Raw genomic sequence first — 922746 nt, forward strand, 5'->3', positions numbered from 1 at the left:
CCAATTAACTGCAGGCAGGAAAGTAACCGCCGAAATCCTGCTCACTTCGTCCACGAAAGATCTCAGCGATGAAATCTTGGAGGTTCCTAATACGGATCCCGGCTGTAATCTTTCACTTCGTTTTTATATGGAAGTCGAAGATATTCCTAGCGAATGTCAGGCGATAGACAGTATTCTAAAAGCGATCTGGGGACCTGATTTCCAGCCTGTGCAATCTTTAAGCTTTATATATGGCCAGGAAAGTGAAACTTACAATAACTGCATCGAGCTGCAATTCAAAAGACAACTCACAGAAGAGCAAATGGAGGACATTCCAAACCTGCTAAGCCACCTGCTGCAAAGTGCGGAAGAACTAGAATCCTTCACGGTATAATCCCTACTTTTTAACGTTCGTACTATGGGAAAAGAGGTGTGCATGAAATGAAATTCCTGCCTGCTGCCAAAAGTAAAAGTTGGTTTCTCTGGATGACCGTTTATGCCATTCTTCTATGGCTTCTCTTCCCTCTACACCGATTCGTGATGCTGGCCCAGGAAATGGATGCCACACTCTTACTGCGCTTTGCTCTTTTTTCCGTAGTAGTGGCAGGCATCGTCAACACTTTAGGCTGGCTCGGAGCACGTCTGCTCTGGGTATTTAGTACGGCGGGAATAATCATAGGCGCGGCATTTATGCTGGGCTACACCTACAAAGAGATGTCCGGTTGGGAGGATCTCGCAGGCTTCCTCGCATTTTCCTTATTTTCATGTGCCGGATTTGCACTGGGTTTATTAGCGGAAGGTATTCGTCTGCTGTATACGCGAGCATCGAAGTCTTGAATGGAAGAGGTGAAACGCTGTTGTCCAATTCTTTTCTAACCAAAAATGCATTGTCCCATTCTTTAAAAGAACTAATGGAGCATACACCGCTCAATAAAATTACTGTTAAACAACTAGTGGACCATTGCGGACTAAACAGACAAACCTTCTATTATCATTTTCAGGATATATTTGATTTGCTAGGTTGGATCTATAAGACTGAGGCTGTCGAAAGCCTCGCCCAGTATCGCAGCTACAGCACTTGGACGGACGGTTTTTATAGAATTTTCTGCTACATTGAGCGGAATAAATCCTTTTGCTGTAACACGCTAAATTCACTAGGCAGAAATCACCTGGATGCATATCTGTACGAAGTGACAAACGATCTCATCATGGGGGTTATAAACGAGTTGTCCTCCGGGATGGAGGTTTGCGAAGAAGACAAGCACTTTATAGCCAATTTCTACACGCTAGCCTTCACAGGCCTAATCATTCAGTGGATGAGAGAAGGCATGAGGGAACAACCGCACCATATGATTGAGAAGCTAAGTGATCTAATTGAAGGGAATTTTCTGAAAGCTTTACACAAATATGAGAACCATCCGTTGTAACCCTTTGGTTGCAGCGGTTTTTTTGTCTAAAAACTAGACAGATCACCCATAATGACAAAAATCCAGACACTCTAAAGAGTTTGATTATACCTTCAAAATAGGAGTTGGTTTACATTAAGAGTGTGATTATTTAAACAACTACTTGGAGGCGACCATTGTGAAAAAAGAGTACGGTAATAGACAGGTTTATTTTGTCGGTGGCGGAATTGCATCCCTAGCGGGCGCTGCTTACCTGGTCAGAGACTGTGATTTTCCGGGACAAAACATTCACATTATTGAAGAGATGAAGATTCTTGGTGGTAGCAATGACGGCGCAGGTGACGCTGAACATGGTTACGTTGTCCGCGGCGGCCGTATGCTCAACGATGAAGCTTATGAGAATCTCTGGGAACTATTAACAACGATTCCTTCTGTCGACCGTCCGGGGTTGTCTGTGCGGGATGAAATTATTGCTTTTGATACCGCTAATCCAACACACTCAAACGCCAGACTTGTAAATAAAGACGGCAAAGTAGAAGATGTATTGTCCATGGGTTTTGATATGGCTGATCGTCTCGCTATGGGCAAGCTGATTATTACACCAGAAGATAAAATGGGTAAAGCGCGTATCAACGACTGGTTCGCCCCTCACTTTTTCACAACAAACTTCTGGTATATGTGGGCTACTACTTTTGCATTCCAACCTTGGCACAGCGCTGTAGAGTTTAAAAGATATATGCTGCGTTTCTTCCATGAATTCCCAAGAATTCAAACACTGGAAGGTGTAACTCGCACTCCTTATAACCAATATGATTCCATCATTCTGCCTTTGCACAAATATCTTGAACCATTCGGTGTCGATTTCACACTGAAATGTACAGTTACTGATCTGCAGTTCAAAAAAGGTGACGGAATTACCGTAACCCAAATGAATGTAGTGCGCGAAGGTGTCAAAGATGTGATTGATGTAAAAGAAGATGATCTCGTAATTATCACAAACGGTTCTATGACCGAAGGCTCCAGCCTTGGCTCTATGACTTCTGCTCCACGCCTTAACGGCAAGGGAAGCTCGTGGAAATTATGGGAAAACATCGCTTCCAAGAAACCAAGTCTTGGCAATCCTTCTTCGTTCGATGATCATGTAGACGGTTCGAAATGGGAGTCCTTTACTGTAACTTTCCATGACTCCAAATTCTTCGATCTGATGGAAAAATTCACACGTAACCGTGCCGGCACAGGCGCTTTGGTCACATTTAAGGATTCGAGCTGGTTTATGTCCGTTGTACTGGCTTACCAACCGCATTTCCGCAATCAGCCTGAGCATGTTAAAGTGTTCTGGGGTTACGGACTGTATCCAGACAAAGTTGGGGATTTTGTGAAAAAGAGAATGTGTGATTGTACCGGCGAAGAAATCATGCAAGAATTGATCGGTCATCTTCACTTTGAAGAACATAAGGACGAGATCATGGCTACCGCCAACTGTATTCCTTGCATGATGCCTTATATCACTTCTCAGTTCATGCCTAGACTCAATAGTGACCGACCAAAAGTTGTCCCTGAGGGTTCCACAAACCTGGCCTTTATTGGACAATTCTGTGAAATTCCAGATGACGTTGTATTCACTGAAGAATACTCCGTAAGAGCAGCGAGAATTGCGGTATATACTCTACTTGGTATCGAACGGCCTATCGAGCCAATCAACCAATATCAATACGATGTACGTACACTATTCTCAAGCTTTGTTACATCTTTCAGATAAAACCACAATCAGCGGCGAGCGCTTCCGGATATCGGGAGCGCTTGTTTTTGAGTGTGGGAAGCAACAAAAGAACAGGTTTATCAAAACAAAAAGAGCTGAGGGCTCCCTCAGCTCTTTTGTTTTACTCGAATCCAAACTTTAAATATTGCAAGATCCATCTGCGCAGCCATCATCGGTAGATACTTCAGAATTCCCCTTACCAACCACTTGCAACGTTGGTCCTGCTTGTTCCTCCGCCCACACAGTATCCAGTACCTCTGTAAATACAGGACCTGGTTGTGCACCAGATAAAGCATATTTATTGTTGAATACAAAGAAAGGTACACCGGTAATATTAAGACGGCTTCCTTCTTCAATATCGCCATTAACCTCATTCGCAAAAGCATCCGTTTCCAGCATTGCCGCAGCTTCTGCTTGATCCAGACCTACTTCAGCAGCGAGTGAAGCCAGTACACTGCGATCTCCAAGATTTAATGAATCCGTAAAGTAGGCGCGCAGCAGACGTTCGGACATTTCTGCACCTTTTCCCTTTGTGCTTGCAAAATGACTCAGTCGGTGACTGTCGAAAGTGTTGGTATGCTTCACTGTATCAAAATTAAATTCCAAGCCCACATCTTTAGCTTGCTCCGCTAGTTGTGCGTTCATTGCTTTTGCTTTTTCTACGGTCATCCCGTATTTGGCAGCCAGCAGCTCATGAATACTCTTGTCTGTACTTACCTCTGCATGTGGATCCAGTTGAAAGCTACGGAATACTACCTCTACTTGATCACGGTTCGGGAATTGGCTTAGCGCATTCTCCAAACGTCTTTTGCCAATATAACAAAAAGGACATGCATAATCGGACCAGATATCTATTCTCACGAAAAAACCTCCTAATATTATTGATAATTTGTAGCTGTTATATAAGAGTAATAACTAAATATATGTCGCTTACTATTATATAGTTAAAAACTCAAAATTACAAACTTAACTTTTATTAAAATAACATTTATAGATGTGAATGCTAAAGCAAAAAGTAAACGAAAGTGGTATATACGCTCCCCTTCAGGGCAGATAAAATGAAGTTACACCAGAAATTCCGAAGGGAGATCCCCATATGCATGATGTATCTATAGTGATACCTACCCGTAACCGTATAAACGACCTTACAGTGTGCATAGAGTCTATAAGCAAGCAGACACAGCTAAACAATGTCTCCATCGAGCTCTGGATTGTAGATGACGGTGAGATTCCTGTAGAAAGATTAACCTATTATCGTAACATAATGAACAAATTGCCACAGGCTGAGTTTCGATATCATCGTAAGACTAATCCGGGACTCTGGCTTTCCCGTTATGAGTCACTTGGACTAGTAAATGCTGAAATTGTGCTTCATTTAGACGATGATGCAGAATTAGATGATTCCTTATATATTCGACGATTGCTTGATACTTATGCAGCGGACGATTCAATTGTCGGTGTAGGCGGTGTGGCAAAAGGAATGCGCAGCAGCAAACCGGGCCGGCTGTTTGGCATGCTGACCGGACAAATGTCTGGATCCCCGGGCAGATTATCCCCAAGCATGTTTGCAGGCTCCCTATTCCTCTGGGGAGAGAAGGAGCAGGTTTTTGAGACGGATTTTTTTCACGGCTGTAATATGTCATTCCGGCGCTCAGCATTACAAGATATGAAACCCTATCCCTGGATGACAAGTTACTCCATTGCCGAGGATATTTACTTGTCTCATTTGGCTAGCCGTTATGGCAAGCTTGTCATTAACCCGGCTATGAAAATCATTCATCATGAGTCGCCGGGATCTCGGGATAAGGCGGGCGTTGTTGCAAGAGCTACTGCCATCAATCATTATTATCTGCTCAACTTACGTAAAGCACCCCCTATGAATTATGCCGCATTGATCTGGACGTTAACCTGTCTTACAGGTAAAGAAACTCTCAAACGAAATTTTAAAGCCGTTAGCGGTTATGCCAAAGGAATCCTTTTCGTAATGAATCCTCGTAAAAACAAATACCGTGAATACATGCTAGATTAGCTTAATAGCTACCTCTATATCCACAGCGTTGCTCCGAATCAGATTGCGGGGCTTTTTTTTCGTGCAGACGGAGTTGTACGTAAATACGCCATGAAATTAATTTCCATCAACTTCTGATCTAGGGTATGATAGTAATAATGTGTTTTAGAAACTAACTTTATGGATGGTGGAATATGTTCAAGAACAAAAAAACGACGTTGATCCTCGTTGTTATCGTCATCGTCGTCATAGCTGTCGGCGCTTGGCTAATTACTAAAAATAAGGATGACAAAGCGACGGAAACACCGGGTGGCGCAACAGCTTCAGGAAAAGGCGAAGCCAAGTCACTCTCACAGACCTTTTATATCTATGACACGGTCGTGAATATCAAAGTGTTCGGAGAAAATGTAGCCCAAAAAAATATGGATGATATCCAGCAAATGCTGGAGCGCATGGATATGGAGCTTAGCCGTACAAAAGAAGGCGGCGAGGTTTACGCAGTCAATCAAGCAGCAGGAAAAGAAGCGGTTGTCGTTTCGGACGAGACCTTAGATGTTGTAAAACAATCCGTGCAATATGCAAAAGAAATGGACGGGCTATTCGATCCCACGATTGGTCCGCTGATCGACCTCTGGAACATCGGTAGTGGCGGAGATAAAGTCCCTGATCCAGCAGCTATCGATGCAGCCAAGAGCCTAACCAATTACAGGGACGTTGAAATTGACGAGGCTGCTAAGACCGTGAAGCTACTGAAGGAAAATATGGTACTGGATCTTGGAGGTATCGGCAAAGGGTATGCTGCTGACCGTATCGCTGATTATTTAAAAGAGCAAGGCCTTAACAGTGCAATGATCAACCTCGGCGGCAGCAGTATTATTGCGTTAGGTACGAAACCAAACGGAACGGATTGGAATATTGGTCTGCAAGACCCTGACCAAAGCCGCGGCACACAACTAGGAACGATTAAAATCGCGGATGAGGTCATCGATGCTTCTGGTGTTTACGAACGTTATTTTATGCAAGACAATGTTCGTTATCACCATATTCTTGATCCACGCACAGGTTACCCTTCTCAGAACGGTCTCAAAAGCTTGACCATTATGAGCCCTAATGCAACAGATGCGGATGCTTTGTCCACTGGGGTGTTCTTGATGGGGATCGAAGAAGGTATGAAATATCTGGAGTCGTTACCTGAAGATGTAGAAGCTTTCTTTATTACCGATGACAACAAAATCTACGCCACACCAGGCATTAAAGAAAGAATGAATCTGACTGACCCTACGTACAGCTTCGCTGATTAAATTTAGTTGAAAAGAGCTTGCCCCCATAAAGCCGTTGTTGGCTTTGGGAGGCAAGCTCTTTTATTGTGGATAAAGGGGCTTTGGCGTGGCTGAGGGATATTCATTGCCCATTCATCGCCCAGCAGCCTGATAATTAGGGAATTCCTCCCTAAAATCAATAGATTTTTTCAATGTAAACCTTCGATTAGGGAAAACCTCCCTAAAAATCACCCGAATATGGCTATAACCATGTTTATTTAGGTTTTATTAGGGAGGAATTCCCCAATAACCTCAATTTCACGCTCTAACCGGTTCAATTCAGGGAGTTTTTCCCTAATTAATTCCCGATCAAGATTTTTGCAGCACCAAAGGCAACTCGCTAAATTCCTTATAATTCGTGAAAATATAACTAGGCTTATGATCCGTAGCCGGCTGTCTGCCTCTCGGATTATACCAGCAGACCTTCCAGCCAGCCGCAAGCGCTCCTACTACATCATTAGCCCAGGTATCGCCTATATAAAGTGAATGGTCTGGTGAAGTGCCAGACTGCTGATTTACATGCAAAAAGAGTTGCGGATCTGGTTTGGCCAGACCTACAGCGTCAGAAATAAAAATCATCTCCTCGGGGATCATCTGATCCAGACCTAATCCGCGAATCTTTTTCATTTGATGATCTTTGGGTCCATTCGTAATGATGCCTACTTTATGACCAGCAGCAATGAACCTTTCCAATTGCTCCCGGACTCCATCTATCATTTGAATGGTGTACTGACGGCCAATGTATGCCGCTTGTACCGCCGTGGCTTGGTCACGATCAAGCTGTAGACCATACTCTGCAAAAGCAAGCTCCAATCGGCGTACCCTAGTTTCCTCCAGCGGAATTTCTCCACGTAAATACATAGGCCATAATACATCACTATGATGTCTTACTTTATAAAATAATTCCGCAAAGTCCAGACTGCTCTCATCCGGTTTAAGTACTTGACGCACCGCTTCTTTAAATGGAACCAAATGATCATATAAAGTATCATCAAGGTCAAAAAAGATTGCCAGCTTATTACTTGTATCCACTTTAACGCCCCTTACTCGTCTTTCTCTCTAGCTTTAGAAAAAAAGGTTATAGGTATAAAAATCATCATCCCGAATGTAGCCATGCGCTTCATATAAGCGCTGTGCCCCCACATTCGCCGTCATTGTTGTCAGGGACAAGCCCTTCGTATTCGTAGCGAGCGCATGAGCTCTGGCACTTTCCAGCAGCTTGGAGCCGAGCCCATGGCCTCGCAGTTCCGCAGTTACATATAGATCATTCAATATCCAGAGACGCTCCATAGAAACCGATGAAAAAGAGGGATAGAGCTGAGTGAAGCCCCACGCTCTTTTCTCCTCGCCTTCTCCCCCCACCGCAATAAAGATTACCGGTTCGTTCAGCTTCAATCGATCTGATAAAAAAGCACGTGCACCATCCAGATCAGAGACTGCCCCATAAAATACCCGATACTCATCAAACAATGGGATAAGCCGTTCCAAATCATCATAGATCGCACGTTCAATACGATAGTTGTTCATCCTCAGCGCTCACTTTCCGGCTTGGGCCGTTTTAACGTTATTGTATATTTCAGCCGTACCGTGCACCATGGAGCGAACGCCAGATCATTTGGACAATTATTCTTATTCTTTGGAATCGTAGAACACATGCCGGGCACTGACTTTACCCTCTTCGATATCCAAGATTCCGAAGGAATACAGTTTCTCACGTCGTTTATCTGTTGGCGATCCTGGATTAAAGAGCAGAATCCCATTCTCTTCCCGCAATAAAGGCTGATGCGAATGACCAAAAAGAATACAATCCACCTTATCGTTCGCAAAAGCAAGCAGCGCATTCCCGTCCGTTCCTTTGCGGGAGTGTGGCGTATGCCCATGGACCATTCCGATCCGGACTCCCTCAAGCGTTAGCAGCTTACGCTCCCCGAAACGCTCAATGATCTCTATTCCATCGTTATTTCCAGCAATCCCTTCCACTGGAGCTAATTCAGCCAACAAATCGTAGATTCCCATACTCACCCAATCTCCAAGATGCAGAATCAAGTCTACATTCCGGAATTCAGCAACAAGCGCTTTGGGCAGAGACTTAGCCATTCTTGTCATATGTGTATCTGATACCACGCCTACTTTCATATAACTCAGCTCCTAATCTATCATACTCATCTCATAATCAAATAATTGTACGATTTGCTTAAACGAGAAGCAAGTTCTGTGACTTCTCCCACACAGAAAAGCCGGGTACACCCCACTAACACAGGGCATATCCGACTGCCATTAAGTAATTACGAAGAAATCATTTACGCTTACTACCTTCTACAGTATTTAGCATCCCAACTCAGTTCTCTCTATCCTGCCAATTCCATAATCTTACTTCTTCAACATGAATATTACTGACCCATTTTTCTTCCTTTAACTTGAGCAACTCTTTAACCGGACCGGTTACGACAGCTCCATACAGCCTAACTCCGTTCTTCTCCAGATAGCTAATGGAGTCATCCAGATCAATAAACGGAATTACCTTGTTGGCGATCGATTTATGCTCCTGCATTAAGTGCAGTGTCTTAAGGAAGTTCGCATTACGCAGTTCACCATCCCCATATGAGTCAACAGATGGAGAAACACTCGTGCGGCTAGTCACCCCTCCAAACCAACCCCACTTTTTCTTTGATTCTTGTGTCACCTTCATATCATCAGCATGCCAGATAGGCATACTTGGAAATCCTAAGGGATCATTTATTACTGGCTCTTGTGTCCTTGGACCTGTATCTGCTGCGAACCATAAAAGTTCAAGATTTTTATGCTGAAACTTCTTCAATAGCTCATCTGTCGTAAAAAATTGTTCAAAAGACAAATAGGCTTCTCCTACCGTACCTTCAGGGAGCTTCTCTAGTTTTTCCCACTCACTGCTGTCATCCATCCTATTTTCTGCAGACTGGTTCTCAATGGGATAGATAAAGTAATTACCTGTCCCACTGCGTTCATATGTCCATGAATAACTATAGATTCTAGGCCAGCCTAATAGAAACTTCATCGAATAATCTCCAACATTAATCCGCGCATCACCAATTTGTTTTATTATTTCACCCTGCAGATTCATACTAAAAAACGGTCCGGAATCGCTACTCAAATGGACGATCGTATTCGGCTGTGAAACAGCAATTGCGGAAGAAACGACATCACGGTAAGTCTCTCCTCTTTCTCCAGTGCTATAAAATACCGCTGTGATGATACTGCTGACAATCAAAAAAATCAAAAACGCAGAAATCACCGTTAAAGTATTCGATATACGTGCTTTCCACTTGCCACGGCGGATGATCTTTTTTTCTTTGCCGGGTCTGTTTCTTTTACCCTTTCCGAATTTTATGCTCTTCTCCTCATCTGGAGCCGGCTTTTCTTCGCCCATGAGTTCATCCAGATAAGCCTGGTAAGCTTCCATCTTCTCTAACTCACGCTCAACCTCATCCCTATCCTCATCAGCAAGAGTGCCTTCGCCATACCTTCTTAACTTCTCCTTAAACTCTTCACTCATGTTCATTTCTCCTCCGCTCTGCCTCACGCAGCTTCTGTCTGGCCCGAAAGATCAATATCTTATATTGGGACAAGCCCACATCCATAATGTCCGATGCTTCCCGATAACTCAGCCCATGAAAATCATGCAGCAGCAGTGCATTTCTCTGATTGTCCGGTAGCTCACTTACCGCTATCCTCATCTCTTCCCAACGTTCCTGATGAAGCAGTGTGCTTTCTGTGGTATCTGGATGAGCAAGCTTTTTGAAATAATCCTCACTCTGAACTGTACTGCGACCTTCCTTTCGCTTGTAATCTACGAAGGCGTTATAAGCGACACGGAACAGCCATGGTTTAATCTTCTCTTCTTTACAATTCTCCAAATGTAGATAAGCGCGATAAAAGGTTTCTTGCATCAAATCTTCAGCCGCATAATGATCACCACAAAGGGAGCGCAAATAGCGGTAAATATCCATCACATACATCTGATATATTTCATCCAATGAATTTCGCTTCATGCACTCCCCCCTTAACCTAACCACGTATCCCAGCCTGAAAAGTTACAGATAAATTTAGCAACTAGTATGAATATACCAGTAAATCTATGGAAAAAAGCGAAAAAAGCCTGCTGGCAAGGAGTATTACTCCCGCCAACAGGCTTTTTAATTCACCAAGTTACTCTGCTTACAGAACAACTTCAACTTCTTTGAGCATTTCGCTAACGGATATTAAACCGCCACCGGACAAATACCAGTAGTTAGGATCCAAGTAGATGATCTTACCGTTTTTAAAGGCATTTGTATTCTTCACTAGATCGTTTTCAACTGCTTTTTTAGCTGAACCGGATTCACCGCCATCACTCTTCACAACCGCATCTCTGTCTACTACAAACAGATAATCCGGGTTCTTATCCGCTACATATTCGTAAGATACGCTTTGTCCGTGAGTGGATACTTCAATTTTATCATCTGCCTGTGCAAATCCGAACATGTCATGGATAATCCCAAAACGGGAACCTGCACCGTAAGCACTGATTTTTCCTTCATTCGCGAGAATAACAAGTGCTTTTTTGCCATCAGCTGTTGCCTTCGTATTCAAAGCTTTGATGGAATCATTGATAGTCGCAAGCTCAGTTTCTACTTCTGCTTCTTTTCCAAAAATTTGACCCAGCATTTTCACGTTATTCGTAAAAGATTCCATATAGTTTGCATTATCTACAGCCACATACAGAGTAGGTGCAATTTTGCTGAATTCTTCATAAGAATCCTGTTGTCTGCCGGAAATGATGATCAGGTCCGGAGAAAGACTGTTTATTTTTTCGAAGTCAGGCTCTTTCAAACCACCAACATTCTCATATTTAGCATCGTTATATTTAGAGAGATAAGCCGGTACATTACTTTGAGGCACTCCAGTCACCTCTACGCCCAGTTTATCCAGCGTATCCAGTGTACCGAAGTCAAAAACAACCACTTTTTGCGGATTGCTTTTGATAGTTGTTTCGCCAAGCGCATGCTTGAAAGTAAGCTCTGTCGGTGCTGTAGTTGCTTCCGTTGTTGGTGCAGTAGTAGCCTCCGAATTGCCTGCCGCTGCTGTATTGTTATTTGAAGTTGCTGCATTATTGGAGCCGCAAGCCGCCAAGATTACCGCAAGAAATACTGTCATCATCAGTAAAGATAAGTTCTTCTTCAATGTATTCACCCCTAATTTTTATAGTGAAGCTATTTGAATTATTCGCGTATGCGTTAAGAAGCTGGCGCCTTTCACTTCTTACGTTACGTCATAATAATATCCGCATAGTAATAGTTACCTTTTTAGAAATAGACACCGATTTTTCGGCCTCCTATAGTTTCAATAGGAATGTCCATGTCATATACCTCTTTAAGAACTGCAGAATCTATAATTTCATCCGCTGTACCCGAGGAAGCTACTCTTCCATTTTTAAGCGCAACAATGTAGTCAGAGTAACAAGAAGCAAAGTTAATATCGTGGATAACGAGCACAATCGTCTTCCCCTTCTCGTCCACCAAGCGGCGAAGCACCTTCATAATTTGGACGGAATGCTTCATATCAAGGTTGTTGAGCGGTTCGTCGAGCAGAATGTACTCTGTATCCTGAGCCATGACCATGGCAATATATGCCCGCTGGCGTTGCCCTCCACTGAGCTGATCAATATATTTATCCTGCATTTCTTGGAGATCCATGTAAGCAATCGCTTCGTCAACGAACGCCCGATCCTCCGGACTCAGCTTCCCCTGTGAATACGGGAATCTCCCAAAAGAAACGAGCTCCTTCACAGTGAGGCGTACGCTAATATGATTGGACTGCTTTAACACCGATATTTTACGAGCAAGCTCATTACTTTTGCAGGTACCGATTTCCTTACCTTCGATCAGCACCTCTCCCGCGTCTTTGGAGATAAGTCTGCTGATCATGGAGAGCAGTGTACTTTTACCCGCACCATTTGGTCCGATAAACGAGGTGATTGCGCCCTTTTTAATGGACAAGGACACATCATCAACGACGGTTACTCCGCCATAACATTTGGTTAAATTTTTAACTTCTACCACGACTTATTCTCCTTTAACAGCAGATAGACGAAGTAGACGCCGCCTGCAAAATTGATAATCACACTAACCGTAGTATTAAATCCAAAAACACGTTCGACCAGGAACTGCCCACCGACAAGCGCAACAATACTCAGCAGAATCGTTCCAGGAATCAGATAGGCATGCTTATAGGTACGGAACAGCTGGTGTCCCACATTAGCTACCAACAAACCTAAGAAAGTGATTGGCCCCACTAGAGCCGTCGAGATCGAAACGTAGATAGATACAATAACTAGCAGCCTTTTGACCACATAGTCATAATTGATCCCCAGATTAATGGCTTCATCTTTCCCAAGCGAAATAACATCCAAATACTTAACAAATCGCAAGAAATACAACGTAGTTAGCGTCAGAACAATGGTAGAAAGAATCAATAGGTCACTGCTGACATTGTTGAAGCTGGCGAACATTTTCCCCTGTAGAATCAGGAATTCGTTCGGATCAATAAGCACTTCCATAAAAGAAGACGCGCTCTGGAACATCGTCCCCATGATCAGCCCTACCAGCAGCAGGAAATAAATATTTTGTCCTTCCCTACGGAACATTAGCTTATACAATACGCCTGAAAACAGGACCATGAGGCACGCAGAGAACAAGAAGTTGATGTTTTTATTCATAAAGGTCATATTCGATGAACCTAAGGCATAAACACCGAACGTCTGGATTAACATGTACAGGGAATCGAGCCCGAGAATACTTGGTGTCAAAATACGATTGTTCGTGATGCTCTGAAAAACTACGGTAGAGACAGCTATCACAGCTCCGGTAATCAGAATGGCCGCCAGCTTTCTTCCCCGGCTGGGCAGAACGTAGTCCCAATTTCCCAAAGCATGATACGTCATAAACAAGACGATGAGGGCGACAGCACTTATTGATAATATAGTTAGTTTTGTCTTCATCTCTAGTTCGCCTTTCTTCTCATCAGCAAGTAGATAAATAGACCACTACCGATGACGCCTACCGTGAGACTGATTGATATTTCATATGGATAGATAATGAGCCTGCCCAGAATATCGCAGAACAGGAGGAACACCGCTCCGAGAATGGCTGTATGCGCCAGACTTTTTTTGAGGTTATCCCCTATGTACAACGTTACAATGTTAGGTACTACTAGACCCAGAAATGGAATCGTACCTACGGTTAAAATGACAACAGAAGAGATTAACGCTACAATTACCAATCCCACGTTGACCACCGCTTTGTAGTTCATGCCAAGATTGACGGAAAAATCCTCGCCCATACCGGCTACCGTAAATTTATTAGCGAAGAGATACGCCAGAATGACAAGTGGAATGCTGATATAAATTAATTCGTATTGGCCTTTGATAATCGTCGAGAAATCCCCAAGCATCCAAGATGAGATATTCTGAATCAAATCATTTTTATACGCAAAAAATGTTGTAATCGAACCTACAATGTTTCCGAACATGAGTCCGACCAGCGGGATAAAAATACTATCCTTGAACTTGATCCGATCCAGGATTCTCATAAAAATAAAGGTGCCCAATAGTGCAAAAACAAAAGCAACAAGCAATTTCTGCATTGGCGTTGCGCCTGTGAATAACATGAGGGATACGAGAATACCAAATTTCGCGGAATCCATCGTCCCTGCCGTAGTCGGTGAGACGAATTTATTGCGTGACAGCTGTTGCATAATTAATCCGGCAATACTCATGCTGACTCCAGCGATAATCAATGCGGCTAACCGGGGAATCCGGCTTACCAGCAAGGTCTGTGCTTGAGATTCTGTAAGATGAAAGAGATCTAATGGGGATATATTTTTAACGCCTATAAACAAAGAAATAAATGAAAATACTATTAGAAGTAGGGACAAATATTTTAGTTTCATGAGTTGTTCCTTATCTGTTTAATAGTTTACAAATACGATTTTATGATAATGATTTTCATTCGCAATGTTTTAAATTATACCTAAGCCCACTTTGAGGGTCAACCCTTTCATATACTTAAATTTAAAATAATTAAGACTTAGGCTTATCTGCTTAAGTTACATAAAAAAAGACACCCTAACGGGTGCCTCTTTAATCTCTGCCATATTTTTAGCGCGAAGCCATAGGATTTATTTAAATTTCTTCCAATCCTGATTACTGTTCTCCAGCAAATGTGCAAAATCATTATCCAACCGCTTCTGCTCAGCCTTGCGCTGATCTTCCACTGCCTTACGGGCAGCTTCTTTACGGTCATTTTCCTCCGCTTTCAACGCATCAGATTGCGCCTTCAGCTTTCCTAGAACATCACTGCTTAGCAGGTCTTTTAACGTAGCAGGGCCATCATTCGTAGCGGCTCTTGGTGTGGTAGGCATTTTCTTTTTTTTAGCCACTGTCCATCATCCTTTCTAGTACTGAATTAAATTGGAATTTGTTTAAGTTATTGGTCTTTTCGTTTATAATGTTTACTAAGAGGTGAGCCCTATGAAGTCCAATGATTTATGTCCCCGGCTACAAAAAAGTATGGATATTATCGGCAGGCGTTGGACTGGTTTAATTATCTACCAGCTCCTTCAAGGACCCCAACGTTTCAATGTAATTGAAGCGGCATTGCCCATCAGTGGAAGACTGCTCTCCGAACGGCTCAAAGAGCTGGAACAGGAAGGGATCGTTCTTCGAGAAGTGTTCCCAGAGACCCCCGTGCGAATCCAATATTCTTTGACGGATAAAGGTCTTGCCCTGGAATCAGTCATCCGAGACTTACAGAGTTGGTCCAAAGAATGGGTCGATTGCGACACCGATAATCTAAATCCAACTCTCAAAATGTAAGCGTTTTATCTGGTATTTTAGACTTTAAGGCCTACAATGACTAAATCGCGCTCTATACCGTCAAGTTCAGCCACACCAGGCAGCATTCCCCACTCTTTAAAACCAAATTTTTTCAGCAAACCAAGGCTTGGATCATTATGTCCAAACACAAAGCCGACTAGATTCTTAATTCCGAGACTAGGGGCTTTCTCAATGGCCTCTGTCAGAAGAATTCTGCCAGCACCACCACCACGGAACTTTTCATTCACGTATACGCTGATTTCTGCTGTTGCATTATACGCTGGACGACCATAGAAGGATTGAAAACTGAACCATGCTGCAATTTCATCTCCTTGCTTCAGTACCCATAAGGGACGGTGATGGCTGTTATGCTCAAGAAACCATTTCTCCCGGTCTGCAACAGTAATGGGTTCCAGATCTGCAGTTACCATCCTCCCAGCAATCGTTGAGTTATAAATATCTACAATAGCTGCTAAGTCTGCAGATGTCGCATCTTCAATTCTGCTGTTCTCCCAATTCATCCCTTAATTCCTCCAAATGTGTTAATTAACTCAGGCCGACCTGCTCCTGGCTCCATTGCCACAGCCGTTCGGCCTCTATTGTATTCTGCGCTCTGGGAGACAGTTGTTTAATCTTTCTTCGATAATAATATTGACCGGTTACCTCTTCAAGATCAGGATCTGTAGCCAAATAAATCGCTGTATCGGCGCCTTGTTCAGGTGTTAAGAAAAAGTATGAGAGTAACTTAAGTACCGACTTGCCGAAGCCTGTCTGCCGGTTTACACCTATATTCGTCCCCACTGCACCTGGATGCAAGCAATTCACCGTCACCCTTGTTCCGTGAAGACGCGAAGCCAGCTCCCGCGTGAACAGAATATTGGCTAGCTTGGATCGGGCATAGGCTTTTGCAGGATTAAAACGGCGAGCCAGGGTTGGATCTTCATAATGGAGCGCACCTATTTTGTAAGCACCGGAGGCAACCACAATGATACGGCCTTGCTCTGCTGCCTGCAACGACTTAAGTAACAGATTTGTAAGTAGAAAATGCCCCAAATGATTTACGCCAAGATCCATCTCAAAGCCGTCCTTCGTAAGCTGACGCTTAATCGTGACTACCCCGGCGTTATTGATAAGTATGTCTAGCATCGGATATTTCATAGTAAATTCCTCAGCAAAGCTGCGAATGCTCTCAAGTGAAGCCAGATCACACAACATGAGCTCGATATCCTCGGAGTGGCTCTTTTGTTTGGCGGCAGCAAGTGCTTCTTCTCCCCGCTGGCGATTACGGCAAACCATAATGACTTTGGCTCCCTTGCGAGCCAGTTCAACTGTTGTAGCCAGCCCCATACCGGAATTCGCTCCGGTAACAAGTGCGATTGTTCCTCTCATTCCAAGAATCACTCCTCTCTCAACAACCGTACCCGAATAAGCTTTAGCCTAACCTTAGGAGAAGTATATTTAAAGATATGTTACACCAACTAGTAGGGTTAAGAAAAGCTTCATGTCATGATTAGCCAACGATAGTTATAGTTCGTCAGGTGCGTCTGGTCTATTTTTGATCTATAATAGGAATATTGCAGTTCTAATCGTGAAGTTGAAAGGGGAACACCAACTATGAATAATGCTCTGACAAGCCTAGAGCAGCAAATGGCGGGCGAAGGTCTGGATGCCCTGCTCGTAACAGATCCCAAGCATGTCTACTACTTAACCGGCTTCGCCAGCGATCCGCATGAACGTTTTCTGGGTCTGCTGCTGATACGCGGAGAAGAGCCTATGCTCATTCTGCCTGCATTGGATGCAGAAGCGGCTCAAGCGGCTTCTTCGGTCACCAAAATCCTAACTCACAGTGACACTGATAATCCCTATAACCTGCTAAAAGATTGTTTCGGCAGCAGCAAGCTTGGAACTCTTGGCATAGAGAAGGAACATTTCTCAGTAGCCCGTTTTGAACACCTAACCGCTGCTGTTCCAGCTGAACGGTTTAGTGATATTGGTCCATTGCTGCGCAGCATGCGCTCCAAAAAGACCCCGGATGAAGTTAAGCGCATGAAACATGCCGCTGAGCTAGTTGAGGAAGCCTTGCGCCGCGTTCTTACCCACGTAAAAACAGGCGTTACAGAAAACGATCTAGTAGCGGAGCTAGAATATCTAATGAAAAAGGTTGGCGCTTCCGGTCCTTCCTTCGACACTATGGTGCTTTCTGGTCCGAAAACTGCCCTACCTCACGGTGTTCCTGGCAACCGGGTCATTCAGCCAGGCGATTTCCTGATGTTTGATATCGGGGTGTATGCCGATGGTTATGCTTCTGATATTACACGTACCTTTGCAATTGAATCCGTGGACGACAAGCTAATCACTATTTATAACACTGTGCTGGCTGCCAACGAAGCTGGGATCGCTGCCTCCAATCCTGGAGCACCTTTCGGCTCAGTCGACAAAGCTGCACGTGATGTAATTGAGGAAGCTGGATTCGGGGAATATTTCTTGCACCGTGTCGGACACGGACTGGGCATGGATGTTCATGAATATCCATCACTTCACGGACAGAACGATGACATTATCGAGATCGGCAATGTGTTCACCGTTGAGCCAGGAATTTATGTGCCTGGACTAGCGGGTGTGCGTATCGAAGATGATCTGATTATTACAGCTGAAGGCGCAGAGACCTTAACAAGCTTCCCTAAGGAACTGACTATTCTTCATTTGTAGAAAAGAATTACAAGCCACGGTCAAAAACACAGAGCAGCGATTCCTCCAATAATGAGAGAATCACCGCTCTGTGTTTGTTTTTATTTAAACCTGTGTTCCCCACATCCCGCGAATCGACCCAGCCTCTTTAACCATCCTGCCGACCAGCTCCGCGACTGTAGGTATATCTTGGATCATTCCTGTTACTTGACCTGCCCAGCCGATGCCCTCTTCTTTGATACCATCATAAATCCAGCGCTTGTTGGCTGTACCACTGATATATTCTTTTAATGCTTCATAGGTCGGTGTCACGCGCTCGATTTCAAGAATTTGATCAATGTAGTCACTACGCAACACTCGTGCGGGTGCTCCAATAGAACGTTTGATTACAACCGTATCCGACTCTGAGCTTTCTACTAAAGCTTTTTTATAAGAAGCAGCCGCGTGCACACATTCCACTGTAGCAACGAAACGAGTGCCCATTTCGATTCCCTCAGCCCCAAGCGCATGAGCAGCCATCCATCCACGGCCATCTCCGATCCCTCCTGAAGCAATCACAGGGATATTAACCGCATCGACCACTTGAGGAACGAGCACCATGGTTCCAACATCGTCACGCCCTAAGTGACCCCCGCCCTCTTGCCCAACAACAATAACCGCAGAAGCGCCTAATTGTTCGGCCTTTTGGGCTTGTCTGCGTGAGGAGACGAGCACGAGCGTTTTAATATCGGTGGGCAGTAACATTTCCAGTATAGGGGCAGGATTCCCTCCAGTGAGGCTCACCACGGGAACCTGCTCGTCGATGGCGACCTGCACCCGGTCTTCATAACCAATCCCATGCATGCCGATAGCAAAATTAACACCAAATGGCTTGTCTGTTAGTGTTCGTACCCGCCGTATTTCTGCACGTAAGGCCTCAGCATCCGGAAGACTCATTGCTGTGACCTGACCCAGTCCACCGCTATTTGAAACCGCAGCCGCGAGGTCTGCATAACCTAAATAAGCAAGTCCTCCTTGAATAATAGGATATTCTATGTGCAATAACTCCGTAATACGGGTGTTCCATTTCATCTTCATCTACACCTTTCCTATCTTTAAGCAAAGCAGAATCACGGCAAATAAAAGGGCAACTCCCCCTGCCAGATAATCTATCTGCTGAAATTGCAGTCTTTTAAAAGAAGTCCTTCCTTTACCATTACCATAAGCACGCGCATCAATTGCATAGCTCAGCTGTTCGGCACGTTGAATCGTTGTGAAGAGCAGAGGAATAATGATCGGAATGTACGCGTATATCCGTTTAGGCAGTGACAATACTGTAAGATCATAACCTCTAGCCTTTTGTGCGAGAAAGATACGATCAAGCTCCTCCTTGAGGGTAGGGATAAAACGGATCGCAATCACTATCATTAAAGAGAACTGTTCTACGGGTACCCCCAATTTGGATAGAGGGGCAAGCAGCTTTTCCAGACCATAAGCTAAGTCCAGCGGCTTAGTAGTTAAGGTTAGAACTGAGGCTAACAAGATGAGCAATATAATACGCCATACAAAACGTAATCCTGTTCGCAGTCCCTCTTCAGTCACCTCGATAAAAACCCATGACCAGAGAACCGTCCCTTTGGTGAACAGGGCATTGTAAACTAAAGTAAACAATAAAATAAATAATACCGGCCGCAGCCCTCGCCAAAAAAATTGCACAGGAACTTTAGACAGTAATAACATTCCCAATACAAAAAAGGTTGCAATAACATAACTAAGCCCCGTACCAAGCATCATAAAGCTAAGCATGAGCATCACGATACTTACAAGCTTTGTACGTGGGTCTAAACGATGAAAAATCGAATGTGTCTCCACATATTGACCGACTAATACGGAATCAGCCATGCCCTTGCCCCCTCGAATGCCAAATCGGCAAAATCGCTTCGAGGATATCCTGCTCTTTACAGCTGGCAACTTCAATCTTCTGGTCAGATAATTCCTCCATTAGCTTCAAGAGCTGTACGGGTTCAGGCAAGGATAGTCCAAGTTCCAGCAGTAATTCTTCCTTTTCCAGAAACAATGTTCTGATATCATGATGCCCTTTTAACTGACCTTCATAAAAAACAATGACCTCATCCGAGTATTCGGCAACATCATCCATCTGATGCGAAACGAAGAGGATCGTGTGATTGTCTTGTTGCTGCCATTCCTTTAGTAGCTTCAGCAAAGACACTTGGCTAGCAGGATCGAGACCCGCTGTCGGTTCATCCAAAATCAGCAGCTTCGGATTTGTCATCAGTACAGAGGCAATAGCTACACGGCGCTTTTCACCACCGCTTAGCTGGAATGGATTTAAGGGGAGAAATCCCTCTGACAAACCCACTTGCGGCAAAATCGTTTCAATCGCCTCTGTAATTTGCTGACGTGAAGCGCCCTGTTGATTCAGAGCAAAAGCAAGCTCCTTATACACCGTTGTTTCGAATAGCTGATGCTCAGGATATTGAAAAACGAAACCCAACTCAGGGACAACCTTTAAGCGCCCTTTGGCATCTCTGCTGGCAGGCTGCTGATTAATCCAATAGTCTCCTTTTACGGTGGGAATCAAGCCCTTCAGCACTTTGACAAAGGTAGACTTTCCTGCGCCTGTTGGACCGATAATAGAAATCCATTTGCCCTCAGGAATAGTGCAGTTTATATTGTGCAAAGCCACATGATCGGCATAGTTCACACTTAGATTTTTTAATTGGTAGACCATTGTGATCGAATTATCCCCTTCCAATCGGCTGTTAGCGGTGCTGCTGAATGGAGCAATGTATGTACACGCACTGCGAAGGGCAGATGTAATTGATAGTCCGCAACAGGCATGGTTTCAAAAAAAGTCAGTGGATCGCCGTCAAACTCAAGTCGTCCTTGGTGCAGGAGCAATACGCGTTCTGCTGCAAGCACTTCCTCCATATGGTGGGTGATATGAATAAGGGTCAGGCCTTGACGATGCAGCTCTTGCATGATGGAAAGAACCTGCTGTCTTCCCTGAGGATCAAGCATTGAGGTAGCCTCGTCAAAAATAATGACTTGCGGGCGCATCGCCAATATAGCTGCGATAGCGACACGTTGCTTTTGACCTCCAGATAGCTGATGTGGCATAGCCTCCAGATAATCCTCCATATGAACGGCCTGTAAGGCATGATCCAATCGGCTGCGCATTTCCTCCCTCGGCACACGGATATTCTCCAAACCAAAAAGCACCTCATCCATAACGGTTGTGGTAATAAATTGATCCTCTGGATTCTGAAAAACAAAACCGATTTGCTGATGAATCTCCGCAAGATCCGTTGGTTTTGCCGTATCCAAGCTCTTAAATTGTACAGCCCCTTTTCGTGGCAGCAGCAGTCCGTCCATGAGCTTTGCAATAGTGGATTTGCCAGAACCATTCGCGCCAACTATCGCCACAAACTCCCCTGCTTCTATCGTAAAGCTAATATCCTCCAGGAGAGGTTGTCCCTTTTTATAATAAAAACAAACTTGATCGAAGGTAAGCATTTATTCACTCCCCTTTTGAAGGTGCCAAGCAGCAAAAAATGCCTCAATGCTGTTCTCGGAAAATGCAGGTGCAGGCTTCTCCCATTTTGTCACTTTTGATCCATTCACAGCAAAGATTTCACCGGTTAAATCCGCGTCGGACTCCCTCAATAATGCAGTCACGAAGGAAGCAATATCCTCCGGGTCACCTATTCTCCAAAAGTCAGGCAAAGGTTCATTCCGACTGGCATGTTTTTCCCTCAGATGGTCAATTATAGGTCTGGTCATATCCGTTAACGCCGCTGGAGAAATCGCATTGACCCTAATCTGGTCACGTTTCAGCTCTGCTGCGAGCGTCCACATCATGCCGAGTATTCCAGCCTTGGCTGCACTATAATTCACCTGACCCACGGAACCTGCTAGTCCAGCAGCAGAGGTCATCAACAGGATATCCCCACCTGTTTCACGCATATGTGGTAATACTCGTTGAATGCAGTAATAAGTGCCATTTAAATGCACATCCAGAACAGTCTTCCACTGTTCATCCGTCATACGTTGACATTTCTGATCCTGCACAATTCCCGCGTTAGCTATCAATACCTCGATACGACCGTATCGGGCAATGACCTCACCTACCATAGCAGTGACTGCGACTGGATCGGCTACATTAGCAGCGTACCCTAGTGCCTCTCCGCCTGCCTGGCGGATCTCGCGCACAACCTCATCGATTAAGACTTGTTTCGTACCATTTACAACCACTATATAACCTGACTTACCAAGCTGCATGGCGATACTACGTCCGATCCCTCTTGTTGCTCCAGTAATTAAGGCTACTCTATTCATCACTACACCTCTTTCACTGCAAAAGCTCCCGCAGCAATAACATCGCCAGCTTCTGTTGTAAGGATCACTTTCACAAAGCAGTCGTCAGCTGCAAAATCAAAAATCACGACACTATCGACCTCTATAGGCTTATGAAATTTCATATCATATTGAGTGATCCACTGTGTAGGGTGCTCAGCAATGTACAAGGATTGGGCTAATCCCATAAGATACATCCCATGTGCGATGGGTCGCTTCAAGCCAGCCTTGGCAGCGGCATCTACATCTAAATGTATAGGCGCCGAATCTTGGGAAGCAGCTGCATATTGCCGGATAGCTTCAGCTGTTACGCACTTTTTTATCATGATCATCACCTACCCGAATTAACACCGTTTCTGCGGTGACTATAAGCTCACCCTCACACCTACAAACCAGCGTATGTGTGTAAAAAGTCAGTTTACCCTGTCTGCCTTCTTTTTGCACCTCGCCCGTTAACGCTAATTCACAATCCAAAATCATCCCCGCCGTAATCGGAGCCTGATATGAAAATTTCTGAGTGCCGTGAAGCAAGGGTTCACCGATGATTAACCAAGGAATATCGAAGTTTTGCCAGAAAATAATAGGCATCGTCGCAGGAGCAATCAGCTTTCCATTTATCGTCTGCATGGGTGCTTCGATACTCTGTGCGTAGTCCGAAATCCAATCAGCAGTCATATGGATCTGATGTCGGACACTGTTCATTCTATAACCTCCACGAGTGTTGCCAGACCTATCCCTCCGCCGATTCCCAGAGTAGCAAGCCCTCGTTGGTAAGGGGCATGTTGCATTTCAGCACATAAGCGAGTCATTAAAACAGCCCCGGAAGCTCCGTATGGATGGCCTATTGCTAATGCCCCCCCGCCGAGATTGACCTTTTCCTGTGGAATTTGAAGCTCGTTCAGTGATGCCAATACTTGTGAAGCAAAAGCCTCGTTAAACTCTACGATATCTAAATCGGCAACGGTAAGCTTTTGGCGTTTTAACACCTTTTGCACAGCTGGTACAGGCCCCATCCCTAAATAGTTCGGATCTACACCCGCAGCTTGCGCATCCACGACCCGTAAAATAGGCTTCAGCTTAAGCTGCTGGCATTTCTCCCGAGACATCATTAATAGAAGCGCTGCGCCATCATTAATAGGACAGGCATTTCCAGCAGTGACGGTACCCCTTTCTTCAAAAATTGGCGGCAGCTTTTGCAGCTTGTCCAGACTCGTATTAGCCCGAGGACATTCGTCGGTGTTCACCCACTGCCCCTCTACCTGAAGAGGTACTATCTCCTGCTGAAACCGGTCACTTTGCTGAGCATGAACCGCCTTTTGATGGCTTTTCAAGGCATATTGATCCTGCTCTTCTCGAGAAATCCCGTATTTCCGAGCTACATTCTCTGCAGCAATTCCCATATCCGGATCACCGTAAGAGCTAGGCGTAAAATGTGCACGGGTATATAGCTGCGGAACCCCCATTAAGGTCTGTGGTTTAGCCATTTTCCATGGAGCACGGCTCGTACTTTCGACACCACCCGCTAAATAAATCTCACCAGCGCCGCTTTGAATCAGTCTTGCTGCTATATTAATTGCCTCTAGCCCAGATCCGCACTGACGATCCACGGTGACGCCCGGAACCGAAACAGGCAGCCCCGCTTCAAGCGCAGCTACCCGGGCAATATTACCTCCTGGGCCCACAACATTCCCAATAATGACATCATCGATCAGTTCTTTAGGCAAGTTCGTTTCGGCTACAATATGCTGAATAAGCGGCGCCAGTAATGCTTCCGGCTCAAGTGTACTTAATAAGCCACCCATTCTGCCAATCGGTGTACGTTTTGCCATGACAATTACTGCTTCTATCATACCATCGCTCTTTTCACATAGTCTTTCATCGCTTGCCGGGCAATTTTGCCGCTGCTTGTATAGATAAATTCATCCAGGGTTAACAGCTGCTTCGGCGCTTTGTAGCTTGCTAAATACTGGCGGCAATAATTCTTAATTTCGTCGACAGATAAGTGCTGTTCTCCGCTCCACTTCACGAGGGCTATCAGCTGTTCTCCCCAGTAATCGTCAGGCACGCCAAGCACCATCACTTCATCTATTTCCGGAAGAAACTCCAGCACCCTCTCTATTTCTTCTGGATAAACGTTCAGGCCTCCGGATATGATTTTATTCTTCAAACGTCCCGCCATATATAAATAACCAGCTTCATCCTGATAAACATAGTCTTCTAAAATAAGCCATCCCTCTTTAAAAGCTGCTGCTGTCTCATTCGGCAATTGATGGTAGCCTAAAAATATCATATCACTACGCACATATAGCTGCCCAATCTCCCCAGTAGGGACTTCCCGGAACTGTTCATCACGAATGGAAATTTGCACCCCGGGATAAGGTTTTCCTATAGAGGTCGGATTATGCTCGGTCAGAACATTCAAATAACTAATATAACTCGCTTCTGAAGAACCGTAGGATTCATAAAGGCGCGCTCCACCAAACACTTCCATGCCCCTTTTCTTGGACAACTCCGACCACTTTGCACCTGAGCTAATAATCGCATCCATCTGTATCTGCCCAGGTACAGCCTGCAACATCATGGATTCGATCATTGTTGGTACGACGAACAGCACCACGCCCGGAATTTGCTGGCACAGCTCTAACACCTTCGTGGCACTAAATTTTTGTGTGATATGAAAGGTTGCTCCACAATATAGACTCTGCATTACGGCGAATAAGGATAGGGAATGCACAAATGGACCTGGTGCCAAAACATCCTTCATAGCGTCCAATTCAAAAGCAATATTCGAGACCTCAAAGCTTTTTAACCATGATAAATGGGTACGCATATAACCTTTGGGCAACCCGGTTGTGCCTGAAGTAAAGCCAATAAATAATAATTCATTCGTCTCATCCAACTCAGCCTCCGGCTTCAGGGCAGCCAGCCACTGATCATAGGAACCTGTTCGTTCATTTGAGAAGGTCAATGTTGGGATCGCTTGATCCTTGAAAACCAGATTCTTTGCGGCTTCCGGCTCGGCAAAAATCATTGTCGGCTGGCACTGCTCTATAATAACCTGCAGTTCATTAGCACTCCATTTGGGATCTAAGGGAATGGGAACACAGCCCGCATAAATCGCCCCCAAGAAAACCTCAACAAATTCAATACGATTCGTAGACAAAATCGCGATTTTGTCATGCCTCAGACCCTTTTGCTGTAAGCCATTCGCGATTCTCCGCATCGTTTCTACTAATGTTGTATAGGTATGACTTGCTTGGTCATGGGTTAAGGCAATGCTGTCGGGCTGCTGTGCTGCATGACGCAGTATAGGAACTACTAGATTCATCCTTGATCACACCTGTTCGTAATTTCTGTGACTACCAATTATATACATTTTCTTCAATCGGACTGCCCCGCAAGTCCAGCCCAGACTAAAGTATATGTGTTAAGCGCCATCGCAGGCGCTCCTGTTAGACTAACCCGCTAGAATTGCTATGATAGCTTATTTTAGCTTTATATTATTTTTATGTACACATTTTCATGTAACTATTAAGTCCATCTTACAACTAAAAAAATAGCCAGCACGCATCGATTATGATCGGTACGCGCTGGCTGTATTGTTGTTTAGTCCTTCTTTTGAACGGTCGATGGTGTACCCTCTTCAGCAAAAGTAAAGGTTCGGGCGATATATAAGATAGGTGTGCTTACTGCGGTTAGTAAGAACTTCGCTAGATAAGTTGTAAGCAAAATTTCAAGCCATACATTCCAGTCATACAAGCCCGCAAACGCAATGGTGCAGAAGATAAGTGTATCCACAAAGGAGCTAATCATCGTACTGCCGTTGGAACGAATCCACAGCTGACTTGAGGTGCTGTAATATTTACGAATCCAAGAGTACAACCGAACATCTAGGAACTGACTAATGAAGTAAGCAGTAAGACTACCCACAGCTAGTCGAGGCATCAGCCCAAAAATCGTCTCCAAAGAAGACTGAGCGATATCGGTCTCCTGTGGCTTAAATACTAGTACCATCTGCATAATGACTGTAGTCATAAGCAAGGTGAAGAAACCAAACCAGACCGCTTTACGTGCTTCCGCTCTTCCGTACTTCTCATTAAGCAAATCGCTGGTCATATACAAAGTGACATACATCGTATTTCCGAGTGTCATCACAATATCAAATGGCATAGCAATCGTCTTAGCTACCTGAATGTTAGCAATTACAGTAGCAATACCTACCCAGGCATACATTCCACTTTTCCCGAACAGGCGGTAACAGAGTAGAAAAAAGGCAAAATTGACAATAACAAATAAAACTCCCCACAACAAATTAAACATATTACTGAAACTCCTCCTAGTTTTGTTTACGCGGGATGGTTACGAACCGCGGCTTACATTATTAAATTTTTGGAACAAAACATTAATACTCTATCACAATAGCGCTAAACAATCCATAAAAATAATATTTTTATATGAAATTGGTAGTTCCAGTTCTTTTTTTTCGACAATTATCTAAAATAGTCAGCAATAATTCATTTTTTTCAGAAAAAAATGCTCTATAGGACAAAACTTTCACTATTCATCCAGAGGTTAATTCTATAGAATAGTATCAAACACCTTATTCCCGATCCATTTAGTAGAAATATGACATAACTATGGAATATATCTCGGGTCGCCAATTTCCAGCAGTTGGCATGGAGTATCTAGTGAAGACCAAAAAAAGAAATGACCTCACCGTCCATAAAAAAAGGAGAGAACGATATGTTTCGTATCAAGCATTCGATCAGTCGCAAATTCACGCGTTTATTATTTGTTGTTCTGTTGCTCACGTCTCTTTTGTTAAGCACCAGCTTCTACTTTATCTCCATCAATATCTTCAACAGCTATGTTATGCCACAGATTAACAAAATCCTTACTGCCGCTGCTCAGGACGTATATAAGAATCTCAACGTAATGCACGCCCAGCAAACCCTAAATAAGAACGATCAGTCTGCCACCAATCTCGAGTTCTATTTTCAGGAAAAGAGGAAACAACATGGAGTGGAAACCATTTTTCTGGTCAATCTGAAAGGGAAAGAAGCTGAGATTCTATCCGCAGATCACGATGCAAAATTGCAACGGGCAGAAAGTGTCACCGTATCCTCTGCAATGCAACAAGCCTCTAAAGGAAAAACTGGACTAAGCGATACATATAGCGACGCACATGGTATACATAAAACAGCTTATATCGGTATTCCCGGAAGTACGATGGTTATCGGTGTAAGCAGTGACGTAAGCTTCATTCAAGAAAAAACAGACAGTATTCTATGGACAAGTGCCGGAATCACACTTCTGACGTTGATCATCGGTCTAACTGGTGCATGGTTTATGAGTGTGCGTATAACACGTCCAATCTCAAAACTGGCAGCTTATAGTGCCCGGCTCGCAGAGGGAGATTTCACCGAAGAATTATCAGTTAAAGGAAATGACGAAGTTGCACAGTTGTCCGTAAGCTTCCAAGCGATGACCCAACGCCTGAAAGAAATGATCGGACATGTACTGGTAACCTCTAATACTGTCGTTGCGGATTCCAACTCTTTAAAAGAACGTGTTGAGGTTCTCAACGATATGGCGGATCACTCCAGCTCATCGGTAGTAGAAATCGGCAAAGGTAGTACGACTATCGCTAGCAGTGCATCAGATAACTCGAGAGCAATGGAAGAAATCAATTTAGGCATTCAAAGTATTGCCTCAGCAGCGAATGAAGTCACGGAGCAAATCAGTGAGGCTTCCGCTGAAGCAAGTGGCGGTAATGAAATTGCTCAAAGTGCCGTGCTGCAAATGCGCCAGGTTGAACGTGCTTCCCTACAGTCGCTGGATCAATTACAAATCATGAATGATCGTTCAGTAATGATCGGAGAAGTCGTTCACAGCATTACTGAAATTACGAAACAGATCCAAATGCTGTCGCTGAATGCTTCAATCGAAGCTGCACGCGCAGGAGAGCATGGACGCGGCTTTGCTGTTGTTGCCGGAGAAGTACGCAAGCTGTCTGAACAATCCCGTAACGCAAACGAACAGATCCGTGACTTCCTACTTGGCCTTCAGGAAGATATGAGCCGCTCCGTTACTGAGATGAACCACGTGAATTCTGAGGTTGCCTCTGGAGTCGGCAAGGTAGCAGAAGCAGGTGATGCCTTTAATCACCTCTTGATCCTTATCCAAAGCATCAATCACAGCATCCAATCCGTATCTGCGGCTACACAGCAAATCTCGGCAAGTACAGAAGAAGTCAGTGCTTCCGTCGAAGAAACTGCACAAATTACATCAAGATCGCAAGAAAGTGCGGATACACTCGCTGCTAACTCAGAGCGGCAGCGCGTCGAACTGGAAGGCCATGCAGAAACCGTTAAACATCTGTATGAGCAAGCCAAGAAACTCCAAGAAGCTGTGCAGCAATTTAAGATTTAACGCTTGTAAACTAAAAACCCCCGTTCACACGAAAGTGTTGAAGGGGGGTTTTTAGTTTACAATGGCTCGCTAGCGCTTGCTGAGGTCTCGTTTAGACTCGGCTGCATGCGCTAGGCTTGCGCGGAGCTCTCGCTTAGACTCAGGGTGCATACGCTAGGCTTGCGCGGAGCTCTCGCTTAGACTCGGCTACATGTACTAGTTTGCGCGAAGCTCTCGCTTAGACCTCAGCACGCTATTTGCTGCTGGCTTGCGGACTCAGATGCCGCTATTACTCGAAAAACTGCCATTTGGAGGCTTTTTCGGACTCGAGAGACGCTATGGCCTCATAATCAACCCAGACTCAGCCTATTTTGTTCAAATAGCGCCTCTGGTGTCCAAAAACGCTCCAAAATAACCCTTTTTTCGCAAATAAGGTCTCCTGAGTCCGGAGCCAAGTTACTCACAGCAAATTACTTAAAGTTCATCCGTGGTGCTACCTACTGCAAATTACTCTAAGTTCCTCCGTGGATGCTACCTACTGCAAATTACTCTAAGTTCCTCCGTGGATGCTACCTACTGCAATAGAATCAGCTACATGCACTAGCTTGCGCGAAGCTCTCGCTTAGACTCATCACGCCATTTGCCGCTGGCTTGCGGACTCAGATGCCGCTATTACTCGAAAAACTGCCATTTGGTTACTTTTTCGGACTCGAGAGACGCTATGGCCTCATAATCAACCCAGACTCAGCCTATTTTGTTCAAATAGCGCCTCTGGTGTCCGAAAACGCTCCAAAATAACCCTTTTTTCGCAAATAAGGTCCCCTGAGTCCGGAGCCAAGTTACTCACTCAGTAAAAACTAGGTTACTCAGCTTTCATTCAGCTTTTATGGCTAAGCAAACATCACTCAACTTAGTGTCGCGGTGCCCAGAGGATGACCGATACACCGATCACACAAATACCTGCTCCGACCCAGTCATATACGTCTGGTGTCTTCTTGTCTACAAGACATCCCCATAAGACCGCGAGCACGATAAACACCCCGCCGTAAGCCGCATACACTCTGCCGAAGGAAGGGAATTTCTGCAACGTAGGGATAATCCCATACGCTATCAGAATCAAGGACCCCACTAAGCCGTACCAAAGTGGCCTTGATTCTCTCAACCATAACCACACTAAATATCCGCCACCGATCTCAGCAAGGCCAGCAATTATAAATAGCAGAATGGCAAATAACATGTCATCCCTCTTCCCTGTCAATCTCCTTAAAACGCAAAGGTTACTCATAACAAATTGTACTCAAGGTTCACCCGTAGAGCTACCTACAGCAAATTACTCAAGGTTCATCCGAAGTGCTACCCACAGCAAACTATTCAAGGTTCACCCATGGAGCTACTTACACCAAATTACTCAAGGTTCATCCGTAGTACCACCTACACCAAATTACTCAAGATTCACCCGTGGAGCTCACATTAAATTGTGCTGGAGCAGCAATAAAACTAGCAGCAGCGCAACCTCCAGCAGCTCGTTCAGCGCGCCGTACACGTCGCCGGTGAGCCCGCCGAGCCGGCTGCTGATCCGCCGCGCAGCTGCGGTGCCGCAGGCCAAGGCCGCGACCGGCAGCAGCAGAGCTGCCGCCAGATGCAGCGGCCACGCGGCTAAGCCAGCGCCGAGCGCCAGAGGCGCAGCGGCGGCGGCCAGCGAGAGCAGCGCGGCGACTGCCAGCGCGCGCCGCTCATGCGAGGAAGCTAGGCCGGCGAAGTTCGCGGCCAGCCCCTCGTCTCCACGGGCAATGGGATAACGCACCATTGCCCGCACCATATACCAGCGGCTCCAGACCGCTGGTACCAAGAGCAGCGGCAGCTCGTAGTAGGCGTAGCCTTCGATTAGAGCTGCCAGCAAAGAAACTTTAAACAGCAGGAGCAGCACGCAGGCGAGTACGCCCATCGCACCCACACGGCTGTCCTTCATAATCTCCAAGGCACGCTCCCGTGGCCGATAGCTGAGCAGACCATCTGCGCTGTCCATCCAGCCATCAAGATGCAACCCGCCAGTGAGGCCTACCCACAGAATCAGAGTGAGCACAGCAGCTGGCCAAGCAGGTAAAAGCAATCCCGTCAGGGCTGCTCCAGCAGCTACACACAGCCCAATTGCTGCGCCTACCATGGGATAGAAGATTACACTGCGGCGCAGCAGTTCAGGAGAGAATCCCGGATCACCTTTTACAGGAAATCGGGATAAGAACTGAAAGGCAGCTACGGCCGCATCCCTGCGCTCCCTCATAAACGATACTCCCTGCTCTTAAGCTCAATCGGAATTCCAACAGTTACTAGAAAGACCTGTTCGCATTGCCGAGCGATCAGGGCGTTCATTCGTCCCGCCAGATCACGATACAATCGGCCAAGCGCATACTCCGGAACAATCCCGTCGCCAACCTCATTAGTGACCAGAATAAGCGTCCCTTGAAAAGAACGCACACTGTCTTCAAGTCTTGCTATCTCACTCTCAACAAGCTCTTGCCTATTTTCAAAACCTTCCACGGCCAATAATGCATTGGATAACCATAAGGTTAAACAATCTACGAGCACCGCTTTTTCACCCGATAATCGCTTTAGCAGATCTGGTAAATCATACGGTTCCTCAAGCGTCTCCCAAGCGTAACCACTTTCCATTCGTTGATGCTGATGCAGAGCAATCCGTTCCTTCATTTCGTCGTCAAAAGCCTGTCCGGTTGCTACATAGAAGGCCTGATCTGCCAGTGAATGCATCAATTTTTCTGCAAAACCACTTTTACCGCTACGTGCGCCTCCCGTTACAAGAATGCTCATCGTTGACCAGCTCCAGAGATGCCTGCACTTTCAAAGGTTGCCATTTCGCTCAAAATGCGGCAGATCGCCTCGATTAAATGAAGGCATAATACTCCCCCTGTTCCCTCACCCAATCGCAGACCGAGATTAAGCAGCGGTTCAAGTCCAAGCTGCTCCAGCATTAGCTTATGACCCCGTTCTCCTGATACATGAGAGGCTATCATATAAGCGATGGATTCAGGTGCAAGGGCTTTTGCCACAAGCGCTGCCGCCCCCGAAATAAAACCATCCAAAATGATAGGTGTCCGATTAGCAGCCGCACCAAGAATCAGTCCCGCCAAGCCAGCGATTTCCAGTCCGCCAACTTTAGATAATACATCCAACGGATCTGCTGAATTCGGTTGATTTACCTTTAAGGCGCGTTCCACCACTGCAATTTTATGTAGTAAACGTTCATCATCAATTCCCGTTCCTCGTCCCACAGCTACTTCAGGGGCTATTCCTTTGAGAGCACATAGAATGGCAGCACTAGCCGTAGTATTCCCAATGCCCATTTCGCCTGTTATAAAAATCTCCGTTCCGTTCTTAACCGCTTCCTGCGCAACTCTTATCCCAACAAGAAGAGCATTCATGGCATCCTCACGACTCATCGCAGGTCCCACAGCCATGTTATCCGTTCCCCGGCGCACTTTACGATCAATCAGATCGACATGACTAAGATCGCCGTTTATGCCAACATCAACAAACTGTACCTCTGCCCCAGCTTGACGTGCCAATACATTTACAGCCGCTCCACCGCTGAGAAAGTTATGGGCCATCTGCAGCGTGACTTCCTGTGGAAATGCGCTCACCCCTTCGCAGCACACCCCATGATCAGCAGCCATCACAACAACTGTTCGTTTGGTGAAACTAGGCTGCTCCGTACCCGAAATTCCAGCGAGCTTAACAGCTAGAGGTTCCAATTGTCCCAAACTGCCCGGAGGTTTGGTCAGAATGTTCAGCCGATGCTCCGCCTTGAGGATGGACTGATCATCAGCCGGAATGATTTGTTTAATTACGTCTTGAATATCTGAAAGCATATAATTACGACCTCCTATTAAATGTATCCGTATAACCTATTCTATCTCATATTCGCAGAAAAGCCCCCATCTATGATAGAGGGGGACTTCTAGAATTACAACTTCACTTTCATAAAATCTTCGATTCTCTCCAGCGCCTCCGTCAATTTTTGTAAGGAAGCGGCATAGGAGCAGCGGATATACCCCTCTCCGCCTGCTCCAAACACATGACCCGGAACCGCAGCGACACCGACCTCCCTGAGCAGCTGCAAAGCGAAGTCTTCTGATTTCATTCCGGTATGAGCGATGGAAGGAAAGGCATAAAAAGCGCCCGCCGGTTCGTGGCAAGGTAGTCCGATGGATCGAAATCCACTAACCAGCAGCTTTCTCCGCTCATCGAAGCATTGCTTCATGTGTTCCTTATGCTGCATTCCGTTGCGCAATGATTCAATCGCAGCAATTTGACCGAGCACCGGGGCACACATCGCAGTGTATTGATGGATTTTTAGCATCGCAGCAATTAATTCTCGATCGCCACAAGCATAACCAACTCTCCAGCCAGTCATTGCAAAAGCTTTGGAGAAGCCGCTAATCACAATCGTCCTTTCCAGCATCCCGGGAAGAGAGGCGATGCTGACATGCTGACTGTCATACGTAAGCTCGGCATAAATTTCATCTGAAATGACCAGTAGGTTATTCTCTTTTACAATCTGTGCAATAGGCAGCCAGTCTTCATAAGTCATTACTGCACCTGTAGGATTAGTCGGAAAATTCACCATAAGAAGCTTGGAACGCGGGGTAATCACCTTCCGTAACGCTTCAGCAGTAAGCTTAAACCCCTGCTCGGCCGAAGATTCTACCTCCACCGTAACCCCCCCGTTCAAATGGGTAATCGGCGAATATGCGATATAGCTCGGAGAAGGGACGATAATCTCATCCCCAGGTGTAATGAAAGCTCGTAATGCCAAGTCCACAGCCTCGCTGCTTCCCACCGTAACCATAATCTCATCGTTTGGCTCATAGCGAAGCTTGAAACTTGTGTGCAGATAAGAAGCGATCTCCTCTCTAAGCTCCAGTAAACCGGAATTTGGCGTATACATCGTTTCCCCATTGTTCAAGGCACGAATACAGGCAGCTCTTACATGCTCCGGTGTAACGAAATCTGGTTCCCCTACACCCAGCGATATAATATCCTGATTCCCCGTACTTAGGTCAAAAAAAGCCCGAATCCCCGATGGCGCAATCTCCCGCACTCGTGGAGCAATCCATTCATTATGCATGGCTGTACACCTCTTCTTTTGCACTCTTTTCCGTTAGGGAAAGGGAGATGATTTCGTCCAGTAGTCCGCTGAAGGTGTAGCCTGCCGCTTGCGCGCTTTTGGGTAAAAGACTGGCCTTCGTCATGCCTGGTAACGTATTCACCTCCAGCACATAAGGAATACCCTCTTTAAGCAGCATATCAACCCGTGCATACACGCTACATTTTAGTGCTTTATAACAGCTCAAGGCAGCCTCGCGTACCCGCTCATGCACTTCAGTAGGCAATTCAATGACCCGTTCATCTGCTCCGCCTTCTTCGTACTTAGCACTGTAATCGAACCACTCGGCATTTGCTGAGGTAATTCCCAGAATAGGCAGCAGCTCTCCGTTTAGAATAGAACAGGTGATTTCTTGGCCTTGAATGTAGCTTTCAATCAAAATCGCCTGATCACAGGCAAAAGCCTTCTGCACTGCGCACAACAGCTCCTCGCTGCTGCTCACTTTTTCCATTCCGATACTCGAGCCGCCTGAACATGGCTTCACCATAACCGGATATCCGAGCCGTTCCACCGCTTCAGCCGAATAATCCTTCATGCTGTCCCAGCATAGCCAATCTGCTGTGTTGACGCCTGCGCAGCGCATAAGCTTTTTGGAGAGATCTTTATCCATGCAAATGCTGCTAGACAAAACCCCGCTGCCCGTATACGGAATCCCCATCGTCTCCAGCGTTCCCTGAACCGTACCATCCTCGCCGTAAGCTCCATGAAGTGCAAGCAGTGCGATATCGATCCCTTTTGCCTGCTCAATAAGCTCCTCACGCTTGGTGATCACAATTGGAATAATTTCATATTTATTGGGGTCTAGATTCTTCAATATTTCTCTACCGCTATTCATGGATACCTCATACTCTGAGGATACCCCGCCCATAATTACGCCTACTTTCATCTCAAGCACCTCTTTATCCCATTAGTTGTCGAGCTGTTCTGCCAATAACCTCGATCCCCTTGCGGATATCCTCATCCGTCACTCTGGAGAAACCGATCCGTATCGTATTTTGCCCTTTACCGTCTGTGAAGAATATATCTCCTGCTGTAAAAATAACCCCTTGCTCATGACAGGCCGCCAACAGCGTCCTTGTATTAAAGCCCTCCGCGAAGGTTACAAAAAGATGCAGGCCACCGTCCCCTGACAGCGCCGTATAAGGAATAAAATCCTTGCAGCATTGCAGGGTTAATTCATACTTTCGTTTGTATTCCGCTCTGGCTTTTTTCAAATATTTCTCTAAATGGCCACCCAATAAATACTGATATAAAATGGATTGATCCAGCGTCGAGGTGTGAATGGTACGGGCGCGCTTGACGCTTTCGAGGGAATTAATCAACTCCTGATCCGCCAGCACCCAACCTACACGTAGTCCCGGAAATAATACCTTGGAGAAGCTGCCGAGATAAATCACGCTGTTGCCGCTGCCTGCTGCTGCGATAAGTGGAGCCACATGTGAGCCCGAATATCGTAATTCCTCGTTAAAACCATCCTCAATCACCGGGACTTGGTAGCGATTCATCAGCTTCATTAGCCGCTGTCTTTTCTCTGGAGACATTACAATTCCGGTCGGATTATGGTAAGAAGGGACGAAGTATGCACAGTCAAAAGCTTGCTGTTGCAATGCTTTCTCCAGCTCCGCCAAATCAATCCCATCACGCTCCATCGAAATCCCGGTGATCTCAAAACCGTTCAGCTTCAAATTTTTGATCGCTGTATGATGCGTCGGATTCTCACAAATGACCGAACCATTTTTTTTACTCAGAGCAGACAATACAATATCGAACCCCTCTGTAAAACCATTGGTGATCAATATATCCTTGCCCCTCATTTCAACGCCCTTGTGCTCCATATACTGCTTCAAATAGTCTATTAAAGGCTTATACCCTTTGGCATAGCCGTAATTTAGCAGAACGTTGCCTTCTACCGACATCCGATCCATAAAGGACCGCTTCACATTATCCAGATCAAAAAGACTCTCATCAGGCGCTATGCTGGTGAAGGAGATCGTCCCCTTCTCCGCTCGAATCCCGCGCTTCATGATATCCAGTTCCTCCGCCAGCACCGCGCGATCATTGAGACGTGACTTCCAGTCCATCGTCCAGGAAGAGATCGTTTCACTGCCGGGCGGCGTAGCTGCAACATAACTTCCTTGCCCTTGCACGGCATAAGCAAAGCCATCATCCTCAAGCCCTGCATAAGCAGAGATTACGGAGTTGCGGCTAACCTTAAGCAATGTGCTGAGCTCTCGTGTGGAGGGCAGCTTTTGATTGCCTTGCAGACCGCCTTTTATGATTAAGTGCTTCATATAGTCTTTAATTTGTATATACACCGGCCGTCCGGCTATGAGCTTAAAATCCTTAAACATCTCTCAATCGCCCCCATGACTATCATGGCACAATCACTCGCTTAAAAAAAGAACCACAGCCATGGGATTTTAATCCGGCTGTGGTTCTATGAGGGGACAAATGCCCAAAAATCAAGTTACAGATCTATGCTTCGATCACAAGCTCCCCTTCTCCAGCAGGGATCTCAAAACCATTTAAAAACCGGGTTAATATGTCCTCAGTAATCGGAAATGCGGCATTGGCGTCAAAACGTTCACTCCGGATAAGCAGTCTCTGACGTAATTCATCCGGCTGAACCTTTAAGTGAATCAGTTCCCACACGCCAGCATAATCCTCAATAAGTTGCTTGTAATCGTTCCGTCTCTGACGTTGCCAGAAGCTGAAATCGATGACAACATGATGTTTTGCCTGAAGCAGATTCACCAGCTCCCCCCGCAGTTTTATCTCCGACTCTTCTTTATAGAACTCATAATTCTGCTCTGGATAATCCACCCCGAAACGGCCGTGCGTGGCCCAAATATCTTCATCTATCGAAAGTCTGGCGAATCCCTCTTTCTCCAGCTTTTTAGCAAAAGTTGTTTTACCCGACCCCGCTACACCGCACATCATCACTACGATGGAAGCAACACTCGTACGCTTTTGCTGAAGCAATTTTTCAATAACTAACTTTTCGCTCAGCATTATAAATGCATCTCCCTTCCAATTGATGGTATACTCATCGTTACAAAATACTTTCTCAAGGGATAGTGATAAGGATATGGTGAAATCAGTCCAGCAGACCTCCTAAAATGAAAAACGAAATAATTTTAGGAGGTCATAATAAATGATTTTTAACCCGATTGTCATTGATAACTGGAGTAGAAAACCCTATTTTGAACATTATTTAAACAATGTCAGATGCACCTATAGCATGACCGTAAATATTGATATCACCCTTCTACTGTCAGAGCTTAAGCATAAGGGAATTAAGCTGTACCCAGCACTAATCCACATGATAACTACGGTGGTGAACCGTCATAGTGAATTCCGCACATGTTTTGATTCTGAAGGTAGATTAGGTTATTGGGATAGCTTGTCACCTAGTTTTACAATTTTCCATGATGATGATAAAACTTTCTCAAGCATCTGGACTTCGTACGGTGAACAGTTTAATGATTTCTATAACCGTTATCTCGATGATATGAAAATGTACGGAAGTGTGAAACAATTTATCGCTAAAGCAAACGAACCATCGAACACCTTCCCTATTTCCAGCATTCCGTGGGTCAGCTTCACGAGCTTTAACCTGAACGTGTATAACGAGGGAACCTACCTACTTCCCATCTTTACGATAGGGAAATATTTTCAGCAAGACAAAAAAATACTATTACCCATCTCGGGGCAATTCCACCATGCTGTGTGCGACGGTTACCATGCCAGCATGCTGTATAATGAATTACAATCACGTGCAGATACCTATACGGAATGGTTACCTAACCTCTAATTAACCACGTTATTCTGCTGACAGCAAACGATAGTTCAAACATAAAGGGTTCCACCTATTAGGTTTTCCTAATGATGTGGAACCCTTTTTTCATGTAATCATCCTTTTTCCACAATATCAGCTTTATCAGCTGACCATTGTCCATGCTGCCAGAGTATTTTTAGTACCATTACATTCCCTGGAGAAGGAGCCACTGCACTGTAGAATGTGAGGTCAGGAACTAACTGTGCAAGTAAATTCCTGATTACCCCCCCATGCGTCACTACCATTACTCTATTCGATGTAACCTCACTTTTTTTCTCCTTGATAGCACAGCATCCAAATGCAGCCATAGCAGCTTGACCTAGATCTAACAGGAAACTACGCAACCGTGCATCGAATTCTGTCCACGATTCTCCTTCTGGCGGTGTAACCTTTGAAGGATCATCAATCCAATGTCTATATAGAGAGTTATCTTTCAACTGCTCATAGGTGCAGCCTTCCCAAGCTCCGAAGTTCATTTCACGAAGCCGCTGATCGTAAATAGCGTCCTGCTCTAGTGAAGGTGCTACGAAAGCCAAGGTCTCCTGACATCTTAGCAAATCGCTACAGAACACACGCCAAAAACCACCTGATAACTCAGCCTGCATGCAGCTCTGCTGCTGAAGTTGGGATAGCCGCTCACTTGCGTCAGGAAGCAATGGAAGATCCGTATGTCCCAGGTAACGATGCTCAACATTCCATTTCGTCTGCCCGTGTCGGATAAGCACTAGCTCAAGCTCTATAGAGGGAATTGCCATACCGACGCTCAGCCTCCAATCCATATCCATGCCGCAACCGCGCATAGACCTACAAATATTGAAGAGCAGAGCATCATCATCCGCGAGGTCTGGATAATATCATTTGGTTCCATCGTACGTACCGGATCACCCATATAAGCCCGAAAAGAAGCGACGCCATGATACACATTTTCGCCTCCGAGTCGGATGCCAAGTGCGCCAGCCACAGCTGATTCTGGATAACCGCTGTTAGGGCTTGGATGTAGATGTGCATCCCGCTTCACCATTTGCAGGCAACTACGCCAATCCAGACGAAGCATCCCTGCACATAGAGCCAAAAGTAATGCCGTAATCCGTGCCGGGATGAAGTTAGCAACATCATCGAGCCGGGCAGATGCCCAGCCGAGATCACGGTATTTATCGTTCTTATAACCAACCATTGAATCGAGTGTATTGACCGCCCGATAAGCCATAGCAAGCGGCGCACCGCCAATCAGCGCGTAGAAAAGCGGAGAAATAATCGCATCGACAATATTCTCTGCGACGGTCTCCACCGTTCCACGGACAATTTCAGGGGCGTCTAGCGAAGTCGTATCACGTCCCACGATCATCCCCAAAGCCTTGCGGGCAGCAGGGAGATCGCCCTTCTGCAATTCCACGTACACCGCCATTCCTGCATCTTTTAGTCCCTTGGAGGCAATCGTGGTTGAAATCAACCAAACCTCGGCTATCCAGACGAGCCAAGGTGAGATATATGACAGCAGCCATAGCAGGATGGCTGTCAGTGCCCAAGCACCGCCCGCCACACATAGCGGAAGTAACACCCCAGCTCTGCGCAGGCTTTGCGGGCGGGACCATAAACGACGGATCGCCCGCTCCAGAGCCGTAATTGCTTTGCCCATACCAATTACGGGATGAGGCAGGTAACGCGGATCACCTACGATCCGGTCAATCACATAAGCCGCAAGCAACACCAAAGCGATTGTCACAGGCAATCACCTCTGAACAATCTTCTACTTCTCCAGCTATCCATTGTCATTAGCTGTCCTTCCTTGCCTGCACCGACAGCAGGCTGCCCGTCACAGCGCTATATACAAGCCGGCCGATAGCGCCTCCGAGATCGGTTGCTGTTCCGGCGTAGACATGCTCGGCGCTGTATCTCCCGCTTTGGCTCACAGCGAGTACAATAGCATCCGTAGTCGTGCCGGTTGCGATCAGGCCATTCTCGGGATCGGTAATCCCGAGGTCTGCCAGTGCAGCAGCTTTGGCTTCGACAGCTGTCTGCACAGCATTGACCATGGCCGCCGGTGTCAGGCGGCCATCAATGCAGAGCATGATGTTAATCGTACCCGGCCGATACACAGCCAATACATTGCGTTCCACGCCTGAGCGCGCAGCATTTCCTGCGGCGGCTGTAACGCAAACAAAAATCCCCGCTGAACCCGTGTCCTCTTCAGCTACCGCTGCATGCTCTAGCGGTACAGCCGTCATCAGACCGGCACAGCCGGATAAAGGATAACCCCAATCGCGCAGCTTATTCTCCATATCCTGGACAGGATCACTACATTCGTAATTGCGATCTACATATAAATTAACCGCCCGCTGCAGCCGGTTCATTCCTCCGCCGTAGAACGCGCTCGATAAACCATCCGCTGCTGCTGGCAGCTCCAGCAGCAGATGCTTATCCTTCCACTGCAGAGCAAGCCCTGGCCAGACGGCCGGATGATACTCCCTGATTCCCCCTGCAAGATTAAATGGAATCTTCACTTCCACCATAGCCGATCCCGCTCCTTTCACCGCTCATTTCTTTCATTGAATACTTACAACCATCCTCGAAAGGATGCCCCGCCAATAGCGCTGTCAGCTCCCTCCGCACATCATTAAGGAATACGTGCACCTGTCACTTAGTCGCTAGAATCTCCGCCATCTGCAGCAAAAGGCGGGCATTATCCTCATGTCCCTTAACAGCAACTCGAATATGCCCTGAACCTAACCCTGCATACATAGCGCAGCTGCGCACAAGTATACCTACGCGGCCAAGCCTAGTCTGCAGCTCAGCCGCACTCCACGGTGACGGCAAGCCACAGAGCAGAAAATTGGCTTCTCCCGGTGGGACATCGCAACCCAGCTGCACTAGACCCTGCCGCAGTTTTTCGCGTTCTGCTGCAATAAGCTCACGCGTGCGCTGTTCATAGTCACGTCCGCTTGTAAGGCAGGCTTCCCCTGCCAGCAGCGCCAAGCCGTTCACACTCCAGGTGACCTGCTTTCCGCTCATCGCCTTCGCCAGCTTCGGATGCGAAATCGCAAACCCGAGACGCAGTCCGGGAATCGCATAAAACTTCGTCATCGACCGCACCAGAACCGTATGCGGAAACTGCTCCAGCTCCGGCAGGAGTGTATTTCGCTCTGACTCCGGGATAAAGTCAATAAAAGCTTCATCCACAGCCAAATAAGTCCCGCAGCTTTCAGCCTTCTGCGCTAACAAGCGCAGTTCATCCACAGCATACTGAACTCCATTGGGATTATTCGGCTGTCCGAGAAATAACAGCTCCACCTGTTCCAGCAGCCCGGCAATCTCCTCCACTCCAGCGCGAAAATGCTGTTCCCTAGTCCCCTGGACCGACAATACTTCAGCACCAAATTGCCCGGAAAGCTGCCTATACTCAGAGAAACAAGGTTCCACGATGCCAACCTTTTGCGGAGCTATCGCCAACAGCAGCAAAGCCATAGATTCCGCTGCTCCGTTACCCACGGTTAACCAGCCACTATCTACGCCAAGATTTTCCGCCAGTAGTTGTTTAAAGCGTCGGTGTCCAGGGTCCGGATATGTAACCACCGTTGACAGTGCTGTTCTAAGCAGCTCCAAAACTTCCGGTGGAGGACCGAGTGGATTGATGTTGGCACTATAGTCGAGAAATGTGCCCCCAGCTTCTCCATAGAGCTCCGCTGCCGTCAGCAAATCACCGCCATGTCCATATTTTTCAAGCATAATTACACTCCCTCTATCTACTTTCTCTAGCACGATATGTATGTCATTGCCACCATTATTGACTCTTGCCGGAAGAACGTCAATGCTTTCGCAGAAGGAACCAGCTAAATCCCCTGCTTCCCCCAAACCGACATGAATCTCAAAGATGTGATCTCTTTTGTTAAAAAACCGCTTTTGGTTTAAAATGAAGGTTGTAATCAATTTTGCTGCGACGGAGGAATTCACTATGCTTTTTATTGATAACACAGGGATTACTGACGCATCCATCAATTTGGCGATTGAGGAATATGCGCTGAAGCACTTGCCGATGGACGAGAGTTACCTGCTTTTTTATATCAACAGCCCATCCATCATCATCGGGAAACATCAGAATACTATCGAAGAAATTAACCAAGAGTATGTAAAAGATAATAATATTCAGGTCGTACGTCGTCTATCCGGCGGTGGAGCTGTTTATCACGATCTTGGAAATTTGAACTTCAGCTTTATTACCAAGGATGACGGCCAATCCTTTCATAACTTTTTGAAATTCACCCAACCGGTCATCGATTACCTGCAAAGCATGGGCGTTAACGCCGAGCTAAGCGGAAGGAATGATCTGCAAGTTGGTGAGCAAAAGATTTCCGGTAACGCTCAGTTCTCCACACGCGGACGTATGTTCAGCCATGGTACCTTGATGTTCAATCTTAATTTAGATGATGTACAAGCCTCTCTAAAAGTGAATCCAGAGAAGTTTAAATCAAAGAGCACCAAATCCGTACGCAGTCGTGTAGCGAATATCAAAGAGCTGCTGGGTACAGATATGACGATCGAGGAGTTCCGCACCGGCCTGCTGCGTTCGATCTTTGGCATGGATTCTTCTGAGGTTCCTCAGTACAAGCTGCAACAAGCCGACTGGGACAAAATTAACGAGATCTCCAAGGAGCACTACCAGAACTGGGACTGGAACTACGGTCTGTCACCAAAAAGCAACGTTAAGCACACGCGCAAATTCCCTGCCGGAATTATTGATATTCGGATGGATATTGAAGATTCCCTCATTAAAGACATCAAAATCTATGGTGACTTCTTCGGAGTCGGTGACGTAGTAGATGTTGAAAATGCACTTCGTGGCAAACGTTATGACGAGGCTGAGGTTAGAGAAGCATTAGCTGATCTCGATTTGAAGCATTATTTCGGTCGTATTGAGCCGGAGGATTTTATCGGATTGGTCTTCCTAGAGGAATAGGATGAATTCACTGGTCATGATTTGAATCAAAAAGAGGACTCCTGCGCATTCGCCAGAAGTCCTCTTTTGCATGAATTAATACTCTTCGCTTTATCCTTTTACAGCAGATCCAACTGTCATTGCCCGTTCCACCTGCTCACTAAAGAACAAATAGACAATAACCATTGGCAGACTCGCCATCGTCATAACCGCCCCCATGCCACCCCAGTCTGTGCTGTATTGGCCTTGGAAGAACAATAGACCCAGCGGCAGTGTTTTCATCCCCTCATCAGAGATCAGAATATAAGCCAGCAAAAATTCATTCCAGTTGTTCAGAAATTGAAAAATGGCTACTGTTGCGACAGCTGGCGTTACAACCGGCACAATAATCTGCAGAAACATCCGGTATACATTCGCGCCGTCCATACAAGCGGATTCCTCCAGCTCCCCAGGGATACCCTTCATAAAGCCGTAGAATACCAGACAAGAGAACGGCAATCCAATGGCGACATAAGGAACAATCAGCCCACCGTAGGTATTAGTCAGATGTAAATCCCGTACGAGTATGGCAAGTGGAATCATAATTACCTGCAGCGGCATGAACATTCCGATCGTCATATACAATCTGACCCCTTCACGGAATCTCCACCGCAGCCGGGAAATTGCGAATGAGAACATCAGCGATAATATGATAATAAGTAGCGTTGAAATCGTAGAGACTACCAAGCTATTCGTAAAATATCGCGGTATATTGAACTGTGACCAAGCGGCCACATAGTTTTCAATCCGGAAATTAGTCGGAAATCCGAAAGGGTTGGTGACAAAAATCTCATCGTTATTTTTCAGAGAATAAGAAATCATCCATAATAGCGGATAGATGGAAATGATAAAATAAATCCATAGGGGAAGCTGTATGAGCAATGCTCTCACTTTTTTCATAACGTTCCTTTTCCTTTCCGGCGTACTGCCTTATGCTTCATTTCGGTCAAATGTCTTGTTGATAATAATGGTGGCCAGAAGCGACAGAAGGACAAGCACAACCGATACCGCACAGGCATAGCCGTAGTTGCTTTCCAAGAATGCATAACGATAAATCATAAAGGTAAGCGTATAGTTACTCGTTCCCGGTCCGCCGTTAGTCATAATCAACATTTGTACAAAAGCACCGATTCCTGAAGTAATGGCAATGATCAGACAGAATTTGAACGTCTCCTTCATCATTGGAATTGTCACCTTACGATGCGCCATCCATTTGGAGCAACCGTCAATCGTGGCAGCTTCCATGTACTGCTCAGGGACAGATTTAACCCCCGCATATAAAAGACTGAACTGGTAACCCATGAACTGCCAGGCATTAACAAAGGCAATCGCAATTATGGATGTGGTTGGAGAAGTAAGCCAGTTTTGTTGATAAGGAATATGCAAAATTTCAAAAAGCCTATTGATCAATCCGTTATTCGGATCGTAGATGGCAATCCATAGCTGACAAACAACCGTAACCGACAGAACTACGGGAATAAAATAAGCTGTTTTCAACAATTTACGCCCTTTGATTCGCGGATCGGCACAGGCAAGCGCAAGAATGGTTCCCAATCCGATCTGAAATACAGCGAGTACCAGTGCAAAAATAAGGCCGTTACGAAGGGAAGTCAAAAGCAATGGATCATCAAACATCTCTACATAGTTGGACAATCCGTTAAAAGTAGCCGTACTGAGCCCGTCCCACTCGAAAAAGCTACGATAAAAGGATTGAAGCACCGGATAGATAATCACTACGCTATAAATCAACAGAGCGGGAAGCAGAAACAGCATTATGGCTTTCTTATTACCTAAGTATTTATGCATGCGGTAAGATTCCACTCCTTCCTTGCCAAGCCGCTCACCCGATATAAGGGCTCGATCCGGGTGAGCTGCAGGGCATGGACCAATTTTTATTTATTTTTTTCTCTAATTATTTATTTTCTTTGTTCAGCACTCGGTTCATGTTATCCGTGAACTGCTTAGCCGAGAATCCTTCGATCAACATATTTTGTGTATTGTCGTCCAGTGCATTTTTAATTTGAACACTGCTTACCGCATTGGCGTACCCCTTCACGTTTGGCAGCACTTCTTCAGCGATTCTTTTCATCATGGCAGGCACTTCACCGGTCATTTCTTTATCCACTTTAGTCGCTACGATCGGGCTACCCAGCTGTGTATATTTGTATTCGCTATATTTTTGTGCGATGAAACTAGCTACTTTCACTGCAGTCTCTACATTCTTGCTGCTTGGAGAAACGGCAAAGCCACCAGGACCTCCTGCACCGTTAATGTACATTTTGTTGTTCTCATAAGTCGCTTCGTCCTTAGCTGGCCAGTACATCCAATCCACTTTATCCCCAAGCTTCTCAGCACTGCTGTAGATTTCCCACTGACCGTTGACGAACATGCCAGCTTTTCCTTGGTAGAACAAAGATGAAGCTTGATCATAATTGGTATTCGTAGCATTGACGTCGAACAAGCCTGCTTCTTCCAGCTTCTTCATTTGTTCTGCTGCTGTTACATAAGGCGAAGGCAATGTTGTCGTTCCCTTCGTTTCGAGTGGGCCAAACCCTTTCGTCTCCTCACGAGTCACAAGTCCGCTATAAAAAGAAGTAGTGATCCATTTCTCCTTCGCGAAAATTGAGAGCGGTGTATACCCTGCTGTAGTAAGCTTCTTAGTTGCTTCAGCCAGCTGATCGATCGTCTTGATCGGCATCTCAATGCCTACCTCTTTAAAGATATCCTTGTTGTAAAACAACATTTGGAATTCAATTCCAGTAAATGGAAATGCGTATACATGACCATCTGGGGCAATTAGACGGGACTCATTCCCTGTGTTTAGATTCGCTTTGAAATCTTTGGTGGCTTGGTATTCATCAAGCAGCTCGACATTTTTAGATTTGGCGAAGGTTTGCAGCGTAGGCCAGTCTGTTTCATAAATATCCGGCATGTTCCCAGTCGCGGCATATGTTTTCAGCTTCTGGTAGCCGTCTTGAACAGCCTCATCCAGTACAATCTCCACCTCCGGCATTTCCTTTTTTAATTCCTCTACGGCATAATCAAATGGCTTTGAAGTATCTTCGTCAAAATGCTGTGCATAAATTTTTATTTGAATTTTCTTATCGGTATTCCCAGCGGTCGTATTGGAACCTTCAGAGGTTGAACCACCGTTTCCGGCATTGTTACCACCACAGGCTGTAAGTGAGAAAGCTAAGGATAAAACGGTTGCAACCCCCAGTGTTCTGAATAGCTTGTTGCTCATAATGAATCCCCTTTCTGATGCTCTATTTAGTGGAGCTAGTTGAATCCGCTATTTGTTAGCGTTTTCATCGTCCTGTTTCTATTATATTTGAGCCTTGAAGACCCAAAAAGAGCCATATCGGGCACAATCGGTAATAAACAGGACAAAATGAAAGCGGCCTCACCAGAGAGCCGCCACCAAATATGTTTATTAAATTTCATTATTAACGCCAATATGGCGGGAACGGGCAGCCAGCTGCTCAAATTCAGACGGCGGCATGCCATAGTGTTTTTTAAAGCATTTACTGAAATAATTCGGGTCATTATAGCCCACTTTACCGGCGATTTCAGACAGTCTCACATTTCCTCCAGCAAGCAGTTCCTTGGCCTGCTTCATACGAGTATAGGTAATGAAATCAAGTACAGAGATTCCACCTTCTTTTCGAAAAACCTTCCGTAAATAGCTGGTATCTACATAAACGCCATTCGCCACCTGGTCAACTGTCAGCTCACAATCGGAATAATGCTCCCGGATGTACTCTTTGGCGGCAATGAATAAATTGTACGACTTAGAGGGGCGGTGCTCACGACCTTGATCAATGACTTTACTGTACAAGCCTTTTATCCAGCTTTCAGTCTCATCCCAGTTATCCATCTCCCGTAGCCGCTGCTCCGGTGAACCTGCTGGTTTCCAGAGACTTTCCGGATTGATCCCTCTTTCTCCAGCATAGGCAAGGCAAAGGGATACTATACTCATTAATAGAGTAAAGGAATAGCTGCCTCCCCCTCTCTGGCGTCGTAGAATCTCAATTAATTTGCTTATGTCCTTCGCCGCTGCATCGCCATCCCCCATCTTTAACGCCATCAGCATGGCATCCTGAATTCCAAGATGAGTGATTTCTTTGGATGGAAAGGAGAACTCCTCTATCCCTTCAGAGGAATTCTGCTCGTCCATTTGGAGTGGAAAGAGCTTATTGGAAGCCGTTCCTTCTGCAATTATTTCCGGCTTCCCAGCTTTGCGTGCACCTATTTTATGTGACTGAAGGCGCTGCTTCACCTTGATCATCATCTCGTTAAACTCTTGCTGGTTAAACGGTTTCAATAAATAATCTTGTACACCTAAGCGAATCGCTTTTTGTGCATAATCAAATTCATTGTGCCCTGTTACAAAAACAATAAGCATATCAGGAGCATTGGCCTGTAACCGGGTAACCAGCTCCATACCGTCCATATAGGGCATACTAATGTCCACTAAAGCCAAATCTGGTTTCGTCCGTTCCGCTTCTTCCAGCGCTTCTCTGCCATTTGACGCTTCACCACAGACACTGAAATCATATTTACTCCAATCCAGCTTGGTCCGCATATAATAACGAAACAGCGGCTCGTCATCTACAACCATCACTTTATACATCTACGCTGCCCCCCTGCGCTTCCGTACCGGGAATCGTCATTTTCATAACAGTACCTTTTCCCAGTTTACTTTCTACCGATAGGCCATATGGTTCTCCAAAATACAGCTTAATCCGTTCATGAACGCTGTAAATGCCAATGGATGCCGGTTTTCCTTCTCGTGAGCGGTATTCTACAATCCGCGACACCTGCTCCCCGGACATGCCAACACCGTTATCCTCCACAGTAATGATAACTTCTCTTCCGTGTGTATAAGCCTCTATTGAGATTAGCCCCTGACTGCCCTTTGTTTTTAATCCATGGTAGATTGCATTCTCGATGAGCGGCTGCAGGGACAATTTGGGTACCTTGACTCCTTCGAGAAATTTCGGGATATTAATCTCGTAACGTAATACGTCGGGGTTGCGAACCTGCATAATAGCCAAATAATCAGCTGCATTTGATACTTCCTCGGACAGTGGAATAACCTCGTTCCCTTTGCTAAGAACAACCCGATAGAAATCTGCCAGTGCCTTGGTCGTATCCCGAGCTGCTTCATTAAGCTCCAAATCGTTGAGTACATAAATCGTATCCAGTGTGTTGTACAGAAAATGGGGTTTAATCTGGGCATGGATCAGAGCTAGTTCATATTCACGTTTCCGGACTTGTTCGTTCGTAATCGTCCGCATCAGCTCCTGAATACGACCAACCATGGAATTGAATACGGTGGAGATTAGCCCAGTCTCATCCTCTGTAGTCACTGGTGAGGTGACATTCAGATCGCCTTCCCTTACTTTACGCATCGCCTTCGTCACTTGAAGAAGCGGATTTACGATAATCTGTGACAGCTTTCCTGCAAGCAGCAGAGACAGTAACAGGCATCCTATTCCCACGAATATAGTTAACGTTATATTACGGTGAATATCCGCAGTTAACTTCTGCAGCGAAATCGTATTCACAAGCTTCCAATTCAGCTTATCATAATACGTCACAGTGACCAGCTCTCGCCCGCTCCCCTTGCCGATAATTTCCGAGACAGAGCTTCCCGTCTTCCTAAGACTGCCGTTCAGTCTGTCCTCAGGCTTCAGTAGAAGCTTTGATTTATCAGGGGTAGACACGGTCCTTTGCGTTCCGTCTACTATAAAATATTTCTTGTCCGAAGAGGTTTCTCTAGCGGTTTCCAGAAAAGCAGAGAGAGCATCTTCTTTTACGTTCACAAATAATGTACCTATTAGGTTGCCCGTTTTAAGATTGTACACGACTTTACTCAGTGTGAGCACCGGAACTGCCGGATCACTAACCAGATAATCTCTCTGCTCCATGGGAAGCCAACGGTTAACTCCGTAGCTGCCTTTTTCTTTAGCCTTCTCCAGCATATCGCTGGTGAATACCTTCTGCTCGTTAGGATTACCGTAGGCGTAAGAGGAATATATCTGCCCTTCCGTATCCACAAATACAGCAGAGTCGACATCCGGAAAAATAATCAGATCGATAGAAAGCTGGCTCTGCATTAAATTGCGAAACCGCGTCTGCTCCACTGTCGAGGATAACAACGGACGTTCAGCATACATCCGATGGATGTCGGTAGTTATAATGTTGGCACTACTCTCCGCATTTTTTACAATCGTATCTATTTGCTGCATGATGAGCTTGGATTCATCTTTAAAATTGTACTTAGCCTTTTCGATCATCGAACGGCTGAACATCTGCCCTGAGAGCAAGCCTAAAGCAAGCAATGGAAAAATGATCAACGGTATAAAAATAAGGATTATTTTATTACGAATCTGCAATCTTCCAAACCACTTCACTAAGGAATCCCCCCGCATAACAGCCGCCTCCTGTGTGTTCTAGCGGTAATTCATTATGTGCTTCATATCCGTAAATCTCAAGGAGAAAGTATAAATACATATACAACTAGGGCGAGTGTGAGCAGGATAAAAACATTCTCTACAGCTCCACCTTTTTTCGTGCCTGTACTCATTAGCTTTAGACGCAGCTTAAATGGAATGGGCGGCAGGGGCGTAATTCCCCTTTGGGTGAGAGAGTCGGCCAATAGATGAAGCGCATAAGACATGCCGCCTGCTATCCATAGACTACCACCATCCTGTATACCCGATGAAGCAAAATACAATAAAGTGCTCCAGCCTGCAACCGCATATAAGGTATGAGTCAATCCACGATGCGGGACAAGTGATGTAACTACGAGTATACAAGCTACTATGTAGTTCCAAGGATCATACGCCCCTCCGTATGCAAATACCGCAGTAGCGATTAGTACCATCACCAGATGCCGCAGCTTTCTTCCCGGCAGGAAAGTTACACTCCCCACAAGTAGGGCCAGTACAATATTCCAAGGGCTTTCAACGATTCCTGCAAAATAAAGATAAATCGCTGCTCCTATCAAAGCAACCTGTAGTATCCTGAGCAGAAAGTCAGGAATCGCCTTGCGTACCAGTAACGAATTCGGTTCATCAATGTCTGGCAGGAGCGAACTTAATGCCGCGACGGCAATAACCGGGATTGTAATCTCATGGGCCATCAAACTCATAACAGATAGGGTAACCCCGGTGCTGATAATTAAATGGGATCTGCCCATCATAGTGAAACCGCTCCTTTCTAAGATGCAAAAACAAGAACAAATGTGCGGTTATCGAAGTATATCAAGACCCGGATTTTTTGTCTACATAAAACGCTGAAATCGCTTAGTATATAAGCCTTTACGCGATTTCTATCTTGTCCTCTCCATGAATATACGATACAATTTGGACAACTTGACCTTGTCGTCTACATAGAGGCGACAGCTGCTGAAGAAAGGATGACCTAAGTAGTGAAGCGTTCCCGTATAGCCGATTTTAGCCTGCTATTGGTGGCGATGATGTGGGGATGTACCTTTCTGATTGTACAAAATGCTGTCAAGGTGCTGCCACCACTCGCGTTTAATAGCATCCGCTTTATGGGCGCTGCCCTGTTGCTGGCTCTAATCACAGTTATTTTTTACCGCAAGGATTGGAAACAGCTAAGTTTCCGCATGGTACGCGATTCTCTGCTGCTTGGCCTTTTTTTGTTTTTGGGCTATGGCTTTCAGACTATAGGACTTCTATATACAACAACCTCTAATACCGGCTTTATTACCGGGCTATCAGTTGTCCTAGTTCCCTTTCTGTCTCTAGCCCTATTGAAGCATGCGATTTCACGATACACTTGGTTCAGTGCAGCACTCGCCGCAATCGGGCCTTATCTGTTGACGTTCACGGGCTCTGCATTATCCTTGAATAAAGGCGATGCCTTGATTCTTCTATGTGCCATAGCTTTTGCGTTACAGGTAGCCTATACTGGCGTTTATGCACCTCATTATCCGGCGTTGCCGCTAGCCACTCTGCAGCTTGCTTTCGTTGGGCTGTTCAGTATTGCTGCCTCGCTTATATTTGAAGGGGCAATACCGCTCGCCCACAGCGGGGAGCTGGTAAAGGACCCCGCTGTGCTTTGGGCTCTGCTGATCTCCATTGGGCCAACCAGCGCTTTTGCCTTCTGGATTCAAACCGCCTGTCAGAAATATACTACCCCATCACGGGTAGCCATTATTTATGCCACAGAACCGGTATTTGCCGTTCTGACGGGTTTAGCCTTTGGCGGGGAAACACTTGGGTTGTCCGCTCTGCTCGGTTGTGGTTGTATTCTGGGGGCTATGCTTATGGCAGAGCTGAGCCCGGAACCGGGTCAGAATCAACATAAGAAGAGTTATTTTTCCAAATTACATCTATTTAGAAAGAGATAAGGAGAGAGACAAATGTACAAATTGATCGCGATTGATATTGATGACACTCTGATTAATGATGACAAGGAAGTAACACCCGCTACCCAAACTGCGCTTGAAGAGGCAGTTGCCGCAGGTGTTGTCGTAACCCTTGCTACAGGCCGTGCTTACGCTTCCGCTCAAGCCATTGCCCGTCAAACTGGACTAAACGTACCTATCATTACTTACCAGGGTGCACTCGTTAAGAACTTGCTCGATGAAAAAGTACTGTATGAGCGTTACGTCCCGCAAGATGCAGTCCGCAAGCTGTTCACTTACTGCGTGGAGCATAATCTGCATCTGCAAACTTACATTGACGACAAGCTATATGCCCGTGAAGACAACCATAAGATCAAAGACTATACGGACTTGAATAAAACGCAATATTTTATTGAGCCTGACTGGGAAAAGCTTGTCCCGCAAAAAACACCAAAAATGCTAATTATCGATGATCCTGATTTCTTGGATGAACTGGCTCCAATCCTGCATGAATTGCTTGGTGATTCCGTGCATATTACCAAATCCAAACCACACTTCCTGGAAATCATGCATCATGAAGGAACCAAGGGCATTGCACTTGAATTCCTAGCCAAACATTACGGCTGTGATCTTTCCGAGACCATCGCTGTAGGTGATTCTTGGAACGACCATGAGATGCTGGAAGCTGCCGGACTTGGCGTCGCTATGGAGAATGCTATTCCTGCTCTGAAAGAAATTGCTGATTTTGTGACCTTAAGCAACAATGACGATGGCGTGAAATATGCGATTGATAAATTCATTCTTAATAAAGTGAACTAAACTTCCTTAAGCTAAAGGGGTGCTGTAACGCCATGTTAAATGACGATGCAGCACCCCTGTTTATTTCCAAAAACTCACACTCCTGTAGATACTAATTTTACTTCCCCGGGTCCCATTCCACTCTCTTCTTCCTGCTCTAGCTGAGAATAGTACAAATCATTATATCTTCCTTCAGCAGCAAGCAATACATCATGCGTTCCACTCTCCACAATTACACCATTCTCCATCACGAGAATGATATCAGCGTTCTGAATCGTAGATAAACGGTGCGCGATAACGAGTGTAGTTTTATCTCCCATTAGTTTACGAATAGCCTGCTGCACCAGTTTTTCTGATTCATTGTCAAGTGCAGCAGTAGCTTCATCCAACAGCAGAATAGGAGCGTTTCTCAGAATTGCTCTTGCAATGGATAGCCGCTGACGTTGTCCCCCGGACAGTCGTGAGCCTTCCTCACCAATATCAGTATCCAGTCCCTCAGGCAATTCCATTACAAAATCATAGGCATTCGCTTTTCGCAAAGCTTCCAGAATTTCTTGCTCATCCGCCTCTGGATTTCCATTCCGGATATTATCACGAATGCTTCCCGTATAAAGACCTGCCTCTTGCGGCACATAGGAAAAATAACTTCTAAGCTTAGCCAGACTCATCTCGTTGATCCGCTGCCCATTGATTATTACTTCGCCTTCATCGGGTTCATACAATCCCAGCAATAGTTTAAAAAGCGTAGATTTACCTCCACCACTCGGTCCCACAACCGCCATCTGTGTTCCCTTTTGAAGCTCTAAGCTAATCTTGTTTATACTTTGTCTCTCTGCTCCCGGATACGAGAAAGAGATCGACGACATAACCATACTCTCAAATTCTGGTTGCTTAGTCTCCACTTCTGGAAGGGTCTCAACCTCCACCGGGCTATCCAACACCTCAAAGATCCGTCCCGCCGCCCCAAGTGATTGCTGCATCGAATTGATCAGTCCCGGCAATGACGAGAACGGCATCACTAAATAATTCATGAGCTGGATGAAAGCAATCATCGCACCGACCTCAAGTGATCCTTTTGCCACAAAATAACCTGCCACGACCAGCGCCAGAAGAAACGTAAAGTTTCCCAAAAAAGAGGAGAATGAGCCAGTAGCTCCCTCAATTCTTCCCCGCTTCAATTCTTCAGAAGTAATATTCTCACTATGCTCCTGATACTGCTTCATTAGTCTGCGTTCAATGCTAAAGGATTTAAACACCATACTACTGCCTAGAATGTCATGTAAAAAGGAAGTAATCTTGCTCATATTAGTCTGAATCTTCACACTGTTCTCACGCATCGCTGAACCGAAGATTTTTCCCGTAAGGAACATCAAAGGCCCCATTGCAAAACAGATCAACGCCAGTAACCAGTTAATATAGAGCAAATAACCAAAAGCCGCGAGGGCTAGTAAAGGGTTACGGATTAGATCAATCATTACCTCGCCTGCAGCATTACCAACAGATTGATTATCATTAGTAAAGCGGGACAATAAATCCCCGGAATGATTACGGTCAAAATAAGACTGAGGAAGAGCTAAGGCATGCCGCATCATATCCAACCGCAGCTCATTTCTGATCTTAGCTGCGATTTTATTTTTGAGATATCGATCGATGAAACCGTTAATTGCACTCACTAATAAGTAGATTAATCCAAAAATAACCAGACCTTTAAAAGCTTTCACATCGAGTCTAACCGCAGCATCCGTAATTACTGAGAGCAGCCAAGCAATCGTTAAATCCAGAACAATTCCAAATAAAGTCGTAAATAATAAAATCGTATATAAAAGCTTGTGCCTTAACATATATGTACTTAATCTTGAAAATACGCCTTTCTGCTTCAAAGAACCAGCCCTCTCACTTAAAATTCTAAACCTCTAACCTTAGCGAACACCTTACTGTCATGCCGTTCCCCGTCATACCCAAGACTCGCACTGCGCAGGATCCCTTCCAGTGTAAAACCCGCACGTTCGGCTACCGCGGCACTTTTGGTATTTCGTGCACTACAAAAGATTTCGAGACGATTCGCCCCTAGTTCCCGTATGGCAAAATTGGTGATTCCATTTACGGCTTCTGTCATATATCCTTTGCCTGCACAGGCGCTCCGGATCCAATAACCAATCTCAAAATTGCGGAGTTCCCAGTTTAGATGATGCAGGCTAATGCAGCCGATAAAACCCTCCGTATCCCTTCTAAAAATACGCATATGTAGCTTATCCCTTTTTAGAAACTCCAGTCTGCCTTCTCTAGTAACTTTCTCTGATTCTTCTAATGTGGGTATTACTTGAGCAAAAGCCATCCAAGGTCTCAATTCATCTATACTTTCACGGATAGCCTCATTCATGCTAACTCCATCTCCCCATAAAGGGGCACGAATGAGCAGCCTCTCTGTTTCAAAACTCTCGGGAAAATCAAGCAGGATTGGATCCTTGGAGTCAGCCACTTCATACTCCTCCTTTGGCGATGATAATTATTCTAAATATGTAAAAATAATACGATATGCTTTTTGATTATATAGTATAAATGGGGATCTGAATACTGAATGCAATAGAAATCACAAAAGGAACATCAACAGGCTGAAGTTGCCCGAATGATGTCCCTTTTTGATTTAGTGAATATTTCAACTAAAGCAGAGCACTCCGTTTATTGGCTTGAAGAGTTAATTAAACGGATTCAACAAGGCGGAATATAACAGGTTTAAATAAGATCAAGAAAACTCCCTTCCAGCAAATGAAGGGAGTTTTCTTTTTACCTAAATTTCATCTGAAGATCCTAAGGGTATTCTCATCCCCGTTTCGGCCAGCGTAACATTTTCCGGTAAAATATATGATTTTCTCATATCCACATCATGCGACATATGGGTATAGATTGCCTTTTGAGGCTTCACAGTTTGCAGCAGCTCCGCTGCTTCCGTCATATCGTATACAGAACGAGTCGATAACTCCGCTGCTTCGTAATAGAAGCTTGTACCTAAGACCAGCAAGTCAGCTCCATGCATCAGGCGTGTCTCTCCATCTCCTAGAGAAATGGAATCTGGACAATACACCCATACATAGCCCTCCTTCTCCAGACGAAAAGCATACGAGTATCCATTCTTGCCATGGTTCACTTTCCAGGTATCTATTGTCCAGCCGTCTAGCTCTATGCCTTCATCACAAGGAATCATCTCGATCTGATTGCGCAGCCATGGATATTGCCGCTCTATTATCGGGATCACTTCTGCTGGAGCATAGAGCTGGCCCTTATATCCCATCCAGCGGCAAGAATCCGCCCATTCCGGCAGCCCACCAATATGATCAAAATGAGCGTGTGTCACCAGCAGTCTGCGCATATTCCGTACTCCCTGCGCCTCCATCTGACGCCGCCAGTCAGGTCCACAATCGATCACTAAAAAGTCACTGCCATTATCTATAAGTACAGAAGAGCGCAGGCGAATATTTTCCCCCTGTTCCCTTGCCTCTGTACAGGTCTCACAGCTGCAATATACCCGAGGAACCCCCATGGCATCCCCTGTACCCAAAAACACCAACGTATCCATCCGCTATCTCTCCTTCAGGTTCTCTTCAACGAAGTCTTAAATCTAAATTACCCTTTCTCTATCTTAAAGAGACCCACCAAAAAAAGCCATCCCCACCACAGAAGAACTGCTGGGATGACTCTTTTGTTATACCTCTACCTTATATTCCGGCAAGTACCTGATACCAAATTCCACGCTTGGAATAAAGTGAGCTTCGCACCTCATCCCAGCCTCCTAAATAGTTAATATCAAAGAGGCCCGCCGGATCAGGGTAATCGCTTTTGTGCTCAGCATAGACTTGTTTATCCACGGGACGAAAGCCATATTTTGCAAAGATCTCTTGTGCCTGTGGGGTTATCAAAAAATCAACCAGTGCTTCTGATGCTATGCGTGTCCCATGCCCATCCGCATATTTCTCTACAACAGCCGCCGGATTCTCAATCAGAATTGTATTTTTAGGAATAATAACTTCGTATTTGACTCCCTGGGCAATCCGCGCCAGCAGTTCGTTTTCATAGGTGACAATTACATCCCCCACTCCATACTCGAAGGCTGCCATAGAAGCGCGGCCACTTTTATCCAGAGACTCTACATTGGCATGGATACTTTCCAAAAAAGCTTTGGCTGCTGCTGGATCCTTTGCGCCCTCCTGCTCCTCTGACAGCTTAAGACCAGCCCCATAGATCGCGTTGATATCCCATTGCGCACCACCAGAGGTCTTAGGGTTGGGATATAACACTTTAATCCCCGGCTTGGCTAAGTCTACAAAATCGCGAATGCCTTTGGGATTTCCCTCGCGGGTACCAAGAGCAACTACTGAACGTGTCACCATGCCTTTTTCACCCTGCTCTTTCCATGTCGGCGCTACGAGTCCAGCCTTAACTAGCTTCTCGACATCACCTTCCATGGCTAGCAGCGTCACATCCGCTTCAAATCCACCTACAATCGCTCGCGCCTGTGTCCCTGAAGCCTCATAAGACTCCTGAAAAATAATATCCTGACCCGTATCCGCTTTCCACTTCGCAGCAAATAACGGCAAAATATCCTGCATTGCATCCTTAGCCACACTGTATGCGCCAATTACCAGCGTAACATCCCCTTGCTTCGAAGGCTCTGCCATCGTCGTAACTGCCTTCACATTCCCGCAACCGACTGCTGTCAGCGTGAGTATGGCCAGCATTAGGGCAGCAAAACATCCGTGCAGTTGTCTGCTCCTTTTGACATTCATTGCGGCCCACATCCTTCGAGGTAATGATTTTTAATATTTCCTTGAAAGTAGCTCTATGGCTGAAACTTAAAATTCAAGTAACCAACGTTTGGTCTTTGCCGTAATTACGTGGAATGTTTGGACTTTCGGCCGCTGTTGTTCCCAGATTTATTGATTTTATATTCTCAGCGGATTAAATCCGGAAACAAAGGCGGTCACTCCGCTCCTACAGTTCCAAACTTCCACTTCATTACTCTTACCTTCACATCAGTTCCTCTAATCCTAGCTCATCACATTCGCTATTATCAAAAAAATTGAAAATCATTTTATTTATTTTTAAATAAAAATCGGCATTGGATCTTCTTTCAGGTTGTTCTCCTGGATCCAGCTGCGCTCATCATTAAATAAATAAGCCCGATGTACCAGTACTGAAATTTCCTGACCCGGCTGCAAGGTTTCTTTCTCCAACGAACGGTAGGTGACCAGCTTGTGGCCATTTACTTCAACCTCAACGAGCCATTCGCTTCCGCGGAAATGCAGATGTTTCACAACACCTTTTTCCGTGGCAGAAGCCATCTTGAACTCATGCAGGTTACCCACTTCAATATATTCAGGACGAATCAGTGCTTTGGTAGGCTTGCCGTCCCCCGCACCTGTAAAGCCTTTAACCTCAGAAGCGTTCTCAATCAGCGTAGATTCACCGATAAATGTTGCCACGAACGGTGTTTTAGGCTCCTTGTAAATATCCCACGGGGTACCCTTTTGTTCCAAGCGTCCTTGATTAATAATCATGATTTCATCCGCTACTTCAATCGCTTCATCTTGGTCATGGGTTACGAAAATAGAGGTGATACCTACACGTTCAATCAGTTCACGCAGCCAAGCGCGCAGCTCCTGGCGGATCTTCGCATCAATAGCGGCAAAAGGTTCATCTAAAAGCAGCAGCTGTGGTTCAGGCGCAAGCGCACGTGCAAAAGCCACACGCTGACGTTGTCCCCCTGATAGCTGATGCGGATAACGTTTCTCGAACCCTTTTAACCCTGTAAGCTCCACAAGTTCCATAACACGATCGCGGATGGCTGTTTTGTTAGCCTTTTTAACCTTTAGACCAAAAGCGATATTATCAAATACAGTCATATGTTTGAAGAGTGCATAGTTCTGGAAGACGAAGCCGATCCCACGTTCTTGAGGAGGAAGATTGTTCACCGTTTGACCATGAAAAATAATCTCTCCGGTATCCGGTGACTCCAGTCCCGCCAGCATACGTAGAATTGAGGTTTTCCCGCCTCCACTTGGGCCGAGCAATCCAATCAGGTGACCTTTTGTAATGGTGAAATTGACGTCCTTGACCGCATGAAAATCTCCAAAATGCTTGTTTAACCCCCGCACTTCTACATGCATATTACTGCACTTCCTTTCTTCTCTTGGTCCATTCCATCAACAGCAGCAGACCTGCGGAAAATGCAGCCAGAACTAGCGCTATTCCTCCAGCAGCCGTTACATTAAAATTCTCAACATCCTGATAGACTAAAGTTGTCGCCGTCTGGGTTTTATTCATAATGTTCCCCGAGACCACGAGCACCGCACCGAACTCTCCAAGTGAACGTGCCACCGTAAGAATGACACCATACACAACCGCCCAACGAATCGAAGGCCAAGTTACCTTCCAAAAAATAGTCCAGCTACGAGCGCCCAATGTCGAAGCCGCTTCCTCCTGCTGTGAACCAATCTCCTGAAGCACCGGCATCACCTCGCGCACCATTAAAGGAAAGGTAACAAATAAAGTGGCAATGATCATTCCGGGAATCGCATAAACGATCTTTAGTCCAATCCCCTCAAAAATCGCCCCCAAGGTACTATCGGGACCCAGCAACAGGACAATCATCAATCCTCCAATTACAGGGGATACTGCGTAAGGCAAATCTACAATACTGTTCAATAATCCTTTTAGACGCTTGCCGATCCAGTTCGCCCGAACAAGATACAGTGCCATCATAATACCGAACAATGTATTTAATAACGTAACTACTATCACAACAAGCCCAGTCATCATAAGCGCATGCAGCGCTTCGGGCCTAGTCAGTGCATTCCAGAATCCACCAAATCCTTCACTAAAAGCACCCATAGCCATTTTTCCTAATGGAGCAGCAATCAGCAAAAAAAACACTAAATAAGTAAGAGCAATCCATAGTTTTCTCATGAGCGTCTCCCCCGCATCTGCAGCATATTAATCAGCCAAAGAATGAGAAAGGATAAGGTCAAGAGAATAACAGAAACCGCAGCGGCGGAGACCGGATTATCACTTTCAACTTCACCAAAAATAAAAACAGAAGATACAAGCGTACGGCCCGGAATATTCCCTGCGACGAGTACCACTGCACCAAATTCCGCAAGCGCTCTTGAAAATGCGAGCATCCCACCACTGATCATCCCAGGCGCCATAGATGGAAGAATAACTTGCCAGAATACCCTTGCCCCCTTGGCACCCATTGTATATGCTGCTTCCTCTTCGGATGGATCCAACTCCTCCAGCAAGGGCTGAACCGCTCGAATCACGAATGGAAACGTCACGAACACCATAGCAACTACGATAGCCGGTTGATGAAAAACAATTTCAAATCCAAGTGCCTCAACTGCTTTGCCGATAAGACTACCTGGTCCAAGCAGCAGTAGAATCATCAAACCTCCGACAGCTGTTGGAAGTGCAAAAGGTAAATCGACCAGACTGTTTAGCAGCGCTTTACCAGCAAATTGATAACGAATAAGGACCCAAGCAATCATAGTTCCTAACAAGACATTAATTAAAGTAGCGATAATCGCCAGCTTTAAGGTTAACAGCACCGACTTCCAAGCAATTGGATCGCTGACGCTTTCCACAAAATTGCCAAAACCAAGAGAAAAAGAGTTGTAATAGACCCCGAGTATGGGCAACACGATCAATACTACAAAATAGAGCAAAATTGTAGTTCGGAAACCCCAAGTCCAGCCTTTGTGTCTAAGCAGCGAATTCAATGATTTTTGCCCTCCCACCTCCGGATAACCGGTCGGTATACTAACCAAAATCCTCATTAATTATTCCTATTTATATACTTGGTTTTATATTATTACTACTTTACCAAATCCTTCTCACCGCCGTCAATTACTTTCAAGTGAATTTGGGTTAAAATATATGTATCAAAGGTATACTAAAAAATGGCACCTCACAGGAAGGGGAATGATTATGTTGCATACTCTGGAGATCACTACTACAAAGCGGGATGAATTACGTGATATTACTCGGGAAGTCATTTCTTATGTAAAAAAAAGTGGAATTCAAGACGGATTAATTGTAGTTTATTGTCCTCACACCACTGCTGGTATTGCTATTAATGAAAATGCGGATCCTGATGTGAAGCATGATGTTCTGATGCGTCTGGATGAGGTCTACCCTTGGGAGCATCCGAAGTATCGGCATGCGGAAGGCAATACTGCCTCTCATCTTAAATCTATTACTACCGGGCCTTCCCAGACCCTGATCATTCACGAAGGTGAATTAATTCTCGGTCGTTGGCAAGGTATTTATTTCTGTGAGTTCGATGGACCTAGACGCCGGCAATGTTTCTTAAAAATAGTAGAGGGATAATAAACATACAAATGGCCGCTTCCGTTATCGCTACGGAGCGGCCATTTAGACTATAACCAGAGTCTAGTAATACTTTCATCAAGCAGAGAAGCAGTGTTATACCAATGCACAGCTTTAAAGTGAAGATCTATAAAAAAAACAGCATGTTAAAGGCTGCGACATAAAACCTTTATATGAGCTAACGCTGCCTCTTTCACATCGTCAAACGATACTTTATCCTGGATATAATAAGAAATAAATCCGTGTGCAGACAAGAACATTGTTAACGGCACATTCTGCCAGTCCTCAGACACATATCCCTCTTCCTTCATATGACGGCGTACAATACTTGAGAATAAATCAAAACATCGTCCCTGTTCTGCTCTACAATAAGCTAGCAATTCCTCATCGCGAATCATGAACATAATTTCATATTGATAGGGATGATCTATTCCAAATCTAATAAATTCCATAATCAGCTGTTCTACCCTTGTCATGCCTTCTTCAGGCGGTTTATTCATTACTTGGCTGAGTAAAGCAGCCACATGATTAAAATCCTCTACAACAATAGCGTAGAACAACTCCGCCTTTTCCTTGAAATGATAATAGAGAGAGCCGTGGCTATATCCCAAATGCTGACCAATACTTCGCATTGAAATTGCCCGATACCCTTTGGTTATAAATAGATGCCTAGCGGCCTCTAGAATCCTTTCCCTCGACAACTCCTGCTCCACTGCTCTCCTTGCCATATACTAATCCCCTTCGCTGTAGTAAATCCGCCGCCCTTCTGTTATCAGGGCTTGCCCTTGGGTTAGATCTGTCATCCATGCCATAAAAGTCTCACCCTCATCATTTCGCGGCAAACATAACAACGTTACTTTGTCGGTGAACAAAGTCTCGCCAGTCTGAATCCCTCTTCCTCGAAGTTCGTTCTCAACCTTGCCCAGCCAAGTGTACTCGACCTCTACGAATACCTCCCGTCTCAGTACACGGGTGATTACTTCTCCTGCTTCAAGCGCAAGCACTGCTCCATCCGTATAAGCTCTAATCAGCCCACCGGCACCCAGCATAATGCCTCCGAAATAACGGGTAACTACGATTGCGACATTTTTAACTCCCTGATTGCGGATTACTTCCAAAATCGGTTTGCCGGCTGTACCACTCGGCTCCCCGTCGTCCGATTGCCTCTGGATTTCGTCTCTCTCCCCAATCACATAAGCAGAACAGTTATGCGTTGCGTTCCAATGTTTCTTCTTGATGTCCTCGATAAACAACAAAGCTTCTTCTTCATTCTCCACTGGCATAACATGACCAATGAAGCGAGATTTGCGGATCACAACTTCCTTTGAGCCGGAAGAGCGGACCGTTCGATAGTGTTCTAACATAATTATTCCAGTCCTTATTTACATATGATGTCTTCATATAATGTCAGGAGCAGTCCCGGTATTGGATTACCTATGGACTGCTCCTGGTGACTTACATTAGTATGAATGTTCTGTGATAACTAGCTATTGTAAAACCTACTGCAATACTATTCAGTAAGTCTTGCTTCTAGCTCTGCTTTTTCTTTTTCGTAACCTGGTTTGCCAAGCAATGCGAACATGTTTTTCTTGTATGCTTCTACGCCTGGTTGGTCAAATGGGTTAACACCGAGCAAGTATCCGCTGATACCGCAGGCTTTTTCAAAGAAGTACACCAAATATCCAAAGGTGTATGGTGTTTGATCAGGAATAGTAACGATAAGGTTAGGTACTTGACCATCTGTATGTGCAAGCATTGTACCTTGGAAAGCTTTCTTATTCACAAAATCCATAGTCTTTCCTGTTAAGAAGTTCAAGCCGTCCAGATCATCCGGATCATTCTCAATCGTAACATGATGAGCTACTTGATCTACTTGGATAACCGTTTCAAAAATGTTGCGGTTACCTTCTTGGATAAATTGACCCATGGAGTGTAGATCTGTGGAGAAATCAACGGAAGAAGGATAAATTCCTTTGAAGTCCTTACCTTCACTTTCGCCAAACAATTGTTTCCACCACTCAGATACAAAGTGTAAGGAAGGCTCATAGTTGACGAGGATTTCAGTTGTTTTACCTTTACGGTATAGAGCGTTACGAACTGCAGCATATTGATAAGCTTGGTTAGTAGCTACATCTGGATTGTTGAACTCATCCGCAGCGGCAGCAGCACCTTGCATCATTTCTTCAATGTTAATGCCAGCTACAGCAATCGGCAGCAAGCCTACAGGTGTCAATACGGAGTAACGTCCGCCTACATCGTCTGGAATGATGAAGGATTCATAACCTTCTTCAGTTGCCAATTTCTTAAGGGCACCTTTTTCCTTGTCTGTAGTAGCGTAAATGCGTTTACGAGCTTCTTCCTTGCCGTATTTCTTCTCCAGCGCAGCGCGGAAAATGCGGAAAGCAATTGCTGGCTCAGTAGTAGTTCCTGATTTGGAGATTACGTTCACGGAGAAGTCTTTGCCTTCTACTAGATCAAGCAGATGCGTGATGTATGTAGAGCTAATGTTATTACCAGCGAAATAAACTTCTGGAGTTTTGCGTTTATCTTTAGAAAGGTTATTGTAGAAAGAATGCGATAGCGCCTCAATAGCTGCGCGTGCTCCCAGATAAGAACCTCCGATACCAATTACAATCAGCACCTCGGAATCGCTTTGGATCTTCTTAGCAGCTTGTTGAATGCGAGCAAATTCTTCCTTATCGTAAGCTGTCGGCAGATCGATCCATCCAAGGTAGTCAGAACCTACACCAGTTTTGTTATGCAACTGTTCGTGTGCTAGCTTAACTGGGGCGGCAAGGTTGTCGATTTCTTGTTGGTTAAAAAACGAAAGAGCTTTTGTGTAGTCAAAATTAATCTTCTTAGACATCGGTAATGGTAACCTCCTGTTTATCTCTTTAAATTTAAAACCGTTTGTTACAACTTTATAATTAGGATACTTTAATTTGCCTTGACTGGCAAGGTCTTAGGGCACATAGAGGGCATTAGAACCAAGTTTTCCAAAGTTCCTTGGAAGCGTTTCCTGTATCAAAAGACATGGGTGCGCTGTGGTGCTGGACAAAGTGCCGTGATAGAATAAAGAAAACGGAAGGTGGCTATATAAATGAAACAAATCGGTTTTATCGGACTCGGAACAATGGGTGCGCCTATGGCCTCCAATTTACTACGTGGCGGCTTTCAGGTTACGGTATACAACCGTACGGCAGCCAAATGTAAACCTCTTGAAGCAGAAGGTGCCCAGACTGCTCTCACGCCCCGCGAAGCGGCTGAGGGTAAGGATGTTATTATTACCATGATCAGCAATGATGATTCGGTTCGTGAAGTGTTTTATGGTCAAGATGGTATTCTTGATGCTGTGAAGCCCGGTGGACTAATTATTGATTCCAGCACAATTTCACCGGGACTGGTTCGCGAAATTGCCGCCGCTGTAGAAGCTCGTGGTGGACATTTCCTAGACGCTCCAGTAACTGGAAGCAAACCAGCAGCGATTGAAGGAACCTTAGTGTTCATGGTCGGCGGTAGTGCTGAGGTCATAGAACAACATCGTGATATCTTTGATACTTTGGGTAAGAAGCTGCTACATATGGGTGAAAACGGCAGCGGTGCTGTAGCCAAGCTGGCTCACAATGCTATGGTCGGCATTCATAATGTTGCCCTAGCCGAAGGGTTCGCCATTGCCGTTAAATCAGGTGTACCAGCAGACAAGTTCTTGGAACTGGTACAACTTGGTTCAGCGGGCAGCAAACAAGCTGAGCTTAAAGGCCGTAAAATCATAGAAGATGATTTCAGCAATCAATTCTCCCTCGCTCTAATGCTTAAGGATTTGAAGCTTGCCTCTGCCCATAGCGATTCAACAGGCGTTCCTTCTCCTATGCTGGGCTTGGCTAAAAGCATGTTCCAAGCTGGATTCACCCAAGGTTATGGTGAAGAAGATCTCTCTGCCGTAGTGAAATGTTACGAAGAGTGGATCGGCCAAAAGATGGGTGCAAATGTATCCGATAAATAAATTCAAGAACTCAATACCTACTTCATAAGAACATTTACGACCGCCCCGCACATGATATTGCGATGCGGTCTTTTCTTTATAGACAATCCCATTGTCAAACCAAATATAAGAACGTTTGTTTGTATATTTATAATACCAAATTAACTGTTTTAGTGCAAGAAAATATTGGTTGCTGTGGAGTTACTCATAACGTTGTGGCGGTGTTGGTGGGATAGTTACTAAGAAGGTCGCGAAGTACTGGTTAGTCGCAAAAAGTTACTGAATTAGTGGTGAAATGCTGGTTAGTTACTGGTGGAGTTACTGATGAGTTGCTAAATAGTCACAAAAAAGTTACTGAGGGAGTGCTGAAATGTTGGGTAGATACTGGAGAAGTTACTGGATAGTTGTTAGATAATTTCAGAAGAGTTACTGAAGGAGCGCTGAATTGTTTGATAGATACTGGAGAAGTTGTTGGATAGTCACTGGATGAGCTGCTGGTTAGTTGCTGCTTAGTTACTGGAGGAGTCACTGGGTGAGCTGCTGGTTAGTTGCTGCTTAGTTACTGGAGGAGTCACTGGGTGAGCTGCTGGTTAGTTGCAAATTGTTTACCAAGATGATCGCTTGATGACTACGGTATATCCCGTATTTTCTGGAACCTCTCCCTCGCTCCAAACCTCAAGCTCCTTTAACTAAGTAACCTCTGCGGTACACAGCTATCTCTATCGGACTCAGCTGACCTTATTCGCAGTATAATCTCACATTTGGCATGCTATCGGACTCCCTAGTCACTATTGGCATAAAAAGCGCCAATTATGAGACTATTTCCATGGAATAGTTGCACTGGTGTCCGAAAACTTGCTCAAAAGACTATAAATTTGCTAATAGCGTCATCTGGGTCCTTAAGCGGTAGGATTGGGGTTGACCCGGTTCTAAATTGGTGATGATCCAGCGTTAACGTCATCTGGGTCCGTACGCAGTGGGTTGGTGCGGACCCGGCGCCTAAAGTTGGTGATGACACTGCGCCATCGGACTCAGCTGACCTTATTCGCAGTGTAATCTCACATTTGGTATGCTATCGGACTCCATAGTCGCTATTGGCATAAAAAGCGCCAATTATGGGCCTATTTCCATGGAATAGTTGCACTGGTGTCCGAAAACTTGCTCAAAAGACTATAAATTTGCTAATAGCGTCATCTGGGTCCTTAGCGGTAGGATTGGTGTCGACCCGGTGCTACATTGGTGTTGATCTAGTGTTAACGTCATCTGGGTCCGTACGCGGTGGGTTGGCGCTAACCGGGTGCCTAAAGTTGGTGATGACACAGCGCTATCGGACTCAGCTGACCTTATTCGCAGTATAATCTCACATTTGGCATGCTATCGGACTCCATGAAGCTAGAATAAAAAGTGGACAGTAGTTAACAGACTGGCGATAATGAGTCCACGGAGGTGTGTTCACATGGGAGAACATCGACAACGGTATAACGAAGAATTTAAAAAACAGACAGTGCAGTTCATTCAAGAGCAAACAAAGACAGTGGGCGACTTGGCGGAAGAGCTCAACATCCCAAAAAGTACCCTGCATCAATGGATGAGCCAGTATCGAGAACTAAAGAATGAACCGGCAGCTAGCGTGGATCGAGTACGGGAACTCGAGGCACAGTTGAAAGAAATGAGCCGTCAACTTCAAGAAAAAGATAACAAGATTGCTGATGTGGAAGAGGAATTAGCGATCGTAAAAAAAGCAGTGCACATCTTCAGCAAACCAAGGAACTGAGATTCCAGTTTATTGAAAAACATCGCTCCGAGTTTCTCTTGGAGAAGATGTGCATGACCCTACATGTGTCACGGAGCGGGTACTACAAGTGGCGGACAGAAAAAAACAGTACGCATATGCTTCGTAAGGCTGCGATAATGAAGCGAATTCAGTATCATTTTGCAGACCATCAAAAGCGGTATGGGAGTCCGAAGATCACCCGCCTGTTACATCAAGAAGGTTATACCGTTACCGAACGCACGGTGAGTGTGTACATGCGACATATGAAGCTTCGCTCCATTGTCTCCAAAACGTATCGCGTACAGACCACTGACTCCAATCATGACCATCCGATTGCCCCGAATACGCTGAACCAGCAATTTAAAATACTCAAACCCAATTCAGTATGGGTTACCGACATTACGTACATTCCTTGCCGGGGAGGGCGCTTGTACCTGGCTAGTGTAATGGACCTTTGCACGCGCGAAATCGTGGGGTGGCGCTTGGAGAACCATATGGAAACTAGCTTAATTTCGGGCGCCTTACAAGATGCTTACGAAGCTAAACAACCGGAAAAGGATCTATTACATCACTCCGATAGAGGTTCTCAATATACTTCTCATGAATACACGAAGCAGTTGAAAGCGTATGGCATGGAGTCCAGCATGAGCCGCAGAGGTAACTGTTATGATAACGCCTGTATCGAGTCGTGGCACAGCATTTTGAAAAAGGAGCTCATTTATTGTAATCCACGATTCAAAACTAAGGAGCAAGCCTACCAGACACTTTTTCAATATATTGAGTTTTATTATAACCGCAAGCGAATGCATTGCGCGCTGGGGTATCTTTCTCCAGTTCGTTTTGCTGAGCAATTGACTAGAATGTCTGTTGCGTGACTGTCCACTTTCTTGACAGAGGTCCACCATAGTCGTTATTGGCATAAAAAATGCCAATTATGAGGCTGTTTCTATGGAATAGCTGCACTGGAGTCCGAAACCCTATTCAAAAGGCTATAAATTTGCTAATAGCGTCATCTGGGTCCTTAAGTGGTAGGAATGGTGCTGACCCAGTGTTAAATTAGTGTTGCTCCAGCGCTAACGTCGTCTGGGTCCGTACGCGGTGGGGATGGTTATGACTCAGTGCTAATTTAGTGATTATCCGACCCAGCCCTAATGTCATCTACTTCCTTAAGCTGCAAAAGGAGCATAATGAATACATAATTGAACATCAAGCAATCACCAGCTACAACAAAAAGCAGCGATCCTCCAATAACGGGAGAACCGCTGCTTTGCTGACTTCTACGATTTTTAAAGTGTATCCGGGTCGTCTCACTCAATGAAAAAAGCTACTTATAGGACAACCCTTAGAAAAGTCTGTTTTCTATAGAACCGGGTAAGAACAGCAATAATCAGTTACTTCAAATACTTCCAACGCAAATTTAGAGTTGCCAGGAACATTGAACGTTGACGCTCCCTTAATCTCCTGCCATACCTCAGTGCCAGGAAGCAGCACTTTAAGATCGCCGGACAGAATCTCCATAATTTCAGGACCATCTGTACCAAATTCATACACACCCGGCAACATGATGCCCAGTGTCACCTTAGATCCATCTTGCAAAATTACCGTACGGCTGGTTACTTGTCCGCCATAATATACATTGGCTGCTTTTTCGATCGTTGCGTTGTTAAACTGACTCATTACTTGTTCTCCCCCTAATGATTATTCAGTTAATTACAGAAGTGCTTTCACACGGCTAACTACGTTCTCTACAGTAAAGCCGTATTCTTTCATAACTCTATCGCCAGGGGCGGAAGCTCCGAAAGTAGTGATGCCTAGGATATCGCCTTGGTCACCAGTGTAACGTTCCCAGCCGAAGGTTTGTGCCATTTCGATAGCAAGACGAGCTTTGACTCCTGGAAGAATTACGGAATCGCGATATTCTTTGTCTTGTTTTTCGAACAGATCCCAGCTTGGCAAGCTGATTACACGAACATCGATGCCTTCTTCTGCCAAAGCAGCTTGCGCTTTAACTGCCAACTGTACTTCAGAACCAGTTGCGATAAGTTGTGCTTGTGGAGTGCCATTTTTGGAATCAGAGACAACATAACCACCACGTTTGATATTTTCACGAACGCCATCTACGGTTCCAGCAAGAATTGGCAAGTTTTGACGGGTCAGAACCAAAGCAACCGGATTCTCTTTGTTTTCCATAGCATAAGCCCATGCTGCAGAAGTTTCGTTAGCATCAGCCGGACGAATAACAGTTAGACCTGGGATGATACGCAAGGAAGCCAATTGTTCGATTGGTTCATGCGTAGGACCATCTTCACCAACTGCAATACTGTCATGTGTCAGTACATAGGTTACTGGCAATTTCATGATCGAAGCCAAACGAATTGCTGGACGCAGGTAGTCAGTGAATACGAAGAATGTTCCTCCGAATACTTTAAGACCAGTGTGCAGAGCAATACCGTTCATTGCAGCAGCCATACCAAACTCACGTACGCCGAAATAAATGTTGCGGCCATCATAAGATTCTGGTGTGAAAGATGTCAAACCATTCAAATGCGTCATAGTGGAGCTTTCCAAGTCAGCGGAACCACCCACTAGCTGAGGAACGCCAGCAGTCAGACCGTTAAGCGCACTACCGGAAGCGACACGAGTCGATACTGCTTTATCTTCAGTAGTGTAAGTTGGAAGGTTAGCATCCCAGCCTTCTGGAAGATCGCCATTGATTACTGTTTCGAATTGTGCAGCCAGCTCTGGATATGCTTTTTTGTAAGCTGCAAATTTATCGTCCCAAGCTTTGTTAGCTGCGATTCCGTTTTTCTTCACTTCTGCAAAATGTGCACGAACTTCGTCAGGCACATAGAAATCTTCTTCGTATACCCATTTGTAGAAATCTTTGGTCAGCTTAGCTTCTTCTGCTCCAAGTGGAGAACCGTGAGTACCGCCATGGCCGCCTTTACCTTGTTTGTTAGGGCTACCATAACCAATAACCGTTTTCACTTCGATCAAAGTCGGTTTGCTAGTCTCAGCTTGCGCCTCAGCAATAGCTTTTTCAATAGCCGGAAGGTCATTTCCGTCTTCTACACGCAGAACTTGCCAACCATAAGCATCAAAACGTTGAGCTACATTTTCGGAGAAAGAAAGATTCAATTTACCATCAAGGGAAATATCATTTGAATCATACAATACAACCAATTTTCCGAGTTTCAAATGACCCGCAAGAGAAGCGGACTCAGAAGAGATCCCTTCCATAAGGTCACCATCACCACAAATAGCATAAGTATAGTGGTCAACTACGTTATGTCCTTCTTTGTTGTAGGTTGCGCCCAATTGAGCTTCGGCCATAGCCATACCAACGGCCATACCAATACCTTGTCCAAGCGGACCTGTAGTTGCATCAACACCAGCTGTGTGACCAACTTCCGGGTGACCAGGAGTCAAGCTACCCCATTGACGGAATTGTTTCAATTCTTCCATAGGAAGATCATAGCCGCTAAGGTGCAGCAAGCTGTACAGAAGCATGGAACCATGTCCAGCGGACAATACAAAACGATCGCGGTTTACCCATGTTGGATGATCAGGGTTATGATTCATTGTTTTTGCAAACAGTTGGTAGCCCATTGGTGCAGAACCCATTGGCATACCTGGATGGCCGGAATTCGCTTTTTCGATAGCATCAATAGCCAACGTACGAATTGTTGTGATAGACAGGTTATCTACTGTTGAGTTTTCTTCCTTCTGGATCGCTTGTTCTTGTTCACTCATTTAATAGTTCCTCCTCTGAAATCTCAAGAATGTCATTTTGACTCTTATTGTATCACTAGTGTGGAAGCAATTCCAATTGTTTTTAAAAACTCTTTGTTTGACAGCTTATGTTTTGCAATATCTACGCATTTATATACGCAAAAGTAACTATGTCATGAGACGGGTTTTTACTTAGCCTATGGTCTAGTTTTCTATTGCGACTAAAGTTTGTTTTACAATGCTCGAATATAAAGTAAGATGGAGTTACTCAAGTAAAATTTTCATTCATTATCCAATATCTCCAAGTGGAAAGGAATTCTGAACATGACTTCGAAAAAGGATGTTTATATTGTGCTTACCGGTACAGGTACAGCCTTCAGTGGTTTCATTAAGTGGTTTACAAAAGCTGATCTGAACCATGCTTCGATCGCCTTTGATAGTGAACTACGTGAGGTGTACAGCTTCGGAAGAAAAAAAATGCACAATCCATTCGTCGCGGGTCTGATTCAAGAAAATTTCATTCACCCTTTTTATAGCAGCGCAAATTGCTCTATTTATCAGTTACGTGTTAGTGCCACGGAATACGATGCCATGTACAATCATGTCCAAGGGATGATGAAAAATCAGGAACGTTATAAATACCATCTTTTAGGCCTGATCGGCGTACTTCTAAATGTTAAAATAGATCGAGAGAACGCTTATTTCTGCTCTCATTTTGTTGCTTCCTTATTTGAAAATACCGCAGTTCAGCCTGTGAATAAGCCTTCCTGCTTTGTTACCCCGGAGGATTTCGCTCTTTCACTCTGTTCCCATAAAATATTCAGCGGCAAGTTATCCTATTATGTGCGTAGAGCTCAAAGAGCCTCTGCGCGTTCGACGAATATACCTTTACATACACCTTCCGTTGCGACAAGAATGATGAGAATGAATGAAGAACGGACTGAAGGAGTTATATAAGTTGTTGCTCGTAAAAAAAGGGCTATGCGATCGTATTTCCGCGTAGCCCTTTTTAGATGAAAAAAGGATAACGTCGTAGATATATCATTACTTCACACGATGGTTCCGAAAATATTCGGACCAATCGCCAGCGATCACAACAGTAACTGTATCTATTTTGGTATTGTACTCATTCTTAGCTGTGAAGGTAAATTTCACTGGACCATCGGGAAGTTTCACAAATGCTGGATCATATAATTCGCCTGTCCACAAGGTTTTGTCACTGTTCGTTGGATTTAGTTGCGTAGAATAACCTCCCGTCATCGTTACCTCAACAGTATCAGGTAGACCGGTTGCTATCCCTTGCAATATAAATCGCTCACCTGCCCAAAACACATTGTAGCCTCTTGGACTCTCCTCATTACCGCTCTTGTTCAAATTGTAGCCTTTACGGTTGTTATTCCATTCCTCTGTGTGCTGGACCCCACCTTTAATACTCAGCAGATTAACCATGAAATATTTACGCGCTGAGATATTACTCCAGTTATAACCATCAAAAGCTTCCACTTCCACGGCATATTTTTCGTTCTCAACCAATATTCCCGCGGGCACTTGCCACTGTTTGGCACTTGAATTTTGTTCGCCAGATTGAACCTTAACCATCCCTGTCGCCAAGTTGATAATTTGTACCTTATACCGCTGTTGTTCATCTCGATCCTCATCTTGATAATCCCACTTGATGATTGGTGTAAGCGTACTTGCGATCATAGGCTTACTTGAGTCAGTACTTGTTGGGTACGTTATCGTTACGGTCGGTTTACGGTTGGCTACGGTGATAATCAGAGATAGCTCTCGATACAGTCCTAGAGAATCCGTAACGGTTTGTTTCAAGGTGAAGACGCCATTTGAGGTGAATTTCTTCGTAAATTCAGCTTGAGTACTAGCCAATCCGTACGTCCCGTTGGATGATTTCAAATCATACTTATAGCTGATCGTATCTCCTTTTGGAAGGTCTGGATCCGTCGCTTTGCTCTTGATATTAAGAAGATCCGTCCGATAAATCGGCTCTTTGGCAGCATCTCTACCTGTATCCGTGATTAATGTGAATCCAGGCTGCGGCGGATTGTCGATGATAAACGTTTTTTCGTTAGATATGTCTGACCAGGATAACTTGGAATAAGCCCGCCCATATACAGTGAAGTATTCAAATCGATTGAATGTATGGTTAGGGAGTTGATATTGCCGCAGCTGACCTGTGGTGTCAAGGTTTTCAACTGTCTTAACTAAGAGTCCGTCTTTTGAAAAAAATTCTAAACGGTACTTCTCCTGCCGATCACTCTCTGGATCTGTATAATTCCATTTAATTAATGGATCTCCTTGTATTTCGGCATCTATTACGGATGGATTGGTTACGGTTCCCGACGGGGTTATCAAGGTCATCGAGGGCGCTAGATTCTTAGTAACATTCACCTTCAACGTAGCTATATTAGACTTATCACCGATCTGATCGATAACCCAGTGTTCCAATGTATAGATACCGGACTCAGGAAAATTAACATCAATATTAGGAGTTCGAAACCATTGCGTAATGCCATCACTATCTGTTACTTTCCAGAAGTATTGCAGACTAGCGAGATCTGAGAGATCTCCATCCTCATCAAAAGATGTATATTGTCGGGTATCATATTGGAATACTGCCGATGGACCATTAATAGCAGCTGTTGGAACATGATTTTTAACAGTAAATACACGTGTTGCATTGGAACTTAAAGCTCCAATACTTGAGGGATTAGGTACGTCTGTTGCTTTAAGGCGCATTTCCCATCCTTCTGATATAGCCTGTTGCGGTGAAATTCCGTTTCCAGCAATAAGATCTCGTATCGTCAAAGATTGGTTCCGGTTACTGCCAGCATAATAATAAGGACTATTGTTGAGTTTGATGTACCATAAATAAGCAAGCGAATCTCCATCTTCATCAGGATCTGGTGTTAGATTATCCATTGTAATTACAGTATCTCGATATACTTCAGCTGGCATGTTAAATGCTGCTGCGGGTGGGTGATTAATCACCTGGACATTTTGGCGATACCAATCTGACCATAAACCTCGGTTGTCATGCACTTGTAAACTAATTTGATAATTACCGATTCCAAAAGCTGCGATATTAGGTGGCGTTGTAGCTCCACCCCAATGCTCCCAAACTTTGTTCCAACCATCTTTGATAACCGTCCAGTAATACATATCTAATGGATCATTATCCGGATCAAACGATTTGTCTGTTATGGTAGTAGCTTTGCGATAGGAAACAATATTAGGATCAACAGTAAATAGCGCTACGGGAGGTAGATTACCTGCAGCCCCCACCGTCCTTACACACCAGTCGCTCCAGACCCCTAACCCATTTTCGCCATCGACATCACGTACTCTAAGGCGTATGTCATATTGTCCAGAACTCGGTAATTGAGCTGGCGGTTGACCGTCTGTCCATATTTCAGAATCAGTTTTTTTATACTGCCATTGCCAAGCTATAAGTCCCTTATTAACAGCCATGATGTGGTCCAAATCGTAGGAACTATCTGTTAGCTGAAGAGATCCCCACGCCAGTTTGGCAGCAAACAATGCAATGGGCTTCCGATGAACATGATAGGTCATTGAGGATAAATTATCTCGACTCCATAAACGATAGTCATCGAATCGGTCATCGTTTTTAGGATTATCTCGTGCTTGAAAGGTTGCGTTATAGAGTCCGCTATATGGAAAGGAGGTATACCTTTCTGAACGCCATAACCCACTATCCGAAATGATACCCATCGAATTATCGAAGAAATACGGGTTATGATCGTATCTATAGCGTTCTTGATATTTAAAATCTCCTTCATAGTCCTTGTATGTGGTTGATATGTCTATAGGAGTGTTAATCAATATAAAGGATTTATTCCTAAGCCTATAGGATACATTAACGACCAACGATTTCTCATCCTTATAATTATAAGGATCCACAACCTTGATAATGATATTGTGCCGTCCAGGAGGAATTCCGTCTGCCAAAACATCTATTGGGATGGAAAACCATTTATTATTTAATGCCTGTTGGATATTGACTTGTTTATAGAACACATTAGGGATTTCAGCACTAACGACTAGATCATTATTGTCCACATCTCGAACATATCCCTCGATGTTCATACCACTGAATCCTGGCTCATTCAGTAGCTGCTGCTCGCTTGGTGTAGTCACTGTGAGCGTAGGTGCTGAATTTATTATTAGAGGTATGTTATCCCAATCATAATATACGTTGTTATGCCAACCATTCATCCATTCGTTAGGTTGGTGTTGCGCATCACTTGCTCTTAGTGCGACTTTAAGAGCTTTTGGAATTCCATACTTCGTTGGATAAGCATAACTTTCATAAAAAGCGGTCGTATTTCTGTCAAGGTTAAACTGAAGACTATCCGAACTTTTCACAGGTGGCATTTCTTCAATTCTCCATGAGGCATCAGTAGCATAATCAGTATTACCACTTCCATCTGTCCTGTACATATAACTGTAAATATTAAGAAATCTAGTACGCTGCGTATCATAGTACCAATTAATATCCCCTGATGTTAAAATTACAGGCGCATCAGGTACATAATCGTAGCGCAGTATTCTTGTTGTTAGATTAAAAGTAATATTGGTTAGGGTCATAGCAGGCATATTCAAATTCAAAGATCCTATATTCCCCATAGCAGGCTCCCAAGGAGTTGTTTTATTAAATCCTTCAAGACGAATATCCATAAAATTGACGATATTTGGGTCACCTGCCGCCTCTACCTTAACACTCCCCGAATAAAATTCAGGGAATGAAAGAAGTAGTAATACAAGGGCCATAAACGTTGAAATTGTTTTTTTTAATTTCCGCATCTCTAATCCTCTCTACCATGACCAATCGACATCAGGTGCTTGATTTTTAACCGTAAAGATTCGTTCGATTACATTTTGTGTAGCTTCCGAATCTATGGATTGCCGATCAGCCTGCGTCACAAACTCAGCAATAGTCGGCTGACCAAACTCTTCAAATACAGTTAGTCTTACTTCGTATTTTCCGACTTCCTTTACCTTGAGATTCAAACGATCTAAATTCTCATTGCTAAAAATAGCCCATGGCTCACCTGTAAAACTACCGTTGTTATCTGAATCGTAGCGGTATTCCCAAAGCCTACTAACCACAATATCTTGATCTGGAGAGTAAGACATATCATCTATTGATAGGGTCGCTTGATTACCATCTGAAGGATTACGATACGCAGTTCCAGCCATCGTAAAGTACGCAAAAGGTTTCTGGTCTGGTGCTATATCAAAAGTTGTTTCGTTTCTCGCAGTTAGCCCTAATGTATTCTCCACAAAAATGGTTGCTTTATATTTCCCTGGCTTCTTGAATAGCACATCTTTGCTATATACTCCGTTCAGGGATCCGCTATATTTAATATCAGAATTCGTTCCACCTGATACGGCTGTGATGGTGATTTTAGTCTTAGCATCTACTAACGGATAGTGAGTCGGGCTACTAACGTAACTTTGTATGATAACCTTTCGATTTTGCTTTAATGTACCATCTACCCTGATAGATGCATCTGGTTTTGGCTCGATGACATTGATCTCAGTGCTAGTACTTCCAGTCATTTTGTCATCGTCTATTACAGTCAAAGCAAGTGTTTGTTCCCCCAAATGGTCTTTATCATACCAAAGCGTTCCCCTTGGCAAAGTGCTCAATTCTCCCTTAGCATTAGGCGTATCCCAAAAGTAATCCGTAATATAACCATCAGGGTCATACGACCCTGCTGCACTGGCTACAAACTCTTGTCCTGCTTTTACAGTTTTGGGTGCATTTATAAGAGCTACTGGAGGTTTTAACTCTCTCGGTAGTTCTGGCGGTGATGTAGGACCTGGAAACCCTCCTCCCGGAGGATCTGAGGTTGTATACACTCCTGCTTTGACTGTAAAAGATTCTTTTAACGAGTCGAACTTACTTCTTTTGGTCACGACTTCATTCTTAAATCTCACTACTATACTTAGTTCGTACTCTTGACTGTAGTTACTTTTACCTGCCACTTTCTCCTTTGGAATTACAAATTTGAAAGTTTCGTTTGCCGTTAGGGTTTTGGTATACACCTTTTTTGTCTGGAGTGAACTGTCATTCCCTTTTTCTTTGGCATAAAAAATCCATTCTGAAATGTTCGAAGTATCTTTATAGGATACGAGTTCGCCCTTCAAAGCGATTTTAACTGGCACGTTCTTATTATCAAACTTAATTGGGTTTGGATTAGGTTGTTCTATAATTGCGGAACCTGTGAGTGTAGCTTCATCTGGGAGACCGTATTCAAAGCTGACTGTTCCCCCGTAGCTGTAGGTGGTTACTTTGGCGTCAGCCTTATAATAATAATGTGTGTAAGCATAATATTTCCGACCTTCTGCTTTTCCAGTTAAACCCGTATTATCTTCAGGGTCCCAAGGTACCCCTGCAGGAATCATATAGTTCAAAATAATTCTTCCATTTTTAAACTTTGGATCTTGAGCATAAGAAGATTTCTTAACAACATAAGATTTTATAGTAGATTGAATAATATCTTGAGAATCAATAACTTCCGTCTTCGATCCGTTATACCACTTTAGGTATTCATTTTTTTGAAAAGGTCCTGCAGTTACTACCGTTGTTGGTGGATTCTTAGAGGGATAACCATCTGCAGCAGCTACGTCTTTTGTCTTCATTTGATCTTTGTATTCATCGTACTCGTTGATTTGCCATCTTCTACCGTCTGAGTATAACCATATTGAATTGTATATTTCAGACTCATAAAGCGACTCAAAAGAAGCTCTATAACCCTGAACCTCTTTTATATACTTTTGATTAGATACTCCCTTTAATGTAACCTTAATTTTCCCATTCTCAAGAGAAAGGTTGGTTTTTTCGTTAGATCCACTATATTTAAAAGTACCTGTCTTAACTGATGAACTAGATACTCCACTAGGAAGTTCCAGATAAAAGTCCTTAGCAGCATTGCTTGATCCTTGCAATCCTGTAGTAATAGGAACAGCAACCGAGATCAATTTCATCTCAGCTGCTTCTACTGAAATGGTTGTCATTAGGGAAGTGAGTAGCATAATGCATAGACATGAGATGATTATTTTTTTCATTCCTACTCTACTCCTGTGAGTTGACTACAAATTTCTCGTCAAATTCACCGCCATAGAACAAACGAATAACAAAGTATCTAAAGTCTTCCTCATACAAATAAGCTTGGTAAGTACTTAATTGCTCACCTGGCTTAATGGTGTAGTAATAAAAGGCTTCCTTACTATTTAATTTTTTCACATTAGCTTTGGGCCAAATTGTATCTAATTGAGATTTACCCTGTAAACTTAACGTCCATAATTTCTCACGATCATTCAATGATCTTTTCACAGTGTTTTTGCTGTTATTCTTAATAGTAATTTTAGTCCAAATAAAATACTTTGGGTTACTAACAAGCCCTCCAAAAGAATCATAATCATATTTCTTCACTAGATTTTGTGCATCTTTTGACTTGAAATCATAAATCATAAACTTCTCAAGCGTATAGCTAAGCCCACCTGCCGTAACCGTAACCGGCAACTCCAAATCCTTTTTCAAACCATATTTACTTAAGTTATCCCTCATAATAGGTACTGGTGTAGCAGTAGGTTTTGCTGTAGCTGTTGGTGTAGCCGTGGCTACTGGTGTAACCGCTGCTGCGTTAGTAATCACGTTCTGCCCCAATACCATGCTAAATAACATTGTCGTAGTCAAAGCTGCCCTTACAATGGTCTTCTTCATCACTGAATCTCTCCCTTTTCTTTAATTGGCTTTTTATTACTTATTGAACTTATACTCCTGAACTGCTGGTACCCTGATGGGCTGTTGTGTTTTGGATCTGGAGATCAGAACCGGGTGCTCCGTCTCAATGACGGCAATAACCGAAGGACCTGCGATGTATTTGGTTATGCCATATTCGCTATCCTCGTATAAAAGTGGAAAAGTCACGCCATCGGAATCGTCAATAATATCGAATTTCACAATTTTCACTTGTGTCTTAAAACGACTGCCCCCTTGGGGGGAAAGGCCGCTATCAAGGCCTAGATTGTTCTGTAGGGTTTGCTGAAAAGTATCGTACGCATCTTCGGGATCTATAATCAGACGACCACGAGTCAATTCGGTCTCATCTAATTCCTGTGCGGCATCGTGAACAGCGATATTATTTGCGTCTTTTAACATGCTGCGCAGCTGGTCCCACTCCTGATTCTGGATCTGAAAGAACCAGGAGTAGATAAAGATCAGTAGGACAAATGCCAGCTTAATAATGTAATCCATAAATTACGCTCATCCCTTAGTCAATCGAGATACTCACTCATAATTGATCCATGCCCATAATATCGAGTCGGCTGCGAAACCGTAGAAAAATTATAAGGAAACAGATTTATCCGCGGCGCGGTTACATACACATCAATTCGTTGCTTTCGCTCTTGAACGGTGTCTGTACTGCTAGTAATTTCTATCGAAGCTTCAGCAAATCCAATCGCCTTCAGATTTGAAATTACTTCATTCCGCATAGAAGCTGTAACCATCCCCTCTGTTGCTGCTTTTTGTGTGATATAGGACGTATTAGCTTTGACCTGTAAATCTAGCAGATAATCTATGTAGGAGAAGATAGGCTGCAGGATAATAAACAGGACTAGCCACATGAACAATGCCCGGAGGACGGTCTCCTTCATTAGACACGCCTCCTTCTAATACTGTTCCACTTGCTTAGTATGTGAGATGATATCGTCCTGACTGCTGCCGATCATATGCGTAGCTACCGTGACAAACATCCCCGCAATTACAAAGCCAATGGTCAAAAACATAGCGACGGAAATAGAGTCTTTTTTCATCTGACTTATACCGAAACGTGAGTCATGGACATAGTTAGTGCAGTCTGGCTGGAATCCAGCGGTTGAGTTAGAGATACCCCCGGGATCGTCGGTCTATTATCATCGGCAGCATTAATCACGTCACGCACCAGAGGAATCAAAATGGCAATTACGATGGCCACACACAAAAAACCGATAGCGATAAACAAACCTGTAGAAATAGCATCTTTTTTCATTGTTAATTTCTCCCTTTTTATTTTAGGTTTTAAAAATAAGGTTGAATATACAATTTTTCACTGGAACATGCCGACTCCATTAAAATTTCCTTTGATTAGCAAAATGTACTGCATCGCCATCGCAACGATCATCAAAAAAGTAGCAATCGATGGAATAACATTAATAATCGTCGATAGATCACCGATGAAAGACCATTTTTTTAAATACTGATCGCTGGAGATTTTGGAGATAATCTTGCCTTGTTCACGCAAATAGTTTGCAGCTTCCGTGTCATCATCCATACCTTCTGTAGCCAGTAAAATGGACCGGATGTCATTAATAAAGTGATGGTTATCCGGAAATTTGGCACAAAACCATTCAATCGCCCCCTCCACACCCTCATCTACTGCCCGTTCTGACAGCTCATACAAGTCCTGACGTATATATTGAAAATGTCCCGCTGTACTCCCACAAAAAGCACCAAACTGCACATATCCGCGCTTACGTAGGCGATTATTCTCATAGAGACGAATGAAGGAGATCAACTCGCCATCTTTTTGAATATTCGTCTTTTGGTGAAGCCACGCCAACACCCAACCAAGCGGAAGATAACGCATCGGACTGCTGATTACGAGAATAAGTAGAGCAATTAGAGGGTCATAGAATGAAAAAGGAACAGATCGGATGAAATCGCTGACGACTTGGCTAAATAAATAGATGATTGCCGCTGAATAACGAAATAGCGTAACTTTTCGAGCCGAAATTGATAAACCGCATTCATTCAACAATTGCTGAAATCTATCACTCTGCACGTGTTCACCCAGCGAATTCCACCGGATGCCCAGTCGGACAAGATATCGTTCCTGCTTACTGCTGCTGCTCACAAACACAAGTAATGCGACATACACGATTCCGATCACTGTAATTAGTAGTAATAATCTATCCATAGTTCATCACCTTAGTGGTAGTCCAGTTTGGGCCTGGCAAGAATAGTACTGATCACAAAAGAGATAAAAAGACCGGAGACGATCACCATCAAAAAGGAAAGGCCTACCGTAGTTTCGAACTGTAGTTGGAAATAGACATCGGGCTTCAGCATATACATAAAGGTTCCAACCGTAGATACCAGCACCAGAAGATTCCCATATAAGCCAAGGCTGATCGCATCTCTGCTTCCTGCTTTTACAGTTAAAATCGTCTCTCTCTGCTGCTCCATAGAACGATTCAACAGCATTAGCGAGCTTTTTAAATAACGGGTTCCCTCCTTCTCGGCATAGAGCAAATCTGATATAAACTCTAAAGCGAAGGTGGTGCCAATCGCACTGGAGAATCTCCCTGCCTCCTCAACAAGCTCCTTCTCATTACTGTAATTAGAAAATGCGGCACCAAGCAGCTTCAGAGGACTCTTTAGTACATTTTTATCTGTTAGAAAATCCGCTGTACGATCAAGAATCGAATCTACCGACAAATGAGTGAATTTGGTGGAGATTTTGACTACATCGAGGAGATCGTAGCTTCCATGTACCTTCCGCTGTGCATAGATGTATCTCATACGAAAATAAGGAATCGTCGCAGATATTACAGCTATAAAAAGCGGAAATCTCCACGCCCCCTGAATCGGCTGTCCTTCATTAAAAGTAATCCCCTCCAAAAAGGGATTGTTAAAACTCAACCTTCCAGGGAGCTCACTAAGTGTCAGTAGTCCTGATAAGAAAACCGCAATAAATAAAATAGCTGTACGCATAACAAAACGCATTACGCTAATGCCCGGCTCATACTTTCGGTGTACGAAATAGAGAAGCTTGTCCAGATGGCGGTAGAGCCACAGCCTTTTTTTAACCGAACTAACTCTTTTGCCAAAAATACTCATCTTATGTTTAATTCGAAAATCGACTTTCTGGAATACCTGCCGTAAATGCCTTTCGATGAGCAGTTTGGTGAGTAACCACAGTCCCCACGCAATCCATAAATGAAGGACAAAACGAAAAATATACAATAGTAAATCCATAGCAGCACCTCCTCACTCATTAAGTACTATCTTAGATTTCAAGCTTTCTTTAAGCGGCTGATCCATCGGCTTTGTTGAAGCAAGTCGTCCCAGCTCTTTTTGGACAATCTGCGTAGCCTGCGCATTTTTCTTAGTCATTTTCAGCATCAGATTTTTCGTCAGCTTGTCATTGTAAGACCAACACATTTCCTGCGGCTCCCAGCGCATAAGATCATTAGCAAACACTGAATTTCTATCCTCTTCGTAAAAGATTTCTGATATTCGCGCCAGCCGCTTCTTCCCGTTCGGAACACTCTCCAAAATAAACACCAGCTCGCATGATTTCAGCGCAGAGATTAAATGCCCCTTTAGACTGCCGCCAATTCTTGTGGATACAGCAAATGCACCTTGATAAGGAATGTCCTCCGAATCCACAGTGTGGAAGGTTCCGGTAATCCCGTCGTATCCTTTTTCCCCACTCCACAAATAAAATTCCCACTCGTTATAACGCATCTCTGTCATATACAAAATATTCGGGTCATGCCGCAGCGATTCTACTCCCACCTCCATCAGTTCCTCATTCGCAGCTTGAATTGGAATAATCCGATGGCCTTTAATTTGATACGGTAAAATGGATTCCGGATGTTTCTCAATCATCACTACTCCCATACAGAAGGAAGAGCCAAGCAGTTGCTCACCAACGATCGTATTGGCAAAGGTTGTTTTTCCTGACCCTACAGCACCCGCAATAATGGTATTGCGAAACGTGGACGATAACGCCCGAATAAACTCAACCGCCTCGGCAGGAATACATTCCGTACCCGCTTGATCTTCCAAATCCAGAAATTCCACAACCTGTCGCCGCAGTGATATCGTAGTAAAACCCTCCCAGACCCTAGGTGATACCCAAATCGCAAGCCGAATAAATCTACCTGGCCAAAGCGGATCATCCATTTTGAACTCCACCGAAGGATTATCCTTGTTCAGCTTTTTATTGGGATCACTTTTTAGCAAGGAACGCTTCAGCTGCTCCACCCGATCCAGTGAAGGCATCTCATACGGGTAAGCTATAAACTCACCTTTATGGTTATAAAAAATTTGCTTCCCAATCATTTGTAATCCGGTTGACTCGCTGTATGCACGATCAGTAAACCAACGATACGCTGGTCCAAAACCCTTCCACTCGTGATACAGGGCCTCTGCCGCCGTTCGGTACGCTTCTGGAACCTTTCCAGTAAAAGGTGTTTTTCGTAAGTACTTCTCAATCTCATTCATAAAAAAGCTAACTGCCTGCGGATCGCCAATTAATGCCTTTGCATTTAGCTCGAAGTAAGCGTCATCCTCACGTTCTAACCCTTCGTTCATCTCGGTTTTCATTTTTTGTAAAAAAGCATAAAAATCTTCCTTGCCCGGTTTGCTAGTGCGCAGCACGCTTTGTTTTAGAGAAAAGAGTGGACGACTCGCGAGAGTTTCAATCATAGAAATATCCCTTTCTTTTTGGCCTCTGGCGCTAATCCCATCGACACCAATAGAGAATGTACCTTATCATCCACATGCTGTAGCTCTTTTTTGCCTAGAGGCAAGCTTTCCTGCAAGGGTTGGTAATACGGTAGCTCCAGCAAGATTTCAGTGCCAAATCTAAGGGCCATATTTTTGGACGAAGATATTTCCTCCACATTACTGCGGTTAATGATCAGCTGGAAATCCTGCGGACGCAGATCTATATGCCCCGCAAGCTCGAATAGAGGTTCTAATCTGTATTCATGTTTAGGATGAGTGACAATCATACGTAACGACGACTTTTGCATACCGACATACCACGCAGCACTCTCGGGAATTGAACCGAAATCAGCAATAACCACATCCGCATTTGCTCCAGCTCTAGCCAAGAAATATTCGATCTCCTCCTCCAGATAATCCTGGACACTTAAGTAGTCGTAATTCCCCGGTAGATACAAATAGCCATCCTGCCTAATCAATTGCTCGAAATCTTCATCATGAATCATCTTCCCTGTAAGCTTGGGGCGCAGTTTGTCTAGACTTATCGTCGCTTTGCGGTCATACCCGGGGTCATATAAATCCAAACCAAGTACAAGAACACGTAGACCTGCCGCAGCAATTCGTCTTGCGAACAGCTTCGCCACACTCGTGCAGCCAATGCCTGGACCTGAGCCAAAAAAGCCAACCAAATTGCTCCGTTCCTCGACATCCTCTTCCAGGATAAAACGAATCTTCTCTATCACTGCTGACGAGGTAGAACGAGGAGGAATAAAATATAAACCTAAGCTTTCACATAACATATGCACAGCTTGATAGCCGCGAATTCCCTTTTGCAGATATAAATACAGGATCATAGAGCTTGGATATTTGTGTCGCAGCTCGCTAAGCGCTTGAACAGGTACCTGGTCACTAGTAACCATTAACATATGACCTTCGGTATGCGCCGGATCGGGATACACGTTTTGTGTAACTACATTAAATCCCGCGTTTTTGATATCATTAATCGTTAACTGATCTATGCCCAGACTAAATATTTTCAAAGCAATCTCCCCCTACTCTACCCGTACGATCCACAGCTTTTTGCCCTGCTCCAAAAATTGCCCTAGCCGTTGACCCTCACTTTTCTTCAGCTTCAATTCTGGTGTCGCTACCTTGCCAGTAGAAGTGAATCGGTTATTGTTGTTGCCTTTCTCAGAATCCTGCACATCATTATTGTCTTCTGTTCGCACATAGTTCACGGTAACTCCAGATAAAAAGATCTCTTTAGCAGGATCGCTAAGCAAGCTTTGTTCTTTCACCTGTTCCTCGTTTTCTTTTTTAACTGTATTTGAACCAAGCGCCTCTCGCTGCTTCTCTCGCTCACCTTCTACAAGATAAATGTCTACCTTATCCCGGCTTCGCAACGAACCATTGATGGCATAAATAGCCTCCTTCGGAATAGGAAATATACCTTCATCCTGCAAAGGCTCTAAATCATTAACATCCACCAGTGATGCTGTCAAAATACTACCGTTAGTCAGATTCACATTCGTAATTTTGTACTCCACTTGTGCGATTTCCGTAATTACACCAGAGGGTATGTCCTTGGTCTGAACAGAATCCAGATATAAATCACTTGCTTTCAGCTCATAATTTTTAGGTAGAGACTCCCCAGCTCGCACCTTAACTTTGACCACGGTTTGGGAAAGCACGTAGGGCTTGAAATAGAGATCATAACCTAGCAATCCCCCGAATCCAGTAATCAAAATGAGACTTGCGAAAAAATAATTACGTTTTAACAAACGTCCCCGCTGTAACGCCAAACCTTCCACCTCCTTAACTACATGATTTTTGAGAACGACAAAAAGCACCTTGGCATAAATAGCCAAGCTGCTGGTAAAATGCTTTTTTACCTGATAGAGATTTAGTGAACTATTAAATTAAAGGATTCCGGTGAAAGCCCTCGGGCATAACCGTTGCTTTCACCGGAGAATACCTTTATTTAAATACTACAGTTTTATTCTGATGGACGAGAATCCGGTCCTCGATATGCCATTTCACCGCACGAGCCAGAACAACACGTTCAATGGTACGTCCAATCCGTTTCAGCTCAATAACATCATCACTGTGGCTTACCCGCTGCACATCCTGTTCAATAATCGGTCCACCATCTAGTTCTTCAGTAACATAGTGAGCGGTTGCCCCGATTATTTTCACCCCACGTTGATACGCTTGGGCGTATGGATTGCCGCCAATAAAGGCAGGCAGGAAAGAGTGGTGAATATTAATAATCTGATGGCGATAATGCTCAATAAAGGACGGCGAGATAATCTGCATATACCGTGCCAATATAATCACATCGATATCGTCTCCGATGACCTCTAACTGGCGTTTTTCTGCTTCAGCCTTAGTATCCGCTGTGACTGGAATATGATGAAATGGAATGCCAAACGACTCGACATAAGATTTCATATCCAAATGGTTACTAACGACGAGGGCAATATCGGCATCGAGATCGCCCGCTTGCCACTGCCAGAGCAGTTCAACAAGACAATGGTCTTCTTTAGAGACGAATATGGCAAGTTTCTTCTTATGACGAACATTAAAGATCTTCCAGTCCATCTTAAAACGCTCCGCCACTCCGCCAAATTGAGAGCGAATCTCTTCCAGACGATCGCCTAATTCAGGTAGGTCAAACTCGACTCTCATAAAGAACATTCCACCATCTGGATCCATCGTATACTGATCCGACTGCACAATATTTGCGCCATGCTGATACAGAAAGTGTGATACAGCCGCCACAATTCCCGGTCCGTCAGGGCAGGAAATAAGCATACGTGCCCGGTTGGAATAATGCTCGACACCCGACGAATTGTTTCTTTTTACGTGTAATTCCATGACCCTCTTCCCATCCTCTCATCTACATACGCAATCTGAAGTATAGCTTAAGCGTTCACGAGCTTAATTGCCTGCTAACCAAGCAATTAAACGATGATTAATAGCTTCCTCGCTTAGTTGCGGGAACAGCTGGGCAGCGACAACTTCATCGTATAAACGCTCCAGTGGTTCACGTGGATCAGCTTTTTTAGCTTTGGCATCGTTCTTCAGCAGCTCCCAGACATTAAGTACATATTGACGGGAATCAATCTCCTGCTTGGCAAAAAATTCACGTAATGTTTCAACATCCTGCACGAATTCCGGTCCAAAGCGTTCAGCTACGTTACCACGCAGCAAAGCGATCTCCACCTCATACATCGGACGTTGTGTCTTAGCATCTTTACCAATCCACGGGGTCTCCAGAATGAAAGGCAGACCTTCCAGCTTTTCATGATGTACGATTTTGTTAATCGTATCAAAGCCAATCCAACCCGAGCCAATTGGAGTGTGACGGTCTTTGCGAGCACCACATGGATTTTTACTGTCATTAATGTGGATTACACCAAGACGGTTCAATCCGATAGTCTCATCAAATTTGTTGAGAACACCGTCCAAATCATTAACGATATCATAGCCAGCATCATGAATGTGGCAAGTATCAAGACAGACCGATAGACGTTCATTATGTTCGACCTTTGCAATAATAGAAGCGATTTCTTCAAAACTGCGGCCGATCTCTGTTCCCTTACCAGCCATAGTTTCTAAAGCGATATGCACTTCCGTTTCGTTCGTGCCTCCAAGCACCTCATTCAGGCCATCTGCAATCCGCTGAATACCATATTCAGCATCTTTATCAGTGAACGCACCTGGATGTAATACAATATGCTTGACCTCAAGTGCATGGGTACGGCGAATTTCCTCTTGCAGGAAATCAACAGCCAGTTGATACGTATTCTCTTTATAGGAAGCGAGATTAATAATGTAAGGTGCATGGACAACAATCTCCTCTACACCATTCTCTTTCATAACCTGCTTCCCTTCGTTGGGATACATGGCATCAATCGGCTTGCGGCGCGTATTCTGCGGCGCTCCTGTATATATCATAAACGAGCTGGAACCATACTCATTTGCTTCATTTGCTGCGGTCAAAAGACCCTTGTCCGAGCAAGACACATGTGAACCTATTTTCAGCATACTTCTTCCCTCTTTCCTTCACGAATTAACCCCTATTCTACCGTGATCGGAAAAATAAATCTAGACGAGGCCAATATGCCGGGTTCTGCTTCGCAAAACTTTGGAAATAAGCTATACTTTAATATGAGAATAATTCGTGTGAGAATCCTCATTGCCAAAAGGTGGTGTATGCATGTTTATCCAATCAGGACTTGGTTTATTATCCACACCGAGCAATTGGTTTATGAACTCTATCGCTTTCTGGACATTTATGCTGCTTGGTTCCATGTGTATCGGCGGTTTTTTTATGTTCCGCAAATTCCTAAAGGTCCTGCCCAAAGCTGATGGAAAGTCAAAGCTAGACTGGCAAAATTACTGGGTGGAACGTAGCCGCCCGCTCTGGAGTGACGAAACAAAGGCCTTTTTGGACCAGCTTGTTCAACCTGTACCTGGGCCATTTCGTGATATTGCGAAGCATTCTATTGCTGCCGAGATCGGAAAAATCGCAGTCGAGAGCAATGCAAAAGAAGTTACTCGCGATCACTGTATTAAAGGTTACATAGTTGCCACACCGCGGCGCGATAACCGTTTTCTTGTCAATTTTCTCGAGAAGAATAAAATCGATTACTCTGCTTACCAGCATTTGTTTAAGTAATTTTTAATGAATTGTACGATTTAGAACGGAGGCCCTCCTTTGAAATATGTGATATGTGGCGGCACCGGTTTTATAGGTAGCGAACTAGCAAAATACTGGCTGCAAGCAGGTAATGAAGTTGCTATTGTAGGTCGGAATTTACCAAAAGACGCAACAACAATTCATCCTAAGCTGAGTTACCACACCTGGGACAGTCTAAGTTCTAATCCCGCTCCAGTGGAAAATGCAGCTGCCCTAATTAATCTCGCCGGAGCTTCCCTTAGCCAGCGCTGGAGTCCAAGTCGCAAAAAAGCGATTATGCAGTCCCGACTTGCAACCGTTTCCGCAGCAGCTAAGTTAGTAGATCAAATGAAGCAAAAGCCTTCCGTAATCATTCAGGCTTCCGCCGTGGCGATTTACGGTACCTCTTTAGAGGATACTTTTAATGAGTCCTCACCAGCCCAGGTCATGGATTTCCCTTCAGAAGTAGTTAAGACATGGGAAGAGGCTTCAGATGAAACCTACCATGATATCCGCGTGGTCAAGCTGCGTACCGGAGTTGTGCTCGGCAATGAGAGCGGAGCATTCCCCAAAATGAAGCTGCCTTATTTATTAGGTTTTGGCGGAAACATTGGCTCTGGAAAGCAGTGGCTCTCTTGGATCCATCTGACGGATATCATCCGTCTAATTGATTTCTGTACGCATAATCCAACGATTAACGGACCTGTTAATGCGACTGCTCCACATCCGGTAACGAACGAAGAGTTCGGCAGAACGATCGGCACAGTCTACAAACGGCCACATTGGTTCCCTTTACCAGCCTTCCTGTTAAAAACAGCAGCCGGAGAATTATCCGAAATCTTACTTAAAGGTCAGCGCGTCCTGCCCGCAGCGGCATTAAATCATGGCTTTGACTTTACCTTCCCTACACTTCAAGTCGCTTTAGAAGATTTGAAAAAACAAAAATTGTAGAGCCACATTCATCGTTAGAACTCACCTTCATACTGTATGAAATGTGTAGCTTCCTTTTATAATTTTAAATGTGGTCCCCTCTGTTAGTGGATACTCTTTATACGGGACCATGGCTTCACCTTGAAAAAGCGTTCCATTTCTGGAGTCAAGATCCTTCAGAATATATCCGCTGGTGCTTCTAGATATCTCAGCGTGTACTCTAGAGGCGCCTTCTGATCTTTCCACATATTGAGCCACCTCTGCCGATCGGCCGATAATGAAGCTAGTTCGATTTAACTCGATCATCTCTGCCTCTTCGCCCTCCTCACCGCTTCTTTGGAGATAAGGAATACTCCGATCCAGCTTTTCGATTTGTCGTCCTTGCTCAGGCGGTTTCTCCTGTGATAATAAGGTTGTTGGAGCTATTGCTTCTGGTGCTTTAACAGAACTTTGTTCCTCTGCTAGTGATTCATAACGTGTCGCCGGAACGCTAGCTGCTGAATCAGAGGATTGCGGAGTTATCTTTGGAATTGTTGCTGGAGAACGCGTAGAAGTCACAGGGTTCCTGCCAAAATTCCACTCCAATTCTTTTCGACTCGGATTACAGTTAGTATCTTCAGAATCCTCACCCAGGCCATCAACATCTTCTTTACCAACCTTTAGCCTTCCGCTCCAAACCATCCAGCTTAAAACAGCCAATACAATCGTCACAACTCCACAGACGGCAAGCCATAACGGCTTGGGACTATCCAAATATAGAAACTTCCACAGTAGTGCATCGCCTAATAGAAACCCTAGCACTATATAGGTTCTTGAGCTTGAGGCTTGTGGATTCGTTACCTGCTCATCCTCCAAGCTTAGAGACAGGCTCTCCTCCTCTTTTATCTTAAGATTAGGATAGCTGCTGATCCAAGGAGTAGCAGTCGGCTGCAGCTCCAATTCCTTATCTTCGCGATGCTCATATATTTTTCTTAATGGTGGAGCTGCTGCCTCTTTCACTAGATATTCTTTTACGCCTTCATGAAGCTGTCTTTCAGGTGTAACGGGCTCTCTTTCTGTCAGCAACTCTGATAAAAGAATCTTTAAGCCAGCTGGAGTAAATCCCTCTTCACTGCAATATTGCAATAGTCTTTGCACACCACTGCCAGTTAGCTCTGTGATAGATGCCATTAACACCATGATTAGTGACTTGAGTGACTCTCCAAGCTTTGAACCAGACTTATTCTCCTGAATGGGTATGTAGGTCAGGTATACTTTACCGCTCTGTAACGACCCTTCAATAAAAATGTAATCTGCATGCAAAGCATACTGTTCCGCCCGCAGCATATATAACCTGCCATCTTCCATGCCTTGGGCAATTTGCAGCAATAACCCGAAAAATGAGCTCATACTTAGCTTTTCTCCTTTGAGTAGATGACTAAGCATTTTTTTGCGTAAAACAGCGTATTCCATAGTAACCTTCATATCTATTTCTCTAAGTAACAGCCTCAAATGATGAGGAATGTCGGTGTTCATCAGCATGCGTGCCTGAATCAAATTAAGCTTCTCCGCAGGTATTCCTTCGGGTTCACCAAGGATCATATATATACCATCCTGTTGTATAAAATCACGGGTTAATCCGAACAACAAACATCAGCTCCCGAACTAAAAGTATAGATAAGCGCATATGGAACCAGGGATAACAGCCAGCATGAAAGGGAATTTCAACAGTTCACTATCGTTATTTTTTAATAGAAACGGGCTCTTCCATAAAATAAATCCAGAAATTCTGCTGATGATCTTACGCGAACGACTGACCGCCTCCCGTCTCTTTAAAACAATTAACCAGCCTATTAAAGCACCAAATAGTACGGAGTACATGACGACTTGCAGCGTAAACAACATCCCTGTCCACGCGCCGATTCCAGCAAAAAGCTTAACATCCCCCGCGCCAACCGCCCCTATTAAATGCATGATCAGAAGGACTGTAAATCCTACAGCAGCTCCCCCGAAAGCCCACAGCAGTCCATGCCAGCTATTGATCACCCCTTGTGCAAGCAGACCGGTGAGCAAGCCTGACAAGGTGATCCAGTTTGGTATTCTCATCGACTTCAAATCTGTAATCAGTGCCGCTGCTAAAAACGGTAGACATCCCCAAAATGTCCACTCTGCCATTTATTACACTCCTTTTTCCACCCTTTCACTTCACTACTGTGAACATAACCTCAACAGATCTACCATCATCCAGTTGTATAACAAACGGCCACGAGCCCGGTGTGGTATTTACACCAATTTTCCATTCCCACTCGATATATCCATCTTCATCCGCTTGTTTCCAGCCTAAATATTTGGCAGTACTGCCCCCGCTCTTATAAAAGACTGACAAGCTGGCAGAAGCATTCGGCGGTATTCTGGCACGAACCTTGCCTTGCTTATTCGCTACAGCCGGGTTCGGCTTTTCTAAGATTTCAATGAATTCATCTGGTTGGCCAGTACCGTTCCCCTCCTTGGCTGTGCCTTCTCCCGTGTCCCCGATCCAGAGACGTTCAACAGCACTTGCTTCTAAAACAATACTTTGGTTTAGAAAGGGGACCTTCATCGGCAGCTTATAACTAACCACTAGCCCAAGGTAGGGACGAGTACCCTCTTTTAGCTCCGGCACCATAACATTAGATACATGAATTCGCTCATAATCCAGTAAATCTGATGTCAGGTATGGTTTCAATAAAGGTTTGATCGCAAGATCAAGTACACTTTCACTAGTCTCTGCCTGAAGCTTCTGCAACGGTCCCTCACCACTTTCTAAAGCCGACATAACCCACTCATTTAACGGCTTGGGTAAAGACTCAGCATAACTATCGCCCCAATCAGTAAGTGACAAGCGAGGAATAGTCCAATTCAGGCCAGCAGAATGATCACTGTCATCCCCTCCTGAATCATCACTTACTTCGCTGAATATTCCCCATTTCTGCACCGCCAAAGCCGTAGGATACATATGAGTTGAAATAGACTTTACAGTGTCTGATGCTGTACTTTGCAAAGCTGTCGAATACAAGGTCATCTGTACGATAGAAATCAGGAACAGGACGAATAGCAGGAAGAACGGAAGAATCATCGCCGCTTCTACTACCATGCTACCTTCTTCCTTGTCCTCCCCTCTGATTCCATACCCATCCCCCATCTCCTTACCAACCTCCCGCTAATAAGAATAATCAGCTTTTACTGCCCTCAGATACTTATTCCCTTGTACATCTCCCGGAAAACCAGCAGTATAATTCAACATTTTAACTACACCTGGCAGAAACCATAACTGCATTTGGAGCTTAATGTCCGATGATAGATAGGTGTTTCTTTCCTCTGGATTTATTCCTGTGTTCAGTTGAATCAGAGCCAGCATCCGCGATAGCTGCACTTCCCCGCCTCCATGCATTATCATGAACAGTCGCAGATGATCACGGTAAGTCAGCTGCGCCGGCATATATTTAGATAAAGGAATCGCATCCTTCTCACAAAGCTGCAACATATCCTGAATGGCATGCTGGATTCCATACAACAGTGCCGCCGCTAGAACAGCCAGTGGATTTCCCAAGGTTGCCTTCTCTATAAAACCTTCCATCGTGCGAATGGACAACCTCATCGCGAATATTTCGGCATAGGCTGCGGCCACATTCCCCGCGGGATTATGAAATCCGTATAAAATGTATTCCAGCTCCTGAGCGCGAGGATCAAGCTGATCTGTGAGCTCACTAGTGTCTTCCAGAGAATTCAGTGCCAGACTAGCTAACTTTGAAACATCAAAATGCTGAAAATAAAGCGCGGAATACTCCGTTTGAAAAAGCCTGTCTCTAGCGCCCCCCATAATGCCACTCATTGCTGCATAAATCCCGTCAATATCCTTCATCGCCGAACTTCCAGCAGCATAGGGATCTGAGGATACTTCAGATTTATCAGAGGATTGAGACTCCAATCCGTTGTTAAATGAAACATTGTCCTCATAAAATTGATGAAGGATTTGATAACGTTCCATCGAAGCTGCCGCTCCGCTACCTAGCATTCTAATCTTGTTCAGTAGTGCTCTAACCTCGCCCAGCTTGGATTTGGCTTCCCACTCTACTTGCTTACGTGCTTTATCCGAGCTGCGATGCTGTTCAAGAAAAGCCAAATCACTAGCGATAACACTTCCCTTCTTACCGTATTTTTTATAATAGTTGTCCACTACATGCGAAGCCCCTAGAACAGAGGAAATCATTTGGTAGGAATCGCCGTTGACTCCCAAAGCTTCATGCAGCTCTGCTGACAATCCTGTTACCGTCGGTTCAATGGATTCGTACACACTTTGTTGCATAAATAAACTATTCTCCATACTACTAATGTCAGCCGAAGAGAGGATCAAGGCATCTTCCTGTTCATGCAGATTTTTAAGTGGCTCAGCACTTATTTCCCCTGAACTTCCCGGAATATCCCAGTCTTTAGCAGGATCGTCCGCCAGATTTACGCCACTTATTCGGGAAGCTGCCAAAACATCTCTCATCTCGTCATTCAATTGCTGCGCCTTGTTTAACGCATCCTTCGCTTCCTCCATTGATTGTCCATGTTCTTCACGAAAGGTTGTTAATAAGGCTGGGAGCCGCGATAACATCTCTGAAGTTCGGCTCTGATAAAGTGCCAACTGATAAGTGTACTTTGCAGGCTTTTCACTATCACGATACAGATCGTCGTAATATTTCCCGAGATAGTCACTATACTGTGCTGGTATATCCGCGGCTGCTTGCATGCTTCCGAGCGAATGGGCCGAGATAGAATCCCCGGGCGGATTCATAATCCATAGCAGTATTCTTCTTCCACTCTCCGCCGCTTGGCTTCTCCGCTCTAACATTAGATCCAAATTCTCTTCACGTTCATCATATAAAGGTTGCAGCTTACTAAGTAATTCGGTAGCTCTTGAGGTCTCTGCCATTACGCCTGACAGCGGTTTGAATTTACCTGCCAGCTCCAAGGCGAAATCTACCGGAGCCTTATACTTCATCTCTTCCAGTATTTGATGACGAAAAACATCATAACTTCCCAGCGGCCGGCTCCATTCCAAGGAGGAGGATTCCAGTGCAAAGGGTAAGAGATTGAACGTATCCCCCCGCCCACTTTTATGCAAATTTTCGTTGAGCACTTTGGACAGCAGCATATCTCCATTGCTATCACCAAATGCAAACAAACCGTACTTCTCTCGTAATTCAACATGATATGAAGACATAACAGAGCGGACACTGGCTCTCGCTAATCGTTCCTCCTGAACGTTGAACGCAGCAATTCGCGCATAATCAATCAGCACAGCAGTAAAAAGAAAGACGAAAGCCAGCACCATGATTAGAAAAATTGTAACTGAGCCTTCTGTTTTGCCCTTAGCAGGACAACCGGTAAATTTACTTTTCATTAAAACCCCCTCCCTTGAGCAGAGATTTTACTTATCCTGAAGCTTGGTCAGCATAGCAGAAGCATCCTTCTTATCCATGTAAACTGCTGATCCACTGCCCTCAGGGCCCCCTTTAAATTTAGCTCCGAAATAACGCATCAGATCGACCGTACGAATAAACTCAACAGGCTCAACAATGATAGACTGGGCTTCAACAGTTGGTTTAGCCTCATCCGATAGAACCTTATCAAGCACAGGTAAGCTCAGCAGACGGTTTAACTCAGCACTTACTCTCCGTCCTGTAAGGCTGTGAGCATAACGCATAGTTCCTGGCATATTGTCCGGAATCATGGTAGACGAATGGCCCAGTTTAAGCACTGGCAAATCACCCTTATCTGATACTTCACCGGGCAACTCTATTGTCACGCCAGCACTGCCAGCTTCTCCACCGAATAATGAGGTTAGCAAGGCATCATCCCCAATTCTCCAATAAAGGGAGTCATACTCACCAGCCATGTAAGAACCAGAGACCTCTTTGTGACTGTTGTCCCAGTTGTAAGCCGCCCGTTCAGTAGCTCCTGAAGCCACCTGCAACAGCATGGACTTCTGATAGCTATACAAGCAAAAAAACAAAAGAAGCATCGTAATAAACATGACGATCGGCAACAGAAGTGACGCTTCAATAGTAAAGCTGCCTTGATCACCCTTAAGCTTGTTCAATCGAATACTTCCTGGCTCTTTTCACCCGCCGTTTTAATTAAGGCTTCTACTACCTCTTGAATTTTGTCCTTAAACAAAAGAACAACCGCAATCAACACAGCAATAATCAAAATCATCTCCAAAGTTCCTAACCCTTCCTCGTCTTCCCAAAAGTTCTTCATACTGTCCAACATTGTTGATACCATCAGCTTCAGCCTCCTACATTTTTAACATCAAAAATGCTGGCGTTCCCACCAGTACAATTACTATTAAAAAGATAACTACCATCGGAAAAACTAATTTGGAGGATGCCTGCTCTCCGCGCGTCCGGCTAAGTGCCTTTCGTTTATCCCACAGCATCCGCGACAGATCACGTAGCGATAGCACAAAATCCGCTCCACCTCTGCGATAATTCAGCAAAACTGTCGTTGTGAATACCGATACCTCCTGCACAGCGCATCTCTTGCTGAAATTTTCAAACGCCTGCTGGAAGGAATATCCGCCCTCCCATTCACTAGTCATAGTCATTAGCTCCTTATACAGAGGATGATTCGTATCCCCCCGGTGGCTTTCCACACAGCGAATAATAGCTCGTTGCACGGTCTCTCCTGCGCCAACCAACAACACAATACTGTTCAGCAGCTCTGGCAATTCGAGCATAATATTCTGCTCCCTAACTCTCACCTTTTTGTGCAGATCACTGACCATAGCGGTTGGTAGAGCAATTGCCAAAAATACACCCAATGTCATACCTGCCTGTTCGCCACTAAATGCTGTAATCAAACTTCCACCTACAAGCAACAGCCAGCTGTAACTTATCATCTCACCCATGAACAGCAGGGTCCGCTCTGCGCTATAACGCATCCCATAACTGCGCTGTAGAGAACGCTGAATTCTGAACAGCAGTGAGGGAAACCGACTGGCGATACCACTCTTCTCAATAAGCAGTAATAACGGTTCGCCTAACTTCCGAAGCCGTAATCCTTCCATAGGAAGACTGCGTAACGCGACATATCTGTTGCCGCATTGAATTCGCAGTAGAACCCAGACTATTAGCAAAATAACAGTAACCACCGCACATAGCCAGCGCATGTTTTCACCCCCTTCACAGTGGAATGTCCATTATTTTAGTAGTCCAGAGATAACATAGGAATAAAGCAACAAGCGCTATTGTCGATATGGCTATACCCGCTCCTGTATACATAGGTTGCATATATTCTCCAGCCGTCAAACTCATAAACATCACCATGATCAGCGGAGATATCAGCAGTGCCTTAGCCTCAAATTTCTTCTGAGCAATACTTACAGCAATATCCTGCTGAATATCCAGCTTCTCACCGATAATCGTTGATGTACGGCGCACCACTTCTACAAGATCACCACCAGTACGTTTACAGACCGAGAACACATCCGCGAATCGCTCGATGTCCTCCATTCCCGCTCTTTCACTAAAGTTCCGCAGCGCTTCTTCCACAGGCTGTCCATATTCCATGCGTGCACAGATAATGTTTAACTCGGAGATCATATCACTGCTTCCCTCCGGGTCGAGCATACGTAAATCCTGAACCGCCTCTCGGAATGCATTCTCCACCGAACGCCCAGCTGAAAGGGAGGAAGACAGCGAAAATAACGTCTGCTTAAATTGTAAATTCAGTGCATTTCGACGTCTTTTCAGTAGATAGTTACGCAGTATATGCGGGGCATAAGCTCCGCCCGGCATAAGCAGCAACGACAGCAGCCAATGATGATAAAAAAGATATCCAATTCCATGCATCAGCAGTCCACCTGCAATAAGGGTCAGAATCCTCTGCTGCAAGGTCAATTCGTATACCTTATAATCTGGTAATAACGAAGGACCGTCAGGATCCGCTTCTACAGGCTTTGCAGCAACAAATTTAAACTTAAGCATGACCTCCCCCCTTCTGGAATTTTGAATCTCTATTGAGCCAATGGATAGGAGGTTACGCCAGCCATCCTAAGCTTCGTTGTATGCAACAATGGGTTACCACAGGGAAGCAGCCCCCCTTGCACCCTTCCCTCTCGTTCACCAGCTTCTTGAAATTCATATAAAGGATTCAAGATTACTTCCCCGTCTTTCAGCCCCGCAACCTCACTGATCTCCATCACCCGCCTGGAACGATCACGGAGACGTGATAAGTGTACGAAGATATCAATTGCCGATGAAATTTGCTGGCGAACAACAGCTACCGGAAGCTCCGCAGCACTCAGCACCATCGTCTCCAGTCGACTGACCATATCGTGTGCGCTGTTACTATGGCCCGAAGACAAGCTTCCATCGTGTCCGGTGTTCATCGCCTGCAGCATATCGAGACATTCCGCTCCCCGTACCTCCCCCACAACAATCCGGTTGGGCCGCATTCGCAGGGAAGAACGAATCAAATCCCGGATGGAAATCTCCCCTCTACCTTCCGTGTTGGCATTCCTGGTCTCCAGTGAAACAAGGTTCGGCACAGTTACAATCTGCAGTTCAGCGGAATCCTCTATCGTAATGACCCTCTCCTGTGGGGGGATATACTGAGATAACGCATTAAGAAATGTGGTCTTCCCAGAGCCGGTCCCGCCACTAATAAAAATATTGTATTTAGCAGCCACTAAGATCTGCAGCAGCTCTGCGGCTTCCAAGCTTAAGGCTTCACGACGGACTAAATCCTGCATCGTCATCGGTGTTTCAGGGAATTTACGAATGGTCATCGCCGGGCCCTTCAGAGCTACTGGCGGAAGCACGATATTTACACGCGATCCGTCTTTTAGCCGAGCGTCAACGATAGGAGAAGAGTCATTTACAACCCGGTTCACACCGGATACAACCGTCTGGATAATATCCTCCAACCTGCTGCTGGACTCAAATTCCAAATGAAGACGACGAATCTGCCCCTCCTCTTCTACAAAAATCTCACTATGGCTGTTAATCATAATCTCAGTGATCGCCGGATTATCCACTAATGGCTGGAGCACATCCAATCCTCGAAAAGAATCGAACAATCTCTTCACGAGCTCATGTTTCTCCTGTGCTGTTAAATAACGCAGATTTTCGCTGTCCAAAATTGTCCTTTCAATATATTGGGTGAGTTCACGATTCCCAACTGCAGAAGTAACATCTAATCCTGCCCGGATATCACTGCGAAGTGCCTTAAACATTTCCTCATTCATGTAAACCTTTACCAGTGAATACTTGCGGAAGCGACGGTTCTATAATTTGCTTGCACAGCTGTAAGATCTCCTTTTGGAATTGTGGTGAGTTCAGAAAAAGCTCCTCACGGTGCTGCAGCGTCCAAGATGGGATATACGGAAGTACACCTTCAACGGTAATTCCTTCCGGAGGTGCCCACACCTCTAAACCATCTGCGGCAAAATTCACGGCAAATCTACTTTTGTCCATCACTTGGCTGGGCATACCAGAATTAGGAGCATTGCAATGGGATAGCCATCTCATGGTCTTATGAATGCTTACCTCGTCATTTCTAACTACCCACAATAGAATTCCGCATTTATGTAACACAGCTTTGGCACGTTCTTCTTCAATACTGCCGGTATCTATTATAATTACGTCAAAATTTCTTTCCGCAACCAACAGCGCCAACAAATCTAGCGTATCCTGCGTAGTCATCTGCAGCATTTCTTTTACATTAATAATTGGCCTAAAAGCAGCACTTCGAAGGTGATCATACCTAATCACGTATTGTCCCAAATCAATCGTATCGGCTCCGCCCTTATCCCGGCTGGCTTTGATTTCATAAAGGAGCCGCTCTAGTCCAGGCGTATTTCCTGCAGGGGGCCGTAAAAATAATCCACTGCTGTCCACACTTTCAAGATTCAAATAAAAGACCGAAAGCCCCAATTCACCTAGCTGCTTAGCCATATTCATAGCTACTGTAGTTTTGCCCGTATTCCCGCTTGAGGAGACGATACCGAGCAGCAGCGTTTCATCTAATACAGAGGAACCTCTAGCTCGTTTCACTTCACATAGCTGAATAAATGCTCCCAGCAGAGAAGGCAGTGCCTGATATTTCGCAATCATGATGCCTCCAGCCAAGCTTTTAGAACTCCTGCTAAGATAAGCTCCCTCCTCACTTAAAACTGCCCAAGGCACCTTATTTCTTCCCTCCACAAGCCAAGCCTCGATAAAAGTAACGTCACCTACAACAGCATCGGGCATATCCTCTCCCCTCATAAATTCGATAAAAGCATCCAGCCGACTAAAAGCCGTGATTCGCAGCATTTCTCCATACTCACTATGATGAAGATAGTGTAGCAATGGTTCGATATATTGACTTTCACGCACTGCGAGTACAATCCTTGCCGCCATAAAACCTCTCTCCTTTCGCAAGAAATTTATAAATATTATCAAAAAAAAGACAGCAAAAAAGCACCGACAATAACCGTGGATACGGTACATTGAACGGTGCTTCCGTTACTATCCCTTTAATTTACAGCTATAGTAGCATATATATAAGAAGGCAGCAATAAGTTTTTTCGCACATCAAGTGGTTTTTAGACTCTCATCGTATCTTCGCGCCAATTCTTGATGGCAGACCGGATATCGGCAGGACTAAGCTTTTCCTTCACCGCCCGCTGACATAGTGCCGGAAACTCTTCATCTCCTGCATACCGAAGCGCAATAATCTGAGCTAATTCAAGCTCTGGATTTAATGCTTCACCTGTCAATCGGAAATACCGGAACTGCTCCTCCACCCTCACTACTCGATCCTGATTTTTTGTCGCATAAATTCGAATTCGAGTAATCGCAAATAACAGGCATAGAGATAAACCAAATAATAGCAAGGGCACTGTTAAAGCACCATCATCACGTAACACCTGAACGACATAAATTCCCGACCATACAAATATAATCAGCGCAAGCGGCATAGTTACAAAATGATAAGGCCAATCAAAACGCATAAAACCTTTAGGTTTCCCCTTATTCATAATTCATCTCCATATTTATTTGACTTATATATTACTGAAGCTTGGTCTCTCCAGGTATAGCCACAACAAATGGTTTTCTAGTATCGTCCCAAGTCAGAGACTGTCCTGAAACTTTAGTAGTTCCATCCGCATGAACCATTCCATAAATAATCTGACTTCCCCAAACACTCGTATAAAAAGAGGCATAAGATGGAGCTAGAACAGGTGCTTTACCATATTCCTTCGCAACTGGGTAACCGAATATCGCGGTAAAATCTTTATTTGTAGCCTCTTTGGACATATCTAGATCAGCTTCCCAAACTACTTTTACAATATTATCCTTGATCTCATAATACTTTACGAAATGTCCATACATTATAAAATAACCATCAGATCTGCCTTCAGGAAAATAATACGTCATGGACAATGCTTCATTATCACCCGTCAATTTGGAGGGTTCTCTTTCTTCAACCGGGAATTGCAAAGCAGCTATGCGGGAAACAACTAAGTCATTACTATTATAATTCTGCACAAGTTTAGCATTGGCCCGTTCCTGAACCCAGACTGTATTCGTAGCAGCATCTACTGTTACTCTCGCTCCAAGAGCCTCCGCAATAAATCGCATGGGTACCGCTACTCTTCCATCCACTATTTTGGCCGTTACATCCAATTGTACAGCTTCCGAGTTCTTCCAAGCCGTCCGTGAACCAACCGTAAGTTTAATCTTCATAGAATCTCTAGCAATCGTAGCTTGCTTGGTATTGGCATCCCATTGAATAGAAGTATTCTTGAATCTTTCAAAAGCTTTCAGCGGAACCAGCGTCTTCCCCGACACGATTTGCACACCAACATCCACACTTGAATTGTTCACCATAATACGAAGCTTGGGGGCAGCTGAGGCCGTACCGATCATACTTAAAGATAACAACATGACTATAAAAAGCAGAAGCCCTTTCCGTTTCACTATTCGTTCACCCCTAGTGATAATATGAAAAAACTATACCAATTTATAGTTTCATTATAACATTCTCCCAGATTATGGTTTACAAAAATCTCCGTTTGATCTCTGGGGTAGGGAGCATACACTGCTCATCACGTCCGAACCAACGATAGCGGTTCTTAGCTACATACCGATAAAGGGCATTGCGCAATGGGCGTGGTACTAAGATGAACACGTATGCGGCAGGCCAAGGAAATCTCAATTTACGGGCAATTCTTAGCACAGCGGCCGACTCTGTATAATACACTCCGTTCTCCAGTAAAATCACCGTGTTTAATTGTCCAGGCTGAAGTCCGGACTCTTTCATTAGATTTGCCGCAATTTCATTCTGTAAAGGTGCGAATAGAAATTTAGCCTCGGGGTCACGCGGGATAATGAAACGAACTACCCCCTGGCAAAGATGACACACTCCGTCTATCAACACAATGGACTTATCTTTCATAAGGTTCAGTTCTTCGTTCATGGCTCCCCCTCCGTCTTAAAGGCGTAAATTTCTGCTTTTTTGGGTAAACAAAAACGCGGGATATCCTCCCGCGCCATCAAGTGCCGTTCTTTAATTATTCTGCGATTGCTTTCTCAATCCATTGATCCCCGATCATTTGCCCTTCGAAATCAGCAGTGAATGCCTCCATGCATTTGCAGATGAAATCTTTGCGGCAAATTGGACATGGAGTTTTAAGCAGGCGGCTGATGTTCGTCATTTTCCATTCCGGAAACCGATGATAAAACGCGCGGCACTCCGTTCCATCAGCAAGCTTGATAATGAACTCGTACAATCCTTCCTTATCGTTGCTGCTGGCTTTGGTCACATTCGTAATATTCGGTCTGTAAGACATCTTCATCACCCATTATTTAAATTTTTGGTTGTAAATTGCACACGCAGGCACATTCTCAGATACTTAGACATATTAAAGAATTTTAAGGGTGATGTCAACCAAAGACGCCTAACACGGCAGCTATTTATTACTCTTTTATGATTTACGTCTCTATTTAGCCATTATTTCCATAAAATATATACAGATACATTTAATCAACAATCTTTAATTCAACCTCGATATTACCTCTGGTTGCTTTGGAGTAAGGACAGAATTCGTGAGCCTTCTTCGCCAGTTCCTCTGCTTTGTCATGCTCAATCCCTGGCAGCTTCACATCCATTCTCACAGCTAGTCTAAAGCCTCCATCACTGTCATCCTTCCCAATGGACACATTACAAGTTACCTCCACGTCATGGAGTTTCACGCCCTCTTTACGCGCGATATTCGCTAGTGCACTCTCGTAACACGCTCCATAACCAGCCGAGAATAATTGCTCTGGATTGGTACCAGAACCTCCCGGTCCTCCAAGCTCTTTAGGCATGCTTAGATTATGCTTTAACACGCCATCCGAGGATTCAATGGAGCCTTCACGACCGCCATGGACTGTTGTAGTTGCTGTGTATAATGCTTTCATGAGTCATCTTCTCCTTCATCAAGCTGTATTGGTCATGCTCATACTTTATACTTTAAACAACAGGTATGATTTGAAACGATGATGAGGAATGATTCATAATACTTTCTTATTTGGCTCCAGACCATAAATAGTGTACAATTAAATTGTTAAAAACTTAAATTAGCTATGGAGGTGTCATCCATGAGTATTTATGATTTTGAGGTCAACACTCTTAAGGGTGAAGAGGAATCATTGTCAAAGTACAAGGGTAAAGTACTCCTGGTTGTGAATACTGCCAGCAAATGTGGATTTACTCCCCAGTATAAAGGTCTTCAGGAAGTGTACGAGAAATTCAAGGACCGCGGGTTCGAAGTTTTAGGATTTCCAAGCAATCAATTTGCTGGACAAGAGCCTGGCGAAAGTGATGAAATTGCGGAATACTGCGAGATTAATTATGGGGTAACCTTCCCTATGTTCGAGAAGATTGACGTAAAAGGCGATGAAGCACATCCATTATTCAAATACTTATCCAAAGAAGCTCCTGGTGTCTTAGGCTCAAAAAGTGTGAAATGGAACTTTACGAAGTTTCTGGTTGACCAAGATGGCCGTGTTCTAAAACGGTTTGCTCCTAAGACCACTCCACAGCAGATCGAATCCGATATTTCCAAGCTTTTAAAATAATTCATTAGAAAAAGGATACTCACCACATCACACAGCCCCCTGTTGTTATGCGGTAAAGTATCCTTTTTAACTAGAAAGAACGTCATAATATCGCTATATATCAGCACCCTTTAATCTCTTGGAATATTTTATAATATTGTTGAAATATTTTTGCTGGGAGGGACAATCGGTGACTGTTCAACTGCTTGATATACCCGAACTAAATGTTATTGGCTGGACAAATGTAAACTCATCCGGGGAGCCATACGCGAATCTTTGGGAATATGTTTTTGGCGAGCTGGATATTGATGCAAAATTTGATACTATACCCACAAAAGTTCAAAGCAGCGGTTGTTATCTCGGTCTATTTCAGAACCGTACATCCGTGCCTAAACTGTGGGAGCATACCACATGGGATATTGATTTTTTCCTTTGCGTTGAAGTCGAGCAGTTAGATTGTATCCCTGAAGGCCTTGTTCATAAGAAACTTCCTGCGTCTGCCTATGCTATATTTACTGCAAAAGGATTCCCTCAGTTGGCTTTTCAACATACCTGGAATTATATACATAATGAATGGCTGCCGGATTCCGGTTATAAGTTCAACCCTGATGGAGTCTTTTACATCCAATACACGGAAAAGTCCGGTCCGGATGATGAAGGATTCGAAGCCAATCTATGCGTGCCGCTTGTAAAGAAGTAGGTTGTGGATTGAGGAATGTACAAAAAAAGAAGCCTTGCATCGCAAGGCCTCTTTCTTCATTCTGTATGCGGTAGAGAGGACTCGAACCTCCACGGGTATACACCCACTACCCCCTCAAGATAGCGTGTCTGCCATTCCACCACTACCGCGCGGTGTGTTAAACATAGAACATAAATTGTTTGAGGTCAACATTCATTATTATAAATGTACTTTTCTCAAAAGTAAAGATGCAGATTTTAAGATTCTTCGTCGACCATTTTCTGTTTACGATATTCAGCAAAAGCTATATATTCCTTGATAAAATTCTTTTCTGCTGGAAGTAATTCATCTACTCGGCTTTCCGATAGCTGAACATCACTCAAATCATAGTCTACGCCGCTCTCTCGTACAGTATCCGGTGTATCTTTGCCGAGAATAAGCCAGTCCAGACTAACATGAAAAAAATCACCGATCTCAATCAGCTTATGTGTTCCTGGAGTAGTCTTCCCCCGCTTCCAATCTCCCATATTACCTGTGCTGATATTTAACTGCTCACAGAATGATTTTTTGGTCAAACCTTTCTGCTTAATCAGGTATTCTATACGTTCGTATATGGTCTGCATCGGTGAATCGCCCTCCATCTAAAAATAAATTACTTATTTACGTAATTACCTATTGCAAAATAACGTAAAAAAGTATATAATTAGTATTGTTATGTATTATCCGATTATATCATATGGCTGGAGTGACGATAAGAGGCGACTCAGGTGACAAGTATCTGTTAGAATACCGTCTGGCCCCCTTTGTTAACTTATCATCCTGAATGATCTCTAGGAGGGAGCGGTGACTTTTGTCAAAATGCTTATCATCTTCCATTATCCATTCACTTGAAGCTTTACCGCACAATGCGGTGGTAATCAACAGTCATGGGATTATCCAGTTCACCAACAGTAGGTGGAAGGCCTTTAGTCATGAATATGGTCTTTCTACTAATAAGAAATGGATTGGTGCGTATTACTCAGAGCTCATGCAAGATGTGATTATCGATCCCGATCAATGGGCCAAGCTTTATGAATCAGTGAAATATATACTCCGCAGAGAGCATCAGGTTTATACTTCCGAATTCTCCATACAAACCGCTAATAAAGGGAAACGAATCTTCCGTTTGGAGATCTATCCATTTCTCTCAGATCCGCACCCAGAAGCCACTTTTATAATTTCACTATATGATGTGGGCCCCTATAAAGAAGAACCTCTTCATCCGGAGATCATAAACCTCCGTTCAACCTTACCATCATCTTTTGAGCTAATCCCAATCTGTGCTTCCTGTAAATGTATTCGTAATCCCAAGGATGAATGGATCACCATTGAACATTTCTTAAAGCATCAACTTTCTTTGCAATTCACCCATGATATCTGCCCAGACTGCATAAGACAGCTCTATCCCCAGTATGCTGGGGCTTTTAAGAGATGACCTGAGGCCACTGAATTTCACTTCTAATCTTATAAAAAAAAAGTAAGAAATCCTCTGCGAACAAAGGGTTTCTTACTTTTTATTTGTATGCGGTAGAGAGGACTCGAACCTCCACGGGTATACACCCACTACCCCCTCAAGATAGCGTGTCTGCCATTCCACCACTACCGCATAATATGACCCGTATGGGATTCGAACCCATGTTACCTCCGTGAAAGGGAGGTGTCTTAACCCCTTGACCAACGGGCCATGCTTTACAAGTTATTTTCTTGTCACAACAAAAATGAGTATATCAAACCATAAGAATTTTGACAAGCCTTTTTTTAAAAAAAGTTTAAACTAAAAGAAACGCGCACCAATAAAGGTACGCGCCTCTAATCACAACGCTTATGGATTTACTTTTGCCTCAAAGGTTTGTACCCCATCTACAAATTTTAGCACCACAGCTGCTTTTACCGGGTCATGCGTTTCATTCATTGTGATTTTACCCGTGGCCAGTTGTAAATCCTTCGTCCCCGCCAGTGCATCCTTCAGCTTCTCAGGTTCTGTGGAATCCGCACGTGTAATGGCGTCTGCCACTAGTTTCACGGCGTCATATCCAAGCGCAGCCATCCCATCTGGAACAAGATCACCGTTAGCAGCTTTGAAGGCATCTACGAACGATTTCACTTCTGGCGAGCTATCTTCAGGTGAATAGTGATTGGACATAAACGTATTGTTTAGGGCATCCGCTCCGGCAATCTCAGCCAGTTGAGGTGAATCCCAGCCATCCCCGCCCATAAACGGAACGGTGATCCCCATTTCGCGAGCTTGCTTTACGATTTTGCCGACCTCCTCATAGTAGCCTGGAAGATAAATAACATCGGGATTAGCTTCTTTAATACGTGTTAATACAGCTTTAAAATCAGAATCTTTTTGTTGATAGGATTCTTCGCTTAAGATAGAGCCACCGTTCTTAGTAAACGTTGCTTTAAAGAAAGTCTGCAGCCCTTTGGAATAATCGCTTGAAGCATCCGTATAAATAACTGCCGTCTTCGCTTTAAGTGTATCCTTAGCAAAGTTAGCCATTACTTCGCCTTGGAAAGGATCAATAAATGAGGCCCGGAATACCCATTCATTCAAATCTCCAGTACGTTCATCAACTGTTACTTTGGGATTGGTGGCTGAGGAGCTAACCAGCGGGATGCCTTTTTCTTGAGCAACGGGAACAATCCCGAGGGTATTCGTAGATGTAGTTGCACCGATAATAGCTACAACTTTATGGGTAGTAATCAGCTTTTGCGCTGCGCGTGTCGCCTCTTCCGACTTGGAAGCATTATCCGCTTCAATCAGTTCAAGTTTTTTGCCGAGTATTCCACCTGCGTCATTAATTTCTTTTACCGCCAGCTTTGCCCCTTTGAGTGCAGAATCACCGAAGGAAGCCTGGCCGCCTGTAAGCTCAAGGTCTGCTCCAATCTTGATGGTCCCTCCACCAGCATTCCCACCTTCAGCAGTAGTGTTGTCTGTCTTGTTCCCACAGCCTGCCAGCAATCCACCAGCCAGTAACGCAGTCAGCAATATGGCCCCGATTTTCTTCATCCTCTTCCAGCCTCCCAAAATAAATAATTTATAGGTTCTTTCTGTGATGCTGTTGTGAACTAGCCGATGAATTAATGTCCCAGATAAGCCATTCTGATCTCTTCCGAATCTGCCAATTCCTTGGCATCTCCCTCAAGCACCACTCTGCCCGTCTCAAGAACGTAAGCCCGATGAGCAATTTTAAGCGCCTGATGGGCATTTTGTTCTACAAGAAGCACTGTTGTTCCAGAGGCATTTACTTCCTGGATGATCCGAAAAATATCCTGAACGAGTAATGGAGCAAGCCCCATCGAGGGTTCATCTAATAATAAAAGCTTGGGATGCCCCATCATCGCACGCCCCATAGCAAGCATCTGCTGCTCCCCGCCGGATAATGTGCCGGCAAGCTGTTTTTTTCTTTCTAAAAGACGCGGGAAGGTGGAGTAGACCTTGGCAAAATCAGCAGCTAAGCTGCCAAAATCTTGTAAAAAAGCTCCTAGCTCCAGATTTTCTTCCACAGACATATTAGCAAATACACGCCTGCCTTCCGGACAATGAATAAGCCCCTGTTTTACGATGGACTGAACACTCTGATTCGTAATAGATTTATCCATGAAATCTATACTGCCTGTTTTGGGTTTCAGCAGTCCCGAAAGCGTCTTAAGCAACGTGGACTTGCCTGCTCCATTTGCGCCGATTAGAGTCACAATCTCGCCTTCTTTTACATTCATACTTAAATCCTTCAAGGCATGAATCGCCCCATAATATACATTGATCCCCTGTACGCTAAGCATGGTCCACTACGCCTCCTGTCCCAAATAGGCTTCTATGACTTTGGGATGATTCCGTATTTCAACGGGCGTACCTTCAGCAATCAACATTCCGCGATCCAGCACATAAATCCGGTCACACACCCCCATAACAAGGGACATATCGTGCTCGATAAGCAGGATCGTCAGCTCAAACTCTTCACGGATCCAGGCAATAAGATTCATTAGATCCCGAGTTTCATTCGGGTTCATCCCTGCGGCTGGTTCATCCAATAGCAAAAGCTTAGGTCCTGCTGCAAGCGCGCGTGCAATTTCCAAACGCCTTTGATTTCCGTAGCTAAGATTCCCGGCACATTCATCACATTGATCGGCAAGATTAAATATTTTGAGAATATCCATAGCCTTTTGCGTAATTCCGTTTTCTTCTGCAAAATGCTTAGGCAGGCGGAGCATGGAAGTGAACATCGAGTGTCTGGCATGCTGATGAAATGCGATCTTAACGTTATCCAGCACCGTCATAGAGGTAAACAGACGAATATTCTGAAATGTCCTCGCTGCCCCTTTTCGGTTAATCCGATAAGGCTTCATCCCGCCTACTGCCTGATTGCCGAGGATAATATCGCCACTGGAAGGCGGGTATACACCTGTCAGCAAATTAAAAAGGGTTGTTTTTCCCGCGCCATTAGGTCCGATGAGCCCAATCAACTCACCTTTATTAATATGGAGGGATACCTCGTTAAGCGCCTTAAGCCCGCCAAATGCACGACTCGCTTGTTGAACATCAAGAAGCACTTCCACTGTTGATGCTGTCACTTGGTTTGACCTCCTTTTTAGACCATTTCAAGAAAGAAAAACCCGTGCTGCCAAGCAGCCCCTTAGGCCGAAAAATCATCATCAGAATTAGAATCGCCGAGTAAATAATCATCCGCAGCTCCGGATATTCCTGAAGCACCGTGAAGAGCACCGTCAGTACAATCGCACCCACGATGGCCCCGCTTGTACTTCCTAGTCCACCTAACACAACCATGACTAGAATTTCGAATGATTTTAGAAAATTAAAGCTTCCAGGATTGATGACGTAGAACTTATGAGCAGAGAGACCACCAGCTATCCCCGCAAATAATGCTCCAAGTGAAAAAGCAATGACTTTGTACAAAGTTGTATTAATCCCCATCGCTTCAGCAGCAATTTCATTCTCACGAATCGCTATACAAGCCCGGCCGTGAGTGGAACGTATAAAGTTATTGATCACAACAATCGTGACCAATGTGAACAGAAACATAATCGTCCAAGTCGTTTGATTAGGGATGCCGCTTAGGCCTGAAGCTCCGCCCACATATTCTGTATTGAGCAGGACAATCCGGATAATCTCACCAAATCCCAGCGTAGCAATCGCCAGATAGTCTCCATTCAGCCGCAAGGTCGGAATCCCGATAAGCACACCGAAAAATGCAGCAACCAGTCCAGAGATCACTAGCGCCAGCACGAATGGCATATCAAAGTTCAAAGTTAAAATGGAAGAAACATAAGCACCAATGGACATAAATCCAGCATGCCCGATTGAGAATTGTCCCGTTATCCCATTAATCAGATTCAAAGACACCGCCAGCATGACATTTATACAAATTAGAATTAGCGTAGACTCCATGACATCATCAAATATTCCCGTTGTTAGAAGAACTTGAATGACGATATATAGCATGATAGAAAAGACAATGCCTATCCAAAATGACTTATTTATCTTCTTCATACGGCATCTCCCTACACTTTCTCGCGGACATTTTTACCAAATAGCCCGGATGGTTTAAAGATAAGGATTAGGATGAGTACAGCAAATGCCACACCATCACGCCACGAAGAATATCCCAGAGAAGAAACCTCTGTCTCGACTGTGCCCAGCAGAAGTCCCCCTACCAGAGCACCAGGAATACTGCCAATGCCACCTAAAACCGCAGCCACAAAAGCTTTAAGCCCCGGAAGTACCCCCATCATCGGATCCACTGAATTGTAAGTCATTCCGAAAATAACGCCTGCTGCTGCCGCAAGTGCAGATCCTATAGCGAAGGTGGCTGAAATGGTCCGATCTACATTAATCCCCATCAACCGTGCTGCTTCCATATCAAAAGACACGGCCCGCATCGCTTTACCAATCTTTGTTCGGTGCACAATATACTGAAGGATAATCATCAAAATAACCGTCGTCCCCAAGATCATGATTTGATTGGAGTCCACCTGAATCGAGGAACCAAACAAGTTGTATTGCTGCTTATTAAGAATCTCCGGAAATCCTTTAGCCTGAGGACCAAGCACAAACACACCGCTGTATTCCAGCAAAAAAGAAACGCCAATTGCAGTAATCAACACAGCGATTCGCGAAGCTTTTCGTAGAGGTTTGTATGCTAGCCGTTCGATTGACATCCCCAGCAACGCACTGATTGTCATAGAGATCACCAATGAGATAAGTAAGACCAGTATCGGAGAAAGCCCTGCTGAAGCCAAGTACCTGGCACTGAACAATCCAATAAACGACCCAACCATAAACACATCCCCATGGGCGAAATTGATCAATTTAATAATCCCGTAAACCATGGTGTACCCAAGTGCGATCAGAGCATAGATGCTCCCTACAGAAATCCCGTTAATTAACTGTTGAATGAAATACTCCATCGCCGTCCCCCAATCCCCATATTTATTTTTAAAAACACCTTTCTTTAGCTTACATTCATTTTCATCGTTTTATGTCACTTATATTAACACAGTACTATACATGCGTCAGTAAAATTTGTGCTTTTTACTATAATATTCAATATTTTATGTTATATTACATAACATATCGAGTTAATTCTTTGGGATGTATAAAGATAGAAATTGGGTAAAGAGAAGAAAACAGAAGAATTACGGAGATTTTTAAAGTTTGATTTTCAGGGGGGAGTCTTTGATTTTACCTACAGATTGCATTTAAAGATAAATAATATAACATTTGTCTCTTTCGACGTGTGTTTTTCGAGTTTATTATGAGTTACCGGTCAAGTTGTTTCTCTATTTTTGCACAAAAAAAAGCTCTGTCCCACACAATAATGGAGTGAGAGAAAGCTAATTATGGTGGTCAGCTCCATTATTTGCACTTCCGTCCCGAGTCAATTACTCATCATTATCTTTTTTAATTCTTTAATCTGCATCATATGATGTAGGTCATGCGATATAAAATCCTTTAAATAGGACTCAAAGGAAAACCTTCCGTCCACATATTTGTCTGAGTATTTCCCCTCTTTAAGACTACTTATACAATCTAATATTAAGTTACGATACTTCACAGTCAATTCTATTAATTCGTCTTTGGTTTTTGTCTTACCATATGTAACAGCATCATTATTGAATTGATCGAAATCAATAAGTTGAAGTGTTATTGCTTTATCGCATGCTATCGGTTCGATCGTCGATTCATAGAAGTATTTATCCCATAACAAAATATGACTAACAACATCATGAATGGTCCATTTTCCTTCAGCGATGGGTGTTTTCCAATCTAAATCAATAATTTCTAAAACAAATCCATTCCATTCCTTAAACTGATTTAGCAAATCTGATCTGTTATTCATTGGCACATCTCCTTTTTTGGTAATCATCAAAATTCTAACAAAATCTCTTTAATTCATTCCTATATAGTTCATAGTTCGCTTCATCGAAACATATAAAAACAATCTTATTTATTTCCGACTTATTATGAATCATTGAGTTATTTATAATTACATCCATCTGAAATCCCCCCCGAAGTATATTAGTTGCGAACAAGTATCAAGTGCTGATTGACATTCAAGCGGCTTAAATCACCCTAGGAAACAGTCGTTAGCATTAGACTCGTGGGGTTGTCCACCTGGCTAACTCTTCTTCAAACCTTTACCTTCTATCGAACCAACACCTCGTGGTCCACAGCGTGAACGTATTGTTCGCAGATATCTAGCTTTTTCGGAGCTACTAATATGTTCTTCAGCATCCAGCTATTTTTTATATATGTAATCGATAAATCCTTGTCGTATCCATTCACCTTCAAACTTTCTTTCCAGTACTCGATCTTCTTTGTATATTAACTGCAAATCATCAAACATAGAATCTGCTTCATGATAATCATAATAAGAGTGTATTACGAATTCATCATCTTCCATCTGTTCAAACTGATTATCCCCCAAATCAACTCCATCGCCGACTCGAAAATCCTTTAGGGTTAAAAAATTTACAAATAATAATCCATTAGGTTTTAGAACTCGTTTCATTTCATTTATCGCTTTTTTTACATCTTGTTTTCTCATATGAAAAATAGAGTTATACGAATACACAAAACTCATTGACTCATCACTTAGCGCCAACTGTCTCATGTCGCCTTGTTGTATATTTAGAATCTGTCCCCTTTCAGTTGCGAACTGATTAGCTCTTTTAATTTGTTCGTCATTCATCTCAATTCCGTTTGTACTGTATCCATAGTTCGCAAACAAACTTAGTGGAGGTGAATCCCCTCCCGCTCCGCAGTCTAATATGTTTTTTTCCATACCACTTTCATTGCATAATGCCAAAAATCTGTACAAGGGGATTTGCTTAAACAGTTCCATGTTGATTCCACTCCTTTGACCATGTAGTTATTGGATTTACTCATAGATCTTTCCCATATAAATTATTTGAGCACATCTCTTCCATGGGTTTTCAGGTTGCTTAATATGATTTGCAGGAAATATAATATTGCTCCAAAATACTTTATTGAATCCCCGCAGTTCCAAATGTCTCTCTAATAACTTTTTCGTATTCATCCCATTTAAAGCAAAAAGGGCCTATATCAATAGCCTTATTACCGGATTCTAATTTGAAATCTCTCCATATAATAAGATCCCCTTCTCTCTCAATAAACACTGATATAAAGCCACATTCTTCATCGCCACACCAGGGACAGACTAATATTGGGTACCTGCAGTACAAATATTCATGCATTTCGTTTAACAAAAAATAGTTAATCATTTTCCTTTGATGCTCTTCACTACCCCACCCGAGGGAAGGAACCCTATCATATTTTTTTAACATTTGGTAAAGAGATCTACCATCAATTATTACGTCGGCAAAAATAGTATTTTTATTTCCCTCTTGATCCGGATCAAAACTATCATATCGGCTTGACGGTTTTGTTTGTATTTGATTTATAGTTTTCATGCTCCTCCTTTAAACTCTTCACACTTATCAAATAAACATTCGATCCCTCCACTCCATTCCCCTTCCAAAATATTGAATTCACCGTTTCTCAGAATCGCATATAGCAACCGAAAAATAAATTCACACAATCGAGTAGGAGGGGGCGGCTAGCCCCCGACCTCTCACACCACCGTACGTACCGTTCGATATACGGCGGTTCATGAAATATTCCGTAAGGAGTTGTATCTGTCCAATACACTCTTTAATCCATTGGCTTCCCAATATTGGTTATTCAATGCATGTTGTAGAATTGGACTCCCTGCAATTCGCCAATACCCTTTTCGGGTATTTCCCCACTCATAGGCTTTATCCTTAGGTACCCCTAAGGATATAAGTCTTTTGACTTTGGTTCTAGGGGTCTTCCACTGCTTCCAGAGGCACATTCGTAGCCTTCTTCGTATCCATTTATCCATATCTCGAAAGGTACTTGGGGTATCCGCCAGCGAGAAATAACCGCACCATCCCATGAGGTAGTGGTTTAGTTCCTTGATTCGCTCTTCCATCTTCATCGATCTCTTTCGAGAGGATATCTCCTGTATTCGAACCTTGACTCTCTGTAAGGACTGCTTCGCAATTCTCACCTTTGGTTCTTTGTCCACACTAAAACTAAATCCTAGAAACTTTCGTTTCCAGGGACGGTCTACCGCGCTCTTTACTTGGTTCACCTTCAGCTTTAGCCTCGTCTCGATGAATCGGGTGACCGTTGTCTTGACTCTCTCTCCTGCTCTTAGCGTTTTCACGTAAATATTGCAATCATCCGCATAACGAACGAAGCGGTGCCCACGTTTCTCGAGTTCTTTGTCGAGCTCATCTAGGACAATGTTAGATAATAACGGACTCAGTGGACCGCCTTGCGGGGCACCTTCCGTTGTCGGGGTTACTAACCCGTTCTCCATCACACCTGACTGAAGATATTTGCGGATAAGCAGGAGAACTTTCTTGTCCTCCACTTTCTCCGAAATCTTCATCATCAGTCGGTCATGGTTGACGCGATCAAAGAATTTCTCCAAGTCTAGGTCGACTACGAATCGATATCCTTCTTTCATAAAGGTTCGAGCTTTCCTCACCGCATCATGCCCTCGTCTTTTCGGACGGAATCCATAGCTATGGTCGGAAAACTCTGGATCAAACAATGGAGTTAACACCTGCGCGATTGCTTGTTGAATCATTCGATCTGTCACGGTAGGTATTCCTAGTAACCTAACACCTCCGCCACCGGGTTTCGGGATTTCGACTCGGCGCACGGGGCTCGGTTCATAGGTTCCTTCTTCTATGGCATGCCGCAAGGTCTGCCAGTTTTGTACGATGTGTTCTCGTAAGGATTTTACGGACATCCCATCTACGCCATGACTTCCTTTATTCGCTTCAACACGCTTTAAGGCTTGCAGAAGATTTTCCCGTGATAGCAGTTGCTCCAACATTTTTTTTTTAACCTCTCTTTACGTGATTTATACCTTCCATTTGTGCCAAAGATGAACTCCGCCCTGCTGAAGTCCCCCACGGGATTCACCGTTTCCTTCTTCAGTCAGGTCCTTTCGGATTTTTTTTCTGCATTCATCGCTCATCTTGAACGCCTGGATGTATAAATCCTATTCCATGTTCAGCCCTTCCGCAGCTGTTGCAACAGCTTGCGTACTATGGCGTCTGCTGACTTCTGTGCACTCAGCCTACTCTCACAAGTAGGGTTACGAAGTATACTCGCCTATCACACAGATCTCCCCAGGTAAGAACGCTATCTTCCTCTCCATCTATCTGCTTCATTTACTCTCGTACGCCTTTGGCAGTATGGACTTTGGTTTGTTGTGCAACCTCATCCAGCCTACGTTAGCCTTGTATGAAGTTCGTATTCCTCAGACCGGAGATTTGCCGCTGGCTTCCTTCAGATTCCACCTCGCGGTGGACACCCTTGCCTTAAGCTAATGGCTACTACTGCCTTCGCCATTCGGGACTTCAACCCTATAGATAGCGCCCATGCTGGGCGCACACAAAAAAGAGCTCCCAGAATGGAAGCTCTTCTTATGTAATTCAGAACGGAGAGAGTGGGATTCGAACCCACGCACCGCTTACGCAGTCTAACCCCTTAGCAGAGGGTCCCCTTATAGCCACTTGGGTATCTCTCCATGAAAATGGCTCCCCGAACAGGACTCGAACCTGTGACAACTCGATTAACAGTCGAGTGCTCTACCAACTGAGCTATCAGGGAACATTACAAGTGAACATGAATTAATTTATCATGATTTCAAGGTCTAGTCAAGCGGGCAAAATAATTTTTGTGATCGTTTTCAAATTTATGCTATGATTCGGCCGCTTGCTAGATTTTTTAAAGAGATTTCCATCCCTCTCCGACTATAGATTACACCATTCTCCATCCTGCGGAAGCTGTACCCGATCCCCCAACGATTCCTTCTCTAAATGAGCTTTTAGCTTATCTCGGGTAACCAAACAATGGTTAATGGCGTCCATGTGCACAGCAATCACTTTAGTAGAAGGAGCATATTCACATAGGTCTACGACATCGTGCTCATTCATTGTAATATGGCATCCGCTTAAAAACTGCGCACCACCAGCATTCACAACTGTCACCTCAGGTTTAAAAACGTCCAATGCCATTTTCACCTTATCACACCAAATCGTATCCCCAGCCACATATAGAACAGGTTCGCCTTCCGCCTGAAACACAAACCCGGATACCTTACCCATAAGTTTACCAGTCACTCCAGTGCCATGCCGTCCATCCGTACGTGTTATAGTTATTCCATTAAACGTCAGTGAATCGCTAATTTCCGTGGTATGCTCAAACCCCTGCTTCGCTAATTTATCTCCATCTCCTTCCTGACATAATAGTGGTAGATCATGCGGCAACAAAGAAATGGCAGCAGCATCCCAATGATCCTGATGAAGATGTGTGACAAGAATTGCATTAGGACTCAGCCATTGTTCTACGGCTCCCGGCAAAGAAACGAGCGGATTGCGGCGATCATTTTCAGTATTAAAAATAGGTGGATTAGCACCCTGTTCACTCAACATAGGATCAATTAAAAATGTACTGCCACCATACTCTAGCCATAGGGTCGCGTTGCGGATATGCTGTATTTTCATCGGAAGCCCTTCTTTCTTTCAGATATCTTCTGCTACAATTAATTATAGTTGGACCTTGAAACAGAATACATTGAGATTGGAAAGAGATTGGTCCTTTCTACTTTCACGCAGAAAGGATTTTAGATAATAATGAGCTCCTATTTTATAGATGATGTGGATTTTCGCATCCTGCAGCTTCTAATTGAAAATTCCACGATCAGTCACAGAGATATTGGGCAGCAAGTGCATATGACCGGTCAGGCTGTGGGCGCACGTATTCGCAAAATGCAGGACACCGGAGTGATTGAAGGCTACACGGTCCGCTGGAATCCGGATAAGGTTGGGGAGACTATTCATGCCTTTATTACTGTTTTTTTGGGTTCGAATACGGTTCACCCAGCCTTTCAGACATTCGCAAAGCAGCATGATAGTGTAAAAGAAATACATAGGGTCAGCGGAGAAGGCTGCTACTGGATACGTGTTCGTACCGGAAACCAAGAGGAGTTGAATAGCTTTCTCGACGAACTGCTGAAGTTCGGAAATTACAGAGTCAATCTATCGATGGGAAAACTGAAGTAAGGCTGCATCGGAATCGGATATGAAGCTACTATCGGACCCAGTTGACCTTATACTCAGCATAATCGCATATTTGGCATACTATCGGACCCCATTGCCTCTATTGGCACGAAAAACACCAAATATGAGCCTCTTTCGAACTAATAGCGTCACTTGAGTCCGAAACCCTGCCCAAAAGGCTAAAAACTTGCCAATAGCGTCATTGGGGTCCGTAAGCCTCAGCCAATGATAGCTCGGCGATGTTGGTGTTGGTGCAAGTGAATGGGTTACTCAAAGTCAATGAGCTTTTGCTTGCCCATAAGCTTTTATAGCAGGCCAGCCAACGTTAAAAACGCAGAGCAGCGATTCTCCAATAACCGGAGGAGATCGCTGCTCTGCTGTCTTTTTACTTATGCCATATTGTAGCTTCTACCACGGTAGCTAATTCAATAATTTAGCTGCTCTAAGCAGCCGGACAAGAATTACAGCGGCTTCTGTACGGCTAGTATCACTGCTAGGTGCAAAGCTGCCTGATGATTGACCTTTCATAATACCTTTTGCAGCCAGGTCAGACACTGCTTCTTTAGCCCATGAGGAAATAGTTGAAGCGTCTGTGAAAACATCTGCAGCAACGTTTGCTCCATATCCTTCAGCTTCTAGGTTCAGCAGCTTCATTGCTCTGGCTGCCATAACAGCCATTTGCTCCCGTGTAATAGGGGCGTTCGGACGGAAGGTTCCATCCTCATAGCCTTGAACCAGTCCTAAGGCTGCAGCAGCTCTGGCATCCGCTGCATACCAAGATAAATCGGACACATCATTGAAGGTCTTCGTCGTGTTCGCAGCTACAAGACCTAACGATCGAATCAACATAGCTGCGAACTCGGCACGACTGACAGATTTCTGAGGTGCAAAGGTATCTGTGGATTGTCCGGTCAAGATCAGTCGGCTAGCAAGTCCCTCAATCTCATTTTTCGCCCAATGTGTAGCAATATCCCCAAAAGTCACAGGGTGCAGCGCAGCGAAAAATACACCGCTCGCAATACTGCTCTTAACCGTAACCTTGGTCATCCCATTAACTAGCTCAAACAATGCAGGTACATAACGGAAGGAACCCGTCTGTTCATCGTAAATAAAGACTACACCTGTCTTCGCATCCAGCGCCTCCTTAAGCATAAATGTACGATCTACATAAGTGGTGCCGAACCCACTTGCTGCTACAGAGGTTTTGCCATCCGTTACCTTTAGAGTGACAATAGCCGGTGTTCCTTGCACAGTAAAGCCTTGCTGCTTAGCCTTGGCAAGCAGTTGTTCTAATCCTTTTCCGCTTAGCGAATTTAAATTAAACTCCAGTGTGCCTGCCGGCATTTGTGCGGATTTGAGCACACTCTCCACAAGCTCTAACGGGAAGCGGTAGCTCATACCTCCACTTTCAATAACAAGCACAGCTTTGGGGCTAAGTGCCGCCGCCTTACGTAAAGCATCTGCACTAAACCGGGCTGTGCCGTCTCCATTAGCTGAAATCTCGATAACAGCCTGCCCTGCAGTCGCCTTAGCTTTTAGCTGCGCATCATGATTAGCTGCTGGTGTAGGTGCTGGTGTAGCGGTCGGTGTGCCGGTTTGAACAGGGTTCACTGACCCTGTAGGGTCTGTTGGACCAGGAGTACTTGTTGGTTCTGGAGTATTCGTTGGACTAGGAGTACTCGTCGGACTAGGAGTACTTGTTGGATCCACAGGATCGATCGGGTCTACAGGATCTGTCCCACCAGGTGATAGCACCTCAATTGTATATACCCTCTTATCGTTGCCCACAGTTACCGTGAAATCTGTGATTCCCGCTTTAATTCCATTAAGACTGTCGTTGGTAAATGTAGCAATCTCACTGCTCATAATATTTAGAGTAGCTTGTGCGGTAATATCTCTGCCTTCTTTATCTAGCACCTTAAGCGTAGCTGACTTACCCTGCTCTAATACCACAGGACCGCTCTGTCCATCTGCTAGTTTGATAGAGAACGGTTTAATGGCTGTGGCTATTCCTTGATTTTGTTCTTTAATGCTTAGGTCAGGAGAGGCATTGGTCAGAAGATTCATCCGTTCGCCACGAATAATCATGTTGTCGACCAGCAGACTCCCTTTCAGATTTTTCGTAACTTCTATACCGCTTGTACCTGCGCCATCTAATACATTATTCGTCAGCACTACTCCATCAATGGAAGTGAGAGTATCTCCTTCTAGATCACCTTGAGCAATCAACCCCGAATAAGTGCTGTCCAGTGCCGTATTGTTGCGAATGAGTACTCTTCCTTTCAGATCACTCTCACCAGCATAAAGCCATAACGCACCCAGATTCACGCCGTAACCGGAATCATAACTGCCAGTTCTAAGCAAGGTATTTCGCTCCACAATCGTTGTTCCTTGGAAGGGCTCGGCGGTGAAACGGGTGGACACTGCAATCCCGGCTCCATTAGTCACAGTGTCTTTTACCACGTTGTCCTGGACTTTGTTATCTTTCCCCCCAAAGACTACAATGTTATCCGCTAACCAAGGCAAGGATACCGTATTAAAACGTGCCGTGTTATTATAGCTCGGTGTACGTTCCGTACCATTCATATCCGTCAACTTGCCGTCTGTAAACGACCACATTGCAATTCCATCATCCCCTGGATAGCGGATGTCACTTTGTTCCATCATGCTGTTGCCAGTCCCTACGGCAAAGTTAATCCCGTCTGCCATAAGATTGCGGATCCGCAGACCTGCCATGTACAGACCATTCGTACGCGCCTTTTCACCCATCGGCTGAGTTAACCACAAGCCTGCTTTGGTATGTTCTATCCAAACGTTCTGTATAATCGAACCTTGGCCAAAAGCACCATGGAAAGCGTTGGTGATCGCTTCATCATCCCGTTCGTTAATGCCGCCTTCAATCATCAGATCGTAAACACCAACCTTACCGCCGTGACCATAAAACTTAGCTCCATTCAGAACCGTATACCACATGCCGGCACCACGTATTTCAGCGGTATCCAGATCCAGCAGACCCTCACCGACATTAAAGGTACCCGCCGGGAACCACACTCCTTTACCTGTCGCATTCGCTTCGGCAAGAGCTGCCTTGAAGGCTGCGGTATCATCTCCCTCATCATTTGCTGCCGCTCCAAAATCCGTTACGGAAATAAATTCGTCCGGGCGAGCCAACTCAGGGGCAACCTGCTCCATATCCACCAGGTCAATGACGTAAGAAGCTGCCTTATCTCCTGTTCCCTTCTCTAAGCGAATAGTTGCTCCGGCAGGAGTATCGCCGATCAGAGCATGGATTTCGTCAAAGAAGCGGTGTCCACTGCCTTGGCGAGGATCATTTGACCATGGGTAGCTGCCATATTCCCAAGCATATTTGGATGTCAGCTTAAGCTGCTTCTTAACTCCATCCACATATAGAGTCAGGGTTTCTTCCGCACCAGCCCCATCTGGACTATCAGGAATGGAATATCGAAGAACAATGGAGTTAGCCGACTTCGCAAGCTTGAACTCTAGATAATCTCCCGTATTCTTCAAGGCCACCGCTTGTCGTCCAGAAGCCTCGGAAGCCATGCTGAGATATTTCCGCGACGAGCCAATCAGCGTTCCGTTTGTTGCCGCATCCTCAGCTTCATAGCTGATATATGGAACCGTTGCTCCACGGTATGTTTTGTTAACGCTGTTTTTTACGGTCAGGCTATCAAGGGTTACTTTACTCCAATCCACGTTGTCACTACTTAGAGAAACCGTGTTGATGCCTGCACGAAGCTGCAGTATTACCTGTGCATTCTTCCAAGAGGCAGACTTGCCAAGACTAACCTTGCCCCCTTCGTTTAAACCATTCACCTCTAGCGCCAGATCCGTTGCAGCAGCAGCGGTATTTTTGTATCGAATAACAGCGTCATATTCCCCGGCCTGCTGGGCGTTGACTGCAAACCGTATAACACGATCCCCTTTGAATGCTTCTCCTCCTGCATAAATTACATCAGTAGGGATAGGTAAGAAGCTCCAGAGCTCACTATCAGTTCCATTTGCAGCAGAACCAAGCTGAACAGCCGATGCGCTGTGAGAAAGAAGACCTGTTCCATTCGCATTTAGCAGAAGAGTATAACCTAACTTCTCTTCCAGCTTCCATTGGGATCTTTCTGTATCTCCAGCAGCTAACAAGACCACTTGGCCCGATTCATTGAGCGAAAGATAATGTTGTGTCTGAACATTCATAATCCGTTTGCGTCCGTTTATCTCCTGAACCAGCCATTGGGATTGAGCCGCCATATCGGAAGCATCTGCATATAGGACAGCCCCCTCTTTTTCGGCCAATACTTTACCAGCCATGCCTTTCGGTACAATGGTTATGATGTTGGTATCATTTTGAACTGGAGTTGTTGTATTGTTATTGCGCAGTTCTCCAGATGGAGTAGTAAACTCCTGTGGAGCCGCGTCAAGTGTCCATAGTGCCGTACCCTCACTCTCTAGCAAAAGCGCACGTTCAGCATATCCTGTCTTATTGGCAATGTTTATTAATTCATCGTCGTATTCTCCAAAGAGACTACGAATGGTGTAATGTGTATAATCGGAAGCCAAGCTTACTTCCCAGGCAGAGGCTCCGTCTACAGCAGGTTCTGTACTACTGCTCTCCAAATATGAATAATCACCATTCAGCGTTAAAAAATGACCTGTTGCCCGGTTGGTGATCGTCTGTTTACCCTCCTGCACAGTTACATTCCAGTGCGAAAATCCATTGTCTGCTGACGGCTGTCCGTACAGAACAACCCCATGCTCATTTTCGTATAAATACTCCCCACTGCTTGCATTCTTGAATCTTACAGGGTAATCAGGCAGTGGCGGAGCAATCGCTTCAACCGCTTCAGCAGTAAAATGCGCACTGCTTTTTTCCGCTGTATCTGCAGCTTTACTGATTCGGAGAGTTGGGTTGCCGTTATCATCCGACGCACCATAGATATAGTGACCAGCCCATGAGCTCATAATGGTAGTCACACCGGACGCCTGCATATCAACCTTCCACTTAATGCTGGCCCATACATCGTACACTGTTTGCAAAGTTTGAACGCTAACATTAGGATCAATCTCATCTACAGCCCCACCTATATGCTCAAGGGAGAGATAACGTCCAGTGCCTTTATTTTTTATCTTCACCGATCCATTGCTGCCGGCTATTTCTTGCAACTGCCAGACAAAGGAATCGTCATTCAAATCAAGTGGACCATAAGTAGCCTGGCCTACTGTTACATCCTCGTTGGCAGCTGCTAGAGGTGCAAGATTTTGGTTAGAGTGAGCAGAGTCCTGGTCAGCATAGACAGCTTCAGTAACCGTCTTGGATTCTGGCAATTCCTCTAGTGCAGCTGGAGAAGTCAGCAAAGGACCGTCCTTAAGATATTGATCCTCTCCATTTACAGCATCTAGCTGAAAACGGAACAAGTCTTGTTTTTTCTCGGTAACCGGTACAAATCTCCACTGCGGACTGCCCCAACCTGGATTGATCACTCCGTACTCAGCATATTTAGTGAGGTTCTGAAGTGAAATATACTTCTCTGGGATTTTATTAGGTTCCTTGTCTAGAACGCTACTGATTACGTAGGTGTTGTTCCCAACATTTTTGCCTGTCCAGATGTATTCTCGTTCCACATGATTTCTGTCTGGAAGCTCTGTGACCTGAAGGTGGCCATTTGGCATGTTCATCGTGTTCATGTAATGGCCCGTTTTCTTGTTTTTGAACAGCTTGCGGCCGTTATATTTCTCCACGAGCCACTGATCGGAGCCGTCCTTTTGCATATTTCCATATTTTAAAAGACCATCAACACTCTCATACCAATAAAATGACTTCCAGCCATTCTGAATCCGGTAATATGGCATTGTGCCGTCAGTCGGTGTGTTAGGATCTAAAAGCTGCCACTGAGCGCTCAAAGAAGTCGCATCCCCAATCGCACCAGCCTGTTCTCCACCCAATGTAGACAAATAAATGCCTGTGCTTTCGAGATTCTGAAGCGTCTGGTAATCATCATAATCATCGGAATCATTAAAAATCCATTGATCCGACGGCTGACTTCCGCTAATCTGCAAGGCCTTGGCGGTACCTTCACTATAAGAAACATAATGATCGGTTGCCGCATTACGGATACGCTTATTGCCGTCATAATCCTCTATATACCATAGATAGTCAGAGGTGTTGGCGGCATCTGGCGCAATAATTCCATGCTTAAGCTCGCCGTTTACGGATTCATATAAAAAATCTGTAGCCACTTGTGCATCCGTATAAGTTGCCAGTCGTACAGGCTGTAATTCGGAAATAGGCACGATTCTCCACTGTGCACTTGGATTAGAGGCTGAACCCGGCCAGCTGTTAGATCGCACATTATTGTCATCGCTGAATTGCGGATTTAGCCATAATGGACTCCCCTCTTCAGTTAAACCACTGTTACGAAGGGTAATGAAGCCCGTTCCATCAGGGCCTGGTGCATTCTCTTGGGTCCACTCACTTAGCTTCACGTGATCCATATCGACTTCCTGCGAAAAAACCCCAGCCCAGGTCACTTCATTTTGCTTAATATAATGGCCTGTCGCACGGTTGCGAATCATTACTGTTCCGTCATCCGTCCCTGATTCAAGATACCACTGTGCTGCTTCATTGCTGACAGGCTGTTTACCGTAAAGAACGTTCCCTTCACTTTCATACATTACCTGACCGGGGCGGAGACGGCTCTCTAGCCGTACAGGTGCTGCATTTGGATCTATAAAAGCCCACTGCGGACTCTCAAACGTAACATTGATATCCGAGCTTACTTGCGCATAACCAAGCTGATTCTCCTCGTGGATAACCAACTTCCCCTCTGGCACAGTCGCACTTCGGATGATCATGTATCCATTGCGATTGGAAGTATCGATCAGCCACTGATCCGCAACACTTCCTGAACCTTGGCGTTCTGCCGCCTTAAGTGAATCCTCTTTGCCGTTGTTACCATCCATTGTAATGTAATGGCCTGTCTTCACATTCTTGATTCGTGACAGCCCATTCACCGTCTCAACCGTCCAATGCGCTGAAGTATCGGCTGGATTGGTCATGCCATAACGCACGATTCCTGCGGATGTCTCATATAAAAAGTTGTTTTTCCACTTATTCTTGATGAGTACCGTACCTGATGGAATTTGCTCAGCGCCTGTTCCTCCAACCCCTTCTGCTCCTACGGAACCTTTACCGGTTCCCATTACAGGCAAGCTTGAAAAAATCAGCAGCAGCGCGAGCAGACCCGCCATTGCGGACCTGATTCGTTTCATACATGTGCCCCCTCTAATTAATATGGACTTCCTTTTCATATTAGTTTGGTAACGCTTACAAAACGATGTGCGATTTTATCCAGAAAAAGGTGTATTTGTACGGATATCCAATGCCCCGCAACATTCATGATGATTGACAAATCGGTTTAACGCGATGATAGTTAGTTTTAGCTACCCGCAAAGAGTAAACAAACGGAGGTACATATGAATTTCAAAATTGATTCGCCAAAAATAGCAGATCCAGACTCTCTTCTTCCTGAGCAAATATATTCGCTGCAAACCAAGGACGAATTCAGCTGTTGCAGCATCAGCGATACGGTTATTGATAATCAAGAGGCTAATAAGGTCAGCTTTGATCGCGTGATTTTTAAAAATGTAACGATTACGGAGTGCTCCCTAACTGGGATCGAGCTTATGGACGTGATTTTTGATCGCTGTGATCTATCTAATGTGGATTTTACGAATGGCATTATTCATCGAACTGAATTTAGAAACTGCAAGCTTATTGGCACAGACTTTACAAGAGGCAGATTCCAAAATGTTCGTGTAGTAGATTGTATCGGGGATTTTGCTACGTTTCGATTCGCTAATCTGAAGCAGGTTGCTTTTGAGAGCAGTTCATTAATGAGTTCCGACTACTATCAGTCAAATTTCCAAAAAATCAGCTTCAGCGAGTGTAATATGGATCAAGCCACATTGTCAGGATCAAAGCTTAATGGGATCGACCTTAGTGACTGCGAGTTCAGTGGCTTGATCGTGGATATCAAAGATTTAGAAGGATGCATCATTTCGCCTCAGCAAGCTGTTTCTTTTGTCGGATTATTAGGTTTGGTTATAAAATAAATAACTTCAACTTGCCCGAACATTTACCGCAGCGATAACGCTTAGGGTCTACTTTTCGCTTACGCGGATACTCCATGGCACAGGCACTGCATACAAGCTTATATCGATAGGGCAGCGGCTTCCGAGCTTTTGCACCCGGTAGTGTCTGACAGTAGCGGCTTCCGCCGACTTGCGCCAGCAGGCTTTTGAAATCAGCGTCACGATGCATATACCCTCGCTTAGCCAAATGCAAATGATAATGGCAGAGCTCATGCTTGATAATCCGCTCCGTCTCTTCTCTGCCAAACATGGCAAGCTGATGGGGATTAATCTCTATATTATGGCTTTTGGTAAAATATCGGCCACCCGTTGAGGACAACCGGCTGTTAAAGCTGGCCTTATGCCTAAACGGCACGCCAAAGCTGTCCCGTGATACCTGCTCAATCCACAGCTGCAGCTCTTCGTTGCTCATAGTTTCCATAGCGTTCTATCACAAGTCCTTTCCACGGGAAATAAGATCTCTACTTGAATTGTAACTTGTGCATAGGCTAAACTGTCAAGAAGGAAGACAAGTACGGAGGGAGAATGAACAATGCCGAAAATGCGGTATGTAATTTTGCAGCAAAATCAAGAATTACAATTCGTGGAAATGCCTGAGGAATATGCGTACCAACTAAGTGCGCTCAATTTACGCCTGAACAAAGAAATCGACAAGCTGACAGCCGATAATGTTCCGGATCTGCCCTTAGCCATCGCCGAGTGCGATTCGCTGGATCTGTTACGTGAGGATTACTCCCTGGAGTCCGGTCTGGATTATATCAATAGATTGGAACAAGCCTTCGCCTCTGTTCAAGAGCAGAAGAACTACCCACTGATCTCCCTGCTTACTGAGATACGAGCACTACAGGCTCAATTGGAGCAGTGGTACGAAGAGGAAGCAGAAAGCCTACTGTAATCCGCACCTTTAGGCTTATTTCTCCATATTCTAACTTACGTAAGTTGTTAGAGGAGGGATTCGCTTGCCACAGTGGCTCTGCCATCAGCTAATGAAAGCTTATTACAAAAAAGACCGCCGTCAGATCAAGCTGCTGAATGAGTGCTGGTTCTTTTATCGTAATTCTGCGGAATCGAGTAATGAGATGAAGTTATAGCCTCGGATGATTAAGATCCAGGTCATATTTAAAGCAGCGGCTACCGTCTTTTAAAAAGACGGTAGCCGTTTTTGTTAAGAAAGGGGACTTATAATTATGATCAGTAGAACAAGACATATACAGCTGTCTCCGGAAAGTGGGACTGAGGAAGAGGACAATTATAATCTCTATGTCATAGTCACATTCCCTGACCGCTCCCGCTGGGCATCGGATTTCTACACCTTCAAGAACATCGAAGCGATCCGACAAGACTACATCCAAAGTGGTGCTTGTCTAAATGGGGCCTACTGGAGTGCACCTAATTATCTAACTGTCGTGGATCATATTGATCGCAAGCGAATTGAAGAAATCGTCGATTTATATATTTCGGAAGGTACATTCGAATACGCCTTTGAATACATAGGACAGGTCACGGAGCGGGATCTGGAGATTATCGATTATCCGGAAGGCTTTTTCAACCCTTTAGAAAAGCTTGAGCACAGGTACGTTATGCGGCAGTTCGCTGCAATTGAGTTTATGCTGGAGAATGCTGCACCAGAAACTATAGCAGTAATAAAAAAGATCATCGCAGAGAAACAATAAGACTCCGCCTTAAGAATCAATCCTTATTAAAACTTAGGAAATACATATTTAACCAAAAAGAACAGAAAACCAAAAAATATAATAATGTAAGCAGCATATTTAATAAAGGTAGATGCGACAACGCTGGAATCCGATTTCCGTTGTACCTCCCTATGCTCCACTTCAACACTTCTATCCTTATAGCCCGGTTCCATCAGCAATCTCTCCTTTCGAATGTTCATCTTTGATAGCCTCCATTAACCCGAGGCTTTCAAGATTGAATCAAAATTCTAGATTGGATTAAAAAAAGACCGGAATTCTCTTCAGCTTTTCGAGCTGAGAAATTCAGGTCTTCTTTCTACTTACCCTTTAACCGAACCCGCCGCAATTCCCTCAACGATACGGTTACTGAGGAACAGGAATGTAATCAGAATAGGCAAAATACTGATCATAAGCGTTGCCCCGATCGCACCCCAATCCGTCGTATATTGACCAATGAAGTTTTGCACCCCCACGGTCAGCGTCTTGTAAGAATCAGAACTAATAAATGTGTTTACAAAAATAAATTCGTTCCAGTTATAGATCATATTAATAATGGCTGTAGTCGCGATCACCGAGCTTGTCATAGGAAGTATAATTCTAAAAAACATTCTGTTCACGGAACAACCATCAATTACTGCAGCCTCTTCCACTTCGCGTGGCAGTGCGTAATAGAAACCCAGCAAAATCATAATCGTTATCGGCATGTTAAAAGCGACATAAGACAAAATAAGTGACAAAGGGTGATCCGTTAAGCCAATCTTATTGAATATACTAAATAACGGAATAAGCGTGGAGTGAACAGGAATCATCATCGCTACCATAAACAATCCCAGTACGAACGAGCTTCCCTTCCATTTCATCCTGGTAACTGCATACGTAACCAAGCTCCCGAAGATAACCGTTAACACCGTAGCCACGATGGTAATCCATACGCTATTGAAGAAATACACGTTGATGTTCCCTACATTCCAGACCTTCGCGTAATTCTCCCAATGAGGATTCATCGGCAACGATAGAGCAGGAAGGTTGAACACTTCCTGATTATTTTTTAATGAGAAAAACAGCAGCCATACAAGCGGAAACAATTGCAGAGCAGCAACGGCAATCAACACGATATATAGCAATGAGTAGCCTAATTTACGTGTGATCTCCGTGCCAGCGCCGCCTGTCTTTGGCCCGATTTCTAGCCTTCCTGCAGTTCCAGACATCATGAAGCGCCCCTCCTTATGAGTATTGGATCGAATCTTTCGTAGCAGTTAATTTGCGAATGACCCAAGTAATGACGAGACAGATGACGAGCAGGAAGAAACCAATTGCGCTCCCGTAGCCAAAATCATAAGCCCGAAAAGCCTGATGATACATATAAGACGCCATCACTTCACTAGAGCCATTAGGACCTCCATCCGTCATAACAAAGATTAAGTCAAAATACTTCAGAGAACCTACAACGGCCAGAACAATCGTAACTTTAATGACTTCCATTGCGAGTGGAAGCTTAATTTTCCAAGCGATTTGTAAGGCAGAGGCTCCGTCAATCTTTGCTGCCTCTTCCAGAGAGGTCGGGATATTCTTGAGTGCTGCGTAATAGATCAGAATATAGAAACCAGCATATTGCCACAGAATGGGAATAAATAAAGCAAACAAAACTAATGTAGGCTCTGCAAGCCATGCAGGAGGATTAGCAAAACCAATGGATACTAATAAGCTGTTCACAATTCCGTTCGTCGGATGATAAATTCTTAGCCAAAGCTGCGCAATCGCAACGGACGATAGCAGCATCGGAATCAGATATATTTTGCGAAACAAGTTAGCTCCCTTGATCCGGGCGGCTAATACCATAGCAATTGCCAAATAAATAATGAGACTTAGGGTAGAAAACAACGCTAACTGCAGAGAATGCCAAGCACTATTCCAGAAGGTTTGGTCTGTTAGCAAAGCTTTATAGTTATCAAATCCGATAAAAGTCAGAGCACCTATGCCATTCCATTTATTCAGTCCATAATAACCCGTTAGAACAATCGGAATATATACAATAGCCAGAATGAGAAGCAAGGCGGGAAATACATATAACGCGATTATTTTTTTGTTAGACATCACTTTATCCAAAGTGTCCGACTCCTTTCCTTCATAAACCGTTTGAGGAAAGGCTTATCCGGCATCACGCTGCCGGATAAGCTAATTGTCCCCTTCGCCTAGTTGTCGAAGCTTTAGTTGCCTTTGGAGATGGCCGCGTCATGCTCCTCGGAATACTTCTCTGGCGTCACCGCTTTGCCAAAAAGAGCCTGGATCATATTCAGATGCGTTTCTGCTGCATTGGCACGCATTTGAACATCTGCGAATAAAGTGATGCTGCTAGCTTTGTTCATTTCGTTAAACAAATCGATGTAGAGCTGTGGTAGATCCAGTGTGGCGGTGTCCACCTTCGTAGCTGGAATAACGCCTGCTCCAGTTACGGATTGCTCTCCCCATTTGGATACGAAATACTCGACGAATAATTTTGCTTCTTCTTTTACCTCAGAGTTCTCAGCGACAAATAATCCTACACCTGGTCCACCTACCCAGCTGTTAATGTCTCCCTTCCCGCCTTCAACTGTCGGGAATTTGAAGAAACCAACACTATTACGGAATTCCAGTGGAATTTCTTCATTCGTTGTGAAGTTTGGCAGATCCCATGATCCCATCATGTACATTGCCGCCTTGCCATTTACGAACTCTGATTTTGCCTCTTCATTTGATAAACCGTTGAATCCCTTAACAAATGCATTGCTGTCTACAAGTGATTGGACCTCTGATGCCGCCTTTACTAATCCTTCATCCATAAATGAGCCTGATCCACTGATCGCACCTGCAAGTGCCTGTTGGCCTGCGATCCGATCAGCCAGATACATATACCAAAGCGATCCTGTCCAGCGATCCTTATTGCCGAGAGCAATCGGTGCAATGCCCCCATCAGATAGTGTTTTTACAACTTGCTTAAACTGATCGTAGGTTTGTGGAACCTCAAGATTATACTTTTCAAAAATAGCTTTATTGTAGTAGATAGGTGCGATGTTAAACTCAAGTGGAAGCGCATACGTTTTATCGTTAATAGCATAAGCTTCTGTAGTTCCTGCGACGAACTTGTCTTTCAATTCACCATTCAACAAGTCATCTACAGGTGCGAACAGATTTCCTTCAACGTAAGGCTGCAAAAAGCCAGCGGCCCAAGTTACCCCAACGTCTGGCAATTCGTTAGAAGCAGACAATACCTTCAGCTTATTTTTGTATTGCTCGTTGTCCAGAACCTCTTGCTTGATTACAACATTGGGATGCTCTGTTTGATATTCTTTAATGATTTGATTAACAATTTTATTTTGTCCGGCAGAAACACCTTCTGGCCATAAATGCATGAAGTTAACGGTGACTTTGTCGCTTCCCCCATTTGCACTACCTTTAGATTCACCTGCATTGTTATCTTTTTGACCACAACCAGCTGTGACAAGAACGAGGCACATCGTTAAGAACAATATTGTCCATTTTTTATTGCGCACGCTTACAACCCCTTTTCTATTGTTGTCTAGCGGCCTTGTAACCGCTTAACTAAATTGTAGCTTGGATCCCATGATGTCGTAAGGTCATAAGGATTGGGACTAATACCACTATTATTGGATTCTTTCCTCCGTGGTCATGACGTTCTGCCGGTATTGCCCTGGACTAACATTTTCGAGTGCACGAAATACCTTCACAAAATATTTGGCCGTCTGATAGCCTACTTGTTCCGCGATTTCAGCAATGGACAGCCGGGTGCTCACCAGTAGTTCTTTGGCTCGTTGTACTCTCCTTCTCGTTACATATTCACTGTAAGTCAGTCCCGTCTGCTCTTTGAAAAGGACGCTGAAATAGCTGGCATTCATGTGTAATTGATCCGCTATATCACGCATGGATATCGATTCGTGAAGATGTTCGTCTAAGTATTGGAGTGCCTCACGCACTTGAGTGCTATACACTTTCTCCTGCTGTACCGTTTCCATAAGCTTGGGATCGATCAGCTTCTCCATTCGTTCGATTCGATAAATATCATCCTTGCGTTTCAATGCTAATTCCACTGCTCGGACCAGCTTCGTTTTGTCGAGTGGCTTCAGTAAATATTCAACTACACCAAACTGCAAGGCTTTCTGTGCATAGTCAAATTCAGGATGGCCGGAGATCACAATAACCACTGGAGGATGAGGCATTTCGTTCAGCTTTTCAACTAATTCTAGCCCTCCAATCTCAGGCATGCGCACATCGGTAATAAGTAGATTAACTTCGTTATTTTGCAGCCATGCCAGTGCTTCAACACCGCTTGCTGCGGTTTCGATGCGATATTGACCGGATGACCAGGCTTCTAATGTTTTACGAACCCCTTCTCTTGTTCTCGGTTCATCATCTACGATGAGTATAGTCTTCACGTGTTTTTCCCCTCTCCAGGTTCATTCGGTATTGTAAAAGAAATGCTAGTTCCGTAACCTTCTTCACTTCGTATTCCAAGTCCGTCCGTATTGTCTACGTAACTGAGTTTCAGTCTCCGCTCTATATTAGCAATACCAATCCCGGTCCCTTTGGAAGACCTCATGCTCCCCTTCTCCATGGTGTGATAGATAGACGATATCTTTGCTGCATCCATCCCTGGACCATCGTCAGTTACCGTAACCAATGTATATCCCGGACGACTTGAGGGCCTTACAATTAGCATAACTGTCCCCGGTCCAACCCTTTGCTCTACGCCATGAAGAATCGCATTTTCGACAAGAGGCTGGATTAACAGCTTCGGTAGCGGGACACTTCGGCAAGCTTCATCTGACTCAATCCGCCAGGATAACCTATCGAGCATACGCATCTCCATAATCTTCAAATATCTTTCGGCATGGTCGAGCTCATCGCCGATAGTCACCCATTCATCATCATCAGTTCGATTGATGACATAACGAAAAAGCCCCGACATATCAACCACAATTTGAGCTAATTCCTCCTCACCCTTTTCATCGAGGGCCCAATAGAATGCTTCTAATGTGTTAAATAAGAAATGCGGATTGATTTGAGCCTGAAGTGCCTTTAATTCTGTGCGACTCTGGACGATCTCCTTCTGATAGACGACTTCAATTAGTTCATTCAGAGAGTGAACCATCTGGTTGTAAGTATTATTGAGCTCATTGATCTCCATAGTTGTAGAAGTGACTGAAATCGGTTTCAAGGTTCCAAATCGTGAACCGCGCATCACTTTTATCAAATTCAGTATAGGACGTGTAATCATCGTGGATAAAATAAAAGTAAAAATGAGAAACAATAAACTGCCAACAACACCGGATACGATGATCGCTGTACGAAGGACAGATATCCCCTCTGTCGTATAGTCAACTGGAGTGAGGATTACTAGCCTCCAACCTGTTGCCTTGGACTGCTTCTGAATCACAATGTAGTCTTCACCGCCAACCTCAGCCTTTTCTCCTCCATGATCCAGTATCTTATTCGCATTGACATTTACGGAAAAATCGGAAGAAATTTGCCGTCCCGCTTCATCAAATAATCTCATTAATTCACGCGTTTCCGCCTGTGAGCTGTCCACCTCATCCGTAAGCTGGAAGTAACTTTTCTCAATTTGAACCATAATATAGCCAGCTTTCGTGAATGAATGATCAATCAGTCTAATATTACGAATCGCGATGACGATATCCGAATTCCGCGGGTCAAGTCCAAACCATACGAGACGTCCTTTGCCCTCGTCCACCCGGCTGATCCATTCTTCTGATACTCGATTGTTCAGGCTGGCGTCATCAACAGAAAGTAATTTCTGATAATCACCTGCATACAGCTCAATGGAACGAATCCCTGTCGCATACGCCTCATATTTACGTACTTCCTGCTGGATGGTTTGACGTTCGGCGAAGCTGATCGGCTTTCCTTCGGCCTCTTGAGCGAGTAATCGCTGAATGGAGGCGTTGGTTGCCACTTGCGCCGTCAACGTGTTAATCTGCCGGATCAGTACATCCAATTTGCCCGTTGCCTGAACTGCAGTCTGTTCAATATGCTTCTCCGCACTATTGCGTAATAGAACCGAAACTTGACCGTACATAAAAAAACCAACCGTGGCGAGTACGATCACCATGACAAACATAAAACCCAGGAAAATTTGATTACGCAATGTGTTTAACTGTCCAAACCTCGTCAATCTTTACACTCCCCTCCGCCAGATAGACTTGATTCCTCATCAAAAAAGATGACCCTTGAATCTTCAGGAATCATCTACAGCTCTAGTTATTTGTTAATTCAGCCTTTGGATTATATGATATCAGTGATTAGTTTCTGAGCCCATATCCATATCGCGTTTTAATTTATCCAAATCAACCAAAAAAAGCAATATAGAATATATACTCATGCCTACCAGAGTTGCACAAAAAAACCGTACCTCCGCTGACCCGGGTATACCGGAATAGCAGTGTACGGCTTGTATTTTTAAATGTGGAGGTTCTAATTAAAACTACGGTTGGACACCCAAGAACCCTGCAATTTACGCAGCATAATAATTTGTCCAGTATGGTAAGAATCGTGTAGGATAAGGCTCATTACCTCTTCCCCTGGCGCATGACCCGAACCGCCCCAATCATACGCGCCTTCTTCCAGCGCTTCAATGATTTCTCTAAGAGCAGCATGCACGTCCTTCAGGTCTGCAACGGCTTTCGCCCATGCTTCTTCTCCTTCAGCTGTTACAGTAAAGGTATCATCGTTGCTTTCAGCATCGGGTTGTTTGGGCAACCCTTTTAGCTTTCGCAGCAAACGCACCTTATAATAAGTTAGATGGTTAACCGTTTCCCAGATAGAATTGGCCGCCCCACCCTCTGGCTTCCAGAGAGCCTGTTTGCTATCCACACCTTCCAGCGCATCGCTAAGCGGCGGAGCCCAATCCTCGATATCCATGCAATAATCCCAATTTTGGAGCAAGACCTCACTGATTTTATTTTGCATGTTCAACCTCCTAAAAATTTGTGTAAACATAAACTTCATGGTGTAGCTTCAAAAAGAACTACTTCAAAGCCAACTAGTATGTAACGACTTAAACCATAATATAGTGGTTACAAAAGAAATGTAGCATATTTCCAAATTGCATTCAAGTAACTAGCTAAACTTATTTTTAACTGTTACAATGATTTGTAATGAGCGTTGAATCGGAAAGGATGAACAGACCGTGTTGTGGGAGGATTTCATTAACAGCTACTGGCGGGATTGGCGAACAGGAGATAAGAATAAAGATCGGGACAGGCTCGATGAAGAAGAATGGGTTTTTAAATGGCTGAAGGAGTATTCTCTTTTAGAAACACAGATGCCGAACACGATAGAAATGGCGCAGCTTAAAGAGCTTCGCTCTCTACTATGGAACTGGGTACAGGCTATTGTGCAAGGAAATGCGGTGTATGGAGTAATGCTGGAACAGCTCAATGTCTATATGGACAAGGGTCCTGTTACACGGCGAATTGTATGGAAAAGCGACGAGCAAGCGGAAATAAAGCTGTTGCCACTCCATAGCGGTTGGGAGCAGGTGATGGCGGAGATTGCGGCGTCTTTTGCCGAGGCATTGCTTGAAAAAGAACCCAACAGATTCCGCATCTGCGAGAATTCCGATTGCCTCTGGGTCTATTACGATGATACACGCAACCGCTCCAAGCGGTACTGCGATGACAAAGCTTGTGGCAACCTTATGAAGGTGCGGCGCTTCCGGGCGCGGAAGAAGGCTGAGTCTGAGGGGGAATAGAGTCTATAGGCTAATAGTTCATATTAAAACTCTTATACTTAATGTAAGCTTGTTCCGTGTAGGAAGAATAAACTTGAGGTTATTAGCGCAGTGTGAATTACGTACATTTTTCACTCTCTATGCATCCATTAGAGCCTATAGTTAAGCTGGTAGTGAGGGAGGCGTGATCCAACCCACTGTCAGATCCCCCTCGTGATAGCTTTCAATGATAATTCCTTTATCCATATTTATAATCCATGTATCAAATCCAACAGCAATAACATCATTGAAGTTATTTATAATATTATTTAAATTAGTTTCCACTACCGGAAGATTGATCTCATTCCACACAATAAAATAGTTATCACGCAATAAAATAGATTCTATGTCTTTCAATTCTTCCGGCGTCTTAAAGGATTTCTTTTGATCAATAGATTCCCAGTCAATCCGCGCCCACTGTGTGAAATTAACTATACTCTCCATCATAGATACAATCTCGGACGACTTTTCTAAACTATATATTCTTGTGTTGGGACCTAAAGCTTCGATACACTCACTGTAAAGAGAACCTAGTGGGTTTTCTATTTTCACTCTTTTTTTCAGTTGCTCCATACGAAATAGCCGTGCTTGTTTATCACTCACTTTCTCACAACCTTTAACTCATCATATTTTTTAGCGAAAAAAACCTGGCCTTCTCTAGATAGTTTTGTGCACTGAGCTTTATGAACTCGTAAAATAACTGCATTTCATACACTTATTCCGCATCCAAGGGGGATCATCAGGACTTTAATTGTATTCTGTACACTTAAAAACTAGAAAATGTGCCCATAGAGTAATAAATCACAAAAATAGGTGTACGAAATACAGTTATATCCTTTGGCGGGTTATTTGTGGGATTATAGTTGTACAAAATACAGTTAAAAGCTTCTGCACATCGCTCTCCTTGGCTCTTAATCCCCAACAACCCCAATATCCCTCCACCCGATCATGATCTCTTCAACAATCTCATTCCCAAGCTTCACTTCTTTTGTCGCAACAGATTGCCCACCCACTTTGTGGTAGAAATGAATCGCGGGATTTCCTGTTACCACCCAAGTCATGAACGAGCTATAATTTTTCTCCAATAAATTCTGTGCTACGCTTCTTATGAGTTGCCTTCCAAGACCCTTTCCTTGCTGTTCCTTAAGCAAATAGAGTGCATATAGCTCCGCATCATAGAGATCAGAGAGATCTGACCCTCTTCGCGCTCCTCCATTTGCAAAACCAATAATCGTCCCAGCCTCATCTTCAGCCACATACATAACCTCGTCTTTATTGGGTGTTTCAAAATTCCGAATCCAGAGCTTCCTTCTAGCTTCCACTGTAATTTTATCGAGAAACTCATCTGATATTAGCCCTCTGTATGTGGTTTTCCAACTCGCAGCGTGGACAAAAGCGATCCCGTCTATATCACTAGCTGTTGCTTCTCTAATCATCAATTTAATTCCCCCTTAGATTTCCGATAAAAGCTTCAGCTAGTCCAACATTGACTAGTGTTCAACCACTTATTCCTCTCAAACAAACTATTGAAATCACTTTGGGCTACTGAATTGATATGTTTTTCTGAGCTGTATAATATTCACATGCCAACTAAAAAACGAGGAGATCTCTTCTACTTCTACTTCTACTTCTACTGGAGCTACTTTCATATCTTCTAATAGTTTTCTGAGTATATCTTAGTACCAACATCCTCGCACACTCTCTAGTTTTTTATTCCCCGTCAGCCTATTTAACACTCAAGCTCAATTTAACCTTGCAGTGCCTTTCGCACACTTAATATATATTTCGCCTGATCAAGTGGGTTCACGCCCCGGCGGGTGCGCTCAGCAGATACGTCTGGTGGACATTCTTCATAGCCGGCAAAAAAAGAAGTAAACGTGCTGCGCCCCTTCGTGTAGGAGCTTAAGCTGACGGGATAATCGAGCGATGTTGCCAGCGGCAGACGTCCTTCGATGATCATCCGCTCGCCTTGCAGCACGGGAGGCTCGAACGTGCCGCGCATCTGAACGAGGTCGTTCATCACCCGTCCGCCATTCTCCTCAGGAACCACGATGCGAACCTGCAGAATCGGCTCTAGGAGTTTAGTGCCTACCCGAGCGAGTCCGTCCATAATTCCCATCGGAGTCGCCACCGCAAAATCCAGCGGATGGGTATGCCACACATGATGTTGTCCCTCGATCAAGGTCACTTTAAGATCGGTAACCTCCCAGCCATACAAACCCTGTTGTAAGGCTTCTGGTACTCGGCGTGCGGTTTCGCTCTGGTATTGCGGCAGCAGGTCGGAACTCCGCACTACCGAATCGTAGACTAAACCACTGCCCGGAGATCCCGGCTCAATCTGAAAGCGTAGAATCGCCCAGCACGGTTTCGGCATCGTGTAAGCGATAAAACCTTCCCCGGCACGGGCTGGCGTTTCTTTATATATGACAGAAGGCTGACCGAAAGTAACCTTCAGCGCATATCGCTCCTCCAGAACACTGTTCAGAATCTCCAGCTGAATCGGTCCCATTACTTTGATATGCAGCTCCCGCTCATCCTGCAGCCACTGCGCATCCAAAAGCGGATCTTCATCCGCCAGTTCCTGCAGCGCTCCGATAACCTTATGGTCATCCACATCTGGTTCCCAGAATACACGCACCGTTAGCAGCGGCACAGCCAGCTTCGCCTCCTCCGGAATGGCCCCCGGATGGCCGAGCACATCTCCGATGCGCACCCCTGAAAGGCCATAGATAACAGCAATATCTCCGGCTTCAAGCGCTCCGACATCCTCGGTCCGACCACCTTCGACCTTGCGGATCTGGGTCACTTTCCCCTGAATATCCTGCGTATAATTCATCAGCGTATCGCGGTTACGGATCGTCCCTTCATAAAGGCGGACAAACGCCATCCGTCCCATACTTTTATCACGCTGAATATTGTATACGATGCCTGACACCGCCCCCTCCACATTCCCACCAGCGCGCGGAAAATACTCAACCATCGCATCCAGCAAGGCAGTAATCCCAAGCCCCTTGGCGGCGACGCCATAAACCATCGGAAAAAAGCGGCCTGATGAGGAGGCTGTTTTCATATATTTTTTCCATTCAGCCAAATCAATAGTGCTACCTGACATATACTTCTCCAACAGCTCTTCGTCCCGTTCCGCTAACGCCTCTAATAATTCTGTTCGTGCGCTAGCATCAGCTTCGTTCTCCCATAAATCTCTTGCTCCTATGTACCCCTTCTCTTTGCCGATGGGTTGCTGAACTGGAATGATATCACTAGACAAATAATTTCGCGCTTCTGCCAGCACAGCTTCAGGGTTAGCGCCTACGCGATCCATTTTGTTCACAAAAATAAGCGTGGGGATTCCCAGCTTCCGCAGCGCGTTCCAGATCATCTCACTTTGGGCCTGCACACCCTCCACGGCTGAAAGAATAAGCACCGCACAATCCATCACCCGCAAAGACCGCTCAACTTCGGACAGAAAATCGACGTGCCCCGGGGTATCGACCAGATTAATCTGCACACCTTTCCAAGCAAAAGAAGCCAATGCCGCCCGTACGGATATCCCCCGCTGCCGCTCCACATCCATTGAATCCGTCAATGCCGTCCCAGTGTCTACGCTGCCAAGCGCGCGAATGCGACCGCTTTCATACAAAATATGCTCCGTTGTTGTCGTCTTCCCGGCGTCCACATGGGCAAATATCCCCACATTAATCCGTTCTGCTCCCTGCTGCTGAATCATCTATAGTTCCCCTATCATGAGCTAGATTTATCTGAATTTATATTATTTACATCCTTATATTCCATAGTAATATATCCACCCACGTTGTTCCACCCTCCAGTTCAATTGGTTAGATTCAGCTATGCCGGGTATGTAATTACTAATAAGAAATCTAACGCCGAGGAGGAAATTCATCATGACAGATAAACGTTTGCAGGATAAAGTTGCAGTGGTTACAGGTGCTGGTTCCGGTATTGGAAAAGCTACAGCCATAAGGTTTGCCCAACACGGAGCTAAGGTATATATGCTTGACCGCACTCCCGAGGATTCCTATGAAACTAAACGTGAGATTGAATCTATTGGCGGTACAGCAACAGTAATTGAATGCGATGTCTCCAATCCAGGTCTGGTCGAAGAAAGTATTCGTAAGGTTGGGGAGGCGGCCGAGAAGATTGATATTGTTTTTGCCAATGCTGGCATTAATGGTACATGGTCTCCAATCGAAACACTAGAAATCGAAGATTGGGACCAGACACTGGATACCAACCTACGCAGCACCTTTGCCACAGTAAAATATGCCATCCCCCATATGAAAGAAAATGGCGGCAGCATCATTATCACCAGCTCCATTAACGGCAACCGAGTATTCTCGAACATTGGCGCTTCCGCTTACTCATCTTCCAAGGCAGGACAAGTTGCTTTTATGAAAATGGCTGCACTAGAGCTGGCGCAATACGGCATCCGTGTAAATGCAATCTGTCCTGGATCAATCGATACACAAATTGGAGATAATACGTATAAAAGCGATGATCTTCAAGAAGTGAAGATTCCTGTGGAATTTCCGGAAGGTAATCATCCGCTGGAAAATGCACCGGGTAAGCCTGAGCAGGTTGCCAATCTGGTATTATTTCTCGCATCGGATGAATCTTTTCATGTTACGGGAACTGAGATTTATGTAGATGGTGCCGAGTCACTCCTGCGCGGATAAGTTTTTACTCGAATCGTTATAATATTTTAAAATCTATGCAACATTTTGGTCTAATCTACCATCTAAGAGTATGGAGGTGACGCAAATGAAAAAACCATTATTCATAAATAACGCTAAAAAAATGACTATAGCCTGCGGCATTTTGGCAGCGAGTGTGTCTTTTGGGGCATCCGCTTTTGCTTTTTCAGATTTGAAAGGTGATCCTGCGGAAGCAAAAATCAACTCTTTGCATAAAGAGGGGATTATAAACGGAGTAGACAAAGATAAGTTTGCCCCTAAATCTAAGGTAAGCTTTGCGCAAGGGATACAATTCATCGTTGGGGGTCTGAATCTGACTCCGCAACCAGCGGTAGGTAGTAACTCTTCCAAAGCCAGTGATTATTTCGATAAAGTAAACGACAAAGCCTGGTATGCTTCGGCTTTCCTGACTGCCAAGCAAAATGGTCTTTCACTCGACCGGACAGTGGATCCTAACGGAACCATCACCCGTGCTCAGTTCGCTCACTTATTGACGCAAGCGCTGCAAAGTAAAGGTAACTTCCCTGTTACGCTGATGCATGTAGACATTAAGGATGGCGATAAACTCTCTACGGAGGTTATAAATAGTCTCCAGATCCTGCTGAATACACATATTGCCACACTCGATAAGAACGGTAATTTCCGGCCAAATGATGCTATTACCCGCTCTGAAGCAGCCGCTCTCATCTATGATGCAGCCGCTTTTGCTAAACGTGTAATTGTATCTAATGGCAGTCCCACTACTCCCACCTACGAAACAGAGGTTACGTTGACCAAAGCGGGTGAAGGCGTAAATAAAGCCACACTTACCGTTAATAATCTGCCTAACCCCGGGTATGGGCTGGTGATTGAGCGAATCGAATTTGGTAAAGACAATACGGCTGTGATTTACTTTAACGTGACTGCTCCTGAACCAGGGAAAATGTACGCGCAGGTGATCACAAAGGCATCTGTTGCCACTTATCTGCCAGATGGATACAAAGCTGTCGCTCAACCTGTAACTGGCTCTGCTTCTTATTCGTCTTCTAGCGCGGCACAATAATATAAATTCAACTTGAAGGTTTTAGAGTTAAGAGTCCAACGCAACTGCGGTGTATATTTGGACTTCCAGCTGCCGTTTATGACGGCTGAGATACGGAGAAGGGATGCCTCAAAAGCCATCATATGGCTGCTGAAGCATCCCTTGTTTGCTGTTTGTTGTTCCTTCCCCCTTTATCCCAACTCCGAACTCTAATTGATTAAGTAACGCCGCTATCGGACTCAGATGACCTTAAACACAGCTGTTTCTTGTCTAGTTCTCTCTGAGTTCTCTCTGAGTTCTTTCAAACTTACAAAATTGACTGCGTTTTGGGTGAACTCGGCATCCCCTTGTTGTGCTTGAGAAAAACAGAAAAACCGCAAAAATCCTTGATTATACAAGGATTTTACAACCCGCTAGTGACCGAATTGCATGCCCGATTCAGGTTCGTGTGGCAGCAATATCGTGGAGGTTCGAGTCCTCTCGACCGCATCATTTACAATCATAGATCTATCAACTGCTTCAAGCGCACTTAACGGATCTTTTTGTTTTATATGTACAAGCACAGGAGTAAGTGAAAATCGGTTTGACAAAATACTGATTTAGATATATTGTGGATACACTAAGTCTATTATTTATCCTAATTATAGATATAATGGATCTGTAATATATTTTATTAATCTTGAAAGGATGATTCATAATGGCAGTTCTCCATGCGGAAGATGCTACTTTTGCACAACTCATTCAATCGAAAGGAATAACTGTAGTCAACTTCTGGGCGCCCTGGTGCGGACCGTGCCGGATGTTTGCACCTGTGCTGGAAGAGTTTGAGCGGGAGTCGGATGCTACAATAACTGTAGTGAAGGTCAATGTGGATGACAACCCGGAGACGACTGGAAAATACCACGTGATGAGTATACCGGCCACACTCATATTCAAGGATGGACAACTACGGCAACAAGAGGTGGGGATGTTATCCATACATGCCTTGCAGCAGCTCGTTGCATCCCAATAATACCTCTGAAAGCGGTGAAGACAGCTTGACTAATAAACCCAGCATTATTGTAGCCTCTCTGGTGGTTGCCAATTTTCTAGCCCAATTAATGCAAACGATGTTAAATACGGCGTTGCCGCGTGTCATGCAGGATCTTGCCATTCATGAGAATCAAGCGCAGTGGCTGATTACGGTGTACTACCTGATGATAGGTATAACTGTTCCTGTTGCTGGATTTTTGATCGGAAAGTTTACTACGAGGGCCTTGTTCATGGCCTCTGTCGGAGCGTTCACAGCAGGAACACTGATTGCCGGGATCGCCTGGAGTTTCCCCCTAGTCCTGACGGGGCGTTTGGTTCAAGGCATCGGTGCGGGTCTGCTGTTCCCTCTGTTTCAGACGACGATACTCAGAGTCTTCCCGAAGGAGAAAATCGGTGCAGCGATGGGAGTAGTCGGTTTGGTTCTGGGGTTGGCTCCTGCACTTGGGCCTACTCTGTCTGGGTTCGTGGTTCAGAATCATTCATGGAGACTGTTGTTTTATGCTGTGGCTCCGCTCGCAGCCGCCAATTTATTCTTAGCGCATTTCACGCTGCGGAACGTGGGAGAGACTCATCAGACCAAGCTCGACACCAGGTCCATTATCTACTCTTCACTCGGATTCGCTGGTATATTATATGGTTTTAGCATTGTCGGGGAAGAAAAGGGAAATCCTGTTGTCGCAGGGATCATCCTTCTGGCCGGATTCCTGATCGTGGCGCTGTTTATTAAAAGACAGCTCAAGCTCACGGCACCTTTGCTCGATTTCAAGCTGTTTCGGCACCGCTCCTTTACCCGTTCTTCTATTGTGGGGGTGATCTTATTTGCGGTGATGGTGGGAGTTGAACTCCTTCTTCCTCTGTATGCACAGACGATAAGAGGCTTAACACCAAGGGAGTCCGGGCTTATGTTGTTGCCAGGTGCACTGCTGATTGGTGTCTCCGGTCTGATCTCAGGCAGACTATATGACCGGTTTGGGGTTAGCCGCGTAACCCAGGGAGGATTTCTGCTCATTCTGATCATGGCAGTGGCTCTTGCCCTCACGTTATCAACAGAGACGTCCTTTAATCTACTGGTTATAATGTATGCCCTGCTTATGTTTGGAGTAGGGGCAGTTATGGCTCCAATTACGGCCTATGCCATGGCAAGTATCCCCAACACCATGGTTGCACATGCTTCTCCAATGACAATCACGCTGCGCTCGCTCAGCGGTTCAATAGGAGGCGCCTTGCTTGTAACGATAATGACTTCTACTGCGAGTGCCAGTTCCTTATCCTTTCCATTGGATATGCTCAAAGGGGTCCACATTGCATTCTGGACGTTGACGGCTCTTGCCGGATTAGGATTATACTTGTCTTTTCATCTGCAAGAAGCGAGAAAGCTTAAACCTGCTAATATTTAATTTCTTAATCTATCCTGTATTACCCGGCAGAATCCTCTGCCGGTTTTTTTGGTGTGGCTTCCGGTGCAGGGGGAAATTCCTGAAGCGCACTTGAGACTCCATGCTTAAAGCATATTTCCCGAAAAAAAAGCTGTACTGATTATAATTTTTGCCCCCACTTTTACAGAGGAGGCCCCACCAGGGTCTGACACATATTTAAGCAGGGGTGGGACGTCTTTGGTAATTCCCCATAGATCGTCTCATAATCCAACTTGTTGTTAGCTATCGGACTCCATCGTCGCTATTGTCTCAAAAAGCACCCAATATGAACCTATTTCTAACGAATAGCTGCACTTGGGTCCGAACTGTGCTCCAATCGCTAAAAACATACGAATAGCGACATCTGGGTCCTCAAGCTAACTCAGGCTCAGAAATGCTGATTACTTGGCAGTGAGGATTATCAAACTACGAGCGATTAGATCATATTTGTGTGCATGAAGCTATTTGACGGTAATGAACATCAAACTTCGAGCGATTAGATCATATTTGTATGCATGAAGCTACTTGACGATGATGAACATCAAACTTCGAGCGATTAGATCATATTTGTGTGCATGAAGCTATTTGGCGATGATGAACATCAAACTTCGAGCGATTAGATCATATTTACACGGACGCAGCAGCTATCGGACTCAGATGACCTTATACGCAAAAATATGCCACTTTTACGATGCTATCGGACTCCATCGTCGCTATTGGCTCAAAAAGCACCATAGATGTGCCTTTTTCTAATGAATAGCTGCACTGGAGTCCGAAACTGTGCTCTAATCGCTAAAAAAACGCGAATAGCGTCATCTGGGTCCGTAAGGATCAGCGTGTATCAACGGATATGAAAATCCGCTGAAGCAGGTAGCCAAAAACAATATACAAATCAGCGATGCTCCAATGTTTGCGTTATGCGAACGCAGCAGATGGGTGTGCAGAAGATAGGTGTGTAGTAGATAGGTGCACAGCAGTTAGGTGCACAGCAGTTAGGTGCACAGCAGTTAGGTGCACAGCAGTTAGGTGCACAGCAGTTAGGTGCACAGCAGTTAGGTGCACAGCAGTTAGGTGCACAGCAGTTAGGTGCACAGCAGTTAGGTGCACAGCAGTTAGGTGTGCAGCAGTTAGGTGTGCAACAGATGGGTCTACAGCGGATAGGAATGCAGCTACTATCGGACCCAGTTGACCTTATTCGTTGCATAATCGCACATTTGGACTACTAAAGGACTCCATCGTCGCTATTGGCTCAAAAAGCACCATAGATATGCCTTTTTCTGATGAATAGCTGCACTGGAGTCCGAAACTGTGCTCTAATCGCTAAAAAAACGCGAATAGCGTCATCTAGGTCCGTAAGGATCAGCGTATGCCAACGGATGTGAATAATCAGTTGAAGCAGGCAAACAGCGTCCATAATAGCGCCATCTGAGTCCGTAAGCTAAGGCGTCCATAATAGCGTCATCTGAGTCCGTAAGCTAAGGCGTCCATTGATCATGAATAATGCCGACTAATGCATGGTCTTCTCCGATCTTCTCAAAAACTAGACGCAGGCTGCGCCAATCCATTCCCTCGACAGAAGGATCGATACCAGCAATATGATATTCAACGAAATCATATTGCTCCTTTGGATACACTTCGTTTAAGTTGTTGATCGTCGTCCCTTGTCCAAGCCCCTTGTTCACAGCAATTTCGGCCTTCTGAATGAAGTCCGCATCGTAGACAAACCGCTTGTAGTAATCTGCGAATGTAAGCTCGATTAAATCACCGGAGCCAGCAAATGTTCGCCAGACTCTTTTGGTAGAGTCATTCATTAATCCTTCTACTTCCTCCTGGGTGAATACAAGATCATTTTTTGTATCCACGTATGCATATGGAGAGAAGCGTAGCCCTTTATCCCGATGTACCCACGCCGCTAATTGCTTCATATCCTTATTCTTAATGGAGTTCATTACCGTAGACGCCGCTTCCTCAACTAATGGCGGCAATCCCTCTAGATCCTGCGGCTGCCCCGTACTTGATGTCTTCGTCTCCTGTGGTAGTTCCGTCTCCTGTGGTGGTTGTGTAGTAGCCGCTGGCTGTGCAGTTTGTGTGTGCTCTGGTGTCTGCTTTGGCGTCTGCACTGGTGCCTGCTCTTGTGACTGCTCAGGCGTCTGCTTCGGCTCCGTTCCCGCTTCTGGCGTTCCACTGCAGGCTGTAAGCCATAACATAGCTGCTATAAGCGCCAGCCCACCGATTTTTTTTGCGAAGTACATAAGATCCCTCCTTAGCTTTGATTCTTCACTCTTTAGACTGATTTGAACAAATGAAGGTTGCAAGCTTATACTAAAACTATCAATCATACAACTCTTATGAGAGGGCGGGGTTACTATTCATTTAACAGAAAAACTTAAAAGCCTTCCCCTAACTCCCGGCGTTTATCTCATGAAGGATAATCTCGGTCATATTATATATGTTGGCAAGGCAAAACAGTTAAAACGGAGAGTCCAATCCTATTTTCAAAACTCAAAATCTCATTCCCCAAAGGTTAAACAGCTTGTAAGAAATATTAAAGATCTGGAAATCATCCTTACGGATACCGAATTTGAAGCCTTTATGCTGGAATGCAAATTAATTAAAGAGATCAAACCCATGTACAATAAAAAAATGAAAAATCCGCAGGCTTATACCTATATCGTAATAGGAGCGGATGAAAAAATACGTTCGTTAGAGATTACCTATGATCCTGCGGTCAAAGAAGGCACTCAGGTTTTTGGTCCCTATACAAGCAGAAGCACCGTGGAACGGGCCGTGCAAGGCATTAAAGAAAGTTCAAGAATCCTTTGCAGTAACCCTAGCTTTAAAAATTCCCTATGCCTAAACCATTCGCTTGGCCTATGCATAGGGATGTGTGCAGGCGGAGATGCCGCTGTTCAATATAATAAAATTATTGATCGAGTCATTGGCTTACTAAACGGCTCAGATTCCAGTATCCTTGAGGAAATGGAGCAACGGATGGCAGTGGCCGCGGAGCACTATGACTTCGAAACCGCCGCCAAATACAGGGACTATATTGGAGCTGTCAGCTTCCTGATTCACAAAGAGAAGGTCATCGAATTCGCACAGGAGAATCAGAATATCGCAGTTCTTGAGGCCATGAATGAACAGACGCTTAAACTTATTCTGCTCAAGGGCAACCGTATCCTGTCCCATACCAAGCTACAATATGATCAACCGGATATCACCCACCTGCAAGCGGCAATAAAGTCAGCGATTATGAACACCTTTCAGAGTGAAACCAATCAGACCTCGGCAGCGATCGGGCGCCATGAGATTGACGAAGCACAAATAATATACAGCTATTTAAAAAGCAGCTCCTGCAGCTACATCATCATTCAAGAGGATTGGCTTGCAGCTGAGCAACGTTCCAATATGGATGCTTCGGTAAATGAGCTGTTGCAGATTTTTTTAAATGCGCTTCCCTCTCATTCCTATAATTAAAAGGTACGGGTTGTAACTGCGGTGAATGTTTGGACTTCCGGCGGATTATAGTAAACGGCGGCCTGCCTTTGCAGGCTGCATTTTTCGGTTTCGCTTCAACAATTTTTTATAGCGTTTCTGAGTGTATAACACCTCGCCCGCCTCCATTACCGTTTCCTTCGCCTCATTAACAACCAGCTTAGTTTCCTCCACACATTCCTTCATACGATTGATCTCCGATTTAAATCCCTCAGATCTGTCCTTCGCTTGCTCCAACGTGACCTGAATATTTCCCTTCATCTCATCTATAGGTTCTTTCAATCCCTCTACCGATTGCTTAACTCCATCAAGGGATTGCTTTAGGCCATTCACACTATTTTTTAATTCTTTCAATGGATTTCCCACATCTATCTCCTCCTAGTAATAAGCCATTAGTTCAACTGTTACTCTAAACTTACCCAAAGAGTGCACGTCCTTCACTCCTATAATGACAAAAAGGGTTGCAGCTGAAAATAATCAACAAGAAGCCAGTCCCCAATAATAGGAGACTGGCTTCTTGTTGTCGTTCTTTGAGGATCAATGCGATCTGTCTACTTCACGCTTCCCGCCTCAACACGCGGCGGACGCATGGTCAGGCTGACCCGGCCCTTCTTCAGGTCAACACCCATCACCCAGACGGTGACATTGTCTCCTACGGAGACGACGTCCATCGGGTGCTTCACAAAGCTGCCGCTGAGCTGGGAAATATGCACCAGCCCATCATTTTTGATGCCGATATCGACGAATGCGCCGAAATCGATAACGTTGCGGACGGTTCCCTGCATTTCCATGCCAGGAACCAGATCCTCGATCTTAAGCACATCGGTGCGGAAGATCGGCAGCGGCAGCTCCTCGCGCGGATCGCGGCCCGGACGCTGCAAGCTCTCCAGGATGTCGCGCAGCGTAGGCACGCCGACATCCAGCTTCACAGCCAGCTCCTCGGCATTTTGCACCTCAAGCTGTGAGGCTACTTCTTTGCTGCCAAGCTTATTCACATCGAGGCTTAGCTCACGGAACAAACGATCCACCACCGGATAGGACTCGGGGTGAATAGGCGTGCGGTCCAAGGTGTTGTCTCCACCCGGAATCCGCAAGAAGCCGATACATTGCTCATAGGACTTGGCACCTAGACGAGGAACCTTTTGCAGCTGCTTCCGGGTCGTGAACTTGCCGTTCTCTTCGCGGAATTTAACGATATTCTTAGCAATCGTTCCATTAACCCCTGCTACATAAGAGAGCAAGGCAGGAGATGCCGTATTGACATCTACGCCAACATGGTTAACCGCCGATTCCACGACGGCTTTAAGACTCTCCTCCAGATGCTTTTGGGAGACGTCATGCTGGTACTGTCCCACACCTATAGCTTTCGGATCGATCTTCACCAGCTCCGCCAGCGGGTCTTGCACACGGCGGGCGATAGAAGCCGCGCTGCGCTCCGCTACATCCAGATCCGGGAATTCCTCCTGCGCCAGCTTGGAAGCAGAATAGACACTCGCTCCCGCTTCATTAACGATCAGGTACGCCAGCTCTGGATTGCCAATCTCGGCAATCACTTCTGCCGTAAACTGCTCCGTTTCACGCGAGCCTGTGCCATTGCCGATTACGATGAGCTGAATGCCGTACTTAGCAATCAACTCTTTGAACTTAGCAGCAGCTTCGCGCTTCTTGTTATTCGGCGGCGTCGGATAGGTCACGGCTACCTCTAGCAGCTTACCAGTATCGTCTACAACGGCTAGCTTACATCCAGTACGGTATGCAGGGTCAACCCCCAGAACACAACGCCCCTTGACTGGCGGTTGCAGCAGCAGGCTACGTAGATTGCCAGAGAAGATCGAAATCGCCTGGTTCTCCCCACGTTCGGTCATCTCTCCACGAACTTCGCGCTCTACTGAAGGAGCAATCAAACGTTTGTAGGCATCCTCAGTCACTGCTTCCAGCAGTTCCTTCACCGGGGATGGCCCTTTAATAATTTTCCGTGCAATATAGGCATGAATTTTATCAGTGACGACCTCAATGCCTACCTTTAATATATTTTCACGCTCACCACGGTTAATTGCTAGGATGCGGTGAGGTGGCATTTTGTGTACAGGTTCACGGTAACTATAATAATTTTCGTATACGGATTCTTGTTCTGCATCCTTTGCTTCAGACACAAGAATACCTTGACTTGCTGTATACTGGCGAACCCAAGAGCGGATCGCAGGATCATCTGCTATGTTCTCGGCAATGATGTCCAGTGCGCCTTGCAGCGCTTGGTCTGCGCTCTCTACTCCCTTTTCCACATCAATATATTTCGATGCTTCAGTCTGCGGGTCCCCTTGTCTTTGCTGCTCCAAGATCCAGTTAGCCAGCGGCTCAAGTCCTTTTTCCTTCGCAACACTAGCCCGCGTCTTACGCTTTTGCTTGAAGGGACGATACAAGTCCTCTACTTCCTGAAGTTTGACCGCATTGATAATTTGCTCATGAAGCTCCTTGGTCAGCTTGCCCTGCTCTTCAATATTGCGTATAACGTCTTTTTTACGTTCGCCTAGATTGCGAAGATAACCCAGCCGTTCTTCAATATCACGAAGCGCATTCTCGTCCAGCTCACCCGTCATTTCCTTCCGATATCTGGCGATGAACGGAATGGTATTTCCCTCATCCAGCAGTCCTACCGTAGTGCGTACCTGTTTCAGACTAATGTTCAATTCCTTGGCAATCGCTACGGTTATCAATTCCTGCTCCCGCTGTGCGTTTGCCTCATCCGTAATGACTTCCGTATTGCTGTTATCTACCGCCATTAGTATCCCTCTTCCCGTACACAATCTGCTTATACATATCTTGATCTCATAATTAAAATAGTATCACAGATTCGGCTCTGCACCAAAGACCAGCCCGAATAGCGCGCGTTGTACTGAACCGCTGTGCGCATATAGCGAGGCATCGTGGACGGGTCAGAGCCCGGATTTAGCGATTACGCCCGCTGCCCCATTCCCCGTTTGCCGGAACTCAGTGACAATACAAAACACAAAGCCAGAACGAGCGCGGCTGCCCCATATGGGAAGTTAATACTAAGATCAAACAAATACCCTGCGACGATAGGCCCAGCAATATTTCCGAGACTTGTATAAGCTGAGTTCATTCCCGCTACGAAACCTTGCTGCGATTCTCCGGCCATTTTGGAAAGCTGTGTACCTACTGCTGGACGCAGAATATCCATTGCAAAGAACACAATAAAGGTAACCGTAATAATCGCCCAAAAGCCGCTTACAAACAAGGTCAGCAGAATAAACAATGATGAGACTATAAGACAAGTGGAGATCACCTTGTTCTCCCCGAATTTATTCAAGATCCAGCCAAACGCGGACACCTGCACCACCGCACCTGCAATAGAACCAAAGGTAATTACAAAAGCGATATCCTTAGGCGTAAAGCCAAATTTATGGTCCACAAACAATCCGAACACCGTTTCATAATTAGCCAGCCCAAAAGCCATGACAAATACAATAATTAAGCCGAAAAAATACGGTTCGCGATAAGAACGCATCAGCTGCGTCAAGAAGCTTTCCTGATTATTTTTTGATAACGTCGCTTCCTTACGTTTCTCTTCAGACAGAGACTCAGGCAAAATTAAAACTGTAATTAGAGCTGCAACTCCAGCTGCACCCGCTGCACAGAAAAAGGGTACCCGCATTCCAAGCTCAGCAAGATAACCGCCAATCCCAGGACCAATAATAAAGCCGGTGGTAATGGCTGCATTAATTAGCCCCATTCCTTTAGCTCTCTCTTCAAAAGAAGTCGTGTCCGCTACATAAGCCATAACTGCCGGCATAATTAAAGCAGCTCCTGCACCACCAAGCAATCTCGAAACGAACAAGAGCCAGGGTACATTGGCCAGACCAAAAATCAGCTCCGATATCGCAAACACGATCAAACCTGCTACAATCACCTTTTTTCTACCGATTCTGTCGGATAATCTGCCGGCAAATGGCGATATTAATAATTGGGCAAGCGAGAAGGAGGCGACCAAGAGACCGACAGTACTTCCGCTGATCCCAAGCTCATTCATGTAGGTTGGCATTATTGGGACTACTAGCCCAATTCCAGTAAAAGCCAGAAAAATATTAAGCATAACAAGCAGCATAGCGCCTCTGTTTCTAAGTAACAATGACATTGTATTAACCCTCCGTGTGTTTAAAGCCAAAACTTCGAATATTATGCATGTTAAGACCGACCATCCGGTCTAAATAATAGTAAAAAAATAACCCTTCCTATTCCGGTGCCTTTGAGAAGCTTCAGCCTTCATGTTCCTGAATGTAAAGCTTCTTTTCATGCCCCTCGTTATCTTACCCCGTACGGATCCCTTGTAATAATAAATTTACTGCTTCCCGGTAATATTTTTTTATATCCTCCTGGGTCTTCTCATGAATCGAGAATTCAGAAACTCTTCCAATCCCTTCAAGCATGCCACTCACGATGATTACATAGTTCTCTAAGTCGCCTTTTACCAAATATCCCGTTTCAATACCTTCCTTCAAAAGATCACGACAAGCATGTGAGGCTGCTTCATAAAGAAGTGAAAGCCGCTTGCTAATCTCTTCCGGGTGGCATCTGCTTCTGGAGAATTCCTCGAGCGCATGAATCAATGGATTCTGAAAATCATTTGCGTAGTGTTCGGCTAACGCATAAAATCGTTCTTCGATCCCTACAATTTCCTGTTTCTTATCATCCCACGCTTGCAGCCACTCTAACGTATCCACTTCCACTACAAATAGAAAAAGCTCATCCTTGCTCGGAAAATGGTGATACAGACTGCCTTTACTGACATTCGAGGCTACACAAACTTCATTCATAGTTACGGCAGCATAACCCTTCTGTACAAACAGCTGCGTGGCCTTGCGCACAATTCTTTTTTTAGTTTCTTCTCCGTCTGAGCGTCCTTTGATTCTAAGCACCTCCTAAACCGACCGTACGGTCTAATAATATCAGATCATTTTCAAAAAGTGAAGACCTAACGATTCTTTATTTACTATACGCAAAAACGCACATTAAAAGACGCCCGGATTCGTACCCGAGCGCCAATCTCATGAGTTATCTATAACCTAGGGTGATTAAAAATCAATCAGACCAAGGCTGATTTGCAGCGATTCATCCACCTTTTTCATCGTTTCATCATCAAGGTGGGTGATCTTGTCAGTTAAGCGTTGTTTGTCAATCGTCCTAACCTGTTCCAGCAAAATAACAGAATCTCTGTCAAAGCCATGAGCAGCTGCGTCAATTTCCACATGTGTAGGTAACTTAGCCTTCTGGATTTGGGCTGTGATTGCAGCCACAATTACCGTCGGGCTAAAGCGATTGCCAATATCGTTCTGGATGACCAGAACTGGCCTTACTCCGCCTTGTTCAGAACCTACAACCGGCGAAAGATCAGCAAAAAAAACATCGCCACGTTTAACGATCAATGTCTACACCCCGCTTACTAAGCGGCCAAGAGTGCTGTCTGCATCTTCCTCCGCGAGGAAAGCCTCGCATGCCATGGTCAAGTTGATCTTAGCCATTTCCATGTAGCCGCGCTGCATGGACTCCCGGATGGAACGTTTCCTCCGTTCGCTCAAGTACAGCTTCATGGCCTGCCTAATCAATTCACTCCGGTTGGAATTCTCCAATTGAACAATTCCGTCCACTTCCTGCAAGAGATGATCGGGCAAGCTGATCATGATTCTTTTGGTGTTCTGCAAATTAGCCACCTTCTCTTCCACCCCCACAAACCTTCTGCCCTTGTGTTCCAGTGTTACAATATACAAGGAATTTTATACAAGGAATATATGCCGCCAGTATATCAAGTATGCTGCATCCCATTATAAACTAGAAATGGTGGTTCGTATAGGCTTTTAGTCACATCTCCTAATACGATACAATTCCTTCTATTTTCTCCCTTGTATAACATCACTGTCAAGAACTTTCAGTTTGTGAGCAGAGCATTTACTAATTTAGGAAGTGTGCCTTCACTTATATAAACGCGGGGCACCCGATGAGCCAACATGCAGATAACCTCGTAGTGAATTGTTCCAAGCTGGAGAGCCAACTCGTCTGCCGTGATCATCACGTCAGCTTGACGGCCGATGAGAACAACTTCTTCGCCTGCTTTAATTTGTTCCGCTTCTGCAGCGAAAGATTTGAGTGATACCATACACTGATCCATGCAGATTGTTCCGACGACAGGAACGCGGCGTCCACGTATTAGCACCTCCGCTTTGCCAGTTAGCATGCGGGAATATCCATCTGCGTACCCCACAGGTAGCGTTGCAATAATCTCCTCGCTCTCTGTGATGTACCTAGTGCCGTAACTGACGCCCCAACCGGCAGGCAGGCTTTTGACATATACAACCTGCGTCTTCAGCGTCAATACCGGACGTAGTTCTACCAGTTGACGGTTCACCTCTGTGGAGGGATAAAATCCGTACAAGCTGATGCCTACACGCACCATGTTGCTGGATAAATAAGGTGAATCAATGGCCGTAGCGCTATTGCCCGTATGTATGATCGGGATCTGAATGTTCTGCTCCCGCAGCGTTTCCGCCACGCTCATGAACCGTCGATGCTGTTCCAGTGTATAGCTTTTGTCTTGTTCGTCTGCCTTGGCAAAATGGGTAAACATACCCTCCAGCTCCGCCTGCGCAACAGACTGCACTTCAGAGATAAACGCAGGTGCGTCAGCTGGTAAAAGACCCAGTCGTCCCATCCCGCTATCAATCTTGATATGCACCTTCAGCCGATGTTCCGGATCTATAGGAAGCTGTCTTATAGCCTCCAGTACCTCCGGTGTGAACAGTGTTACAGTTACATGGTTCTCCCAGGCAACGGCTATTCCTTCTGGGGAAGTGTAGCCAAGCACCAGTATAGGAATCAGTATTCCCGCCTGACGCAGCTCCAATGCTTCATCCAAAAAAGCCACACTAACATAATCTGCTCCGAGTCTTTCCAGCTCCCGTGTCACTTCCACTGCTCCATGGCCGTACGCATTTCCTTTGACGCATCCCATAAACTTTGTCTCTGCCGGCAAGTAGCGGCGAAAGGCTTCGTAATTGGCACGCAAATCATCCAGATTAATTTCGGCTACTGTCGGTCGATAGCTTGCTTGCACTTCAAGTCACCTTCTTACGTTGTAGTAAAACGTCATTGCTGCATTGCATTAATCATTGTCTTAGTACCAATGGTAATGCTACAGAAGGTGGCTGTCAATGTGTGCTGGAGCCCCGGCAAATAAAGAAAAGCGGATACTACGTTGTAGAGGAAAGAATCCCACAAAACGCAGTATCCGCCTACTTTTTATTATTTACCCGATTGTGCCTCCATAGAAGCGGCAATTTGCATCATTTCATTAGCAGGAAGATTGGCACTTGTAATTCGGTACTCTACTCCCTCAGACATCCAAGTCAATGTCTGCTGCTCATCCCCACTCAGAACTCCCCATGTAAAACCAAGGTCTTTCAGGGTTCCAGGCGCCAGTGCTACCGCACGGTCCAGTGGACGGGATTCCATAATAGTGTACTGATAAATCCCATCATATCGGATGAGAACAGCATGGTCTTTGTTCCCCTCCAATTTATGCGAGTCCTTAAACTCTACACCAGCTGGAATATAATCAGGTTCAATGATCCCAAAGTCTCCAAGCTCTGCTGCCACTGGTTGTTCAGCCTGTTCTTGGCCCTCAGGAGCTGTAACCGGATTACCATTCTCATCAACCTCAGCTACTGTGCTCTCTGCGGACTTACCCGAGGCCATGTTCTTTTCCATATCAAAGGAATCCTTGGTGAAATCCGTATCGAATTTGAAGGTGTCAAACTTCACGTTTACAACTACCTTCGCCTCAGAATCAGAGACTTGAACCTGTTTAGGCTCATAAGTCTTTTTATCAAGCCAAATCTTTTGCCGCACAAGGGCATTGCTTTGATAATTCGCGGCTACCTCGAACACATAGTTATCTCCATCTTCCACAAATTGGCGGTTATTATCCGAAACTATGCCACGAACCAACGTCTGATACAGATAGACCTGACCTTGATCATCCGGCCAATCGCTTTGGAAACGGAAGCTCTTATTCATACTTGGTGTGAGTACGAACACTCCCTCATCATTACGAAGTACGATCTGCGTAATATCCTTCTGAACATTTGCCAAGCTGATCCGGTAGTAGGAAGGATTCTTGTACCATACTTCTACCTTATACTCCTGCGGCTGTTCCCCGGTATACAGGGTCATTGTGCCAGAACCTTGGTACGTTCCCTGCTTACTTTCCAACTTGTCAGCCACATTGTTCAAATCCTTGACTACGGAAGCGGCATCCTTCTTCCCGCACCCCGTCATCACCAGGGCCACGCTCATAATGATCGCGAGTACCCATGTTATCCGGCGCATGACATCATCCCCTTAACCTGTTTTGAATGCATTGATTAGTACATGTCTATGAGGGACTTGGCCGCAATATGCAGACGGGCATGACAAGCGTGCAGCATAGATTTATTTTATGAGATCCAACAAGCCAAAAAGCCCGCGCACAGCGCTGGCTCTATACTTCATCAGAAGTTGCAATATCATTATGTAGGGTGTTTAACCATTCTCTTCAATCCTCATTATCGCTATGTACTGCTTTATTGTACTGATTAATTAATTCATCTAATCTCATGGACTGTCTGATCACATTCGGATGCAAAAGCCCTCCGTGTTGCCTCTCCATTAAATAAAGTTTTTTTCTAGCACCCTCTATTCTCTTTTGGATAATTTCCTGATCATTCATTAACACTACCTCCCTAATTTAATATATTAGAGGTATATGTCAAATTCTATATTTTACATTAAAGTGCATTACTACAATTCAATAGATAGCGATCTCAGATTTAATCTGAAAACTCTTTTTTGTTTCTTCTATAAAACTATCAATACTAGGCACTTCCAATAACAAAACCATTTTTCTTTTCATTGATTCTAATCAGATTTTGGTATTGCTTCTGCGTTTCTAAAGATGCAGTATGCCGAAGCTGCTCAAACATTCTGACACACTTTATTATACAGGATTCGTTATTAATCCTTACAGAAGTCTCCAAACTATCCATTATATACTTTATACTAAGCTCATATTTTCCTCTTCTTATATAATACAATGCTATTTCAGCCATAAAAAAAGTGTATCTGTCTTCGATAATTTGTCGATTATAACATTTAAGATTTCTCTGCTGATCTCTATAATCTGATATTTCTTGCTCAAACCGCTGAAGAATATCATCCACATTAAAATCATAGTGATTGGCTGCCTGAAGGATTTTGAACAGACCTGGAAGAATGTCTTCCTCTCTTTTTTCAATATAGGTCACATATTCCGGAAGCGCTGTCACATCACCTTTTAAAATTCTCAGTAAATATATATTGCCCTGTGCCCAACCCATACATCGATTCATAAGTTGCAAAGCTTCCTCCGTATCCTCACGGATCCAGCTCATATCCATGTAAAGGTTAACATACTGCAATGCTCTATCATAATCTCCCAGCTCTCTGTAAACTACTGAACGTAACACATAAGAAAATAGAATATATGAAAATAAGGGCATTGCAGGTTCCTTCTGTAACCCGTTTTTTCTGGCTCGCTCATTATTATACTTATATTGAATGGATGCTTTTTTTTCAATTTCAATAGCTATGAGCATTACCTTATCCCAATACCTCAATGCGCTATATGTATTCGCCAGAGCCTTCAGCGCGTCAAGTTGATCGACTTCATCAAGCCGATTTACAAAACCCTCAAACTGCACAGCTGCTCGCAAATTCAGATCCTGATCACCCCCTAGAGCAATCGTGAACAGTCTGTATTGGCAAAAAGCCAGCCGCTCTGAATGCTGATACTTCTCACTCTCCGCGACACTCCGGTATAACAACGCTGCAGCATCATATTTTCCTTGTACAAAAAAATCTTCTGCTGTATCAAACAACGAGGGTGTATAAGATAGGCTGTCCATCATGATTCCAATCACCCGACTTATACATTCCAGCTTATCTAGTTCAGCACAGCGATATAGAAAAGGTCGAAGTCGTCTCCAATTGGGATTGGAATGTATGAAACACTCCTCCACATACATATCATAAAAGCCGCCTTCTTCTAATCCCATACCTTTTGTAATACGGTCTAATTGCTGCATGGCTATAGGCCGATTCCCATTGATAATGTTGCTAATTGTGCCCGAATTCACTTTAGATACCTCTGCGAATTGATTAATTGTTATTCCATTCTTCTTGAGGTAGTCCGCCAGTTCTGCACGAATGGTCATCTGCTTCATGATCAAAGCCACCTTTCGCCATCATGATTCATATATAGATAAATAGTATTTAAATAATAATATGTCTAATTATTCCAGTGGTCAAATACTTTTTTTTGGCTTAATTGATTATACATTTATTCAATTAGTGATGTATAAAATACAAATTAGCCGAATGTAAAAAACCACCAGAACACAAGGTGTATTAGACCTTTTCTGGTGGCTTTTCTAATGCTACTTCTATCCATAGTTATTCAATACATGCATTTAAATTCAACTAAGAACTAGGTTTAATCATCATGTCCAGCTTATTTATATAAGGACCGAGCGCTTCAATTAACTTCTCTTGGTTTTGTATCTCCTCTTTCGAAAGCCGATCCATATGAACACTTCCATCTGCATCAAATACCTTGGCATCATAGCGTTGCAACTCATTTATTAATTGTTCGATCTCCTCAAACTCTTCTTTAGTAAACCTCTGTTCAGCTTTTTCCAGCACGCCATTCCAGAAAGTATCACGATCAACGACAGCCGCCTTTGCCTGAGGGATTTCATTTTCATTCATTTTCTCGAAATAAGGTTTAAGCTCAACCTGTAAATCATTATATGCCTTTTGATCTTTCGCACTTAACTGTTCTAGGTGAAAGACTCCGTCAGCATCGGCCATTTGCAGATTGTAAGCTCCCAATTCCTCTAGTAAAGACATCAATCTTGTAAATTCCTCTTCGTTAAAGCTTTGTTTCGCGTTCTGCAGCTTGGCTTCAAGCCTGTCATATTGTTGCTGGGTTACTCCAATCGTAGCAGCAGTTGCTTGTGAGCCATACAGGGTATCCGCCAAATAATTATATCCGGCATAAGCTCCAGTAGGAATTAATAATGCAGCCGCCAAAATGCTTGCTACAAGCCATTTTTTCATTCGTCTTCCCCCTGATCTCGTCTCGGTCTGATTTAGTATTTGCTTCTTCAGTTCCGGTGGGGCACTTAGATTTCTCGCCTCTTCCTGCAGAACTGTCCGTAACTCTTCATTGAAATTCATGCAGGTCCTCCACCTTTCCCTTAAAAAGAGTATGATTCTCCGGCTTCTGACGAAGCTTGTGCAGTGCAGCATGAATACGGGATTTCACCGTACCCAGAGGGATACCCAGTATCGCGGCACTTTCTTCCTGTGAATATTCATTTAAATAGTGCAGAATAATCACCTGCTTCAGCTTAAATGGAAGACGATCTACACTTGCTAGTAGACGGCGGTTAGCTAACCTGTCCACAACATCACTAGTGAAATCAGGTTCCATCCTTAAATCAGTCTGCTCTACTTTTTTAACCATTCGGAGATGCGTCCATCTCTTTCTTCGATAGGCATGAATTTGCCGCATAACCAGCCCCATAAGCCAAGGCCTAAAAGGACGATTGACGTCAAATTGCTCAAGCGACCGGTGCACCTGAATATAAATCTCCTGAACAACATCATCCACATCGGAGGTTTCGCGAACGAGAAAATGAACGGTCTGATACACATCCCGAATCGTTGCTTCATATAGTTCACTGTACGCTTCACGGCTGCCGGCTAGCGTAAGCGCAATGAGCTGAGAATATTCATTTGGATGTTTCATCCCTCTCAATCCCTCCCTCGGTCTTACACTATGTATTGGTACATAGAGAATAAATCGTTCGATTTATTTTTTACTCTGCAGCGGCTTAATGGAGTAGATGAAGTAAGCCGAGGCTGACCGCCAGCTGAACAGATTATGGACAGGTGGAAGCTGATGTTCGGCTTTGCTTGAGCAGATTATAGACAGGTGGAAGCTAGTCTTCAGCTTGGCTTGAGCAAATTATGGGCGGTGGAAGCTAGTCTTCAGCTTGGCTTGAGCAGATTATGGGCGGTGGAAGCTAGTCTTCAGCTTTGCTTGAGCAGATTATGGGCGGTGGAAGCTAGTCTTCAGCTTTGCTTGAACAGATTAAGGGCAGGTGGAAGCTGATGTTCGGCTTTGCTTGAACAGATTATGGGCGGTGGAAGCTAGTCTTCAGCTTTGCTTGAACAGATTATGGGCAGGTGGAAGCTGATGTTCGGCTTTACACGCCAGCTTTGGCCGGATCCCGCAGAAATCTATGAGATAACTGCATTCTGTACACTTATTCCATATGCAAAAAGGTTTACTCTGATTTTAAGTGTATTCTATACAATTAAAAAGCGGAGAAACTTCCTATAGTGGGATAAATCGTGAAAATAAGTGTACGAAATACAATTATATCCATCCAAGCGTTATTTCGCAGAAATATAGTTGTACGAAGTACAGCTATATTCTCCCAAACGTTGTTTGCATGTGCCCTCAATAAAGCGAAAAAGGGGAGATCCATATGGATCATCCCCTTGCCTATATATACTCGAACAGTAACCGCCTATCTCTCTAAAAAATCAGTCAGCGGATAGACTCAGCAACTTTGATCAAATCATTCTTGTCCAAGCTAGCTGATGTTACACCGTATAAGACTCCATTGGCTTCCCAGTCCAACCCTTTTCCATTAACCAATACAGCATCAGCTCCGTTAATCTTCACTTTTTCGATTGTGCCATCCGTCGACATCTCATAAGCCGTTTCGGAATCAGCGTGCCGCTGCTGCATCGAGATGATCTCATCGGTAGCTTCATTAACAAAATATAAATTAATATATTTGCTGTTGATTACTTCACCATTGCTATCCTTATAAAACTCTGCACGATCAAAGGTATAACCGTCTGGCAAATACTCCGGCAATCCCACATTAAAAATCGTATATTCATTTAGCTTGCTAGAATCCCTCTCGATCAGCAATTCCGCTTTCTCTTGATCCCTCTCAGATTGCGTAACCAGTCTGCCGTCTTCAACTCCGACGATTTTTTCCCCATCAGCATTGTAGATATCACCTGCCTTTTGAGCAGCGTCGAGGGTCACAAGCGCATTTCCTTTGCTATCAAAAATCTTCCCCTTAAAGTCATCCGGAATCACGTTGGAATCCGCAGAAAATTCTACTTCATGGGCTACAATATGGCCTAAGTTTATCGTTTGCAATACTTTCATTAACAGCTCCTGTGCAAATGACGGCTGCACAAAAGTTACACTTAATACGCTAACCACTAGCAAAGTTGCCAGCATAACAGCAGGACGTCTTAATCTATGTTTTGTACGCAATCCTTTCTCCTCCTTTTGGCCGGCATACTTTCTCCGAGCCTTATTCAGAATGGCTGTTTTGTCAGAGCCCTCGCTGAAATCTTTATGGGCCAGAACCCTGCCTAGCTCCAGCAGCTCCTTGTACTCCCCAGCACCCTTTAAATCATTTGCCGCTCCATATATACTTTCATCTAAATCTGCTGAGAACTTCTGCTGTATGTCTTTACTGTTCATAGCTGCTCCACGCTCCCTATTTCAGTCTTCAGCTTTTTCATAGTCCGGTAGAGTATCACACCGATATTGCTCTCCGAAATTCCCGTAACCTGGGCAATCTCTCTATTTCTCAGATTAGCACCAAATTTAAGAGCCACAATATTCCGCTCCTTTGAGCTCAATGTATTCAAGGCTTCGTTAAGCCTTCCACTACGTTCTCCCTGGAGGATCAAGCTTTCCGGATCTTTTCTGCTAGAAACCAGTTCCTTGACGGCATCCAGCGAAAAGAAACTTTTCCTTTTAAAACTCCGGTAATGATCATTGACCACATTTCTGGCAATGGCGAATAACCATACCTCTAAAGGAGCTTTTTCCTGAGAATAGGTCGATAGTTTCGCCAACATTTTCTCAAAAACAAGGCTTGTCAGATCCTCAGCCGTATGGAGAGAACTAACCCGGTAAGCGATGTAGTTGAATATTCTTTTATAGTAGGTTTCAAAAATCGTTGTGAACAAAACATCTATGTCAGTATTTTCCTGTATATTCTCTTTTACAAAAGGATGAAGCAATGCGCGCTCATGCATCAATCTAACTCTCCTTTCCCACCAAATTTTCACTTAGCTAAGTAAATTCATCAGTTAATACGATATATTTCCAATTTCATTACAAGATATAAAAAAAAGAAGGGTTCCAGCGCTAAATTCAGTCTTTCTAACCAAGCTACAGTAACCCGTCAACTTGACAAGCTTAATATAGCTTCTATATATTTTAGTAACTAAAGTAAATTGGAGCGAGGCAATGTTATGAGCACAAAGGAAGAGAAACAAAATGCTATCCATAAGGTCATGGAATCTATGGCAAATGTGCAGCAGAAATCCCAGTTTTTCATTGATATGATCACTAAAAAGGAAACCCTGACTCACAATCAGATCATGCTGCTGTTTCAACTCCGGCTTACCGGAAGCTTGAACATTACTGACATCTCTGAACGCTTCGTGGTCACACCCGGAGCCGCTTCCTCCATGTGCGATAAACTTGAGGAAGCCGGACTTATTGAACGGGTGCGGACTAAAGAAGACCGCAGAGTTGTCAATATTGTCCTTACAGAACAAGGCGATCAGCGTATCCATACAATATTTGAAGCATTTCCTACCTCAGATCTGAATAAAATCTCCGGAACTTTAGAACAAATAAATAAATTGATGGAACAAATGATGCACTAACAGCCTTCATTTTGCTCCTTATCAGCTATACTCTTTTCTATAAACACTGTCTGTCAGGAAACTGACGGCAGTGTTTTTTATGTTAAACTCCCAATTTATTATATTGACTATATATTATAATGAATATATATTTTAATTATTAAAATATATTTTGAAGGACGGTACTGTAAATGTCCAATAATAACAATACTTATGAACGTACTGACATGATCGATCCACCGTTGAAGGTAAGAGGTTCGCTGTTTGTCCGAGAGAATATTCGTGCGGTTACTGTTGATGTGTTTGGCCACTTAAGTACTAAAAGTAGTGTCTCGACATCAAAACTCAAAGTATCTGGCGACTGTACAATTGGGGGGAATTGTAAGGCCAATCAGGTAAACAATCTAGGGAGTCTGCGCGTTCAAAATATCCAAGCAGATAATCTCCGATCTTCTGGATACATGTCCGTAGCAGAAAATGCTGCAGCCGGGACTTTTTATGCTGAAGGTGCTGTGAACATAAAGAGACTAAATGCAGATTCATCGATTGAGATCCGTTTAGGCAATAGAAGCACAGTCGAGGTTATGAGAGCTGGCGGTGACATTATCGTTAAACCCTCTTCCAAGTTGATTAATGCGCTGATGCACCCTTTTCGAAAACTCACCTGCACAACGATTGAAGGAACTAGCATAACGTTATACCGGACGACAGCTGACCTTGTGTGCGGTGAAGAAATCATCGTCGGACCGGGTTGTACCATTGGGGAAATCCGCTATAGCAAAAGTCTAACGGTGGATCTTAAGTCGCAAGTTGACCGAACTGTATTTTTAAACCAATAAAGGAGAGTCTACATGGAAAAAATCACTCATTTGTCAGGAGCCACTATACTCAAAAATATCGCCAAAGGTGCCACCATCTTGTTCTGTGTACCGATCCTTAGTGTCTGGGCCGTGGGGAGTGTTGTCTGTGCAATCATTGCACCTATCGGTGGTGTGCTAGGTATTGTTGGCATCAAAGGGATAGGACTAAATGCCTTCCCAGATTATGATTTCCCGAACATTCTCAGCCTTCCAATTGGTCTGTGCCTCTCCTTACTTTTGTTCATTTCTTTCTATTACACTCGTCGTTTATTGCGTGGATGCCTGCATTTTATAAAAAACTAGCGAACTGTAACAAGCTTGTATTCTCTTTGTTAATAGAAAGTGACCTACAACGCGCTGTTTTATTCTATACTTAAGGGGACTGGACTTTATCCTGGAGGTAATTATGAATAAAATCATCGCTATAGGAGCTATCACGCTCTTTTTGGCCGGATGCGGAGCATCGGCAACCATAGATATGGATACAACAATGGCTATTAATCAAACACAAGCTACTTCAGCACCACTGAAACTAATCGTGGACGGCGAAGCCGTTCTTCCTACTCTCTCCCCTTTTTTCCTAGATGATAAGGTCTATGTACCTGCAAAAGTACTAATGGAATACTACACCTCAGAACAAAAATGGGATAATAACTTAAAGACCTTGACCATCTCTGATGGAAGCAGTAGTTATGTTCTGACGCCGGACAATGAGTATATGCAAGCTGATGGATATCAAACCTCGCTTGAAGGACCAGCTATTCTACGAAATGGTATTTTATATATTCCTGCCGATTCCTTAAACTCTCTGTCTGGTGCCACTGCGCAGCTGAATGCAGCTGGAACTGAAGTATTAATAACATCAGGGGATGTTAGTACTACCGTCAGAACACCCAGCGAACCTCTCGCTATTGCTACAGAAAATAACCAAGTGAAGCTGTATACTGCCCTTAAAGATGGCGGTACCTACGAAGGATTTGTTGTAGAGGTGAACGGTAACAAGCATACATTTGATTGGGAAACACCCAGACTCCTAAGTTACCCTCCTGAGATTCATTATGCCGACATCGATCAGGATGGACAGGAAGAAGTCGTTGTCATTCTGTGGCTCGGAACAGGTACGGGCATGTCCATGCAGGAACTTCACGTGATTAAGCCTAACCCGTGGGAAGAAGTCACTGTCCCTTCTGCAGATAAAGCCGCCTCCGCATTGGTTACGTCAAAAATTTCTAATGAAAAAGGGGACGCCCTGATTCAAATTCAAGTTAAAGGCTCAACTCCATCCATGGTGACTTTGCGATATCCAGATCGTGCTGAGGATGGCAATCTAGGCGAACAAGCCGGCATTGGTGCTGTTACTCACTACATAGTGGAAGAGGGCAAGCTAAAGGCGGAAACAAATGTTTATATTGGATTTCTGGAGAGTATTGGCACACTAACCTTTGCCTACAAACCGGGAAAAGATGGAATGGAACCCGACTCTATTCGCTTTGAGGTTCATGAGGAATTAGCTTCTTACGTGGAGGGTAAACAGTTATGATTGATGCCCATATACATTTAGAGCAATATGAACCTGAAGTTGCCGAACAGATACTGAGTGAACTACCTGACATGGGAATTAAAGCCCTTATCGCTGTCTCTATGAATTTGGACTCTTGTATACGCACCCAAAGACTTGCAGCCATAAATCCCGGCGTGGTCCGTCCAGCTTATGGCTTTCATCCAGAGCAACCCCTGCCGCAGGATGCTGAGCTGGCTGCTCTGCTGAAATGGATCGAGAGTCAATCTAGTGAGGATTATATTGCTGTGGGGGAAATCGGGCTGCCTTACTATACGCGTGCTGAAGCTTTAGAACGTGGCGAAACCTTTGATATGGAGCCCTATATTGAGCTGCTGGATCAGTTGCTTGGGTTAGCTGCCCGTCTCGATAAACCTGTGGTGCTGCATGCTGTCTATGAAGATGCGCTTATTGCTTGTGATCTCCTGGAAAAACATAACATACAGCATGCCCACTTTCACTGGTTCAAAGGTCCAGAAGAAGCCATTGCCCGTATGATTAAGAACGGCTACTATATCTCCTTCACCCCGGATATCCTGTATGAGCCGGAGATACAGGCGCTTGCCCGCCGTTATCCCCCAGAGCTAGTCATGGCTGAAACCGATGGGCCTTGGCCGTTCGAAGGACCTTTTGCGGGGAAAATCACCCATCCGTCTATGATTCGGGAAGTCGCCGCTGCTTGGGGAGCGCTCCATGGTTACACCCCCGGCGAAGCGGAAGAGTTAGTGACTGCGAATACTAAGCGATTTTATAGCTTGTAGATAGTTTTATAGCTTGTAGATAGCTCTATAGACTATAGATAGATCTATTGCTTGTAGATAGTTCTATTGTTAGAGTAGAAGAAAGTCAGTGCCTTAGCTAGAATAGCCTAAAGTCAGACTAACGTTATGATTAAACACAGCTTGGCTTGTGAAGCCGTATTTTTCATAGTGGAAGTACTGTTCACAAGCCAACCTTACTTAATCCAAATCCCCTTACCCATTTTCATTTGATTCGGTAATATTTTCGCGTACATATTTTTGCGTATGTATTTACGTGGACGTATTTATGCGTACGTATTTACTCGTACGTATTTATGCGTACGTATTTACTCGTACGTATTTATGCGTACGTAATTTACGCGTAGATATTTACGTGGACGTAGTTTACGCGTACTTATACCTGTACGCATTTATGCGTACGTGTTTATGTGTACTTATTTATGCGTATGTATTTTACGCGTACCCATTTACGTGTATCTAATTACGTGTACGTATTACCTGTACGTAATTACGCGTACGTATTTACTCGTGCGTATTTACTCGTACGTATTTACGTGTGTGAAGCCGCTATCGGACACAGCTGACCTTATATGCAGCAATTCCCCACTTTTGGGATGAAAAAGGACCCCAGAGTTGCTATTGGCATAAAAAACACCCAATAAGGTGCTCTTTTTAAGGAATAACGACGCTGGAGTCCGAAACCATGCTCCAAAGGCTAATAATCTGCGAATAATGTCATCTGGGTCCGTAAGCCTCAGGTTGATGATGACTCGGGACGCTTGTAAGCAGTCCCCAATAATCATAACCTCTCCACATCCACTAACGTTCCGCCTGCGAACTTCATTTTATAAATATCCGGCTTTGTGGTTTGAAGAAGAAAGCTCAGATCATATTTGGCATCAAAATAGTTCATCATAAGCGTCATGACTGCCCCGTGAGTTCCAATAGCAACCTTTTGACCGCTGTGATTGCTCAGTATTTCTGCCAGCACACTAACTGAACGCTTCTGACACGCATGAATGGATTCCCCACCAACTGGGACAAAATCCGGATCTTCAAACATTTTTGTCAGTAATGGATACAGCTCCTGATCAGTCGTAATCTTATTTCCGTCCGAGAAATGGATTTCCCGGAGGTCTTCAACACTCTGAATCTCTGCTCCTAACTCCTGCGCCAATCCAGAAATCGTATGTATAGCCCGAAGGTATGGACTTGAATAGAAGACTTGAATTCCTTCCAGACGTAGTTTTTCCGTTATCTTGCGGGCATCCGTCTCCCCCTTCGCGGTTAGTACGCGAGTCCTTTCAGTTTCTCCGGGCAGTTTGGGCGACTCACCGTGCCTCACCATGTAAATAAAAGTAGCCATCCTTTCCCTCCTTTACCTCTACAAATTCTAATGTTCTAGCCAATCTCCTCTACACACTAAAAAAGCCCTTACGGACGAGAAACTGTCCTATCGGGCTAGGTAATATTGTAACTTATAACGTTTCGTGCAGCAGTTGCTTTAGATCACAAAGTAATAACTTATTGAGAGGTCACTTATTAAGGAGATACTTATTGAGAAGTCACTTACTGAGAAGTCACATATTAAGGCGACTATGACTAAAGAGACTCTTAATTGCACTATATACAACTATTAAGCGTAAAAAGAGACATCCTGAGCAAATAAGTGTACTTTGTGCAACTAAAAATCATCATTCCTAGACTAAAAGGGAGAATATCAAATAATAACTGCACAAAGTACAACTAAATCCCAGTTTGATCGATGGAGGGGAATTTAACTGCACATTCTGCAACTAAATGCTAGGAAGTCACGCTAGATTATCTTTGCCACTCAACCTGTCTAGTCTAGCTAAGTATCTGCTAGGTTGTCAGGCTAGGTTCTCTTTGGCACTCAAGTTTTCTAGTCACGCTAGAAAACGGCTAGTTTGTCACGCTAGATTTTCTTTGCCACTCAACCCTTCCAGTCTAGCTAAGTATTAACTAGTTTGCCACGCTAGGTTCTCTCTGCCACTCAACCTTCCCAGTCTAGCTAATCTAGTCCAGCTAGGAAGTCCCGCTAGCTAGACTAGCGTGCTACCTGCTAGCTACCCTCCATAACCTCAACTGTCCTAGATTGCTCCACAGAGCTATCGTTCATCTCTTTCTGCGCAGGCCACAGCACACGCCCAAATGCGATGCCCAGCACACCAATCAGAGCGATTACGATGCCGAAATTCAAAAAGATACGGCTAGGCCCAGCAATCTGAACCATCATTCCGCCGAGAAGTGGCGCGCCAATCATAACTCCGCTAAGAATGGTACTCTGAATACCGAACACACGCCCTGTCATGTGCGGGGGTGTTTCTTTTTGCAGACAATAATTGAACGTGATGATAAAAATTCCATTCCCAATACCTAGTAAGAACCCTAATAGCAATACAGAAATACTGGAAGCTCCTGGCTGAAGCAGTCCAAGTCCCCCAACCGATAAACCCATCAGCACATAACCCGTTCCAAGCTTCCAGCCATAACCTGTTCCGCGATTCATTTTGTTCATGACCATAATGATGAATACAGCACCGCCTCCGGATGCCGCCACGAGCCAGCCCAATAAAGATTCATTAGAGGGTGCAAGTACCCTAAATAGACTGGTGAATTGAAAATCAATCATCTGAATAGCCATTGAACAGACTATGCCAAACAGCATGGTATTTAGCAGCAACCTACTATGCAGCATAAAATTCCAGCCTTCTTTCCACATCGTGCGGAGAGCAACACGTTCCTCTTGATCGCCCTTGCCTTCTGTGCCAACTTGTTCTACTTCACTTTTCTTAACTGTAAGTAGGAGCAAATAGGAACAGCCTCTAAGGCAAGCATTGATCAATATACACCACTGTGGCGTAAGAACAGACAACGCGAAGCCGCCCAGTAAAGGTCCCGCGATTTTCGAGCCTTGATTTACAAGCCCATTAAGCGAGGTAGCTTGAAGCAGTTGGTCTTCTCTAACCATACTACGGGTCATCGACTGCTGAGCAGGCACGTTTAACGTAGAAATGGCAGCACGCAACATCAATAACGGGAGCAACCACACCATACTGGGAGCAAATAATACGAATACGGTTAACAATGCCGTAAGCAGATCACACATCCGCATTAGCTTCAGCTTGTTCAGTCGGTCAGCCACTACCCCTGCGAACGAGCCCAGCAAAATCCCCGGCAAAGCTATGGAGACCGGAATCAAAGCCAGCATTAGCGGGCTGGCCTGCCAGCGGTACCCTACGAGTACCTGAATTGCTAAGGCATCGAACCAATCCCCAAAGGTAGCCGTCGCATATGCGCTGTACACACGCATATACACCTTGTTCTTAAGCAGGCTCGTGCCTGCTTGTGTTGAAGCATTCATTAAACATTCCTCCAAATTACAATTAAGAACTTATTAGCATGACCTTAATGTAATGGAGAATTGTCAGAGAATTATCAGGGGGCAGTCACAAGGTTCGTAAGCACGGTATCCAAGGATTGTTCTAACCGATGGAATCCCCGCTCTTCCTTCTCCCGTTCAAATATATCCACATATTTGCGATACAAAGCTGGCTTAGGTGGAAACTGTTTACAAAAATGAACTATTCGGTACAATGCATATATCCGTATCGGCACGAACCCTGACATCTCAAGCACCTGAAGTGCCTCATCCAACAGTTGCTCGGCTTCACGCCAAGACTTGCGCCGTAGAAACCACAAGCCCCTTGTAACTTTATAACTACCAATCTCACGCAAATAAGGTTTCTCCAGCAAAAGTGCTTCAATGTCTGTTGCCATCCGTTCTATTACGTGATCTTCTGTTCCCATCCACAAGTGTGTAAGCATTTCTGAGGTCGCCGTTATAGGAATGAAACTCTCATACCCCGGCTCTTTAATCACTTCATATGTTAGCTTTAGTCGTTCCAGTGCTTTTTCCGGTTGCCCTGCCAGCGTGTACAAATCCAGAATATTTAGAATCTCCACTTCGCGATGCTGAGGCGGCAAAAGAATTTTTTTCTCAAGGACCAACTCACAGAACTCTAATTTTTTCTTAGGATCACCCAATAGAACATAACAGATTAATAAGGAATAAAACCGTTCCTCTATCCCCACCTCGGTTGTGTTCAGCAGCCAATCCAAATCTCCCTGTACAAAATGAATATAGATCGAATAAAACGGATCCATCGCATACCCCAAAACATCCTGTTGGCGTGCGAGGATTAACATCGAGCGACCTTGGCCATATAGGTGATATTTCTTGAATACCTCCCGCATCGTCTTTTGCATCTCTAAGTCATATGTAGTCGGATTGGCCATAGCAGCTGAGGGCTCCTGCATAGTCAGACTATAACCAAATCCCCGAACAGTCTTAATATCTAAGTCTTGAAACTTGCCTAGCTTTTTACGAAGCCGATAAATATGATCATCTACTGTTCGCTCTACCGGATATTCAAGCGGCCACACCTTATCCAACAGCTGTTCTCGACTGAATGTACGCCCTCTATTTTTATACAAGAACTGAAAAAGCGTAAATTCTTTTGGGAATAATTCTATCGTTATCCCTTCTGCGGTCACTTTATATTCACTTTCATTTAATTCCAGCTGCATGATAGAACCTCACTTTCCCCGAACCCGCTCATTGGTTACATTATAACAGTCCGTCCAAGGCCTACTCCACCTCAAAAAAGAACATACAAAAAGAGCAACCCACAGATTCCTCTGCAAAATTGCTCTCTCCTCTTCTAACCCATGCCACTTACCCAGCCATATTGTTAAAAGAGTCCTGTTCACTAAACACGGAAATATGATCTACTGTACCGGTCGAGCTTGGAATAATAAATTTCAGCTGGTATTGGTCATTGGCTTGATAGGTGTAAATCTTATCGTCTCCGTTCACTTTGGTATCGTCAGGCTTGCCGAATGTTGCCTCAATTTGCTTCAGCGTCAGCTTTTGCAGCGCGGAATCACTTGAACGAACATCGAAGATTAAACTTCCTTTATTAAATCCAAACACGACATGTTTGTCAGTGTAGGTAGCATAAATTCCTTTTCCCGCTGACTCTTGTTGATCAGGCTTGCCCCAATCCGCTTCGACCTCATCAATGAGTCCGGTATGAGCGGCATATTTTACGCCAGGCACCTTCCCCTTTTTGGCAAGCTCGAGTAACTCTTTAAGCTGTTTGTCGCTATTTTGTGAATTTGAGTTGGTTGAATCTTTATCAGTCTCCGTAGGGGAGGAAGTCGCTGCTGGCGCAGTTTCTGCTGGGATGCTTGATGGACTAACTTCCGGCTCAGAGGTTGCTGTGACAGCCGTTTCTGTTGGCGCCGTTGCCTGGGATTCTGAATTCCCCGCCTCATTGTTCGAGCTGCATCCAGCAAGCCCAATCATTCCTGCGAGTAGGATAGAGCCTGCTATTAATTTTATCTGTACTGACATGATGTCATCTCCTTAGTAGATTACCTAAAAGTCATCTTGCAAAAGTCATCTTGCAAAAATGAAACTGAACATACAGACGAGGTGAAAATCAAATAGTTGCAGGATAGCGGCAATTTTTCTGGCTAACCCTCTTTTACCCATATCTACAAATATAAATTCATACACACTCTATTTTTCTACATAAAACCCTTTTTTTCGACACCTAACTCAAGTAAGTTTCTCTTTTAAAATCTCCACATAACTCCATCTAACTATAAACTCGTAAACTCGTAAACCTATGAACTATATGACCTTACCCGTCATTCCCAGCCTCGAAGGGTTTCATTGCAGAACGTACAATAGAAAGGAGCTAATCCTGCTTGAAAAAGCGACCCATTGCAATCTGTACAATAGATTCCAACAGTAACCTCTTATCCGGCGAACTGCAATCGCGACATTTGTTGAATAATTTTCCATCCAAACGCAACCTTAATCCTCCAATCCGCATCTTATTAGTAAAGGGAGGGGAGCTACATCTGAATATTATAGAGAGAATTGTGGCAAAAGATGAGTCAGCTCTCCGCCTGTTAATGGACGAATATGGAGATATGCTGCTGCGAACCGCTTCTTTACTGCTCAAAGATAGACAAAGTGCCGAAGAAGCGGTACAAGATACTTTTATTCAAGCTTATGCCAAAATGAGTCAGTTACAGGAACCGGATCGGCTGAAGGCATGGCTGATACGGATAGTGGTCAATCGCTGCCGCATGAGGCAACGGACTTGGAGCTGGCGTAATATTTTCCCGGCGGGAGGGTCAGAGCTGCAAACCAACGAGGATGCTGACTTCACAGCCGGAGCGGAAGAGCTTTTTATGGTGGAATGGCATAACGTGAGGCTCGCCGAGTCCATGAGAAATCTCGATTATCTATACCGTGAATGTCTGACGTTATATTACTTTCATGAGATGAGTATCCGGGAAATTTCCGAGCAATTAAATACATCTGAAAATACGATCAAATCCAGACTCGCCAGAGGCCGGACGCTCTTAAAAAAGATTTTGGTGAAGGAGGGACATTTCTTATGAATACAGAACGCGATGCGATCAAAAAGCAGCTGGATGAAGAATTAAAGAACCTCCAGTTCACTGGACACGACCGGGTCATTAAGCAGACTCATCCTCCAACCTTTGGAGCCCGTTTATTGGCGCTGTGGAATAAAGAAATTGAGATCCCTGTCAAACCTATAGGTGCGATCGGTGCTATTATTTTAGTAGTTTCGCTTACCCTACATCAACCAGAGGTTAAACAACAGCCACAACAAAATACCCCGCAGCGTGCGAACCGAGAACTAATCGAAGCTGGAGGCAATACGTATTGGAAGGATATCTACGAGCAGGCGGTGAAAAAACATGAGAATTAAGATAAAAATCAAACATCTGGTGTTATTCGTGTTACTCCCTGCCTCCCTGCTTATTCTTCTGTTTAACTTCTTACCTTCACAAAGGCAGATAGATCAGAGCACAGCTATTCAATCTAACATAGCTAGAACTGATCTTCTGCAAAAGCTGGCTTCCACAACCGGGAGTAAACGTATCGAGCTAATCCGTACAAACATCCTTGATAAGGATCACAGCTATGATCCCTACAGATATGACGTTAATGTCAGCCCTTCGATGAGCCAGTGGAGTAATGATGAAACCCAGCGTTCCGGTCTGTTACCGGAGGACATAGTACCTTTGCTTGAGGAATATATCCTTGAGGGGCCTTCGGATAATACACGTATATTTGCGGCTAAGCAGTTAGCTTATGAATATGATGCTCTTGGCCAAAAGGAAGATGGAGATCAAGCGCTAATCACCGCAACGAAACAGTCAAACAGCAACTCCGATATAGCTAAACAACTGGAGCTCCTTCGAGCGGAGCGAGCTCTAAATAGTGGCGATATAACAACCGCTGAAACAATTCTTGAACAAACCCCCTTTCCATCCGAGTATCAGGAAGAGCTAAACGCACAAAAAGCATGGCTTACCGGGCGTTTACTCTTTACAAAAGGCGAAGCGCAGGAAGCACTTGCCGTAGTAAAAGATGGCTTGGAGAGCTACAAAAAATTCTGGCAGGATATTCATAAACAAATGAACGCTGCCACCAGCAGTTCGAACGAAGGCTCCACAGACAATACAGGATCAGCAGCAGCAGCACCAGAAGCTGGGACTTCAGATACTGAAAGACAGCTGGAATCGCTTCGAACCGCAATTCAGTCTACTATAGATATGGGAAATACTTCAACTGCTGTCGTCTCCGGTACCCTTACACGAAGCGATGGCACCCCAGTTCCGCGGGCAGGTATTTTTCTCCGTGCTGAAAGCGAAGTTAACCATAGCATCACTTCTGCTGAACCCTACCGAATCGTCACAGATACTGAAGGACGTTTCGAATTTCACGGTGTGATTCCGGGCTTTTATCAGTTACAGCTTGGACTTGGCTATGATCAGATCGACGGCTGGACCTGGCCTGTACAATATGACGATTGGATTGAAGTTAAACCGGATGGCAGGTTGAATGAGAGCATAGTTCTACAACCTCTGCTTGAGCTGCAGTCTCCCATTAATCAGGAAACCCTAACGGGCAAGACCATAGATTTCCGCTGGAAAGCTGTTGAAGGTGCAGCTTACTATCGTTTAAGCGGTGGCGGGGAGGGGGCCGTGTTGGGTGTACAAATTCGGGATCGTATTGTAGATAATCATATCTCCATTCCAGTAGAAGAACTTTACGATGGCGGCGGTTTTTCCTATGGCAGCAGTGGAGATGGCTGGGAATCTATTGACCCCCTCTCCCTTCTCGGATTTATGAATCCCGAAGTGCGCTTTTCTTGGAATATTGAAGCCTTAGATGCAGATGGACGCCTGATTACCCGCAGTAATGGCTACAGGCTGAACGAAGACACTGTCGGCAATCTGCCGTTCTTTTATCTCAAGGAAAGAGAGCTTACTGCGGCTGACCAACTACTACTGGATAAGAAAACGGATCAGGCACTAGAAATGTACCAACAAAATATTGCCGATGACCCACAGGATGTTCATGCCCTGCACATGCTAGTAAAGATGATGCTGGCAAAATCGTCCCTCACAAAGGATACAACATTAGAAGATAAGGCGATTCCTTTACTCGAAAAGCTAATACAACTACAGCCTTCTACTAATTACGCCTTCACATTATCGCAGTACTATTTTGACCATGCCGACTGGAAGTCGTATAACGAATATTATTCCTACTACAACGAACTAAACCGACCCAATACTAACGGTTATGTACTTTCTATTAACGCCACAGCCCTCATGCAACAAGGGAAGCTTGAAGAAGCTCGTAAACAATTCGCGATCGCCCTAAAGTATGATGATAGCCATCGTTTTATTGGCAGCTTTTTGGCGGCAGAATTATACGCTGGTGAATCACTCTCTTCGGTAATGACACTTGCTGAGCGTTATCCTGAACTCAGCTTTGGTCATAGTGGGTATCGCTGGCCACAAATGATTAAACAACTGTTAGCGGAACGAAAAAATCAACCTAAAGTCTTTGACCAAGAGTTAAAAGAGAAGCTTGGATGGTATATGAATGGTCAAACTGATGAGTTAAAGCAATGGATCGCAAGTGCCAAACCCTCCGCTCTGAAGACCTTTATGCAGGAGGTTTTAGAGGTACGCTAATTCATTAAAATAAACCAAAATCCGGTCCCGCTCGATAAATTCGAGCATGGACCGGATTTTTAATTACACATAATCTTTTATTTAGATTTAGCTTCCATCATGTAATTCTGGAAATCAGTGATACTTGGGTTAGACATATAATGACCACCCTCTACTTCAATCGTTTGGCCTGTGATGAATTTGGATTCATCCGATGCCAGGAACAAAACCGTATTGCCGATATCATCGGCTTCTCCGTGATAAGGTAGGGCGTTGAATTTTTGAAATATATCCAATACAGCTGGCGGCATATTTCTTGCTGCCGCAGGTGTCAGGATCAGCCCTGGTGCCACGCCGTTACAACGGATTTTGTCTTTACCATATTGTGTAGCGATGTAACGAGTAAGGTTCACAACCGCTGCCTTAGAGGAGCCATAAGCAGTACGCAATGAATCCCCAGCGAATGCTGACATCGAAGCCGTGTTAATGATCGAGCCTCCGCCCGCTTTAATCATATGAGGAATAGCAAAACGGCTGCCTAACAGAACACTTTTAGTATTCACGTTCATCAGGCGATCCCATTCTTCCAAATCTATATTGACCACATCAAGGTCTTTTTGCAGATTAGTTAGACCTACATTATTGAATAATACTGTGATGGTGCCATACTGAGCAACAGTGAAATCAACAGCTTCCTTGATCGAATCCGCTTGGGAGGCATCTAAGAAAAAACCTTCAGCTTCTCCGCCTTCATTTTTAATCTTAGATGCTGCTTCTTTGGCTGCTTCCACATTAAAATCGGCAATGACAACCTTTGCTCCTTCTCTAGCTAATAGAGTGGCAGCTGATAAGCCAATACCTGAAGCGCCTCCAGTTACTAATGCAACTTTACCTTGAACTCTTCCCATGTTCATACCCCTTTATAATGTTATTGTGCTTCTAAGATGACTTGGTTTATGTTTCAGAGCTATCAAAGCTCGTTAACAACTTCTCATAGATTTTCAAGAATTGCTGCAGTTCCTCCTCATTGAGCTTTTGGAACATTTCAGCTCTTAGCTCCTGTCCCTTAAGCTGTGCTTCCTTCAGAACGTCTTTTCCTTTGTCCGTGATAGATAGAAGTACATTCCGTCGATCATCTTCGTTATATTTTCGCTCGGCCATCCCCTGCTTAATTAGTCGATTAGCAATGTTTGTCATTGCTCCTGGCGTATATCCTAGTCTCTTAGCCAAAATAGTCTGCTTCAAGGGGCCTTTTTTATTCAATTCACCCAAGACTAGAACTGGAGATATCCCAATATTGTGATCAAATGCGTTCATCCATCGAACAATAACTTCATTCGTAAATAATTCAACTGCATGTATTAGCTTAAAAATATCTGGATTTTCCAAGAGGTTCTCCTTTGACATTCATGATGATCGGCTGCTTATAAAAGTATTTTAACACTAAAATATTTAATAGTAAAATACCTAATATTTAAAAAAAAGAATGCTTGGTGAAAAGCATTCTTCAAATTGCGGATTTATCAACAACATAAGTGCCAGCCAGCAAATCGTGAATCGCACGTTTACGGGGATGGAATCCAACCAACAGGTAATCCACCAGCATGATTGGACCCAGGATTTGAGTGAGGTCAAAAGCCAAATCCGACCATAAGGATAATTTGGCGGAAATAACGGTAAAGTCATAGCTGCTGACCGCAATTACCATTGAAAGAATCATACTAATCATTCGGAAAACATTTCGAATCAGAGCTTCCTTCACTGTAGGGTAATTCCCTCGCTCATTGACAATTTTTAATTTTAAAATCAGCTTCCCTGGAGTTCCGCCAAATCTAACGATCATAAAGATATCAAATGCGATAAACAAAATGTACTCCAGGATAATAGGTATCTCCGAGTGTAATGAAACAGCTAATGAATTGAGTATCCAGTATACGATAACTCCAGGTATTCCAATGACCAAGAAATCAAGAATGGAAGCCAGCACTCTTTTCCAAAACCCTATGAAATTCTCCTGATCCAAATGCTCGGGTAGAATGTTATCCATGCAAGCACTCCTCTCTCTATCGTTTACTTTGTCGCTCAATCCCTATTTAACAATCCCTTCCTCAGATGCTCTTGGATAATGGGCTCCAGCTCTTTGTTATTTTTAACAATTACCCGTTTATCAGACAGAGTATCCGTTAACTCTATAATCCTATGTGCGGCCTCCTGATCATATCCACGGTTCCATTCAAAAATCATCACATACAGATTCTTAAATGACTGCTTGTAATTCGCTTGCTCTAAACCCAGTCTTGTTTTTATAAACCTTGTAAACACTCTCAAATCCCTGATCACTTTATTAGGGTTCAAAATAACGATTAAGTCAGCAGCTTTAAAACTCTCTTGTCCCCATTTGTAATGTGCACCTTCCAGAATCCATGAGGGTTTATCAAGGATTTCTTCCAACTGAGCATCCCTTGCTTCAACTGAAAAACGCAAATTCTCGGCACTTCTGTCCCATACCAAGTTGTCTGTCTCGTAATACTCTACACCATATTTTCTAGATAACTCCCGGGCGATATAGGATTTGCCGCTGCCGCAAGCTCCAATGATTCTAATCTTCATAAGATCAGCCCAGCCCTAGCGGCAGGATTATTAGTCCTATGGAAATTACGGTGATTACTCTTGTGGTGAGGAGCGTTAGCTTTTGGTTCTTCTCTGATTTATACCAGCCTTTAAACTGAAAATGATTCCGGTACAGCATAAAAAATAACAATAAATTCCCGAATCCCATACTCCAGCTATACACGGGCTGACCAAATATCAATTGATAGATCAATCTTTCTGCCCAACCCAAAACTAATAAAGTCAGCACAAGCAATATACATAATCGAAGTAATTCCAATATAAAAGAGCCCAATTTCAGCAATTCTGCAACCATCCTCTCAAGGTTTCTTTATCGCCAAAAAATCCACATTCCTCCAAATTATACACCTTACACCTTACGTCTCCTATCTAAAAACACAACCTGTTCAAGATAAATACATCCTGAGCAAGGTTGTGTTTTTTATCCGCTTAGGAGGATGCGGGTTTCCCCTCGCCCCTTAGTTCCTGTATTTGTCGCTGCAAATTAACGATTTCTGCCACTAGCGCTGCATTTTCCGCCTCAGATTCCACACTGCTACTCTGAATCAACTGATTCAGACGCAGCTGTAGAAGGGCAAGGTCATCCTCCCGAGCCTGTTCTATACCAGTAAGCAGACGGGTTCTGTCTTTTGCAAAATATTCAGCATACGTTCCTTGAAAAAACTTTGGTGCCTGAGACGGCTCTAATATCACCAAGCGATTAGCCACTTTAGAGTGAAGATAACGGTCATGCGAGACCATCACTAGTCCACCGGGATACACCATCAGTGCCTCTTCTACACGTTCCCTAGTGTCAATGTCCAGATAATTAGTGGGTTCATCTAAGACCAATAGATTTGCTTTTCCAAAATACAACTTGAGGAAAGCCACACGGCATTTCTCCCCCAGACTCAAATCCCCAATCCGTTTAAATACATCGTCCCGCGTAAATAAAAAGCAACCCAAAATTGTCCGCGCCTCCGTCTGGGTCATTCCCGGCAGTTCAAGCAAGCTATCCAGAATCGTAGAGTTCATCTCTAAGTTATCTAGCTCTTGTGCAAAATAACCGATTGTCGTCCGTGGATGCAGCCGCACTTCACCTTTTGTAGGCTTATTGATCCCTGCAATTAATTTCAACAGCGTAGACTTTCCAACACCATTAGGACCCAGAATAGACAATCGGTCTCCCCGATTTAGCGACAAGCTGAAATTCCTAAGAAAAGGCGCACTCCCATCATACGCAAACTCTATCTCACGGAGTGTCAGTAAAGAATCTGCCAGAAACTCTTCGCTTTCCAGCTTCATCTTCAGCTTGCCAGTCTCGCGGGGCAATTCTACACGGTTCTTATTTAACCGTTCCAGCGCAGCTTCCTTGGCATGGAAACGAGACACATTTTTCTTGGATTTCGAACGCAGAAAATCATTTTGTCCGGCAGCACGATGCGCTTGCTGGAACCATTCTGCATACCGCCTAATGCTCTCCAACAGCTTCTCCTTTTCTTGCTCCTGCTTTTTATATTGTCCCTCCAATGTTCTCAGCTCTATAGTCTTCTGCTCCCGGTACTGTGTATATCCACCCGAATAACGCCGGCATCCCTCCGGACTAAGCTCCAGCACAGACGTCGCAGTTCGATCAATAAATGTACGATCATGTGATACATAAAACACCGTTCCAGGGTAGTTGCACACCCAATGCTCCAACCACTCCATCGTTTCTCCATCTATGTGATTGGTCGGTTCATCCAGAATCAATAGCTTGGGCTGCCGGGCTAATAATGCTGCTAATTGCACCCGTGTCTTTTGCCCTCCACTAAGTGAGGCGTATGGCAAATCCCAGACTGCATGTTCAAGCTTGAGCTGCTTTAGACTTTTTTCCGCTTTGACCTCCCAGCCATATCCATCAAGCTGCAAGTAACCATCGTACACCTCTGCATATTCAGCCAACTCAGCTTCGTTATCAGCTTTCTGCTCCTGCAATCTCTGACTGAGGGCTTCCAGCTGGCGTTTTAATTCAGGCAGCTGCGCTGACCCTGAAAGAACGTATTCCAATGCGGTTACTTCCCCTGGTACCTCAAGCTGTTGATCGAGCACACCCCATTCTTCAGATGACAGGCCATGATAGATACTTCCCTCTTCAAAAGTAAGCCGACCGATCAGCCCCTTAAGCAGTGTGGTTTTGCCAATCCCATTTCGTCCAAATAAAAGCACGCGCTCTCCTTCTGCTATCTCAAAGGATACCTCCTTAAATAAAGGGATCCCGTTCCATTCCTTACGTAAATTCTTCGCTTTAATTACAGTCATCTTTCATTCCTCCGATTTCATTGCAAATAAAAAACCGCAGCCAGCGGTCTGCGGTCGAATAGCGTATGAAGGGGGAATGTGCCCAGACATGGATAGACTACGGCCGTGATCACCTGCTGGATGCAGAGTAAACCAACACAATAGATAGAACTATCCATATAAAAGCATCGTAAGGCCCCCGACCGACACACGTATCCCTGACCGTTATCACCCTGCGCGGGTGCTCCGTGACTTGTGCATATGCACTTCACAAACTTTATGGTCTGTTTCAGGAAACGTGTTAGTTATTCATCAGTCGGTGGCCCTCCGTAATTGTCCGTATTTTTAGAATAAGTACAGTATATAACAATTTAAATCAGAAATAAAAGGTCAAGAACAATTATAACTTAATCTTTACCACCTGAGTCTGCGCATTCCACTGCACCTGAACAGCAAATAAATCAGGCAAGATACTCAGCGGAATTAGTAATCGGTTATTTTCATTGCGTGACGGTAAAATCGTAATGGATTTTCCATTCACAATAGCCTTATTGGATAATGGCTTGTGTGTCACCGTACGATTGCCGATCGTAATTAGCAGTGCACCTGTCCCCGCTTCACTCTGCAAAGTTCCACCCAGTAAGGCCACGGATTCTCTCAGCGGAACAAACACACGGGAATTTTCCAATATAAAAGGATCCTTCAGCTTTGTTGTCGTCCCATTGATCTCAAAAGTCCCCGCAAACTTATTGCTTCCTACAGAGTACCCGTTTTTAGTTGCAATATTCTCCATAGCCAGTGTGCTCGTTGTAATGATAACTCGAGTATTCTTGGCTACTTTTGGATACAGCCAATGAATATCATCATTATGCATTCGAATACAACCAGCGCTAACATACTTCCCTATCGATGACTCATTATTATTGCCGTGAATCGCATACGTCGTGCCATAGGTCCCGTTCACTTCCAGCCCCAGCCAGCGGTCGCCAAGCGGATTGGCCGGATCCCCACCGGGAATTTTCTCTTTGTAGTAGGGTCTGTTTTTTACTTTAACCACCATTTTGAAGCTACCTTCTGGCGTCAGTTCCTTCGACTTCCCTGTGGCAACCGGAAAAGTCTTCACCAGCTTGCCGTCACTGAAATACGCGAGTTTGTTTGTTTTTTTGTTCACGATGATCAGATCTGAGCCAGCAGCTTCCACCCTTCCAACTCCTGTAAAGCAAGCAGCGAACAAAAGCCCAAATACAAGCATCAGTTTAATGTTCCGCTGTAAAAAAGTTTGAAACCGGCCTCCCGAAAAGCATAAATTCATCTTGCTCCACCTCCGTTATATAAAGACGAAATCATTTCAAATATGTTGCGTACCAGCCTGTACCTATTCTTTTCAACTCGTCCCCTCCCGCTTGACGCAGAGATTGCAATACTGTAACCAGTGAATGCACGACAAAAAGCCGACCTTTGGATACGCAAAGATCAGCTAACGCATAAACACATAAGTTGCGGACCCTAGAGCCCCTATTTGCAACTTTTTCGCTGTTTTGGGATGCTATCGGACTCCAGAGACCCTATTTGCATCTATTTCGCTGTTTTGAGATGCTATCGGACTCCAGCGCAGTTATTTGCTCAAATACCCTCGAATTCCTTGCTCTTCACGACCAATAAGGTCTCTCGGGTCCGAAACTCGCTCAAAAAGACCTAAAACACGCGAATAGCTGCATCTGAGTCCTTTAGCACAGTTCTACCTTGTTCTTTCCTATGTCTCTATCATTTCTGCCCTATGTCTCATACATTACTGCCCTACGTCTCATACATTACTGCCCTACATCTCATACACTTCTGCCCTATGTCTCATACATTTCCGCCCTACGTCTCATACATTTCCGCCCTACGTCTCATACATTACTGCGTCCGCTCATTTGCCCGTTACCGTTAGCACAGTTACCTACCACATCTGCACCAAAACTCCACCATTTTTCCACCACTTCTCCACCACTTCTCCACCACATCTCTACCACATCTCCACCACATCTCCACCACATCTCCACCACATCTCCACCACATCTCCACCACGCTCCGCTCCAGTCCCAGACTAACTGCGCTGCACATTTACCCGTATCCCATTCTACCGAAGCTCAACGCACCAGCCCCCAAACTAACTACGGTTTTACCATCGAAGATCAGCTAGCGTATAAGCACATTAGTTGCGGACTCCAGAGACCCTATTTGCAACAAATCCGCTGTTTTGAGATGCTATCGGACTCCAGCGCAGTTATTTGCTCTAAACACCTCGAATTACTTGCTTTTCAGGACCAATAAGGTCTCTCGGGTCCAAAACTCGCTCCAAAAACCCTAAAACTCGCGAATAGCTGCAACTGAGTCCGTTAGCAAACTAGTTCATTTTTGATTGGTAGTTAGTTAGTTAGTTCGTTCGTTTTTAGTTCGTTTTTAGTTGGTTTTTCGTTCGTTTCTTGTTTCATTTCTGGTTTAGTTACTAGTTCGTTCCCAGTACATTTCTGGTTAGTTTCTAGTTCGTTTCTTATTAGCTCCTACTCGTCTCTACCTCCTCCCTATCTCTTTGCCAGCTCATTTCTACTCCCTTCCGCTCTTCCGTTCTTTCATTCCGATCTTCCGTTTTCCCCTCCCATTCTGCCGTTCTCCCCTTCCGCTCTTCCGTTTTCCCCTCCACCCCCACTACACACAGAAAAAGCCTTGATTCTCTTAATAGAGAATCAAGGCTTTCTAAATTGACCTTACACCCACCACATACCCTGAGGTTGGTCATGAATAAGAATGGATTGCAAATTGGTTACTGCACGTTGGAAGCCTTCGTCAACCGTCATAAGAGGGTCTTCATGCTCGATGCTCACCACGTAATCATAACCGTAAGTGCGCAGCGCGCTCATGATATCTGACCACTCAGATATGCTGTGCCCGCAACCAACGGAGCGGAAGGTCCATGCGCGGGTCTGCACATCGCCATAAGGTTGCATATCGGTCAAACCATACATATTGATGTTGTCCTGATCCAAGTAAGTGTCCTTGGCATGGAAATGGTGAATCGCGCCAGCTTTACCGAGAATCTTAATAGCACCTACAGGATCAATACCTTGCCACCACAGATGGCTCGGATCCAGATTGGCTCCAATAGCATCGCAGGTTGCTTCTCTAAGCTTCAAAATCGTATAAGGGGTATGGCACAGGAAGCCGCCATGCAGCTCGATGCCGATCTTAACGCCATGCTCCTCGGCCAGCTTGCCGATTTCCTTCCAGTAAGGGATCAGCTTATGTTCCCACTGCCAGGTTTTGATGTCGCTGTACACGGTAGGCCAAGGCGTGACTGGCCAGTTCGGTGCTTTTGCCTCATCGCTGTCCCCAGCCGTTCCCGAAAAGGTGTTCACGACCTTAACACCCATGAGTGAAGCCAGCTTGATCGATTTACGGAGAATTTCATCTCCAGCGCGGGCTTCTTCTTTATCTGGTGAAATCGGGTTATTATGGCAACTGAAGGCACTGATCATAATGCCACGTTTCGTGAACTTTTCCAAATATTCTTGACGTGCTGACTCGCTGGCAAGCAGCTCATCTGTCGGACAGTGAGCATTACCGGGATTACCACCCGAGCCGATTTCTACCGCATTCAAACCTGCGGCGGCGATTTTATCTAACATCTCGTCAAGACTCAAGCTTCCAAATACAGGATCAAATACGCCTAATTTCATTTATACGACCACCTTTTCTTTGATAGGCTCTAAGGCTTCAGAATGTCCGTAAACCGGATAGTCACGTTTCGTTGGGGCACACCAGTTCACGCCATTGATGATAACTTTTTGAATATCCTTGTTGTAATAGGTTGGGTAAGATTCATGACCAGGCTGGAAATAAAAGATCTTACCGCTGCCTCTACGGTAGGTCGATCCGCTTGGGAAGACGTTGCCGCCTTCGAACCAGCCGACAAATACAAGACTCTCTGGTGCTGGCACATCAAAATGCGCACCGTACATTTCCTCTTGCTCCAAGTCGATGTATTCACCAATGCCCTCAGCAATCGGGTGACTTGGGTCCATGACCCACAGGCGCTCCTTCTCCTCAGCTTCACGCCATTTCAGATCGCAGCTGGTGCCCATTAATTTCATAAAGATTTTGGACATATGGCCCGAATGAAGCACTACAAGTCCCATACCTTGCAGCACTCGCGCATGTACACGGTTTACAATCTCATCACTTACTTCATGATGGGCGATATGTCCCCACCAGATCAGTACATCCGTGTTATCCAATACCTCTTGCGTCAGTCCATGCTCTGGTTCATCCAGCGTAGCTGTCTTAGTGTCCAGTCCTGCTTCTTGAAGGAAGCTGGCCAGTTGTCCATGAATACCTTGCGGATAGACCTTAAGAATTCTTTCTTCCTGCCGTTCATGACGGAATTCATTCCATACGGTTACTCTTGTCACTTGGGACACACTCCTAGTTCATATTTATCTATGACCATCGAATTTGCTTAATTATTCAAAAACACAGGCATTCCAGTTTCAGAGGATTTATAAATAGCCTCCAAGATGCGAGTCACAACCAACGCCTGCTCCGGCTTCACCACAGGCTCGGTGTCATTTACAATGCTGTCAATCCACTGAGCTGCCTCTATCATCGCAGGATCATCTCCCGCACCATCATAAAAGTCGACGCCACCGGCATCCAGACCGATATGCTTTTCAAAGGTTTTACCGTAGGCTTCTCCGTTAATGCGCAGACCGTTCTCCATATCTGCTCCGCCTTCAGTCCCACAAAGTACCGTTTTGGCCTCACCGACATCGAGTGTATTCAGTGCCCAGCTTGCTTCTAAGACGATGGTAGCCCCATTCTCCATAGTGATGAATCCAATGGCGGAATCCTCAACTGTAAACTTCTCAGGATCCCACGGGCCCCAAGCATTTGCAGCATTTTTACGACCGGACAGCTTATGATAAGCGTTGCCCACGACATATTTAGGTTTGTAATTATCCATCATCCACAGGGTCAAATCGAGCGCATGGGTCCCGATATCAATCAACGGACCGCCGCCTTGCGCTTCTTCATCCAAAAACACACCCCAAGTTGGGACAGCGCGACGACGGATAGCCTTAGCTCTGGCGTAATAGATCTCACCAAGCTCATTATTCTCACATACCGCATGCAGATAAGCTGAATCTGGTCTGAAACGGTTCTGATAACCGATGGTCAGCTTTTTCCCAGTTCGCTCTGAGGCCTCGATCATCGCTTGTGCTTCTGCCGTGGTTTTAGCCATCGGCTTCTCACACATTACGTGTTTGCCTGCTTCCATAGCCGCAATGGAAATCTCCGCATGGGAAATGTTCGGCGTACATACATGAATCACATCTATACTTGCATCGTTAAGAAGCTCTTTATAATCTGTGTAAACTACGGACTGCTCATCTCCAAACTCCGCTTTTGCCTTCTCGGCACGTTCAGCGACGATATCACAAAAAGCAACCATTCGCGCACCTTCTACTTTTTTTAACGCGGGCATGTGCTTGCCGTTCGCAATACCTCCGCAGCCGATAATTCCTACTGTTAAAGTCATTCTGGTCTAACCTCCACTTATTCCTGTTTTGATATCTCTATCATACAAAGCTGAGGAAGGGCTTTCTTCCTGCAATCTTGCTGTATTATTCCCGAATATTGTCTTGTGGTATTTCAGCGGGGATATCCCCGTTGCTTCCTTGAAAAAATGATGGAAGGTCTTCACGCTGCCAAACCCGGCTGCTTCCGCCACGGCAGACATCGGCAGATCTTCATTAATCAAGATCCATTTGGCTTTGTTAAGCCGGTATTCATTTAAGAACGCGATAAAGGTCATGCCCGTGTTTTTCTTGAACAATTTGGTAAAATAATAAGGACTAAAACCCATATAATTAGCTACCTCATTCAGTGAAATAGCCTCCTGATAATGCTGCTCCACATAAATAAAAATCCGCTCTAGTCTTTCCAGTGTTTCTCTGGATTGATTCAGTGTATCTTCCGAGAACTTAGGCTGTTTCTTGATCGGACTCTTTGGCACCTCCCGTAAAATAACGGTCAGCAGTTCAAACAATCTAGCCTTGATTAGAAAAACATACCCTTCTCTTCGCTGTACATCTTCCTCGTAAATACTCTCAATCAGCCCTTTGACCTTCGCGGCAGTTGCCACGGGCCATCTTGAACTGGAATACTCCATAAGCGTAAAGACCTCACGAAGTGAGTAGTCATTACCGTTCAAAGCGGCTACTTCTTGGAACAAATTCAGGTCAAATTGAATCACTACCCGTTCACTCTCAGGTGAAGAGAGAAAATAATGCACATCCCCACCATTGATAAACTGAACCTCGCCCTGCTCCATGTGAATAGGGGTATCGTTAATTCCCAGATTCAGGCTTCCTTTGGTAACATAGATAATTTCAATTTCTTTATGCCAATGCGGATAACACAACGTATCACCATTGCAGAGTAAACTGCGGTAAGGAAAGTGCTTATCTACATCCGGAATCTCGAGATAAATATTCATAAATGCAACTCCTTATCCGAGTAAATCATTAAAACCAGGGCTTGCATGCCATATTTTAAAATTTTACGTAAGCGTTTACTCTCTAAATGTTAGACCTCCAATATTCTTTTGTCAATTCCGATATTTCTAAGTAAATTTTTGGTATATACATCGGTATCATTCCTATTAAAAGATTACTGCTCTTGCGTAGTTTTGATCATTTTTTTATTTTTTAAGTACAGTTGACAAAAGCGCCTACCAGCATTTATATTCGGGGTAAGCGTTTACGTTCTCTTCCTTCATAACTTACTCTCATCAGCGTAAGCGTTTAATTCAAGGATAACCGTAGTTTAAGGAGCTCATAGGAATGAACCCAACGATTAAAGATGTTGCACAGAAAGCGAACGTTTCCATTGCCACAGTCTCTCGCGTGCTAAACAATTTAAGTGGGTATTCGGACAAAACGAAACAAAAGGTAAATGAGGCGATCAAAGAAATTGGTTATCAACCCAATGCGATTGCCCGGGGTCTAATCAATAAGCGTACACAGACCATTGGTGTTATGTTCCCTAGTGTTTCTGGTGCCTTCTCTTCCGATCTGCTCAAAGGTATTGAAGAATTGGCCAATGACCGGAACTACAGTGTGATGGTATGCAATACCGATCAGGACGGTAAAAGAACGTTGAAGTATTTGCAGCTCCTGAGAGAGAAACAGGTTGATGGCATTATTTTTTCGAGTGAAGTCCTTAAGAAAGAATATTACGATGTGCTAGAAACCATGAGGATCCCCGTTGTACTGGTCTCTTCCCAAACAGAATTCGCCAAGGTCCCTTATGTGAAAGTAGATGATTATCGAGCTGCTTTTGACGCTATCCTCTACTTAATTTCAAAAGGTCACCGCAAAATAGCCATGATTAGTGGGAACCCTAGCGATCTTATCGCTGGTGCGCCAAGAGCAGAAGGTTACAAGCATGCGCTTGAAGCAAATGGCATTCCTTTTGACAGCCGCTATCTTGCTTACGGAGATTTTTTGTATGAGAGCGGAAGTATAGCTATGGAGACTCTTTTGGAGCAAGCGCCTGATGTGACTGCCGTTTTTGCTGCTAGTGATGAAATGGCGATTGGTGCCCTCTCCACCGTTATCAAAAATGGTCTAAGCGTGCCCGAGGATATCTCCATTATGGGATATGACGATCTTGGATTAGCCAAAATGGTTATTCCGCCTTTAACAACAGTACGCCAACCGCTGTACGATATTGGAAAGATCGCCGTGGAGAAGCTCATTCAGATGATTGAAACAGGCGAGTCTGTGAACAGCCAGATTGTCGATCACACAATTGTGGAAAGACAAACGGTAAGATCGCTTACCTAAGTCTTTTTATCAATATTACGTAAACGTTTACTGTCTCTTTTATGGCATACCCGTCGCTTAGAAGAACATGCATATCATTTAAATTTGCAATCAACGTAAACGTTTACTCTTACCAAATTCACCATAATACCAACACATTATTAGGAGGATTTATCATGAAAAAAACAATTAAACCCGTAATGGTTAGTCTACTGGCTATGTCCGTGCTTAGCGCCTGCGGTAGCAATAGTGGTAACAATGCGGCTGACAACACATCTAGCGGCGGGAACTCCTCCGGTGACAAGGTGAAAATCGAGTTTTTCCAAAATAAGACCGAAGCCAAAGCCACCTTCGACAAGCTGGTTGCGAAATTTAATGAAGCCAATCCAAATATTGTTGTCACACAGGTTAACCCGCCAGATGCTGAAACGGTATTGAAAACTCGTGCAGCGAAAAAAGATATTCCTGACGTGGTAGGGATCGGAGCAACTGACACCTACAAGACGTTATCTGGCAGCGGTCTTTTTGAAGATTTCACAGGCGATCCACTTGCTGAGAATATCCAGCCAGCATATCTCCAAATGCTGAAAGACCTGACAGGTTCGGAAGAACTGAATGGTCTTCCATTCTCTTCAAACGCAAGTGGTGTCATTTACAATAAAGCGATGTTCGCTGAAGCCGGTGTGACTGTTCCAACTACTTGGGATGAGTCCATGGCTGTCGCTCAAAAGTTCAAGGACAGCGGTAAAAATGCTTTTTACCTGACACTGAAGGATTCATGGACAACACTTACGCCGTTCAACTCCCTTTCCACGATCATTAAAGGGAATGATTTCTTCAAGGAGCGTGCGGCAGGTACTGTAACCTTCTCAGACAGCTTTAACGAGGTTGCTGAAAAGCTGCTTAAGCTGACGGAATACGGACAAAAAGATATTTTTGGTAAAGGCTACAATGACGGCAACACAGCATTCGCTAAAGGTGAATCCGCAATGTACCTGCAAGGCGTATGGGCGATCCCAGAAATCGTGAAAGCCAATCCATCCATTGAACTTGGCGTATTCCCATTCCCAGCGACAAATAATGCTGCCGATAACAAGGTCATTTCTGGCGTAGATACATTACTGACGATTTCCAAGAACACTAAACATAAAGAAGAAGCAAAGAAATTCGTAGACTTCCTGCTTCAACCTGAGAATGTTAGCCTATACATCAATGAGCAAAAAGCATTCCCAGCTGTACAAGGTGTAACACAAGATGATCCAACAATGGATGGCTTTAAAGAAGCGTTTACCGCTGGCAACTTGGCTGACTTTGCTGACCACTACATCCCAAGTGCAATGAAAGTGGATACCATCAACCAATCCTTCTTGCAAAAGAAAGACATTAAAGCTTACCTAGAACAGCTTGATAAGGAATGGGATAAAGTAGCTAACCGGAAATAAACTGATCAGACAAACATGAACCGCGAAAGAGAATGGGGCTTCCCCTCTTCTCTTTCGCTTTTACAATGAGGAGGATTACATGATGGCCAAACGCCGAGTCGCCTTTTATCTGATGACTATACCGGCATTACTTCTTTTCTTTGCCTTCCATACCTTTCCTGCAATCCAGGGTATATATTATTCGTTCACGAACTGGGACGGCTTTAGTGACAGCTTTGATTACGTAGGATTTAAGAACTTCATTAACATTTTTCAAGATGAAAATGTGTTGAATTCATATGTGTTCACTTTTAAATATGCCATTCTAACCACTATTCTTATCAACATTATCAGCTTGTTGATTGCGCTTGGACTTAACGCCAAAATTAAAGCTAAAAACTTTTTCCGTGGCGTGTATTTCTTACCGAATATCCTCAGCGTATTGATTGTTGGTTTTATTTTTAACTACTTGTTCGCTAATGTATTCCCTATTTGGGGTGCGAAGCTCGGCAGCGAATTCCTATCACAGAACATTCTCGGTAACTCGGACTGGGCTTGGATCGGTATCGTCATTGTAGCCGTTTGGCAGGGGATTGCTTATAACACGATTCTCTATCTCGCGGGCCTTCAAACCATTCCTCATGATCTTTACGAAGCTTCCAATCTGGACGGCGCTAGCCGCTGGAGAGAATTCTGGAGCATTACGTTCCCAATGCTTGCTTCCTTCTTCACCATCAATATGGTGCTCGCGATGAAGGGCGGTCTAATGGTATTCGACCAAATCGTTGCCTTGACAGGCGGGGGTCCAGGTCGTTCAACGCAATCCATTGCCCACTTAATCTACACAGGCGGCTTCCAAGGCGGAGAATTTGCCTATCAATCGGCGAACGCCGTGATTTATTTTATCGTGATTGTCGTTATCTCCGCCCTTCAGCTTAAATTTCTGCAGAAACGGGAGATGGACTTATGATCAAAAAATCAACCAACTGGCCTGTAACGATTCTTATCGCCCTAGGCTCACTACTGATCCTGTTTCCGCTGTACATGACCATTGCCATCGCACTCAAGAATCCCGAGGAAATGGCTCAATCTATCTTCTCGCTGCCAACTGGCCTGCATTTTGAGAACTTCTCCAATGCGATTAAAGCAACGAATTTCTTCAATGCATTAGGAAATAGTACCGTGATTACCGTTACAACAGTCGTGTTCATATTGCTTACCAACTCCATGGTAGCCTATGCTATTGCACGTAATATGAAGCGAAGATTTTTCAAAGTGCTGTACTTCTATTTTATCAGCGCAATGTTTATCCCTTTCCAGATTATCATGCTGCCTGTGGTCAAAGTGACTACGGATCTACACATGAACAACATTGTAGGGATTATTATTCTATACGTCGTTTATGGTCTGGCCTTTAACGTGTTTGTTTACACCGGTTATATCCGTTCCATTCCGTATGAACTGGAAGAAGCGGCTACAGTAGACGGCGCATCGACCTTTGGAACGTTCTGGAAGATTATTTTTCCACTTCTTGCTCCTGTTAGTGCAACGATCGGTATCCTGTCTTGTCTATCCACTTGGAATGACTTTATGCTACCGCTGGTTCTGCTCGGCGATCAGGATTCCTACACACTTCCGCTGGTACAATATGTATTCCAGGGGCAGTTCAGTACAGATTTCAACTTAGCTTTCGCTTCATATTTGCTCGCATTAACCCCGATGCTCATCGTCTATTTGTTCGCACAAAAATGGATTATCAGCGGACTTACATCAGGGTCCATTAAATAAAATAGCTAGATCTATATAGAGATAGGAGATTACAACCTTGGATAAAAAATGGTGGAAAGAAAGCGTAGTGTATCAAATTTACCCTCGCAGCTTTAAAGACAGTAACGGGGATGGCATTGGTGATCTGCAAGGGATTATCTCGAAACTCGATTATTTAAATCATCTTGGTGTCGACGTGGTGTGGCTGTGCCCAGTGTACCAGTCGCCTAATGACGATAACGGTTATGATATCAGTAATTATCAAAGTATTATGGATGATTTCGGAACGCTCTCCGATTGGGAGGAACTGCTTGCTGGTCTTCACAGCCGTGGCATGAAGCTGATTATGGACCTTGTGGTCAACCATTCCTCAGATGAGCATGCTTGGTTCGTAGAGTCCCGCAAATCGCAGGATAATCCTTATCGTGATTATTATATCTGGCGTCCGGGTAAAGACGGACAGCCGCCGAACGACTGGGGCTCCTTCTTCAGTGGATCAGCTTGGGAATACGATGAGAAATCGGAGGAATATTACCTCCATCTCTTCTCCCGTAAACAACCTGATCTAAATTGGGACAATCCAAAGCTCCGCAAGGAAATCTACGATATGATGACCTGGTGGCTGGATAAAGGAATTGACGGCTTCCGCATGGACGTAATCAACCTGATCTCCAAAGTACCGGAATTACCTAGCGTTTCTGGGGAAAGTAACGGAGAACAGCCTACGTACCACTTCGGTGGAGACTATTTCGTTAACGGTCCACGCGTACATGAGTATATGCAGGAAATGAACCGTGAGGTGCTATCCAAGTACGATATCATGACCGTGGGTGAAGCCGTTAATGTCACTCCAGAAGAAGCTTCACTGTATGTTTCCGAGGATCGTAACGAGCTGAACATGGTATTCCATTTCGAGCTCATGGACGTCGATTCCGGTCCTGGAGGTAAATGGAATGTACAGCCTTGGAAGCTGGCGGACATTAAGTCCATTATTTCCAAGTGGCAAGTCGCACTCGACGGTAAGGGTTGGAACAGCTTGTATATGAACAACCATGATCAGCCACGTATGCTATCCCGCTTTGGTGATGATAAGCTGTTCCCGAAAGAGTCTGGCAAAATGCTAGCAACACTGCTTCACACGCTCCAAGGTACACCTTACATCTATCAAGGTGAAGAAATCGGCATGACAAATGTTCAATTTGCTTCCATCGATGACTACAAGGATATTGAAATTGTAAATATGTATAAGGAATACTTGGCTGCCGGACACTCGGAAGAAAAAATCATGAATTCCATTTACATCAAAGGTCGGGACAATGGCCGTACGCCGATGCAATGGAACTCGGAACCGCAGGCAGGCTTCACTACCGGCAATCCGTGGTTGGCTGTGAACCCTAACTACAAAGATATCAACGTAGAGAAGGCACTGGCTGATCCCGATTCTATTTTCCACTACTATAAGAAGCTAATTGAACTGCGTAAGCAGCATGAGATTATCGTATACGGAAACTATACAATCTTGGCCGAGGAGAATGAGCAGGTATACGCTTATCTACGTACTCTTGGAGAAGAACAGCTACTGGTTGTATTGAATTTCTTCGGAGAGCCTACGACTTTCGAACTTCCTTCTACTGTGAAATTCCAAGCGAAGGAATTGCTTATTGCCAACTACGAAATAAATCCAGAAGAAGAACTAAACACAATTCAGCTTCGTCCTTATGAAGCTCGTGTATATAAGCTTAAATAATTTAAATAAGGAAGAAGTCCTCGCGACTTCTTCCTTTTTTTGATACTACTCTGTCTGAAGTTGATTCACTGACATTAATTCCAAATCATCAGCATCAATTTGGCCGTCCCCGTTCAAATCTAATATATATGGAAATTGTTCTGGATCGTCTCCTAATGAACGGTCTAGTTGTCCCCTAAGCAAAGACAAACCTGATCCATGAACGAGATGACCATCAATTAAAGCTGCTTTCCCCGCTTTATCAATAAACAGGGAGTGCCCGTCATACAACACCAGTTGCATCCCTTCATCTTCAATCATCAATACACGAAGTACGTCCGTTCGTCCTGTATACTTCGCAACTGATTTGACTGTAAAGCCGGACGCCTCTGCATTAGGCTCGATTTTACTAACGAAGTAGACCCAGTCTCCTTCTTTATAGGATACAGGAAGTGTACTGTCCGTTACTTGAACAGTAATCTTATCGCTGTTGGCGAACTGAACGATATTTCCGTTGTTCGCGGAAGAACGAACATTCGTTGGATCCCATAACGCTTTTGAATACAAATCGTCCATAATTTTTCCGGGTGTAGTAACAAATCCTGTGCTTAGCGCCCCCTCATCTGCAGTGGATAACCATGTCGGCTTGGCTGCTCCTCCAGCGGGTGCATTCTCCGCCTTCAACATCGGGAATCCGGTAATTCTGGCCGTCCCCGCCACAAAAGCAGGTGCTGATACAGAACCGCTATCCTGAGCTAAATCGAGCAGTGGCGTACCGTCCGTGCCGTAAAGACCATTAATACGAATCCGATCAAGCTCATTCTCCCCCGGAATATACACCCGATTTGGTACAGACATATATGGCAAGCCGATCAGTTCACCAAGTGATAAATAGCTTTGAGCAGATCCGAACCGGACCGCTAAAAGATTATATAACGATTTGCCGTCGGTGATGTAATATTGCTTCGTCAAATTAACTCCATTCGCTGTCGTACCTTCATCTTGGTGTACATAATAAGAAGGAAGCTCGTGACTCACTGTAAGCTGTTTGATATCATCGTATTTCCAGTTTCCGTCAGCCCCTTTTGCATACCAACCGTTCACCCGATCGATTTTTGGGAAGCCTGGTTTATCGGGATCATCCTTTCCGGTATCGTGCAGGCTCTCCATGAAATCGGTGCCGGATACAGAAATATTAAGCGGCTGCTTGGAATCGGCTTTAAAATAAATCGATACCTCTCCTTTGCGCATGCTGCTATCTTCCAGCTTCTGCTGCTGAGTACGATCCCACGGATATCGCTTGATTGTTTCGTACATTTGCAGCGGACCATGTACCGCTAGATGTCCCAAATTGGCTGTATCCCCGTATGACATTACAGGAGAGCCGAACGATTTGATCAAAAAACGACCGAGATCCGCTTGCAGTGCATGACCCCAGTACGAAAGCCCTGAAAAGTTCCCCATATTATAAGCTGAGCTGCCGCCCTCGTTATGCCGTGATCCCGCAAAAATCCACCCATCCGCAGACATGCGAATGTTGAAATAGTTCGCCATTTCCAAGCCATCCTGATATAGCAGTTCCTTCACATCACCATAACCAGCATCCTGATCGGGAAGAGCCTGCATAATACCGGCTAAGTCGCTTAACGAAACGCCCGCATAACTCACGTCAAATCCATTAACTTCGTAAAAAATATCATAACCATCGATATTTTGCCGCGCGGCCTTGCGCATGCCACCAGACACTATCGGGAGATTTGTGCCGTCGATGCCTGCCGCATAATAATCGCGAATTTCTCTTTTCAACGCATCATCTTGAACCAGGTTCGCCATCTGAATCCCACCTAACAAAGCGACAAGTGATTGGTTCATAGACTGCTGTGTATTGAATTGGCTTACCCGAGTGAGCCAATTCCACATTGACAAAGCTTTCTCCTTGGCGTCCTCCATTTGCTGTGGCGTAAACAAGTCGTCTCCATACTCGATAGCCGTAGCCAAGTTATGCAGACCAAAGGCTGTCGTTGGATAATCTGCACCTGTAGTAGCACCACTTACGCTGTATGGAACATAAGCTGCCCCACTGTTAGCCTGACCGGGCATTAACTTACTTGCATTAGCAATATTATCGATTGCAGTGACTCTACTATTTAAATAAAAATCAAGTCCGTCTCTAGCACGTTTGGCAAGCATCTCGTCTGTTTTGCCGCCGCGGACCCAGTTGAAAGCGAGCAGCCCTATCGTGCCGAAGCCCGCCTCCGTACTGCTGGCCTGTTGATCTACACCAATGTATGAGACATTATCAAAAACTACCGTGCCTTGGGCATGATTGCTCCGCAGTTCGATCCGCACATAATAAACGGGATATGGAGTATCAAAGACGCCATTGATCTCCATCCACTCTCCCCCTGTCGAATCTCCATAAAAGCTCTGGCTGCCGATTTGCTCCTTCCTTTGATTAAGATAGATAAGACGAGCTTCTACGCCATGTTCTTCGGTAGAGGTAAAACCCGGTTCTGTTTTGTACTTCACGTTGAAAATGCGATAATCCCCACCAAACTGCCGCGTCCCGTTACCAGATGCGGACAGCGTATTGCTCAGTAGAGCGACAGCCGAGGTGGATGAGGACACAATCCAGCCACCCTTTCCACTATAACCTCCAGCGACCGACGGTGTTATGGAATCCACCGATCCGCTTTCTGTCACCGGCATCCATGAAGCAGACGATTCAAATCCGGCGTTCGGAACTGCTGCTGTTCCTTTCGTTGCATATGGAATCTGATCGCTTCCAACCGATGTGTTCACACGCATCAGACGGACACCATCCCACATTACGGTTCCTTTACTCTCATCCAAGCCTACTTGCACAATAATGCCAGCAGGCTGCTGTGGAGGAACCGTCACAAGCCCGCGAATCTCTTGCCAGTCTACCGCATTGGATGCAGCATTGGATGCAGCATTGAACACATAAGGGTCTCCAATCGGGGTACCACCCTGATCCACAAATGTCACTTTGCCATAAATTCCCCGACCTTGTGGTGTTGTCATAACCTGATCCGCTTTATAAAAAGCGCTGAAAATCATCAGGCTGCCAGGCTTTAGCGTTACATCAGCGGGATTTGTGTAGTCCACCAAAACATGTAGCGGATTACTTATATGCTGTACGAGCGCAGCACTGCCAAATGAATGCGCTGTCATTTCAAAGTAACTCTTACCCTCCAGAGCCGCAGAAACATCCTGTTGCCAAGCGACACTTACCTGTTCTGGTGCTCCTTCGGCTTCGTCAATAATACTCCAGCCTTCCGCTATGCCAGATGCGCCAGACTCAAAACCGTAATTATCTGTAACGTTTCCTGCGGTTAAGGTATCTCCTGTGACATATACTTTTTGCGGATAATTGTCAAAACGTCCATCAGGCTGCTGATTGGCAATTAGGTTCTGTTCAAAAAAGTCCAGCATTACTTCACTTCTGGCCAAATCAGGATAGACATTGTCTACCCTATCGTAATAGATCGGTGTGTCCTGTGTCATGGTCGTTAGCCCGACAGCTTCCACTGCCGGACTAACGGCAGTGATTGTAAGCAGTATGGTGAGTACCAGCGAGTACCACCGTTTGCTTGGGTTTCGTTTCAATCTATCCTTCATAGTTGACCTCCCACACCTTAATATTTACTTACATGTTTTTGTTGGAGCGAGCGTGAAGCTGCTCCTCCTTTTACACCGACCATATCGGCGCTCCCGCTTCGAGCTTAATTTCTATCCTTCCAGCAGCCTGCTCCATCGTTTGACGGAATGGCAATACCCCAGTTGGCACCTGTAATTCCAACTTTTTGCACGGATCCTCATAAGCAAGCTGTAACTGCCCCTCTTTGTTTACCGTACTTATACCAGCAAGCTTAGCAAGTATTTCTTCCTCTGAACCATTCGCATTTTCAACCACTAATCCGAACGCAAGATGTGCTTCCTTTAGTTCAGTTAACTTCAACTCCTTAATTGCTCCTTCATATAGGATGATTTCCAGAGAGGTTGTTGTTTCTTCTTCGATCACGCGAAGCTGCGGTATATAAGCTCCAAAACGGTAATCTTCAAACACAAGCCCTATCGTTACATATGGAGAACGGATTAACAGCGGTTTGCCCGCTTCTATCTGCTCCGGCATCACCAGCTGACTTCGTTCTCCACCGAATTCAAATCGAAAGAGTAAGGAAGTAGCTTTAACCACTCCATGAATAGGGTCCAAGACAAAATGTTTGTCACCATGATCCGCACAGAAATGAGCGATGCCAAGCAGCATACCACGATGCTGAACCGTGTGTAGCAATCCAGAACTAAAATCATATTGGTCATGAAGACAGCGGAAACGCAGGCTGGAAGCATGCCCTCTCTCTCCCCAGTACGCGGTCAGTGGTCTGCGCTGATTCCACAGATCACAATGGTTGAAAGAACCAAGCGCTAATTCAGGCGTCAGGTAAGAAGATGCAACTACCGGAATAGCTCCTTTAACTATCACCTTTTCCGAGTATGAAGCAGCGCGTGATTCCTTAAAATAAGACACATACTGTTCCGGCATATTTAACCCGACACGCACCCAAAGCGCGCTGATCTCCAGCTCATCCTCATCCAAGAAATGGAGACGTCCCTGCCCTGCAAGCTGTAAGAATGACAATAATCCCTTTCCTTGCAGCGTTTCGTATGATCGGCTATGGGGTCCTGCCCATTGTCCAGTAGTGCTATGATAATGTTCAGCGATGGAAGCCCACGCCATGTCATGCAGCTCACGGATCATCTCTAAACTGGCTGTGTCCCGTATATGTCTGAGCATAAGTGACAAATCTTCAATCGCTACAATGGTATAAGTCGGACTATTGTACTCCGTAAATGCACCATGCAGTGTGCAATATTCATGCAGAAGCTTCAATTTACTCCGTCCGTAAGTGAACAAGTCCTTGTTGTCGAGCAATTCCCCTGCAAGCAGTGCTACGTAAGTCCCCATGATACAAATATTCGTATACGAAGGTAATACATTGCGCTCTTTAATTAATTCAGCAGCTGCCTCCAGTGAATTCTTAATTCGACCCTGTAGCTCAGCCGGCAACTTATCGCCATGATCCACATAGGCCTGAATGAGCGCTTTCCCACAGAAGTCAGCCCAATTGCGATCAGGAGAGGCCATATCGGCGACTGATTCTTCCATATAATAAGGCCAAATTCCGTAATAAGGGTGTTCTCTATCTAGTTCCTGGAAGTCGAGCAGACAGCCGATCATTTGCGCCGCAAGTTCGGCATCGCCCTCATCTTGGCGGTCTAGTAAAGATAAGGAAAAATAAAACGATTCACGAATCAAATGAACCTCTGCGTCGCGCACATTAGTATGATAATTGTAGGCTGGGCCTCTCCTAGTCTTAAGTGCAAGCCACTGCTTGTCGAAATCCTTCCACTGCTTCTCTATAACATCTTTATAGACTTGTTGGATTGATGAATTCATCATATGTCTTGCCCTTCCTTTACAGAGGATAATTTGAAAATATCCCCCGGAAACCGGGGGAGAAGCTTTATTTTTTAGCGTTTTTCAGTGCTTCATTAAATTCTTGCGTCACTTTTGTACCATCTTTGTCCATGAACGATTTAAGCGCGTTGTCCCATTCCTCAGAGCTCAATTGACTCATGACGTATTTCACTTTGGCTTTTACAAGATCCATGTACATATCCGGAGTGTTTTGTTCTGTAGGGGAATGAAGTCCGGCGATGGGGCTTACTTTCAGATGCTTTAGCAAAATATCGTTAGCAGCGATTTCCAGTGCCAATGTTTCAGGATCATCCGAATCTTTTGTATAGTTCGTGTTCTCCGGATTCGGAAGTGCTTGAGTTGGCAAAATGTATCCGCCTCCAAGTTTTTTCAGCTTATCCTTATCGGTCACTTCAACACTGCCGTCACTGTTCGTTTTGAAGGTAACGCCATCAAGCCCATAGTTTTGCAATTTGTTGTATTTCTGTACACCGTCTACAACATAACCATTTTCCATGGACGGACCGTAGTCAAGCCATTGCAGAATCGTCTTCACTTTATTCTTATCTTTCGCGGCCTCAGCACTGATAAAGATGACACCTACATTACCCGGACCAGATACGACTCCGCTTTCGCCATTAGGTCCAACCGGAGGTTCAAATGCAGTTAGCTTAGCCCCAGGTGTAGTCACTGGAACGGTCGAAGTAAAATTACGGATCATCGAAACAAAGTCGAAGGCAATTCCGCCTTTTCCGTTTTTGAAAAATTTATCCTGTGCCTCATTCGCTTGGTTCAAGACGAAATCAGGATCAACCAAGCCTTCGCTGACAGCTTTTTTCAGCCAATCCAGATAAACTTTATATTCAGGCATCGCTTCGTTCATAACAAGCTGACCATCCTTCAGCACCCAGCCCGAGCCATCAAGACCGAAACTGTATAACAGGTCGCCTGTTCCCCAAAATTCCCGTCCATTGAAATCGCCTGCTCGACCAGTAATTTCACCAAGCTGCAGCCCATACGTATCCTTCTTCCCGTTGCCGTCCGGGTCATTATTTGTCATCGCCTGCATGGTAGCGTACAGCTCATCCAATGTCTTCGGAACAGGCAAGTTCAATTTATCCAGCCAATCTTGGCGGATCAGCGGCGCGTTTGGAGCAGCAAGCAATGAGCGTGCAATAGGAATACCATAAACCTTCCCATCATAGCTGACATTATCATAATGAAGCTGGGTATATTTCAAATTCGGATACTCCGAAATGTACTCGTCGAGCGGAGCGACGGCTCCTTGCTTGATGAGCTTGATCGCGGTTGCATCGAAATTAAAGGTAAATACATCAGGCATCGAGCCAGAAGCGACCATCGCATTGAATTTTTCCTTAAAATTAGAGTTTGGAATCGGTGTGAATTTTAGATCCATATTGAACTTTTCATTCAACCATTTGATCCCTTCATTGTTATTAACATCTGGAACCGTGTTCACGTTCATCGAGAATTCAATCGGTACTGGCTTGGATGGAGCATTGGCAGTTCCCTCAGAACTACCTCCCTTCGAATTGCCACAGCCAGACAAGATGAGCGTTCCCCCAATCAGGGCAGTGAAGCAGGTATAAGCATTTTTTCTAGACAGCATTTTCATTTGATATTCCTCCTTGGAATAAATCGCTTACTTTAATTATCGAGGGGAAATCTACCCTTTGATTGAACCGATCATGACACCCTTCACGAAATACTTTTGTAAAAAAGGATAAACAATAACAATCGGTGCTGTAGCCACAATGATCATCGCCATCTTGATAGGTTCAGCCAGCTGCATCATTTGATCCTGATCAATCATAGAAGCGTTAAGCTCCGATGAACTCAATACCAGAAGCACTTGGCGCAAGAACACTTGCATAGGCCATTTGAGTGGGTTGTTGATATACAATATCGCTTGAAAAAATTCATTCCAATGTCCGACGGCGTAAAACAGGATCATGGTCGCAATGATTGGCATAGACACCGGAATCACAATGCGGAAAAAGGTACCGAATTCCGTACATCCGTCAATCGTCGCTGACTCTTCGAGCCCATCTGGAATCGTCTGCATGAACGATTTTACGATAATGATGTTAAATGCACTTGCCGCTCCGGGAATGATAAGCGACCAAAGACTGTCCAGCATCCCCAGATCTTTAACTAGAATAAATGTTGGAATCATCCCGCCACTAAATAGTGTAGTAAAGAATACCATCATAAGCATCGGATTACGGAACGGCAAATGCGATTTCGATAGTGCATACGCGAGGGTAAATGTAACGATTAGATTTAGTGCTGTTCCTACTACGGTGATAAAGATGGTAACGCCCAAAGCCCGAATTAAATCCCCTTGTTTGAAAATATAGCTGTATGCCTCCAGTGACCAGCCACGCGGCCAGAGAACAAGACCCCCTCTGCTCAGCCCAACCCCGGTAGAGAGCGACGAAGCAAGCACATTGACAAAGGGTAGCAGCATGGCAGCCGACACAAGGGCAAGTAGTACATAGTTCAAGCGGTCAAACAATCTTTCGCCAAGGGTTCTTTTGAATCTCATAATTTCACCTCTTTAGAATATTCCTTCTTCACCCAGTTTTTTGGTCAGCTTGTTTGCACTCAGAATTAAGATGAGTCCTACCAGAGAGTTGAACAAACCCGCCGCTGAGGCAAAGCTGAAGTCCCCTTGAAGAATACCCTCACGGTACACAAAAGTAGGAAATACATCACCAACATCCATAACGAGCGGATTCAGCATCAAGAAGATTTGCTCGAAGCCGACATTAAGGATATGGCCGAGCTGCAGTAACAGCATCATGATGATGGTTGGGCGGATCGAAGGAAGCGTGATGTTCCACAACTGGCGCCAGCGGCTTGCCCCATCCATTACCGCTGCTTCATAGAGTTCAGGTGATACGCTGCTTAGTGCAGCGAGAAAGATGATCGTTCCCCACCCTGTTTCCTTCCAGATATTTTGGAGTACGATGCTTATTTTAAATAGCTCAGGCATCATCATCCAATTCTTGACCGTTCCTCCGAGCATGACTACAAGTTCATTGACGAAGCCCGTTGAAGAAAACATCAGTGAATAGATCCCTATGACGATGACCCACGATAAGAAGTGAGGTAAATAGACGATCGTTTGTACCCATCGCTTGTAAAGTGCATTCCGAACCTCATTCAGTAAAAGCGCCAGTACAATCGGTGCAGGAAAGAAAAAGATAAGCTTCAGCACACTGATCACGAGTGTATTACTTAGCAACCTGATAAAATTGTCCCCTTGAAAGAAGTCAATAAAATGTTTAAACCCGACCCAATCACTTCCAAAAAAACCCTGAAACGGACTGTAATCTTGAAACGCGATCAACACGCCCCACATTGGCACATAATGAAAAATAATAAAATATATGATGCCGGGAAGCGCGAGCACATACAACCTGCGATAGCGATACATGCTGCGCAATATCGATCCCTTTCGGGGGCTGGTCAGAGGTGACGCTGACTTTTGTAAGTTCATACCTAACCCTCCAGAACAAAAAATAGCTTTCGTTTACTCATTTCCGAAGCACTCCGAAAACAGCATCAACACAAGCCCTTGACCATACAAGGTCGGTATACGCTCAATCGTTTGATACGCCTCGATGGTCGGCATGATCGGTGTCCCTCCGGAAACACTGCTCACTTCTCCGGCAGTATTAATACATCTCAAAACACCCTTTAAAGCTTTTAACACGTGTACTCCATAGGTTTCTTCCAACAGACCTGTACGGATAGCCAGCAGTATTCCGCAGGCAATACCCGCGCTTCCCGACGTTTCCTGGTAAAAGTCTGTCCGGTCCATTACCGTGTGCCATAGACCGTTGCTGCTTTGGTATTCGATCAAGCCATCCATCATGCGCTTGTAGCTAGACCTTATATCAGACGGGATCGTGACTAGTCCTACGATGTCCTGCAAGATTTCAGGTACGGCTATACAAACCCATGCATTCGCCCGCGTCCATCTGGCAGCGGATAAATGATTTCTCTCGGCACTGTTCCAGCCGTGAAATAGAACCCCGGTCACTTCGTCCTGCAGCAACCGCATATGCAAGCTGACCTGCTCCAAAGCCTGTTTTGCAAGATCCGAATCTTGCGTTAATTTCGCTGTGCGGGCAAGCAGTAGTACAGCCATAAACATTGTATCTGCCCATACCTGCTCTGGGAAGCTACCTTTCTCCGTGACGGTATGCTCAAATGCACCTTCTCGCGTTCGCGGAGCCTCTCGTACCATCCACTGAGAGATTTGTTTCGCTTGGTCCAAATAATACGTTTCTTTGGTTAATTCATACAGCCTGGGAAAAATGGCGAACGGCGCCATCGAATTAATAACTTTCGTACGTCCTGCTTTTTCTTGATTTCTTTCGACCCATCTAATTAAATAATCAAGAACTTCCTGGTTTCCCGTCTTCTCGTAATAATGCAGCAATGCCATCGTACCTACACCAGGGACCCAGTCCCATTCATTGATGTTCATTCCCCAATCGGTCGATCTGCTTTCCGTCATATATCGATACACACGATCAGCGGCATGTCTTATTTGTTCATTCATTTCAATAATCATTTCCTTAATTCCACTCCTCTGGTTGAATACCGCCATACAATATATCGCCACCTCCCAACGGCGCTATTAGCGGCCTGAATCCAAGTATATTATGAAAACGGATGCAATTCTCTCGATGAATTGCGTAAAACCATACCGATATTGCTTTATTGATTACGAGCCTATATGATGTATGAAAGCGCATTCTAATACAGGAGGAGTGGAGTATGGAAGACCGAGCTTACCAATCGACTGACGTTTTCGTGAACAATAAATTGCAAGAACTACCCATTCATATGAAGTATAGAGAAACTGAACAAACCTTTTACATGAACTTCCATTCCCATGCCGGATTTGAGATCTATATGTTTCACGAAGGCAGTGGTTATTTTTTAATAGAAGAAAATATCTATCCGCTTGAAGGCAACGACTTGATTCTGATAAGCTCCCTAGAATCTCATAAAAGTTCGCCTAAGCTGCAAGTACCCAGCACACGTACCGCCATCCACTTTCTCCCTGAACTCCTGGATTCTGAAATTCAGCAACGATTTCTTCGTATGTTTGACCGCAGTAACCAGCATAGGCATATACGAATGAGCGGTGAACGTCTGCGTCATTTCGAATATCTCCTAGATCGACTGCAAGAAGAATATGTAAAGCTGAATACTGGTGACTTTTTGGCTATGCGAATTTACCTCAATGAGATGCTACTTGAAATACACCGCCTTGTGTTTAACGGAGAAGAGCATGGTCTTGAGCCCATTGAGAGAAATACAATCAATGTCAAAATCGAAGAAGCGGTAAAATATTTATCCAAAAACTTCACCACGGATATTTCGCTCGAAAAGCTTGCACAGGATTTATATATCAATCCGTATTATCTGTGTCATTTGTTCAAAAAAACGATTGGTCTGACTATAACCGATTTTCTAATCCAAACACGGATTCATCACGCCAAGCGGCTGCTCACAAATACTAGCATGCCGATCACAGAAATCTCGGAAGCCGTGGGTTTTAACAGTTTCTCCTATTTTGGTCGTGCTTTTAAAAAGATCGTCGGTACAACGCCGCGCACCTATCGCAATAAATCCAAATAACAATTTGTATAGCCCTTATTGCACAGCAAAAAGGAGCCACTCGGCTCCTTTTTGTTTTATTTGCTTGTAAAAACTTTAAAAATCCATCTTATGTAGCCTAACCTTCAGTATTTATAATCCCATAATGAATTAGGTCATCATATTTATTTTCTTTATAGATATGCTGCAATAAAATGCCTTCCTCCACCATTCCACATTTTTGCATCACTCGCCCAGAGCCGGGATTTGAAGCAAAGTGTCTTGCAAATACTTTATGATAATGCTTTTCTGAAAAAGCAAACGCAATGATCGCTTTTGCTGCTTCAGTCGCGTATCCTTTCCCCCAATATTCCTCACCGATCCAATATCCTACTTCACCATTTCTGTATGCTTGCTTATTTGTCAGTCCTATAGCTCCATAAAGCTCGTTTGTACTCTTATCAGTAATGGCAAACTCATAATACATATTATTGATAAAATTCTCTTCATGAGCTTCAATCCAGGATATTGCACATTCGATAGTGTAAGGATAAGGTAGAGTCAACGTACTTTTGTAGATATTATAATTATTGCAGAGGTCAGAGACACGTTTTGCATCAGATAATTCAAAGGGTCTCAGTATCAATCTTTCGGTCGTAATTGTTCTTTTCTCTTGATTAAACATTGTTTTACCTCCGCTCAAGAATCTCCTGCACAATTGGCATCGCCAAACTCATATTCTCTGCTTCGATTACTATCGCTGTTAGTCCTGTCTCTGTGCGTGTCTCATGCCACTCGCCCTTGTCCCAATACACAGCTGAGCCAGCGCTAACTGAAAGCTCTGTTTCTTCCCCTGCTCTGACCCAGCCTTCTCCGCTAACGACAAGAAATAGCTGTGGAACCGGAGCCTGATGCCAGCCAACAAGTCCATTCACACCCAAGTGCATACAACCCACATGCGGAGAAACCGCCTCTGTCAGTATTCTCGACATATAAAGCTGCTGGCTTCCGAACGCATCAATAGATTTACCAGCTTCTTTGGCAAAGCTATATACTATCATCTTACACTGTTCCTCCTACCGACACCGGATTTACCTGTACCTGATCTGCATGCAATTTTTCAATAATCGCCAACAGGAAGGTTTCGGCTAGACTATTCTTTTTAATGGCTCTGGCGGCCTCTTCCAAGGTAAACCATTCTGCATGATCAACCTCAGCACTCATCTGACTTAAGTCCTCCGAATCTGCAACACCTATAAAATTCAGCATTAGCGTATTAGAAGGTGCGAAATATAAGCTGCGCATATATTCATAGGCTACAATATCAATTCCTACCTCTTCTTTTACTTCACGAATAAGTGTGGTTTCCGCATCTTCACCTTTATTCACGTACCCTGCAAGCAATATATAATCTGGTCGGTTATACTGCTGGATCAATAGAATCTTATTCATATCCTGATTTAATACTGCTGTACTGATCGCCGTGCTAAAAATAGGGAATCTGAACATTTCGCATGCATTACAATAAGGTACCTGTCCTTCCCCATCGCTTTCTTTCATTACTAACGCTGTTCCACATTCTAGGCAATATTTCAAGCTGATCTCTTCCTTCTATAATAAAGTAGTCAATACCTATTCCAATTGCGGTGGAACACGATGCTGCGTAGCTTGTTCAAACCCGTAGGCTATGGATAGGAGCGTAGGCTCACTATAGGCTTTTCCGGAAAAAACTACCCCAAAGGGCCCCCGAGTTGGGTCACCGTCGGAATCAATAATGCCCTGAGCTACAAATCCTGCCGGAACGGTAATTAACGGATACCCCAAGCGTGCTGCAATATACATACCATCTACATCTCCAGGCAGTAATAATGCATCCAAGCTATATTGCTCCAACACATAATCTATGCCTTGCTCAAGTGCTAGCCCTCTGTATTCTTGTTTCTTTTGCTGATATTCTTCTTCGGTTAAAGTTATACCCTCTGACCTAGTTAATGTATCTTGCCCAAATTGTAATGCGATTTCAGCATGTCTTTCATTATACGCTATCAATTGCTGCAAAGAGTGAATCGGAACGGAATCATCTACCCCAGATAAATACGCGTTGAGCCCCTTTTTAAATTCATAACAGATTACATCATTATTCCAGTTTTGTTGTTCAACGTAAAGCGTAACCGGATCTATTATCGTAGCCCCTTCGTTCTTCAAAGTCTGGATAGCTGTTTCCATAATTGAAAGTCGCTCTGCATCTAAATGGTTATAATAGTGCCGTGGAACGCCTATTCTTGCTTGCCGTATAAAGCTTTTATCTAGAAATGGAGTATAGTCCGTAAAAGCATGCTTCTCGCTCGATAATGTTGCTTCATCCCTGTCATCCACTCCCGTTAATGCCCCCAAAATAATCGCCGCATCCGTAACCGTTTTAGCAATAGGTCCAGGAGTGTCTTGGCTAACTGAAATAGGAATCACTCCAGTACGACTGACTAATCCGACCGTTGGTTTGATCCCGATGAGAGCATGCTGACAGGCTGGCCCAACAATTGATCCCGCGGTTTCCGTTCCGATCGAGGCTGCTGCCAAATTCGCCGCAATAGCTGCTGCAGGTCCAGAACTTGAACCACTGACAAATACATTCCCTGGCCCATATGGATTAAGTACTAGACCACCTCGTGAGCTATACCCAGCCGGCATTGAACTAGACATAAAGTTAGACCACTCCGACATATTCGCCTTTCCAAGCAAAACAGCTCCTGCTGACCGGAGCTTCGCAGCTACGAAGGAATCTTTTGCCGCAAATGATCCTGCTAAAGCTACTGACCCAGCACTCGTATGCATTTTATCCGCGGTATCTATATTATCCTTCAACAATATAGGAATGCCGTGTAGACTTCCCCGACTTCCTTGTTCCTTACGTTCAATATCCAGTGTTCTCGCGATGTCTTTAGCCTCTGGATTGATTTCTAAGATTGCGTTTATGTCTATATCGTACTTATGAATCCGTTCCAAATAGGCTACTACCAAATCTTCTGAACTGACTACGCCTGCTTCCATAGCCGCTTGCAGCTTTGCAATATCCGCTTCTATTATCCATTCCTGAAGTTTGATCTTCATCAGAGCAGCTCCTTCAATAATGTAATTCTCCCTAGCATAAACCTACCATAAATGATTAGCTCAATGACATGACGAATTTGACTATAATCATTTAAACCTGTGATTTGACTCCCTCGGCTACAGATGATAGGGTATTTTCGAAGTTAAATTTTTCCGGGAGGGAATGCCCATGACGGAAGTAAAGCTTAGTATCGGATACGACGAATTCGAGGAAGGCCAAAGAATTGGCACGGAAATTGAGAAGCTTAGCAGCACCCCTGAAAGTTCTTCGCTGACAAGTCTAATTATCGGTGATTGGGGGCAAGCCTACGAAAATAGTTCAGAAGAAGTTGTAGAGGCACTGGTTACGCATAGTGCTAGCTTCCCTGCTTTACGCAAGCTTTTCATAGGCGAGATGGGCTATGAGGAATGCGAGATTTCTTGGATTACCCAAAGCGATCTATCGCCGCTGCTCCCTGCTTTTCCAGAGCTACAGTCACTCACGATTCAAGGTGGGAATGAGCTGAGCCTCGCAGAACTAAAACACGATAAGCTAGAAGAATTGATTATTATAAGCGGAGGCTTAGGTAAAGCCGTTCTAGATCATATTGCAACTAGCCAATTGCCGAATTTGCGCAAGCTGGAGCTATATCTAGGTGTAGAAGACTACGGATTTGACGGCAGCCTCGCAGATCTTCTCCCTCTTATAGAAGTAGGAAAGTTTCCTAAGCTTACTTATCTCGGTTTAAAAAATAGCCAGATCCAAGATGAGATCGCAGGTGCACTAGCAAATGCTCCTATTCTGGATCAGCTAGATACGCTCGATCTATCACTCGGTACCCTAAGCGATGAGGGGGCGGAATTGCTTCTAGCCAGCGACAGAATCAAAAAATTAAAAGCATTAAACCTAAGCCATCATTATATGTCTGACGAGATGATTAGCCGCTGGAAGCAAAGTGGATTGCCTGTTGATGTTAGCGACAAGCAGGAAAGCGATGATGAGGAAGACTGGCGTTATCCTTCCATCACAGAGTGAGCCTCTCATGAGGCCGATGATCGTTATCGGTATTCCCGGTGATAAACGGGCTAGCGGCATCCAGCAAGCGCGTTCCGATCTAGGAATGCCCCCTGCCATTATTTTATCGTACGCTGAGTTTCTGCAAGGTAGATCATTAGGTGATCTTATGGAAGAGCAGAAGAAGCAATTATCCCATCAGTCCTCCGTTTACAACGGAGTAGATCTCAGTGCAGCTCCACCGCTGCTGAGACTAGAGTCACCTGGCAGCAGCTTCGAGGTAGAACGTGCCTTAATCGCTCTAGGCGCACCGGACTCGGATGATATGGACGATTCGCTTCATCCCTACGCCGATAGACCTGATCCGCGACCACTCCGCGTGCAGGTAGTCCGTCAATTGAAGGAAATGCAAGGTGTCCTGCATCATCCATCTCAATGGTTCCGTGGCTACTGCCGGATGCTGGCAAGACTACAGCGCGAGGCCAAAACCGCATGTCCAGGTTCACTATGGTTAAATGACCCTACTGACATTGCGGCTATGACCGATAAACGCCAGACGCAACAGATTCTGAGCGAGGCAGGGATTCCAATTCCTCGCCCAGTAGGTGAAGATCAGCAGCCTACGGATTATGCCTCTCTCCGGGAGATGATGTTATCCCGGCGAATGCACCGGGTATTCATTAAGCTGGCCTTCGGCTCTGCGGCTTCTGGGGTGGTCGCCTATCAGATCCATCCCGTGACGGGTGCCGAAATTGCCTTAACAACAGTGGGGGTCGAGAATTACATCACTCGACCACCCATTTACTATAATTCCGGTAAACTGCGACGGTACACGAATACCGCCACGATCTCGGGAATTGTGAACTGGATCTACCAGCACGGGGCTTATGCTGAGCAATGGATCCCTAAAGCCGGGCTTAAGGGAAAAGCATTCGATATTCGCCAGCTAGTCGTTCTCCGCGAGGCCTGCCACGCGGTTGCTCGGGTCAGCCCTACACCAATTACGAATCTGCATTTACGCAACCAGCGGATGTCTCTTTCGGAAGCCGGTCTGTCTGAACCCGTACAGGAGCAGGTGCGGAATACCGCTGTGCAAGCACTGGCTGCTTTTCCCCGTTCCGGGGTAGCCGGAATCGATGTACTGGTATCCGGGGGTTCACAGCAATGTTTTGTCGCAGATGTCAATCCATTTGGCGACTTGCTGTACGATGTGAAATACCGTGGCTCCAGCACCTACGAATGGGAAATGAAGGTATTGTCGGCTAGAGACTATATCACGCCTCCCTCCACACCGCTTATAAAGGAAGGATTATCTTAAATGGATATGAACACCATCGTCGGCAGGCATGACATTCTTATGATCACACTCGATACGCTTCGTTATGATGCTGCTGTTATGGAAGAAGCAAACTGCCCCAACTTATGCGGAACCGGATCATGGGAGAAAAGACATACCCCTGGCAGCTTCACCTATGCGGCCCATCATGCCTTCTTCGGCGGTTTCTTGCCTACTCCAGCTACAACGGATAAAACGGAGCATATCCGCATGTTCCATTCCCGAAACACCGGAATGAAGACGCATCCCCATACCTGGCTGTTCGATACACCCGATATCGTATCTGGGCTTGCTGCCGAGGGCTACCGGACGATTTGTATAGGGGGCGTTATTTTTTTCACCAAAAAAAATCCACTCGCTCGTGTGTTACCAAGCTATTTCCAGCACAGCTACTGGAGGATGACGTTCGGGGTCACCAACCCGCGTTCCACAGAGCATCAGGTGAATCATGCCTTGAAGCTGCTGAAGGATACTCCTCTTGAACAAAGATTGTTCATGTTCCTCAATGTCTCTGCCATCCACGGACCAAACCATTATTTTATACCCGGTGCTAAAAAGGATTCCGTAGACAGCCAGCGCGCTGCACTCCGATATGTGGATGGTGAACTGGGCCGATTATTCGATGCCTTCCGGGAACGCGGTAATCCTACCTTCTGTCTGGCGTTTTCTGATCATGGAACCGCTTTTGGCGAAGATGGCTATCAGGGGCATCGCCTAGCCCACGAGACGGTATGGAACGTCCCTTATCGGGAGTTTATTTTATAATATTTATACCAAGGAAAGGATGGAGAACTGATATGACGTTATCGTCCTTCTCTTTAGAAGAGCTTCATAAGTGGAAAAACAGCATTACTGCCCACCCTTACCGTTCTTATCTGTATTCCTATCCACACAAAACGGCTTACAGGGATTTGCAGCCTCCGATGCCGCTAGAAACACTCTGGCGTGATGAGCCTGCGGAATCTTTCTTTCTATATATGCATATTCCGTTTTGTGGCGCACGCTGCGGATTCTGCAACCTATTTACCCTGCCTGATAAACGCGCAAATGTTCATGCCACATACGTGGATGCACTGGAACGCCAAGCAAAGCAATGGGCGGAATTCACCAGACATAAACCTTATGCGCGCTTTGCGATCGGCGGCGGAACTCCCACCCTGCTGGCAGCAGATCAGCTCCGCCGCTTGTTCCACATTGCCGTTGATACGATGGGACTGGATACAAATACAGCCTCCATCTCAGTGGAAACTTCACCGGAGACGATTACCGAAGAGAAGTTGAATATTCTAAAAGAATATACGGTGGATCGGGTCAGCATGGGCATCCAAAGTTTTGTCGCTGCTGAATCGGCGGCCATCTATCGCCCACAAAATCCGGATGAGGTGTATCGGGCACTAGAGCTGCTGGGGAAATATGATTTTCCCATATTAAATTTAGATCTGATCTACGGGCTTCCGGGGCAGACGGTCGACTCTTGGCTATATTCGCTCAATCAAGCGATCAGCTTTGAGCCAGAGGAAATTTTCATCTATCCGCTCTACACCCGAGAGCATACGATTGTGAAGCCTGGTGATATCCAGCGTCAGGACGATATTCGCCTAGATTGCTACAAAGCCGCTGGGCAGCTGCTTAGAGCGAGAGGATATCGCCAATACTCCATGCGTCGTTTCGCCAAGGAAGACGCAGGAACAGCTAAACGCATTCTTGACTACAGCTGTCAGGAAGAAGGAATGGTCGGGCTAGGCTGCGGGGCTAGGTCCTATACTCGCAACGTGCATTACGCTTCCCGTTATGGGGTGAGCCGTAAAGCAACCGAGAGCATTATTGCCGATTATATCAGTGCAGATCGTTACGATACGGCAGATTACGGAATTGTGCTAAATCTGGAAGAACAGAAGCGCCGCTTTATTCTAAAGGCGCTTTTACATAGTGAAGGGCTGAAGCTTGAAGATTATAGTCTACGCTTCGGAAATTCACTCTGGAGTGATTATCCTGAACTGTCTAACCTGCTTCATACCGGCTTAGGGAAAGAAGCAGATGGCGTATTACGCCTTACTACTGAAGGCATGGGCTACTCCGATTCCATCGGTGATTGGTTTATTTCTGGGGAGATCCGAGAGCAGATGGAAAGGTTCGTATTGCCATGAATGCGGTCCTCTACTACCGCGGCTCCCTCACGTCCTGCAACTATGATTGCCCCTATTGTCCTTTTGGCAAAACAAGAGACAGCGCAGCTACGCTCGCCAAGGACCGCCAGGGGCTGGAGGCCTTTGTAGCATGGGCGTCTGAGCAAGGTGCGGCAGGTCATCGGCTTTCTATATTTTTTAATCCCTATGGCGAAGGGCTGATTCATCGCTGGTACAAAGAAGCAATGATTGCGCTCTCCAATATGGACCATGTAGAGAAGGTAGCGATTCAGACCAACCTTTCTGCCAACCTGGATTTCATCTCCCAGCTGAATCGTAAAAAAGTGGCCTTTTGGGCCACCTACCACCCCGGACAAGTGCGGGAGGATAAATTTCTGGCGCAATGTATGACTTTATACGAGAACGACGTTCCGTTTAGTGTGGGAAGCGTTGGAATACGCAGCGCTTTTTCAGCTATAGCTTCACTTCGCTCTGCATTACCGGAAAACGTGTACCTATGGATCAATGCTTACAAAGATAAACCGGATTATTATACAGCTGAGGATTTTGCCTTCCTTAGCGAGATTGATCCACACTTTTCTGTAAATGCTATGGATTATGAAAGCCTTGGCCAAGCCTGCAATGCAGGAAAAGATGTTTTTTATGTACAGGGCGCTGGGCTTGTGAAACGCTGCTATAAGGACAGAGGTGTCATAGGCAATCTTTACCGTGATGGGCTCGAAGGTCTCTCTGCGGTTAGAAGCTGCCGCATGAAGGTATGCGATTGCTATATCGGTTATATTCATATGCCCGAGCTGAAGCTGCGGAGCATCTATGAAGCTGGACTTTTGGAACGAATCCCTTATGGCGCTATGAACAACTGAATTAAAATTCCAGACAGGGTTTCTTTACTCTCTGTGGAATATGACAAGTAGCCCCCATCTATAGGGGCATAGCAAACACTAAAGTTGGAGGGACAATAACTTATGAACAACATCATTAATTTTGCGCATCGTGGAGCGTCGGCAGTCTGTCCAGAAAATACTATGGCAGCATTTCGCAAAGGTCTTGAGCTGGGTGCAACCGGAATAGAAACTGATGTACAAATGACCAAGGATGGCGGCCTAGTCCTCATTCATGATGAAACTCTAAACCGCACGACAAGCGGAACCGGCTATATGAAGGATCATACACTCGCAGAACTGCTGGAAGTGGACGCAGGCTCATGGTTCGGACCTGAATTCAAAGATGAGCGCCTTCCATTGCTGGAAGATTTATTAGATCTGTTGCAAGGTAGAGATACCATACTAAATATCGAGCTTAAAAATGGCACTTTTTTATATCCGGGCATGGAGGAAAAAGTGATCGCGGCCGTACGGGATTTCAAGATGAGCGATCGCGTCATTTTTTCGAGCTTCAACCATTATTCACTAGCTTACTGTCAGTCGCTGGCACCGGAGATCAGAACAGGAATTCTGTACGGGGAAGGCTTGTATCGTCCTTGGGATTATGCAGCTACACTTGGAGCGACTGCGTTGCATGCGTATCATTTTGCGGTACTGCCTGAATTCGTCGAAGAAGCTGCAAAGCATGGCGTCGCCTACCATCCTTGGACCGTTAACGATCCCGAGCGGATGAAATATTTAATTGAAGCGGGTGTATCAGGCATTATTACCGATCATCCAGACCTGTTGGCTGGACTTCTGGCTGACAAGGGAGTGTGATGGTGTGAAAAAAGTCTGGCTGCTCGGATTCGGCTTTTTCAGCATCAGCATTACATGGAGTCTGTATAACGCATTTGTACCTTTTTTCCTCGAAAAATATGTACATAGTGTAGCCCTAATCAGCTTCATGATGACGATTGATAATTACTTCGCCTTATTCTTGCAGCCTTGGATCGGCAATCGGAGTGACCGCACGACCTCGCGTTTTGGACGCAGAATGCCTTATCTTATGATTGGTATGCCCTTCGCTGCCGTGCTGACTATGCTGATTCCGTTTCATACCGGACTATTTACACTGCTTTTATTTATGATGCTGATGAATTTAGCCATGAGTTTATACCGTTCCCCTACCGTCGCTCTCATGCCCGACATAACACCTGAAGAGCAGCGTACAAAGGCTAACGGATTAATTAATTTCATGGGTGGATTCGGATCAATTCTGGCTTTCGGCGTGGGTTCGATCCTCTATAAATCAAATCCTGCGCTGCCGTTTCTCGTTGCTGGACTGATTACCCTGTTATGTCTGTTTATCGTATCGCGCTTCATCAAAGAAAAACGGGATGGTGTGAATAAAAGCCCTACGCATCTATCCGATACAGCGGGGAGCCCTTCTGCGACAATAGTTAGGCCTTCCAGAATCTCCTTTCGCGGCCAGCTTGATCGTACTACAGTCTTTCTACTGGCAGCGATCTTCTTCTGGTTTGTAGCTTATCAAGGGGTCGAAACCTTATTCACGTTGTATGGCAAAAACCATCTGGGCCTCAGTGAACAAGCGGCCTCCTTCTCCCTTACCTTCTTCTCCCTTGCCTTTGTGCTGTTCGCTATTCCGAGCGGTTGGCTGGGTGGGCGATTCGGGAAAAAGAAGATCATTATCGTCGGCGTATGTGGCCTGATGACGGTCTTTGCGCTTGTTGGGTTTGCACAGGACCTGCTGGTGCTTCGAGCGTTGCTCCTGACAGGAGGAATCTTCTGGGCTTGTATCAACATCAACTCTTATCCTTATGTTGTTGCTACGGGGACTGAGGAAAGTATTGGTACTCGAACAGGGATGTATTATTTGGTCTCTTCACTGGCAGCGATCAGCTCGCCTCCTTTGCTGGGGCTAATGATTGATATTTTTGATTACTCCATCCTGTTCTATGTAGCAGCGATTAGTATGGCAGTTGCCCTGCTCTGCCTTTTCTTGATGAAGGGACGCAAGCAAGTGCCCCACAAGTTTCACACACCGGGAGCCTAAAAAAGCGTCAGCCTTAGACATCTATTTATGTCCAAGGCTGACGCTTATATTTTACATTTAACAAACTAATTTTTAAAAACTGAATAACGACCTGTCCCGAGCTGTTTGGCGGTGTACATCGCTGTATCTGCCTCATGCAGCAGCCTGAAATGATCCACCTTGCCATGACTAATGCTGATGCCTATGCTCGCAGATACAAAGAGGTTGTGCTCTCCCAGCTGATAATGTCTGGTCGTCTTCTCCAGAATCTGCACCGCTAACTGCTCCGCTTCCTTCTGATTGCAGCCTTTAGCCACAATCACAAATTCATCACCGCCTATGCGGAAAATATGGCGTTTTCTTTTGCTGGAGAATTGACTTAACCTTCCTCCCACCTCTTGCAGCAGTAAATCGCCCACATGATGTCCTAAGCTGTCATTGATGGATTTGAAACGGTTCAAATCCATAAACAATACGGCTAGTTGCTCATTTACTTTGCAGCGATCCCAAAAGTGATCCATTCCATTCTTGTTTAACAGCCCCGTTAAGCCATCCTTATAGGCAAGTTCCTTAAGCTGCTCTCTTTCCGCCAAAACAAGGTTCAGCCGTGTAAGCAAAAACATTAAAACAGCTATCGTAAGCGCGTATATCAATAACGGAGTGAAAATCCCCCCATTGACCTCTATAGTTTCTTCTAAGGATTTTTTGCCTAGCTGATGCATTGCCCACAATCCAACGACGATAGTTATAATGGAAAGGCCCGTATAAACCGCTCTTTGTTTTGGTTCCTTACTAGCAACATCCCGGTAAAATCTCAATACTAAATAACCTACAACCCCTGCGATGATAATGGACATTAACGTTTGTAAATAAATCTGAACCTCTACCACCTTTAATTCGCACATCCTTCTGAACTACAAATAATTAGCTTACTGTACTGCGATACCAATATATAAAAAAGCTCTGAACATTATCTGAACACTTACTCTTTCTCCAAATGCCGCGCACAATTATATAACTCGCAGTTCCAGGAGCCATCCGATTCGGATTTTGTTATTCGCGTAATTGACGTATTGTTCAATAATACTGTGCCGTCCAGTTCTGGAAGTAGTCTTCTAAGGCTACTGCGTAAAATTGCACCATGGCTAACGATCAGAATATGGCTGCCTGGATGTCTCGCCGCAATTTCTTCAATGACTTCGCTGCCTCTGAGCTCGCTGGCTTCTGGAGTTTCCAAACCCAAATCTAACGTCTTCCAATCGGTTCCCCATCGTTCAATCCGCTCTTGCTGCGTAGTTCCTTCAATAAGTCCCGCATACATCTCTCGAATGCCCGGCGCTAAACCCGTGATCTCAAGGCCTAATCTTTCTGCAATAACCTCTGCCGTTTGCCGCGCTCTGAGTAAATCACTTGAATATATGTAATCCCATTGTTCTGTGCTAAGTCGTTCAGCCAGTAGTTGTGCCTGTTGCAGGCCTTCAGCATCCAATGAATTATCCGTATGCCCTTGCACTCTGCCTTCTTTATTCCACGCGGTACTTCCATGGCGAATTAAACCTATTGTAGTCATAAAAATCTCCTTTTAGCTAATGAGTCTAGTGGCAGTTGTGATACTGGTTATAGTGCTAGTTATAATGCTAATTTCAGTGCTACTTCAGTGCTAATATAAATAATATAATCTATATTCTATCAGATTCACCCTATGAACATTTAAAAATAAAGGTTATCCAAGTTTTTGAACATGAGGTATAATAAACCTTGTCGTTTTTTACAACAGCTACAAGATAAGGAGTAATTGTTTATGATGAAAAAGCTAGGGTCCACTTTGTTTCTTACCTTCTTACTGCTCATTCCACTTGTCGCCACTTGCCCTTCCACTGTTGGTGCAACACCGCTTCCTAAAAACACCGTCTATGTGGACAAGAATAACCATTCATACATACCACTGCGTCTATTAAATAGCTTCACTGGTATACAATCTGTATGGAATCCTAACGAAAAACGTATAAGCATTACGAATGCAGACACAACCATAACGCTTACATTAGGTCAAACCGCTGCGCTCGTCAATGAAAAGTCGGTTACACTAACTGATCTTGCTTTCAGTGATAACGGCACGGTATATATTCCGTTGTCTTTTATCAGCACAACACTTGGCATTCAATTAACTTGGGATAAGGAAGCCTCTTCATTAACCCTTAAGAGTAATGATATTGCAACCACTGTTCCTGTACAGTCCGGCGCACTAATCAAAGCGGATTCTTCACCAGTTGTCAGCGCTAGTAAAACCTTCAAGGTTGGCGGCAGATCCTTCAAAGCCCAGACGGTTACAGTGTCCCTGCTGCATCCTAAGGTGAAACTTGATGTCGTACTGGCTGGAAATACGGTCGGAAAAGTGGAGGATTTAAGCAGTCTGGCTAAACGTAATAATGCCGTAGTTGCGATTAACGGAACGTTTTTTGATGCCTATACAAAAGGGGCATACAAAGCTCCATACGGTTACATTGTCAGCGGTGGAAAAATGCTTAAAAATAGCTCCGGGGATCGCCGGACGATTTTTACCTATGACAGCAACCATCTAGCGTCACTGATTCCTGGGTTGGATTTCACAAGCCGCTTCGCTTCCGGCTCCATGGAAGGAGCTCTTCAAGCCGGCCCGCGTCTTCTTGTGAACGGTAAGGTATCCCTTAATGTCGCGGCAGAAGGCTTCAAAGATCCGAAAATCTTAACCGGCGGCGGAGCACGCAGCGCGCTCGGATTAACACGCGACCATAAGCTCATTCTGCTGACCACTGGTGGAGCCACCATCCCACAGCTGGCAGAAATGATGAAGCAAGCTGGAGCGTATCAAGCCATGAATCTGGATGGTGGTGCATCCAGCGGGCTCTACTACAACGGCAAATATCTAACGTCCCCTGGGCGTCAGATCAGCAATGCGATTGTAGTCAAATATCAATAAAATCTCTTGGCCAGACGGCTACTAAGAATATATGATTCTATTGTACAAAGTGCAATCAGAGGCAGTTTGCAGCGCATAATTGCTATGGCGGTATGATTGCTGTACGACGTATGAAACTACTGTGCAGCATATGATTGCCGAGCTCAAACCCAAAAATCCCCTTGATGACTTACCCATCAAGGGGATTTTTCATAGTACGTTGCCAGTTTAGGTACTGCTGACAGATCCAGTGTTGGGGGCAGCCGGTGCAACTTAATCTGTGTGACCTGAATATTCCCACACCTGCAACCAAACTTCAGTAGTAAAGCCCAATTTCTCGTAGAAAGGCTGCATCGAACCTACGTAAACTTTACTAGCTCCGAGTTGTTTTAAACGGTTAAATCCTTCGTGTAGGACCGCCCGTCCCAGTCCCAGCTTTCGATAATTAATGGATGTGCCTACAGGCTCCAGAACGCCAATTCTATTGCTGCTGTCCCAAAAAATATTACAAAAGGAAACCACTTCGCCCGCGTCATTCACAACGCTAAGATCGAGCTGCGGATTATAGCTTGGAGCGTTACTCATATTCCCATAATGCAGCAGCGTGAGTTCTGCCTCCACCGTTTCTGCATAGTCGAAGGCCATAATATGTCCGAGCGCTTTTGCAGTAACCTCGATCTCATCTCCGCTGCAAATTCTGAATCCAGAGGGGAGCTCCACAGGAAATTCCTTATCCAATCGCAAGGAGTTTACGCTTTCCTTACCACCCGTTTGATGATACCCCCTCTTACGAGCAACCTCCGCCGCAGAAGTCATATTCTCCGGTATTGGCACATACAGCTCTACGTAACCACCGTTCTCTTCCTCAGCTTTTTGTTCAGCAAAAGCGAACATTTCTTCAAGTAATTTTTCCGGAGGATTCATCTCAGCACACTGAAAATAGAACCCATCGTCCCTGCACACTACAGCTGCAAGCTCTCCATTCTCATACTCCCATAAGCCTACTTTTTGTTCCCATTGCTCCAGCGTTCCACTTCTCGTCTCCTGAAAAAAAACAACGAATTCCCAGCGGTCTATAAGCCAGGTATTTGGAGTCTTTAGCTTACTATAACTTTGTATAAGAAAATGACGTACCTTTAGCAGATCTTCTGAACGGTAGCTTCTAAAATTAATGTTCATTTTCCGCGCCCCTCTCTTTAATTTCATATTAAGGGGGATGCAAAATGAAGCATATATCATAATTAGTTATTATTATTTTATACTACCGAATATGATCCGTACGTTCACAAAACAAACATTTCTTGAGTTGAAATTATGAGCTCCACACATCCGTTAACTGCATTTAGTGCAACTATTTCCTCAGAATGCTCCTTTAAAAGATAGTTAGTTGTATTTCGTGCAGTTAAATTTCTGGTTTTCCTTTAAATGTACCGAATTCACCCTTTTTAGTTGCACGAAGTGCAATTAAATGGCTTCTAGGGACTATTTACGGAGAAATAAGTGTACAAAGTGCAATTAGAGAAAGTTTTGGAGTTCGCGATCTTCTTCCGGAGGAAATAGTCACTGATCAAGCTTTTTCAAGCGATAATTATGAGCTCCACACATACGTTAACTGCATTTAGTGCACCTATTCCTCAGAATGCTCATTCAAAAGTTAGTTTAGTTGTATTTCGTGCAGTTAAATTTCTGGTTTTCCTTTAATTGCACCGAATTCACCCTTTTTAGTTGCACGAAGTGCAATTAAATGGCTTCTAATGACCAACTACGCAGAAATAAGTGTACAAAGTACAATTAAAGAAAGTTTTGGAGTGGGCGATCTTCTTCCGGAGGAAATAGTCACTGATCAAGCTTTTTCAAGCGATAATTATGAGCTCCACACATACGTTAACTGCATTTAGTGCAACTATTCCTCAGAATGCTCCTTCAAAAGTTAGTTTAGTTGTATTTCGTGCAGTTAAATTTCCGGTTTTCCTTTAATTGCACCGAATTCACCCTTTTTAGTTGCACGAAGTGCAATTAAATGGCTTCTATGGACTATCTACGCAGAAATAAGTGTACAAAGTGCAATTAAGTCTGGATAAGCCGCTTGAGCTAAATTTGGATTGCATAGATCTAGCTGAGTTAGATTTTAGATCAGTTAGTTTTGGATCGATTAGCGGTAGATCGGTTAAAGTTGGATCAGCTAGAGCTATTCAGCTAGAGCTAGGTCAGCTAAAGCTAGGTCAGCTAGAGCTAGGCCAGCTACAGCTAGGTCAGCTAGGCTAGGTCAGCTACAGCTAGGTCAGCTAGGCTAGGTAAGCTAGGCTAGGTCAGCTAGAACTAGGCCAGCTAGAGCTAAGTCAGCTAGAGCTAGGTCAGCTAGAGCTAAGTCAGCTAGAGCTAGGCCAGCTAAGTCAGCTAGAGCTAGGTCAGCTAGAGCTAAGTCAGCTAGGCTGGATCAGCTAGAGCTAGATCAGCTAAATTCCCCTTCGGTAAATCTAGCTAGATTCTTACGTTGACCACGAATAAGAGTACTCTTTTTGCATAATTTTCCTTGTCCATGTTACTGTATTACTGAACAAAGGAGTGAAAATATGGAGACGATTCTAATCATAGAGGACGATGCCAAGCTGGCAAGCTTGCTGAGCACGTACCTATCGAAATATGGGTTCCGTACAATTATTGTAGAGGATTTCAACAGGGTGCTGGAGACTTTTAATGAAAGCTCGGCTGACCTTATCTTACTGGACGTTAATCTGCCTAAATATGATGGGTTCTACTGGTGCCGCCAGATCCGTTCCCTCTCACTCTGCCCGATTCTGTTCATTTCTGCACGGGATAGTGGAATGGATCAGGTGATGGCGCTTGAGAATGGCGGGGACGATTATATCACTAAGCCTTTTCACTATGAGGTTGTGCTTGCCAAAATCCGCAGCCACATACGTAGAGCATACGGTTCATACTCACAGACTCAAGAAGAGCATAAACTCCAGTCTGGAGGTTTAATCCTCTATCCTGAACGATATGTGATCCAATACGACGGGCACACGAGTGAGCTAACCCAGAAGGAAGCGGTTCTACTGGAAGCTTTACTGCTTAAGGAAGGACGAGTGGTTAACCGGGAGCGTCTGCTCGATCTCATGTGGAAGGATCAGCATTTCATAGATGACAATACATTAAATGTCTACATAACCCGTGTCCGCAAAAAGCTCAAGGATCTCGGTCTTGGCGACATTGTGGAAACCGTAAGAGGCGCTGGCTATCGGCTTAATGTCTCTAAGGATACGCCATGAGGCTTTTTTGGAGAGACCAGATCTCACTGATCCTATTCTATCTGCTTCAGATGCTGTTTATCCCTTTGCTGTATTGGCTGTCTGGTGAGAACAGACCTATCTCTATCATGCTTTATGGAATCGCCTTGAGTACCGTAGTTCTACTGCTATATCTAGGCTACCGATACGTTCAGCACCGGAGATTGTATGCAGCATTAAGCGAACCTATGGACATGCTCCAAAAACATCTTGTTTCCTTAGGAGACACTCCTCTTTCAGAAGCTATCCATGAGTTATTGCAGCTGATTGACCGCCAATATCAAGAGCAAGTGAATGCGCATGCGCGCCAGATGGATCAGCATATCGTATTCATGAATCGCTGGGTTCATCAAATGAAGACCCCGCTCTCTGTAATTCAGCTTACGCTAAAGGATCTTGAAGAGGAGGCTGCCGCAAGTATTCAGGAGGAACTGGAACGTCTGCGCGGAGGGCTGGAGATGGTCATCTACACTTCAAGACTTGACCGATTTGAAAATGATTTTCAAGTTGAACCGTTACTTCTGCGCAAAACCGTTAGTGAGGCGGTAGCCGAAAATCGCAGACTATTCATACGCCGGGGCATAAAAGTAGATATACAGGTGGATGCCAATCTAGCGGTATATAGCGATGCCAAATGGTTAATGTTTATGCTGGTCCAAATCTTAACTAATGCCGTAAACTATACCTCCGGTTCTGGCAAAACCGTTACCCTCTCAGCTCAGCGTGTGGGCACCGACACTATTCTGGATATTACCGATCAAGGGATCGGCATTTCTCCTGAGGATCTGAAGCGGGTCTTTAATCCCTACTTTACGGGTGACCGCGGACGACATTATCATGAATCGACAGGGATGGGGCTGTATCTCGTACGGGAGATTTGCAACAGGCTCGAACACAAGGTGGATATTCAGTCCCGGCTCGGGGAAGGAACCCGCGTGCGGCTTATTTTTAGCAACAGTGATCATCTACAGAAATAATATTGAGGGGACTTCGTCGTCATTATTCATGGCTTTGAAGCCTCCTTCTTCTTTATAGGTTACTTATCTCTCAACCCATTCTTCACAAGGAGAAAGGCGAACATAACCTTAACTTCTCTGTAAGGAAACCTTAAGGTAAATCCATAGCAGCTAATCTCTCGATCTTATAAATTATATACATAACCCGTTCCCCGGATAAGGCGGATGAAATCATTTTTGTATTGGAAGGAATGAATGATATGAACGTATTGGAAGTCAAAGGACTTCATAAGGTATACCCCGGCAAAATAGTGACCCAAGCCCTCACCGATATTCATCTTAATATTGAAAAAGGTGAATTTGTCGGAATTATGGGACCGTCTGGTAGCGGTAAAACAACACTGCTCAATATGGTATCCACAATCGACCAGCCGTCCTCTGGCGAAGTGAATATCAACGGCAGCAACCCTTATCTTTTGAATAAAAAAGAGCTCGCCCACTTTCGCCGAAAACAACTAGGCTTTGTGTTTCAGGACTTCAACCTGCTTGAGACATTAACCGTCGCCGAGAATATTGTGCTGCCCCTGACTTTGGATAACCGTAAGCTCTCCCAGATGGAGATCTTGCTTCAAAGAGTCGCAGAACGCTTAAACATTACCGATATTCTGAGCAAACGCACCTATGAAATTTCAGGGGGACAACGTCAGCGGACCGCAATTGCCCGGGCGATCATCACCTCTCCTTCGATTATTTTGGCCGATGAACCTACGGGTGCGCTTGACTCCAATTCTTCGCGGATGGTGATGGAATCGCTGGAGGATATTAACCACAAAGAAGGCACCACGCTAATGCTCGTAACACATGATCCACTGGCAGCGAGCTACTGCAACCGAATTGTTTTTATAAAAGACGGCAAACTAGCAGCCGAAATTCACCGGGGAGATAACCGTCAGGCCTTCTTCCAAAAGATTATCGACACACTTTCGTTCTGGGGAGGGAATAGTCATGAACTTTCCTCAATTCGCGTTTAATAATGTACGCCGTAATTCACGCGCTTATTTTGCTTTTTTCTTAAGCAGTGCTTTTATGGTCATGATCTTTTTCTCTTATTCAGTCTTTATTTACCACCCTAGTATTACCAACATCGAGCTGGGTGCGAATTCAGCCTCCGGCATGCAAATTGCTTCTTACATCGTGTTTATCTTTGCGTTCTTTTTCGTTCTATATTCGATTAGCGCATTTCTGAAAATGCGTAATCTGGAGTTCGGCATACTGATGATTTTAGGCGCACGCCCTGGCCAGATCAACAAGCTGATTCTTATAGAAAATATGCTGATCGGACTGCTCTCTATTGTAACAGGTGTGTCTTTCGGCATGCTTTTATCCAAGTTATTTTTGCTGCTAAGCACGACAATTATGGGCATGGAGCCACTGCCCTTTTATTGGCCAATGAAGGCGTTAATGATTACCTCTATCTCTTTCATTTCATTATTTCTGGTCATTTCGATCTTCACATTATTGTTCATTCGTAAGCATCAAGTTCTTGAACTGCTTAAGGGAAATGTTAAACCTAAAAAAGAACCCCGTGTCTCCTTATTGTTCTCATTCTTTGGGCTTCTACTGTTGACCGTCGGCGCTCTCGCGATTCGGAAGCAATTGTCCCCGACCTCACTGTTAGTCGCCGCTGTCACAGGTATCGCTGGAACCTACTTTTTCTACTCTCAGTTATCTGTATTGGGCATTCGCTTACTAAAACTAAGACGCAAGCGGCTGTGGCGCGGAACCAATCTGCTGTGGATTTCCGAGATGAGTTATAAGATTAAAGACAATGCAAGAATGCTGTTCCTTGTAACTGTGGTTACCTCGCTTGCCTGCATGGCTTCGGGAATTCTTTTATCGATTAATCAAGCGAACTCAGACCTCTATAAAAAATCCCCATTCGCTGTGAGTTATACGATTTATGATCCGAAGGATGAAGCACCAGATTTAGAGCCCATTCACACTAAATTAAAGAATGCTAAAGTCGAGTATACAGAGAATAAAGTAGATCTGATCTCTGCTTCCATTCAAGGAATCGATAAGGAAAAAATACTTGGAATTGACCTGATCTCCCGCTCACAGTTCAATCAACTGGGCTTACAGATGGATGTATCCGAGGTTGGACCCTTGTCTGAAAAAGAAGCTGTATTACTGCTGAACCCACATATGGATTCACAGAATTATGCTGCTAATCGAGCGATTCATTTGAAGGTTCAGAAAGATGAGGAACTGATGTTAAAAGAAATACGAACACCAAAGGTGCATCCAGTAGATCCAATGGCCACCTCACTTCTAATCGTAGATGACAACTTATATCATAAGATTTCTAATTCAACAGAGAAGTACACGAGACCTTATGTGAAATATCTATACAAAATCCCTGCATGGGACGGTCCTACACCTAATGACAGCTCAGCTGAAGCTGTTGTCACCAGAGACCTCATCCAATGGAATAAAGCTGCTAACAAGGCTAACCATCAATACAGCTCTATACTGGGATCGCGAGCAGACAGCTATCTATCGACCAAGCAGGGAGCCGCCATGCTTAGCTTTATAGGGATTTTTATCGCTCTGATCTTCTCACTTTCATCGGCCAGCTTTCTCTTTTTTAAGCTTCATACTGAACTCAATACAGATAAGCAAATGTATAATGCTTTGTCCAAAATCGGTTTAAGTACTAAAGAAATGTCAGCTTCTGCTACCAAACAGATTTCAGTACTTTTCTATATTCCGATTATTATTGCCACCATTCAGACCCTTGTCGTGATACGCCCGCTACTGAAACAGATTAATATCACAAATGTAACTGTGCCCGTGCTTACTACATCAGCTGTATTTCTGGTTGTGCAAACTATCTATTTCCTTATTGCGAGATCACGTTACATTCATAGTCTCAAGAAAATAATGGTGTAACGACATGTCGAAAAGAATCATAACCCTGGATGTACTTCGCGGCTTGGAACTTATGTCAGCACCAAAAGGTTCTCTAGCTGATCATTAGACAATTTGCTATAGTTAGTGAGCTATTAATTAATGAAGCAAGGAGGTTCTTGATTTATGTCCAAGGCTGATCACATGTTATCCATTCTCTGGATGCTCAAGCAACGGGGAAGAACCGCCGGGGAACTAGCAGAAGCGCTAGAGATCAGTGTCCGCTCTGTCTATCGTTACATCGACGCGTTATGCATCAGTGGCGTACCCATTATCGCGGATAGTGGACCTGGTGGTGGCTATAGCCTTCCGGAACATTTTTCCGAGGCCCCGTTATTCTTTGACTCCGACGAACAGCGTTCCCTCCTGCAAGCCGCCTCCTTTGCGCGGGGAACTGGATATCCTTATGTAGAAGCTCTAGATCAAGCAATCGCCAAACTGAAACGATACAGCAATGCGCAGCAATTAGAACAGATGGAGCGTCATGAGGGCGGGATAGAAACCATCCACTCCCCTGCTGTGCCGCTTCCCCACCTGCTGCAAGAGCTTGAATTAGCGACGGCGAACGGACATACCCTCCAGATGGAATATCGGAAGGGAAACGGGGAGACAATTTCTTCCCGCGCTATTGATCCTTATGGACTTGTACTGTGGAAAGGGCAGTGGTACACCGTTGCTTATTGCCATCAGAGGCAAGGAATTCGGTCTTTCCGAGTCGATAGAATGACTGAACTGAAACGTACAGAAGCTGTGTTTGCCCGTCCTGCTGACTTCTCTGCACGTGATTTTTTGTTAAAAAGCTTGCTGCCAACACCAAATACTCCAGAGAAACTCATAGCAGTAGTCATCGCCGCTGATGAAGGAATCCTGAACGATCTATGCAGTCATTGGCTGTTTGGACATACTCTGGTGCAGCGTATTGACGGACAAGCCCGCTTTCAAGTCGATGAGACCTCCTTACTGACTTATGCGCCTTACTTCTTGTTGCCTTATGGATCAACACTACGAATCCTAGAGCCTTTAGCTCTGAAGCAAAAGCTGTCCGCAATAGCTACCGATCTGGCAGCTTATTATAAAACTTAAAATGATTATTTTAGGATCACTGACCGTAATTGTCAGTGATCCTTTTGTATAGTGTAAATAAGTCTAAGGGAATTAATGATTGTACAAACCAAGGAGGAATAACAAATGAAAGAACTTCACTATGAATTTTATATTGGCGGAACACCTGAGCAGGTATGGGAGACTTTGATCTCTCCGGAAGGTACTAAACAGATTTACTACGGTAGCGTAATCCAATCCACCTTTAAAGAAGGCGAATTGCTGGAATATGTTGGTCCCGGTGAAGATGGCGATGAAACGATACATGTATATGGGACTCTGCTGGAGTTCACTCCACAAAAAGCGTTTCGTTTCACGCATAAGGTCGGCCCCTCCTATCATAAGGGTACAGAAAGATATGAATCGCGTATATCTTGGCTGCTTGAACCGGTGGGTGGAACTACTAAGCTTACGCTTATCCACGATGAATGGCATCCTGATGATCCTTCATATGCTGGCAGTATCAACGCCTGGTGGCAGGTTCTGAGTAATATTAAAACCTTGGTCGAGACCGGACGTACACTTGATTTTGGCAGCTGGTCGTAATTTTACTGCTAATTAGGAATTAAGCTCAACCCTGCGGAAAAGAGCGTACAAGCCCTTTTTCGTCAGGGGCTTTTTTTGCTTAATTTTATTTTGCCTAAGGGAAACATTCTTGTTGCAGGGACAAAGTTGTTGCCATATACTAATGTTGTGCCAGACTACAAGAAATGTTCTAATACACAAAATAAAAACCATAGGCGGTAAAAATATAAATGAAAGAAGGGATCTCATGACTGGAACAACTATTCCTTTATCAGAAGCTGCAAAGGGTAGCACGCTGCGCATCAGCGACATTGAAGTCCAAGGTGTGCTTAGAAGAAGATTACTGGACCTCGGGTTCGTAGTCGGGAATATCGTAGAGGTGTTGCGGCGTAGTCCATTAGGAGATCCTATAGCTTTTCGGGTAAGCAATACGACCATTGCATTGCGTAGAGAAGAAAGTTCTTTAATATTCGGAGAATTAATTGGAGGTGTAGAAGCATGAGTCAGTTCACCGTCGCTTTTGCAGGCAATCCTAACACTGGAAAAAGCACACTATTCAACCTGCTAACCGGCATGCGACAGCATACTGGAAACTGGGCAGGTAAAACCGTCATTACTGCCGAAGGGGAATTCAAACACAATAACCATTCATACCTCGCGGTAGATTTACCAGGAACGTACTCCCTATACTCAAATTCCGCGGATGAAGAAGCGGCTAGAGATTATATTATTTTTGAACAGCCAGATGTGACACTTGTAGTGCTTGACGCTACTTCGCTGGAACGTAATCTCAATCTTGCCTTGCAAGTGCTGGAGATTACCGGACGGGCGGTTGTCTGCATCAACCTCATTGATGAAGCACGTAAGCTGGGCATCGACATCAACCTGAAGAGTATCTCCAAACGTCTCGGCGTACCCGTCGTTGCGATATCGGCACGCAATAAAATCGGGATCGATGCCTTATTGGATCAAGTGGAGCGAGTGGCTACAGGCGCATTCACAGCGCAGCCGTTGCGCATTAGTTACAACGAAGAGATCGAACGGGGAATTGCCGAGCTTACACCATTGGTAGAGCAAACCATCGGCACCAAATATCCCGCTCGCTGGATTGCACTGCGCTTATTGGACGGTGATGACAGCCTGCTTACTTCACTCAAAGAACATATGAAAAGCAAGGATTTACCCGAAGCAAAGGAGGTCATCGGCCATGGAGTCACTGCCTATCACTAAGGGTTCTGACGCTCTAGATTCCCTATTGTCTACCGCAAAAAAGCTCGCTGACGGCGGAGCCATTCGGGATGAGATTGTCAGTGGTATATATGGCGTATCCGCAGGCATCTGCGGGGATGCAGTTACTTATCGGGATAAGAAGAAACTGAACAGCACTTATAAGCTGGATAATATCGTGACCTCCAAAATTTGGGGTTTTCCCATCATGCTCGCCATTCTCGGTGTCGTATTCTGGATTACGATTGCCGGGGCTAACTACCCTTCTAGCTGGCTCGCTACCTTCTTTGGCTTCATCGAAGGATATCTGACAGCGGGATTTGAGGCTCTCCATGCCCCAGCTTGGCTGCACGGCGTGCTTGTGCTTGGCTTGTATCGAGGCACCTCATGGGTAATCAGTGTCATGCTGCCACCAATGATGATCTTTTTCCCCGTATTCGCTCTGCTTGAGAATTTCGGGTATCTGCCACGCGTTGCTTTTAACATGGACCGACTATTCAAAAAATCAGGTGGTCATGGCAAGCAAGCTTTAACCATGTCCATGGGCTTCGGCTGTAACGCGGCCGCTATCCTCTCCACACGAATCATCGAATCGCCGCGTGAACGAATGCTGGCTATACTGACCAACAATTTTGTCCCTTGCAACGGCCGCTGGCCCACGCTGATTTTATTGTCTTCCTTATTTATGGCAGGAGCCGCTACGACAGGTGCGCTTCGTACATTCACCACTGCCTCCGTCCTAATGGGGATGGTTCTAATCGGCATCATTGTTACCTTGACTGTTTCCTTGGTCATGTCCAAAACTGCGCTGCGTGGGGTTCCCACACATTACACATTGGAGCTTCCTCCCTACCGCCGTCCACAAATCTGGAAGACCATACTTATTTCCTCCAAAGATAAGTCCCTTAACGTACTTACTCGGGCTATCGTCGTTGCTGCCCCTGCCGGAATTATCACTTGGATTCTAGGCAATCTGTTTATTGGCGGCGATTCTGTACTGAATCATATGGCTGCATTCTTTGATCCGTTTGCACATATGCTCGGCATGGACGGCTTTATCATCATGGCCTTTATTCTTGGACTTCCTGCGAATGAAATCGTATTGCCTATCTTGCTTATGGGCTATATGTCCTCAGGCGCTATGGTTGATATCGACAGTTTAGGCAGTATCAAAGATGTCTTTCTCTCACATGGCTGGACCTGGCTGACCGCACTCAACATGATGCTGTTCTCCCTGCTTCACTATCCTTGTGGTACGACACTCGTGAACATTTACAAGGAAACAAAAAGCATGAAGTGGGCCGTTCTCTCAGCAGTCATTCCGCTGGGTATCGCCATCGGAGTAACCTTTGCTGTCGCTCAGCTTACCCGGTTATTTGGGTGGGTGTGACGAGGGCGAGGTAGGCTTGCGATCTAAACCCAACTGACATCGTCTAACTTTAACTAACTTTATCTGACTTCAACTAGCTTCAAGTAACTTCACAACTAACTTCAACTGATTTCAACTTACATCGCAAAAATTCATCATTAGCTCATTAAATTCACCTTAATCACATCACCCAAATTAACCTTGCTACACTTTGTAACACCCTACAATATCTAGAGTTCATCTTGCTTCACAGAATTCTGCCCTCCTTGAACTCATATTTAGGGAATTTCTCTCTAAAAATCGAACTTCATAAGCGCACGTTGAACTTTTTGCGGAATTTCTCCCTAATAATCGAACTTTATAAGCACACATTGAACTTTTTGCGGAATTTCTCCCTAATAATTAGCCGATTTTAGGAAAAAAGGGCAATTTCCGCAGAATTTTAGGGAGGAATTCCCCAATTATCGCTAATATTGAGTAAAACACGATAAAATCAGGGAGGATTTCCCTAATTATTGATTCTAGATGGTTCCGAGCTACAATTGAGCACTACCACCAGCACCAGCAGCCACCAACAAGCCCACCAGTTACTCAAGGTCATCTCAAACAAATAAGCGGTCGCTCGGATGTTATCCCGAGCGACCGCTTATTTCAGCACAACACCTTATATACTCTTACTGCCTACTTTGATCTCACCATTACATGACGTGACTCTACAGTTAGAGTCATTTTTTGCGCGTTCCATCATTTCTACGACGGTATAGAACAGCCCCAGCTATAGCTACTAGAACGATAATTATTCCACTAATCCCCACATTAACAAGAGAAAAGGAATCACTGTCCCCAGCAGAATTACCCGTTTGATCAGGCTCATTACTCCCAGCTCCTGACTCCGGTGAATTATTCGGGGTTACCTCCGGAGAAGCGGTAGGCGTCGTTGCCGAAATACCCGGCCCCAGCTCTTTTAGATCCACTGAGTCAGCGGTTAGCCGCTTAGTTCGACTGCATAAACTAGCCTCCAGATTACCAGAGTCTCCACCGTCTCTAGCATAAGCATAGACAATGTAACTTTCCCCTTCCACAAACTCAAAGCCGCAGCTTGCAGAAGATAAAGCCGTAGTCAATGTAACTTGGTTTCCCTCGACCCCTTTCCAGCTGGAATCCACCTCAAAGATTACCTTTACTGGATCAGCAGAAGAAATTATGTTCCCCTGAGACGGCTCCTTCATGTCCACTACTTTCCCGACAAAGACAGCTGTACTTTTCTCAAGAGCTTCCAGTGGCTCCGCAGGCATAACACAGGAACAAGCGTAAGTGACTGAGGGCCGCACCGTCAGCAAAGCCGTAAATATTAATAGGACACCTAGAAATATCATCATTGGACTTCGGAAATTGAAATTTCGGAAATTGATCTTTCGAAAATTGATCTTTCGCACTTTGATAACCCCCTTCTTTACCTTACAGACGGAGCAAACGTGGAAAGTGTTACAGGAATTCCCAAACAAGTGATACAAGTTTATCCGGGAGCAATTCCCCTAATCCTCTTTTTAATTCCTCTAATCCTCTTCTTTAATTCCCCTAATCTTCTTAAACTCCTCATATCCTCTTCATTAATCCCCCATACCTGCTGTACCCACTCACAAACTGTGCGCGATCCCAATCAAACGCTGTATTCCTTCGCGTAGCACCCCTTCGCTTGCAAAGGAATAACTTAGGCGAAGCCTTGACTTCATTTCCCCCAGTGGATCAAATAACTCCCCAGGAACAAAAGCGATCGACTGCGCCATACTTGAAGCAAACAGTCGATCCATCGTAAGATGCTCCGGTAGTTTCACCCATAGATTTAATCCGCCTTGCGGAGTCGTCCATTCCCAGCCAGTCCCCGCCAGCTCCTCTTCCACGATTTCCTTATGCACTTGAAGCGCAATGCGCAGCTTACCGAGATGCTGTTGCAAGCGTGGGGAGGTGTAGTAATGTAAAAATATTTTTTGATTCAGCAGCGGAGTGCCATTGTCCGCGAGTGATTTGGCCGTGATTAGACGCTCCATAAATGGATATCGGCAAGCCACCGCACAGATTCGTAAGCCAGGGGCTACATATTTACTGAAGCTGCTGATATAGATCACCCACCCCTCCGTATCATAAGCAAAAAAGGGCGGCGGCGGCTCCTCATCAAAATACATATCGCGGAACGGGTCATCCTCCACCAGTAAACAGCGATAACGTTCGGCCAGTTCTACCAACAGCTTGCGCTGTTGCACAGGCACCGTGTATCCAGTTGGATTGTGATGCGTTGGATTAATGTAGAACATACGCGGCTTATGCTTTTTCATCAAAGCTTCTACTTTCTCCAGATCATATCCCTCCGGAGTGATCTCTACCGGAACCAACCGTGCCCCCTCCCGGCGAAAAATATCCATAGCAACACTATAAGTAGGCCGCTCCACAAGCACCGTATCCAGAGGACCAAGTACAATCCGGGCAATCAGATTGATCGCTTGCTGCGCACCCGAGGTAATAAGCAGCTCTTCCGAAGTTAACTGCAGCCGATGTTGCTTCCGAAAATGGTGGCTTAACGTCTCACGCAGCTCGTTATCCCCCTGGACCGAGGCATATGTTCCCATTACCTTGGGATATAGATCGAACACTTTTTTAACATAGTCAGATAGAAAAAGATTCGGCAGCAGCCCCGGATCAATCAGCGCCTGCGAGAACTGATACTTAACTGGCACTCTCTGAATATCAGACAGCGGGTTAGTGAGCGCATAAGCCGATACTGCGGCTCCTACTTCAATAGCAGGAAGCGAGATTATGGGTGCCACGTAATATCCAGATTTATCTTTTACATAAACCTTTCCATCCTCCGTCAACCGTCTGTACGCTTTGAATACGGTCAGTCGATGTACCTTAAGCTCCTCCGCTAGCAGCCGTATAGAAGGAAGCTTATCATGTGCGACCCACTCCCCTCGCTCCATGCGATTTAATAGAAATTCATAGACCTGCCGAAACAAAGGATGATTATGCTCCGCTCCCACAACCTTTTTCATCTGGCTACAACTCCTCTCCGAACAACCTTGTAATCATATTGTACACGATTTCTGAATTAATCTGTTCTACTCAAGGCAATCTGTTCTGTCCCCTCCCCTATATGATTAACAAAATGCCAGCTTATAAATTCTTATATTTTATAAAGCACACAAAAGGGGACTTTCAAAATGATCTTATTTGCTTATGCACTTGTATGTCTGATCTTCGGCACGACCTTTCTAGCTATCAAAATCGGCGTAGATGCCGGTGCGCCTCCTTTTTTTTCAGCGGGCTTAAGATTTTTTGTCGCGGGCGCTGTTCTATTCCTATGGATGGTCTGGAAACGTAAAGCCAGCTTCTCCTTGCTGTTGCGCAAAGAAATGTTGTTCACCGGGTCTGCACTAACCTTCGGCACCTTCGCGGGTCTCTACTGGGCTGAACAATATGTTTCTTCAGGGCTTGCAGCTGTACTCTCTGCCACTGGACCGATCATGATCCTGCTGCTCCAAACCTCTATTCTTCGGCAAAAAGCACCCGCCATCTCCCTATATGGCTGCATCATCGGCTTCACTGGCGTACTGCTGCTGGTTCTCCCCAATCTCGCCGTTGATATTTCACCACTGTGGCTCATCGGTTGCGCCGTAGTCCTAATTGGAGAGTGTTGCTATGCTGTAGGTGCGATTTACTCCAAAAAAGTAATTAACAGTATGCCCGAGGTCTCACCGATTGCGCTAAATGCGGCTCAAATGATGTATGGCGGTGCGCTGTTATTCATTCTTTCTTTTGCCACGGAAAAAGTACATCCTGCATTTCTCTTCTCATTCGAGACAGCAGGTTCACTGCTCTATCTCACAGTTATCGGCTCCATGGTCGGCCATACCTTATTCTACTGGCTCGTAGCTAAGACCAACCCAGTGTTTCCTTCTACCTGGCTTTATATTTCTCCACCGATTGCGGTGGGTGTAGGCTTTTTCTTTTACAAGGAGTCCGTATCTTGGATTACAATTCTCGGAGTGTTCACCATCATTGCCGGAACAATCCTAGTGAATGCTGATGCTTTAAAGCAATTACTGCAAAAAAAGAAGATAAACACTGTTGCGTTAAAAAAATCAAATATATGACGTACTATATATTGCATTTATGACCACTATTGCGTATTATATAAACAAGTTAAATTAAACACAGCTAAATATGACTCATATATGAAAGGAGGATTCGCTTAACGGCGCTTCTTTTCTAAAGAGGAATGCCTTTTTATCGGAAGTGGAGGGAATTGTGATCGAACTGACATCACGTCAAATAGAGATTATCGATATCGTTAACAAAAGAGCTCCGATTACCGGCGAACAGATTGCCGAAAGTTTGAATCTTACCCGGCCTACAATTCGCTCGGATCTGTCTGTTTTGGTTATGCTCAAATATATCGACGCCAAGCCGAAGGTCGGGTACTTCCCAGGATTGAAATCATCCAGTCGTCAGGGAAGCGGTTATCTGCTGCAGGAAACGATGGTCAAAGAAATTCAAAGTGTACCTATAGTTATCCGTGAGACCACAACTATTCAAGATGCCGTAGTTACGCTTTTTCTACAAGATGTAGGCACTCTTATTATCTGTGACGAAGAGGGTAAACTCACGGGCGTTGCTTCACGTAAGGATTTCCTAAAGGTAACCTTGGGCAACCCCGGTGCAGTCTCCATGCCCGTAAGCATGGTTATGACGCGCCAGCCCAAAGTGGTCACAACTTCACCGGATGAGCCGGTGCTTGAAGCTGCACATAAGATGATTTTTCACGAGGTAGACAGTTTGCCGGTGGTTGTTCCCAGCGCTGCTGAAGACGGCGGTACAAAACTGGATGTGGTAGGACGTTTAACAAAAACCTCCATCATCAAACTTCTCCTCGAACTTGAAGCCAAAGGATAACAGGAGGAACCCATGAGCATCGAGCAATCTTCCAACTTAATAACGATATGCTCGGATTCTATAGGAGATACGGCAGAGGCTGTCGTGCAGGCCGTTATTCACCAATTTCAGAATCAGCAGGTCACCATTAAAAGATACGGCAATATTAGGCATGAAGACGAGCTACGCAAGCTTATGGAAGAAGCAGCTCAGCATCAAGGTTTTGTCGCCTATACATTAGTGCAGCCAGAATTAAGAGAAATGATCCGCGAGGAAGCGGTACGTCTTGATTTGCGGATCGTTGATATCATGGGCCCTATGATGCAGGCCTTCATTGATACCTTCGACGATGCTCCTCAGCAGCGGCCAGGTCTTCTCCACCAGCTCGACGAGAATTATTTCCGCCGCATAGAAGCTATAGAATTCACCGTCGCCTGTGATGACGGCCGTGATCTGGGTGCCATGCTCAAAGCCGATATCGTTCTGCTGGGCATGTCCCGTACTTCAAAGACACCGCTTAGCATCTTTTTGGCCCATAGAGGAAAAAAAGTCGTTAACTATCCGATTATCCCGGAGATTGGTCCTCCACAAGAACTATTAAGCTTGCCGCCGAACCGGCTTATCGGATTAACCATGAAACCCGAGTACATGCTGAAGGTCCGCTCTGAGCGACTCAAGGTTCTGGGATTACCGACAGGCTCCCAATATGCAAGTCTGGAACGGATCACCGAAGAGATGGAATACGCCGCTTCATTGTTCAACAAGCTGGGCTGTCCTGTAATTGATATTACTGACAAGGCTATAGAAGAAACCGCTGGGATTATTATGGGTTATATCTAAATTTCAGTTTACAAAATATATAGAATGCACTGGAGGGAATTAGAATGGAGCGCGAACTGGCCCTTGAGATTGTACGGGTAACTGAACTAGGTGCTTTATCCTCGGCTCGCTGGATTGGGCGGGGCGATAAAAATGCGGCAGATGATGCAGCCACGACTGCGATCCGTTCCATGTTCGATTCTGTGTCCATCGACGGAACTGTTGTGATTGGTGAAGGAGAGATGGATGATGCTCCAATGCTCTATATTGGTGAGAAAGTCGGGAACCAAAAAGGTCCCTCTGTCGATGTAGCCGTCGATCCACTCGAAGGAACTGAGGTTGTTGCCTGCGGCCTGCATAATGCGCAATCTGTTATTGCTATAGCAGATAAAGGCAGCCTGCTGCATGCCCCGGACATTTATATGGAGAAGCTAGCCTGCGGGCCCGAACTTGCCGGGAAGCTTAGACTCGAGGACCCTGTAGAGATCACTCTGCAAAAAGCCTGCCATTTCACTGGCAAATCCCTCTCCGAGTTAACCGTAATGGTGCTGGATCGCAAACGGCATGAGCAGCTGATTAATAGCCTGCGTGAAGCCGGGGTACGAATTAAGCTGCTTGGTCACGGAGATGTTGCTGGCGCTATTGCGGCTGCACTGCCAGACAGCGATGTCGATTTGTATATGGGTTCCGGTGGAGCACCCGAAGGTGTTCTTGCTGCCGCTGCACTGAAATGCCTTGGTGGTGAAATGCAGGGCAGATTGCTCCCGGATGGACCCATAGAGCTGCAGCGCTGTGTACGCATGGGAATTGCCAATCCTACGCGAGTGCTATACATGGAAGATATGGTTGGCACGGGCGACGTCCTCTTTGCCGCCACGGGTGTAACGTCAGGTGAATTCCTGAACGGTGTCCGTTTCATCGGCAAAGAACGCGCGGAGACACATTCGGTAATCATGCGCGCACAGAGCCGCACGATCCGCTATATCCGCAGCATTCATTTCCTACCAGGAAAAGAAATACCAGAAGCGCTGACCGTTAGACAAAATGCTGTCTCTCTATAAAACCACAAAAAACAGGCTATCTCACTAACAGTATCCATTGCTAGTGAGATAGCCTGTTTTTTTTTTACACTGAATGCTAATTGCTTCTTATTTATTTCCAATACGCTCACTCGCTAATGGATCTATATTAGCAACTTTCTCAAAGCGTTCTGCGTTCAGGCTGTTATACTTTGTGAAGATTTGTTTCACTTCTTGCTCCTTCTGCTCGCCTTCCACATCCACCATTACTAGAATATGACCTTCATCCACGTAGTTATCGTAGCTTTCTGCTTCCTCTTCAGGGATACCAAGGCCAATAAGTCCGCCGACTAAACCGCCACTGCCTGCGCCTATCGCCGCTCCGGCTAGTGTTGCCGCAAGAGGTCCGGCTGCAATAATAGGTCCAATACCAGGAATAGCCAAAGCGCCAATTCCCATCAGCAGCCCCGTTACTCCACCCAGCAGACCACCAGTAGCTGCACCTGTAGCCATACCTTCCGGGGCCACGGTTCCCGACTCGTCTCTAAGCGTTTCCTCATCCGCTTTATTTCTCGCGATAATCGAAATATCCTCTGTCCTACAGCCCTGACGCTTCAACTCCTCAATAGCTCGCGAAGCTTCGTATTCGGCAGCAAAGACACCCACTATTCTCTTATTCATCTCCATTACCTCCTATTGATGTAGTTAGCTCATACGTTCAGCTTCATAGCTTACTTAACCAAACTGGACAAGGATAAACTACGATATTTAAATTCGCAACAATTCCGAGTTCATATTCCTTCTAAAATATGCTGTATAATAAAAGTAAGCGGGTACAACTACCCTAGATCAACTCTATAAAAGAAAGAGAAGGAATCATCCATGGCGATATTTAACTATAATTCTGAGCGTCCCTTCCGAGGCAATCCCGACTTGCATCTCCATTACTGGGGGCGGGAGCAGTGTCTTCCCGGGCATTTTTTTGGGCCTGGGGTTCGTGACGTATATAAGATACATTTTATCCATGCAGGAACAGGTGAAGTTACTGTGGGTGAACAGACCCATTATCTTAAACCAGGACAAGCTTTTCTCACCTATCCGCATATCGTAACTGCCTACACAGCAGACATAGCAAATCCATGGACCTATTCTTGGGTAGCTTTTACCGGGGAGCAGGTTGATTATATTTTAGCCAAAACTGCCTTGTCACCTGAGCATCCGATCTTTCCAATGGATGAGCAGCTTATGCCTAATTTGTACGAGCTCCTGACACAAGCAGCTGAAGCTTCGGACAGCCTGGATCTACCTCTAAAAGCAATTATGTATGAGTTCTTCTCTCTGTTACTTCGAGCGGTGCCAGCAGTTCCAGATGTACTTCCTCTACCACGTCAAAAGAGTATTTACGTCGAGCAATGCCTGCACTTTTTGCATACACATTATTGTGAAAATATTTCGGTTGAGATGATGTCCTCTTCGCTCAAGCTGGATCGCAAATATTTATCCTCCTTATTCAAACGGACAATAGGTATGCCACCACAGCAGTATCTATTAAATTTCCGCATCGCTAAGGCGTGCGAGCTGCTGACAGAGACCCTATGCACGATTGGTGAAATCTCACGTTCTGTGGGCTATCAGGACCCCTTACTCTTTTCGCGGATGTTCAAGAAGGTGAAAGGTTGTTCGCCAAAAGAATACCGTAGCCGTCATCTCGAAAATGACATTGTACTATAAACTTCTTCCTTGCTGACATACGTTTGTCCGCGATCTTTCGCTACAATAAGGACGTAACATACTAAGTAATAAGTGTTTATAGGAGGAATAAATCATGTATAACGCAAGCGCTACCAGATATGACAATATGAAATATAATCGCACCGGAAAGAGCGGTCTACTCCTGCCAGCGATCTCGCTTGGTCTATGGCATAACTTTGGCGGCAATGACTTATTTGAGAATGGCCGCGCCATGGTAAGAAGAGCTTTTGATCTTGGAATCACTCATTTTGACCTTGCCAATAATTACGGTCCACCCGCAGGCTCCGCCGAAGAAAGCTTTGGCCAAATTCTTAAAAAGGATCTGACCCCTTATCGTGATGAGATGGTTATCTCGACTAAAGCTGGTTATTATATGTGGGCTGGTCCTTATGGTGAATGGGGCTCCAAAAAATATCTCGTCTCCAGCCTAGATCAAAGCTTAAAACGTATGGGACTGGATTATGTTGATATTTTTTATCACCACCGCCCAGATCCAAATACACCGCTGGAAGAAACCATGGCTGCGCTGGACCTCGTGGTACGCCAAGGTAAAGCGCTTTATGTCGGGATTTCGAATTACGGACCTGAACAAACACGCGAAGCGGCACAAATTCTGCGTCGACTTGGCACGCCATGCCTGATTCATCAGCCAAACTATTCCATAATGTCCCGCTGGATTGAAGATGGCTTGCAGGATGTATTGTCTGAAGAAGGCATCGGCTCCATTGTGTTTTCCCCGTTACAAGGTGGCATACTGACCGATCGCTATCTAAACGGAATCGCTCCTGATTCCCGTGCCGCTGGTCCAAGTGTATTCCTGTCTGAGAATGCCATTACCGAAGAGGCGATCGGCAAGGTTCGCAAACTGAACGAGATTGCTGCTGCACGTGGACAAAAAATGTCTCAATTAGCGTTATCTTGGGTACTCCGTGGAAGCAAAGTAACTTCTGCATTGATCGGCGCAAGTAAGGTAAGCCAGATTGAAGATGCCGTCGCTTCCTTAAATGCCCCAGAGCTTAGCGCTGAAGAGCTAGAGCAAATTGAGGCAATTCTGCGGGGATAAAGCTTAGTTATAACAAGACAAAGACCAATGAGGTCAGGCAGCTTAAAGCTGCTCTGGCATTTCATTGGTCTTCTTTTTTATAGATTAGAGTTCTATTTGCTCACCCAAATATCTGCGTGATGTACACCATGATCAATAATCCAAAAATAAACGAATACGTCGAAGGACGCTCATAACCATGGCCATGACTCTCCGGAATCAGCTCCTTGTAGACGATAAAGAGCATAGCTCCGGCTGCAAAAGCGAGACCATAACCCACAACATTATGCAGGTAACTGGCAGTAAAATACCCGATCACCGCAGATACCATCTCCATCAAACCGGTAAGCGTAACGATTCCTAAGGCTTTTAGCTTGCTTGTTCGCGAATTCATTAGAAAGACTGCAAGAATCAAACCTTCCGGCATATTCTGTGCGCCAATGGCAATCGCCACGGTAGGACCTAAACTGGCCTGTTCGCTGGCATAACTGAAACCTGTACTGAGGCCTTCTGGTATGTTGTGGATGAACAGCGCAATCATAACAAGCAGCGCTTTTGAATCCATATTGGTATAACCGGGCTTATTCTCCACATCGATATGTGGGATGTTATTTTCAATTAAATCAAGCAGCAGCACTCCGGTAATCAAGCCCAAGGTTAAAGCGATAATCCCCGATTCTTTGATCGATTGCGGCATGAGTCCAAACGTGGAGGCGGACACCATAATCCCCGCAGTGAAGGCTACGAGGATATCTTTCCACTTCTCGGATAACCTCTTCACGAACAGGATCGGAAATGCTCCAAGAACGGTAGCCATTGCCGATACAAAGCTGCCAATAAGCGCAGATTCCAAACCTTCAACTCCTTTGGTACAAGTCGGATAGACCAACATATGTTTCAGAAAAAATAATTATTACTTTTTCATACATTTTCGAATGGTCCAATATAGTATGGATCATATCATAAAAGACCTCCCCTAGGTTCGGTTCATACCCTAAGGAGGTCTTTGTCTCACATATCATTATCCAACTCGGTTACACCAGCTTCTTCCGGATCTTGCCGGAAATCAAATCAATAATTGTGATCATCGCAATGATACCTAGCAGTATAATCCCCACGCGGTCCCAATTCCGTGAACTGAGCGCGAAGATTAACGGTGTGCCGATCCCCCCTGCTCCAATCACACCTAAAATCGTAGCCGAACGAACGTTAATTTCGAATCTATATAAGGTATAGGATAAGAATCCCGGCAGCACCTGCGGTAACACCGCAAACCACAATACCTGCATGCGGCTGGCACCAGAAGAAATTAAAGCTTCGAGTGGACCGTTGTCGATATTCTCAATCTCATCCGCGAACAATTTGCCGAGCATGCCCACCGAATGTAGTCCCAGAGCTAGCACACCTGCAAAAGAACCCGGTCCAACAGCCTTGATGAATAACAAAGCCATAATAATCTCAGGGAAGGTTCGTATAAAGCTCAACATCAGCTTGCCGGAACCTGAAATTACCTTTCCCTTGCTCATGTTAACTGCAGCCCAAAATGCAAAAGGAATACATAAAAAGGTCGAGATAAAAGTGCCTAGGATTGAAATAGCTAACGTCTCGAGCAATCCCCGCAGGAGATCCTCCCCATCTGGTAAATAAACGAAGGCCCAGTCAGGTGAGAATATCCCGGCAAAAATTGCTTTAGTAATGATCCCGGCGGTTTCTTTGAATCCATTAAACGGCACTCCCGAAAAAGCCCAAATATATAACGCGGCTAGGGCTACATAAATCAGCCAACGAAAACGATTTTTACGGGGTTTAGGGACAAGGGTATTCCATGATTTACTCATATTAATTTCTCCCGCAGCTTAGTGCTCACATAATCAATAATCAGTACTACTGCTAATGTGAACAAGATGATGGTGCAAGTCTTATCGTATTCCAAAAAGCCTAGGGTGACTTCATAATAGTGGCCGATCCCACCCGCTCCTACCAGACCTAAAACCGCCGCAGCACGAACATTAATCTCGAAGGCATATAGGACATAAGACATAAAATGAGCCTGTACCTGTGGAATGACTCCGAACATAATGCGTTGAATCTTATTAGCCCCCACTGAAGTCATTGCTTCCAAAGGTCCTTGATCAATCGTCTCCATCGTTTCATAGGTAAGCTTGGCGATCAGCCCCAACGAAAATATCGTCAAAGCAAATATCCCAGGAAGCGCACCGAGGCCGAAAATAGCCACAAAGATAGAAGCCAACAGCAGATCGGGAATCGTGCGGATCAGGTTCAGCAGCATACGGACCGGATAATGAAGCCAACGGCTTTGCGTAATATTGCTTGCACACAACAGCGCAACCGGAACCGCAAGAATGGCACCAAACGTTGTGCCAACCAGCGCCATCCGGATCGTCTCCAGCATCGCATCTATAATGTTGTCAAAATACCCCCAGTTCGGGGGAAACATTTCCTTAAGCAAATCAAGCATATTCGGCAGACCGGAAATCAGCTCTCCGAAGGATGAATCGGTTAAGACAGCACTTCTCCACAGTAATACTACTAATATAATGGCTGTAAAATAATGTTTTATCTTTCTTGGCGGTTTGGGATGTAGCTTCTCTGCATTCACACTCATCTCACACGCCTCCGAGTACAGGCTCACCCAACAACTCATCCTGATGAATCGGTCTGCCGTAAATCTCCGCAAACCTCTCATCGGTTGCCTCTGATACAGGACCATCGAAGACAACCTCTCCTGCCCGGAGCCCAATAATCCGGGTAGCGTATTCTCTAGCCAGATCAATAAAATGCAAATTCACAATGGTCGTAATCCCGAGTTCCATATTAATCTTCTTTAGATCATCCATAACCTGCTTGGTTGTGAGCGGATCTAGTGAAGCTACAGGTTCATCTGCGAGGATAATCTGTGCCTCCTGCGCAAGAACACGGGCAATAGCTACACGTTGCTGCTGACCTCCAGATAGCTGATCTGCACGTGTATAGGCCTTCTCCGCGATATTTACCCGATCAAGGGATTCGAAGGCTAAACCGATATCCTTTTGTGGGAATCTGCCAAGTATCGTCCGCAGTGTGGAATGATAGCCCACCCGTCCTGCCAAAACATTACGAAGCACCGTCGTACGTTTCACTAAGTTGAAGCTTTGGAAGATCATTCCGATATTCCTACGGATCATTCGTAGCCGGCTTCCTTTTGCATTCGTAATGGACTGTCCGTTAATAAGAATATTACCTTCGGAAATATCATGAAGCCGGTTAATGGAACGCAGCAAGGTCGACTTCCCTGCTCCCGAAAGACCAACAATAGCTACAAATTCTCCGGCTGGAATGGTCAGGTTAATGTTGTTTAATCCTTTGGTTCCGTTTAGATACGTTTTGGATACATTACGAAGCTCTATCATGAAATCATCCCTTTATGTGTTTTCGTATATTCGTATAAAAGAGATAGCCAGATCCGGGGGGGAATCCGGAGCTGGCTATCCTTAATGCCTGTTATACACCAACATCGTTGTATCCTTGAACGGCCTGTTCTACTCTGTTTTTACTTTACTGTTGTATTCGCGAACAATGTCAAAGTTGCTGTCTTGTGATTTCACATAACCTTCATGAGAGTAAATGTCTTTGATAATCTCATGGCCTTCTGTGTCAGCTGCGATATCAATGAATGCCTGCTGGATTTTTTCAATCCATTCTTTATTCATATCTGAACGGACCGAAATCGTATCGTTAGGAATTTTATCAGTAAAGGCGAGAACTTGAGTATCTTCAAATACTTTTGGATAATCCTTAACGACCGTGTTCCGGGCATCTTGGAAAATAGCTGCTGCATCTACGTCACCATTCAGCACAGCAAGCACGCCTTGATCATGACCTTTAACCGTAATGGCTTGTACATCCTTCAGCGGATCAAGTCCCGCATCCATAAGCGTTGCAGCCGGCCATACAAATCCTGCAGAGGATGTAACGTTTTGATAGGCAATTTTTTTACCTTTCAAATCGGCAACCGATTTGATCGCAGAATCTTTCTTGACGATAATCATAGATTTATAGAAATCCGCTAATTCATCTGTTGGACCACCGGTTTCATCATTTACACCAAAACGTTGAGCCTGAAGAATAACCTCAGCTGCTCCTTTTTCTTTAGCTAACACGTAAGCAGTTGGAGGAAGGAAACCTACATCCACTTTTTTAGAGGCCATAGCTTCGATAACGGTGTTGTAATCAGTAGAGACACTTACTTCTACAGGAATACCGAGCTTGTCACCCAGTAATTTTTCAAGAGGTTTCGCTTTAGCTTCGAGCGTATCTGCATTTTGAGAAGGAACAAATTGTACAGTAAGCTTCTCTGGAACATAACCCTCTGCTACAGGAGCTGCCGTTTCCTTCGGTGCATTTGCCCCGTCCGTCGATCCTTGGTTTGCATTATTTGTAGTGTTGTTAGCGCCACAACCACTAAGCAATGTAATAGACATCATTAGCGGCAATACGAATTTACTGATTTTTCTCAAACGAAAGACCTCCACTGTTTTCTATTTTTATTTTTGAGTACTTCTAAACTATAGATGTGTTTTATTAAATCAATAGCAACCAAGCATCAAATATATGTAAAATTTATTCCAATCTCTTAAAGTTAGCAATTTATCTGCTAGAATGAGGTCTGAACTTATTATCAGGAGGGGCTACCTATGAATAAAGAGAATTCAATAACCTGTGAAATCCTCGTAACAAGTGATCTACATGGACATTTTGGGCCCGTCGATTACCGCACGGGGGAGAAACGACCAGCAGGCTTAGCAACAATTGCTACCCTCATTAAACAAGAAAGATCCCATACTCCTGAGCTGATCCTTATAGATAACGGCGATCTTATTCAAGGCACACCGTTAACTTATTATGCAGCTACACATTATAGTAATGAGCTGAATCCGGGCATAGCTGCACTAAATGAATTGAAATATGACGCTGCAATTATTGGCAACCATGAATTCAATTTTGGCAAAACTCTGCTGAATAAAGCCGTTCAGGATTCCCGCTTTCCTTGGTTATCAGCTGGAATTATAGATAACACGACAAATCAACCCGCCTTTGGTAAACCCTATATCATCAAATGGGTAGATAAAATCAAAGTAGCCGTTCTAGGGGTTACGACGCATTACATCCCCCACTGGGAGAACCCTAGCCATATTGAAGGGCTTCAATTTGAGGATTCGCTAGAGACTGTAAAGCATTGGTGTGCCATTATACGGGCAGAAGAGCAGCCTGATCTGCTCGTTGTAGCTTACCACGGCGGATTCGAACGCGATCTAAGCAGTGGAGAACCTGTAGAGAGACTAACGGGGGAGAATCAAGCCTACGCCATGTGTACAGAGGTAGAGGGCATAGATGTGTTAATTACCGGACATCAGCACCGCTCCATAGCTGGGGAGTTGAACGGTGTTACAATCATACAACCTGGTTGTAATGGACTTTCCCTCGGTAAAATTTCAGTTATCTTCCAAAAAGAAAATACACACTGGAAGATTCAGCGTAAACATGCCGAGCTCCTTACCGTTAATGAGACAACAGCTGCAGATGAAATAATCCTAGAGCTGAGCAGTACTCTTGAATCAGAAACACAAACCTGGCTGGATGAGAGAATAGGAACGGTTATCGGGGACCTGTCTATTTCCAGTGCTGATGAATGCCGCTTGGCTGACCATCCTTTTATAGAATTTATGAATAAGGTACAAATGGAGGCTGCTGGCGTAGACATTTCTACAGCAGCCTTACTCAGTAACGATTGCAAGGGTTTCAGCGAAACCATCACACGCAGAGACATTTTATCGAACTTCATTTATCCCAACACCTTAACCGTCCTAAGACTGACAGGACAAGATATTAGAGAGGCCTTAGAACAAACCGCTAACTATTTCCAACAAGACGAGAACGGAATAATAGCCGTTAACCCCGCCTACATCGAGCCTAAACCACAGCATTACAATTATGATATGTGGGAAGGAATACAATACGAGCTTGATACCGTTAGACCTGCAGGCGAAAGAGTCCTCCATCTGCTGTACCAAGGTCAGCCTATAGAGGACTCTAAAGAATATGAGGTTGTTATGAACAATTATAGAGCCAGCGGTGGCGGAGATTATGAGATGTATAAGGGTAAGCCGATTGTTCAAGAAATTATGATCGACATATCTGAAATTGTCACCGACTACATTGAAAAGCATGGCCAAATTGAAGCTACCTGTGACCATAATTGGAGAGTTGTTTAGGCTTTAGCGATGAACACCCCAATGTCGCTCTCTATCAGCTTCAACGCACTTCTCCAGAAGTCGACGGAGTGAACATCTAGATCCATTGTTGTTGCTACATCAACAATATTATGTTTGCTGGTATCCCTAAGGAACTGGCGATACTTAGGGGCGAACTCTTCGCCCCTCTTTAAATATTCCGCGTACAGTCCTTTAGAGAATAACAAACCAAAGGAATACGGGAAATTCAAAAATTCATTACTAGCCATAAAATATCCAGCTTTGTTCATCCACATGTACGGATGGATTGTACCCGGGTCAATGCCCTCACCATAGGCTTCCACCATACAGGCAATCATCAATTCATTTAGCGCTTGAACAGACAGCGGGCCTAATGCTCTTCTCTCATATAATTTGATCTCAAATAAATAACGGGCATAAAAGTCTACAAGATAATAACCGGCATCAGAAATACTTCTCTCCAGAATAAGCAGAGCTTCCTTCTCCGTTGAATTTGTAATTATGGCATGGTTCACTATCGTCTCACAAAAAATCGAAGCCGTTTCAGCAATCGGAATCGGGTAATCCGTATTCAGCATCGTTTCATTAGCCAGACAGGAGCTATGATAGGCATGGCCGAGCTCATGGGCAAGGATACTAATATCTATGGCATTTCCGGTGAACTGGGTCATAATTCTGCTCTCGCCAATCGGGAAAATATCGATGCAAAATCCATAACCCCCTTTGCCTGATCTAGGTTCTGCATCAACCCATTGCTGATCAAAAGCCTTCTGAGCAAAACAAGCCAGTTCCTCACTAAAGGTTGCGAAGCTCGAGATGATTGTATCTTTGGCGTTAGCGTATGTAATTTTCCCGTTTTCTACACCGACTGGTGCAAAAATATCGTAAAAAGGCAGCTTTGCCGGATGTCCCAGCAGCTCGGCTTTCTTTTGATAATAGGTATGAAAGGCTGGCAGGCTCTCCCCAAGAGCAGTGAGCATAGCTGCTAAAGTCTCGCTGTCCATTCTCGAAGCGATTAACACTTTTTCCAGCGAAGATTGATAACCCCGCATGCCATAAATCGTCAGCGCCTCACCACTAATGCCATTTAAGCTGGCTGCGCAGACCTCAGCAATAAGACTACAGGCTTCTGCCTCTGCTTCATAAGCAGATTTTCTTAAGCTGGCATTATTCTCATAAGCCATACTTCTTAGCTCCGCAAGTGTCACTTGTCTAGTTTCCCCATCTACCACTAAATCTGCAAGTGTACTTGAAGTCCTCTCCATATACAGTCTGCTCCATGCTTTGGATCCTGTACTCTGCATTTTGGCTATGGCCATTTCAAGTTCTTCGCTTAACTCATAGCGGGATTGTAACAGGAGTTCTCGCAAATAAAATTGATGCTCCATTAGATAAGGTGAGCTAACTATAAGCTCATCCATATGATCACAAGTGCTAAACCAGCGCTTAAAAGCCACAACTACCCCGATGATTTCTGAATTGGCCTCCTCAATATCATCAGCAAGGTTCATAGCTTCCTCGCAGCCACTATCTGCGCTGAGTGTTAACTCTGCATAAGCTAACAAGCATACATATACGCTTTTATAATCATTATAAATTCTTAAAAAGCCCTCCACAGGCATGGCTGTAACGTCTTTTACATTCAAATGGTGCTTAGCCCACCGCTTTAAATCTTGTACATGCTGGCCCAGTAGCTTGCGATCCCTTTTTAACTGCTCCGATTCAAAGGAAGGATATAAACTATCTAAGTTCCATGTCATATTCATCCGCAAATCTCTCCCCCTTCGATTCCTATTCTTCTAAGCATAATCCATCCTGCCAGAAAAGTGCATCGACATAATGTACTTCTTCTCTTCATACACAAAAAAAGGACCCTGCCAACGTCCGGCAGGGTCAAAGTCTATATTATAAGGGGGTTATGTGATTACTATAACCCTCTTAGCTTAAAATAATATGAATAGTAGATAAAGATTGGCTTAATCTCCGAACCCTATTGACTTAAGGTTGAAGGATTCACTCTAGCCTTGTTAATCTGAATTCCCACATACACGATAAGGAACAACACCATAAACCCAGCCGAATAACGATACATTATCCCATAATCAGTTGCTGCCGAGATTGCCCCCAGAATAATGGCTCCGCTGGCTACACCCAAATCCGTTGAGTTATAGAACATACTGTTGGCCATACCATATTGTGCAGGTGTTGAGGTGCGAAGCATCCAAGCCTGGATCGTTGGCTGAATAGCGCCGAAACCAAGTCCATATAGCAAAGCGGAAACGATGAGCATTGGCATAGAGGTCGTATAAGAAAGCACAGTTAAGCTTGCAACGACGCAAACCGCCGCCGGGATTAGGACAGAAGCTGGTCCTCTTTTATCAAATAATCTGCCGGAGATAGGTCTTATAATGATGATCGTAACCGCATTAAATAAAAAGAACAGACCCACTTGCTCCAGATGAACTGATTCGCCGAATAAAGCGATAAAGCTTAGCAATCCCCCGTAGGTAATTGCCAACATGACATTTAGAATGGCAGGCAATACTAACTTTGTATTAAACGGAACCTTGAGAGGTTTGGTGGATTCGCTTTGAGTTGGGGTTGGCTGTTTTTTCGGTTGTGCAGGAAGTGAACGAGAAAATAAAAGTACTGGAAAGGCAAGAAGTAAGGTTACCATACCAATCATAGCCAGTGTTCCAAAACCCGATTGTTTCATCACATTTATGCCAATCATCGGACCGATCGACATCGCCAGGCTGGTAGATAAACCGAAATAACCTATCCCTTCACCCATTCTTTTGCTCGGAATAATCTGCGAAACAATCGTTGGAATAATCGTGCTGGCAATCCCGAATCCAATCCCATAGCCCACACGCATCAGCAGCAGCGAGCCAATGGAATCTGCTACAACATAAAGGCCGGTTATAGCGGCGGCAATTGCTAAGCCAATATATAATAATACATTGCGGCTAACCTTCTGCATCAGAAAAGCGGTCATAAAACGTGAAGCGATCGCAGTTAATGCAAAGACGCTGGTAACGAGGCTGACCATAATATCTCCGACCTGAAATTCGCTTTTTACGTAAGACGGAAATGAAGATAACAACATCTGTAAATTCATAAATAAAAATAAAGCACTAATCGTTAAAGCAATAAAAGATTTGGTCCATAATTTCGTACGTAGTTCTTGTTGTTCTAACATAACTTGCCTTCCTACTCTCCATCTGTTATTTGATCTACATGATTGTTTATTCTTAGCAGCAATTCCATGAGCAACTCATATTCCTTACTAGAAATACAGTTCATAATCTCTTCTGTTACTTTATCTTCAATAGGAACGGTTTCCTTCACCAGAGACCTTCCTTTTTCCGTAATATAGACTTTAAAAGAACGCCGATCGTTCTCGCCGGTTCTTTTGTAGATCAGTCCCTTTCCTTCCAAATGATCCAGAATTCGCGTTGTAGTTGGCTTATCCTTACCAGAGCGCTTAGCGATATCCTTCTGAATCAGACCTTCCGTTCTGTCAATATGAAAAAGGACTGACCATTGCTCCGGTGTTATATCATGTTCTTTCAGCCCACTTTGAAATAACATGCTTAATTTACGATAAGTCGTGCCCATCATAAATCCTAAAGTAAGCTCGGATTGGTTATGCTTTGTCGTCATGATCGTATCCCTTCCCAATTAACACTGTTTTAATAGTTGCTTAAACAATTATATTCCTAACAACTAATTTTGTAAAGGTGAAGCAAAGCTATAAACTAACTATTATAAAGTTGCTTGACAAAGCACACTATGTGCGGTATCATTATCTCATCTTAAAGATACTTAACTTAAAGACAACCAGAGTTTACTACTCTTGAGATAAATAATTTTTAAAGGTTGTGTACTTCATGGGATTTCTAGACAAACTATTTGGTAGAACAAAAATTGAGGAGGAACAAACAATGTCAAAATTAAACATCGGTATTATTCTCGGAAGTACTCGTCAAGGTCGTTTAAGCCCGCAAGTAGGAGAATGGGTTAAAAAGATTGCGGATGCACGCGGGGATGCTAATTATGAGATCATAGATATTGCAGACTTCAAGCTTCCACTATTGGGTGAGGCTGATGCAACTGAACAAGCAACAGCTTGGAACACTAAACTTGCTACGCTAGACGGTTTCGTATTTATCGTACAAGAATATAACCACAGTATTTCTGCATCACTGAAAAATGCGCTCGATTATGCCCGTGAAGCTTGGAATAATAAAGCAGCAGGTATCGTAAGTTATGGTTCCGTAGGCGGCGCTCGTGCAGCTGAACATCTACGTGGAATTTTGGGAGAACTATCTGTAGCAGACGTTCGTGTACACCCTGCGTTGTCACTGTTCACTGATTTCGAGAACGGAACTGTGTTTAAACCAGCGGATCTGCATCTTACCAATCTTAATGGGATGCTAGATCAAGTCTTGGCTTGGAGTGGCGCATTGAAAACTCTACGTTAAGATAGAACGCCTTACCCCTCTGTTATGTTATGAAGTACACCCTTTAGAATAGACATTCGATAAACCTATGGTTTGTCCGGTCGATTCTAGAGGGTGTATTTTTTATGTGTGACGAAATGAGCACCCTGTGTAGAATCTAATCTGGTATAATCGGCGGGGATTTCAATCTACAGCAAGGAGCTATGATTATGTGGTTTATGTTTGCATTATTAACAGCCTTCGCTTGGGGAGGGGCTGACTTATTTTATAAAAAGGGGACCGATAGTCAGGATCGGTATAGCCATATTAAGATTGTCATTATTGTTGGGATAGTCATGGGTATTCACGCAACAGCTTATATGCTCATTCAAGGATTAACCTTTGATCCTATAGACTTAATCCGATATTTCCCTGTGTCTGCACTCTATATCCTGTCGATGGCAGTTGGTTATATTGGACTTAGATATATTGAGTTATCCATTGCCTCCCCCGTACAAAATTCATCAAGCGCTGTAACGACGATATTATTATTTATCTTTTTCACCCATGAGCTAGGAGCGCTTGAAATCGTTGGTGTTTCCGTTATCACCTTAGGGATTATCGGGATCGCCATCTTGGAAAAGAAAGCAGAACACCAAGCGCTTCAAAAAAGTGCCGCACAGATTGATAAAAAATATCAGTTTGGTGTGATCGCCATCATTTTTCCAATCCTATACTGCCTAATCGATGGACTTGGCACCTTTGCCGATGCTATTTATTTGGATGAACTCAGCCTGATTAGTGAAAAAGCAGCTCTGCTCGCGTATGAATACACCTTCTTTATATGTGCCATCTTGTCTTTTACATACCTGAAATTTTTAAAAAAGGTAAAGTTCAACCTATTTAAAGAACGGGATAAGGGCTTCGCAGCCATTCTGGAAACGACCGGACAATTCTTCTACGTATTTGCTATGTCCAGCAACGCCATTATCGCGGCACCACTTATTGCTTCATACAGCATTTTTTCCGTAATATTATCGCGCATCTTCCTCAAAGAAAAACTAAGCAAGGCACAATATGCCGTTATTATCGTTGTGATTCTAGGGATTGCTTTGTTGGGGATTGCGGACGAGCTGTAGCTGCGGTACACAAAAAGACCTGCTAAGTAGGCTTCATTGCTTACTAGCAGGTCTATTCTAAAGTTGCCTATTCCGGCCTATCTATGGTAAAAATCTCTCCAAGGGTTGCGTAATTATTTCCCGCCAAGCGGCTCACAGCGTTTAGAACTCTCGGGTCAATGCGCCCCTCCTGATAGATCGATTCATCGATATGGAATTGAACAATTTCGCCAATAAACAAATCACTCCCGGGTTCTTCGCCCCCTAGCGGAATTGCTTGAACAAGCTTGCACTCCATCCGCACCTTCGCCTCCAAAACGCCAGGCACAGCTACACTTGTACTTTGAATCGGTGTAAGATTCGCCAATTCAATTTCACTTTCAGAAGCAGGTAATGTGGCTGCAGTCTGATTGATCTTCGCTACATTCTCCTCATCTACAATATGCACAACAAACTGTTGATTATCGTAAATATTACGGGCCGTATCTTTTAAACGCCCTGCTGGTCTTTGAATAGCCAATGAAACCATCGGAGGATTAGACGAAACGATATTAAAATAGCTAAACGGTGCACCATTTAAGAGACCCTCTTCTGATTGTGTTGTGACAAAGGCTATAGGTCTAGGAATAATAGTGCCAATCAATAATTTATAATTTTCCCGCTCACTGTTGTGCTTTGGATCAATTGAAATCAATCTCCTCAGCTCCTTCTTCACTCTTTCACGAAGTCGATCGTACTTCTAACGGTATCAATAGGACGGACTAACTTCTCAATTTGCTCACGTTTAGGTTCCAAGAAAGGTGGCAAAGAAAGCTTCTCGCCAACGGTTTCATATTCCTCATCTCCCATAAATCCAGGCCCATCAGTCGCAAGCTCAAACAATATTTGTGGTGCAACACGTGTATACAACGACTCGAAGAAGTGACGATCTACATATCCTGAAGTTTGGAATCCAAAGCCTTCAAAACGCTCTGTCCACTCGTCCAGCATCGCACGATCCTCTACACGGAATGCAGCATGGTGAACAGTCCCAAAACCTTGGCGTGAATTCGGTAAGAACTCATTATGCTCTACAATAATTTGTGCACCGTTTCCGCCTTCGCCAACTTCAAATAAATGATATGTCTCTTCCTGAGCGATTTCTTTAAACAACATCACTCTTTCCAATACTTCTTTGAAGTAGTTGAAATCAGCAATTCGTACAAAGATCGGTCCCAAGCCAGTTATTGCATACTCCAAAGGGATAGGTCCTTTTTGCCACGGTGTACCTGATATGACACCTTTATTCAATTCATCTGAAATAAGTTGATACTGCTGATCATCAAAATCTACGAAGGATAATGTCTTTTTGCCGAATTGCTCTTTAATGCCGGTATGCTTCACTTCAAGCCGATCAAAACGCTTAACCCAGTAGTCTAATGCAGCATCTGTTGGTACCCTGAAGGATGTCTTCGCAATCTCGTTAGTTCCATGAACACCCTTAGGGATGTTAGGAAAATCAAAGAAGGTCATATCTGTTCCGGCGCTGCCCTTATCATCTGCAAAAAACAAATGATACGTCTGAATATCATCTTGATTAACTGTTTTCTTCACTAGACGCATACCTAATACGTAAGTAAAAAACTCGTAATTTTTCTCTGCGCTGCTTGTGATGGCTGTAACGTGGTGAATCCCTTTTAAGTTTCTCATTGTTATACACTCCTAATGTTTAGTTGATGTTGACTCGTAATATAATTCCCAAGAATAAGAAGGTTTAGTTTAATTATCTTAACGTTAAGATATCACTTAAAAAAAGATCTTTTCTACTGGGCAAGCTCCTTAGCGGATACCACCGAGACTTTTTATCTTTACTTTAATTATCTTTAACTTAAGATAATTTTAGCACTAAATCTGTAGGAAGTCAACGCTTTGAAGCTTTCCATATAAAAAAAGCTCCACACAAGTTCAATAAACTCGTATGAAGCCGGGATATTTTATATCATCTCATTAGGTTAAGTTATGATGCTGAGTAATGACCGCTGCTTGGCTTTGATGATCCATCTTATAACATATCAAGGTAATCACACATGCCAATATTGCCAGAATGGCAGCAGCTACAGGAAGAGAGATTAATCCTCCATGCCCGGCAACCACTCCACCGATCGCAGACCCGCCTGCAATTCCCAGGTTTGAGGCTACTGGATTCAAGGAAGCAGCAAGATCCTTCGTTTTTGGTGAGAACTGCTTAGCTAAGTCAATCAAATAGAGCTGCGCAGGTGCGCTCACAATACTCGACATCATGGCCAGAGCCATTAGCACAATCATTCCTAGAATGGAAACAGATGCGGTCATACTAAAGATAACATAGACCACAGCTTGGATAAGGAATACGAATCTCAGCTTACTAACCGCATTCCCGGTCGCAACTTTGCCACCAATCCAGTTGCTGACAATCGTGGCAATCCCGTAGGCAAACAGCACGCCGCTAACCGAGCTTTTAGGAACATTCATGACTTGCTCCAGTATAGGTGTAATGTAAGTGTACATCACAAATACGGCTCCCACTGCGGTAACCGGAATGAGAAATGCAAGAATAATGCGGCCGTTTGTGAGCAATCCGATCTGATCTTTGAGTGAGCTAGGCACAGGTTTCGGTAATTGGCGTGGAATATAAATATAATTTAGAACTATGGCAACTCCAGCTAATATCCCATTCAGAACAAACGCTGCTGGCCAATTAAAAAACTGCCCTACAAAAGTACCGATCGGCACACCAAAAACATTCGCAATAGCAAAACCACTCAAAATTGTAGCAATCGCTTTGCCTCTCTTCTCCTGATCAACCGCTTCATTCGCTACCGTAATGGCTACAGAAAGAACAAAGCCACATAGTATGGCAGTAACTATTCTAGTCACCAGCAGCATACTGTAAGTTCCAGTTACAGCACTCCACAAATTCAGCAGCAGAATCAATACAAGTGATACAAGAATCGTAATCCGTTTCGGAACACGGCTGCACAAGGACATCATAATTGGTGTGCCAATGGCATAAGAAATCGCGAAGCCAGATACCAAGCCCCCGGCTGTCGCAAGCGTAACTCCGAGGCTTGAGGATATTTCAGAGAGTAAACCAACAATAATATACTCCGTCGTACCCAGAATAAAAGCCATAAAAGTAAACGAGAAAATCAATGCGTTCTGACGTGTTGTTTTCATGGTGCTCTCCATCCTGTTTATCTCTATTTTTATATGAACATACCTTACTCATAATAATCATTTAGACTATATTGAGCAATCCTATTTTTCATAAAAAAAGAAGCTTCCCACAAGTTCAAAGAACTCATGAGAAACTTCTAGTTTAAGCCGGTGGCAAAATAATTAAGGTAATGACTTGTTCCTCGGAATAAGATCTGGCTGTTCCAGGTCCATCCGCATCGGCTTTGAACTTAATGAGATAGGTCCCGGGTGCCGGCATCACTTTATTGTGAAGTTCAAAAGCAATATCCGAAACACCTATGTTACTTCCTGTGAAAGTTAACGTATGCCCATTATTGCTAATTTGATCACTCGTCGGATGTGTCCATCCACTAATGGTATAATAGTCGTTTGTGGTAAAGGTAATGCCTTCCATCGTTACCTGAATTTCAGCATTCGTAAAGCTTTCTCCGGAGAAAAAGTCGAAGCGAATGCGCGATTGTGTAGAACCCGTTATCAGTTGTTTTGTTTTTGAACCGCCGCCTCCGTCAAAGCCATATATAGAGCTAGTAACCGTAGGTGTGGTCAGAACGCCATTAACAAGCTCAATCGTAACCACATGTGCAGCGTCCTTCGCTGATTCATTATTGGATGAATCCTTAGCGGTAATCACGAAAGTATACGTTCCTGCGGTTAGATCCCCAATATTGGCCGCACTCACAGATCCATCTGCTGCACTAGTGCCTAATGCGATGGCTGTTCCTAATTCGTCGGCATCTACTTCACCGTTCTCATTCGCATCCGTCCACAGGTAGGCTTGTACCGCTGCTCCTTGCTCCCCGATGGCTCCCGCTAACCCGCGAAGCTGATCTTGTGTCCCGTTGTAGTTGTCGATCGCCTCGAACTTGGCTGCGTCCACTACCGGTGCAGTCGTATCCGGAACTTCGTTTTTGCTTAAGGTCACCGTAACCGCATGTGCAGCGTTCTTCGCTGATTCATTATTGGATGAATCCTTAGCGGTAATCACGAAACGATACGTTCCTGCGGCCAGATCCCCCATATTGGCCGCACTCACAGATCCATCTGCTGCACTAGTGCCTAATGCGATGGCTGTTCCTAATTCGTCGGCATCTACTTCACCGTTCTCATTCGCATCCGTCCACAGGTAGGCTTGTACCGCTGCTCCTTGCTCCCCGATGGCTCCCGCTAACCCGCGAAGCTGATCTTGTGTCCCGTTGTAGTTGTCGATCGCCTCGAACTTGGCTGCGTCCACTACCGGTGCAGTCGTATCCGGAACTTCGTTTTTGCTTAAGGTCACCGTAACCGCATGTGCAGCGTTCTTCGCTGATTCATTATTGGATGAATCCTTAGCGGTAATCACGAAACGATACGTTCCTGCGGCCAGATCCCCCATATTGGCCGCACTCACAGATCCATCTGCTGCACTAGTGCCTAATGCGATGGCTGTTCCTAATTCGTCGGCATCTACTTCACCGTTCTCATTCGCATCCGTCCACAGGTAGGCTTGTACCGCTGCTCCTTGCTCCCCGATGGCTCCCGCTAACCCGCGAAGCTGATCTTGTGTCCCGTTGTAGTTGTCGATCGCCTCGAACTTGGCTGCGTCCACTACTGGTGCACTCGTATCCGGAACTTCGTTTTTGCTTAAGATCACCGTAACCGCATGTGCAGCGTCCTTCGCCGATTCATTATTGGATGGATCCTTGGCCGTAACCACGAAACGATACGTTCCTGCGTTCAGCTCCCCAATATTGGCCGCACTCACAGATCCGTCTGCTCCACTAGTGCCTAATGCAATGGCTGTTCCTAATTCTTCGGCATCTACTTCACCGTTCTCATTCGCATCCGTCCACAGGTAGGCTTGTACTGCTGCTCCTTGCTCGCCAATGGCTCCCGCTAACCCGCGAAGCTGATCTTGTGTCCCGTTGTAGTTGTCGATCGCCTCGAACTTGGTACTTTCAACCACAGGTGCATTTGTATCTGAATTACTGCTATGCTCACTTTGCGAAGACGAAGACCCTCCAACAACAGGAGTAGGCACTGTTACCGGCTCTTTACTCGGTTGAGCAGTTGGGGTGGAAGCGGGCTGCTCAGTGTTTCCGTTCTCCTTAAACTTCAGAAACTTAGAAGCTACTAGAGCTACGGCCTGACGATCTACTTTGGCATCAGGATTAAAAAAATTATTATATCCGGTAATCAATCCATATTCCACAGCGGCAGCTATAAAATCCTTAGAATAATCAGCAATTTGGCTACTATCAGCAAATTGCAAAGTTCCAGCTTTACCCGTAGGATTGACTCCCAATGCTCTCACGAACATGACGACCATATCCTGACGTGATAAATTTTGCCCCGTACCGAAAAGATTACTGCCTGTACCCTTAATCAATCCGGCTTTGACAGCTGCCTCCACATAGCTGTATGCGTAGTTACTTGTGGGAACGTCCAGAAAGGTTGGCAGTGCAGGAGGGTTCGAAACATCCAGCTTTAATGTCTTTGCTAAAATAATTGCAAAATCCTGCCTTGTAATATTTGACGTAGGATAGAACTTACTCTCTCCAACACCGGTCACTATCCCCTGATCGAATAGCTCAACAATCGCTTTCTTTGCATATGAGCCATCAATATCAATAAAGGAAGCAGCTGCCGATCCTTTGGTCGGCATAATGATAGGGCTTGATAATACAGCAGCAGCCAATATAGAGCTTATCCATTGCTTTTTGTTCACTTGCTTATCCCCCTGTTCTTTGGATGCGTTATGTCGTTTGTCTATAATCGATTCGTTAACACGATTCGACTTTATATTACAAACTTTTCATCTACAGGATTATAACAAGTATCAATAAACAGATTATAAACAAATAGCCATGGACGAACATTCTCACATCATTGATTCTGTGCATCAAACGAAAAAAAATGATACTATGTATGATGGGTATAGGACTTTGCTATCCTTATATCGTTTTTATATATTACAACAAGAGGAGATATTATGAGTAACGAACAAAACTTTTGGCTGGATTTACCGAAGCCGTTTTTTATATTAGCACCCATGGAAGATGTCACAGATGTTGTATTTCGTCACGTCGTTAGTGAAGCTGCGAAACCCGACGTATTTTTCACAGAATTCACAAATACAGAAAGCTATTGTCACCCTGTAGGAAAAGACAGCGTACGTGGTCGATTAACGTTCACAGAAGATGAGCAACCGATTGTCGCTCATATTTGGGGTGATAAACCCGTATTTTTTGAACAGATGAGCATTGATATGAAAAAACTTGGTTTTCGTGGTATCGATTTAAACATGGGATGCCCGGCACAAAACGTCGCTTCGAATGGAAAAGGTGCTGGATTAATAAAACATCCTGAAGTAGCAGCAGAAATTATTCAAGCAGCAAAAGCAGGTGGATTGCCGGTTAGTGTTAAAACAAGATTAGGTTACTCTGATGTTGACGAGTGGCGCGATTGGCTAGGACATATATTGAAACAAGATATTGCGAACCTTTCCATTCACCTTCGTACAAAAAAAGAGATGAGTAAAGTAGAGGCACACTGGGAACTAATCCCTGAAATAAAAAAATTACGCGATGAAATTGCTCCAAATACGTTGTTAACTATTAATGGAGATATTCCTGACCGCGCAACAGGATTAAAATTAGTAGAACAATACGGCGTTGATGGAGTCATGATTGGCCGCGGCATTTTCACCAATCCATTTGCCTTTGAAAAAGAACCTAAAGAACACAGCGCGAAGGATTTTCTCAATTTACTTCTTTTACAGTTGGATCTTCACGATAAATATTCAAATGAACTTGAGCCACGTTTATTTAAACCACTTCTTCGCTTTTTCAAAATCTATGTTCGTGGATTTAGAGGTGCAGGTGAACTAAGAAACCAATTAATGGATACAAGATCAACTGATGAAGTACGTCGGTTAGTAAAAACTGTTTTAGAGCAAGAATTAGATTAAATTATACCCACAAAAAAATGAGAGACCTCTCAAAAGTTCAATGAACTTATGAAAGGTCTCTCATTTTTATACTATGTGGTCAAATGGTGTTTCCTCTCAAGGAAACTCATCATCGAATTGCTTCGATAATGATTTCCTTACATCATGCCGCCCATTCCACCCATGCCGCCCATATCTGGCATGCCGCCGCCTTTTTCAGGCTCAGGCTTGTCAGCGATAACAGCTTCAGTAGTCAAGAACATAGCAGCTACGGATGCAGCATTTTGCAGCGCGGAACGAGTTACTTTAGCAGGGTCAACGATACCCGCTTCGAACATGTTCACCCATTCACCAGTAGCAGCGTTGTAGCCGATACCTACTGCTTCTTTTTTCAAGCGGTCCACGATTACGGAACCTTCTTGACCAGCGTTAGCTGCGATGGTGCGAATTGGCTCTTCCAACGCGCGAAGCACGATGTTAACACCAGTTTTCTCGTCGCCAGTTACGTCTACAGCAGCAACAGCGTTATATACGTTCACAAGAGCTGTACCCCCACCGGATACGATACCTTCTTCAACCGCTGCGCGAGTTGCGTTCAGGGCATCTTCGATGCGAAGTTTGCGCTCTTTAAGTTCAGTTTCAGTTGCAGCGCCAACTTTGACAACGGCTACGCCGCCAGCCAATTTAGCCAGACGCTCTTGCAATTTCTCTTTGTCGAACTCGGAAGTTGTTTCTTCCAGTTGAGCACGGATTTGGCTTACGCGTGCATTGATGTCCGCTTTGTCGCCGCTTCCGTCTACGATTGTTGTGTTTTCTTTAGTTACGCGTACTTGACGTGCGTTACCCAGTTGTTCAATGGAAGTGCTCTTCAGATCAAGACCGAGCTTCTCAGTGATCACTTGGCCACCAGTCAGGGCAGCGATATCTTGCAGCATAGCTTCGCGGCGGTCGCCAAAGCCAGGAGCTTTAACAGCAACAGCGTTGAATGTTCCACGCAGTTTGTTCACGATCAGCATAGCTTGTGCTTCGCCTTCGATATCTTCAGCGATAATAACAAGCGGTCTAGCTTGTTGAACGATTTTTTCAAGCAATGGAAGAATTTCTTGAGTGCTGCTGATTTTTTTATCAGTGATCAAGATGTATGGATTCTCCAAAACAGCTTCCATTTTGTCTGTATCAGTAATCATGTATGGGGAAATGTAACCACGGTCGAATTGCATACCTTCTACTACTTCAAGCTCAGTAGCGAATCCACGGGATTCTTCAACAGTGATAACACCGTCTTTACCTACTTTTTCCATAGCTTCAGCGATCAATTGACCTACTTCATCGTCAGCAGCAGAGATAGCAGCTACTTGAGCGATAGCTTGAGAATCTTCGATAGGCTTAGCGATTTTTTGCAATTCTTCAACAGCTGCACGAACCGCTTTGTCGATACCTTTGCGGATAACCATTGGGTTAGCACCAGCAGTTACGTTCTTCAGACCTTCGCGGATCATAGCTTGAGCCAGAACCGTTGCAGTTGTAGTACCGTCACCGGCTACATCATTAGTCTTAGTAGCAACTTCTTTAACCAGTTGAGCACCCATGTTCTCGAATGCATCTTCAAGTTCGATTTCTTTAGCGATCGTTACACCATCGTTAGTGATGAGTGGGCTACCAAATTTCTTCTCAAGCACCACGTTGCGGCCTTTTGGTCCAAGTGTAACTTTTACCGCGTTTGCCAGAGCATCTACACCACGAAGCATAGAGCGGCGAGCTTCTTCACTGAATTTAATTTCTTTAGCCATTGTGTAATTACCTCCTAGAATTTTTTGTATATCCTATTACTTTAAGTAGTTTAGATTTCGCTTATGATCGACTCTTGCTTAGTCAAGAATCGCGTGAATGTCGCTTTCTTTCATAATCAAATATTCTTTACCTTCATATTTGATTTCTGTACCTGCATATTTTGAGAAAAGAACACGGTCGCCTTCTTTAACTTCAAGCGCTACACGTACTCCATCTTTCAAAGCTCCGCTACCTACTGCAATAATAGTTCCTTCTTGTGGCTTTTCTTTCGAGGAGTCCGGAAGCACAATCCCGAATGAAGTTGTTTCCTCCTGCTCGCTCGGTAGCACCAATACGCGTTCACCTAATGGTTTGATCATGAAAAAATAGCCTCCTTTAAAATTATGTTATTTTGCTTCAAAACATAGTTTAGAACTTACCGGTCAAACTTAGAATTCTGTGATGTTCTTGAAAAATATCAATGGAACCCTGCTAATCTCCAGCCCATCTCCTATTTTTCAAGAGCGTTAGCACTCAACAGCGTGCAGTGCTAACAACAATTTTTATGATACTCAACTTGAGCCCGGATTTCAAGTCTTTTTACACAAATTCGTATTAGTTTTCGCAAAAAAATACGTTTCACTGCTTGTCCAAGCACACACTCTATTACATTGTATCCACGGGTTTTGAAAATATGCGTAGGATTCCAGCGCCTTCCTCTCACCCCATATAGATATGAACGTTGCTAGAATGGTTAAACCATTGCATCTAATGATCCTGATCGATCGATAACAATTACTTATTAAGTGTATTCAATCCAACTAATGAAATCAACTTATAGCAAAAAGCTGCCACATTCGTAGAAAATCTACTAAGCGGCAGCCTCTCTCCTCACTCCTGCTTCTGAACATAGCGTTCATCCCGTGCCGCGTCCGCAGCAAGTTGCTTGCGATAGACAAATGCAGATAAAAATACACTGAACTCATACAAAATGAGCAGTGGAATCGTCACTAGAAAGTCTGAGATAAAATCCGGGGGCGTGATAACTACAGCAATAAAAACAAGCGTGAAATAGGCGTACCGACGCATTTTACGCAAGCGTAGCGGGTTGAGAACTCTTAGTTTGGTCAGAAACATCACCAGCAATGGAAGTTCAAACAGCAAGGCCAGCGGCAATACCAGGCTGAACATGAAGTTAAAATACTGTGCAATCCCGTAGGTCTCTTCCAGTCCCATGCTTCTGGTAATTGAGATCGTGAACGAAAGTGCCATTGGAAAAACAATATAATAAGCAAAAGAAAGACCGATAAGGAAAAGAATAAACACATAGGGAACATAACGAAGTGTCGCACTTCGCTCCTCCGGCCGCAGGCCCGGACTGATAAATGCCCACAGCTGGTAGGCAATAAACGGGACAGAAATCACTAGCGAAACGGCCATCGCGATCTTCATGTACATCCCAATGCCATCCCAGAATGAGAATGCATGCAGAACAAAACCTTGCGCCAGGTCCGTGCTAATCAAATAATCGTAAATGGGCTTTGCACAAAATAATCCGCCTATTAATCCAAGGACAAATACGATTAACACATAAATAATCCGTTTGCGCAGCTCGGTGAGATGATCCACCACCGACATTTCTTCCGATTTCAGAGACATCCAGACACCATCCCATGACAAGAGTAAAAAAGATAACACTAACTTTCTTCAAAGCAGTGTCCGTTGCTGCGGAAAGCAAAGAAAAAGGGGCGTCTCCTCAAGTCTAGTAGACTCCTGAGATTGCCCCATTGAAAGATCTTCTATTATTCCGGCAGGCGTTTGTCCTGAGGAATATCTGCAGCGACCGTTTGCGGGGCCGTCGGCACAGGAGCTTCGCTCTTCTTCACCGGTTCATTATCCCCGATGATTTCACGCGCGCCTTCCTTAAATTCACGGAAGGTTCGTCCAACTGCACGGCCTAGCTCTGGCAGTTTATTTGGGCCAAAGAGCAGAAGTGCCAGTATGACCAACAAAATAATACCAGGAGTACCAATTCCACTAAACATTATTATTCCTCCTTGTCCACCTGTCCGTTCATGGTATCGTTTACTTTAATTTAATAATACCATAACTTATGTCACAGTTACATCCACTTTCTTCTATAAATAGATTATCATTGTGACGTGACAAGAAGATGACAAAGGGTTATTGGCGGTATTGGCCAGTTACCATGAGTAGTGCTTCCGGTAATTGATCCATAATAGCTGCCAGATTCTCATGAACACCCTTCGGCGTTCCAGGTAAATTGACAATCAACGTGCGACCGCGAATGCCGCATATCCCACGAAAAAGCATAGCTGCACGGTTTTTTTGCATCACTGTACTGCGCATAGCTTCTGAGAGCCCAGGCACTTCCCGTTCTACCACTCGCCGAGTAGCGTCCGGGGTCACATCACGAATTGCCAGATCTGTGCCTCCGGTGGTCAGTACCAAATCTGCCTGAAAATAGTCCGTCAGTTCAATCAAGGCTGCGATAATCTCATCTTGTTCATCGGGAACGATTCGATATTCAATGATCTCGCCACCTAGTTCCTCTTCCACCAGCTCCCGAATAACCTGGGCGCTCGTGTCTTCCCGTTCACCCCTGGCCCCTTTATCACTGGCCGTTAGGATTGCTGTCTTCCACGCCATAGGTTTGTCCTTCCTCTCTATATGTATAGTTGGCTGTACAGTTCAGCCTGCTCGCATCAGCGCTTCAATTAAAAGCAGCTGATAATTATTTGAGCGCATAATCTCCGTTCTTGCCCCCGCTCTTAGATACCAGAAGCGTCGGTCCGATAATCATATCCTTCTGAATAGCCTTACACATGTCGTACACCGTTAGTGCTGAGGCAGAAACAGCGGTTAAAGCCTCCATCTCTACTCCGGTTTTTCCTGTAGTATGGACTGTTGCTTCTATATAAAGTTCATCTTCGCTGTTATCGGAGAAGCTGATATCAATACCGGTAAGTGGCAGCGGGTGGCACATCGGAATCCAGTCTGACGTCTTCTTAGCCGCCATAATCCCGGCGATCTGCGCAACAGCAAGGACATCACCTTTGCTGATCTTGCCACTCTTAATGGCGCTCAGCGTTCCAGCAGCCATCTTGATCATACTCCGCGCGACAGCTGTCCGCTTCGTGATCTCCTTCTCACTCACATCCACCATACGAGCTCTTCCCTGCTCGTTGAAATGGGTCAATTCCATGGCTCACTCTCCTTTTCGGCAGTGCACTATACCATTTTCAGTAATCAGCATGTCCATTAAAGCGTCATGCTCATCCATCGGCACCCTTGGAACCAACTGCATGCCGTAAGCTAACCCGATCCATATCGGGGGCTGTGCGCTAACGTACCCGGCTTTCTCCCAAGACGCACGTAGCCGGTCATAGTATCCTCGACCGTAGCCAAGCCTGCCGCCCTGAAGATCAAATGCTAGCCCTGGTACGAACACAACAGCAGGTAGCTTAATCTCTTCAATCTCTAATAAATCTCTGCTGGAGACAACAGGTTCATGGATACCATAAGCCCCCGGCTCTAAATCGCTCCATGCATTCACCGCGTGGACACTCATTTCACCGCTTGCTGGAATTACACGCGGCAACAGCACCTTACGCTGATCTTTCCACGCCTGTGTGATAAGTGGGCGGGTATCAAGCTCTGAACGAAAAGACACATAGGCCATTAGTGAAGTTATACCCTTCGTCTCCAGCCACTCCAATGCATAGTGGCAGACTTCAGATGATAGTTTACTTCTCTGGTCCGAAGACAGCTCGTTTCGGGCGATGGTCTTCTCCGCTCGTAATTGTTGCTTTACTTTGGAGATCTCCGACTCCTCGCTGGACATTGTCGGCCTCCCCCTCTTATTCATCCCTAGCTTATCCTTGTTTGTAAATCCAGTTTACCACTCTTCTCCCCGGTTCGCCAAGGTGGATAGAACTGTGTTATCGGACTAGGTCGTTATTCCCTCCTTACATTAGATCGAACCCTCGCTTGGGAAACGCTTTTCATGTAAACTATAGAATAAGTTGTTCATACGGCTGAGGGATAAATACCAAGGCGAAATATGCAAGGGTGGAGGTTTCATCGTTATGCTTCTTCAAGCGACAGGAATTACTAAATCATATGGTATACAGAACGTACTGGATGGCATAAGCCTACAGGTAAATGAAAAGGAACGTGTCGGGCTAGTGGGTGTGAATGGTGCCGGCAAATCAACTTTTCTACAAATTCTGGCCGGTGAGATGTCTTATGACAGCGGTCAAATTCATAAATCAAAAGAAACAACAATCGGATATTTAGCTCAGAATAGCGGACTTCAATCTGACAAAACCATTCATGAAGAAATGATGGCGGTCTTCGCTCCGCTGATCGAAGCCGAAACTGAGCTGAGAGAGTTAGAAGTGAGTATTGCTGATCCCAAGCTCGCGGAAGACCCCAAGCGGTACGAAGAACTGCTTGAACGGTATGCGCGGCGCTCGGATTGGTTCAAGGACCACGGCGGCTACGAAATGAATACACGGATTCGCAGTGTCCTACACGGCATGGGCTTCAGTGATTTCCCACCAGATACACCCATTTCTACCCTTAGTGGAGGCCAAAAGACCCGGCTCGCGCTGGCCCGTATTTTGCTTCAGGCTCCAGATCTTCTGATGCTGGATGAGCCTACTAACCATCTGGATATCGAAACGTTAACGTGGCTGGAGGATTACCTCCGCAGCTATGCTGGCGGGATTCTGGTTGTATCCCATGACCGTTATTTCCTAGACCGGCTCGTGACCACTATTGTAGAGATCGAGCGGCACCAGTCCCGGCGTTATACAGGTAACTACAGTCGGTATGTAGATTTGAAGGCTGCCGAATATGAAGCACGGATGAAGCAATATGAGAAGCAACAGGATGAAATTTCGCGGATGGAGGATTTCGTTCAGAAAAATATTGTCCGGGCATCCACCACAAAACGTGCACAGAGCAGACGCAAAGCGCTTGAAAAGATGGATCGTCTAGATCGCCCAATGGGCGATCTGAAGAAAGCTAGCTTCTCCTTTGAGCCAGACTTCATGTCTGGAAAAGAGGTGCTTCAAGTGCGCAATGTTGCGGTTGCCTTTAATGAAGGTTCACCTTTATTCAAGGACGCCTCTTTTGAGCTTCGTCGCGGGGAGACTGCTGCCCTGATTGGTCCCAATGGTATCGGTAAATCCACGCTGCTGCAGTGTATGACCGGAACCCGTGAGCCTTCTGCCGGAACGGTGAATTGGGGTACTAAAGTAAAAATTGCTTATTATGATCAGGAACAAACCCGACTTAATCCACAAAATACGGTTATGGAAGAACTGTGGAGTGAATATCCAATGATCGAGGAAGCCAGAATTCGTACGATCCTTGGCAATTTTCTTTTTAGCGGAGAGGATGTTCTTAAGAAAATTTCCGCACTCAGCGGCGGCGAAAAAGCTCGGGTTTCGTTATCTAAACTAATGCTCCGCGGTGCAAATATGCTAATTCTCGATGAACCTACCAACCATTTGGATCTGGTCAGCCGTGAGGTTCTGGAATCTGCTTTAATTGATTTCGAAGGCACCCTGCTGTTCATCTCCCATGACCGTTATTTTTTGAACAAAATGGCTGAACGCGTACTGGAGCTGCATCCCGAAGGGATCGACCAATACCTCGGCAACTACGATGACTATGTCGAGAAGAAACGAGAATTAGAAGAGATTGCAAAAGATGCCGCTGAACTTGCTACTAAAAACGTCAATAAGGACACTGCTGTACCTGAAAAAAGCGCTGTAACCTCTTTTGAAGCAGACAAGCAGGCTAAGCGTGAAGATCGTAACCGCAAACGGCGTATCGCAGAGCTTGAGGAGAACATCGCCACACTCGAAGAATCGATCGTATTTATAGAGCATGAAATGACTAAACCTGAAGTTTATCAGGATTATTTAGCACTTCAAGGTTATGAAGAGGACCTAAAGAACAAAAAATCTCAGCTGGCAGATTTCTTTAGCGAATGGGAAATCCTTGCTGACGAATAATGTAAATCCTCCTTATAAATATTTTTTCATAGTTCTAGATTTGTTCATAAATAGTTATCCACAGCTCTATACACAGGTTTCGTGTATAACTCCCTACTTTAAAAGACCCTTCGGGGTCTTTTTTATGCGTTAAATCGGTATTTTCAAGGAAAAGGAATTATTATCCACGGATCTATCCACATTATCCACAATTCTCACAGTGTTTCATTGCCAACAAAATTGTTTATTAGAGCATTTTGAAAAAAGCCGTTATTGCTGATTTTACGCACTTTTTACACAACTCAGGCAGAATATGTGGATAACGTTGTCCACAACTTGACAAAAGACGTAACCCCATTTTACAAGACCGAATTTATGCTAAAAAAGAACCCGCTATCTCCTAAACTGACAGCGGGCACGTCGTATTTTAGACAATCTGTGTAGAGAGCAGGGCAGCATTACAGGCTGCGATATAAGCGATGCCAGCCGCCATAATTATATCTTGGTGAGTGGCCGTGCCTCTGAATTTTAGACCCTCCCACTCCACCATCACCGCTGCTTCTGCTTGAGCATTCTCTCCGCTTCCAAGCGAATGAAGCTCGAGTCCTGCAAAGTCTATCTCCTCAGCAATCCCTTGCCCAATAGCGGCGATAATCGCTTCAAGCGGGCCTTCGCCAGTGCTGGTATGTGACGTTTCCCGGTCAGTCTGCAGATGGCGTACCGTAACTGCAGCTACACGGCGCTGGGCACTGCCCGCCAATACCTGAACCTCACCCAGCTCATAGACCTGAGCTTGTTGTCCAGTTGTACTGCTTACCATTTGCAGCAGTTGGTCATCACTGACCACCTTTTGACGGTCAGCGGTCTCTTTAAAGGACTCATAAAGTGCATCCAGCTCCGCAGGCTCCAGCGTTATTCCATACTTCGCAGCCCGATCCTTCAGCGCATGTCTGCCAGAATGTTTGCCCAGAATGATCATGCTGCGGGGGATGCCCAGCCGTTCGGGATCCATAATCTCATAGGTACTACGATCCTTGAGCAGGCCATCCTGATGAATCCCGGATTCATGCTGGAAGGCATTTCTTCCGACGACCGGCTTGTTATAAGCGATTGGAAAATGCATCGCTCCACTAATCAGCCGTGAAGTATCATACAGTTTATCGAGCACGATGCCTGTTTCTGCACCGATTGCATCGCCGCGGGTTTCGAGCGCCATAACAAGCTCTTCCAGTGCGCAGTTCCCTGTGCGCTCGCCTACACCATTCACGGTGACTTCTATCTGAGTCGCCCCTCCATCAATCGCTGCCAGACTGTTAGCTACAGCCAGCCCCAAGTCATTATGACAGTGGGCACTATAGCTGACCTTGCCGCCACCTCTTGCTCCCTGCCGCACTCTCCGGAACATCTCGCCATATTCATGTGGCAATGCGTATCCTACTGTATCCGGCAGGTTAATAATGGAGGCCCCTTCCTCTATAACTGCCTCAACCATTTCAATCAGATCATCAATCCCTGTCCGTGCAGCGTCCATGGCCGTGAATTCAACTACATCACAGAATTGTCGCGCATAAGCCGTCATCTCGCGCGCTTTAGCTACGACTTCAGCTCTGCTCATACGTAGTTGATGCTGCAAATGAATATCAGAAGAAGAAATAAACAAGTGAATCCGCCGACGTTCAGCGTCTTGAGTGGCCCGGACTGCAGCATCGATGTCTCCTTTTACAGCCCGCGCGAAACCACAAATCTCCACGTTGCGCACCTTGCGCGAAATCGTCTGCACCGCTGCAAAATCTCCAGGACTCGATACCGGGAACCCCGGCTCCATTACATCAACACCCAGATCAGCAAGCTTATAGGCCAGCAATATTTTTTGCTCAGGAGTCAGACTCGCCCCAGGGGCTTGCTCACCATCGCGCAGAGTCGTATCGAAAATTTGTATACATTTCTTAACTGGAATAATCATCTGAATTCCTCCTAGTTTTGTTTTCATGTAATTGGATGCTTTATCTCTATCCTATGCTTCAGCGCAGAACCACACGTCGACTTGCGGTTCTGCTCATTTCCCACCCACTGCTGCCGGCAGCTGATACAAATGAATCTCTGCACAATGTGCAGAGCGTTCAATTTTGGCGTCTTATGTAGCGATGAGTCCATAACTCGGACTTCTTCTACAAGAACGCAAAAACCCGCCGTCTCTAATAAAGAGACGGCGGGTTACCCCTCCGCGGTACCACTCTTTTTGACGCATCGGCTGTCTTAATAACAAGCCTTAAAGCTGCGTCCAGCTCTTCTTCCCGGTTTAAGCTGGAGTGCCAGCTTAAACCGGGAAGGTCCGATAACGAGGACAGCCGTAGGCAGCGTACTCTTGTTCCGCCGCTCCGCTCCCGGGCGAGCTTCAAGAAATCCGGTGACTGCGTCGCACCAACCCGCAGCTCTCTGTTCACCGTCAAACTCTACTACTCCCGTTCTTAGCGTGTATTATATAAATTATTCACCACTCTAAATCCATACAAAAAAGCCTGCCATCTCATTCAAGAGACGACAGGCTGTTAACCTTCGCGGTACCACTCTTGTTGATGCTCTGTATCGGCTAAGTTCCTGCCGATTCCAATTGAACATCCACTCTACGGTCCAGTATGTTAGGTACTAGACCACCCTATCACGGAGGTTACCCGTAAACGGTGTACAAACGTTCCGGCGACAATTGCCAGTAATGCTTCCACCGCTCCGCTCCCAGACGAGTTCAGGACTCCTTCGACTGCGTTGCACCCACCCGCAGTTCTCTTATCCCAGAGTATCCTTACTACTTCCGCTCATCGCGTTTGCTTGTTTAATTGAACTGATTATACCCGTTAGCTCCAAATGATGTCAATAGGCAGATACAGACCATTGTTCCAGTGAGAATCCAGGGTCAGCAACCATATCCAGCGGTATTCCTCCATCATGCTGCCACTTCACGTATGCAGCCGCTCCAATCATCGCCGCATTATCCGTGCAATACACCGGTGGAGGAATAATAAGTTCAATGCCCTCCGTTTCACAGCGCGAGATTAATGCCGAGCGGAGTCCACCATTAGCAGCGACACCCCCACAGAGCAATAACTGTTTGGAGTTAGTGGCTTTAACGGCGCGTACCGCCTTTTCCACCAGCACTTCTACTACGGATTCTTGGAACCCCCGGGCGATGCCTGCGACATTGGGTTCAAGACCTTTCATTTTGCTCTGATTCACCACATTCAGCACCGCCGATTTTAGACCGCTGAAGCTGAAATCATAAGAGTTCGGCTCCAGCCATACCCGCGGCAATGCAACAACTTCCGTCGCTTCGCGTGCCAGGCGGTCTACATGGGGGCCACCGGGATAAGGAAACCCAAGCGCCCGAGCCACTTTATCATATGCTTCACCTACAGCATCATCACGCGTGCGGCCGATAATTCGAAATTCACCCTCACGCTCCATATGAACCAGTTCAGTATGTCCACCTGACACTACTAGTGTCATGCAAGGATACTGCAACTCTGCAACCAGGCGGTTAGCATAGATGTGGCCTGCAATATGATGCGTGCCAATTAACGGCTTGCCCCATGCAAGGGCAAGGCTTTTAGCTGCTACTACACCGACCAGTAAAGCGCCCACCAACCCCGGGCCTTGAGTCACCGCTACCGCAGTCAATTGTTCGGGTGTAACGCCTGCCTTGGCGAGCGCTTCCTCGATTACGAGCGTAATTACCTCCACATGTTTACGGGAAGCCACTTCTGGCACCACGCCCCCAAAAGCGCGATGTGTCTCTATTTGACTCGAGATAATGTTGGATAACACTTCTGATCCGTTTTTGACCACGGCCACCGAGGTTTCATCACAACTCGTCTCTATAGCAAGTATTAGTACAGGTTGAGCTGTGCCTGTTTCTGTCTTCATTTCAAGTCCACGCTTCCTTCCAAATAGCCGTGCTCCTTATACTCCGGTAGATCCGCCCACATAATGAGTGCATCCTCGCGATTATCGGAATAATATCCTTTGCGCGTGCCGGCAGAACGAAAGCCTTTTTTACGATATAAATTCTGAGCTACCTCGTTGGATACCCGCACCTCAAGTGTAATGGACTTCATGCCTACGTAAGAGGCAGTATTCATTAACTCTTCCAACAGGCGCTCACCCCATTTACGTCCACGATAAGCTTCGAGTAAGGCAATATTCGTCACATGCGCCTCATCCACGATAGCCCACATTCCAGCATAGCCAATTATATGACCCGCCAGCTCCATGACCATGTATTTAGCAAAATGATTATGCGTCAGCTCATTCCGGAAAGCTTCCTCTGTCCACGGCATGGTAAAGGCTTCACGCTCAATAATAAGGATGTCCGGTATATCCTCCAGCTTCATCAGGCGAAAAACAAGATCAGCCTCTTGTGCTCTCAATGATTCCACTTCCGTCATCGTTTTAAGCCTCCTTTACTACTTAACCGCAGATTGGCCTCCGCTTCCGAAATCTGAGTATAGTTAGGGATTAAGCTATGAATATCATCATTCTCTACTTGCAGCCGGGCTTCACCAAGGAAGCCTGTCCAACGCCCCTCCAGCTCATAAGGAACAGCTACAGAAGTGCCGAGTTCCGCCAGCGGATGTAGTGATTCTTCGCTGCCATGTACAGCGGTTTCTCCAACAAACCATAGAATAGCTGGTTTAGTTCCTTCGGCTGAAGCCTGTTGTAAACGTTCTGCCAAGTACTCCACCCAGTCGGCCATCAACCGGATGGCATCTGGTTCAAGGCGGCTGAGAACACTATTCCCATCCGCTGCGAATAACCCTGTGTAGACCTGTCCTCGGCGCGCATCCATCAGTGGAATGATCCAGTCTGGACCGTAGCCACTGTTCGCACTGGCTTGTCCTGACTCTGCTGTCGTCTTATTCTTAAGGGCTGTTTCATACCCACCCCATGCCACAGCATGCAGGCTCGAAACACCAACTACTGGGACATTCCATGCCCAAGCCAGCGTTTTGGCAGCCGTAACCGCGATCCGTGTTCCCGTATAAGATCCCGGACCCACACCAACTGCAATCCCGCCCAGATTAGCAACGGTTGTTCCCGAAGCTTGCAGCGCCTGCTCTATAATCGGCAGCAAATGCACCGAATGATTCCGTTCACCGGAAGCATTAATTTCATGCAATAATTCTCCATTTTCGGTCACTGCAACCCCCAATACAGCAGTTGATGTATCCAGCGCTAAAAGCCGCTTGCGCGGCTCTGTATTCTCATTCGTCATATTCATTAACCCCACTTCTGGATCAGCTCCCGGCAAAGCTCACCATAAGGCGCCCCGATTCCGGTCACCGTAATGATTCGTTCCTCCGGTCCAACTGTTTCCATGTATATATGCATATGCCGCGGCGGCATTAACTCCGTAATAATACTGCTCCATTCTACCAAACAAACACCCTGACCATAGAAATACTCATCCAATCCAAGCTCATCTGCTTCCTGAAGTGAAATCCGATATACATCCATGTGATATAACGGCAGACGACCTTCGTACTCTTTAATAATAGTAAAAGTAGGACTGTTTACGATCCCTTTCACTCCAAGATGGCGAGCGTAACCTTGCGAGAAGGCCGTTTTTCCTGCGCCTAGATCACCGTCCAAACCGATAACCATTCCTGCCGTTGAAGCAGCAGCTATTGCACTTGCCAGTTGCTCCGTATCCTGCAGATTGTAAGAACGGTAAGTGAACACCGTTTCGACTGTTTTGTCCAACTACAACTACCACCTTTTAAAATATCCCTGTCGAAAACCATTACATTCAATTATATCGGTATGGTCCATCCACCGCAACAACTGTCCCTGCCCATTGTTTAAGCCGAAGGAGGTACAGCCCTCTTTTTCACTTGCATGGTTAAGCTGGATTTCGATACAGAACGCTGCGAGATTGAGTGGCTTCGACTACCGCTAATCCGCTCATACTGCTCCTTACCATATCCGTAGCTTGAAAAAATAATACTGTCGCAATAACTCCTGAACTCAGCGCAACAATAATGGACTGTCCTGCCTGATCCAATATATTGGTTTAAATCTTACACCGTCAACCTTGATGTCAGTTATGCTCCAAATCAAAAAAGAGACCTTTACGCAAACTTAAGCATAAAAAGTCTCTTTTTTTAAAACTATAATTCAGCTTTAACGTACGCTCTAAGTAGACCTTTGTTAGTGCTCTTGCTCTTCGAGTCGTTCAACACCCACAGTGTGCGTATTGGTTGGTCGAGAGCCAACTTGTACCGTAGCCATACCGTTCTCTTCATCCACATGTTCAATCCAGACAGGCTCCCCATCCAAATGTACACTTACAGTCTCTTTAGAAGCATAAATATCCTGTGCCCGTTTGACGTCCACAACTGTTCTCCTCCTTTATCTTTCCTAAAGTTTACGATTCTAAGGGTGACGTATCTTCGAGGGTTCGTTCCGCATCCAGCTTTTCCGAATCGGATACCTGACTGGCCTCCGTGGGCGCAATAATGCTCTCCCAATCCACAACTGTGGCCGGAATATCCTGCTCGCTCAGCGCATCGCTCCATTCGTTATCTCTTGGTTCCATACCTTAGATTCTCCTCCTCAACTTCACAGGTCCGAGTTTATTTTTTCCCAAGCTTCTCAAAAAATGCACCCGGCTAGAAAAGCCTTTCCTGCCTCATACTAACCCAAAGCAAATCAACTTAGATCAGGAGGTGTTTCTCATGCATACCGTTTGGAAAGGTGCCATCAGCTTCGGGCTTGTGCATGTTCCGGTTAAAATGTTCTCCGCTACGGAAGACAAGGACATTTCTCTGCGTTATATCCATAAGGAATGTGGCAGCCCGCTGTCGTATGTACGCAAATGCCCGGTGTGTGACAAAGAGGTCGCTTGGGAAGAGATCGGTAAAGGATATGAGTATGAAAAAGGGAAGTTTGTTCTCTTCGACAAAGAGGAATTGGATCAACTATCCGACGAGACCAGTAAAAGCATCTCCATTCTCGACTTTGTTGACCTGACGGAAATCGATCCGATTTATTTTCAAAAAACCTATTATTTATCCCCGGATCAGGCAGGCTCAAATGCTTATCGACTTCTTATGGAGGCCATGAAGCAGACAGGTAAAATTGGCATCGCCAAAATTTCAATCCGCTCAAAAAGCAGTCTGGCAGCGATCCGTGTTCTTGAGGATTGCCTTGCGATTGAGACCATTTTTTATCCCGATGAGGTGCGGCCGATCTCACAAGTGCCCGGTCTGCCCGAAGCAGGGACAGTGAACGATAAAGAGCTGGAAATGGCTAAGCTGCTGATCTCACAGCTATCCACTCCTTTTGATCCGGCAAAATATACCGATGATTATCGCCAGCGTATGCTTGATCTGATTTCACATAAAATTGCAGGCGAGGAATTTCATATCGCTCCTGCTAAACAGGAAAGCAATGTGATTGATCTAATGGCTGCCTTGCAGGCCAGTATTCAAGCTGTGCAGCATATTCCTTCAGACCCTGGTCCTTCATTAACAGGCACCACAAAAACCAAAACTAAAGCGGCTCCTGCTGCCAAAAGAAAAACTACCAAGACCAAAACAACCGCCGCGGAACCTGCGGAGCAGCAAAACGAGGTCTCCGGGCCGACTCCTGTTATTACGCCGAAACCGAAACGCCGCAGCACAAAAAGCAAAACAACCGTATCTTAGGAGGCTCTGCGGATGAAGCTTCAGCCCATTATTCCTTTTGAACCTATACTGGCTGGGCAGCTTCCAGCAGGTGACCAGTGGATCGCACAAATTAAATGGGACGGTGTGCGGATGTTGTCCTATTACGATGGAAGCACTACTCAGCTTATTAACAGACGTGGCAATTACCGTACCATGCAATACCCGGAGCTTACTGATGTATCTGCTTACTGCAAGGCTGGCTCCGTTATTCTTGATGGTGAGATCATCGCACTCAAGGACGGCAAACCCTCATTTCACGAGGTGATGCGGAGGGACAGTTTAAAAAATGGTTCCACGATTTCCGTCGTTAGGCATCAGGTTCCTGTCATTTATATGATTTTTGATATTCTGTTTTATAATGGCCAATCGACGATGGATCAACCATTATTCTTGCGGCAGCAGCTGTTAAGTGACATTCTGCTGCCCCATCCCCATGTTCAAGCTGTGCCAAGTTATACCGATCCTACAGAACTGTTCGCCGCAACTCAGAACCAGCGTTTGGAAGGAATCGTCTGCAAGGACATCAACAGTACTTATGCTCCGGGCGGAAAAGATAAACGTTGGCAGAAACGCAAAATCAGTTCTGATATTACAGCTGTAGCGGGGGGTGTGACGTTCCGTGACGGTATCGTTAACGCACTACTTCTTGGTCTTTATGATGATAAAGGAAATTTGCATTATATCGGACATGCCGGTCCGGGCAAATTGACTGTACAGGATAAACGTGACTTAACTGCGGAGGCACACCGCCTTAAGCTGGATCGGATGCCCTTTGCCGATGTTCCACAGCGAGGCAAGGGTGCTTTTTGGATAAAGCCGGAGCTCGTCTTCAAAGTTCATTTTCTGGAATGGAACACCTCTGGCACTCTGCGTCAGCCTGTTACTCAAGCTAAAGTGGATCTTCCCCCGGAGTCATGCACAATGGAGCAAAAAGGATAAATTAATAAGAAACGTCCTCCCAATTTCAAGTGGGAGGACGTTTCTTATTGCACTGTAAGTCTTGTTACAAGGGCCTCCAGCTCTGCCTTTGTCTGCGCAGTATTTTTTGTACTTGTAAACGTATAATCGACACTTCCATCAGCACTGGACCATACCAGCTGGACTTTAAGATCTCCGTGATGAGGCCCAAAAACTGTGTAAACCGCCTCAACTCCGTTGATGTTCAAATTCTCATCTTGGTCGCCAGGCAGCTGGGCCAAAGTCACCCCTTCCGGTAGCGTGTATGCAGGTGCAGATCTTAAATTCACCCTCTCTCCATTTCGTAGATAGGTGATAGAAGTTTCTGTATTGCTCCACTTCAAGCTTTGCGAAATCACCTTTTTGCCAGCAGCTTGGGCTTTAGCTTTCAACTGATCCCTGAGAGTCTTATACTCTGAGCTAAAAAACATTGGAATCACTGGATTTAAAACGACATCCTGCAACTTATAATCCTCTGGTAGAGAAGTGGGTATCAGGAGTGACTTCCCGCTTAAGGACAAAAACTTCTGCGCCGCTTCGTTTACAGAACTGAATCTATATGGCATATAGCTTATACTCAAGGTTTCATATGGATTAGATTTCTTATCATTTACATACAGAACCTTAAGTTCGCCTGCTTGTAAGGGAACCGTATTTTCTTGGGCAATCAAAGCTTCAATCGTTGAAGATACGGGCGTATTCGGCTCAACGGGTGCGGTAGCTTTACTTTTATTATTACTCCCCGCAGGCACTGCGCCTGCTGTTCCACTCACCTCACTCATCAATACTTATAAGCTTAAGGCTGTAATCGCCGCGCTTTTCTTAATCATCATTATGATATCCTCCTTAACCCCTTGGTTATTTGATTATGGTTTTAGCTACCGCTAACATTTCATTTGTCGTCAGCGTACTGGCCCGATTGTCTGAAAGGGTATATTGTATCGTGCCTGAGTTATCCAGCCACACTAGCTTTGTGTTAAAGCTTGCGTCTTTAGCGGAATCAGTTGTAAGTACTACTTTCCTGCCGTTGACCGTTAATTCTTTCTTAGTTTCCGAAGCTCGTACAAAAGGTACCGCTCCTTCTGGAAGTTTGGCGGGCGGCGACCCAGTTACAATGCTAAAATTAGCTTTTCCTTTGACATACAGCTGCATAGACAAATTCGTCTGGTTCCAGCTGATGATTTTACTAAACAACTGTTTATTAGAATTACCAGCAGCTGCTGCTGCTTTCAATTCCTGCTCTAGTTGCAAGTACAGCTCTGAATCATTAGCTACAGCCGGTGGATAGATGATGGCTGTCGCCAGAGTGAAGCCTTTGGGAAGATTTCCGGGCTGCGGAATAGACGGACCCTTTAGCGCTTTAAACTTAGCTGCAAAGGATTTATAGTCTTTAAAAACAAACCCTTTGCCAGAGAAGCTGATCGTATCCTGTGGATTGGAGACTTTATCCCGTACGTAGTAGGCCAAAAGCGTACCTTCCTTCACTCCAGCTACGAGTGCCTGCAATTCCTTTTGGGTCTTCTGATCGGTTTGTGATGCAACCTGTGCTCCTGATGCCGCCGCAATTGTAGAAGACAAGCCGGGTACATCCACACCCCCGGCCACTCCTGTTCCCAGCAAGATTGCTGCAGAGAACGTGATAACTGTTTTTTTGAAATCAGAATGGAGCTTCAATTTCTAACATCCTCTCCTTCAATAAGGTAAATGTATTTTCACCCCTGTTTTTAACTACACTTCTATAACAATCCAACATTAGAAAAAGGGACATTTCTCACAAAAAAGAGGCTGTCCCAAGCAACTAGTTCACGACTTTGGGGACAGCCTCTTTTTTGTTCTTAACATTACAAGTGACGCACCAAGTGATGCAATAAGTAAAGCTCTTATAGAATAATTGGGGAATTTCTCCCTAAAATTCAGAGATTTCTGTTCATCGGACTTATAATTAGGGAAAACTTCCCTGAAATTCAGCCAATTCGGCAACGAATAAAGAAATTCCCATGATTATTAGGGAGGAATTCCCTGATTTCGTTCATTTAGGGCAAATAGCGGCTATTTTCAGGGAGTTTTTCCCTAATTAGTTTAAAGCACTCTATACATTGCACAAACACAGAACGTAACGCCCATAGTCCACCGTCACATATACCAACTAATTCCACAAAATCATCTACTGCAAGCCGCAGGAAAATCACACATAGCACATCGCCCACCGCCCCAACCATTAGCATAGAACACTACGCGTGGCATATCGTCACATGGCACAGTAAAATCCATCATTCCCCTATTCCATAAAAAAAGCTGCCTCCCAAGTAGAATTCACTACTTTTGAGACAGCTTCTCATAATGTACTGTTAGAACAGTAGCTAGTGAATAAAACTGGTGGCAATCTTTTGCCATTGCTCACGAGTCAGTTTATTCTCCTGCTTGTCGCTTAGAGAAAAAACCATCTGGGTGACTTCATCATACCAATACAATCGATTCTGAGAAAACCAAGCATTCTTCCCTTTTCCAGTACCCGCCGCGATAAATATTGCCTCTTTACCTGTACCTGTCACAGACCATTTTTCAGCAGTCTGGCCTTCCAAGATAGACACTTGCATGGTATAACCCTTAAAAACACTCTGCCTTAAGGATAGTGTAATTCTTTGATCTCCCTTGTCGTAGGTAACCTCAGCATTATCTATGGAATTTGCAGCTATCTTCTCCATAAATAAGTTCTGCCCAGTTTTATCGGTTGTAGCCTTTTTTTGAAATTGTTCAAGGATTTCTTCATATTCTGGGTCTAGCGACCTGTATAGGGGAGCTGCATTAAAGGTTCCTTGCTCGAATTCATAACCATCAGCTAACGAGGAAGGCAACCCTGGCCAGAAATCGCCAACAGTTTTTAATTCTTTTACGAAGTCTTGATATTTCGAATACACCGGCGAAATAAAAGCAAACTGCAATTGATTTCCATAGCCTAACCCTAACTCCAGCTTATTTAATTCAGCATCCTTCACATAATAAGCAGCCATTTCCCCAGTGTTTAAACGAGCAAGCACTTGCTCTTTATAAGTCATAGATAAGCTCTGATACTTCTCTATCGCAGGCGAGGTTGTCGGATCAGGCGTATTATTATGCACCGTCTTCACAACAGCCTTCCCTCCGCTGTTCACTAGTGTAATAATACCACCTTGGGGTTTTGTGATATCAATTGTAAACTGGCTACCTTGTTCCGATAACTTTCCATGTTCAGACAGCTGCAGAGCACCCAACCCGATAATCCCCAGCAATACAGCCGCGGAGACTCCAGTGAGCACTCTTTTTCTAAACCTAGACGGGTGTTGGGGCATCTCCTTTTGCTTCTGCATAATAGGATCTTCCGGTTCTGGGAACGGCTTCAGCTCGCTAACTACGCTCGTCATTTCTCCGCCAATCGTATTCTGTTGTGCATGAATTGCTCTTACCTGTTTCATAACAGCTGCTTTTACATCCAGCTCTTCGCAGCTCCCTACCGCATCCATTTTCTTTATCATTTTCTCTTCAACAAAGCTTCGTTGCCGCACCATTCCGTTCCCCCTTTCTGAGCATTCAGCATTTTGCCAAGCTTCGTAATCGTTCGCCTGTATTTCTTCTTCACAGCATCAGTATTCTTATCCAGAATCTCCGCAATCTCCGGGAAGCTCTGTTCCTCAAAGATTCTAAGTACTAACAGGTTTCGCTCCTCTGTCTTCAGCTTCGCGAGGGCTAAAGTCAGATGTTCGTTAAATATGTAACGGTCCATCAACTGTTCCGGGCTTTCTGCAGGCGGATCTGGTTGATAAAGCGCCATAAACTTTATATGGCTTTGACGTTTGCGGATTAGACTAAGGCAATGATGGTAGGCAATTTTATATAGCCATGAAGAGAAGCTCGCGGTAGGGCGGTATGTGCCTATATGCTGATATGCCTTTACCAGAATATCCTGTACTGCATCCTCAGCTTCAGTACGGCTCCCAAGCAGCCGACAGCAATAGCGGTAAATCGGCTTTTGAAAAGCCTCGACGACCAAGGCATAAGACTCAACCTCGCCTGCCTGTACCCGAACAACGGTGTGCTCGATCCCGTCCAAAATCAGCAAACTCCCCTTTCTAATAATCGTATATCTTTATAAGTCTTATGATCATCCAAAAGGGACACTTTGGGAATATTTTTTTCATGAAAAGGAGCAGACTGACACATAATACCTTCATTCCTATCACAGAAAGGAGTTTCCCGATGCCGGCAGCGATCAAAGGTACAATTACCATAGACGGAGAAGAAATCATCATCACTAATCCAGAGAAGCTGCTGTGGCCTGAATGTGGCATTACAAAACGGATTTATCTGCAAAAGCTCGCTGCACTCTCTCCCTATCTGCTGCGTTATTGCCGAGACCGGCTGCTTACCGTCATTCGTTATCCGCACGGCATCTCTGGAATGTCCTTTTATCAGAAAAATGCGCCTGATCCTCTTCCGGCCTTTGTCCAAACCGCTGTACACGAGAATATTAACTATATCAAGCTGCAAGGCTTACCTGAGCTGATCTGGCTGGGGAATCTGGCTGCTTTGGAATTTCACCCTTCCCTGCATTATGTAGGCAGCGAACTGCCCTGTGAATGGATGATTGATCTTGATCCTTCACTTGAAATCGAACCTCGTATCATGGAAGCAACTGCGATCGTTGGGGCGGTTTTAACCTCCCTTGGCCTCTCCTCTGTACCCAAAACCTCTGGTGCTACCGGGGTGCAGATCATCGTCCCTATCGAGACTGGTGTTACTTTTGATGGATTGCGGAAAATCGGGCATTTTGTGGGTCGTTATGTCACCGAAAAGCATCCCAACCTGTTCACCCTGGAACGTCTAAAAAAGAATCGCGGAGATAAAATCTATTTTGACTACCTCCAGCATTATAGCGGCAAAACATTAGCTGCACCTTACACACCGCGTGCAAGACCGCTTGCTACAGTTTCTACACCCTTGCTCTGGGAGGAGGTTCAGCAAAATGTATCTCCCTCTAATTTTCATCTGCTTAATATCGAGGAACGCCTTCAGCGTATGGGAGATCTTTTAGAGAAAGTGCCACCACAGCCCGTTGAACAGCTCATTGCTAAGCTCCCATAAAGGAGCAATCCCATTGAAAAAAGCCCCAAAAACAGCAATAAGCCCGCAGCATCAACTACATGCTACGAGCTTATTTGGCGTCCCACTCAAGGACAGAAGGTATACTATATAAGAATACGGCATGCCGAGCTTTGTTCACCGTATTTATTGCTTTTTTATCCGTAAAAATACCTTCTTTCAGTTAATGATACTTAAGAGCTACGCTAGTGGATGGATTTCTTCTTGAAGCGGCCACCTTTAACATCATGGATGTTACCTATTGCGATGAATGCATCAGAATCCCAATCTTCAACAATGGTTTTAAGCTTAGCTTCTTCCAGACGGGTGATAACTACAAAGATCACTTTCTTGTTCTCACCGGAAAATCCGCCTTCTCCATCTAAATAAGTAACACCACGTCCAAGACGCTCTGTCAGAGCTTCCCCAATATCGCGGAATTTATCGCTGATAATCCATACTGATTTCGATTGATCCAGACCCTCAAGGGTAATGTCAATAACCTTAAATGCAATATAATAAGCAATCAGGGAGAACATCGCGTTATTCCAACCGAACACAAATCCAGCTCCGGACAAGATGAACAGGTTGAAGAACATAACTACTTCACCTACAGAGAAGGGAAGCTTCTTAGCCACTAAAATCGCAACAATTTCTGTACCGTCTAGAGATCCCCCGAAACGTACAACCAACCCAACACCTACACCTAGTATGATACCGCCAAACACGGCAGCAAGCATCGGTTCAACTGTAAAGGCCTCTACATGATGCAGCATTGAAGTGCCGATAGACATAAGTAAAATCGCATATAAGGTAGATAAGGCAAATGTCTTACCGATTTGCTTATAACCGATTAACAGGAACGGAAGATTGAGCAGTGTCAATAAAATACCCAGAGGAATGTCGAATAAATGTGATAAAATAATGGAGATACCGGTAATCCCGCCATCAATCATTTGATTAGGTACTAGGAATATCTCAAGTGCAACAGCCATCATGGCGGCCCCAATGGATAACATAACCATACGCTGCGCGAACTTAGCCATTTTATGGGCACCGGTCTTCTGCAGTTTGTTCTGCTCCTCTTTGGTAAACATTTGTGGACTCACATTCATAGAACTCCCCCTACAATTTAACAATATAGTTTTGAAACATTCGGAAGTATAATTACAATCTATACTTTCTTACATTTCTTCTTATACAATTATTATATCACAAAATATGCTCTAATAATGAATGGAACACGTACTATCCTTCGAAAAATTCAGATTTAGTCCTCTTTCCGGTCATAACAGAGGTGATAACAACTGACATAGCCCTTCACCGAGTTTGACAATTCTCCCTCTCTCCTTAAATTTTACTGGATCAATGAATTCACTATGCTTTTGATCCTTTTCAAACCCCGCGACTAGCACTGCTATCGTCTCAGGATGCAGCAAAACTGCTGTCATTTCGAAATTAGAATAGAAGCTGCGCATATCCAGATTCGCACTTCCCACCGTACCCAGCAGGTCATCCACAATCATGACTTTGGCATGCATAAATCCTTTGGTGTAGCGATAGAACTTCACGCCTGCATCTTGTAAATTCTCCAGATAAGACAAAGAAGCATGATAAACGAGCTTATTATCAGGCTTCGCCGGAATGATGATTCTAACATCCACTCCACGAAGGACTGCACTCTTCAAAGCACGACAAATCGCAGGGTCCGGAATAAAATACGGTGAAGTAATCCAGATCCGTTCCCTAGCAGAGCAAAAAGCGGCAAAATACATCTCCTGAGAAGCATCGATCGCAGCATCCGGTCCACTTCCTACAATCTGCACGGCTTCTTGCTCCTTACAAGAGTGCTCAGGGAACAAACGAGGATGACTCATACCTTCACCAGAGGCCAGTCTCCAATCCTTCAGGAAGACATACTGAATATAATAAACAGAATCTCCTTCTAGACACAGATGAGTATCGCGCCAGTAACCCATCTTGGCGTCCTTTCCTAAGTAATCATCCCCGATATTCATTCCACCTGTAAAACCAATCAATCCGTCCACCACTAGGATCTTCCGATGATTGCGGAAATTAAACCGACGATCCAGTAAAGAACTAATCGGAGGTAAAAAAAAGTGGAACTCGACCCCGGCATTTCTCAGGGTTCGAATAAACCTACGGCTTAATCGATGACTGCCCAGTCCATCACAAAGCAAACGCACCTTTACTCCCTGCCGCGCCTTTCGAATCATAACGTCCTGAAACTGCTCTCCGATCTCATCATCACGATAAATATAAAATTGCATGTGGATATGTTCTTTTGCCTCTTCCATGGCTTTCAGCATTGCGTCGTACGCTTCTCTCGCAGTTGACAGTACTCTGCTTTTGTTATGGCCTGTAATAGGCCCTTCCGAGAGCTTTGCAAGCAAAACCAATAAACCTTCGTTATTCTCAAACTGAGCGTTTCCAGTATCCGACGCTTGTTTTACTACCTTAATCTTGCCAGTGACATACGAACGAATTTCCCGGAAGAGCGAAGTACATCTTTTGTTCAATTTTCTATTCTGTCTGTAGTCACGACCTAGAAAATAATAGAATGCCAGACCAAGCGGTGGACAACAGAAGGAAATAAACAACCATGCTATAGCCCTTTGCGGGCGGCGGTACTCCAGAAATACAATCAATGCAATCTGTATGATAAAAAGAATTAGAATTATCGCAAAAATCTTCAATTCTCTACCCCCTCAATTAATAAAAACAGATGCAATAGACTCTCTGCGATGACTCTAGTACAGGTTTTGCCGTAACTCTCCTTCTTTATTCAAACAAACCGTTGTCATGTTCCTGAAAGATATGGAATACATAGAGTAGTAGGACAATTCGGATGAGCCTAATGGAAGAAAAGTCGTTAGCCTCAGGTATCGCAAGCGGCTGCCATAAGCCGCAGAAAGGAGAAGCCATGAAGAGTCAGCCAGATCATAAACGGATTACGCTGCTTGTCGTAAGGGATGCCGGACGTCCAGTCAAACAGCTCCACATCTCCAAACCGCTAGCGTTCGCTTTGCCGGCAGCAGCAGCCCTCTCTATCTCCAGTCTGGTCACCTCTATGCATTTCCATGCCTCTCAGTCCATCTCACAGCTAGAAGCCGAGGCAGCCGCACTATCGCTAACCAATCTCCGCATGGAAATGAAGGTCGCCGACAAGGATAAAGATTTAACCCAGCTTCGTAGCCAGGTCAGCGAACTTTCGGAAGAGGCAGATAACATTAAAGACAAGCTGAAGAGTGTAAATGCACTGGAACAGGAGCTGCAAGCATTGATTAACAAAAGCAAAGGTGCTGCTGCCGCTACAGACACGAATGAATCCCAACCGGAGAAATCCGCAACAGAAAAATCAAAAGCTGGATCGGCCACTTCAAATTCAACATTAGGTTTTTCGAGCCGTCTTTCTTCTCCTGTTCCTAAAGAGACCTCCTTTAAGCAGAGTACTGAAGAGAACTCATCTTCCACTTCTCTATCCGCCATAAGTTTCCGCTTTGGAGCCATTACTGCAGCCCTTCCAAAAACACTCACCCCACAGGTTGGTGGAGAATACATCGCGGTGTATCAGAACGACGCTACAAGCTTGGTGGAAGAAACTAAGGATGACTTTGAGGAGATTCACGGAATGCTTGATGAAATGGTGGAAAGTATCACACAGACAATCACACAGGCAGAGCATGAGAATAACGTACAAGCAAATCTGCAAGCTCAAAAGGCCCGTGCAGAAAAGGCTAGACTTAACGCAGTACCGCTTTGGCCTACCGAGTCCAAAGTTATTTCTTCAAGCTTCGGCTACCGCTCAGATCCATTCAAAGGTTTGTCTGCTTTCCATTCCGGTGTCGATATTGCCGGGAACATCGGTGATCCTGTATATGCTGCCTTAGATGGCGAGGTTATTACTGCGGAACAAATGGGCGCACGCGGAAAATACATCGTGCTTAAGCATTCAAACGGGTTGGAAACCTGGTACATGCATTTGAACGGAATGAACGTATCTGCCGGAGACAAGGTTAGCAAGGGGCAAAAAATCGGCTTGCTTGGAAGCACTGGCCGAAGCACAGGTCCTCACCTTCATTTTCAGGTTGTGAAGCAGAATAAAACTGTCAACCCTTTGGCGTATGTCAAACCCTAAGGATTCATTCAATTTATATAATAGGAGGAATTTATAAATGTGGAACAAACGGCAGCAGCGTGTCCCCTTTAAATCTACCGATTCCCTAATAGGGCATGGAGGAACACTGGAGGGCAAGGTGCAATGCGATACAAACCTGCGGATTGAGGGTACCTTTAGCGGTGAGATTATTTGCAGTGGTGTCGTGACTGTAGGAGAAGAAGGAACAGTGCGTTCCAGTATTAAAGCGGAGGAAATCGTGATTGCCGGCAAAGTATACGGGGATGTTACCGCAGACCGCAGACTCATTATGACCGGAACCGGGGAGTTACATGGCAATATTTCAGCAGGAGCACTTAGCATTATGGAAGGCAGCCTCCTGAATGGCTCCATTGCCATGCAAGAACAGCCCACCTCTGAAAAAGCAGGTGAGCCCAAAAGTAATATGAAAAAGGACAAGGCAGCCAAGCGCTCCTCCAAAGCACAAGGAACACTCGAAGCCGGCTAGACTTATTTCTATGAGGCAACGTCCCTTTTACGGAAGACAATCCAGGAAATGGCCAGGAATAGGATATAGTACACCGCTAGTACAGCTATGGAGAAGCCAAGTGTAGAGCCCCCCGGACCCGTATCCGACAATAGGTAGCCTCTTAGATCCATATGTGTGAAGATCAAGTATTGGGCCCATTCAAACCGTTCTGGACTAAAAATAACCGTAAAAATACTCTTGGCAAACATAATAAATAAGGATAATCCAATAGCCAGTCCACTTGCGCGGAATACGCTAGATACCATGAAAGCCAGAGCAGCGGTCAGGAAAAGCTCAATGTAACGACATAGGAGATCTAGGAAGGAATATTCCGCTGGGCTCCAAGCCGTAATGGATGACATCGTATCTCCCGAAGATGAGGAGAAGATTAACGAAGCAGCAAAGCCAAAAGCAATCAATACTGCGGTGCTAAGCAAACTGAATAACACCATGGAAATATATTTCGAGAGCAGGATCTTGGAGCGACTCCACGGGCGAATCAGCAGCAGCTTGATGGTTCCCCAGGTAAATTCGCCCGCTACGGAGTCAGAAGCCACTACAACGGTAAATATTGTATTCAAGAAGAACGCAATACTCACCGTCATCTGAAAGTTGTCCCAAAGCCCCATAAGCGATGAATCGCCTTCGCTTGTGAAATAAATAAGCGCAGGAAGCAGCACGCTCATCACCGCAAGAATAAGCAGCATAATCCATGTGCGGACACGGCTGTATATTTTGATATTCTCATTATGTATGAGAGCTGTAAATTCACCCAATTCCTTCACCTCCTGTAACCTCTAAGAATTGATCCTCCAGCGTACGGGCAAGGGCTCTGATGCTATACACCTTAATCCCACCTGCCACTAGCTTGGCATTTAATTCTGCGATCTCCTCACGCTCTGCCTCAAGCACAAGTCCCCCACTCTTAAATACTCCACGTCCAATGAGGGCTAGAGCAGCTTCAGCATTATCAACCTCGAACAAGGTTTCTCCCAGAGGCATTGCAGTATTGCCTACCCCTTTCAGCTGCTTCACATCCACCAGTCGTCCATTTTGGATAATCGCCACGCTGTCACACATGAGCTCCATCTCGGAAAGTAAATGACTGGAGACGAATACAGTTGTTCCTTCTTCCTGACATAAACGTCGTAAATAGTCTCTAAGCTCGCGTATCCCTTGTGGATCCAGGCCGTTGGTTGGCTCATCTAGAATCAGCAGCTTGGGTCTGTGCAGCAGTGCCTGAGCCACTCCCAGCCTCTGACGCATTCCCAGTGAATAGGTCTTAACTTTGTCATGAATTCTTTGACCTAGTCCAACTAGCTCGACGACCTCGTCTATCCGTTGCTTCGTTACCCCTGGCACCATCCGTGCATATTGGCGCAGATTCTGATAACCGGATAGGAACTTGTACATCTCAGGATTTTCTACAATGGCCCCTATATTTGCGATAGCCTCTTCAAAATGGTTTTTAATACTACGGCCACAGATCAAGATGTCTCCACGACTAATGGAAATCAACCCCACCATCATCCGTATTGTAGTAGTCTTACCTGCTCCGTTGGGCCCCAAAAAACCGAAGATTTGTCCAGGCGGGATGTCCAGCGTTAAATCGCTCACCAGCGTTTTCGAGCCGATTTTTTTGGTGACTCCCTGCAGGCGGGCAACAGGCTCCATCAATATTTCTGTATTCGACATAGTCTCACTTCCTTTCATCTATAACCTAGTTTACCACATATACCCTTTTTCCCGAAAATCACTAGAGGATACGAGTCTGCCATCTAAAAAAAAGGAACCTGACTTCTCCGGCATTAGGAAGAGTCAGGTTCCCTTATTCATTTAATTCCTATTTCATTCAGGTACAGCAGTTTAGCCGCCAACACGGGCAAGCTCGCGCATATTCGCTTCAAATGCAGCCATCAACGCAGCTTCTCCGGTCAATCCGGTTTGTTCTACCTTGCGAATTTGCTCCATCATCCGTTTGTAATCCTTCGGAATGACACGAACGAAGTTCGGCAAGCTATCTGCCCACTGATCCAGTACCCGTGCGCCAGCCGCACTACCTGTAAGCTCGGTATGGCGGATAATCAGCTCACGCAGCTCTTCGATCTCCTCAGACTCTTCCACTCTCTCGAGCAGTACCATTTCGAGATTGCAGCGGCCGATGAAGGTTCTATCCGGGTCGTAGACATAAGCGATACCGCCTGACATCCCTGCCGCAAAGTTACGGCCAGTTTCACCAAGGACAACCACTCGGCCTCCAGTCATGTATTCACAGCCGTGGTCACCCACGCCTTCTACAACAACCTTCGCTCCGGAATTACGGACGGCAAATCGTTCACCAGCGATACCGTTGATATAAGCTTCTCCACCTGTTGCACCGTAGAATGCAGTATTTCCGATAATGATATTGTCCTCAGCAGCAAAGGTAGCTTTCGGAGATGGCTTGATAATAATCTTACCACCTGACAATCCTTTACCTACATAGTCATTGGAATCTCCTTCCACCGTAAGTGTGATCCCCTTAGGCACGAATGCACCCAAGCTTTGACCAGCAGAACCGGTGAAATGAAACCGAATCGTATCATCTGGCAAACCTGCTGCCCCATACTTGCGGGTCAGCTCGCTGCCAAGGATAGTTCCGACGGCACGATTTACGTTCGTGATCGGCAGAGATGCCTCAACAGCCGTACCCGATTCCAATGCAGGTGCTGCCAGGTCGAGCAGCTGCGAGACATCCAGTGTCTCTTCCAGACCATGATTCTGGTATTTACTGCGGAAGCGTGTGCTTCCTTCCGGTAATTCCGGTGTATGCAGCAGGCTGCTCAAATCTATGCCTTTCTTCTTCCAATGCTTCGACGCCTGAGTTGCGTCTAGGCAATCGGTACGGCCTACCATCTCTTCAATTGTACGGAAGCCGAGACTTGCCATAATTTCACGTAGATCCTGTGCCACGAAGGTCATAAAGTTAACTACATGCTGCGGATCCCCAGTAAAGTTCTTACGAAGATCCGGATTCTGGGTAGCTACACCAACCGGACAAGTATCCATTTGGCAGACACGCATCATAATACAGCCAACAGATACTAGCGGAGCAGTAGCAAATCCATACTCTTCAGCCCCAAGCAATACAGCTACAGCCAGATCGCGGCCGCTTAACATTTTACCATCTGTTTCTAGAACAACACGGTCACGCAGATTGTTGAGCATCAATGTCTGATGGGTTTCAGCCAAGCCAAGCTCCCACGGAAGACCCGCATGACGAATGGAGTTCATCGGCGATGCCCCTGTACCTCCATCATAGCCACTAACCAAGATAATATCAGCGCGCCCTTTGGCTACACCAGCAGCAATCGTACCCACTCCAACTTCCGATACGAGCTTAACATTAATGTTTGCACGTGGATTTGCATTCTTCAGATCATAGATCAGCTCTGCCAAATCCTCGATTGAGTAAATATCATGATGCGGTGGAGGTGAGATCAGACCGACACCTGCTGTTGAGCCACGTACTTCAGCGACCCAAGGATAAACTTTACGTCCTGGAAGCTGTCCACCTTCCCCTGGTTTAGCGCCCTGAGCCATTTTAATCTGGATCTCATCAGCGTTAACTAGGTAGTTCGAGGTAACACCAAAACGTCCGGAAGCTACTTGTTTAATCGCACTGCGGCGTGAATCACCATTGCTATCCGGAATATAGCGAGCTGGATCTTCGCCGCCTTCCCCCGTATTACTCTTGCCACCGATACGATTCATCGCAATGGCCAGTGTCTCATGTGCTTCCTTACTAATGGAACCAAAGGACATTGCACCCGTCTTAAACCGTTTCATAATAGACGATGCCGGTTCTACTTCTTCCAGTGGAATCGGTTCATAGGCTGACTTGAATTGCAACAAGGAACGAAGCGTCAATTGCTTCTCGCTTTCTCCTTGAACAAGGGCAGCATATTTCTTGTACATATCATAATTCCCACTACGCACAGAGTGCTGAAGCAGATGAATGGTCTGTGGATTGAAAAGATGCTCTTCCCCATCATTACGCCATTGATAATCGCCACCGGAATCAAGCACCTTATCATTTCCGTCTTTTTCTGTAAAAGCACGGTTATGATGGATAAGTGCCTCAGTTGCCACTTCCTCCAGGCCAATACCGCCAATCCGGGAAGGTGTCCAAGTAAAGTAGCGATCCACGAACTCAGAGTTCAGACCCACAGCTTCAAAAATCTGCGCACCGCGGTAAGATTGAATCGTCGAAATTCCCATTTTGGAAAGAATCTTAACTACGCTCTTAGTCGCAGCTTTAATATAGTTCTTCACTGCTTTTTCATGCGAGATTCCCCGCAATAAGCCTTGGCCGATCATATCATCCAAGCTTTCAAAAGCCAGATAAGGATTTACTGCGCTCACCCCATAACCGAGCAGCAGCGCATAATGATGGACTTCACGTGGTTCACCGGATTCCAGCAAAATACTTACTTTCGTCCGTGTTCCTTGGCGGATCAAATGGTGATGCAGACTCGATACCGCAAGCAGCGCTGGAATCGCAGCATTCTCACTGTCCACACCGCGGTCAGTCAGAATCAGAATGTTATGCCCTTTAGCCATAACACGGTCAGCAGCCTCATTCATGCGCTCAAGCGCGATGCGTAATCCTTCTGCCCCAAGCTCAGCCGGGAAAAGAATTGGAATAGACATCGATTTGAAGCCTGCACGGCGAACATGGCGAATCTTAGCAAAATCTTCGTTCGAAAGAATCGGCGTGTGCAGCGAGATCTGGCGACAGCTTTCCGGTTCCGGTTTAAGCAAATTACGCTCTGGTCCAATCGTAGTCGTTGTGGATGTAACCAGCTCTTCACGAATGGCATCGATGGGTGGATTCGTTACCTGAGCAAACATTTGTTTGAAATAGTTATAGAGACGTTGCGGGCGGTCCGAAAATACAGCGAGTGGAGCATCATAACCCATGGAACCGACAGCTTCAGCACCAGTAGATGCCATTGGCTCAAGCACCTTGCGCAAGTCTTCAAAAGTATAGCCGAAAGCCTGCTGTAGCTGCTGTACATTGTCATGCTTAGGATTTGGTAGTTCAGGCGCATCCGGAAGCTCATCAAGACTGATCAAATGCTCATCCAGCCACTGGCGATAAGGCTTCTCAGAGGCGATAGCCGATTTAACTTCCTCATCCGAGATAATGCGGCCTTCCTTCGTATCCACGAGCAGCATGCGTCCAGGTTTCAGGCGGTCTTTATATAAGATGTCCTCTGCTGGAATGTCCAGTACACCGGCTTCTGAGGATAAAATAATCATATCGTCTTTCGTTACATAATAACGAGCAGGACGCAGACCGTTACGGTCCAGAATAGCGCCGATTTGTATCCCATCGGTAAAGCCCATTGCAGCAGGCCCGTCCCATGGCTCCATTAGAGTACTGTGATATTCATAAAATGCTTTTTTATCAGCATCCATACTATCATGATTGCTCCATGGTTCAGGAACCATCATCATGGCTACCTGTGGCAGGGAGCGTCCGCTCAAATAGAGAAACTCAAAGGTGTTATCGAACATTGCAGTGTCCGATCCATCCGGGTTAATAACAGGCTTGATCTTGTTCAGATCTTCACCAAACACTTCGCTCTTGAACAATGACTGGCGTGCATGCATCCAGTTCACATTACCACGCAAGGTGTTGATCTCACCGTTGTGGATCATAAAACGGTAGGGATGCGCACGTTCCCAGCTTGGGAAGGTGTTCGTGCTGAAACGGGAGTGAACTAACGCGATCGCTGATTCCAGCTCTTCGTTCTGCAAATCCAGGTAGAATTGTCCGACTTGTTCTGTAGTCAGCATGCCCTTGTATACAATCTTACGGCACGACAAGCTTGGTATATAGAAGGATTCAGCCTCTTCTACACCACCGTAACGAATGGCAAGCTCCGCACGTTTGCGGATAACATAAAGCTTACGTTCAAAAGACAATTCATTCGTGACCGAAGCCGAGCGGCCGATAAACACTTGACGCACAAAAGGCTTAGCAGCTTTCGCTGTCTTGCCAAGCATTTCATCATAGGTAGGTACATCACGATAGCCGAGTACTATTTGACCTTCTTCAGCAATAATATTGCTTAAGAGGGCTTCATGCTGCGCCCGAACTTCTTCGTTATGAGATAAAAAGATCATGCCCACGCCATAATGGCCTTGTTCCGGCAAAGTAAAGCCTAGCTTCTGAGCTTCACTTGCAAAGAAACGGTGCGGAATTTGAAGCATGATACCTGCTCCGTCACCAGAGTTGGGTTCGCTACCTTGGCCTCCCCGATGCTCCATATTAAAGAGCATTGTCAAAGCATTACTTACGATATTGTGAGACGGTGTGCCTTTAATATGAGCTACAAATCCCATGCCGCAAGCATCTTTTTCGAACTGGGGATCATACAGGCCCTGTTTTACGGGCAGTTCAGTGTGTTTCATCGAACGCAACCTTTCTATTATAAAGTATGCAATGTCTTAGGAAAATTTTTCACATGAAAATCTTAATAATTATTCAATCCAGATTAGTGCTATTATTTTATCACCGAGGTAACATCAGCGCAATTTAAACTTTTTTATGATGCTGATTAACATTTGTTTTTGCATCACAGCTTTAGCGAGTAAAAGTTTAAAAAAACTTCACGATGCATAATTATACATAAATAACGCATAAGTGCATATGCAATGAAAGCGTTACAAGATTTTTCATCCCTTCTAATATGTTTGCAAGAAAAAGGGTTTTTATGATTTTAAATCAAAAAAAGCGTCTCCCGGAGGAGACGCTTTTTTATACTTTTTTTTCAAAAAATCTATCAGTTTATACAGTCAAAACTTGTTCACTTTTCACTCCAACTTCATTCTCACGGCTACGAGTCATGAAGTAAGCGAAGGTAAGAGCAAGGAATCCAAGACCAAAGATTGCCAGGATACCTACATCTCCCCACATTGCACTGAAGTCACCTGTAGAAATTACTGCTTTAAGACCACTAACTGTGTAAGTCATTGGAAGCAGTGGATTAAAGAATTTCATCCAATCAGGGATCAATTCAAGCGGGAATGTTCCGGCACTAGTTGTTAATTGGAAAATAAGAATAACGATAACAACGAAACGTCCCGGTTGATCCATCCAAGTAACAATCGCTTGAACTACCCATGTGTAAACTAAACTTGTTAAGAATGTAAATACGAAGAATAGCGGTTTACTTTGTACTTCCAATCCAAGTCCATACAATACAACCACAGCAGCCAGCATAGACTGGATAAAGCTCATGATTGTGAAAGTAAGCGTACGGCTAATGAAACGGTTCATACGGCTAGCACCAAGGACAGCCGAATCACGCATTGGAATAACAATTGTTGAAATCAAAGCACCTACAAACAATCCAAGGGATAGGAAGTAAGGAGCAAAACCTGTACCATAGTTCGGAACATGATTCACAACTTGATCCTCAACCACCACTGGTTGTGCGAACATTTCCATCATTGCATCTGTTTTGTTCACACTGCCTGTTTTTTCAGCAGCATCGCCAAGCTTAGTTGCCAGTTCTGTTGATCCAGATTTCAGATCATCCATACCATCTTTCAGCTCGCCTGCGCCATCAGCCAGTTTTTTCGAACCATCTGCTACAGCACTGATACCGGAACCTAGTTCGCCTACACCGCTTAACAGTTTTGTAGTACCATCGCCAAGCGCTTTACCGCCTTCAGCCAGCTTGCTGCCTCCAGCTGCAGCTTCTTTAAGCTTCGCACCAAATTGTTGCATCCCTGCATTCAGCTTATCTCCACCGGTTACAAGTGCAGATGCGCCTTGTGCCAGTTTTTGTTGTCCTGTCAAAAGCTGTGTGCTACCAGCATTTAATTGCTGTGCTCCATCATGCAACTGAGTTACACCAGCAGCTAACTGCTGTGAACCTGAGTGCAATTGAGTTGCACCTTGTGCCAGCTGCTCTTGTCCACTGTGGAGTGCAGTAGCACCCTGTGCCAGCTGCTCTTGACTTTGTTGCAGTTGCTCACTGCCTTGTGCCACAGCTGCACTGGCTGCCAGCAGCTTCTGTACCGCTGGATTTTGTGCCAGCTCAGGACTAGCCTGTGCCAATTGCTCCAATCCTTGAGCTACCGCTTTAGCACCCTCAGTTACCTTCGTGCTGCCTGCGGCGGAAGCTTGCAAACCTGCTTCCAGTTTCGCGCTGCCATCTACGGAAGAAGTTAAGCCTGCTTCCAGCTTCGCGCTGCCATCAACTAAAGATTGTGTTCCTGCTTGTAGTTTAGAAGTACCATCCACAGCAGACTGCGTTCCCGCCTGAAGCTGTGTTGCACCTGTTACAGCTTGTTTCAAGCCGTCACTAAGTTGTTTACTGCCGGCAGCACTCTGTGCAACACCGTCTTGAAGCTGCGTATGTGCAGTAGACAGTTGTTGCAATCCGCTTGCCAACGTGGTTGATCCTGTTTTAAGCGCCGTAGCACCTGCATTCAAATCAGTCACGCCTTGTGTAAGGGGTTCTACACCATTTTGAAGTTTACCTGTACCATCTGTCAGTACAAGTAGATTATCTTTCAGCTTCAAGGCTCCGTCATCTAGCTTACCAGCGCCATCAGCGATCTTGGAGGCTCCATCTCCTGCTTCGCCCAATCCATCAGATACTTCTGTAATCTGATTGAATACAGACTCTACATAAGCTTCAGTTACTTTAGCAGATACTTTATTTTTAATTTCTGCTACAGCAGTACCACCGATTTGACCAGCCAAGAAGTTGTAACCTTCATTTGGCTCATAAATAATTTTTGCAGGCTGTGGTTCATCATCCATAAGAGTAGTAGCTTTAGCAGAAAAGTCTTCCGGAACAATGATCGACATATAATAAGTATTGTCCTTCATTCCTGCTTCCGCTTCTTCAAGGGAAACGAAGTTCCACTGGAAGCCGTCGGTTACCTTCAACTCTTCTATAAGATCATTACCGGCTTGTAGTTGCTTGCCTTCATAATTAGCGCCGACATCCTGGTTGACCACAGCAACCGGAAGCTCATTCATCTTGCCATACGGATCCCAGAATGCCTTCAGGAAGAATCCGCTGTACATCACCGGAATAAATAGGATAGCAATCATTGGAATTAGCACCTTCGGATTTCTAAGGGCTGCGCCAAGATCCTTGGTAAATACGGATAATGATTTCATTCTGGTTCTCTCCTTATGAGCTTATGCTCTCTTTAAAATGCTTTGTTTGCGAAATATTACGTAACACTAAGTGACTGTTTTCCCCATTCGGTCAATTCAGGGTATAAAAAAATGCCTCGCGGCTCTTTTTCAATGCCTAATCCATCTTGAGAATTGTTAAGGGAAAGCGAATCGAGTAAAGCTGAGAACGCCATCCCTGTCCTGAATCAACCCTTACTGTGCCAATCCTTCGGCGAGAAACAAATGAAAATACATCTTGATCTGTTCCTTGTCCAAGGGAGTATGTGTTTTATTCAGTTCAGCAGTCAATACAATATATAATCTGAACATGACTACCGAGACGATTTTGGGATCGCAAGGTTTGATTTCTCCCTGTTGGAGCGCTTGTTGCACCTCCCGTTCTAAATATTCTAAAACTACGTTCTCGATCTTCTCGAGTCCTTCTCCAGCCTGCGGCGTACCGAATTCGCGATTCTCCTGGGAAAGTTTTATGAATAGCTCCTGCTCACTTCGAAACTCAAGCAGAGCATCCAGCACACGATGCAAGTTGTCAAAGAAGGGTCTGTCTCGCCTGATCTCCCGCTCAGCAATCGTCTTCATTTCCATCATCATATCGTGCAGGATCTCGTCAAACAATTGCTCTTTGTTTGTAAAAAAGGTGTAGATGGTCCCCTTACCGACATTTGCAATCTTAGCAACCTGATCCATTGTAGTTGCCTTATAGCCAAATAATGAAAAAGATTTTGCTGCGGCCTGAAGCACCTGCTGTCTTCGATCCACCACTGCCACCTGTGCACACTTCCTTTCTCCAGAAAATATCGTTCCCGCTGACTTCTGACCATTTTACTAATCCGGTCAATTGGTCATTCACTACTTTATCATGTTGTTTTCTAGTTTGCAATACTTTGGGCGAACCTTTTATTTTTTTTATTTATTGCAGGGTTTTAACTTTCTATTTACGTCTTACTTGTATAATGTGAGTATAGTATAGATTTCCTAGTATAATTAGAAGAAGAAACGCATTTCTATAGAAAAGGAAAGTAGCAGGTGAACTTATGCGAAAGAAAAGAGTACTGCTGTTTTCGGAAGGCTTCGGTACGGGCCACACAGGAGCAGCCTATGCTCTGGCCGAAGGAATAAAGCTGCTGAATCCGGATGTCCAATGCCGAGTCATCGAGCTGGGGAAATTTCTTAACCCGACGGTCGCCCCTTGGATTCTTTCCGCTTACCGCAAAACAGTTAGCAGCCAGCCTAAGCTGGTCGGCATGATGTATAAGACACAATATCATAAATCATTGAACCCGTTGACTAAAATGGCGCTTCACCGGATTTTTTATACACATGCTTCACAGGTCATTGAGCAGCTAAAGCCTGATTTAATTATCTGCACTCATCCCATTCCGGCTGCGGTCATTTCCAGACTGAAACGTCGTGGACTACATGTGCCTCTGTATACATTAATTACTGATTATGATGCACATGGGAGTTGGGTAAATTCTGAGGTCAATCGTTATCTCGTATCTACCCCACGCGTCAAGTCCATTCTGACAGGCCGTGGGATCGCTCCAGAGCTAGTAACCGTCACTGGCATCCCAGTGCATCCAAAGTTCTGGGAACGCTCCAACAAGACGCTGCTACGCAAGGAACTGGGATTGGCTGATATTCCAACCGTACTCATTATGGGCGGAGGATGGGGGCTGATGTTCGGCAAAGAGATTATGCATTCCCTCACCGCCAGAATGGATGATATTCAGCTCGTCTTCTGTATGGGCAGCAATGAGAAGCTAATCGCCAAAATGAAGTCCAATCCACTGCTCAATCATCCCAATGTTAAAATTCTGGGATATAGCAGTGAAATCAATAAATTGATGGATGCCTCAGACCTGCTGATTACGAAGCCTGGAGGCATGACCTGTACGGAAGGTCAGGCCAAAGGAATTCCAATGCTTTTCTATAAAGCTATTCCAGGTCAGGAAGAGAAAAACTGCCAATATTTCGTAGAGCTTGGGCTGGCAGAGGTGCTCGACTCGGAAGTAGTGAACAAATGGTTCACTATGATGCTTCGTGAATATTCAGTTCTGGAAGAGCAACGCAGACGACGTCTCGCTCCAGATAAACATCAACCGCAAAGCTGTGCAACTACTGTTCTGAAGATGTTAGGTAATCCCGTAAGCGAGGCAACTGAAGTCAGAGGCACAAGAGCACAAGCACGTAATGAAGAACCTGTATGTATTACACCTTAAAGAATAAGCAGGCAGTCAGGGAATTTCCCCCGGCTACCTGCTTTTTTTATAATATAAATCGGATTGGTTAAATTTCTACGCTCTCACCAGCTTTAAGCGGAAAACCTTCTACTCCCTCTTGATGCAGGCGATCGCAGAAATCAGCACCATCCTGAGCAATATCCGGAAATGTATTGTAATGTAGCGGGATCACTTTATCCGCCCGCAGCCAGCGTGCGGCCAGCAAGGCGTCATCCGGTCCCATGGTTAGCATATCGCCTATAGGAAGAGCTGCCAGGGCAATCGCATTCCTTTCTCCAATGAGGCGCAGATCGCTGAATAGTGCGGTATCCCCCGCATGGAAAATCGTCTTGCCCTCAATCGTCAACAAAATCCCCGCGGGTTGTCCAGCATAAATCCAAGAATCGCCCTCCTGAATGGATGAGGAATGAAACGCCTGCGTAAATTTCACAGTCATCCCTGCATAGGTATGACTACCACCTATATTCATGTGCTTAACCTGTGCACCCTTCATCCGGCAATATTCGGCAAGCTCAAACACCGCAAAGATCGGACAATCATTCTGCTTGGCAATTTCGACAGCATCTCCTAAATGATCAGAGTGGCCGTGAGTAAGCAGAACGGCATCAACGGAAATATCGGCAGGTGAAATACCGGAGTTCGGATTACCTGACAAAAAAGGGTCAATAATAACCTTCACGTTCCCCGTCTCTACCAGCAGAGCTGAATGTCCATAATAAGTGATTTTCATGGTTATCTTCCACCTCCAGATTCATATAGTTTAGTTTACCCTATATAGCGCTGAGGTTCACAGATCCACCAAATTATTTATAAAAAGTATGATTGCCAATAGTTTTAACATAAGTCTGTGAATGATGTACGGTCAGATCCTGTGCAAGTTTTAGCGACAAGAAAAAATAAGTATTATCGGGAACTTCCTTTACTCCGGAGAGTGCAGCATTCACCGCTTTAATACTATCATCGTTAGGCTTCACACGGTTAAGACGCCCGTTAGCTACAGGGCTGAACTGGCTCTTCTGATAAATAACTTTATATATCGTGTCGGGGAAATTGGCTGACCGCAGCCTATTCAGAACAACGTTGGCAACTGCCACCTTGCCCTTGTACGGTTCACCTTCCGCCTCTGCCATTACAATTTTTTGTAGCAGAAGCAGTTCTTCTTCGGATACAGCGTAGCGCCGGGTTGCTTTACTTTGCTGCTCCTGGCTTAATAGCTCTGTCCGAGAGAAGTACAATGTTGTGAGGGGATGTTTCTGAGAAGCCGAGGCTATCTTCGCTGTCGCCTGACTACTCTTTGTTGCTGTTTCCGCCAATTGCGACGCTTTTTGCGCAGCTGGCTTGGATTGTACTACATCAGCCTTCACCCGAATAATGGAAACGTTCGATGTGTTTTTTGTGTTTTTTTGTTTTATTTTTTTTACACTAAGCCATTCCACACCCTTCGCCGGTTTCCAAGCGGAACTTAAAAGACTGAGTGTGTTATTAAGCTTATTGGCTTGTGTAACTTCAGTAATGCCCCTCGTAATGCTACTCGTTATACTAGACTTCGATTCATCTTGCAAAAGAGAAAGTACGGATGCACGGCTGGTGGATTGCAACTTATCCATCTGCACCCTGTCCATCTTCCCTTCCGCAACTTGTTCGGGTTGCAATAAGCTTATGGCAGAGAAACACACTAGTATAACGCCAACGAGCAACGCAATATAGCGGTTTTGTTTAAAAATTAACATGATATTCCTCCTATTTCACGGCACATTCCTATTGTATGTAACCGAAAACGGAAGCTTTGAAAACTTTATTATCGATTTTAAACTGTAAACTTTTCAATAATTTCATACATAGGAATGGCATACATTCTGGTAGCATACAACACAAAACTATCAATCGTCCAGTCTCTCTGATAGTTTTTTAGGTTCCAATCACCATCCAATTTCAGTAAGTTTTCCAGCAATTTATCATCATATGAATTTTTTCCCCGGTACTTTCGAGCCACGGTAAGATGCGGTTTATAGGCCCTGGATTCGCCTGAAAAACCTAATGGAAACGTCGCAGAATGCACTCTCGCAGCTAATTGATTTAATGCCTCTATTTCGCCAGAAACCCCTATCCACAGGACTCTTGGGGAAGCTGGAAGACCAAATGTGTCCCATTTGTCCAAAGAGAGATTGAAGGGGCTGCCTTGACCCGCGATCTGCCTTAATGATTTTACTAAATCTGGAATTACGGTCTTGGGGGTATCTCCTAAAAATTGCAGGGTAATATGATAATCTTGCGGATTTGTCCATTTAGCAAATTCAAAATTTCCAGCTAGCTTTGAACATGCCTGCGCCACTATTTCTTGCAGCTCAGAAGGTAATTTCACAGCTAGAAAAAGCCGTTCTGATTCGTTCTCTGATACTTTAGTATTCATGGTCAATTTCACCTTCTCCAATAGATTTGGTATTCTTAACCTATAACATGATCCATATCCATTAAACCACAAAGTAGGAGGAACACATCATGACTAAGTCTATAGTATGTCTACAACCACTTACATCTCAGCAGCAGGAAAGGATCAAAGCGGCTGCCCCAGGCTATACATTCACACAAGGAGACGCCAAAAATCCAGATTTGCAGCTGCTTGCAGACGCAGAAATCGTAATCGGCTGGGCTAAAGGTATTTCGGATACACTCCTTCGCCCCGAGTCCTCCCTTCGCTGGGTTCAGTCCTGGTCTGCTGGTATTGAGAAACTTCCTCTCGATCGTCTTAAGGAACAAGGAGTCCTGCTCACCAGTGGGAGCGGAGTTCATGCCGAGCCTATTTCTGCGGTAATCTTCGGGTTCATGCTTCTCTTCACACGTAATTTGCATACGGCTGTACGCAATCAGCAGAACCATATTTGGAAATCTGATGGCAGTGAAAGCGAGCTGTCCGGCAAAACAGCCGTTATAGCTGGAACTGGAGCGATCGGCAGTGAAACCGCCAGAATTGCTAAAGCCTTCCGGATGAAGACTATCGGTGTCAGCCGTTCCGGTAAGCCAGTCGCAGACTTTGATCAAATCTATACAACAGATCGTTTATCCGAAGCTGTAAGCCAAGGCGATTTCATCATCAATACCCTTCCTATTACCGATGAGACCAAGCATTTATTTAATGCCACCAGCTTCTCCGCGTTTAAAGAAGGCTCCTATTACATTAACATTGGCCGTGGCGCAACTACCGATACTGAGGCTCTGATCGATGCATTGAATCGCGGACAACTCCGTGGCGCTGGGTTGGATGTTTTTGAGACCGAACCCCTTCCGCAGGATCATCCGCTTTGGTCTATGGAGCAAGTAATCATCACTCCACACTCCGCTGGAATTACAGATCAATACGCTGACCGGATCGTTAATATTTTTACCGAAAATGTGAAGTCTTACTTATCATCAGGCACACCTTCTCTAAATCTTGTTGATTACGACCGGCAATATTAATAATATGCTTTACAAAACAAGAACATCTGTTCTATAATAAGAAAATCCAAAGTTATCCATAAAGAGAGGGTTAGTGAAATGAAGGTCACGGTCACAGAATTTAACGAGCAATGGAGTCTAATGTTCATTGAAGAAGCTCAGAAGATTAAAGACATCTTTGCTGATGCCCTCGTTGATATTCACCATATTGGCAGCACTTCTGTTTCCGGACTAAAAGCTAAACCAATCATAGATATAATGCCTGTAGTACGAAATATCGAAGCTGTAGATGAGTTCAACCAGCAAATGACAGCACTTGGTTATGAATGTATGGGTGAGTTCGGTATCAGTGGCAGAAGATATTTCAGAAAAGGCGGAAATAGCAGAACCCATCATGTTCATGTCTTCCAAATGGATAATAAGATAGATATCGACCGTCATCTGGCTGTAAGAGACTACCTTCGATCACATCCGGAGACGGTTAAACAGTACGGAGATTTGAAGGATACTCTTGCCAAACAATTCCCAGAGGACATTGCAGCTTATATAGACGGGAAAGAAGAATTTGTGGTTAATCTTGAAAGAACTGCATATGAGTGGTATTTAAATCAATAATCCTTATAAAAATAGCCCCTGCTGTTCATTTAGATCATCCTAAATGAACAGCAGGGACTACTTGTCTAAGAGCCTCTAATCCAAATCATAAATCGAGCCGACTTTCAGTCCGTACAGCTCATTATATATTTTCTCTGCAAAAGCATCAGTCATCCCTGCGATATAATCAATCACCATATGCTCCCAAGTCCAAATCGGTTTTGCCTGCTTCTGATCTTTCTCAAATCGCTGCAGCCAATCCGATGGAATAATGGCTTTAGAGGTCTGTGGATCCAAAAATGCTCCCCATAGACGGCGCAAAATCCACTCACTACGTTTCTGCAGCCGCTGCACACGCAAATCACGGATCATAGTAACCCACGCGAAGCTTTTCAGCACACTTACGGTCCGCAGCATATCTTCGTCTTCTTTTCCTTCCTTTATAAAGGTGACCTTCTTCCAGTCTCCATCTTGGATCACTCCCAAGCTGGCGACAAAGGTACTTACCCAATAAGCCTTAACTTCACGTCGAGTGCGGGAATAGTCATTTTCGCAGGTTGGCATTTTTTCCTTCCAAACCCGAAGAAATGAACTGAGCACTTCCTCGACCTTCGCGCGAATGCCTTCCTCTTCCCAGCCCTTCCAGAAGAAATCCTCGAGCGTGGTGATTTTCTCTACGATTAACCGCTGGATATAAGAATCATGCATAAAGTGTTCATGCACTTCAATCTTTCCGGCTTTAATCCCATCCTCCAGATCATGTGCAGAATAAGCGATATCGTCACAAAGGTCCATAAGCTGAGCCTCTAACGTTTTCTTACCTGCCGGTATTCCCCACTCTTTGCGGATCTCCGAAATATATCCCCATTCGTGAAGGTACATCCCCTTCTTCAGCGAGGTGCCGGGAAAAGGATACTTATTTATGCCTAGCAGCACAGCATCTGACAGATTTAGCCCATCAATATTCTCACGCTTCTCCAGAAACATAATCAGCCTATAATTGTGGGCATTGCCTTCGAAATGCTCATAACGTTGCTTCATCTGCTCATGGATCAGCAGGCGATCCACACCCGTTGCGCCTGATTGCAGCGCAGCTTCGTTAGTTTTCTTTTCAATAAGCTGTTCCAAAATATTATCCAGCACTTCTTCCCCTTTATGTCCAAAGGGAGGATGGCCAAAATCATGAGCGATAGCTGCGCATTCCACTACCTCTGGATCTATAACAAGACCCGGATTCTCCGCCTTGGTGGTTTCCACTTCTGGATACGATCGCAGCAGACTTTTCGCCGCCTCACGAGCAATCTGTGCAACTTCAAGTGAATGAGTCAGACGCGTGCGGTAATAATCACCCGTCCCAGCCCCGAATACTTGTGATTTACCTTGCAGCCTCCGAAAAGTAGGCGAATGAATCAGGCGTGAATAATCACGCTCATAAGCAGCTCTCGACGTTTCTAGGCGGGTAATCTCCGGATACTGCCGGTGTTCTCTTTTTTCAATAAGTGTCATGTTCCCACCACCCTAACCAAATGTCTGTATATAGTACTTCATTATAAGGCATTTTCATAACAATTTTCACATCAAAATACAAACGCTAATTTAATTATAGACGGTCACGTGGATAACTATGTAATCGTCAGAAGCCAAAATGAATCTCATAACCTGTACATGAAGATATAGTAGAAAGAAGAATGAGCACGAAAAAAGACTGGTTGCCTATACAAAACTGAAACTATGAATATACCGACCCCCAAAAGGAGCACTCTAAAATAAAAAAACAGGTGAAATGATGAAAACTTGCAGCAAAATTATGTTGATCACCCTTGCATTCTTTTTATGCTTCACGAACTCTGCTCTAGGTAGTCCAAGCAAAAACCGCGACTACTACGAAAAAAGAGGAGACATGATTTGGGAAGTACATACTAACCAAAAAGTGATTGCATTGACGTTCGACGACGGTCCTGACCCTTCTGAAACCGATCAAATCTTAAAGGTATTGAATCAATATCATGCGAAATGCACCTTTTTTGCGATAGGAAAAAGAATTGCAGCCTATCCAGAGGTAGCGAAACGAGTTATTGCTGAGGGGCATGAATTAGCTAACCATACCTACAATCACGTTTATTTTAAAAAACCTATTAATGAAGCACAATTTGAGCAGGAGCTAAGATTGACCGAAGAAGAGATTATAAAAGTCTCCGGTAAACATAGTTCACTGTTCAGACCACCAGGCGGCATGTATGACGAGACCTTAGTTGATCTGTCTAACAATATGGGCTTGAAGCCAATATTATGGTCCTGGCATCAAGATACTCGTGACTGGAATCGCCCAGGCGTATACAGTATTTCGAACAAGGTCATTCGAAATGCACGTAATGGGGACATCGTTCTGTTTCATGATCATGTGCACGGGCAGTCACAAACTAGAGAAGCTCTTAAAATTATTTTGCCGGAATTAGAAAAGAAAGGCTTTCGATTTGTAACTGTCTCTGAGTTGATCAAATTATCCAGTACACAGCAGGCGGGTAAACAACAATAGGCTAATTGCACAGGACTTCAAAATAGGGTAGTCTTGTCCTAATATGAAGTTCTGGAGGCTTTTGTCATGTCCGATAATACATCCTATACGACAGAGGAAATTGCCCGCTTATTAAAAATATCAAAATTAAAAGTATATGATCTAATTAAAAAAGGGGAGCTCCCCTCCTACCGTGTAGGAAAACAAATGCGCGTGGATCAATCCGATTTGGAAACCTACAAACAAAATACACGGAGTGGGGCGTCCACCGCTAATCCTACTACTATAATGGCCCAGACTCCACCAGCAATACCCTTGGCCTTTTCCGGTACAAATCCAGCTCAAATGCCAGCACAATCTCCCCACCTTAAAGCTGTAGGACACAGCTTGGTGATTACAGGTCAGGATATGTCACTGGATATTCTAGCTACCTATTTGGAACGGGCTCTGCCTGAACGCCCTCTTCGTTCTTATGCCGGGAGTCTTGATAGCCTGATAGCCATGTATAAAGGGGAGTCGGACATTGTCAGCACACATCTGCTCGACGGGGATACTGGAGAATACAACCTACCCTATATCCGAAAAATACTCGTAGGATGCTCTTATGTTGTAGTTCGCCTACTTACCCGAAGTGCAGGTTTTTATGTACAAAAAGGGAATCCCAGGGGTATTCATGAATGGTCTCACTTAGAGCAGAACGGACTCACGCTGATCAATAGAGAACGAGGTTCAGGTGCACGCGTATTATTGGATGAACAGCTTCGATTGCATGGCATTCCAGCAGCCAGCCTATCAGGCTATGAGAACGAGGAGAACAGCCATTTGGCAGTTGCCGGTAAAGTGGCCCGGGGAGAAGCAGATGTAGCCATCGGCACCGAGAAAGCCGCTAAGATTGTCGACGGTGTTGATTTCGTTCCTATGATTCAGGAGTGCTACGATCTGGTGATGATTAAAAAACCGGATCATGAGCAATGGATTGCTGCCGTGATTGATATTTTGCGTTCACCAGCCTTCCAGAGTGAGCTTGGGTCCATTCACGGATATGATCTCACGGAAACAGGGACGATAATTTATGAGACTTAATGGGTCACAGCAGAAGACGGGAGCATTATGCAGAAGCGTTTAACTGTATTTCGTACAACTATATTACTTCGAATAACTCGCAAATTAGATATAACTGTATTTGGTACACCTATTTCTCTTGATTTACTACCCCATAGGCGACTTTTCTAGTTTTAGTTGTATAGAATACAATTAAAGTTAGAACGATTCCTTATGCAGACGGAATAACTGTATAGAATGCAGTTAACTCACAGACTCCATCAAAATCCGACGGCGCTAGAAGCTGACATCAAAGTTGCCGGGTTCACTTGCCCAGCATCTGCTCAAACCACCCGCTTCAAACCAAAAACACCAGGCAGCAACTCTCCAATAACCGGAGAATCGCTGTCTGGTGTTTTTTTAAGAACGCCGATTCACAAACATCAGCATAGCGGCTGAAATAACAATAATTGAACATACCCACATCCATGCGAGGGTCATATTGCCTCCATCTACCGCAACATAGATCGCTGTGGGTAAGGTTTGCGTGCGGCCCGGAATATTGCCAGCTACCATGATGGTAGCGCCAAACTCCCCAAGACCGCGGGCAAAACCAAGAACATAACCGGCTGCCAGCGACCGGCCCGCAAGCGGCAGCGTGACATAACGCAGTACCTGCAGTTCACTTGCCCCTTGTGCCCGCGCCGCATCTTCAAGATCTGCTTCTATCCCTTCGAAACCCGCCTTCACTGTGCGATATACGAGTGGAAAAGCTACGACTACAGCGGCGATAACAGCTGCCCCCCATGTGAACAGGATCGTCTGCTCCGTCATCTGTTCATACCATCTGCCGATCCAGCTTCGTCGGCCTAAAATAACTAAAAGCACAAATCCTACGACCGTCGGCGGCAATACGAGCGGAAGCAGCATTATAGTCTCTACCAAGCTGTGACCGGGAAACTTCCGGCCCGCCATAGCCTTCGCAGCAGCTGTTGCCAAAATGAATACAATAATGCTTGTAATCACAGATATTTTTACGGAAAGCCATACCGGGGCGAAGAAATCAGTCCAATTTATTTCCAACCTTATTCCACCCGCTTCTACTCGTAATTTCTATTTAAGGAAGCAGGAAGCCATAACTTACAAAGATATCATTAGCTTCCTTGCTTTGAAGGTAACTATACAACTCCTTAGCTGCCTTTTGATTCTTCGAGCTCTTCACGATGCCTGCCGGATAATTAATAGCTTTGTGTACATGTGGACCGACCGTCAAAGCGATTTTAGTTTTCTTTGAAGTAAGCGCATCTGTCTTATAGACAAAACCGGCATCGGCATTTCCTGTTTCTACATAAGAGAGAACCTGACGCACATCCTTGGCAAATACGAGTTTGCTTTGCAGCGGATCCCAGACCTTTTTCGCTGTCAATGATTGCTGAGCATACTGACCCGCTGGTACAGATTCAGGCTGTCCCACTGCCACCTTCTTAAAAGCTTTATCCGTAAGCTGAGTAATCGTTGTTAATTTAACCTTTGAATCTGAGGGTACGACTACAACCAATTGATTCTTAAGCAGAACCTTATGATCGGAGATAAGTCCACCTTCCACCAGTGCATTCATCTGTTTATCACCTGCAGAGAAGAACAGGTCCGCCGGAGCCCCTTGCTCAATCTGCTTTTGCAGAGTACCGGATGCTGCATAATTAAAAACCAAATCAATATCGGGATGTTTCTTTTCATAAAGGAGGGCAATCTTATCCAGGCTATCCTGCAAACTAGCCGCAGCGGAAACAATAATTTCAGTCTTCTTGGTGGCTGCTTGCACCTCTCTCCCTGGACCTGCAGATAAATTCACAACCAGAACGATTGCCAATATCCCCATCACGGAGAGTGTCCATTTCTTAAACATTTCCATTCCTCCCAATTTCGTATGTATATATTTAGATGCTATTCTAGCATACACTTTTTCGTTTTTCTATAACTACAGATATGTTTAGATATGTTTAGTTATATATTGTTATAATTAGACAATATATAATGATGATTTTGGCTTTTTGCACACAAAAAAGATGCCTCTGACTCCCCTAAATAGGGCTGCAAAGACACCTATTTCACGAATGATATTAATTCTTCATCTGTGGGCCAAGCACATCATGTTGACCGTCACCCACCAGGTTAAAGCCAAGTACATTCAACATAATGGATAATCCACTCCCCCAAGAAGCTCACCCGGATTAATATATTCATTTTTAAGAATCAAATGGATCTAGAGAATAGCCCTCTTCTGTATAAAATTGAACAAAGGTCAAATTCGAGGATAAAAATAAACCTCTAAATTGCAATTATGTTATTAAATGTATGCGGTATTATAAAAAGACTCACCAAACAAGAGAAATATTCTATAATTTTTGATTTGTAACAATATATGTAAACGAATATTTCATTTGAAGGTGAGAATCCATCTTATTTATATTGCGATATCCATTTCTCCAACTGCTGCCTGAGCACTTCACGATAATAAAACGGCTCTATAATTTCCGCATCCTCTTCAAATCGCTTAATCCAGCGGACAAATGCAATATCTTGTTCCAATGCGACTTTAAAATAACAACACCGAGCTTGACGGTCTACTTTATTCGGCTTATAGGGCAAATCCTCTTTCTTTAGCCCTTCCATGATTCGCTCCGAAAATTTCACTTTAAACTCTACCTGCAAACTATCGCGGTCAAGTGACCATTTTTGCTTCATAAAAGCTTGCAAATCAAATGATTCCTTTGAGAAGCAGCGGTTTAATGGCTTTACGTTTGAAAAATCGTTGATATGATATGTACGAATAACACCCTGATGATGGCAAAATCCAATGAGATGAAAACGATTTTCCAGTGGGACTAAACAATAAGGATCGATGGTTATTTCCTTCTCCTCCACCGCATTCTCGCAATAATTCGCTTGAATACTCCTCTGCTTTAATAAAGACTCCAAAATAGGTGTCAAAAAAGATTGATGCTCCATCTGTGCACCGCTTCTTTCCAACCAGCTTGTACCTGCTTCTCTTCTTGCACGTTCTATCGTTTCTTCCCGCTCTGCCTTTCGCTTGTATTCAGCTGCGACTACTTTTTCATAAGCGCCTTCAAAATCGATAGGCAGAACGGGTTTAATATCTTCCATAATATAGCGTAATTGCGAAAACGCAGCCGCCTCTTCTTCCGACCAATCCAAAGGATAAAGTGCAAAATTGCCAATAAAAGCATAGCCTTTTCCATGTCCAAGGTGGGTTATAGGAATATGCATGGCGCTAAGCGCGTCCATATCCCGGTATATCGTTCTCTCGCTGTTGCCGCAGCGTTCCGCCAATTCACGGGCTAATATCCCTGGCTTGGCTTGAACAAGTGTAATAATGCGCATCAGTCGGATTAATCGGTCTGTCATATTCAGTTCCCCTTGATTTATGGTTAAATAGACCCATTATTTTATGAAAAAAAGTAATAGTGTGATAGAACTTTTTTACTATGTTACCACATTTTATATTACAATTCTTCTGATTATTTTCCGCCGAACCCGCTGACAAAACAAATTTATGTATAGGTCTTTTTTCGTCAATATGCATCTTCTAGTTGTATGTCCTATATCAATTTCCAGTAGCAGTTTTACCCCGCTTCTGATACTCGAATCCAATCTGTTTATACAACATTTCGGCCTCTTTAAGTAGTAAAGGATCTCCAGAACGTACGGCTAGTAATAGTAATTTATCTGCGTGACGGCAGAGCATTTCATGAGCTTGACTATGTTGTCCTTCATTTTGCAACGTGGTTGCCTCCTCAATCGTTTCAGCTGTTTTTAACAATTCCAGATGTTTCTCTACATGAAAGCAGCAGGTTTCATTCAGAACCTGAGTATGATGAGTGTATTCTAGCTCAAGAACCTTTACTGGAAGCTCTTGAACACGCTCTACGGTTGGCTTTTTATATTTCCACTGTAAGGAAAGAGCTTCATATCTACCTGCAATAGTAGTAGAGATATTGAATTCCAGTGCAATAAACTTTCGTTGCCCCGTTTTTATTTTGCCAAGCTTAAGAAGTAGCGAACTGCCTTCACCGACTTCAAACTCACACCCATACGAGCGCTTAAAAGTTACATGGGGTTCAAGCCAAACCCGCAGTTCGATTTCACGTGCAACCACTTTATAACTGCTGGGTCGGCTGTGCTCTGAAGGCATATTCCCTTTCCATTCGACAAGCAAGATAACATTACGATTGCCGCCTGCAAAAATACGATTTTGACTCCATGTGAATACGGGATGAATACTTTCTATCATTATTTCCACCTCTTTCTTTTTTTGGGTCTTCTATTAATGTACCAATAATGGCGGACAACTCCATGTCATGGAATGTATGTTCGGTTCTATATTATCGACAAAAAAAGAGTCATTCTACATGCTTAGTAGACTGACTCTTGTAAAAACAACCCCTTTTGTCTTTTTATGACGAAAATTTTATGTTTTTTTTCTCATCGACTCCCTAATTTAGTCTGCACTCGCTCTCGCTTGAAAAATAGTCCCAGTGCCCATTTGGCACACAACAGAGAAAATATAAAAAACAGTGTGGCCCAAAATATAGCCGGTACGGGAGTCATTCTTGCCAGATTGCTGGCATCTCCTGCACGGGACGGTGATACAGCAGCCGCGTATACCAGAAATAAACTTCCCATTACAGACTCCTCCAAGGTTAAAAAGGCCAATAACAAATAATAATATTTGCTGGCCTTCTTCCAAACCACCAGCATTAGAATATTTAACGCAATAAATCCGCCCAACCACATCATGCCAAAGCTTCCTCGTACGTATAGCAGGAGCATAATCAACGCCACACCCGTAGCTAAGATAAGGCCCCAATCATGGCGTCCCTTACTATATAAATAGAAGAGCAGAAGTGCAAATAAGGAGGCTAGCAAATAACCCGAGAGGGAAACTAATATTGCCTTGCCCCCTTCTTGAATGGCTGAATAGGTTACACCGCTATGATCTGCGTATAATTCAATCCTCAGCACACTACCCGACAGTAGTAAGGTCATCAGAGCATGACCAAATTCATGAATCATCGTGTCTAAATTCCGAAACAAAGATGAAAATGGGATCAATCTAGTCAAAAAAGCAGATCCGATCAGAAGCAATATTGTTTTAAGCCATTTGTTCAATCGACAGCAGCCCCTTTCGTCCAAAGTATACGATAAATAGTACCTCTTCTCAATCGAGATAATCACGGACTGATCGTGTTTAATAATGAGTAAACGAAAACCTTAAGGAGGTAAAAATTACTTTCATTATAAGCATTGCCAGTCCCATGGCGTACGCTGTCAGAAGCTGTCAAGCTGTGTTAAAATAAAAGAACTACAAGCCTAAATTGGGTGGTGATTATATAGATGAAGCAACATAAATCCCGAGCATATCTACAGCTGTTATATTCGCTCCTGTTCTTGCTGACGCTTACTGTATGCCTGCCAGCTCCTGTAGCAAAAGCTAATATATTCAGTGATATCTATAATGGAGTTAAAAATTTCTCCGAGCTGCCAAACGAAGTGAATGAATTAAAGGAAGGTTTTCAGCAAACTGCTGAAGAGCTTCAGCAGGCAAAGGATAAGCTCGCGAATACCACGCAGGAGATGGAAGCTTACCGGATACAGAACGAAAGCCTACAAGAGCAGAATCGCCAACTGACGCAGATGGTTGATGAATTAAAAAATGACCGGACGGCACGCGAAGAATATTATCATAAAATCAAAGTGACTATTTTTACAGGGATTGGACTAATCCTAGGTTATTTTATACTGATCCGTTTTATTCGTTTCAGCATGCTTTACCGTTCTCGAAAAGGCGATCGTCTGCGTTAGTCTTACGTATTCATTGAAGATCACAGTCACAGCATGAGGGAGATGAACTATGAACATCGATATCCAAGATGAAAGCGACAGTGGAAGCGGACAAGCCGTAGCCTTCTCCCTTCAGGAGAAGGAAGAGGTTCATGTACTCCATCCACAACAAATTATCGCTTATCAAGGTCCTTCCTCAGGACGAGCGGACAGATTTATGGATGTAAAGGGCATATACCGCAAGCGAAAGTTGATTCGTTCCGATATGGCAGGTCCTTGCCATTTCGTTGCCGCCCTTCCGCCAGGCTATCGCATAAAAATCCTGCAGCTCGATGGTAAAAGCGATCTGCTGTACGACTTTAAGCATCTCTTCTTCTACAGTATAGGTATTTCGCTGGAGACCCGGGTGCTAAGCATGAAAAATGTGCTCGTTACACGGGATATTGTAAAGGTGAAATTCTCGGGCAATGGCATGATTGGCATACTGACGGAGGGTACGGTCTGTGAAGCTGTACTGCATCCGACCAACCCCCTTTATGTCGATGCAGGCAGCATTATTGCCTACCCTGAGAATGCCAAGCTGGAGCTCACCGTTTACGGCAACCATTTGGCTAGCCAGCATATGAGCTATCACTGGAAGATGACAGGTCACGGGCCTGTGCTGTTTCAGGCAGGACGTCAGAACCGCCGATTCGAAAGAGATAATAACGATGATGGAATTGTTAAACGATTTCTACGCGAGGTAGTCCCCTTCGGGGGTGTGTTTATTAAATAGTTGTGTTCAGCAGTAAAACAACAAAACAAAGAGCGCCATGCGTATCCTATACGCAGGCGCTCTTTGTGGTTCTATCCTTTATAAGACTGTTGTCTTAGGCGATAAAAGCATTCAACATCCATGCATGTTTCTCAATGCTGCTTCTAATACCAATCAGCAGATCCGCAGTAGGTTGATCAGCCAGTTCTTCTGCAGTAGCAATCGCAGCTTGCAGTTCTTTAGAGACAGTCGTAAAGTCTCTAACCAGCTCCATTACCATACCCTTGGCATCTTCGCCACCACGAGCTTCCTGTAAATCGGAAAGCTCCAAATATTGTTTCATAGAGGAGGCAGGTTGTCCACCAATAGCAAGCAGGCGCTCAGCCAAATCATCTGCATAACCAGCAGCTTCATTGTAGAGTTCTTCAAACTTCTCATGCAGCGTGAAGAATTGGGATCCGCTAACATACCAGTGATAATGATGAAGCTTTACCCCAAGCAGGAACCAGTTCGCGGTCTGGCGGTTCAAAGCAGCGTGCAGTTCAGTTTGGCTCTTTAGTTGTGTACTCATTAATAAAACCTCCTATGGTTAATTTATTATACTGTATTTAGACTCGTTCTAAATCTATATACAATTTAACACATCCTTTTGCTTTTTGCAACCACTTTGAAGATTTACATGTTGCCGATTCTAGCATAACTTTTGTTATACCGCCTATTATCTCTGTCACACTCTGGATAACAGCCTCTTTCTAAACTTAAATCAAAGATATATTTTCCTCCGCCGTCTTCCCTTTCTGACTCCGGAAAAAAGCCCTCATCTCATCGCGTTTGCTCTTTGGACTTAAGACATATACAGTATCCCCTGGCTCAATGACGGTACTGCCATGGGGGGTGACAATGCTTTTATTCCGGATAATAGCAGTAAATAAGATATCATCTGGCAGTCCAATATCGGAGATTTTCTGCCCGGCAATGGGCATGTAAGGTTCAATTCCTATGTGGTTGAACTCGGAATCTGTCTTGCCAAGGGCGACCAGCTCCATCAGTGATGGCTGTGCTGAATCCTCTTGCCCCACCAGCTTCAACCGGGAAGCCAGCGGTGAAATGCTTGTTCCTTGAATCACTGCTGAGGTCAGCACGACGAAGAACACCACATTGAAGAACAGTCGTCCGTGGGGAAGATTGGCTAGCAGCGGATAGGTTGCCAGTACAATTGGAACGGCTCCGCGCAGGCCTGCCCAGGAAATCAGTGTTTTTTCACGAATAGAGAATTTGGAAAAGAGCAAGCTTATAAACACACCAATGGGCCTTGCCACAACCATCAGAATGACGGACAGCAATATACCTTGCCAAGCCACCTCCGCCAGCTCCTGTGGAAATACCAGTAGACCCAGCAATATAAACATAAATATTTGCATCATCCAAGCGAAGCCATGACTAAAATTCATAATTGTTCGATGATACATTAGCTCAGAATTGCCAAGGGTAAGACCCATTACATAGACAGCCAGCAAGCCGCTGCTATGAACGAGTGCAGATAACCCGTAGGTTAGGACAGCAAATCCAATCGCCAATACCGGGTAAAGCCCCGTGGAATCCAGGTTAATTCGATTGATAAGGTATACTGCGATTTTGCCAAGTACAATCCCTATCACCAAACCAACTGCCATCTCCCATATAAAGGACAGCACAAGTCCCCATATCGCCATATCCGGATGCTGAATCCATTCGATCAGCGATACTGTCAAAAACACCGCCATAGGATCGTTGCTGCCTGATTCCGCTTCGAGTGTCGAGGTCAGTCGTTTGTCAATATTCTTACCGCCTAATACCGAAAAGACCGCAGCCGCATCAGTCGAACCCACAATAGCTCCGAACAGAAAACTTTCCGCCCATGACACCTCAAGAATCAGCTTAGCGAACACCCCAACGATAGCTGTCGTTAACAATACGCCTACCGTAGATAAGGATAATGCCGGCCGAATAATAGGCTTGATATCCTTAATACTGGTCTGCATCCCACCTTCGAACAGGATAACAACCAGCGCAAAAATCCCGGCCATTTGTGTTAAGGAAGCATTGTTAAAAAAGATAAATTGACTCAGTACCATCCCCGCAGCAAGGAAAAGCACTAGCGCTGGCATTCCAAATTTAGTGGAGAATTTGGTGGAAAACACACCTACAAGTAAGAGAGCTGCCAGCAATAATATGATATTATCTGCAAGTTGGGTCACCGTTTATTCACTTCCCTTTCTCTTCTAGCTTAAAATATAAGCTTCCTTATTTATGTACGTTATTACCCTTATCCACATCCTTTTGAGACATTGAATAATATAAGCAGGATTGAAGATTTCATCCGCTGGGGCTTATACTTAAAATAATTCCTTCCTACCCTGCTCGTATTTACATATAAGGAGGCTGACTGTAAATGCAATTGAGATTAATTAAACCTGCGGAGCTGGATCAAGCCGCTCTTCTAGCCCATTCCATCTTTCGCAAAGCCGGCGACACTTCTATGAAAGAGCTGTTTCCGCTGATTTTCAGCCCTGGTTACACTCACTCTTATGCAGCCGTTGCCGAGGACGGTAACATCGCTGCTTTTATGGGATTAGTGCCCTCCACGATCCGCACTGGAGAAGCTCTCCTGAACGTATTCTCCATCGGTGCAGTTTGCACAGACCCTGCTTATCGCGGCCAGGGACTAGCCGGTCAGCTTCTACAGCTATGCCAGACCCATGCTGCGAATGCCGGCGCATCGCTTATCTTTGTCTCGGGTGACCGCTCGCTGTATACCCGAGCGGGATGCGTACCGTTCGGCGGTACGCAATTTGCCGAGCTGAACGCAAGCTCGGCTCACGCACTTGCTGCCGCAGCAGGGGAAGAATGGACGCTGCGGCCAATGCAGCCGGGCGACTTCTTCGCCGTCAACCGGCTGCTGAATGAACGCGAAGCCGGACAGATGTACAGTCCGGGTGAGCTAGCGCTGCTGTTGGGTGCCGAGGCTTACGCGGGTGTGCTGGGCTTGTCCCAGCGCACCCGCGTAGCCGTGCGGGACGGCAGCATCGAGGGGTTCGCCGCGATGGCTGTGCCCGCGGCGGATGTGCCGGCGCCGAGCCCAGCGACGGCGGTGGATTGGGCCGGCCAGCCGCAAGCGGTAGCGGCGTTGCTGGCCAAGGCGGCTCTGTGCAGCGGCGTTGGCACGCTGCAAGTGCCTGTGCCGTGGCAGGAGCGCAGCCTGCTCGCGCTTCTGCGGGACGCCGGCGCCTCCTTAAGCGCCGGCGCGAACAGCGGGACGGTCTGCATAGCAGACCGGGAATCGCTTTTGCGGCAGACGGAAGTATGCCGCAAGCGTAGCCTCGACTTGTCGTCCGTGGACGACAAGGAGCTGATCTCGCTGCTGTTTGATCCAGCGAGCCCGCTTCGCACCTCAGATTCCTCAGGGGAATCTGAGGCAATTCCATTACCTTATATGTCTGGTCTCCATTTTATTTAAAGCACAAAAATAACCTCAGCGGGAGAATGATCCCGCTGAGGTTATTTAGTATGCTCTATTAACAGTTATATAAATTCAAATAATTGCTTATTCTCTGGAGTACACCTGTAGCTCTTGAATAGACCAATAATTCCCGCCCGCTCCGGTCTGTACAATTTTGATATACCGTGTCTTTACCTTAGAAAAGGTTATCTTCGTAAGCTCTTTCGTGCCTTTTCCAGAGGTGAGTTTGTTCCAGTTTTGAGCATCGTCAGAAATATAAACTACATAGTCTCTTGGATAATCAAATGGTGATAACGTGCTGTCCAAATCTATTCTTTCAATTTCATGTGCTTCACCCAGATCAATCTGAAAATACTCTCCAGAAACCTGATGTTTCCCCGTATCCCAGCGCGTGCGCCGATCCCCATCGATGGCCAGACTTGGAGCTGATGCCACCGTATTCACATTTGAGGTTACCTTCCACTTTGTCCGATCCAGAGGAACCAGGCCGGTGGCTGTAATCTGAATTTTGTCGGAAAGTAGATTTGAACCTGATACCCTTACCGCGTAGGTATATAACGTCCCTTCACGTAAATTATGATCCGTGTATTCTGTAAGCTTCACATCGGTGGCTACCACCTTCATTCCCCCCCCGCTACCTTCAGCACGAAGCAGCTCGTAGCTTGCTCCCGGTGCCTCCAACCAATTTAATTTTACAGCTAAACCTTTTGTTGCTGCGGCTTTGAATCCTTTAGGGGCAGACGGCTTTACTTCAGAGGAAGGCTGCAAAATATACTGCACAGCCTCTCCTGGAGCAAGTGTCTCCGTAAAAGTTAACGTGGGAGTAGCCTTTTTACCTGTTACATAACTTCTTGCTTTTTCATACGTATTCCCGTTTCCAAAACGTTCCCCTTCATACACCCCGTTTTTCGGCATAGTCACATTTACACTCACAGTTTGTGGAGTAGACTCAAAGTTAACGAAATTAACCAGCACCTTATTTGAGGTCGCTCCGCTTCCCGCAAGAGGCTTCAATGTAGAAGTATCCACGGCCCGAACATATACCAGCTTGTCGGCTAACACATCTTTGTTGGCAACTTGATAAGTTAATGGAGCTCCATGCGTAGCATAGGCAAGACTGAGCCTTCTCATGATGCTGACACGTGAATCCTCATTTTCTTTTGTATAATAAATCTCTGTGGTCGCCGGATCATGCTCTTCTAAATTAAACCCGTATTTGAATAAACTGAAATCCTTAAAAAAAGCAGCATGCTGCACAAACATATCCGCATAACCAATATGCGCACGCATGATCCGGTCGAATACAGCCGCTGTCCGCTCCGTTGCCCCGTATTGATAGGCATCCACATGACTGTCCGAAGTACCAAATTCAGTGGTCAGCATTTTTTTGCCGAGTCCATTGTCTGCGCCAGTGAAGGTCTTCAAATTCTCAGTAAAGCTTCCTCCATTACTAAAAATATAAGAGTCCCCGTAGGAATGTCCATTGGTCAAATCCGTAACCTTCTCCAGCTCCATACGTTGCTCTGGATCACGTTCCCAGCCATCCGGATCTCCACATTCCTTCCCAGTTCCCTTCTGATTACCGCAGGAATCCTCACTGTAACTCGGCCAATACGCCCAGCCCGGAGCAACAGTTTGTAAATGGGGCGCGATTTGCTTGCCCTTTTTATTTAGCCAGTCCGCAATCGCCAAGTTAACTGCCTTAGAACGATTGAATAATCCTGGCTCATTATCTACCTCATAATATTGAAAATAGGGGCTATATTGCTCAAAATAATCCGTCAGCTTTTTCTCTGCATCAGCGGGCAACGATCCGTCTGCCTTAAGCTTAATATCACCAGTATGCAAATACAGAGCAACCGCCTGCATGTTGTAATCCTGCAACACCTTGTAATATTCCATCATATCCGAGCAGGACCGCCCAACATCGCTGGCACAGCTGGTTCGCATCACATTGCCGCTATAAGCCATACCTAGCCATTTGATAACATAAGGCAAGTGCGTAACTGCACCTTCATCGAAATAAAATTGCTTATTATTCACTACTGTTCCGGTCAATGTGTAGCTGCCATGGATAGGCTCAGAAATTGGAGCGTTAAGAGACTCTAAACGGAGATTATCCCAAGTCCACCAGGAATATTCGTCTTCTTTGTCACTGCAATATAAACAGCGAACCGTTTGCAGCTTCAATTCGTTCGTTCCTATCTTCAATTGCTCCTTGGGAATATATAATTCATAGGTCTTTTGAAAGCTATATTCACTTTCTGTGCCAGCAACGCCCGCAATTTGAATGATCCCCGACAATTGATGATTGGAGAACACACTCATTTGCGGCACGGATTTATACGCATCCAGAATACCTACGCTAAATAAGACCCCATTCTCCGGGATCTTATTTAGCTGATATGTGATCGTTAATTCCGGCTGGGTCTTTCCATTCAAGCCTGCAGGCAAGCTCTGCAGAGCCGATGATTTGAGCACCGAAGAAGGAACATTAAAGTCCTTCTTGCTGCCAGAAGTGCCACTCGCAGCGAATTCAGCTGCTGAGCCATCATGTTGTCCCAGATTCCAGATCACAGTACCATCCGGTATTTCTGCTGCAGCATCAGTTCCTGCAGATAGTCTCGGTATATTGGCACCTACCTTATAATCGTTTGTCCTATTCGTTCCGAAGACAGAGACAGACAACAGAAACAAGACGGTTAATGCGGCGAATTTTAGTAATAACAGTAATGGTTTGTTTGCAGATATCTTATTTTTTCTATTAGATATTCTCCTCGTTATTCCCATCCATAGGTCCTCTCTTTCTTCCGGAATGTCTTACCCTATCATTTCATTAGATTAAGGAAGGAACAATGCCCCTTGTGGAATTACCTGCTGCTTCTGGCTGAAACTCTCCCATAGCAAACGAAGATTGGCATCTCCTTCATTCTCATAATATTCAATTTGGATATCATAAAGCGTTCCAGCTGTGAGCGGGATACTTCCTTTATGAAGGGTTGCACTTTGATTTTTCCAATTGTCGATGATCAGCTTTCCGTCAATCCAGACACGGACTCCATCATCAGAGGATGCTGAAATTGTATATTTCTCACTGAATTTGGGTTTGAGCTTCCCTTTCCAGCGTACAGAAAAGTGATCTTCATTTATCCCTGAGGCAGGTGACGCACCATGCCAATTAAAATCAATCTTACGGTCATCGCGGATAAGTACCGCTTCTCCCTCTAAATCAGTATTGTTATAGTATTCTCCAGTTAAACCCGTTAGGGTTACCGGAGTTACGGGTGCTATCGAAGGACCTCCTGTTGTGAGAACATAGTCCTCTCTCGATACTATAAACGAGTCTTTCATAAAGCTTTTAATTGACTGTAGCGTATTATTTTCTGTCAGTAATTTTCCCCAGGTCATCATATAGACCCATTTATTTTGTTTCTCAGTTAATACATCCGGGTTCGGCAGCTGTCCGCTCTCCCCGATTCCGATAGGTTTACCCTCGGCCAATGCGAGCAGATCCTCATAGTAGGACTGCTTATAATCGTTATTGTAGATATCCGCAGCCAGAACATCGAGTTTATCCCCACCGGGATAATATGCAGCATAAGGATCTGACCATTCATTCGGCGCATTCGGATTCCATACCCACAGTAGATTATTTAGCTTGTGTGTGTTTACAAAACGATCATAGACAATACTCCAAAGCTCTGAAAAATTGTCCTTTTTCCCCCACCAAAACCAACCGCCATTCATTTCATGGTAAGGTCGCCATAAGACTGGAACTCCGGCATCACGCAATTGTCCCAAATATCCAGCAACCTCGTCTAGATCTGAGATTAGCCTCTTATACTGAGCTGTCCCAGGTGTAACATAAGCATTAAATTTCTCTTGACTGAGACTTCTGTTTACATTGGACCATTCTGGAGATGTTCCCGGCAAACTCTGATGGAATGTCATGGCTACAATGCCACCCTCGTGATGCCATTCAATTGCACTGTCTATCACTGCTTGCCGCTGTTCTGCGATCGTCCCTTCGGATTGATTATTAATCGCCCCTAATTCATAACCATGTAGAACGGCATTTTGTCCCGAAGTATTCTTCAGCTTATGAACCAGTTCATCTGGGCTTTCTAGATAATCATGCTGGCCGGACAAAATCCCTTTGCCACGTAGATTCACCAAATTACTCAGCAGTTGCTTAGCCTCTTCAGAAGCCGATGGATTACTGGGTATAACCGGAGGTAAAGAGGAAGAAACACTCATAGCCTTCGGAAGACTCTTAACCTCTCCCCAAGGCAGCAAGGAAAAAATAATAAACACCGGTAACATAGTAAACAACAATCTGTTTTTCTTATAATATTTACGCAAATAAATCCTCCTTTCGGTAGCTGTACTGCCTCTACAGGTGCTAAATAAACATACCTGTTATCGGACAATCGTCTTCTGACCTAATGAGGACTATAGCTTAGTAGCTCTGCAATAACGCAGAGCCACTAAGGATCGACCTTTAATTTTCATCAATCAGGAGACATCCGGAAGAAAAAGTGCACTTGCTGGAACTGTCTCTTTAGCTTGACTAGCACTTTCCCACATCAAGCGGACTCTCGCATCGCCTTCATTCTCGTAATACTCCACCTTGATATCGTATAGCCGGCCAGCCTTCAGCGTTATAGTGCCCTTACGCTCAGTACCACTTTGCTTAGTCCAACTATCAATCACGGATTCCCCATTCACCCAGACACGGATGCCATCATCTGAGGTAGTGTAAAATGTATATTGCTCATCATATAATGGCTTAATTTTACCGCTCCAACGTATGGAGAAACGATCAATCCCGAGGGCGGCATCCGGCGATCCTTGCCGCCAATTGAAATCGATTATTGCATCAGTTCTGTTAAGAGTTGCCGCTCCCGACAACAACATGTTGTTGTAATACTCTCCTGCAAGCCCCTTCGCGAGAGGAATTGCTGCCTCCCCCTCTTCTTCGGAAGGTGCCGGCGCTGGTGCGGCGCTAGGTGTCGGAGCCAGACCAGTATTTAATTTATCTCTGGTCAGGGTGTAGTTGCTATTCATAAATATTTTGATTGTGTCTGCACTGTTATTTTCGTAAAGCATTTTTCCCCAGCTCATCATATACGTCCATTTACTTTGCGATTGCTGAAGCTTCTCCAGATTAGGCATTTCACCATTCTCCCCGATCGCAATCGGTTTGCCTGCGGCTAGACTCAACAAGCTGTCATAGTATTTTTGCTGGTAATCATTTTCGTATATATCTGCTGCCAGAATATCTACTTTATCAGCACCTGGATAAGTTAGCGCATAAGGATCTGACCAAACATTGGGAGCATTCGGACTCCATACCCATAACAGATTATTTAATTTATGAACGTTAACAAAACGGTCATACATTATATTCCATAGTTTAGAAAAGTTATTTTTCTTCCCCCACCAGAACCAGTTCCCGTTCATTTCATGATAGGGTCTCCAAAGCACCGGAACATTGGCATCGCGCAAGCTTTTTAAAGAGACTGCCACCTTATCAAGCTCAGCGATCAGATTATTATATTGCTTAGTACCCGGTGTAACGTAACTATCGAACTCACTCTGGCTAAGTGTTTTTTTCACATTATCCCAGTCATAAGAGGTGCCCGGCAGGTTAGCATGAAAAGTCATAGCTACGATCCCGCCCGCTTTATTCCAGTTGATGGCGCTGTTCACCACATTTTGACGTTGCCAAGCCATCGTTGCTTCGGACTGACCACTGATCGCACCCATTTCATAACCGTGAAGAGCCGCATATTGTCCGCTGGTTCCCTTCAGCATATTGTTAATTTCATCTGGACTTTCTAAATAGTCATGTTGACCAGCAATAATGCCTTTTCCTGAGATCGAGTAAAAATAGTTAAGCAGCTTTACGGCTTCAGGTGAGGCACCTGGGGTAACTGGCGTTCCAGAATTTGAAGCAGCTATGACAATAGACGGCGAAATTCCAACAGCAAGCGGAAGTGCAGTCAGAAACAGGACGAGTGACATAAATGCACCAAACAATCGATACGTACGGTAAGCTTTCAAAATAATCTCCCTTTCGGTAGCCAGGCTGCCACTCTTTCGAAGGCCCTATAGCTTTGCGTCCCTACCTTTCGATAGGTTTGCCTTTTCAATTTAAGAGAAATAATCTCTCTTACCGTAAGTATCGACGACAATTAATGATATATTTAGTGTTTTTATGACTTTTTTTGATAATTGAGTCAATTTACCTGTTTCAAGAAATTTTGAATTGGTTAAATAGATAGGTTAGACCTATGAAATGAATTGTTGTAGTTCTATATCATTCCAGTCTAAAGTAATACGTATGTTATCTTCTTCTACTAATTCAGACCCCGTCTGTACCTCTATAAACTCAACATCCGTCAAAGCAAGGATCGCGTGTTTCGTTCCTTCCGGTATACGTACCACGTCCCCAGCCTTCACATTATGTTTTTTCTCATTCAGCACAATACTTGCTTCGCCGCTGACGATTGTCCAAATTTCACTACGCTTGCGATGTAATTGATAGCTGATATTATTCCCCTCGGATATAAAAATCCGTTTGGTCAGCACTTCATTGCCTTCATCATATTTCACATAATCAATAACTTTGTAATGGCCCCAGCGGCGTTCCTCGTACATCGGTCTTTGTTCAAAGGTCTTCAGCACTTCTTTAATCCGTGGGCTCTCAGCTTTATGGGTAACTAGAATTCCATCCGGGCTAGCCGCAATGATCAGATCCTTCGCACCAATTACCGTAATCGGAATGTCCAGCTCATTAATCAAGCAAGTCCCCTCAGAATCCGCCGTCACAAAACCTTTTCCTACATGCTTGCTGCTCATTTCCTCTGTCAGCGTATTCCACGTTCCAAGATCCTTCCAGAATCCATCATACGGCTGCACCACAATATGTTCTTCTTTCTCCACCACTTCATAATCAAAGCTGATGGAAGACAATAGCTTATACTGCTTCTGCAATTCTTCATATCCTAAAGGCAACCCTTTACGCTGCAAAATATCTAACAAGTACCCTAAACGGAAGGCAAACACTCCGCAATTCCACAATGCATTTTGCTCGATGAGCTGTTCTGCTTGTATGCGGTCTGGTTTCTCTTGAAAGTGACTCACCTTCATAAAACCATTCCCCCCCGCCTCTTCAGCGGTAGGAATAATATATCCGTATTTCTCTGAGGCATGTTCAGGAACAACACCCATTAGTGCCAGATTTGCTCCACTTTCCAGCATGGTCCCCTCAAGCATAGCTATGGTATCGAAAAAGGATGCTTCTACATAAGGGTCAACAGGCAATATTGCTACCGTCTCCGCTGGAGAAACACCTGCCACTGAATAAAGATAGGTAGCTGTTAAGGCGATAGCCGGAAAAGTATCCCGACGCTCCGGTTCAACGATAATCGGCACATGACTTCCCAGTTGGCTTTGTATCATTTCTACTTGGCCGCGGCCGGTGGCCAGATAAGATGATTCTGCCATCCCTGCTTCCTCCAGCTGTCTCCAGACACGTTGTACCATGGATTCTGGTTCACCTTGAGGGCTTTCAAGTACCTTTAGAAATTGCTTTGAACGTGAGTCGTTAGACAACGGCCATAACCGTTTACCTGAACCGCCTGATAGAAGTACCATTTTCATAGAATGAACCTCCTTGAATTATGGAAATCGAGCATAATGGAATTGTTATCAAAACGTATAGCTTCCGCTTAGCCTTAGTTCGAGCGGATGCATTTTTTAAAAAATTTATTAGGTATGAACCACTCCAAGGGATTTTGGACTTCCGATCGCTGTTATCCTCAGATTTCCTGATTGGACCGCTTCTCGCGGTAGAAATCCGAGGATAAAGGCGAACACTCCGTTTCTACAGTTCCAAATTCCCTTTCCGTTCTTAACCTAACCAACTACTTTTTAACAATGATCCATGCGCACCGGGCTGTACCAGCCGGAAGCGAGCACGTTTTTCTAAAGATTTGCTTCTGCTCCGGGGGAGGCAGCTGCAACTGCAAGAACAACTGCAACTACAAGAGCAAGACTAGTTGCCACCACAGAGACAGAGACAATGACAACTACAAATGCTACTGCTACTGCGGTATATAATCAGAGTACCTAACTTTATAAATTGCTTAGAACCTTAAAATAAGGGAACGAAGTGGCGGAAGAGAATTTTGGAACTGGAGGAGCAATAGCATCCGCCTTTGTCTGCGGATTTCTACCGCTATCAGCGGTTAAAATCAGGAAATCTGCAGACAACAGCGGCTGGAAGTCCAAACATTCTCTGGAGTCACGGCTCATCCCTAAATAGAAAAATCACAAGTTCAATCAATATAACTTAGATTAAACCGCTCCAGCCACACTAGCAGAATAACCGCTCAATCCGCCCATCTGCGGGCGGCCGACAGAATGATAAACGAGGCCGGTACCCTCGATTTGCTCCTTGGAATACACGTTGCGTCCATCGATCAATACCCCATTACGCATGCTTTTCGCCAGCTGATGCAGATCAATCTCCTTGAGTAGGCTCCAATCGGTCAAGAGGCATACGGCATCGCTGCCCTCAGCCGCTTCCTCAGGCAGATTGCACCAGCGAAGCTGCGGATGATCATATTGCTGCCTGAAATTTGTAGCTGCGATTGGATCATATAGTTTGACTGTTGCCCCTTCAGCCACCAGTGCCTCAACAATCTCTCTGGCGGGAGCTTCGCGGACATCATCAGTATTAGGCTTAAAGGCAAGCCCCCATATCCCAATCGTCGAACCGCGCAGGCTGCCAAGTGATTCATGCAGCTTGGAGATGATCATAAACCGTTGTCCCTTATTCACTTCGACTACAGATTTCAATAATTTGAATTCGTAATCGACGTTGCCCGCAATTTGAATGAGCGCATTAGTGTCTTTCGGGAAACAGGAGCCTCCATAACCGATGCCAGCCTGCAGGAAGGATGACCCGATTCTTTGGTCCATACCCATTCCTTGTGCTACCTCGGTTACATCAGCTCCCACTTTTTCACAAATATTGGCGATCTCATTAATAAAGGAAATCTTCGTGGCCAAAAATGCATTCGAAGCATATTTGATCATTTCAGCACTGCGTATATCTGTTACAAATACATTTTCTGTGAAACCCTTATGAAGCTCGCGCATAGTTGGTTCCAGCTCTGGATTATCAAGACCAATGACAATTCTGTCGGGATGGAGGGTATCGCGAATCGCTGAGCCTTCACGTAAAAACTCAGGTGCAGACACGATATCAAAAGGATGATGGGTATGGCTAGAGATCATTTTGGAGATTTTCTCATTTGTCCCTACTGGAACTGTAGATTTAGTCATTATAATTTTGTGCCCTTCCATCGCTTTAGCGATTTCAGCGGCTGCACCCTCAATATAGGTTAAGTCTGCTTCACCATTAGGCAGTGATGGCGTACCTACAGCAAGGATGATAATATCTGAACGGCGCACCGACTCTTGAAGATCTGCAGAAAAAGATAACCGTTCCTCACGAAGATTCAGTTCAATCAGTTCCTCGATTCCCGGCTCATAGATGGGCGATTCCATCTGTTTCAGCTTCTTAATCTTTTCCTCGTCCTTATCCACACAGATGACATGATGTCCGCCCAGTGCAAAGCACACGCCAGATACAAGACCCACATACCCAGTACCGATTACTGTCAGCTTCATATAATCATCCTCCTTTTAGAAAATTGACGTACGCCTGCTCAACATACTGCTTGAACTTAACCATAAACGCCTGCTCATCGAATTTACGTGCATGCTCCATAATTTGATCGATATCCCAAGCGTAAGACTCTACCTCATAAATAGCCTTAAGTAGATCCTCCACTTCTTGATGCTGAAAGAACACACCATTTACATAAGGAATAATAGTATCTAGTGCGCCACCTGCTTGATAAGCAATTACCGGTCTTCCTGCAGCGTTCGCTTCCAGCGGTGTAATTCCAAAGTCCTCTTCTCCTGGAAAAATAAATGCTCGACACTGTGCCATCATTCCAGTCACTTGCTCATCTTCTAGCCGGCCCAGAAACGATACATTATCCTTAGCCATGCCTTCGAGGCGCTTGCGATCCGGTCCATCCCCTACGATATAAAGCTTAAGACCGTTACGATTGAAAGCCTCTACCGCCAGATCAATCCGCTTGTAGGAAACAAGCCGGGAGACAATTAAATAATAGTCGCCAATGGTAGAAGAGCTTGTAAACCGGGCTGTATTAATCGGTGGAAATATGACATCTGCATCCCGGTGATAATAATTCTGAATCCTCGTCTTCACTACTGAAGAATTGGCTACGAACTGATTCACATTTTTGGAAGTCCGTTGGTCCCACGTTTTAAGCTGCTGCATGTATACCTTAAGCATTTTCTTGAACAGCCCGGAATTCGACTGACGTTCCATATAGGTGTCATAGTCCCATGCGAAGCGCATAGGCGTATGGCAGTAACAAAGATGAAACGTATGTTTAGGAACCTGAATACTTTTCATAAAAGCACTGCTGGAACTCAGGACGATATCGAAACCGCGAAAGTCCAAATCACGGATGGCCATTGGATAAAGTGGCAGCACCCCTTTAAAATTGGTCTTTACTCCCGGAATCTTTTGCAGCCAGGAGGCACGGATATCCGCATCTTTGAGATTGTCAGTAAGGCGGCTTCCGTTAAAAACCGTTGTGTAGATTGGAGCCTCGGGATACATGTGATGAAAGACTTCCACCACTCTTTCCGCGCCGCCCATTTGGATTAAGTAATCGTGCGCTATCGCAATTTTCATGTGAATCATCCTCAAAGTTTTATGGAGCATCATCTTCAGAATTACCGCGTCATATCATCTGTCAGGTGCCCGCCAACAAACCTTTATAGTAGTCAACGATGTCCTTGACCGTATTCTCGATAACAAAATGCTCTTTCACTCGTTTCATCCCATTGTCCGCCATCCGCCGTCTTTCCTCTGGGTGATCCAGCATCCATTTAATGGAGTCTGCCAGTATCGCCGCGTCACCAGGCTCTATCAGTAATCCTGTCTCACCTTGAACTACAATTTCTACCGGCCCGCCTTCATTGGAGGCGATCACCGGTAATCCCGCTGCCATTCCTTCAACGATAACTTGGCCAAAAGGCTCAGGAGTTACCGAAGTGTGAATCAGTAAATCAGCAGTATTCATAAGGCCTTGAATATCATCCACATGCCCTAGCATGCTTACATTAGTAAGCTCGTCGTTTTTTATCTTTTGCAACAATTCCTGCTTATAAGCCTCTTCTCCAAACAGAGCGTCTCCGGCCAGCCAGAACTTCACACGAGGTTCGTTCTTAAAGCTTTTTGCGGCTTCCAGCACAATATGCTGACCTTTCCAATGCGCCAATCGACCAACTAGCAGTACGTTAAAATTCTTCTGGTCCCGCATGCCGATCCCATTACCAATCGCTTTAGCGAAAGCGGAGTATACGACCAGCGTTTTTTTGGAACGCGGCAGCTCCAAAGCATTCAGCGTAGAATGTGAATTCGCGATGACTCCATTTGGGAGCAGTCGCGACAGCAAACGAATTCCTTTGGCAACGATAGGCTTTAAATAAGGGGCTCCAATATGATCCCGGATATGCCAGATCAATGGAACGCCTGCTATTTTTGCAGCGATGGCTCCGTATAATGCAGATTTCAGGGAATTGGTGTGCACGCAATCTACCTTCTCCGCTTTTAAGAGCGGCGCAAGCTTGCGGCCATAAGCCAACAGCTTGAAGGCTGCAGCAGGTGCTCCCAAGTTGACTGCATTTCTACCACGACTTCTGATGCTCTCATCCAGCGGAATAATACGGACATCCATCCCTTTTTCACGTAGCCGTTCAGCCAGCGCACCATCCTCAGCCAGAATTACCAGTGGATCGATCTGTTCTCCAATATGGGTAAGGATGTTAAACAGGGCAACTTCTCCACCACTCCATTTAGCAGTGTGATCTATATAGGCCACTCTAAGCATTACGTGGTCACCTCCTCTCCTAAGGCTTGTAGGAACACGGATTCTACTTGATCCGTAACATGCTCCCAAGTATATCTCTCTAGTACATGCTCTCTACATTCATCACGGCTCGGAAGCAGCTTTCGATTGCTAAGCATATGGATCATGCCTTCGGCCATGTGGTCGCTACTTGAACTCTTAAATAGCAATTCCGGCCGGAAGCCTTGCAAAATCTCCTTATTGCCGCCAATCGGTGTAGCCATCACTGGCAATCCTGAAGATAAGGCTTCAACGGTAATCAATCCAAAGCCCTCCAATGCCTGTGAGGGAACCACGAACATGTCCGCTGCCTGATAATAAGAGGCTAGTTCATGATCAGGAATGTAGCCTAGCAGCCTTACCTTGTTGCTTAAGCCATAGTCGGCGATCTTTTCTTCCAGTTCCCCCCGCAACGGCCCTTTACCACCAATCAGCAGAATTGCATTTGGGAATCGCTCCGCAACTTGCTTCCAGGCTTCAAGCAGCTGGAGTAGTCCCATCCGATTGACCAAACGCCGGACAGTCAGCACGGTTGTTGCTCCCTCAGGTAAATTCAAGGTCCGGCGAATCGCCAATCGATTCGTAGCGGGGATAAAACGTTCCACATTAGCTGCGCCTGGAATCACAATAATTTTGTGTAGTGGCACTCCGTGCAGCTTATGGAGAATATCGCGGAACGTCTCACTAAGCACGATGAACTTATCCGCAAGCTTATAGGCTCTATGTTCAATGGATTTGGCGATGGTTGTTTTGACCCGGTGCTTAATGCCTTGGCCTTCGATTTTCATTTCTTCATTCCATGGGCCATGAAAAGTCATTACTACAGGAATCCCACGTTTCTTTGCTTCCAAGGCTGGACCAATACCATAAGGAGCAAAGTGAGTGTATAAAATATCTATACGGCCACTGCCCTCTCCCATCAGATCGGCCGCCTTACGCTGGAAAGCATCCTTACGTTTCCAGATCCCATCTTTTGGATCTCCGGCATTGTGAATAATCAATTCCTCAGGGGTAGCAGGCGTCTCTTGACTGCAAATCAGCGCATGCACCCGATTACGTGAGGAGAGTTGCTCGCAAACGGATTTGAAATACGTGTTAAGCCCACCCGGCTGTAGCGACGGCCAGCTAAGGCCTGTCGTCATAATGTTCAATCCGTCACTGTACGGCATAGCTTCTCTCTCCTTTATTCTCCTTCTCGGTCTGACTCGTCTTCGCATTGTGCTGAGTCAGCTTTCCCGATCTAATTAATTCGTAATGCTTGAAGCCGACCATGAATTCATACATGACCCAGAATACGGATACACCGAAGCCTGACATTCCCTTCTTGAACAACCCATGTAAGAAATACTTTTGCAGGAAACGGGCTGGTGGTCTTAACAGCAGATGACTGACCCGAAATCGTTTGCCCTTGGCATACGCACTTTCAGCTTCCAAGTCAGTATACTTATTGAAACGTGCCACATGATCGTTAATACTGCGGTAACCATAATGCCAGAGGGTTCCTGTCAAACGTATGGTTCGCTCTTCTGAGACCTCGGGCATCTCGTGCACCAAGCTATTTCGAATTCCATATGCTTTGCGGTTGTATAGGCGCACTAGATATTCGCCACGATCCAGCCATCTGCCCATAAAATCACCGATCCGGTAGATAGAATAGGCAACCGATTGATCCATAAGCCCCGGTTTCAGTTCAAGAATACTTGCGGCCAACTCGTCGCTGACCACTTCGTCAGTATCAATAAGGAAGACCCAATCATGAACCGCGCGTTCTACTCCGAACTCCCTCTGTTTCGCATATCCGGGCCAAGGGTTGACGTATACTCGACAATTCAAGCTTTCAGAAAGCTGTACTGTCCCGTCTTTGCTGCCTCCGTCAATCACAACCACCTCGTCGGCGAATAACCTGCAGGATTGTATGGCCTTAGATATTCGAACTTCGTCATCCTGAGCGATGATGACAGCCGATATTGGATAATTGCCTTGGCCGCCTACCACGCTTTTTATTGAATCCATGAAGGTTTCCTCCTTTATCTTTCGCATTATCCATTCATATCCATAGGTTTCTTGCGAATGTAAGAATTCATCGTCGTCTTCATCCACTGAATGTCCTCGCGGGTAATAAGCAGCCGCGGAAGTTTAACTTTTAAGGTGTACTTTATATTGAGAACAATGAAGAAAAATCGCAGGATTGCTGATGACAACATCGCTATCCCTGCTCCGAGTAAGCCAAATTTAGGGATGAGCAGGAACAACATTGGGATAACCAAGAGTAAGCCAAAACCTTGAAGCATCGAAACAATTTTCGGCTTGCCTAGCGCCATAAAGGCCTGCGCCAGAATGATCGTCCCCCCGCTAATAGTCACTTCAAGGAGCAACAAACGAAACACGGTTAATGCCGCATTGAAGTCTTTGCCGTACATCAACGGAATTACTAAAGGGGCTAAGAGCATCAGAACTACTCCGCCAAGCATGGTGAAGGTCGTACTTATTCGAAAGGCTTTGAATGTTAACTCAACTGCCTGTTCTTTTGACAGCTCAGAAGCCTTAGGAAACAAGACGATCGTAATCGAACTTGAGAAAAAATTAACCATCCGCGATAGACTCACAGCCACTACATACAGCCCCAAATCAGCAGGTCTTAACAAACCGGCAATTACAATCTGATCGATATAGGTAGAGAAATTGCCAAGCAAGTCATTGCCGTAGGAACCCAGCCCGTAAGTGAACAATCTTTTTAAATTCTGATAGGCCCCTCTCATCTTCACCTTATAGGTGCGAAGCAAGGAAATCGTCATTCCGATAAACAGCGGCGCCCCCGGAAGGAGATAGGCAACTGCAGTTGTAAAAGGATTCATCTGATCCAGCGCGATCAATATCCCGATCATCGTCAGTGTAAGCAATGGCACTAGATAGCGAATCCAATTAAATCTCTTGTATTCTCCTCTGAATTGAAAAGCTGCATTGTTAATTTGAGAGATCGCTATAATCGGACACAGAATCATAGACCACTGAGCAAAGGTCACGACCTCCGGACTGAATGACTTCAGCCAATAAGGCAAGACCACGATACCTATAATCATCGCTATGACCCCAAAAATGGTACCAAGCAGCAACGCCATACGATAAAGCACTCCGGCATCCTCCGGGTTTTTCTTAGCGTTATAGATGAGAGCTGAAGGAATGCCAAAGCTCATGCTAAACGCCAGAAACTGTGACCAGTTAATCATCGCCGTCTGTTCCCCACGACCTGTCGGTCCAAGATAACGGGCGGTCAGTACACCAGTTAACATGTTAATCAATAGGATCATGACACTGACAAACATAGTTTTTACGGCTGCCGAGCTGTTGTCCTTGCTCTTGGCGAACAGTCTAAAAGATGACCAGATTGTTCTAGCGGGGAGAGATTTTGCATTCAACTGCTGCATACGGTGTTCCCTTCCTTCTACTTTGAGTAATCTCCCTTGCGCTGAGGCCAAGACCGATCAGCATCCAGATTAAGTATCCCTTGAGTCCGGGAAACCCATTATCTGAAACTAGACTGACAATCGCACCGGTCCAAGTAGCTAACGCAAGTCGGGCGTAGGGCTGCAATTGGTCCCTGCTGATTACTCTAGCGAATATCTGTTTGACAACTGCGCCTAAAGCTCCGAAGAAGAAAACAGCACCCAGAACACCAAAGGTAAGCAGTAAAGCGATAACTCCGTTATCCATAATTCCGTACTCTCCAAGCTCGCCGTCATTACCAAGCTTAGTCCCTTGGCCTACACTACCAATTCCCTGACCTACTGGATTGGCAGCGACCATCGGCAGCATGTTTTGCCATAAGCTTAGCCGTTCATTATAAGAGTGATCTTCCTGAACAGAAGATAGTGTCTCTACCCGAGCAACCAGTCCTTCGGCGCCAGGCAATTTCGGCACAACCCAGAACAACGCAGCAGCCACAAAAACTAATTGGATCAAGGTTTTCCACTTTCCCTTAGAAGGAGAGGTTCCAATGTACATGAGCAGCATCACCAGAAGTATCAGCCATGCCGCACGTACTAAAGTAGTCAGCAGGCAAATTACAACTAGCAGAACGCCGATCCAGCGCAATGTTCCCCGCCATTTTTTCTCCAGTATCATCGGAACTAAAGCAAACGCTAAGAATGTTGCTGCCGGTCCGGGCGAATTCAGCGTAGAGAACACTCGGATTTCCAATGGATATGGATTTCCGATGGACATCATGTCCGCATGTTTCATCCAGAACACATCCCAAGGTGGCACTGTCAAATACTGAACAATCCCGTAAATGGCAACTAGGACTGCAATATTGGCAAAAGCAGTAAGCAATCGATCGATATCCTTCGGCTTGAACTTCGTGACGGCAAAGTACGGCAATAACAGCAGTGGCACAATATAATTCGCTAAGTCATAAACTGAGCCCATGCCATTCTTAGCCAAACCGATTAAAGCACCATAACCCAGCGCAACTGCGAACATTAACATGATCCGCGTGGAGGCTTTTTGAATATTATGAATCTCCTTCAGCAGCGGAATGATCAAGGTTACACCGGTTAACAAGGGAGCTAAGCTCAGCAAGGATACAGAGTGATAAACTCCTTCTGACCAGTCAGCAATGCGGCGCAGCTCTGGAGCTACGGCCCAGATTAGCAAGGTATAAGCAACCAGCATTTTCGGTCTAAGTATGGCTAACAAGAAAGCCGGGAATAGGATGGCTGAGAGAATGGCTCCCTGCAGACTGTTCGATGAACTCAGCATCGCACTGGAGAAGCCAATGATCAGCGGAAGAGAGACACCTACAGCAGCAGTCCCCCCTATTAATCCAGCTGTCTTGATGAACCTAAGTGATGGGGGCGTAAATACACTCATTCCAAGCCTCCTTCCTTCACCTTATCCCGCTTACGCAGTTCCTTAAGTAATAAAAGTAGAAATTGTGCATCGTCCACAAGATATCTTTTCCAGAGCCGGCCGGGCTCCTGGCTAAGCCGCCAGAACCATTCGAACCCTGTTTTTTGCATGAAGCTAGGTGCTCGTTTCACTGAGCCTGACAGAAAATCAAAGGTCGCTCCCACTCCGATCGATATCGGAGCTTGATAAGAGGTATAGTGGCGATAAATCCACTTTTCCTGCTTAGGCGCTCCTACACCAACAAATACGATATCTGGCTGGCACTCTGTCAGCATTTCTATAATGCGTTCATTCTCCTCCTCATTGTGCTCGAATCCATAGGATGGAGAATAACAGCCAACCACATTTATTCCGGGATGCGCTGTTTTCAAATTCATTGCTGCCCGTTCCGCCACGCCTTCAGCTGAGCCTAAGAAGAACAGCCGGTACTTCCTTTGCTCAAAGGCGTTGCCCAATCGATTAAATAGATCCGCGCCGGATACCTTCTGCTTAAGCGGCTTACCTAGCATTTTGGATGCCCAGATCAGTGGCATTCCGTCAGCAACAACTGCGCCTGCCTTCGAATATACCGTTTGAAATTCTTTATCCTTACGAAGCTTGATCACATGATCTACATTACAAGTGAGAATATAAGACTGATTCCTCTCCTGAATGGTTTTATCAATGTAATCAAGCAAATCCATGAAATCATAGTTATCAAAATTGACATCGAACATATTCACTTGACTCATCGTATCACTTCTTTTTGTGGGGAATCGGTTGGCTGTGAAGATCGATACAGGCAGTTCAGGTACCAACAGAACGGAATAATAAATTGGACCGTCGACAGCGTGTTATCGGAGAATGAGTAGATTAAAAACGCTGCAATAAATAATAGATAATAAGGTTTGATCGGCGGAGCCAATGCTCTGTACACCAGAATAAATACAGCCAATAAAGAGAACATCAACAGAATAGCGCCAATATATCCCCCATCGAAGTAAAAGCGGATATACTCGTTGTGCGGAACTACAAAACCCTTATACAACGTTCCATCATTTGCTACCGTCACTGCTCCAAGCCCTCTACCAGACCAAGGAGAGTCCGCAGCCTTATTTAAGAAATACTCCCATGCCTCCGACCTTCCTGATAAATCAACAGCCGTATCTGTCTGTCTCTCAAAGGAACGTTTCTCAAAATTATCAAGCTGCCAGAAAACAGCGACCATAATCAGGAAAAATGCACCCATCAACGGAATTAGCAGATAGGTTCTGCCCTTCAAATATTGGCGAAGAATATCATAGAAGTAGTAGAGAACGGTAAGTCCAAGTGCCAAGATAGGCCCTCTTGTTCCTGTTCCAATCAAGATAAAGAAATTCAGAACTAACATGATATAGAAAAAGCGTGCTTGCTGCGGATTCCGCTTCACCTCAATAAATGGAATCGCTACTCCCATAAAGGCCAGCATCGCTAGATGCGCAGGAATATTAGCCCCCTGAATCCGTACAGCGCCTGTATACTCGATGTTGAGAAAATTATGAACATGCGCAAGCTGCAGCAACAAACCAACCACTACACTAACAAGAGGAAGCATACAGATAATTTTGATTTGCAGCTCGGCTACATTCTTTTTCCAGTTGATTAATAAAAATACGAATGGAATGGATAGACCGATAAAAGCTTTAACTGCAATGGATGAGGTCATTTCCGGCAGCCAGATCGAAGATCCAAAGGTAATCACCAGCAGCGCCACCATTGCCCACAAGGGGTGACTCAGACGAAACCGCAAGCCATTGACCAGAATACAAGGAACAAGCAGCATCACGATAACCAATTTATAAAGGGACAGTATCTCCATTCCGAACATGCTGCCATCATATAAAAAGTTAATCGATATTGCCGTTGTGATTAGAACGAAATAACTGATCAGTTCAGGCCGTGAAATCGAGATTCCCAGCAAAATAATCAGAAGCACGGCAGCTATCGCAATCATCGGCTGGTAGATGACCGCCGTTCCAAAGAACAGGGCCGACATGAGATAGAGCATCCCGTATGGCAAAACATTTAATTTGGAGCCCCACTCAAAATTTGTCATGTTAATCCCTCACCCCGCTGCGGAATGCCTCTCCCGATTGAGAATCATATGAAGCGTTCCACGAATACTCTCCAGCCTGCATTTGTTCAAAAGCCTTCTTCCTTTGCTTCTTGAGAGGATAGAATCAGCCAGGATATACACGAGCTTAGCGGCTGTCTTTCCCACTAGAAGCAGCTTGCCTTTTAGTCCTTCGCTTTTCATAGCGTTAGAGATACCTTGGCTATAATAGCGCCTCATAATCCAGTCTTCCGTCAAGCGGGCCGCCGGAACGAAATGGTCAACCGCCATTTCCGGATGGTAGAGGATGGAATGCCCTTCTTTTTGAATCTGTCCGAATAACCAGGTCTCTTCACCGGAGAGCAGAGAATCACCCTTTCTTCCGAGATCCAGGGGAAAAAGACTGATGTCGAATACGAGCTTCCGCATCGCCATATTGGCCCCACAAGGATGAAGTTGCTTGGGATATTCCTTAATCCGGCTACCTAAATCAACAATCGTGTACGGAAGCTCAAAGGGTTTAATCAACCAGTCCGGACGTTTACTTTCAAATATCGGAGCGATTTTGCCTCCCATAGCCATGACCTCCGGTTTACTCTCGAAAGTACTGACAATCGTTGTTATCCAACGCTGGCAAGGTATCGCATCATCATCGAGAAAGGCAATCAGCGGCGATTTGGAAGCCAGAATTCCTGTATTTCTAGCCGCTGAAAGCCCCTGCATCGGCTCCATCATGTAGCGGATATCTACATCAGCTCCATGCTTTCCTATAAACTTTTTGACGCAAGCTTCAGTATCATCCTTGGAACAGTTATCCACAACAATGATCTCCGCCTGCTCTAAGTGATCCAGCTTTAAAAGTGACTGAAGCGTCTTGATCAATAAAGGTGCTCTGTTGTAGGTACAGATGATAATGGAAAGCTTAGGAACGTCTCCGTATTCACGCATCGGCATTCACCTAATTTCCACATTATTAATAAGCATCTTTTGAACCGAGTAACATCAGTCCGGTTTTAGCAATGATTTTTAGATCCAGCATGGTGCTCCGAATATGGATGTAGGTTAAGTCCAGCTGTACCATTTCGTCGAAGCCGACACTGTTTCGGGCATTCACTTGCCAATATCCGGTACAGCCTGGTGTAACCGTCAAACGCTGTTTGTCATATTCCGTATACTGAGCCACCTCTTCTGGCAGCGGAGGACGAGGACCAACCAAACTCATTTGACCTATCAGCACATTCCACAGCTGAGGTAGCTCATCGATGCTCGTCTTGCGCAGGAATCTCCCTATCTGTGTGATCCGCGGATCGTTCTTAATCTTGAACATGGCACCGCTCACTTCGTTATAGGCCATCAGGTTTTCTTTTAACTCCTCAGCGTTACTAACCATGGATCTGAACTTATACATCGGGAATTGCTTTTCATTCTTCCCAACCCGGTTTTGCCGAAAGAACACCTTTCCTTTCGGATCCTCCAGCTTGATCAGAATCGCCACGACAACAAATAATGGCATTAACACGAGAAGACCAAGAGCGGAAAAAAAGATATCGATCATCCGTTTCATTATCAAATAGGACTCTGCTTCTTTCCTTCTCTCATCGGTATGCAGCATGTAAATTTTCGGCAGGACCGCCTCGTAGTCTTCCGGCAGTTTTTGCATGCTCATCCTCCTCATCTAAAATTTTGCGAACTCAACTTAACTACTCAAGCTGGTTTGTCCCATTTTATTCAGCCATTCCGACATTGCATCCATCACCGGATAGCGCAAATCTTCGCTTTGCAGTGCAAATTCAAGTGTTGTCAAAATATATCCAAGCCGCTCGCCGACATCATATCTTGTTCCGTCAAAATTATAGGCATATACCCGTTCACTCTGATTCAGCTTCTGAATGGCATCTGTCAACTGGATCTCTCCGCCGGCGCCTTCTTCCATTAAATCGAGATACTTAAAGATCTTCGGAGTAAACACATAACGACCCATGATCGCCAGATTGGAAGGTGCCGTACCTAGTGGCGGCTTCTCTACAAAATTGTTAACCCGATACAATTTACCGTCCTGCAAATCCGGTTCAATAATACCGTAGCGATTCGTGAATTCATCAGGAATTTCTTGAACTCCGATAACCGAGTTTTGTGTTTCTTCATATTGATCAATCAGCTGCTTAAGGCAAGGTACGGCTCCTGTGACGATATCATCGCCTAACATGACACCGAATGGCTCGTCTCCGATAAACCGTCTTGCACACCATACCGCATGCCCCAGACCCTTTGGTTCTTTCTGGCGGATATAGTGAATTTCTACCTTGGCTGAACGCTGAACCTCTTTAAGCAGATCCAGCTTTCCATCTTCCAGAAGCCTAGACTCCAGCTCAAACGCATTGTCAAAATGATCTTCAATGGCTCTTTTACCTTTACCAGTAACAATGATGATATCTTCAATACCGGAAGCAATAGCTTCCTCAACAATGTATTGAATGGTTGGTTTATTGATAATCGGAAGCATTTCTTTAGGCATGGCTTTCGTTGCAGGAAGAAAGCGCGTACCTAGTCCTGCCGCGGGTATGATTACTTTTTTCACCTTTTTCATCGCACTTTACCTCCTAAAAGTTTTGTGAGCATTAGCTTCAAAGATTTCACTTCGTACAAAACTCACTTCGAAAGCATAAACTTAAGTTTTGTGAGCATTAGCTTCAATGATTTCACTTCGAGCAAAAAACACTTCGAAAGCATAAACATTTACTTCGCCTGGTTCATGGCAATTCCGATTAGATTAGAGCCGGTCTGTTCAAGCAGCGTCTTCGCTTTGCGAATCGATTCCCGTTTGGACTTTCCATATCTGGCCACCAGAATCACGCCGTCCGCTTGAGGTGCCAATATACGAGCATCACTGAAATCGACTGCCGAAGGAGAATCCAGCAGGATCAGATCGTAGTTTTCTTTTAGTTCCTCAAGCAAAGCGGTCATTTTGGGGTTGCCTAGCAAATCCGGCGGACTAACATGAGTTTTTCCCGCCGGGATGACTGAAAGATTGGCTAAGTTTCCGAGGACAGCGATGTTATCTGCTTCCTCTTGCCCACTTAAATAAGCCGCAAGCCCGTCACTCCCCTCTACTTCAAACACGGTATGAAGACCGGGATGTCTCAGATTGCAGTCAACCACCGCTACCTTCTTGCCATCCTGGACGAAAGAGACCGCGAGATTCGACAATATTGTCGTCTTGCCTGCTCCAGCTTCTGCTGACGTAAAGAGCAGCACTTTTCCTCCGCCGCCCTGTGCTAGTCCAAGCTGACGTATATATGTGCGCAGTGATCGGAACGATTCGGAGATATGCGAGAATGGATTAACGTCTGTAACCAGACTCTTATTTAGCCGCAACATAAGCACCCTCCTTCACTCTGGTGTTGCCTGCCGCCTTACCTAAATCACGTTTACGAATGGTTGCGATCGAAGCAATTACCGGAAGACCAAGGTCATATTCCGCTTCCTTTTCAGACCTTAATGTGCCGTTAAGTGTTTCCATCAGCAAAATAATTCCTAGGGCAGCCATAAGTGATACAACAAAGCTGATGATGAGATTCATCGCAAACCCGCCGTTCGAGGGCCCTGGAACATCAGTCGGATCGGCCGGTGTCAGCAAGGTAACATTGTCTACCCTCATCAGCGATGGCAATTCACGAATGAATGTCTGCGATACCGCATTTACGATCCCGGCAGCTTTAGTGTAGCTTTCATCCTGAACATTGAGGTTGATCACCTGACTCTTCTCTGAAGTTTTAATCTCAAGCTTCTGGCTTAGTTCATCGGCCGTGAGACCAAACTCCGGGTGATTTTCTATTACGCTTTTCATGATGGTCGGTGATTTCATAATTTCCTTGTAACTCTCAATTAAATTCAGGCTAAAGCTCAAATCGTTAAGATTGTTGCTCTCGGGAGCTTTGGCAATGTTGTTGACAAGCAGCTGTCCGGAAGCGGAATAGACGGGTTCAACGAAGTTTTTGCTAACATAGTAAGTCGTAGCACAGGAGATCAAAACGAACACCATGATGAGCCAAAACCTTTTTTTAATCAGGTTAATGTAATCCAGAATCGTCTTTTCCACAGTAACCCTCCTTCCGCTAAAATTACATTCTGAAAGCATTCATGAAAGTTTCAGTTGTTGCTTTAATTCTATCAATCCACACCATTCGCCACATGGCTCATACCATCACTTTCCTCTTCACTTTGGAGTAAGACGTTATACCTCTTAAGAGGGGGATTAGGTATACTTTAGTGCCATATCGAGGGCAAATTTAGGTTTTAACGCACAAAAAAACACGGACAACCTGTCCGTGTTCATGTACTATGCTTACGAATTATTTCAATTTTCACTCGTAAGACATTTCATATTTGGTTAATCCGACAGCATTTGCATAAAGCGCTGCCTGAGTACGATCAGCCACCTGTAATTTAGCTAAAATCTGACTGACATGCTTCTTCACCGTAAATTCACTAATGAAAAGACGTGAAGCAATTTCTCTGTTGCAGGCGCCCTGTCCCAGCTCGATCAGGACTTCCTTTTCTTTGGGTGTTAATTCATCCGTTGGGCTGTTTCCACTCATGCGCATTTTATCTTCCATCAGACCAGGATCATAATACTTTCTTCCCTTGTGCACCAATTGGATAGCAAACAGTAACTCCTCGGGCAACGCCTCTTTCAGTACATATCCATCTACCAGTACTTCTTCAGCCTTCAGGAAATCCTCTCTGCTTGCAGATGACGTCAACAGAATGAACTTACTAACGATACCACGAGCACGCGCTGTCTTGATGACATCCAATCCCGATTCATCTGCTAGCTTAAGATCAATCAATACGAGATCAGGCTGCGTCTCCTCAATCACAAGAAGCGCTTCTTGGCCATTCGTCGCCTCACCCGCAAACTGCACATTCGGTTGCATCGAAATGACAGATGCCAGTCCTCTTCTAACTAAAGGATGATCATCAACAATGACGATTTTCACAGAAACGACCTCCCGCCTAAAGTTTATGCATTCTTTAATTCAGCTACACCGACAGGAATCGAAATCATAATTCTTGTTCCTGTGCTCTCATTACTGGACAACTGAAAGTCGCCACCGAGCGACTGGGTCAAATATTGCATATTCTTCATGCCAAGTCCGCTTACACTATCTTCAGATTCAATCCATAACAAATCAGTATCAAAACCAACACCATTATCACAAATCAATAATCGAATCCAAGTCGGCTTCAGAGACAGTTCTACATCCACTCGACTGGCAGCACCATGCCTGATGGCATTACCCGTGGCTTCGGAGATAATCCGAAAAAGCGCCTTGTGGTAAGGATAAGGGAGACTGAAATCATCGCCCGTTATTTTTAAATCAATATCAACATCATTTAATCTGGATAAGCTCTTCAAATGTGATCTTACCATGCCCAACCAAGTAGGACCTCCACTCTTCTTGGAGCTAAGACTGTAGATCGTGATCCGCAGTTCTTTGGCAACCTTTGTTGCAGAGTCATGAATAAGCTCAATTTGTTCTTCTAGCTCATGATCAGACATTCTCTTCCACGATTCCTTCAGCGAATGCGTCGCATACACAATACCAAAAAGGCTCTGCGACACACTGTCGTGCATTTCATCCGCAATCCGGTTCTGTTCGTTCGTGATGATCAACCGGTTCTCGATCACACCAAGCTCATGTCTTTCAAGAATATTCGCACTTAGCTCAGATAAGAATATCAATTGTTGAATATACCATCTGCGGCCTTCCAGCCCCTCTGTAGACTCCAGCTTGAGTCCAATCATCCCTACAAAACGGGTGCTCATCCGTACAGGCATCAGCAGGAAATCGCCTAATCCCGGCAGATTTCTAAAAATAGGCTCTCGCTGCAATCTCCATTCATGCTCATGTTTTCCCAGTTCTGAGAATAGGAACTGTTCCTCTTCCTGCTGCCAGCCGGTCTGCCTGCTCTGCGGAGCTGGTTCTCCGCTTTTCTTGGCGAACCAAAACAAAGCCTTATCTAGCTTCGTTAGCTTAACAACATAATCGGTGATCACTTGACCGATATTCATGAAATCATGTTGGCTTGAGGTTTCCACGATATGGTACAGGGATTTGATATGCTCCATCGTCTCTTTCGTGCGAGCATTCGATTCTTCACGTTGCCGCTTCATCCGATTAACGATCTGCATTATTATAACCGTAAGTACCAGTGTTAGAAACAGATTCCCATTTATAAATACAATTTCTAAAAAATTTCTGTTCGCAGAATTGATAAAAAAATAACAGAGCACCGCAAAAATACTGATATAGCTTAAGAGCAACGACCATCCAAAATAAATGGACAATGAGCCTGCAGCAATCAATACAGGATTAAGCACATAGAGCCTAAAAGAGCTTTCGTACCCACCCGTAAACAAGGTCAATGCGATAATTCCCACCATCTCTATACTAACAGCCAGGACGAGAGTCTTTGGTCTGCTGCGTAGCCTTCGATAACAAAATGAGAACGTTTGTGCAAACACAACAAGTATAGCAATAATAAGTGATTTATAAATTATGGAAGGTCCCGTCTTATCTAGAAGATACATGAGTGATGTGAGGGACAATGAAAAATACCTGTAATACGCAATCAGTTTGTCTTCTGCAGTTGGTTTGATTTTCATCCCACCACCCTATTCTCCAGTTTTTTTGGAAAATGCGAGATTGTACTGTGCTCGATAAAAGCATCATACATGAGAAAAATCACAATAACAAGTTGACATTTCCCATGTTTGCGCTTCCATTTGAAAAATAGTTACAAAAAATTTATTATTTTTTTAGTAGGTTTTATCACTAAAATTTGGAATTTTATCCACTATAGTTAATAAGAACTAACACATTTATGTAATATTAATCCATATTTTTCAACATATCTTATAAAACGACAACAATTATACAAATTATAACAATTACTGTTGGGACTCTAGTAGGAGGATGTCGATTTAAATGTTATTCCGGCAAAGCTGGGGTGCGATCCCCATATATTTTTTAAATAAACGAGAAAAATAGAACGGATCATTATAATGAAGCATACTAGAAATTCCCTTAATTTGTAATGAGGTGTTAAAAAGCAACTTTTTGGCTTCCGCCATTTTTAGACGGTGAATATATTCATGAAGCGGGTATCCACTGCTGCGTCGAACAAGACGACGAAGTGTAGACATCGAAACATGATGTTTTGCCGCTATTTGTTCTAGGTCCATTTCACCATAAATGCATAAGTTCAGGTCTTCCCGAATCTGACGCATATAATCAGCCTGAGAATTCCAACTTTTTTCTTCTATTATAAAAGAACACTCCAGCAGCATTCTTTCGAGCAATAATGCTGCCCGATCCGCATCCACAGGTTCTCCGCTCTCCATCCGTTCCAGCACTTCTTCAAATAAGGTAGTAAGACCTACTATAGATTGGGCTTGAAAAACATTTCCCCCGGCTATGAGGCCCGATTCCAGCCATTCGGATACACGCGTGCCATTAAAGTTAATATAATACTCATCCCAGCTGCCTCCCGGTGGTGGACCAAAGTTATAACTGTAACCTGGGCGAAAAAAGTATAAGCTGCCTTCACGCACCTGCTGCTCTTTTCCCCCAATCTCCATGTAGGAGCCACTACCTGACACTATGTAAACAATGGCCCAGTGCTCAAAAACTACACCTGAACGGAATAACGTTCTTCCTGGCAGATGACCTGCCTGTCCCACCCTTATATTCTTGAGCTTCAGCTTGGAGGATTCAACCTTCGGATCAATAATTCTTATTGGATATGGACTGATCATATAATCCATGTGCTTGGACATTATAGGCATTCCTCCCCTTGTTTAGTAGTGATAAGGTTATTGTGAAGATGATCATATTCTACATGAATAAGAGGTGTCCACGCTATGCTTAATCATTCTACACTACTGCTTTTCCCTAATCCGCGTGAAATCACATTGTCACAAGGCTCCTTCCATTTCCCAACAAGCGGAAGCATCGTGCTTCCTAATATGGAAGAACAATCTGCCATGCCAGCTGCACGAAAACTACAGGAAGTGATTGCACAAGCATTGAATCTGCAGCTGACTTTATCCATTGGCTTACGTCCAACCGTTGTATCTGTCTGTAACTTTAACTATGTGCCATTATTGTCTGCACAGGCATATGAGATTGTTGTCGATCAGAAGGGTATCGTTGTCTCCTATAGCTCTCCTGTAGGCGCCTTCTACGCAGCAGCAACCCTGAAACAAATCATAGAACAAAGTGGCAAATCTATACCTCAGCTGCATATTCGCGATGAACCTGATTTTGGAGCCAGAGGCCTGCTCATAGATATCAGCCGCAATAAAATCCCGAAGCAAGAAACCTTGTACCGGATCATTGACCTTATGGCTGATTTGAAGATGAATGAACTTCAGCTATATATAGAAGGTGCTCCGTTCGCTTATGAATCCTTCCCTCAAGTCTGGGAGCTTGAAACCCCAATTACCGGAGAGGAAATCCTGCTTCTGGATGCCTATTGCAAAGCACGTTATATAGAGCTTGTTCCCAATCAGAACAGCTTTGGGCATATGGAGGGCTGGCTCTCTCGTCCAGAATTCAACGCTTTAGCTGAAATTCCCGAAGGCTTTATGCTTCCGAAGAATTTGTATGCGCAGGACGTTTATCCAGAAGGCTTATTTATGCACCCTGGTACTTTTGATACCGAAGATCCTGCTGTACTACCTCTGCTAGACAAAATGTTTGACGATCTGCTACCTTACTTTAGCTCCAATCAGTTTAATGTAGGCTGCGATGAGACCTATGAACTCGGTCTTGGTAAAAATAAAGCTCTGGCAGAAACTCAAGGCAAAGGTCAACTCTATTTATCATTCCTACAAAAGATTTATGAGTTGGTTACAAAACGTGGCAAAACGATGCAATTCTGGGGCGATATCATTATCCAGCATCCCGAACTGATTCCTCAGCTTCCTAAGGATATTATTGCTATGGAATGGGGTTATAGCGCTGAGCATCCCTTCGAGTCCGATACGCTCAAATTCCGTGAAGCAGGTATTCCTTTTTATGTCTGCCCAGGCACCAGCTCATGGAACTCCATTACAGGACGCACAGACAATATGTTAGCCAATCTGCGCAGTGCAGCTATTCATGGCAAAAACAACGGCGCTATTGGTTATCTCATTACGGATTGGGGAGATTTTGGACACTGGCAGCATCTGCCGGTCAGCTATGCCGGCTTCGCCTACGGCGCAGCCCTATCCTGGAGTGTAGATCATAATCTGGAAGCAGATACTGCACAGTATTTAAATAGATTTATTTTTGCAGATCGTTCTGAGGGAATTGGCCAGCTGCTCCTGGATCTCGGCAATTACTATCAGCTTGAATCCAGTATCAACCGTTCAAATGATGCAGAAATGTCCCTGCTGCTGCGTACCCATCTGGACAATTTCCTAATCATAGAGAAGCTTACTGAGGAACACTTCAATCATCTCGAAGAATATCTGCTCTCCATTGAGGCGCGGCTATCGGGGTTAGATCTTCAATGTGAAGATGCTGCTCTTGTGCTGAAAGAACTGAGTAATGGCATCCATTTTGTGAAGCATGCTGTGCAGCTGGGCAGAATCAAGCTACAGTTGACATCAGCACCAGATTCGCTTGATCCTGCGCTGATTACGAAGCAAATCAATGACCTTGATGTACTCCTTCACCAATATCGTCTCTTGTGGACGGAACGCAACCGGCTCGGCGGCTTGGAGCAAAGTATCTCGAAACTTCAACGCCTGCGTAGTCAATATGAAGCATTGAAATCAGAACTCTCCGCATCCGTAAGTTCCTAATCCTTCTTATTAATATTCACTATATAGCTGCTGTTGGGTAATCGAACGTTGAACTAACGCTTTCGGTTCGCCCAACGCAGCTCTTCATATTGATTCTCAAGCATCTCCCGCTCACGTTGCTCGTGTTGTTCCCTGCCAATTCCCTCCTGCTGGCTTTCCTCATCCTCATAGATTCGCCATAGGTCAGAGAACAGATAGTCTTTGATTTCTACCACTTTTCCCTTCAAGATTCCGTTTATCCAAAAAAGTCCCGTGGAAGTACGCATAACCATGCGGCCATCCGGTGTTTCCGCCTTTTGACCCATTCGAATAGCCATAAGCATCTGGCCGAAAGTATACCATTCCATATCTGCTAATACCTCCTAAATTTTAGTTGTAATGGAATAAAGAGAAAGCTATAATCAGGGCAAAAGAACCATTTTCGTAAAAATTTTATAGGAGGGTTGTTATGGATTGGCTAAATGACTACGAAGATGAACTGCGCTTGGTATTCCAAGAAAGCAGACGGATTATTTCTGAATTTCCAGAACCTCTAAATCAACAAGGCATGTCCTATCTTGAGCATTTTAACGTATTTAACGCTGAAAGCCACAAAAACTACATATGTTATCTTTTACCCTTTTGGCTGCAGAAGGGATGCGGAATCTCTGCAGAGGTTACTCGCCAGATGTCGATGGGCAACGTCTTTTTTATGTTGTATTTCTTCATACAGGATGACCTGATGGACAGCCAAGAATCCTCCGCATACGAAAAATTACCCTTGGCGAATTTGCTTTATGTCGAATTTTTAAATATCTACCGGATACTATTTCCGGAGCCATCTGCTTTCTGGATCTTATTTAATCGTTATATCATGGAGTGGGCAGATAGTGTTAGCAACGAAAATACCAGTGACTATTTCCTTAATGATCGGGTCAAAATTTCCTATAAAGCCAGTCCGCTCAAGCTATCCAGCACCGCTGCCCTTCTGATGTCTGGAAAGAGTGATTTAGTGCCGCAAGCTGAAGAACTTATCCATTCGGTTTTGCTTACACTGCAAATGCTGGATGACTATGAGGACTGGAAAGAAGATTTATCCGCGGGCAACTATAATTGTCTTCTCTCCCTAACTCGCAAACATCTGCCAAACAGCAGTGCAGCTAAACTCACTTCACAAGAGGTCGAATTTTATCTATTCACTGCAAATGGTCTACATACCTATACGGAATTAGCACACGACACACATAACAAAGTTACAGCTTCCGACCTTAATGTCCCTCATCTTATCGCGTTCCATTCCATGCTAGTAAGTAACTTACAACAGATCTCTGATTCCATCGAAGCGGACAAGCAGCTCTTGCTAAACGGAGGATTATATCATTGGTTGTCAAAAAATGTCCATTAATTCTATTATTTTGTAATAAAAAGAATAGTATTAGTAGTTTTGCTATGTTATATTATTAAAGGTAAATATATACAATTTGGGAAGGGTGATTATTATGTCAGAAGCAATTCTTAGAAATCAAGTCATTCAAAAGGCATGGGAAGATCCAAGTTTCAAGAAAAGACTACTCTCAGACCCAAAAGCGGCTCTCCAAGAAGCACTAGGCGTAATCATTCCCGACAGCGTTACCTTGAAAGCCGTTGAAGAAGGCTCCAACGAATTCTATCTTGTAATTCCACCAAGTCCTACATCCGATGTATTGAAGGCAACCGCAGCACCACGCGGTTCGTGGTAAGACAACAAGATTAACCCCCTAAGGAGTGAGAATCATCCGGAGCTTCTGCCAATGGCAGTATGGTGATGGATTCGGTTCCCACTCCTTTTTTGCTTGTGAATTTCACTTTACCTTGCATAGCTTCGATGATACGGAAAGTGACCATTAATCCAAGACCTGTGCCTTTATTCTTTTTAGTGAAATAAGGCTCTCCCAATCGGTGCAGGACATCCGCGTCCATCCCTTCCCCGTTGTCTTTGATATGAATAATTACGTTCTCCTCTTCCGCATACACCGACATATAGATAAATCCTTCGTCACGGAAAGATTCAATGCTATTTTTGATAATGTTGATGAAGGCTTGCTTAAACTTCGAGGAATTCCCCTTCACCCATAATTCGCCCGATACATCAAGAATCATTTTTCCTCCATTTAAATGACAAAGCGGCTGCATAATACTCTCAATATGCTTAAATTCATTATACAAATTCAGACTGGAAATCGTCTCAAATTCCGGTTTTGCGAAGGTTAAGAAATCCGTAATGATCCCGGAAGCACGATCCAGCTCACTAAGGGCCATCGACATAAATATTTCCTCTTCACCAACGGATTTCTCGCTAAGCAGCTGAAGGAAACCCCTAGTTACCTGGAGTGGATTCCGCACTTCATGAGCAACAGATGCAGCAAGCTCGCTAATAATTTCCATTTTTTCTGAACGCTGCAATTCGTTGTTAAAACGCTCTAATTCTTTAGAATAGTTAACAACCTGTTGATGGCTATAGGCTAGTCTTCGCTCCAGAATTACGATCAAGGAGATTATGAAGGCAACAATGCCCCACTTCCACAAGAATAAATCATAGTTCCCCTTATGAATGTAATACCACAGTAACTCTGACACTACAGTAAATGCAGCCGTTCCAAAGCCAATGGCAAAAATGATAGCGTCCCTATTCCCTTTAAGCGAAAATATAATCACACATACGATAAGCAAGATGAACTGAAGGATGAGGATGAACCCGATAATAGTGGTGGATACAAAATAATAAAACTCAATATAGCTATTATTCGATAGAAAATTGATCAAAAGACATAGCAAACAAAATGAGGAGTAAATGACTTGAAATTGACGAAAACGACGGACGATCGCATATTTTCCACTGCCAAATATTTTTTCAAATAAAAGAGTAAGCGCCGGTAAAAGTGAGAATAAAGCCAAATCAAGAAACACATTACTAATCGCGCCCAAATTGCTGTAAAAGGTATAAATAAAAGGAGAATAGGTTATCGAGAGAATTCCGGTTGAACCTATTACAACGGCTAGTGAAGCCACACTGGAAAAATAGTCCCTATTAATGTAGAGAGAACTTATAAATAGAACGATAGCCACAAGAAAAAAAGCACAGCCCAAAATCACATCGCTGAGTCCATTTTTAATATAATCATTGATTAACAGGTTGTGTTCACCGATCACTACTTCATTTTTAATTCCGATTCTATCCTGCAGCGTTTCAGTCCAAATGTATAATGTTTTCCCACTATCGCTTTGACTCAAAGGCAACAACAAAGAATAGTTATCCTTAATATAATTACGATCTTCCTCGAAGATTAAACGGTCGTTCACATACACCTTCACATGAAGAGCATATAAAGTATCAATGTAGATTGAAGGGGAGATATAACTAAAGTTAGGTATGGAAATACGAGTCCAAGAAGTGGATACGCCTGATGGCAGATGTGGGATTTCCTTCGTAGCATTCACATTTATCCAATACTGCTGGTCATTATTCTGAGGAACCACTACGCCGCTGTTTTCGCTTCCATCGCCCCATCTCATCTGCCAACTGGTAATTTCTTGGGATGGATATGGGGTCGCTGCTGATACAACAATTGAACTATATCCTATCAGAAGGAGAGTAAGGGCTATTGCTATATGTAGGACTTTAATCATCAAGCGCATATATGCACCTCAGAAGTAAGTATCAGAAACAATATTCTGTCTGTACTACTTCGCTCAGCCCCTCACTCTTTCCTTCTAAAAAACGGAATTATCATAAATTACTTCTAAATTCTTCTAAGTTCTGGTATTTTTACTATAATTTCAGTCCCTTCCCCTTTCTCACTGCGAAACTCAGTGCATCCCTCCATCGCCTCAATAATCCGAAAGGTTACCATCAGTCCAAGCCCCGTTCCTTTGGTCTTATTGGAGTAATAAGGTTCCCCTAACCGAGCCAGCTCATTCCGGTTCATCCCTTCCCCATTATCATGAACACTGATTATTATATGTTTTCCAGACTTCCAGGCTGTGACTTTAATCAGCCCATTGTCCTTTAAAGCTTCAATACTATTTTTGAGAATGTTGATAAACGCTTGCTTGAACTTGGCAGATGATCCAGTAACGTAAAGTCCTGGCTGCAGGTTAAGTTCAATGACGCCCCCTTGCAGATTCGCTAACGGAGAAAGAATACCCGTCACATGCCTCAACTCTTCGGACACATCAAGCTGCTCTACGGTTTCAAGTCCTGGTTTAGCGAAGGTTAGGAAGTCTGTAATAATGAGCGTAGCTCGATCCAGTTCTGTAACCGCCATTTGCAGATATTCCCGCTCCTTTTGATCTGAACGCTCCCCAAGAATCTGCAGAAACCCTCGGGTAACCTGCAATGGATTCCGTACTTCATGCGCAACCGAAGCTGCCAGCTCACTAATAATCTCCATCTTCTCCGAGCGCTGCAAATCATTATTGAACTTCTCAAGCTGATGGGAATATTCAATAAGCTGTTCATGGTTTCTAGTAAACCTTCTTCCCAGAATGACGATTAAGGCAATTACGAAAATCACCACTCCCCATTTCCACCAATATAATTGATAGGATTGGCCCGATACATAGAACATGACCAGTTCGCTAAGAGACATGAAAGCAAATATTGAGAACCCTGTAGTAAAAACAACAGCATCTACATTCCCACGATTCGCATGAATAAACGCTAAGCTGATCAACAATATAAATTGCACAATCATAAGGATACCCAGCACACTCGTAGTCATCAATCTATAAAAGTCATCCAACTGATATGACAAAAGGATATTAACAACCATTAGAGAAAAACAGAATATAGAATAGACAATTTGAAACTTGCGGAATCGGGTAACGATTTTCTTTTTTCCTGGACCAAATATTTTTTCAAAATAAAATGTAAAGGAGGGCAGAAGCGTATATAATGCTACATCAAAGAAAACAAGTACAATCTCTCCATAATCGCCTAGGATTGTCGGCAGGAACGATGAATACGTTACCACTAACACGCCAATGGATAAAATAATCAGCACCAATAGAAATCCGCCGGAAAAATAACCTTTTCTCATGAATAGCGAGCAAATCAGCAGTACAATCGCAATAAAAATAAGCGTCGTTCCAATGATCAGATCCATTAAGCCCTGCTTTACATAAACAGATAACAGCTCATCGTATTGGCCTACTCTTATTTCGCCGTGGATCCCTAAGTCTTTGCTGCCACCATGGGTCCATAAATATAGCTGTTGTCCTCCAACACTTTTGGACAGAGGAATGAAAACCTTACTGCCATTGAAATTAAAATCTTTTCCGGAATCATATATTAATTCGTTATTTAAATAAGCCTTAACATTATTTCCATATACTTTATCTATGAATAACGCAGATTTATCACCAATTTGTGGTAAAGTAAACCGCAGCCAGGCTGAGGTTGCCCCACTTGGAGTCTCTGGGCTTTTCCCATGAGGCATAACACGAGTCCATTCTTCATCAAGAGCTGCCACAGCTTCTTCAATATGATCTACTTCTATACGTTCAAATTTAATCTCCCAATTGGGCAGCGTAGAGTCTGATGATTCAGCACTCACTATCGCCGTACCAAAAGGGACCATAGCGGTCAGCAGTAGAATTAATAAAAAAGCAGCCGCTATATTGGGCTTTGGCAACTTCATCGTAGCACCTCAGTAATTCATTAGTTGTTTAAACGTTCATATATGCTTCTTAATTTCGACAAGCTTCGCACTATCCCTGCCTATTCTTGTAAATTTTCTCGAAAAAGGACGTTTTTCATCGGCTTTTGCTTTCACCCATTTTTTACTAATCCAATATAGACATACCCATTTATTGGATCAGCGATTCGATCATGGTCAAACGGGTAAAGATAAACATAGGAAGTTCAAATTTTATCATAAAAAAGGAGTGAACGGCTATGGATAGTTCACCAAATAAAACTGAAGCTGACTTTGAATATGAACGTTATATACAAGCTGATATGGATGAAGAGGATATTGTTGATGATGACGCAGATCCTGTCTTGGTTGGCGATAAATACTTGGCAGCAGATATTGGTTTAAACTCACCTAAGGATGTGATCGAAAGAGATGAGTTGGTGGAATCCGATGCATATCTAGCCGCTGAAACCGCAGGATTAACCCTAGATGATACGGATTATACTAAGGATGAGGAACTCTTGGAGATGGAAGAAGAAGATCAGCCGCTAGAGGATGTTCCAGATGCAGACGATGTATATCCAAATTCCATTATTGACCCTGCCTCCCCGCCAGTGGATGTTATGCCGGGAACAGACGTTTTGAACGGTTCGCAGGGAGAATAGCAGCTTAATATGAATAAAGCCGCCGGGCTATGAGCCCGGCGGCTTTATGTTGTTTCTAAATAACAACATGCTCATTGAGTTAGCAGTTAGCCCTGCATCGTTGTTGGCTGTTCTGCGGGACGAGCAGCGGCGATTTGCGCTTCCAGCTTGCGGGTCTTAACCAATATCGCTGCTACCAGCAGCATCACTCCATTGATTACAAACACCCAGCGAATTGGAATAACCGCGCCCAATAAGCCGCCGATAATCGGTCCAGCCATCGTCGCAAGCTGAGATGCCGCCTGATTCAGGCCAAAGGCCCGTCCACGGAATCCCGGCTCAATTACTTGTACAATCATGGCATTCACTGACGGCAGCACACCTGCATAGAACAAGCCGTAAGCAAAGCGAAGGATAGCGAACTCTACATAGCCCGAAACAAAAAACTGTAGTATATTACCGATGCCGCCCCCGATCAGTCCAATAAATAAGATCATCCCAAAGCCCTTTCGGCTACCGATTCTGCCCCACTGCGGAGCCATCAGCACCGTAGCAATCCCCACAGCAGAGAACACTATTCCCGAGCTTAGCGAGGCACTATTTTTGGAGATCCCCATGTCCAGTAGATAAATTGGGATTAACGGTTCCAGAATCATAACGGAGAAGGTACTGATTCCCGCCAGCGAGAGCAAAGTAATAAAGGCTCGGTTACTTCTCGCTTCCCTGATATCATCACTTACATGTGACCTTGGAGCCGAACGGTCGAAGTTCTCCTCTTTTGCAAAAAAAGTAGCAATGAGCGCTGAGATAAGTACAATACCCGCCGAGAATAAAAAAGCAATCCGGTTGCTGGTATAATAGCTCACTACACCGCCGATTAATGGCCCAATAATACTACCTGTAGCTCCGGCTGTAGACATAATACTTAAAGCGTACCCCGTCTTATGCTCAGGGGTATTGGTAGCTACCATTGCAATAGCTGCTGGAACAAAACCGGCAAGCAGTCCTTGCAGCACACGCACAATCAAAAAAACATAAGGATCATGTACAAAATAATTAATAAGGTATAAAGCTGCCAGACTAAAACCCGAGCGAATAAGCATCGGTTTCCGACCATACTTGTCGGCTAGCGAACCCCAATAGGGAGAGATTAAAGCGCTGGCAAGAAAGGTTATTCCAAAACTAACCCCTGACCAAATCTCCAAATGATTTGAAACCCCAAGTTCGTCGCTCAAAAAAATGGAAAGGAAGGGAATCGAGATCGAATAAGCTGTACTACAAAAGAAAACCCCTATCCAAAGCACGATCAAATTCCGCTTCCACGAAAAGAGCATCCTATGCACATCCTTTCTCGATGTTCTCTTTGGAAACATCCTACCATTGTAAACTTCTTTTTAAGATGTGCCAATCCCAGAAGTCATAACTGACCTTTGCATGTAATAGGACAAAGGAGGTATTATGGGAAGTACCTACGAGATTATTCAATAAAAAGGAGAGATTATTTAGTGAAGTCTACACGAACAAAATCCGCTATTCTTCTGATCATGTTATGCCTGGTCATGGTTATTGCGGCAGGTTGCGGTAACAAGCCAAACAATAACAATGCAAGCAGTAATAATGGAAGCAGCGGATCAGCACCTGGGGAAGGTGCAGCCCCAACTGAAGGCGTTCCTTCAGCTACGGCAAGTCATCCCTTAGTAACCATTGAAATGGAAGACGGGGATATCATCCAAGCTGAGCTATACCCTGAGGTTGCCCCTAACACCGTAAACAATTTCATCTCACTTATTCAAAAAGGATTTTATGATAACACTATATTCCATAGAGTAATTCCTGACTTCATGATTCAAGGCGGCGACCCTGATGGCACAGGTATGGGAGGCCCGGGTTACAGTATCGCCGGAGAATTCTCTGGCAACGGGTTCACCAATAACCTTCTGCATACAGAAGGTGTTCTATCCATGGCAAGATCACAGGCTCCTGACTCTGCCGGTTCCCAGTTCTTTATTATGGATGCAGCTTACCCTAGTCTAGATGGAAGCTACGCCGCTTTTGGTAAAGTAACCGAAGGTATCGAAGCTGTAAAAAGAATTGTGAGCCTGCCTCGTGACGGTTCTGATCGTCCAGATGAGCCACCAGTAATGAAAAAGGTGACGGTCGACACCTTCGGCGTCACTTACCCAGAACCCCAAAAGGTTCAGTAATTAGGAATAAGCAGAAGCGACGTTACCGTCCTCGAAAGAGGATAAACGTTTCTTGTAGAAATAAAAGAACATAAAAAACTCGGCAGTCCCTCCGAAGTTGTAATCGGATGGAGCTTGCCGAGTTTTTTTACAGCTTATCCCCGCAGCGATCTTCTGGTAAGTGCATGTTGACCATTACGCAGGAAGGTGCTGCGGCTATTTCTTAATAGCGCTATCCGGTCCTCTGCAAGCTGGTTCGCAGCGGCATAAGTAGGTATTCCGTTCAAACGGGAAATTTCCATTACGCGGGTAATATTATCGTAAATCTTCGCCACCTGCTTAAAGGCACGTTCCTTATTATAGCCGTTCAGCTCGTCCGCAATATTAATGACGCCACCTGCATTAATCACGTAATCTGGAGCATATACAATCCCCATCTCATGAAGTGCATCACCATGCGAGGAATCCTTCAGCTGATTATTAGCAGCTCCTGCAATCACTTTCGCCTTGATTACCCGTAAGGATTCGTCGTTAATTGTCGCTCCAAGAGCGCAAGGAGCATAAATATCACAATCTACACTGATGATATCGCCTGGATCTACAGCCTTAGCGCCATAGGCCTCTACTGCACGTTGAACGGCTGGTTTATGGATGTCCGTTACGATAAGCTGTGCTCCTTCTTCATGAAGATGTTTGCACAGTGTAAAGGCCACGTTCCCCACACCTTGAACAGCTACTGTCTTCCCTTCGAGCGAATCACTGCCAAAGGCGGCTTTAGCGGCTGCCTTCATTCCTTGGTAAACACCGTAAGCCGTTGCTGGTGACGGATTGCCCGAAGAACCGTACGTAGGTGAGGTGCCAGTAACATAATCTGTCTCTTGATAAATAATGTTCATGTCCTCTTCCGTAGTCCCTACATCTTCAGCAGTTATGTACCGTCCATTTAAACCTTGTATGTATCTTCCGAAAGCACGGAACATGGCTTCATTTTTATCCTTCTTGGGATCTCCAATGATTACTGTTTTCCCACCACCCAAATTCAGGCCGGATACTGCATTTTTATAGGTCATCCCTTTTGCTAATCGAAGCGCATCAACAATAGCTTCCTCTTCCGTAGCGTAGGTCCACATCCGTGTTCCACCCAGTGCTGGTCCCAGTGTCGTGTCATGAATCGCGATGATCGCCTTTAATCCCGATGCCTTATCCTGACAAAATAATAATTCCTCGTAGTCGTCCCGTTCCAATGCTGCAAACAATTCCATCTCCAATATCCCCTATCCCTTTGTCATATTCCTCATGCTGGTTCAAAGTTCATGCAATTAGAAGAGGATCAGTTGGATCCCCTCCCAAAATATTGTAGCAGAATACGCCGTAAAACAAAAAGAACTCATGTCACCATCTTAACTACTGATGGGGCATGAGCTCTTTTTATCCAATCTACTCTCATAGACAACTGTCAAAATGCTTTACAGTTTAGCAATCGTCTCTGTAAGTACCGGTACGATTTGTGATTTACGGGATACTACACCTTTAAGAAGGGCTTTATTGTCATCAAGCTTCACGTTGTACGCCTGTTCTACTGCACCTGCAACACGGCCCAGAGCCAGACCCACCGAATCGTTGTTGAGGATATCTGTAACTACGAACAGGAACAGATCCAATTCTTTTTCAGCAATAATGGAAGTCAGTGCAGTTTCCAGTTCAGCCTGCTTGGAGAGTACATCATTAACGTCAACCGCGTTCACTTGGGCGATTTCTACTTTGTATTCACCCATTTTGAATTCCTTAGCATCCAAGGAGATCAGTTGAGCGATACTCTTGTCGCTAAGATCAGCACCAGCCTTCAGCATATCAAGGCCGTAGCTTTCTGCATTTACACCAGCAATTTCAGCCAATTCGCGCGCTGCCGCTACATCTTCAGCGGTGCAGGTTGGAGATTTAAACAGCAAGGAATCAGAAATGATTGCAGACAACATCAATCCGGCGATGTCTTTAGGGATAGCTACACCGTTTTCTTTATACATTTTGTTAAGTATAGTAGCAGTACAGCCTACTGGCTCAGCACGATAGTATAACGGATGTGCAGTCTCAAAATTAGCGATCCGGTGATGGTCGATAACTTCAACTACACGCACTCGATCAATGTCATTCGCACTTTGTTGGCGTTCATTATGGTCAACAAGAATAACCTGATTAGCTTCTCCAGCTACGTTCTCTACCAGACGAGGAGCCTCTACTCCGAAATGATCAAGCGCAAATTGCGTTTCACCACTAACGTCTCCCAGACGAACTGGCTCAGCATCCCAGCCTAATTCTTTTTTGAGTGCTGCATAAGCAATTGCCGAACAAATAGTATCCGTATCCGGATTTTTGTGTCCAAAGACCAATGTTTTTTCCATTTCCAATCTCCTTACTATGTTTTAGTGAGATTAATATACCATACATTGATAGCGGCTTCCAGATTGTGCGGGCTGAAAAATTGGTTTAGCCTCTCCCACCTATGGTTGTTCACGTCTGGTCTTTGGAAGCGGATCTGGTTTGGACTCACCATGCAGCGGTTCATTATCGGAGAAAAGATCAGGATTCTCTTTTAGCATCAGGCTTAAAATATCCGTCGTTTCTACTGTTCCACACACTCTAACTAGCGCATCCCCGAAATTCCCCTTACGCATGGCACCGCCTTCCTCAAGCTCGCGTTCCACTTTCCAAAAATGCTCCGACCAAGAGAGACCACAATGTCTGCGAGAAGGCACCATGATTTCATCGCCACCCGGCGTCACAGTATATAATTCCTCATGACTATCCGTCATTCTGCCCGGAATATCCACCCACTCTTCAATACCGTGAATGAACGTATTCCGCCGCAGATCGACGCCCAGCAGTACTATTTCCGCCTTACGATCAAGCAGCTTGCCCCATACTGAACCACGGGCGCATGGCGTATCCCAACGTTCATCCCCTGCAGTAAACGCCTCAGCATCAACACCCAAAGCCGCTACAGAATGAGTCGGATGCCAAGAGCGAACAACGCCCGGACGTTTTCTGAACAGCTCCGGTAATATCCCAACACAAGATGGGGAATCTTGAACAGAGAAGCGTGGATTATCCGCATTAATATAAGCCCATGTATGCGTTGGCAAAACAAGCAGCCCGTCCTTCATATATTCGCTGAGTGCATCCAGCACCGTGTTCGCACCTCCTTCTACTTCGCCAACACTTTTTAACGAGGAATGAACTAGAATGGTCCCCCGTGGATCAATCTCCAACTCCTGTAATTGTTTCATCAAGCTTGTTGTTGTGTGCACTTATACTCTCTCCTTATGTATGAATTAAATTTCATGAAACATTAATATCCACTTGCAAAAGTTTGTTATTACTATTAAAATTATAGTAACTTAATAATATTCACCAATAATTCTATCGATATTAAAAATAATCCACAAACCCTAAGCATTTACACGGAGGTAACTACCATGAGCTTAACGTTAAAAGGACTTCACCATGTCTCAGCTATTACTGGCAAAGCACAGGAGAACTTTAAGTTCTATACAGAGGTACTCGGACTTCGTCTCATTAAAAAAACAGTAAATCAGGATGATATTTCAGTGTACCATTTATTCTATGGAGATGAGAAGGGCAATCCCGGAACCGAATTAACCTTTTTTGAACTTCCGATGGCGGGCCGCAACCGCGAGGGCAATAACAGCATCTCCGCCCTCTCCCTTCGAGTCCCAAGCGATGCCGCACTTACCTATTGGGAGCAACGCTTCACCGAACTTAACGTGGAGCATGGGACGATACAGGTACTTGGTGGACGCCAGACTTTATCCTTCCGCGATCACGAGAGTCAACGTTTCATTCTCGTATCCGACGAAAATGATAACGGTGTTGCCGGCGGTACTCCTTGGGCTAAAAGCCCAGTGCCTGCCCAATATGGCATTGTAGGCTTAGGTCCCGCACATCTCACAGTCGAAAGTGCAGAACATACAGCGGTGGTGCTGGAGCAGTTGCTTGGCTTCCGCCGTATAGGAACCTACCCTTCAACAGTTGCCTGTCAGCCAGATGTGATCGTATTCGAGACCGGTGAAGGCGGGTCAGGCACTGAGGTACATCTGGAGGAACGCAATGATCTGGATCAAGAGCATTTGGGACGTGGCGGGGTACATCACGTCGCCTTCCGCGTCGATAATGAAGACGAATTGAAGCAATGGATCGAACACATCCGCCAGGCACAGCTTCCTAATTCCGGTTTCGTCGACCGCTTCTACTTCCGTTCCCTCTATTTCCGTGAGCCTAACGGCATCCTTTTCGAGCTAGCTACAGACGGACCAGGTTTTGCTACAGATGAGCCTATGGAAAGTTTAGGTGAATCGCTTGCGCTGCCGCCATTTCTGGAATCGAAACGCCAGCAAATCGAGGCGTATCTGAAGCCGCTGGATACTCGGCAATAAACCTCTTTCAGGTTACTAAATAAAAGGTGTGAGACGCTTATGCGCTCACACCTTATTTTTTTATTGAAGGTTAGTAGCTTTCCCTACAATATCTAGTAGCTCCGAGAGGTTTCGAATTTCGTATTTTGGCTGAACGCCGGACTCATTAATCTTACCGAGCGGGTTAAACCAGCAGGTATCAATCCCATAATTAATTCCGCCTTGAATATCAGAGGTTAAGGAGTCACCCACAATCAATACTTTTTCTTTATCCTCAATCCCCAATTTGGCAAAAGCGTAATCAAAAATCCCGGTCTCTGGCTTCTGACATCCTGCCTCCTCTGAGATAATGATCTGCTCAAATGTATCACTCAGCAGCGAGCCTTGGATTCTGGAAGTTTGCACATCCTTGATTCCATTCGTGATAATCGCCAGGCGGCACTCTGCAAGCTCTCCGCATAGCTCGATCGCTCCCTGCATCAGAAAGGTTCCTTCGCCTAAGAAACGTAGATACGCCTCACTAAATGATTCAGGATCAAGCTCAAGCGCATGTGCAGCAAACAACCGATTGAACCGCTCTACCCGCAGCGCCGCAGATGAAATCCTTCCTTGTTCTAAATCCCTCCACAATGCGTGGTTAATCTCTTGATAACTGGCAGCATAATCTGCTGCACCTGTGGGCATCCCAAAGTGTAGAAAGGCATTAGACAACGCGTGACTTTCTGCCATTCCATAATCAAACAACGTATCGTCGGCATCAAATAAAATAACATCGTATTTCATAAATATCCCCCAAAGAGCTTTTCTCAACAAGGTACTACAGCGATGCTGGCAAGTCAACTTCACACCTCTCACGACAAAATTTTACTTTTTTAAGGTAGATTTAATCGATCTGTGGTATTTTAAAAAGAAAACGGTGGTGAGCGTCATTTTATACGTTTTATCATTTCTAATGTCATTTCTTATCGTCTACTTTCTAATTCCGCCGCTCGGCAAGCTTGCTTTTCGGCTTGATTTTGTGGACAAGCCTCGGCAGGACGTTGAGCGTAAAATTCATAGAGAGCCCATTCCGCTAACGGCCAGCTACGCAATATTTCTCGGATTTTTTGTTACTTATCTGGTGTTCGCGCGTGATTTCTCCATGGAGACTGTCGCATTATTTGTTGGTGGAGTACTGTTGCTGACCATAGGCACGGTGGATGATTGGTACAAAACGAAGGGCAAAGATTTCCCAGCCCTGCCCAAGTTAATTGTACAAGTTAGCGCAGCGATCCTGGTTTATGCTTCTGGCAACGCCTTTACCGGATTTTACAATCCATTTTCAGGTGATTATATCATTTTGCCAGTCATTCTATCGTTTCTGCTGACGATTATCTGGATCTTCGGCGTAACCACTGTTATTAATTTCTCGGATGGCATGGACGGTCTAGCTGGTGCCTTGACGGCCATTTCGGCGGTTACGTTATTCGTAGTCGCACTGGCGAAGGGTCAATCCTCATCTGCCATTATGGCAATTTCGCTGATTGGCGTTACGCTTGCTTATCTGCGCTACAATAAGCCGCCCGCCAAAATCTTTATGGGCGACGCCGGGGCAACCTTTCTCGGCTTCATCCTTGCGGTAATTGCACTCGACGGCGCGTTCAAGCAAGCCACCGTCCTGTCGCTGTTCATCCCTATTCTGGCGCTGGGCGTACCGATCTTCGACAACATTTTTGTCGTAGTCAAACGTTTCATCCAAGGCAAGTCCATTTATCAAGCCGATGCCACCCAGGCTCATTACCGCCTGCTTCGGGCGGGCCTGAACCAGAAGCAGGTCGTTGCCGTGCTATGCCTGATTAGTGTTTGTCTATCCTTATCCTCTATCATTCTGCTGCTGATTGAGACCTAATGTATTAGGGACTAAGGGCATGTCTCATATACTGAGACTGCCTTTTGAAGTTATAAAACGAGCAAGATTCCGATATGGAATCTTGCTCGTTTTGTGTTTGAGGGTATTCTAGAGTAGCGAGAGATAGCTAAGATGCGATAGTTTGCCAGAGCTTGCGAGATCTACGGGATCTACGGTGATCTGCGGGATCTACGGAATCTACGTAGATCCATGGCCAACTCCGCAGCTTTTACTCTTACGGACTCAGTCGCCGTTATTCGTGGATTTGCGGCCATTTAGTGGTGATTTCGGACTCCAGAGACGCTATCTACCCAAAATGGACTCATATTCAGTCTATTTCTACCCAATAGCTGCATTGGAGTCCGATAGCACGCAAATTAGAGTGATTTGTTACTTTTAGCGACTCCTGTGTCCTTTAGCACCCTAACTCCAAATACATCAATCACCCATCGTTCTCTTGCGTAAACTCGGCTAATCTGCGATAAATTCCAACGATCTCTTCCATCGGCATTCTAACTAATCCGCTGGAAGAGGGTGCAACAAATTCACGGACACCATCTACCTTCGGAGGCACGTCCCCTTGAAATCCCCAGTTAGCTTTTGTTCTGCGACTAAACTCTGTATACACACCCTTACCTACAAAACAGGCGACTTGAGGCCGATATTTCTCCAGCTTGGAGCGAAGCAATTCCCGACCCTCCTGGTATTCTTCACGAGTAATATCGTCGATTCCCCGTGTGGGACGGGCAACAATATTTGTAAACCCATAGCCCAGCTTTAGCAAGTCCCCATCCTCAGACGCATCATACAACCGGGGAGTAAGTCCAGACTGATGTAATATTCTCCAAAAATTATTCCGCGGATTCGCGTAATGATGTCCTACCTCGCCAGAACGGATACTAGGATTGAACCCAATAAATACAATCTGTAATCCGTGATCTAAGTGATCTGGAATTTCATCCATGTTATTATGCCTCCTAACTAAACGTCGATCTAGTTCAACTTACGGGGTAAACACATTAAGACAGGAAGGCGGTATATGACCTGCCAACCATACCTTATTACCCGCATTATAAAAGGTTACACCCATTTGACCCGCTCTAATCGTATCAACGGTTAACAATATCAATTTCCCTCTGCGACTTCCGGCTAAACTGGCAAAATGAGTCCCTTCAGACAAATGAACATACTGCCGTCCCATCGATTGGAGTCCCTCCTCCAAAATCACAGAAAGCACACCAGAATGAGTTCCGTGAAAAAGTATAGCAGGCGGAGTCCCCGGCTCATAAGTGATTTTTGTATGGCTATGCCCGTACCGGGCTTTGATCCGGTCATCAACGATTTCCAATCGTTGCTTGTCGCAGCCTGCGACCACTTGCCGAATATCTCCCACAGTCACCTCTGACCATCTAGGAGTGCTGACAATAACAGACAGCAAATCATCCAACCTACAGGAACCATCCTCTGGATCCAAAATAAGACCATATTGCTCTGGGGTATGCCGCAGCAGCTTAGTCATAAATTTACTTAACGATACTTCCGCTGTATTGCTTAACATTATATTTCCACCTCAATGTTCCCTATTTATATTATTCTACAGTAAAAGATCTGCCGAAGCAGACTCCAGAGGCATTACAGCAATCGCACATCCATGTATTACCTCTTAATATGCAAAAAAAGACCATGGACTCTTTCGTCCATGGTCGGGCTTCACCTAAATACAGAACTCCTTACCAGTTAATACAGCAATGTTATTTTACCGGAAACGAATATACTGGTTCAGAGGCTGACCTGAAAGGTCCATTTCATCCTTATCCTATCTCCAAAAGCATAATCCAACTATCCAGTTTATGTCAACCAGTAGTCTTTTATCTGTAATCTTTTATCTGTAATCTTTTACTTACTTCTTAGCTTATTTCAGCAATGCTTTCAATTCAGATGTCATATCTGATTCTTTTAACATTACGAAATCGCTATAACCCTCTTTGTACATCAACTTCACAATGTAGTTGCCATTCTCAACACCATAATGGAAATGATGGGCCAAAACATCTGTTAATAGAACCTTATCCTTCGTAACAGCCGTACGATTCTTTTCACGCGCAAGCGCTACTCTTTGTTCAGGACTAGTAGGGTTCTTAGGTGTTTTCTCGTCCATATAATCATCTTTTATAATCTCTGCCGATTGGATATCTTCAGCTGTTATTCGTATTTTATCGGCATAACCTTTTTCGTTCATCCATTTCTCTAACTCATGAAAAGTTGACTTCCACGGATAATAATAACCATAATCTGTAGAAACTTGATTACTGTTCTCTTTTACCTTTACCTCTACTTGGATATTAGCCACATCAGGTTTTCCGTCCTTATCTATCTGTACTTCGTAGGACATATTCGAAATTTCGCGTTTGATAATCTGCTTTAGCTCTGAAATTTCCCCGGGATCCGAGATGGCTACTTTTTTATTCCTGTTAGTAACCCACATAAAATCCAGGTCTTTGTCTAAGAGAGCTAAATTATACTTTTCATACTTGTAAGCTTCGGTATCCTTAACCGCTTTGAGCTCTGATTCGAACCCCTTTTTAGGGATCCAGTATTCCCTCACTAGCTTGTCGCCGTTCTCCAATTGATAAGCCAGAGTAAAATATTCATAAACATATTGTCGTGACGTATGATCTGGACGTACCGTAACTACCGTTTGATGAAGTTTACGGACAGCTTCTATATAATCTTTATCATCGGAAAAAGGATTCTGCCCCATGTAGGGTGTAGTGTACAAATCATCCGTTGGGGTATACAACCGGTAGTTAGCTCCCATATATACTCCGCTAATCTTATCACCGGAAGGCACTCTGGCTTCATACCCCGTAACACTTGATACCGGGATATACAGAAGTAATCCCAACATTACTGCATAAACTGCAAACTCGGCTACCACTTTACGCGTCATAATCTGCCATGTTTTCCGAACAATCATTTCTGCGGCAACATAACCAATAATGGCTCCGATGGCATATCCACTAATCACCCAGCCCATTTGCTGTTGCTTCATTTGCGCAAAATAATTACCGGCAATAAGCATGGCACATAACATTACCCCTGCTTTAAACAGTGGATTGAAATATCCAAAAGCAATAGCCTGACCCGCTTTTTCCGTATTACGCTTACGGTATAACAGGTAGGACAACCCAATAAATAGAAGTGCCAATACCCCATAAATCCATAATTCTGTATTGGTGAAGGGTTTGCCGGTAAAATAATACACGATATGAACAAAAGGAGACCATATCTGCGAATTGGAATCATGCAAGTTAGAATTTGCATTTGCATAACCATAAAGATACATGGCTAAATGGCTGTGGATTAATGAGATCAGTACAGCAGGAAGAATAAGCAAAATATAAATGATAATTCCCTGAAGAATAGATTGGCCCGTACATATTCCCACAAAAACACTAAAGCAGAAGAGGAACAAAGTCAGAATACTAACTGTGATACACCATTGCCAAATATCTGCGCCTTGAAAAATATAAAAATTCCCACTCCATGGCTTAATAACGGCAACCACCCCAGCAGTTAACCAAACAGGCAGCAACAGTAAGGTAAGTCCACTCGTCAGATGAGCTGTAAATAAATGCTCTCTGCGTAAAGGCAGGCTATGCCAATGATCTGCGGGTGATTTTGCCTGAAGGTATCGGAATAAGAATAGTCCTGAGGCAACTGGGATCGTAATGATAAATAAGGCTTGCACACTACCAGCTATGCGAAATAAATGATCAATTTCCTGCGGTTTTGCATCCGGATTGTTGCTCATGAAGAGCTGCAATGGAAGAGCGAATAATAAGCCGAGTGCATATATAATCCCTATCCAGCCATGCTGGCGGAAGTTCTGGCGAAAAATACTGCTATTAAAGTAGTAATGGCTGCGCGTCATATCCGACATCCCCCATTTCATAAATAAAAATCTCTTCTAACGTCAATGGAAGCAAATCGAATACGTATGGCTCGTACACCTGAAAAGCCGCTTTGATCCGTTCACGATCCCCTTTTACAATATATAGGTTCACACTTCCCCGGCGCTCTTGATGCAGAACTTGTAACTTGGCAGCTAACGGAATCTCATGCCGTTCATCCCGAAACGCCACTTGAATCTTATGTGTATCCGCCTTAAGATCATCCAGATCCTTCTCAATCAACATCTTCCCACCATGCATAATCCCGACATGATCGCACAGATCTTCAATCTCACGAAGGTTATGCGAAGATATGATTACCGTCAGCTCGCGTTCAGCAACCTCCTGAAATAGCAGGTTTTTGATCTGACGCCGCATCACCGGATCTAATCCGTCAATCGGTTCATCCATAATCAGCACATCCGGCATACAGCTTAAACACAACCAGAATGACGCTTGCCGCTGCATCCCTTTGGAGAAACGACTGAGTTTGCGCTTTTTATCGAGCTGAAATACGGTTCCCAAATCTTCAAAACGCTTCTGATTCCAGCTCGGATAAATCGAGCGATAGAAGGCCGCCATTTGCAGCATGGTCGATTGTGGGAAAAAATAAGGAGCATCCGGCATAAAAATAACCCGTTGCTTAGTCGTCGGGTGTTCGAATACTGCTTCACCATCCACCCGCACGGTCCCCTTATCTGGAGAGTAGATGCCCGCCAATGTTTTGAGCAGCGTAGTTTTGCCCGCGCCATTAGAGCCGAGCAGCCCATAAATTGTTCCTTTATGTACCGTTAAAGAGATATCGTCGACTGCCTTCTCGCCTTGAAATAACTTGCTGACTCCTCGAATCTCAATCATCACTCTTCCCTCCTTCTCTTTGCTTCTCCACTTGTTGGTACAAAGAACTAATCTCAGCTGCGGTGAACCCAAGGTATACCGCCTCCGCCATCAGCCTCAGCAACTCATTCCGGACTTCCGCTTTTTTGATCGCATTTTGTTCTTTTTTCATCGGGGCTACAAAACTTCCTTTCCCCTGTAATGAATAGATATACCCCTCACGTTCCAATTCACGGTAAGCCTTCTGAATCGTATTGGGATTCACGGTTAGCTGCTGGGATAAAGTCCTTACAGAAGGTAGCTGTTCATCCGTCTGCAAAATACCATGCAGAATCATCTCCTTGACCTTATCGGTCAGCTGCTCATAAATCGGCTTCCGACTACGAACGTCCAGTTCGAACATAACCTTCCTCCTTCCACTATCTTGCATTAAATCCATTTTGATGTGTATTAACTGTACTACTATTATTGATACAGTTTGATTTATATGTCAACAAAAAATCCCCAAGATTATCCTTTGGGGATCTATCTATCCCTTGTTATTAATCAAAATTACGTCCGATTGCGCCGAGCCATCCTCATCCCCGTGGCTTTCGGACACAAATGACGCTGATTCCTGCTTTTAAGTTCACCTGAGGTTGACAGCGCCAAGCCCCCCTATCTCCCGTGGCTTTCGGACCCAGATGACGCTATTCGCACATTTTTCGTCTTTTGAGCAAAGTTTCGGACTCATGTGCAGCTATTGCCTAGAAAAGCGCTCATTTTGCGCGTTTTTCTAGGCAATAGCGACTTTGGGGTCCGTTACAACTCCAAAAGCCGCTGATTCCCACTTTTAAGGTCATCTGAGTCCGATCGCGCCGAGCCTCCTTATCCCCGCTAGCTTTCGGACCCAGATGACCCTATTCGCACATTTTTCGTCTTTTGAGCGAAGTTTCGGACTCCTGTGCAGCTATTGCCTAGAAAGGCGCTCATTTTGCGCGTTTTTCACACCAATAGCGGCTTTGGGGTCTGTTACAACTCCAAAAGCCGCTGATTCCTGCTTTTAAGCTCATCTGAGTCCGATCGCGCCGAGCCACCCTTGTCTCACGGGGCTCTCGGACTCAAAAGCCGCTGATTTCCGCTTTTAAGGTCATCTGAGTCCGATCGCGCCGAGCCATCTTAACCCCCGTGGTTTTCGACCTAGATGACCCTATTCGCACATTTTTCGTCTTTTGAGCGAAGTTTCGGACTCCAGTGCAGCTATTGCCTGGGAAGATGCTCATTTCCGGGCATCCGCTACAACAAACCTCCTAAGTAAACCAAAAAAAAGAGACGTCCCTAAGCCATTTAGGCATAGAAGACGTCCCTTTGAGTATTAGTTACTGTAATTAAGCATACCAGCCCCATACGAAGATGAAGAGCGTACCGAATATCGTAACTAAACCAACGAATAAGGCATAGGCGATATTGATGTAAAGTTCTTTCTTGGTATCTGCTGATTCACCAATATGCATGAACAGGAAGAGCTGCAAGGAAGCCTGAATGAGGGCTGTAACAAGCAGGATTGCCATGTTCGCAGTGTTGGATAGATCAAGGTAGATTACAGCAAGTGCAGCCACAGAAAGGACAAGAGAGGCTAAGAAACCCATCACATGGCGAATTGGAAACAATTGCTTCATCATGCTACATCAGTCCTTTCAGATAGACGAAGCTGAAAATAAAGATCCAGACAACGTCCAAGAAATGCCAGTACAGCGAGAAGATAAAGGATTTATTGGCCGTAGCCGGATTAATACCTTGACGCTTCAACTGGATTAGAATAGCCGCACCCCACAGGAACCCGAACGATACGTGAGCTCCGTGTGTTCCCAGCAGTACAAAGAGACTGGATAGGAAACCACTGGTTTGAAGTGTAGCCCCTTCGTGAACATAAGTGACAAACTCCATGATTTCGATCCCAAGGAAGCCGAGACCCATTAGAAGGGTTAGTCCGAAAAAGACCATCATGGCTTTTTGGTAACCATGCCGCATGGCATGAACCGCAAGACCAATCGTAAACGAACTTGTCAGCAGCAGCAATGTTTCGATCATCACCGGACCAATTTCGAAAAGCTCCGGCCCGCTAGGGCCGCTGGCAAAACGGTCTACCATTACAAAGTAAACAGTGAACAACGTAGCGAACAGTGCAATCTCCGCTCCTAGAAAAACCCAGAAGCCAAAGATTTTATTACTATTCTCTTCTGTTGAGTATTCAAGCGGCTTAGACGCATCTATTTTCATACTGTCTCACCCCGCAATTTCTTTTCAGTAGCAATAACTTCTTCTGCTGGGATGTAGAATCCGTGATCCCGATCAAAGGACATAGCAGCTAGAACAATGAGGATACCTACTCCAGAGAGGATCGCTGGAATCCAAAGACTGAAGACCAGAGAGAACCCTGCGATGAAGAAGATAACACCCAGAATAAATGGTTTTCCTGTGTTGCTAGGCATATGAATCTTAGTAATCTTATCTTCAAAAAGTGGTACTTTATCTTGTTTAGCAGACCAGTATGCATCGCGTGTTTTTACATTTGGAACCACTGCGAAGTTGTAAGCTGGAATCGGGCTTTTCGTTGCCCACTCCAAAGTACGTGCATCCCATGGGTCGCCATCAGTATCTCTTGGTTCGTAACGAGTACTCCAGTAAATGTTATAAACCAGGATTACAAATCCAATCGCGAGACCGATCGCACCTACAAATGAAACCATACTCAGCGGGCCGAATCCAGTGTCCGCAGAATATGTGTATTGTCGACGGGTCATACCCTTAAGTCCGAGAATAAACAGCGGGAAGAACGATACGTTAAAGGAAATAATAATCCACCAGAAGGCATGCTTGCCAAGACGTTCATTCAGACGGAAACCGAATACTTTAGGGAACCAGTAATGGAACCCTGCGATAACGGCGAAGACCGCACCTGGAATAAGAACGTAGTGGAAATGGGCAACCAGGAACATCGTATTATGGTACTGGTAATCGGCACTGGCCATAGCCAGCATGACACCTGTTACCCCACCAATCGTAAAGATCGGAATAAAGGCCAGGGTGTATAGCATAGGTGTCGTAAAGGTTATTCGCCCTTTTCGTAAGGTGAATAGCCAGTTAAATATTTTCACACCTGTTGGTACGGCAATGGCCATGGTTGTAATCGAGAAGAAGCTGTTAACCATAGCACCTTGACCCATTGTATAGAAATGGTGAGCCCATACTAAGAAGGACAAGAGAGAAATGATCAACATACTGAATACCATGGATGTATATCCATACAGGTTCTTTTTAGAGAAGGTGGCGATAATTTCACTATAAATACCGAATGCCGGTAAGACAACGATATATACTTCAGGGTGACCCCATACCCAGAAAAGGTTGGCCCATAACATATCCATACCGCCATTGGCCATCGTAAAGAATTGAGAGCCGAACAGCCGGTCGAACATCATCAACGCAAGTGCTACCGTAAGCACAGGGAATGCGAATACGATAATTACGTTGGTGATCAATACGGACCAAGTAAACATCGGCATTTTCATCAACTTCATGCCTGGTGCACGCATTTTCAGAATCGTTACAATAAAGTTAACGCCTGTGATGAGCGTACCAATACCTGAAATTTGTAGTGCGAGCGAGTAATAGTTATTACCCACCGTTGGACTGAACTCTAGACTTGCTAGCGGGAAATATGCGGACCAACCAGCATCTGGCGATCCCCCGATAACAAACGAAATGTTAAGCAGCATAGCTCCAAAGAAGAAGAGCCAGAAGCTGACAGCGTTCAGACGCGGGAAGGCAACGTCTCTAGCGCCGATTTGCAGCGGAACGATAACATTCATCAGACCGATAATAAACGGCATGGCCATAAAAAGGATCATAATCAAGCCGTGTGTTGTAAATACCTCGTTATAATGCTGTGCGTCAAGAAATTTCATGTCCGGGGCTGCTGTTTGCAGCTTCATCATAATAGCGTCAACGCCGCCGCGGAAAAGCATAAGCAATGCTGCGAGGATATACATAATCCCAATACGTTTGTGGTCAACAGTAGTCAACCATTCGCGCCATAAATATCCCCATTTTTTAAAATAGGTCAGGCCGACAATAATCCCGATCGTAGCCAGAACAATACTTGCCATAGCTCCGTATATCAAGGGTTCGCCGTGGACCTTAAATTTATCCCAATCCATTAGGAATCGCTCCTTTCAAGTTGTTCAATTAACATTGACTAGTGTCCGTCATGTGTTGTGCTCTCTTCTAATGGAGAACTAGGTGTCGGCTCATCCAGTTCTGGATTAGGCTCGGTGTTGAATTCCGTCTCACTGGATGGTGCTGGAGTCGGGTGAATTTCTTTATTATCCTGATGCTCCATACTTCCGTTATCCGTATCCATTTCAGTGCCACCATTACTCATATGGTCACCATGGCTTCCCGGAGGCGGGCTAAAGGATAAGTGAGTATTCGTATACGTTTTACGTCCGACATGTTCCATTTCCAAAAGACCTTTAAATTCATCTTCCGTCAGTGGACCCGCCGTTTCTTTAACGTCTTTCACCCATTCCTGATAATCCTTATCTGTCATCGCAAGTGTTTCAAACTCCATGTGGGCAAAGCCCTTACCATTAAAGTTCGCATTTCTTCCGACATAAGAACCTACAGTATCAGCTGAAAGATGCAGGGTTGTGATCATGTCGCTCATCGCGTATTTTTGTCCTCCCAATTGTGGGATCCAAAGACTTGAGATCGTACCGAAAGAATACAATCTGAACTCTACAGCGCGGTGAACTGGAATGTTAACGTAGTTTACTGTTTCGATCCCTTCTTCTGGATAGCTGAAATGCCATTTCCAGTTAGAGGAGGAAGCATAGATTACAAGCGGTTTCTGATCTTTATAATCCGCTGCAACATTTTCTACATCTACTGTTGTTTTGACGGTGACTACGGAGAGGAATGCCACGATAATAATCGGAATGGTAATCCAGATAGCCTCCAGCCATTTGTTTCCTTCCTCGTGAGGAGGAATATAATCTTCGTTGCTTTTTTTGGCACGGTATTTCAGAAGCACGAAGACATATAAGATGTAGACAACTGCCAGAACACCGAGCATCATAACAATGGAGAGAATGATCGTGTCAGATAAAGTTCTTGCAGCCGGCCCCTTCGGATTCAGAACAGCGATTGAACTGCATCCTGGCAAGAGTAAAATTAGGCTGAGAAATAAAGCGTATAACGGTCCCTTTTTGTTCATGCTTAAGCTCCTTCCTTCAATACTTCTTTTATTAACCCTCAACATTAACCTTTATATATAGTAAGAATTTATGGGGAAGAAAGCAAAAGACTTATTTTTCCATTTAATCTAAAAAAGACCTTAATAATGGCGAACAAGTTAAATATGTGTGATCAATTTGTTACAAGTTTCTAATAGTATGATAAAGATCACTGTAACGGCGCTGTTTATGGGTTGAAAAATTCCGTTCAAACTTTGTTCAATAGTTTACTAAAGTTGCTAATTTGGACACATCTATTTTGCGCAAAACGGGGTTATTTTAACCATTTTTGTTGATGCGTCAGTATTTAGCCGGAGTTACGTGCTTTTTATGATTGTGGTTGAAATCACAGTTAACTACTAAAAGGTAACAAATTATTCTGCTGGGGGTTACAATCTCTCAAATTTCATTCTATCAATGTATGATAAGGTAATAGACAAATATACATAGATAGGAGATTTTTGACGATGTCTTTAAAGAAAGTATGGCTATTATTAATCGTATTATTCATAGGTTCTGGATCAATACGAGCGATAGATTCAGTGAATGCAGCAGGTGCAGGCTCCCTTAGGTTAGGTGTGAACGATAAGTTAACAACTATTGAAGCAGTTTCGGTAAAAGATACCTATTACGTTCCTCTACGTGATCTGTCACAGGAACTTAAGTTAACGCTAACTGGAGTGAGTGATGGGATAAAAGTTACAGGTCAGAACAGATCAATCAAACTGCTGAATGATCATGCAACAGCTACTCTAAGCGATGGAAAGACCATATCCATGAATACATTTTTGAAAAACGGAAAAACCATGGTTCCACTGAAATTGACTTCTTATCTTGGTTTCGGAATTTCCTTTAAAGCAGATCAAAATTTATTGCGTGTAAAAGATGGCTCAGCTACATTAGATGATGCAACATTTGTGAGTAAATTTAAAAAGGAAATGAAGCCAACCGCAACTCCTGGAACTTCTACGCCAACTGTTGGGAAGCAAGGTAAGACCGTATACCTCACCTTTGATGATGGACCAACGGCCACTACTTCTACATTGCTTGATATTTTGGCAAAATATGATGCGAAGGCAACTTTTTTCATGATCGGACCGAATATGAACCAGCATACTGCGCAAGTGAAACGGATTGCGAATGAAGGACATGGTCTCGCATTGCATGGAATGACGCACCGGAAAGAGAAGTTTTATGCTTCACCTGCCGCTGCACTGGGTGAGATGGATAACGATAACGCCATTTTGAAAAAGATTACAGGTCAAAGCACCACACTGATTCGTCCTCCTTATGGAAGCAAACCTTATTTCACAAAGACCTTTAGAGATAAAGTGTTGGCTCAAGGTTATCATCTGTGGGATTGGAACGTGGACTCTGAGGATTGGAAATACAAGGATGCTAGTACGACGATCTATAATTCGGTTATGAATCAGGTTCATAAGCTGCAGAAATCGCAGACCAATCCAGTTATTCTGATGCATGATCAAAAGGCTACACTTAAAGTGCTTCCTCGTATTTTAGAGTCATTGAAAAAAGAAGGATATACATTCCACGTCATTAGCTCAGATCTGAAACCTCTAAATTTCTGGAAGGATACACGCTGAGTTTTTATTAAAAATCAAGAGGGGATCCCAACAGCTGTGAACTAGCTGTTGGGATCCCCTCTTTTTTCAAGTCTTGAACTAAACACTAATTTTTGTTTAATCCAACCACATTCATGCTCCCGAGTTTTTCTATCGGACCCAGATGACCTTAATTGCTGGATTTGCCACTGTTTCGGGTGCTATCGGACCCCATAGCCGCTATTGGTGCGAAAAACACTAGTTTCCAGCGTTTTCCACAACAATAGCTGCGCTGGTGTCCGAAACTTCGCTACAAAGGCGATAAATGGGCAAATAGCGGCGGCTGTGTCCGATACTCCGCTTCCAAGCCGCAAACCAGTGGGGATGAGTATAAGCCCACGTTATCGGACCCAGATGACCTTAATTGCTGGATTTAGCTATATTTCGGACGCTATCGGACCTCATAGCCGCTATTGATGCGAAATAAACCAGTTTCCAGCGTTTTCCACACCAATAGCTGCACTGGAGTCCGAAACTTCGCTCCAATGGTGATAAATGGGCAAATAGCGGCGGCTGTGTCCGATAGCCTGTGGGGGTAAGCATAAGCCCACATTATCGGACCCAGATGACATTAAACTGGGGAATATCAAGTAGATAGTGTGTTTAAAAAACTAGAGAACAGCCGGGGACACTAGGGTTACGGGGTACAGGGTACAGGCTACAGGGTACGGGGTACGGGGTACGGGGTACGGGGTACGGGGTACGGGGTACGGGGTACGGGGTACGGGGTACGGGGTACGGGGTACGGTTTACAGGTTATGGGGTACGAGTATACCGATCATCGCCGAAGTTTTTATTGTTTCCATCCCTCTGTCTTGCCTGCCAATAGTGTCGCTGGAGGTCACATAGCATATGTTTGCCCGCAACCTACTGAAACAAGCTTACATCTATCCGCTCCTGAGCTGCTGAGACCAACTTACATCTCTCCCACCTTGACCAACTGAGATCAGCTGGCTCGCGCTTGCTCCCAATCTGCTAAAACCACAAACAGCAGAGCAGCGATCTCCGTTACTGGAGAACCGCTGCTCTGCTGTTTTTTTAACATTATTATGAAGCTCTATAGTTTGAAGCTGGACAATATTTTTTGCAGATCTTCTGCCAGCACCGCTAAATACTGAGCTGAAGCCGACATTTCCTCCATTGCGGATAGTTGCTCCTGACTCGCTGCACTTGTGTCCTGAACACCCTCCGCCCCTTTACTAGATATAACGTTGACCTGTTCCATAGCTGCTGCCACACCTTGTGATTCCATGGCTACATGAGCAACCGCTTCTCTAATTTCGGCTGTCTGTAAGGTAGCTTCTTTAATGGAAGTCTGAATCTCATGAAAAGCTTGAGATACCAGATGACTTTGAACTACGCCATTGGTGACTAGCTCAGTACCCAAAGCCATGGATTCTACTGCGCTTTCGGTTTGCTTTTGGATATGTGTAATAATATCTGTAACCCGCAAAGAACTATTTCTAGTTGCTTCCGCCAGATTACGAATTTCTCCAGCAACTACAGCAAATCCCCGTCCATGCTCACCGGCCCGTGCTGCTTCTATAGAAGCGTTGAGCGCAAGCAGATTCGTCTGTGTAGCAATACCGTTAATCGTTGTAATAATTGTATTAATCTCTTGTGACAATGTCCCCAGATTAGAAACAATCTCCTGACTCTGAGTTACACTGAGGTCAATTTCCTTCATCTGCACAATGATTTGGTCTACAGCCTCTACTCCACGATCCGATGAACCGGAAACTACGCCCATTAGATCCGACATTTCATAGCTGCTGCCCTCTACGGCTGCAATATCATTGGTCATTGCTTTTATGGAACGTGTTGTATTGTTAATGCTCTCTGTCTGTTCATCAAAACCCGCGGCAATCTCTCCAGAAGATACAGCGATCATTTGTGAAGCCAATGAGGTCTGCTCAGCGCTTGCACTCATCTCTTCCGATGAAGCTGACAGCAGCTCCGCACTCTCTGCAATCCCTTGCATCATCTTCCGCAAGCCCTGCAGCATATTGTTAAATGAACTGTTAATTTGGCCGATCTCATCCTTGGCAGTGTACGTTGCTATTACGGTCAAATCTCCATTTTCTGCCCGCTTCATTATTCCTTGCAGTTCTTTAAGGGGTTTTGTTATCAGTCGAATGATTGCAATACTAATCACGATACAAATCACACAGGCGAACGTAATCATTATGGTATTGTTTACCCGCATGCTTTTAGCGGTTGCCATGGAATCTGAATTGTGTTCATCAGCATCTTTAAGCAACGAATCACTAATTCCTTTAAGTAGGTTGATCATTTTTTCACGGGAATCGTTAAACTCGCCTGAAAATACTCGATAGGCCTCTTGATTATGATTACTATCAGCAATCTTTATAATGTTATCCCGCTGTGCACGATAATCTGGCAAAAAGGACTCATACTCTTTGATTTTACTTACAATAGCAGGATCATTATACTGAATCGCTTTCACCTTGTTCATAAGTTCATTATTATCCTGAACCTTCACTTGAATACTCTCAGAAAGTTCTTTGTTTTTGCTGGCATTTACGCTAATCAAACGCTCCAAAAGATAGGATTCAATAGCCCGATTATTCGTACGCATCTGCCCTACGTAAGAAACAGGCAATAAATTTTCATTATATGTCTCATTTGTTTTTTCGGCCATTCGGGTCATCGTGATGATGCCTATGCCACCTACAACATTCACCATGATTACAGCGAATACCAAAAGCAACCCTATTTTGTATTTCACTTTCAAATTTTTCATCTACACTCCGCCTTCACATTATCTTATGATCTATCTATTTTTATCGGTCGGAAGGGCTAAGAGTTTGATGATTTTTTAAATATTGTGTCGAATAAAAGTATATATTGTCATAAAACGACTTTTCTCCAAATATAAAAAGGGCGGGCACCCGATCCGTTAGTTACTCCGAATCCATGTACCCGCCTAATCAATCCTCTTCCTTATTCTCCAGAGGTATAGTACCAATATAAAGTATCACCGTTCTGCAAAATATAGCTGTCTGCACTTATGCTTGGATCAGCATCCCGGTTCGTTTTATACTTCCATCCGCTGCTTGGGCCTCCGTCAAATTCAGCCAACCCGTCAATAGACTTCACGTAGATGCTTCCAGCGTTGCCGGATGATACTACCTTAGTGCCTAATTGACTGACTAGTAAGCTATAAGCCGTTTCGCCCTCTTTTAGAGCTACTGTTGTACTGGCTAGGATGGTTCCCTTCCGGCTATCTCCAATTACTGAAAGGGTAGCGGTAGCTTTAGCTGGAGCAATAACAGACGATCCAACAGTCAGAGACTGAGTATAACGCGCTACGCTCGGTACGCTGTCTTTAACATAACCGGTAACAGTCATTGTATAGCTATTTGCCGGGAGACCCCCCTCAATAACAGCTACACCTTGTTCATTCGTGATTACCTTCTTATCACCAATCGAAACCTGCACACCTGCAGCTGGTGAGGTAACCGGATCAGAAGTGAAGCTGTCCTGATTCCACACCCACTTTTTCTGGGAAACCTTTACGGTAAAAACTTCATCAGCTTTTGGCTGCGTTGGGGAAAGCGCCACAGAATCTACAACCTGTGTATTTTCTCCTGCATAATAGACAAGCACACGATCGGATTCCTGTAGTTCGAACACATCCATACCCACACTTGGATATATCCACTCTCCGCCGCGTGATACCACGAAGCTCCACCATCCGTCGTAAGTACCTTGCGAAACTCCATGGATACCTGATACAAAGTTGCCATAAGACGATTTGGTGATATCTACTTTAAAATCATCGGTAGACCCTAGTTGTTGCAACGCTTCAAGGGCATTGGAGGCTTTCAAAGTCCCTTCACTAATCAACCCTTCCGGGCCTTCAACGGTTAGCGAAGCTGTTACATTCTTAGAAATCACTTTTAGAGCTTTTGTATATTTAGCAATCGTTGGGGCTTTGCCTTCACGGTAGCCAGTTACAGTCAGTTTATAGTCACCTGCGGGCACATTTCCTGAGAATACGGCCTCACCTTTAGCATTCGTCGTTACCGTGTGAACTCCAATTTGGACCTGAACACCCGCAGCTTTTGCAGTTACAGGAGAGGAAGTGTTCGTAGCAGCGTCCCATTTCCACGTCTTACTAGTTACAGTGACGGTAAAAGAATCGCCCTCTTTAAGATTTGCTTTGGAAAGCGTAACGGAATCCACAAGCTTAGTGTCATCTCCGGCATAATAAACCAGTACCTGATCTGAATCTTTAAGTACAAAATCACTCATACCTACATCGGGATTAATCCATTTTCCGTCACGCGATACAACATACATCCATCCGTCATAACCACCAAAGCTTCCAGCAACAATATTTCCGATGCCAGTCACATAATTGCCCGAAGGATTCGTGATCGGCAAGTTCGTTTGAAGCGCCAGCTTCTCTAACGCTCCAAGTGCGTTGCCAGCATAGGCGTACCCTTGTGCCAACGTGGCCTGTGGCCCCTCAATCGTTACAGGGGCGTAGATTAGTGAGCTCTGAATGGAGGACTTGGAAAAATCGTATAGCTTATTGTTGCTTCCTTTATACAGCAAATTATAGGCAACCAGCGCCTGAAGCCCTTGCTCTGTCGCCAGAACATTACTGCTTCCACCACGGCTATGGGTGAAGCTACCATCAGCTAGACGATAGCTGAGCAGGTTCTCCATTAGATCCACTTTGTTTTTGGTGTATTCTAATCCACTAGGATCAACTCCAAAGGATGTGAGTCCAAGGATTGCTTGTGCACTACTTTCAGCACTGTCACCGTAACCCCCATGGCTATCTTGAGCTGCGGATAACCAGGCTACGGCTTGTAGCCCTGCTAAGTAGGCTTCGGGATTATTTTTATGTGCCGCCAGAGCCGTCAAGGTTATCGCTGTCATATCAGGCTCACTTGTGCCTGAGGTTAGTGCAAAGCCCCCATCTGGATTTTGTTTGGAGAGAATCTCCGTAAGGAGCTTATCCGCCGTCCATTTCGCGTCACTTGGGATATTATATTTACCAGAATCCAGCGCAAGTAAAGCATATACCGGATTATTAAGCGTCTGTTCACTGAGCTTGCTGTTATTATAAATTTTCTCAATCAGATTATAGCCAGGAGTTGATCCATTACCAGCAAAGCTAGTAGGATCTGCACCAATCGCTCTCACTGCGAGCACGATTCGAGCATAATCGGTGACATTGGCAAAATTCCCAGCTGCCTCTTTTACTTTTTTCTCAAGCTCTGAATGGTAACTAGCTGGCAGCTTGTACCCTGCTTGCGCTAAGCCAATGGCTTGCCAATCTGATTGTACGCCACCTTTCAAGAGATATTCTGCAGCCGCATAAGTCGCATCCGCAACATTAATCCACTCCGCAGCAGTTGCCTCCAGACCGGCGCCAGCGCTCGCTTCTGCAAATATTTGTCCTGCCGGAGCAAGAGATGTTCCTAGAATTGAAATGACCATGAATAAGGCCAGCCCAAGTGCTACAAACTTGGAAGACATGATTTTCTTCATTGTTTAACCTCTTTCTGTATAAGAATGGGTACTGCTGGGAATAAGACGCATAACATAAAGACCGCCCCTTTGGAGGGCGGTCAGGGAAGATTACAAATCGAGGCTGCGGCGCTTGCTTCCTGCCGATAGTCCATCTGTATATGTTCCACATTCTTACCCCACGAAGAATAGAAACGCTCACAAAAAAGGCAGGTCTCCTGGCTAATGCTTCATCGCTGTTCTTCACCTTCCCACCCTACCTTCAGGGCAGTGGCTTATAGAAGAAAAACTCCGCACATACAGTGGCGGGACCGCGCCGGACTCATGCACCGGACTTCCCTTTTAAGCAGACGACTAGATTGATAGAGTCTGCACCTTTTCCAGTATGTAGTATCTTATTTTGACATCCATAATCATATCTATTAATACATAGCATGTCTATAGAAAAGCTTAGTATGGGCAGCAAAAAAATGAACAGCAATACACCACCTGCCGGTAGGTGTTGCTGTTCAGAAAGCTTGTTATTCGGCTGTTCCTTCCGGACTTGCAGTTGGGGAAGGTTCAGCACTTGAATCAGAAGCTGGTGGAATATTAGGGTCGGGATCTACGATCAATGTAAATCTTCCGGCTTTAATCATACTTTTCTCTAGAATTGTCGCTCCAGGCTCCAATGTAACCTCAACCTGATAGGAAGGTTGTTCCCCTTCAGTCACAGCTGTTGCGGAAGGCAACCCAGTGCTGTCCTCAGTATCAGAGGAAGGCGTAGGAGACGGAGAAGCATCAGCTACAGCGTTAGTAGCGTCTGCACCTTCTGCTGTTCCTCCAGTAGTGCCAGCGGCATCTGACTCGTCGTCAGCGGCGTTTCCCTCATCCGTCCCATCCGTTGACGGCACTGGACAAGTCCCATTCGTAGCAGCGACCTTAAAGCTTTTATCTATCTCTGTAGACGAAGACATTAAACTAATCTCAGTCGGTTGAAACTGCACACAGTCATCTGCACTTGCGAAGGTGAACACCAATATGCTGCTCCCCTTATCTCCTTCGACGCTCTGATCCTTCAAGTATACTGAAGCCGGAGGCAGCACATTGCCTGCACTCTGAACAGGGGTCGGCTCAGGGCTTGTCCCCGGCAGAGCCGTCTTCGTATCATCCGGACGCAACATACTGAATACGATAATTGCAATAATCACCAGAATACCCGTAATGGAGCCGGAGATTAAGAGTCGAAATCGGCTGCGGCTGATCCAGCGCGCCAGCGGGGAAGCCAGTTGGGAGCGGGCTTCATTGTACACATTTTGCAGAGCAGGCCGAGCTGCCGCGACATAGTTCTTTCGGAATTCCCGATTCTTGAACGCTTCACGATCACTGCTCAGGAAATACTTCAGAATCGCCTTACGGTAACCCGGTTGCAGCTTTTTATTCGAAACCGTAAATAAAGGATTGCCTTGCGACCAAGCAAAAAACCGATAGATGATTTCTTTGTCGGAACCGGCTTTACGCTTTAACAGCTCCAGAAGCGCATCGTAATCCAGCGGACCCCCTTCACGCTGAGTTGTATAGTAGAAGGCTAGCGGAAGCCGTTCAAAGGGTTCCAGAACACGCGCCTCTTTTAGCAAACGACGACCCAGTAGCTGCACATCGTCTAGTTCCTGCGGAGACAATCCTGCAAAAATCTCCTCATTCGGCTTTTCTTCACCAAACCAGCGGTAAGCTGCACGCAGCGCATTCTCTTTCTGCTTGCTAATCCTATCCAGTGGCGGCTGCCAATCGACAACATTACCATAACGTAAAAAAACTACCTCCAGAAGCTCCTCCTGCGTCATATCGGAAAGCGATAAGCGATTCAGTAAGAATCTATCTGCTGAAGCAGCAAGATCCTGCATTAGGGAGAGTGCCTTAGGAGCAACTCCTGTTCCTTTGCGGCGATCTTTTTCTGCCTTATCTACAATTTCATGAATTTCCGCTACAGAAGCCACCGGATCATGTTCCAGCTGGAGCTTTTCAAGCAAATAATCCTTCACAGCATTTTGAGCAAAAGACTGCTCTAACGCCACTGGCAGGAACCGCCCCCAATGGAGTACAAAGCTCAGTATATCCGCAGATCTGGACGCCGCAGCTAGTCTTGATTCCATATAAGGCTCAAGTAGCTGCTTACGGAAATATGTTTCAGACATCACGCGCTGGAAGTAGGCTGCACTTAACTCATCATTACTCTCAATGATCCCGTAAGCGGCACTCAAGATATCCTTGCGGCCCGCTTCCACACTATGAAGCATCCCATTGATGAAATAATCCACGATTCTGACCCTGTAATTGTGATCCTTAAGTACAAAATACTCCTTAAAACATTCCATAATCGCCGGATCTGGCACATTCCTTTGCCGAATCAGATCAAATTCCCGGTCGAACCGTTCTAAGAAAATATCGTTCAAGCGGATTCTAGAATGAATTGCACCGTCTGGTTTAAGGTAAGAGAGCAAACCACTTAGCACCGCACTCTTATTCTCCGTATATAAATGCTCGTTCCCTTGCTCAATCTCATAAAATATAGCCAGCTCATTATAGAAAGCAAGGGATAGCTTATGCTCAGGACTCTCTCCACGCAGAATCTGATCGGCGAAGCTTACAAAGTCGTTAATATCTCCTGGATTCAGCAGTAACAGCTTCCACACCAAATCAGCATAAGGCTGGCGGGACTCACCAAAATCGACATTTCCCATCCGTCTGGAAGCCAAATCGAAGGTATAATCCTTCTCAATACTGCGATCACCGGGACGCAGCGAACCTTTTTCCACAAAGCTAAGATGTATATATTTACGGCTTTTCGGTTCATTCGCATACGTAATCACGCCTAATCTACGGCGGAATTCATACGGCAGCACGCTATACAGAATTTCTGTAAGCTCCACCGCCCGCGCGGACAACTCCGTGATAGGTACGTTTAGAGCCACGTAGATTTTTTTCTTACCTGCTACAGAGAGCATCACAGCTTGCAATAACGCCTTGAATATCCCTTCATCAATCCCTAACAAGCGTAAGCCTGCGATTGGGTCAGGGCTGCGGTCTGTGCGAACAACTGGAATAGAGGGCAGCTCCGGCAAAGTTCCACCAAGCTCTCCAGTATAACTCTCTGCAAAATCAGCATGCAGCCAGTCCCCATAGCTCTGGACAATTTCTTCGGAACGTGAAGCAGGAACTACATAGTTATGTGCAAAAAAGGCGCTTCGTTGGCCTGTGAAATCGGCCGCTTGATAACGACTAAGCCCAATAACTGTATCCCCGTTCTCGGCATGAAATAGGTGCAGCGCACCAGGATATGCAGCCTCATCCTTCTCCCCACGCGCGGTCAACTCCGCAGGAGCATCGTAGAGGCAGAAGGGATGAAGGATTTTTTTCACAAAATTATTGTCTAGACTATCTGATTTCGCTACCGTATCGTAGCCTTCTGTGGAACGAAACACTCCGCGACGTTCGCGGGTATACATCTGTTGGGCGATTGTTGACCCTGAGAAACCATTCACGGGCCGTCGCTCCCCTCAATATACTTCAGCTTATGCAGCAGCCAAATAAAAGGCTCGTCTACACGAATCGGGCTTACTACACCCTCAATCTTTTGATTCACAGGATTGCTGCCCAACGCAGATACTGCAAAATAACCCGTATTCGCGAAATAAACATCCATCGTATCTTTAAAGGGTCTGTCCACCTTACCAATAAATCTGCGAATTTCCCCGTCGATGTTATGGAACTCGTCCATGTTTAATGTTTTGCGATGAACATAGTTATTGAACACATTGCTGTTGGACTTGATATAATCGCCATCCTCATCCTTCAGCGAATGCAGCATATCACTTTTTGCAAGTACAACCGCTGTTGGAATGTCTGTCTTACTCTTTTCCTGATAGGCAATAAAATCACCAAACATCGTCAGCACCACATCGCGCGGCTCGTCATATTGTGAGACCCATTCTCCGGGGCGGTCACCGATGTTAATATGAATTTTTCCACGGATAGAACGGATTTGCAGCGGATCGACCATAAACAGAATACCCGCAGAGTTCTTGATATGCTGACCATGAAGTCCAAGATAATCCTGATCCACCATCCCCTCACCTGCTACATCAAAGAATACAAGTGTCAGTGGCGGTTTATTTTCATCCTTAAAGACAAATTGAAAGATAAAAGGCTCCTGCATTTTTTCCTTCTGTGTAGAAGCCAGCAGATCCCCGCGCTCAAAAAGCGGTTCTTCATACAATGTACGGAACTTACGGCTAATCTCTGCATTAAGCGGCATACAAGCGGCATCAAAATGACCTGCTGTAGTATGCTGCAACGTGTGGATCAACGAGGTCATATACACCGATTTCCCGACTTGGGATGCCCCGATAATCGAGATGATGTTACTTGGCACCTTCCCGGCAGTCACCGGCAGCTCATTATGGCAGGCCGGGCAAAGCCGTCTGCGCGTAAGCACACCGTAACGATCCGTAAGCCCAGTTAACACATGATCCGTGTAATGATGATATTCTTCCGGAATATCCGCCGGGTTGATAATCGCTTCTATGTCATCTACCGTATCGAGCCCGAAGCGCTCACGGTATTTGTTCAAGGCGTCATCCTCACCCAATGCGTAATTTTCATCGTCCTCCCGGCTGTGCATAGCCCGAAAGACGACATCCTCCGGAGAGAATTTGGTGAAGCAATACGGACACACTATATCGTAAAAAAGCGGCCGCGGCTCCGGCTGATTCTTTTTCATAAAACGGCTAAAAAAAGACATCTACTCATCCTCCCAAAAGTTGTATCTACGTACTTGCTATGAACGCACTGCTCATTACCCGCTTGTACACGTAGACCGAGTCTCACTCCGGTACCAATTCGTAATAAAGCCCATATTTCTTGCCATCGGTGAAAAAGATGCGTACAAAATCATCCTTACCGATTTCAATCGGCGGAAGTACATTGCGTCCAGGAGCGAAATCCTGTACGAAGGGAAAGAGAATACCATCCTCTTTCCCTGCCGGATGCCCTCCACGTTTCTTGACATAACAGAGGACATCCCGTGCCACGGGCACTTCTGCCGTAATCGCCATATGTACGGTCTTTTGTTTTCCGAATAAGGCTTTTTTTTGTTGAATGGAATAATAGATTCGGGCTTTGCCTGCACTGACCATCACCCGGTTCACACCATCACTTTGCCTCACCAGTACAGTCTCACCGTTCTCAGCAAGACGAGCAAATATGGTATAGGATATCAGGCCGATATCATCCAATCGATCACGATAACCATTGTTAGATTTGTATTCCTCACGAGTGTAGAGCTTCATCCCTACTGGCGGATCATCTCCGGTTCCCATGTCAGCCGCTTCTGCGGAGGTTTTGTGGATGTACACCGCCTGCACGCCGTCCGGCCAGCGCCATCTCAGCGTACAGAATCGGTCATCCACTTGGGATGTCACATCCGTTATTCCCGGAGCGGAAGCATTAACCTCGGCGTACCTCATTAATGTAAACCCCTTTCCGCTACACTAGAATCCTTTGCTGTTCCGGTTTCTGCGCCGACCCGGAAAGTTATCCGATGCTGGTGCAGGCGCTGCGTTATTGTTTCTTCTATTTCGATAAATACGTCCTTCACCTACCGGAATGACGCCTGTAAATAATGCAATAATAGCAGCTAATATTAGAACAGCCAGAAGACGAATAAGACTATCTGTAAAGGAGTCACCGCTAAGTCCAAATTCCAGAATCAGTCCTGCGAACAAGCCAGATATTACGCCGCCAATCCCAAAGCTTTTAGCCAAATGACGGTTATCAAACATAATTCCCAGACCTAATCCAAGCGCAGCCCCCATCAACATCAATGATAATATACGAACCGCAGCATAATAAGGACTGTCTGCCGTTGAATCACTGCGCTCAGTTAGCAGCGTCCGATCTCCCAGACGGTCATAGATCTGCTGGAACACATCGCCCAGAAGGGCTGAATCCTTGACATCATAATAGTGTCCGCCTGTCACTCCCGCAATATCCTGCAACAGCTGATTGCCTGCTGGATCATTCAAGCCCAGACCAATGGTATTCACGGCAATACCGCGCTCTACATAAGCCTGCAACTCTCTTGTGGTATCGAAATTACTCACTCCGTCAGACAACAAGATGACCATAGCTCCTTGGTCTTTTTTGCCGTCACTATCAATTTCCTTGAGTGCCTCCGAGACCGCACCGCTAATATTCGTGCCGCCTTCGGTTGGCTGCAGATTATCGATTGCAGTCAGCACCTTCTCACGATTCTCCGAATTTGAAAGTGGCGTTAAAGGCTGGACAACTACAGCTTCGTTGTTAAAGGTCACCACGGCCACCTTATTGTCAGTGTCCATTTTTGTAATTAACGCTTTTGCTGCTGAATACCGGCTATTATCGGGATCACTCTGCGTCATACTGCCTGAGTCATCGATAGCCATCACCACATTCTTAACCGGTCTGGCACCGCCAAAATTCAGTTCATAAACGAACTCCGTTAAGGCTCCAACTCCAAGTGCAAGGACAATCATCAGAGGCAGCAGTTTCCACGATAACCCCAGGTAGCGTTGTTTCCATGAAGCTCCGTTCAGTCGTGGCGAGATCATCTCTGCAAGCAGGCAGCCTACACCGACACCCAGCGCCACAATGGCAAAATAAATACCCACAAGCAGGATGGAAGGCAGATCGTTATACCAGCTTAGCAGCCATTCGCCAAAAAGAAAGGCGACCCCGCCGCCGATCAGACTGAAGAAGAGCAGCAGCAGATTGATTTTTCTCTGCATCGTTATACTTCCTTTCCGGGAAAACCTGAATTGTACTATTATCCTTTAAACATTCCGGGGGTTATGCTGCCTGATAAACGGGCTACCCGGATGTGTTATCATCCCCCAGATTGCACTTTGTGCAATAGAATGGAGTAGGAGGAACAACTATTTCTATTCTATTGCACAGTGTGCATTGGAAATAAGGAGAAATGTCCCTATCCCAGAAATCTACTTAAATCTACTGTATCAATATTGCACAAAGGCAATAAAGGGACTCAAAGTGAGGGTACCCATCTATTACGCCATCAGCGCATCTCAGGAAGCTGATCTTCACTCAGCCCATGGAGCTGATAGCCATTCTGAGCATAAGTCTCATAATAGACCTTACCGTTGCGATAATAGAGCAGGTCTTCTAAATGAAAGCCGCCCATCAGGTTGAGCTTCTCCACTCCGCTCCTCCGCTGCTCATGCACGAATCCTAACCGGTAAATCCGAGTTGTCTCATCCACTCCAAATGCGTAGCGTAGGAATTCTGATGAACTGTCTCCGAAGAAATATTTCTCCTCATGACGATGCTCTTGCGTATATTCGAATAGCCGAACATTAATGGCCGCGCCCTCTTCCAAATTATGATACAAGCGCTTGAACAGCTCTTCCCTCGATAGAACCTGACGATTCTCATAGGCAGCCGCAACATTTGCACGCCGCAGAAGCTCTTCCTCAAAAGATAAATTGAAAGGTTCTGCTGTCAGCAGCTCCCGGCGGCAAATATCAATCAAACGCTCAATCACAGCTTCTTTCCCTTGTTCTAAGAGCTTGGAGATACTGCCCATGTACTTCTCACTGAAGAATATTCCAGGTCCACGCCGGGTTTCGATATCCTTCATCACTTCTTCTGTGACTACGCGGTAGTATTCCATTACGTTCTGGCCCGTTGTTTCGTTTGTTCGCCCAATGCTGTCCATAACAGTAATACGCAATTCTTCCTCCAAAGTCTCCATAGCTTTCACACGAGCCATACTTTCCATATGAAGCTGCTCAAGTGCAGATTCCAAACGACTGCATAGGGCAAGCTCACTTTCTAGGCCCAATAGTTCATATTTTTTGCCATATACGGCTGAGAATAAGTAATGAATGAAGTTACGTACTGTTCTTTTGTCAAAAAGCGGCACACGCTGGAACGGCTGGCGCTCCACGCTTTCTGCATAAAGATCCTCAAGCTCCTCCTGCATGGAGAGAATCGCGGAACGCAAGCCTGCCATATGCTGACGTAAAAGATGGAGCACACTTCCGGCTTCATCACGATCTGCCGTCCACTCCGCAAGCTGATAAAAGGTTACCGCAGGCGTAGATGTTTCCTGTGCCGCCAGCATAGTGCGCCATTGGCGTAATGGATTCATTCCCTCTACTCTCCGGTTTGACTCTGCCACAAAGTTATTGCGGAAATAAGCTTCGCCCCCTTCACCGAACAACTGCCGTTCAGCTTCACGAAGTGACAGCTGCTTCAGTTCATTATAGGAAGGGCGTCCGTGACTCATTAAACCCGTCATTTCATTCAGGCCGTCTTTCTCCGGAAGTAGCTGTACCGCGTGTTCCCGCAAGCTGTCAGGGTCCAGCCCTAACAACGCCTGCCGTTCACGTATAGTCCACGAACTGCCCTCACTCATATCGGAGACAAGCCGCCGGAACGCATGATACAGCACTGCCAAAGCAATTTGAACATTAGGTCTTCTTACCCCGGAAAAGCCAGCAGAGGCGTAGCCTTGTCTTCCAGTGCTGCCTCTGATGCCGCTTTTGAAGGTCATATTGTTATATCCGCCATGACCAGTAGCCTGATCAGAAGCCGGGCGGACCCGATTTTTGAGCAGACTAATATGAGAAATAATCTCGTAGTTGTCATCCATACCGTGTGCAGACATCATACCGCGCTCATTTTTATCGGAGAGCAGATACACAAGGTCAAATAATGCGGAAGGACCATGGCCAACTGGAATCGACAGACCGTCTTCCGTCACAAGTAACGGCGCATTAAACTTATAGTCCGTAGCCTGCATTCTGTCCAATTCACGCAGAAAAGCCAGCCCTACTGAGCTGGAATATCCAAAATTATCCCCTTGCTCCCGCTCATTGATCAGAGCGTAGAGATCTGTCTGTACGGACTTGAAGGACTGGCCGAGTACAGCACGAGCCAGCAGTGTAATTTCCGGCAGCAATACATTAAGCGGATCATCAACCCGCGTAATGATAGAGAGATGGATGACGTCAAAAGATGAATATAGACGTCCATAATCCGCTATACTGTTGCTCAGCCGCCGGATAACTTTATTCATTTCAGCAAGATAACGTGTATCCTCATGAAACTTGCGGTAAAGTTCATGACGCACAGTGCGTGGATCTGACCCTGCCGTTTCCGGCAAGGCCATGGCCAGCACCCGGTCTTTCCCTCCCGCAACAGATTCACTTTTGCTTCCGTCTGTTCCCTCTTTTGCTGCACCTGACACAGCATGTAATGCCATAACACCGCCGGCGTTATCCCATTTTCGTTCGCAGCTATCCAGCACCGGACCGATGGCCGGAGCAACCTTGTCGCCTACGAACAGAAACAGGGCAGGGTAATGGATGCTGCTGCGTCCATCCCCTTTGCTGCGCTGTGCCTCTTCCTGTACCGCATATTGTTCACCATAAGATAATGCCTGTGTTTTGATCATAGGCCTATTTCAACTTTCTGCGGATACTGCCGAGCTTGCTAGTCATGCTCTTGTAGAATCCGTACATCTCATCGCCGCTCTCATACTCAACCCGTTCGTACTCCAAGCTGTCGCGTGCTTCCAGGAATGATACATACAGTCCTTCCAGCTTATAGAGCAGCGGGGTAACGTCTTCAGCGGCAGTCATTTCACCTGCACGACGTGCTGCCTTACGCAGCAGTACGCTGCGGCTCTTCTCATCCAGCTCCCGGAAGTGCCGATACACGGCATACTCTACGTAGCTGCGCTCTTTCATCAAATTAGCAAACGGCTCCCAAGCGTCCTCTTCTTCATCACGGTCATAAACGTAGAGTGCGCCTTTTTTGATAATGCTGTCCGTATACAAAGCTTCAATGAACTGATCCATCCACTTATCTTCGTCCAGATATTGATGAAGCACACCTTCAAGCTCAGCGGCTTTGGCAGTCAGTTCAGCATATTTGGACAGCTCGACACGAACACGTGAAATCAGCTGCGGTGAACGAATGAGATTCTCCTGCGCCATGTCCTTGTTGATGCTGCCAAAGATATCTTTAATGCCTTCGCGCTCCAAGCCCTTCTCACGCAGACTCTTCAGCTCATCAACCGCCTTCTTCACTTCACCGAGATTCGGGCGTGTGGATTGCAGTTGCATATCGAAACCACTCAAAATGGTGTCCAGATCAAAAGGTTTGGTGAACACAACAGAATATCTGTTACTTGTGTTCTCATCTACACCTTTTTCAATAATGACTCCACTTGCCAGCGCTTTTGCAAAGTCTGCACGCACTCTAGCGTTATAATCACGTACACGAGAATTGACGTAAGTGTCGCCCCATGATTTTTCCGGAATCGGAGAAGGCAGATACGTCCAGTTGTTCTTATCCGTCATCACGAGATGGCGGCCAATCCCTTCCTTGTCGAGAATGGTCCGCTCATAGTTCTCTTCAAACACCCGCAGTGGCGTGTATACGAAAAGTGGCACACCGTTACGTGTGTTAAGCCAGAAAATACGGTTTTTCACTTGGCTTTCCTTGATCGTAAATTGCGATTTGCCAAGCGCATTATTCTGATAATTACGAATCCCTTTTAGGATACCCGGCGCTTTAACAGGCACGGAAACGAAACCCCATGATGGGAAATGTAAGCTGCCCGAGCTATTGCTAAGGTGGAAGGTAGGCACAGCCTCTTCGTCCAATTTACCGGCAATAATCCGCTCAACGAATTTATCCAGCGGCTCTTCATGGCCGAATTTCATCACAAGGAAATCCTCCATCGAACGGGTAATCAGATCCCCAAACTTATCGCTAAGGAATTCCGAAATCGAGCGGACGATATCAATCTCCTGCTCTTTGACCCAACGTCCGGAATGCTTCAGCATTTCACGGGTGAAGTCGCGAATCAGGTCGTCGCCGTCCTTCTGATCCATGATCTTGGAGATGGTTGCCGAAATATCCGGCACGTTCACAATGTTCCAATAATAAGTTTTGTTTCCTTTATAGTCTGCCTGCTCTTCGCCATTGATAAGGATGTCCCCATTCTTGGCAAAAATCGAGCTAAGCGCACTAAGAATCTCTGTAAACACACCGTAAATCCGGCTGTTCTCATCGTTTAAGAGCTCATATAAGTCCTCGTAAAATTGAATCATTTGCTCAGTGCGTTCTACATCGGCATGCAGCCAATACTCATTGATTTTAGCCTCAATATAGGCATTTTTCTTCTTCTCTTTGGATACAAAAGCACTGCGGGCATCGCTCAGCTTCTCATCCGCACTGTCCTGAGCCGTCTCAATATCACGTGGCAAACGCAACAAGCTTTCACGTAAAGCCTCAATATAAGACTGAATCAGCTTCAAAATACAGAAGCCCTTCTCGGTATACAGCAGGCGGGAAACGTAGAATGGCCCTTGCTCTGGGTGCAGGAAGATGCGCTCCAGCTCTTCACTGAAACGTCCCACAATTTCGCCAGGCAACTGCTTTTTCGATTTGATATATTCTTCACGGGCACGAGCCAGGAAGTTCTGCTCCAGCTCTGTATCCATGCTTACCACTTGATTCTTAACAACATTGGCATGGCTCAAGCGTTCGCTGTTCTCGTAGCCTGGCAACGGCTCAGGCACACGGGATTCAAACGTCTTGATCATACTGTCGAGATCAATCCCCAGCTTACGTGCGAATTTCTCTACATCCTCTTGACCAGGGGCCTGCTGGAACATTTTTTCCATTTTATCAAACAAGCGGAAAGCCAGGTAAGTCGTCATTTCCTCAATCGGAAGCACAGCAGACGAGGCACCGATAATGTTGTATTCATAGTTAGCTGGGTAGGTCTTGTTCATCTGCGCAATGTTGGTGCGGATATTACTGATATAGTCATGGATGGCGAATTCTTCACCAGACTGTTTTTCTTCACTCGCCATAAAGTTCGTGATGTTCTCCGCCGTTACGTTCATACAGTAATCGTACGCATTCTCCAGCAGCTTACCCTCGGTATTCGTTGCAGAGATCAAATGACATAGATTAAATGGAGGCAGCGGTGAATTTACCGTCAAAATATTACCGTATTGCTGCTGGAATCGCTCACCACGACTGTCCACATTCATCCAGTAATCCAGCTCTTTTAGCGCTGCATAACCGTTCTTGCGAATATATTCACGCGTGTGCTCACTTAGACTTTTATTAGACAGGTTCACGTCAGGTGTAAAGAGATAACCCAGTGTGTTCACACGGTCAATACCGGCTGATCCATAGTCACGTTCAATAATACCGCGTACGATATAGGCAATATCCAAGAAAGCCCCACTGCCTGTACCGCCCGACAGACCTGTCAGCAGAAAGACCATCAGCTTTTTGTTAGTGCCTACGGATAACGTCTTGATCTTCTTATCAATCGCACCTACAACCTGATTAATCTTGGTGAACAAAAGCAGACGTCCAGCCTGCCGCACGCCAGCGGCACCATTCATACCATCTGTAATACTTAACTCAGGTGACAGCCAATCTGTAATATAAGAATCGAGAATACTACGGTTCTGTAGCAGTCCGCCGATTTCAGCATTCGCCAACAGTACAAATTCATTTTGCGGGTCCAGCCCAATGCCTTTGTATTTTTTTCCGCGATCCTGTTCATTCGTCTCAAAAGCTAGAAATTCCACATTATCCGGCTTGTCCCGTTTCTTCTTGGATATCGGATCCTCCGGCAGCTTAAAGCGGCGGTTAATCTGATATTTAAGACGCAGCAGGGCATCAATGCCCGTGCCGCCTAGTCCAATGATCAGGATCGGATTATCAATCGTATCCACCCTGATTTTATCGCTGACAATCCCGCCGCCTAGTGATACATCCAACTGCTGTATATGCTCTCTTACTACTGGTTTCATATGCTTATCCTCCTAAAAGTTTTGCGGAAGCTGTACTTCAGATATCTTGCAGCAAAACTATTTCTGCGGCATACATTGCCATTGCCTACTATACTAAATATTCCAGATAAATCGTCTTATCTACCGTCTGTAGAGATACTGAAACGCGGTCCCCACTCTTAAGTTCAAGACCACGCGAAGCATCCGCAGCACGTCCGGATCTCTCCACAGTAACACCTTCTCCGCTGCGTAACAGCAATCGGTCATTCTTAGCCGGTGTGAAAATAACACTTTCGCTCTCCTTCAGTTCAGGCGCCAACTGCAGCAGCTGATGAAGGGTGAACTTGCCTTTGAAGCCTGCAAGCTTCTTATATTGTGGGTAGGTCTTCTCACCCGTATTGCTGTCTTTAACCTCTACTACCAGCTGTCCTACAAAACCACGTGCCGATTTCTTATTCAGCACATACCATGCTGCACCAGCTGCCAGCACTAAAAGAATGCCCCCTATAATGTAATACAGGGTTTTGGATGAAGCTTCCTTCAGGGGTTCTTCATTGCCAGTCCCTGTAGAAGGTGCTGTTGTTGCTGCGCCGCCTGTCTTCGCGCTGATTTGGACAGGTGCACTTTCCCGATAGAAGCTGCTTTCCTCTGCCCGTACCTTCAACTCGTAGTTATGGCTTTCTTTTACCTCAAATGTACCCTTGAAGACAGCTCCGGAGTTATCCAGTTCGATTTCTTGCACATCACCTGTATCGATATCTGTAGCAAGCAGTACCGCCTTCATATCTTGATACAAATTACTGAGTGTTACCTGAGTACCGTTGCTGAACAGATGCGAGGTGATGTCGATTTTATCACCCTTTTTATAGGTTGCTGATGGCAGCGCATCGATCTTAAGCTCCAAGTCATAGTTAAAGACTAGATTAATATCAATCTTATCCTTTGGCACACCTTTAACCTGAAGTTTCCAATCTCCTTCCTGCGGTGACAGTAGCTTAATCAAGCTATAAGTAGAAGACTTGGACAGCAGGACATTGTTTGAGGGGATCGCAACTTCTTTCCCTGACGGGTCCGTTAATTTCGCTGTCACAGGCTGTGAAGACATAATTGAGATATTGGCTTCCAAAACACTGCCGTTAGGCACGTTGACGGTCACATCCTGATAATCGCCATTTGCAGTAATCGACTGCACAGGCACTACCTTCAGCTTCAAATGGCTGGCAAAAATCTCACTCAGGATTTGCGGCAGATCATCTGCTGAGTCCGTCGAAAATGCTTTACCACCTGTCTCATTGGACAGGTCGGCGAGGCTTTGTTTATTCAGCTTGCCATCTGCATTAAGTCCAATGGTATAGATGGGATAGCCATTCTTTTTGGCAACCTCAACGGCCGCCTTCAGCTCTTTATCTGATTCACTTTGCGTCCGGCCTGTCGCTTTGTTGAAATCATTATTGCCATCAGCGAGCATTACAATGATAGGCTCATGGGAAGGGTCACTTCCATTCTGCAGAACCTTCACAGCTTCCTCTACGCCAATAGCGATATCGGTGTAAGCTCCTCGGTCCAAACCATCAATAAAATCCTTCAAATCCTGCTTATCGCTCTCCGAGCTAATTTGCAGCAGAGCCTTTTCCCGTTGCACCTTGTCGGTATAGGCAACAATACCTACTTTATCACCTTGGGTGGATAACATATCTATGAACATTTTCATCGCTTCGTTGGCGATTTTGTTCTTGTCACTAGTCTTCATGGAGTTGCTGACATCAATAAGAAGCACAGCATCAATGTGAGATTGCGCCGACGTTGCTGCATAGGCTTTAACAGCTGCAAAAGGCGAGGCAGCTAGACAAAGAGCCAGGAGCAATACCGGAAAGATACGTAGAAAGAGAGTCTTGGTTGTTCTAATACTTTGATATTTACGAAGCATAAATAGGGCTCCTCTTGTGTTATATTAGGCACATATGACAGGTTCAGCACTATCGCTAAAATCTGTAAATAGCATGCCATTATGATATAATTAAACCTTGTAAACTTCAACTTTAGGACCGCCGGACCCAGTGCATTGATGCATAGAAGATTATCATTCTAAAAGCCATCTGGACTGCAGAGCGTCCATGAGAAAGGATTGTTCCATGATTTCATACGTCATTCTTGGGATTACGTTCCTAATTGCCGTAATTCAGATTTCCATTTATGCCGCACATCAGCGCAAACCACTGACACGTGATGATATTAACGATCGACTGCTAGCCGCTTTGAACGGAGGCGATAAAGGCCGTGAATAAGAAAAGACCCGTTACCTTCCGGCCCTTTAAGGCCCCTCGTTACGCTTATGACAAGCTGCGCATCTGTCGCCACTGCGGACGGTATACCGCTCTTGGCGAAGACCGCTGTAGCAAATGTGGCAGAGCCTCACTTATTGCTGTAGAGCAGCACGCAGCATCACTAGCCAGACGGAAGATGCATACCCGTCTACTATTCATCTTACTGCTCACACTAGCCTCTGTCTATTTTGGAAATAGCATCCAACAAATGATATTGTGTGGTGCCGGGGGTCTTGTGCTTGCTGGACTATTGTACTATACGCAGCGAAAAGTAAGGCAGAACGAGAATCTTCGTTCTCTCAATGAGCTGCTTGGTCGTGGGATCGGCATCATCAAGGAAGGGCTGGAGGTCAACCGTCAGGAAGCTGTCTCCGTACTCCGTGAGGATGATGTTCTTGCCTATGAGAAGCTGCGCGAGCTCTCCATCCTGCTTCGCGGCGACCGGATCGCGCGGCAGCGAGTGGCTTTGCTGCATGGATTTTTACTCCGCAAGGATATGGATCTAGAACTGGAGCAGCTTCTTCTAAAAGACTTCGAACCACTGCTAGCCGAATATATCGGCGAGATCGCTAAAGTCCGTCCCGATCTCATTAAGGATCGCACACTACGCTACGTGAAGAACTATGAAGTGGAGATCCGCCAGATGGCTAACGGCTTAACCATCCTTACGAGCGTTGCGGGAGCGGCGGTAAGAATGAAGCGTTATGCCCTGCTCTACTCCAATATGATTGGCCGATACGTGCAAGATCTGCCCAAAGACCGTTTTATGCGGTTGTCCAAACTCATTGCTGCGAATCCCCATGAACCTTGGAACGGCTTAGACCTCAGGGTAGCTGACATTCGTGAAGCCAAATATCACTGGGACCCGGAGGTCCAATAGACCTGAAAGCTAAGATGAGCCAATATAAAGCAAACATCACCCTTATTGATGATAACCAACCGTTTCTCACAGAAATATAAGGATGATGTATACTGTAAAACTTATACTTTCTTAGGCTTTCTTATATTTTGAAAAAAGAGGCTACTCTATATGACGTTCAAACAATTAATAACCCTGCGAAACTTTATGATCATTTTGTGTATATGCATGCTTGTGCTGCTTGGACAGAAGATTTTTCTCATCGCAGATAAAATACAAATCACCAAAGAAGCCGACCGTCTCTACGCTGCTGGGGATCTGATTAATGCAGAGAATCAGTACCGCCAAGCAGCGGCCAACCATTCTATTCATTACCTGGAAGAAAGAGTCGCAAAGCGTCTGGATGAATTAGCTCCAATCACAGATATCCGCAAAGTTCTGAATGTTTTGGTAGCCTCTACTAAGGAGGAAGCAGCGACTAAGGATTTTGCCGGATTTATGAAGAGCTATCAAGCTCTGCTCAGTTTAAAAGCTACATATATGAAGCCAGACGGCCCCTATGAATCCTATTATCGCCAGTTATCGTCGGCCTCAGGCATTTCAGACCAGTTCACCTCTTATTTCCGTCAGTTTAAGGAGCAGTTCCTTGCCGAGCTTGCCCAGAACCAGAGCGGAGGGGTGAGTAATGAAGAGAACTTCAAATGGAATCTTTTGCAGATTCCTGATGCTTATTATGGAAGTGCAGCTTCCAAAGAGGATTTACTAGCCTCAAAGTTTAAAAGCCATGATACAGCTATATTAAAATCCTTAGCAGGAGCAGGAAACTTTACCGGCATGCTGGAAAGCACCCTGTCCCTGATGAGTGCTTATAGCCAGCATAATTACGAAGCTCCTTGGGTACTTCAACAAGCAGAAAGCAGCGGGAAGATCATCCTGAACAAAGATCTCGAAGGTGACAATATCACAGCTTTTGCTGGGCATGCTGTAGCTTATCGTAATTTTGCAGGATCGGCAGGTGTCACTTCATCCAAGGTGCTGACTTTGATCGATACTAGTAAGACTAAGCTACTAAAAAATGCCAAACGTCTGACTACTAAAGGTCAATATGCTGAGGCGATACAATTATACGGAGAGCTTGCTCCGCTAGAGGATACTTCGACAAACATTGCCGCTGCTAGGCTGGCCTGGAATATCGCTGAGCCTGTTCGCCTCCTTCCTGGCGGTGAAGAGCAAGACAAATACGACAACGTCATCTCCCGCAAAGGACTATCGGGCACAAAAGTGATCGTCGCCGGGACGGATAACAGTGGCGTGCTCTATTATGCTGCGATGAATAACGACGACAATGTGGTCACATTAACCGGAAACAGCTTGCCACGCTTCGAGAGTCTGCGCAGTCTTACTTTTAATGAACAGTTGGCAACCTCTTCAGGTGTACCTGTAGTTTTAGCCCAATCTGAGGTTGAAGGTGGACGCACCCTTTTCACAGCATATGAGATGAAATCAAATGGTATTTCGCAGTTATTTTCAATAGCTGGCGATGGTTATGAACTCCAGTCCGATGACTCTATTCTCGTGCCTAATGCGGATCTTGGAGACGGTGTTGACGGGCAAACGGCACTTTACCGTAAAGTAGACGGCATCTATCAATTCGCGGAGATTGTTCAGGAGTATGCTGTAATCTCAGCTGCGGATCTGACCACTCATCCTTTTGAAAAGGTCTCTTTTCATTGTGAGATCGTCGTAGATAACTTCGGTAATAGTCTTGCTTACTCGGATGGGATTTATATTTTGCTCCACGGAGAAGTGGGTTCCGTTACAGGTAACGCGTTAGTTAGTGGCCAATATCAGAATGGATATGAGCTTGTTGGAACAGACATAGGCGAGCAATATGTTCCTGTGTTTATAGTGGAATCCGTGGGTAGCATGAGCTTTGGGCGGTAGAGATTATGGGATGCAGGAGACGGGATTACGGGATTACGGGATTTCGGGATTTCGGGATTTCGGGATTTCGGGATTACTTATTATGAATATGTGAAGTTAGTAGTGTGGTGGGTGAGATTCAATATAGTGACGGTGGCATAACCTATGTCGACAAGTGAACGACCATGATGAGTAGTGAGATAAGTTTAGCGGGTTGTGTGAATAACTCTGAGTGTAGGGTGTCACCTTCTGACGACTTAGGTGAACGACCCTGGGAGTAGTGAGAACCTTCTAGCGACTTGGATGAAGGACCTTGAGAGTTGCGGGAAACTTTAGCAACTTGGGTGAACGTCCTTGAGAGTCGCGATAAACTTCTAGCGACTTGGATGAACAATCCTATGGGTTGTACGTTCCTTCTATTGGTCATGAGTATGGGAGATCCTGTCTAGTCAGTTTTTGTCCAAGAGGTGTGGGTAGCCCGTCTATACTCTTAGTGTTCTTCTCTCCTCTATATTCTCTCAGACCTGCCTCGCCCTTTTGGATAGACCAACGCTGCAACGTATCTCGCTCACCCGCATAATTCATGAATGGAACCGAAAATCCGCAGGAAGTCTGTACTTTATGAACATCTATCAAAATGATCTGTCTGGCTCCAGGCAGAGATGTAAACATAGGGGACAGTGCTTCCCATTCTGCTGATTCAGGCAAAATCACAGCCCCTGTTCCATACAGTCTTAAAATGTTAGGCGTCCCCTCAAACGCACAAAACATAACCGTCACTCTTCCGTTTTCCAGCAGATGCGCGCTCGTCTCATTACCGCTGCCAGTCATGTCTAGATAGGCCACCTGATTAGGAGACAAAATCCGAAAACAATCATGCCCCTTCGGCGAAAGGTTAACATGCCCATCTTCTGAAAGCGGCGCCGACCCTACGAAAAAAAGGTGCTGCCGAAGAATAAACTCTTCATGTATTGGTAGTATAGCGGTAAATTGTTTTCCCATTTGGCATTCTCCATTTCTGTATATTGGTGTGCTGGCTAATCGGGCATCTCTACTCAACTCCATCAGATCCGCCGACTCAACGAACTACATGCACTACATGCACTACATGAACTACATCAGCTTCACCAATCACTTCAGCTCCATCAACCACATTAGCTTAACTAACTAGCTTTGCCAACTACACCATTTACTTCAGCTCTAACAACTTCGTTAGTTTCTACCACTAGAGTAGCTCTATCAACCACATTAGTTTAACTAACTTCACCAACTCCAGCTGTTACAAAGTTACACAAGCTCTATCAACTCGTTAGTTTCACCAACTAGATCAGTTCCATAAGCGCATTAACTCCATTAACAATACCCCAGTACCACTAGCTCCCCTACCAAACTAACTTTGACTAGGTCCGAGCGGCGTTTGCGGCTAATGTAAGGCACTTTTGCCTCTCTTTCTTGCTACTTTGGCTCGATGCGGCTAATGTAGAGCATTTTTGCTCTTATTTCTAACTAATTCGACGCTATGCAGCTGATGTAGAGCATTTTTACCGTACATCTCTGCTACCTACGCCTAACCCAGTAAATCTACGGGATATTTCCCGTTCATTCCCTCTACTTCTGCCCAATCCAGCAAATCTACGGGATTTATACCGTACATTTCCGCCACTTTGGCTCAACCCAGCAAATCTACGGGATATTTCCCGTTCATTCCCTCCACTTCTGCCCAATCCAGAAAATCTACGGGATTTATACTGTTCATTCCTGCCACTTTATCTCAATCCAGCTATTCTGCGGGATATTTCCCGTTCATTCCCTCCACTTCTGCCCAATCCAAAAAATCTACGGGATTTATACCGTTCATTCCTGCCACTTTGTCTCAATCCAGCTATTCTGCGGGATTTATACCGTACATCCCCGCCACTTCTGCCCAATCCAGCAAATCTACGGGATTTTTACCGTACAATTTTCCGCAGACACATTAGTTAAGTATATATACTCCAGGGCTTCTCTTATGTCTCCCCCCGTCTGACTAAATGCAAGCCTCATCAAGGATTAACAACACATCCCCAGATAAGATGAAAAGTCGTTATCCATTATTTTTACTGATGTATATATTCTTTTCAGGGGTATGTATTCTTTTAATTTGTTTATATTCTCTTCCACCGTCAAGTACCCCTTCATCGCAGTATCCGCTACGCCAACGGAAAAAGGGACTACCTCTCGGCAGCCCCCTTTCTCTCGCAAGTTGCTTGGTACTACTATCAGAAGCAACTCCCTTAAACCCCTTTTTCCCTCTAAAATACTTCCCTTTAAACAATTTCCTATAAAATAAAACTTTTCCCTATAAAACCTCCCGCTTAAGCACTTAACCCACTAAGCACATAAAAACCATCTTTCCCCTAATCTATTCAATCGCAATATAAATCTCAACCTGCGTGTCAGCAGGATCAAAATTTCGCGAATCATAAATCTCAAAATCCCCCGTGTAAGTTCTTGCCTCCCTAGACTCCTTAAAGTACGCCCAAATCTCCCCCCACGCTTGCGCGACCACTTCAAATACCGGACCTTTTTTCGTCGTAAAAACCATGTATTTGCTCTCCGGTACAGCCGCATAGGTGAACTGGGTTTCCTCTAGTTGGCTTTCCTCCAGTCGGTTTTCCTCTAGTTGGTTTTCCACTAGTTCACTTTCCTCTAGCTCGTTTTTCTCTAGCTCGTTTTCCTCTAGTTCGCTTTCCTCTAGCTCGCTTTCCTCTAGCCCGTTTTCCTCTAGCTGGTTTCCCTCTAAATGTCTCTCCTCAGCTACTTCATGCCCGATCACAACGGTATACGCTCCGCTCGCATCACTCTCATAATCCGTATACAACGCATAGATATACTCAGAATTTACCGTAGCTACCTGCCCCGCAATATTACTCTGAAAATAAGTTTCCCACAGCTGCGGCAAACCTCCATCAGGTCCCATTTCCACTTCATTAGTTGTGCGTATGCTAACCCCAGCCAAGGTCATTTTCGCTTTCTCTACAAAATAAGTATTCATCATTCTCCCTCATTTCCTGTGATTGAACTTAGTATACACAGGCAAAGTGGACATCTGTCTGTCCAGTTCGAATAGATTGATTTCAGTCTGGGTTATAAAGACACCATTAGGGTAATTAATAGTATGGAACTACACTCGAAGGGAATGACTACAGCATGTCAAAAATCAAATTAGCTGTCATCTACTACAGTGCCACAGGAACTAACTACCAGCTAGCACAATGGGCCGCGGAAAGCGCAGAAAAAGCAGGAGCTGAGGTAAAACTGCTGAAGGTGCAGGAACTGGTCCCCGAGGATAAAATCGCCGCAAATCCAGCCATGAAGGCCCTAGCTGAAGAAACAAAAGATATCCCAGTCGCCACACCCGACGATATAGTCGAAGCAGATGCGATTATTTTCAGTTCCCCAACCCGTTACGGTAACATTGCTTCCCAGATGAAGCAGTTCATTGATACAACCGGTGGCATTTGGGGCAAAGGACTAACAGTAAACAAAGTCGTCAGCGCCATGAGCTCAGCACAGAACCCGCATGGTGGACAAGAAGCTACGATTTTGGCACTCTACACCTCGATGTATCACTGGGGAGCAATTGTTGCAGCACCCGGTTATACTGATCCAGTCACATTCGGTGCGGGAGGCAACCCTTACGGAACAAGTGTCAGCGTAGATGGAGACGGTAAAATGATCGAAGATCAGGATCGGATCCGTGACGCTGTTTTTCATCAAGCGAAGCGTACCGTTGAAGTGGCCGGCTGGGTTCAGGCAGGCAAAAACGCCAATAATCAGAACTAGCGCAGCTTAGTTAATATAACAACACCCCTCGGAGCTACTTGTGCAGCACTACACCGAGGGGTGTTTAATTTATATTTTAATTACTCTCCAGGGTATTTAAGCCCCCACTGTGTACGCACTTGATCCAGCAGTTTCAGAATCGCTAACGATTCATCCAATGTCATCACCGGACTCTCTGTAAGCCCTGCCTGAAGACACCGTCCTACTTCCTCCGCTTCAAAACAATATCCAATAGAAGCACGGTCATCCACAAAGCTCTCTACCTTCTCATCTCCTATATAAAGCGCAGCCGATTTCGGGTTCACTAATGTACCCTCTACAATAATACGGCCTTCTGTGCCAAACACATGCGCTTCCTCCAACATGTTAAGACGAATACCACCGTTCAACGAAGCGGTTTTCCCGTTACCATATGACAGCAGCATCGAGAAATGCTCGTCCACTCCAGTCTCACCTATGTGCACTGTGCTGGAAATAGACTCAGGATGAGGTCCAAACACCATGGAGGCAAAAGAAACCGGATAAATCCCCACATCCAGCAGCGCACCCCCGCCCAGCTTCGGATTCAGCAATCTGCCTTCCGGGTTCCAGTCGGTACGAAACCCTAGGTCTGCCTTCACCAAACGAACATCACCGATCTTGCCCTCAGCAATCCATTCTCTAACCTTTACAATCGCCGGGATGTAGCGACTCCACATCGCCTCCATCAGGAATAGCTTATGCGCTCTAGCATAGGCCACAACTTCTTCCAATTCACCGCTGTTTACGGTAAAAGGTTTCTCACACAGGACAGCTTTGCCTGCACGCAGCGCCATTAAAGCATTTTCTTTGTGAAAAGGATGCGGCGTTCCAATATATACCGCGTCTACATTCGGGTCATTCAGCAATTCCTCATAGGTTGCATAGGCATGCGGAATCCCATGATTTTTAGCAAATTCATCGGCACTTTCCTGAGATCTTGACCCAACGGCATAAGCCACACCATTACTGGCATGCGCCAAATCAGTAACAAATTGATGAGCAATCCAGCCTGTGCTAATAATTCCCCATCTCACCTTGTAAGCGTTGTCCATTTTCATTTGCATGTTCCTCCTAATCCTTCTGCTAAGTCTCTTTAATTCTATCAGACCATTCTAATGAATGTATAGGAACTGATGCCAGCAAACACCACCGTCACCACCAAAATAGCAATATTCCAGATCTTGCTCAAGGCCGCTGAGTGCTCGTTAGAGCTTTGAATAAACGCTTTTTGCAAAAGGAACTGTAAAAGCTTCATGATTATGAATCCCAAACAACCCAGCCCGCTTTGCAAAATAACCTCCAGACTAGCTTTACTTACAAATCGATCAGCCATGTTCCCATCATAATGAATCGGGACGGTATCCGGCATTTTGGAATAAAGGAATAAATAAATAGCTACAGGAATCAAGGCCACCACACTGCTTAAGATCATCGTCAGTTTGGTTTTGAACAACGTTTTACCCTCCTTGTGCGGAAAAATAATCTCCCCGTTATTCTCCTTCCACTTCAATCAGATATATCCCCTTCTTAAATCCACCGCGACGTTTAGCTTTCTCTGCACGTTGCTTCTCCAGCTCCATGCTATTGCTCCCATGTGTCTCCGCCAGAGCCTGAATCACTTCCAGCATATCGGCAAGCTCCTCCAAAGCTTCTTCATCACTTGCTGCCTGAAAATATTCCTCCGACTCTTCTTGCAATTTTTTACGTAGTTCAGTTATGTATTCTTTGGACTCTAATATCCTTGTGTTAAAATCTTTCCCTTGAGAAGCTATCAAATCGGGGATGCCGTCACGCACTAACTTTTCATATACAGGCATTTAAGCTCTTCCTTTCTTCTATATTATATTCTATCTCCCTTCAATCCGGCTTTGATTCCATCAGTAGACGTTCTACAAAAGGAAGATCTGCCGGAGCAAACATGAACTGACCCAGCTCAGCCGGAAGCACCCACCTATGTTCGTCGTGATCCACCAGATCAATTACACCTCCCTGATACCGCGCTTTCCAAGCAATCAATTGGATCTTTATCTCTCCATAGTTATGCTCGTTTATGCCAAAGCTCTCATAGGGAAGGATTGTGATGCCCATCTCTTCCTGAAGCTCTCTTTGCAGACACTCTGCGATGCTCTCATCCTGCTCTATTTTGCCACCAGGAAATTCCCACAGACCTGCCTGCGATTTACCTTGCCGCCGGGCAATAAGAATCTGCCCTTCTACATTATGTATAATTGCTGCCGCCACCTTGATCATAAAGAACACCTCCACTATTGCTAATTGTTCGACAGATACTACTATTAAAACATACAATTCATTCCAAACCAAAGAGACTCTCCCAAACGCCAACACGGCCTGGGAAAATCTCTTCAGTACAGTCTCTCTATAAAATTCACAGCAGCGTTATCCTTACGGAAGAGCTACTATTTTGTCAGCACAAGCTCCAAGCGAACCTCAAGATTATTTTCTGTATCCAGCACAACGGTGTGGGGATTGCTTAGACCAAAGTCAGAAAAGGCTACTGTTGTCGTTCCCGACAACATCAACTGTCCCCCGCTATACGCCGCTTGCGACTGAAAGGTGACGTCCTTTTCTACTCCTTTTACGGTAAGCGTCCCCTGCATTTCAACAGGCACAGTTGCTCCTTCAGTCCATTCTGCCGGCAGCTCCGAAAATGACTTCACTACAAACGTGGATTGTGGAAATTCCGTAACGGATAGAAAATCCTCTCCTTTTACATGCTCGTCCCGTTGGCTATTGCCAGAATCCAGAGCGCTCATATCCACTGTCCCTTCCCCGGCCATCGAAGTAGAATCCTCTATATTTACCTTCCAGGTGCCCTGAACTTTGTTGTCTACGAAGTTTACTGTTTCTTTAGAGGTCGTCACTGACCAATAGACTTTAGAGGTTTCCGCAAGGGTCCAATCCCCGTTTAATTGTTCGGCTGTGACCGCCACCCCTGCTGATGCTCCAGTGTTATTTGTTGTCTCTCCAGCACCTGCTGTTGTTGCTTGATTTGGAATCACGGACTCGATCTCTACATTATTGCCCAGCGATTTATCCAGTAATGTATAACCTGTGACTACTCCTACGATAATAACTCCTGCAGCGATCAAGGCTATTCTTTTTCTCTTCATCCTGTTCCCTCCAATATTCATAATTTCTGTATGCTTTCAAGCTCGTCCCTCATTCTAACAAAGCAATATGTCGGGAAGAAGTCAGAGCAGAACGGGCTATGATGTGTTAAACTTGTCGTAAATTTTATGGACTGGAGGTACTCCAATTTGACGAAATCCATTCTTGTTGTAGAAGATGAAGAAGCCATCTCTAGGGTCCTCAGTGCTTATCTGAAAAAAGCAGGCTTTCAAGTCACCCGTGTAGCCGATGGACGCGCTGCGCTGGAGTCTTTTGCTATATCCCCTCCTTCATTAGTATTACTAGACATCATGCTGCCAAACATGGACGGATTTGAACTGCTTAAGCTCATCCGTGAAAAAAGCAGCTGCCCTGTGATCATGCTGACGGCAAGAGATGGGATCAATGACCGGCTAGCCGGCCTCGACGGTGGTGCGGATGATTATATGTCTAAACCTTTTATTCCCGAGGAAGTGGTGGCACGTGTGAACGCTGTCTTACGCCGTCCCTCGCAGTGGTCAGATGGCAGCCGTAAACGGCATTATGGCAGTTTGTTTATCGACTTCACAGCACGTGCTGTCTTTTTGAATGGGGCTGAGCTGAGTCTTAGTCCTCGGGATATGTCAGTGCTGTTATTTCTCGCTGAAAGGCCTAATCAGATTTGTACGCGTGAGCAATTAATAGAATTTGTATGGGAAATGGATTATGAAGGAAGCGACCGGGCGGTAGATTTGTCGATCAAAAGACTACGCCAAGCGTTGTCGCACTGGCCTACTAGTGAGGGGGAAATCCGTACCCTAAGGGGGACGGGATATCAATTATGGACAACTTAAAGAGAAACAACGCCAAACGCACCTCTATCCTTTCTTACTGGACGATACGTTATCTGCTCATTATTAGTGTAGGCCTGCTCCTCACAGCTTTAGCTACATTATGGTGGATCCGTCAGGAGGCTATGAGCAATCGTCTGCAGACTGCGGGGCTTTTGGCACAGGAGATTGCAGATCGCAGCTTAAATATGGAAGGCTCCATTGAAATCAGCCAAAATCTCGAAAAGCTGATCGAAGACCGGAAACGGTTTTTCAAGTTAACCATAGAGATGTGCGTGATCATTACCGATCAACAAGGTCAAATGCTATTCTCCCTGCCACCTCTAACTGACAAGGAAATGAGATATAAGCTTAATGATAGCCTGAACGACTCCCGCAGTCCGGAGTTTAAAGCTGCTGTGGCTCCCATAAATTCGAATGACAAAACACTGGGACAGGTTATTGTCCTGCAATCCAAAAAATCACTGCGGCATATTCCACAGGAGGAGATCATATTTTTCTCCATACTGCTGCTGTTTCTAATCATCTTAAGTTGGCTAACCATTTACCTTTTATCTCGTAAACTGGCAAAACCCATTCAGAAGGTAGTCGAGGCAGCGGCTCAAATCAGCCATGGCCGTTATGATATCGTTCTAGATAAGGATGCTAAAGAGCGGGAAATTCATGAGCTGATGATATCTTTTGAAGAGATGGCAGGCAAGTTACAGCAATTTGAGCAGTCTCGAGCCGTAATGCTGGCAGGAGTCTCCCATGAGTTGAAAACACCCGTAACTTCTATTAAAGGCCTGGTGCATGCCGTCCGCGAAGGGGTCGTTGAAGGTGATGAAGCTGTGGAATTTCTGGATATTGCCCTGCTGGAGGCTGGGAGGTTGCAGCGAATGGTAGCCGACCTTCTGGATTACAATGCCCTGACTGCAGGAATAGTTTCCGTTCGTCACGACCGACTGGATGCCGTACCCCTGATATCCGAAATCGTATATCAATGGAAGCTGACACAGGCGGAAGAAGTTGCTGAACCCGTGCTCCATATGCCGATCAATCCCTTGTTTTTGCGTGGGGACTCCCTTCGTATCCAGCAGATTATCGTCAATCTACTTAATAACAGCGTACAAGCCAAAGCTCCTGATCGAAGGGTGCAGCTTACGATAGAACTGCTGGAGCAGCAAGGTCATGGCTTTGCCGAAATCCGTGTTCAAGATAATGGGCTTGGCATCTCATCCAATCATAGTGAGCATGTCTTCGAAGCCTTCTTCCGGGGCAGCGACAAGCAGAGCACACTGCGTGGTCTAGGACTCGGCCTAACCTTCAGCCGTCTGTTGGCCGAATCTATGAACGGAAGCCTCGTGCTTGAGGAGCACTCAGACAAAGGCTGCACCTTCGTGCTGTCTCTGCCGCTTGATGACTAAAAAAATAGTCTACGATCCATCGACATGGTATAATCATGTGCACAATCACACCGAAAACCGGAGGCTGTATATGCTTACTTTTGAACAAAAATTAGCGATTCTCGACTCTTACCCCCAGCTGGAACGCAAAAATGTATCCCTTGGGCGCGTGAACTATCACTACGAGGAAAGCCAGCATGATAAGAAAACCGTGGCTTTTCACCTGCATCCAAATGGTAATGGCTATGTGTTCGCAGGCTTACTGCGGGGCTACGAGACAGACGATAAGGGCTTCGTGAATATTCGCGACTACTCGGAATCCGAGCTGCGGAGTTTGCTGGATGCCTCCATCACCTCACTGTCTATTTACATTCCTGATGCTCCTGTAGCCAGCAAAAGAAAGAAAAAGGCTGCGGCAACTGCCGATACACTCTGGACTAATGATGAGGGCCAAACCCTAACCCTAAAGCTTGAGGATGATTTATGGTATGTCTATGCCGACCTCAATCTGGAGATGGCGTTTGAAACGCTTGAGGAAGCTAAAGAATATTTAGCGGAAGAGGGGTTTACAGCAGCACAGGAGTAATTGTCAGACTTTAATCTACACACTAACAATAAAAGAGGTGTCTGAGCAGCCATTTATTTTGGCCGTTCGGACACCTCTTTTCTAATAAAACGATCCTTAATATACAGGTTCCGTATATATGTAACTATAAATACCCAAATCGAGCTCGGAAACCACTTCATAATCTAGTTGGAATTCTATAGTCTTATTTGATAGACCTCCTACAAAATAACTGCCCTCCACAACCAACCTATCCTTCCCTCCAACTGGGGCGACCAAGATCAGCTGTTCAGCTTTATTGGCTGGGATCACAAAGTTTTGCAGCCCACCCGTCTGATCTTGAATATATTTACGGACAGACACGAGGTTACTGCCTAATTCCGAGAGGCCGGAATTGTTGTTCCGCCATACATCAAGCGCATCTTGTTGGGATTGGTTGGAACTGACACACGCCTGATTAACTGAAAATTCCGGGATTTTATATATATTCCCGCCAATATTATCGATAACTACTTTATGGGTTACTTCCGTACAATTTTCAATTTTCAGAGTCGGCATGGGATCCTTTTCCTTTGAGAACGTCTTTATGATTTTTTGATCACCGGGCTTAAAATTTATTGAGATGTCTTTATTATCCATGTTAGAAAATTCGAGCAAGCTATACAACTGATTATTTTTAATACCGTAGTGCTTTACGTTTATAACAAACCTGTTTCTCTCATCTGATAACGATTTTGATTGCTCTTGACTTCCTACTGAAATTGTTCTGTTAACCGGAGCAATAAGCTTCTCCTCGGCAACTGGTGAGGTTATGTAAATAGATTTTGCACCTTCATCCCAAGTGACACTACTACCCAACACTTCGCTAATAAATCTTAGAGGGACGAGTGTATTATTTTGAAAATTGATACCCTTTAAGACATGCTCATTCTCTTTGGCGTTTACAATTACTCTTCCTTCTTTGACCAGATAAAAAATGTTAATATCCCCTTTAACCGCTGAGACCGACTTCGCATGATTATCCCATTTTATAGTTGCGCCTAAAGCTTCAAATATCGACCGCATGGGTACATATGTAACTCCATCTTTCAGGATAGGACTTACATTAAAATGTAATTGCTTACCGTCCAAATAACATTTGAGATCACTGTCGTCCGCAAAGGCTTGACTTGAAAATAAAACAGCAAAACTTATCATCACCACAAAAAAAGTGATAATTTTTGAAGCAAAGTTGTGGTTTTTCATGTTCTTAATTTAGCTCCTAATCTAGAAAAATAAAAAAATTACAATGCACACCTGAATATATCAAATGGCCAATCAAAATGTAAGTCTAAAAAGAAAACTACCAACAACACCCAAATTATGGTTAGATGAAGGAGAAGCCATATCCTAGAGGGAAAGAAGCGTGAACGCATATGAGTTTTGAAATCGTAGAGGCCACCATACCGGACATCCAAGCTGCATTAGAAGCCGGAGAAATTACGTCAAAACAACTAGTTCTCATGTATTATGAACGTATTGCTGATCACGACAAAAACGGCCTGACGATTAACTCTGTACTGGAGATTAATCCTGATGCGTTGTTTATCGCAGAATCTCTGGATGTGGAACGGGCAATTAAAGGCCCTCGAGGACCCCTGCACGGGATACCTGTGTTATTGAAAGATAACATCAATACTGGGGACAAAATGCATACAAGTGCGGGTTCGCTGGCTTTGGCGAATTCTTTTGCCGGGGAAGATGCGTTTATAGTTACCAAGCTGCGTGAAGCCGGAGCCATTATTATGGGTAAAGCCAATATGACCGAATTCGCCAATTTTATGACGAACGGCATGCCCTCCGGTTACAGCTCCCGCGGCGGGCAAGTCCTTAACCCCTACAATATTTCTACGCCAACCGGCGGCTCTAGTGCTGGTTCAGCAGTAGCTGTCGCTTGTAATTTCTGTACGGTCTCTGTTGGCACAGAAACTTCAGGATCGATTCTTAATCCCGGTAATTTGGGCTCCATCATCGGCATTAAGCCAACCGTGGGGCTGCTCAGCCGTTCAGGAATCCTGCCGCTCTCCAATACACAAGACACCGCAGGGCCTATGGCTAGAACCGTTCAAGATGCCGTGTTGCTACTAAACGCCATGCTGGGCAATGATCAGCACGATGCAGCGATGGGAACAAATACAGGTAAAGTCCACGGGGATTATACTGTATTCCTTGATCCGAATGGTTTGCAGGGAGCTAGAATTGGGATACCACGTGATTATTATTTTGAGGAGCTAACAGATGAGCAGCTTGCCTTGTTCAACGCTTCCGTCAACAGGATGAGAGAGCTTGGAGCAACCATCATTGATCCCGCGGATATTAAAACCGCCCGCGAAATTAGTTACTCTTCGGTGGTATTAAACGAATTCAAAACAGCACTGAATGCTTATTTATCTCATTTGGGCCCCGGAGCACCTATGCGAACCTTGAAGGATATTATTGATTTTAATCATGCACACCCTGTGGAGACTTTGAGATTTGGTCAAGCTACGTTAATAGATGCGGAATATACCTCCTCCGGCACACAAAGCGAAGCTCAATATTTACGCCATCGTGCGACTGACCTGAAGCTGTGCAAGGAAGAAGGCATCGATGCCACTATGAAAGAATACAATCTGGATGCCCTGCTGTTCCCTGCCGATTTTGGCGCCAGAATTACTTCCAGAGCAGGATATCCGTCCCTCGTCGTTCCTTCTGGGTACACGTCGGCCGGTGCTCCCTTTGGTGTAACCTTCTCAGCAAAAGCTTATCAGGAGCCCACGCTTATCAAGCTAGCCTATGCTTATGAGCAGCATTACAAGGTGCGAAAAGCACCTTCGCTAAAAAGCTTCATTTGATTAAACCTATTCCTGGAGTGGAACAATACCTAAATGCCTGTTTCCCTCATGGGACAGACTCCATGTACGCACTTCATAGCTACGAATGCCAGACAGCACGTAAGGATCTTTTTCGGCAAGGAGAACGGCTTCTTCGCGTGAGTTCGCTCTTACAATAACCATACCGCCAGGACAATCACTAAAGGGACCACACAGCACTAATTGTCCTTTACGGTCCAGCTCTTGTAAATGCTTAACATGACCACGAATAATCTCCATGTCTCTACGGTCTTGATTCGTCGGGCTAAGCAAAATAACATAACAAATATCTGCTTGATTGACCTCACTCATCCTATTCTCCACCTCTCGTTCAAATAGAAACTAAAGCCCGTAACGGTGATTTCCCAATGCCGATTCGGGCTTTTTTATTTCGCGATGTCTTCGTTCGTAGCTTTATTCATAATCTCGCTGATTTTCTTCATCGGCAATATTTTGAATCTCATCAGAATGAATAAGAAACAGCTCGTAGTCCCCCTCTGCATGCAGCTTCAGCGCTCGTTCTTTAAAAAACTTCGGGCTGCCTTCCGCCGCATCCTCATCATAAAAGAGCAATATCCCGTCACTTTTGCGGAACAACAAGTCATCTCTGGCCCGGAACTGCCAGCTGCCGTCATAAGGGGCATTACTGACCGCCCTGCAAAAGTCCGCACCCGCAATAATACGTCGGTATTCCTCCTGCTTCTCTTCCTTCCACTTCTCTTCCTGTCCAGTATGCGCCGTAATGATCCCTAATTTCAATTCAGGATATTGAGTCTTGAGTTCACTTACCACCTCACAAGCCCAAAGATCGACACCATACTGGCCAGGGGTAATAATCCATTCGACGCCTTCTTCAATTAGCGGCTTTAATCTGTTAGACAGCGCCTTTTTGATATAAGGAATTCCCGGATGCTTATTGTCAAAAATACCGAGCTCATGCGCACGGTAGCCTGTTACGAGTAAATTCTTCATGTACTGCCTCTTTCCTGAACGTTGGTTATGTCTTACCATGACTTACCTTTGTAGAGTTTTATCCCACTTATATGATTATTATATAGCATTTCCTTGATCTATTTCTTTAGGCAAACTTTCAGCTGATCTTAAGCAACCTTTCAGAACCGTCTGATATATTTCTCCTAATCAATCTAAAACTATTAAGGAGAGAAAATAAATGAAGAAATTAATACCGATTATGATCTCAGGAAGTCTACTCGCTTCTCTACTATTGGCTGGCTGCAGCACGAACTCGGAGGCCGAAGGAACAGCAGTCGCTAATAACCAAGCGAACACGGCACCCGCAGATAACACTGAGGCACAGCAATCTCAAGGAAACGACAATCAACAAAACGGCAGACCTGACATGTCTATGAATTTCGGCAAGATTAAGAGTATCAGCGACAACACGATTACAATCTATACGTCAGAAATGCCCTCACCGCCCGTACAAGGCACTGGAGATACGGCTGGAGCCGATAAGCAAAATGGTCAGGCCGGTACTCCACAGGAAAGACCCGAAGGTGATCAAGGGTCAGAAAACGGTACACCTCCAGAGGGGGGGATGCCGGAAGGCGGAGCCCCTGACGGCGGTGGACAAGGTGGTGGACCACAGGGCGGTGGGATGCAGCAAACCTTCTCCGAGCAAACCACAGATATTACAATTGATGCTGATACCAAAATTGTAACGGTGACCTCCGACAATGGCACGCGTCAGGAGAACACGATCAGCTTAGCTGACCTGAAAGCTGATGACATTATCCAATATACGCTGAAATCCGATTCCACTTTGGCGGAGAGCATTACTTTAAGCAGCGGAAACCCAATGGGTACGGCTGAAGGCACAATGAGCAGCGACTGAAACACCAAAAGATAACAGAAAAAATCCCCACCTACGATCAGCTTCATAAAAGCGTTTTGTAGTGGGGATTTCAAATTTATATAGGTTAGACGAGACTCAACTATTTTTTATCCGACAAAATCAATACTCCGCGACCCGGCACAACAGCTGAACCGCTAATTACATTACCTGTCAGTAGATCAGTACGCTCAGCCGCCTCAGCCGCCCCAATATCGGCGCTTAAATCACCAGCGGTGTGGTTCAGCAAGAACAGATAAGATACGCCATCCTTCACACGTTGAACAGATTCGATACCTTCCGGTGCAGTTACCAGCGGCTGAATGTTCTTTTCGGCACACAGATTCGCTAGGAATCCTTGCAGGAATCCAGCTTCTGGGCTAGTCGCCACATAATAAGCTTTACCTTCGCCAAATTTATTCACAGTCAGTGCAGGCATTCCTTTATAGAAATCAGAACCGTACTCTGCCAAAACTTCTGCCCCTTCGGCATGGATCAGATCGCAGAGCAGATCACATTTATAAGAACCACTCAAGCTACCCCACGTTTTATCCAGCACGAGCTCATTGCTCATACCTGGCAGTAATGCATCGATTTCCTCTGCCCAAATTCCAAGCACCTTACGCAATTCGCCTGGATAACCTCCAACCGTTACAAGGTCGTTCTCATTAACAATACCGCTGAAATAAGTCGTAATGAATGTGCCGCCCGCTTTTACAAAGGCTTCAACCTTCTCTGCAAAACCTGGCTTGACCATGTACATTACAGGTGCGATAACAATTTCATACTTGGACAGGTTCTCTTCAACCCCGATCATGTCGGCTTCGATATTTTGCTGATACAGCGCATCATAATATTTGTGAACTTCATTCACGTAATCCAAGGCAACCGACGGACCGCTTGATAGATCAAGTGCCCAACGATTTTCCCAATCGTAGATGATCCCTACTTTAGCCGCACTGCGCGCATCCAGTAATTGATCTCCAAGCTGCTCCAGCTCTTTGCCCAGCTCAGCACATTCACGGAATACCCGTGTGTGTTCATGACCCACATGCTCAATTACCGCTCCATGATACTTTTCACAAGCCCCTATCGAACGACGCAGCTGGAAGAACAACACAGTATCTGCACCACGCGCTACAGCCTGGTAACTCCATAGGCGCATAACGCCTGGACGTTTCAAAGAGTTGTACGGTTGCCAGTTCTGCTGGCTCGGTGTTTGCTCCATCAGCATGAACGGTTGGCCATTTTTTAATCCACGCATAAGATCATGTGTCATTGCTGTAAAGCTGACCGGTGTGTCCAGTGAAGGATAGTTGTCCCAAGAAATTACATCCATATGCTTGGCCCACTCAAAATAATCCAGCTCCGGATAAAAGCCCATCAGGTTCGTTGTAACAGGTACGTTGGTGCTGTGTTCTTTGATCGCTTCATATTCGATTTTGTAACATTCGAGCAAGCTATAAGACATAAAACGGCGATAGTCCAACGAGATCCCTTGGAAGTTAGTACGGTTACCGTTCCATTCTTCACTCAGCTCATTTGGCACCACAATTTCTTCCCAATCATAAAACGTATGTCCCCAAAAGCGTGTATTCCAAGCCTTGTTCAAAGCATCCAGCGAACCATAACGCTCCTTCAACCAGACACGGAAGGCAGCAGCGGACTGTTCGGAATAATCATAGCCACCATATTCATTAGAAATATGCCAAGCTACCAGTGCCGGATGATCCTTGTAGCGTTCTGCCAGCTTACCAGCCAGCTTCGCTGCATACTTGCGGTAAACTGAACTGTTCGGATTGGAGTTATGACGTCCACCGAACTTACGTTTTCTGCCCTGGACATCGACACGTGTCACTTCAGGATATCGGTGAGCCATCCAAGCTGGATGCGCTCCTGTTCCTGTAGCTAGACATACATAAGTTCCATTTTTATATAGTCTATCCATTAATTCATCCAATGAGGAGAAATCATAAGTATCTTCGGAAGGTTGAATTAAAGCCCAGGAAAACACATTAATTGTGGCAACATCAATTCCCGCCAGCTTGAACATCCGTTCATCCTCAGCCCATACAGGCGCATCCCATTGCTCCGGATTGTAATCTCCACCGTACCAAATTTTAGGTAATTTATCGTTAATCACACTTCGCACACCCTTTATAGTATAATTATATATCTATTGTAAATGGTTAAGGTTGCCCTTTAAATATAAAATAATGTCTCATACATATAAGAATATAGAACTAACAGGAGAGGATAGCATTGTCCGAAATCATGCATCGCAGGATCGTATTCGTCCATGAAGGTGGACAGCACTTGCCAATCACTTTAGACAGTATGGGGCACAATCATGATCAGGAAAAAGTATCCCGCCCCGATGGCTATGACACGTATCATTGGCTTCAAACCTCAGAAGGTGAAGGGATTATCCATTTTGACAATAAAACCTTTTCCTTGCCTGAAGGCAGCGGCGTATTACTACTTCCCTATACACCCCATCGTTATGAGGCCTCCACTAAAAACTGGGGTACCTATTATCTAACGTTCGGTGGCGATTCGGCACAATCAATTTTGGAGACGCTTGGGATGAATAGTAATTCTTTTTACCGTTGGGAAAATGAAGCGCCTCTCCCCAATCTGCTGAAGGAAATGCTGGATCGTCATGATGCCTACCAGGATATGTTTGGTCTCGGCGCCTCCACAGATGCTTATCGTTTTTTGCTTACTTTGAGTAAATATGGCCAGCTTCATAACAATACGGCGATTTCCCGCAATGTAGATAAGCTGCAGCCACTGCTAAAATGGATGGACAGCCATTATGGCGATCCTGATCTCGGACTGAACGATCTAGCCGATGAACTAGGGGTATCTGGGCGCTATCTTAACAACCTATTCGTCCAAACTTTCGGACTCTCGCCTTATGCCTACTTCGTACGTTTACGCATCCGCAAAAGCAAAGAAATGCTCGTAAGCCAACCCGATCTTACGGTAAAAGCTATCTCCCAGCTAGTCGGCTTCCGCGATGTCAGCCATTATGTAGCCACATTTCGCAAGCAATCCGGGACTACGCCGGAGCAATTTAGACGCCTGCATTAAAAATGTCCCGCCCACTGTGGAAAAATTGCTCGCTGGGAATATGCGGCTAGAACGTAGCAAGAGTATGGTATGCGCTACTATTGTGTAGAAACGGGCGGTACGGTGAAGTGCGGTACGGTACGTAACGTTGGCTGGGTTCATTTGGCTGCGAGTGTACGGCACCTCTGAGCTGGATCGTGTAGATCTGTACATGATGGGAGTCTATGTGGAAATCTGATCATGTTGGAGCCCATTGTGCAGGTCTCTTCAGTTCAGTATGAGTGAGTCAGACGAAATAATTGCACTTTGTACACTTAAAATAGCCTGCAAGGCAGAAATTATCCATATAAGTGTATTCTGTGCAACTATATTCTCGGAAAATGGCCTTGCAGCGGGATAAGCCGATTTTCAGCTGCACAAAGTGCAACTAAAACCAATTAAACACTCCAACACTTCAAATAAGTGTACGAAGTGCAACTATTTTCTGTTGTGCTTCTGTTAAAGTTTCTGCATGCCCTATTCCACTCATTTTTTACTCCACACTTCCACTTACTTCACTATTCCTACTCCACACATTCCCCTACACCGCTCTTCCCCTACTCCACACATCCCTCACTCCATCTTCACCAACCTTCACTTCACCCTACTCCACACATCCCTCACTCCACTTTCCTCTCTCCTGCCACACTCCCAAACCCACTTCAATACCTCTTTACTCAAAACCACTCAAATCTCCAGCACCTCTACGCCATACGGCTCGAGCTGGAGCTTTCCCGATCGAATCTTATTATCCAGCAGGCTGCTGTATTCTCGTGGCAACGGAACGATCACCGACTCGCGGCTCAGGTTAAGCAGGAATAAGAAGCTTCCCTGATTTCCAGTCCGCACGGAGGCTTGTACTCCGTTTGGCAATCCTTCAAAGCGTAATAACCCTTTTTCCTTAGTCAGGTTCTCTAATAGAACTGACCAGTACTTCTCTTCCGCATGAGTTCCGAAGTAATAAACCTGACCTTTACCGAAGGAATTAACAGTTACAGCGGGTGTGCCGCGATAGAAATCATCACCATACCAAGCAATCGGCTGGGCCACTACCGGCCGGAGAATGTCGCACCACTGCGTACATTCGTATTGGTTACCCTCCGCGTCCATGATGGCATGTGTTTCAGCGCCAATCGGATCATACTCCAGCACTTCAACGCCGGTACAGTAGCTCAGCTGCCCGGGCAGCGGTTGCATGACTGCGATGTTGTTTATATTTTTGACACCACTACGGTTGGTGATCAGCAAGGTCCCGCCAGCGAGGGCAAAATCCTCCAGATTACGTACGATCTCCTCATCCAGCAAATATAAATTCGGAGCGATCACTACTTTATATCCATCAAGCGGTTGTCTGAGGTCGATAACATCGCAGCCGATGCCAAGCCTGGTTACCGCCCGGTGAATCTGCTTAATGTTCTCATAATAATCAAAGCCCTCTGCCTGCGGCTGAATATCCAGTGCGGCCTTCTCTTCATGGGAATGGAGGATAGCCACTTCGTTTTTCAGCATCGTTCCTTGGAGCTTGTCGCTCAGCCTATTAACCTCATGACATAGCTGCGTGAACTCCGCTAATCTGCGTCCCGGAACATTGCTGTGGTCAATCAGCCCGTGCCAGAATTGTTCTGCTCCTGAAATTGCACTTCTCCAGCGAAAATGAACAACCGTATCCGCACCTCTAGCAATCGCCTGCCATGCATAGGCACGAATCAGTCCTGGATAAGGGGTTCGCCACATCGGCATCCAACAACCCGGCGATCCACTCAGCTGCTCCATAATCCAGAAGTTTTGACGTTTAATGCCACGGGTTACGTCCAATGAAAGCGCTCCGCTATAAGGCGTCGTATCTTGTTTGGTTGGCGAAGTATTCGGATAATAATCAAACGCAGCCACATCCAGATCTGCACCCACTGCGTACATATCGAGACGCTGCGGATAGCTGTGAAAGTTATGGGTTATGAAATGCTCTGGACAAATCATACGCAAAATATTGATCTGCGCCGTCTGAAACGCTACCACCGAATCCCACTGAAACCGCTGAAAATCCAGCAGAAAAGATGGATTCTGATGAGGTGATCCGCCCAGCGGCACGGTAAGCTCATTCCAATCGCTGTACTCCCCGCTCCAAACTACGGTTCCCCATTCTGCATTGACCTCATCCAGTGTTCCGTATTTAGCTTGTACCCATGCTCGAAAAGCAGTATTACAAGCGTCACAATGACAATCCAACATGCCAAATTCATTATCAGTCTGCCAGCCTATGACAGCCGGGTGTTCACTGTAACGCTCGGCAAGACGCAGAATAATACGGCTGCCATACTCACGCAGTGATGTGCTGTTATAGCAGCGGTGTCCACGTACCCCCGGGTGAAAGGTCTCTCCATTAGCAAACACCGGAAGCACATCCGGAAATTTCGTCGTTAACCATCTTGGCGGTGTAGCTGTTGGAGTACCCATCACAACCTGCAGATCATATTGATGAAAAAGGTTCAGCGCGCGGTCCAGCCACTCGAACTGGTAATTCCCCTCAGTTGGCTCCAGTCGACTCCATGCGAACTCAGCAACCCGGACTACTTTAACACCTGTTTCTTTCATCAACTTGATATCTGGTTCCCACATGGATTCATCCCAATGCTCCGGGTAATAGTCCACACCCATCTGAACATGATCATATCGTTTCATTGGCGCTTCTCCCCATCCCTTGATATTCAGCCCTGTTTCCCAAAAAAAGCGCTCCCCGTCTCAAATTGATGAGGTATACGGAGAGCGCTTCTGTTAACCACTAATATCCATTAAATCTTCTCTATAAATGTGCTTTACTTATTTTTTAAGCTTGTCCCATGCAGCTTGCATACCAGTCATCCAGCCGTTAACGTCAACCTTGTCAGCGATGAACTGTTGGATCACGCTGGCAAATTCTTGCGTTACACCATCAGGGAATTTGGAGGATTGCAGGCCATAAACTTTGTTTTCTTTTACATAGTTCCATACGTCTGCTCCAAGCATACCGATGTCTTCAGGTGTTGCTTCGATTGTGGACAAAGCAGGGATGAATTTCCATTTTTTAACGATATACTCTTTACCCATATCGGAAGTTACCAACCAGTTCAAGAAAGTTTTTGCTTCTTCTTTAGAACCGGATTCTTTGTTGACTACAAGGTTCGCAGGGATACCAACAGTCATTTTGTCATTCTTCTCAGCATCTTCATTGATTGGCATAGGGAACATACCAATGTTCATATCAGGTGTGATGTTATCAACAAGAGTTTGTGCCCAGTTACCTTCTTGCATCATTGCAGTTTCACCTTTTGCGAACATTGCCAGGTGAGTGTTAGCATCTGTGGTCAAAGGATTCTTTTGTCCGTATTGTAAAGTCAGTTTGAGATACTTACTCCACTCTTCAAACGTTTTATTGCCTACAATTGTACCAGTTCCTTCATTCAAACCTTTGATGAATTCATCTACATTATCTTGTTGTGCAAAGGCTACGCTGATCCCTTGGTTACCTAGCAGCCACCATTCCTGATATGCATTACCAAAAGGAGTTACGTCGATAGCTTGCAGCTTTTTAGCTGCTTCTTCAAGCTGTGACAATGTTTTTGGAGTTTCAGTGATTCCCGCTTTAGCGAACAAGTCCTTGTTATACACAATACCGATACCCTCAAGGTTCATTGCCATACCGTATACTTTGCCATCTTTAGTCATAGGCTCTGCAGCCATAGGAATCAGATCTTTTACCCAAGGTTGGTCGGACAGATCTTCCATCTTGTCTCCCCAAAGTTCCATTTCTGCATATCCACCATTGGAAAAAATATCAGGCGCATCGCCGGAAGCGAATTTAGTTTTCAATGCTGCTGCGTAGTCCGCACCACCACCAACTGTTTGGATATCCAGCTTGATGTTAGGGTATTCTTTTTCGAATTCAACCTTAAGCTCATTGAGGCCTTCCACGATTTCAGTTTTGAATTGGAAGATCTTTACGGTCTTCACTTCACCTGAATTTGTGCCAGCGCTTCCATTTTGTGAGTTACTAGAAGCGTTATTATTACCACCACATGCTGTTAGAGCTAAACTCATTGCCATTACTGCTGATAGAGCAACTGCGGAGTGTTTCTTCTTCATTATATATTCCCCCTTAAAATAGTGGACTGCTTAAAAAATATTTGGAACGGAGGGCTCGGTGTTAACCTTTCACCGAGCCAGCCGCTATTCCCTCAACAATGTAACGTTGCATAAACAGGTAGAAAATGATAATTGGTGCGACCCCGATTACGAGAGCCGGAAGTGCCATATCCCATTGTTTGGTGTATTGACCAAAGAAGGAGAAAGTCGCCAGTGGAATGGTCCGAAGCTCTGGTGCCTGAAGAATCAAGGATGGCAACAGATAGTCATTCCATATTCCAAGTGCGTTTAGCACGATTGTTGTCATCACCATTGGCTTCAGCAAAGGAAGCACAATACGGAAGAACACGGTAATAGGATTACATCCATCTACTGTAGCCGCCTCTTCAATTTCAAGAGGAACGGACTTGATAAAGCCGTGGAACAGGAAGATCGCCATCGGAACACTGATCCCTAGATTCGTGATAATCAAACCAAGGAAAGAGTTGTTTACTCCAATAACATTTACGACCTTCAGAATTGGAATCATGATCGTTTGAAACGGAACTACCATTGCCGCTACAAATATAAGCAGCAAGAACTGATTGAATTTCGTATTCGCCCGAACCATACGATAGGATGCCATCGCACTGAACAGAGAGATTAGAATAACACTGATCACTGTGATAATAACCGAGTTTCGGAATGCTTCACCGAAACGGGCTAATTTCCAGGCGGTTGAATAGTTCGACCACATAAATACTTTTGGCCAGCTTGCCGCATCACTCAGAATTTCACCGAAGGATTTCACCGAGTTTGCGAGCAAGAAATAGAATGGAGAGAGAAAGAGCAGGGCCAGGAGGATCATTATCACTTCCGTGCCAATATTCCATCTCTTTTTTTCTGTAGGTTTCATTACGCTTCAACCTCCTTGCTCTTCGTGATACGGACCTGAATCAGAGTAATGATGGCTACAATTACAAAGAACAGCAGCGCTTTTGCAGTACCCAGCCCGTAACGATTGTTCAGGAAGGCTTCATTGTAAATATTCATAGCAACGGATTCTGTCGATTTGAACGGTCCGCCCTTCGTCAAGGACAAGTTAAGGTCAAACATTTTGAATGACCAGGAAATGGCCAAGAATAATCCGATAGTTACAGCAGGCATAATTAGTGGAACTACGATATTGCGTAGCACCTGCCAACGGGAAGCCCCATCAATATCAGCCGCTTCTAGGACTTCTTTAGATACGTTACTCAACGAAGCAATGTAGATAACCATTAGATAACCGGAAGACTGCCAAACAAAGACCATTACAATCGCCCAAAATCCTGTTGTGGCATCACCGAGCCAAGGAAGATTAAAGAAGGACCATCCCGTCAGGTCGCCCATAGTGGCGAACCCTTTGATGAAGATAAATTGCCAGATGAAACCAAGCAACAATCCCCCGATCACGTTCGGCATAAAGAAAATGGTCCGAAGCATGTTACGTGTCTTTAAAGGTTTAGTTAACAGATAAGCCAAGAAGAAGCCTACCACGTTAGTCAAAATCACACCTAACACCGTAAATCTTACCGTAAACCAAAAGGAAGACCAGAAGTCAGGGTCATTTGAGAAAATAGTGGAAAAGTTTTGAAATCCGACCCAACTTACATTACCGGATACACCGTTCCAATCTGTGAAAGAGTAATACATCCCCATCAAAAATGGAATAATCGTTATTAAGGTAAAAAACAAAACTGCCGGACCAACGAAAAAAAGCTGTTGACCTAACTGGGACAACTTAGTGCCGCGCATTTATTGCCCCCCCCTTTCTTTTGCTCACTTACTTGTTTATGCTTTATACACATATTATCTGTTTTTTTCAGGGTACCTCACACCTACTAAAGTGATCTTTCAGGTGTAAAATATTGATCGGATGTGACAAATTTCGATGAAATGCAACACGATTCGCACAAAATTGATCGTTTTTATCCTACTGCCAACGTTAATTTGTATTATGGCCACCATGTTTATTAGCTATCACTATAGCACTCAATCCCTAAGAACAAGGGCAGTAGACGAGAATACGAACCTCCTCTTTCAAGGCAATAGAAACATCGAAAGTCTGATTCAGGAGATCAATCGTCTCTCCCTTATCGTTTATTCAGATTCAGATTTCTACAGACTGCTCGAAGCGGGATATGAGGATATGGCAGCAAATACACGAATTTATTCTTCTCTAAATTACATTTCTTCATCCATGCCAGATATATCCCAGGTGTATCTGTACGGTGCCAAGGATAGAAAAGCCACTTTGCTCACCCAGAATACACCCAAACGTTGGCAGGGTATTCCTCCCTATGCCGACTCAGATATCACTAGCAGTTCTCCTGTGGTTATACAAAGTACACATATAAGTCACAGCTACGGCCTAACTTCACCTATCCCGCAACTCATACCGGAGCCTGTGTTCACATTGCATAGACGAATTGAAAGGATTCCAACTACCACTCCAATCGGCTTCCTGTCGATCGATGTTAAGCTAACGGCTCTTACCGACATCGTCAGTCAGTTATATGATCAGAAACAGGAAAACATTTGGCTGCTGGATGGCGATGGCAAGATTGTATACGGAAGCAACAGTGAGGAATACGGCAAGCGTCTACATGCCTCCTGGTACAACAAGCAAATCGCTACCAATCAAAGCTCCCAAGGGTATTTTGAAGAGGAAGATGCTGTGTTTATTTACCAGAGAATCGAAACCCAAGGTTTAAATTGGACCCTCGTGAAGCAGATTCCTACGTCCTATCTCTTCCGGGAAGCCAACGAGGCGGCAGCGATCAATATAATCCTCCTTGTTCTACTATTAATTACAATTGCCACCTTAACGACTCTGATCTCTTTTCGAATCACAGCCCCGATCAAGCAGTTGACTCGTTACATGAATCAGGTGCAGACCGGTAATCTTGATGTTGATATTCAACCTATGGGCAAAGATGAGATTGGCGTGGTTACCGAGCGATTCCGCAGTATGATGGACACGATCAACAACCTGATCCTAAGGGAGTACAAGCTGGAATTGTCCAATAAAACCAATGAACTGCGGGCACTGCAAGCACAAATCAACCCGCATTTTCTGAATAACACGTTGCAAATCATTGGCACGCTGGCCTTAGAGCTTAAAGTGCCCCAAATTTACTCACTTCTTTCAGCTCTAGCCAAAATGATGCGCTACAGCATGTACAATGAGGAGAAGATCGTAACTGTTAAGGATGAGCTGGATCATGTCAAAGCCTACATTGAACTGCAAAAGGAACGTTTTGAAAATAAGTTCAGTTTCCGCTACGATATGGAGGAATCACTTTTAGAGACGTTTATGCCGAAAATGATTTTACAGCCTATTGTTGAAAATTATTTCAAACACGGCTTTAATCTTTCCCGCAGTGACGGATTCATTGAAATCACCGCAGCAAAAGTGGATGACAACCGGATGGAAATTTGTATCCAAAATAACGGAAATGCGATTCCTTCAGCGAAGTTAGATCTTTTAAAGCAGAAGCTACAGCATCCTACTAGAACAGATATAGATTTATTAAGAAACACAGAGCAAACCAAGGAGACTTCAGGATCAGGTATTGGTCTGCCGAACGTTCTGGCTCGACTCAAGTTTGTGTGCGGAGATAGCGCCACTTTAACTGTTGATAACCTTAGAGCAGGCGGAGTAGTAGTGAAATTGGAAATTGAAATTATAGCGGAGCGTGAAAAGATATGAAGGCGTTGATTGTTGATGACGAGGCAAGAGTTAGAAAGGCAGTCAGACTGCTTGTCGACTGGGAAGCCCATCAAATCGATGAAATTCTGGAAGCCGGAAATGGAAATGAAGCCATCGAGATCATCCGGCAGGCTAAACCAGCATTAGTCATTATGGATATGATGATGGAATCAGGTAACGGGATAGAGTTAATGACCTGGGTGAACGAATTCGCCGGCAACACTAAGTTTATTGTAGTCAGCGGACATAATGATTTTGAGTTCGTACGTCAGACTGTGCGGCATGGAGGGATTGATTATATCCTGAAGCCCATCGAAGCCGAGGCAATCAATGTAGCGGTAGCTAAAGCAGTTGCAGCCTGGCGCTCAGAAGAAGATGACCGAAGCGAGCGGCAGAAACAGAGTATTCAGCTTAATGAGTTCAAGCCCATTTATGGGGAAAAGCTATTATCCGCACTAATTGATGATCCGATCAATTCTGATTTATCTTTGCGGAGGTTATGCAGTGATGGTATCATTCCGGAAAACATCCATTCCGCTCGGTTAATATTGGTGCAGACAGATGCGGGTAACAATCCGTTGATTAAACGTTTTGGCGGAGACACCGAGTTAATGAACTACGCTATCGTCAACATTTGTAATGAATTTTTGCACAGTCCGCATAAGGGTGTTGCTTTTCGTTATTGGGGAGGTCCTCCGGAGATTGCAATTATTCTGTGGGATATTCAGACCTCTGTGGTCGAGCTAATAGGCAGAATCAATCATGGCATCTACTCTACCTTGCAGGTCCGAATGCATTTTGGAATCAGCAGCATCGGCAGCTTACCTAAGCAGTTACCTTATCAGCGTGCAGAGGTGGCAGAGGCATTACAGCGCCGAAACTTATTAATTCATGAGGATTACTGCCATTTCTCCTCTTCCTCCGAAGAATTCAGAGATCGTAAAGAGATCGCCAAAGCAGAGGTTCGCGGTAATATATCAGCAACGAACTTTGCTGACGTCAAGGAAGATTGGAAAATGGCAGTCATCAGCGGAAGTCCAGAGATATTATCAACAGCTGCGCAGCACTGGGTGGATGAGCTTAGCCGAGGCGGAGTTGTGACACCAGAAATCCTAAACTCATGGAAAAATGATGCTCTACTATTTCGTTCCCAGCTGGTACGGGAAATGTTAGGCCCTGAAGCTGAAGGTGCACTGGCCGAGCTTGAACAGGCCGACCAGCTTCACCCAGCTCCTTATACGAACGGTTACTCGTTCTCCTTATTCGCTTGGCGTGACTGGTCGTATACCCTAATGCAGGAGCTGGCCGAAGTAATCGCCCTGAAACAAGCTAAAGAACGTAATCCGATGCATGATATCGTCAAATATATCGAGCTTAATTATGCTTCCGACCTGTCCTTACAGGAAGTGGCCGGAAAGTTTTTTGTTAGCCGTGAATATATTTCCCGCCGATTCAAACAGGAATACGGTATTAACTTTTCCGACTTTATTGTTAATATCCGAATAGATAAAGCTAAGCTGCTATTGCAGAATCCTCGTCTGAAGCTGACCCAAATCTCCGAAATGGTCGGTTTTCATGATGTTAAATATTTCAGCAAAGTGTTTAAGAAGCAGGTCGGATCTTCACCTAAGGACTACCGGGACACATTTAAGAGTTGATCAATACCAGTTTAAAAAGGCGTCCGCAACCGTCTTACCGGCTATGCCGTTCGGATGCGGGTCGTCTTGTCCACTCATATATTCCGGTCTGATCCGGTGATCGTCTGGTGCAGGCAACGATAATAGGCTTGCTATATCAAACACACGGTCTACTCCAGCGGGTGGGTTAGTCAGGATTTCATGATTCACTCTACGCCAAGTTTCTTCTCTTGCCTCCTGAAAATTAAACGGCGGCACCGTACTTAGAATAATACTAGCATCAGCATTTGCTGTTTTGATCTTAGCAATAATAGTTGTCAGATCACCAAGTAACTCATCTGCAGAGCGGCAGCCAATATCAATATCATTTACGCCGAGGACAATCATCAGTTCATCACTCTGTTTAGCTTTGTGAAGCCAAGGGCCATCCGCAGCCACATCATACGCTCTAGCCCAGCCTGAGCCGAGATTCCATACGCCAATCTCTGCACCAAGACCATCCGCAATTCTCGCTGCCCAATATTCGTATCCGTCCTTTAATGTCCGCACACCTTGAGTAATCGAATCTCCCAAAAATACTAGCTTCTTATTCACAGCTTTCTTATACCCGATATAGCTTGGCAGTACCAGAAGCTTGTCGGATTCTGTAAATCCATCGGCTGATTCCTGTGCAGCCAGATTTCCGGGCGCATCATAAGCGGTTGCCAGCATGCCTTCTACATTGAAAGGAATGGATTTGCCCGCAGCGGTTGTCTTAATCGTCCATGTAAAAGCTAAGTAATGGCCATCGGGTAGATTAATGCTTGTCTCATCACTCCAGAAGCATTCACCGGCCGCTACTGGTTTGGAGACATTGCCTTCAAAGGTGACAGCATGTTGTGTATGCTCAATAATAGCTCCGTTTGGCTCAGTTCCTCCATCAGCGATAAAAGCCGATTCGATCACCCAACTGCCCCCAGGTTCACTACCCGAAGCTTCAAGCCCTTGGTCCCAAGTGGAATCCACTGCATTGCTATGCCAAAATTTTAGCTGCAACGGGCCGTTTTCCCGTAACCGAATATAAGTCCGGAAGGTATGTGTAAAAGGTTCTTGCCTATTCATAATAAAATTAGCGGCGGTTGAAAGAACCGTAGCAGAGGTATAGTCCGTCTGATTCAAAACTCCACTTCCCTTAATTAAATTAGTATTCATAACGTTTCCCCCGTTATTAGTTAAGATTGTAACACTAAAACCTCTCCTACAGACCAGGGAATAGATCGTTCACCCAGTCTACAAGAGAGGTTATGGCTATATCAATATGCTTTAAGAAATCATCTTATTTCAGTGTAATGGTAAACGATACGGATTTTGCACCTGCGTTTACTTTCACTGTAGTCTCATCTACTTGCTCTGCACCTTCTACGGAAGCGATAGCTCCCAGATCTTTAAGGGAAAGCGAGAATTCTTTACCGCTGCCTTCTGCAGTAACTGTTACGCTGTTGCCTTTGCGGGCAGCCTTCACAGTCAATTCAGGAGCACCTTTAAGATCACGTACGGTTGCAGAAGTAGTAGTACCTTCTTCAAGTGAATACAGGCCAAATTTCACGCCATCCGCAAAGTCATAATCGGGTTTGTTGTCGATGCTGCCGATTGCCAGCAAGGAGTTCTGACGAACGAACAGTGGCAAGCTGAAGAAATCATATTTCTCTTTGCGCCATGATCCGCCTTGTACAGTTTCACCAGATAGCAGGTGTGTCCAGCGACCCGCTGGCAGATAGTATTTCACTTCGCCGTTTTCTTGGAAAATAGGCGCTACGAGCAAGGAATCACCCAGCATGTATTGGCGATCGAGCACTTCGCATGTTGGATCTTCCGGGAATTCCATAACCATCGCCCGCATAGAAGCCCAGCCATGCTCTGCAGCCTGGCCAGCCACATCATACAGGTAAGGCATCAAGCTGCATTTAAGCTTCGTGAAGAAGCGGGTAACATCACAAGCTTCATCATCGTACGCCCAAGGTACACGATACGAAGTGCTGCCGTGCAGACGGCTGTGGCTGGACAACAGTCCAAAAGCTAACCAGCGTTTGAATACATGTGCCGGAGCAGTGTTCTCGAAACCACCGATATCGTGACTCCAGAAACCGAAACCGGACAAACCTAGGGACAAACCGCCACGAAGGCTTTCTGCCATGGATTCATAATCTGCGTAGCAATCTCCGCCCCAGTGAACTGGGAACTGTTGGCCGCCAGCAGTTGCAGAACGTGCGAACAATGCTGCCTCATTCTTGCCAAGCTTCTCTTCCAATACTTCAAATACAACTTTGTTGTACAGTTGAGTGTAGTAATTGTGCATTTTCATCGGATCAGATCCGTCGAAATAAACTACATCTGTAGGAATCCGCTCACCGAAGTCTGTCTTAAAGCTGTCTACGCCCATATCTACCAAATCACGCAGGTAGCCGGCATACCATTCACAAGCCGCAGGGTTAGTGAAATCCACCAGTCCCATACCCGCTTGCCACAGGTCACATTGATAAACGTCGCCGTTAGGCTTTTTGATCAAGTATCCGTTTTTCTTGCCTTCTTCAAACAAGCGTGAACGTTGGCCAATATAGGAGTTGATCCATACGCAGATCTTCAGGCCTTTTTCCTTCAGGCGTTTCAGCATGCCCTCTGGATCTGGGAATACACGTTTATCCCATTCAAAATCAGTCCATTGATACTCACGCATCCAGAAGCAGTCAAAGTGGAATACATGCAGCGGCAGATCACGTTCTGCCATACCTTCTACGAAGGAATTTACAGTTTCTTCATCATAGTTGGTAGTAAACGAAGTTGTCAGCCACAATCCAAAAGTCCATGCTGGTGGAAGCGCTGGTTTACCTGTAAGAGCAGTATAGTTGCTAATAACGTCTTTAATGGTAGGTCCATCGATCACGAAATATTCCAAGCTTTCTCCAGCTACGCTGAATTGGGCCTTTTTCACTTTTTCTGAAGCGATTTCATAGGAAACCAATTCCGGATGATTAACGAATACTCCATAACCTTTGCTTGATACATAGAAAGGAATGTTTTTGTAAGCTTGCTCGGAGCTAGTACCGCCGTCTTTGTTCCAGATATCTACGGTTTGTCCATTTTTCACGAAAGCTGTAAAACGTTCGCCCAGACCATATACGAATTCGCCTACGCCGAGATCTAGCTCATCACGCATGTACGTGTTGCCGTCTTGGTCGGTGATGTAAGCCATGGATTTAAAGCCACTGCCTGTAATACGTTCTTCGCCGCGATAGAAATCCACCGCCCATTGTTCGCCTTTGCGAATCACTACACGAAGTCCGCCGCTGATCAGCACGGTTTCGAGATCCGTTTCTTCAATCTTCACATGATCGCCAGTACCTTTAGTCAGTTCGAAAACCGGACCACGTTCCTGTACACCATCATGATGAATAATTTTAATGCCTACCACGCCTGGAAGCGGGGAATGGAATTTTACAGTAAGCAGGGTTGAATTCAGCGTTGCTGCGCGCCCTGTGATTGGAGTCGTTTGTGTAATTGCTGTTAATCCTTCGGGAGTCTTTTCTACAACATAATTTTGAACTGCGCCGTTAATCGTGATACCATCACGAACCAGCCAGAGACCATCAGTAAATTTCATTGTGTACTTGCCACCTTTCAATTTGGTGTTTATAGTTGCATTATACCGATAAAAAATGAACAAAACTAATACTATATAGCTCATTTATAACACTATTTTGATGTTTTTTAAGAAAAGAGGCGTTTATATGGACCGTACAACTCAGAGTTTGCTAAAAGAAAACAGAGTTCATGGAGATAGTATGTTTCCACTCGCAGCTTATTGGATCGAGCTTCCATCCGGAACGCATGTACTTGATACACATTGGCATGAAGAAGCGGAGTTCTTTATGCTACTAGAAGGAGAAATTCTGTTCCAAGTAGACACAGAATATTTTCCACTCCGAGCTGGAGAAGCGGTATTTATCGAATCTGGCGATATACACGCCGCCTATGTGCTGAACGAAGACACCCCCTGCAAATTCTGTGCGCTTGTATTTCTGCCTGATCTTTTGGCTAGCGCCCAGTACGATACGATCCAGCAAAACGCGATTTTGCCACTGCAAGAGAAACGCCAAAGCTTTCCGAGACATATTACACCCGCTATCCCTTGGCAGCAGGAGCTGCTTCATCATCTGAAGCAAATGATGGAGGCATACGCTAATAAAATGCCCGGATTTGAGACCTTTATGAAAGGAACTTTGCTAATCATGCTTTCCAAGATTACCGCAGAGGGCCGATTTGAGAACCGCAGCCAATCGGATGATGCAGATACTACCAAGATTAACCGCCTTAAAAAGGTGATCCTTTATATCCAAGATAACTATCAGGAACCGATCCGTACCCGTGATCTATCAGAGCTTATTCCCATGAGCGAGGGGCAATTCTGCCGCTTCTTCAAAATGATGACTCGTAAAACGCCAGTCGATTACATCAACTCTTACCGGATTCGCCAGGCTGCCGATCTGCTGCAGCAAAGTGAAAGAAAAATATCCGACATCGCATTCGAGGTCGGATTTGATAATGTAAGCTATTTTATAAAGGTTTTCCGCAAAGCGATGAAATGCTCGCCTTCGGAGTTTAGGAAAGGTGCGGGCTAGTTTCATCTACTTCATGCAAAAACGATGGATTCCAACCTGATTTTTAGGAATTACAACCTTTTGGAGGCTCGCGATGAACTCACCGATTCTTAGCTTTATCACACCGCCTATTCCTTATTTCATAGACTGTGGCCGTGCTCACTACAATGCTGGAGACTATCATATCAGTCGTAATTGCATCGGCGTATTTGATCTAATCATTGTTAAAAAGGGTACGTTGCCTATCGCCGAGAACGAGGTGCACTGGGAGCTAAAGGAAGGAGAATTCCTCATCCTTCGACCAGATGCCCATCACTATGGCTTTGCCCCCTGTCCTATCGAAACAGAAATCATCTGGATTCATTTTCAGACTTTCGGCAGCTGGATCGAGTGTCAGGATATGAACGAATGTCTGGAAAATCAGAGCGAGCTCATCGAGAGCCATAAACAAAAAGCTTATTTAAATCACTGCGATGTATGCTCGATTTTTATTCCGAAGTATATGAAAATTTCAGAGAAGGCAATGGAGGTATTAGAGTTCTTTTTCCATCTGGAACAAGAACCCCAATCGATGCGCAACTGGAAGCGCCAAGCCTCCTTTCAACAGTTTCTGCAATTCTTGGACCGCGATCTCGCCGAGGCATCAGATGCAACCGCCATTCATCTCGCCGAGAAGATTGAATTGTTCATTCGGCAAAATTATACTCGTGATATAACTAACTCCTTACTTCAAAAAGAACTTAACTATCATCCCAACTATCTCGCCAAAAACATGCTGAAAATATATGGTGTGACCCCTATGGCCTATCTCCTGTCCTATCGTCTAGAACAATCCAAACGGCTGTTAATTCAGACTTCCTGGTCCATCGCCCGCATTGCTGAAGAGGTTGGCTTCCATCATATTACTTACTACTCTTCCTGCTTCTCCAAAAAAGAAGGCATCTCTCCCTCTCATTTCCGACAAAAATTCACTGGAAAATAGACATGAAAAAGCCTGGAATCGAAAACAGCTTCCTCTTCCGGGCTTTGTTCAGATAGGCTAATCAAATCTTTAGACACGCTGCAAACGAATAACATTCCAGGATAATTAGGACAAAGAAGCCGTTAAGTATCCATCAACCAGCGCTGCGGCTAACAGCTCACCTTATTAAGTATTACTGCTGATTTGCCGATATATTATAGATAGATCTTATCGTCGTAGGAGGATAAAGAACCATGCACATAACGAATATGACCTCATCTATGGGAACGAGGTTTAATGTATCTGTTAGTCACCAAACTAACGATAAAACCATGAAATCAAACAGCAATACTAATGGTAATGGAGACAAATTATCAATAAGTAAATCTGCAAAGGCCGCTTTTCAAAATCAATCCAAAATGGACGGAATGGTTAACTCCCTGCTTAAACAAAAACAAAGTATCATCGACAGTAAGAACAGTCTGATTGAAAGAACTACCAAAAGTTCGCATAATCTCGAATCTATTCAAGATCAACTTAAGGAGTTCGACAAGCAGCTCCAAACGATTGACCAACAAATTGCAAAATACAGCTTCGAAGAGCAACAAAAGAACTTAGAAAATGCTCAAAAAGAAAATCAATCGGATGAACCTAAAACCGAGCAAGAGATACAAAACGAAAGATTAAATACGCTTGTTTCTGTAAGCCAAGATGTTAGCCAAATGGAGGTAGTTTCTTCTACCCACACTAAGATGCGTGGCGAGGCTAAAGTTCTGACCAAGGAAATAGAGCTGGATGAGGCTCGTTCTACTCATTCTGCAACAGCCAAACGGGAGCAGTTATCCAAAATCGAAACTAAACTATCGGAAATGAACGAAACGTTAGGCGATGCCATGAAAGACACGGGAGATAAAATTAAAGATCAGATCGATAAAGCAGGTTCAACAGAAATTAAACCTTCTGAAGAGAATACCAATGAGCGGACAGAACAATTAGCTACCTATCAAGAAATTCAACGTTTAGCCGAAGAATCTGATAAGTCGCAGCTAGAAATACTAATCTAACAAGGGCAAGATTCTCTATATAAAAAAGCAATCGGATCTCCTTCGCATCAGAGGGTCTGCCGATTGCTTTTTTAGATGCAGCTAATGTTATTCTTCGGCTATTCCTTCCGAATCACAATAAAGCAGGTGCTGTCCGGCAGCGCCACTTCCTGTCCGCTCTCATCCATGAACCTTACTCTATCACGCAAAGCTTCGGTATAACCTTCTTGCAGGTAATGCCGGAAGATCTCAAGCTTCGCCGGCTTTCCTAAAATCTGTTCAATAAATGAGGCAAACTCCGTAGGGGTGAAATAACCAAATTGTTCTTGGACTTCATGAATATAAGCCTCTTCCCCCCAGGTATACGTATATAAAAATTCCATGGCATCATTAACGGGCATGAGCACTTCTTGTTCCCCTAATCTTTGAAACTGAATCTGACGTCCAGCAAAATCCTTCGCATAACGCTCCAGCCACATCAGACCGTCCTCTTCCAAAAAGTGAACTCTCCGCAGCAATGATGCAGGTTCGGTCATGATCCCATCGCGGATAATGATAACCCCGCCAGCTGACAATACATCAAAGGCACTTCGCAGAGCTGCGGAGACGGTGTCGTGATTGAACTTATTACCATTTAGCGGCACATAAGAATATAGCTCATGCAAAATCGAAGAGAAGATTACCGTGTCCACCGTTCCAGCCTCCACGAAATCTTTAAGGTTCAACGCATCTCCCTGCAGCACCTCCCACTGGCGACCTTCCCGCTGCTTGCGTTGCCGCAAGGCTTCCACTACATTGCTTGAGATATCAATGCCGATAGGAGTAACCTCAGGCATACGCTCTTCCAGTAAATCCAGCAACACACCGCCGCCCGGACCGATATCCAGCACTTTTTGTCCAGTGACATGATCCAGAATTACGGCTTTATAATCTGCTGTATTATTCATTTGGCTTAAGTAGGTATCTTCATTATGAAAACGGTCGAAAGCGTCCCTGCGCAGCTCGAATAGGTCGAATAACAGCAATACAGCACGTTCATACAAGGGTGATTTTTCTGCTTCCATACAGAATTCGATCAGCTTCTCAGCCGCTGCCGAGAATTGGAATTGAAAAAATACCGTGTCTGGCAGATGTTCCTTAGAATATTGCCGCAAGAGTAGGTGAGGGTTCTCAGCAGGCAAAGTCCCTTGCTCGATATCCTTCCATGTAAGCTCCGCTAAATATTTTTCGATAATCCGCTTCTTATAAATGTTGGTCTTCTTAACACCCTTGTAATCGTAGTAAATGCTGTTCATGACATGTTCGAAGCTGATATGGCTTAAGGATTCATTCTGCGCCTTCTGGGCAGCAAGCACCATCACCTTCAGAAATTGCTCCAGCGAAAAGGTCTGTAGTGCAGATTCTACATACCAGAAGGTGATCTTACTTAATGACTCCAACCGTTCAGCATGGAAGCCTTCCTGCGTCAGCTTAGCCCATTCCGTAGTGAAATCCTCTCCTCTAGAGATCGGTCCCAGCCGCATTCTGCGCAGTCGTTCCTTCATCGGCATAGGACTAGCAAGATTGCCTGAAGAAATCAGCTCAATAAGCTGCTTCACTTCATGCTGCACATTCTGCCATAACTCGGGAGACACAGCTCCGATGATGCAATGATTGAGCACGGTCAGCAGGCGTTCCAGTTCCTCCGCGGTCAGCAGCTGATCTTCCACTATATCATGGAGTGGCTTATTGACTTCCGGCGGCACTTCTCCGCGAATTTGCTGTCCTATGAGTCCATGAGTTTCAATTAGCCGCTGAATCATCGCACCTTTCTCGGAGACAGCCCTCCCTAAATATCTCTCATATAACTGTGCGGAACCTAAATTATGTACAAAACAATTAATCCCTTCCTCCTGCCAAACCAGCCGCTCCTTTGCTGTACCTCCCTTAGCCGTTTCTGACCAAATTAACGTTTCTTCCACCAGCTCTTTTATCCAAATAGAACGGGGGAGTTGGTCCAGAATCTGCAAGCTACGTTCCACATAATCCAGTACGGGATTCCTGCGATCCAGCTCCTCCAGAGATTCCACACGTTCCAAATTTACTATCTGCTCCTCCGCTTGGACAATAAGCTTCAGCCAAAGGTTATCCTCCAAATGATCTTGCACACCTTCACGGTATAAGGCGATGGCTTCCAGTGATTTCAGCATATGCTCCTCCTTCGCTCCAAAGTGGAGACTATAAAGACCTATTATTATATATATACAATCCCGTTAATTAAAAAACAGAACCAGGATTCATGAAATAGCCATGTCCCGGTTCTGTTTGCATTCCAGTCATTAGGTTCCGAACCGCTGCCGATACCCACATTTGCGGCATAGCTCCTCCACCGCTTCTCTACGTGAGAAGCCATAGAATAAATTGTTCGCCCGCTCCCCCTCCACAATCTCTGAGAACGGAGTCTCATGGATGTTGCCTAGGTTAATTACTCCTTCACCATCCAGACAGCATGGCACAACAGTGCCATCCACAAGAATCGCCGCTTGGCTCCGCAGGGCATGACAGAACCCTTTTCCGTCATCTTCCGGCTCATTTAGCGCTGGCCAACGGAACTCATGATCCTGATTAAGGTAGACGCGCGGGGCAATCTTGACACCACTGCCAGGCACAACCTTTTCTTCGATCTTGAAATCCAAGTTGAAGGCTTCCTCCAGCAGGGCGAGGGTTTCACGGTTACGGTTTCTTTCCAGATTCGTCAGATTATCCTCCGTCAAATTCCACAAGCGGAAAGAAATAATGACCCCTTGCGCAGAGGCTTCCCGTACAAAAGAAATTATCTCTGAAAGATAGCCTTCACGGTTCTCTGACCCTTCATGCCCATCAAAGCTGTGCAGAGAAAAGTTCATCTGACGCAGTGCGGGCTTACCAAGAATTTTAGGTCCGGCTTTATGAATTAACGTGCCATTAGTTGTAATATTAACCTTGAACCCTTTGGCATGAGCAGCATCCAGCAGTTCACCTATCTTGGGATGCAGCAACGGCTCCCCTTTGACGTGAAGATAAATATGATTGCTGTGTGGTTTAATTTCATCCAATATCGTATTAAACGTATCCAACTTCATGAAATTTTTCGTCCGGGCGGTTTGTGGACAAAAGCTGCAGGCGAGGTTGCAGACGCTTGTTATCTCAATATAAACCTTTTTAAAAGTCTTCAAGTCCTGCTCCCCATTCTATTTATTATAAATCTGAGGCATAGCGGAGACCGATCTGTGCTCTGGCTTCCTCCATAATCTCTGCTGCGGCCATGGAGTTCTCATGAGTATTAATTCTGCTCTCCCGTTCACCATTCTTAATTAAGTTGATGAATTCCTCAACCTCATAATACATAGGTTCAAACACTTGAGGCAACGTAAGCTCCTCAACTGTACCATCACGATAGTAAATTTTCACCTGATAAGGCTCATTGATCTTGTCGATCACCATCGTACCGTTCTCTCCATGAATCTCAGCTGGCAGATAGGAGTCGGAAATTTTGGAGTGCATAACTACCGCATCCATATCGTCATATTTCATAATGAGGCTTCCTTCACCATCCACACCTGAGGAGAGCATGACACCCACTGCCTGTACTGATTGTGGCTTGCCAAAGAGCACTACCATTGGATACAAACAGTACACACCAAGATCCATTAACGAGCCATTGGAAAAAGCGGGATTAAACGCATTTAGCACAGTCCCCTGCCGGTAGGCATCATATCTAGAGGAGTACTTACAATAACTTGCAAAATAACGGCGAACTTGGCCGAGTTTATACAAATTATCCCGAATCACTCCAAAGTTCGGCATAAAGGTCGATTTCATCGCCTCTACCAGCAGCACATCATTTGTGCGCGCAGCTTCAATCATAGCTTTAAGCTCTGTACTGTTGGATGCAGCCGGTTTCTCGCAGAGCACATGCTTGCCGTGATTTAAGCACATAATCGCTTGCTCTGCATGCATAGAATTTGGGCTGGCAATATATATAGCATCTACATCTTTGCTTTTCACCATATCTTCCAGATTCGTATAAATTGTAGCTCCCGCATATTTAGCAGCAAAGGCCTGACCTTTCTCCATTGTGCGAGAGTACACGGCTGTCAGGATAAACTCCTCATTCTCCAAGCCGGCTTGCACGAAGCGGTCTGTAATAAAGTTTGTTCCAATGACCCCGAAACGAATTGTCATGATGTTATCCCGTCCTTTTTAGTTATTACTAACTCTACATGCTATTTTCTCACTCATAGGTAGTCATGTCTACTTTTTAAGGCAAATTAACGACAATTTCTGATAAATTCAGCAATTCCCTTGTTACTGGCGGAGCATCTTTCATCGTACAATGCAAAAAAAAGGCGTATCCCAGCCACCCTTTCATGGCTTTTGAGATACCCTTTTTTTGGAGTTACAACTATTGCCTGAACTTACGGACCCAGATGAACTCTATATAATCGTCCAGCCGCCATCTACAAACAAAGTCTGACCTGTAGTGTAGCTGGAAGCATCTGAAGCAAAGTAGAGCACGGCGCCGTTTAATTCTCCCGGATTACCAGGGCGCCCCATCGGACACACTGCGTTGTACATTTTTAGCGCTTTTTCTGCAAATAACGTATTCTCAGTCATTTCAGTTTTGAACAAGCTTGGTCCAATCGCATTAACAGTAATCCCATGCTTAGCATAAGTCGCCGCCACCCCTCTTGTCAGATGGATCACTCCACCTTTAGCAGCATTGTAAGAATGCGTAGGAACCGAAGCAGAAGCTGTAAGGCCTAACATTGAGGCTGTATTGACGATTTTACCGTAATTCCGTTCCTTCATATGCCGGATCACATGTTTCGACATCAGGAAAACGCCCTTTAAATCAGTATCCAGTACCCGATCCCAAGCTTCTTCTTCCAGCGCTTCAATCGGAACCGCATCCACCACACCAGCATTGTTCAGCAGAATATCAATTTTTCCAAAGGCTTCCACAACCTTTTGAACAGCCACAATAATCTGGTCCTCTTTTCTTACATCACACTCAATAGGAATTATTCTGCGTTCAGGGTATTTAGCCCGGATATCCTCGGCAACTGCTACAAGCTTGTCATATCTTCTAGCCAAAATAGCAATGTCTGCTCCTTGCTCAGCAAGCATCTCTGCGAATTGTACCCCGATCCCACTGGATGCTCCTGCGATAATAGCTGTCTTACCCGTCAAATCAAAAAGGTTAGTCATTCTAATTCCTCCTAATGTTTGGTTAGCCGATCCTTCTTCGGTTTCATTTCGTACAAACTCACTTCAAACACATAGGCTTATACTGAGGAAACAGGTTGCAAATTGTTCTCCCACCAGTCCCAGCGGAGATAGCAGTATGGAAGATACTCCATTGGATTCAGAGGCTCCAGAATTTTACCTTTTTCAAGCACATTTGTACTGACGGTGTAAACCGCGCCCAGCATATTCACAACTTCAAGCTCACTCCAAGGATCATGCGGGGAGTCTTGGAAGGTGATAGAGGCTTCTGCCGCTTTATAGACTTTAACCTCACTTACTAAACGCTGTGTGACCAAGGTTGGCATCAGATCGAAGCCGTTTCCGTCAATTGCATTGGCATATTTGATGTTATACAAAGGGATATCTTTGCCGTAATATTCCTCCAGAATCTTCTCGGCTCCATTGTCATTGAAGTGTCCATCCATAGTGGCTTTTACGTTGAAAAAGTCAATGCCATGCCGGCCGATTGCCCCATCAATGCCAGCTTCTGAGGTGTTCATACGCACATCGGCCATTTTCTTAGGCAGCCCACATACTTCCCGGCCCATAGCCATCCCGATATCGCTTGTAATAGGCATCGACAGGCAATAGTTGCCTAATTGTCCGTTATAGTCTGCTAGAACGAACAATCCAGCTTCACGATAAGGTGGACAAAAGTTCGTAGCTGGGTAATTGGCGATAAAGGCATTTACCAGCGGCCGGCTTGTTGGCTTCAGTGGCTTCGGCAACAAACGCTCGATAATCTCTGGTTTGGTCTCCCAATACACCGTCAGCATCTCTGCATCATAAAAGGTGGTTGGCTTGCCTCCGTATTTCTGCATATCTGCGAAACTTTTCACAAAACTCACCATGAATGAACCCTCCTTAGATTAGTAACCCTTTAGTTCAGCACAAATGCCGTTTCGAATCCAGATTGAATGGCCTGTCCGATTCGTCCTGGCTTGCCTGCATCGCCGATTACCTTCACATTGGGCAGTACCTGCTTCAGCTCATCAACGAATGAGCGATCGGGTGTAACACCAATGGATAATACAACAGCATCCGTCTTTTTCAGCGAAGTTTCCCCAGTGGACGTATTCTCAAGCACAATCGCGCCGTCCTGCACTTCTACCAGCTTGGTTGATGCTAAGAGCTCCACGCCGTTCTTTTTCAGCCTAGTCACAATGTCGATCAGATTTGGCAGATAGGCGTCTGGGCCAACCCGCGGCTGCATTTCCACCACCGTGACCTGATTTCCCATATCGGCTAAATATTCAGCCGTTTCCAGCCCTGTCATGCCGGAGCCGATGACCACAGCCTGCTTGTTCTTAATCACAACTGACCCACTAAGTACGTCAACAACCGTGCAGACCGCTGCCTTTTTCACTCCCGGAATAACAGGCACTATAGGCTGTGCCCCAGCGGCAACAAATACCGCATAAGGGTTCAGTTGCTTCAGTTGTTCCAGCGTAGGTTTCGTAGAGAGATGGACATCAACATCCAGGTCCTCTAACTGATGCTGCATATTATCAATAAACCAGTTCAGCTTCTCCTTCAATGGTGGCCGGCTTCCCAGCTCCACACTGCCGCCTAGCACATCTCTGGCTTCGAACAATACAGGTTTAAAATCTCTGAGCGCCAAAATCCGTGCTGCTTCCATACCTGCTGGACCCCCGCCGATCACAGCTACTACTTTGCCATCGCCATCTTTTGCTGGTTCTGCAAATTCAAGCTCCCGGCCCACTCTGGCATTGACAGCACACTTGATTACCTTGCACTCCATCACTTCCTGAATACAGTACAGGCAAGAGATACAGGTTCTGATCTCTGCTTCTTTGCCTGCTGCCGCTTTGTTACCCCACTCCGGATCGGCCAGTTGGGCTCTTCCAAGGGCTACAAAGTCCGTGTTTCCTTCCTGTAGCAGACTCTCAGCAAATTCAGGCTTACGGATCACATCACAAGCAATCACTGGAATTTGCACCGCTTGCTTAATGGCTGCGGAGAGATGTTTTTTCCAGCCTTGCGGGTAGGATATCGGCTCAATGATCGTATTGGATGATTCATAAGTGCCGGAGCTTACATTTATGCAATCCACTCCGATGCTTTCCAGATGTTTCGCAGTCTGGATAGCCTCATCCAGTGTAATCCCACCTGAGACAAATTCATCGCCGTCGATTCGCACCGATACTGGGAATCCTGCGCCACAGATCTTTTTGATGCCAAGCACAATTTCGTTCAGGAATGACATTCTACCTTCCAGTGAACCGCCATATTTATCAGTTCTCAGATTGGTAAGCGGGCTCAGAAACTGTCCTACGAGATAGCCGTGGGCACCATGGATCTCCACGCCATCAATACCTGCTGTTTTAGCTATATAAGCTCCGAACACAAATTTACGAACTAACTCTTCTACCTCTTCAGTAGACAGCTCCCGGGGCATTTCCCCAATCGCTGAAGACATCACTGCGCTAGGAGCAACAATTTGTTTGCCTCCAATAAGCCGTCCGTGATTTTGCCGGCCCGGATGCTGGAGCTGAAGGAATATTTTGCTGTCATGACGGTGCACAGCTCTTGCCAGTTTCTCCAGACGCGGCACAAACAGCAAGTCACTTGCATTCAGCTGGTTCGGTGTACCTACTCCGGTCTCATTATCCACACGCGTAATTTCCGTAATGATTAGACCACAGCCACCCGCGGCACGTTCCTCATAAAAAGCAATCATTTCGTCCGATGCTTCACCACTGGCCGCGGCCAGTGACGTTCCCATAGCCGGCAATACAATTCTATTCTTAAGTTCAAGGCGTCCAATTTTACCTGCTGCAAACAGTTTTTCATATTTCATCTGCTTAGCACCTCCACCTTTAGTTTAAGGCGTCCAATACTTTGTGAATATATTTACAAGCACCAAAAATCACTTCTTTATAGTGCATATTGCACTATTATTGAACTAGGGGGCGATATGAATGGATGTTTCCTTAAATGAGCAAATATCAGGTAAAATCGAAATGGAGCATTATACCGCATCTTTGTTTACTGCATACATTTCAGGTGCAGGCCTTTCAGCTATCGTACAGACAGCTGCCGAGCTACTGCAGAATCCCGTCATTGTATTTGATTGCAGCTTCAAAATTGTAGCTCACTCTGACCTTTCCGATATCGACGATTACATATGGAGTGATAATATCCGCAAAGGTTATTGCTCTTACGACTTCATTGCGGCTGTGAGTAAAATGAACAGTGTCCAGCGTGGGAAACAAAGCGATGAATCTTATGAAGTAACCTGCGAGGAAACGTCAAACTCTAAACTGATCTCCAAAATAAAAGTAGCCGGCAAACAAATCGGTAATGTATTGCTTCTTGGATGCAAAAATCCTTTTCGCGCCAGAGATAACGAGCTGCTGTCCATCACCGCTACCATACTTGCCGAAGAGATGGGCAAAAACAGCTACTATCGCAACGCCAAAAATATAAAAGTTGAAGATTTTATCTGCGCACTGCTAGAGGAACAGCTTCAGGACAACCGGATCATTCAGGACAGAATGCGGAGTGCAGGATTAAAGTTCGGAAATCAGCTGCTTGTGCTGCTGTTCGATCTTACCTGGTATGAGGGTTCAGGCCGTTATGATGATTATTTAAGAGAACGTTTGCAACAGCTTTTTCCGGGCAGTCCTTCCACCTATTATGATGGGCAGATTGTAATGATCCATGACGGAAATCTCTCCAAAGAGCTTGTAAATAAGCAACTGCAGGAATTTCTAACTCAAACCGGCATCTCGCTTGGCATCAGCAATATATTCACTAATCTTACGCAGTGTAGGAGACACTATCTTCACTCCCGAAACGCTATTCGGATCGGTTCCATTCTCAGCCCGCAGCAGCAGCTGACTTACTACTCAGATATCCAGCTCTATGAGATGCTCTCTGCTGATGTTGTGTTTAACGAGGATAATAACTACTACCATCCAGAGCTGCTCAAGCTTCAAGAATACGATGCTGTGCACCAGTCCAATCTGTATCATACCTTTTACGTTTATCTCAAAAATAACCGGAACATGCAGATTACATCAGACGAGCTGTACATTCACCGGAATACACTCAGATATAAGCTCGATCTTATTAGCAGACTGCTGGACACCGACTTTACCGATTCTGAAAAAATGCTGGCGTACTATGTCTCTTACAAGGTCGCTGCTTTTTGTGAAAAAGCTAGGGAGCAGACCCGTACGCCGCAACGTTAATGTTAGAAGCTACTATAAACGCACAAACAGCCCCCGTTCTTATCCCAAGAACGGGGGCTGTGCTGTGAAGTAGAACTGTATATGATATTACAATCCGTAAAAAGCTTGCAGCTGACGCACGATTTCATCCTTGTCATGATCCACTACGGTTTGATGTTGTGGCATCTCGAACAATGCTTTAATCTGTGCCGGGAATTCCTGCTTAATATCGATCAAAGTAATTGCCTCATCGAACTTAGCTGGATGTGCAGTCGCAAAGGTAACGCCAATCTCATCCGGGCCATTAAAGGCTTCGTAAGCCGCGATTCCACATGCTGTATGTGGATCAAGCAGGTAGCCATATTCTTTTTGATACTTAGCGATCGTATTCAAGCATTGATCATTCTTCACACCCAGCGCTGCAAAATCCTTCTGCACCTGCTGAAGCGCCTCGCCTTCAACCGTAATCTTGCCTTCGGTTTGTAGCTTGGACATATACGCGGATAACTTCTCAGAATCCTCGCCTACCAGATAATACAGATACCGTTCGAAATTACTTGCCACTTGGATATCCATCGAAGGGCTGTAAGTGCTTGTGAAATTACCTGGTTTGTATTCGCCAGTATTCACGAAACGCTCCAAAATATTATTTTCATTCGTAGCAATGATTAGCTTGTTAATAGGAAGCCCCATTTGCTTAGCCAAATAGCCCGAGAAAATATTACCGAAGTTACCGGAAGGCACGCTGATATTAATCTTTTTCTCGTTGCTGCCATCAACATGCAGATATGCATAGAAATAATAAACAGTCTGCGCCAGAATCCGTACAAAGTTAATGGAATTGATTGCACGCAGATGATACCGACCTTTAAAGTCCAGATCTGCGAACAGATCCTTAATCACCTTCTGGCAATCATCAAAGTTACCATGAACAGACAGATTCAGTACATTGCTGTCGTCCACCGTAGTCATCTGCAGCTCCTGCACTTTACTTACCTTGCCGTGTGGATGGAGAATACAGATCTTGATGCCTTCTTTGCCGCGTACACCTTGAATAGCCGCCGCTCCAGTGTCCCCAGAGGTTGCACCGAGGATGTGGATGATTTTGTTTTGTTTTTTGGAAATATATGAATACAGCTCACCCATAAACTGCAGCGCTACATCCTTGAAAGCAAAAGTAGGCCCATGGAACAATTCAAGTACATATAAAGAATCATTTACTTGGTGTATAGGCGTTACTTCAGGTGTGCGGAAATTGGCATAACTGGTGTTGACCATTTCCTGCAGATCCTCGTAAGGAATCTCATCATTGGTGTAATAGGCAACAATCTTCAGGAACAACTCCTGATAGCTAAGACTTCTCCACTCTTCCAACGTTGCTGCTGAAACCACTGGAATCTCGGATGGAACCATCAACCCACCGTCGTCCGCAAGTCCCATCAACACCGTATCAATAAAACCTTTAGGTTCCACATTACCTCTTGTGCTTATAAACTTCATGCTCATCCTCCTGAACCCCTCGTTAATATATGACAAGAATATATGATAAGAAGAAACAACGTTGTCGTCCTATAGAGATGACAACTGTTTCTCGCAGAAATATAAGGCTATTATAGTTGCACCACTTATAAGTTCTTATAATTAACTATAAGTTTCACCCTAAACGTTATCCTTAAGCTAGTTAGGGATGATAAAGCTATTTCTGCTTGTTTTCCCTATATACTACCACGTTTACGCGCTAAAGTCCGTTAATTCTTTGTCTTATTTTGCAGCTCTCTCCAGACTGTTTTGTTGCTGTATTGCCGTTCTGTACTAACATCCTTACCGAACCATTCCGGCTCTTTAAAGCTTTCCGCTTCCTCCAGAGATTCAAATTCAACCTCGAGTACGGACAATTTCAGCTGGGAATATACGTCGATCTCAACCGTTGTGCCATTCCACACCGCTGTAATTCGCTCTTTGACCAAAGCTACCGCATTTACCGCTTCGATCATCTGATTATATAAACCCTCTGAGATAAAATATTCGATCTCTTCGCGTTTGATCCCTTTGCCATCCTTAAACGTATGCGTGTAGGTTACCTCACCTGAGTCCAGATCCGTAATTTTACGCACACGAAGCTCTTGACCACCATCTATCGCCAGATATGTCTGATCGATATTATGACGGGTAACAATCTTCAATTCTCCCTTTTGAATCAGCTGCTCCGGAAATTCCGGCAGCAGAAACTTGCGTTCGATCTCCAAAGCCATGATGTTTCGCTCCTCTTCGTGTCATATATTTTATATTAATAATCATCATAGGGGTGTGACAAACCCAAGTCAATGTGGATTATAGGGAAATAGGACATGCTCTAGCTTAAAAAGGCTACCGTGGTGCTCATTGTGGGATTTATGGAGGTTGTGGAAGATGGGGCTCACCATAGATTACTGGAAACTACGGATAATTAGCGAGTCAGCCCTCGATCATTGGGAAGCATCATTTGATTAGTTGGTCAGTGTGCCACTGGTCGGACTCACCTATTCGATTAGTTGGTCAGCGCGCACTGGCGTACTCACCCATTCGATTAGTTGGTCACGCGCTACTGGTCGGACTCACCCATTCGATTAGTTGGTCAGTGTGCACTGGCGGCTCCCCATTCGATTAGTTGGTCAGTGTGCACTGGCGTACTCACCCATTTACTTACGGACCGTATAGCCGCTATTTGCGAAAAAAACGCTTTTTGGGGAAGCTATCGGACTCAGGTGCAGCTATTTACTTCAAAACACCCCATGCGGTTGCGATAATTAGTCAATAGCGTCGCTGGAGTCCGAAAGTAGCCTCAATTACCTCTTTTTCAGCAAATAAGGACTCCTGAGTCCGATCCGAAGCAGGGTACCTAGACCTAGCAGCAGCCAAGAGAACTCTCCATCAAATGGAGTCGGCGCCTTCTCATTCTTATCCCAGACCAGACCAGACCATAATGATTGGAACATCGTTAACTTGTGGCACTCCCCCATACTTTTTCATACTTTCTCATACTCTCTCATACCACCCCTAATCCCTATTTACTTACGGACCGTATAGCCGCTATTTGCGAAAAAAACGCTTTTTGGGGAAGCTATCGGACTCAGGTGCAGCTATTTACTCCAAAACACCCCATGCGGTTGCGATAATTAGCCAATAGCATCGCTGGGGTCCGAAAGTAGCCTCAATTACCTCTTTTCTAGCAAATAAGGACTCCTGAGTCCGATTCGAAGCAGGGTACCTAGGAACCTAGCAGCAACCAAGGAAATTCTCCATTATATGCAGTCAGCACCTTCTCATTCTTATCCCAGACCAAACCCTATTGATGGAGCATCGTTAACTGGTGGCACTCCCCCATATCTTACGGACTAATAAAAAACCGAACGAAAATCAGAGGAAATCCTGAAATCCGCTCGGCTCGACGGCAAACTTATTTTATTTCTTTCATAAATGCCTGAAAGTCTTCTACGATTTCTTTTGCTTTAGTGCGATATAAATAATGTCCCTCTTCAAACTTCACTATTTTTCCATGTACAGAGTCCTTGATTTGCTTTTCATGCTCTGGTATCCATCTATCCGTTGCTGGTTGATTCGCTTGTATAAAGAAAATAAGAGGAAGATTTTTAGGAAATGTTAAACTTTCAGCTGATTTAAAATTAGAATACATCATTCCAGCTTCATTTAATTGGGTGGGATTAAATATGTTTTTGCGATTGATCAATCTCATTTGTTCTTTTGTTTTATCATCAAATGGTAGTTCAGCAATTGGGTCAGCACTGAATTTCATTTGCAATCTGATTAGACCTGATTTTTTGAGCAGATTTATAGTTTTTAATTCCGAAGCTTCGATTTTCCTCTCGCTTATCGATGGAACACTACTATCAAGCCCGACAAATGCACTCACTTCATTTTCATACTTGTTAACATAATCTAGTCCATAAATGCCTGAAATGGAGTGGCCCATTAGAATATAACGGTCAATATTAAGAGCCTGTAAAGCCTCATGAATTTCACTTACAATATTCTCTGTGCTGCGCTCCTTTTTGGTCAGATCACTTAATCCATACCCAAAAGGCTCAATCATGACGACTTTGTAAAACGGTGACAGCTCATCTATTAATGATTTAAAATCAAGAGCTGGCGCTGCTGTGCCATAACCCGGTAGTAGAACGACTGTTTCTTCACCTTTTCCTTGAATATAAACATTCATATTTTTCCCATCAACAGGTACTAACTGACCATAGGGCTCTATTTTACTCTGTTCCGATTTGTTGCTGATCAGATTAACTGTATAAACAATGGCGAGAAAAAGCAGGATTGCGATAATTATTGCTCCTATTACTTTAAGTAGTATGTTTAGTATTTTACTTGTTCTCGTGCCCGCCTTCATTTTCATTACTTCTTTTATTTTCAATCGTATCTTCTCCTGTCATCACCTGTGTATTGGACTGCCATAACTAACTGCTAATCTAAGATTAACCAATAAAGATGTACTCTCTATGACCTTAATATGAACGGAATATGAACAGGTAAAAAAGCTACAGCGTCTTACGCAAGGTAGCTGCACAGGATGTCATAACATAAGGAATATATGTGTATAGGCGGAGACGGTCAAGGCTGCCTTGCCATCCGCAGCTTCAGCTGGTTCAAATTCGTCATTGCCAACAAAAAAAGCAAACCACGAGCTAGGCTCATGGCTTGCTGGTGGCTTGCTCGTGTTTGCTCATGGCTTACTCGTAGCTTGCTCATGGCTTACTCGTAGCTTGCTCATGGCTTGCTCGTAGCTTGCTCATGTCTTACTCGTAGCTTGCTTATGGCTTGCTCGCAGCTTGCTCATGGCTTGCTCGTGTTTGCTCGGGGTTTGCTTTCTGTTTATCTAATGAATTCTAATCCTGCACCTTCAATTTATAACATCCGCTAACAAAATCCTGCTGGATATCCGGCAGAGCCAGTCCAGCCTGCATTAGCCGATCACCACCGTAAACCTCACCACTCACCTCCAGAATGTAATCCAGCTCCGGATTTAAACCATTCAGCTTCAGGCTACGGCGGGGCGGGTGCGGCACAGCCATTACCCGGAAGTAATAAACTAATGCCTCACGCTGATCATCGGACACGAACATCCATGCTGTCTCATTGCCCTCAAACGGGCTTTGCAGCCGGTACAGATTCCCTTGCTGCACAAGACTGCGGATTTGCTTATAGTTCGCAACCTGTTCCTTCACAATTTCCTTCTCTTCGTCTGTAAGCTTCGTAAGATCCAGCTCATAACCGAAATTACCGGACATAGCTACATCTCCACGGAAGGACAGCGGGGTGATCCGTCCTACCTGATGATTCGGCACGGCAGACACATGCGCGCCTATCGAACTAACCGGATACACCAGACTTGTTCCATACTGAATCTTCAGTCGTTCCACAGCATCGGTATCATCACTGGTCCAGGTCTGCGGCATGTAATGCAGCATGCCTGGGTCGAAGCGGCCACCACCACTACAGCAGCTCTCGAACAGGATATGTGGAAATTCTGAAGTTATTTGCTCCAATAGCTCATACAGACCAAGCACATAACGATGTGCGGTTTCCCCTTGGCGTTCAGAAGGTAACTCTGCAGAGCCAATCTCCGTTAAACAACGGTTCATATCCCATTTCACATAACTAATGGGCACGGTCGAGAAAATCCGGGACAGTGACTCATAAATGTACTGGCGCACATCCTCCCGAGTATAGTCCAGCACCAATTGCCAGCGAGCTTCGCTGCGGCGGCGTCCCGGCACATGCAGACACCAGTCGGGATGCTTACGATAGAGCTCGCTGTCCGGCGAGATCATCTCCGGCTCGAACCAAAGGCCGAACTGCAAGCCTAGATTGTTCACGCGCTGCGCCACATCAGACAGTCCGCCCGGAAGCTTGCGCAGATCCTCCACCCAGTCTCCGAGAGAGGAGTTGTCAGCGTCTCTTTTGCCAAACCAGCCATCGTCCAGCACGAATAGCTCTATCCCGAGCTTGGCTCCTTCCGCCGCAATCGACTCCAATTTATCCGCATCGAAGTTGAAATAGGTAGCTTCCCAATTGTTGACCAGAATGGGCCGTTCCTTATCTCTATATAATCCTCTGCATAAACGGGTCCGGTACAAACGATGATAGGTTCTCGACATTTCCCCGATCCCCTCGGAAGAATAAACCATCACTACCTCAGGGGTCTGGAATTGTTCGCCCGGATCCAGCAGCCAGGAGAAATCAAAAGAGTTCAGTCCCATCGTAAACCGGGTCATCCCGAAGGAATCGACCTCTGCCTCAGCTTCAAAGCCTCCACTATATACAAGACTGAAGCCGTAGGCCTCTCCATGATTTTCATCCGTTTCAGGTTTCACCAGCGCAGCAAATGGATTTAACTGGTGGCTGCTCATCCCTCTCCGGCTCCCAATGGTCGTACCACCTTGCACCAGACGTCTACGAGTCAGATTACCTTCCCTTGACCAAGCTCCTGCCAAATAGATCATATCCATATCGCCAGACGAGAAATCGACACTAGCACTCAGTGCACGCTGCAATTGCAGCTGCGTTTTGCCCGCATTGGTGAACTCCACAGAGCGAGTGATTACGTTAGTATGTTCAAAAACTGTATAGCGCAAAATAACATTCAGCTTGGTGTAATCATCTTTAAGTGTAAGCTCCAACGTCTGTGCTTCTTGCGCAGACTCAACATATACGGATGGTAGACCCGGCAGTGAAGGTTTACCCTCAACTACCCGATACCCGCTGTAATTCAGCTCTGTAATACGAGTGCCGTCTTCGAGCCGAACTTGATAAGCAGGTGTTCTGAAATCTCCCGTCCCGTATTGTGGGTATTCCTGCGGGAGCCGGTCGAGACCCGTATTTCCTCCCAGATTCAACAGCCCTTCCAAATTGCTGTCACTACGCAGCTTCTTGCCCCAATACGCATGTGCCGGATAATCATTTACAAGCTGAAGAATGTAACTCATCCCTGCACTCTGTAAATGGAATAATCCCTTATCTTCCTGAACTAAAATCCCCATGTGCCAGTCCTTCTCTCCTTAGGATTTACAGCAAATCTTCGCTCACAAAATCAACCATCGATTGAACCTTTAGCCCCTTAGGTGCGGCTGGAATCCAGTGTCTTCCATCGTTCCCGCGTTGTGAGAACTCTATCGTCTTGGTCTGACCTGGGAGAAGGTCAAAATAATTGTCAGAGAATATTCCTTCGTCTTCTGAAGTCAGGTATACGCCTCTAGCTAATACATCACTGGTCACGGTGAAGCTTAATCCGCCACTCTCTGGAGTTTCCAGCACGGTAATTACTGAGCGCTGTAACGCAATTTCTTTTTCCGGAATAAAATAATGCAGCTTGTGATCTATCACCCGGCCATCCGCCTGCAAGCAAATCCCAAGCAATACGTCACCCACCCGTTGACCTTCTAGCAGGTCTGCCACAGGAGAAGAGAATACGATAGCAGCAGAATCAGCTCCCAGCTCAACCGGATGTGTCCACTCTCGCAGCACCGAACCGTTAAACTGATACAAAGTAAGCACCAGCTCAGCGCTCACTGCTGTTCTTAAATCAGATACGACATGAACGTCTACCTTCTCACGGTCTGTACCGTCGATAGACAACAAAACATCTTGGAAGCTTGAACGCACGGTATATTGCAGAGCTTTCCAGCGCCCGTTATAATCCATCCCCGCCCAAGAAGCCACCGGCCAGCAATCATTCATCTGCCAATATAAAGTGCCCATACAATAAGGTTTATTTCTTCTGTGGCTTTCAATCGCGATTCGGATCGCTTCGGCCTGCAGGATTTGACTCATATATAAAAAGGCTTTGAAGTCCTTCGGCTGCGGCAGATACATATCCATATATTCTTTAATCAGCAGATTACCGCGACCATTCTTCTGATGTGCCAGCATCACCTCTGAGGTAAGCTCCATATCCTGCTCTTCTGCATAGCTCATTACGGTTTTCAGTTCCGGGAACGACTGGAAGCCGTATTCACTCATAAAGCGGCCAACCTTTGTATTATAGTTCTCAAAAGGCTCGATCCCGTGCCACACACCCCAGTAATGCACATCCCCTTCGCCCACAATCCGCGTCGCATGCTGATTTATATCGCCAGTCAGCTCCCGCAGCGGCGAGGACGGCCAATAGTCCACACCTGGATGGAATGCGGCTACAGCCTCCGGCAGAATACGGTGGAAGATTTTAATATAATCGGCCCACATTGTCGCTCTTTGCTCAGCGCCGAGTTTTTCTTTCCAGCCCCAGCCCATATTTTCCTCGAACTGTGACCAGGCCGAATCAATCTCGTTATTGCCACACCATAAGGCGATGCAGGGATGATTGCGCAATCTTTTGACGTTGTATTCGGCTTCTTTTTTCACATTCTCAAGGAACGCCTCGTCCCCGGGATACATACTGCAAGCGAACATAAAGTCCTGCCAGACCAGCAGTCCGTATTCATCACAGAGCTGATAAAAAATATCTTCTTCATATATACCGCCGCCCCAAACGCGCAGCATGTTCATATTCGATTCTACTGCTGTGGCAATTTCATGCCGATACCGCTCCTCGGTTACTTCTGTGGTGAAGCTGTCATTTGGAATATGATTGGCACCTTTGGCGAAGACGGAAACTCCATTCAGCGCAAAAGAAAACGAAGCTCCTTTGGCATCACGCTCCCGAATCAATTCAATACTGCGGAGTCCGGTTTTTACACTTTTGCTAACCTCTACTTCCGTTCCCTGCAGCAATTCCGCTTGGAAGGTATATAAATGAGGCTCTCCAAGGCCCCTGCACCACCAGAGCTTTGGCTCAGGTATAACAATATTCATCTCTAATTGCTGCTTGCCTTCCTCTAAAGTAACCGCTTGCATCCACTCCAAACCATCGGCACTTATTCGCAGCATTCCCCGCCAAGCAGCAGGAGCATCCACTTCTACCATTGCGGTCAGGCGAGCTTCTTCCTTAGCAATCACATTTTGACGGATATAGAGGTCAGTAATTTGAACGGTGTCACGTCCCACCAGAGATGCTGCACGCCAAATTCCACTGGTCAAAAAACGCGGGCCCCAATCCCAGCCGTAATGATAAGGTGCTTTGCGCGCAAAAATACTAATCCGTTGTTCATCTAATCCCCCAAGCTCGGATTGATCATTCGAGGCAGGCAGCGCATAACCCAGCTTCGCTAATTTCGGTAAATCTTCCTTAACCACAGAGCGGAACTTCACCCGTATATTATTTTCTCCAGTCTTCAGCTGACCTTTGACATCCACTTTCCATGCCAGAAACATATTATCAGCAGCGAGCACATGTACATTATTCACGTACACATCTGCATAAGTATCCAGTCCCTCAAAAACTAACTCCGTACAAGCAAGCTCCTGCCACTCTTCCCCCAACTGCAGCGAGGTTTGATATTCCCAGTCCTTCTTATCGATCCACTGTAGATCATGTTCATTTGTTCCATAAAAGGGGTCTGAAATTTTTCCGTTCTTTAGTAAATCCGTATGAACTGTACCTGGCACAGTCGCCGGAAGCCACTCCTCATCACCACAGCCTCTAAATTCCCACTTCGCAAGATTCATATGCAAATGTTTCATAATACCTCCTAAAAGTTTTGTAAGCATAGACTTCTCTGAATGACTTCGCGCAAAACTCGCTTCGGAAGCATATGCCTAAGTTTGGTAAGCATAGACTTCTCAAAAATAGCATAAGACTCAAATTAATTCATTGAACCCTTTTGATATTCTTTGTATTTTGTTATCTTATTGTTAGGTACATGCTAATTATAAACGCAGAAACAAAACAAATAAAGACAATAAATAATAATACAATACATTTATTAACGGCTTCGATAAAGCTATAATGTTCATGTAAACGCTAACAATAAAAACGAAAAGGGGATTAAGCTATGAGAAATAAGTTATTTTCGTTATCCTTTGTTATGATTATGGTCTTATCTTCAACGCTTGCTGGCTGTGGTTCGAATAATGACAACACCACGAATAACGGTGCTGCCGCAACTGATAAGCCCGCAGCAACTAACACAGAGAATACCGGCGGTGACACGAATGCAACTGCAGAACCTGCAGCAGGAGCTGATATCAGCGGCAAAATCACCTTCCTAACTAACAGAACAGACATGATCGGTAAAGAATATGACGAATATGTAAAGCGCTTTAATGAAAAATACCCGAACATTAAAGTCGAGTTCGAAGCTTCCCAAACCGACTATAACCAACAGGCTAAAGTCAGAATGGCCAGCGGCGAGCTTCCAGATGTTATGTTTATTCCTTCCATCCCTAACTCTGACTTGCCGAAATACTTTGCTTCACTGGATGATCTCGGTTTGAATGACCAAATCACCTTTAAAGACTTCAAATCCTTTGATGGTAAGCTGTACGGAATTACTACAGGGAACTCTACTTCCGGAATTGTTTATAACAAAAAAGCATTCACCGATGCCGGCATCACCGAAACGCCTAAGACTTGGGATGAATTCCTGGCTGCCTGCGAGAAGCTGAAAGCAAAAGGTGTCATTCCACTGTCCTCCAACTTCAAAGACAAATGGCCACTTGGTACTTGGGCTTATGATACACCACGCCTAATTGAAGGCAATCCCGACTTTCCTAATGCTAAGCTGAACTCTGAAACACCATTCACTATGGACAACGGTTACGGTAAAGCCTTTAGCCTGCTTAGTGAGCTCAACGAAAAAGGTTATCTGGAAAAAGACATCAACTCCACCAACTGGGAACAATCGAAAAAGGACATCGCTTCCGGCAAGTTCGCCATGTATTATCTTGGCAACTGGGTTATTAACCAAGTCATCGGAGCAGGCGCTGCTTCAGACAATGTCGGCTTCTTCCCATTCCCTTATGACAATTCGGGTAAACCATCTGCTACCCTAAGCCCTGACTTCTTCTATGCCGTTGCCAAAAACAGCAAAAATTTAGAGGCAGCTAAAGCCTTCGTAAAATGGATGATTGAGGATTCGGGCTATGAGGATTTCGCTGGCTTTATCTCTCCATTAAAAGGCAAGGAATCCAATCTGACTCAGCTGAAAGAATTCCAAGCTACCGGAGTAGAACTGGTAGAAGGAACTGTTGACGATGCGAAGGTTACAGAGATCGGTAACAAGGCACAACTGGATCTTCCTGCTGTAGTACAGGAATTCGTGCTTGCCAAGGATCCACAAACTGTATTAGACAAGTGGAATAAAGCTTGGGCTAAAGCCAAGAAGGACCTCGGCTATTAATTTGAGCTTGTGATTAGAAGTACAGAACGGCGCAAAATGGATTATTGCCTTTACGGATAATCCATTTTGCCTTTCCATACCACGCTTTTATGAAAGAAGGGCTAGCGATGTTCGGAACACTTTCCTATAACAAACAGAAGACTATAATCATTGTATCCTTCCTCACGATTCCATTGTTGCTGCTTGCAACATTCACGTATTATCCGGCACTTAAACTGATCTATTACAGCTTTACAAATTGGGATGGCTATAGTCCCGAAAAACCTTGGGTTGGCCTAGATAACTACCGCGAGGTCTTCTCCAATCCTGATATCTTCAAGGTTTTCACACATAACTTTGCTTATTTTGCAATGGGAATTCTCCAGAATATCGTTGCTATTTATTTTGCGGTTGTGCTGAATAGTAGACTAAAAGGGAAAAATGCATTCCGCATCTTACTTTTCCTTCCCTATATCATGAACGGAGTCGCTGTAGCCTTTATGTTCGGTTATGTCTTTGACACTACTAACGGTTCATTGAATATGCTCCTGAATAGCATTGGCCTGACCGGCCTCGGACAGACCAGTTGGCTTGGAACAGAAGGACTAGTCAACTACTCCCTTGCATCCACAGGATTTTGGCGTTTCATGGGCTACAACATGGTCATTTATATCGCATCCTTGCAGGCCATTCCACGTGACATTTATGAAGCTTCTAAGATCGATGGTGCCGGCTCCTTTCAAACGCTGTGGAGAATCACTTTGCCCAATATGAAGGCTGTTATTCAGCTTAATTTATTTCTTACCGTTACAGGGGCACTGGAAGTATTCGATCTCCCCTTCGTGTTGACCAAAGGTGGTCCTGCAGGGGCCAGCCAAACTTATGTACAACGGGTTGTCGATACCGCATTTGCATTTAACAACTACGGCCTTGCATCTGCAATGAGTATAATCCTACTCTTCTTTGTCGTCATCGTACTGCTCATACAACAACTTGTTCTTAGCCGGGGAGGAGATAAGTAGCTATGACACACTCTAAGTTTCGTTTTACAGATATCATTAAATACTTTTCGCTAATTATCGGCGTATTCGTCGTGCTCTTCCCTCCATATGTGGTCATCGTTAACGCCTTCAAATCGACCGAAGAATTCAACAGCAGTAGCTCCACCGCGTTGCCAAAAAGCTTTTTAAACTTCGATAACTTCATTGCCGTGTTCCAGCGTGGAGGTCTACTCAATGGCTTTGGCAACGTATTAATTATTATAGCTATCACTTTAATTCTGAACATTTTGTTCGGGACTATGGTAGCATTTGTATTAGGACGCTTTTCTTTCAAATTGAAACCCATTGTTTTCGGTGCTTATTTAGTAGCCACTATCATTCCTAGTATCACGACACAAGTAGCGACTTTTGGTATCATCAAAAATATGGGTCTTTACAATACGCTTGGCGCCCCGATCGTGCTCTATATTGGAGCAGATGTAATTCAAATCATTTTATACCTGCAATTTATCCGTAATATTCCCGTGGATCTCGATGAAAGTGCGATGGTAGAAGGTGCCTCTCTGTTCAGAATCTATCGGTCGATTATTTTCCCTTTACTTACGCCAGCAACGGCTACTTTGATTATTTTAAAAACCATTAGTATCTATAATGACATGTACATCCCTTATCTCTATATGCCTAAACAAAGCCTTGGTGTAGTTACGACGATCCTGATGCGTTTTCAAGGGGTCAATTCGGGGGAATGGAATTTAATCTGTGCAGCTATTCTGCTTATTCTGCTGCCAACAGTAATTCTATATTTCTTCCTGCAGCGTTACATCTTTGAAGGCGTAACCAGCGGAGCGGTCAAATAAGGTAGCTTATTACAGGAAAGGAACAACGCAAATGCTATCATACATCCGGTTAACTTTACGCAAAATGTGGTTGTTCCTTGCCAATCTACCGATGGAGCGCAAGCTGATCGTTATCTTTGTCTTTCTGATCTCTCTGCCGATCACTTATGTGAGTTATCTATCATCCCGCTCCATGTTCAACTCGGTTCTTGTGAATGCGACTGACGGTGCGGGTCAAATGACATCGAATGCTTCAGATACCATTGACCGGTATATTGCCGACCTCAAGAGATATACAGCCCTGCCGCTGTATAACACCGATGTGCAAGTCTACCTGACACAGCAAAATACCGACTGGGAAAAAAATACGGGCATGGCGATGTTCCTTAGCTATTTGAATCATACTAAGGAAGAGATCATTGCCGTGTATTTGGTAGACCAGTACGGTTCGGTCTTTTATGATAAGGACGCCGGAATTAATGAGCTGTATCCAGAGGAACGATTAGCTAAATGGAGAGCCATGAGTGAAGATGCCGGAGCGGCGCCTGTCATTCAGGGCAGACATACAATCCGTACCAACTCGAATGTCCATAAAGAGGTCTTTAGTGTTCTGCGTACGATTAACTCTGTAAGTACTTTGCAGAATATAGGAATTCTCGTTTTCGATGTAGACATCAATCTGTTTAAGGGTATTATCGATCCCGTAAATGCAGTTACGCAAGGAAATACGTTCATTGTAGATAACAATGGAGAACTGATCTATGCCAGTGAAGATTCAGCGGTTCCGAATCTGGCTGCCGATACACAAACTCTGAATACAAAGCTGTTGCTGCAGCAAGTAAATCAGCAGCAGGATCATTTTCAAATAGACTTGAATGGCCAGTCTTATCTTGCAGTGTATACCGTCTCGAAACAGACCGGTTGGACCACCATGGTTACGATTCCTTTAACACGTATCCTATCCCCTGTACAAAAGAATCGGAATACGCTTATCTTGACCACACTGATCATCATTGCCTTTGCGCTTTTTGTTGCGACTATAATTTCCCATGCCCTGACCAAACCCCTTAAATCCTTGGTCCGCCTAATGAAACGGGTGCAGCATGGTAATCTGGATGTCTGGCAGCATTCCAAATATAATGATGAGATTGGGATGCTGGGCAGTCATTTTAATCGGATGATCGTAAGGGTCAAAGATCTGTTACAAGAAGTATCCATCACGGAGAAACGGAAGCAGAAGGCTGATATGCGGGCACTTCAGAACCAAATCAATCCCCATTTTATTTATAACACGCTGGAATCCATCCGCATGCTTGCAGAAAGCAATGATGATCCACGTGTGGCGAAGCTAACCTATTTACTGGGACTTCAAATGCGTTACAGCATTGTCCGAAACGAAGAGGCTGTTACAATTAGACAAGAGCTGGATCATGTACGGAATTATTATCAGCTGCTGGAAATCCGATTCCCAGACAAATTCAGACTTAACATTGACGTGCCGGACGAACTCCTTCATCTTCCTGTTATTAAGCTTGTCTTTCAACCGATCGTAGAAAATGCAGTCTTTCACGGCTTGGATCAAAAAGTAGGACTGGGCACCTTGAGCATCACCGCATGGAGCGAGCATGGAGATGCCGTTTTCTGTGTAGAAGATGATGGGATCGGTATGGATGAAGCTACTCTTCGTTCCTTAAACAATAGTCTGCAAACTGGAACGGACAATGAAAGGTTCGGGATTGGACTACGTAATGTAAATGAGAGAATCCGCCTGCATTACGGCAGCTCGTTTGGACTGCTTGTAGAGAGTGAGCTTGGAGTCGGCACTCGTGTTACCCTGCGCATTGAGGATATTAACGCTAAATATAGCGAAGATGAATTTATTTAGGAGAGGGGCTGCTCTGATTGCTGCGTATTGCGATTGTTGATGATGAGATCTTAATCCGCGAAGGACTGGCTCGAATGATCAGTAAAGAAAGCGCCGAATTTCTGGTCATCGGCACCTACTCCGACGGAAAACATCTATTAGATGAGTTAACCACACTTCAACTTGATGTCGTGATTACAGATATTCGTATGCCGCAAATCAATGGTTTGGAGCTGATTAAGCAGTTAAAAGCCACCCATCCGCAGATCTATTCTATTCTAATGAGTGGATTTGTTGAATTTAATTATGCCCGAGAAGCCATCCGCAGCTCAGCTGTAGACTATTTATTAAAACCAATCAATAAAGAGCAGCTGTTCGAGCTGCTATATCGGCTAGACAAAGAACGGCAGCTCGCGCGCGACAAGGAAGAACGCCACCGTTCCGGGCTTTTATTGACATTCTTACATATCGAAGAGCCCTCTTCCCCTCTACTATTATCCAGCCTTACCTTGCCCCAGACTTATTTCTCGGTCTTTGTCCTCAAAGGGAGCACCAGAGAAACCGTCTGCTCCTGTGCAGACAGTCTGCGGCAAGAGAAGGCGTTGAGCTTTGACAGCTTAGAGCTTCAAAAGGGACTATACGTCTGGATTGTATATTCTGCTGAGCCGCTGTCAGACAACGATTTAAAAGATATCGGTGACATTATGCGGATATCTGCGCACGGAAAGATCCTACATGTAGGTACCAGCGGTTGTTATAATGAGGTTTCCAAGCTTAGACAGGCATACCTAGATGCTAAACAAGCGTGCAACCTGGGCATATATAATCCGGAGCCTGTGCATTACGCGAATATTCAGGATATTCAACAGCCGGAGATAAACATCCTGGATCACTTTAATACAATTAGAGAACCGCTGATCCATAACCTGCAGATTCTGAATGTGACAGGCATCTTAGAATGGGTTCATGACCTGTTCTCAGTGTTGAAAGCGCAACAAGCCGGCTCTGACCAAATTCTCCGTGTCTGTCGATGGATTGAAGAAACCGCACAAAAGGAACTGCAAGAATTCGAGGCCCGCAATAAAAGTGCTCCCGACCTCAGGTTGGATGACAGAATCGCGTCCAGCTTAAGCTTTAGCGACATTGAGGAGATGTTTACCGCCCACTTTACAAATATTCTGACCGAAATCAGAACCCATCGTCTGGAAATGTCCGGTACAGCCATAGAAACCATCAAACGCTGGATATCCGCTAACTATAATCAGCATGCGGATCTGAACACTTTGGCGAATATGGTTTTTTTGACCCCAAGCTATTTAAGCAAGCTGTTCAAGCAAGAGACTGGACTTACACTGACGGACTACATCACCGAAATTCGGCTGCGCAAAGCCAAACATCTGCTCAAGAATGCTCCGGACCTAAAGGTTCACGAGATTGGGGCAGAGGTTGGATATGGCGACCCTGCCTATTTCAACAAGCTTTTTAAACGTGTTGTCGGGGTTACACCCAATGAATATAAACGAATTTCTATTGTATAAGGAGATTGATCACTTGCATTCAGAGCTTCAAAGAAATAGCGAAAATCATGAAATAACCGTCTACGACACAACAGAACTATATGGTGAAAAAGGCTCCTTCCGCGTTATGCAGTTCTCGAATCATGCCACTCAAGGTGCGATGGATCTTAATGACCCGCAACGAATTCTCTTTGAATATCCGCGGGCCATCATTCACTTCATGGAGTTCAACCTCCCCTCTTTTGAGGATGTTTTTCTTATTGGGCATGGAATTGGAACAATTGCCGGGCATTTTCCGGAGAAAAGATTTAAAGTAGCCGAGCTAGACAACGAAGTAGTCGAATTAAGCCGCCGCTGCTTTGGATACAGTCAAGATAACGTAGTGATCGGTGACGGACGTCAGATCCTTGAAGGTGAAGACCCGCAGGTATATGATTACATCATTTTGGATGCTTTTACTGCCGCTGGTACACCAAGGCATTTGATCTCCCGTGAATTTTTCAGTATTACCCGTTCCAAGCTGAACACAAGCGGATATATTCTCATGAATCTAATGGGAAAAGGTGAACATGACCCGCTTATCAACGCGATTTATACGACGCTTGCCGAAGAGTACGCCTATATCAATGCCTTTTCCCTGCCCTCAGAAGGGGCCGCCGATATCCAAAATATCATTATGATTGGCGGCAGCACCCCTATCCGCTTTCAAGCCCGCCATTTGGCAGGTTTCAAAGAAATACAGCTGGGACAAGGATATCTGATTCAGGATTAACTATAAAAAATGACCTCATCCTCCACTTCATTGTGGATTTCGAGGTCATTTTTGGGTTGTTTTCATATCGCACCATTTAAACCGGATTAGGCACAAAGCTGCCACCACGGCAATATTTCAAGTAATTCAGTGCATGCACCTGGCCGGTCATTTCCAGCTCATCACGATACACTGGATCATGCCAGCCTTCGATATCAATCGTACCTTTATAACCCGCTTGGCGCAGGATGGTGATTACATCTACCCAATTGGTATCCCCGAAGCCAGGGGTCCGGTCCCATACATACGGTTTAGGGCCATGAATACCGTATTCCTTGACGATATCCCAAGCGATGGTCGCATCCTTGCCATGCACATGGAATACTTTATCCATCCATTTGCGCAGCTGCGGAAGCGGATCAATTAATGCGATCATCTGGTGGCAAGGCTCCCATTCCAATCCCAGATTATCTGCCGGAACGGCATTGAACATCTTCTCCCAGGCCGAAGGATTGTGAGCGATGTTCCACTCTCCGCTCTGCCAGTTTCCGCCCATAGCACAATTCTCAAAAGCAATTCGCAGGCCGCGATCTGCCGCTCTCTTCGCCAGTTCTCCGAACACCTCTGTAAACTTCGGGATGGACTCGTCAATGGACAAACCTGGCAATCGGCCGGTGAACCCGCCTATAATATCTGTGCCAAATAAATGTGCATGATCAATCAGCCGCTCCCAGCTGGCCAATGTGTCGGCATTGTCGCCGCTGCCATCCAGCGGATTGCCATAGATGCCCACAGAAGAGATGACAAAATCATGCTCAGCAGCTAACTCCCTCAGTCGTGCAGCCGTTTCGATCAAATCGGTTTCGCCGGTGGTCTGCCAAAAATTCAGATTAAATGATTCAAATCCATGCCCCACAATTTGTGGAATGACCTTAACGGCTTCTCCACCACGAACAATCGTACCTATTCTCAGTGTATCTTGCATTTCGGTTCCACTCCAATAAAGGTTTATAGTGTGATCTTAACGAGGTTTAATCATCTTGCAGGAACCACGCTTGAGCAATACCGCATCATAGACAATATGCTGATGGCTTGACCGTCCGGAAATGAGGTCGAACAGAACACCTACACTGGATAAGGCCATTTCCGTACCCGGCTGGCTGATTGTATCCAGAGAAGGATGATAATATTCAGCCATCTCGATCCCGTCAAAGCCAATGATCGAAATGTCATCAGGGATAGATAACCCCGCGGTAAGCACCGCTTTGGCAGCACCAATGGCAATCGTGTCGGAAGCGGCAAATATAGCTGTAATTCCCTTGTTCTTGTTGAGCTGTCTTCGCGCAGCATTAAATCCCGAGCTGGGACTGTATTCACAATCCTCAACCAACCCTGAATCATAGGGCAGACCCTGCTCTTCGAGTGCTTTTTTGTAGCCTAAATACCGCCGGTTGCCCGTGGTTTCATCCAATAATGGAGACTTGGCTAAAAAGCCGATATTCGTATGACCTAATGAGATCAAATAATTGGTAGCCTTATAGGCTTCCTTCGTTTCATTGATAATAACGCTGGAAAAAATAAGCGGGTTCACCTCCTGCGTTGAGGTGATCGTTGTCAGCACAAACGGAACCGTCAGCTGTTTGAACTTCTCTTCAGAATGATCATAGGTTCCACCCATGAAGATAATCCCGCACAGATTCTTCTCCTTCACCAGTTGAATTGCAGCATTGATTTCATCGGTCCCATCCTCTACTTGCTGGATAAGAAACGGGTAGCCCCGCAGATTGACCTGCCGTTCAATTTCTCTGATCATATTAGAGAAAAAAGGATTGGTAATCCCCTTGACCATAAGTGCAATGTTCTTAGATTGTGTAGTTTTCAAATTCCGCGCGTTGGAATTGGGAATATAATTGTATTCCTTAACCACACTCATCACTTTCTCACGTGTAGACTTGCTCACCGGTCCCTTGTTATTGATTACCCTGGAGACCGTCGAGATGCCCACACCGGAAATCCGCGCGATATCCTTGATATTTACATCCACTTTACTCCCCCATTTATGGGTAAAGGAGCTATATCGAATTATAGCTCCCTTACACCCCTTAACTTTCTTTAGTTGACAGGAACAAACGCAGCCAATTGCTTCTCTACTTCGGCAATGACCTTGTCAACTCCTGCTTTTTTCAGCTGATCGCGGTACTCTGCAACAGCTGCTTTTGGATCTTTGCTTGTTTTACCAAGCATCAATTGAATACCAAGCTGTGAATTTACGTTGGAAATCGAAGCAATTTCAGTTGTAACATTGGTTGGATCAAAGCTGAAGCCATTGTAAGGATCATCGATAGCCACTTTATCCCATTCTGCGAATAAGGAGTTACGGATTGGGTTTTCTGTATCCGTAGGAACTACGAATTTGTCATTACGAAGTGACCAAGCAGCGAAACCTCCGCCGTCCGTTTTATCATTGAAGCCTGCAGGCTGCTTTTTAACACCATTTTCCATCACATATTGTTTGCCTTCAATACCGTTTTGGATGAGGTTGTAGTAGCTTTCATCGGTCATGAACTTCTCGATCACCATCAGAGCGCGCTCTGGATTAGCTGAGTTCGTGCTGATTACAGTCGAGTTATCAACGCCCATTTTACGTTTGATCTTCTTATTAGCTTCCGCAAAAGTAAAGAAGTAAGGATCTGATTCCGGTTGTGCTTTCAAATCCGCACCGTATTGGCCGATCCAGTCCTGAGCATGAGTCAAATAGCCTGCGGAGTTGGCTGCTCTGAAGTTATCCTTGCTGCCAAGGGTTGCAGACAGCACATCTTTACTCCAGTAGCCTTTATCCGCCCATTCACGCATCTTCACAGCCCAATCTTCAAATTCCTGAGTGAAGGCTGGATGGAAGACGGTCTTGTAGTCCTCTGGACTTTTAGTCACAAGATTCAGCTCATTCAAGGATATACCAGGAGCGTTAAGCCACATCCCTGTAGTATCTACGAGCATTCTGAACATATTGGCCGCATCTTCTGCCTTGCCGTTAATTGGCGGGAAGGACTCATTAGCAACCACATTATCCATGTATTTAACCATATCATCAATGGAAGTGATTTTATCCATTCCGTATTTCTTCAGCAAGTCAGAACGGTAGGCATAACCGGCAGGTGTATATTCGCTATAAAGACTTGGTACACCATAAATTTTGCCTTTGTATTTTGTATTTTCCCACACACTTTCCGGAATTTCCGCCTTCAGCTTAGGAGCAACTTTATCCAGCATTTCTGTAAGGTCCACTAGAGCACCTTCACTAGCCAATGTGAAATAAGACACCGGAGCTCCGGGAGATGCATGCGACATATCAAATTCTTCGCCTGAAGCAAATAGCAGCGGGTATTTAGTAGCGATATCCGGCCAGTCAATATACTTCACTTCAATCGTAGCGTTTAGATCAGCTTTGAGCTTCTTGTTAATCTCAGCGAGGATTTCTTTATTTTTAACTCCTTCGCTGCCCCACAGGTAGTACACCAGCTTAGCTTCCTTGGAAGTATCCACTCCGCCTGCATTGGCTGAAGCCTCTGGAGCTTTCGTGGCTGCCGGATCATTACTCGGCTCATTGTTGTTCTTGGATGTGCAGGCTGTCAGTGCTCCAGTAAGCATGAGGACAGCAATTAAAGAAGACGCGATCTTTTTACCTTTCATTTAGGTAAGCCTCCCTTTTCTCTTCTATTTATGAAACTTTCATTTATAATAAACGCTCTTCGAAAAGAAGATTGCGTCCATTAACCCTTTACAGCCCCGATGGTGAGGCCTGTTACGAAATAACGCTGTACAAATGGATACAGGAGAATAATCGGTCCAGTGGCCAGCACAGCTGTAGCCATCTTGATGGATTGCGTCGGAAGATCAGCAGTATTGATAACCGCTCCCGAGTTGATTAGCGCTCCTAAGTTCGTCTGATTGACCATTCGCTGCAAAAAGTATTGGAGCGGATATTTCGCCGGACTGTCAATATACAACATCCCGTTATACCACTCATTCCAGAAGCCTAGTGCTGAGAAAAGCCCGATGGTAGCCAATGATGGAACCGCCAGCGGAATAAATATCCGCCAATAGATGCGAAAGTCGCCAGCACCGTCAATGGTAGCGGATTCATATAAGGAATCCGGAATCGCCTTCATGAAATTACGCATCAGGAAGATGGACCATGCGCCAACTACACCTGGCAGAATCATAGCGAATAAGCTGTCCTTCATATGCAGGTGCTTCACCATCAGGATGTATGTCGGAATCAAGCCGCCACTGAATAGTGTTGTAAAGTAAATCAAGAAGGAAAAGAAGTTGCGATACTTGAAATCCTTACGGTTGAGCACGAATCCGGCCATCGACATCATAAACAGTCCGAGTACCGTACCCACTACGGTAATGAAGATAGTTACCTGATAAGCATTCACCAGCTGAGTAGAGTTGTTGAATAGCATCTCGTAAGCTTTAAAGGAAAATGCCTTCGGCAGCAGCTTATAACCTTCACGAACAATTTCCTGCTCGTTCATGAACGATGAGGAGATCATCAACGCGAAGGGGAATAAACAGAATAGCGCAAAGATTGCGATACAGATATAACTGACTGCTTTTATGAGAATGCTTCCGGAATCCTGTTTGATGGTCGTATTTTCCATATTTATCACCCCTGTTTCGTGTCTAGTCTTAGAACAAAGCGCTGTCCGGTTCTACCTTACGTACAATAAAGTTAACCACAAGCACCAGAATCAGGCCGAATAAGGATTGGTAGAAGCCCACTGCGGCACCCATAGAGAAGTTGAATTGTCCCACCAGTGAACGGAAGACATAGGTATCGATGATATCTGTCTGCGGATACAGTACGGAGTTCGTACCGATCAGATTATAGAAAAGGTCAAAGGATCCCTTGAGAATTCCACCCATACCGAACAGTAGAAGCAGAATAAAGGTTGGCTTCAGAATCGGCAAGGTCATATAACGGATTCGCTGCCAGGTAGTCGCTCCATCCATATAAGCAGCCTCGTACAGATCATGATTAATTCCTGTGATCGTTGCCAGATAAACAATCATTCCATATCCGGTACCCGCCCAGATCTTGAAAGCCACAATAATATATTTCCAGATGCCCGGATCGGAATAGAACTCGTAACGGTCTAGCCCCATTCCAGTTAACATCGTATTGATAAACCCGGAATTGAAATTGAATATATTGTAGGCAAACACACCGACGATAACCATGGAGATGAAATTCGGTAACAGGATAACGGATTGTGATATTTTTTTGAACCACTTGCCTGAGATCTCAGACAACATAATGGCAAATACTATTTGAATGATATTACCTAGAGCTAGAAAGACGATATTATAGAGCAGCGTATTCTTGGTAATATTCCATAGATCCCCATTTTGAACCAGAAACTCAAAGTTCTTAAGGCCGATAAAGTCACTTCCAAAAATCCCCTTATTGAGCTTGTAATCTACAAATGCGACGTAAGCTCCAGGCATTACAGCATAGTGAAAGATAACGAAATATACGATTACAGGCAGCAACATTAGAAAAAGAACTTTGTTCTTAATGACTTCCCGAACAATGTTTCCACCCACAAGCTTCAGTCTCGCCAAAGTGCCCACCTCCAATTTGAAAGATGCATTCAGTCACATGCATAAATTACCTTCCTTTCTTGTCCAGCAGCCAGAATAAAAACAGTTTGCCCAACCTTCATAAAAAAGTGTATCGAGCGTTGTAGAAACGTTTCCAGTGTTTCTGTAAAACTCTCTGTGTGAGAAGCATACTCCCAAAATGTATGCGCTGTCAATTCATTTTATTTTTGAATTACAAGTACTAAAGTTACATTTTTCACGTAAAAAAATATAAATTAGCTGTTTTTCCAAAGGCGATTGACTTTTTTTGGTGTTCAGACTAATATCGAGGTGTATCGTTTGTGGAAACGTTTTTATACTTTTCTTTCATAGACATGTCAGTCTCCATATGTAACATCTTAATGATGCAATCCTCTTCTGATTTAATTCATGCCTCATCCCTGTATCCGAAGAGAAAAATGCTATGATTTTCACAACAATTGAACCTGATTATAGCTCAGGCCCATTCCGCATCTCGGAGCTGCGTGCCAGGAGAGTTAACGGTTCACTCCCATCCTTATCGCCTATATAACGTAAGCTTTGCAAATAAAAATCATGCTTACGCTGCCCGGCGGGGAACTACACATCTATTTAACAAACTAACTTTCGATGCGCTCACGAGGAAGGAGTTAACCATGACTAAAACGTTTATCCAAGATCTTGTGAACGATATGACCCTGGACGAAAAGCTGGCCCAATTAACCCAGCTAGGTCCTCACTATTGGGGTTTGGACGATACCGTGGATTTAACCGGACCATTTAAGGAACTGAACATTAAGCCGCAGGTAATGGAGAGTATCGGAAGTGTTCTTAACGGTATTGGAGCCCGGAATGTAATCGAGCAGCAGACCCGACATTTGCAAACCAGCAGACAAAAGATTCCTCTGCTCTTCATGGCGGATGTCATTCACGGCTACCGGACCATCCTCCCGATTCCGCTGGCCATGGGCAGCAGCTTTGACCTTGAAGCCTGTGAAAGGTTTGCCGAAATCGCCGCCAAGGAAAGTGCGGCTGCCGGTATTCACGTTACCTTCTCGCCCATGACGGATCTCGTACGCGACCCGCGCTGGGGACGCGTCATGGAGACATCTGGTGAGGATCCCTATCTGAATGCCCGTGTCACCGAAAGTATGGTGCGGGGTTATCAGGGCAAAGACCTAAAAGAAAAAGGACGCATCGCTGCCTGTGTGAAGCATTTCGCTGGTTACGGTGCTCCCGAAGGCGGACGGGAATACAACACAGTGGATATGTCTTCCGGCGTATTGCGTGAGTTCTACCTGCCAGCCTATAAGGCTGCCGTAGATGCTGGAGTGGCCATGGTTATGGCCGCATTTAATACCATTGACCGTATCCCGGCAAGTGGTAATTCCGAGCTTCTTCGCGGGATTTTACGGGAAGAATGGGGCTTCAACGGCGTTACCATCGCCGATTTCAATTCCGTTAATGAGCTGATTCCCCATGGCGCCGCGATAGATGGCCGTGAGGCAGCGGAGAAAAGTCTGGCTGCTGGGCTGGATATTGAGATGATGTCCACTCACTATCTAAACTACGGCGCTGCTCTGGTCGAGGAAGGCAAGCTTGACATCGCCTTGATCGATGAAGCCGTCATCCGGGTGCTGGAGCTCAAGGATGCGCTCGGCCTGTTCGATAATCCATTCAAGGATGCAGATCCGCTGGTGGATGAGGCTCCGAAACCTAGCGCGGAGCATCTGCAGGCCGCACGGGAGCTTGGAGCTAGCTCAGTTGTGCTGCTCAAAAACGACAATGAAGCTCTGCCCCTTAAACGTGGCATGAAGATTGGTCTGGCTGGTCCTTTCGCCACCTCCATTCATGTACTGGGCGGTTGGGCTGGGACAGAAAAAGATCCGGCTGTATCACTCTACACCGGCATTTTGCAAAAAACATCTGCCGAAGATATACTTACGGCCATGACTGGTGAGCTGGGAAGCATGCTTGAGGGTGTTTTTGATGTGGAGGATGAAATCGAGGACGCCTACCAGCAGCTGCAGGATTGTGATGTAATTCTCGCCGCTGTCGGTGAGAATCAGCAGGATACCGGGGAAGGCGGAAGTAAAGCCAATCTCCGCCTATCGGCCAATCAGGAGAAGCTGATCTGGCGTCTGAAGGATACCGGCAAAAAGATCGTCACCATTGTATTCAGCGGCAGACCACTGGAGCTGAAACCCGTTCTTGATGCCAGCGACGCTATGCTGCAGGCTTGGTTTCTGGGTACAGAGTCAGGAAATTCGCTGGCCGATGTGCTGTTCGGAGATTATAATCCTTCCGGACGTTTATCGATGAGCTTCCCCTACTCGGTTGGGCAAATTCCTGTTTATTACAATGCTTATCAAACGGGACGTCCTTATGATCCTATGTATCCTAATGTGCGTTACGTGACCCGTTATCTGGACTGCCCGAATGACCCGTTGTTCTGTTTTGGTTATGGCCTGAGCTATTCCAAGTTTGCTTACAACAGCTTCAATGTTGAAGCTGCGGATCGGGTGGTTACCTCCATTGAAGTAGAGAATACTTCGGACATCGCCGGCAAGGAAACCATTCAGCTCTACATCCACGACGTCAGCGCAAGTGTCGTGCGCCCGGTCAAGGAACTGAAAGGCTTCCAGCAGATTACACTCGCACCGCATGAGAAACAGGTGGTTTCCTTCGAAATCACCAGAGAAATGTTAATGTTCTACGGAAAAGACGATCAGTTGGTCTTCGAGCCTGGGGAATATGATATTATGATCGGTAGAAACTCTGGAGATCATTGCACTCAGCGGATCTGGATCGGCTGACCTGCGTATAGCTATGCTTCTAACGACGTCAGCCCTTATTGCCCTCTTGGCGCAATGAGGGGTTGGCGCCTCCACAGCTTGCTATTCAATATTCGATAGTAAGGGAGATTATTCTAATGAGACACAGTTTATCATTTCAGCAAGATGGCACTTTTAAAATCGTACAATTTACAGATCTGCACTGGATGGATGGAAGAGCTGAGGATCAGCTTACCCAGGCACTGATGGAACGCATTCTGGATGCGGAACAACCTGATCTTGTGGTTTTCACGGGAGATCTTATTTACACTGGTCCTGTATCACCGGGAAACAAGGCATGCGAGCACCCCGCACAAGCATTTCGTGAGGCTGTCGCTGCCGTGGAGAGATCCGGCATCCCTTGGACCTTTGTATTTGGCAACCATGACACAGAAACTCTGATTTCAAAGAGTGAACTGATGCAAATTGCCCTGGAACATCCCCACTGCCTGACCGAAGCCGGTCCAGAAGAGCTGGAAGGCTCGGGCAATTACACTCTTGAAATTAAAGATCAGGAAGACCACGCGGCCGCTATTTTGTATTTTCTAGACTCTGGCGGCTATTCCGAGTATGAGGATATCCCGGGCTACAATTGGGTTGGGCGGAATCAGATCAACTGGCTGACGGCTGAATCTGCGCGGGTGAATCCGAAAACTGCTGAGAACAGGCTGCCTGCCTTGGCTTTCTTCCATATCCCAATTCCTGAATATCGGGATGTCTGGTCTACACAGGTCTGTCATGGGCATAAGTTTGAGCGTGTATGCTCACCTGAGGTGAACTCGGGCTTATTCTCGGCTTTGCTGGAAATGGGTGATGTGCTTGGCACCTTCTGCGGACATGACCATATCAACGATTTTAGCGGCAACCTGTATGGCATACGTCTTTCTTATGGCCGTGCTACCGGCTACAATACTTATGGAAAAGAAGGCTTTATGCGGGGAGCACGCGTCATAGAACTGGTCAAAGGCACCCAAGACTTCAATACCTGGCTTCGTCTTGATGACGGATCTGTTATAAATGAACAGCCGATTCATATGCCTGAACCTGCTGCCGATTCAGGACATTAATCTTTTATAGGATTAAATTTAAATACTGATTAAATGAACCAGTGCGCAGATGTTGTGCTGGTTCATTTTTTTGTGCAAATATTAGCTTGTCTCCATATTCCCCATTACATCACTTTTTTTGTTAAAATAGAGAAGTCGACGTATTAAGCACTACAGCGTCAGTCATGGAAACGGAGGCAAGTACCTGTGGATTATATTATTCTGGACATCGAATTCAACGGCCGTAAGTTTGCCAGCGAGCACCCTATGGAGGTCATTGAGATTGGAGCCGTCCGGTTAGACTCTTCACTGCAGTATAAGGATGAATTTTCTTCCTTGATCAAACCTATATATTTCTCCACCCTGAATTCCTTTATTAAGAAAAAAACCGGTATCCCTCAAGAGGAAATCGACATTGCCGCCCGCTTCCCCAAAGTTATCACTGCTTTTAGAGAGTGGCTTGATCTAAGTACAGATGGAGTTCTGCTGCTTACCTGGGGTGGCGAAGATATGAAGCGAATCATTCAGGATGTGCGCATGCACAAGATGGACGAATCCTACTGGATGTCCGCTACGTATTTCGATTTGCTCAAAGGAGTTCTACGTGCGCGTGGTCTTAGCAATGATGTCAGCGTGGAAAGCGCGATGGCATTGTTTGAGCTTGAGCCTACTGGATCTGCACACCGGGCGCTGGATGATGCACGGATGACGTCAGAGATCTTCCGCGCCGTGTTTAAGGATCTGGATTTTGAACGTTCACAGCATTACGTAGATACCTTCTCCAATGCCAAAGAACGCAAAACAGTTAAGGTAGCCATTAAGGCAATGACCTCACAAAAAATTGTACCTACCTGGGACCTTGTCGTTGAACACTACTTCTCTGACAAAGCAACCCTTGCGGACCCTCGCAAGCTGGAGGAATTGCACAATTATTTCACAGCACAAATGGGCCATAAATAAATTCAGGCAGCAGCAAAGCTCAACATTATAGACTTATTCATAGCAGCGGCAGACTTCCCCATGATCATTCAGAGGGTAGCTGCCGCTGTTTTGGATATGCTAAAAAAACCATTTGACCTTCACGTTACGTAAAGGTGTACATTTGAATTGTAGGAGGTGATACTACGGAATACACAGTGCAGAAGCTCGCAGAGTTAGCTGGAATCAGCACACGGACCCTGCGCTACTACGATGAGTTTGGCATTCTTAAGCCGGCGAGAATCAACTCTTCAGGGTATCGTATCTATGGCCGTACCGAAGTAGATCTACTACAGCAAATTTTGTTTTATCGGGAGCTTGGCTTAAGTCTGGAACGTATCAAGGCTATTATGACAGAGCCCTCATTCGACGGAGCCAAAGCGCTGCGGGAGCATCATGACAAGCTACTGGAAAAAAGACAGCAATTAGATCTATTAATCGCTAACGTCGAAAAGACGCTGGCTCAAAAAGAAGGGAGAATTACCATGAGTGATACTGAAAAATTCGAAGGCTTTAAGCAAAAGCTGGTAGATGATAACGAAAAGAAATATGGCCAAGAAATAAGGGAGAAATACGGAGATGACACCATTAATCAATCCAACCAAAAGCTTAAAGGGATGACAGAAGAACAATATGCAGCTATACAACAGCTTGAGGAAGAGATGTTCGAAACGCTCTTGCAAGCGATGGAGCATGGAGATCCTGCCAGTATATTGGCGCAAAAAAGTGCTGACCTACACCGTGAGTGGCTCTCCTTCTACTGGAATTCCTATTCCAAAGAAGCTCATGCTGGTGTTGCACAATTGTATGTTGATGATGAACGTTTTACCGAATACTATGACAAGCGCCACCCTGGACTCGCTGCGTTTCTAAGAGATGCCGTACATGTATATACGGGAAAAAATGCGTAAGCGCACCAACAATACTTTAAAATAGAAAAAGGCATCCGGATATTCCGGACGCCTTTTTTTGCGGCAATATCAACAGCAGAAATCACAGACTGCGGTGCAGCAGTGACAATGTATTCCGAAGCTCAACCACAGCTACCTGTCCAGGTGCAGAAGGTTTATCTGCAGCTCCGAAGGTAAGCGCTGAACCGAAAATTTCACCAGCTAAACGGCTGATCACCCCGGCTCCCGCCATAGACATCGTTATAATTGGGCGGTCTGCATATTTTTCCTTCATGATGTGTGTAGCTTCCAGCAAAGTTAGCACATCGCCTGCATCTCGGGGCATAACGGCAATTTTGGGCAAATCCCCGCCAAGCTCCTGCGCCTTGCATAACCGCGAGATGATCTCCTCTTTAGGAGGTGTTCCCTGAAAATCATGATTTGAAATAATGACAGATACATTATGAGTATGAGCAGCTTCGACCAATAGCTTTACATCCTGCTCATCATTAAATAATTCAACATCTATTATATCTACTAGACCGCTCTCGGCAGCAGCTTTATTCAGTGCTGTGTAATATTCCGTGCTGACTTGCTTCTCTCCGCCTTCTTTTGCACTCCGAAAAGTAAAAATCAGCGGCAGATCTGGAATCACAGAACAGATTTCGCTTAGTGCGTTCTTAACAGAAGCAACGTCTTCCACTTCAGCAAAAAAATCCGTCCGCCACTCCACCAAATCAGGTTGCAGTACTTTCAGCGCTTCAGCTTCCTGCTTCAGCTCAGACAAGGTCGCTCCAATTAGCGGAACACATATCTTAGGGATTCCTTCGCCGATGATCACATTTTTAACGGTTACTGTTCTGCTCATTATTTAAGCTCCTTATCCTATCTCATCTAGTATAGATCTTGAGTATCCTGTACTGTCTATTCTACAGCGATTTACGATTTAGAAACTGCTCGACCTCGGACAACTGCGGCAATGAAGGGATCGCCCCTTCTTTCCCTACAGCCAATGCACCTACAGCATTAGCGAAGCTCACGGCTTCCTCCAAGGTCTTTCCTAAGACTAACTGCTGGGCTAATGCGCCATTAAATGAGTCTCCGGCAGCAACTGTATCTACCGCCTTTACCGGGAAGCCTGGAACAGCCTTGGCTCCTTCAGCATTCACAATCAGAGCGCCTTTTGAGCCCAAGGTTACGATAACGTTCTGTACTCCTTTTTGCAGCAAAATACGGGCTGCCTGCTCAGCAGTCTCTGCGCTATCCACAGTCATTCCGGACAAAATCCCGGCTTCTGTCTCATTAGGTGTCAGGTAAGATACCTGAGCCAGCATCTCATCCTTTAGTACTCTAGCTGGTGCAGGATTAAGGATCACCGGAATCCTCTTACGATGGGCAATCGCAATCGCCTGCTCACTCATCGCCAGATCCATTTCAAGCTGCAGCACAATGATCTTAGCCTGGCTAATCACAGCCTCCAATGCCTGAATATCCTCTACCGTAAGCTCAATATTCGCTCCAGGTACCACGATAATCCGATTTTCTCCATCTTCTTCAATAACGATCGAAGCGACTCCTGTTGCCTGATGTTCACTTACAGAAATATGCTCTATATGAATGCCTTCATTCCTGATAATCTCCAGCATTTCGCTACCAAAGGTATCTTTTCCAACTCTTCCGATCATACTAACCTCTGCACCCAGACGTGCTGCGGCAACGGCCTGATTTGCCCCTTTTCCGCCAGGAGATAAAGCAAAGGCTTGTCCAATCAGGGTTTCTCCTGCATCTGGTGACCGGTTTGTACGTACCACCATATCCATATTCAAGCTTCCAATCACAACTATATCCAACTTAGACACCACCATTAATTATTTCTTCAATCTCTTTATCTTAGGGGCTTCTGTCCACTTTATCAATCAATTCCGCTCAATTGGATTCAAAATGGTGGTTTTCACCAAATTGACGTTATGCTTTTATTCATCGAGTGTGCTAGAATAGTGGTGCAATCGCTTCCACAATGATTGCTGCACTATTTTGAGCAAACGTTTGCACCTGAGATAATGCCCGCAGCTTCACTGCAATTTAATCTAATCCGTGATTAGGAGGCTTATCAAGTGAACGAACAAAAATTACCGTCAGTCGCTTATTTTAGTATGGAGTACGGGCTGCATTCCGATTTCAAAATGTATGCCGGAGGTCTGGGCATTCTTGCCGGAGACTACATTAAGGGTGCAAAAGATATCAACGCCCCTATCATCCCTATTGGGCTGAAGTGGAAACAAGGTTACACGGACCAAAAGATTGATGCAAACGGCAATCCGTACGACTCCTATCACAATTATGTTTATGAGTTTCTTGAAGATACAGGGGTTAAGGTAACTGTTAAAGTCCGAAAAACCGATGTGGTATGCAAAGTATGGAAAACTGATTATTTTGGCAACAGCACATTGTATTTACTGGATACGGATATCCCCGAGAATAATGATGCCTGGATCACAGGCCAATTGTATGGCTGGTTCGGCGAAGAACGGATCGCACAAGAGATCGTGCTTGGGATTGGTGGAGTCAAGGCTATGCGTGCGCTGCAAATCCCTATTGATGTCTATCACTTCAATGAGGGTCATGCGGCTCTAGCGGCTATCGAGCTAATCCGTGAAAAAATGTCCGGAGGCCATACCTTCGAAGAAGCTTGGAAAGCGACTCGCGAAGAAGTAGTATTCACTACCCACACACCAATCAAAGAAGGCAACGAAACCCATCCTCTCGACCGACTTGAGTATATGAGTGCGTTCAACGGCTTAACCCGTGACCAGATGGAGCGGATCGGCGGCGAGCCATTTAATATGACGGTTGCAGGTCTAAGGCTGTCACGTATCTCCAACGCAGTTGCCCAGCTACACGCCGATACGGCTAATAAAATGTGGAAGGAAGTAGCCGGAAGATCAGAAATTATAGGCATTACTAATGCCATCCATACTCCTACCTGGGTAGATGAAAGAATGACGCATGCCTACGAACAAGATGGCGACTTATGGGCAGTGCATAAAGAGATCAAGGGCGAACTGATCCAGTTCATCAAAGAACGTTCCGGCATTAGCCTAAATGCTGACAATCTACTCATTGGCTTCTCACGCAGAGCAGCTCCATATAAACGAAGCGACCTGATCTTCTCGCAGCCAGAAATTATCGAACCTTATCTGGAGTCTGGAAAGATACAAATTGTATTCTCCGGCAAAGCGCACCCACTCGATGATAACGGTAAAAAAATCGTCAGCAACCTAGTAGCGATGATGAAAAAGTATCCAAAGAGTGTGGTGTTCCTCGAGAATTACGATATGACGATTGGCGCCCAGCTGACGCGCGGTGCTGATATTTGGCTCAACAATCCACGCAGACCACTGGAAGCCAGCGGCACCTCCGGGATGAAAGCAGCAATGAACGGTGTATTGAACTGTTCTATTCTGGATGGCTGGTGGCCGGAAGCCTGCATCGATGGTGAGAATGGCTGGCAGATTGGAGACGGCTTCGAAACTACAGACTTTGAGGTGCTGGATAAGCATGATAGTGATGCACTGTACGACACCTTATTGAAACGTGTGCTCCCAACCTTTTACGAGAATCGTAAACAATGGGTACAAATGATGAAAAAGAGTATCGAAACCACCCGTACGGAGTTTGCCACCAAAAGAATGCTAGATGAATATTACAACAGAATGTACATTAAAGCCTAAGTACAAGAACCGAATATCTTCTATATCAAAAAATGCAGCGCACCCCTCCAGTGATGGTAGGGATGCGCTGTTTCTTTTTTAATTCTGCTAAGCAATTAATCACTTTGTCTATCATATATATCTGAATGTGCCAACGATGTAATGACGATTCCCACATATTGTAATGTGTCAATTATTTAAAAAGTGTTGCAATTTCTTTAAAAAACATTAATATAGAACTTATACTAAATCTAAAATCAAATCTCATGAGGTGATTCTATTAATGAGCTCCAATAATAATAATCTTACAACCAGCTGGGGTGCTCCAGTAGGCGACAATCAGAATTCAATGACAGCCGGTGACCGCGGTCCCACTTTGCTGCAAGATGTCCATCTGCTTGAGAAATTAGCCCACTTTAACAGAGAACGTGTTCCCGAACGTGTCGTTCATGCTAAAGGTGCTGGCGCTCACGGGTATTTTGAAGTTACAAAAGATCTGACCCAATACACAAAAGCTAACTTTTTGTCTGAAGTAGGCAAACGTACACCGTTGTTCATTCGTTTTTCTACTGTAGCTGGTGAATTAGGTTCTGCTGATACCGTACGCGACCCTCGTGGTTTTGCCGTGAAGTTCTATACTGAAGAAGGAAACTATGATCTCGTAGGTAACAATACGCCTGTATTCTTCGTTCGTGATGCGATTAAATTCCCGGACTTTATTCATACACAGAAACGTGATCCACAGACACATCTGAAGAACCCGAATGCTGTATGGGACTTCTGGTCTTTATCGCCTGAATCTCTGCATCAGGTAACGATTTTGATGTCGGATCGCGGAATTCCAGCTACGCTGAGACATATGCATGGGTTTGGTAGCCATACCTTCAAGTGGGTAAATGCCGAGGGTAATACAGTCTGGGTGAAATACCATTTCAAAACAGAACAAGGCATTAAGAATCTAGATGCAGACCTTGCTTCCAAAATCGCTGGGGAAAACCCGGATTATCATACAGAAGACTTGTTCAATGCTATTGATAAAGGAGATTTCCCTGCTTGGAAGCTCTACGTGCAAATTATGCCGATCGAGGATGCGAAGACTTACCGTTTTGATCCATTTGATGTAACAAAGGTCTGGTCACAAAAAGATTATCCGTTAATCGAGGTTGGCCGTATGGTATTGGATCGCAATCCGGAGAACTACTTCGCTGAAGTAGAACAAGTCACATTCTCTCCCGGCTCTTTCGTTCCTGGTATTGAAGCTTCGCCGGATAAATTGCTACAAGGCCGTCTGTTCGCGTATGGTGATGCACACCGCCACCGGGTTGGCCCTAACCACAACAGCCTGCCTATCAACCGTCCAAAAGTAGAAGTGAAGAACTATCAACGTGATGGTGGCATGGCCTTGGGCAACAATGGCGGTTCCGGAGCCTATTACGAGCCTAACAGCTTAGGGGGACCAAAAGAATCACCGCAGCATAAAACATCGCCGTTCGAAGTCTCCGGATATGCGGATAGTGTCGCCTACAATAGTGACGATCACTATACACAACCAGGTGACTTGTACCGTCTAATGTCTGAAGAAGAACGTACCCGTCTAGTTCAAAACATCGTTGGCGCTATGACTCCTGTTGAAAGTAACGATATCAAACGTCGCCAGATTGAACATTTCTTTAAGGCTGATCCAGACTTGGGACAGCGTATCGCATCCAGTTTGGGTCTATCCGTACCAGACGGAATGTAAGACTGTAAATGCACTTATAAACTAAAGAGGACCTTTGCCCGTAGATGGGAAAGGTCCTCTTTTTACTAATTAGCTGAAAACATAATAAATGATGACAATCACAACGCACAGCGTAGAGACAATGGATAGACATGAAAAAAACGTGTTCCAGTTATTGCCTTTCATTTGTCTTATACACGACCAGTATAGTGGTTCTTTGGTGCTCTGCCCCATCACGTGATGATTTAACTACCGAACCGTAACAGATATTCACAATCTGTTCCTCCCGTAGTCCTGCCAGGAACTCATTAGCTTTATTCTCTGCATAAGAATTATCAGCATCTACAAACTCTTTAACTTGAATCATCCTGATCTCCTCCTTTAATAAATTAAGTAGTTATTTTATAGTTCTGGAATCTATATGTGAACTCAACGAAATGTACATGGCGTATCACTCCCCAGGTAACAATTAATGTAAAAATATCTTCAAAATACAGTATAGGCATTTCGCAGTTTTCTACGAAATGCCTATGCATCAGCCTATCATAGCACCCAAGTATGTAATAGTCAAAGGTTTTCATTACAATATTTAGAAGGTTTTAATTCCCCTTTTAAAATGGATTGGATTTACAAATAGAAGCTGGTATACTGATCAGAAGGTCTCCATTGGGGGACCTCTATTTGTATAGGAGGGATTTTAAGATGGCAACACACCATAACAAGTTTACAAGGAATGTGCTACTTAGAGGGGGTGAAATCTACTATGAACCATAGTCTTATCTATGAAGGCTCACGGACACAGCTGCTTCAGCAGCTTATCTATTTTGATGAAGAAAAAATCGCATTTCTAAATCAATACTTTCCGGTACGAAGCAAGGATAGAAGCAATGCTGAAACGCTGTTGTCCCGTTATTGCTCCGAGCTGGAACAATTACTAACTGAGTTTAACGGTGAAGATTTAAATTCTCAGGTCTTTATCGGAAGCCAGTTGCAGCTTCATTACTTGGACGATAATACTACAGATATCTATACCATCGTATTTCCTAACCAAGCAGAACCTAACGATAACAAGATTTCTATGTTGTCACCTATAGGCATGCAGTTGCTGCTGGCTGAGCTCGGCAGTACTTGTCAGCTAGCGATTCCTTCAGGTCAACTAGAGGTGAAGATCGAAAGTATTAAGTTCGTGAATAATGGTGAGGTAGGCGTTCTTATATAAGGACGATCCCTTATAAACCCACTACAGCAGCGTCCCTTTCCTATATTAAGGAGGAGGACGCTGTTCTATTATTTAAGCCTCCGTAAGATATGTCCAATCAAAAAAACACCCGCCTAATACCGGCAGGTGTTTCTCATTATAAGCGGGTGATGGGAATCGAACCCACGCTATCAGCTTGGAAGGCTGAAGTTCTACCATTGAACTACACCCGCAAAGGTATAAAATCGGGATGACACGATTTGAACATGCGACCCCCTGGTCCCAAACCAGGTGCTCTACCAAGCTGAGCTACATCCCGTTAACAATACTATAACTGCTTAGTAATAAAAATGGCGCGCCCTGAGAGATTCGAACTCCCGGCCTTTTGATTCGTAGTCAAACGCTCTATCCAGCTGAGCTAAGGGCGCAAAATCTATATGGAGCGGACGACGGGAATCGAACCCGCGACCCTCGCCTTGGCAAGGCGATGCTCTACCGCTGAGCCACGTCCGCAAAAACATGGTGCGCGTGAAGGGACTCGAACCCCCACGTCGTGAAACGCCAGATCCTAAGTCTGGTGCGTCTGCCAATTCCGCCACACGCGCACACTTTAAAGAAAATGGTGAGCCATGAAGGACTCGAACCTTCGACACCCTGATTAAAAGTCAGGTGCTCTACCAACTGAGCTAATGGCTCTCATAAATGGCTGGGGATATAGGATTTGAACCTATGCATGACGGAGTCAAAGTCCGTTGCCTTACCGCTTGGCTAATCCCCAATAATAATTAACTAAATGGCGGAACCGACGGGATTCGAACCCGCGATCTCCTGCGTGACAGGCAGGCATGTTAGGCCAACTACACCACGGTTCCATAGACATAATGCATAAGTGTAAATTGGTTGCGGGGGCAGGATTTGAACCTGCGGCCTTCGGGTTATGAGCCCGACGAGCTACCGGGCTGCTCCACCCCGCGTCATTAATAAGTATATACTATTCATTTTCACCATACCAGCTTATCCCTAAACATAATGTATAAGAGTAAATTGGTTGCGGGGGCAGGACTTGAACCTGCGACCTTCGGGTTATGAGCCCGACGAGCTACCGGGCTGCTCCACCCCGCGTCAGTGAAAATAATATGGTGGAGGCTGAGGGGATCGAACCCCCGACCCTCTGCTTGTAAGGCAGATGCTCTCCCAGCTGAGCTAAGCCTCCATGATATGACCCGTATGGGATTCGAACCCATGTTACCTCCGTGAAAGGGAGGTGTCTTAACCCCTTGACCAACGGGCCATGCTAATAATTTTTATGGCGGAGAGAGAGGGATTCGAACCCTCGAGACGCTTGTGGCGCCTACACGATTTCCAATCGTGCTCCTTCGGCCAAACTCGGACACCTCTCCATAAATGGCTCCCCGAACAGGACTCGAACCTGTGACAACTCGATTAACAGTCGAGTGCTCTACCAACTGAGCTATCAGGGAATATGGTGGGCCTTAGTGGACTCGAACCACCGACCTCACCCTTATCAGGGGTGCGCTCTAACCAGCTGAGCTAAAGGCCCTTCTAAGACATATTAATATTAAGGGCAAAAAAAATACCACGGGTAATGTGGTTGTCCGCTTGGCGGCGTCCTACTCTCCCAGGACCCTTCGGTCCAAGTACCATCGGCGCTGGAGGGCTTAACGGTCGTGTTCGGGATGGGTACGTGTGGAACCCCTCCGCTATCGCCACCAAACGGGCATTTACAGCGTAAATGCTCAGGCTTAATCGCCTGAAAACTGAATCCGAAACGAATCTGCATTCTACGTATAGGATAAGCCCTCGACCGATTAGTATTGGTCAGCTCCATGCATTACTGCACTTCCACCTCCAACCTATCTACCTCGTCGTCTTCAAGGGGTCTTACTAATTGGGAAATCTCATCTTGAGGGGGGCTTCACGCTTAGATGCTTTCAGCGCTTATCCCGTCCGTACGTAGCTACCCAGCCATGCTCCTGGCGGAACAACTGGTGCACCAGCGGTACGTCCATCCCGGTCCTCTCGTACTAAGGACAGCTCCTCTCAAATTTCCTGCGCCCACGACAGATAGGGACCGAACTGTCTCACGACGTTCTGAACCCAGCTCGCGTACCGCTTTAATGGGCGAACAGCCCAACCCTTGGGACCTACTTCAGCCCCAGGATGCGATGAGCCGACATCGAGGTGCCAAACCTCCCCGTCGATGTGGACTCTTGGGGGAGATAAGCCTGTTATCCCCAGGGTAGCTTTTATCCGTTGAGCGATGGCCCTTCCATGCGGTACCACCGGATCACTAAGTCCGACTTTCGTCCCTGCTCGACTTGTAGGTCTCGCAGTCAAGCTCCCTTATGCCTTTGCACTCTGCGAATGATTTCCAACCATTCTGAGGGAACCTTGGAACGCCTCCGTTACTCTTTAGGAGGCGACCGCCCCAGTCAAACTGCCCGCCTGACACGGTCCCCGTACCCGATAAGGGCACTAGGTTAGAACCTAGATACGATCAGGGTGGTATCCCAACGGCGCCTCCACCGAAGCTTGCGCTCCGATTTCTACGGCTCCCACCTATCCTGTACAGATCGTACCCAAATTCAATATCAAGCTGCAGTAAAGCTCCATGGGGTCTTTCCGTCTTGTCGCGGGTAACCTGCATCTTCACAGGTATTAAAATTTCACCGGATCTCTCGTTGAGACAGCGCCCAAGTCGTTACGCCATTCGTGCGGGTCAGAATTTACCTGACAAGGAATTTCGCTACCTTAGGACCGTTATAGTTACGGCCGCCGTTTACTGGGGCTTCGGTTCATAGCTTCGGGTTACCCCTAACCACTCCCCTTAACCTTCCAGCACCGGGCAGGCGTCAGCCCGTATACTTCGCCTTGCGGCTTCGCACAGACCTGTGTTTTTGCTAAACAGTCGCTTGGGCCTTTTCACTGCGGCCCCCTCGTGCTATTCACACTACCGGGGCACCCCTTCTCCCGAAGTTACGGGGTCATTTTGCCGAGTTCCTTAACGAGAGTTCTTCCGCGCGCCTTAGAATTCTCTTCTCGCCTACCTGTGTCGGTTTGCGGTACGGGCACCTTCTCCTGGCTAGAGGCTTTTCTTGGCAGTGTGAGATCATGACCTTCGCTACTATAATTTTCGCTCCCCATCACAGCCCAGCCTTAATGATGTGCGGATTTGCCTACACATCAGCCTCACTGCTTAGACGGACATCCATCAGTCCGCGTCACTACCCTCCTGCGTCACCCCATCGCTCATAGCGGATTACGGTGGTACAGTAATTTCAAACTGTTGTCCTTCGACTACGCCTTTCGGCCTCGCCTTAGGTCCCGACTTACCCTGAGCGGACGAGCCTTCCTCAGGAAACCTTGGGCTTTCGGCGGATCAGATTCTCACTGATCTTTTCGTTACTCATACCGGCATTCTCACTTGTGTAGTGTCCAGCGCTCTTTTCAGTACACCTTCAACCCCTACACAACGCTCCCCTACCCCAGATACATACGTATCTAGCCATAGCTTCGGTGGTGTGTTTAGCCCCGTTACATTTTCGGCGCAGAGTCACTCGACCAGTGAGCTATTACGCACTCTTTCAATGGTGGCTGCTTCTAAGCCAACATCCTGGTTGTCTGTGCAACTCCACATCCTTTCCCACTTAACACACACTTGGGGACCTTAGCTGATGGTCTGGGCTGTTTCCCTTTTGACAATGGATCTTAGCACTCACTGTCTGACTCCCGGCAATAAGTATATGGCATTCGGAGTTTGACTGAGCTTGGTAATCCTTGCGGACCCCGCACCCAATCAGTGCTCTACCTCCACTACTCTTATACCGAGGCTAGCCCTAAAGCTATTTCGGGGAGAACCAGCTATCTCCGAGTTCGATTGGAATTTCTCCGCTACCCCCACCTCATCCCCGCACTTTTCAACGTACGTGGGTTCGGGCCTCCAGTGCGTGTTACCGCACCTTCACCCTGGACAGGGGTAGATCACACGGTTTCGGGTCTACGTCCACATACTCAATCGCCCTATTCAGACTCGCTTTCGCTGCGGCTCCACCTTCTCGGCTTAACCTTGCATGTTAAACGTAACTCGCCGGTTCATTCTACAAAAGGCACGCCATCACCCATTAATAGGGCTCTGACTTTTTGTAAGCACACGGTTTCAGGTTCTATTTCACTCCCCTTCCGGGGTGCTTTTCACCTTTCCCTCACGGTACTGTTTCACTATCGGTCGCCAGGTAGTATTTAGCCTTAGCAGATGGTCCTGCTGGATTCATACGGGGTTTCACGTGCCCCGCACTACTCGGGATCCGTCTCGGAGAGAACACAGTTTAGGTTACAGGGCTTTTACCTCTATCGCGGGCCTTTCCAGACCTCTTCACCTACCATATTCCTTTGTAACTCCATGTGAGACGTCCCACAACCCCAAGAGGCAAGCCCCTTGGTTTAGGCTGTTCCGCGTTCGCTCGCCGCTACTGACGGAATCACTATTGTTTTCTCTTCCTCAGGGTACTTAGATGTTTCAGTTCCCCTGGTCTGCCTCTACATTTCCTATGTATTCAGAAATGAGTAACTGCGAATTACCACAGCTGGGTTTCCCCATTCGGACACCCCCGGATCAAAGCTTGCTTACAGCTCCCCGAGGCAGTTTCGTTGTTCGCCACGTCCTTCGTCGGCTCCTGGCGCCTAGGCATCCTCCGTGTGCTCTTATTAGCTTAACCTTGATTCTTCCGAAGAAAAATCTCACTAATAACATTTACTTGTTTGCACAAGTTGCTAAAAGATGTTCTAAAACGCAAATTCGTTTCGGTATCCAGTTTTCAAGGATCAAGTCTTACTTGAGAGCTTAAACTCTCAAAACTGAGCAACGAGTGAGTAACAGGCCTAAACCTGAGATTGTGGAAGCTAAGCTTCCGATTTGAATGTCTTCATTGCAGAAGACGATTCTCCATAGAAAGGAGGTGATCCAGCCGCACCTTCCGATACGGCTACCTTGTTACGACTTCACCCCAATCATCTACCCCACCTTCGGCGGCTGGCTCCCTTGCGGGTTACCCCACCGACTTCGGGTGTTGTAAACTCTCGTGGTGTGACGGGCGGTGTGTACAAGACCCGGGAACGTATTCACCGCGGCATGCTGATCCGCGATTACTAGCAATTCCGACTTCATGCAGGCGAGTTGCAGCCTGCAATCCGAACTGAGACCGGCTTTGATGGGATTGGCTCCACCTCGCGGCTTCGCTTCCCGTTGTACCGGCCATTGTAGTACGTGTGTAGCCCAGGTCATAAGGGGCATGATGATTTGACGTCATCCCCACCTTCCTCCGGTTTGTCACCGGCAGTCACTCTAGAGTGCCCAGCATTACCTGCTGGCAACTAAAGTTAAGGGTTGCGCTCGTTGCGGGACTTAACCCAACATCTCACGACACGAGCTGACGACAACCATGCACCACCTGTCTCCTCTGTCCCGAAGGCCGCTGCTATCTCTAGCAGATTCAGAGGGATGTCAAGACCTGGTAAGGTTCTTCGCGTTGCTTCGAATTAAACCACATACTCCACTGCTTGTGCGGGTCCCCGTCAATTCCTTTGAGTTTCAGTCTTGCGACCGTACTCCCCAGGCGGAGTGCTTACTGTGTTAACTTCGGCACCAAGGGTATCGAAACCCCTAACACCTAGCACTCATCGTTTACGGCGTGGACTACCAGGGTATCTAATCCTGTTTGCTCCCCACGCTTTCGCGCCTCAGCGTCAGTTACAGCCCAGAAAGTCGCCTTCGCCACTGGTGTTCCTCCACATATCTACGCATTTCACCGCTACACGTGGAATTCCACTTTCCTCTTCTGTACTCAAGCCACCCAGTTTCCAGTGCGACCTCAGGTTGAGCCCAAGGTTTAAACACCAGACTTAAATAGCCGCCTGCGCGCGCTTTACGCCCAATAATTCCGGACAACGCTTGCCCCCTACGTATTACCGCGGCTGCTGGCACGTAGTTAGCCGGGGCTTTCTTCTCAGGTACCGTCACTCCGGTAGCAGTTACTCTACCGGACGTTCTTCCCTGGCAACAGAGCTTTACGATCCGAAAACCTTCATCACTCACGCGGCGTTGCTCCGTCAGGCTTTCGCCCATTGCGGAAGATTCCCTACTGCTGCCTCCCGTAGGAGTCTGGGCCGTGTCTCAGTCCCAGTGTGGCCGTTCACCCTCTCAGGTCGGCTACGCATCGTCGCCTTGGTGGGCCGTTACCCCACCAACTAGCTAATGCGCCGCAGGCCCATCCCTCAGTGACAGATTGCTCCGTCTTTCATTCTTCTCTCAGGAGAAAAAAGAAATTATCCGGTATTAGCTACCGTTTCCGGTAGTTATCCCAGTCTGAAGGGCAGGTTGCCTACGTGTTACTCACCCGTCCGCCGCTAAGTTATTTTGAAAGCAAGCTTTCAAAATAACTCCGCTCGACTTGCATGTATTAGGCACGCCGCCAGCGTTCGTCCTGAGCCAGGATCAAACTCTCCAATTAGTATTGAAAAGAGCGATATGCTCATTTTGAAACATCTGACGAGAAAATTAATTCTCTAATTTTGGATATCACTTGCGTGATTTCCTACTCACTCGTTGTTCAGTTTTCAAAGATCAAGTTCTCGTTGGCGCCGTTTAATGTCTCAGCAGCAACTCTTATACTATATCATGTTCGGCTATTTAATGTCAAGCTCTTTTTTCAATTTCTTTTTCGAGCTCGGCATGTGTATTTCTTGGCCGGACTTAGAATATATCATGTATAGAGATTCATTGCAAGCTTTATTTTAAAAAAACTAAACACATACTTTTCCGCAATTGTATCGCAACCGCATTCCCCTTTTCCGCGTCTATCTATTCAACATCAAAGTCCCCTTCATACATAGGTATCAACTCCATTATTTTTGGCAAAGAGGTGATTCATATAAAGACCTTGCATGATCTCTAGCTTCCCTCTAAAAGGAGGTTGGAGAATCAATGAGCAGAAGTGTGAAAAAGCAACCCGTGTGCAGCGACCAACAGAAACACGGTTCCTCATGGGCTAAAAAGCAAGCCAATAAAGCCGTCCGCCGCTCCCCTGGCGACATCCCTAAAGGGAAATGGTATCAGAAACTGTATAACAGCTGGAACATTTGCGACTACAGCTTTTACCAAACTAAACAGCAGGCGATTCATGAATGGGAAACAAACAACTGGATCCAGATGAGATTTCCCTCCCGCCAAGAGGCCATTCAAGATTGGCACAAGTCTTATAGAAGAAAGTAAATCAAAAGATGCCCCGGCAGGGAAGCGCCGGGGCATCTTTTTACCTAGAAGCTTAATTTCGCACCTACAGTTACAATCTCAGATGGACCTATCTCTAAGTGGTGAACCGAAGACGTTGCTCCTTGTAAAGCAGGGTTAAGCTGCTCTAAGATATTGCTTTTAAATAAATACTCTTGAGGACTGTTCACTTTCAGTTGCAGTTGTGTCTGCTGAGCGGACATATTGTACCAACGCAAAAACAAGTCGCCTGAAGTTCCGTTCATTTTCATGGATGAGAAGGCCATGTTGTCTCCTTCCCAAACCAATGGGGTATATCCAGATTTCAACTTCCCGCTATGCAGGCCGGTCTGACATACCGTCCAAGGGATCTGGAATTGATAGGCCTCTGTAAATGCCCGCTGTTCACTTCCCTCACCAGAATGAGGAATCAGCTCCAGTTGTGCTGTATATTCACCCAGGCACTGAGCTTCCGGAGTTGGGAACCAACCCCAATCCCCCAATTCCCCTACGCTGCGTAGCAGGGTGACGGCAATAGTATTGCGTCCATCCCGCAGAACCTCATATTCGTTCAATCCCTGGTTGGCTACCGTAAGTCCTACATCGCCATTGCTGACATCCACAAAGGATTGCTGATGTTGAGTGTTGCTCGGATTTGCCCATTCTGGTGCCGGATTATTGTCCCTCGTAGCCACTTCGAACATAGAATCTACACGATGCACATCGGTAGACAGATCGGTAGGGAACAGCATTCGCACCCGGTGATCCTTGGCTTGGTTATTAATTGTGGATTCAATATGCACACCTTTGCCTTCCCGCTCCAGCGAAACGACGGTACGAAGCTTCAAAACCACCGTATTTACACTCCGCTGCGCTTTACGCTCAGGATAATACACAAGTGCACGCTGTTCCGCCTCCAAGGTGTCATCCGCCGAAGCCGGAATCTCCCAGTCTATTCGGATCTCAATGGCCGCACGGAAGGGAGAGTCTTCAATCACCTTAATGACTCCAGGCTGGCCTTTGGTCGTCAGCGCTTGTTCACCTTCTGGCTGCTTGTACATGTATTCATTGCCTACGTCTCCGGTATTCTCGTAAATCCCCAACTCACGATAAGTGGTACCGCTATGCTTATCCAATAACGTAAATGAACCATCCTCAGCAACAACTACCTTGAGAGATGCATTCTCCAAGCTGCGCTCTCCTTCTATTAAAGAGCTTCCCTGAGCGGATTCCGTAGTTGATTGTACCCAAGCGTAAGTACAGAGTCCAAGTGCAGGCACATTGCGGGCTTCAAAAGTAAGTCTCACCTTGCGGCACATATACGGCTGGCGGAATTGGTCATCAGGCAGATCATAACCAAAGCTTAAACCTAGATCTTCCACTGTAGACGCTAATTCCTCCCCTGTGTGATCGACGAGAATCCGGCCGGACAAATCAACAGCCAACATTCTGCGGGCGGTCTCATCCAACGGATAACCCTCGCGCAGATATAACCGTTCAGCATCCAGCTCTATAGTCACCGTTCCCGTACGCTTCCACCCCGTGGTATTCATCACTACAAAAGGAACTGCATCTTCCCCGTAGGCGGAAAAGCCCGAAGTCTCCACTTGATCTGCGATAAACTTAGCACTGTCATCTATGATGCTTTCGGCAACATGCCGGCTTTTATCAAAACGCGTTACCATCTCACGATGCACTTCATCCACACTACAACCACAGATACTGTCATGCGGATGGTTCTGCATCAGCGTCTTCCAGGCATAGGTGAATAGATGATGTGGGTAGTCCTGTCCGGACAGGCGGGCGATGGAGGCCAGCGGCTCGGCTACTTTTTCCAATAGAGTCTGGCCCAGCTGGTTCATCTGCTTCAAATAAACCCGGGCTGAGGCTGTGTTCACCAAGGTGCCCCATCCGTCTGTACGCTGGCTGCGCAGTTCCCCGGTAACGGTGGAGAGCTCCCGCTGACCCGAAGATAATTGCTGATCCAAGTCTTGCAGATAGTCCGGGAAATTCGAATGCACGAACTTCACTTCAGGGTATAGCTTTTCGGCGGTGCGGATAGCTTCCGGCAAATCCAATTGCAGAGGCTGGTGGTCGCACCCGTTCATGAACAATAACTCCCCCGTTGAAGCAAACTTCTCTGCATCCGCAAGCTTACGGTCCCAGAATTCCCGGGCCGCACCTTCCTCTACAGGAACTTCATTGCCGTTAGAATACCAGTTGGCAAATAGGATACCGAGAATTTTGGATCCATCCGGTCCTTCCCAGATCAGCTCGGAGAAAGAGGACTCATAACCCGCATCCGATACAGTGTTGTTAAATCCCGTAGGCTTCACCCCGCGTCCAAAAAAAGCATTCGTAATCCCTGACTGCAACATCAGCTGCGGAGTCTGCCCGACCAAGCCAAAGGTATCGGGAAAATAACCGATTTTGGAAGGCTCGCCGTATTTCTCGGCATCCTGATGGCCGATCTGCATATTCCGCACATTTGCCTCACCGCTCGTCAGGAACGCATCCTGCAAAATGTACCAAGGTCCGATCAAGATTCGCCCATCCCGGATATACTGCTCCAGCTTCTCTTTGTTCTCTGGCCGAACCTGAAGATAATCCTCCAGAATAATGGTTTGCCCATCGAGGTAAAAACTGCGGAAGGCGGAATCTCCGTCCAGCTTGGCAAGCAGTGCATCCACCAGCTGAACCAGACGGACGTGGTGTTTCTCATAGGGCAAATACCATTCACGGTCCCAGTGAGTATGGGACACGATATGGGCTGTTTTGGTTGTTGTGTGGGTCATCTGTGTGTACACCTCAGTTCTTCAGCATTTATTAAGCGTAATGTTAACCTCTTCAGGTCTATAGACAGCTACCAGCTTGCCCGCTGAATCAGCTGCAAACAACACCGAACGTTCCTTCTCCAGTAAAAATGAGTAATGAGCTCCAGTTGCAGGATCTTTTACTTCAAGTTCGGCATCCCAGGCGTATTCAGATACGAAGATATACAATGAACCTTCTGCAAAAGCAAGCTTTCGCCCGTACACACCTGGCAGGTCTCCACCGCTGATCCATTCCAGCTCGGTTTCGATACCTGCGGCTTGTGCAGCATATTGGTAGAGCGCGGCGATTGGCTCGTCGCGGTCATTCAGTTCTAAAGGTAGCGGGCACCAGATCAGGCGACCTGTGCCAATCTGGCGTTCGATGAGGTGATCACCTACACCTCCTGAGCTAGACGAATCAACATCTGCATTTGCTGGCGTTTCTTTGACTAGCTCCGCGATTCGCTTCTGTCCGTAGGACACGGCAAACTTGCGTCCGTTCAATAGAAGCTGCTCCTCACGGCGCATGTTGCCAAGTTTACGGACTCCTACTATTGCGTCCATACGATCCGAAGGCTGCCAGTATGCATCTACACCCAATGCTCCAGTAATGAGCAGAACGGCACCTGTACGCTCCACTATGTCCAGCAAGTGCTGAAGGGCGTCATTATCCAGATTGTGCACACTCGGCAGGAGAATCAACTTAGCCGGCTCTGCCTCCAGCGGAGCCAGATCGTATTCCGATACGGCGCGGAAAGGCAAATGAAGCTGATAAGATAAGATCCGTGTCAGGCGGGTAGTCGCATCATAGGTAAGCTTCCGGTTCGAGAAGTCATTAGAGTAAGGGAAAACCACGGAAATCTCTTCCAGCTTCCGCCCGTCAAATAACCCCCCCGCTTCGCCGATGAACCGCCCAAAATCATAAGACACATCCGCTTCCGGCTTCTCAGTCCCATCGGCCCGCAGCGCACCGATCTGCGATTCATTGGCATTATCCATATAAAAGTTCGTGTTCCAGATCCATTGCACAGCCCCGGCACCTCCAGAAGCAAACGCATAGGCATATTTGCGCTCCAGCATGGCCCGCAATTCTTCCTCACTGCGTTTAGCCCGTCCGTCTGGCGTCTCCACATACATGATGCCGGTCTCCTGGATGAGGTTCGGTTTGTGATGGGTTTTGGCAAAAATCCCATCCCAAAGCAGATTGTCATTCAACCACCAGCTGTGAACAGTGGTGTAATCGACATCGCGCTCATAAAAGAACGGCGATGGCCGCTGGGCACCCAAAGCCTCATCCTGCCCTACAGTCACTAAATGATCTGGGCAGAGTTCCTTGATAGTGCCGCTAAGCTCCCTTGCCCATACGTTGTGCATGTCCATGGAGAACAGGCAGTAGTCGAGCCAACGCGTGCCGCGCTTCCCAGAATGAATATCCTGCACACTGAAGTTAATCTCTTCTTGCTCAGGAGGTTGTGCAGCCGCAAAATCCGGCAATTCCAGCGGCGTCATATTCCAGCGCTCTTGCAGCGAAGTTATATCACCATGGCGTTCTTCCAGCCAAGCAGAGAAAGCAGCGCGTTCATATTTATCTCGCGCCGAGCTCGGTCCGTCCGAGAAAATCCGCGGCGGATCAAACATTGACGGTTCATTGATCAAATCCCAATCGACATGGGTTGTCGTGCGATGCCGGGCGACGATGGAGCGGATGAACCGTTTTTGCGCTTCTACACTGCGCGGATCGAGATAAGGATTCGTCCCTTCCCAAGTCTCCGGCGTAAAGGAGAAGAACGTAAAGGTAACCTGCAGCTCATGCCGCTTCGCAGTCAGTAGAAAAGCATCAATCGCCCGCAGCACTTCTTCCGAGGCATGGCCGTCTACCTGCATAATATTGCGGTAGGCTGTCCAGATGCCGGTACGAATCCAGTTGATGCCTGCCTTCCGCATCTGTGCCATATCCCGATCCCAGACATCAGCATTTGGCAGGAATAGAAACTTCCGCGCTACGTCAGAGGTCATATAAGTCATGCCGACAACAGGTAAAGGCTGACCGTCTTTGATAAAATAATCTCTTCCAGCCTTAATCGCTTCCCCCTGCGATAACAAGCCCACGTCATATCCCCAGAAGCCTTGACGCAACATCCGCACTTCGCCTTCTTCAGATACAGCATGGCAAGAAAGATGATACAGGCCAGGTTGAATTTCTACAGCAAGCGGTACACGCAGGAAGTTCAGCTCGCGACTGACCTCAAGCTTGCACTCGTGAGTGAAACATGGGATAGACTCCCCGTCTTTGCTCAGAGTGATGTTCAGGGTCCACTGCGCTGATGTCGGTGACGATTGGCTGCGGCTTAGCCGCTGGCCCTGCATAAACAGCAGCGGCCGCTCGCCTTCTTCATAAGAAGCATAGTTAGGCTTCAGCCACAGCTCTGTTACACCCCGAGCGGCAAAAGTTGCCCAGCGGGTTAATGCTTCCGTGCCGCCTTGATTCCAGAAGTCAGGCGTAAGCGGTTGGCCGATGAAGATCCAGCGGCCACCGGCAAAAGGCCCGCCGATATGCTCCCACAGCACAGCTGGAGCTGAAACTTCCCGCCCGGCGGCGGTAATGCCCTTAAGCAGCGGATAAATCCGCGTGTCCATAGGTCCACTGGAACCCATCTGCTCCGGCAGGTCACTGCTTTTAGTGACATGCGGCACCAGGTTCCAGGTATCCGTCAGAGCCAGCAGCTGCTCATCACCTACGAAGAGCGGAATGTCTCTAAGCGCAACATGCTGCTGTATGCGATCTGCGCTGCTCACACGCAGCGCTTCATGGATATGCAGCTGGCGGTGATAGGCAGTCTGCTCAGCTTCGATCCGCCACTCTTCAGCGACTAGGCGGACTGGATGCTTAAACGGGGCACCCCCAATGCTGATCAAGCTGCCGCCTCTGCTCAAATAAGCGACGATGGAAGGCCAAGCCTCCTTCGGGAAGTATGGAGCATGGAAGCTAACGAAGCAGTCCCCGGCCTTGGCGCTGTCCAGCGTTTCGGCCAGCTGTTCTGCATGAACAGGAGAGTCAGTATGATGTAATCCTATGGACTGTGCCTGTTCTGTGGTCAGTCCGCCCGCTGCGGTATACCCGGGAAAAGACGGGTCCGCGAACAGGATGATACGGCCCCCGCTCACAGAATACCTTCCTTCATCGCCCGATAGACAAGCTGCGAAAATAAGCTGTTAGACCATGCAAACCAGCTGCGGGTAAATACACTAGGATCATTTACATGGAAACCTTCATGCATATATCCGGTTCCGGCATCCGTACTTTCCAGCATCGCAATCAGTTCCAGCTTCTCTTCGGCAGTCTGAGCCGTAATGCCCTGCATGGACAACGCCATGTGCCAGATATAGTTCTCCGGAGTGTGCGGACTGCCGATCCCTTTGGCAGCTGTGCCTTCGTAATAGAACGGATTTTCTTTGCTCAATGCGAAACGTCTGGTGTTCTGGTAGATGGGATCATCCAACGAAGCGTAACCCAGATACGGAATGGAGATCAGTCCGGGCGTTCCCGCATCATCCATCAGGCAGTAATTGCCGAAGCCATCGGTCTCATAAGCATAAATCGGACCAAACTCCGGATGGCGATAAATGCCGTAGAGTTTGATGCCATGATCCACTTCAAATTCCAACTCTTTAAGTTCAGCCAGGAAGTCTAGGTCGCGGAAGACCCACTCCGCGAATTCCTGCATCTGGCGCAGCGCGACAACAGCGAACATATTGCCAGGAATGTTGTAGTGGAAATCACAGGCATCATCGCTGGACCGGAAGCCCGACCAGATCATTCCGGTATAGTTCACCGGCATGCCGAGACCGCTATTGCGCAGAGAATCTTCCGGAATGCCGTTATTGCGGCTGAACCGGTACGGAGACTGCTCGAAATGCCGCTGCTCTCTTTTGAACAAATCGAAGATCTGGCGCATGGCCGACTTGAACCCCGCGTCGAAGAAATCAGTCAGACCCGTCTCTTTCCAGTAGGTATAGGCGAGGCGTACGACAAAACATAACGAATCAATCTCAAATTTACGCTCCCACACCCATGGCGACATCTCGGTCACATCCGTAGTGTTCCAGTGCCAGTCATTGGCCGACTCATTAAATGCATTGGCGTAAGGATCGATATGAATATACTGAATATGGCGTTTGATAAGACCTCCGATAATGCGCTGGAGATCGGGATCGTTTTTGGCCAGAGGCACGTATTGAATTACCTGCTCCACTGAATCACGCAGCCAGGAGGCCGGAATATCGCCGGTAATCACAAAGGTGGTTCCGTCATCCAGCAGTTTAGTCGTCGTCTCCAGCGTATTCGGAAAACAATTCTTGAACAGCTGCAACAGCTTCGGGCGATGTGCCAGCTTCTCCTCTGCTTCGGCAAGCACTTCTTGTACAGCCTGCGGCAGCGGTAGCTGGGGCATTGCTATTTTGGGTAATCGGAATTGTTCCAAGTGAGTTATGCTCCTTTGCATCTGTGATGTGATTATTTAACTTCTGATGTAGATTGTTTTGATCTCGTAAGGGGCAAAGTGAAGTTCCAGTTCACCGCCAGCCGTGTGTTCGATCAGTTCCAGCTGCTCTTCCAGAGCATTGGACAGGTAGACGCTCTGAACCGGATGCTGCCATTTGAGCTGAACCCGCTCGCGGCCTCCCGAGGATTCGTAGAAACGCAGAACAGTCCCCTGCCCATCCTCGGATGGCTTGATCGTATCCAGCACCACATGCTCACCGGAGAATCCGATAAATGAGCCCGTTGGCGGCAACTGCCCCTGTGTTGATGAAGCGGCAAAAGTATACAGCTCATGATTTAGCTCTGCTGCACGGCGAACAGTATGAGCCTCCCGCCAATCCCCACGGTGCGGATATAGCGAATAGGTGAAGTCATGCTCGCCGAGATCCGCAGTAGCATCCGGCCATTTCGGCGCGCGCAGGAGCGACAAACGAATGGTGCTGCCTTGGATGTCATAGCCGTATTTGCAATCATTCAGCAGACTGACACCATATCCACGTTCGGATACATCGGCAAAACGGTGCCCGCAAACCTCATATTGCGCCTGCTCCCAGCTGGTGTTGCGGTGGGTCGGACGTTCCAGCGCACCAAAAGGTATCTCGTAAGTCGCTTTATCCGCCACAACATCAATCGGAAACCCTACCTTAAGCAGCTTATGGGCTTCGTTCCAGCTTACATGCGTCTGGAAATCAATCCGGGGATTATGGTGATGTAGAATCATATCCTGAGTAATCTCGGATTGGCCCAGCTTCCAGCGGAAGCGCAAAATATCCTGCAACGCACCAGTGCGGATCACTGCCTTTTCTATAAGTTCAGCCTCCCCGGCGGGTTGGGCTTCATAACGGTTGTCAATGTCCCAGGCATCCCAAAGCGTAGGACGGTCGTGGAAAAAGTGGAAGCGATTCGCCGGCTCACCGGATTTTACGATCTCCCGGTTTCCTTTTTTATCAAAAAGACTGGTGATTTCTCCCCGCTCGTTAAAGGTACTACGATAATAGTCCGTCTCCCAACGGTCGCCGAAGGGAACAGCTCCTACAGCTGTTTGATTATGTTCAGCAGCGGCAGATTCTGCATGACTTTCATCGGATGTGTTCTGAGACAGATCACGAATCCAGATCGTTTTGTAGCCAAAGGCTGGAATCTCCGGAACGAGAACCGAGACACCAGAAACTGCTGCCTCCTCCGTCAGGACATCTGCTTCCAGCAGTACGTTATCCTCGCCATACACCGCAAAGTTTCCGCAGGCGGCTCCTTCTTCGCTGAGAGCAAGTTCGACCACGGCATCACGCGTCCAACCCAAACTATTAAAAACAATGTAAGGTGTGCCCTCGCCTGATGTGTTAATGTTCCCCGCCAATGCCGCAAGCCCCGGCTGAAGCGCAACACGACCAAGCTCAAACACCTCTGCGTATTCCTTCTCCGAGGTCTCGTAAGCTTCGGTAATCGCCGAGCCCGGAATAATATCATGGAACTGGTTCAACAAAATCAGCTTCCAGCCCTGATGCAGCTGCCCGGCAACTACGGCGCGTTGCTCTGTGTCCAGCTGCGGCGAAGCTAGTGTCTGCCACAGCTCCGCTTCACGGTACAACACTTCCGCCTTGCGGTTGTTCCGCTTGTTGCGGCCGTGCGTAGTGTAGGTGCCGCGGTGCAGCTCCAGATACAGATCGCCCCGCCACTGCGGCAGCTGCGGCTGACTGTGCGTAATGCCCGCGAAAAAATCCGCGGCATTACTGTATTTGCTTTCCGGCTGGCCGACCATTAGCTCGGCACGCTGGATATATTCCAGCATCTCGCGCGTGACCCCGCCGCCGCCGTCACCATGCCCATAGAGCAGCATCTGCTCGTTATGTTTATCTTTTTCGCGGAAGGACTGATAGTGTTCATGCACATCTTTGGGCAGCGTATTCTCATTAACCCCGTGATTCAGATAAGACAACATTGGTGTGCCGTCAATGCCGACCCAATGGAACAGATCGTAAGGGAAGACATTAGTGTCATTCCAGCCCAGCTTGGTGGTCATAAAATATTTGATTCCACCATGCTGCAGAATCTGCGGCAGAGAGGCGCAGTAGCCGAAGGTATCCGGCAGCCACTCAATCTGCGAGGTGCGCCCGAACTCTTCCAGATAAAAGCGTTGGCCATACAGCATTTGCCGCATCAGCGATTCTCCGCTCGGAATGTTCAGATCCGGTTCGATCCACATTCCACCGACCAGTTCCCAGCGTCCTTCACGGATGCGCGTCTTGACCTTCTCATAGAGTACCGGGTCATTGTCTTTCAAATATTCGAACAGCAGCGGCTGGCTCTGCGCATATTGATAGTCAGGATATTCGTCCATCAGGGCATTCACCGTCGAGAACGTCCGGCTAGTCTTGCGCACGGTCTCGCGCGCAGGCCACAGCCAAGCAATATCGATATGGGACTGGCCCACCATGTGGATTGTTCCTTCGGCATGACCGCCGATCTCCCCGACTCTGCCCCGCAGCTTCTGCTCGATTCGCGTAATCTCACCACCATCGCGGATCTCCTGCGTGGTAAGGCCAACGAATTCATCCATCGCCACATACAAAGCTTCCAGCATCCGGTTACGGCGCTGGTCCTGCTCAGGCAGCAGAATTGCCGAATCGCGAATCACTACTGCCGTGTACATTAGACTCTGCACAGGTCTGTTCACCAGCACCAGCTGGCTGTGGATCAGCCGAATCGGCGGCTGGATCACCGCCTGTTGATTTAATGGGTCCACCGGCTCGGGGACCGGATCGAAGAGTTCGATTTCCAGTTCCAACGGACGGCCAGAAGTATCACCTGTCAGGGTCACAAAGGTATGATTGCGGTCGAGTCCTTGCCGCGATTCACCGTTCACCCGCAGCAGCCCTTCCCCACCTGAAGCAAAAATCAGTCCGATGTGGCCCGGCAGCCAGTTAGCCGGAATCTCCAAAGTACGGCGGAAGAAATAGGTCGTTCCTTGCACACTCGGGAAGAGATCATAATTGCTGGCGTCCTTGTAAGGCTGCAGCTTGTCATACTGTCCCGGCAATTGATACACCGAGGACATAATCTCCCAATCGCGCAATTCCTCCACCTCTAACCATTGCTGCTCGGAGAGCTCGCGGATGAAGCGTTTAATGCGTTCCATGTCTTTACCCCCTCACCGTCAAATCGGTGCTCAGTGTATCATTTACATGCTTACCCACCAGCACTTTAAAGGCTCCTGGCTCTACAACAGGTCTTAAATCCGGTCCGATATATTGCAATTGCTCCGGTCCTACCGTGAACAACACGGTTTGCTTCTCACCCGGAGCCAACTTGATTTTGTCAAAAGCCTTCAATTCCCTGGCGGGACGGGTGACCTTACTGGCGACATCGGAAATGTACAGTTGCACCACCTCTGCGCCCTCACGGTCTCCTGTATTCTGAACGTCCACGGAAACTGTAGCCGTCTCCCCAGCCGTAATTACTTCTGGTTCTACCTTTAAGCCGGAGTACGTAAATTCGGTGTAGCTAAGCCCGAAGCCGAACGGATACTGAGGCTGGGAATCGGCCTCCAGATATCTTTTGCCACGGGAACGTTTGCCGTTGTAATAGACCGGGAGCTGGCCCACATGCTTCGGCACAGATACAGTCAGCTTCCCGGAAGGGTTCACATCGCCGAACAGGATATCCGCAACAGCGTGTCCGCCTTCTTGGCCTGGATACCAGGCTTCCAGAATGGCATGTGCATGCTCGTCAATCCAAGGCTCGCTCACCGGACGGCCGTTAATATAAACGACGATCACAGGTTTGCCGAGCTGATGAACCTGCTGGATCAGTTCCAGCTGCACTCCCGACAGGGTCAACGACACCCGGTCAATGCCTTCGCCGCAGTCCATATCATTCCAGGCATTCTCCGTCACCTTGGACGCGCCTGTCTTGAGATCGATACTGCCTTCCCCGAAATCGCGTGCACTGGAGCCGCCGACGACCATAACAACGGTATCGGCCTGCTCTGCACAAGCGAGCGCGGCTTCAAAACCTTCGCGCGAATCGCCTTTGATCCGGCATCCCGGTGCATAGAGCACCCGCTCCGGCTCTGCAGCCAGCTTGCTGCGGATGCCGCTGAGCACGGTCGCTACCTTAGCCGGAGGCTGTGGCGAGGTGTAATCGCCGAGCTGGTTGTACCCGGCATCGGCGTTAGGGCCAATGACGGCGATCGTGCCGGCCGTCTTGGATAATGGCAGCACACCTGCTTCATTTTTCAGCAGGATGATGCTCTCGCCCGCCACTTGCCGGGCCAGCTCTTGATGCGCCTTACTGCCGATGACGCGTTCAGCCGCATCAGGATCAGCATATGGCTGCTCGAACAGGCCCAGCCTGAATTTGAGCGTCAGCACACGGCGGACCGCACGATCCAGCAGTGCCGGGTCCAGCTTGCCATCACGGACGGCAGCCACCAGGTATTTGCCGTACATTTCCCCGGACATCTCCATGTCGATGCCGGCTTCCATTGACTGCACTGCTGCATCCATGCCATCTTCAGCTACATCATGGCCAGAGGCCAGCATCTCTATAGCTCCGCAATCGGTAATGATTAGACCCTCAAACCCCCATGCTTCGCGGAGTATATCCTCTAGTAGTTCTGTATTTGTCGTGCAAGGCACGCCGTCTATTTCGTTATAAGCAGGCATAATGGAGACTGCACCCGCTTCGACCGCTTTTTTGAAGGGCAGCAGATCCACTTCCAGCAGTTCACGCCAGCCCATGTGCACAGGCCCGGCATTCCGGCCGCCTTCTGAGCTGCCGTATCCCACAAAATGCTTCAGCGTAGCCCCCACGCTGCCGCCGCTCTGCAAGGATTCCCCCTGCAGACCTTCAACGGCCGCAACCGCCATCTCGCTGATCAGGTAAGCGTCCTCGCCGAAGCACTCCTCGGTGCGGCCCCAGCGGGGATCACGCACCACATCCAGCACCGGCGAATACGTAACCGCGCCGCCCTGACTGCGTGTCTCCAGCGCTACGGCGCGGCAGACCTCACGATACAGCTCCACATTCCAGGAGCTGCCGAGCGACAGGGGCACCGGGAATACGGTGGCCCCGATCGCCATGTGACCATGCGAGCATTCCTCGCCGATCAATACCGGAATGCCCAGCCGCGAATGCTCCAGCACATACCGCTGGAGCGTATTCACCGCTTCCGCGCCTTCACGCGGAGACAGGCCAGTGGCCAGCGTCACACCGGTCCACGGGTCAGCGCGTAACATCCCGTAAAGCGAGCCCACGCCGCCCCCCGCAACCTTCTCCTTGAAGCTTTCTGTCAAGGTCATCTTACCTTCTCTATGTTCATAGGCCTGCCAGCCAAAAGGCTGAATCAGCTGGCCGGCCTTCTCTTCCAAAGTCATCAGTCCGAGCAGATGCTCCGCCCGTTCTTCAGCAGGTAAATTCGGGTTTGTATAACTCATTCTTTAACAGCCCCTACAGTAAGACCTTGAATGAAATAACGCTGGAAGAACGGATAAGCAAAAATAATCGGCCCTGTCGCCAGCACCACCATCGCCATCCGCGATGTATCCTGCGGCATGGAGCGAAGAGCTTCCAGACTGAGCGAACTGTTCTGGGAGTTCTGCAAAATAAACTGCATACTGGTCTCGATCCGCATCAGCATCGATTGCAGCGGGACTAAATTCGGGTTGTCGATGTACAGCAGCGCATTGAACCAGTCATTCCAATAGCCGAGGGTGCTGAACAAGGCAATCGTAGCCAGACCGGGCAGTGATAAAGGCAACACCAATTTCAGGAAGATACGGAACTCGCCCGCCCCGTCGATTTTGCCGGATTCGATTATGGCATCAGGCACACTCGTGCTGTAGAAGGTGCGCAGAATCATAATGTAAAAAGCATTCACCGCCAGCGGCAAAATCAGCGCCCAGATCGTATCCTTCAGGCTTAGAAACTGCGTAACGATAATATAAGTCGGCACAAGTCCACCGTTGAACAGCATGGTAAAAAACGCGAAGAAAGAGAAGAAATTGCGGTAACGGAAGCTTTTCCGGGAAATGGCATACGCATAAAATGCGATAAACAAAAGGCTGATGATCGTCCCGATCACCGTAACAAAAATCGTCACACCATAGGAACGCAGCAGCATATCTCCGGATTCAAACACATAGCGGTATGCGCCGAGACTCCATTTTGCCGGAATCAGCTTATAGCCATCCCGCGCCAGTGCCACCTCATCGGTAAAGGAGATGATCACGACGAACAGAAACGGAAACACGCACAGAAACGCAAAGATGCCGGCTATCAGATTAAAAGTGATATTCCAGGGCGTTGAGAGATGGTGGAAATCACGTTCTTTTTTAGTCTTAGTAATGGAAGACATATGGCCCACTCCTTTCATGAGGTTCTAGAACAAAGCGCTATCCTTGTTGTATTTGCGGACAATATAGTTGGAGGTCATCACTAGCGTAAAGCCGACAACCGATTGATACAGACCTGCGGCAGTGCTCATACCAATCTCACCTGTTGTTTTGAGCCCTTGATAGACATAGGTATCAATAACATTCGTGACACTGTAGAGCGTACCGGAATTACGAGGCACCTGATAAAAGAGACCGAAGTCGGCGTAGAAGATTTTACCGATGGCCAGCAGGGTCATGATCGTAATAATTGGACTCAGCAACGGCAGTGTAATATTGCGAATCTGTTGGAACTTACTAGCTCCGTCGATCATCGCCGCTTCATACAGCGACTTGTCGATCCCCATAATAGCTGCGAGATAAACTACGCTGTTGTAACCAACCGCTTTCCACAGATAGACTAAGATCAGGATGAACGGCCAATAGGCTTTTTCCGAATACCACTGAATTGACTCTGCGCCAAAAAAGCCCATGATCTGGTTCAGCATCCCACGTTCGGAGCTCAGGAAACTAAATGCAAAATAGCCGACCACGACCCATGACAGGAAGTAGGGCAGGAACATGCCGGTCTGATACACTTTGGCCAGCTTCTTGTTCACAATCTCGGACAGCACAATCGCCATCAGAACCGACAAGATCAAGCCAAGCAGGATAAACGCTCCATTGTAGAGCAAGGTGTTGCGGGTAATGATGTACGCGTCATTGGTGGTAAACAAAAACTTGAAGTTGTCTAACCCCACCCATTTGCTGTTGATAATACTCGCCCAGAAGCCGTCGCGGCTAAAGCGGTATTCCTTGAAAGCAATAATCGTTCCTATCATCGGCAGGTAAGAGAAAAAGAGAAACCAAAGCGCACCTGGTAAAACCATGAGCAGCATAATCTTGTTATTCATAATATTTTTTATAAATCCGCTGATTGTCTTCACACTTAGATCCCTCCTGTATGTCCTTATATTTCAAAAAAAGACCGGGTCAGAGGCCACGCCCCTGCCCCGATCTTCTCTTACGTTGATGTTTTACTTGTTGTTGGACGCTTTCCAGGCATCAATTTGCGATTGCGCTTCAGCGATAATTTTGTCCAATCCAGCTGCCTTGAATTTCTCAATAGCTTTCGGTAGATACTCGTCAGGATCAACGGTTCCAGTCATCAGTGGTGACCAGTATTCTTCTTTTACGTTCTGAACCGCAGCGATTTCAGTGGTCACCTTAGAAGTGTCGAAGTTAAAACCAAGCAGCGGTGCATTTACACCGGATTCATTAAACTTTTTGAACTCTTCCCATTTGTTCTCAGGGTCACCCTCGTTCAAATAGTTGATCATGATATTGCCCAGCGAGAAGGTTGGCATGTCATAGTTCTTGGATTCATCCAGGTTCTTCATGGAATTCTCACCAGTCTTCTCGTAGTGCACGCCTTCGATTCCGGAGTCAATCATGTTGCGCAGCACCGGATCGGTGTTGAGCAGGTTCAGGAACTCCATCGCTTTCTCCGGATATGCGGAGTTAGCCGAGATGGCTTGCATCGAACCCATAACGGACCAGTTGTAGATGTAAGGTTTGCCAGCTGGCGTGGAAACTACAGGATAGCCGTAGCTTGCCGACCACAGATTGTCCGCCATCGGCTGGGTAGCCGCGCGATCCATGAACCAGTTCGAAGATTTATATAGATCATCCACCGAAGTTGTAGTTGCTACTTCCGGCGAGATATAACCTGCCTTGTAATATTTGCGAACGGTTTCAAGAGTGCTTTTGAGTTCTGGGGATTCCAGAATGTTCACGATCTTGTAATCCTTCGTGTCCATATAAACAGCCATTGGCATCTTTTCAATGATGTAGTCGAACGGCAGCACTGGCATGAAATCCTTCACCATAGCGTAAGGCGTGATGCCCGGTTCATTCTCTTTGATCGTCTTCAGCAGTGGTTCAATGCTTTCCATTGTGTTCACCCCGGAAATGTCGAGGTTATATTTGTCGAGCAGCTCTTTATTGAAGCGCCAAACTTCTTGCGCCGGAAGCTCTTTGTTGGCAGGAACGGCATAATTATGTCCATCTACCTTGGAACCTTCCAGGAACGCCGGATCAATCGTGTCTACGATGCCTTTTCCATATTCATTAAGCAGGCTGTCCAATTCCATAAAAGCGCCTTTGCGGGCATTTTGCACATAATCGAACGCCCAAGAGCACGTAAAGAGAATGTCCATGGGTTCACCAGCGGCTACTTTGACCTGCATTTTTTGTGTATAATCACCAAAATCAATCATATTCATCTTCAGGGTGACATTTATCTTCTCTTTAGTGTACTTATTGACTTCTTCCACGACACGGTCCAGATCCTTCTGCGGTCCGCCGATCGTGTACCAGATCAGTTCGACTGGTTTCTCGGATGATGCACCGTCGCCTCCCGCTCCTGAACTGTTAGTTGCCGCGTTGTTTGAATCGCCGCCACATGCGCTGAGCGCAAGCGAGAATGCCATAAGTGATGTCAGTAACAGGGAAAACCTTTTTCTTTTGTTGTTGCCCATTCCTATATAACCTCCCCTTTGTTTACCTCAAGATCGCTGGCCTAATCCGGAATTAAACCAGCAGCTTTCTCCTTCAAGGACTATCTTTACTGTAATTTATGAAAGCATTTTCAAACAGAAGATAAACTAAATAAATCATGTAGAAAATAAAGAAAAGCTTGCAGCGGGGGGCCGCTAGACAAGCCCTTTGTACTCCGTAGGAGATATCCCGACATGCTTCTTAAATTGTTTGTAAAAATATCCAGTCTCCCAATAACCTACTTTGAGAGCGATTTCATGAACTTTAAGTGAGGTATTCCGCAACAGCTCCTTCGCCTTCTCAATCCGGTATTTATTGATATATTCGGTGAATGACTCATTCACCTCTTTATGGAACAGCTGTCCCAAATACACCGGGTGAATATGGTATTGGGCACCGAGGGTCTTCAGTGACACATCTTCATTGTAGGACTCATGGATATAATTCAGCACCTGCTGCACGACTGGACTCTTTACGTCCCGAACTAAGGCGTCTACCGTAATGGTAGCGGCTTCCTGAATAATCTGAGTTAGTTCATTTATGGAAACTGTGGAGCGAATGAGGCCAAAACCGTCTGCGAAAAGCTCCGGTTCTTCCACATGACGGATCTCCTGCAGCTGCATCTTGAAGCGGATCAACCATTCCATGGCAATGCCTTGCAGCAGCACAGGTGTAATCCCCTCCATTTGCCGCAGCTGCTCAAAATGATCCTGGATCCGCACCAGCAGCGCTTCCTTATCCTTCGCCATAATCAGCTTGAGATCATCTTCCCAATTCAGCGGCATACCTTGGACAGCAACCTCATGCCTGTCCTGAACTTCCTCATAATGCAGCAGATTCCGCTCTGGAAACAGCATGAAATATTCCTGAGTCATCTTTGCATGGGCATAACTCTGAGCCGCAGCCTCCTCCATCTCCTCCACCGTTCCTACGGAGAGACGCATTGGCGGACCGCCAGTTAGGGATAACAGCAGCTGCGCATGAAGCCTCTCCACCGCTTCTTTGCCCTGCTGATACTCACTAAGCAGATGCAGCAGCACGGTATCTCCATCCATATCCCGGAATGCAATCAAAGACGGGTTACCGCCTACAACCTCTTCCACCGCTTGGAATAGCTCGGCAGCGTCCTGTTCAGGGCGAAGCAGAGCTACCTGCACCAGCGGCTTATCTAGTCTAAGTCCCAGAAAATCAGTCCGTTCGCTGAATTCCTTCGGCCCAATCTGGCACCGCAACCAACGGTACATCACATTATCGCGCAGAATGGAAATACTATGCGCATTGAATTGACTCTCTTGGCGGGAGACACCCAGCTTCTCGGCGGCAGTTACTAATGTTGCCCGGAACTCTTGCAAATTAATAGGCTTGAGCAGATAATTTTCAATGCCGAGCGCCATTCCCTCCTTAAGATATCCAAATTCATCATAACCACTGAGGATAACAACTTTGATCTCCGGTTGAATCTCCCGCACAGCCCGGATCAGATCCAGTCCGTTCATCAGCGGCATGGAAATATCCGTAATCAGAATATCCGCTGGGACAAACCGCAACGACTCCAGCGCTTCCTGGCCGTTCTCGGCGTGGCCGACAATCTCCATCCCCAGTGCTGCCCAATCCACAATGTCATATAATCCTTCGATAATAAAAGGCTCGTCGTCCACAATGAATATTTTATACATGGTTTGGATCATCCTCTCCCAGATCGGGAAAATACACAGTCACGGTTGTGCCGGTACCCGCTTCGCTTTGTAATTCAATGCCATACTCACTGCCATAAAGCAGCTTCAAACGTTCATGAATACTGCGCAGGCCGAATGATTCCGATTGTTCATCTGGCTGCAAAAGACCTTCTTTGAGCTGGACCAATCTGTCCGGGGCAATCCCCCGCCCATTGTCTGTAACTACCGCACGCAAATATTTGCCATCCTTGGCCACAGCCACACTGATGTGATTATCATTCTTGTCCACGCGCATCCCATGCAGAGTGTAGTTTTCAATGATGGGCTGCAGCGACATTTTGAGTACAACTCTTCCGGTAAGCTCTTTCCCGCATTCCATTGTATAAGAGAATTTATCCTTATAACGGATGCGGAACAGCTCCAGATATAAACGGCAGGCCTCTAGTTCATCCTTCATCGTATGCTTGGGTTTCTTGTGAACATAGCTTTTGAACAACACCGACAAGCTGTAGATCATCTCCCCGACATCTGAAGCTCCTTGAGAGATGGCCCTCATCCGGATCACCTCTAAGGTATTGTAGAGAAAATGTGGGTTTACCCTGGCTTCAAGCGCGGCAATTTCGGTATGTTTTTGCTTGATTTCAGCCTTGAACACACGGTCTATATGAAGATTCAGCTCATCCAGCATGTCGTTGAAGCTCTTGGAGATCTGCCCCAGCTCGTCTTCTCTGACATCGGTAATCCGGGCATCCAGGTCACCGTTTTTCACTTTGCGGGTGAACTTGATAATTTTATGAGTCCGTCTGGCAAAATTATTGATAAATAAAGTGGGCGTAATAATCGCAAACAACAGGCAGATCAAGCAGATAATGAAGATCATGTTCCGCAATCCCCTATAGGTGGCGGCTAATTCCTGCTTAGGCACAGCACTCAACACAGTAAATCCGCCTTGGGTATGAGTCTGCTTAGTAATGATCATCCCGCCAACTTCTTCACCATCTGTATAGGCGGAATTCATCTGCTCGGGATAAGGATAGCGCTTTCCATAATAAGTGCCCGAGGTATCAAATAACACATCCCCATCCGCTGCCAGCACCAGAATCTTTCCCTTGAAGTCATCCTTATAATTGCCCATACTCCCCCAGACCTCGCTGGCATCAAAATAGACTAGAAGCTGACCAATGTTGCGCAGTGATATCTTGTTATTGACCGGGGTACGAACCGTAAACATCGGCCCCTCCGGAGATGAGATTGCCTGACTGACCCAAGTGTTTGGAGCGGTGACACTGCCTTCCTCCTCCAGATACAGCGCATCCGGTACAAAAGAATGGGCTGCATTAGTGGAAATAATCTGAAATTTGCCTTGGTCGTTATAGACATACAACTGCTGCTCAGCTGCACTGTAGAGCATTAAACTGCGGATATCAGGATCATCTTCAACTTGATTGCGAAAAAACTGCACGGTATCCGTCGTAGCATTACTTTCGTTGAAATACCGGTCCAGCCGGTACCTCACGTAATCTTCATACGGGTGCTCCAGCAAATACGACGTATTAGCAGTCAGCTCCGTGTCCCGGTACACGTCCCGCATCATAGACTGTACAGAGTCATATTTCTGCTCAATATAGCTGTTGATGCTCTCCACGGTACGTTTCTGAATCTCCATCTGCCGCTGCACTACGGCCTGAGACATGAGCAAGAACATCAGGTAAGAGAAGGTGATAATGGTGACCACGGCAATGACTGAGAAGAGCAGGATGATTTTCATAAACAGATTATTCTTCAGATACTTTCTGTACAATTTCCCCGGAAACATCAGCAACCTCCTACAGCAGGGGGGAAGCCTAAGCTTCGCTGCTTGTCATTATGAATAAAGTATAGCATGAGGTGCTTCCTGCCTGTGGCTGGTAAAAGCTTGCATTCCTCCGCTAAGCAAAGACAGTCTGCCCATGGAGCAAAGGGCTCCTTGGGCAGACCGGGGTGGGACTATATAATCTACCGGATGTAATTCAAGATGAACTGCGCAGCCTCGGCACGGGTCGCCAAGCCACCGGGTACAAAATTCCCGTCCGTGCGGCCATTCACCAGACCCAGTGATGACGCAGCATTCACGCTGTCTGCCGCCCAGGCTGCTACCTCACCGGAATCGGTGAATGTTGCCGGGGCTGAAGACTGAAGCGCTCCATGCTCCAGTACATAGGCACGCATTAGCATAGTCACAATCTCCTGGCGGCTGATGTTCGCACTCGGATCGAAGTGTTCAGCAGTGCGTCCGCCTACAATACCTGCCCGGACCAGACGCGCCAGGTCCTGCTCATACCAGACACCAGATGGCACATCACTAAATTTCAATTCCGCCTGAGCTTGCAGTCCCAGCACGCCAGCCAGCAGCTTCACAAATTCCGCTCTTGTAATACTGCGGGCGGGCTCAAATCCATTTTCGGAAGTGCCTTGTATCAGATGTTTAGCCGCCAGCTGGCGGATAGTGTCCGCAGCCCAATGGGTAGACGGAACGTCAGCGAAGGATTTATTGTACTCCAGCACAGCCAGCCTGCCTGTTCCGCTAAACTCTCCTAGCAGGAAGCCATTCGCGTATACTCCGCCGAGATAGGTAAGCGAACCCCCTTCAGCAATAGCATATAAACCAAGCAAATTAGTATTATAATCCGTATTTGCTGCACTCCATTGTATGGTTACTGGTTTGCTGAAGCTTGGAAGACGATTAGATGTACCATTCCCCGCGATGATGCTCAGATCAAACGTCATACCCGTACCCCGCAAGACCACCCCACGCACTGCTTTCAGTGTGCTCATGTTCAAAGTCTCCGGGCTGAGCTTCACCTGAATCTTGCTGCCTGAAGCCTGGGCTTCATTAAGCAGAGCCTTCAATTGCACCAGCAATTCCGGCGCAATACCAAGTGTGGTGCCCGAGGCGGCCAATTCAAGTTGACGGATCCCTAGCAATTCACCTGCATTTACAGGCAGCTCGATAGCTGTAACGCCTGCCGGCACATTTACCGTCACTTTTCCGTTCTCAGTAGATGTACTGAGTGCACTTGCTGGAACAGTCAATGTTGCACTAGTCGGACTTGGAAGCGGCGTTGCTGTCGCTGCCGGAGTCGTTCCGCCAGTTCCCGTACCTGTCCCTGGAGCCGATGTCGGCTGCGGTGTAGATACAGGAGTATTGTGGACCTCCAAATCAATAATCCCGCTCTTTTGAACAGCCGTATAAGGGCTGCCATTCAGTATTTTGGTGTTGGTGACTACGGCCGTGTATTCGCCGCTGTCTGTTTCTTTTGCAGAAGCAATCGTATAATCACGCTCCACAGCGCCTTCAACGGCCTGCCCGTTTTTCAACCATTGGTAGCTTAACTCGCCATAAACTGCAGAAGCCACTACGGCAAAAGACACCTTATCACCTGCAACTGCCGGATTCTTATCTACGCTATAAGCGGTGATAATTGGCGCATCCGGTGCCGGATGTACTGTCACCGTAAGTTCATTACCGGTTCTTGTTGACGGTTCCGTTCCCTCTTTTCCAGTCAGAACCACACGGAACTGCGTACCGCTGTCTGCTTCAGAAGCAGTAAATGCGTATACCGCCGAAGTCACGCTCTCCGCCACAGTCCATTCCTCTGCGGTTGCTGCCTTCGTCTCCCAGTGAATCGATTCCACATCCCCGCGGATCTGTACGAACAGCTTCACCTCTTCACCGGTAATGACATCAAGTGCAGATGGAAGATCGGTTATGAAATCAGGCGCTTCCCATGGTGCTTCAGCCGGAGTTACGTTAAGTGTGTACTCTGCTTCACTGCTGTCACCAGATTCATTGGTGACGATGACCTTGTACTTATCGCCATCCATCACTGTAGTCAAAGCAGGGATAGTATAGGAGGCGGACACTCCCAACGCATCTCCATAACCGCTGCCCGTGTCCGCATACCAGGCATAAGTCAGCTGCCCTGCGCCAGTGGCAACTGCCATTAGTGTCGCGGACGTATTTTCACGAAAGGAGCCTTCCCCTACGATCTGCACCTTTGGAGCTTGCAAGGCCCACTTCGCCTGCAAGTTCAGCTCACCGGTTATCAGATCTTCGGCAAAATTCCATCTTCGCGCACCTTCTCCTTCTCCAACATACCAGCCTTCCAGGTCATAACCCTCTCTGTCAATGCCCGTAGGCTCCAAGAGCAAAGTGCCATATACAGCCTCGGCCACAGTATTTGCTGGCTCACCCCCATTAGCATCAAAGAGAACGGGATAGCTTCCTTTCAGATAGACCGGTTTGGAGCGGTTGCCTGCATAATCCTCCATCACCACATGCACTACTTTTGCCGTCGAGGTGAAGCTTAAGCTCGCCTTAGTTGTCCGTCCACGGATAATCATCGGCTTATTGCCAGAGCTATACGTTGTGGCAAAAGATTTCGCATTCCCATCCTCATACACATACATATACCGCCAGTCTCTGGTATTCGGCATCGGCAGATTCAGCTTGCCGTCCGTCCAGGACCATTCTTCCGCGTAAGGTTCCGCGACCGTGTCGATGAACCGGCCGCTGACCGAGACTGGATTGGTGTTGCCTGCGGTAACGGTGACAATGTAATCATCGCCGTTTACCGGCATCCCCGTGAACAGCGCAGTGCTTGCACCTGCCGGGACAACCACTTGCTGTGACACCGGTTCGGATGTCGTAATCCAATTCAAGGACTGCACTCGAACGGTAATGTCACCGGAAGCTTGGGCGGAGTTCGTCCAGTTCACAGTCAACTCCCCGTCCGCGCTTGAATCCACCTTCACTCCGGAAACCGCCGCATCCAGATCAAAAGCCAACGATGCCGCTTCACCCTCCACTCCATCCGCACCCACTGCAACCACTTTAAGGGTTCCAGATTTCACCGGGAGATGCTTCAGATAGAACACCTCATCGTATTTGCCGCCCATAAATACATCATTCACGTACACATTATATTGCTTGATCTTAGTGTAATCGGGATCTAGCTTCCACTTCACAACCATTTCACCTGTATCTGTAAAAGCTTCCGCAACTGTTAATTCCGCAGGAGCTGCGGGCTTTACGGCAGACCCGTCATAAACGCGCAGCTGTCCGACGTTCATCTGGTAGGTGGACGCTGTTCCTTGCCCGGGATCGAAGACCAGTCCAAGGGCTACAATATTATGACCCGCGTATGCACTCAGGTCCAACTCCTTTGTCACCCAACCTTCCGAGTGCTGACCACTGTTTGGAATAGCGACCTCTACTACGGTATTCGGATCATCAGCCAGGATGAGTCCTACCGCCATCGCCGAAGCATCCGTGGCAGATGGCTTATTGAAGCTGATCGACAGCTTGGAGTTGCCATTGACCTCCAGCTCTGTTTTGTACAGACGCAAGAAGTTCTTCGCATTCAGATTGCCGTTCACCACCAGTGAACTGCCACCGTTATACGCACCGATCTGCTCATAGTTGTAACGGTTTGTACCCGCAAGGTTGTACTCCGGTCCATAATCAAAATCTACAGTAAGCTTATTGCCAGCAGTATCTTGCCACCACTGCCAAGTCACTGGGATATCCTGCAGGCTCATATTAGACCACTCATCCGGGTTCGATATTTCACCGTTCACGGAATAGGACAAGCCCTGTCCAGTGTTAAAATTGGTATAAAAGTTCTTGTCCTTAATTACCGAACGCTCCGCAATGACGGAGGAGATTCCCGGCCAGTAACGGTTGTCGGCATAAACATCGGAAACGGTATTGGTTGCAGATTTGACCGTATTCTTAGGGTCCACGTTCGGGCCTGACCACCATAGCTGCTCACGCAGTTTTGTCATCCATTGGTAGTCATTTTCGGATCTGTGCGAGACCGGGTAGGACAAGTTCATATCCTCATCCAGACCGGCATGAACAAAGTCCGCACCGAGTGTAGCCAAGCTGAGCCGTGGCAAGCCATTGCTGTCCAGCTTGTTCATCAACGCTGTTCCGTTAACGGACTTGAACCGGTCGCGGCCTGCTTCCAGCCCTGCAAAACCAACGTCAAACAAGTTGTAGCTTGTTCCCAGACTGGCATTCAGATTGCTTAAGTAATTAGCCGCGTTGGTAATCTGTGTATTGCCAGCCCCGTAGTCGAAGAAAAACGAATTGGAGACGGGTTCCTTGGTGCTTTTATCCACTAAAAAGGAGATATTGGTATCATTAATCGTCCGGGCGAACGTATTAGCACCGGTATTGGTGTTCAGAGAGTCATACCACTGTACATATAGGCCGCCCTCTTGCAGCACCTTCATAAAAGCGATGTAATCGGGGATATCCTGGGTCGCGACATTCGGATTCATCTCTTCCTGATTTACAAAATAACCGTCAAACCCGAAATATCCGGCCATCTCGATCAGTTTATCCGCCACCGGAAAATTACCATTCTCGTCTTTAACTATCATTTGTTTGTACGTCTGCTGTCCACGGTCATTATTGGAAAAAAAGATTCCCGCCAATGACAGCACGCCGTTCTTATGCGCTGCATCGGTGTAGGTAGGGTTCGGGATATTCAGCATGCCGAATTCGAACCATTTTTGCTGCCAGTCCTTCTGGGCCAATTCATCATAATATTCCGGCGGGGTGTACGCAGTTGCTGTACCGTGCCAATAGGAGTAGTAATCAATATATTGCCAAAAGTTAAAATGATACTGCGCAAACTTGTTCGTATACGGCGCGTTCTCAATAAAAGCATTCCCGTAGTCGCCAGCAACGTTGATCATCTGTGTGTCTGCGCTAAGCGCTGGGTTAGCTTGGGTTGCAGCAAATGGGGCATTCCGCTTCTGCAGCGGCACCCGCGATCTCAACAGCTCTGCATCCGGATCAGTTGCCGGACTCCAGTTCGCAATATGGCTGCTCGTATATCCATGTACATTAGGCTGATTGGCACCCGGCGCACTGTCTCCTGTAAAAGGCCACGTATCGCCGGCGTAAGCCGTTAGGGGAAGTCCTGAAACTAGCAAAGCTGCCGCCAGAACAGCTGATGTCAGCTTACGACGCGCCTTTTTACCGGTGTGAAGGTTCATTTTCCACTCTCCTCGTCCTGTAGTTGTTTCGGTTACTCTCATCCATGAAGCGTAATGTGTGCTCAGTATATCGCCGAACAGCAAGTAGATTACTTCTGTTATCCCGTCCCTCTGCCGCTCCTACCCTCTTCTGCCTGCACATTCTGTATCCAACCACATATGTGCAAGCGCATTCATATTTGTCGGCAACCCCCCTGTCTTACTTTGATTAGTCCACCCTAATCTAACCCAGATCTTTCCTTACAAATAGCCGCAAAATTAAAGATATGCTGGATAAATTAAAGATTATCGCGCCAGCAGGGATCGATATCCTGGCAATGAGTGGGTTGTTAAACATATGTTGGTTGAAAATATAAAGAGGATAAAGGAGCGTGGCCTCTTTTGCCTCTTATCTCCGCCACTCCGCCGTATTCGCTCAAATCAGAGGCACTTTTGCTTCTCTTTCACGCCGCACCACCGTATCGCCGCCTCCCTCAGACTACCCAGCTACGAAAAAAAGATTGTCTCTCCGTCATCAACGATGACCTTGAGGCAATCTTTTTTCAAACCATCCGATTTAGTTACTTTCCTTGCTTCTCAAGCAAGTTCAGAATGATTGTTACTGCTTCAGCCCGGGACGCTACCTGGTTAGGTGCGAAACGATTTTGTCCTATGCCATTCACAATGCCCGCGTCTGCTGCTGCCGCAATATATGGTACTGCCCATGCGGGTACATCCTTAGCATCATTGAAGGTTAAGGTCGCTTTTGGATCTACTGTAATGCCCAGAGCCCTAACAACCATAACTGCTAATTCAGTGCGAGTAAGCTCCTGCGTAGGACGGAAGGTACCATCGTCATAGCCGCTGATAATTTGCAAAGCTACTGCCTGAGCTACAAAGGACTTAGCCCATGCCGGAATCTTCGCTGAATCCTTAAAGCTTGAAGTGTTACCACTGTCCGGCAATTGCAGGGCACGAGCCAGCATAGTGATAAATTCAACCCGATTTACTTTCTGATTAGGACGGAAAGTATTATCCGGATAACCGCTAACGAAGCCTCCTGCTACTGCCTTCTCAATAGCCGCTGCTGCCCAATGGCTGCCAGTATCCGTCAATGATGGTTTGACTACTGGCGTTGCAGATGGTGTAGGCACCGTTGTTGGTGCTGGTGTAGCTGTTGGTGCTACTGTTGGCGTTGGTGTTGCTGTCGGTTTTGTTGTTGCCACTGGACCTGTTGATGATCCTGTTGTTGGTGCTGCTGTTGGTGCTGCTGTTGGTGCTGTCGTTGGCGCCGTTGTCGGTTCCGTTGTTGGTGCTGTTGTCGGTTCCGTTGTCGGCGTTGTTGTAGGTTCTGGTGTTGGGTTTACTTCAGGATCTGCTTCCTTAATAATACCGAACTCTTCCAGAACGTATGGTTTAGCATCATTAATATTCTGATCGATCTCATAAGATACAGCTGTTAATTTGCCAGCATCTACAGTAATACCTACAAAGGTCTGAACTTGACCGCGTTTTGGACGCGTAGCATCACTTGGGTCCGGTCCGTATTTAGCTGCTGTATTCTCATTTGCTACTTCGAAGAGATTATAATACGCATCTCCCAATTCTGGTTTCATGTTCTTGTAATAAACCTTCGCTCCCGCTGTAGCTGGGATCAGATAAATCGTTCCATCTGGATTTACTGTGTACTCTACAGTTTGACCATTGAAGCTTTCCTTGATCTTCACTGTGTCTGCCGCAGTTCCATCAGCTTTAATTGGCTTGGTCCGGGCATAAATATGGTCGTGTCCTTGAAGAACCAAGTCAATGCCCAGTTCAGCCATCATTGGAGCAACCTTCGCTCTTTCTCCATTTGTACCCATAATGTCTTTGTCAGTAGCATGGTTAGAGGTTGTGTATGGACCTTTATGCATAGCTACGATAATCCACTTCGCACCAGCAGCCTTCGCTGCTTTTACGTCAGCCTTCATCCAATCCAACTGTGCTTGGCTGAAGTTAGCAAATTCATCTGAATTCTCATTTGTATTTAGGACTACAAAGTGAGCATTGCTGTAGTCATAGGAATAATATGCTCCAGTTTCTGTTGCAGAGCCCGGTGCTTCCTTAATATTGTAGTGCTCATAGAAGGCATTTGCCTTATCCTCATGATTCCCCGCAACAGGCACGATGGTCGTGTTAAGCAGGGTATCCTGCGAATGACCAAGCAACCAATTCCATTGTGATTCATTAGTTCCGGTATCTACGATATCTCCGTTAATCGCCACAAACTCAGCATTCGGGAACGTCGTAAGTGCTTTTGCCATCGTTTCACCGGAAAGAATCGCTTCATCTTCGGTCTTAGCCTGTGTATCAGCCAAATCGATGAAAGTAAATGCTCCTGTCTTAGCGGCAGTTTCAAAAGTTCCCACTGCACTCCACAGGCCTAGTGCTTTATCACCTACACGGAAGTAGTATTTTGTATCAGCTTTCAGGCCAGAAGCTTCCGCTTTATGAACTAATTCATCCTTTGAATTTCTGGAAACCGCCGAACGTCCTGTAAACTCAGCAGCCTTAGCAAAGTCTGGAGTAACGCCCGTATTTTCTACAACCTGCAGATCGTTTCCAGTAGACTTCAACGCTGTGTACCAAGTGAAGCCTTTTGCACTCACTGGGTCGCCATTAAAGGTAACTGTAACCTTTTTAATCGAATCCGTTGAAGCGATAGCAGCTTCTGAATTTGTTCTTTCACTTACAGCTTTGATAACAAATTGATAGGTTTGGTTTGGATTAGTATTTTCTACAGTGTAAGTATAAGAAGTTTTACCTTCTTCATTAGGAACACTGGCCGTCCAATTTGCGGATACCAAATCATTTTGCTCATAAATACGATATCCAGACACTGGTGCACCGGAAGCAGGCGCATCCCAAGTCAACGTTATTTTACCACCATCTGCTGCAGTAGCCTTTGCATTTTGCACAGGTTTAACTGCTACTTCCGATTTATGAATGCTGTAGTTATCATACAAGTCTGTAGAACCACCAGTTGTTGTGGTGTAGGCTTCGTAAGATAGCTCATCATTCGTTACCGTCATCCCCGTGAACATTTCCTTGCCAGGCTGTCCGTATTTAACTGCAAAAGGGAATGTTCCTGAAGCTACGTTGTATTTCTTATTGCCCGCTGCATTTGTAATCAGGTATAAAGTACCCTTAGGATCAGTTACTACTCCGTTTGAGTCCGGAACAATATCCGTCAATGGTTTGTTGTTGTACATCTGATAGCTTCTAGCAAAGGTGTGGTCATGCCCGCCAATTACCATGTCGATACCAAGCTCATCAAACACCTTCGTTAATTGCGCTCTGTAAAAGAGTACATCTGTATCATTGGTGTGATTGGCAACGGAATAAGGAGATTTATGCAGAAGCACAACCTTCCATTTCTGATTGCTTTTTGCCGCTTCGCTCCGAAGCCACTCCACTTGTTTATTGTAAATTTCGTTATTCTCAAGATTCGAGCTTGCACCATAATATTCTGTATTAATTACCATAAAGTGCGCTGAACCGTAGTCAAAAGAATATACAGAACCATCAGGTTTCGCACCTGTATTCGATACATTCGGCAAGTTAAAATGAGAGCTATAATTGCTATAATTTTTGCTTTCATGGTTGCCTACCAAAGGCACCAACGGAATATTCGCTAAAATATCCTTAGGCTTATTGAAAAACCATCCCCATTGCTCCTCAATATCACCGTTATCCACCAAATCACCAGAATTCAGAATAAACTCACTTTCCGGGAATTTAGTCAATCCTTCTTGAAGGGTATGATTCCAGATATCAAAATCTTCTTCAGTTGTCCCTTGGGAATCCGTTGTATATAGGAATTTAAAAGCTTGGTTGCTGGAACGTTCTGTCTTAAAAGTTCCTACGTCGCTCCAATTATCAGCTTGTCCATCTCCAGCACGGTAAGCATATTCCGTGCCCGGCTGCAGATGATCCGCTATTACCTTATGGCTGGTTAGCACAAGTGGTTTTTTAGCTGATTTATCCGCTTTTGTCATATACACACTAGTTGTAACGGATGTTCCTTCATACAATTGAGCTCCTGCCGCTGGAAACTGGCCATTCTCCAATTTAGAAGCTTCTACCACTTCCAGTTTGGTGCCAGTCACACTTTCAGGTGCATACCAGTTAAATCCCATACTAGTCTGCGGGTTGCCATTAAAAGTAATTGCGATAGAATCTGGCTTCCCAACTCCAGGTTCTACTGTCTCCACTACAGGATAAGCAATCAGGCTCATATCCCAATAAAGGTCAGAGCTAGTGTCGCCTGTCTGGTGAACCTCAGCTGAAAGCTCATTACTTCCATCCTTCAGATTGGCTTTTACGATTTCCGTTAGGTCAACCTTTGTATACTCATTTGGATCACTGCCATTAGTTGTACTAAGTGTCTGATAGTCGATTTCACCAGCTGGCATAGCCTCGCGGTAGATTTCTGCACCGTTCAGATACAGCACAACTCCGTCATCAAATGCAAAATTACCCAATACTTTATCCGATTTTGTAATTTCTTCCTTATTCACAGTTACATTTGTCCGGAAATAGGAAGTACGATATTTCTTCTTTTTATCCGAGCCGTAGCTTATATTTGTATTCAGAGCACCAAATTGCTTGCTGCTGACTCCGGCCCCAGAATCTTTATAACCAAGCGGCGCTTGGCCTGATGCCCATGTAGAATCATCGTAAACAGACCGCCATACCGAACCTTGATCCGTTCCGTTATCTAGATATTTCCATGTAGAATTGCCCGCCAGTAGTGTAATTGGCTCTAGCGTTTGTAATTGCAGTAATCCAGCATCCTCATTGCTGTCTTCTGCAAAAGCTGGCATTCCTGTAAATGTAAGTCCCAGTACCATAACGAAGGCTAGTGTCATGGATACTGCTTGTTTAAATAACCTGTTCATAATCAGTCTCCCTTACTGTTATTATGAAATGCTTGCATCCATTCATAGTAACTACTAAATATTTTCACAATGTACGGATTAATCCACTAGTTTGTAAAAACGGCTTGTGTATTTAATCAGGCAAAAGTGGTTACAGTAACGGCAAGGTTATGATCAAGGAGGACAAACATGGATGATACTCAAGCTTTTGTAGACAAAGTACACGACACCCAGAAGAAAGCAGAAAAGAACAAACAGAATCACGGTAAAGGAACACCAAGCCAAAAGCTGCCTAATAAACAGCACAGTAAATAGAACACGCGGACACGAAAACAAAAAAAGCAGCAAGCCCTCCCGGATCGGAGTGACTTGCTGCTTTACTTTTTGTAAATTGAGCTTTGCTTTTAAAGGAGTTATTTACTCCATTTCACCACATTCACTGCTACCTTCTCTAATTGCGCCTTGCTCAAAGCCTTGTCTGGAGAACTAATCGTCACAAAACGATCATCCAGTTTATAGGTCAAAAACAATGAATCGCTGGTAGGGCTGTACCACTTAGCTTCTGTACCATTGGAAAGCTTTATGGTATCGCCTTTGTAATCATAGGAGTAGTCACGTGGAGAAACGTTCACCCTCATATGGTTGAACAAAAAGTACACTCCATCTTCAGAGCTAGCTGCCTTTTGATAAGCGTCTCCACTCACCATTTGTGCTGGTGCATAAACCGTTTTAAACCCATCGAAATTTGCAAAAGCTTTAGAAATTTGTTCTTTTTGAGCGTTGCTGTACTGTACTGGTGTTAATGTATCTTTATCCGGCACCACAGTTCCAGTACCCAGAATGACCTGATTCGCTGCCGCATCAAAAGTCACTGGCACCTTCAACACATCAGCCAAGGCACGTACAGGAAGATAGGTTGTATTGTTATAAGTAATCGGAGCTAATGTGTTACCTTTATTATCAACAGGCGTATAAGCTGCACCATTCACTTTAAATCCAATGCTGTGATTAAGATATGCGGTGATTTTTTGCAGCTTAGTTCCCGCGTACACACCAGCTGAACCTGTGATTGCCATCCCAAATACCATCGTTGCTATAATGAACTTTTTACTTTTCATATGTTATGCCTCCTTAGAAGATCAATCTCGGTTTTTACTTTAGCTCAAGTTTTAAAAGAATATGTCTCTAAGTTGTATTTAACTTGTACCCAATTTGTAAAGAAACTATTCATCTGGAGCTCTGGTTTGTATAAAAAAAACAGCAACCCGCTTATCCCATAAGGATTTAACGGATTGCTGAGAGCTTTAACCTTGATACGGAGTTGTAACCTTATACACTTCTGAATATAAAATTTCTCTATAAAGTTGGAATTCTTCTTCATCAACAGGGTTAGGGTAAGTCATAATTAAGAGTGGTAAGTCTTCATTTCCTTCACGCAAAGGAGGTTGCACATAATCGTAAGGGTTCAAATGAAAGCCCAGCCGCTCATAAAAGCCAATTCTCCGCTGCTCCATTTCACCCAGTGGCCGCTCAACTTCCAAAAGGACAGGCTTGTTAGATAGACTGATGTATTCAGTCATCAGCTTTTTGCCAATTCCTCCGCCTCTAATGCTTGGGTCGACTGCTATATGTTCTACAAAACGAAAGCCGGGAAACTCCCAGCAGGCCATAAAAGCAACAATTTTACCCTCAGAGTTCATCTCGGTAATGAGACGATAATCTGGAACGTCCAATAACTCCTGTTGTCCCTCAAAGGTTCTGATCTCAGAAGTAGGAAATGAGGCTTCCATAATAGCGAATATTTCATCAAAAGTTGTGTGATTCATAACATAAGTTCTCACTTTCTGGATTTGTGGTCTATTATAAGTATACCTTACACATATTATCTTAACCCGAAATTCATTAAGAACTCAAGGTACTAGTACCTGGTACTAGGATAACGTGATATACTAAATAGAACAGTTATACACATCTTGTTTGATATAGGAGAGGTTCATATTGGATAATCAGCAATGGATCGCACCTGAGTTCTACAATCTCACTTCGGAAATGGAAAGCCATGCTCCTGAGAAGATTGCGCTTAAGTGGTTAAATGAGCAAGGAGATTATGAGGAAATTACTTACGGTGAATTACGCAAACAAGCTAACCGGCTGGCCGGAGGACTTGCGAAGCTTGGGCTGCAACAAGGGGATCGTGTTCTTGTTATGGTTCCACGCCGCATCATCGCTTATGTCATCTATTTAGCTTGTCTGAAACAAGGACTTGCCATCATTCCATCCTCAGAAATGCTGCGTGCCAAAGATTTATCCTACCGCCTGCGCCATTCTGAAGCCAGAGCGGTTATTGCTTGGTCCGAAGTAACCGGGGAAGTTAATAAAATCTCAGAGGATCTTCCTGCTCTCGATTACCGTCTTTCCGTATCTGGCAGCTCAGACGAACTCGGTGAAGGCTGGCTGGATCTAGAAAGTCTGATGGTTGGCCAACCAGATACCTTCACAGCAGTCGCAAGCCGCCGGGATGATATGGCTATTCTCGCCTACACCTCAGGTACTACCGGCAACCCTAAAGCGGTCGTTCATAGTCATGGCTGGGGTTATGCTCACTTGCGGATCACCTCACCTCAATGGCTGGATATTCAAGGATCTGACACCGTCTGGGCAACAGCAGCTCCCGGCTGGCAAAAGTGGATCTGGAGTCCCTTCTTAACCGTTCTTGGCAACGGAGCTACAGGTTTTGTATATAGTGGATCCTTTCATCCCAAAAAATATTTGCAGCTATTGCAGGATCACAAAATTCAAGTATTATGCTGCACCCCAACGGAATATCGTCTAATGGCTAAAACAGAAGACTTAGGTCGTTACGACTTGTCTACCCTGCGTTGTGCAGTATCTGCTGGAGAGCCATTAAATCAAGAGGTCATTAACACCTTTCAGCGTGAGTTCGATATCACAATCCGTGATGGGTACGGCCAGACGGAGAGCACCCTAATTATCGGAACACTCAAAGATACTCCAATACGCATTGGTTCTATGGGTAAATCAATCGCACCCGGCTTAGTCGAGGTTGTGGACGAAGACGGTAAGCCACTACCTGCTGGAGTGGTTGGTGATATTGCCGTACATTTGAGTATGCCAGCCCTGTTCCACACTTATTACAAAGATCCCGGTAGAAAAGAAAGCTCCACACACGGCGAATTCTTCATAACCGGCGACCGGGCAAAAAAAGATGAAGATGGTTATTTCTGGTTCGAGGGCCGTGGGGATGACATTATCATTAGCTCAGGTTACACTATCGGTCCTTTCGAGGTAGAAGAAGCATTGATGAAGCATGCCTCCGTTAAGGAATGTGCGGTCGTAGCCAGTCCAGACGAGATCCGTGGGCACATTGTTAAAGCATTTATCGTGCTCAAGGATGAGATTGTTGGTTCACCAGAGCTTGTAAAAGAGCTGCAATCCCATGTTAAAGAGTGGACAGCCCCTTATAAATATCCGCGCAAAATCGAGTTTATTCAGGATCTTCCGAAGACGACCTCCGGTAAAATACGGCGAGTAGAGCTTCGTGAACAGGAGAACCAAGCTGCGCAGGAATAAACATAGCCATAAAATTCACCTTATTAAAAAATAAAGAGCAGCTAGTCCATAAATGGACTGCTGCTCTTATTTATTTGGCATCAGGTCGTTACTCGGACCAATATTTCGCATCCGGGTTCAGCGACGCGCCAACTTCGCCTTCTAATACTAAATCGCAATCGAGGTAGCCCTCTTCATCCAGGAAATAAACCTCCTGCTTGTAGAACTCGCATAAGGTCTCCAAGAATTTATCGGGCGAATCATACATCACAATTAAATCGCCGAAATCATGAAGCAGGTCACATACCTGTTCCACGCCATCGGCAGACTTATAATAACAAATGAAATCACTGCCATAGTTCGTTAAGATAGGCAAGATAACTCCATCAGGATGTTGACCTTTTTCCTCCAATATCCCAGCTAATACCTTCATCTCCTCTTCATATTCATCCATATGAATCAGGCGGTACCCTGGAATAAATTCGATAAGGCTTGGTTCCTCTTCCTCACTGCTTGTCCCTGAGACAGTGCTATAAATAGCTTTCAGCAGTTCAGGAGTCTCCAGCAAAACTGCCGTAATCTTTGCTTCGTTACCGCCCTTGCCCAAGCTGGCAATATAATCAGGGCGTAATTCTGCGGACAGCTTAAGGTATTCTTGAAATTGTTCTGTCAATTTATTGGTGTGCATATTGTCATCCTTTACTTATTCGCAGAAGTCCACATCTTCATCAGCCATGTATCGAAGTCAGCGCCTTTTTCACCTTCATAAGCGTCGTACACGTCAACTCTCATCTTCTTCAGCTTCTCTTTGAAGTCCTCGTAAGAATGATCTCTTGGCAGGCTCTTTTTAATTCTCAGCAGGATCTTGGATACGCCTTTAACTAGTTCAGGCTTGTTCTTCGATGGCACCTTAACGTCTTCACCAAAAGCCTTCAGCTTAAGGTAAGCAGCTTCTTGAACTGTATATACAGGATCGCTCTCCATTAAACGCGTCAGGATATCGATAATTTGTTTGTGGTTGGTCTGTCCCAGCTCTTCAACTGCTTCTAGACGTGCTCTCCAATCCGCAGAGCGGTTGGCAGCTTTCTTTAATTCCTCATAATTCTCCGGTAGTTCATTGTTCAGTTCTTCGATCATTCCGTTCAATCCCCTTCTATTAAAAACTATCTATCTTACAGTAACAGTATAACCAACCATTGCGCAAGCTAAGAGAGGAAGATCTTTGCATGAATTCATGTGAATATCATATTTCCGCAAAAATATGGGTAAAGTATCCGAAGTAAGTATCCAGCGCAACATTCTATCGACTATATACGTTAGTAACTAGAGAAATTCAGACAATACATCAAGGAGAGTGACCTAAGTTGAAAAAGCATACCTTCATGCTAGCGTTAACCATTGTACTAAGTGTGGTGCTTGGCGCCTGTTCCAGCAACAACAGTAACAATGGAGCTGCCATTGAAACGAATCTAACTGCAAAAGAAATGGTCGATCAAATGCTGAGCAAAGTTGAGCAGCCATCATTAATGGAGCTTGATGCGGCTACAGTCGAACAGCTATATCATCTCAACCCAGAATTGCTTGAAGATTATAGCATTAGAATGCCTATGATGAATGTGAAAACTAACGAAATCGCCGTTCTGAAAGTTAAAGATGTAAAAGATATGACCACTGTTGAGGATGCAATTAAAGCGCGTGCAACAGATGTTCAAAAACAATTCGAAACCTATCTGCCTGATCAATACGAAAATGCCAAGAACTATAAACTTATTAAAAAGGGTAACTATTTCCTGTTCGTTATTGCTGATCCTGCGGATCAAGATAAACTCGTAGCAGACTTCGATACTTACTTCACAGAAAAATAAATAACCATGGTATTCAGCAGCCTACTTTTCCTATTCCTATTCCTGCCGGCTGTCCTAGCGCTCTATTATGTTTCGCCCTGGCGAATCAAAAACCTCATATTGTTTTTAAGCAGCCTGGTTTTTTATGCTTGGGGCGAACCTGTCTACATTGTAATCATGTTGCTGTCCACCATTACAGATTACAGCTTTGGTCTACTGCTCAGCAGACCAAAGCTGACTGCGGTGCAGCGCAAGTGGATTGTGGTTAGTTCCGTCATTATTAATCTAGGCTTATTGTCGTATTTTAAATACGCAGATTTTCTCATCCAAAATATAAATGGACTCCTCGGTACACATATTCCTTTAACGGATTTACCTTTACCTATTGGGATTTCATTTTATACTTTTCAATCCATGTCCTATATTATTGACGTCTATAGAGGAACTTCGAAAGCACAACGCAATTGGATTGATTTCGGTACATTCGTAGCGCTGTTTCCACAGTTAGTAGCAGGTCCGATTGTTCAATATAACACCATTGCCGGGCAACTACGTGAACGTTCGGTCGATATCCCCATGTTCGCAGAAGGTGTACGGAGATTCATAATCGGATTAGCCAAAAAAGTACTGCTCGCCAACAACATCGGTCTGCTCTGGCACACCATATCCAGCTCCAACCTAGATTCCCTGCCTGCTTTAACCGCTTGGCTTGGGATTATTGCGTTTGCTTTTCAGATCTATTTTGACTTCAGCGGGTATTCGGATATGGCTATCGGTCTCGGTCTCATGTTCGGCTTCCGCTTTAACGAGAACTTCAACAAACCTTATATCTCTCAGAGTATTACTGACTTCTGGCGGAGATGGCATATTTCCCTTAGCAGTTGGTTTCGTGACTATGTCTACATCCCGCTTGGAGGCAACCGCCGGGGGTTAGGCGTTCAAGTGCGCAACATCCTCATCGTATGGCTGCTCACGGGTATCTGGCACGGGGCAAGCTGGAATTTTCTGCTCTGGGGATTATACTTCGGGGTCATTCTTATCTTTGAAAAATGGTGGGGATTAAAGCTATTAAGCCACCTCCCCCGTTGGACAAGACATTTATATGCTGTAGTACTTATACTCATCGGATGGGTCTTATTCGCTTTTGAAGAACTTCCTCTGGTCATTGGCTACTTACAAGCGATGCTTGGCTTTAATGGACAGCCGTTATGGAATAATACCACTTTATACTTCACTTACACGAACGCGATTCTACTCGTGGTGTTAACCTTTGCCTCTACACCTGTGAAGCTCTCCAAGCGGATGGATTCTAGATCGGTTCCTGCTCTTGTTTGGTATGGCGTGTTATTTTTCCTATCTGTAGCCTACTTAGTAGATGCAACCTTTAATCCATTTTTATATTTCCGATTCTAACCATTAGGGGGTGATTGTTTATGAAGCTGAAGACGGATCGAATCCTGGTTGGGGGATTTACTGCAACGTTATTTCTGGTCGCTATCCTTTTTTTCTTACTGCCTGTTCAGCGTTTCTCTGAGCTTGAGAACCGGTATTTGCAAAAGGCACCCCATCTGACATGGGACAATTTATTATCCCACACCTATGCGGAAGAGGCCGAAAGCTTTGTAACCGATCATTTTCCATTTCGGGCCAAATGGGTATGGGTGAAATCGGCGGTGGAACAGATGAGGCTGCAGCAAGAGAATAACGGAATCTATAAGGGAAAAGACGGCTATCTTTTCGAAAAATTTGCAGCACCTGATTACACTAAAGTTCAGCAATATGCAGCAGCTGTGAAACGCTTTGCCGATAACAATCCTGATGCAAACACCACTTTCTTATTGGCACCTACATCGGTTGGCTTGTACAAGGAACGTCTACCCTGGTTAGCTCCTGTCTACTCGCAAGCTGAGGTGAATCAAACAATAGCTAAGGATGTAGGAGATAGCCTTACTTTTATAAATGGATTTGATGTTCTTAGCCCACATGCCGCAGAACCCATTTACTATCGGACCGACCATCACTGGACAACCTACGGTGCCTACTTAGCTTATGTAGCCTATGCTCAAAGCATGGGCTGGCAGCCTCTGTCCCGGAGCGAATACCAGATTCAGACTGTGAGTAATTCATTTCTCGGAAGCTATCATACCCGGGGGCAATTTATCGGGGTCACACCTGACTCCATTCAAATGTACAAACCTAATCATGAGGTATCCACCCAAATGTACATTCAAGATACCGGTGAGACTTTAACAAGTATGTATGACCCAAGTTATCTGGCGAAAAAAGATAAGTACTCTTATTTCTTAGGGGGCGTACATGCGCTCATGAATATCACCAGCCAGCTTGATCCAACAACAGTCAAACAGGAAAAGCTGCTTGTCATCAAAGACTCCTATGCACATAGCGTTATTCCTTTCCTGACTCAGCATGTGCCTGAAATCCATGTGATCGACATCCGTTATTATAATGGAAACATCAGTGACTATATGGCTCAAAATGACATCAAGGATGTCTTGCTGCTTTTTAATACAGCTACTTTTATTGATAATGCGGCGCTTTTGAAGCTTAATTAATGATATTGCGATGGATGCGGTGAAAAGACCTTTAATATGGTGTTGTGCGTAACTGCGGGAATGTTGGACTTTCGGTCGCTGTTGTCTCCAGATGTTTTTGATTTTACCGCTATCAGCGGATAACATCCGGAGACAGCTTATGCTTCCGATGCGAGCTTTCCTTCGGAAAGCTTTCAGGCGAACGCTAACGCTCCTACAGTTCCAAAATTCCCTCCTTAACTTCAAACCAAATACTAAAACTAATATACGAGTCCTCTAATCTGGACTCGTATTTCAGATCATTTTTGCCAAGAATCTCCGCGACGATGGACAGGCCAAGTCCAGTACCGGAGATTTCTTTATTTCGAGACTCTTCAATTACATAGAATGGGTCCCAGATATACGCTAAATGCTCCGTTTTTAGGCGAGTGGTTTTATTGGAGATCGTAAATTTTAATGTACGCGTAGTGTCACTCCGTAGTTTTATTTCAAAAAAATCCTCTTCACCATACTTAATGGCATTACTAATTAAGTTGTTGAATACTATCTCGATTTGGCTGATATCTTCTTCAACGATAGAGGATTCAAACGAATGAAAGTCGCTCATTAAGGTTATGTTTTTATTTTTTAACGTAATATTATATTGTGAGATCACTTTTAGCAGAAGCTCTTTAAGATCAAAAGGCTCTTTATGCACTTCTGATTTCTGGATCTTGGACAATTTAATTAAATAATCCACCATATCCGACGTATACTTCACTTGCTCCAAAATGATATCCGTATACGTGCCATCATCCAGACCGTCCTGAATGCCAATCGTATATGCTTGGATTAAGGATAATGGTGTTTTCACTTCATGCGAAATGCTTGAGATAAGGGTATTTAAACTTTGATTTTTCTCCTCCAATTTGGCATGGGTGCTCTTTAGACGCTGACTCATCTGGTTAATGCTTTTCGAGAGCTCTTCGATCTCATCCCCCGTTTGAATCGTCACTTGTTTAAAATCGAGATTGGATATATCCTTTGCGACATCCTGCAATTGTTCTAACGGTGTAATGATCTTTTTTGAAAAGTAAGCCACTAACAGCAAACTGATAATAATCCCCAATAGAATGGAGTAAAAGCTGAATTGATTTACGAGGGTCAAGGCATCTGTATTGTGCACAACCACAGCTCCGATGAGGATCAGACTGCTATCCTGCTCGTATATTTTCGTTAACAGACTCGATTTCAATTTACCCTGATTAAATAAAAGATTAACCGTGTTGCCTTGTTTTACTTTTTGTAATACCTCATCTGTGATCCAAAATTTATTAAGTGCCACCTTATCTTTAAACAACGCAAATTGAATATTTTCGTTAATTTCTGCTGTACTTCCACTGTTTTCAACCCTAACAATCGTTACGTTATTATTGTTCTCGATCCTGCTTTCATTTTCCATGAGTTGATCCAAACGGAGATCCTTTACTTCGTCATAAATGGTGTTGATCTTGGTTTTCATTTTGTATAGGTAATAATCTGCTGAGAAATAGTTGTGCAAGAAATAAGACGTACCAAAAACAATCAGCAAAATAATGCTCACCATGATCAATAACTTCGTACTTATTTTATGAATTTTTATCATGGAAGCTGTACCCCATTCCCCTATGCGTGATCACGTGGTCGGCCCCAATCTTATCGCGCAGCCTCTTAATATGCGTATCTACCGTTCTTTCTTCGCCCAGATAATCCATTCCCCAAACCGCAGACAATAAGGCATCTCTGGATAAAATACGCCCTTTATGCTCGTACAGGAAGGTTAGCAATTCAAATTCTTTTTTATATAACGCCAGTTCGGCCCCATTCTTGTACACTTTCTTCCGCTCAAAATCGATTTCTAAATCCCTAATCGCAGCCACTTTTTCAGTGCCTAGCATTTTTTTAATTCTAAGCATCAAAATCCGTGGGTCGAATGGTTTTCTTATATATTCATCTGCCCCTATATCCAAGGCACTGAATTCATCATCATGGGAAGACCTTGCGGTCAGCATTACAACTTTAGCCAAACTAACCTTCTTGATTTCATTACAGACCTCAAGCCCGCTTCGCTTAGGCATCATCCAATCCAGCACCACAAGATCGATCCTATTCGAAAAAAAGAGCTCAAGCGCCTCCTCACCATCCGCAGCTGTCCAAACGTTATAGCCTTCTTTTTCAAAATAAGTCTTCAATATAGTGGTCATATGTTTCTCATCATCCGCAATTAAGATATTCAAAGTTTAGATTCTCCTTGCTGTAGTTATCAGAAGAAAAAGGCGAAATCCTTTACAGGTTTCACCTTTTCATATATTTTCATGCTACGCTATTGCAACTTCTCTAGTCCCTTCGTCAGTACGTTCCATATCGGGTTATCGACTGTCTTTCGATCAGGCTGTTCACCCTTCTCTATCGCTTCCCAATACTCCCAGGTTGGAGGCTCAATGCCAAGTTCATAATCCATGCCATCCCAAGTATCCTCCCGGAACGCATAAAACGCCCAGTGCCAGCCGTAATCATCAAAAATCGAGATTAAATCAGCCAAGTATTGATCTGCACCTTTTACAAGCCGGTTCGTGCCAAATTCTTCAGCGACAATACGATTAGCAGGGATGTTATTCTTTTCTGCCCACTGTGCGATAGGTTCTAGAAAATCCTTTAAAGCTTTCTTATTAAATGCTTTTTCCGTCTTCTCCTCACCTACTTTAACCGTTCCAGGATATTCATAGGTTAAGCCTTTTTTCTTATTTTGGCTGGTGAGTTCGTAGGGCTCATACATATGAAAAGCATATAATACATTCGCATCATCGATGGGTTTCAAATATTTAAAGGCCCATGGTGTAGCATACAGACCAGAATTGACGATAATAGGGGTTTCGGTATCTACGGTTCGAATCGCTGTCACAATAGTCTCATATAAAATATTCAAATCCGCCGGAGTATTCTCCACTGAGCTATACCACTCGTTGTAATCCTCTGTCCAGAAATCATTAAATCCAGTAGCTTGTTCAGGATGTGGCTCATTAATAAGATTATAGCCGACCACTGCAGGATGATCTTTTAATCTTTCCGCAAGATCCTTCCAAAACGTTGCCGCTTGTTCATGATAACTGAAATCCTTCCAGATTCGATCATCATTTGTATAATCATTAAACTGCCGCCACCGATCGCCGGGCAGACTAAGGACTGTCAGCACTACTTTTGAACCCCGCGCCTCGGCTGCATCCAAGTCTGCCTTTAACGCTGTGAAATCGTCCTCAACAAGCCCCTCGTATTTATCTGCATTCCCTATTAAAAAGTCTTTGTCTGGATTGGCATCCGGTTGATCGTTAAACAGGAAATCACTATCTTTTGCCCATTTATCTGGCGCAAGTCGAATGAACTCTATATTATTTTCTTTCGCCGCATCATAATTTTCGGGTATAGATTTGGAATTCATGAAATTTGTTCCTTTACGCTGTTGATCCCAGAAAACGATCTTCTCATTGACCTCTTTCTTTACCTCCTTATCCGGTTCAAGATTTGCTTGTGGTGTTGCCGCACTGCATCCTACAACTGCCAACAAAATCAATACGATAAATCCTTTAAACTTCTTCATTCTCTCACCTCGTAACCTATCGTAGCCAATCTCTGTTACAAGAGTGTCACAAGAGAAAACGAGACAAAAAAAGAGATATTCTAAAAGCCAACAGGCCTTAGAATATCTCTTCTCTTCGACTAACCTCACAAATCATATTCATAGTTATCAAACTTGCCATCTGAGGCGAAGACATATTCGCAGATGTTCTCACCCCATCTAGCTATAACACTAAAGACGCGACCCGAAGTGGGAATATCACTGGTGGATGCTGGAGGGTTCACAAATTCATATTTCCCTTCCACGAGTGTTACAGGAACTTCTACAATTGGAAGCTGCGATTCATCAAAGCTCTCAGTTAGATAGGCCATGTTTATTGTGACTTCACTCGGTGCGTAATCTCCAAAGTCGACCTGCATTTTCTCCCCTGGTTTCAAGCGACGCAGACCCGTTAGAAGCGTAGGTTCACTATGCCAAGCCGTATAGTAAAAGGAAGCCCGATCATAGTCCGCTCCATGCCAGCTCGTCTTTAGAATGACATAGTTCTCTATAGCATCTGTACTATTCTCATGTGTAATAATAAGGGGCGACGGTTCAGCAGGACTTTTGAAAGAGCTCTCGGATTTACTCATTATTCCTCCGCGTTCCCCAAGCACCACCGCACCAATGATAACTACTGCCAACAGCATCAATGAAATCAATAATATCCTTTTAGACTTATTCCTATGTTTGATAATAGCTCCCGCCTTTCCTTAAACTTCTAACCCTTCTTTCATTTAACACTTGATCATCAAGCCATGCAAGTAGGTAACTGATGAATTACATAGCAAATCCAAGAGTTAACTCTCCTTCTATCATATTCTATTTCTAGGAGGTGAATATAATATGACCATTCAGTTTGTAGATTTAAGACTATCCAACCAAGCTGCTTCGGATGCTACACCAGCAGTTATTCCACTAGCAGCGACTCCCCTTGTTTTTGGGGATATTGGTATTCAGACCGCAGGCGTGTCGGCTGAGAATCAAGGCAATGTCCGCGTACTTTTGACCGGATTTCTAAAAGTAGAAAACAATCCTCTTTTCAATACCAATACCGTTAATGTTCGCAGAAACGGAACGATCATTTTCACCACGACATTTGGGGTTGCGATCAGCAGAGAAAATGAAGCTTTCGGTTTTACAGCAGTAGATATTCCACCACCAGCGGCTGTCGCAACAGGTCAAATTCAGTACACAGCAGAGATCTTCACCAATGCAGCTGCAACAGATCCCTTTAATAATGTCCAAGCCAGAAACTTTAGTGGCGTTGCAGCTGCGGGTAACTCCTAACATGAACATGTAGTGGGTGGGAAGCCAATTACCCCTTTAAAAACAGAAGCTCAACCAAAGGTACTGGTTGAGCTTCTGTTTATTCCCCAAATAATAGATCCAGAATCCGTTCATCCGCCTTTCGGTTCTTCCCTTTATAAGGATAACAATGAATATGAATCGCTGGATTAAAGTTAATCTCAATAACGCTATAGTTGGTAGCATTGGATTCTTCCTTGATGTCATCAATCATCATATCCACTCCACAAAAAGTGGCGCCCGCAGCTTTAGCCGCTTGAATCGCCAGAGCCTTATAACTATCTGGGATCTCATCCGTAAAATCCAGGCTGTCACCACCCGTGCTAATATTAGAGTTCTCCCGAAGATAGATGACTTCGTTTAATGGAGGAATATCACTCCAAGCCTGAGCGTGGTTGTTCAAGAACATCGCTTCTGCTTCACCGATCTGAATTTTCTCAAGTGGAGTCTTGTACCCGCGGCCTCTTAACGGATCCTTATTCTTCTCGTGCACCAGTTGTTCAATCGTATGTACCCCATCTCCAATCACATTTGCAGGAACCCGGTGCAATACTCCGACTACTTCATCACCCATGACAAGAAAACGATATTCTTTTCCCGTCATGAACTCCTCTAGTAGCACAGTTCGATCAAATTCGAAGGCGATTTCGAAAGCTTTTTGATAATCTTCTTTAGAGAAGTCGTCTGTAAAAATAGTAATGCCGAGTCCAAAATTGGTTGATTTGGGCTTAATCACAATAGCCTTGTTACGGTAAGTGCTATGCGCATTCATTGCCTCTTCCAGATTTCGAAAAGCTTCTCCTGCGGGAACCCGAATGCCTTGCTGTTTAAGAACTTCTTTCGTAACGATCTTATTCTCCATGATTAATACCGTACTATAAGAATCAAGGGAGGTCTTCGTAGCTTGCTTAATATATTCTTTATGATCACCTTGCGTAAGCACTACAAAGTTCTCTTCCCGATCGATCAATTGAAACTTAATGCCACGTTTAACCGCTGCCTTCAAAAGAAGCTGTGTAGATAGCTCCAGATCCTCATATCCCACAAAACGGTATCCATTCGCAAGACTTTCCTTAGCATATTGTTTAGCTTTATTCAGATGGTATTGTACAAAAGAGGATTGCTGAACTTCCGACTTCACAATAGCTGCAAAACTCCGGTCTGGCTCTACAATTTTATTCTTAGCTCCATGCAATACGTTCAAAAACACTTCATTCTCCGGGTTCAACAGTTGGATCATATCCTGCATCTCATGAATACAAGTTAATGCCTGTTGCTCCATTGTTGTACATGAATCCCCGTAATCATGCAAACATCCCTTTATCCCTTCCATGATTAGTTGATCATGATTAAGATTCGCCATCTTCTGATCCTCTACTCCGAACGGTTCGTCCTCCTTCAGCAGCATATACAAGATAAATAGATGAATGAAAATCATCGTTTCTTTGCCGATTCCTATTTTGTAGAGTGGATTCAGATCAATAAACCGAAGCTCCAAATAAGCTATCCCATCTTGCATCAGTTCCTCTAAAGGATGTTTGCCTCTTGCTGTCTTCACTCTAACCGGACTATAAAACTCTTTTACACTTAATAATTCTTCCGATTCGATCAAAGCTTGTAAATCATGAACATAATCCTTTAACGAAGCAAAAGATACATAAAGAGGTTTTTCATTTCGATACCCACATTCGCTATTCCGAAGTGAATTCATATTCTGATAATAAAAGCTTTTGTCGTCATCTGATTCCCCGCGAGCTACACATTGTTCCATATAAGTCTTATCAAAAACAGGGCTGGCGCCTGTTAAATAGATAAGAAGCCAACGGTACCGCAATAGGTTGCGGGCTATTTTTAAGTAGGTAGCGTCTTTGAATTCTTTAAAGCTCACCTGCGGATCTGCTATGTCATGAAGCTGTCTCAGAAATTGTTCATCAAAAGAGAAATTGTAATGGATTCCGCTCAGCAATTGTCTTTTGCGACCGTATTTGTCTGCTAGCTGATGTCTGTATTCATCCTCAATCGGATTACCCATCTTGGCAATGGGGATGTCCTGATCATTCGGTAGCCTCGGAGGATTACTACTTGGCCACAGATATTCTTCCTTGAGCTCAAGCGACACAATATCCTGCAACGCCTCCAGAAAGTTATAAGTTTCATCAATAGAATCAAAAGAAGGGGTGACCATTTCAATTTGACTCTCTGAGAAGTCGGTTTGAATATACGGGTTCTCCATTTTGTTGCCAAAAGCTTTAGGATGTGGTGTCAGCGCAAGTCTTCCCTCTGGATCCACTCTGACATTTTCTTTTTCCAGTCCAAATTCGCCGTGAAAAAGCTCCTTATTCAAATGGTTATCCCTCAGAAGCTGTATGAGTTTACGATTTAATAAAGCCATTTCAACGATCATCCTTTGCTTAGTAGTTTACCTGCTGTTTGTTCATTTTGAATAAAGATCTTCTAAACCAGAACACAAGAATAACTCCTTTAAACACACTGCTTAGAGCAATCGACATCCACACCCCACTCAAGCCAAAAGGTCCGGATAAGATCAAGGCTAGTGGAATTCGCAGTGCTGTAAATGTAATACTAAAGATCGGCGGGATATGGGTTTGGCCAATACCGTTAAAAGCACCTACTGTCATCAATTCCATACACATGAATAATTGTGAGTAACCAATGATGCGCATATAATTAGTGCCTAATTCCAGGCTTGTCTGATCTGATAAAAATAAGGAAAATAGCTGCTGCGGGAACGCGATAAATATAAGCGATATGATCACGCCAAAGATGGAGGTTAAGATCAAAGCCTTACGATAGCCCTGCCCAATACGGTCCAATCGGCGTGCTCCATAATTTTGACCAAAAAAGGCAGCAATAGCTCCCTGTAGTCCTCCAATTGTCATATAAGAAATAGATTCAATTTGAATCCCTACTTTTTGCACCGCAATCGCATCCGCCCCAAAACGTACAATGATCTTAGCAATGACGATCGATATGAGCGTAAAGGTGACCCGTTGGATTGTGATCGGAAGTCCCATACGGATTACTTCTTTCATTTGACGACTGTCCCATGCTGATGTGTTCGAAATGATTTCTGACTTTCTTGTCTTTATGATAAAAAGAGCCGTAACTAAGATGTTCGCTGTCAATGTTGCCGTGGCTGCCCCCGCTACTCCCCAACCTTCAAAACTGCCCCAGCCAAAAATTAAAAATGGATCAAGGACAATATTAACCATAAGACCAATGGAGAAGATCTGAAACGGTTGTTTACTATTTCCCATCGAGTTTAAGAGTGTGGCAAACAAAGTATTTACGATGGAAAATACCGTCCCGAAGATCGAAATCATTAAAAATTGCCGTGCCATCCGTTCAACTTCATCACTTCCAAGATCAAAAAAACCAATCAACCGATTGTTGGTCAACAGAACTAAACTCATATAGAGAAATCCTAATAAAATAGACATCATAAACCCGTTTTTCATATAAGATTTAGCCTTCTCTATCTGGCCAGATCCCATACAAAACGCAACCTTAATCCCTGTACCGATCGTAATCATAGTCGACAATGCAATCGCTAGATTAATGAAAAAACTCGCCGTGCCAATCGCGGCAACAGGACCACTTCCTAATCTTCCAACCCAAATCATATCGACGAGGCCATAAGTTGTGGAAATGAAATTCGTCGCAATAATGGGAAGCGTTAATTTCATTAAGGTAGGCATAATAGGACCCTGAGTCAAATCATTCATGCCCTTCAATTCCTTCAAATCTAATAACACCTTCTTCATCTGATTTTCAGATTTATTATATAACCAAACACTTATATAATCAATTGATTATATTTCAGCAATCTGTTGGACCAGCCTTTCAAGCATCCGTATCCGATTACGGAGTTCCAATTCTTCTTGTCTCAATCCGTCCAGCTGAAGATTCAGAGAATCACCTACTTCCTTAATCAACTCGGCATGGCCACACCCATAACTCCTTTTCAATTTAAAAATAGACTGGATATCCCTTAGTATAACTCCATAACTTTTCAACTCTTGAATGACAAAATAATCTGCCAGATGCTGCTCTGTATATATCCGTTTACCATCTGGTCCCTTGGACATAATCAAGTCCAGATCCTCATAATGTCTGATGGTGTCTTTCGTAGTTCCTGTTAGGGCTATAAATTCACCGATTCGCAAAAGTACAACCTCCTCCATACAAATATAAATTGACACGGGGTTAACCCCGCAACGTTTAATTTTATTAATGGGGGTGCATCAAATGATAGGTTCAAGCCTTATAATCTTGTATGGAATGGTTAGTGTGCTTGGGGCAGTGGGGATTCTAATTAAGGGCTCCGCTAAATCTGCTGTGGGTTATATTTATTTGTTTTTGCTTTCTCATATTACGTTAGTCGTCATCACCCTTTATGCCTTATGTAAACCGCTTAACTTCATTTGGTTTATTATCGGTTTTCTCACCTGTCTTATCTCCCGCTGGCTCAACGGTAAGTTTGTCTTCGGTTGGAATAACTGGCTTCATTACTTTATTGTTGCGCTGATCTTTACTGTGGGCTACTTCTTAACCTAGTCTCTTCATTATGAGCCTGAAGACAGAAAGTGGAACTCCTAAAAAGTATATAAATTGTGTAGACATCAAAAGACAGTTCCTAGTGCACAAAATGTGCCTACCGGAACTGTCTTTTTTTCGTAATTAAAATTTCTTTTGTTTTTCAGTCGAATGGCTATTGAAAACGAATTTTAGTTCGTTTACAATAAAACCAATAATAAGTTCTATAATTATAGAACAAATAAATGTTTCAGCAACTTACTCAAAGAATGGAGAAGCTCATGGAATATAAAGTAGAAGTCGATTTTGCCCCCATGTATGAATGTGTGAACAGTATGACTGCTTTTCTAAGCAAGCAGAACCATACTGCTATGGATTCCGGTAAGCTCTGGGTACGTGAAGTCCAAGCAAGATTTGCCCCGATGTTGCTTCGTAAAATGCAAGAGGTCGTTAAAAAACTTGATGATTTCAGTTTGGCTCCCTACATTTGGTCTTCACCGGGCGAGCGTTCTGTAGACGGCTTTTTGAATTGGTTCGATGGTTTATCTTCGGGTGAACTGTATGAAATATCTGGACGTTTCGGCCAATCGGTTCCCTCTAATCTTTCTGAGCTAAGGGACACTGCCTCTGACATCCTGCGCGAATGGAACGCGGGTTACTTCAATGGAATCGACCCTAATATCCTCAAGGGGCTTGAACAGGAAGCCGAGTCAAGACGAACGACACTGAATGGGAACAATGATATGGAAGTCTTTGAAGCAGCAACCGACGGAATGCGCCTCTATCCAACCGAACGTCTGAAGCAGGTCATTATCATTCCGCAATATCATGCCCGCCCACTGGTCACCACCTCTATGTTTGATGAATTCGTGTTCACTAGCTACTCTTGTGATGTTCTCCCTCCGGAAGCTGGCCGGCCTGCTCCAGCACTGCTTCGACTTACCCGGGCACTCTCGGATGAGACGCGGCTGTATATCCTTCGTTTGCTTACAGGCAAGCAGTTGAATTTCACGGAAATCGTGCGGGAAGTCGGACTTTCTAAAAGTACAATCCACTACCATCTGATCGCGTTGCGCGCAGCAGGTCTGGTCATTGTCCATACCAACGTTAAAAGCACATCGTACAGCCTGCGATTGGAAGCCTTAAATGGGCTACCGCAGCAGATTGGGTCGTATCTAGAGAGTCAAGCATAAACGCCTTAAGCGTCCATATAAGGACGGTAAGCGTATATGCGAGAAATATAAGAAAGGAGTGAACAGGCTATGATAAAACGCAGCTATTATGGTTTACTCTCAACCATAACTTTAAGTGCTTTTGGGGATGCTTTTGGCTTGTTGGCTATGGAATGGCTCGTCTATGAATTGACGGGTTCCAAGCTAGCGATGGGAGCACTCGCGCTCAGCTCCGGCATACCTGAGCTGCTGCTGCGCTTGCTGGGCTCGCCGCTGTCCGACCGACTCCACCGGGTACGCTTTATGGCCTGCTTGGCAGCCATTCGCCTGCTGGCTATAGCACTGCCGCTAGGCATGGGTCTGGCTGGCCAACTGCAGCTGTGGCATCTGTTTGTCGCCGCTGGTCTCAGCGGGGCCTGTGCCGCTCTGTTCATGCCAACAGCCATGGCTGTTATTCCCGGCGTTGCCGATAGCCGGAAGCTGGTGCGGGCTTTTGCTATCATCGATGGCAGCAAAAGTGCAGCAGTCTTGCTGGGCCCCGCCCTGGCTGGGGCGTTGACCGCTGCCAGTGGAGCGCTGCCAGCCCTTAGCATCAACATGTTATGTTACGTTGCGGCCATCACTACCTTGCTGTGCTTGCAAAGGCTACCCAAGCCCTCTCCAGCTCCAGGCCGTTTCTCCATTACCGTCTATGTTCGCGAAATAGCTGAGGGTTTTACCTTCTATAAACAATTCCCCGCTATGCTTACGATAATGATGATGGCCTCTATTAGTAATCTAAGCTCCATTGCCGTCTGGACCATGATGGTTCCTTTTGTACGCGAAGTGCTCCACCGTGATGCGGCGACGATGGGCACACTTAGTACAGTTTTTGCACTTGGAACCTTAGTCGGACTAAGCATCATTTCCATGATAGGGGAAATTAAAAAGAGGCGGCTTGTCATGCTCGGCAGTCTGGGGACCATCGGTTTAGTAACAACATTATGGGGGTTATTTCCTAGTTTTTCTTTTGCTCTCGCCGCCGTATTCGCCACCGGAACGATAGCTCCCTTCTTCGGCTCCTTAAGCTCTTCACTCCATGGACGTCTGGTTCCGGGTAATCTGCAAGGAAGAGTCAACTCCATCCGTTTTTTAATCGGTGGCGGCTTGCAGCCTTTTGGTGCTTTTGCCGGCGCCGCGATTGCTGAACTCTATGGTGTGCCTGCGCTTTTTGTCATCGCCGGCTTGCTTCCAATGCTCTGCGCCAGCGCAGCCTTGCTGCTCCCCGGACTCAAAACACTGGACGGCGACCTCTCTACACTTGAAGCCACTCATCGGCACCCCGTGGTGGAAGGTTCATCGCAAAGTGTTGTAACTGAGCGATAGATGGTAATAGGCTTAAAAAAACTCATTTTAATTATTTATGATGAAATGAATAAAAAAAGAGATGCTTATAAGCATCTCTTTTTTTGACTAAACAGTTAACCTTTGTCTCGGATAACTCGCCGTCACGCACGATTATTTTATGTATAAATAATAACATATATTCTAAAATTAATAAAGAAAAAATCATTTCATTCCTAGTTTAAACCAATCTGAATGCTTTCCCCGCCCCATTCTTTCGAACATCTTTACCATTAAGCTTTTTTCACGTTTTGAATTACAACGTCTAAAATAAAAATCTTTAAATAGCTTTTCTATATCTTTTAGACTTTCAAACTGGGAAAGTACTAATAAAGTGTCATATAGTCTTATTTCATAATAAGTTGAAACTCCTACAGTATTAATTTTAGTTCTTAAAACTAAATCATTTATCAAACCCGAATCAATCCTTAAACGATTCGATGTCCGAAATCTATTAACTAATTGAAAATGTGCACAAGTATTTCTTAATTCAATAAAAATTCGTACTGAGTTGATAAACTTTTGTTTATCAATGTACTTCATCCCCATATCTTCAATGACCTTTTCAAAAATATCTCTTTCAAATCCTAATAATAAACTAAAGAGAGAACCAAACTCAAGGACTTTAATAGTCACCCAGAACGGTGGGTGATCATAAGTAGATATATAAGGATATTTAGCTCTGCAATGCTCAATGAAATTACTATACGTAGCCCCATTGAAATAAATATTTGTCTGAAATATTTTATGTCCTGTAATATTCTTAGCTAAATCTTTAGGTAAACTCAAATGATTTGAACGTGGATTGGTATACTTATTGATATCAATGTAACATGCAGAATCAGAAGCATTTAAATAATGTTTTTCACAAAACCGATATGCCATGGAAGATTTCAAACGAATTTCAAATTTATCTAAAATTTTCAAAATCTCTAAATTCAATTTTTTATCAAAATCATACAACAATAAAAAGTCTTCAAAAAAAAAGACCATTGTATTCTTTATTAGTAGCTTTTGAATCAGTTAATAACAATGTTTCAAATCCATTTATTAAGTCAAAATAATTCTTTTCTAATAAGTGTCGTTTAGCTTTTTCTTCATCCCTAATAATTAATTTTCTTTCTTTTAATAAGTCAATTTGTTGGTCTAAAGATTTGAATGTTTTGGTAACATGTGTGCTCAAATAAATCTCCCCATTATTTTTAATCTATTTATTTAAAGGTTCTATAATTTTCTAAATGAGCGAGCTGCCTAGTTTACTTCCATTTTTCGTAAGAAAATGTAAAAAACCACTCTGAATTATACATTAAATAAAAAAATAGGGATATGAACTTCTAGGACGTTTGGCATAATGAATGAGATACTCCACACAATCGACAAAAACAGGCGATACCGGTATACCGGAACATCGCCTGTTTTTATAAGTTTTCACCTAGGAGCATCACTACTAGGTATATTCTCTTTTCAGTGGTTTGTCACAGTGGCTTGATTCGTAGCCACTAGTTCCCCTCCCCCTTCCGGTAAAAACCGAAGCGGGAGGCGTTGAGCCTTTAGTTTGTGTTTGTGTTTGTGTGTTGGTGTTTTGGAATTCGCGCTGATAGCAGCGGAGAGAACGGACTGATTGTGGAAAAGCGGAGCGTTCGCCAGCGTAAAAAGCGCACAGCGTCCAAAAGCTAACACCAAGAACCTAAGGCTCAATCAACCCATATTTCGTTTTTATCCGATCCAACTTCTCAATCATAGGATTAGCAATAAAAAACAAAAATACCACCGTCGAGATCGCATGCACCATATCAAACCAAAAACCTGAAATATAAGTGGTCATTAAAGCCGGCCAGGAGAACTCTGAAGTGAACATCATCAACGAGCCTATATTGATAATGCCTCCGTATACGAAAAACGTCGCTAAGCCTCCGAATATACATAGCGACAGCTTATTCTTTTTAAGCAGACCCTTCTTGAAGAAAATGCCCGCCAGGAAGCCAATGATGCCAAAACAAAACATTTGCCAAGGCGTCCAAGGACCCTGCCCAAAGAAGAAATTCGAGACAAAACCTGCAACAGCGCCAACCAGAAACCCTGCCTCCGCACCCAAGCTTACCCCTGCGATGATGACAATAGCAACCACTGGCTTAAACTGCGGCAACATAAAAAAGGCTGCGCGTCCCGCCACGGCAATGGCTGCTAACACTGCTATAACGATCAGCTCCCTCGCCTGCGGCTTCCGGTTCTCGAACACCATCGCAAAAGGAACCATCGTATAGATAACAATTAATAGACTGATAAAATAATACTTCCGATCATTTAGCACAAAGATGCCTAATAAAATCGTAGTTGGAATGACTATGAGGATTAGTAGTGCCGCTAATAAAGTTCGACGACTCAAACGACGATCCGTTATCTGCTTCTTTGACATAAATCAATCACACCCTCTATCGTTACTCCCTCATTCCATACATGACGCGCCATACGGTTGGCGGCCGTTGTATAGAAGCTGTTTCCCGCAAAAAACTTCTGCGCTTCATTCGTAGTTATAATGCTTCCATCAAAAAACATGGCGCAGACCTCAGCGTATTTGGCACAAAATTCAACGTCATGCGAGACCATTACAATAGTAACGCCTTCGGCATTGAGCTTTTGCAGGAATACGGCTAGCTTCTCTTTGAAGGGTCCATCCAGTCCTTTGGTCGGTTCATCCAACAGCAGAATCTTTGGTTCTAACAAAAGGACCTTCGCCAACGCTGCACGCTGTTGTTCTCCCCCGCTGAGATCATACGGATGCATGGAGAGGAGATGTTCCAGTTCTGCGAACTTAACCACAGCTTCAACTCTGGCGTTTTTTTCTTCCTTCGTCAAAGAGAGCTGGGATAACATTTCATATAAATCTAGCTCGACTGTTTTTTTCACAAATAAGGTTTGCGGATTTTGCGGGAGGAAGCCCAGATTGTTAGTAAACAACGCTTTGGCATTCATCTTCGCAGGGTTGCTCCCGCCGATAAGAACTTTCCCTCTATAAGGCTGAAGGATCCCGCTCATCAGCGACAGCGTCGATGTCTTCCCTGTTCCATTCCCGCCAACAATACAATAAAATTGCCCTTGCTTCACTTCAAACGACAAATCTTTAATGACATCCGGCCCATTTTTATCATATTTAAACCATACGTCCTTAAACTTTATGACTACAGGGCCGGCCTCTTTCGTGCTAGGCTGAGTTTCTGCCATCGTTGCAGGAGTCTTACCCTTTAGAAAAGCATCTAACCATTGGCGCCCTTCCTTCACAGTAACAGGCCACGCTAAGTCATGATCTACTCCTGCAACAATCTGCATCGGTGAGGGCATGGACAGAAACATCGGATGGTTCAGCTTACTTAAAGCCTCGCCCACCTTTTGCGGGGTATCATCGGCGATCACAACTCCCTCATTCAGCACAATCAACCGATCTGTAAGCGGAAGAACATCCTCTAGACGATGCTCGGTCATGATCACGGTTGTTCCCAGCTCACGATTTATTTTTTTGACCGTCTCCAGAAAATCGGAAGCCGCAATAGGATCTAGCTGGGAGGTAGGCTCATCGAGGATTAGAACCGAGGGATGCATAGCCATTATGGATGCTAAGTTAAGCAGCTGCTTCTGGCCGCCTGATAGCTCGGTCACACTTTTATGAAACCAGGTCTGGATCCCAAAAAAACTAGCCATTTCCGCCACACGCAGGCGAATCGTAGAATTATCGTACCCTAAGCTCTCAAGCCCAAAAGCAAGCTCATGCCATACTTTATCTGTCACAATTTGATTGTCCGGACTTTGGAGTACATAACCAATTTCCGCTGCCTGTGTGCGTTGATCGATCTCCTCTACAGGTTGACCCTTATAATAAATTGCCCCTTGGCGATTGCCATGTGGGGTTAGGATTGTTTTCAGTTGTCTAAGCAGAGTGCTTTTGCCACAGCCTGACTTTCCACAAATGGTAATGAAGTCTCCACTTTCAATCGTTAGATTAATATTCGAAAGAGCCGCTTGCTCTTGTTCAGGAAAAGTAAAGCTTAGTTCTTCGATTCGATAGATTTCCATTTCATTGCCTCCACCATATTGATGAGCACTGGGATCATACATAACGCAAAATAAGCGATATATATAAGAATACTAAAAGGTGTAATTGTGCTCGCTTTAATCGATGGATAGAATCTCATGGTGTTCTCACCCATCACTGCCCCTACGGCTACCAGCGCAATTAAGCCTGTCATGATCAAGAGAACTACTTTGTCTCGGGCATCTAACCGAAAGATAGAAAAGCTTGTACGCCCCGGCAATCCATACCCTCTCGATCTCATGGAATCCGCTGTCTCAATCGCATTTTCCAAAGCCCAGGTGGTCATAATGGAGAGAATCGTAATCCCATTCCGCGCACGCGCGAGGAGATTTCCCTGTGAGACATCCCGGCCTATACATTTTTGAGCATTAGAAATCACCTTTATTTGCGCTAAATATCTAGGAACAAAACGAAGCACCATCGAAAAAATCAACGACAGTGCCGGCAGTATTTTTCCGAATATATAAATAAACTTATCCGAGGTCATCACGACGTTATAACAGGAGAACCAAATAATTACCGTCACAAACATACACGCCGCTGCCACGCCATAAAGAATCGATTCCTTCGTAATGGGGTTCCCGTTGTTTAAATAGAACAAGATCGTTACCCCTTGATGATTAAAAACAGGATTCATCACTGCCATAAATAGCAGAAAAGGAATCATGTAAAGCAGATTAAATCGGATGCCCTTTTTTCCTTTTAACATAATTGAGTAGGCTACAGCACTACTAAGGGCGATCACCTGAAATATAGGATGCATAAACACCATGCTAAACAGCAATACAACAACAAAATATAGAAAATTCACAAACGGATGAAAGGTAGAAAAGCTATCCTTCATTATTTCTGAGCTCCTCCTGTGGCTACATACCCACCTACATCTCGACCTAGATCACAAGTGTATACCCAATCAATGACATCGCCATCTTTGAGAACATAACGGCTACTGCCGTAGTTAGGGAACCAGCCATTTACTTTGTACATCCATCCACTGAGCTCTCCAGCATCGAATTCATACAGATTATTTATGCCTTCAATATAATTACTGTTATAGATCGGCGTCATGCTAAATTCCATATGGATTTTATTCTTCTTCATTTCTCTTAGTAAAACATCAAACACAGACTCACCTTCATAAAAGGTTACCTTCTGCGCTTTATAAATGATACCATCTGCCGGCAATACTTCAAGCTTATCCTCATTAAAAATATCCATGTTATCTAAAATTGTTGCCGCTGAGACGGACAAGGTAGCCGTTAATTGCTTCTTCTTATCTACTGTTGCATCTTGCCATTCCACTGGTTTAGGTTTCCCGCTCGGCACTGGATCGGTAAGAAATTTATCCCTTTTCGGTTCCTGCTTGGTTTCTGTTGTCGCTACTTTTGAATCAGGTTTTGTTACGGGTTTTGCCGTCGCTTTCGTTTCCGGCACGGGCGTTTTAGCCGCTTTCGGCGTTGTGGTAGGTTGCTTCGTTGCAGCAGGTTTTGTTGTTACGACCGGTGTTACAACTTCTGTTGGTGCTGCAGTTCCTGTTGGTGTTACAGCTTCCGTTGGTGTTGCCGATTCATTTGGTTTTAGGGCTTCAATGGGCTTAGCTGTTTCACTTGGCGTAGCTGACGGTGTTATCTCTGTTGTCTCAGTAGCGATTGCCTCAGTGGGTTCAACATCATCATTTGTTGCGGAAGCAGTGTTCTCAGGCTCTATAACCTGTGTCTCAACGCTACTATTAGCGACCTTGTTTGGGCTCTTCTGGTAATCCCCGCCCCAAAAGAAGGCGATAGCCAATACACCTATGATTAGTATCGCTGTTAACCATTTCTTCTTGTTCATTTCTCTAGTCCCACCTTAAATAATAAGCAAGGGTATACACGCTACCCTTGCTTATCTCTCTAAATAAAATTCTATTTGACGTCTGTCATATCATAAAGACGTGTCTGGCCATTAACGAGCCGATCATAGGAAACCAGTGCATACATCGCCTGATCAGTAGCCATAAGATCTACTTCTCCTGGTTGCGCGCCTCCATTGCCTACTCCACCCTGCTTCACGTGATAAAAGCCACCTTCAGGTGCAGCAAAACTAAGCAATGCGTCTACTGCGGAATGTCCATTTTTAATAAATCTGGAATCCTTATGCGGGTCAATACCAAGGCCAGTTAAAGCTACAATCACCTGAGCGATGCTTTCGGAATTTGTAGATTCCCAGCTTGCAAAACCACCGTCTGCTGTCTGTGTTTTGGATAACCAAGCAATCCCCCGGTCCACAGCAGCTGTTACTTTGGCGTTGGTTTTGTAATAAGGCGTTAAGCCTTGAATGACCATCCCCGTGATATCTGGATCAGCCGCTGTAGCATTACTGCCTAGTGCCCATCCACCGCCGCTGATCTCTCTGCCCAAAATATAATCAATGAGCATCTCTCTAGTCGTCTGCGTCTTTACATCCTTAACCACTGGAATGTCGTAATGATTACTGTCCAGTGCAATGAGAGCAAACACAGGTCCATTAATACCTTGCTTAATTACAGTATCAAAATCCGCGAGCGGTTCCAGTAGGTTATAACCCGCCACTTTATCAATATTTTTGTTGATTGAAGTTAATGCCAAAATAACTCTATCATATTCCGTATATTTTACGCTATGCAGCTTCCCTGATTTTTCTTTAAGAGTCGCTTCTACATTTGCATAGTACTTAGTGTAATAACTATCTGGAACCTTCACACCTGAACGTGCCAGCCCGAAGACTGTCCAGTCCCCGCCAACCGAGGAAATGACCGGGTTTGTTACTGTTTTTTGCAAAAAGGCAGCTGTGTTCTGAATGTAAGAACTAACTGCTGTATTCTGAATAGTTGGACTAACCACTTTGTTCCCACTCTTATAATCATGGGTTCTAGTAGCTACAACAGCCGCCATTTCTCTGGTTACTAGCTCTTTAGGCTTAAATTGATTATCATCACCTAACATCAAACCAGTCGCAACAACGGTCTCTACATCTGCTTTGGCCCATGCCGATACTGTGTTGATATCTTTAATCGCTGTTCCAGGCTTCGTCGCCGGGATGGCCAATGCTCTGACGATAATTGCGGCCATCTGCTCACGAGTAATCTTGTCATTTGGCTTAAATTCATTATTAAAGCCTGTGATTAGACCTGCCTTATGCGCAGCATTCACATATGGATAGAACCAATCGCCTAGAGCGACATCCTTATAGGTAATGCCTTTATCACTCTTAATATCAAGTTCTAATGCAGAAACGAGAATCTTAGTGAACTCCGCTCTTGTGATATAAGCCTTCGGATTCACCTGACCATTGTTACCTTGGATATACCCTTTTACTGTAGCTGTTTCAATCGCTGAATAGGCCCAGGAAGAGATCTTATCAGCATCTGTATACAGTTGTTTAATATCATTCGTATTCTGGGTAGGATCCTTAGGAGTCACTGTTGGAGATGGACTCACATTTGGATCACCACTGCCTTCCGGATTAGCTCCCCCACCAGGAGCCGGAGTAGCACCAGGCTTAGGCGTTGGGGTTGGGCTCATCGTTGGTATCGGTGCATTTAGATCCACACCCAAATTCGTAGTATAACGCCACTGAATTCTGTCCCCGGCACTTAGGTCATATGAAGATGCACCATAATTAGGATATTTCCCATTCACATTATACATCCATCCACTGCCGCTGCCATGGTCAAATTCCCCATCACCAGCTATGGATTCAACATACACACTTCCAAAGTCACTGTTCCAGGAATCTCTATAGTCGATACCGCGGCTATCCAGCACTCTTTTTAGTACAGACCACACTGTGTCACCAGATTGTAGCTCTACCTGTACAGATGGAACAACATATCCCTTATTAATCGTAAGCTTATCCACGGACAGGATTACATATGGTTTCGATGGAGTGGTTCCGCCACCATTGTTGCTGCCATTTCCTTCACCATTTCCACTACCATTACCTTCGCCATTACCGTTACCACCGTCGCCGCCAGGTGTTTGTACTGCACTGGAAGCATAAGCAATGTAGTCAGTGAAGTGATTGGTTTTTACAATTAAATCATTTCCACTATCATAGGCATACTCAGACTTACCGCTTGCAAAACCTAAGTCATCACTTGCAAATTTTTGAATGGCATGAGGAGTGCCATTTTGAATATAAGCTGCATCTTTTCCTGTAAGGTCCTTAAAGGTTAACGTAATAAATTGACTGAATTCTACTCTTGCACTACCACCCATGGAAAATGTTTGAAGAATGTTATCAAGCTTCTTGTCCCCGGGAATAATCTGATTCACACTATCTTTTAGTGCAGATTCTCCACCGGTTAAAGCTGAAATCAGTTCAATTGCAGAGGCATCCCCACTTGTAACTTTTGCACCCTTAGGAATGACTACAGATACGTTACCTTTTATGGCCTCTATCTGAGGAAGGTCGCTGTTACTTGGTAAATTGACACTAACCTTCGATTGATTTCCCTCCGGAATAGCTACTGTGATTTCTTTGTTGCTATCTCCAGTGCTGATCGGAACGATATAATCATTAGCGTCATTTGGGATTTCAACTTTCGGGTTCTCCCCAGAAGGTAACGGAAATTCTTTCGGACCCTCTGGTTGCCCAGGCCCAGGTTCTTCTGGTTGTTCCACTTTCACATCATTCATATCAAAGAGACGGTTGCTATGATTGATCAGACGATCATAAGACACAAGTGCATACGTACCTTGGTCCGTTGCCATATTGTCCACTTTGCCTGTGAGGATATGCTTAAATCCACCCTCAGGTGCAGCAAAGCTAAGCAGTGCATCAATAAGCGAATTTCCACTTTTAACAAATCTAGCGTCCGTGTGCGGATCTACGCCCACACCAGTTAAGGCTACAATTACCTGTGAGATACTTTCGCTGCTAGTGCTTCCCCAGCTTGTAAATCCGCCTTGATTGTTTTGGTTATCGGACAGCCATTGGATGGCCCGATCCACGGCGGCTTTTACATCATCTCGGGTTGCGTAATAAGGTGCAAGAGCTTGCATCGCCATCGCAGTCATATCGACATCTGCTTTGGTTACGCCTAATGCCCAGCCACCAGCTTCTGCTGTACCTTTTTTAACCTCTTTATCTAAAATATACTGAACTAGTTTTTCTCTTGTGGTCTGTTCTGTAACTCCATCAACTACAGGGATCTCATAGTTATGGCTATCTAGCGCAATCAGAGCAAAAATCGGACCATTATTGCCTTGCTTTTGGATATATTGATAATCAGCCAGTGCTTTTCTCAGATCATATCCCGCAACATTTGTGATATCTTTTCCGATAGAGGTAAGTCCTAATATTGCTCTGGAATTCTCTGTGCTTTTATTGGCGTCGAGTTTTCCATCCTCTTTAATGATCGATGCTATTTTCGTTGCTACATTGTTGTAATAAAGATCGTAATAACCGTTAGGTACTGTATAGTTCGCCCGTGCTAAAGATAGAATCGACCATTCTCCACTACCTGTACCAAACGACGGATTCTTTACAGTGTTTAGAATATAGGCAAGGCTTTTATTTAATTGTTGTTTGGCTACAACAGTAGTAGGTTGTTCTAATTGCACATCATTCATATCAAAGAGACGGCTGCTATGATTGATCAGACGATCATAGGACACAAGTGCATACGTACCTTGGTCCGTTGCCATATTGTCTACTTTGCCTGTGAGGATATGCTTAAATCCACCCTCAGGTGCAGCAAAGCTAAGTAATGCATCAATAAGCGAATTTCCACTTTTAACAAATCTAGCGTCCGTGTGCGGATCTACGCCTACACCAGTTAAGGCTACAATTACCTGCGAGATACTTTCGCTGCTAGTGCTTCCCCAGCTTGTAAATCCGCCTTGATTGTTTTGGTTATCGGACAGCCATTGGATGGCCCGATCCACGGCAGCTTTTACATCATCACGGGTTGCATAATAAGGTGCAAGAGCTTGCATCGCCATCGCAGTCATATCGACATCGGCTTTGGTTACGCCTAATGCCCAGCCACCAGCTTCTTCTGTACCTTTTTTAACCTCTTTATCTAAAATGTACTGAACTAGTTTTTCTCTTGTGGTCTGTTCTGTAACTCCATCAACTACTGGGATCTCATAGTTATGGCTATCTAGCGCAATCAGAGCAAAAATCGGACCATTATTGCCTTGCTTTTGGATATATTGATAATCAGCGAGTGCTTTTCTCAGATCATATCCCGCAACATTTGTGATATCTTTTCCGATAGAGGTAAGCCCAAGAATCGCTCTGGAATTCTCTGTGCTTTTATTGGCGTCGAGTTTTCCATCCTCTTTAATGATCGATGCTATTTTCGTTGCTACATTGTTGTAATAAAGATCGTAATAACCGTTAGGTACTGTATAGTTCGCCCGTGCCAGAGAAAGGATCGACCATTCTCCACTACCTGTTCCAAACGACGGATTCTTTACAGTGTTTAGAATATAGGCAAGGCTTTTATCTAACTGTTGTTTGACGGCAACTGTAGTTTCCAGTTTGTAAGTAACTTGATAAGTTACATTTGTTTTGTTTCCAGCTCCGTCAAGAGCCGTTACAGTAATTGCATTACTGCCTGAATTCAGAGAAGCTTTGTACTCCCCATTCGCAGGTGATAAAGTAACACCATTCAGCTTCACTTCTGGAATGATGTCACTATATACATTGTCTGTGACAGCTACTTTGAAGCTTATTTCTTTATTAGATACTTCCTGTTTATCTTGTATGCCACTTACAGTAATAACAGGGGGTTCTATATCTAATGCATGGTTAAGCCCTACAAGCGCATGATCTACACTTATTTGAGAGCTTGCCATATTTTCGAGCACGGAATAGGCTTGATAAACTGCCGATTGTACTACTGGTCTGTCCAAAATAGTTTCTTTATTAGGGTCACTGTTAATCTCGGCGATTTCCGCAGTTAAAGCATCCTTATTGGCAAGTTGAACTGGGATTTCTCCCCAGCCACCAAGATCAGAACCATAGCCATAAGTGGTGAACTGAGTTCGAATGATATCACCGTCTTGAGGCTTATAATCGGTCATCCCAAACGGAGGAAACACATTATTTACTGCATACATCCAACCCGACATGGAAGTATAGTCAAACTGACTTAACCACTCTGGGTCTGCTTTAGTGCCGACTGTATTCCCATCAGCTGAAATCATATCTAAAGTATATTGTGGAATATTGACTTCGCTTCTGCCACTATCTTTAACTTCTGATAAATAAAAACCACTATCTATATTTCCTAAATATCTATAATTCCCATCTCCTAGCGCACGTGTTATTAAAGATGCGCCATTATCGCCTTCATAAATCGGAACTTTAATAGGTTCCTTAACATACCCTTGGCCTAAGGTGAATTTCTCTACGGATACAGATACATACCCTTTAAGGGTAGAGCTTGCTCCATCTGCTTGAGCCGGGATTACACTTGTAGAGAATGTCGTAATAAATACAGCTACAATAAGTAACCACGCTAAAAACTTATTTTTCTTCATTTTTCCATAACCCTTCCCTTCATACCTATGATAAAAAACAGAATAAACTTTTCTTATAACCACAAAAAAACCACTCAACATAAACGTCAAGAGGTTAAGATAGTGAACCACAATAATAGATGGCCAACACTATTCAAGCACCTCTCTATCGATCGTAGAGTTTGATGGTGTAACAGAAAAAGGCAGATATTCTGGCTCAAGTATCATCACCCTTGCTGCCTTCCCAGTTTCCCAGTGGCATTTTGCAAGGACTCCTCTTTCACAGCGGCGGGACCGCGCGGGATTCACACCCGCTTTCCATTTAACCAATCTATGATTGTACTTCCGCAACTATCATAGTTGGCACCTATTTCTAATTTTAAATTTTCATGCTTCATCATATCTAATATATATGCTTTTGTCATGTTATATTTCTTTTTTGTATAACGGGCAGCTAGAGATAATCCTATTGAATAACCAATTTCTACGAGTAGGGATATTTAAATAATTTCTTTATCCAACTGTGGGGAAAATTAATTTAAATCACTAATTCTTATATGAATTTGCCACAAATTAGTAAGGTACTCGCTGAGTGAATTCTATGTTAGGGTATATTCAGAAAGCGTTTACAAAAATAACATTGGAGGTGTTCGTGTTCATCTAACCACCAAGTACAGCGTCAAAGCCAGGTCCAAGCATCCTAAATTTATCTCACAAAGGAGAATTCAATGACTACGCGAATCCAGAAATCCTTCTTATCATTGACACTTGTCACCGCTCTTCTGCTCTCTCTGTTCTCATCCATGGCTGCAGCTGCAACTAAGGATGAGCAACAAGCTAAGGCAGCGCCAAAGAGTAAGATCCAATCCTATGTAGACGAAATGCAGCCCGGATGGAACCTCGGTAATACTTTAGATGCTACAGGTGAGGACGAAACCTCCTGGGGCAATCCTCGTGTGACCCAAGAACTTATTAAAAAGATCGCCGCTCAAGGCTATAAAAGTATTCGGATTCCTGTGACCTGGGATACTCACATGGGTGCGGCACCAGACTATACCCTAGAAAAAGCCTACCTCGACCGTGTGGAAGAAGTTGTCGGCTGGGCACTGGACGCCAAGCTTTATGTCATGATTAATGTCCATCATGATTCCTGGCTATGGGTAAGCCATATGGAAGAAAAACACGATGAAACGCTGGCGCGTTATAATGCAGCCTGGACTCAAATTGCCGATCGCTTTAAGGACAAATCCGATAAGCTGATGTTCGAGAGCATAAATGAACCTCGGTTCACCGATGGTGGAAGCACAGACGAAGCAAAAATGGAGCAAATGCTTACTGAACTCAATAACTCCTTCTATCAGATCGTGCGGAAATCCGGTGGGAAAAACGACCTCCGCCCACTTGTATTGCCTTCATTAGAGTCTTCACCTACACAAACAAGAATGGATCATCTCTATAAGACGATTACGGCTCTAAACGATCCGAATATTATTGCGACCGTTCACTTCTATGGCTTCTGGCCTTTTAGTGTGAACATTGCCGGCTACACCACATTTGAAAAAGATACAAAAAACGATATCACTCAAACTTTTGATAACGTTTACAATACATTTGTAGCTAAAGGCATCCCTGTCATCGTCGGCGAATTTGGTTTATTAGGTTTCGATAAAGACACGGGTGTGATTGAACAGGGCGAGAAGCTTAAATTCTTCGAGTATCTGACTTATTATTTGAAAGAAAAGAAAATGACTTCCATGCTCTGGGATAACGGGCAGCATTTCAACCGTAAAACTTATAAGTGGTCTGATCCTGAACTCCACAATGTATTAATGTCTGGTCTGAAGGAGCGTTCCTCCAGCACCGAAAGCGATTTGGTCTACCTAAAAAAAGGTGCACAAATCAAAGATACCAAGGTTAAGCTAAACCTGAACGGCAATAAGCTAACCACCATTAGTGCCAACGGAAAATATCTGACCAAAGGTAAAGATTACACATTAAATGGTGAGGAGCTCATCCTCAAAGCCAGCCAACTCAAAAAGCTCACAGCTTCCCAAAAATACGGTGAAAATGCCGTGCTGACTCTGAAATTCAACAAGGGTGTTGCGTGGAGGCTTAAGGTGATTGTGTATGACACAGCTAAATTAAGCGATGCAAAAGGCACGACTGAATCCTTTGCCATTCCGACCACCTTTAATGGTAACCAGCTTGCCACAATGGAAGCTGTATATACCGCTGGTGGCAATGCAGGTCCGCAGGACTGGACTCCATTTAAGGAATTCGGCAATACCTTCTCACCTTCTTATAACACTAAAGAAATCAAGCTGCTTCCCGCGTTCTTTAAAGATGTTAAAGACGGCGAGGTTATCCTAAAATTCCACTTCTGGAATGGTGATATCATCACCTACAAGATCACGAAGAGCGGAGCAAACGTTGTAGGAAAGTCCTCTTAAGCATCTGTCCTGTTAACAATACAAATAGGGGTGTCCCTACGCGGGAACACCCCTATTTGTATTGTACCCATCACATATAAACCTCGTCATACGAAATTATCATCAACCGATAAATTAAATAAACGCCAAGATAGGCTCCGGTAATAAGAAACATTGGATTTAAAAATATCGCATGGATCGAGGTCATAAATACAGCATGATCCCTTAATATTTCGTAAATCGCCAAAGCGGAAATATTTCCAAAGATAATCGCACTTAAGACCGAAGCAACATTAAATACCATACGCCACTTTATCGATTTACCTTGTAACATCAGCATGACAATGGGAACAATAATACTACCAAGTACGATTAGAAATTTCATCCAGTCACCTCGGTAAATTTTTAATCGTCCAGTTCCACGCTTTCGATTTGTCCGTCTGCATTTACCGTCCACTCGATTTCAACGCCATTATTTAATCCGAGCTTGTCTTCATCTTCAATGACTATATGATCAGGAATCGTTAAGGTTTGCTCTTTACCGCCCTCCACTTGAACGGTAATCTGTTTATCCTTAACCGCAGTGATCCTTCCGTCATATTCAATCTGCTGCAAAACAATCTTTTGATTCGGATCTGTAATGGTAACCCGCTTGCCACCGTCGCTTAACAGTTCAACCTTTTTATGATAGCTATCTTTTAACGAAACATCCTTGATAACTCTCTGAATGCTCACTCCCTCTGGAAGTTCCCCAGTATTTGAACCGGGTGACGCAGATGTCATGGGTTGTTCTGTTGCGTTATTCGTAGGCGCAGGTGTAGTAGCTTCTGCAGAAGGTGCTGTGGTTTCTACTTGAGCCGTTGGAGTAGCCACTTGAGTCTCATCCGCTGCTTTAGTGCATCCACTTAACAATACCGTACATGCACAAATACAACAAAGAATTGTAGCCCTGGTAAAACGTTGTGTTGTTCCTTTATTCGATCTCATCTTTTACCCCCGCATTTTAATGTATTCTTTTTTATATAGTGGACATAGTTTTACCTCTTATCTTCCTTTTATTCACCAGAATATGGCCATCTGAAAGCAGCAGTTGAGTAACAATTCATGAACATGTCAAAAAACCGCCCTGATTTAGATCAGTGGCGGTCTCCATGAAATGATGAGATAAATAAGATCATATTAATTTACAATATGTGTGCCAGCCTGTTGGCTCATCGCAGCTTTCATATTTTCCGGATTAGTAATGATAACTCTACGTCCCTCCTTTTTCAAAAAGCTAAGACTTGCTTCAATTTTAGGCTGCATACTTCCAGCAGGAAAATGACCCTGCTCCGCATATACCATCATTTCTGCCGCTGTAACTTCTTCAAGAGCCTTCTGCTCAGGCGTACCGAAATTTACACATACCTGAGGAACTCCTGTTGTAATGATCAGCGATTCTGCGTCGATCTGTTCGGCCAGCAGACTTGTAGCAAAGTCTTTGTCAATGACCGCATCGATACCTTCGTAGGTATTATTTTCGGTTTTGATCACAGGAATCCCGCCTCCGCCAACAGCGATCACCACATAACCCGTCTCAATGAGTGATTTAATGACGTTCTTTTCAACGATATCAATCGGCTTAGGCGATGGAACAACACGGCGGTAACCACGACCTGAATCCTCAATGATGACCCAATCTGGCTTGGCACGCTTCATCTCCTCTGCTTGCTCAAGCGTGAAGAAGGAGCCCACTGGTTTCGAGGGAGACTGAAAATTCGGATCATTTTTGCTAACCTCGACCTGAGTAATAACTGTGGCAACCTTCTTGTCTAATCTGCGGTGAATGAATTCATTTGTTAAGGCCTGCTGGATTAAATAACCTATGCCCCCTTGCGTGCCCGCCACGCAATTGACCAGCGGAGTAACATCCATTCCAGTGACTTCCGAAGCCACCTCGCTTCGTCTCAGCTCGAATCCAACCTGTGGACCGTTGCCGTGAGTAACCACCACATCGTTGCCTGCTTGCACCAGATCAGCGATATTGACAGCAATTTCACGTACTGCCTCAGATTGATCCTCTATAGAATCGCGGCCATTGTCTTTCACCAATGAATTACCGCCAATGGCTACAACTATAAATTTACTCATTCCATTCCTCCTGACGGATCAGTTGATCCTCATTGATTAGCTTTTAAGGGCCAGCTGAAATTGTTCCTTCGCGGAGTGAAAATCCGGATTGGCAGGATTATAGCTGATAGCAATATCTATTTCTTGAATGGCCATTTCATGATCACCAAGTAAACCAAGTGACTGAGCCTTATGATGATGATATAAAGGATTGCTCGGATCGTTAGCAATTGCGTTCTCAATCGCCTCAACTGCCTCTTGATGCCGGCCAAGTGATCTCAAGCTGTTCGCCTTATGGAACGAGAAATCATACCGGGCAGGCTGCTGTTCCAGAAGCTGATCCATAACTTTGACCGCTTCCTCATGCCTGCCCAACTCTCTTAAATAATTGGATTTATGATAGCGGAAGAAGCTTTCGCCAGGATCGCGTTCTATCGCTTTGTCATACTCTGCTAATGCTTGCTCGGATCGCTTCATCATTCGGTAGGCATTTGCGGTATAGAAATAGAAATCAAGGTCATCCGGATCAATAGTAAGTGCCTGTTGATAAGCTGCCAGAGCTTCGTCATATCTCCCGAGTTCCCCTAAGAAGTATCCTTTATAGTAATAGAAATCTGAATTATTACTGTCCACTTGCATTGCATGTTCCATAACCAAACTTGCTTTCCGGAAATCCTCTGCCCGAGCTAGCTCTTGAGCGCTTTGAATACTTGGATGAATCGTTAGCTTTTCTTTATTGAGAATACGGATGACCCTCTCCTGACCCAGCTCTTCTGCATGCTGCAACGATGATTTTCCGTCACGATCCGGCAAATGAACATCCGCTCCAGCATCCACCAACAACTGAATAATATCGGAGTATAAACGGCCACCATTCCCGAGAATTACTGCCTCCAGCAAGGCAGACCATCCCAGATTGTTCATATGGTTAACTGCAACACCTGCTTCCAAGCATTTCTGAACAGTTCTTAGATACCCCTTCTCGCTGGAGGGAAGCAGTGTAGTTCCCCCAAAACGATTTACACTGGTTGTATCCGCACCTGCGGCAAGAGTTAAAGACAGAATCTCATGAAATCCATTGGCACCGGCACACAGGTAGGGTGATAACATAGTGATATCTCTTGCATTCACATCACTGCCTGCTTCAATCAGCTTTTGAGCGAGAGGAATATGATTTTTTTGCGTTGCCGCCATCAGCGCAGTACGACCACTGGCATCCTTATGATGAACATCGGCACCACGAGCCAAAAGCTGTTCTACGGCAGCTAAATCCCCGCGATCCGCTGCTTGAATTAAATCTTCTGACAGAGTTTGATTAGTCATGGCTTAGCTCTCCTATTTCTTTTTATCAATTATTTATTCGGATTGCAGCTTGTTCGCTGGGTCACGAAGGTCTGAAAAATGCTTATAAACAAATAATCCTGCCACCATCAAGTAGGCGTATACGAACGGCATAAGTGAAGCTTGAGCAAATCCAACAGTCGGCGCGTGAATGATTCCAAATAAAGATAGGCCAGACGCGATTACAGCAAAGACAGCAGCCCGCAGTGGTTTATTCAGGATAGAGAAAATAGTGATGGAGCCCCAAATCAAGCTGCTAAGCGGTGCACCATTTCCTAAATGCATCAGGCCGTTGTAATAAACCCCTTTGCTTAATAAGAGATCAATCCCCACCTTGGAAGCCGAAGTTTCAGCCGCATTAAAAATGTTGTTCGCAAGCGTTAAAGCCCAGTTGGCGATCCATGGGAACAAGGTGATAAAGATAACGGGCACTTCATTTTTAGGTGTCTCTCGAACCACCTGATTCGCCGTAACGACCCCGACATAGACCAGAATCGGAACAATCGCCACAACAGGTATGATAGACAACAGCAGTGCTCCTATGCCAAAGAGACAAATAATTAACATGGAGAAACCAGAAGCTATGGTATAACCAAGTCCAGCCCCAATAGATTTCCAGCCTGCATGACCAATATACACAGTTACCGGGAACGGATTACCTGTGAAAGCACCAATACTTGAAGCAACCCCATTCGTTAGCATAACGTTACGAGTGTTATAAGGGTCTCCGGCAGCATGTGCGCTCTCAATATTTTCAAGGTCAAAAATATAATTCGCCAGTCCCAATGGAATTGCAGAAGCCAGGTATGGCAAGGCATGCGGAATCCCTTGAATTAAGCTGGTAATATGCACCTCAGGTGGATTAAACCCAAGTGTTGAAAGAGCCGTTGTGATCGCTTCTGGATTCTGCAAGCCGAATATCCAAGCCAGCGCGGTTCCAGCAATCAGCAGCAGAAATCCTGTAGGAATTTTTTTGAATATTGGCGATTTGCCAAACCAGTTAATAAAGATGATCACAAGTACAACAAAAGCAACCACTGGTGTTTCGAAGGATTGTAGCATCGGGTTCATGGCCAGCAATAACAATCCAAGTCCAGATAAACAAGATAAAAGTACGGTTCTTGGAATAACCTTGCGCAGCACATCTCCCAGAAATGAGCCGACAATAAGGATCAAGGCTTCGAACAAACACCATACGAGACCAATTTGCAGCGCAAATGATGCATCATTGGTTTCTCTAAATACGGGAATTAACACTAGAAAAGTTACCGTAAAAATCGATGGAGCACTAGGTCCTGAAGGTAATGCGGTTATATCCGTTCGGCCTGTTTTTTTGGCTAGCTGATATCCAAACCAGCCATAAGCAATACTTGCGATAAAAATCGCGAGTCCAAACGCAGGAACGACTCTGCCGTAAACCATACCTTCCGGAAATCCTACTACAAAAATTAACAATGAAATCATCGTAAGCAGATTGGTTAAATTGTTAGCAAGCAGCCCGAAAAACGCGGCCCAATCTCCCTTTTTCCAGAACATCTTCATAAATACTTGATCCATAATAAATCTCCCCCTAGATCGTTAGCGCTTACATACCAATGGCTTATGAAGCCCTCAGACCCTTGAATAGGCCTGAAGGGCGGGTGGTTCTATGAATGCATGCTCTGACTAAAAGCGAGAATGGCTTGCTCGAAACACTCGATTGGAGGATGAGTGATTCCGGCTCCAATCATTCCGATGCCTGGATCCTTATGGGCAATAGCCGTGTTGATCACTGGCATAATGCTGGTTTGACCCACTTTACGAATATCGATTCCAGTAGGAATTCCGCGGAAGTTCAACAAAGGAATCGTCACATTTGGATTCTCCGTCGTAGTGATTTCCTTCATTTTCACAGAATAGTTCATGGCATCATCTACGGTTCCCCCAACTAATGCTACAATCGCCGGCGCGGTTGCCATGGCGAAGCCACCTATACCATACGTTTCGGTAATCGCACTGTCTCCGATATCGAGTCCCGAGTCTTCCGGCTTATACCCTGCAAACATCGGTCCGACAACCTTTTGCGCAGGACCGGTAAACCAGGTATTGCCTTGCATTCCACTGACACGAATACCAAATTCCACGCCATTGCGGGCCATCGTTGTTACGATGGTGCTATGCTCGATGCCATGGGCAGCATCAAGTGCACATTTACAAAGAGCCATCCAAGTTGGTCCGGAGAAATAATCACTCATTGCCACAAAGTCGAACACTTCGATTTTCTGCTCATTAGTAAAATCTGTTCTCAGGATAAGCGGCGTTAATGCCTGAATCAAAAGAGTTGTTCCAGCGTTGTTGCGGTTATGGCATTCATCTCCCATATGGAGCGCCTGTGATAACATGAGCCGCAGATCAATGCCGTTCTCAGAGAACTTCATCGCCTCACGCAGCATCGGTCCAAGCACATCTCTCATCCAGATCAAACGGGCAACGACCGTTTCATCGTTTGCACCCATCCGCAAGATTTTCGACAGTTGCTCACTAAGGTTCGTATAAGCGATGTTGCCATACGTTTTATTCTCTACAATGTGCATAAACATAGAGGCTGAGGTTACCCCTGCCATGGAACCCACACAATTATGCTCGTGACAAGGGGAGAACGTAATCTCACCTGATGCCGCTAGTTCGGCAGCTTCATCGAGATCCTTCGCCAAGCCCTCAAAGACCAAAGCGCCGGTAACTGCACCTTTCATGGGACCACTCATCTTATCCCAAGTAATCGGAGGCCCTGCATGTAATATCGTAGTCTTAGTCATCCCTGGTACGACGTTGATCGCTTGGTCAAAACCAACCAATACCGGTTGTGAATTCACGATTCGCTCTACAGCCAGCTTGTTGGCAGCCTCAATCTTTGCAGCAATTTCCTCTTGCTCTAACGCATCCAGTGCGGCAATTAATTCGGGCTTACCTCCACCAGGTGGCTTCCATTCCAGATGGGTTACGTTGCCTTTTTGCTTCAGGATATCATCCTTGAACATTTCTAGGCCGACATTGATAACGTGAAGTTCACTCTTAAATAACTCATTGATTCTGCTCATGTTATACTCCCTTCTCTACAAAACCTCTGGCAAGAAGTCCTGCATTCGTATTACTGCTTGCATAGGTAACACCCACGGATACCAGCTTATCAAGCTGTTCTTGGACCGAAGGTGTATCCAGATCGGTTCCAAGGACATAGCCGATAATCTCCAAATGTCTGCCTTCTTGTTCCGCTGCTTGCTTAGCCTCAATAATTGCAGGCACCATAACACCTACTGGATCCTCATGCGATCCATAGCCTAATACAAAATCCATAATGATCACGCCCACCGCCGGGTCCTTCGCTTCCTGCTTGAATCTGGCAATCCGTGAAGAAGGATCAATCATCGGATGTGGTTTGCCGTTAGTGAACCCATCATCCCCAAAGTCAATAAACGTATGTGCTTGGCTGATATGGATATCACCCAGCTGATATTCCGGATCTTTTGGAATGTTGCTATAGACATCGTCGTATTTCTCCATCGCTAGATACATTGCTTCATCACATAAAGTACCGCCGCAGAATAGCCCACGAATATACTTCTGTTCTGGCTTCAGCTTGACCTTAATCTCTTCAATCAGCGGAAGGTTTAGCGGATGCTTATCAATTTGACTCTCATCAATGCCGGATAGAATTACCGCCTTCAGCGCGGCCTCTTTGGTTGTTTTGGCAAAATGTCCACCTGCCTCCAGAACAGCTTCCTCCGTTCCTCCGATAAAGCAGACTACGACAGGCTTATGCATATTTTTGATTTCATTCAGCACTTTTTGTTCCACACTTTTGGCTGGTGGCTTGGAAATCAACACAATGATCTTAGTGGCTTCGTCTTCGTTAAGCGCTTTCATAGCATCAAGCATCATTACTCCGCCGACACGTTCACTTAGGTCTCTGCCGCCTGTGCCAATCAACTGTGAGATGCCTCCGCCAAAATCGTGAATCCGCACGCTGATTTCCTGACTTCCTGTGCCGGATGCACCCACGATGCCGATATTGCCTTTACGAACTTTATTGGCAAAACATAAGGCCATATTTCCAATGATCGCGGTTCCGCAATCCGGCCCCATCATCAGTAATCCACGCTCATGTGCTATTTTTTTTAATTCAATTTCGTCTTCTACGCTTACGTTGTCACTGAACATCATGACATGGAGATTATTCTCCAGCGCTTTTCTTGCTTCTCTGGCTGCAAACGCTCCGTTGACTGAAATCACTGCAAGATTAGCTGCTGTCCTATTCTTCACTGCCGACTCAATTGTTGGATATTTAAGCTCTGTACCGCCAACTGCACTGTCTTTTTTAATAAACAGCTCTTCGATTGCTCCAAAGGCAACTTCAGCCAGCTCAGGGGATGCTGCTTTGATTACGATCATCAGGTCACTATTCTTAGCTTCCTCTAGCTCAGGGGTTATCAGCCCTACATTCGCTAATACCTCTTTATTCATTTGAGTAGCCATTGCGATAAAAGCTTGTTCGACACCCTCTATTTGATTCGCTTTGGTCGACAACGACATGAGCGAGACGGAATCAAAGTATGTGTTTCTTTTAATTACTATTTTAGTCGACATATCTTACCTCCAACGTTGTTCTAGATTAAGATCCAAACCGCTAATGATCCCCAAGGCAATATCTGTTCCGGAAGAAGAACCTATATCCAGCACTGCCGATAAGCCAAGAAGCATATTTTCCTTACTCTCATACATGAGCGAATGCAGCATCTGACCCATTGACTCTCTCACCTGACCCCAAGCCGCTTTTTTCAGAGCCATATAGCTTATTTCATTCGTTAATTCAGCTGCTTCGTTCACGACTTCCCTGCACCACGGCTGATATTTATTAATAGGACTCTGAGGCAGATGGATCACAGCAAACAATCCAACTAAAAAATCATCTCCCGACGGAGTCAGACCTGGGCCTAATCCCATTAGTCGAATTGCATAATGAGCAGCATCTCCCATGCTGTCATTCGCCAAAGCATTTAGAAGACCTGAAGATCGCTCTTCCAGCAGCCGCATCGTTTCTCTCTCAAAGCAGCTAGAACCCGCAAACTGCTTCATACCGCCTGGTTTTCCATAGCTATTGATATAAGCTTTTGCCACAGCCAAATTATCTCTTAGCGTCTTTACTTCTTTTGGAAAAATAGATAGAGAGCTCTGCCAAACTGTCAGTTCCTTGATCGATATTGAAAGCTTAGTGCCAATATATAATTGATCATTCTCCGCAAAAACTTCTTCTCCCACAACCAGTCCAAGAACCGAAAAACTACTAACCTCTGTAATCAAAGTATTAGGCGCATTATCTACCCTACTGCTCGCAATGGTATATAATTCATCAGTTGCCTTGCACCTTACATTTATCGTCCGCTCAAATATGCTGTGTATATTTCCGAAAAATCTTGATTCTCGAATCCGATGAAAGAACGCGCTATCACTGGATATCCCAGCTTTTAAATAAGAGGTACACTTGCTCTGAGAATACTCCGTTTGATCGCCCCCTTGAGAAGGAAGTAGATAATGGTTTGGTCACTTATTGTCAGGTTATCCTATATAGAAAGCGTTCTCATAAAAAACCGTAACGGTTGATGATGAATGATAGAAGATGTTACACTCAGTTCATAAAATTCCAAGAATGATGAAGATTGAGCTGCTTTCTGTGTGAAAAAGGATATTTTTGTGAAATATATCACAGTTTAACGGTTAAACGTTACCTGACACCCTTATTGTAGTCCTCCGTACACTGGGGGTCATCATACAAGAACACTAAAAACAACAAGTAATCACTATGCACATTGCACAATGGGTGATGATGAGAGGTGTGAATTGATGCTAACGATAAAAGATATCTTACAAATCAAATCCATCGAAGGCATAAAGATCGTTGCGGGGCATTCTGGCCTAAACAATCAAATCTCCGTAGTTAATATCATCGAGAATCCGGACGTATTTGACTGGCTGACCTCGAACGAGCTGCTTTTATCCACCGGATATATCTTCAAAGACAGCACGGAGCTACAGAACAAATTCATTCATGAGCTGGTGGAGAATAACTGTGCAGGACTCTGCATCAAAATGAAGCGATATTTCGATGCTATCCCGCAGAACATGATCGAGCTTGCTGATAAGCATGGACTTCCGCTACTGGAGCTCCCTTTTGAATACACCTTGTCCAGAGTCATTGCGATCATTAACGAAAAGACCAACGCGGATTACGATGCAGTGAACCGACGTTCGCTCGACCTTCATAATGCGCTGTTCAAAATCGCGCTCGAAGGCGGCGGTATTGAGCAAATATCGGCGGAATTGTCCGACACGATCCATAACCCTGTTCTTATATTAGATAGAGACTGGAACCTACTCTGCTATACAGATCATAAGGACAACCCATCTCCACTTCAGGAATTCCTGCCACTGGTGAAGAACAGGCCTGTTTTTCCAACAGAGTTCACGGTAGCTTTCCCAAAGTATATTACTGAAATCAAAAAATCCATCAAACGCACCTACTATTCTCAGGGACAGCCGTACAAGTGCTGCATTATGCCGGTTTCTGTATCCAGTAATGCTTACGCGTATATCGTCGTTCTGCAAACGGTACGCAAGCTGGTTGAATTTGACTACACCGCGTTAGAGCATGTATCCACGATGCTTGCACTGGACCGGATCAAAGCCAAGGAAATCGAAGAGGTAAAGCATAAAATTAGGCAGGACTTCTTCGACGACTTATTAGCTGGCAATATTACTTCAACAGAAACACTGCATTCCCTATCTGCTATGCATGGGCTTAAAGTTAACTATGCGTATTACTGTACAGTTATCCATGTTGAAGCTACACAGCTGGAAAACTACACGGACATGGTTTATAGAAAATATGAAATGGAGCATATGGTCAAAAAATGTGTCAATTTGATCTATGGCTTGTCCAGTAATGCAGGTGGAGAGCTAATCTGTTACTATCGCAATCAGCAAATCATCATCTTGATCGGCAAAAATGAAAATAAACCGCCAATTTCCGTAAGCGATACGAAAGCCTTTGCTCAAGAGGTGCTGCAGTTGCTGGCTCAGGAAATGACTAAAAATCATTTTCTCATCGGCATTGGCAGTCAGTATAAGACACTTGCTTCGCTCCATCGAAGCTTCTTCGAGGCCCAGGAAGCTATGCGGCTCATGCAGCGGTTTAATAAAGACAGCCGGAGCATTGCTCACTTCGAGGATTATTCTGTCTATCATTTTCTGGATTCCAACATTAAGCCTACGGAAATGGAGACATTCTTTAACAAAGTTCTGGGAGGCATTCATGAACATGACCAGACGATGAACACGAGATTCATGTCTACCTTGGAGTATTATTTTATGTACAATCAGAATGTAACCGAAGCCGCCAAAGCGATGTTTATTCACCGCAACACCTTTATTTACCGGATTGATAAAATCAAAGATTTGCTAAATATAGATCTGAAAAACTCTGATGAGTTATTCGAGATTCAACTGGCACTTAACCTCTATCGATTGCTGCAAAGGGGTTAAAATAACGAAGGGTATTCCCAGCAACCATTACTCTAGTTGCACTGGAATACCCTTTTTTTCATAACGTCATAGCCCGTCCATATCTTGCTAAATATTCTTCCTTCTCCTTATAATCCGGCATTAGGCTTCCAACCCGTCGCCAAAAGGAGCGATCATGGTTCATATGCAGCAAATGACATAACTCATGGATGATCACATAATCGATAACCTCCACGGGAGCCATGGCCAGACGATAGTTAAAGGTTAGCTTTTTATCGGAGCTGCAGCTTCCCCATTTGGTCCTGGACTCTACAATTTCGATACTCTTAGGTTTTACTCTAAGCTGCGTCTGGTACCTAGTGATCCGCTCTCCTATAAGCTTCTTGCAGCTAGAGAAATAGAACTTTTTCAGCTTTAACTGAAGTTGTTCTTCACTTAGCTCCGCTGTCTCTATAAGCTCATGCAGAGAATAATATTTGCCTAGATACAGGAACTTTCCTTCATCTTCGTACGCTCTGATCATCTTTGGCGTTTCACGAGCCGCTTCGAGACTTTGCAGCTTCTCCACAATCATTTTGCCATTACGCTCAACCACACTTTTAATCGTCTCTTCAGATGTTTTCTTAGGTACCTTGAGTGTTATGCGCCCTGACGAATCTATATGAATGGAGATTTTTTTCCCGTTTCCATATTGAACATTAAACTCGATCACCTGATTGTCGTAATCAATCTTCATACCCACCATCGTTTCTATAAGATTATTCGCAATAAAAAAGAAGAACGCACCTAGGCGTTCTCCTATTTTAACACGATTCCTCAATACACCGGATATCCCGCTACAAACATTGCCAAGTAAAGTATACTACCCACAACAGATATAACAGTAAGTGCAACATCCTTCGGCTTTTCATTAGTAAGCGCAACGGCTGCAAAAGCTAGCGGAAAGGCAACAAGCAAATAACGCGGGGCTGACAGCAGCCAGGTAGCTCCCACGACGAAAGCAAAATACACGATAAAATAAGCAGTATAGGATGGCCGTAGTTTTCTTGCTCCCATAAACATGATAATTAGTGCTGAGAATATAGCGATTAAATTGGGCAGCCACATGCCGAGAAAAGAACGGCTATCTCCACTTTTAAAGGTGCCCACCGCATATTCCATCTGATATCTTACGGTATCGAAAAAGAGATAGAACTTCTGTGACCAATGCTCCCTCTGGTAAATACTGAACTGAAAAGCATTTCCCGTAACATAGTAGTTGATGTAAAGATAAGCCAGCAAACCCATCGAAATGATAGCAAGACAACCAATGGCGGTGGTCAGCTTATGTATAAACGCTTTTTTATCTAGTAATTTATAATTCCCTATAAGTTCCCGTGCAAATTCAATCGCAACCGGTACAATCAACAGCACCCCTGGAGAACGCGTATACGCTGCGAGTGCACCGCATAAACATCCGATGAGCCATTCTTTTTTTCTCACAAAATATAAACACAACAGCGATAAGGCCAGAAATAGAGATTCGGTCATAGGGATGAAGAAAAAGAACGCAGCCGGAAATATAAAAATATACTTCACTACTCGCATAGCACTCTTTCGATGCATGTCTAGTGAGGCAAGCTCATAGGCGACCAAGGCAGCAACAAGCGAGCAAATATTAGAAACGATAAATCCAGCGACGAGATAATTCCCTACGAATACCTGAACTACTTTAATTAGATTTGGAAAAAAAGGAAAAAAAACAATATGGTATTTCGGATCTCCCTCCGTCACATACCAATTCTCCGCGATGCCCAAATAATGTGAAGCGTCGATCCCCGATATATGCCAGGTCTCAGCTATCTTGTTAAACAAACCACCGGAATAGCCATTCTGTATGATCAAAAATATATACCCGATAATCATAAGCAAGACCCTACTAGCCACTACCCAGCCGATAATATATAGCCAAGCCTGCTTTCTGTCCCGTGTTTTATTCTCCAAAGTTACTTCAGGCGCTGGATTTGTCATAACAAAATCTGTCAAAACAGGTATAGTACGGAGTCCCAATAATATAAAAAGTACGAAACAGGCCACGGAAGCAAGGGTACCCATCATAGTCCAACTAGTGGTCGAGTTTACCCAGAAAATAGCCGTCACCATCATAATGAACATGAAGATGAAGGAAATGATTTTGTCGTGCTTTTTCATTTGAACCTCCAGAGATAAATTCTTACAATAATCTAGTTAAAAAAGGAAAATATTACGCATAGAAATATAATAGTCTCTGGAAATTTTTTTGTAAATCATTTCTTAGATCATCATAGATTCTAAAAAAGTCTATGCACTGAAATGCATAGACTGTATGTATAGCCCTATTTTAACAACTCTAACACGCCTTGAGGCTGTTGATTAGCTTGAGCCAACATGGCTTGTGATGCTTGAGATAGGACATTGAATTTGGTAAGCTTCATCATTTCCTTTGCCATATCCACATCTCTTATTCGTGATTCAGCTGCTGTTAAGTTTACTTCGTAATTGGTTAGGTTATTATGGATATGTTCTAATGCATTTTGATACGCGCCGTACATTGAACGCTTAGATGAAACGGTATTTATAGCCTTGTCTATTTTCGAAATCGCTAATTCGGCACCTTGTCTAGTTGAAAGATCTATATCCGCAATTCCCAGAGCAGTAGTTCTAGCATCTGTTAATTTAACAGCGAAGTTATCCCCAGAGTTTGCTCCCACCTGAAGGTTTACTGTTTTGTAATCATATGTGGTACCAGGGTTTGATCCGTAAGATACATTGAAATTGGTTATTCCAGTTGTAGTTGAAAAAGTGTAACTTCCGTCATCATTACTAATAATGTTATTTAATCGATCCGTAGAGCCCCCACCATTTAGATTAACATTAGCCAATTCATTTCCCTGTGAATCAAAAATGGAAAGACGATAATTATTATCTACTATTCCTCCAACGATGTAATTCCCATCTTTCATTTCTGTAATGCTAGTAAGTTGACTGGAGTTGGAAGTTTCATTTGAGATATTCTTCTCCCATAATACGTTTCCACTACTGTCTAGTTTATAGATTAATCCACTAGTTTTAGTAGAGTCGTTATAAGAACCAACAATTATGGCCCCTCCATCACTGGTTGCGATGGCGCGGTAACCTTCATCATCCCCAGCAGCACCGACTCGTGTGTCCCATAACGGATTTAAGTTACTATCATATTTCACAACCCAGCTTGACTTATCGGTATAAGAACTGTTTAGTTTGAGACTTGATGAACCAATAGCCAAATAACCGCCGTCAGCAGTTTCAATAATAGAATTAAATTCTTCGCTTCCATAGCCAACAGGATTGGATTGTGAAGAACCCACTATCGAGGTGGATTGTTGCACACCACTGCTATTAAATTTAGCCATAAGGCCATCCCAATTTTGAATACCGGAACCCGTCCCTGCCACAATAAAGGAACCGTCACTAGTCTCAATTACTTCATTCCCCATAATGGAGTAGACGCCAGATACCCCTGTACTCCACTGCTCATTCAAATTCCCATCCCATTTAATTATATTTATCCTTTGATCGGAAATTGCCCCTGCTGAGAAATCATTTCCTAATAAAATATAACCACCATCACTAGATTCCTTAATACTATACACATCCATATTAGGAATTGCTTGTGACCAAACCAGATTACCCATACTATCTAATTTGAAGGGATTATTACCGGGAATTCTTATTCCGACGTAACCTCCATCTGAAGTCTTAGATAAATCTCTGGCAGGTATGTTAGCTGTCCAGTTCGTACTTATATTGCCCTGTACTGGGGTAATATTCGTGTTTACTTCGAGGTCATTATTCAATAAATGAATTCCATTAAATTGAGTGTTATTAGCAATATCATTTATCCCAAGCTTTATCTGCTCAACTTCTTTTTGAATCAATGTTCGATCAAAATTTGTTAAGGTATCATTTGAAGCCTGTATTGCAAGCTCCCGAAGTCTTAGCAGATTAGGATCTTGTATAGTTCCAAGTCCACCCTCAGCAGTCTGAATTAGTGAAATACCATCCTGTGTATTCCTTGCTGCCTGAGATAATCCACGAATCTGTGCTCTCATTTTCTCAGAAATTGCTAATCCTGCAGCATCATCTGCCGCTATATTTATCCGAAGTCCAGAAGATAACCTCTCTTGTGAACTTGTAATAGATTTATTATTTTTATTTAATCTGTTCAAACTATTTAAAGACGTGATGTTGTGACCGATTCGCATTTAATCACCTTTCAATTGTTAGTATCTTCTATATCGGATAGTCCTTAGTAATTTTTTAGGTCAAATTACCCGTGTCTTAAGGCCTCGCCTTAAATTCCCACCGTCCCCCGCTGAAAAGTTGAATATTCACATACTAAAACGGCGATCTATCACCGGTTAAGCACCGACAACAGATCACCGCTAAAATTCTGACTAGATCATTATCATTCAAACGGATAAATCCAGAAATGCTCTGTTCCAAACCGAGCTTGGATCTCTTTATCATTTAAAGGTTTGCTGCCCAACAGCTCAGCAGCTTGGAATTGGGAACGATGCGCCTGAATGGACGCCATCTTGTGCTTGAGGAAATCTCTCACATCATTGATAACCTTTGGCTCCCCAATCTCTACAATATTATTAGCAAAAGCTATACAGTGAACAGGAGGTCTTTCTTCCTTCGGCAATCTTGCAACGGTTCGGATCACTGCAGCTCCAGTAGCATCGTGATCAGGATGAACGCTGTACCCTGGATAGAAAGTGATGATCAGCGAAGGTTTAAGCTCTTTCAAGAGCGCATCAATCTGCCCATCGAGCAAGACTTGATCTTCGAATTCTATCGTCTTGTCGTGAAAACCAAGCATTCTTAAATCCTGTATGCCAATAGCCTCGCAGGATTCCTCCAGCTCCTTCTTACGTATTTCCGGGAGGGTTACCCGATTCGCAAAGGGCGGGATGCCCATATTTCGGCCCATTTCTCCAAGCGTTAGGCATGCGTAGGTAACTTGGGTCCCATTTTGTATATGTTTGGCAAGGGTCCCTGATATACCGAAGGCCTCATCATCCGGATGTGGCAAAATAACAAGAATATGTTTTTCCACAGAACTCTTCATCTCCTCTTCCATTAGAACGGCTCTCGGCTTAATTGTAACGATACGATCAGTTTGCCTTGAGCATCATGTCCAGCCATAATCAATCTGCCTGTCTCACTCTCTTCATAGTGAGTTAGCCCTTCTGAGTAAACCCAGCCCTGCGACATTTTTAAGCCGACCCGATAAGGACCGTTGCCGGAAATCGAACCATGGGAATATCGAATAATAGCATTGGTAATAAAAGTAGCGGCTGGATGCTTCGAACTATCTAAATGGGCAGCGTAGGCTCCCGTTGTCATCTCAAGATGGATATATAGATCCTGATCTTTAAGCAGGTCGATCCTATCTTGTACTTCCGATTGATTGATTAGCTGCAATGTTGCGCCTCCGTCTCTGACTGAATATATACATACAAAAAATAAGATCCATACCTTATAGAAGGACGGATCTGTTATATGATAAGCGGGTCCGTATTTCTTTTCAAAGTATAACGTGCAATGCTATGTAATTCAATGGATAGAGCGATCCCCTCCAAGTGTAACAGTAATGGACTGGCTTTTTACTGTTCACCTGAAGGGGATAATATCACTAAGAGGTTATGCAGTTTATATTAGATCACAAACTGATCTAACATCTTTATGATGACTTCACGTTTTACAGGCTTGCTGATATACTCGTCCATCCCGGCAGCTAGACAATTTTCACGATCACCCTTCAAAGCATTAGCCGTGACCGCGATGATCGGCGGACATTTCTCTTGATGCTCATCTCTTAACATCTTCATAGCCTCTATACCGTTCATAATGGGCATGTGAAGATCCAATAAAATAAGATCAAAGGGTTCTTTCCGTGCTGCTTCAACCGCATCTATGCCATTTGTGACGGCGATAACGCTGTGACCCATTTTTTCGAGTATTTTGGTCAGCACTAGCGCATTGATAGAGTTGTCTTCAGCAAGTAAAATTCTTGCCTCACGTGCGGTATGAAGCTTGTTAATGTTAGCCTCTTGGCTAGGAATTACCACTGATTTCTTGGGCCTGATTGTGAAGGTAACCGACGTACCGCTCTTGCCGTCACTCTCCGCATAGATCTCACCACCCATCATTTCGACAATTCTGCGGCTGATGGCAAGGCCAAGACCCGTGCCTTCGTGTCTCCGCATCATAAAGCTATCCACCTGCTCAAACGGTTCAAAAATATCAGTAAGTCGATCAGGATCAATTCCAATGCCAGTATCGGTTACCGTAAAGGCCAGCAGGAAGGGATCTTCCTTTACAAGCCTCACTTTTACCGATATGCTGCCCGCGGGTGTGAATTTCACAGCATTCCCTAGCAGGTTCAAGAACACCTGCTTCAAGCGTTCCTCGTCACCGTAAATAAAGTCAGGAACATCATGATTTATGATGCTGGTGAGCTCCAGATTTTTTTGTTCAGCTTTTATTGCGATAACAGAAAAGCTGTCCTTGAGGCAAGTCCGCAGATCGAATGTATCCTCTTGCAGCTCGCTACGGCCTGCCTCAATTTTTGAAAGATCAAGGATATCATTGATTATATTGAGCAGGATTCCTCCGCTTTTGCGAATGATTTCTACATATTCACGTTGTTCTTCATTAAGCTCTGTTTCAAGCAAAATATCAGTCATGCCGATCACCCCGTTCATGGGAGTGCGAATTTCATGACTCATCATAGCCAGGAACTCACTTTTAGCTCTATTCGTGGACTCTGCGGCTTCCTTAGCTAGCGACAATTGCCTTTGCTCGGAAATGTCCTTGCATATAAGGTAAAATCCGATATTATGATTGTTCACATAAATGGGTGCAATACTGGTGAGCACTTCAACTACTTCGCTTTCCTTAGTGACAAGCTTATTGATATACTGCTCAACCGTATTATCGTAAAGGGCTCTTTCCAGAATGCGCTGGACATTCTCTTCTCCAATCAGACTCGCAAGCTTCATCCCGATCAACTCGGACTCGATGGCGTAGCCCGTTATCTTTTCAGCCATACTATTAGTGTTAATGATTCGACCGTCAAGGTCAAAGGAAATGACGGCGTCATGGTTGTATTTTTTAAGCGACGTATACCGTTCAACAGACTCCTGAAGGCGTTGCTCGGATTCCTTTTGCTTTGTAATGTTAACGATTTGGCAAATGAAATATGCTGGCTGGTTCGACTCGTCGCTGAATAAGTGGAGAGTAAGCTGTCCCCAAATATAATCTCCATTTTTTGTGATAAACTGCTTTTCCATCTGCACTTCTGTTTCCTCACCCAAGAGTGCTTTTAAATCATGAAGGTTGCCGAAATCTTCGGGGTGAGAAAGGTCTTCTAACCGCATCCCCTCAAACTCTTCAGTGGAATAACCAAAAGTCTGTTCAAAGGCTGGGTTTACGGTCAGAATCAAACCATTTGGCGCTAAAAGGGCGATCCCAAAGGAGGCGTGATTAATCACCTGTTGGTTGAACTGTTCCTGGTTTAGATTTACGCGATGCATAGCGACCTCCATGGATGATGTGATTTTTGCGTGAAAAAATAGACCTTCTAATTAGAAGGTCCTATTTATAGCTTATAGTCTAATTTACCCACTTTGTTGTTAATTGAATCCGTTAATTTAACGGGATCGAATAGAACACTCTGGACCCCTTATTGTTCGTATACCAAATGATTTTGTCCCCACTAATAATAGGACTGCACTCTGATAAGGCAAAATGCTTGATCGTTTGGATGTCGCTAGTAGCTTTTCCCGCTCCATCTATAAGAACATATTTCAGATCACCCGGATGATTCTCTTTATCAAACTCCTGCCACAGCACCATCATTTTGTCGTCTGTGATTTTTACTAGTTTAGGGATGGACGCGATCAGGTTCGTGCCTACATATTTAGCCAAGGTGATGTGATTCACCGAAGTACTGCTCAGGTTGGACTTGGGCAACACACTAAGCATGACATCCCTTTGGTCCGTTTCTAAACCCACCATCTCATAAGATGTATACTCTTTGACTAGTGAATGATCTACCGAATTCATAGCGACTATATAGTTCGCCGAGGACAGCTCAAATCCGCCTATAGAAACACCCGTCGCGTTAGCTCCGATTTTGCCGGGAATATTAAATAAGTCTACTTCGTTATAACTGGCTCCGTCTCCTTTATTCAGAACAATCGAACGGGGATAAGCGTCTCCATGATCGACTAGAACATGCGCTGCACCATCAAACAATACATATTGGTCAAAAGAGTGACTGACATGATTCTTCTGGAATCTTCCCAGATCATTGGTCACAGTCATGGATTTAGTATTTACGATAATAGTAAGCTGGGATTGATGATTTAATTTATCTTCTGTCGTGTATCTTGTACGTGAGGTATGAAATACAAGCGTATCTCCAGCCTCAGCCATACTACCGGAGCCTGAATCAAACGGGCTAACGGTATAGCTCTCCCCACCTTTTACGGAGACACTGTCTACTCTATTGAAGCTTTTATCATAACGGACAATACGAATGACTTCTTTACTATCATTCTCTTCGCGGTTCTCTTGGCCAAAAGCAATATAGTTATACTTCTCCCCACTAAAGAAGCCACCAAACACCGGAAGCTCAAAAGGAATGCTCTTATTGCCTGTTAGTTCGTACTTCTCATTGTACGTTTCAATCGTAAACTCTTTGTTCGCCTCAATGACACTTACAGTCCCATCCTTATTATTCACAAGATAAGAAGAGGCCGTACTTTTCCATCTAGGAAAATAAGAAGATTCCCCGTTACTCTCAACTACAGCCGCCGTCTTTACCCGGTAAGCATGATCTGGGATTTTGGAAAATAACGATATGCGATCAGACTGAACGTCAAATTCAATATCGAACGGGATTTTACCCGCCAAATCTCTCAACTGAAAATAATTGTTATCATCAATATTGTAAGCCGTAATAGACTGCAACTGTCCATTGACCAGCACCTTAGAGTTGGAAAGCGTAGCTGCATAATTTTTATTGCGGCTATAATAGTTGCTCGTAGTTTTCTTTTCGGGCGTATAAGCTTGTCCAGTTATGATCTCAATCGCATTGTTCGCTTTATTCCAAGTGATATCAAACTGGCTGCTCGTTCCCGAGAAATACTCTGCCAAATCGCGTAGTCTGAAATAATTGTTATTCGATATGTTGAACCCATTCAGGTTCCGCTGTTCTCCATCAAAATATGTACTGCTCTCTGTTGCCTTAGCCTTCACCGTATTGCCCGCAAAGGTTGTAGTGCCGAGCGCTGGTATAACCAGTAATAACATCAGCAATATACTGAAAATCCTCTTCATCCGTCTTTCCTCCATTAGATATATTCATTAGCTATTATATTTATCGGTAATTTGCTGTGCCGCCTTAATTTAGAAAGGAACGTCAAAAAGCACAATCTGCATAGTCTCGCGATCTTCGTTCTATCGTTTGGTTGCAGGTAATCCGTCTCTCAAGAAAAAAGCCGGCCAAACTCAGGACAATACCCCTGAAATTTAGTCGGCTGATCTTAAACTTGGTTTGTTTTAGAAGCATGAAGCTTTTTTAATGTAATCTTTCATCAAACATAAGTTGAATTTGAATACCAAAGGGATCTTCAATGATACCGTAGGCTTTACTAAACACATTGCTGGATAACGGAGAAATAATTTTCACGCGCTCGTCTGTGATTAAGCTTTTATAAAAACCTTCAATCCCCTCTAAGTCAGCACTTTGAATACATAATGAAGTGTTATTGCCCACTGTATATTTCTCATTCGTATTCATTGTATCTTCTGCTATCATTATTTTTGTTTTTCCGATTAACAGAACAGAGTGAGTAATATAATCCTTATTTTCATCCGTAAGCTGTATGGAGCTGTCACGCTCTGCAAGTTGTTGATAGGTGACACGTAACAATTCCTCTGCGTTAAAATGTTTTTTGTAAAATTCTATAGCTTCCTTGGCTCTTCCCTTCATCGATAAGAAAATAGCTACTTCTAGTGTTGTACTCATAGTGTAAATCTCCTTCGTATATTTGATATGTGATCTTAAACTTATTATCATATATAAAGGTATCAAAACATGACACCTTAATAAGGAGCTTTTTATATGAAGAAATCAGAACGATTAAATGACATGATGAGATACTTAAACGGGCGAGAGTTTTTTAATCTAAGTAACCTTATGGAGAAATACAATATTTCAAAAAGCACAGCGCTACGTGATGTTACTTCATTAGAACAATTGGGTATGCCTATTTTCGCGGAACATGGAAGACACGGACGTTATGGTATTCTAAAAAACAGATTGTTATCCCCTATTATTTTCACGATAGATGAAGTCTATGCGCTGTATTTTGCCATGCTGACGTTAGAATCTTATCAATCCACACCCTTTCATCTAAGTGTTAACAAGCTAAACGAAAAGTTCGAGCACTGTCTATCGAGTACACAAATCAACCAGATTCACAAAATGAAAAAGGTCCTGCAATTCGAAATGTATCAGCATAAGCATGTCAGCCGTTTTTTAGATAAAATCCTAGCAAGTATTCTAAATGAGAGTGCCTGTAACATTGAATATACAAAAGAAAACCAAACAAAAAGCTACCCTGTTCAATTCTTTAGGATTTCCGCTAAGTTTGGTCAATGGTATGCCACTGGAATAGAGCTTGCGACGAATACATATAGAGTTTTTAGATGTGATCGAATAACCTTCATTGAAGAAGAGGAAAGCAAAGCTCGTTATTCTATAGAAGAACTTCTTAGTCGTTCATTAGAAATCTATCAGTCTGCGAAAAGTATTGACTTTGAAGTTGAGATTGCGGAACAAGCAAAGGATATTTTTTATAAAGAACATTATCCTTCTATGGAAATAGAGGTTGGTCCGAAAACAGTCATTAAGGGATTCTACAATCCAGGTGAAGAGGATTTCTTGGCTAATTATTTTATCCGATATGGTCATGCTGTTACATCCGTGAAACCTGAAGCCTTAAAACAAATAATCAAAGATAAGTTAGAGCAACTCGTAAATCACTATCAAAAAATATAAAGCTAATCAAAAGGGGTGAAAAACACAGCTTGGAGAACTGCCTTAGCCTTTTTGAGGTTACGCATATCCAGTTGGTTAAGCATGTCTACGATTTGACTCATTTCATCGTTTTCCACTGGCTCAAGAGATGCTCCGGTAGTTAATAGTTCTTTTTCAGCGACCGATTCCGAATGAACCCATGACGCTTGCAAAGTATCCTCGAAGGCTTGGATTATAAATAACAATTCATCTGTGTTATATCTCTGTAGAAACCGGTTTATCCCTTTATTCATCTGCTTATGTAGGGCTAAATGCAAATCGAATATTTCTTTCCCTAGAGGTGTTGTAAGAAAAAGCACTTCTTTTTTATTATCGGGGAGAAACTCCGTGCGAATAATTTCCTGTTGTACTAATTTTCTAGTGATTTTGGACACGCTGCCTTTTGGAATTCCGAATTGCTTCGAAATGGTAGTGCCATTCACCGGCTCAAGCTGTCCAATCGCATCTATTACATGCAGCATCATGACTGTGGAGTCTTGGAGGAAATCAATGATAAGGGGATTACTGCAGTTCTGAATCAACCATGCCTTCTCTTCGTCATCCTCCGATTGAAATCGCTTTTGTAATTGGGGAATCTTCTCTATTAATTTTTTTATCAAAATATCCTTATTAGGTAATTTCTCGAAAGAATGCGTCACTGTTACGTCTCCTCGTAAATTCATCTTATGCTCATTTTAACAAGATACAGCTCATAAATAAAGTTTCCTAGAAATAATATTGACAACAAGGAAACTTAAAACGTATTATTGTTTCCATAGTTAATATTTAATTTCTAGGAAACAATAAATCATAAAGAAGGTGTTTATATGAATGTCTTAATTATTTTTGATCATCCCTACGGTGCATCAGCGTCCGAGAATATCCCCCATCAGCGAAGCTATTCCGCAGCTTTATTAGCCTCCGTTATGCGAGGTCTCACCACCAAAGGCCATACGATTGATCTTATCGACCTGCATACCGATGGATTTGATCCGGTCATGTCACGCGAAGAACTCACTGCTTGGCGACAAAAGAAAACCACCGACCGGCTAGTCGCCAATTATCAGCAGCGTCTTATAGCAGCGGATCATATCGTCTTCATTTTCCCTATATGGTGGGAAGCCATGCCCGCTCTTACCAAAGGTTTTCTTGATAAGGTATTCGCAAAAGGCATTGTCTACGAAGAAACTAAACCTGGGCGGCCCTTCAAATGCTTGCTCCCAAATATTAAAGGAGTGTCCTTGCTGACCGTAATGAACACACCCGACTTCTTTTATCGCTGGATTTTTGGCAACCCCATCACCAAAATTCTATTTAGAGGCACCTTCCGCAAAATGGGAATACGGAAGAACCTCCGTTGGTATAATTATTCCGGGATGTCAGATCGCAGCTTAGAAGAGCGGGTGAAGCATCTCGATAAAACAGAACAACGGTTTGCACGACTGGACTAAACTAGACTAGACTAGATTAAATTACTCAAGCGCTGACTGATTCTGAGGCTAGCCTAATATAAAAAAACACGCCAATAACTGGCGTGTTTTAGTTAAATTTATTAAAATTCTTCATACGATGCGGGATCTTGATCAGCTATGCGACCTGTTGGCGAGGTTAATGCGGAAATAACGGTCATCTCAGCTTCCGATAATTGAAAATCAAAAATATTCAGATTATCGCGCTGATGCTCTAGAGAAGAAGCCTTTGGAATTGGAATAGCCCCAAGCTGTATATGCCAACGTAAGATAACTTGCGATATCGATTTATTATGAACCTTACCTATTTCCGCTATTTTCTCATTTTCCAGTACGCTGCTAGCTCGTCCCAATGGACTCCACGATTCAATCACTACCCCATGCTCTTTGTTCCATGCACGTTGCTCTTCCTGATTAAAATGAGGATGCAGCTCAATCTGATTCATGCTCGGCGCTACGCCAGTTTCTTGTATCAAACGCTCGATATGCTCCGGCAAAAAGTTACATACACCGATGGAGCGGATCAAACCTTGCTTCCGTGCCTCGATCATCGCCTGCCAGGCTTCAACATATAAATTCACTCTAGGGTTAGGCCAGTGGATGAGATAGAAATCATAATAATCCAATCCGGCTCTGAATAAAGACTCCTGTATGGTGGCTAATGCTTCTTTATAAGAGTGATGGCGACCTGGCAGCTTGGAAGTAATGAGCAGTTCTTCCCTAGGCACAGAAGTTTGCCGAACAGCCTGGCCTACAGCACCTTCGTTCTCATAATTAAACGCAGTGTCGATCAGACGATAGCCAACATCAATCGCCTTAGTGATGTTTTGTGCTCCCTCAGTACCATTTAACGCGTAAGTACCAAAACCAATAGCAGGCACCTTCACTCCATCGTTCAATATGATTTCAGGTATTCTCTCAGTCATCGTCGCACTTCTCCTTTGTTGTCATTTAAGCCCCTGCCGATCCATCTTATAATTATTATAACATCTTCATAGTAAACTCAATCATTGGGTTACCTGAACAACCTCTAGCTTATTGGTAAGCCGCTTTCGTGGGCATCCGATTTATTTTTTATAGTAAAATGAATCTACAGCACTGGATTTTCGTAATGTTATGAATTAAAAGTAGAGATAAGAGGTGTACCCAATGAAGGAGCAATATCCAGCTAGGCTTGAATTGTTCGCAGACAACGCTCAGAGGATCAAAAAAGCTTTTCCATGGCAAAATGCAATGGTTAATCGGTTAGCGGCACTATTGTATGCTGTAGAGGACAAAGTTGCAGATGACGAAGCCATTCGTGCTAGCTACGAGCTAATTAAGGAGAGTACCGGGATTTTCTCTCAATTTAGAGGGGCTTCGGTGATCAGCATTGCTGCCCTGCTTTCACTTTCTGACGAAAAGGAAACTCTGCTTGCAAACACATTTACCGTGTATGATTTAATGAAGGAAGCCAAATTCAGAGCCTCTGATTATCTCGTCGTTGCTGCCTATCAAATCGCTGCTAATGCAACATCGGATCGATATCAGCGTACGGTAGAACGGGCAAAGCTATTTTACGATAGTATGAAGGCAAAACATCGTTTCCTTACCGGACAAGACGATTATATCTTCTCCGCTATGCTTGGTCTTTCCGATATCGATGTTGAGAGTGGCGTGGACCGCATGGAGCAGCTCTATGTAACACTTAAGCCCGAATTTATGTCAGGCAACAGTGTGCAAGCCCTGACCCAGGTATTGGTTCTTGGGGAAGAAGCCCCTCAAGCAGCGGACCGTGTATTGGCATTAAGAGATGCATTTCGTGCACAGGGTATCCGGCTAGACAAGGAATATACCCTCTCCTCGCTGGGCGTGTTATCCCTGCTCCCTTGCAACAAGGAGGACATCGTTACTGATGTCTCAGAGACTTACGAATTTTTGCGTACAAAAAAGGGCTTCGGAAACTGGTCTATTGGCAAGCAGGAATTACTGCTCTTGTCTTCTGCACTGGTAGCCTTCAGATCTGTGGAGGATGTGCAAAACGGCGTATTAACTACGATGCTTTCTACCAACATTACCAATATTGTAATTGCGCAACAGGCTGCTCTTGCCGGGGCAGCGGCTGCATCAGCTGCGGCTGCAGCTTCTTCTTCGAATTAGATTGAATCGTGAGGGAAAGATATGGACTCAATAAAAATCTTCACAACTAGAAATGAAGAATTGTTAAACCGTCTACTGAACATTTGGGAATCATCCGTGCGGCATACTCATCTTTTTCTATCCGAGCAGGATATTGATGCTTTGCGGCCGCTGGTTACGCAGGCGCTTGAGGGCATAAGCGATTTGTTTGCTTTTACAGATGATGAGGAACAGTTGCTTGGCTTCATAGGGGTTCAGAATAAAAAGATTGAAATGCTGTTCGTAGAACCTGCTGCAATGGGAAAAGGGGTTGGAAAAGCGCTAGTAGCTTATGTCATGCAGAAACTCGCCGTACACCTCGTGGATGTGAATGAGCAAAATCCCCAAGCTTTAGGTTTCTATGAGCATATGGGATTTCAGGTTTTTGAGCGTTCAGCACTCGACGAACAAGGTAATCCTTTTCCTATCCTGCACATGTCGCTTAAGTAGCTTTTTCCTATGCAGGAGACAGTTCGAAGCATTTTAATATTGTAAAAAGACAACAGAGCAGCGATTCTCTCGTTTGAGAACGCTGCTCTGTTGTCTAGTTGTCTGCAGTTTAGGTTGGCGAAGCTAGGAGCGGATAGGAGGAGTTATAAGAAGAGGCGGAGATAGGCGAAGCGGCTCCGAGTATTCGGCTCAGCTGTATCTACTTCTGCATCTACATCTACATCTGCATCTACTTCTACTTCTTCATCTACATTTACTTCTACTGCTACAGCTACTTCTACTTCTACTGCTTCTGCTACTGCTACTGCTACTTCTGCTTCTGCTTCTACTTCTACTTCTACTTCTACTTCTACTTCTACTTCTACTTCTACTTCTACTTCTGCTTCTGCAACTACTTCTGCTTCTACCTTTACATCTACTTCTACTTCTACTTCTGCAACTACTTCTAAATCTACGCATATACCCTCGTGCACATCGCCAAATCAATGCTCTCTGTTGCTTCCGGACTCAGATGACGCTATTTGCTCATTTATCACCTTTGAGGCATAGTTTCGGACTCCAGTGTCGCTATTCTATAGAAAGAGCCTCATTTCTGGCGTTTTTTATGCCAATAGCTGCTATGGAGTCCGATACCATGGCAAATGGCGGATAATCCGGCGTTTAAGGTCATCTGGGTCCGATGGAATCCGCTAGCGTCAGTTCCTAACCATCCCCAGTTACTTCCGGACCCAGGGGGCGCTATTTGCTCATTTATCACCTTTGAGGCATAGTTTCGGACTCCAGTGTCGCTATTCTATAGAAAGAGCATCATTTCTGGCGTTTTTTATGCCAATAGCTGCTATGGAGTCCGATAACATCTCAAATGGCGGATAATCCGGCGTTTAAGGTCATCTGGGTCCGTTAGCGTCCGATAGCGTCAGTTCCTAACCATCCCAACTTGCTTCCGGACCCAGAGGACGCTATTTGCTCATTTACCGCCTTTGAGGCATAGTTTCGGCCTCCAGTGTCGCTATTCTATAGAAAGAGCCTCATTTCTGGCGTTTTTTATGCCAATAGCTGCTATGGAGTCCTATAACATTCCAAATGGCGGATAATCCGGCGTTTAAGGTCATCTGGGTCCGATAGCGTCCGATAGCGTCAGGCATAGTTTCCGATAGCATCTAATATCGTCAGAAATCGTCGGATGGCATCGATAGCGAACGATAGCGAACGATAGCGAACGATAGCGTCGGGTCCTAACCATCCCCTGTTCCTTGCGGACTCAGAGGACGCTATTTGCTCATTTATCGCCTTTGAGGCATAGTTTCGGACTCCAGTGAAGCTATTTCATAGAAAGAGCCGCAGCTATGGCGTTTTTAGATGCTATTCCACCGACTTCAAAGCCTCTATCATATGGATTCGTTTGAGCTTAATATGCATGAACGCCATGACTATACCGGAGAACAAGAGGGTTAGGAGCGCCGCATAAATATAACTTGGCCACTTGATGATCGGAGCGAACATCGTCGCATCCAGCTCGGCCGTCTTCAGGACGAAGCTATGCAGCACTATGCCGAGACCCGATCCAGCCACAATACCGAGTAGGCTAAGCAGCATATTTTCGCGGTAAATATACATGGTTACTTCCTTGTCGTAGAAGCCCAGTACCTTAATGGTTGACAGCTCCCGGATCCGCTCGGACACATTGATATTGGTCAAATTGTAGAGGACGACAAAAGCCAACGCCGCCGCTGAAACAATGAGCACCAAAGTTACAACGTCCATACTCTTCATAGTCTCATCGAAGGCGGAACCTACACTGCTGGAAAAGCTGATGGCAGCGACGCCCTCATTAGCCGTCAGCTTCTCACCAAATTTGTCTTCCCATGTTTTATCATGTGCGGTGTAGTTCAGAAGTTCTGTGTTGAATACTGGTTTTTCTCCGAACACAGAAGCATAATACGCCGGTGTCATATAAACATAGTGCATTACATAATTCTCTGTAATCGCCGCGACCTCAATCTCGAATGTTTCATTATCTTTGTCCACCACGGTCAATTTATCGCCAGACTCCAGCCCATACAGCTTAGCTAGCTTCTCTGAGATAATAGCCCCATCATCCGTAAGCATCCGTCCTTCTCCACTTTTTCGATCACGCAACTCCACGAAATCGGATAAAGAGTTAACGGAGGTAGGAACGAACAGATGAACCTCTTGGTCATTTACACCACTAGCATGTGCGGTCATCCGTTCTTGCGCCACACTCAGCGTCCCAGTTACTGCAGATTCACCAGTGATTAGTTGGTCGTAGGCTTTTAGCACATCGGCAGACACATCTTCATGCAGCGCCACAAGTGCATCATATTTCATAATCGTGCCGAACTGCGACCCGGCGATGCTGCCAATTGAATCCTTGAGACCAAATCCCGTCAGGATCAGCGCTGTACAGCCAGCCACGCCGAATACAGTCATGAACATCCGCTGCTTATAGCGGAATAGATTCCGTGCGGTAACCTTTTGGACAAAGCTCAATCTCTTCCATATAAAAGTGATCCGCTCCAGTAAAATACGCTGGCCACTCTTTGGTGCCTTCGGACGCATCAATACGGAAGCATTGCTGCGCAGTTCTACCCGTGAGGCAATCCACGCCGTCAACGTAGTACATATTAACGCTACGATAACGGATATGATCGAATACGAAAGATAGAAGTTCTTCGTGATATCCGGTAAATTATAGATTGCACTATACGCATCGTAGATAATACCCGGAAACAGGGTAAAACCAACCGCAAGACCCGCAATTGAAGCCGCCAGACTGGCAAGTGTACCGTAGACCAGGAATTTGGCCATAATGTCGCGATTGCCATAACCGAGTGCTTTCAGTGTCCCGATCTGCAGGCGATGCTCCTCAACCATCCGTGTCATGGTCGTCAAGCTGACCAGCGCAGCAATCAGGAAAAAGAACACAGGAAACGCACTGGCAATCGCCGACAACCGATCAGCGTTATCTTTATATTCGGCATATCCCGGATTAGCGCTTCGGTCAGTAACGTAGACCTTAAGCTGCTCCAGCTCTGCAAGCTTTTGCTCCCCTGCCGCCAATTCCTCCTTGGCAGAAGCAAGTCCGGCAGCAATTGCCTTCATACTTGCAGCCTGTTCCTGCTGCACTTCCTCCGGCTGGCGCTGCAAATCCGCAAGCTGCTGCTCGGCGGCGGCCACCTTTGCGCGGCCACCAGAAAGCTCTTTCTCGCCTTCCGCCCGCAGCTCAGCAAGCCGTGCTTCCGGCACGCCGGACATCGCCTGCTCTACAGCATGGGTATGCTGTTCGATCAGATCTTCATACTCCGGCGAATAAGCCTTCACCCCAGTTGTATCCTTAAATGACAGATAGGCTTCCGTATACACCGGAAGCTTGAAATCTGACTCCGGGATCGCGGCGAACGCATCCGCCGTACCTTTGCCGATCCCACTGGTGCCACGGGTACTTTGCTCAATAAACTGTGGACTTCTAACAAAGCCAACTACGGTATACTCCAGTGTCTCGAAGCTGTTCGACAGCTCCGCATCCGTACCGTTTCCACTGAAAGATACCTTGTCACCCAACGCATATTCTTCCGCTAGCTTATCGTCCAGCACGATTTCACCGGAATGCTCCGGTAGATGGCCTTCAATTATACGGTATTGATTAAGTGGTTTATCCGTGTTGTAAGAATTGACTTTAAGTATTAAGGCATTATCACCCATGAATACATCTGCGCTATAGCTCGGCTGAATCTCATCGATCCCCTGTACATTTCTGAGTAACCCGATGTTGTCTTCAGTCAGGCCGTAGTTAGTCTGCACCTTCAGATCCATCAAGCGCTGCTCTTTGTAAAAGGTTCCAGCTGTATTCAGCATATCTGGCCCTGTAGCCTTGATTCCGGCAAAAAAGCTGACGCCTAACATAATAATTGCAAAAATCGAAATAAACCGGGCTTTGGTATGCCCAATTTCACGAAAAATATCTTTCCACAATGCTCGCTTTTTCATAGATGCCTTCTCCTTACCATTCAATATCGTCAACGGATACCGGCGAAGGATTGATCACCATCTTCCGCACCTTAGCGTTGTTAATCTCTATAACCCTGTCAGCCATCGGGGCGATCGCCAGATTATGTGTAATTACGATAACCGTTGTCCCGGTGTTACGACAAGTATCCTGCAGCAGCTTCAGCACCTGCTTGCCGGTGTTATAATCAAGCGCTCCTGTCGGCTCGTCGCAGAGCAGCAGCTTCGGTTGTTTAGCTAACGCTCTGGCGATAGCGACACGTTGTTGCTCACCACCGGACAGCTGAGCCGGGAAATTATCTAACCGCGCGCCCAGACCCACATCCTCCAGCACCTTACGTGCATCTAATGCACGCGGGGAAATCTGCGAAGCAAGCTCAACATTTTCCAGTGTGGTCAGATTAGGCACTAGATTATAGAACTGAAATACAAAACCTACGTCATTTCGGCGGTAGCCTGTCAGCTCCTTGGCACTAAACTTGGCGATATCAATGCCATCCACAATGACCTGACCTTCATCGGCGGAATCCATTCCACCCAGAATATTAAGCACCGTAGATTTACCCGCACCGCTTGGGCCAACGATCACGGCAAATTCACCTTTTTTTATCTCAAAATCAATCCCGTCATTCGCGACAATTACATTCTCGCCCATCTTGTAACGCTTGTACTCCCCTTTTACAGCAACAAAACTCATTCCTCTTCCTCCTGTCCCTATCCGAACTAAGTCTAATTACTCTACATTGTCTCAGTTTATCATAATTAGAACGCTCAAGCCCGAATGGCAAACCCTCATTACACAAGGTGAAATTCACATCATTAATAAGTTCATTTTTTTGTAACAATAATGTAACAAGGAAATTTTACCGTAAACGATACTTAGTCATTTGATAATGTTATAATCACTTTGTTTTATTTACTCTTTTCAGGCAAGAGTGAAAGAACAAGAACAATCAGAAACAGGTGATCAGATGTTCGAACTGAAATGGCTATGGCAGAACCTAGAGGGAAACCGGACGCGATATATTCTGGCACTCTGCCTTTCGGTGGTGGGCTCAAGTCTTACAATCGTGAATCCGTACATCAGTCAGCGCATTGTCGATACGTTTATAGCTGGTGACAACGCCCTGCAGAATCTTACACAAGAACGGCAATTATTGATTATGCTCTGTCTGGGCATGATCGGATTTTCTCTACTGCGCACAGGTCTCGCATATTTCACGACCATGCAGTACGAGATATCCTCGCAAAATATGATGTACAATGTCCGCATTTATTTGTACAACAAAATTCAGGGACAGGACAGAAAATACTACGATCATAATCGTACCGGCGATCTCATGACCAAGATGACAGGCGATCTGGACATGGTCCGTCACTCTATGGCCTGGATTTTTAAGACGATCATTGAATCGCTAACGATTTTTCTTGCCGCCGTTATCTATTTTTTCACCATAGATGCGGAACTGACGCTGTGGATGCTTATCCTGTCACCGCCCATTTTTATCGTGGCTTACATATTCGCTAAACGCGTCCGTCCTATGTATATTGACCTGCGTGAACGGCTGTCCCAGCTTAACACGACTACACAGGAGAATATCTCAGGCAACCGTGTGGTCAAGGCTTTTGCCCGCGAGGAATTCGAGGTCGAAAAATTCACAGAGAAGAACGTCAACTATTCTACGGCGAACAAAAAGGCTGCCCTTGTATGGCTTGATTATTTTCCTTATCTGGAATCCTTCGCTCAGGGCTTCAACGTAATACTTATGTTGGTTGGTGGTTTGTTCCTTATGAACGGCCGGATCACCTTCGGTGAGTTTATGGCCTTCTCTTCGCTTATTTGGGCTATATCCAACCCTATGCGCAACATTGGTATCATTATCAACGACATTCAGCGCTTTTTTGCGAGCTTGTCCAAAATCGTAGATATCTATTATGCCCGGCCAAATATTGTTAATGAGCATACTGTCACTGACAAACGCCGTTATGAAGGCCGTATTGAATTCGATCATGTCCGCTTCAAATATGATAGCGCTATCGTACTGGACGATATTAGCTTTACCGTTGAACCCGGTGAAACTGTAGCAATCATGGGCGCGACAGGATCAGGCAAAACAACAATCATCAACCTCATCCCTCGCTTCTACGATGTAGCTGAAGGGCGCGTACTCGTAGACGGTGTTGATGTTCGGCAGCTGGAGCTTGATGAACTTCGTGGAAATATCGGCATGGCGACCCAAGATGTACTCTTGTTCTCTGATACCATTGATGGAAACATCGCCTATGGCGATCCTGATCTTCCGGAAGAAGATGCAATGGGTTATGCAGAGCTCGCAGCCGCACACGACTTCATTACCAAAATGCCTGAAGGTTATGATACCGTTGTCGGGGAACGCGGAGTCGGACTGTCGGGGGGGCAAAAGCAGCGTATTGCCTTAGCGCGTGCTTTGGCGGTACACCGTCCTATCCTGATTCTCGATGATACGACCTCTGCGGTCGACCTTGAGACGGAGGAGCATATCCAAAAAAGTCTACGTGAACTGGACTATCCTTGTACGAAAATTATTATTGCGCAGCGTGTATCTACTACCTCGCAAGCCGACCGTATTCTCATTCTGGATGGCGGGAAGCTAGTTGAGGAAGGAACTCACACTGAACTGCTGGCGAAACGTGGTTACTATTACGAAGTGTTTAAACTGCAGAACGAGGGTATTGGAAGGCAGGTGACCGCAAGTGGCAAGGAATAAATTTGACGTCGATGAAAATCTTGAATCGCCGTTTAATATAAAACACTTCCGGCGTGCGATGGTATATATCAAACGAAAGAAAACGCCAATGATTGTTGCGTTCGTGCTCAGTGCACTTTCAGCAGCCATTTCACTGTCGGCTCCGCTGATCATGCAACATGTCATCGACGTGACCATTCCGGCAAAAGAGAAGCTTGCACTGCTGGGTTGGGCTGCACTGATGCTTGTGACCATCGTGGTCAGTGTTTATCTGGCTACGATACGCTCGCGCATCATGACGAGTGTTGGGCAGGATATTATTTTTGACATCCGAACGGATTTGTTTAAGCATCTGCAAGAATTGCCTTTCAAATATTATGACGACCGCCCACAGGGCAAGATCCTTATCCGGGTCGTAAACTACGTCAACGCCGTTTCAGATGTGCTGTCCAACGGGATTATCAACTTTATTCTAGAAATCGTGAATTTGCTCTTTATCGCAGCCTTCATGTTCGCTGTCGATGTACGACTCTCATTTGTCATCCTTGCCGGACTGCCAGTCTTCCTTGGCATCATGCTGCTGATCAAAACCCGGCAACGCCGGGCATGGCAAGCAGTGTCCAACAAAAGCTCCAATCTAAACGCCTATCTGCAAGAAAGCATCAGCGGTATTGGTGTGACGCAAATGTTCTCCCGGGAACAACGTAACGAAGGAATCTTCACACGTCTCGCGGGTAATTTCCGTAAAGAATGGATGAAGGCTCAACGTTACAACTTACTTATTCCGTTCTCTGTAGACAACTTGTCTACGATTGTTACATCATTGATTTTCCTTGTAGGCCTACTAACTCTGAGTCCTCAAGACATGACCCTCGGTGTCATTCTGGCGATGAGCAGCTACGCTGCCCGCTTCTGGCAGCCGATTCTGAGTCTTTCGAACCTGTACAATAACTTCATCAACGCCGTTGCCTATCTTGAGCGTATCTTCGAAACGCTGGATGAACCGGTTACCGTCAGTGATATTCCGGATGCAAAAATACTGCCATCTGTACAGGGCCATGTCACCTTCGACGATGTAACTTTCGCCTATGACCCGGGGCTTAATATTCTGGAAAATATCTCCTTCAAGGTCAAAGCGGGAGAAAGCATCGCGCTGGTAGGACCCACAGGTGCGGGCAAAACAACCGTCGTCAATCTGATCTCACGGTTTTATAACATTTCCAGTGGTCAGATTCTGATCGACGGCCAGGATATCTCGCAGGTGACGTTAAAATCTCTTCGCAGCCAGATGGGGATTATGTTACAGGATAGCTTCATCTTCTCCGGTACCATTCTGGACAATATTCGGTACGGCCGACTGGATGCGACCGAAGAAGAAGTAATCGCCGCTGCAAAGGCCGTTTGCGCCGACGAATTCATCCGTGAATTCGATCAAGGCTACATGACAGAGGTCAATGAACGTGGCTCCAAGCTGTCTCAAGGACAGCGGCAGCTCATTTCGTTCGCAAGAACACTTTTAGCAGATCCGCGCATTCTCATCTTGGATGAAGCCACTTCTTCCATTGATGCGAAGACTGAGCGCTTATTGCAAAAAGGGCTGAATGAACTGCTTAAGGGACGCACCTCGTTCATTATCGCGCATCGCCTCTCCACCGTAAAAAACTGCGATCGTATTATGTACGTATCTAACAAAGGCATCGCGGAAAGCGGCTCACATGATGAGCTTATCGCACAGCGGGGCCTTTATTACCGCCTCTACACAGCACAGAAGATGGAAGCTTAATTGAAGAAATACCAAAAGAGCTCAGGCCGATTTGCAGCCTGAGCTCTTTTGGTGTTTTATATTTTCAAAAAATATCAAAAACTAATCTATCGCCGTCCAAATATTTAGCGCAAGTGAGCGAACCGCAAGGTTCGTGTGATTTCTGTACAACCGCAGACGCTCTGCAGGCTCTGGACTCCACAATAGAGCACTTCCGGCAACTTCAAGCAACGAAAATCCAATATACTGAGATTCGTAACGGCTCTCAGACCCTAGAACATCTACAATTTCCAATAAAGTTTCCGGACTCCAGTATCCCGTGCTCTCTTCTAAATTATACGCGACCTGCTTATAAACATCGCTTAATAGCTGGGGCTGATTTGAAATAGTGGTAACGATCCGATTCAGATAATTGGCGGATTCCTCCACGTTATTCCAGTCTATTGCTGCTATATACAATTTCATCACAGCTTGCTGTAAGGTCTCATCAGATGCCAGACAGTCAATCAGATCCGTATACAAAGGGATAAGGTGCATCCGGGTGATTTTTGGCAAAGCTATCAGCTGGTTGACTAATTTCAGTAGACGTTGCCGATGAGGCAAATCTCTTTTGGCAGTAGCGTTCCATTCATCACTTATCGCTGCACTAACCAGTCTCTGACATACACCAACTACTACCTCATTGATCTTACCATCGCGACAGGTTTCTACCAGCGTATTCATAGCAGTTTCCCATCTGGTGCTGTCTTCCAAATCCGTAATAGACTGAGCGGTGGCAGCTGCAACTATCCCTTCATTTCCATTTGTCCACCGCATCATAGAAATGAAAGCATATCTGCCAATATACGCATCCTGGTGTCTTGCAATTTCAAGGATTAATCCTAGATAACGTGGTCTAAAGTCTAGCGGAAGAGCATTAGGCTGTTGAGATAATAAACTTCCTGCGATGTCACTTTCTGATGAAGAAGCCATTGTACTTAACATGTCCCAAGCGTGTTCATCATCTAAAAGCTGTTTCGCAGCATGCCCTATGGCTATAATTACATCCTTGTGTGCATTGGGTTTCTCGAACTCGTTCATCAATAGCGGAAGACTGTCATCGCTCCTATAAGCGCCCAGTAAGCGAACGGCTTCTTTTCTGACAGTGATTTTCAGCTTATCCCGATTCAGCAGCTCTTTCAGCATGGTAACCAGTAACACCGGATTCACCCTGCGGATGCATCTGGGTATCGAGTACATGGCTACACGGGCCCGGTCCCCATCCAGATTCTCCAGCAGAACGGGAAGTGCCTTCTCCGGTTCTTCCATAAGTGAAAAGGCATGAAGTGCAGCTTCTACTACAGTTACTTCCTTATCCTGCATAAGTCCAAGTAACCTATCCGAACCGAGGTCAGGCATGCTTGCCATGATCTTAATAACTCTTGCACGCTCCCAAAGATTACGTTTGGCATCGTATGCAATTTTTTCTAATAAGGCACTTAAAGCTTGTTGCTGACGTGGCAGCCATCTGTGGAATCCCTCCGCGGCCGGCACAAGATAGATAGTTTTGCCTGATAGGAACTTGCCCTTAATGACAGCCCCTGAAATAAAAGGATCGAGCCATTCTTGACGCTTCAGATGCAGATGCTGGAATACTTCATGGATCGTAATATACGATTTATCTAAAGCTAATAATTCCTTAACTCTGGCATCACGCGTTGTATGAGGCGCAAGCCAGTATCTGGCCGCTTGTATGGCTGTAGAATCTGCCTTTGCCCTCGTTGCTTCCTTTAACAGATTTTGAAGTTTTATGATGCCGTAACCTCTTTTACCGAATGAGCTAGCTAGACTTAACACCAGATTGTAGTCTTCTCTTTTGTTGGCCTGTACAGCTAATGTATAAATTTCGTCGAAGATAATCTCTTCTACTCCCCGGGGTAAATTCTTCTCCAATGATGGAAGGGAAAGCTGCCCATTCTGCTTGGCCAATTTCTGAATCGTCTTTAAAGAAAACTTAAACAGCTCACCGTGAGAAAGTAATGCGTTATGCCGGAGAATAGCAAATGCCAGTTGTTGAACGGAAAATTTTGTAGCATATGAAGTATCTCTGGCCTCTATAACACTATCAACAAGCAAAGTAAGTTCTTGTACATGGGCATCCGTGAACACAGACGCAGGACTTTCCGATAGCTCTTTAAATACAGCGCCCCGGACAGGATCCTGATCATTTTTAATCCGGCCCAGGTACACCAAAGTTTCATTCATGCCCTGTCTCGACAGAACGGTACTTCTGATCAGCTGCATAAGCGCCGTGGCACGTTCGTCTGCACTGGATACCTGTGTTGCTTGCTCAAGTCCCGCTCTTGAATGAAGAATAGAACGGCAAGCTGTAAATCTGATTGTTCTCTCCCGGTCATCATTGATTTCACGAAGGCCAAGCATCCGGGTGGCTTCCTTGTCACGCAAGGCATGTGGTAATACATACAGTAATCTTTCCGGAAAAATACGTTCATTACGTTTATCTTCTTCATACACAGCATCGAAAATGACTTTGCGGTTAGAAGGTGCAATATTATGAAGCAGCTTTGCTATGTGCATAGGGTGATCTGCGAGTAGTTTCGCTATCTCAATCCATTGATCAATGGATAAATATTTTTTCCTTTTAAGAACAGCTTCAGGAACGCCATAAGAAATCAGATCGCTCCGCGACTCCGTTCGTGTTAACAGCTGATACACCTTATTAGGATTTTGGCGTACAAGCGTGCCAAGCTGCTCTTTTAACGCAGGATGTATGATGCCCATCGGTCCATGATTCAGCGCACACTCCAGCACCAAGTCTGCCTTCAGATTGCATAGGATCTCCAGAGCTGATGAGAATCTCCACCAGACATAGCCTTTTTCCCTGAGTGGTGTGCTTTCCAGTGTTGTTGCAAAGTATTCTGCTACTACGTTAAGATGCCGGCTGGATAATTTCTTCCAGTCTTTTATGGCATACCCGATATCAGCAAGCCATTTACTTACCGTTGCCGAATAACAGGCCTGCAATATAATCGCGGCTTCCTCTGCTCCCCACCGGGCATACACTACAGGCAATAAGCGTTCCGCTAATTCCTGACGGTTAATCTGTGAAATACTGTGCAGCAGCTTGCGGCGGCAATCATGGGATAAATGGGGGAGCTCACGTTCAATATCAGCATCCGAAGCCACCCTTGCCAAAAGACCCGCAGCCGTATTTCTGATACTTGCCTTGGGATGCCGCAGTGCTGATAGAATAATAGCAGCATCTTGTGTTGCAATGGCGCCGATTAAGGCAAGTCGCGCTTCATAAACGCCATCCTCCAGCAAAGAGGCTAGTAATTGGGAGTACTGGACAGATCCGAGATGATCACGGCCTAAGATTGCTACTTTTTTGATTCTGTCGGAATAGCCTAGCGAATCCAATTCTTTAAGTAAGCTCTGTTTATCCAATGGATCTCTTTTGAAAATCATAAGTCCTCCTCGTTAACCTGTTCTTATTCCACCCGAACTTTATTCTCTATACCCTAATCTATCCCCTTTAAAAAAACTAGAATTCAGCATCTGGTTTCGTTGACCAAAAAATAAAGGTAACCCTGAAGTCGGTTATTCAACCTCCTTCAGAATTACCTTCATGTACTGCTTGCTCTAGTCATTCTTTTTCTGAATAAACACATACGTACTCTCATCCGACAGCTCATCAGCAAAGCTGAAATCAAATCCGTCGAAGCCTTTGATATCCTCCACACAGCTGATTTGCCGCTCAGCCATGAAGCGTACCATTTCACCTCTGGCCATCTTGACCAGGGTCGCTCTCTCCACTACCTTACCACCGATCTCCTGCCCGAATATACAACTAACCATGCGAACGTTCCCGCCAATATAAGGGGAGATGCACTTGCTGTATTCCTTAGAGGCCAGATTCAGAATGATGTCAGTCTCCGAAAATAGCTGATCTGCCAGCTTCCTGTTCCAGAACTCGTAGATAGACTTGAAACCAGGTCCGCTAAGCTTAGCCTGCATCTCCAGCCTGTACGGAACAACGCCGTCAAATGGCCGGACGATTCCATAGAATCCGGACAATATCCGTAAATGCTGCTGAAGATATTCCAGCTCCTCCATTTGAAGTACCCCGGGTGCCATGTACTGGTACTGGATACCCTCATAAGAAAAGATAGCCGGTGTAAGATTCCGTGTTACATCCATATCCCGAATCCGTTCCACATTCAGCGTGGCGATGGCATCATTGCATTTCCATAACGATTTGGCTTCTTCATAATTCAACTTTTGTAATAAGGCCAGAAGAGTCTGCGACTCGCTTATGAATTGCGGCATCTGGCGGCAATCCAAGAAATCCGTATCCATCTTCATCTTCTTGGCAGGCGATATAATGATTCTCATGGTGCTCCCTTTTCTTCCCCCCGCGGGGAATTTAAATGTAACCTTATCCTATCACACTTAATCTTCGTAGGCTTGGGGCAAGTTCATGAAATTTGTTCACTGCCGCCCACTTTGTGCGCTACCGCCATCTGTACCTGGGTTGCCGTTTCTCCTTGTCCCACCATTCATGCCGGGAGATCCGCCCCCATCTTTTCCCCGCCCGCCGGTGAAGCCCTGTCCCCCGTTCGCTCTTGACCCGGAGTCAGTACTCGTTATCTTCTGTGCAGTAATAGCATCGCAGGAGACGAGCACCATGGAAAAACTTAGCACTGCTATGAGCAAAGCGAAATATCGCTTGATCCGCATCTTTGAATCCCCTCTTTCCGAGCGAACATAGTTAACGTGGAAAATATCTTTTTAACATATAATCGTATACATCCTTAAAACCCATGTAGGATAATACAATCAGCAGCGGATACACCGGGTAAATATACCGGGACTTGATCTCCCATAATAGATAGAATCCGATAAAGCCCAGCACCACAAGAATCAAAGAGGTCTCTTCAAATCTTTTGGCTCTTATTCCACCGATTAAGCGAACGAGTATAAACACATACATCAGAAAATTCAGAACATACAGCAGCCACAACATTCCACTTCTATAATTGGAGTCTGCCTTAAACAAATCCGTAGCAGCATTAGTGTAGCTATAACGATCCATGACAAAGCCCATTCTTCCCCCGTTACTGGATGATCCGTCGTTTCCGAGCCCATATCGTTCCATCTGGTAGGTTCCTTCCGTCCAGGTCCAAACGATTTTTTTATAATACATCTTCACTAAGTCACTTAGGCCCGCCTCGGAGAGTTTATTACGGATTTCTTCTTTAAATAACTCCGTACTTTCTGCCTTATTATAATTTGCATCCTGCTGATAGATAGCGTAGCTCTCCCGGTTGTCCCAGAACCCAAACGTCTCCAGATTGATCCCCATATTCAGCCACATGTAGACAGGTGCAGAATTTTCGTTCATCGGTTCATCTACAACATTCGTCGCCCGCAGCACAGCATTTTGCGTCCAGCCGGGAACACTAAACAATATGGCAGTGATAAACAAAGCGCTAAAAACCTTTTTCACCCCGATAGAACGTATGTTAAATAAAAGACCCGCCACCACGGTAATCAGAAAAATAACACCGATACTGCGGAAATAGTTGCCTATTGCCAGTAAGAGAGCTGCGAAGAGAATATCCTTAATGGACCTTCTTTTGATAAATCTTATGGCAAAATATAAAGCACTTGTCAGGAAAGCGGTAGCGATCACATCGTTATAGATAAAATTACTCATAAACAATGAAGGGATATAGGTTGCGGCAAACACGAGGATGCCATAATCCTTATCCTTGGACTTATAATTGAGCTCTTTATACAGCATGTAAATCATTAACGAGGTTAAGAGTGTAAACAGAATATTAAATATTTTGATTACCAGATAATTATCCGGAAAGATCAACAACAACGTCTTTAAATATAAAACGATCGAAAAATTAAACGGAAACATATGCAGATAGCCGTTCGTGTCAAACGACGAATAATCATTCCTGTACAGCATGTCGAGTGCCAATGAAAGCACTGTCTGCGAATCATCCGTCGGCAAGCGTGAAAACAGAAAGATAATCACCATCTGGATTGCAAAAGAAAATAGCAGTGTGGCTGGAATGACTATTTTCCAACTGTACTTATTAAGCTTCAGGCACATTTTATACAAAATAACGCTTAATGCCAGCACCACTGCGATCACTAGAATAAAAAGACCCAGCTGTTGTCTCTCCAAAATTGGCGTGTCCCCATATACGAAATAATTATATTTCGCCCTAATAAAAAAGGAGGATGCGATAAAAAGACCGATAAAGAATGCAAGTATGAGATACAATGTTTTTTGAATTCCTCTTATCATGGAAAACCTCCTTTACGCAATCGAAAGCCCTTTACAATCCGCTGCCCCGATTCATAAAAAGCATTATAAACACCCAAACTGAAAATCCAATGAAAATCGGATGTTTGGGAATTCGCAAGGAAGAGATTTAGAAAGAGAGGTACGCAAATAGACCGCCCACTCACAAAGGTATGCGGTCTATCTGTCGTGTCCTATTTGCTGAAGCCTACCGCCCTTAAAAGCGGCTATTGCCTTGGGAATCGGGTTACATTATATACCCAATCTCCCAGAAAATCCATCCATCCTTGCGTACATCAGAAGAATTTACTATCCATCTTTTTTAAAAACCGATTATCAGCGATTAAACTTTTCACTCTCTTCGTTGTATTAGGCCCTTTCGGTGTGCTACCTCTTCTATTCAGCAAAATCCACCGTAGACATGCCCAGGCTTCAAAGATTTCAAGTTCTTCCTGATCTATATCATTTTCCAATAGATAAGCAGATCGGAACACATCAGCATAACGCACGGAGATATATATTTTCAGCAGAATAAGTGACCAGGCAAAATCATATCTAGAGTCTCCCAACTGGCCGTTCGTCCAATCGATTATGGTATATCGCTCTTTATCCTCCACTATATTTCCGATATGAAAATCCCCATGAATGATACAGTCTTGCTTCATTGGAGTTTGCTCAACAAGAATAGTCAACACATTATAAATATCAGATTGTTCTTTGGCTTCAGGGAAAAAGTAGCCGATGAAATCGTATTTTGGCAGTTGTATATTTCCAATCTCTTCAACGCGAATTTTATGTATTTTTGCTAATAGGCTTGCGAGTTCCTTCATTTTCCGAGTATTCATTTTATGAATAGGGGTTCCGTCAAAACTTGTTAACAACACCCTATGTCCCTCCGGATTGATTCCCCAGCCCACTGGTTTAGAGACGGCTACTCCTCGTTCGGATAGAACATCCAATAAACGATATTGAAACTGGACATCCGGTCTGGATTCCTTATTCCATGTTTTCAGTACATAGCTCTCTTGATCAGAATTAATCCTCATGACCTCAGCTTCAAATCCTTGATCCATTGTATGCGCAGTTAAGCTATCTTCCTGATTTAATAAGTCGTTCATGATTTCGTTGTGCTCTAGCCAATTTATGAGAGATATAGGAGTTTTCAAAAATGGTTCTTCCTTTCGGAGTCAGCTACAACAGATTTACGCAACCCAAAACTACAAATAACATAAAATAGATTGTTCTATCCAGTACATAAATACAGTATCCGGGCTTTTCTTTTCAAACTTTTTCATTTTTAAATACATGTCCATTCCATCAGAAACATCATGCCATAAATCCGTAAATACAAAATCATATTTTTCCTTAGACATATGTTGTTCTGCATATTTGAAAGCATCTGCTTGGATAAGCCTGATCTTGTGAGCATTACTGAATTGGGGCAGTACATATTTATTAAATAGATCAATGACATCTTGATTTTTTTCAACAACCGTTATGCTTTCAACATTATCTTTTTCAGAAACCATATAAGCATAATAGCCAAGCCCAAGCCCAAACGTAAGAACATTCCCAAACGCTTTATCTACAGCTTCTTTCATTGTTTCTATTTCATTGGGCGTGATCGTCATCCAGATTCTATCATTCTCTAATACGGCCGGGAACATGAATTCAGTTTGAAAAAAACCAACCTGAGGAATTTGTCTTCCCTCTTCTGTCCGGATGATATCATTGCAAACAAAACCTTCAAAAGGTTTATATTTTTCATATTTTAATTCACTATTATTAATCTTTATAGTAGGAATCTTGATATTTTTATAATATGGATTGTCATAATATTCATTTGCATCAAGCTTATGAAGCATATTGCTAAAATATTGGTTGAACAATTCCTTATCATCAACATTATCAACCGTATCCAACCCAAAAGCAGCAGCCAGCATTAAACCAAAAGCGTATTCATAAGATACACCACAGTTTACGATTTCTTCAATTTCTTCTTTGTTAATAAAGTCGGGGGTATTATTCAAATAGCGGCTTAGTAAAGCAAACACTTTATAGTTATCTTCTTTTACTTTTTCTTTTATTACATTATTAAATTCCATATTCTCACCTATTAATTAGAATTTGTTTCTATGTCTCATGTTAGTCTTTCCGGATTGACTAGTAGGCAATACTCTCATTTTACCATTTAAAAATCCAGAAGAACAAAAACCGCTTTACTAATCCGTGACAGTTACCACTTCTACAGTGAGAAAATCTTACGTCAAAACCTTCTAATTGCAAGGTCTATGATCCATTTTTCGCCTAATCTGCTCAATATTTCGTTACCCTATGTTAGAATAGACGACTTGTATAATTTGTGAAAACTTTCACTAATAGCCGTGATTGATGGTATACTTAATAAGAAGATGAACTAAAGAGAATAACGATGGAAACTGTGGACGTAACCGTAGAAGATTTGAAGTTAGGAGAATAACAGCGACGCGCGCGCTTCTCCACTTCCAACTCCCTCTGATACTTCCTTTCTTTTTTGTCTGGTTCTTTTGGTACATCTTAATAGAGAAATATAAAAGTGGAGGGTTAACAATGAAAAAGAAAGCAGCTGGTGCTCTGAGTCTCGTCCTCTCTGTCATGCTCGTTACCGCAGGTTGCGGTAATGGAAACGACAAGGTGAACGAGAGCAAGAGTAATAACAACGAGAAAAAAGAAGTTGAAGCCGTCTCCGGGGCATCTGAAGCAAGCTACACACCATTCGATCAATTAAAAGATAAATATGATATCATCATTGTCGGTGCGGGTGGTGCGGGAATGTCCGCGGCGCTTGAGGCCAAAGAGAAAGGCATGAACCCTGTTATTTTGGAAAAAATGCCGGTTGCCGGCGGGAACACAACCAAATCCTCTTCAGGAATGAACGCTTCTGAAACAAAATTCCAAAAAGAACAAAACATTGAAGACAGCAATGATTTATTTTATGAAGAGTCATTAAAAGGTGGCCATGACACTAACGACAAAGAAATGCTTCGTTTCTTCGTTGATAATTCCGCGAGTGCGATCGATTGGCTGGATTCCATCGGAATCCGCTTGAACAATATCACCATTACAGGCGGCATGAACGAAAAACGTACACACCGTCCTAAAGATGGCTCTGCTGTGGGTCAATACCTTGTCAAAGGTTTAGTGAAAAACGTACAAGAGAAAGAAATTCCACTTTTCGTGAATGCTGATGTCAAAGAAATTACCGAAAAAGACGGCAAGGTTAATGGCGTTAAAGTCCTCTTTAACCAAACAGAGGAAAAAACAATTACGGCAGATGCTGTCGTTGTAACCACTGGCGGGTTCGGTGCCAATATGGATTTGATCTCCGAAGTAAGACCTGACTTGGAAGGCTACGTTACTACTAACCAAATCGGCAGTACCGGAGACGGCATCAAGATGATTGAGAAACTCGGCGGCACAACCGTCGATATGGATCAAATCCAAGTTCACCCGACTGTGCAGCAAGAAAAATCCTACCTCATCGGCGAAGCTGTTCGTGGGGAAGGCGCTATCCTTGTTTCCAGTGAAGGCACACGCTTCACCAACGAATTGGATACCCGTGATAAAGTAACGGCTTCCATCAATACACTGCCTGAAAAAGCAGCTACGCTGGTCTTTGATTCCGGTGTTAAATCCCGTGTGAAGGCTATTGAACAATATGACAAAATGGGCTTCGTGATTCAGGCGGATTCCATCGAAGCTTTGGCCAAAGAAATCGGTGTTCCAGAGGATAAGCTGGCAACAACGCTTGATACTTGGAACAGCGCCGTTAAGAATAAAAAGGATGCCGAATTTGGCAGAACTACAGGAATGGACAATGACCTGTCCACTGGTCCTTTCTACGCTATTAAAATTGCTCCTGGGATTCACTACACCATGGGTGGTGTGAAGATCAATACGAACACAGAAGTTCTGAATAAAGATGGTGAAGCTATTCCTGGTCTGTTTGCGGCAGGTGAAGTTACAGGCGGCTTACACGGACAAAACCGGATTGGCGGCAACTCTGTTGCAGAAATCATTATTTTCGGCCGTCAAGCTGGGATCAAATCTGCTGAATTCATAAAAGCAAAATAAGTAGATAATAGATACTATAAGCCTCACAGCAAAAAGCTCAAGCATCGGCAAGTTAGCCGCTGGCTTGAGCTTTTTTAATGTAATTAATCGCCAATAGTTCGGATAATAGTATCAAACGGATCTAATTCTAACGTTTGTTGTCCATATTCTGTATCAATCGTAGTTTTTTGAAGCTGGTCGCTATTGTTAATCACGACGAGTATTTTACTTTCTGGATAATACGCACACTCTGTATATAAATTATCCGTAATATACTTTGTGTCCTTTAACTCATTCCCGGCATAACGAATCACATTTAACAGCAATCTTGTATTTTCAAAGCTTAAGGTGAAAGAAGGCAGGTAGATCCCCTTTCCTTTACCAAAGGCATGGGCAGACAATGTTATCATCCCACTCTTTTCACACAATACCGCTGCCGAGCCATCCGTAAGATAAATGTTATTTTTAGGTGTTATGCTGGCTCCTTCAGGCACTAAATCTTGCTCATCTCTAGCCTCAAATGTCCATCTTCCATGAGCTACCTTGGAGCCTGTATCCTCATCCAGACCAAGCACATGGGCCATTCTGAAAAAGCTGTCATAACCTTCAAGCGCCGAAGGCTGATTGACACCTATAAAAGTACCGCCCTCATAAACCCACGCGGTCAATAAGTCCACGCACTTATGATCACTCCAGTATTCTCCGCCACTCCATGCTGAACCTGCCGAACCGGCATTAATCACTACATCACACTCTTGTAATACTCCCTGACGGATATCTTCAAAATCAATGAACTGGACTTCAATCGGCAATCCGGACAAAGCCTCATTGATATGAATCAAATCATGCATATACGTTTCATGGAAATGCCCGGACAAGGTCCACGATCTCAATTTGCCCCAAGCGTGCAAAATGGCTACCTTCGTCTTAATCTGATACGGTTTGCCTTTATGATGCAGCTCTTTAATTTCTCTGAATTCACCCGCGATCTTTTCGATATAATCACAAAAATCCGGATAAGGCTCTACAAGATGCAAATATCCGCCCAGTCCAATCCGATCTATAGGCTCTCTGAGCAAGGCGCGCCGGATATTAATCCAATACTTTTTGGCATCGAGCGTAGGGTTACCTCCCTCCATAAACGTAGGGAGCCCTCCCAATCCAACCGGAAATAAATAGGGATGCAGCCGAATCTCATGGGTATCTACTTTTACACCAGAACAAAGCCTTGCCTCATACCCTGAGAACACACATTTAATCATCCCGTCAAAACCAAACTCCTCAAAACGGTCATTGTAAGGCTCCATGCCAACCCAACTGTCATCATAGAAGACATACGCCAGCTTATCGTGCTTATGCACAATATCAATTAATTGCTTACCAAATTCGATGACAAAATCATTGATAAATGCCATATAGTCCAGCTTCCGCTGCTGCGCCGGGATATGACTGACCCGATATTTCCCACCATTCACAAAATCCTCGGCCGTGAGCGAATACCCATATTTCTTGGCAAACAGATCAAGCGCTCTTGAGCTTACCGTAAAATCATATGAACCCCAGTCCGAGAACAAATGGCGATTGCGCTCATCACTGCCCCAGATCCAGGCGAAATTATAAAAGAGGGAGGTAAATCGAACCACTGTTGTTTCCTTGTGCTTATGACACCAATCTTCTATCCAATGGAGTAAATATTTTTGCGTTTCTACATAGATGGGATCGATCTGCATCAGATGCTCTTTTTCCCAGTGATTCGTGGTGTGATTGTACATGGAGATCTCTTCCCAAATCCGATAGACCATGAAGCTGACTGTGTATTTATGCCAAGGTGCAATTCCAGTAATGACTACATTTCCCGATTCCCGCTCATAATTCCACAGTTCTCTTGGAACCTCTTCGCCCGTCGTTCGGTCAAAAACCTGCCAGTACTTAAACGCCTCTTTGGAATCATTCACTCGGAATTGTTCAGCAAAAAAATCCTCCATCAGATAGATGGATAAATAATCTTGTACCGCTACCTTAGGATTTGTTATTAAAAAGCTCTGCTGCAGCTTGTCTGAATTCTGGGACGCCCATTCGTTATGATCTCTGATGATGCAGATTGTAGAATAAATGCCGTATCCTGCGTTGATAATCTCATCGGACAACTGTGTGCCGTCACTGTCACGAATGACATCGGCACCCCAACGTTCAGCTAATTCCAGGGTCAATGCCTCATAACCGGATTCTCCCGGCAGTGTAAAGGCCCCCGTTGTTTTTTTGGACAACTTGGATCCCTCCTATTTAAGCATATCGGATAGAAAAGCTAATGCTAAGCCTTGACCCCAGCCTTGAATCCAGTCTTTTGGAATATTGCGGTATCCTTTTCGATCCTTCATAACCGCTGTTCCGCCAGAGACACCCAGTACCCGTCCATCTTCACTGATATTGTTCAAAATGCCTTTCAGGGCCTTTTGCACATATTTGGTATGCAGCGGATTGCCGTTATTGATCATAGCAGCCGCAATGCCGCAAGACGCGGATACTTCTTCATAAGACTCCTCATCATCTAGTACTGTCCGCCACAGGCCGTTCTCCGTTTGCACCAGCTTGAGTGCGGCCAGCTGATCGCGCAGCGAACACTCCACGTCCATACACTGCGGATACAAATACCATTCTTTCAAAAGCTTTTTAACTTGCGACATAGTGTATGCGCCCCAAGCATTCGCTCTGCCCCAGAATAGTCCAGACATGTGATCCTGCTTCACATTATTGTAGCCGTGGTACCAAAACCCGCTGCTAGGATCTTGCAGGTATTTGATATGCCAATAATATTGATTCAAGGCATCTTGGATCATTTCCTGATCCTTTAATTTGCTTCCTACACGAAGCAGAAAAAATGCCGCCATAAACAAGGTATCCGCCCATGCCTGTTCTGGAAAATCATTAGAAATAGAGACGGTATGCTGCAACACATGATCTCCGAATCTAAGCGCATTGTTCTGCAGATAATCCACTTTGCTCATCACAATATCCCAATACTTCTGGTTACCTGTTTCTTCATACAAGGTGATCAGCATATGGCCCATAGCACAGGTGTTAACTGTCCAATCCGGCAGACCCAGCTCGATATATTCATCTGCCCACTGGACAAGCATATCCAAATACTCTTTATTTCCTGTAGTTTCATAAGCTCTGGTTACCCCATAATAAGCCACACCACAAGGCCAGTCCCATGTTAAATCCATCGCCATTGTTTTTCTGACCACTTTGTCGGTGACCCTTAAAATCTCTTCTCTGTCATAAGTTAATTGAAGCATCTTGTTTCTCCTCTCTTTCGCACACGCCCCCAAAGGCGCTTGAGAGCTGTCCGCCCATATTGTAAACGCTTTACTAACTCTATTGTAAGTAGTAAAATGGTCTGATTCTAAGCATATTCATAACTAAACTGTGCAATTTCAACCATTAACTAGTAGTTCTTATATTTCGGGATTGGCCGTGACTACAGAGAATGTTTGGACTTCCGGCCGCTGTTGTCGTAAGAATTTCTTGATTTTATACCGCTCTTCGCGGTGGAAATCTGCTGACAAAGGCGGACGCTAACGCTCCTACAGTTCCAAACTTCTCCTCCGCCACTTTTTTCCCAAATTGTATAATATCAAGTTCTCTTTATATAGTTGAATTTGATATAACGTTAACCTATAATCTACTCAACCTACGTAATAAGAATGGGAGTATTGAGAATATGCCCAGAAAAAAGAAGCCCGTCATTGAATACCGCCACTACAGCTTACCGATAAACTTTCCTATCTTGCTGTTAAGCGGTGAACGTTGGAAGATTTCTGATATTAAAAGTGAACATCTGCATTTCCATAATCATTTGGAGATTGGCATTTGCCATTCGAATAGCGGCATCATGGAGATCAAAGGAGAATCTGTGCCTTTTAAAGCCGGAGATGTGACCTTCATCCCTAGGTATCTCCCTCATACAACTTATAGTTCGCCGAATGAAGCCAGTCTGTGGTCTTATATCTTTTTTTCGCCTGAGGATCTTTTTCAGCAATCCTTCAAGAGCGCTTACAGCAACTTTGAGCCGAATCTGTGGGCAATAAAGGGAATGAACTGTATTTTAAACAAAGAGGAACATCCCAAGGTTTATACCCTTGCGACATCGGTCGTAGAGGAATTGAAACAAAAAAATCCTTACTATCAAGAAAGTGCCTACGGCTTATTATTATCGCTTTATATAGAGCTTCTTAGAATTCATTCCCGGAATGAACCCTTGGTTAATCAAGACACAGAGCATAGCCTGAAGGGCAATTTTGTCATCTCACCCGTTCTGGAATACATCACTAAAAACTACATGATGCCGATTACCATCGATTTTTTAGCTGATCTGTGCCACCTAAGTACCACTCATTTCCGCAGGAAATTCCATGAGATTATGGGGTCCGCACCTCTCGACTTCCTAAACAGTACCCGTATTGAAGAGGCCTGCAAGCAGTTAAAAAGTACGGACGATTCCATTCTCTCCATCTCTGAGCAAGTCGGTTTTCAGTCCATATCCAGCTTCAACCGATGTTTCTCCAAGCTTATGGGTGAGTCACCTAAACAATGGCGTAAAGGCGCACAATCCGAAGCACAATCCGCTAAAGCGTCTATATTGGAGTTTACGGGGTGGGTTTGATCCATTTATCCATTCGTCTATTCTAGATCATCTTTCTCCCGATCGTTTTATATAACATGGTTCTTATCTTCTTTAACTGCGCAAAGTTTTCTTCAAATGAAATGCTGTGGGTCAGTGCCAGCCCTTTTGAGAAATCTTTTTTATATAGAAAAATTGATTCCAAATACAAACCTATGACATGAATCTGATTCCAAGTAGGATAACTTGAATTATGATAGAAGACAGTCAGCGTTTCTAATGCATAAAAATTATGACACCATCTCGCTTCCTCCATTATGTACTTCATTGCCGGTCCGTTATTGTTAATCATTATGTCCCGGAATTCATCTAAATGATTAGGCTGAACATCGACATATTCAATTGCATAAAATGGCTTTACATGCCGTTTTCTCGCGCCTTCCCCTGGTGTAGGGTACGTACTGTTTGGTGTAGTTACAAGTAACTCCATACGGATTGTTTCGAGCACGAAAGGTATATTCACATTTTTTAAGTTAGGTAAAATGATTTCGGCATCTTCTTTTTCCTTGATCTGCATTAGGATAAGATAATCCCATATAATGAATTCTCCATGTTTTTCGGCTGTTTTGTTATGACTGTAAACTGAAATATCCTCCACAGCATTATTTTGAGTCATGGATCCTAGAACGTCTGTGAGTTGGCTCTTTATTTCTTTTTTCATATGCTTTTTATACTTCTTATCGACTCCGATACTCCAAGCAATATAATAAGTATCATTTTGTGGTGTCAGTTTTAGATTCTCTACGCTTATTTTCTTATCCATTTCTGTTTCCCTTTCTGTACAAGTCCCCAGCCATCGATGTATAATTCGTCTAAGATTTCTAATAGCTCAGGAGGGGTTTGAAGCAAGGCTGCTTATGATTAATCGTAACGCTGCTTCCCAATAAACGCAAATAAGCCCCCTCTATGAACTGCCCCATCAGGCACAACAAAAAGGCATGCGTCCGGTACACTACCGAATTCATACCTAACAAGTCGCCTAATAAAATAAGCTGTTATGTGATAAGGCTAGCCTTTACTTGACCTCACAAAATCTATTTAACAAGGGAATGATTTCTTCCTTGCTCATAGGGGCGTCGTGCCCCGGGATATACGTAGTAAATGAAAGAGTCGATAAAAACTCAATATATTTTTTCATTTTTATCGGATCAATTTTACCTTCTCCATGATAATAATCCCCGCTATGTGCATCACCTGCGAATAAAACTCCCGCTTCTTTTATATATACAACACAAGAATCGTCTTCATGTGGCCCTCCTACCTTTATAATCTGGCAAGTGGTGCCCCCTAAATCCAGCGTTAAAGCATCCTCGAAAATAATATTTCCTGTGCTAACCTTAATCTTATCAAACGTATCATATTCTTTTTTCATACAGTTATAGGCGAATGCTATTTCTTCTTTGGTCTCTAAACGTTTTACAACAGCTTCTTCATCCCATTCCCATTCTTTCAGGCGCTTTAGTGCCTCATTCGTTGCTGAAGAGATTATAGTTTCCCCGTCAAAAGCATGCATACCAAAGGTATGATCCCAATGCCAGTGCGTGATCAAAGCATATTTGGGATGTGGCAGATTGTTATCATCCAAACACTTTATAAAGGCATCTAAATGCGATTTTGAATTGCCACAATCAATCATTATTGAAAAGCTGTCACCTACAACATATCCCAAAACAGGTCTGTCTGTTTCTCGGACACTTTCCAAATAATAAATAGAGTCATTTATTTTTTTGAGTTCCATCCTATTTTCTCTCCTTTATGGATACAGGTAAAGATACGCTCTATGGGGGAGATGATTACCTATTTATAATGGATGAAGCAGGTGCCATTGAGCAAGGGAGATTTTAGTTATATTCACAATGTACTACGACGTAGTTCATAAAAATATTGCACAATCGGATGCTTTAACTGGATCTTCTCGCTCATGTTTAAAATCCGCTTTTTCCCAACCCGTCTGTCCACTAAAGCCAGAATATTCAATAGGATATCATCGCTCTCTAAGCTTTCTTCTATAGAAGTAGATAAAAACTTATTAGCTACAACGATAAAATTCGATTTACTTAATGAGGTCTGTGCTGACAAAAGCTCCTTTGCAACTTCTGATATCTTTCTGCTTCTTGCAATGACTATTAGACGATCCTCCGGGATGTTCCCTTTACTATCTTTTCTAACCGCTTCAATATCTTCAGAGTGGACAGGAATTTGGAGTTCCGAATCATTCTTAATCTCCTGCTCCGTCTGATACCATCTGATTGAGCTAGTTCTATCATTCATATTGAGTACGTTCTTTTTATCTACCGAAATATAACAGCTCCCTGATTTATCAGGTAAATAACGGTAGCTGCTTGCGCGATATTCAACCTTGCCGGATAACGCAGGACAGAGAAAACTCTCCAGTTGTTGCTTTAATTTGCTCCAGGACATGTATCCTCCAACAAGACGATCTCTTCTCCTCGTCCTTGTCTTATTTTTATATTTTCTTTCCCCCAAGAACACATAACATCCACGATCTTATTGGCTGTAACGCCATATTCCGTGAGGCTGTATTCAACTTTTGGCGGCATCTGCTGGTACACGAATCTTTTGACAAGCCCATCCCTCTCAAGTTCACGAAGCTGCTGGATCAGAACCTTTTGTGAGATGCCCTGAATATTACGCTGTAATTCAAATGATCAAATTAAGCTTACTCAAAACTTCATTGTTGCATATATTTTTTTCTGAGTCCAGTACACACCTCAAAGTAACCATCTTACTTTATTGTGTGTATTTTCTTTTTTTACAACCTGCAAGATAATAATAATATTCATAAATAATATAGGCCTGAGAATGGAGATTCATCATGAAAACACTAGTGATTTTGGCGCATCCGGGCCTTGAGAATTCGAGGGTCAACCAGCGCTGGAAAGAAGAACTGCTATTATATCCCAACGATATTACCCTTCATGAGATTTATAAGGAGTACCCTGACTGGAATATTAATGTTCCTAGAGAGCAAAATCTAATGGAAGCATATGACCATGTGATCTTTCAATTCCCGTTGTATTGGTACAGTTATCCGCCGCTATTAAAAAAATGGTTTGACGATGTGTTGGCTTACGGATGGGCTTATGGATCAAACGGTGACAAGCTTAACGGGAAAAAGCTAGGGCTGGCCCTATCTATCGGTGATAAAAAGGAAAATTATCAGCCAGAGGGCTCTGTTTCTTTTACCGTAGACGAAGTGATCGCACCCTTTAAAGCCAGTGCCAAACATGTAGGCGCAGAAGCCCTACCGTACTTTGCTGTTTTTGGAGCTTCATTCCAAGCCAGCGATGAAGAAATTAATACTAGCGCAAAAGAATATATCGAATATATCTTTAATCACCGTATTTGACACAAAACAAATTGGGCTATCCTTAGTCTTGTTCAAAGACTTTAAGGATAGCCCATAACATTGTTGAAGCGGTCTAAAGATTCTCTGTAGTAAGTGTGAATCCTTCGATCACGGCATCTTCGTCAACCTCAATCAAAATGCAGCGTCTCCCATGATAATTCACTTGCTTCACATATTTTAAATCCTGCGGGCTGACCGAAATCGTAGCTACCTTTGTATCGATCTTTATCGATTTGGTAGTGAATTTCGGCATTACGCTGCTCGCCTTCATCTCATAATGCTTATCGTCAACGATCGTTTCAAACGCCCGTTCCACTTTTTCCATTGTCACGTTCTCTACGCCACTTACCGTCAGTACACGTTCCAGATCTCTATAATCGAGCATTGGAGGTTCTTCCTTATCGTCGTTGGTTTCGATGACCTGATGGATCTCCTCGTACACCTGTGCGAGAGTGGTTGCATCAAGCTGTTCGCCCGCCACTTCCTTCACGATGTCTTCGAATATAGCTCTCTCTTCCAGAGCCGTATTGGATCTTTCGGCATTCAAGACCTCTCCGACAAAATGCGGATCCGGGAAGTTCGATTTCCCCGTACAATACAGAATGCGGTTCACATCGGAATAATTGTCCGTCACGCTTGGGTAAAAGAAACCTTGCTCCGGCGTACTTAACTTGACGATCGGATCTACAATGATATTGTACTTGAACTCCCGCTCCACGTAATCAAACAAGAGAGCTTTCCGTTGTTTCTCCGTGGAATTCACGCTGCATAGGATAAAAGGATGCGCGAATAGTTCGTTTTTCTCACTTTCCTCGGCTTCATCGTTTCTATCTTTAGTCGGGCGGAAATACTGTCCGCGAACGAAAGTGATCACCGTATCCCGTTCATAATGAGTATCCGCCATCATTCTGTCCACCAACAGCAGCATCAGGTCCTGCCATTCATCCGGATCCCCTGTCACCAAAGCTTGATGAAGCATCACCTGCGCTGGCTCCTCCGCTTCCGCTTGAAACTTCAACTCGAACAATTTCTGATCCAGTTCACCGGTCAGGAGTTTTTTGAAATTACCCATATACAGCTCCTGCTTCTCTCTGTCCACCATTCCAAATGGCTGGCGCTCCCAATGATAGATCTCGTTGCTTTCCTTCATAATATACACGTTGAGAATATCGTAAATACTCATTAAATCGTGATCCAGCTTAAATTGCTTGCGTATATGCGCGACTTCTTTCTTTATCATGATTCGTTAGACAACTCCTAGGAAGATTAATTGGTCTTTTCAGTATAAAGGATAAAAAAAACCTTCGCTATATTAGTTGAAGTTAAGATTTTTCTATTAAGGTAAGTGCGTGACTGCGGTGAATGTTTGGACTTCCCCTCCATTCGTGCTCGTACTCATCAATTTATCGCATGCTCTAATGCATAGTCTTCAAGCTGAATATCTACCTGTTGATTCATGGCCAGCTTGGCTAGCTGCTCACCAAGAAAGGGTCCCATCGTTAATCCGGATGACCCTAGTCCATTAGCAACAATTAGTTTATTCCATCCTTGAACCCTGCCTAACACGGGAAGAAAATCTGCAGTAAAAGGACGGAACCCTACTCTTATCTCATTTAGGCTACAATCCGCAAGACCAGAAGCCGTTTGCAGACCTTTATTTAATATTTCTTGCATTCCTCCTGCGGTTACAGCAGTATCATAACCTACGACATCATTTTCGTGAGTAGCACCTACAACGATATTTTGATCCGCAAACGCAAGGATATATTGATCTGTAGGCGGCATTACCACAGGCCATTGCTCTGTACTCGCTTGTTGAGCAAGCTTCAAGTGCATAATTTGAGCTTTTTGATAACGCACCTGGAGCATGATCCCAAGCGGATGAAGCAAAGCGTTAGACCAAGCCCCTGCGCACACAATCACTTCATCCGCTGTGAATGTCTGTTCTCCTACGCTAACCCCTTTAATTTCATGATCAGCATACTTTAAAATAGCATCTCCCTCAATCATTTGCGCACCATTACGCTGAGCAGCTCTTAGCAAAGCATCACGTAATTCACGTCCGTTCACTCTTGCTGCACCCGATACATGCAGCGCATGATAACCTTCCGACAATAAGGGAAACTTCTCTTGCGCTTCAAGATCCGTCAGCATCGTAAGTTCCCCTATTTCAGGGGCGTCCTCTCTGCGCAGCTCCGCTCTTTCTTTCATCGCGAGTAACTTTTTCAAATCCTCATGAATACATATCGCTCCTACTTTTGCGTATCCAGTCTCGGTTTCTCCAGCCTCTTCCAACTCTTGAATAAGTGCCGGATAAAAGCTTGCTCCCGCTTTAGCAAGACGATACCATGCTTTGTTTCTGCGTTGAGACAACCATGGACAAATAATCCCTGCTGCTGCATCCGTTGCTTGTCCAACATCCTTACGATCTATAATGATGACCTCAGCACCTAACTTACTTAGCTGATAAGCTGCTGAAGCCCCTAATATCCCTGCACCAATTACAATAACCTTGTTCATATTCGAAGTCCCTTCAGTTATTCATTTTTTTAATCATTCACTACTTACCCATTGTATCTTAAATTTGACATTTATAATGAATTATCGTACTATAAATCTCACTCAGTTAAAAGTACTTTAATTGGAGTACTAAAATAAAAGTGTTATTCAGAAGAAAGAAGGAATACAGTTGAAGTTTTCACAGTTTTTGAAGTCCAAAGGGGCCATTGGTTCTATTTTTATGGGTGTGTTCTATGCCATTGCGATGCTTGGTATTTTCTTACCAGGGTATACAGCACTTCCAGGGAACATGGATGATTTAAAAATTGCTATCGTCAATGATGATGCCGGTCAATATGGGGCTCAGATTTCGAATCAGTTCTCGGAGAGCTTACCATTCAAAACGATAAAAACCGATGTATCGAATAAAAAGGCGATGGATGAATTAGAACATAATAAGTTAGCTCTAGTTGTCCATATTCCAGAAGAATTTTCCGCCAACGTTCAAAGCGGTAAGGTATCCGCAAGTATTGATTTCACAGTCAACGAAGCTTCTGCCACCATGGTATCTTCAGCCATGTCTTCCGTTGTAGGGGAAATTAACAAACAATTAAGCGCGAACTTCTCAGAGCAAACCGCAAAAGGTGTGTTAATGAACTTTAACGTACCAGAAGAACAAGCCACCGCAATGGCTACACAAATTGAAAATAGTTATGTCGGGAATTATGTTGTCATCAATGATGTTCCGGACGGCATGCACAACAACATGCTACCTATGTTCTTAACTATGGCTGGTTATGTTGGGGCAATGATTGCCTCCATGCAATTAGTTGCTTCTTTTAAAGCGAACCGCGGGAAAGCAAGCAAGACAAAACTGTTTATGTTCGTTCAACTCACAGCTTTATTAATCGCTGTATTATCAACTGTCGTTGCTTTAACCATTGCCTTCTCTGTTGCAGATGTAGACCTATCCTTACTGTTACCAGTTGCTGCTCAGCAAATTCTAATGTATATGGCTGCATTTAACGTGTGTGCGATTATGGTCTTCCTAGTTGGCGAAGGCGGTATGGTCTTAAATATTCCAATCCTGCTCATGCAAACCATCGCCAATGGTGCTACCATGCCTCGTGATATGATGTATACACCATACGATTGGTTCGGCCGCATCACCCCAATGTATTATTCTGTGCAAGCTTATTTGGCACAAATGTTTGGTTCTATTAGTCCAGCACCCTTCTTATGGGGATTAGCAGGCGTATTTGCCGGGGCTATGATGATTAACATTGTTATCGTCCGGTTTGTTCATAAACCTGTACCTGTGACTAAAGAAACTATACTGCCCGTTGAAGTTAAAAATACAGCTGAAATAACCGCCTAGGTTTGGTAAGATAGAGTTTAGCCAACAATTAGGAGTGGGTTCTGTGATGTCAATTCAAATTTATATCTTAAGTAAGTTAATGGATGAAAATAATTATCCTTATAAATTAAAAAAAGAACTATCCACCCCTATTCCATTTGATACATTGCTAAATCTATCTGAAAGCAAACTATATTATCATTTTGAATCCCTTACGAAACAGGGCTTAGTTGAACAGGTAGAGATTATCAAAGAAGAACATCGCCCAGACAAACAGGTGTTTTCCATTACCGATAAAGGGCGCAAGCAACTCCCGCTCAAAATTTATAAGGTAATAGAAGATGCAGAATCTATTTCAGATATGATTGTTGCTCTTGTGAATCTTCGTTTTGTAGAGACTGATAAAGTGATCCCGATTATCGAGAAGAAAATTGAACAGTCACTTATAAAAAAAGATCAATTAAATCAAATTTACCAGCAAATAGATGTAGATAGCTCCACCCGTGACGTCGTAGATTTCATGGAAAGCTACTACGCTTCTCAACTTGAGCAATCTATACACTGGTGGAAAGTTCTTTTAGAAAAGCTGAAAACGAAAACTATATAAAAAAGAATGCCTTGGATTATAGCATAATCAAGGCATTCTTTTTTTATTTCCAGCACCAATCACAATAATCTCTTTTAGTTATTCACTTTTAATCAATAAATATAAAAAGTATGGAGCACCGATTAAAGCCACGATCACTCCTGCTGGTATTTCAGTATTGGCTACTACCATTTTACCAAGCGCATCTGCAATAACAACTAATCCGCCACCTATTAGTAGGCATGCGGGAATCATTATTTTATGACCACGAAAGAGTCGTCTAACTAAATGTGGAACTACTAGTCCTACAAATCCAATACTCCCACTAACAGCAACCGCTGGTGCCGCCAATAAGACACTACACACTAAAAACCAAACACGATATTTATTTAGAGATACCCCTAAACTAATGACTACAGGATCGTTAAGCCTAAGTACATCCAATATAAGATGATTCCGAATTAATAAAGGCACAATAAGAAGTAACCAAGGCAGCATAGCATACACGTGACTCCAATTACTATTCCCTATGTTCCCTGCCAGCCACACCTTAATCATCTGATATTGCGAAGGATCTAGTACGAAGGTTAACACAATCATAAATGCACTAATCGCAGCCGCAACAGCAATACCCGTATAAATTAATCGAATGGGAATAATGCCTTGATTGCGATCATAGGAAAGCATAAATAATAGAGCGACAACGATAAATCCACCCAATAAAGCGTACAGTGGCTGAACATAAGTATGTAAGCCGGTTGAGCTATTTTGTAAGAGCAAAAATAACATCATGGATAATCCAGCACCAGCATTTATCCCCAGTATACCCGGGTCTGCTAAAGCATTTCGGCTTATAGCTTGCAGCAGCATTCCTGCTATTGCCAACGCGCCACCCACTAGAAAACCCAAGATCATACGTGGAATACGGAATTGAAAAAGTACAAGTTCCTGCCTCGGTGTTCCCTTTCCTAATACGGTTTGCCATAACTCTTGTAAGCTTAAGCTGCTTTGACCAGTAGATACACTATATATAAAGCCTAGCAGTAAAATGATTGCTATAATTATAAACTTCCATCTTAGCTTCACTATAGTTCCCGCCTTTCTTTACGTGCCAAATACAGAAAGAACGGAACACCAATAACCGCAATTACAGCACCTACAGGGATTTCATAAGGGGCATTTACGATACGTGCCACTAAATCAGCAAGCACAACAAGGGTGGCTCCCAGAATTGCGGATAATGGAATAATATAACGATAATCCACACCCACTATGTAACGTACCAAATGCGGAGCAATTAAGCCCACAAAGCTTACAGATCCAGCTAAAGCACATGAAATCCCAGCTAACATGAATGCGGCTAAAAGCGAAAGATTTTTGATAAGTTTAATATTAACGCCTAACCCTTCCGCTGTCTCATCCCCTACAGATAGTATAGTAATCGACTTTGAAATTACGATGGCAAGTAATAGCGCAAGAAGCATCCAAGGCAACATTTGCTGTAGATGGGTCATGCTAATGCCACTTAAACCTCCTCCATACCAAAAAGCCACCTGCTGAGCCACTGAAAAAAAGATACTTATTCCTTCACTTAGGGCAGTTAGCATAGCAGAGATGGCAGCACCCGCCAGTACAAGCCGAATAGGCGTCATGCCTCGTTTACTTAATAGGCCAACACTAAAAACTAAACCCGCTCCTAATCCCGCACCTAGAATACAGAGCCAAAGTGTACCTGTGAATGAAATCGTTGGCAGGAAAACCATGGCAATAACTAACGTGACCCCGGCCCCAGCATTTAAACCAAGAATCCCCGAATCGGCTAAAGGATTGCGACTAATCCCTTGAATAATTGCTCCACTTACTGCAAATCCAGCGCCTGTTGCCATAGCGGCAAGTACCCGGGGCAAACGAATGGATTGGATCACCTGGTGAGTAGAAGCCTTATCATCAAAAGCGATGATCGACATGAATACATCTGCGAAGGGTATTTTTTTCGCGCCAAGGGCCATAGCAAGCACTAATACGCCTATTAATAGGAGGAGCATGAAGATTAGCAATATTAAAAAGGAGAACTTTTTTTCTCCTGCTAGTGATGATTTCTGAACATTTGCGGCCAATGTTTCCAACCCTTTCCCTTCACTTTACAAAAAGAGCCAGCCAAGGGCCAGCTCAGATGCAAACGATATGATTTCTAACTTAAGTCAGAGGATGTGGTAAGCAAAAATTTGACGGCCCGACTAATCGCACCCGAGATTACACTTACATGCTCCTCTTGCTCAAGCAATGCCCAGCTTACTTCAAAGCTTGGAAGGTGTAAGGCCATCATACTGTTACATAAATCCAAGCTATCCTTGACCATATAATCCAGCTCTTCTCCACCGGCAATCATAAGCGTTTTAGGTAACTGACTTAGCGTATTGCTGTGTAAATCAGCTTTAAAACTCTCATACTCCTTTAAAAGTGCGTAATCATTCCACCAGATGGAAGCACTGCTTGCAATATAATGTGAGAACAAGGTGGGTTGTGTAAACAAAGCATGCAGCACAAATAATCCGCCAAAGGAATGACCAAACAATGCTTGCTTCTGCTTATTGATAACGAACCGCTGGGCAATGGCTGGCATTAACTCTTTTTCAAAAAAGGCTAGCAGCTCATCTGCCCCGCCAAATTCAGGCCAAAGCTCCCCGTTGGGACGTTTCGGTAAATTCGCAAGCTCGGCTGGCATGGTTAAATCATAGGTTCGACGCACGGTATCAAACGCCTCACCCCCAGGATAACCAATGCCAACAACAATCGCGGGTGGATAGCCTTTAGGCTTACGCGTCAGCAATCGGGTGATTTCTGCTGCGGTTTCAAAAAGTCCATTACCGTCAAGAACATAAATGACACCGTAGCCATCTTTTGCAGGCTCATCCAAAGGTTTGGCAATAAAAATTTCATAGTCCTTATTGTTAGCTTTACTCGTGATCAGCATCGTTTCATAGTTTGGTTTTACATACGGTTTGATAATCATGGCAGCAGGAACGCTACAATATCGTCCATCGTTTTTTGATAAGCAATTAATCCGCTGGATCTCCAGTGATCGCCATCCACCTCGAACACTTTACCTGCTTGAACTGCCGGCAGCGCCTTCCATAAAGGACTAGCTTTAATGTCTGCCAGGAAGGCATCTCCCAGACCATCATTATCGTTAATAAAGATATAATCCGCGTCTAAATCAGACAGCATCTCCAGCGAAATATCAGCGGACATTTCACCTTCTACAAGAGCACTTTGAGCAAAGCCTAGCTCACTCAGCACATAACCCCCGTAATGGAAGTTGCCCACTAAAAAGATCGCACGGGCATTCGCATTAATATAAATTGCTTTTTTACCGGCAGATACGCTGGCTAACTGTGCTTTAGTTGCTTCCAGCTTTGTATTGTAAGCAGCAATAGCTTCTGTTGCTTTATCCTCTAAACCTAGCAATTTCGCAATCGTTTCTGTGGCCTCCACTACATTGCCGAGTGCATTCTTAAACACGTAAGTTGGAGCAATTTGCGAGTAGTTTTCATAAACACCATTTTGTGCATAAAAAGCAGTGGGGAATATAATTAATTCCGGCTCCAAATCTACTACAGATTCTGGAGAGGGAACACCATTAGCGAAGCTGATTTCTTTTACACCACTTAACGTATCCTGTAGATACTGCTGCGGTCTTTCACCCGTGGACCATTGGGCTACTGGGGTTACACCAAGGGTAACTAAGTAATCCTCTAGACCAGGGGCATACACCTTTTGTACAGTCCCCGGAATGTTTACTGTATTGCCAACTTGATCAGTTACTACAAACGCTTCTCTAGCCGCTACTTCCGTTTCTTGTACAGCGGGTTCCTCCGTTGCAGTTGCACTCGTTTCGCTAGTTGTTGCTGGAGTATCTGTTGCTTGCTGATTCGCTGTATTATTGCCGCCGCAAGCTGTTAGTAGAATGGATAATAAACCAACCATTACAACATAACTTATTGTTTTTGTATTAAACCCCTTCATGATAGACCTTCCCTCTTTCTTATATTCTCAATAATAATCATTCTCAGTATTGAGTGTATAAGAGATAGGACGCATTGACCATGTAACATCTTATGATTAGACATGTACATTTTCAAGGTATCATCATTACTGCAACTTCCTCTAGCATTCGTTTTAAAGCCACAGGAGAGTATTCAAACCAAGGATCAGAATGAATAACATAGATTTGTTGCTGCTTAATAGCCTCTAACTGTCTAAACCCAGCGTCTCTCTGCAGATGATGCCATGTTGCGCGTGATTCATCATCGGGGCATATAATCGTAAACAGCTTATCTACCTTCAATTCACTTAACTCATCAAAAGTAATCTCGGCATTATATAGAACAGGCTGCTCATAACCAGATTCCGCTCCCAAATCCTGAAACAAAAGATGCTGAATGCCTGTATTACAATAAGCAAAAACTTGTTGCTGATAGATACGTATAACTAGAATTTTAGGTGGATTTGTGATCCACCCTAACTCGCGACGAACGTCTTCCAATCTTGCCCTATACTGCGTGATCCACTGTTTCGCTTCTTCTTGTTTATTTAATCGGGCAGCAAGTTCAGTTAACGCTATTAAGCAATCTTGTTTATCATCCAGCCAATAGATTGGAAAATGATCCTCTATCTGTTTTACCAGCTCTGACGACAGATCTTTTGGAGAAATAAGAAGATCAATTGGCAAATGCAATAGCTCATTTGGGCTGCAATAATTTTTGTTTTGGGTCAAGATTACCTTATGCTCGATTTCTTGCGACCACAAATTATAGTAGTACGGTGTCCATTTTGCACTTAAGGGTGCAGCAAAAGGGACCACTCCTGCCGCATGTAGATATCCCATCATATTCCCAGTTACAACACCGATATTTGATTTTTGTTGGCTGGAATACATCGTTGGGGAGATCCCTTCAACCTTTTTGAACACTCGGCTAAAATAAAACTCATCACTATATCCAACCGCTTCTGCTATAAACTTCAAGCGAACGTCTTGTTTCTGCAATAATTGTTTAGCCTTTTGAATCCGCAGCTGAGTAACATACTCCATTGGACTTTGTATATATTCCTGTTTAAACGCCGAGGAAAAATAACTGGAGCTAAGACCAGAAAGATTAGCTAAATGGGCTAAAGACAAGTGCTTCGTGAAATTCTCTTCTATATATTTTCTAACCTCGCTTAAATCCGTCTTTTGCGATTGTTTTTGCATTCTGTCACCTCTTTACTGCTTATATAAATGCACTTAACTCTTTATTCATTCATTAATTGATAATCATTATCAATTATACTTTTGTTTTTGGGGGGTGGCAATGGTTGGGGAACGTTCTATAAAAGTGTGCTCAAAAAAGAAGACGCTCAGGGGACTAATCCCCTCGCGTCTTCTGTGTGTAACTATAGGCTGCTGCTGCCCGGAGTAAGTCTTTTATTTTGAATCTACAGCCGGAGCCGGAGCTGCAACCGCTGCTCCATTCTTTTGCAAGTTCTCCTTCACTTGACCTTGCTCTAAAGGCTGAACAGGCGCACCAATGTTAAAGCTATCAATGATTTTCCCTAGTGTAGCTTGGTCAAAATCTACTTGGGAATACAACTCTACTGTATAGCCATCCTCTTCCCAAATCACAATTCCATTTGCAAAATAAACTTTAGTCCCGTTGATTACTTCTGTCTTCACTTCTTCCGTAGTGCTGATCCCATTGTCCCCGCCCTTGGAGATTAGAAAATCCACAGCATTCTCTCCGGAATTATACTGCACTTCAACCATGCTGGTCCCCTGAAGAACACAATTCACAAACTCATAGTCTCCCATCCAGTCGGGTGCCGGGAAGTTCATACCAAGTGCTGCACGGGCTTCATCCAGATTTAACTTAGCTGCAACCGGCAATTCAATGACCGCATTCTCCCCGCCTTGGGCATCTTCAGATGGAGTCATTGACTGTGCAGCCGAAGGAATTTCCTTATCGTATTGCGTGATTTCGAGATTTCCTACTTCAAACTTTGCCATTATCGATTGGAACATGTCCTGTGCATAGGAGGTTGCAGAGAATGCTCCACCCAGACAGATTACTGCACTGCCAATCACTATTGCATTTCTCCAGCTGCTTTTTTTCATCGTTATCCCGTCCTTTATCTCTGATTGGGGGCTAAGAGCCCCATGGTCCAATTTGTATATCAAGCGGTTATAGATTCTTTCTTTGGCGGTAGTGCTGCCCTGTTCGGCATTCTCAAGCCGTTCTATGGTCTTGCTGAATTTGGTGAGATCATCTTTCTTATTCATTTTTGAACCCTCCTGCCTTTAAGGAAATATGCAGTTTTTTCAAGCTTCTATATACTACGACACCGATATTGGACTCACTAACTCCCAAGATCTGTGCAATTTCGGAATTTTTCAGCCCAGCCCCATATTTCATTGCAATGATATTGCGTTCCTTCTCACGCAGCTTGGAGAGCGCCTTGAATAGTGCCTGATTATTATCCTCACGGATCGCCAGCTCCTCAGGAGACGGCTTGGGAAATATAAGCTCCAGCAACGAATCCAGTGAGGTATAGCTTCTTTTCTTCTGCGCCCGAAAGTAGTCCGTCACAGCATTTCTTACAATGGCAAACAGCCACACCTCAAAATTCGATTTTTCTTGTGAAAAACTATAATACTTACACATCACAGTCTCAAACACCTGACTGCATATGTCCTCTGCCGCGTGGTGGTTATTAATCCGATAACAGATATATTTGTAAACACGTTGGTAGTACGTATCATACATCCGGGTAAATTCCTCTTTGGACATGATAGCTTCACGTGATCTTTCGGTATTCATGTAACGCTCCACTTTACCTTGGATAACCTCCATCTCCACCCTCCTTCCACCTCACCTTCATCGAAAAGCTAAACAAATTGCGCAATTTGTTGTGAAGAAACTTACATATGTTAATACGGAGAAAAGGGCGGAGCATTAACAAAATGTTTTGATAATTGTGGATAGTGAGAAAAAACGCGGAAGCCAGCGGCTTTTTTCAACATTCATTCAATAGAACATACAGCAACTTCGAGCCGAATTTGTGGGATAAGGGAAATTCTATTATGAACAAGGTCAGCCGATGTTTCGGCGAGCTTATAGGCAAGTGGACGAAACAATGGCGGTAAAAGAGTGTTATCCGCGAAAGCGTTGATACTAGAGTTGCGGGGTGGATATAGGGAGGTGAAAAAGGGGAGAATCTCTGCGTTACAATTAATTTCATAATTTATGTACTTCAATTGTTCAAGTGAAATTTCCTTTCATTTCATTAATAATTTCCACAGTACTAATCTTCCAATTTAATCTCTCACGAACCAAAAAAAACAATAATTCGCCGGAGTATACCTCTTTTAGCACATTTTCCGAATTATACACCATCACTTCAAAACCAGAAGCTAGCACGAATACTTAAAGTATCCGCGCTAGCTACACTATAGCCAAATCCACTTTTGTATGATTCAGCTTGAGTTCGATGATGTTTTCGTTCCGTTCACCTTACTTCATTTTCACTAACCTAAATATTCCGAACTTCAACAACCTTCCCTAAGTCCACATACTGCTCATGATCCAGCTTCACCTTCACTCTGCCCTTTCGGCGCTTCTCCCGCCATTCACGAAGCTCTTCCTCCGTTTCTAGACGGAGCTCAGCAATCTCCAAGGCCCGATCCAGGATGTACTTGCTCGTGTAAAGCACCGTATAGATCCCTTGTCCTCCTAGTGTGATAGGCGCGTTTAAACTCTTCCATTCCTCAACCGTAAATCGTACATACAGATCTTCTTCAGTACCCGGGCGACAAGGAACCTCTTTAATCTCATTACGCCGCAGCACCTTCCAATCCGCTACTTTCCCTATCCAGTGAATCCCCGTTTTTGCAGGATCAATGAACTTTTTGCGGGATTGGCACATCGCTACGTATTCAATTTGCGTTAGTATCTTCTGATTTGCAAGATTCCTTAACGGCATATGATAAAAAGCTTTCTGCAGCGCCACCTCCACTTGTTCGGGTCCCCGGACAGAACCAACAAGCACATTTTTGCCCGCAAGCTGGTTGGCATAGTATTCTTTCGTGCCGCGCGGACGAGTGGATCATTAGTAATATTTTTTTATATGAGAATTCCTCCACTAAGTATGTATAATTTGGTGATTAAACCATTATATTTAGTACTTCCACATATTATATAAATCCACCAGATAACAAAATCTTCTGTACTTCGACTGTGCGGTTTTATCTTGTTCTAACTTGATTTCACTTACATCATCATTTAAGTGACTCAACTGCTCATCCACATTCAATCCAAAACAAAGCGCAGTTTGCATAATTACAACCAGCCCATCAAGTAGTCCATTGGGATAGGTCTGTAGAAAGCAAGCATAATCATGCAGAAGTTCTACTTTTCCAGATAAAATCTCTACGGCATATAAATTCATTTTTGCCAAATATCGAAATTCACGAGCAATCTCTTGCCCGTCCGGTCCTAAATCCTCCAACCATCCAAGTTCTACGTATCTGTAAATGCTATCCCTGGCTTGCTCGTAATCCCCCAGATGTTGATATGCAACTCCACGCATCTGTTGACTGAACCCAAAATAATAAACAAGTGGATGCTGCATCTTAATTAGAGGTATTGTCGTCCCCATCGCCTTATAGTACAGTCGCTCTTCATATATACGCTGGGCATAGCTATGCAAAATATCAGCAGTGTATAGCAGCTTATCCCACTTTTCAAAGTAATGTGCAGTTTCCAACATTTCGACAAGAACATCCGGGTTGAAGGCTTTAAGAATAGAGAGATGCAACCGTAAATCCCCCTTTTTTATCCATTTATACCTTCATTGTATATTTTGTAATCTAGAGGGTCAATATAAAAAGTACTAATAAGTACAGTTTTAATTATTATCAAGTTGCCTTTAATAGTCTGTTACGGTTAGCATTCCTCTTCTAACCTTAATGTAGAGGTGATCCTATGAATTTACCAGAAAGCGTCGGCAATCGCATTCGCGAGCTTAGAAAAGCAAAAGGATGGACACAAGAACAACTTGCCGAAGCTGCTTCGCTTCACTACAGTTACATAGGTGGTGTCGAACGAGGAGATCGAAATATCTCATTAGAGACACTAGAAAAAATTATTGCGGCGTTTGATGTTCCAGCTATAGAATTCTTTCGCTTCGAGGATGAGACACAGCGTCGCAAGGCGCTGGATGAGCATATGGCTTTGCTAAGCAGTAAAAGTGCAGAGGAAATAGCAGCACTCACTCGAGTAACCCGGGAAGTGATTGCTGCTACGGGATTAGATAAGAGAGAAAAGTAGGAATTTTAAATATTAACTTCATTACAAATATATTTAAATTTAAAATTCTGTATAAGAAAAAATACATTACCATATCGTTGTGTAGTACTGCACCACAACGTACGTCCTCCTAGCATTAAATTGAAGAGGTTTAATATGCCATCTACCGGTGTCTTTAGTTCATGAGATGTATTGGTCTATAGGCTCTGAAATACGCTGGCGAAGTTATAGACCTAGCTGAACATAAAGACGAAACGCCTTACAGATAATTTAGATGTGTTGGTCTGTTACCATTATGCCCATTAATAGCTATGTGCTCAGATTAACTTTAATCGGGGATGTTATTTAACTTTGACTATTAATACTTCTCGCATGACTTCAACTTTGCATTTAGTCTTGAAAAATATCCTTATCACAATTGCCTGACGTTATCTCTTTTTTAAAAGCAAAAACATTTTCTTTTGGAAGATCTCATACGATAAACGGAGAGTGTGAGTTGTAAGGATATTTTAATAATCTTTATATCCGTCCTGAATATTCTCTAGCAGGAAGCATAGAAGAAGCCGAGCGTAACTCAGTATAAGTACCTGAATTATACTCGGCTTCAAAGGAAATAGTATTGCTAAATATCATCTGTAATTAACACAGTCATAAAATCATAAATTTGATTTAATTTCTAATACTTTAAGTGCAATAACTTCCTATTGCAATACTTTATTGTTATTCGCTACATATGTCTTAGCCCATTCAGCAATAGGTCTAGCTACTGCTCTCGCCAACATAACAGGGACGGCATTTCCAATCTGTTTATATACTTTATCCACATGAGCATTTCTCATATTACCTTCTTCCGCTCCGGAGCAAAACTCATACCAATCAGGGAAGGTTTGTATTCTCTGAATCTCTTTTACGGATAGTCTACGATTATTCTCTTCGCCATCGGGAAATTCCCAGGAGTCTACTCCTTTTTTTCTCATAGGTACACCATCAGGATGGATTGGTGCTTGTCTACCTGAGGCTTGTATTGTAAAACTTTGCTCATGCCAGGCCTTCTTCCGATTTCGCGACATATAGATCGAAGAAAATGAACCTTCATAAGATCGACCTGGTGATTCCCTTAAGTCTCCAATTGCATCTTCTAGAGTTATAAAAGGGGCTTTTCCTTCTCCAATACCATGTGTAGGAGAAGGAAATTCATAATTAAAATCAATATCATTTCTAACACCTACTAAAAATACTCGATCTCTTAACTGTGGTACACCATATTCTCTAGCATTCAATAATTTGTGAGTAACTTTATAACCAACAGATTCAAAATCCTCTTTAATCTGTTTAAACACCTCTCCTTTTCCAAGAGTCAACATACCTTTTACATTCTCTGCAACAAATATTGCAGGCTTTGATTGTATGAGGCATCTAATAAATTGGAGATATAAAAAATTCCGTTTATCATCTATTAACCTTGGACCAGCTTCCGAAAATCCTGGACATGGAAACCCTCCCAATACAATATCTGCATCCGGAAATTCTTTCATTTTTCTGATATCACCATTCAGAACATTCACATGATCTTGATGGTTAACTTTATAAGTATCTAATGCTTCCTTAAAGAAATCGTTGGCAAACACGGTATGAAAAACGCTTTGATTTCGTACTATATCATAAGTTTTTTTATCTTTAAAAGCTTCCAATGCTTCATCATCACCTATAGTAGCTTGTAACCCTGCTAACTCAAAGCCTAAATCCAAACCACCAGCGCCACAAAATAGTGACACAAGATTAAGCTTTCCTATATTATAATGAAGTGTACCTTCAAGATCATATTTCAGATCGTGAAGAACCATTTCCTCTTCTATTTTTTCATTTAAAAATTTCTTGATTTCTTCTATATTGAGGTCCAGAGATGGTTTATATTTTGCGCGACCACGTTTATCAATTTTCATTTAATTCGACCCTTCCATGCTGTAGTAGTGCAGCACCTAGAACATTTGTTTGTATTTATTATATTCGTATTATTAAAAACGATCAATACATAATATTATTTGAAGCTAGGAGACTCAATATGGCTAAATCAAGACTCATTGGAGACCAACATGTTCAGGAAGTTCACATGGCTCTCCTCAAAAAAACATCAGTGGGTGACGATGCTGACTGGTCAGCCAACATCTCAGAATCCTCTAGGGAGACAGCTACATTTATCTTAAATAAATTCGATTTACCAACAAAGATTACTTGTAAGTTAGACAAGAAAAATCCTGATAAACACAATGATCTAATGATTACTAAAGACGGTATTAAGTATCCCATTAATCTATTTTTTGTACAAGGAAAAGGGTCCATTCAACCTAAAAATTTAGGTGCCAAAAGTTTCCTTTCGAAACATTTCCTCTCTGTCGATATACAAGATAGATTCAATTTTTTTGTTGAACAGGAGTATATTCAATATCTAAAAGAGCTTTTAGATCTAAAAGAAGTTGACTATAGCTATATAAAAGAAATCAAGCTTTTAAAAGCAAAAGTAAGGAGCTTATTTACCAGCTTTGACGATGACAGTAATGTTTGCAGAGATCGCTTTTTATTAAGCATCCGCGATTATTGCTTCAATTTACTACAAGAAACCTATAATAGCAATCACGATGGATTCATGAATGCCTTTAATTCTCTATTAATGGTGGATCAAACAAATATTATAACTCGAATTACTAAAGGAAAAATAATAATAGAAGAATTCAAACCTGAAATTTCTAATTATCATGAAATTGTTGTATATAAAAAGGGCAGAAATACCATCGGAATACAATGTGGAACAGTAGCATTAACACTTCGCTTTAAGTTTGAAAACAAACCTGACTCTTCCATAAAGCTAGCAACCGGTTTTGAAGAATATGATAAAATCGCTGATTTTTCATCCCATATCATTAATAAAAATAAAGGCACAATACAAAAAGTTGATGATATTATATCTAAAACTTTTCATTCACCTAACAAAAATACAAGTAACGCGGTCGGTAAATGCCATGAAGCATTCGCATATTATTGGATGCTAAAAAAACACCCAAATGTTATTCAAGCTGATGATCTTGAATGCGCCGCATTTTTATCTAATTATTTACCAAAGATTGATAGTGCAACAGCTAACGCTATCCAAAAAAGTTCTGAGAAGACAGCAGAAACTATTGCAAATTATATTTATGAAAAAAAAGGGGCAGTTTTAGTTGAAGGAATTCAGATTGTTGCTGACATTTATACAAGTGACCGTTTAAATACTGGAGACTTAAAAATATCAATTCGATTTGCTAATAGTCACGTTGAAGAGTTATACATTTCCTTAAAAGCCATACGAAAAATCGGTCAAAAAATCACAACAAAAAATCCTGGAATCGGTACTATACTCGATAAAACTTATTTTAATATCAGAACAGACTTAAAATCGCTAGTAACAGAAATAAAAGAAGAATATAATCATGGTCTGTCACGTCAAGATTGCTTAATGAAAATATCCCAAGAAATTGGAACAGCGTTAGAGACAGCACCTCAGGATAATTTAAAAAGAGGCATTGAGCATTTATTAGGAGAAGCTCTTATGATTATTACTGCGTATGAACAGAACAAGGCATTTTATATAGAACATCATGATATAACTAGCGATGTAAGAGTTCTTTGTAATACTCCTAGCAAAATACAAAATACTCTTCTATGGAATAATGGTAAGGAACAAATTTCATTGAGGGTAAAATTCAGCAGTGGAGAATCGCATGGTTGGTCATCTATTAAACTGTCATCAGAATATTTGTATACTCAAATCAAAAATTAATTATCTTAGAATAGTGTTTCGGCAATGCCTTACTAATAATAGTCTTTAATGAAAGTAGGCGGAAAAGGGTGGCACAAGTATTAAATGGAAAGGGATTTGAATATGCATGCCTTCAATCAATGCAACATCAGTTATCGGAAACTCAGCAAATAGTGATTTTGACAACACCGACTTATCTAAATGCTCAGTTATCATTTCATTGTTTAGATCCTATATTACAACAAAAATTTAATTTTGCAGCAGATGCTGCAATAAGGGTATTGAGACGACTCGAACCTCAATTAGAAAATCATCAAAATAATCAACCATTGATACTTACAATTCAGCAAGATGCTAGAGGACAACAGGGTGATGTCAGAGACGTCCTGACTGTTCGTAATCAAAACCAATGGGAAATAGGATTATCAGCTAAATATAATCATTCTGCCGTAAAACATTCAAGACTTTCGCAAAGAATTGATTTCGGTAGAGAGTGGTTAAATTATCCTGTTTCAGAAAATTACTTTAGGGAAATCAGACCCATATTTGATGAACTTGAAGAATTGCGGCACAGAAACTATCTCTGGAAAGATCTTGATCATAAAGCAGACCGTTTCTATGTCCCAGTTTTGAACGCATTTATACGAGAGTTACAAAGGCTTAGCCAAATGTATACGGATATTCCTTCTCGTTTGTTAAGTTATCTTCTTGGTCGCCATGACTTTTATAAGGTGATTGCACAAGGCAGAAATAGAGTTACTGAAATACAAGGATATTCAATGTACGGTACTTTGAACAGACAATCAGGTAACGTTGCACCTCAAATCCGATTACCAAGGTTGCGACTACCATCTAGGTTTTATGATATAGATTTCAAGCCTAATTCAAAAACAACAATTTTCATTGTATGTGATGAGGGTTGGAACTTATCTGCAAGAATTCATAATGCAAGTAGAGCTGTTGAGCCAAGTTTAAAATTCGATATTCAACTGAATGGCGTCCCCCCTACATTATATAGGCATTATGAACCCTGGGACTAAACTGATATATACTAGCCATTCCTAAATATCACAGGAATGGCTATTCAATTATCTAACAAGTGACTACATACGAATGTTTGATATAGAAAAGAGTGCGTGTCCTCCACCGCCTCATCTTCACAACCCCCTTCAACCTCAAAATTAAAAGGATAACACCATAAACAAGATATCAATTTCATTTTCATAGGTCTTTCCGCCACTTATTGTTACAAAGGAAATATTCGATGCATTTACTGTCTCAGCTATACTGTAAAGCTTACGTGTCATCGTCTGTAATTTTTATTTTCTCTACTAAAGGCACAATAGAAGTCTTAGAAAAGTTTTAATGCTGTGCTGTACATTCAATTTCCTTTTTATCCTTAAATTGAAAATCAGAATGCTGAAGAATCCTACTAATTATCGCTTGATCTGAGATTTCAAAGAGATTTCCCTCATTTATCCCATACTCTCTCATCTCAGATGATATGGTGACAATTGCATTGGCATATCTATTTATTGAATACTCTTTGATTGTTTGATTGTTTCATAATCATTTGGTTAAATTTTTCATATTCATTGGTCAACCAATCGCCTTTCTAATAACATTATTTTCACGTGACAGTAATTTAAAAAGAAAATAAGAAATGCAGAAGCAACTTATTTTGTACCAATCGGAAATATTCTCACAAAATTAATTTAATAACCTTTACTCCGTGACTCTTTTCAGTTCAAATTGTGTTGCCTCTAATATCAAAATAAATCTGTTATTATTTACATCCAAAAAACTTACGGGTATAGCAAGCCCTGTAGAAGAGTCGGAGATACTTAATACTTTTACTTCATCATTCATGCTTAAACTCGGCATATCCATTTTATAAACTCTATAAAAAGAGTCATTATTATAATGTATTTCTGTAATGTTATAGAGTGGTGTTTCTAGTTCATATTGATAAACAGTATAGTGTTCAAACCCTTCTGATGAAAAGGAATCTTTATTGATTATAATTTCATCACCAATAACGTTTTGCCCTTTTAGCAGTTGAGAGGTTTACTAGCCGTGTTTTAGTATAGTTAATATGAGCTGTTTGAAAAGAAATGACTGCATTGTGAACTGCTCATAAATGAAATCGACTGCTTCGGGAGGATCGATTTGGGGGAAGCATTGAAGTTATACAATTCCCAGAAGTATTTGAGAACGAGATGAAAATGAAACGATATACAAACCTATCGCACAGAATTCATTCCATAGATTCAAACTAAAAGACGATCAGTGACCTGCCCTTTGCAGAAACTGATCGTCTCTCTTGTCTTACAGTCCTTCTTCTCCGTACAAAAAAACCGAGAAAGAGCACTTTATTTAAAAGTGTCTATTTCTCGGTTATCGTGTATTTATTCGTTATTTAATTAGTTAGGTTGCTCTTCCATCGCTCTAATGGATTCATCCACCTTCACCATCATGGAACATTCGACTCTTTTGCGGAAGACGTCACAGCTGAAGTCATAGGTACCAATTAAGGAACCCGTCGCGTGCAGTGCATTGGCAGGACAACCACCGCTGCAGTAGAGTTTAGCCCAGCAGTCTTTGCATTCCGGCTTCGAGTAGCAGTTGCTCTCTTTAAATTGACATTGCAGCTCTGGCTTTGTGATGCCATCCCAGAGGTTCCCCATGCTATACTCTTCATCCCCTACGAACTGGTGGCAAGGAAAAAGCTCTCCCCAAGGGGTGACAGCAAGATATTCAGTTCCCGAACCACAGCCAGTAATTCTCTTCTGGATGCATGGTCCTTCTGAGAGATCAAGCATGTAATGATAAAAGGTAAACCCCTTGCCTTGTTCACCACGCCCGATCATTTCCTTCGCGAGAATTTCGTACTGGTTGTATATCTCCGGCAGGTCCTCCTCAGTAAGTGCATAGGGTTCCTTTGGATCACAGATGACTGGTTCCATCGAGATTTTGTCAAAACCAAGGTCTGCGATATGAAATATATCATTGGTAAAATCGACATTGTTACGAGTGTAAGTTCCCCGTACATAGTACTCTTGGTCTCCGCGCTTTCGAACGAATTCCTGGAACTTCGGAAGAATATGATCGTAGCTGCCTTTTCCGTTAACCGTTTGGCGAAGCCGGTCATGAACCTCTTTCCTTCCATCCAGGCTTAATACGACATTGTACATTTCCTGATTTAAAAACTCGGTGACCTCATCGTTCAGCAGCATCCCGTTCGTCGTGAAGGTGAAGCGGAACTTCTTTTTGTATTCTTGTTCTTTGCTTCTTGCATAAGCTACGATCTGTTTAACCACTTTCCAGGCCAAAAGCGGCTCCCCGCCGAAAAAGTCGATGTCCAGGTTGCGATGATGGCCCGAATTTTCAAGCAGGTAATCGATGGATTTTTGTCCAACCTCATAGCTCATGATCGCTCGGTCTCCGTTGTATTTCCCCTGGCTAGCGAAGCAATAGTCGCATGATAGATTACAGGTATGCGCAACATTGAGGCAGAGTGCCTTGACATAAGTTTTTCGTTTTTTTAAATCGAGCGAGAGGTTCTCATACTCATCTTTTGTAAAAAGCTGTCCATCATTTATAAGCTCCTCGATATCCACGATGGTTTCTCGAATGTCACTCTCAGAAATGCTGGAATCATGCTTATATTTTTCTAACATCATTGTCACGATTTGGTCGACAGAAGTTTTCTCATAATCCGCTATAATTTCATATGCTAGGTCATCAACAACATGTACCGAGCCACTGTAGGTGTCGAGCACGATATTGTATCCGTTTAGTTTATATTGATGAATCATACTTGCTAATCAAGCTCCTTTTGCACACAAGTAGAAACGGCTTTGCCATCCTTTAGAGGAAGCGTCCATTTCTTAAAAATAGCCGCCCATCATCAGAGCAATGGGCGGTAAAATTCCTAATCCTATCTGTTCATTGCATTTTCACACTTCTGGTTTGCAACGCCGCAGGAAGTTTTACAAGCGGACTGGCAAGATGTCTGGCATGCGCCGCATCCGCCGTGTTTTGCGGTATCCATCAGTTTGCGGGTGCTTAGGGTTACGATTCTTTTCACGATAAATGACTCCTTCTGTAATTTCTTGTGATCACTTTCACTTAATTTCCATGGAACATCGTAGCAACATCACGCAAGTACGTCTATGATGCCTGTCACCTAGCAGAGTAGAGAGGCATTAAACATATAAACAAAGTAGCATCAATGCTAATTCCCGTTCAGTCTTTCATGCTTGTGATCGTAGGATGCCGTAGCGGGAACCAGAGTCAGAGCAATACTAAAAAAGTGAAACAAAAAAGAGACGGCAATGATGCCATCTCCTTTAACAACATTTTTTCTCATACTTGTCCTTAAAGTCCAATAAATATAAGGATCTCATTGCACTGTATCCCTCCTTACCGGTAGAGCGACACTCTCCACATGCGTGGGTGGACAGTGTGAACAAACTTATATTAGGAGCCCTAAGACACTTCCGGACATTTTATCTGCTCTTGAATATTCAATGAATTTATTTATTTTTATAATGTACTACGCCTTAGTTCATAAAAATATTGCACAATCGGATGCTTTAACTTCATCTTCTCGCTCATGTTTAAAATCCAACCGTTTTGATAGAAGGCGGCTCTGAGCATAGCATCTATGGCGTGCTGCAGAGGGACGAGAATGGCCCTCCTATCCATAACCGAACGGATGCTTTTTGTACTCTATCGGGCTTGAGCCGACTCTATTTTTAAACACACGACTAAAATAGTACTGGCTCTTATACCCTACCTTCACGGCCAGATCCCCGATTTTGATATTCGGCATTACGTCATCTAGAATCTCCTTCGCCTTCGATATCCGAAGCTCGGTGACATAGTCAAGGAATGAAGCACCGATTTCTTGCTTCATACGCTTGCTAAGATAGGTTTGGTTGATATGAAATAGCGCTGCTACTCGAGTAATAGACAGCTCCGGATCCTGATAATGACTGTCAATATACTCCGTCACTTTTTGGATAAGCACTGTTCCATCCCCTGTATACCCGGGAAGCTCCCGCTCCTTATCCACCCTGCCTTCATGTGAATGCAAAGGATATTTTACCTGAAGATGCTCATCGATCCGATGAAGCAGCTTGTTCAGATCACTCTTCGGCACAGGTTTCAATACATAATCGAATGCTTGCAGTTGCACGGCTTGACGCGCATATTCAAAGTTATCGTACCCGCTGATGATGACAACCAGAACCGACGGGCAGCGTTCGCGCAATATATTCATCAGATCGAGCCCATTTATATTCGGCATGTTGATGTCCACAAGACATACATGTGGTGGGGCTTCCTCCACCATATTCAATGCTTCGTTTGCACTTTTCGCTTCTCCTGCAACCTCAAAAAGATACGGACTCTCCTCAATGTATTGTCGCAAGCCTTTGCGAATGATCGTTTCATCATCGACGATGACAATCTTCCACATCTTCATTCCACTCCCCGTCCAAAGGTATTCGAATGACCATAACGGTAATGCCATCTTCGCTCTTCACTGCAAGGCCATATGGCACCCCGTAAGTTAGTCGAATGCGATGGTTTACACTGTATAGCCCAAAGCCTGTGGCAGAACGATCATATGTATCATCAAGAAGGGCTTGATTCATCTGTTCAAGCTTTTCTTTCGGAATCATAACCCCATTATTTTCAACCTTAATGACCATATAATTGGCCTTTTTATATGCTGTAATCGAAATTTTACACTTTTGATCCCCAAGTGGCTTAATCCCGTGATAAATCGCATTTTCCACCAACGGCTGCAGCATGAAGCGAACGACTTGGCACTGAGCAAGCTTTTCATCATATCGTAGCTCGTAGTCCAGAATCTCCTCATATCGCACACCTTGAATATGAAGATAACTCTCGACATGGTACAACTCCTGATCAAGCAGAATGTAGGGACTGCCTGTGCCAAGCCCTAATCGGAAATACGCGCTAAGCGCTTCCACCATCTCCACCACATTGTCTGCTCCATGTTCCGTTGCCATCCACTGGATCGTATCCAATGTGTTGTATAAAAAGTGCGGCTTGATCTGCTCATGAATCAGTCTGAGTTCCATCTCCTTTCGGTCCTGCTCCACAGCGTATAATTGAACAAGCATGTCATTGAAGCTTCGTCCAAGATCGCCGATCTCATCCGAGCGCGTAACATCTGCTCGTATGGTTTGGTTGCCGTTCTGCACATTTTCCATTACCTGGCGAAGCGACTGAATTGGACGAATAATGGAAGAAGCAAGCAGCATCAGAAAGACGATAAACGCACTACCGATAAGAACGCCTACCAGCAATGCAGTCCGCTGGGTTTTGATCACCGCTAGCGATAGACTTGAATTCGGTACTTCGAGTACTAGCTTCCAGCCTTCCACATTTTGAATTGGAGCCTCAAATACACTCATGTTCTTCTTATCTGCTGCCTCCTCCGCTCCATCTTCTTCACCCAGCTCTCTGCAATCGACGATAAGCTGGCCTGACTGGTCATATAGCATTACATCTTGAGCAATCTCCTTCATCTTCTTGACGGAGACGGCTGCGGCAATATAAGCTACCTCATCATTCACCGATGGATTCACGCGATAAAGAATGACGACGATTTCGGCTGCATTCGCTTTGGATACGATCGGATTGCTCACCACATAATTGGAATCTGAATTCAGCAGTTTTCGATAGTAGGGTCGGTTTAGTATCGAAAAAGGCTTGTCCCTTGCTGACCAGGAATTTCCGTGAATATCCACCACACGTATGGATTCGTACTCTACTTGCTTCTTCGCCTCGAACTTATCGAACTCTTGCAGCAATTCATCTCGTGTCCACTGATGGTCCGAAGCTAGAGAAGCAAGCATGTCTATCTCTCCAATGCGCTGATTAAACCAATAATCAATCTGGTCGCTGCGTGCAGTAACCACTTGCTGCGTTAAGTTCTTATTCAAAGGGACAACCGTATGGTTCATCTCCAAATATATTGTTACAAGCAATGCAACGAACAGCAGCAAGAAGCAGCCTCCTGCGATTAACGTGATTTTTAAGTGAATTGATTTCATTGTAATCATAGCCCTTCACAATATCCGTCTCTTACATGCCCGAAAAAGACAAAAAAACACTAATCTGTGCAAATACATAATGCTGTACTAAATCTATAATAGGTCTTGTGCATATTTTCACATGAAATAACATTCATGTCTAGGCTAGAGATAAAGGATTTGCCTAGCAAATCCTCCTCTCCCTAGGGTATGTAACCAATTCACAACAGAATGAAGGAGATATTATGCGAACTCACACGAAAAAGCTGTTATCTATTCTACTAGTCCTCAGTCTTATGTTCACGCTTGCTGCTTGCGGCAGTAAAGATGCAGAGCCCGCTGCAGATGCAAACGGAGTTCAAGTCTTTGAAGGAGTTGGGCAAGGTAAACATGGCGATATTAAAGTACAAGTCTCCTTATTAGATAACAAGATCACTGACATTAAAGTGACAGAGCATAAGGAAAATGAAGTACTTGCAGAACCTGTTTATACGCAGCTCAAGCAAGATGTCATGGCAACTAACAGCGCAAAAGTTGATGCCATTAGCGGATCTACAGTTACAAGCAAAGGATATCTCGAAGCCATTCAAGATGCCATTACGAAGTCTGGACTTACCCTTGTCGCTGGCGCTGCAGTCAGTGGAAGCAAAGACAAAGAAGAAGTCGAGCAAACCTATGATGTTGTCGTCATCGGTGCCGGGGGTGCTGGCTTTAGTGCGGCTATCGAAGCGAAGAGCGCTGGAGCTAATGTAGTTCTGCTCGAGAAAATGCCAGCTGTTGGCGGCAACACATTGATCTCCGGTGGTGAGATGAATGCGCCGGACAACTGGGTTGAACGTGCTCTTGGCATCACTGATGACACGGCTGACTTGTTCTATGATGATACGATGAAAGGCGGAGACAACCTCGGGGATCCAAAGATGGTTCGTATTCTTGCCGACAATGCTCTAGCATCTGCCGAATGGCTGCGCGATGATATCAAGGTAGAGTTCTTACCTGATCATCTGTTCCAATTTGGAGGCCATTCCAGAAAACGTGCGTTGATTCCTGTAGGTCATACAGGTGTTGAATTGATTACTAAGTTAAAAGCCAAAACAGACGCTGATCAAATCACGATCAAAACGAATATGAAAGCCGAAACCTTGCTGAAGGACGAAAGCGGCAAAATAACAGGTGTAACTGCGACTTCGGGTACTGGCGACAAGATCACATTCCATGCGAACAAAGGCGTCATCATCGCTACCGGTGGTTTTGGATCCAATGTAGAGATGCGTAAAAAGTATAACCCTAAAATGGATGAAAAATATATGTCTACCGATACACCAGGATCTACAGGTGACGGTATCGTTATGGCAGAAACGATTGGCGCCAAACTGACAAACATGGAGAGTATTCAAACGTATCCAATCTGTAATCCTGAGACAGGTGTTATTTCCCTTGTTGCAGATTCCCGCTTCGATGGTGCGATCCTGATTAACCAAGAAGGCAAGCGCTTCGTTGAGGAATTAGAACGTCGAGACGTTATTTCTAAAGCAATTCTTGCCCAAACGGGCGGATATACGTATCAATTATGGAACCAAGGTATTGAGGATATCGGTAAAACGATAGAAGTTCATCAAGACGAATACGATCAACTCGTTAAACAAGGCTTGCTCTTTAAAGCCGATACGATTGAGGAGGCAGCTGATTTCTTCAAAATCGACGTGAACACTTTGAAAGAAACGATTAATAAAGTAAATGATTATGCGAAAACAGGTAAAGACCTTGATTTCAAACATCGCGGTGGATTGAAATCTCTTGAAAAAGGCCCTTACTACATCGAAAAAGCTGTACCCTCCGTTCACCATACAATGGGCGGCTTGGTGATCGACGAGAAGACTCGCGTATTGAATGAAAAAGGCGAAGTCATCCCTGGGTTGTTCGCTGCAGGTGAAGTAACAGGGGTCATTCATGGTGCAAACCGTCTTGGCGGTAATGCCATCGCTGATATCTTCACATTCGGCCGGATTGCAGGCAAACAAGTTGTAGCAGAGTAATCTTACTTTTTGTGTAACTGCTCTATTAATAAGGTAGACTTAAAAACGTGCAAGATAACTTGTAGAGTGCCGGTTGACTGCTAACTTTCAAGCTGCCCTCTATGACATAGCAAACCGCCCTGTTAGCAACATTGCGAACAGGGCGGTTTATTATGGTGGAGTCTAGGGGCTACGCTCGTCTAACTCGCGGCTCTTTTATCGTTCTCCGTTCGTGGAATTAAAATTCCCCAATTATTTAGTGACTAATTGACAAGGGTTCCTTCAAATTTCCTAGACACTGGAAAACTTAAGTAAGTAAAGGGGGTTGAATCACTGTTACATCCCTCACCAACAAAGGCACTGACTCCACATGTGTGGAAACAAGATATACGATTCCTCCTCCCCTTCAGGCCCAAGTCTACCTTGAACAAAAGCGGAGACCCACAGTAGAACACGTAAATGTGTATCTCAACTACATTTTAACCTCGTCACCTTAGTTTACAACAGCATGAAGCTCATCGTAGATCGTGTTAGCAAATAACAAGACATGCAAACAGCATAAAAATAAAAGTGTAATACGATGACATTGGAGTCGTCTGTAATTTTTCAAGTCAATGCATTTTGAAAATGATTCACTTATCGAAAAACTATAATAACATATCTTCGGCAGGGTCAACTCTATAACAATGCTCTGAATTTCGCTTACACTCTAATGCAGGAACCCTTTTTGTAGTTTCACGCTTTCTTCTACCATCACTGTACTGTACCTCTCTCCATTCCACTGGTTTATTATAATATTTCATCTTTCCCCCACATTGAGGACATTTATCAATATGTATTTTCTCTAATGTCAATCTTTTACCATAACCACTGATTGCAAAATTAAAAAACAGAGGGTACCTCGTTTGACTTTTGGCAATTCTCCTAAGACTAAGAAAAACCACAAATAAGATAATCAGTATTACAAATATTATTAAATAAGTCTGGCTTTCAAAACCTACTGATGCCTTCAGAGTTCCATTAAAAACATTCAGACCACTTTTTACTATTTTAATGCCAATAGGAAGGACCCCTCCAATTGCAATGGCAAAGCTAATCCACGTTAAAACAGCCATAGTAAATGGGCTCCGCCATGTTGGTTCAGGCGTATATTTTGCCTCTTGATGATTAGTGTTTTGTATGTTGTTAATGATATCTCCTGCAGCAATTTGTGTTGGTCCATTAAAATTTGTCTTTTCATTAAAATTATTTTGATTAATATTTTTTTGGATTTTCCCCATATTTCCCTCACTTAGTTTTATTTATTTCTTTGAACTATACTTCTTTGTTTTATATTTTGTGACCTGCTAAGTTTGGAAAAACCATCAGCCTTCCCAAGAGACTTATGCAGGTCTTTGGTTAATCTGTTCAATAATCCTAGGATGGATGTAGGAGTAACCTGTAGCCCCATCTTCACTCTATTCGATGAGATAGCTGGTCACCAAGCGAATGCAAGCATCCCGGCCGTCCTTCCGTTTATTCAATTATTTATTTAGAATGATAAAACACCCATGACGCTAGAATTACTTCTATAGACCCAGTACAAAGTCCTGCAAAATATTACAAATTAATCTTTCAATTGCAAACGACAACAGGTTCGAATTCGACCAGCCGACGAGCAAATGGCATTTCAAGAAACGGAGTATTTCAAGGAGAAGGCAAAAGAAAGTTGCAAAATCGAAGCGAAGAACTGCGAACTCAGGCATCGGCACGGGTACGACGTAGCGTCGTCCTCGGGTCTAATAGGGATGCAAATACAAGGGGCAATGGCGATATTCGCGGAACTTGAAGCGAATAATGAACCTGGCAGACTAAGAACAAGGAAAAAACGCCTTGAAAAAAGCGGCACCTTCCGAAAAATCCGGATCAGGTACCGCTTTTTTATTCGCTTGATTCTTGGTCTCCCCGAAAAATTGCTAGTTCTTCAGCGGCCTCTCACAAAGGATTGGGCTTTTAATATAGGTAAATGTGGCTCAGAGATATTACTTTTTAATAAGCGACACACAGCACTCCACATGCACCGTATGCGGGAACATATCCACCGGAGTTACCTCCACTGTCTTGTACCCGCCATCCTCCAACACACGCAAGTCCCTTGCTAATGTCGATGGATTACACGACACATACACCACACGCTCCGGCTTCATAGCCAGAATCGTCTCTAACAACCGCGGATCGCAACCCTTACGCGGTGGATCGACCACGATAACATCCACCGTAATCCCTTGCTCTTTCCAATTCGGAATGACATCTTCAGAGGCACCAACCTCGAACACTACATTCTTCATCTCATTCAACTTCGCATTCGCCCGGGCATCCTCAATAGCTTCCGGTACAATTTCGACACCGTATACCTTAGCCGCATGCTGCGCCAAAAAGAGGGAGATCGTACCGATCCCGCAATAGGCATCAATAACCGTTTCATTGCCAGTCAGTCCGGCATATTCAACGGTTTTACCGTACAACACCTCAGTCTGTGCCGGGTTCACTTGATAGAACGAACGCGCTGAGATAGCGAACTGTACATCGCCGATGTAGTCATAGATGACGTCTCTGCCCCACAGGACGCGGGTTTCGCCACCGAAGATGACATTCGTGCGCTGAGTGTTGACGTTCTGGCAGATGCTGACTACATCTGGCAGCTGTTCGCGGATGCTGCCGAGCCAGGCGTCCAGGTGTGGGATGTCGCGGCCGTTGGTTACGAGGACAACCATCATTTCACCGGTACGGAAAGCTTTCTTCACGACGACATGGCGCAGCAGGCCACGACCGGTTTCTTCACTATAAGCAGAGATGCCAAGTTCTCTGCCGATGTCTTTCACCTTGCGCACAACGTCATCATTATCCTCATGCTGGATTAAGCAGGTTTCCATATCGATGATACGGTGACTTCCGCGTGCATAGAAGCCTCCTACAAGACCGCCTTCGGTTACACCAATTGGTACCTGAGCCTTGTTGCGGTAACGCCAAGGCTCGTCCATGCCGAGTGTCGGGCGGACAAGAATGCCATCTGTATGAGCTACTCCAGCGCCATCAGTCGTACCATCTGCAATGCCGCCATAGTTGGCACTGTCCGTCTGACTCTCAACAGCTTCATTCTCTTTGCTCTTTCCGCTATCCCCGCCACCACTCACCCGAAGCTTCCCAATCCGCTCCAGGTTGTCCACCACCAGCTGCCGTTTCCACGCCAGCTGAGCAGTATAGTCCATATGCTGCAGCTGGCAGCCGCCGCATTGGTCATAGATCTCGCAAGGCGCCGCGATGCGGGCGCTGCTTGCTTCTACTATATTCAGCAGTTTGGCGTAGCCATACTGCTTTTTGGTCTTGAGCACCTTTGCCCGGACTTTCTCTCCGGGAAGGGCTCCCTGCACAAAAAGGGTAAAGCCTTCTACGCGGCCTACCCCTTCACCTTCATGGGTCATGCCGATAATATCGAGCATAACCTCATCATTTTTATTCACAGGCAGTCCGGCGACAGGCGCCTTGCCGGCTGGGCGGCTGGTGCTGCGTCCACTGCGGTGTTTACTCATTATTTATTGTTCACTTCTTTCATTATCATCGCTGTATAATCCCACTCTTACTTTCAAACAACCCTAATTATTCTGAGCAAAAATCCGCAGATGCTGCGGCAAAATCCGAAAACGACCCGGCAGCTCTCCGCCAAGTTCTCCATCCAAGTTCAATTGGACATGCCCTGGAGAGATTACATCCATTGCATCCGTACGGAAATACACAACCTTTTTATCCTGCAAATGCTCGCCACGAAGGGCCAATCTAACCAAACGGACAAACTCTGCCAGGTTGCATTTTTTAACCGCAATAACATCTAACAGACCGTCATCGATTCGAGCGCCGGGAGCAAGCTTTTCAAAGCCACCGACAGAATTCGTATTTGCAATCAGGAACAGCATGAACTCATCATGAATAACCTCCTGCCCATTGGCACGAATGATTAGTTCCTGAGGAGATAGGCTGACCATTTTTTCAATACCTTTTAAATAGTACGCAAGCTGCCCTATCATGGTCTTCAGCTTACTTGGAACTTCATAGGTCAGTTCGGTTAGACTGCCACCGCCTGCTATATTAATGAAATAACGATCATTGGCTTTACCGATATCAATCGGACGCGACTCTTGACGAAGGATCAAATCAACGGAATCTTCCCAATTCTTCGGGATCCCCATCGCACGTGCAAAATCATTGGTAGTCCCAAGTGGCAATACGCCAAGCGGGGGGAGATTAGGTTTCTCCGCCATACCATTGATAACCTCATTTAAAGTGCCATCCCCACCGGCTGCTATGATTAGATCATAACCGCGCTCTACTGCATCCGCAGCAGCTAACATAGCATCGCCTTCTCCGGTCGTTGCATGGCAGGAGGCTTCAATACCACCCGTATCCAGCCGGTCCAAAATGTCGGCGAGCCGCTTCTTCATTTCTTCCCGTCCAGAAGTGGGATTATAAATCAATCTCGCAGTTTTCATTACCGGAACGCCACCTGTTTTTTATAATAGAATAACCTAATTGATTATACCTAATTCGGACCACTACAATCAATGTCAGAGGACATTTATCGTAAATATTCCATTATACAACAATTCACGACACCTTATTAGGCAAAAATAACTATATATATGTCTATGCAGCAAATCCCGTATTATCCACGGAAATGGGCACTATTTTTCATGATTAAGTGGGCTAAAAAGGAAGCTTTTTAACTCTTTTTTCGAATCTGTTCGAGGAGTGTCTCTACCTGTCTCTCAATCCAATGCGGAAGTAGCGGGTGCGGCAAAAGCGTCTGGCCAGAATACTTATAGGCTAACCCTTTAAGTCTGTTCGGAACCACATGTTTAGTGAAATAACCTTCACTCAAAAAAAGCGGCGCCACCAATACCTCGTGACCCTGCTCCTGCCAATACTCCACTTTGCTTCTTACACTGTCCGGATTCAGCAGACCATAATCGGCCCCCGCTACACCACTCACCTCACGTACACGTCCTGCCAGTGAAGAGATGCCCTGCTGCCAACGCTGGCGGAAGCCCTCATAGATGCTGCCATGACCCACTAGCAGAATTGTCTCACGTTCCGGTTCCGTAGACAGCTTACGGAGCTTGTCCCAGATCATCACAGCGATGTCCGGGTCATCGTCGACAGGATAACCATAGTGAACCTTAGCCTTCACGTGGAACGGCTCTAAATCGGTCTCACGTTCAGGTGCAGGTTTAGCCCCTAGTGCATATTCTATTTCATCGACATGTGTGCTTCCCGAGGAAACGAACAATGGGATCACAATTATATCTGTGACCCCTGCATGTTCCAGTTCATTTATTCCATCTTGAATCAGACGGCCCTCTACCAGCTCTAAAAAAGAGACCACCACTGGCATCTCTTCATCTAGCGATAATTCGCTTACGGCCTCTTCCACAATCGACACCCAAACCTCGTCGCGGGAGCCGTGACTGATAATAAGTACGCCCGGTACCATAAATTAGCGTCCCAAACGTTCCAGCGTTAATTTATAACCATCATTTCCGTAGTTCAGGCAACGTTTTACACGAGAAATAGTAGCTGTACTTGCTCCTGTCTCTGCTTCGATCTGATTGTAGGTCGAGCCTTTGCCGAGCATACGTGCTACTTCCAGTCGTTGCGACAGCGATTGAATCTCGTTCACGGTGCACAAATCATCAAAGAAAACATAACATTCTTCCATATTCTTTAATGTTAAAATGGCTTCAAATAATTGGTCTATACTTTTATCATTTAACTTCTTAAGTTGCATCAATTTTTCATCCCCTAAAAGTTCTATCAGCATTAGTTTCTCTGATTAAGCTCCGTACAAAACTAGCTCCGGAAACATCAACCTAATGTCACTATCCTGCCTTTACTATATTGCACTGGAGCGCATTTTTCAAGCATTAACGATTTCACGCTGTAAAGAACGAAAATGATGGACAAACGTCCACCCCACGCGCACACCATTTATGTACCCCAATACAAGTATTTTTCTCTACATAAGAATTATCGCCTACACTATAGTACTACAAAAGCGCCGAAAATCAAGCTCGTACACGGTTTCTTCACTACTTTAACCTGTTTATAGGCATACGCCCTTTTCCGCTCCTATCCCTATTACCCGGGCATTCGTCTATACCGTATGTTCGCCCATGACATACAGTATAGCAGACCACTAACAAAGGAATGTGATATTATGCCTGATCATTACTATAATCATTCCCGCCGGAATCAGCGTTCACTGAGCGATTCGTATAATGCCTCTGCCTATCCTGGCCTCAGCTCATATGCGCCCTCAGCTCTCCCAGGTGAGACCGGAATCCTTCCTGCTTTAGGAGCAGAAGCTGCCACCGAAACTGCGCTAGCGCTCCCTGCAGCTGAAGCTGCAACAAAGGCAAGCGGCGGGCTTGCCGGACTGCTCAGCGGCTTAGGCGGCGGTGGCGGAATTGGTGGGAATATGGAGCAAATCAAAGGCATCATCGATCGTATGGGCGGCATTGACGGGATCGTAAACTCTATGGGTAAAGTACAAAAGGTGATGTCCGGCTTCCAGCAGATGGCTCCAATGGTTAAGCTGTTCATGGGTAGCTTCGGTAAAAACAAAGGCGCAGCAGGCGCACTAGCCGCCGAAGAGGATGCTGCCCTGTACAGTCCTAATCGCCGCAAAAAAAAGCGTTCCACCTCACCCCGTCGCAAATCTACTACAACTACTCGCCGGCGCTCTACTTCTTCCACCGGAAAACGTCGCCGCAAATAGCGGTGACGTTTTCTAGCTATGTATCAGAAAAACAGCAATTCTCGCGGGAAAGAGATTTGCTGTTGGCGCTTCTGCTCTATTTTCACTTAAACCAGCCACTCCGTCGGAACCATCGGAACATCCCAAAACCAACCACCAGCATAAACAGCAGCACACCAAAATAACCATACTTCCACTCTAGTTCAGGCATCTTCACAAAGTTCATCCCGTAGATCCCGGCGATAAGCGTCAGCGGCATGAATACGGTGGTGATTACCGTTAGTGTTTTCATAATCGAATTCATCCGGTTGGAATTGAGTGAAATGTAGCTGTCACGCAAATCCGCTGTCATTTCCCGATCAGCCTCAATCATATCGGAGAGCTTTAGCAGATGGTCATAAATGTCGCCAAAATAAATCCGTTCCTCGCCATTGCTCTGGACATGCTGTGAATTCACGATCCGGTACATCAAGTCGCGCATCGGCACAATCGTCCGCCGCATTTTGAGGAGTCTTCCGCGCACGCCAAACACCTGGCTCATCAATTCCTCCACCGACTCACTGCTGCCGCTGCTTTCCAGATCCGCAAGCTCGTCCTCTAAACTGTAGAGACATGGAAAATATTTATCCACCAGCTTGTCCATCACCGTATACGCAGCTGCCATCGGCCCACCCGACCAGCCTTTTCGACTATGTATTTCGCTTTTCACTTGTTCCCACGCTTCATTCATCTCTGCTTTTTCCTGATGGTGATAGGAGACAAGAAAGTTCGCGCTTAAAAATAGGTCAACCTCCTCAGCATCCAACGTCCTCTCATTCAGCGCATGCAGCACAAAAAACTGCACATTCTCGTAATGATCCAGCTTCGGCCGCTGCAATACATGCATACAGTCCTCTATCGCCAAGGGGTGAAAATGAAAATATTGATCCAGCAAAAGCGTTTCTTCTGGCGTAGGCGTAGCAAAATCTGCCCATATCCAAGCATAATCCTCCAGCCGGATATTTTGCAGAGGGATCTCTGTCAGCACCTCACCTTTATGTGTGACAACAAGTGTACGTATCATAAATGTTCCTCCGCTTCATCTTCTTCCACGCCTCTATTGTACAGCAAGAAGACAAGTCTTCCAAAAAGCAAAAAACATAGCCAGCAGCACCTCTTAAGCTAGACTAAGAAACATTTGGTGCTTCGTCGTTCGTTAATGCTCGATTCATCTGTACTTGGTTGATTGCGGGAGGCAAGCTGTCCTTATTGTCTGCTGTCGGTATCGGGTTTATGAGTGAGATGAATTCACAGCTGTGAATTACTATCGCTATTTTTACTAATTAGTTGGTGAAAAAGTGCTCCTTTTGGGATGGTAAACAACCCTTCGATCGTAAGCAGACTGACCTTGATTTCGCAAAAGATTGAGTCCATCGCCTCGCGTTCATTTAACGTAAGTAACATATGTTTTACTTTGGGCTGGTAGTGATTTGTGGGATTGGGATGCAATCCTTGCATCGTACATGTAAAGTTCCGGGCAGGATACTGTGAATATAGCGATGCTCATGGACGGCAGAAAAGCAGGGAGAAAGAGAATAGGGTTGGGTTGGGTTGGGTTGGGTTGGGTTGGGTTGGGTTGGGTTGGGTTGGGTTGGGTTGGGTTGGGTTGGGTTGGGTTGGGTTGGGTTGGGTTGGGTTGGGTTGGGTTGGGTTGGGTTGGGTTAGTTTGTACTAGGTTACTTTGCGATGGACTGGATTAAGGTGCGCTGGGTTTCCTTGAAATGTGTTACGTGGGACTATGCTGAGTTAACTTTGGCTAGGTTACTTTGTACAGGGCTGGACTTCGGTGCGCTGGATTCTGCTGAAATGAGGTAAGTTGGGCTGCGTTGAGTTAGTTGGATCTAGGTTACTTTACGATGGACTGGATTAAGGTGCACTGGGTTCCCTTGAAATGTGTTACGCGTGACTGGGCTGAGTTAATCTGGGCTAGGTTACTTTGCGATGGACTGGATTAAGGTGCACTGGGTTCCGTTGAAATGTGTTACGCGGGACTGGGCTGAGTTAGTTTGTACTAGGTTACTTTGCGATGGACTGGATTAAGGTGCACTGGGTTCCGTTGAAATGTGTTACGCGGGACTGGGCTGAGTTAGTTTGTACTAGGTTACTTTGCGATGGACTGGATTAAGGTGCACTGGGTTCCGTTGAAATGTGTTACGCGGGACTGAGCTGAGTTAATCTGGGCTAGGTTACTTTGCGCAGGGCTGGACTTCGGTGCGCTGGATTTTGCTGAAATAAGGTAATTTGGACTGGGCTGAGTTAGCTTGTGCAAGGTTACGTTACGATGGGCTGGATTAAGGTGCGTTGGGTTCCCTTGAAATGTGTTTAGTTGGGCTGGTCCACCTTCATACAAGTCAGGTGCCGTCATTCTAAGGCATTTATGCCTTTCTTTCTGCTTCTTCGACGAAGTGTCTCCAATTCTAGGGCAGTTATGCTCTTCTTTTTGTCACCACCCTCGAATTTCGTAAATTCAGCGGGATTTATACCGTACATTCCCCATCCATCGCCAAACTCCATCATTTCTACGGGATTTATACCGTACATTCCCCATCCATCGCCAAACTCCGCCATTTCTACGGGATTTATACCGTACATTCCCCCTCCAACTCCAGACTTCGTCATTTCCGGGATTTATACCGTACATTCCCCATCCATCGCCAAACTCCGCCATTTCTACGGGATTTATACCGTACATTCCCCCTCCATCGCCAAACTCCATCATTTCTACGGGATTTATACCTTACATTCTCCCTCCAACGCCAAACTTCGCCACTTCTGCGGGATTTATACCGTACATTCCCCCTCCAACGCCAAACTCCGTCATTTCTACGGGATTTATACCGTACATTCCCCCTCCAACGCCAAACTCCGTTATTTCTGCGGGATTTATACCGTACATTCCCCCTCCATCGCCAAACTCCATCATTTCTGCGGGATTTATACCGTACATTCCCCCTCTATCGCCAAACTCCGCCATTTCTACGGGATTTATACCGTACATTCTCCCTCCAACGCCGATTTCCGCCATTTCTACGGGATTTATACCGTATATTCTTCACTCTCCTCATGTCCACACAACAAAAAAAGATGTCCGCAGCCCAATGGCTAACTGACATCTTTATTAAAGGGTGTTTAAAAAATGATTTTGAAAATCAGACCTGCTAATACCGCACTGATTGGAATCGTGATGAACCAAGTGACCACAATACGTCCGGCTACTCCCCATTTCACTGCAGAGAAACGTTTGGCAGAGCCAACCCCGAGGATCGCTGATGTGATCGCATGCGTTGAGCTTACTGGCAAATGCAGCAGCGTTGCTGAGAAAATAACAGATGCCGCGGAAATATCAGCCGCGAAACCGTTAATAGGTTCGATTTTGAAAATCTTTGTGCCCATAGTCTTAATAATCTTCCAACCGCCAATGGAGGTACCGAGCGCCATAGCCGTAGCTGCAGCTATCTTAACCCACAAAGGGATAACATCCATAGTTTCTTGACGTCCTGAGGTAACGAGTGCAAAAGTAATGATCCCCATCGCTTTTTGCGCATCATTTGTACCATGTGTGAACGACTGTAACGCTGCCGTAAGGACTTGCATAGAGCGGAAGCCCTTGTTGACCGTATGTGGATACGCTTAGCAAAGATCCACTTCAGGATGGTCATGATTATATAACCGATAACAAACGCAATGATTGGGGAGAAAATCAGTCCTTCGACAATTTCCACAAACCCGCCCCAATTGATGTGTGCTGAGCCTGCCCCCACGTATACTGCACCCGCTAAAGCGCCGATCAGTGCATGAGACGATGAGGATGGAATCCCGAGCCACCAAGTAATCAAATTCCAAATAATCGAAGCAATCAGCGTGGCTATTATGATATCCAACCCATTTTCAAGCAAGGTCGGGTCGGTGATACTTCCGCCGATTTTTTTACCACACCTGTAAACATCAAAGTACAACAAAGTTCATCAGTGCTGCCATAATAATTGCTGTTCGCGGTTTTAAGGCACGTGTTGAGACAGAGGTAGCAATTGCGTTGGTAGTATCATGGAATCCATTGATAAAGTCAAACGCAAGCGCGAGAAATATAACAATTCCAAGAATCCATATAGATGTTTCCATATTCTAGTACCCCTTATGAGTTGCGCATGATGATCGATTCCAACATGTTGGCTACATCTTCACATTTGTCTGTAGTGGTCTCGAGCCGCTCATACAGTTCCTTGCGTTTAATCAGCTCAATCGGGTCTTTTACAGTTTCGAACAGGACCTTAGTACAAATACGCAGCACTTCGTCCCCTTGATTCTCAAGGTCATTCAGACGGATTGTATATTCACGGATCGCCAACAATTTCTTCTGGGAGAGCAAATGAACCGCTTTTTGGATTTCATAAGCACACTGACGAAGGATTTCGGCGAATTGTACAATGTATTCATCCGGGTCAAGAAGGTTGTACATATAGAAACGTGAGGCGGATGCCTCCAGACCATCGATGACATCATCCATGCTTGTGATCAAGTCCATAATGTCGTCACGTTCAAGCGGCGTAATAAACGTCTTGTTCAATTCTTTGATGACGGTGTGCGTGTAAGTATCACATTGGGATTCGTACTTTTTCATCTCTGCAGCGAAATTATCGACATTATTCCGGAGATCAGTGATATTCTGAGCAAAATAATCTGCAGCTTGGACAATAGTATCTACCATATTTTCCAGCGTCTCAAAGAATATGTCCTTTTTTCTCAACTTCATTGTTTTAAACCCCTTTACATAAAATTACCGTGAATACAGAGCCATTCATATGTAAAAAGCATGAAAATGAATGACAACCCTTGTTATCTTATCATATCCGTACAAGGTATAGAAGCTATAGAAATGAACTTTTTTACACTCTATTAACACATACCCATTATTCCGAACACAAATCTGTATAACACTGGATATTCCGACTTTCTTATGTTGTACCATCCGCCCCGCCATATACCACATGACTGCTAAATGAAGGCGCATTAGGGACCACCAAAATATGGGTAATTCCTGGATACATCAGCTCTTCTTTTCCATCCCTCACAAAGCGGATCACATCCCCTGGTTCACGCGACCATCTGCCTTGGGTGACTGTCCCCGCTGAAAAAGCAACGCTTCCCCGCCAAGCTCCACATCAATCTGAAGTCTTCCGACATCATCAAGCACTTTATGATCCGCTCCTATAACCATAACATTGGTACGCTTCCACCGGATTATCGTTATTTAGATCCAAATGAGGTTTGTCATTCACATAACGCTGATAGGTCTGACGTTTAGGATCATATTTATAGTCAACTTTATAACTTTTGAGCAGATAGTTTATGCTAAATTCAGCGGCTTTCTCTCCGTCCGCCGGTATGTAATCTGGATTATTAAAAAGATACCCGGGCACCTTCACACTTTGCGCAAACCCAAGCTTCTCGGCACCTTCCCGCAGTTTGGCTGCGTTGCTGTACAGGTTATGTGGTGCTTTTCGCGCTTTATCCCGCCAAAAATAAGCTCCGGCACGGCCGATCTCGTCCATATCTTCTTTTTTCTCTTTTTGCAAAATGGCATAAGCCGCCGGACTCCCTCCGGCATGCACCGTCACACCACCATAGCTCTCGCCAATATCAAGCAGATAGGGGCGGATGCTGCGAATCGGTCCGATTTTCACCACACCTGTATGGCTCTGAAAAATACCAATCAAACGCGTAATGCCACCTTCGGCAAGAATTTCATACAAAATATCTGCTTCACTAACCCCCGATTGCGGTAGAGCGGCAGGAGCATTATTTATCATTACGGCTAAGGGACGTGGGAGACTGTCTTCAGAAACCGGAAGACCTGTTAATCCGGATACGAGCTCAGCAGCGGGATCAATAGTAGGTGAGGGTTGAATCGTTTCGATAGGCGTGGGCTCTGCGGTAGGCTGCTGTGTCGGGGTGATCTCATTATTTGCACTCTGTGTTCCGCAAGCGGAGAGCAATAGGGTGGTCAATACAATGGCAGATAACAGACGGGAAGAAGAGCAATTTACTTTCATAAGCTTGTAGTTCCTCCTAAACGTTTTATGAAACTCACTGATTCCTTCCATTTAATCACAGTCAGTCCCATTTGTCTTGATTACCTACTCCCTTTTTCATAGCAAGCATAAGGAAATTTTATAGCATGGAATAGATAAATTCTTATATTAAAAAAAGGGTACAGCCATTGCGGCTGCACCCTGCAGGTTTCTTATTCATTCAGTTAGTCTAGCTTCCAGCAATTCAGACTTAATGTCCCATACTGATAAGCCTGAAAAATCCGCTCTGCCTTCCTGCTGCCATCCGCTGTTCCCATCACGTAAAAGAGAGGTGCAAAATGCTCTCTTCCATAAGAAGGAACCGCATCGCGTACATTTGGAGCTTTTTTCTCATACGCAAAAAGTGAAGGCAAATCCCAGGCTTCTAGTCCCTTGGCAATCCAGGCATCGAATTCAAGTGCCCAATCCTCAGGCTGCTCACTTTCACTTAGCATCCGCAAATTGTGAACAAGTCCACCGCTTCCAATCAGCAGTATGCCTTCGTCACGAAGCGGTGCTAACATCCGCCCGATATTGTACTGCTCCTTGGGAGAGCGCAGGGAATCGACGGATAAAGCAACTACCGGAATGTCGGCGTTCGGGAACATTTTTTTCAGTATCACCCAGACTCCATGATCGAGTCCTCGCCCCAGAACGGGCTGATGTGAAAGATTGTTATCCTTGAAGAGCTCAGAAATCCGTCTTGTTAGGGGTAGGATCGCCCGTACCGGATAGGTCAGCGTGTAAACTTCTTCAGGGAATCCGTAGAAGTCATGCTGTGTCTCGTGCAGTTCATCAACGGTAAGTAGCTGTTCAGGGCTATCCCAATGCGCTGAGAAAACTACTATACCGCGTGGCGCTTCAAGTTCTTGACCAAGCCGCTCCAGAAAACGGGTATACTCGTTATCCTCCAGTGCGAGGAGCGGAGAACCGTGCGCAATAAAAAATGACGGTAATTTCATAGGATGCCAACCTCCATAACCCAGTATATGGTGTGCATCTTTATTTTACCGCTTATTGCAAGTTAATGCGAATAAAAACCTTCTCCTAAATCATCCAATTCTGCCACTCTGTCTGCAGATGCTCTTGTTCATTCATCCATTCTATAGTCCGCTTAAGCAGCTGCTGCTGTGCCGGTCCAGAAGAAAAGGTGTGATCCCCTTGAAAAATGATCTCTTTATCGCAACGTCCTTCGGGACGTGTCCAGAACAGCTTCTGGTAAAGAAAAGCGTAATCCACCGGAATGACATCATCAGAGGTGCCATGGATAACGAGTACATCGCCGCTAAATTTGCTCGCTTCTTGGAAGGGCTGAAATGCCGCCAAAGAATTAAAATATACCGGCGTAAACGAGTAGCCCACATAATCGGCTGATCCATTCTTCACAGCACGATCATAAGCCTCCCGCCCTACAATTTTCACAATATCATTGAAAGGATAACCCACAGAGGCCATAACACGAGATTCTTCACGCGGCGATCGCGAATACTTGTCAGCAGCGCCACCGCGCCACCCAAGCTATGGTAATCAGCGTCACGCGCTGTGGGTCCACATCAGCAGAGCTAATTCCGTAATCCAGTACTGCTCTAGTCTGAGCGATCATCGATTCCATGTCTTCGCCGCCATAATTTCCGCTGCTCTCGCCGCAGCCCGCATAATCAAAACGAATAACCATATATCCCTCTTGTGCCAGCTCACGAGCCGCCTTCACAAAAATCCGGTCTACACCAATCCGATTCCCCACAAATCCGTGGCAGATCACGGCTAATGGCAGTCTATCCTTGCAACGCGAAGAGGTTCCCTTCTCTTTGTTCGGGTAATGTATGCTCGCCGTCAATTCTTCTCCGTTATGCCGGATTACAATATTCCGTTCCATTGCCGCATCCTCCTATAATTATATTAATAATTTAATTCATTTTAATTTATTAGAATTCCGATTAACTTAGTATGAATTATAATCTAATTATAAAGATTTCGTTCATATTGTCAACAGCAAGGGACAATTCTTAATAATCTGCCGGGAGTATTGGGCATTAGAGTCTGCACGACAAACAGGGTGTCCTGTAGATATGAACATGACTCTGGGGCGCCCACCTCGAGTCGATTGGAACCGCCAATCGCGCGGGATTCAGCAGCTCTATCGGATTCAGTAGCTCCATCAAACTCGGCGGCTCCTTGAGACTCAGTAGCTTCATCGGGCTCAGCGGCTCTATCGGTCTCACCTGCTCCTTCGGACTCAGCGGCTCCTTCGGATTCAGCGGCTCCTTCGGACTCAGCGGCTCCTTCGGACTCAGCGGCTCCTTCGGACTCAGCAGCTCCTTCGGACTCAGAAGACCCTATTCGCAGATTTAGCACACCTTTTGAATTCTATCGGACCCCATAGTCGCTATCACCCTGAAAAACAGCAAATACGAGCTTCTTTTCGAGCAATAGCGTCACTGGGGTCCGAAACTGTGCTGAAAAGGCGATAATTTGGCTAATAACGTCATCTGAGTCCGAAAGATGATGAATCTAAGACAACCGGGGGCTCTGGGAGCTCTGGGATTCCCGGGTTCCGGGGGTGCTTGGGTTTGGCTTTGGCTTTGGGTATGAGAACCCCACCAAAAAACAAAGAGCAGCGATCCCCAGATCGGAGGATAGCTGCTCTGTTGTTTTTTCGAGATGAATGACCAGGGTTGTTAATCAATCGTAGCTGTCGTTAAACATCTCATGGGTTTCATGGCTGCCTTCCCAATCCTTAAGCAAGCCCTCGGGGGTATCTTCCGCGGAAATCCCGCTGCTGAATCCATCGGATTCAGCAGCTCTATAGGACTCAGAAAACCCTATTCGCAGATTTAGCACACTTTTTGAATTCTATCGGACCCCATAGTCGCTATCACCCTGAAAAACAGCAAATACGAGCTTCTTTTCGAGCAATAGCGTCACTGGAGTCCGAAACTGTGCTGAAAAGGCGATAATTTGGCTAATAACGTCATCTGAGTCCGAAAGATGGTGGATGCTACGACAACCGGGGGTCTGGGGTTCGGGGGTGCTTGAGGTTTGGGTTTGGGTTTGGGTTTGGGTTTGGGTTTGGGTTTGGGTTTGGGTTTGAGAACCCCACCAAAAAAACACAGAGCAGCGATCCCCAGTATCGGAGGATCGCTGCTCTGTTGTTTTTTCGAGATGAATGACCAGGGTTGTTAATCAATCGTAGCTGTCGTTAAACATCTCATGGGTTTCATGGCTGCCTTCCCAATCCTTAAGCAAGCCCTCGGGAGCATCTTCTGCGGAATCCCACATGCTGAATCCATCGGAGCCGCCCCAATCCCCCATTGAATTATTGGGCGTAGGCTCGAAACCGTTGCCCATGGATCTTCCCTGTTCTTTCTTGTTCTCATGTTCCATAAAGCTCCCAACCTTTCCCAATGCTATATTGATCAAGCAACAACATTATCAGTGTTCACTCTTCTAAAAGGATTATGCATATCGCCATAGAAATGGTTGTCCTTGCGTAGACCTGTCATGCAAACGTATACTCTAGGTTAAAGACTATACCGATTAACAACACTGGAGGTTTACATCCAAATTATGAAAGTGAAAGATATGATTAAGGAAAATAACGCCCTGCGTGAGCAGTTGACGCCCTTCAATCGCTCCTATTTAGAAGATATGATCCTTGCAATGCGGGCCAGTCGAATTGACACCCTGCGCGGAGAAGAACTTTTGCTGGATGCGGCCAAGCTGCTGTTGAAGGAACAACGTAAAGGGAAAAATGCCAAGCAAGTATTCGGCGAGAATCCGCACGATTATTTTAAAGAAATCATAGACAGTGTTCCCGGGCGCCCGGTGCGCAGTAAATGGAACTATTACTTGATGATTCCCTGCGCAGCTCTGACCTGTCTTTTTGGGATATTGGCAATCGGTGGACTCTTCTTCCAATGGACTGACGATTCACCTGGAATGTTCGGACAGATCAGCCTTTTCACCCTGTTCGCTGTGGGAGTAGGCTCCATTATCTTAATTGAACTGATTATGAAATGGATGTCTTCCTTGTCGGAAAGCGATGCACCCAGTGCCAAGCCTTTTGATATAAAAAGCCTTGGAATCTATATTGGCATCGCAGTAGCTGCTGTATTTATCGGCATGTTCCTCGATCGGTTATTTCCGGTCATTACAATATCCCCGTGGGTAAGCTTAATTCTGTGCATCATTGGGGGGTTGGGACTGAAATTTATATTTTTCAAAAAATAAATATCTAGGCTGAAAACTTTATTCCATCCGATAGATAGGGGGAAACTTCCATGATTAAGAAACATTATATTCTCTACTCCGTTCTAGCTATAGCCTTAGGGCTAGGCATAGTACCCAGTGCTATTCACGCCGAAGGTGCTACCAGCCCTCCTGGGGAAGGCGCTAAGGCAATTCCTCAAGCAGCTAGCAATAATCATGCAGAGGCTGTCTATAAAGCTGCATTACCGCTGTTATCTACCTCTGACAAGTTACCCGAAGCCATAAAATATTTGAACTCCAATATGTATGCGGTAGGTTCGTATCGTGCAACAATGCTGACCCTGAAGCTTGAGAATCTGCATAAAGCTGCACTGCAAGCCTGGGAAAGTAAATTCAGTACCAGCACTGTCCAGCGGAAGCTCACCGCCATTTATAAAGCAGGCGCCAGCATGTCTTCTCTTGCTGCTATTACTGATGATCTCCAGCTACGTACACTGCTGAAAAGTGCCAGCGAAAGCGGATATAAGCTGGAGACAGCAGAGGGTACTTTTTTCCCGGTGATCGATTATGGGGCTTACCGCAAGTACAAGCTATACGTTACCAATGATATCAGCGCTTATATTTCCATTATGGCCACCGAATCGGATCTGCCCTCTTCCAAGGACAACGGGCTAGTTATCGCCTGGACTGAGGTAGCAGCCAGAGCTTTATCTCAAGAGCAATTCATTCAAAATCATCCGAAATCAAACCGAATTTCTGCTGTAAAAGCCTTGTACACTATGTATGTGAATAATACGTTTTACGGCCAGAATAACACTCCTCTCTTCCATTATGACAATCTGGAAATGGATTTGGAGGCGCAAAAGGCTTACTCCAGTATTCTGACCAAAAATAATGACAACAGCCCATTTCTACAAAAGCTGGATAGCTTCATGAAATTAATGAAAGACAATAGCTATAAATTGACCGATGAGGTCGAGCAATATCGTAAGACTTCGTTACCTCTCTAATAAAGAAATCACAAAAGCCCGTCCCTGAAATGAATAGGGACGGGCTTGTTTATGTTTATTAACGTGATTATTAAGTGGATAAGAGAATTAAATAAGGATGTTAAAGAGATTAGAATCCTTATTGATCTCTACATAATCGACGCCCTTCTGCTGCATCCGTTCGATGAGAGGTTCGTAGGCATCCGTTGACAATAATTCAATGCCCACAAGCGCGGGACCATTTTCTTTATCATGCTTCTTGATATACTCGAAACGGGTAATATCATCGTGAGGTCCAAGGATTTCACCCAGGAACTCACGCAGCGCGCCTGCCCGTTGCGGGAAGTTCACCATGAAATAGTGTTTTAAGCCTTCGTAAATCAATGAACGCTCCTTGATCTCCTGCATCCGGTCAATATCGTTGTTCCCGCCGCTTATGATACAGACAACTGTTTTGCCGCGGATTTGGTCACGATATTGATCAAGCGCTGCGATAGGCAGCGAACCTGCTGGCTCAACCACTATGGCATTCTCGTTATATAATTCCAGAATCGTGGTACAAGCTTTGCCTTCAGGCACCATCACGATGTCATCCAGATGACGGGAGCAAATATCATATGTCAGGCCGCCAACACGTTTTACAGCCGCTCCGTCCACGAATTTATTAATTTCATTAAGAGTCACCACTTCTCCAAGCTTGATCGCTTCCGTCATAGAAGCGGCTCCGAGTGGCTCCACACCAATCAACTTGGTAGAAGGACTAACTGTCTTCACATAGGTGGCTATACCCGCTGCTAGGCCGCCTCCACCAATGGTTACGAACATAAAATCTGCAGGGTTGTCCAGACTCTCCATCACTTCCATCGCAATGGTGCCGTTGCCCGCAATGATTCGTGGCTCATCAAAGGGATGGATCAACGTCATCCCATGATCTATACAAGCTTGCAGTGCTTCATCATAAGCGTCATCAAAGGTATCGCCCTTCAGAATGACTTCAACAAACTCACCGCCGAACCGCCGCACCTGCTTAACCTTCTGGTTAGGCGTAGTGCTTGGCATATAGACCTTGCCTTTAATTCCAAGCGCCTTACAGGAATAGGCTACGCCTTGTGCATGGTTGCCCGCACTCGCACAGACAATCCCTTTTGCTCTATCTTCTGCTGACAAGCTACGAATCATATTATAAGCTCCGCGGATTTTGAAAGAACGTACAATCTGCAAATCCTCGCGCTTCAAATACACATCACAATCATACTTGGCTGACAGCACAGCATCACGTTGTAGAGGTGTCCGGATTATGACTTCACGCAGTACGTGATGAGCCCGCACAATATCTTCCATTCCTACGATTCGGTCTTCCTCTTCTCTCATAACCCTCTCGCCTCACTATCTATCTGTTATTCTACTTCTTGTAACATACTCTCCCGAGGACATTTTTTCAAGCATCCTAATCAGTGATAAAGAAAAAGAGACTAAAGGAACCCTATAGTCTCTTACTAATATTTGCTATCCCTACGCTTTGAAACCTACTAGTCCTGTTGCTTCAGCATCCACTTCACCAGGTCTGGTAAGCTTGTCCACAAACGTGAATGTACAATAACATATTCGATAGCCTCGTTAGCGTCACCCACGCCTACAAAATCAGGCAGGTTATGCGGCAATCTTTTGATACCTAACAGATAATCTGGCACATGCTTGTTCACATTCTTCGCCACGCGGTAAAGCATTTTGAGCTGGGAAGTGATCCCGTTCTTCTTATATTCTAAAACCATACGGTCATATGCTACTGTTGCAGCTGCATCCTTGCCGAACTTCTCCAGTACCTTCTCGGTCTTCTTAAGCTTATTAGTGTAAAGGTACGTTGCCGTTAGAAGGTAACGTGCACCTGTGTTATCTTCTGGGTTCAATTCTAGAATGTGCTCCAGCGTCTTTTGTGCTTCTTCTGCATTTCCGCTAAACCAGCAGGAGTCAGCGTAGCTTTTGCAGATTCGAATGTACGAACGCGTCTCGTAAAGACCCCAGAAATGTCCTTTGTTCTCAATGAAAAAGGCTTCTCCAAGCTCACGCGCACCCGCTTCCATCCCTGCTTTCAGATAAGCACGGGCATCTGCTTCATTCTCGGCTTCCTCAGCCAAAATGAGATAGGCGTCCGGACTGTCCGGATAAACTTCCAATGCCGCTTCTGCTAGCTGGATCCGACGATTGGATGCTTTAGTTTCCATTGCTTTTTGCAGCAAAGCCTGTTCCTGATCCTTCGGAGTGCCTGAAACGTTGAGCAAAAGTAATTCTTCCTCTGCCCCGCCCATGCCGTACTGTTCGATATAATTAAGCATCTCTTTAACTTTTCTGGAGATGGTAGGTGCAGTAACCTCATGTTTGATCGCTAGATCAGCTTGAGTTTGAAGGAAACCATATTCCTCAGACAAGATAAATTCGATAGCCGCGCAGAAGGAGCCCATTTTCTTCACTGCAGGCTTGATGTGACGGGAATAACCATTCCATAGAACCAGACCTTCCCAGATTAGCTCCCGGTCATAGCTGTCTCTCATGGTCTCAATAAGGTGCATAGCCAATTGTTCATGCGCCGGATGCTCCCATTTCAGATCACGTGACACCTTTTTTTTGAGCGTGGTTAGGGTAAGTTTAGCTTCAGAAATGGCTGCCGCTTCTGGTTTCTCGGCCACAGCCACAGTAGCAGCGGATTCTTCCGTTGTTACCAGTCGCATGATGGATTCCACTGCAGAAGTTTCTTTCCCTAGGCAGCATTTCTTATATTTTTTCCCGCTTCCGCAAGGACACATATCATTTCTTCCAATCTTACTCAAAACGAATTCCCCCTTAAATCTGTGAGTAGCCATTCGCCATAAGCGTATCGCTAGTATGCACTATAAGTATCAACATTTTCAGGCACGAGGCATCCTTTATAAGGTTACTGCACAAAGTCTGAAGGACTCCGATTTAAAAGGGCCTTCCCATGATCGGAAAGGCCCTTATCTGTATATATCCGCACATTTTCCCCCGTACGTGTAGTATTATAGCACTTCTTCTATCACTTGTCAGTCCTTTTTTAGGACTTAAAGCGCAAAAAATTGCTAGATACAGTGCTTTATCCTTATACCAGAGCCTTCATAGCGATGTCGCTGCGATTCTGTTTCCCGGAAAAAGAGATTCCTTCAGCCCTAGCATAGGCTGCTGAACGAGCTTCGGCAATCGTAGCACCCAGGCCTACCACGCCTAAGACCCGTCCGCCGTCCGTTACCCAGCTGCCAGCTGCCCCCCGTGCTGTACCGGCATGAAAGATCAGCCCTCCTTGGCTGTCCTCAAGCCCTTCGATCGGCACTCCCTTAGGATAAGAGCCTGGATATCCTCCAGAAGCGAGAACCACGCACACCGCTGCTTCGTCGCTCCATTCAATGTCGATATCCGCAAGTTTGCCCTCGGTTACTGCCAAAAAGATTTCTAACAAGTCGCTCTTCAATCTAGGCAGCACGACCTGTGTCTCCGGATCCCCAAACCGGGCATTAAATTCAATGGTCTTTGGTTTACCTTCTGGAGAAATCATCAGCCCTGCGAACAAAACGCCGCTAAATGAACGGCCTTCAGCTACCATAGCCTTAGCTGTTGGCTTAATGATGGTCTCAATCGCTTCTTGGATAATCGCCTCGTCGATATGCGGCAGAGGCGAATAGGTGCCCATTCCACCGGTATTAGGACCTTTATCTCCATCGTAAGCAGGCTTATGATCCTGAGCGGCAGCCATCGGACGAACTGTCTCTCCATCAACAAAAGCCAAAATCGACATTTCTTGACCCGCTAGGAACTCTTCAATGACAACCTGAGCGCCAGCTTCACCAAACACTTTGGTTACCATAATATCAGCTAGTGCCTGCTCTGCCTCTTCCCGTGAATAGGCAACGGTCACGCCTTTTCCTGCGGCAAGCCCATCTGCCTTGATTACGATCGGCAGCGGTTGCTCGCGTAAGTAAGCCAGTGCAGCTTCATAGCCATCAAATTTTTCATAGGCTGCTGTCGGAATATTATATTTGTGCAAAAGATCCTTCATAAAGGTTTTGCTGCCTTCGATCTCAGCTGCATTCTTACGTGGACCAAACACAGGAATAGCCTGTGCTTCAAAAGCATCCACAATGCCCCCTGCTAACGGATCATCCGGTCCGATTACAACAAGACCTACTTCCTTCTCTTTTGCAAAAGCCGTCAGACGGTCGAACTCAAACACACCGATAGGCACACATTCTGCTAGCTGCGCGATCCCGGCGTTGCCGGGTGCGCAATAGATTTTACCAACCTTGGGACTTTGGGACAGGCTCCAAATAATCGCATGCTCCCGGCCGCCGCCGCCAACCACTAAAATATCCATTAGAATAAAATCCTCCCAGCGTTCTAGTGTTTGAAATGACGGACGCCTGTGAAGACCATAGCAATTCCATACTCATTCGCGACCTTGATCGATTCTTCGTCTTTAATGGAGCCGCCTGGCTGAATAACTGCGGTAATGCCTGCTTTGGCTGCCATTTCAAGCGTATCTCCCATTGGGAAGAAGGCGTCAGAGGCAAGGACTGATCCTTTGGACTTCTCGCCAGCTTGTTCAATCGCAATTTTAGCTGCGCCAACGCGGTTCATTTGCCCTGCACCTACGCCAACTGTCATATCATCCGCAGCTAATACAATCGCATTAGATTTCACATGCTTAACTACCTTCCAGCCGAACAACAGCTGTTTCAATTCTTCTTCGGTTGGCTTACGGTCCGTAACAACTTGTAGATCATCCGGGTTCACAGAATGCACATCGCTCTCCTGTACAACCATTCCTCCATCAATAGAGGTAACTACGAAGCTGCTCTTACGCGCACTAGCCGTGCTGAGATTGCCGATTTTGAGCAGACGCAGGTTCTTTTTCTTCGTAAGGATTTCCAGTGCTTCTTCCGTAAAGCCTGGCGCCAATACGATTTCGAGGAAAATCTCTTTCAGCAGAGTAGCAGTGTCTGCATCGATAATCCGGTTAGCTGCCACGATACCCCCAAAGATAGAGGTTGGGTCTGCGTTGTAAGCTTTTTGATAAGCTTCGTATACACTTTCACCGACACCTACACCACAAGGATTCATATGTTTAATGGCTACGACAGCAGGTTCTTCAAATTCTTTCACGATTTGCAGCGCTGCGTTAGCATCGTTGATATTGTTGTAGGATAATTCTTTGCCATGCAATTGCTCAGCTGCTGTAAGAGTATCCCCCGCAGCCAAAGGCTTGCGATAGAATGCCGCTTTTTGATGCGGATTCTCGCCATAGCGCAGATCCTGAATTTTCTCATAAGTCACGGTGTAGCGCTCAGGAAGCGGTTCGCCAGTAACATTAGCCAAATAATCGGAAATTAAGGCATCGTAAGCCGCCGTATGACGGAACACTTTTGCCGCAAGACGTTTGCGTGTTTCCAGCGTTGTATCTCCACCTGCGCGAACCTCTTCAAGCACTGTAGCATAGTCGTTAGCATCTACCACTACACTTACAAAAGCATGGTTCTTCGCCGCAGAACGCAGCATCGTCGGTCCGCCGATATCGATATTCTCGATGGCTTCTTCATACGATACATCCGGTTTAGCAATGGTTTCCGCGAACGGATACAGATTTACTACTACCAGATCAATGTAGTCCAGACCAAGCTCTTTCATTTGACGCGTGTGTTCCTCATTGTCACGAACCGCTAGCAATCCGCTGTGTACAGCCGGGTGCAAGGTTTTGACACGTCCATCCATGATTTCCGGGAATCCTGTAACATCGGAAATACCGATGACTGGAACACCTTCCTTAGCCAAAAGCGTGCTTGTTCCACCTGTGGAAATAATCTCTACGCCTAATGCAGACAACTCGCGGCAAAAATCCACGATACCTTGTTTATCCGATACGCTAACTAGCGCTCTTTTGATACTCACTTTGAATAGTCCTCCTTCGGGTTGTACGTGCGATTTAATGTGATGACATCTAAAAGCTTGGGAAATTACTATAAGAAAGAATCTGACTCTATTACCTACTACACGACACATAATGCCGCTTATGCAATATTTCCCGAGAAATACCCTGAAATCTCTCCGCCTGTCACCAAATGTCGATCCAAAACTTCGAATGGCTACAGTGTGGCTTACTTTTCGCGGATAATCGTCTTTCTTCCACTCAGTTCCACTTTCCCGCTGGCGAAAGCGCCAACCACTTCAGGATACAACTCATACTCAACCTTATGAATCCGTTCCGCCAATGAATCTGCCGTGTCGTTATCCAACACAACTACGCTACGCTGAGCAATAACTGGCCCGGTATCCATACCTCCATCGACAAAATGCACAGTGACTCCCGTCAGCTTCACGCCATAATCCAGCGCTTGTCCGATCGCATCCTTTCCAGCAAAAGCAGGCAGCAGCGATGGGTGAATGTTAATAATCCGACCCGCATACGGCGTTAAAAGCACTGGTGTAATGAGGCGCATATACCCTGCCAGCACAACCAGCCCGATATCCCGCCGCTGAAGCTCTGCGACAATCTCTGCTTCGTAGAGCTCACGGCTGGCGAAGTCTTTTGGCCGCAGCAAGAGGGCGGGAATTCCCGCATCCTCCGCACGTTGTGCTACAGGCGCTTCCGGCTTGTCCGAGACAAGCAATTCAATCCTGCCGTCTCCAAGCAAGCCTGCTCTCTGTGCCTCGATCAGTGCTGCAAAATTGCTGCCCTGCCCCGAAGCAAAAACAGCGATTCGACTTGATTGCATCACACTTCAGCTCCAGTAAAGGTTACTTTGCATTCCCCTTCTGTTACTTTACCAATGATATACGCCTCTTCTCCGCTAGCTTTAAGCAGTTCAAGAGCGCGTTCTCCATCAGCAGCGCTAACTACCAGAACAAGACCAATTCCCATATTAAAAGTAGTGAACATATCACGGTTGCTTACGTTACCTTTGTCCTGCATCAATCCGAAGATTGGCAGAATCGGCCACGATCCGTAATTGATCTCCACATCTACATTATCAGGCAATACGCGTGGGATATTCTCGATGAATCCGCCACCCGTAATGTGAGCCATACCTTTTACCGGAAGCTGCTCCAGCAGTGCCAGCAAAGGCTTCACATAAATCTTAGTTGGTGCAAGGAGTACATCCGCCAGCGGAGCGCCAAGCTCAGGAAGCACGTCTTTCAGACCATAACCCTCTTGCTCAAGCAAAAGCTTACGCACCAGCGAGAAGCCATTGCTGTGCACACCACTGGAAGCCAGACCAATCACTGTGTCTCCAGCAGCGATGTTAGCGCCTGTTACCAGCTTCGCTTTGTCAGCTACGCCCACTGTGAATCCAGCGATATCATATTCACCTGCTGAATACATACCCGGCATCTCAGCCGTTTCGCCGCCAATCAGTGCACAACCCGCTTGGTGACAGCCTTCAGCGATTCCAGCTACGATAGCTTCGATTTTCTCCGGCACCACTTTGTCGCAAGCCAGATAGTCGAGGAAAAAGAGTGGCTCTGCACCTTGCACTACAATGTCGTTCACGCACATAGCTACAGCGTCGATGCCAATCGTGTCATGGCGATCCGCCGCGAATGCGATTTTGAGCTTTGTGCCTACACCATCAGTTCCCGATACAAGCACTGGCTCTTCATATTTATCTTTATTGAGGCCAAACAGTGCTCCGAACCCACCAAGATCCGTCATTACTTCTGGACGGTAAGTACGTTTTACGTGCTTTTTCATGCGTTCTACCGCTTCATTACCAGCCGCAATATCCACTCCGGCGTTTTTATAAGCTTCCGACACTATTGGACACCTCATCTTTTAATAGTTTAGAGCGCGTTTGGGCGCATTCGGCTTTTGGGTGGTTGTAGGGGAGTTATTGCGAGGAATGTTTGGACTTCCGATCGCTGTTATGGTTGGATTTCCTGATTCGAACCGCTCTTCGCGGTAGAAATCCAACCATAAAGGCGAACGCTACGCTTCTACAGTTCCAAACTTCCTCTCCATAACTCCCTCCAACCACCGGTTTGTCCCTACTGCAAGCCGCAGTGCGCGCCTTGCACACGGACCTCAAGACCTCGGTGCATGAGCTGCGCCATGCACCTCCTTAAGCGAGACAAGCGGCCCTCGTATTTGCGAAGCAAACAGAGGGAAGCTTGGCGAGCCAGTCCCGGCGGCGGATGCAGCCGGGGGGCGGAGCGCCGTAAAGCGTGTCCCGTCCGTGCGCAGCACACAGGGACAAAGCGAGCACTCGTACCCAAGTCTTCTTAGCAAGTTATAATCCAACTCCTACCGCCGAGCTTTCGGGTGGCCGGAGGGCAGAGCCCTTCGGAATCCCCCTTTGAAAGGGGGACTTAGGGGGATGTCAACACGAGCAGCCATCTTTCTCTGCCCCGCCAAAATCAACCTGCGTCGGGTAATCATTATCAAAGCAAGAAAGGCAAAGTCCGCCTTTGTAGTCATCTTTGTTGTGTCCACCAATGGAAGAGATTAAGCCTTCCGGCGACAAAAATGCCAAGGAATCGGCGTTGATCTCTTCGCACATTTCCTCAATGGTCTTGTAGGACGCGATGAGATCGCGGCGGTCTGGTGTATCAATGCCGTAGAAGCAAGGATTCTTGAACGGCGGTGAAGTAATCCGCACATGCACTTCAACAGCTCCCGCTTCCCGAAGCAGATTGACGATTCGGCGTGAGGTCGTGCCACGAACGATAGAATCATCGATCATAACGACACGTTTGCCATCAACTACACTGCGCACGGCGCTCAGCTTCATCTTCACACCTTGCTCACGCAGTTCTTGGCTCGGCTGGATGAAGGTCCGTCCAGTGTACTTATTCTTAATGAGCCCAAGCTCATAAGGAATTCCCGTTTGCTCGGCATACCCGATGGCTGCTGAAATACTGGAATCCGGCACACCGGTTACGAGATCAGCATCGACAAAAGCTTCCAGTGCCATGCGGCTACCCATCCGCTTACGGGCGGAGTGCAGGTTAGAGCCGTTCATATCACTGTCTGGGCGTGAGAAGTAAATATACTCCATCGCGCACAGCGCTTTACGTTTGGGTTCGGTAAAACGGTCCTCTAAGAGGCCGTTTTTGTCGAGGACTAGCAGTTCGCCCGGCTCAATATCTCGAACCAGCTGTGCCCCAATGACCTCTAATGCGCAGGACTCGGAAGCAAAAATATAAGCTTCACCAATCCGTCCCATCACTAGCGGACGCAAGCCATGGGAATCTGAAGCGACAATTAACTTGTCATTTGTCATAAGCAGAAAAGCAAACCCGCCAACGAGCTGCTGCAGCGCATCTTTTGCCGCTTCAACAAAATCCTTTGGCGAACGGGCAATCAGATGCGCCAGCACTTCTGTATCACTCGTAGTTTGAAAGATCGATCCGCTTTGTTCTAGCTGTTTGCGGATCAACGGTTCATTTACTATGTTTCCGTTCGTAGCAATCGCCAAATCGCCGTCACGATATTTAAATACCAGTGGCTGCGCATTGGTTAAGCGGCTGTCCCCACTGGTGGAATAACGTACATGCCCAATGGACATGTCTCCAACCAATGAGGCAATTTTGTCCTTGTCGAATACTTCTTTTACTAACCCCATCCCGCGGTGATAGTTGAAATCGCGACCGTCTGCTACGCAGATTCCCGCACTTTCTTCCCCACGGTGTTGTAAGGCGTGTAAGCCGTAATAAGACATGGACGCCGCTTCCGGGTGTCCGAAGACCCCGAAAACGCCGCATTCTTCTTTTAATGTGTCAAAAATATCTCCCGAGCCCGTTCCTTCATTGTAAAAGTCACCAGTCCACAGGATAGGAGTCTCCTGCTCTTTCCCGGTCTTTATTTCATAAGACATGGAATAGCATCCTCCCAAACGAATTTCAATTCTGCTACAGCTTCATCTAGTGCGGACACGCCGTCCAGATTTACGCGCAGTCTGTCTCCACCTACAGTTCCGATGATCTCCACTGGAACACCGCTGGCTGCAATCGCTGCTTTCAGCTCTTCCGCACGTTCAGGAGCTGCTGTCAGCACAATGCGTGATTGGCTTTCGCTGAACAATGCTACATCAGATCTAAGACCGTTAGCTGAAAGCTCAACGTTCGCTCCGATTCCGCCGCTGATACAGCTCTCTGCAAGCGCTACGGCAAGTCCACCTTCGGACAAGTCATGCGCGGAACGCACCAGACCGCCACGAATTGAGGTAAGGACTGCGTTCAGCAGTTTTTTCTCAGTAACCAAATCCAAAGCCGGAGGACGACCTTCGGTCACACCATGAACAGCATATTGGAATTCACTGCCGCCCAGCTCAGCCTTGGTCACTCCCAGCAGAAGAATAGAATCTCCTTCTTGCTTGAACCCTTGAGTCGTAATATGATCCGTGTCCGCTACTAAACCAACCATGCCGACAACCGGCGTTGGATAGATGGAACCCGTAGTATTTTCGTTATAAAGACTGACATTACCACCGATAACCGGAGTATCCAGCACACGACAGGCTTCAGCCATACCATCAACCGCACGCTCCATTTGCCAGAACACATCAGGCTTCTCAGGATTTCCGAAGTTCAGGTTATCCGTAATAGCCAGCGGTTCAGCACCGGAACAAACGATGTTGCGTGCCGCTTCGCTGACTGCAATACGTCCGCCCACTTCAGGATCAAGATGAACATAACGGCCATTACAGTCTGTAGTCATCGCAAGTCCTTTACGAGTACCATGAATGGTAACTACAGCCGCGTCAGATCCAGGGCGTACAGCTGTGCTCGTCCGCACCATGTAATCGTATTGATTGTATACCCATGCTTTACTTGCTACGGTTGGTGATCCAAGTACTGTACGCAATGCACCGCCCAGATCTGTAACTTCCTCGTAACGAAGGGTATCTACCTTTTCATTCGCAATATAATAAGCAGGAACCTCAGAGGGTTTATTATATACTGGGCACTCATCCACGAGCGCCGTTACTGGCATGTCACCAACAACCTCGCCGTGATGATACAATTTCAAGCGGCCATCATCCGTAACTTTACCGACTTTACAGCAGATAACACCCCAGCGGTCAAAAATCTCTTGTGCCTGGGCCTCATCCTTCGGCTCAACGACGAACAACATCCGTTCTTGTGATTCTGAAAGCATCATTTCGTAAGGCGTCATGCCCTCTTCACGTTGTGGCACCTGATCAAGATATAGCTCCAGACCGTTGCCTGCTTTACTTGCCATCTCCGCACTAGAGCATGTAAGACCCGCTGCACCCATATCCTGAATCCCGATAACGATGCCGCTGTCGATCAGTTCTAGACAAGATTCCATTACGAGCTTTTCCATAAATGGATCGCCGACCTGTACAGCGGTACGTTTAGCTTCTGATTCCTCACTAAGCTCTACCGATGCAAAAGTAGCACCATGAATTCCATCACGTCCTGTAGGAGGGCCTACATAGAAGACTGGGTTGCCTACACCCTTAGCTACACCACGTTGGATTTTGTCATGATCGATCAGACCCACACACATTGCATTAACTAGCGGATTGCCATCATAGCTATCATCAAACATGATTTCGCCGCCAACCGTTGGAATCCCGATACAGTTACCATAACCAGCAATACCAGACACAACATGTTCGAACAAATATTTTACTCGATCACTTTCCAGCTTCCCGAAACGTAGTGAATTGAGGATTGCGATAGGTCTGGAGCCCATGGAGAAAATATCACGGATAATCCCGCCCACACCCGTTGCCGCACCTTGGAAAGGTTCTACCGCTGAAGGGTGGTTATGACTTTCGATTTTGAAAACAACCGCTTGGTTGTCACCGATATCTACAATCCCTGCGCCCTCGCCAGGTCCCATCAGGACACGTGGTCCGGAAATTGGGAAACGTTTCAGGAGTGGTTTGGAGTTCTTATAGGCACAGTGCTCGGACCACATTACGCTGAATACGCCGATTTCAGTGTAGTTCGGCAAACGTCCCATAAAAGACTTGATCAGCTCATATTCGCTGTCCGACACACCGAACTGGCTGTAAATTTTCTGCTCCGCAATCTGTTCTGCGGTCGGTTCCTTAACGGATACTTGCTGCGTCATGACGATCCCTCCAAGTCTTCAGTATGGATGTAAACATTCTTTTGCCGTCTTCTGAACCAAGTAAACTATTAGCCGCGCGCTCAGGGTGAGGCATCATGCCAACCACATTCCCTTGTACGTTACTAACACCCGCAATATCGGCTACGGAGCCGTTAGGGTTATCGCTATAGGTAAACACGATCTGATTGTTAGCTTTCAGCTCTGCCAAAGTCTCGTCATCACAGTAGTAGTTTCCTTCACCGTGTGCGATTGGGATGATGATTTCTTCATCTTTAGCATAGTCAATAGTAAATGGGGTTTCATTATTAACAACCTTAAGCACTGTATCGTGACAGCGGAACTTCATCGACATGTTGCGGCGAAGCGCACCTGGCAGCAAACCAGCCTCAGTAAGAATTTGGAACCCATTGCAAATGCCTAGCACGTATTTCCCTTGCTCTGCTGCTTTAGCAACTTCCGCCATAACAGGAGCAAATCTCGAAATCGCGCCACAGCGCAGGTAATCACCATATGAGAATCCGCCTGGAACCAAAATGCAATCATACGCCGACAAATCCGTCGCTGTATGCCACACATAATCGACTGGTTCGCCGAGACTGTCCTCTACCGCCTTGTAGCAATCAATATCACAGTTGGAGCCTGGGAAGACAAGTACAGCAAATTTCATGTCGTTTAGTCCTCCAATTCGTAGCGGTAATCCTCGATCACCGTGTTGGCAAGTAGCTTTTCGCACATTTCCTTAAGACGCACTTCCGCTTCAGCACGGTTATCCGTATCCAAAGTCAGCTCCATATATTTCCCGATACGCAAGCTTTCAACTTCTTGGAAGCCTACCGAATGAAGTGCTCCTTGTACTGCTACCCCTTGTGGATCAAGAACGCTTTTCTTTATGGTGACATATACCGTCGCTTTTAACATATGCTTGTAGTTCCTCCTAAATTTTAATGAGCATACCCTCTGAAACTGAAATTCTACAATGAGTACATTTAGCTTCAAAAATATATACTGAATTTATTCCCATGAGTGCACACACTATGTTGAACTATAAAGACTTGCCAGTAAGACGATGATAAATGTCCAGATAACGCCGTGTAATTTCTTCTACTACTTCAGTTGGGAGCGGATCAGGTTTACTATTCTTATCCCAGGCAGATGCAGATAGATACGTACGAACAGGCTCTTTATCCATACTATCAATTTCAATATCAAGCGCGTATTTATCCTTAGCCCAGAAGCGGGAAGCATCCGGTGTAAAAATCTCATCGATCAGAATCACCTTGCCGTCCAACAAGCCGAATTCGAATTTGCAGTCCGCAAGAATGATCCCCCGCTCAGCACAATACTCTCTAGCAAAAGCGAACAGCTTTAAGCTCTTTTCCTGCAGCTCAAGCGCCAGATCAGCTCCGATTAATTCCTGCATTTTCTCAAACGGAATATCCTCATCGTGACCTACATCATTTTTAGCCGCAGGGGTAAAAATCGGCTCTGCCAGCAGCGCGTTTTTGCGGAGGTTAGCAGGAAGCTCAATACCATTTACCTTGCCGGTTTCTTGATACTGTCTCCAGCCGCCGCCAGTGATGCATCCACGCACTACGCATTCGATATCAATGCGCTCCGCTTTGCGTACCACCATGACACGGTTTCTGAGGGCCTCTTTGTCCTTAACTACGTCGCCAAGCAGATCCACATCGATATGAACGACATGATTCTCCATCAGCTCTTTAGTCTGTCCGAACCAGAACGCGCTCAGACGGTTAAGCACATTACCCTTTTCAGGGACCGCCGGGTCCAGCACATAGTCAAAAGCAGATATCCGATCCGTAACTACGATCAGTACATTTTCCCCTAAATCGTATAGCTCGCGAACCTTCCCTTTGTAGAGCAGCGGCGCATTGATGAGTTCCACGGCTGTGGATACGGCCGATGATGTCATGACCTTTCCTCCCTTGAACTAATGATCATTAATTATTACTTGAGCGAAAACGTCTCTTGCAAAATCGGAAATATCTGTTGGGTCAATCGGGCCACTACAAGAAATGTTTGGACTTCCGATCGCTGTTATCCTCAGATTTCCTGATTTGAACCACTGCCCGTGGTAGAAATCCGAGGATAAAGGCGAACGCTAACGCTTCTACAGTTCCAAAATTTCTCTCCGTTCCTTATCGACCAGTTGCATTTCAATTCTGCACAACATTAACCGCTCGTACTATTCCTAGCTCCTTAGTTCACCACTAACTTATCTTTTTTAGATAAGTTCTAGCTTGCGGAAGATGGTATCCACATGCTTAAGGTGCCAAGAAGGGTTAAATGCATCTTCAATCTCTTCTGGGGTGAGGACATTAGTGATTTCAGGTGTAGCTTCCACGATATCACGGAACTGCTTTTGCTCTTCCCAAGCTTGCATCGCACGTGGTTGAACGGTATCGTACGCTTGCTCGCGGCTGAAGCCTTTATCAATCAGCTTGGTTAAGATCCGGCCAGAGAAAGGAACGCCGAAGGTACGGTTCATGTTACGCTTCATATTCTCTGGGAATACAGTCAGGTTCTTCACGATGTTTCCGAAACGGTTCAGCATGTAGTTCAGCAGCATCGTTGCATCCGGAAGGATGATACGCTCCACTGAAGAGTGCGAGATATCGCGTTCATGCCAGAGCGGCACGTTCTCATAAGCTGTAACCATATGTCCGCGAATCACGCGGGACAGACCGGAAATATTCTCGCAGCCAATAGGATTCCGTTTATGCGGCATAGCAGATGAACCCTTTTGACCTTTGGCAAAAGCTTCTTCTACTTCGCGAATCTCACTCTTTTGCAGAGCGCGGATTTCGGTAGCGAATTTGTCTAGCGAGGTTGCTACCAGAGCAAGAGCTGCCATATACTCAGCGTGACGGTCGCGCTGTAGAGTTTGTGTCGAGATCGGTGCAGGGCTTGTACCCAGCTTACGGCAGACAAATTCTTCTACGAATGGATCAATGTTGGCATACGTACCAACGGCTCCGGAGATTTTGCCAAATTGCACACCGTTCGCAGCATGGCGGAAACGCTCCAGGTTACGTTTCATTTCTTCGTACCACAATGCCATTTTCAGACCAAAAGTAGTTGGCTCAGCATGAACCCCATGAGTACGGCCCATCATCGGTGTATCTTTATAAGCAATAGCTTTATCTTTAAGGATCTCAATAAAGTTGATGATATCCTTCTCTAGAATCTCATTCGCTTGACGCAGCAAGTAACCCAGTGCTGTATCCACCACATCTGTGGAAGTAAGGCCGTAGTGTACCCATTTGCGTTCTGCGCCAAGGCTTTCGGAAACCGCACGTGTAAAGGCAATTACGTCATGACGTGTTTCCTGTTCGATTTCATCAATACGTGCGATGTCGAATTTAGCATCCTTACGCAGCTTAGCAGCGTCTTCATGTGGGATGACTCCCAGCTCCGCCCATGCTTCACAAGCGCATATTTCCACTTCCAGCCACGCTTTGAATTTATTCTCCTCAGTCCAAATGGCCCGCATCTCGGGTCTGCTGTAACGTTCGATCATATTCTTTAGTTCCTCCAAAGTTTAGATTGCTCCACCCAGGATAGGCCGTCTCCGGTATCCTTGCACAGCAGATTGATATGACCCATCTTACGACCAGTCTTACTCTCAGTCTTGCCATATATATGAAGCTTAGGTACAATACCCAGCTTATTATCTTTTTCCTCATGTGTACAGGTCGCTTTAATAGCACCATCCAAATGCTGACCTAATACATTTACCATAACTACAGGTGTCAAAAGCGTTGTATCGCCCAGCGGCAGATTACAAATCGCCCGGACATGCTGCTCGAACTGTGAGGTCACGCAAGCATCCATGGTGTAATGGCCGGAATTATGCGGCCTTGGTGCCAGCTCATTGACGAACAATTCACCGTCCGCTGTGACGAACATTTCCACGGCAAGCAGTCCAACCGCATTCAGCCCTGCGATTAAAGTCTCAGCCAGCTCGCAAGCTCTGCGCTGAATGTCTGCTGACACTCTTGCAGGTACAATGGACAGATGCAAAATATTATTTACATGAATGTTCTCAGAAGGCGGGAAGCTTTTGACCTCCCCAGATGCACTACGTGCAGCAACAACGGATATTTCGCATTGAAAAGCTACAAACTTCTCAAGCACCAGCTCCGGAATCACCTCACCGGGTGCAACCTGCCGGAAAGCTTCTTCCAGCTCTTCTTCCTGACGAATCACAGCTTGACCCTTGCCGTCATAACCGCCTGTGGCTGTCTTGAGCACACAAGGTAGTCCAAGTTCAGCCGCCGCCTGTTTTAGCTCCGCAAAGCTGTCCACCTTCCGGTACGGGGCGACCGGAACGCCCGCCGCCTCGATGGCGGCTTTTTCGCGCAGCCGATGCTGCGTGGTATACAGCAGCGCGCTGCCCTGCGGCACGTACGATTCCTCCGCCAGCAGCGCGGCTACGCCCGCGTCGACGTTCTCGAACTCGTACGTGATGACGTCCGCGCGGCGGGCCAGCTCCCGCGCCGCGTCCCGGTCGTTATACGCCGCCGTGATCTGCGGCGTAACTTGACCGCTAGGCGCATCCGGCGCAGGATCCAGCGCCACGAAGCGGTACCCCATGGCGCTGCCGGCCAGCGCCATCATGCGCCCGAGCTGCCCGCCGCCGAGCACGCCGACGGTCGAGCCGGGCAGCAGCGTCCGGACGGTGTCCGCACCGGACGCTTGTGCGGCTGGCGAAGCTGCGCCGCCAGCCTCCTGCAGCTTCAGCTCCTCCGGTCTCATAAGCTGTCGCTGCTTTCCAATACTTCATCGCGGATCGCATCCCGCCGCAGCTGCACACGCTGCTGCACTTCAGGGTCGAACGCTCCGATGATCTGTGCGGCCAGCAGGCCTGCATTTACAGCGCCTGCCTTACCAATAGCTACCGTTGCTACCGGTATGCCTCCAGGCATCTGCACGATGGAGAGCAGCGAATCCAGCCCATTAAGTGCTTTCGACTGCACGGGCACTCCAATCACTGGCAGGATTGTCTTTGCAGCCACCATACCCGGCAAATGCGCGGCGCCGCCTGCTCCTGCAATAATCACGCGAATGCCGCGGCCTGCGGCTTCCTCCGCATAGCGGAACATCAAGTCCGGTGTACGGTGCGCGGATACTACCTTCTTCTCATAAGACAATCCCAGCTCTTCCAGCACCCTACAAGCGTGCTCCATCGTATCCCAATCCGACTTACTACCCATGATGACAGCTACCTGCACAGACATGATTCGACCTACCTTCCAATCACTAGTATGAGATATCTTTATCTTGTAAATCCGAACAAGCAGAGACTACATTCTCGTCCTTCAGGGATGACTATCGTTTTCCTTAATAATATAAGGTTGATATATTACGTGTAACTTATTCCTTATATTAAAAAAGCCCGATGTCCAGACGCATTTTGCTGCGGGAGGATCGGACTAGTAAAGGAATTAGGAAAAAACACTCCCGTTTGCCTCTCACCAAACTGGCATTAAGCACGGAAAGCTGCACAATGCATCACTCCATTATCTGGACTGAACTATCGCATTCTAGCATCCTATTTCCTCGTAGTCCGGTAATTTACGGTTCCCGGGTAGAAACTTCCGGGCCATATTCCCGGTTTTATACGAGCTCTTCATGACATCAGTTTAACAATCCCCTACACATGATGTCAACTCAAACACGAACATTGGTAAAAACACGATAATAAATGTTCGCTTTTGGACGAATTTAAATTCTCAATAACCTTATATTTTGTGAAGAAAGACTTCTTTCCGTACACTCCTAGCTCTAACACTCTATGTTGTTTAAGCTCCAGAATACGACCTATACTTCCTTAAATTGAAAAAAAGGAACGCTATCAGCGTCCCTTTGAACTCTATATTATTTTACAACCAGCACTGGAATACGAGCGCTTTGTACTACATTATGGCTGACACTGCCCAGAACAAATTCACGTATACCGCCAAGCCCACGGCTGCCGATAACTATGATGTCTATAGCATTTTCCTTAGCATATTTCAAAATCACTTCCGCAGGAGATCCTTGTAAAAGCTCAACCTCAGCATTCAGGCCTTCAGCCTCAAGGCGTCCCTTCACTTCTTCGGTAGTCTGCACTGCCAAATCATAATATTCTTTATTTACTGAAGCTGGTAGAGGTGCAAGAGCTTCTCCGATAAAAAATCTTGGGAATTCAAATGCGTGTACGACATGCAATATAGAACCTGGTGTGACTTTAGCGAGTTCAATTGCGCGCTCCAATGCTTGATTAGAAGCCTTTGAACCGTCATAGGCTAGCAAAATTTTAGAGAATAACATGTACGCCACCTCTTTTTCTAGTTTGTAATCCTAAAGACTATTATCTTAAAAAATAGCTGTACAAAAAGATATTCAGCAGCAGCAGAAGCGGAATTCCGATCCTGAAGGATGTATGACGCGTCTTGTGGCGCTTACGGTACATGGCAATCAGCACACCTAGTGCGCCGCCCATGGCTGCCAGCAGAAAAAGTGTTTTCTCAGGTACACGTTCCCGCCTTTTGCGGGCTTTATTCTTGTCCTCGGACATCACTACATACCCGATAATATTAATTACCACAAACCACAACATTACAACCTTGACCATTCTCCCGGGCTCCTCCTCCTTGCTTCCTATCTCTATTATATTCCCCTTTTGCACAAAAAACCAATCATCCTTACACGCTCTGCCAAGTCTGTTAAGTTTCTTTAAGCTGCTTCTGCTTCGTATTCTTCATCCATACCCAGGATAAAATTGTAGCCAACGCCGCCGCAATCCCACCTAACCAGAATCCTCCGGTCAAGCCATATACAGAGCTCATCCAACCTGCTACAAATGGCCCTGCTGACATCCCTATCGCATAAACGGCCTGATAGAAACCCATAGCTGTAGCCCGTTTAAAGGGATCTATTTCTGATACCGATTTACTCAACAGCAGCGGAAAAATAAGTCCCTGCATAAAACCATTCCCCACCTGAGTCAGACAAAGTGCCGCTAACGTTGACATAGAGGGAATGAGCAGCGTAAACAGTGCGCTTCCCGCAAAGCCTAGCATAAGCTTCCCTCTATCACCCAGTAGCCCTCCAAACAGACGTGAACCGTAGAGTGTTGCGATGGCATGCGGAATCATAAAAGCGAGTGTTAGCCAGCCCAAACTTTCTTTGCTTGCTCCGATATTCAGCGCCTGATTCGGAGTATATCCGAACATCGTTATAAATAGCACACAGTGTGCCAGCACAGACAACAGCGAGACTTTTACCAGCAGAGGTTCCTTTACGACACCAGCCAGCTCCTTGATCTGTATGGCATTTTGCCGTTTTTCCTGCTTTTGTTCCGGTAACCGAAGCGCAAGAATTAGTGCCGCAATAGCTACAATTCCACCAATCAGGAAGGGGGCATTCCAGCCCCAATGCTCTACCATATAGCCGCTGATCATCATGCTGGTCAATTGGGCGATTACTGTAGTAAATTGCAGCATGCCCATTGCTTTTCCAGCTTCCTCTTTTGGAAAATATCCTGCGAACATCACAGAGTACACAACCCATGCCGATGCTGCTATCCCGGATACCGCACGTGCTGCCAACGCCCAACCCGGCTGTGCTCCCCACATAAAAAGAAAACAGCTGACTCCACTCGCAATCAATCCCAGATAGATAAACGGCCGCCGCCTATTTAAATAATCTGAACCGATGCCAATGGGTATACGGAATAGGATCTGCATTAACCCATATATCCCAAGCACCATACCCACCATAAAATACGATGATCCCAAATGCTCAACATATGGTGAAAGCACCGGCACATAAATATAAGAAGAGAACCAAAACATAAATACAATAACCAAAAAGAAAAACCTGCTGCTTCCCTGCCCCTGTGGGCGATCTGCCGCTTTCAACGGATTCGCCTGCTGCTCAGCTGCCACCTAATCACCTGCTCCACTCATTTGCTTACCATTCTAATTCAAGGCCTATCCGTAGACCACATAAACTTACTAGGATAGAAAAAAGACTACTGAGCACACTCAGCAGCCTTCATTATTCTAATCATTCGTTTTAATTGAAGCTAACCATCCGATGATTCCTACTACTTATCCTTCTTTTGTCCTTCAAGCGCTGCTTTCAGCAGTTCCCCAAGGTTAGAACCTATGCTTTCCTGCTTACTGTATTGCTGCACCAGCTTTTGCTGTTCACGTTTATTAACATGCTTGTGATCCTTATCTAAGGTCTCTGTGATTCCACAGCCTAGACATTGTACGAACATGCCTGCTTTACCCTCTTTAAGCTCCATTTTCTTATGGCACTGTGGGCAGCGGCGATTCGATAGTCTTTTCTCACCTGCACGGGTGTAACCACAGTTATCTGCAGGACATACCAGCAGCTTCCCTCGTTTGCTCTTCTTCTCGAGTAGTCTTGTACCGCATTCCGGACAATGGCTGTTAGAGACATTATGCGGCTTATATTCTGCTCCGCTAGTTTTCACACCTGTTACCAATTCCTGTGCCATACTGCGGATACCTTGTAAAAAGAGCTCCGGTTTGCCTTGACCACGCGCTATTTTCTCCAGCTCAGCTTCCCAACGTGCGGTTAGATCTGGGGTACGTAGCTGAGTGGATACCAGCTCGATTAACTGCTTACCTTTTCCTGTCGGATGCAGGAGATTACCTTGCCGCTCAATCGTATCGGAGCTTACCAGCTTCTCAATAATATCCGCGCGGGTAGCCGGGGTTCCGAGGCCGTGTTTCTCCATTTGCGTCAACAGCGAAGCTTCATTATAACGCTTCGGTGGCTGCGTTCGGCCAGCACGCACCATACAGCGGCTAATCGTGACAGCAGCCCCTTCGCGCAGCTCAGGCAGCTTTACACTGCCCGCTGCCGGCTCGTCCGCAGATTCCTCCTCGTCATCACTACTCATATCTCCGCCGTATACTTCGCGCCAACCGGCATCTTTAACCGTCGTCCCTTTGACATGAAAATTTTCGCCTTCTACATTGACGGTTACAGCTACCGCATCATAACGAGCTGGCGGATAGAACAAGCTTATAAAACGCCGCACAATCAGATCATACAACTTACGTTCCTCAGTACTCAAACCATTTAACAATACGGTCTGTTCTGTAGGAATAATAGCATGGTGATCACTGACTTTACTATCATCCACGATTCGTTTCGTAATCGGCAGCTGCTTGCGCAGCAATGGACGTGCTAACGCTGCATATGGACCGACCGCAACACTATCCAGTCTTTCCTTGAGTGTGCCCGTCATATCTGAAGTTAAGTAACGACTGTCCGTACGCGGGTATGTGACAAGTTTATGCTGCTCATATAACCGCTGCAGCACACTGGAGGTCTGCTTCGCGGAGAAGCCGAACTTCCGGTTCGCATCACGCTGCAGTTCAGTCAGATCATAAGCCAGTGGATGAGGTTCACTTTTCTCACTCTTCTGTACCTTAATAATACGGCCGCTGCGTCCTGTAAGCTTATCCTTTAAGCTGGCTGTCTTATCCTTTTCGAATATCCGACCATCACCGTTACTGGCTCGCCATGCCGCTTGGAAATCCCCAAAATCAGCAGTCAGCGTCTCAAAATCGACGGAACGGAAACCCGTAATCTCCTGTTCACGATCCATGATCATCCCTAATGTCGGCGTTTGTACCCGTCCTGCTGAGAGCGGCGAACCGAACTTACAGGTCAAAGCTCTCGTGACATTCAGTCCAATCATCCAATCCGCCTCTGCGCGGCAACGTGCAGATTCATACAACCGATCAAATTCCCGACCCGGATGGAGTTTTGCAAATCCCTCTTTAATTGCCTTATCAGTCTGCGAGGATATCCATAACCGCCGGAATGGCTTCTTCCACCCTGCCATATTCATAATCCAGCGAGCCAGCAGCTCCCCTTCACGGGCAGCATCTGTAGCAACAATAAGCTCCTCAATGTCCTGACGTTTCATTAGATGCTGGACAGCCTTGTATTGCTGGTTGGTCTCCCGCAGCACCTTCAGCTTGGTCTTCTCCGGCAAAATCGGCAGATCCTCCAAGGCCCAAGTTGCAAACTTTTTATTATAATCCTCAGGCTCTGCCAGGCCGACCAAATGACCAAGCGCCCAGGTAACCACATATTTTGGACCTTCAATATAACTCTTCTGTTTATTATTACATCCCATGACCCGTGCAATCTCGCGTGCAACAGACGGCTTCTCCGCCAGTACTAGTGTCTTCATAATGCTCCCCTTTCCACATCAAATTTCATTATAGCATTAAATGAATGTTAGCAAATATCGTCAGGCTTTACCGTATGCCTCTGTTATACACTAGATCATATCTGATACCCGAAAGGAGTCATAGTCAATGTATGAACAAGAAAGCTATAATATAGTACCTATAGGATGGGTTAGAGGTACAGCACAAAATTTGCGGCTTGAAATCAACCCGGAATTCAGACCGGCGCTTAAAGGTTTATCTCAGTTTAGTCATTGCCAAGTGCTTTGGTGGCTGCATGAGTTTGCAGATGATCATTTCCGCCAGACTACACAGATTCAGCCTCCTTATGATGCGACCTTAACTGGAGTATTCGCTTCCCGTTCCCCTATTCGCCCTAATCCGATTGGGCTAAGTGTAGCAGCAATCCTGTCTGTCGATGTAGACTCTGGAATAGTAGAGGTGGCCGGGCTTGATGCCTATCCGGGTACACCGGTTCTCGACATCAAAGCCTATTTTCCTAGTGCAGATCGCGTAATGGAAGTGACTGTTCCCGATTGGGCTGCTGCTTGGGGCGACTGGACAGCAAATAATTGAAGTAATCGTGCTAGACACCATTTCTATTAACTGTTATGGGAGGACATCTCTTGAACAATCGCCAACTAATCATTCAAGCCTTAGATCTCATTGAGGATCGCTTAACCACGTTTCTTCCTGTAGCTGTCCTCTCCAAAGAAATGGGATACTCCCTTTATCATTTCACCCGTCTATTTCAAGCAGTCACTGGGATAGCACCCGGCGACTATATAGCCAGACGCAAAATCACTGAAGCAGCCTTGGACATTCATAGAATGCCAGAGCGCTCACTCCAGGACATCTCATTAGACTATAACTTTAGTAACTATGAGACCTTTACCCGTGCCTTCAAAAGAATGCTGCACACGACTCCCTCTCTTGTTCGAAAAAGACTTACTGAAACGAAACTCCCTTTGCTCTCTAGACTATATGAACAGGATCTACTTCAATTCCTTTCTGATAGTGATCTCTCCCCCCAGCTCGTTGATTTCGGGGAAATTATACTTCAAGGACCTGTAGTTAAAGTAGACCATGATTTCTCCGTCATTTCTGATACTTGGCCTTTGCTTTTCAATAAGGTAGCCACTATATCGGATAGAATACAGCCTGAAAAATATTATCAGCTTGGCTTCTGGCCAGATGACTATGAGAGTAATGGGTTTTCGATCATGTGTGCCTGCGAAATTAGTCCTATAAAAGCAGACCACAATCAGACTTTCCCCCTTCAGATCTTACCACCCATACGTTATCTGAAATTCATCCATAAAGGCCGCTCTTGTGGTATCCCTTCTACCTATAAATATATCTACGGAATCTGGCTGCCGAAAACAGAATACAGGATGTCCATTTCATTTGAATTGGAATATTATGGTGAATTGTACCTTGGACCAGATAACGAAAACTCGGTGAGTGAAATCTACATTCCGTTAGATTTTTTACAAGAAAAGACTACGTTGTCGTCTTTTATAGATGACAACCGTTACTCTTAGAAATATAAAGATATTATAGTTTTGTAGCTTATAAATTCTCATTTTTAACAAAAAGCCCGTATCTGCTATGCAGACACGGGCTTCTTTTTGCTTATGGAATTAATAGTTACTTTTGCTCCACCTGAATCGTTTGTTCAAGCTCCGGATAATAATGTTTAACTTGTTTTCCTTCTTCATCCCTTAATGCTTTATGGTTTTCATCAATGGAGTAAGTAAACGGCTTAACTGTAATTGTCTTTGGTGTTTGCGCGAACGGAATGAAATCTTTGTCTACCAAAGGATAGACTATAGCTGGCAAGTTAAATGACCCACCCGATGAGAACGCATTGCCTAGTTCATCAACAATTTCATAGAACATTTCAGAGGTTGTGTATCCATCCTTTTCTTTCACAGTTGGCGCTTTACCTTCTTCGCTGAGCTGTAATCTGCTTGTGGCTGGAGTTAATTCCAGCTTGGTAATCGTATAACTGAATTCTTCTGCCTCTTTTGTTTGGTTCAGATCAAGCTTGATAATTCCTTCCGTTACTTTTTTCACCGGCACCTTGATTACAAAAGGCTCTGCAATTTGTGTAACCGGCACACTGATGCTTAATTCAAATTCATCCCCCAAAGCCTCTATATTATTTAGATTTCTGTAATCGTATAAAATAGCATTCTTTTTGCCCTCAACATCACCAAAAGACGACATTTGGCTCTCCAGTTTTTTCCCATTCGGCAATTTCACTTCTGCTGAACCCAACAACCCTTTTTCGGACTGGTTCATTGTCACTTTCCCATGTTGTTCTGTTAGCGATGGATCGAACTCAATCGGTTCAATAATCATCTCAGCCATCATCTTATCATTATCAATGCCTTCCCGTTCAATCGCAAAAGCCAACCGCGAGCCGTCATAATAGGCATCGGTAACCTTTAAGGTCACTCCATCATGGGTAACGCTTTGGTTAGGGGCAGTAGATAATCCTTTTTCCTCAGCAGCATTTAGACCTTTATCGTCAATTCCCTTAAAAATACTACCTACAACAGGAATCTGCTTCAACGTTTCAGCCATGACCGGGGATACAAATCCGCTACCGATTATGCCCGCACCCAACACTGCTGCTGCCGAGGCAGCCACCAATGATTTTTTTAGGAACTTATTTCCATTTTTTCTTGACGCTCGTTTTTCCATTCCCTCGTCTCCTATTCGCTTCATAATTGAATCGCTGAAACTGTCTACCGGCATTTCATGATTTAGGAATGTTTGACGAATGTGCTCCATCTTCTGACTTTCAGTTGGATCTTGCCATTTCTCCATGAGGGCTGCCTCCTTCATTCATTCTTTGCCGGACTAACTTTTTGCGTAGACGTTCAAATTTTTTACGTAATGTAGCTGAATTACAATCCATAATCTGACCCATTTCTTCAAAGCTGTACTGCTCAACCACCTTAAGAATCAGGAGATTGCTCTCTTCGGCTGTCAGGTCATCCATAAATAACTTCTGCAATGGCTCCTCATCGTTAGGATTATAATAGGCTTTGGGCTGCTGCTCTTTATATAGCGATAACAGACGGTTTCTTCGCTTGCGTTTGCGAACCTGATCCAGACAATGATGATAGGCCACTTTATACAGCCATGCACTAAAAGAGACTCGTTTCTCATAACGTCTGAGTTCCTGATACACTTTTACAAATATATCTTGCACAGCATCCTCTGCTTCTTCATGACTTCTCAAAATATAATAGCAATACGTATAAATCTTTCTTTCATAGGCTTGTATTATAGTTCTATAGGCTTCGCGGTTACCCGCAAGAACCTGATCGATAGCCTCTTCAATTATTGTTTGATTCACTTGGACCCCGGGGCTGCGACGTTCCAAAGAATCACCTCCTTGTTATTGACTACAACTATATAACGAATGTGATCCCTTTAATTGTGACAGGCTCAAAAATTTTTCCAAATATGTTAGAAACATTATCCGTTTTTCAATAAAAAAAGCGACTGCCCCGATTGATGTTCGGAGAAATCGCTTTATATAATAATATTCCATATTTATAAATTACTTACTTATTCGTACTAATGGACACCTTTTAACGCTATACATGCTTCAAAATACACAGTATCACTATTCTGACCGCGTACATATATACCATCATCCGTTACAGCTGAACGTAAAATAGTCAGTTCATCCCCAAACTTAGCTTCTTGTAGATAAGTAATCCGGAAGCGTGTGAACTCTGCATTATCCCATTCCGCTAAAGTGAGCGCATCACAACATAAATCCCCGTATCGGGCATTATTCAAATGTCCGTTGCTGTCCAGCCCACTATATCTTACCTGATACCGATAAGCTTCTTCCATAGTAATATCAGAAGGGATCGTTACCTTAACAGGCATATCGCCTACTGAATCGCCATTATAGTGCTTAACCTGAACTGGAAGGGCATTCGGTCTAAGTATCTTTCTCTTCTCAATATCTACTAAAGCCCATATGGATCGTGCTGTGGCGATTTCTATATGATCTGCATCGAAAATACGATAATCCCGTTGCCACAGTGCCCCTTTAGTGCCTTTACTCCAGGTATGTACGCTAAGCACATCATTTGGGCGGGGAATACGCTTAAAATCAAGATCTAACGTAATCATCATCCAGCCCATTCCTGCATTCAGAATCTCTTCCACACTTATCCCCAAATTACCCACTGCGAAGTCTGCCGCACATTGCATGATATCCAGAATAAAGGATAACTTACCCTGCGAACGATAATCCGTGTCGCTCGCATGTACAGAAAAATCTTCTATCCACACAAGATTGCTACTGTTGTCCATTGTTTATCCTCCTGCCATGCAAAATATCCTTGCATTTACTTGAAGTATCCACATATACCACTGCTCTATCCACATAAATTGGGGACTACTTTCATTTTTGAATATATTTTATTATTTCATCCACATGTTAGTAACTTTTATAATTTCGTTAATTCCCCATAACTTATCCACATTATTTAAATTAAGCGATAAAGGGAACAAAAAAGCCATTGTTGATAAATCAACAATGGCTTCGTGTGCTTGGCAACGTCCTACTCTCCCAGGACCCTTCGGTCCAAGTACCATCGGCGCTGGAGGGCTTAACGGTCGTGTTCGGGATGGGTACGCGTGGAACCCCTCCGCTATCGCCACCAAACATGCGTCTGTGAAACAGACGCTGCCGCGTGAAATTCGGTTCATCACCAGAAGTGAGAATGAATTTCTAAGCGTGTTACAGGCTTAATCGCCTGAAAACTGAACCCGAAACGAATCTGCATTCTAAGTATAGGATAAGCCCTCGACCGATTAGTATTGGTCAGCTCCATGCATTACTGCACTTCCACCTCCAACCTATCTACCTCGTCGTCTTCAAGGGGTCTTACTAATTGGGAAATCTCATCTTGAGGGGGCTTCACGCTTAGATGCTTTCAGCGCTTATCCCGTCCGTACGTAGCTACCCAGCCATGCTCCTGGCGGAACAACTGGTGCACCAGCGGTACGTCCATCCCGGTCCTCTCGTACTAAGGACAGCTCCTCTCAAATTTCCTGCGCCCACGACAGATAGGGACCGAACTGTCTCACGACGTTCTGAACCCAGCTCGCGTACCGCTTTAATGGGCGAACAGCCCAACCCTTGGGACCTACTTCAGCCCCAGGATGCGATGAGCCGACATCGAGGTGCCAAACCTCCCCGTCGATGTGGACTCTTGGGGGAGATAAGCCTGTTATCCCCAGGGTAGCTTTTATCCGTTGAGCGATGGTACTCTTCCATGCGGTACCACCGGATCACTAAGTCCGACTTTCGTCCCTGCTCGACTTGTAGGTCTCGCAGTCAAGCTCCCTTATGCCTTTGCACTCTGCGAATGATTTCCAACCATTCTGAGGGAACCTTGGAACGCCTCCGTTACTCTTTAGGAGGCGACCGCCCCAGTCAAACTGCCCGCCTGACACGGTCCCCGTACCCGGTAAGGGTACTAGGTTAGAACCTAGATACGATCAGGGTGGTATCCCAACGGCGCCTCCACCGAAGCTTGCGCTCCGATTTCTACGGCTCCCACCTATCCTGTACAGATCGTACCCAAATTCAATATCAAGCTGCAGTAAAGCTCCATGGGGTCTTTCCGTCTTGTCGCGGGTAACCTGCATCTTCACAGGTATTAAAATTTCACCGGATCTCTCGTTGAGACAGCGCCCAAGTCGTTACGCCATTCGTGCGGGTCAGAATTTACCTGACAAGGAATTTCGCTACCTTAGGACCGTTATAGTTACGGTACGCCGTTTACTGGGGCTTCGGTTCATAGCTTCGGGTTACCCCTAACCACTCCCCTTAACCTTCCAGCACCGGGCAGGCGTCAGCCCGTATACTTCGCCTTGCGGCTTCGCACAGACCTGTGTTTTTGCTAAACAGTCGCTTGGGCCTTTTCACTGCGTACCCTCGTGCTATTCACACTACCGGGGCACCCCTTCTCCCGAAGTTACGGGGTCATTTTGCCGAGTTCCTTAACGAGAGTTCTTCCGCGCGCCTTAGAATTCTCTTCTCGCCTACCTGTGTCGGTTTGCGGTACGGGCACCTTCTCCTGGCTAGAGGCTTTTCTTGGCAGTGTGAGATCATGACCTTCGCTACTATAATTTTCGCTCCCCATCACAGCCTAGCCTTAATGATGTGCGGATTTGCCTACACATCAGCCTCACTGCTTAGACGGACATCCATCAGTCCGCGTCACTACCCTCCTGCGTCACCCCATCGCTCATAGCGGATTACGGTGGTACAGTAATTTCAAACTGTTGTCCTTCGACTACGCCTTTCGGCCTCGCCTTAGGTCCCGACTTACCCTGAGCGGACGAGCCTTCCTCAGGAAACCTTGGGCTTTCGGCGGATCAGATTCTCACTGATCTTTTCGTTACTCATACCGGCATTCTCACTTGTGTAGTGTCCAGCGCTCTTTTCAGTACACCTTCAACCCCTACACAACGCTCCCCTACCCCAGATACATACGTATCTAGCCATAGCTTCGGTGGTGTGTTTAGCCCCGTTACATTTTCGGCGCAGAGTCACTCGACCAGTGAGCTATTACGCACTCTTTCAATGGTGGCTGCTTCTAAGCCAACATCCTGGTTGTCTGTGCAACTCCACATCCTTTCCCACTTAACACACACTTGGGGACCTTAGCTGATGGTCTGGGCTGTTTCCCTTTTGACAATGGATCTTAGCACTCACTGTCTGACTCCCGGCAATAAGTATATGGCATTCGGAGTTTGACTGAGCTTGGTAATCCTTGCGGACCCCGCACCCAATCAGTGCTCTACCTCCACTACTCTTATACCGAGGCTAGCCCTAAAGCTATTTCGGGGAGAACCAGCTATCTCCGAGTTCGATTGGAATTTCTCCGCTACCCCCACCTCATCCCCGCACTTTTCAACGTACGTGGGTTCGAGCCTCCAGTGCGTGTTACCGCACCTTCACCCTGGACAGGGGTAGATCACACGGTTTCGGGTCTACGTCCACATACTAAATCGCCCTATTCAGACTCGCTTTCGCTGCGGCTCCACCTTCTCGGCTTAACCTTGCATGTTAAACGTAACTCGCCGGTTCATTCTACAAAAGGCACGCCATCACCCATAGATCGGGCTCTGACTTTTTGTAAGCACACGGTTTCAGGTTCTATTTCACTCCCCTTCCGGGGTGCTTTTCACCTTTCCCTCACGGTACTGTTTCACTATCGGTCGCCAGGTAGTATTTAGCCTTAGCAGATGGTCCTGCTGGATTCATACGGGGTTTCACGTGCCCCGCACTACTCGGGATCCGTCTCGGAGAGAACACAGTTTAGGTTACAGGGCTTTTACCTCTATCGCGGCTTTTCCAGACCTCTTCACCTACCATATTCCTTTGTAACTCCATGTGAGACGTCCCACAACCCCAAGAGGCAAGCCCCTTGGTTTAGGCTGTTCCGCGTTCGCTCGCCGCTACTGACGGAATCACTATTGTTTTCTCTTCCTCAGGGTACTTAGATGTTTCAGTTCCCCTGGTCTGCCTCTACACACCCTATGTATTCAGGTATGAGTAACTGCGAATTACCACAGCTGGGTTTCCCCATTCGGACACCCCCGGATCAAAGCTTGCTTACAGCTCCCCGAGGCAGTTTCGTTGTTCGCCACGTCCTTCGTCGGCTCCTGGCGCCTAGGCATCCTCCGTGTGCTCTTATTAGCTTAACCTTGATTCTTCCGAAGAAAAATCTCACTAATAACTTTTACTTGTTTACACAAGTTGCTAAAAGATGTTCTAAAACGCAAATTCGTTTCGGTATCCAGTTTTCAAGGATCAAGTCTTACTTGAGAGCTTAAACTCTCAAAACTGAGCAACGAGTGAGTAACAGAGTATAAACCTGAGTTGTGGAAGCTGAGCTTCCGATTTGAATGTCCTCATTGCAGAGAACGATTCTCCATAGAAAGGAGGTGATCCAGCCGCACCTTCCGATACGGCTACCTTGTTACGACTTCACCCCAATCATCTACCCCACCTTCGGCGGCTGGCTCCCTTGCGGGTTACCCCACCGACTTCGGGTGTTGTAAACTCTCGTGGTGTGACGGGCGGTGTGTACAAGACCCGGGAACGTATTCACCGCGGCATGCTGATCCGCGATTACTAGCAATTCCGACTTCATGCAGGCGAGTTGCAGCCTGCAATCCGAACTGAGACCGGCTTTGATGGGATTGGCTCCACCTCGCGGCTTCGCTTCCCGTTGTACCGGTACCATTGTAGTACGTGTGTAGCCCAGGTCATAAGGGGCATGATGATTTGACGTCATCCCCACCTTCCTCCGGTTTGTCACCGGCAGTCACTCTAGAGTGCCCAGCATTACCTGCTGGCAACTAAAGTTAAGGGTTGCGCTCGTTGCGGGACTTAACCCAACATCTCACGACACGAGCTGACGACAACCATGCACCACCTGTCTCCTCTGTCCCGAAGGCCGCTGCTATCTCTAGCAGATTCAGAGGGATGTCAAGACCTGGTAAGGTTCTTCGCGTTGCTTCGAATTAAACCACATACTCCACTGCTTGTGCGGGTCCCCGTCAATTCCTTTGAGTTTCAGTCTTGCGACCGTACTCCCCAGGCGGAGTGCTTACTGTGTTAACTTCGGCACCAAGGGTATCGAAACCCCTAACACCTAGCACTCATCGTTTACGGCGTGGACTACCAGGGTATCTAATCCTGTTTGCTCCCCACGCTTTCGCGCCTCAGCGTCAGTTACAGCCCAGAAAGTCGCCTTCGCCACTGGTGTTCCTCCACATATCTACGCATTTCACCGCTACACGTGGAATTCCACTTTCCTCTTCTGTACTCAAGCCACCCAGTTTCCAGTGCGACCTCAGGTTGAGCCCAAGGTTTAAACACCAGACTTAAATAGCCGCCTGCGCGCGCTTTACGCCCAATAATTCCGGACAACGCTTGCCCCCTACGTATTACCGCGGCTGCTGGCACGTAGTTAGCCGGGGCTTTCTTCTCAGGTACCGTCACTCCGGTAGCAGTTACTCTACCGGACGTTCTTCCCTGGCAACAGAGCTTTACGATCCGAAAACCTTCATCACTCACGCGGCGTTGCTCCGTCAGGCTTTCGCCCATTGCGGAAGATTCCCTACTGCTGCCTCCCGTAGGAGTCTGGTAGTGTCTCAGTCCCAGTGTGGTAGTTCACCCTCTCAGGTCGGCTACGCATCGTCGCCTTGGTGGTAGTTACCCCACCAACTAGCTAATGCGCCGCAGGCCATCCCTCAGTGACAGATTGCTCCGTCTTTCATTCTTCTCTCAGGAGAAAAAAGAAATTATCCGGTATTAGCTACCGTTTCCGGTAGTTATCCCAGTCTGAAGGGCAGGTTGCCTACGTGTTACTCACCCGTCCGCCGCTAAGTTATTTTGAAAGCAAGCTTTCAAAATAACTCCGCTCGACTTGCATGTATTAGGCACGCCGCCAGCGTTCGTCCTGAGCCAGGATCAAACTCTCCAATTAGTATTGAAAAGAGCGATATGCTCATTTTGAAACATCTGACGAGAAAATTAATTCTCTAATTTTGGATATCACTTGCGTGATTTCCTACTCACTCGTTGTTCAGTTTTCAAAGATCAAGTTCTCGTTGACGCCGTTTAATGTCTCAGCAGCAACTCTTATAATATATCATGTTGTTTTCAGAAATGCAAGCTTTATTTTTCGAAGCTTTTTATCAGCCTCGTTTGTATCGCCTGTACACTGTCTAACAACGCTTACCTATAATACCCCAACTATTAATAGAAAAGCAACCCCTAATATAAAAATAAACAACTAGCTTAATAATTAAGCTAGTTGTTTATTTAATAGAGTTATGTTTCTAGCGGCGAATTTAATAGTATTTTGCCGCAGTATATTTGCTTGAGGCTTTAATTAAATCGGTTTTCTTATCACTCTTTGCAAGTCCTGCATCCACTGTAGTATCAATGGTAACCCACTTCCCATTAAGCAATACTTCGTTCCAGGCATGATATTGCGTAACGTAGCTTGTATTCCCCATTACCAACTTAGCAGGAACATCTACACTCCGCAGCATTGCGGCAAAAAGAGAAGCGTAATCATAGCAAATCCCTTTTTTAGTAGTCAATGTCTTATCGATGCTTGGAATATAATCAGTAGTTACACTATTAGCAAGAGAGTAGTCATATTGTACATTCGCAACTACATAGTTATAGATCGCTTTAACTTTCTCTTCGTCTGTTGTTTTGCCTTGTACTAATTGTTTAGCTTTGACAATCGCTTTATCAGAAGAACTCCATTTCACATTCTGTACGGAGCCCAAATATACGGAATTCGAGTCACTCATGGTTACGTCTACTACTTCGGAATATAACGCTTTGTATTTATTACCGGTTGTGTTCTCCAGAACAGAAACCTTATAAGTCCCATTTCCTTGTTGCAAAGGGAAGTCCTCAGCTTGTCCAGAAGCATACAAGTTATAAGTATAGCTGCTGTTATCTTTGGTGATCATGAGTTTGATTCTTTTATCTTTCGGAATATCATAGTTAATACCAATAACACCTTGAGCCACTTTGGATGTAATCAACCAGCTGGCATCTGCACTTGCAGCTTGAGCTGTACTTACCGGAACTGAAGTCATTAGGACGAACAACGCCACCAGCATAAAATAAACCTTTTTCACGGATAAAACTCCTTTCGGTAGCTGGCTGCCATCCTTTCGGGAAGGCCCTTTAGCTTTGCGTCCCTACCTTTCGATAGGTTTGCCGTTATCGTATAAGCTCTATCTGTTCTAGCTTTACTAGATATAATTGATAGAATCCATTTGAAACAAACAAAAAAAGCCTCTTCATTCGGTAGCTGGCTGCCATCCTTTCGGGAAAAGGCCCTTTAGCTTTGCGTCCCTACCTTTCGGAAGGTTTGCCGTTATCGTGTTTAGCTTTTATAGTATAATACTATCATATTTATAGTTGTGAACAAGACCTAATTTACTAGATTACCCATTATTTTATAAATATCTCCCGGTATTTGTGTTTTCTTGTCATTCACTATTCTCATTTTGTTAATTTAGCATGAACAATCAGCCGATGCGTTGGATTCACTAGCGGATCACATGTAATCAGAGTAAGAATCTTATCCTTGTCATTCCCGTCAAGAACGGAGACATCACTCGGATCTACAACAGAAATATCGTATACCTCATAGTTAAACACCTGATCACTAGTCTTTACCGTGATAACATCCCCCACAACAACCTCATTCAATCTGTTAAACAAACGACCCGTAGTTCTAGCCCGATGCGCCGCGATTGCAGCATTTCCGATCTCTCCAAGGGGTGCCGTTTCTTTCATATGGGCTGCAGCATGTTTCATATTAGCTTTTGTAGCCCCTTCTAATACAGGCAGCTTCAAATCAATCTTAACGATTTCAATTAGTGCGATTACTTTGCCACCGACCTCAATCTCCGGTTCAGGCTTTTCTGTCTCTTGGGGTTGGGGCTGTGCCTGAGCATCCAGAACCGATTCCTCTGCTAACAGCTGAGTAACTTCAGCATACCTGCTCTTCAAATCTGGCTGGGGAGTACTATCGGCAGTGCTTAGTTCAGCCGTTTCTAATAACTTCTCCTGCTGCCTGTCGTTGTACCATTCGTTAGCTGTCGGATATAACATGATAAGTATCCCAGCCAGTATGAGTAGATAGGAGAATTTACGCAATGTTATTCACCTCCGTATATTGTTTCTATGGTTATATACAAATCAAGCAGAAACAGCTACTTGCCTTTAAGCATAGCAACTCCTTCTGCCTGAAATTAATGTTTAAAATACCCATTTACGACTTCCAAAGAAATTGATGATCACCGTGATAAAGGTAACCAGCACCTTGGAGATCAAGACTTGAATACCTAGTCTGTCTGTCAACAGATGCATTAGCAGCAGTGATATTCCGAGCACTACCAGATTCAGCACGATAAACTTGACCAGCTGCACGCGGTCGAAGCCTTCTTTATTCCCCCGGTCGCGATCACGAAAGGTTACTTTTTTATTCAAAATAAAGCTATTCGCCGTACCTGCACTATAGGAGATCACCTGCGCCAATGCGTATACCATCCCTAGTGAATTCAACAATGTGAAAATCACAAAATCAATAAGCGTATTGAGCAAACCTACGGCATTAAATTTAAGGAACTGTATGAATGCAGCACGCAAGTTCTTATCTGACATCATTGTGGTCCTTCCGGCGGTCCAGTTGTTCTTCGTTCTGGTAGCCTTTAGTCTCACTAACAATGTATAGCGGTCTATCTTTAGACTCGTCATAAATCCGTCCGATATACTCCCCAATCACACCCAACAGCATCAGAACGATACCGTTAAAGAGCAGATTGACGCCTACAATGGAAGCCCAGCCCGGAACCGTCCAGGAGGTGAAAAATATCTTTTGAAACAAGACGAAAAATAAATAGAGAAAGCTAGAGAATGAAAGGAAGAATCCAATATACGTAGCAATCTTAAGCGGCTTATGTGAAAAAGAGGTGATGCCATCTAACGCAAAACGAATCATTTTCTTCAGCGGATATTTGGTTTCTCCGGCAAAACGTTCTTCCCGTTCATATTCCACCATAGTCTGCTTGAAGCCAACCCAGCTCACCAAACCTCGGACATAGCGGTTCTTTTCTTTAAGTCCCCGCAGGACATCACATACCTTACGGTCAATAAGACGGAAATCGCCTGTATCCGTAGGAATATCCACACTTGTCATACTGCTGAGCAGGCGGTAAAAGAGCTTCGCGGTGACCTTTTTGAACATCGTTTCTCCGTGGCGCTTCAGGCGTTTCGCATATACAACATCATAGCCCTCTTTCCACTTCTCGATCATTTGCAAAATGACCTCCGGAGGATCCTGAAGATCAGCGTCAATAACAACAACCGCTTGACCTTCGGCATAGTCCATGCCAGCTGTAATCGCTACCTGATGTCCGAAATTACGCGAGAAGTCAATCAGCTTGACATGCTCGTCTCGTTCACAGATCTCCCGAATCATCTGGGCGGAACGATCACGACTGCCGTCATTGACGAAGACCAGCTCATAAGTATCGCCGCACTCGTCCATTACTTTTTTCAAACGTTCATAAGTATGGCTAATTACTTGCTCCTCATTGAACATGGGTACAATCACACTATATCTGGCTTTCACCTTTATTCCTCCTACAAGCTTTTTGGAGCGTTACATCCATCTACACTTCATAATAACGCTGCATGCATAAACTTATTTTATAGATTTTTATTAAATCCTAGAAAACCCAAGTAGGGAACCAACGCAGCATATCTTTCACGTAATCTCCACTGACCTGCATCCCTGACAGTACCGGGTAGAAAGCGATAAAGAGCAGCAAAGCAACGGCTACATAGACATACTGTACGTAACGGGCCTCAGGGAATTTACTATCCAGCAACTTCATTATATATACAATACCAAGAATCATAAATGGTACCATAGCAAAATAATGGTAAATAAATGTTTCTCTTGGGACAAGCATCCACGGAACATATTGCGAGAAGAAGGCGATCCAGATCATGTAGAGGTTCTTATCTTTACGTTTCAGCGTAATCCACAGCGTTGCCAGCATCGCAAAAATACCCGTCCACCAGATAAGAGGATTCCCCATAGTCACTATACTGCTGACCTGACCTTCCGGCAAACCTTCACCGCCGCTAAAGAACCAGACCGGTCTCTTCATAAACGGCCATTGCCACCATGAGGAAGCAAAGGGATGTGTAGCTACAAGCTGACTGTGGTAGTTGTACATATTCTTTTGGGAATCAATCAAACCTTTTATAGTGAAGCCCTCTGCTGATGCAGATAACCCTGGCACAAAAGATAAGCTATAAATAATTACTGGAATGATGACAAAGAATCCAATACAACTAGCCAACGTAATAACAGTCTTTTTCCAAAAAGAATCTACTGCTTCACGACAGGTGCCCAGCAATTCCTTGTCTTTAATCTTCCCCTCGGCCAGCAGGCGTCCGGAGGCTTGGTATTCTCTGTAGCGTTCAAAAAGGGAGATAGCCAGCATAATGGCCAGCCCTGCTCCTCCATAGAGCACAATCCATTTCGAAGCTACGCCGATTCCGAAGAATAAGCCAGACCAGAATAACGGAATTAATGTTTTTCTCAAAGGCTGCTTGTAGAAATTCATTGTGTAATACCGCTGCATGAAATAGAACATCAACATAATGAAGAATACTCCGTATACGTCAATCGTGGAGATTCTTGTCTGTGTGAAATGCATGAAATCCAGTGCAAACAATCCTGCCGCGAGGGCGGCGTATTTGCTTTTCTTAAACAAACGCAGCGCCATTACATATATGAGAGGTAACATGGCAACTCCGAACAAGGTTCCGATAATACGCCAGCCGAATGGATTGACCCCGAACAGCTCCATCCCTATGGCAATTAACAACTTACCAAGCGGTGGATGCGTATTCTCGTAAGGCACAATCCCGTGTGTATATTCATAAGCTGTTCGCGCATGATAGATCTCGTCAAAATAAGTGCTATTCATAAAGTTAGAATATTCCGGAATGAGCGACTGCTCGTCAAAAAGATTGGCCGCTGCTCCTCTTTTAGGAACTGCGTTAGCATCCGGTGTCACACCGTCAATAGGAAGAGGTTTTCTTTCCCCCCCCTGCTCATAAAAGGCCATTTCGTTCAAAGTGAACCCTGGAGAGGTAACTGTAAACTTCACATATCTCGCAGTAACGTTCAGGGGTTGGCTTTTCCAGATGAAGACATTCCCGACATCCTCACTGACATCCATCGGACTGCTCCAGACCTCAGGATTGTCGCTGAATTCCAGCTTGAACTTCCCCGTGCCTACGCCACCAAAGATATTGACCCGTTCCAATGGTTTACTCTGCCCCAAATCTACATAGAAGCTTTCACCACTGGCAGCAGGCTCCCATAAGGTCTCTGGAGATTTAGTAGAGCCAAGATTATATAAAGCAAGCGCTGCGTAAACGGCCGTAATAGCTATTAGGCATATCCAATCTATACGCTTAAACTTCATCGTTAGATCGCCCTCCCTTCTGATGCGGTTTAATTTGCCCGACAACTCTCAAATCTTCTTCATATTGTTCTTCCAGTGTAATTGGCGCTGGAAGAGGTTTTATACCCTTGCGGACATACACATCGTAACCGATATTCAGCATATAAAGCAGTAATGCTAGATTAGCTATAGCAGTCACTAATACGATTCCGTCTGCACCCGGGCTAACATCTGCATTCAGGTGGGATAAGGTGTACGCCACATTGATGTATTGCGTTAAGCTGAATCCGAGAAATAGCGATAAAAAGCGGCGGTCCCGACTTTCTATATAAGTAAACAAACAAAGAATAAGAGCAGGGAACATATAACGTTCATGCATTTTGGTGCCAAGCACAAAGACCACTACTATAAGCACCATGCCGATAAAATAGGATTTGGTCAGGTCCAAGCGATCCTTTTTAAAGGAATAAAATGCCGCAACAGCTACAGCCACTAAAATAAATATGAAGCCCCATACACGGTATGGAATGCCAAGCCAGGTTAGATCAAGGGATGACCACATCGGATCAGTCAGTGCATACAGATTAAATGTATTCACTGAAGAATACGGATAGGAAGATAACGTACTCTTGTAAAGATCAATAATCCCTACCAGACCTCCGTTATTCCAGAAAAATGGTGCCGCAAGCAATCCGAAGATCCCTAATCCATACAAAGCTCCGAATCCAAGCTGCTTCCAAGCGCGGTGATGATAAAAAGCAAACAACAATACCGGCGTGAATATCAACGCTTGCGGTTTAATTAGCGTCGCTAAGGCAAACAAAATTGCGGAGCGAACAAACTTTTTGTTCGCAGCGCCGTGGATACTGAGCAGCAGGAAGATCAAAAAGAACGAATCTGCTTGTCCCCAAGCCGCTGAATTAATAAGTACCGCAGGATTAAACAGAAACAACAACATCAAGCCGAAAGCAATTCCTGTGCCGAGTTTTTTGCGTGACATTTGATAAATGAAGTAGCCGAGCACCAAATCAGAAAGAATCGCAGGGAGCTTGAAGAGTAAATTCTCTCCACCTGAGCCCTGAGTGAATCCTAAAACGCCACGTATGGCGCTAAGCACGTACAATATGTACAAATAGCCTGGAGGATAATCGGCAAAATAACCTTCTTCATAAAATTTGCCTGGACCTAAATCCACCATACGCTGTCCCCAAGAAATAAAGGTATTCATATCATTCTGATATCCTTGCGCGGTAAGACCAATCCACACCCTCAGGATAAAAGCAATTCCGATGGCAATGCTCAGCCATTTGGAATAAATATTCTCAGGCTGCTTCATAAGCTTCTCACTACGGAATGCCTTAGTATAAAGCACTGCAAAAAACGCGCTAAACAGCGCTGAGATCAGCAACATCTTAGTTGGAGATACTTTATGCGGAGTGTCTGCCTTTTTGTCGCCAGCATCTGGACTAACCGCTGCACTATCCAGCGAAATGACGTTAGCCCCTTCGGGAGCCGCATCTAATTTTTCTACAGCAAAATCATCAAAATAAGCCTTACCTTGAATCAAGCTAGAGTAGCCGCCCAGACTTGCGCCTATGCCAAATGACTTCTGCTCCGGTCCTGTCTGGCCGATATATTCAAGATACTGCCATTCACCTGCCGTATCAGTTACGCTGGGATACCCCCCACCTACTCCAACGGCAAGAATGTTGGCGCCTATTCCCTCGCCTGCTGTACTTACTACTTTGATCCATCCAGAGATTCTATAATAACTATTCGGCGTAGCCTCAATCGTCTGCACCCATTTCAAATGATTGGGTTCGATATTCTCAATGACTGCCGCCTTGCTGCCGGAATGAACTTCCTCCGATTGGATTGAAAGTAGGCCTGAGTTGTCTCCTGAAATCCACATATCCTTAGTCCAGTTAGAAGGCGCATCATCTCCCCCCTCCTCAAAGCCAGGGTTCTGCAATAGATTCCCCTCTGCATAAATGCTTGTTACAGGAAGCACAAACAATAACAGCATCAATACAGTCATTACGGCCGCACGTGTACTCTTGATCATCGTCCCAACCTCACCTCGTCCTATATTCATCTTAGTCCAGCCAAAAGCATATACCTTCTGAAAAACAGCTCCCGAATTAGTGTGTTTCACCGTTGCTAAGAAATCATTTGGATTGATTTTCTCATAAAAGAGCATATAAATATAGGGCATGTTTACCTTATCTGGATCGCAAACCCTTCCATCCACAATACTCCATTCCATAGGATCGCCTAAGCTTCAAGGCTCTTATATAGACTCTTATATAGAATAGAAGAATCACAGTGGCTAAAGCAAATGCCGGAGCAAAAAAAACAGAGATCAGGATCAAGGTGGGGAACAAATTGGACTCTAACACCAAGGCTGCCTCGTCCTGAACATCACCTCTTCAACAATATAATCTAAATCATAGATGATGAAAAGCTAGAAACATAGACTAACCTGAACGGTTAAGTGCCAACAAAAATATAAAAAAAGGGCCCCCTCAGTTATGAAGGAGCCTTTGAATGCACATCTGTATGCTATATATGAGTTAGCCCGCACTACCAAGAAATACATAACGGAGAATAATCAGAATAGCAAGTACCCACATCATCCAGTGAATATCGTATTTTTTCTTGCCAGCAAGGTTAGCTACACAAGCAAGGATTACATAAGTTACGATACCAAAGGAAATACCATTAGCAATATTATAAGTGAAAGGCATGATTACTAGAGTAAGGAACGCTGGAATCGCAACAACCATATCTTGAAAATCAATTTCGCGAATCGATTGTGCCATGAGCACGCCTACGACAATCAATGCTGCGGCTGTAGCAGATCCAGGGATCAGAGCCACTATTGGTGCAAGGAATAACGCAAGCAAGAAGCACACACCCGTTGTTACAGCTGTAAGACCTGTACGTCCACCTTCAGCAACACCTGCCGCGCTTTCTACAAAAGCAGTAGTAGTGGAAGTACCCAATGCCGCACCACCAGCTACAGCGATAGCATCGACAAACATTGCATTACCTACACGTTTGTTACCTTCTTCAGGGTTGTCCATAATACCAGCGCGTTGAGCAGTACCTACAAGTGTACCAAATGTATCGAACAATTCTACAAAAGTGAATGTTGCGATTGCTGAAACAATACCGGTGTGCAGGATACCATCCCAGTCAAATTCGAAAAAGTTCAATTGCGTCAGGTCAGGCACCCAAGGGGTTGTCGGACTGGACAATGAGCCAAAATCAACTACACCCATCAGTATACCCGCGAGGGTTGTACCCAAGATACCGAATAAAATCGCACCTTTAACTTGCAGTACCATCAGGATGGAAATAAGAAGCAATCCGATAATTACCAATTGTACATCAGTGTTCTCTAGACTACCCATATGAATGATTGTTTCAAAGGATAGGACGTCTGTGAATGTATTGGCGGAAATATCTTTACCAGCTTCGACACCAATCGTCATCAAACCACTGTTCTTAAGCCCAAGGATTGTAATGAACATCCCGATACCTACGGTAATGGCATGCTTCAAGCTGTCAGGAATGGCTGTCAGTAAGATCTGCCGCACTCGGGTAACCGTGAGCAGGATGAAGATCAAACCGGAAATAAATACTGCAGTCAGACCCATTTGCCAAGTGAATGGATGTTCTGAGGTTGCAGAAGACAAAATTACGGAAGCAAAGTATGCATTAAGTCCCATACCTGGTGCCAATGCTACTGGAAAGTTTATAAACACGCCCATTGCAATGGTGAAAATACCTGCTGCCAGCGCAGTCGCTAGAAATACAGAGTACCAGCCCATATCGATGCGGCCAAATGCTGTTAATGTGCTCGGATTAACCGACAGGATGTAAGCCATAGCCATGAACGTAGTCAAGCCGGCCATTATCTCTGTACGTACTGTAGTGCCGTTCTCTTTCAACTTGAAAAACCGATTCAAATTGTTCTCCCCCTAAGGTATGTTGTGGCTGACAGCAACAAAAAGCCGGTATCTGATCGACACCGGCTCGAAAAAAAGAGTAGCACCCATGACTATAGCCCTAGATTCAGGCTAATACGGGTTGCTCAGCTCTTCTTAATCGTAGCCAGGTCATTACGGTGACCTCGTAGAAACTTCCAGGCCTATTCCCGGAAATATACGAAAGAATTATGTTGTTGTGCTTTATCATTTTAGGGGGACATCACATAAGTTGTCAATGAAAAAAGCGAACATTTTCGACTTTATTTTTTCTATTGTTCGTAATTCATACATTTTTATCTTTAACTCCAACCCCAAAATCCATTAAATCATGCAGCTTATTAACTATCAAAAGCCTTATTAAATGGGTATTTTTCCCTATAAAACAGTTTCAACATGCCCTAGCTTATTGGTCTTTGGAATACTGATAGCTATGCCAAGAATTAGCAAAATGCCCTATAGCTAAACAAATCACTGCAATACCTAACCAAAAAGATCTGCCCCATATAGCCGCAAATCCAAATGCACAAACAGGGAGAACTGCCATGGGAATCGGAAGAAACAATAATGGAGCCCATAATAATCTGAATTGCTGTCCCTTAACCATATAACGAATCCATAAACCGTAATAAATCGTGATAAACACAAAGATAAGTCCAGCCCAGATCCCGAATTCTACATTTTCGAAGTTATCCTTTGAAATCACAAGAATGGCTATACACCCCAACTGCCCTACTCTCTCCAAAAGGGTATAGACGATACCGGCATCTTTTAAACCGCTGGGAACATGATCGGGCGGAAACTTAATCATCAGTAAACTTGGGGCAAGAATAACCATAGCTATTAGTGTTCCAATAAGTGAGAATCCCATTCTACTGGCTCCTGTAAGTTTATTTTTTCCAGTTTATCACATTCTCTATAGTTGCTATATAGGGTCCGTCACAAGCTTCACGGTTAATAAAAAAACCTGCAGTCCCTTAATAAATAAGGAGCTGCAGGTTTCTTATTGCTATATGCTATTCCCACTCAATCGTTGCAGGTGGTTTCGAAGTAATGTCATACACTACACGGTTTACGTTCTCAACTTCGTTGACAATACGTACAGAGATTTTTTCAAGAACATCCCATGGGATACGTGCCCAGTCAGCGGTCATGCCATCGATGGAAGTTACTGCGCGGACACCTACTGTGTAGGAATACGTACGAGCATCACCCATAACTCCGACACTCTTCATGTTAGGAAGTGCAGTGAAGTATTGCCAAATTTCACGGTCTAATCCTGCTTTAGCAATTTCTTCTTGCAGAATGTAGTCAGAATCACGAACGATGGTAAGCTTGTCCTCTGTTACTTCACCCAAGACACGAATAGCAAGACCTGGACCTGGGAAAGGCTGACGCCATACGATCGCACGTGGCATGCCCAGCTCTTCACCGAGTTTACGAACTTCATCCTTAAACAAGGTGTTTAGCGGCTCGATCAAGCTGAATTTCATATCTTCTGGCAGACCGCCCACATTGTGGTGGGATTTAATGGTTTGCGCTGTAGCTGTTCCACTCTCAACGATATCCGTATAAAGCGTACCTTGTGCAAGGAATGAAAAATCTCCGAGCTTAGCTGACTCTTCGTCGAAGCAGTAGATAAACTCGTTACCAATGATTTTACGTTTTTGCTCAGGGTCTTCAACACCTGCAAGTTTGCTCATGAAGCGTTCGCGTGCATCGATTTTCACTACATGAATATCGAATTTGCCTACGAAAGTCTCCATAACGCTTTCTGCTTCACCTTTACGCAAAAGGCCGTGGTCAATAAACATACAAGTCAATTGATCTCCGATTGCACGGTGGATAAGCATAGCCACAACGGAAGAATCCACTCCGCCACTAAGAGCGCAGAGTACTTTTTTATCTCCGACTTGATTGCGAATATCTTGAACGGCTTCATCGATAAACGATTCCATTGTCCATTTGCCGTCGCAACCACAAACTTGGTATAAGAAGTTCGAGATCATCTCGTTACCTTGAACGGAGTGACGTACTTCTGGGTGGAATTGCACAGCGAACAGTTTGCGCTCAGCGTTGCTCATTGCTGCAATTGGAGCACTTTCTGTACCTGCATCCAGCTTGAAGCCTGTTGGAAGCTCAACTACATGGTCACCATGGCTCATCCATACAGTCTGGCGGTTCTCCAATCCTGCAACTAAAGCAGTTCCTTCTGCAAAGTCAACATCAGCTTTACCATATTCCCGTTTAGCTGAACGTTCTACTTTACCATCAAGCTGATGAGCCATCAGCTGCATACCATAACAAATACCGAAGATCGGCACTCCTAGATCATAAATAGCCGGATCTACGTGTGGAGCATCTTCAGCGTATACACTGCTAGGTCCGCCAGAGAAGACAATTCCTTTAGGCGAAAGTGCTTTAATCTTGTCAACTGGCGTATTGTACGGCAAAAGTTCGCTGTATACTCCCAGATCCCGAATTCTGCGCGCGATAAGTTGGTTGTATTGTCCCCCAAAATCGAGAACGACGATAATTTCATTTGGCTTGTTCATTACGTGCCTCCCTTGATTATTGGATTCATTATACTCATGGTTAATTCTCATCGTCAAGGAAAGGAGGACACGCCTCTCATAATCAGAGAGTGATAAAACTTCATGCAGAACCTTCCTTGCTATGGCATAAATTAGATAGCGGATCTAAGCGTTCTTGGCCGTTCATGTTAAACGGAAGGTAATGAGCAGACATTCGCGGATAAACGCGGTCGCATCAGAAGCCGCAGGTTCGCCGCCAAGGCCGGGAGCGGATTTTACGGAATTGTCGCGGGCAGAGATCACGGCTGTGGAGGCCGAAGCTGGCGCGTACGCCAGGGTCTCCCACTGGCGGACGAACTGCCGGACGGCCACGTCTAGTCCGGCATCGTAAATCCGCAGGGAGTCCACATACTCCCTGCCAGTAACGCCGGGCGGCGGCGGTCCAAACCGCTCCGCCAGCCCGTGCCAAGCCAGAGAGGCCGCGCGCAGCTGCCTCTCACGGCTCAAGCTGCTGCCGCGACGCGCGGCCAGCAGCAGAGCCAGGCTGCGCCGCCAGCGCCAAGCGGCGGCGGGAAGCAGCGCCGCGGCCGCGAGCGGCGCTGAAAAGCCGCCCGCCAGCGGCAGGACGGGCAGTTCCGCGCTGCGCGTTGCTTGCGGCGCGAGCGCCGCTGCCGCAGGCCGTGCCGGCGCGGGGAAGCCAGCCGCAAGCGCAGGCCCCGGCGTCGGATCGAAAGGAACCCAACCTGCGCCGGCAAAATAAACCTCTACCCAGGCATGCGCATCCCCTTGGGTGACTAAATACTTCGCCGGCATGGCTTCCTCCTGCTGGGTTCCAGGTCCGTACCCTTGAACATACCGCGCTGGAATGCCTGTGCTTCGCAGCAATACGGTCATCGCTGTTGCAAAATGCACACAATAACCTTGCTTGGTCTCAAACAGGAAATGATCCACAAAATCAGCGCCAGCTGGCGGAACCATGGTATCCAGCGTGTAAGAATACCCGTTTTGCAAATAATCCCGAATGGCGGTTGCGGAGTCATATCGGTTATCCGAGGAAGCTGTGAGCTTCTCTGCCAGAGCTTTCACTCGCTCAGGTAATAAATCAGGCAGCTGCAAATATTTGTTCTTTATTTCTTGAGGATCAGCATCACCCAACCCGCGCAGCAGTACTGGATTACTCTCGGGAAGTATAGAATCAACTCTATACTCAGTGATCCGAGTTGAACCCGCCGAATCTGGCAGACGAAAGGTATCCCTGTCCTTATTCGCCAGAACATAACCAAGCTGGCTGCCATTAGATAGTTGAACTGTCTCAACATCCGTTATGGTGCCCGCATTGAATACAGGAATTCCTCCGGAAGAAGGGCTGGCAAATTGTATCCGCTGTTGTAAAGTCCGTCCACCATTAGTAGTAGTTACCGTCGCCGGAATCTGAGGCAGGCTGGACAAGTTAAGCGGAGTAAATTCCTCACCACCTCTGATCCAACGGCGTCCGTCATAATAGGCAATGCTCTCCCCGCGCCAATAGGTACGCAGGCTGGTCAATGCTGTGAAGACTGGCTCGGTATTGCGTGACAATGGAGCACCCAGTTCTCCATCATTTGTACTATACCCTGTTGTTCCTGCAGGTATAGCCTCATTATCTTCCGGCATATGGCCCGAAGCCCATTCCTGCAGCTTTTCAAAGGTTGACTGGAGTGTAGTTTGGTTAGGCGGTCGTACTTCATATACCTGCCCACCGAACCATGCTGTCATCATTACGAATATGGCAGCCGCTAATGCCAAAACTCCCCATCGGGCATACGGCAGGTGAATGCTGCCCACCCGTTCCCGCAGACGGAGCAAACCACTCATTGCTTGCATCCATACAATAAGCCCCACTGATATTACAACATCCGTTGTCGTATTAACGCCAAAGCCAATATCCAGAACCAATAGATAAATGAGGGTCACCGCTGTAAACAGCAGCGTGCTTCCTCTGAAAAGTGCAAGCTGCTGCACCGAAGATACCAGCAGCCCCCAGCCAACAATCAAAATCAAAAGTCTGCTGATCTCGCTAAGCTGAGAAACATGCCCTGAAAAGAGCAAAATCAGATCATTTGGAATTTCTACTGCATAAATGCCCAACCATCCTGTCCCTACGCTCTCACTGCATAGATATAGCCAAGCCGTGCCGATCATCAAACATTGGATACTTAGCAATAGCCATCCGGGAATCTGAAGGATTCCCCACATCAACAGCACGGCAGCAGAAATCATCAGAATCTGCAGCAATCTAGCAGTATCTTCCAATGAAGTCGTTCTATATAAAGGGAGCAGCCATTCTAAAAACAGCCCCAAAATAGCCAAAGAGAACAGCATGCGATAATACAGAGGTATCTTTCTCTGTTTACCGGCATGACTGCTCTCTAGTTTTTCCAAATGGAGCTGCTTTGGTTCCTTCCCACTTTGCCCATTCATAGAGAAGCTTGTGTCACCCGGTATCCGCTTACCGTAGCGTTGGTTTTCCGGATGATTCATGGTACTCTACCTCCCTGAGCCTGTAAGCTGGCAATGCATCATCCAGACAAAACATCCGTGCTCCCAGACGACCCAGACTATCCCCAACCGTTCCCCGCACAGGCTGGCGGATCTCCTGCAGCGTTACCTCCGCAGGCACCGGAGCTGGCTGATCCCAAGCATAATAGAGCTCAACTTTTACACCTTGCACTAAGAATTTAGCGATAACCTTAGCGGATTGTTCCTCTAATCTTCCGGTCACTATAGCAACGGTCATTCCCGGAATCCAGCCTCTAGAAGCATCCTCCAACAGCTCGGACAGGGTTCTTGTTCCATTCGGAGAAATATCAGTTAGAATATCCAGCACTCTCCCTGGGATTTTGCCCAGTCCTTCATGCCTAGCCATTCCTTCTGGCCAGCCTCCGCTGAATAACTGGACATAAGCACCTGACTGCTCAGCAAAGAGCATCAGCCCCATCGCCGTTGACACCGCCTTCTCAAATACCGGTGGCTGCTCTTCCCGACTGCCACGAGGTGTAAGTGCATTGGCTGGAATCTCATAGCTTTTTGGATCATTAGCCAACACGATACAGCTCATTTTTGCCTTTTCACGCTCTGGAACTTTGCTCTGCAGATTCCCTAGCCGGGCACTGTTCTTCCAATGGATTCGGCTAAGTGGATCACCGGGCTCATATTCCCGCGATTCCATGGTCTCATCATTGCTGCTTCTTCCCCTTCTGGAATAGAGCGAATCACCGCTAATAAAGCCGCTGTCCGGGACTGCTCCGCCATAATATAGGGGGGCTGGCAGCACTTTAATGCTATGCTCTTCAGCAGGCTCAGATCGGCCTGTGAACCAGCCGGGCAAATCTCCCCAGGTTACTCTACAGCCCTGCAAATGATGATGTCCGCGTGGCATATTCTCAAGAATGTAGGTGTATTCAAAAGAGCGTCTGAATCCCGGAAACAGTAGCTTGTGATGTCCTCTGTCCCCCCAAAAATCAGCGATAGTCAGCCATGGCAGTGGAAGCCGGGCAGAGAAATTCACCCGCACCTTCACAAGCAGTGTATTTCCAGCTATCGGTCTTACAGGAGTGATTGTACGTTCAATCTTTATCGCCCGTGGACCTGAAAGTTGAACGATAAGTCCGCCAACCATGATAACGCCTACAGCGATCAGCAGAAATAAGAGTGATGCGCCTCCGCGCCATGCATATAAAACACCTATAATTCCAGCCACAGTCAGCACCCGCAACCATTCAGCCAATGCACTACGGCTACGCGGATAGGAGAAGCTTCTAACTCTTTCAGTCTTGTTATTTAATTTGTGCTCTACTTTTTTTGAAGAGGACAATGGAACGAACACCCTTCCTTTGGGTCTAGACTTGTTCCCAGCTGAGGAACTTATTACTATCTATTCTTCCCATGAAAAAGGGTGCCCAGACATTGTTTTTTTCTTTTAGAAAAACTGCCCGAGCGCTAAATCTCAGAAGGCTATTACCCGGCGCTCACCTTCCGTCACGCTTATATTTAAAGGAGGGTGATCGGCTGTCTCCAGCAGCTCACGCAGCGATACCCAGATAGAACCGCCAATCATCTCCACACTGGCACCGTTTATCTTTTGAACATGATCAGGAAGATTTAAAAGGAGTTCCTTGTTCGCCACATCCGCGATGATATCTTTGCCGTTCCAGGCAATCCTTCCACTGCGACTGCCCGCATCCCAGCTAATCTGCCCCCCCAGCCGTTCGATCACAGCGCGAAGTGGCACCATATATTTTCCTTTTTGCAGAGTATATTCACCTGGCGCCAGCTTCGTCTCCAGCTTTCCAACCTCCAGCACCAAAGGTTTGCCGGGCGCAAACAGCTCTGCATTCGGTAGGATATTCGAGGTGATCCAAGCTTCCGAAGGTTTCACTCTGCCCAAGCTATTGGCTTTTGAGGAGACTCTGAATTGTACAGGCTCCACCGTCTCATCTAAAAGGCCAAAGCTGTATCCAGCAGCCTTATAACGCGCAATAATATCAGGCAGTGCTTTAACACTCTCCTGATGGCCGCCGCCATCATGCAGCAGCAGAATAACCCGAGAGGACTTCAGATCCGCGGTTGACTCTTTTAAGATTTCTGACGCAGGTACCCCTTTGCGTTTGGAATCCCCGCTGTCCACCGTCCAATCCGTAACGATATAACCGGCTTGCTTCAACAAATTGAAGTAGGTATTATCAAAGTGATCAAAGGTTCCGCCCGGGGCGCGGATAAGTTGTGGGCGAACCCCTGTAATGCCCCGAATAATTTCTTCGGTCTTTTTAATCTGGCTCCAAAATTCAGTGAATCCACTATATAAATCATGGTAATTATGATTATAGGTATGATTGCCAATAGCATGTCCTTGTTCCCATATGGCATTAATTAGCTCTGGATGGCTTTTCGCTTGATTACCAAGGACAAAAAAGGTCGCCTTCACACCTTGCTGCTGTAAAATTTCAAGAACGTTGAAGGTATTGTCACTCGGCCCGTCGTCAAATGTAATATAGACTGTTTTTGAAGCTTTCTTTGCGGCTGTGATTGCCGAATATGTTGTTGACACCTTGGATACTTGTGCCGTACTGGAATTCAATTTAACTTCTGGAGAAGCAGTCACAATGGACTCTGCTTTAGGAGGCAATTCTTGCATCGCCACTAACGGGAGATTATTCTTAACAGAGACAGACTCCGCACTTGCGGACTGTAATGAACGATTCATCCAAGAATCTACACTCTCCCCTGCGTTCCATCCCAGCATTACGATGACGATTACAACCATAACAAGCAATCCGCGTATGAAGTTTCGGCGGCCGTGAGTGTTTTTGTTACCTTTCATCTTCTCTACCTCCAGCATTCTATTGGCTCAAAAGCCATTTGGTAGATTGTATGAAGACAAGCTTCAAAATAGAATAAGGCAACTGCCCCTTGGAGAGTGAGAATCTTATGGAAATGCTGAACTTTATACAAGAATTATTCAGCAAATATGGATATAGCGTATTGTTTTTTGGATTGCTGCTCGAATTCGTTGCCTTGCCGTTTCCCGGAGAAACTACCATGGCTTTTGCAGGTTTCCTTTCCTATACGGGAAGACTTGATTTCATAACGCTGATTCTAGTGGCGTTTGCAGGGACCACCGCCGGGATGACCCTCACCTATTTTGTCGGATTAAAAGCCGGAATGCCCTTCATCCAGCGATACGGCAAGTGGTTGCTGTTCTCCCCTGCCAAGCTAGATAAAACGCAAAAATGGTTCGAGAAATACGGCAGTATCCTTATTTCCATCGGATATTTTATTCCAGGCGTTCGTCACTTCACCGGCTATTTTGCTGGTATAGTTGCGCTGCCCTTCCGTAAATTCGCCCTCTACGCTTATAGTGGAGCATTATTCTGGGTAGTGCTGTTTCTTGGCATAGGACGGGTATTTGGTCCGCAGTGGATGGGTATTTTCCATTTATTCGAGTTATATGCACTATGGATTATCTCCGGCTGTGTAGCTATAGCTGCCCTTGTAATCCTGTATCGCTACCGCAAAAAGATAAGCATCCGCCTGTTCCCGCGCAAAGCTGCCATAAAGCTACAGACTCAGGTCAAAAAAACTTCCAAGGGACGGTGAAGCCACCGCCCTTTTTAAGTACGTTTTTTCTTGCTGCGTACCCCCGATATCCTGCAAGCAAAAGCGCAACTGCGGCAAATCCCGCTCCCCCAACAAACCCTACCATTCTTGGCTCCACCCCTTCTAATAGCCACCCGGCGAACAGCATAGATAACCCCAGCAGCGTATTTCCTACTGCAGACAGAAGTCCAAACACAAAGGGCTGTATAGCAGATGGCGTTTTCCGCATAACAAGCGTATCCAGACAGGCATTCCCCGTCCCCCCGGCAAATGACAGCAGAATGTATAACATTAATGCTGCCGCAAAATGATTGCTGACACTGATGCCCATCAATAATACACCTTCGAGCAAAAGCCCTCCGATGGCTACAATCAGCAGTCCCTTTTTTAAATAACGTGAGATAAAAAAACTAAGGCTAAGACCGACGCCAAGCGCCGCATAAAATGCCCCTACTCCAATATCGCCCGTGTGAAATACCTGTATCGCATATACACTGATCAGTACATTATCCAGACCATTTAACAACGGCACCAACAGCTCATAACCGAAAATGACCTGCAGCGTTAGGCTCCCGCCAATTACCATTCCCAGAGCACGCAGCCGACCGTATTTTGCTTCTTCAGCAGATTTTTCTAAGTCCCCCTCAGGAGAATATGTAGCCTTCTTAGCCACCGTCGCCATTTCCGTATGTTGTGGAAAATCGATACCGTAAATTAACATCGCTGCGATTAAAAAAGACACTGCATTCATAATGAACGCTGCCTCCGGACCAAACCACATCGACACCACCCCTCCACTGAACGCCCCAAGGATCAGCACGCAGCCGCTCATTAACTGCTCTAGTCCGTTGACGGTCAGCAGAGAATCTTTGGTGACGAGCAAAGGGATAGTGGACTTACGAACAGGGCTGTAAATGGCTTCGCCCGCTGCCAGCAAAAAACTTGCCATATATAACAACCACAGGTTCTCCTCCCCATCCACCCATAAAAAGGCTAAGGCTACTGGGACCCTCAGCATATCTGTAGCTATCATGATATATTTGCGTGGAATTTTGCTGCTAAGTATGCCTCCAAGCGGGGCCAGAAATAAATAAGGAAGCAGTCTCACACCTAACGAAATCCCCACCGCCATGCCTGATCCCGTCAACTGCAGAACCAGCGCCAGTACTGCAACGCTAGTAAAACGATCACCAATTCCATTGATCAAGCCGGCTGTGAACAATCGTGAATATCCCTTGTGACTCCTAAACATCGCAACAGCTGAGTGATTATTCATTAAATAAACCTCATTTCATCTATTTATACATATATCTAATTAGATATTAATCGAATCATTTATTTATGACAATGCTTTATTTTCAAGGATTTGCTAAGATGAAATACAGCATTACTTCACGGAAATCTCCGGGAAAGAAGGAATTGTCTTTTGAAAATAGATCGATTGCTCTCTATCGTTATCCTGCTAATGAACCGCCGCCTAATTCAGGCGAAGGAGCTAGCCGATATGTTCGAGGTATCTGTGCGCACGATTTATCGTGATATTGAAAGCATTAATGGAGCCGGAATTCCTATCGTCACCTATCAGGGAGCTAACGGTGGGATCGGGCTTATGGAAGGATACCGGCTGGACCGCAATGTCTTGACGGATCGTGAGCTAGCGGATATTTTCACGGCTCTGCAGAGCGTCTCGTCTTATGGAGGAAATGAACATACGCTGCTCATGGAAAAGATCAGCAGCGTAATCCCGCCCTCCCAATCCGCCGCCTTCCGCAGCAAAACGACTCAGCTCATCATCGACTTCTCCCCATGGGGTCTTCAACGTATTTTGGAAGAGAAGCTTGCCACTCTAAAAGAAGCACTTGAGGAAAGCGTGACCGTAAACTTTGATTATGTAGATGCTGCGGGTCAGACAAGCCAGCGTTCGGTAGAGCCCTATACTTTAGTGCTGAAGGGGCAAGCCTGGTACTTATATGGATTTTGTCTGAATCGTCAGGATTTCCGTCTATTTAAGCTGTTGCGCATGAAAGAGCTCGTTAAGAATACCCAAGTTTTTATTGCAAAAGATGTAGATGCAAGCGAGCTGCCTTGGAGCAACGAGTATCAGAGATCAACCGTAACAACAGCAACACCCATCGTTTTGCAGTTTAAGGCTGAAAGCAAACATCTAGCGGAAGAGCGGTTTGATTCTACCGAGCTACTGCCCGACGGTAATGGAGGTTACAAGGTTACCATCAACTATCCTGAGGATGGATGGCTATATGGTTTCCTGCTAAGCTTCGGGATGCATGTAGAGGTCTTAGAGCCACCGCATATTCGGCAAAAGCTGGGGCAGCTTGCAGCAGGCATAGCAGCAAAATATACAACCTAACAATAAACCTGACGGAATGCCGTCAGGTTTATTGTTCTATACTGAACTTAAAGCGGGCGCTCGAGAGCTTGCATACCTTTAAAGGAGTGTTAAATATGGGACATGAACATGTAGAGCAAGGAGATCTTAAAATTTGTCAAAGCTGTGGGATGCCAATGCCTACGGCGGAATTGCTTGGAACGGACCAGGATGGCAACAAGATCGAAGATTACTGCGTGTACTGCTATGAGAATGGTGCATTCAAACAGCCTAACATCACGTTGCAAGAAATGGCTGACATTTGTACAGGCTATATGGTCGAAGAAGGAATGGACGAGAATGTTGCCCGTAAACTTCTCGCGGAGCAGCTGCCACATTTGAAACGCTGGAGCGATCCTGCAGCTGTGTCTCCAGCTAACTAATAGCAGCACAACAAAAAGAAGCGCCCTAGGAACCATAACGGTTCGTAGGACGCTCCTTTTTCCATTCTTTTTTAGCCCAGTTTTTTATTGATTGTCCTGCTGTGGCTGCACTTCCTCCGTCTTCAGGAAGTCTGGCTGCGGTGAAGTCTTTTTAATAAAGAAAGCCAATACCAAAGCAATTACAGTGATCCAGGTAGCAATGTTAAAGGCATGCGTAACCCCGCTAATTGTAGCCTCTTGCGTAAGCTTAAGCATGGCTGCTTTATCGTTTAACGAAACCGTTCCGCTCATAAGCGTATCAGTGATTGTGCTCTTCGTCTTATTGGTCATTAGACTGACGAACAACGCCATTCCCAGCGCGCCCCCGACCGTCCGCAACGTATTCGACATTGCTGTACCATGCGAGCTTAAACGCTGTGGCAGCTGGTTAAGTCCAGCCGTTACAATCGGCATCGATAACATCGACATGCCTAACATCCGAACCGTGTAAGTAATAATCATATGCGTATACGTCGTACTGTCTGTAAGCTGGCTGAATTGCCAAGTCGTAATTACTGTAATAATCAGGCCTACCACAGACAGCCATCTTGCCCCGATTTTATCAAATATAATCCCCGTGATTGGAGACATAATTCCCATTAGAATGGCTCCCGGCAAAAGCATAAGACCGGACTCCATTGGCGTAAAGCCACGGATCGTCTGCAAATAAATCGGCAGCAAAATCATACCCGAATATAAAGCCATCGTAATGATGATATTGATTAATGTCGTGAGTGAATACATATTGTATCTGAAAATCCGGAACTCAAGCAGTGGTGTCTCAGCCTTGAGCTCTCTCCATACGAATAAAGCCAGTGCAATCACACCCACAATGAGGCAGGTAATGACTGTTGCACTTCCCCAACCATCGGTTCCAGCATCACTGAAGCCGTACAACAATCCCCCAAAACCAATTGTAGACAGGATAACACCCGTTTTATCCAGTTTCGGAGAAGTTGTTTGCCCTACGTTTTGCATTGTTTTCATACCTAGCAAGGTAGAAAGAATGGCCAGCGGAAGAACGATAAAGAACAATACACGCCAAGAATAGTTCTGAACTACCCAGCCTGACAACGTTGGACCAACAGCTGGAGCAAAAATCATGGCTACCGCCATTAGCCCCATCGCTTTCCCCCGCTCTTCAATTGGGAAGATGCGAAGAAACACAATATTCATTAACGGCATCAAAATCCCTGCGCCAACCGCCTGAATGACTCTGCCGACCATGATCATTTCAAAGCCTGTTCCGATTCCACAGACAAGTGTACCTAACGAAAAAAGTGACATCGCGGTGATGAATAGCTGGCGGGTCGTAAACTTTTCCACCAGAAATGCACTAATCGGTATCAGCACACCGTTCACGAGCATAAATCCCGTTGTTAGCCACTGTGCCGTATTCGTAGCGATTTTTAGATCGTCCATTATGCTCGGCAATGCCACATTAAGAAGTGTTTGGTTCAAAAGTGCGACAAACGCACCTATTAAGAGCGCTGCAATAATCGGTCCTCTACGTATTCCCTTAGTTGCCGCTGCAGCGTTACCTGTAATTGTACTCATAAATTCTATTTGTCTCTCCCCTGCTCTAAGATCTGAATGATTTCGTTATGAATCCTAAGTAATTCACCTGCATCCTTGGCAGGTATATTGGATAGTGGAAGTAAGTGTCTTCTGAGCGATTGCTTACTTCTTTCCCTGATCTCTCTGCCCTTTTCAGTAATCGCCAAGTTGTATATACGCCGATCTACCTCAGAGCGCTGTCTTGTGATCAAATCGGCTTTCACCATCCGGTCCACTACGCCGCTCGCTGCACTGTTCCCCAAATGTAATAGCTCGGCAAGATCTGTAATGCCAATATCGGGATTTGCAGATATTTTGCGGAGAACCATTAACTGTGTTGGTGTGATGTCCAGCTCTTCGGCATCCTTCCACAGCAACTGCTGGAATGCATGGCTAATCCGGCGAAAAGAGGAGAAAATATCATCTAATTGCTGCTCCTTATCTTCCAAATCTTCACCTCCAAAGAATTAATTAGTTAGATCATCTAATAGTTCGCATGCGTACTATTTTACACCTTAACTAAATTTCGGTCAATAATTTGCTGTAACTTTCTGAAAGGTAATTTTATATTGCAGGAAAAACATGAAAATCATACATAAGTGCACAAAGCATAAAAAAGCGAACCAAGGTAGATCCTTGGTCCGCTTTTTCGTCTGAACAATGCTCAGGTTAAGCTGTATGAACTTTCAGGTAAAGTCTGCTGCTGAGGCTTATCCGGCAGTTTTAAATTAGATGGCTTAGTCTCTTCCTGGCTGCTGGCAATTGACATCATCAGCTTGATCCGATTCGCTTGGTTGACTACGCTGACTCCAGCATCATAGTCAATCGCCACGATATTTGCACCCGGATATAATTCCTTAAGACCTTTAATCATCCCACGCCCGGTGATATGGTTGGGCAGGCACGCGAACGGTTGAATACAGGCGATGTTGTTCACTCCATTATCCAACAAATCCATCATTTCTGCGGTTAAAAACCAGCCCTCACCCATCTGATTTCCTACGGACACCAGTCGGCTGGCCTTCTCGGCAAGACCATAAATATTCTCCCGTCCTTTAGCTAACCCCGCATCCTCAAGGGCAACCTTAATCGGCTTACGGTAAATTTCCAGATAAGAGATCAGCATGGGATTGATATAGCCGAGCCGTTTGCTTTTGCCGAATTGCTCAGCTTTGTAGATCGGATTATATACACAATAGAAAATGAAATCCAGGAAGTCCGGCATTACCGCCTCCCCGCCCTCTGCCTCGATCATCTCTATAATGCGGTTATTGGCATCCGGATGGAATTTGATCAGGATCTCACCGACAATGCCCACTCTTGGTTTAGCAATACCCGTAACGGGCAGCTTGCAGAACTCTGCAACAATCTCACGAATCAGGCGTTTGTATTCTCGGAATGAAAAGTTGGATAAGCTTGCCTTGCAACGCTCCATCCCTTTGCGGAATAGAACTTCCGCACTTCCTGGAACAACCTCATGCGGCCTAAAGTGATTTAACATCCGCATCATAAGATCACCATAACAAGCGGCAGCTATCAACCGATTCGCCAGCTTAAGACTGATGCGGAAACCCGGCTGATTCTCCATCCCCGAAGCATTGAGTGAAATCACCGGAATTTGTTCAAGGTCTGAATCCTTTAAGGCTTTGCGGAGCAAAGAAATATAATTCGTAGCCCGGCAGCCGCCACCCGTTTGTGACATAATCACAGCAGTACGATCCGGATCATATTCCCCACTCTTCAGCGCCGACAGAATCTGGCCAATCGTCACAATTGCCGGATAACACGCATCATTATTAACATATCTCAGACCTTCTTCTGTCTCTTCGGGTCCGGTAGTTTCAAGTATCTTCAGACGGTACCCGGCATCGCGAAAAACCTGCTCAAACAATTCAAAATGAATAGGCGACATCTGTGGTGCAAGGATGGTATAGGTCTCTTTCATTTCCTTCGTAAATAACACATTAGCCTGCACTTTTGGCGGCTTTTGCGGCACTACCTTACCTTTTTCACGCTCACGCATTGCCGCCAGCAATGAACGAAGCCGAATGCGCGCTGCACCAAGATTGCTGATCTCATCGATTTTGATCAATGTATATACCTTGTTATGTCTTTCCATAATATCCTGTACGGCATCACAAGTGATCGCATCGATCCCACAGCCGAAGGAAGTCAATTGAACAAGCTCCAGATCCGAGCGGACTGCAGCAAGGCGGGCTGCACGGTACATCCGGGCATGGTAGGTCCACTGATTCACAACAGCCACATCCCCTTCGCTGTGGTCCAGATGGCAGACAGAATCTTCTGTCAGCACGGCGAGTCCCATCCCGGTTATCATATCCGCTATTCCGTGATTAATCTCAGGATCGGCATGATAAGGGTGCCCGCAGAGCAGGATTCCTTTGGTTCCAGTATCAGCTAGATACACAAGGGTCTCCTCACCTTTAGTACGCACATCACTTTTGGCGTTATCAGCCTCAGTAAGTCCCGCCTGCACCGCGGACGTAATCTCATCTCGCGGAATGCTGGTAAATGTCTTCACCAGTCCTTTTGTCAGCGCAGAAATATCATCAAAGGTCAGGAATGGACTGACAAGCTTGATTCCATTGTCCTTTAACCCATCCATATTGTTGCGAATGACTTCGGGGTACGAGGCGACCACTGGACAATTGAAGTGATTATCCGCGGCTTCATCTTCTTTTTTCTCATACACCACCGCTGGATAAAAAATAAAATCGACACCTTTACCGATCAGGCTTTGCACATGTCCATGTGCCATCTTCGCAGGATAACATATCGATTCTGAAGGAATTGTATCCATTCCGCTTTCGAAAAGCTTCTTGCTGGATTTAGGGGAGAGAATCACCCGATAGCCAAGTTTGGTGAAAAAGGTGTGCCAGAACGGGTAATTCTCAAACATATTCATGGTACGCGGAATCCCGACGGTCCCCCGCCATGCCCCTGTTTCCGGTAAACTCTCGTACTCAAAAAACCGTTCATATTTATACTGCATCAGATTCGGCAGGACATTTTTCTCTTTTTTGACTCCTGCGCCACGTTCGCAGCGATTGCCGGTCACATAAAAGCTCTTATCCGGAAAACGACTGATCGTCAGCGCACAGTTATTCCCACAGCGGCCACAGCGGCCTGAAGAAACCTCATATTTAAAGCTGGCAAGCTCCTCTGGTCCAAGCAGCGTACTGGATCCGTTAACCCCGGCTTGCTCACGCGCAATCAGTGCACAGCCGTAAGCCCCCATTACGCCAGCTATATCCGGTCTAACCACCGTCCGCCCCGTCAAGGACTCAAAGGCGCGCAATACAGCTTCATTATAGAAGGTACCGCCCTGAACGATGATATTTCGCCCTAAGTCCTCCGGATTGCGGATTTTAATTACCTTTTGCAGAGCATTCTTGATCACAGAGTAGGCAAGACCCGCCGATAAATCCGCTAATGACGCGCCCTCCTTCTGAACCTGCTTAACCTTAGAGTTCATAAATACCGTGCAGCGCGAGCCCAAATTAACAGGCTGAGTCGCTTCGAGTGCAGTCTTAGCAAATTCCTCGATGCCAAGTCCCAGGGCAGAGGCAAAGCTCTCCAGAAAAGAGCCACACCCCGCTGAACAGGCTTCATTGAGCATAAGGCTGTCGATAGCACCGCCACGGATCTTAATGCACTTCATGTCCTGACCACCGATATCCAGTATGAAATCTACTTCTGGCATGAACTTGGAAGCTGCCTTGTAGTGTGCAACAGTCTCTACTTCTCCGCCATCCGTCCGCAGAGCGGCCTTGATTAACCCCTCACCGTACCCTGTCACATATGAGCCTGCAATGTGGCAGCCTTCAGGCAGAACCCGGTAGATCTCCTTCAGTGCATCGCTGACCGAATGCAGCGGGTTGCCTTTGTTGCTGCCATAAAAGGTATAGAGAATTTCGTCAGCGGAACCGGTTAACACGAGTTTAGTTGTAGTTGAGCCGGCATCAATCCCTAGATAACAGGGTCCACGATATAAGGCTAAATCTGATCTCGCTGCAGAGGCTTTGCCGTGACGAAGCCGAAATTCTGCAAGCTCGGCGGCATTCTCAAAAAGCGGCGGTAATTCAGCATCCGCAGCTCGATCCGCAGTAAAATCAACTGCCGCAATTCGCGTGATCCAGCTTGAAAGTGGCAATACGACTGGATCAGCATCGGAGAGTGCAGCTCCAATCGCCACGAAATACTGTGAGCGTTCCGGGAACAGGATATCCTCCTCCGCCAGCTCCAGCGTTTCCGCAAAACGCTGCCGCAAGGCAGGCAGGAAGGTCAGCGGGCCGCCAAGAAAAGCCACCCGTCCTCGAATCGGACGTCCACAAGCAAGACCGCTAATCGTCTGATTAACGATACTCTGGAAGATCGAGGCCGCCACATCCTCCCGGCGTGCTCCTTCATTAAGCATCGGCTGCACATCGCTTTTGGCAAATACACCACAGCGTGAAGCTATGGGATAGATTCGCTCATGCTTCTCTGCCAAAACATTTAAGCCTGCCGGATCGGTCTGCAGCAGCGCTGCCATCTGATCGATGAACGCTCCCGTTCCGCCCGCGCAGGCTGTATTCATACGCTGCTCAATGCCGCCCCGAAGATATATTATCTTAGCGTCCTCTCCACCCAGTTCAATCGCCGTGTCACATTCCGGAATCAGCGCACTGATCGCCTTCGTGCAGGCTATCACCTCCTGAATAAAGGGAACTCCACCTAATTTGGATAAAGACAAACCCGAGGAACCGCTTACAGTAAGCCTAGCTCCCCTCTCTGGGAATCTGTCGCGTACATCAGACAGAAGAGAGAGGGCCGCTTTTTTAATATCGCTATAATGTCTTACATAGTCTTGATAAACAATGATGTCCCGCTCTATGACAACTAATTTAGCAGTAGTTGATCCGATATCAAGCCCAATATGCAGCATTATCACTCCACCACCTCTTCTTGCTCCAAATTTGAAGCAATTATGAGGAAACTATATCATGACAACACCTTATATAAGCTGTTAAAAATGTAATAGACATCTATAAAAAGTAATTAGTAAAATTTATGATTCGCTTATTCCTGCTATCGTGTTTGCGACATGCCCTTTTACCCGTACCTTCCGCCATTCTTCCACTAATATCCCCTGCTCATCAATCAGAAAAGTAGATCGCACAATCCCCATAAACTCTTTGCCGTAAAGTTTCTTAAGCTGCCATACGCCGAACATTTCACTTACCTTATGATCCTCATCAGACAGCAGTGGAAAGGGCAGACTATGCTTCTCTGTAAATTTAGCGTGCGATGTCAAAGAGTCCGGACTAATGCCCAGAACAACCGCACCCACCGCCGTGATTTGATCAAAAGCGTCACGGAATTCGCAGGCCTCCTGCGTGCAGGCTGGTGTCATATTTTTAGGATAAAAATATAAGATGACCTTTCGGCCCAAGTAATCACTCAAACTAACCTCATGCCCATTGGAAGAGGGAAGGGTGAAATTGGGTACTTTTTGTCCAATAGCTACTTCGTTCAAGATAGATCCACTCCTTCTTAAGATTGGGGAATTATTCCTAAATTGCACGTATCCCCAAAAGAAATTATAATGTAGTCAACGTGAATGCGAAAGGAAGAACGAGAAATGCCACCTAGAAAGAAAAGGCACGCAAAGACTGGTAAGTCAAAAAAGAAACCGCTGCTTTGGACGTTGGCCATTATACTCCTCCTTATTATCGGTGGGGCCATTTTCTACATTACAACCATTTACAATGAGCTTGGTAGCATGTCGAATACTGAAGATTCACCTTTTCAAAATGCAGAGACCGTTGATGTTGACACCCCTGAGCCTCCTAAATGGGAAGGTACAGAGCCGGTCAATATCCTATTAATGGGTGTGGATGCCCGAGGTGTGAAGAAAGGGGAAATCCCCCGTTCAGATACAATGCTCGTCGCTTCTCTTGACCCTGTGAAGAAGAAAATCAGTGTATTTTCAATACTGAGAGATACGTACGTTCCGATTCCGGATCATGGCGAGAAGCGTATTAATACAGCGATTATTTATGGACCTAATACTGCGATGCAGACCGTCAGCGATCTGCTCGGTATCCCAATTCAATATTATGTCTACACGGACTTCCAAGGATTCATCAAGCTGGTTGATGCCGTTGGGGGTGTGGATTATGAAGTCGAAAAAGATATGGTCTACAAAACCGTTGCAGACGGTCCGGAATATGATATTGATCTGAAAAAAGGATACCAGCATCTTGACGGCAACATGGCGCTACAATATGTTCGCTTTCGGCATGACGCTACCTCCGATTTCACTCGAACCGAGCGCCAACGCGGTTTTCTCAAGGCTGTGGCTGATAAGCTGATCAGCACCACCTCCATCGTCAAGCTGCCAAATATCCTGTCGCAGGTTACGCCTTATATTGAAACCAATATGTCAGTTAATGATATGTGGAAGCTGGCAAGCGTAGGGTATAATAGCAGTATGGGTGGCAGCGAGCAAATTCCGCCAATGGATCTGCTCACCGAGGAAACTACAAGTGACGGATCACAGGTTATTGGAATTCGTAGCGAAAAGAAGCTAAAAGAATTTATACAGGATACCCTAAATGGTCCTGAGCCAACACCAACCCCTACATCGGAGAACACCTCCAATAGCAGTTCTGGCGGGACCAATTAAGGGCCTGACAAGCAAAGTTCACATGTACACAAAGCAGTGACTTGGTATAATACGGGCGGACAACGGAAAACACCGTTGTTCGCCCGTTCCCTTGAGCACCAACAATCGAAAGGATGATCACATTATGAATCGTTCCACATCTGAACAACTTTATCACGAAGCCCTCCAGCATATCGTTGGAGGTGTAAATAGCCCTTCCCGCTCCTTCAAAGCCGTTGGCGGCGGAGCACCCGTATTTATGAAACGCGCCAGTGGATCTCACTTCTGGGATGAAGACGGCAATGAATATATCGATTATCTCCAAGCCTATGGACCGATCATTACCGGCCATGCCCACCCTCATATTACCAAAGCAATTACTACAGCAGCAGAAAATGGTGTTCTTTACGGAACCCCAACCCAGCTCGAAATCAAACTTGCTAAAATGCTAAAAGAAGCCATTCCATCTATGGATAAAGTACGTTTCGTCAATTCCGGAACCGAAGCGGTTATGACAACGATTCGTGTAGCCCGTGCCTATACAAAACGCAGCAAAATCGTAAAATTCGCCGGCTGTTACCACGGCCACTCCGATCTGGTGCTCGTAGCAGCAGGATCCGGACCTTCTACACTTGGCATTCCAGACAGTGCCGGTGTTCCAAGCAGTATCGCCCAGGAAGTAATCACCGTTCCTTTTAATGATCTGGACAGCCTGAAAGAGGCGCTGGAGAAATGGGGCGAAGATGTCGCAGCTGTTATGGTTGAACCGATTGTAGGAAATTTCGGCATGGTGATGCCTAAGCCTGGTTTCCTCGAAGGACTTTGCAAGCTGGCTCACGATAATGGCTCCCTTGTTATTTATGACGAAGTCATTACTGCCTTCCGCTTCCACTATGGTTCTACACAAACCTATGCAGGGCTGGATAACCATGAGGACATCACTCCTGACCTTACTGCACTTGGCAAAATCATCGGTGGCGGCCTGCCTATCGGCGCTTACGGCGGCCGCAAGCATATTATGGAACAGGTAGCTCCACTTGGACCGGCATATCAAGCCGGCACAATGGCAGGCAATCCTGCGTCTATCTCTGCAGGGATTGCTTGTTTAGAGGTTCTGAGTGCAGAGGGTGTATATGAAGAAATGGATCGGCTAGCAATCCGCCTCGCCGATGGACTTCAAGCATCTGCAGACCGTCATGGCATTCCACTGACAATCAACCGCATCCGTGGTTCGTTCTCCACTCATTTCTGTAATCATCCGGTTACGAATTATGACGAGGCTCAGGATTCAGACGGCGAATTGTTCGCCAGCTTCTTCCGGCATATGCTGAACCGTGGCATTAACCTTGCCCCTTCGAAATACGAAGCTTGGTTCCTGACCACAGCACATACTGATGCAGATATTGATGCTACACTTGTCGCAGCTGAAGAATCCTTCCGCGCTATGGCGGCTGAGAAATAAGAATGGATTATGAAACGCAGTACTCTATAAGCTGAATAACAGCTGCATAGATCAAGGCGTTGTCCCATATAACCGCAGAAGTTAACAGAGCAGCGATTCTCCTTTATTGGAGGATCGCTGCTCTGCATTTATACTCATCCACGGTCTGCATCTGAAGCTTGTGGAACGCTTAATCCAGCCGATCTCAAGCGTCAATTTCTCTATGCTACGTAACAGGTATCGCCGGACCTTCTCTGTGTTAAGTACAAGGGTTAGGGAGCTTCGATAGATAATTAGGGAAATTGCACCTTAAATTCAGGGATTTCTGGTCATTAAACTAATAATTGGGGAAATCCTCCCTATAATTTAGCTAATTTAGTGGAAAATAAAGAACTTACCCCGTTTTTTAGGGAGAAAATCCCTAATTCTGTTCATTTACAGAGAATATAGGTTATTTTCAGGGAGTTTTTCCCTAATAACTCTGTAGCTCACACCGCAAAAAGCTCAAATACACTTTATCTACGGATTTCATCCGCTAACAGCGTTTAGAAGTCCAAATATTCTACTGCTCTCATGTAAAATCCACCTGCTTGTCCAATGTAATCTCAGTCATTAATGGTCTTAACATTTGCTCGCTCCCGGGTACCAGCCAAAACTCTACACCCTCCAGATGCTCCGGCAGCGTTGGGGCGACCAAGAATTGCATTTGTGTATGCGCTCCACCTCCATGACCACCATGCGGCTGCACTTCATATTCATTCTCACCCGCCACTTCAAGCGTTAAAGCCGTTCGAAGATGGATATGTCCTACAGCTTCTTTTAAATATTTGATTTCCACAGTAACTATGCTGAAGGCTTCATACTGCATAGCATGCGTAAGTATATATTCACATTCTTCAACGACCGTCCGCTTCACAATCGGAAGCACTCCCAGCAATAAACCAGGCTCTTCCCAATATTGTCTTCTGGGTACAGTTTCATTCATAAGGTGCAAATGCTGCACAATCTGAGTAGTATTCATCTCGAATCTAGTTGCCCATTCCTCAAGTAGCTTACTATCAGGGGATAATCGTTTCTTGCCTGTTATAGCTTTACGTTCCTGAATCAGACTCAAAATCTGCTCATCAATCTTTTTAACCTCATCATTGTATTCGTTGGCGAATCCTCTAATTGGCATTCTGCTCCAGTTCATTTAACGCCCTCCTCTTATTACTAATTTAAATCCATTAATTGTAAGGGTACATCCTTCCGATTGATTTGTAAAATATTTGAAATATCATAATCTTGCCGATAGGTAAAAAAAAGCGACCATCAGCTTTACGCTGTAAGGTCGCCCGCTTTTTAATTCAGAGTTACTCTCCTACTCATATAAGTTCCGGATCTCCACGCCCTGAGGCAGCTTAAACGGGTTCTCCTTGTTAATTCGGTCATAGAACATAATCCCATCGAGATGGTCTATTTCATGCTGGATGATGATAGCTTGGTAGCCCTTAAATTTAAGGACAACCTCCTTGCCCTCCAGATCATAACCCTTCACCTTCACGGTTTCATACCGAGGTACAAAGCCATGCACGGGACGATCAACGGACAGACAGCCCTCGCTTTCTGGTAAGTACACCATAGACAAGGAGTGGCTTATGATCTTAGGGTTAACCCAAGCATGCTCTACAGCCCGCCCTCTCTCGTCTGTAAGATACATCGCGAACATACGCTTCTCCAGTCCGATTTGATTCGCCGACAGACCTACGCCAGAGCGCAGCTTATATTCTTCGGAAATCTCCGGGTCCTGACTGTTCTTCAGAAATTGAAGCATACATTGCAAAGCCTCACGATCTTCCGCCTGTAATGGAAGCTCTACTGGTTGTGCTACGGTACGAAGTACGGGATGACCCTCCCGCACTATATCATCCATGGTGATGATATATTCAGCATTATATTTTGAACTAGACAATATTCCATCCACCTTTTCCTTACGGGCTTAATTTAATTTCTTATGATGTATAGTATGCAGCTTTATGGATTTATGAAAGCAGTTCGCAGTTTGCTGCTGTAATTAACATCGAATCCAAGTCCTGTCGCCAAAGCGGCAAGGGGTAAGTAGGTTTTGTCCTCCTTGCCTACCTTTTGCAGAAAAGCTGGAGTATCAATAGCCACGTTCTCTCCATTCACCTTAATAAATTTCGAGCCAATGGTGATCACAACGGTTCTTCCACCATACACGATGGTAGCGCTGGAGGTTTTGTTATCCCACTTCCCGCTTGCGCCCACGGCATTTAGAATATCTTTTAGCGCCAAAAAGTTCTGCCCATTTTTAAGGATAGGCTTATTGGGTGTATTCAACTCCACGCCCTTCACTACAATCGACATCGGTACCGATGCAGTAGCCATTGTAGCTACACTAGGAACGCGATACTCTCCCCATTGTAACTCCGCAAAGACCTTAGCAATAGTCTCGTATCCAAGCTGCGTCGGGTGAAAATCAGTTTGCCCTGCTCCAATAATATGTGTCAGCGAGCCTTCTACCCCGGCAAACTTTGCCGCAACATGAGCTACAAGCACCTTCGCTCCCTCTTGGTTCACGCTTGCAGCTACACTATCCGCTGCTTCCGTAAATTTGCCCGCTGCCGTCATTAATCTGTTGTACATTTGACCAAGCGCAACCTTAGGGGCAGGCTGATATTGATCGGCCAGTATAATCGTCGTTTGCGGACTTACCGCACGAATATTCTCCAGCAATGCCTTCACATTTGTTTGATAATCCGCTAGCCGCTGGTCCAGCTGTGTTTGGAAATCCGCATCCGTCAGCTCCTTGAACTGCAAGAACAGACTGCTTACATCATTCCCGCCAATCGTAATGGTAATCAGATCAGCTTCCTTAAGCTCTGCTGCGATCTGCGGAGTTAGCTTCACGAACTGCTCTATTCGTGGATCTGGGAGACCTGCCTGAACTCCTTCAGCAGTAATCACTGAACCATCCTTGATCGCTCCTGTGTAATTACGTAATCCGGCCGTAGTCAGCCCTAGAATACCATAATTAGTAAGTGCACTTCTGCCATGATACCAGCCCTGCTCAAGCAATCTCTCCGCATAGCCGTATGGCTTAGTATTCACGTCCGTCATTCCTGGCTCGTAGCCAGCAGTAATGGAATCACCTAGAGCTACGATGCGAAAGACATCTTGCCCAGAGTCTTGTATCGCAGTCGTGTCAGCCGCATTTGCCGTGCCTGCTCCTACGCTAATCAGCGCAGATAACAAAAGCAGGCTGCTTATGCCAGCTGCCCAAATTTTTTTCCAATTGCCTAGCATCGTATCCCTCCCAAATTGTTCTAATTCCATTCTACCATCCAGGATAGCAACGCAAAAGAGCGGCCTCCTATATTCAGGAAACCGCCCCTCGCAAATCACTGGCTATTATTGTCTGAATCTTCATCTGACTCTAACTTCTGCCCTGCACGCTCCAGATATTTATCATAACGGTCATCCAGCTCATATCCAATCTTACGATAACGTAATGTTTCTTCCACAATAGGATCGAGCGTAGTCTGAATACGAATTTCATATTTAGGTGAGATTTCCCGGATTTCCTTAGCCGTACGATCGCCTTGTTCCATCTCACCATCTACCAACATTTCGCTCAGCTTGCGTTCCAAATCATCCTTCTCACTCATGCTGTATCGTCCTCCCTAAAGCTTATATCCTGTTGCTTCAGCATTCTTCAGTGACGAAACCAAATATTCGTGAATGTGGCCATTACTTGCTACTACATGACGTGTACCAATATCATATGAACGTCCTAGGGTATCCGTAATCTTGCCTCCTGATTCAAGTACAAGCAGTACTCCTGCTGCACAGTCCCAAGGGCTTAAGCCCACTTCCCAATAGCCATCTACACGGCCTGCCGCCACATAAGCCAAATGTAGAGCAGCCGCGCCTCCGGCACGAATACCACGAATCTGCGGAAGAATACTTTGCAGTCCGGCCATATTCACAGGTTGTGCAAACTCACGATCCGGCGGAAAGCCCATAGCAATCAGGCTGTCCCCAAAATCAGTCTCCGTAGAGACCGAGGTAGGGACACCGTGCATATAAGCTCCCTTTCCTTTTTCAGCGACGAACATTTCATCACGAGTCGGATCATAAATAACGCCTACTGTTAGTTCACCGCGAATCACCAATGCTATGGAGACACAGTAAAAAGGAAATCCGTGTACGAAATTAGTCGTACCATCTACAGGATCTACAATCCACAAATATTCATGCTCACGAGCTTCTTCCAATGCAGCGGTAGCCGCTGCTGCTCCCGGCGAAACCCCCTCTTCCCCGAGAATGGCATGGTCGGGAAAATGTGTCAGGATCAGCCTGCGGATCATTTGCTCAACGCCTTTATCAACTTCCGTAACCAGATCTTGTGCTGAAGTTTTTGTATTCAGCTCCTTCACGAGACCCTGTCTGCTCTTTATCCATTCTCCTGCTTTGGCAGCCGCATTAATGGCCACCGCCGTATGTCCCTTGCTTGTTACTACATAGGGTTCACGTTCATTCTTACCCTCTGGATTTAAAGGACTCATATCTTCACTCCACTTTCTTGAACATAATCGCCAATGGCTTTAATTCTAAAGCAATCCTATTCACAATACCGTGCAATACGTCAAAACGTTCCCCAAGTTCCCAAAGTTCCGCCAAAAGAGGACCCAATTCTCATCTGCGAGCATAAATGCCCCAGGTCCATATAAAGACGATAAGCGATTAAAGTTTCATTCAACGTACCCTATTTCAAGTTACATATCAAGTCATGATAGGACCCGTATTCGGGACCTATCTCCTTATTTTCATTGTTTAAGGTTCAATATTCACGCTTGCCCCATTTAATAAGGAAATTCCGTTACCAGCCTCAGCCAGCTCCTTCATAGCCTCCATCAATCCAAATAACGCGCCATCTTTTAGTTTCGCCTCAATCATAACATCGACAGCAGGCGTATCTGCGGCAATACGTTTCAGAAAAGCCAGCAAAGGCGCAGGTTCCACGCCATCCGCATGGCTGCGCGGATCAGACGGGCTGCGCGGACTGGATACATGAATCTTAGGCGGCAAAAGCTCTCCCGAAGGAACGTCCTTCTGTGCTAGCTCGCTTCGCCATGTCTGCAAAATGTCAGGCCACAGCTCCCAAGGGAGCTCTCCTTCATTATTCACCCATTGGTGGTGAATATCCAGCACCATCGGTAATCCTACGCTCTGACTGACTGCCAGTGTCTCCGGAGCTGTAAATGTCTTATCGTCATTCTCCAGCGTTATACGCTCCTGCAGCGCTGCCGGCAGCGCGCGGAAATGCTCCTCGAATCGCTTCGCCGCTACAGGCTTGTCCCCATAAGCTCCGCCAATATGGATATTGTTCTTCGCCATGGCAGGAAGCCCCATAGCAACCAGCATGTCCACATGGTACTGCAAATCCCGTACGGAGTTTATCAGCACCTCCGGACGGGGTGTACTAAGTACTGTAAAGTGATCTGGATGAAAAGAAACGCGCAGCCCGTGCTTTTTCACATATTGGCCCACTTCCGCAAATTCCTCGGCGAGCACCGCAAACGGATTCCAGTCCTGCAAATCCGGATGCGTCGCCAGAGGAATGATTTTGGAAGTGAGGCGGTACACCATGATGTCCGAAGCCACATTATGCTTCATCAACCGCAGCGTATTATGCAGATTCATTCTAGCGATGTTCTCCAAACGCCGAAGTGCCGCTTCACGGTCATCCAGCTTCTTAAAAGAGGCCATCGTCATTGTCTTAGATGGGGAGCAGTCTTTGATAACGGTGGACATCGCTACATATCCGAAGCGGACAATCATCCCTGTGCTCCAAAAAACATTTCCTCAGCCAAAGCCGTCTGCACTCTGGACTCTTCTTCATTCAGCTTTCGCACAAGCTCCATCTCGACCGCGGTAACCTCATGCCCTTGAAAATTAATCTCTGCAATCGAGGCTGAAATTTTGACAATGGCTACAGCTACGTTCTCAGGGGTGTAAGCAATAACCTTTTGGCCCGTCGGATACACACGAAAGCCTTGTTTCACCATTTTGGTGCGCCCATATTCCAGCAGCTCGTACAGCTCTTGTTCACTCTTGAATTTGCAGACGGAGTTGAATTCTGTTTGAAAACCCATGTTTCTTCTCTCCTTCCAGTCGGGATATTCCCGCTATAGCTTCTATTACTCGTTGTCGTACTTAAGACCTTGTTTAAAATTATAGCGCTCCAAGGCTAACTCAATCATTCGGTCTAACAGAGCTCTATAAGATACACCCGTCTCACGCCACAATAGCGGATACATGCTGTAAGGAGTGAAACCAGGCATCGTGTTCACTTCGTTAATTAGAATTTTACCATCTGATTTTCGCAAGAAGAAGTCTGCCCGGGTAATTCCACTGCCCTCAATCGCTCGAAAAGCAACTATCGCGGACTCCTGCAAACGATCGGCCACTTCAGAATCCACTGGTGCAGGAATCATCATTTGCGATTTGCCGTCCGTATATTTGGCTGCGTAATCATAATATTCACCAGAAGAAACGATTTCACCCGGAACAGAGGCTTCTGGTTCATCATTTCCAAGCACGCCAACCTCTACCTCACGCGCATCCACAAACTCCTCAATAATAACTTTGGTATCATAGCGGAAAGCAAAATCAATGGCTTTTACAAGACTATCCTTATCGGCAGCCTTAGAAATACCTACACTTGAGCCTAGATTGGCAGGCTTCACGAATACCGGATACCCCAGTTTATCCTCTACACCAACAATCAACTCATGACGTTTTCTTTTCCAAGCGCTGATGTTGAAATAACAAAACTCGCATTGATCCAGACCGGCATCAGCGAACAGCTTCTTCATGACCACCTTATCCATACCTGCCGAAGAGGCAAGAACACCAGCACCGATGTAAGGAATATTCGCCATTTCGAACAACCCTTGAATCGTTCCGTCCTCACCATACGTGCCGTGCAGCAGCGGGAACATTACGTCCACTGTTTGGTCAGCACCCGATAATCCACTAAATACCACGTTCAGGGCTGTGCCCATATCTTCGGTCGCTTCTGCAAGCTTGAGCTGCTCCACTTGGCTGTAAGGCGCTGATAACTTCTCTCCAACCTTCCACAATCCCTGTTTTGAAATGTAAAAAGGTATAATCTCATATTTATCATAATCAAATGAGTTCATCACGGCAAAAGCCGTCTGTAGCGATACCTCATGTTCTCCTGATTTGCCCCCGTACACCAGCCCTACGGTTAGTTTTGCGTTCCCCATTCCCTTAACCTCTTTCTGTACTATAAGTAGTCGTTAATATGAAAAAAACGGTATTTTGTTTGATCAGTCCATGCGTAGGAATCACGATAATCCCAATAGCGATGACGGCTGCTAACGGTACGTGCATTCACAAGCGGCATGCCTCCTGCATCAAAAGCTGTGACGATTGTGCTGTGCTGATACTGCCCGTTGCCATCCCAGTCATATTGAATGATATCGCCCAGCATCAATTGCTCCGGCCGCTCCATGACTTCCGCACGCAAGCCACTGCTCCGACTTCCGCTCAAATAGCGTTGCAGACTGTCTGATACAGCCCAGCTATAGCTCCACCATTCTTGTTTGCCTTGGTAACCTTTGTACCACCAGCCCGTTTCTCTTTTACCAGTATAGTTGATAGGTGCTCCCCCTGCAAAGAGACATTGGGAGACATAATTTGTGCAATCCACCTCGAAAGTTTCGAACTCCGGATTGCCGTCTTTCCACCAGCGGTCGGCATACGCCACAGCTTCTTCACGGTTATAACGAACCTCTCTTGAACCCGCAATTTCTCCGAGAACATTCCGGTTAAGCAGGGGCTGTGATGGCAGCGGTGCCGGCAAAGCCTCTCCCCATTTGGATAGTCTGCCCGATAGCTCTACCTCTGCCCGATGAACCGTATTTCTTTCAGGGACACTTCGTTCCACACCAGCAATCTCCCAGCCCCCACCGTCCCGTAGAAAGGTCAGCCGCTCCAGCTCGATAATATCCTCGCGGTGGTTAACGCCGCCTTTTTCATAATAAAGCGCACTATGCAGTGTAACCTCTGCTACTACCTCGGTCGGAGTCTGCCGGACGGTCCGCAAAGTCTTAACCCCTGTCTCTCCGCGCAAAGGAGTTATCCCACGTTCTTTATACCACTCCGCAAGACGTCTTGAACGCTCCCCTTGTTCTACCAGAAAACGCGGATCTTTAACGGATACGGAAACGGTATGCGATGATGACTTAGGCTCCACCCTGGCCTTATTCACTTGATCAACATATACATAAAGACTTTGCTTCCACTGTTGTTCCATTATACTCGCGCCCCTTCTTTCCCTTTTAACTGCTGTTCTATGTATATGAAAGGAAACAGGCCGCTATACAGATCGGTTGAATAGTTAAGGATGTTTCAGGCAAAAACTCTAACCCCAAGTCCGACATCTCAATCCAACATCGACAACGAGGACCCTATCACCTAATAACTGAGGAAGAGAAATTCAGTGTGTATTTCGCCTAATAATTAAGTAAAACCAAGGATTCCGGTGAATTCTTTCGTATTATCTCCTTTAAATGGCTCTTTTTGAGGTAAAAAGAATATCCCGAAACGATACAATGTAACAATGGAAGGGTAGCTTGGCATTTTCTCAGGCATAATTCGGGCTTTAGATGTAGGAAAAAAAACTTTACTCCCCACTTTGTAACCGTTATAATTAAGCTAGAAGCAATTTGAAATTGGGTTTCATTAGACGAAACAAGGAGGCGCATATATGCCAAGCAAGGATCATTTTTCATTGGCTCGGACCCTGGAATCAGGCGGCAAATCTTATCGCTATTATGATCTGAAGTCCCTTGAGGAACAAGGATTGGGCTCTATTTCTTCCCTGCCTTTTTCGATCAAAGTCCTACTAGAGGCTGCTGTACGTCAGTTTGACGGACGGGCAATTACTGAAGAACATGTGAAACAACTGGCCGATTGGTCAGGTGACATTGACCGTAATAAAGAAATTCCATTTATCCCTGCTCGTATCGTGCTTCAGGATTTCACCGGAGTTCCGGTAGTCGTGGATCTCGCAGCTATGCGTGATACTGTAAAAAAAGCCGGAGGAGATCCTAAACAGATCAATCCGCTTGTCCCGGTTGACCTTGTAATTGACCACTCTGTCATGGTTGATGCTTTCGGTACAGCAGACGCCTTGGAATACAATATGAACGTTGAGTTCGAACGCAACGAGGAGCGTTACCGTTTCCTTCGTTGGGCACAGACAGCTTTTAACAACTTCCGTGCAGTTCCACCAGCAACAGGTATCGTGCACCAGGTAAATCTAGAGTATTTAGCTTCCGTTGCCACTACTAAAACTATCGATGGTGAAACTGTCGTTTATCCAGATTCCCTTGTAGGAACGGATTCCCATACCACGATGATCAATGGTCTGGGTGTTGTGGGCTGGGGTGTAGGCGGTATTGAGGCTGAAGCGGGAATGCTTGGACAACCGCTCTATTTTGTTACACCTGATGTAGTGGGCTTCAAGCTTACAGGCAGCCTTATCGAAGGAGCTACAGCAACGGATTTGGCACTGACAGTAACTGAAATGTTGCGTAAAAAGGGTGTAGTCGGCAAATTCGTCGAATTCTACGGACCTGGCCTTGCTAACATCAGTCTGGCTGACCGGGCAACTGTTGCCAACATGGCGCCAGAATACGGAGCAACTATCGGTTTCTTCCCTGTAGATGACGAGACACTCGCTTATCTTCGCAGCACGGGCCGTCCGGATGATCTGGTGGCGTTGGTTGAATCTTATTACAAAGCACAAGGGATGTTCCGTACCTCGGATACGCCAGACCCTGAGTTCAGCGATGTGATTGAGCTTGACTTAGCTTCTGTCGTTCCTAGCTTGGCTGGACCAAAACGTCCACAAGACCGGATCGAACTTACGCATATGAAGGAAAATTTCGAAGGTATTATCCGTACACCTGTAGACAAAGGCGGTTATGGTCTCAGCGATGAGAAAATCGCTCAAGTCGTAGAAGTACAGCACAAAAATGATACTACCAGCAAACTCAGCACAGGCGCAGTCGTAATCGCAGCTATTACTAGCTGTACGAATACTTCCAACCCTAGCGTTATGCTTGGAGCAGGTCTTTTGGCGAAAAAAGCTGTGGAACGTGGTCTGACCAAACCAGCTTACGTTAAGAGCAGCTTGACTCCAGGATCCTTGGTGGTTACTGAATACCTGCAAAAAGCAGACTTGCTGAAACCACTCGAAGCACTGGGCTTCTACTTGGCTGGTTATGGCTGTGCCACTTGTATCGGTAACTCCGGTCCATTGCCTGAAGAAGTTAGTCAAGCCATTACTGACAATGACATGACCGTAGCCGCAGTCATCTCCGGTAACCGGAACTTTGAAGGCCGCGTACATGCTCAGGTAAAAGCAAACTACTTGGCTTCACCGCCGCTCGTAGTTGCTTACGCACTGGCTGGTACAGTAAATATCGATTTGCAAACTGAGCCACTTGGATTTGATCCGCAAGGTGAGCCAGTATTCCTGAAAGATATCTGGCCAACCACTGCTGAAATTCGTGAAGCCATTGGTCTCTCCCTTAGTCCGGAGATGTTCCGTAGCAAATACGAAAATGTATTCACCGCTAACGAACGTTGGAATTCGATTCCTGTTCCGCAAGGCGAGTTGTATGAGTGGGATGATAATTCCACGTACATCCAGAATCCGCCATTCTTCGAACATCTGGCAGACGGTCTGGGAGACATTAAGGATATCAAAGATGCACGCGTTCTAGCGCTGCTTGCTGATTCCGTAACAACCGACCATATCTCACCAGCGGGTAATATCTCTACCTCTGGTCCTGCTGGCGAATATTTGCGCGATCATGGTGTAGAACGTGCAGACTTCAACTCCTACGGCTCACGCCGCGGAAATCACGAAGTCATGATGCGCGGTACGTTCGCTAACATTCGGATTCGTAACGCAGTAGCTCCTGGTACAGAAGGCGGCGTTACTACCTTCTTGCCAAGCGACGAGGTTATGTCCATCTATGATGCTTCCATGCTCTATCAGGATGCTGGACAAAATCTGATCGTCATCGCTGGTAAGGAGTATGGAACAGGAAGCTCACGTGACTGGGCTGCTAAGGGTACGCTTCTGCTTGGCGTTAAAGCAGTTATCGCTGAGAGCTTTGAGCGGATTCACCGCAGCAATCTGGTCGGTATGGGTGTACTCCCACTTCAATTCCAAGAAGGCCACGGCTGGAGCAGCTTGGGACTGACCGGACGCGAGACCTTCAACATTACTGGTCTCGATAACAACGTGGCACCAAGTCAAGAGCTAACTGTCACGGCTACCCGTGAAGACGGCACACAATTCGATTTCCCTGTCATTGCACGACTCGACAGTACAGTCGATATTGATTACTATCGCAACGGCGGTATCCTGCAGACTGTTCTTCGCCAGATGCTGGCAGATGCTACAGACTCTTCCGCGGTGTCGGTAGAATAGGTTTAAAGTAATTTAAAAAGGGACTGTTTCACGGCCATGAGTGGCTGTGAGCAGTCCCTTTTTTTGTAGTTATGGGGTGGTTCCAGCAGCCAATTTGTTGCGGGTGGGGTGCCCTTGTCTTTTGGATCTTCACCATTGCTGCGTTGCTGGTTCCAAACTCCAAGCGTCGTTTGATTCGATGATATTCGCGCATAGGAGCAGTTCGAAGCAATTCACGGACAACTTACGGAATCAGCCGGCTTTAACGTAGCTATATCCGACTTCGGGACCTGTAAGCCTCGGGCATCAGTAGGATTCGGCGCTATCGGACCTAGCTGACCTTATACGCTGGATTATCCGATATTTGGCGTGCTGTCGGACTCAGATGACTCTATACGCTCGATTATCCGACTTTTGGCGTGTGATCGGACTCCATAGTCGCTATTGGCATGAAAAACATACTAAAGGTTTCCGTTTTGGTCGAATAGCTGCACTGGGGTCCGAAACTATGCCAAACTGGCTGTAAATTCGCAAATAGCATCCCCTAAGTCCGCACGCCTCAGGAGACGCCTAGGATTCCGCGCTATCGGACCCAGATGACCCTATACGCTCGATTATCCGACTTTTGGCGTGCGATCGGACTCCATAGTCGCTATTGGCATGAAAAACACACTAAAGGTTCCCGTTTGGGTCGAATAGCTGCACTGGGGTCCGAAACTATGCCAAACTGGCTGTAAATTCGCAAATAGCGTCCCCTAAGTCCGCACGCCTCAGGAGACGCCTAGGATTCCGCGCTATCGGACCCAGATGACTCTATACGCTCGAATATCCGACTTTTGGCGTGCGATCGGACTCCATAGTCGCTATTGGCATGAAAAACACACTAAAGGTTCCCGTTTGGGTCGAATAGCTGCACTGGGGTCCGAAACTATGCCCAAAAGGCTTTAAAAGTGCAAATAGCGTCTTCTGAGTCCGGAAGCTCAAGAAAGATCTAAATAACAACCTGAGATTACTTGTGTACGAGTTATGAGATACGTGGGTTCGTGGGTTTGTGGGTTCATTGGCTCGTGAGTTCGTGGGTTCGTGGGTTCGTGGGTTCGTTGACTCGTGGGTTCGTGGGTTCGTGGGTTCGTGGGTTCGTTGGCTCGTTGGCTCGTAGGTTCGTTGGCTCGTAGGTTCGTTGGCTCGTAGGTTCGTTGGCTCGTAGGTTCGTTGGCTCGTAGGTTCGTGGGTTCGTGGGTTCGTTGGCTCGTGAGTTCGTTGGCTCGTTGGCTCGTTGGCTCGTTGGCTCGTAGGTTCATTGGCTCGTGGGTTCATTGGGCCGTGGGTTCGTGGGTTCGTGGGTTCGTGGGTTCGTGGTGGTTTCTCTACTCTCCCGCCCCTCCGTCCCTCTGCCTATCTAGGCCCTGGGTTCAAACGCTCGTGCCTCAGCATTACGAGTTACTGAGGCTCCCAAAGGTACGTATATTCACTGAAGCTCACCATACAAACGCAAGGTGGGGAGCCGTTAGTTAGTCATCAGTTAGCTGTTGATTAGCCGTCAGTTACGCATCTATCATCCCATCAGCTACCCGTCAGACCGTCAGTTACCCATCAGTTACCCATCAGTCACTCATCAGTCACTCATCAGGCCATCAATTCCCCCTCAGTTACCCATCGTTTCCTGCCACTTTACCCACAATCGACTAAGCATCCCTCCCCAAAACATCAAAACAGCGATCCTCCAGTAACAGAGAGATCGCTGCTTAGTTTCTTATATGTCTCAGCCAGCGAATTAAGGAATCATCATGCCCATTTCACTAGCCGCTTCCTTCAGTACCCCGGCATATTCCACTAACGTATCCCTTGATAGGCGACTTACTGGACCTGACAGTGATAACGCCGCGATCACATTTCCACTGCGCCCCGTAACAGGCACCGCCACCGCGGCCGCGCCGGGCTCGCGTTCCTCGAAACTGGTGGCATATCCGAGCCGGATAATGTCATTAAGCTGCTCTTGATAGACATCCTTCTCAACGTAGTCCGGCCATCCCGAACTCTCCAGCAATTCTTTCAGCACCTCTGGAGGAGCATAGGCTGCCAGCACTTTACTTGATGCGCCCACAGATAAAGGCAATCTCGCACCGATCTGCGCCACTCGCCGTATGGCCTGCTGACTCTGAACCGCCTGAATCCGCACACGTTCTATGCCGTCGCGTAAGTATAAACTAACGGTCTCCCCTAGCCGATCCCGCAGCCGTTCCATTGACGGCAACAATACCGCAGCCGACTCATCAAAAGCAGGCAAATGCGTAGACAATTCCCAAATTCGTATACCCAAACTGTATTTCTCAGTGGCCGGATTACGAATGAGGAAGCCCTTTTCCTCCAAGGTTGCCAGCAGCCGATGGACGGTACTTTTATGTAAATCAATCTTTGAAGCGATCTCCGTCAACCCTAAATCTCTGTCCTGCGTAAAACAAAGCAATATATCAAGCGCACGTTCTACCGCACGCACTGTAAGCTTTCGGTCCTCCATGACAATCTCCCCCTCGTGTTTCATCAAATGAAACTCGGTTACATTATAACTAACTCTATCTTAGTGCAAAACTCTATGGAAAGTCCAGTATATTCACTCCGCCGGAGTTGTGCCAAAAATGTGCCGGAAAAGGTTGGGCCGCACTTTACAGTTACATTACAAAAGCGTCTAATTCATTGACTTTGTAAGGGCTTTTTCATACGATTAACATATTAAATTATCTACTGATGCTTTAGAATCATTTTTACAAATTCTTCTAGGCACTAGTACTCACATCATTCTTAGGAGGGGACCATATGGATCTGGCAACTCGCCAAACCGGCACAACCGTCTCCCGTCGACCTAAACTACCTAAACAAGGCAGTTCGTCCCGGCTATCGCTGCGGATGATTCGTGTGAAGCATATTATCGTTGCACTGCTATTATCTATTTTTTTCTTCTTAGCCTTCTGCTTTGTCTCACTTCATGGCTATATCGCCTGGGTATTATCTAATCCAACGGTCGCACCTCTGTATTCCAATCCCATGCAGGCCAAAGGTCTCGCATACGAGGATGTGACGTTTCCAGCTAAAGATGGAAGTCGGATGATGAGCGGCTGGTATATTCCCTCCGAAGGGGCTACCAAAACTATCGTGTTCAGCCATGGCTATGGCGCCAACCGGGAAGAATCTTGGGTACCTATGTACGATCTCGCTCACTATGCACACAGTCTTAATTTCAATGTCGTGATGTTTGATTACGGCTTTGCTGCCCAAGGCAACAAGGATATTGCAACCGGAGGTAAAAAAGAGTCCCAGCAGCTTCTAGGCGCTATTGATTTTGCTAAGGAACGTGGAGCTGAGGAGTTAGTGGTATGGGGCTTCTCCATGGGAGCTGGCACAGCACTGCAAACAGGATTAGTATCAGAGGACATTGACGCGATGATTCTGGACAGCACCTTTTTGTTAGAACCAGATACGCTGTATCATAATATTAAGCAAAATATTGATCTGCCCCGCCAGCCTTCCCTGGCGATTATGGAAATGCTGTTCCCAGTTCTGAACGGTACGGGGCTGAATCAAATTCCTTATGCGAAGGTCAAATCCGAAGATTATCCTTTCCCTATTCTACTCATGCATGGAACCGAAGATGATAAAGCTCCTTATCCTATTGCCGAAAAGCTGGCCGCGAACCAAAGCAATCCGTTCTCAGATTCCTGGGTCGTAGAGGGCAGCCATCATGAATTGCTGTTCCGTGAGCACCCGCGTGAGTATTTGCGGCGAGTCTCTGCTTTCTTAGGAAATGTTCAACTAGCCAAAACCTACAATGGCAACCAGCCGGCGATGGCAAGTAACTAGTTAAGCACTACAATCCGCCTCTGTCCCCTGATGGGTCAGTTGCTTCAACCATTTACCACGGCGAAAACGCACGTAACCTATAACCAATCGAACAGCCTCTTCCAGGGACAGAAAGAAGTATACCCAGGGAAGAGGCTGTTTCCATCCCCATGACAACAGTAGCCCTAGAGGCACCCCAAGCAACCAAGTTGTGGAGGCTTCCATAATAAAGACGAATTTACTATCGCCACCACTCTGCAGGATCCCTCCCGCAATCATCATATTGCCCACCTTTATCCATAAAAAAAGAGCAAAAAAGCAGATAACGGAAGTGGCCATTCGGCGTTCTTCCAATGTTAAGTTAAAGGCTGAGACGTAGAGCGGGGCAAGAACAGCAATAAGCACACCAAGCAGCAATGAAATCCCTACTCCTATTCGAACAAAAAAACGAGCATACTGAAAAGCACCTGCATTATTATTTTCTCCCAGCTTATGTCCGACCATAATGCCAGCTGCACCAGAAAGCCCTGCCAGAAGCCCAATCGTCAACCCCTGCAGCGGAAAGGTCACTGTCATAGCGGTCATCTCTGCTGTGCCCATACGGCTATATATAACGGAATAACATGCCTCCCCTAAGACCCAAACCAATTCCGTTAAAACAATAGGCGCTATCGTTCTTAAAAAAGGTATGCACAGCGCTTTCGAAAACGAACTGAGTTCCTTAATACCTCCGGCACCCGGCAGCTTTCCACGATATACGGCTCCGACAATCAAAGCACTTTCGACTATACGTGAGATTAACGTTGCATATGCCGCACCTGCAAGTCCAAGCTCTGGAAATCCCCAATGCCCAAAAATAAGCGCATAGTTTAAAATAATATTCATTCCTACAGCAGCTATGCTAACAATCATTGGATACTTTACATGTCCTGAACTTCGTAGAACCGCCGAATAGAGCATCGTCAACATCGTTGGAATATAACTGAGGGCAACGATTTTCAGAAAAATGTACCCATTCTCCAACACTTCTTTATCCGTTGTAAAAATAGACAGACATAGCCGAGGGTTGAAAAAAACAAATATCGTAAATGAACCCGACAAGATCAGGCCAATTCCAAGACTTAATCCCAGTAATGGTGTGATGCTCTTTCGGCTACACCCCCAAGCTGCCCTACCATCAATTGATCTACTAAATACAGCACCGCCATGACTAGACTTTGGAGGGATATCGGTACCGCTAATTTTAACAGCTGATTATAAAATTGCTTCTTCTCAAGCTTGTTCATACCCTCATCTCATTTCTCAAAGTTTTTCTACTACCCCATAGGATTTCATTAATCGGTCACACGACAAAAAAAGGTACACCCTCCTTTTCACGAGGTTGTACCTTTCGGTATCATTGCCTTTATTTTCCTGTATTATTTCACCATATCAAACGGTTGTCAACGATATTATTATCGCGTTCTTATGCTCTTCATAAGCTATCATGAGCACACATATAATGGACTGATGAAGACATATCACGGGAGGTTTTCTTGGAATGTTATATGTATACGGGCCGATGCTGCCAGTACGTATTTTAGAAGAAATCGTATTCTGGAAAACACAAGAGAAAGAGCATACCGAGGTTATCAAAGCAATCGTACCTAACCTGGAGGAACCCTATGTTAAACTGCTGGATGAATGGGCAGTGGTCTTCGGTGCCACAGAGATGGCCGCTCAGCAGTTATTGAATTCTGCCCTCTCTGCTTCTCCACCAAGTCAGGCTGAACTCACTGCGGAAACAGAAAAGCTGCTGCATATCTCCTGTACCCAATCCCAAGAATTTGTTCGGCAGCTTTTTGCCATTATGGAAAGTAGCGCAGCCGTCAAAGCCGTCCCCCTTGCTACCACTGTGATCCTGCATATTATTCGCGAATCAGAGTATTTCCTTGCCGTACTGCACACTCTGAGCTCACCCGGACAGCTCACGCAAATTATGAGAGATTATACAGCAGCCGACTATGTCGTAAGAACAGAAGAGGACAATGTCACGCGGAATGAGGGACTTATTCCTTCTACAGATACTATCCTTGATATTCGTGAAATGAGTGCTGTGCCAATTGGCGGACATACGCTGCCTCCATTGCCTTATGCTTATAATGCGCTGGAACCATACATCGATGAGAAAACCATGCGGATTCATCACGATAAACACCATCAAAGTTATGTAGATGGACTAAATAAAGCGGAGAACAAGCTAGCTGAGGCTCGCAAGAAAGGAGATTTCGATCTCGTTAAGCATTGGGAGCGGGAGCTAGCCTTTAATGGGGCAGGCCACTATCTCCATACAATCTTCTGGAACGTAATGTCTCCACAAGGTGGCGGGCGTCCAACTGGAGCCTTACTGGAAGCCATTGAACAAAGCTTTGGCAGCTATGACAGCTTCAAGAAACAGTTCACAGAAGCTGCGAATAAGGTTGAAGGTGGCGGCTGGGCTATTCTCGTCTGGAGTCCACGCAGTCATAGACTGGAGATTTTGACTGCGGAGAAACATCAGAACCTATCACAATGGGACGTGGTTCCGTTACTGGCTCTGGATGTATGGGAGCATGCCTATTACCTTAAACATCAGAATAATCGGGCCGATTATATTGAGGATTGGTGGAAGGTCGTTAACTGGCCTTACGTCTCAGAACGTTATGCTGCTGCCAGTAAACTGGCCTGGAAGCCTTTTTGATATTATTTCAATTCACAGTGAACATCACTCTTATTCCCACACCCTGACCAAAAAGGACCCATCATTCACATTACGTGAACGATGGGTCCTTCCAATTTCGAGGTATGCACCCCGATATTTATTCCTTAATCAAGCTTAGAAACTCCGCACGAGCGGCGGCATCCTCACGGAAGACCCCTCTAGTAGCCATAGTTACCGTTTTGCTGCCTGGCTTCTTCACTCCGCGTGCACACATACACAGATGCTCTCCCTCCACAACAACCATAACACCGTGGGGGCCTAACACCTCCGTCATAATATCAGCAATTTGCGCCGTAATGCGTTCTTGAACCTGTAGACGCCGGCTTACTGCTTCAACAAGCCGAGCTAATTTGCTGAGTCCAGCAATACGTCCGCTCGGAATGTATCCTATATGCACTTTACCAAAGAAAGGAGCCATGTGGTGTTCACATTGGCTGTAATAGACGATATCCTTAACGATCACTAGCTCTTCATGAGACTCATCAAAAGTAACGCCGAGCGCCTCGCGGGGATCTATCGAATAACCGCCGAATATCTCCTCGTACATCCGCGTAACACGTGCCGGTGTTTCCAGCAGTCCCTCGCGGCCGGTATCTTCACCGATTAATTCTAATATTTTCTCAACGTGATACTCGATTTGCTCACGGTTCTCTGCAACTTTACCGTTCACATATTCCTTGATGTTCCCCATGATGTCTCCCCCTTCCGCACCCGTATACATGTTATCCGGACCCGGTTACTTACTTCTACGTTTATTCCCTTTAGCTGCTCCTGGGCGCGCACCTGGCTGTCCCTGAGTCTTCATCATTTGCTGGGCACGCTGCATTTGCTTCCCGTTCAGGTTATAACCCATTTGCTTTGCAACCTTTTGCAGCATTTCAGGATCATTCTGCATGTTTGTCATTTGTTTGCGCAGATAATATACACCGATGAAAAAACCACCGATGAGACCTACGACCAATGTAATAATAGGTAATGCTATACTCATCTAAAGCCCACCTCTACACTCTATTGTCTGCATCGCCATATGGCACGCGAATCTATCATAGCATTTCAGGAACTGGACAGCAATTGGCAATATGCAACCTGTCTATGAACTTTTTCCTCCATTAATATCGCTGTCCTCTCGTGCCTTCTTCCCAGTAAGGAGCACATCCTGCGCCCGGCTTAGCATTTCCCTCACCGTGCTATCCTCCTCGCGCTCTAAACCCGCTTCTACAGCCGCTAGAGCCTCATCACCGCCAATACGTCCAAGCGCCCAAGCAGCAGTGCCCCGCATCTCTGGCCGCGGCTCTTTCAGAACAATCTCTGATAGCTTTGGCACAGCCCCGGCTTCCTTAAAATTGCCTAGGGCAATGATCGCATTTCGCTGCATCGGCTTTTTGCCTCTCCAGGCTGCTGAGCTATTGCCGAATTTCTCTTTGAACTCACGATTGCTAAGATCAAGGATCGGCAGCAGCAGCGGCTTCACAATTTCAGGATCAGGTTGCATCTGAGGGCGATGATTCCAGTTCTTACCTCTATTCTTGGGACATACAATCTGGCAAGTATCACAGCCGTATAGACGATTGCCGATCTTGGTCATATACTCCTCGCTGAGGAACCCTTTAGTCTGCGTCAAAAAAGAAATACACGCCTGTGCGTTAAGCTGACCCGGACCCACAAGCGCTCCGGTCGGACAAGCATCAATGCACTTAGTACACTCCCCGCAGCCTTCTTCAACAGGTTCATCCGGAGCAAAAGGAATGTTCGTAACCATTTCCCCAAGATAAATCCATGATCCCCATTTGGGTGAGATGATAGAACAGTTTTTGCCGCTGAAGCCTATTCCCGCTCTTTCCGCTACCGCTCTATCTACTAGAACACCGGTGTCCACCATACTTTCCAGCACAGCCTCCGGTACACGCTCGTGAATAAATTCCTCTAGCTTACTTAAGGCTTCCCTCAGCACATGGTGATAGTCCCTGCCCCAAGATGCCCGGGCGAGGATGCCTCTACGTGCACCCGGCTCAGATTTAGGAGGGTTCTCCATTTTAGAAGGGTAAGCCACTGCAATCGAAATAATAGATAACGGCTTGTCTCCAGAAGACAATGCTGGAACTGTCCTTTTATCCAGATCGGGTTCCTCGAAGCCAGATTCATATCCTTTGTCCCGGTGGTCTTGCAGTATATTTTTTAAATATAAAAAAGGTTCTGCTGTTGTAAACCCGATATCATCAATACCGAGTGATGTCGCAGCCTCCTGAATCTCTGCTTTAAGCTGTGCCCACTTGGAAGGCGGGGGAGCATACGATGACTGAAATGTATTGGTCATTTCCGCCTTCTCCTTTCATATCTTCGCTGACTTTCTTATAATCTATTCAGTTTTGACAGAGGCCACCATATATAATCAGCCCTGCCGACAATCATATCCTGTGAAATAGAGCCGAAGTAACGGCTGTCCTTGCTGGCTGAAGCATGACGGTTATCGCCCATTACAAAATAATTGCCACTTTCCACGGTTAACGCTGCAAAATCCGGATCTTCAATCTCAGTATCGATATAGGGCTCATTCACTATTTTTCCATTCACGTATAACTGATGATTCCGTACCTCTATGATATCTCCAGGTATGCCAATCACTCGCTTCACTAAATACTCCTTATGACTAGGTCCGGTACTTGGATCATGAAGAATGACAACATCACCATGTTTTGGATTTACGAAGAGCAATGAAATTTTATTAATGAAGAGCCTCTCACCCTCCCAGAGCGTTGGCTGCATAGACTGACCTTTAACCGTTGATATATTGAACACAAAAACATTAAGAACAGACATCACAGCAAAAACAATCACAGCTGTAAGCAGCCAATCCTTCATTTCCGAGACCAAACGACCGCCCAGGGTAGTCTTGGATCTGGAGGATCTATGTCTTTGTTTCCTATTTCTCGTGTAATCTACTTGGGGCTCCTGATTCAATATGTCACCTCTGTTCTCAATAATTGAAGTCTATACTTGCAGATATTATAACAATAAAAAAGCATATCTCCCAGCCATTAGCAATGGACTTCTGGAAAATACGCTCGAGTATGAATGAAACAGACTATATCGTCAGCTATAGTTCTTTTTTCTAGAAAATGTTTCCGCTTTCGCAGCTGAGTGATCAAAATTACCCAACAATGCTCAGCTTCCGGACAGATTTGAAGATTTGATTCTCGCTATATCCCATAGCTTCATACAATGGCAAAGCAAAAGAATTATGCTCATCGACGGCTACATAGATACCACTGACTTTACGAGCTTGAAACCTCGATTCCATAGCTGATACCAGACTTCTACCGACTCCTCTGCGGCGATAATCAGGATGTACAGCAATCCGGAAATAACAACCGTGGTTTTTCTCAATTGTACCAATCAGTGCTCCAACAATTTCTTCTTCATCTTCCGCAACTACAATGAGATCTGAATCCCAAGAAAGCTGCCTGGAGAAAGGCTCGATAGTGTTCTCGAAACACTCTTCCGATAATGCGGTTTGCAGCAAATCAGTCACAGGGCTAACGTCGCTTAATTGAAAGGAACGAACGTGCATTCTTTAAAATCTCCCTTGTCTATGGCTTATGAATTTAACAAAAAGAAGGGGTTCCCTTAACATAGAGAAAATAAAAAAAAGCATCAAATATCGAGGAATACCTGCTTTTAAATCTATTAAAGCACACTTTTCTCGTGATATCATCATTTTTCTTTTGAAAGCGCTTAATATCAAGCGTTTACATTTCGGACGGGGTTCATTTCTTCATTCAAAGGGTATTAATAAGGATATATGTCTATAGGTTAGGGACTATTTATTTTAACATTCTAAATACAATTGTAAAACCCTTTCCCTCTCCAATTATACTTTATAAACATTTATGTTTGTTTAGTGTTGCATTATTGGTCTAGATACGGTTTAATTAAAGTATCCTATTGGGCGAAACCCTATAGTACATATTTACAATAAAGGATTTTGACGTTAGTTCGCCAGAATTCTTTATCTATAACAAAATTCTAATATAACTCAGGAGGGATTTTTCCATGGCATTTCAATTACCGGCACTTCCTTATCCGAACAACGCACTCGAACCACACATCGACGCATTGACGATGGAAATTCACCATGACAGACACCATAACACATATGTAACTAATCTGAATGCAGCTTTGGAAAAAGCACCTGAATTGCAAAGCAAAAGCATTGAAGAGCTTCTTACAGATCTGAACGCTGTACCTGAAGCTATTCGTACTGCTGTTCGCAACAATGGTGGCGGACACGCTAACCACACTTTGTTCTGGGAAGTTATCGGACCAAACGGCGGCGGCGCACCAACTGGCGCATTGGCTGAAGCTATCGATAAAGAACTGGGCGGATTCGAAAAATTCAAAGAAGATTTCGCAGCAGCAGCAACTACTCGTTTCGGCAGCGGCTGGGCTTGGCTAGTTGTTAAAGATGGCAAACTGGCAGTAACAAGCACACCTAACCAAGACAACCCAATCAGCGAAGGCGCTACTCCAATCCTCGGACTGGATGTATGGGAGCACGCTTACTACCTGAACTACCAAAACAAACGCCCTGATTACATCAAAGCGTTCTGGAACGTAGTAAACTGGGAAGAAGTTGGCAAACGTTACGAAAGCGCAAAATAAGAAATTCCATTTGGCTTATGCCATTTAACTAAAAAAGAAGGTATCTCAGAGCCGAATAGGCTAAGGGATACCTTCTTTGTTTAGGTTGGAGATATAGAGAGATAAAGATAAAGATAAAGACAAAGATAAAGACAAAGACAAAGACAGAGATTGACTGATTGATTGATTGATTCAGATCCTCCCAGACACCGCATTTCACGCCGCTTGCGTCGCTTAAATGGATACACTGGATCGGAATAGATCGGAATAAATCGCAATAAATCTATACTCGGCTTATGAAAATCTGCTTTTGGAGTCGCTGAGCAATAGATTAGGGAATAACTCCCTAAAATTCTGCGATAGGCTCCATAAACACATGTAATTAGGGAAATACTCCCTAAAAATCATCCGTTATGGGCATAAAACCGATATTCGCCAAATTATTAGGGAGGTTTTCCCTAAAATGATCAATTACAAGCCAAATCGACCTATTTTCAGGGAAGAATTCCCTAATTAAATTCCATTCACTCTCGTAGCCATAGGAACACCAGAAGAATTTAGTTGGAACAAGACTGAACTAGTCTGAGCCAAATAAACAAATATTTGCTACGAACAGACTGAAGTATACGACCCTACTTAGGCGCATACGACCGTACTTAGGTGCATACGACCCTACTTAGGCGCAACGACCCTACCTAGGTGCATACGACCCTACTTAGGCGCATACGACCCTACTTAGGCGCATACGACCCTACTTAGGTGCATACGACCCTACTTAGGTGCATACAACCATGCTTAGGTGCATACGACCATGTTTAGGTGCATACAACCATGCTTAGGTGCATACGACCATGCTTAGGTGCATACGACCATGCTTAGGTGCATACGACCATGCTTAGGCGCATACAACCATACTTAAGAGCATACAACCATACTTAGGTGCATACAACCATACTTAGGTGCATACGACCATGCTTAGGTGCATAAGACCCTACTTAGGTGCATACGACCCTACTTAGGTGCATACGACCATACTTAGGTGCATACAACCATACTTAGGTGCATACGACCATGCTTAGGTGCATAAGACCCTACTTAGGTGCATACGACCCTACTTAGGTGCATACGACCATGCTTAGGCGCATACATCAAACTGAGGTTTTGTACATTTAGTGCTTTAGCAACACAACACGGCGAATCTTCTACTACTCTAGCTTCGCCCGCTCTTCCTGCTCATCAAAATAAAGGTTCAGTAGCTTCAGAAAAACGTTAGGGAACGCATAGTTAGCCATGTCTTCGCGGCTGATCCAGCGCACTGCTCCGCCGTCCTCTGGACTAGCGTTCCCGTCCTCAAATCTCTCGATAGGCATGCTGCTGTCGATCCCTGAGAACAAGTCCGCTTCCGCGTTGTACACCGCCCGTCTTTCTGCCGCTATCGGCAGCGGAAGGGCGTCCTCTACGCTGCAGCGGTACACCTGCAGCGTCCACACGATATGGCTGAAGATATGCTCAGCAGCCATCCAGTGCTTTTCAGTAGGGCAGAGATCCCGGCTCCCGCAGTGACCGGCGCAGCCGGTCCAGCGCCGCTGCTTCCGGCAGCCGCGCGCCTTTGGCGCCGCCTTCCACAGGCGGCGCCGGCCAGTGCGGCAGCTCCCACATGCGGGCTAACAGCCCGCTTTGTGTACCGCTGCCGGATGAGCACTTGGCCGCGTGGGCACCGCGGCCTCGATTAAGGCCGCCAGCCGCTCCTCAGGGCGCGGCGGCTTGGCTTGGTCTTGACGGGCAGCGAGGTCTCGCAGCCCGCCAGGCGCGCGGCGCAATGCTCCATCACCGGGCAGGTTAAACAGCGCGGTGACTTAGGAGTGCATACGAGCGCCCCGAGCTCCATCAGGCCTGATTAAAGGATGCCGCTTCCCCCTCCGGGATCAGTTCAGCTGCCAGGTGCTCCATTTTTACGCGGGTGGGTCCCTTGGCGATATCATCCTCTATCAGGAAGTATCGGGACAACACCCGCATCACATTGCCGTCGACCGCTGGCTCCGGTACCGATTGAACGCAATGCTAAGGATAGCCCCTGCCGTATAAGGTCCCACTCCCTTTAAACTGAACACAGCCTCGCGATCATTCGGCACCTGCCCGCCATACAGCTCTTTGACCTGTTTGGTACCGCATGCTGTATATTGCGGGCACGAGAATAATAACCTAAGCCTTCCCAGCACTTAAGCACGTCCTCTTCTGGTGCATCGGCGAGCGACTCCACGGTAGGAAACCTTTCGATAAACCGATTGAAATACGGGATTACCGTATCCACCCTTGTCTGCTGCAGCATTATTTCAGAAATCCAAATATAATAAGGATTGCGGTGCCGACGCCAAGGCAAATCCCGTTTCTGCCCTTGATACCACTCCAGCAAATGATAGCTGAAATACTGCTTAGCCTCCCGCAGCTCCTGTTCGTCTTGAACTTGTAGATCTTGTTGTGTCATTATAACGCTCCTTGCCTTTCTATAATCATGGTTCAATTTATGAACCTAGCCCTTCCACGACGGCAAAAGCCGAAGCCAAATCACTACCATGTGTTATCGTAAGATGAATGGTGTACTTCTGTCTATCTGGAAGATTTAGTCTGCTCCAGGCTTCGCACGATAAAGTCACCTCTGGTTTTCCTTTAACATCAGGCAATATCTCAATATCCTGAAACCAACTACATTGCCGATGCCACAGCCTAAAGCCTTCACAACTGCTTCCTTGGCAGCAAAACGCCCGGCTACGAACTCAGCCAACCTCCCGCTTCGCTCTTCAGCAAGTTGATATTCTTGCTCTGTTAAGACCCGCTGGTTAAATTTCTTACCCAGTCCTCTATTTATTACCTCTGAGATTCGTTCAATTTCTAACACATCATGTCCGATTCCGTAAATCAACACTTCACGCTCCTTATGGACGTGTATCCCATTTTGCTTCAATAATGGTATGATCAATCAAATGAAGTATTATTAAAAGTAATAGTCCTGCAAGATTCTTTCTGCTATCTTAAAAGAAAATGCGCTCTAAGTCTATCCAGCGACTTCACGATAGACTAGCTGATTTACTTCATTTTTATATATGGAGAGGGGATTACCCTATGAATCATCGTAATTTTGAAATACCTGCCGGAGACGGAGCTGTTCTCCGCTGCTCACACTTCCCAGCCCAAGGCAAAGCCAAAAGCGTTATAGTTATAGCCCATGGCTACAAAGGTTTTAAAGATTGGGGAATGTTTCCTTACATAGCCACAACTCTCAGCCAGGAGCATGAAGTGATCACTTTTAACTTCTCTCATGCTGGCATCGGAGAAGATCTGCTGCATTTCACTGAGCTTGAGAAGTTCGCCCGCAACACCTATCGCCGCAGCTTAAAGGACATGGAAATCCTGTTGTCCTATCTTAGCCAACACCCGAAATTCGGCAGCCTGCCCTTATTCCTTCTCACCACAGTCTCGGAGGGGGAATTTGTTTGGTCTACACGCTTGATCATCCCAATGAGATCAGCGGAGTAATCTCCTGGAACGGGGTTACGAAACTCGATTTGCTGACGGAAGAACAAAAGCAGCAGATGAAGGAAACAGGAAGAACCTATGTCCTTAATGGACGTACTGGTAACAAATGCCGCTGGATGCTGTAATTTTAGAAGATATGGAGAACAACAAAGAACGCTATAACATCCTTGAACGCATACAGAAAGCGTCCTTCCCAGTTGTTCTTATTCAAGGCAGTCAAGATGGAGTACATCTCCGCCAAGGGTCTGAGCATCTCATCAAACTTCGGTAGATATTAGCTGGGTGCAGGTTCCTGAGGGTAATCATACGTTCAACACTGTGCATCCTTTTGCTGGCACGACTCCGCAATTAGAGCTCGCGATTGCTGCGACAACTAATTTTATCGATCAGACACTTACGCTTACAGAATAATTATTCTTCTTAGTCTATCCAGCTATCCAACTCACAAAAACCGCCACGAGCTCTGCTGCTACGCAGACCCGTGGCGATTTCTAGTTCAACCTATTCTAAATCCCCGGAATAACATTACGCTTATGTGCCGTTCTCCGGTAATAATTCTCAAGCTTCTCAGCTACCTCAGGATTAACCTGTTTACCTTCCAGATAGTCACTGTTATCGTCATAAGTAATGCCCAGCTCGGTTTCATCCGTCTGACCCATACCATAAGCCCGCCGTAGGTGCTTTTGTGACAATATCCGCAGGCACACCAATATGTGCAGCCAGCTGACGTACCTGACGTTTATTAAGTGTGGATAGTGGTGTAATATCTACAGCGCCATCGCCCCACTTCGTGTAGAAGCCGGTAATTGCTTCAGAAGCATGATCCGTTCCTACTACAATCAGATTGTTCTCAAAAGCGAGTGCATATTGCATAACCATACGTGTTCTGGCTTTAACATTTCCTTTGCCTTGATGCGTCATATGGCGGTGTTGGTATATTGATTTCAGACCATGCTCAACTTCAAGGGCAATTTCATTTACAGCTTCCTCAATGTTGGTCTCCACAGTGTGAGTCAGATTAAAAGCTTTGGCAACATCATAGCTGTGCTCGATATCTTCCTGAACCCCATAAGGCTGGAATACTCCAAGCGTCATATACTCTGTGCCTTTTTCTGCCGACAGCTCGTCCGTAGCCTGTTTACAAAGACCCGCGGCTACCGCACTGTCCACTCCACCACTAATGGCGATCAATAATCCTTTAGCCCCTGCGTTCAGCACGTACGACTTTAAGAAATCAACCCGTTTGCGTGCCTCAACCTCTACATCAATCGTTGGCTTCACGCCAAGATCCGCAATAATTTCCTTCTGTAAACTCACCAAACACACCTCGTTCCATCAGAAATGGTTCCATATCCATCAAAATATCCACTCAAACGAAGCTCATGCTTCTAAGCATATTCTATCCCATTATTGCTCTTATATTTTGAAAAATCCCGCATGCAGCCGATTTGCCGGCTGATGCGAGATTATATGGAATAACTGTTTTTACTGGCACAAACGATTGAAGACTTCTTTCAATTCAGCAGCAATTTCAGCAGCCGAACGATCTTCTACGCCATGACGTTCAATAAAGTGAACGAGTTCTCCATCCTTCATCAGTGCGATGGAAGGTGAGGATGGCGGATAAGGAGCAAAATATTCACGTGCTTTAGCAGTAGCTTCTTTCTCTTGACCTCAAACACTGTGAACAAGTGATCCGGAGTGATTTCATTTTGCAAAGCCTGAGCTACACCTGGACGACATTGTCCAGCAGCACAACCACAGACCGAATTTACGACTACAAGCGATGTTCCTTTTGCGGTTGGAAGAGTAGCTTCCACCTCTTCTGGAGTCATAAGCTCCTGAAACCCGATACTTGTCAGGTCATCACGCATAGGCTGAATTGAATCTCTCATATATTGATTAAAAGACATGGACATTTCTCTGCACTCTCCTTCACTTTTCAACTGTTTGTCAGATAATATTACAGCAGTACTTACTAACTTTATTATACATTCATACTCTGTGAAAGCAAGAGATGCTGTAGAGGGTGATTCAATCTAAGAGCGAACCCCGCTGGGTTCCTCCTTATCCAATGGGAAGGAGATCGTAAATACCGTCCCCTCTCCTTCTACAGACTCTACATTTATTTTACCGTTATGCCGCTCCACAATACTTAGGCACAAGGATAAGCCTAGACCTGTTCCCTGGATTTTCGTCGTAAAAAAGGGAAGAAACAGCTTCTCACGTTGACTTTCTGACATACCAACGCCGCTATCGGTGACAATCAACTCCACTTTATCATGAGTACTGCGTGTTTCCAGCGTCAGCACCCCCTTAGGTCCCATAGCCTCCATGCCGTTGCGTCCTAAATTGAGTATGAGCTGCTTGATTTCCCGGACATTCAGCTCTAATTCATGCAGTGATGGGCTCAGCTTCAGTTCAACACTTTGACCGCGAAGATTAGCATCAGCCCACAGCAATGGACTAACTTCTTCTATAATATGGTGCAGCAGCACCTTCTCTTTATCAGAAACCCGGCTCTGTGCCAAGGATAAAAAATCATTAATAATACTATTAGCGCGGTCCAGCTCTTCCATCACAATCTGATAATAAGAATCCAATTCTTGAGCACTCTTTTCTCTCATCAGCTGCAAAAAACCCCGAACTACCGCCATAGGATTACGAATCTCATGGGTAATTCCAGCAGCCATCTGCCCGACCAAGCTCAAACGCTCCACATGATCCAGCTCTACACGTAGTTTTTCCTCATTGGTCATGTCCTGCACAATAATTACAGCACCACTTGTTACCCCTGAACTCTTATGCATTAACGGCGCTGAATAAATCTGATAGATGCGCGACTCATGAATCATTTTTTCACTTGAACGCCGATTAGAGCGGATATTATCACTTACCCGCATATATGCCTGTGTATCCACTGAGCTATGAAAAAACTTTTTTACCGGCTCGTCAATAATATCCTCTTTTCGCAAATTGGGATAATGAGCCCGCATCATTCCTAGCATACAATCATTAAGATCAGTTACAACTCCGTGTTCATCCAGAGACATAATACTCAGAGGAACTACATTGGTAATCTGCTGCAGCTTCTCGGACTCCCACTGGAAACTTTCACTGATATTCTCCATCTGTACTTTATCCTGTAATCTACTTCTAACCATCTCAACATAATATACAAAAATACCACCTAAAGCGATGGTGAAAAACAGATATACCGTAATCAGAAATGCTTGCACGGAATTAGATTCATATATATTTTTCCCGCCTATAATAGGGACTAACGCAATAAATAGCATGCTTGGACAAAGAATCATCCATAACATACCGATCTTCTCAACTACTGTACCTTTCTTAAAAGGTTTGGTAAGTCCAAACAGTAGCGGATATAATAAAATCCCTGAATTCAATATCACATTACTGATTCCTGTAGGCTCCGCGATGATTACATTGCAGATAAGCAAAAAAATGGACAGCAAAATGCCCGAACGGGTAGTTCCATATAAAATACCAATATACGCAGGGATTAATCCTAAATTTAAATAGGCTACACCAAACAAAGTTGTCGAAAGAAGAGAGCACAGGATAAGACTAAACGTACACGCCAAAATCAAAAAGGTCTGATCATTTGGAAGCTTCCCCTTTTTCCGTGTTACAAATCTACGGTCCACCCACCATTGAAAAAGAAAAAGAAAGGAGCATGCTGCCGATATTTGCAATAAGATATCCTTAACCGCACCAATAATTACAATCACACCCCAAAATGGACAAATTACCCTACATGCTTAGATTAAAGCACAGGATTACTCTCCTGACAACGATAATCACCTAATGATTGGACAAGACTGGTTACATGTGAATCAGAATGGTATGATTCCGTTAGGAATACCCGCGGAATAGGCTTCCGTGTCTTAACATGTAAAGGAGTAAAATTTCATGAGCAATTACGATGTGATCGTCATTGGGGGCGGTACCTTTCGGGTCTAATGGCAAGCGTGGTAGCTGCAGAACACGGGGCATCCGTTCTGCTAATCGACAAGGGAGCAAAGCTAGGTGAAAGCTCGGAATATCTGGTGGCGGACGCTGCAATGTTACCAACGTCAAGGAAAGAGACGAGCTAATCGCCCATATTCCAGGAAACGGGCGTTTTTTGTATAGTGCCTTCGACCATTTTAATAATCAGGATATCATCGCCTTTTTTGAAGGTTTAGGCATTGCATTAAAAGAAGAAGATAACGGGCGGATGTTTCCCGTTTCCGATAAAGCCTCTAGTGTCGTCTCTGCCTTAATTAGCAAAGTACGGAGTCTAGGCGTACAGATTATGACCGACAGTCCCGTCTCAAGAATAATCTATAACGAAGGGGCTGTTAAGGGAGTCCAACTGAGCTCGGGCAAGACGATCGCCTGCACTGCTGTTATCATCGCTACCGGAGGCAAGTCCGTACCACAGACCGGCTCCACGGGAGATGGTTACCCTTGGGCAGAAGCCGCAGGGCACACGATCACCGAGCTGTTCCCGACAGAGGTGCCGATTCTTTCACGGGAAGAATGGATTAAGTCCGGCGAGCTGCAAGGTCTGTCGCTACGTGATGTAGCCCTCACTGTGTGGAATCCGAAAGGAAAGAAGGTCATCTCTCATCGAGGGGATATGATATTCACCCATTTTGGATTATCAGGACCCATTGCACTGCGGTGCAGCCAATTTCTGAGACAAGTCCAACGTAAATCCGGCACAGATACGGTGGAGATGTCCATCGATCTCTTCCCTGATCTGAACGCACAGGAAGTAGAATCTATGTTGCAGGATAAGCTGGATCAGGAACCAAAGAAAGCGATCCGCAATTCGCTGAAAGGACTGTTGCCAGAACGTCTCATCCCCCTCTTGCTGACTAAAGCTGAATTAGATGGGGATACAACCGGTCATCACGTCTCCAAGAATGGATTGCTTCTATTGGCTGGGATTTTGAAACGCATGCCAGTTTATGTGCATGGCACCCGTTCCCTATCCGAGTAGCCTTTGTTACCGGCGGTGGGGTAAATCTGAAGGAGATCGATCCCAAAAGAATGGAATCGAAGCTTATGCCGGGGTTATTCTTCTGCGGCGAGGTACTCGATATCCATGGCTATACAGGAGGCTACAATATAACAGCGGCCTTCTCAACAGGATATACAGCAGGCAAACACGCCGCTGACATTCGACTGGGATAATCTCTAGTGCAACGTGAATATCCTCCAAGCAGCTTACTGCTTTGAAAATGGCGGACCGCGCGATTCTCTCATTAATTAGAGAATCGCTCCTCTGTTTTGGGTTCGTTAGCTATGTGGAGCGTCTGCCTAATCAGCTACTGCGGCTTCGGACCCAGATGACGTTATTTGCGTATTTTTCACCTTATTGGCAGGGTTTCGGACTCCAACGACGCTATTCCTTATAATGAGGCTCATATATGGTGTTTTTCATGGCAATAGCAACTAGGAGTCCGTTAGCATCCCAAAAGTGGAAAAATAGTATGTTTAGGGGCAGCTGTGTCCGATAGGCTAGCTAGGTACCTCGTACGTACGTGCGTGCAATAGATCGAATCAAGACAAAAAAAGAAGAGTGCCCCAGCAGCCTTTTTACGGCTTATGAACTGCACCCCGTCAAGTAGACAGCACAAAAAATAAAAGTAGTTTAAGCGGCTTTAGTCCTAAATTCAATGGGACTGAAGTTTAGTTTTGCCTGTAACCGTTCGTTATTATAAAAGTGAATGTAGGTATCAATATCTGTTTGGAGTTCTTCAAAGGTCTGGTAGGTATGTAAGTAGTACTTCTCACATTTCAATGTTCCCCAGAAGGATTCCATCGGCGAATTGTCAATGCAGCAGCCTACTCGGGACATGCTTTGCTTCAGTTCTGCATCGTCCAGCATCTTCTTAAAATGCAGAGAGGTATACTGGAAACCACGGTCGCTATGGAGTAAGGTTCGGCTCTCCGGTGCTGCCTGCAAAGCTAATTCCAGTGTGTTAAAAACTAGCGAATTATTATTGGAATGACCCAGAACGTAAGCAACAATGGACTTGTCATACAGATCTTTTATTGCACTTAAATACGCCTTCTTGCCGTTGCCGTATTTGAATTCCGTTACATCCGTTACCCATTTTTGGTTTGGAGCTTCAGCCTCAAAATTACGGTTCAGCACATTCTCTGCAACCTGCTGAGGCGTGGAGCCTACATACTTCTTTCTCTTTCTGCGGATGACTGACTGGATACCTTGGCATCTCATCAGCCGGTACACTCGCTTTGCGTTAATAGATTTATCCATTTGTCTGCGCAAATGCAGGGTCAATTGGCGATACCCAAAGGTTCGTTCCACCTTCTCATACAAGAGGAGCATACTTCTGTCAGTTTCTCGTTGTCAGCCTCTCGAAAACTGGGTTTGCGATTCAACCATTTGTAATAACTTGACCGTGAAATCCCTGCGATGTCACACAAAAGCCGAATGGAGCAAGACTGTTCCTGCTGAACAGCCTGAATGGTACCAGGTAGATATTCACCTGGCGAATGGTTCTTAACGCCTCCTCTTTTCGAGTTCCTCTAACTTTTTTAGAAAAGCATTCTCCGCACGCAGGCGTGCATTCTCGTATTCCAGCTTTTGCATCGCGAGTTTGTGGCGATCTGCTTCCGTAAGTTCTTCAGGCGCTTTGGTGCGTCCTCTACCGTCTCGTAATGCCTCTTCACCACCTGCTTCGTACTTCTTTACCCAGCTATATACTTGTTGGTAAGACACGTGAAAATGGCTTGCCGCCTTCGCATAGTCTTCTCCGTTCGAAAGGCAGTACAGCACGATATTTATCCGTTCCTGCCAAGTGGTTACGCGTCCTTTGGTCATAGCTTTAGTTCCTCCTGAATGAGCTGTTAAGCTGTTGCTATGACCATTATACTTCCTAATCCAGTTGGCGAGTTGGGTTGCACTTGCAATCTTATACTTGCAGATGATTTGGTTTTGCGACAATCCTCCCTCGAGATAATCCTTAACGGCATAGAGTTTAAGTTCTGCAGAATACGTACGATTGTAGCTTCGGACTTCCAGCCCTTCGTATCCATACAATTGATAACGTTGCCGCCACTTCACTATAGAGTTTTTGGATATTCCATACTTCCGGCGCAGCTTTCAAACCAATGTCGCCCCGTTCAATTTCTTGGAGAATCGTTAACTTTTCCAGTGCTGTATACTTTTTTTGTTCCATAAAAATGCTCCCCATACAGCGACAGGTTTTTATTATTTCACCTGTCTACTATATGGGGAGCATATCACTTATGGGGCACTCTTCCGTTCTATTTATATCTTTATTTCGCTAAGCGAAATGTTCCAAATATTCTAGAGCTAAACAGTGCAACGATATAACCTAGCGGGATGAACAGGATAATCCCAAACCATCCATATAAGGAAATACAGATTAGCGCAGAACAAATGATTGAAAAAGGAAGCAGTAAGATAGGGACCGCACGCAGCCCCGCTTCGGCTTTTTGTTCTTTCGTAAACGGCAGAATTCCGATGTAATCATCTCCCACGAATAACAACCAGAACGACAACAGCCAATTGGTCATGAGGGAAATTAAAACTATAAAACCCAGCCATTTGAACCCTGATGGAATGATAAATATCGCTAGAAGGGACACAGCAGTAAACGATAAGTAGAGCTTTAAATGGGCAGGATTCCGTACAAGTGCCTTAATCGCTGCCGCAGAGAAACGGCTCTCGGCAGTTTTTGATTTTAGCAAAGGCTGTGATTTCCGGAAAATCCACGGCTTATGGCGGGTCGGACGTGGCTTATCCAGTACGCCGCGGAGCAATAGGGCCGCTATTTTCATCCGCTGCTTATAATCTTCACGCACATCGTTCATGAATGTCCCACGCATCACTATACGCCGCTGAAGAGCGATTACCGCTACGACTGCAAAGAGTGCTGCAATCAGCAGCATAAAAACTGGACGGTTGTTCCAAAACGCAGCTGCACGGAAATAAATCCCACAGGGAACGGAGATGGCCAGAAACAGCCACAGCCAGCGCCGCCAGCCTTGCTTTTGTACTTTTACAATATGCCCAAGTAATTTAACGCACCAGCTACATGCCAGAGTCAGAGCGAACAGCGCCCATACCTCGGATGACAGCATTCCATATCCCCGAACCAGGAAAGGTAATAACAGCACAAAAGCTACACAGAACTTCAACGATGTTACGATCAGGCTGTACAGCAACCCGCGAAACATGATCGTATATATCCATCGCTGCCGTTGTCTTAGAAATAATAGATCCCCTTCCTGCAATAATAGCACCAGTCCACCTCTACAGAGCAGGAGCACTAATAATGAAGGAATCAACATAAACGGCAAATCTGCACTCCAAGCTGGCAGTGCCTCATTCCAGAACCCGTAATATAACCGTCCTCCCAGAAATCCTCCGGGAATCAGTATATATAACAGCACAGTCCAATCGGCTGCCGTACGAATAATAGCAGATTGCTCACGCCAATGAGAAAATAATCGCCGCCAGAATAGCTTTTTGGAGGTAGGAAAAGCAAACCCTCGCTGCTTCTGCTTACTCATGTCAGTTCGTCGAAGCAATCAAACAACGACGCCTCCGGCAGCCCAGCATAATCACGTATATCTTCAAGCGTTCCTGCAGCGGCAACCCTGCCACCCGAGATCAGCACAAAATCATCGCAAATTTTCTCAGCAGTATCCAATACATGCGTAGACATTAATACACCAGCTCCGCGCTGCCGCTCCGCTTCCAGCAGTCGCAGGAAATCTTTAGTGGCCCGAGGATCCAAGCCGATAAAAGGCTCGTCCACAATATAAACATCCGGCTGTACCAAAAAGCCCAGCATCAGCATCATTTTCTGTTTCATACCCTTAGAGAAGCCAGCTGGAAGATCATCACGGACATGATTCATACCGAACTGCTTCAGTAATCTCTCCGCCGTTTCTTGAAACTGCTCATATTTTAGTCCATAAGCAGCAGCAGCCAAATCTAAGTGCTCCCATAAGGTCAGATCCTCATAAAACACCGGCTGCTCCGGTACATAAGCATAGGACTTATTAACTCCATTAAAGGAGACCTTAGCTTTGGTATTCTTAAGCAAACCGAGCAATGTTTTGATTGTAGTACTTTTTCCCGCACCATTTGGTCCGATCAGTCCGAGCAGCTGTCCACGCCGCACCTGAAATGAAATATCGAATATGCATGGGGCACCTGCTTCATAGCCTGCTTCATCGATCTCAACATCGAGTACAATCTCTTCGTCGCTCTCGGTATCCCCTGTTATTTCTACATTCTCCATATTCGCCAACTCCTAAATATTTCTTATAAATATTATAATCGAAATTCCAATCCAGAAAGATAGCTTCTCTAATCGTACTATATATACTTTCTCCAAGGAAGCATACTGATTTTTTCACAGCTAAGAGAACTACTCTTATATTTAAAAAGAAACCTCCCATTAAAGAGAGGTCTGTCCGAGAAGCTCTAGGTTATTTGTTGCTGAAATTCCTTCCTCACGTTTAATTGCCGCTTCATCTCTCCGCTCGATTTTACCACGCAGCATTAACAGCAACACTCCAAGCAGGGCTGTAAGCGTACCAGAGAGAATGAACGCCGGGACAGGTCCTGACGCTGTAACTAAAGCCCCACCGGCTACAGGTCCCAAGATAACAGCCGCACTTGTTAGACTGCCTATAGTTCCAAATACACGGCCCGTGTATTCCGCAGGGGTCCGATGTTGCAGCATAGAATTGAAGGGAATAAACGCAAGGCCTGCTCCCACACCAGCAAACATAAAAGAACCAAACAAAGCGATGTTCATCCAGAGTCCAGCCTGACCGTGGGCAGTTACAATTCCTGCACTTGAGAAAACAACCCCCATAATTACAGCTCCCAATCCCATGAAGACGAGCGTATGTTTACCACTGCCTATACGGCTTACAAGCAGGGCTGACAGTAAGGTGCCAAGACCACTGGCTGCCACACACCAACCCAGCAGATCTCCGTTCACACCCGGAATTTCCCGGAATAACGTTACAATCTGCGAATCACCAATTTGCAGCATTAGCAGCACTAGCACCAGCATAGCAATCCCGCAAAGCACTACAGGCATTCCCACGATCACCTGCAGACCCGCCGACATTTCTTGGCGAAAAGACTTCCGAGCACCATTCTCCCCTGTGCTATCCTCTGCTGCATCTTTCTTCAGTGCAGCCGCACGCGGCAGTCCTATTAAGATGACCGCCGATAAAATGAAGGTAGCCGAGTCAATCACATAACAAGCGGCAATACCAAATGCGGCAACCAGCAGTCCACCTAGAGCAGGACCTACAATTTTGGTTATTTGTTCAATAGATGAGCTAAGCGCCATGGCTTTATCCATCTGGGCCGCAGGGACAAGCTCCTTGAGCTTTCCGCTTTTGGCTGGTGAAAAGAGTACATCCATGATCCCTTTAGCTACCAACAGGACATATACCTGCCAGAGAGAACCTGCAAATACCAAACAAACAACGATTCCGGCACGAGCTAGATCGGAACCAATCATCAGCGCCTTGCGGTTAAAACGATCACTTAAATAACCTGCAAACGGCCCTCCCAAGAGCAACGGCACAGCCATACATAAAGATATAGCCGTAATTTCCCACGGTGTAGCATTCCATTTAAAAGCTACCATTGTCAGTAGCGCTAGTATATGCAACCAGTCTCCCACATTCGATACAAGCTGTGCGGCAATAAGCAGCATAAAGGGCTTATTCGCCGTCAGCTTTCCTTCTTTTGAATCATGAGCCAGCTGTTCCTCCATCTTACTTCACTCCCCGTTACTATTTCTCGATGAAGTAATAGTAAAATATTGGAGAACATCAATCATCCGTCTGGAGGCGTAAATAGCGCTTGAACCTAAGGCTGAAATTCTTATCCTTTCAAAGACTGAAATCAAAAAAACCTTCGTTTTTACCGTATTTAAAAAATTGTTTGATTTTTAATAATTAAAAGTGTGCTCATTGTGACAAATCACATGTTCTTCATTCGCTCTTTCACGTATTCTAAGGTTATCTCAAGGTTCGTTGCACAGGTAACCCGTGCACTAATGACTATTGATTGCAAACTGTGCGATGAGTTCACACATGATTAACGATAGAGGGTGGAGAAGCATGATACAATCTTACGAACGTGATACGCAATTAACACTACATTTGTACCGGGTATTTGCCAAGTCTTTTAAGAGCATTAATGAACATGCTGTTACCGGCAGCAAAATTGAAGGTTTTAATCCGACTGCCTTTGCCGTTATGGAAGTTTTGTACTATAAGGGACCACAACCCATTCAACAAATTGGCGCCAAGCTGCTGCTGCAAAGCGGCAACGTTACTTACGTAATCGATAAGCTTGAGGAACGCGGCTATTTGCAGCGTAAGCCTTGTCCGAGCGATCGCCGTGTGATTTTTGCGGAGCTGACTACGGAAGGTGAACGTCTCATGAATGAGATGTATCCGAAATATTCGGAACGCCTGCATCTTGCTTTCAGCGGTCTGAATGATGATGAGAAGGAACAAATGATTGTTCTGCTCAAAAAGATGGGTCTACAAGCTGAGAAGCTGTCCCCTCTTCCTCGTAAGTAAGAGTCGCTTATTTATGTGTTACAGACAAGCTATTCTTGATTTCTGTTAATGGTAAAAAGAAAACCAATAGGCGATTCTCCGATTTATTTGAGAATCGCCTATTGGTTTTTTTGTTCTGCGCCGGCTTACTTGAGCAGATGATCGGTAAGTCGATGCCGAAGACGGACTTTGAGGTCCGCTTTTGGCAAACCTCGGATCATAGTCATCCTTATTCGGCAGGACTTGCAAGCATGCTTCCGATTGGACTTGGCGAGCACGCTTCCGATTGGGCGTCCCTTTCAGCTGACCGTTACTATCGCTCTCGGTAAAATTCACTTTTGATGTAACTCGCTATATTTTCAGCGCCGGATCTTGATGAACCTGAGCAGTAACTTAGGGAATAACTGCATTCTATACAGCTATTTCGTATGCAAATCCGCTCATTCTAACTTTAAGTGTATTCTGTACAATTAAAAACCAGACAAACCACCCCTAGGCGAGTAAATCAAGAAAATAGGTGTACTAAATACAGCTATATCCATTGAAAAAGTTACCGGCAGGATTATAGTTGTACGAAATACAACTAAACGCGTCTATCCACTGCTTCCATCGACGCTCTACTCTAGAGGTTACATCAATCTGGCGTGCCACCGTCCGTTATTCCGTGCGTGATTCCATGTGCTACTCCGTCCGTTAGTCCATGTGTCTCTCCATGCGTCATTCTATGTGTCACTCCGTACGCCACTCCAAGAGTCAATTCGTATGGTTCAACCACTTTAACACGCTATCTACCTAATAAGTTATGCCTTTTTCAAGGACGATGTAGCATCCTCTACTGAAGGCACACCCTTGCGCAAACCCCAGGATATTATCAGCGACAAAACAGCGAAAACTGCCATTACGATAAATAATGAATGAAGACCACCTTCAAGGGCATCACGCAGACTATTTGATACTTCCCCAGACAGGTTAGTTCCTGCATGCGATCCAAGCAGCTTATTAATATCATCCCCTGAGATGTTCGAATCCGGTTGTTTTCTTAACAGCTTATCAATATTCAAGTTCAGCCAGGAACCAAAAATAGCCACCCCAACAGTCTGTCCTAAAGAACGCGTGAACGCATTAAGCGCTGTAGATGCTCCCCGTTGCTCATACGCAACAGAGGACTGCGCAATAATCGTAAAGACTGTAGAAGAATACCCAAAGCCAACTCCACAGACCAGCATCAAGCATAAAAGCAGCAGCTGTGAAGACTCCCCTGTTAAGAAAGCCAGGCCAATAGCCCCGGCAGCGATCATAATCAATCCAAGCATTGCGGTTCGACGCGAACCCGCTTTTAGAATCATCCGCCCTCCGGCGATCGAACCAAACATCCAGCCTACCGACATCGGCGCCAGTAGCAAACCTGAGATGGCGGCGCTTTTTCCGGATACACCCTGCACCCATAATGGCACATACGTAGAAAGCCCAATAATTAATGTGCTTACCAGCAGGTTAGCGCCAGTAGACACCGCTATGTTGCGGTTCGAGAATAGACCCAGCGGCAACATAGGTTCAGGAGCACGACGCTCCACAAAGAAAAATAAGACTAGCAGGATAACAGCCACACTTAGAGTTGCGATTAGCAGTGGGGATGTCCACTCCAGATTCTGTCCACCTGTGGAGAGACCGAAGAGCAATGCGCCCATACCAGCAGCGAACAGCAGCACCCCTGCCACATCAATTTGTGCTTTCCGACGTACCTTCTCTTCCTTCAGATAGCGGGCAATAAATACCATTGCTAATAAACCGAATGGTAGATTAAAAACAAATACCCAGCGCCAGCTTAGGTAATCTACTACATATCCCCCAAGAAGAGGACCTACCAAAGAGGAAATCCCCCATACAGAGCTAAGTAATCCTTGTGTCTTCGCTCTCTCCTCGATACTGTAAATATCCCCGATGATGGTAAAGGTCATTGGAATGAGCGCACCCGCGCCAATCCCCTGTATTGCCCGGAACAGGATCAGCTGCTCCATACTTTGCGAAATACCGCATAATAACGAGCCTAATAAAAAAACAGCTGCTCCCCACATGAACACCGGCTTGCGTCCAAAGAGATCACTGATTTTGCCGAAAATAGGAGTAGTAATAGCCATTGCCAGCAAATAAGAAGTGAATATCCAGCTAAGCCACTGCATTCCCTGAAATTCACCTACGATAGCTGGACCCGCTGGTCCTGTTACCGTTCCTTCAATCGCAGCCAGAAAGGTAGCTAGCAGCACCCCTATCAGTATTAATTTACGTTCTAAATCCCCTGTTGACTTCAATGTTCCAAACCCTCTCTTTATGTAATAAAATCATTCCCATTCCCCACGTAGAAGCGCATGTAGGGTCACATCCTGAAAGCCGGAAGGTGTCTGGCGATATTGACGCAGTATACCTTCCTTCTGAAAGCCGAGCGTTTGAACCAGCCTCTCCGCACGATTATTATCAGGATGACACAGCGCTTCTATCCGATTCAGCCCCATCCTATTAAAGCCGAAGTCGAGCACTAAACCAAGCGCTTCTTTCATATATCCAAGTCCCCAAAAGGCAGGCGCCAGATCGCAGCCAATTTCCCCGCGGTAAGCTCCCTGCAACTGCCAATAGTTATAACCGCAGCTCCCTATAACTTCACCTTCGGGTCCTACAATACTCCAGCGCAAGCTCTCCTCTTCCTGAGCCATCTGTAATAAAAAAGCAATCAGTTGCTTAGTCTCTTCTATAGAGGATAATGCTGGAGCCCCCAGCCAGCGGGTGACCTCTGGATGAGACCAGATCTGATATAATGCTGAAGCATGCTCAGTAGTCATAGCGCACAGCTTCAATCTACTGCCGACCAGTGTGGGTATCACTCCATTGCAGATATACAAATCTCTGCCCCCCTTCAACTTATCAATTATACATCATTCAAGAGTATATCCTTAAGATAAAAGTTCTAAATTCTTTAACATTGAAAAGAACAAATTCTACGCGTTAACATAAAAAGACGTCTGCATCAGGGGGCATACACTCCCTTAATACAGACGCTTTTTATTAAACTTAACTACAATGATTTCATTCCGCTTCATGAATAACTTCACTGCATAACACCTGAAGTTTGGCTCGAATATCCTTGAACTCTTCAATTCCAGTCCCCGTAATACTGTACCCTTCGGTATGGGCAGTCAGAAAGTTGTCCAGTGTCAGCTTTTCCAATTCCTGTTTCACTTCGCGTTCTCCTACACGATACCCCAGATCTTCAAGTCCGAGCAGCATCTCTGAGATCGTCACATCTTTATCCCGTGCACAATAAAGCATATGAATTCCTATGAACAAGTTCTGTACATCAGCGCGCATATTCCACCTCTTCCGGCTATATAGCCTTCGGTATTTATACTAGCATTACCCTCTGACCGATCCTCGGAAACATTATTGTGGCTGTTGCGCATTTCATGGACTTCAAGGAACATTCCATATTGTTACAGATTGGTATTGTCGCTTGACGTATCATGTCTAGCTGTACTATGTTGATAATTACAGTTAGGAGTTCATATTTGAATTTAAAGTACAGGAAGGTGATGCTTCATGTTTCAAGCTATGCCTTACGATGGAACACGCAACGAGCAGTTTGAAGCGGTTCTAATCCAACTAGAAGCATTAGTAAAGGACGAACCAAGTGCTACGGCCAACCTGGCCAATGCTTCGGCACTGCTTAAACACGCTATGCCGGATACGAATTGGGCCGGTTTTTATTTATTTGATGGCAAGGAGCTTGTGCTCGGACCTTTCCAAGGTCTTCCTGCCTGCATCCGCATCCCGTTGTCTCGTGGAGTCTGCGGAACGGCTGCTGCGGAACGACGCACGCTAGTAGTTGGAGATGTCCATGCATTCCCGGGACATATCGCCTGTGACGCCGCTTCAAACAGCGAAATTGTTGTCCCGCTGATCAAGGATGATCGTTTGCTTGGCGTACTCGATATCGACAGTCCGCTGAAAGATCGTTTTGATGATGAGGAACGCCGGTTCCTAGAGCGGTTCGCTGCCCTGGTATCGGAAGTTATCTAAAGCAGCTCTGCCTTATAAAGCATAAGAAATAGGCTGTCTCATTTGTAGGAATCTCCTACTTATAAGACAGCCTAATCTTGTTGAGCCTATAGCCGTACCGGACTGATATTCCAAATCTCCGCGGCGTAGTGGCTAATCGTATTATCGCTAGAGAATTTACCGGAATGACCAATATTTATAATAGACTTCTTCAGCCATTCCTGACGGTTGCGGTATGCCCGGTCAATCTCGACATGAGTCTCGACATAACTTGCGAAATCCTTAAGTACAAAGAATTCATCGTTATTATCCAAAAGAGAATGGAAAATGGTCTCAAACTCCGCACCATGACAGCATATAGGTCCCGGATTAACCAACTGATCCAATACTTCCTTCACACGACTATCCCCATTGTAGATATCACGTGCGTGATAGCCGCCATGCTGATAATAATCCATTACCTGCTCAGCACGAAGACCGAACAGGAACATATTGTTGTCCCCTACCATCTCATGCATTTCCACGTTAGCGCCGTCCATCGTACCTACGGTCAATGCACCGTTCATCATAAACTTCATATTCCCCGTGCCGGAGGCCTCTTTACTCGCAGTAGAGATCTGTTCACTAATATCCGCAGCAGGAATGATTTTCTCGGCCAAAGATACTGAATAATTCTCAAGGAAAAAGATACGAATCTTGCCTCTAACATCCGGATCTTTGTTGACAGCTTCTGCCACAGTATTGATCAGCTTGATAATTCGTTTCGCCAAATGATAGCTTGGTGCCGCCTTTGCTCCGAATATAAACGTGCGCGGTACCATATCCATCGAAGGATTATCTTTGATTTGGTTGTACATATGCAGAATATGCAAAATATTAAGCAGCTGCCGCTTATAAGCATGCAGGCGCTTCACCTGAACATCAAAAATAGAGTCGGGGTCTACATGTACCGAATGCTTGCTGTAGATGTATTCAGCCAACTTGAGCTTATTCCGCCGTTTAATGCTGGCCACTTGTTCTTGGAAGGAAGCATCCTCACAATATTTAATCAAGCCAATCATCTCTTGCGGATGGCTCATCCAGCGGGTTCCTATCGATTGATTGATTAGGTTAGCCAGATCCGGATTGGCATGCATCAGCCAACGCCGGTGAGTAATCCCATTCGTCTTATTATTGAAGCGGTGCGGGTACATTTCATTAAAGAGCCGCATTTCGCGTTTCATCAATATTTCTGTATGCAGCGCCGCTACCCCATTGACACTATGGCTCGCCACAATCGCCAGATGGGCCATGCGAACCTGATCGTCATGAATAATCGCCATCTGTGAAATCCGGTCCTGATCACCGGGATAACGGCTCATCAGCTCGCCGCAGAAGCGGGCATTGATCTCTTCAATAATAAGAAAAATACGTGGAAGCAAGTCCCTGACCATTTGAATAGGCCATTTCTCCAGCGCTTCGCTCAAGATCGTATGATTAGTATAGGACACCATACGAGTTGTAATACTCCACGCCTCATCCCATCCTAATCCATGTACATCCATCAGAATCCGCAGCAATTCAGGGATTACAAGCGTCGGATGTGTATCATTGATATGAAGTGCAACCTTGTCGGGCAACGATTGTATAGGGAGTCCAAGCTTTCCAAAGGTTCGCAGAATACTTTGCAGGCCAGCACTGCAGAGGAAGTATTGCTGCTTCAACCGCAACAGCTTGCCTTCGTATTGTGAATCATCCGGATACAGAAACTCCGAGATGGATTCTACGGAACGCTTATATTCCAGGAATTTATGATAGTCTGAACCCGCAAAAGAGCCAAATGTTCTCGCTGGCTGAGTGATGGACTCCGCACTCCAGTTGCGCAGTGTATTCACATGCCGCCGATCTGCACCAATGATAGGCACATCATACGGAACTGCACGAACGGCCTCATATTGACTATGCTCAAAGATAAGCCGCCCGTTCTCCTCGCGAGTCTCAATCACGCCCCAGAACCTTACTTCTACCTGCTTGTCTTCACGACGCACTTCCCATACATTATCATTTTGCAGCCAGTAATCGGGCAGTTCCACCTGATACCCGTCAACGATTTTCTGCTCGAACAAGCCGTATTTATAACGTATACCGCAACCATGCCCCGCATATTGCAGGGAGGCCAGTGAATCCAAGAAACAAGCAGCTAGACGTCCAAGTCCTCCATTGCCAAGCCCAGCGTCGGCTTCTACCTCCTCAATATCCTGCAGCGAGAAACCAAGATCGGCCAATCCCTCACGCACGACCTCCAGCACGCCCATATTCAGCAGATTGTTCCCCAGAAGTCTTCCGATCAGAAACTCCATAGAAAAATAGTATACCTGCTTATCCTTATCCGTCTTGTACTTTTGATTGGTATCCGCCCAATTTTTCCCGGCATTCTCGCGAATCATGTTGCCTAATATTTTATAGACATCAGCATTCGAGGCTTCCTCCAAAGGTTTGCCCAATTTACTGATGAGCGTCTCGCGAAACACCTGTTTGAAAGTTTCTTTATCGTTAAACAACAGCAGGTTCCTCCTGACAAAAGCTTTTTTTAGGGATGCATTAGACTATGCCTGTAGATCAGATAGGTTATACTGTTTCGTTTCATCTAATCCAGTTGGTTTATATTTTGCTGCTCTTGGCGATCACAAATGGACGTTTACTATCCCCGACGAGAATTCGATTCTTACTTAAATGTACGTCCTTATCCATGATCACATTCTCAATAACAGCATCTTCCTCTATAATGCACTTCTGCATAATTACAGAGTTGATGATCTTCGCTCCTTTACGTACCTGAACCCCACGAAAGATCACGCTGTTCTCCATCGTTCCAGCTATAATGCAGCCGTTAGCCACCAGTGAATTGCTGACATTTGCGCTCTCTAAATATCGGGTAGGAGCCTCATATTTAATCTTCGTCTGTACTGGACTTTCTTTGAACAGACTAAAGTAATTCTCCTGCTGAAGCAGCTCCAGACTATTCTTATAATAGCTTTCCAATGAATTAATTACGGCATGATAGCCATGATACTCATAAGCAGCGATTTTGAATTTATGGCGGTTTTTCTGGATCACATCACGGAAAAAGTAACTCTCCCCATGTGCAATGCAATGTTCCACCTGCTCCAGGAACAGTTTTTTCTCCATAATGAAGATATCGAGATATAAATTGGGATGATCCTTCTCATGATGGATATTGGTCACATTATTCTCTTCGTCCACTTCAATACGCTGGCATAACTCATGCTCTGGCTGCAATTGCTCTATTTTTTTGTATACTACTGTAACATCGGCACCCTTCTCCAAATGGTAGCTGTACAAGTCCTGGAGATCGATAGTATTAATATGCTGGCTGCCGGAAAACACAATATATTTAGCAGATCCCCGTTTAAAAAGATCAAGATTATTATGATAATGCTGAAGGTCGCCAAGAGAAGTATCGGTGGGATCATTCCAGTCCGGAGGCAAAATAAATAGTCCCCCATGCTTGCGATTCATATCCCAAGATTTCCCGTCACCCAAATGGTCCATTAAAGAACGATATTTACGGCGAACAAACAGGCCCACGCTCTCTAGATCCGCACGCATCATATTGGAAAGCACGAAATCTATCAACCGATAACGACTGGCAAAAGGTACGGCTGCACCACAGCGGAAATAAGTGAGTTCATTTAGTTTATCGAGTTCATGATCCAGATTAATTACACCCATGAGTTGCTTCATCGGAATCCACCGTCCTCTTATAATTTATAAGAAAGTATAAGTTTCACTATATACTTTATCCTTATAAATCTCGCATAAACGCTTACCGTCCCTAGAAGGACGCCGAAGGCGTTTTAGCTTGATTATATGGTTTTGGCCACAGCTGATTTACGTTTCTTGCTTTTATTGTCGATCAGCAGAATTTCGTTCTCGTTCTCCCGCTCGATGCCTATTTCCATATAATCGTCGATTACCGTATTCTCACTAATAATCGCTTTATGAATGCGTACGTTCTTACCAATCTTAACCTTAGGCATAATTACGGAGTCCGTAATCACACTGCCTTCACCTACTTCTACGCCATAAAAAAGAACCGAGTGCTTCACTTCACCATGCACAATGCAGCCTTCATTAATAATGCATCCTGACACTTTCGCCCCAGGTGCGACATATTGGGCGGGTTGATTCGGATTGCGTGTAAATATGCGCCAGCTGGGATCATTTAGATTAAGCGGTGGATTATCGCTCAGTAAATCCATATTCGCTTCCCACAGGCTTGCTACCGTACCAACGTCTCTCCAATACCCTTCAAAAGGGTACGCAAATAAAGAGTTCCCGTCTTCCAGCATCAAAGGAATGATATCTTTACCAAAATCGTGAGATGATCCTATATTCTCTCCGTCCTCCAGTAAATGCTTGCGGAGAATTTCCCATTTAAAGATGTACACCCCCATAGAAGCTAGCGTGCTTTTTGGCTGTGCAGGCTTTTCCTCAAATTCGTAAATTTTCAGATCGTCCTCCGTATTTAAGATTCCAAATCGACTTGCTTCCTCCAGCGGAACGTCAATCACAGAAATCGTGCAATCTGCGTTTCTCTCCTTGTGGTATTGCAGCATAGCATGATAATCCATTTTATAAATGTGATCACCGGATAGAATAAGGACATGCTCGGGGTCGAACTGATCTACAAATTTAAGATTTCGATAAATCGCATCGGCTGTTCCCCGATACCAGCTGCTTCCATTCTCACGTTCATGCGGTGGCAATACGAATACTCCACCATTCTTACGGTTCAAATCCCAATCACTGCCTACTCCGATGTAAGAATGTAGTATAAGTGGCTCATACTGTGTCAATACACCGACAGTATCAATACCCGAATTGGAGCAGTTACTTAAAGGAAAGTCGATAATCCGATAAGTGCCCCCAAAATAGACAGCGGGCTTGGCAAGCGATTTGGTTAAACCTTTCAATCTTTTGCCTTGGCCTCCAGCCAATAGCATGGCTACCATTTCTTTTTTCTTCATGGAAAAGCCTCCCTTGACTTATGGGTAATATAAAGTTCAGCAAACCTAGGATGAATGAACAGAATTCCAGAAAGAAGTGAATTAGAAAAGAAATACACCAGAAAGAAATGAGCCTTGATAGGAAGATGACAAAGTTGAAAAAACGAGGAAGGAAATTTTACACGTTCGGATGATCTAACCTAAAATAGGGAGAGCATTCTCCAAAATCAGGAGCCTGAATCAGGAGATTATCCTTATTGTAAAGTGTTCTATATTCTTCGTCAAAACCCTTTATCGCAATTCCGAAAATCCGGAATTTTTAACCCTGTTTGTCATTAAACACGTTAATATTCCTTATAACTAGATTAACCAATTTAAAGCCATGTGAAAGAAATTCGCTCATTTATTCTAGAAAAAGTATCCTCCGGTCTTCAGCAAACATTCAACCGGATATGGCATAATGAAGCTATCTATCACCGATTTGGAGGAACCTATGATGAAAGCAGTACAAGGAGTTCGACTTCTGCTCGTAGATGATGAGCCTCATATATTACAGTTCCTGGAGCTGGGTCTCCTTAATGAAGGTTTTGAAGTAAGAACCGCGTCGGACGGGCTAAGCGCCATTTCAATTGCAGCTGAATTCAAGCCCCATGTAGCTATCCTGGATGTTATGATGCCGGGTATGGATGGATTCGAGGTATGTCACTATCTGCGCTCGGAAGAGACAGAGGTAGCTGTCATCATGCTTACTGCTAAAGACGAAGTGGATGATCGCGTAAAGGGACTTTCTATTGGTGCTGACGACTATATGGTCAAGCCCTTCAGCTTTGATGAATTACTAGCGCGGATCCAAGCGCGGCTGCGGAATCAGTTTCCGGGGCTGCTAGGCGAGGTCCGCTGCGGTCCTTTCCGAATTGACAGCCGGCGAAAGGAAATTCGCTTCAGGGAAGAAGTACTTGAGCTCTCCCCTACGGAATACGAGTTATTGCAGTATCTCGTTATCAATCACGGCCTTGTACTCAGCAAGCCTATGATTCTTGATAAAGTGTGGGGCTATGATTTTGGCGGTGAGGAAAATATCGTTGAGGTCTATATCCGTTCGCTTCGTGAGAAGCTCGGAGATAAGGAGCACCGTATTATCCGTACCCTGCGGGGCGCAGGCTACCGGGTGGATCTATGAGCACTCCCATCTTCAGATGGCTTCGCAGACTACCTGCACCACGTTCCCTGCGTAAACAGCTGCTTGCCACATCGCTGCTCATTCTATCAGGATTGCTGCTGCTAATTGGAGTCTTACAATATATCCTTATGCGAGATTTTATATACAGCAATAGAGCGGAGTCTATGGAAGCGCAAATACGTTCTGTCCCCCGTGAGATGTTTTTCAACTTTTTTAATTCCTATGACGAGGACACCACAGGTATAAATGACACGAACAACGAGTTTAACAGCAATTTCCCGATGGAAAGAGAAGACATGAATAAAATGCCAAGTGGGCTGCGAACTGGCGAGAACCGGCGTCCGCTTCTGCTTGATGCCCATACAACTCTCGCCATGTACAGCTCGGATGGCACCTTCAGGGATTTACAGCAATTGACCCTCTCAGATATAGCAGCACCCAGGCTGACCAATGAGCAATACGATGCGCTGCTGATTCACACCACAGATAGGGCAACAGGAAATTACAAGCTCATCCAAGCTGAAGACGGCACTGAACATCTAGCCATATTCATGAATCTTTATAGGCCTGGAAATACTAGATTGCTGCTGCAAATGAGTGTGAGCACGGGGCCATTAACGGATGTGATTATGCAGCAGCTGCTGATCTACGCAGGTTTGTCAGTGATTGCTTTATTGACTGGATTATTCCTATACTTGCCGGCCCTGCGAAAGACGTTAGTTCCTCTTTCTAATATGGGAGAATCGGCTGAGATCATTAATGCCGGTAATTTGGACATTCGGTTTCCAGTTGACCAAGGACAGGCCGAGATCGACAAGCTTGCTCATTCATTCAATGGTATGCTCGAACGTCTCGAAATATCCTTTCATAATGAACGGGAGGCCAAGGAGCAGATGCGCAGGTTCGCTGCCGATGCTTCCCACGAACTTAGAACTCCGCTTACCTCAATACACGGTTTTCTTGAGGTCTTGCTGCGGGGCGCCGCTGATAATAAAGAACAGTTATATAACTCGTTGCGAAGCATGCATGGTGAATCGAAACGGATCAATAAGCTGGTCGAGGATCTGCTACTGCTCGCTCGAATGGACGGAGCTCCACAGCTGCAGATGACTAATCTGATTCTCAGCGAGGTGATTCGCGAAATGAAGCCGCATCTGCTTTTGCTCGCGGATCAACGTAAAGTTACATTTGATATCTCCTATGGCATCCGTGGTAAATATGATCCCTATAAGCTGAAGCAGGTGATTCTGAATCTGTTCCACAATGCAGTTCAGCATACCGATACCGCGGCAGGGAGCATTCATCTTTCTTTACAAGCGGAAGGAAATCAAGCTCTATTAAGCGTGCGGGATAATGGCTACGGAATTCCCGGAGAGCATCTCCCACATATCTTTGATCGATTCTACCGCAGTGACTCCTCTCGCACACGTAAATACGGCGGATCAGGTTTGGGTCTCTCCATTACAAAATCTATTGTCGAGGCGCATCACGGCAAGATTAGTGTAAATAGCACCGTCGGCGAGGGGACAACATTTACGGTCAGCCTGCCTTGTGAGGAAGGATTAGCCAAGGAACAGTAACAACCGTTATAATTAAGAGGAACTGGAGCATCGCTCCACAAAACTTAAGCGTATGCTTTCGTTGCCAGTTTTGCTATGTAGTCCATTCTAAGGAGCATCGCTCCACAAAACTTTTAGGAGGTAAATACATGTACGAAATCGCCGTAATTGGCGCCGGTCCTGCCGGTGCAAGCGCAGCCCTGTTCGCCGCCAAGGCGGGCAAAAAAACGCTGCTGATCGACAACGATAAGGGCATGACCCGCAGAGGTTGGTTTGAGAACTTTTATGGAATTTCCGAAGTAGGTGGTCCTGAGCTGGTCGAAACTGGGCATAAGCAAGCCGTTAAATTTGGCGCTGAGCTGGTTTCCGAGCAGGCTATCAACCTCACCTCCAGCGGCAACGGTTTTGTCATTGAAACTGAAGATGGAATTATCTATGAAGCAAAACATGTTATTCTTGCCACAGGCGCCCTTACAGATCTAGCTGCCAAAGCTGGCGTAGAGACTAAGGATGGTACAGAGCCAAGAATCAAAACTGTAGTAGCCGTTGATGCTGAAGGCAAAACGAATATCGCAGGTATTTGGGCTGCTGGTACTGTTGCTGGAGTAAGTGTACATGCCATTATTACCGCAGGCGATGGTGCGAAGGTAGCTATTAATGTAATTAGCGAGTTAAATGGCGCGCGTTACGTTGATCATGATGTGTTGAAAGCTTAATCTTCAGTACTCAAATCATAATCCGGAGGATGATTCTTAGGAATCGGTCTTCCGGATTTTTTCGTCACCAAGGAGAACCAAGTTACGAGATTGAAAAATAACTGCACTTGATGCAGCTATTTCAAACAATAACACCCACACGGCTGTTTTAAGTGTATTTTATGCAACTAAAAACAGGCTAAATGAGCATTATAGCTAAGATGTGAAGATATAGATGTATCAAGTGCAACTAAATCGATTTGCAGCTGTCCCCCCATACTTTTAATTGTATAAAGTACACCTATTTGCTCGTCCCTCACCTGCCCGTTGAACACCACACGCAAAAAAACTGCTTCAAAACCTCATGCCACCGCCGAAGCCGATGTTATGATCATTTGAAACAGTTCCTCTCCCTCAACTGTGTATACTCCGATGCAAGGAGTCCACTTCTTCTTCTCTTCCCTTAAGACTAGCAGCCAGCTCCTGCAAATACGGAACCAATAATGGGCGCAAATCCTCCCGCATCAAACCTACCTCCAGCGTGGCCTTAATGTAACCGAATTTATCACCAATATCATAACGCTTGCCGATTAAATCGAGCGCCAGCAATCCTTCATGCCGGCATACCTCGTGCAAAGCATCCGTCAGTTGATATTCACCGCCTGCTCCACGTTCGAGGTTAGCCAGCACTGTGAATATCGAAGGCTCCAAAATATATCGCCCCATAATGGCATACTCTGAAGGAGCTGTTTCAGGCGAGGGCTTCTCTACCAATCCTTTTACTTCATGAACTCCATTTAGTGAGCCGCTGGAGGAGATAATCCCATATTTGTTAACCTCCTGCCGTGGCACCTGCTGCACACCGACGATGGTCTGCTCCTCTTGCTCATACAATCTCATCATCTGCAGCAGCGCCGGGTCCTCCGAGACCATGATATCGTCACCAAGCAGAACAGCAAAAGGTTCATCACCGATAAATTGTTCCGCACAAAGGATGGCATGGCCTAGTCCCAGCGGCTCCTTTTGCCTAATGTAATGGATGCTCGCTAGCTCACTAATTAGCTGGACTTCACGAAGTAGATCCTCTTTCCCTTTTTCCAGAAGCGTCTGCTCCAGCTCCACCGATTTATCAAAATGATCTTCAATCGACTTCTTATTACGGCCGGTCACGATGATAATACTTTCAATACCAGACCGAACGGCTTCCTCTACGATATATTGAATCGCTGGTTTATCCACAATGGGCAGCATTTCTTTTGGCTGAGCCTTAGTTGCAGGCAGGAAACGAGTGCCTAAGCCCGCGGCGGGAATGACAGCTTTTCTAATCTTCATCAGGAATCCCTCCCTTGCAGTTTATTTACGGAGATGGGTCACAGGGTGCTCACGAACATTCTTTTGCTGCCCCTTACCTTCATAGAACTCTTGGACAATATAAAGCGGACGTCCCTTAGTTTCATCATAAATCCGGCCGATATACTCACCTAGTATTCCTAGCATAATGAGTACGAAGCCATTAAAGGTCAGCGTAATTCCAATCATCGAAGCCCAGCCCTTAACGACTGAGTCTGTAAAAATTACCAGGTACAATACATACATAAGATACAGAAAACCAGAAGCCGACAGCAGTGCGCCCAAATATCCTGCCAGCTTCAGCGGCTTATAAGAAAAGGAGGTGATTCCGTCCAAAGAGAGCTTGATCATACGTTTTAGTGGATATTTTGTTTCCCCCGCCAGACGTTCATCCCGTTCATATTCAATCACCTTCTGACGGAAACCAACCCAGCTGACCAGTCCGCGTACGAAACGGTTTTTCTCCGGTAGACGTTTGAGCTCTTCGCAAACCCTACGATCTATGAGCCGAAAATCACCTGTATCCACAGGGATAGAAATATCGGTTGAATAACGCAGAATTCTATAAAACAGGCTGGCCGTCCACTTTTTGAATAAGGATTCACCGTTTCGCTTCACCCGTTTAGCATATACAACTTCATACCCCTTCTTCCATTCTGCAATCATGTCCAAGATCAATTCAGGCGGGTCTTGCAAATCAGCATCAATAATGACAACTGCATCCCCAAGGGCATAGTCCATTCCGGCAGTAATAGCGATCTGATGTCCAAAGTTACGTGACAAATCGATCAGCTTCACACTCTCATCCCAATAGCTATATTCCTCGATCATCTGGGCACAGTTGTCTGTGCTGCCGTCATTCACGAAGATCAGCTCATATACTTCCTCCGTCATTGCCATCACTTTTTTAATACGGCGATACGTTTCCTGAATGACTGCCTCTTCATTAAACATCGGTATAATAATGGAATAGCGCACGTTGATACTCATGAGCAGCTCCTCCTTTAATTTGAATGCTGAAGCGTGCCTGCAAATGTATTAGCACGCTTTGTATCCTAAAACACTGAACTAGTTAACTGTAACTTTGTATAACGTTCCGCTGTTGCCAGCGTCGTTTCCTGCCCAATCCGCTGCTGGAACCTCTGTGCCATTGTCGGTAATCCAGGTAGATAGCGTAGAATTCCCTCCACGTCCACCACCCATACCGCCGCTGCTCAGCAGGAAGTATTTCACCTTGCCACTCTCTACTAACGCCTTTAGGGTATCTGTGGTATACACTGTGTCTGAGTTGGAAAATCCGTTCAGAATAACAACCGATGCCCCCTTATCGACGATATAAGGAGCTGCTGTGCCATAATCCAATACGGCAAACAGATAAGGCTCCCCAGTATTATTTTCCTCCAGATAGGACAGCAGACTCTCATTCGCACTTGTGGCGCTATTACGCCCAAAGTTGCTAGAATTACCGCCCATTCCTCCTCTACCCTCACTGCTGCCTGGTCCTGCTTCAGGGGTTTGACTGTTCAGGCCATAAGTAATAGGGGTAGCTGCCCAGTAGAGCGGGCCAATTAACAATACTAGTACAGCGACAATACTTGCCGAGAAAACAAATGGCTTCTGCTTGCCTTTAAGAACGACCAGCACTAAAGAAACAACTATACCGGCAGCCAGAATGCCAATCGACCAGCCCCTGCCAATCGTATCGTCATAAGGATGAAAAATGTACCATTGAAAAACTGCTGTAACCAGCGTCGCAACTGGCAATAGCCATGACAGCCAACCAGAGTGCTCGCGATACAGACTCCAGAGCTTTGACCAGCCTGCACCGACCAGCGCGGCTATCGGCGGAGCCATCATCACCAGATAATATTGATGGAAGAATCCCGCAATACTGAAGAATCCCATCACCGGGACCAGCCATGCTAACCAGAATAGAGCTTCTTTATGCCCTTGCGTAAAGTTCCTTCTCCGCAGATTAGCGAATAATCCAATACAACCAAACAATACAAAAGGCAGCATCCAGCTTGCCTGACCTGACAGCTCTGATTGGAACAGGCGCAGTGGACCTGCGGTTCCAGTATTGAACATTCCACCTCCGCCGCCATTCATGCCGCTGCGTTGTCCTTGGCCCCCACCTTCACCACCAAATTGCCGGTTTTGATTATCTGTTCCACCGCCGGGTGGTTGCCCTGGTGAACCTCCATCATCGGCGCCATTTTGACCGTCTGAGGTTGAATTTATGCCTTGCCGACCCGAAAATGCTCCACGTCCGCTATCCGTACCATTTTCAGCATCTGCCCCGTTCATAGCGGGTCTTTCACCGTTCATAGCTGGCATCTCGCCATTCATGTTCGGCATCTCACCACCATTCATTGAAGGCATTCCACCTCCGCCACCACCTGTCCCCCGATCACCCGTCAACCGCGCGACACCATTATAACCAAAGGCAAGATTGAGCACGGAGTTAGTACCGCTGCTGCCGATATAAGGTCGTTTACTAGCGGGAATCGAATCCACTATCACTGCCCAGGATAACGAGACCACGAGTAATATAGCTGTCGAGGCCGCTAATACTCCAGTTTTTCGCTTCCAGTTCACTTTCGCAGCCAAGACATAAAAGAGATAAAAAGCCGGCAAAACCATATAAGCCTGCAGCATCTTCTCATTAAACCCAACACCGATTAAAGCGAATGCGGCAAGGAGACTGCCCAGCTTATTACTCTTCGTTCCTTTAAATAAAAACCAAACCGCCAACAGTAACGTGAATACTAACAAAGCATCAATGTTATTCGTCCGGCTAACAGCCGCCGCTACTGGAGTTGTTGCCATGGCCAGCGCTGCTAAACGTGCTGCCGCTTTACCAAAGGTAGGTTTAACCAGAAGGTATACGAGCAACACGGAGCCCACGCCCCCAAGCGCCTGAGGCAAAATTACACTCCAGCCATGAAGCCCGAAGATGAGCGCGCTAAGAGTCTGAATCCAAAAGGTGACCGGTGGTTTATCCACCGTGACTGAACCTGCAGAGTCGAGTGAAGCGAAGAAGAAATTATGAAAGTTTTGCAGCATACTTCCCACGGCAGTGGTGTAGTATGTATTCACATAGTGGTCATTCCAAACTCCATAACCGTACAAAAAAGCAGCGAGTATTAAAATGAGCCACAGTATAAGATCCGAGCTTATTTTTCTAGCAAAACTCATCTCCATTTCACTCCTATCCCTTGATCATTCTATATGCCGGCAGTTCTGTAACTCCGGCCCAAGCTTTCCGTAGGTGTATTATTTCATCCATACCTTAACTCTCAATGAGTGCGAGCTGAATGTTTGCTGAATAAATGAGGCTGCCAGAACGCAAAAAAGACCCCACAATGTGGAGCCTTTCGGTACTCTTTTCAATCCAAACTATGTTATTCCATCTTGCCTATAGCAACAAGCTTATTCACCGTGTTCCAGTTGCGTGCGGTAATGGGCATCCCGAGTATTTTGTCAAAAGGGACTTTAAAAAGCGGCGATTGGCTCACACTGACCTCATATAATATATACATCTCTCTGCCGACAAAACGCACCTTATCCGGTCCATTCTCATAAGTGCGCAGTTTATCCAATGCTTCCGCTGAAGGCTCGGCTGGTAAAAAAGTAACATACCATCTTTTGAATTCCTCTGGCTCGGAGAGCTGAAAGGGATCGTTAGCGATCACGTTCTCCATCTCTGCTAAAGTACGGATAATAACAGAGACCTCGAATCCAAAAACCTCATGAATCTGACGTTCAATGACTCCGCTAAGCAGGCTCACCGAACCTTCATCACTCTCAAATACGACATTTCCGCTCTGAATATACGTTCGTACATTTGCAAATCCAAGAGCTTGAAACATCGCCTTCAGGTCCAGCATTTTAATAATTTTGTTCCCGCCGACGTTAATTCCACGCAGCAGCGCTATATAGGTAGTCATAGAATACGCCTCCGTTTTGTGCCATGATCAGCTTACCTCTGCGGCTAAGGTGTGTAGACGTTTACGAACTTCTTTTACCAGCAGCTCCTTCTCTGGAGGCGAAAGCCCCTCCACCAGACGCGCGGCCGCGATCGGCAAAATCCAGCGGTCTACGTCCTCATAAGTGTGTCCTGATAATCTGAGATACTCTTGAATGTATCCCTTAGTTAATCTTTTTCTTATAAAACCTAACATTAATTTGGAGAAGGCAGAAGCTCCCGGAGGCATAGCTCCCAAACTGAACATCACTACGGAACGCGCAGCATCTCCAGCAGGTTCTCCCACTACACCCGTCATCCAGTCGATCACCCAGAGCTGTTCATCCATAAGCACATTGTCGGGATGAAAATCCCCATGACATAAACGAGTGCCTTCCGGCAGCTTCTCCAGATACTTCAAAATGACGGATTTTTCCTCTTCGCTCAGCATAGGGGCAACCATGATCTGACTTTTCAGCATATCCTTTTGCTGGCCGATTTCCTCTGTAGTTTCAAGCTTATGCAAATCACAATGAAGCCCCGCCATCAGCCTGGCATATTGGGTAACTTTCCAAGGCTTCTCACCCATCACCTTTAGTAAAGAGGGACCCTGAATTTGTTGAAAAACGATACCTTGTCGATTCTGTTCAGTAATAAGCTCAAAAGGCTGAGGGGTCCGAACACCCCGCGCATGTACAAACCGGCTGATTTTATATTCCCGGCTGACGTGTTGCTCTGCTATATCCTCCCGGTACAATTTAAGAATCCTCTGATCGTCATGCTGCCAGATCTCCGCTGTTCTGCCTTCCCCAACAAGCTTCGCCTTCATTCGGTATCCTCCATTTAGTCCAGATTAATGCGGGTAAAATGCTCAACTACCGGAAATGGGTCGTAGTAATGGTGAAGGAGTGCTTTCCATTCCTGATATTGGCTGGATTCTCTAAAACCAACAGTGTGGTCTTCAAGCGTTCTCCACTTCACCAGCAACAGATACTTATGATCATCCTCCAAGCAATGTTGTAATTCATGGCCCATATAACCCTCTATCGAGGAGATTAAACTTGACGCCTCCTTGAAGCTTTGCTCAAATTCAGTAGTCAAACCAGGCTTTACTTGCAGCATCGCAGCTTCCAAAATCACAATCATCATCTCCTAAAGTTATGTATTTAAAGCATCACGGAAAAACTCATGATAGAAATTAATGATGACCAACAGTATAGCTAGTGACTCATTGACACTGCCTACCTCCAGCGAATGATTAGCATCATCGATTCTATACACCTTCAAATGATTCAGCCCACTAATTTCACCGGAATGTTCTTGACCAAATAAGGGGTCACTGCCGCCATAGATTACAGTACCACGACTCCGCTGAATCAGCGGCACCGCCTCAGGCAACGGGGTGATATATAGATGAGACGTCTTCTTCTGTATTTCTAGCTCTTCAGCTATTCTACCTGCAATAACAGCGCCCATGCTTTTACTTATAAAAAGAAATCTCTTATAATCCGGAAGAGAAGCGATCACAGCTTTACATTCCTCAATGATAATACTCATTTCTTCACGTTTGAAATCCACCCTTGCACTCTGGTAACCATATTCTAAAAGCAGAACATCACAATTATGCTCCCGGGCAGCTTTAGCCGCATAATCTAGCAGAGAGCGATCAGCTGAATAATTTTTACCCGGAAAAATAACAGCCAGCGCTTTGGACCCTTGGGTGATATATTTATGTTTAACCTCTCTACCCCAATAAGAGGACATAATGATATTGCTAACGTTCATACATGTTTCCCCTCTTCTACTCCTTAGACGGATTTAAAATGTTTAAAGAAATCTATCGTTTCTTGCAAATCTGCCTCATCTTTATAGATACTCATTATTCGCCCAATTTCAAGCGCAAAGTCTACATATCCATTCGGTTTAGCGGTAATGATTGTTCCATCGACAAAGACGTTAGATACCCCAGATTCATTGTCCACATAAACCTTACCATCCAGTACTCCGGCAGCCTTAAGAATGGATACCCCACCGCAAATGCCCGCGATGACTTTTCCTGCTCGATTTAGGCTTCTGATTAAATCTAATAGAGCCTCCTGCCCTATTAAATTATCTGTTTCCCCACCAGGGATAATCAATAAATCTATGGTGCTAACGTCCACATTTTCAACCAATACTAATGGATTCACAGAAAAACCCTCGCAGGAGATTAACGCCTTATCTTCCAAGCTTAAGGTATAGACCTCGCCCTTTGTTTTCATAAAATAAGCTGCCAATGTAACCTCAAACTGCACAAAGCTATCATATATAAGAATATATGTATTCAATGATAGATCAGCTCCCCTGTTCTCAATAAAAAAGTAAACTCTATCTATGTATCTATCATTATAGCATCATCGCCTTCTCCTGAAACTTACGGACTCAGAGGACGCTATTTGCACATTTCCCGCGGCTTTAAAAGCGTAAATGTGATCAAATAAAACGAAATAAAAAAAGACACGGGCAACCAGCCACTTTAAGGCTTACGAGACACCTGTATCCTCCTATTAGAGCTATTGCTGCGACTGCGGCGCTAGCTGTTTATTTTTACGCCGGCTCACAACAATTTCAGCGCAAATCCATAACATCAGTGGAATAATCACCTGAAAAGGAAAGGCGTATATTTTATAAATATGGTAAGAAAAATAGTACATTTCCATAATATCCTTGTACACAAAATCCGCAAAATAGATCATGAGTAGTCCCATCTGAAGCACAACAGAGCGGTAACTCTTGAGCTTGAGTACTTTTGCTATCCCACTACTCGCTACATACAGACATAAACTTGTCTTGATAAAAGTAGTGATTACAAAAGCAACTGCCGATGAACCTTCAATTCGGGTCAGAAAATCACCTACATTAATACGGCCAGCAGACACATAAGCGGGAAAATATAAACTGGATAGAACTTCAGGACCCAGCATCAACAGGTTACGCAAAGTAGCCATAATGATAATCACCCCTGAAATTACTAGACTACCAAATAATATCTTCCGTATTGAGCTCTTGTCCGATAAATTACTGAATGCTCCCAGAAATATTACAATCTCCGCAAATGGAAAAGAAAAAGTACCCAGAGTGTCGCTTAATAAAGGCTGCCAGCCTTTGTCCAACAGAGGAAGTAAATGATGATATTCCAGTCTGGAAAAGGCGAGTGTTATCAGTACTAAATTAACAAATACAGCAAACAGCAACAGGAGCTTAGCGCTTCTCCCCATCACTTCAATCCCCGCCTTAACCACCCAAACACACAATAGTCCCAGACATATCATAGGTGCTAACATAGGGGTATCCGTTAAGGTAATTGTGCGACTGAATTCTCCAAAGTTTCTAATAATTAGTGCCCCCAAATGAAAGGAATACCATATATAGAGAGTGGAGATGATTCGACCCAGGATTCCGCCAAACACGGTAATCAACATATCAAATAGATCCTTACCCGGTAATAGGACGTGGAGTCTGGCATATATCAGCAAAAGTGGGGCAACCAGCACCATAGCTAACAATACGGCGATCCAGTTACTGTTACCGGATTGTCCCGGTACGCCCATAAATATTGAAGTCCCCATAATAAATAAGACAGCAATACTAATAGCATGCCCTGTTGATATGATCTCTTTATTCATACTCTATTCTCCCTTTAGGCTAATACCTAGAATAGCTTCTTGATCCAATACACAAGGAATGGTGACAGACTAGGAATCGACCATCTCATTGCCAATGCAAAGGCAATACAGAATGAAATTAGACATAATGCAGAAGAAACATAAAAATCCCGCTTCATCCCCTGCTTCCACAGACCATAAGGATCGATTAAAACAATTACTACATAGATAAACATGACCACCACAACCAATATTATCACCTATTTTTGATGAATCTTGATAGACCTTGTCGTTTGTGCACTGTTCTCAATAATCACCTTGGAATTCACTACTACTTCTACGTTGGAAAATTCTTTCACCCAGTTTTTCTCGATTTTCTCCCAGGTCCGCGGCATTTTCTCATGAAGGAGCTCTCCAAACCCAAAAATATCTGCATGGTAATCCTTCTGAACCTTATGAATAACTGAGAAAATCTGCTCTTCTAGTTCTTTTTCAGCCCACCTTTCTATCGTCTTCTTGCTGTCCAGACTATTGAATTCGCCCGAAGATTTGACCTCGTCCAATCCGGCATGTGTCAGTGTATTAAGTTTTATTTGGAGCTTACCATTTACCCATACAGGTTTTATTTTTGTGCGATTGGATAAAATCTCGAGCGAAAAGTTAGGCTCTCCACTTTCATCCTTTACGATTAACACACCTCCCTGGATTTGATTGTTGGCAAACAGCATGTATTTCGTTTCTTCGCCACTGATCATACCGATCATTTTATCCATTTTGAATATAGCTGTTCCGCTAACTCGTGCATTCTTCATCTTATTTTGTTCATGGACATAAATTAACGGAGCGATAGCATATTCTCCAGAAGCCTCAAGCTTGTCAATGAAGTCCCAGATTTCCACAACAGGCGCTGTGCTGACATTCTTCTCAGTTCTCATCTGCTGTGCAAGTGCGTAAGACATAATACTCTCAGTTGAACTACTTAGGCTTATGATTTCTTGAGCCGGTTTGTCTTTAGCGACAAAGATATACACATCTGATCGGGTTTCCGTATCCCTGTTGTACCAATCAATTACTTTGGTGACTCCCTCCCTTGCAATCTCCTCACTGAGGATAATCGCCTTAGAATGGCTCCAAAATAACTTTTTTCCAGTAATCGAGATCATCCCCCGCACAATATCAAACATGGTCTCGCCCGCGAGCGTAATCATTTTGAAGCCAGCCTGACTTGATTTCAACCCTTCCTTCGTATCTACAATTTCTGTCGTTACCAATAACTGACCGTCTTTTTTCCCCTTATCAATTGCGACCCCAGCAACAATCGACATATCGTCAATTTCAAAGTAGTTCCAGCAGCCTGTATTGCAGATCAGAAGCATCATGGATATAACAATCAGAAGTATCCTTTTCAGCTTGCTCATGGTCTTCTCCTTACTTTATTGGAACCTTTTCTCCTCATATTTCGTGCCCCAATCAACGCCGGACGCAGATACATATGCCACCACGGCGCCCTGATCGCTGTATCTTTAATGTCCTGAGGACGGATAGAGCCTACTTCAAGCATGTATGGAACCCCAAAGCTGCGCAAACTCATCAAATGTACTACTAAACCAAGCATTCCAAGAAAATATCCGTATATCCCCAGGAAAAAACTCGCACCCAGCAGCAATGTTCTTACGATAATTAAAGGACCGGTCAACCTAGGATTAAGTAGCGTCATGATCCCTGTTAAACCGACTACAATAATCATTGGAGCACTCACTATTCTGGCCTCCACTGCCGCTTGTCCTAACACGAGAGCGCCTACGATACTGATAGCCTGCCCTATATAGGTAGGTATCCGCTCGCCCGCCTCTCTTAATATTTCAAAAATAGTTAACATGAATAGCGCCTCTACTATTGTAGGAAAAGGGACTGCTACTCTTGCTGTAGAAATACTGAGCAACAACATGGTGGGGATCATTTCCTGGCTATAGGTAACTAAAGCTACATAAAGAGCAGGAATACTGATCGACAAAAAAGCTCCAAAAACTCTTAACATTCGATTGAACGAACCAAAATAAAAGTTAATGTAATAATCCGAGCTGGCTTGAAAATTCTCTACAAATAGATAGGGAACGGTCATTGCAAACGGGCTGCCTTCTATAAGCACGGCAACTCTGCCCTCCATCATGTTACTGACTACGGCATCCGGGCGCTCTGTACTTCCTGTCATCTCAAAGGGCGAATAGGGTTCGTCTCTAATTAATTCCGCCAGAGATGCCGTGTCCAGAATAAGATCTATGTCAATCTGTTCAATTCGATTCTGTAATTCTTTGAGAATAGCCGGTGATGCCAAGCTCTCCATATAACAGATACATATCGGTGTTTTGGAACGTGTTCCCAGTGAACTAAAAACAAACTTTAACTCGGAGTCTTGCACCCTGCGCCGAATAAGGGTGAGATTCACTAACAGTGATTCCGTAAATCCTTCCCTTGGACCTTTGACACTTTTTTCGGTCACCGGTTCCGCAAGAGCTTTCGTCTCCCAACCCTGTGCCCCAATGTTCAGAACACCCGCAAAGCCGTCCATCAGCAGTAAGGTCTTGCCAGCTATAATCGAATAAATCATTTCATCAAAATCTTCAGAGGCGACCACATCACTAATGCTAATGACCTGCGTCCGGATGTTCTCCATCAGCTCGGCTTTATTGTCACAATTCTTTTTGGTAAAATCAAAAGCCATAACAGGCTTAATAATCCCTTCCTGGATCAAATGCTTGTCAACCATTCCGTCAACATAGACTAAACCAAAGCGAAGACTATCAGTAAACATGTTGCTAAACACTCTGATTCTAAGCGTTTCATCGTCCTTGAATATGTTTCGAAACAAAGTCATCATTTCATCCAGTGACGTACTCAGAGTCTGCTCAGATTTCGTGTTTTTTTGAGACGTATTGCTGTTTCCACCTGCTGGCCGTTCCTCCACAGTAGTCACTCCTGTCAGAATTAGGTTTCCTAGAAATTATCCCCCGTCTCTCCAAATCCTATCCGCCAAAATTATACTGAAAAGGGATCAACAAGAAAGAAACGAGACTACTCCATACGCCGGGTTCGGCAGGTAAGTAACCCAATCAGCCCTTGGGGTCATGCCAATAGTGACTCACCGGGTACATCTTCAGGCGCTTCGGCTCAGGCACGTAACACCGAGTACATCCTCAGACGCTTATGGACTCAGGCACGATAACACCGCATATATCCTCAGACGCTTTCGGCTCAGGCACGTAACACCGCATACATCCTCAGACGCTTATGGACTCAGGCACGATAACACCAAATACATCCTCAGGCGCTTACGGACTCAGGAGGCGTTATTTGCTCATTTATCGCCTTTTTGGCATAGTTTCGGACTCCAGTGCAGCTATCTCATCAAAAGTGGCTCAAACCGGGCGTTTTTCATGCCAATAGCGACTCTGAGGACCGATAGCACGCCAAAAGTCCATAAATGCAACGTTTAGGGGCTACTGGGTCCGTTACCGCCGAATCACACTCATCCCTTGGGGTTTACGGACCTCGCACAATAACACCAAATACATCCTCAGGCGCTTACGGATCTAGGACGATAACACCGAATACATCCACAGGCACTTAAGGACTCAGGAGGCGTTATTTGCTCAATTATTGCCTTTTGCGAACAGTTTCGGACTCCAGTGCAGCTATCTCATCAAAAGTGGCTCAAACCGGGCGTTTTTCATGCCAATAGTGACTATGGGGTCCGATAGTACGCCAAAAGTCGATAAATGCAACGTTTAGGGGCTACTGGGTCCGTTACCGCCGAATCACACTCATCCCTTGGGGTTTACGGACCTCGCACAATAACACCCAACACATCATCAGGCGCTTACGGACTTAGCCGCGATAACACCACTTGCATCCTCAGGCACTTACGGACTCAGGAGGCGTTATTTGCTCATTTATCTCCTTTTTGGCACATTTTCGGACTCCAGTGCAGCTATTTTATCAAAAGAGGCTCATATTGGGCGGTTTTCATGCCAATAGCTACTATGGAGTCCGATAGCAAGCCAAAAGTCGATAAATGCTGTGTTTAGCGGCTACTGGGTCCGTTAGCGATCTCTTGCGTTCAAATGACATACCATGAAGCAAAGTTTGTTTTAAGAGCATGGGAGATACGAGCATGTGATTAGGTGTTTTTGAGTTGTCAGCTCTGAGATAGCAACTTCGATCTAGACGTTTGAGGCTGGCATCTCTATGCTAGCAACTTTGAGTTAGGCCTTAGGGGTTGCCAGCTTGTTCTAGGCGTTTGGCACTGGCATCTCTGAGCCAGCAACTTTGAGTTAGGCCTTAGGGGTTGCCAGCTTGTTCTATGCGTTTGGCACTGGCATCTCTGAGCCAGCAACTTTGAGTTAGGCGTTTGGGGCTGGCACCTTTGAGCTAGCAGCTTTGAACTAATAAAGCTGGCGTTCGGGACATACGGTCAGCAGCAAAAAAACACAGGTACCCCACCAGTCATTGGCATGACTAGGACACCTGTGTTTTTTATATCTTGTATTGCTGCACGATTATTGAAGCTGCTCAAACAGGCGGAAGATCACTGTCGCTGCTTGCGCTCTTGTAGCCTTGCCGTTTGGCCCAAATTGGTTGGATGTCATACCGTTAATAATTCCACTAATACGCATCGCTTCTACAGCTTTGGCTGCATCCGCAGACAACTGGTTCACATCAGAGAATGCTTCACCAGAAGCATTTGTTCCGTCAGTCAATGGGATATTAATCGTCTGAGCCAAACGATAAATCATGACTGCCATTTCCTGACGAGTAATCTCCTCGCTTGCACCAAAGTTGCCATCCGCTTTGCCTTTAACAATGCCGAGCTTTTGAGCGCTCGCAATCGGACTGGCATACAATGCCCCATCCTTAACGTCTGTAAATGTGCTTAGAGCCGTCTCATCTAGTAAATCAAAAGCGTTCAGCAATATTTTGATGAATTCTGCACGGGTCACATTTCCACTTGGATTAAAGTGTTCAGCATCCATCCCTTCGATTGCACCTCGTGCTGCGAGTGCTTCAATGCTGTTTACCGCCCAATTAGCTGTAGCGATATCTTTGAATGAAACATTCGAATGAACCACTACATAACTGCCAAGCTGCGGCAAAGTTAACTCAAGCATCTGTGTTCCTGTATTAAATCTTCCGTTCTTAACAATCTCTAGTTGCTGATTACTGTTCAAGTAATAAACCACTACTTTATGAGCTTTCTCACCAGACTTCAGCGTATAAGGGAGTGCCAGCTTGATCCCCGATGTCTTCAGAACATCACTCGGAATAACCACACCGTCTACGCTAAGACTGATGTCTTTAATTGTACCAGCATTCAACTGACTGCTTACCGACAGTGGCAATCCGGATACATCTCCAGTGCCCACAATAAGCTTAAGTTTGCCGTTCTTAGCATCTGTGTAAGTCTTCAAGAAACTTTCCGGCAGCATTATGCTTGCTGTTCCTGTATCAATCTTGAGGGATTTAACATTTCCCGCTGCTGCCAGTGACTGCAGTGGCAGCTCAATTACAATTTGTTTCGCGTTTCCGGCAGGATTCACGACAATGGACAGAATACCATCCTTTGCATCCTTTCCTGCCTTTTCAACATCTGCGGCAGTGAGTTCAGCCAATGCTTTTCCATCTGCTCCGATGACCGTCTGGACCACGATTTTACCACTGCTTACAGCAGGGGTTGCTGTCGCAGACGCGCTAGGCGACGGTTTGGCCGTGGCTACCGGCACATAAGTACCCGGTGCCTCTGTTGGTTTTGGTGTTGACGTTGGCGTTGGTGTCGCTGTCGGTACAGGTGTTGATGTTGGCGTAGGTGTTGGCGTAGCTTCTGAAAGCAACTTCAGGCCCGCAACCGCCGCATTAAGCTGACTTAATGCCTCATCTATGTCAGCCTGAGTGGCAGTTCCACTCTCCAGCAACATCACTGCACGTGCTACCTCTTTCTCAAGAATATTCCAGCTCTCCTCTACATAAAGGCTCTTATCCAGAGTCTCTATTGCTCTAAGCTTCTCCTCCAAGGGTGCCGTTATGAGAGGTGGATTTACAGAAACTAATGTTAAGGTATACGTTCTGGTCGTTGTTTTATCCAGTGCCGTCACAATGACCTTGTAACCCGTTTGGATTTCTCCCGCAATAGTAATGCTATCGGGTTCGTACACAGCGAAGGTAACCCCTACCGGAACAGTAAGTCCTTCCTTCAGCTCATCAAGCGTAGTCGTATCCGGTAAAATAATTTCTTTGGCTACCTGATCAATAGATCCGCCCGGAATTGTGATTCCGCTGATCGTTGCATCATGAGCTTCGACAGGCTGTAAGGCTTCAAAGGCATTTTTCAAATTGGAATATGCCACATTAATATCACCATCGGTAGCACCGTCATTTGCATAAGTGGCTTTAGCAGCCTCTAGTGCAATGCGTAATGCCTCCCATTGCTCAGGCGTTCCGGTATAATTCTCTTCATTTACCGAAGGATCTTCCGCTGTATCAATGGCTGCTTTAAGTTTAGATTTATCGTACCTCACACTGATGCGGCAGCTGGCAGCAATATCAGTGCCCGCCACTTTACCAAATATAGTGAAGTCTGTAGCAATGGTGAGTTTGTTAAGGGGAATTTCCTCCCATACCACACTTGCCAAGCCTGTCGTTTTATCGGCGTAAGTTACCGTAACCTTAGCTGGAAGCGTAGGCACGACGTTAACTGTCGTACTCACCGCAATCTGTTCAATGCCCGCAATCGCGCCGTGGTCGCCGGGAGCAGGAACTTCTCCTTCTGGCTTAGACGAAATTGCCCGCCATTCCTTAACGCCTGTCCAAATACTAGTGGACTGCTTATTAAGAATCAAACGGAGTTTATCCGTCTTCACCTCGTCAAAGGTTACCTCGTTAAATGTATTTCTTGCTTTGCCTTTCTCGCTCAAGCCCGTTACCGGTACATATTTTCCAGCATCCTTATTCCAATATTCGAAGTTGTAATCTCCCGGTACCTGCACACCGCCTTCATCATCATAGAAGTACACGGAGCTGCCTGACAAAGTCACTGGCTCCTTCCAGGTCAGTTGCAGCCAGTGGCTTTCACCGGGACCGCCCCAGTTCCCATACTGAGTTTCTGCTTCGCTATTGTAAATACTTGCTGAAGTATAAGGGATATACCCATCATTAATGCCATACACAGACTCCCATGCCGAAGTGTAAGAGGCACTAGGGGTAGCCAAAAGGGCAGCATTTCTGTATCTAAGGTTGTCCATCGCCATCCGCATTTGATCCGTTGCCACTTTGATCTCTTCCAGTGTATATTCTCCCTGAGCCAGTAAGGCCTTGGCAGCAGTCAGCGCAGCTTGCAGCTCTTGCCATGTTGCCGCAGTAAAATCGTCCTTATTCCGGACAAGTCTGCCGGAATCCCGATCCGCAAACTTCGCGATCATCTCGGTCAGTTCCGCAGTAGCCACAAATACGGTGACTGGAACCTTCACGACAGTTTCCAGTTCTCCATCGCTGACAGTCAGGCGGTATTCGTATTCACCAGTCGTCTTAAAGGTAGCTTGCAGCATGGCTTTATCAAGCCCTGTCTCCTCTACTTCTCCTTCACCTGAAATCTTCTCCCAGGTATAAGTCAGCTTGCCACTTGGTAACCCATCATCAACGATCTGCGGCATAATCGTCAGAGGAACATTTTGCTCAACCTTCAATGGTGTTTCTAGATAAACCTTTGGTGCCTGATTGGCAGCCGCCTTAACCTCCAGATTATTGTTGTAGATCTGAATCTCCTTGATGGCGGTCGCAAGTTCCAGCGGATGCGTCACATGAATGCGAATCGCTGCAGTGTTAACCTTTTGGAACTCCACATTGTTATAGTTGGAAGCAATATATTCCGGATAGCGGAATTGTCCCTCCACTGGTTTCCAGCTTCCATCAGCATCCTGATATTCAACACCAAATGTCTGTGGTGTACCATAACCATTCAGAAGCCGGTCATTATAGAAATAGACTTTTACATTGTCCACAGCCTGGACTCCATCAAATTTGAACGTAACCGTATCGACAGAATTCGGCGAACTACCGAATAAAGCTGTGTTTGACGTATGATTAATTGATGCGATTGTCGAATTGTCCGCCAGGTTGCGGATATTCGAACCGCTCTTGATATAAGTCGATTCAACAGTAGTGCCTGAAGCAACAGCCAGATTCGTACCGTTATTAACAATATCAACGCCTGCTTTATTAAACATATCGACAGTCTTCTCATTGCTGGCTAAGGATGTTTGATCTGCCGCAGCAAGCGTCGTAGCACTGCCTTTTTCATATAACACCTGTGTCTTCGAGTTGTCGCCAACGGCCCCAGTTACATCCCCTGAAGGTTTTTCCACCTTGCCAGTAGCTGTATCATAAATCAGATGGGACATTTCGTTAGTTGTCATTACGAGTTCGTCATTAATGAAGAGCGAATAACCTACTGGAATACCTTGATAATGAGGATTGTCACTATACTTAGCAGGATCCTGCCATACGATAGATAAGTTAGCATCATGGTAACGCACGTTATCTACAGCAAAATAGTCATAATCGACATTAATCGGCCATAGCTCGATCTTGTCATCTGTCCGTGGCTGAATACCCGCCATATCTTCAACCACAGTGTAATTCATCATGCCAAGCGTATCGTGGTGAATCCATGCCCGTACCATATCTCCACTAGGGTTAGGAGGATTGTCTTTTGTCCATGGTGTGCCGAAGAAGTAATCCTCCAGCCAGAAAAATTCATTAGAGTCCAGGTGGTCCGTATTGCCCGGTTCCACTGTATGCAACCAAGCGCCCCAATCAAACAGTGTTTTGTAAACGTCACTGTTGATATTATCTATAGGATAATAGCGCAGAGAGGCACGAACGGTATTAATATAGTTGCCGAAGTTACACCATGCGAACTGGTCTGTACCGAAGGCATCCGTCTTGCCACTCTTGAAATCTTCTACCCGCTTCATAATGCTGTTCTGATCCGCTGTAAAGAAAGGAAAGATCGGATAATAATTCGGATCTGCGTAATCAGACAACTGAGATAAATATTTCGCCTCATATCCTTCTTCACCTTCAGTTGGTACTACACCAAAGTTAAAGACAAACATGTTATTATCCCGCCAAGGGTTGAATACATCGGTACCGCCCACAACTTTTTTATGCAAAAAGCTGCCTGTACCATTCGTATCTGCCACACCGTCACCATCAAAGTCAGCCTTGTCGTACCACATCTCATTCAGAATTGAATTCTTAATATTCTGCGCCACAGTGTTCATTTTAGCTGCACCCGCAGTATCTCCAAGCTGCTCGTACATCTTCGCTGTTGCCACTGCATTGGCGTAGGTAGTAGAAGAACCATCCAGGCGGGCATAGTTACCACTGCCATTCCAGTGCATGGATACGGTATCTCCGTCATTACCTGTAATCGGACCATGGTTATAATAAACAAGATTTGGATTAGTGCCTTTAAAATGTTCAAGTGTGCCGGTAACATCAGTCGCAGAAAAATCAGCAAACTTCTTCAATATTTCCTGACCACCACCGTAAATCTTGTAAGCGTCCCAGCCTACTTGCGACGTGTTCTGCATCATATCCCAGGTCCAGATGTTAGGACGTCCGGGATTATTTTTATAATTCTTATTCTCGGAATATTCCCCTTGAGCCAGCCAGGTTCCATACAAGTAGGAAGGATCACGCAGCCATTTCAGATCCTGCATCGCCCAAGGTACACTGACCGTAATCCCGTTGTTGTAGCCGAGAACGCCCTCCATGTTCATTGGGAACTGCCAGTCATTGCCCGGAATGTTGGCATCCAGCAAATTAAAGCGGTTACACCACCAACGATAATAAAGTACCTTCTTCACATTCTCATCGGGAACATCGATATATGGAATGTTCTCTGCCCACCACTCGTTGTACTCCCGCACCTGTGCAGAGAAGGCTGTGTCATTGCTGTCAGCAGCCTTAAAGCTCTCATAATGCAGCTTTGAGCCCGGTATTTCATCCGCGAGCCAACCCATAACTACCTTTTGGTCAACGGAGCCACCGGCGGGCACTGTAATCTCTCTAACCAGTTCATTTCCGGAAGGACTCATGCCGTTTCCGCTCAGATGAACATCCACGTAAGACATCGCTTCAACTACCTTTTGCCCGGCTTTGCCTATCATTAGCGGAGCAGCCACTCTGTAACCCACCAGCTCATCACCCTCAGCCGCAGAGACGAAAGGTGATTTAACCTTCATCGTCAACGTTATATCACTGGCCGTAGGATTCTTCAACTGAAGCAGCGTTACAGCACTGTTATAGCTGGAAATAAATTTCCGCTGGTTAATCTCCAGGCCTCCGCTTGTGTAGGTCTGATTCTCATGACTCGGGTAGTTCTTCCGCACATTTTTCTGTTCCGCCAAGTCTCCTGTAGAAAGGGTGATGTTATACATCGTGTCCTTGTTCAAAGTATCCGCGTAATGCACCGTTCCCACAAAACCCAGCTTGGTATTATCCTGAGTCTTCATGTACAAAGCGCTTCCCCGGCTGAACAAAGTATTGGCGCTAACTTCATCGTTGACATCATCCGGAATGACACCTTCGTTAACAAGCAAGGCATCAAGCCAAGGCAAATCGGAATTATCTTTTGCAAAAGCCTCAAAATCAAAAGCTTCAATCGCCTGCATCATTTCTCCGACGGTGACATCGCTGAAATTAACGCCTTCCTTAACAATAGAATTATCCTTCCACTTCGCCTGCCCGTAATCGGTGCCTACGCCTTCATGATAGAAATCAGTCGTGTAGTTAGCCGATACGGGAACAATCCCTGCATTTAATACAACAGCCGCACATAATGCCGCTACAGAAGCTCTTCTGGGCCATTTATGACTTGTCATTTGGATGAATTCCTCCTTTTTATCCCTTGATTCCCGTTAATGTAATGCCCTCAACAAAATATTTGTTGCCGATCAAGAAAAATACTAGACAAGGAGCTGTAACGACGAGCGCCAGTGCCATGACCTGTTCATAGTTCGGAATGCGCATCCCGTTCACAATATACAAGCCCATAGGCAGCGTATAATCTGCTTCAGTCTTCAAATAAATCATGGTATAGAAAAATTCATTCCAACAGTTAATAAAGCTGAACAACGCCACAACAATCATTGCGGGACGTATAAGCGGCAGCATGATACGGGAGTAGATACGGAAGTAACCCGCACCGTCAATCTTGGCAGCTTCACTGAGTTCTAGCGGAATCGTCATAAAAAATTGCCGGAGCAAAAAGACAAAATACGCGTTGCCGCCTGCACAGAAAAAGGCCGGAATAATAAGAGCAGGTTTGCCAGCCAGTCCCAAAGAAGTGTACAGAGAATATTGTGGCAGCAGGGTTACGGCACTAGGCAGCATCATCGTACTGATGACCAGCACAAACCACATCCCGCGCAGCGGAAAGTTCAGCTTAGCAAAGGCATACCCGGCAAAGCTTGTCGTCAGCACCGTCCCAATCACATAAGGAACTACAATCGAAACTGAATTCCAGAGCTGCCGCAGGAACTGAATACGTTCCAATCCAAGCCGAAAATTATCGACATTTAGTGACTCGGGGAAAAACACAGGCGGCCGCGCCAGTATTTCTGTGTGGCTCACGAAGGCACCTCGCAGCAGCCAATAGAGCGGAAAAGCAAACACCACTGCGAGCAGACAGGAGAACAGAATCAGCCCGGTATTGATGGCTTTAGCTCTTTTCTTTTTTTTCTGGATACTTGTATAATTCATAATTGCGGTTGCCGCCATTATCTCACCTTCTTTCTTTTGCCCATCGAATCGTCCCTTTTAAATGCGCCCTGGAAGTAGAACAGCACACCAGTAATGGCCATAGTGATTAGGAAGACGACCCATGCCTCAGCAGACGCCAAACCGCGCATCCCTACCTGAACAAATGAATGGTCATAGATCATAACGTTGATAAAATAAGTCATCCGATCGGGTGCACCATTTCTGGACAACACCACACTTTGCGTATAAATCTGGATAGAGGTCATCATGCACATAATCAATTGGAAAAAGAGTACAGGCTTGATCGTCGGATAGGTTACTTTGAGGAACTTGTGCCAAGCATTTCCCCCGTCCATCTCGATGGCTTCCAGCAATTCTCCCGGAACATCCTGCAGCGTAGCGATGAACACAACAATCGTCCCACCACAGGTCCACAAGCTCATGATAAACAATGTCTCAAAAATACGGATGGGATCAGTCAGGAAATCAACAGGGGCTATTCCTATCTGCAATAAAATCCAGTTAAGCAGTCCACCCTTGGCTTGGTTCTGTAGAAGCATCTGCCACACAATCGTTGTCGCCAGCATCGGAACTACAGACGGCAGAAAGAATATAGCCCGCATCAAGTTTCTGCCGATAAATTTACGGTTCAATAAGAGTGCAACAATCAGACAAAAGGTGATTACAAGCGCCACGTTAATGAAGGCATAAATCAAGGTCACCGTTATGGATTTCTTGAATTCGGAGCTGGTATTGGTGAATATGTACCGGAAATTATCCAGCCCAATCCATTCCATAACTTGGCTTCCGCTCATAATCGTTATTTTATGAAAGCTGTAAAACAAACTGGCCAACATCGGATAAAGCGTCAATACCAAAAATCCAATAATGGCCGGTGCTGCAAACAAATATCCAGCCACCGCCTCTTTGGTGACACCTGTGGCATGCTTTTTAACATAGACCGCAGCCGTTTCGGTTTTGCTCTCTGGGTTCATAAGCAATAGCCCTCTTTTCAAATATAAGCTCTAATTAGGAAACCTTGCCGCTCTCGAACAACTGCTTGATCGCTGGCATGATCGCGTCATAGACTTCTTTAACACTTTTCTTACCTGCCAATGCCTGATCAATAGATTTCTCATATTCAGTATTCATCTTGAGGTAGGCAGGAACGTAATATGCAGGCCATTGTGCGATAGAATCTTTCGTTGTCGAATAACTAAGGATAGTTTCTTTTGCGCTTTCAGGAAGATCGGAGGTCCACTTTTCAACCAAGGTAGGATCGGTATACCAATCTGCCTGGTTCGGCAACCACGCACCACTCTTCAGCAGCTCCAGACTGTTCTCAGGGTTGACCATGTAAGCATAGAATTTCTTGGCTTCCTCAATGTGCTTCGATGTATTGTACACAACAAGCGGAGCACCACAGTTCATCGTTACTGCCTTTTCCATCTTAGGCAGAACCCCAACGCCGATATCTTCATTCCCTTTGATATTAGCTAGATCCCAAGAGCCGCTGATCGCCATGGCATAACCACCACTCAAAGCGTCTACCGCAGAACCAATTCCGGAATTCCAAGTGTAATTGAAAGCGGATGCAACCTTATCTTTGTTAACGAGATCAGCTAGCTTCTGGATGGCATCAACCGTTTTGGGAGAATCCCATTGAAACTCCTTTCCATCCGGGGAAACAATCCCGCCACCGTTGGCATAAGCTGCCCAGAAATGGTGGAACTCCCGTCCCGCTGTCATACCAAGCCCGTAGTTCTCGGTCAGAGCAGCATCAAAGCCTTCATCTGCCGCTGTTTTTCCTTTAGTATCTGTCGTTAACTTTTTCGCGTTTGTTACGAATGTATCCCAATCCCACGCATTTTCAACTTTGGAGGGTGGATATTCAAGACCTGCTGCATCAAATTTGGACTTGCTATAGTAAAGCAGCTCCAGCTGGTTGGATAGACCGACTCCGATCACTTTTTGCTCAGGTGAATGGATTGTTATCGCTGATAGTTTTTCAGGAATACTTCCGTCCGCTAATAAATCGCTGATATCTTCGATAATTCCCATTTCATTGTACTTTTGGATATCGCCTTCGCCCATATAACTGATATCTGGAAGTTCGCCGGATTCGAGCCGGGTCTGAATAAATGTATCAAAGGAGCCATCCGCTGGAAGCACTTGTGCATTGATTTTTACTCCGGTGTCGGCTGTATATTTTTCTGCTGCCGCTTCTACCAGCTTTTTCTGTACATCATCACCCCAATACAATAATTCCAAGGTTACATCTTTATCAGGCGTAGTTTCTTTGTTGGCTGCTCCAGACCCTTCAGATGCCTTTGGAGCCGCATTGTTGGAATTGCCCGAACAACCTGCCAGTGCGGAAAAAACCATCATTGATGCTAAAGATAGAACTAGAGTACGTTTTCCAAACTTCATGTTTGTTGCCTCCCTTTTTTCATATCTATTTATTTCAAGCCAAGCATTTAAAGCTTTAGCCTAAAATCATCATGGTTTGTCATTCTTAGCGATTACAGACAAGGGCTGAACATTCCGCCTGCCAGTCTTACGTGAGGCTCTAGCATCCCCTCAGTTGTGCGATATTCGAGCTTGTCCTCAAGCAGCACATATCTTGACGGATATGCAGCGTAACTTGTTACGATCCAGCCCTCCGAGTCTTCTTCAATATAACCGTTAATACAGCGCATCTTTCCGCGTGGATCCCTGTACAAATATGTGGTTGTCCCGAAGCCCATTAGATAGGCCACTAGCTCCTCCCCCATATCCCAATCATCTCCTGTCACACCCGAGAACAGCGAAGCAAACAAGGAATCACTTGCCCCCACAAATACGGATTGCCCAAAACGGTTTCGCGACAATTCTGGCATATTCAGGTTAGGAGCTGCCACACTATATGTAGAAGCTGCCTCTCCAGGCAACAAACGGCGTGGAGTAGAGCGTACATTCCAATCGTAACAATTGAATACTGCCATCGTAGAACGGTAAGCGGCTTCCAAATATTCAGGGTCTCCAAGGAATTCATAGGCAACCCGGGATGCTCCTGCTACCAATCCACCCCAAAGGGAATGAATCATATAAGACAAAGCTTCCCACCAGCGATCCGGATTCTGCACTCTGTAATCATTGCTGAATCCGATATTTGCCAGAATTAGTTGTCCATAACGCTGGGCCTCCTCTTTATTTCCAAGGTGACACAACGTTTCACAGGTAGGGCCAAATCCTGCATTATCGTAAAAATGCTCCGTTATAGCTCCCTCATACTGCTGTATCCCTGTCTCCAGATTTCTACCAAAGCGCTCCCATAAGGTAAGTAGACGTTTATACTCTTCTGAAAGACCGCACTGCTTCAGTGCTTCTAATAAATCAAGAATATAGAGCACAAATATCCCATTTAGACGGCTCTCATCCTTCTCACGCTGGCCACTGTGCCGATCAGGGTCTAGGCGAAGACACATGATTTCGGCAGCCCATTGTAGATATTCTCTAGGAGAATGAATTTTAAGTAATGAACCATCCATTCGTGACAATAGATAAAAGACATGCCCAATATAATCCAGATCATAAATGCGGTAGAATTCTCCGTACAAGGGACGCGGATGATTAAAATCCCCGCCTTCAAACCAATGCTCCTTCACATCCAATACTGCTGCAATCTCGGCCTTAGCTACTTGTTCTGGGACAGCCTTGGCCATGCTATTCTTCATCAGTAGAAAAGCAACCTTACCCAGCGATTCTCCCTGATTCGATAGCGGACGGAAGGCATATGGCCTTTCGACCTCCCCTGTCCCTCCAAAGTTATTATTTACCAACCACTCGGCTCTCTTTTCCAGAATCCGGTCAATCGACTCCAGTACATTCCAGACCAGGATATCGCTCCGTCCATCTTCTAGCACCAGCTCCAGCTTATGTTCTCCCGGCTCCAAACGCTGTAAAGATATAGCATAGCTACTGCCTGACTCCAACCGTACAGCTTCGTTCGTAATATTCTCCTGGCGGATCAGCTCCGTCCCCGGTAAAGTGCTATACAAACGCAGCTCACGTAGAACCTGGCCCTGCGGCAGATCAACAACAGCTTCGAACCTTCCTCCTCGGGTTAATACAGGCGTATAGCTCCAGCGCGGATGTCCATAGGCCATGCCCTGCCTATAGAAATCATCTCGATTCTGACAGGGATGGAATATGTATTCCCAGCTGTAGGTCTCCCCAGCGCCAAGATCCAGCGAACTGTAAGCGCCACCATATATCCAGTCGGCAGCTGCAGATTCGGTCATAGATGATCCGTCCTCCACCAACGATAGCCGATGATACAGCAGACCATCCAAAGAAGGGGAGACCTGCTCAAGAAAACGATTCTTATAACTACAATAAGTACCTACGCTTACTGTTCTGCCCTGAACCCCATAAACACCCAGATGTGGTGCTTTGTTGCTCCGTCGAATAGCAGCGATTTTAGCGAAATCCCCACCAAGATGGGGGAACACTGCACAGGACTGGCTCATATTGCGCTGCACATTTTCATCTCTGTACATGATATACGCGAGCGAAAGCCACACATGAAGTCCATTAATTCTTACAGATTGTGGTGAGCGGTTTGTAGCTTCAATAGTCCATCTTAGTCGCTCATCTTCCAGAGAATATGTAAGTCTGATTGCAATCGGTGCGCCTTCAAAATCCACAATTACACGGTGTTTTCCTTCTGGCGTAATTTTGGGCAACAGATCAGTGCTTTTTATGATATTCCCGTCCAGCTCTATTGTCCATTCTCCGAATAGCTTATCTGTATCCGCATAACCTGCCTCTTTCAAATAAGACGGATCAACTACCCAATTCATTTCACTAGGGTCGCCCTGTAATATCAGAGACTGAAGTGCTCCGCGGTCGCTTAGCTCCATCGTGAAGTTTTCATTGCCTAGAATCGTCATTGCCTAGCACCTCTTCGATATTTTAAGTTAAACGTTTAGATTTATGAGGAAAAAGGAGCTGTGAAACTTATTTTTGTTTCACAGCATTTTTTAACGTAGCCACGGAATCACGTTCGATCAACCGGCACTCCGGCATGGTCAGTGAATCCATCTTCGTCCCCTTGATTAAATTGAACAAAACCTCAATAGCTTGATAGCCCATCTCATGTAGCGGAAGTCCCATTGTTGTTATACGCGGGCGTAAGTAATCACTGAATTCACGATTATCAAAACCGACAACCGACAGATCATCCGGTATTTTAACCCCTTTTTCCTCTGCCGCCTGCAAAATACCTACAACCATTACATCATTCATGGAAAGAATCGCGGTTGGGGGCTCCGGCAAAGCGAGCAACTCGGAGGTAAGGCGATACCCTGATTCCCTCTCCCAGTCTCCCATCTTAATTAACAGTGGATCGAACGGTAATTGATATTCAGTAACTGCCTTGTAATAACCGTTCAGTCTTAATCTGGAAGGGATAGAATCCATCAAACCACTGATTACAGCAATTCTGCTATGTCCTTGGTTAACCAAGTAGGACATGGCTTGGTAAGCAGCTTGCTCATCATTATACTGGATAGAGATATCGTCCTGTGTGTAAGAGTAGGTATACACAATCGGCTTACCCTCCGTATCGATTAGACCCGTTAAATCACGGGGATGAACACCGATATAAATAATCCCATCCACTTGATTGCTGAGCAGTTCGGCAACCGCATTAGCGGCATACTTTCGGTAGTCTTCCGTATTCGAGAAGTTACGGCCGATACGCTTGTCTAAACGAAGATTCACCAGTAAAATATGCAAATCGTTTCGATCTCCAAAATCATTAATTCCATCGATAATATCGGGGGTGTTAAATACCGTCACATCTTCTGCAATAACACCTATTGTATTCGTACGGTTGAGTTTGAGACTCTTCGCAATAGCATTCGGCTTATAATTCAACTCCTCAATGGCGGCAACAACTCGTTCCCTTGTATCAGAACGTACATTGCGGGTACCATTAAGCACATAGGAGACTGTAGCAATCGAAACATTAGCCTTTGCGGCTATGTCTTTAATGCTGGTTTTCCTCATTACACCTTCTCCTATCTTATTATGGAACTCTTTCAATCACATTGTTAAACGTTTAGATTTTACAGTTAGAATATACCACGCGTATTTATTGCTTTGCAACCCTTTTTTTGCTATCCTCAAAAAATCCTCCTGTTCGTCCCCCGTTTCGTTTAGAATTGATTTATCTGTTGAGCAATGGATAAAAATAAGATATAGGAGCTTGAGCTTGCTATGACACCATTTACTGAGAGAGTTATTCATATCATACAGTCTATACCAGAAGGTAAAGTGATGACTTACGGAGGAGTTGCCCGCGCGGCAGGTAGCCCAAGAGGAGCGAGGCAGGTCGTTCGCATCCTTCACTCCATGAGCAAAAAATATAAGCTGCCCTGGCATCGGGTCATTAATGCTAAGGGAATGATCGCACTAACTGAGGATGAGTCTAACTCCCTCCAGAGGCTCTATCTACAGGGAGAGGGAGTTAGTTTTAATGAAAAAGGTGTGGTAGATCTGAGGCAATTCCAGTTTGAGCCGGAGTGTACCGATTAGTACCCTCTGGTAACTCTTAGTCTTTCTCCGGTGCCAAGAGCATTGAGTAGACAATACATCGTCGCGTAAATGACCAGCAGGACAAAGGCAATGAACAAGCTGAAAAATACGGACTGGAGATTCAGGCTATCCAGAACAAGTTGATACAACTGATGCCTGTCCGTCAGGACGTCCCAGCTATTGAGTCTGTAGACTCGGCCAAGCAGTACACCATATCCCCCGAGCATACATGCCGCAAGAACGAATACCCATGACCACAGCAGGTTGCTTTTACGATAAATGACCGTCTGGAACTGATACAATGAGAAGAACCCGGTCAACCATCCACTCCAGGTGAACAATAAAAGAGTGACCAAGTCATACCAGTAGCGATTCTGAATGGCTCCCTCCACGATATATCTACTTTTTCTTACCGTTAAATGCACCAGGTCAGTCATGAGATAAGGCGCGTTTGGAAAGAACAGCAGCCACGCGACACCCAAAGGAAGAAGTAATAAACCGCCTATCTTCCTTTTGTCTAGCTCATAAGCAGCCATGGAGAATAAAAACGGAATCCAAGCTAAGAACAAATTCCAAATTAAAAAAGCGTAAAACGAATCCGTCTGAAGTGACACTACACGATATACCCCCAATGTAGCGACAGACAATCCCGCCAAGAGCATAAACACCTTCGGATAATTCAATTCCTTCATGAGCTTATATTCTCCTTATCAATATTGATTACATTAAACTTATACCCAATTGTACAAATTCAGAATTCCGAAGTCCAATTTTAATACAAAAGCCCAGACGCAAGAATAGCGCCCAGGCCGACTTTATTTATTTATTAAGCTCAAGTACCGCTGATTAGTTCAGAGGCAATGCTGGCTTCTTGCGTCCTGTCAGACCTCGTAGTCCACCTGCATCCTCCTGACAGGATAATGCCGTACACTCCCTAAACGCCGCATGACTGCATCCGATACATTTGTTGTGATTAATACTGCTAAGAGCTTCATTGATCGCTTCACCGGTATGGTGATAAAACTGTGCTTCTCCTATTTTATCATATAGCCCGGTTCTCTTAAGTAGCTCAAGCGGCTGCGGCTGAACACCGGAGATCATCAGTTTCCCTCCAACAGCATGTAAATGCCGCACCAGCTCCGCCAGATTGGATTCGCCCGTAGTATCCATGAATGGCACTTTTCCCATCCGCATTAATATAATTTTCGGCTGGTCTGAGCCATAACCGGGCATGGTGTCATCAAATCTATACGCAGCGCCAAAAAACAGCGGCCCTTCCACGGTATAAATCCCAATCTGCGGACAATCATGACTCTCCGTTACCATATGTGCCCCTACCTTGACGGAATTAGGATCAGGCAATACTTTGGATACCAGATGAACCTCTCCCATCCGTTTCACAAACAAAATCACCGCAAGAATCAATCCCACCTCTACGGCCAGCGTTAAATCTGCAAATATCGTCAACAAGAAGGTGATGAATAATACCAAAGAATCGCCTGTTTTGATTTTAAGCAAATGAAAAAATTGTTTGCGCTCACTCATATTCCAAGCTACTACCATCAAGATAGGAGCCATCGCTGCCAACGGAATACTAGAAGCATAGGGTGCAAACAACAGAAGAATTAGGAATACCACTACCCCGTGAACGATCCCTGAGATCGGAGAAACTGCACCGCTTTTGATATTTGTGGCGGTTCTGGCAATGGCACCTGTAGCTGGAATTCCTCCAAACAATGGAGCTGCAATATTGGCGATTCCCTGACCAATCAGTTCACGGTTGCTGTTATGGCGGCTGCCTGTCATCCCATCAGCTACGACAGCTGACAATAAGGATTCAATAGCACCCAACATCGCGATGATAAAGGCCGGACGAATCAGCAGTGTAATCCGCTCCCAGGTAATGGTCGGAAAACGGAAGCTTGGCAGTGTATTAGGGATATTCCCATAGGCCAAACCAATCGTAGTCACCTTACCGCTAAAAAATAACGCTGCTATGACAGTCGCACAAAGAAGGCCAACCAATGAGCCCGGCACCTTCGGAGCGAAGCGAATCGCTAGGATAACAACGGCCAGACAAATCGCGGCGGTCAGGATACTATATCCATTGATCGTCGATAGATGAAGTCCAATTTCTTTCATGTTATCTACAAAGCTCTCGTGCCGTTCAATATTGCTTAACCCAAGGAAGTTGGCTATCTGTCCGGTAAAGATAATAACCGCTATTCCTGCTGTGAAACCAATCGTGACCGGCTTCGGAATAAATTTAATCAGTACACCCAGCCTTAACAATCCCATGAGGACTAAAATAACCCCCGCCATCATCCCTGCTAACAGCAGATTCTCATAACCATACTGCATCCCAATGGCGAACAAGATAGGAATAAATGCACCTGTCGGTCCACCAATCTGAAATTTTGATCCCCCGAACAATGAAATACATATGCCGGCAACGATTGTCGTATAAATGCCATATTCCGGCTTTACACCAGAAGCAATAGCAAATGCCATCCCTAAAGGAATGGCAATAACTCCGACGATTGTCCCCGATATCAAATCCTTGCGAAAAGCGTTCATGTTGTAGCCTTTATAACGACCCCGCCCTGTCATGTTCAAACCTTCTTTTCTTTAAATATCTGATTATTTGAATATAAGAAGAACATTACTCTAGGACGCGACTGTTGTCAACGCCAAAATAACGTTAATCTATGCCATTTTCACTCGCCGCGCATGCCTTCCAGCAATGAAATGGTATTCACGAGATGGTTATCAAATATTTTTTTGGCCACTACCAGAAGGTCCTTGATCAGAGGATCACGTAAGGCATAAATGACTGTGGTGCCTTCTTTCACACTGGTTACTACATTTTTGGCGCGTAAAACAGCTAGCTGCTGGGATACAGCAGAACCTTCCGAGCCGAGAATAGCCTGCAGTTCATTCACATTCTTCTCACCTTCGCTAAGCAGCTCCAGAATACGAATACGCATCGGATGAGCCAGCGCCTTGAAGAATTCGGTCTTAAATTGCTGAATTTCGGTGTTCATAGCTTTCTACTCCTCATGCTTAACTTTCTGAATCTAATGTTATCTTTGTATGTTATCTTAGTCCCTAAGAAGCGTCAAATACTGAAGGGATAGATTCGCACATCACGGACCTGCAATTCTACGAACACACCCAGTGCCATAGGTTCACCGAGACACTCGAACATCACTAACCCTTCACCTATTCGTAAAAATCCTGTGCCATCTTCTTCAATATTCTCCAACACGCCCGTAAAAATAACCCTATCCTGTTCGAGCCTGATGTTGAACTCACCTGCAGGTACAGGATGGATATCCACCCACCTCATAAGCAGCTCCGAAAGCTCGAATTCCACATCCATTTCTACCCCTGGATTCACAGGAGCACCACACCAGATTCCCCGCCCCTCCCCAAATTCTGTGAGAAAGAATACCTCGTCCTTTTTCAAACCACTTTTTGTAATTTTGATTTGCATAGCCAATACTCCACCCTAATGATTTATAACGATCATTATATCATGAGAATTAGCCCCATTTATCAAGTATAATTCTGGGTTGCCTTATTCAGATAAGTACTAGGGTGTAACCAAGGATGCTTAAAGAACTCACTTTTACTGGTAATCTTCCGCGAGACACTCAGGTCATAATCGATCATAGACTTTATCTGCTCTGCAAAGGCCTCCCCTTTTACCAGCATTCCCAGCTCAAAATCGTGGCAGGCACTTCTTTCGTTGATATTATATGAACCATGAAAAACGGCTTGTGATCTATGATCATAGGTAATTTTCCAATGGGAAAATCGACCGGTGGCACTGTAGTCATAGAAGGAAACACCGTTAATAAACGGCATATACATATTGCCTCTTACCGCCGCGCGATTTGTAGGATGATCATTGACCTCCAGCGGGTTGCAAATGTTCAAATTACACGAGCATTCCGGACCAAGCAGCCCGAGCCGAGCCCAAAAATCCTGATCAATCAAATAAGGATTCACGATAATCGTCTCTTCAGCCGCGTAAGTAATTAAATCCAGATAATATTGTTGAATCAGGTTAACCGGGTTACCTGGAAAGCTTGCTAACAGCGTACATTCTTCCTCACCAAAATGATAATCCACATCAGGATAATAAAAGACATCATTCACATCAAAATGATCTCCGCCTAGAAGCAGCCAGCGAGAATAGAACATCGCATTCAAAGGCTGCGCTGCAGCGCCGCGAATCCGGAAGCAGCCATCATGCCACTCAGCCTCTTTACTAGGAATCCCCTGTGGATGTCCATCTATACTCATTGCAGAGGATGCCTGCACTGGGGTCTCATACGTATATTGGTCACCAATATTTACACTGCCTATAATCGAGGTTACCCCATCTATGACCATAAACTTCCGATGATCGATGACATTTAGTCCTGTGACCTCAACATCCTCTTGCACTTTATCCTGCAGAAACAGAATACTTTCCGGCACTCCCTCTTGCTCCAGCGCCTTTCGTTTCACCCGCCATTCCACGGCTGTATAATACGAATTGAAGGTATTCAGCAGCTTGGCGCCTGCATTCTCAAGCCGATCAGCAATCTTGGAGAACTGGCCGTACTCCAGATTATTTCCGTACCCCAATGCCGTCAATGTGTAATTGACCATAACCCTTACCTTAACGCCACGCTTAAGAGCATAAAATAGCTCATCTGCAACCAGATTGCCCGAACGATCATTAAAGAAAAGCATGACAGACAGGTGGATATAATGCTGCGCTTTTCTAATCTCCTCTAATATCATTCCTAGACACTCTGGACCATTCACGTAAGGTGTTACTTGATTATTCCAAGTAGTCTGTGGAGCCAGAACCTTTAGCTTGCCTGAGTCTAGTCTGCCCAATACTTCAGTAAGTTGTTCCAGTAAGCTTGGACTAAATCCAGGAAGCTGGAATAGCTGCTGACTTGTCGTAATGACCCCGCCAAGCGTCTGACGATAGGCTCTGGCAGCCTCTAGGTCTATCCCCTCAAGCTTACGCTCCACCTCTTCTCCTGCTACACCCATAATACGGGCAAGCGATCCGCCGGATAGATAATAATTCAAGAAATCAATCATATTTCTCTGTGTCTTCATATGTAAAGTCCCCCATCGTTTATATTGCATGCCTTTGAATCAAGGTAAGGATAGATACCCTAGATCTCCTTTTTATAAACGGGGTGAAATGCAAAACAGGGATGCCCCACAGCCTTTATGGCTATGGATCATCCCTGTTTAGGTTTAAACAGAATTCGCTAAGAATGGAGACAGCTTATTTTACCTGTTCTGCGCTAAATACTTTAACATCTAGAGGAGCAGCCAAGAATTCGCCAGCTTTAGCTGAGAAAGCAGTGAAATGAGCGCTCGTATTGTGGCTGGATACTGCTTCAGCATCACGCCATTGCTCAATCATAATAAATGAGTTGGCTTCTCCAGCATTCTCATATAGCTCATAAGAAAGGTTACCCTCTTCAGCATGAGTAGCAGCCAGTAATGCTTTAGACTCCGTCAAAAACTGTTCACGACGCTCTGGATTAACTTTAAGTACAGCATGAATAATGATCATTGTATATTCCTCCTAAGATTAGTGTTTATGGTAGCGCGTTGGCTTACTAACTTTATAATTATTTCCACTCAGCAACTTTATCGATAGGCAGACGAACAGATGGGTAACCTGCATCAACAGCTTTACCAATGGAGAGTAGCATTACAGGAACATAACGATCTTTTTCCATACCAAACGCTTCAGCGATTTGGTCTTTTTCAAATCCACCAATTGGGTTTGTATCGTAACCATGTGCACGAGCAACCAGCATCAGCTGCATAGCAACAAGTGCGCCATCGATAAGCACGGTGTCTCTGTTAATTTCCCGTGGCAGGTTAGCGAAATGAGCGGATAATCTGGTTAATTGATTTTCTTTTACTTCAGCAGGCATAAGTCCACGTTCAACAGCAGTACCGTAAATTTCTTCAGCATAATCGAAGTTGTTCAGATCACCAAAGATGGCAATCATAGCTGCAGAAGTCTCTACTTGTACGTTATTAAAACGAGCGAGAGGCGCTAAAGTAGCTTTAGCTTCGTCACTTTCAATGACCAGAAAACGCCAAGGCTGCATGTTCACTGAAGATGGAGCAAGTGTAGCTTCGGTAAGGATCTGTGTCATTTCTTCTTTGCTGATTTTAACGGATGGATCATATTTGCGGATAGAGCGGCGTCCTGTAATAATTTCTTGAAAATCATTTGTTTGTGTAGCGTTCATATGTGTAATTCTCCTTTGAGTGTGTGATTTGTAAGTTACAACAGAATGATATTAGATTGCAGACGATTAAGCATATCAATGAGCACTGCTCGCTCCTGATCGTTAAAACCTGTTAGCAAAGTAGCGATAAACCGCCTTTTCTCTTCGCTATATTTAACCATTCTTTCCCGACCTTGATCGGTTAATGAGACCAATGTGACCCTGTTATCGGCTGGGTTATTGCGGCGGGCGATCATGCCACTCTCTTCCAATCCCTTCAGATGACGTGTGACGGCTGCCCCATCAATCTCCATTTCCTTTTGCAGACTGATTTGGCTGACTTCGTCTACCCGAAACAGTTCGTGCAGGAGGCGAAGCCGTGTGGGACTAATCCCGGCACAACGTTCGAATTTTGGAGAGATTCCTTTGTTTAAAGCCTGCAGCAGTTCAAATATATGCTCTTCCTCAGGACAGTGCTCCGTCAAAATATGCCTCCTTTCTAAATTTAATTGCATGCAATTGTTTTGTACAAAATTATACTAACGCATAATCATTGACCCGTCAACTAATATATCAAATCATTTTTAAAAAATCAACATTGCTTATCCTTATCCGGTGCTATACGCTTGAACAAAAGAGGAGGATACCTATGAGAATATCCCTGATTCAGCTGGATATAGCATTTGGCAATCCCGCTATGAATTATGCTGCTGTTGCCCAGAAAATAAATGAAGCTGCTTCCGCAGCCCCTGATTGTCTGATTCTCCCTGAGCTATGGACCACTGGCTATGATCTGACTCGCTTAGAAGATATTGGCGATCTAGAAGGAGAAATTACCAAGGAATTCATCTCCAGCTTGGCTAAACAATACAGCATCAATATCATCGCCGGTTCAGTGGCTAGCCGTAATGATGCTGGGGTCACCAATCGTATGTATGTATTTAATCGATCAGGTGAGCTTGTTGGACAATACAGCAAGCTGCATTTGTTCCAGCTGATGGAGGAGCATTTGTATCTCCAACCGGGAGAAACTAAAGGACTCTTCACATTGGACGGCATCTTATGTGCAGGGCTAATCTGTTACGATATCCGTTTTCCGGAGTGGGTTCGCGCCCATACCGCACAAGGGGCGGAAATCCTGTTCGTCTGCGCTGAATGGCCACTGCCCAGGTTGTCCCACTGGCGGGCGCTGTTGATCAGCCGGGCCATCGAGAATCAATGTTATGTTGTAGCCTGCAACCGTGCAGGCAGCGATCCAGCCAATATCTTTGCTGGGCATTCTATGATTATTGATCCTTGGGGAGATATTGTGTGTGAAGCTTCTGAAGAGGAAGAAATTCTAACTGGAGATATCGATTTACATCAGGTGCGTGAGATTAGGAAACAAATTCCGATTTTTTCGGACAGACGTCCTGAGTTGTATAATTAAAAGAGCGTGATTGAATATTAAAAAAAGACGTTTCGTAGGCTGGCTCTAGCCAGCTTTCCATTACGTCCTTTTTTAACAGACTCCAACCCATGCTTAGCCCTCAGGAATACCGCTCGCGAAGCACCCGCGTTGCATCGAGTACACGTGGATCATCATAGTCCAAGCTGTATCCTGTCTCTTGCTGCAAAATGCCGGATGGTCTAAGAGACACTCCCCGGTGAATTAAAGCCTGAATAATTCCCTCCACAAACACTGTCGCCACTTCAGGTCCACCGAGTTCACCAAGTCCAGCAATCGTCTCTGGACGAACCCGTGGATAAGCTAATGAGGAGTCTCCTCCGGAGGCTTGCGCATAGAAATCGCGGATTTGTTCACCGCGTTCTTGTCCCGAGCCAGAAACTACAACAAATGCATGTACAAAATAAGCATTATTCTGCCTACGCTGAGCGATCCCACAAAACTTCCGACCATTAATGGCCAGATCGAAATCACCCGGGCAGTAAGAACCAACAATCTCACCAGCCTCAATTTGCGCCGCAGCCTGTGGATGACTTATAGCAACCGCTTCCGTGATCAAAGCAGCCAAGAGCTTAAAGTCATCATGAAAGTCCAGCTTTCCACGTCCTTTGGTCAGAACTAGAGAAACATTAACGATCCCTGAATCCAGAGGCACCGCAGCCCCGCCTGAATGCCTAACCGCCGTTCTAATCCCTTGCTCCTCAAGCATAAGCATCGCCTGAGCTGCACACGGTAGCTTACTGTCCCGAAGTCCAAGCGCCACACCACCAGAATGACTCCACAGATGTAAGCTAGGAGGTATAATGCCCGCTCCAACATCCCTGCATAAGGTTTCCTCAAAAGCGAATGGAACCAACATATCTTCTAGGCTCCCTGCTTCTGTATCTTTGCTCTCATCCTTTGCACTCAGATGTTGAAAGAGCCCCATTTCTGAAGGAAGTTTACTAATTATTGAATCATACTCACTAGTATCCACCAAAGCCCCTCTTTCCCGAATATGAGCCACGAGACCTGCTATTCTCTACCAGCTAAAGATCCAAGCCTATCCGTATAAATAATGATAGTAATATTGTAACCGATCTGTCTCTATGCTGTGAGTAGAGAATTGAAATGAGGTTATGATAACGCTATTCTTATAGTAAATGGACTTGCCCCAGAGCATAATAGGGGAAGCCCTAAATTCATGCTATCCCAAACGTTAAGGAGTGATGCTGCATGACAGGAGACAAGCTGACCAAAGAACGACAGCTAACCAAAACAAAGCAATGGGAACAAGCCCTTAACCACCTTTATATCAACTTTTGGGATTACAGCCATGACGCATTAAATAAATTCGCTGATGAAGATATCCACCAGGCAAGAGTGAACTGCCGTAAGCTGCTAAGTCTATTATCCATTCTTGATCCGCGGCACACTTCAGGCCTGTACCCTATTTTCAAAAAAGCGCAAAAGAGATTAGGTAAAGTGAGAGATGCAGATGTTCTAATAGAATCTTTTAAGAACAAGCGCAAGCAAGCGAAGGAGAACGGAGATTCTAAAACTGCAGACCTGTTAAAGGCAGTGATTGCTTACCAAAAGGACAAGCGCAAAACTTACCGCAAGAAGCTCACTAATGAGCTGCCTGAACTAATCAATGAAGGCCTCGAGGAAAAGTGGAAGACCTTCCTAAGCGAGCAGCTTGAAGCCCTAGTCGCAAAAAAGAATGTTAACGTTGTTATGCGTGAGCTTGAGATCGCTTATGAGCAGAAGAAAAAAACCTGTAAAGCTATTTTTCATGAAGACAATGCCGAATCTAAAGAAGCCTTCGACGCTTTGCACCAGCTAAGAATTGCCGCTAAGGAACTGCGCTATACCGCGAGTGCAGCCGATTTTGCGTTAAATCAGAAATTTCATGCGCATGAGGAGATCTATAAGGAGATTCAAGATCAACTTGGGCTGATTAACGACAAACGTCTGTGGCTAGAAACACTGAATGCTATTGGACGTGAAGAACTGGACATCGGTAAAAAAACATGGAATGCCTTCACATCTCAATTAAAGGATGAAGTGCTCGATGCACTGCATCAGAATGATGTCATTCCTATCCAGACACAAACGAAGTAGCTCCATACAACATTGCAAATAGCCCTTTCTATTCAGCCGATGTATCTGATGCACCATACTCTTCAATATTCAGTTTCACTTCATAGGTAATCGGAATCTCGCTAAAGGTTTCATCCCAGTTATCCTCTACGCTCCGCCATACGGCTGGATGTTGAATACGCAAAGCGTTGCCGAAACCTGCAACCTCTGTATGCAGCTCCTTCTGCATTTTTTTCACAGTGACCTGAAGCATGTCTACGACATGCTTCTCTAGCACTGCTTTATCCTCCTTTACAATGCCGTCATGTAACTTCTTCGCACTCTTAGCAAAAGCCTCACCATATCTCCCCGTAGATTCTATTTTCACATGAAAGGAGATCTTCCCATCCTTCACAATAGCCTTATACTTGCTACCCAGGGATTTGATTTCATAGGTAATGAGCTTATTGTTAGACGGGTCGTATGCTTTGAGAGCACCCCCCTCTCCCTTTCCAGTCAGCCAGACCATTCCTTCCAGCTCCGATGCATCAAAAAAACCAACGAGTTTTCCCGTTTTCCCTTTAATTACGCCTGCTCCATCCAGCTTTGTCTCCTTCTCTTTTTCTAAAGATATTACATTCTGCAACATGAAACTTCTTTTACCATGCAAAGGACCCGCTACTTTAGCTATTGAAACTGGCTCCCATATCCTCGTGCTCCGACTTCTATTCACAAAAATCCCCTCTAATACAAATGAAGGGGTTTGGCCCGGCAGCGCATTTTCCAATACATCTCTGGCTTTTCCCTTGCTGACATATAGTAGAACACTGGGACGAATATCGTTATCCCTGCTAAAGAAATCAATTAACTCAGAAAACTTAGTAGAGCGTGCAAGCTTCTCACCGATCACAATGACCTTAAGGTGATGTCCGATCGGAGTACGTCTAGTACGCAGTGAAAGTGCCCGTAATGCTTCAAACATCGAATCACTTACTTCACTCATGTTATAGTAATTTCTGGTTGAGGATGGGGAAGCCCCAGACTTCATACCTGACCCTCCTGAGCCTTGAGGAATCGTAAACTGATAGGTACTCATTATTTGGGCAGGCATGGGATTCCCCCCACCTCCTTGCTGAGTTGCCTCCTCATCCCCTGTCTCCTCCGCACTGTCCAGGGCAACACCAATCTCCATACTCAACTCCTCAACAGGTGTACTGCTCCAGCAACCGGTCAACAGAATACATAATATAAGAAATGTAATCGACACTCTCCACTTTTTCATGAAGCCGCCCTCCGGAAATGTGCGATGATTAACAGCGGCAATGGAATTAATCCAAATAAAACGATCATCCAATTCCCCACAACTGTCCCTAATGCAAACAGAGCATTCACATTTGGAGGCGTTCTGGAAACTACATAGGCTACTGGAAGTATAGCCAATAAGCAGCTATTAAATCGTTTATGAAATATTTGAGAAACTCCCAAAGCAGCAGCATAAATAGTGATGCAGAAGGTGCAGAAAATTTGCATAATCCAGATTACCAGCAGCAGCGATTCAAACCTCTCAAAAATAAGATAATTCACCTCAAAGCTTCTCACTAGATCAAGAAATGGCCAAGTTCTTGTGACCACTCCATCTATAGAAAACGCACCAATAGTCATTACAACGGCTAAAAGATAAAAGAACGTTGATATACATGATCCAGCAATAATTACCTTTACTGCTTTTTGTGGCTTATCCATAAAAGCAACAATGAACAGCATCGCTTCACCAGCAGTAAAAGTCAGAATGGTTGGCCTGATGCCCTTCCATACCGGTCCTAACCCATCTCCAAGAAAAGGCCGCAGATTATCGATATCAAAAACTTCAACACTAAGCAAACATACCCCAACAAAAACTGTCCATGCAATCGGAACAATCAACCTACACATGCTAGTTATGGCATTAAGCCCTCCTCTGCACAAATAGAAGGCTATCCAAATAAACACGGCAACAATAGCCCAAGGAGGGGTTCCCTCCAGCAGAAAAAAAGAGGTCACTTCCTGCACGGAACGTGCTTCAAAACTGGCTATGCACAGAAAATAAACAATCACTAATATAGAGAGAATCACTCCAAGTGGCTTGCCAATGATTTTCCCGCTAAATTGAAAGATGGTTTGACCTGGAAACCGTTGACTAAGCTTCACTATAATTAAACCTGTAAAAAAGGTAATCACTCCCCCTAAAAAAACGGAGATCCATACGTCTGGAGTCTCACTAGCCTCTACAATCGTCCGAGGAAGGGTAAGTATCCCTGCCGCAATAGTATAATTGGCTAATATGATCGTTGCTTGAACAGCAGTAATTCGGTCCTTAACCTCGGTACTCATAATTTCTTCCTCCTTTACCTAGACCCCTCACCCTTTGCGTCGGGGGTCCTTCGGCTTCAACAGCGTAGGGCGGCCTGTTAGAAATTGCAGTGGCATACGGAATATAAAATCTTTCCAATCCTTAATCTTATACGGTATGAACATGCCAAGATAGGGCATGCCAAAGCTTCTTAGCTTGATTAAATGGGCACTCAGGAAAAGGAAAAATAACACAACTCCATATAATCCAAAGACTGCTGCAGAAAACATAGCTACAAAACGGAGCGTGCGAAGTGTCATTCCAGCACTATACATAGGGATGGTGAAGGAAGAAATTGCTGTAACTGAAACAACGATGACTAGAATTGGACTCACAATTCCGGCTTCTACCGCGGCTTGACCGATGATTAGACCGCCAACAATCCCCATTGCAGGACCGATAGGTTTAGGCAGCCGGAGTCCAGCCTCCCGTAATATTTCGATTGAGGTCTCCATAATCAATGCTTCGATTAATACCGAAAAAGGTACACCTTGGCGGGAGCTGATGATTGAAATAGCCAACTTTGTCGGAATCAATCCTGGCTGAAAGGAGAGGAAGGAAATATATAGTGCCGGTGCAAACATTGATATCAATGCCGCGAGAAAACGCAGTAAGCGCACCAACGAACCCACCATCCACCGATCGTAATAATCCTCAGGTGATTGCAGCAGCATCCCGAAGGAAACTGGCATAATCAGGGCAAAGGGAGTGCCATCCAGTAAAATAGCTACTCTCCCTTCCAGTAGCGCTGCCATTACGCGGTCAGGTCTTTCCGTATTCTGAATCTGCTGGAATGGCGTGAAGCTATTATCTTCGATTAATTGCTCCACATAACCAGATTCTTGCACATCATCTATATCAATCGTCCTAATTCTTCGTTTGACTTCTTCGACAAGTTCATCATTCGCGATATCTTTGATATAAGTTAGAACCAAATCCTTCTTCATTCTCTTTCCTACAGTAAACGAAATCATCGCTAGCTCTGTGCTTTGCCCGTGCCTGCGCAGTAATGCTGTGTTGTCACTTAACGTCTCATTAAATCCGCTTCGTGATCCCCGCAAGACTGCCTCTGATTCAGGCTCCTCTATCCCTCTTGTGTTCCCCTTCGGGGTGCTGAGCACAATAGCCTCCGGTATCCCTTCCACTAGCAGCACTACAGAGCCGAACAACACCTTTTGAAGCGAGAGCTTCACATTATCCGTAAACTCAACTTCCGAAATAAGCACAATTTCATGAATGAGAATATCTTTTAGATCCTTTGCTTCCGGTATCGTATGGGGATCCTTAAAGACCTGATAAGCATCCATTAAAGGCTTCAGAATATTCCGATCCATTTTATCTTTATCCGTCAATCCATCTACAAATATAAGGGCCGCTTGCAGCTTTATACCTCCGATACGCAACTCCCGAAAACTCACATCATGCATATCTGTGCTCATCTCTTTAAATCGTTGCAAATCCTCCCGAAATTACCGCTATAGCTTGCTCCTGTAGGACCTTCACTTAGATCAGCCGATCCATCTGGCTTAGCAACCTTTTTCGTGCCGCTAGTCCCTATAGATGTTTCTCCGTAAGGAACACCCCCGCCTATGCTGCCGGCAGCTTTTTTTGCTCTAGTACTTATCGTATCTTCCTTTGCCCTAGCCCAACTCGTCGTACGAATTAGAATAAACGGAACGAAAAAGATCATAAAACCTTGGAAAATTACGCTCCATTTAGGAATTAGCTCTAAAATACTACCCCACACCCTCATCACCTCTTTTTAGCTGTGTTCGTATTTTTTACCGAAGATGGTTAATTCATGCACAAAAAGAAGACCCCACAATATGGAGTCTCCCTAATTTCATCTTTATATTTATTGCCTTATGCTTGGAGAACCTTGTTCAGTATGCCTTGGTAGGCTGCTTTCGGACGCAGACCGACCAGCTTTTCTATAGGCTGTCCCTCTTTATATACAATGACAGTAGGCATCCCCATAACACCAGCTTCCCCAGCAAGATCCGGAAGTTCATCACAATTCACCTTTACAATAGAAACATCGTCTCCATATTCCTGGTGAAGATCTTCCAGAAGAGGCAACAGCACCTTACAAGGGGGGCACCATGGCGCACCATAATCCACCAGCACGGTTCCTCCACCACGTATTTCTGCCCGCACCCAATCCGCGCTATCGGCATTTATAATTGACATTTGCCATTCCTCCTCATATTTTCCAGCACCAGCAGTACCTATTCCAAGTTCTCCAGTGTACACGCGCCCAACTTGCTCTCATCCTGCTCCTGCAAGATAGATGCCATTCGTTCTTCCAAATTCCTCTTGATCTGATTTAGCTCTACAAGCTGACGTTCAATATCCTCCAGTTTACTGCGGTATAGTGGCATCACTTCTGCGCAGAAGGCTTCTTTGTTCTTCAACACACAATGTAGAAAGCCCGCGATCTGCTCTGTCGACAGACCCAGGTTCAAATATAGTTTAATCGTTTCTACCGTCTCTACAGCAAGTAAAGAGTACTCCCGATATCCGTTGGCCTGACGGATCGGCGAGATTAATCCCTGACTCTCATAGTAACGAAGTGAACGGACGCTTACGCCCGTCAGTTTAGCAAGCTCACCTATTTTCATAGCATTCTCCCCGGGTTCATGAGAATTGTTCTACACCAGTATAAACCCTGACACCAATGTTAGAGTCAACAAAAAAAATCCAACCGCAGTTAACCCGCAGTTGGACTCGTGTTTTATGTTACAACAGGTATATCCGCTTATATCCTACAATAATCCCGCCGCCCAAAGTCCACCTCTACGAATCATCTGGCGAAAAGGCTCTACGGAAAATGACGGCAAATGATGACCAGGCATTAAATAAACAACCCGGCCTAGACCAAACTCATGGCACCAAGCCGCCTGCCTCATTGCCCCATCATGAGGATATTCCATAAGCACAGTTGTTTCGAAATAGGGATGCTGCTCAAAATAATAAGGCTCATCATCGATCACAAATTCTTCGATTCCCTGCATAATGGGATGCTCCCCTGCCGGTATGGACATCTGGAGCGAAGTGAATTCTGGATGATGAGTGAAATGAGCTCCCAGCATGGCGCCTAGCTCCTGATTACGCTGTAAGGAGATTCCGTTATGTACCACTAGTAATCCGCCACCATTAGCCACATAGGAGAGCAATGCGCTGCTTTGTTCCGCCGGTATTTTATCATCGGAGAATTCGGTATAGGAGATTACCAGCTTGTAGTCAGATAATGTTTCTTTATTAAGCAGCCCGTAATCTTCCGAGGAGATTACCTGTAGATCATTGGCCAGTATCTGCTCAATCTCCCGGTCTACACCCGCAAATGGATGATATTTAACCTCCGTATAACTTCCGAGTGCCAGTGCTTTTAGTATAGACATCCTATCATCGCCTTTCTTCGTGTACTTTTTTTGATTACGGGAAACCCCTCTACCAAGGCCATGTATTGCCATCCACATCAAGATAGGCCGGCTCATCCCCTAGATATTTTTTATACTCCATAACCTGACTTATAATCTGATCTGCGGACACATCAGGTGAAATATCCGCTTGTTCATTTTTTTCGCCATGCATATAAGTCTTCATCCAGCCGGGGTGAAACACCATCACTTGACCCCCAAGCGTCTTTAGATGATTGTGCATCAGGGAGGACTGCATATTCAGTGCCGCTTTAGACATGCAGTAGCCGTACATATTAATACGCTTATTTCTGCCAATGCTGCCCGCTTCCGAAGAAATATTAACAATTAATTTATCCTTACTTTGCAATAATAGGCCCATAAGTGCATTGCTGACTCTCAACGCGCCTAGCGTATTCACATTATAAATCTCTGCCATGCCCTCATCATCCATATCCACCAGCATCGTAGCATCATCTGCGGAATGAATAATTCCGGCATTATTAATAAGAATATCAACATGCCCAGTTCTGCTGGCGATAGCCCTCGCTGCCTGCTTTACACTATCCTTACTACCAATATCGAGTGGAATAAGTTCCAGCTGTTCCGGATACTCTTCTTGAAGCGCTTTCAATTCATCTGCGTCTCTCATGTATTGTCCAGCAAATACTGAGAACTGTTTCTCTAAAAGAGAGTGTACAAGAGACAATCCAAGACCCCGATCAGCTCCAGTCACACATGCGACTCTGTTCATTCTTATCAACACTCCTACCTAGTAAGGATTATTGAAGCAAGTTGTCTTGCTTTCACCTTAGCATGCCGTCCCCTTTTTTTCAACGCGCTAAAATGAGGGTTTGGTCATCCTTGGATTAGCTGCTCCAGAATCCTTTTTGTTTTAAATTTAATATATGTTACAATCATGATTACAGGTTGTTAACAACACAATGGTTAGTAAAATAACGATCCCAGGAGGGTGATATCTATGTCTATTCAACAACTTCATACATTGGAAGATCTTAAGCAGTATGTGGCTAAACCTGGCAAAAAACTGCTGTTCAAACACAGCACTACCTGCCCGATTAGCGCCAAAGCTAATGAAGAATTCCAGGCTTATCTAAAGGATGCGGATACTGCAGCAGCAGTAGTTCTAGTCATCGAGGATCGTCCAGTTTCCAATCAAATTGCCGAGGATTTCGGGATTAAGCATGAATCTCCACAGCTCTTCCTGCTTGAGGATAATGAGGTTCGCTGGAACACTTCCCACTGGAAGATCACAAGAGATGCTATCAAAGAGGCTGTGAACCAATGAGCCAGCAAGTGATTGTTTATTCAACAGCAGGCTGCAGCGATTGTAATCTGGTCAAACAATATCTTACGGAGCAAGGTATCCCTTTTGAAGTAAGAGATGTTATGACTAGCACAGTCTATCAAGAGGAAGTCGAAAAGCTTGGTTTCATGGGTGTTCCTGTTACTGTAGCAGGGGATCATGCCACCAAAGGATTCAATCTTCCCGAGCTGAAAGCACTCATCGAAGCGGCCCAGTAATTCATCCGGTTAATTATTTAGCACTTGATATATGCATACAAAAAAAGGGTATTCCAACAGCCACTTGGCTAGGAATCCCCTTTTTTCATTGTTCTAAAGCTTAAGGTTCCTCACGCATAAGATTTGCCACGACCAGTACATCTACATTTCTGGCCGAACGCAGAATCTGCTTAGTGACATCCCCACGCAGCCATTTACGTACCCAGGAGCGTTGAGATTGGCCGATAATAATCTGTGTGCTCTGTAAGGCTTGAGACCTTTCAAGCAGCAAGGAAGACACTCGTGCCGGGAGCACGTTAGGAATCATCTTAAACGTTCCACCCAGTCGTTCCGTCAATTCTTTCAAATCATTAATTCGTTTATCGTAAGAAGGCCCGCTCTGCTTATATTCCTGTACGTACGTAACATACCAGCAAGCTTTTAGACGATAGGCAATCCGAAAACCTCGCCGAATCAGACGTTCCGCATGATCTCCTAAGGTGATGCACACATAGATCACTTCCTGCCGCCGCCAAGGTCCCCGCAGCGACCCGACACGTTCCCAGGCCTCCAGACGTTCATCCACATCATCAGCAATTTCCCGCAGCGCCAGTTCACGGAGGGCGATTAGATTGCCGATTTTGAAAAAAGCCCCCAGCGCCTGATCCACTTTGGTCATCGCATATATTTTCCCATCCTTCATCCGCTCTTGCAGTGTTTTAGGAGATACATCGATAAGTTCAACCTCGTCGGCCCGTTGCAGAATGCTGTCTGGGAAAGTCTCTCTAACTCTAACTCCGGTAATTTGTTCTACAGCATCATTCAAGCTTTCTAAGTGCTGAACATTCACTGTGGAGATTACAGAGATCCCTGCATCCAATAGCTCCATAACATCCATATACCGCTTCTTATGTTTGCTGCCCGGCATATTGGTATGTGCCAGTTCATCTACCAGTACGACCTCCGGATTACGCTTAATGATAGCTGCCGTATCCATTTCCTCAAGGACAGTCCCCCGATAGTCAATACTCAGTCGCGGAAGGATCTCCAGATCACCGATCTGTTCAAGGGTTTCTTTACGTCCATGCGTTTCTAGTAGTCCAATAACAACATCGATCCCTCTCTTTAGGAGATCATTTCCTTCTCGCAGCATCTTATAAGTCTTGCCCACTCCGGGAGCAGCACCAATGTACACTTTAAATGTGCCCCCACGAATGGCATCGATTTTATCCTTTACTTCCTGACTGCTTAATCTGTGATAGGCATCGGCTTTCCGCTCATTTCGGCTCTGCCGGGTAGGAAGAACGCGTTCTCCCTCACGCTCAGCACGATCAGCCACGAAAAACACATCTACTCCGCGGATTTGTTTTAACAATGAGTTAGCAATCGAACCCTTCCACAGCTCCTGCCACGCCGTTTGCTTGGAGTGTCCCATAACGATACGGGTAATATTATGCTGGATGGCGTATTTCACTAGAAGTCCCGGAATCTCCCTCTTCGAGCGAAAAGAAATCTCCTCCATCGAGGCCCCAATCTTCTCAGTCAGCTTCCATAGGGATCGCTTGAAGGTTGCTGCTTCCTTAGAGGGCGTCAGGCCCTGCTTCCAGAAGGATACCACCGCCAGATCTCCGTTTAACCGCTTAGCGATTTGCTGTCCACGGCGGATATGAATCGAGCCATTCCAATAATACTGTGCGGACACCAACACTTTTTCGGCAATCCCCGAAGCCCCCAGCAATCCTTGCTCCTCCCGATGCTTCTCCAGCGAGCCATTAACATCCTCCGCAACCATTCTCAGCGCCAGCTCCCGCAGCTTGCTTAGATTCCCTTTGTTAAAAAGCGAAGTCCGCTGCTTCTTGCCCAAATGTCCTTCGGACAAACGTTGAAGTATCTTTTCCGGAGTCACATCAATTAGAACGATATCATCTGCAAGGGTGAGCACTTCCGCAGGCAAGGAATATTCCACTTCAATCCCCGTCCACTTCCGCGCTAGATCTGCTGCGCCCTCCAGCTCGTATACGTTTACAGTTGTGATGACACTAATTCCACAGCCCAATAAATATTTGATATCCTCCAGCCTAGTTGATCTCTCCGCACCCTCGCGATTATGATGAGCCAATCCATCGGTCAGTACAACCTCTGGATTACGTGCCACAATAGCCTCCACGTCCAGATCCTTCTTCTCGATCTCCTTCTGAAACCAATGAATACTTGGAATCCGTTCCAAGTCACCCAGCTGATCCCTTGTTTCTGGACTCTGGTTGGTTGAAACCGCACAGATTACAACATCGATGCCCTGTGCTTTCAGCGCCTGACCCTCACGCAGCATCTGATAGGTCTTGCCTGATCCACTGACCGGACCTATATAGATCTTCAGGCGTCCACGATGCAGCTCATAGATAGAGAGCAGCAGTTCCTCCGGCGTCTTCCTCCGATATGTTCCCATCAAGACCACTCCTTAATAACCCGTTCATCCATTCACTCTTCTATGCCAGAAAGCAAGATATCCCTGACCCAGTTTGAACAATCGGGCAGGGATATTAGCTATATTTATTTGTTCGTTAATTTCTGCAGCTCCATGTTCAGCTTCAGAACATTTACCCGTTCTTCACCAAACAGCCCTAGATCACGACCTTCGGTCTGCTTATTCACTAGCTCTTCCAGCTGCGTGGCTGGAATCCCGGTCAAATTACTGATCCGGGGAATCTGCACAATTGCCGACGCAGGAGTGATATGCGGATCAAGACCTGAACCCGAGTTGGTTACTAAATCAACCGGCAGCTTGTTTACAGGCACATCCGGATTATCCAGCTGCCACTGTGTGATGGAATCCTTCGTCCGCTGCAGCATATCCGGGTTGGATGGGCCGTAGTTATTGGAGCCTGAAGCTTCCGCTTTATAATCAATGCTGGATACACGGCCATGGAATAACGCCGGGTCCGTAAAGCTTTGCCCGATGAGTTCTGAACCCACAACAACTCCAGCGTCATTCTTCAGCTGACTGCCGTTTGCTTGCGATGGCATCAGAACTTGAGCAATCGCTGTAGTAGTCAGAGGATAAATCACTCCGCAAAGAACAACAAACACTAGACATAGCCGTAATATAATAAAGAAATTAGCACCCTTCGATGATGACAACTGTTCTTCAGCGTCCGCAATCGATTTTCTGTTATTCACGATGCTCTCACCCTTTCAATGATTAGTTAATCCGTTGTTATATCCATACACTTACGAGCAAATCAATAAGTTTGATGCCCGCAAAAGGAACGACTACCCCACCTAAACCATAGATAAAAATATTACGTCCCAGCAGCTTCGTAGAACTCATCGCTTTATACGAGACACCTTTCATCGCCAATGGGATCAGCAGCGGAATAATAATCGCATTAAATATTAATGCAGATATAATTGCCGAGCTAGGTGAACCCAATCCCATGACATTCAGGGCTTCCATTTCAGGAATAGCGAGCATGAACATTGCCGGAATAATTGCGAAGTATTTAGCGATATCATTCGCAATACTGAACGTTGTCAACGCGCCCCGCGTCATCAGTAGCTGTTTACCAATAGCTACAACCTCAATGATCTTCGAGGGATCGGAGTCCAGATCAACCATGTTTGCTGCTTCCTTAGCGGCTGTGGTCCCGCTGTTCATCGCTAAGCCCACATCAGCTTGGGCGAGGGCAGGTGCGTCATTCGTACCATCACCAGTCATTGCCACCAGCTTGCCTTCGTTCTGCTCGCGGCGGATAACCGCTATTTTATCCTCAGGTGTACTCTCTGCAATAAAATCATCTACCCCTGCTTCACGGGCAATAGTAGCTGCGGTCAGCGGATTGTCCCCTGTACACATGATAGTCTTGATTCCCATTTTTCGCAGCTCATCGAACCGCTCTTTCATGCCTGGCTTAACTGTATCCTTTAAGTAAATAAGTCCATAAATCCGGTTGTCTACCGCAACAGCAAGCGGGGTCCCCCCCATCCGGGCGATAGCATCGGAATTACTGTCGAGGTTCGCGGGAATGACTCCGCCCTTCGACTGTACCCATTTCTTCACGGAATCGACTGCCCCTTTACGAACAGATCGTCCATCCCGCAGATCTATACCACTCATCCGGGTCTCAGCCTTAAACTCTACGAGCTCTCCGCCTTCAGCAAGTTTGCTGTCATAGCTGCGTTCCAGCTTCTTAGCCAGCTCAATAACAGAACGTCCTTCCGGAGTCTCATCCTTTAGCGAACTAATAGCTGCCCAAGCCGTAAGCTCAGCTTCCGTTTCATCTCCAACTGGCACAAAATCACTCGCCATCCGGTTTCCGAAAGTAATCGTACCGGTCTTATCTAGAATCATTGTATTAATGTCGCCGGCAGCTTCAACGGCCTTCCCTGACATAGCAAGGACATTAAACTGTGTGACGCGGTCCATCCCTGCTATCCCGATAGCGGAGAGCAGTCCCCCGATTGTGGTCGGGATCAGACAGACCAACAGGGCGATCATAACAGGAATATCTAGATCAACACCCAGATAAGTCGCAATTGGCCGCAAGGTCACTACTACAATCAGGAAAATCAACGTCAGACTGATCAAGAGTGTATTTAGTGCAATTTCATTGGGTGTCTTCTGACGTTTCGCCCCTTCAACGAGGGAGATCATCCGATCCAAGAATGACTCACCGGGATCACTGGTAATTTTGACTTTAATCTCATCACTAACTACCCGGGTGCCGCCTGTGACTGAGCCGAAATCTCCGCCGGCTTCCTTAATAACAGGTGCAGATTCACCTGTAATTGCCGATTCATCTACGGAGGCCAGCCCTTCAATCACTTCACCATCGCCAGGGATAAGTTCTCCCTGACTGACGATCACGATATCTCCTTTCCGCAGCTCGGAGGAAGAAACGGTCTTCACAGACCCTCCAACGAGCTTATTAGCTGTGATATCCTGTTTCGTTTTCTTAAGCGAATCCGCCTGGGCCTTCCCGCGGCCTTCAGCCAGCGCTTCAGCGAAGTTGGCAAACAGCACTGTGAATAACAGAATGAACAACACCGTGATATTGAAGCCTACCGATTTCTCTGCATTAAAATATCCGGGGGCCAGTACCATAAGCAATACAATAATCGTGCCGATTTCGACTACGAACATGACCGGATTTTTGATTAACGTCACCGGGTTAAGCTTAATAAAGCTATCCTTTACAGCGCTTAGGAGTATGGGTCCCGTCAGCAGCTTTTTTCTTTTTACAGTACTCATCTTGTTCTCCCTCTTCCTACCGTAAGGTCAAATATTCTGCAATCGGGCCGAGCACAATGACCGGCAGAAACGTCAGCGCACCGATAATCACTACCGTACCAATCAGAATTCCGGTGAACAGACCATTGTCTGTGCGGAATGTGCCAATCGTCTCAGGAACCGGCTTCTTCTGGATCAGTGAACCTGCAACTGCCAGCATTGCGATTATAGAGACATAACGGCCAAGCAGCATTACGATCCCGGTTGTAACATTCCAAAAGGTGGTATTGTCCGCAAGCCCTTCAAATCCTGAACCATTGTTCGCGGCAGAAGAGACATATTCATATAACACTTGGCTAAGTCCATGGAATCCGGGATTCGTGATGGAACCGTTGCCCAAGCCCGTTAAGAACGCACCTGCTGTTGGTACAAGGATAATGAACGGATGCACAAGGATAGCAATCGCAATCAGCTTCATCTCCTTGGCTTCTATCTTTCGCCCGAGAAACTCTGGTGTTCTGCCAACCATTAGTCCACATAAGAAGACGCCCATGATGGCATACATCAGCATATTGATTAGTCCTACACCTTTTCCCCCGAAGACGTTATTGAGCATCATTAGGGCCAGAGGGGTAATGCCACCCAGCGGTGTCAGCGTATCATGCATATTGTTAACACTACCTGTCGTAGCTGCCGTTGTTACCGAAGTGAACAGCGAAGATTGCGGGATCCCAAAACGTACCTCTTTACCTTCCATGCTGCCTTGCGAAGACTCGATCCCCAGCGCATTAATAGCGGGATTCCCTTTAGTTTCCGCATAATAATTCAGCCCCAGCAGCAGAACGAACAAGGTCATCATTGCTGTGAAAATCACCCAGCCCTGACGTTTGTTCTTAGCGAACAACCCGTACATATATGGCAAAGAGGCTGGCAACATCCACATAGAGAGAATCTCCAGAACGTTCGTAAGTGGATTAGGGTTCTCAAAAGGATGCGCTGAATTGGCTCCGAAGAAGCCGCCACCATTCGTACCTAAGTGTTTAATTGACTCCAAAGAAGCGACTGGACCGATAGCGATTTGTTGCGTCTGCCCTTCGAGTGTAGTGACCTCAAGCGATGGCTTGAGCGTTTGTGGCACATGCAATCCTACCAGCACCAATGAAACTAGCAGAGCTAATGGAATGAATACACGAATATGTGCTTTTACGAAGTCCTCAAAAAAATTTCCGACTGATTTCTGTCCTGTAATCCCTCTGACAAAAGCAACCGCAACAGAAAATCCGCTCGCTGCAGACGTGAACATCATCATCGTGATGACTGCCATTTGTGAAAAATACGATAGTCCCGTCTCCCCGCTATAATGCTGCAGGTTCGTATTGGTCATAAAGCTGATCACCGTATTAAATGAAAGCGTCTGTTCCATATCGGCAATTCCATTCGGGTTCAGCGGCAATCCCCGCTGTAATCTTAGAAAAATATAACTGAAAGCAACCAGTACGATATTAGTTAAAACAAAGCTGAGTGCATACTTCTTCCAGGACATTCCGTCCCGTTTTTTCAGGCCGATCAGCTTATAAATACCTTTCTCTGTGCCTGCAAACCAGCGATCCGTACGATTCGGTTCGTTAGAAAATACATGATATAAATACGTCCCCATCGGCTTGACCAACAAGATGAGAATTACAATTACGACGACTATTTGCAAAATGCCCATGAATGCCCCTCCTTAAAATTTCTCAGGATGAATCAACGCGTAAACCAGATATATAAACAACAGTAGGGTAACAGCGATTACTAGAATCACAGCTTATCCCTCCCCGTATCCTCAACTACACCTGCGCACCAGCGCATAAAGCCATAAAATAACCCGTAAATTACAGCTAACGAAGCCACCATATACAGATCCATCATATCTTCCGCACTCCTTCCATTATCCTTGATGAGGTGATCTATCGATTAGAAAATCAGCATCACCACTATGGGAATAGATTACATAGCTCGCACCAAGTCTTTTATAGACCAATCTAGGATTTATAGAACTTGTAATCACAAAAATTGGCTGTGTCGTCCAGGTACGGCACATCTGAATATAGCGGCAGCAAAGCGGAAAGCTGCTCTCAAACAGATATACCCTGCCTACCGGGAACGATGGGCGAAACCAAGTGCTCTGATGGCGGGTATCCACTAGAATAACCTGCTCGATTCCGAGCTCCTCTAGTAAAGCTTTCTCAGCCAGATTGTTGGTTAATCCCGCCATCTTAATACCCCTGAACTTCAGAAGTTTAATGAAATGTTCTCCCGCCTTTGTAGGCGCACATACAAGCACATATTCATTCTGATCCGTCATCTCTTTTTTCTCCTCCTGCTCATTTACAACAAGGAGGCAACGAAAATCTCCGAAAGGATGTTGACCTATCGTCATTTTCGGGCACAACCTAAAGCTCGGTTGTGTCACGTCATTAGACGCTGCCTTACAAATACCGCTAATGATGAATTTAGCGACCTCTTGGGGGAGGCCTCCATAAATGCTTTGCTTCTAAGAGCACAGCAAAAAGCCACAAAGGATCTCCTCTGTGGCTCGCTAGCGGTCACATTGCACTCATCCTCTCTCCATACGCTTACGAGGTTAGCTGTCGGATTCGGGCGGTGAGAGTCGCCCTACCTGTATAGATGCGAGCTCACTCGCACCCTCTACAGGATTCACCCCATAATCAGCTTCCGACTCTCACATCGGCTGCCGATTGTTGGTTCCCCCGCTTTCCTTATCGGAAATTAAGCGGATCAAATATTCGATTGTCGTTGAAACAGGAGTAATCATACTCTTATGCACGAAGACTTGTAAAACCTGAATGATGCCAAAATAATGCAAATTAAAAACTATTTTCCCATTAGATAGCGCTTACTTGATATCTAATCTCTCTATATCTCTTGTTTACTCGAGTTTCGAGCGTTTAATCGCTATCTATAACCCATGTGATTTTATTCACCTTTTTAGAGCGAAAATACTGCAAATTCCCTTTATAGGTAGAAACGCAAGAAGCTGAGGTTGAGCGAGAAAGAGGCGCGATAACACGCCATAAATACCTATTTACCTCGTTTTTCAGTCGTAGTCGGCAGGATATGGTTAAAATCGCTCTAAAAGAACATTTTCCGTTTTTTACAGAAAATCTTGAAAAGAGTATGATTCGGGTTGAATCTAATTCATGAAAAACAATCAACGCTGAGTTCCTGCATTCGCAGGGAACGGGGGAACCATCAGGCCACCTGGCCTACTTGGGGTGAATCCAAAGGAGACTGCGTAAGTCTCAATAGGTAGGGCGACTCTCACCGTCCGAATCCGACAGCTAACCTCGTAAGCGTAAAGAGAGAGACCCTTGATCCGCCACGCTTTGGCCCAGGTATATCTGCCTGTAATCCAAAACCGCAGCAGAGGTCCTCCTCTTGCTGCGGTTTTTGCGTTACCTGAGCCTATTAGGTGATAGCACGCTGGATGGGGTGAATGTTTTGAAGCACTATTATTTAGGGATACATCAAGGGCTGCTTGAGCCGATAAGTCTAAATTACGTTTGTTTCGGGGCCTTGTGGTTCGAAGAAAATAATCACAGGTACATTGTAGGTTATGCATTTGGCCAGAACCAGATCCAAGCCCTTCGCCAATTCAGTACACCTTCTTCTTGTAAAGACTGTTTAGACTCTAAGATTGTATATGAAATATATAAAAAAATTCGAGAACAACAACAGCAGCAGGATTGGTCATCGCATCAAAAACTCCCGTGGTTTACAGCCTTCAAGGAGCCTTGGAAAGATGTAAGCGCCGGTTGGTATGTCTTGAGATCCCGCAGCACCTTTCCCTTACATCTATCTGTTATACGGAAAGAGAAGTTCCGACTATGGCTAGAGCATACCGCAGTCTGTGAGAATAAAATGGAAATGCTCGCCTGTGTAGAAAAGGCTAGTGTCACTCATCAGGTAGACTTAAAGCTTTTGGAAATCTAAGGAGGAACCCTACTATGGACCAGCGCAGACTATCCCGCATTGAAGTATTTGTATTGGATGAACCCGAGCCTATTCACTATGGAATGGAAGGGGCTGAAGGCTGCCGTTATGGTATTCTGAAGCTCACCTGTAAGGGAGGTTGCAGTTGGGGGGCTTGTCTAATCTCTGCCAACACCAAAAATTTCGATCTCATTAAATGGAGTTCTTTTTTACGGGCTATCTGTCATTGCCGTCTTGAGGAAGCGCTGGATAAGGTCCGCCGCGAAGGTTCAGATTGGGAGCAGGTTAAGCTTGAGCTAGTTCAGGGTGCTTTGCAGGATTTAAAGGCCAAGCTCCAGGGTAAATCCTTGGCTGGGCATATTCAGCAAGGGCGTCTGTACAGTGTTGCAGCTGGGGGGAGCAATTCCAGAAGTGAACGGCTCTACTACAAACCTTCCAAAGCTTTTTCCACTGCCTCCCAGCAGAAACACAGTTGCCCGGAACCAGACACCGCCGATCTTATCAATAAATCCATCTCTTACTTTTCTATATTATAGATTCAAGCAAATCTCTCATTCTGAAAGGATCGTGTTCACCATGCCTGACCCCTTACCTCCCGTGTCCACCTACAGTGCTAAATTTGCAGAGTGTGTTCAAAAGTATACTAATGAAGTCTACGTACTCAGTTCCATGTTATTAGAACAATCTAATGAGGCAGACAAGGTTACTATCCGCACCTTCACAGAGCTTCATAAAATATATCGTCAGGATAACTTCGACCCTCAGTTATTCTCTATCCACGCTTACCGCACTTGTATTCGCCAGTGTGCTGATTCTTTTGCCCGGCGCTCTCTTCTATCGGCTAAGGGATTACCTTGGGAGGAACAGCTTGTGAAGGTATTGTGGTACGGCTTAAAGCTGCCTCTTTCTCAAATAAGCATTATTCTGCAAAAAAGTGTTCCTGCACTGAAAGCACAGCTTAGAGCTGTACGGGAGCAGATGACCGACCAAGCGGATATACGAACGAGCGCAAATCTTTCTATAATTTAGTCACTGACTAGAATTCAGACGATCTTTAAGCGCATGAAGCATCTAACGGACTCAGGAGCCTTTAATTGAAGCTTTTCCTCAAATTTGGCCGGCGTTCGGACTCCAGTAGAAATCCCGAGCGATGAGCGTCTCGGATCGTCTTCAAGCAGGCCCTAATCATCTTCCACCAAGGCAAGGCTTACGGACCCAGATGACATTATTTGCACGTTTATCGCCTTTTGAGCATAGTATCGGACTCCAGTGCAACTATTTGGTTAAAAGAGCTACTAATTCACCGTTTTTCATGCCAATAGCGACTATTGTGTCCGATATCTTGCCAAATCTCGATGATTGTTGCATTTAAGTGTTGCTGGGTCCGTTAGCTATATCAGCTCGTATACAAAGAGATTGCCAACGCAAAAACGGGGATATCCCAGCAACCATAAATGGCTGTTAGGATCCCCCCCGAAAATTCAGTACCTACTATTGTGCCTTACTCTTACGCGCCTTACTGTACATCCACAATCCTGCCAACATCCCCACTATAGCAACACCGGTCAATACGCCTTGAACGAAATCCATAAAAGTGGAGCCATCCGGAAGCATTCTACTAACCGAAGCCAGTGATACCGAACTCATTAAAAGCATAATGGTATATTGTTCGCTTGTAGACATCATTAGCACTCCTTAAAAGTTATATGGGGCCTTCTTAGATCTTGTATGCTTTCATTGCTTTTCTGATTTCTTTAATACTTGGGCGTTTGCCGTACATCAGTACGCCGGTACGATAGATCTTGGCTGCCAGCCATCCGAAGATGAAGGTAGTCACAAGCAGGATCAGCAGCGATACAATGACTTGCCAGATCGCCACCTCACCGACACCAATTCGGAGCAGCATCGTCAATGGTGAAGTGAAAGGTACATAACTCGCTATCTTAACCACTAGAGTATCTGCATTGGAGATACTGAACAGTGGAACATAGAACGCTACGAAGCCTAACATCATGATTGGCATTACCGCCTGACCGAGATCCTCCGTACGGCTGACAATCGAACCTACAGCCGCATACATCAAGGCATAGAGGAAGTAACCTAATACGTACAAGACAAATCCATAGAGCAGCAAGTTAATATTGAGCTGGCCTAAATCGAGATCAAAATCAGCCAATACAGTCGCATTATGCGGGAGCGTCAAATTGACGACGATCGCTGCGACAAAGATCCCAATTTGCAATATTCCTACTAGGAAAACACCGATAACTTTACCGAACATTTGCGCTAAAGGTGAGGCACTTGTAATGAGAATCTCCATAATCCGCGAGCTTTTCTCAGAGGTTATCTCAGCGGCAATCATGTTGCCTGTCATCATAATGGACATAAAGAACAACATAAGCATGGCATATACGATAATGTAGTTAATGGCCGGAGTGTCCTCCTGAGAGCTTTCACTGCCACCGCCTGCCTTAAGCTGTTGTGTAGTAATCTGCACTGGTGTTGACATTGCAGCAATCTGTTCAGAGGTCAGCTTGTCGCCAACGATGAATTGTGTGTTTGCTTGCTGAAGTGCATTTTGAAGATAAACTTGAACATCTCCGTTTAGTTCCCCATCATTACTGTGATAAGTAACGGGTGGAAGCCCTTCACCAGTAGGTTCTGCAAAAGTAACATAACCTTCTACTGTCTCTTCATCTAATGCTTTCTTTAACTCGGCATCATCCGCAGAAGCATATTGTACTATCTTAGCCTGTGGCATGCCCTCTGGCGCAGTATAAGCCTTCAGCAATTCTGCAACCTGATTTCCCTCTTCAGCAATCACAGCAATTTGAGTAACTTCACTTTTGGCCGAATCACCCTTAAACTGATCGATGATATAGGGAAGATTCATCCCTATGCTGAGCAATAATACTAGAATCAAAGTAGTAATCATAAATGATTTCGTTCTAACTTTATTTTTAAAGGTAAAGCCGATAATTGTCCCCATCTTATTCATTAGATTCACCCACCGCTCTGATAAAGATTTGGTTTAACGTAGGTTCCTTGATTTCAAAATGCTCCACTTCACCCTGTGCTATCGCCTGCTGTAAAATACGCTGTGCTGCACCGATCTCACTGATCGATAACAGATACCCACGCTCCAGCCGTTTCACTGCTGTAACGCCTGCGATGGACTCCAGACCTTTTACCTCATTAGCTGTACGCAGCAATACTTCTTCCCGCGGGTAGCCATTCTTGATCGTGCGGATATCCCCTTGAACGACCGTATTGGAACGATCGAGAATCGTAATGTTACGGCACAGCTCTTCTACATGCTCCATCCGGTGCGTAGAGAAAAGGATACTTGTTCCCGAATCACGCAATTCTTTGACCGTATCTTTCAGCAGCTCCACGTTTACTGGGTCCAGCCCGCTGAAAGCTTCATCTAGAATCAGAATCTGCGGTTTATGAACGACAGCGGCGATAAAGCCCATTTTTTGCTGATTTCCTTTGGAAAGCTCTTCTATCTTTTTATTGTAATAATCCGGAACCTCAAATCGATCCAGCCAATAGCGCAAGCTCTTATCTGCATCACTAGCTGACATCCCACGCAGGCGGGCTAAGTAAACGATTTGATCGCTGATCTTCACCTTAGGATATAGCCCGCGTTCTTCGGGCAGATAACCCATAAGTTGCTGCAGTTCACTGTTGAAAGGCTTCCCGTTATACAAAATTTTGCCCTCATCAGGGTAGATTAGGCCGAGTACCATACGCATCGTGGTTGTTTTTCCCGCGCCGTTCGCCCCCAGTAATCCGTAAATTTCCCCTTTACCTACAGTTAGGTTAATTCCGTTTACTGCGGTTTTTTCTCCATATTGCTTAACTACACTTTCCAGCTTTAAGGCTTCCATTTCTCTAGTCCCCTCTCTTGTGGTCAATTAGAATAGGACGATGACCCTGTGTCCATAAACTTAATATTTCGTCCAGTTCCAAACTGCGGCTCTTGATAACCTTTACGCCCAAGTTATGAATGCGTTTCTCGTTTTCAGAAAATTGTTCTATGATAAAAGAAGCTACACCCGGTGTATCCATTGTAAAGTGCAAGCCTCCTGGCAACTCAGCCGATAACTCCGCAAGCTCCTCTTCATCCGCAGCATTCACCCAAACCTCGGTCCAAGCACCGAACAGACTGTCTTTTTCAGCCATGCCCAGCAGTTCTCCCCGATGCATAAGGACGATATAATCCGCCAGCCGCCGCACCTCATCCACAATGTGTGTGGAGATGATGATCGTTGCGTTGTTCTCATCCATATATTTACGAAGTGTCTCGATCATAATCTTCCAGGCAAAAGGATCAAGACCTGATGAAGGTTCATCCAATAGCAGCAGACTTGGCCGCGCCGCAAGTGCTGCAGCAATTTCGAATTTCCGGCGCTCCCCTTTAGACATCTTCGAAAGTCTCATATGATACGGAACCTCCAAGCGATCCATCAGCTCCTGAAAATATTGATCGTCCCAATTTGGATACCAATACTTCCGAAATCGAGCTGCCTCCTCTGCATTCCAGTGGTTCTCCTCAGTAATTGACGTTTCAGGAACATAGGCAATGGTCTGGCGAAGCTCCAGAGACAACCCGCTATCATACCTGTTCTCGAACCAATATATCTCGCCTTCCTCTGGATTAGTCAGCTGCATCAGCAGATTCAGCAGTGTGCTTTTGCCGGAACCATTCTGACCTACCAAAGCTGTAATATATCCTTTAGGCATATTCAGGGTCAGCGGCCCTATCGTCTTGTTTCGCCGCCGTTTAAGTACATTCCGCAATTCTATAGCCATCTGTGCCATATGAGTAAGCGCCCCCCTCTCAATCCTTTTCTCTATACTTGCGTTCTACAATCTCCATAAAAATCTGTTCAAGTTCATCCTTGCTGCAATGTACCGATCGGCCGATATCCACTGCACTTTCAAGTGCTTTGCCAACCGTTTCCCGTTTATATTCTTCCATTGCTCCGTCACCTACATGGGATACAAAGGTACCTGTTCCTTGTCGCGTTCGCAGCAAACCTTCGTTCTCCAGATCCTGATATACCCGCCGCACGGTAATTACACTGCATTTCAGATCTCCTGCGAACTCACGAATTGAGGGCAGCAGCGTACCTTCTGTAATGACTCCGCTAATGATTAATGATCTAAGCTGAGTCTCTATTTGATGATAGAGGGGCTCTGCACTATTTTCGTTGATTTGTACCGGTATCCACATTATTTACACCTCGCCTTCCACTCTAGCGTGCTAGAGCGCAGTCCTTGCCATTTCCGATTTTTTATACGAGATTGCGACTTTTCAGCCGATGTATAGTCCATTTAGAGAATAATTGCACAGATATTGTCCCCAGCAGAAGTGACCCCCACATGATCGGAGATAACAACCCCCACTCCTTGGAATAGGAGATACTGTATAAGAACAAACTGCCTCCGCCCAGTGTAACTAGGAACGATGTTGCCCACGATAAAACTACGATAAGCAATGTTAGCCATAGATAAGCTTTGCCGCTAAAAAGATATTCAATAAAAATATATAGACCCGAGACCATGAATCCGAAGCCGAGCCAAGTAATCGCAAAAGCTATATACGAAGGAACCGCCAGTTCTGTCCGGAAATTCTCTCCTAACAAGTAAATAATACCGAAGAATAACGTACCATTTAGTGTAAAGGAGCCCACACCCTGAAGTTTCCTCCGCGATAATATTACTGCAGCTGGAATCGGTAAAGTCCGTAAGTAAACCAACATTTTTGTGTAAGAGTCTTCACTCCAATATTTCATGGAGCGGCGAGAGAATGTTAATCCCAATAAGGGGATAAAGGAGAGAAATAAGAAATCCGCTAGCATCGTCCGATCCTGCTCACCTAGTACATCATTTGCTATCAGGCTAGTCAGTCCACCAAGATAACTCATAAAAACAACTGTTATTACGAGGGTCCCTAATATTTTTAATTTGTCTCCGCGAAAATCAGAGCGCAACATAAACCATGAATCTTTTAATGTTCTCATCAATGCTAACCTCGCTTTACAATGTCTTCAGCGTCTAGCAGAAGCAGGTGTTCATATCCCTGTGCTTACTGTATATATCTATATACACAGTATATGACCTTGGTTTTTTATTGTCAATCCTGTAACTGGAAATTATTCAAAAGAAATAGGAGGTTTGGGCAACCTCATACTTCAAGCTTATGAAGACACTCTCAGACGTTAGGTAACGCTTATTAATTGAGATTAACTACAATGAGGGGGAATTGAGGCAGAATGCTACGGGGCGAATGTAACTGGGATAATTGAGTTTATTAGATAATTCATTTCAGGAAATGAAGTAGTAAGAGCTCACTCTCTGCTTCTATGCAACGTGTTGGTGTGATGTGCGTTGAAGGAGGCGGGTGGTGAGTATCGGGGCGGATAGTGGTTCAGGTTCGGGTTCGAGTGAGGGTGGGGTTTCGGATGTGGGATGCTAGTTCGGGGGTATGATGCGGGCGCGGCGGATGGTCCGGTTTCGAGGGTGGGGTGCTGGTTCGGATGCTGGTGCAATTTCAGATGCGGGGTGCTGATTCGGCTGCTGACTGGTTCAGGTTTCAGGTGTGGGATACCGTTTCGGCTGCTAGTGCAGTTTCAGGTGTGGGATATGGGCGACTGCCGGACGGAATAGCAACATTAGGGAAAAACTCCCTAAAATCAGCCAAATAGAGCTTAGATTACGAGTTTTTAGGGAATTCCTCCCTAAAAATTCAGCTATTACTCTGTTATTGGGTTAATTCCATTCAATTTTAGGGAGGATTTCCCTAATTATGGCCTTTTTTAGCTAATTTCGTTCATTTTCAGGGAGGTTTTCCCTGATTGCGTCTTTTTCGAGCTAGCTTCGTTCAATTTCAGGACAGATCCCCGAAACTCCAAAAATGAAAATAAGCCCATTACCCGCAATCCCTACTCAGGAACAGACAGATATATAGGCTTATTTCATAACCATTTACGGTTCTACTCTCTAATACTCTTCATTCGCTCAACGCACTAAACTCTGTGCTCTATTCAAGCACTTATTTTACGCACCCAAAATAACTTCCCACACCGGCTTGGTGTGTCCACCTGGATACAAAACATACAACAGCACGTACACCATAACGCCTGTAATCGCTGTGATAAACCAAATTATCGATGTCACTCTGCCCCACTTACGGTGCTTGGAATACTTCGCCTTGAAACCAAGAGTTAACGTAGTAAGTCCGAATACCGCAGCTACGGTTGCCAGGACGATATGGAAGATCAGAAACACTTGATAAATCGTCTTCAGTTCATCCGGACCGCCCCATGAGGTATTCCCCACAAACAACGTTCTCGATACGTAAACAATAAAAAACAGCAGCGCAGCGATAGCGGCAGCAATCATCGTTTTCTTATGCGCCTCGCGTTTGCCCTTGATAATGAGCCACCAACCTATAGCCACCAGCACCGCGCTGAGCACGATGAATGACGTACTAATAGTCGGGAACACTGTGAAAATATCCATGATTCTCCCCCTCGGCAGTCTACCAGTTATGCACGGTTCAAGTTGCTCTCCTGAAGTGTTGAGGATGGCGTCGACAATTCATCGTCGTCTTGTCCGTTCTCTTTTTTATACCAATGATAGAACACATAAGCAAGCATAGAGGCAAAAATAAATTCCTGAATGAACTTCATCGCGATGCCTCCCACCTGTTGATCCACCTTCGGCGACATCACTTCAAAGAATGCAGGACCTCCAAAATTCTGAAGTAAAACAGAGGGGTCACCCGAGATACAATAGCCCATAGCACGCGCCCAAGTCTCTGGATCACTGTAAGTGGCGTAGAGCGGATGATCGGCAAATATAATCAGCCCGCAAGCTGGCGTCAGCAATACCATGTTCAGAAAAATAAACCCAATCTTCCCAAGCCCACTCGCCATACGATGTTCCGGCAGCGGATTAATCAGTGTCCACCACATTAAAGCAGAGGTCAGGAACAAAACAATGTAATAAATACGATGAACAGTAAAATGCAGCATCACATAATCATGAATAACAGGAATATGGTACAAGGAAAAAAGTCCGTTAAACAATAGAGCAGCTACTACCGGATGAGCTAAAAAAGATAACCGCCGAAGCGGATTCACCTTTAGTATCCTGCGCCAGATAAAATCTGGAATTCCAAGCATAATCAGCGGCACCGCTACCAGGTAAGACAAGGCCATACTGACCATGTGGAAGGAAAACATCATATGCCCTAAGAGGCTAATGGGTCCTCCTTGTGCCAGATAAAGGGCAAGCATCCCACAGACAAATAACGCTCTACGCCAAAATGGCACCGTAACTGAATCGGCATAACGCCCAGCAATCGGACCAATCCACACAAAATAACCTGCTGTCAGCAGCAGCATTACCGCTAGAAAAAGCGGACTCCATAGTTCAGCAAAGCTAAAGTATTCTAATCCCAGCATAATCCCAACCTCCTAGCGCAGGAATTCTTATATCTAAACATCAAAAAGAGGGGGCATCGCAGCCCACCTCTTTCATTATTGTCCGTTAGTTCCACCAAACCCAATACAGCGACATAACAATACAGGTCCCAGCGATAAAGAAGCCGCCCAGCATGAAGAGAATCGGCAGAAGATGCCCTTTATCTTTTAGGTGCATCCAGAAGCCCATCTGTACAATCACCTGAAGAACAGCCATTACCAGCAGCAAAATAATCGCAAAGGTTGCATTTACTCCCCCAGCCGCAACAGCGGCGAAAGCAATCAATGTTAAGACAATGGAGAAAATAAAGACAACAATATGTTTCTGTGGTCCTTCATGCCGATGACGTTGCTTATACCCGCCGCTATCTGGCATATGCTGATCCGTCGTCATAGTGCCTAGCCCACCTTTCCGAGTAGGTATACAACCGTAAAGATGAAGACCCATACCACATCGATAAAATGCCAGTACATGGCTGACACATACACTTTTGGTGCAGTAATTACCGTTAACCCCTTGCGGGCGAGCTGCCCGATCAAGATGGAGATCCAAGCGATCCCGAAGGCTACGTGCGCACCATGAAATCCTACCAGTGTGTAGAATGCCGAGCTGAATGCACTTGTGGTCATTCCGAATTCTTCGTGTCTTACATATTGAGTAAACTCATAGATCTCCAAAACCAGGAAACCTAAACCTAAGACTACAGTCACTAAAAGCCAATTCCGTAGCAGTGCCGGCCGATTTCTGTGCATCGCTTGAATAGCGAATACACTCGTCAGACTGCTTACCAGCAGGATGAATGTTGCAGCGGCTACAAGCGGCAGGTGAAACAGTTCATTCGCCGAAGGCCCCTCATTCGTCTGATTACGCAGTGCGAGGAAAGTAGCGAACAACGTGCCGAACAATACCGCTTCGCCGCCTAGAAACAACCAAAAGGCAAGAACCTTGTTGCGTCCTTCGAGCGTAGCTTTTTCCGGCTCGTGCGGAAAGGTATCCTTAGAAGCTTCTGCATGTGCCGTTGTCATGTCCGCTCACTTCCTTCCAGCTCTTCAGGTTCAATATGCCATCCGTGATCATCATACAGCGAACGCATCAGCATGGATCCAAATGTAATAATAAGACCGATGGCTGTAACGATATAATTATTAAACAGGAAGCTCATAAAAGCATTGCCGAATTCATCACGGCTAAACATAAAGCCAAGCCCAGCGATAAAAATTCCGATAGACATCGTAAACGGTAAAATCGTTGCCGACGGCATATGAATTGAGCCCACCGGCTCTGCTGGTGTCATGCCTTTATTCCCTGCTACTTTTTCTTTCCAGAAGGCATCAATCCCCCGAATAAGAGGTGTTTGCTTGAAGTTATATTCTGGCGGCGGTGAAGGAATGGTCCATTCCAATGTACGTCCATCCTCCCACGGATCATTGCTTGCATCCGCTGGTTTTCTGGAAGTCAGGAAGATGTTCACCAAGAAAATAATCATACCGACACCCATAAGTCCTGCACCGATGGTACTGACTAGATTCAGGAAATCAAATTGCTGATTAGGTAAATAAGTAAATACGCGGCGCTGCATCCCCATAAGCCCAAGGAAATGCTGTACAAAGAAGGTCAGATGGAATCCGATGATAAACGTCCAGAAAGTCCACTTGCCCAGCTTCTCACTCAGCATCCGTCCGAACATCTTCGGCCACCAGTAGTGCAGACCTGCGAACAGGCCAAGCACCAAGCCACCAACAATAACATAGTGGAAATGCGCTACGACAAAATACGTATCATGGAACTGAAAGTCAGCAGGTGCGGACGCCAGCATCACTCCAGTTACTCCCCCCATAGTGAAGGTAGGAATAAATCCAACAGCGAACAGGTTAGGGGTTGTGAAACGTACTTGCCCGCCCCACATCGTGAACAACCAGTTAAAAATTTTAATCCCGGTAGGAACCGCAATTAACATCGTTGATACGGAGAACAACGCGTTAGCTACAGGTCCAAGTCCAGTTGTGAACATGTGGTGAGCCCAGACCATGAAGCCTAAAAAGGCGATCAAGATGGTTGCAAACACCATGGAGCTATATCCGAACAGTCTTTTACGCGAAAAGGTTGGGATGACCTCGGAAATAATCCCGAAGGCAGGCAGAATGAGAATGTAAACTTCCGGATGACCAAATATCCAGAAGATATGCTGCCATAGCACTGGACTTCCTCCGGCTCCAACTTCGAAGAAATTGGCTCCGAGAATCCGGTCGAATGTCAACAGTACTAAACCTACTGTTATTGCTGGAAAAGCAAACAAAATAATGGCGGAAGTGATAAATGTGGTCCAGGCGAACATCGGCATCCGCATATAGGTCATTCCCGGTGCACGCATCGTAATGATCGTGGCTAGAAAGTTAATCCCCCCGATGAGGGTCCCTAATCCGGCAATTTGTAAGCCGATCGTATAGAAGTCTACACCGTGTGTAGTGCTGTATGTACTCGTAGATAGTGGGGTGTAGGCGGTCCACCCGGCGTCAGGAGCGCCACCCATAACCCAGCTAAGATTCAGTAGAATCCCGCCGAACAGGAAGGTCCAGAAACCAAGTGCATTTAGAAAAGGAAAGGCTACGTCACGTGCACCGATCTGTAGCGGAATGACGGCATTCATGAGTGCGAAGATGACTGGCATGACGCCGAGGAAGATCATCGTCGTACCATGCATGGTTATGAGTTCATTAAACGTTTGTGCATCCAAAAAGTTATTCATCGGCTTGATGAGCTGCCAGCGAATCAGAAGCGCTTCAATTCCCCCGATGCCAAAAAATAATCCTCCGGCCCATAGGTACAAAATCGCGATTTTTTTGTGATCGACGGTTGTTAGCCAATCCATAAGTCCTGTATGGCGCTTCACACTGTGGCCGTGCCCCAGAGGCTTGGATGAATTCAAGGTATGCGCTGCTTGAGCCAAAGTTCGTCCCCCCTTTTCGAAAGTTCCGCCCGCCTTTAGGCTAAGGCATTAGTCCAGCTTATAGTTGGCCAGATACTCTGCAATGCCATCAATCTCAGCATCACTCAGGCCCAGATCTTTGGGGTTAGGCATCAGATTGCCTGGTTTTACGGATTGCGGGTCGTGCAGCCAGGTTTTGAGATTCTCTTCAATCGGCGCACCATCTTCCCTCGTGTCGTCGTTGAGCAGAATTCCAGCAATCGACTCCCGAGAACTAATTCCGGTCAAGTTCGGCGCATTATTAATCCCTTGATCGCCTACAGCGTGGCAAGTCAGACATGCCGCTTTGAACTTCTCAGCTAAAGCAGGATCCTCCGGCAGCACAGCGACAGGCGCTTTCATCGAATCAATCCACTTCTGAAATTCCTGTTCACTAACTGATTTCACCTTAAATTCCATCAATCCATGAGAAGGCCCACATAGCTCCGCACATTTCCCACGGTAAACGCCTTCATTAGGCGCACTAAAGCTAAAGCGGTTAATCGTTCCAGCTGGGTTGGTATCGATTTTACCGGAAAGAGAAGGGACCCAGAAGGAGTGCAGCACATCTTTAGTTTCCAGTTCAAAGGCGATATCTTTGCCCACCGGAATAATCAGATCCTGTGCTGTAGTTACCTTATAATCGGTATACTCAAACTCCCACCAGTATTGGTGGCCGGTTACTTTAACCTTGATCGCATTCTTGTCATTGGAATGATCATCTCCAGCGGCAAACACTGCTTTCACCGTTGGCACGGCCAGTACTACAACAAGGATAAGCGGAATAACTGTCCAGAGAATCTCAAGTTTAATGCTGCCCTCAACCTGCTCAGGGATTTCATTCTGACCCGGTCTTCTGCGGAAGCGGATCAGTACATAAGCTGCAATCGTAAAGACAATCAGCAGCACCACGATCATAATGCTGATCGACAGCTCCATTAATCCGTAAGATCTGTCTGCTGCAGGTCCCTGTGGTCTGAGTACTGACAAGTCCTCACGACCGCACCCGGCAAGAAAGAGTCCAAACATAGCGGTCATGGGAAGGAGTCGCTTTACAGCCTGCCACGTTTTCATCATTGATCTACCCCGCTTTTCCCGATTTCGTAGATTCCTGTTTTTTTCTGTCAATTATAACAATCACTATTAATATAAGTTTAAGGGAAAGTTTTGTCAATCGTTCACAACTAGTTCACATTGTAATTTTCGACACAATAAACCCTTGTCCCATCTGGATTTGATGGCATTTTATGAAAACGCAAACAAATAAAAAATAATAAAGAAAGCGCATACACTTTAAAATGTGTCTATTAATTCATTTGACTATTCTATGAGGAAGACTTTTCCTTATTCGTAAATGGGCATACAAAAAAAACCGATTCCAGCAACAAAAGTTGCTCGGGCACGGTTTATAAGAATCCTCGTGGATGTTATTACTCAAAATGATGTCTAAAGTTAAGCAAGTGACAAACGTATCTGTTAGCTAGGAGACGGATGAATTCATCCGTACCAACTCGTGTTCCACGACCATGGTCAGTTCCTCTTCATAGCCTCCTGTAATCCGATACTTTCGGACGTACTCCTTTACGAATTTCTTGGGATCTTTGGGCCGGAAAATGCGTGTCATTTCCCGTAGACTTTCCTTGACTTCGTTATGACCTTTACTTGCCATGATCAGTTCCCTCCCAAAACATTGAAAATGAATGCTCCGTTGTAGAGAATGCATGATGAAAAGTACGCCGTAACCTCGAATGCAAGTGAAGTATCCATTACACATACGTGGCTTGCACTATCCGTCAAAACGTGGAATCTAAAGCTATGACTAGCCTTTGAAACACCGCCTTGCCGGTGAAGCAGGTTCGTCGTGATTTGGGCTGAGAGTAAGGACGCCTGATGAACGATAGCTCCTTGACACTTTTATTACCCGAAGAGCCACTTACTGAATCACTCCTTTCGGGCCTTATCGTTATATTGTATCATATTCCGGATTAACTTCCACCTTTCCTTGTAAAATGTACTATTTGGAAAATATTATTTTTTTACAACTCTCTTCGTAAGTCATATGTCTCCAAACTGGTTAAAATACAATAACCAATACAGCAAGTGAAACTGCATTTATCAACAAATGAGAAGGAGATCGTTATGGCCCAGCCTGTAATTCCCGTAATGACTACCGCAACGCCAGAGGACACAGCTACACGCCGGGAGGGTCTTGAACAAGCCCATCAAGCTATCCTAAAAGAATATCCCAAGATGCATAGCATACTTATTGTGCGCCATGGCAACCTTATCTTCGAACGTTATTATAACGACCATCATGCTGGAGCATTAAATGATCTCCGTTCTGCTACCAAAAGTTTTGTCAGTGTCCTTACGGGAATCGCTATCGACCGTGGCGAGATGCCTGATCTCCATATTTCTGTATCTGAGGTACTTCACAAGCATATTCCATACCTTCACTCCCCACATCTCTCAAAAATCACACTCCGTCATCTTCTTACCATGACTTCCGGCTTTAGCTGGATCACAGGGAAGAAGCTCGGTGAACCTCTCGTCCGGAACCTCCATCGCAGCCGCCGCTGGGGTTCCTTTGGCCTTAGCTTGAACATTATTCCAGAACATGTCGGCCAGTTCCAATATCGAAGCATCGACTCACATCTAATCTCGATGATGATTAGTGAATCTACAGGTCTTGATGCATTTTCCTATGCAGCACAGCATTTATTTACTCCACTCCGAATGGCTAATACCGCTTGGTTACCTAGTCCCGAAGGACATAGCATGGGCCATATCGGCTTGTACTTAACCTCTCGGGATATGGCTAAATTCGGAATTTGCCTGCTGAATAATGGAGTGTTTGCAGAGCAGCAAATCATCCCAGAGCATTGGTTGCAGGATGCACTTACCGCTCAAACTAAGGGATATCCAGCGTTTGGTGATTACGGATATCAGTTTTGGATCGGTACGATGAGCGGGCAGCCCTACAAGCTCGCCCACGGGCATGGCGGGCAGCAGATTCTGCTCTTCCCCAATCTGGATGCTGTAGTGGTCTTTACAGCAGAGAGCAAGACAAACAACTGGAAGAACCCTCGCAGGCTGCTTGAAAAGTATGTTCTCCCTTCAATGAGCTAAACATACTTTTTCCTGACAAGTCATAGGCTTGTAAGGAAGAAGGATTCGAACAATCAAGCCCCTTCTTCTCCAAGCAGAAGGAGAGTGAGCCCATTGTCCCCTTTTAAATCATCCACCGGATTGCCCGATAATATAGCGGGCGCGTTGTGTTACTTTTTCCCTTTTCTCGGCGGCGTCGTCTTTCTCGCATTGGAGAAACGCAGCCGTTTTGTGCTGTTCCATTCGCTGCAATCACTGATTACCTTCGGGGTGCTGATGATCCTCCACGTACTAACCGGATTGGTCCCATTCCTCGGTCCCTTGATGAGTGCCCTCGTCTCTCTTTGCAGCTTTGGGGTGTGGCTGTTAATGATCTACCATGCCTTAAGTGGCAGGTGGTATAAACTCCCTTGGGCAGGTGATATCGCAGAAAGTCAGATTCGCCATCTGTAATCCCCCAAAAGGCAGCCCCTCTGATCGCTGAAAAGTATTCCCTTTTGCCCATCCACTCCTTACAATGTAGAAAGGGCATCAATGGAATTCTACAGGCTGGAGGAAATCATATGTATCTATTTATCATAAACCCGCGTTCCGGCGGGGGAGCAGGCGGCCGGACCTGGCATACTGTAGAGGCGCTCATGAAGGAGCGTTCGCTGCCTTTCATGTCCTTGTTTACGCACAGCGTAGAGGGTGCAGAAGCCCTTGTTTTAAATACACTAAAGCATCGCGAGGATTGGAAAGCCGTGATTGTAATCGGTGGTGACGGCACGCTCCATAGCATTTTGGGTGCACTTTGCGGCAGAGATATCCCCATGGGCGTGATTCCTGCCGGCTCCGGCAACGACACCGCCCGGGGGTTTGGCATTCCACTTTCAATAGAAGCCGCGCTGGAGGCTGCCCTTAGCGAGCGGTATATCGAAGCAGACCTGCTTTCAGGAGCAAACGGACTGACCGTAACAGCCGTTGCCAATGGCTTTGATGCTCAAGTGGCCGAGAATGTGAATGCCAGCCGTTACAAACGGCTGTGCAATGCCATTGGAGCAGGCCAGCTGGCGTATATCATCGGCATATTGCATACGCTGATGACGTTCAAGCCCTGCCGGGTAAGCGTAGTCTGCGACGGTACGGAGCACGCCTTCGAGAAGGCATGGCTGGTCTCGATCTGCAACCTGCCCAGCTACGGCGGCGGGCTTTTGATCTGCCCGCAGGCAAAGGCCGATGACGGCCAGCTCGACGTCTGCGTCGTGCACGGGTGCAGCCGCGGGCAGCTGCTGCGGCTGTTCCCTACGGTACTGAAGGGCAAGCATGTGGCGTTGCCCTTCGTGTCTATGCTGCGCGGACGTAGCGTAGCCGTAGGCTTTGCCGAGGCCCGGCCTGCGATCGGCGACGGCGAGAGCCTCGGCAAAGGGCCGCTGGCCGTTCGCTGCGAGCCGGGGGCGCTGCGGGTGCTCTCGCCGCTGGCGGCGGACAGCGTACAGCTGCCCGTCGACACTGCAGCGGCATGCGGCAGCAACGGGTAACCTGACCCGTGCACACCATACACACAAAAAACAGCAAGCGACTGGTTCATTACCAGTTCGCTTGCTGTTTTGTATATCCTATAGCTTTTGTTTGAGCATTCATTCCTAAAGCCTCAAACAAGATGCTCTTCCTCGTCTTCCACGAAAGTGACTCTTCCGTCCTCCAGTGAAGCAATACGCACAAGTGATTCTACGCGATATCCCGCTTCCTGCAGCAGCCGATTCCCTGGCTGGAACGCTTTTTCGATCACAATGCCAATTCCAACCACACTTCCGCCCGCCTGCTCAACAATACGGGCAAGTCCGAAGGCGGCTTCACCATTCGCCAAGAAATCATCAACAATCAGCACCCGTTCTCCGGGAGCAATGAATTTCTTCGAAACGGTAATTTCATTCGTTTCTTTCTTCGTGAAGGAGTATACCTTCTCCACGTAAATGTCTTCTGTCAGCGTCAGCGATTTCTGCTTACGGGCAAAAATCAACGGAACCTCCAGCTCTAATGCTGTCATAATCCCCGGAGCGATTCCCGAGGATTCTATAGTCAGCACCTTCGTAATTTCTTCGCCAGCGAACCGGCGGATAAACTCACGGCCAACCTCGCGCATCAGGAAGGGGTCCATCTGATGATTCAGAAAAGAATCCACCTTGAGCACTCCTTGCCCGAGTACAATACCTTCTTTCAATACCTTTTGTCTCAACAGCTCCATAGTGCTCCTCCTTCTCCCATCATTAAATCCATTCTCCCCACATTACAGGCCTGTCGGCTTCTGAGGCAATAAATTTCCAACGATCGATTTTAAATTATGATCATCCTTGCTCTTTTCCTGACCGTTATCATAACCCGTAATTCGAATCTCCAAGAAATCTCCCGGATTTACCGGTTTAAAAATCAATTTTTCGCGGTCTTCCAGTCTCACGTTAAAATTCATATCCTTAAACATTTCGACTAATTCTGCTTCTCCAGGAGATGCTCCCTTATCCAGAAACAACAGTCCACGCAATTTCTTAGGACCATCACTGTGCACCACTTCAAAATGAACGATACATTCCATGCTTCTCACCTCCCTATGATAATAACTACTGCGCCTGTTCTTCCCCATCATCGCCTTGATCATACATAACATATTTGCTATGAATTTTGCTGTAACGTTCTCCATAACGCTCTACTAATTCTGCGCCCATATCCTGCTCCAGCTCGAACAAGACCATTTCCTGTGTAAAATGATTCAACAGCAGCTCTACTAACACCGGGTGCTCTGTTACCACCGCTTGTGCCGATCCATCATCATAACGCATCCCCAGCATACACCAGCTCCGGTCAATCACAAATGAGAACTTCCGTCCATCCGCCCGCTGCGAATCTTTTCCGAATGACGGCCATACCGGGTAAGAGGCAGCAGCAGCATTGCCACCGTCAAAAGCCCATAAAAGCCTAACGCCACGCAGTTCGGCCTGTTCAAGTTCACTCCGCAGAAGCGACGCTTCCTCGCGCCACATATCCACTACAATCTCCTGCTCTGCCATGTTAAGCTGGCGAATCAGCGCCCCCATTACATTGCGGTCGCCCTCTACATTATAAAAAGAAGGACTAACAGGCCCCCCGCGAGGCATCTCACTTTCCATATAAGCCAGCGAAGCTTGAACTCTTCCCGAGATCATCGTCGCCAGCTCCTCCGGATTGAGAACACTATACCGCGCAGGCTCTCCTTCACCACATCGTACATATCCCTGCTGTGTTAGGCGCTGAAGCGCCGCATACACATTTGATCTTGAAACTCCGAGCTGTTTGGCAACCTCATAGCCAGAAGCCTGACCTTTAGTCGCAAGCTCGACCATGATTTTGGACTCCATCTCCGTGAAGCCCAGATTGCGCAGATGCAGCAGCAGCTGTTCCATCTTGTTGTCCCCCTAAGCCCTAAGCTGACTGATATCTGTACTATATTTGCTCCGATCCACAACGCGGGCACCATAAGGAGCCCTTTGGCAATTCATTCCGACAGATTTGACACTTAATCATATCACGTACACCACTGTCCTGGGTGACTGCGGACTCCTCCTGATGTTCATTCGCATTCCAATCGCGGATGCGACGATCCAGCTCAAGCTGTCTTTGTCTTTCCCGTTCCAGCTGATCAGCATGTCTGCGATCCCGTTCAATGTCATGTTCGTTCGCCGCATATTCCTCCAATGGCAGCTCATCATCCTCTGAAGGCAGGATCTCAGAATACACCATACTTTGCGGATGGAGCTTCATTGCAATCTCCTTCTCTTCATCCGTTAGCTCATCTGCACCATAGTATTGATCCTCATCCTCTTCGTCCTCATCCACAGTTTTGACGAATACGGGCGGTGAAGGAATCTTTCTTGAAGTGGTTAGCTCCTCCAGCTTACTTCCACACTTTGGACAAAAGTTTGCATCGAGCGCCACAACATTGCCGCAAGAACATAACCGTTCATTTTTCAGTTCAGCAATCCTTGCGCGTTGGACTTCGATTTTTTCCTGAAGTTTGGAACAGGTCCGTGCCAGTTCTACCATTTTGCCTTCAGCTACCGACATATCCTTAGTGCGATACCCTTCATAAAAAAGCCTGCCCATTTTCGTGAATTCCACTTCCATCTCACGTTCAATATCGGAAATAAGCCCGTTCAGCTTGCCAATCTCAACAGAGCTTTGTGCTTTTTCAGTAACCCGGCTCGCACTATCTTTGATTCGTTTCATAAAACTCATTACAGTTCCTCCCTCTCCAGCGATACGTGATTCTATCATACCAAATGTATCGAACAGATTCATTAATGTGCTTTAATACGCGATTTAGCGGAGAATGTTCCTATAAATTCTTATTTTCACTGATTTCAGACGTTATTTTGCGTCAGGGGTTCTACATCGGTTAAAATAGAATTAATCACAAATAACGAAATTGGGAGAGTTTCAGTGGAAGAACATGACAGCACACAGCTTACGCTAAAACAGATGCAGGTACACGTTAAGGATCTGCAACATTGGCAGGATAACGAGGATTTCACAAATCTTATCAATGAGTTTAAGTCTCTGCCAGCACTCTATCGCCATGCACTAAATGATCTTGAGAATAAAATCGATGTGATCAAAACGGAATGGCAGGTCCGTGACGGCTTCAGTCCCATCGAACATGTTAAATGCCGAATTAAAGAACCCAAGAGCATCCTGCAAAAGATGGAGCGCAAAGGTTTCGAGTTCAACTTGGAAAATATGGAGCAGCACATTCACGATATTGCAGGTATGCGGATTGTATGTGCTTTTGTTAAAGATATTTACCGTCTGGTTGATCACCTCAGCACACGCGAAGACATTCGCGTATTGGAGATCAAAGATTATATAGCCCATCCCAAGCCGAATGGGTATCAAAGCCTGCATCTTATCGTCGCAATTCCGCTCGTCCTGCTGGAAGGAACACGCTGGGTCAAAGCAGAAATACAGCTGCGAACCCTAGCCATGGACTTCTGGGCAAGTATGGAACATATTCTGTATTATAAATTCGATAAACAGCTCCCTTCGCATGTTGCTGAGGAATTGAAGGATGCCGCACGCGCCGCCGATGAACTGGATCAAAAAATGCTGCGCCTGCGCCGTGAGATTCTGGAACTTGCAGAAGGGGAATCCCCTGCCGGCGGGCAGGTTTAAGCTTTCATATTTCTACATTTCTCAAAAATTAAGGGGATGTCTCATAAGCCATGACAATGGCTGCTGGGACACCCCCTTCTTTTTAATCGATTAGGCCGTTTGATCGATACCCTTCGCCGCCGAAGCAAGGTGTTATCGGACACAGCCGATCTTATTCACAGAATAATCCTCCATTTTGCATAATAACGGACCCCAAAGTCGCTATGGACATAAAAAACACCAGATTTGTGCCCTTTTATATGAAATAGCTGCACTGGAGTCCGAAAACATGCTGGATAGGCGGTAAATGTGTGAATAACGCCCCCTGGGTCCCTAAGCCTCAACGGCTAATCATTACATCCGGCATTCCGCTGTATTCAGCCTCAAGGCTTGCCAACCAAAGGCTTCCATGTAACGCCACCATCTGTAGTGGTCTGTAGAAATCCTGGACCCGCCAGCCAGCCGTTTTTCGGCGTAACAAACTGAATGTTTTCTGCCTTCGCGAATAGCTGTGATGTTGCAATCATCCTCCAGCTTACTCCCCCGTTGACAGTCGCCACCAGTTTGCCGCCCTCCTGCAAGGCCCAACCTTCCCGAGCGTTCAGCCATGTTGTTCTCACCGCCTCAGTACCGAGTAATTGAGGGCCCGGCTTCCATGTCCTACCTCCGTTATCACTTGTGTAAAACACCATACTTCGAATCCCATCGTCAACAATCTCCAGCGGCAGGATGCCTTTCATATTGTCTTTGCCTGAGAATTTAGGTGGATAACTATTACTGTAAGTAAATGCTGCCATAGCAGCCGGCTTCTTTAATTGTTCCGGCTTCCAGCTCTTCCCGCCATCCGAAGTTCTGAACGTTAAAATGTATTCTTGCCCATGGTTGCTGGAGGTGATCCAGCCATTCCGGGAATCCTGAAAGGTCATCCCTGTTGGATAGGCTTTAATACTCCCCGTTAGATTTCCGATTCGCTTCCAGCTGTTCCCGCCATCTGTCGTGCGATACAAGGATTTCTCCATCATCCCGAGACCAGGTTCTGAATCCAGCAGCACATACCCGTTATTCACATCGATAAAATGAATAAATCCGCCACTGTATCCTTGCTCCCAATCCTCCGTGACGGGAAGTTTTGTCTCCTTCCAGGTCTGGCCCTGATCAGAGGTATGATAGATCAGGACAGGTTGACCCATACCATGACTACTTATAATCCAGCCATTTGTGGCATTCAGGAAAAAGCTTGCTGCGGCAAAGATGCCTGTTTCTTGTGGAATAGGAACGATATTGCTGTCCGGATGGTACCAACTACTCCCTCCATCGTTCGTAGTCCATAATCCAGTCTCGTCTATTCCCCACCCATGCTTTATGTCATTCATGCTAAATTTAGCAGGATACCCCTGCAAAGAATTCATATCCGTCTTCAGCTCAGCGGTATTTGTCCCAATACTCGAATCTAAACCAAGCTTATCGTTTACCATGCAGGATTGCAGAAATAACCCGGCAATGATTATCGGGGCAAAAACGGCATATAGTCTCAAATGAAATCCTCCTTTTTCCATTTCCTTCTATTCTATAATCATAGACAGAGTTTAATAGTAAAAGGTTACAGAAGCTTTACACAAAGAAGCCGCCTCCTCAGATAGGATGCGGCTTCTCTAAACTCCACTGCTGTTTAATTACGCCTTACTTGCTCGACGGGCAGCAGCTTCTGCTACTCGATTCATAATCAAGGTTAGGCCTTCTAGCGCCTTAGGTGTCTGAGGCAGCAAAGCTCCCCAGTCTTCCGTTACCGCTGCTACTACCGGCGATGAAGGAAATGGCCTAGCCGTAATCTCATGGAACTGCGGTCCCGGCTGGTGAAGCGAACCTTCAGCAGCCGCTTCTGCAAGCCATTCTCCAGAGGAAATTGCGGGGCCCTTGCGCTCTAGCCGTGCTAATTCCGTTGCAAGCTCACTAACTGGGGCTGCCTCTGTCTCAGAATCATCGGCAGCTATATCACTTTCAGCCCAAAGGGCAAATATTCCATCCAGGAGTTCTCCCTTAGTAAATCCTCTCAGAGAAAGCGCCAGCAGCGGTTCTTCAGCAAGTCGTTCTTTTATAAGCTGCAGAATCTCCGCCTGATCCTCTAACCCTTCACCCTCAAAGAGGGCCTGCTCCAGCTCTGTATCTGTAGGCAGAAGATCCAGTTCCGCCAGCCCACCCGTTAATCTCCCCTGCAACAATGCAAATACCTCATCCGGACTTAGCGCCAGACGCCGCAATATTTCTTTTCTACGGGCAGCATGCCATACTGGAACCTTCAGAGAGAGAGGTCGCTCCGGTCTTTGTCCCTGAGGAACAGCAGAAGTACCGACATTCCATTCACCCTTTGCCCGTGACCCTCCCGTCACTTTCCCGGGCGAAGTCGTCCATGCTGCTTTTACTAATCCAGGCACAACTTCCAGCCGCATCTCTAACAGTTCACTCATTGTTTGATCCCTCCGTATTGCTCATGTCTTTCCTTACATCCAATCCTGATCCTGCAGTTCAATAAGCTCCTTCAGTTCATGATTAGACATCTCGGTCAACCATGTTTCACCAGAACCAACAACCTGCTCCGAAAGGCTTTTCTTCCGCTCAATTAATTCGTCAATACGTTCCTCCAGTGTTCCTTGGCAAATCAGCTTATGAACTTGAACATTCTTATCCTGTCCAATTCGGAAAGCCCGGTCTGTCGCCTGATTCTCCACTGCCGGATTCCACCAGCGATCGTAATGAATAACATGATTGGCCCGGGTTAAGTTCAAACCTACTCCACCCGCTTTAAGAGATAACACGAAGAAGGATGGACCCTTGCCCTCTTGAAAATCATGCACCATCTCGTCACGCTCTCGTTTTGGAATCCCTCCGTGAAGGAACAATGGCGATGTACCATAACGCTTAGTAAGCTTGCTCACCAGCAGCTCGCCCATCGCTACGTATTGCGTAAAGATCAACACAGATTCGCCAACTTCAGCAATACTGTCCAATACCTCGAACATAACCTCCATTTTACCGGAATGTTCATTACGCGGACTCCGACCTTCTTCTTTCCGGAATAGCTGAGGATGATCGCAAATCTGCTTCAGCTTCGTCAGAGAGGATAACACCAGTCCACGGCGAGCCATACCACTGCTCTCCCCGATCACGCCGAGCATTTCATCCACAACACCCTGATACAGGGCAGCTTGGGTCTCGGTCAGCGGGCAATAAGACTTCAACTCCAGCTTCTCCGGTAAATCCTTAGAAATATCCGGATCACTCTTCAGACGCCGCAACAGGAAGGGTGATACCAAGCGATGCAGCTCCCGCAGACGCTCCCCACCCTCCCCAGACACATAACGCTGCCGGAAGGAATGATAGGTTCCTAAATAGCCCGGGTTTAAAAAGTGGAAAATAGACCATAACTCGCCAAGTCTGTTCTCTACCGGAGTACCCGTCATAGCTATGCGATGCGGCGCTGATAACTTCATCACACTCTGCGCCTGCTTCGTACGGTGATTTTTAATATATTGAGCTTCATCCAGCACCACTGTTGACCACTGAACATTAGCTAAATCCTCGCTGTCACGCCCTGCCAAGTGATAGGTCGTCAGTACGATATCATGACTGGTTGCCAGTTCTAAGAAGCTATCTCCCCGAACACGGCGTCCACCATGATGTATGTGTACATTAAGCGAAGGAGCAAAGCGCTGCAGCTCCCGCTGCCAGTTGCCAAGAAGCGAAGTTGGGCAGAGAATCAGCACAGGCTCCTGCTTCTCTTCAGGGGGAGCACTTAACGCCCGGTCCAGCAGGCAGGTGATAACCTGCACCGTTTTACCTAGACCCATATCATCGGCGAGACATACCCCAAAACCCAGACCACTGAGCTCGGCCAGCCACTGATAACCCCGCTCTTGATAAGGTCTTAAAGTTCCATGCAGACCTTCAGGTACGGGACGCACCGGAAGATTACGTAATACATCTCCGCGCATAAGCGATGCCAACAGCCCGGATGTCTCCATCCCAGTGACGGACATTCCTTTCCAGAGCCGATCTTCACCATCCTCGGCTTCTAGGCGCATCCAATCCGCGGCAGTCATTTCTCCGTTTTCATGGCGTTTCATATATCTAAGAACCTGGCGGATTTCTTTAGGATCTATCTCGATCCATTCCCCGCGGAAACGTACAAAAGGTACGCCAGCCTCTACTAATGCGTTTAGTTCTTCCTCACTAATCGCACTTTCTCCAAGCGAGGCCTCAATACGGAACGAGATCAGCTCTTCCATACCCAGAGCCGCGGGCGCAGGACTATCGCCCCCGTTCACGCCTGGCTGCATTTTCATCTTCATGCCAATGCGGCGGCGTCCTTCACGGCTCCAGCGCGAAGGCATCTGCACCGTTATTCCCCGATCGCGCAGCTGCTGCACCGTCTCCTTCAAAAAGAAATAAAGACGTTCTGGTTCCAAATCTGCCCCCGTAGGCGCAGGCTTAGCAAGAGCGCGCTGGATATCCGGCGATATCTTCGCAGCCCGGCCCAGCGCTATAAGCAGCTGCTGCTGGATATTGCGATAGCGTTTCCCCCATAACGTAAACTCTCGTTCCTTACTGCTCCAGATCGATTTGGCGGGAAACCAGAATTCCCCTTCTTCCTTATTCTCCGCCCAGAAGGTTAACCGCCAGACTTCATTATTGTCTTCTGGCGGCTCCAGCCGTAGCCCAAGACCCAGCTGCCCGCTCCGCGCTTCCTCTGGCTCTGAATGTGGCACATCGCTGCCAGCGGTCTCGTTCACAGTGACCAAAAGGTCCGTCACCTCTGCTGGAGTTCCTTGCACGGGTATATCTCGGCTTCCAGTGAGAAGGCTATTCCACCACAGTTCAGTTAAAGGAGAATAACCCCGGCGATAATTTGCTTTATAAGGGGTTAACTCACTTTCAATGCCCGCAATTACCTTTTTTATCTCAGCAGTCATTACAGCCTGCATAAAGGAGTAAAGCACATAAGCTCCAGCCTCATCGCGAGAGGATAGATCCCCTGCCTCTGCGATATGCGTTCCTAGTGCAAGAACAGGCATGGATGCTGCCAGCTGCAAAAAGATCTCTTTGTCCTCCTGCTTTCGGAAAGCTGGCGACCAGCAGACTGTCGCCGCCTGTTCTCCGCCGCGGCGACGTGAGCCCACGGGGCGTGGTGGCAAGGCTCCCGGCGTAATCCCGCCTGTACCCATCAGCTCCAGCGCAAAACGTGCCGCTGCTGCCCAGTAACGCAGTTCGCCGCCTGGCTCCACTCCCTGATCTCGGCATAACGTCTCATCCCATGCCAGAAGCAGTTGAAATGCATCGCTAGGAACCAAGGCGAGCCCTTCGAACGTTCGTCCGGGCAATCCGCGCCGGGCTGGCTTCCCCTCTACAGGGGGAGCCGGATATTTCACTTCTGCCAGACGCAGAGCAGCAGTTGCAAAAGGACGCACTCCTCCCTGTAGCTCCATCCGCTTCACTACGCGAGTCCAAGCGTCAACCTTCGGCTCCGAAGTTTCGCCAGAGAAGCAAAATAAAACGTCCCCTAACCATATTGCATACAGATGCTTAATCATCGGTGATCTCCTGTCTTTTAAGCAAGCAAAAAAAGAACCAGCCCCCCACCATCAGGAAGGGTAACTGCAACCTTTTCCGCGAGAAATAAATTTTGAAGCTATACAAGTAGAAGCCGCCTCTTCCTCTTTTAGAGAGGGGATGCACTCCTGCGGTAAATATAAGGATAAAGAACTAGGACAAAACTTATATTTTCTTGAATCTTCATCTCTTCATCTTATACGAAAAAGCGCTGATTTAAAAACATTTCTGCATATTTTCTGTAGATTTTTATGAAATAAAGTTGAAGGATATAGAAACACCCAGTAATTTGATTCATTTAAAATACCCCGCACTACTGCCCTGCTATCCAAGAATGTTATGACTCACTAGTCACTTCTTTTCTTTTTATAGTCTTAATTGTGCCAAAAAGGGGTATATTCTAAATAAGCAACACCCTATTAAAAAAGCTAGGGAGTGAATAATTTGAGACGTTATAATCCTTATAAATGGTGGAACCTCGTATTCTTTGTGGGTGTAATTATCGTAAATGTGCTGGCGGTAACCTTGCCTTTGGGCGGAAACAGTACAGGAGAGATCTCTGAAAAATATAAGACTTACATGACTCCTGCTGGCTATGCCTTCTCCATTTGGTCGCTGATTTATTTATTGTTAGCCGGTTTCGTTATTTATCAATTCCGCTCCTATACAAGCTCTAGGGATTCTGTACGAGTTATTTCGTTCTGGTTTATCCTGAGCTGTGTTTTTAATATGAGCTGGCTTTTCCTCTGGCAGTATCTATACATCGAGCTTTCATTGATTGCCATGGTGTTAATGTTAATTTCAATCATTGTTATCTATCGCAAATCGCGCCAGATCGCAAAACCTACTTCAGGTGAGAAATGGTTGATCAAGCTACCCTTTAGTATATACCTTGGCTGGATCTCTGTGGCTACTATCGTGAATGTTAGCGTTGTTCTGGAGAAAAATCATTGGGATGGATTTGGACTTAGCGGGATAACCTGGGCTGTGATCATGCTCTGCATGGGGACACTGCTTGCGGTGTTAGTCAGCTATCCTAACCGAGACAGCATCTATCCTCTGGTCTTCGTATGGGCTTTCATCGCGATTGCCCTGGAACATAGAGAGGCTAATGCAGTCTTTGTGACGGGCACAATAACGGCAGGTCTTCTGCTGCTCTACAGCATTTGGCTATTGCTCACACCACGCCGCAGAAGATACAGCAGATACTGATCGTCCGCTCGATAATATAAAAAGGCAGGCTCAGAAGGTGATCCTTCTGAGCCTGCCTTTTTTGTAGATTAATTTAGAAGTGCGAAATCATATTTATTTCTTACGCGCTACCGCTTCGATCTCAACAAGGCCATCTTTTGGCAGACGGGCAACCTCAATGGCACTGCGGGCAGGATAAGGTTCTTTAAAGAAGGTGCTGTAAACCTCATTAACTGCTGCAAAATCATTCATATCCTTTAGGAATACAGTGGTCTTCACTACATGATCCAGTGATGCACCAGCCTCCTCAAGAATAGCTTGTACATTGCTAAGTGCTTGACGAGCTTGTTCCTGAACGCCTTCAGCCAAATTCCCTGTCTCTGGATTAAGGCCCAGCTGTCCTGAAGTGTATACCCAACTACCGGTGGTAATGGCTTGACTATAAGGACCAATGGCTCCAGGTGCTTTTGTAGTAGCTACTTGTTTTTTACTCATCTTGTTACCCCTCTCCATTAAACGCTGATCATTTATTGTCCATTGTAAGTCCTGTTCTCACCGTAATGCAAATTTATTAGCAGCCCGAAAAACTTATCGTTTTCCAATCACATGTATTACTTCATTCGTGTAGATATGCAAACCATGCGTGTCAGCAGAGGCAATGTTAACCATAGCTCTCGCCACAGTTACACCAGGAATGGCACGATATTTAGCTGCTTTGCCAACCATTACAAACTCCAGCGCTTTCATCAATCTAGCCGCGACGCGTTCTCCCAGTCTGAATTCCTCACGATGACCCAGCAGCAAGGATGGCCGAAACAAATGCAGCCCTTGAAAACCGATTTTGCTTAACGCTTCCTCTGCTCTACCCTTAGTCCGACTGTAGAAATTGCGCGATTTGGCATCTGCCCCCATGGATGAAACAACCAAAAACTGTTTAACACCGTGATCTCTCGCAATAGTAGCAGCTGCAAGCGGATAATCCAGATCAACACGTTCGAACTGCTCTTGTGAACCTGCCTTCTTGATCGTAGTCCCGAGGCAACAGAAGATGGAATGAACGCCTTCGAACGAATCGCTATACTCCGCCAGGTTCTCCCAATCCACAACGATTTGCTTAAGCTTAGGATGTTCTAAAGCTAATGGAGTCCGTACAAGCACTCTCACCTCACCCCAACCTTCACGATTCAGCAATTCCTCCGTAACCGCTTTCCCTACTAACCCAGTAGCCCCTAATACCAACGCAATCCTTAACATGGAATAGTCCCCTTTACATCTATTCGTCCTTTAGAATACGACGGCCCAGCAGGAAGGCAAGAGCAATCATAAGCGTTCCCACTACCAACTGCATACCGTATACTTGGGTCCATTGCGGCCAGTGCGCAATTTTTTCATACAACTGTCCCCCAATAAGCGGGCCAAAAAAGGATGATAAACCCGTAAGCGCCGCATAGGTCGCCATATACATAGGCCGTTCTTTTTTCGGCGTGTCCCCAATAATAAAATTAAAGGCCAGCTGGTTGAAACCGCCTACACCTACACCAAAAACAATATGAGCGGCAAACAACACCAACAGCATCGGCAGCACAGACAAGAGTCCCCACATTAAAGAGGACAAGGCAATAATCGGCAACGTAAAGAACAACAGACGTTTATTGCTATATTTTGCATTTAGATTGCCCCAAACGTAGAAACTGGCCATCATAAAAAGAGTCTGGGACACATTAAGCAGTGATAACGTTTCATAATTTATATGAAGTAACTGCAACATGACATACGAGTATAGCGGAACAGTTAGATTCTGCAGCAGTAACCAGGCGGCCAGAAACAAAGTAGACTTCATAAATAAAGTATCTTTAAGCGGTTTCTTAAACATCGGCAAAAATTTATGTTCTTCCGATTTCTCGAAAGGCACGTCGGGATAAAAAAAGAATACAACGACGTTAGAGATCGCAAAGATCCACACAACAATATAAAGAATCAGAAAGCCATGGCTCCCGGGATAACGATCCAAAACGATACCCCCACCATACATTACCAGACTACCGAGTGCATTCAGGAACGTATTACGAATCCCAAAATAACGTCCACGTACACGTGCTGGAACAAGATCGCTGATCACAGAGCTCCACAGCACACCACCCGCCGTATTGGCAATAAATGCAGTAGTATATAAGGCTATAAAAGCCATGACCCAATACTCTTTAGGAAAAATAAACGGAATTAGCCCCGTAGAACTCCAAAGTATCCTATGCAGGCCGATAAAAGTAACCATAGCCCATTTGCGGCTTGGCAGCTTCTGAATCAAAAAAGCTACCCCGATCTGCATCACATTAACCAAGGTGGTAAGCGCTAGCACAAATCCAATTTGACTTGAAGTGGCTCCTAAATATAGTAGGAATCCTGTTAGAAACTGCCCTTGCAGCAGTACCTGGAAAATGGTCGATGGCACACCTTCCCAGGTAGCAATGCGCAAATTTCTGCGATGTACTGAGGTTTTACGGACACGCTTTGAACTAGTAACTGTGTGCTTAGTTTCCATGTTGTTCATAGAGAGGGGTAACACTCCTTTGATGCGGCATTTGCTTCATTCTACTCCGCATCAATCTACTGTCAATACGCCAAATTAACAAATAATATTGGAGCTTACTCTTCTATGATTTCGAGGGGTAAATAAAGCGAAAAACGGCTCCCTTTACCTTCCTCACTTTCTAAAGTAATGAAACCTCCGAGCAGTCTGGCCAAATCATTACTAATAGAAAGCCCTAATCCTGTTCCGCCATATTTTCTACTAATTGTTCGATCCGCCTGTTGGAAGGCTTCAAAGATCATGGCATGCTTCTCTGGTGCAATACCAATACCGCTATCTTCTACCTCAAATACAATCCAATGCTTCACAATAGCTCTTTCCCCACGTTCCTCTTGACGAATACGGAGTGCGACATGGCCAGACTTTGTAAATTTAAAAGCATTAGAAAGCAAATTGCGCAGGATTTGCTGAATCCGCTGCGGGTCGGAATGAATCATTTGTGGAACATTTTTTTCCATATCAATATTAAATTCCAGTTCTTTTTGTTTAGCTGTCACAGCGAACTGCATAGCCAGAATCTCTGGAATCTCACTAACACTTAAATCTTCATTAATAATATCTAATCGACCTGCTTCCACTTTGGACAGATCTAATATATCGCCAATAATCATCAATAATTCTTCACCAGAACGGCGGATAATAGCTGCATACTCCCTCATTTCTGCTTCCGTAAGAGAATTATCATTGTCTTCAATTAATTGCGATAAATTAATAATGCTATTCAGTGGCGTTCTAAGCTCATGAGACATATTTGCCAGAAATTCGGATTTAAATTGCGAAGCCATCATTAACTGATCGGCACGCTCTTCAAGCTCGATCTTATTCTTATGCAGCTCCTCCGTCTGAGCAGACAGCTGTTCATTAGCACGCTCAATCTGTCCATTCCGCAAGAGACCCAATTGAAAGTCACGGATAATTAAGGAGAATAGAACACTTAGAATCAATCCGGCAGGGAAAGTAATCGGCATAATCTCTTTTATGTACTCTGGGGCGGGGATCACACCAAACACCATAATGTTGATTGCGTTCATTACATTTATGACTAGAATCACGATCAAACCTTTGTTCACCATACATAAGTTAGATCGTCTGACCCAGTAGCTAAGCGCAGCACAAACAAATCCTAGAATGGACAGATTAATGGTTCCGGCCATCGCCGCCTCATTTACTCCAAAAGTTAACCGTGTAAGACCTGTTCCTATACCGATCAAAACAAGAATGAAAGGATGCGGATAAGCCAGCGTTGATATAATAAGTGGCACAAAACGTAAATCAAAAATCACATGCTCACCCAGCCTATATCCGAAAAGAGTACTAATCCACCCGGCAAAAATGGCCAGTAATACCCAGCTTACCTTCTTTATTCCTACACTTGCATTTGAAATGGTGTTTTTATATATAAGATTAGCCAAATAGGCTACAGCTATTAGCATTGCGGTATTTCCAAAAAATATTTTAAGATAACCCATAGATTCACTCCCACCTCGGCAAAATAAATTACAACTTTCATCTCATAATACTACCATACTAAAGCCCCATTCGATAACTAACGCCTATGGACGCAGAAGAAGAGCGCAAATCAGATGCGATTTGCGCTCTTCTTCTGGAATTTTATATTAACGTCATTAGTAATGAATTAATCGCGGTAGGAACGTCCCCAGGTTTGGTACTCTTTCTCCGCGTCTTCTTTCGTATGTCCATAACGTTCTTGTAGTTTACCTACTAATTTATCCTTTTCACCGTCAATTACGTCAAGATCATCATCTGTAAGCTTGCCCCATTGCTTCTTGGCCTCGCCTTTGAGCTGTTTCCATTTTCCTTTAAATACATTGTTGTCCATTATAAGCTCATCTCCTTAGCTGAATTAATTAGGGTAGGATTGTTATCCCGTGTTACCTTTACTTACCCTTCCCCATTCGCTATGAATCTTTCCACATTTCAAGACATTAGCAAATTAAGTCGTATTCTGTCACATATATTTTTAAATATATGTATTCAAATCTTTTAAAATTTGATATAATCCAGATATAAATTAAATATTTAATTTTTTAAGTGATTTATTTCACAATGGTTTTCCTAGTCCATGTGCTAGAATGCCATCGGAGATAAAACAACATCATTAAATTTTTTCCTAATGTATGCCGATATAAGTCAAGATACTGTTACAAATGGGTAATAACGCATGAGATTAAAGTGACAAATATCATTTATAAAGTGATTTTTATCACTTCGCTCGACTATTAAAATGTTTTACATTTTAATATATATATTTTAAACTATATTTTTGGAGGTCATTTGAAATGAAAAAAGCTTCTGTTATCTTGTCGAGCGCACTTATCCTTGGATTGCTCGCAGGTTGTGGTAACAACACAGACAACGCCGCAGCCCCTACTAACGCACCAGCTGAAACAACTGCTCCTGCAACAAATTCCGGTAACGCTGGAACTGAAGCTGGACAGTACAAAGACGGAGTTTACTACGGTACTGCTGACGTTGATGCTAAAACTGGCTGGCAATATTTCGCACTCTTAACTGTAGAAGGTGGAAAGATCACTAAAGCTGACTGGGATGCCTTTAACGTTAACACTGCAGGCGACCTGAAGAAAAAAGTTTCCGAAGATGGTAAATATGGCATGAAAGCTGGCGGTGCTTCTTCTGAATGGCACGAGCAAGCAGCTAAAGCTGAAGAATTCCTGATCGAAAAACAAGATCCAGCAGCTATAACTTTTGATGCTGAAGGGAAAACTGATGCCATCTCTGGTGTATCCGTACACGTATCTGACTTTGTAAAAGCTGCTCAAGCTGCTCTTGCTGCTGGTCCAGTAGAAGCTGGTCAATATAAAGACGGAGGCTACCATGCTGAAGGCGAAATGGACGCTGAATCCGGTTGGAAATCCACTGTTGACCTGACTGTTGCTAACGGTAATGTTGTAGCTGTTAAATTCAGTGGTTTGAATGCTGCTGGCGATGACAAAAAGCAATTCTCCGTTGATGGTAAATATGGTATGAAAGCTGGCGGCGCTTCTGCTGAATGGCATGAAGAAATCGCTTTGGCTGAAAAATACTTCCTTGAAAACAAAGGTGTTGCTCCAACGCTTGATGCTGAAGGCAAAACTGATGCAATTTCCGGCGTGAGTATTCATGTTGGTGAATATTTTACACTTGCAGAAAAAGCACTCGAAGGCGCGAAATAATTTCGCAGGACCTTCTGCAGCTAATCAGACGAATGAGGTGAATTTCTCTTGAAGAAGATAGTCATTTTGGGCGGCGGCTACGGCGGCGTACTCACGGCTAAAAAACTGGCAAAGAAATTTAAGAAAAACAAAGATGTTGAAATTACACTGATCGACCGGAATCCATATCACACTCTATTGACTGAGCTGCATGAGGTTGCCGCGAACCGTGCTCCAGAGGATTCAATCAAGATCGATCTTAAGAAGATTTTTGCGGGCCTTAAAGTAGATGTTGTTCTTGATGAGATCAGCAATATCGATTTCAAAAGCAGAAAACTTAAATCCGATAAAGCTACCTACGCTTACGATTACCTTGTAATCGGCACAGGTAGCAAACCAACCTTCTTCGGCATTCCAGGCGCAGAAGAAAACACCTTCTCCTTCTGGTCTTACGATGATGCGGTAGCATTGAAACGTCAAATCCGCGATATGTATACCAAAGCGGCTATGGAGAAAAATCCAGCTGTACGTCGTGCTATGCTAACCTTCGTTATTATCGGTGCCGGCTTTACTGGTGTCGAGCTAGTTGGTGAAATGGCTGAACAACGCGAGGAATTATGCAAGGAGTTCTTTATCGACCCATCCGAAGTAAGACTGATTGTGGCTGATATGGCTCCGAAGATTCTGCCTATCCTTCCAGATAAGCTGATTCAAAAAGCTGAAGCTCGCCTTCGTAAGCTGAACGTAGAAATCGTGACTGGCGCTAAAATCACCGAAGTAGGCAATGGTAGTGTTGCACTTGGTGAGAAAAACGTTGTCGATTCCCAAACAATTGTTTGGACTGCTGGTGTTGAAGGCTCCGAAATCGTTGGTGGACTTGAAGTACAACAACAAGGCCGCAAACGGATTGTTACGAATGAGAACCTGGAAAGTGTAGATCATAAGAACGTTTACGTAGTAGGGGACAACATTTTCTACATTCCTGAAGGTGAAACTCGTCCTGTACCACAAATGGTTGAGAACGCTGAACAAGCAGCTCCGATTGTTGCTGGCAACATTGCCGCTGACATTCAGAACACTGCTAAAAAAGCTTACAAACCAGGTTTCCACGGTACAATGGTCTCCATTGGTAGCCGCTACGGTGTAGCAAACGTTGGTCTGCCAGGTAAGTTCTTTATGCTTACTGGATTCATGGCAATGCTATCCAAACACTTTATTAATATGTTCTACCTGTCTCAGGTTGTCGGATTCAATAAAGTATGGACATATATGATGCATGAGTTCTTCCATGTTGAGAACCGCAAGAGCTTCTTGGGTGGTCACTTCTCCAAACGTTCACCTAATTTCTGGCTCGTACCACTTCGTGTTCTACTTGGTGGTATGTGGTTATACGAAGGTATTGAGAAGATCCAAAAGATTTGGAAAGATCCAGATAAGATTTTCTTGATTCCAGCTGCTCCTTTTGCAACGGATGCTTCATCAGCAGCCAGTGTTGCAGTAGATGCAGTTAAAGACACCGTAGATGCACAATCTGCAGCTTCAGCAGTATCCACTGCAAAAGAAGCTGTTGAAGCGTTGCCTGTACCTAACTTCGTATACAACATTACAAACTGGTTCATGGATTTGATGTTCTACAACAACGACGGAAGTTACACTTTCCTCGCGAAATGGTTCCAAATCGGTATGGTATGTGCAGAAATCGTCTTCGGTATTATGCTCATCGTTGGTCTCTTCACTGCACTCGCTTCTATAGCGACTGTCGCCATGTCGGTCATGATTTGGTCAACCAAAATGGCATCGACAGAAATGTTATGGTACGTTGCTGCTGGTATTGCCTGCATCGGCGGATCAGGAAGCACACTTGGTCTAGACTATTATGTACTTCCTTGGCTTAAGAAACAGTGGAAGAGAATTCCGCTCGTCAGACGATGGTATCTATACACCGACTGATAATAAAACCCTGAATTAGTGTAATTTATCATATAGAACATATGTGCAAATTGTATTTTATTAGGGTTAAATATGGATATACTTCAGAGTAATGTGTCCCTAGGACACATTACTCTCCTTATTTACAAGAAGAAAATAACCTTCCTAATCCTAGGAAATGGTGGTTTTTTCTTGAATGAATGGTTTTGTAGGGATGATCGGGGTATGGTTTCTTCCGGCAAAACCGACAAGAAGGAGAGAATCTTGTGAACAAACAACTCATAGAAGATACCCTCCGGTTGTTGCATACTGAAATGTCACCTATTGCCGGAATTGAGCTTCAGCCCTCTCCGGCTGCATGTGAACAGCTAATCTCGGTACTGGAACGCCATGATCTGGAATACAGCCGCAAAGTCAATTTGCTGGGTATTTACACTATTCTCACTTTGGCAGCAGAGCGCCATATGGAATGTATCCCACATCATCCCGACCTTACACGCAACATTTTGGATGGAGATTATTTGTATAGCTTTTACCTGCAGTTTGCGGTGAAATGCCGTGAGCTCGACTTAGTTGCTTATCTAGCTCCTTCGATCAAAAAAATGCAGATTAGACGGTCAAATGGAGACTTCGCGGAACATGATCCAGCTACTGGAATCGAAGAGTTCTTGATTCAAGAGTGCAGACAGCGTAGTCGCACAAGCAAAGCCATTTGACAGGTGGGATCCATAAATGAAGCTGCATGAGGCCTTAAATATAGACATAAATGAAATCAACCGCGAAATCGTAAACCTTGTGGCGCGTGATAAAGATGTACCTAAGAAATCTCAGCTCGCGCAAAGTGTTCTAGAGCTTATAAATTCCGGTGGTAAACGCCTTCGTCCCCTCATGGTCATTGTTGGCAGTCGGTTTGGCCGTAAGGATACCGGCCGCAGAGCGCTTCAATTAGCTGCTGCTGCTGAATTTATTCATGCCGCCTCATTAATTCATGATGATATCATTGACCGTTCAGAGTTACGGCGGGGCGTACCCGCCTTACATATTAAGACGGGGACATTGTCAGCAGTACATGTTGGTAATTACATGTCCGCTCGGGTCATCGAGCTGCTGAGCAAATATACCGGAGATAAAAACAGATACGTTCATGACTTATCCTCTGTAGCCACCGCTCAGCTGTGTCTGGGTGAATATCAGCAAATGGAACATGCTTTTGATTATGAAATTACAATGGATCAGTATCTGGAGAAATCCTTAAACAAAACCGCTCTTCTTATGGCAACCTGCTTACGGGTTGGTGCTTTGTCCACTGAAAGCACCGAAGAAGTTGCCAATCTCCTTTATAATTTTGGAGAAGCCTTAGGGATGTCCTTTCAGATACAAGATGACTTGCTAGATTTCACACAGTCCGCCGATGTCCTAGGCAAACCTGCCGGTAGCGACCTGCGACATGGTCAGGTCACCCTGCCAGTGCTGTACGCCTTGCAGGACCCTAAGCTCTCGCCTGTGATCCGTGCAATCGGCCCGGATTCTTCCGACGCTGAAGTAGCACATGTGCTCACCCTAATTAACAATAGCAATGCCCTCGCTCGCGCTGAACGGGTCAGCCAGAACTATCTGGATAAAGCTGCAGCTACTGTGCAGCAGCTCTCCTCCTACCCGGCGCATGCTGATCTGGAAACGTTGCTGCAATATTTTGCGGACCGTGATCGCTAAAGCGTACGTTCTAATACAAATAAAAACGGATACCTCCCATTCACTTGGGGGTATCCGTTTTTTTGATTTAAACACATCATTTCATTGATCTTGTCGCAAATTCAAACCGATATTTTTCCGCTTCAACAAGACAAGCTAAACACGCAAACGCAGCGTAGCGCACATGAGCTAATTTAGTCATTCTACTCCATCGGATATAATTAGGGAAAACCTCCCTAAAATTAGCTACTAATCGCTCGAAAACTACGATATTAGGGAAAACCTCCCTAATAAAGTCCACTTTAGCATGCTTTTAAGAGTAACCAGCTATATTTCAGGGAGAAATTCCCTAAAACAGAGTTTAAAGATAATAAACGCAATAAGATTAGGGAGGTTTTCCCTAATCTTTGCATTTAGCTTCCCCCTTACAGAGCGGGGAGCGAGTCAACACAAAAAAGGAAAGCTAGCGTAGCCAGCTTTCCGATTCCTTTGCCTACCCCTTTTGGGTAGGCTATTGTCTTTTATTGTTAGTTTGCGGGCAATGCGCCAATGTCAGCCAGCCGGCTCACCAAAGCCAGCTCCCTAACTAACATAGAAAAAATCAATCAGCGTACACAATAATATCACTATGCTGATTACCTGATTTAGATTATAAGAAGCCACCTTCATCAGCTTACGATTCGAAGGTTTTATTATCTTATGCTCGGTCATCAGGAGCAATGTAGCAATGCCAATCCCAACCAGATACATCCAGCCGAGATCCTGCCATACGTATAGGAATAATAGCAGCATAATCATAATGAAATGTAGACCTTTGGCGATACGCAGCGCATTCTCTAATCCAAAGAAGCTCGGAATAGACCATAACCCATGCCGCCGGTCAAATTCAATGTCCTGAGTGCCGTAGATAATATCAAATCCGGCAATCCAGAGCATAACTACCGTTCCGATCACAAACGGTGTAAATGCGATATTTCCAGTTACGGCAAACCATGCACCAATCGGCGCGGAAGCAATGACAAAGCCTAAATATAAATGGCTGAGAAAGGTGAAACGTTTTGTATAAGAATAAGTCGATATCAATACGATTGCTACCGGCGATAAGAGCAGGCAGAGCAAGTTCAGCATGCCTGAAGCCACAATAAAGATGGCATAATTGACAATAACAAAGACAACCACTTCTTTTTCTGCCAGTAACCGTTGTGGCAAATGCCGATGTGCCGTACGAGGATTCTGTTCATCAAACGTACGGTCTGCCAGCCGATTGAATGCATTAGCGCCATTACGGGCACCGATCAATGCAATCAGACCCCAGATCATTACATGCCCTGATGGCCAGCCCCCAGCGGCCCACACCATAGAGATAATGGCAAACGGCAGCGAAAAAAGTGTATGAGAGAACATCACCAGTTCACTGAACATTTTCAGCTTTAGGCCTGCAGTTTTAAAAATGTTTAGAATAGCCATTCGTTTTCCTCTTTCTTCGCTACTTGAAATTCATTGTATTAGACATTAAGCTCCGCAAGGACTTCATTCAGGTTGTTAAGCAGCCCGTCGATATCCTCTTCCGTAATAATCATCGGCGGTTGAAAGGCTAGTACGTTGCGTCCTATACCATTTTTGCCGATCAGGTATCCTCTGTCTTTCATCGCTTCCAGCACTTGATCTGTAAGCGCCGCAGAGCCTTCAGCATTCTCACCAGCAAGCTCCGCTCCCAACATAAGCCCAATTCCCCGGACATCCACAATAAGCGAAGGATAACGCTCTTGAAGGGTCTTTAGCCCTGCTTTCAATTGTTCTCCGAGCAGCACTGAGCGTTCAGGAAGCCGTTCATCGCGAATATAATCAAGCACAGCCAGCGCCGTTGCAGCAGATACCGGATTGCCTCCAAAGGTTGAAGCCGACGGACGGTTCAGCGCAAGTGCAATCTCATCCGTTGTCGCAAAAGCCGCAACCGGAATTCCATTCCCCAGCGCCTTAGCCATACTTATAATATCGGGCACTACGTCAAAATGCTCCATAGCGAATATTTTGCCTGTACGACCAAATCCAGTTTGAATTTCATCAGCGATCAGAAGTACGCCGTATCTCTCCAGCAACATTTTGACCTCACTGAAGTAGGTTGGCGTTGGCATAATCATACCACCATTGCCTTGGATTGGCTCTACGATCATTGCGGCGATAGTATTCCCCTTCTCCTCAAGCACTCGCTCCAGAGATTCCAGGGAGAGTGCAGCGGCTTCCTCCAGAGATAGTTCTGGATGATATGGGCGAGGAATAAACTCAACGTCATGATCCAAGTATTTATCGGTACGCCACATCGGCAGTCCTGTCACACTCATAGTTAGATTGGTACGGCCGTGTAGACCACTCTCCAATGCAATGAACCCCTTACGTCCTGTATACATCCGGGCGAGCAGCAATGCACCTTCATTAGCCTCTGAGCCGCTGTTCACGAAGAAGGTTCGGCGTAGACCGCCTGGCATAACCTCTTCCAGACGTTCAGCCAAATCCACATTTGGCTGAGTTAAATAGATCGTAGACGTATGCTGCAGCTGCTGCAATTGCTCAATCGTACGTCCAGTTATGGCTGGATTGCAGTGCCCACAAGCGACTACAGATACACCTGCGAAGAAATCTGTATATTGTTTGCCATTTTCATCATACACAAACTGCATCGAACCTCGCACAAGCTGAGGCGCATCGCGGTAAAAATGCTGTGTACACGGATAGAAATATTGCTTACGCTTCGCCGCTACGGCTTCTCTTCCGATGAATTCTTGCTGTTCCATGATTGATTCCCTCTCTTCTTGTGAAAATAGTAACTTATTGATAGAGTACTGTGCATTCTTCTTACTAGCAGACGATATTTTGTCCCAAAAAATAGAATTAGTTAAATTGCAGCGAACCTAGAGTATAACCCGCATAAATGGGCTCAAGACCACCTAGAATGTCATCTTTTACTTCAGTACGATTCATAGCTTGTTGATAAGAAATTATAATTTCACGCAACTGCTGAGCACTATACGTCGCTCCTTCAATACGGAAGCTAGATATGCCTAGATCAATCATCTCACCAAGTAACGGTAAATAGCAGAGCTCTTTTGCGAACAAAAGATGGCAACGGCCGTGCTGATCACGATATACCGGATTCTCACCTTTGTCTGTTTTTAGAACCAATACATTATTGTGCACATATTGATTATCCTCTTCAGCGATAGGTTCCATTACTTCAGTATTCTCATAAAGGTCGTGCTCCATATACATTAGTGCAGGTGTACCATGTACAACAACTTCCAAAGGCGTGTCACAACGTGAGGCAAAGGTAGCAAAGTGCTCCAGCGTCATTTCCGGTGAAACCGAAAGCTGAGTCAAACCTAATTTTGCATATAATTGGGCGGAAAGATGATTGTAGACATTTAAACTACCATCTCCAATTAACGGATAACCTGTAGAGCTGTATCTGCGAATCGCTCCCAAATTAGTAACGATTATACCGTCGATCGGCAAGCGTTCTCCATCAAGCAATTGATCATATTGATCGAAATGCAGCTCGGTCATCATGCGTGGCAACCCTAAATATATTTTGCTATCGCCTTTTAATTCACCAAGTTCCTTAATATCACGTTTTGTAAAAGGTCTGTCCGGTTCAAATACATCGCCCGGCAAATACAGACTATCCACACCCAGTTCCAATACTACGCGCGCCTGTTCCATATTATTCACACGTACAGCCAGCTTCGCTTTTGTTGTCTTAGGCTTCTTTTCTTGCGCCAAACGTTCCCGCAATTCCTCTACACGTTTTTCAGATAGCTCACGTTCTGCGGTTGGTGTGCTAAATACTTTTCCAGTGCTATAGAATTTGCCCGTACCTTCATAACGACGGTTGATATTAGCTAACCCTGGTTTACCAAAAGCATAAGCTGTCGAAAAGTCGCGCTTGCGGTTGTTGTACAGTTCTTTGGTATCAACCGTACGATCAAAACCAATCGGATCATCGATATATCGGTCAATGGCTTCGCCGTAGCTATTCGCCAGCATCACCATAAATTCCTTATCACGCATACGGCCCTCAATTTTAAAAGAAGTAATGCCTGATTCAATCAATTCCGGAAGATGCTCATACATAAACATATCTTTGACAGCCAGTGGATATTCAGCAGGATATACATATCCGTCTTTTTTAACCCGATAATCCCAGCGGCAAGGCTTCATACATTTCCCCCGGTTGCTGCTCATACCAAAAACATGGGAACTAAAGTAACAATTTGCACCATGCACAGAGCACATATCTCCATGAATAAAATATTCCAGCTCCATGCCACTCCGCTGACCAAGCAGCTTAGCTGTCTGCAGGTCCATTTCCCGCGAGGTAACTACACGAGTTACACCCAGATCACGCAGCGCATAGATCATCTCCAGGTTGTGAACATTCATCATTACTGAAGAGTGAATAGGAAGGTTAAGCTCCATCTCCCGAATAAGCTCCAACACTGCCATATCCTGAACAATCAAGGCATCCGGCCGAGCACTATCAAGAAAACGCAGGTATTCTCTAGCTTCTTCCACATCTTCCTCACTAAAAAGATTATTCACAGTGATATACACTTTTTTGTCTAGACGGTGAGCGATATCAAGTGCCTCTACAATCTCTTCATGAGTAAGATTATAACCTTTACGCATCATTCTCATATTCAATACAGGTCCACCAAAATAAACTGCATCACACCGTGATTGGATCACTTCCTTGAAAATCTCAAACGTTCCTGCGGGTGCGAGTAATTCAACTTCTCTACCGTTAAAATAACGTGCCATTCAAGTTCCCTCCCAAGTTGATACTACTAATAGGGAATGAGTATTATAACAAAGCTACTGCAATTCCCATGACCACAAACATCCCAATAAAAACAGTATCGAATTTGCCCCACCTAAGGCGGTGATACCGACTGCGGGGAGCATCCATGCGAAAACCGCGGGCTTCCATGGAATACACCAGATCCTGAGCACGCCTAAAAGCACTGGCGATAATCGGGACCAGCAGGGAGACTAACATCCGTCCCTTTTCCTTCAAAGGCAGCTCTTTTAGATCGGCTCCCCTTGAGGCCTGCGCTTTCATTATGATCTGCGATTCATCTAGAATCGTAGGAATGAAACGAAGTGAAATGCTGATCATCAGCGTGATACGGTCAGGGGATAAGCCAAGCTTTTTGAAGGGTGTCAAGATCCCCTCCAACCCTTGATTCAGCTTCCCCGGCGTTGTTGTGAAGGTCAGAAGCGCTGTAAAGGTGATAAGAAAGAACATGCGGATGACCGAAAATGCCCCTAATCTTAGCCCTCCCTCATAGATAGACCAGGAACCAAGAGTCAGCACTACCTCCCCTGTCTTCACAGACACCACCTGCACAATAAAGATAAATAACATTAAATAACGTAAAGGCTTAGCTGCTTTCAGGAAGTATTTAAGCGGAATCCGCGTGGAAGCCATAACGGCTATCGAAAAAATAGCCAACACAGCCATGGCCATCCACGAACGTGAGAGCAGGATAACAGCTACGTATAATAGCATGCCAGTGATTTTGGCACGAGCATCCAGCTTGTGCACCCACGAACCGGTCTCAATACTCCGACCTAAGATCAGTTTCTCATTCATGGTCATCCCTCTTTCCATCGGGCTTACCAGTGCTTATTGATTCCGCTGGCAGTGAAGCTATAAGCTCTGCCAGACTCTCAGCCGTCAAGCGGGGGACTTCATCCACAAGACCTAAATGATCAGCAACTGCACGCCAGTAACGAAGGGACTGCGGAACCGTCAAACCACACTGTTCCAGAATCGAAGGATCACCTGCAAGTGCCTTTACACTGCCCTGAAACGCCGTGCTGCCCTCTTTAAGTACAACCCAGCTGTCCGCATAGGGCAATAACTCATCCATCCGATGCGTAACGATAATGATCGTTCTGCCCTGCTCACGGCATAATCGCTCCAGCAAGCTGATTAGCTCTGCACGGCTAATGGGATCAAGCGTTGCCGTGGGCTCATCCAGAACGATGACCTCCGGGTCCATAGCTAGCACGGAAGCGATAGCCGCCTTACGCATTTGTCCACCGCTCAATTGAAAAGGATTCCGCTCCAGCAACGCGAGATCCAGCCCCATATCTGACATGGCCTGACGTGCACGTGACTTTGCCTCATCGAGACTCATACCGAAATTAAGGGGACCGAAAATGAGATCCTTTTCGACCGTATCTTCGAACATCTGCTGCTCCGGAAATTGAAATACCAATCCGACTCGGCGGCGCAGTGGCATTAGCTTAGGGGACTTCTCACCAGCCTGAATGGTTACATCAAGCACTTTTACCGTACCCTCGGTTGGTTTCAGTATCCCGTTAAACATTTGCAGCAGCGTCGATTTACCTGAGCCCGTCGCCCCCGCAATACCAACCATCGAGCCAATGGGTACACTGAGGTTAATGTCCCGGAGCACCGTCAGCTTCCAGAGGCTTCGGTCAGCGTAGGTGTAACTTACTTGCTGTAATTCTATGGCCATAACGTGTCTATAAGCTCCTTTTCACTGATCGGAACATCCACATGAATACCCTGGTTCTGCAGCTCGCGTGCAAGGCGCCAAGGATAAGGTTCACGCAGATGGCATTTTTCCAGAAGCTCCTCGTTCCGGAACAACTCCGCCGGTGTAACATCTGCAGCCAAACTACCTCCATGCAGCGCAAGCACCCGATCCGATGCCAAAATCTCATCTGCATCATGCGTAATCATGAGGATCGTGTACTTCCCTTCTGCCCGCATATCCTGCAGAATGCCGAGAAGGTCATTTCTGCTTCCTTCATCCAACATAGAAGAGGCCTCGTCAAAAATGACGATGCCTGGTTCCATAGCAAGAATGGAAGCGATAGCAACACGCTGCTTTTGGCCTCCCGACAGCTCACCCGGATGCTTGGACAACAGATGATTTATTCCTAGTCTTGTCGTATAGGAGTGCAAACGTTCAGCCATCTCTTCGTACGGCAAACAAAGCCCTTCCAGGCCGAATAGGATATCTTCCTCTACAGTGGCTCCAATAAACTGATTATCTGGATTTTGGAACACCATTCCGATACATTGCCGAATGCTTCCGATCGTTTCCTCACTAAGCAGCATGCCACTAACCTCAATCTCACCAGCCCCCTTAGGCAGCAGAGCATTAAGCAGCTTGACCAACGTAGACTTCCCGCAGCCATTAGGACCAACCAAGCTGACCCATTGTCCTTGTGAGATAGATAACGTTATATTTTGAAGAATCGGATGCTCGGGATCATAGCCAAACGATACCCCATCCAGAGAGATGACCGCTTGTCCTTCTCCCTCTAAGTCTTGACCTTCGTATGATTCATTCATGTTAGTCATCCTTCCGCTGATGTGACTAATCAGTCCAAAAATTCTTCAAACAGCGATATTTTTGACAATGACGCCACCAAATAACGGACTGCATAGCCCACGGCAATTCCTGTTACTACCCCAGTGATCAGCAGCATGGGAAGATAATAAAAAATACTAAGTGATGCAAATACCATAGAAGCTGCCAGCAGCTGACCGATATTATGTGCAATCCCACCAGCTATACTAATTCCGATCAAGCTTATACTCTTACCTTTGCCACTAATCAGCATCAGCACAAACATAACAACAAAGCTAAAAAGTGAACCAAATAAACTAAACAGCAAGCTTGAGAAGGTACCTAGCAGAAATGCAGTAAGCAGTGTTTTGAGGATGACAAGCAGGAAAGCATCCCGTCCACGTAAAAAGTAAATACAAGTCAAAATCATAATGTTGGCCAGTCCGAGCTTAGCACCCGGCACCAGTCCCATCCCGGATAACGGAATCTGTGCCTCTATTAAACTTAACACTACTGCCACTGCGGCGAAAATCGCAATAATCACTGTTCTTTTTAAAGCTGTTGCAGATTCACTACTGGACATAGGCATCTATATCATCCTCCCCCGACGCACTGGTGATTTCGACTAATACTCTATGCGGTAGACAGACAATCGTCTGTTTGGGCAGGGTAATAAAACCAAAACCTAGGCAAACTTTATCAGCGCAATCGGCATCGTACATTTCAATCCCGTAATCATGCACCTTCAAAATGTTATAGCCGCGTTCCGTGCGGACCTCAATGGTTTGTTCTTCTTTTGTAAGCTTTACCGTTTTAAATAACTCACCGTCCACCGTTACATTGGCTATGAGATTTTTACCGGCCCCACCTTTGTCATCATTGTCCGAAAACCATCTCGGTACGAGAAAAGCGAGCGCAGCAATCAATACGATGGAAATCAGCCACACATCTGCGCGTTTCATAAAAATCTCCCTTATTTTTTAATTAAAATCCAGACTTATTAATTATAACGGTCTACCCTCAATCCTTCAATCAATGTTGGAGTTTATTGTCAGTTTTAGAGAGCTGTTCACAAAATAGGCACGCAAAATAACCCCAGCAGACACAAGCCCTTCGTCTCTGGCATTTTCAGTTGTAGTTTGTAGCGTTTGCAAAAATATCCAACTTACATTTTAGCCCATTTGCACCGAGATCGCCCATCTCCTCTGGTTTACTAGCTTTTCCGGAATAATTCACAATTAACCCAATTTAAGTTACTTTCAAAATCTAAGCGCTCCTTATCGAGGTTTGTTCCTCTCTAGAATCAAATAAACCTTATCTTGGAATTCATTATTATATTTGCCTTTTAAACAATAGTGTGTTATATTTATATGGTATTTGTTTTTCGATATATTGAATATCCCCACCAAGAAGATGTCAGGCCGACTATTATACACATCGGCATTTTGGACAAAGAGGCTTTATGTTTTCTTGCAGTACTCTTCCTTTTTATGAGATTAAATTCGAAATATAGCATTCCGATTCACACTGGCGCGGTCAATGGAGCCGCAAGGGCAAAAGAGAGGTAGGGCTTTTGTCGTATTGGAAGGATTATTCTCGCCACACGGCTGCTGGAAATAACAAGGAATCAAGACACCCGTTACTCACGAACGGCGGGGGATGAATATAACGAGAAAGCATGACGGTACGATCCTTATTCAAGGACTACGTCATGTGTGGAAAAATATAGGCGCCCGATAACCGCTACCTAGCGGATATCGGGCGCTGTCTACGTTCAGGACTTATTTTACATATCGGCTTACAAAAGCTGTTACTACATCTATATACCCCGCCTTATCCGTATCATAAGACAATCCATGCCCCGCTTGCGGCACTATGAGCCTCTCCTTTGGACTCTGGCATGCCTCATACAATTCATTCATCATAGCAAAAGGTACAAAGTTATCCGCATCCCCGTGAATAAAAAGAATCGGAACCTTCGCTTTCCGCACTTGTTTTAATGCAGAGGCTTCACCAAAACCATACCCCGCCTTCAAGCGGGTGATTAGACTTGCACTTTGAACGAAAGGGAAACTTGGCAAACGATACATGCGCCGTAGTTGGTAAGATAATTGTGCTTTTACTGAGGTATAAGCGCAGTCCGCAACAATAGCTTTTACCTGCGGCGGAAGATCTTCCCCTGAGGTCATTAGCACTGTAGCACCGCCCATAGAAACACCGTGAAGCACAATTTGAGCACTAGACCCAGTCTTTTTAATCATGTATTCAATCCATTGCAAATAATCTTTTCGTTCCGGCCAACCAAAACCAATGTAATCCCCTGCGCTATCTCCATGCCCCCTTGCATCGGGAATTAGGATGTTAAAGCCTAAGTTCTCGTAGTAGATTTTGGCGTACGCCCCCATATCCTTTGCTTTACCTGAATAACCGTGGGCTAGAATGGCTGTGCGTCCCGCAGCACGATTAGATTGGAGTAAGAAACCTCTTAGTTTAAGTCCATCTGCAGATACGATCTCAATATTCTCGAAGCTCTGGCGAGAGACCCAATCTTTCCCCTCCCCCCAAGAAGCTCCGGCAACCGGAGGATCAGCCTTCAGATTAGGATTATTACTTAGAAATACCTTTGGTGCTCGTTTAATAGCAATACCATAGAAGAAAAATCCCACATAGATTAGAATCCCTATGATGATTACAGCGCTAATAATGAACCATATCAATTCGCCTTCGCCATCCCCTCTTCATTTCTTTTGCAACAAGAGTATACCATCTACTTAGAATGCACCAAACTATCGCAATCATGACATACAAATAGAGCCGCCATCGGGACACCCCCCGAAAGCGACTCTATGTTGTGCTCTACCGTTTATTATTTATTCTTTTTGGAGAACTTGGTTCTCATTAATAATCCGATAAGTGCAAAACCTAAACCTGCTACATAGTAAGGTGCAGGACTTGATTCACCCGTTTTTGGCAATTCCTTCACAGGTGGCTTACCTAATGGGATCGTATCGTCCACTACGATGATTTCATCAGGTGTTGGTGTTGGCGTTGGTGTCACTGCCGGTACCGGGCCTAATGGGATCTCATCATCATCAACAAGTACTTCTGTGCTATTCGACGGTGTTGGTACTGGCGCTGGTGTCGGCGAAGCTACAGGCCCAAGCGGCACAGGATCTTCTGCAAGAACTATAGTGCCAATTACGGATGATGGCGTTGGTGTCGGGAACACCGAAGTCTCTGGTGTCGACGTTGGTGTTACCTCTGGTGTTGGTGTTACCTCTGGCGTTACCGTCGGTGTCGGTGTTGCTTCTGGTGTTACTGTCGGTGTCGGTGTTACCCTGGCGTTACCGTCGGTGTCGGTGTTACCTCTGGCGTTACCGTCGGTGTCGGTGTTACCTCTGGCGTTACCGTCGGTGTCGGTGTTGCTTCTGGTGTTACCGTCGGTGTCGGTGTTGCTTCTGGCGTTGGCGTTGGTGTCGGCGTCACTGTTGGCGTCGGCGTTGGTGTTGGCGTCGGCGTTGGTGTCACTGTTGGCGTTGGCGTCGGCGTTGGTGTCACTGTTGGCGTTGGCGTCGGCGTTGGTGTCACTGTTGGCGTTGGCGTCGGCGTTGGTGTCACTGTTGGCGTTGGCGTCGGCGTTGGTGTCACTGTCGGCGTCGGTGTTGGCGTTGGTGTCACTGTCGGCGTCGGTGTTGGCGTCGGCGTCGGCGTTGGTGTCACTGTCGGCGTCGGTGTCGGCGTTGGTGTCACTGTCGGCGTCGGTGTTGGCGTCGGCGTCGGCGTTGGCGTCGGCGTCGGCGTTGGTGTCACTGTCGGCGTCGGTGTCGGTGTCACTGTTGGCGTCGGTGTTGGTGTCGGTGTCGGCGTCGGCGTCACTGTTGGCGTCGGTGTCGGTGTCGGTGTCGGCGTTGGTGTCACTGTCGGCGTTGGCGTTGGTGTCACTGTCGGCGTTGGCGTTGGTGTCACTGTTGGCATTGGCGTTGGTGTCACTGTTGGCGTTGGCGTTGGTGTCACTGTCGGCGTTGGCGTTGGTGTCACTGTTGGCATTGGCGTTGGTGTCACTGTTGGCGTTGGCGTTGGTGTCACTGTCGGCGTTGGCGTTGGTGTCACTGTTGGCATTGGCGTTGGTGTCACTGTTGGCGTTGGCGTTGGTGTCACTGTCGGCGTTGGCGTTGGTGTCACTGTTGGCGTTGGTTTCGGCGTTGGTCCAGGTTCATCACCATCGTATGGATAGTGGTGAAATTCACCACCACCAGTCCCTTTGAGTGAAGCCGCCACTAAAGTACCGTTAATCTGACCATTAATAAAATCAACATGAGCATAGGGGGCAAGTATGCTTCCCATTACACCTATGCCTGCCATATCCAGATACGCAGCTTGGCTAAAGTTAAGCAAAATTTTCTTGCTGTTCAACACGTTATTAGGTAGAAATCCGAAGTTTTTCATTTTTACGTTAGAACCATCAATATTAATAATTGCTGTAGATCCTGAGGGAACATTTATTGTAATTCCATAGGTATTAGAGACGTTATCTCCTGGAACATTAAAAACATTGACCGCAGGATCTGTACCTGTCAGGGTAAGACTGCCATATTGGTACACTGTTGTTCCATTCGCCGGCAATGCTGCAAGTTCTGCTGATTTGTCCTTCAAAGACTGACCTACGGCTGAAAAGTCAATCGTACTCCCCTGTCTTTTTGTACCTCCCTTGAGGAGCGTTACATTCCCTGAAAAATCTCCCCCGTGCACGATATTCCCATAAACAGTACCTCCGTTGAAAGTAAGATTCCCTCCAACAACAAGTGTGTCAGTCAAGGAAACCTCAGCAGCGGTCAACCTATCTCCAACACTATAGTTGGTTAAGTTAACGTTACCTCCAGCAGCAAACCTTCCTTCCGTATCCGAAACCGTTGTTATATCCCCTAGAATAAACACGTTGTAGTCCCCTGCAATTCCCAATGTAGAAGAACTACTAGCTCCAGCAACTCCAGCTCCTAATGAGGAAAGCCCACTACCTACCGTCAAAATCCCAGCTAATACAAGCGAGAGTAACGGTCTTATTCTTCTTTTCAAATGGCACACCTCCTAAAACTATGATTTATATTAATCAGAATAATTACCAGAAACTCTAAAGGACCTAACAACAAAAAAGACCGCCAAAAAGAAGTGGAATTCCCTTCTCATGGCAGTCGGACGGTCATTGTGCCTTTAAGACACTTTAGACTCCTGGACTTTGCGTCCCGCCCTTTCAGACGGTTTGCTATTATCATGACTATATATATGTATTACACTGCAAGTCCAGAACTGGTAGCCGAAGCATTCTCTCCAATAACCGTCTATGACTTTTAATACTTTTTGAATTAATAACAGTTTAGCGCCCGACACCCACAATTGTCAATCAATTCCTTTCGATGATCCCCCTCATTATTACCATACAAAAAAAGCGCCTAAAGGCGCTTCGCATAAGGTTTTTCATTAAATTTTAAAGTAACTGTATATAGCCCAATATGGATATCCATAAGGGAACACTCAGAATTAAACCAAAAAACAATCCACGTTGGAGGCTGCCCTCTTTTTCCATCATAATTCTCCTTTATGTGCGTCCGATACATTAATTTTTATTATTACAATTTTAATATAATTTATTCTTCGTTATTTAGTTGTGAATTTAATCACATTGAATAAGCTGTTTAGAAATACCATTGATTATTTTTGGAATATCGGGGTAGAATACGAATATACGTTCCTATTAGAGGTGATGAGATTCATGCATAGAGCAGAAAGCAGGGACAACATGCTGGTGAAATCTTATTTATTGCTTCCGATGATTTTATCAGCTTTCGAACGGGACTCCGCCATTTTATCTACACACTTACGAACACCCGCCCCTTATCTGGAGGTGCTTGGAACAGCTGCTGCAGTAGCTACAACAGATCTAAGGGATGTTCGTGCAGAAATGAGAAGACGGGGAATCAAGGTGTATGAGCAAAACAGACTTAATACGGGAATTGAAGCCAAGTATATATGTCGTGGCTATCACGAACGAATGCTGCTGTTGAATGACATTGTTGCGGCTCAGGCTGCCATCCATATGCGCAGATACCTAGGGCTGGATATTTCCTCTTTTAAGAGTTACGAAGAACAGTTTCAAATTAAATAAAGCTGTATAGAAGCCGCTCTACTCTCCCCCCATCAATTAGTGAACAAAAAAATAGGCCTTACCATGGGAGTTGGCAAGACCTGAGAGAGATATACCACAAAACACTGGGGGGTGTTTGGTGTCTTCAATATATACCTCGAACCTGAAAAAAAGCTGATAGGCACATAAAAATTACATTAAAAATATCATTCGCCGTTCAGAAGTGATCCGAATGCTCCCACAAGCTTAGCCGACCTTTGGCTGGAATTGGATGGCTTAATGGATGAACCCCTTCAAGCTTCCAGGCAAACCGTCCTTCGCTATAGTCGCCAAAATCATATTCGTTCCCATTGATCCATTCCCTTAAATCCACCTCTGGAGTAACCACATAACATCCCGCGAGCTGACCTGTAGCAATAATAGCTCCTGTCGGCAAATTATTTGCTGTATAGCCATGTTTCGCCAATACTGATTTGTACGGTTCCTGTTCACAAATCTTTTTGTCAATCCTCATTCCGGCATGGATGCCTAACTCGCCGCGGTAGGCTGTTCTCCATGAACGAGTTTCAAACTCTTTTTCACCAAGAGCAATTAAGGTCGCCCAAGGCTGCCGTATTGTTATACACCGCATGATATCTATCCCCTTTGTTTATGTTGGACGTTTGTCACGGATGCCACGGATCTCGATCTCGCGTTGTGTAATCTTGCTCGCCTTGATCTGATAAATAATCCCAACCGTTTGGTCGATACTCATTTCCATGATTGATCGCCTCTAAAAATAAGAACATTCATTTTTATTATATACAAACAAAAGTTCTTATAAAAATATCAATATTATTGACATTCACCTGTAACTCCCCACAATTTAAACAAATAAAATAATTAAAATTGATAAAGGAGAATATAGTTTGTATACTAATCAAGTAGTTAGTGTGCAAACTATATAAAGAGGGGAATTAATTTATGGACAACCCAGGACAGTTATTAATAAGAGTAAGTCTTGAAATGAAAAAAAACTTAACAAAAAAACTTTTACTTTATAATGTAACAGCTCCTCAATGGGCAGTATTAAAAGATATATCTATTCATTTAGAAGGAACAACTCCAGCTATGATTGCAGAGCGAACTTACTCGGATCGCCCTACAATAACGGGTATACTCGAGCGACTTAAAGCAAAAGGACTTCTGGACATTAGAGATAATCCAAATGATAAACGATCAAATCTTGTATTCATTACAGATTCGGGAATGATAATTAAGAGTCAAATAGAAGTTCTTAGTGACGAAATCATGGATAACGCACTTAAAAATATTTCTGAACAAGAAATGTCCACGTTTATGAACGTGCTTAAAACGATCTATTTAAATATTAGTTAGGGAAGTGAGACTTATGATTCTAATCACAGGGGCAACCGGTAATGTAGGACGTGAAGTGGTTAACGAACTAAGGAAAAGTGAAACACCTTTTAAAATTGCCTCCCATCGAAAAGACAGTGAGTATGTTTATTTTGATTTTGAAAATGCTGATTCTTTTCGTCCAGCGTTAACAGGAGTGAAAAAATTATTTTTACTGCGCCCTCCTCATATAGCTGACGCAAAAAAATATTTCCAACCCCTCATAGATATCGCAAAGGAAGTCGGAGTTGAACACATTGTGTTTCTATCTCTATTGGGCGTAGAGAAAAACCCAATTGTTCCACACCATAAAATTGAAAAAATCATTAAAAAATCAGGAATTCCATATACTTTTTTACGCCCAAGTTTCTTCATGCAAAACTTAATTTCTCAACATGGGGAAGAGCTACGTAAAGAAAAGGAGATCTATGTACCCGCAGGAAAAGGCAAGACTAGCTTTATCGATGTTCGTGATATCGGTACTGTAACAGCTAGAATCCTAACTGAGAATGGTCATGAAAATAAAGGTTACTCGTTAACGGGAACTGAAGCGCTAGATTACTATGAAGTAGCTGAAATTTTATCTGAAGAGCTAGGAGAAACAATCAAATATGTTAATCCATCAGTTCTTCAGTTTAGAGATAAAATGTTAAAAAAAGGAATTAAAAAAGAATTTGTGACTGTTATGATTGGAATTTACTTCACTGCAAAAATTGGATTAGCCAAAAAAATCACGCCTGATTTACAAATATTACTTGGTAAAAGACCCATTACATTCAAAGAATTTGCACATGACTATAAGTACGAATTAGTTTAATCATGGTGGTTTTTTGGCTATACCATCAGGAAGCATTTCAGGATACATTGTTACTGCCGCGTGCGAGGGGAATCAATAAAGGTCGTCATAATGGATATGCTGCTGTTTATTCTTATATTGGTAATGTACTAAATGCTATGCCTGTGCAACCGATGTAAACTAATGTCGTAACCACTAGAGGGGAAGGTCCATGATTCAAAAACCACGTACTACTATTAAATGGACTCTTATTTTTGTTTTTTTGTTATTAGTCACCGCCTGTAGTAAGAATGATGAAGTTTTGAAAGGAATTGTACATACAATAGATGTAGAAAATAAAAGAATTTTAGTAATTTCCGAATTAAAAGAAGAAGACTTGAACAAGGAATACAAGGAGGTGCTCGAATCTAATGAGTACTCTCAAGCCATTTGGGTAAATAAAGTTGCACCTTCTAAATATAAAAAAGGCGATGAGATTAATGTATTTTTTGAAGTAAGTGATGATTCATTCCCTGCACAAGTTACCGCCAAAAAAATCACCAAAATCAAGAATTGAGCAAAAAGAATAGAATCTACTATAAAGAAGCGGCTTCTCCAAAGGGACGGCGCTTCTTTGTGTAGATTTAAGGAGAAATCCATATTTATAAATGCACTCTGTGCAAAAAAGTGACCCCACCACTTTCGGCAGGGTCTAGATCTATTTTATAAGGGGGTTATGTGATTACTATAATCCTCTTAGCTTAAATAAGTATGAAGCCCGTCTAAAGATTTGCTGAAATATTATTATTTTTATCGAAACCGATCAAATATAGTAACGTATCAATCTTAATTTTCAAATTACTACATATACAAAATGGAGGTGTGTATAAAGATGAAAATACTCAGTCTATTGCTTGTAGCATTGTCTTCCATTGGAGTAGTTGCCACATTCGGGTTTTCAACATTCAGCTTAATCACAGGAATTATAGGAGGGCTTATTGCAGCATTTGCAATTTCAGGCTACTTGCAGTCTGTCAGACGTGATTACCCCAATGAGAGCTATGAGAATAAACAAGTTAAGTATCAATCGAACTATAATACTTGGTAAGCAAAAGCCCCACCTTAAACTGGTGGGGTTTTTCATATTCCCAAACACTTGTAAAATCACTTTGTGATATTAATGGTAGAAGAAACAAACGAGGGATAATGGCTAGCTGTAGAAGTGCTTTCACCGAAAATTCATTCCTTAGTTCATAGACTACTTGAGCTTTGTCTTGTTTGGTGATTTCCCCTTGTTTTGAACCTCTAGTTTAATCTGTGCAGGATATGATGTATAGCCCTTTTTAAAAGCTTCTTTCCCATGATGTTCATATTGATTAATCCAATTACTGTATGACAATTAAATAGAAGAGAGCCGCTAAAACAAACCGGTATAGAGCAAACCACTCCAATCGAAGTCGCTTAATCAGTTTGATGAACGTCACTACTGCAATCATTGCCACAAGAAAGGATGTCGCAAAGCCAATTAACATTAGAAGTAAATCGTCAGAACTCAGCAAATCACGACTATCGTACAAATCCAACAAGCTTGCACCAAACATAACTGGCACAGAAATAAGGAATGTAAAATCTGCGGCGGCTTTTTGGCTAGTGCCAAGCAACAGGCCACCTGAAATTGTCGAACCTGATCTCGAAAATCCCGGCCATAACGCCAAGCATTGGAACAGACCAATTCCGAAAGCCTGTTTATAATTAATCCCATCGATAGTATCAGCGGTTTCAGTCCGCCTATTTCGCGCTGCAATGATCATCAACACGCCACCAACAACTAGACCGATCAAAACAGGGGTTGGGCCAAATAATTGGCTTTTTATTGTGTCCTTGAAGAGAAGATATAGGATTAATGCTGGTAACATAGCCAAAATCATATGAATGACATTTAATCCTTTGCTTTTGGAAAAATCCATTCTAATCATATTAACCCCAATTTCCAAATACCTTTTCCAATAAAGAATTAGAACTGCCATCACTGCACCCAACTGAATAACAATTTTAAAAGTTATTGCAGCATCTCCCTCAAAGCTAAGCAAATCGCCTGCTAAAATAAGGTGTCCAGTAGATGATACTGGTAAAAATTCAGTTAAGCCCTCTATTATGCCAAGTATTATTGCTTTAATTACGTCAGTCATCAGTGGATTGTCCCCTTTCGGAAATAAAATCATTTAATTTCCAGTATAAGGGAGACACGTAAACTTCCCCATCGATTAACCTAACAATATTCAATTCAGAATGACATAATTGTCACATTGCTCATTATTTCAGTCTTAAGGGGGCTTTGGTTTGCAAAACACAAAATATTAAGTATAATGTTACTGTCGAAACGCTAAGGCGTCTGTACAGGATGGCTACCTGGCACTGATGATGGCAGGCCAAGCGCTTTATAAAGTTTTCTTTATGTGTATTTATACTTTAGGAGCGTGGTTATCTATGAAAATTAATATTACCGCACATTTTAACATTGATATTACTTTATCTCTTCATCTGTTAGCCGTAGCCAGTCTTGCTTATGAACTCAGTTCACTGACGAGCTCGTGAAATTCGAGCGAAAAGTATCTGTACTAAGACACCTTGTGGTGTCTTTTTTATTTTTATAGTAATTACCATCTAACCGATCTGCCCCCGCAAGAAAAAAGCAGCTTATGCTGCTCCTCCTCCACCATCCTTCATTCTGATTGCTGTCAGCTTGCGACACGCCTTCCATCTGCTCGACAGTGACCACTAGTCATACCGTTTTCATTAGCGATTTCGCCATGTCTTATCTTTTAGAAGAATGGTAGAAGTCAGGGGATTCAATGAAAAATGACGCGGTCCCGAACCCTCGGAAATCCGCGCCACATATGGTTTTTTGGGATGCTGGTGAAGGGAATTGAACCCCCGGCCTACGCATTACGAGTGCGTTGCTCTACCCCTGAGCTACACCAGCTTAAAGCTGATTTTTCTGTCAAACAAAAAATATTATACAACTTTCAGCCAGAAACGCAAGCCTATTTCTCCCTGTTTTCCGCCCTCCTAAACTGCTAATCCACCTGTAGCTTACGCTCCACAGACTCTAACTTTCCACGGCTAGTGGAGGGTTTATCGCGGCGGTCGTCTATTTTAAGTGAGGTAGAGACACGTTCTGCACCTGCGGCAAAAGGAGACTCATGCAAAGCTTCTACCGCGGCAAAAATGCGTTGCAGAGGCCCTTCGATGATCGTCCCCATGGACGTAAGTTCATATGTAATCCCTTCTACTGTCTTCAGCACCCGCTGCATATCCGCAACATAGCTGCTAAGACTGGTACTGCCTGTTCCAATTGGAATAACTGTAACTTCAGCAATAGGCATGAGAATACCTCCTCGAAATTTTATAGTACCTATCTTCTTCCATTGTAACAATTCCACCGCTCTGTCACAAACTAAGCAAGATTATCCTCCCTTATCTCTTCTATTTCTTCTGATTACTCCAAAATATGACTTTGGGCTAAGAGTATTTTCTCATGCGCAAATTCTAGGGTCATCTGCACTATATTTATGGACTCTTTGTGGCATCTTTTCGGACAATTTATGAATCATTTCGCATCTCCCTGTGGATCAATTGTGGATTACTTATGGACAGCCTGTGGATCATTTGTGGAGTACCTTTAAAGAACCCGCTCCCCGCGCGGGTTTTCTAAAAAACTGTTTACAAACACAACATCTTGGGTTATTTTTATCTAACGACAACAAAATATAGTGGAGACAGGCGCTTTGATCCTTAACCGGATTTAGAGCTTAATAGGGAAGCGCGGTGAGAATCCGCTGCGGTCCCGCCACTGTAACCGGATGGCCTTCTTAAGCTTCTGGGAAGCTTGAGAATCCACATCTCCCGGCAGATGCCACTGAGGGTTAGGAACACCCTTGGGAAGGCGCCGAGAGATCCCACGGAAGCCAGGAGACCTACCTGTTTCGACGACACCAACTATTGATGCCTGCGAGGAACAGGGATGGTGTCCGCATGCGGTCATCTACGTAGAGACCTCTGCAAATATCCGTGTGGATATTTACATAACGCATCGGGCATTTTCTGCCATCCTCGGGTAGGGGATGCTTTTTTTATGTAATCAGAACAAATATACGACTGCTTATGGCAGTCCAACTTCCTATGGATATATGGATTTGATGATAGATGTTTTTCTTTTATACTGAGAGGAGAGCTGTACAATGACGTTGTTGGAGAGACAATTTAATGGAGTAGAAAATGCACGGGAAGTTCTTTTAGAAGAGCTCATTGATTTAGGCCGGGATATTATCGACAGTCGGGATATGGACCTATTGCGCGAGAATGCCAATTTGAATGGAGAGAGTTTCTCCGGTAAAATGAGCAAGTTCGGCAGTGAATATTCAAAATGGTACGCCCGCAATTTTACGATGCCGCCGCAGCTAGTGCAGGCTATTGATGATAATGTCGTCTATGTGCATGATCTGGATCAATACGCGATTGGAACGACGAACTGTATTTTTATCCCGTTTGATAAACTTCTCCGTGAAGGTTTCAATACCGGCAACGGCAGCGTTCGTCCTCCGAACTCAATAATGACTGCTATGTCTCTGGTAGCGATTATTTTCCAATCCCAGCAAAATGCTCAATATGGTGGTGTATCCGCCAATAAACTCGACTATGATCTGGCACCTTATGTAACCAAATCCTTCGCCAAGCTGTTCCGCAAGGGTCTGGATTATTTTGAAGAAGGACAAGCTGATGAATCTTTGGGCGAGATTACGATGAGCCGGACCGATCTGGCGGAGTTATATCCAAGAGCGTTCCGTTTTGCACTAAAGGAAACCGAAATCGAAACCCTGCAAGCGGCTGAAAGTATGGTACATAATCTGAATACCATGTCCAGCCGATCCGGTGGACAAATACCGTTTACCAGCATCAACTACGGTACTTGTACTTCACCAGAAGGTCAGCTTGTGATCAGTTCTCTGCTAACAGCAACTATGAACGGACTTGGCAGCGGAGAAACACCAGTGTTCCCGATTCAAATCTTCAAATGCAAGCAAGGAATCAATCAACAACAAGGCGATCCTAACTATGAACTGTTCCTAAAAGCGGCTGAATGTTCTGCGCGCAGACTATATCCAAACTTCGCTAATCTGGACGCTCCGCTCAACTTGCAGTATTATGATCCAAGTGATCCTGATACGGAGTTCGCTACAATGGGCTGCCGAACCCGAGTGCTCGGTGACCGTTTTGGTCGTAATCATTGCTCTGGAAAGGGCAACCTTTCCTTTAATACACTGAATCTGGTTCGGCTAGGTCTGGCACACGGCACAGTAACAGGCAGACGTACCATCGCAGACGAAGCTGGCTTCTATGAAGATCTAAATCATTATATGGATATTGCGCTGGAAGGACTTCTTCATCGGTTCCACATTCAAACCGCACAAAAAGCTAAAGCTTCCGATTTCATGATGCGAGAAGGCGTCTGGGAAGGCGGCGAGCATCTTGCACCTGATGACACTGTAGGCGATCTGCTAAAGCATGGCAGTCTGTCTCTTGGCTTCATCGGTATGGCGGAATGTATGAAAGCTATGTACGGCAAACACCATGGCGAGGATATGGAAGTTCATGCCAAGGCGCTGGCTATTGTGCGTCATATGCGGGACTATTGCGATCGGAAAAGTGAGGAACTGGATCTCAACATCACTCTGTTCGCAACTCCAGCAGAAGGTTTGTCCGGTAAATTCACAAAAGTTGACCGCAAGGTACTGGGTTCCATTCCGGGCGTAACCGACCGTGAATATTATACGAACTCTTTTCACATCCCTGTATACTTCGATCTGGGTGCTGCTCAGAAGATCAGCTTGGAAGCTCCTTTCCATGAATATTGCAATGCCGGGGCTATTTCTTATGTCGAATTAAACGGCAATGCCCGCAACAACCCATCGGCTTTTATCAAAATCATTAAATATGCGCTCGAACAACAGGTCAGCTATTTCAGCATTAACCATCCGATTGACCGCTGCTCCAGCTGTGGATACGAAGGCGTAATTGGGACAAACTGTCCTTCCTGCAACGCACATGAGAATGACGTGCACATCCGCCGTTTGCGCAGAGTTACAGGTTATTTAACCGGCGACTATCAGACCCGCTTTAATGCCGCCAAACAAGCTGAAGTACGGGATCGCGTTAAGCATCTATGAATATTTGCGGTTACTATCCGGAGTCGATTAACGAGGGAGAGGGCATGCGGGCCGTCCTCTTTCTCAGCGGCTGCCGCCATCGTTGCCCGGGATGTTTTAATCCCGAGACATGGAACTTTAAATATGGAGAAGTCTTCACCTTAGAACGACAACATGAAATTATTGCAGAAATCGCCGCTAACCCTTTGCTGGATGGTCTGACACTGGCAGGCGGCGATCCTTTTTTCTCAGCAGAAGAGTTGCTGGGGTTCATTCATGAGCTTCGCGCTGTACTGCCAGGCTTCTCAATCTGGATTTACAGTGGTTATACGTACGAAGAACTTACAGCCCTTCCCGGTACGCCGGAATGGGATCTACTTAAGCAGTGTCAGGTGTTAATAGATGGAAAATTTGTAGAAGAACTGAAAGATACTACGCTTCTCTACCGGGGAAGCTCCAACCAACGCATTATCGACATTCCGGCCAGCATGAACGGCTCGGAGGTCTTTCTGTGGCAGCCTGCTGCGCTATAATATATCAATTTTTGATATTGAAAATTAATTTGAAATAAGAAGGGATGAACTAACCATGCCGCAATTCGTAGTAAAACCGGATAATCGCCAACTGGCTTTTGATGAGAACCGTCTTTCCGTCTACGCTGACCGTATTCTGGAAGGTCTCGATCAACTAAATAAAGAAACTTTGCTGCGTGGAGTGAATTCCAAACTGCGTCGTGACTCGGTAAGCGGAGAAGAAATCAGCAACGCCTTCACCATGAGCGCTCTAGAGCTTGTAACAAAAGAAGAGCCTACCTGGAAGTTCGCAGCTGCCCGCGCCCTTCTGACAACCCTTTATAAAAAAGCTGCCGTTCATCGCCGCTACAAAGCTTATCCAGAAGAGCCTTACGGTGAATTGTATCCACTAATTACGGATCTCGTGAAAAAAGGAATCTATCGCGAAGAACTTCTAAGTCATTACACCAAAGAACAAATTATCGAACTAGGTGGGTGTATCGATTATACACGCGACCTTTTGTTTGACTATATCGGTCTGCTTACGCTATCCGACCGTTATTTGGCGCATGATTTTGACGGCCGTGTGATGGAGCTTCCACAAGAACGTTATATGATTATTGCCATGTACCTGATGCACCGTGAGCCAGCTGAGAAACGTCTTGAGCTTGTAAAAGAAGCTTATTGGGCTATGAGCAACATCTACATGACTGCTGCTACACCTACAATGTCTAATGCCGGCAAAAAGGTCGCTGGACAGCTATCCAGCTGCTTTATTGATACTGTAGACGATTCCCTAGAGGGTATCTTTGACTCCAATACAGACGTAGCACGTCTAAGCAAAATGGGTGGCGGCATCGGCGTTTACCTTGGAAAAGTACGGGCACGTGGTTCGGATATCCGTGGCCACAAGAACACAAGCTCCGGCGTGATCCCTTGGATTCGCCAGTTGAACAATACAGCAGTCAGCGTAGACCAGTTGGGCACACGTAAGGGTGCTGTAGCTGTTTATCTTGATGTATTCCATAAAGATATTCTCGCTTTCCTTGATCTTAAGCTGAACAACGGTGACGAGCGTATGCGTGCACATGACGTGTTCCACGGGGTCTCCCTGCCTGACCTGTTCATGGAAGCTGTAGAATCGCGCAGCCACTGGAACCTCTTCTGCCCTCATGAAGTGAAAAAGGTCATGGGCTGGACTGATAAAAATGGCCGTCCACTAGGATTGGAAGATTTCTACGATGAAGAGCTTGGCAAAGGTACTTTCCGTGAAAAATATGCTGAAGCTACAGCGAACCTGGAATTATCCCGGATCACTGTTCCTGCGATCGACATCATGAAACGGATTATGAAATCACAGCTAGAGACGGGTACACCGTACATGTTCTACCGTGATACCGTGAACCGGACCAACCCAAACCGTCATCAAGGTATGGTTTTCTCCTCCAACCTGTGCACAGAAATTATGCAGAATCAGTCTGCAACAGTAATTGAACAAGAAGAATTAGTAACTAAAGATGGCCAGACCCGGATCGTTATTTCCAAAATCCCTGGCGACTTCGTAGTCTGTAACCTGAATTCGATTCACTTGGCACGGGCGATTCCAGCTGGCGTATTAGAAAGACTTGTTCCGATCCAAGTCCGTATGCTTGATAACGTAATCGACATTAATAATATTGAAGTTCTGCAGGCACAATACACGAACAGCCAGTACCGCGCAGTAGGTCTTGGCACATTCGGCCTGCATCATCTATTGGCACTCAAGGGCATTCGTTGGGAATCCGATGAAGCCGTAGAATATAACAATCATTTATATGAACATATCAACTACCTGTTGGTTCGTTCGAGCATGGAGCTCGCCCGTGAAAAAGGCCGTTATCCGAAATTTGCTGGCTCCGATTGGGAGACTGGCGCATACTTCACTTCCCGCGGGTATGTTAGCGGTGAGCAAGAAGGTAAATATGTAACGACTGAGCAATGGCGCGAGCTGCAAGAAGAAGTAGCTAAGGACGGCGTGCGTAACGCTTGGATGTTCGCCATTGCGCCAAATGGATCTACATCGATTATTGCCGGCTCCACCGCCAGCATTGATCCGCTGTATGAACTGCTATCCTATGAAGAGAAAACAACTTATAAGATCGCTAACCCAGCACCGGATCTGTCCGACAAAACGATCTGGTACTATAAGACAGCATTTACAATTGACCAAAACTGGTCGATCCGCATGGCTTCTGCTCGCCAGCGTCACGTCGATCAAGGCCAAAGCTTCAACCTGTATGTCCGTCCTGACATCAAGGCTACCGAGTTCCTGGAACTGCATCTGAATGCCTGGAAGGGCGGCTTGAAATCAACTTATTATGTGCGTAGCCGTGCTTTGACTATAGAAGAGTGTGAATCTTGCGCTAGCTAATTATCTTAGTGCCCTGAATAGAAAAACGATGATGAATTTCGTAACTGCGAGGAATGTTTGGGCTTCCGGCCGCTGTTGTCATCAGATGTCTTGATCTTTACCGCTATTAGCGGATGACATCCGATGACAGCATATGCTTTCGATGCGAGCTTTCCTACGGAAAGCTTTCGGGCGAACGCTGACGCTCCTCCAGCTCCAAACTTCCTCTCCGTTACTCCATCACCGTCTTTCTATGAACAAGACACCAAAGAAAGATTACCAGCGCAAAAAATGGAGGGATAAGAAATGCAATTACAAAAGATTTTTAATACTGAAGCACCTAACCAATCCACACGCATTATCGACGGTGAATGCTCAGGTATTCTGAACTGGAACGATATTCGCATGCCTCATATGTACAAGCTGTATAAGGTACTGTTGCTTAATCACTGGATCGCGGATGAAATTCCAATGTCCAAGGATGCGCAACAATTCCCGATGCTGGATGCCGAGGAACAACGCGTATTTAAGATTAATATCTCCCTACTCGCTGTGCTGGATTCGATGCAGACGATGTTCGTGAGCGACGTGAAGCGTTATTTCACCGATTCCTCTTTGGAAGCTATCTCCGCTATTATCGGGCAGCAAGAAGTGGTGCATAACCAATCCTATTCCTATGTTCTATCCTCTATCGTGTCGGAGAGTGAGCAGAAGGAAATTTTTGAATATTGGAAAAAAGACCCTGTCCTGCTGGAACGCAATCAGTTTATCTCTGATATTTATCAAGAGTTCCGTGATAACCCTACGAGACAGACCTTTTTCCATGCGCTGGTAGCAGATCTCATCTTGGAAGGGATTTTCTTCTACAGCACTTTCGCCTTCTTCTACAATCTGGCCCGTGACCAGAAGATGATGGCGACCAGCCAAATGATCTCTTATATTCAACGTGACGAGAATCAGCACTGCTACTTCTTCGCAGAAGTATTTAAGCAGCTGCTCGTAGACTTCCCTGAGCTGAACACCAAAGAAAACATGGATTACGTATACCGTACCATCGACCGCGCGGTAGAGCTCGAAACCAACTGGGCTTACTACACACTTACTAACGTGCGTGGCATTGATCTTAACGAGCTTAGCGACTACATCAAATATACAGCGAACAAACGTCTGACTTTGATGGGTATGGAAAAAGCTTATCAAGGTGTTGACGTTAACTGTATGCCTTGGATCAAACCTTTCTCCGATGATGCGCTTAATGCTACCAAAACTGACTTCTTCGAAGCCAAGTCCCGCAACTATGGTAAGGTTGGCGACGATAACGGATTCGACGATTTGTAAGACCGGATATATACAATCCCTATATAAAAAAGAGGCCATTCTCTACTTTCTTAGTGAGATGGCCTTTTTGCTATAGCTTATATAATGCAAAAAGCGCCCCTCTCCCCTGGTATCAGGTATGAAAGAGACGCTTATACATTTGTTATTAGCACTAAGCACAGAAGGCTTGCTACTTAGTCTTATGCCTTGCGTTCCACACGATGTGTAGTTTCTTCTGCAAGCTCATCTAATGCATCGTTCAGGCGTAGCTTCAGCTCCTCAGCAAGCTCTACCACTCCGTGATCATTACGAACCACTTGAGAATCCACGGCATAAACGCCGCCAAGAATGTAACGTGCGCCCAGTACGGACAACACAGGTTTCAATGCGTAATCAATTGTGAGCAGATGTGCAAGACTGCCGCCCATGAACAGCGGGAGTACAACTTTTCCGGCCAATCCCTTTTGTGGAACCAGATCTAAAAAGGTCTTCAGCACGCCTGTATAAGAAGCTTTATAAACCGGGCTAACCACGATTACCGCATCAGCTTCCGCTACAAGGCCATTGGCTTTGACGATAGACTCACTTTCAAACTTAGTGTGAATCAAATCCTCCGCGGGTAGTTCTGCTACGTTAATACGCTCAACCTCGAAGCCCCGATTGGTTAAGCTGGCCTCCGCATATTCTATAGCTGCATTGATACGCGATACCAGGGAAGGCGTTCCGTTAATCACAACAATTTTAGCCACTTTTCCACCTCTTCCATCCCACTTAAGCAGCTCAAACTGCTTTATTTATTATCCCGACAAAATTACTTTAAATTAATACTAATCCTAACGTAGAATTGATATTTTTGTCAAACCATAACCACTTGCGCTCCTCCCGCTCTTAAGTTATACTAAGCAACAATATTAAATCCAACAATCAGGCCAATGATCGGCATCCAACCGTGAGGCGTCTGCGACCGGAGTCTACAACAACTCCCTAAGTTCACCGGGTTTCGCCCGTTACCGCGAAGACCAAAGAGGGTCGGATTGTTCCTGCAGTTAAGGAGATTCGATCAACCTGGGTGGCACCGCGAGCTGACGCTCCTCGTCCCATGGATGAGGGCGTTTTTTGCGTTTTTTTAACCAAAAAGGAGCGAAACGGTATGCTGGATATGAACTGGATCAAAGACAATCAGGAACTTGTAAGAAACATTACGGCTTGGAAAAGAGTCGACTTCCCACTGGATGAACTGCTGGAATGGGATGAGAAACGGCGCGAATTGCGCCAAGATACGGAACAGTTGAGAGCCCAGCGTAACGGCCTGACCAAAGAGGTTGAACGACTTTTACGACAGGGTGACAGCGTGGCAGGAGAAGCAGTTAAAGAACAAGTAAGAGAACTGAACAACCGCCTGAATCTCTATGAGGCAGATCTAACTGAAGCAGACCGGCGCTGTGGAGAACTCATGCTGCTCGCACCAAACCCTGTATCGCAGGATACACCGATCGGTCATGATGATAAAGATAATGTAGAACTACGACGAACCGGAACGTTGCCGGAATTCGGCTTTAAACCGCGTGATCATGTGGAGCTAGGCGAGCTCCACAATATCATCGATATCCCCCGTGGCGTCAAAGCAGGCGGTCCACGCAGCTATGTGCTGAAGGGTGCAGGCTTGTTGTTACATCTGGCTGTACAGCGGCTGGCCATTGATGTACTGACTGCCCGCGGCTTCACGGTGATGGATGTTCCCGTGATCGTCCGTCCGGAAGCGCTGGAACGTACGGGCTTCTTCCCCGGCGGGATGGATCAGACCTATGAGCTAAACGGAGACAATCGCTGGCTGGTAGGCACATCGGAGGTGTCGCTTGTTTCGCTGTATAGCGATGAGATTGTCGAACTGGATTCGCCAATGCGGCTCGCCGGAATGTCGGCCTGCTTCCGCCGTGAGGTAGGATCGGCGGGACGGGACGTGCGTGGCCTGTACCGTGTTCATCAATTCTCAAAAATTGAACAAGTTATCGTGTGTCGGAATGATGAGGGCGTATCGGAGGGCATGCTGCAGGAGATTCTTGCGAATGCAGAGCATATTCTACAGCTCTTGGAACTCCCCTATCGGATCATGGCTGTCTGCACAGGAGATATGTCCCTGAAGACACATAAGCAGTATGACATCGAGACTTGGATGCCAAGCAGAGATGCATACGGAGAGACACACTCGGCTTCCAACCTGCTCGATTTCCAGGCTCGTCGCTCGGGCATTCGTTACCGGGATACAGACGGTAAGCTGCAATACTGCCACACCTTAAATAACACCGCAGTGGCTACACCAAGGATCCTAATTCCGCTGCTGGAGAATCATCAACTGGAGGATGGATCCATTTACATTCCGCAGGCACTGCGTAAATATATGGATGGAATTGAACGGCTTGAGCTTCCGCACCAGTAATACTGTGTTGTCCAAATAGATTTTAAATTAATAATGCCCTTCCACTTCTCGATAAGAAGCTGGAGGGGCATTATTTTAGTTCCGATACATTCTATATAATTCTAATCTCTATTGTTTTCCCTATGTAAAAATTAACAAAACTCTAGAATAAATTTGTCGTAATCCATACTGAATTCAACAATATACATAACATGCAATTAACATGTTGGTGCTCTATTAACCATAAAAATACTAGATTTATTATTAATATTGTATTTATGCACTGTTTTTATACTAAAATCACAACATTTCAATTTTTAGATTTAATTGATGCAAACTTTAATTTATATTCATGTAAGACAACCTTTCATTTTACATTTGAATGCTAAGATTTAATAGGTTGTAAATAAAAGATTCGAGGGGAGAATGACTTATCCAAATGATTATTTCTTCAAGAGTAAGAAAATGGTTCGCTACTGGACTGGCAATGTTAATGGTTGCCGGCAGTGTGTTACCAGCTGTCCAGACTGCCGAGGCAGCACCGGATAATAGCAACATTGTTATCTCGCAGGTCTATGGTGGTGGTGGAAACGGCGGAGCGGAGTTTAAAAATGATTTTATTGAATTATACAATCCTACGAATCATCCAGTAGATTTGACTGGATGGAAAGTTCGGTATACCTCAGCGGCCGGAACCTTTAGTAGTGGAACAGACTTAAATGGAACTATCCCGGCAAATGGATACTTCCTTATTGAGGAGGCCGCTGGAGCTGGAGGAACTAGCGACTTGCCTGCTCCTGATGTTAGCAAGGGAATCCTTGCTATGAGTGGTACAAACGGCAAAGTCGACCTCGTTGATAAATCAGGTACAACGATTGATTTAGTTGGCTACGGAACAGCCACAAATGTCGAGGGAAGTGCGACCGCTGCTCTCTCTAATACGACAGCCGCTATCCGTAAAGCTGCGGCTAATGCACCGGCAGACAGCCGCGGTCTAGATATGGATAACAACTCTACGGATTTTGTTGTCCAAGCACCAAGTCCACGAAACAGCAGCTACGGTACATTACCTGAATTACCGGAGACTGCTAGTTCCGTATTAGCTTCACCAGCCTCTAATGCCTGGCCGGTAGGCACAGAAATATCTTTAAATTCTCCAACGGTTGGAGCATCCGTCTACGCAGCTGTTTATGGATCAGGTGGTTCAACTAATTTTCAACCTTACACAGGGCCTATTACCTTAACTGAGGACACTACGATTAAAGCGTATGCTTCAGAACCAAATATGCCAGACAGCCCTGTATCGACTTTTGATTACACGATTCTGGCCAAAACAGATGTTGCAACAGCACGCCTTGCTAGTAAAGGTCAGAATATTTTAACAGAAGGTATCGTAACTCACATTAATGCAGCAAAAATGTATATTCAGGATGAATCCGGCGGGATCGTACTTTATGGATTTCCAGAGTTCGCAAACGTTGGAGATCGTGTTGAAGTAAGCGGCACAATGGATATCTACAGCAATCTGCAAGAAATCAAATTCCAAAGTGGACTTCAATACAATGTAGCTGCACAAAATGTTGGGGTGCCTGCACCAAAATTGATCACCGCAACCGACTTGTCTGCCGCGAACGGCGAAAGCCACGAAGCTCAGCTGGTAACTATGAATAATGTGACCATAGACAATGTAAATGGCAGCACGGTGACTGCTAGCCAAGGTGGACAACAATTCACAATTTTTTCAACCCTGCCTAAACTAGTTAAGGGTAAAACCTTTGACAATATCACTGGGGTTATCGAGCAATATAATACGACTTATCAGTTCATTCCACTTAACGAAAATGCTTTGGTGGAAGAAACTTTTTCCGTTATGGCCAGCCCTGGCGCAGGTCGCATCATCAAAGGAAGTTCTGTGACCCTTTCCAGCCCTACTCTTGGAGCACAGATTTACTACACGACCAACGGAACTGAACCAACAACAGCAAGTAAACTTTATTCAGATCCGATTACAGTTAATCAAGATCTTACCGTCAATGCAATTGTCGTAGCAGATGGCAAGACAAGTAAGGTTTATACCTTTGCTTATAAAGCGTCTGAACTCCCTCGTATACATGATATTCAAGGAGAATCTCATGCTTCTGAGTATACAGGTCAGAACGTTTCTGATGTAGAAGGCATCGTTACCCAATACGGGTACACCTTTGCAACTGGCGCTTATAGAGGTTTCTTTATGCAAGATCCTCAGCCAGACGATAATGTAAACACTTCGGAAGGTATTTTTGTATACAGCACTAATTCATCCCTTAAACCTCAAATTGGAGATTTAGTCCAAGTTAGTGGAGCTATTTCCGAATACAACGAAGGTAACGCAAGTAATTTAACCTCTACTCAAATTACTATGACTTCAATAAAAGTGTACTCCTCTTCAAGTTATACTGTGCCGGTGCCTGTTGTACTTGGTAAAGGCGGGAGAGCAATTCCGTCTACCATAATTGACAATGACGGCATGGCTAATTTTGAGCCTAATGAAGATGCAATTGATTTCTACGAATCGTTAGAAGGTATGCTAGTCAAGCTCCCTACCCCTACGATTATCAGTCCTTATTGGACAAGTGGTAGCGGAAATTCTATGCTCTATAACATCCCTACAAGAGTAGAAAATGATACACCTGATGTCATCACACCAGCTGGTGGATTAGTTCTCAAAGAATACAACCAATACAATCCTCAGCGCCTCATCATCGCTTACGGAAATCCGGGGCAAGAAGTCATCACCGGAGATAAGTTCGCTGGAGATGTTACTGGTGTCATCGGATACAACAACGGTAACTTCAAAGTGATTCCGGAAAACGGTAAGCTTCCAGCCATCACTCCAAGTACCTTTAAGCAAGAAACAACTACTCTTGAAGTCAATGATAGTAAGTTGTTGATTGCATCGTATAACATTGAAAACTTCTACCCCGGTGTCGGAGCAACAAAAATCCAGAAACTAGCCGACTCCATCACAAACAATATGAAAAAACCTGACATTATCGGCGTTGTCGAAATGCAGGACAGCAATGGTGAAACCAATAATGGAATCACTGAAGCAAGTGCAGCCGAACTGATTAAAGCCATTGAAACCGCTGGCGGTCCTGTATATAAATACACAGACATCGCTCCGGAGAACAATATGGATGGCGGTGCCCCAGGCGGAAACATTCGCGTAGGATTCCTGTACAATCCAGCAAGAGTACAGCTTGCAGACAGTGTGAGCGGACAAAAAGGTACAGCTACACAACCCGTTGGATATAATGCAGCGGCAGATCAATTGACCTACAATCCGGGCCGAATTGATCCAACAAACTCTGCCTTTGCAAGTTCACGTAAACCCCTTGCTGCACAGTTCGTATTCGGTGGCGAAACAGTAATTGTGATCGCTAACCATTTCAATTCAAAAGGCGGCGATACCGGTCCTTTCGGAAACGTTCAGCCCCCTGTATTGTCCAGTGAAACACAGCGCCATAAAATCGCGGCGGTCGTAAACGGATTTGTCAAAGAGGTTCTGACTGCAAATCCTAAAGCCAACATCGTAGCTCTTGGTGATTTGAATGACTTCCAATTCACTAAAACTGCAACCCTCTTAAAAGGTACAGAACTAGACAATTTGATCGATACATTGCCTTTAAATGAGCAGTATACGTACACCTATGACGGAAACTCTCAAGTGCTAGATCATATTCTTGTCAGTAAAAATCTAACGGCTTCTTCTAAAGTAGATGTCGTTCATCTAAATGCCGACTTCTCACCATCGAATGGCCGGGTATCCGATCATGATGCGGTTTTGGCACAGATTGATTTTAATACTGCTGAAGACTTCCCACTAACCATTCTGCACACCAATGATACACATGCAGGATTAGATACTGTCAGCTCGCCAAACAACATCTTACGCCGTGTAACAGCAATCCAAGATGCCAAGGCGACTACAGAGAATCCTATTCTTGTAGACGCAGGTGATGTGTTCTCCGGAACGCTTTACTTCAATAAGTATCTGGGTCAAGCAGATCTGGCCTTTATGAATCTGGTCAAATATGATGCTATGACTTTCGGTAATCATGAGTTTGATAAAGATTCAGATGTACTGTCCAAATTCATCGGCAACGCTAAGTTCCCATTCGTCTCCTCCAACGTGAACTTCTCAGCGGATGATATTCTTAGCAAAATGTTCACCAATGAAATCGGCCGGTCAGGTAATGCTGGAACCATCTACCCTGCGCTGATCAAAGAAGTAGACGGCCAACAGGTCGGCATCATGGGTCTGACGACAGAAGACACGGCGAACATTGCTTCACCAGGTAAAGTGACCTTTGAGAATGCCTTCGCTAAAGCGGAAGCAACGGTCGCTATGCTTGAAAAAGAGAATGTTAACAAGATCATTGTTCTCTCACACCTTGGCTACGAAGAAGATCTCAAGTTAGCCAAAGCTGTTAACGGCATTGATATTATCGTTGGGGGGCACAGCCACACGCAACTGAATCAAGCCGTTGTTGATAACAGCGATCCTAACGCACCGAAGCTTATTGTACAGACCGGTGAAAAAGGTCTTTTCCTTGGACAACTTGAAGTTAAATTTAACCAAGATGGCGTACTGTCCGATTGGAAAGATCAATTAATCTCCATCGATGCTAAAAACGGCACTAACTACGTTATCGCCGAGGACCCAGAAGCCAAAAAGATCCTGGATACGGAGTATAAGCCGGGTATTCAAGAACTAACCAATGAGGTAGTAGGAAATTCAGAGGTTGTTCTAAACGGCGTTCGCGATAATGTGCGCACAAAGGAAACTAATCTTGGTAACCTGATTGCCGATGGCATGCTTTATGCAGCTCAAAAAGCGGGCACTAATGCCGTAATCGCCCTGCAAAACGGCGGCGGTATTCGCGAATCCATCAACGAAGGACCGATCACACAAGGCGAAGTACTCGGCGTACTTCCATTCAACAACGATCTGGTTACGATCACTTTGACTGGACAAGAAATTAAGGATGCCATGGAGAACGGGGTTTCCAAAACGCCGGCAGCAGACGGACGTTTCCCACACGTTGCAGGGTTGAAATTCTATTACGACTCTACGAAACCTGTGAACGAACGTGTACTGCGTATTGAAGTGAAAAACGGGGATAAATACGTCCCTCTGGATCTGAACGCATCCTACGAAGTAGCTACGAATGCTTTCACAGCTAAGGGTGGAGATTTCTATACTTCACTTGAAAAGGCCTATAAAGAAGGCCGTGTGAATCTGCTGTACCTACCGGACTTTGATGTATTTACGAAGTATCTGCAGAAGGTTGGAACGGTCACTGCGAACACTTCCGCCGTTGAGGGCCGGATTGTTGATCTGAAAGGTGCACCGCTGCCGGAGACAAATCCAACTCCGACACCAGACCCAACACCAGTACCAACACCAGATCCAACTTCAGTGCCTACATCAGTACCAACATCGGCTCCAACAGTACCTACCGCTACAGCTACACCATCACCAACTGTTGCTCCAACTGCGGCACCAATTGCTTCAGCACAAGTAACAACAATTGATGCTGCTGATCTAACCAAACAACTTGCTGAACTGCCAGCGGGTAGTCAAGAGCTGGTTATTCCGGTTAAAGCTACTACAGGCGGCGCTCAAGTAGTACTTCCAGGCAGTGTGCTTGTTAAACAAGCAGCAGCACAGCCTAACACAGTTCTTACCTTTACTACTGATGGCGCTTCTTATTCCTTGCCACTCCGTGTTGTAAACAGTGCAGCGCTTGCCGCTCAATTAGGCACCAGCGACTTTACAATTACGGTATCTATTCTACTAGCGAATTCGGGAACACTAAGCAGCACAAACCAAGCTATCGCATCACAGCTAGGTAATGCTACTTTAGCTGCTCCAGTAATCGAATTCAGCGTTTCAGCGCAAGCCGGAAGTAAGAGTGTGCCGCTGAACAATTTCGGCAGTACTTACGTGAAGCGCACGATCAATGTACCTGCCGTCTTAAATTCAAATAATGCAACGGCAGTGGTCTTTGATCCTGCTTCAGGTAAGATCTCTTTCGTACCTGCTATCTTTGTTCCTAAAGCAGATGGAACAACGGATGTTACGATTAAACGGAACAGCAACAGCTACTACACCGTTGTTAAGTCTTCCAAAACGTTCGCAGATATTAACGGACACTGGGCTAAATCATCCATTGATCTGTTAGCTTCCAAGCTGATCGTCAGCGGAACAAGCAACGATACGTTCTCTCCTTCACAGTCGATCACACGTGCTGAGTTCGCCGCATTAATTACGCGTTCTCTGGGACTTGCGACAGCTAATGGTGAGACCACATTTAAAGATGTAAACCCAAGTGCTTGGTATGCTGATGCTATACGCACCGCAGCAGAAGCCGGTTTGATTTCCGGTTATACCAATGGCAGCTTTAAGCCGGGTAGCCCAATCACTCGCCAGGAAATGGCCTCGGTATTAGCAAAAGCCATCAAGTACACAGGTAAAACCTTAAATGCCGATCCTGCAGCACTGGCTAAATTCAGTGACGCAGCAAGTATTCCTGCTTGGTCCCAAGCAGCAGTAGCAGAAATCGCTGCTGAGGGCATTATCCAAGGAGCAACGGACGGTTCCTTTGCTCCACAGAAGCTGGCAACTCGTGCCGAAGCGGTTACGATGCTGGAGAAGACATTGAAATCTCTCCAGTTTATCAACTAGCAAAAACTGATCTCCAGCTCTGAAGACAAAAAGGCGGTTCCCGAGTGCGTAACGCACCCGAGGAACCGCCTTTTTTAATAAACCAACCTGATCTGTAGGAAGTGTTATGATTCCATCCCAGCTTCACTCTCTTCGTAATGGCTCGTATCCCCGTGCAGCAGGATTTCCGGCACACCATCCGTAAAATCAACCCTGCATAAGCAGGTCGGATAAATGTAAGGCAGATCCCAGAGCTTAGGCAGCGCTCTGCACTCAAAATAGGCCATTAACAGCTTGATCACTACTGTATGTGTGACGATAAGAATGGTCTCACCTTGATGGTCAACGAGAATTTCCTGAAGCTTGCCCAGCGCCCGTGCCTGCACCTCTGCGAAGGTCTCACTGCCCTCCACTTTAAACTGCTCAGGGTCTTTCCAGAAATTGCGATGCTGCTCTGAATACTCGCTCTCCAGTTCAGTAGAATCACGGCCTTCCCACACACCCATGCCAATCTCTTTGAACGCCTCAGAGGTCTTAAGCGGAGTACTCCGCTCTCCACGAATAATCTCAGCTGTGCGCAGCGCCCTTGGGCTGGGGCTTGCATAGATGACATCCAGCTGTTCAGTGCGCATTCCCCGGCTCAGCCATTCTGCCTGTTGCACACCAAGAGCCGTCAGTTCAGAATCCATATGTCCCTGCATCCGATGCTGCACGTTCCATTCCGTTTGACCATGCCGGGTTAAAAATATCGTTGTTGTACTCATGCCAGCTTCTCCTTCCGTTTCCCCTATCCAATGAGTTTTACTTCCTGTTCTGTTCCATCCAGTTCACTGCATAATCAACGATTTCCCGTTGCGGAATCAATTGAGCGGTTGCCGAAGCAACCTGTCCATATGTAATAAGTCCCGTCTCTTGTCCAAACTGATCTGCCAGCTGAACGAAATCGTCAGAATCCCAATCCAGCTCCTTAAATTCAACCCACTGTCTAACTCCATCCACCATAATGGGCGCCCCGCCAAGGGTTTCCTTCTTGCCAGCATAAGATGCGCGGCATTCGGCAAGATGCAGGGAAGTATTATTAAGATTGCCTACACCCAGCAACAGTACATGTCCGCCCAGATCGTAAATACGAGCCAGCGGAGAATCTTCCCCCAGGCCCATTTCAAGCGAATGACCATACATAATTTCATCTCTATGCTTGCCCCAAGCGGCAAACGAATGTATCGGATGGTCACTACGTTTTACTCCTTTTTGTTTACGGAAGCAGTCCGGAATAACCCCCATTCCTCTAAGCTGGGTCAGATCTGGATCATAAGCCGGCATCTGCTCGCGGATACTCTGCCACCACGCCTCCGGCACCGGTGGGTTGCTCCAGCCTGCGGGATCAGTCAGGTCACTGGAATGTGTGGGCATTACTAGCGTGCCAGATTCTCCGAGGACCTCCTCCAATGCTAAAATAACAGCGACCGGGCCCCCGGCTACCCATTGGCCTAACGATTTAAAAGAAGAATGCAATAAAATCGTCATGCCCGCCTTAACGCCCAGTCGACGAAAATCCGCTGCTAATGTCTGAACCGTAATCAAATTGCCTTGTATTTCTTCCACCCTTCATTCCTCCAATGAATCTTCTCAAATCCATTATATAGGAGGGCCGCTTCTAAATGCATCTTCAAAAGCCTCAACACTCTTCGGATACTATTTTCGCTCTATAATCACCTGGGGAAATCCCCTCCAGCTCTTTAAAAACACGGGCAAATTGTTTACTGTTCTCGAAGCCTACCTCTTCTGAGACTGTTGCGAGCTTACTGCAGCCTTTTGCCAATAGCTCTTTAGCATGACGGATGCGGACCTTTTTTAAATAGATAACAAAATTCTCACCGGTATATGCCTTAAAGGCTTCGCTAAAATAAGAATAATTCAAGGATACATGATTGCTGACCATAGCCATATTCAGTGGACGGGCGTAGTTGGCTTCAATATAGCTCAGTGCCTCTTCCATATCCGCATGCTCGGTATGCGCGGACCTTACGCCTACAATGTATTCATTCACACTCAAGAGTAAGTTCTCCAGCGCACGATAATATTCGTGGAAATGACGATAGTTGTACATATTGCCTACCGTACGATACAGCTTCAATACCTCTACCGAGGCTTCGCCATGCACCCGAAACACTTCATCCAACACCAGCTCGTTTACATTCTGTCCCACGGACTCCAGATAAGCTAGGTCCAGTTCCTTCAAATGCTCAGTTTGAAAAATCACAGATAGAAGATGCTTCATCTCCTTCTCGCGTTCTGTTCCCAGCATATTGAGCAGCTTGCGAAGCTCCTCCTTAGGTAACGGAAAGTTAGACCGTCCCTGGCCAACATCCCCATAATCCAATAAACTCACTTGCGGATATAAAAAAGTATATTGCAGTGCCCGGCATGCTTCCTTATAACAGGAACGGAGGTCCTCAAGACTTCCTCCTTCGCTGCTAATCCCAATCGATAATCCCTTTATTTCCTTAGCTTCAGCTTGTCTGGACAGCTCCATAAAATCCTGTTTTCTACTCCCGATCAAGACTAATTTGCCATCCCAATCCGTTGTGATTTCCGAGAAAAACTTTTCAAGCGGTCCGATCAATCGTTCCGCCAGTCCCTGAACATCCCCCGACTTCATTCTTGTTCCGTCATTGTAATAGTAATTCAACACACCAACTGTAAAAGGTGCTTGCAGATCACTTAGCCACTCTTGCTGCTCACGCTCCAGCTGAACCTCCTGCTGCATAAGCAGTCCCCGTAAACGACTAGACCGCAGTTCCCTGCGGAAGTGTTCCGTTTCCTGTTCCAGCTGCCTTGCGCTGAGATCCTGTTCTTCCTGTTCCTTATCGATATTCTTCAAAATTGCGAACAACTCATCTCGGCGAATCGGCTTCAGCAAGTAATCCTTTACGCGATAACGAATCGCGCTTTTGGCATATTCGAAATCATCATACCCGCTTAAGATCAGCACTGCTGGGCTTTTCTCACCACTTGTTACCTTAGATATCTGCTCCAACAGCGTAATTCCATCCATCACTGGCATACGTATATCTGTAATAATAATATCTGCACCTTCGATCTTAAATATATCGAAACCCTCTGCGCCATTACTCGCCATTGTGATGGTATACACGGACGGAAATTCTCTTTCTATCATAGTCTTGAGACCGTAACGGATATTCTTTTCATCATCAATGATCAGTAGCTTCTTCATAGTTGTTTTTCTCCTGTCAAAAGAACTTTCGGCAAGGTCAGACGTACCATCGTCCAACTCCCTGCTTCACTCTGTACTACAAGCCCATATTCATCACCATAAAAGATTTGCAGTCGCTGATGTACATTCCTCAGTCCAATACCACCTGTTCGGCGGTCAACATCCCTCTGTTCTGAAGCACTCTCACAGCGCTCATCTTTCGCATAAATCGCCTCGTTCAAAGCAACCAAACGCTCTGGAGTTAAGCCGATGCCATTATCACGAAGCTCTATGCAAATATCACCTTCCGTTTCCGAAATATGAATATGAATGTTCGGGTCCTGTAAATTCTCTTTCCCGTCGCACCAAGCATGCTTAACACTGTTCTCTACAATAGGCTGCAGTGACATTTTCAGCACCTCCAGCTCCAAATATCGAGGTTCAATATGAAGCACTAACTTAACCGGATATTCAAAACGAATATTCATCACTTCAATGTAATTTTCGATATGGCGGACTTCATCCCGCAGCTTCACATACTCTCCGGACCATTTAAAATTATAGCGCATCATCCCACCCAGCGAAGTCAGTGCGTCCGAGATCGTTCGCTGGTTCTCAATTTCAGCCAGCATTTTTATATTTTCCAGCGTATTATATAAAAAATGTGCGTCAATCTGGTTATGCAGCGTACGCAGCTCTGCCTCTTTAGACAACGCCTGCTTGCTCACTGCCTGAGCCACCAACGTATTGATGGTGTTCATCAGCTTGGAGAAATGATGGGCAAGCTCCCCGACTTCCCCTCCACCACGAATCATTATTCCAGTGTACGCTTCACCTCTGCGCACTTTTTTCATCGTTTCGGTCAATCTACGTAGATTTTTTAGAATAAAGGCATTTGTCACATAAGCGATCAGCGTTAGTAAAGTAATAAAACCAACATTGGCTCCAATGATTAAGTTGCGCGTGCGGGAGATATCCTTCATCACTCCCTCCATTGACACTACATTTAGCAAATAAGCATCAATTCGTTCTAGCGGAGTGTTAATTAACAAAAACGATTTACCATTCTCCGAGTAATTACTGTCCCATTCGCCAGTTTCCCGGAACTGCTTATACCGTTCTGCAATCATATCAGCCATCTCTAGATTATCCTGCAAAAAAGAGTTGTCCGGCCTGGTGAAAAGCTGCAGCTCACTATCCACAAGGAACATCTGGGTCTGATTATCCCGTACATCTGTATACGTCTTGGGTGTAAACCGACTCAGCAGCATATCCACCTGCACCATGCCGATATGATTGTCTGCTGGCCGACTCTTCTCACGCAGCAAAGAAACCTTTGGCAGACTCTCCGTCGGTGCTCCCAAGTATCTCTGCATCAAATCCGGATCACTTTTCTGAAAAGACCAGTATTCCTGCCCTTTCAATTGAAGCGCTTTCTGAAACCATGGGGTGGAAGAAACTCGCTCTTCGCGAAAGATAATCGGCCAAATTTCATGCACCTTATTGCTTCTCGAATACAGCCGTAAATGCTCAATATTCGGATTATTAAATTGAATACGAGTCATATTCACATAGGCATTTGTATTAAAATCAACCAAATCTACTAGCTGCGGCTCGGTTTCATTCGCTAAGAATTTTTCTACTTCAGCATCAGAATAAGCCATTTGTGCCGCCCGTTCCATCGCCTCAATCTGATTATGAATGTGCAGCTTCTCCATTTGCGACAAATAATCATTTTTCTCGACGGCATCGCGGAGATAGGTATTATTAATGGCTTTATAGGAATAGACAGAAACCAGCATACACGGGCCTAAAACAATAAAAACATAAGCTGCAATTAAACGGCTCTGAAGAGATCTCCGCCCCCACCAATAACTAAAAGAATGCCATAATGCTCTGATTCGATCTCGCCTATTCACTTTATACACTTCTGTCCTGTCCACCTCGCTAAAATAGTGAATATTCAAATACTTAATAACTATTCCTTATTATAATTCGAAAATAACCCAAAAGCCCGCAGTTAGCGGGCATTTTGGGTCATGCTTTTTATTTTATGGACAGCTTCACTTTATTCTCTTCATATTTCTTTTGTTGGTAGGCATCAAATACATCTTCGCCTTCCTTCTTTCTCTTCTCTAAATACTCATTCCAAATCTTATCGAATTCCGCATCGGAAGAAGCCATGAGCAATTTCGGCATAGTTTTACCGCGCAACTGTTTCAGCTTCGAAGCGATGATGCCTTCAGGAGAGTTTCCTGTTGGTTCGATTTGTTGGAACTCAGAGGAGCCTATGGATTTACCTCTAGTCCAATCTTCCAATTGCTTAAATGGTTCTACCGATTTAGGAGCCCATTGGTCTGTGATGTTCGTATTTTGCAGCATCCAGAATGTAAAGGAAGATCCAATTTGCTTATCAAACGTCGAACGGTCTTTATTCATCAAATCAAACACTTCTGGTTTAAATTGATCTTTTCCATCAATCGTATCGTAGCTGACACCTTTTTCGCCTAAGAACAAGTCTTTGTTGCCTTCTTCACTGTTCAAGTAGCTGAGGAAGCGGATAGCACGTGCTTTATCCTTAACATCTTTGGAGATCAGCGTTACCGTCCAACCGGAGATACCAGGACCATCAAGGGTTGGTTTATCCAAGTTCGTATTGGAAGGTCCGTCAACAGCAATATACGTTTTGGTTGGATCCTGTTGGTAAATCGTTCCTAGCTGTGCTGCAAAATCTGTACGTTGATACAGCATTGCGAAATAACGGCCTTGGGCAATTTTTTCTTCCATTTGTGGGCGTTTGTCGATAAAGATATCTTTAGCCAGCAGACCGTCTTGATTCGCTTGACGAAGTGCCTTCATCCAGCGGATATATTCAGGATCAGTTTCACGAGCATATACCTTGCCATCTTTTTCTCTTGGGATTGCCAAGAAGTTCTGCAGATAACCTTCCAAAGAATCGTTACCGTTCTCGGTAAATTCATGCAAACCAAGTGGAATAAGCGGCTGTCCATTTACGTCAGGGAATTTCTCTTTCGCTAATTTAAGCGCATTCAAGAAACCTTCTGGTGTGCGCATATCTGGACTTCCAATAGCTTCATACATATCCTTGCGGACAGCGAATACTTGGTTGGATACGTAATTTTCTCCATATTTCTCATAGTCGGCAGGAGAGGAAGAAGAGTTAGGATAGCCATACACATTGCCGTCTTCTTGTGTATACCAGCCCAGCTTATCAGCATCGGATACTTTAAAGAAGTACGGATCATATTCATCAGCAAGTTTGTTCAATGGAAGAACAAGTTCACCTTCGACCATTTTCTTAATCGCATCTTCCCAGAAACCCAAAGTGATGAAATCAGGCAATTTACCGGATGCAATCAGCGTATTAAGCTTCTCATTCTCGTTACCAGCCGGAACGATAAAATTAATATCAACTCCGGTCTTCTTAGTTACATATTGGGAGGTTGGGTCCACGCCCCATTTATTAGGGAACCATGAGAAGTTCAGGTACCAGTCAAATGTAATGGGTGAAGTATCAATCTTCCATCCCGGTTCATCTGCTGATAATGCAGCAGCAGTCGGTTCAGCACTTGCCTCCGTATTAGTAGCTTTAGCGCTGTTAGCATTACCTTCGGCATTCTTGCCAGCATTATTCCCGCTGGAGCAGCCTGCGGCTGACAATGACATCATTATTGCGAGAAGCAGAACTCCCATTGCTTTTGGCTTACGTTTCATGCCCATGCTTGTTTACCCCTTTTCTATGAATGTTAATTATAAGCTCAACCCCAGTGCCTACAGCTGTAGGCAACCAGAGGAGTTATCACTGCTAGACATCAGCCCTTAATGGAGCCGATCATCATCCCTTTAACGAAATAACGCTGCAGGAACGGATACACGAATACTATCGGCAATGTGGTCACTACCATCGTCGCCAGCTTAATGGACTGTGACGTTACGCTTCTCGTAACGCTGCTGCCTTGTACAGCGACCATCATTTGACTAGAGCTCGATTGTGCGACGACCCGGAACAAATACGTCTGAATCGGCTGCAGATCAGTATTATTGATATAGATCATACCCGTGAAGTAATCATTCCACTGATACACGCCATGGAACAGCGCAATGGTAGCAATTACAGGCATGGATACTGGAAGTACGATTCTTAAAAAGATGGACCAATCATTAGCACCGTCAATCCGTGCCGCTTCTTCCAGCCCATCGGGAATCTCCCGGAAAAAGGTCATGAAGATAATAAGATCAAAGAAGCTAAACATAACCGGAATAATATAGACTAGGAAATTCTCCAATAGGTGAAGGTCCTTCATCAGCAGGAAGGTAGGAATGAGTCCCCCGCCAAAAAAGAGAGTCACTGTACCCATAAGCATGTAGAACTTACCGCCAATGAGGTTTTTTCTGGAGAATGCATAAGCTACCATCGCTGTGAAAAATACATGCAGTACAGTACCCAAAAGTGTTTTGGCGACAGTAACCCACATCGCCTGCATGATGCCGGGGCTGGCAAACACGGCCTCGAAATTCTCAAAGCTGAACATCCGCGGCCACCAGTAGATTCCTCCCCGCATGGCGTCATTACCGTTATTGAAGGCGTTAACCAATACGTACCAGATCGGGTAAAGCGTTATGAAGCAGATACATAACATGATGAGGTTATTGATGATATCGAACAGGGCCTCGCCCTTCGTTTTACGCTTAAGTGCAAACATATATGGTCCTCCTTATCCTAGAACAACGATGTATCGTTGATTTTTTTAGATACTTGGTTGGCAATCAGCAGCAAGATTAGAGCGATAACCGATTTTAACAATCCAACTGCAGTTGAGTAAGAGAAGCGGCCTGAGAGAATCCCTGTATAGTACACATAGTAATCAATTACATTACTTGCACTATCATTCAGTGAGTTGCGCAGGACCAGAATCTGATCAAAGTTGGAGTTCAGCACTCCGCTGACCGCGAGAATGAAGAGAATGCTGATTGTCGATTTAATCGCCGGCAAGGTAACATACCACATCTTCTGAAATCTGCCCGCGCCGTCGATTGTCGCCGCCTCGTACATTTCAGGAGATACACCGGAAATTGCTGCTAAATAGATAATCGCTGACCATCCAAGTTCTTTCCAGATATCAGAGGAGATAATAATTGTCCAGAAGTAACCCGGCTCAGCCAAGTATGTAATTGGCTGATCAATAAGATGAAGCGCTAGCAAAATGTTATTGATAATTCCTACATCAGCAAGCCATGTAGCCAAAATCCCTCCGAGTACCACCCATGAGAGAAAGTGGGGCAAATACGAAATCGTCTGTATAGTCTTCTTGAATTTCATTGAACGAACTTCGTTCAGAAATAGAGCGAAGATTATCGGCAAGGGAAATCCGATAATTAGCTTAAACAAGCTAATGCCGAGTGTATTTTTAATTACATTCGAGAGATTGTCATCATCCATGAACTCTTTGAAATGTGTAAGTCCCACCCATGGGGCTTCTGCAATCGTTTTAACGATGTTGTAATCTTTGAAAGCAATGATAATTCCATACATGGGAATGTAGTTAAAGATTATCATCCATGCAATGCCGAGTAGAGCCATTGTCTGCAAATGACGCTGGGCAATGAACCTCTTCCAAAGCGGACTGCGATTTACTTTACCGGTTTCGAAATTACCAGGAATTAACGGCTTCATCGCTGAGCTTACTTCCATGCTTTTTTTGTTCTCCATCCTTTGGACCTCCAGGCTCTATATCTGTATTTAATCTAAAGCGCTTACAATGTTTATGTATCCATTGTATTTGCTTTTGCCTGTCTCCGTAAGGCTTTGAATTTCGGATTATAGGTTCCATTTTTCGGATTCATTGAAAATTTAAGGGCGAGCCGCAGCTCGCCCCTCTATTTTTATGCTAATACTGCTTGAATTTGCGCGATTTCTCCACGCCGCAGAGCCTCTGCCTCTTCACCGCGCACGAACGCTCCAGATATTTTAGTCATAGTTCCATTACGGTATACAAGCATCAAAGATTGAATGCTAACCTTCTTCTCGCCAAAGGTATTTTCACGTTTTGGGTTAGAATAGATTACCTCCGTATTCCCAAGGAAAGTGAAGGACAGATTGCCCTCTTCATCAAATAGCCATCCTGGCAATACCGGATCAAGAGACAGCGTAAGCGCTCCATCCTCCAATCTGAAAACATGGCTTCCAGCCATCATTGTTCTCCACATGCTTAAGAATTCCGCGGTCGATCCACTAAGTCTCGCTACGAACCCTCTACCGTGGTTATTTGGATCAGGATTGCCTCCAGTTGCGATAAAAGATGAATTCTCCAGTGTACTGCGTCCATAAACAGCAGGATCAAGGAATGGCACCAGCGACGTCTTCAGCTCACCGTAGAATTCCTCGTACAGCCCGCCCTTCAGCAGCTCAAGCAGATACTTATAGGACATGTGCAGGAAGTTAGACTCCCGTTCTAGCCAGCCTGGTGTGAAGGCTCTCATTCGTCCGATTTCATGCGATTCACCTTCTAGACTAACAGAGGTCTGATACATAGATGTTGCCCGATCATACAGCTCTGTTTGCTTAATCAGATTATAGATTTCTTTTGCCTGCACCGGGTTCTTCATCGTCTTCAACCAGCGGGTAGGTCCTTCCAGGAAATAAGGCAAGGCATAAGCCTTAAACTCCTCAACCACAGCTTTTGGCAGTCCGTATCCGCTAATGACTGGCTGACCCTCAGCATCTGTTACCTGATGGAATTTCTCCGCTTCAAAACGGAAATAGGTGGGGGTAAGTCCATTGCCCATTTCTACCGCCTTGTTGATCCCCTCATCAATTTTAACTAGGAACTTGGAAAGGGCTTCGCGGATGTGCTCCAGCGTTACTGCGGACTCAACACCAGTAATGCCAAACCGGATACTTGCTCTATAAGCTTCACGGGCTGAAGCTACTGTATCCCAATAGTTGAATTGTTCCACATCTCCTGCTAGGACAGCAGTTACCGCGTGATATACCGCTTCAAGCAGCTCCGCGATTTCTTCTGGCAGCTTTACAGCTCCCTGTACATTCTCAGCACCGTTCAGCACATCCAGCAAAAAGACTACAGTACGCTTCAGCTCAAAAGTCTCACTCATTCCGGAGCCAAACAATCCTGGCAGACCGTTCATGGCATCGTTCCAGCCCGGCTTGTTGCCTTCCATCTCCACACCCATGCCGTAAGGGTCAAGCGTAGCAAATTTATTCAAAGCAAGAGACAACATCTTCACGAACAGATTGGTGTGGTAAATAGCACCTTGCCCACCTTCAGCACGCAGCCAATGGGTATCTCCTGCTTTCCATTTCAGCTTATGCAGCTTCTCCTCATCCTCCAGGAGGGCGCCATATTGCCGGGCTTTTCCATCACTAATTACATACTTCTCACTACGTGGCAGCACATATGCTGGGCTGTCATAGAACGCATAAGTGTTATCCCCAAATAAAAGCTCCTGCTTCTTGTCAGGGAAGATGTCCAAATAACCTACTACGAGATCCAAATTATACGTCCAGTGATCAGACCAGAAGCCTTCGCCAAAAGCAGCCTCAATGTTTTGCTGTGACAGGGCTAGCAGACCCGACAGAAACTCCTGCTCACTAACCTTCAACGTAACGTTATGATCCGCAATGTAATTGATCAGGCTGCCTGGGGTGAACCGACTGTTGCATAGCTTAACAAGCTCAGCTTGATGATCCGCAGCCGCTTCTCCGATCCATTCCGCAGCCTTCGCTCTGCTGTCTGACTTCACTTCAAAGGTTGTTCCTTGAACACTAAGTGGGTTGTAGCCATCTGCTTGAATTAAGCTATAGAACATTTTGATGTTGAAGCTGCCCACCTTCGGATTAAAAAACACATCATTCCGGCGGTTCTGATTCATATCGCGGAAGTTTCCGTTCCCCTGTGAATAGTATTCTGGGGCAAGCGAGAAGAAGTTATAGTCGCGCTCCAAATCGCCATGTTTACGGGAATATAAATGAACCACAAAGCCATCTCCGCCATTGTCAAAAATAAAAGGATAGCCTCCACGCAGGAAGTTATCGAGATAGGACTGACGGCAATAAGCATCAAACACAGCCGATGAAGTGTGCGTGGCAATGTCTTCTGTTAATTCCTCTGTCAGACCTGCGGCTTCTTGGGATTTGGACAGAATATATTCATCTCGGCATAAATGCTCTGCCTTTTTATTGATTTTATCGATGTCATTTACATGCCCAACCAAAGTATTCAGGGTCAAGCTGCTGCCGGGTGCCAAACGTCTAGCCACACCACTGAAGCCGCAAGGAACCTTATTGACTGGATATTGTGGAAGCTCACTCAGCTCCGAAAGCGTTAATCCCGCAAAGCGGTCTGGGTAAGTAAGAGAGGTATTGCCGCCGAAAATAAGCTCGAAATCAACGATTGGCGCGACTTTTTCTCCTTCTCCAGTAAACGACAGATAGAAATGCCCATTTGTGATTTCGCTAACCTGCGCGCTATCGTTGGTGCTGGAACGCAGCTTATAGAACGGAATACCGTTCTCCAGATTGTATACGTCCATCCAGCTGCGCAGCAGGTTACCAATCTCCTTGTAGCCGCTGTTTTCTACTCCGTAAGGCAAGATCTCAGGCAGACCATCCATCAGCTCCAGTTCAATCTCTTTGCCCCCGATATTCTCAATCTCCACCCGACGTACCAACGCGGCATAATCGTCATTAGGCAGATTGAAATAGTGTACGGTCGTCTTCAGCCCATGCCCGGCATGGCTTTCTTCAAGGGTCAGTCCGTTAGGCAAAATGGTCATGATCCGCTTGGCGGCAGGATCTGGACGTGCCGATTGAAATGGCTCATAAATCTCTTGCTCGCCTTTTATTTTAATAAAGGTTCGGAAGCCGGTGGTTCCTACGTCTTTATAAGAGATATTTGCTGGAGAAAATTCCATGATTGGCGAGTTCTTGTCGCGTACCCCAAAGCTGCAAATCGCTTGCCCCCGGTTCACATAAAAAGTCCACATTGGAATTCCCTTAAGACCTGCAAGACCTGGCAGGAAACTAGAGAAAGGCTTTCCTGTATCAAACTGCTCCATTACAAAATTACCTGATTCGAAATAATAATTACTCACGTTAATGTCCTCCTAAACTGTTACTTATTTATGAAATCAGATGCGTTACGATAGAATGAGGGGATAGCTCGCAGTTGGCAATCTCTTCGCCAAGCCCCAAGGTTACCGTGCGAGCTTCTTCGCTCTCATTCATCAATATGACAGCAAGGCTGCCGTCCGGATTACGGAATGCTGTGGATAGGATTCCTTCCGCTTCAGAAGTAAAGCCAATCCGTACCGCACCTGGCGCGATAAATTTACTGAAATGCCCGATATAATAATAAGAGCTGTTATAGTGCAATTCGTCTGTTGTTGTATCTGCAATAATTGGAGCATCACAGAGATTCCCTACATGATTGGGCCCGCCGGTCTCATCCAGTACCAGGTTCCAGTCCAAATACCCTTCTGTCCATGCATTGAGATCCCCAATCATATTTCTGCCGTAACGTTCACCTGTAAACCATTCGCCAAGCTTGACGCCGCCCTCTTGACAGCCCTCAGTGAACAATAGATGTTTGTCAGGAAATAGATCATGTACCTTCTCTACCTTGTCGAACTCCTCACCACCATACCAGTGGATGCCTGTACCCCACACATATTGTGCAGCTTCAGGATCAGACAACACGACTGAAGCACGTTCGACCATAATATCGCGGTTATGATCCCAGATGACAATGTTCACATCGGAATGGCCTGCCTGCTGCATCACTGGACCGAGATGATTTTTAACAAAATCGCGTTCCTCTTCCGCACTATAAATGCAAGAATCCCAGACTTGAACAGCAGCCGGCTCATTCTGCACGGAAACCGCCCAAATAGGTACGCCTTCCTTCCCATAAGCTTCAATAAATTTGGTATAGTAGCGTGCCCAAACTTCAGCGTATTCTGGCTTGAGCGATCCTCCATTATTCATTTCACCATTTGTTTTCATCCATGCCGGAGGGCTCCAAGGAGAGGCCAACATCGTGAACGGTCCACCTTTTACCTGCATTGCATCCTTAATCAGCGGAAGCACCCACTTATGATCATGGGAGATATCAAAGGTAGCCAGCTCCGTATCATGATCAGCGACATAAGTATAATTTCCAAGCGCAAAATCACAGCTATGAATATGAACACGACCCATGTTATAGCCTAATCCCTCTACCGGATGAAAGTAGCGATGAATAACCTCTGCCCGTTTCTCAGGACTGAGCCGTGACAACGTATATGCCGCAGCTTCTGTGAAAGCGCCGCCAAATCCTATCATCTTTTGGAACTCCTGCTCTGGCTTAAGCTCTACATCGGCAGATCCAGAATCAACTCTTGTGCTAAAAACAATTGCCTCTTTCGGAGTTAAGCGTTCCCCTGTATCTTTTGCAGTTACTACAGTTTGAACTTTTGCCATTTCATCCATCTCCTCTAATTGTTTTGTTACTAACAACAAGCACTGTCTTTACTGGATCACCATCCGATGTTAGGGTTCGGAGCGATGAGCCACTGAAACGTTTGAGAAAATTCAAGGAAGCCTTCGGTAAACTTTGATTTCAGCTCATTCGAAACTTAAAATCGAAACCGGTTTCGATTGTTGCGAAAAAAAATGATCTAACGAAGAGCAGGAAAAAAAAGCGGCATAACAATACCCATTATAGCCCCATTCCTCTGAATAAGCTGTAGCAAATACCACATAGGAAGAATTCGAGCTATGATGTCCTCTACTTTATCAGGACTCTTTTCTTTTCGTCAAGATTTATCCTGTGGGCAGCAGCCTGCTCTCTGTACTTATGGAATTTGATACAGCCCTAATTTCCACTCGGAGGCGCACAGGATTCCCGTTCGATCACTTCTACCGGAACTAGAACCGCTTCCTTATCCAACTGTTTCCCTTCAATCGATGCTAAAAGAATGTCCGCTGCTCGGCTTCCTAAAAGTTCCGTATCCTGACGAATGGTTGTCAATGCAGGTGTAACATACTCAGCTAGATCAATATCATCGTACCCCACAACTGAAATGTCCAGCGGTACGGAAAGTCCACTATCTTTTACCGCCATAATAGCCCCTAAAGCTAACATGTCACCCGAAGCAAAAACAGCGGTTGGCCGATCAGGCAGCTTAAGAAGCTCCAGCATCGCTTGATAACCACTTTCACGAGAATAAAAAGCTCCATTCACAACATAGGACTCCAGCACTTCAAGCCCCTGCTGCTTCATAGCGTTCTTATATCCTAACTCCCGGGTTTTACCAGGGAAAGTGTTCATACCTCCGGAAATATGAGCAATCTTGCGATGACCCAAAGAAACTAAATACTCTATCGCAAGCTGAGCTCCAGCCGTATTATCCGAACATACCGTATGCGACTGCGTAGTCTCAAAATCCAGAATCACAGTAGGAATATCACTCTCTAGCAGCTCACGGAAATAAGGGTCCTCGTAATCAGACAAGAATACGACAACACCATCTACACCACGAATTCGGCAATTCTCCAAATAACCACTTTGTTTACCTCCAACATCCTTGGAAATAAACATGAGGGCATACCCCTTATCCACAGCAACCTTCTTAAAGCTCTCAATCACAGCGCTAAAAAAGGGATGGCGAATACCAAATCCCGTATTCTCTACAAACAATACACCGATGGTCCATGATTTCTTAGTAGTCAGTGTACGGGCATGGGAATTCGGCAAATATCCCATTTCTTGGGCAACCCGGAAAATTTCCTGGCGAGTCTTCTCCCGTACATCGGAATAATTATTAAACGCCTTGGATACCGTTGTAGGAGAGTAACCGGTTCTTTTGGCAATATCATATATAGTTGTCAATCCGGTTCACTCCTTGCCCAGACTAATGAAATACCTTCTGATACCTTCTGTTCACTGCAATTTTAACGTCTTTCGGTACCGCCGTCCAGCAAAAAGTAACTTTGTACGGAAGGAAGCAGCGTAAAGACTTGGATCAAAAGCCCTAGACTCATATAGATCAGATGTATGATTGCCACACTGTTCAACATATACGTCTGCACCATAATCCAAATAATTAACCCAAATCCGATATATAGGGACAATGCCCAGAAGCTATATAATTTCTTAAAGGGATTCAAAGTATTCACCCAGCGCAATTCTGGTCTCTTGATCAACCCATAAAACACAAACAAGGGCAGGATACCAAATACGATGAATAGCAAAATACCCGGAATTAAAAAATCTGAAAATGGCGATCTTTCCAGCATAGATGTGGGCATGTGTATCAGATCACCACTAGGATCTATGACCATTGACCCGCCTCCTGCTAACGCTCCAACCCCCAAAAATATATGAAGAATATAAAGCAATGTTACCGTAAACGGCCTTCTTTTGGTTGGTTCCATTTCAATACCCCTTCCCATGTTAAAAAAGTAGAGCATTCCTTACTGCTCTTTTCAATTTTACATGTTTTTCCTGAACGTCACCAAGATAGATATCACACAAAAAGCCGTATTTAAGCTTTTTTTGAGGGCGATGTGAACGATTGTATTTTACGCTATACTAAGATTAGAACGAAATGTTAACCCTGCCGACTGAATCTAATAAATAAAATACATTGGATCCTAAAAAACAAGGAGACAGGACGGGCGCAAAGACGCGCTGAACCTAACATATCTATGAACGATACCCATCTTTTATCCACCAAACAATGTACCTATTGCCAGCAACAGAAGCCGCTCTCTGAATTTCGTAAACGTACCGGCAAACGTTCCAAAGGCCAGTCTCGCCGTGGTGCTTGTCGGGAGTGCCGCAAACAACGACAAAACATAGATCTGACCCTTGCAGCAGGTCCCATTCCAGTACAACCTGTTACTATTGAAACCCCTTCTTCGGCTGTCAAAGAACGCTCCAAACAAGGAAAGCCTTCTTCCACGGTTGCTTCTTCACCGCAATCCAACCCAAATCAGCGCATACGGGGCTTGGAACAACGAAGGAAACATTCTCATTCTCAAGGCGCGAAACTGAGTCCCGAAGATCCAACGCAATTGATTCCCTCTGCCAAAGGGAAAATTCTAATGCGTGGCCACAGTGATAAAGGACGGCGCTGGCATCAGGAAATTGACTACGAGCTTGCGGTTACTCTAGTCAGAGAACATGCCGCTATCGTAGTGAATCGCCGAACCATCCGCAGGATATACAGCAATAAGGATTTCCGTGCTTATATATTGACCAGAGACAACTATACCTGCTACTTCTGTGGCTCCTATGGAGACACTATAGATCATCTGCTGCCCCGTGCTAAAGGTGGTCATACTACTCCGGATAATTGCGTTTGCGCTTGTACGTTATGTAATCAGACCAAGGCCGATCAGTCCGTTGAGGATTTTATGAGCAGATAAAATAGAAAAACGCCCCAATCTCAGTTGATTAGGGGCGCTTTTTAAATTAAAGGTGAATTTTATTATTAGTTAGCAACAATATTTTTAACTCGTCCTACCTGTCCACTGGTTAAACGCACCTTGATGCCATGCGGATGTCGAGGTGAGTTGGTGAGAATATCCTTCACCGTTCCATGTGTTAGCTTACCCGTCGGCTGATCCTGCTTAAGCACAATATCCACTTCAAGCCCAGGACGAATATCGGCTCTTACCTGTCCGTTCATGATGTAATCCCCTTTCAATGGGTTATAATGTTGTCAACTATACTAGATAAGGAGGAGACGTAATGGCCTTCGGCATCAACAGAGAAGAATTAACCCGCTGGAAAAAAGCAGTCTCCGCAGGAGAAATCGCCTTCTTAACCCATTACTGGCTAGACCCGCGTTTTCCCGGCATGACTACTGTCACCAAGGTAGGCTGTAGTGACCTAACCAGATTAACCTATTGGTGTGAGGAAAATGGACTGCCGGCTAAATATATTCATAATCGTTCCCCATTCCCCCACTTTGACCTTATGGGACCTAAACAAGCAGAAATCCTTCGGAAGGAAGGCTTATGGGAACAGTTGGAACGTTTCAAAATGCTCTAAAATTATTTCTTTTTACGTAAATCCTGCATGATCTTGCGGCCGGTAGGTGTCTGTGCTAATCCGCCACCTGCGGTCTCGCGGTGTTTTTCTGGCATAGCTGAGCCTACCTCAAGCATGACCTTGATTACTTCATCTGAAGGGATCACGCTACGTACACCAGCCAGTGCCATATCGGCGGCGGCGAGCGCGGTCACTGCACCGAATCCGTTTCTAACGATACAAGGAATCTCTACAAGTCCTCCCACCGGATCGCAAATCAGTCCTAATGTGTTCTTAAGCGCCAGTCCAACAGCATGCACTGCTTGTGCAGGCGTCCCTCCACGCAGTTCGGTTAAAGCTCCTGCCGCCATCCCGATGGCCGATCCGACCTCGGCCTGACAGCCACCCTCTGCGCCAGATACAAACGAATTGTTGGCAATGACATAACCGATTGCTCCCGCAGCGAACAAACCGGAAACCATATAATCATCATCCCAGCCAAACCGTTCCTGACAGCTGAGAAATACACCCGGAATAATTCCGCATGAACCTGCGGTAGGTGTAGCAATTATTCGGCCCATTGAGGCATTAACCTCGGATACAGCCAAAGCATAGGCCATTGCTTGACCAGCGGGTCCACCTAGGCATGGTTCATCTGCTGCGTTATAGGCTCCTACACGCTGGGCATCCATTCCCGTAAGGCCGCTGCGCGAAGTGGTATCTTCATGCATCCCACGATGAACAGCCTCTTTCATGACCCCATAATACTCACGCATAGTGGCAAATTCCTGTTCACTGGAACGTCCAGATTCCGCGCTTTGCTCTTCGAGCATAAGAGCTCCAATGGTGAGGCCACGTTCCTCACATAATACAGCCAGTTGGCTAAGTGTTTGAAAATTCATGTTAAGCTTTCCTTCCCCTTCTCATCTTGCTTACCTTCGTTTAAATTAACCAATTTCACCGATTTCACCGCAGTGAGCGCTTTAAGCGCTTCAATAAGCTCAGGAGTAGCAGCTTCATCCAGCTCCAGTACCGTTAAGGCTGCACCGCTGCGATTCTTCCGATCAAGAGACATATGCCCTATATTAAATTGTCCGTTACGCATCACTTCTGTAACACTCGCCAGAACACCTAAATAATCCATATGATGAATCAATACCGTCGGATACATTCCCGTAAGCTTTACTCCAAAACCATCCACATCGACGATCTCAATGTTTCCACCACCAATGGATGTCCCCGTTAAAGTCAGCTCACTTCCTGTCTCTTGTCCGATAAGATGCAGTTTAACCGTGTTAGGATGAGGAAACAATCCCGTTCCTTGCTCAAAAGATACTTCCATCCCAGCTTCAGCCGCCAACTCCAGAGAGTCGGGTAACCGATGATCATCGGTAGCGTAATCCATAAGTCCTCCGACAATAGCCCGGTCTGTACCATGTCCCTGATAAGTAGCTGCAAAAGAACCAAAAAACGTCACTTCTGCCACACGCGGCACTTCACCCAGCACCTGCCTTGCAGCCCTTCCGATCCGTGCTGCACCGGCTGTATGCGAGCTTGAAGGCCCGACCATGGCCGGACCAATAATTGAAAACACATCTTTAAAACGCATAAAAGACCTCCTGCCTGCAAATAGGCAATTATCAAACTCATATATAGTATACTGCACTGGCAGTCGGAGTTCACCGTTACATTTGCTGTGATATATCCACTTCTAATCTAATGATATTTTACTTAGATAGTATCTTCATTTCGCATCTTATGTATCACAAGATATCCTGGGAGTATAACATAATTCCACCTCTATACTGCCAGCCTATCCCTTCCCAGAATCCTCTTCCTTGTTCATTGGTTCCTATAACCATCAGATGGCATTTTGCAATACCAGCTGCATGTAAATTACCGAGACAACGCTTTACAAGCTCACGCCCGATGCCCATGCCTCGGCAGTCATTACTAACCGCCACATGATACATATAACCTCTTCGCCCATCATGTCCACACAATGCAGTTCCTACAATCCGGCCGTCTTCATTCTCGCAGATCTGGCTGAAGCCAGCATTACGCTCCAGATAACGCGCAACCTCCAGCCTCGAATCTGCTTCGCTGAGTCCCATTCCCTCTGTATTTTCCCATAGCTGGTAGGCAGCTTCATAATCATCCGCAATCATCTCTCGATAATTCATGTCTATCCCCTCGCTTGTATAGAATGACAAAAAGCATAAAGAGCACTCCGCGGAAGCTTTTCCAGCATCAGCAGCGCTTCATAAGGGTCACCTTCCAAACCCAGCACTTGCGCGAAGGCAGGTTCGGTCTTCCACCCGTTTGTTTTCATTGTAATGATCTGCTGGCGAAAATCATTATCCAGCTGAGCTAGAATTTCCGCTTCAATGATCATATGTAAGTAACCATTCTGCAGAGCTGTGGGCCGCGGCTGCCCAAACAGTTCTATAGGCCAGCCCCCGGCCATAAAGTTAATTTTCGTTCGAGGGACCCCATCAACCACACGCGATACACTAGTAAAATCATCCATGGTTCCGAAATATCGACTAACAATATCCGTAAACATTACGGAATCATGAACCTCACAAATAATATCCAGGTCGCTGCCCTTCACCTGAATTCCAAGCGGCACTGTGCCAACCAGCACCGGGTTATAGTCGGCCAGCAAACTCATAATATTTAATTTTCTTAACAGGGCATAGACCTCTTTTTGCACTGGAGTTCCGTGATTCAAATAATCTATATTTCGCCAATCATTCATCTCGGACAAACGCCCCTCCGACTAGGATATAAACACAGGTATAACTGGATAACAGCGCACGCTTTTCTAGGCGCATGCATAGAAATATACGGAAGATAGAAGGCAAGGAGGAGTGTATGTAAAAATGAATCCCACCTACCCCTACTATGGGGAACAAACGATATGTAAGGAACAGCCTATTGCTTTTCCCCCGCAGCACCAAGACCGTCAGCCAGGTCTAGAGAGTCTAATGAATCCTCGCCCCATCAGTGAAGATCCGGAGATTGCCGGCAGTGGAAAGCTGAAAGGAAAAATTGCACTCATCACCGGAGGCGACAGCGGGATTGGTAAAGCGGCGGCCATTGCTTTTGCAAAGGAAGGCGCAGATGTCGCTATAGCTTATTTATACGAAGCTTCAGATGCAGAGGTCACTCAGCGGCGAATTGAAGAATTAGGGCAACGTTGTTTGCGGATCGAAGTTGATTTACGCCATAAGGAAAACTGCTTCAAGGCTGTGGAGCATACCCTTCGCACTTTTGGCAAGCTGGACATCCTCGTCAACAATCATGGCGTCCAGTATCCACAAAAAAGTATTTTGGATATCACGGAAGCACAGCTCTACCAAACGTTTCAGACGAATATATTTCCATTCTTTTACCTGACGCAAGCCGCACTTCCACATCTAAAAAAAGGCGCAGCCATCATCAATACTGCGTCCATTACTGCCTATCAAGGAAATAAAGAGCTTATAGATTATTCCTCAACTAAAGGTGCGATCGTATCCTTTACCCGCTCTTTAGCCTTATCACTCGTAGACTCTGGCATTCGTGTCAATAGTGTAGCTCCCGGACCCGTATGGACACCACTAATTCCCTCCAGCTACTCCGCAGATGAGGTTAGTGTATTTGGGACGGATACACCCTTTAAACGTGCCGCACAGCCATATGAGTTAGCAGGAGCCTATCTTTATTTAGCGGGACCGGATTCTTCGTATGTTACCGGGACATGTATTCATGTCAATGGTGGAGACATGGTCACCAGCTGATGCATTACACCACGAGAGGAATGTATATCAAATGAATAAGATAAACGATTATGATATCTCTTCTGTCCGCCTGAGCAGTGGCATGTACGCATTAACCAAATTAGCCTGCGCAGGGTTAACCTACGTCCTTGTTACCTTACTTATGCTTGGATTTCCACAATCCGACGGAATCCCTGAAGGCTGGCCACTATCGATTCCTTATGCCATTTATGCTTATGGATTGCCTGCGGCGTTAGTAGCGGATATACTGCTGCATATTCTGCGTTCGAAATCGCAAATCCTGCCTCTAGCTGTATACGTCGTCACGGGTTTCGGCGCAGGTTTATGGCTGGCAGCGGAACAAGGTGCAGAGTATCTGCTATGGGGTCTGGGTGGAATTCTGGGACTGCTCATTCTTCGAGTGACCCAGCTTGGTGTGGAAAGATTCCCTCTGTTGCTGCCAGTATTCGCCCTGTTTCTGCCACTGCTCTGTTTACTGCTGTCATAAGCCTTATTAGGTGTATTCAAAGCGCTTCAATGATATCTCCGGCAATGATAGCCGCCGGATTATTCCGCTGACGGGCTGCTCTCTCTCCTGCTAATCCGTGCAGGTATACCCCAAAAGCTGCTGCCTGCGTAGCATGAAGTCCCTGAGCCAGCAGGCTGGAAATCACGCCCGTTAGCACATCACCGGCTCCACCAGTGCCCATGCCGGGATGGCCTGTGGTATTTACATAAGCTTGCCCTTCAGGAGTTGCTATCACGGTATGCGCTCCTTTTAACACAAGTGTAACCCCATGCTCCTTGGCATAGTCCATAGCCAGACCGATCCGGTCACGCTGGACCTCAGCCGTAGTTAGGTTGGCTAGACGAGCCATCTCACCTGGGTGAGGGGTCAGAATTACAGAATGACGCCGCACCCAACTCTTATAATCGGAGTCAGCCAGAATATTTAAGGCATCCGCATCGATAACCAGCGGGCAATCACTGCCTTCCCAAAGACTGCGAAGCCAATCTGTATCTCCCGGGAACCGTCCAAGACCAGGACCCACAGCTATTACATCTCGCTCTTCGCTTAACTTCAGTAGCTCTGACACGGTCTCAGCCACCCAGTTTCCCTCTTCACTGCCACCTACATCAGCCAGCATCAATTCAGGAACAACACCGATGACGGAAGGTAACAGCTTCTTAGGAAGCGCCCACGTCACCAGTCCGCAGCCCGTGCGTAGCGCAGCACGGGCTGCGAGTAGTCCAGCACCGCTCATCCGTAGGGTGCCGGCGGCAAGGAGTACATGCCCATAAGTACCCTTATGGCCTTCAGGCGACCGCCGCCGGGCCAGATCGACACCCAGATGGGCATGCAGCACTTCCGGTGTCAGCAGGTGTGCCTGCACACCGCTGTTAAGAGCCAGAGCAGTCGGAATGCCGATAGCCCGTACCTTGACATACCCCGCTGCGCCTGCACCGGGGTATTGCAGGAGGCCTCGCTTGAGAAAGGCGAGGCATACCGTCACAGATGCATGAATGCAAGGCTCATGCATCTCTCCTGTGTCCGCGTTCAGACCACTGGGGATGTCCGCGGACACAATGACCTTACCGCTGCTGTTCGCTGCGGCAATCAGCTCCGCATAGGCGCCGCGCGGGGCTCCCGCGCCGCCGGTGCCGAGCAGCGCATCCAGGATGCCGCTGCACTCGGCAAGGTCCAGCCGATCCCTGCCGTATACTACGGCAGGCAGGCCCATGGCTGCAGCCGCATCGCGCTGCAGGGCGGCCTCGCCGGAGAGCGACTCCGGCGGCACCGCATAGACGAGCGTGACGGCGATGCCGGTCTCGCGAAGGTACCGTGCGGCGGCGAGGCCATCGCCGCCGTTGCTGCCTTTGCCGACGAGGATGAACCATCGCTCGGCTGCGGCAGAGGCAAGCGTCAGCGCATGATCTGCGCTGACCTTAAATGCCTTGCCTGGGTCATCCAGCGCGGCCTCCTTTAGCCCGGCATCGTTCCCTTCTGCTGCATTACTGCAGCCTGCCCCGCCTCTCTCCCGGCAAAGCGCGATGATCTCCTCTGCGATAACTCTTCCCGCATTCTCCATCAGCGCAATCGCTGGAATCCCCAGCTGCTGGATCGTTTCGCTGTCCAGCTGCCTCATTTGCTCAGCAGTTACCAGATACATGATTTAGCCCCTTTCCGCTATCTACCGTTCCAAAGCTTCACACGCAATTCCAAGTACAAGTCCGAGCGCAAGTCCGGCGCAAGTCTGATATCAGTAAGCGACAGTAAATCTGGCCCGACTAAAATTCCCTTCCTCCAGCTCGTCCACCATAGCTACAGCGAAATCCTCCACACTAATCTTGCTTTCACCATTCTCATCTAGAATAAGACGGTCCAATCCGATGCGGAAATGACCTGTACGACGACCTGGATGAACTACCGCAGCAGGACTGAGATACGTATAATCCAATTCTGTATTTTTGTAAATCTCATAAGCCTGCGCATGCGCCTCTGCAACTGGTTTAAACTCTTCCGGAAAATCCGGTGTATTCATCAGCAGCTCTCCAGTTTCAGTCTTTAAGCTACCTGCACCTCCAACAACCAACAGCCGATTTAACCCTGCCGTCTGCATACCCTCCACCAACGCTTTTGCCGCCGTAATCAGATCCTGCTCTTGCCCCGCTCCTGGTCCATAAGCACTGATTACCTCTTCATGGCCACGGACTGCAGCTGCTACTGAAGCCGGATCAAGAATATCCACCGTTGTTACATGTAAACGCTCGTGTTCGAGAGTTATTGACTCTGGATTGCGTACCGCAGCTGTTACTTCGTGTTTTCTTTTTAATGCCTCCTGTACAATTGCCTTTCCAATCGTTCCTGAAGCGCCCAATATTACAACATCCATCTTGTTGTTCCTCACATTCTACGAGCAAAGCCATTATCGTGCAGCCTTCTGCTCAATTATTTTTTTGATGCTCATCTGAATAGCTTTTCCCTTACAGCCTTTAAACATTATTTATCCCCTGAGATCCAATCGAAACCAGATCGCACCTACTAACCCGCTTTCAGACCAAAAACCCCTTAACCAATACAAGGGGCACTCTCTACTAAAAAAAGCAGCATGTATTCGCCTTAGCTTAGCGACGCAAAAACATTCCCTGAGAACGTGGCATAACCGATTCAAAACCATATTGTGCGTAGAGCTTCGAGGCTTCTCCATCTGCAATCAGACTTACATAAGCCTTGTCCGGTACAGTATTAAGGAACTCTCTAATTTCCCGTATGATCAGCTTTCCCAAACCTTGTCCTTGATGTGAAGGCTTGACCGCGATATCCGTGACCTGAAAAAAGCATCCCCCATCGCCAATCACCCGCCCCATCCCGATTAGGTTATTCTCCTCATACAAAGTTACCGCAAAAATAGAACGAGGCAAACCGATCGCTGCACCTTCCACACTCATTTCACTCAGCCCAGCTTCTTTTCTCAGCGCCAAATACTGTTCCACTGAAGGCTGTTCATGGCGTATATCAAGCTTACTTGTTGTTTCCACCCGCACTCCTCCGTTCAGCATTGCTGTTCCCACTATATACGACTGCATGGTTCACAGGCAAGGCTCACTGCTAGGGATGTTTTTGAAACTGAGGGATAAGTTTTATATTTTTGAATTCCTTTACTGACTGTGTGGAATAGTATCTATAACAATATTTATAAAAGGGTGGGTGAAGCATTATGTCTCCTGTAGCCAAGCTGTTCAAATGGGGAACATGCCTTTATGAAGCTTTTCTGGCTCTGCCGTTGATCGGCGGACTCTTTATCATTGCAAATGGTTGGGTCCCTTTGGCCATTGCCTTTTTGCTCCACGCTGTAGCCATTGTTGTGCTGCAGAGAGAGCATAAACCATTCATGGGTAACGTTCTGGGCATTATCACCTCGATTTTAGCTTTTATTCCGATCGTTGGTTGGATTATGCATGCCATCACTGCGTTCATCCTGTTAATGGAGGGCGTATCCGCCTCACGCCAAGCCCCTCGTTATTAACAAACGTACCTGCAACATCAAAATATGTAACTGTCCCACGGGCCGAATCATTTGTAAAAGTCGTAAAAAGACAGATCATCCTCTGCGACCTACCTACGGACCCAGATGACATATTGCTGTGTTCTTACTCATGAGCGATCTGCTTCAACACTCATCATTTCCGGCGACCTACGAACCCGGATGACATCTTGCTGTGTTCTTACTGGTAGGCGGTCTGCTTCAACAATCATCATTCCTGCGACCTACGAACCCGGATGACATCTTGCTGTGTTCTTACTGGTAGGCGGTCTGCTTCAACAATCATCATTCCTGCGACCTAGGGACCCAGATGACGTTATTTGCACCTTTTCAGCTTTTGAAGCGTGGTTTCGGACTCCAGGGACATTATTGCTTAGAATCAGGTCCATATGTGGTGTTTTTTATGCCAATAGCGGCTATGCGGTCCGTTAGCGGGGCAAATGTGGCATAATACTGCGTTTAGCGTCAACTGAGTCCGATGGGGTGCGTCATATGGTGCGTCATACGTGCCAAATATCAAGCATACGAAGAAAAAGGAGTTGCCCCAGCAGCCATTTCGTGGCTTATGTGACAACTCCATAATCTTTTATCCAAAAAGTTGATATATACCTTTATGATTGCCCAGAGATTGAATCAACGTCCCGCCGATTGAGAATCGGCCCGCCGGCTGCCGCTTTCACCAATATAACGTCCATTTGCGTTGCCACTGCTATTCTCAAACCGTTTGCGTTCCGTACGCTCCATCTGAACAATCTGACCTTCATGAACCACAATATGCAATGAGCCAAATTCCATATCATCCAGAAGTCCTGCAATCCGCGTAAGCCATAAATCGTCCACTTTCAGCGGTTTAGCCATTCTCTAGCCTCCCTTTCTCACCAAAGGATTATATCCGCCTAAATTCCTTTTTTCCTCAATTCCGTTATTACCAACCAGTATACTATGAATTAACTTAGCATGGAACTAAAAGTCATGTCAATGGGCATTTTTTCGCGACAACCAGCTTTTAATAATCATCGTTACCAAAGCCAATAACAGGAGCAAAGAAGCTACTGCAAATGATGCTGAAAATTGATATTCGTTGTACAAAATCTCAACATGCAGCGGCAGCGTATTCGTCTCCCCACGGATGTGCCCGGACACCACAGAAACCGCACCAAACTCACCCATGGCCCGCGCATTACACAAAATAATGCCGTATAGTAACCCCCATTTAATATTAGGCAGCGTGACTCTGAAAAAGATTTGCCACCCATGTGCGCCGAGTGTAATTGCCGCTTCTTCCTCCTGTGTACCCTGATCCTCCATCAGCGGGATTAACTCACGCGCTACAAAAGGAAACGTCACAAACAACGTGGCTAGCACGATACCCGGAAGCGCAAATACGATCTTAATATCATGGGCGCTCAGCCAAGGGCCAAACCATCCGTTTGCTCCGAAGACGAGTACAAAGATTAGGCCGCCGATGACTGGCGAGACTGCAAAAGGGAGATCAATCAAGGTGATCAGAAACCCTTTGCCGCGGAAACGGAACTTGGTTACAGCCCACGCCGCTGTTACACCAAAAAAGGTATTCAGAGGCACAGTTATCGCCGCAACAAGCAGCGTCAATCGCAGCGCTGAGCGGGCATCCGGATCAGTCAGGGCAGCAATATATACGTCCCAGCCCTTTTTAAGTGCCTCGGTTAACACAACAACTAATGGCAGAGCAATCAGCCAAAAAAGGACTAGCCCAGCCGCTCCGATCAACACCCATTTTACAATTGGGGTTTCCGTTGTCGCGGACGAGGACGCATTCTTTTGTAGCCGGGGGGTATGGAGAGGGACGGTACCGGCCAAAATTATTCCTCCTTTAAAGGGTTTTACGAAGACAAGCTAGCTTGGAAAATTCAGTATCGACGGCAGATATCGAGTGTCTCCAAGTAAGTTTGAACATGTTCGGACGTCTGCTGTCATGGCAATTACCTCAACGAGAAGTCTTACGAACCCAGCGCTGAAGTGTATTAATAACAAGTAACATTAAGAAAGAGATGAGGAGCAATAGCAGGGCAACGGCGGTAGCTCCGGCATAATCATATTGCTCCAGTTTAGACATAATAAGCAGCGGAGCAATCTCCGTCCTCATCGGCATGTTACCGGAGATGAACACGACGGAGCCGAATTCACCGATGCCCCGAGCAAAAGCTAGAGCAAAACCTGTTAGCAGTGGCGGAAACAGCTCAGGCAGAACTACTGAACGAAAGGTTCTCCAGCGGCCTGCGCCAAGGGTTGCCGAAGCCTCCTCCATATCTCTGTCCAAATCCTCCAGCACCGGCTGCACCGTCCGGACAACGAACGGTATGCCGATGAACATCAAAGCCAAGGTAATCCCGAGCGGAGTGAATGCCACCTTTAATCCCAGCGGCTCAAGCCAAGACCCAATCCAGCCATTGCCTGCATAGAGCGCCGTCAAGGAGACACCGGCTACAGCTGTCGGCAAGGCAAACGGGAGATCGATCAGCGCATCAAATATTCTTTTGCCCGGAAATTCATAACGTACCAGTACCCACGCCAGCAAAAGACCTAGAATTGCATCTACAAAAGCGGCGGCAGCAGCTGTCGACAGGCTCACACGATACGAAGCTAATACCCGCGGGTCCGTAGCTACATCCCAGAATTTCGCCCAGCTCAGACCTGTAGAATTGAACAGCAACGCCGAAAGTGGCAGTAGAACCACTAGACTCAGATATAATACACTGTAGCCCATCGTCAGCCCGAAGCCGGGCAGTATTTTGCGCCGCGTTGCTGCTGGTGCAGCCGTAGTGGTGACATTCATCCCCTATTCATCCTTTCTCGCCTTCGGCCTTTTAGCCGATCAGCCCCTACCGGGACAAATCTCAATAATCATATCCTGCATTTCATTCATCTGTTATTTGGCACCCGGCACATAAATCTTGTCAAAGATCCCGCCATCATTAAAATGCTTCTCTTGCGTTTCTTTCCAGGTTCCGAATTTGTCAGCCAATGTGAACAGCTTGATTTCCGGGAACTTATCTTTGTATTCTTCTTTCACGCTATCTAATGTAGGACGGTAGTAATTCTCAGCCGCGATTTTTTGTCCCTCTTCACTATAGAGATACTTCAGGTACGCCTCAGATACCTCACGCGTGTCTCTTTTGTCCACAACCTTATCTACTATAGCTACTGGCGGTTCAGCCAGAATACTCTCCGAAGGATTCACGATATCAAATTTGTCCGGTCCCAGCTCTTCCACGGATAAATAGGCTTCATTCTCCCATGCGATCAGCACATCACCAATTCCACGCTCCACAAACGTTGTCGTAGATCCACGCGCACCGGTATCCAGCACTGGCACATGCTTGAACAGTTCTTTTACAAATTCCTCAGCCTTAGCCTCATCGTTATTGTTCTGGTCTAGTGCGTAACCCCAAGCCGCCAAGTAGTTCCAGCGTGCTCCACCTGATGTTTTCGGGTTTGGTGTAATAACCTCTACGCCCTCTTTGAGCAGATCTGGCCAATCCTTGATTCCTTTCGGATTCCCTTTGCGTACAAGGAACACGATAGTCGAGGTGTATGGTGAGCTGTTATGATCGAATTTACTTTGCCAGCCCTCGTTGATTAGTCCCTTTTCCTGCAAGGCATCAATATCATAACCAAGTGCTAATGTCACAACATCCGCTTCCAGGCCATCAAGCACAGCACGGCTTTGTTTCCCCGATCCACCGTGGGATTGTTTAATGGTGACCTTCTGTCCTGTTTCTTTCTCCCAATAGGCAGCAAAAGCTTTATTATAATTCTCGTACAATTCGCGAGTAGGGTCATAAGATACGTTCAGTAGTTCTACTGGATCTTTAGATGGAGTTTTGGTGGCTTCAGCCGCATTTGTGGCCTCCGCTGAATTGGTTGTTGCTGGTGCGTCTGTTGCCGGACTAGCACTATTGCCGTTATTGTTATTGCTGCCGCAAGCAGCAGTAAGCCCTGCCGTCAGCAACAAGCTAAACCCTACAAGAAGCCCTTTATTCATCTTTTTCTTCATCTTTTCCACTCCCCCATGTTTTTTCGTACCAGACAAACCCTTGGGTAACACAAAAAGAACGGAGGAAAGCCTACGTATGGCAGGTCAAACCGGTCCTAAGACCGTGTCTGTGAGCCTAATGCAGGCGTTCCTCCGTTCGTACGGTAAGAACTTTCTTCAATTATTCCTATCTACTTAGTTGGTTTATATGGATATAATACTGAAACCCTTTAACTGTGTCAAACCTTTTTTTCCAGCCTATGTCAAAGAAAACTCACACACACCACACCATACAAGCTATGGGGTCGGTTCCTGTAAGATCCACTTGTTATTGATGCTATAAAGTAATATTATTGCTACAGCTTATGGGTTAAGAGAAATTACCGCTTTATGTCAGGGGAGAGAGTCATGGGTATGGATTTAGAGTACGTCCCTGCGCCGTTGAAACCGCGGCTCCACAGACGTATGGCTCAAGAAATTGGACGAAGAATTAGGGGAACCTACCGTTACGATACAGCAGTTTGGAGAACAGCTATAGCTGGTCTGTGGATAGTATGCTTTTTAGCCTTTAGTACTGCCGTGTTAGGCATTCCTACTGGATTAGGTAAACCTACCGATATCGCTCTTGCTGCAGGTGCAGGCACTGTCCTGCTGGCGATTTCCGGCAATATCTTGGCTGTTCTGCTAGCGTTGACCGGACTGCGTATCCCAAGATTATTCGCAGGCTGTGTATTGAGTGATTTTGGAGCTATTCTACTAATCTTATATTATGCGGATTTTGAGATTGAGGCTGCGGTTGTCATTGCGGTCGTGCTTGCACTGCTAGGAGCACTAGGCGGATTAGCCATTGGCCTGCTCCGCAGCAAAAGAATAACACTAGGACTTCTGCTAACAGTGGCAGTGACTTTTTCCCCACTTGCGCTGGCAAGCGGAGTGCAAGAACTGCCTATTTCAGAGTCGGTCGACATCAACGATACGGAAGTTGTTCCACTTACAGCCTCCGATCCTGGAAAACCAGGTAATCTAGCTTATCAGACCTTCACCTATGCCAGTGGTACCGATCTACATCGTGCCGAATACGGTAAGGATACAAGCTTGATATCCTCTACGGCCGATGCTTCTGCTTATATTAAGGATTGGTCAAAGCTGCGCACTTTATTCTGGGGTTTCGATTATAAGGCACTTCCCTTGAATGGTCGCGTATGGATGCCAGAAGGCGAAGGTCCATATCCAGTAGTACTGATGGTGCACGGCAATCATATGATGGAAGATTACTCTGATGGCGGGTACGCTTATCTCGGCGAACTATTGGCAAGCCGGGGATTTATCGCGATCTCGCTCGATGAGAATTTCCTGAATTATTCTGCTTGGTCCGGTATTCCGGACAATGATTTTAAAGTACGGACTTGGATCCTACTGAAACATTTAGAGCAGCTAGCAGACTTTTCAGATGATCCGGGCAGTCCTTTTTATCAGAAAATAGATTTCACAAAAACCGCCCTGCTCGGCCATAGCCGCGGAGGACAAGCCGTAGCTATGGCCGCGGATGCCACTCGTTGGTTCAAGGATGATCCGGTGATGGCGGCAGTTAATCGCTTTAATATAACCTCTGTAATCGCGCTTGCACCAACGGACAAAACGATAGATGACCAGCAAGCCCGTCTCAAAGACATCAATTATTTGACCCTGCAGGGAGCCCGCGATGGAGATGTACATGATTTCTATGGTGATCGGCAGTATATACGTACCTCCTATTCCCAAGGATCGTCTGCTTTCAAAAGCTCACTGTATATTGCGGACGCCAATCACAGTCAATTCAACAGCGATTGGGGCGGGTATGATCAGACCTTGCCAGCTGGACTCTTCTTAAATCGGGCACAAATCATGGATGCAGACAAACAACGGCAAATCGCTAAGGTCTATGTATCAGCTTTCTTGGAGACCACCTTGCATGAAAAAGAGGAATACCAAAGCTTGTTCCGGGATTATCGCAGCGGGCTGAAGTGGTTACCAGATACCGCCTACTACAATCGATTCCAAAGCGGGGGATATCGTCCTGTAGCCACATTCGACGATGACCGTAACAAAAACACAGTAGAACTGGGAACAGCAGAAGCATCGGGTGTTTCTTGGTCAGAAGAGCTGGCTAAAGACCGGGAGTCAAAAAGCAAAGCCACCTATGGTGTTGTCCTTGAACGCACAGCCAGCAAAAACGAAGAAGCTTATTACAACATTAAGCTTAACGACAGTGTCCGTACTGAAACTGCTCTTTTAGGGGCAGATGGCCTTACGTTCTCTATGGCAAATCTGAATGGTGACCTTAGTGAAGAAATGGATGTTCCACTACCTCCAAAGGTTGAGGTGGAGTTAACTGACCATAATGATACCTCAGCCCGCTTGACGCTGGATGAAGTAATGGACATACTGCCGCTTCCACAAACTCAGTTCACGTTATTCCCATGGCTTGAAGAGCGGATAAACGATGGCAAATACGGTGACCTTTCCGAAGCTGTATTTCAAACCTACGAGATGCCGTTCGAACAATTTCAAGAGGAAGAACCAGAGCTGGATCCTGACAACCTGACGGAAATCACCTTCTATCTTGATGAAGAAGGCGACCGGATCATGCTGGATGACATCGGTTTTTACGATTTAGGTATCCGAAATACATTTTAAAAATCACTTGCTATTATCCTTAGGTCTTCATTTGCAAAATAGGGCTATTCCCAACCTCCACTCACGAAAAAATGAATGGATTACGGGAATAGCCCTTATTTTTACGACATACAATAACCTAGTCTCAGCCTACAACGCTTGCACACAAACAGGTGACTTCATTTCCAATTCATTTCCTGTAGGGATTAATCTGCCACTCTCACTATCGATGGAGAAGGAGGTAATATTATCACTATTCTGATTAGCAGCAAGCAGCTTATCCCCAATAATTGCAAAGTTACGCGGAGTACGCCCGCCGGTACCCTGCCAATCCACTGCTTCAAGCAGACCCGTTAATTCATCGATATGGAACAGGGCGATACTGTCTTGTCCCCGATTGGAGACATACAGGAATCTGCCACAAGGGGAGACATGAATATCGGAAGCTGTATCGTCACTACCGGCAGTATAATTATCAGGAAGCGTGCTAAGATGCTGTAAAATATTTAGATTTGCATCCTGTTCATCATTAGCAAATGCCGTTACTGTACAATTCAGTTCATTCGCCAGGTAGATCCATTGTCCAGAGGGATGCACCGCCAGATGACGTGGACCTGAACCAGGTGGCAGATTAAGCTCACGATGTTTTACCAGTTTGCCCTCTTCAGGGCGATAGATCACAATTTGATCCAGTCCCAAATCGCACACCAGCACATGTCTACCACTTGCGTCCGGAATGACAGAGTGCGGATGCGGAGCCTCCTGACGGTCTTCACGAATGCCTGAACCCACATGTTTTACTTGGTCGGACATCTCTTGAAGCGAACCATCTTCATTTACAGGAAAAGCATTAACATTGCCTCCCGAGTAATTGGAGACGAATATGTAATCTTCCTTAGGACTAATGGAGACATAACAAGGAGCGCCACCTTCCGTAGGACGACTTCCAAGTGATTTCAACGCTTTAGTTGCAGGATCAATTGCATATGCGTAAACCTCACCTTGATCCTTCTCACTAACTGCATACAACACGCTGCCTGCTTTATTCACAGCTAAAAACGATGGATTCTCAATTCCCTCGGTACCCTCAAGAATTCTCATTTCCCCCGACAAAAGACTAAGCGCACATAACTGAATCGCCTTCTCGTTCTCAGAGTTATACGTTCCTACATAAAACAATGCCTCATTAGCCCGTTCCATAATAGTGGCTCCTTTATCTTTTATGTATTGTATTACTTCTTACTTACCCTTTACTAATAGGGGTTTACTCATAATTTTATAATATTTTTTCACTATAGCATGTTTATAGTTGTAATACATTATCGAAACTGCATTTAGAGCCTACTTCCTAACCATTCCGGAAGAAGTAAGTTTTTCCATGTGGTTTAAAGATGGTCACAAAGGTTAATAGTAGACATCGCAAACAACAAAACGAAGGAGTTGAAGTAACATGAGTTTTCTATGGATGTTAATCGTTGGTGGGGTTATTGGTTGGTTGGCTGGTCTGATTATGGGCAGAGATATTCCTGGTGGTGTTATCGGTAATATCATCGCTGGTATTATCGGTTCATGGCTGGGTGGCGTGCTTCTGGGAAGCTGGGGACCTAAAGTAAGTGATTTCTACTTCTTCCCTTCTTTGATCGGTGCCGTTGTGCTGATCTTTATCGTGAGCCTTATTCTTCGCTCGACAAGTGGACGCAGCCGTTCGTAAGTCTGGGCTGAGATAATAATATTCACATCAATAAATCCTCGTCAGAGTATGCTCTGGCGGGGATTTTTGTATGTATCGTTCCTTTAAGAAAAAATTCCTCTGCTGGAATTGTTGCGGGGATGGAGCCAATACACTTCAATGTTTTGCCATCGTTTTTCTGTTATAATGAAGATACAAGTGACTGAAATCATAGAGAGGTCGTGTATCATGGGTAACATAAACCCCTCGCTTCTACATATTGGCTCCACATTAGGGGCTTTGTTCATGGCGCTGATGGTTATTTTCATTCGTCTAAAAGCAAGCGCACGTCCGGTTACCATTCGAAAAATATGGATTCCACCTCTCGGTATGTCGACGGGTTTTGCCATGTTTGTGGCACCTGCGGTCAGATTCCCATTATGGTGGGCGGCAGTCGCCTTTTTGATTGGCTGGTTCATCTTCGCGTATCCTCTTATACGCAGCACCCACTTTGAACAACGTGATGGACAAATTTACGCTCAACGCTCCAAGAGCTTTGCGTTTATCCTGCTCGGACTTCTTCTAGTCCGCACTTTACTCCATGAATTTATTAACCGTTATGTGTCTATTCCACAGTCCGGTGGTTTGTTCTTTATTTTAGCCTTCGGCATGATTGTTCATTGGAGATTTTTTATGTTCAAGCGTTATAAGGCTATGACCTCCTCAGTGAGTCTGCTGCCGCAGCCATGATTATCAATAATAATCCTAAGAAGCCATCTCAGGGTTCTTACCCGATATCCTTGAGATGACTTCTTACCTCTTGTAACTCAAGCTTATGTTCTCCTCTGCTTTTTTCTACTTTACACCCTTTTCTGACATCAATTAGCCATCCTCTTATTACATCCTCTTTAAGTACTTTACATACACTATAGGGATAGATCTCCTGAAATATCTAACTCATCATGTCACTTGTTCAGCATTAAACAGAAAAAAATATAATCTTTGTAAGTCCGATGTCAGGTAACTTGCGAAGGGATACGTTAAACTATAAGCATACCTAACGATAAGCTTCCAAAAGACCTGAATGCTGAAATAAATATCATTTGGAAGCCTATACTGCGTATAACTTTTAGAGAGTGAGGACAAGGCAATTGAAAAGTAAATCGAGAAAAGTAGCCATCGTCGGGGCCGGAATGGTGGGTTCAAGCTGTGCTTACTCCATGGTTAATCAGGCCATTTGCGACGAAATTATGATGATCGACCGCACCTATGATCGGGCTATGGCACAAGCACTTGATCTCTCGCACTGTATGGATTTCACAAGCACACGCACAAAGGTGTATGCCGGAACCTATAGCGATTGTGCAAAAATGGATGTAGTTATCTTAACCGCTGGTGCTAATCCAACAGCCGGGCAGACCCGACTTGACGTACTGGAAGCCTCTGCGGTTATTACTCGAGAAATTATCACCAACATCATGGCTGGGGGATTTGATGGAATATTCGTAGTCGCCGCTAATCCGGTCGATATTGTCACTTATATGGTCTGGAAAATATCAGGTCTGCCTCGCCACAGAATTATTGGTACCGGGACCTCCATTGACTCGTCGCGCCTAAAAACCCTGCTCTCCGATGTGTTCTCCATTGACCCGCGTAGTGTTAATGGCTACGCCTTAGGTGAACATGGCGAATCTCAATTTGTAGCTTGGTCCCATGTAACAATTGGCGGCAAGCCTATTCTGCAAATTTTAGATCAGCATCGCGAGCGGTTCCCGCATTTGGATCTGGAGGATATCTCGCGCAAGACAAAAGATGCCGGCTGGGAAATTTTCACCCGCAAAGGCTCCACACATTTCGGGATTGGCAGCGCACTTGCCTACATTACCCGTTCGATCCTGAATGATGAGCACAAAATCATCGCCGTATCCGCCATTCTAGATGGAGAGTACGGACATAGCGGTGTATGCACGGGCGTGCCCGCCATCATAGGCAACACTGGGATTCAAGAGCTGCTGGAGCTTAATTTAAATACAGAGGAAACCCAGAAATTGAACAACTCCTGCAACATTGTACGTGCAGGCATCGAGAGCCTACAGCTGGAAGACAGCGTTTAATTCATAAAAAAATCGCTACTTTGGGAATTGGTGAGATCACCCGCCAGCTCCCAGAGAGCGATTTTTTGTATTATTAGGAGATGAATCTCAGTTTATCTCCTACTTTTTAAACTTTTCGATTTCTTCTTTCAGCACAGACATCACTTCATTAAGTGATTCCGCTGAGGACACGACATCCTTCATAATCTCTGTCTGCTCCGCTGAAGCTAAGGAGACCGCCTGAGCATTCTCAGCAGATTCTTTAGCTATTCCGAGCATATCGGATATAGAAGCCGTTATTTCTTCCGTGCCAGCTGACATCTCTTCATTAATTGCTGACACATCCTGTATTTGCGACGATACTTCACGGATCGAAGAACGGATATGATCAAAGGAAACACCGACGTTTTGCATTTTCCCCATTCCATCGCCAATTTCCTCAATACTCTTCTTCATGGAATCCGCTGCACTTGTTGTTGAAGACTGAATGCCGCCGATTAGCTCCACTATACTAATGATGGAGCTGTTTGTCCGCTCTGCTAACTTCTTCACCTCATTCGCAACTACACCGAAGCCACGACCATGTTCTCCAGCTCGGGCAGCCTCAATAGAAGCATTCAAAGATAATAAGCTTGTCTGATTGGATATCTCAGAAATTACATCCACAATTTGTCCGATTTGTTCCGATTGCTCACTTAATTTGCCAATCATCTCGGCTGTCTGATTAGCTGTGGAACTGATAACAGCCATCTGTTGCAGTGTAGATTGGATTTCCAAATAGCCACTCTCTACTTCTGAGTTGACCGTCTCAGCCTGATCTGATACCGCTGCAGAGGACTCAGCAATACGTTGCAAACCTACGGCCATCTCTTCCGTTGCTCTTGCGGATTGCTCGGAGCCTCTAAATTGCTCTTCCATTCCTTGAGCTACTTCTTGGATAACTGTGGCAACCTCTGCTGAAGTATAGGACGAACGTTGAGCCGATTTCAGCATTCCTTCTGAGGAATAAGTAACCTCCACTACTGTTGTATCAATCTTGTTGACAATACCGGAGAGTGTCTCAATCATATCATTGATATTTTGACTCATCTCGCCGATCTCATCTCCGGACTGCACTTTAACCCTCTCATTTAGATGACCCTCTGCCACCTTTTTCATAGTCGAGGAAATAGCTTTAATGGGTCTAACGATAAGACGAGTAAGGTACAGTGAAACAAAAATTATGACAAGTATAACTGCCAGTAAGATGAACATTGCTGTTCTTTGTGCAGAGGTCACTTTGGCAAAAACCTCTTTCTCCGGCACTGTTACAAGAAGCTTCAGATCGGTATCTGGAATTGTCTTAAAGTATGTAATGACTTTCTTACCATCTTCGCCCTTATAAGTTTCGGACCCCTCTTTGTTGCTCAAAATCTTGTCAACGACCTTCTGAAGAGCCGGCTCTTTAGCGTAATCGGTAATTTTTTTGCCCATACGACTGACGTCTGGATAAGTATAATACATGCCATCATTTGAGATTACGTATCCAAATCCGGTATCCGCCATAGTAATTTCATTACTCATTTGGGCAAGAACTTCAGGAGTAATCGAGAAGACAATACCTCCCATAAATTGCTTATCCTTATCCATGACAGGAACTACGATCGGAATGATATATTTATCAAGCTGCTCCAGATAGGACATTTCCCCCAACACAGGCGCATGTGTTTCTTTCGCTTTCAAGAAATAGCTCGCATCTGCTACATTTGCGGTCATGTTCATCATATTGGTTAACTGGCCGTCTTTACTAATGACACTGTAACCTTCTGTCTCACTGTCACTTTCCTCCAGCACTTCTATCACAGGGAAGATACTTGCCGGATTTGTAAAATCGAACTCAGGATGCTGGGACACCAGATCCTTTACGGACGAGGTTTTGTTGGATAGCCACTCATCCATCCGGAATGTGTTCGTATTAATGGTGTCCTGCGCCATTTGCTCACTGTCTGTGCGTGTGACATTGCCGAAATAATCAAGTAAAAATATGGTCGCTACCATGAGCGGCACGATTGCAATAGCTAATATAACAGATGACCACTTAAGTTGAATTGACGTCGCTTTTCTCTTCGTTACATTTTTTCTCATTTTTTTCATCTTGTTTCCTTTCATTTCATTTTCATTCACGATGAAATAGCCTCCTCACTCCATTTGTTATAATATCTCCTGATGTGGATATATCTTCTATATCGGCAAAAATAGACAAATTCTTTGCTGGAGAATAAAAAAAATAAGCCCTAAGACCCCTAAAACCGGAATCCTAAAGCTTACTTTTGTTGAAATCATTTATTTAAACACCAAAGATTCTTAACCTTCGTCTTGCACTTTTAAAGCTCGGATACTGTTCAGTACGGCAAGTACGGTTACCCCTACATCTGAGAATACTGCCTCCCACATCGTGGCAATCCCAAATGCACCGAGCAGAAGGAATATAGCTTTTACACCTAAAGCAAAAATAATATTTTGCCATACGATGGCTCGAGTATGCTTGGCAATTCCGATAGCTACAGCAATCTTCGAAGGCTCATCGGTCATAATTACAATATCTGCTGCTTCAATGGCAGCGTCGGAACCAAGTCCTCCCATAGCGATGCCGACATCGGCTCTAGCCAGTACAGGAGTATCATTAATTCCGTCTCCGACAAAAATAATCTTCTCGCGTGGAGACTTATCACGATCCAGCTTCTCGATGGCCTCTACCTTATGCTGTGGTAAAAGCTCTGCGTGTACCTCATCTACCCCTAACTGCTTCCCTACATCTTCAGCTACGGCGGAAGCATCACCTGTCAGCATCACCGTCTTGCGTATACCCAGCTTTTTGAGGCGCTGAATGGCCTGCAGTGAGTCCTCCTTCACTTCATCAGCGATCACCAGATAACCTTCATATTGATGATCTACTGCAATGTGAACAACGGTACCGCTCTGCTCTGGGACCTCATAAGCAATTCCCTCACGCTCCATCAGACGTGCGTTACCTGCAAATACGGTCTTGCCTTCGATAGTTACTTCGATACCATGACCAGAGATTTCATTGTAATTGGAGATAGCTTCCTTAGAAATCTGTTCACCATAAGCCGTCCGAATCGACTCAGCGATCGGGTGATTGGAATGGCTCTCCGCATAAGCGGCTGTCCGCAGTAATTCATCCTTAGATTTGCCACCCGACGGATAAATCCCCGTAACCTTAAACTGTCCCTTGGTCAACGTTCCTGTTTTATCAAAGACAACTACCTTCACATCATTTAGGGCTTCCAGGTAGTTACTTCCCTTAATCAGAATACCGCTGCGTGAAGCTGCACCAATCCCTCCGAAGAATCCCAGTGGAATCGAGACCACAAGCGCACAAGGACAAGAGATTACGAGGAATACAAGCGCACGGTAAATCCAATCCGAAAAAGTTGCACCACTGATCAGCAGTGGAGGAACGACGGCCAGCAGGACTGCTGTGATCACTACTACAGGCGTGTAGGCACGTGCAAATTTAGTAATAAAGTTCTCGGTTTTAGCTTTGTTGCTTGATGCATTCTGCACTAGCTCCAGTATTTTGGATACGGCCGATTCTCCAAAGGTCTGAGTAACTTGCACAGTAATTACGCCGTTCCGGTTAATAAAACCACTTAACACCGCACTTCCTGGACCAGCTGATCGTGGTACCGACTCTCCAGTAAGTGCAGATGTGTCCATCATGGCGTTACCTTCAAGTATTGTTCCGTCAAGGGGTACCTTCTCACCGGGTTTAACAACAATCAAATCTCCGATGGCTACTTCCTCTGGTGAGACCTTCCTCAGATCATTTCCAAGCTTGAGATAGGCAAACTCGGGGCGAATATCCATAAGTGCCGTAATAGATCGGCGTGAACGATTCACGGCCAGACCTTGGAACAGTTCTCCAATCTGGTAAAACAGCATTACTGCCACGCCCTCTGGATACTCACCAATCGCAAATGCACCGATAGTTGCCAGAGCCATCAGGAAATTCTCATCAAACACCTGGCCACGGATGATGTTCTTAACCGCCTGCCAGACAACTTCACCACCCACGATAAGATAGGCTGCCAAAAAGATCAGTAATTCAACTACTCCATTCACGGGCAGGAATATCCCAGCTAGAGCAAGAATTCCACCAGCGCCTAACCGCAGCAATATTTTGCGTGTATCACCTTCCCCGTGCTCGTGAGTATGACCATGACCTTCAGCATCCTCATGACCATGATGATGTCCAGCAGCTTGATGGACGTGCTCATGACCATGCTCGTGATCATGCGTATGTTCATGAGCGCCACTATTGCGCGCCTTGTGATTGCCCCCAACCTTCTCTTTCACATTTACGTGGGGCTCAAGTGCCTTCACCGTCTTCTTCGCTTCTACAATCGCTGACTCCTCATACCCTGCGGCAGTTTCCAACGTCATTGTTTTTGTTACAAAATTAACGGAACAAGACGATACACCTTCAATCTTCTTCACCTTATCTTCAATTTTCATCGCGCAATTGGCGCAATCCAAGCCTTCTAATTCCCACTGACGTTTTAATTTTCCTTGCATTGTATCCATACGGCACATCTCCTCAAATAAAAACCATATATGAGCACTTGTTCATATGTTATCTTAGCCCTATTATATTCCCTTTATATTTCAAGGTCAATACGCGATATACACCATTTTTCTACATTATCTTAAAAATTAAATCAATTGACCTTTACGAGAAAATATGTAAAATCATGTATGACCCAAAGTAAGTTTCTTACATACGAATGACCCCATTATCAATGAAGCTCGATGGGCAAATGATTTACACAGAAGGGATGAATTTAGAACATGTCAAAGCTAGCCAAAACGTCTTCTTTTTCACAGAAACACCCTATTTGGAGCGTAGTTATTATCGAAGTGTTATTACTTGTAGCCGTAACTGCCGCCGGGGCTTACGCAACAATTAAGGAACTTGCGTACACCGCCCCTGTACTTATCTCCTTCATCCCAATCGCGCTTGTACTCATCATCTACTTTACAGTTAAGCGCAAATGGAGCACGCTTGGCTTCCGACCTCTAAACACCATATCCTCGGGCAACTGGATCTATTATGCCCCGCTAGTAGTGGTCCTGATTACCATATCCTTTAAGGGATTTCGTGAGATCAGTGCATCTGAGGTACTGTTCTTTATCTTCTTCACCCTGCTGGTCGCTTTTGTGGAGGAAAGTATCTATCGCGGTTTGATTTTTAAGACCTTGCTTCCTAAAGGGGCTAAAACAGCAGTGATCACTTCAAGTATTCTTTTCTCTATTACCCACTTACTTAATGCATTATCCAGCACTGATATCACACAAATTCTTCTACAACTCGTATATGCGCTTCTGATCGGTTTTGCGCTAGCCTTGTTGATGCTAAAAAATAATAATATTCTTCCGCTGATATCCTTTCACTTTATACATAATTTAATTCAGTTTGTGGGCAACGATAATACGAGTGAATACATGGGAATCGATCTATTTATCCTGCTAGTGCTTGCTGTGCAATGTGTCTGGCTAGTGTTGTCCTTTAGAAAACCAAACCTAACGAAGAACCTAAATCAAGCCAGCTAATAAGCTAAATCCTTACTTCGAAATACAAGGCTTCAGTGGATTTAAACGCATTGGTTAACCCCGACGCAGCCTGGTTTAATTGAGGTGCTACTTAGTTTAGTTGAGATGCCACCTAGCTTCATTAGAGCAATATTTGTCGCAACCCACACAGCTAACGGACCCAGTTGACCCTAAAAGCAGTATTATCCCCGATTTAGCATATTATCGGACCCCATAGCTGCTATAGGCATGAAAAAGAGCAAAATCAGACCTCTTTCTAAGGAATAACTGCACTGAGGTCCGCAACTCTGCTCAAAAAGCGATAATTGTGCAAATAACGTCAGCTGGGTCCGTAAGCCGTAGCGGATGGTTAGGACTCGTCGGCATAATAAAAAGAGGGACTCCCAAAAGCCATCCAATGGCTGCTGGGAGTCCCCCTTTTTGCAACTAGCTATTCGTGTCGGACATGCTCGTGGGTCTGCAAAAAGATCTGCTCCACATGCGCATCGTTCAGCGAATAGAATACCGTTTTCCCCTCTTTACGGCGCTTCACGATCCGTAGATTCCGTAAATAACGGAGCTGATGGGATATCGCAGATTGGCCCATATCAAGGATCACGGACAAATCATGTACACATAATTCTTGCTGGGACAAAGCGTAAATGAGCCGCACTCGTGTTGGATCACCCAACGCTTTGAACATTTCTGCCATTTTATCAGTAATCCCACGGTCTGGCAGGATCAATGCAATGGATTCCGGTTCAAGCTCTGAACCCTTGCATGTATTGTCGCAATCTTCTAATGCCGTTGGCTCCATGCTCTCGCCCTCCTCCATCTTAGCTAATTATATTCTTTAATTATAAGAAAAACAGCACGGGATGTCCATTGAGGAGGAGTTTATAGCCTCTGATTATGAATTAGACTGCTTTACGATAAAAGGAGATTAGTCCTGCGGCAAAAAAGACAATCAAGCTCCCTCCCACTATCATCATCAGTGTCTCTAAAGGCAGATTAAAGGCACCAAATCCGTCATCACCATAAGGACTCATGGCTAACATCGGCTGTACCCAAGGATAATAGGGGCCGTAGGTTGAAGAATTAGCGATCAGTATATTGGGAATGGTCAGACTCACATTCAGCGCCAGCGGTGCGCCGAAGCTGCTCCAGCTTTGCGAGATCGCCAGCTGCAATGCGGCGAGTGGTAGGCAGGCTACAAAGCCGCCAAATACTGATTTTAGCAGTAGAGCCCAAGGGATTGGATCTGGAGCCCCACGGAACAAACCCATTCCCAGCACCATAACGAGGAACGTTATTTGCACAGCAGCCAGCAATCCGATGATCATCACATATTTTGAGAGATACACCGACAACCGGGTTACAGGCAGAGACAACAATAGCTTCCAGCCACCGTCATGATGCTCATAACGACAGATCAGGGCCGCAAAAATGCCTGAAAGCACAGGCAGAAACAGCAAAGCATGCATCATTGACATCACACTTAACAGCAGCTCCCAAGTCATCTTCTCGCCTTGATTATCCGATAACAATCCGGGAACCAGTGATAAAACCGGACTTCCTATGACTAAAAGCCAAACATATGATTTAGACATTTTTAATCGCTCTGAGGATAATACTCTCCAAAATGACTTCATCTTAATCCACATCCTTTCGAGCGAAATGCACTGCACCCGGCAAAAACACCAGCATTCCCAGCAGCAGACCCGCACCGCTGAACAAGAGGCGATTAGAGGAGTCCCACGCCAAATATGGCCATGTTAAAGGCACCCACTCCGAAAGGAACATGGAGAAAAATGACGTCAAGGATAATGTGATCCCCAGGGCAACCGGCAGTGTCTGGTTACGATTAGCCAGGGAAAGCCACAGCTGTAGCGCGATGACCGGCAGAGCCGCAATATAGGACATAAAGCCAATTCTGAGTACATCCACATAAGGAATAAGATCAGCTTTGAAGCCCAAAATAAGCCCTAAAACAACTATCCCCACTGAGAGCAACAAACAGGAAACTGCCACAAGCAGCAGACAGAGCGTTAGCTTAGCCATAAACACTGAAGTACGGGAGATAGGCAGTGCCAAGAGCTGCTTCCACGAGCTCATCTGATGTTCGACATTTGCAATCAGCGAGCATACTAAAGTGCCTCCCAGAAAAAGAGCTGTGGGCACAAACCCGGACACATTATCCAGTAGTCCTCCCCATAAATCCGCGCTATACTGCTGACGCAGATAATCATAACGAAGGCCAAAGTTAAGGCCCTGCATGGCTACTAGACCAATCGGTCCTAGAAACACTAGAAACCAAATTCCTTTGCCGCGGATTTTAAGCCAATCCGCTGACAACGCCCGCCACATCATGATTCCCCGCCTCCCACAACCTGTAGGAAGAAGTCCTCAAGCGATTGTCTCCGCTCCTCTACACGATAGACAGCGTGCCCATTCTCTACCAAAGCTTTGACTAGCAGCGCTACTCTTGCATCGTTCATTCTTGAAAAAATCAGTTTTTGCTCATGTAGTGTCCCTTCATACCCCCGGCCTCCAGCGAGACGTAACGCAGACTCTGGTTCCGAAACCGCAAGGCGTATCTCGCCAGCAGCCTGTTGTTGCAGATTAGCTATTGTATCTTGGTACACCATTTGCCCTTGGCGAATAATACCCACGGTATCTGCCATTTGTTCAATTTCACTAAGCAGGTGACTGGATACTACAACCGTAATTCCTTGCTCCTGTGGCAAACGTTTGATAAGCCCACGAATTTCCTGAATCCCTGACGGGTCGAGTCCGTTCGTTGGCTCGTCCAGAATAAGCAGCTCTGGATTCCCTAACAAGGCAGCTGCGATACCAAGTCTCTGCTTCATCCCGAGGGAGAACCCTTTGACCGGACGTCTCTCTTCCCCGGTTAGAGAAACAATATCTAGCACCTCAGCGATTCGTGACTTCGGAACATCCAGAATGCGGCGGATCGCTTCGAGATTGTCCACAGCGCTCAGATGCCCATAATACGAGGGGGATTCGACAAGCGACCCTACCTTCCGTAAAATTTGCAGCTTATTCTTCCGAAGATCCTGGCCGAACACTTCAATTTTTCCAGATGTCGGTGTAATTAGGCCAAGCAGCATACGGATTGTTGTAGTTTTCCCAGCTCCGTTGGGACCCAGAAAACCATAAATCTCACCCTTGCGGATATTTAAATTCAAATTTTCTACCGCAGCCCGGCCACGATATTTTTTCAATAAATCCTTAGTTTTAATCACTGTTTCTTCCATGTTCTTCACCTCGGTATACAGCATAACGTCCCAAGGTTAAGAACAAGGAAGTGCCAAGTTTAAGTTTTGTTTAAATTTCACGACGCGGATCAAAGATTACAATAGAAGTGCCTTCGCCTGTGCTCTCCATAACCCATTCCAGCTCCATATGCTTCATCAAAAGATCGACGATAGACAATCCCAAACCTGCCCCCTTGTAATCGGATGGACTCTGAATGCCTCGACCATGATCCGCAATAATTATGGCACGTTGTTCATTACGTTGCTCCGTTGAGATCCCGACATAATGCCCGCTGCTGGCATGTCGTACAATGTTTTGATACAAATTATCGAGAATACGGCGGAACCAGACCTCATCCACCCTCCAGAATAGCGGTTCGGCTTCCAGGTTAATATCAATGTCGAAGCCCTCTTTTTCCCATACGGGGTACCAAGCAGCCGCACTTTCCCGCAACAAGCGTAAAACATCTTTACGTTCCAGCTTTAAGGTTACCCGTCCACTATTGAGCAGATTGTAAGATAAAAGATTCTCGATCAGGACGCTAAGATCCGCAATACGCTCATCCATAAGCTGTAAGGACTGCTTACCTTTTGAGGTCAGATCCTCTTTGGTCATAACATGGATATGGCTGCGAATGACGGTTAGAGGTGTACGTAAATCGTGAGATAGATTCGAGACTAGACGCTTACGCAACTCTTCCTCTTCTATTTCCCTGCGTCGGCTTTCATCCAGTTTGGTTACCATCGTATTAAAAGCTTCCTCCAGGCGACCGATCTCGTCCAGTTTGCCTGTCACTATAGACTTAGGCATTCTATCCGGGCCTGTAATCATCATCGCGGTTTGCAGTTGCAATAGCCGTTTGCGAATTTTTCTAAAGAACATCCACGAAACCAGAGCGAACCCTCCAAAAAGGGTAAATAACACAAAGTTATACCAAGCCCAAGCCCCTAATCCCCCATAAGCCCCTTTGTTCAGCAGCTCACTTGGAATTTGCATCACTATAAATCCCTTGCCTGCCTCCACCTTGTCCCCCACGAAAGCAACGATGGCTAAAGGATCACGATTCGTACTTTCTTTCATAAATGAAATAGCCTCAGCCGCAGTCCACTGATCAGGAACTTCATGGTAAATCTTATCCGTATCCCCTTCATCAGGTGTGAGAATCAGCTGGGTTTTTCCCTGCCCGTCTACCCAAAACATAGTAGTCTCAGTGTATTTTCGACTCAGTTCATGCAGCCGCTGATTTATGGCTTCCGAAGAAGCATTTTCTAAGTGAAGTGCCTCCTTATGCCACATAGTCTCCAGCGGTGCAATATTCGAATACAGGGATGTATCTACAGGCGGGGCACCTTTAGTCACTTCGTTAACAATATTGTAGCCAACAAAAGACAGCGGAAGGACCACAGGGATAAATAGCAGTGCAGAAACGATAATTAGCAAATACCCTGATAACAAAGAGGAATTGCGTTTCTTGCGAATGCGCTCCAATCCTCTCATGCTCTTACCCGGTATCCGATCCCACGGACAGTTTCGATAATTTCCGGATTACCCGGATCAAGCTCCATCTTTTCGCGCAAATAACGAATATGTACCATCAGAGTTTTATCCCCTTCGATATAAGCCTCACCCCACACGGCCTCGTAGATCTGCTCCTTCGTCATAATCTGGTTAAGATGACGCAGCAAATAGGAAAAAATCTGAAATTGCTTGCCTGTAAGCATGATTTCTTCCTGAGTCTGAGCATTCATCACGCGGTTATCCCCTTCATATACGACTAGATGTTTAAGTGTGAGCGAATCCTGAACAGATGCCCCATTCCTTCGGAGCAGCACCTCGATTCGAGCGGCCAATTCATCCGGATGAAAAGGCTTGGTCAAATAATCATCCGCGAATTCCAAACCTTGCAGCTTATCATCAATCGAGGTTCGGGCAGAGAGCATTAAAATGGGCAGCTTAGGGTAGGAACGTTTCAATCGTTGCCCGATCGTAAACCCATCCAGACCAGGAAGCATAACATCGAGAATAGCCAGTTGGCAGGCGCCCGCTTCTTCCATCGCACCTTCGCCGCTCCGTAGCCAGCGGACACTATATCCTCTTTCGCTTAAATCAGCAGACACTACGCTGCCAATCTCACGATCATCTTCAATATATAACAGAGTAACGCTCATGTAGCTTTAGCTCCTCCCCGATATGAATACCTAAAAAGTTGAAGTCATTATAACACATCAAACAGCCCTCCTACCCCATAGGGGATAGGAGGGCTGTTTGATCAATTCAAGGCTATAGCTTATGGCTGCCATACTCCATGCTCTTTATTGCTACCTACATACTCAATACGTGTTGGAGTAAGCTCCAAAATCACATAATTAGGATCATCAGGTCCAGTAAACCATGGCTCCAGCTCTTTATTCCATACCTTGGAGCGCAAGCCTTCATCCTTAGAGACGGTAGCGGTCGCTTCAATCTCCAGCAAATCTTTGCTTCCGCCGGCCTCATAGCCAAGCAGTACAAAAGCATTCGGATTATCGGATAACTCCTCCACTTTATGAGTTTTGCGATTTGTAGCCAAATAAATCTTCAAACCCTCATGGAAAATGGCCATATAACGTACTTTCGGCTTATTTCCTTCTTCGATCGTACCAAAGGAACCGAACTTGTTGTCATCCAATGCTTTAATAATGAGTTGTTCCAGTTGTTTGTTATCCATTACGTAAATCTCTCCCTTCAAGCATGTAAACAAAAGTTTATATATCCAAGCTCACCGTTTGGATTTATCATAACAATGGTGCTTATTATAATGTACCCTTCAGGTTCACATTGAATCCGACCTTACTCCATAAACTACATCAAGATAAGGAGCTTACTTCGTGAAAAAACTGATTTGGATCGGCTGTCTCTCCTACTTCGTTATCGGTCTGGCACATGTTGTGCTGGGATCTATTCTGCCCGTTCTACTGCAACATTATGATCAAAATTACAGTGCTGGCGGTGAATTAATCTTTAGTCAATTCGCTGGTTTTCTAGCAGGCGTGTTGGTCTCTCCCCTACTTAATCGCCGCTTCGGTAAACGTGGAGGCATCCTCATTGCCACCAGTCTTCTAATAGTTGCAGAAGTTGCCTATGCCTTTCTACCGCCTTGGGGCTGGATGTATTTTATCGCTGTTGCCGCAGGTTTTGGTTTCGGGATGATCGAAGCGGTTATCGGCACCATCATTATTGGTGCTGTAACCGAAGGAACGGCTATTGCGATGAGCCGGCTCGAAGTTCTATTCGGGATAGGCGCACTCGTGATGCCGCTTATCGCCAGTCCGCTCATTGCTGCCGGAGCGTGGAGATTGGCCTTTCTAATCGTCGCTGCCTTCTCTTTGATTTCTCTTATCCTCTGGGCAAGAGGACACTTCGGTAATCTACAACGCATGCTGGATGAACGTGCCTCTGTCCAAGGAGCAGACAATTCGCATTCCTCAAGCTCACGTTCTAACAAAAAATTTCCGTATAAAGGTAAGCAATGGATTCTGCTAGGGATCTTCATCGTTTTCTTTTTTCTTTATGTAGGCACAGAGATGAGTTTAGTCAACTTTATGCCGGCTATCTTTATTGCCAAGCTAGGGATGACAGAGTCTGCGGCAGCACTGACAGTCACTTTCTTTTGGCTGGCGATGTCTACAGGAAGATTGTTTGCGGGTGTAATTGCCGAAAAAATATCTTATCGCGTGTACATTCTCAGCAGCTGTTTACTAACCTTGTTACTGCTGACACTCTTTCCGTTCACTGAAAATCGTATGGCTGCTTTCATTGTAATTCTGCTGCTGGGGCTGTTTATGTCCGGTATTTTCTCCATTGCATTGGTTTTCTCCAGCAAAATGCTGCCTGGCACCGAAGAGTCAACACCCAGCATTATGATTGCTTCCGGAGGCGTTGGTGGTGCTTTGCTACCTCTGTTTACGGGCTGGTCTATGGACCATTTAGAAGTGGCACAAACAGCCGGATTACTTGCCACTTTTGCTGCCTTCTTGTTCCTGCTAAGCATTGCCGCATGGAGATTCCAAGCCAGGCAAGCGGTGGAAGGAAAGAGTTCCCGTATTTAGAATAGTATCAACGTTATCCTTTTAGGGTAATGTGATCTATAAGCATATTCTGAGCACAAGGATGGACAATGAATGAATGAGTCTTTAAATGAGTCTTCAACTGAGCCTTTGTTACATACTGCGCTTATGCAGTTTATATTTCCCTTCTCTATAAAAAAGGGCGATTCTAAGCAGCTTATCCAGCAATTACAGGACGACGGATTCACACGTTTTTTTCTGGATAACAAAGAACTGGAAGCTGCCTATTATGGAGAAGGTTACTGTGTTTCCCATGAACGAATGGAGCGCACCTATTTACCGTTTGCCGCACACGTCCTTTTTCCGCGCAGGAAGGATGCCGACTCGTTTCGCCGTTTTTCCAGAGTAAATAATCTCGACTGCATTCTGGAGATTCCGCAGCAATCTATATTTTTCAAAATTCTCTCGACGGA

768 protein-coding genes, 21 tRNA genes, 6 rRNA genes, 14 pseudogenes, 12 riboswitches and 2 other annotated features (2 of these 823 cut by a window edge) are annotated in these 922746 nt (G+C 45.2%); of the genes and pseudogenes, 219 read left to right on the forward strand and 590 right to left on the reverse strand.

Translation table 11 applies throughout. The features are described from left to right. From NST45_RS21020 to NST45_RS21035, 4 genes are all read left to right on the forward strand, one after another. On the forward strand, positions 1-373 hold the 3' portion of the coding sequence (locus tag NST45_RS21020; RefSeq protein WP_036681441.1) for a hypothetical protein. The gene continues 149 nt to the left of window position 1, outside the view; only the last 373 of its 522 coding nucleotides appear in the window; its start codon lies beyond the left edge, outside the window; the stop codon is at positions 371-373. A gap of 47 nt (positions 374-420) precedes the next feature. After that, positions 421-816 (forward strand): hypothetical protein, encoded by a 396-nt coding sequence (locus tag NST45_RS21025; protein WP_036681440.1) that lies wholly within the window; start codon positions 421-423, stop codon positions 814-816. Between the two features lie 20 nt (positions 817-836). Further along, positions 837-1406, forward strand: a complete 570-nt coding sequence (locus NST45_RS21030; RefSeq protein ID WP_038569196.1) for a TetR/AcrR family transcriptional regulator — start codon at positions 837-839, stop codon at positions 1404-1406. Between the two features lie 157 nt (positions 1407-1563). Then, positions 1564-3144: an oleate hydratase gene (locus NST45_RS21035; RefSeq protein WP_038569194.1), complete on the forward strand. Its 1581-nt coding sequence runs from the start codon at positions 1564-1566 to the stop codon at positions 3142-3144. 138 nt (positions 3145-3282) lie between these two features. Here NST45_RS21035 and NST45_RS21040 read toward each other — a convergent pair whose 3' ends face one another. Continuing rightward, positions 3283-4005, reverse strand: a complete 723-nt coding sequence (locus NST45_RS21040) for a DsbA family oxidoreductase (protein WP_036681863.1) — start codon at positions 4003-4005, stop codon at positions 3283-3285. A gap of 235 nt (positions 4006-4240) precedes the next feature. On the opposite strand from NST45_RS21040, the gene NST45_RS21045 reads away from it, so the two are divergent. Both NST45_RS21045 and NST45_RS21050 read left to right on the forward strand, forming a co-directional pair. Further along, complete coding sequence (locus NST45_RS21045) at positions 4241-5173, forward strand: glycosyltransferase family 2 protein (RefSeq protein WP_076104804.1); 933 nt, start codon at positions 4241-4243, stop codon at positions 5171-5173. A 173-nt stretch (positions 5174-5346) separates the two neighbouring features. Beyond that, positions 5347-6453, forward strand: a complete 1107-nt coding sequence (locus NST45_RS21050; protein WP_036681858.1) for an FAD:protein FMN transferase — start codon at positions 5347-5349, stop codon at positions 6451-6453. Positions 6454-6780: 327 nt separating this feature from the next. Here NST45_RS21050 and NST45_RS21055 read toward each other — a convergent pair whose 3' ends face one another. From NST45_RS21055 to NST45_RS21100, 10 genes are all read right to left on the reverse strand, one after another. After that, entirely contained in the window at positions 6781-7503 is a 723-nt protein-coding gene (locus tag NST45_RS21055) for an HAD family hydrolase (protein WP_038569192.1), read from the reverse strand. Between the two features lie 33 nt (positions 7504-7536). Beyond that, a complete protein-coding gene (locus NST45_RS21060; protein ID WP_038569191.1) occupies positions 7537-7998 on the reverse strand; it encodes a GNAT family N-acetyltransferase in 462 nt (153 codons plus the stop codon). Between the two features lie 102 nt (positions 7999-8100). Next, positions 8101-8607: a metallophosphoesterase gene (locus NST45_RS21065; RefSeq protein ID WP_036681852.1), complete on the reverse strand. Its 507-nt coding sequence runs from the start codon at positions 8605-8607 to the stop codon at positions 8101-8103. Between the two features lie 202 nt (positions 8608-8809). Further along, positions 8810-10003 (reverse strand): anti-sigma factor, encoded by a 1194-nt coding sequence (locus NST45_RS21070; RefSeq protein ID WP_038569190.1) that lies wholly within the window; start codon positions 10001-10003, stop codon positions 8810-8812. Beyond that, positions 9996-10499: a sigma-70 family RNA polymerase sigma factor gene (locus NST45_RS21075; RefSeq protein ID WP_038569189.1), complete on the reverse strand. Its 504-nt coding sequence runs from the start codon at positions 10497-10499 to the stop codon at positions 9996-9998. The genes NST45_RS21070 and NST45_RS21075 overlap by 8 nt, the downstream gene beginning before the upstream one ends. 166 nt (positions 10500-10665) lie before the next feature. Beyond that, positions 10666-11670 carry a siderophore ABC transporter substrate-binding protein gene (locus tag NST45_RS21080; RefSeq protein WP_280513452.1) on the reverse strand — a complete coding sequence of 335 codons (1005 nt, stop codon included), beginning with the start codon at positions 11668-11670 and terminating at the stop codon, positions 10666-10668. A gap of 122 nt (positions 11671-11792) precedes the next feature. Next, complete coding sequence (locus NST45_RS21085; protein WP_038569188.1) at positions 11793-12548, reverse strand: ABC transporter ATP-binding protein; 756 nt, start codon at positions 12546-12548, stop codon at positions 11793-11795. Further along, a complete protein-coding gene (locus NST45_RS21090; RefSeq protein WP_036681842.1) occupies positions 12542-13486 on the reverse strand; it encodes an iron chelate uptake ABC transporter family permease subunit in 945 nt (314 codons plus the stop codon). The genes NST45_RS21085 and NST45_RS21090 overlap by 7 nt, the downstream gene beginning before the upstream one ends. A gap of 2 nt (positions 13487-13488) precedes the next feature. Next, on the reverse strand, positions 13489-14436 hold the full coding sequence (locus NST45_RS21095; protein ID WP_076104809.1) for an ABC transporter permease: 948 nt from the start codon (positions 14434-14436) through the stop codon (positions 13489-13491). Positions 14437-14664: 228 nt separating this feature from the next. Continuing rightward, entirely contained in the window at positions 14665-14925 is a 261-nt protein-coding gene (locus NST45_RS21100) for a YqkE family protein (RefSeq protein ID WP_076297144.1), read from the reverse strand. Between the two features lie 91 nt (positions 14926-15016). Here NST45_RS21100 and NST45_RS21105 point away from each other — a divergent pair, with 91 nt between their 5' ends. Next, entirely contained in the window at positions 15017-15361 is a 345-nt protein-coding gene (locus NST45_RS21105) for a helix-turn-helix domain-containing protein (protein WP_036681832.1), read from the forward strand. 17 nt (positions 15362-15378) lie between these two features. On the opposite strand, the gene NST45_RS21110 is transcribed toward NST45_RS21105, so the two are convergent. Next, positions 15379-15882 carry a GNAT family N-acetyltransferase gene (locus tag NST45_RS21110; RefSeq protein ID WP_036681829.1) on the reverse strand — a complete coding sequence of 168 codons (504 nt, stop codon included), beginning with the start codon at positions 15880-15882 and terminating at the stop codon, positions 15379-15381. A 25-nt stretch (positions 15883-15907) separates the two neighbouring features. Next, positions 15908-16750: an SDR family oxidoreductase gene (locus tag NST45_RS21115; RefSeq protein WP_036681828.1), complete on the reverse strand. Its 843-nt coding sequence runs from the start codon at positions 16748-16750 to the stop codon at positions 15908-15910. A gap of 225 nt (positions 16751-16975) precedes the next feature. On the opposite strand from NST45_RS21115, the gene NST45_RS21120 reads away from it, so the two are divergent. Next, on the forward strand, positions 16976-18070 hold the full coding sequence (locus NST45_RS21120; protein WP_036681827.1) for a Xaa-Pro peptidase family protein: 1095 nt from the start codon (positions 16976-16978) through the stop codon (positions 18068-18070). An 84-nt stretch (positions 18071-18154) separates the two neighbouring features. Here NST45_RS21120 and NST45_RS21125 read toward each other — a convergent pair whose 3' ends face one another. The 10 genes from NST45_RS21125 to NST45_RS21170 all read right to left on the reverse strand — a co-directional run bounded on the left by NST45_RS21125 (position 18155) and on the right by NST45_RS21170 (position 26725). Then, positions 18155-19120 (reverse strand): nitronate monooxygenase family protein, encoded by a 966-nt coding sequence (locus NST45_RS21125; RefSeq protein ID WP_339823687.1) that lies wholly within the window; start codon positions 19118-19120, stop codon positions 18155-18157. Positions 19121-19126: 6 nt separating this feature from the next. After that, the gene (locus NST45_RS21130) at positions 19127-19930 is read right to left on the reverse strand and encodes an energy-coupling factor transporter transmembrane component T (protein WP_339823689.1); all 804 of its coding nucleotides are present in this window, start codon (positions 19928-19930) and stop codon (positions 19127-19129) included. Beyond that, complete coding sequence (locus tag NST45_RS21135) at positions 19923-20780, reverse strand: ATP-binding cassette domain-containing protein (protein WP_076316908.1); 858 nt, start codon at positions 20778-20780, stop codon at positions 19923-19925. The genes NST45_RS21130 and NST45_RS21135 overlap by 8 nt, the downstream gene beginning before the upstream one ends. Next, positions 20765-21565 (reverse strand): energy-coupling factor transporter ATPase, encoded by an 801-nt coding sequence (locus tag NST45_RS21140; protein WP_076215948.1) that lies wholly within the window; start codon positions 21563-21565, stop codon positions 20765-20767. The genes NST45_RS21135 and NST45_RS21140 overlap by 16 nt, the downstream gene beginning before the upstream one ends. Beyond that, positions 21566-22387 carry an SDR family NAD(P)-dependent oxidoreductase gene (locus NST45_RS21145; protein WP_081389278.1) on the reverse strand — a complete coding sequence of 274 codons (822 nt, stop codon included), beginning with the start codon at positions 22385-22387 and terminating at the stop codon, positions 21566-21568. A gap of 2 nt (positions 22388-22389) precedes the next feature. Beyond that, positions 22390-22731, reverse strand: coding sequence for a MaoC family dehydratase (locus NST45_RS21150; protein ID WP_339823695.1), 342 nt, complete (start codon positions 22729-22731; stop codon positions 22390-22392). Beyond that, the gene (locus NST45_RS21155) at positions 22706-23107 is read right to left on the reverse strand and encodes a MaoC family dehydratase N-terminal domain-containing protein (RefSeq protein ID WP_076137506.1); all 402 of its coding nucleotides are present in this window, start codon (positions 23105-23107) and stop codon (positions 22706-22708) included. The genes NST45_RS21150 and NST45_RS21155 overlap by 26 nt, the downstream gene beginning before the upstream one ends. Beyond that, positions 23104-24255: a thiolase family protein gene (locus tag NST45_RS21160; RefSeq protein WP_339823699.1), complete on the reverse strand. Its 1152-nt coding sequence runs from the start codon at positions 24253-24255 to the stop codon at positions 23104-23106. The genes NST45_RS21155 and NST45_RS21160 overlap by 4 nt, the downstream gene beginning before the upstream one ends. Continuing rightward, positions 24252-25733 (reverse strand): AMP-binding protein, encoded by a 1482-nt coding sequence (locus NST45_RS21165; RefSeq protein ID WP_339823702.1) that lies wholly within the window; start codon positions 25731-25733, stop codon positions 24252-24254. Before NST45_RS21165 ends, NST45_RS21160 begins: the two co-directional genes overlap by 4 nt. Positions 25734-26011: 278 nt before the next feature. Next, positions 26012-26725, reverse strand: a complete 714-nt coding sequence (locus NST45_RS21170) for a queuosine precursor transporter (RefSeq protein WP_339823704.1) — start codon at positions 26723-26725, stop codon at positions 26012-26014. Positions 26726-26735: 10 nt separating this feature from the next. Further along, a riboswitch (PreQ1 riboswitch) is annotated at positions 26736-26781 on the reverse strand. A 367-nt stretch (positions 26782-27148) separates the two neighbouring features. Here NST45_RS21170 and NST45_RS21175 point away from each other — a divergent pair. Next, positions 27149-28837, forward strand: a complete 1689-nt coding sequence (locus tag NST45_RS21175) for a methyl-accepting chemotaxis protein (protein WP_339823707.1) — start codon at positions 27149-27151, stop codon at positions 28835-28837. Between the two features lie 889 nt (positions 28838-29726). Here NST45_RS21175 and NST45_RS21180 read toward each other — a convergent pair. From NST45_RS21180 to NST45_RS21215, 8 genes are all read right to left on the reverse strand, one after another. Beyond that, positions 29727-30053, reverse strand: coding sequence for a YnfA family protein (locus NST45_RS21180; RefSeq protein WP_339823710.1), 327 nt, complete (start codon positions 30051-30053; stop codon positions 29727-29729). A gap of 228 nt (positions 30054-30281) precedes the next feature. Then, complete coding sequence (gene cobS, locus NST45_RS21185; protein WP_076224709.1) at positions 30282-31097, reverse strand: adenosylcobinamide-GDP ribazoletransferase; 816 nt, start codon at positions 31095-31097, stop codon at positions 30282-30284. Beyond that, entirely contained in the window at positions 31094-31642 is a 549-nt protein-coding gene (gene cobU / locus NST45_RS21190; protein WP_076224707.1) for a bifunctional adenosylcobinamide kinase/adenosylcobinamide-phosphate guanylyltransferase, read from the reverse strand. Before cobU ends, cobS begins: the two co-directional genes overlap by 4 nt. Continuing rightward, positions 31639-32700: a nicotinate-nucleotide--dimethylbenzimidazole phosphoribosyltransferase gene (cobT, locus tag NST45_RS21195; RefSeq protein WP_076104822.1), complete on the reverse strand. Its 1062-nt coding sequence runs from the start codon at positions 32698-32700 to the stop codon at positions 31639-31641. Before cobT ends, cobU begins: the two co-directional genes overlap by 4 nt. Before the next feature lie 95 nt (positions 32701-32795). After that, on the reverse strand, positions 32796-33959 hold the full coding sequence (locus tag NST45_RS21200) for an aminotransferase class I/II-fold pyridoxal phosphate-dependent enzyme (RefSeq protein ID WP_036681793.1): 1164 nt from the start codon (positions 33957-33959) through the stop codon (positions 32796-32798). Continuing rightward, positions 33952-34884 (reverse strand): D-alanine--D-alanine ligase, encoded by a 933-nt coding sequence (locus tag NST45_RS21205; protein ID WP_076224705.1) that lies wholly within the window; start codon positions 34882-34884, stop codon positions 33952-33954. The genes NST45_RS21200 and NST45_RS21205 overlap by 8 nt, the downstream gene beginning before the upstream one ends. Positions 34885-34897: 13 nt before the next feature. Then, positions 34898-36349 (reverse strand): PLP-dependent aminotransferase family protein, encoded by a 1452-nt coding sequence (locus NST45_RS21210; RefSeq protein ID WP_076104824.1) that lies wholly within the window; start codon positions 36347-36349, stop codon positions 34898-34900. Between the two features lie 124 nt (positions 36350-36473). Beyond that, entirely contained in the window at positions 36474-37010 is a 537-nt protein-coding gene (locus tag NST45_RS21215) for an ATP-binding protein (RefSeq protein WP_036681786.1), read from the reverse strand. A gap of 142 nt (positions 37011-37152) precedes the next feature. Between NST45_RS21215 and catA the strand changes: the two genes are divergently transcribed. Then, complete coding sequence (gene catA, locus NST45_RS21220; RefSeq protein WP_038569162.1) at positions 37153-37812, forward strand: type A chloramphenicol O-acetyltransferase; 660 nt, start codon at positions 37153-37155, stop codon at positions 37810-37812. A gap of 98 nt (positions 37813-37910) precedes the next feature. Here catA and NST45_RS21225 read toward each other — a convergent pair whose 3' ends face one another. The 4 genes from NST45_RS21225 to NST45_RS21240 all read right to left on the reverse strand — a co-directional run bounded on the left by NST45_RS21225 (position 37911) and on the right by NST45_RS21240 (position 41559). Next, positions 37911-38591, reverse strand: a complete 681-nt coding sequence (locus tag NST45_RS21225) for a histidine phosphatase family protein (protein WP_339823715.1) — start codon at positions 38589-38591, stop codon at positions 37911-37913. A gap of 8 nt (positions 38592-38599) precedes the next feature. Further along, on the reverse strand, positions 38600-39559 hold the full coding sequence (cbiB, locus tag NST45_RS21230) for an adenosylcobinamide-phosphate synthase CbiB (protein WP_339823718.1): 960 nt from the start codon (positions 39557-39559) through the stop codon (positions 38600-38602). 49 nt (positions 39560-39608) lie between these two features. Then, complete coding sequence (locus NST45_RS21235; protein WP_339823721.1) at positions 39609-40346, reverse strand: adenosylcobinamide amidohydrolase; 738 nt, start codon at positions 40344-40346, stop codon at positions 39609-39611. A 124-nt stretch (positions 40347-40470) separates the two neighbouring features. Beyond that, positions 40471-41559, reverse strand: a complete 1089-nt coding sequence (locus NST45_RS21240; RefSeq protein WP_339826216.1) for a threonine-phosphate decarboxylase — start codon at positions 41557-41559, stop codon at positions 40471-40473. A 226-nt stretch (positions 41560-41785) separates the two neighbouring features. Between NST45_RS21240 and NST45_RS21245 the strand changes: the two genes are divergently transcribed. Next, positions 41786-42787 (forward strand): lipoate--protein ligase, encoded by a 1002-nt coding sequence (locus NST45_RS21245; protein ID WP_339823724.1) that lies wholly within the window; start codon positions 41786-41788, stop codon positions 42785-42787. A gap of 90 nt (positions 42788-42877) precedes the next feature. On the opposite strand, the gene NST45_RS21250 is transcribed toward NST45_RS21245, so the two are convergent. The 6 genes from NST45_RS21250 to NST45_RS21275 all read right to left on the reverse strand — a co-directional run bounded on the left by NST45_RS21250 (position 42878) and on the right by NST45_RS21275 (position 50015). Beyond that, a complete protein-coding gene (locus NST45_RS21250; RefSeq protein ID WP_036681776.1) occupies positions 42878-43705 on the reverse strand; it encodes a carbohydrate ABC transporter permease in 828 nt (275 codons plus the stop codon). 30 nt (positions 43706-43735) lie between these two features. Beyond that, the gene (locus tag NST45_RS21255; protein WP_038569153.1) at positions 43736-44611 is read right to left on the reverse strand and encodes a sugar ABC transporter permease; all 876 of its coding nucleotides are present in this window, start codon (positions 44609-44611) and stop codon (positions 43736-43738) included. A 106-nt stretch (positions 44612-44717) separates the two neighbouring features. Beyond that, positions 44718-46049 (reverse strand): extracellular solute-binding protein, encoded by a 1332-nt coding sequence (locus NST45_RS21260; protein WP_339823727.1) that lies wholly within the window; start codon positions 46047-46049, stop codon positions 44718-44720. A 189-nt stretch (positions 46050-46238) separates the two neighbouring features. After that, positions 46239-47438 carry a response regulator gene (locus NST45_RS21265; RefSeq protein WP_051491207.1) on the reverse strand — a complete coding sequence of 400 codons (1200 nt, stop codon included), beginning with the start codon at positions 47436-47438 and terminating at the stop codon, positions 46239-46241. After that, complete coding sequence (locus NST45_RS21270; protein ID WP_339823730.1) at positions 47431-49242, reverse strand: sensor histidine kinase; 1812 nt, start codon at positions 49240-49242, stop codon at positions 47431-47433. The genes NST45_RS21265 and NST45_RS21270 overlap by 8 nt, the downstream gene beginning before the upstream one ends. A gap of 59 nt (positions 49243-49301) precedes the next feature. Continuing rightward, entirely contained in the window at positions 49302-50015 is a 714-nt protein-coding gene (locus NST45_RS21275) for a metal-dependent hydrolase (RefSeq protein ID WP_038569151.1), read from the reverse strand. Between the two features lie 228 nt (positions 50016-50243). On the opposite strand from NST45_RS21275, the gene NST45_RS21280 reads away from it, so the two are divergent. Both NST45_RS21280 and NST45_RS21285 read left to right on the forward strand, forming a co-directional pair. Next, positions 50244-51191: a DMT family transporter gene (locus NST45_RS21280; protein ID WP_339823733.1), complete on the forward strand. Its 948-nt coding sequence runs from the start codon at positions 50244-50246 to the stop codon at positions 51189-51191. Between the two features lie 12 nt (positions 51192-51203). Further along, complete coding sequence (locus NST45_RS21285; protein WP_339823736.1) at positions 51204-52007, forward strand: Cof-type HAD-IIB family hydrolase; 804 nt, start codon at positions 51204-51206, stop codon at positions 52005-52007. 74 nt (positions 52008-52081) lie between these two features. Here NST45_RS21285 and NST45_RS21290 read toward each other — a convergent pair whose 3' ends face one another. From NST45_RS21290 to cysT (NST45_RS21320), 7 genes are all read right to left on the reverse strand, one after another. Further along, positions 52082-53866 (reverse strand): ABC transporter ATP-binding protein, encoded by a 1785-nt coding sequence (locus NST45_RS21290; protein WP_339823739.1) that lies wholly within the window; start codon positions 53864-53866, stop codon positions 52082-52084. A gap of 17 nt (positions 53867-53883) precedes the next feature. Further along, a complete protein-coding gene (locus tag NST45_RS21295) occupies positions 53884-54465 on the reverse strand; it encodes a GNAT family N-acetyltransferase (protein WP_036681765.1) in 582 nt (193 codons plus the stop codon). A gap of 309 nt (positions 54466-54774) precedes the next feature. After that, positions 54775-55560, reverse strand: a complete 786-nt coding sequence (locus NST45_RS21300; RefSeq protein ID WP_339823743.1) for an MBL fold metallo-hydrolase — start codon at positions 55558-55560, stop codon at positions 54775-54777. Positions 55561-55699: 139 nt separating this feature from the next. Continuing rightward, complete coding sequence (locus NST45_RS21305) at positions 55700-56767, reverse strand: sulfate ABC transporter substrate-binding protein (protein ID WP_076147474.1); 1068 nt, start codon at positions 56765-56767, stop codon at positions 55700-55702. 315 nt (positions 56768-57082) lie between these two features. Further along, positions 57083-58147, reverse strand: coding sequence for a sulfate ABC transporter ATP-binding protein (gene cysA, locus NST45_RS21310; protein WP_076104838.1), 1065 nt, complete (start codon positions 58145-58147; stop codon positions 57083-57085). A gap of 1 nt (position 58148) precedes the next feature. Further along, a complete protein-coding gene (locus NST45_RS21315; protein ID WP_036681745.1) occupies positions 58149-58946 on the reverse strand; it encodes a sulfate ABC transporter permease subunit in 798 nt (265 codons plus the stop codon). After that, positions 58943-59758, reverse strand: coding sequence for a sulfate ABC transporter permease subunit CysT (gene cysT, locus NST45_RS21320; protein ID WP_036681743.1), 816 nt, complete (start codon positions 59756-59758; stop codon positions 58943-58945). Before cysT (NST45_RS21320) ends, NST45_RS21315 begins: the two co-directional genes overlap by 4 nt. 208 nt (positions 59759-59966) lie before the next feature. On the opposite strand from cysT (NST45_RS21320), the gene NST45_RS21325 reads away from it, so the two are divergent. Then, positions 59967-60368, forward strand: coding sequence for a secondary thiamine-phosphate synthase enzyme YjbQ (locus tag NST45_RS21325; RefSeq protein ID WP_036681742.1), 402 nt, complete (start codon positions 59967-59969; stop codon positions 60366-60368). A gap of 146 nt (positions 60369-60514) precedes the next feature. On the opposite strand, the gene NST45_RS21330 is transcribed toward NST45_RS21325, so the two are convergent. The 3 genes from NST45_RS21330 to NST45_RS21340 form a co-directional block, all read right to left on the reverse strand. Then, on the reverse strand, positions 60515-61096 hold the full coding sequence (locus tag NST45_RS21330) for a TetR/AcrR family transcriptional regulator (protein ID WP_036681739.1): 582 nt from the start codon (positions 61094-61096) through the stop codon (positions 60515-60517). Positions 61097-61099: 3 nt separating this feature from the next. Next, complete coding sequence (locus NST45_RS21335; protein ID WP_076147476.1) at positions 61100-61732, reverse strand: YigZ family protein; 633 nt, start codon at positions 61730-61732, stop codon at positions 61100-61102. A 146-nt stretch (positions 61733-61878) separates the two neighbouring features. Then, entirely contained in the window at positions 61879-63234 is a 1356-nt protein-coding gene (locus NST45_RS21340) for a glucose-6-phosphate isomerase (RefSeq protein ID WP_036681734.1), read from the reverse strand. Between the two features lie 234 nt (positions 63235-63468). Here NST45_RS21340 and NST45_RS21345 point away from each other — a divergent pair, with 234 nt between their 5' ends. The 3 genes from NST45_RS21345 to NST45_RS21355 all read left to right on the forward strand — a co-directional run bounded on the left by NST45_RS21345 (position 63469) and on the right by NST45_RS21355 (position 66999). Then, complete coding sequence (locus NST45_RS21345) at positions 63469-64371, forward strand: NAD(P)-dependent oxidoreductase (RefSeq protein ID WP_076099037.1); 903 nt, start codon at positions 63469-63471, stop codon at positions 64369-64371. Between the two features lie 1435 nt (positions 64372-65806). After that, a complete protein-coding gene (locus NST45_RS21350; RefSeq protein ID WP_036683594.1) occupies positions 65807-66124 on the forward strand; it encodes a transposase in 318 nt (105 codons plus the stop codon). A gap of 11 nt (positions 66125-66135) precedes the next feature. Further along, the gene (locus NST45_RS21355) at positions 66136-66999 is read left to right on the forward strand and encodes an IS3 family transposase (protein ID WP_339826219.1); all 864 of its coding nucleotides are present in this window, start codon (positions 66136-66138) and stop codon (positions 66997-66999) included. Positions 67000-67483: 484 nt separating this feature from the next. Here NST45_RS21355 and NST45_RS21360 read toward each other — a convergent pair whose 3' ends face one another. Both NST45_RS21360 and tkt read right to left on the reverse strand, forming a co-directional pair. Next, positions 67484-67801: a pyrimidine/purine nucleoside phosphorylase gene (locus NST45_RS21360; protein ID WP_036681729.1), complete on the reverse strand. Its 318-nt coding sequence runs from the start codon at positions 67799-67801 to the stop codon at positions 67484-67486. 33 nt (positions 67802-67834) lie between these two features. Next, positions 67835-69877, reverse strand: coding sequence for a transketolase (tkt, locus tag NST45_RS21365; RefSeq protein WP_036681727.1), 2043 nt, complete (start codon positions 69875-69877; stop codon positions 67835-67837). 303 nt (positions 69878-70180) lie between these two features. Between tkt and NST45_RS21370 the strand changes: the two genes are divergently transcribed. Next, positions 70181-70813, forward strand: coding sequence for a hypothetical protein (locus tag NST45_RS21370; protein WP_036681725.1), 633 nt, complete (start codon positions 70181-70183; stop codon positions 70811-70813). 87 nt (positions 70814-70900) lie between these two features. Here NST45_RS21370 and NST45_RS21375 read toward each other — a convergent pair whose 3' ends face one another. From NST45_RS21375 to NST45_RS21440, 14 genes are all read right to left on the reverse strand, one after another. Continuing rightward, on the reverse strand, positions 70901-74695 hold the full coding sequence (locus NST45_RS21375) for a hypothetical protein (protein ID WP_339823748.1): 3795 nt from the start codon (positions 74693-74695) through the stop codon (positions 70901-70903). Between the two features lie 12 nt (positions 74696-74707). After that, complete coding sequence (locus NST45_RS21380) at positions 74708-76966, reverse strand: PKD domain-containing protein (RefSeq protein ID WP_076224692.1); 2259 nt, start codon at positions 76964-76966, stop codon at positions 74708-74710. A gap of 7 nt (positions 76967-76973) precedes the next feature. Further along, positions 76974-77624 carry a hypothetical protein gene (locus NST45_RS21385; protein WP_076224690.1) on the reverse strand — a complete coding sequence of 217 codons (651 nt, stop codon included), beginning with the start codon at positions 77622-77624 and terminating at the stop codon, positions 76974-76976. 36 nt (positions 77625-77660) lie between these two features. Then, entirely contained in the window at positions 77661-78158 is a 498-nt protein-coding gene (locus NST45_RS21390; RefSeq protein WP_076224687.1) for a hypothetical protein, read from the reverse strand. A gap of 20 nt (positions 78159-78178) precedes the next feature. Next, on the reverse strand, positions 78179-78559 hold the full coding sequence (locus NST45_RS21395; protein ID WP_076224684.1) for a hypothetical protein: 381 nt from the start codon (positions 78557-78559) through the stop codon (positions 78179-78181). A 15-nt stretch (positions 78560-78574) separates the two neighbouring features. Continuing rightward, positions 78575-78718, reverse strand: a complete 144-nt coding sequence (locus tag NST45_RS21400; protein WP_339823752.1) for a hypothetical protein — start codon at positions 78716-78718, stop codon at positions 78575-78577. A 5-nt stretch (positions 78719-78723) separates the two neighbouring features. Next, entirely contained in the window at positions 78724-78933 is a 210-nt protein-coding gene (locus NST45_RS21405) for a hypothetical protein (RefSeq protein ID WP_076137569.1), read from the reverse strand. A gap of 57 nt (positions 78934-78990) precedes the next feature. Beyond that, the gene (locus tag NST45_RS21410; RefSeq protein ID WP_036681711.1) at positions 78991-79860 is read right to left on the reverse strand and encodes a hypothetical protein; all 870 of its coding nucleotides are present in this window, start codon (positions 79858-79860) and stop codon (positions 78991-78993) included. A gap of 11 nt (positions 79861-79871) precedes the next feature. Beyond that, positions 79872-80921, reverse strand: a complete 1050-nt coding sequence (locus NST45_RS21415) for a hypothetical protein (protein WP_076142342.1) — start codon at positions 80919-80921, stop codon at positions 79872-79874. A 12-nt stretch (positions 80922-80933) separates the two neighbouring features. Beyond that, entirely contained in the window at positions 80934-82379 is a 1446-nt protein-coding gene (locus tag NST45_RS21420) for an ATPase, T2SS/T4P/T4SS family (protein ID WP_076142341.1), read from the reverse strand. Then, positions 82376-83440, reverse strand: coding sequence for a hypothetical protein (locus NST45_RS21425; protein WP_339823756.1), 1065 nt, complete (start codon positions 83438-83440; stop codon positions 82376-82378). The genes NST45_RS21420 and NST45_RS21425 overlap by 4 nt, the downstream gene beginning before the upstream one ends. Positions 83441-83452: 12 nt before the next feature. Then, positions 83453-84202 (reverse strand): SAF domain-containing protein, encoded by a 750-nt coding sequence (locus tag NST45_RS21430; protein WP_036681705.1) that lies wholly within the window; start codon positions 84200-84202, stop codon positions 83453-83455. A 175-nt stretch (positions 84203-84377) separates the two neighbouring features. Then, positions 84378-85277, reverse strand: a complete 900-nt coding sequence (gene purU, locus NST45_RS21435; RefSeq protein WP_036681703.1) for a formyltetrahydrofolate deformylase — start codon at positions 85275-85277, stop codon at positions 84378-84380. A 63-nt stretch (positions 85278-85340) separates the two neighbouring features. Next, positions 85341-86450 carry a deoxyribonuclease IV gene (locus NST45_RS21440; RefSeq protein ID WP_036681702.1) on the reverse strand — a complete coding sequence of 370 codons (1110 nt, stop codon included), beginning with the start codon at positions 86448-86450 and terminating at the stop codon, positions 85341-85343. 172 nt (positions 86451-86622) lie between these two features. Here NST45_RS21440 and NST45_RS21445 point away from each other — a divergent pair, with 172 nt between their 5' ends. Together NST45_RS21445 and NST45_RS21450 are read left to right on the forward strand one after the other, a co-directional pair. Then, positions 86623-87084: a DUF2621 domain-containing protein gene (locus tag NST45_RS21445; RefSeq protein WP_036681700.1), complete on the forward strand. Its 462-nt coding sequence runs from the start codon at positions 86623-86625 to the stop codon at positions 87082-87084. Between the two features lie 48 nt (positions 87085-87132). After that, the gene (locus tag NST45_RS21450; RefSeq protein WP_339826222.1) at positions 87133-88035 is read left to right on the forward strand and encodes a TIGR01777 family oxidoreductase; all 903 of its coding nucleotides are present in this window, start codon (positions 87133-87135) and stop codon (positions 88033-88035) included. A 27-nt stretch (positions 88036-88062) separates the two neighbouring features. Here NST45_RS21450 and NST45_RS21455 read toward each other — a convergent pair whose 3' ends face one another. The 15 genes from NST45_RS21455 to NST45_RS21525 form a co-directional block, all read right to left on the reverse strand. Next, entirely contained in the window at positions 88063-89640 is a 1578-nt protein-coding gene (locus NST45_RS21455; protein ID WP_076142339.1) for a DUF6382 domain-containing protein, read from the reverse strand. Between the two features lie 18 nt (positions 89641-89658). Continuing rightward, positions 89659-90168 carry a prepilin peptidase gene (locus NST45_RS21460; protein ID WP_036681695.1) on the reverse strand — a complete coding sequence of 170 codons (510 nt, stop codon included), beginning with the start codon at positions 90166-90168 and terminating at the stop codon, positions 89659-89661. A gap of 25 nt (positions 90169-90193) precedes the next feature. Further along, positions 90194-91174, reverse strand: a complete 981-nt coding sequence (locus tag NST45_RS21465) for a TadE/TadG family type IV pilus assembly protein (RefSeq protein ID WP_038569114.1) — start codon at positions 91172-91174, stop codon at positions 90194-90196. An 18-nt stretch (positions 91175-91192) separates the two neighbouring features. After that, positions 91193-93421 carry a hypothetical protein gene (locus NST45_RS21470; RefSeq protein ID WP_339823759.1) on the reverse strand — a complete coding sequence of 743 codons (2229 nt, stop codon included), beginning with the start codon at positions 93419-93421 and terminating at the stop codon, positions 91193-91195. 27 nt (positions 93422-93448) lie between these two features. Further along, complete coding sequence (locus tag NST45_RS21475) at positions 93449-94120, reverse strand: TadE family protein (protein ID WP_244886427.1); 672 nt, start codon at positions 94118-94120, stop codon at positions 93449-93451. Next, positions 94117-94305, reverse strand: coding sequence for a Flp1 family type IVb pilin (locus NST45_RS21480; RefSeq protein WP_036681690.1), 189 nt, complete (start codon positions 94303-94305; stop codon positions 94117-94119). The genes NST45_RS21475 and NST45_RS21480 overlap by 4 nt, the downstream gene beginning before the upstream one ends. A 13-nt stretch (positions 94306-94318) precedes the next feature. Beyond that, positions 94319-95191, reverse strand: a complete 873-nt coding sequence (locus NST45_RS21485; RefSeq protein ID WP_038569107.1) for a type II secretion system F family protein — start codon at positions 95189-95191, stop codon at positions 94319-94321. A 13-nt stretch (positions 95192-95204) separates the two neighbouring features. Further along, positions 95205-96008 (reverse strand): type II secretion system F family protein, encoded by an 804-nt coding sequence (locus NST45_RS21490; RefSeq protein WP_038569105.1) that lies wholly within the window; start codon positions 96006-96008, stop codon positions 95205-95207. Positions 96009-96037: 29 nt separating this feature from the next. Further along, complete coding sequence (locus NST45_RS21495) at positions 96038-97270, reverse strand: CpaF family protein (protein WP_339823763.1); 1233 nt, start codon at positions 97268-97270, stop codon at positions 96038-96040. Beyond that, positions 97263-98426 (reverse strand): hypothetical protein, encoded by a 1164-nt coding sequence (locus tag NST45_RS21500; RefSeq protein WP_052096825.1) that lies wholly within the window; start codon positions 98424-98426, stop codon positions 97263-97265. The genes NST45_RS21495 and NST45_RS21500 overlap by 8 nt, the downstream gene beginning before the upstream one ends. A 185-nt stretch (positions 98427-98611) precedes the next feature. Next, positions 98612-99046: a DUF6526 family protein gene (locus NST45_RS21505; RefSeq protein WP_036681683.1), complete on the reverse strand. Its 435-nt coding sequence runs from the start codon at positions 99044-99046 to the stop codon at positions 98612-98614. A 31-nt stretch (positions 99047-99077) separates the two neighbouring features. Beyond that, on the reverse strand, positions 99078-99989 hold the full coding sequence (locus NST45_RS21510; RefSeq protein ID WP_038569100.1) for a copper amine oxidase N-terminal domain-containing protein: 912 nt from the start codon (positions 99987-99989) through the stop codon (positions 99078-99080). A gap of 79 nt (positions 99990-100068) precedes the next feature. Continuing rightward, positions 100069-100488, reverse strand: coding sequence for a thiol-disulfide oxidoreductase DCC family protein (locus NST45_RS21515; protein ID WP_038569098.1), 420 nt, complete (start codon positions 100486-100488; stop codon positions 100069-100071). A 94-nt stretch (positions 100489-100582) separates the two neighbouring features. Next, positions 100583-100861 (reverse strand): hypothetical protein, encoded by a 279-nt coding sequence (locus NST45_RS21520; RefSeq protein WP_036681678.1) that lies wholly within the window; start codon positions 100859-100861, stop codon positions 100583-100585. 190 nt (positions 100862-101051) lie between these two features. Continuing rightward, positions 101052-101474 (reverse strand): organic hydroperoxide resistance protein, encoded by a 423-nt coding sequence (locus NST45_RS21525; protein WP_036681676.1) that lies wholly within the window; start codon positions 101472-101474, stop codon positions 101052-101054. A gap of 180 nt (positions 101475-101654) precedes the next feature. Between NST45_RS21525 and NST45_RS21530 the strand changes: the two genes are divergently transcribed. Together NST45_RS21530 and NST45_RS21535 are read left to right on the forward strand one after the other, a co-directional pair. Continuing rightward, entirely contained in the window at positions 101655-102134 is a 480-nt protein-coding gene (locus NST45_RS21530; protein WP_038569095.1) for a glutathione peroxidase, read from the forward strand. Between the two features lie 169 nt (positions 102135-102303). After that, positions 102304-102813: a GyrI-like domain-containing protein gene (locus tag NST45_RS21535; RefSeq protein ID WP_052096823.1), complete on the forward strand. Its 510-nt coding sequence runs from the start codon at positions 102304-102306 to the stop codon at positions 102811-102813. Positions 102814-102879: 66 nt separating this feature from the next. On the opposite strand, the gene NST45_RS21540 is transcribed toward NST45_RS21535, so the two are convergent. After that, positions 102880-102962 (reverse strand) — tRNA-Leu (locus NST45_RS21540). An 87-nt stretch (positions 102963-103049) separates the two neighbouring features. Continuing rightward, positions 103050-103415, reverse strand: a complete 366-nt coding sequence (locus tag NST45_RS21545) for a helix-turn-helix domain-containing protein (protein WP_036681672.1) — start codon at positions 103413-103415, stop codon at positions 103050-103052. Positions 103416-103642: 227 nt separating this feature from the next. Between NST45_RS21545 and NST45_RS21550 the strand changes: the two genes are divergently transcribed. Further along, the gene (locus NST45_RS21550) at positions 103643-104266 is read left to right on the forward strand and encodes a hypothetical protein (RefSeq protein WP_051491199.1); all 624 of its coding nucleotides are present in this window, start codon (positions 103643-103645) and stop codon (positions 104264-104266) included. An 88-nt stretch (positions 104267-104354) separates the two neighbouring features. Here NST45_RS21550 and NST45_RS21555 read toward each other — a convergent pair. The 14 genes from NST45_RS21555 to NST45_RS21620 all read right to left on the reverse strand — a co-directional run bounded on the left by NST45_RS21555 (position 104355) and on the right by NST45_RS21620 (position 114924). Then, positions 104355-104437, reverse strand: a tRNA-Leu gene (locus NST45_RS21555). A 6-nt stretch (positions 104438-104443) separates the two neighbouring features. Beyond that, positions 104444-104515, reverse strand: a tRNA-Glu gene (locus NST45_RS21560). Positions 104516-104653: 138 nt separating this feature from the next. Further along, on the reverse strand, positions 104654-105844 hold the full coding sequence (locus tag NST45_RS21565) for an ABC transporter substrate-binding protein (protein WP_036681667.1): 1191 nt from the start codon (positions 105842-105844) through the stop codon (positions 104654-104656). Between the two features lie 71 nt (positions 105845-105915). After that, the gene (locus tag NST45_RS21570; RefSeq protein ID WP_036681666.1) at positions 105916-106617 is read right to left on the reverse strand and encodes an ABC transporter ATP-binding protein; all 702 of its coding nucleotides are present in this window, start codon (positions 106615-106617) and stop codon (positions 105916-105918) included. A gap of 6 nt (positions 106618-106623) precedes the next feature. Further along, the gene (locus NST45_RS21575) at positions 106624-107406 is read right to left on the reverse strand and encodes an ABC transporter ATP-binding protein (RefSeq protein WP_036681664.1); all 783 of its coding nucleotides are present in this window, start codon (positions 107404-107406) and stop codon (positions 106624-106626) included. Continuing rightward, complete coding sequence (locus tag NST45_RS21580; RefSeq protein WP_036681661.1) at positions 107375-108343, reverse strand: branched-chain amino acid ABC transporter permease; 969 nt, start codon at positions 108341-108343, stop codon at positions 107375-107377. The genes NST45_RS21575 and NST45_RS21580 overlap by 32 nt, the downstream gene beginning before the upstream one ends. Before the next feature lie 11 nt (positions 108344-108354). Continuing rightward, the gene (locus tag NST45_RS21585) at positions 108355-109260 is read right to left on the reverse strand and encodes a branched-chain amino acid ABC transporter permease (protein ID WP_036681658.1); all 906 of its coding nucleotides are present in this window, start codon (positions 109258-109260) and stop codon (positions 108355-108357) included. Positions 109261-109730: 470 nt separating this feature from the next. Continuing rightward, complete coding sequence (locus NST45_RS21590; RefSeq protein WP_326048240.1) at positions 109731-110192, reverse strand: DinB family protein; 462 nt, start codon at positions 110190-110192, stop codon at positions 109731-109733. 399 nt (positions 110193-110591) lie between these two features. Continuing rightward, positions 110592-111197 carry a class I SAM-dependent methyltransferase gene (locus tag NST45_RS21595; protein ID WP_036681653.1) on the reverse strand — a complete coding sequence of 202 codons (606 nt, stop codon included), beginning with the start codon at positions 111195-111197 and terminating at the stop codon, positions 110592-110594. A gap of 142 nt (positions 111198-111339) precedes the next feature. Then, positions 111340-111786, reverse strand: coding sequence for an oxidoreductase (locus NST45_RS21600; RefSeq protein WP_076106957.1), 447 nt, complete (start codon positions 111784-111786; stop codon positions 111340-111342). A gap of 197 nt (positions 111787-111983) precedes the next feature. Beyond that, positions 111984-113246 carry a group II intron reverse transcriptase/maturase gene (gene ltrA, locus NST45_RS21605; protein ID WP_036681916.1) on the reverse strand — a complete coding sequence of 421 codons (1263 nt, stop codon included), beginning with the start codon at positions 113244-113246 and terminating at the stop codon, positions 111984-111986. Between the two features lie 610 nt (positions 113247-113856). Continuing rightward, a tRNA-Ser gene (locus NST45_RS21610) sits at positions 113857-113945 on the reverse strand. A 7-nt stretch (positions 113946-113952) separates the two neighbouring features. Beyond that, positions 113953-114028: transfer RNA gene (locus tag NST45_RS21615), tRNA-Asn, on the reverse strand. 143 nt (positions 114029-114171) lie between these two features. Next, a complete protein-coding gene (locus NST45_RS21620) occupies positions 114172-114924 on the reverse strand; it encodes an MBL fold metallo-hydrolase (protein ID WP_339811752.1) in 753 nt (250 codons plus the stop codon). A gap of 129 nt (positions 114925-115053) precedes the next feature. Between NST45_RS21620 and NST45_RS21625 the strand changes: the two genes are divergently transcribed. Continuing rightward, complete coding sequence (locus NST45_RS21625; protein WP_339811753.1) at positions 115054-115482, forward strand: Lrp/AsnC family transcriptional regulator; 429 nt, start codon at positions 115054-115056, stop codon at positions 115480-115482. A gap of 417 nt (positions 115483-115899) precedes the next feature. On the opposite strand, the gene NST45_RS21630 is transcribed toward NST45_RS21625, so the two are convergent. Then, complete coding sequence (locus NST45_RS21630; RefSeq protein ID WP_339823773.1) at positions 115900-122763, reverse strand: S-layer homology domain-containing protein; 6864 nt, start codon at positions 122761-122763, stop codon at positions 115900-115902. Between the two features lie 204 nt (positions 122764-122967). Here NST45_RS21630 and NST45_RS21635 point away from each other — a divergent pair, with 204 nt between their 5' ends. After that, positions 122968-123606, forward strand: a complete 639-nt coding sequence (locus NST45_RS21635; protein WP_036686811.1) for a pentapeptide repeat-containing protein — start codon at positions 122968-122970, stop codon at positions 123604-123606. Here the strand turns inward: NST45_RS21635 and NST45_RS21640 are convergent. Continuing rightward, on the reverse strand, positions 123596-124057 hold the full coding sequence (locus NST45_RS21640) for a SprT family protein (protein ID WP_081383508.1): 462 nt from the start codon (positions 124055-124057) through the stop codon (positions 123596-123598). The two genes, NST45_RS21635 and NST45_RS21640, sit on opposite strands and share 11 nt — an antisense overlap. 120 nt (positions 124058-124177) lie before the next feature. Between NST45_RS21640 and NST45_RS21645 the strand changes: the two genes are divergently transcribed. The 3 genes from NST45_RS21645 to NST45_RS21655 all read left to right on the forward strand — a co-directional run bounded on the left by NST45_RS21645 (position 124178) and on the right by NST45_RS21655 (position 125318). After that, positions 124178-124540: a hypothetical protein gene (locus NST45_RS21645; protein WP_036686808.1), complete on the forward strand. Its 363-nt coding sequence runs from the start codon at positions 124178-124180 to the stop codon at positions 124538-124540. Positions 124541-124604: 64 nt separating this feature from the next. Next, complete coding sequence (cmpA, locus tag NST45_RS21650; protein ID WP_094903512.1) at positions 124605-124736, forward strand: cortex morphogenetic protein CmpA; 132 nt, start codon at positions 124605-124607, stop codon at positions 124734-124736. A 96-nt stretch (positions 124737-124832) separates the two neighbouring features. Further along, on the forward strand, positions 124833-125318 hold the full coding sequence (locus NST45_RS21655) for a hypothetical protein (protein WP_076280204.1): 486 nt from the start codon (positions 124833-124835) through the stop codon (positions 125316-125318). 26 nt (positions 125319-125344) lie between these two features. Here NST45_RS21655 and NST45_RS21660 read toward each other — a convergent pair whose 3' ends face one another. From NST45_RS21660 to NST45_RS21690, 7 genes are all read right to left on the reverse strand, one after another. Continuing rightward, complete coding sequence (locus tag NST45_RS21660) at positions 125345-125539, reverse strand: hypothetical protein (RefSeq protein WP_036686806.1); 195 nt, start codon at positions 125537-125539, stop codon at positions 125345-125347. Between the two features lie 120 nt (positions 125540-125659). Next, positions 125660-126550: a carbohydrate ABC transporter permease gene (locus NST45_RS21665; RefSeq protein WP_076219626.1), complete on the reverse strand. Its 891-nt coding sequence runs from the start codon at positions 126548-126550 to the stop codon at positions 125660-125662. Between the two features lie 13 nt (positions 126551-126563). After that, a complete protein-coding gene (locus NST45_RS21670; RefSeq protein WP_036686803.1) occupies positions 126564-127445 on the reverse strand; it encodes a sugar ABC transporter permease in 882 nt (293 codons plus the stop codon). Positions 127446-127546: 101 nt separating this feature from the next. Next, positions 127547-128869, reverse strand: a complete 1323-nt coding sequence (locus tag NST45_RS21675) for an extracellular solute-binding protein (RefSeq protein WP_038569072.1) — start codon at positions 128867-128869, stop codon at positions 127547-127549. Positions 128870-128980: 111 nt separating this feature from the next. After that, positions 128981-129769, reverse strand: coding sequence for a response regulator (locus tag NST45_RS21680; protein WP_038569070.1), 789 nt, complete (start codon positions 129767-129769; stop codon positions 128981-128983). Further along, a complete protein-coding gene (locus NST45_RS21685) occupies positions 129766-131526 on the reverse strand; it encodes a sensor histidine kinase (RefSeq protein ID WP_339823778.1) in 1761 nt (586 codons plus the stop codon). The genes NST45_RS21680 and NST45_RS21685 overlap by 4 nt, the downstream gene beginning before the upstream one ends. A gap of 299 nt (positions 131527-131825) precedes the next feature. Then, complete coding sequence (locus NST45_RS21690) at positions 131826-132320, reverse strand: DinB family protein (RefSeq protein ID WP_036686798.1); 495 nt, start codon at positions 132318-132320, stop codon at positions 131826-131828. Between the two features lie 220 nt (positions 132321-132540). Here NST45_RS21690 and NST45_RS21695 point away from each other — a divergent pair, with 220 nt between their 5' ends. After that, the gene (locus tag NST45_RS21695) at positions 132541-133104 is read left to right on the forward strand and encodes a CGNR zinc finger domain-containing protein (protein ID WP_339823780.1); all 564 of its coding nucleotides are present in this window, start codon (positions 132541-132543) and stop codon (positions 133102-133104) included. Between the two features lie 141 nt (positions 133105-133245). Here the strand turns inward: NST45_RS21695 and NST45_RS21700 are convergent, their stop codons facing one another. The 3 genes from NST45_RS21700 to NST45_RS21710 all read right to left on the reverse strand — a co-directional run bounded on the left by NST45_RS21700 (position 133246) and on the right by NST45_RS21710 (position 136849). Continuing rightward, positions 133246-133725 (reverse strand): hypothetical protein, encoded by a 480-nt coding sequence (locus tag NST45_RS21700; protein WP_076142444.1) that lies wholly within the window; start codon positions 133723-133725, stop codon positions 133246-133248. Positions 133726-134033: 308 nt separating this feature from the next. Beyond that, entirely contained in the window at positions 134034-134558 is a 525-nt protein-coding gene (locus NST45_RS21705) for a GNAT family N-acetyltransferase (RefSeq protein ID WP_076142442.1), read from the reverse strand. A gap of 311 nt (positions 134559-134869) precedes the next feature. After that, complete coding sequence (locus NST45_RS21710) at positions 134870-136849, reverse strand: TetM/TetW/TetO/TetS family tetracycline resistance ribosomal protection protein (protein WP_038569059.1); 1980 nt, start codon at positions 136847-136849, stop codon at positions 134870-134872. A 175-nt stretch (positions 136850-137024) separates the two neighbouring features. Between NST45_RS21710 and NST45_RS21715 the strand changes: the two genes are divergently transcribed. The 4 genes from NST45_RS21715 (at position 137025) to NST45_RS21730 (ending at position 141284) form a co-directional block, all read left to right on the forward strand. Continuing rightward, positions 137025-137816 (forward strand): SDR family NAD(P)-dependent oxidoreductase, encoded by a 792-nt coding sequence (locus NST45_RS21715; RefSeq protein ID WP_038569057.1) that lies wholly within the window; start codon positions 137025-137027, stop codon positions 137814-137816. Positions 137817-137901: 85 nt separating this feature from the next. Then, a complete protein-coding gene (locus tag NST45_RS21720; protein WP_339823786.1) occupies positions 137902-138876 on the forward strand; it encodes an S-layer homology domain-containing protein in 975 nt (324 codons plus the stop codon). Between the two features lie 676 nt (positions 138877-139552). Further along, a complete protein-coding gene (gene trxA, locus NST45_RS21725) occupies positions 139553-139867 on the forward strand; it encodes a thioredoxin (protein ID WP_076142441.1) in 315 nt (104 codons plus the stop codon). Continuing rightward, a complete protein-coding gene (locus NST45_RS21730) occupies positions 139836-141284 on the forward strand; it encodes a DHA2 family efflux MFS transporter permease subunit (RefSeq protein WP_081386716.1) in 1449 nt (482 codons plus the stop codon). Before trxA ends, NST45_RS21730 begins: the two co-directional genes overlap by 32 nt. A gap of 1493 nt (positions 141285-142777) precedes the next feature. Here NST45_RS21730 and NST45_RS21735 read toward each other — a convergent pair. Continuing rightward, a complete protein-coding gene (locus NST45_RS21735; protein ID WP_036686786.1) occupies positions 142778-143554 on the reverse strand; it encodes a hypothetical protein in 777 nt (258 codons plus the stop codon). Positions 143555-143723: 169 nt separating this feature from the next. Between NST45_RS21735 and NST45_RS21740 the strand changes: the two genes are divergently transcribed. After that, positions 143724-144779 carry a GIY-YIG nuclease family protein gene (locus tag NST45_RS21740; protein ID WP_051491480.1) on the forward strand — a complete coding sequence of 352 codons (1056 nt, stop codon included), beginning with the start codon at positions 143724-143726 and terminating at the stop codon, positions 144777-144779. Between the two features lie 45 nt (positions 144780-144824). Here NST45_RS21740 and NST45_RS21745 read toward each other — a convergent pair whose 3' ends face one another. The 12 genes from NST45_RS21745 to NST45_RS21800 all read right to left on the reverse strand — a co-directional run bounded on the left by NST45_RS21745 (position 144825) and on the right by NST45_RS21800 (position 156693). Further along, positions 144825-145163 carry a hypothetical protein gene (locus NST45_RS21745; protein ID WP_076104672.1) on the reverse strand — a complete coding sequence of 113 codons (339 nt, stop codon included), beginning with the start codon at positions 145161-145163 and terminating at the stop codon, positions 144825-144827. A gap of 185 nt (positions 145164-145348) precedes the next feature. Next, positions 145349-147577 (reverse strand): Tex family protein, encoded by a 2229-nt coding sequence (locus tag NST45_RS21750; protein WP_076100050.1) that lies wholly within the window; start codon positions 147575-147577, stop codon positions 145349-145351. A gap of 173 nt (positions 147578-147750) precedes the next feature. Further along, positions 147751-148950: an MFS transporter gene (locus tag NST45_RS21755; RefSeq protein ID WP_076100052.1), complete on the reverse strand. Its 1200-nt coding sequence runs from the start codon at positions 148948-148950 to the stop codon at positions 147751-147753. A gap of 172 nt (positions 148951-149122) precedes the next feature. After that, entirely contained in the window at positions 149123-149731 is a 609-nt protein-coding gene (locus NST45_RS21760) for a TetR/AcrR family transcriptional regulator (RefSeq protein ID WP_081383506.1), read from the reverse strand. A 156-nt stretch (positions 149732-149887) separates the two neighbouring features. Continuing rightward, positions 149888-150238, reverse strand: a complete 351-nt coding sequence (locus NST45_RS21765) for a type II toxin-antitoxin system PemK/MazF family toxin (protein WP_036686777.1) — start codon at positions 150236-150238, stop codon at positions 149888-149890. 3 nt (positions 150239-150241) lie between these two features. Continuing rightward, positions 150242-150523: a CopG family ribbon-helix-helix protein gene (locus NST45_RS21770; protein ID WP_025698676.1), complete on the reverse strand. Its 282-nt coding sequence runs from the start codon at positions 150521-150523 to the stop codon at positions 150242-150244. A gap of 215 nt (positions 150524-150738) precedes the next feature. Beyond that, the gene (gene alr, locus NST45_RS21775; protein WP_076303358.1) at positions 150739-151920 is read right to left on the reverse strand and encodes an alanine racemase; all 1182 of its coding nucleotides are present in this window, start codon (positions 151918-151920) and stop codon (positions 150739-150741) included. A 188-nt stretch (positions 151921-152108) separates the two neighbouring features. Next, positions 152109-153194, reverse strand: a complete 1086-nt coding sequence (locus NST45_RS21780) for an outer membrane lipoprotein carrier protein LolA (protein WP_036686774.1) — start codon at positions 153192-153194, stop codon at positions 152109-152111. 205 nt (positions 153195-153399) lie between these two features. Next, positions 153400-153573 (reverse strand): aspartyl-phosphate phosphatase Spo0E family protein, encoded by a 174-nt coding sequence (locus tag NST45_RS21785; RefSeq protein WP_094903681.1) that lies wholly within the window; start codon positions 153571-153573, stop codon positions 153400-153402. Positions 153574-153718: 145 nt separating this feature from the next. Then, positions 153719-155104, reverse strand: coding sequence for a helix-turn-helix transcriptional regulator (locus NST45_RS21790; RefSeq protein ID WP_038569043.1), 1386 nt, complete (start codon positions 155102-155104; stop codon positions 153719-153721). Between the two features lie 256 nt (positions 155105-155360). Beyond that, the gene (locus NST45_RS21795) at positions 155361-156119 is read right to left on the reverse strand and encodes a DUF3600 domain-containing protein (RefSeq protein ID WP_038569041.1); all 759 of its coding nucleotides are present in this window, start codon (positions 156117-156119) and stop codon (positions 155361-155363) included. Further along, positions 156106-156693 (reverse strand): sigma-70 family RNA polymerase sigma factor, encoded by a 588-nt coding sequence (locus NST45_RS21800; RefSeq protein WP_036686766.1) that lies wholly within the window; start codon positions 156691-156693, stop codon positions 156106-156108. Before NST45_RS21800 ends, NST45_RS21795 begins: the two co-directional genes overlap by 14 nt. Before the next feature lie 186 nt (positions 156694-156879). Between NST45_RS21800 and NST45_RS21805 the strand changes: the two genes are divergently transcribed. Continuing rightward, positions 156880-157059: a hypothetical protein gene (locus NST45_RS21805; protein ID WP_339823791.1), complete on the forward strand. Its 180-nt coding sequence runs from the start codon at positions 156880-156882 to the stop codon at positions 157057-157059. A gap of 441 nt (positions 157060-157500) precedes the next feature. Here the strand turns inward: NST45_RS21805 and NST45_RS21810 are convergent, their stop codons facing one another. Then, positions 157501-158463, reverse strand: a complete 963-nt coding sequence (locus NST45_RS21810) for a DUF4367 domain-containing protein (protein ID WP_038569037.1) — start codon at positions 158461-158463, stop codon at positions 157501-157503. Then, positions 158460-159026 carry a sigma-70 family RNA polymerase sigma factor gene (locus NST45_RS21815; protein ID WP_038569035.1) on the reverse strand — a complete coding sequence of 189 codons (567 nt, stop codon included), beginning with the start codon at positions 159024-159026 and terminating at the stop codon, positions 158460-158462. Before NST45_RS21815 ends, NST45_RS21810 begins: the two co-directional genes overlap by 4 nt. A 219-nt stretch (positions 159027-159245) precedes the next feature. Here NST45_RS21815 and NST45_RS21820 point away from each other — a divergent pair, with 219 nt between their 5' ends. From NST45_RS21820 to NST45_RS21840, 5 genes are all read left to right on the forward strand, one after another. After that, positions 159246-159665 (forward strand): MarR family transcriptional regulator, encoded by a 420-nt coding sequence (locus NST45_RS21820; protein ID WP_051491478.1) that lies wholly within the window; start codon positions 159246-159248, stop codon positions 159663-159665. Between the two features lie 170 nt (positions 159666-159835). Then, a complete protein-coding gene (locus NST45_RS21825; protein ID WP_036686760.1) occupies positions 159836-160483 on the forward strand; it encodes a hypothetical protein in 648 nt (215 codons plus the stop codon). Between the two features lie 12 nt (positions 160484-160495). Beyond that, positions 160496-160807 (forward strand): hypothetical protein, encoded by a 312-nt coding sequence (locus tag NST45_RS21830; RefSeq protein ID WP_038569032.1) that lies wholly within the window; start codon positions 160496-160498, stop codon positions 160805-160807. Positions 160808-160910: 103 nt separating this feature from the next. Further along, positions 160911-162044, forward strand: a complete 1134-nt coding sequence (locus tag NST45_RS21835; protein ID WP_052096814.1) for a copper amine oxidase N-terminal domain-containing protein — start codon at positions 160911-160913, stop codon at positions 162042-162044. After that, positions 162041-162823, forward strand: coding sequence for a TatD family hydrolase (locus NST45_RS21840; protein ID WP_038569031.1), 783 nt, complete (start codon positions 162041-162043; stop codon positions 162821-162823). The genes NST45_RS21835 and NST45_RS21840 overlap by 4 nt, the downstream gene beginning before the upstream one ends. A 799-nt stretch (positions 162824-163622) precedes the next feature. On the opposite strand, the gene NST45_RS21845 is transcribed toward NST45_RS21840, so the two are convergent. The 4 genes from NST45_RS21845 to NST45_RS21860 form a co-directional block, all read right to left on the reverse strand. Continuing rightward, positions 163623-164189 carry a histidine phosphatase family protein gene (locus NST45_RS21845; RefSeq protein WP_076141950.1) on the reverse strand — a complete coding sequence of 189 codons (567 nt, stop codon included), beginning with the start codon at positions 164187-164189 and terminating at the stop codon, positions 163623-163625. Between the two features lie 717 nt (positions 164190-164906). Continuing rightward, the gene (locus tag NST45_RS21850; protein WP_339823796.1) at positions 164907-166208 is read right to left on the reverse strand and encodes an MFS transporter; all 1302 of its coding nucleotides are present in this window, start codon (positions 166206-166208) and stop codon (positions 164907-164909) included. 74 nt (positions 166209-166282) lie between these two features. Beyond that, positions 166283-167434, reverse strand: coding sequence for a winged helix-turn-helix domain-containing protein (locus NST45_RS21855; RefSeq protein WP_051491128.1), 1152 nt, complete (start codon positions 167432-167434; stop codon positions 166283-166285). A 148-nt stretch (positions 167435-167582) separates the two neighbouring features. Further along, on the reverse strand, positions 167583-168263 hold the full coding sequence (locus tag NST45_RS21860; protein ID WP_076141949.1) for a YjgB family protein: 681 nt from the start codon (positions 168261-168263) through the stop codon (positions 167583-167585). A gap of 359 nt (positions 168264-168622) precedes the next feature. On the opposite strand from NST45_RS21860, the gene NST45_RS21865 reads away from it, so the two are divergent. From NST45_RS21865 to NST45_RS21875, 3 genes are read left to right on the forward strand one after another with little or no spacing between them, the layout of a single operon-like run. Beyond that, positions 168623-169327 (forward strand): sigma-70 family RNA polymerase sigma factor, encoded by a 705-nt coding sequence (locus tag NST45_RS21865; RefSeq protein WP_305953530.1) that lies wholly within the window; start codon positions 168623-168625, stop codon positions 169325-169327. Beyond that, a complete protein-coding gene (locus NST45_RS21870; protein ID WP_076104682.1) occupies positions 169324-169662 on the forward strand; it encodes a hypothetical protein in 339 nt (112 codons plus the stop codon). Before NST45_RS21865 ends, NST45_RS21870 begins: the two co-directional genes overlap by 4 nt. Further along, positions 169652-171946 carry a carboxypeptidase-like regulatory domain-containing protein gene (locus tag NST45_RS21875; RefSeq protein WP_339823800.1) on the forward strand — a complete coding sequence of 765 codons (2295 nt, stop codon included), beginning with the start codon at positions 169652-169654 and terminating at the stop codon, positions 171944-171946. Before NST45_RS21870 ends, NST45_RS21875 begins: the two co-directional genes overlap by 11 nt. A gap of 77 nt (positions 171947-172023) precedes the next feature. Here NST45_RS21875 and NST45_RS21880 read toward each other — a convergent pair whose 3' ends face one another. From NST45_RS21880 to NST45_RS21935, 12 genes are all read right to left on the reverse strand, one after another. Further along, the gene (locus NST45_RS21880; RefSeq protein ID WP_036680420.1) at positions 172024-172833 is read right to left on the reverse strand and encodes an SDR family oxidoreductase; all 810 of its coding nucleotides are present in this window, start codon (positions 172831-172833) and stop codon (positions 172024-172026) included. A 46-nt stretch (positions 172834-172879) separates the two neighbouring features. Further along, a complete protein-coding gene (locus NST45_RS21885; RefSeq protein WP_036680418.1) occupies positions 172880-173314 on the reverse strand; it encodes a MarR family transcriptional regulator in 435 nt (144 codons plus the stop codon). A gap of 118 nt (positions 173315-173432) precedes the next feature. Then, positions 173433-173972: an RDD family protein gene (locus NST45_RS21890; RefSeq protein ID WP_076225043.1), complete on the reverse strand. Its 540-nt coding sequence runs from the start codon at positions 173970-173972 to the stop codon at positions 173433-173435. A gap of 35 nt (positions 173973-174007) precedes the next feature. Then, positions 174008-174535: a hypothetical protein gene (locus NST45_RS21895; RefSeq protein ID WP_036680415.1), complete on the reverse strand. Its 528-nt coding sequence runs from the start codon at positions 174533-174535 to the stop codon at positions 174008-174010. A gap of 4 nt (positions 174536-174539) precedes the next feature. Continuing rightward, positions 174540-174839, reverse strand: coding sequence for a hypothetical protein (locus NST45_RS21900; RefSeq protein WP_141118574.1), 300 nt, complete (start codon positions 174837-174839; stop codon positions 174540-174542). 146 nt (positions 174840-174985) lie between these two features. Further along, the gene (locus NST45_RS21905; protein ID WP_076274210.1) at positions 174986-176836 is read right to left on the reverse strand and encodes an ABC-F family ATP-binding cassette domain-containing protein; all 1851 of its coding nucleotides are present in this window, start codon (positions 176834-176836) and stop codon (positions 174986-174988) included. Between the two features lie 379 nt (positions 176837-177215). Further along, the gene (locus NST45_RS21910; protein ID WP_052096810.1) at positions 177216-178127 is read right to left on the reverse strand and encodes a L,D-transpeptidase family protein; all 912 of its coding nucleotides are present in this window, start codon (positions 178125-178127) and stop codon (positions 177216-177218) included. Positions 178128-178707: 580 nt separating this feature from the next. Next, the gene (locus NST45_RS21915; RefSeq protein WP_179087782.1) at positions 178708-178854 is read right to left on the reverse strand and encodes a hypothetical protein; all 147 of its coding nucleotides are present in this window, start codon (positions 178852-178854) and stop codon (positions 178708-178710) included. Positions 178855-179565: 711 nt separating this feature from the next. Beyond that, a complete protein-coding gene (locus tag NST45_RS21920; protein ID WP_036680409.1) occupies positions 179566-180534 on the reverse strand; it encodes a sugar phosphate isomerase/epimerase in 969 nt (322 codons plus the stop codon). Beyond that, complete coding sequence (locus NST45_RS21925) at positions 180535-181266, reverse strand: ThuA domain-containing protein (protein WP_036680406.1); 732 nt, start codon at positions 181264-181266, stop codon at positions 180535-180537. A gap of 47 nt (positions 181267-181313) precedes the next feature. After that, positions 181314-182393 carry a Gfo/Idh/MocA family oxidoreductase gene (locus NST45_RS21930; RefSeq protein ID WP_036680405.1) on the reverse strand — a complete coding sequence of 360 codons (1080 nt, stop codon included), beginning with the start codon at positions 182391-182393 and terminating at the stop codon, positions 181314-181316. Between the two features lie 6 nt (positions 182394-182399). Next, positions 182400-183353: an AraC family transcriptional regulator gene (locus NST45_RS21935; RefSeq protein WP_052096809.1), complete on the reverse strand. Its 954-nt coding sequence runs from the start codon at positions 183351-183353 to the stop codon at positions 182400-182402. A 346-nt stretch (positions 183354-183699) separates the two neighbouring features. Between NST45_RS21935 and NST45_RS21940 the strand changes: the two genes are divergently transcribed. From NST45_RS21940 to NST45_RS21960, 5 genes are all read left to right on the forward strand, one after another. Beyond that, on the forward strand, positions 183700-184704 hold the full coding sequence (locus tag NST45_RS21940) for a substrate-binding domain-containing protein (protein ID WP_036680403.1): 1005 nt from the start codon (positions 183700-183702) through the stop codon (positions 184702-184704). A gap of 155 nt (positions 184705-184859) precedes the next feature. Then, positions 184860-186125: an extracellular solute-binding protein gene (locus tag NST45_RS21945; protein ID WP_339823810.1), complete on the forward strand. Its 1266-nt coding sequence runs from the start codon at positions 184860-184862 to the stop codon at positions 186123-186125. An 82-nt stretch (positions 186126-186207) separates the two neighbouring features. Then, complete coding sequence (locus tag NST45_RS21950) at positions 186208-187074, forward strand: sugar ABC transporter permease (RefSeq protein WP_036680400.1); 867 nt, start codon at positions 186208-186210, stop codon at positions 187072-187074. Then, positions 187071-187892, forward strand: coding sequence for a carbohydrate ABC transporter permease (locus NST45_RS21955; RefSeq protein WP_170914277.1), 822 nt, complete (start codon positions 187071-187073; stop codon positions 187890-187892). Before NST45_RS21950 ends, NST45_RS21955 begins: the two co-directional genes overlap by 4 nt. Positions 187893-187929: 37 nt before the next feature. Further along, positions 187930-189618 carry an alpha-glucosidase gene (locus NST45_RS21960; protein WP_036680398.1) on the forward strand — a complete coding sequence of 563 codons (1689 nt, stop codon included), beginning with the start codon at positions 187930-187932 and terminating at the stop codon, positions 189616-189618. A 45-nt stretch (positions 189619-189663) separates the two neighbouring features. Here the strand turns inward: NST45_RS21960 and NST45_RS21965 are convergent, their stop codons facing one another. The 6 genes from NST45_RS21965 to NST45_RS21990 all read right to left on the reverse strand — a co-directional run bounded on the left by NST45_RS21965 (position 189664) and on the right by NST45_RS21990 (position 199745). Then, positions 189664-193239 carry a hypothetical protein gene (locus NST45_RS21965; protein ID WP_042124678.1) on the reverse strand — a complete coding sequence of 1192 codons (3576 nt, stop codon included), beginning with the start codon at positions 193237-193239 and terminating at the stop codon, positions 189664-189666. A gap of 70 nt (positions 193240-193309) precedes the next feature. After that, complete coding sequence (locus tag NST45_RS21970; RefSeq protein WP_036680394.1) at positions 193310-195082, reverse strand: hypothetical protein; 1773 nt, start codon at positions 195080-195082, stop codon at positions 193310-193312. A 64-nt stretch (positions 195083-195146) separates the two neighbouring features. Then, positions 195147-196736: an extracellular solute-binding protein gene (locus NST45_RS21975; RefSeq protein ID WP_042124676.1), complete on the reverse strand. Its 1590-nt coding sequence runs from the start codon at positions 196734-196736 to the stop codon at positions 195147-195149. A 51-nt stretch (positions 196737-196787) separates the two neighbouring features. Then, on the reverse strand, positions 196788-197669 hold the full coding sequence (locus NST45_RS21980) for a carbohydrate ABC transporter permease (RefSeq protein ID WP_036680390.1): 882 nt from the start codon (positions 197667-197669) through the stop codon (positions 196788-196790). Between the two features lie 12 nt (positions 197670-197681). Then, positions 197682-198626 carry an ABC transporter permease subunit gene (locus tag NST45_RS21985; protein WP_036680389.1) on the reverse strand — a complete coding sequence of 315 codons (945 nt, stop codon included), beginning with the start codon at positions 198624-198626 and terminating at the stop codon, positions 197682-197684. Positions 198627-198659: 33 nt separating this feature from the next. Beyond that, the gene (locus NST45_RS21990) at positions 198660-199745 is read right to left on the reverse strand and encodes a glycoside hydrolase family 88 protein (protein WP_231574052.1); all 1086 of its coding nucleotides are present in this window, start codon (positions 199743-199745) and stop codon (positions 198660-198662) included. Positions 199746-199915: 170 nt separating this feature from the next. Between NST45_RS21990 and NST45_RS21995 the strand changes: the two genes are divergently transcribed. Next, complete coding sequence (locus tag NST45_RS21995; protein WP_036680388.1) at positions 199916-200785, forward strand: helix-turn-helix domain-containing protein; 870 nt, start codon at positions 199916-199918, stop codon at positions 200783-200785. A 97-nt stretch (positions 200786-200882) separates the two neighbouring features. Here the strand turns inward: NST45_RS21995 and NST45_RS22000 are convergent, their stop codons facing one another. Genes NST45_RS22000 through NST45_RS22015 form a run of 4 tightly spaced genes read right to left on the reverse strand, consistent with a single transcriptional unit; the run spans position 200883 to position 203851 of the window. Beyond that, positions 200883-201428, reverse strand: a complete 546-nt coding sequence (locus NST45_RS22000; protein ID WP_036680387.1) for a GNAT family N-acetyltransferase — start codon at positions 201426-201428, stop codon at positions 200883-200885. A 4-nt stretch (positions 201429-201432) separates the two neighbouring features. After that, entirely contained in the window at positions 201433-201804 is a 372-nt protein-coding gene (locus tag NST45_RS22005) for a cupin domain-containing protein (RefSeq protein WP_036680386.1), read from the reverse strand. Between the two features lies 1 nt (position 201805). After that, entirely contained in the window at positions 201806-202339 is a 534-nt protein-coding gene (locus tag NST45_RS22010) for an NUDIX domain-containing protein (protein WP_042124672.1), read from the reverse strand. A gap of 36 nt (positions 202340-202375) precedes the next feature. Further along, complete coding sequence (locus NST45_RS22015) at positions 202376-203851, reverse strand: amidase family protein (protein WP_339823817.1); 1476 nt, start codon at positions 203849-203851, stop codon at positions 202376-202378. 169 nt (positions 203852-204020) lie between these two features. On the opposite strand from NST45_RS22015, the gene NST45_RS22020 reads away from it, so the two are divergent. The 7 genes from NST45_RS22020 to NST45_RS22050 all read left to right on the forward strand — a co-directional run bounded on the left by NST45_RS22020 (position 204021) and on the right by NST45_RS22050 (position 211268). After that, a complete protein-coding gene (locus NST45_RS22020; protein WP_036680382.1) occupies positions 204021-204866 on the forward strand; it encodes an STM4015 family protein in 846 nt (281 codons plus the stop codon). After that, a complete protein-coding gene (locus NST45_RS22025; RefSeq protein WP_235219444.1) occupies positions 204826-206163 on the forward strand; it encodes an STM4014 family protein in 1338 nt (445 codons plus the stop codon). The genes NST45_RS22020 and NST45_RS22025 overlap by 41 nt, the downstream gene beginning before the upstream one ends. Then, positions 206164-206946 carry an STM4013/SEN3800 family hydrolase gene (locus NST45_RS22030; protein WP_036680379.1) on the forward strand — a complete coding sequence of 261 codons (783 nt, stop codon included), beginning with the start codon at positions 206164-206166 and terminating at the stop codon, positions 206944-206946. A gap of 32 nt (positions 206947-206978) precedes the next feature. Continuing rightward, complete coding sequence (locus tag NST45_RS22035; protein ID WP_339823820.1) at positions 206979-208328, forward strand: STM4012 family radical SAM protein; 1350 nt, start codon at positions 206979-206981, stop codon at positions 208326-208328. After that, entirely contained in the window at positions 208325-209191 is an 867-nt protein-coding gene (locus tag NST45_RS22040; protein ID WP_076104694.1) for an STM4011 family radical SAM protein, read from the forward strand. The genes NST45_RS22035 and NST45_RS22040 overlap by 4 nt, the downstream gene beginning before the upstream one ends. Before the next feature lie 102 nt (positions 209192-209293). Continuing rightward, positions 209294-210031: a glycerophosphodiester phosphodiesterase gene (locus NST45_RS22045; RefSeq protein ID WP_339823822.1), complete on the forward strand. Its 738-nt coding sequence runs from the start codon at positions 209294-209296 to the stop codon at positions 210029-210031. Between the two features lie 4 nt (positions 210032-210035). Further along, positions 210036-211268, forward strand: a complete 1233-nt coding sequence (locus NST45_RS22050) for an SLC45 family MFS transporter (protein ID WP_076145508.1) — start codon at positions 210036-210038, stop codon at positions 211266-211268. Positions 211269-211333: 65 nt separating this feature from the next. On the opposite strand, the gene NST45_RS22055 is transcribed toward NST45_RS22050, so the two are convergent. Together NST45_RS22055 and NST45_RS22060 are read right to left on the reverse strand one after the other, a co-directional pair. Next, on the reverse strand, positions 211334-212152 hold the full coding sequence (locus NST45_RS22055; protein ID WP_081382558.1) for a GGDEF domain-containing protein: 819 nt from the start codon (positions 212150-212152) through the stop codon (positions 211334-211336). A gap of 77 nt (positions 212153-212229) precedes the next feature. Beyond that, positions 212230-212817 carry a histidine phosphatase family protein gene (locus NST45_RS22060; protein WP_038568983.1) on the reverse strand — a complete coding sequence of 196 codons (588 nt, stop codon included), beginning with the start codon at positions 212815-212817 and terminating at the stop codon, positions 212230-212232. A 234-nt stretch (positions 212818-213051) separates the two neighbouring features. Here NST45_RS22060 and NST45_RS22065 point away from each other — a divergent pair, with 234 nt between their 5' ends. Next, complete coding sequence (locus NST45_RS22065; RefSeq protein ID WP_036680436.1) at positions 213052-214206, forward strand: phosphodiester glycosidase family protein; 1155 nt, start codon at positions 213052-213054, stop codon at positions 214204-214206. Between the two features lie 252 nt (positions 214207-214458). On the opposite strand, the gene NST45_RS22070 is transcribed toward NST45_RS22065, so the two are convergent. Then, positions 214459-215364, reverse strand: coding sequence for a GNAT family N-acetyltransferase (locus NST45_RS22070; protein ID WP_339823826.1), 906 nt, complete (start codon positions 215362-215364; stop codon positions 214459-214461). An 873-nt stretch (positions 215365-216237) separates the two neighbouring features. Between NST45_RS22070 and NST45_RS22075 the strand changes: the two genes are divergently transcribed. The 10 genes from NST45_RS22075 (at position 216238) to NST45_RS22120 (ending at position 225644) form a co-directional block, all read left to right on the forward strand. Beyond that, a complete protein-coding gene (locus NST45_RS22075; protein WP_141118572.1) occupies positions 216238-216450 on the forward strand; it encodes a hypothetical protein in 213 nt (70 codons plus the stop codon). Between the two features lie 308 nt (positions 216451-216758). Beyond that, the gene (locus tag NST45_RS22080; RefSeq protein ID WP_076100491.1) at positions 216759-217457 is read left to right on the forward strand and encodes a response regulator transcription factor; all 699 of its coding nucleotides are present in this window, start codon (positions 216759-216761) and stop codon (positions 217455-217457) included. Beyond that, positions 217454-218452 carry a sensor histidine kinase gene (locus NST45_RS22085; protein WP_076274200.1) on the forward strand — a complete coding sequence of 333 codons (999 nt, stop codon included), beginning with the start codon at positions 217454-217456 and terminating at the stop codon, positions 218450-218452. Before NST45_RS22080 ends, NST45_RS22085 begins: the two co-directional genes overlap by 4 nt. A 239-nt stretch (positions 218453-218691) precedes the next feature. Beyond that, positions 218692-219462 (forward strand): ABC transporter ATP-binding protein, encoded by a 771-nt coding sequence (locus NST45_RS22090; RefSeq protein ID WP_036679832.1) that lies wholly within the window; start codon positions 218692-218694, stop codon positions 219460-219462. Further along, entirely contained in the window at positions 219437-221383 is a 1947-nt protein-coding gene (locus NST45_RS22095) for an ABC transporter permease (RefSeq protein WP_076274199.1), read from the forward strand. The genes NST45_RS22090 and NST45_RS22095 overlap by 26 nt, the downstream gene beginning before the upstream one ends. 144 nt (positions 221384-221527) lie before the next feature. Beyond that, positions 221528-222484 (forward strand): YafY family protein, encoded by a 957-nt coding sequence (locus NST45_RS22100; protein ID WP_038568975.1) that lies wholly within the window; start codon positions 221528-221530, stop codon positions 222482-222484. 105 nt (positions 222485-222589) lie between these two features. Then, entirely contained in the window at positions 222590-223048 is a 459-nt protein-coding gene (locus NST45_RS22105; RefSeq protein ID WP_036679837.1) for an SRPBCC domain-containing protein, read from the forward strand. A 226-nt stretch (positions 223049-223274) separates the two neighbouring features. Then, the gene (locus NST45_RS22110; RefSeq protein ID WP_036679839.1) at positions 223275-223529 is read left to right on the forward strand and encodes a FeoA family protein; all 255 of its coding nucleotides are present in this window, start codon (positions 223275-223277) and stop codon (positions 223527-223529) included. Further along, positions 223526-224257, forward strand: coding sequence for a FeoB small GTPase domain-containing protein (locus NST45_RS22115; protein ID WP_038568974.1), 732 nt, complete (start codon positions 223526-223528; stop codon positions 224255-224257). The genes NST45_RS22110 and NST45_RS22115 overlap by 4 nt, the downstream gene beginning before the upstream one ends. After that, entirely contained in the window at positions 224235-225644 is a 1410-nt protein-coding gene (locus NST45_RS22120) for a nucleoside recognition domain-containing protein (RefSeq protein ID WP_076274198.1), read from the forward strand. Before NST45_RS22115 ends, NST45_RS22120 begins: the two co-directional genes overlap by 23 nt. Positions 225645-226348: 704 nt before the next feature. Here NST45_RS22120 and NST45_RS22125 read toward each other — a convergent pair. Next, positions 226349-227059 (reverse strand): hypothetical protein, encoded by a 711-nt coding sequence (locus tag NST45_RS22125; RefSeq protein WP_076224408.1) that lies wholly within the window; start codon positions 227057-227059, stop codon positions 226349-226351. Between the two features lie 201 nt (positions 227060-227260). Next, on the reverse strand, positions 227261-228670 hold the full coding sequence (locus NST45_RS22130; RefSeq protein ID WP_339823834.1) for a PLP-dependent aminotransferase family protein: 1410 nt from the start codon (positions 228668-228670) through the stop codon (positions 227261-227263). 168 nt (positions 228671-228838) lie between these two features. Here NST45_RS22130 and NST45_RS22135 point away from each other — a divergent pair, with 168 nt between their 5' ends. From NST45_RS22135 to glpX, 4 genes are all read left to right on the forward strand, one after another. Continuing rightward, on the forward strand, positions 228839-229771 hold the full coding sequence (locus NST45_RS22135) for an EamA family transporter (protein ID WP_076130627.1): 933 nt from the start codon (positions 228839-228841) through the stop codon (positions 229769-229771). A 154-nt stretch (positions 229772-229925) separates the two neighbouring features. Next, positions 229926-230570, forward strand: coding sequence for a helix-turn-helix transcriptional regulator (locus NST45_RS22140; RefSeq protein ID WP_081383827.1), 645 nt, complete (start codon positions 229926-229928; stop codon positions 230568-230570). 18 nt (positions 230571-230588) lie between these two features. Continuing rightward, positions 230589-231389 carry a pyruvate, water dikinase regulatory protein gene (locus NST45_RS22145; RefSeq protein WP_080742671.1) on the forward strand — a complete coding sequence of 267 codons (801 nt, stop codon included), beginning with the start codon at positions 230589-230591 and terminating at the stop codon, positions 231387-231389. Between the two features lie 44 nt (positions 231390-231433). Beyond that, positions 231434-232429 (forward strand): class II fructose-bisphosphatase, encoded by a 996-nt coding sequence (gene glpX, locus NST45_RS22150; protein WP_076274196.1) that lies wholly within the window; start codon positions 231434-231436, stop codon positions 232427-232429. 87 nt (positions 232430-232516) lie between these two features. Here the strand turns inward: glpX and NST45_RS22155 are convergent, their stop codons facing one another. After that, positions 232517-233068 (reverse strand): general stress protein, encoded by a 552-nt coding sequence (locus NST45_RS22155; protein ID WP_076100480.1) that lies wholly within the window; start codon positions 233066-233068, stop codon positions 232517-232519. 201 nt (positions 233069-233269) lie between these two features. Between NST45_RS22155 and NST45_RS22160 the strand changes: the two genes are divergently transcribed. Both NST45_RS22160 and NST45_RS22165 read left to right on the forward strand, forming a co-directional pair. Continuing rightward, positions 233270-234118 (forward strand): AraC family transcriptional regulator, encoded by an 849-nt coding sequence (locus NST45_RS22160; RefSeq protein ID WP_076100479.1) that lies wholly within the window; start codon positions 233270-233272, stop codon positions 234116-234118. A 91-nt stretch (positions 234119-234209) separates the two neighbouring features. Next, the gene (locus tag NST45_RS22165) at positions 234210-235202 is read left to right on the forward strand and encodes an aldo/keto reductase (RefSeq protein ID WP_339826227.1); all 993 of its coding nucleotides are present in this window, start codon (positions 234210-234212) and stop codon (positions 235200-235202) included. A 100-nt stretch (positions 235203-235302) separates the two neighbouring features. Here NST45_RS22165 and NST45_RS22170 read toward each other — a convergent pair whose 3' ends face one another. The 5 genes from NST45_RS22170 to NST45_RS22190 all read right to left on the reverse strand — a co-directional run bounded on the left by NST45_RS22170 (position 235303) and on the right by NST45_RS22190 (position 239698). Then, positions 235303-236034 (reverse strand): ZIP family metal transporter, encoded by a 732-nt coding sequence (locus tag NST45_RS22170; RefSeq protein WP_036676473.1) that lies wholly within the window; start codon positions 236032-236034, stop codon positions 235303-235305. Between the two features lie 181 nt (positions 236035-236215). Continuing rightward, complete coding sequence (gene phnE / locus NST45_RS22175) at positions 236216-237019, reverse strand: phosphonate ABC transporter, permease protein PhnE (RefSeq protein ID WP_036676480.1); 804 nt, start codon at positions 237017-237019, stop codon at positions 236216-236218. Continuing rightward, positions 237016-237807, reverse strand: coding sequence for a phosphonate ABC transporter, permease protein PhnE (gene phnE, locus NST45_RS22180; protein WP_036676482.1), 792 nt, complete (start codon positions 237805-237807; stop codon positions 237016-237018). Before phnE (NST45_RS22180) ends, phnE (NST45_RS22175) begins: the two co-directional genes overlap by 4 nt. Before the next feature lies 1 nt (position 237808). Next, positions 237809-238591: a phosphonate ABC transporter ATP-binding protein gene (gene phnC / locus NST45_RS22185; protein WP_076274194.1), complete on the reverse strand. Its 783-nt coding sequence runs from the start codon at positions 238589-238591 to the stop codon at positions 237809-237811. Between the two features lie 129 nt (positions 238592-238720). Further along, a complete protein-coding gene (locus NST45_RS22190) occupies positions 238721-239698 on the reverse strand; it encodes a phosphate/phosphite/phosphonate ABC transporter substrate-binding protein (protein WP_038568963.1) in 978 nt (325 codons plus the stop codon). A gap of 177 nt (positions 239699-239875) precedes the next feature. On the opposite strand from NST45_RS22190, the gene NST45_RS22195 reads away from it, so the two are divergent. Continuing rightward, positions 239876-241453 carry a bifunctional metallophosphatase/5'-nucleotidase gene (locus tag NST45_RS22195; RefSeq protein WP_038568961.1) on the forward strand — a complete coding sequence of 526 codons (1578 nt, stop codon included), beginning with the start codon at positions 239876-239878 and terminating at the stop codon, positions 241451-241453. Here the strand turns inward: NST45_RS22195 and NST45_RS22200 are convergent. The 3 genes from NST45_RS22200 to NST45_RS22210 form a co-directional block, all read right to left on the reverse strand. Beyond that, the gene (locus NST45_RS22200) at positions 241450-243219 is read right to left on the reverse strand and encodes a M3 family oligoendopeptidase (RefSeq protein ID WP_038568959.1); all 1770 of its coding nucleotides are present in this window, start codon (positions 243217-243219) and stop codon (positions 241450-241452) included. The genes NST45_RS22195 and NST45_RS22200 overlap by 4 nt on opposite strands. A 224-nt stretch (positions 243220-243443) precedes the next feature. Continuing rightward, positions 243444-244655 carry an MFS transporter gene (locus NST45_RS22205; RefSeq protein WP_339823839.1) on the reverse strand — a complete coding sequence of 404 codons (1212 nt, stop codon included), beginning with the start codon at positions 244653-244655 and terminating at the stop codon, positions 243444-243446. Positions 244656-244666: 11 nt separating this feature from the next. Then, positions 244667-245119, reverse strand: coding sequence for a MarR family transcriptional regulator (locus tag NST45_RS22210; RefSeq protein WP_036676493.1), 453 nt, complete (start codon positions 245117-245119; stop codon positions 244667-244669). A gap of 281 nt (positions 245120-245400) precedes the next feature. On the opposite strand from NST45_RS22210, the gene NST45_RS22215 reads away from it, so the two are divergent. Together NST45_RS22215 and NST45_RS22220 are read left to right on the forward strand one after the other, a co-directional pair. Beyond that, positions 245401-245940, forward strand: a complete 540-nt coding sequence (locus NST45_RS22215) for an NADPH-dependent FMN reductase (protein WP_036676495.1) — start codon at positions 245401-245403, stop codon at positions 245938-245940. 188 nt (positions 245941-246128) lie between these two features. Then, entirely contained in the window at positions 246129-247037 is a 909-nt protein-coding gene (locus tag NST45_RS22220; protein ID WP_076141937.1) for an EamA family transporter, read from the forward strand. A 67-nt stretch (positions 247038-247104) separates the two neighbouring features. On the opposite strand, the gene NST45_RS22225 is transcribed toward NST45_RS22220, so the two are convergent. The 4 genes from NST45_RS22225 to NST45_RS22240 all read right to left on the reverse strand — a co-directional run bounded on the left by NST45_RS22225 (position 247105) and on the right by NST45_RS22240 (position 252936). Further along, positions 247105-247710 carry a flavin reductase family protein gene (locus NST45_RS22225; RefSeq protein ID WP_076141936.1) on the reverse strand — a complete coding sequence of 202 codons (606 nt, stop codon included), beginning with the start codon at positions 247708-247710 and terminating at the stop codon, positions 247105-247107. Between the two features lie 17 nt (positions 247711-247727). Further along, positions 247728-248705, reverse strand: a complete 978-nt coding sequence (locus tag NST45_RS22230; protein ID WP_076141935.1) for a ring-cleaving dioxygenase — start codon at positions 248703-248705, stop codon at positions 247728-247730. 297 nt (positions 248706-249002) lie between these two features. Then, on the reverse strand, positions 249003-250211 hold the full coding sequence (locus tag NST45_RS22235; protein WP_076104713.1) for an MFS transporter: 1209 nt from the start codon (positions 250209-250211) through the stop codon (positions 249003-249005). A gap of 142 nt (positions 250212-250353) precedes the next feature. Next, complete coding sequence (locus tag NST45_RS22240) at positions 250354-252936, reverse strand: S-layer homology domain-containing protein (protein ID WP_339823844.1); 2583 nt, start codon at positions 252934-252936, stop codon at positions 250354-250356. Between the two features lie 264 nt (positions 252937-253200). Here NST45_RS22240 and NST45_RS22245 point away from each other — a divergent pair, with 264 nt between their 5' ends. Next, positions 253201-254178 carry a tRNA-dihydrouridine synthase gene (locus NST45_RS22245; RefSeq protein ID WP_036676503.1) on the forward strand — a complete coding sequence of 326 codons (978 nt, stop codon included), beginning with the start codon at positions 253201-253203 and terminating at the stop codon, positions 254176-254178. A gap of 137 nt (positions 254179-254315) precedes the next feature. Here the strand turns inward: NST45_RS22245 and groL are convergent, their stop codons facing one another. The 7 genes from groL to NST45_RS22280 form a co-directional block, all read right to left on the reverse strand. Continuing rightward, entirely contained in the window at positions 254316-255947 is a 1632-nt protein-coding gene (gene groL / locus NST45_RS22250) for a chaperonin GroEL (RefSeq protein WP_036676504.1), read from the reverse strand. A gap of 78 nt (positions 255948-256025) precedes the next feature. After that, a complete protein-coding gene (gene groES, locus NST45_RS22255) occupies positions 256026-256307 on the reverse strand; it encodes a co-chaperone GroES (protein ID WP_036676506.1) in 282 nt (93 codons plus the stop codon). Between the two features lie 511 nt (positions 256308-256818). After that, on the reverse strand, positions 256819-257586 hold the full coding sequence (tatC, locus tag NST45_RS22260) for a twin-arginine translocase subunit TatC (protein WP_076099398.1): 768 nt from the start codon (positions 257584-257586) through the stop codon (positions 256819-256821). Between the two features lie 143 nt (positions 257587-257729). Then, positions 257730-257972, reverse strand: coding sequence for a twin-arginine translocase TatA/TatE family subunit (locus NST45_RS22265; RefSeq protein ID WP_036676510.1), 243 nt, complete (start codon positions 257970-257972; stop codon positions 257730-257732). A gap of 139 nt (positions 257973-258111) precedes the next feature. Continuing rightward, positions 258112-258597: a MogA/MoaB family molybdenum cofactor biosynthesis protein gene (locus NST45_RS22270; protein WP_036676512.1), complete on the reverse strand. Its 486-nt coding sequence runs from the start codon at positions 258595-258597 to the stop codon at positions 258112-258114. Positions 258598-258682: 85 nt separating this feature from the next. Next, positions 258683-259153 (reverse strand): cyclic pyranopterin monophosphate synthase MoaC, encoded by a 471-nt coding sequence (moaC, locus tag NST45_RS22275; RefSeq protein ID WP_076099399.1) that lies wholly within the window; start codon positions 259151-259153, stop codon positions 258683-258685. Between the two features lie 3 nt (positions 259154-259156). Next, positions 259157-259792 carry a 5-formyltetrahydrofolate cyclo-ligase gene (locus NST45_RS22280; RefSeq protein WP_076137219.1) on the reverse strand — a complete coding sequence of 212 codons (636 nt, stop codon included), beginning with the start codon at positions 259790-259792 and terminating at the stop codon, positions 259157-259159. A 244-nt stretch (positions 259793-260036) separates the two neighbouring features. Here NST45_RS22280 and NST45_RS22285 point away from each other — a divergent pair, with 244 nt between their 5' ends. Continuing rightward, entirely contained in the window at positions 260037-261977 is a 1941-nt protein-coding gene (locus NST45_RS22285) for an ABC-F family ATP-binding cassette domain-containing protein (RefSeq protein WP_339823849.1), read from the forward strand. Positions 261978-262383: 406 nt separating this feature from the next. Here the strand turns inward: NST45_RS22285 and NST45_RS22290 are convergent, their stop codons facing one another. The 8 genes and pseudogenes from NST45_RS22290 to NST45_RS22325 all read right to left on the reverse strand — a co-directional run bounded on the left by NST45_RS22290 (position 262384) and on the right by NST45_RS22325 (position 268545). Continuing rightward, the gene (locus NST45_RS22290; protein WP_339823852.1) at positions 262384-263919 is read right to left on the reverse strand and encodes a 2-isopropylmalate synthase; all 1536 of its coding nucleotides are present in this window, start codon (positions 263917-263919) and stop codon (positions 262384-262386) included. A 236-nt stretch (positions 263920-264155) separates the two neighbouring features. Next, positions 264156-264435, reverse strand: a binding site (T-box leader). 52 nt (positions 264436-264487) lie between these two features. Further along, positions 264488-264782, reverse strand: a binding site (T-box leader). A gap of 42 nt (positions 264783-264824) precedes the next feature. Beyond that, positions 264825-265874, reverse strand: coding sequence for a tRNA (adenosine(37)-N6)-threonylcarbamoyltransferase complex transferase subunit TsaD (gene tsaD / locus NST45_RS22295; RefSeq protein ID WP_076104242.1), 1050 nt, complete (start codon positions 265872-265874; stop codon positions 264825-264827). Then, positions 265871-266395: a ribosomal protein S18-alanine N-acetyltransferase gene (gene rimI / locus NST45_RS22300; protein WP_036676521.1), complete on the reverse strand. Its 525-nt coding sequence runs from the start codon at positions 266393-266395 to the stop codon at positions 265871-265873. Before rimI ends, tsaD begins: the two co-directional genes overlap by 4 nt. Beyond that, on the reverse strand, positions 266392-267222 hold the full coding sequence (tsaB, locus tag NST45_RS22305) for a tRNA (adenosine(37)-N6)-threonylcarbamoyltransferase complex dimerization subunit type 1 TsaB (protein ID WP_038574144.1): 831 nt from the start codon (positions 267220-267222) through the stop codon (positions 266392-266394). Before tsaB ends, rimI begins: the two co-directional genes overlap by 4 nt. Before the next feature lie 5 nt (positions 267223-267227). Further along, positions 267228-267689: a tRNA (adenosine(37)-N6)-threonylcarbamoyltransferase complex ATPase subunit type 1 TsaE gene (tsaE, locus tag NST45_RS22310; RefSeq protein ID WP_235219385.1), complete on the reverse strand. Its 462-nt coding sequence runs from the start codon at positions 267687-267689 to the stop codon at positions 267228-267230. 175 nt (positions 267690-267864) lie between these two features. Continuing rightward, positions 267865-267996: pseudogene (locus NST45_RS22315) on the reverse strand (multidrug resistance efflux transporter family protein); the annotation flags it as partial. A 161-nt stretch (positions 267997-268157) separates the two neighbouring features. After that, positions 268158-268343 carry an H-type small acid-soluble spore protein gene (locus tag NST45_RS22320; RefSeq protein ID WP_036676525.1) on the reverse strand — a complete coding sequence of 62 codons (186 nt, stop codon included), beginning with the start codon at positions 268341-268343 and terminating at the stop codon, positions 268158-268160. Between the two features lie 31 nt (positions 268344-268374). Next, positions 268375-268545 (reverse strand): hypothetical protein, encoded by a 171-nt coding sequence (locus tag NST45_RS22325; protein WP_155288087.1) that lies wholly within the window; start codon positions 268543-268545, stop codon positions 268375-268377. Positions 268546-268684: 139 nt separating this feature from the next. Here NST45_RS22325 and NST45_RS22330 point away from each other — a divergent pair, with 139 nt between their 5' ends. Together NST45_RS22330 and NST45_RS22335 are read left to right on the forward strand one after the other, a co-directional pair. Beyond that, complete coding sequence (locus NST45_RS22330) at positions 268685-269656, forward strand: Ku protein (RefSeq protein ID WP_038568938.1); 972 nt, start codon at positions 268685-268687, stop codon at positions 269654-269656. A gap of 12 nt (positions 269657-269668) precedes the next feature. Then, positions 269669-270616 (forward strand): RNA ligase family protein, encoded by a 948-nt coding sequence (locus tag NST45_RS22335; RefSeq protein ID WP_038568937.1) that lies wholly within the window; start codon positions 269669-269671, stop codon positions 270614-270616. Between the two features lie 44 nt (positions 270617-270660). Here NST45_RS22335 and NST45_RS22340 read toward each other — a convergent pair whose 3' ends face one another. From NST45_RS22340 to NST45_RS22355, 4 genes are all read right to left on the reverse strand, one after another. Further along, on the reverse strand, positions 270661-271416 hold the full coding sequence (locus NST45_RS22340) for a hypothetical protein (RefSeq protein WP_339823855.1): 756 nt from the start codon (positions 271414-271416) through the stop codon (positions 270661-270663). Between the two features lie 76 nt (positions 271417-271492). Continuing rightward, complete coding sequence (locus tag NST45_RS22345) at positions 271493-272308, reverse strand: hypothetical protein (protein WP_339823857.1); 816 nt, start codon at positions 272306-272308, stop codon at positions 271493-271495. Positions 272309-272994: 686 nt separating this feature from the next. Then, positions 272995-274179 carry a hypothetical protein gene (locus NST45_RS22350; protein WP_339823860.1) on the reverse strand — a complete coding sequence of 395 codons (1185 nt, stop codon included), beginning with the start codon at positions 274177-274179 and terminating at the stop codon, positions 272995-272997. Then, positions 274143-274721 carry a sigma-70 family RNA polymerase sigma factor gene (locus tag NST45_RS22355; protein ID WP_052096798.1) on the reverse strand — a complete coding sequence of 193 codons (579 nt, stop codon included), beginning with the start codon at positions 274719-274721 and terminating at the stop codon, positions 274143-274145. Before NST45_RS22355 ends, NST45_RS22350 begins: the two co-directional genes overlap by 37 nt. 146 nt (positions 274722-274867) lie before the next feature. On the opposite strand from NST45_RS22355, the gene ligD reads away from it, so the two are divergent. Continuing rightward, complete coding sequence (gene ligD, locus NST45_RS22360; protein WP_036676536.1) at positions 274868-275752, forward strand: non-homologous end-joining DNA ligase; 885 nt, start codon at positions 274868-274870, stop codon at positions 275750-275752. Positions 275753-275955: 203 nt separating this feature from the next. On the opposite strand, the gene NST45_RS22365 is transcribed toward ligD, so the two are convergent. Together NST45_RS22365 and cls are read right to left on the reverse strand one after the other, a co-directional pair. Then, positions 275956-276795 carry a YitT family protein gene (locus NST45_RS22365; protein ID WP_235219386.1) on the reverse strand — a complete coding sequence of 280 codons (840 nt, stop codon included), beginning with the start codon at positions 276793-276795 and terminating at the stop codon, positions 275956-275958. 240 nt (positions 276796-277035) lie between these two features. Beyond that, entirely contained in the window at positions 277036-278466 is a 1431-nt protein-coding gene (gene cls, locus NST45_RS22370; protein ID WP_076099408.1) for a cardiolipin synthase, read from the reverse strand. A 161-nt stretch (positions 278467-278627) separates the two neighbouring features. Here cls and NST45_RS22375 point away from each other — a divergent pair, with 161 nt between their 5' ends. Together NST45_RS22375 and NST45_RS22380 are read left to right on the forward strand one after the other, a co-directional pair. Further along, positions 278628-279908, forward strand: coding sequence for a M23 family metallopeptidase (locus NST45_RS22375; RefSeq protein WP_076099409.1), 1281 nt, complete (start codon positions 278628-278630; stop codon positions 279906-279908). Between the two features lie 37 nt (positions 279909-279945). Continuing rightward, positions 279946-280395, forward strand: a complete 450-nt coding sequence (locus NST45_RS22380; RefSeq protein WP_038568928.1) for a polymer-forming cytoskeletal protein — start codon at positions 279946-279948, stop codon at positions 280393-280395. 8 nt (positions 280396-280403) lie between these two features. On the opposite strand, the gene NST45_RS22385 is transcribed toward NST45_RS22380, so the two are convergent. The 5 genes from NST45_RS22385 to NST45_RS22405 all read right to left on the reverse strand — a co-directional run bounded on the left by NST45_RS22385 (position 280404) and on the right by NST45_RS22405 (position 290398). Then, on the reverse strand, positions 280404-281192 hold the full coding sequence (locus NST45_RS22385; protein ID WP_038568926.1) for an ABC transporter permease: 789 nt from the start codon (positions 281190-281192) through the stop codon (positions 280404-280406). After that, a complete protein-coding gene (locus NST45_RS22390) occupies positions 281185-282111 on the reverse strand; it encodes an ABC transporter ATP-binding protein (protein ID WP_235219382.1) in 927 nt (308 codons plus the stop codon). Before NST45_RS22390 ends, NST45_RS22385 begins: the two co-directional genes overlap by 8 nt. Before the next feature lie 171 nt (positions 282112-282282). Further along, on the reverse strand, positions 282283-286878 hold the full coding sequence (gene gltB, locus NST45_RS22395) for a glutamate synthase large subunit (protein ID WP_076099410.1): 4596 nt from the start codon (positions 286876-286878) through the stop codon (positions 282283-282285). 376 nt (positions 286879-287254) lie between these two features. After that, positions 287255-289609, reverse strand: a complete 2355-nt coding sequence (locus tag NST45_RS22400; RefSeq protein ID WP_038568922.1) for a YhgE/Pip domain-containing protein — start codon at positions 289607-289609, stop codon at positions 287255-287257. A gap of 213 nt (positions 289610-289822) precedes the next feature. Further along, positions 289823-290398: a TetR/AcrR family transcriptional regulator gene (locus NST45_RS22405; protein ID WP_036676550.1), complete on the reverse strand. Its 576-nt coding sequence runs from the start codon at positions 290396-290398 to the stop codon at positions 289823-289825. Between the two features lie 266 nt (positions 290399-290664). Here NST45_RS22405 and NST45_RS22410 point away from each other — a divergent pair, with 266 nt between their 5' ends. Beyond that, complete coding sequence (locus NST45_RS22410) at positions 290665-291852, forward strand: UDP-N-acetylglucosamine--LPS N-acetylglucosamine transferase (protein ID WP_036676553.1); 1188 nt, start codon at positions 290665-290667, stop codon at positions 291850-291852. Between the two features lie 67 nt (positions 291853-291919). On the opposite strand, the gene NST45_RS22415 is transcribed toward NST45_RS22410, so the two are convergent. The 3 genes from NST45_RS22415 to thpR form a co-directional block, all read right to left on the reverse strand. Beyond that, positions 291920-292603 (reverse strand): metal-dependent hydrolase, encoded by a 684-nt coding sequence (locus NST45_RS22415; RefSeq protein WP_036676555.1) that lies wholly within the window; start codon positions 292601-292603, stop codon positions 291920-291922. Positions 292604-292676: 73 nt separating this feature from the next. After that, on the reverse strand, positions 292677-293603 hold the full coding sequence (locus tag NST45_RS22420) for a cell wall hydrolase (protein WP_038568918.1): 927 nt from the start codon (positions 293601-293603) through the stop codon (positions 292677-292679). A gap of 77 nt (positions 293604-293680) precedes the next feature. After that, entirely contained in the window at positions 293681-294283 is a 603-nt protein-coding gene (gene thpR / locus NST45_RS22425; RefSeq protein ID WP_036676561.1) for an RNA 2',3'-cyclic phosphodiesterase, read from the reverse strand. Positions 294284-294372: 89 nt separating this feature from the next. Here thpR and NST45_RS22430 point away from each other — a divergent pair, with 89 nt between their 5' ends. Further along, entirely contained in the window at positions 294373-295329 is a 957-nt protein-coding gene (locus tag NST45_RS22430) for a D-2-hydroxyacid dehydrogenase (RefSeq protein WP_036676562.1), read from the forward strand. Between the two features lie 78 nt (positions 295330-295407). Then, positions 295408-295923 carry a GrpB family protein gene (locus NST45_RS22435; RefSeq protein ID WP_036676563.1) on the forward strand — a complete coding sequence of 172 codons (516 nt, stop codon included), beginning with the start codon at positions 295408-295410 and terminating at the stop codon, positions 295921-295923. A gap of 75 nt (positions 295924-295998) precedes the next feature. Here NST45_RS22435 and dgt read toward each other — a convergent pair whose 3' ends face one another. Beyond that, entirely contained in the window at positions 295999-297408 is a 1410-nt protein-coding gene (dgt, locus tag NST45_RS22440) for a dGTP triphosphohydrolase (RefSeq protein WP_038568916.1), read from the reverse strand. A 394-nt stretch (positions 297409-297802) separates the two neighbouring features. Here dgt and NST45_RS22445 point away from each other — a divergent pair, with 394 nt between their 5' ends. Then, positions 297803-298438 (forward strand): polysaccharide deacetylase family protein, encoded by a 636-nt coding sequence (locus tag NST45_RS22445; RefSeq protein WP_305953520.1) that lies wholly within the window; start codon positions 297803-297805, stop codon positions 298436-298438. Between the two features lie 66 nt (positions 298439-298504). Continuing rightward, positions 298505-299500, forward strand: coding sequence for a helix-turn-helix transcriptional regulator (locus NST45_RS22450; RefSeq protein WP_038568912.1), 996 nt, complete (start codon positions 298505-298507; stop codon positions 299498-299500). Positions 299501-299878: 378 nt separating this feature from the next. Here the strand turns inward: NST45_RS22450 and modB are convergent, their stop codons facing one another. From modB to NST45_RS22475, 5 genes are all read right to left on the reverse strand, one after another. Continuing rightward, the gene (gene modB / locus NST45_RS22455) at positions 299879-300535 is read right to left on the reverse strand and encodes a molybdate ABC transporter permease subunit (RefSeq protein ID WP_172628881.1); all 657 of its coding nucleotides are present in this window, start codon (positions 300533-300535) and stop codon (positions 299879-299881) included. A gap of 40 nt (positions 300536-300575) precedes the next feature. Then, on the reverse strand, positions 300576-301364 hold the full coding sequence (gene modA, locus NST45_RS22460; RefSeq protein ID WP_036676571.1) for a molybdate ABC transporter substrate-binding protein: 789 nt from the start codon (positions 301362-301364) through the stop codon (positions 300576-300578). A gap of 554 nt (positions 301365-301918) precedes the next feature. After that, positions 301919-302884, reverse strand: a complete 966-nt coding sequence (locus NST45_RS22465; protein WP_036676573.1) for a WYL domain-containing protein — start codon at positions 302882-302884, stop codon at positions 301919-301921. Between the two features lie 199 nt (positions 302885-303083). After that, complete coding sequence (locus tag NST45_RS22470; RefSeq protein ID WP_038568908.1) at positions 303084-303770, reverse strand: hypothetical protein; 687 nt, start codon at positions 303768-303770, stop codon at positions 303084-303086. Positions 303771-303961: 191 nt separating this feature from the next. Beyond that, positions 303962-304648 carry a M50 family metallopeptidase gene (locus tag NST45_RS22475; RefSeq protein WP_036676576.1) on the reverse strand — a complete coding sequence of 229 codons (687 nt, stop codon included), beginning with the start codon at positions 304646-304648 and terminating at the stop codon, positions 303962-303964. Positions 304649-304873: 225 nt separating this feature from the next. Between NST45_RS22475 and NST45_RS22480 the strand changes: the two genes are divergently transcribed. After that, entirely contained in the window at positions 304874-305341 is a 468-nt protein-coding gene (locus NST45_RS22480; protein ID WP_076104226.1) for a hypothetical protein, read from the forward strand. A 49-nt stretch (positions 305342-305390) separates the two neighbouring features. Further along, positions 305391-306095: an AIM24 family protein gene (locus NST45_RS22485; protein WP_036676578.1), complete on the forward strand. Its 705-nt coding sequence runs from the start codon at positions 305391-305393 to the stop codon at positions 306093-306095. A gap of 94 nt (positions 306096-306189) precedes the next feature. Here NST45_RS22485 and NST45_RS22490 read toward each other — a convergent pair whose 3' ends face one another. Further along, positions 306190-306645 (reverse strand): Dps family protein, encoded by a 456-nt coding sequence (locus NST45_RS22490; RefSeq protein ID WP_036676579.1) that lies wholly within the window; start codon positions 306643-306645, stop codon positions 306190-306192. A gap of 187 nt (positions 306646-306832) precedes the next feature. Beyond that, positions 306833-308311, reverse strand: a complete 1479-nt coding sequence (locus NST45_RS22495; RefSeq protein ID WP_036676580.1) for a potassium/proton antiporter — start codon at positions 308309-308311, stop codon at positions 306833-306835. 194 nt (positions 308312-308505) lie between these two features. Here NST45_RS22495 and NST45_RS22500 point away from each other — a divergent pair, with 194 nt between their 5' ends. Next, positions 308506-309570, forward strand: coding sequence for a GNAT family N-acetyltransferase (locus NST45_RS22500; RefSeq protein ID WP_339823871.1), 1065 nt, complete (start codon positions 308506-308508; stop codon positions 309568-309570). Positions 309571-309657: 87 nt separating this feature from the next. Here NST45_RS22500 and NST45_RS22505 read toward each other — a convergent pair whose 3' ends face one another. The 21 genes from NST45_RS22505 to NST45_RS22605 all read right to left on the reverse strand — a co-directional run bounded on the left by NST45_RS22505 (position 309658) and on the right by NST45_RS22605 (position 336424). Further along, positions 309658-312363 carry a discoidin domain-containing protein gene (locus NST45_RS22505; protein ID WP_339823874.1) on the reverse strand — a complete coding sequence of 902 codons (2706 nt, stop codon included), beginning with the start codon at positions 312361-312363 and terminating at the stop codon, positions 309658-309660. Positions 312364-312414: 51 nt separating this feature from the next. Next, complete coding sequence (locus NST45_RS22510; RefSeq protein ID WP_339823877.1) at positions 312415-313935, reverse strand: glycosyl hydrolase; 1521 nt, start codon at positions 313933-313935, stop codon at positions 312415-312417. 153 nt (positions 313936-314088) lie between these two features. After that, the gene (locus NST45_RS22515; RefSeq protein ID WP_339823881.1) at positions 314089-315639 is read right to left on the reverse strand and encodes a glycosyl hydrolase; all 1551 of its coding nucleotides are present in this window, start codon (positions 315637-315639) and stop codon (positions 314089-314091) included. Positions 315640-315651: 12 nt separating this feature from the next. After that, a riboswitch (cyclic di-GMP riboswitch) is annotated at positions 315652-315731 on the reverse strand. Positions 315732-315867: 136 nt separating this feature from the next. Then, positions 315868-317241, reverse strand: coding sequence for a sugar phosphate nucleotidyltransferase (locus tag NST45_RS22520; RefSeq protein WP_076104223.1), 1374 nt, complete (start codon positions 317239-317241; stop codon positions 315868-315870). A gap of 696 nt (positions 317242-317937) precedes the next feature. Further along, entirely contained in the window at positions 317938-319278 is a 1341-nt protein-coding gene (locus tag NST45_RS22525; RefSeq protein WP_339823883.1) for a UDP-glucose/GDP-mannose dehydrogenase family protein, read from the reverse strand. 4 nt (positions 319279-319282) lie between these two features. Then, the gene (locus NST45_RS22530) at positions 319283-320383 is read right to left on the reverse strand and encodes a glycosyltransferase (protein ID WP_036676592.1); all 1101 of its coding nucleotides are present in this window, start codon (positions 320381-320383) and stop codon (positions 319283-319285) included. Between the two features lie 61 nt (positions 320384-320444). Continuing rightward, entirely contained in the window at positions 320445-321584 is a 1140-nt protein-coding gene (locus tag NST45_RS22535) for a glycosyltransferase family 4 protein (RefSeq protein ID WP_076104221.1), read from the reverse strand. Next, positions 321584-322771 (reverse strand): glycosyltransferase family 4 protein, encoded by a 1188-nt coding sequence (locus NST45_RS22540; RefSeq protein ID WP_036676596.1) that lies wholly within the window; start codon positions 322769-322771, stop codon positions 321584-321586. The genes NST45_RS22535 and NST45_RS22540 overlap by 1 nt, the downstream gene beginning before the upstream one ends. Then, positions 322758-323615 (reverse strand): glycosyltransferase family 2 protein, encoded by an 858-nt coding sequence (locus NST45_RS22545; protein ID WP_036676598.1) that lies wholly within the window; start codon positions 323613-323615, stop codon positions 322758-322760. The genes NST45_RS22540 and NST45_RS22545 overlap by 14 nt, the downstream gene beginning before the upstream one ends. Positions 323616-323641: 26 nt before the next feature. Next, positions 323642-325027 (reverse strand): oligosaccharide flippase family protein, encoded by a 1386-nt coding sequence (locus tag NST45_RS22550; RefSeq protein ID WP_036676601.1) that lies wholly within the window; start codon positions 325025-325027, stop codon positions 323642-323644. Further along, on the reverse strand, positions 324993-326471 hold the full coding sequence (locus NST45_RS22555) for an O-antigen ligase family protein (RefSeq protein WP_036676604.1): 1479 nt from the start codon (positions 326469-326471) through the stop codon (positions 324993-324995). The genes NST45_RS22550 and NST45_RS22555 overlap by 35 nt, the downstream gene beginning before the upstream one ends. Next, positions 326468-327241, reverse strand: a complete 774-nt coding sequence (locus NST45_RS22560; protein WP_036676606.1) for a WecB/TagA/CpsF family glycosyltransferase — start codon at positions 327239-327241, stop codon at positions 326468-326470. Before NST45_RS22560 ends, NST45_RS22555 begins: the two co-directional genes overlap by 4 nt. After that, positions 327238-328584 carry an O-antigen ligase family protein gene (locus NST45_RS22565; RefSeq protein ID WP_036676609.1) on the reverse strand — a complete coding sequence of 449 codons (1347 nt, stop codon included), beginning with the start codon at positions 328582-328584 and terminating at the stop codon, positions 327238-327240. Before NST45_RS22565 ends, NST45_RS22560 begins: the two co-directional genes overlap by 4 nt. 9 nt (positions 328585-328593) lie before the next feature. Next, positions 328594-329529, reverse strand: coding sequence for a glycosyltransferase (locus NST45_RS22570; protein WP_036676610.1), 936 nt, complete (start codon positions 329527-329529; stop codon positions 328594-328596). A 25-nt stretch (positions 329530-329554) separates the two neighbouring features. Further along, the gene (locus NST45_RS22575; protein WP_036676612.1) at positions 329555-330247 is read right to left on the reverse strand and encodes a sugar transferase; all 693 of its coding nucleotides are present in this window, start codon (positions 330245-330247) and stop codon (positions 329555-329557) included. 30 nt (positions 330248-330277) lie between these two features. Continuing rightward, positions 330278-331168 (reverse strand): UTP--glucose-1-phosphate uridylyltransferase GalU, encoded by an 891-nt coding sequence (galU, locus tag NST45_RS22580; RefSeq protein WP_036676615.1) that lies wholly within the window; start codon positions 331166-331168, stop codon positions 330278-330280. 149 nt (positions 331169-331317) lie between these two features. After that, entirely contained in the window at positions 331318-331959 is a 642-nt protein-coding gene (locus NST45_RS22585) for a CpsD/CapB family tyrosine-protein kinase (protein WP_076099414.1), read from the reverse strand. Then, entirely contained in the window at positions 331943-332680 is a 738-nt protein-coding gene (locus tag NST45_RS22590) for a Wzz/FepE/Etk N-terminal domain-containing protein (protein ID WP_036676620.1), read from the reverse strand. The genes NST45_RS22585 and NST45_RS22590 overlap by 17 nt, the downstream gene beginning before the upstream one ends. Before the next feature lie 265 nt (positions 332681-332945). Further along, positions 332946-333581 (reverse strand): response regulator transcription factor, encoded by a 636-nt coding sequence (locus NST45_RS22595; protein ID WP_076099415.1) that lies wholly within the window; start codon positions 333579-333581, stop codon positions 332946-332948. A 23-nt stretch (positions 333582-333604) separates the two neighbouring features. Beyond that, positions 333605-335251 carry an ATP-binding protein gene (locus tag NST45_RS22600; protein WP_036676625.1) on the reverse strand — a complete coding sequence of 549 codons (1647 nt, stop codon included), beginning with the start codon at positions 335249-335251 and terminating at the stop codon, positions 333605-333607. Positions 335252-335569: 318 nt separating this feature from the next. Next, positions 335570-336424 carry a helix-turn-helix domain-containing protein gene (locus tag NST45_RS22605; RefSeq protein WP_076099416.1) on the reverse strand — a complete coding sequence of 285 codons (855 nt, stop codon included), beginning with the start codon at positions 336422-336424 and terminating at the stop codon, positions 335570-335572. An 84-nt stretch (positions 336425-336508) separates the two neighbouring features. Here NST45_RS22605 and NST45_RS22610 point away from each other — a divergent pair, with 84 nt between their 5' ends. Further along, on the forward strand, positions 336509-338440 hold the full coding sequence (locus NST45_RS22610; protein ID WP_036676630.1) for a glycoside hydrolase family 20 zincin-like fold domain-containing protein: 1932 nt from the start codon (positions 336509-336511) through the stop codon (positions 338438-338440). Between the two features lie 53 nt (positions 338441-338493). Here the strand turns inward: NST45_RS22610 and NST45_RS22615 are convergent, their stop codons facing one another. After that, on the reverse strand, positions 338494-338787 hold the full coding sequence (locus NST45_RS22615; RefSeq protein ID WP_036676631.1) for a hypothetical protein: 294 nt from the start codon (positions 338785-338787) through the stop codon (positions 338494-338496). A gap of 101 nt (positions 338788-338888) precedes the next feature. Here NST45_RS22615 and NST45_RS22620 point away from each other — a divergent pair, with 101 nt between their 5' ends. Then, on the forward strand, positions 338889-339824 hold the full coding sequence (locus NST45_RS22620) for a hypothetical protein (protein WP_038568892.1): 936 nt from the start codon (positions 338889-338891) through the stop codon (positions 339822-339824). Positions 339825-339918: 94 nt separating this feature from the next. Then, a complete protein-coding gene (locus tag NST45_RS22625; RefSeq protein ID WP_170914256.1) occupies positions 339919-340158 on the forward strand; it encodes an NHLP leader peptide family RiPP precursor in 240 nt (79 codons plus the stop codon). 10 nt (positions 340159-340168) lie between these two features. Here NST45_RS22625 and NST45_RS22630 read toward each other — a convergent pair whose 3' ends face one another. After that, a complete protein-coding gene (locus NST45_RS22630) occupies positions 340169-342085 on the reverse strand; it encodes a sensor histidine kinase (protein WP_244886494.1) in 1917 nt (638 codons plus the stop codon). 113 nt (positions 342086-342198) lie between these two features. Next, positions 342199-344097, reverse strand: coding sequence for a sensor histidine kinase (locus tag NST45_RS22635; protein WP_036676638.1), 1899 nt, complete (start codon positions 344095-344097; stop codon positions 342199-342201). A 257-nt stretch (positions 344098-344354) separates the two neighbouring features. Here NST45_RS22635 and NST45_RS22640 point away from each other — a divergent pair, with 257 nt between their 5' ends. Continuing rightward, positions 344355-344759, forward strand: a complete 405-nt coding sequence (locus tag NST45_RS22640) for a hypothetical protein (RefSeq protein ID WP_051490926.1) — start codon at positions 344355-344357, stop codon at positions 344757-344759. Between the two features lie 86 nt (positions 344760-344845). Here NST45_RS22640 and NST45_RS22645 read toward each other — a convergent pair whose 3' ends face one another. Continuing rightward, complete coding sequence (locus tag NST45_RS22645; RefSeq protein WP_036680852.1) at positions 344846-346072, reverse strand: MFS transporter; 1227 nt, start codon at positions 346070-346072, stop codon at positions 344846-344848. A gap of 210 nt (positions 346073-346282) precedes the next feature. On the opposite strand from NST45_RS22645, the gene NST45_RS22650 reads away from it, so the two are divergent. After that, positions 346283-346942, forward strand: coding sequence for a peptidylprolyl isomerase (locus NST45_RS22650; protein WP_051491160.1), 660 nt, complete (start codon positions 346283-346285; stop codon positions 346940-346942). Positions 346943-347076: 134 nt separating this feature from the next. On the opposite strand, the gene NST45_RS22655 is transcribed toward NST45_RS22650, so the two are convergent. From NST45_RS22655 to NST45_RS22665, 3 genes are all read right to left on the reverse strand, one after another. Then, on the reverse strand, positions 347077-348183 hold the full coding sequence (locus NST45_RS22655) for a Glu/Leu/Phe/Val dehydrogenase (RefSeq protein ID WP_038568887.1): 1107 nt from the start codon (positions 348181-348183) through the stop codon (positions 347077-347079). Positions 348184-348387: 204 nt separating this feature from the next. Beyond that, positions 348388-349320, reverse strand: coding sequence for a manganese-dependent inorganic pyrophosphatase (locus tag NST45_RS22660; protein ID WP_036680844.1), 933 nt, complete (start codon positions 349318-349320; stop codon positions 348388-348390). A gap of 99 nt (positions 349321-349419) precedes the next feature. After that, positions 349420-350226: an AAC(3) family N-acetyltransferase gene (locus NST45_RS22665; RefSeq protein ID WP_052096796.1), complete on the reverse strand. Its 807-nt coding sequence runs from the start codon at positions 350224-350226 to the stop codon at positions 349420-349422. Positions 350227-350394: 168 nt separating this feature from the next. On the opposite strand from NST45_RS22665, the gene NST45_RS22670 reads away from it, so the two are divergent. Next, entirely contained in the window at positions 350395-351372 is a 978-nt protein-coding gene (locus NST45_RS22670; protein ID WP_038568883.1) for a ring-cleaving dioxygenase, read from the forward strand. A 60-nt stretch (positions 351373-351432) separates the two neighbouring features. Here NST45_RS22670 and NST45_RS22675 read toward each other — a convergent pair whose 3' ends face one another. Then, positions 351433-352134, reverse strand: coding sequence for a YjjG family noncanonical pyrimidine nucleotidase (locus tag NST45_RS22675; RefSeq protein WP_036680840.1), 702 nt, complete (start codon positions 352132-352134; stop codon positions 351433-351435). Between the two features lie 169 nt (positions 352135-352303). Here NST45_RS22675 and NST45_RS22680 point away from each other — a divergent pair, with 169 nt between their 5' ends. Further along, positions 352304-353239 carry an MraY family glycosyltransferase gene (locus tag NST45_RS22680; RefSeq protein ID WP_038568881.1) on the forward strand — a complete coding sequence of 312 codons (936 nt, stop codon included), beginning with the start codon at positions 352304-352306 and terminating at the stop codon, positions 353237-353239. Between the two features lie 442 nt (positions 353240-353681). On the opposite strand, the gene NST45_RS22685 is transcribed toward NST45_RS22680, so the two are convergent. The 9 genes from NST45_RS22685 to qoxA all read right to left on the reverse strand — a co-directional run bounded on the left by NST45_RS22685 (position 353682) and on the right by qoxA (position 363286). Beyond that, positions 353682-354203 (reverse strand): mismatch-specific DNA-glycosylase, encoded by a 522-nt coding sequence (locus NST45_RS22685; RefSeq protein WP_076216007.1) that lies wholly within the window; start codon positions 354201-354203, stop codon positions 353682-353684. A 39-nt stretch (positions 354204-354242) separates the two neighbouring features. Beyond that, entirely contained in the window at positions 354243-354797 is a 555-nt protein-coding gene (locus tag NST45_RS22690; RefSeq protein WP_076216003.1) for an RNA 2'-phosphotransferase, read from the reverse strand. Positions 354798-355151: 354 nt separating this feature from the next. Beyond that, positions 355152-357194: a hypothetical protein gene (locus NST45_RS22695; RefSeq protein ID WP_143763188.1), complete on the reverse strand. Its 2043-nt coding sequence runs from the start codon at positions 357192-357194 to the stop codon at positions 355152-355154. Further along, on the reverse strand, positions 357148-358050 hold the full coding sequence (locus NST45_RS22700; RefSeq protein ID WP_036680830.1) for an ABC transporter ATP-binding protein: 903 nt from the start codon (positions 358048-358050) through the stop codon (positions 357148-357150). The genes NST45_RS22695 and NST45_RS22700 overlap by 47 nt, the downstream gene beginning before the upstream one ends. Beyond that, positions 358043-358432 carry a GntR family transcriptional regulator gene (locus tag NST45_RS22705; RefSeq protein WP_036680827.1) on the reverse strand — a complete coding sequence of 130 codons (390 nt, stop codon included), beginning with the start codon at positions 358430-358432 and terminating at the stop codon, positions 358043-358045. Before NST45_RS22705 ends, NST45_RS22700 begins: the two co-directional genes overlap by 8 nt. A 964-nt stretch (positions 358433-359396) precedes the next feature. Beyond that, on the reverse strand, positions 359397-359687 hold the full coding sequence (qoxD, locus tag NST45_RS22710) for a cytochrome aa3 quinol oxidase subunit IV (RefSeq protein ID WP_036680878.1): 291 nt from the start codon (positions 359685-359687) through the stop codon (positions 359397-359399). Positions 359688-359691: 4 nt separating this feature from the next. Then, complete coding sequence (gene qoxC / locus NST45_RS22715; RefSeq protein ID WP_036680826.1) at positions 359692-360288, reverse strand: cytochrome aa3 quinol oxidase subunit III; 597 nt, start codon at positions 360286-360288, stop codon at positions 359692-359694. Then, positions 360285-362228: a cytochrome aa3 quinol oxidase subunit I gene (gene qoxB, locus NST45_RS22720; protein WP_036680823.1), complete on the reverse strand. Its 1944-nt coding sequence runs from the start codon at positions 362226-362228 to the stop codon at positions 360285-360287. The genes qoxC and qoxB overlap by 4 nt, the downstream gene beginning before the upstream one ends. Positions 362229-362266: 38 nt before the next feature. Beyond that, positions 362267-363286, reverse strand: a complete 1020-nt coding sequence (gene qoxA, locus NST45_RS22725; RefSeq protein WP_036680822.1) for a cytochrome aa3 quinol oxidase subunit II — start codon at positions 363284-363286, stop codon at positions 362267-362269. A gap of 486 nt (positions 363287-363772) precedes the next feature. On the opposite strand from qoxA, the gene NST45_RS22730 reads away from it, so the two are divergent. Then, the gene (locus NST45_RS22730) at positions 363773-364909 is read left to right on the forward strand and encodes a polysaccharide deacetylase (protein ID WP_038568873.1); all 1137 of its coding nucleotides are present in this window, start codon (positions 363773-363775) and stop codon (positions 364907-364909) included. A gap of 1075 nt (positions 364910-365984) precedes the next feature. Here the strand turns inward: NST45_RS22730 and NST45_RS22735 are convergent. From NST45_RS22735 to NST45_RS22775, 9 genes are all read right to left on the reverse strand, one after another. Next, positions 365985-367691: a methyl-accepting chemotaxis protein gene (locus tag NST45_RS22735; protein WP_339823896.1), complete on the reverse strand. Its 1707-nt coding sequence runs from the start codon at positions 367689-367691 to the stop codon at positions 365985-365987. Between the two features lie 200 nt (positions 367692-367891). After that, complete coding sequence (locus NST45_RS22740; RefSeq protein ID WP_339823898.1) at positions 367892-370456, reverse strand: DUF4430 domain-containing protein; 2565 nt, start codon at positions 370454-370456, stop codon at positions 367892-367894. 169 nt (positions 370457-370625) lie between these two features. Beyond that, a riboswitch (cobalamin riboswitch) is annotated at positions 370626-370829 on the reverse strand. 127 nt (positions 370830-370956) lie between these two features. Further along, on the reverse strand, positions 370957-373956 hold the full coding sequence (locus tag NST45_RS22745; protein WP_339823900.1) for a glycosyltransferase: 3000 nt from the start codon (positions 373954-373956) through the stop codon (positions 370957-370959). Then, positions 373953-375215 (reverse strand): hypothetical protein, encoded by a 1263-nt coding sequence (locus tag NST45_RS22750; RefSeq protein ID WP_036680815.1) that lies wholly within the window; start codon positions 375213-375215, stop codon positions 373953-373955. The genes NST45_RS22745 and NST45_RS22750 overlap by 4 nt, the downstream gene beginning before the upstream one ends. A gap of 82 nt (positions 375216-375297) precedes the next feature. Next, positions 375298-375939: a hypothetical protein gene (locus tag NST45_RS22755; RefSeq protein WP_036680814.1), complete on the reverse strand. Its 642-nt coding sequence runs from the start codon at positions 375937-375939 to the stop codon at positions 375298-375300. Positions 375940-375963: 24 nt separating this feature from the next. Further along, on the reverse strand, positions 375964-377238 hold the full coding sequence (locus NST45_RS22760) for a VWA domain-containing protein (protein ID WP_339823902.1): 1275 nt from the start codon (positions 377236-377238) through the stop codon (positions 375964-375966). Positions 377239-377525: 287 nt separating this feature from the next. Beyond that, positions 377526-379928, reverse strand: a complete 2403-nt coding sequence (locus NST45_RS22765; protein WP_051491149.1) for a transcription initiation factor TFIID — start codon at positions 379926-379928, stop codon at positions 377526-377528. 4 nt (positions 379929-379932) lie between these two features. Beyond that, on the reverse strand, positions 379933-383322 hold the full coding sequence (locus tag NST45_RS22770) for a tubulin-like doman-containing protein (RefSeq protein ID WP_036680810.1): 3390 nt from the start codon (positions 383320-383322) through the stop codon (positions 379933-379935). A gap of 88 nt (positions 383323-383410) precedes the next feature. Continuing rightward, positions 383411-385228: a vWA domain-containing protein gene (locus NST45_RS22775; RefSeq protein ID WP_036680809.1), complete on the reverse strand. Its 1818-nt coding sequence runs from the start codon at positions 385226-385228 to the stop codon at positions 383411-383413. A 205-nt stretch (positions 385229-385433) separates the two neighbouring features. Between NST45_RS22775 and NST45_RS22780 the strand changes: the two genes are divergently transcribed. The 3 genes from NST45_RS22780 (at position 385434) to NST45_RS22790 (ending at position 388428) form a co-directional block, all read left to right on the forward strand. Continuing rightward, positions 385434-385586, forward strand: coding sequence for a hypothetical protein (locus NST45_RS22780; protein WP_155986556.1), 153 nt, complete (start codon positions 385434-385436; stop codon positions 385584-385586). Further along, entirely contained in the window at positions 385579-386505 is a 927-nt protein-coding gene (locus NST45_RS22785; RefSeq protein ID WP_339823908.1) for a hypothetical protein, read from the forward strand. The genes NST45_RS22780 and NST45_RS22785 overlap by 8 nt, the downstream gene beginning before the upstream one ends. A 150-nt stretch (positions 386506-386655) precedes the next feature. Then, on the forward strand, positions 386656-388428 hold the full coding sequence (locus NST45_RS22790) for a hypothetical protein (protein WP_339823911.1): 1773 nt from the start codon (positions 386656-386658) through the stop codon (positions 388426-388428). Between the two features lie 402 nt (positions 388429-388830). Here NST45_RS22790 and NST45_RS22795 read toward each other — a convergent pair whose 3' ends face one another. Next, the gene (locus tag NST45_RS22795; RefSeq protein ID WP_038568865.1) at positions 388831-389409 is read right to left on the reverse strand and encodes a pyridoxamine 5'-phosphate oxidase family protein; all 579 of its coding nucleotides are present in this window, start codon (positions 389407-389409) and stop codon (positions 388831-388833) included. Positions 389410-390808: 1399 nt separating this feature from the next. Next, positions 390809-391444, reverse strand: coding sequence for an effector binding domain-containing protein (locus NST45_RS22800; protein ID WP_339823913.1), 636 nt, complete (start codon positions 391442-391444; stop codon positions 390809-390811). A gap of 152 nt (positions 391445-391596) precedes the next feature. Between NST45_RS22800 and wrbA the strand changes: the two genes are divergently transcribed. Then, positions 391597-392232, forward strand: a complete 636-nt coding sequence (wrbA, locus tag NST45_RS22805) for an NAD(P)H:quinone oxidoreductase type IV (RefSeq protein ID WP_036680804.1) — start codon at positions 391597-391599, stop codon at positions 392230-392232. Between the two features lie 80 nt (positions 392233-392312). Here the strand turns inward: wrbA and NST45_RS22810 are convergent, their stop codons facing one another. From NST45_RS22810 to NST45_RS22830, 5 genes are all read right to left on the reverse strand, one after another. Beyond that, complete coding sequence (locus NST45_RS22810; protein ID WP_339826232.1) at positions 392313-393305, reverse strand: Gfo/Idh/MocA family oxidoreductase; 993 nt, start codon at positions 393303-393305, stop codon at positions 392313-392315. A 50-nt stretch (positions 393306-393355) separates the two neighbouring features. After that, positions 393356-393706, reverse strand: coding sequence for a DUF1648 domain-containing protein (locus NST45_RS22815; RefSeq protein ID WP_081387265.1), 351 nt, complete (start codon positions 393704-393706; stop codon positions 393356-393358). Positions 393707-393743: 37 nt separating this feature from the next. Then, on the reverse strand, positions 393744-394070 hold the full coding sequence (locus tag NST45_RS22820) for a nucleoside triphosphate pyrophosphohydrolase (RefSeq protein ID WP_036680802.1): 327 nt from the start codon (positions 394068-394070) through the stop codon (positions 393744-393746). A gap of 40 nt (positions 394071-394110) precedes the next feature. Further along, a complete protein-coding gene (locus tag NST45_RS22825; RefSeq protein ID WP_339823916.1) occupies positions 394111-394503 on the reverse strand; it encodes a (deoxy)nucleoside triphosphate pyrophosphohydrolase in 393 nt (130 codons plus the stop codon). 167 nt (positions 394504-394670) lie between these two features. Beyond that, a complete protein-coding gene (locus NST45_RS22830) occupies positions 394671-395384 on the reverse strand; it encodes a YceI family protein (RefSeq protein WP_038568856.1) in 714 nt (237 codons plus the stop codon). A 126-nt stretch (positions 395385-395510) separates the two neighbouring features. Here NST45_RS22830 and NST45_RS22835 point away from each other — a divergent pair, with 126 nt between their 5' ends. The 3 genes from NST45_RS22835 (at position 395511) to NST45_RS22845 (ending at position 398183) form a co-directional block, all read left to right on the forward strand. Then, positions 395511-396215 (forward strand): response regulator transcription factor, encoded by a 705-nt coding sequence (locus NST45_RS22835; protein WP_036680796.1) that lies wholly within the window; start codon positions 395511-395513, stop codon positions 396213-396215. Next, positions 396203-397618 (forward strand): HAMP domain-containing sensor histidine kinase, encoded by a 1416-nt coding sequence (locus NST45_RS22840; protein WP_076105403.1) that lies wholly within the window; start codon positions 396203-396205, stop codon positions 397616-397618. The genes NST45_RS22835 and NST45_RS22840 overlap by 13 nt, the downstream gene beginning before the upstream one ends. Positions 397619-397688: 70 nt before the next feature. Further along, positions 397689-398183, forward strand: coding sequence for a hypothetical protein (locus NST45_RS22845; RefSeq protein ID WP_076099543.1), 495 nt, complete (start codon positions 397689-397691; stop codon positions 398181-398183). 96 nt (positions 398184-398279) lie between these two features. On the opposite strand, the gene NST45_RS22850 is transcribed toward NST45_RS22845, so the two are convergent. Further along, positions 398280-399407 (reverse strand): copper amine oxidase N-terminal domain-containing protein, encoded by a 1128-nt coding sequence (locus tag NST45_RS22850; RefSeq protein WP_076224965.1) that lies wholly within the window; start codon positions 399405-399407, stop codon positions 398280-398282. A 170-nt stretch (positions 399408-399577) separates the two neighbouring features. Between NST45_RS22850 and NST45_RS22855 the strand changes: the two genes are divergently transcribed. Further along, positions 399578-401035 carry an amidase family protein gene (locus NST45_RS22855; RefSeq protein ID WP_339823920.1) on the forward strand — a complete coding sequence of 486 codons (1458 nt, stop codon included), beginning with the start codon at positions 399578-399580 and terminating at the stop codon, positions 401033-401035. Between the two features lie 6 nt (positions 401036-401041). Here NST45_RS22855 and NST45_RS22860 read toward each other — a convergent pair whose 3' ends face one another. Together NST45_RS22860 and NST45_RS22865 are read right to left on the reverse strand one after the other, a co-directional pair. Continuing rightward, positions 401042-401365: a YciI family protein gene (locus tag NST45_RS22860; protein ID WP_051491142.1), complete on the reverse strand. Its 324-nt coding sequence runs from the start codon at positions 401363-401365 to the stop codon at positions 401042-401044. 102 nt (positions 401366-401467) lie between these two features. Further along, positions 401468-402025 (reverse strand): DUF1273 domain-containing protein, encoded by a 558-nt coding sequence (locus tag NST45_RS22865; RefSeq protein ID WP_038568847.1) that lies wholly within the window; start codon positions 402023-402025, stop codon positions 401468-401470. 199 nt (positions 402026-402224) lie between these two features. Here NST45_RS22865 and NST45_RS22870 point away from each other — a divergent pair, with 199 nt between their 5' ends. Beyond that, the gene (locus NST45_RS22870; protein WP_339823923.1) at positions 402225-402908 is read left to right on the forward strand and encodes a hypothetical protein; all 684 of its coding nucleotides are present in this window, start codon (positions 402225-402227) and stop codon (positions 402906-402908) included. Between the two features lie 100 nt (positions 402909-403008). Here the strand turns inward: NST45_RS22870 and NST45_RS22875 are convergent, their stop codons facing one another. Then, entirely contained in the window at positions 403009-405048 is a 2040-nt protein-coding gene (locus NST45_RS22875; protein WP_339823926.1) for a beta-galactosidase, read from the reverse strand. Positions 405049-405167: 119 nt separating this feature from the next. Here NST45_RS22875 and NST45_RS22880 point away from each other — a divergent pair, with 119 nt between their 5' ends. Beyond that, positions 405168-406001 carry an AraC family transcriptional regulator gene (locus tag NST45_RS22880; RefSeq protein WP_244886422.1) on the forward strand — a complete coding sequence of 278 codons (834 nt, stop codon included), beginning with the start codon at positions 405168-405170 and terminating at the stop codon, positions 405999-406001. A gap of 705 nt (positions 406002-406706) precedes the next feature. Here NST45_RS22880 and NST45_RS22885 read toward each other — a convergent pair. From NST45_RS22885 to NST45_RS22900, 4 genes are all read right to left on the reverse strand, one after another. Continuing rightward, on the reverse strand, positions 406707-408698 hold the full coding sequence (locus tag NST45_RS22885) for a beta-galactosidase (RefSeq protein WP_339823929.1): 1992 nt from the start codon (positions 408696-408698) through the stop codon (positions 406707-406709). A 138-nt stretch (positions 408699-408836) separates the two neighbouring features. Then, entirely contained in the window at positions 408837-410138 is a 1302-nt protein-coding gene (locus NST45_RS22890; RefSeq protein WP_094902687.1) for an extracellular solute-binding protein, read from the reverse strand. A gap of 61 nt (positions 410139-410199) precedes the next feature. Beyond that, positions 410200-411033, reverse strand: a complete 834-nt coding sequence (locus NST45_RS22895; RefSeq protein WP_036680774.1) for a carbohydrate ABC transporter permease — start codon at positions 411031-411033, stop codon at positions 410200-410202. Beyond that, positions 411033-411914, reverse strand: a complete 882-nt coding sequence (locus NST45_RS22900; protein WP_036680772.1) for a sugar ABC transporter permease — start codon at positions 411912-411914, stop codon at positions 411033-411035. The genes NST45_RS22895 and NST45_RS22900 overlap by 1 nt, the downstream gene beginning before the upstream one ends. 136 nt (positions 411915-412050) lie before the next feature. Here NST45_RS22900 and NST45_RS22905 point away from each other — a divergent pair, with 136 nt between their 5' ends. Further along, positions 412051-413871 carry a histidine kinase gene (locus NST45_RS22905; RefSeq protein ID WP_339823932.1) on the forward strand — a complete coding sequence of 607 codons (1821 nt, stop codon included), beginning with the start codon at positions 412051-412053 and terminating at the stop codon, positions 413869-413871. After that, positions 413868-415529, forward strand: a complete 1662-nt coding sequence (locus tag NST45_RS22910) for a helix-turn-helix domain-containing protein (protein WP_339823935.1) — start codon at positions 413868-413870, stop codon at positions 415527-415529. Before NST45_RS22905 ends, NST45_RS22910 begins: the two co-directional genes overlap by 4 nt. On the opposite strand, the gene NST45_RS22915 is transcribed toward NST45_RS22910, so the two are convergent. Together NST45_RS22915 and yicI are read right to left on the reverse strand one after the other, a co-directional pair. Then, entirely contained in the window at positions 415530-416699 is a 1170-nt protein-coding gene (locus NST45_RS22915) for a GDSL-type esterase/lipase family protein (protein ID WP_076099536.1), read from the reverse strand. Between the two features lie 124 nt (positions 416700-416823). After that, the gene (yicI, locus tag NST45_RS22920; RefSeq protein WP_076099535.1) at positions 416824-419145 is read right to left on the reverse strand and encodes an alpha-xylosidase; all 2322 of its coding nucleotides are present in this window, start codon (positions 419143-419145) and stop codon (positions 416824-416826) included. 127 nt (positions 419146-419272) lie between these two features. On the opposite strand from yicI, the gene NST45_RS22925 reads away from it, so the two are divergent. From NST45_RS22925 to NST45_RS22935, 3 genes are all read left to right on the forward strand, one after another. Next, positions 419273-420163 carry an AraC family transcriptional regulator gene (locus NST45_RS22925; protein ID WP_036680763.1) on the forward strand — a complete coding sequence of 297 codons (891 nt, stop codon included), beginning with the start codon at positions 419273-419275 and terminating at the stop codon, positions 420161-420163. A 73-nt stretch (positions 420164-420236) separates the two neighbouring features. Next, on the forward strand, positions 420237-421124 hold the full coding sequence (locus NST45_RS22930; RefSeq protein ID WP_036680759.1) for a helix-turn-helix transcriptional regulator: 888 nt from the start codon (positions 420237-420239) through the stop codon (positions 421122-421124). A gap of 233 nt (positions 421125-421357) precedes the next feature. Then, positions 421358-422167: a hypothetical protein gene (locus NST45_RS22935; protein ID WP_036680756.1), complete on the forward strand. Its 810-nt coding sequence runs from the start codon at positions 421358-421360 to the stop codon at positions 422165-422167. A gap of 98 nt (positions 422168-422265) precedes the next feature. On the opposite strand, the gene NST45_RS22940 is transcribed toward NST45_RS22935, so the two are convergent. The 6 genes from NST45_RS22940 to NST45_RS22965 all read right to left on the reverse strand — a co-directional run bounded on the left by NST45_RS22940 (position 422266) and on the right by NST45_RS22965 (position 430235). Further along, positions 422266-424335 carry a class I SAM-dependent methyltransferase gene (locus NST45_RS22940; protein WP_339823938.1) on the reverse strand — a complete coding sequence of 690 codons (2070 nt, stop codon included), beginning with the start codon at positions 424333-424335 and terminating at the stop codon, positions 422266-422268. Between the two features lie 129 nt (positions 424336-424464). Then, a complete protein-coding gene (locus NST45_RS22945) occupies positions 424465-425340 on the reverse strand; it encodes a radical SAM/SPASM domain-containing protein (protein WP_036680750.1) in 876 nt (291 codons plus the stop codon). 22 nt (positions 425341-425362) lie between these two features. Beyond that, entirely contained in the window at positions 425363-426349 is a 987-nt protein-coding gene (locus tag NST45_RS22950; protein ID WP_038568824.1) for a Gfo/Idh/MocA family oxidoreductase, read from the reverse strand. Between the two features lie 252 nt (positions 426350-426601). Next, a complete protein-coding gene (locus NST45_RS22955; protein ID WP_339823941.1) occupies positions 426602-427375 on the reverse strand; it encodes a glucose 1-dehydrogenase in 774 nt (257 codons plus the stop codon). A 77-nt stretch (positions 427376-427452) separates the two neighbouring features. Further along, positions 427453-428265, reverse strand: coding sequence for an acetoacetate decarboxylase family protein (locus NST45_RS22960; RefSeq protein ID WP_052096788.1), 813 nt, complete (start codon positions 428263-428265; stop codon positions 427453-427455). Between the two features lie 29 nt (positions 428266-428294). Beyond that, positions 428295-430235, reverse strand: coding sequence for an NAD(P)/FAD-dependent oxidoreductase (locus tag NST45_RS22965; RefSeq protein WP_036680741.1), 1941 nt, complete (start codon positions 430233-430235; stop codon positions 428295-428297). A 121-nt stretch (positions 430236-430356) separates the two neighbouring features. Between NST45_RS22965 and NST45_RS22970 the strand changes: the two genes are divergently transcribed. Beyond that, on the forward strand, positions 430357-431631 hold the full coding sequence (locus NST45_RS22970; RefSeq protein ID WP_038568822.1) for a helix-turn-helix domain-containing protein: 1275 nt from the start codon (positions 430357-430359) through the stop codon (positions 431629-431631). Between the two features lie 87 nt (positions 431632-431718). On the opposite strand, the gene thrC is transcribed toward NST45_RS22970, so the two are convergent. The 6 genes from thrC to NST45_RS23000 all read right to left on the reverse strand — a co-directional run bounded on the left by thrC (position 431719) and on the right by NST45_RS23000 (position 441234). Beyond that, positions 431719-433110: a threonine synthase gene (thrC, locus tag NST45_RS22975; RefSeq protein ID WP_036680736.1), complete on the reverse strand. Its 1392-nt coding sequence runs from the start codon at positions 433108-433110 to the stop codon at positions 431719-431721. Positions 433111-433358: 248 nt separating this feature from the next. Then, on the reverse strand, positions 433359-433862 hold the full coding sequence (locus NST45_RS22980; RefSeq protein WP_036680734.1) for a CYTH domain-containing protein: 504 nt from the start codon (positions 433860-433862) through the stop codon (positions 433359-433361). Positions 433863-434435: 573 nt separating this feature from the next. Continuing rightward, positions 434436-434585: a hypothetical protein gene (locus tag NST45_RS22985; protein WP_339823947.1), complete on the reverse strand. Its 150-nt coding sequence runs from the start codon at positions 434583-434585 to the stop codon at positions 434436-434438. A gap of 461 nt (positions 434586-435046) precedes the next feature. Next, positions 435047-436012, reverse strand: a complete 966-nt coding sequence (locus NST45_RS22990; RefSeq protein WP_038574125.1) for an alpha/beta hydrolase — start codon at positions 436010-436012, stop codon at positions 435047-435049. 490 nt (positions 436013-436502) lie between these two features. Beyond that, positions 436503-438656, reverse strand: a complete 2154-nt coding sequence (locus tag NST45_RS22995) for an alpha-galactosidase (protein ID WP_076214914.1) — start codon at positions 438654-438656, stop codon at positions 436503-436505. A gap of 25 nt (positions 438657-438681) precedes the next feature. Then, positions 438682-441234, reverse strand: a complete 2553-nt coding sequence (locus NST45_RS23000) for a glycoside hydrolase family 2 protein (RefSeq protein ID WP_076214910.1) — start codon at positions 441232-441234, stop codon at positions 438682-438684. A gap of 311 nt (positions 441235-441545) precedes the next feature. Between NST45_RS23000 and NST45_RS23005 the strand changes: the two genes are divergently transcribed. The 6 genes from NST45_RS23005 to NST45_RS23030 all read left to right on the forward strand — a co-directional run bounded on the left by NST45_RS23005 (position 441546) and on the right by NST45_RS23030 (position 448861). Further along, the gene (locus NST45_RS23005) at positions 441546-442892 is read left to right on the forward strand and encodes an extracellular solute-binding protein (protein WP_038568815.1); all 1347 of its coding nucleotides are present in this window, start codon (positions 441546-441548) and stop codon (positions 442890-442892) included. Positions 442893-442999: 107 nt separating this feature from the next. Continuing rightward, positions 443000-443893, forward strand: a complete 894-nt coding sequence (locus tag NST45_RS23010) for a sugar ABC transporter permease (protein WP_036686923.1) — start codon at positions 443000-443002, stop codon at positions 443891-443893. A 2-nt stretch (positions 443894-443895) separates the two neighbouring features. Then, positions 443896-444729 carry a carbohydrate ABC transporter permease gene (locus NST45_RS23015; RefSeq protein WP_051491485.1) on the forward strand — a complete coding sequence of 278 codons (834 nt, stop codon included), beginning with the start codon at positions 443896-443898 and terminating at the stop codon, positions 444727-444729. Between the two features lie 31 nt (positions 444730-444760). Further along, positions 444761-446593, forward strand: coding sequence for a sensor histidine kinase (locus tag NST45_RS23020; protein ID WP_076214905.1), 1833 nt, complete (start codon positions 444761-444763; stop codon positions 446591-446593). 17 nt (positions 446594-446610) lie between these two features. After that, entirely contained in the window at positions 446611-448110 is a 1500-nt protein-coding gene (locus NST45_RS23025) for a response regulator (RefSeq protein WP_076214902.1), read from the forward strand. After that, on the forward strand, positions 448082-448861 hold the full coding sequence (locus tag NST45_RS23030) for a fused MFS/spermidine synthase (RefSeq protein WP_076214898.1): 780 nt from the start codon (positions 448082-448084) through the stop codon (positions 448859-448861). The genes NST45_RS23025 and NST45_RS23030 overlap by 29 nt, the downstream gene beginning before the upstream one ends. Positions 448862-448937: 76 nt before the next feature. Here NST45_RS23030 and NST45_RS23035 read toward each other — a convergent pair whose 3' ends face one another. The 5 genes from NST45_RS23035 to NST45_RS23055 form a co-directional block, all read right to left on the reverse strand. Beyond that, entirely contained in the window at positions 448938-449825 is an 888-nt protein-coding gene (locus NST45_RS23035; protein WP_036686914.1) for a sugar phosphate isomerase/epimerase family protein, read from the reverse strand. Between the two features lie 36 nt (positions 449826-449861). Continuing rightward, the gene (locus NST45_RS23040) at positions 449862-450884 is read right to left on the reverse strand and encodes a LacI family DNA-binding transcriptional regulator (protein WP_076214893.1); all 1023 of its coding nucleotides are present in this window, start codon (positions 450882-450884) and stop codon (positions 449862-449864) included. A gap of 68 nt (positions 450885-450952) precedes the next feature. Then, a complete protein-coding gene (locus tag NST45_RS23045; RefSeq protein ID WP_036686909.1) occupies positions 450953-452530 on the reverse strand; it encodes a DUF3502 domain-containing protein in 1578 nt (525 codons plus the stop codon). Positions 452531-452610: 80 nt separating this feature from the next. Continuing rightward, the gene (locus NST45_RS23050) at positions 452611-453507 is read right to left on the reverse strand and encodes a carbohydrate ABC transporter permease (protein ID WP_076214888.1); all 897 of its coding nucleotides are present in this window, start codon (positions 453505-453507) and stop codon (positions 452611-452613) included. Positions 453508-453535: 28 nt separating this feature from the next. Further along, complete coding sequence (locus tag NST45_RS23055; protein WP_305953820.1) at positions 453536-454480, reverse strand: ABC transporter permease subunit; 945 nt, start codon at positions 454478-454480, stop codon at positions 453536-453538. Positions 454481-455124: 644 nt separating this feature from the next. Here NST45_RS23055 and bglX point away from each other — a divergent pair. The 4 genes from bglX (at position 455125) to NST45_RS23075 (ending at position 460237) form a co-directional block, all read left to right on the forward strand. Next, the gene (gene bglX / locus NST45_RS23060) at positions 455125-457284 is read left to right on the forward strand and encodes a beta-glucosidase BglX (RefSeq protein WP_076214884.1); all 2160 of its coding nucleotides are present in this window, start codon (positions 455125-455127) and stop codon (positions 457282-457284) included. A gap of 116 nt (positions 457285-457400) precedes the next feature. Further along, the gene (locus tag NST45_RS23065; RefSeq protein WP_036686900.1) at positions 457401-458369 is read left to right on the forward strand and encodes a metallophosphoesterase family protein; all 969 of its coding nucleotides are present in this window, start codon (positions 457401-457403) and stop codon (positions 458367-458369) included. 186 nt (positions 458370-458555) lie between these two features. Next, complete coding sequence (locus tag NST45_RS23070; protein ID WP_036686897.1) at positions 458556-459308, forward strand: 3'-5' exonuclease; 753 nt, start codon at positions 458556-458558, stop codon at positions 459306-459308. Positions 459309-459484: 176 nt separating this feature from the next. Continuing rightward, complete coding sequence (locus NST45_RS23075) at positions 459485-460237, forward strand: MerR family transcriptional regulator (protein WP_235219544.1); 753 nt, start codon at positions 459485-459487, stop codon at positions 460235-460237. 82 nt (positions 460238-460319) lie between these two features. On the opposite strand, the gene aroD is transcribed toward NST45_RS23075, so the two are convergent. Next, a complete protein-coding gene (gene aroD, locus NST45_RS23080) occupies positions 460320-461084 on the reverse strand; it encodes a type I 3-dehydroquinate dehydratase (protein ID WP_036686891.1) in 765 nt (254 codons plus the stop codon). Positions 461085-461145: 61 nt separating this feature from the next. Then, a complete protein-coding gene (gene rbsK, locus NST45_RS23085) occupies positions 461146-462075 on the reverse strand; it encodes a ribokinase (protein ID WP_200870230.1) in 930 nt (309 codons plus the stop codon). A 255-nt stretch (positions 462076-462330) separates the two neighbouring features. Between rbsK and glgP the strand changes: the two genes are divergently transcribed. Together glgP and katA are read left to right on the forward strand one after the other, a co-directional pair. Further along, positions 462331-463947 carry an alpha-glucan family phosphorylase gene (gene glgP, locus NST45_RS23090; protein ID WP_038568806.1) on the forward strand — a complete coding sequence of 539 codons (1617 nt, stop codon included), beginning with the start codon at positions 462331-462333 and terminating at the stop codon, positions 463945-463947. A 262-nt stretch (positions 463948-464209) separates the two neighbouring features. Next, positions 464210-465667, forward strand: a complete 1458-nt coding sequence (gene katA / locus NST45_RS23095; RefSeq protein WP_076214879.1) for a catalase KatA — start codon at positions 464210-464212, stop codon at positions 465665-465667. Positions 465668-465818: 151 nt separating this feature from the next. Here the strand turns inward: katA and NST45_RS23100 are convergent, their stop codons facing one another. Continuing rightward, entirely contained in the window at positions 465819-466013 is a 195-nt protein-coding gene (locus NST45_RS23100) for a sporulation protein Cse60 (protein WP_036686883.1), read from the reverse strand. Between the two features lie 396 nt (positions 466014-466409). On the opposite strand from NST45_RS23100, the gene NST45_RS23105 reads away from it, so the two are divergent. After that, positions 466410-466865: a GreA/GreB family elongation factor gene (locus NST45_RS23105; RefSeq protein WP_076214874.1), complete on the forward strand. Its 456-nt coding sequence runs from the start codon at positions 466410-466412 to the stop codon at positions 466863-466865. 141 nt (positions 466866-467006) lie between these two features. On the opposite strand, the gene NST45_RS23110 is transcribed toward NST45_RS23105, so the two are convergent. From NST45_RS23110 to NST45_RS23195, 18 genes are all read right to left on the reverse strand, one after another. Continuing rightward, a tRNA-Gly gene (locus NST45_RS23110) sits at positions 467007-467077 on the reverse strand. Between the two features lie 12 nt (positions 467078-467089). Beyond that, positions 467090-467163: transfer RNA gene (locus NST45_RS23115), tRNA-Pro, on the reverse strand. A 32-nt stretch (positions 467164-467195) separates the two neighbouring features. Continuing rightward, positions 467196-467272 (reverse strand) — tRNA-Arg (locus NST45_RS23120). Between the two features lie 10 nt (positions 467273-467282). Continuing rightward, a tRNA-Gly gene (locus tag NST45_RS23125) sits at positions 467283-467357 on the reverse strand. Positions 467358-467364: 7 nt separating this feature from the next. Then, positions 467365-467449, reverse strand: a tRNA-Leu gene (locus NST45_RS23130). 15 nt (positions 467450-467464) lie between these two features. Next, positions 467465-467540, reverse strand: a tRNA-Lys gene (locus tag NST45_RS23135). Between the two features lie 7 nt (positions 467541-467547). Further along, positions 467548-467622, reverse strand: a tRNA-Gln gene (locus NST45_RS23140). 16 nt (positions 467623-467638) lie between these two features. Beyond that, positions 467639-467716, reverse strand: a tRNA-Asp gene (locus NST45_RS23145). A 25-nt stretch (positions 467717-467741) separates the two neighbouring features. Next, positions 467742-467818 (reverse strand) — tRNA-Met (locus NST45_RS23150). Between the two features lie 71 nt (positions 467819-467889). After that, positions 467890-467966, reverse strand: a tRNA-Met gene (locus NST45_RS23155). Positions 467967-467981: 15 nt separating this feature from the next. Beyond that, a tRNA-Val gene (locus NST45_RS23160) sits at positions 467982-468057 on the reverse strand. A gap of 6 nt (positions 468058-468063) precedes the next feature. After that, positions 468064-468135 (reverse strand) — tRNA-Glu (locus NST45_RS23165). Positions 468136-468151: 16 nt separating this feature from the next. Further along, positions 468152-468244, reverse strand: a tRNA-Ser gene (locus NST45_RS23170). A 5-nt stretch (positions 468245-468249) separates the two neighbouring features. Further along, a tRNA-Asn gene (locus tag NST45_RS23175) sits at positions 468250-468325 on the reverse strand. Positions 468326-468328: 3 nt separating this feature from the next. Next, positions 468329-468405, reverse strand: a tRNA-Ile gene (locus NST45_RS23180). Positions 468406-468462: 57 nt separating this feature from the next. After that, positions 468463-468579, reverse strand: a 5S ribosomal RNA gene (rrf, locus tag NST45_RS23185). 74 nt (positions 468580-468653) lie between these two features. Continuing rightward, positions 468654-471580: ribosomal RNA gene (locus NST45_RS23190) — 23S ribosomal RNA — on the reverse strand. 233 nt (positions 471581-471813) lie between these two features. After that, a 16S ribosomal RNA gene (locus tag NST45_RS23195) occupies positions 471814-473371 on the reverse strand. The 16S, 23S and 5S rRNA genes sit together here with 15 tRNA genes alongside, the layout of an rRNA operon. A 473-nt stretch (positions 473372-473844) precedes the next feature. On the opposite strand from NST45_RS23195, the gene NST45_RS23200 reads away from it, so the two are divergent. Further along, positions 473845-474132, forward strand: coding sequence for a hypothetical protein (locus NST45_RS23200; protein WP_036684938.1), 288 nt, complete (start codon positions 473845-473847; stop codon positions 474130-474132). Between the two features lie 44 nt (positions 474133-474176). Here NST45_RS23200 and NST45_RS23205 read toward each other — a convergent pair whose 3' ends face one another. The 12 genes from NST45_RS23205 to NST45_RS23260 form a co-directional block, all read right to left on the reverse strand. Further along, entirely contained in the window at positions 474177-476924 is a 2748-nt protein-coding gene (locus NST45_RS23205) for an alpha-mannosidase (RefSeq protein WP_076215512.1), read from the reverse strand. 21 nt (positions 476925-476945) lie between these two features. Next, positions 476946-480107, reverse strand: a complete 3162-nt coding sequence (locus NST45_RS23210) for a beta-galactosidase (protein ID WP_256721523.1) — start codon at positions 480105-480107, stop codon at positions 476946-476948. After that, positions 480104-481423, reverse strand: coding sequence for a glycoside hydrolase family 125 protein (locus NST45_RS23215; RefSeq protein ID WP_076215504.1), 1320 nt, complete (start codon positions 481421-481423; stop codon positions 480104-480106). The genes NST45_RS23210 and NST45_RS23215 overlap by 4 nt, the downstream gene beginning before the upstream one ends. 36 nt (positions 481424-481459) lie before the next feature. Further along, the gene (locus NST45_RS23220) at positions 481460-484618 is read right to left on the reverse strand and encodes an alpha-mannosidase (protein ID WP_076215501.1); all 3159 of its coding nucleotides are present in this window, start codon (positions 484616-484618) and stop codon (positions 481460-481462) included. 4 nt (positions 484619-484622) lie between these two features. Next, positions 484623-486917 (reverse strand): glycoside hydrolase family 3 N-terminal domain-containing protein, encoded by a 2295-nt coding sequence (locus NST45_RS23225; protein ID WP_076215494.1) that lies wholly within the window; start codon positions 486915-486917, stop codon positions 484623-484625. Continuing rightward, a complete protein-coding gene (locus NST45_RS23230) occupies positions 486914-487837 on the reverse strand; it encodes a carbohydrate ABC transporter permease (RefSeq protein WP_036684927.1) in 924 nt (307 codons plus the stop codon). Before NST45_RS23230 ends, NST45_RS23225 begins: the two co-directional genes overlap by 4 nt. 24 nt (positions 487838-487861) lie before the next feature. Then, complete coding sequence (locus tag NST45_RS23235) at positions 487862-488791, reverse strand: ABC transporter permease subunit (protein WP_036684959.1); 930 nt, start codon at positions 488789-488791, stop codon at positions 487862-487864. A 99-nt stretch (positions 488792-488890) separates the two neighbouring features. After that, positions 488891-490393 (reverse strand): ABC transporter substrate-binding protein, encoded by a 1503-nt coding sequence (locus NST45_RS23240; RefSeq protein WP_036684926.1) that lies wholly within the window; start codon positions 490391-490393, stop codon positions 488891-488893. Between the two features lie 174 nt (positions 490394-490567). Further along, positions 490568-492088, reverse strand: coding sequence for a response regulator transcription factor (locus tag NST45_RS23245; RefSeq protein WP_036684924.1), 1521 nt, complete (start codon positions 492086-492088; stop codon positions 490568-490570). Next, positions 492081-493904 (reverse strand): sensor histidine kinase, encoded by a 1824-nt coding sequence (locus NST45_RS23250; protein WP_076215491.1) that lies wholly within the window; start codon positions 493902-493904, stop codon positions 492081-492083. The genes NST45_RS23245 and NST45_RS23250 overlap by 8 nt, the downstream gene beginning before the upstream one ends. A 179-nt stretch (positions 493905-494083) precedes the next feature. Further along, positions 494084-499138 carry an S-layer homology domain-containing protein gene (locus NST45_RS23255; protein ID WP_081388163.1) on the reverse strand — a complete coding sequence of 1685 codons (5055 nt, stop codon included), beginning with the start codon at positions 499136-499138 and terminating at the stop codon, positions 494084-494086. A gap of 560 nt (positions 499139-499698) precedes the next feature. Further along, positions 499699-504057 carry an S-layer homology domain-containing protein gene (locus NST45_RS23260; RefSeq protein ID WP_076215487.1) on the reverse strand — a complete coding sequence of 1453 codons (4359 nt, stop codon included), beginning with the start codon at positions 504055-504057 and terminating at the stop codon, positions 499699-499701. Positions 504058-504225: 168 nt separating this feature from the next. Here NST45_RS23260 and NST45_RS23265 point away from each other — a divergent pair, with 168 nt between their 5' ends. Beyond that, entirely contained in the window at positions 504226-504351 is a 126-nt protein-coding gene (locus tag NST45_RS23265) for a DUF4023 domain-containing protein (RefSeq protein WP_051491363.1), read from the forward strand. Positions 504352-504449: 98 nt separating this feature from the next. Here NST45_RS23265 and NST45_RS23270 read toward each other — a convergent pair whose 3' ends face one another. Next, the gene (locus NST45_RS23270; RefSeq protein ID WP_036684919.1) at positions 504450-505154 is read right to left on the reverse strand and encodes a hypothetical protein; all 705 of its coding nucleotides are present in this window, start codon (positions 505152-505154) and stop codon (positions 504450-504452) included. A gap of 186 nt (positions 505155-505340) precedes the next feature. Further along, positions 505341-505862, reverse strand: a complete 522-nt coding sequence (locus NST45_RS23275) for a GNAT family N-acetyltransferase (protein ID WP_036684918.1) — start codon at positions 505860-505862, stop codon at positions 505341-505343. Positions 505863-506031: 169 nt separating this feature from the next. Here NST45_RS23275 and NST45_RS23280 point away from each other — a divergent pair, with 169 nt between their 5' ends. Next, the gene (locus NST45_RS23280) at positions 506032-507627 is read left to right on the forward strand and encodes an AMP-binding protein (RefSeq protein WP_036684916.1); all 1596 of its coding nucleotides are present in this window, start codon (positions 506032-506034) and stop codon (positions 507625-507627) included. 88 nt (positions 507628-507715) lie between these two features. On the opposite strand, the gene NST45_RS23285 is transcribed toward NST45_RS23280, so the two are convergent. Continuing rightward, on the reverse strand, positions 507716-508294 hold the full coding sequence (locus tag NST45_RS23285) for an SMI1/KNR4 family protein (protein ID WP_036684915.1): 579 nt from the start codon (positions 508292-508294) through the stop codon (positions 507716-507718). 11 nt (positions 508295-508305) lie between these two features. Further along, a complete protein-coding gene (locus NST45_RS23290) occupies positions 508306-508743 on the reverse strand; it encodes a HEAT repeat domain-containing protein (protein ID WP_036684913.1) in 438 nt (145 codons plus the stop codon). A gap of 227 nt (positions 508744-508970) precedes the next feature. Here NST45_RS23290 and NST45_RS23295 point away from each other — a divergent pair, with 227 nt between their 5' ends. Genes NST45_RS23295 through NST45_RS23305 form a run of 3 tightly spaced genes read left to right on the forward strand, consistent with a single transcriptional unit; the run spans position 508971 to position 512023 of the window. Then, a complete protein-coding gene (locus tag NST45_RS23295) occupies positions 508971-509471 on the forward strand; it encodes a DUF4358 domain-containing protein (RefSeq protein ID WP_036684911.1) in 501 nt (166 codons plus the stop codon). A 6-nt stretch (positions 509472-509477) separates the two neighbouring features. Next, a complete protein-coding gene (locus NST45_RS23300; RefSeq protein ID WP_036684909.1) occupies positions 509478-510863 on the forward strand; it encodes an MBOAT family O-acyltransferase in 1386 nt (461 codons plus the stop codon). A gap of 20 nt (positions 510864-510883) precedes the next feature. Further along, on the forward strand, positions 510884-512023 hold the full coding sequence (locus NST45_RS23305; RefSeq protein ID WP_076215483.1) for a DHHW family protein: 1140 nt from the start codon (positions 510884-510886) through the stop codon (positions 512021-512023). A gap of 193 nt (positions 512024-512216) precedes the next feature. Here the strand turns inward: NST45_RS23305 and NST45_RS23310 are convergent, their stop codons facing one another. The 4 genes from NST45_RS23310 to NST45_RS23325 form a co-directional block, all read right to left on the reverse strand. Then, positions 512217-513626 carry a HAMP domain-containing sensor histidine kinase gene (locus tag NST45_RS23310; RefSeq protein WP_081388162.1) on the reverse strand — a complete coding sequence of 470 codons (1410 nt, stop codon included), beginning with the start codon at positions 513624-513626 and terminating at the stop codon, positions 512217-512219. Further along, the gene (locus NST45_RS23315; RefSeq protein ID WP_036684906.1) at positions 513610-514257 is read right to left on the reverse strand and encodes a response regulator transcription factor; all 648 of its coding nucleotides are present in this window, start codon (positions 514255-514257) and stop codon (positions 513610-513612) included. The genes NST45_RS23310 and NST45_RS23315 overlap by 17 nt, the downstream gene beginning before the upstream one ends. An 86-nt stretch (positions 514258-514343) precedes the next feature. Beyond that, entirely contained in the window at positions 514344-515615 is a 1272-nt protein-coding gene (locus NST45_RS23320) for a cellulase family glycosylhydrolase (protein ID WP_076215479.1), read from the reverse strand. A gap of 125 nt (positions 515616-515740) precedes the next feature. Next, positions 515741-516295 (reverse strand): hypothetical protein, encoded by a 555-nt coding sequence (locus tag NST45_RS23325; protein WP_339823965.1) that lies wholly within the window; start codon positions 516293-516295, stop codon positions 515741-515743. Between the two features lie 184 nt (positions 516296-516479). Here NST45_RS23325 and NST45_RS23330 point away from each other — a divergent pair, with 184 nt between their 5' ends. Beyond that, the gene (locus NST45_RS23330) at positions 516480-516923 is read left to right on the forward strand and encodes a hypothetical protein (protein ID WP_036684901.1); all 444 of its coding nucleotides are present in this window, start codon (positions 516480-516482) and stop codon (positions 516921-516923) included. 79 nt (positions 516924-517002) lie between these two features. Here the strand turns inward: NST45_RS23330 and gshAB are convergent, their stop codons facing one another. The 3 genes from gshAB to NST45_RS23345 all read right to left on the reverse strand — a co-directional run bounded on the left by gshAB (position 517003) and on the right by NST45_RS23345 (position 521128). Continuing rightward, positions 517003-519333, reverse strand: coding sequence for a bifunctional glutamate--cysteine ligase GshA/glutathione synthetase GshB (gshAB, locus tag NST45_RS23335; RefSeq protein ID WP_076215472.1), 2331 nt, complete (start codon positions 519331-519333; stop codon positions 517003-517005). 19 nt (positions 519334-519352) lie between these two features. Further along, positions 519353-520705: an MATE family efflux transporter gene (locus tag NST45_RS23340; RefSeq protein ID WP_235219512.1), complete on the reverse strand. Its 1353-nt coding sequence runs from the start codon at positions 520703-520705 to the stop codon at positions 519353-519355. A 69-nt stretch (positions 520706-520774) separates the two neighbouring features. Beyond that, positions 520775-521128 carry a MerR family transcriptional regulator gene (locus tag NST45_RS23345; protein WP_036684898.1) on the reverse strand — a complete coding sequence of 118 codons (354 nt, stop codon included), beginning with the start codon at positions 521126-521128 and terminating at the stop codon, positions 520775-520777. 82 nt (positions 521129-521210) lie between these two features. Here NST45_RS23345 and NST45_RS23350 point away from each other — a divergent pair, with 82 nt between their 5' ends. The 3 genes from NST45_RS23350 to NST45_RS23360 all read left to right on the forward strand — a co-directional run bounded on the left by NST45_RS23350 (position 521211) and on the right by NST45_RS23360 (position 524035). Then, a complete protein-coding gene (locus NST45_RS23350) occupies positions 521211-521519 on the forward strand; it encodes a hypothetical protein (protein WP_076098680.1) in 309 nt (102 codons plus the stop codon). Between the two features lie 260 nt (positions 521520-521779). Continuing rightward, positions 521780-522691 carry a winged helix-turn-helix domain-containing protein gene (locus tag NST45_RS23355; RefSeq protein ID WP_036684895.1) on the forward strand — a complete coding sequence of 304 codons (912 nt, stop codon included), beginning with the start codon at positions 521780-521782 and terminating at the stop codon, positions 522689-522691. A gap of 69 nt (positions 522692-522760) precedes the next feature. Next, positions 522761-524035, forward strand: a complete 1275-nt coding sequence (locus NST45_RS23360) for an MFS transporter (RefSeq protein ID WP_076215467.1) — start codon at positions 522761-522763, stop codon at positions 524033-524035. Between the two features lie 183 nt (positions 524036-524218). On the opposite strand, the gene NST45_RS23365 is transcribed toward NST45_RS23360, so the two are convergent. The 7 genes from NST45_RS23365 to NST45_RS23395 all read right to left on the reverse strand — a co-directional run bounded on the left by NST45_RS23365 (position 524219) and on the right by NST45_RS23395 (position 535654). Further along, positions 524219-525016: an Abi family protein gene (locus NST45_RS23365; protein ID WP_179086390.1), complete on the reverse strand. Its 798-nt coding sequence runs from the start codon at positions 525014-525016 to the stop codon at positions 524219-524221. A 13-nt stretch (positions 525017-525029) separates the two neighbouring features. Next, positions 525030-525236: a hypothetical protein gene (locus tag NST45_RS23370; RefSeq protein ID WP_076215461.1), complete on the reverse strand. Its 207-nt coding sequence runs from the start codon at positions 525234-525236 to the stop codon at positions 525030-525032. Between the two features lie 504 nt (positions 525237-525740). Then, positions 525741-526469 (reverse strand): ECF transporter S component, encoded by a 729-nt coding sequence (locus NST45_RS23375; RefSeq protein WP_076215457.1) that lies wholly within the window; start codon positions 526467-526469, stop codon positions 525741-525743. Continuing rightward, positions 526451-528121, reverse strand: a complete 1671-nt coding sequence (locus tag NST45_RS23380; RefSeq protein WP_076215452.1) for an ATP-binding cassette domain-containing protein — start codon at positions 528119-528121, stop codon at positions 526451-526453. The genes NST45_RS23375 and NST45_RS23380 overlap by 19 nt, the downstream gene beginning before the upstream one ends. Continuing rightward, positions 528094-528984, reverse strand: a complete 891-nt coding sequence (locus NST45_RS23385) for an energy-coupling factor transporter transmembrane component T (protein ID WP_076142152.1) — start codon at positions 528982-528984, stop codon at positions 528094-528096. Before NST45_RS23385 ends, NST45_RS23380 begins: the two co-directional genes overlap by 28 nt. Beyond that, a complete protein-coding gene (locus NST45_RS23390) occupies positions 528984-529973 on the reverse strand; it encodes a DUF4430 domain-containing protein (protein WP_076142153.1) in 990 nt (329 codons plus the stop codon). The genes NST45_RS23385 and NST45_RS23390 overlap by 1 nt, the downstream gene beginning before the upstream one ends. Before the next feature lie 71 nt (positions 529974-530044). Continuing rightward, positions 530045-535654 carry an S-layer homology domain-containing protein gene (locus NST45_RS23395; protein ID WP_339823975.1) on the reverse strand — a complete coding sequence of 1870 codons (5610 nt, stop codon included), beginning with the start codon at positions 535652-535654 and terminating at the stop codon, positions 530045-530047. 163 nt (positions 535655-535817) lie between these two features. Then, positions 535818-536019: riboswitch (cobalamin riboswitch) on the reverse strand. 342 nt (positions 536020-536361) lie between these two features. On the opposite strand from NST45_RS23395, the gene NST45_RS23400 reads away from it, so the two are divergent. Then, the gene (locus NST45_RS23400) at positions 536362-538083 is read left to right on the forward strand and encodes a cellulase family glycosylhydrolase (protein WP_038568775.1); all 1722 of its coding nucleotides are present in this window, start codon (positions 536362-536364) and stop codon (positions 538081-538083) included. A 70-nt stretch (positions 538084-538153) separates the two neighbouring features. On the opposite strand, the gene NST45_RS23405 is transcribed toward NST45_RS23400, so the two are convergent. The 8 genes from NST45_RS23405 to NST45_RS23440 all read right to left on the reverse strand — a co-directional run bounded on the left by NST45_RS23405 (position 538154) and on the right by NST45_RS23440 (position 546849). Next, on the reverse strand, positions 538154-538447 hold the full coding sequence (locus tag NST45_RS23405; RefSeq protein WP_036684881.1) for a hypothetical protein: 294 nt from the start codon (positions 538445-538447) through the stop codon (positions 538154-538156). Positions 538448-538467: 20 nt separating this feature from the next. Beyond that, the gene (locus NST45_RS23410) at positions 538468-539049 is read right to left on the reverse strand and encodes a hypothetical protein (RefSeq protein WP_076142348.1); all 582 of its coding nucleotides are present in this window, start codon (positions 539047-539049) and stop codon (positions 538468-538470) included. Between the two features lie 192 nt (positions 539050-539241). Continuing rightward, on the reverse strand, positions 539242-540192 hold the full coding sequence (gene arcC / locus NST45_RS23415; RefSeq protein WP_076142349.1) for a carbamate kinase: 951 nt from the start codon (positions 540190-540192) through the stop codon (positions 539242-539244). Positions 540193-540228: 36 nt separating this feature from the next. Then, positions 540229-541494: a tetratricopeptide repeat protein gene (locus tag NST45_RS23420; protein ID WP_076142350.1), complete on the reverse strand. Its 1266-nt coding sequence runs from the start codon at positions 541492-541494 to the stop codon at positions 540229-540231. A 33-nt stretch (positions 541495-541527) separates the two neighbouring features. Then, positions 541528-543069 (reverse strand): hypothetical protein, encoded by a 1542-nt coding sequence (locus NST45_RS23425; protein ID WP_036684876.1) that lies wholly within the window; start codon positions 543067-543069, stop codon positions 541528-541530. Between the two features lie 89 nt (positions 543070-543158). Beyond that, positions 543159-544589, reverse strand: a complete 1431-nt coding sequence (locus NST45_RS23430; protein WP_076142351.1) for a DUF1116 domain-containing protein — start codon at positions 544587-544589, stop codon at positions 543159-543161. A gap of 1 nt (position 544590) precedes the next feature. Further along, complete coding sequence (gene fdrA, locus NST45_RS23435; protein WP_036684874.1) at positions 544591-546135, reverse strand: acyl-CoA synthetase FdrA; 1545 nt, start codon at positions 546133-546135, stop codon at positions 544591-544593. Positions 546136-546138: 3 nt separating this feature from the next. Then, the gene (locus NST45_RS23440) at positions 546139-546849 is read right to left on the reverse strand and encodes a DUF2877 domain-containing protein (protein ID WP_081383599.1); all 711 of its coding nucleotides are present in this window, start codon (positions 546847-546849) and stop codon (positions 546139-546141) included. A gap of 540 nt (positions 546850-547389) precedes the next feature. On the opposite strand from NST45_RS23440, the gene NST45_RS23445 reads away from it, so the two are divergent. Next, positions 547390-549087, forward strand: a complete 1698-nt coding sequence (locus tag NST45_RS23445) for a PucR family transcriptional regulator (RefSeq protein ID WP_038568767.1) — start codon at positions 547390-547392, stop codon at positions 549085-549087. A 58-nt stretch (positions 549088-549145) separates the two neighbouring features. Here NST45_RS23445 and NST45_RS23450 read toward each other — a convergent pair whose 3' ends face one another. The 8 genes from NST45_RS23450 to NST45_RS23485 form a co-directional block, all read right to left on the reverse strand. After that, complete coding sequence (locus NST45_RS23450) at positions 549146-549802, reverse strand: SprT family zinc-dependent metalloprotease (RefSeq protein ID WP_038574107.1); 657 nt, start codon at positions 549800-549802, stop codon at positions 549146-549148. Between the two features lie 80 nt (positions 549803-549882). Continuing rightward, a complete protein-coding gene (locus tag NST45_RS23455) occupies positions 549883-551256 on the reverse strand; it encodes a hypothetical protein (RefSeq protein WP_076142352.1) in 1374 nt (457 codons plus the stop codon). Positions 551257-551420: 164 nt separating this feature from the next. After that, on the reverse strand, positions 551421-553328 hold the full coding sequence (locus tag NST45_RS23460) for a flagellin (protein WP_036684867.1): 1908 nt from the start codon (positions 553326-553328) through the stop codon (positions 551421-551423). Between the two features lie 203 nt (positions 553329-553531). Next, positions 553532-554185: a bacillithiol biosynthesis deacetylase BshB2 gene (bshB2, locus tag NST45_RS23465; RefSeq protein WP_038574105.1), complete on the reverse strand. Its 654-nt coding sequence runs from the start codon at positions 554183-554185 to the stop codon at positions 553532-553534. Positions 554186-554208: 23 nt separating this feature from the next. Next, positions 554209-554553: a YojF family protein gene (locus tag NST45_RS23470; RefSeq protein ID WP_036684865.1), complete on the reverse strand. Its 345-nt coding sequence runs from the start codon at positions 554551-554553 to the stop codon at positions 554209-554211. 233 nt (positions 554554-554786) lie between these two features. Next, on the reverse strand, positions 554787-556667 hold the full coding sequence (locus NST45_RS23475) for a PAS domain S-box protein (RefSeq protein WP_339823978.1): 1881 nt from the start codon (positions 556665-556667) through the stop codon (positions 554787-554789). A gap of 112 nt (positions 556668-556779) precedes the next feature. Then, positions 556780-558477 carry a hypothetical protein gene (locus NST45_RS23480; RefSeq protein ID WP_339823980.1) on the reverse strand — a complete coding sequence of 566 codons (1698 nt, stop codon included), beginning with the start codon at positions 558475-558477 and terminating at the stop codon, positions 556780-556782. Positions 558478-558718: 241 nt separating this feature from the next. Then, the gene (locus NST45_RS23485; protein WP_036684862.1) at positions 558719-559168 is read right to left on the reverse strand and encodes a VOC family protein; all 450 of its coding nucleotides are present in this window, start codon (positions 559166-559168) and stop codon (positions 558719-558721) included. 96 nt (positions 559169-559264) lie between these two features. Between NST45_RS23485 and NST45_RS23490 the strand changes: the two genes are divergently transcribed. Beyond that, complete coding sequence (locus tag NST45_RS23490; protein WP_036684860.1) at positions 559265-560203, forward strand: YafY family protein; 939 nt, start codon at positions 559265-559267, stop codon at positions 560201-560203. A gap of 2 nt (positions 560204-560205) precedes the next feature. Here NST45_RS23490 and NST45_RS23495 read toward each other — a convergent pair whose 3' ends face one another. Then, positions 560206-560880: a winged helix DNA-binding protein gene (locus tag NST45_RS23495; RefSeq protein WP_339823982.1), complete on the reverse strand. Its 675-nt coding sequence runs from the start codon at positions 560878-560880 to the stop codon at positions 560206-560208. A gap of 168 nt (positions 560881-561048) precedes the next feature. Between NST45_RS23495 and NST45_RS23500 the strand changes: the two genes are divergently transcribed. Beyond that, the gene (locus NST45_RS23500; RefSeq protein ID WP_076142356.1) at positions 561049-561672 is read left to right on the forward strand and encodes an NAD(P)H-dependent oxidoreductase; all 624 of its coding nucleotides are present in this window, start codon (positions 561049-561051) and stop codon (positions 561670-561672) included. A gap of 101 nt (positions 561673-561773) precedes the next feature. Here NST45_RS23500 and NST45_RS23505 read toward each other — a convergent pair whose 3' ends face one another. Next, on the reverse strand, positions 561774-562616 hold the full coding sequence (locus tag NST45_RS23505; protein ID WP_036684855.1) for an aldo/keto reductase: 843 nt from the start codon (positions 562614-562616) through the stop codon (positions 561774-561776). A 223-nt stretch (positions 562617-562839) separates the two neighbouring features. On the opposite strand from NST45_RS23505, the gene NST45_RS23510 reads away from it, so the two are divergent. Further along, positions 562840-563829, forward strand: a complete 990-nt coding sequence (locus NST45_RS23510; protein ID WP_326047280.1) for a DUF4003 family protein — start codon at positions 562840-562842, stop codon at positions 563827-563829. A 21-nt stretch (positions 563830-563850) separates the two neighbouring features. Beyond that, the gene (locus tag NST45_RS23515; RefSeq protein ID WP_076190108.1) at positions 563851-564297 is read left to right on the forward strand and encodes a GNAT family N-acetyltransferase; all 447 of its coding nucleotides are present in this window, start codon (positions 563851-563853) and stop codon (positions 564295-564297) included. 143 nt (positions 564298-564440) lie between these two features. Here NST45_RS23515 and NST45_RS23520 read toward each other — a convergent pair whose 3' ends face one another. The 3 genes from NST45_RS23520 to NST45_RS23530 form a co-directional block, all read right to left on the reverse strand. After that, positions 564441-564770, reverse strand: coding sequence for a hypothetical protein (locus tag NST45_RS23520; protein WP_339823985.1), 330 nt, complete (start codon positions 564768-564770; stop codon positions 564441-564443). An 889-nt stretch (positions 564771-565659) separates the two neighbouring features. Next, positions 565660-568305 (reverse strand): FtsX-like permease family protein, encoded by a 2646-nt coding sequence (locus tag NST45_RS23525; protein ID WP_339823987.1) that lies wholly within the window; start codon positions 568303-568305, stop codon positions 565660-565662. Between the two features lie 13 nt (positions 568306-568318). Beyond that, a complete protein-coding gene (locus NST45_RS23530; protein ID WP_036684849.1) occupies positions 568319-569020 on the reverse strand; it encodes an ABC transporter ATP-binding protein in 702 nt (233 codons plus the stop codon). 274 nt (positions 569021-569294) lie between these two features. On the opposite strand from NST45_RS23530, the gene NST45_RS23535 reads away from it, so the two are divergent. Further along, the gene (locus tag NST45_RS23535; RefSeq protein WP_076098706.1) at positions 569295-571070 is read left to right on the forward strand and encodes an ABC transporter ATP-binding protein; all 1776 of its coding nucleotides are present in this window, start codon (positions 569295-569297) and stop codon (positions 571068-571070) included. Further along, the gene (locus NST45_RS23540; RefSeq protein WP_076142576.1) at positions 571057-572832 is read left to right on the forward strand and encodes an ABC transporter ATP-binding protein; all 1776 of its coding nucleotides are present in this window, start codon (positions 571057-571059) and stop codon (positions 572830-572832) included. The genes NST45_RS23535 and NST45_RS23540 overlap by 14 nt, the downstream gene beginning before the upstream one ends. Positions 572833-572913: 81 nt before the next feature. Here the strand turns inward: NST45_RS23540 and NST45_RS23545 are convergent, their stop codons facing one another. The 6 genes from NST45_RS23545 to NST45_RS23570 form a co-directional block, all read right to left on the reverse strand. Continuing rightward, the gene (locus NST45_RS23545; RefSeq protein ID WP_339823989.1) at positions 572914-576279 is read right to left on the reverse strand and encodes a HEAT repeat domain-containing protein; all 3366 of its coding nucleotides are present in this window, start codon (positions 576277-576279) and stop codon (positions 572914-572916) included. Positions 576280-576453: 174 nt separating this feature from the next. Beyond that, positions 576454-577206, reverse strand: coding sequence for a peroxide stress protein YaaA (gene yaaA / locus NST45_RS23550; protein ID WP_036684841.1), 753 nt, complete (start codon positions 577204-577206; stop codon positions 576454-576456). A gap of 96 nt (positions 577207-577302) precedes the next feature. Next, positions 577303-577551 (reverse strand): hypothetical protein, encoded by a 249-nt coding sequence (locus tag NST45_RS23555; RefSeq protein WP_076098709.1) that lies wholly within the window; start codon positions 577549-577551, stop codon positions 577303-577305. A 31-nt stretch (positions 577552-577582) separates the two neighbouring features. Then, a complete protein-coding gene (locus NST45_RS23560; RefSeq protein ID WP_326047284.1) occupies positions 577583-579139 on the reverse strand; it encodes a glycosyltransferase family 39 protein in 1557 nt (518 codons plus the stop codon). 293 nt (positions 579140-579432) lie between these two features. After that, on the reverse strand, positions 579433-580254 hold the full coding sequence (locus NST45_RS23565) for an aminoglycoside phosphotransferase family protein (protein WP_326047286.1): 822 nt from the start codon (positions 580252-580254) through the stop codon (positions 579433-579435). A gap of 99 nt (positions 580255-580353) precedes the next feature. Then, positions 580354-581241: a hypothetical protein gene (locus tag NST45_RS23570; RefSeq protein WP_256717802.1), complete on the reverse strand. Its 888-nt coding sequence runs from the start codon at positions 581239-581241 to the stop codon at positions 580354-580356. A 484-nt stretch (positions 581242-581725) separates the two neighbouring features. Between NST45_RS23570 and NST45_RS23575 the strand changes: the two genes are divergently transcribed. Further along, entirely contained in the window at positions 581726-583249 is a 1524-nt protein-coding gene (locus tag NST45_RS23575; protein ID WP_076214977.1) for a flavocytochrome c, read from the forward strand. An 83-nt stretch (positions 583250-583332) separates the two neighbouring features. Here the strand turns inward: NST45_RS23575 and gnpA are convergent, their stop codons facing one another. Together gnpA and NST45_RS23585 are read right to left on the reverse strand one after the other, a co-directional pair. After that, positions 583333-585495: a 1,3-beta-galactosyl-N-acetylhexosamine phosphorylase gene (gnpA, locus tag NST45_RS23580; protein WP_076098711.1), complete on the reverse strand. Its 2163-nt coding sequence runs from the start codon at positions 585493-585495 to the stop codon at positions 583333-583335. A gap of 12 nt (positions 585496-585507) precedes the next feature. Further along, the gene (locus tag NST45_RS23585) at positions 585508-586527 is read right to left on the reverse strand and encodes a glycoside hydrolase family 88 protein (RefSeq protein ID WP_076098712.1); all 1020 of its coding nucleotides are present in this window, start codon (positions 586525-586527) and stop codon (positions 585508-585510) included. 425 nt (positions 586528-586952) lie between these two features. On the opposite strand from NST45_RS23585, the gene NST45_RS23590 reads away from it, so the two are divergent. Further along, positions 586953-587894: an AraC family transcriptional regulator gene (locus NST45_RS23590; RefSeq protein WP_076214981.1), complete on the forward strand. Its 942-nt coding sequence runs from the start codon at positions 586953-586955 to the stop codon at positions 587892-587894. A gap of 22 nt (positions 587895-587916) precedes the next feature. Here the strand turns inward: NST45_RS23590 and NST45_RS23595 are convergent, their stop codons facing one another. The 4 genes and pseudogenes from NST45_RS23595 to NST45_RS23610 all read right to left on the reverse strand — a co-directional run. Continuing rightward, positions 587917-588675, reverse strand: a complete 759-nt coding sequence (locus NST45_RS23595; RefSeq protein ID WP_076104110.1) for a hypothetical protein — start codon at positions 588673-588675, stop codon at positions 587917-587919. 252 nt (positions 588676-588927) lie between these two features. Continuing rightward, on the reverse strand, positions 588928-589650 hold the full coding sequence (locus NST45_RS23600; RefSeq protein WP_339823996.1) for an MBL fold metallo-hydrolase: 723 nt from the start codon (positions 589648-589650) through the stop codon (positions 588928-588930). A 113-nt stretch (positions 589651-589763) separates the two neighbouring features. Then, positions 589764-590333 carry a hypothetical protein gene (locus tag NST45_RS23605; RefSeq protein ID WP_339823998.1) on the reverse strand — a complete coding sequence of 190 codons (570 nt, stop codon included), beginning with the start codon at positions 590331-590333 and terminating at the stop codon, positions 589764-589766. Continuing rightward, a pseudogene (locus tag NST45_RS23610) lies at positions 590315-590563 on the reverse strand (winged helix-turn-helix transcriptional regulator); the annotation flags it as partial. The pseudogene NST45_RS23610 and the gene NST45_RS23605, both read right to left, overlap by 19 nt. 185 nt (positions 590564-590748) lie before the next feature. On the opposite strand from NST45_RS23610, the gene NST45_RS23615 reads away from it, so the two are divergent. Beyond that, positions 590749-591282, forward strand: a complete 534-nt coding sequence (locus NST45_RS23615) for an NAD(P)H-dependent oxidoreductase (protein WP_076098717.1) — start codon at positions 590749-590751, stop codon at positions 591280-591282. Positions 591283-591355: 73 nt separating this feature from the next. Here the strand turns inward: NST45_RS23615 and NST45_RS23620 are convergent, their stop codons facing one another. Next, complete coding sequence (locus NST45_RS23620; RefSeq protein ID WP_076104113.1) at positions 591356-592522, reverse strand: DUF4317 domain-containing protein; 1167 nt, start codon at positions 592520-592522, stop codon at positions 591356-591358. A gap of 158 nt (positions 592523-592680) precedes the next feature. Continuing rightward, positions 592681-593802, reverse strand: coding sequence for an FAD-dependent oxidoreductase (locus NST45_RS23625; protein ID WP_339824000.1), 1122 nt, complete (start codon positions 593800-593802; stop codon positions 592681-592683). Between the two features lie 169 nt (positions 593803-593971). On the opposite strand from NST45_RS23625, the gene NST45_RS23630 reads away from it, so the two are divergent. Beyond that, on the forward strand, positions 593972-595159 hold the full coding sequence (locus tag NST45_RS23630; RefSeq protein ID WP_076207605.1) for an ABC transporter permease: 1188 nt from the start codon (positions 593972-593974) through the stop codon (positions 595157-595159). Positions 595160-595205: 46 nt separating this feature from the next. Continuing rightward, positions 595206-595745, forward strand: coding sequence for a helix-turn-helix transcriptional regulator (locus NST45_RS23635; RefSeq protein WP_038568720.1), 540 nt, complete (start codon positions 595206-595208; stop codon positions 595743-595745). A 78-nt stretch (positions 595746-595823) separates the two neighbouring features. On the opposite strand, the gene NST45_RS23640 is transcribed toward NST45_RS23635, so the two are convergent. The 9 genes from NST45_RS23640 to NST45_RS23680 form a co-directional block, all read right to left on the reverse strand. Continuing rightward, positions 595824-596810: an iron ABC transporter permease gene (locus tag NST45_RS23640; protein ID WP_170914305.1), complete on the reverse strand. Its 987-nt coding sequence runs from the start codon at positions 596808-596810 to the stop codon at positions 595824-595826. Then, positions 596810-597850: an iron ABC transporter permease gene (locus tag NST45_RS23645; RefSeq protein ID WP_076098723.1), complete on the reverse strand. Its 1041-nt coding sequence runs from the start codon at positions 597848-597850 to the stop codon at positions 596810-596812. The genes NST45_RS23640 and NST45_RS23645 overlap by 1 nt, the downstream gene beginning before the upstream one ends. 65 nt (positions 597851-597915) lie before the next feature. Then, positions 597916-598737 carry an alpha/beta hydrolase-fold protein gene (locus NST45_RS23650; protein WP_076098724.1) on the reverse strand — a complete coding sequence of 274 codons (822 nt, stop codon included), beginning with the start codon at positions 598735-598737 and terminating at the stop codon, positions 597916-597918. Then, positions 598734-599750, reverse strand: coding sequence for an ABC transporter substrate-binding protein (locus NST45_RS23655; protein ID WP_076142284.1), 1017 nt, complete (start codon positions 599748-599750; stop codon positions 598734-598736). The genes NST45_RS23650 and NST45_RS23655 overlap by 4 nt, the downstream gene beginning before the upstream one ends. Positions 599751-599862: 112 nt before the next feature. Beyond that, on the reverse strand, positions 599863-600975 hold the full coding sequence (locus tag NST45_RS23660; RefSeq protein ID WP_076142283.1) for a helix-turn-helix domain-containing protein: 1113 nt from the start codon (positions 600973-600975) through the stop codon (positions 599863-599865). Positions 600976-601188: 213 nt separating this feature from the next. Further along, positions 601189-602040 (reverse strand): hypothetical protein, encoded by an 852-nt coding sequence (locus tag NST45_RS23665; RefSeq protein ID WP_038568709.1) that lies wholly within the window; start codon positions 602038-602040, stop codon positions 601189-601191. Next, on the reverse strand, positions 602033-602611 hold the full coding sequence (locus NST45_RS23670; protein ID WP_052096766.1) for a sigma-70 family RNA polymerase sigma factor: 579 nt from the start codon (positions 602609-602611) through the stop codon (positions 602033-602035). Before NST45_RS23670 ends, NST45_RS23665 begins: the two co-directional genes overlap by 8 nt. Positions 602612-603290: 679 nt before the next feature. Continuing rightward, the gene (locus NST45_RS23675; protein ID WP_038568707.1) at positions 603291-603773 is read right to left on the reverse strand and encodes a hypothetical protein; all 483 of its coding nucleotides are present in this window, start codon (positions 603771-603773) and stop codon (positions 603291-603293) included. A gap of 162 nt (positions 603774-603935) precedes the next feature. Then, positions 603936-604574 (reverse strand): hypothetical protein, encoded by a 639-nt coding sequence (locus NST45_RS23680; protein WP_052096764.1) that lies wholly within the window; start codon positions 604572-604574, stop codon positions 603936-603938. Positions 604575-604741: 167 nt separating this feature from the next. Between NST45_RS23680 and NST45_RS23685 the strand changes: the two genes are divergently transcribed. Then, positions 604742-605086 carry a helix-turn-helix transcriptional regulator gene (locus NST45_RS23685; RefSeq protein ID WP_038568705.1) on the forward strand — a complete coding sequence of 115 codons (345 nt, stop codon included), beginning with the start codon at positions 604742-604744 and terminating at the stop codon, positions 605084-605086. Positions 605087-605766: 680 nt separating this feature from the next. On the opposite strand, the gene NST45_RS23690 is transcribed toward NST45_RS23685, so the two are convergent. Beyond that, on the reverse strand, positions 605767-607008 hold the full coding sequence (locus tag NST45_RS23690; RefSeq protein WP_038568703.1) for a DNA cytosine methyltransferase: 1242 nt from the start codon (positions 607006-607008) through the stop codon (positions 605767-605769). Between the two features lie 119 nt (positions 607009-607127). On the opposite strand from NST45_RS23690, the gene NST45_RS23695 reads away from it, so the two are divergent. Next, positions 607128-608879 carry a hypothetical protein gene (locus tag NST45_RS23695; RefSeq protein ID WP_038568701.1) on the forward strand — a complete coding sequence of 584 codons (1752 nt, stop codon included), beginning with the start codon at positions 607128-607130 and terminating at the stop codon, positions 608877-608879. 68 nt (positions 608880-608947) lie between these two features. After that, positions 608948-609898 carry a HaeIII family restriction endonuclease gene (locus tag NST45_RS23700; protein WP_038568699.1) on the forward strand — a complete coding sequence of 317 codons (951 nt, stop codon included), beginning with the start codon at positions 608948-608950 and terminating at the stop codon, positions 609896-609898. A gap of 1383 nt (positions 609899-611281) precedes the next feature. On the opposite strand, the gene scfB is transcribed toward NST45_RS23700, so the two are convergent. From scfB to NST45_RS23720, 4 genes are all read right to left on the reverse strand, one after another. Further along, on the reverse strand, positions 611282-612676 hold the full coding sequence (gene scfB, locus NST45_RS23705; protein ID WP_038568695.1) for a thioether cross-link-forming SCIFF peptide maturase: 1395 nt from the start codon (positions 612674-612676) through the stop codon (positions 611282-611284). 122 nt (positions 612677-612798) lie between these two features. Next, complete coding sequence (gene scfA, locus NST45_RS23710) at positions 612799-612948, reverse strand: six-cysteine ranthipeptide SCIFF (RefSeq protein WP_076098734.1); 150 nt, start codon at positions 612946-612948, stop codon at positions 612799-612801. 612 nt (positions 612949-613560) lie between these two features. Further along, positions 613561-614343 (reverse strand): response regulator, encoded by a 783-nt coding sequence (locus NST45_RS23715; RefSeq protein WP_038568693.1) that lies wholly within the window; start codon positions 614341-614343, stop codon positions 613561-613563. After that, a complete protein-coding gene (locus tag NST45_RS23720) occupies positions 614318-615904 on the reverse strand; it encodes a histidine kinase (protein WP_052096762.1) in 1587 nt (528 codons plus the stop codon). The genes NST45_RS23715 and NST45_RS23720 overlap by 26 nt, the downstream gene beginning before the upstream one ends. A 272-nt stretch (positions 615905-616176) precedes the next feature. Here NST45_RS23720 and NST45_RS23725 point away from each other — a divergent pair, with 272 nt between their 5' ends. Then, complete coding sequence (locus NST45_RS23725) at positions 616177-617967, forward strand: flavocytochrome c (protein WP_038568691.1); 1791 nt, start codon at positions 616177-616179, stop codon at positions 617965-617967. Positions 617968-618593: 626 nt separating this feature from the next. Here the strand turns inward: NST45_RS23725 and NST45_RS23730 are convergent. Further along, complete coding sequence (locus NST45_RS23730; protein ID WP_036684787.1) at positions 618594-619226, reverse strand: hypothetical protein; 633 nt, start codon at positions 619224-619226, stop codon at positions 618594-618596. A gap of 375 nt (positions 619227-619601) precedes the next feature. On the opposite strand from NST45_RS23730, the pseudogene NST45_RS23735 reads away from it, so the two are divergent. After that, positions 619602-619800, forward strand: a pseudogene (locus tag NST45_RS23735) (IS5/IS1182 family transposase); the annotation flags it as partial. A gap of 167 nt (positions 619801-619967) precedes the next feature. On the opposite strand, the gene rlmD reads toward NST45_RS23735, so the two are convergent. The 4 genes from rlmD to NST45_RS23755 form a co-directional block, all read right to left on the reverse strand. Next, complete coding sequence (gene rlmD, locus NST45_RS23740; RefSeq protein WP_038568689.1) at positions 619968-621515, reverse strand: 23S rRNA (uracil(1939)-C(5))-methyltransferase RlmD; 1548 nt, start codon at positions 621513-621515, stop codon at positions 619968-619970. A gap of 63 nt (positions 621516-621578) precedes the next feature. Then, entirely contained in the window at positions 621579-622469 is an 891-nt protein-coding gene (locus NST45_RS23745; protein ID WP_036680719.1) for a diacylglycerol kinase, read from the reverse strand. A 230-nt stretch (positions 622470-622699) separates the two neighbouring features. After that, positions 622700-623470: a CbiX/SirB N-terminal domain-containing protein gene (locus NST45_RS23750; RefSeq protein ID WP_339824010.1), complete on the reverse strand. Its 771-nt coding sequence runs from the start codon at positions 623468-623470 to the stop codon at positions 622700-622702. Positions 623471-623473: 3 nt separating this feature from the next. Beyond that, a complete protein-coding gene (locus NST45_RS23755; RefSeq protein WP_019913624.1) occupies positions 623474-623764 on the reverse strand; it encodes a YerC/YecD family TrpR-related protein in 291 nt (96 codons plus the stop codon). Between the two features lie 429 nt (positions 623765-624193). Between NST45_RS23755 and NST45_RS23760 the strand changes: the two genes are divergently transcribed. Beyond that, positions 624194-624754 (forward strand): hypothetical protein, encoded by a 561-nt coding sequence (locus tag NST45_RS23760; RefSeq protein WP_038568686.1) that lies wholly within the window; start codon positions 624194-624196, stop codon positions 624752-624754. 82 nt (positions 624755-624836) lie between these two features. Here NST45_RS23760 and corA read toward each other — a convergent pair whose 3' ends face one another. The 11 genes and pseudogenes from corA to NST45_RS23815 form a co-directional block, all read right to left on the reverse strand. Continuing rightward, a complete protein-coding gene (gene corA / locus NST45_RS23765; protein ID WP_076136897.1) occupies positions 624837-625796 on the reverse strand; it encodes a magnesium/cobalt transporter CorA in 960 nt (319 codons plus the stop codon). 1337 nt (positions 625797-627133) lie between these two features. Continuing rightward, positions 627134-627364 carry a hypothetical protein gene (locus NST45_RS23770; RefSeq protein WP_339824012.1) on the reverse strand — a complete coding sequence of 77 codons (231 nt, stop codon included), beginning with the start codon at positions 627362-627364 and terminating at the stop codon, positions 627134-627136. Between the two features lie 145 nt (positions 627365-627509). Further along, positions 627510-627770 (reverse strand): hypothetical protein, encoded by a 261-nt coding sequence (locus tag NST45_RS23775; RefSeq protein ID WP_339211283.1) that lies wholly within the window; start codon positions 627768-627770, stop codon positions 627510-627512. Between the two features lie 131 nt (positions 627771-627901). After that, positions 627902-628731: pseudogene (locus NST45_RS23780) on the reverse strand (inorganic phosphate transporter). Further along, positions 628718-628891: an inorganic phosphate transporter gene (locus NST45_RS23785; RefSeq protein ID WP_339824015.1), complete on the reverse strand. Its 174-nt coding sequence runs from the start codon at positions 628889-628891 to the stop codon at positions 628718-628720. Before NST45_RS23785 ends, NST45_RS23780 begins: the two are co-directional and overlap by 14 nt. Positions 628892-628904: 13 nt before the next feature. Then, complete coding sequence (locus NST45_RS23790) at positions 628905-629522, reverse strand: DUF47 family protein (protein WP_339824017.1); 618 nt, start codon at positions 629520-629522, stop codon at positions 628905-628907. Positions 629523-629964: 442 nt separating this feature from the next. After that, on the reverse strand, positions 629965-630822 hold the full coding sequence (locus NST45_RS23795) for a DUF3048 domain-containing protein (RefSeq protein WP_339824019.1): 858 nt from the start codon (positions 630820-630822) through the stop codon (positions 629965-629967). Between the two features lie 203 nt (positions 630823-631025). After that, entirely contained in the window at positions 631026-631802 is a 777-nt protein-coding gene (locus NST45_RS23800) for a class III extradiol ring-cleavage dioxygenase (RefSeq protein ID WP_339824021.1), read from the reverse strand. 85 nt (positions 631803-631887) lie between these two features. After that, positions 631888-632716: pseudogene (locus NST45_RS23805) on the reverse strand (alpha/beta fold hydrolase). A 110-nt stretch (positions 632717-632826) separates the two neighbouring features. Continuing rightward, the gene (locus NST45_RS23810) at positions 632827-633195 is read right to left on the reverse strand and encodes a hypothetical protein (protein WP_339824023.1); all 369 of its coding nucleotides are present in this window, start codon (positions 633193-633195) and stop codon (positions 632827-632829) included. 828 nt (positions 633196-634023) lie between these two features. Then, the gene (locus NST45_RS23815) at positions 634024-634224 is read right to left on the reverse strand and encodes a hypothetical protein (protein ID WP_036680885.1); all 201 of its coding nucleotides are present in this window, start codon (positions 634222-634224) and stop codon (positions 634024-634026) included. A gap of 183 nt (positions 634225-634407) precedes the next feature. Here NST45_RS23815 and NST45_RS23820 point away from each other — a divergent pair, with 183 nt between their 5' ends. Together NST45_RS23820 and NST45_RS23825 are read left to right on the forward strand one after the other, a co-directional pair. Next, positions 634408-635070, forward strand: coding sequence for a DUF1129 family protein (locus tag NST45_RS23820; protein WP_076100613.1), 663 nt, complete (start codon positions 634408-634410; stop codon positions 635068-635070). Positions 635071-635120: 50 nt separating this feature from the next. Then, a complete protein-coding gene (locus NST45_RS23825) occupies positions 635121-636059 on the forward strand; it encodes a hypothetical protein (protein WP_081382567.1) in 939 nt (312 codons plus the stop codon). 87 nt (positions 636060-636146) lie between these two features. Here the strand turns inward: NST45_RS23825 and ilvA are convergent, their stop codons facing one another. From ilvA to NST45_RS23920, 19 genes are all read right to left on the reverse strand, one after another. Beyond that, positions 636147-637409: a threonine ammonia-lyase IlvA gene (ilvA, locus tag NST45_RS23830; protein WP_036680889.1), complete on the reverse strand. Its 1263-nt coding sequence runs from the start codon at positions 637407-637409 to the stop codon at positions 636147-636149. A 158-nt stretch (positions 637410-637567) separates the two neighbouring features. Continuing rightward, positions 637568-638863 carry an SEC-C metal-binding domain-containing protein gene (locus NST45_RS23835; protein WP_036680892.1) on the reverse strand — a complete coding sequence of 432 codons (1296 nt, stop codon included), beginning with the start codon at positions 638861-638863 and terminating at the stop codon, positions 637568-637570. 287 nt (positions 638864-639150) lie between these two features. Next, complete coding sequence (gene purD / locus NST45_RS23840) at positions 639151-640416, reverse strand: phosphoribosylamine--glycine ligase (RefSeq protein WP_076100610.1); 1266 nt, start codon at positions 640414-640416, stop codon at positions 639151-639153. A 23-nt stretch (positions 640417-640439) separates the two neighbouring features. Beyond that, entirely contained in the window at positions 640440-641987 is a 1548-nt protein-coding gene (gene purH / locus NST45_RS23845) for a bifunctional phosphoribosylaminoimidazolecarboxamide formyltransferase/IMP cyclohydrolase (protein WP_076100608.1), read from the reverse strand. Positions 641988-642193: 206 nt separating this feature from the next. Beyond that, a complete protein-coding gene (gene purN, locus NST45_RS23850) occupies positions 642194-642811 on the reverse strand; it encodes a phosphoribosylglycinamide formyltransferase (protein WP_076100606.1) in 618 nt (205 codons plus the stop codon). Beyond that, positions 642811-643851 carry a phosphoribosylformylglycinamidine cyclo-ligase gene (purM, locus tag NST45_RS23855; RefSeq protein ID WP_076100605.1) on the reverse strand — a complete coding sequence of 347 codons (1041 nt, stop codon included), beginning with the start codon at positions 643849-643851 and terminating at the stop codon, positions 642811-642813. The genes purN and purM overlap by 1 nt, the downstream gene beginning before the upstream one ends. A gap of 562 nt (positions 643852-644413) precedes the next feature. Continuing rightward, the gene (purF, locus tag NST45_RS23860) at positions 644414-645910 is read right to left on the reverse strand and encodes an amidophosphoribosyltransferase (RefSeq protein WP_036680905.1); all 1497 of its coding nucleotides are present in this window, start codon (positions 645908-645910) and stop codon (positions 644414-644416) included. Continuing rightward, positions 645895-648141, reverse strand: coding sequence for a phosphoribosylformylglycinamidine synthase subunit PurL (gene purL / locus NST45_RS23865; RefSeq protein WP_339824028.1), 2247 nt, complete (start codon positions 648139-648141; stop codon positions 645895-645897). The genes purF and purL overlap by 16 nt, the downstream gene beginning before the upstream one ends. Continuing rightward, positions 648119-648808 (reverse strand): phosphoribosylformylglycinamidine synthase subunit PurQ, encoded by a 690-nt coding sequence (purQ, locus tag NST45_RS23870; RefSeq protein ID WP_036680909.1) that lies wholly within the window; start codon positions 648806-648808, stop codon positions 648119-648121. The genes purL and purQ overlap by 23 nt, the downstream gene beginning before the upstream one ends. Positions 648809-648813: 5 nt before the next feature. Continuing rightward, entirely contained in the window at positions 648814-649059 is a 246-nt protein-coding gene (purS, locus tag NST45_RS23875) for a phosphoribosylformylglycinamidine synthase subunit PurS (protein WP_036680912.1), read from the reverse strand. Between the two features lie 124 nt (positions 649060-649183). Next, on the reverse strand, positions 649184-650074 hold the full coding sequence (locus NST45_RS23880) for a phosphoribosylaminoimidazolesuccinocarboxamide synthase (protein ID WP_076215805.1): 891 nt from the start codon (positions 650072-650074) through the stop codon (positions 649184-649186). A gap of 312 nt (positions 650075-650386) precedes the next feature. Further along, positions 650387-651682, reverse strand: a complete 1296-nt coding sequence (gene purB / locus NST45_RS23885; RefSeq protein ID WP_036680917.1) for an adenylosuccinate lyase — start codon at positions 651680-651682, stop codon at positions 650387-650389. 5 nt (positions 651683-651687) lie between these two features. Further along, complete coding sequence (gene purK / locus NST45_RS23890; RefSeq protein WP_256721529.1) at positions 651688-652809, reverse strand: 5-(carboxyamino)imidazole ribonucleotide synthase; 1122 nt, start codon at positions 652807-652809, stop codon at positions 651688-651690. Then, on the reverse strand, positions 652712-652948 hold the full coding sequence (locus NST45_RS23895) for a hypothetical protein (protein WP_249267791.1): 237 nt from the start codon (positions 652946-652948) through the stop codon (positions 652712-652714). Before NST45_RS23895 ends, purK begins: the two co-directional genes overlap by 98 nt. Further along, on the reverse strand, positions 652917-653402 hold the full coding sequence (purE, locus tag NST45_RS23900) for a 5-(carboxyamino)imidazole ribonucleotide mutase (protein ID WP_038568659.1): 486 nt from the start codon (positions 653400-653402) through the stop codon (positions 652917-652919). Before purE ends, NST45_RS23895 begins: the two co-directional genes overlap by 32 nt. Positions 653403-653707: 305 nt before the next feature. Next, positions 653708-653809, reverse strand: a riboswitch (purine riboswitch). A gap of 233 nt (positions 653810-654042) precedes the next feature. Further along, positions 654043-654477 (reverse strand): universal stress protein, encoded by a 435-nt coding sequence (locus NST45_RS23905; RefSeq protein ID WP_036680923.1) that lies wholly within the window; start codon positions 654475-654477, stop codon positions 654043-654045. Between the two features lie 40 nt (positions 654478-654517). Further along, positions 654518-654781, reverse strand: coding sequence for a DUF1294 domain-containing protein (locus NST45_RS23910; RefSeq protein ID WP_036680925.1), 264 nt, complete (start codon positions 654779-654781; stop codon positions 654518-654520). Positions 654782-654872: 91 nt separating this feature from the next. Then, on the reverse strand, positions 654873-656096 hold the full coding sequence (locus tag NST45_RS23915) for an MFS transporter (RefSeq protein ID WP_081388178.1): 1224 nt from the start codon (positions 656094-656096) through the stop codon (positions 654873-654875). Between the two features lie 161 nt (positions 656097-656257). Next, the gene (locus NST45_RS23920) at positions 656258-658393 is read right to left on the reverse strand and encodes a DNA topoisomerase 3 (RefSeq protein ID WP_076215798.1); all 2136 of its coding nucleotides are present in this window, start codon (positions 658391-658393) and stop codon (positions 656258-656260) included. Positions 658394-658520: 127 nt separating this feature from the next. Here NST45_RS23920 and tsaA point away from each other — a divergent pair, with 127 nt between their 5' ends. Both tsaA and NST45_RS23930 read left to right on the forward strand, forming a co-directional pair. Further along, on the forward strand, positions 658521-658967 hold the full coding sequence (gene tsaA, locus NST45_RS23925) for a tRNA (N6-threonylcarbamoyladenosine(37)-N6)-methyltransferase TrmO (RefSeq protein WP_036680929.1): 447 nt from the start codon (positions 658521-658523) through the stop codon (positions 658965-658967). Between the two features lie 50 nt (positions 658968-659017). Then, on the forward strand, positions 659018-659935 hold the full coding sequence (locus NST45_RS23930; protein WP_076215794.1) for an AraC family transcriptional regulator: 918 nt from the start codon (positions 659018-659020) through the stop codon (positions 659933-659935). Positions 659936-660041: 106 nt separating this feature from the next. On the opposite strand, the gene NST45_RS23935 is transcribed toward NST45_RS23930, so the two are convergent. From NST45_RS23935 to NST45_RS24020, 18 genes are all read right to left on the reverse strand, one after another. Next, positions 660042-661229, reverse strand: a complete 1188-nt coding sequence (locus NST45_RS23935) for a DUF4179 domain-containing protein (RefSeq protein ID WP_076179746.1) — start codon at positions 661227-661229, stop codon at positions 660042-660044. Continuing rightward, positions 661204-661791, reverse strand: coding sequence for an RNA polymerase sigma factor (locus NST45_RS23940; RefSeq protein WP_076128449.1), 588 nt, complete (start codon positions 661789-661791; stop codon positions 661204-661206). Before NST45_RS23940 ends, NST45_RS23935 begins: the two co-directional genes overlap by 26 nt. Positions 661792-661988: 197 nt before the next feature. Continuing rightward, complete coding sequence (locus NST45_RS23945) at positions 661989-662741, reverse strand: acyl-ACP thioesterase domain-containing protein (RefSeq protein WP_076142437.1); 753 nt, start codon at positions 662739-662741, stop codon at positions 661989-661991. 238 nt (positions 662742-662979) lie between these two features. Beyond that, positions 662980-663096 (reverse strand): 5S ribosomal RNA (gene rrf, locus NST45_RS23950). A gap of 129 nt (positions 663097-663225) precedes the next feature. Next, positions 663226-666152 (reverse strand): 23S ribosomal RNA (locus NST45_RS23955). Between the two features lie 233 nt (positions 666153-666385). Then, positions 666386-667942: ribosomal RNA gene (locus NST45_RS23960) — 16S ribosomal RNA — on the reverse strand. 367 nt (positions 667943-668309) lie between these two features. Next, entirely contained in the window at positions 668310-669119 is an 810-nt protein-coding gene (locus NST45_RS23965; RefSeq protein WP_038568647.1) for a transglutaminase-like domain-containing protein, read from the reverse strand. Positions 669120-669132: 13 nt separating this feature from the next. After that, a riboswitch (cyclic di-GMP riboswitch) is annotated at positions 669133-669213 on the reverse strand. A 74-nt stretch (positions 669214-669287) separates the two neighbouring features. Next, a riboswitch (cyclic di-GMP riboswitch) is annotated at positions 669288-669370 on the reverse strand. A 119-nt stretch (positions 669371-669489) separates the two neighbouring features. Beyond that, the gene (locus NST45_RS23970) at positions 669490-670149 is read right to left on the reverse strand and encodes a class D sortase (RefSeq protein ID WP_249267785.1); all 660 of its coding nucleotides are present in this window, start codon (positions 670147-670149) and stop codon (positions 669490-669492) included. Positions 670150-670251: 102 nt separating this feature from the next. After that, complete coding sequence (locus tag NST45_RS23975; RefSeq protein ID WP_076101416.1) at positions 670252-670659, reverse strand: GtrA family protein; 408 nt, start codon at positions 670657-670659, stop codon at positions 670252-670254. Next, positions 670646-671626, reverse strand: a complete 981-nt coding sequence (locus tag NST45_RS23980) for a glycosyltransferase family 2 protein (RefSeq protein WP_038568643.1) — start codon at positions 671624-671626, stop codon at positions 670646-670648. The genes NST45_RS23975 and NST45_RS23980 overlap by 14 nt, the downstream gene beginning before the upstream one ends. A gap of 97 nt (positions 671627-671723) precedes the next feature. After that, positions 671724-673502 carry a phospholipid carrier-dependent glycosyltransferase gene (locus NST45_RS23985; RefSeq protein WP_076101414.1) on the reverse strand — a complete coding sequence of 593 codons (1779 nt, stop codon included), beginning with the start codon at positions 673500-673502 and terminating at the stop codon, positions 671724-671726. Then, positions 673492-675747: a glycosyltransferase 87 family protein gene (locus NST45_RS23990; protein WP_339824035.1), complete on the reverse strand. Its 2256-nt coding sequence runs from the start codon at positions 675745-675747 to the stop codon at positions 673492-673494. The genes NST45_RS23985 and NST45_RS23990 overlap by 11 nt, the downstream gene beginning before the upstream one ends. A 307-nt stretch (positions 675748-676054) precedes the next feature. After that, a complete protein-coding gene (locus NST45_RS23995; protein ID WP_036679893.1) occupies positions 676055-677455 on the reverse strand; it encodes an NCS2 family permease in 1401 nt (466 codons plus the stop codon). A 122-nt stretch (positions 677456-677577) separates the two neighbouring features. Beyond that, a riboswitch (purine riboswitch) is annotated at positions 677578-677677 on the reverse strand. Between the two features lie 202 nt (positions 677678-677879). Continuing rightward, complete coding sequence (locus NST45_RS24000) at positions 677880-678344, reverse strand: hypothetical protein (protein WP_036679891.1); 465 nt, start codon at positions 678342-678344, stop codon at positions 677880-677882. Positions 678345-678489: 145 nt separating this feature from the next. After that, positions 678490-680028, reverse strand: coding sequence for a glutamine-hydrolyzing GMP synthase (gene guaA / locus NST45_RS24005; RefSeq protein WP_076101410.1), 1539 nt, complete (start codon positions 680026-680028; stop codon positions 678490-678492). Between the two features lie 162 nt (positions 680029-680190). Further along, positions 680191-682527 carry a transglutaminase domain-containing protein gene (locus NST45_RS24010; protein ID WP_076101408.1) on the reverse strand — a complete coding sequence of 779 codons (2337 nt, stop codon included), beginning with the start codon at positions 682525-682527 and terminating at the stop codon, positions 680191-680193. Beyond that, positions 682496-683860 (reverse strand): DUF58 domain-containing protein, encoded by a 1365-nt coding sequence (locus NST45_RS24015; protein ID WP_052096755.1) that lies wholly within the window; start codon positions 683858-683860, stop codon positions 682496-682498. Before NST45_RS24015 ends, NST45_RS24010 begins: the two co-directional genes overlap by 32 nt. 132 nt (positions 683861-683992) lie before the next feature. Then, complete coding sequence (locus tag NST45_RS24020; RefSeq protein ID WP_076215733.1) at positions 683993-685366, reverse strand: polysaccharide deacetylase; 1374 nt, start codon at positions 685364-685366, stop codon at positions 683993-683995. Between the two features lie 107 nt (positions 685367-685473). On the opposite strand from NST45_RS24020, the gene NST45_RS24025 reads away from it, so the two are divergent. Beyond that, a complete protein-coding gene (locus NST45_RS24025) occupies positions 685474-686142 on the forward strand; it encodes a DedA family protein (RefSeq protein WP_036679870.1) in 669 nt (222 codons plus the stop codon). Here the strand turns inward: NST45_RS24025 and NST45_RS24030 are convergent. Then, positions 686117-687418: an MFS transporter gene (locus NST45_RS24030; RefSeq protein ID WP_339824037.1), complete on the reverse strand. Its 1302-nt coding sequence runs from the start codon at positions 687416-687418 to the stop codon at positions 686117-686119. The genes NST45_RS24025 and NST45_RS24030 overlap by 26 nt on opposite strands. Positions 687419-687568: 150 nt before the next feature. Here NST45_RS24030 and NST45_RS24035 point away from each other — a divergent pair, with 150 nt between their 5' ends. Continuing rightward, positions 687569-688510, forward strand: coding sequence for a YafY family protein (locus tag NST45_RS24035; RefSeq protein ID WP_036679868.1), 942 nt, complete (start codon positions 687569-687571; stop codon positions 688508-688510). A 95-nt stretch (positions 688511-688605) separates the two neighbouring features. Beyond that, entirely contained in the window at positions 688606-688911 is a 306-nt protein-coding gene (locus NST45_RS24040) for a zinc ribbon domain-containing protein (protein WP_051491091.1), read from the forward strand. Positions 688912-688995: 84 nt separating this feature from the next. Here NST45_RS24040 and NST45_RS24045 read toward each other — a convergent pair whose 3' ends face one another. The 4 genes from NST45_RS24045 to bcp all read right to left on the reverse strand — a co-directional run bounded on the left by NST45_RS24045 (position 688996) and on the right by bcp (position 696046). Continuing rightward, positions 688996-690507: a DHA2 family efflux MFS transporter permease subunit gene (locus tag NST45_RS24045; RefSeq protein WP_036679866.1), complete on the reverse strand. Its 1512-nt coding sequence runs from the start codon at positions 690505-690507 to the stop codon at positions 688996-688998. Between the two features lie 5 nt (positions 690508-690512). Then, positions 690513-690956, reverse strand: coding sequence for a MarR family transcriptional regulator (locus NST45_RS24050; RefSeq protein WP_036679864.1), 444 nt, complete (start codon positions 690954-690956; stop codon positions 690513-690515). Between the two features lie 215 nt (positions 690957-691171). Further along, complete coding sequence (locus NST45_RS24055) at positions 691172-695455, reverse strand: acyl-CoA dehydratase activase-related protein (RefSeq protein ID WP_339826238.1); 4284 nt, start codon at positions 695453-695455, stop codon at positions 691172-691174. Between the two features lie 123 nt (positions 695456-695578). Beyond that, positions 695579-696046, reverse strand: coding sequence for a thioredoxin-dependent thiol peroxidase (gene bcp / locus NST45_RS24060; RefSeq protein WP_080742389.1), 468 nt, complete (start codon positions 696044-696046; stop codon positions 695579-695581). A 105-nt stretch (positions 696047-696151) separates the two neighbouring features. Between bcp and NST45_RS24065 the strand changes: the two genes are divergently transcribed. Both NST45_RS24065 and NST45_RS24070 read left to right on the forward strand, forming a co-directional pair. Beyond that, on the forward strand, positions 696152-697198 hold the full coding sequence (locus NST45_RS24065) for an LCP family protein (RefSeq protein ID WP_036679863.1): 1047 nt from the start codon (positions 696152-696154) through the stop codon (positions 697196-697198). 124 nt (positions 697199-697322) lie between these two features. After that, entirely contained in the window at positions 697323-698639 is a 1317-nt protein-coding gene (locus NST45_RS24070; RefSeq protein ID WP_339824039.1) for a glutamate-1-semialdehyde 2,1-aminomutase, read from the forward strand. A 550-nt stretch (positions 698640-699189) separates the two neighbouring features. On the opposite strand, the gene NST45_RS24075 is transcribed toward NST45_RS24070, so the two are convergent. The 9 genes from NST45_RS24075 to NST45_RS24115 form a co-directional block, all read right to left on the reverse strand. Continuing rightward, positions 699190-699810, reverse strand: a complete 621-nt coding sequence (locus tag NST45_RS24075) for a hypothetical protein (protein WP_339824041.1) — start codon at positions 699808-699810, stop codon at positions 699190-699192. A gap of 168 nt (positions 699811-699978) precedes the next feature. After that, positions 699979-700530 carry a peptide deformylase gene (gene def / locus NST45_RS24080; protein ID WP_036679906.1) on the reverse strand — a complete coding sequence of 184 codons (552 nt, stop codon included), beginning with the start codon at positions 700528-700530 and terminating at the stop codon, positions 699979-699981. A 101-nt stretch (positions 700531-700631) separates the two neighbouring features. Further along, the gene (locus NST45_RS24085) at positions 700632-701924 is read right to left on the reverse strand and encodes a stalk domain-containing protein (protein ID WP_339281635.1); all 1293 of its coding nucleotides are present in this window, start codon (positions 701922-701924) and stop codon (positions 700632-700634) included. A 95-nt stretch (positions 701925-702019) separates the two neighbouring features. Continuing rightward, positions 702020-702286, reverse strand: coding sequence for a hypothetical protein (locus NST45_RS24090; RefSeq protein WP_076130524.1), 267 nt, complete (start codon positions 702284-702286; stop codon positions 702020-702022). A gap of 15 nt (positions 702287-702301) precedes the next feature. After that, positions 702302-703186: an inositol monophosphatase family protein gene (locus tag NST45_RS24095; protein WP_036679857.1), complete on the reverse strand. Its 885-nt coding sequence runs from the start codon at positions 703184-703186 to the stop codon at positions 702302-702304. Positions 703187-703454: 268 nt separating this feature from the next. Continuing rightward, entirely contained in the window at positions 703455-704462 is a 1008-nt protein-coding gene (gene uvsE, locus NST45_RS24100) for a UV DNA damage repair endonuclease UvsE (protein ID WP_339281634.1), read from the reverse strand. Further along, complete coding sequence (locus NST45_RS24105; protein WP_036679853.1) at positions 704459-704776, reverse strand: hypothetical protein; 318 nt, start codon at positions 704774-704776, stop codon at positions 704459-704461. Before NST45_RS24105 ends, uvsE begins: the two co-directional genes overlap by 4 nt. A 45-nt stretch (positions 704777-704821) precedes the next feature. Then, positions 704822-705913: a D-alanine--D-alanine ligase gene (locus tag NST45_RS24110; RefSeq protein ID WP_339171125.1), complete on the reverse strand. Its 1092-nt coding sequence runs from the start codon at positions 705911-705913 to the stop codon at positions 704822-704824. Positions 705914-705933: 20 nt separating this feature from the next. Further along, entirely contained in the window at positions 705934-706968 is a 1035-nt protein-coding gene (locus NST45_RS24115) for an amidase domain-containing protein (RefSeq protein WP_076305531.1), read from the reverse strand. A 450-nt stretch (positions 706969-707418) separates the two neighbouring features. Here NST45_RS24115 and acnA point away from each other — a divergent pair, with 450 nt between their 5' ends. Continuing rightward, on the forward strand, positions 707419-710160 hold the full coding sequence (acnA, locus tag NST45_RS24120) for an aconitate hydratase AcnA (RefSeq protein ID WP_038568617.1): 2742 nt from the start codon (positions 707419-707421) through the stop codon (positions 710158-710160). Positions 710161-711913: 1753 nt separating this feature from the next. Here the strand turns inward: acnA and NST45_RS24125 are convergent. Then, positions 711914-712657, reverse strand: coding sequence for an IclR family transcriptional regulator (locus NST45_RS24125; protein ID WP_076220028.1), 744 nt, complete (start codon positions 712655-712657; stop codon positions 711914-711916). Between the two features lie 296 nt (positions 712658-712953). Between NST45_RS24125 and NST45_RS24130 the strand changes: the two genes are divergently transcribed. Further along, positions 712954-713994 (forward strand): alpha/beta hydrolase, encoded by a 1041-nt coding sequence (locus NST45_RS24130; RefSeq protein ID WP_139329954.1) that lies wholly within the window; start codon positions 712954-712956, stop codon positions 713992-713994. Here the strand turns inward: NST45_RS24130 and NST45_RS24135 are convergent, their stop codons facing one another. Together NST45_RS24135 and NST45_RS24140 are read right to left on the reverse strand one after the other, a co-directional pair. Further along, positions 713995-715074: an MATE family efflux transporter gene (locus NST45_RS24135; RefSeq protein ID WP_339824044.1), complete on the reverse strand. Its 1080-nt coding sequence runs from the start codon at positions 715072-715074 to the stop codon at positions 713995-713997. It lies immediately after the preceding gene. A gap of 20 nt (positions 715075-715094) precedes the next feature. Further along, positions 715095-715259: a hypothetical protein gene (locus tag NST45_RS24140; RefSeq protein WP_254924687.1), complete on the reverse strand. Its 165-nt coding sequence runs from the start codon at positions 715257-715259 to the stop codon at positions 715095-715097. A 254-nt stretch (positions 715260-715513) separates the two neighbouring features. On the opposite strand from NST45_RS24140, the gene NST45_RS24145 reads away from it, so the two are divergent. After that, a complete protein-coding gene (locus tag NST45_RS24145; protein WP_076138416.1) occupies positions 715514-716692 on the forward strand; it encodes a Fe-Mn family superoxide dismutase in 1179 nt (392 codons plus the stop codon). Positions 716693-716810: 118 nt separating this feature from the next. Here NST45_RS24145 and folE read toward each other — a convergent pair whose 3' ends face one another. From folE to NST45_RS24170, 5 genes and pseudogenes are all read right to left on the reverse strand, one after another. Continuing rightward, positions 716811-717404: a GTP cyclohydrolase I FolE gene (folE, locus tag NST45_RS24150; protein WP_036676830.1), complete on the reverse strand. Its 594-nt coding sequence runs from the start codon at positions 717402-717404 to the stop codon at positions 716811-716813. 45 nt (positions 717405-717449) lie between these two features. After that, positions 717450-717701 carry a YneF family protein gene (locus NST45_RS24155; protein WP_036676828.1) on the reverse strand — a complete coding sequence of 84 codons (252 nt, stop codon included), beginning with the start codon at positions 717699-717701 and terminating at the stop codon, positions 717450-717452. Positions 717702-717872: 171 nt separating this feature from the next. Continuing rightward, positions 717873-719027, reverse strand: a pseudogene (gene queG, locus NST45_RS24160) (tRNA epoxyqueuosine(34) reductase QueG); the annotation flags it as partial. A gap of 35 nt (positions 719028-719062) precedes the next feature. Beyond that, on the reverse strand, positions 719063-719671 hold the full coding sequence (gene lepB, locus NST45_RS24165) for a signal peptidase I (RefSeq protein WP_076101394.1): 609 nt from the start codon (positions 719669-719671) through the stop codon (positions 719063-719065). Positions 719672-719861: 190 nt separating this feature from the next. After that, positions 719862-720281, reverse strand: a complete 420-nt coding sequence (locus NST45_RS24170; protein ID WP_036676822.1) for a GNAT family N-acetyltransferase — start codon at positions 720279-720281, stop codon at positions 719862-719864. Between the two features lie 482 nt (positions 720282-720763). Between NST45_RS24170 and NST45_RS24175 the strand changes: the two genes are divergently transcribed. Then, positions 720764-721372, forward strand: coding sequence for a superoxide dismutase (locus tag NST45_RS24175; RefSeq protein ID WP_036676820.1), 609 nt, complete (start codon positions 720764-720766; stop codon positions 721370-721372). Positions 721373-722556: 1184 nt separating this feature from the next. Here the strand turns inward: NST45_RS24175 and mutY are convergent. Together mutY and acpS are read right to left on the reverse strand one after the other, a co-directional pair. Then, positions 722557-723836, reverse strand: a pseudogene (mutY, locus tag NST45_RS24180) (A/G-specific adenine glycosylase). Positions 723837-723873: 37 nt separating this feature from the next. After that, a pseudogene (gene acpS / locus NST45_RS24185) lies at positions 723874-724271 on the reverse strand (holo-ACP synthase). 200 nt (positions 724272-724471) lie between these two features. On the opposite strand from acpS, the pseudogene NST45_RS24190 reads away from it, so the two are divergent. Next, positions 724472-725296: pseudogene (locus tag NST45_RS24190) on the forward strand (alpha/beta fold hydrolase). 95 nt (positions 725297-725391) lie between these two features. Here the strand turns inward: NST45_RS24190 and nadE are convergent. From nadE to NST45_RS24205, 3 genes and pseudogenes are all read right to left on the reverse strand, one after another. Beyond that, positions 725392-726202: pseudogene (gene nadE / locus NST45_RS24195) on the reverse strand (ammonia-dependent NAD(+) synthetase). A 168-nt stretch (positions 726203-726370) separates the two neighbouring features. Beyond that, positions 726371-726804, reverse strand: a pseudogene (locus NST45_RS24200) (BrxA/BrxB family bacilliredoxin). Positions 726805-726924: 120 nt separating this feature from the next. Then, positions 726925-728640: an ATP-binding protein gene (locus tag NST45_RS24205; protein WP_339824046.1), complete on the reverse strand. Its 1716-nt coding sequence runs from the start codon at positions 728638-728640 to the stop codon at positions 726925-726927. Positions 728641-728821: 181 nt separating this feature from the next. Here NST45_RS24205 and NST45_RS24210 point away from each other — a divergent pair. Then, positions 728822-730093 (forward strand): annotated as a pseudogene (locus NST45_RS24210) (NAD(P)/FAD-dependent oxidoreductase). A 460-nt stretch (positions 730094-730553) separates the two neighbouring features. On the opposite strand, the pseudogene NST45_RS24215 reads toward NST45_RS24210, so the two are convergent. From NST45_RS24215 to NST45_RS24230, 4 genes and pseudogenes are all read right to left on the reverse strand, one after another. Beyond that, positions 730554-732108: pseudogene (locus NST45_RS24215) on the reverse strand (IS3 family transposase). Positions 732109-732208: 100 nt separating this feature from the next. Beyond that, positions 732209-733486 carry an ABC transporter permease gene (locus NST45_RS24220; protein ID WP_143763184.1) on the reverse strand — a complete coding sequence of 426 codons (1278 nt, stop codon included), beginning with the start codon at positions 733484-733486 and terminating at the stop codon, positions 732209-732211. Further along, positions 733465-734205: an ABC transporter ATP-binding protein gene (locus NST45_RS24225; RefSeq protein ID WP_036676805.1), complete on the reverse strand. Its 741-nt coding sequence runs from the start codon at positions 734203-734205 to the stop codon at positions 733465-733467. The genes NST45_RS24220 and NST45_RS24225 overlap by 22 nt, the downstream gene beginning before the upstream one ends. 159 nt (positions 734206-734364) lie before the next feature. Then, positions 734365-735708 (reverse strand): MFS transporter, encoded by a 1344-nt coding sequence (locus NST45_RS24230; RefSeq protein WP_339824049.1) that lies wholly within the window; start codon positions 735706-735708, stop codon positions 734365-734367. A gap of 349 nt (positions 735709-736057) precedes the next feature. Here NST45_RS24230 and NST45_RS24235 point away from each other — a divergent pair, with 349 nt between their 5' ends. Next, the gene (locus tag NST45_RS24235; RefSeq protein ID WP_036676802.1) at positions 736058-736525 is read left to right on the forward strand and encodes a MarR family transcriptional regulator; all 468 of its coding nucleotides are present in this window, start codon (positions 736058-736060) and stop codon (positions 736523-736525) included. A 101-nt stretch (positions 736526-736626) separates the two neighbouring features. Next, on the forward strand, positions 736627-736833 hold the full coding sequence (locus NST45_RS24240; protein WP_038568603.1) for a hypothetical protein: 207 nt from the start codon (positions 736627-736629) through the stop codon (positions 736831-736833). Between the two features lie 471 nt (positions 736834-737304). Here the strand turns inward: NST45_RS24240 and NST45_RS24245 are convergent, their stop codons facing one another. The 3 genes from NST45_RS24245 to NST45_RS24255 form a co-directional block, all read right to left on the reverse strand. Beyond that, on the reverse strand, positions 737305-738813 hold the full coding sequence (locus NST45_RS24245) for an MDR family MFS transporter (RefSeq protein WP_076101386.1): 1509 nt from the start codon (positions 738811-738813) through the stop codon (positions 737305-737307). 30 nt (positions 738814-738843) lie between these two features. Then, positions 738844-739398: a GNAT family protein gene (locus tag NST45_RS24250; protein ID WP_076105960.1), complete on the reverse strand. Its 555-nt coding sequence runs from the start codon at positions 739396-739398 to the stop codon at positions 738844-738846. A 184-nt stretch (positions 739399-739582) separates the two neighbouring features. Continuing rightward, positions 739583-739864: a hypothetical protein gene (locus NST45_RS24255; protein ID WP_036676794.1), complete on the reverse strand. Its 282-nt coding sequence runs from the start codon at positions 739862-739864 to the stop codon at positions 739583-739585. Between the two features lie 228 nt (positions 739865-740092). Here NST45_RS24255 and NST45_RS24260 point away from each other — a divergent pair, with 228 nt between their 5' ends. After that, a complete protein-coding gene (locus NST45_RS24260) occupies positions 740093-740572 on the forward strand; it encodes a GAF domain-containing protein (protein ID WP_036676791.1) in 480 nt (159 codons plus the stop codon). A gap of 86 nt (positions 740573-740658) precedes the next feature. Here NST45_RS24260 and NST45_RS24265 read toward each other — a convergent pair whose 3' ends face one another. From NST45_RS24265 to NST45_RS24275, 3 genes are all read right to left on the reverse strand, one after another. Beyond that, complete coding sequence (locus tag NST45_RS24265) at positions 740659-743091, reverse strand: glycogen/starch/alpha-glucan phosphorylase (protein ID WP_339824053.1); 2433 nt, start codon at positions 743089-743091, stop codon at positions 740659-740661. A 100-nt stretch (positions 743092-743191) separates the two neighbouring features. Beyond that, a complete protein-coding gene (gene glgD, locus NST45_RS24270; protein ID WP_326047094.1) occupies positions 743192-744295 on the reverse strand; it encodes a glucose-1-phosphate adenylyltransferase subunit GlgD in 1104 nt (367 codons plus the stop codon). Between the two features lie 122 nt (positions 744296-744417). Continuing rightward, positions 744418-745581: a glucose-1-phosphate adenylyltransferase gene (locus NST45_RS24275; RefSeq protein WP_038568594.1), complete on the reverse strand. Its 1164-nt coding sequence runs from the start codon at positions 745579-745581 to the stop codon at positions 744418-744420. A 475-nt stretch (positions 745582-746056) separates the two neighbouring features. On the opposite strand from NST45_RS24275, the gene NST45_RS24280 reads away from it, so the two are divergent. The 3 genes from NST45_RS24280 to NST45_RS24290 all read left to right on the forward strand — a co-directional run bounded on the left by NST45_RS24280 (position 746057) and on the right by NST45_RS24290 (position 749015). Continuing rightward, a complete protein-coding gene (locus NST45_RS24280; RefSeq protein ID WP_038568592.1) occupies positions 746057-746740 on the forward strand; it encodes a response regulator transcription factor in 684 nt (227 codons plus the stop codon). After that, complete coding sequence (locus NST45_RS24285; RefSeq protein WP_076101384.1) at positions 746737-748320, forward strand: HAMP domain-containing sensor histidine kinase; 1584 nt, start codon at positions 746737-746739, stop codon at positions 748318-748320. The genes NST45_RS24280 and NST45_RS24285 overlap by 4 nt, the downstream gene beginning before the upstream one ends. Positions 748321-748448: 128 nt before the next feature. Further along, positions 748449-749015, forward strand: coding sequence for an FAD-dependent oxidoreductase (locus NST45_RS24290; RefSeq protein WP_036676776.1), 567 nt, complete (start codon positions 748449-748451; stop codon positions 749013-749015). A 393-nt stretch (positions 749016-749408) separates the two neighbouring features. Here NST45_RS24290 and galU (NST45_RS24295) read toward each other — a convergent pair whose 3' ends face one another. From galU (NST45_RS24295) to NST45_RS24380, 18 genes are all read right to left on the reverse strand, one after another. Beyond that, complete coding sequence (gene galU / locus NST45_RS24295; protein ID WP_218640651.1) at positions 749409-750329, reverse strand: UTP--glucose-1-phosphate uridylyltransferase GalU; 921 nt, start codon at positions 750327-750329, stop codon at positions 749409-749411. Between the two features lie 18 nt (positions 750330-750347). After that, complete coding sequence (locus NST45_RS24300) at positions 750348-751334, reverse strand: glycosyltransferase family 2 protein (protein ID WP_339824056.1); 987 nt, start codon at positions 751332-751334, stop codon at positions 750348-750350. A gap of 78 nt (positions 751335-751412) precedes the next feature. Beyond that, a complete protein-coding gene (locus tag NST45_RS24305) occupies positions 751413-753542 on the reverse strand; it encodes a glycosyltransferase family 39 protein (protein WP_339824058.1) in 2130 nt (709 codons plus the stop codon). 206 nt (positions 753543-753748) lie between these two features. Then, entirely contained in the window at positions 753749-754294 is a 546-nt protein-coding gene (locus tag NST45_RS24310; RefSeq protein ID WP_036676770.1) for a DUF1697 domain-containing protein, read from the reverse strand. 27 nt (positions 754295-754321) lie between these two features. Continuing rightward, on the reverse strand, positions 754322-755140 hold the full coding sequence (locus NST45_RS24315; RefSeq protein ID WP_038568584.1) for an aminoglycoside phosphotransferase family protein: 819 nt from the start codon (positions 755138-755140) through the stop codon (positions 754322-754324). Positions 755141-755154: 14 nt separating this feature from the next. After that, complete coding sequence (locus NST45_RS24320) at positions 755155-755451, reverse strand: antibiotic biosynthesis monooxygenase (protein ID WP_036676767.1); 297 nt, start codon at positions 755449-755451, stop codon at positions 755155-755157. An 18-nt stretch (positions 755452-755469) separates the two neighbouring features. Further along, positions 755470-756096 (reverse strand): alpha/beta hydrolase, encoded by a 627-nt coding sequence (locus NST45_RS24325; RefSeq protein WP_036676765.1) that lies wholly within the window; start codon positions 756094-756096, stop codon positions 755470-755472. A 23-nt stretch (positions 756097-756119) separates the two neighbouring features. After that, complete coding sequence (locus tag NST45_RS24330; protein ID WP_326047091.1) at positions 756120-756638, reverse strand: DJ-1/PfpI family protein; 519 nt, start codon at positions 756636-756638, stop codon at positions 756120-756122. Positions 756639-756863: 225 nt separating this feature from the next. Beyond that, positions 756864-757976: an endospore germination permease gene (locus NST45_RS24335; protein WP_036676761.1), complete on the reverse strand. Its 1113-nt coding sequence runs from the start codon at positions 757974-757976 to the stop codon at positions 756864-756866. Positions 757977-758002: 26 nt separating this feature from the next. Beyond that, positions 758003-758191 (reverse strand): hypothetical protein, encoded by a 189-nt coding sequence (locus NST45_RS24340; RefSeq protein WP_339824060.1) that lies wholly within the window; start codon positions 758189-758191, stop codon positions 758003-758005. A gap of 24 nt (positions 758192-758215) precedes the next feature. Continuing rightward, positions 758216-759373 (reverse strand): Ger(x)C family spore germination protein, encoded by a 1158-nt coding sequence (locus tag NST45_RS24345; protein ID WP_036676759.1) that lies wholly within the window; start codon positions 759371-759373, stop codon positions 758216-758218. Next, on the reverse strand, positions 759370-760920 hold the full coding sequence (locus NST45_RS24350; protein ID WP_217904439.1) for a spore germination protein: 1551 nt from the start codon (positions 760918-760920) through the stop codon (positions 759370-759372). The genes NST45_RS24345 and NST45_RS24350 overlap by 4 nt, the downstream gene beginning before the upstream one ends. Positions 760921-762511: 1591 nt before the next feature. Next, the gene (locus NST45_RS24355) at positions 762512-768892 is read right to left on the reverse strand and encodes an S-layer homology domain-containing protein (RefSeq protein ID WP_339824062.1); all 6381 of its coding nucleotides are present in this window, start codon (positions 768890-768892) and stop codon (positions 762512-762514) included. Positions 768893-768911: 19 nt separating this feature from the next. Next, positions 768912-769790, reverse strand: coding sequence for a carbohydrate ABC transporter permease (locus NST45_RS24360; protein ID WP_081382617.1), 879 nt, complete (start codon positions 769788-769790; stop codon positions 768912-768914). After that, positions 769790-770767, reverse strand: coding sequence for a sugar ABC transporter permease (locus tag NST45_RS24365; RefSeq protein WP_081382616.1), 978 nt, complete (start codon positions 770765-770767; stop codon positions 769790-769792). Before NST45_RS24365 ends, NST45_RS24360 begins: the two co-directional genes overlap by 1 nt. Before the next feature lie 34 nt (positions 770768-770801). Beyond that, positions 770802-772202: an extracellular solute-binding protein gene (locus NST45_RS24370; protein ID WP_076101376.1), complete on the reverse strand. Its 1401-nt coding sequence runs from the start codon at positions 772200-772202 to the stop codon at positions 770802-770804. A 92-nt stretch (positions 772203-772294) separates the two neighbouring features. Continuing rightward, the gene (locus NST45_RS24375; protein WP_339824064.1) at positions 772295-774706 is read right to left on the reverse strand and encodes a hypothetical protein; all 2412 of its coding nucleotides are present in this window, start codon (positions 774704-774706) and stop codon (positions 772295-772297) included. 67 nt (positions 774707-774773) lie between these two features. Beyond that, on the reverse strand, positions 774774-775826 hold the full coding sequence (locus NST45_RS24380; protein WP_036676749.1) for a LacI family DNA-binding transcriptional regulator: 1053 nt from the start codon (positions 775824-775826) through the stop codon (positions 774774-774776). Between the two features lie 210 nt (positions 775827-776036). Between NST45_RS24380 and NST45_RS24385 the strand changes: the two genes are divergently transcribed. After that, complete coding sequence (locus tag NST45_RS24385; protein WP_339824066.1) at positions 776037-776354, forward strand: MGMT family protein; 318 nt, start codon at positions 776037-776039, stop codon at positions 776352-776354. On the opposite strand, the gene NST45_RS24390 is transcribed toward NST45_RS24385, so the two are convergent. From NST45_RS24390 to NST45_RS24425, 8 genes are all read right to left on the reverse strand, one after another. Further along, positions 776351-777046, reverse strand: a complete 696-nt coding sequence (locus tag NST45_RS24390) for a DUF1361 domain-containing protein (RefSeq protein ID WP_339824068.1) — start codon at positions 777044-777046, stop codon at positions 776351-776353. The genes NST45_RS24385 and NST45_RS24390 overlap by 4 nt on opposite strands. 154 nt (positions 777047-777200) lie before the next feature. Next, positions 777201-778964: a sulfate permease gene (gene sulP, locus NST45_RS24395; protein WP_339824070.1), complete on the reverse strand. Its 1764-nt coding sequence runs from the start codon at positions 778962-778964 to the stop codon at positions 777201-777203. A 107-nt stretch (positions 778965-779071) separates the two neighbouring features. Next, a complete protein-coding gene (locus NST45_RS24400) occupies positions 779072-779398 on the reverse strand; it encodes a metalloregulator ArsR/SmtB family transcription factor (protein ID WP_076141857.1) in 327 nt (108 codons plus the stop codon). 74 nt (positions 779399-779472) lie between these two features. Then, positions 779473-779850 (reverse strand): hypothetical protein, encoded by a 378-nt coding sequence (locus NST45_RS24405; protein ID WP_038568565.1) that lies wholly within the window; start codon positions 779848-779850, stop codon positions 779473-779475. A 62-nt stretch (positions 779851-779912) separates the two neighbouring features. Continuing rightward, the gene (locus NST45_RS24410; protein ID WP_076141856.1) at positions 779913-781481 is read right to left on the reverse strand and encodes a phosphatidylserine/phosphatidylglycerophosphate/cardiolipin synthase family protein; all 1569 of its coding nucleotides are present in this window, start codon (positions 781479-781481) and stop codon (positions 779913-779915) included. Between the two features lie 175 nt (positions 781482-781656). Then, positions 781657-781950, reverse strand: coding sequence for a putative quinol monooxygenase (locus tag NST45_RS24415; RefSeq protein WP_036676736.1), 294 nt, complete (start codon positions 781948-781950; stop codon positions 781657-781659). A 58-nt stretch (positions 781951-782008) separates the two neighbouring features. Beyond that, positions 782009-782644 (reverse strand): nitroreductase family protein, encoded by a 636-nt coding sequence (locus NST45_RS24420; protein WP_076101373.1) that lies wholly within the window; start codon positions 782642-782644, stop codon positions 782009-782011. A 35-nt stretch (positions 782645-782679) separates the two neighbouring features. Next, the gene (locus NST45_RS24425) at positions 782680-783108 is read right to left on the reverse strand and encodes a MarR family winged helix-turn-helix transcriptional regulator (RefSeq protein WP_036676732.1); all 429 of its coding nucleotides are present in this window, start codon (positions 783106-783108) and stop codon (positions 782680-782682) included. A 158-nt stretch (positions 783109-783266) separates the two neighbouring features. On the opposite strand from NST45_RS24425, the gene NST45_RS24430 reads away from it, so the two are divergent. Further along, positions 783267-784052 carry a carbon-nitrogen family hydrolase gene (locus NST45_RS24430; RefSeq protein WP_036676852.1) on the forward strand — a complete coding sequence of 262 codons (786 nt, stop codon included), beginning with the start codon at positions 783267-783269 and terminating at the stop codon, positions 784050-784052. A 100-nt stretch (positions 784053-784152) separates the two neighbouring features. Here NST45_RS24430 and NST45_RS24435 read toward each other — a convergent pair whose 3' ends face one another. Continuing rightward, complete coding sequence (locus NST45_RS24435; RefSeq protein ID WP_081382615.1) at positions 784153-785046, reverse strand: hypothetical protein; 894 nt, start codon at positions 785044-785046, stop codon at positions 784153-784155. A gap of 239 nt (positions 785047-785285) precedes the next feature. Here NST45_RS24435 and NST45_RS24440 point away from each other — a divergent pair, with 239 nt between their 5' ends. Further along, entirely contained in the window at positions 785286-786173 is an 888-nt protein-coding gene (locus NST45_RS24440; RefSeq protein ID WP_036676731.1) for a CHAD domain-containing protein, read from the forward strand. A 28-nt stretch (positions 786174-786201) separates the two neighbouring features. Here NST45_RS24440 and NST45_RS24445 read toward each other — a convergent pair whose 3' ends face one another. The 7 genes and pseudogenes from NST45_RS24445 to NST45_RS24475 all read right to left on the reverse strand — a co-directional run bounded on the left by NST45_RS24445 (position 786202) and on the right by NST45_RS24475 (position 792693). After that, positions 786202-787413, reverse strand: coding sequence for a Ger(x)C family spore germination protein (locus NST45_RS24445; RefSeq protein ID WP_036676729.1), 1212 nt, complete (start codon positions 787411-787413; stop codon positions 786202-786204). After that, positions 787410-788501 (reverse strand): GerAB/ArcD/ProY family transporter, encoded by a 1092-nt coding sequence (locus NST45_RS24450; protein WP_036676848.1) that lies wholly within the window; start codon positions 788499-788501, stop codon positions 787410-787412. Before NST45_RS24450 ends, NST45_RS24445 begins: the two co-directional genes overlap by 4 nt. Positions 788502-788528: 27 nt before the next feature. Then, positions 788529-790111 (reverse strand): annotated as a pseudogene (locus tag NST45_RS24455) (spore germination protein). 272 nt (positions 790112-790383) lie between these two features. Beyond that, complete coding sequence (locus tag NST45_RS24460; protein WP_036676728.1) at positions 790384-790710, reverse strand: thioredoxin domain-containing protein; 327 nt, start codon at positions 790708-790710, stop codon at positions 790384-790386. Positions 790711-790748: 38 nt separating this feature from the next. Beyond that, a complete protein-coding gene (locus NST45_RS24465; protein ID WP_036676727.1) occupies positions 790749-791141 on the reverse strand; it encodes a MerR family transcriptional regulator in 393 nt (130 codons plus the stop codon). Positions 791142-791285: 144 nt separating this feature from the next. Then, the gene (locus tag NST45_RS24470; protein ID WP_076101367.1) at positions 791286-791921 is read right to left on the reverse strand and encodes a ThuA domain-containing protein; all 636 of its coding nucleotides are present in this window, start codon (positions 791919-791921) and stop codon (positions 791286-791288) included. A 49-nt stretch (positions 791922-791970) separates the two neighbouring features. After that, a complete protein-coding gene (locus NST45_RS24475; protein ID WP_036676722.1) occupies positions 791971-792693 on the reverse strand; it encodes an SDR family NAD(P)-dependent oxidoreductase in 723 nt (240 codons plus the stop codon). 228 nt (positions 792694-792921) lie between these two features. On the opposite strand from NST45_RS24475, the gene ytxJ reads away from it, so the two are divergent. Together ytxJ and NST45_RS24485 are read left to right on the forward strand one after the other, a co-directional pair. Then, entirely contained in the window at positions 792922-793248 is a 327-nt protein-coding gene (gene ytxJ, locus NST45_RS24480; RefSeq protein ID WP_038568551.1) for a bacillithiol system redox-active protein YtxJ, read from the forward strand. Next, positions 793245-793484, forward strand: a complete 240-nt coding sequence (locus NST45_RS24485; RefSeq protein WP_036676715.1) for a glutaredoxin family protein — start codon at positions 793245-793247, stop codon at positions 793482-793484. The genes ytxJ and NST45_RS24485 overlap by 4 nt, the downstream gene beginning before the upstream one ends. A 100-nt stretch (positions 793485-793584) precedes the next feature. On the opposite strand, the gene NST45_RS24490 is transcribed toward NST45_RS24485, so the two are convergent. The 5 genes from NST45_RS24490 to NST45_RS24510 form a co-directional block, all read right to left on the reverse strand. Continuing rightward, complete coding sequence (locus NST45_RS24490; protein WP_036676712.1) at positions 793585-795909, reverse strand: histidine kinase; 2325 nt, start codon at positions 795907-795909, stop codon at positions 793585-793587. Positions 795910-796013: 104 nt separating this feature from the next. After that, on the reverse strand, positions 796014-796622 hold the full coding sequence (gene kdpC / locus NST45_RS24495) for a potassium-transporting ATPase subunit KdpC (protein WP_051490939.1): 609 nt from the start codon (positions 796620-796622) through the stop codon (positions 796014-796016). Between the two features lie 55 nt (positions 796623-796677). Beyond that, on the reverse strand, positions 796678-798711 hold the full coding sequence (gene kdpB, locus NST45_RS24500; RefSeq protein WP_076101365.1) for a potassium-transporting ATPase subunit KdpB: 2034 nt from the start codon (positions 798709-798711) through the stop codon (positions 796678-796680). A 16-nt stretch (positions 798712-798727) separates the two neighbouring features. Further along, positions 798728-800404, reverse strand: coding sequence for a potassium-transporting ATPase subunit KdpA (kdpA, locus tag NST45_RS24505; RefSeq protein ID WP_036676707.1), 1677 nt, complete (start codon positions 800402-800404; stop codon positions 798728-798730). A 216-nt stretch (positions 800405-800620) separates the two neighbouring features. Continuing rightward, on the reverse strand, positions 800621-801037 hold the full coding sequence (locus NST45_RS24510) for a hypothetical protein (RefSeq protein WP_036676842.1): 417 nt from the start codon (positions 801035-801037) through the stop codon (positions 800621-800623). Between the two features lie 252 nt (positions 801038-801289). Further along, a riboswitch (cyclic di-AMP (ydaO/yuaA leader) is annotated at positions 801290-801479 on the reverse strand. A 419-nt stretch (positions 801480-801898) separates the two neighbouring features. After that, a riboswitch (cyclic di-AMP (ydaO/yuaA leader) is annotated at positions 801899-802063 on the forward strand. A 68-nt stretch (positions 802064-802131) separates the two neighbouring features. On the opposite strand from NST45_RS24510, the gene NST45_RS24515 reads away from it, so the two are divergent. From NST45_RS24515 to NST45_RS24525, 3 genes are read left to right on the forward strand one after another with little or no spacing between them, the layout of a single operon-like run. Next, the gene (locus NST45_RS24515) at positions 802132-802686 is read left to right on the forward strand and encodes a hypothetical protein (RefSeq protein WP_076141853.1); all 555 of its coding nucleotides are present in this window, start codon (positions 802132-802134) and stop codon (positions 802684-802686) included. A 14-nt stretch (positions 802687-802700) separates the two neighbouring features. Beyond that, complete coding sequence (locus NST45_RS24520; protein WP_052096743.1) at positions 802701-803222, forward strand: hypothetical protein; 522 nt, start codon at positions 802701-802703, stop codon at positions 803220-803222. A 40-nt stretch (positions 803223-803262) separates the two neighbouring features. Next, positions 803263-803715, forward strand: a complete 453-nt coding sequence (locus NST45_RS24525) for a hypothetical protein (protein ID WP_038568543.1) — start codon at positions 803263-803265, stop codon at positions 803713-803715. A 462-nt stretch (positions 803716-804177) separates the two neighbouring features. On the opposite strand, the gene NST45_RS24530 is transcribed toward NST45_RS24525, so the two are convergent. The 6 genes from NST45_RS24530 to NST45_RS24555 form a co-directional block, all read right to left on the reverse strand. Further along, positions 804178-804372 carry a hypothetical protein gene (locus tag NST45_RS24530; protein WP_143761263.1) on the reverse strand — a complete coding sequence of 65 codons (195 nt, stop codon included), beginning with the start codon at positions 804370-804372 and terminating at the stop codon, positions 804178-804180. 31 nt (positions 804373-804403) lie between these two features. Next, complete coding sequence (locus NST45_RS24535; RefSeq protein WP_076141852.1) at positions 804404-805684, reverse strand: ABC transporter permease; 1281 nt, start codon at positions 805682-805684, stop codon at positions 804404-804406. Next, positions 805677-806579: an ATP-binding cassette domain-containing protein gene (locus NST45_RS24540; RefSeq protein ID WP_036676693.1), complete on the reverse strand. Its 903-nt coding sequence runs from the start codon at positions 806577-806579 to the stop codon at positions 805677-805679. The genes NST45_RS24535 and NST45_RS24540 overlap by 8 nt, the downstream gene beginning before the upstream one ends. 4 nt (positions 806580-806583) lie before the next feature. Further along, positions 806584-807513 (reverse strand): ABC transporter ATP-binding protein, encoded by a 930-nt coding sequence (locus tag NST45_RS24545; protein ID WP_076146862.1) that lies wholly within the window; start codon positions 807511-807513, stop codon positions 806584-806586. A gap of 19 nt (positions 807514-807532) precedes the next feature. Then, positions 807533-807928, reverse strand: coding sequence for a GntR family transcriptional regulator (locus NST45_RS24550; RefSeq protein ID WP_036676688.1), 396 nt, complete (start codon positions 807926-807928; stop codon positions 807533-807535). A gap of 61 nt (positions 807929-807989) precedes the next feature. Then, positions 807990-808718 (reverse strand): hypothetical protein, encoded by a 729-nt coding sequence (locus tag NST45_RS24555; protein ID WP_051490929.1) that lies wholly within the window; start codon positions 808716-808718, stop codon positions 807990-807992. A gap of 516 nt (positions 808719-809234) precedes the next feature. On the opposite strand from NST45_RS24555, the gene NST45_RS24560 reads away from it, so the two are divergent. After that, positions 809235-809402: a hypothetical protein gene (locus tag NST45_RS24560; protein WP_179087090.1), complete on the forward strand. Its 168-nt coding sequence runs from the start codon at positions 809235-809237 to the stop codon at positions 809400-809402. A gap of 352 nt (positions 809403-809754) precedes the next feature. On the opposite strand, the gene NST45_RS24565 is transcribed toward NST45_RS24560, so the two are convergent. From NST45_RS24565 to NST45_RS24595, 7 genes are all read right to left on the reverse strand, one after another. Continuing rightward, on the reverse strand, positions 809755-810219 hold the full coding sequence (locus tag NST45_RS24565) for a DUF420 domain-containing protein (RefSeq protein WP_036682502.1): 465 nt from the start codon (positions 810217-810219) through the stop codon (positions 809755-809757). A gap of 26 nt (positions 810220-810245) precedes the next feature. Further along, positions 810246-811166 carry a cytochrome c oxidase assembly factor CtaG gene (gene ctaG, locus NST45_RS24570; RefSeq protein WP_036682504.1) on the reverse strand — a complete coding sequence of 307 codons (921 nt, stop codon included), beginning with the start codon at positions 811164-811166 and terminating at the stop codon, positions 810246-810248. An 85-nt stretch (positions 811167-811251) separates the two neighbouring features. Further along, positions 811252-811578, reverse strand: coding sequence for a cytochrome C oxidase subunit IV family protein (locus NST45_RS24575; protein ID WP_036682505.1), 327 nt, complete (start codon positions 811576-811578; stop codon positions 811252-811254). 5 nt (positions 811579-811583) lie between these two features. Then, complete coding sequence (locus NST45_RS24580) at positions 811584-812210, reverse strand: cytochrome (ubi)quinol oxidase subunit III (protein WP_036682507.1); 627 nt, start codon at positions 812208-812210, stop codon at positions 811584-811586. After that, positions 812207-814054, reverse strand: coding sequence for a cytochrome c oxidase subunit I (gene ctaD / locus NST45_RS24585; protein ID WP_051491246.1), 1848 nt, complete (start codon positions 814052-814054; stop codon positions 812207-812209). The genes NST45_RS24580 and ctaD overlap by 4 nt, the downstream gene beginning before the upstream one ends. A gap of 126 nt (positions 814055-814180) precedes the next feature. Continuing rightward, complete coding sequence (gene coxB / locus NST45_RS24590; RefSeq protein WP_036682508.1) at positions 814181-815227, reverse strand: cytochrome c oxidase subunit II; 1047 nt, start codon at positions 815225-815227, stop codon at positions 814181-814183. Positions 815228-815630: 403 nt separating this feature from the next. Next, positions 815631-815819, reverse strand: a complete 189-nt coding sequence (locus tag NST45_RS24595; RefSeq protein WP_019913840.1) for a hypothetical protein — start codon at positions 815817-815819, stop codon at positions 815631-815633. 470 nt (positions 815820-816289) lie between these two features. Here NST45_RS24595 and NST45_RS24600 point away from each other — a divergent pair, with 470 nt between their 5' ends. The 3 genes from NST45_RS24600 to NST45_RS24610 all read left to right on the forward strand — a co-directional run bounded on the left by NST45_RS24600 (position 816290) and on the right by NST45_RS24610 (position 818778). After that, positions 816290-817279 (forward strand): serine hydrolase, encoded by a 990-nt coding sequence (locus NST45_RS24600; protein WP_076215293.1) that lies wholly within the window; start codon positions 816290-816292, stop codon positions 817277-817279. Between the two features lie 93 nt (positions 817280-817372). Beyond that, a complete protein-coding gene (locus NST45_RS24605; protein WP_036682511.1) occupies positions 817373-817711 on the forward strand; it encodes a membrane protein in 339 nt (112 codons plus the stop codon). 110 nt (positions 817712-817821) lie between these two features. After that, a complete protein-coding gene (locus NST45_RS24610) occupies positions 817822-818778 on the forward strand; it encodes a diacylglycerol kinase family protein (protein ID WP_051491243.1) in 957 nt (318 codons plus the stop codon). 113 nt (positions 818779-818891) lie between these two features. Here NST45_RS24610 and NST45_RS24615 read toward each other — a convergent pair whose 3' ends face one another. From NST45_RS24615 to NST45_RS24630, 4 genes are read right to left on the reverse strand one after another with little or no spacing between them, the layout of a single operon-like run. Beyond that, positions 818892-819485 carry a xanthine phosphoribosyltransferase gene (locus tag NST45_RS24615; RefSeq protein WP_036682513.1) on the reverse strand — a complete coding sequence of 198 codons (594 nt, stop codon included), beginning with the start codon at positions 819483-819485 and terminating at the stop codon, positions 818892-818894. Positions 819486-819527: 42 nt separating this feature from the next. Next, positions 819528-819830 carry a hypothetical protein gene (locus NST45_RS24620; RefSeq protein ID WP_036682514.1) on the reverse strand — a complete coding sequence of 101 codons (303 nt, stop codon included), beginning with the start codon at positions 819828-819830 and terminating at the stop codon, positions 819528-819530. Between the two features lie 25 nt (positions 819831-819855). Beyond that, positions 819856-820674 (reverse strand): TrmB family transcriptional regulator, encoded by an 819-nt coding sequence (locus tag NST45_RS24625; RefSeq protein ID WP_036682516.1) that lies wholly within the window; start codon positions 820672-820674, stop codon positions 819856-819858. A gap of 40 nt (positions 820675-820714) precedes the next feature. After that, entirely contained in the window at positions 820715-821506 is a 792-nt protein-coding gene (locus NST45_RS24630; RefSeq protein ID WP_036682517.1) for a zinc ribbon domain-containing protein, read from the reverse strand. 204 nt (positions 821507-821710) lie between these two features. Here NST45_RS24630 and NST45_RS24635 point away from each other — a divergent pair, with 204 nt between their 5' ends. After that, on the forward strand, positions 821711-822439 hold the full coding sequence (locus tag NST45_RS24635; RefSeq protein WP_076218890.1) for a GTP pyrophosphokinase family protein: 729 nt from the start codon (positions 821711-821713) through the stop codon (positions 822437-822439). A 362-nt stretch (positions 822440-822801) separates the two neighbouring features. Here NST45_RS24635 and NST45_RS24640 read toward each other — a convergent pair whose 3' ends face one another. From NST45_RS24640 to NST45_RS24650, 3 genes are all read right to left on the reverse strand, one after another. Further along, positions 822802-823953 (reverse strand): YCF48-related protein, encoded by a 1152-nt coding sequence (locus NST45_RS24640; protein WP_036682519.1) that lies wholly within the window; start codon positions 823951-823953, stop codon positions 822802-822804. Positions 823954-824091: 138 nt separating this feature from the next. Continuing rightward, positions 824092-824883 carry a hypothetical protein gene (locus NST45_RS24645; RefSeq protein ID WP_051491244.1) on the reverse strand — a complete coding sequence of 264 codons (792 nt, stop codon included), beginning with the start codon at positions 824881-824883 and terminating at the stop codon, positions 824092-824094. Positions 824884-824916: 33 nt separating this feature from the next. After that, entirely contained in the window at positions 824917-828003 is a 3087-nt protein-coding gene (locus tag NST45_RS24650) for a DEAD/DEAH box helicase (protein WP_076215296.1), read from the reverse strand. Between the two features lie 463 nt (positions 828004-828466). On the opposite strand from NST45_RS24650, the gene NST45_RS24655 reads away from it, so the two are divergent. Then, positions 828467-829234 carry a TspO/MBR family protein gene (locus NST45_RS24655; protein WP_339824078.1) on the forward strand — a complete coding sequence of 256 codons (768 nt, stop codon included), beginning with the start codon at positions 828467-828469 and terminating at the stop codon, positions 829232-829234. A gap of 93 nt (positions 829235-829327) precedes the next feature. Here the strand turns inward: NST45_RS24655 and NST45_RS24660 are convergent, their stop codons facing one another. The 5 genes from NST45_RS24660 to NST45_RS24680 form a co-directional block, all read right to left on the reverse strand. After that, positions 829328-829708 (reverse strand): RidA family protein, encoded by a 381-nt coding sequence (locus NST45_RS24660; RefSeq protein ID WP_036682524.1) that lies wholly within the window; start codon positions 829706-829708, stop codon positions 829328-829330. Between the two features lie 93 nt (positions 829709-829801). After that, positions 829802-830467, reverse strand: a complete 666-nt coding sequence (locus NST45_RS24665) for an oxidoreductase (RefSeq protein ID WP_076316515.1) — start codon at positions 830465-830467, stop codon at positions 829802-829804. A 19-nt stretch (positions 830468-830486) separates the two neighbouring features. Beyond that, positions 830487-831752: an MFS transporter gene (locus NST45_RS24670; protein WP_036682545.1), complete on the reverse strand. Its 1266-nt coding sequence runs from the start codon at positions 831750-831752 to the stop codon at positions 830487-830489. A gap of 104 nt (positions 831753-831856) precedes the next feature. Beyond that, entirely contained in the window at positions 831857-833269 is a 1413-nt protein-coding gene (locus tag NST45_RS24675; RefSeq protein WP_038568513.1) for an ATP-binding protein, read from the reverse strand. Between the two features lie 167 nt (positions 833270-833436). Beyond that, entirely contained in the window at positions 833437-833640 is a 204-nt protein-coding gene (locus tag NST45_RS24680) for a CsbD family protein (RefSeq protein WP_036682530.1), read from the reverse strand. A gap of 460 nt (positions 833641-834100) precedes the next feature. Here NST45_RS24680 and NST45_RS24685 point away from each other — a divergent pair, with 460 nt between their 5' ends. From NST45_RS24685 to NST45_RS24700, 4 genes are all read left to right on the forward strand, one after another. Then, positions 834101-834994 (forward strand): hypothetical protein, encoded by an 894-nt coding sequence (locus NST45_RS24685; protein ID WP_036682532.1) that lies wholly within the window; start codon positions 834101-834103, stop codon positions 834992-834994. A gap of 48 nt (positions 834995-835042) precedes the next feature. Further along, the gene (locus NST45_RS24690; protein ID WP_036682533.1) at positions 835043-836923 is read left to right on the forward strand and encodes an FAD-dependent oxidoreductase; all 1881 of its coding nucleotides are present in this window, start codon (positions 835043-835045) and stop codon (positions 836921-836923) included. Between the two features lie 245 nt (positions 836924-837168). After that, entirely contained in the window at positions 837169-837618 is a 450-nt protein-coding gene (locus NST45_RS24695; protein ID WP_076124508.1) for a hypothetical protein, read from the forward strand. 16 nt (positions 837619-837634) lie between these two features. Beyond that, complete coding sequence (locus NST45_RS24700; RefSeq protein WP_339824080.1) at positions 837635-838615, forward strand: polyprenyl synthetase family protein; 981 nt, start codon at positions 837635-837637, stop codon at positions 838613-838615. 561 nt (positions 838616-839176) lie between these two features. Here NST45_RS24700 and NST45_RS24705 read toward each other — a convergent pair. The 11 genes from NST45_RS24705 to NST45_RS24755 all read right to left on the reverse strand — a co-directional run bounded on the left by NST45_RS24705 (position 839177) and on the right by NST45_RS24755 (position 851055). Further along, complete coding sequence (locus tag NST45_RS24705) at positions 839177-840061, reverse strand: UbiA-like polyprenyltransferase (RefSeq protein WP_036681005.1); 885 nt, start codon at positions 840059-840061, stop codon at positions 839177-839179. A gap of 38 nt (positions 840062-840099) precedes the next feature. Next, entirely contained in the window at positions 840100-841386 is a 1287-nt protein-coding gene (locus NST45_RS24710) for an aspartate aminotransferase family protein (protein ID WP_076103873.1), read from the reverse strand. A 97-nt stretch (positions 841387-841483) separates the two neighbouring features. Next, the gene (locus NST45_RS24715; protein ID WP_076223417.1) at positions 841484-843409 is read right to left on the reverse strand and encodes a U32 family peptidase; all 1926 of its coding nucleotides are present in this window, start codon (positions 843407-843409) and stop codon (positions 841484-841486) included. Between the two features lie 43 nt (positions 843410-843452). Then, the gene (locus NST45_RS24720) at positions 843453-844244 is read right to left on the reverse strand and encodes an energy-coupling factor transporter transmembrane component T (RefSeq protein WP_036681014.1); all 792 of its coding nucleotides are present in this window, start codon (positions 844242-844244) and stop codon (positions 843453-843455) included. Further along, a complete protein-coding gene (locus NST45_RS24725) occupies positions 844237-845139 on the reverse strand; it encodes an ATP-binding cassette domain-containing protein (protein ID WP_076275469.1) in 903 nt (300 codons plus the stop codon). Before NST45_RS24725 ends, NST45_RS24720 begins: the two co-directional genes overlap by 8 nt. Beyond that, positions 845130-845984 carry an ATP-binding cassette domain-containing protein gene (locus NST45_RS24730; RefSeq protein ID WP_051491165.1) on the reverse strand — a complete coding sequence of 285 codons (855 nt, stop codon included), beginning with the start codon at positions 845982-845984 and terminating at the stop codon, positions 845130-845132. Before NST45_RS24730 ends, NST45_RS24725 begins: the two co-directional genes overlap by 10 nt. Positions 845985-846013: 29 nt before the next feature. Next, entirely contained in the window at positions 846014-846571 is a 558-nt protein-coding gene (locus NST45_RS24735) for a Gx transporter family protein (protein ID WP_036681020.1), read from the reverse strand. Beyond that, the gene (locus tag NST45_RS24740) at positions 846555-846944 is read right to left on the reverse strand and encodes a NusG domain II-containing protein (protein ID WP_036681022.1); all 390 of its coding nucleotides are present in this window, start codon (positions 846942-846944) and stop codon (positions 846555-846557) included. Before NST45_RS24740 ends, NST45_RS24735 begins: the two co-directional genes overlap by 17 nt. Before the next feature lie 819 nt (positions 846945-847763). Next, positions 847764-848699, reverse strand: a complete 936-nt coding sequence (locus tag NST45_RS24745; RefSeq protein WP_305953821.1) for an alpha/beta hydrolase — start codon at positions 848697-848699, stop codon at positions 847764-847766. Positions 848700-848848: 149 nt separating this feature from the next. Continuing rightward, a complete protein-coding gene (locus tag NST45_RS24750) occupies positions 848849-849211 on the reverse strand; it encodes an LPXTG cell wall anchor domain-containing protein (protein ID WP_076316519.1) in 363 nt (120 codons plus the stop codon). A 104-nt stretch (positions 849212-849315) separates the two neighbouring features. Continuing rightward, on the reverse strand, positions 849316-851055 hold the full coding sequence (locus NST45_RS24755; RefSeq protein ID WP_339824083.1) for a choice-of-anchor A family protein: 1740 nt from the start codon (positions 851053-851055) through the stop codon (positions 849316-849318). A gap of 108 nt (positions 851056-851163) precedes the next feature. Next, positions 851164-851254, reverse strand: a riboswitch (cyclic di-GMP riboswitch). Positions 851255-851749: 495 nt separating this feature from the next. On the opposite strand from NST45_RS24755, the gene NST45_RS24760 reads away from it, so the two are divergent. After that, complete coding sequence (locus NST45_RS24760) at positions 851750-852142, forward strand: hypothetical protein (RefSeq protein WP_081386753.1); 393 nt, start codon at positions 851750-851752, stop codon at positions 852140-852142. A gap of 196 nt (positions 852143-852338) precedes the next feature. Here the strand turns inward: NST45_RS24760 and NST45_RS24765 are convergent, their stop codons facing one another. Beyond that, the gene (locus NST45_RS24765; RefSeq protein WP_339824085.1) at positions 852339-852752 is read right to left on the reverse strand and encodes an ASCH domain-containing protein; all 414 of its coding nucleotides are present in this window, start codon (positions 852750-852752) and stop codon (positions 852339-852341) included. Between the two features lie 332 nt (positions 852753-853084). Here NST45_RS24765 and NST45_RS24770 point away from each other — a divergent pair, with 332 nt between their 5' ends. The 4 genes from NST45_RS24770 (at position 853085) to NST45_RS24785 (ending at position 855399) form a co-directional block, all read left to right on the forward strand. After that, a complete protein-coding gene (locus tag NST45_RS24770) occupies positions 853085-853498 on the forward strand; it encodes a MarR family transcriptional regulator (protein WP_339824086.1) in 414 nt (137 codons plus the stop codon). A gap of 13 nt (positions 853499-853511) precedes the next feature. Beyond that, the gene (locus tag NST45_RS24775) at positions 853512-854333 is read left to right on the forward strand and encodes an SDR family oxidoreductase (protein ID WP_339824088.1); all 822 of its coding nucleotides are present in this window, start codon (positions 853512-853514) and stop codon (positions 854331-854333) included. 190 nt (positions 854334-854523) lie between these two features. Continuing rightward, positions 854524-854868 carry a DUF3221 domain-containing protein gene (locus NST45_RS24780; protein WP_036682568.1) on the forward strand — a complete coding sequence of 115 codons (345 nt, stop codon included), beginning with the start codon at positions 854524-854526 and terminating at the stop codon, positions 854866-854868. Between the two features lie 315 nt (positions 854869-855183). After that, complete coding sequence (locus NST45_RS24785) at positions 855184-855399, forward strand: hypothetical protein (protein WP_038568499.1); 216 nt, start codon at positions 855184-855186, stop codon at positions 855397-855399. A 277-nt stretch (positions 855400-855676) separates the two neighbouring features. On the opposite strand, the gene NST45_RS24790 is transcribed toward NST45_RS24785, so the two are convergent. From NST45_RS24790 to NST45_RS24800, 3 genes are all read right to left on the reverse strand, one after another. Continuing rightward, on the reverse strand, positions 855677-856480 hold the full coding sequence (locus NST45_RS24790) for an undecaprenyl-diphosphate phosphatase (RefSeq protein WP_038568497.1): 804 nt from the start codon (positions 856478-856480) through the stop codon (positions 855677-855679). Between the two features lie 722 nt (positions 856481-857202). Next, positions 857203-857274 (reverse strand) — tRNA-Thr (locus NST45_RS24795). 94 nt (positions 857275-857368) lie between these two features. Then, positions 857369-857677, reverse strand: a complete 309-nt coding sequence (locus NST45_RS24800) for an MTH1187 family thiamine-binding protein (protein ID WP_036682575.1) — start codon at positions 857675-857677, stop codon at positions 857369-857371. Positions 857678-858055: 378 nt separating this feature from the next. Beyond that, positions 858056-858291, forward strand: a riboswitch (cobalamin riboswitch). A 241-nt stretch (positions 858292-858532) separates the two neighbouring features. Between NST45_RS24800 and NST45_RS24805 the strand changes: the two genes are divergently transcribed. The 4 genes from NST45_RS24805 to NST45_RS24820 all read left to right on the forward strand — a co-directional run bounded on the left by NST45_RS24805 (position 858533) and on the right by NST45_RS24820 (position 864736). After that, complete coding sequence (locus tag NST45_RS24805) at positions 858533-860518, forward strand: anaerobic ribonucleoside triphosphate reductase (RefSeq protein WP_036682578.1); 1986 nt, start codon at positions 858533-858535, stop codon at positions 860516-860518. Beyond that, entirely contained in the window at positions 860515-861030 is a 516-nt protein-coding gene (nrdG, locus tag NST45_RS24810) for an anaerobic ribonucleoside-triphosphate reductase activating protein (RefSeq protein ID WP_076215089.1), read from the forward strand. The genes NST45_RS24805 and nrdG overlap by 4 nt, the downstream gene beginning before the upstream one ends. A gap of 55 nt (positions 861031-861085) precedes the next feature. Then, the gene (locus tag NST45_RS24815) at positions 861086-863419 is read left to right on the forward strand and encodes a ribonucleoside-diphosphate reductase subunit alpha (RefSeq protein WP_036682582.1); all 2334 of its coding nucleotides are present in this window, start codon (positions 861086-861088) and stop codon (positions 863417-863419) included. Positions 863420-863704: 285 nt separating this feature from the next. Beyond that, complete coding sequence (locus tag NST45_RS24820; protein ID WP_036682584.1) at positions 863705-864736, forward strand: ribonucleotide-diphosphate reductase subunit beta; 1032 nt, start codon at positions 863705-863707, stop codon at positions 864734-864736. Positions 864737-864915: 179 nt separating this feature from the next. Here the strand turns inward: NST45_RS24820 and ssuE are convergent, their stop codons facing one another. After that, positions 864916-865464: an NADPH-dependent FMN reductase gene (ssuE, locus tag NST45_RS24825; protein WP_076103859.1), complete on the reverse strand. Its 549-nt coding sequence runs from the start codon at positions 865462-865464 to the stop codon at positions 864916-864918. Between the two features lie 401 nt (positions 865465-865865). Between ssuE and serS the strand changes: the two genes are divergently transcribed. Both serS and NST45_RS24835 read left to right on the forward strand, forming a co-directional pair. Next, positions 865866-867152 (forward strand): serine--tRNA ligase, encoded by a 1287-nt coding sequence (serS, locus tag NST45_RS24830; protein ID WP_076101338.1) that lies wholly within the window; start codon positions 865866-865868, stop codon positions 867150-867152. A gap of 418 nt (positions 867153-867570) precedes the next feature. Continuing rightward, complete coding sequence (locus tag NST45_RS24835) at positions 867571-873861, forward strand: 5'-nucleotidase C-terminal domain-containing protein (RefSeq protein WP_339824090.1); 6291 nt, start codon at positions 867571-867573, stop codon at positions 873859-873861. A 104-nt stretch (positions 873862-873965) separates the two neighbouring features. Here NST45_RS24835 and NST45_RS24840 read toward each other — a convergent pair whose 3' ends face one another. The 11 genes from NST45_RS24840 to NST45_RS24890 all read right to left on the reverse strand — a co-directional run bounded on the left by NST45_RS24840 (position 873966) and on the right by NST45_RS24890 (position 889511). Then, a complete protein-coding gene (locus NST45_RS24840) occupies positions 873966-874604 on the reverse strand; it encodes a histidine phosphatase family protein (protein ID WP_076101335.1) in 639 nt (212 codons plus the stop codon). Positions 874605-874641: 37 nt separating this feature from the next. Continuing rightward, a complete protein-coding gene (locus NST45_RS24845; RefSeq protein ID WP_036682594.1) occupies positions 874642-875445 on the reverse strand; it encodes an AAC(3) family N-acetyltransferase in 804 nt (267 codons plus the stop codon). A gap of 73 nt (positions 875446-875518) precedes the next feature. After that, a complete protein-coding gene (locus NST45_RS24850) occupies positions 875519-877078 on the reverse strand; it encodes a response regulator (protein WP_339824092.1) in 1560 nt (519 codons plus the stop codon). Then, positions 877075-878985, reverse strand: coding sequence for a sensor histidine kinase (locus tag NST45_RS24855; RefSeq protein ID WP_081384018.1), 1911 nt, complete (start codon positions 878983-878985; stop codon positions 877075-877077). The genes NST45_RS24850 and NST45_RS24855 overlap by 4 nt, the downstream gene beginning before the upstream one ends. A 118-nt stretch (positions 878986-879103) precedes the next feature. Continuing rightward, complete coding sequence (locus tag NST45_RS24860; protein WP_036682600.1) at positions 879104-880798, reverse strand: extracellular solute-binding protein; 1695 nt, start codon at positions 880796-880798, stop codon at positions 879104-879106. 92 nt (positions 880799-880890) lie between these two features. Then, positions 880891-881781 (reverse strand): carbohydrate ABC transporter permease, encoded by an 891-nt coding sequence (locus NST45_RS24865; RefSeq protein ID WP_036682603.1) that lies wholly within the window; start codon positions 881779-881781, stop codon positions 880891-880893. Between the two features lie 17 nt (positions 881782-881798). Further along, on the reverse strand, positions 881799-882752 hold the full coding sequence (locus NST45_RS24870; protein WP_051491255.1) for an ABC transporter permease subunit: 954 nt from the start codon (positions 882750-882752) through the stop codon (positions 881799-881801). 209 nt (positions 882753-882961) lie between these two features. Continuing rightward, positions 882962-886189, reverse strand: a complete 3228-nt coding sequence (locus tag NST45_RS24875) for a hypothetical protein (RefSeq protein WP_036682608.1) — start codon at positions 886187-886189, stop codon at positions 882962-882964. Between the two features lie 28 nt (positions 886190-886217). Then, positions 886218-887555: a glycoside hydrolase family 30 protein gene (locus tag NST45_RS24880; protein WP_076101329.1), complete on the reverse strand. Its 1338-nt coding sequence runs from the start codon at positions 887553-887555 to the stop codon at positions 886218-886220. 394 nt (positions 887556-887949) lie between these two features. Continuing rightward, the gene (locus tag NST45_RS24885) at positions 887950-888966 is read right to left on the reverse strand and encodes a LacI family DNA-binding transcriptional regulator (protein WP_076101327.1); all 1017 of its coding nucleotides are present in this window, start codon (positions 888964-888966) and stop codon (positions 887950-887952) included. A gap of 62 nt (positions 888967-889028) precedes the next feature. Beyond that, positions 889029-889511, reverse strand: coding sequence for a hypothetical protein (locus NST45_RS24890; RefSeq protein WP_094902055.1), 483 nt, complete (start codon positions 889509-889511; stop codon positions 889029-889031). 273 nt (positions 889512-889784) lie between these two features. Between NST45_RS24890 and NST45_RS24895 the strand changes: the two genes are divergently transcribed. After that, a complete protein-coding gene (locus tag NST45_RS24895; protein ID WP_052096736.1) occupies positions 889785-890507 on the forward strand; it encodes an HNH endonuclease signature motif containing protein in 723 nt (240 codons plus the stop codon). A gap of 65 nt (positions 890508-890572) precedes the next feature. On the opposite strand, the gene NST45_RS24900 is transcribed toward NST45_RS24895, so the two are convergent. Next, positions 890573-890770 carry a YwbE family protein gene (locus NST45_RS24900; protein WP_036682616.1) on the reverse strand — a complete coding sequence of 66 codons (198 nt, stop codon included), beginning with the start codon at positions 890768-890770 and terminating at the stop codon, positions 890573-890575. Positions 890771-890832: 62 nt separating this feature from the next. Here NST45_RS24900 and NST45_RS24905 point away from each other — a divergent pair, with 62 nt between their 5' ends. Further along, positions 890833-891135: a hypothetical protein gene (locus tag NST45_RS24905; protein WP_036682619.1), complete on the forward strand. Its 303-nt coding sequence runs from the start codon at positions 890833-890835 to the stop codon at positions 891133-891135. Between the two features lie 2 nt (positions 891136-891137). On the opposite strand, the gene sdaAA is transcribed toward NST45_RS24905, so the two are convergent. From sdaAA to NST45_RS24925, 4 genes are all read right to left on the reverse strand, one after another. Continuing rightward, entirely contained in the window at positions 891138-892016 is an 879-nt protein-coding gene (sdaAA, locus tag NST45_RS24910) for an L-serine ammonia-lyase, iron-sulfur-dependent, subunit alpha (RefSeq protein ID WP_036682621.1), read from the reverse strand. Next, on the reverse strand, positions 892013-892723 hold the full coding sequence (sdaAB, locus tag NST45_RS24915; RefSeq protein WP_036682623.1) for an L-serine ammonia-lyase, iron-sulfur-dependent subunit beta: 711 nt from the start codon (positions 892721-892723) through the stop codon (positions 892013-892015). The genes sdaAA and sdaAB overlap by 4 nt, the downstream gene beginning before the upstream one ends. Before the next feature lie 154 nt (positions 892724-892877). Further along, complete coding sequence (locus tag NST45_RS24920; protein WP_076103846.1) at positions 892878-893297, reverse strand: GNAT family N-acetyltransferase; 420 nt, start codon at positions 893295-893297, stop codon at positions 892878-892880. Between the two features lie 2 nt (positions 893298-893299). Continuing rightward, the gene (locus NST45_RS24925) at positions 893300-893875 is read right to left on the reverse strand and encodes a DUF4269 domain-containing protein (RefSeq protein WP_038574055.1); all 576 of its coding nucleotides are present in this window, start codon (positions 893873-893875) and stop codon (positions 893300-893302) included. A 124-nt stretch (positions 893876-893999) separates the two neighbouring features. On the opposite strand from NST45_RS24925, the gene NST45_RS24930 reads away from it, so the two are divergent. Both NST45_RS24930 and NST45_RS24935 read left to right on the forward strand, forming a co-directional pair. Beyond that, positions 894000-894899, forward strand: coding sequence for an SDR family oxidoreductase (locus NST45_RS24930; RefSeq protein WP_038568476.1), 900 nt, complete (start codon positions 894000-894002; stop codon positions 894897-894899). Between the two features lie 31 nt (positions 894900-894930). Continuing rightward, entirely contained in the window at positions 894931-895386 is a 456-nt protein-coding gene (locus tag NST45_RS24935; protein ID WP_051491252.1) for a hypothetical protein, read from the forward strand. A gap of 16 nt (positions 895387-895402) precedes the next feature. Here the strand turns inward: NST45_RS24935 and NST45_RS24940 are convergent, their stop codons facing one another. The 3 genes from NST45_RS24940 to NST45_RS24950 form a co-directional block, all read right to left on the reverse strand. Further along, positions 895403-897049 carry an NAD(P)H-hydrate dehydratase gene (locus NST45_RS24940; protein WP_339824096.1) on the reverse strand — a complete coding sequence of 549 codons (1647 nt, stop codon included), beginning with the start codon at positions 897047-897049 and terminating at the stop codon, positions 895403-895405. Between the two features lie 90 nt (positions 897050-897139). Continuing rightward, on the reverse strand, positions 897140-897772 hold the full coding sequence (locus NST45_RS24945; RefSeq protein WP_076101322.1) for an NAD(P)-dependent oxidoreductase: 633 nt from the start codon (positions 897770-897772) through the stop codon (positions 897140-897142). Positions 897773-898004: 232 nt separating this feature from the next. After that, a complete protein-coding gene (locus NST45_RS24950; protein ID WP_254924569.1) occupies positions 898005-898418 on the reverse strand; it encodes a GNAT family N-acetyltransferase in 414 nt (137 codons plus the stop codon). A 179-nt stretch (positions 898419-898597) separates the two neighbouring features. Here NST45_RS24950 and NST45_RS24955 point away from each other — a divergent pair, with 179 nt between their 5' ends. Further along, complete coding sequence (locus NST45_RS24955) at positions 898598-898906, forward strand: hypothetical protein (protein WP_038568468.1); 309 nt, start codon at positions 898598-898600, stop codon at positions 898904-898906. Between the two features lie 651 nt (positions 898907-899557). On the opposite strand, the gene NST45_RS24960 is transcribed toward NST45_RS24955, so the two are convergent. From NST45_RS24960 to NST45_RS24975, 4 genes are all read right to left on the reverse strand, one after another. Next, a complete protein-coding gene (locus NST45_RS24960) occupies positions 899558-899782 on the reverse strand; it encodes a YezD family protein (protein WP_076101319.1) in 225 nt (74 codons plus the stop codon). Between the two features lie 117 nt (positions 899783-899899). After that, entirely contained in the window at positions 899900-900763 is an 864-nt protein-coding gene (gene cysW / locus NST45_RS24965; RefSeq protein WP_076101318.1) for a sulfate ABC transporter permease subunit CysW, read from the reverse strand. Between the two features lie 127 nt (positions 900764-900890). Beyond that, positions 900891-901739: a sulfate ABC transporter permease subunit CysT gene (gene cysT, locus NST45_RS24970; protein WP_076124574.1), complete on the reverse strand. Its 849-nt coding sequence runs from the start codon at positions 901737-901739 to the stop codon at positions 900891-900893. Positions 901740-901832: 93 nt separating this feature from the next. Beyond that, a complete protein-coding gene (locus NST45_RS24975) occupies positions 901833-902960 on the reverse strand; it encodes a sulfate ABC transporter substrate-binding protein (protein ID WP_036682645.1) in 1128 nt (375 codons plus the stop codon). Between the two features lie 387 nt (positions 902961-903347). Between NST45_RS24975 and NST45_RS24980 the strand changes: the two genes are divergently transcribed. After that, positions 903348-905615, forward strand: coding sequence for an alpha/beta hydrolase (locus NST45_RS24980; protein WP_248549105.1), 2268 nt, complete (start codon positions 903348-903350; stop codon positions 905613-905615). A gap of 129 nt (positions 905616-905744) precedes the next feature. On the opposite strand, the gene NST45_RS24985 is transcribed toward NST45_RS24980, so the two are convergent. Continuing rightward, positions 905745-906794, reverse strand: coding sequence for a lactonase family protein (locus NST45_RS24985; RefSeq protein ID WP_280753301.1), 1050 nt, complete (start codon positions 906792-906794; stop codon positions 905745-905747). A 250-nt stretch (positions 906795-907044) separates the two neighbouring features. Between NST45_RS24985 and NST45_RS24990 the strand changes: the two genes are divergently transcribed. The 3 genes from NST45_RS24990 to NST45_RS25000 all read left to right on the forward strand — a co-directional run bounded on the left by NST45_RS24990 (position 907045) and on the right by NST45_RS25000 (position 909377). Beyond that, the gene (locus NST45_RS24990; RefSeq protein WP_036682650.1) at positions 907045-907305 is read left to right on the forward strand and encodes a GlsB/YeaQ/YmgE family stress response membrane protein; all 261 of its coding nucleotides are present in this window, start codon (positions 907045-907047) and stop codon (positions 907303-907305) included. 207 nt (positions 907306-907512) lie between these two features. Further along, complete coding sequence (locus NST45_RS24995) at positions 907513-908013, forward strand: cytochrome c biogenesis protein CcdC (RefSeq protein WP_076185218.1); 501 nt, start codon at positions 907513-907515, stop codon at positions 908011-908013. A gap of 401 nt (positions 908014-908414) precedes the next feature. Next, entirely contained in the window at positions 908415-909377 is a 963-nt protein-coding gene (locus tag NST45_RS25000; protein ID WP_076185219.1) for an L-lactate dehydrogenase, read from the forward strand. Positions 909378-909476: 99 nt separating this feature from the next. On the opposite strand, the gene NST45_RS25005 is transcribed toward NST45_RS25000, so the two are convergent. Together NST45_RS25005 and NST45_RS25010 are read right to left on the reverse strand one after the other, a co-directional pair. Further along, the gene (locus NST45_RS25005) at positions 909477-911519 is read right to left on the reverse strand and encodes a methyl-accepting chemotaxis protein (protein WP_254848740.1); all 2043 of its coding nucleotides are present in this window, start codon (positions 911517-911519) and stop codon (positions 909477-909479) included. A 180-nt stretch (positions 911520-911699) separates the two neighbouring features. After that, on the reverse strand, positions 911700-913943 hold the full coding sequence (locus NST45_RS25010; RefSeq protein ID WP_339824101.1) for a heavy metal translocating P-type ATPase: 2244 nt from the start codon (positions 913941-913943) through the stop codon (positions 911700-911702). A 264-nt stretch (positions 913944-914207) separates the two neighbouring features. Between NST45_RS25010 and NST45_RS25015 the strand changes: the two genes are divergently transcribed. Further along, the gene (locus NST45_RS25015; RefSeq protein ID WP_076124584.1) at positions 914208-914969 is read left to right on the forward strand and encodes a CPBP family intramembrane glutamic endopeptidase; all 762 of its coding nucleotides are present in this window, start codon (positions 914208-914210) and stop codon (positions 914967-914969) included. Between the two features lie 430 nt (positions 914970-915399). Here NST45_RS25015 and NST45_RS25020 read toward each other — a convergent pair whose 3' ends face one another. The 7 genes from NST45_RS25020 to NST45_RS25050 form a co-directional block, all read right to left on the reverse strand. Then, complete coding sequence (locus tag NST45_RS25020) at positions 915400-915765, reverse strand: metalloregulator ArsR/SmtB family transcription factor (protein WP_036682656.1); 366 nt, start codon at positions 915763-915765, stop codon at positions 915400-915402. A 100-nt stretch (positions 915766-915865) separates the two neighbouring features. Continuing rightward, a complete protein-coding gene (locus tag NST45_RS25025) occupies positions 915866-916600 on the reverse strand; it encodes an ABC transporter permease (protein WP_036682657.1) in 735 nt (244 codons plus the stop codon). Between the two features lies 1 nt (position 916601). After that, positions 916602-917318 carry an ABC transporter permease gene (locus NST45_RS25030; protein ID WP_076101308.1) on the reverse strand — a complete coding sequence of 239 codons (717 nt, stop codon included), beginning with the start codon at positions 917316-917318 and terminating at the stop codon, positions 916602-916604. Beyond that, on the reverse strand, positions 917315-918226 hold the full coding sequence (locus NST45_RS25035; protein ID WP_036682661.1) for an ABC transporter ATP-binding protein: 912 nt from the start codon (positions 918224-918226) through the stop codon (positions 917315-917317). Before NST45_RS25035 ends, NST45_RS25030 begins: the two co-directional genes overlap by 4 nt. 70 nt (positions 918227-918296) lie before the next feature. Next, on the reverse strand, positions 918297-919724 hold the full coding sequence (locus NST45_RS25040) for a HAMP domain-containing sensor histidine kinase (protein WP_076103828.1): 1428 nt from the start codon (positions 919722-919724) through the stop codon (positions 918297-918299). Continuing rightward, positions 919721-920395, reverse strand: a complete 675-nt coding sequence (locus tag NST45_RS25045; RefSeq protein ID WP_339824104.1) for a response regulator transcription factor — start codon at positions 920393-920395, stop codon at positions 919721-919723. Before NST45_RS25045 ends, NST45_RS25040 begins: the two co-directional genes overlap by 4 nt. Positions 920396-920514: 119 nt before the next feature. Continuing rightward, on the reverse strand, positions 920515-920934 hold the full coding sequence (locus NST45_RS25050) for a pyridoxamine 5'-phosphate oxidase family protein (protein ID WP_076103826.1): 420 nt from the start codon (positions 920932-920934) through the stop codon (positions 920515-920517). A 160-nt stretch (positions 920935-921094) separates the two neighbouring features. Here NST45_RS25050 and NST45_RS25055 point away from each other — a divergent pair, with 160 nt between their 5' ends. Then, positions 921095-922315 carry an MFS transporter gene (locus NST45_RS25055; RefSeq protein WP_076103825.1) on the forward strand — a complete coding sequence of 407 codons (1221 nt, stop codon included), beginning with the start codon at positions 921095-921097 and terminating at the stop codon, positions 922313-922315. A 72-nt stretch (positions 922316-922387) separates the two neighbouring features. Continuing rightward, positions 922388-922746 carry the 5' portion of a hypothetical protein gene (locus tag NST45_RS25060; RefSeq protein WP_051491254.1) on the forward strand. 1105 nt of this gene lie beyond the right edge of the window, so 359 of the gene's 1464 nt are visible here — the first part of the coding sequence; it begins with the start codon at positions 922388-922390; the stop codon falls past the right edge of the window.

Source organism: Paenibacillus sp. FSL R7-0163 (genome assembly GCF_037969975.1).
GTDB classification, from domain to species: domain Bacteria; phylum Bacillota; class Bacilli; order Paenibacillales; family Paenibacillaceae; genus Paenibacillus_AQ; species Paenibacillus_AQ odorifer.

Excerpts from the sequence above, each read along its gene's own strand:
- scfB (WP_038568695.1), bottom strand. The coding sequence starts at position 612,676 with ATGATTCATCAATATAAACTAAACGGATACAATATCGTGCTCGACACC.
- NST45_RS21125 (WP_339823687.1), bottom strand. The coding sequence starts at position 19,120 with ATGAAATGGAACACCCGTATTACGGAGTTATTGCACATAGAATATCCT.
- NST45_RS22930 (WP_036680759.1), top strand. The coding sequence starts at position 420,237 with ATGAACTCACCGATTCTTAGCTTTATCACACCGCCTATTCCTTATTTC.
- NST45_RS22630 (WP_244886494.1), bottom strand. The coding sequence starts at position 342,085 with ATGATTAAAGTCCTACATATAGCAATAGCCCTTACTCTCCTTCTGATA.
- NST45_RS24305 (WP_339824058.1), bottom strand. The coding sequence starts at position 753,542 with ATGAGTTTTGCTAGAAAAATAAGCTCGGATCTTATACTGTGGCTCATT.
- NST45_RS23560 (WP_326047284.1), bottom strand. The coding sequence starts at position 579,139 with ATGATAAGAGGAATTCAAAAAACATTGTATCTCATACTTGCATTCTTT.
- NST45_RS22925 (WP_036680763.1), top strand. The coding sequence starts at position 419,273 with ATGGACCGTACAACTCAGAGTTTGCTAAAAGAAAACAGAGTTCATGGA.
- NST45_RS24840 (WP_076101335.1), bottom strand. The coding sequence starts at position 874,604 with ATGAGTACAACAACGATATTTTTAACCCGGCATGGTCAAACGGAATGG.
- NST45_RS22090 (WP_036679832.1), top strand. The coding sequence starts at position 218,692 with ATGAACGTATTGGAAGTCAAAGGACTTCATAAGGTATACCCCGGCAAA.
- NST45_RS23535 (WP_076098706.1), top strand. The coding sequence starts at position 569,295 with ATGTTCGAACTGAAATGGCTATGGCAGAACCTAGAGGGAAACCGGACG.
- NST45_RS21180 (WP_339823710.1), bottom strand. The coding sequence starts at position 30,053 with ATGTTATTTGCCATTCTGCTATTTATAATTGCTGGCCTTGCTGAGATC.
- NST45_RS24790 (WP_038568497.1), bottom strand. The coding sequence starts at position 856,480 with ATGACTGACGTAATTAAAGCAATAATACTTGGCATAATAGAGGGCTTA.
- NST45_RS23685 (WP_038568705.1), top strand. The coding sequence starts at position 604,742 with ATGAATTTACCAGAAAGCGTCGGCAATCGCATTCGCGAGCTTAGAAAA.
- NST45_RS25020 (WP_036682656.1), bottom strand. The coding sequence starts at position 915,765 with ATGGAGCCAACGGCATTAGAAGATTGCGACAATACATGCAAGGGTTCA.
- rimI (WP_036676521.1), bottom strand. The coding sequence starts at position 266,395 with ATGACGGAAGTGGAATCATTGAGAGCACAAGAGGCTGATCTTGTTTTT.
- NST45_RS23565 (WP_326047286.1), bottom strand. The coding sequence starts at position 580,254 with ATGAACGACTTATTAAATCAGGAAGATAGCTTAACTGCGCATACAATG.
- NST45_RS24940 (WP_339824096.1), bottom strand. The coding sequence starts at position 897,049 with ATGTATCTGGTAACTGCTGAGCAAATGAGGCAGCTGGACAGCGAAACG.
- NST45_RS23505 (WP_036684855.1), bottom strand. The coding sequence starts at position 562,616 with ATGACTGAGAGAATACCTGAAATCATATTGAACGATGGAGTGAAGGTG.
- NST45_RS21635 (WP_036686811.1), top strand. The coding sequence starts at position 122,968 with ATGAATTTCAAAATTGATTCGCCAAAAATAGCAGATCCAGACTCTCTT.
- NST45_RS21135 (WP_076316908.1), bottom strand. The coding sequence starts at position 20,780 with ATGGTCTACCAATTAAAAAATCTAAGTGTGAACTATGCCGATCATGTG.
- NST45_RS22820 (WP_036680802.1), bottom strand. The coding sequence starts at position 394,070 with ATGCCTGTATATGAAAAGTTAGTGCGTGACGGCATCCCCGATTTGATA.
- NST45_RS22940 (WP_339823938.1), bottom strand. The coding sequence starts at position 424,335 with ATGCTGAAATCACTGGAAGCCATCGCCTTATACCGTGAAGGTGTGCAA.
- NST45_RS25050 (WP_076103826.1), bottom strand. The coding sequence starts at position 920,934 with ATGGATAACAAACAACTGGAACAACTCATTATTAAAGCATTGGATGAC.
- NST45_RS22065 (WP_036680436.1), top strand. The coding sequence starts at position 213,052 with ATGAAAAAGCTAGGGTCCACTTTGTTTCTTACCTTCTTACTGCTCATT.
- NST45_RS21445 (WP_036681700.1), top strand. The coding sequence starts at position 86,623 with ATGTTTATCCAATCAGGACTTGGTTTATTATCCACACCGAGCAATTGG.
- NST45_RS21870 (WP_076104682.1), top strand. The coding sequence starts at position 169,324 with ATGAATACAGAACGCGATGCGATCAAAAAGCAGCTGGATGAAGAATTA.
- NST45_RS22520 (WP_076104223.1), bottom strand. The coding sequence starts at position 317,241 with ATGAAAATGGTACTTCTATCAGGCGGTTCAGGTAAACGGTTATGGCCG.
- NST45_RS21145 (WP_081389278.1), bottom strand. The coding sequence starts at position 22,387 with ATGAATAGAGTAGCCTTAATTACTGGAGCAACAAGAGGGATCGGACGT.
- NST45_RS21285 (WP_339823736.1), top strand. The coding sequence starts at position 51,204 with ATGTACAAATTGATCGCGATTGATATTGATGACACTCTGATTAATGAT.
- qoxC (WP_036680826.1), bottom strand. The coding sequence starts at position 360,288 with ATGAAAATAGATGCGTCTAAGCCGCTTGAATACTCAACAGAAGAGAAT.
- NST45_RS21595 (WP_036681653.1), bottom strand. The coding sequence starts at position 111,197 with ATGGAACTGTTTAAGCAAATCCCCTTGTACAGATTTTTGGCATTATGC.
- sdaAB (WP_036682623.1), bottom strand. The coding sequence starts at position 892,723 with ATGCGTTTTAAAGATGTGTTTTCAATTATTGGTCCGGCCATGGTCGGG.
- NST45_RS24475 (WP_036676722.1), bottom strand. The coding sequence starts at position 792,693 with ATGAACAGAGTCGCATGTGTGACTGGAGCTGATCGGGGTCTTGGATTG.
- NST45_RS22970 (WP_038568822.1), top strand. The coding sequence starts at position 430,357 with ATGGATGTTTCCTTAAATGAGCAAATATCAGGTAAAATCGAAATGGAG.
- NST45_RS21945 (WP_339823810.1), top strand. The coding sequence starts at position 184,860 with ATGAAAAAAACAATTAAACCCGTAATGGTTAGTCTACTGGCTATGTCC.
- NST45_RS24935 (WP_051491252.1), top strand. The coding sequence starts at position 894,931 with ATGAATAAGATAAACGATTATGATATCTCTTCTGTCCGCCTGAGCAGT.
- NST45_RS23460 (WP_036684867.1), bottom strand. The coding sequence starts at position 553,328 with ATGCGAATCGGTCACAACATCACGTCTTTAAATAGTTTGAACAGATTA.
- NST45_RS24620 (WP_036682514.1), bottom strand. The coding sequence starts at position 819,830 with ATGGAATGTATCGTTCATTTTGAAGTGGTGCACAGTGATGGTCCTAAG.
- NST45_RS23895 (WP_249267791.1), bottom strand. The coding sequence starts at position 652,948 with ATGAAGTATTGGAAAGCAGCGACAGCTTATGAGACCGGAGGAGCTGAA.
- NST45_RS23590 (WP_076214981.1), top strand. The coding sequence starts at position 586,953 with ATGCCCAGAAAAAAGAAGCCCGTCATTGAATACCGCCACTACAGCTTA.
- NST45_RS21225 (WP_339823715.1), bottom strand. The coding sequence starts at position 38,591 with ATGGCAATTCCCTCTATAGAGCTTGAGCTAGTGCTTATCCGACACGGG.
- NST45_RS22680 (WP_038568881.1), top strand. The coding sequence starts at position 352,304 with ATGTCATTTCTTATCGTCTACTTTCTAATTCCGCCGCTCGGCAAGCTT.
- serS (WP_076101338.1), top strand. The coding sequence starts at position 865,866 with ATGCTGGATATGAACTGGATCAAAGACAATCAGGAACTTGTAAGAAAC.
- NST45_RS22985 (WP_339823947.1), bottom strand. The coding sequence starts at position 434,585 with ATGTTCCAATCATTATGGTCTGGTCTGGTCTGGGATAAGAATGAGAAG.
- NST45_RS22410 (WP_036676553.1), top strand. The coding sequence starts at position 290,665 with ATGCGAAAGAAAAGAGTACTGCTGTTTTCGGAAGGCTTCGGTACGGGC.
- NST45_RS22980 (WP_036680734.1), bottom strand. The coding sequence starts at position 433,862 with ATGGCTTTGGAGATCGAACGCAAGTTTCTGCTGCCGGAATTTCCGGAG.
- NST45_RS23990 (WP_339824035.1), bottom strand. The coding sequence starts at position 675,747 with ATGGAATGGAGTATTGTGGATGGAAGGGTTTGCGATCCAGATAAGGTA.
- NST45_RS22830 (WP_038568856.1), bottom strand. The coding sequence starts at position 395,384 with ATGAAGAGAAAAAGAATAGCCTTGATCGCTGCAGGAGTTATTATCGTA.
- NST45_RS23480 (WP_339823980.1), bottom strand. The coding sequence starts at position 558,477 with ATGAAGAGGATTTTCAGTATATTGCTGATGTTATTACTGGTTATACCA.
- NST45_RS23250 (WP_076215491.1), bottom strand. The coding sequence starts at position 493,904 with ATGTTTCCGGGGAAATTGTACAGAAAGTATCTGAAGAATAATCTGTTT.
- NST45_RS23065 (WP_036686900.1), top strand. The coding sequence starts at position 457,401 with ATGAGACACAGTTTATCATTTCAGCAAGATGGCACTTTTAAAATCGTA.
- NST45_RS21840 (WP_038569031.1), top strand. The coding sequence starts at position 162,041 with ATGATTGATGCCCATATACATTTAGAGCAATATGAACCTGAAGTTGCC.
- NST45_RS22365 (WP_235219386.1), bottom strand. The coding sequence starts at position 276,795 with ATGGCTAAGTTCGCGCAGCGTATGGTTATGTTATCCATTGGGGCCGCC.
- NST45_RS24415 (WP_036676736.1), bottom strand. The coding sequence starts at position 781,950 with ATGATCATTATTCATGCTGTACTTAAAGTTAATCCAGAGCGTCGTGAA.
- NST45_RS22480 (WP_076104226.1), top strand. The coding sequence starts at position 304,874 with ATGAAGCAACATAAATCCCGAGCATATCTACAGCTGTTATATTCGCTC.
- NST45_RS22810 (WP_339826232.1), bottom strand. The coding sequence starts at position 393,305 with ATGGACAACGCTTACAAGGTGAGATGGGGAATTATTAGCACAGGCTGG.
- trxA (WP_076142441.1), top strand. The coding sequence starts at position 139,553 with ATGGCAGTTCTCCATGCGGAAGATGCTACTTTTGCACAACTCATTCAA.
- NST45_RS23635 (WP_038568720.1), top strand. The coding sequence starts at position 595,206 with ATGTCAATTCAAATTTATATCTTAAGTAAGTTAATGGATGAAAATAAT.
- NST45_RS21975 (WP_042124676.1), bottom strand. The coding sequence starts at position 196,736 with ATGAAAATGCTGTCTAGAAAAAATGCTTATACCTGCTTCACTGCCCTG.
- NST45_RS23790 (WP_339824017.1), bottom strand. The coding sequence starts at position 629,522 with ATGAAGTTGAGAAAAAAGGACATATTCTTTGAGACGCTGGAAAATATG.
- NST45_RS24835 (WP_339824090.1), top strand. The coding sequence starts at position 867,571 with ATGATTATTTCTTCAAGAGTAAGAAAATGGTTCGCTACTGGACTGGCA.
- NST45_RS23570 (WP_256717802.1), bottom strand. The coding sequence starts at position 581,241 with ATGGAATTTAATAATGTAATAAAAGAAAAAGTAAAAGAAGATAACTAT.
- arcC (WP_076142349.1), bottom strand. The coding sequence starts at position 540,192 with ATGAGTAAATTTATAGTTGTAGCCATTGGCGGTAATTCATTGGTGAAA.
- NST45_RS24385 (WP_339824066.1), top strand. The coding sequence starts at position 776,037 with ATGACACCATTTACTGAGAGAGTTATTCATATCATACAGTCTATACCA.
- NST45_RS24460 (WP_036676728.1), bottom strand. The coding sequence starts at position 790,710 with ATGTCAATTATAAATGCCGATAGCGCGGATTGGGTGCGGGCAGAAATA.
- NST45_RS21645 (WP_036686808.1), top strand. The coding sequence starts at position 124,178 with ATGCCGAAAATGCGGTATGTAATTTTGCAGCAAAATCAAGAATTACAA.
- NST45_RS24000 (WP_036679891.1), bottom strand. The coding sequence starts at position 678,344 with ATGGGATTCTCACTTATTGGAACACTAATAGCTATGGTTATTCTTGCC.
- NST45_RS23455 (WP_076142352.1), bottom strand. The coding sequence starts at position 551,256 with ATGAAAAAGCACGACAAAATCATTTCCTTCATCTTCATGTTCATTATG.
- NST45_RS24440 (WP_036676731.1), top strand. The coding sequence starts at position 785,286 with ATGACAGGAGACAAGCTGACCAAAGAACGACAGCTAACCAAAACAAAG.
- purS (WP_036680912.1), bottom strand. The coding sequence starts at position 649,059 with ATGTTAAAAGCGACGGTATATGTCACCATAAAGAAAAGCGTTCTTGAT.
- NST45_RS24610 (WP_051491243.1), top strand. The coding sequence starts at position 817,822 with ATGTATCTATTTATCATAAACCCGCGTTCCGGCGGGGGAGCAGGCGGC.
- NST45_RS21350 (WP_036683594.1), top strand. The coding sequence starts at position 65,807 with ATGGGAGAACATCGACAACGGTATAACGAAGAATTTAAAAAACAGACA.
- NST45_RS24170 (WP_036676822.1), bottom strand. The coding sequence starts at position 720,281 with ATGCACGTTCGTTCCTTTCAATTAAGCGACGTTAGCCCTGTGACTGAT.
- NST45_RS24410 (WP_076141856.1), bottom strand. The coding sequence starts at position 781,481 with ATGAAGACACAGAGAAATATGATTGATTTCTTGAATTATTATCTATCC.
- NST45_RS24290 (WP_036676776.1), top strand. The coding sequence starts at position 748,449 with ATGTACGAAATCGCCGTAATTGGCGCCGGTCCTGCCGGTGCAAGCGCA.
- NST45_RS22110 (WP_036679839.1), top strand. The coding sequence starts at position 223,275 with ATGACTGGAACAACTATTCCTTTATCAGAAGCTGCAAAGGGTAGCACG.
- NST45_RS24735 (WP_036681020.1), bottom strand. The coding sequence starts at position 846,571 with ATGCCTATGTCCAGTAGTGAATCTGCAACAGCTTTAAAAAGAACAGTG.
- NST45_RS22155 (WP_076100480.1), bottom strand. The coding sequence starts at position 233,068 with ATGAATAAGAGAATAGTGGGTGTCTTTGCTGCCGAATACGAAGCTTCG.
- NST45_RS21045 (WP_076104804.1), top strand. The coding sequence starts at position 4,241 with ATGCATGATGTATCTATAGTGATACCTACCCGTAACCGTATAAACGAC.
- NST45_RS21490 (WP_038569105.1), bottom strand. The coding sequence starts at position 96,008 with ATGCTTAAGTTTAAATTTGTTGCTGCAAAGCCTGTAGAAGCGGATCCT.
- NST45_RS24630 (WP_036682517.1), bottom strand. The coding sequence starts at position 821,506 with ATGAGTTTTATGAAACGAATCAAAGATAGTGCGAGCCGGGTTACTGAA.
- NST45_RS24335 (WP_036676761.1), bottom strand. The coding sequence starts at position 757,976 with ATGAATAAAGAGATCATATCAACAGGGCATGCTATTAGTATTGCTGTC.
- yicI (WP_076099535.1), bottom strand. The coding sequence starts at position 419,145 with ATGAAATTTACTGATGGTCTCTGGCTGGTTCGTGATGGTATCACGATT.
- NST45_RS21120 (WP_036681827.1), top strand. The coding sequence starts at position 16,976 with ATGAATAATGCTCTGACAAGCCTAGAGCAGCAAATGGCGGGCGAAGGT.
- NST45_RS21380 (WP_076224692.1), bottom strand. The coding sequence starts at position 76,966 with ATGAAAAAAATAATCATCTCATGTCTATGCATTATGCTACTCACTTCC.
- NST45_RS22135 (WP_076130627.1), top strand. The coding sequence starts at position 228,839 with ATGATCTTATTTGCTTATGCACTTGTATGTCTGATCTTCGGCACGACC.
- NST45_RS21830 (WP_038569032.1), top strand. The coding sequence starts at position 160,496 with ATGGAAAAAATCACTCATTTGTCAGGAGCCACTATACTCAAAAATATC.
- NST45_RS24955 (WP_038568468.1), top strand. The coding sequence starts at position 898,598 with ATGTCTCCTGTAGCCAAGCTGTTCAAATGGGGAACATGCCTTTATGAA.
- ltrA (WP_036681916.1), bottom strand. The coding sequence starts at position 113,246 with ATGTTGGAGCAACTGCTATCACGGGAAAATCTTCTGCAAGCCTTAAAG.
- NST45_RS21720 (WP_339823786.1), top strand. The coding sequence starts at position 137,902 with ATGAAAAAACCATTATTCATAAATAACGCTAAAAAAATGACTATAGCC.
- NST45_RS21115 (WP_036681828.1), bottom strand. The coding sequence starts at position 16,750 with ATGAGAGGAACAATCGCACTTGTTACCGGAGCGAATTCCGGTATGGGG.
- NST45_RS21470 (WP_339823759.1), bottom strand. The coding sequence starts at position 93,421 with ATGAAAAGTAAATTTACCGGTTGTCCTGCTAAGGGCAAAACAGAAGGC.
- moaC (WP_076099399.1), bottom strand. The coding sequence starts at position 259,153 with ATGGAATTGACCCATTTCAACGAGCAGGGAAGAGCTCGTATGGTGGAT.
- NST45_RS24670 (WP_036682545.1), bottom strand. The coding sequence starts at position 831,752 with ATGGAAACTAAGCACACAGTTACTAGTTCAAAGCGTGTCCGTAAAACC.
- NST45_RS21150 (WP_339823695.1), bottom strand. The coding sequence starts at position 22,731 with ATGATAAAAAAGTGCGTAACAGCTGAAGCTATCCGGCAATATGCAGCT.
- NST45_RS24865 (WP_036682603.1), bottom strand. The coding sequence starts at position 881,781 with ATGTTTGCACTTAAGCGTAAAACGAAGGGCGAGGCCCTGTTCGATATC.
- NST45_RS21210 (WP_076104824.1), bottom strand. The coding sequence starts at position 36,349 with ATGTTTAAGGATTTTAAGCTCATAGCCGGACGGCCGGTGTATATACAA.
- NST45_RS23005 (WP_038568815.1), top strand. The coding sequence starts at position 441,546 with ATGAGAAATAAGTTATTTTCGTTATCCTTTGTTATGATTATGGTCTTA.
- NST45_RS24890 (WP_094902055.1), bottom strand. The coding sequence starts at position 889,511 with ATGGAACCAACCAAAAGAAGGCCGTTTACGGTAACATTGCTTTATATT.
- NST45_RS22700 (WP_036680830.1), bottom strand. The coding sequence starts at position 358,050 with ATGATTGAGATTCGAGGAGTCAGCAAGTTATTTCAAGGCGAGAAGGCA.
- dgt (WP_038568916.1), bottom strand. The coding sequence starts at position 297,408 with ATGACACTTATTGAAAAAAGAGAACACCGGCAGTATCCGGAGATTACC.
- NST45_RS21215 (WP_036681786.1), bottom strand. The coding sequence starts at position 37,010 with ATGCTGAGCGAAAAGTTAGTTATTGAAAAATTGCTTCAGCAAAAGCGT.
- NST45_RS22670 (WP_038568883.1), top strand. The coding sequence starts at position 350,395 with ATGAGCTTAACGTTAAAAGGACTTCACCATGTCTCAGCTATTACTGGC.
- NST45_RS21750 (WP_076100050.1), bottom strand. The coding sequence starts at position 147,577 with ATGGCGGTAGATAACAGCAATACGGAAGTCATTACGGATGAGGCAAAC.
- sulP (WP_339824070.1), bottom strand. The coding sequence starts at position 778,964 with ATGACAGGGCGGGGTCGTTATAAAGGCTACAACATGAACGCTTTTCGC.
- NST45_RS24020 (WP_076215733.1), bottom strand. The coding sequence starts at position 685,366 with ATGAAAGGTAACAAAAACACTCACGGCCGCCGAAACTTCATACGCGGA.
- NST45_RS24380 (WP_036676749.1), bottom strand. The coding sequence starts at position 775,826 with ATGAGGAAAACCAGCATTAAAGACATAGCCGCAAAGGCTAATGTTTCG.
- NST45_RS22205 (WP_339823839.1), bottom strand. The coding sequence starts at position 244,655 with ATGTTAGAACAACAAGAACTACGTACGAAATTATGGACCAAATCTTTT.
- NST45_RS22570 (WP_036676610.1), bottom strand. The coding sequence starts at position 329,529 with ATGCGTGAATACGGAGACGTTCCTAAGCTTTCCATTATCATCTGTACC.
- NST45_RS21240 (WP_339826216.1), bottom strand. The coding sequence starts at position 41,559 with ATGCTTGAAAAATATGGACATGGCGGTGATTTGCTGACGGCAGCGGAG.
- NST45_RS22770 (WP_036680810.1), bottom strand. The coding sequence starts at position 383,322 with ATGAAACCAGTAGTAAGAGAGCATATACAGCAGTTGGATGTATCACTA.
- NST45_RS22465 (WP_036676573.1), bottom strand. The coding sequence starts at position 302,884 with ATGACAGACCGATTAATCCGACTGATGCGCATTATTACACTTGTTCAA.
- NST45_RS24700 (WP_339824080.1), top strand. The coding sequence starts at position 837,635 with ATGAAGCTGCATGAGGCCTTAAATATAGACATAAATGAAATCAACCGC.
- NST45_RS24535 (WP_076141852.1), bottom strand. The coding sequence starts at position 805,684 with ATGAATAAGATGGGGACAATTATCGGCTTTACCTTTAAAAATAAAGTT.
- NST45_RS24390 (WP_339824068.1), bottom strand. The coding sequence starts at position 777,046 with ATGAAGGAATTGAATTATCCGAAGGTGTTTATGCTCTTGGCGGGATTG.
- NST45_RS21375 (WP_339823748.1), bottom strand. The coding sequence starts at position 74,695 with ATGCGGAAATTAAAAAAAACAATTTCAACGTTTATGGCCCTTGTATTA.
- NST45_RS21025 (WP_036681440.1), top strand. The coding sequence starts at position 421 with ATGAAATTCCTGCCTGCTGCCAAAAGTAAAAGTTGGTTTCTCTGGATG.
- NST45_RS23615 (WP_076098717.1), top strand. The coding sequence starts at position 590,749 with ATGAAAACACTAGTGATTTTGGCGCATCCGGGCCTTGAGAATTCGAGG.
- NST45_RS21340 (WP_036681734.1), bottom strand. The coding sequence starts at position 63,234 with ATGTCTAAGAAGATTAATTTTGACTACACAAAAGCTCTTTCGTTTTTT.
- NST45_RS22020 (WP_036680382.1), top strand. The coding sequence starts at position 204,021 with ATGACGGAAGTAAAGCTTAGTATCGGATACGACGAATTCGAGGAAGGC.
- NST45_RS24065 (WP_036679863.1), top strand. The coding sequence starts at position 696,152 with ATGCCACCTAGAAAGAAAAGGCACGCAAAGACTGGTAAGTCAAAAAAG.
- NST45_RS24560 (WP_179087090.1), top strand. The coding sequence starts at position 809,235 with ATGCTGGTGCAATTTCAGATGCGGGGTGCTGATTCGGCTGCTGACTGG.
- NST45_RS24645 (WP_051491244.1), bottom strand. The coding sequence starts at position 824,883 with ATGAGTGAACTGTTAGAGATGCGGCTGGAAGTTGTGCCTGGATTAGTA.
- bglX (WP_076214884.1), top strand. The coding sequence starts at position 455,125 with ATGACTAAAACGTTTATCCAAGATCTTGTGAACGATATGACCCTGGAC.
- NST45_RS22675 (WP_036680840.1), bottom strand. The coding sequence starts at position 352,134 with ATGAAATACGATGTTATTTTATTTGATGCCGACGATACGTTGTTTGAT.
- NST45_RS21780 (WP_036686774.1), bottom strand. The coding sequence starts at position 153,194 with ATGCGCCGGATAACATGGGTACTCGCGATCATTATGAGCGTGGCCCTG.
- NST45_RS21305 (WP_076147474.1), bottom strand. The coding sequence starts at position 56,767 with ATGAATGTCAAAAGGAGCAGACAACTGCACGGATGTTTTGCTGCCCTA.
- NST45_RS21545 (WP_036681672.1), bottom strand. The coding sequence starts at position 103,415 with ATGCAGACCATATACGAACGTATAGAATACCTGATTAAGCAGAAAGGT.
- NST45_RS21955 (WP_170914277.1), top strand. The coding sequence starts at position 187,071 with ATGATCAAAAAATCAACCAACTGGCCTGTAACGATTCTTATCGCCCTA.
- NST45_RS21665 (WP_076219626.1), bottom strand. The coding sequence starts at position 126,550 with ATGATGTCTGGAACTGCAGGAAGGCTAGAAATCGGGCCAAAGACAGGC.
- NST45_RS21090 (WP_036681842.1), bottom strand. The coding sequence starts at position 13,486 with ATGAAGACAAAACTAACTATATTATCAATAAGTGCTGTCGCCCTCATC.
- NST45_RS21590 (WP_326048240.1), bottom strand. The coding sequence starts at position 110,192 with ATGAATAACAGATCAGATTTGCTAAATCAGTTTAAGGAATGGAATGGA.
- NST45_RS23300 (WP_036684909.1), top strand. The coding sequence starts at position 509,478 with ATGGTATTCAGCAGCCTACTTTTCCTATTCCTATTCCTGCCGGCTGTC.
- NST45_RS22230 (WP_076141935.1), bottom strand. The coding sequence starts at position 248,705 with ATGAGAAACTTAAAAGGGATTCACCACGTTACAGCCATCACAAGCAGC.
- NST45_RS22525 (WP_339823883.1), bottom strand. The coding sequence starts at position 319,278 with ATGAAGCTGACAGTAATCGGTACTGGGTATGTGGGTCTTGTATCTGGC.
- NST45_RS22900 (WP_036680772.1), bottom strand. The coding sequence starts at position 411,914 with ATGCGCGGCACTAAGTTGTCCCAGTTAGGTCAACAGCTTTTTTTCGTT.
- NST45_RS23395 (WP_339823975.1), bottom strand. The coding sequence starts at position 535,654 with ATGAAGAAAAATAAGTTTTTAGCGTGGTTACTTATTGTAGCTGTATTT.
- NST45_RS24945 (WP_076101322.1), bottom strand. The coding sequence starts at position 897,772 with ATGGATGTTGTAATATTGGGCGCTTCAGGAACGATTGGAAAGGCAATT.
- NST45_RS24595 (WP_019913840.1), bottom strand. The coding sequence starts at position 815,819 with ATGGCAAGTAAAGGTCATAACGAAGTCAAGGAAAGTCTACGGGAAATG.
- NST45_RS21140 (WP_076215948.1), bottom strand. The coding sequence starts at position 21,565 with ATGCTTACCTTCGATCAAGTTTGTTTTTATTATAAAAAGGGACAACCT.
- NST45_RS25045 (WP_339824104.1), bottom strand. The coding sequence starts at position 920,395 with ATGAGCGTTACTCTGTTATATATTGAAGATGATCGTGAGATTGGCAGC.
- NST45_RS23290 (WP_036684913.1), bottom strand. The coding sequence starts at position 508,743 with ATGATCGAAGAACTGAACAATGAACTACCGGAGAATTATGAGGAATTA.
- NST45_RS22780 (WP_155986556.1), top strand. The coding sequence starts at position 385,434 with ATGATTTCATACGTCATTCTTGGGATTACGTTCCTAATTGCCGTAATT.
- NST45_RS24530 (WP_143761263.1), bottom strand. The coding sequence starts at position 804,372 with ATGATGTCTACAAGCGAACAATATACCATTATGCTTTTAATGAGTTCG.
- NST45_RS21275 (WP_038569151.1), bottom strand. The coding sequence starts at position 50,015 with ATGATGGGCAGATCCCATTTAATTATCAGCACCGGGGTTACCCTATCT.
- NST45_RS23800 (WP_339824021.1), bottom strand. The coding sequence starts at position 631,802 with ATGAAATTACCGTCATTTTTTATTGCGCACGGTTCTCCGCTCCTCGCA.
- NST45_RS24230 (WP_339824049.1), bottom strand. The coding sequence starts at position 735,708 with ATGGAGGAACAGCTGGCTCATGATTCAAAAGAAGGAAAGCTGACGGCG.
- NST45_RS24140 (WP_254924687.1), bottom strand. The coding sequence starts at position 715,259 with ATGAACAAGCTTGAGAAGAAGCAATTTTATAATCAGCTGTTAAAATTA.
- NST45_RS22420 (WP_038568918.1), bottom strand. The coding sequence starts at position 293,603 with ATGTTAATTTTTAAACAAAACCGCTATATTGCGTTGCTCGTTGGCGTT.
- NST45_RS22915 (WP_076099536.1), bottom strand. The coding sequence starts at position 416,699 with ATGAATACTAATTTAATTAAGGGAAGTGGAGTTTTGAATCAGACGGAC.
- NST45_RS24235 (WP_036676802.1), top strand. The coding sequence starts at position 736,058 with ATGATACAATCTTACGAACGTGATACGCAATTAACACTACATTTGTAC.
- NST45_RS23420 (WP_076142350.1), bottom strand. The coding sequence starts at position 541,494 with ATGACTAATCAAACTCTGTCAGAAGATTTAATTCAAGCAGCGGATCGC.
- NST45_RS22100 (WP_038568975.1), top strand. The coding sequence starts at position 221,528 with ATGTCCAAGGCTGATCACATGTTATCCATTCTCTGGATGCTCAAGCAA.
- NST45_RS24860 (WP_036682600.1), bottom strand. The coding sequence starts at position 880,798 with ATGGGCATGAAACGTAAGCCAAAAGCAATGGGAGTTCTGCTTCTCGCA.
- NST45_RS24510 (WP_036676842.1), bottom strand. The coding sequence starts at position 801,037 with ATGACGGATCAGAATGAATATGTGCTTGTATGTGCGCCTACAAAGGCG.
- NST45_RS22290 (WP_339823852.1), bottom strand. The coding sequence starts at position 263,919 with ATGATTATTCCAGTTAAGAAATGTATACAAATTTTCGATACGACTCTG.
- NST45_RS21565 (WP_036681667.1), bottom strand. The coding sequence starts at position 105,844 with ATGAAGAAAATCGGGGCCATATTGCTGACTGCGTTACTGGCTGGTGGA.
- NST45_RS24680 (WP_036682530.1), bottom strand. The coding sequence starts at position 833,640 with ATGGACAACAATGTATTTAAAGGAAAATGGAAACAGCTCAAAGGCGAG.
- sdaAA (WP_036682621.1), bottom strand. The coding sequence starts at position 892,016 with ATGAATTTTCAAACACTTAGCCAACTGGCTGTATTATGTGAGGAACGT.
- NST45_RS23485 (WP_036684862.1), bottom strand. The coding sequence starts at position 559,168 with ATGAGTACAACACTAGAAGTAGCTATTTTCTTATCGATGAAGGGAAGA.
- NST45_RS22040 (WP_076104694.1), top strand. The coding sequence starts at position 208,325 with ATGAATGCGGTCCTCTACTACCGCGGCTCCCTCACGTCCTGCAACTAT.
- NST45_RS23600 (WP_339823996.1), bottom strand. The coding sequence starts at position 589,650 with ATGGAACTCAAAAAAATAAATGACTCTATTTATTATTTGGAAAGTGTC.
- NST45_RS24420 (WP_076101373.1), bottom strand. The coding sequence starts at position 782,644 with ATGAACGCTACACAAACAAATGATTTTCAAGAAATTATTACAGGACGC.
- qoxD (WP_036680878.1), bottom strand. The coding sequence starts at position 359,687 with ATGAAGCAATTGTTTCCAATTCGCCATGTGATGGGTTTCTTAGCCTCT.
- NST45_RS23445 (WP_038568767.1), top strand. The coding sequence starts at position 547,390 with ATGCTAACGATAAAAGATATCTTACAAATCAAATCCATCGAAGGCATA.
- NST45_RS23510 (WP_326047280.1), top strand. The coding sequence starts at position 562,840 with ATGAAGGAGCAATATCCAGCTAGGCTTGAATTGTTCGCAGACAACGCT.
- NST45_RS22625 (WP_170914256.1), top strand. The coding sequence starts at position 339,919 with ATGTCAGAAGCAATTCTTAGAAATCAAGTCATTCAAAAGGCATGGGAA.
- NST45_RS24280 (WP_038568592.1), top strand. The coding sequence starts at position 746,057 with ATGAAAGCAGTACAAGGAGTTCGACTTCTGCTCGTAGATGATGAGCCT.
- NST45_RS22390 (WP_235219382.1), bottom strand. The coding sequence starts at position 282,111 with ATGTCGAATACAGAAATATTGATGGAGCCTGTTGCCCGCCTGCAGGGA.
- NST45_RS21415 (WP_076142342.1), bottom strand. The coding sequence starts at position 80,921 with ATGGATTTACTATTGTATATTTTTCGTTTTGTCCTTCATTTATGGATT.
- NST45_RS23030 (WP_076214898.1), top strand. The coding sequence starts at position 448,082 with ATGAATATAAACGAATTTCTATTGTATAAGGAGATTGATCACTTGCAT.
- NST45_RS24030 (WP_339824037.1), bottom strand. The coding sequence starts at position 687,418 with ATGAATAATCACTCAGCTGTTGCGATGTTTAGGAGTCACAAGGGATAT.
- NST45_RS23430 (WP_076142351.1), bottom strand. The coding sequence starts at position 544,589 with ATGAGCAGAATCAATGAGTTATTTAAGAGTGAACTTCACGTTATCAAT.
- def (WP_036679906.1), bottom strand. The coding sequence starts at position 700,530 with ATGGATGATATAGTGCGGGAGGGTCATCCCGTACTTCGTACCGTAGCA.
- NST45_RS21740 (WP_051491480.1), top strand. The coding sequence starts at position 143,724 with ATGAAGGATAATCTCGGTCATATTATATATGTTGGCAAGGCAAAACAG.
- NST45_RS22490 (WP_036676579.1), bottom strand. The coding sequence starts at position 306,645 with ATGAGTACACAACTAAAGAGCCAAACTGAACTGCACGCTGCTTTGAAC.
- NST45_RS23225 (WP_076215494.1), bottom strand. The coding sequence starts at position 486,917 with ATGAGTTATACAAACCCGAATTTACCTGCTGAAGAACGGGCGGAGCAT.
- NST45_RS22730 (WP_038568873.1), top strand. The coding sequence starts at position 363,773 with ATGTCTTTAAAGAAAGTATGGCTATTATTAATCGTATTATTCATAGGT.
- NST45_RS24540 (WP_036676693.1), bottom strand. The coding sequence starts at position 806,579 with ATGGAAGCCTTAAAGCTGGAAAGTGTAGTTAAGCAATATGGAGAAAAA.
- NST45_RS22965 (WP_036680741.1), bottom strand. The coding sequence starts at position 430,235 with ATGAAATATGAAAAACTGTTTGCAGCAGGTAAAATTGGACGCCTTGAA.
- NST45_RS21075 (WP_038569189.1), bottom strand. The coding sequence starts at position 10,499 with ATGAAGCGAAATTCATTGGATGAAATATATCAGATGTATGTGATGGAT.
- fdrA (WP_036684874.1), bottom strand. The coding sequence starts at position 546,135 with ATGTCGACTAAAATAGTAATTAAAAGAAACACATACTTTGATTCCGTC.
- NST45_RS21335 (WP_076147476.1), bottom strand. The coding sequence starts at position 61,732 with ATGTTAGAACACTATCGAACGGTCCGCTCTTCCGGCTCAAAGGAAGTT.
- NST45_RS23795 (WP_339824019.1), bottom strand. The coding sequence starts at position 630,822 with ATGAAAGTAAATTGCTCTTCTTCCCGTCTGTTATCTGCCATTGTATTG.
- NST45_RS23105 (WP_076214874.1), top strand. The coding sequence starts at position 466,410 with ATGAACCATAGTCTTATCTATGAAGGCTCACGGACACAGCTGCTTCAG.
- NST45_RS21370 (WP_036681725.1), top strand. The coding sequence starts at position 70,181 with ATGACTTCGAAAAAGGATGTTTATATTGTGCTTACCGGTACAGGTACA.
- NST45_RS23585 (WP_076098712.1), bottom strand. The coding sequence starts at position 586,527 with ATGCTTCAATTAACTTATGACAGAGAAGAGATTTTAAGGGTCACCGAC.
- NST45_RS22160 (WP_076100479.1), top strand. The coding sequence starts at position 233,270 with ATGGCGATATTTAACTATAATTCTGAGCGTCCCTTCCGAGGCAATCCC.
- ytxJ (WP_038568551.1), top strand. The coding sequence starts at position 792,922 with ATGTCTATTCAACAACTTCATACATTGGAAGATCTTAAGCAGTATGTG.
- NST45_RS22615 (WP_036676631.1), bottom strand. The coding sequence starts at position 338,787 with ATGGAATGGTATACTTTCGGCCAGATGCTTATGGCTATTCGAATGGGT.
- NST45_RS21515 (WP_038569098.1), bottom strand. The coding sequence starts at position 100,488 with ATGAACGAAGAACTGAACCTTATGAAAGATAAGTCCATTGTGTTGATA.
- NST45_RS22400 (WP_038568922.1), bottom strand. The coding sequence starts at position 289,609 with ATGAAATCATTATCCGTATTTACCAAGGATCTTGGCGCAGCCCTTAGA.
- NST45_RS23265 (WP_051491363.1), top strand. The coding sequence starts at position 504,226 with ATGGATGATACTCAAGCTTTTGTAGACAAAGTACACGACACCCAGAAG.
- corA (WP_076136897.1), bottom strand. The coding sequence starts at position 625,796 with ATGATACGTACACTTGTTGTCACACATAAAGGTGAGGTGCTGACAGAG.
- NST45_RS23205 (WP_076215512.1), bottom strand. The coding sequence starts at position 476,924 with ATGACCCACACAACAACCAAAACAGCCCATATCGTGTCCCATACTCAC.
- NST45_RS22545 (WP_036676598.1), bottom strand. The coding sequence starts at position 323,615 with ATGGATTCAATAAAAAGCGTGGTAGGCGGCCAAGGCAATTATCCAATA.
- NST45_RS22885 (WP_339823929.1), bottom strand. The coding sequence starts at position 408,698 with ATGAAACGATATGATCATGTTCAGATGGGTGTGGACTATTACCCGGAG.
- gshAB (WP_076215472.1), bottom strand. The coding sequence starts at position 519,333 with ATGGCTTTATTAAATCGTAAACTCATACAGCTTCTGAGGGATAACCAT.
- qoxA (WP_036680822.1), bottom strand. The coding sequence starts at position 363,286 with ATGAACAAAAAGGGACCGTTATACGCTTTATTTCTCAGCCTAATTTTA.
- NST45_RS24520 (WP_052096743.1), top strand. The coding sequence starts at position 802,701 with ATGGACCAGCGCAGACTATCCCGCATTGAAGTATTTGTATTGGATGAA.
- NST45_RS24580 (WP_036682507.1), bottom strand. The coding sequence starts at position 812,210 with ATGACAACGGCACATGCAGAAGCTTCTAAGGATACCTTTCCGCACGAG.
- purN (WP_076100606.1), bottom strand. The coding sequence starts at position 642,811 with ATGCAATCAAGTCGAATCGCTGTTTTTGCTTCGGGGCAGGGCAGCAAT.
- purQ (WP_036680909.1), bottom strand. The coding sequence starts at position 648,808 with ATGAAATTTGCTGTACTTGTCTTCCCAGGCTCCAACTGTGATATTGAT.
- NST45_RS21520 (WP_036681678.1), bottom strand. The coding sequence starts at position 100,861 with ATGTCTTACAGACCGAATATTACGAATGTGACCAAAGCCAGCAGCAAC.
- NST45_RS23380 (WP_076215452.1), bottom strand. The coding sequence starts at position 528,121 with ATGGAAATCTATCGAATCGAAGAACTAAGCTTTACTTTTCCTGAACAA.
- phnC (WP_076274194.1), bottom strand. The coding sequence starts at position 238,591 with ATGATAGAGCTTCGTAATGTATCCAAAACGTATCTAAACGGAACCAAA.
- NST45_RS21385 (WP_076224690.1), bottom strand. The coding sequence starts at position 77,624 with ATGAAGAAGACCATTGTAAGGGCAGCTTTGACTACGACAATGTTATTT.
- NST45_RS22740 (WP_339823898.1), bottom strand. The coding sequence starts at position 370,456 with ATGAAGAAAATCATGTCTTCCAAGTTTGTAGCACTTGGGCTGGCCTTA.
- NST45_RS25010 (WP_339824101.1), bottom strand. The coding sequence starts at position 913,943 with ATGGATACAATGCAAGGAAAATTAAAACGTCAGTGGGAATTAGAAGGC.
- tsaB (WP_038574144.1), bottom strand. The coding sequence starts at position 267,222 with ATGACGAATGAGAATACAGAGCCGCGCAAGCGGCTTTTAGCGCTGGAT.
- NST45_RS21965 (WP_042124678.1), bottom strand. The coding sequence starts at position 193,239 with ATGAAGGATAGATTGAAACGAAACCCAAGCAAACGGTGGTACTCGCTG.
- NST45_RS21935 (WP_052096809.1), bottom strand. The coding sequence starts at position 183,353 with ATGAATATTTATCTCGAGATTCCGGATGTAGATAAGCACTTTCCTTAC.
- cysA (WP_076104838.1), bottom strand. The coding sequence starts at position 58,147 with ATGCATGTAGAAGTGCGGGGGTTAAACAAGCATTTTGGAGATTTTCAT.
- NST45_RS24025 (WP_036679870.1), top strand. The coding sequence starts at position 685,474 with ATGGAAATGCTGAACTTTATACAAGAATTATTCAGCAAATATGGATAT.
- NST45_RS23985 (WP_076101414.1), bottom strand. The coding sequence starts at position 673,502 with ATGAAGTTTAAGCGTATAGATTGGATATGCCTAATAGCTATTACGGCC.
- NST45_RS23400 (WP_038568775.1), top strand. The coding sequence starts at position 536,362 with ATGACTACGCGAATCCAGAAATCCTTCTTATCATTGACACTTGTCACC.
- NST45_RS22450 (WP_038568912.1), top strand. The coding sequence starts at position 298,505 with ATGTCCGATAATACATCCTATACGACAGAGGAAATTGCCCGCTTATTA.
- NST45_RS21860 (WP_076141949.1), bottom strand. The coding sequence starts at position 168,263 with ATGTCAGTACAGATAAAATTAATAGCAGGCTCTATCCTACTCGCAGGA.
- NST45_RS23625 (WP_339824000.1), bottom strand. The coding sequence starts at position 593,802 with ATGAACAAGGTTATTGTAATTGGTGCAGGGATATTAGGGGCTTCAGCA.
- NST45_RS23730 (WP_036684787.1), bottom strand. The coding sequence starts at position 619,226 with ATGGGGAAAATCCAAAAAAATATTAATCAAAATAATTTTAATGAAAAG.
- NST45_RS21905 (WP_076274210.1), bottom strand. The coding sequence starts at position 176,836 with ATGACTGTAATTAAAGCGAAGAATTTACGTAAGGAATGGAACGGGATC.
- NST45_RS21300 (WP_339823743.1), bottom strand. The coding sequence starts at position 55,560 with ATGGATACGTTGGTGTTTTTGGGTACAGGGGATGCCATGGGGGTTCCT.
- NST45_RS24130 (WP_139329954.1), top strand. The coding sequence starts at position 712,954 with ATGGATCTGGCAACTCGCCAAACCGGCACAACCGTCTCCCGTCGACCT.
- NST45_RS22500 (WP_339823871.1), top strand. The coding sequence starts at position 308,506 with ATGCAATTGAGATTAATTAAACCTGCGGAGCTGGATCAAGCCGCTCTT.
- ligD (WP_036676536.1), top strand. The coding sequence starts at position 274,868 with ATGCCGGCAGCGATCAAAGGTACAATTACCATAGACGGAGAAGAAATC.
- NST45_RS24575 (WP_036682505.1), bottom strand. The coding sequence starts at position 811,578 with ATGACGACGGATCAGCATATGCCAGATAGCGGCGGGTATAAGCAACGT.
- folE (WP_036676830.1), bottom strand. The coding sequence starts at position 717,404 with ATGGGGAACATCAAGGAATATGTGAACGGTAAAGTTGCAGAGAACCGT.
- NST45_RS22095 (WP_076274199.1), top strand. The coding sequence starts at position 219,437 with ATGAACTTTCCTCAATTCGCGTTTAATAATGTACGCCGTAATTCACGC.
- NST45_RS24880 (WP_076101329.1), bottom strand. The coding sequence starts at position 887,555 with ATGGCAAAAGTTCAAACTGTAGTAACTGCAAAAGATACAGGGGAACGC.
- NST45_RS24125 (WP_076220028.1), bottom strand. The coding sequence starts at position 712,657 with ATGGAGGACCGAAAGCTTACAGTGCGTGCGGTAGAACGTGCGCTTGAT.
- NST45_RS23200 (WP_036684938.1), top strand. The coding sequence starts at position 473,845 with ATGAGCAGAAGTGTGAAAAAGCAACCCGTGTGCAGCGACCAACAGAAA.
- NST45_RS22685 (WP_076216007.1), bottom strand. The coding sequence starts at position 354,203 with ATGGATGAAATTCCAGATCACTTAGATCACGGATTACAGATTGTATTT.
- NST45_RS21950 (WP_036680400.1), top strand. The coding sequence starts at position 186,208 with ATGGCCAAACGCCGAGTCGCCTTTTATCTGATGACTATACCGGCATTA.
- uvsE (WP_339281634.1), bottom strand. The coding sequence starts at position 704,462 with ATGATTGTCCGCTTCGGATATGTAGCGATGTCCACCGTTATCAAAGAC.
- NST45_RS24985 (WP_280753301.1), bottom strand. The coding sequence starts at position 906,794 with ATGGAACGGGCTAATGAGGCATTGTTTTATGTAGGAACGTATAACTCT.
- NST45_RS22130 (WP_339823834.1), bottom strand. The coding sequence starts at position 228,670 with ATGAAAAAGGTTGTGGGAGCGGAGCATAATCATCCTTTGTTTCGGCAG.
- NST45_RS24485 (WP_036676715.1), top strand. The coding sequence starts at position 793,245 with ATGAGCCAGCAAGTGATTGTTTATTCAACAGCAGGCTGCAGCGATTGT.
- NST45_RS22845 (WP_076099543.1), top strand. The coding sequence starts at position 397,689 with ATGCTTACTTTTGAACAAAAATTAGCGATTCTCGACTCTTACCCCCAG.
- NST45_RS24990 (WP_036682650.1), top strand. The coding sequence starts at position 907,045 with ATGAGTTTTCTATGGATGTTAATCGTTGGTGGGGTTATTGGTTGGTTG.
- NST45_RS24110 (WP_339171125.1), bottom strand. The coding sequence starts at position 705,913 with ATGGGGAACGCAAAACTAACCGTAGGGCTGGTGTACGGGGGCAAATCA.
- NST45_RS21625 (WP_339811753.1), top strand. The coding sequence starts at position 115,054 with ATGAGCTCCTATTTTATAGATGATGTGGATTTTCGCATCCTGCAGCTT.
- NST45_RS22530 (WP_036676592.1), bottom strand. The coding sequence starts at position 320,383 with ATGAAAATTGCGATAGCGCACGATTACTTAATCCAAATGGGCGGCGCG.
- NST45_RS23715 (WP_038568693.1), bottom strand. The coding sequence starts at position 614,343 with ATGTGGAAGATTGTCATCGTCGATGATGAAACGATCATTCGCAAAGGC.
- NST45_RS21570 (WP_036681666.1), bottom strand. The coding sequence starts at position 106,617 with ATGCTTAGCGTACAGGGGATCAATGTATATTATGGGGCGATTCATGCC.
- NST45_RS23620 (WP_076104113.1), bottom strand. The coding sequence starts at position 592,522 with ATGATAAAGAAAGAAGTCGCGCATATACGCAAGCAATTTAAGCTGGAT.
- cysT (WP_076124574.1), bottom strand. The coding sequence starts at position 901,739 with ATGAATGTCACCACTACGGCTGCACCAGCAGCAACGCGGCGCAAAATA.
- NST45_RS23270 (WP_036684919.1), bottom strand. The coding sequence starts at position 505,154 with ATGAAAAGTAAAAAGTTCATTATAGCAACGATGGTATTTGGGATGGCA.
- NST45_RS23410 (WP_076142348.1), bottom strand. The coding sequence starts at position 539,049 with ATGAGATCGAATAAAGGAACAACACAACGTTTTACCAGGGCTACAATT.
- NST45_RS21400 (WP_339823752.1), bottom strand. The coding sequence starts at position 78,718 with ATGAAAAAAGACTCTATTTCCGTCGCTATGTTTTTGACCATTGGCTTT.
- NST45_RS21460 (WP_036681695.1), bottom strand. The coding sequence starts at position 90,168 with ATGGCAGAGTGGACATTTTGGGGATGTCTACCGTTTTTAGCAGCGGCA.
- NST45_RS21270 (WP_339823730.1), bottom strand. The coding sequence starts at position 49,242 with ATGCGGGGGGATTCCTTAGTGAAGTGGTTTGGAAGATTGCAGATTCGT.
- NST45_RS22285 (WP_339823849.1), top strand. The coding sequence starts at position 260,037 with ATGCTTCTTCAAGCGACAGGAATTACTAAATCATATGGTATACAGAAC.
- NST45_RS24465 (WP_036676727.1), bottom strand. The coding sequence starts at position 791,141 with ATGAAAATAGGTGAGCTTGCTAAACTGACGGGCGTAAGCGTCCGTTCA.
- NST45_RS21165 (WP_339823702.1), bottom strand. The coding sequence starts at position 25,733 with ATGAATCTAGTAGTTCCTATACTGCGTCATGCAGCACAGCAGCCCGAC.
- NST45_RS22025 (WP_235219444.1), top strand. The coding sequence starts at position 204,826 with ATGATGAGGAAGACTGGCGTTATCCTTCCATCACAGAGTGAGCCTCTC.
- NST45_RS22045 (WP_339823822.1), top strand. The coding sequence starts at position 209,294 with ATGAACAACATCATTAATTTTGCGCATCGTGGAGCGTCGGCAGTCTGT.
- NST45_RS22195 (WP_038568961.1), top strand. The coding sequence starts at position 239,876 with ATGAATAAAGAGAATTCAATAACCTGTGAAATCCTCGTAACAAGTGAT.
- NST45_RS21880 (WP_036680420.1), bottom strand. The coding sequence starts at position 172,833 with ATGGGAAGAGTTCAAGGTAAAGTTGCATTAGTAACTGGAGGCGCTTCA.
- NST45_RS21495 (WP_339823763.1), bottom strand. The coding sequence starts at position 97,270 with ATGAATGAGGAAATGTTTAAGGCACTTCGCAGTGATATCCGGGCAGGA.
- thrC (WP_036680736.1), bottom strand. The coding sequence starts at position 433,110 with ATGAAGTTTATAAGCACAAGAGGTAATGTGGAACCTAAAGGTTTTATT.
- NST45_RS22825 (WP_339823916.1), bottom strand. The coding sequence starts at position 394,503 with ATGATCAAGGTGGCGGCAGCAATTATACATAATGTAGAAGGGCAGATT.
- cobS (WP_076224709.1), bottom strand. The coding sequence starts at position 31,097 with ATGAGGGAGCGCAGGGATGCGGCCGTAGCTGCCTTTCAGTTCTTATCC.
- NST45_RS21990 (WP_231574052.1), bottom strand. The coding sequence starts at position 199,745 with ATGGCGGTATTCAACCAGAGGAGTGGAATTAAGGAAATGATTATTGAA.
- NST45_RS22575 (WP_036676612.1), bottom strand. The coding sequence starts at position 330,247 with ATGAGCATGCAAAAACTGCCGGAAGACTACGAGGCGGTCCTGCCGAAA.
- NST45_RS24600 (WP_076215293.1), top strand. The coding sequence starts at position 816,290 with ATGGCCCAGCCTGTAATTCCCGTAATGACTACCGCAACGCCAGAGGAC.
- NST45_RS23910 (WP_036680925.1), bottom strand. The coding sequence starts at position 654,781 with ATGGTCAAGGTTGTAATGTTGTGGTTTGTGGTAATTAATATTATCGGG.
- NST45_RS21895 (WP_036680415.1), bottom strand. The coding sequence starts at position 174,535 with ATGAAGATTAGAATCATTGGAGCTTGCGGCAGCGGCAAATCCTATATC.
- NST45_RS22955 (WP_339823941.1), bottom strand. The coding sequence starts at position 427,375 with ATGACTAACCTTTTTGATTTGACGGGTAAGACAGCTATTATCGCAGGA.
- NST45_RS24445 (WP_036676729.1), bottom strand. The coding sequence starts at position 787,413 with ATGAAAAAGTGGAGAGTGTCGATTACATTTCTTATATTATGTATTCTG.
- NST45_RS22265 (WP_036676510.1), bottom strand. The coding sequence starts at position 257,972 with ATGTTTAGTGGAATTGGTACTCCTGGTATTATTTTGTTGGTCATACTG.
- tsaD (WP_076104242.1), bottom strand. The coding sequence starts at position 265,874 with ATGAAGACAGAAACAGGCACAGCTCAACCTGTACTAATACTTGCTATA.
- NST45_RS22865 (WP_038568847.1), bottom strand. The coding sequence starts at position 402,025 with ATGAAGAATTTACTCGTAACAGGCTACCGTGCGCATGAGCTCGGTATT.
- NST45_RS23450 (WP_038574107.1), bottom strand. The coding sequence starts at position 549,802 with ATGAAGATTGATTACGACAATCAGGTGATCGAGTTTAATGTTCAATAT.
- NST45_RS23330 (WP_036684901.1), top strand. The coding sequence starts at position 516,480 with ATGACCATTCAGTTTGTAGATTTAAGACTATCCAACCAAGCTGCTTCG.
- NST45_RS24960 (WP_076101319.1), bottom strand. The coding sequence starts at position 899,782 with ATGGCTAAACCGCTGAAAGTGGACGATTTATGGCTTACGCGGATTGCA.
- NST45_RS24650 (WP_076215296.1), bottom strand. The coding sequence starts at position 828,003 with ATGATTAAGCATCTGTATGCAATATGGTTAGGGGACGTTTTATTTTGC.
- qoxB (WP_036680823.1), bottom strand. The coding sequence starts at position 362,228 with ATGGATTGGGATAAATTTAAGGTCCACGGCGAACCCTTGATATACGGA.
- NST45_RS22035 (WP_339823820.1), top strand. The coding sequence starts at position 206,979 with ATGACGTTATCGTCCTTCTCTTTAGAAGAGCTTCATAAGTGGAAAAAC.
- NST45_RS22870 (WP_339823923.1), top strand. The coding sequence starts at position 402,225 with ATGAAGAAATTAATACCGATTATGATCTCAGGAAGTCTACTCGCTTCT.
- NST45_RS24800 (WP_036682575.1), bottom strand. The coding sequence starts at position 857,677 with ATGCCTATTGCTGAAGTTACAGTTATTCCAATTGGAACAGGCAGTACC.
- NST45_RS22690 (WP_076216003.1), bottom strand. The coding sequence starts at position 354,797 with ATGTTAAGCAATACAGCGGAAGTATCGTTAAGTAAATTTATGACTAAG.
- NST45_RS24010 (WP_076101408.1), bottom strand. The coding sequence starts at position 682,527 with ATGAATCATCCGGAAAACCAACGCTACGGTAAGCGGATACCGGGTGAC.
- NST45_RS21580 (WP_036681661.1), bottom strand. The coding sequence starts at position 108,343 with ATGAAGAAGATAAATAAGTCATTTTGGATAGGCATTGTCTTTTCTATC.
- NST45_RS21405 (WP_076137569.1), bottom strand. The coding sequence starts at position 78,933 with ATGAAAAAAGATGCTATTTCTACAGGTTTGTTTATCGCTATCGGTTTT.
- NST45_RS22935 (WP_036680756.1), top strand. The coding sequence starts at position 421,358 with ATGCACATAACGAATATGACCTCATCTATGGGAACGAGGTTTAATGTA.
- galU (WP_036676615.1), bottom strand. The coding sequence starts at position 331,168 with ATGAAAAAGGTGAAAAAAGTAATCATACCCGCGGCAGGACTAGGTACG.
- NST45_RS24730 (WP_051491165.1), bottom strand. The coding sequence starts at position 845,984 with ATGAATGAATCATACGAAGGTCAAGACTTAGAGGGAGAAGGACAAGCG.
- tkt (WP_036681727.1), bottom strand. The coding sequence starts at position 69,877 with ATGAGTGAACAAGAACAAGCGATCCAGAAGGAAGAAAACTCAACAGTA.
- purB (WP_036680917.1), bottom strand. The coding sequence starts at position 651,682 with ATGATCGAACGTTACAGCAGACCCGAGATGCGGGCCATTTGGACTGAG.
- NST45_RS21395 (WP_076224684.1), bottom strand. The coding sequence starts at position 78,559 with ATGAAGGAGACCGTCCTCCGGGCATTGTTCATGTGGCTAGTCCTGTTT.
- NST45_RS21970 (WP_036680394.1), bottom strand. The coding sequence starts at position 195,082 with ATGATGAATTCATCAATCCAACAAGTCTATAAAGATGTTATAGAGAAG.
- NST45_RS24545 (WP_076146862.1), bottom strand. The coding sequence starts at position 807,513 with ATGGCACAGATGGCTATAGAATTGCGGAATGTACTTAAACGGCGGCGA.
- NST45_RS22705 (WP_036680827.1), bottom strand. The coding sequence starts at position 358,432 with ATGTTCGAACTGGACGTTCGTAGTCGGAAGCCGATTTATGAGCAGCTG.
- phnE (WP_036676480.1), bottom strand. The coding sequence starts at position 237,019 with ATGAGTAAATCATGGAATACCCTTGTCCCTAAACCCCGTAAAAATCGT.
- NST45_RS22210 (WP_036676493.1), bottom strand. The coding sequence starts at position 245,119 with ATGACGACAAAGCATAACCAATCCGAGCTTACTTTAGGATTTATGATG.
- glgD (WP_326047094.1), bottom strand. The coding sequence starts at position 744,295 with ATGAAGCAACTCATGGGTGTAATTAATCTGGATCATGAACTCGATAAA.
- purD (WP_076100610.1), bottom strand. The coding sequence starts at position 640,416 with ATGGATATTTTAGTGGTTGGCGGCGGCGGCCGGGAGCATGCGATTATT.
- NST45_RS21390 (WP_076224687.1), bottom strand. The coding sequence starts at position 78,158 with ATGGATTACATTATTAAGCTGGCATTTGTCCTACTGATCTTTATCTAC.
- NST45_RS24925 (WP_038574055.1), bottom strand. The coding sequence starts at position 893,875 with ATGAATGATTGGCGAAATATAGATTATTTGAATCACGGAACTCCAGTG.
- NST45_RS21855 (WP_051491128.1), bottom strand. The coding sequence starts at position 167,434 with ATGCAGCTGGAATTAAATGAAAGTGAATATAAAGTGACCGCAGAAGGG.
- NST45_RS22535 (WP_076104221.1), bottom strand. The coding sequence starts at position 321,584 with ATGCTTAGAGTGGCCTATATAGATCACACTGCTAAATGGAGTGGTGGA.
- NST45_RS24490 (WP_036676712.1), bottom strand. The coding sequence starts at position 795,909 with ATGGGAACATATCGGAGGAAGACGCCGGAGGAACTGCTGCTCTCTATC.
- NST45_RS21420 (WP_076142341.1), bottom strand. The coding sequence starts at position 82,379 with ATGATTGAAACTCTCGCGAGTCGTCCACTCTTTTCTCTAAAACAAAGC.
- NST45_RS24315 (WP_038568584.1), bottom strand. The coding sequence starts at position 755,140 with ATGAAGGCGAAGCTTGTTGGGGAAGGCAGAACAGCGGAGATCTGGCAG.
- NST45_RS22585 (WP_076099414.1), bottom strand. The coding sequence starts at position 331,959 with ATGTTGCGGCTAAATAAGAGTCTGGTTACAGACGTTAATCCATTCTCG.
- NST45_RS22600 (WP_036676625.1), bottom strand. The coding sequence starts at position 335,251 with ATGAAAATCAAACCAACTGCAGAAGACAAACTGATTGCGTATTACAGG.
- NST45_RS25040 (WP_076103828.1), bottom strand. The coding sequence starts at position 919,724 with ATGAGAGGATTGGAGCGCATTCGCAAGAAACGCAATTCCTCTTTGTTA.
- NST45_RS24660 (WP_036682524.1), bottom strand. The coding sequence starts at position 829,708 with ATGAGTAAAAAACAAGTAGCTACTACAAAAGCACCTGGAGCCATTGGT.
- NST45_RS23820 (WP_076100613.1), top strand. The coding sequence starts at position 634,408 with ATGAAAGTGAAAGATATGATTAAGGAAAATAACGCCCTGCGTGAGCAG.
- NST45_RS23665 (WP_038568709.1), bottom strand. The coding sequence starts at position 602,040 with ATGAATAAGAAAGATGATCTCACCAAATTCAGCAAGACCATAGAACGG.
- purU (WP_036681703.1), bottom strand. The coding sequence starts at position 85,277 with ATGGAATTACACGTAAAAAGAAACAATTCGTCGGGTGTCGAGCATTAT.
- NST45_RS23785 (WP_339824015.1), bottom strand. The coding sequence starts at position 628,891 with ATGGAAACATCTATATGGATTCTTGGAATTGTTATATTTCTCGCGCTT.
- NST45_RS21655 (WP_076280204.1), top strand. The coding sequence starts at position 124,833 with ATGATCAGTAGAACAAGACATATACAGCTGTCTCCGGAAAGTGGGACT.
- NST45_RS21265 (WP_051491207.1), bottom strand. The coding sequence starts at position 47,438 with ATGTATAAAGTGATGGTTGTAGATGACGAGCCGCTGTTTCGTTATTAT.
- NST45_RS21755 (WP_076100052.1), bottom strand. The coding sequence starts at position 148,950 with ATGTCATTGTTACTTAGAAACAGAGGCGCTATGCTGCTTGTTATGCTT.
- NST45_RS21255 (WP_038569153.1), bottom strand. The coding sequence starts at position 44,611 with ATGCATAAATACTTAGGTAATAAGAAAGCCATAATGCTGTTTCTGCTT.
- NST45_RS22505 (WP_339823874.1), bottom strand. The coding sequence starts at position 312,363 with ATGGGAATAACGAGGAGAATATCTAATAGAAAAAATAAGATATCTGCA.
- NST45_RS22910 (WP_339823935.1), top strand. The coding sequence starts at position 413,868 with ATGAAGGCGTTGATTGTTGATGACGAGGCAAGAGTTAGAAAGGCAGTC.
- NST45_RS22645 (WP_036680852.1), bottom strand. The coding sequence starts at position 346,072 with ATGCTCTTTTCGTGGAAGCGGAATTTGATCGTGCTTTGGATAGGGGTT.
- katA (WP_076214879.1), top strand. The coding sequence starts at position 464,210 with ATGAGCTCCAATAATAATAATCTTACAACCAGCTGGGGTGCTCCAGTA.
- NST45_RS23775 (WP_339211283.1), bottom strand. The coding sequence starts at position 627,770 with ATGTACGGTATAAATCCCGTAGAAATGGCGGAGTTTGGCGATAGAGGG.
- NST45_RS23750 (WP_339824010.1), bottom strand. The coding sequence starts at position 623,470 with ATGGTACCGGGCGTACTTATTATCAGTCACGGCTCCCGCGACGAGGTT.
- NST45_RS21850 (WP_339823796.1), bottom strand. The coding sequence starts at position 166,208 with ATGAATGCTTCAACACAAGCAGGCACGAGCCTGCTTAAGAACAAGGTG.
- catA (WP_038569162.1), top strand. The coding sequence starts at position 37,153 with ATGATTTTTAACCCGATTGTCATTGATAACTGGAGTAGAAAACCCTAT.
- NST45_RS22765 (WP_051491149.1), bottom strand. The coding sequence starts at position 379,928 with ATGATCAAAACACAGGCATTATCTTATGGTGAACAATATGCGGTACAG.
- NST45_RS23375 (WP_076215457.1), bottom strand. The coding sequence starts at position 526,469 with ATGTCAAAGAAGCAGATAACGGATCGTCGTTTGAGTCGTCGAACTTTA.
- NST45_RS21260 (WP_339823727.1), bottom strand. The coding sequence starts at position 46,049 with ATGAGCAACAAGCTATTCAGAACACTGGGGGTTGCAACCGTTTTATCC.
- NST45_RS21205 (WP_076224705.1), bottom strand. The coding sequence starts at position 34,884 with ATGAAAGTAGGCGTAATTATGGGCGGGGTATCCTCAGAGTATGAGGTA.
- NST45_RS24665 (WP_076316515.1), bottom strand. The coding sequence starts at position 830,467 with ATGTTAAGGATTGCGTTGGTATTAGGGGCTACTGGGTTAGTAGGGAAA.
- NST45_RS24325 (WP_036676765.1), bottom strand. The coding sequence starts at position 756,096 with ATGAACGTTAGCAATATCATTATGTCCTCTTATTGGGGTAGAGAGGTT.
- NST45_RS21730 (WP_081386716.1), top strand. The coding sequence starts at position 139,836 with ATGCCTTGCAGCAGCTCGTTGCATCCCAATAATACCTCTGAAAGCGGT.
- NST45_RS21235 (WP_339823721.1), bottom strand. The coding sequence starts at position 40,346 with ATGGTGGAAGTGAAGATTCCATTTAATCTTGCAGGGGGAATCAGGGAG.
- rlmD (WP_038568689.1), bottom strand. The coding sequence starts at position 621,515 with ATGAGTAAACACCGCAGTGGACGCAGCACCAGCCGCCCAGCCGGCAAG.
- NST45_RS24980 (WP_248549105.1), top strand. The coding sequence starts at position 903,348 with ATGGGTATGGATTTAGAGTACGTCCCTGCGCCGTTGAAACCGCGGCTC.
- wrbA (WP_036680804.1), top strand. The coding sequence starts at position 391,597 with ATGTCAAAAATCAAATTAGCTGTCATCTACTACAGTGCCACAGGAACT.
- NST45_RS22000 (WP_036680387.1), bottom strand. The coding sequence starts at position 201,428 with ATGTTTAATCAAGAGAAAAGAACAATTACGACCGAAAGATTGATACTG.
- NST45_RS24285 (WP_076101384.1), top strand. The coding sequence starts at position 746,737 with ATGAGCACTCCCATCTTCAGATGGCTTCGCAGACTACCTGCACCACGT.
- NST45_RS23595 (WP_076104110.1), bottom strand. The coding sequence starts at position 588,675 with ATGGATAAGAAAATAAGCGTAGAGAATCTAAAACTGACACCACAAAAT.
- NST45_RS21980 (WP_036680390.1), bottom strand. The coding sequence starts at position 197,669 with ATGAGATTCAAAAGAACCCTTGGCGAAAGATTGTTTGACCGCTTGAAC.
- NST45_RS22215 (WP_036676495.1), top strand. The coding sequence starts at position 245,401 with ATGTCAAAATTAAACATCGGTATTATTCTCGGAAGTACTCGTCAAGGT.
- NST45_RS24905 (WP_036682619.1), top strand. The coding sequence starts at position 890,833 with ATGGCCTTCGGCATCAACAGAGAAGAATTAACCCGCTGGAAAAAAGCA.
- NST45_RS24470 (WP_076101367.1), bottom strand. The coding sequence starts at position 791,921 with ATGTCTATACTAAAAGCACTGGCACTCGGAAGTTATACGGAGGTTAAA.
- NST45_RS22430 (WP_036676562.1), top strand. The coding sequence starts at position 294,373 with ATGACTAAGTCTATAGTATGTCTACAACCACTTACATCTCAGCAGCAG.
- NST45_RS22055 (WP_081382558.1), bottom strand. The coding sequence starts at position 212,152 with ATGTGCGAATTAAAGGTGGTAGAGGTTCAGATTTATTTACAAACGTTA.
- NST45_RS23000 (WP_076214910.1), bottom strand. The coding sequence starts at position 441,234 with ATGAAACATTTGCATATGAATCTTGCGAAGTGGGAATTTAGAGGCTGT.
- NST45_RS22850 (WP_076224965.1), bottom strand. The coding sequence starts at position 399,407 with ATGAAAAACCACAACTTTGCTTCAAAAATTATCACTTTTTTTGTGGTG.
- NST45_RS24710 (WP_076103873.1), bottom strand. The coding sequence starts at position 841,386 with ATGGAACAGCAAGAATTCATCGGAAGAGAAGCCGTAGCGGCGAAGCGT.
- NST45_RS21705 (WP_076142442.1), bottom strand. The coding sequence starts at position 134,558 with ATGATTAGAGAAGCAACAGCTAGTGATATAGACGGGATCGCTTTTGTC.
- NST45_RS22550 (WP_036676601.1), bottom strand. The coding sequence starts at position 325,027 with ATGCAGCAGTTGAATGCAAAATCTCTCCCCGCTAGAACAATCTGGTCA.
- NST45_RS24450 (WP_036676848.1), bottom strand. The coding sequence starts at position 788,501 with ATGAGTACCGAGGTTAAGGACCGAATTACTGCTGTTCAAGCAACGATC.
- purL (WP_339824028.1), bottom strand. The coding sequence starts at position 648,141 with ATGACGCAGCAAGTATCCGTTAAGGAACCGACCGCAGAACAGATTGCG.
- NST45_RS23385 (WP_076142152.1), bottom strand. The coding sequence starts at position 528,984 with ATGAAGGATAGCTTTTCTACCTTTCATCCGTTTGTGAATTTTCTATAT.
- NST45_RS22105 (WP_036679837.1), top strand. The coding sequence starts at position 222,590 with ATGAAAGAACTTCACTATGAATTTTATATTGGCGGAACACCTGAGCAG.
- NST45_RS21930 (WP_036680405.1), bottom strand. The coding sequence starts at position 182,393 with ATGACTTTAACAGTAGGAATTATCGGCTGCGGAGGTATTGCGAACGGC.
- NST45_RS22115 (WP_038568974.1), top strand. The coding sequence starts at position 223,526 with ATGAGTCAGTTCACCGTCGCTTTTGCAGGCAATCCTAACACTGGAAAA.
- NST45_RS21845 (WP_076141950.1), bottom strand. The coding sequence starts at position 164,189 with ATGGCTACTTTTATTTACATGGTGAGGCACGGTGAGTCGCCCAAACTG.
- NST45_RS23360 (WP_076215467.1), top strand. The coding sequence starts at position 522,761 with ATGATAAAACGCAGCTATTATGGTTTACTCTCAACCATAACTTTAAGT.
- NST45_RS21920 (WP_036680409.1), bottom strand. The coding sequence starts at position 180,534 with ATGAAATTAGGCGTATTTGATCCTGTATTTGGAAGCTTGAGTCTTGAC.
- NST45_RS21890 (WP_076225043.1), bottom strand. The coding sequence starts at position 173,972 with ATGGATAACATTCTACCCGAGCATTTGGATCAGGAGAATTTCATAGGG.
- gltB (WP_076099410.1), bottom strand. The coding sequence starts at position 286,878 with ATGAAACACACTGAACTGCCCGTAAAACAGGGCCTGTATGATCCCCAG.
- NST45_RS22790 (WP_339823911.1), top strand. The coding sequence starts at position 386,656 with ATGACGTTCAAACAATTAATAACCCTGCGAAACTTTATGATCATTTTG.
- NST45_RS23015 (WP_051491485.1), top strand. The coding sequence starts at position 443,896 with ATGACACACTCTAAGTTTCGTTTTACAGATATCATTAAATACTTTTCG.
- NST45_RS24565 (WP_036682502.1), bottom strand. The coding sequence starts at position 810,219 with ATGGATATTTTCACAGTGTTCCCGACTATTAGTACGTCATTCATCGTG.
- NST45_RS23305 (WP_076215483.1), top strand. The coding sequence starts at position 510,884 with ATGAAGCTGAAGACGGATCGAATCCTGGTTGGGGGATTTACTGCAACG.
- NST45_RS23035 (WP_036686914.1), bottom strand. The coding sequence starts at position 449,825 with ATGCAAGATACACTGAGAATAGGTACGATTGTTCGTGGTGGAGAAGCC.
- modA (WP_036676571.1), bottom strand. The coding sequence starts at position 301,364 with ATGTTTAAGAAATGGACACTCTCCGTGATGGGGATATTGGCAATCGTT.
- NST45_RS23935 (WP_076179746.1), bottom strand. The coding sequence starts at position 661,229 with ATGGAGAAATGGCAAGATCCAACTGAAAGTCAGAAGATGGAGCACATT.
- NST45_RS23405 (WP_036684881.1), bottom strand. The coding sequence starts at position 538,447 with ATGAAATTTCTAATCGTACTTGGTAGTATTATTGTTCCCATTGTCATG.
- NST45_RS22800 (WP_339823913.1), bottom strand. The coding sequence starts at position 391,444 with ATGATGAATACTTATTTTGTAGAGAAAGCGAAAATGACCTTGGCTGGG.
- NST45_RS24720 (WP_036681014.1), bottom strand. The coding sequence starts at position 844,244 with ATGAATGAGAAACTGATCTTAGGTCGGAGTATTGAGACCGGTTCGTGG.
- NST45_RS21715 (WP_038569057.1), top strand. The coding sequence starts at position 137,025 with ATGACAGATAAACGTTTGCAGGATAAAGTTGCAGTGGTTACAGGTGCT.
- NST45_RS22895 (WP_036680774.1), bottom strand. The coding sequence starts at position 411,033 with ATGAAACCTACAGAAAAAAAGAGATGGAATATTGGCACGGAAGTGATA.
- NST45_RS23275 (WP_036684918.1), bottom strand. The coding sequence starts at position 505,862 with ATGAATCACACAACTTTTGATGAAATATTCGCTATTATGGAAGCCTCA.
- NST45_RS21110 (WP_036681829.1), bottom strand. The coding sequence starts at position 15,882 with ATGAATTGGGAGAACAGCAGAATTGAAGATGCGACATCTGCAGACTTA.
- NST45_RS22085 (WP_076274200.1), top strand. The coding sequence starts at position 217,454 with ATGAGGCTTTTTTGGAGAGACCAGATCTCACTGATCCTATTCTATCTG.
- NST45_RS21050 (WP_036681858.1), top strand. The coding sequence starts at position 5,347 with ATGTTCAAGAACAAAAAAACGACGTTGATCCTCGTTGTTATCGTCATC.
- NST45_RS22415 (WP_036676555.1), bottom strand. The coding sequence starts at position 292,603 with ATGAAAATCACTTATTATGGACATTCAGCTCTGCTGGTAGAGACGGGG.
- NST45_RS24105 (WP_036679853.1), bottom strand. The coding sequence starts at position 704,776 with ATGGGTTTTCAAACAGAATTCAACTCCGTCTGCAAATTCAAGAGTGAA.
- NST45_RS21940 (WP_036680403.1), top strand. The coding sequence starts at position 183,700 with ATGAACCCAACGATTAAAGATGTTGCACAGAAAGCGAACGTTTCCATT.
- NST45_RS22235 (WP_076104713.1), bottom strand. The coding sequence starts at position 250,211 with ATGAAAACAACACGTCAGAACGCATTGATTTTCTCGTTTACTTTTATG.
- NST45_RS21245 (WP_339823724.1), top strand. The coding sequence starts at position 41,786 with ATGCTTTTTATTGATAACACAGGGATTACTGACGCATCCATCAATTTG.
- NST45_RS24375 (WP_339824064.1), bottom strand. The coding sequence starts at position 774,706 with ATGACGATTCTAGGCAATGAAAACTTCACGATGGAGCTAAGCGACCGC.
- thpR (WP_036676561.1), bottom strand. The coding sequence starts at position 294,283 with ATGAATACTAAAGTATCAGAGAACGAATCAGAACGGCTTTTTCTAGCT.
- NST45_RS23045 (WP_036686909.1), bottom strand. The coding sequence starts at position 452,530 with ATGAAAGGTAAAAAGATCGCGTCTTCTTTAATTGCTGTCCTCATGCTT.
- NST45_RS22795 (WP_038568865.1), bottom strand. The coding sequence starts at position 389,409 with ATGGGAAAACAATTTACCGCTATACTACCAATACATGAAGAGTTTATT.
- NST45_RS23825 (WP_081382567.1), top strand. The coding sequence starts at position 635,121 with ATGATTAAGAAACATTATATTCTCTACTCCGTTCTAGCTATAGCCTTA.
- NST45_RS23500 (WP_076142356.1), top strand. The coding sequence starts at position 561,049 with ATGAATGTCTTAATTATTTTTGATCATCCCTACGGTGCATCAGCGTCC.
- NST45_RS22695 (WP_143763188.1), bottom strand. The coding sequence starts at position 357,194 with ATGAAATGGGGGATGTCGGATATGACGCGCAGCCATTACTACTTTAAT.
- tatC (WP_076099398.1), bottom strand. The coding sequence starts at position 257,586 with ATGTCTCTGAAATCGGAAGAAATGTCGGTGGTGGATCATCTCACCGAG.
- NST45_RS24555 (WP_051490929.1), bottom strand. The coding sequence starts at position 808,718 with ATGAGAACATTAAAAGATTCATGGTTTATGTTGCGCTCTGATTTTCGC.
- NST45_RS22960 (WP_052096788.1), bottom strand. The coding sequence starts at position 428,265 with ATGGTGAGTTTTGTGAAAAGTTTCGCAGATATGCAGAAATACGGAGGC.
- NST45_RS24090 (WP_076130524.1), bottom strand. The coding sequence starts at position 702,286 with ATGAGTGAGAAGGATGATTTGGAACGCAAGCTGAGCGAAATGTTGGTA.
- NST45_RS24780 (WP_036682568.1), top strand. The coding sequence starts at position 854,524 with ATGATTCAAAAACCACGTACTACTATTAAATGGACTCTTATTTTTGTT.
- NST45_RS23475 (WP_339823978.1), bottom strand. The coding sequence starts at position 556,667 with ATGCATCGCGTAAATCTAAACCAGGAACAGTTCAACCAACAGGTGATT.
- NST45_RS21600 (WP_076106957.1), bottom strand. The coding sequence starts at position 111,786 with ATGAAAACTATAAATCAAATACAAACAAAACCGTCAAGCCGATATGAT.
- NST45_RS24760 (WP_081386753.1), top strand. The coding sequence starts at position 851,750 with ATGCATAGAGCAGAAAGCAGGGACAACATGCTGGTGAAATCTTATTTA.
- NST45_RS23320 (WP_076215479.1), bottom strand. The coding sequence starts at position 515,615 with ATGAAGAAGTTTAAAGGATTTATCGTATTGATTTTGTTGGCAGTTGTA.
- NST45_RS23220 (WP_076215501.1), bottom strand. The coding sequence starts at position 484,618 with ATGGAACGCATTAAACGCTTCATCCGCGAGCTCTCCGAGCAGCAATGG.
- NST45_RS25015 (WP_076124584.1), top strand. The coding sequence starts at position 914,208 with ATGTCAAAGCTAGCCAAAACGTCTTCTTTTTCACAGAAACACCCTATT.
- NST45_RS24260 (WP_036676791.1), top strand. The coding sequence starts at position 740,093 with ATGTTTCAAGCTATGCCTTACGATGGAACACGCAACGAGCAGTTTGAA.
- NST45_RS24365 (WP_081382616.1), bottom strand. The coding sequence starts at position 770,767 with ATGAACCCAGAGAGCAAAACCGAAACGGCTGCGGTCTATGTTAAAAAG.
- NST45_RS23945 (WP_076142437.1), bottom strand. The coding sequence starts at position 662,741 with ATGGACAACAGTAGCAATCTTGTGTGGATAGAAGATTTTTCTGTACAT.
- NST45_RS24340 (WP_339824060.1), bottom strand. The coding sequence starts at position 758,191 with ATGTTTATCTATGTAGTAATTGTTTTAATCGATCCTTATGGTCTGTGG.
- NST45_RS24675 (WP_038568513.1), bottom strand. The coding sequence starts at position 833,269 with ATGGGTTATCTTAAAATATTTTTTGGAAATACCGCAATGCTAATAGCT.
- NST45_RS22270 (WP_036676512.1), bottom strand. The coding sequence starts at position 258,597 with ATGGCGTGGAAGACAGCAATCCTAACGGCCAGTGATAAAGGGGCCAGG.
- NST45_RS24275 (WP_038568594.1), bottom strand. The coding sequence starts at position 745,581 with ATGAAGAAAAAAGAAATGGTAGCCATGCTATTGGCTGGAGGCCAAGGC.
- NST45_RS21095 (WP_076104809.1), bottom strand. The coding sequence starts at position 14,436 with ATGAAACTAAAATATTTGTCCCTACTTCTAATAGTATTTTCATTTATT.
- NST45_RS23660 (WP_076142283.1), bottom strand. The coding sequence starts at position 600,975 with ATGCAAAAACAATCGCAAAAGACGGATTTAAGCGAGGTTAGAAAATAT.
- NST45_RS23425 (WP_036684876.1), bottom strand. The coding sequence starts at position 543,069 with ATGGATCAAGTATTTATGAAGATGTTCTGGAAAAAGGGAGATTGGGCC.
- NST45_RS24255 (WP_036676794.1), bottom strand. The coding sequence starts at position 739,864 with ATGCGCGCTGATGTACAGAACTTGTTCATAGGAATTCATATGCTTTAT.
- NST45_RS24785 (WP_038568499.1), top strand. The coding sequence starts at position 855,184 with ATGAAAATACTCAGTCTATTGCTTGTAGCATTGTCTTCCATTGGAGTA.
- NST45_RS21500 (WP_052096825.1), bottom strand. The coding sequence starts at position 98,426 with ATGGCGGCAAGGATTGTACTCGCAGTGCGTGAAAGTCAATATATCGAA.
- NST45_RS24715 (WP_076223417.1), bottom strand. The coding sequence starts at position 843,409 with ATGGCACGTTATTTTAACGGTAGAGAAGTTGAATTACTCGCACCCGCA.
- NST45_RS22120 (WP_076274198.1), top strand. The coding sequence starts at position 224,235 with ATGGAGTCACTGCCTATCACTAAGGGTTCTGACGCTCTAGATTCCCTA.
- NST45_RS23530 (WP_036684849.1), bottom strand. The coding sequence starts at position 569,020 with ATGAGTTTTGTTGCTGTAAAAGGGGAGTACAAGCGTTACAAGATGGGC.
- NST45_RS23355 (WP_036684895.1), top strand. The coding sequence starts at position 521,780 with ATGGAATATAAAGTAGAAGTCGATTTTGCCCCCATGTATGAATGTGTG.
- NST45_RS21835 (WP_052096814.1), top strand. The coding sequence starts at position 160,911 with ATGAATAAAATCATCGCTATAGGAGCTATCACGCTCTTTTTGGCCGGA.
- NST45_RS22540 (WP_036676596.1), bottom strand. The coding sequence starts at position 322,771 with ATGCCGTACAGTGACGGATTGAACATTATGACGACAGGCCTTAGCTGG.
- acnA (WP_038568617.1), top strand. The coding sequence starts at position 707,419 with ATGCCAAGCAAGGATCATTTTTCATTGGCTCGGACCCTGGAATCAGGC.
- NST45_RS21790 (WP_038569043.1), bottom strand. The coding sequence starts at position 155,104 with ATGAAGCAGATGACCATTCGTGCAGAACTGGCGGACTACCTCAAGAAG.
- NST45_RS24705 (WP_036681005.1), bottom strand. The coding sequence starts at position 840,061 with ATGGCTATTCTAAACATTTTTAAAACTGCAGGCCTAAAGCTGAAAATG.
- NST45_RS22990 (WP_038574125.1), bottom strand. The coding sequence starts at position 436,012 with ATGAAAATGAAGGCGGGCACGAGAACAAGTAAAATACTAAACATACTA.
- aroD (WP_036686891.1), bottom strand. The coding sequence starts at position 461,084 with ATGAGCAGAACAGTAACCGTTAAAAATGTGATCATCGGCGAAGGAATC.
- NST45_RS23690 (WP_038568703.1), bottom strand. The coding sequence starts at position 607,008 with ATGAAAATTGATAAACGTGGTCGCGCAAAATATAAACCATCTCTGGAC.
- NST45_RS24345 (WP_036676759.1), bottom strand. The coding sequence starts at position 759,373 with ATGAGCAAGCTGAAAAGGATACTTCTGATTGTTATATCCATGATGCTT.
- yaaA (WP_036684841.1), bottom strand. The coding sequence starts at position 577,206 with ATGAGAATCATTATATCGCCTGCCAAGAAGATGAAGATGGATACGGAT.
- NST45_RS25030 (WP_076101308.1), bottom strand. The coding sequence starts at position 917,318 with ATGATGTGGCGGGCGTTGTCAGCGGATTGGCTTAAAATCCGCGGCAAA.
- NST45_RS24820 (WP_036682584.1), top strand. The coding sequence starts at position 863,705 with ATGCAATTACAAAAGATTTTTAATACTGAAGCACCTAACCAATCCACA.
- NST45_RS22340 (WP_339823855.1), bottom strand. The coding sequence starts at position 271,416 with ATGAGTGAGGTGAGTGGAACAGCAGGCGCAGTGCCTGCGGGGAGTAAT.
- NST45_RS22855 (WP_339823920.1), top strand. The coding sequence starts at position 399,578 with ATGAGTTTTGAAATCGTAGAGGCCACCATACCGGACATCCAAGCTGCA.
- ctaD (WP_051491246.1), bottom strand. The coding sequence starts at position 814,054 with ATGGATTGGCTAACAACCGTCGATCACAAAAAAATCGCGATTTTGTAC.
- NST45_RS23755 (WP_019913624.1), bottom strand. The coding sequence starts at position 623,764 with ATGCAACTTAAGAAGTTAAATGATAAAAGTATAGACCAATTATTTGAA.
- NST45_RS21440 (WP_036681702.1), bottom strand. The coding sequence starts at position 86,450 with ATGCTGAAAATAGGTTCACATGTGTCTTGCTCGGACAAGGGTCTTTTG.
- NST45_RS23555 (WP_076098709.1), bottom strand. The coding sequence starts at position 577,551 with ATGCGGATCAAGCGATATTTCGCTTTGCTCATAGCAGTGCTAAGTTTT.
- NST45_RS22750 (WP_036680815.1), bottom strand. The coding sequence starts at position 375,215 with ATGTCTTTTTTTAGCCGTTTTATGAAAAAGAATCAGCCGGAGCCGCGG.
- NST45_RS22635 (WP_036676638.1), bottom strand. The coding sequence starts at position 344,097 with ATGAAGTTGCCAAAGCCCAATATAGCGGCTGCTTTTTTATTAATTCTA.
- NST45_RS23725 (WP_038568691.1), top strand. The coding sequence starts at position 616,177 with ATGCGAACTCACACGAAAAAGCTGTTATCTATTCTACTAGTCCTCAGT.
- ilvA (WP_036680889.1), bottom strand. The coding sequence starts at position 637,409 with ATGAGAGAAGAGGAAGACCGAATCGTAGGAATGGAAGATATTGTGCGG.
- NST45_RS21875 (WP_339823800.1), top strand. The coding sequence starts at position 169,652 with ATGAGAATTAAGATAAAAATCAAACATCTGGTGTTATTCGTGTTACTC.
- NST45_RS21820 (WP_051491478.1), top strand. The coding sequence starts at position 159,246 with ATGAGCACAAAGGAAGAGAAACAAAATGCTATCCATAAGGTCATGGAA.
- NST45_RS22835 (WP_036680796.1), top strand. The coding sequence starts at position 395,511 with ATGGACTGGAGGTACTCCAATTTGACGAAATCCATTCTTGTTGTAGAA.
- NST45_RS24805 (WP_036682578.1), top strand. The coding sequence starts at position 858,533 with ATGACGTTGTTGGAGAGACAATTTAATGGAGTAGAAAATGCACGGGAA.
- guaA (WP_076101410.1), bottom strand. The coding sequence starts at position 680,028 with ATGAACAAGCCAAATGAAATTATCGTCGTTCTCGATTTTGGGGGACAA.
- NST45_RS21480 (WP_036681690.1), bottom strand. The coding sequence starts at position 94,305 with ATGGTATCAACAATGTTGGACAGTATGAAGAACTTTTGGGAAGACGAG.
- NST45_RS21630 (WP_339823773.1), bottom strand. The coding sequence starts at position 122,763 with ATGAAACGAATCAGGTCCGCAATGGCGGGTCTGCTCGCGCTGCTGCTG.
- NST45_RS22950 (WP_038568824.1), bottom strand. The coding sequence starts at position 426,349 with ATGACAATTCGTTTCGGGGTCATTGGAACAAACTTTATTACAGACCGC.
- NST45_RS23525 (WP_339823987.1), bottom strand. The coding sequence starts at position 568,305 with ATGAAAAAGCGAGCATTGTGGAAAGATATTTTTCGTGAAATTGGGCAT.
- NST45_RS24370 (WP_076101376.1), bottom strand. The coding sequence starts at position 772,202 with ATGAAGTTTGGAAAACGTACTCTAGTTCTATCTTTAGCATCAATGATG.
- NST45_RS22605 (WP_076099416.1), bottom strand. The coding sequence starts at position 336,424 with ATGTCCAAGCACATGGATTATATGATCAGTCCATATCCAATAAGAATT.
- NST45_RS21915 (WP_179087782.1), bottom strand. The coding sequence starts at position 178,854 with ATGTGGTGGAGATGTGGTGGAGATGTGGTAGAGATGTGGTGGAGAAGT.
- NST45_RS23655 (WP_076142284.1), bottom strand. The coding sequence starts at position 599,750 with ATGAAGGGGTTTAATACAAAAACAATAAGTTATGTTGTAATGGTTGGT.
- groL (WP_036676504.1), bottom strand. The coding sequence starts at position 255,947 with ATGGCTAAAGAAATTAAATTCAGTGAAGAAGCTCGCCGCTCTATGCTT.
- NST45_RS22380 (WP_038568928.1), top strand. The coding sequence starts at position 279,946 with ATGTGGAACAAACGGCAGCAGCGTGTCCCCTTTAAATCTACCGATTCC.
- NST45_RS23230 (WP_036684927.1), bottom strand. The coding sequence starts at position 487,837 with ATGTCTTCCATTACTAAGACTAAAAAAGAACGTGATTTCCACCATCTC.
- NST45_RS23260 (WP_076215487.1), bottom strand. The coding sequence starts at position 504,057 with ATGAACAGGTTATTTAAACAAGCAGTATCCATGACACTAGCCTTCGTT.
- NST45_RS22565 (WP_036676609.1), bottom strand. The coding sequence starts at position 328,584 with ATGACAAATTTTGAGTGGGGCTCCAAATTAAATGTTTTGCCATACGGG.
- NST45_RS23745 (WP_036680719.1), bottom strand. The coding sequence starts at position 622,469 with ATGAAAACTGCGAGATTGATTTATAATCCCACTTCTGGACGGGAAGAA.
- NST45_RS21620 (WP_339811752.1), bottom strand. The coding sequence starts at position 114,924 with ATGAAAATACAGCATATCCGCAACGCGACCCTATGGCTAGAGTATGGT.
- NST45_RS24095 (WP_036679857.1), bottom strand. The coding sequence starts at position 703,186 with ATGAGTCCTTTAAATCCAGAGGGTAAGAATGAACGTGAACCCTATGTA.
- NST45_RS23020 (WP_076214905.1), top strand. The coding sequence starts at position 444,761 with ATGCTATCATACATCCGGTTAACTTTACGCAAAATGTGGTTGTTCCTT.
- NST45_RS21250 (WP_036681776.1), bottom strand. The coding sequence starts at position 43,705 with ATGAAAAAAGTGAGAGCATTGCTCATACAGCTTCCCCTATGGATTTAT.
- NST45_RS22650 (WP_051491160.1), top strand. The coding sequence starts at position 346,283 with ATGTTATGCCTGGTCATGGTTATTGCGGCAGGTTGCGGTAACAAGCCA.
- NST45_RS24055 (WP_339826238.1), bottom strand. The coding sequence starts at position 695,455 with ATGCTGCATATTGGGCTTGATATCGGATCAACTACTGCTAAATTAGTT.
- NST45_RS21130 (WP_339823689.1), bottom strand. The coding sequence starts at position 19,930 with ATGGCTGATTCCGTATTAGTCGGTCAATATGTGGAGACACATTCGATT.
- NST45_RS21530 (WP_038569095.1), top strand. The coding sequence starts at position 101,655 with ATGAGTATTTATGATTTTGAGGTCAACACTCTTAAGGGTGAAGAGGAA.
- NST45_RS22775 (WP_036680809.1), bottom strand. The coding sequence starts at position 385,228 with ATGCTTCGTAAATATCAAAGTATTAGAACAACCAAGACTCTCTTTCTA.
- NST45_RS21200 (WP_036681793.1), bottom strand. The coding sequence starts at position 33,959 with ATGCATAATGAATGGATTGCTCCACGAGTGCGGGAGATTGCGCCATCG.
- NST45_RS23575 (WP_076214977.1), top strand. The coding sequence starts at position 581,726 with ATGAAAAAGAAAGCAGCTGGTGCTCTGAGTCTCGTCCTCTCTGTCATG.
- NST45_RS22030 (WP_036680379.1), top strand. The coding sequence starts at position 206,164 with ATGGATATGAACACCATCGTCGGCAGGCATGACATTCTTATGATCACA.
- NST45_RS24085 (WP_339281635.1), bottom strand. The coding sequence starts at position 701,924 with ATGCTAGGCAATTGGAAAAAAATTTGGGCAGCTGGCATAAGCAGCCTG.
- NST45_RS23240 (WP_036684926.1), bottom strand. The coding sequence starts at position 490,393 with ATGGGCAACAACAAAAGAAAAAGGTTTTCCCTGTTACTGACATCACTT.
- NST45_RS23650 (WP_076098724.1), bottom strand. The coding sequence starts at position 598,737 with ATGATTATCAAACCGTATGTAAAACCAAACTATGAAACGATGCTGATC.
- NST45_RS24145 (WP_076138416.1), top strand. The coding sequence starts at position 715,514 with ATGTTATATGTATACGGGCCGATGCTGCCAGTACGTATTTTAGAAGAA.
- NST45_RS24775 (WP_339824088.1), top strand. The coding sequence starts at position 853,512 with ATGATTCTAATCACAGGGGCAACCGGTAATGTAGGACGTGAAGTGGTT.
- NST45_RS23670 (WP_052096766.1), bottom strand. The coding sequence starts at position 602,611 with ATGGAGGTTATCCAAGGTAAAGTGGAGCGTTACATGAATACCGAAAGA.
- NST45_RS24765 (WP_339824085.1), bottom strand. The coding sequence starts at position 852,752 with ATGCGGTGTATAACAATACGGCAGCCTTGGGCGACCTTAATTGCTCTT.
- NST45_RS24895 (WP_052096736.1), top strand. The coding sequence starts at position 889,785 with ATGAACGATACCCATCTTTTATCCACCAAACAATGTACCTATTGCCAG.
- coxB (WP_036682508.1), bottom strand. The coding sequence starts at position 815,227 with ATGATGAAAACGTGGCAGGCTGTAAAGCGACTCCTTCCCATGACCGCT.
- NST45_RS21065 (WP_036681852.1), bottom strand. The coding sequence starts at position 8,607 with ATGAAAGTAGGCGTGGTATCAGATACACATATGACAAGAATGGCTAAG.
- NST45_RS24040 (WP_051491091.1), top strand. The coding sequence starts at position 688,606 with ATGGGACATGAACATGTAGAGCAAGGAGATCTTAAAATTTGTCAAAGC.
- NST45_RS22330 (WP_038568938.1), top strand. The coding sequence starts at position 268,685 with ATGCATACCGTTTGGAAAGGTGCCATCAGCTTCGGGCTTGTGCATGTT.
- NST45_RS21485 (WP_038569107.1), bottom strand. The coding sequence starts at position 95,191 with ATGCGCTGGCTATGTGCGGTGGTTACTGTTATTTTGCTAATAGTCTGG.
- NST45_RS21315 (WP_036681745.1), bottom strand. The coding sequence starts at position 58,946 with ATGAGAAAACTATGGATTGCTCTTACTTATTTAGTGTTTTTTTTGCTG.
- NST45_RS22840 (WP_076105403.1), top strand. The coding sequence starts at position 396,203 with ATGGACAACTTAAAGAGAAACAACGCCAAACGCACCTCTATCCTTTCT.
- kdpB (WP_076101365.1), bottom strand. The coding sequence starts at position 798,711 with ATGAGTACTGTAAAAAGAAAAAAGCTGCTGACGGGACCCATACTCCTA.
- NST45_RS22860 (WP_051491142.1), bottom strand. The coding sequence starts at position 401,365 with ATGAGTGAGGTCAATCAAGCAGATATTTGTTATGTTATTTTGCTTAGC.
- NST45_RS24975 (WP_036682645.1), bottom strand. The coding sequence starts at position 902,960 with ATGAAGAAAAAGATGAATAAAGGGCTTCTTGTAGGGTTTAGCTTGTTG.
- groES (WP_036676506.1), bottom strand. The coding sequence starts at position 256,307 with ATGATCAAACCATTAGGTGAACGCGTATTGGTGCTACCGAGCGAGCAG.
- NST45_RS24725 (WP_076275469.1), bottom strand. The coding sequence starts at position 845,139 with ATGGCCATAGAATTACAGCAAGTAAGTTACACCTACGCTGACCGAAGC.
- glpX (WP_076274196.1), top strand. The coding sequence starts at position 231,434 with ATGGAGCGCGAACTGGCCCTTGAGATTGTACGGGTAACTGAACTAGGT.
- NST45_RS23100 (WP_036686883.1), bottom strand. The coding sequence starts at position 466,013 with ATGATTCAAGTTAAAGAGTTTGTAGATGCTGATAATTCTTATGCAGAG.
- NST45_RS21735 (WP_036686786.1), bottom strand. The coding sequence starts at position 143,554 with ATGTACTTCGCAAAAAAAATCGGTGGGCTGGCGCTTATAGCAGCTATG.
- NST45_RS22350 (WP_339823860.1), bottom strand. The coding sequence starts at position 274,179 with ATGGTGCGGCAACGAAGCTTTGTTGAAGAGAAAATGATAAAGAAAATG.
- NST45_RS21070 (WP_038569190.1), bottom strand. The coding sequence starts at position 10,003 with ATGAGTGAAGAGTTTAAGGAGAAGTTAAGAAGGTATGGCGAAGGCACT.
- NST45_RS22905 (WP_339823932.1), top strand. The coding sequence starts at position 412,051 with ATGAAATGCAACACGATTCGCACAAAATTGATCGTTTTTATCCTACTG.
- NST45_RS22015 (WP_339823817.1), bottom strand. The coding sequence starts at position 203,851 with ATGAAGATCAAACTTCAGGAATGGATAATAGAAGCGGATATTGCAAAG.
- NST45_RS21330 (WP_036681739.1), bottom strand. The coding sequence starts at position 61,096 with ATGGCAAGGAGAGCAGTGGAGCAGGAGTTGTCGAGGGAAAGGATTCTA.
- NST45_RS22890 (WP_094902687.1), bottom strand. The coding sequence starts at position 410,138 with ATGAAGAAGAAACACTCCGCAGTTGCTCTATCAGCAGTAATGGCAATG.
- NST45_RS21985 (WP_036680389.1), bottom strand. The coding sequence starts at position 198,626 with ATGAACTTACAAAAGTCAGCGTCACCTCTGACCAGCCCCCGAAAGGGA.
- NST45_RS23880 (WP_076215805.1), bottom strand. The coding sequence starts at position 650,074 with ATGACATCATCGGCCGTATCCACAGCCGTGGAACTCATCAATGCGCCG.
- NST45_RS24550 (WP_036676688.1), bottom strand. The coding sequence starts at position 807,928 with ATGTGGATACCGGTACAAATCAACGAAAATAGTGCAGAGCCCCTCTAT.
- NST45_RS23605 (WP_339823998.1), bottom strand. The coding sequence starts at position 590,333 with ATGTCCTGGAGCAAATTAAAGCAACAACTGGAGAGTTTTCTCTGTCCT.
- NST45_RS24900 (WP_036682616.1), bottom strand. The coding sequence starts at position 890,770 with ATGAACGGACAGGTAAGAGCCGATATTCGTCCTGGGCTTGAAGTGGAT.
- NST45_RS23770 (WP_339824012.1), bottom strand. The coding sequence starts at position 627,364 with ATGTACGGTATAAATCCCGTAGAAATGGCGGAGTTTGGCGATGGATGG.
- NST45_RS24525 (WP_038568543.1), top strand. The coding sequence starts at position 803,263 with ATGCCTGACCCCTTACCTCCCGTGTCCACCTACAGTGCTAAATTTGCA.
- NST45_RS24920 (WP_076103846.1), bottom strand. The coding sequence starts at position 893,297 with ATGAATTATCGAGAGATGATTGCGGATGATTATGAAGCTGCCTACCAG.
- NST45_RS21710 (WP_038569059.1), bottom strand. The coding sequence starts at position 136,849 with ATGATTCAGCAGCAGGGAGCAGAACGGATTAATGTGGGGATATTTGCC.
- NST45_RS22485 (WP_036676578.1), top strand. The coding sequence starts at position 305,391 with ATGAACATCGATATCCAAGATGAAAGCGACAGTGGAAGCGGACAAGCC.
- ctaG (WP_036682504.1), bottom strand. The coding sequence starts at position 811,166 with ATGCTGGGATTAGAATACTTTAGCTTTGCTGAACTATGGAGTCCGCTT.
- tsaA (WP_036680929.1), top strand. The coding sequence starts at position 658,521 with ATGTATGAACAAGAAAGCTATAATATAGTACCTATAGGATGGGTTAGA.
- NST45_RS22070 (WP_339823826.1), bottom strand. The coding sequence starts at position 215,364 with ATGAACATTAATTTTAGAAGCTACCGTTCAGAAGATCTGCTAAAGGTA.
- NST45_RS23010 (WP_036686923.1), top strand. The coding sequence starts at position 443,000 with ATGTTCGGAACACTTTCCTATAACAAACAGAAGACTATAATCATTGTA.
- NST45_RS21155 (WP_076137506.1), bottom strand. The coding sequence starts at position 23,107 with ATGAACAGTGTCCGACATCAGATCCATATGACTGCTGATTGGATTTCG.
- NST45_RS24740 (WP_036681022.1), bottom strand. The coding sequence starts at position 846,944 with ATGAAACGCGCAGATGTGTGGCTGATTTCCATCGTATTGATTGCTGCG.
- NST45_RS24045 (WP_036679866.1), bottom strand. The coding sequence starts at position 690,507 with ATGAGTACAATTACAGGTAACGCTGCAGCGGCAACTAAGGGAATACGT.
- NST45_RS24225 (WP_036676805.1), bottom strand. The coding sequence starts at position 734,205 with ATGGAGAATGTAGAAATAACAGGGGATACCGAGAGCGACGAAGAGATT.
- purF (WP_036680905.1), bottom strand. The coding sequence starts at position 645,910 with ATGTCTTATGAAATAAAGACCGGGAAAGAGCAGGAGACTCCTATCCTG.
- NST45_RS23255 (WP_081388163.1), bottom strand. The coding sequence starts at position 499,138 with ATGAACCTTCACACCGGTAAAAAGGCGCGTCGTAAGCTGACATCAGCT.
- NST45_RS24615 (WP_036682513.1), bottom strand. The coding sequence starts at position 819,485 with ATGGAGCTGTTGAGACAAAAGGTATTGAAAGAAGGTATTGTACTCGGG.
- NST45_RS22760 (WP_339823902.1), bottom strand. The coding sequence starts at position 377,238 with ATGCAGAGAAAAATCAATCTGCTGCTGCTCTTCTTCAGTCTGATCGGC.
- NST45_RS23285 (WP_036684915.1), bottom strand. The coding sequence starts at position 508,294 with ATGCACACCAATAAATTGACAGAACAATTTCAAGAATACCTTAAGCTG.
- NST45_RS25025 (WP_036682657.1), bottom strand. The coding sequence starts at position 916,600 with ATGAAGTCATTTTGGAGAGTATTATCCTCAGAGCGATTAAAAATGTCT.
- NST45_RS21815 (WP_038569035.1), bottom strand. The coding sequence starts at position 159,026 with ATGCATGAGCGCGCATTGCTTCATCCTTTTGTAAAAGAGAATATACAG.
- NST45_RS22735 (WP_339823896.1), bottom strand. The coding sequence starts at position 367,691 with ATGAAAAATTTGAAAGTGAAATACAAAATAGGGTTGCTTTTGGTATTC.
- NST45_RS24625 (WP_036682516.1), bottom strand. The coding sequence starts at position 820,674 with ATGGAACAGCTGCTGCTGCATCTGCGCAATCTGGGCTTCACGGAGATG.
- NST45_RS21170 (WP_339823704.1), bottom strand. The coding sequence starts at position 26,725 with ATGTTTAATTTGTTGTGGGGAGTTTTATTTGTTATTGTCAATTTTGCC.
- NST45_RS21345 (WP_076099037.1), top strand. The coding sequence starts at position 63,469 with ATGAAACAAATCGGTTTTATCGGACTCGGAACAATGGGTGCGCCTATG.
- NST45_RS21160 (WP_339823699.1), bottom strand. The coding sequence starts at position 24,255 with ATGATAGAAGCAGTAATTGTCATGGCAAAACGTACACCGATTGGCAGA.
- NST45_RS23760 (WP_038568686.1), top strand. The coding sequence starts at position 624,194 with ATGCCTGATCATTACTATAATCATTCCCGCCGGAATCAGCGTTCACTG.
- NST45_RS22655 (WP_038568887.1), bottom strand. The coding sequence starts at position 348,183 with ATGGAATTGTTTGCAGCATTGGAACGGGACGACTACGAGGAATTATTA.
- NST45_RS22325 (WP_155288087.1), bottom strand. The coding sequence starts at position 268,545 with ATGGAACCAAGAGATAACGAATGGAGCGATGCGCTGAGCGAGCAGGAT.
- NST45_RS21810 (WP_038569037.1), bottom strand. The coding sequence starts at position 158,463 with ATGAACAGTAAAGACATACAGCAGAAGTTCTCAGCAGATTTAGATGAA.
- NST45_RS22060 (WP_038568983.1), bottom strand. The coding sequence starts at position 212,817 with ATGACTACAATAGGTTTAATTCGCCATGGAAGTACCGCGTGGAATAAA.
- NST45_RS22080 (WP_076100491.1), top strand. The coding sequence starts at position 216,759 with ATGGAGACGATTCTAATCATAGAGGACGATGCCAAGCTGGCAAGCTTG.
- NST45_RS22375 (WP_076099409.1), top strand. The coding sequence starts at position 278,628 with ATGGAAGAAAAGTCGTTAGCCTCAGGTATCGCAAGCGGCTGCCATAAG.
- NST45_RS22280 (WP_076137219.1), bottom strand. The coding sequence starts at position 259,792 with ATGTCCAGCGAGGAGTCGGAGATCTCCAAAGTAAAGCAACAATTACGA.
- NST45_RS21785 (WP_094903681.1), bottom strand. The coding sequence starts at position 153,573 with ATGAATGATCAGGAAATTATCCAAAAGAGAATAGAGGGTGCTAGAAAA.
- NST45_RS22005 (WP_036680386.1), bottom strand. The coding sequence starts at position 201,804 with ATGATAGTATATAGCTTTGCCAAAGAAGCTGGTAAATCTATTGATGCG.
- NST45_RS23490 (WP_036684860.1), top strand. The coding sequence starts at position 559,265 with ATGAAGAAATCAGAACGATTAAATGACATGATGAGATACTTAAACGGG.
- NST45_RS22435 (WP_036676563.1), top strand. The coding sequence starts at position 295,408 with ATGAAGGTCACGGTCACAGAATTTAACGAGCAATGGAGTCTAATGTTC.
- NST45_RS23515 (WP_076190108.1), top strand. The coding sequence starts at position 563,851 with ATGGACTCAATAAAAATCTTCACAACTAGAAATGAAGAATTGTTAAAC.
- NST45_RS21995 (WP_036680388.1), top strand. The coding sequence starts at position 199,916 with ATGGAAGACCGAGCTTACCAATCGACTGACGTTTTCGTGAACAATAAA.
- NST45_RS24685 (WP_036682532.1), top strand. The coding sequence starts at position 834,101 with ATGAAAAAAGCTTCTGTTATCTTGTCGAGCGCACTTATCCTTGGATTG.
- NST45_RS22995 (WP_076214914.1), bottom strand. The coding sequence starts at position 438,656 with ATGGGGATTTTAGTTCAGGAAGATAAGGGATTATTCCATTTACAGAGT.
- NST45_RS22640 (WP_051490926.1), top strand. The coding sequence starts at position 344,355 with ATGGATAGTTCACCAAATAAAACTGAAGCTGACTTTGAATATGAACGT.
- NST45_RS22555 (WP_036676604.1), bottom strand. The coding sequence starts at position 326,471 with ATGAGTGTATTTACGCCCCCATCACTTAGGTTCATCAAGACAGCTGGA.
- NST45_RS24815 (WP_036682582.1), top strand. The coding sequence starts at position 861,086 with ATGCCGCAATTCGTAGTAAAACCGGATAATCGCCAACTGGCTTTTGAT.
- NST45_RS24360 (WP_081382617.1), bottom strand. The coding sequence starts at position 769,790 with ATGGCGGCAACCGCAATTATGAATTATACAAGTATCCAGAAAAAAAAG.
- NST45_RS24870 (WP_051491255.1), bottom strand. The coding sequence starts at position 882,752 with ATGAAGCCGTTAATTCCTGGTAATTTCGAAACCGGTAAAGTAAATCGC.
- NST45_RS23695 (WP_038568701.1), top strand. The coding sequence starts at position 607,128 with ATGGCTAAATCAAGACTCATTGGAGACCAACATGTTCAGGAAGTTCAC.
- purE (WP_038568659.1), bottom strand. The coding sequence starts at position 653,402 with ATGTCTGTGCAGGTAGCTGTCATCATGGGTAGTAAGTCGGATTGGGAT.
- NST45_RS24405 (WP_038568565.1), bottom strand. The coding sequence starts at position 779,850 with ATGCAAATCAAAATTACAAAAAGTGGTTTGAAAAAGGACGAGGTATTC.
- NST45_RS21640 (WP_081383508.1), bottom strand. The coding sequence starts at position 124,057 with ATGAGCAACGAAGAGCTGCAGCTGTGGATTGAGCAGGTATCACGGGAC.
- nrdG (WP_076215089.1), top strand. The coding sequence starts at position 860,515 with ATGAATATTTGCGGTTACTATCCGGAGTCGATTAACGAGGGAGAGGGC.
- NST45_RS23350 (WP_076098680.1), top strand. The coding sequence starts at position 521,211 with ATGATAGGTTCAAGCCTTATAATCTTGTATGGAATGGTTAGTGTGCTT.
- NST45_RS22200 (WP_038568959.1), bottom strand. The coding sequence starts at position 243,219 with ATGAATATGACATGGAACTTAGATAGTTTATATCCTTCCTTTGAATCG.
- cobT (WP_076104822.1), bottom strand. The coding sequence starts at position 32,700 with ATGCTTTCAGATATTCAAGACGTAATTAAACAAATCATTCCGGCTGAT.
- NST45_RS23050 (WP_076214888.1), bottom strand. The coding sequence starts at position 453,507 with ATGGAAAATACGACCATCAAACAGGATTCCGGAAGCATTCTCATAAAA.
- NST45_RS24930 (WP_038568476.1), top strand. The coding sequence starts at position 894,000 with ATGAATCCCACCTACCCCTACTATGGGGAACAAACGATATGTAAGGAA.
- cobU (WP_076224707.1), bottom strand. The coding sequence starts at position 31,642 with ATGAGCATTCTTGTAACGGGAGGCGCACGTAGCGGTAAAAGTGGTTTT.
- NST45_RS21800 (WP_036686766.1), bottom strand. The coding sequence starts at position 156,693 with ATGAAACATCCAAATGAATATTCTCAGCTCATTGCGCTTACGCTAGCC.
- NST45_RS24400 (WP_076141857.1), bottom strand. The coding sequence starts at position 779,398 with ATGAACACCGAAATTCAGCAATTTAAGACCGAATTCTTCAAGGCGCTG.
- NST45_RS24770 (WP_339824086.1), top strand. The coding sequence starts at position 853,085 with ATGGACAACCCAGGACAGTTATTAATAAGAGTAAGTCTTGAAATGAAA.
- NST45_RS22470 (WP_038568908.1), bottom strand. The coding sequence starts at position 303,770 with ATGATAGAAAGTATTCATCCCGTATTCACATGGAGTCAAAATCGTATT.
- NST45_RS21175 (WP_339823707.1), top strand. The coding sequence starts at position 27,149 with ATGTTTCGTATCAAGCATTCGATCAGTCGCAAATTCACGCGTTTATTA.
- NST45_RS23545 (WP_339823989.1), bottom strand. The coding sequence starts at position 576,279 with ATGATTTTCAAAAGAGATCCATTGGATAAACAGAGCTTACTTAAAGAA.
- NST45_RS23920 (WP_076215798.1), bottom strand. The coding sequence starts at position 658,393 with ATGAAGACACTAGTACTGGCGGAGAAGCCGTCTGTTGCACGCGAGATT.
- NST45_RS21105 (WP_036681832.1), top strand. The coding sequence starts at position 15,017 with ATGAAGTCCAATGATTTATGTCCCCGGCTACAAAAAAGTATGGATATT.
- NST45_RS23815 (WP_036680885.1), bottom strand. The coding sequence starts at position 634,224 with ATGGAACATGAGAACAAGAAAGAACAGGGAAGATCCATGGGCAACGGT.
- NST45_RS24070 (WP_339824039.1), top strand. The coding sequence starts at position 697,323 with ATGAATCGTTCCACATCTGAACAACTTTATCACGAAGCCCTCCAGCAT.
- NST45_RS24075 (WP_339824041.1), bottom strand. The coding sequence starts at position 699,810 with ATGAACTGGAGCAGAATGCCAATTAGAGGATTCGCCAACGAATACAAT.
- NST45_RS24850 (WP_339824092.1), bottom strand. The coding sequence starts at position 877,078 with ATGAAGAAGCTACTGATCATTGATGATGAAAAGAATATCCGTTACGGT.
- NST45_RS23905 (WP_036680923.1), bottom strand. The coding sequence starts at position 654,477 with ATGTTATTCTCTAAAATTTTGCTAGCCTATGACGGTTCAAAGGCTTCT.
- NST45_RS21825 (WP_036686760.1), top strand. The coding sequence starts at position 159,836 with ATGTCCAATAATAACAATACTTATGAACGTACTGACATGATCGATCCA.
- NST45_RS22560 (WP_036676606.1), bottom strand. The coding sequence starts at position 327,241 with ATGAGTCAAGTGAATATGTTCGATGTCAATTTTGATAACTATGATTTC.
- NST45_RS23245 (WP_036684924.1), bottom strand. The coding sequence starts at position 492,088 with ATGTATAAAATATTCATTGTGGACGACGAGCCTTTTATTATCGAAGGA.
- NST45_RS21360 (WP_036681729.1), bottom strand. The coding sequence starts at position 67,801 with ATGAGTCAGTTTAACAACGCAACGATCGAAAAAGCAGCCAATGTATAT.
- NST45_RS22335 (WP_038568937.1), top strand. The coding sequence starts at position 269,669 with ATGAAGCTTCAGCCCATTATTCCTTTTGAACCTATACTGGCTGGGCAG.
- NST45_RS22660 (WP_036680844.1), bottom strand. The coding sequence starts at position 349,320 with ATGGAAAAAACATTGGTCTTTGGACACAAAAATCCGGATACGGATACT.
- NST45_RS22755 (WP_036680814.1), bottom strand. The coding sequence starts at position 375,939 with ATGAGGTACGCCGAGGTTAATGCTTCCGCTCCGGGAATAACGGATGTG.
- NST45_RS25035 (WP_036682661.1), bottom strand. The coding sequence starts at position 918,226 with ATGGAAGAAACAGTGATTAAAACTAAGGATTTATTGAAAAAATATCGT.
- NST45_RS21505 (WP_036681683.1), bottom strand. The coding sequence starts at position 99,046 with ATGAATAAGGGGAAACCTAAAGGTTTTATGCGTTTTGATTGGCCTTAT.
- NST45_RS21465 (WP_038569114.1), bottom strand. The coding sequence starts at position 91,174 with ATGGGGGATGGGTATGGAATCAGAGGGGAGGACAAGGAAGAAGGTAGC.
- NST45_RS22610 (WP_036676630.1), top strand. The coding sequence starts at position 336,509 with ATGCTTAATCATTCTACACTACTGCTTTTCCCTAATCCGCGTGAAATC.
- phnE (WP_036676482.1), bottom strand. The coding sequence starts at position 237,807 with ATGAGTGTGAATGCAGAGAAGCTACATCCCAAACCGCCAAGAAAGATA.
- NST45_RS23975 (WP_076101416.1), bottom strand. The coding sequence starts at position 670,659 with ATGATGTCAGATAAGAACTTGCGTGCTGCATTCATACAGTTCCTTAAA.
- NST45_RS21660 (WP_036686806.1), bottom strand. The coding sequence starts at position 125,539 with ATGAACATTCGAAAGGAGAGATTGCTGATGGAACCGGGCTATAAGGAT.
- NST45_RS21795 (WP_038569041.1), bottom strand. The coding sequence starts at position 156,119 with ATGAATTTCAATGAAGAGTTACGGACAGTTCTGCAGGAAGAGGCGAGA.
- NST45_RS21525 (WP_036681676.1), bottom strand. The coding sequence starts at position 101,474 with ATGAAAGCATTATACACAGCAACTACAACAGTCCATGGCGGTCGTGAA.
- NST45_RS22220 (WP_076141937.1), top strand. The coding sequence starts at position 246,129 with ATGTGGTTTATGTTTGCATTATTAACAGCCTTCGCTTGGGGAGGGGCT.
- NST45_RS24175 (WP_036676820.1), top strand. The coding sequence starts at position 720,764 with ATGGCATTTCAATTACCGGCACTTCCTTATCCGAACAACGCACTCGAA.
- NST45_RS22245 (WP_036676503.1), top strand. The coding sequence starts at position 253,201 with ATGAGTAACGAACAAAACTTTTGGCTGGATTTACCGAAGCCGTTTTTT.
- NST45_RS21325 (WP_036681742.1), top strand. The coding sequence starts at position 59,967 with ATGTTGCATACTCTGGAGATCACTACTACAAAGCGGGATGAATTACGT.
- NST45_RS23390 (WP_076142153.1), bottom strand. The coding sequence starts at position 529,973 with ATGAACAAGAAGAAATGGTTAACAGCGATACTAATCATAGGTGTATTG.
- NST45_RS24355 (WP_339824062.1), bottom strand. The coding sequence starts at position 768,892 with ATGACAAGTCATAAATGGCCCAGAAGAGCTTCTGTAGCGGCATTATGT.
- NST45_RS23310 (WP_081388162.1), bottom strand. The coding sequence starts at position 513,626 with ATGATAAAAATTCATAAAATAAGTACGAAGTTATTGATCATGGTGAGC.
- NST45_RS21690 (WP_036686798.1), bottom strand. The coding sequence starts at position 132,320 with ATGCAAAATAAAATCAGTGAGGTCTTGCTCCAAAATTGGGATTATTGC.
- NST45_RS22445 (WP_305953520.1), top strand. The coding sequence starts at position 297,803 with ATGATTTGGGAAGTACATACTAACCAAAAAGTGATTGCATTGACGTTC.
- NST45_RS21410 (WP_036681711.1), bottom strand. The coding sequence starts at position 79,860 with ATGGATAGATTATTACTACTAATTACAGTGATCGGAATCGTGTATGTC.
- NST45_RS24995 (WP_076185218.1), top strand. The coding sequence starts at position 907,513 with ATGGGTAACATAAACCCCTCGCTTCTACATATTGGCTCCACATTAGGG.
- NST45_RS22620 (WP_038568892.1), top strand. The coding sequence starts at position 338,889 with ATGGATTGGCTAAATGACTACGAAGATGAACTGCGCTTGGTATTCCAA.
- NST45_RS24155 (WP_036676828.1), bottom strand. The coding sequence starts at position 717,701 with ATGAGTATAGCATTACCTATTATTACATTGGTCGTAGGTCTCATCGGT.
- NST45_RS24310 (WP_036676770.1), bottom strand. The coding sequence starts at position 754,294 with ATGACTACCTATATAGCGCTGCTGCGTGGAATTAACGTCGGCGGGAAC.
- NST45_RS21585 (WP_036681658.1), bottom strand. The coding sequence starts at position 109,260 with ATGGAGTATTTCATTCAACAGTTAATTAACGGGATTTCTGTAGGGAGC.
- NST45_RS21060 (WP_038569191.1), bottom strand. The coding sequence starts at position 7,998 with ATGAACAACTATCGTATTGAACGTGCGATCTATGATGATTTGGAACGG.
- NST45_RS24300 (WP_339824056.1), bottom strand. The coding sequence starts at position 751,334 with ATGAGTATCAACGTGCGCTATTCCATTATTATACCGATGTTTAATGAA.
- kdpA (WP_036676707.1), bottom strand. The coding sequence starts at position 800,404 with ATGGGCATTTTGCAAATAGTCGTCGTAATTGTAATTCTCATCTTGTTG.
- NST45_RS21910 (WP_052096810.1), bottom strand. The coding sequence starts at position 178,127 with ATGAATTTATGCTTTTCGGGAGGCCGGTTTCAAACTTTTTTACAGCGG.